Source organism: Pseudomonas sp. MPFS, from assembly GCF_022537035.1.
Taxonomy (GTDB): domain Bacteria; phylum Pseudomonadota; class Gammaproteobacteria; order Pseudomonadales; family Pseudomonadaceae; genus Aquipseudomonas; species Aquipseudomonas sessilinigenes.
Window position 1 is genome coordinate 3,453,222 of record NZ_CP066123.1, and the last position, 922,746, is coordinate 4,375,967.

Annotated in this window: 808 protein-coding genes, 5 tRNA genes, 26 pseudogenes and 3 riboswitches (2 of these 842 running past the window's edge); of the genes and pseudogenes, 448 read left to right on the forward strand and 391 right to left on the reverse strand. The window is 62.7% G+C overall.

Translation table 11 applies throughout. The features are described from left to right. Positions 1 to 3,170: the 3' portion of an efflux RND transporter permease subunit gene (locus I9018_RS15785; RefSeq protein WP_241110052.1), read on the forward strand. The gene continues 151 nt to the left of window position 1, outside the view; the window shows 3,170 of its 3,321 coding nt (coding positions 152-3,321); the start codon falls outside the window, past its left edge; it ends in the stop codon at positions 3,168 to 3,170. Positions 3,171 to 3,619: 449 nt separating this feature from the next. Next, positions 3,620 to 3,997, forward strand: a complete 378-nt coding sequence (locus I9018_RS15790; RefSeq protein ID WP_241110053.1) for a hypothetical protein — start codon at positions 3,620 to 3,622, stop codon at positions 3,995 to 3,997. A 68-nt stretch (positions 3,998 to 4,065) separates the two neighbouring features. Here I9018_RS15790 and I9018_RS15795 read toward each other — a convergent pair. Next, positions 4,066 to 4,341, reverse strand: a pseudogene (locus I9018_RS15795) (LysR substrate-binding domain-containing protein); the annotation flags it as partial. A gap of 409 nt (positions 4,342 to 4,750) precedes the next feature. Here I9018_RS15795 and I9018_RS15800 point away from each other — a divergent pair. From I9018_RS15800 to I9018_RS15810, 3 genes are read left to right on the forward strand one after another with little or no spacing between them, the layout of a single operon-like run. Continuing rightward, complete coding sequence (locus tag I9018_RS15800; protein WP_241110054.1) at positions 4,751 to 6,559, forward strand: Mu transposase C-terminal domain-containing protein; 1,809 nt, start codon at positions 4,751 to 4,753, stop codon at positions 6,557 to 6,559. A gap of 1 nt (position 6,560) precedes the next feature. Then, a complete protein-coding gene (locus tag I9018_RS15805) occupies positions 6,561 to 7,421 on the forward strand; it encodes a TniB family NTP-binding protein (RefSeq protein WP_241110055.1) in 861 nt (286 codons plus the stop codon). 2 nt (positions 7,422 to 7,423) lie between these two features. After that, entirely contained in the window at positions 7,424 to 8,476 is a 1,053-nt protein-coding gene (locus tag I9018_RS15810) for a TniQ family protein (protein ID WP_346780108.1), read from the forward strand. A 292-nt stretch (positions 8,477 to 8,768) separates the two neighbouring features. On the opposite strand, the gene I9018_RS15815 is transcribed toward I9018_RS15810, so the two are convergent. Further along, positions 8,769 to 9,842 (reverse strand): site-specific integrase, encoded by a 1,074-nt coding sequence (locus tag I9018_RS15815; RefSeq protein WP_103326310.1) that lies wholly within the window; start codon positions 9,840 to 9,842, stop codon positions 8,769 to 8,771. Between the two features lie 1,296 nt (positions 9,843 to 11,138). Then, positions 11,139 to 13,091, reverse strand: coding sequence for a sigma-54-dependent Fis family transcriptional regulator (locus tag I9018_RS15820; protein WP_241110057.1), 1,953 nt, complete (start codon positions 13,089 to 13,091; stop codon positions 11,139 to 11,141). A gap of 200 nt (positions 13,092 to 13,291) precedes the next feature. Here I9018_RS15820 and I9018_RS15825 point away from each other — a divergent pair, with 200 nt between their 5' ends. From I9018_RS15825 to I9018_RS15875, 11 genes are all read left to right on the forward strand, one after another. Continuing rightward, entirely contained in the window at positions 13,292 to 14,350 is a 1,059-nt protein-coding gene (locus I9018_RS15825) for a phosphotransferase family protein (RefSeq protein WP_241110058.1), read from the forward strand. Then, positions 14,347 to 14,703, forward strand: coding sequence for a DUF6285 domain-containing protein (locus tag I9018_RS15830; protein ID WP_241110059.1), 357 nt, complete (start codon positions 14,347 to 14,349; stop codon positions 14,701 to 14,703). Before I9018_RS15825 ends, I9018_RS15830 begins: the two co-directional genes overlap by 4 nt. A gap of 50 nt (positions 14,704 to 14,753) precedes the next feature. Further along, complete coding sequence (locus tag I9018_RS15835; RefSeq protein WP_241110060.1) at positions 14,754 to 15,926, forward strand: acyl-CoA dehydrogenase family protein; 1,173 nt, start codon at positions 14,754 to 14,756, stop codon at positions 15,924 to 15,926. Then, the gene (locus I9018_RS15840) at positions 15,926 to 16,693 is read left to right on the forward strand and encodes an SDR family oxidoreductase (RefSeq protein ID WP_241110061.1); all 768 of its coding nucleotides are present in this window, start codon (positions 15,926 to 15,928) and stop codon (positions 16,691 to 16,693) included. Before I9018_RS15835 ends, I9018_RS15840 begins: the two co-directional genes overlap by 1 nt. A gap of 94 nt (positions 16,694 to 16,787) precedes the next feature. After that, positions 16,788 to 18,440, forward strand: coding sequence for an AMP-binding protein (locus I9018_RS15845; protein WP_241110062.1), 1,653 nt, complete (start codon positions 16,788 to 16,790; stop codon positions 18,438 to 18,440). A 268-nt stretch (positions 18,441 to 18,708) separates the two neighbouring features. Beyond that, positions 18,709 to 19,866, forward strand: coding sequence for an iron-containing alcohol dehydrogenase (locus tag I9018_RS15850; RefSeq protein ID WP_241110063.1), 1,158 nt, complete (start codon positions 18,709 to 18,711; stop codon positions 19,864 to 19,866). A gap of 12 nt (positions 19,867 to 19,878) precedes the next feature. Beyond that, positions 19,879 to 21,210 (forward strand): APC family permease, encoded by a 1,332-nt coding sequence (locus I9018_RS15855; RefSeq protein ID WP_241110064.1) that lies wholly within the window; start codon positions 19,879 to 19,881, stop codon positions 21,208 to 21,210. A gap of 111 nt (positions 21,211 to 21,321) precedes the next feature. Continuing rightward, positions 21,322 to 22,746 carry a gamma-aminobutyraldehyde dehydrogenase gene (locus I9018_RS15860; RefSeq protein ID WP_241110065.1) on the forward strand — a complete coding sequence of 475 codons (1,425 nt, stop codon included), beginning with the start codon at positions 21,322 to 21,324 and terminating at the stop codon, positions 22,744 to 22,746. A 73-nt stretch (positions 22,747 to 22,819) separates the two neighbouring features. Beyond that, the gene (locus tag I9018_RS15865) at positions 22,820 to 24,073 is read left to right on the forward strand and encodes a diaminobutyrate--2-oxoglutarate transaminase (protein WP_241110066.1); all 1,254 of its coding nucleotides are present in this window, start codon (positions 22,820 to 22,822) and stop codon (positions 24,071 to 24,073) included. A 246-nt stretch (positions 24,074 to 24,319) separates the two neighbouring features. Next, entirely contained in the window at positions 24,320 to 25,543 is a 1,224-nt protein-coding gene (locus I9018_RS15870; RefSeq protein WP_241110067.1) for an aminotransferase, read from the forward strand. Between the two features lie 123 nt (positions 25,544 to 25,666). Continuing rightward, positions 25,667 to 26,533, forward strand: a complete 867-nt coding sequence (locus I9018_RS15875; RefSeq protein WP_346780109.1) for an NAD(P)-binding domain-containing protein — start codon at positions 25,667 to 25,669, stop codon at positions 26,531 to 26,533. Positions 26,534 to 26,794: 261 nt separating this feature from the next. Here I9018_RS15875 and I9018_RS15880 read toward each other — a convergent pair whose 3' ends face one another. The 4 genes from I9018_RS15880 to I9018_RS15895 form a co-directional block, all read right to left on the reverse strand. Beyond that, positions 26,795 to 29,920: an efflux RND transporter permease subunit gene (locus tag I9018_RS15880; protein ID WP_241110069.1), complete on the reverse strand. Its 3,126-nt coding sequence runs from the start codon at positions 29,918 to 29,920 to the stop codon at positions 26,795 to 26,797. Next, positions 29,917 to 31,008, reverse strand: coding sequence for an efflux RND transporter periplasmic adaptor subunit (locus tag I9018_RS15885; protein ID WP_068583054.1), 1,092 nt, complete (start codon positions 31,006 to 31,008; stop codon positions 29,917 to 29,919). Before I9018_RS15885 ends, I9018_RS15880 begins: the two co-directional genes overlap by 4 nt. A gap of 219 nt (positions 31,009 to 31,227) precedes the next feature. After that, positions 31,228 to 31,866: a paraquat-inducible protein A gene (locus tag I9018_RS15890; protein ID WP_068583057.1), complete on the reverse strand. Its 639-nt coding sequence runs from the start codon at positions 31,864 to 31,866 to the stop codon at positions 31,228 to 31,230. A 25-nt stretch (positions 31,867 to 31,891) separates the two neighbouring features. Continuing rightward, positions 31,892 to 32,497, reverse strand: a complete 606-nt coding sequence (locus I9018_RS15895; RefSeq protein ID WP_068583060.1) for a transcriptional regulator — start codon at positions 32,495 to 32,497, stop codon at positions 31,892 to 31,894. Positions 32,498 to 32,620: 123 nt separating this feature from the next. Between I9018_RS15895 and I9018_RS15900 the strand changes: the two genes are divergently transcribed. The 9 genes from I9018_RS15900 to I9018_RS15940 all read left to right on the forward strand — a co-directional run bounded on the left by I9018_RS15900 (position 32,621) and on the right by I9018_RS15940 (position 44,296). Next, positions 32,621 to 33,772: a MexC family multidrug efflux RND transporter periplasmic adaptor subunit gene (locus I9018_RS15900; RefSeq protein ID WP_241110070.1), complete on the forward strand. Its 1,152-nt coding sequence runs from the start codon at positions 32,621 to 32,623 to the stop codon at positions 33,770 to 33,772. A gap of 27 nt (positions 33,773 to 33,799) precedes the next feature. Beyond that, positions 33,800 to 36,931 (forward strand): efflux RND transporter permease subunit, encoded by a 3,132-nt coding sequence (locus I9018_RS15905; RefSeq protein WP_241110071.1) that lies wholly within the window; start codon positions 33,800 to 33,802, stop codon positions 36,929 to 36,931. Between the two features lie 5 nt (positions 36,932 to 36,936). Next, complete coding sequence (locus tag I9018_RS15910; protein WP_241110072.1) at positions 36,937 to 38,376, forward strand: efflux transporter outer membrane subunit; 1,440 nt, start codon at positions 36,937 to 36,939, stop codon at positions 38,374 to 38,376. A gap of 57 nt (positions 38,377 to 38,433) precedes the next feature. Beyond that, complete coding sequence (locus I9018_RS15915; protein WP_068589616.1) at positions 38,434 to 39,054, forward strand: paraquat-inducible protein A; 621 nt, start codon at positions 38,434 to 38,436, stop codon at positions 39,052 to 39,054. Then, the gene (locus I9018_RS15920; RefSeq protein ID WP_068607949.1) at positions 39,047 to 41,359 is read left to right on the forward strand and encodes an MlaD family protein; all 2,313 of its coding nucleotides are present in this window, start codon (positions 39,047 to 39,049) and stop codon (positions 41,357 to 41,359) included. Before I9018_RS15915 ends, I9018_RS15920 begins: the two co-directional genes overlap by 8 nt. A gap of 40 nt (positions 41,360 to 41,399) precedes the next feature. Continuing rightward, on the forward strand, positions 41,400 to 41,921 hold the full coding sequence (locus I9018_RS15925; protein WP_241110073.1) for a transcriptional regulator: 522 nt from the start codon (positions 41,400 to 41,402) through the stop codon (positions 41,919 to 41,921). 87 nt (positions 41,922 to 42,008) lie between these two features. Then, complete coding sequence (locus I9018_RS15930) at positions 42,009 to 42,551, forward strand: hypothetical protein (RefSeq protein ID WP_083235687.1); 543 nt, start codon at positions 42,009 to 42,011, stop codon at positions 42,549 to 42,551. 1,189 nt (positions 42,552 to 43,740) lie between these two features. After that, positions 43,741 to 44,016 (forward strand): antibiotic biosynthesis monooxygenase, encoded by a 276-nt coding sequence (locus I9018_RS15935; protein ID WP_141698260.1) that lies wholly within the window; start codon positions 43,741 to 43,743, stop codon positions 44,014 to 44,016. Further along, positions 44,009 to 44,296 (forward strand): LysR family transcriptional regulator, encoded by a 288-nt coding sequence (locus I9018_RS15940; protein WP_141698261.1) that lies wholly within the window; start codon positions 44,009 to 44,011, stop codon positions 44,294 to 44,296. The genes I9018_RS15935 and I9018_RS15940 overlap by 8 nt, the downstream gene beginning before the upstream one ends. A 233-nt stretch (positions 44,297 to 44,529) precedes the next feature. On the opposite strand, the pseudogene I9018_RS15945 reads toward I9018_RS15940, so the two are convergent. Next, positions 44,530 to 44,862 (reverse strand): annotated as a pseudogene (locus I9018_RS15945) (DEAD/DEAH box helicase); the annotation flags it as partial. Positions 44,863 to 45,291: 429 nt separating this feature from the next. On the opposite strand from I9018_RS15945, the pseudogene I9018_RS15950 reads away from it, so the two are divergent. Both I9018_RS15950 and I9018_RS15955 read left to right on the forward strand, forming a co-directional pair. Further along, positions 45,292 to 46,360, forward strand: a pseudogene (locus tag I9018_RS15950) (IS3 family transposase). Between the two features lie 108 nt (positions 46,361 to 46,468). Continuing rightward, positions 46,469 to 47,902 carry a TolC family outer membrane protein gene (locus I9018_RS15955; protein ID WP_068583080.1) on the forward strand — a complete coding sequence of 478 codons (1,434 nt, stop codon included), beginning with the start codon at positions 46,469 to 46,471 and terminating at the stop codon, positions 47,900 to 47,902. 286 nt (positions 47,903 to 48,188) lie between these two features. Here I9018_RS15955 and I9018_RS15960 read toward each other — a convergent pair whose 3' ends face one another. Continuing rightward, positions 48,189 to 48,530 (reverse strand): efflux RND transporter permease subunit, encoded by a 342-nt coding sequence (locus I9018_RS15960; RefSeq protein ID WP_241110075.1) that lies wholly within the window; start codon positions 48,528 to 48,530, stop codon positions 48,189 to 48,191. A gap of 52 nt (positions 48,531 to 48,582) precedes the next feature. Between I9018_RS15960 and I9018_RS15965 the strand changes: the two are divergent. The 4 genes and pseudogenes from I9018_RS15965 to I9018_RS15980 all read left to right on the forward strand — a co-directional run. Then, positions 48,583 to 50,598: pseudogene (locus I9018_RS15965) on the forward strand (MlaD family protein); the annotation flags it as partial. A 40-nt stretch (positions 50,599 to 50,638) separates the two neighbouring features. Next, positions 50,639 to 51,160 carry a transcriptional regulator gene (locus tag I9018_RS15970; RefSeq protein WP_164823670.1) on the forward strand — a complete coding sequence of 174 codons (522 nt, stop codon included), beginning with the start codon at positions 50,639 to 50,641 and terminating at the stop codon, positions 51,158 to 51,160. Between the two features lie 388 nt (positions 51,161 to 51,548). After that, positions 51,549 to 53,075, forward strand: a complete 1,527-nt coding sequence (locus I9018_RS15975) for an NAD(P)/FAD-dependent oxidoreductase (RefSeq protein WP_241110076.1) — start codon at positions 51,549 to 51,551, stop codon at positions 53,073 to 53,075. Beyond that, on the forward strand, positions 53,072 to 53,947 hold the full coding sequence (locus tag I9018_RS15980) for an alpha/beta hydrolase (protein ID WP_068586275.1): 876 nt from the start codon (positions 53,072 to 53,074) through the stop codon (positions 53,945 to 53,947). The genes I9018_RS15975 and I9018_RS15980 overlap by 4 nt, the downstream gene beginning before the upstream one ends. A 251-nt stretch (positions 53,948 to 54,198) precedes the next feature. Here I9018_RS15980 and I9018_RS15985 read toward each other — a convergent pair whose 3' ends face one another. Continuing rightward, entirely contained in the window at positions 54,199 to 54,831 is a 633-nt protein-coding gene (locus I9018_RS15985) for a TetR/AcrR family transcriptional regulator (RefSeq protein ID WP_083236042.1), read from the reverse strand. A gap of 595 nt (positions 54,832 to 55,426) precedes the next feature. Between I9018_RS15985 and I9018_RS15990 the strand changes: the two genes are divergently transcribed. The 3 genes from I9018_RS15990 (at position 55,427) to I9018_RS16000 (ending at position 58,618) form a co-directional block, all read left to right on the forward strand. Then, complete coding sequence (locus I9018_RS15990) at positions 55,427 to 56,314, forward strand: phytanoyl-CoA dioxygenase family protein (protein WP_068586281.1); 888 nt, start codon at positions 55,427 to 55,429, stop codon at positions 56,312 to 56,314. 174 nt (positions 56,315 to 56,488) lie between these two features. Then, complete coding sequence (locus I9018_RS15995; protein ID WP_241110077.1) at positions 56,489 to 57,859, forward strand: FAD-binding oxidoreductase; 1,371 nt, start codon at positions 56,489 to 56,491, stop codon at positions 57,857 to 57,859. Between the two features lie 111 nt (positions 57,860 to 57,970). Next, the gene (locus tag I9018_RS16000) at positions 57,971 to 58,618 is read left to right on the forward strand and encodes a hypothetical protein (protein ID WP_083236043.1); all 648 of its coding nucleotides are present in this window, start codon (positions 57,971 to 57,973) and stop codon (positions 58,616 to 58,618) included. Between the two features lie 171 nt (positions 58,619 to 58,789). Here I9018_RS16000 and I9018_RS16005 read toward each other — a convergent pair whose 3' ends face one another. Together I9018_RS16005 and I9018_RS16010 are read right to left on the reverse strand one after the other, a co-directional pair. After that, complete coding sequence (locus tag I9018_RS16005) at positions 58,790 to 59,836, reverse strand: AraC family transcriptional regulator (RefSeq protein WP_241110078.1); 1,047 nt, start codon at positions 59,834 to 59,836, stop codon at positions 58,790 to 58,792. A gap of 110 nt (positions 59,837 to 59,946) precedes the next feature. Next, the gene (locus I9018_RS16010) at positions 59,947 to 60,969 is read right to left on the reverse strand and encodes an AraC family transcriptional regulator (RefSeq protein ID WP_241110079.1); all 1,023 of its coding nucleotides are present in this window, start codon (positions 60,967 to 60,969) and stop codon (positions 59,947 to 59,949) included. A 953-nt stretch (positions 60,970 to 61,922) separates the two neighbouring features. On the opposite strand from I9018_RS16010, the gene I9018_RS16015 reads away from it, so the two are divergent. From I9018_RS16015 to I9018_RS16030, 4 genes are read left to right on the forward strand one after another with little or no spacing between them, the layout of a single operon-like run. Beyond that, positions 61,923 to 63,344 (forward strand): DUF1329 domain-containing protein, encoded by a 1,422-nt coding sequence (locus I9018_RS16015; RefSeq protein ID WP_241110080.1) that lies wholly within the window; start codon positions 61,923 to 61,925, stop codon positions 63,342 to 63,344. A 27-nt stretch (positions 63,345 to 63,371) separates the two neighbouring features. Continuing rightward, complete coding sequence (locus tag I9018_RS16020) at positions 63,372 to 65,018, forward strand: DUF1302 domain-containing protein (RefSeq protein ID WP_346780104.1); 1,647 nt, start codon at positions 63,372 to 63,374, stop codon at positions 65,016 to 65,018. Positions 65,019 to 65,026: 8 nt separating this feature from the next. Beyond that, a complete protein-coding gene (locus tag I9018_RS16025) occupies positions 65,027 to 67,441 on the forward strand; it encodes an efflux RND transporter permease subunit (RefSeq protein WP_241110081.1) in 2,415 nt (804 codons plus the stop codon). Between the two features lie 10 nt (positions 67,442 to 67,451). Further along, positions 67,452 to 68,414, forward strand: coding sequence for a YCF48-related protein (locus tag I9018_RS16030; RefSeq protein WP_241110082.1), 963 nt, complete (start codon positions 67,452 to 67,454; stop codon positions 68,412 to 68,414). A gap of 110 nt (positions 68,415 to 68,524) precedes the next feature. On the opposite strand, the gene I9018_RS16035 is transcribed toward I9018_RS16030, so the two are convergent. Next, positions 68,525 to 69,394 (reverse strand): phytanoyl-CoA dioxygenase family protein, encoded by an 870-nt coding sequence (locus I9018_RS16035; protein WP_241110083.1) that lies wholly within the window; start codon positions 69,392 to 69,394, stop codon positions 68,525 to 68,527. 251 nt (positions 69,395 to 69,645) lie between these two features. On the opposite strand from I9018_RS16035, the gene I9018_RS16040 reads away from it, so the two are divergent. The 5 genes from I9018_RS16040 to I9018_RS16060 all read left to right on the forward strand — a co-directional run bounded on the left by I9018_RS16040 (position 69,646) and on the right by I9018_RS16060 (position 76,084). Next, the gene (locus I9018_RS16040) at positions 69,646 to 70,905 is read left to right on the forward strand and encodes a helix-turn-helix domain-containing protein (protein WP_241110084.1); all 1,260 of its coding nucleotides are present in this window, start codon (positions 69,646 to 69,648) and stop codon (positions 70,903 to 70,905) included. 60 nt (positions 70,906 to 70,965) lie between these two features. Beyond that, a complete protein-coding gene (locus I9018_RS16045) occupies positions 70,966 to 71,508 on the forward strand; it encodes a hypothetical protein (RefSeq protein WP_241110085.1) in 543 nt (180 codons plus the stop codon). A gap of 281 nt (positions 71,509 to 71,789) precedes the next feature. Then, positions 71,790 to 72,092 (forward strand): hypothetical protein, encoded by a 303-nt coding sequence (locus I9018_RS16050; RefSeq protein WP_241110086.1) that lies wholly within the window; start codon positions 71,790 to 71,792, stop codon positions 72,090 to 72,092. A gap of 144 nt (positions 72,093 to 72,236) precedes the next feature. Then, entirely contained in the window at positions 72,237 to 74,282 is a 2,046-nt protein-coding gene (locus I9018_RS16055) for a PQQ-binding-like beta-propeller repeat protein (protein ID WP_241110087.1), read from the forward strand. A 287-nt stretch (positions 74,283 to 74,569) separates the two neighbouring features. Beyond that, positions 74,570 to 76,084, forward strand: coding sequence for a sensor domain-containing diguanylate cyclase (locus tag I9018_RS16060; RefSeq protein ID WP_241110088.1), 1,515 nt, complete (start codon positions 74,570 to 74,572; stop codon positions 76,082 to 76,084). Positions 76,085 to 76,089: 5 nt separating this feature from the next. On the opposite strand, the gene I9018_RS16065 is transcribed toward I9018_RS16060, so the two are convergent. Then, positions 76,090 to 77,034 carry an AraC family transcriptional regulator gene (locus I9018_RS16065; protein ID WP_241110089.1) on the reverse strand — a complete coding sequence of 315 codons (945 nt, stop codon included), beginning with the start codon at positions 77,032 to 77,034 and terminating at the stop codon, positions 76,090 to 76,092. A gap of 104 nt (positions 77,035 to 77,138) precedes the next feature. Between I9018_RS16065 and I9018_RS16070 the strand changes: the two genes are divergently transcribed. The 3 genes from I9018_RS16070 to I9018_RS16080 all read left to right on the forward strand — a co-directional run bounded on the left by I9018_RS16070 (position 77,139) and on the right by I9018_RS16080 (position 80,087). After that, on the forward strand, positions 77,139 to 78,005 hold the full coding sequence (locus tag I9018_RS16070) for an oxidoreductase (RefSeq protein WP_241110090.1): 867 nt from the start codon (positions 77,139 to 77,141) through the stop codon (positions 78,003 to 78,005). Next, positions 78,005 to 78,943 carry an oxidoreductase gene (locus tag I9018_RS16075; RefSeq protein WP_241110091.1) on the forward strand — a complete coding sequence of 313 codons (939 nt, stop codon included), beginning with the start codon at positions 78,005 to 78,007 and terminating at the stop codon, positions 78,941 to 78,943. Before I9018_RS16070 ends, I9018_RS16075 begins: the two co-directional genes overlap by 1 nt. A 283-nt stretch (positions 78,944 to 79,226) precedes the next feature. Next, a complete protein-coding gene (locus tag I9018_RS16080) occupies positions 79,227 to 80,087 on the forward strand; it encodes an oxidoreductase (protein ID WP_241110092.1) in 861 nt (286 codons plus the stop codon). Positions 80,088 to 80,166: 79 nt separating this feature from the next. Here I9018_RS16080 and I9018_RS16085 read toward each other — a convergent pair whose 3' ends face one another. Next, positions 80,167 to 80,568: a helix-turn-helix domain-containing protein gene (locus I9018_RS16085; protein WP_241110093.1), complete on the reverse strand. Its 402-nt coding sequence runs from the start codon at positions 80,566 to 80,568 to the stop codon at positions 80,167 to 80,169. A gap of 80 nt (positions 80,569 to 80,648) precedes the next feature. On the opposite strand from I9018_RS16085, the gene I9018_RS16090 reads away from it, so the two are divergent. Beyond that, positions 80,649 to 81,275, forward strand: coding sequence for an NAD(P)-binding domain-containing protein (locus I9018_RS16090; RefSeq protein WP_241110094.1), 627 nt, complete (start codon positions 80,649 to 80,651; stop codon positions 81,273 to 81,275). 343 nt (positions 81,276 to 81,618) lie between these two features. Here the strand turns inward: I9018_RS16090 and I9018_RS16095 are convergent. The 11 genes and pseudogenes from I9018_RS16095 to I9018_RS16145 form a co-directional block, all read right to left on the reverse strand. Then, positions 81,619 to 81,759: pseudogene (locus I9018_RS16095) on the reverse strand (transposase); the annotation flags it as partial. A 338-nt stretch (positions 81,760 to 82,097) separates the two neighbouring features. Continuing rightward, complete coding sequence (locus I9018_RS16100; protein ID WP_241110095.1) at positions 82,098 to 82,541, reverse strand: GNAT family acetyltransferase; 444 nt, start codon at positions 82,539 to 82,541, stop codon at positions 82,098 to 82,100. Positions 82,542 to 82,784: 243 nt separating this feature from the next. Next, positions 82,785 to 83,060 (reverse strand): annotated as a pseudogene (locus I9018_RS16105) (conjugal transfer protein TraG); the annotation flags it as partial. Positions 83,061 to 83,468: 408 nt separating this feature from the next. After that, a complete protein-coding gene (locus tag I9018_RS16110) occupies positions 83,469 to 84,116 on the reverse strand; it encodes a transporter substrate-binding domain-containing protein (RefSeq protein ID WP_241110096.1) in 648 nt (215 codons plus the stop codon). After that, complete coding sequence (locus tag I9018_RS16115) at positions 84,109 to 85,371, reverse strand: ATP-grasp domain-containing protein (protein WP_241110097.1); 1,263 nt, start codon at positions 85,369 to 85,371, stop codon at positions 84,109 to 84,111. The genes I9018_RS16110 and I9018_RS16115 overlap by 8 nt, the downstream gene beginning before the upstream one ends. Continuing rightward, positions 85,364 to 86,272, reverse strand: a complete 909-nt coding sequence (locus tag I9018_RS16120; protein ID WP_241110098.1) for a hypothetical protein — start codon at positions 86,270 to 86,272, stop codon at positions 85,364 to 85,366. The genes I9018_RS16115 and I9018_RS16120 overlap by 8 nt, the downstream gene beginning before the upstream one ends. 97 nt (positions 86,273 to 86,369) lie before the next feature. Next, positions 86,370 to 86,975 carry a LysE family transporter gene (locus I9018_RS16125; RefSeq protein WP_241107334.1) on the reverse strand — a complete coding sequence of 202 codons (606 nt, stop codon included), beginning with the start codon at positions 86,973 to 86,975 and terminating at the stop codon, positions 86,370 to 86,372. 1 nt (position 86,976) lies between these two features. Continuing rightward, complete coding sequence (locus I9018_RS16130) at positions 86,977 to 87,147, reverse strand: rubredoxin (RefSeq protein ID WP_241107333.1); 171 nt, start codon at positions 87,145 to 87,147, stop codon at positions 86,977 to 86,979. A 51-nt stretch (positions 87,148 to 87,198) separates the two neighbouring features. After that, positions 87,199 to 88,098 (reverse strand): iron-containing redox enzyme family protein, encoded by a 900-nt coding sequence (locus tag I9018_RS16135; RefSeq protein ID WP_241107762.1) that lies wholly within the window; start codon positions 88,096 to 88,098, stop codon positions 87,199 to 87,201. Between the two features lie 324 nt (positions 88,099 to 88,422). After that, a pseudogene (locus tag I9018_RS16140) lies at positions 88,423 to 89,469 on the reverse strand (DEAD/DEAH box helicase); the annotation flags it as partial. 21 nt (positions 89,470 to 89,490) lie between these two features. Then, positions 89,491 to 89,644: pseudogene (locus I9018_RS16145) on the reverse strand (2-deoxy-D-gluconate 3-dehydrogenase); the annotation flags it as partial. A gap of 603 nt (positions 89,645 to 90,247) precedes the next feature. Between I9018_RS16145 and I9018_RS16150 the strand changes: the two are divergent. The 3 genes from I9018_RS16150 to I9018_RS16160 all read left to right on the forward strand — a co-directional run bounded on the left by I9018_RS16150 (position 90,248) and on the right by I9018_RS16160 (position 92,084). Beyond that, on the forward strand, positions 90,248 to 91,216 hold the full coding sequence (locus I9018_RS16150; protein ID WP_241110099.1) for a DNA-binding protein: 969 nt from the start codon (positions 90,248 to 90,250) through the stop codon (positions 91,214 to 91,216). A 188-nt stretch (positions 91,217 to 91,404) separates the two neighbouring features. After that, on the forward strand, positions 91,405 to 91,806 hold the full coding sequence (locus I9018_RS16155) for a hypothetical protein (RefSeq protein ID WP_062574062.1): 402 nt from the start codon (positions 91,405 to 91,407) through the stop codon (positions 91,804 to 91,806). Then, a complete protein-coding gene (locus tag I9018_RS16160) occupies positions 91,803 to 92,084 on the forward strand; it encodes a hypothetical protein (protein ID WP_062574063.1) in 282 nt (93 codons plus the stop codon). Before I9018_RS16155 ends, I9018_RS16160 begins: the two co-directional genes overlap by 4 nt. A 345-nt stretch (positions 92,085 to 92,429) precedes the next feature. Here I9018_RS16160 and I9018_RS16165 read toward each other — a convergent pair whose 3' ends face one another. Continuing rightward, entirely contained in the window at positions 92,430 to 92,876 is a 447-nt protein-coding gene (locus I9018_RS16165) for a hypothetical protein (protein ID WP_062574064.1), read from the reverse strand. A gap of 84 nt (positions 92,877 to 92,960) precedes the next feature. Between I9018_RS16165 and I9018_RS16170 the strand changes: the two genes are divergently transcribed. Continuing rightward, the gene (locus I9018_RS16170) at positions 92,961 to 93,269 is read left to right on the forward strand and encodes a helix-turn-helix transcriptional regulator (RefSeq protein WP_062574065.1); all 309 of its coding nucleotides are present in this window, start codon (positions 92,961 to 92,963) and stop codon (positions 93,267 to 93,269) included. A 1,064-nt stretch (positions 93,270 to 94,333) separates the two neighbouring features. Here I9018_RS16170 and I9018_RS32785 read toward each other — a convergent pair. The 3 genes and pseudogenes from I9018_RS32785 to I9018_RS16185 form a co-directional block, all read right to left on the reverse strand. Continuing rightward, positions 94,334 to 94,660: pseudogene (locus I9018_RS32785) on the reverse strand (ATP-dependent endonuclease); the annotation flags it as partial. 266 nt (positions 94,661 to 94,926) lie between these two features. Then, positions 94,927 to 96,093: an integrase gene (locus I9018_RS16180; RefSeq protein ID WP_146043264.1), complete on the reverse strand. Its 1,167-nt coding sequence runs from the start codon at positions 96,091 to 96,093 to the stop codon at positions 94,927 to 94,929. 657 nt (positions 96,094 to 96,750) lie between these two features. After that, a complete protein-coding gene (locus I9018_RS16185) occupies positions 96,751 to 97,332 on the reverse strand; it encodes a hypothetical protein (RefSeq protein WP_241106862.1) in 582 nt (193 codons plus the stop codon). A 953-nt stretch (positions 97,333 to 98,285) separates the two neighbouring features. Here I9018_RS16185 and I9018_RS16190 point away from each other — a divergent pair. From I9018_RS16190 to I9018_RS16265, 16 genes are all read left to right on the forward strand, one after another. Continuing rightward, the gene (locus tag I9018_RS16190; protein WP_241106863.1) at positions 98,286 to 98,717 is read left to right on the forward strand and encodes a hypothetical protein; all 432 of its coding nucleotides are present in this window, start codon (positions 98,286 to 98,288) and stop codon (positions 98,715 to 98,717) included. Next, on the forward strand, positions 98,708 to 99,706 hold the full coding sequence (locus tag I9018_RS16195; protein WP_241106864.1) for a DegT/DnrJ/EryC1/StrS family aminotransferase: 999 nt from the start codon (positions 98,708 to 98,710) through the stop codon (positions 99,704 to 99,706). The genes I9018_RS16190 and I9018_RS16195 overlap by 10 nt, the downstream gene beginning before the upstream one ends. Then, positions 99,703 to 100,959 carry a hypothetical protein gene (locus I9018_RS16200; RefSeq protein ID WP_241106865.1) on the forward strand — a complete coding sequence of 419 codons (1,257 nt, stop codon included), beginning with the start codon at positions 99,703 to 99,705 and terminating at the stop codon, positions 100,957 to 100,959. Before I9018_RS16195 ends, I9018_RS16200 begins: the two co-directional genes overlap by 4 nt. A gap of 236 nt (positions 100,960 to 101,195) precedes the next feature. Beyond that, on the forward strand, positions 101,196 to 101,765 hold the full coding sequence (locus I9018_RS16205; RefSeq protein WP_068579993.1) for a DJ-1/PfpI family protein: 570 nt from the start codon (positions 101,196 to 101,198) through the stop codon (positions 101,763 to 101,765). A gap of 700 nt (positions 101,766 to 102,465) precedes the next feature. Beyond that, positions 102,466 to 103,587, forward strand: coding sequence for a hypothetical protein (locus I9018_RS16210; RefSeq protein WP_241106866.1), 1,122 nt, complete (start codon positions 102,466 to 102,468; stop codon positions 103,585 to 103,587). Continuing rightward, complete coding sequence (locus I9018_RS16215; protein WP_068579999.1) at positions 103,580 to 104,581, forward strand: alpha/beta fold hydrolase; 1,002 nt, start codon at positions 103,580 to 103,582, stop codon at positions 104,579 to 104,581. The genes I9018_RS16210 and I9018_RS16215 overlap by 8 nt, the downstream gene beginning before the upstream one ends. Beyond that, complete coding sequence (gene glyA, locus I9018_RS16220) at positions 104,578 to 105,933, forward strand: serine hydroxymethyltransferase (protein WP_068580000.1); 1,356 nt, start codon at positions 104,578 to 104,580, stop codon at positions 105,931 to 105,933. Before I9018_RS16215 ends, glyA begins: the two co-directional genes overlap by 4 nt. 87 nt (positions 105,934 to 106,020) lie before the next feature. Further along, positions 106,021 to 106,755: a flavodoxin family protein gene (locus tag I9018_RS16225; protein ID WP_068580001.1), complete on the forward strand. Its 735-nt coding sequence runs from the start codon at positions 106,021 to 106,023 to the stop codon at positions 106,753 to 106,755. A gap of 39 nt (positions 106,756 to 106,794) precedes the next feature. Then, positions 106,795 to 107,913: a crosslink repair DNA glycosylase YcaQ family protein gene (locus tag I9018_RS16230; protein ID WP_241106867.1), complete on the forward strand. Its 1,119-nt coding sequence runs from the start codon at positions 106,795 to 106,797 to the stop codon at positions 107,911 to 107,913. A 34-nt stretch (positions 107,914 to 107,947) separates the two neighbouring features. Next, the gene (locus I9018_RS16235) at positions 107,948 to 113,449 is read left to right on the forward strand and encodes a non-ribosomal peptide synthetase (protein WP_241106868.1); all 5,502 of its coding nucleotides are present in this window, start codon (positions 107,948 to 107,950) and stop codon (positions 113,447 to 113,449) included. Further along, positions 113,446 to 114,771, forward strand: coding sequence for a phenylacetate--CoA ligase family protein (locus tag I9018_RS16240; protein ID WP_241106869.1), 1,326 nt, complete (start codon positions 113,446 to 113,448; stop codon positions 114,769 to 114,771). The genes I9018_RS16235 and I9018_RS16240 overlap by 4 nt, the downstream gene beginning before the upstream one ends. Continuing rightward, positions 114,768 to 116,168, forward strand: a complete 1,401-nt coding sequence (locus tag I9018_RS16245; RefSeq protein WP_241106870.1) for an anthranilate synthase component I family protein — start codon at positions 114,768 to 114,770, stop codon at positions 116,166 to 116,168. Before I9018_RS16240 ends, I9018_RS16245 begins: the two co-directional genes overlap by 4 nt. Beyond that, positions 116,165 to 116,749, forward strand: coding sequence for an aminodeoxychorismate/anthranilate synthase component II (locus I9018_RS16250; protein ID WP_068580010.1), 585 nt, complete (start codon positions 116,165 to 116,167; stop codon positions 116,747 to 116,749). Before I9018_RS16245 ends, I9018_RS16250 begins: the two co-directional genes overlap by 4 nt. 71 nt (positions 116,750 to 116,820) lie before the next feature. Next, positions 116,821 to 118,245 carry an MFS transporter gene (locus I9018_RS16255; RefSeq protein ID WP_068580013.1) on the forward strand — a complete coding sequence of 475 codons (1,425 nt, stop codon included), beginning with the start codon at positions 116,821 to 116,823 and terminating at the stop codon, positions 118,243 to 118,245. A 99-nt stretch (positions 118,246 to 118,344) separates the two neighbouring features. Next, positions 118,345 to 119,526 carry a condensation domain-containing protein gene (locus I9018_RS16260; RefSeq protein ID WP_241106871.1) on the forward strand — a complete coding sequence of 394 codons (1,182 nt, stop codon included), beginning with the start codon at positions 118,345 to 118,347 and terminating at the stop codon, positions 119,524 to 119,526. A 191-nt stretch (positions 119,527 to 119,717) separates the two neighbouring features. Continuing rightward, positions 119,718 to 120,164 carry a GNAT family N-acetyltransferase gene (locus I9018_RS16265; protein ID WP_241106872.1) on the forward strand — a complete coding sequence of 149 codons (447 nt, stop codon included), beginning with the start codon at positions 119,718 to 119,720 and terminating at the stop codon, positions 120,162 to 120,164. An 18-nt stretch (positions 120,165 to 120,182) separates the two neighbouring features. Here I9018_RS16265 and I9018_RS16270 read toward each other — a convergent pair whose 3' ends face one another. Then, positions 120,183 to 121,013 (reverse strand): enoyl-CoA hydratase-related protein, encoded by an 831-nt coding sequence (locus I9018_RS16270; protein ID WP_241106873.1) that lies wholly within the window; start codon positions 121,011 to 121,013, stop codon positions 120,183 to 120,185. Positions 121,014 to 121,144: 131 nt separating this feature from the next. Here I9018_RS16270 and I9018_RS16275 point away from each other — a divergent pair, with 131 nt between their 5' ends. The 6 genes from I9018_RS16275 to I9018_RS16300 all read left to right on the forward strand — a co-directional run bounded on the left by I9018_RS16275 (position 121,145) and on the right by I9018_RS16300 (position 125,595). Further along, positions 121,145 to 121,957, forward strand: coding sequence for an AraC family transcriptional regulator (locus I9018_RS16275; RefSeq protein WP_241106874.1), 813 nt, complete (start codon positions 121,145 to 121,147; stop codon positions 121,955 to 121,957). Between the two features lie 216 nt (positions 121,958 to 122,173). Further along, the gene (locus I9018_RS16280; RefSeq protein ID WP_241110156.1) at positions 122,174 to 122,800 is read left to right on the forward strand and encodes a LysE family translocator; all 627 of its coding nucleotides are present in this window, start codon (positions 122,174 to 122,176) and stop codon (positions 122,798 to 122,800) included. Between the two features lie 158 nt (positions 122,801 to 122,958). After that, the gene (locus I9018_RS16285) at positions 122,959 to 123,375 is read left to right on the forward strand and encodes an NUDIX domain-containing protein (RefSeq protein ID WP_241106875.1); all 417 of its coding nucleotides are present in this window, start codon (positions 122,959 to 122,961) and stop codon (positions 123,373 to 123,375) included. Further along, a complete protein-coding gene (locus tag I9018_RS16290; RefSeq protein WP_241106876.1) occupies positions 123,372 to 124,349 on the forward strand; it encodes an alpha/beta hydrolase in 978 nt (325 codons plus the stop codon). The genes I9018_RS16285 and I9018_RS16290 overlap by 4 nt, the downstream gene beginning before the upstream one ends. 131 nt (positions 124,350 to 124,480) lie before the next feature. Continuing rightward, positions 124,481 to 125,086: an SCO family protein gene (locus tag I9018_RS16295; RefSeq protein ID WP_068587288.1), complete on the forward strand. Its 606-nt coding sequence runs from the start codon at positions 124,481 to 124,483 to the stop codon at positions 125,084 to 125,086. Further along, a complete protein-coding gene (locus tag I9018_RS16300) occupies positions 125,086 to 125,595 on the forward strand; it encodes a copper chaperone PCu(A)C (protein ID WP_124347670.1) in 510 nt (169 codons plus the stop codon). Before I9018_RS16295 ends, I9018_RS16300 begins: the two co-directional genes overlap by 1 nt. Positions 125,596 to 125,746: 151 nt before the next feature. Here the strand turns inward: I9018_RS16300 and I9018_RS16305 are convergent, their stop codons facing one another. Together I9018_RS16305 and I9018_RS16310 are read right to left on the reverse strand one after the other, a co-directional pair. Next, positions 125,747 to 126,364, reverse strand: coding sequence for a class I SAM-dependent methyltransferase (locus tag I9018_RS16305; RefSeq protein WP_241106877.1), 618 nt, complete (start codon positions 126,362 to 126,364; stop codon positions 125,747 to 125,749). A 139-nt stretch (positions 126,365 to 126,503) separates the two neighbouring features. Beyond that, positions 126,504 to 127,913, reverse strand: a complete 1,410-nt coding sequence (locus I9018_RS16310; protein ID WP_241106878.1) for an MFS transporter — start codon at positions 127,911 to 127,913, stop codon at positions 126,504 to 126,506. Between the two features lie 223 nt (positions 127,914 to 128,136). On the opposite strand from I9018_RS16310, the gene I9018_RS16315 reads away from it, so the two are divergent. The 3 genes from I9018_RS16315 (at position 128,137) to I9018_RS16325 (ending at position 130,871) form a co-directional block, all read left to right on the forward strand. Continuing rightward, the gene (locus I9018_RS16315; RefSeq protein WP_068587290.1) at positions 128,137 to 128,796 is read left to right on the forward strand and encodes a metalloregulator ArsR/SmtB family transcription factor; all 660 of its coding nucleotides are present in this window, start codon (positions 128,137 to 128,139) and stop codon (positions 128,794 to 128,796) included. Then, positions 128,796 to 130,271, forward strand: coding sequence for an alpha/beta hydrolase (locus I9018_RS16320; RefSeq protein WP_241106879.1), 1,476 nt, complete (start codon positions 128,796 to 128,798; stop codon positions 130,269 to 130,271). The genes I9018_RS16315 and I9018_RS16320 overlap by 1 nt, the downstream gene beginning before the upstream one ends. A gap of 81 nt (positions 130,272 to 130,352) precedes the next feature. After that, positions 130,353 to 130,871 carry a sn-glycerol-3-phosphate transporter gene (locus I9018_RS16325; protein WP_124347674.1) on the forward strand — a complete coding sequence of 173 codons (519 nt, stop codon included), beginning with the start codon at positions 130,353 to 130,355 and terminating at the stop codon, positions 130,869 to 130,871. Between the two features lie 116 nt (positions 130,872 to 130,987). On the opposite strand, the gene I9018_RS16330 is transcribed toward I9018_RS16325, so the two are convergent. Both I9018_RS16330 and I9018_RS16335 read right to left on the reverse strand, forming a co-directional pair. Continuing rightward, positions 130,988 to 131,458, reverse strand: a complete 471-nt coding sequence (locus I9018_RS16330; protein ID WP_241106880.1) for a hypothetical protein — start codon at positions 131,456 to 131,458, stop codon at positions 130,988 to 130,990. Beyond that, positions 131,452 to 131,907, reverse strand: coding sequence for a glucosaminidase domain-containing protein (locus I9018_RS16335; RefSeq protein WP_068587250.1), 456 nt, complete (start codon positions 131,905 to 131,907; stop codon positions 131,452 to 131,454). Before I9018_RS16335 ends, I9018_RS16330 begins: the two co-directional genes overlap by 7 nt. 312 nt (positions 131,908 to 132,219) lie before the next feature. Here I9018_RS16335 and I9018_RS16340 point away from each other — a divergent pair, with 312 nt between their 5' ends. The 4 genes from I9018_RS16340 to I9018_RS16355 all read left to right on the forward strand — a co-directional run bounded on the left by I9018_RS16340 (position 132,220) and on the right by I9018_RS16355 (position 136,223). Beyond that, entirely contained in the window at positions 132,220 to 133,233 is a 1,014-nt protein-coding gene (locus tag I9018_RS16340; RefSeq protein ID WP_068587251.1) for an iron ABC transporter substrate-binding protein, read from the forward strand. A 3-nt stretch (positions 133,234 to 133,236) separates the two neighbouring features. Further along, positions 133,237 to 134,847, forward strand: coding sequence for an iron ABC transporter permease (locus tag I9018_RS16345; protein WP_241106881.1), 1,611 nt, complete (start codon positions 133,237 to 133,239; stop codon positions 134,845 to 134,847). After that, entirely contained in the window at positions 134,844 to 135,914 is a 1,071-nt protein-coding gene (locus I9018_RS16350) for an ABC transporter ATP-binding protein (RefSeq protein ID WP_241106882.1), read from the forward strand. The genes I9018_RS16345 and I9018_RS16350 overlap by 4 nt, the downstream gene beginning before the upstream one ends. 96 nt (positions 135,915 to 136,010) lie before the next feature. Beyond that, positions 136,011 to 136,223 carry a DUF4880 domain-containing protein gene (locus I9018_RS16355; protein ID WP_124347677.1) on the forward strand — a complete coding sequence of 71 codons (213 nt, stop codon included), beginning with the start codon at positions 136,011 to 136,013 and terminating at the stop codon, positions 136,221 to 136,223. A gap of 10 nt (positions 136,224 to 136,233) precedes the next feature. Here the strand turns inward: I9018_RS16355 and I9018_RS16360 are convergent, their stop codons facing one another. Then, on the reverse strand, positions 136,234 to 137,175 hold the full coding sequence (locus I9018_RS16360; RefSeq protein WP_241110157.1) for a tyrosine-type recombinase/integrase: 942 nt from the start codon (positions 137,173 to 137,175) through the stop codon (positions 136,234 to 136,236). Positions 137,176 to 137,620: 445 nt separating this feature from the next. Here I9018_RS16360 and arnB point away from each other — a divergent pair, with 445 nt between their 5' ends. The 12 genes from arnB (at position 137,621) to I9018_RS16420 (ending at position 150,688) form a co-directional block, all read left to right on the forward strand. Beyond that, positions 137,621 to 138,760, forward strand: a complete 1,140-nt coding sequence (arnB, locus tag I9018_RS16365; protein ID WP_241106883.1) for a UDP-4-amino-4-deoxy-L-arabinose aminotransferase — start codon at positions 137,621 to 137,623, stop codon at positions 138,758 to 138,760. A gap of 5 nt (positions 138,761 to 138,765) precedes the next feature. Next, positions 138,766 to 139,785 (forward strand): undecaprenyl-phosphate 4-deoxy-4-formamido-L-arabinose transferase, encoded by a 1,020-nt coding sequence (gene arnC, locus I9018_RS16370; protein ID WP_241106884.1) that lies wholly within the window; start codon positions 138,766 to 138,768, stop codon positions 139,783 to 139,785. Beyond that, on the forward strand, positions 139,782 to 141,788 hold the full coding sequence (gene arnA, locus I9018_RS16375; protein WP_241106885.1) for a bifunctional UDP-4-amino-4-deoxy-L-arabinose formyltransferase/UDP-glucuronic acid oxidase ArnA: 2,007 nt from the start codon (positions 139,782 to 139,784) through the stop codon (positions 141,786 to 141,788). Before arnC ends, arnA begins: the two co-directional genes overlap by 4 nt. Then, positions 141,788 to 142,672, forward strand: a complete 885-nt coding sequence (gene arnD / locus I9018_RS16380) for a 4-deoxy-4-formamido-L-arabinose-phosphoundecaprenol deformylase (RefSeq protein WP_068587264.1) — start codon at positions 141,788 to 141,790, stop codon at positions 142,670 to 142,672. The genes arnA and arnD overlap by 1 nt, the downstream gene beginning before the upstream one ends. Then, the gene (arnT, locus tag I9018_RS16385) at positions 142,669 to 144,318 is read left to right on the forward strand and encodes a lipid IV(A) 4-amino-4-deoxy-L-arabinosyltransferase (protein WP_124347680.1); all 1,650 of its coding nucleotides are present in this window, start codon (positions 142,669 to 142,671) and stop codon (positions 144,316 to 144,318) included. Before arnD ends, arnT begins: the two co-directional genes overlap by 4 nt. Then, positions 144,315 to 144,659, forward strand: a complete 345-nt coding sequence (gene arnE, locus I9018_RS16390) for a 4-amino-4-deoxy-L-arabinose-phosphoundecaprenol flippase subunit ArnE (RefSeq protein WP_068587268.1) — start codon at positions 144,315 to 144,317, stop codon at positions 144,657 to 144,659. Before arnT ends, arnE begins: the two co-directional genes overlap by 4 nt. Further along, positions 144,656 to 145,069, forward strand: coding sequence for a 4-amino-4-deoxy-L-arabinose-phosphoundecaprenol flippase subunit ArnF (gene arnF / locus I9018_RS16395; RefSeq protein WP_241106886.1), 414 nt, complete (start codon positions 144,656 to 144,658; stop codon positions 145,067 to 145,069). Before arnE ends, arnF begins: the two co-directional genes overlap by 4 nt. Continuing rightward, positions 145,066 to 146,430 (forward strand): UDP-glucose/GDP-mannose dehydrogenase family protein, encoded by a 1,365-nt coding sequence (locus I9018_RS16400; RefSeq protein ID WP_068587272.1) that lies wholly within the window; start codon positions 145,066 to 145,068, stop codon positions 146,428 to 146,430. The genes arnF and I9018_RS16400 overlap by 4 nt, the downstream gene beginning before the upstream one ends. Further along, positions 146,431 to 148,056, forward strand: coding sequence for a phospholipid carrier-dependent glycosyltransferase (locus I9018_RS16405; RefSeq protein WP_241106887.1), 1,626 nt, complete (start codon positions 146,431 to 146,433; stop codon positions 148,054 to 148,056). It abuts the gene before it with no gap. A 42-nt stretch (positions 148,057 to 148,098) separates the two neighbouring features. Next, positions 148,099 to 148,614 carry a GNAT family N-acetyltransferase gene (locus I9018_RS16410; protein WP_241106888.1) on the forward strand — a complete coding sequence of 172 codons (516 nt, stop codon included), beginning with the start codon at positions 148,099 to 148,101 and terminating at the stop codon, positions 148,612 to 148,614. Positions 148,615 to 148,644: 30 nt separating this feature from the next. After that, positions 148,645 to 149,805, forward strand: coding sequence for an MFS transporter (locus tag I9018_RS16415; RefSeq protein WP_241106889.1), 1,161 nt, complete (start codon positions 148,645 to 148,647; stop codon positions 149,803 to 149,805). A gap of 166 nt (positions 149,806 to 149,971) precedes the next feature. Then, entirely contained in the window at positions 149,972 to 150,688 is a 717-nt protein-coding gene (locus I9018_RS16420; protein ID WP_068587280.1) for an HPP family protein, read from the forward strand. A 39-nt stretch (positions 150,689 to 150,727) separates the two neighbouring features. Here I9018_RS16420 and I9018_RS16425 read toward each other — a convergent pair whose 3' ends face one another. Continuing rightward, positions 150,728 to 151,591, reverse strand: coding sequence for a LysR family transcriptional regulator (locus I9018_RS16425; protein WP_068587281.1), 864 nt, complete (start codon positions 151,589 to 151,591; stop codon positions 150,728 to 150,730). 335 nt (positions 151,592 to 151,926) lie between these two features. On the opposite strand from I9018_RS16425, the gene I9018_RS16430 reads away from it, so the two are divergent. The 3 genes from I9018_RS16430 to I9018_RS16440 are packed head-to-tail and all read left to right on the forward strand — an operon-like array spanning position 151,927 to position 154,764. Next, a complete protein-coding gene (locus I9018_RS16430; protein ID WP_068575879.1) occupies positions 151,927 to 152,337 on the forward strand; it encodes a GtrA family protein in 411 nt (136 codons plus the stop codon). Continuing rightward, positions 152,324 to 153,316 carry a glycosyltransferase family 2 protein gene (locus I9018_RS16435; RefSeq protein ID WP_068575880.1) on the forward strand — a complete coding sequence of 331 codons (993 nt, stop codon included), beginning with the start codon at positions 152,324 to 152,326 and terminating at the stop codon, positions 153,314 to 153,316. The genes I9018_RS16430 and I9018_RS16435 overlap by 14 nt, the downstream gene beginning before the upstream one ends. Further along, complete coding sequence (locus I9018_RS16440) at positions 153,313 to 154,764, forward strand: phospholipid carrier-dependent glycosyltransferase (protein WP_241106890.1); 1,452 nt, start codon at positions 153,313 to 153,315, stop codon at positions 154,762 to 154,764. Before I9018_RS16435 ends, I9018_RS16440 begins: the two co-directional genes overlap by 4 nt. Here I9018_RS16440 and astA read toward each other — a convergent pair. From astA to I9018_RS16475, 7 genes are all read right to left on the reverse strand, one after another. Then, positions 154,724 to 155,758: an arginine N-succinyltransferase gene (astA, locus tag I9018_RS16445; RefSeq protein ID WP_068575882.1), complete on the reverse strand. Its 1,035-nt coding sequence runs from the start codon at positions 155,756 to 155,758 to the stop codon at positions 154,724 to 154,726. The genes I9018_RS16440 and astA overlap by 41 nt on opposite strands. Then, complete coding sequence (locus I9018_RS16450; RefSeq protein WP_068575884.1) at positions 155,755 to 156,693, reverse strand: arginine deiminase-related protein; 939 nt, start codon at positions 156,691 to 156,693, stop codon at positions 155,755 to 155,757. Before I9018_RS16450 ends, astA begins: the two co-directional genes overlap by 4 nt. Positions 156,694 to 156,832: 139 nt before the next feature. Next, on the reverse strand, positions 156,833 to 157,312 hold the full coding sequence (locus I9018_RS16455) for an Lrp/AsnC family transcriptional regulator (protein ID WP_124347687.1): 480 nt from the start codon (positions 157,310 to 157,312) through the stop codon (positions 156,833 to 156,835). A 12-nt stretch (positions 157,313 to 157,324) separates the two neighbouring features. Beyond that, on the reverse strand, positions 157,325 to 158,086 hold the full coding sequence (locus tag I9018_RS16460; protein ID WP_068575888.1) for an ATP-binding cassette domain-containing protein: 762 nt from the start codon (positions 158,084 to 158,086) through the stop codon (positions 157,325 to 157,327). A 61-nt stretch (positions 158,087 to 158,147) separates the two neighbouring features. Next, positions 158,148 to 158,858, reverse strand: coding sequence for an ABC transporter permease (locus tag I9018_RS16465; RefSeq protein ID WP_068575890.1), 711 nt, complete (start codon positions 158,856 to 158,858; stop codon positions 158,148 to 158,150). After that, complete coding sequence (locus I9018_RS16470; RefSeq protein WP_068575892.1) at positions 158,855 to 159,580, reverse strand: ABC transporter permease subunit; 726 nt, start codon at positions 159,578 to 159,580, stop codon at positions 158,855 to 158,857. The genes I9018_RS16465 and I9018_RS16470 overlap by 4 nt, the downstream gene beginning before the upstream one ends. Before the next feature lie 72 nt (positions 159,581 to 159,652). Further along, positions 159,653 to 160,432, reverse strand: coding sequence for a transporter substrate-binding domain-containing protein (locus tag I9018_RS16475; protein WP_241106891.1), 780 nt, complete (start codon positions 160,430 to 160,432; stop codon positions 159,653 to 159,655). Between the two features lie 459 nt (positions 160,433 to 160,891). Between I9018_RS16475 and I9018_RS16480 the strand changes: the two genes are divergently transcribed. The 3 genes from I9018_RS16480 (at position 160,892) to I9018_RS16490 (ending at position 164,163) form a co-directional block, all read left to right on the forward strand. Then, on the forward strand, positions 160,892 to 161,998 hold the full coding sequence (locus I9018_RS16480; RefSeq protein WP_241106892.1) for an enoyl-CoA hydratase/isomerase family protein: 1,107 nt from the start codon (positions 160,892 to 160,894) through the stop codon (positions 161,996 to 161,998). Between the two features lie 4 nt (positions 161,999 to 162,002). Beyond that, positions 162,003 to 163,154 carry an acyl-CoA dehydrogenase family protein gene (locus tag I9018_RS16485; protein WP_241106893.1) on the forward strand — a complete coding sequence of 384 codons (1,152 nt, stop codon included), beginning with the start codon at positions 162,003 to 162,005 and terminating at the stop codon, positions 163,152 to 163,154. 244 nt (positions 163,155 to 163,398) lie between these two features. Next, positions 163,399 to 164,163 carry an SDR family oxidoreductase gene (locus tag I9018_RS16490; protein ID WP_241106894.1) on the forward strand — a complete coding sequence of 255 codons (765 nt, stop codon included), beginning with the start codon at positions 163,399 to 163,401 and terminating at the stop codon, positions 164,161 to 164,163. Positions 164,164 to 164,223: 60 nt separating this feature from the next. Here I9018_RS16490 and I9018_RS16495 read toward each other — a convergent pair whose 3' ends face one another. The 6 genes from I9018_RS16495 to I9018_RS16520 form a co-directional block, all read right to left on the reverse strand. Then, positions 164,224 to 164,997: an enoyl-CoA hydratase gene (locus tag I9018_RS16495; protein ID WP_241106895.1), complete on the reverse strand. Its 774-nt coding sequence runs from the start codon at positions 164,995 to 164,997 to the stop codon at positions 164,224 to 164,226. 20 nt (positions 164,998 to 165,017) lie between these two features. After that, positions 165,018 to 166,145, reverse strand: coding sequence for an acyl-CoA dehydrogenase (locus I9018_RS16500; protein WP_241106896.1), 1,128 nt, complete (start codon positions 166,143 to 166,145; stop codon positions 165,018 to 165,020). Between the two features lie 12 nt (positions 166,146 to 166,157). Continuing rightward, entirely contained in the window at positions 166,158 to 167,348 is a 1,191-nt protein-coding gene (locus I9018_RS16505; protein WP_241106897.1) for an acetyl-CoA C-acyltransferase, read from the reverse strand. Between the two features lie 12 nt (positions 167,349 to 167,360). Further along, positions 167,361 to 168,122, reverse strand: coding sequence for an SDR family NAD(P)-dependent oxidoreductase (locus I9018_RS16510; protein ID WP_241106898.1), 762 nt, complete (start codon positions 168,120 to 168,122; stop codon positions 167,361 to 167,363). A 14-nt stretch (positions 168,123 to 168,136) separates the two neighbouring features. Continuing rightward, a complete protein-coding gene (locus I9018_RS16515; protein WP_241106899.1) occupies positions 168,137 to 169,801 on the reverse strand; it encodes an AMP-binding protein in 1,665 nt (554 codons plus the stop codon). Between the two features lie 120 nt (positions 169,802 to 169,921). Beyond that, on the reverse strand, positions 169,922 to 170,938 hold the full coding sequence (locus I9018_RS16520) for an AraC family transcriptional regulator (RefSeq protein WP_241106900.1): 1,017 nt from the start codon (positions 170,936 to 170,938) through the stop codon (positions 169,922 to 169,924). 249 nt (positions 170,939 to 171,187) lie between these two features. On the opposite strand from I9018_RS16520, the gene I9018_RS16525 reads away from it, so the two are divergent. Continuing rightward, entirely contained in the window at positions 171,188 to 172,126 is a 939-nt protein-coding gene (locus I9018_RS16525) for a carbohydrate kinase (protein ID WP_241110158.1), read from the forward strand. Between the two features lie 120 nt (positions 172,127 to 172,246). On the opposite strand, the gene I9018_RS16530 is transcribed toward I9018_RS16525, so the two are convergent. Continuing rightward, on the reverse strand, positions 172,247 to 173,548 hold the full coding sequence (locus I9018_RS16530; protein WP_241106901.1) for an OprD family porin: 1,302 nt from the start codon (positions 173,546 to 173,548) through the stop codon (positions 172,247 to 172,249). Between the two features lie 621 nt (positions 173,549 to 174,169). Here I9018_RS16530 and I9018_RS16535 point away from each other — a divergent pair. The 16 genes from I9018_RS16535 to I9018_RS16610 all read left to right on the forward strand — a co-directional run bounded on the left by I9018_RS16535 (position 174,170) and on the right by I9018_RS16610 (position 192,106). Further along, positions 174,170 to 175,522 carry a UDP-glucose/GDP-mannose dehydrogenase family protein gene (locus I9018_RS16535; RefSeq protein WP_241106902.1) on the forward strand — a complete coding sequence of 451 codons (1,353 nt, stop codon included), beginning with the start codon at positions 174,170 to 174,172 and terminating at the stop codon, positions 175,520 to 175,522. After that, complete coding sequence (locus I9018_RS16540; RefSeq protein WP_068586445.1) at positions 175,519 to 176,538, forward strand: NAD-dependent epimerase; 1,020 nt, start codon at positions 175,519 to 175,521, stop codon at positions 176,536 to 176,538. The genes I9018_RS16535 and I9018_RS16540 overlap by 4 nt, the downstream gene beginning before the upstream one ends. Positions 176,539 to 176,599: 61 nt before the next feature. Next, positions 176,600 to 177,346 (forward strand): sugar transferase, encoded by a 747-nt coding sequence (locus I9018_RS16545; RefSeq protein WP_241110159.1) that lies wholly within the window; start codon positions 176,600 to 176,602, stop codon positions 177,344 to 177,346. A gap of 1 nt (position 177,347) precedes the next feature. After that, positions 177,348 to 177,992, forward strand: a complete 645-nt coding sequence (locus tag I9018_RS16550; protein WP_068586451.1) for a CpsD/CapB family tyrosine-protein kinase — start codon at positions 177,348 to 177,350, stop codon at positions 177,990 to 177,992. A gap of 22 nt (positions 177,993 to 178,014) precedes the next feature. Beyond that, positions 178,015 to 179,037: a polysaccharide biosynthesis/export family protein gene (locus I9018_RS16555; protein WP_241106903.1), complete on the forward strand. Its 1,023-nt coding sequence runs from the start codon at positions 178,015 to 178,017 to the stop codon at positions 179,035 to 179,037. Between the two features lie 10 nt (positions 179,038 to 179,047). Continuing rightward, on the forward strand, positions 179,048 to 180,640 hold the full coding sequence (locus tag I9018_RS16560; RefSeq protein WP_241106904.1) for a lipopolysaccharide biosynthesis protein: 1,593 nt from the start codon (positions 179,048 to 179,050) through the stop codon (positions 180,638 to 180,640). Positions 180,641 to 180,651: 11 nt separating this feature from the next. Further along, the gene (locus tag I9018_RS16565) at positions 180,652 to 181,752 is read left to right on the forward strand and encodes a glycosyltransferase family 4 protein (protein WP_068586673.1); all 1,101 of its coding nucleotides are present in this window, start codon (positions 180,652 to 180,654) and stop codon (positions 181,750 to 181,752) included. Continuing rightward, the gene (locus I9018_RS16570) at positions 181,749 to 183,089 is read left to right on the forward strand and encodes an O-antigen ligase family protein (RefSeq protein ID WP_241106905.1); all 1,341 of its coding nucleotides are present in this window, start codon (positions 181,749 to 181,751) and stop codon (positions 183,087 to 183,089) included. The genes I9018_RS16565 and I9018_RS16570 overlap by 4 nt, the downstream gene beginning before the upstream one ends. 110 nt (positions 183,090 to 183,199) lie before the next feature. Further along, positions 183,200 to 184,159, forward strand: a complete 960-nt coding sequence (locus I9018_RS16575) for a glycosyltransferase (RefSeq protein ID WP_241110160.1) — start codon at positions 183,200 to 183,202, stop codon at positions 184,157 to 184,159. After that, a complete protein-coding gene (locus tag I9018_RS16580) occupies positions 184,152 to 185,288 on the forward strand; it encodes a glycosyltransferase (protein ID WP_241106906.1) in 1,137 nt (378 codons plus the stop codon). The genes I9018_RS16575 and I9018_RS16580 overlap by 8 nt, the downstream gene beginning before the upstream one ends. A gap of 1 nt (position 185,289) precedes the next feature. Beyond that, positions 185,290 to 186,288 carry a polysaccharide deacetylase family protein gene (locus I9018_RS16585; protein WP_241106907.1) on the forward strand — a complete coding sequence of 333 codons (999 nt, stop codon included), beginning with the start codon at positions 185,290 to 185,292 and terminating at the stop codon, positions 186,286 to 186,288. After that, on the forward strand, positions 186,285 to 187,592 hold the full coding sequence (locus I9018_RS16590; RefSeq protein ID WP_241106908.1) for an oligosaccharide flippase family protein: 1,308 nt from the start codon (positions 186,285 to 186,287) through the stop codon (positions 187,590 to 187,592). Before I9018_RS16585 ends, I9018_RS16590 begins: the two co-directional genes overlap by 4 nt. After that, positions 187,592 to 189,517, forward strand: coding sequence for a hypothetical protein (locus I9018_RS16595; protein WP_241106909.1), 1,926 nt, complete (start codon positions 187,592 to 187,594; stop codon positions 189,515 to 189,517). Before I9018_RS16590 ends, I9018_RS16595 begins: the two co-directional genes overlap by 1 nt. Next, a complete protein-coding gene (locus tag I9018_RS16600; RefSeq protein ID WP_068586477.1) occupies positions 189,514 to 190,218 on the forward strand; it encodes an N-acetyltransferase in 705 nt (234 codons plus the stop codon). The genes I9018_RS16595 and I9018_RS16600 overlap by 4 nt, the downstream gene beginning before the upstream one ends. After that, a complete protein-coding gene (locus I9018_RS16605) occupies positions 190,215 to 191,342 on the forward strand; it encodes a GNAT family N-acetyltransferase (protein ID WP_124347697.1) in 1,128 nt (375 codons plus the stop codon). Before I9018_RS16600 ends, I9018_RS16605 begins: the two co-directional genes overlap by 4 nt. Then, on the forward strand, positions 191,339 to 192,106 hold the full coding sequence (locus I9018_RS16610; protein WP_124347698.1) for a ChbG/HpnK family deacetylase: 768 nt from the start codon (positions 191,339 to 191,341) through the stop codon (positions 192,104 to 192,106). The genes I9018_RS16605 and I9018_RS16610 overlap by 4 nt, the downstream gene beginning before the upstream one ends. Before the next feature lie 120 nt (positions 192,107 to 192,226). Here the strand turns inward: I9018_RS16610 and I9018_RS16615 are convergent, their stop codons facing one another. After that, entirely contained in the window at positions 192,227 to 192,493 is a 267-nt protein-coding gene (locus tag I9018_RS16615) for a DUF1652 domain-containing protein (protein ID WP_068586485.1), read from the reverse strand. A gap of 215 nt (positions 192,494 to 192,708) precedes the next feature. Here I9018_RS16615 and I9018_RS16620 point away from each other — a divergent pair, with 215 nt between their 5' ends. Continuing rightward, positions 192,709 to 193,014 carry an NIPSNAP family protein gene (locus tag I9018_RS16620; protein ID WP_068586488.1) on the forward strand — a complete coding sequence of 102 codons (306 nt, stop codon included), beginning with the start codon at positions 192,709 to 192,711 and terminating at the stop codon, positions 193,012 to 193,014. Between the two features lie 37 nt (positions 193,015 to 193,051). On the opposite strand, the pseudogene ilvA reads toward I9018_RS16620, so the two are convergent. After that, positions 193,052 to 194,026, reverse strand: a pseudogene (ilvA, locus tag I9018_RS16625) (threonine ammonia-lyase, biosynthetic); the annotation flags it as partial. A 321-nt stretch (positions 194,027 to 194,347) separates the two neighbouring features. Here ilvA and I9018_RS16630 point away from each other — a divergent pair. Further along, entirely contained in the window at positions 194,348 to 194,548 is a 201-nt protein-coding gene (locus tag I9018_RS16630) for a ParD-like family protein (RefSeq protein WP_068586491.1), read from the forward strand. Then, complete coding sequence (map, locus tag I9018_RS16635) at positions 194,545 to 195,309, forward strand: type I methionyl aminopeptidase (protein ID WP_068586493.1); 765 nt, start codon at positions 194,545 to 194,547, stop codon at positions 195,307 to 195,309. Before I9018_RS16630 ends, map begins: the two co-directional genes overlap by 4 nt. A gap of 3 nt (positions 195,310 to 195,312) precedes the next feature. Here the strand turns inward: map and I9018_RS16640 are convergent, their stop codons facing one another. Beyond that, on the reverse strand, positions 195,313 to 196,254 hold the full coding sequence (locus tag I9018_RS16640; RefSeq protein ID WP_241106910.1) for a magnesium transporter CorA family protein: 942 nt from the start codon (positions 196,252 to 196,254) through the stop codon (positions 195,313 to 195,315). 4 nt (positions 196,255 to 196,258) lie between these two features. Continuing rightward, positions 196,259 to 197,845 carry a RimK family protein gene (locus I9018_RS16645; RefSeq protein WP_068586498.1) on the reverse strand — a complete coding sequence of 529 codons (1,587 nt, stop codon included), beginning with the start codon at positions 197,843 to 197,845 and terminating at the stop codon, positions 196,259 to 196,261. 94 nt (positions 197,846 to 197,939) lie between these two features. Here I9018_RS16645 and rimI point away from each other — a divergent pair, with 94 nt between their 5' ends. After that, positions 197,940 to 199,043 (forward strand): ribosomal protein S18-alanine N-acetyltransferase, encoded by a 1,104-nt coding sequence (gene rimI, locus I9018_RS16650; RefSeq protein WP_241106911.1) that lies wholly within the window; start codon positions 197,940 to 197,942, stop codon positions 199,041 to 199,043. A gap of 6 nt (positions 199,044 to 199,049) precedes the next feature. Here rimI and I9018_RS16655 read toward each other — a convergent pair whose 3' ends face one another. The 3 genes from I9018_RS16655 to lpxO all read right to left on the reverse strand — a co-directional run bounded on the left by I9018_RS16655 (position 199,050) and on the right by lpxO (position 201,736). Continuing rightward, positions 199,050 to 200,195: a PQQ-dependent sugar dehydrogenase gene (locus I9018_RS16655; RefSeq protein WP_241106912.1), complete on the reverse strand. Its 1,146-nt coding sequence runs from the start codon at positions 200,193 to 200,195 to the stop codon at positions 199,050 to 199,052. A gap of 71 nt (positions 200,196 to 200,266) precedes the next feature. After that, complete coding sequence (locus I9018_RS16660; protein WP_241106913.1) at positions 200,267 to 200,641, reverse strand: hypothetical protein; 375 nt, start codon at positions 200,639 to 200,641, stop codon at positions 200,267 to 200,269. 195 nt (positions 200,642 to 200,836) lie between these two features. After that, a complete protein-coding gene (gene lpxO / locus I9018_RS16665) occupies positions 200,837 to 201,736 on the reverse strand; it encodes a lipid A hydroxylase LpxO (protein WP_068586509.1) in 900 nt (299 codons plus the stop codon). A gap of 342 nt (positions 201,737 to 202,078) precedes the next feature. Here lpxO and I9018_RS16670 point away from each other — a divergent pair, with 342 nt between their 5' ends. Continuing rightward, entirely contained in the window at positions 202,079 to 202,816 is a 738-nt protein-coding gene (locus tag I9018_RS16670) for an alpha/beta fold hydrolase (RefSeq protein ID WP_068586512.1), read from the forward strand. On the opposite strand, the gene I9018_RS16675 is transcribed toward I9018_RS16670, so the two are convergent. Then, entirely contained in the window at positions 202,764 to 203,870 is a 1,107-nt protein-coding gene (locus tag I9018_RS16675) for an MFS transporter (RefSeq protein ID WP_241106914.1), read from the reverse strand. The genes I9018_RS16670 and I9018_RS16675 overlap by 53 nt on opposite strands. Before the next feature lie 285 nt (positions 203,871 to 204,155). On the opposite strand from I9018_RS16675, the gene I9018_RS16680 reads away from it, so the two are divergent. Continuing rightward, a complete protein-coding gene (locus tag I9018_RS16680; RefSeq protein ID WP_241106915.1) occupies positions 204,156 to 204,860 on the forward strand; it encodes a helix-turn-helix transcriptional regulator in 705 nt (234 codons plus the stop codon). Positions 204,861 to 204,939: 79 nt separating this feature from the next. On the opposite strand, the gene I9018_RS16685 is transcribed toward I9018_RS16680, so the two are convergent. After that, positions 204,940 to 205,236, reverse strand: a complete 297-nt coding sequence (locus I9018_RS16685; protein WP_241106916.1) for a hypothetical protein — start codon at positions 205,234 to 205,236, stop codon at positions 204,940 to 204,942. A 183-nt stretch (positions 205,237 to 205,419) separates the two neighbouring features. Then, positions 205,420 to 206,244, reverse strand: a complete 825-nt coding sequence (locus I9018_RS16690; protein WP_241106917.1) for a helix-turn-helix domain-containing protein — start codon at positions 206,242 to 206,244, stop codon at positions 205,420 to 205,422. A gap of 141 nt (positions 206,245 to 206,385) precedes the next feature. On the opposite strand from I9018_RS16690, the gene I9018_RS16695 reads away from it, so the two are divergent. Next, positions 206,386 to 206,937, forward strand: coding sequence for a GNAT family N-acetyltransferase (locus I9018_RS16695; protein WP_241106918.1), 552 nt, complete (start codon positions 206,386 to 206,388; stop codon positions 206,935 to 206,937). 41 nt (positions 206,938 to 206,978) lie between these two features. Next, on the forward strand, positions 206,979 to 207,464 hold the full coding sequence (locus tag I9018_RS16700) for a hypothetical protein (protein WP_241106919.1): 486 nt from the start codon (positions 206,979 to 206,981) through the stop codon (positions 207,462 to 207,464). 63 nt (positions 207,465 to 207,527) lie between these two features. Here I9018_RS16700 and I9018_RS16705 read toward each other — a convergent pair whose 3' ends face one another. Beyond that, positions 207,528 to 207,707 carry a hypothetical protein gene (locus I9018_RS16705; protein ID WP_241106920.1) on the reverse strand — a complete coding sequence of 60 codons (180 nt, stop codon included), beginning with the start codon at positions 207,705 to 207,707 and terminating at the stop codon, positions 207,528 to 207,530. Between the two features lie 229 nt (positions 207,708 to 207,936). On the opposite strand from I9018_RS16705, the gene I9018_RS16710 reads away from it, so the two are divergent. From I9018_RS16710 to I9018_RS16730, 5 genes and pseudogenes are all read left to right on the forward strand, one after another. Continuing rightward, positions 207,937 to 208,320: a hypothetical protein gene (locus I9018_RS16710; RefSeq protein WP_068586529.1), complete on the forward strand. Its 384-nt coding sequence runs from the start codon at positions 207,937 to 207,939 to the stop codon at positions 208,318 to 208,320. Positions 208,321 to 208,703: 383 nt separating this feature from the next. Further along, positions 208,704 to 209,276, forward strand: coding sequence for a GNAT family N-acetyltransferase (locus tag I9018_RS16715; RefSeq protein ID WP_241106921.1), 573 nt, complete (start codon positions 208,704 to 208,706; stop codon positions 209,274 to 209,276). Positions 209,277 to 209,452: 176 nt separating this feature from the next. Continuing rightward, positions 209,453 to 209,709 (forward strand): annotated as a pseudogene (locus I9018_RS16720) (transposase domain-containing protein); the annotation flags it as partial. A gap of 25 nt (positions 209,710 to 209,734) precedes the next feature. Next, complete coding sequence (locus I9018_RS16725; RefSeq protein WP_241106922.1) at positions 209,735 to 210,166, forward strand: GNAT family N-acetyltransferase; 432 nt, start codon at positions 209,735 to 209,737, stop codon at positions 210,164 to 210,166. Between the two features lie 444 nt (positions 210,167 to 210,610). Beyond that, positions 210,611 to 211,093: a hypothetical protein gene (locus I9018_RS16730; protein ID WP_241106923.1), complete on the forward strand. Its 483-nt coding sequence runs from the start codon at positions 210,611 to 210,613 to the stop codon at positions 211,091 to 211,093. Between the two features lie 762 nt (positions 211,094 to 211,855). On the opposite strand, the gene I9018_RS16735 is transcribed toward I9018_RS16730, so the two are convergent. Continuing rightward, on the reverse strand, positions 211,856 to 212,215 hold the full coding sequence (locus tag I9018_RS16735) for a DUF2388 domain-containing protein (RefSeq protein ID WP_241106924.1): 360 nt from the start codon (positions 212,213 to 212,215) through the stop codon (positions 211,856 to 211,858). Positions 212,216 to 212,699: 484 nt separating this feature from the next. On the opposite strand from I9018_RS16735, the gene I9018_RS16740 reads away from it, so the two are divergent. Further along, the gene (locus tag I9018_RS16740) at positions 212,700 to 212,969 is read left to right on the forward strand and encodes a hypothetical protein (RefSeq protein WP_241106925.1); all 270 of its coding nucleotides are present in this window, start codon (positions 212,700 to 212,702) and stop codon (positions 212,967 to 212,969) included. 139 nt (positions 212,970 to 213,108) lie between these two features. Here the strand turns inward: I9018_RS16740 and I9018_RS16745 are convergent, their stop codons facing one another. Next, the gene (locus I9018_RS16745) at positions 213,109 to 213,513 is read right to left on the reverse strand and encodes a DUF3224 domain-containing protein (protein WP_241106926.1); all 405 of its coding nucleotides are present in this window, start codon (positions 213,511 to 213,513) and stop codon (positions 213,109 to 213,111) included. Between the two features lie 191 nt (positions 213,514 to 213,704). On the opposite strand from I9018_RS16745, the pseudogene I9018_RS16750 reads away from it, so the two are divergent. From I9018_RS16750 to I9018_RS16760, 3 genes and pseudogenes are all read left to right on the forward strand, one after another. Continuing rightward, positions 213,705 to 213,980: pseudogene (locus tag I9018_RS16750) on the forward strand (site-specific integrase); the annotation flags it as partial. Positions 213,981 to 214,000: 20 nt separating this feature from the next. After that, a complete protein-coding gene (locus I9018_RS16755; RefSeq protein ID WP_068586558.1) occupies positions 214,001 to 215,587 on the forward strand; it encodes an ABC-F family ATPase in 1,587 nt (528 codons plus the stop codon). Between the two features lie 158 nt (positions 215,588 to 215,745). After that, entirely contained in the window at positions 215,746 to 216,933 is a 1,188-nt protein-coding gene (locus I9018_RS16760; protein ID WP_241106927.1) for an MFS transporter, read from the forward strand. Position 216,934: 1 nt separating this feature from the next. Here the strand turns inward: I9018_RS16760 and I9018_RS16765 are convergent, their stop codons facing one another. Both I9018_RS16765 and I9018_RS16770 read right to left on the reverse strand, forming a co-directional pair. Beyond that, positions 216,935 to 217,972: a dienelactone hydrolase gene (locus I9018_RS16765; RefSeq protein WP_241106928.1), complete on the reverse strand. Its 1,038-nt coding sequence runs from the start codon at positions 217,970 to 217,972 to the stop codon at positions 216,935 to 216,937. A 254-nt stretch (positions 217,973 to 218,226) separates the two neighbouring features. Next, entirely contained in the window at positions 218,227 to 218,838 is a 612-nt protein-coding gene (locus I9018_RS16770; protein ID WP_241106929.1) for an FMN-dependent NADH-azoreductase, read from the reverse strand. A gap of 130 nt (positions 218,839 to 218,968) precedes the next feature. On the opposite strand from I9018_RS16770, the gene I9018_RS16775 reads away from it, so the two are divergent. Continuing rightward, a complete protein-coding gene (locus I9018_RS16775) occupies positions 218,969 to 219,877 on the forward strand; it encodes a LysR substrate-binding domain-containing protein (RefSeq protein WP_241106930.1) in 909 nt (302 codons plus the stop codon). 11 nt (positions 219,878 to 219,888) lie between these two features. Next, on the forward strand, positions 219,889 to 220,233 hold the full coding sequence (locus I9018_RS16780; protein ID WP_068586681.1) for an MmcQ/YjbR family DNA-binding protein: 345 nt from the start codon (positions 219,889 to 219,891) through the stop codon (positions 220,231 to 220,233). Here the strand turns inward: I9018_RS16780 and I9018_RS16785 are convergent. Together I9018_RS16785 and I9018_RS16790 are read right to left on the reverse strand one after the other, a co-directional pair. Continuing rightward, positions 220,230 to 220,652 (reverse strand): DUF1294 domain-containing protein, encoded by a 423-nt coding sequence (locus tag I9018_RS16785; RefSeq protein WP_068586684.1) that lies wholly within the window; start codon positions 220,650 to 220,652, stop codon positions 220,230 to 220,232. The genes I9018_RS16780 and I9018_RS16785 overlap by 4 nt on opposite strands. Further along, positions 220,649 to 221,479, reverse strand: a complete 831-nt coding sequence (locus tag I9018_RS16790) for an undecaprenyl-diphosphate phosphatase (RefSeq protein WP_068586575.1) — start codon at positions 221,477 to 221,479, stop codon at positions 220,649 to 220,651. Before I9018_RS16790 ends, I9018_RS16785 begins: the two co-directional genes overlap by 4 nt. A 294-nt stretch (positions 221,480 to 221,773) precedes the next feature. Here I9018_RS16790 and I9018_RS16795 point away from each other — a divergent pair, with 294 nt between their 5' ends. From I9018_RS16795 to I9018_RS16835, 9 genes are all read left to right on the forward strand, one after another. Beyond that, positions 221,774 to 223,408: a methyl-accepting chemotaxis protein gene (locus I9018_RS16795; protein WP_241110161.1), complete on the forward strand. Its 1,635-nt coding sequence runs from the start codon at positions 221,774 to 221,776 to the stop codon at positions 223,406 to 223,408. Between the two features lie 121 nt (positions 223,409 to 223,529). Further along, a complete protein-coding gene (gene pnuC / locus I9018_RS16800) occupies positions 223,530 to 224,093 on the forward strand; it encodes a nicotinamide riboside transporter PnuC (protein ID WP_068586579.1) in 564 nt (187 codons plus the stop codon). Further along, positions 224,090 to 224,614 carry an AAA family ATPase gene (locus I9018_RS16805; RefSeq protein WP_241106931.1) on the forward strand — a complete coding sequence of 175 codons (525 nt, stop codon included), beginning with the start codon at positions 224,090 to 224,092 and terminating at the stop codon, positions 224,612 to 224,614. Before pnuC ends, I9018_RS16805 begins: the two co-directional genes overlap by 4 nt. A gap of 330 nt (positions 224,615 to 224,944) precedes the next feature. Continuing rightward, on the forward strand, positions 224,945 to 225,388 hold the full coding sequence (locus I9018_RS16810) for a hypothetical protein (RefSeq protein WP_241106932.1): 444 nt from the start codon (positions 224,945 to 224,947) through the stop codon (positions 225,386 to 225,388). A gap of 1 nt (position 225,389) precedes the next feature. Beyond that, positions 225,390 to 225,968 (forward strand): adhesin, encoded by a 579-nt coding sequence (locus tag I9018_RS16815; RefSeq protein WP_241106933.1) that lies wholly within the window; start codon positions 225,390 to 225,392, stop codon positions 225,966 to 225,968. A 63-nt stretch (positions 225,969 to 226,031) separates the two neighbouring features. After that, on the forward strand, positions 226,032 to 226,997 hold the full coding sequence (locus tag I9018_RS16820; protein ID WP_241106934.1) for a heme utilization protein: 966 nt from the start codon (positions 226,032 to 226,034) through the stop codon (positions 226,995 to 226,997). A gap of 63 nt (positions 226,998 to 227,060) precedes the next feature. Further along, positions 227,061 to 227,741 carry a C39 family peptidase gene (locus I9018_RS16825; protein WP_068586595.1) on the forward strand — a complete coding sequence of 227 codons (681 nt, stop codon included), beginning with the start codon at positions 227,061 to 227,063 and terminating at the stop codon, positions 227,739 to 227,741. 45 nt (positions 227,742 to 227,786) lie between these two features. Further along, positions 227,787 to 228,527, forward strand: a complete 741-nt coding sequence (locus I9018_RS16830; protein ID WP_241106935.1) for a hypothetical protein — start codon at positions 227,787 to 227,789, stop codon at positions 228,525 to 228,527. A gap of 47 nt (positions 228,528 to 228,574) precedes the next feature. Next, the gene (locus I9018_RS16835; RefSeq protein WP_241106936.1) at positions 228,575 to 229,873 is read left to right on the forward strand and encodes a hypothetical protein; all 1,299 of its coding nucleotides are present in this window, start codon (positions 228,575 to 228,577) and stop codon (positions 229,871 to 229,873) included. Positions 229,874 to 229,939: 66 nt separating this feature from the next. Here I9018_RS16835 and I9018_RS16840 read toward each other — a convergent pair whose 3' ends face one another. After that, complete coding sequence (locus tag I9018_RS16840; RefSeq protein WP_124347717.1) at positions 229,940 to 231,265, reverse strand: sigma-54 dependent transcriptional regulator; 1,326 nt, start codon at positions 231,263 to 231,265, stop codon at positions 229,940 to 229,942. Between the two features lie 355 nt (positions 231,266 to 231,620). Between I9018_RS16840 and I9018_RS16845 the strand changes: the two genes are divergently transcribed. Continuing rightward, positions 231,621 to 231,887 (forward strand): hypothetical protein, encoded by a 267-nt coding sequence (locus I9018_RS16845; RefSeq protein ID WP_068586606.1) that lies wholly within the window; start codon positions 231,621 to 231,623, stop codon positions 231,885 to 231,887. 272 nt (positions 231,888 to 232,159) lie between these two features. On the opposite strand, the gene I9018_RS16850 is transcribed toward I9018_RS16845, so the two are convergent. Both I9018_RS16850 and I9018_RS16855 read right to left on the reverse strand, forming a co-directional pair. Further along, positions 232,160 to 234,307, reverse strand: coding sequence for a phospholipase C, phosphocholine-specific (locus I9018_RS16850; protein WP_241106937.1), 2,148 nt, complete (start codon positions 234,305 to 234,307; stop codon positions 232,160 to 232,162). A gap of 314 nt (positions 234,308 to 234,621) precedes the next feature. After that, complete coding sequence (locus I9018_RS16855; RefSeq protein WP_068586616.1) at positions 234,622 to 235,632, reverse strand: alpha/beta hydrolase; 1,011 nt, start codon at positions 235,630 to 235,632, stop codon at positions 234,622 to 234,624. 339 nt (positions 235,633 to 235,971) lie between these two features. Between I9018_RS16855 and nhaB the strand changes: the two genes are divergently transcribed. Further along, positions 235,972 to 237,474 carry a sodium/proton antiporter NhaB gene (nhaB, locus tag I9018_RS16860; protein ID WP_241106938.1) on the forward strand — a complete coding sequence of 501 codons (1,503 nt, stop codon included), beginning with the start codon at positions 235,972 to 235,974 and terminating at the stop codon, positions 237,472 to 237,474. A gap of 60 nt (positions 237,475 to 237,534) precedes the next feature. Here nhaB and I9018_RS16865 read toward each other — a convergent pair whose 3' ends face one another. Genes I9018_RS16865 through gnd form a run of 3 tightly spaced genes read right to left on the reverse strand, consistent with a single transcriptional unit; the run spans position 237,535 to position 240,847 of the window. Continuing rightward, positions 237,535 to 238,356: a Cof-type HAD-IIB family hydrolase gene (locus I9018_RS16865; RefSeq protein WP_241106939.1), complete on the reverse strand. Its 822-nt coding sequence runs from the start codon at positions 238,354 to 238,356 to the stop codon at positions 237,535 to 237,537. Beyond that, positions 238,353 to 239,870: a glucose-6-phosphate dehydrogenase gene (gene zwf / locus I9018_RS16870; RefSeq protein WP_068586625.1), complete on the reverse strand. Its 1,518-nt coding sequence runs from the start codon at positions 239,868 to 239,870 to the stop codon at positions 238,353 to 238,355. Before zwf ends, I9018_RS16865 begins: the two co-directional genes overlap by 4 nt. Continuing rightward, a complete protein-coding gene (gene gnd, locus I9018_RS16875; protein WP_124347721.1) occupies positions 239,867 to 240,847 on the reverse strand; it encodes a phosphogluconate dehydrogenase (NAD(+)-dependent, decarboxylating) in 981 nt (326 codons plus the stop codon). Before gnd ends, zwf begins: the two co-directional genes overlap by 4 nt. Before the next feature lie 442 nt (positions 240,848 to 241,289). On the opposite strand from gnd, the gene I9018_RS16880 reads away from it, so the two are divergent. The 6 genes from I9018_RS16880 (at position 241,290) to I9018_RS16905 (ending at position 246,385) form a co-directional block, all read left to right on the forward strand. Further along, positions 241,290 to 241,448, forward strand: a complete 159-nt coding sequence (locus tag I9018_RS16880) for a DUF6026 family protein (protein ID WP_164487325.1) — start codon at positions 241,290 to 241,292, stop codon at positions 241,446 to 241,448. 215 nt (positions 241,449 to 241,663) lie between these two features. Continuing rightward, positions 241,664 to 243,412: a phosphoethanolamine transferase CptA gene (locus I9018_RS16885; RefSeq protein ID WP_241106940.1), complete on the forward strand. Its 1,749-nt coding sequence runs from the start codon at positions 241,664 to 241,666 to the stop codon at positions 243,410 to 243,412. 226 nt (positions 243,413 to 243,638) lie between these two features. Then, the gene (locus tag I9018_RS16890) at positions 243,639 to 243,878 is read left to right on the forward strand and encodes a hypothetical protein (RefSeq protein ID WP_241106941.1); all 240 of its coding nucleotides are present in this window, start codon (positions 243,639 to 243,641) and stop codon (positions 243,876 to 243,878) included. Positions 243,879 to 244,138: 260 nt separating this feature from the next. Then, positions 244,139 to 244,306 (forward strand): hypothetical protein, encoded by a 168-nt coding sequence (locus I9018_RS16895; RefSeq protein WP_164823665.1) that lies wholly within the window; start codon positions 244,139 to 244,141, stop codon positions 244,304 to 244,306. Further along, a complete protein-coding gene (locus tag I9018_RS16900) occupies positions 244,287 to 244,961 on the forward strand; it encodes a heavy metal response regulator transcription factor (RefSeq protein ID WP_068586640.1) in 675 nt (224 codons plus the stop codon). The genes I9018_RS16895 and I9018_RS16900 overlap by 20 nt, the downstream gene beginning before the upstream one ends. After that, a complete protein-coding gene (locus I9018_RS16905) occupies positions 244,958 to 246,385 on the forward strand; it encodes a heavy metal sensor histidine kinase (protein WP_241106942.1) in 1,428 nt (475 codons plus the stop codon). Before I9018_RS16900 ends, I9018_RS16905 begins: the two co-directional genes overlap by 4 nt. Positions 246,386 to 246,572: 187 nt before the next feature. Here the strand turns inward: I9018_RS16905 and I9018_RS16910 are convergent, their stop codons facing one another. The 7 genes from I9018_RS16910 to I9018_RS16940 all read right to left on the reverse strand — a co-directional run bounded on the left by I9018_RS16910 (position 246,573) and on the right by I9018_RS16940 (position 253,747). Then, positions 246,573 to 247,064 carry a GNAT family N-acetyltransferase gene (locus I9018_RS16910; protein ID WP_241106943.1) on the reverse strand — a complete coding sequence of 164 codons (492 nt, stop codon included), beginning with the start codon at positions 247,062 to 247,064 and terminating at the stop codon, positions 246,573 to 246,575. 115 nt (positions 247,065 to 247,179) lie between these two features. Next, positions 247,180 to 248,346, reverse strand: a complete 1,167-nt coding sequence (gene zapE, locus I9018_RS16915; protein WP_241106944.1) for a cell division protein ZapE — start codon at positions 248,344 to 248,346, stop codon at positions 247,180 to 247,182. Positions 248,347 to 248,389: 43 nt separating this feature from the next. Continuing rightward, on the reverse strand, positions 248,390 to 248,764 hold the full coding sequence (locus I9018_RS16920) for a nuclear transport factor 2 family protein (protein ID WP_241106945.1): 375 nt from the start codon (positions 248,762 to 248,764) through the stop codon (positions 248,390 to 248,392). A gap of 51 nt (positions 248,765 to 248,815) precedes the next feature. After that, positions 248,816 to 249,532 carry a YafY family protein gene (locus tag I9018_RS16925; RefSeq protein ID WP_241106946.1) on the reverse strand — a complete coding sequence of 239 codons (717 nt, stop codon included), beginning with the start codon at positions 249,530 to 249,532 and terminating at the stop codon, positions 248,816 to 248,818. Between the two features lie 188 nt (positions 249,533 to 249,720). Continuing rightward, positions 249,721 to 252,162 carry a TonB-dependent receptor gene (locus I9018_RS16930; protein ID WP_241110162.1) on the reverse strand — a complete coding sequence of 814 codons (2,442 nt, stop codon included), beginning with the start codon at positions 252,160 to 252,162 and terminating at the stop codon, positions 249,721 to 249,723. Positions 252,163 to 252,279: 117 nt separating this feature from the next. Beyond that, a complete protein-coding gene (locus tag I9018_RS16935; protein ID WP_068605536.1) occupies positions 252,280 to 253,242 on the reverse strand; it encodes a FecR family protein in 963 nt (320 codons plus the stop codon). Beyond that, entirely contained in the window at positions 253,235 to 253,747 is a 513-nt protein-coding gene (locus I9018_RS16940; protein ID WP_068587049.1) for an RNA polymerase sigma factor, read from the reverse strand. The genes I9018_RS16935 and I9018_RS16940 overlap by 8 nt, the downstream gene beginning before the upstream one ends. Before the next feature lie 259 nt (positions 253,748 to 254,006). On the opposite strand from I9018_RS16940, the gene I9018_RS16945 reads away from it, so the two are divergent. Continuing rightward, positions 254,007 to 255,446, forward strand: coding sequence for a nucleobase:cation symporter-2 family protein (locus I9018_RS16945; protein WP_022644295.1), 1,440 nt, complete (start codon positions 254,007 to 254,009; stop codon positions 255,444 to 255,446). 138 nt (positions 255,447 to 255,584) lie between these two features. Continuing rightward, a complete protein-coding gene (locus I9018_RS16950) occupies positions 255,585 to 256,049 on the forward strand; it encodes an LEA type 2 family protein (RefSeq protein ID WP_241106947.1) in 465 nt (154 codons plus the stop codon). A 6-nt stretch (positions 256,050 to 256,055) separates the two neighbouring features. Here the strand turns inward: I9018_RS16950 and glsB are convergent, their stop codons facing one another. After that, positions 256,056 to 256,964, reverse strand: a complete 909-nt coding sequence (glsB, locus tag I9018_RS16955) for a glutaminase B (protein WP_068587047.1) — start codon at positions 256,962 to 256,964, stop codon at positions 256,056 to 256,058. Between the two features lie 333 nt (positions 256,965 to 257,297). Here glsB and I9018_RS16960 point away from each other — a divergent pair, with 333 nt between their 5' ends. Next, a complete protein-coding gene (locus I9018_RS16960) occupies positions 257,298 to 258,551 on the forward strand; it encodes a ferredoxin reductase family protein (RefSeq protein ID WP_241106948.1) in 1,254 nt (417 codons plus the stop codon). Here I9018_RS16960 and I9018_RS16965 read toward each other — a convergent pair. After that, positions 258,527 to 260,077: an MFS transporter gene (locus I9018_RS16965; RefSeq protein WP_124347729.1), complete on the reverse strand. Its 1,551-nt coding sequence runs from the start codon at positions 260,075 to 260,077 to the stop codon at positions 258,527 to 258,529. The two genes, I9018_RS16960 and I9018_RS16965, sit on opposite strands and share 25 nt — an antisense overlap. 123 nt (positions 260,078 to 260,200) lie before the next feature. Here I9018_RS16965 and I9018_RS16970 point away from each other — a divergent pair, with 123 nt between their 5' ends. Both I9018_RS16970 and I9018_RS16975 read left to right on the forward strand, forming a co-directional pair. Further along, the gene (locus tag I9018_RS16970) at positions 260,201 to 261,109 is read left to right on the forward strand and encodes a LysR family transcriptional regulator (protein WP_241106949.1); all 909 of its coding nucleotides are present in this window, start codon (positions 260,201 to 260,203) and stop codon (positions 261,107 to 261,109) included. Continuing rightward, complete coding sequence (locus I9018_RS16975; protein WP_176719802.1) at positions 261,106 to 261,681, forward strand: GNAT family N-acetyltransferase; 576 nt, start codon at positions 261,106 to 261,108, stop codon at positions 261,679 to 261,681. The genes I9018_RS16970 and I9018_RS16975 overlap by 4 nt, the downstream gene beginning before the upstream one ends. Here I9018_RS16975 and I9018_RS16980 read toward each other — a convergent pair. Further along, positions 261,674 to 262,594: a carbon-nitrogen hydrolase family protein gene (locus tag I9018_RS16980; protein ID WP_241106950.1), complete on the reverse strand. Its 921-nt coding sequence runs from the start codon at positions 262,592 to 262,594 to the stop codon at positions 261,674 to 261,676. The two genes, I9018_RS16975 and I9018_RS16980, sit on opposite strands and share 8 nt — an antisense overlap. An 84-nt stretch (positions 262,595 to 262,678) precedes the next feature. Between I9018_RS16980 and I9018_RS16985 the strand changes: the two genes are divergently transcribed. Continuing rightward, a complete protein-coding gene (locus I9018_RS16985; RefSeq protein ID WP_241106951.1) occupies positions 262,679 to 263,614 on the forward strand; it encodes a LysR family transcriptional regulator in 936 nt (311 codons plus the stop codon). Here I9018_RS16985 and I9018_RS16990 read toward each other — a convergent pair. Then, positions 263,586 to 263,840 carry a hypothetical protein gene (locus I9018_RS16990; RefSeq protein ID WP_068587042.1) on the reverse strand — a complete coding sequence of 85 codons (255 nt, stop codon included), beginning with the start codon at positions 263,838 to 263,840 and terminating at the stop codon, positions 263,586 to 263,588. The genes I9018_RS16985 and I9018_RS16990 overlap by 29 nt on opposite strands. A 237-nt stretch (positions 263,841 to 264,077) precedes the next feature. Between I9018_RS16990 and I9018_RS16995 the strand changes: the two genes are divergently transcribed. Then, positions 264,078 to 264,398 (forward strand): DUF883 domain-containing protein, encoded by a 321-nt coding sequence (locus I9018_RS16995; RefSeq protein WP_241106952.1) that lies wholly within the window; start codon positions 264,078 to 264,080, stop codon positions 264,396 to 264,398. A gap of 55 nt (positions 264,399 to 264,453) precedes the next feature. Here I9018_RS16995 and I9018_RS17000 read toward each other — a convergent pair whose 3' ends face one another. Together I9018_RS17000 and I9018_RS17005 are read right to left on the reverse strand one after the other, a co-directional pair. Continuing rightward, the gene (locus tag I9018_RS17000; protein WP_241106953.1) at positions 264,454 to 265,491 is read right to left on the reverse strand and encodes an Ldh family oxidoreductase; all 1,038 of its coding nucleotides are present in this window, start codon (positions 265,489 to 265,491) and stop codon (positions 264,454 to 264,456) included. Positions 265,492 to 265,694: 203 nt separating this feature from the next. Then, positions 265,695 to 265,964 (reverse strand): PepSY domain-containing protein, encoded by a 270-nt coding sequence (locus tag I9018_RS17005; protein ID WP_068587036.1) that lies wholly within the window; start codon positions 265,962 to 265,964, stop codon positions 265,695 to 265,697. A 150-nt stretch (positions 265,965 to 266,114) separates the two neighbouring features. Between I9018_RS17005 and I9018_RS17010 the strand changes: the two genes are divergently transcribed. Further along, positions 266,115 to 267,122: a FecR family protein gene (locus I9018_RS17010; RefSeq protein WP_241106954.1), complete on the forward strand. Its 1,008-nt coding sequence runs from the start codon at positions 266,115 to 266,117 to the stop codon at positions 267,120 to 267,122. Positions 267,123 to 267,165: 43 nt separating this feature from the next. Here I9018_RS17010 and I9018_RS17015 read toward each other — a convergent pair whose 3' ends face one another. Continuing rightward, entirely contained in the window at positions 267,166 to 269,502 is a 2,337-nt protein-coding gene (locus I9018_RS17015) for an acylase (RefSeq protein ID WP_241106955.1), read from the reverse strand. A gap of 299 nt (positions 269,503 to 269,801) precedes the next feature. On the opposite strand from I9018_RS17015, the gene I9018_RS17020 reads away from it, so the two are divergent. Beyond that, positions 269,802 to 270,182 carry a fe2+ zn2+ uptake regulation protein gene (locus tag I9018_RS17020; RefSeq protein WP_068587031.1) on the forward strand — a complete coding sequence of 127 codons (381 nt, stop codon included), beginning with the start codon at positions 269,802 to 269,804 and terminating at the stop codon, positions 270,180 to 270,182. Between the two features lie 17 nt (positions 270,183 to 270,199). Here the strand turns inward: I9018_RS17020 and I9018_RS17025 are convergent, their stop codons facing one another. Beyond that, positions 270,200 to 270,388 carry a hypothetical protein gene (locus tag I9018_RS17025; RefSeq protein ID WP_068587029.1) on the reverse strand — a complete coding sequence of 63 codons (189 nt, stop codon included), beginning with the start codon at positions 270,386 to 270,388 and terminating at the stop codon, positions 270,200 to 270,202. A gap of 171 nt (positions 270,389 to 270,559) precedes the next feature. Between I9018_RS17025 and I9018_RS32740 the strand changes: the two genes are divergently transcribed. Next, positions 270,560 to 270,688 carry a hypothetical protein gene (locus tag I9018_RS32740; protein ID WP_265582645.1) on the forward strand — a complete coding sequence of 43 codons (129 nt, stop codon included), beginning with the start codon at positions 270,560 to 270,562 and terminating at the stop codon, positions 270,686 to 270,688. 83 nt (positions 270,689 to 270,771) lie between these two features. On the opposite strand, the gene I9018_RS17030 is transcribed toward I9018_RS32740, so the two are convergent. Continuing rightward, entirely contained in the window at positions 270,772 to 271,686 is a 915-nt protein-coding gene (locus tag I9018_RS17030) for a LysR family transcriptional regulator (protein WP_164823664.1), read from the reverse strand. Positions 271,687 to 271,800: 114 nt separating this feature from the next. Here I9018_RS17030 and I9018_RS17035 point away from each other — a divergent pair, with 114 nt between their 5' ends. Next, positions 271,801 to 272,796, forward strand: coding sequence for an aldo/keto reductase (locus I9018_RS17035; protein WP_241106956.1), 996 nt, complete (start codon positions 271,801 to 271,803; stop codon positions 272,794 to 272,796). A 52-nt stretch (positions 272,797 to 272,848) separates the two neighbouring features. Here I9018_RS17035 and I9018_RS17040 read toward each other — a convergent pair whose 3' ends face one another. Beyond that, positions 272,849 to 273,382 carry a hypothetical protein gene (locus I9018_RS17040; protein WP_068587025.1) on the reverse strand — a complete coding sequence of 178 codons (534 nt, stop codon included), beginning with the start codon at positions 273,380 to 273,382 and terminating at the stop codon, positions 272,849 to 272,851. A gap of 449 nt (positions 273,383 to 273,831) precedes the next feature. Here I9018_RS17040 and I9018_RS17045 point away from each other — a divergent pair, with 449 nt between their 5' ends. Together I9018_RS17045 and I9018_RS17050 are read left to right on the forward strand one after the other, a co-directional pair. Next, positions 273,832 to 275,826 (forward strand): methyl-accepting chemotaxis protein, encoded by a 1,995-nt coding sequence (locus tag I9018_RS17045; RefSeq protein WP_241106957.1) that lies wholly within the window; start codon positions 273,832 to 273,834, stop codon positions 275,824 to 275,826. Positions 275,827 to 275,899: 73 nt separating this feature from the next. Beyond that, on the forward strand, positions 275,900 to 276,355 hold the full coding sequence (locus I9018_RS17050; RefSeq protein WP_241106958.1) for an SRPBCC family protein: 456 nt from the start codon (positions 275,900 to 275,902) through the stop codon (positions 276,353 to 276,355). On the opposite strand, the gene I9018_RS17055 is transcribed toward I9018_RS17050, so the two are convergent. Continuing rightward, positions 276,356 to 276,808, reverse strand: coding sequence for a nuclear transport factor 2 family protein (locus tag I9018_RS17055; protein ID WP_241106959.1), 453 nt, complete (start codon positions 276,806 to 276,808; stop codon positions 276,356 to 276,358). It lies immediately after the preceding gene. 207 nt (positions 276,809 to 277,015) lie between these two features. Between I9018_RS17055 and I9018_RS17060 the strand changes: the two genes are divergently transcribed. The 14 genes from I9018_RS17060 to I9018_RS17125 all read left to right on the forward strand — a co-directional run bounded on the left by I9018_RS17060 (position 277,016) and on the right by I9018_RS17125 (position 295,380). Further along, on the forward strand, positions 277,016 to 278,830 hold the full coding sequence (locus I9018_RS17060; RefSeq protein ID WP_241106960.1) for a copper resistance system multicopper oxidase: 1,815 nt from the start codon (positions 277,016 to 277,018) through the stop codon (positions 278,828 to 278,830). Continuing rightward, positions 278,827 to 279,723 (forward strand): copper resistance protein B, encoded by an 897-nt coding sequence (locus I9018_RS17065; protein ID WP_241106961.1) that lies wholly within the window; start codon positions 278,827 to 278,829, stop codon positions 279,721 to 279,723. Before I9018_RS17060 ends, I9018_RS17065 begins: the two co-directional genes overlap by 4 nt. A 59-nt stretch (positions 279,724 to 279,782) precedes the next feature. Further along, positions 279,783 to 280,166: a copper homeostasis periplasmic binding protein CopC gene (copC, locus tag I9018_RS17070; RefSeq protein ID WP_068587014.1), complete on the forward strand. Its 384-nt coding sequence runs from the start codon at positions 279,783 to 279,785 to the stop codon at positions 280,164 to 280,166. A 3-nt stretch (positions 280,167 to 280,169) separates the two neighbouring features. Continuing rightward, positions 280,170 to 281,090, forward strand: coding sequence for a copper homeostasis membrane protein CopD (gene copD / locus I9018_RS17075; protein WP_241106962.1), 921 nt, complete (start codon positions 280,170 to 280,172; stop codon positions 281,088 to 281,090). Between the two features lie 123 nt (positions 281,091 to 281,213). After that, positions 281,214 to 281,663 (forward strand): DUF411 domain-containing protein, encoded by a 450-nt coding sequence (locus I9018_RS17080; RefSeq protein ID WP_068587010.1) that lies wholly within the window; start codon positions 281,214 to 281,216, stop codon positions 281,661 to 281,663. Then, positions 281,660 to 282,094: a YqaA family protein gene (locus I9018_RS17085; RefSeq protein ID WP_068595627.1), complete on the forward strand. Its 435-nt coding sequence runs from the start codon at positions 281,660 to 281,662 to the stop codon at positions 282,092 to 282,094. Before I9018_RS17080 ends, I9018_RS17085 begins: the two co-directional genes overlap by 4 nt. A gap of 588 nt (positions 282,095 to 282,682) precedes the next feature. Continuing rightward, on the forward strand, positions 282,683 to 284,248 hold the full coding sequence (glgA, locus tag I9018_RS17090; RefSeq protein WP_241106963.1) for a glycogen synthase GlgA: 1,566 nt from the start codon (positions 282,683 to 282,685) through the stop codon (positions 284,246 to 284,248). A gap of 14 nt (positions 284,249 to 284,262) precedes the next feature. After that, a complete protein-coding gene (gene treZ, locus I9018_RS17095; RefSeq protein ID WP_241106964.1) occupies positions 284,263 to 286,047 on the forward strand; it encodes a malto-oligosyltrehalose trehalohydrolase in 1,785 nt (594 codons plus the stop codon). Then, positions 286,047 to 288,128, forward strand: coding sequence for a 4-alpha-glucanotransferase (malQ, locus tag I9018_RS17100; protein WP_241106965.1), 2,082 nt, complete (start codon positions 286,047 to 286,049; stop codon positions 288,126 to 288,128). Before treZ ends, malQ begins: the two co-directional genes overlap by 1 nt. Next, complete coding sequence (locus tag I9018_RS17105; RefSeq protein WP_241106966.1) at positions 288,125 to 290,899, forward strand: malto-oligosyltrehalose synthase; 2,775 nt, start codon at positions 288,125 to 288,127, stop codon at positions 290,897 to 290,899. Before malQ ends, I9018_RS17105 begins: the two co-directional genes overlap by 4 nt. A gap of 21 nt (positions 290,900 to 290,920) precedes the next feature. Beyond that, positions 290,921 to 291,217 (forward strand): DUF2934 domain-containing protein, encoded by a 297-nt coding sequence (locus I9018_RS17110; protein WP_241106967.1) that lies wholly within the window; start codon positions 290,921 to 290,923, stop codon positions 291,215 to 291,217. Between the two features lie 101 nt (positions 291,218 to 291,318). Further along, positions 291,319 to 293,484 (forward strand): glycogen debranching protein GlgX, encoded by a 2,166-nt coding sequence (gene glgX / locus I9018_RS17115; protein ID WP_241106968.1) that lies wholly within the window; start codon positions 291,319 to 291,321, stop codon positions 293,482 to 293,484. A gap of 330 nt (positions 293,485 to 293,814) precedes the next feature. Then, positions 293,815 to 294,573, forward strand: a complete 759-nt coding sequence (locus I9018_RS17120) for a PIG-L family deacetylase (protein WP_068587214.1) — start codon at positions 293,815 to 293,817, stop codon at positions 294,571 to 294,573. 117 nt (positions 294,574 to 294,690) lie between these two features. After that, positions 294,691 to 295,380 carry an alpha/beta hydrolase gene (locus I9018_RS17125; protein WP_241106969.1) on the forward strand — a complete coding sequence of 230 codons (690 nt, stop codon included), beginning with the start codon at positions 294,691 to 294,693 and terminating at the stop codon, positions 295,378 to 295,380. 214 nt (positions 295,381 to 295,594) lie between these two features. Here the strand turns inward: I9018_RS17125 and glgB are convergent, their stop codons facing one another. From glgB to I9018_RS17140, 3 genes are read right to left on the reverse strand one after another with little or no spacing between them, the layout of a single operon-like run. Next, on the reverse strand, positions 295,595 to 297,826 hold the full coding sequence (gene glgB / locus I9018_RS17130; protein WP_241106970.1) for a 1,4-alpha-glucan branching protein GlgB: 2,232 nt from the start codon (positions 297,824 to 297,826) through the stop codon (positions 295,595 to 295,597). After that, on the reverse strand, positions 297,823 to 301,167 hold the full coding sequence (treS, locus tag I9018_RS17135) for a maltose alpha-D-glucosyltransferase (protein ID WP_241106971.1): 3,345 nt from the start codon (positions 301,165 to 301,167) through the stop codon (positions 297,823 to 297,825). The genes glgB and treS overlap by 4 nt, the downstream gene beginning before the upstream one ends. A gap of 53 nt (positions 301,168 to 301,220) precedes the next feature. Beyond that, positions 301,221 to 303,227 (reverse strand): alpha-1,4-glucan--maltose-1-phosphate maltosyltransferase, encoded by a 2,007-nt coding sequence (locus I9018_RS17140; RefSeq protein WP_241106972.1) that lies wholly within the window; start codon positions 303,225 to 303,227, stop codon positions 301,221 to 301,223. 211 nt (positions 303,228 to 303,438) lie between these two features. Here I9018_RS17140 and I9018_RS17145 point away from each other — a divergent pair, with 211 nt between their 5' ends. Then, a complete protein-coding gene (locus I9018_RS17145) occupies positions 303,439 to 303,639 on the forward strand; it encodes a hypothetical protein (RefSeq protein WP_241106973.1) in 201 nt (66 codons plus the stop codon). Positions 303,640 to 303,650: 11 nt separating this feature from the next. On the opposite strand, the gene I9018_RS17150 is transcribed toward I9018_RS17145, so the two are convergent. Then, entirely contained in the window at positions 303,651 to 304,145 is a 495-nt protein-coding gene (locus I9018_RS17150; protein ID WP_241106974.1) for an MgtC/SapB family protein, read from the reverse strand. 180 nt (positions 304,146 to 304,325) lie between these two features. Here I9018_RS17150 and I9018_RS17155 point away from each other — a divergent pair, with 180 nt between their 5' ends. The 7 genes from I9018_RS17155 to I9018_RS17185 all read left to right on the forward strand — a co-directional run bounded on the left by I9018_RS17155 (position 304,326) and on the right by I9018_RS17185 (position 311,634). Further along, complete coding sequence (locus I9018_RS17155; protein ID WP_241106975.1) at positions 304,326 to 304,559, forward strand: DUF3203 family protein; 234 nt, start codon at positions 304,326 to 304,328, stop codon at positions 304,557 to 304,559. Between the two features lie 206 nt (positions 304,560 to 304,765). Then, entirely contained in the window at positions 304,766 to 306,181 is a 1,416-nt protein-coding gene (ccoG, locus tag I9018_RS17160; RefSeq protein ID WP_241106976.1) for a cytochrome c oxidase accessory protein CcoG, read from the forward strand. Between the two features lie 138 nt (positions 306,182 to 306,319). Further along, a complete protein-coding gene (mapR, locus tag I9018_RS17165) occupies positions 306,320 to 307,729 on the forward strand; it encodes a GntR family transcriptional regulator MpaR (RefSeq protein ID WP_068587200.1) in 1,410 nt (469 codons plus the stop codon). A gap of 306 nt (positions 307,730 to 308,035) precedes the next feature. Beyond that, complete coding sequence (locus tag I9018_RS17170; protein WP_241106977.1) at positions 308,036 to 309,010, forward strand: transposase; 975 nt, start codon at positions 308,036 to 308,038, stop codon at positions 309,008 to 309,010. Between the two features lie 169 nt (positions 309,011 to 309,179). Continuing rightward, positions 309,180 to 310,220, forward strand: a complete 1,041-nt coding sequence (locus I9018_RS17175; RefSeq protein WP_241106978.1) for a hypothetical protein — start codon at positions 309,180 to 309,182, stop codon at positions 310,218 to 310,220. A gap of 15 nt (positions 310,221 to 310,235) precedes the next feature. Next, on the forward strand, positions 310,236 to 311,033 hold the full coding sequence (locus I9018_RS17180; protein WP_241106979.1) for a PoNe immunity protein domain-containing protein: 798 nt from the start codon (positions 310,236 to 310,238) through the stop codon (positions 311,031 to 311,033). A gap of 43 nt (positions 311,034 to 311,076) precedes the next feature. Then, entirely contained in the window at positions 311,077 to 311,634 is a 558-nt protein-coding gene (locus I9018_RS17185; protein ID WP_241106980.1) for a hypothetical protein, read from the forward strand. 70 nt (positions 311,635 to 311,704) lie between these two features. Here the strand turns inward: I9018_RS17185 and I9018_RS17190 are convergent, their stop codons facing one another. From I9018_RS17190 to tpx, 7 genes are all read right to left on the reverse strand, one after another. Continuing rightward, a complete protein-coding gene (locus tag I9018_RS17190) occupies positions 311,705 to 312,451 on the reverse strand; it encodes an SDR family oxidoreductase (protein ID WP_241106981.1) in 747 nt (248 codons plus the stop codon). A 153-nt stretch (positions 312,452 to 312,604) separates the two neighbouring features. After that, positions 312,605 to 314,761 (reverse strand): EAL domain-containing protein, encoded by a 2,157-nt coding sequence (locus I9018_RS17195; RefSeq protein ID WP_241106982.1) that lies wholly within the window; start codon positions 314,759 to 314,761, stop codon positions 312,605 to 312,607. Between the two features lie 346 nt (positions 314,762 to 315,107). Next, positions 315,108 to 316,601 carry an efflux transporter outer membrane subunit gene (locus I9018_RS17200; RefSeq protein ID WP_068587182.1) on the reverse strand — a complete coding sequence of 498 codons (1,494 nt, stop codon included), beginning with the start codon at positions 316,599 to 316,601 and terminating at the stop codon, positions 315,108 to 315,110. Then, positions 316,598 to 319,705, reverse strand: coding sequence for an efflux RND transporter permease subunit (locus I9018_RS17205; RefSeq protein ID WP_241106983.1), 3,108 nt, complete (start codon positions 319,703 to 319,705; stop codon positions 316,598 to 316,600). The genes I9018_RS17200 and I9018_RS17205 overlap by 4 nt, the downstream gene beginning before the upstream one ends. Positions 319,706 to 319,823: 118 nt before the next feature. Further along, positions 319,824 to 322,916: an MdtB/MuxB family multidrug efflux RND transporter permease subunit gene (locus I9018_RS17210; protein WP_241106984.1), complete on the reverse strand. Its 3,093-nt coding sequence runs from the start codon at positions 322,914 to 322,916 to the stop codon at positions 319,824 to 319,826. Continuing rightward, entirely contained in the window at positions 322,913 to 324,244 is a 1,332-nt protein-coding gene (locus I9018_RS17215; protein ID WP_241106985.1) for an MdtA/MuxA family multidrug efflux RND transporter periplasmic adaptor subunit, read from the reverse strand. Before I9018_RS17215 ends, I9018_RS17210 begins: the two co-directional genes overlap by 4 nt. A 177-nt stretch (positions 324,245 to 324,421) precedes the next feature. Continuing rightward, a complete protein-coding gene (gene tpx, locus I9018_RS17220) occupies positions 324,422 to 324,922 on the reverse strand; it encodes a thiol peroxidase (RefSeq protein ID WP_068587172.1) in 501 nt (166 codons plus the stop codon). 538 nt (positions 324,923 to 325,460) lie between these two features. Here tpx and I9018_RS17225 point away from each other — a divergent pair. Next, positions 325,461 to 327,098, forward strand: a complete 1,638-nt coding sequence (locus I9018_RS17225) for a J domain-containing protein (protein WP_241106986.1) — start codon at positions 325,461 to 325,463, stop codon at positions 327,096 to 327,098. Continuing rightward, the gene (locus I9018_RS17230; protein WP_241106987.1) at positions 327,095 to 328,069 is read left to right on the forward strand and encodes a DUF3829 domain-containing protein; all 975 of its coding nucleotides are present in this window, start codon (positions 327,095 to 327,097) and stop codon (positions 328,067 to 328,069) included. The genes I9018_RS17225 and I9018_RS17230 overlap by 4 nt, the downstream gene beginning before the upstream one ends. A gap of 34 nt (positions 328,070 to 328,103) precedes the next feature. On the opposite strand, the gene I9018_RS17235 is transcribed toward I9018_RS17230, so the two are convergent. The 3 genes from I9018_RS17235 to I9018_RS17245 all read right to left on the reverse strand — a co-directional run bounded on the left by I9018_RS17235 (position 328,104) and on the right by I9018_RS17245 (position 331,052). Then, entirely contained in the window at positions 328,104 to 328,775 is a 672-nt protein-coding gene (locus I9018_RS17235) for a DUF3313 domain-containing protein (protein ID WP_241106988.1), read from the reverse strand. Positions 328,776 to 328,890: 115 nt separating this feature from the next. Further along, positions 328,891 to 329,385, reverse strand: coding sequence for a DUF934 domain-containing protein (locus I9018_RS17240; RefSeq protein WP_241106989.1), 495 nt, complete (start codon positions 329,383 to 329,385; stop codon positions 328,891 to 328,893). Next, on the reverse strand, positions 329,382 to 331,052 hold the full coding sequence (locus I9018_RS17245) for a nitrite/sulfite reductase (RefSeq protein ID WP_241106990.1): 1,671 nt from the start codon (positions 331,050 to 331,052) through the stop codon (positions 329,382 to 329,384). Before I9018_RS17245 ends, I9018_RS17240 begins: the two co-directional genes overlap by 4 nt. 274 nt (positions 331,053 to 331,326) lie before the next feature. Between I9018_RS17245 and ccoN the strand changes: the two genes are divergently transcribed. Beyond that, the gene (gene ccoN, locus I9018_RS17250) at positions 331,327 to 332,754 is read left to right on the forward strand and encodes a cytochrome-c oxidase, cbb3-type subunit I (RefSeq protein ID WP_124347756.1); all 1,428 of its coding nucleotides are present in this window, start codon (positions 331,327 to 331,329) and stop codon (positions 332,752 to 332,754) included. A 56-nt stretch (positions 332,755 to 332,810) separates the two neighbouring features. Continuing rightward, a complete protein-coding gene (locus tag I9018_RS17255) occupies positions 332,811 to 333,029 on the forward strand; it encodes a cbb3-type cytochrome c oxidase subunit 3 (protein ID WP_241106991.1) in 219 nt (72 codons plus the stop codon). A gap of 73 nt (positions 333,030 to 333,102) precedes the next feature. On the opposite strand, the gene I9018_RS17260 is transcribed toward I9018_RS17255, so the two are convergent. Then, the gene (locus I9018_RS17260; protein WP_241106992.1) at positions 333,103 to 333,873 is read right to left on the reverse strand and encodes an AraC family transcriptional regulator; all 771 of its coding nucleotides are present in this window, start codon (positions 333,871 to 333,873) and stop codon (positions 333,103 to 333,105) included. Positions 333,874 to 333,951: 78 nt separating this feature from the next. Here I9018_RS17260 and I9018_RS17265 point away from each other — a divergent pair, with 78 nt between their 5' ends. Then, entirely contained in the window at positions 333,952 to 334,644 is a 693-nt protein-coding gene (locus I9018_RS17265) for an aspartate/glutamate racemase family protein (protein ID WP_124347759.1), read from the forward strand. 95 nt (positions 334,645 to 334,739) lie between these two features. Here I9018_RS17265 and I9018_RS17270 read toward each other — a convergent pair whose 3' ends face one another. The 12 genes from I9018_RS17270 to I9018_RS17325 form a co-directional block, all read right to left on the reverse strand. After that, positions 334,740 to 335,258 carry a GNAT family N-acetyltransferase gene (locus tag I9018_RS17270; RefSeq protein WP_068587074.1) on the reverse strand — a complete coding sequence of 173 codons (519 nt, stop codon included), beginning with the start codon at positions 335,256 to 335,258 and terminating at the stop codon, positions 334,740 to 334,742. 260 nt (positions 335,259 to 335,518) lie between these two features. Beyond that, positions 335,519 to 336,496, reverse strand: coding sequence for a LysR family transcriptional regulator (locus tag I9018_RS17275; protein WP_068587073.1), 978 nt, complete (start codon positions 336,494 to 336,496; stop codon positions 335,519 to 335,521). Positions 336,497 to 336,649: 153 nt separating this feature from the next. Then, positions 336,650 to 337,606, reverse strand: coding sequence for a peptidylprolyl isomerase (locus I9018_RS17280; protein WP_068587082.1), 957 nt, complete (start codon positions 337,604 to 337,606; stop codon positions 336,650 to 336,652). Next, positions 337,603 to 338,097: a YbjN domain-containing protein gene (locus I9018_RS17285; protein WP_068587084.1), complete on the reverse strand. Its 495-nt coding sequence runs from the start codon at positions 338,095 to 338,097 to the stop codon at positions 337,603 to 337,605. The genes I9018_RS17280 and I9018_RS17285 overlap by 4 nt, the downstream gene beginning before the upstream one ends. Before the next feature lie 20 nt (positions 338,098 to 338,117). Next, positions 338,118 to 338,765 (reverse strand): DNA repair protein, encoded by a 648-nt coding sequence (locus I9018_RS17290; protein ID WP_068595636.1) that lies wholly within the window; start codon positions 338,763 to 338,765, stop codon positions 338,118 to 338,120. A 17-nt stretch (positions 338,766 to 338,782) separates the two neighbouring features. Further along, positions 338,783 to 340,489, reverse strand: coding sequence for a putative porin (locus I9018_RS17295; RefSeq protein ID WP_068587086.1), 1,707 nt, complete (start codon positions 340,487 to 340,489; stop codon positions 338,783 to 338,785). Positions 340,490 to 340,528: 39 nt separating this feature from the next. Further along, on the reverse strand, positions 340,529 to 341,245 hold the full coding sequence (locus tag I9018_RS17300; protein WP_068587087.1) for an energy transducer TonB: 717 nt from the start codon (positions 341,243 to 341,245) through the stop codon (positions 340,529 to 340,531). Between the two features lie 3 nt (positions 341,246 to 341,248). Beyond that, positions 341,249 to 341,671 (reverse strand): biopolymer transporter ExbD, encoded by a 423-nt coding sequence (locus I9018_RS17305; protein WP_053129146.1) that lies wholly within the window; start codon positions 341,669 to 341,671, stop codon positions 341,249 to 341,251. A gap of 11 nt (positions 341,672 to 341,682) precedes the next feature. Continuing rightward, positions 341,683 to 343,500: a MotA/TolQ/ExbB proton channel family protein gene (locus tag I9018_RS17310; protein ID WP_068587093.1), complete on the reverse strand. Its 1,818-nt coding sequence runs from the start codon at positions 343,498 to 343,500 to the stop codon at positions 341,683 to 341,685. A gap of 22 nt (positions 343,501 to 343,522) precedes the next feature. Beyond that, positions 343,523 to 345,199 (reverse strand): ShlB/FhaC/HecB family hemolysin secretion/activation protein, encoded by a 1,677-nt coding sequence (locus tag I9018_RS17315; RefSeq protein WP_241106993.1) that lies wholly within the window; start codon positions 345,197 to 345,199, stop codon positions 343,523 to 343,525. Positions 345,200 to 345,231: 32 nt separating this feature from the next. Beyond that, entirely contained in the window at positions 345,232 to 345,843 is a 612-nt protein-coding gene (locus I9018_RS17320) for a transposase (RefSeq protein WP_124347762.1), read from the reverse strand. Positions 345,844 to 346,173: 330 nt separating this feature from the next. Then, the gene (locus tag I9018_RS17325) at positions 346,174 to 346,788 is read right to left on the reverse strand and encodes a class I SAM-dependent methyltransferase (RefSeq protein WP_124347763.1); all 615 of its coding nucleotides are present in this window, start codon (positions 346,786 to 346,788) and stop codon (positions 346,174 to 346,176) included. A 206-nt stretch (positions 346,789 to 346,994) separates the two neighbouring features. On the opposite strand from I9018_RS17325, the gene I9018_RS17330 reads away from it, so the two are divergent. Continuing rightward, positions 346,995 to 347,420 (forward strand): hypothetical protein, encoded by a 426-nt coding sequence (locus I9018_RS17330; protein WP_124347764.1) that lies wholly within the window; start codon positions 346,995 to 346,997, stop codon positions 347,418 to 347,420. 36 nt (positions 347,421 to 347,456) lie between these two features. Here I9018_RS17330 and I9018_RS17335 read toward each other — a convergent pair whose 3' ends face one another. Together I9018_RS17335 and I9018_RS17340 are read right to left on the reverse strand one after the other, a co-directional pair. Continuing rightward, entirely contained in the window at positions 347,457 to 348,620 is a 1,164-nt protein-coding gene (locus tag I9018_RS17335; RefSeq protein ID WP_241106994.1) for a contractile injection system protein, VgrG/Pvc8 family, read from the reverse strand. Positions 348,621 to 348,934: 314 nt separating this feature from the next. Beyond that, positions 348,935 to 350,038 carry a polyamine ABC transporter substrate-binding protein gene (locus I9018_RS17340; RefSeq protein WP_068587105.1) on the reverse strand — a complete coding sequence of 368 codons (1,104 nt, stop codon included), beginning with the start codon at positions 350,036 to 350,038 and terminating at the stop codon, positions 348,935 to 348,937. 140 nt (positions 350,039 to 350,178) lie between these two features. Here I9018_RS17340 and I9018_RS17345 point away from each other — a divergent pair, with 140 nt between their 5' ends. The 6 genes from I9018_RS17345 (at position 350,179) to I9018_RS17370 (ending at position 357,436) form a co-directional block, all read left to right on the forward strand. After that, on the forward strand, positions 350,179 to 350,970 hold the full coding sequence (locus tag I9018_RS17345; RefSeq protein ID WP_068587106.1) for a helix-turn-helix transcriptional regulator: 792 nt from the start codon (positions 350,179 to 350,181) through the stop codon (positions 350,968 to 350,970). A 158-nt stretch (positions 350,971 to 351,128) separates the two neighbouring features. Beyond that, positions 351,129 to 351,788 carry a GntR family transcriptional regulator gene (locus tag I9018_RS17350; protein WP_068587144.1) on the forward strand — a complete coding sequence of 220 codons (660 nt, stop codon included), beginning with the start codon at positions 351,129 to 351,131 and terminating at the stop codon, positions 351,786 to 351,788. A 271-nt stretch (positions 351,789 to 352,059) separates the two neighbouring features. After that, positions 352,060 to 353,433: a fosfomycin efflux MFS transporter AbaF gene (abaF, locus tag I9018_RS17355; protein ID WP_277398073.1), complete on the forward strand. Its 1,374-nt coding sequence runs from the start codon at positions 352,060 to 352,062 to the stop codon at positions 353,431 to 353,433. Between the two features lie 246 nt (positions 353,434 to 353,679). Beyond that, entirely contained in the window at positions 353,680 to 354,624 is a 945-nt protein-coding gene (locus I9018_RS17360; RefSeq protein WP_241106995.1) for a dihydrodipicolinate synthase family protein, read from the forward strand. Between the two features lie 119 nt (positions 354,625 to 354,743). After that, a complete protein-coding gene (locus tag I9018_RS17365; protein WP_241106996.1) occupies positions 354,744 to 356,321 on the forward strand; it encodes an aldehyde dehydrogenase (NADP(+)) in 1,578 nt (525 codons plus the stop codon). 98 nt (positions 356,322 to 356,419) lie between these two features. Then, positions 356,420 to 357,436, forward strand: a complete 1,017-nt coding sequence (locus I9018_RS17370; RefSeq protein WP_124347770.1) for an Ldh family oxidoreductase — start codon at positions 356,420 to 356,422, stop codon at positions 357,434 to 357,436. Between the two features lie 127 nt (positions 357,437 to 357,563). On the opposite strand, the gene I9018_RS17375 is transcribed toward I9018_RS17370, so the two are convergent. Next, entirely contained in the window at positions 357,564 to 357,995 is a 432-nt protein-coding gene (locus I9018_RS17375; protein WP_068587114.1) for an HIT domain-containing protein, read from the reverse strand. Between the two features lie 179 nt (positions 357,996 to 358,174). On the opposite strand from I9018_RS17375, the gene I9018_RS17380 reads away from it, so the two are divergent. The 4 genes from I9018_RS17380 to I9018_RS17395 all read left to right on the forward strand — a co-directional run bounded on the left by I9018_RS17380 (position 358,175) and on the right by I9018_RS17395 (position 362,351). Continuing rightward, positions 358,175 to 359,053, forward strand: coding sequence for a suppressor of fused domain protein (locus I9018_RS17380; protein ID WP_124347771.1), 879 nt, complete (start codon positions 358,175 to 358,177; stop codon positions 359,051 to 359,053). 20 nt (positions 359,054 to 359,073) lie between these two features. Next, positions 359,074 to 359,493 (forward strand): hypothetical protein, encoded by a 420-nt coding sequence (locus tag I9018_RS17385; protein ID WP_241106997.1) that lies wholly within the window; start codon positions 359,074 to 359,076, stop codon positions 359,491 to 359,493. Beyond that, positions 359,490 to 360,347 (forward strand): sel1 repeat family protein, encoded by an 858-nt coding sequence (locus tag I9018_RS17390; RefSeq protein WP_241106998.1) that lies wholly within the window; start codon positions 359,490 to 359,492, stop codon positions 360,345 to 360,347. Before I9018_RS17385 ends, I9018_RS17390 begins: the two co-directional genes overlap by 4 nt. Before the next feature lie 294 nt (positions 360,348 to 360,641). Beyond that, entirely contained in the window at positions 360,642 to 362,351 is a 1,710-nt protein-coding gene (locus I9018_RS17395; protein WP_241106999.1) for an amidase, read from the forward strand. Between the two features lie 60 nt (positions 362,352 to 362,411). Here the strand turns inward: I9018_RS17395 and I9018_RS17400 are convergent, their stop codons facing one another. Continuing rightward, positions 362,412 to 362,960 carry a hypothetical protein gene (locus tag I9018_RS17400; protein ID WP_228022286.1) on the reverse strand — a complete coding sequence of 183 codons (549 nt, stop codon included), beginning with the start codon at positions 362,958 to 362,960 and terminating at the stop codon, positions 362,412 to 362,414. Between the two features lie 123 nt (positions 362,961 to 363,083). After that, positions 363,084 to 363,455: a hypothetical protein gene (locus I9018_RS17405; protein WP_068587120.1), complete on the reverse strand. Its 372-nt coding sequence runs from the start codon at positions 363,453 to 363,455 to the stop codon at positions 363,084 to 363,086. Between the two features lie 127 nt (positions 363,456 to 363,582). Here I9018_RS17405 and I9018_RS17410 point away from each other — a divergent pair, with 127 nt between their 5' ends. Further along, the gene (locus I9018_RS17410; protein ID WP_068587122.1) at positions 363,583 to 364,080 is read left to right on the forward strand and encodes a hypothetical protein; all 498 of its coding nucleotides are present in this window, start codon (positions 363,583 to 363,585) and stop codon (positions 364,078 to 364,080) included. 36 nt (positions 364,081 to 364,116) lie between these two features. Here I9018_RS17410 and I9018_RS17415 read toward each other — a convergent pair whose 3' ends face one another. The 4 genes from I9018_RS17415 to I9018_RS17430 form a co-directional block, all read right to left on the reverse strand. Then, complete coding sequence (locus I9018_RS17415; protein ID WP_241107000.1) at positions 364,117 to 366,237, reverse strand: TonB-dependent receptor; 2,121 nt, start codon at positions 366,235 to 366,237, stop codon at positions 364,117 to 364,119. A gap of 168 nt (positions 366,238 to 366,405) precedes the next feature. Further along, positions 366,406 to 367,977, reverse strand: coding sequence for an FGGY-family carbohydrate kinase (locus tag I9018_RS17420; protein WP_068587126.1), 1,572 nt, complete (start codon positions 367,975 to 367,977; stop codon positions 366,406 to 366,408). Positions 367,978 to 367,990: 13 nt separating this feature from the next. After that, a complete protein-coding gene (locus I9018_RS17425; RefSeq protein ID WP_241107001.1) occupies positions 367,991 to 369,586 on the reverse strand; it encodes a glycerol-3-phosphate dehydrogenase/oxidase in 1,596 nt (531 codons plus the stop codon). Positions 369,587 to 369,590: 4 nt separating this feature from the next. Beyond that, positions 369,591 to 371,186 (reverse strand): FAD-binding oxidoreductase, encoded by a 1,596-nt coding sequence (locus I9018_RS17430; protein WP_241107002.1) that lies wholly within the window; start codon positions 371,184 to 371,186, stop codon positions 369,591 to 369,593. A gap of 157 nt (positions 371,187 to 371,343) precedes the next feature. On the opposite strand from I9018_RS17430, the gene I9018_RS17435 reads away from it, so the two are divergent. Together I9018_RS17435 and I9018_RS17440 are read left to right on the forward strand one after the other, a co-directional pair. Next, positions 371,344 to 372,048 carry a hypothetical protein gene (locus I9018_RS17435; protein WP_241107003.1) on the forward strand — a complete coding sequence of 235 codons (705 nt, stop codon included), beginning with the start codon at positions 371,344 to 371,346 and terminating at the stop codon, positions 372,046 to 372,048. A gap of 169 nt (positions 372,049 to 372,217) precedes the next feature. Continuing rightward, positions 372,218 to 372,292 (forward strand) — tRNA-Gln (locus I9018_RS17440). A gap of 31 nt (positions 372,293 to 372,323) precedes the next feature. Here I9018_RS17440 and I9018_RS17445 read toward each other — a convergent pair. After that, positions 372,324 to 373,232 (reverse strand): LysR family transcriptional regulator, encoded by a 909-nt coding sequence (locus I9018_RS17445; RefSeq protein WP_068587133.1) that lies wholly within the window; start codon positions 373,230 to 373,232, stop codon positions 372,324 to 372,326. 120 nt (positions 373,233 to 373,352) lie between these two features. Here I9018_RS17445 and I9018_RS17450 point away from each other — a divergent pair, with 120 nt between their 5' ends. Then, entirely contained in the window at positions 373,353 to 374,558 is a 1,206-nt protein-coding gene (locus I9018_RS17450; RefSeq protein ID WP_241107004.1) for an MFS transporter, read from the forward strand. 10 nt (positions 374,559 to 374,568) lie between these two features. Here I9018_RS17450 and I9018_RS17455 read toward each other — a convergent pair whose 3' ends face one another. Further along, the gene (locus I9018_RS17455) at positions 374,569 to 374,874 is read right to left on the reverse strand and encodes a MafI family immunity protein (RefSeq protein WP_241107005.1); all 306 of its coding nucleotides are present in this window, start codon (positions 374,872 to 374,874) and stop codon (positions 374,569 to 374,571) included. A 140-nt stretch (positions 374,875 to 375,014) separates the two neighbouring features. Between I9018_RS17455 and I9018_RS17460 the strand changes: the two genes are divergently transcribed. Then, a complete protein-coding gene (locus I9018_RS17460; protein WP_068587138.1) occupies positions 375,015 to 375,512 on the forward strand; it encodes a hypothetical protein in 498 nt (165 codons plus the stop codon). Positions 375,513 to 375,615: 103 nt separating this feature from the next. On the opposite strand, the gene I9018_RS17465 is transcribed toward I9018_RS17460, so the two are convergent. Then, entirely contained in the window at positions 375,616 to 376,182 is a 567-nt protein-coding gene (locus I9018_RS17465; RefSeq protein WP_068587139.1) for a TetR/AcrR family transcriptional regulator, read from the reverse strand. 168 nt (positions 376,183 to 376,350) lie between these two features. Here I9018_RS17465 and I9018_RS17470 point away from each other — a divergent pair, with 168 nt between their 5' ends. Both I9018_RS17470 and I9018_RS17475 read left to right on the forward strand, forming a co-directional pair. Continuing rightward, positions 376,351 to 377,148, forward strand: a complete 798-nt coding sequence (locus tag I9018_RS17470; protein ID WP_241107006.1) for a crotonase/enoyl-CoA hydratase family protein — start codon at positions 376,351 to 376,353, stop codon at positions 377,146 to 377,148. Positions 377,149 to 377,191: 43 nt separating this feature from the next. Next, positions 377,192 to 378,088, forward strand: coding sequence for an alpha/beta fold hydrolase (locus tag I9018_RS17475; protein ID WP_241107007.1), 897 nt, complete (start codon positions 377,192 to 377,194; stop codon positions 378,086 to 378,088). Between the two features lie 58 nt (positions 378,089 to 378,146). On the opposite strand, the gene I9018_RS17480 is transcribed toward I9018_RS17475, so the two are convergent. The 10 genes from I9018_RS17480 to gspG all read right to left on the reverse strand — a co-directional run bounded on the left by I9018_RS17480 (position 378,147) and on the right by gspG (position 402,117). Continuing rightward, positions 378,147 to 390,677 carry a filamentous haemagglutinin family protein gene (locus I9018_RS17480; RefSeq protein ID WP_241107008.1) on the reverse strand — a complete coding sequence of 4,177 codons (12,531 nt, stop codon included), beginning with the start codon at positions 390,675 to 390,677 and terminating at the stop codon, positions 378,147 to 378,149. A gap of 201 nt (positions 390,678 to 390,878) precedes the next feature. Then, entirely contained in the window at positions 390,879 to 392,060 is a 1,182-nt protein-coding gene (locus I9018_RS17485) for a substrate-binding domain-containing protein (protein WP_241107009.1), read from the reverse strand. A 150-nt stretch (positions 392,061 to 392,210) separates the two neighbouring features. Then, a complete protein-coding gene (locus I9018_RS17490) occupies positions 392,211 to 393,395 on the reverse strand; it encodes a substrate-binding domain-containing protein (RefSeq protein ID WP_241107010.1) in 1,185 nt (394 codons plus the stop codon). Between the two features lie 378 nt (positions 393,396 to 393,773). Continuing rightward, complete coding sequence (gene gspF / locus I9018_RS17495; RefSeq protein WP_068588917.1) at positions 393,774 to 394,985, reverse strand: type II secretion system inner membrane protein GspF; 1,212 nt, start codon at positions 394,983 to 394,985, stop codon at positions 393,774 to 393,776. After that, positions 394,985 to 396,406 (reverse strand): type II secretion system ATPase GspE, encoded by a 1,422-nt coding sequence (gene gspE / locus I9018_RS17500; RefSeq protein WP_124347784.1) that lies wholly within the window; start codon positions 396,404 to 396,406, stop codon positions 394,985 to 394,987. The genes gspF and gspE overlap by 1 nt, the downstream gene beginning before the upstream one ends. 67 nt (positions 396,407 to 396,473) lie before the next feature. Next, positions 396,474 to 398,864: a type II secretion system secretin GspD gene (gene gspD, locus I9018_RS17505; RefSeq protein WP_241107011.1), complete on the reverse strand. Its 2,391-nt coding sequence runs from the start codon at positions 398,862 to 398,864 to the stop codon at positions 396,474 to 396,476. Continuing rightward, positions 398,861 to 399,427, reverse strand: coding sequence for a type II secretion system protein GspM (gene gspM, locus I9018_RS17510; RefSeq protein WP_241110164.1), 567 nt, complete (start codon positions 399,425 to 399,427; stop codon positions 398,861 to 398,863). Before gspM ends, gspD begins: the two co-directional genes overlap by 4 nt. Continuing rightward, entirely contained in the window at positions 399,420 to 400,667 is a 1,248-nt protein-coding gene (gene gspL, locus I9018_RS17515; RefSeq protein WP_241107012.1) for a type II secretion system protein GspL, read from the reverse strand. The genes gspM and gspL overlap by 8 nt, the downstream gene beginning before the upstream one ends. Next, complete coding sequence (gene gspK / locus I9018_RS17520; RefSeq protein WP_241107013.1) at positions 400,664 to 401,647, reverse strand: type II secretion system minor pseudopilin GspK; 984 nt, start codon at positions 401,645 to 401,647, stop codon at positions 400,664 to 400,666. The genes gspL and gspK overlap by 4 nt, the downstream gene beginning before the upstream one ends. A gap of 8 nt (positions 401,648 to 401,655) precedes the next feature. Next, positions 401,656 to 402,117, reverse strand: coding sequence for a type II secretion system major pseudopilin GspG (gspG, locus tag I9018_RS17525; protein WP_068588952.1), 462 nt, complete (start codon positions 402,115 to 402,117; stop codon positions 401,656 to 401,658). A 232-nt stretch (positions 402,118 to 402,349) separates the two neighbouring features. On the opposite strand from gspG, the gene gspI reads away from it, so the two are divergent. Next, positions 402,350 to 402,736, forward strand: a complete 387-nt coding sequence (gene gspI / locus I9018_RS17530; RefSeq protein ID WP_068588936.1) for a type II secretion system minor pseudopilin GspI — start codon at positions 402,350 to 402,352, stop codon at positions 402,734 to 402,736. Positions 402,737 to 402,739: 3 nt separating this feature from the next. Here gspI and I9018_RS17535 read toward each other — a convergent pair whose 3' ends face one another. Then, the gene (locus I9018_RS17535; protein ID WP_241107014.1) at positions 402,740 to 403,168 is read right to left on the reverse strand and encodes a type II secretion system protein N; all 429 of its coding nucleotides are present in this window, start codon (positions 403,166 to 403,168) and stop codon (positions 402,740 to 402,742) included. 118 nt (positions 403,169 to 403,286) lie between these two features. Between I9018_RS17535 and gspH the strand changes: the two genes are divergently transcribed. Further along, positions 403,287 to 403,748 carry a type II secretion system minor pseudopilin GspH gene (gspH, locus tag I9018_RS17540; protein WP_068588942.1) on the forward strand — a complete coding sequence of 154 codons (462 nt, stop codon included), beginning with the start codon at positions 403,287 to 403,289 and terminating at the stop codon, positions 403,746 to 403,748. After that, the gene (locus I9018_RS17545; RefSeq protein ID WP_241107015.1) at positions 403,745 to 404,356 is read left to right on the forward strand and encodes a prepilin-type N-terminal cleavage/methylation domain-containing protein; all 612 of its coding nucleotides are present in this window, start codon (positions 403,745 to 403,747) and stop codon (positions 404,354 to 404,356) included. The genes gspH and I9018_RS17545 overlap by 4 nt, the downstream gene beginning before the upstream one ends. A 62-nt stretch (positions 404,357 to 404,418) precedes the next feature. Here I9018_RS17545 and I9018_RS17550 read toward each other — a convergent pair whose 3' ends face one another. The 4 genes from I9018_RS17550 to I9018_RS17565 form a co-directional block, all read right to left on the reverse strand. Further along, complete coding sequence (locus tag I9018_RS17550) at positions 404,419 to 405,393, reverse strand: transposase (protein WP_241106977.1); 975 nt, start codon at positions 405,391 to 405,393, stop codon at positions 404,419 to 404,421. A 331-nt stretch (positions 405,394 to 405,724) separates the two neighbouring features. After that, complete coding sequence (locus I9018_RS17555; protein ID WP_241107016.1) at positions 405,725 to 406,675, reverse strand: FecR domain-containing protein; 951 nt, start codon at positions 406,673 to 406,675, stop codon at positions 405,725 to 405,727. A gap of 39 nt (positions 406,676 to 406,714) precedes the next feature. Then, positions 406,715 to 407,260, reverse strand: a complete 546-nt coding sequence (locus I9018_RS17560) for a sigma-70 family RNA polymerase sigma factor (protein WP_068588316.1) — start codon at positions 407,258 to 407,260, stop codon at positions 406,715 to 406,717. After that, a complete protein-coding gene (locus I9018_RS17565) occupies positions 407,257 to 407,868 on the reverse strand; it encodes an STN domain-containing protein (protein WP_241107017.1) in 612 nt (203 codons plus the stop codon). The genes I9018_RS17560 and I9018_RS17565 overlap by 4 nt, the downstream gene beginning before the upstream one ends. A 289-nt stretch (positions 407,869 to 408,157) precedes the next feature. Between I9018_RS17565 and I9018_RS17570 the strand changes: the two genes are divergently transcribed. Beyond that, the gene (locus I9018_RS17570) at positions 408,158 to 408,475 is read left to right on the forward strand and encodes a hypothetical protein (protein WP_068588309.1); all 318 of its coding nucleotides are present in this window, start codon (positions 408,158 to 408,160) and stop codon (positions 408,473 to 408,475) included. Positions 408,476 to 408,489: 14 nt separating this feature from the next. On the opposite strand, the gene I9018_RS17575 is transcribed toward I9018_RS17570, so the two are convergent. Beyond that, complete coding sequence (locus tag I9018_RS17575) at positions 408,490 to 409,116, reverse strand: NAD(P)H-dependent oxidoreductase (protein WP_068588306.1); 627 nt, start codon at positions 409,114 to 409,116, stop codon at positions 408,490 to 408,492. A 380-nt stretch (positions 409,117 to 409,496) separates the two neighbouring features. Between I9018_RS17575 and I9018_RS17580 the strand changes: the two genes are divergently transcribed. From I9018_RS17580 to I9018_RS17595, 4 genes are all read left to right on the forward strand, one after another. Beyond that, a complete protein-coding gene (locus I9018_RS17580) occupies positions 409,497 to 410,861 on the forward strand; it encodes a glycosyltransferase family 39 protein (protein ID WP_241107018.1) in 1,365 nt (454 codons plus the stop codon). Between the two features lie 105 nt (positions 410,862 to 410,966). After that, positions 410,967 to 412,400 carry a PLP-dependent aminotransferase family protein gene (locus tag I9018_RS17585; RefSeq protein ID WP_068588304.1) on the forward strand — a complete coding sequence of 478 codons (1,434 nt, stop codon included), beginning with the start codon at positions 410,967 to 410,969 and terminating at the stop codon, positions 412,398 to 412,400. Positions 412,401 to 412,506: 106 nt separating this feature from the next. Then, positions 412,507 to 412,917 (forward strand): cupin domain-containing protein, encoded by a 411-nt coding sequence (locus tag I9018_RS17590; protein ID WP_241107019.1) that lies wholly within the window; start codon positions 412,507 to 412,509, stop codon positions 412,915 to 412,917. A gap of 477 nt (positions 412,918 to 413,394) precedes the next feature. Beyond that, positions 413,395 to 414,120, forward strand: a complete 726-nt coding sequence (locus I9018_RS17595) for an META and DUF4377 domain-containing protein (protein ID WP_241107020.1) — start codon at positions 413,395 to 413,397, stop codon at positions 414,118 to 414,120. Between the two features lie 270 nt (positions 414,121 to 414,390). Here the strand turns inward: I9018_RS17595 and I9018_RS17600 are convergent. Together I9018_RS17600 and I9018_RS17605 are read right to left on the reverse strand one after the other, a co-directional pair. Continuing rightward, a pseudogene (locus tag I9018_RS17600) lies at positions 414,391 to 414,549 on the reverse strand (LysR family transcriptional regulator); the annotation flags it as partial. A 5-nt stretch (positions 414,550 to 414,554) separates the two neighbouring features. Next, the gene (locus I9018_RS17605; RefSeq protein ID WP_241110165.1) at positions 414,555 to 416,087 is read right to left on the reverse strand and encodes an MFS transporter; all 1,533 of its coding nucleotides are present in this window, start codon (positions 416,085 to 416,087) and stop codon (positions 414,555 to 414,557) included. 173 nt (positions 416,088 to 416,260) lie between these two features. Here I9018_RS17605 and I9018_RS17610 point away from each other — a divergent pair, with 173 nt between their 5' ends. Next, positions 416,261 to 417,160 carry a LysR family transcriptional regulator gene (locus I9018_RS17610; RefSeq protein WP_124347789.1) on the forward strand — a complete coding sequence of 300 codons (900 nt, stop codon included), beginning with the start codon at positions 416,261 to 416,263 and terminating at the stop codon, positions 417,158 to 417,160. A gap of 20 nt (positions 417,161 to 417,180) precedes the next feature. Here the strand turns inward: I9018_RS17610 and I9018_RS17615 are convergent. From I9018_RS17615 to I9018_RS17625, 3 genes and pseudogenes are all read right to left on the reverse strand, one after another. Beyond that, a pseudogene (locus tag I9018_RS17615) lies at positions 417,181 to 417,419 on the reverse strand (Arm DNA-binding domain-containing protein); the annotation flags it as partial. A 266-nt stretch (positions 417,420 to 417,685) separates the two neighbouring features. Continuing rightward, a pseudogene (locus I9018_RS17620) lies at positions 417,686 to 417,823 on the reverse strand (group II intron reverse transcriptase/maturase); the annotation flags it as partial. Between the two features lie 276 nt (positions 417,824 to 418,099). Then, entirely contained in the window at positions 418,100 to 418,687 is a 588-nt protein-coding gene (locus I9018_RS17625; RefSeq protein ID WP_241107021.1) for a PAS domain-containing protein, read from the reverse strand. A 308-nt stretch (positions 418,688 to 418,995) separates the two neighbouring features. Between I9018_RS17625 and I9018_RS17630 the strand changes: the two genes are divergently transcribed. The 3 genes from I9018_RS17630 (at position 418,996) to I9018_RS17640 (ending at position 423,166) form a co-directional block, all read left to right on the forward strand. Then, positions 418,996 to 419,745: an AMP-binding protein gene (locus I9018_RS17630; protein ID WP_241107022.1), complete on the forward strand. Its 750-nt coding sequence runs from the start codon at positions 418,996 to 418,998 to the stop codon at positions 419,743 to 419,745. A gap of 69 nt (positions 419,746 to 419,814) precedes the next feature. Continuing rightward, the gene (locus tag I9018_RS17635; RefSeq protein WP_241107023.1) at positions 419,815 to 421,257 is read left to right on the forward strand and encodes an MFS transporter; all 1,443 of its coding nucleotides are present in this window, start codon (positions 419,815 to 419,817) and stop codon (positions 421,255 to 421,257) included. 13 nt (positions 421,258 to 421,270) lie between these two features. Next, the gene (locus I9018_RS17640; protein WP_241107024.1) at positions 421,271 to 423,166 is read left to right on the forward strand and encodes an FAD/NAD(P)-binding protein; all 1,896 of its coding nucleotides are present in this window, start codon (positions 421,271 to 421,273) and stop codon (positions 423,164 to 423,166) included. Between the two features lie 75 nt (positions 423,167 to 423,241). On the opposite strand, the gene I9018_RS17645 is transcribed toward I9018_RS17640, so the two are convergent. After that, entirely contained in the window at positions 423,242 to 428,101 is a 4,860-nt protein-coding gene (locus tag I9018_RS17645; protein ID WP_241107025.1) for an NAD-glutamate dehydrogenase, read from the reverse strand. 519 nt (positions 428,102 to 428,620) lie between these two features. Between I9018_RS17645 and I9018_RS17650 the strand changes: the two genes are divergently transcribed. The 21 genes from I9018_RS17650 to I9018_RS17750 all read left to right on the forward strand — a co-directional run bounded on the left by I9018_RS17650 (position 428,621) and on the right by I9018_RS17750 (position 454,673). Beyond that, complete coding sequence (locus tag I9018_RS17650; RefSeq protein WP_068588284.1) at positions 428,621 to 428,977, forward strand: hypothetical protein; 357 nt, start codon at positions 428,621 to 428,623, stop codon at positions 428,975 to 428,977. Positions 428,978 to 429,223: 246 nt separating this feature from the next. Beyond that, on the forward strand, positions 429,224 to 430,183 hold the full coding sequence (locus I9018_RS17655) for a MoxR family ATPase (RefSeq protein WP_068588282.1): 960 nt from the start codon (positions 429,224 to 429,226) through the stop codon (positions 430,181 to 430,183). 5 nt (positions 430,184 to 430,188) lie between these two features. Next, positions 430,189 to 431,130: a DUF58 domain-containing protein gene (locus I9018_RS17660; RefSeq protein ID WP_068588279.1), complete on the forward strand. Its 942-nt coding sequence runs from the start codon at positions 430,189 to 430,191 to the stop codon at positions 431,128 to 431,130. Beyond that, on the forward strand, positions 431,127 to 431,621 hold the full coding sequence (locus I9018_RS17665; protein ID WP_068588277.1) for a DUF4381 domain-containing protein: 495 nt from the start codon (positions 431,127 to 431,129) through the stop codon (positions 431,619 to 431,621). The genes I9018_RS17660 and I9018_RS17665 overlap by 4 nt, the downstream gene beginning before the upstream one ends. After that, positions 431,614 to 432,690 (forward strand): VWA domain-containing protein, encoded by a 1,077-nt coding sequence (locus I9018_RS17670; RefSeq protein ID WP_068588274.1) that lies wholly within the window; start codon positions 431,614 to 431,616, stop codon positions 432,688 to 432,690. Before I9018_RS17665 ends, I9018_RS17670 begins: the two co-directional genes overlap by 8 nt. After that, positions 432,687 to 434,423 (forward strand): VWA domain-containing protein, encoded by a 1,737-nt coding sequence (locus I9018_RS17675; protein WP_068588272.1) that lies wholly within the window; start codon positions 432,687 to 432,689, stop codon positions 434,421 to 434,423. Before I9018_RS17670 ends, I9018_RS17675 begins: the two co-directional genes overlap by 4 nt. Beyond that, entirely contained in the window at positions 434,420 to 436,054 is a 1,635-nt protein-coding gene (locus tag I9018_RS17680; protein WP_068588269.1) for a BatD family protein, read from the forward strand. The genes I9018_RS17675 and I9018_RS17680 overlap by 4 nt, the downstream gene beginning before the upstream one ends. Before the next feature lie 216 nt (positions 436,055 to 436,270). Further along, positions 436,271 to 438,016 carry a hydantoinase B/oxoprolinase family protein gene (locus I9018_RS17685; RefSeq protein ID WP_277398074.1) on the forward strand — a complete coding sequence of 582 codons (1,746 nt, stop codon included), beginning with the start codon at positions 436,271 to 436,273 and terminating at the stop codon, positions 438,014 to 438,016. A gap of 18 nt (positions 438,017 to 438,034) precedes the next feature. Beyond that, positions 438,035 to 440,125, forward strand: coding sequence for a hydantoinase/oxoprolinase family protein (locus tag I9018_RS17690; RefSeq protein ID WP_241107026.1), 2,091 nt, complete (start codon positions 438,035 to 438,037; stop codon positions 440,123 to 440,125). A gap of 90 nt (positions 440,126 to 440,215) precedes the next feature. Beyond that, positions 440,216 to 441,187, forward strand: coding sequence for a helix-turn-helix domain-containing protein (locus I9018_RS17695; RefSeq protein ID WP_124347792.1), 972 nt, complete (start codon positions 440,216 to 440,218; stop codon positions 441,185 to 441,187). A 135-nt stretch (positions 441,188 to 441,322) separates the two neighbouring features. Further along, entirely contained in the window at positions 441,323 to 442,567 is a 1,245-nt protein-coding gene (locus tag I9018_RS17700; RefSeq protein ID WP_068595962.1) for an exonuclease SbcCD subunit D C-terminal domain-containing protein, read from the forward strand. Next, positions 442,564 to 446,208, forward strand: a complete 3,645-nt coding sequence (locus I9018_RS17705; protein WP_241107027.1) for an AAA family ATPase — start codon at positions 442,564 to 442,566, stop codon at positions 446,206 to 446,208. The genes I9018_RS17700 and I9018_RS17705 overlap by 4 nt, the downstream gene beginning before the upstream one ends. Beyond that, entirely contained in the window at positions 446,205 to 446,819 is a 615-nt protein-coding gene (locus I9018_RS17710; RefSeq protein ID WP_241107028.1) for a glutathione S-transferase, read from the forward strand. Before I9018_RS17705 ends, I9018_RS17710 begins: the two co-directional genes overlap by 4 nt. A gap of 161 nt (positions 446,820 to 446,980) precedes the next feature. Continuing rightward, positions 446,981 to 447,622 carry a DUF1345 domain-containing protein gene (locus tag I9018_RS17715; protein ID WP_053129007.1) on the forward strand — a complete coding sequence of 214 codons (642 nt, stop codon included), beginning with the start codon at positions 446,981 to 446,983 and terminating at the stop codon, positions 447,620 to 447,622. Between the two features lie 73 nt (positions 447,623 to 447,695). Beyond that, positions 447,696 to 448,535 carry an AraC family transcriptional regulator gene (locus tag I9018_RS17720; protein ID WP_241107029.1) on the forward strand — a complete coding sequence of 280 codons (840 nt, stop codon included), beginning with the start codon at positions 447,696 to 447,698 and terminating at the stop codon, positions 448,533 to 448,535. A 50-nt stretch (positions 448,536 to 448,585) separates the two neighbouring features. Next, positions 448,586 to 449,191, forward strand: a complete 606-nt coding sequence (locus tag I9018_RS17725) for a LysE family translocator (RefSeq protein WP_124347796.1) — start codon at positions 448,586 to 448,588, stop codon at positions 449,189 to 449,191. 206 nt (positions 449,192 to 449,397) lie between these two features. Continuing rightward, positions 449,398 to 450,423 carry a LacI family DNA-binding transcriptional regulator gene (locus I9018_RS17730; RefSeq protein WP_068588240.1) on the forward strand — a complete coding sequence of 342 codons (1,026 nt, stop codon included), beginning with the start codon at positions 449,398 to 449,400 and terminating at the stop codon, positions 450,421 to 450,423. 159 nt (positions 450,424 to 450,582) lie between these two features. Then, complete coding sequence (locus tag I9018_RS17735; RefSeq protein WP_241107030.1) at positions 450,583 to 451,365, forward strand: TIM barrel protein; 783 nt, start codon at positions 450,583 to 450,585, stop codon at positions 451,363 to 451,365. Continuing rightward, the gene (locus I9018_RS17740; RefSeq protein ID WP_241107031.1) at positions 451,358 to 452,314 is read left to right on the forward strand and encodes a sugar kinase; all 957 of its coding nucleotides are present in this window, start codon (positions 451,358 to 451,360) and stop codon (positions 452,312 to 452,314) included. The genes I9018_RS17735 and I9018_RS17740 overlap by 8 nt, the downstream gene beginning before the upstream one ends. A 64-nt stretch (positions 452,315 to 452,378) precedes the next feature. After that, positions 452,379 to 453,674, forward strand: coding sequence for an MFS transporter (locus tag I9018_RS17745; protein ID WP_068588231.1), 1,296 nt, complete (start codon positions 452,379 to 452,381; stop codon positions 453,672 to 453,674). Positions 453,675 to 453,692: 18 nt separating this feature from the next. Continuing rightward, entirely contained in the window at positions 453,693 to 454,673 is a 981-nt protein-coding gene (locus tag I9018_RS17750; RefSeq protein ID WP_241107032.1) for a D-glycerate dehydrogenase, read from the forward strand. Positions 454,674 to 454,802: 129 nt separating this feature from the next. Here the strand turns inward: I9018_RS17750 and I9018_RS17755 are convergent, their stop codons facing one another. Then, positions 454,803 to 455,975, reverse strand: a complete 1,173-nt coding sequence (locus I9018_RS17755; protein WP_068588227.1) for an aminotransferase class I/II-fold pyridoxal phosphate-dependent enzyme — start codon at positions 455,973 to 455,975, stop codon at positions 454,803 to 454,805. Between the two features lie 75 nt (positions 455,976 to 456,050). Continuing rightward, positions 456,051 to 457,676, reverse strand: coding sequence for a methyl-accepting chemotaxis protein (locus I9018_RS17760; RefSeq protein ID WP_068588224.1), 1,626 nt, complete (start codon positions 457,674 to 457,676; stop codon positions 456,051 to 456,053). A 402-nt stretch (positions 457,677 to 458,078) separates the two neighbouring features. On the opposite strand from I9018_RS17760, the gene hpaB reads away from it, so the two are divergent. From hpaB to I9018_RS17790, 6 genes are all read left to right on the forward strand, one after another. Next, a complete protein-coding gene (hpaB, locus tag I9018_RS17765; protein ID WP_241107033.1) occupies positions 458,079 to 459,641 on the forward strand; it encodes a 4-hydroxyphenylacetate 3-monooxygenase, oxygenase component in 1,563 nt (520 codons plus the stop codon). Between the two features lie 53 nt (positions 459,642 to 459,694). Further along, a complete protein-coding gene (gene hpaC, locus I9018_RS17770; protein WP_241107034.1) occupies positions 459,695 to 460,207 on the forward strand; it encodes a 4-hydroxyphenylacetate 3-monooxygenase, reductase component in 513 nt (170 codons plus the stop codon). A gap of 171 nt (positions 460,208 to 460,378) precedes the next feature. Further along, positions 460,379 to 461,356, forward strand: coding sequence for a helix-turn-helix transcriptional regulator (locus I9018_RS17775; protein ID WP_241107035.1), 978 nt, complete (start codon positions 460,379 to 460,381; stop codon positions 461,354 to 461,356). A 137-nt stretch (positions 461,357 to 461,493) separates the two neighbouring features. Continuing rightward, a complete protein-coding gene (locus I9018_RS17780) occupies positions 461,494 to 462,366 on the forward strand; it encodes a transporter (RefSeq protein ID WP_241107036.1) in 873 nt (290 codons plus the stop codon). 23 nt (positions 462,367 to 462,389) lie between these two features. After that, the gene (locus tag I9018_RS17785; protein ID WP_241107037.1) at positions 462,390 to 463,556 is read left to right on the forward strand and encodes an MFS transporter; all 1,167 of its coding nucleotides are present in this window, start codon (positions 462,390 to 462,392) and stop codon (positions 463,554 to 463,556) included. A 27-nt stretch (positions 463,557 to 463,583) separates the two neighbouring features. After that, entirely contained in the window at positions 463,584 to 464,705 is a 1,122-nt protein-coding gene (locus tag I9018_RS17790; protein ID WP_241107038.1) for a class II histone deacetylase, read from the forward strand. Between the two features lie 180 nt (positions 464,706 to 464,885). Here I9018_RS17790 and I9018_RS17795 read toward each other — a convergent pair whose 3' ends face one another. After that, positions 464,886 to 465,860, reverse strand: a complete 975-nt coding sequence (locus I9018_RS17795) for an AraC family transcriptional regulator (protein ID WP_241107039.1) — start codon at positions 465,858 to 465,860, stop codon at positions 464,886 to 464,888. 281 nt (positions 465,861 to 466,141) lie between these two features. Here I9018_RS17795 and I9018_RS17800 point away from each other — a divergent pair, with 281 nt between their 5' ends. From I9018_RS17800 to I9018_RS17820, 5 genes are read left to right on the forward strand one after another with little or no spacing between them, the layout of a single operon-like run. Then, positions 466,142 to 466,675: a 2,4'-dihydroxyacetophenone dioxygenase family protein gene (locus tag I9018_RS17800; protein WP_068588209.1), complete on the forward strand. Its 534-nt coding sequence runs from the start codon at positions 466,142 to 466,144 to the stop codon at positions 466,673 to 466,675. A 32-nt stretch (positions 466,676 to 466,707) separates the two neighbouring features. Beyond that, the gene (locus I9018_RS17805) at positions 466,708 to 467,973 is read left to right on the forward strand and encodes an MFS transporter (RefSeq protein WP_068595965.1); all 1,266 of its coding nucleotides are present in this window, start codon (positions 466,708 to 466,710) and stop codon (positions 467,971 to 467,973) included. Next, positions 467,970 to 469,034, forward strand: a complete 1,065-nt coding sequence (locus I9018_RS17810; protein WP_241107040.1) for a 2,3-butanediol dehydrogenase — start codon at positions 467,970 to 467,972, stop codon at positions 469,032 to 469,034. Before I9018_RS17805 ends, I9018_RS17810 begins: the two co-directional genes overlap by 4 nt. A gap of 53 nt (positions 469,035 to 469,087) precedes the next feature. Next, positions 469,088 to 470,389: a carbohydrate porin gene (locus I9018_RS17815; RefSeq protein WP_241107041.1), complete on the forward strand. Its 1,302-nt coding sequence runs from the start codon at positions 469,088 to 469,090 to the stop codon at positions 470,387 to 470,389. A 35-nt stretch (positions 470,390 to 470,424) separates the two neighbouring features. Continuing rightward, entirely contained in the window at positions 470,425 to 472,086 is a 1,662-nt protein-coding gene (locus tag I9018_RS17820; protein WP_241107042.1) for a choline dehydrogenase, read from the forward strand. An 8-nt stretch (positions 472,087 to 472,094) separates the two neighbouring features. On the opposite strand, the gene I9018_RS17825 is transcribed toward I9018_RS17820, so the two are convergent. Together I9018_RS17825 and hpaA are read right to left on the reverse strand one after the other, a co-directional pair. Further along, the gene (locus tag I9018_RS17825; RefSeq protein WP_241107043.1) at positions 472,095 to 473,186 is read right to left on the reverse strand and encodes a DUF1176 domain-containing protein; all 1,092 of its coding nucleotides are present in this window, start codon (positions 473,184 to 473,186) and stop codon (positions 472,095 to 472,097) included. 110 nt (positions 473,187 to 473,296) lie between these two features. After that, entirely contained in the window at positions 473,297 to 474,217 is a 921-nt protein-coding gene (hpaA, locus tag I9018_RS17830; protein WP_241107044.1) for a 4-hydroxyphenylacetate catabolism regulatory protein HpaA, read from the reverse strand. Positions 474,218 to 474,422: 205 nt separating this feature from the next. Between hpaA and I9018_RS17835 the strand changes: the two genes are divergently transcribed. The 8 genes from I9018_RS17835 to hpaI all read left to right on the forward strand — a co-directional run bounded on the left by I9018_RS17835 (position 474,423) and on the right by hpaI (position 481,900). Continuing rightward, positions 474,423 to 475,094 (forward strand): fumarylacetoacetate hydrolase family protein, encoded by a 672-nt coding sequence (locus tag I9018_RS17835; RefSeq protein WP_241107046.1) that lies wholly within the window; start codon positions 474,423 to 474,425, stop codon positions 475,092 to 475,094. Beyond that, positions 475,091 to 475,870, forward strand: coding sequence for a fumarylacetoacetate hydrolase family protein (locus tag I9018_RS17840; RefSeq protein WP_124347810.1), 780 nt, complete (start codon positions 475,091 to 475,093; stop codon positions 475,868 to 475,870). The genes I9018_RS17835 and I9018_RS17840 overlap by 4 nt, the downstream gene beginning before the upstream one ends. After that, the gene (gene hpaE / locus I9018_RS17845) at positions 475,867 to 477,327 is read left to right on the forward strand and encodes a 5-carboxymethyl-2-hydroxymuconate semialdehyde dehydrogenase (protein ID WP_241107047.1); all 1,461 of its coding nucleotides are present in this window, start codon (positions 475,867 to 475,869) and stop codon (positions 477,325 to 477,327) included. Before I9018_RS17840 ends, hpaE begins: the two co-directional genes overlap by 4 nt. Before the next feature lie 215 nt (positions 477,328 to 477,542). Then, complete coding sequence (gene hpaD / locus I9018_RS17850; protein WP_241107048.1) at positions 477,543 to 478,400, forward strand: 3,4-dihydroxyphenylacetate 2,3-dioxygenase; 858 nt, start codon at positions 477,543 to 477,545, stop codon at positions 478,398 to 478,400. Positions 478,401 to 478,534: 134 nt separating this feature from the next. Next, positions 478,535 to 478,921 (forward strand): 5-carboxymethyl-2-hydroxymuconate Delta-isomerase, encoded by a 387-nt coding sequence (locus I9018_RS17855; RefSeq protein WP_068588180.1) that lies wholly within the window; start codon positions 478,535 to 478,537, stop codon positions 478,919 to 478,921. A 54-nt stretch (positions 478,922 to 478,975) separates the two neighbouring features. Then, positions 478,976 to 480,283 carry an MFS transporter gene (locus tag I9018_RS17860; RefSeq protein WP_241107049.1) on the forward strand — a complete coding sequence of 436 codons (1,308 nt, stop codon included), beginning with the start codon at positions 478,976 to 478,978 and terminating at the stop codon, positions 480,281 to 480,283. A 2-nt stretch (positions 480,284 to 480,285) separates the two neighbouring features. Continuing rightward, entirely contained in the window at positions 480,286 to 481,089 is an 804-nt protein-coding gene (hpaH, locus tag I9018_RS17865) for a 2-oxo-hept-4-ene-1,7-dioate hydratase (protein ID WP_068588175.1), read from the forward strand. Between the two features lie 10 nt (positions 481,090 to 481,099). Then, positions 481,100 to 481,900: a 4-hydroxy-2-oxoheptanedioate aldolase gene (gene hpaI / locus I9018_RS17870; RefSeq protein ID WP_124347813.1), complete on the forward strand. Its 801-nt coding sequence runs from the start codon at positions 481,100 to 481,102 to the stop codon at positions 481,898 to 481,900. A gap of 172 nt (positions 481,901 to 482,072) precedes the next feature. Here the strand turns inward: hpaI and I9018_RS17875 are convergent, their stop codons facing one another. Together I9018_RS17875 and I9018_RS17880 are read right to left on the reverse strand one after the other, a co-directional pair. Further along, positions 482,073 to 483,224, reverse strand: coding sequence for a glycerate kinase (locus tag I9018_RS17875; RefSeq protein ID WP_241107050.1), 1,152 nt, complete (start codon positions 483,222 to 483,224; stop codon positions 482,073 to 482,075). A 167-nt stretch (positions 483,225 to 483,391) separates the two neighbouring features. Then, the gene (locus tag I9018_RS17880; RefSeq protein ID WP_241107051.1) at positions 483,392 to 484,513 is read right to left on the reverse strand and encodes a sugar diacid recognition domain-containing protein; all 1,122 of its coding nucleotides are present in this window, start codon (positions 484,511 to 484,513) and stop codon (positions 483,392 to 483,394) included. A gap of 191 nt (positions 484,514 to 484,704) precedes the next feature. Between I9018_RS17880 and I9018_RS17885 the strand changes: the two genes are divergently transcribed. Beyond that, the gene (locus tag I9018_RS17885; protein ID WP_124347815.1) at positions 484,705 to 486,015 is read left to right on the forward strand and encodes an MFS transporter; all 1,311 of its coding nucleotides are present in this window, start codon (positions 484,705 to 484,707) and stop codon (positions 486,013 to 486,015) included. A 63-nt stretch (positions 486,016 to 486,078) separates the two neighbouring features. On the opposite strand, the gene I9018_RS17890 is transcribed toward I9018_RS17885, so the two are convergent. Next, the gene (locus tag I9018_RS17890; RefSeq protein WP_124347816.1) at positions 486,079 to 486,489 is read right to left on the reverse strand and encodes a hypothetical protein; all 411 of its coding nucleotides are present in this window, start codon (positions 486,487 to 486,489) and stop codon (positions 486,079 to 486,081) included. Next, complete coding sequence (locus tag I9018_RS17895; RefSeq protein WP_241107052.1) at positions 486,486 to 487,217, reverse strand: SDR family oxidoreductase; 732 nt, start codon at positions 487,215 to 487,217, stop codon at positions 486,486 to 486,488. Before I9018_RS17895 ends, I9018_RS17890 begins: the two co-directional genes overlap by 4 nt. A gap of 100 nt (positions 487,218 to 487,317) precedes the next feature. Here I9018_RS17895 and I9018_RS17900 point away from each other — a divergent pair, with 100 nt between their 5' ends. The 3 genes from I9018_RS17900 (at position 487,318) to rarD (ending at position 490,391) form a co-directional block, all read left to right on the forward strand. Then, positions 487,318 to 488,217, forward strand: coding sequence for a LysR family transcriptional regulator (locus I9018_RS17900; RefSeq protein ID WP_241107053.1), 900 nt, complete (start codon positions 487,318 to 487,320; stop codon positions 488,215 to 488,217). Positions 488,218 to 488,309: 92 nt separating this feature from the next. Further along, positions 488,310 to 489,323, forward strand: coding sequence for an aldo/keto reductase (locus I9018_RS17905; RefSeq protein ID WP_241107054.1), 1,014 nt, complete (start codon positions 488,310 to 488,312; stop codon positions 489,321 to 489,323). A 186-nt stretch (positions 489,324 to 489,509) separates the two neighbouring features. Continuing rightward, positions 489,510 to 490,391 (forward strand): EamA family transporter RarD, encoded by an 882-nt coding sequence (rarD, locus tag I9018_RS17910; protein WP_068588151.1) that lies wholly within the window; start codon positions 489,510 to 489,512, stop codon positions 490,389 to 490,391. 100 nt (positions 490,392 to 490,491) lie between these two features. On the opposite strand, the gene hpaR is transcribed toward rarD, so the two are convergent. The 3 genes from hpaR to I9018_RS17925 form a co-directional block, all read right to left on the reverse strand. Further along, on the reverse strand, positions 490,492 to 490,914 hold the full coding sequence (gene hpaR / locus I9018_RS17915; protein ID WP_068588147.1) for a homoprotocatechuate degradation operon regulator HpaR: 423 nt from the start codon (positions 490,912 to 490,914) through the stop codon (positions 490,492 to 490,494). A gap of 128 nt (positions 490,915 to 491,042) precedes the next feature. Then, positions 491,043 to 492,119: a 4-hydroxyphenylpyruvate dioxygenase gene (gene hppD, locus I9018_RS17920; protein WP_022639100.1), complete on the reverse strand. Its 1,077-nt coding sequence runs from the start codon at positions 492,117 to 492,119 to the stop codon at positions 491,043 to 491,045. A gap of 247 nt (positions 492,120 to 492,366) precedes the next feature. Beyond that, positions 492,367 to 493,323 carry an EamA family transporter gene (locus I9018_RS17925; RefSeq protein ID WP_241107055.1) on the reverse strand — a complete coding sequence of 319 codons (957 nt, stop codon included), beginning with the start codon at positions 493,321 to 493,323 and terminating at the stop codon, positions 492,367 to 492,369. A gap of 83 nt (positions 493,324 to 493,406) precedes the next feature. On the opposite strand from I9018_RS17925, the gene I9018_RS17930 reads away from it, so the two are divergent. The 3 genes from I9018_RS17930 to I9018_RS17940 all read left to right on the forward strand — a co-directional run bounded on the left by I9018_RS17930 (position 493,407) and on the right by I9018_RS17940 (position 496,507). Further along, on the forward strand, positions 493,407 to 494,300 hold the full coding sequence (locus I9018_RS17930; protein ID WP_241107056.1) for a LysR family transcriptional regulator: 894 nt from the start codon (positions 493,407 to 493,409) through the stop codon (positions 494,298 to 494,300). A 61-nt stretch (positions 494,301 to 494,361) separates the two neighbouring features. Then, the gene (locus tag I9018_RS17935; RefSeq protein WP_241107057.1) at positions 494,362 to 495,900 is read left to right on the forward strand and encodes an EAL domain-containing protein; all 1,539 of its coding nucleotides are present in this window, start codon (positions 494,362 to 494,364) and stop codon (positions 495,898 to 495,900) included. Between the two features lie 241 nt (positions 495,901 to 496,141). Continuing rightward, on the forward strand, positions 496,142 to 496,507 hold the full coding sequence (locus I9018_RS17940; protein WP_068580765.1) for a histone-like nucleoid-structuring protein, MvaT/MvaU family: 366 nt from the start codon (positions 496,142 to 496,144) through the stop codon (positions 496,505 to 496,507). Positions 496,508 to 496,747: 240 nt separating this feature from the next. Here the strand turns inward: I9018_RS17940 and I9018_RS17945 are convergent, their stop codons facing one another. Continuing rightward, positions 496,748 to 497,275, reverse strand: coding sequence for a DUF4946 domain-containing protein (locus tag I9018_RS17945; RefSeq protein ID WP_241107058.1), 528 nt, complete (start codon positions 497,273 to 497,275; stop codon positions 496,748 to 496,750). Positions 497,276 to 497,470: 195 nt separating this feature from the next. On the opposite strand from I9018_RS17945, the gene gloA reads away from it, so the two are divergent. Then, a complete protein-coding gene (gene gloA, locus I9018_RS17950; protein WP_068580758.1) occupies positions 497,471 to 497,992 on the forward strand; it encodes a lactoylglutathione lyase in 522 nt (173 codons plus the stop codon). Positions 497,993 to 498,069: 77 nt separating this feature from the next. Here the strand turns inward: gloA and ahpF are convergent, their stop codons facing one another. From ahpF to I9018_RS17965, 3 genes are all read right to left on the reverse strand, one after another. Then, entirely contained in the window at positions 498,070 to 499,635 is a 1,566-nt protein-coding gene (ahpF, locus tag I9018_RS17955; RefSeq protein ID WP_241107059.1) for an alkyl hydroperoxide reductase subunit F, read from the reverse strand. Between the two features lie 120 nt (positions 499,636 to 499,755). Continuing rightward, positions 499,756 to 500,319: an alkyl hydroperoxide reductase subunit C gene (gene ahpC, locus I9018_RS17960; protein WP_017907017.1), complete on the reverse strand. Its 564-nt coding sequence runs from the start codon at positions 500,317 to 500,319 to the stop codon at positions 499,756 to 499,758. Positions 500,320 to 500,470: 151 nt separating this feature from the next. Further along, positions 500,471 to 501,409 (reverse strand): site-specific integrase, encoded by a 939-nt coding sequence (locus I9018_RS17965; RefSeq protein WP_068580754.1) that lies wholly within the window; start codon positions 501,407 to 501,409, stop codon positions 500,471 to 500,473. A gap of 178 nt (positions 501,410 to 501,587) precedes the next feature. Between I9018_RS17965 and I9018_RS17970 the strand changes: the two genes are divergently transcribed. Further along, positions 501,588 to 502,592, forward strand: a complete 1,005-nt coding sequence (locus I9018_RS17970) for a DNA-binding protein (RefSeq protein WP_241107060.1) — start codon at positions 501,588 to 501,590, stop codon at positions 502,590 to 502,592. Here I9018_RS17970 and gorA read toward each other — a convergent pair whose 3' ends face one another. Together gorA and galU are read right to left on the reverse strand one after the other, a co-directional pair. Further along, on the reverse strand, positions 502,593 to 503,951 hold the full coding sequence (gene gorA, locus I9018_RS17975) for a glutathione-disulfide reductase (RefSeq protein WP_241107061.1): 1,359 nt from the start codon (positions 503,949 to 503,951) through the stop codon (positions 502,593 to 502,595). Positions 503,952 to 504,083: 132 nt separating this feature from the next. Continuing rightward, a complete protein-coding gene (gene galU, locus I9018_RS17980; RefSeq protein WP_011061681.1) occupies positions 504,084 to 504,923 on the reverse strand; it encodes a UTP--glucose-1-phosphate uridylyltransferase GalU in 840 nt (279 codons plus the stop codon). 410 nt (positions 504,924 to 505,333) lie between these two features. On the opposite strand from galU, the gene I9018_RS17985 reads away from it, so the two are divergent. Beyond that, entirely contained in the window at positions 505,334 to 505,615 is a 282-nt protein-coding gene (locus I9018_RS17985) for a hypothetical protein (RefSeq protein ID WP_241107062.1), read from the forward strand. 13 nt (positions 505,616 to 505,628) lie between these two features. Here I9018_RS17985 and I9018_RS17990 read toward each other — a convergent pair whose 3' ends face one another. The 4 genes from I9018_RS17990 to I9018_RS18005 form a co-directional block, all read right to left on the reverse strand. Then, positions 505,629 to 505,859: a hypothetical protein gene (locus tag I9018_RS17990; protein ID WP_068580745.1), complete on the reverse strand. Its 231-nt coding sequence runs from the start codon at positions 505,857 to 505,859 to the stop codon at positions 505,629 to 505,631. Positions 505,860 to 505,928: 69 nt separating this feature from the next. Then, positions 505,929 to 506,780 carry a c-type cytochrome gene (locus tag I9018_RS17995; protein WP_241110167.1) on the reverse strand — a complete coding sequence of 284 codons (852 nt, stop codon included), beginning with the start codon at positions 506,778 to 506,780 and terminating at the stop codon, positions 505,929 to 505,931. Between the two features lie 65 nt (positions 506,781 to 506,845). Further along, the gene (locus I9018_RS18000; protein WP_241107063.1) at positions 506,846 to 507,496 is read right to left on the reverse strand and encodes a c-type cytochrome; all 651 of its coding nucleotides are present in this window, start codon (positions 507,494 to 507,496) and stop codon (positions 506,846 to 506,848) included. A gap of 218 nt (positions 507,497 to 507,714) precedes the next feature. After that, positions 507,715 to 508,065, reverse strand: coding sequence for a hypothetical protein (locus I9018_RS18005; protein ID WP_241107064.1), 351 nt, complete (start codon positions 508,063 to 508,065; stop codon positions 507,715 to 507,717). A 210-nt stretch (positions 508,066 to 508,275) separates the two neighbouring features. Between I9018_RS18005 and I9018_RS18010 the strand changes: the two genes are divergently transcribed. From I9018_RS18010 to ada, 5 genes are all read left to right on the forward strand, one after another. Further along, positions 508,276 to 508,578, forward strand: coding sequence for a DUF1883 domain-containing protein (locus I9018_RS18010; RefSeq protein ID WP_068580737.1), 303 nt, complete (start codon positions 508,276 to 508,278; stop codon positions 508,576 to 508,578). A 35-nt stretch (positions 508,579 to 508,613) separates the two neighbouring features. After that, entirely contained in the window at positions 508,614 to 508,784 is a 171-nt protein-coding gene (locus tag I9018_RS18015) for a hypothetical protein (RefSeq protein ID WP_164487328.1), read from the forward strand. 87 nt (positions 508,785 to 508,871) lie between these two features. After that, positions 508,872 to 509,588 carry a 2OG-Fe(II) oxygenase gene (locus I9018_RS18020; RefSeq protein ID WP_241107065.1) on the forward strand — a complete coding sequence of 239 codons (717 nt, stop codon included), beginning with the start codon at positions 508,872 to 508,874 and terminating at the stop codon, positions 509,586 to 509,588. Beyond that, complete coding sequence (gene alkB, locus I9018_RS18025) at positions 509,578 to 510,312, forward strand: DNA oxidative demethylase AlkB (protein ID WP_241107066.1); 735 nt, start codon at positions 509,578 to 509,580, stop codon at positions 510,310 to 510,312. The genes I9018_RS18020 and alkB overlap by 11 nt, the downstream gene beginning before the upstream one ends. A 31-nt stretch (positions 510,313 to 510,343) precedes the next feature. Then, entirely contained in the window at positions 510,344 to 511,417 is a 1,074-nt protein-coding gene (gene ada, locus I9018_RS18030) for a bifunctional DNA-binding transcriptional regulator/O6-methylguanine-DNA methyltransferase Ada (RefSeq protein ID WP_068580780.1), read from the forward strand. On the opposite strand, the gene I9018_RS18035 is transcribed toward ada, so the two are convergent. Further along, positions 511,381 to 511,869, reverse strand: coding sequence for a GyrI-like domain-containing protein (locus tag I9018_RS18035; protein ID WP_241107067.1), 489 nt, complete (start codon positions 511,867 to 511,869; stop codon positions 511,381 to 511,383). The genes ada and I9018_RS18035 overlap by 37 nt on opposite strands. 210 nt (positions 511,870 to 512,079) lie before the next feature. Between I9018_RS18035 and I9018_RS18040 the strand changes: the two genes are divergently transcribed. From I9018_RS18040 to I9018_RS18065, 6 genes are all read left to right on the forward strand, one after another. Next, positions 512,080 to 513,144: a nitronate monooxygenase family protein gene (locus I9018_RS18040; protein WP_241107068.1), complete on the forward strand. Its 1,065-nt coding sequence runs from the start codon at positions 512,080 to 512,082 to the stop codon at positions 513,142 to 513,144. A 148-nt stretch (positions 513,145 to 513,292) separates the two neighbouring features. Continuing rightward, on the forward strand, positions 513,293 to 514,060 hold the full coding sequence (gene modA / locus I9018_RS18045) for a molybdate ABC transporter substrate-binding protein (RefSeq protein ID WP_241107069.1): 768 nt from the start codon (positions 513,293 to 513,295) through the stop codon (positions 514,058 to 514,060). Further along, the gene (modB, locus tag I9018_RS18050; protein ID WP_241107070.1) at positions 514,061 to 514,741 is read left to right on the forward strand and encodes a molybdate ABC transporter permease subunit; all 681 of its coding nucleotides are present in this window, start codon (positions 514,061 to 514,063) and stop codon (positions 514,739 to 514,741) included. It abuts the gene before it with no gap. Positions 514,742 to 514,745: 4 nt separating this feature from the next. Continuing rightward, on the forward strand, positions 514,746 to 515,828 hold the full coding sequence (gene modC, locus I9018_RS18055) for a molybdenum ABC transporter ATP-binding protein (protein WP_241107071.1): 1,083 nt from the start codon (positions 514,746 to 514,748) through the stop codon (positions 515,826 to 515,828). A gap of 184 nt (positions 515,829 to 516,012) precedes the next feature. Beyond that, on the forward strand, positions 516,013 to 517,653 hold the full coding sequence (locus I9018_RS18060) for an ATP-binding cassette domain-containing protein (protein ID WP_241107072.1): 1,641 nt from the start codon (positions 516,013 to 516,015) through the stop codon (positions 517,651 to 517,653). An 85-nt stretch (positions 517,654 to 517,738) separates the two neighbouring features. Continuing rightward, positions 517,739 to 518,131, forward strand: a complete 393-nt coding sequence (locus I9018_RS18065; protein WP_241107073.1) for a VOC family protein — start codon at positions 517,739 to 517,741, stop codon at positions 518,129 to 518,131. Positions 518,132 to 518,153: 22 nt separating this feature from the next. Here the strand turns inward: I9018_RS18065 and I9018_RS18070 are convergent, their stop codons facing one another. From I9018_RS18070 to I9018_RS18090, 5 genes are all read right to left on the reverse strand, one after another. Continuing rightward, entirely contained in the window at positions 518,154 to 518,474 is a 321-nt protein-coding gene (locus I9018_RS18070; RefSeq protein ID WP_068580716.1) for a YbjQ family protein, read from the reverse strand. Between the two features lie 131 nt (positions 518,475 to 518,605). Further along, positions 518,606 to 518,764, reverse strand: coding sequence for a hypothetical protein (locus I9018_RS18075; protein ID WP_164487329.1), 159 nt, complete (start codon positions 518,762 to 518,764; stop codon positions 518,606 to 518,608). Positions 518,765 to 519,000: 236 nt separating this feature from the next. Continuing rightward, the gene (locus I9018_RS18080; protein WP_241107074.1) at positions 519,001 to 519,393 is read right to left on the reverse strand and encodes an MliC family protein; all 393 of its coding nucleotides are present in this window, start codon (positions 519,391 to 519,393) and stop codon (positions 519,001 to 519,003) included. 79 nt (positions 519,394 to 519,472) lie between these two features. Beyond that, complete coding sequence (locus tag I9018_RS18085; protein WP_241107075.1) at positions 519,473 to 520,243, reverse strand: APH(3') family aminoglycoside O-phosphotransferase; 771 nt, start codon at positions 520,241 to 520,243, stop codon at positions 519,473 to 519,475. Then, complete coding sequence (locus tag I9018_RS18090; protein WP_241107076.1) at positions 520,240 to 520,884, reverse strand: GNAT family N-acetyltransferase; 645 nt, start codon at positions 520,882 to 520,884, stop codon at positions 520,240 to 520,242. The genes I9018_RS18085 and I9018_RS18090 overlap by 4 nt, the downstream gene beginning before the upstream one ends. Before the next feature lie 188 nt (positions 520,885 to 521,072). Between I9018_RS18090 and I9018_RS18095 the strand changes: the two genes are divergently transcribed. Together I9018_RS18095 and I9018_RS18100 are read left to right on the forward strand one after the other, a co-directional pair. Beyond that, entirely contained in the window at positions 521,073 to 522,008 is a 936-nt protein-coding gene (locus I9018_RS18095; RefSeq protein WP_241107077.1) for a hypothetical protein, read from the forward strand. Between the two features lie 186 nt (positions 522,009 to 522,194). Continuing rightward, positions 522,195 to 522,281, forward strand: a tRNA-Leu gene (locus tag I9018_RS18100). 132 nt (positions 522,282 to 522,413) lie between these two features. Here I9018_RS18100 and I9018_RS18105 read toward each other — a convergent pair. Beyond that, positions 522,414 to 522,706 (reverse strand): annotated as a pseudogene (locus I9018_RS18105) (hypothetical protein). Positions 522,707 to 522,816: 110 nt separating this feature from the next. Between I9018_RS18105 and I9018_RS18110 the strand changes: the two are divergent. Further along, positions 522,817 to 523,530, forward strand: a complete 714-nt coding sequence (locus I9018_RS18110; protein ID WP_241107078.1) for an SOS response-associated peptidase family protein — start codon at positions 522,817 to 522,819, stop codon at positions 523,528 to 523,530. 80 nt (positions 523,531 to 523,610) lie between these two features. Here the strand turns inward: I9018_RS18110 and I9018_RS18115 are convergent. Then, positions 523,611 to 523,706 (reverse strand): annotated as a pseudogene (locus I9018_RS18115) (lysis protein); the annotation flags it as partial. A gap of 290 nt (positions 523,707 to 523,996) precedes the next feature. On the opposite strand from I9018_RS18115, the gene I9018_RS18120 reads away from it, so the two are divergent. Continuing rightward, positions 523,997 to 524,887: a hypothetical protein gene (locus I9018_RS18120; RefSeq protein ID WP_241107079.1), complete on the forward strand. Its 891-nt coding sequence runs from the start codon at positions 523,997 to 523,999 to the stop codon at positions 524,885 to 524,887. A 231-nt stretch (positions 524,888 to 525,118) separates the two neighbouring features. Further along, positions 525,119 to 525,347, forward strand: a pseudogene (locus I9018_RS18125) (SOS response-associated peptidase family protein); the annotation flags it as partial. Here the strand turns inward: I9018_RS18125 and I9018_RS18130 are convergent. The 4 genes and pseudogenes from I9018_RS18130 to I9018_RS18145 all read right to left on the reverse strand — a co-directional run. Continuing rightward, positions 525,305 to 525,463, reverse strand: a pseudogene (locus I9018_RS18130) (DUF2514 family protein); the annotation flags it as partial. The pseudogenes I9018_RS18125 and I9018_RS18130 overlap by 43 nt on opposite strands. Continuing rightward, on the reverse strand, positions 525,417 to 526,625 hold the full coding sequence (locus tag I9018_RS18135; RefSeq protein WP_241107081.1) for an MFS transporter: 1,209 nt from the start codon (positions 526,623 to 526,625) through the stop codon (positions 525,417 to 525,419). The gene I9018_RS18135 and the pseudogene I9018_RS18130, both read right to left, overlap by 47 nt. A gap of 168 nt (positions 526,626 to 526,793) precedes the next feature. After that, positions 526,794 to 527,177, reverse strand: coding sequence for a fluoride efflux transporter CrcB (crcB, locus tag I9018_RS18140; RefSeq protein WP_068580689.1), 384 nt, complete (start codon positions 527,175 to 527,177; stop codon positions 526,794 to 526,796). A gap of 142 nt (positions 527,178 to 527,319) precedes the next feature. Continuing rightward, positions 527,320 to 527,380: riboswitch (Fluoride riboswitch) on the reverse strand. 263 nt (positions 527,381 to 527,643) lie between these two features. Beyond that, on the reverse strand, positions 527,644 to 527,895 hold the full coding sequence (locus tag I9018_RS18145; RefSeq protein WP_068580778.1) for a DUF1652 domain-containing protein: 252 nt from the start codon (positions 527,893 to 527,895) through the stop codon (positions 527,644 to 527,646). A 318-nt stretch (positions 527,896 to 528,213) separates the two neighbouring features. On the opposite strand from I9018_RS18145, the gene I9018_RS18150 reads away from it, so the two are divergent. Continuing rightward, on the forward strand, positions 528,214 to 528,702 hold the full coding sequence (locus I9018_RS18150; protein ID WP_241107082.1) for an ATP-binding protein: 489 nt from the start codon (positions 528,214 to 528,216) through the stop codon (positions 528,700 to 528,702). A 74-nt stretch (positions 528,703 to 528,776) separates the two neighbouring features. On the opposite strand, the gene I9018_RS18155 is transcribed toward I9018_RS18150, so the two are convergent. Then, positions 528,777 to 529,055 carry a hypothetical protein gene (locus tag I9018_RS18155; protein WP_241107083.1) on the reverse strand — a complete coding sequence of 93 codons (279 nt, stop codon included), beginning with the start codon at positions 529,053 to 529,055 and terminating at the stop codon, positions 528,777 to 528,779. A 663-nt stretch (positions 529,056 to 529,718) separates the two neighbouring features. Next, a complete protein-coding gene (locus I9018_RS18160; RefSeq protein WP_068580682.1) occupies positions 529,719 to 530,330 on the reverse strand; it encodes an NAD(P)H-dependent oxidoreductase in 612 nt (203 codons plus the stop codon). 93 nt (positions 530,331 to 530,423) lie between these two features. Here I9018_RS18160 and I9018_RS18165 point away from each other — a divergent pair, with 93 nt between their 5' ends. Both I9018_RS18165 and I9018_RS18170 read left to right on the forward strand, forming a co-directional pair. Continuing rightward, positions 530,424 to 531,071 carry a TetR/AcrR family transcriptional regulator gene (locus tag I9018_RS18165; protein ID WP_217884156.1) on the forward strand — a complete coding sequence of 216 codons (648 nt, stop codon included), beginning with the start codon at positions 530,424 to 530,426 and terminating at the stop codon, positions 531,069 to 531,071. 95 nt (positions 531,072 to 531,166) lie between these two features. Beyond that, entirely contained in the window at positions 531,167 to 531,880 is a 714-nt protein-coding gene (locus I9018_RS18170) for an HAD-IB family hydrolase (RefSeq protein ID WP_241107084.1), read from the forward strand. 104 nt (positions 531,881 to 531,984) lie between these two features. Here the strand turns inward: I9018_RS18170 and I9018_RS18175 are convergent, their stop codons facing one another. Further along, positions 531,985 to 532,470 (reverse strand): helix-turn-helix domain-containing protein, encoded by a 486-nt coding sequence (locus I9018_RS18175; protein ID WP_241107085.1) that lies wholly within the window; start codon positions 532,468 to 532,470, stop codon positions 531,985 to 531,987. 116 nt (positions 532,471 to 532,586) lie between these two features. On the opposite strand from I9018_RS18175, the gene fabF reads away from it, so the two are divergent. Further along, the gene (gene fabF / locus I9018_RS18180; RefSeq protein WP_124347847.1) at positions 532,587 to 533,855 is read left to right on the forward strand and encodes a beta-ketoacyl-ACP synthase II; all 1,269 of its coding nucleotides are present in this window, start codon (positions 532,587 to 532,589) and stop codon (positions 533,853 to 533,855) included. On the opposite strand, the gene I9018_RS18185 is transcribed toward fabF, so the two are convergent. Next, the gene (locus tag I9018_RS18185) at positions 533,839 to 534,390 is read right to left on the reverse strand and encodes a hypothetical protein (RefSeq protein WP_241107086.1); all 552 of its coding nucleotides are present in this window, start codon (positions 534,388 to 534,390) and stop codon (positions 533,839 to 533,841) included. The two genes, fabF and I9018_RS18185, sit on opposite strands and share 17 nt — an antisense overlap. Before the next feature lie 188 nt (positions 534,391 to 534,578). Between I9018_RS18185 and I9018_RS18190 the strand changes: the two genes are divergently transcribed. After that, the gene (locus I9018_RS18190) at positions 534,579 to 534,824 is read left to right on the forward strand and encodes a hypothetical protein (protein ID WP_241107087.1); all 246 of its coding nucleotides are present in this window, start codon (positions 534,579 to 534,581) and stop codon (positions 534,822 to 534,824) included. 27 nt (positions 534,825 to 534,851) lie between these two features. Here I9018_RS18190 and I9018_RS18195 read toward each other — a convergent pair whose 3' ends face one another. Further along, the gene (locus tag I9018_RS18195; RefSeq protein ID WP_241107088.1) at positions 534,852 to 535,313 is read right to left on the reverse strand and encodes a MerR family transcriptional regulator; all 462 of its coding nucleotides are present in this window, start codon (positions 535,311 to 535,313) and stop codon (positions 534,852 to 534,854) included. 110 nt (positions 535,314 to 535,423) lie between these two features. On the opposite strand from I9018_RS18195, the gene I9018_RS18200 reads away from it, so the two are divergent. Next, positions 535,424 to 536,680, forward strand: coding sequence for an NADH:flavin oxidoreductase/NADH oxidase family protein (locus I9018_RS18200; RefSeq protein ID WP_241107089.1), 1,257 nt, complete (start codon positions 535,424 to 535,426; stop codon positions 536,678 to 536,680). Positions 536,681 to 536,863: 183 nt separating this feature from the next. Beyond that, positions 536,864 to 537,499, forward strand: coding sequence for a type B chloramphenicol O-acetyltransferase (catB, locus tag I9018_RS18205; protein WP_124347849.1), 636 nt, complete (start codon positions 536,864 to 536,866; stop codon positions 537,497 to 537,499). A gap of 69 nt (positions 537,500 to 537,568) precedes the next feature. Here the strand turns inward: catB and I9018_RS18210 are convergent, their stop codons facing one another. From I9018_RS18210 to I9018_RS18220, 3 genes are all read right to left on the reverse strand, one after another. After that, positions 537,569 to 538,006 (reverse strand): DUF1289 domain-containing protein, encoded by a 438-nt coding sequence (locus I9018_RS18210; RefSeq protein WP_241107090.1) that lies wholly within the window; start codon positions 538,004 to 538,006, stop codon positions 537,569 to 537,571. A gap of 53 nt (positions 538,007 to 538,059) precedes the next feature. Then, positions 538,060 to 539,307 (reverse strand): ribonucleotide-diphosphate reductase subunit beta, encoded by a 1,248-nt coding sequence (locus I9018_RS18215; protein WP_068580670.1) that lies wholly within the window; start codon positions 539,305 to 539,307, stop codon positions 538,060 to 538,062. A gap of 356 nt (positions 539,308 to 539,663) precedes the next feature. Then, positions 539,664 to 540,689: a PAS domain-containing protein gene (locus I9018_RS18220; RefSeq protein WP_241107091.1), complete on the reverse strand. Its 1,026-nt coding sequence runs from the start codon at positions 540,687 to 540,689 to the stop codon at positions 539,664 to 539,666. A 243-nt stretch (positions 540,690 to 540,932) separates the two neighbouring features. On the opposite strand from I9018_RS18220, the gene I9018_RS18225 reads away from it, so the two are divergent. From I9018_RS18225 to I9018_RS18240, 4 genes are all read left to right on the forward strand, one after another. Next, entirely contained in the window at positions 540,933 to 541,949 is a 1,017-nt protein-coding gene (locus I9018_RS18225) for an AraC family transcriptional regulator (RefSeq protein WP_241107092.1), read from the forward strand. Between the two features lie 190 nt (positions 541,950 to 542,139). Then, positions 542,140 to 543,504 (forward strand): APC family permease, encoded by a 1,365-nt coding sequence (locus I9018_RS18230; protein WP_241107093.1) that lies wholly within the window; start codon positions 542,140 to 542,142, stop codon positions 543,502 to 543,504. 58 nt (positions 543,505 to 543,562) lie between these two features. Next, positions 543,563 to 544,432, forward strand: coding sequence for a proline iminopeptidase-family hydrolase (locus I9018_RS18235; RefSeq protein WP_241107094.1), 870 nt, complete (start codon positions 543,563 to 543,565; stop codon positions 544,430 to 544,432). A 420-nt stretch (positions 544,433 to 544,852) separates the two neighbouring features. Continuing rightward, positions 544,853 to 546,022, forward strand: a complete 1,170-nt coding sequence (locus I9018_RS18240) for an MFS transporter (RefSeq protein ID WP_124347855.1) — start codon at positions 544,853 to 544,855, stop codon at positions 546,020 to 546,022. 34 nt (positions 546,023 to 546,056) lie between these two features. Here I9018_RS18240 and I9018_RS18245 read toward each other — a convergent pair whose 3' ends face one another. The 4 genes from I9018_RS18245 to I9018_RS18260 form a co-directional block, all read right to left on the reverse strand. Continuing rightward, positions 546,057 to 547,214 (reverse strand): NAD(P)/FAD-dependent oxidoreductase, encoded by a 1,158-nt coding sequence (locus tag I9018_RS18245; RefSeq protein ID WP_241107095.1) that lies wholly within the window; start codon positions 547,212 to 547,214, stop codon positions 546,057 to 546,059. 64 nt (positions 547,215 to 547,278) lie between these two features. Further along, positions 547,279 to 547,602: a ribonuclease E inhibitor RraB gene (locus tag I9018_RS18250; RefSeq protein WP_068580656.1), complete on the reverse strand. Its 324-nt coding sequence runs from the start codon at positions 547,600 to 547,602 to the stop codon at positions 547,279 to 547,281. A 90-nt stretch (positions 547,603 to 547,692) separates the two neighbouring features. Further along, entirely contained in the window at positions 547,693 to 548,127 is a 435-nt protein-coding gene (locus tag I9018_RS18255) for a hypothetical protein (RefSeq protein WP_241107096.1), read from the reverse strand. Between the two features lie 172 nt (positions 548,128 to 548,299). After that, positions 548,300 to 549,313 carry a PAS domain-containing protein gene (locus I9018_RS18260; protein WP_241107097.1) on the reverse strand — a complete coding sequence of 338 codons (1,014 nt, stop codon included), beginning with the start codon at positions 549,311 to 549,313 and terminating at the stop codon, positions 548,300 to 548,302. A 467-nt stretch (positions 549,314 to 549,780) separates the two neighbouring features. On the opposite strand from I9018_RS18260, the gene I9018_RS18265 reads away from it, so the two are divergent. Together I9018_RS18265 and I9018_RS18270 are read left to right on the forward strand one after the other, a co-directional pair. Continuing rightward, a complete protein-coding gene (locus tag I9018_RS18265; RefSeq protein WP_241107098.1) occupies positions 549,781 to 550,065 on the forward strand; it encodes a DUF4156 domain-containing protein in 285 nt (94 codons plus the stop codon). Positions 550,066 to 550,177: 112 nt separating this feature from the next. Beyond that, positions 550,178 to 550,387, forward strand: a complete 210-nt coding sequence (locus I9018_RS18270) for a hypothetical protein (protein ID WP_083235710.1) — start codon at positions 550,178 to 550,180, stop codon at positions 550,385 to 550,387. Between the two features lie 115 nt (positions 550,388 to 550,502). On the opposite strand, the gene I9018_RS18275 is transcribed toward I9018_RS18270, so the two are convergent. After that, positions 550,503 to 551,000 carry a hypothetical protein gene (locus I9018_RS18275; RefSeq protein ID WP_083235709.1) on the reverse strand — a complete coding sequence of 166 codons (498 nt, stop codon included), beginning with the start codon at positions 550,998 to 551,000 and terminating at the stop codon, positions 550,503 to 550,505. Between the two features lie 201 nt (positions 551,001 to 551,201). Here I9018_RS18275 and I9018_RS18280 point away from each other — a divergent pair, with 201 nt between their 5' ends. After that, positions 551,202 to 551,525 (forward strand): hypothetical protein, encoded by a 324-nt coding sequence (locus tag I9018_RS18280; RefSeq protein WP_241107099.1) that lies wholly within the window; start codon positions 551,202 to 551,204, stop codon positions 551,523 to 551,525. Positions 551,526 to 551,576: 51 nt separating this feature from the next. On the opposite strand, the gene I9018_RS18285 is transcribed toward I9018_RS18280, so the two are convergent. Further along, complete coding sequence (locus tag I9018_RS18285) at positions 551,577 to 552,302, reverse strand: alpha/beta hydrolase (protein WP_241107100.1); 726 nt, start codon at positions 552,300 to 552,302, stop codon at positions 551,577 to 551,579. A gap of 122 nt (positions 552,303 to 552,424) precedes the next feature. Continuing rightward, the gene (locus I9018_RS18290; RefSeq protein WP_241107101.1) at positions 552,425 to 553,369 is read right to left on the reverse strand and encodes a LysR family transcriptional regulator; all 945 of its coding nucleotides are present in this window, start codon (positions 553,367 to 553,369) and stop codon (positions 552,425 to 552,427) included. A gap of 363 nt (positions 553,370 to 553,732) precedes the next feature. On the opposite strand from I9018_RS18290, the gene I9018_RS18295 reads away from it, so the two are divergent. Further along, a complete protein-coding gene (locus I9018_RS18295; RefSeq protein ID WP_241110168.1) occupies positions 553,733 to 555,223 on the forward strand; it encodes a UbiD family decarboxylase in 1,491 nt (496 codons plus the stop codon). A gap of 121 nt (positions 555,224 to 555,344) precedes the next feature. Here I9018_RS18295 and I9018_RS18300 read toward each other — a convergent pair whose 3' ends face one another. From I9018_RS18300 to I9018_RS18325, 6 genes are all read right to left on the reverse strand, one after another. Further along, positions 555,345 to 555,584: a hypothetical protein gene (locus I9018_RS18300; RefSeq protein WP_241107102.1), complete on the reverse strand. Its 240-nt coding sequence runs from the start codon at positions 555,582 to 555,584 to the stop codon at positions 555,345 to 555,347. 335 nt (positions 555,585 to 555,919) lie between these two features. Continuing rightward, positions 555,920 to 557,026, reverse strand: coding sequence for an alpha/beta fold hydrolase (locus I9018_RS18305; protein WP_241107103.1), 1,107 nt, complete (start codon positions 557,024 to 557,026; stop codon positions 555,920 to 555,922). An 82-nt stretch (positions 557,027 to 557,108) separates the two neighbouring features. Next, a complete protein-coding gene (locus tag I9018_RS18310; RefSeq protein WP_241107104.1) occupies positions 557,109 to 557,975 on the reverse strand; it encodes an SDR family NAD(P)-dependent oxidoreductase in 867 nt (288 codons plus the stop codon). A 99-nt stretch (positions 557,976 to 558,074) separates the two neighbouring features. Next, positions 558,075 to 558,914: an SDR family NAD(P)-dependent oxidoreductase gene (locus I9018_RS18315; protein WP_241107105.1), complete on the reverse strand. Its 840-nt coding sequence runs from the start codon at positions 558,912 to 558,914 to the stop codon at positions 558,075 to 558,077. Positions 558,915 to 558,961: 47 nt separating this feature from the next. Then, entirely contained in the window at positions 558,962 to 559,906 is a 945-nt protein-coding gene (locus I9018_RS18320; RefSeq protein ID WP_068580629.1) for an alpha/beta fold hydrolase, read from the reverse strand. Positions 559,907 to 560,045: 139 nt separating this feature from the next. Beyond that, complete coding sequence (locus tag I9018_RS18325; protein ID WP_241107106.1) at positions 560,046 to 560,888, reverse strand: SDR family NAD(P)-dependent oxidoreductase; 843 nt, start codon at positions 560,886 to 560,888, stop codon at positions 560,046 to 560,048. Positions 560,889 to 561,057: 169 nt separating this feature from the next. On the opposite strand from I9018_RS18325, the gene I9018_RS18330 reads away from it, so the two are divergent. Then, a complete protein-coding gene (locus I9018_RS18330) occupies positions 561,058 to 562,068 on the forward strand; it encodes an AraC family transcriptional regulator (protein WP_068580625.1) in 1,011 nt (336 codons plus the stop codon). A 264-nt stretch (positions 562,069 to 562,332) separates the two neighbouring features. Here the strand turns inward: I9018_RS18330 and I9018_RS18335 are convergent, their stop codons facing one another. The 3 genes from I9018_RS18335 to I9018_RS18345 all read right to left on the reverse strand — a co-directional run bounded on the left by I9018_RS18335 (position 562,333) and on the right by I9018_RS18345 (position 565,271). Continuing rightward, positions 562,333 to 562,842 carry a ProQ/FinO family protein gene (locus I9018_RS18335; protein WP_241107107.1) on the reverse strand — a complete coding sequence of 170 codons (510 nt, stop codon included), beginning with the start codon at positions 562,840 to 562,842 and terminating at the stop codon, positions 562,333 to 562,335. 127 nt (positions 562,843 to 562,969) lie between these two features. Further along, positions 562,970 to 564,100 (reverse strand): amidohydrolase family protein, encoded by a 1,131-nt coding sequence (locus I9018_RS18340; RefSeq protein WP_241107108.1) that lies wholly within the window; start codon positions 564,098 to 564,100, stop codon positions 562,970 to 562,972. Between the two features lie 100 nt (positions 564,101 to 564,200). Next, positions 564,201 to 565,271: an amidohydrolase family protein gene (locus I9018_RS18345; protein WP_241107109.1), complete on the reverse strand. Its 1,071-nt coding sequence runs from the start codon at positions 565,269 to 565,271 to the stop codon at positions 564,201 to 564,203. Positions 565,272 to 565,565: 294 nt separating this feature from the next. Between I9018_RS18345 and I9018_RS18350 the strand changes: the two genes are divergently transcribed. From I9018_RS18350 to dmpG (I9018_RS18390), 9 genes are all read left to right on the forward strand, one after another. Next, on the forward strand, positions 565,566 to 566,174 hold the full coding sequence (locus tag I9018_RS18350; protein WP_241107110.1) for a TetR/AcrR family transcriptional regulator: 609 nt from the start codon (positions 565,566 to 565,568) through the stop codon (positions 566,172 to 566,174). Positions 566,175 to 566,416: 242 nt separating this feature from the next. Further along, positions 566,417 to 568,273: a DUF1302 domain-containing protein gene (locus I9018_RS18355; RefSeq protein ID WP_241107111.1), complete on the forward strand. Its 1,857-nt coding sequence runs from the start codon at positions 566,417 to 566,419 to the stop codon at positions 568,271 to 568,273. A 14-nt stretch (positions 568,274 to 568,287) separates the two neighbouring features. Further along, positions 568,288 to 569,652: a DUF1329 domain-containing protein gene (locus I9018_RS18360; RefSeq protein WP_241107112.1), complete on the forward strand. Its 1,365-nt coding sequence runs from the start codon at positions 568,288 to 568,290 to the stop codon at positions 569,650 to 569,652. A gap of 183 nt (positions 569,653 to 569,835) precedes the next feature. Further along, positions 569,836 to 570,705 carry an alpha/beta fold hydrolase gene (locus I9018_RS18365; RefSeq protein ID WP_068580586.1) on the forward strand — a complete coding sequence of 290 codons (870 nt, stop codon included), beginning with the start codon at positions 569,836 to 569,838 and terminating at the stop codon, positions 570,703 to 570,705. A 15-nt stretch (positions 570,706 to 570,720) separates the two neighbouring features. Beyond that, positions 570,721 to 571,716, forward strand: coding sequence for a VOC family protein (locus I9018_RS18370; RefSeq protein ID WP_241107113.1), 996 nt, complete (start codon positions 570,721 to 570,723; stop codon positions 571,714 to 571,716). Further along, positions 571,713 to 573,452 carry a bifunctional 3-(3-hydroxy-phenyl)propionate/3-hydroxycinnamic acid hydroxylase gene (locus I9018_RS18375; RefSeq protein WP_068580590.1) on the forward strand — a complete coding sequence of 580 codons (1,740 nt, stop codon included), beginning with the start codon at positions 571,713 to 571,715 and terminating at the stop codon, positions 573,450 to 573,452. Before I9018_RS18370 ends, I9018_RS18375 begins: the two co-directional genes overlap by 4 nt. After that, positions 573,449 to 574,240 (forward strand): fumarylacetoacetate hydrolase family protein, encoded by a 792-nt coding sequence (locus I9018_RS18380; protein WP_241107114.1) that lies wholly within the window; start codon positions 573,449 to 573,451, stop codon positions 574,238 to 574,240. Before I9018_RS18375 ends, I9018_RS18380 begins: the two co-directional genes overlap by 4 nt. Before the next feature lie 22 nt (positions 574,241 to 574,262). Beyond that, a complete protein-coding gene (locus I9018_RS18385) occupies positions 574,263 to 575,204 on the forward strand; it encodes an acetaldehyde dehydrogenase (acetylating) (protein ID WP_241107115.1) in 942 nt (313 codons plus the stop codon). An 11-nt stretch (positions 575,205 to 575,215) separates the two neighbouring features. Next, a complete protein-coding gene (gene dmpG / locus I9018_RS18390; RefSeq protein ID WP_241107116.1) occupies positions 575,216 to 576,250 on the forward strand; it encodes a 4-hydroxy-2-oxovalerate aldolase in 1,035 nt (344 codons plus the stop codon). A 70-nt stretch (positions 576,251 to 576,320) separates the two neighbouring features. Here the strand turns inward: dmpG (I9018_RS18390) and I9018_RS18395 are convergent, their stop codons facing one another. Further along, positions 576,321 to 576,746, reverse strand: a complete 426-nt coding sequence (locus I9018_RS18395) for a GNAT family N-acetyltransferase (protein WP_068580598.1) — start codon at positions 576,744 to 576,746, stop codon at positions 576,321 to 576,323. Between the two features lie 669 nt (positions 576,747 to 577,415). On the opposite strand from I9018_RS18395, the gene I9018_RS18400 reads away from it, so the two are divergent. Then, on the forward strand, positions 577,416 to 577,904 hold the full coding sequence (locus tag I9018_RS18400) for a hypothetical protein (RefSeq protein WP_241107117.1): 489 nt from the start codon (positions 577,416 to 577,418) through the stop codon (positions 577,902 to 577,904). 47 nt (positions 577,905 to 577,951) lie between these two features. On the opposite strand, the gene I9018_RS18405 is transcribed toward I9018_RS18400, so the two are convergent. From I9018_RS18405 to I9018_RS18435, 7 genes are all read right to left on the reverse strand, one after another. Further along, on the reverse strand, positions 577,952 to 579,370 hold the full coding sequence (locus I9018_RS18405) for a TolC family protein (protein WP_241107118.1): 1,419 nt from the start codon (positions 579,368 to 579,370) through the stop codon (positions 577,952 to 577,954). Then, positions 579,367 to 581,541 carry a peptidase domain-containing ABC transporter gene (locus I9018_RS18410; protein ID WP_241107119.1) on the reverse strand — a complete coding sequence of 725 codons (2,175 nt, stop codon included), beginning with the start codon at positions 581,539 to 581,541 and terminating at the stop codon, positions 579,367 to 579,369. The genes I9018_RS18405 and I9018_RS18410 overlap by 4 nt, the downstream gene beginning before the upstream one ends. Before the next feature lie 11 nt (positions 581,542 to 581,552). Then, positions 581,553 to 582,821 (reverse strand): HlyD family efflux transporter periplasmic adaptor subunit, encoded by a 1,269-nt coding sequence (locus tag I9018_RS18415; RefSeq protein WP_241107120.1) that lies wholly within the window; start codon positions 582,819 to 582,821, stop codon positions 581,553 to 581,555. Positions 582,822 to 582,884: 63 nt separating this feature from the next. After that, positions 582,885 to 583,871, reverse strand: coding sequence for a tetratricopeptide repeat protein (locus I9018_RS18420; protein WP_241107121.1), 987 nt, complete (start codon positions 583,869 to 583,871; stop codon positions 582,885 to 582,887). Next, on the reverse strand, positions 583,828 to 585,057 hold the full coding sequence (locus I9018_RS18425) for a retropepsin-like aspartic protease (RefSeq protein WP_241107122.1): 1,230 nt from the start codon (positions 585,055 to 585,057) through the stop codon (positions 583,828 to 583,830). Before I9018_RS18425 ends, I9018_RS18420 begins: the two co-directional genes overlap by 44 nt. Further along, complete coding sequence (locus I9018_RS18430) at positions 585,044 to 585,433, reverse strand: hypothetical protein (RefSeq protein ID WP_241107123.1); 390 nt, start codon at positions 585,431 to 585,433, stop codon at positions 585,044 to 585,046. The genes I9018_RS18425 and I9018_RS18430 overlap by 14 nt, the downstream gene beginning before the upstream one ends. 360 nt (positions 585,434 to 585,793) lie before the next feature. Next, a complete protein-coding gene (locus I9018_RS18435; RefSeq protein WP_241107124.1) occupies positions 585,794 to 586,492 on the reverse strand; it encodes a Fic family protein in 699 nt (232 codons plus the stop codon). A gap of 365 nt (positions 586,493 to 586,857) precedes the next feature. Here I9018_RS18435 and I9018_RS18440 point away from each other — a divergent pair, with 365 nt between their 5' ends. After that, the gene (locus I9018_RS18440; RefSeq protein WP_241107125.1) at positions 586,858 to 587,370 is read left to right on the forward strand and encodes a hypothetical protein; all 513 of its coding nucleotides are present in this window, start codon (positions 586,858 to 586,860) and stop codon (positions 587,368 to 587,370) included. Between the two features lie 1,095 nt (positions 587,371 to 588,465). On the opposite strand, the gene I9018_RS18445 is transcribed toward I9018_RS18440, so the two are convergent. From I9018_RS18445 to I9018_RS18480, 8 genes are all read right to left on the reverse strand, one after another. Further along, on the reverse strand, positions 588,466 to 589,641 hold the full coding sequence (locus I9018_RS18445) for a PAS domain-containing sensor histidine kinase (protein ID WP_241107126.1): 1,176 nt from the start codon (positions 589,639 to 589,641) through the stop codon (positions 588,466 to 588,468). After that, positions 589,634 to 590,446, reverse strand: a complete 813-nt coding sequence (locus I9018_RS18450; protein ID WP_241107127.1) for an alpha/beta hydrolase — start codon at positions 590,444 to 590,446, stop codon at positions 589,634 to 589,636. The genes I9018_RS18445 and I9018_RS18450 overlap by 8 nt, the downstream gene beginning before the upstream one ends. A gap of 352 nt (positions 590,447 to 590,798) precedes the next feature. Next, the gene (locus I9018_RS18455) at positions 590,799 to 591,212 is read right to left on the reverse strand and encodes a hypothetical protein (RefSeq protein WP_241107128.1); all 414 of its coding nucleotides are present in this window, start codon (positions 591,210 to 591,212) and stop codon (positions 590,799 to 590,801) included. 106 nt (positions 591,213 to 591,318) lie between these two features. Continuing rightward, positions 591,319 to 591,978: a carbonic anhydrase gene (locus I9018_RS18460; RefSeq protein WP_068580604.1), complete on the reverse strand. Its 660-nt coding sequence runs from the start codon at positions 591,976 to 591,978 to the stop codon at positions 591,319 to 591,321. Positions 591,979 to 592,300: 322 nt separating this feature from the next. Beyond that, a complete protein-coding gene (locus tag I9018_RS18465; protein WP_241107129.1) occupies positions 592,301 to 592,675 on the reverse strand; it encodes a hypothetical protein in 375 nt (124 codons plus the stop codon). A 336-nt stretch (positions 592,676 to 593,011) separates the two neighbouring features. Continuing rightward, complete coding sequence (chrA, locus tag I9018_RS18470) at positions 593,012 to 594,382, reverse strand: chromate efflux transporter (RefSeq protein ID WP_241107130.1); 1,371 nt, start codon at positions 594,380 to 594,382, stop codon at positions 593,012 to 593,014. After that, positions 594,375 to 595,316: a chromate resistance protein ChrB domain-containing protein gene (locus I9018_RS18475; protein ID WP_241107131.1), complete on the reverse strand. Its 942-nt coding sequence runs from the start codon at positions 595,314 to 595,316 to the stop codon at positions 594,375 to 594,377. Before I9018_RS18475 ends, chrA begins: the two co-directional genes overlap by 8 nt. Positions 595,317 to 595,442: 126 nt before the next feature. Beyond that, positions 595,443 to 596,507: an SDR family oxidoreductase gene (locus tag I9018_RS18480; protein ID WP_241107132.1), complete on the reverse strand. Its 1,065-nt coding sequence runs from the start codon at positions 596,505 to 596,507 to the stop codon at positions 595,443 to 595,445. Positions 596,508 to 596,580: 73 nt separating this feature from the next. On the opposite strand from I9018_RS18480, the gene I9018_RS18485 reads away from it, so the two are divergent. Next, positions 596,581 to 596,967, forward strand: coding sequence for a MerR family transcriptional regulator (locus I9018_RS18485; RefSeq protein WP_241107133.1), 387 nt, complete (start codon positions 596,581 to 596,583; stop codon positions 596,965 to 596,967). 316 nt (positions 596,968 to 597,283) lie between these two features. Here the strand turns inward: I9018_RS18485 and I9018_RS18490 are convergent. Further along, positions 597,284 to 597,502: pseudogene (locus I9018_RS18490) on the reverse strand (DUF6196 family protein); the annotation flags it as partial. A 248-nt stretch (positions 597,503 to 597,750) separates the two neighbouring features. On the opposite strand from I9018_RS18490, the gene I9018_RS18495 reads away from it, so the two are divergent. Next, positions 597,751 to 598,734 (forward strand): transporter, encoded by a 984-nt coding sequence (locus tag I9018_RS18495; protein ID WP_241107135.1) that lies wholly within the window; start codon positions 597,751 to 597,753, stop codon positions 598,732 to 598,734. Positions 598,735 to 598,778: 44 nt separating this feature from the next. Then, on the forward strand, positions 598,779 to 600,059 hold the full coding sequence (locus tag I9018_RS18500; RefSeq protein ID WP_241107136.1) for an MFS transporter: 1,281 nt from the start codon (positions 598,779 to 598,781) through the stop codon (positions 600,057 to 600,059). Positions 600,060 to 600,081: 22 nt separating this feature from the next. On the opposite strand, the pseudogene I9018_RS18505 reads toward I9018_RS18500, so the two are convergent. Next, positions 600,082 to 600,240: pseudogene (locus tag I9018_RS18505) on the reverse strand (IS3 family transposase); the annotation flags it as partial. A gap of 90 nt (positions 600,241 to 600,330) precedes the next feature. After that, positions 600,331 to 600,404, reverse strand: a tRNA-Cys gene (locus I9018_RS18510). A 340-nt stretch (positions 600,405 to 600,744) separates the two neighbouring features. Between I9018_RS18510 and I9018_RS18515 the strand changes: the two genes are divergently transcribed. Together I9018_RS18515 and I9018_RS18520 are read left to right on the forward strand one after the other, a co-directional pair. Next, complete coding sequence (locus I9018_RS18515; protein ID WP_241107137.1) at positions 600,745 to 601,656, forward strand: LysR substrate-binding domain-containing protein; 912 nt, start codon at positions 600,745 to 600,747, stop codon at positions 601,654 to 601,656. A gap of 112 nt (positions 601,657 to 601,768) precedes the next feature. Beyond that, positions 601,769 to 602,923, forward strand: coding sequence for an alpha-hydroxy acid oxidase (locus tag I9018_RS18520; RefSeq protein WP_068580786.1), 1,155 nt, complete (start codon positions 601,769 to 601,771; stop codon positions 602,921 to 602,923). A 7-nt stretch (positions 602,924 to 602,930) separates the two neighbouring features. On the opposite strand, the gene I9018_RS18525 is transcribed toward I9018_RS18520, so the two are convergent. Continuing rightward, complete coding sequence (locus I9018_RS18525) at positions 602,931 to 603,971, reverse strand: ABC transporter substrate-binding protein (RefSeq protein WP_241107138.1); 1,041 nt, start codon at positions 603,969 to 603,971, stop codon at positions 602,931 to 602,933. 492 nt (positions 603,972 to 604,463) lie between these two features. On the opposite strand from I9018_RS18525, the gene I9018_RS18530 reads away from it, so the two are divergent. Further along, positions 604,464 to 605,612, forward strand: a complete 1,149-nt coding sequence (locus tag I9018_RS18530) for a PatB family C-S lyase (protein ID WP_241107139.1) — start codon at positions 604,464 to 604,466, stop codon at positions 605,610 to 605,612. A 375-nt stretch (positions 605,613 to 605,987) separates the two neighbouring features. Here the strand turns inward: I9018_RS18530 and I9018_RS18535 are convergent, their stop codons facing one another. The 5 genes from I9018_RS18535 to mdlC all read right to left on the reverse strand — a co-directional run bounded on the left by I9018_RS18535 (position 605,988) and on the right by mdlC (position 612,932). Continuing rightward, entirely contained in the window at positions 605,988 to 607,244 is a 1,257-nt protein-coding gene (locus tag I9018_RS18535) for an OprD family porin (protein ID WP_241107140.1), read from the reverse strand. Between the two features lie 120 nt (positions 607,245 to 607,364). After that, positions 607,365 to 608,840, reverse strand: coding sequence for an aldehyde dehydrogenase family protein (locus I9018_RS18540; protein ID WP_241107141.1), 1,476 nt, complete (start codon positions 608,838 to 608,840; stop codon positions 607,365 to 607,367). Positions 608,841 to 608,901: 61 nt separating this feature from the next. Beyond that, positions 608,902 to 609,828 carry a 2-dehydropantoate 2-reductase gene (locus tag I9018_RS18545; protein ID WP_241107142.1) on the reverse strand — a complete coding sequence of 309 codons (927 nt, stop codon included), beginning with the start codon at positions 609,826 to 609,828 and terminating at the stop codon, positions 608,902 to 608,904. Positions 609,829 to 609,872: 44 nt separating this feature from the next. Beyond that, complete coding sequence (locus tag I9018_RS18550) at positions 609,873 to 611,264, reverse strand: MFS transporter (RefSeq protein ID WP_241107143.1); 1,392 nt, start codon at positions 611,262 to 611,264, stop codon at positions 609,873 to 609,875. A gap of 81 nt (positions 611,265 to 611,345) precedes the next feature. Next, entirely contained in the window at positions 611,346 to 612,932 is a 1,587-nt protein-coding gene (gene mdlC, locus I9018_RS18555; protein WP_241107144.1) for a benzoylformate decarboxylase, read from the reverse strand. Between the two features lie 115 nt (positions 612,933 to 613,047). Here mdlC and I9018_RS18560 point away from each other — a divergent pair, with 115 nt between their 5' ends. Next, a complete protein-coding gene (locus tag I9018_RS18560; protein WP_241107145.1) occupies positions 613,048 to 613,944 on the forward strand; it encodes a LysR family transcriptional regulator in 897 nt (298 codons plus the stop codon). A gap of 177 nt (positions 613,945 to 614,121) precedes the next feature. Here the strand turns inward: I9018_RS18560 and I9018_RS18565 are convergent, their stop codons facing one another. After that, positions 614,122 to 615,129 carry an NAD(P)-dependent alcohol dehydrogenase gene (locus I9018_RS18565; protein WP_241107146.1) on the reverse strand — a complete coding sequence of 336 codons (1,008 nt, stop codon included), beginning with the start codon at positions 615,127 to 615,129 and terminating at the stop codon, positions 614,122 to 614,124. A 180-nt stretch (positions 615,130 to 615,309) separates the two neighbouring features. Continuing rightward, entirely contained in the window at positions 615,310 to 616,278 is a 969-nt protein-coding gene (locus tag I9018_RS18570) for a bifunctional helix-turn-helix transcriptional regulator/GNAT family N-acetyltransferase (protein WP_241107147.1), read from the reverse strand. Positions 616,279 to 616,453: 175 nt separating this feature from the next. Here I9018_RS18570 and I9018_RS18575 point away from each other — a divergent pair, with 175 nt between their 5' ends. The 4 genes from I9018_RS18575 to I9018_RS18590 all read left to right on the forward strand — a co-directional run bounded on the left by I9018_RS18575 (position 616,454) and on the right by I9018_RS18590 (position 621,545). Further along, positions 616,454 to 616,963, forward strand: coding sequence for a sigma-70 family RNA polymerase sigma factor (locus tag I9018_RS18575; protein WP_241107148.1), 510 nt, complete (start codon positions 616,454 to 616,456; stop codon positions 616,961 to 616,963). Further along, entirely contained in the window at positions 616,960 to 617,943 is a 984-nt protein-coding gene (locus tag I9018_RS18580; RefSeq protein WP_241107149.1) for a DUF4880 domain-containing protein, read from the forward strand. Before I9018_RS18575 ends, I9018_RS18580 begins: the two co-directional genes overlap by 4 nt. Positions 617,944 to 618,059: 116 nt before the next feature. Next, the gene (locus I9018_RS18585; RefSeq protein WP_241107150.1) at positions 618,060 to 620,486 is read left to right on the forward strand and encodes a TonB-dependent siderophore receptor; all 2,427 of its coding nucleotides are present in this window, start codon (positions 618,060 to 618,062) and stop codon (positions 620,484 to 620,486) included. Positions 620,487 to 620,600: 114 nt separating this feature from the next. Continuing rightward, entirely contained in the window at positions 620,601 to 621,545 is a 945-nt protein-coding gene (locus I9018_RS18590; RefSeq protein ID WP_241107151.1) for an alpha/beta hydrolase, read from the forward strand. Between the two features lie 115 nt (positions 621,546 to 621,660). On the opposite strand, the gene I9018_RS18595 is transcribed toward I9018_RS18590, so the two are convergent. From I9018_RS18595 to I9018_RS18615, 5 genes are all read right to left on the reverse strand, one after another. After that, positions 621,661 to 622,842, reverse strand: a complete 1,182-nt coding sequence (locus I9018_RS18595) for a sugar transporter (protein WP_241107152.1) — start codon at positions 622,840 to 622,842, stop codon at positions 621,661 to 621,663. Positions 622,843 to 622,968: 126 nt separating this feature from the next. Beyond that, positions 622,969 to 623,577: a TetR/AcrR family transcriptional regulator gene (locus tag I9018_RS18600; protein WP_241107153.1), complete on the reverse strand. Its 609-nt coding sequence runs from the start codon at positions 623,575 to 623,577 to the stop codon at positions 622,969 to 622,971. A gap of 138 nt (positions 623,578 to 623,715) precedes the next feature. Continuing rightward, positions 623,716 to 624,603, reverse strand: a complete 888-nt coding sequence (locus I9018_RS18605; RefSeq protein WP_241107154.1) for an alpha/beta hydrolase — start codon at positions 624,601 to 624,603, stop codon at positions 623,716 to 623,718. 25 nt (positions 624,604 to 624,628) lie between these two features. After that, complete coding sequence (locus tag I9018_RS18610; RefSeq protein WP_241107155.1) at positions 624,629 to 625,684, reverse strand: sugar phosphate isomerase/epimerase family protein; 1,056 nt, start codon at positions 625,682 to 625,684, stop codon at positions 624,629 to 624,631. Between the two features lie 226 nt (positions 625,685 to 625,910). Continuing rightward, positions 625,911 to 627,656 (reverse strand): amidohydrolase, encoded by a 1,746-nt coding sequence (locus tag I9018_RS18615; RefSeq protein ID WP_241107156.1) that lies wholly within the window; start codon positions 627,654 to 627,656, stop codon positions 625,911 to 625,913. Between the two features lie 105 nt (positions 627,657 to 627,761). Here I9018_RS18615 and I9018_RS18620 point away from each other — a divergent pair, with 105 nt between their 5' ends. Then, positions 627,762 to 628,676: a LysR family transcriptional regulator gene (locus I9018_RS18620; RefSeq protein WP_241107157.1), complete on the forward strand. Its 915-nt coding sequence runs from the start codon at positions 627,762 to 627,764 to the stop codon at positions 628,674 to 628,676. Between the two features lie 11 nt (positions 628,677 to 628,687). On the opposite strand, the gene I9018_RS18625 is transcribed toward I9018_RS18620, so the two are convergent. Next, positions 628,688 to 629,167 (reverse strand): Lrp/AsnC family transcriptional regulator, encoded by a 480-nt coding sequence (locus I9018_RS18625; RefSeq protein ID WP_068580830.1) that lies wholly within the window; start codon positions 629,165 to 629,167, stop codon positions 628,688 to 628,690. Positions 629,168 to 629,291: 124 nt separating this feature from the next. Between I9018_RS18625 and I9018_RS18630 the strand changes: the two genes are divergently transcribed. Continuing rightward, complete coding sequence (locus I9018_RS18630; protein ID WP_241107158.1) at positions 629,292 to 630,551, forward strand: methionine gamma-lyase; 1,260 nt, start codon at positions 629,292 to 629,294, stop codon at positions 630,549 to 630,551. Between the two features lie 81 nt (positions 630,552 to 630,632). Then, the gene (locus I9018_RS18635; protein ID WP_241107159.1) at positions 630,633 to 631,766 is read left to right on the forward strand and encodes a branched-chain amino acid ABC transporter substrate-binding protein; all 1,134 of its coding nucleotides are present in this window, start codon (positions 630,633 to 630,635) and stop codon (positions 631,764 to 631,766) included. Positions 631,767 to 631,993: 227 nt separating this feature from the next. Here I9018_RS18635 and I9018_RS18640 read toward each other — a convergent pair whose 3' ends face one another. Next, positions 631,994 to 632,236: a hypothetical protein gene (locus I9018_RS18640; protein ID WP_241107160.1), complete on the reverse strand. Its 243-nt coding sequence runs from the start codon at positions 632,234 to 632,236 to the stop codon at positions 631,994 to 631,996. 247 nt (positions 632,237 to 632,483) lie between these two features. Here I9018_RS18640 and I9018_RS18645 point away from each other — a divergent pair, with 247 nt between their 5' ends. The 5 genes from I9018_RS18645 (at position 632,484) to I9018_RS18665 (ending at position 640,617) form a co-directional block, all read left to right on the forward strand. Continuing rightward, positions 632,484 to 633,029 (forward strand): tail fiber protein, encoded by a 546-nt coding sequence (locus I9018_RS18645; RefSeq protein WP_068580842.1) that lies wholly within the window; start codon positions 632,484 to 632,486, stop codon positions 633,027 to 633,029. Positions 633,030 to 633,064: 35 nt separating this feature from the next. Continuing rightward, positions 633,065 to 633,640: a tail fiber protein gene (locus I9018_RS18650; RefSeq protein ID WP_241107161.1), complete on the forward strand. Its 576-nt coding sequence runs from the start codon at positions 633,065 to 633,067 to the stop codon at positions 633,638 to 633,640. Positions 633,641 to 633,670: 30 nt separating this feature from the next. Beyond that, positions 633,671 to 634,210 carry a tail fiber protein gene (locus I9018_RS18655; protein WP_068580849.1) on the forward strand — a complete coding sequence of 180 codons (540 nt, stop codon included), beginning with the start codon at positions 633,671 to 633,673 and terminating at the stop codon, positions 634,208 to 634,210. Continuing rightward, entirely contained in the window at positions 634,210 to 634,746 is a 537-nt protein-coding gene (locus I9018_RS18660; RefSeq protein ID WP_241107162.1) for a GNAT family N-acetyltransferase, read from the forward strand. The genes I9018_RS18655 and I9018_RS18660 overlap by 1 nt, the downstream gene beginning before the upstream one ends. Positions 634,747 to 634,860: 114 nt before the next feature. Beyond that, positions 634,861 to 640,617, forward strand: a complete 5,757-nt coding sequence (locus I9018_RS18665; RefSeq protein WP_241107163.1) for a putative Ig domain-containing protein — start codon at positions 634,861 to 634,863, stop codon at positions 640,615 to 640,617. A 148-nt stretch (positions 640,618 to 640,765) separates the two neighbouring features. Here I9018_RS18665 and I9018_RS18670 read toward each other — a convergent pair whose 3' ends face one another. The 7 genes from I9018_RS18670 to I9018_RS18700 form a co-directional block, all read right to left on the reverse strand. Then, complete coding sequence (locus I9018_RS18670; protein WP_241107164.1) at positions 640,766 to 642,166, reverse strand: aspartate aminotransferase family protein; 1,401 nt, start codon at positions 642,164 to 642,166, stop codon at positions 640,766 to 640,768. Between the two features lie 2 nt (positions 642,167 to 642,168). Further along, positions 642,169 to 643,617, reverse strand: coding sequence for an APC family permease (locus I9018_RS18675; protein WP_241107165.1), 1,449 nt, complete (start codon positions 643,615 to 643,617; stop codon positions 642,169 to 642,171). Between the two features lie 87 nt (positions 643,618 to 643,704). Continuing rightward, the gene (locus I9018_RS18680) at positions 643,705 to 645,195 is read right to left on the reverse strand and encodes an aldehyde dehydrogenase (protein ID WP_241107166.1); all 1,491 of its coding nucleotides are present in this window, start codon (positions 645,193 to 645,195) and stop codon (positions 643,705 to 643,707) included. A 231-nt stretch (positions 645,196 to 645,426) separates the two neighbouring features. Next, on the reverse strand, positions 645,427 to 646,590 hold the full coding sequence (gene argE / locus I9018_RS18685) for an acetylornithine deacetylase (protein ID WP_241107167.1): 1,164 nt from the start codon (positions 646,588 to 646,590) through the stop codon (positions 645,427 to 645,429). Then, the gene (locus tag I9018_RS18690) at positions 646,583 to 647,260 is read right to left on the reverse strand and encodes a DUF1028 domain-containing protein (RefSeq protein ID WP_068580870.1); all 678 of its coding nucleotides are present in this window, start codon (positions 647,258 to 647,260) and stop codon (positions 646,583 to 646,585) included. The genes argE and I9018_RS18690 overlap by 8 nt, the downstream gene beginning before the upstream one ends. A gap of 70 nt (positions 647,261 to 647,330) precedes the next feature. Continuing rightward, the gene (locus I9018_RS18695; RefSeq protein ID WP_241107168.1) at positions 647,331 to 647,741 is read right to left on the reverse strand and encodes a RidA family protein; all 411 of its coding nucleotides are present in this window, start codon (positions 647,739 to 647,741) and stop codon (positions 647,331 to 647,333) included. Continuing rightward, entirely contained in the window at positions 647,741 to 649,039 is a 1,299-nt protein-coding gene (locus tag I9018_RS18700; protein WP_241107169.1) for an NAD(P)/FAD-dependent oxidoreductase, read from the reverse strand. Before I9018_RS18700 ends, I9018_RS18695 begins: the two co-directional genes overlap by 1 nt. 402 nt (positions 649,040 to 649,441) lie before the next feature. On the opposite strand from I9018_RS18700, the gene nspC reads away from it, so the two are divergent. The 3 genes from nspC to I9018_RS18715 all read left to right on the forward strand — a co-directional run bounded on the left by nspC (position 649,442) and on the right by I9018_RS18715 (position 653,765). Next, a complete protein-coding gene (nspC, locus tag I9018_RS18705; protein ID WP_241107170.1) occupies positions 649,442 to 650,539 on the forward strand; it encodes a carboxynorspermidine decarboxylase in 1,098 nt (365 codons plus the stop codon). A gap of 31 nt (positions 650,540 to 650,570) precedes the next feature. Next, complete coding sequence (locus I9018_RS18710) at positions 650,571 to 651,815, forward strand: saccharopine dehydrogenase family protein (protein ID WP_241107171.1); 1,245 nt, start codon at positions 650,571 to 650,573, stop codon at positions 651,813 to 651,815. A 210-nt stretch (positions 651,816 to 652,025) separates the two neighbouring features. Next, positions 652,026 to 653,765, forward strand: coding sequence for a dipeptidase (locus I9018_RS18715; protein ID WP_241107172.1), 1,740 nt, complete (start codon positions 652,026 to 652,028; stop codon positions 653,763 to 653,765). 41 nt (positions 653,766 to 653,806) lie between these two features. Here I9018_RS18715 and I9018_RS18720 read toward each other — a convergent pair whose 3' ends face one another. The 7 genes from I9018_RS18720 to I9018_RS18750 form a co-directional block, all read right to left on the reverse strand. Then, a complete protein-coding gene (locus I9018_RS18720) occupies positions 653,807 to 654,772 on the reverse strand; it encodes a fatty acid desaturase family protein (protein WP_241107173.1) in 966 nt (321 codons plus the stop codon). Further along, entirely contained in the window at positions 654,759 to 655,379 is a 621-nt protein-coding gene (locus I9018_RS18725; protein ID WP_124347912.1) for a phosphatase PAP2 family protein, read from the reverse strand. The genes I9018_RS18720 and I9018_RS18725 overlap by 14 nt, the downstream gene beginning before the upstream one ends. A 51-nt stretch (positions 655,380 to 655,430) precedes the next feature. After that, on the reverse strand, positions 655,431 to 656,522 hold the full coding sequence (locus I9018_RS18730; protein WP_241107174.1) for a hypothetical protein: 1,092 nt from the start codon (positions 656,520 to 656,522) through the stop codon (positions 655,431 to 655,433). Continuing rightward, entirely contained in the window at positions 656,519 to 657,253 is a 735-nt protein-coding gene (locus I9018_RS18735; RefSeq protein ID WP_241107175.1) for a diiron oxygenase, read from the reverse strand. The genes I9018_RS18730 and I9018_RS18735 overlap by 4 nt, the downstream gene beginning before the upstream one ends. Next, positions 657,250 to 658,281 (reverse strand): hypothetical protein, encoded by a 1,032-nt coding sequence (locus I9018_RS18740; RefSeq protein ID WP_241107176.1) that lies wholly within the window; start codon positions 658,279 to 658,281, stop codon positions 657,250 to 657,252. Before I9018_RS18740 ends, I9018_RS18735 begins: the two co-directional genes overlap by 4 nt. 39 nt (positions 658,282 to 658,320) lie before the next feature. After that, entirely contained in the window at positions 658,321 to 659,403 is a 1,083-nt protein-coding gene (locus I9018_RS18745) for a glycosyltransferase family 2 protein (RefSeq protein WP_241107177.1), read from the reverse strand. A gap of 69 nt (positions 659,404 to 659,472) precedes the next feature. Then, positions 659,473 to 660,369: a LysR family transcriptional regulator gene (locus I9018_RS18750; RefSeq protein WP_241107178.1), complete on the reverse strand. Its 897-nt coding sequence runs from the start codon at positions 660,367 to 660,369 to the stop codon at positions 659,473 to 659,475. Between the two features lie 164 nt (positions 660,370 to 660,533). Here I9018_RS18750 and I9018_RS18755 point away from each other — a divergent pair, with 164 nt between their 5' ends. Further along, a complete protein-coding gene (locus I9018_RS18755; RefSeq protein WP_241110169.1) occupies positions 660,534 to 661,520 on the forward strand; it encodes an NAD(P)H-quinone oxidoreductase in 987 nt (328 codons plus the stop codon). A 62-nt stretch (positions 661,521 to 661,582) separates the two neighbouring features. Here the strand turns inward: I9018_RS18755 and I9018_RS18760 are convergent, their stop codons facing one another. The 8 genes from I9018_RS18760 to I9018_RS18795 all read right to left on the reverse strand — a co-directional run bounded on the left by I9018_RS18760 (position 661,583) and on the right by I9018_RS18795 (position 668,045). Further along, positions 661,583 to 662,311 (reverse strand): PA1136 family autoinducer-binding transcriptional regulator, encoded by a 729-nt coding sequence (locus I9018_RS18760; RefSeq protein WP_241107179.1) that lies wholly within the window; start codon positions 662,309 to 662,311, stop codon positions 661,583 to 661,585. After that, positions 662,308 to 663,186, reverse strand: coding sequence for a glyoxalase III HchA (gene hchA / locus I9018_RS18765; protein WP_068580909.1), 879 nt, complete (start codon positions 663,184 to 663,186; stop codon positions 662,308 to 662,310). The genes I9018_RS18760 and hchA overlap by 4 nt, the downstream gene beginning before the upstream one ends. Positions 663,187 to 663,367: 181 nt before the next feature. Then, positions 663,368 to 663,871: a hypothetical protein gene (locus I9018_RS18770; RefSeq protein WP_241107180.1), complete on the reverse strand. Its 504-nt coding sequence runs from the start codon at positions 663,869 to 663,871 to the stop codon at positions 663,368 to 663,370. A 461-nt stretch (positions 663,872 to 664,332) separates the two neighbouring features. Beyond that, a tRNA-Gly gene (locus tag I9018_RS18775) sits at positions 664,333 to 664,408 on the reverse strand. A 65-nt stretch (positions 664,409 to 664,473) separates the two neighbouring features. Then, positions 664,474 to 665,034: a CDP-diacylglycerol--glycerol-3-phosphate 3-phosphatidyltransferase gene (gene pgsA, locus I9018_RS18780; protein WP_068580280.1), complete on the reverse strand. Its 561-nt coding sequence runs from the start codon at positions 665,032 to 665,034 to the stop codon at positions 664,474 to 664,476. 32 nt (positions 665,035 to 665,066) lie between these two features. Beyond that, positions 665,067 to 666,890 (reverse strand): excinuclease ABC subunit UvrC, encoded by a 1,824-nt coding sequence (gene uvrC, locus I9018_RS18785; RefSeq protein ID WP_068580282.1) that lies wholly within the window; start codon positions 666,888 to 666,890, stop codon positions 665,067 to 665,069. 1 nt (position 666,891) lies between these two features. Further along, the gene (gene uvrY, locus I9018_RS18790; protein ID WP_011061841.1) at positions 666,892 to 667,533 is read right to left on the reverse strand and encodes a UvrY/SirA/GacA family response regulator transcription factor; all 642 of its coding nucleotides are present in this window, start codon (positions 667,531 to 667,533) and stop codon (positions 666,892 to 666,894) included. Positions 667,534 to 667,679: 146 nt separating this feature from the next. Beyond that, positions 667,680 to 668,045, reverse strand: a complete 366-nt coding sequence (locus I9018_RS18795; RefSeq protein WP_068581472.1) for a helix-turn-helix transcriptional regulator — start codon at positions 668,043 to 668,045, stop codon at positions 667,680 to 667,682. A gap of 81 nt (positions 668,046 to 668,126) precedes the next feature. On the opposite strand from I9018_RS18795, the gene I9018_RS18800 reads away from it, so the two are divergent. Continuing rightward, complete coding sequence (locus I9018_RS18800) at positions 668,127 to 668,357, forward strand: DNA-binding protein (RefSeq protein WP_068581210.1); 231 nt, start codon at positions 668,127 to 668,129, stop codon at positions 668,355 to 668,357. A 13-nt stretch (positions 668,358 to 668,370) separates the two neighbouring features. Here the strand turns inward: I9018_RS18800 and I9018_RS18805 are convergent, their stop codons facing one another. After that, positions 668,371 to 668,832: a GNAT family N-acetyltransferase gene (locus I9018_RS18805; protein ID WP_241107181.1), complete on the reverse strand. Its 462-nt coding sequence runs from the start codon at positions 668,830 to 668,832 to the stop codon at positions 668,371 to 668,373. Beyond that, the gene (locus I9018_RS18810; protein ID WP_241107182.1) at positions 668,829 to 669,584 is read right to left on the reverse strand and encodes a carbon-nitrogen hydrolase family protein; all 756 of its coding nucleotides are present in this window, start codon (positions 669,582 to 669,584) and stop codon (positions 668,829 to 668,831) included. Before I9018_RS18810 ends, I9018_RS18805 begins: the two co-directional genes overlap by 4 nt. Before the next feature lie 650 nt (positions 669,585 to 670,234). Here I9018_RS18810 and I9018_RS18815 point away from each other — a divergent pair. The 12 genes from I9018_RS18815 (at position 670,235) to I9018_RS18870 (ending at position 686,788) form a co-directional block, all read left to right on the forward strand. Continuing rightward, positions 670,235 to 671,314, forward strand: a complete 1,080-nt coding sequence (locus I9018_RS18815) for a 3-deoxy-7-phosphoheptulonate synthase (protein WP_241107183.1) — start codon at positions 670,235 to 670,237, stop codon at positions 671,312 to 671,314. Positions 671,315 to 671,471: 157 nt separating this feature from the next. Then, entirely contained in the window at positions 671,472 to 671,753 is a 282-nt protein-coding gene (locus I9018_RS18820) for a peptidylprolyl isomerase (protein ID WP_068581222.1), read from the forward strand. A 151-nt stretch (positions 671,754 to 671,904) separates the two neighbouring features. After that, positions 671,905 to 673,767, forward strand: coding sequence for an extracellular solute-binding protein (locus tag I9018_RS18825; RefSeq protein ID WP_241107184.1), 1,863 nt, complete (start codon positions 671,905 to 671,907; stop codon positions 673,765 to 673,767). Further along, the gene (gene yejB / locus I9018_RS18830; RefSeq protein WP_241107185.1) at positions 673,767 to 674,828 is read left to right on the forward strand and encodes a microcin C ABC transporter permease YejB; all 1,062 of its coding nucleotides are present in this window, start codon (positions 673,767 to 673,769) and stop codon (positions 674,826 to 674,828) included. Before I9018_RS18825 ends, yejB begins: the two co-directional genes overlap by 1 nt. Next, entirely contained in the window at positions 674,828 to 675,850 is a 1,023-nt protein-coding gene (locus I9018_RS18835) for an ABC transporter permease (protein ID WP_068581232.1), read from the forward strand. The genes yejB and I9018_RS18835 overlap by 1 nt, the downstream gene beginning before the upstream one ends. Before the next feature lie 14 nt (positions 675,851 to 675,864). Then, entirely contained in the window at positions 675,865 to 677,448 is a 1,584-nt protein-coding gene (locus I9018_RS18840) for an ABC transporter ATP-binding protein (RefSeq protein ID WP_241107186.1), read from the forward strand. 224 nt (positions 677,449 to 677,672) lie between these two features. Next, on the forward strand, positions 677,673 to 679,091 hold the full coding sequence (locus tag I9018_RS18845; RefSeq protein ID WP_241107187.1) for a sigma 54-interacting transcriptional regulator: 1,419 nt from the start codon (positions 677,673 to 677,675) through the stop codon (positions 679,089 to 679,091). 285 nt (positions 679,092 to 679,376) lie between these two features. Beyond that, entirely contained in the window at positions 679,377 to 680,768 is a 1,392-nt protein-coding gene (locus tag I9018_RS18850) for a GntP family permease (RefSeq protein ID WP_241107188.1), read from the forward strand. A gap of 7 nt (positions 680,769 to 680,775) precedes the next feature. Then, the gene (hbdH, locus tag I9018_RS18855) at positions 680,776 to 681,549 is read left to right on the forward strand and encodes a 3-hydroxybutyrate dehydrogenase (RefSeq protein ID WP_124347923.1); all 774 of its coding nucleotides are present in this window, start codon (positions 680,776 to 680,778) and stop codon (positions 681,547 to 681,549) included. 71 nt (positions 681,550 to 681,620) lie between these two features. Beyond that, positions 681,621 to 683,576 carry an acetoacetate--CoA ligase gene (locus tag I9018_RS18860; protein ID WP_241107189.1) on the forward strand — a complete coding sequence of 652 codons (1,956 nt, stop codon included), beginning with the start codon at positions 681,621 to 681,623 and terminating at the stop codon, positions 683,574 to 683,576. A gap of 346 nt (positions 683,577 to 683,922) precedes the next feature. Continuing rightward, a complete protein-coding gene (locus I9018_RS18865) occupies positions 683,923 to 686,475 on the forward strand; it encodes a PAS domain-containing sensor histidine kinase (RefSeq protein ID WP_068581246.1) in 2,553 nt (850 codons plus the stop codon). Positions 686,476 to 686,512: 37 nt separating this feature from the next. Then, positions 686,513 to 686,788 (forward strand): peptidylprolyl isomerase, encoded by a 276-nt coding sequence (locus tag I9018_RS18870; RefSeq protein WP_011061856.1) that lies wholly within the window; start codon positions 686,513 to 686,515, stop codon positions 686,786 to 686,788. A 119-nt stretch (positions 686,789 to 686,907) separates the two neighbouring features. On the opposite strand, the gene I9018_RS18875 is transcribed toward I9018_RS18870, so the two are convergent. The 9 genes from I9018_RS18875 to I9018_RS18915 form a co-directional block, all read right to left on the reverse strand. Next, complete coding sequence (locus I9018_RS18875; protein WP_241107190.1) at positions 686,908 to 687,825, reverse strand: sugar kinase; 918 nt, start codon at positions 687,823 to 687,825, stop codon at positions 686,908 to 686,910. Between the two features lie 71 nt (positions 687,826 to 687,896). Beyond that, entirely contained in the window at positions 687,897 to 689,114 is a 1,218-nt protein-coding gene (locus I9018_RS18880; RefSeq protein ID WP_241107191.1) for an amino acid deaminase, read from the reverse strand. A 48-nt stretch (positions 689,115 to 689,162) separates the two neighbouring features. Beyond that, entirely contained in the window at positions 689,163 to 689,927 is a 765-nt protein-coding gene (locus I9018_RS18885) for an IclR family transcriptional regulator (protein WP_241107192.1), read from the reverse strand. 62 nt (positions 689,928 to 689,989) lie between these two features. Next, on the reverse strand, positions 689,990 to 690,376 hold the full coding sequence (locus tag I9018_RS18890; protein ID WP_085597965.1) for a RidA family protein: 387 nt from the start codon (positions 690,374 to 690,376) through the stop codon (positions 689,990 to 689,992). A 534-nt stretch (positions 690,377 to 690,910) separates the two neighbouring features. After that, on the reverse strand, positions 690,911 to 691,456 hold the full coding sequence (locus I9018_RS18895) for a hypothetical protein (RefSeq protein WP_241107193.1): 546 nt from the start codon (positions 691,454 to 691,456) through the stop codon (positions 690,911 to 690,913). A 186-nt stretch (positions 691,457 to 691,642) separates the two neighbouring features. Next, entirely contained in the window at positions 691,643 to 693,076 is a 1,434-nt protein-coding gene (locus I9018_RS18900; RefSeq protein WP_241107194.1) for an RtcB family protein, read from the reverse strand. Positions 693,077 to 693,232: 156 nt separating this feature from the next. After that, entirely contained in the window at positions 693,233 to 693,373 is a 141-nt protein-coding gene (locus I9018_RS18905) for a hypothetical protein (protein ID WP_241107195.1), read from the reverse strand. Between the two features lie 78 nt (positions 693,374 to 693,451). Further along, on the reverse strand, positions 693,452 to 694,126 hold the full coding sequence (locus I9018_RS18910) for a hypothetical protein (protein ID WP_241107196.1): 675 nt from the start codon (positions 694,124 to 694,126) through the stop codon (positions 693,452 to 693,454). A gap of 250 nt (positions 694,127 to 694,376) precedes the next feature. Continuing rightward, entirely contained in the window at positions 694,377 to 694,673 is a 297-nt protein-coding gene (locus tag I9018_RS18915) for a hypothetical protein (protein ID WP_241107197.1), read from the reverse strand. Positions 694,674 to 694,943: 270 nt separating this feature from the next. Here I9018_RS18915 and I9018_RS18920 point away from each other — a divergent pair, with 270 nt between their 5' ends. The 4 genes and pseudogenes from I9018_RS18920 to I9018_RS18935 all read left to right on the forward strand — a co-directional run bounded on the left by I9018_RS18920 (position 694,944) and on the right by I9018_RS18935 (position 697,999). Next, positions 694,944 to 695,489: an adenylate kinase gene (locus tag I9018_RS18920; protein ID WP_241107198.1), complete on the forward strand. Its 546-nt coding sequence runs from the start codon at positions 694,944 to 694,946 to the stop codon at positions 695,487 to 695,489. Between the two features lie 592 nt (positions 695,490 to 696,081). Beyond that, positions 696,082 to 696,708: pseudogene (gene wecB / locus I9018_RS18925) on the forward strand (UDP-N-acetylglucosamine 2-epimerase (non-hydrolyzing)); the annotation flags it as partial. 16 nt (positions 696,709 to 696,724) lie between these two features. Then, positions 696,725 to 696,895 (forward strand): annotated as a pseudogene (locus I9018_RS18930) (DUF4434 domain-containing protein); the annotation flags it as partial. 18 nt (positions 696,896 to 696,913) lie between these two features. Beyond that, positions 696,914 to 697,999, forward strand: a complete 1,086-nt coding sequence (locus tag I9018_RS18935; RefSeq protein WP_241107199.1) for a GGDEF domain-containing protein — start codon at positions 696,914 to 696,916, stop codon at positions 697,997 to 697,999. Between the two features lie 54 nt (positions 698,000 to 698,053). Here the strand turns inward: I9018_RS18935 and I9018_RS18940 are convergent, their stop codons facing one another. The 3 genes from I9018_RS18940 to rpiB form a co-directional block, all read right to left on the reverse strand. Continuing rightward, positions 698,054 to 699,643 (reverse strand): TerC family protein, encoded by a 1,590-nt coding sequence (locus I9018_RS18940; RefSeq protein ID WP_241107200.1) that lies wholly within the window; start codon positions 699,641 to 699,643, stop codon positions 698,054 to 698,056. Between the two features lie 321 nt (positions 699,644 to 699,964). Next, complete coding sequence (locus I9018_RS18945) at positions 699,965 to 700,945, reverse strand: sugar-binding transcriptional regulator (protein ID WP_241107201.1); 981 nt, start codon at positions 700,943 to 700,945, stop codon at positions 699,965 to 699,967. Between the two features lie 65 nt (positions 700,946 to 701,010). After that, on the reverse strand, positions 701,011 to 701,475 hold the full coding sequence (gene rpiB, locus I9018_RS18950; RefSeq protein WP_241107202.1) for a ribose 5-phosphate isomerase B: 465 nt from the start codon (positions 701,473 to 701,475) through the stop codon (positions 701,011 to 701,013). A 281-nt stretch (positions 701,476 to 701,756) separates the two neighbouring features. Between rpiB and I9018_RS18955 the strand changes: the two genes are divergently transcribed. From I9018_RS18955 to dhaL, 7 genes are all read left to right on the forward strand, one after another. Next, on the forward strand, positions 701,757 to 703,244 hold the full coding sequence (locus I9018_RS18955) for a sugar ABC transporter ATP-binding protein (RefSeq protein WP_241107203.1): 1,488 nt from the start codon (positions 701,757 to 701,759) through the stop codon (positions 703,242 to 703,244). Continuing rightward, positions 703,241 to 704,233 (forward strand): ABC transporter permease, encoded by a 993-nt coding sequence (locus I9018_RS18960; RefSeq protein WP_241107204.1) that lies wholly within the window; start codon positions 703,241 to 703,243, stop codon positions 704,231 to 704,233. Before I9018_RS18955 ends, I9018_RS18960 begins: the two co-directional genes overlap by 4 nt. A 46-nt stretch (positions 704,234 to 704,279) precedes the next feature. Next, positions 704,280 to 705,302 (forward strand): substrate-binding domain-containing protein, encoded by a 1,023-nt coding sequence (locus I9018_RS18965; RefSeq protein ID WP_241107205.1) that lies wholly within the window; start codon positions 704,280 to 704,282, stop codon positions 705,300 to 705,302. Between the two features lie 65 nt (positions 705,303 to 705,367). Further along, positions 705,368 to 706,126 carry an SDR family oxidoreductase gene (locus I9018_RS18970; RefSeq protein WP_241107206.1) on the forward strand — a complete coding sequence of 253 codons (759 nt, stop codon included), beginning with the start codon at positions 705,368 to 705,370 and terminating at the stop codon, positions 706,124 to 706,126. Between the two features lie 39 nt (positions 706,127 to 706,165). After that, positions 706,166 to 707,284, forward strand: coding sequence for an alcohol dehydrogenase catalytic domain-containing protein (locus tag I9018_RS18975; RefSeq protein WP_241107207.1), 1,119 nt, complete (start codon positions 706,166 to 706,168; stop codon positions 707,282 to 707,284). 65 nt (positions 707,285 to 707,349) lie between these two features. After that, entirely contained in the window at positions 707,350 to 708,351 is a 1,002-nt protein-coding gene (locus I9018_RS18980) for a dihydroxyacetone kinase subunit DhaK (RefSeq protein ID WP_241107208.1), read from the forward strand. Between the two features lie 3 nt (positions 708,352 to 708,354). Beyond that, the gene (gene dhaL / locus I9018_RS18985) at positions 708,355 to 708,996 is read left to right on the forward strand and encodes a dihydroxyacetone kinase subunit DhaL (RefSeq protein ID WP_241107209.1); all 642 of its coding nucleotides are present in this window, start codon (positions 708,355 to 708,357) and stop codon (positions 708,994 to 708,996) included. A 38-nt stretch (positions 708,997 to 709,034) separates the two neighbouring features. On the opposite strand, the pseudogene I9018_RS18990 reads toward dhaL, so the two are convergent. Both I9018_RS18990 and I9018_RS18995 read right to left on the reverse strand, forming a co-directional pair. Beyond that, positions 709,035 to 709,365 (reverse strand): annotated as a pseudogene (locus I9018_RS18990) (VOC family protein); the annotation flags it as partial. A 95-nt stretch (positions 709,366 to 709,460) separates the two neighbouring features. Further along, the gene (locus I9018_RS18995) at positions 709,461 to 710,342 is read right to left on the reverse strand and encodes a LysR substrate-binding domain-containing protein (protein WP_241107210.1); all 882 of its coding nucleotides are present in this window, start codon (positions 710,340 to 710,342) and stop codon (positions 709,461 to 709,463) included. 103 nt (positions 710,343 to 710,445) lie between these two features. Between I9018_RS18995 and I9018_RS19000 the strand changes: the two genes are divergently transcribed. The 4 genes from I9018_RS19000 (at position 710,446) to I9018_RS19015 (ending at position 714,281) form a co-directional block, all read left to right on the forward strand. After that, positions 710,446 to 710,943, forward strand: a complete 498-nt coding sequence (locus tag I9018_RS19000) for a heme-binding protein (RefSeq protein WP_124347942.1) — start codon at positions 710,446 to 710,448, stop codon at positions 710,941 to 710,943. Next, on the forward strand, positions 710,940 to 712,481 hold the full coding sequence (locus I9018_RS19005; protein WP_241107211.1) for an MFS transporter: 1,542 nt from the start codon (positions 710,940 to 710,942) through the stop codon (positions 712,479 to 712,481). The genes I9018_RS19000 and I9018_RS19005 overlap by 4 nt, the downstream gene beginning before the upstream one ends. A 153-nt stretch (positions 712,482 to 712,634) precedes the next feature. After that, positions 712,635 to 713,201: a GrpB family protein gene (locus I9018_RS19010; protein WP_241107212.1), complete on the forward strand. Its 567-nt coding sequence runs from the start codon at positions 712,635 to 712,637 to the stop codon at positions 713,199 to 713,201. An 18-nt stretch (positions 713,202 to 713,219) separates the two neighbouring features. Further along, positions 713,220 to 714,281, forward strand: coding sequence for an FAD-dependent oxidoreductase (locus I9018_RS19015; RefSeq protein ID WP_241107213.1), 1,062 nt, complete (start codon positions 713,220 to 713,222; stop codon positions 714,279 to 714,281). Between the two features lie 29 nt (positions 714,282 to 714,310). Here I9018_RS19015 and I9018_RS19020 read toward each other — a convergent pair whose 3' ends face one another. Both I9018_RS19020 and I9018_RS19025 read right to left on the reverse strand, forming a co-directional pair. Continuing rightward, positions 714,311 to 716,518 (reverse strand): TonB-dependent siderophore receptor, encoded by a 2,208-nt coding sequence (locus tag I9018_RS19020; protein WP_241107214.1) that lies wholly within the window; start codon positions 716,516 to 716,518, stop codon positions 714,311 to 714,313. A 141-nt stretch (positions 716,519 to 716,659) separates the two neighbouring features. After that, a complete protein-coding gene (locus I9018_RS19025) occupies positions 716,660 to 717,610 on the reverse strand; it encodes a helix-turn-helix transcriptional regulator (protein ID WP_241107215.1) in 951 nt (316 codons plus the stop codon). A gap of 139 nt (positions 717,611 to 717,749) precedes the next feature. On the opposite strand from I9018_RS19025, the gene poxB reads away from it, so the two are divergent. After that, positions 717,750 to 719,519: a ubiquinone-dependent pyruvate dehydrogenase gene (poxB, locus tag I9018_RS19030; protein ID WP_241107216.1), complete on the forward strand. Its 1,770-nt coding sequence runs from the start codon at positions 717,750 to 717,752 to the stop codon at positions 719,517 to 719,519. Here poxB and I9018_RS19035 read toward each other — a convergent pair. After that, positions 719,516 to 721,162 (reverse strand): acyl-CoA dehydrogenase family protein, encoded by a 1,647-nt coding sequence (locus I9018_RS19035; RefSeq protein WP_241107217.1) that lies wholly within the window; start codon positions 721,160 to 721,162, stop codon positions 719,516 to 719,518. The two genes, poxB and I9018_RS19035, sit on opposite strands and share 4 nt — an antisense overlap. A 57-nt stretch (positions 721,163 to 721,219) precedes the next feature. Next, positions 721,220 to 721,951 carry a TetR/AcrR family transcriptional regulator gene (locus tag I9018_RS19040; protein ID WP_241107218.1) on the reverse strand — a complete coding sequence of 244 codons (732 nt, stop codon included), beginning with the start codon at positions 721,949 to 721,951 and terminating at the stop codon, positions 721,220 to 721,222. 135 nt (positions 721,952 to 722,086) lie between these two features. Between I9018_RS19040 and I9018_RS19045 the strand changes: the two genes are divergently transcribed. From I9018_RS19045 to I9018_RS19055, 3 genes are all read left to right on the forward strand, one after another. Next, complete coding sequence (locus I9018_RS19045; RefSeq protein WP_241107219.1) at positions 722,087 to 723,067, forward strand: Rieske 2Fe-2S domain-containing protein; 981 nt, start codon at positions 722,087 to 722,089, stop codon at positions 723,065 to 723,067. Beyond that, positions 723,060 to 723,866, forward strand: a complete 807-nt coding sequence (locus tag I9018_RS19050) for a thioesterase family protein (protein ID WP_241107220.1) — start codon at positions 723,060 to 723,062, stop codon at positions 723,864 to 723,866. Before I9018_RS19045 ends, I9018_RS19050 begins: the two co-directional genes overlap by 8 nt. Positions 723,867 to 724,008: 142 nt before the next feature. Further along, complete coding sequence (locus I9018_RS19055) at positions 724,009 to 724,458, forward strand: PTS sugar transporter subunit IIA (protein WP_022639380.1); 450 nt, start codon at positions 724,009 to 724,011, stop codon at positions 724,456 to 724,458. A 42-nt stretch (positions 724,459 to 724,500) separates the two neighbouring features. Here I9018_RS19055 and I9018_RS19060 read toward each other — a convergent pair. From I9018_RS19060 to I9018_RS19100, 9 genes and pseudogenes are all read right to left on the reverse strand, one after another. After that, a pseudogene (locus tag I9018_RS19060) lies at positions 724,501 to 724,713 on the reverse strand (TOBE domain-containing protein); the annotation flags it as partial. A 173-nt stretch (positions 724,714 to 724,886) separates the two neighbouring features. Beyond that, on the reverse strand, positions 724,887 to 726,503 hold the full coding sequence (locus I9018_RS19065; RefSeq protein WP_241107221.1) for a serine hydrolase domain-containing protein: 1,617 nt from the start codon (positions 726,501 to 726,503) through the stop codon (positions 724,887 to 724,889). A 176-nt stretch (positions 726,504 to 726,679) separates the two neighbouring features. Further along, positions 726,680 to 727,225: a TetR/AcrR family transcriptional regulator gene (locus tag I9018_RS19070; protein ID WP_241107222.1), complete on the reverse strand. Its 546-nt coding sequence runs from the start codon at positions 727,223 to 727,225 to the stop codon at positions 726,680 to 726,682. After that, positions 727,218 to 727,775 (reverse strand): dihydrofolate reductase family protein, encoded by a 558-nt coding sequence (locus tag I9018_RS19075; protein ID WP_068581358.1) that lies wholly within the window; start codon positions 727,773 to 727,775, stop codon positions 727,218 to 727,220. Before I9018_RS19075 ends, I9018_RS19070 begins: the two co-directional genes overlap by 8 nt. Before the next feature lie 74 nt (positions 727,776 to 727,849). Further along, positions 727,850 to 728,338: a hypothetical protein gene (locus I9018_RS19080; protein ID WP_124347956.1), complete on the reverse strand. Its 489-nt coding sequence runs from the start codon at positions 728,336 to 728,338 to the stop codon at positions 727,850 to 727,852. A 164-nt stretch (positions 728,339 to 728,502) separates the two neighbouring features. Beyond that, complete coding sequence (locus I9018_RS19085; protein ID WP_068581361.1) at positions 728,503 to 729,561, reverse strand: helix-turn-helix domain-containing protein; 1,059 nt, start codon at positions 729,559 to 729,561, stop codon at positions 728,503 to 728,505. 307 nt (positions 729,562 to 729,868) lie between these two features. Beyond that, a complete protein-coding gene (locus I9018_RS19090) occupies positions 729,869 to 731,203 on the reverse strand; it encodes an MFS transporter (RefSeq protein WP_068581364.1) in 1,335 nt (444 codons plus the stop codon). Between the two features lie 40 nt (positions 731,204 to 731,243). Beyond that, entirely contained in the window at positions 731,244 to 732,782 is a 1,539-nt protein-coding gene (locus tag I9018_RS19095) for an AMP-binding protein (RefSeq protein WP_068581367.1), read from the reverse strand. A 2-nt stretch (positions 732,783 to 732,784) separates the two neighbouring features. Next, positions 732,785 to 733,963 carry an acetyl-CoA acetyltransferase gene (locus I9018_RS19100; RefSeq protein WP_241110170.1) on the reverse strand — a complete coding sequence of 393 codons (1,179 nt, stop codon included), beginning with the start codon at positions 733,961 to 733,963 and terminating at the stop codon, positions 732,785 to 732,787. A gap of 144 nt (positions 733,964 to 734,107) precedes the next feature. Here I9018_RS19100 and I9018_RS19105 point away from each other — a divergent pair, with 144 nt between their 5' ends. Beyond that, positions 734,108 to 734,680 carry a LuxR C-terminal-related transcriptional regulator gene (locus I9018_RS19105; protein ID WP_124347958.1) on the forward strand — a complete coding sequence of 191 codons (573 nt, stop codon included), beginning with the start codon at positions 734,108 to 734,110 and terminating at the stop codon, positions 734,678 to 734,680. 4 nt (positions 734,681 to 734,684) lie between these two features. Here the strand turns inward: I9018_RS19105 and I9018_RS19110 are convergent, their stop codons facing one another. From I9018_RS19110 to cobW, 12 genes are all read right to left on the reverse strand, one after another. Next, positions 734,685 to 735,203, reverse strand: a complete 519-nt coding sequence (locus I9018_RS19110) for a hypothetical protein (protein ID WP_241107223.1) — start codon at positions 735,201 to 735,203, stop codon at positions 734,685 to 734,687. A 78-nt stretch (positions 735,204 to 735,281) separates the two neighbouring features. Beyond that, complete coding sequence (locus I9018_RS19115) at positions 735,282 to 735,809, reverse strand: hypothetical protein (RefSeq protein ID WP_241107224.1); 528 nt, start codon at positions 735,807 to 735,809, stop codon at positions 735,282 to 735,284. Between the two features lie 105 nt (positions 735,810 to 735,914). After that, a complete protein-coding gene (locus I9018_RS19120) occupies positions 735,915 to 736,886 on the reverse strand; it encodes a cyclase family protein (RefSeq protein ID WP_068581382.1) in 972 nt (323 codons plus the stop codon). Between the two features lie 44 nt (positions 736,887 to 736,930). After that, positions 736,931 to 737,689: an SDR family oxidoreductase gene (locus I9018_RS19125; protein WP_068581384.1), complete on the reverse strand. Its 759-nt coding sequence runs from the start codon at positions 737,687 to 737,689 to the stop codon at positions 736,931 to 736,933. A 45-nt stretch (positions 737,690 to 737,734) separates the two neighbouring features. Then, complete coding sequence (locus I9018_RS19130; protein WP_241107225.1) at positions 737,735 to 739,183, reverse strand: aldehyde dehydrogenase family protein; 1,449 nt, start codon at positions 739,181 to 739,183, stop codon at positions 737,735 to 737,737. 2 nt (positions 739,184 to 739,185) lie between these two features. After that, entirely contained in the window at positions 739,186 to 740,292 is a 1,107-nt protein-coding gene (locus I9018_RS19135) for a tartrate dehydrogenase (protein ID WP_241107226.1), read from the reverse strand. Between the two features lie 148 nt (positions 740,293 to 740,440). After that, a complete protein-coding gene (locus tag I9018_RS19140; protein WP_124347961.1) occupies positions 740,441 to 741,355 on the reverse strand; it encodes a LysR family transcriptional regulator in 915 nt (304 codons plus the stop codon). Between the two features lie 92 nt (positions 741,356 to 741,447). Further along, positions 741,448 to 743,094 (reverse strand): phospholipase D-like domain-containing protein, encoded by a 1,647-nt coding sequence (locus I9018_RS19145; RefSeq protein WP_241107227.1) that lies wholly within the window; start codon positions 743,092 to 743,094, stop codon positions 741,448 to 741,450. A gap of 167 nt (positions 743,095 to 743,261) precedes the next feature. Then, complete coding sequence (locus I9018_RS19150) at positions 743,262 to 743,861, reverse strand: VWA domain-containing protein (protein ID WP_083235760.1); 600 nt, start codon at positions 743,859 to 743,861, stop codon at positions 743,262 to 743,264. Positions 743,862 to 743,914: 53 nt separating this feature from the next. Next, entirely contained in the window at positions 743,915 to 744,925 is a 1,011-nt protein-coding gene (locus tag I9018_RS19155; protein ID WP_241107228.1) for an AAA family ATPase, read from the reverse strand. Between the two features lie 241 nt (positions 744,926 to 745,166). Next, complete coding sequence (cobN, locus tag I9018_RS19160; protein WP_241107229.1) at positions 745,167 to 748,937, reverse strand: cobaltochelatase subunit CobN; 3,771 nt, start codon at positions 748,935 to 748,937, stop codon at positions 745,167 to 745,169. 3 nt (positions 748,938 to 748,940) lie between these two features. Continuing rightward, positions 748,941 to 750,008: a cobalamin biosynthesis protein CobW gene (cobW, locus tag I9018_RS19165; protein ID WP_277398075.1), complete on the reverse strand. Its 1,068-nt coding sequence runs from the start codon at positions 750,006 to 750,008 to the stop codon at positions 748,941 to 748,943. Positions 750,009 to 750,103: 95 nt separating this feature from the next. Further along, positions 750,104 to 750,314, reverse strand: a riboswitch (cobalamin riboswitch). Between the two features lie 90 nt (positions 750,315 to 750,404). Further along, positions 750,405 to 750,628, forward strand: a riboswitch (cobalamin riboswitch). Between the two features lie 95 nt (positions 750,629 to 750,723). Here cobW and I9018_RS19170 point away from each other — a divergent pair. The 4 genes from I9018_RS19170 (at position 750,724) to cobM (ending at position 752,865) form a co-directional block, all read left to right on the forward strand. After that, positions 750,724 to 750,912 carry a CbtB-domain containing protein gene (locus tag I9018_RS19170; RefSeq protein WP_068581406.1) on the forward strand — a complete coding sequence of 63 codons (189 nt, stop codon included), beginning with the start codon at positions 750,724 to 750,726 and terminating at the stop codon, positions 750,910 to 750,912. A 10-nt stretch (positions 750,913 to 750,922) separates the two neighbouring features. Then, complete coding sequence (locus I9018_RS19175) at positions 750,923 to 751,627, forward strand: CbtA family protein (protein WP_068581408.1); 705 nt, start codon at positions 750,923 to 750,925, stop codon at positions 751,625 to 751,627. Next, positions 751,624 to 752,037: a cobalamin biosynthesis protein gene (locus tag I9018_RS19180; protein WP_241107230.1), complete on the forward strand. Its 414-nt coding sequence runs from the start codon at positions 751,624 to 751,626 to the stop codon at positions 752,035 to 752,037. The genes I9018_RS19175 and I9018_RS19180 overlap by 4 nt, the downstream gene beginning before the upstream one ends. An 81-nt stretch (positions 752,038 to 752,118) precedes the next feature. Next, the gene (cobM, locus tag I9018_RS19185; RefSeq protein ID WP_241107231.1) at positions 752,119 to 752,865 is read left to right on the forward strand and encodes a precorrin-4 C(11)-methyltransferase; all 747 of its coding nucleotides are present in this window, start codon (positions 752,119 to 752,121) and stop codon (positions 752,863 to 752,865) included. Positions 752,866 to 752,933: 68 nt separating this feature from the next. Here the strand turns inward: cobM and nfuA are convergent, their stop codons facing one another. Together nfuA and I9018_RS19195 are read right to left on the reverse strand one after the other, a co-directional pair. Continuing rightward, positions 752,934 to 753,518: a Fe-S biogenesis protein NfuA gene (gene nfuA / locus I9018_RS19190; protein WP_047305029.1), complete on the reverse strand. Its 585-nt coding sequence runs from the start codon at positions 753,516 to 753,518 to the stop codon at positions 752,934 to 752,936. A gap of 140 nt (positions 753,519 to 753,658) precedes the next feature. Continuing rightward, positions 753,659 to 755,950, reverse strand: coding sequence for a fatty acid cis/trans isomerase (locus I9018_RS19195; protein WP_241107232.1), 2,292 nt, complete (start codon positions 755,948 to 755,950; stop codon positions 753,659 to 753,661). 153 nt (positions 755,951 to 756,103) lie between these two features. On the opposite strand from I9018_RS19195, the gene metH reads away from it, so the two are divergent. Together metH and I9018_RS19205 are read left to right on the forward strand one after the other, a co-directional pair. Further along, positions 756,104 to 759,814: a methionine synthase gene (gene metH / locus I9018_RS19200; RefSeq protein WP_241107233.1), complete on the forward strand. Its 3,711-nt coding sequence runs from the start codon at positions 756,104 to 756,106 to the stop codon at positions 759,812 to 759,814. A 68-nt stretch (positions 759,815 to 759,882) separates the two neighbouring features. Next, positions 759,883 to 760,101, forward strand: coding sequence for a DUF2970 domain-containing protein (locus tag I9018_RS19205; RefSeq protein WP_068581422.1), 219 nt, complete (start codon positions 759,883 to 759,885; stop codon positions 760,099 to 760,101). A gap of 4 nt (positions 760,102 to 760,105) precedes the next feature. On the opposite strand, the gene I9018_RS19210 is transcribed toward I9018_RS19205, so the two are convergent. Continuing rightward, positions 760,106 to 761,191 (reverse strand): ABC transporter substrate-binding protein, encoded by a 1,086-nt coding sequence (locus I9018_RS19210; protein WP_068581425.1) that lies wholly within the window; start codon positions 761,189 to 761,191, stop codon positions 760,106 to 760,108. A gap of 596 nt (positions 761,192 to 761,787) precedes the next feature. Here I9018_RS19210 and I9018_RS19215 point away from each other — a divergent pair. Next, the gene (locus tag I9018_RS19215) at positions 761,788 to 763,446 is read left to right on the forward strand and encodes a nitrite/sulfite reductase (RefSeq protein ID WP_068581428.1); all 1,659 of its coding nucleotides are present in this window, start codon (positions 761,788 to 761,790) and stop codon (positions 763,444 to 763,446) included. Continuing rightward, positions 763,430 to 763,924 (forward strand): DUF934 domain-containing protein, encoded by a 495-nt coding sequence (locus I9018_RS19220; protein ID WP_068581431.1) that lies wholly within the window; start codon positions 763,430 to 763,432, stop codon positions 763,922 to 763,924. The genes I9018_RS19215 and I9018_RS19220 overlap by 17 nt, the downstream gene beginning before the upstream one ends. Before the next feature lie 183 nt (positions 763,925 to 764,107). On the opposite strand, the gene sohB is transcribed toward I9018_RS19220, so the two are convergent. After that, on the reverse strand, positions 764,108 to 765,133 hold the full coding sequence (gene sohB / locus I9018_RS19225; RefSeq protein WP_241107234.1) for a protease SohB: 1,026 nt from the start codon (positions 765,131 to 765,133) through the stop codon (positions 764,108 to 764,110). A gap of 202 nt (positions 765,134 to 765,335) precedes the next feature. Between sohB and I9018_RS19230 the strand changes: the two genes are divergently transcribed. Both I9018_RS19230 and I9018_RS19235 read left to right on the forward strand, forming a co-directional pair. Next, the gene (locus tag I9018_RS19230; protein WP_068581439.1) at positions 765,336 to 766,046 is read left to right on the forward strand and encodes a histidine phosphatase family protein; all 711 of its coding nucleotides are present in this window, start codon (positions 765,336 to 765,338) and stop codon (positions 766,044 to 766,046) included. A gap of 50 nt (positions 766,047 to 766,096) precedes the next feature. Further along, positions 766,097 to 766,411: an SCP2 sterol-binding domain-containing protein gene (locus I9018_RS19235; protein WP_068581441.1), complete on the forward strand. Its 315-nt coding sequence runs from the start codon at positions 766,097 to 766,099 to the stop codon at positions 766,409 to 766,411. A gap of 54 nt (positions 766,412 to 766,465) precedes the next feature. On the opposite strand, the gene I9018_RS19240 is transcribed toward I9018_RS19235, so the two are convergent. The 8 genes from I9018_RS19240 to I9018_RS19275 form a co-directional block, all read right to left on the reverse strand. Continuing rightward, positions 766,466 to 768,064, reverse strand: coding sequence for an ABC transporter ATP-binding protein (locus I9018_RS19240; protein ID WP_124347971.1), 1,599 nt, complete (start codon positions 768,062 to 768,064; stop codon positions 766,466 to 766,468). Positions 768,065 to 768,081: 17 nt separating this feature from the next. Beyond that, complete coding sequence (locus tag I9018_RS19245) at positions 768,082 to 769,104, reverse strand: ABC transporter permease (protein ID WP_241110171.1); 1,023 nt, start codon at positions 769,102 to 769,104, stop codon at positions 768,082 to 768,084. Next, the gene (locus tag I9018_RS19250; protein ID WP_241107235.1) at positions 769,101 to 770,165 is read right to left on the reverse strand and encodes a microcin C ABC transporter permease YejB; all 1,065 of its coding nucleotides are present in this window, start codon (positions 770,163 to 770,165) and stop codon (positions 769,101 to 769,103) included. Before I9018_RS19250 ends, I9018_RS19245 begins: the two co-directional genes overlap by 4 nt. After that, the gene (locus I9018_RS19255; protein ID WP_241107236.1) at positions 770,152 to 772,005 is read right to left on the reverse strand and encodes an extracellular solute-binding protein; all 1,854 of its coding nucleotides are present in this window, start codon (positions 772,003 to 772,005) and stop codon (positions 770,152 to 770,154) included. Before I9018_RS19255 ends, I9018_RS19250 begins: the two co-directional genes overlap by 14 nt. A gap of 196 nt (positions 772,006 to 772,201) precedes the next feature. Beyond that, positions 772,202 to 775,102 carry a TonB-dependent receptor gene (locus I9018_RS19260; RefSeq protein WP_124347975.1) on the reverse strand — a complete coding sequence of 967 codons (2,901 nt, stop codon included), beginning with the start codon at positions 775,100 to 775,102 and terminating at the stop codon, positions 772,202 to 772,204. A gap of 236 nt (positions 775,103 to 775,338) precedes the next feature. Beyond that, positions 775,339 to 778,275 (reverse strand): TonB-dependent receptor, encoded by a 2,937-nt coding sequence (locus I9018_RS19265; RefSeq protein WP_241107237.1) that lies wholly within the window; start codon positions 778,273 to 778,275, stop codon positions 775,339 to 775,341. A 93-nt stretch (positions 778,276 to 778,368) separates the two neighbouring features. Then, positions 778,369 to 779,334 (reverse strand): FecR family protein, encoded by a 966-nt coding sequence (locus I9018_RS19270; protein WP_124347977.1) that lies wholly within the window; start codon positions 779,332 to 779,334, stop codon positions 778,369 to 778,371. Further along, the gene (locus tag I9018_RS19275; protein ID WP_241107238.1) at positions 779,331 to 779,843 is read right to left on the reverse strand and encodes a sigma-70 family RNA polymerase sigma factor; all 513 of its coding nucleotides are present in this window, start codon (positions 779,841 to 779,843) and stop codon (positions 779,331 to 779,333) included. The genes I9018_RS19270 and I9018_RS19275 overlap by 4 nt, the downstream gene beginning before the upstream one ends. A gap of 301 nt (positions 779,844 to 780,144) precedes the next feature. On the opposite strand from I9018_RS19275, the gene I9018_RS19280 reads away from it, so the two are divergent. Next, positions 780,145 to 781,863 (forward strand): hydrogenase maturation protein, encoded by a 1,719-nt coding sequence (locus I9018_RS19280; protein ID WP_068581469.1) that lies wholly within the window; start codon positions 780,145 to 780,147, stop codon positions 781,861 to 781,863. Positions 781,864 to 781,912: 49 nt separating this feature from the next. Here the strand turns inward: I9018_RS19280 and I9018_RS19285 are convergent, their stop codons facing one another. Beyond that, positions 781,913 to 784,543, reverse strand: coding sequence for a glucosidase (locus tag I9018_RS19285; protein ID WP_241107240.1), 2,631 nt, complete (start codon positions 784,541 to 784,543; stop codon positions 781,913 to 781,915). A gap of 159 nt (positions 784,544 to 784,702) precedes the next feature. Here I9018_RS19285 and I9018_RS19290 point away from each other — a divergent pair, with 159 nt between their 5' ends. From I9018_RS19290 to I9018_RS19305, 4 genes are all read left to right on the forward strand, one after another. Continuing rightward, positions 784,703 to 784,987, forward strand: a complete 285-nt coding sequence (locus I9018_RS19290; protein WP_068581203.1) for a hypothetical protein — start codon at positions 784,703 to 784,705, stop codon at positions 784,985 to 784,987. A gap of 218 nt (positions 784,988 to 785,205) precedes the next feature. Then, positions 785,206 to 786,600 carry an amidase gene (locus I9018_RS19295; protein WP_241107241.1) on the forward strand — a complete coding sequence of 465 codons (1,395 nt, stop codon included), beginning with the start codon at positions 785,206 to 785,208 and terminating at the stop codon, positions 786,598 to 786,600. A 93-nt stretch (positions 786,601 to 786,693) separates the two neighbouring features. Continuing rightward, a complete protein-coding gene (locus I9018_RS19300) occupies positions 786,694 to 788,037 on the forward strand; it encodes a citrate-proton symporter (protein WP_241107243.1) in 1,344 nt (447 codons plus the stop codon). 92 nt (positions 788,038 to 788,129) lie between these two features. After that, on the forward strand, positions 788,130 to 789,476 hold the full coding sequence (locus I9018_RS19305) for an OprD family outer membrane porin (protein WP_241107244.1): 1,347 nt from the start codon (positions 788,130 to 788,132) through the stop codon (positions 789,474 to 789,476). A gap of 43 nt (positions 789,477 to 789,519) precedes the next feature. Here I9018_RS19305 and I9018_RS19310 read toward each other — a convergent pair whose 3' ends face one another. Beyond that, entirely contained in the window at positions 789,520 to 790,425 is a 906-nt protein-coding gene (locus tag I9018_RS19310) for a LysR family transcriptional regulator (RefSeq protein WP_241107245.1), read from the reverse strand. A 164-nt stretch (positions 790,426 to 790,589) separates the two neighbouring features. On the opposite strand from I9018_RS19310, the gene I9018_RS19315 reads away from it, so the two are divergent. Continuing rightward, positions 790,590 to 791,063, forward strand: coding sequence for a hypothetical protein (locus I9018_RS19315; protein ID WP_241107246.1), 474 nt, complete (start codon positions 790,590 to 790,592; stop codon positions 791,061 to 791,063). A gap of 10 nt (positions 791,064 to 791,073) precedes the next feature. Here I9018_RS19315 and I9018_RS19320 read toward each other — a convergent pair whose 3' ends face one another. Both I9018_RS19320 and I9018_RS19325 read right to left on the reverse strand, forming a co-directional pair. Next, positions 791,074 to 792,318, reverse strand: coding sequence for an EAL domain-containing protein (locus tag I9018_RS19320; protein ID WP_241107247.1), 1,245 nt, complete (start codon positions 792,316 to 792,318; stop codon positions 791,074 to 791,076). 136 nt (positions 792,319 to 792,454) lie between these two features. Next, positions 792,455 to 793,372: a LysR substrate-binding domain-containing protein gene (locus I9018_RS19325; RefSeq protein ID WP_068581188.1), complete on the reverse strand. Its 918-nt coding sequence runs from the start codon at positions 793,370 to 793,372 to the stop codon at positions 792,455 to 792,457. Between the two features lie 88 nt (positions 793,373 to 793,460). Between I9018_RS19325 and I9018_RS19330 the strand changes: the two genes are divergently transcribed. Both I9018_RS19330 and I9018_RS19335 read left to right on the forward strand, forming a co-directional pair. Continuing rightward, entirely contained in the window at positions 793,461 to 794,630 is a 1,170-nt protein-coding gene (locus I9018_RS19330) for an SRPBCC family protein (RefSeq protein ID WP_241107248.1), read from the forward strand. Between the two features lie 25 nt (positions 794,631 to 794,655). After that, positions 794,656 to 795,765: an SMP-30/gluconolactonase/LRE family protein gene (locus I9018_RS19335; protein ID WP_241107249.1), complete on the forward strand. Its 1,110-nt coding sequence runs from the start codon at positions 794,656 to 794,658 to the stop codon at positions 795,763 to 795,765. 164 nt (positions 795,766 to 795,929) lie between these two features. Here I9018_RS19335 and I9018_RS19340 read toward each other — a convergent pair whose 3' ends face one another. The 11 genes from I9018_RS19340 to lexA form a co-directional block, all read right to left on the reverse strand. Next, positions 795,930 to 796,163 carry a DUF465 domain-containing protein gene (locus I9018_RS19340; RefSeq protein WP_241107250.1) on the reverse strand — a complete coding sequence of 78 codons (234 nt, stop codon included), beginning with the start codon at positions 796,161 to 796,163 and terminating at the stop codon, positions 795,930 to 795,932. A 136-nt stretch (positions 796,164 to 796,299) separates the two neighbouring features. Further along, positions 796,300 to 798,861 (reverse strand): excinuclease ABC subunit UvrA, encoded by a 2,562-nt coding sequence (locus I9018_RS19345; protein WP_241107251.1) that lies wholly within the window; start codon positions 798,859 to 798,861, stop codon positions 796,300 to 796,302. 105 nt (positions 798,862 to 798,966) lie between these two features. Further along, positions 798,967 to 799,233: a DUF1652 domain-containing protein gene (locus I9018_RS19350; protein WP_241107252.1), complete on the reverse strand. Its 267-nt coding sequence runs from the start codon at positions 799,231 to 799,233 to the stop codon at positions 798,967 to 798,969. A gap of 201 nt (positions 799,234 to 799,434) precedes the next feature. Next, entirely contained in the window at positions 799,435 to 801,546 is a 2,112-nt protein-coding gene (locus I9018_RS19355; RefSeq protein WP_241107253.1) for an ATP-binding protein, read from the reverse strand. A gap of 215 nt (positions 801,547 to 801,761) precedes the next feature. Beyond that, positions 801,762 to 802,418 (reverse strand): DUF799 domain-containing protein, encoded by a 657-nt coding sequence (locus I9018_RS19360; protein ID WP_241107254.1) that lies wholly within the window; start codon positions 802,416 to 802,418, stop codon positions 801,762 to 801,764. Continuing rightward, positions 802,415 to 802,786: a DUF4810 domain-containing protein gene (locus I9018_RS19365; protein WP_241107255.1), complete on the reverse strand. Its 372-nt coding sequence runs from the start codon at positions 802,784 to 802,786 to the stop codon at positions 802,415 to 802,417. The genes I9018_RS19360 and I9018_RS19365 overlap by 4 nt, the downstream gene beginning before the upstream one ends. 29 nt (positions 802,787 to 802,815) lie before the next feature. After that, positions 802,816 to 803,475, reverse strand: a complete 660-nt coding sequence (locus I9018_RS19370; protein ID WP_152899490.1) for a CsgG/HfaB family protein — start codon at positions 803,473 to 803,475, stop codon at positions 802,816 to 802,818. Between the two features lie 248 nt (positions 803,476 to 803,723). Further along, positions 803,724 to 806,864, reverse strand: coding sequence for an error-prone DNA polymerase (locus I9018_RS19375; RefSeq protein WP_241107256.1), 3,141 nt, complete (start codon positions 806,862 to 806,864; stop codon positions 803,724 to 803,726). Further along, complete coding sequence (locus I9018_RS19380; RefSeq protein ID WP_241107257.1) at positions 806,861 to 808,276, reverse strand: DNA polymerase Y family protein; 1,416 nt, start codon at positions 808,274 to 808,276, stop codon at positions 806,861 to 806,863. The genes I9018_RS19375 and I9018_RS19380 overlap by 4 nt, the downstream gene beginning before the upstream one ends. 7 nt (positions 808,277 to 808,283) lie before the next feature. Beyond that, positions 808,284 to 808,901 carry a translesion DNA synthesis-associated protein ImuA gene (gene imuA / locus I9018_RS19385; protein WP_022639437.1) on the reverse strand — a complete coding sequence of 206 codons (618 nt, stop codon included), beginning with the start codon at positions 808,899 to 808,901 and terminating at the stop codon, positions 808,284 to 808,286. Continuing rightward, positions 808,901 to 809,518 (reverse strand): transcriptional repressor LexA, encoded by a 618-nt coding sequence (gene lexA / locus I9018_RS19390; protein ID WP_124347988.1) that lies wholly within the window; start codon positions 809,516 to 809,518, stop codon positions 808,901 to 808,903. The genes imuA and lexA overlap by 1 nt, the downstream gene beginning before the upstream one ends. 193 nt (positions 809,519 to 809,711) lie before the next feature. On the opposite strand from lexA, the gene I9018_RS19395 reads away from it, so the two are divergent. The 7 genes and pseudogenes from I9018_RS19395 (at position 809,712) to I9018_RS19425 (ending at position 813,724) form a co-directional block, all read left to right on the forward strand. Further along, a complete protein-coding gene (locus tag I9018_RS19395) occupies positions 809,712 to 810,512 on the forward strand; it encodes a LuxR family transcriptional regulator (protein ID WP_241107258.1) in 801 nt (266 codons plus the stop codon). A gap of 189 nt (positions 810,513 to 810,701) precedes the next feature. Then, positions 810,702 to 811,826 (forward strand): class II histone deacetylase, encoded by a 1,125-nt coding sequence (locus tag I9018_RS19400; protein WP_241107259.1) that lies wholly within the window; start codon positions 810,702 to 810,704, stop codon positions 811,824 to 811,826. Beyond that, positions 811,823 to 812,359, forward strand: coding sequence for a hypothetical protein (locus I9018_RS19405; protein WP_241107260.1), 537 nt, complete (start codon positions 811,823 to 811,825; stop codon positions 812,357 to 812,359). Before I9018_RS19400 ends, I9018_RS19405 begins: the two co-directional genes overlap by 4 nt. Beyond that, positions 812,311 to 812,646 carry a hypothetical protein gene (locus tag I9018_RS19410; RefSeq protein WP_241107261.1) on the forward strand — a complete coding sequence of 112 codons (336 nt, stop codon included), beginning with the start codon at positions 812,311 to 812,313 and terminating at the stop codon, positions 812,644 to 812,646. Before I9018_RS19405 ends, I9018_RS19410 begins: the two co-directional genes overlap by 49 nt. Further along, positions 812,643 to 812,957 carry a hypothetical protein gene (locus tag I9018_RS19415; RefSeq protein WP_241107262.1) on the forward strand — a complete coding sequence of 105 codons (315 nt, stop codon included), beginning with the start codon at positions 812,643 to 812,645 and terminating at the stop codon, positions 812,955 to 812,957. The genes I9018_RS19410 and I9018_RS19415 overlap by 4 nt, the downstream gene beginning before the upstream one ends. Positions 812,958 to 813,074: 117 nt before the next feature. Further along, positions 813,075 to 813,365 carry a type II toxin-antitoxin system ParD family antitoxin gene (locus I9018_RS19420; protein WP_124347991.1) on the forward strand — a complete coding sequence of 97 codons (291 nt, stop codon included), beginning with the start codon at positions 813,075 to 813,077 and terminating at the stop codon, positions 813,363 to 813,365. Between the two features lies 1 nt (position 813,366). Next, positions 813,367 to 813,724, forward strand: a pseudogene (locus I9018_RS19425) (type II toxin-antitoxin system RelE/ParE family toxin). Between the two features lie 66 nt (positions 813,725 to 813,790). Here the strand turns inward: I9018_RS19425 and I9018_RS19430 are convergent. Together I9018_RS19430 and I9018_RS19435 are read right to left on the reverse strand one after the other, a co-directional pair. Further along, positions 813,791 to 814,675, reverse strand: coding sequence for a Dyp-type peroxidase (locus I9018_RS19430; protein ID WP_241107263.1), 885 nt, complete (start codon positions 814,673 to 814,675; stop codon positions 813,791 to 813,793). Positions 814,676 to 814,880: 205 nt separating this feature from the next. Further along, complete coding sequence (locus I9018_RS19435; protein WP_241107264.1) at positions 814,881 to 815,915, reverse strand: AraC family transcriptional regulator; 1,035 nt, start codon at positions 815,913 to 815,915, stop codon at positions 814,881 to 814,883. A 259-nt stretch (positions 815,916 to 816,174) separates the two neighbouring features. On the opposite strand from I9018_RS19435, the gene I9018_RS19440 reads away from it, so the two are divergent. Further along, entirely contained in the window at positions 816,175 to 817,122 is a 948-nt protein-coding gene (locus I9018_RS19440) for a transporter (RefSeq protein ID WP_068581153.1), read from the forward strand. A gap of 44 nt (positions 817,123 to 817,166) precedes the next feature. Here the strand turns inward: I9018_RS19440 and I9018_RS19445 are convergent, their stop codons facing one another. From I9018_RS19445 to I9018_RS19460, 4 genes are all read right to left on the reverse strand, one after another. Beyond that, complete coding sequence (locus I9018_RS19445; protein ID WP_241107265.1) at positions 817,167 to 818,141, reverse strand: transposase; 975 nt, start codon at positions 818,139 to 818,141, stop codon at positions 817,167 to 817,169. Between the two features lie 373 nt (positions 818,142 to 818,514). After that, entirely contained in the window at positions 818,515 to 819,723 is a 1,209-nt protein-coding gene (locus tag I9018_RS19450) for a DSD1 family PLP-dependent enzyme (RefSeq protein WP_241110172.1), read from the reverse strand. Positions 819,724 to 819,808: 85 nt separating this feature from the next. Continuing rightward, positions 819,809 to 821,137 carry a D-arabinono-1,4-lactone oxidase gene (locus I9018_RS19455; protein WP_164485055.1) on the reverse strand — a complete coding sequence of 443 codons (1,329 nt, stop codon included), beginning with the start codon at positions 821,135 to 821,137 and terminating at the stop codon, positions 819,809 to 819,811. Positions 821,138 to 821,222: 85 nt separating this feature from the next. Next, on the reverse strand, positions 821,223 to 821,630 hold the full coding sequence (locus I9018_RS19460) for a c-type cytochrome (protein ID WP_241107266.1): 408 nt from the start codon (positions 821,628 to 821,630) through the stop codon (positions 821,223 to 821,225). Between the two features lie 517 nt (positions 821,631 to 822,147). On the opposite strand from I9018_RS19460, the gene I9018_RS19465 reads away from it, so the two are divergent. Together I9018_RS19465 and I9018_RS19470 are read left to right on the forward strand one after the other, a co-directional pair. Further along, a complete protein-coding gene (locus I9018_RS19465; RefSeq protein ID WP_241107267.1) occupies positions 822,148 to 823,773 on the forward strand; it encodes an NADP-dependent glyceraldehyde-3-phosphate dehydrogenase in 1,626 nt (541 codons plus the stop codon). Between the two features lie 115 nt (positions 823,774 to 823,888). Beyond that, positions 823,889 to 824,929 carry an FUSC family protein gene (locus I9018_RS19470; protein ID WP_241110173.1) on the forward strand — a complete coding sequence of 347 codons (1,041 nt, stop codon included), beginning with the start codon at positions 823,889 to 823,891 and terminating at the stop codon, positions 824,927 to 824,929. Here I9018_RS19470 and glp read toward each other — a convergent pair. Both glp and moaB read right to left on the reverse strand, forming a co-directional pair. Beyond that, positions 824,926 to 826,131: a gephyrin-like molybdotransferase Glp gene (glp, locus tag I9018_RS19475; protein WP_241110174.1), complete on the reverse strand. Its 1,206-nt coding sequence runs from the start codon at positions 826,129 to 826,131 to the stop codon at positions 824,926 to 824,928. The two genes, I9018_RS19470 and glp, sit on opposite strands and share 4 nt — an antisense overlap. Then, a complete protein-coding gene (gene moaB, locus I9018_RS19480; RefSeq protein WP_022639460.1) occupies positions 826,128 to 826,667 on the reverse strand; it encodes a molybdenum cofactor biosynthesis protein B in 540 nt (179 codons plus the stop codon). The genes glp and moaB overlap by 4 nt, the downstream gene beginning before the upstream one ends. Before the next feature lie 225 nt (positions 826,668 to 826,892). Here moaB and mobA point away from each other — a divergent pair, with 225 nt between their 5' ends. The 3 genes from mobA (at position 826,893) to fdhD (ending at position 829,367) form a co-directional block, all read left to right on the forward strand. Continuing rightward, on the forward strand, positions 826,893 to 827,507 hold the full coding sequence (mobA, locus tag I9018_RS19485) for a molybdenum cofactor guanylyltransferase MobA (protein WP_241107268.1): 615 nt from the start codon (positions 826,893 to 826,895) through the stop codon (positions 827,505 to 827,507). Between the two features lie 96 nt (positions 827,508 to 827,603). Then, a complete protein-coding gene (locus I9018_RS19490) occupies positions 827,604 to 828,497 on the forward strand; it encodes a LysR family transcriptional regulator (RefSeq protein WP_241107269.1) in 894 nt (297 codons plus the stop codon). A 45-nt stretch (positions 828,498 to 828,542) separates the two neighbouring features. Beyond that, positions 828,543 to 829,367: a formate dehydrogenase accessory sulfurtransferase FdhD gene (fdhD, locus tag I9018_RS19495; RefSeq protein WP_241107270.1), complete on the forward strand. Its 825-nt coding sequence runs from the start codon at positions 828,543 to 828,545 to the stop codon at positions 829,365 to 829,367. Between the two features lie 175 nt (positions 829,368 to 829,542). Here the strand turns inward: fdhD and moaE are convergent, their stop codons facing one another. From moaE to moaA, 5 genes are read right to left on the reverse strand one after another with little or no spacing between them, the layout of a single operon-like run. After that, a complete protein-coding gene (gene moaE, locus I9018_RS19500) occupies positions 829,543 to 829,998 on the reverse strand; it encodes a molybdopterin synthase catalytic subunit MoaE (RefSeq protein WP_068581109.1) in 456 nt (151 codons plus the stop codon). A 3-nt stretch (positions 829,999 to 830,001) separates the two neighbouring features. Further along, a complete protein-coding gene (locus tag I9018_RS19505; RefSeq protein WP_022639465.1) occupies positions 830,002 to 830,253 on the reverse strand; it encodes a MoaD/ThiS family protein in 252 nt (83 codons plus the stop codon). After that, positions 830,250 to 830,750, reverse strand: a complete 501-nt coding sequence (gene moaC, locus I9018_RS19510; protein ID WP_068581112.1) for a cyclic pyranopterin monophosphate synthase MoaC — start codon at positions 830,748 to 830,750, stop codon at positions 830,250 to 830,252. Before moaC ends, I9018_RS19505 begins: the two co-directional genes overlap by 4 nt. A gap of 42 nt (positions 830,751 to 830,792) precedes the next feature. After that, entirely contained in the window at positions 830,793 to 831,692 is a 900-nt protein-coding gene (locus I9018_RS19515) for a bestrophin family protein (RefSeq protein ID WP_241107271.1), read from the reverse strand. Between the two features lie 47 nt (positions 831,693 to 831,739). Then, positions 831,740 to 832,738 (reverse strand): GTP 3',8-cyclase MoaA, encoded by a 999-nt coding sequence (moaA, locus tag I9018_RS19520; protein WP_241107272.1) that lies wholly within the window; start codon positions 832,736 to 832,738, stop codon positions 831,740 to 831,742. A 444-nt stretch (positions 832,739 to 833,182) separates the two neighbouring features. Here moaA and I9018_RS19525 point away from each other — a divergent pair, with 444 nt between their 5' ends. The 5 genes from I9018_RS19525 to I9018_RS19545 all read left to right on the forward strand — a co-directional run bounded on the left by I9018_RS19525 (position 833,183) and on the right by I9018_RS19545 (position 838,367). Further along, entirely contained in the window at positions 833,183 to 835,507 is a 2,325-nt protein-coding gene (locus tag I9018_RS19525; RefSeq protein WP_241107273.1) for an FdhF/YdeP family oxidoreductase, read from the forward strand. Between the two features lie 127 nt (positions 835,508 to 835,634). Continuing rightward, positions 835,635 to 837,056, forward strand: coding sequence for a cytochrome ubiquinol oxidase subunit I (locus I9018_RS19530; protein WP_022639470.1), 1,422 nt, complete (start codon positions 835,635 to 835,637; stop codon positions 837,054 to 837,056). Between the two features lie 16 nt (positions 837,057 to 837,072). Continuing rightward, complete coding sequence (gene cydB, locus I9018_RS19535) at positions 837,073 to 838,089, forward strand: cytochrome d ubiquinol oxidase subunit II (protein ID WP_241107274.1); 1,017 nt, start codon at positions 837,073 to 837,075, stop codon at positions 838,087 to 838,089. Further along, positions 838,076 to 838,225, forward strand: coding sequence for a hypothetical protein (locus tag I9018_RS19540; protein ID WP_241107275.1), 150 nt, complete (start codon positions 838,076 to 838,078; stop codon positions 838,223 to 838,225). Before cydB ends, I9018_RS19540 begins: the two co-directional genes overlap by 14 nt. Beyond that, complete coding sequence (locus I9018_RS19545) at positions 838,218 to 838,367, forward strand: DUF2474 domain-containing protein (protein WP_083235762.1); 150 nt, start codon at positions 838,218 to 838,220, stop codon at positions 838,365 to 838,367. Before I9018_RS19540 ends, I9018_RS19545 begins: the two co-directional genes overlap by 8 nt. A 58-nt stretch (positions 838,368 to 838,425) precedes the next feature. On the opposite strand, the gene I9018_RS19550 is transcribed toward I9018_RS19545, so the two are convergent. The 4 genes from I9018_RS19550 to I9018_RS19565 form a co-directional block, all read right to left on the reverse strand. Next, positions 838,426 to 839,400, reverse strand: coding sequence for a Dyp-type peroxidase (locus tag I9018_RS19550; protein ID WP_124348002.1), 975 nt, complete (start codon positions 839,398 to 839,400; stop codon positions 838,426 to 838,428). 281 nt (positions 839,401 to 839,681) lie between these two features. Next, complete coding sequence (locus I9018_RS19555) at positions 839,682 to 841,952, reverse strand: FdhF/YdeP family oxidoreductase (protein WP_241107276.1); 2,271 nt, start codon at positions 841,950 to 841,952, stop codon at positions 839,682 to 839,684. After that, on the reverse strand, positions 841,949 to 842,104 hold the full coding sequence (locus I9018_RS19560) for a hypothetical protein (protein ID WP_164487334.1): 156 nt from the start codon (positions 842,102 to 842,104) through the stop codon (positions 841,949 to 841,951). Before I9018_RS19560 ends, I9018_RS19555 begins: the two co-directional genes overlap by 4 nt. A gap of 80 nt (positions 842,105 to 842,184) precedes the next feature. Further along, entirely contained in the window at positions 842,185 to 843,078 is an 894-nt protein-coding gene (locus I9018_RS19565) for a DMT family transporter (protein WP_241107277.1), read from the reverse strand. Between the two features lie 133 nt (positions 843,079 to 843,211). On the opposite strand from I9018_RS19565, the gene I9018_RS19570 reads away from it, so the two are divergent. Next, positions 843,212 to 843,649 carry an Lrp/AsnC family transcriptional regulator gene (locus tag I9018_RS19570; RefSeq protein ID WP_068581096.1) on the forward strand — a complete coding sequence of 146 codons (438 nt, stop codon included), beginning with the start codon at positions 843,212 to 843,214 and terminating at the stop codon, positions 843,647 to 843,649. A gap of 83 nt (positions 843,650 to 843,732) precedes the next feature. Here I9018_RS19570 and I9018_RS19575 read toward each other — a convergent pair whose 3' ends face one another. Next, positions 843,733 to 844,404, reverse strand: a complete 672-nt coding sequence (locus tag I9018_RS19575; protein ID WP_022639478.1) for a Bax inhibitor-1/YccA family protein — start codon at positions 844,402 to 844,404, stop codon at positions 843,733 to 843,735. Positions 844,405 to 844,527: 123 nt separating this feature from the next. Between I9018_RS19575 and I9018_RS19580 the strand changes: the two genes are divergently transcribed. From I9018_RS19580 to I9018_RS19625, 10 genes are all read left to right on the forward strand, one after another. Continuing rightward, positions 844,528 to 844,615, forward strand: a tRNA-Ser gene (locus I9018_RS19580). A 404-nt stretch (positions 844,616 to 845,019) separates the two neighbouring features. Continuing rightward, the gene (locus tag I9018_RS19585) at positions 845,020 to 845,367 is read left to right on the forward strand and encodes a metalloregulator ArsR/SmtB family transcription factor (RefSeq protein ID WP_241107278.1); all 348 of its coding nucleotides are present in this window, start codon (positions 845,020 to 845,022) and stop codon (positions 845,365 to 845,367) included. Between the two features lie 22 nt (positions 845,368 to 845,389). Next, positions 845,390 to 846,673, forward strand: coding sequence for an arsenic transporter (locus I9018_RS19590; RefSeq protein WP_241107279.1), 1,284 nt, complete (start codon positions 845,390 to 845,392; stop codon positions 846,671 to 846,673). A 28-nt stretch (positions 846,674 to 846,701) separates the two neighbouring features. After that, positions 846,702 to 847,172, forward strand: coding sequence for an arsenate reductase ArsC (locus I9018_RS19595; RefSeq protein WP_241107280.1), 471 nt, complete (start codon positions 846,702 to 846,704; stop codon positions 847,170 to 847,172). A 13-nt stretch (positions 847,173 to 847,185) separates the two neighbouring features. Then, positions 847,186 to 847,887, forward strand: a complete 702-nt coding sequence (arsH, locus tag I9018_RS19600; protein ID WP_241107281.1) for an arsenical resistance protein ArsH — start codon at positions 847,186 to 847,188, stop codon at positions 847,885 to 847,887. Between the two features lie 501 nt (positions 847,888 to 848,388). Beyond that, positions 848,389 to 850,149 (forward strand): AIPR family protein, encoded by a 1,761-nt coding sequence (locus I9018_RS19605; RefSeq protein ID WP_241107282.1) that lies wholly within the window; start codon positions 848,389 to 848,391, stop codon positions 850,147 to 850,149. Positions 850,150 to 851,554: 1,405 nt separating this feature from the next. Continuing rightward, positions 851,555 to 852,166 carry a hypothetical protein gene (locus I9018_RS19610; protein WP_053130902.1) on the forward strand — a complete coding sequence of 204 codons (612 nt, stop codon included), beginning with the start codon at positions 851,555 to 851,557 and terminating at the stop codon, positions 852,164 to 852,166. A 10-nt stretch (positions 852,167 to 852,176) separates the two neighbouring features. Beyond that, entirely contained in the window at positions 852,177 to 852,614 is a 438-nt protein-coding gene (locus I9018_RS19615) for a hypothetical protein (protein ID WP_228022280.1), read from the forward strand. Positions 852,615 to 852,869: 255 nt separating this feature from the next. After that, positions 852,870 to 853,163 (forward strand): IS3 family transposase, encoded by a 294-nt coding sequence (locus I9018_RS19620; RefSeq protein ID WP_033974343.1) that lies wholly within the window; start codon positions 852,870 to 852,872, stop codon positions 853,161 to 853,163. Then, positions 853,160 to 854,026 carry an IS3 family transposase gene (locus I9018_RS19625; RefSeq protein ID WP_241107283.1) on the forward strand — a complete coding sequence of 289 codons (867 nt, stop codon included), beginning with the start codon at positions 853,160 to 853,162 and terminating at the stop codon, positions 854,024 to 854,026. The genes I9018_RS19620 and I9018_RS19625 overlap by 4 nt, the downstream gene beginning before the upstream one ends. A 54-nt stretch (positions 854,027 to 854,080) precedes the next feature. Here I9018_RS19625 and I9018_RS19630 read toward each other — a convergent pair whose 3' ends face one another. The 4 genes from I9018_RS19630 to I9018_RS19645 form a co-directional block, all read right to left on the reverse strand. Next, positions 854,081 to 854,764 carry a hypothetical protein gene (locus tag I9018_RS19630; RefSeq protein WP_241107284.1) on the reverse strand — a complete coding sequence of 228 codons (684 nt, stop codon included), beginning with the start codon at positions 854,762 to 854,764 and terminating at the stop codon, positions 854,081 to 854,083. Next, positions 854,764 to 855,057: a hypothetical protein gene (locus I9018_RS19635; protein ID WP_241107285.1), complete on the reverse strand. Its 294-nt coding sequence runs from the start codon at positions 855,055 to 855,057 to the stop codon at positions 854,764 to 854,766. Before I9018_RS19635 ends, I9018_RS19630 begins: the two co-directional genes overlap by 1 nt. Positions 855,058 to 855,069: 12 nt before the next feature. Beyond that, entirely contained in the window at positions 855,070 to 855,270 is a 201-nt protein-coding gene (locus I9018_RS19640; protein WP_241110175.1) for a hypothetical protein, read from the reverse strand. Between the two features lie 934 nt (positions 855,271 to 856,204). After that, entirely contained in the window at positions 856,205 to 856,639 is a 435-nt protein-coding gene (locus tag I9018_RS19645) for a hypothetical protein (protein WP_241107286.1), read from the reverse strand. Positions 856,640 to 857,179: 540 nt separating this feature from the next. Here I9018_RS19645 and I9018_RS32790 point away from each other — a divergent pair. Together I9018_RS32790 and I9018_RS19655 are read left to right on the forward strand one after the other, a co-directional pair. Beyond that, positions 857,180 to 857,350 (forward strand): DUF2388 domain-containing protein, encoded by a 171-nt coding sequence (locus I9018_RS32790; RefSeq protein WP_346780110.1) that lies wholly within the window; start codon positions 857,180 to 857,182, stop codon positions 857,348 to 857,350. A gap of 138 nt (positions 857,351 to 857,488) precedes the next feature. Continuing rightward, positions 857,489 to 857,770 carry a hypothetical protein gene (locus tag I9018_RS19655; RefSeq protein WP_241107288.1) on the forward strand — a complete coding sequence of 94 codons (282 nt, stop codon included), beginning with the start codon at positions 857,489 to 857,491 and terminating at the stop codon, positions 857,768 to 857,770. A 67-nt stretch (positions 857,771 to 857,837) separates the two neighbouring features. On the opposite strand, the gene I9018_RS19660 is transcribed toward I9018_RS19655, so the two are convergent. The 10 genes from I9018_RS19660 to I9018_RS19705 form a co-directional block, all read right to left on the reverse strand. Further along, a complete protein-coding gene (locus I9018_RS19660; protein ID WP_068578150.1) occupies positions 857,838 to 858,230 on the reverse strand; it encodes a hypothetical protein in 393 nt (130 codons plus the stop codon). Positions 858,231 to 858,254: 24 nt separating this feature from the next. Further along, a complete protein-coding gene (locus I9018_RS19665; RefSeq protein WP_068578147.1) occupies positions 858,255 to 858,818 on the reverse strand; it encodes a hypothetical protein in 564 nt (187 codons plus the stop codon). A 323-nt stretch (positions 858,819 to 859,141) separates the two neighbouring features. Then, the gene (locus I9018_RS19670; RefSeq protein ID WP_124348013.1) at positions 859,142 to 859,465 is read right to left on the reverse strand and encodes a hypothetical protein; all 324 of its coding nucleotides are present in this window, start codon (positions 859,463 to 859,465) and stop codon (positions 859,142 to 859,144) included. Positions 859,466 to 859,635: 170 nt separating this feature from the next. Continuing rightward, positions 859,636 to 860,160 carry a GNAT family N-acetyltransferase gene (locus I9018_RS19675; RefSeq protein WP_241110176.1) on the reverse strand — a complete coding sequence of 175 codons (525 nt, stop codon included), beginning with the start codon at positions 860,158 to 860,160 and terminating at the stop codon, positions 859,636 to 859,638. A gap of 25 nt (positions 860,161 to 860,185) precedes the next feature. After that, positions 860,186 to 860,713 (reverse strand): hypothetical protein, encoded by a 528-nt coding sequence (locus I9018_RS19680; RefSeq protein ID WP_241107289.1) that lies wholly within the window; start codon positions 860,711 to 860,713, stop codon positions 860,186 to 860,188. Positions 860,714 to 860,794: 81 nt separating this feature from the next. Further along, positions 860,795 to 861,502: a haloacid dehalogenase type II gene (locus I9018_RS19685; RefSeq protein ID WP_241107290.1), complete on the reverse strand. Its 708-nt coding sequence runs from the start codon at positions 861,500 to 861,502 to the stop codon at positions 860,795 to 860,797. A gap of 150 nt (positions 861,503 to 861,652) precedes the next feature. Next, a complete protein-coding gene (locus I9018_RS19690; RefSeq protein ID WP_228022219.1) occupies positions 861,653 to 861,790 on the reverse strand; it encodes a hypothetical protein in 138 nt (45 codons plus the stop codon). Positions 861,791 to 861,843: 53 nt separating this feature from the next. Beyond that, positions 861,844 to 861,996, reverse strand: coding sequence for a hypothetical protein (locus tag I9018_RS19695; RefSeq protein ID WP_241110177.1), 153 nt, complete (start codon positions 861,994 to 861,996; stop codon positions 861,844 to 861,846). A gap of 324 nt (positions 861,997 to 862,320) precedes the next feature. Continuing rightward, positions 862,321 to 863,157 carry a bifunctional allantoicase/(S)-ureidoglycine aminohydrolase gene (locus I9018_RS19700; RefSeq protein ID WP_068578134.1) on the reverse strand — a complete coding sequence of 279 codons (837 nt, stop codon included), beginning with the start codon at positions 863,155 to 863,157 and terminating at the stop codon, positions 862,321 to 862,323. 180 nt (positions 863,158 to 863,337) lie between these two features. Beyond that, positions 863,338 to 864,222, reverse strand: coding sequence for a LysR family transcriptional regulator (locus I9018_RS19705; protein WP_241107291.1), 885 nt, complete (start codon positions 864,220 to 864,222; stop codon positions 863,338 to 863,340). A 181-nt stretch (positions 864,223 to 864,403) separates the two neighbouring features. On the opposite strand from I9018_RS19705, the gene I9018_RS19710 reads away from it, so the two are divergent. Beyond that, positions 864,404 to 864,598 carry a hypothetical protein gene (locus tag I9018_RS19710; protein WP_241107292.1) on the forward strand — a complete coding sequence of 65 codons (195 nt, stop codon included), beginning with the start codon at positions 864,404 to 864,406 and terminating at the stop codon, positions 864,596 to 864,598. A gap of 64 nt (positions 864,599 to 864,662) precedes the next feature. On the opposite strand, the gene I9018_RS19715 is transcribed toward I9018_RS19710, so the two are convergent. After that, the gene (locus I9018_RS19715) at positions 864,663 to 865,892 is read right to left on the reverse strand and encodes a TPM domain-containing protein (protein WP_241107293.1); all 1,230 of its coding nucleotides are present in this window, start codon (positions 865,890 to 865,892) and stop codon (positions 864,663 to 864,665) included. Between the two features lie 141 nt (positions 865,893 to 866,033). Here I9018_RS19715 and I9018_RS19720 point away from each other — a divergent pair, with 141 nt between their 5' ends. Beyond that, positions 866,034 to 866,570 carry a DinB family protein gene (locus tag I9018_RS19720; protein ID WP_241107294.1) on the forward strand — a complete coding sequence of 179 codons (537 nt, stop codon included), beginning with the start codon at positions 866,034 to 866,036 and terminating at the stop codon, positions 866,568 to 866,570. Here the strand turns inward: I9018_RS19720 and I9018_RS19725 are convergent, their stop codons facing one another. After that, on the reverse strand, positions 866,571 to 866,882 hold the full coding sequence (locus tag I9018_RS19725; protein ID WP_068578160.1) for a hypothetical protein: 312 nt from the start codon (positions 866,880 to 866,882) through the stop codon (positions 866,571 to 866,573). It abuts the gene before it with no gap. An 89-nt stretch (positions 866,883 to 866,971) separates the two neighbouring features. On the opposite strand from I9018_RS19725, the gene I9018_RS19730 reads away from it, so the two are divergent. From I9018_RS19730 to I9018_RS19740, 3 genes are all read left to right on the forward strand, one after another. Next, complete coding sequence (locus I9018_RS19730; protein ID WP_068578162.1) at positions 866,972 to 867,271, forward strand: YceK/YidQ family lipoprotein; 300 nt, start codon at positions 866,972 to 866,974, stop codon at positions 867,269 to 867,271. 65 nt (positions 867,272 to 867,336) lie between these two features. Further along, complete coding sequence (locus I9018_RS19735) at positions 867,337 to 867,711, forward strand: YceK/YidQ family lipoprotein (RefSeq protein ID WP_225926509.1); 375 nt, start codon at positions 867,337 to 867,339, stop codon at positions 867,709 to 867,711. Then, positions 867,708 to 868,016, forward strand: coding sequence for a YceK/YidQ family lipoprotein (locus tag I9018_RS19740; RefSeq protein ID WP_068578164.1), 309 nt, complete (start codon positions 867,708 to 867,710; stop codon positions 868,014 to 868,016). Before I9018_RS19735 ends, I9018_RS19740 begins: the two co-directional genes overlap by 4 nt. On the opposite strand, the gene I9018_RS19745 is transcribed toward I9018_RS19740, so the two are convergent. After that, complete coding sequence (locus I9018_RS19745) at positions 868,007 to 868,780, reverse strand: EAL domain-containing protein (RefSeq protein ID WP_124348021.1); 774 nt, start codon at positions 868,778 to 868,780, stop codon at positions 868,007 to 868,009. The two genes, I9018_RS19740 and I9018_RS19745, sit on opposite strands and share 10 nt — an antisense overlap. Positions 868,781 to 869,026: 246 nt before the next feature. On the opposite strand from I9018_RS19745, the gene I9018_RS19750 reads away from it, so the two are divergent. Beyond that, a complete protein-coding gene (locus I9018_RS19750; protein ID WP_124348022.1) occupies positions 869,027 to 870,028 on the forward strand; it encodes an AraC family transcriptional regulator in 1,002 nt (333 codons plus the stop codon). A 43-nt stretch (positions 870,029 to 870,071) separates the two neighbouring features. Here the strand turns inward: I9018_RS19750 and I9018_RS19755 are convergent, their stop codons facing one another. Next, the gene (locus tag I9018_RS19755; RefSeq protein ID WP_124348023.1) at positions 870,072 to 870,593 is read right to left on the reverse strand and encodes an SgcJ/EcaC family oxidoreductase; all 522 of its coding nucleotides are present in this window, start codon (positions 870,591 to 870,593) and stop codon (positions 870,072 to 870,074) included. Between the two features lie 169 nt (positions 870,594 to 870,762). On the opposite strand from I9018_RS19755, the gene I9018_RS19760 reads away from it, so the two are divergent. Genes I9018_RS19760 through I9018_RS19775 form a run of 4 tightly spaced genes read left to right on the forward strand, consistent with a single transcriptional unit; the run spans position 870,763 to position 875,361 of the window. After that, positions 870,763 to 871,929 (forward strand): sensor histidine kinase, encoded by a 1,167-nt coding sequence (locus I9018_RS19760; protein WP_241107295.1) that lies wholly within the window; start codon positions 870,763 to 870,765, stop codon positions 871,927 to 871,929. After that, positions 871,926 to 872,591: a response regulator transcription factor gene (locus I9018_RS19765; protein ID WP_241107296.1), complete on the forward strand. Its 666-nt coding sequence runs from the start codon at positions 871,926 to 871,928 to the stop codon at positions 872,589 to 872,591. Before I9018_RS19760 ends, I9018_RS19765 begins: the two co-directional genes overlap by 4 nt. After that, complete coding sequence (locus I9018_RS19770) at positions 872,588 to 874,912, forward strand: ATP-binding protein (RefSeq protein ID WP_124348024.1); 2,325 nt, start codon at positions 872,588 to 872,590, stop codon at positions 874,910 to 874,912. The genes I9018_RS19765 and I9018_RS19770 overlap by 4 nt, the downstream gene beginning before the upstream one ends. Next, positions 874,909 to 875,361 carry a response regulator gene (locus I9018_RS19775; RefSeq protein ID WP_241107297.1) on the forward strand — a complete coding sequence of 151 codons (453 nt, stop codon included), beginning with the start codon at positions 874,909 to 874,911 and terminating at the stop codon, positions 875,359 to 875,361. Before I9018_RS19770 ends, I9018_RS19775 begins: the two co-directional genes overlap by 4 nt. Before the next feature lie 102 nt (positions 875,362 to 875,463). On the opposite strand, the gene I9018_RS19780 is transcribed toward I9018_RS19775, so the two are convergent. The 5 genes from I9018_RS19780 to I9018_RS19800 all read right to left on the reverse strand — a co-directional run bounded on the left by I9018_RS19780 (position 875,464) and on the right by I9018_RS19800 (position 879,810). Next, positions 875,464 to 876,168, reverse strand: a complete 705-nt coding sequence (locus I9018_RS19780; protein WP_068578180.1) for a glutathione binding-like protein — start codon at positions 876,166 to 876,168, stop codon at positions 875,464 to 875,466. Between the two features lie 125 nt (positions 876,169 to 876,293). After that, positions 876,294 to 877,583 carry an FAD-binding oxidoreductase gene (locus I9018_RS19785; RefSeq protein ID WP_241107298.1) on the reverse strand — a complete coding sequence of 430 codons (1,290 nt, stop codon included), beginning with the start codon at positions 877,581 to 877,583 and terminating at the stop codon, positions 876,294 to 876,296. Beyond that, complete coding sequence (locus tag I9018_RS19790) at positions 877,580 to 878,326, reverse strand: amino acid ABC transporter ATP-binding protein (protein ID WP_241107299.1); 747 nt, start codon at positions 878,324 to 878,326, stop codon at positions 877,580 to 877,582. Before I9018_RS19790 ends, I9018_RS19785 begins: the two co-directional genes overlap by 4 nt. Next, positions 878,323 to 878,979, reverse strand: a complete 657-nt coding sequence (locus tag I9018_RS19795) for an amino acid ABC transporter permease (RefSeq protein WP_085596478.1) — start codon at positions 878,977 to 878,979, stop codon at positions 878,323 to 878,325. The genes I9018_RS19790 and I9018_RS19795 overlap by 4 nt, the downstream gene beginning before the upstream one ends. Positions 878,980 to 879,039: 60 nt before the next feature. Next, positions 879,040 to 879,810, reverse strand: a complete 771-nt coding sequence (locus tag I9018_RS19800; protein WP_241107300.1) for an ABC transporter substrate-binding protein — start codon at positions 879,808 to 879,810, stop codon at positions 879,040 to 879,042. A 167-nt stretch (positions 879,811 to 879,977) separates the two neighbouring features. Here I9018_RS19800 and I9018_RS19805 point away from each other — a divergent pair, with 167 nt between their 5' ends. Further along, positions 879,978 to 880,754 (forward strand): IclR family transcriptional regulator, encoded by a 777-nt coding sequence (locus I9018_RS19805; RefSeq protein ID WP_241107301.1) that lies wholly within the window; start codon positions 879,978 to 879,980, stop codon positions 880,752 to 880,754. Positions 880,755 to 880,854: 100 nt separating this feature from the next. Continuing rightward, positions 880,855 to 881,910 (forward strand): permease, encoded by a 1,056-nt coding sequence (locus I9018_RS19810; protein ID WP_241107302.1) that lies wholly within the window; start codon positions 880,855 to 880,857, stop codon positions 881,908 to 881,910. A gap of 150 nt (positions 881,911 to 882,060) precedes the next feature. On the opposite strand, the gene mnmH is transcribed toward I9018_RS19810, so the two are convergent. From mnmH to I9018_RS19825, 3 genes are read right to left on the reverse strand one after another with little or no spacing between them, the layout of a single operon-like run. After that, positions 882,061 to 883,161: a tRNA 2-selenouridine(34) synthase MnmH gene (mnmH, locus tag I9018_RS19815; protein WP_241107303.1), complete on the reverse strand. Its 1,101-nt coding sequence runs from the start codon at positions 883,159 to 883,161 to the stop codon at positions 882,061 to 882,063. Continuing rightward, complete coding sequence (gene selD, locus I9018_RS19820; protein WP_068578195.1) at positions 883,161 to 884,195, reverse strand: selenide, water dikinase SelD; 1,035 nt, start codon at positions 884,193 to 884,195, stop codon at positions 883,161 to 883,163. The genes mnmH and selD overlap by 1 nt, the downstream gene beginning before the upstream one ends. Positions 884,196 to 884,238: 43 nt before the next feature. After that, on the reverse strand, positions 884,239 to 884,604 hold the full coding sequence (locus I9018_RS19825) for a nuclear transport factor 2 family protein (RefSeq protein WP_241107304.1): 366 nt from the start codon (positions 884,602 to 884,604) through the stop codon (positions 884,239 to 884,241). A 202-nt stretch (positions 884,605 to 884,806) separates the two neighbouring features. On the opposite strand from I9018_RS19825, the gene I9018_RS19830 reads away from it, so the two are divergent. The 11 genes from I9018_RS19830 (at position 884,807) to I9018_RS19880 (ending at position 895,126) form a co-directional block, all read left to right on the forward strand. Further along, the gene (locus I9018_RS19830) at positions 884,807 to 885,766 is read left to right on the forward strand and encodes a LysR substrate-binding domain-containing protein (protein ID WP_068578200.1); all 960 of its coding nucleotides are present in this window, start codon (positions 884,807 to 884,809) and stop codon (positions 885,764 to 885,766) included. A 101-nt stretch (positions 885,767 to 885,867) separates the two neighbouring features. After that, a complete protein-coding gene (locus I9018_RS19835) occupies positions 885,868 to 887,328 on the forward strand; it encodes a 2-hydroxymuconic semialdehyde dehydrogenase (protein ID WP_068578202.1) in 1,461 nt (486 codons plus the stop codon). A gap of 10 nt (positions 887,329 to 887,338) precedes the next feature. Beyond that, positions 887,339 to 888,151, forward strand: a complete 813-nt coding sequence (locus I9018_RS19840) for a fumarylacetoacetate hydrolase family protein (RefSeq protein WP_241107305.1) — start codon at positions 887,339 to 887,341, stop codon at positions 888,149 to 888,151. Positions 888,152 to 888,164: 13 nt separating this feature from the next. Continuing rightward, positions 888,165 to 889,103, forward strand: coding sequence for an acetaldehyde dehydrogenase (acetylating) (locus I9018_RS19845; RefSeq protein ID WP_068578206.1), 939 nt, complete (start codon positions 888,165 to 888,167; stop codon positions 889,101 to 889,103). A gap of 12 nt (positions 889,104 to 889,115) precedes the next feature. Beyond that, positions 889,116 to 890,150 (forward strand): 4-hydroxy-2-oxovalerate aldolase, encoded by a 1,035-nt coding sequence (gene dmpG, locus I9018_RS19850; protein ID WP_241107306.1) that lies wholly within the window; start codon positions 889,116 to 889,118, stop codon positions 890,148 to 890,150. Continuing rightward, entirely contained in the window at positions 890,147 to 890,938 is a 792-nt protein-coding gene (locus I9018_RS19855) for a fumarylacetoacetate hydrolase family protein (protein ID WP_241107307.1), read from the forward strand. The genes dmpG (I9018_RS19850) and I9018_RS19855 overlap by 4 nt, the downstream gene beginning before the upstream one ends. Next, on the forward strand, positions 890,935 to 891,369 hold the full coding sequence (locus I9018_RS19860; RefSeq protein ID WP_068578590.1) for a RidA family protein: 435 nt from the start codon (positions 890,935 to 890,937) through the stop codon (positions 891,367 to 891,369). Before I9018_RS19855 ends, I9018_RS19860 begins: the two co-directional genes overlap by 4 nt. A gap of 2 nt (positions 891,370 to 891,371) precedes the next feature. After that, the gene (locus I9018_RS19865) at positions 891,372 to 891,944 is read left to right on the forward strand and encodes a 3-hydroxyanthranilate 3,4-dioxygenase (RefSeq protein ID WP_241107308.1); all 573 of its coding nucleotides are present in this window, start codon (positions 891,372 to 891,374) and stop codon (positions 891,942 to 891,944) included. Next, positions 891,941 to 892,930 (forward strand): amidohydrolase family protein, encoded by a 990-nt coding sequence (locus I9018_RS19870; protein ID WP_241107309.1) that lies wholly within the window; start codon positions 891,941 to 891,943, stop codon positions 892,928 to 892,930. The genes I9018_RS19865 and I9018_RS19870 overlap by 4 nt, the downstream gene beginning before the upstream one ends. Before the next feature lie 251 nt (positions 892,931 to 893,181). After that, positions 893,182 to 894,525, forward strand: a complete 1,344-nt coding sequence (locus I9018_RS19875; protein ID WP_068578596.1) for an MFS transporter — start codon at positions 893,182 to 893,184, stop codon at positions 894,523 to 894,525. 193 nt (positions 894,526 to 894,718) lie between these two features. Then, positions 894,719 to 895,126 carry a hypothetical protein gene (locus I9018_RS19880; protein ID WP_241107310.1) on the forward strand — a complete coding sequence of 136 codons (408 nt, stop codon included), beginning with the start codon at positions 894,719 to 894,721 and terminating at the stop codon, positions 895,124 to 895,126. An 83-nt stretch (positions 895,127 to 895,209) separates the two neighbouring features. Here the strand turns inward: I9018_RS19880 and I9018_RS19885 are convergent, their stop codons facing one another. From I9018_RS19885 to I9018_RS19910, 6 genes are all read right to left on the reverse strand, one after another. After that, complete coding sequence (locus I9018_RS19885; RefSeq protein WP_241107311.1) at positions 895,210 to 896,532, reverse strand: OprD family porin; 1,323 nt, start codon at positions 896,530 to 896,532, stop codon at positions 895,210 to 895,212. Between the two features lie 213 nt (positions 896,533 to 896,745). Further along, entirely contained in the window at positions 896,746 to 898,164 is a 1,419-nt protein-coding gene (locus tag I9018_RS19890) for an amino acid permease (protein WP_068578601.1), read from the reverse strand. A gap of 31 nt (positions 898,165 to 898,195) precedes the next feature. Beyond that, positions 898,196 to 899,440, reverse strand: coding sequence for a kynureninase (gene kynU / locus I9018_RS19895; protein ID WP_241107312.1), 1,245 nt, complete (start codon positions 899,438 to 899,440; stop codon positions 898,196 to 898,198). Positions 899,441 to 899,670: 230 nt separating this feature from the next. Then, positions 899,671 to 900,798: a plasmid partitioning protein gene (locus I9018_RS19900; protein WP_241107313.1), complete on the reverse strand. Its 1,128-nt coding sequence runs from the start codon at positions 900,796 to 900,798 to the stop codon at positions 899,671 to 899,673. Positions 900,799 to 900,919: 121 nt separating this feature from the next. Next, the gene (locus tag I9018_RS19905; protein WP_241107314.1) at positions 900,920 to 901,687 is read right to left on the reverse strand and encodes an HWE histidine kinase domain-containing protein; all 768 of its coding nucleotides are present in this window, start codon (positions 901,685 to 901,687) and stop codon (positions 900,920 to 900,922) included. Next, positions 901,678 to 901,935: a hypothetical protein gene (locus tag I9018_RS19910; protein WP_241107315.1), complete on the reverse strand. Its 258-nt coding sequence runs from the start codon at positions 901,933 to 901,935 to the stop codon at positions 901,678 to 901,680. The genes I9018_RS19905 and I9018_RS19910 overlap by 10 nt, the downstream gene beginning before the upstream one ends. Positions 901,936 to 902,566: 631 nt before the next feature. Between I9018_RS19910 and I9018_RS19915 the strand changes: the two genes are divergently transcribed. Next, on the forward strand, positions 902,567 to 903,322 hold the full coding sequence (locus I9018_RS19915; RefSeq protein ID WP_241107316.1) for a hypothetical protein: 756 nt from the start codon (positions 902,567 to 902,569) through the stop codon (positions 903,320 to 903,322). A 175-nt stretch (positions 903,323 to 903,497) separates the two neighbouring features. On the opposite strand, the gene I9018_RS19920 is transcribed toward I9018_RS19915, so the two are convergent. Continuing rightward, positions 903,498 to 903,713, reverse strand: coding sequence for a hypothetical protein (locus tag I9018_RS19920; RefSeq protein WP_241107317.1), 216 nt, complete (start codon positions 903,711 to 903,713; stop codon positions 903,498 to 903,500). 486 nt (positions 903,714 to 904,199) lie between these two features. After that, entirely contained in the window at positions 904,200 to 914,687 is a 10,488-nt protein-coding gene (locus I9018_RS19925) for an autotransporter-associated beta strand repeat-containing protein (protein WP_241110178.1), read from the reverse strand. A 552-nt stretch (positions 914,688 to 915,239) separates the two neighbouring features. Between I9018_RS19925 and I9018_RS19930 the strand changes: the two genes are divergently transcribed. After that, positions 915,240 to 916,196: a nucleoside-specific channel-forming protein Tsx gene (locus tag I9018_RS19930; protein ID WP_241107318.1), complete on the forward strand. Its 957-nt coding sequence runs from the start codon at positions 915,240 to 915,242 to the stop codon at positions 916,194 to 916,196. 99 nt (positions 916,197 to 916,295) lie between these two features. Continuing rightward, positions 916,296 to 917,324, forward strand: coding sequence for a purine nucleoside permease (locus I9018_RS19935; protein ID WP_241107319.1), 1,029 nt, complete (start codon positions 916,296 to 916,298; stop codon positions 917,322 to 917,324). A 180-nt stretch (positions 917,325 to 917,504) separates the two neighbouring features. On the opposite strand, the gene I9018_RS19940 is transcribed toward I9018_RS19935, so the two are convergent. From I9018_RS19940 to I9018_RS19950, 3 genes are all read right to left on the reverse strand, one after another. Next, positions 917,505 to 918,461 carry a zinc-binding alcohol dehydrogenase family protein gene (locus I9018_RS19940; RefSeq protein ID WP_241107320.1) on the reverse strand — a complete coding sequence of 319 codons (957 nt, stop codon included), beginning with the start codon at positions 918,459 to 918,461 and terminating at the stop codon, positions 917,505 to 917,507. Positions 918,462 to 918,501: 40 nt separating this feature from the next. Then, positions 918,502 to 918,675 (reverse strand): DUF1427 family protein, encoded by a 174-nt coding sequence (locus I9018_RS19945; protein WP_083236002.1) that lies wholly within the window; start codon positions 918,673 to 918,675, stop codon positions 918,502 to 918,504. A gap of 227 nt (positions 918,676 to 918,902) precedes the next feature. Then, positions 918,903 to 919,679 carry a helix-turn-helix transcriptional regulator gene (locus I9018_RS19950; protein WP_068582246.1) on the reverse strand — a complete coding sequence of 259 codons (777 nt, stop codon included), beginning with the start codon at positions 919,677 to 919,679 and terminating at the stop codon, positions 918,903 to 918,905. Between the two features lie 229 nt (positions 919,680 to 919,908). Here I9018_RS19950 and I9018_RS19955 point away from each other — a divergent pair, with 229 nt between their 5' ends. Continuing rightward, positions 919,909 to 920,136, forward strand: coding sequence for a DUF6555 family protein (locus tag I9018_RS19955; protein WP_068582221.1), 228 nt, complete (start codon positions 919,909 to 919,911; stop codon positions 920,134 to 920,136). 49 nt (positions 920,137 to 920,185) lie between these two features. Here I9018_RS19955 and glcC read toward each other — a convergent pair whose 3' ends face one another. Beyond that, on the reverse strand, positions 920,186 to 920,953 hold the full coding sequence (gene glcC, locus I9018_RS19960) for a transcriptional regulator GlcC (RefSeq protein ID WP_241107321.1): 768 nt from the start codon (positions 920,951 to 920,953) through the stop codon (positions 920,186 to 920,188). 232 nt (positions 920,954 to 921,185) lie between these two features. On the opposite strand from glcC, the gene glcD reads away from it, so the two are divergent. Beyond that, on the forward strand, positions 921,186 to 922,685 hold the full coding sequence (glcD, locus tag I9018_RS19965) for a glycolate oxidase subunit GlcD (RefSeq protein ID WP_241107322.1): 1,500 nt from the start codon (positions 921,186 to 921,188) through the stop codon (positions 922,683 to 922,685). Further along, a protein-coding gene (gene glcE / locus I9018_RS19970; protein ID WP_241107323.1) for a glycolate oxidase subunit GlcE crosses the window boundary here: on the forward strand, positions 922,685 to 922,746 show its beginning. It continues 1,003 nt past the right edge of the window; the window shows 62 of its 1,065 coding nt (coding positions 1-62); its start codon is at positions 922,685 to 922,687; the stop codon falls past the right edge of the window. The genes glcD and glcE overlap by 1 nt, the downstream gene beginning before the upstream one ends.

Genomic DNA, 922,746 nt, shown 5'->3' on the forward strand with positions numbered 1-922,746 from the left:
TCCCGGGCGCGGCGCCACCGCAGTTGGAAACTGAGGTCGCACGTAAGTTGGAAGACTCGATTTCTTCCGTGCAAGGTCTGAAAAATCTACGTAGCACCATCCAAGATGGCATGGTGTCGATTTCCGCCGAGTTCCGCCTTGAAAAACCCGTGCAGGAAGCCGTGGACGATGTACGTTCGGCCGTGCAGCGTGTACGCGCGGACCTGCCGACAGACCTGCGCGATCCAATCGTTAGCAAGCTGAACATCATCGGTAGTCCGATCCTGGCGTTTTCTATCAGCTCTAGCAATATGGATGAAAGCGAGCTGTCCTGGTATGTGGACAACACCCTGTCGCGAAACTTGAGAGGGATCAGGGGAGTGGGCTCGGTGACCCGCGTTGGTGGGTTGAGCCGTGAAATCCAGGTTGAGCTTGATCCATTGAAGCTGGAAGCGATCGGTGTCACAGCGGCCGAAATTTCGCAGCAACTGCGCAATGTACAAACCGACGCTACGGGCGGTTTGGTCGATCTGGGTCATAGCAAACAGCCGTTGCGTCTCATGGCGCGAGTCAAAAGTGCTGATGAGCTGACAGCGGTGGAACTGTCGGCTCCGGGTGGGCAGCATTTTCGGCTCGGGGAGGTGGCAAGCATCAAGGATACCGTTGCCGAGCGTAACTCCCTGGCCTTGCTCGACGGTAAGCCTGTGGTCGGCTTCGAGATCGCTCGAGCCAAGGGGGCTGGCGAGGTAGAAGTAGGCGACGGGGTGCAGCAAGCAATAGCGCAATTGCGTCGTGAACGGCCCGACCTGCAGATCACTCAGGTCTTCGACTTCGTCCAGACTGCGCAGGATGAGTTCGATGCCTCCATGAGCATACTTTACGAAGGCGCGCTTCTGGCGATCCTCATCGTGTTCTTGTTTCTGCGGGATGTTCGCGCCACCCTGATTTCAGCTGCAGCCTTACCATTATCCGTACTGCCGGCATTCATCGTTATGGACATGATGGGGTTCTCGTTGAACGCAGTGACCCTGCTAGCTCTGTCGCTGGTAATCGGACTGCTGGTGGACGACGCCATTGTTGAAGTGGAGAACATTGAACGCCACATAACCTTGGGCAAGACACCGCTGCAAGCGGCCAAGGACGCAGCCTCGGAGATCGGCTTGGCTGTGGTAGCCACAACTTTCGCGCTGATAGCGGTGTTTCTGCCAACGGCTTTCATGGACGGTATCGCCGGCAGGTTCTTCAAGCAGTTTGGCTGGACAGCGGCTTTGGCAGTATTCGCGTCTCTGGTGGTGGCGCGCCTGCTGACCCCGATGATGGCAGCCTATCTGATGAAGGCTCATTCAAGGCCCCAGCGCGACCCATTCTGGATGCCAGCTTACTTGCGCATAAGCCAATGGGCTTTGGGCCATCGTTGGATCACCCTGTTCATGGCGGGTGGTTTTTTCGTCGGCTCGCTGATGTTGATTCCACTGTTGCCCCAAGGGTTCTTCCCTCCCGATGACAACTCTCAAACCCAAGTCACTTTGGAGCTGCCTCCTGGTGCCACGCTGGCTCAGACCCAGGCGAAGGCCGAAGATGCGCGTCGTCGCCTGGAATCGTTGCCCCACGTGCAGCGCATCTTCACCACCATCGGTGGTGGCTCTGCGGGAAGTACCTCAGGCGAGGAAAGCAAGCCCGAAATGCGTGTCGCCATGCTTACCGTGCTGCTCGACCCGCGTAAGGAACGGCCGAAGAAAAATGTAATTGAGGCCCAGATCCGTACACAGATGGCCGAGCTGGCCGGCGTGCGCAGCAAGGTGGGATTCGGCAATTCGGGTGAGAAGTACCAACTGGTGCTAGCAGGCGACGATCCTAGGTTGCTGGCTGAGGCAGCAGATGCAGTACAGCAGGACCTGCGAAACCTTCCCGGCCTGGGCAACATCTCCTCCAATACGGGTCTGGTCCGTAATGAAATCATCTTGCGGCCGGACTTCGCCAAAGCCGCCGAGCTAGGGGTTACAGGGACTGCTATCGCCGATACGTTGCGGGTGGCGACTGTCGGTGACTATGACCAATTGCTGGCCAAGCTCAATCTGGAACAACGCCAGATACCTATCGTGGTCAAGTTATCGCGAGATGTGCGGGAGGATATGCGTCTCCTGGAACGCTTGACGGTTAGGGGAGCCAAGGGACCGGTGCTGCTCAACCAGGTGGTGCAACTTGAGCAGAATGGCGGTCCGGCACGCTTGAGCCGAATCAATCGTGCCCGCAGTGTCATCATCGATGTTGAACTCTCCGGGATGCCGCTGGGTGACCTAACCGCTCAGGTGGCAACGTTGCCTTCGATCCGCAATTTGCCTGGCGGCGTCCACCAGGTGACGCAGGGCGACGAAGAAATGATGCGCGAGTTGTTCACCGGTTTCGGCGTAGCCATGTTCAGCGGCGTATTGGCGATCTATGTAGTCCTGGTACTGCTGTTCAAGGACTTTTTTCAGCCCGTCACCATCCTTGCAGCGCTTCCCTTGTCGTTAGGCGGTGCCTTCGTCGGATTGTTGCTGGCAGGTCAGGCGTTCTCGCTGTCCTCGCTCATCGGATTGGTGATGTTGATGGGGATCGCTACCAAGAACTCCATTCTGTTGGTGGATTATGCAATCGAGGCTCGCCGCGGCCATCCCGGCCCGGATGGAGTGGCGACAGAGCAGCCCATGGGACGTACCGAGGCGTTGATCGACGCCTGCCACAAAAGGGCGCGCCCGGTCATCATGACCACTCTTGCTATGGGGGCAGGCATGCTACCGGTAGCCTTGGGCCTGGGCAGTGCCGACCCGAGCTTCCGCAGCCCAATGGCGGTCGCCGTCATTGGTGGTTTGATTACCTCCACAGTACTGAGCCTGCTGGTAATTCCAGCCGTCTACACCATCATTGATGATCTACAGAGTTGGCTGCGCAAACTACCCACTATCCTCAGCAGTGAAAAAGTCAGCTTTAAAAAGAAAGCCGGTTTCGGTTTACTCGGGCTGGTCCTACTTTATTGGTTGGCATTCCCTATCATTCCCTTCCTCGAGATATCGAATAAGATTGCCGTCATGTCGGTTCTGGTGGTGGTTGGCGAAGTTCTATTTCTTATTGCGATAGCGCTACTGGGGAAAGAATATTGGGAGCAAATTAAAGATTGGGCGCGCTCTAAGTTTCGTAAGCGCAAGCGCTAATTTAATTCCAGGCCAACTGTGATAGTTGAATTTCTTGCACCATTAATTAACTTTTAATGCTTTTCATCAGTTGCCCGGCCCTCCTCAGTCAGGGGCGGCCGGCGGGAAGGTGTTGATGGAAAACTTGGGTTATCCATGATTTGGGGACAGTTTATGAGAGCAGGTCGTAAACATACCGGTGATCTTAAAGTTTCACTACTTGCCAAGCGATCGACGTGGTGGCGGCGGACGAAGTGCTTTTGTGCTTGGCTTATAGCTATATTTATCTGTTTTTCCCTCATGGGAATGGCGTCTCCGTGGTTGTTATGGGGGATGGCGTTTAATATTATTAACTTTAGAGGGTCATTTCTTATGAGTACTAGCTTGTTTTCATGAATTGCAGTTCCCCGAACTTCAGAGGGGAATTGGTGCGAATTTTTTAATTTAATTTATAAAGTCCTGGGAGGTTTATGAGAAATCTTGAGTTGTATGGTTTTTCAAAGGTTAATAAAGAGGCAAATGAAAGAGTCTTTTCTATTGGCCTACTCGATTCGGAAGGCGAGAAGGCTGCACGAATGATGGCATGGCAGTGTTTTGCTGAAGACCGTGTAAAAATAGATGATCGCAATGAGCTAACCGCAAAAATTGCTCGAATTAAATATGCTGAAGCTTTGGCTATTTTTGAGGAAGCAGGGGTTGAAATGGATATAGATATAAATGATTTCACCTCATTTTTTTTCGATGAATTGATTGTGCTCAGCAGAAGGGTCACGCAGAAAAGTGTTCAGTATGCTTTTTACTTTTTGTTGGCGCTTGGGGTGTTTGGAATTTATAAGCTCTTTTTCTAGGCATTTAAGTCTTTTGTAACCTGGTCGTTGCGGGATATCTGGCGGAGAAGAAGAGGGGAGTTCCGCTGCGTGGGGTATGACTCGATTTCCAGAACCACCCGCGGCTTGATATCGCAGGTCTCTAACCAATGGTCGACCTGACGGCGGTAATGGCAAGTGTGGCCAAATACGTAAAGCTCAAGATGCTCCAACTCCTCCGTTGAAGGTGCCGAAAGCTTAGTTGGAGTGACTAGCAATAAGCGCTCACGGAATGCCAGGCGGCTAGCTAGCAATGGGTGCTCAATCGGGCCGTCAGTGAGAATAAGATCCATTTCCCCGTCCATCAGTGGACGCTCCAGTAGCATCGGAAGGGCCTAAGCAAACCTCGCAGGATATGTGGAATGGTGAGGACGTGCTTGAGCCGAGCTTCATCACCATTCGCCGGCCGTTGAAAAGCGACTTTTGCGTTGACCTGTATCTTCAGGTCTTCGAAAAAGTTTCCATGGACAAATGGCGGCCACTGTGACGACTGATGAAAAAAGATAGAAAATAAAGTTTCTTAAAATCAGTGAGTTAGGGCTCCGAAGGCTTGAAAAGTAGACAAAACCTTGAGGCACGGCGGAGTATGGTCTACTTTTTAAACTCACTAGAGTCGCCATTTCAGAGCATGTTTTTAAATTACCTATTAGCTAGTTATCAATAACTTCTAATTGTAGGCGGAATTTTCTCACTTGACATATAGATACAAATAACTTGCATGCTCGGATTATTATCATGACTAATGATCTGATTGAGGGCGAGCTTGTAGTCGCTAAAGGCAAGCTTGCTAAGATACAGCAAGTATTTAGCGAAAAAAATATAAGAGTGCAGATCGTTTCCACTGGTGCCGCATTAATGGTGGCAGGCTGTGATATTGAGCGAATTAGAAAGGAAAATTATGATAATAACGTAAGTCGCGACGCGAATGATTATACATCGGAGCAGTTGCTGGTTTTTGCTGAGCGCTACGATGTGATACAGAAGTGGCGAAGGGGAGAGTTAACCACCGCTGAGGGTGGTAAAGCGCTAGGGTTATCAAGAAGTTATTTTTTCCGATTGGCTAAGCTTTATGATGAGAATCTGGGGCCGTTAAGCATGGCTCTTAGGCGGAGAGGCAGAAAGAAAGGGATAACGCGCCTAACTGAAGATATGGAGACGATTATCTCCGATGCTACCAAAAGAATATTCAAAAATGGTTTCGCGAGCTTTAGTAAGGTATGGGTTGAGGTTGACACTACCTGCAAAGAAAAAAACCTAATCTCTCCATGTAAAGATACCGTGCTTCGGCGCGTAAAAATTTTAGTGTCAGAGAAGGAGCAATTTAAGCTAAAAAGGGGTAAAGATGCTGCATCGCAAAAGTACTCAAGTCGACCTGGGAAGAAGTTTATTTCAAGGCCCCTGCAATGGGTTCAGATGGATCATACGTTAGTAGATGTTATATTGCTGGCCGATGATCGTGTGAACATAATAGGGCGCCCTTGGTGGACTGCCATTGTCGATTTGAAAACTAGAGTTATCCTCGGCTACTATTTGAGCCTCCATACTCCATCCTCTGTGTCTGTTGCATGCGCATTAAGTCACAGTATCTTGCCAAAAAAAGAGTTTGCAATAAAGTTGGGCCTGGATCCGGCTGATTATTTTTTTTACGGTGTTCCTGAAGTATTGCATATGGATAACGCTTCAGAGTTTACTTCGCCAAAGCTGAAGTCTGGGTGCACGTCTTTCGGCATCCATCCTGAGTACAGGCCAATAGGGCGTAAGCATTATGGGGGGCATATTGAGCGTCTTATTGGAACTTTCATGACAACTAAAGTGCATCTGCTCAAAGGTACAACCATGTCTAACGCTGTTGCGCGCAGGGGGGTTGATAGTGAAAAGAACGCAACTATGACTTTCTCCGAATTCGTTAGATGGTTTGCGCGAGAGGTTGTTGTTTACCACTCGACAGTTCACTCCGAACTTGGTGAAAGCCCGAGGCAAGCATGGAACAATTTCTATGCGCCTGGCGGAGGCGTACCATACCCACCAAAAGTTGATCAACTAGACAGACTAAAACTTTATTTTATGCCTGAAGAGCTTAGGAAAATTCGTCCTGACGGTATAAGCCTTCATGGGTATAAGTATTGGGACCCTATCCTTGCTCCTTTCGTTGGTGCGCAGCATGCAGTAGTTAAATATGATCCATTCAACCTTAATGAAGTCTGGGTAAAGCTAAATGGTGAATTTTGTCCTATACGCTTGTCGGACCTTACGATTCAAGCATTAACGTACGAAGAGTATAGGGCTAGTAAACTCTATCGAAAACCTATTCGGGCAGGCGCTATTGATAGTGATGCAGGAAGAAAAGCCTATAGAGAAAAGCAAAAAATTGAGAAAGAGAGCGCAAGGCTGACAAGGCAGGAACGCCGCCGTTTAGCAGCCGAACAAATTTATCGTGAGTCATACCTTTCTGAGGAGACAACTACTCAGGAAAGGAAAGTTGATGACAAGAATCCTCCGCCTGATTATTCAGTGCGACCCAGAAGATTCACGCCGGAGAATTAGCATGTGCTCAGATCATGTCAGGGCTGACCTGCAGTACCTTTTATCCGCCACTTATGAGGAAAGGATTGCGGCCATATATAAAGAGCTGTGGGTAGATAATAATTCCAGCGAGGCTGTGTTTCGCATGATGAATAATATAGCCGATGTTCCCGCAAGGATGACTGCTCCTGCCTTATTGGTAGTAGGCCCGGGTGGTTCAGGGAAAACAGCAATAATTTCGCAAATTTACAAGCATGTAAAGAACAGTGAAAAGCTGTTATTTATATCTATGGCGGAATCTCCGGAGATTAATATCAAGAAGACCTTGAGGTCGGCGTTAGCTATGGCTCTCGAGCTTCCTCCTAGTTCAAGCGCGAGACCACAAAGCGGGACAGATATCCCTAACGAGATGCGCGAAGTGATCAAATTGAGGGGGGTCTGGGGTGTGGTTATTGATGAATTTCATGACGTGCTACTTCGCCCTAAACAGGAACAGAGGACAAGCATGTCCATTTTGAAAAAGTTAGTAGGCTCAGAGTATGGTTTAAAGTTGTTTTGCTTTGGAACGGTGATTGCTAGAAATGCGTTAAGGTCGAACGAAGAATTTAAAAGAAGGTTTCATGAAGTCGAACTTTCTGACTGGGTTGAGAGTGAAGCATTTCGATCATTTTTATTTGAGATTGAGGAATCACTCCCTTTAAAGCGGCCGTCGAATCTTTACTCTGAGAAAATGGTGAGACTTTTATTGTTTTTGGCGAATGGGCGAATGGATAAAACATTGGATGTGATACGGGGCGCCGCGTGCTATGCAATAAAAATGGAAGTTGAGCAAATCAATGAGGATTTACTTAAGCGCGCAGCAATGAGCCCTTGGGGTTACTAGAAGTGAAATTTAAAGGCCTGCCAAAGCCAGTCTTTGATGAGACTCTTACTTCTTGGCTTTTTCGATGCTCTGTCAATAGACGTTCTAGGGTAGGCAAACGACTCAGATTGGAGGGCCGTCCAGAAGCTTGGTGGGTGGGGATTGAATTGAAGACCGCTGATGCCGACATTGACTTTGTCACTGCCGAAAAAAAACTGCGAGAGGCAGGATATGAAACGAACTCCCTGATATTAGAAATAGTTTTCGGCCCGCAAGGGAAGCGTTTTGTAGAGTGGAACTTTCGCCGCTTATTTTGCGTTGAATGTTTGCGCCAAGATGTATCTGAGGGTCGCTTGCCAATCTGGAGAAAGAGTTGGTGTTATGAGTTTGCATCCGACTGTTTCGTCCATCGCAAGCAGTTGGACAGCCTCGTTGCTCCATTGCGCTACTCAAAAGCGTGGGATGCTTTTGTTCAACATTGTAAGAGTAATGCAAATCGTATCTCCAGCGCTGATATCTTCTTTGCTCGCCTACGAGCTAGCACGTTGAGCAGGATCGCCAAGGCTGCAGAAAATGGGACAGCAGAAGATCATTACGACTTGAGTAGCCTATTGAGCAGGCTAACCTGCATATTACTACAAGCACCTTTTAAAGGAACCCACGGTGGCTCCGCCAGGATACATTTCCAGGCTAGGCGTGGGATTCAATTTGCCGCGCCAAACTCCTTGTTGGAAAGTTTCTCTGTGGGCGCAGCGACTGCGGATTCCTCTAGCAGAATCGGCGGAATGGTAATTGCCAGTACGCTACTCGGGATCATTCCCGAATCTAGATTTTTAGAGTTTGTTCAATCCTATGAAGTAATGAATGTTAATTCCATACTGCCAAGAAACCTACTTCAGGCTGCAGCATTTCCTCAGTTGGATAGAATTGGATACGGTGTATTACATGATTATCTTGGCTATGTGCCGCGCTCAAGGTTTCCTGTGTTAGATCGGCATCTACAGTTGCAGGAGGATCGCTACAAGCGTGAAGGGGTATTCGATGGAAGGCCTTTAGGGTTGATAGATCGTGCTTAAATAAACTTTATCCGATTTGTTTCTAGATCGTCATACGCACGGGGTTGCTGATTTCAAAGGATATAGTTTGCTATAAATTGGGCTAGAACCGCTTCAAGCGGTCTCTGCTGGATGGCTTTTTTAAACTTCGACTTAGCGTACCGGAGGCTGATGCGATAGTTACATCGAGGATGATTAGTGGAGTGGGGCGCTCCAAACCGTGCTGGTCATCCACTGAGTGGAGCGACCCGACCATTCAAAGTCCGGCGCTGGCGTGTCTGTGCGCTAGGGTAGTTCCGCTGCAGGCTAAGGATTATTTGGCGCGCTCATTGGACGTCTCCATCGATAGCAACTGGCCGGCACGGCTGCCCAATAGCGACCCGGCTTGAAAATAGCCCATCACCGTAGTGATACTGCGGTGCTCAGTCATCGCCATCACCTCTCCCAAGGGCACTCCTTGACGTCCGGCCTCGGTGACAAAGCCCGAGCGCAGGCTGTGCGCTGCCCAATCCCCTTCAAGCCCGGCCAATTGCGCCCGACGCTTGACGATACGCGCCACCTGATCGCCTGACAGTCCAGTGCTGGCCACCCGACCGCCTCTGTACAGCCGACGGAACAAAGGGCCGGTCTGCGCAGGGGCCGCCTCCAGCCACACCTGCAGCGCGTGGGCCGCAGGCCCTTGCAAGGGCTTTTCCCGCCGCTCGCCGCCCGTGTCGGTCTTCGTCGCCCCCAACGTATACAGCCAGGTGTCTGAGTCCAAGCGACGGAGGTCCTGAACCTGCAGGCCAACCACTTCTGAGCGTCTGCGTCCGCCGCCACTCCACGCCAACAGCAACAGAGCACGGTCCCGGAGGCCGCGAATACCATCGGTACAGGTAGCGAGCATCGCCTGCAGCGGTTCCAACACCACAGCGGTTTTCTTGCGAACCGAGACGCCGTGGCGAGCCTGGGCCTTACGGGCTTCACGCAACAGGGTTTTCACGACCTGACTTTCTGCCGGGTTTTCCCATTGTTGCAGGTGATGCCACTTGGCCAGGACGGCCAGGCGGTGGCTGACCGTGCTGAACGCTAACGGGCCTGGTTTTCCCTTGGCGCCAGCGGCGACCAGCGCGGCATCAAGGTTCGCTGGCAGCAGGTGGCTCCAGCCACCCGCGCCGTCGGGTCGGGCAAGGTGGTCGACAATGAACTGCACCGCCACCTCCGGCGGCAAGGCGCCATCACCGAGTGCGCGCCGGTAACGCAGTTGCAGCCAGGCGGACCAATAGGCTAGGGCGCTCTGATAGCTGCGCACGGTGTTGGCCGCAGTACCGGCGGCGATGAATGCGTCTGCGGCAGCACGAGTGCTGGCGGCCAGTTCCGCCAGCACTAAAGGCGAGGAGGAGGGCATCGGTATCGGTTCTGTCAATGTCTTCTTGCTCAACGTTGCAATAGATTCGGATAACCTTTGCTTATCAGATCTAATATAGCTGGAGACGGGCCATGGCAGTAGGGTGCCGGAACTGACGTGTTTGCCCCCGCGGATGCTGTATTGGCTCGCGGCTAGCGGTCGACGGTGGAGCGGGTGCACTTGCAGCTCGGACGGGGTAGTCCGGCGCGGGTTGGTGCGTTGCTGGATCAATGATGGCAACAGTTGGCCGGGCGCTTGCGTGGTGAGACACGGCTGCCCGATCTGCCGAGGGAGGTGGCGCAGGCCTTTTTGACCATCTAGCAGCAGGCCGTCACCCTGGCCCAGAGCGTCACGGAGCAGGCGTTAGCCGGTCAGCGCCAAGTACTGACATAAGAGCGTGAGGCGGCGCTAGGCGCACTAGATGCCCGCCTGGCCAATCTGGAACACTTGCTGACTCAATATCAGGTGCAAATCGACGACCTGTGCAGGCAGCGCTGCGGTCTGCCGGCGTAACGTGACGAGGCGCATGCACAATTTATCTAGGTTCGTCAGCAGTGGCAGGGAAGCCTTGCACAGTCCGAGCATGTGCGTAGCGAGCAGCAGCGCTACACCCAGATGTCGAAGAAAGGATGTATCGTGAGATTGATAAGGCCCGGGACGAGAGTAAAGGCCTACTTGGCACAAACGCTGATGCTATCTGACCAACTGGACCAGGCACGCCTCGCTGCAGTGCAGGCTGGCGATCAGTTCTACGCGCTGCAAGATCGACTGGACCAAGATAAGCCGGCAGAAACGCAGCGAAACTGCCTTGACACACTGTGCGTGCGCGGAGAATCAGAAGGCGCAATTAGTGCTGCTGCGGAAACCCTGTACAACAAACGGCGTCAGCACCCTTGATAGGCTCGTTGCGGGTACGTTACTTCGTGTAGGTTGAGCAGGCTATGCAGGGAGGCAGTCAACGACGAACGACAATTTACAGTTCGTCGATAACCGACCGATCACGCCACAGCAAGATGATCTGCTGGGTCGGACCGCATTTTCCGAGCGCTTGGCATTGGCGATCAATACCAAGAGAAACCGAGAAAACCTGGCGATCGGCCATGCCGAAGGTTGGGGAAGTGACAATCAAAAAATGCCGTAGCAATGGGTAGGCTGGAACAACTTAAGCAACGCAAAGATCCGAGCGGCGCTGACAAGCATTTGGCGAAGCTGCTGCTCGCGTGCACTGCTGTTTCAGCGCGATACAGTTGAAGAGTGCGGAGTAAAAGGGCTGCCTTGTGTATGCTTATTATGTATTCAACGCTCGGAGCGCAGTCGGCGCCACAATGTGGTCCGGCTGATGCCCAGGCGATGTGCCGCTTCGTCGAGGTTGCCCTGACAGCTTTCAAGCGTCTCTTGTACGTGACGTAATTGCGCGGCCTTACCAACGCGGTGCAGATCCGTATCCCGTGGCGACTTTTTCCGTACCTGTGGCAGAGGGGAGCCTTCGCACAGTTCGGGCAGCACGCGGATCAGGTAATACTCATCCAGCCCCTGCTCGCTTAGCAGTTCGCGGGCCGAGAGCATCGCCCTCTCGATCACGTTCTCCAGTTCCCGGACGTTGCCTGGCCAGGCATAGCGGGTCAGGTACGGCAGCAGGGCGGCCGGTATCTCAGCTGCCCCCGGCGGCTGGCCCTGGACCAGCAGGCGCTGGCTAATGCCCCGGCAGATCAGGGCAATATCCTCTGGTCGCTCGCGCAGCGGGGTGGTCTGCAGCCGTAGGATGTTAAGCCGGTAATACAGGTCGCTGCGAAAATCTCCATCATTCATGGCGGCGTGCAGGTCCTGGTGAGTTGCTGCGATGATCCGTACATCGATGGAAGTCGGCTCGGTGCCACCCAGGCGCAGCACCTCTCGCTCCTGCAGCACTCGCAGTAGGCGGGTTTGCAACGATACGGGCATATCGCCGATTTCATCGAGAAACAGCGTGCCGCGGTGGGCCGTTTCGAGCAGTCCGGGCTTGCCGCCCTTGCGCGAGCCGCTGAAGGCGCCTTCCTCGTAGCCGAACAGTTCGCTTTCCAATAGCGACTCGGGAAACGCCGCGCAGTTGATGCCGACGAAGGGCCCCTGCTGGCGAGGGCTCTCGTTATGGATGCCCTGGGCCAACAACTCCTTGCCGGTGCCGCTTTCGCCGGTGATCAGGATGGTCGAGTGGCTGGCGGCGAAACGCTTGGCCATCTGCAGCAGTTCGCGGCTGGAGCGGCTGTTGCCGCTGAGTTGCTCAAGCCGGTAGCGGGCGGTGAATGCACCCGGGCGGCGGGTGGAGCGGATGCGCTGGTCCGCCCGCTGTACGGCGGTGATGTCCTGGCAGGTCAAGACCAGGCCAGTACGCTCGCCGTTTTCGAGGATCGGCAGCAAATTGCTAACCACCGCATGGGAGCCGAGCCGGATCACCCGGTTTTCTTCGCCGCTGCCATCCAGCAATGCCTGTTGCAAGTCCAGCTCCGGGCACAGCTGCTGCAGTGGCCGGCCCAGGGCTGCACTGGCTGGCAGCTCCAGCAGGTGCGCCAGGGCCGGATTCAGGGATTGCACCAGGCCCTGGTTATCGACCGCCGCCACGCCAGTGGGAATGTGTTGCAGCACGGCGTTCAAATGGCGGCGCTTGGCGATCTCTACGCGCTGGCTATCGAGGATGCCCAGGGCCTCCTCGAGCGCCTTGCGTACTGTGTCCTCACTGAGCGACAGCACCCCATACAGCCCTGCCTGTTCCGCCAGCTCCACCACCGTCGACGACCCTATTATGCTGAGATAGCCCAGCCGGGCGGCCTGTTCGACTGCCTGGCGGGCTTCTTCCAGGGAGTTGTAGGCGGCCTGGTGAACCGGCACGGTGAACAGTGCATTCATCGCCTGTAGGTCGTGATTGATGCTGCTGTAGCTGAGCAAGGCCACTTGCGAGGAGTGCTCCCGGGCGTGTCCCAGCGCACGCAGCAGGTCAGCGCCGCCCACCTGCATGGACAGCACCGGTCGTGCTAGGTGCTTGCGCAGGTAGGCAGCGGTGGCGCCGGCGCAGACGAACACGTCGGCGTCACCGCGCTGTTCCAGCTCGCGGGCGGTCTGCAATGCTTCGGACACCGAGGTGTCGAGCACTTCGATATGGGTGTGGGGGTAGTCCGCGGCGAGCCCGGCCACCACCAGGGCAAGGCGGCTGCGTTGCCGGGGACGTTGCAGGTGGCTGATGAGCACGACGACCTGGGAGGTGGGGGAGTGCATGACTAGACCTGTTCAAAAATGAAATGCCTCGATAGTGCAGTATTTCTTTCAAGTATGAAACGCGGCGCTGTTGCATCGCTTCTCACTGAGACAGCAGACGCCAGGATTGGCGTGGCTTGCGGGCGATCAGCGAAGAGTTGGCACAGGCATTGCTCCTGCTGACCTGCTAATTCAAAACTGAAGGCAGGGACCATCGATCCATGAGCAGTTCCCCTATGAGACCCACCACTGGCAACGCGCCCGCAAGCCCGACCGACGATCAGCGCCTGGTCGACTTCATCCGCGAGCATGCCGCCGCCACGCGAGTGGTCATCGATGCCCGCAAGCGCCTGAGCGGTGGCGCGATCCAGGAAAACTGGCTGCTCGAACTGCAGATCGAAGGCGGCCCATGGGCTGGTACCCGACACTGGGTACTGCGCAGCGATGCGCTTTCCGCGCTGCCGGCGAGCCTCGATCGCGAACAGGAATTTGCCGTGTTGCAGGTGGTCCACCAGGCCGGGGGAAAAGTACCGCGGCCGCTCTGGCTGTGCCGTGACCCGAGTGTTCACGGACGGGTGTTCTTCCTCATGGAGTTCGTTTCGGGGGTGGCTGCAGGACGCCTGCTCAGCGCAGGAGCCGGCGCCCGCGGCCAGGCGCGGCTAGCGGCGCAACTGGGGGCCAACCTGGCGCGCCTGCATCAAATCCGTCCACCGTGCGCAGCGCTGGATTTCCTGCCCATGCCGGACCGTGCACCGGCCCTGAATACCATCAGTGCCTATCGCCGCTACCTCGACACCCTGGCCGAAGCTTACCCAGCCCTGGAGTGGGGCCTGCGCTGGTGTGAACTGCACGCGCCATCCAGCAACGACCAGTGCCTGCTGCATCGCGATTACCGCACGGGCAACTACCTGGCCAGCGAGCAGGGCCTAGAAGCGGTGCTCGACTGGGAATTCAGCGGCTGGGGCGATCCTTGCGAGGACCTTGGCTGGTTCACCGCCCGTTGCTGGCGTTTCACCCGTCCGGATCTCGAGGCGGGCGGTATCGGCCTGCTAGAGGATTTCCTGCGCGGGTACCACGAGGTCTCGTCATTGCGCATCGAGCGCAGCCAACTGCATTACTGGCAGGTCATGGCAACCCTCCGCTGGGCAGTGATTGCCCTGCAGCAGGGGCAGCGCCACCTGTCCGGCGAAGAACCGTCCCTCGAACTGGCGCTGACCGCGCGCCTGTTGCCGGAACTGGAGCTCGACATCCTCAATCTGACCGGCGGAGAAGCGCCATGACCCAGCCGAACGCTCATGAACTTCTGGAGATCGCACGCCAGACCTTGCTCAAGCAACTGCTGCCTGCGCTGTCCACTGAATTGCGCTACCCGGCGCTGATGATCGCCAATGCCATGGCCATTGCGGACCGTGAAAGTCGCCTGCAAGCCCGCGTCTGCAGTCAGGAACAAGAACTGCTGGGGGGCATGACCGAGGGGGCTGGGTCGTCGTTGCCCGACACCCGACGGCAACTCGCCCAAGAGATTCGCCAGGGCCGCCACGATGCAACGCATCAGCAGCTCGCCCTGGTCAAGGCGCTGCGCCAGGTGACTGTCGCCCGACTGGCGATCAGCAACCCCAAGGCCGTGCCCTGAGCGCCGCCCCGTACCTTTTCCCCGGACCGACTGAAGAAAGAAGGACAAACATGAATTTCACCCTGCCGGACGAGCTGCCTGCATTGCAGGCCAAAACCCGCGATTTCATCGCTGAACAGGTCATTCCGTTCGAGAACGACTGCCGTCAGGATGCCCACGGTCCTAGCGACGCCCTGCGCCAGGAGCTGCTGGCCCGCGCCCGGGCTGCCGGCCTGCTGACCCCCCACGCCAGCCGCGAAATGGGCGGGTTGGGCCTGAGTCATGTAGCCAAGGCTATAGTCTTCGAGGAAGCCGGATATTCCCCACTGGGCCCGGTTGCCCTGAACATCCACGCCCCGGACGAGGGCAACATCCACCTGATGGACGTGGTGGCCACCGAAGCACAGAAGGATCGCTGGCTGAGGCCACTGGTCCAGGGGCATGTGCGCTCCTGTTTCGCCATGACCGAACCGGCCCCGGGTTCGGGCTCCGATCCCTCGATGCTGCGCACCACTGCCACCCGCGATGGCGACGACTACCTGATCAATGGCCACAAATGGCTGATCACCGGGGCCCAGGGCGCCGGGTTCGCCATCATCATGGCGCGCATGGAGGACGGCACGGCAACCATGTTCCTGTCCGACATGCAGCGCGACGGGATCATCCACGAGCGGCAACTGGACTCCCTGGACAGTTGTTTCACCGGTGGCCACGGGCAGTTGCGCTTCGACAACCTGCGGGTGCCGGCGAGCGATGTGCTGGGGGAAATCGGCAAGGGCTTCCGCTATGCCCAGGTGCGCCTGGCGCCGGCACGGCTGACGCACTGCATGCGCTGGCTCGGGGCCGCGCGCCGCGCCCACGATATTGCCTGCGACTATGCGCGCACTCGCGACGCCTTCGGCAAGCCGTTGGGCGAGCACCAGGGCGTGGGTTTCATGCTGGCTGACAACCAGATGGACCTGCACCTGGTACGCCTGGCGGTGTGGCATTGCGCCTGGGTGCTCGATCAGGGGCAGCGGGCCAATGTGGATTCGAGCATGGCCAAGGTGATCAGCGCCGAGGCGCTGTGGCGAGTGGTGGATCGTAGCGTGCAGGTGCTGGGCGGGCGTGGCGTGACCGGTGAGACCGTGGTGGAACGCATCTTCCGCGACATTCGCCCGTTCCGTATCTACGACGGCCCGAGCGAAGTGCACCGCATGAGCCTGGCGAAGAAAATCCTCGACCAGCGCCTGGGAGCCCACTGATGCAGCCGCTGCTTGCCCGAATGTTCGCCCTTGATGGGCGCCGAGCCCTGGTGACCGGGGCCTCCAGCGGTCTTGGCCGTCACTTCGCCATGACCCTGGCCGCGGCCGGTGCCGAAGTGGTGGTGACCGCCAGGCGCCGGCAGCCGCTGCAGACCCTGGTGGAGGAGATCGAGGTGGCCGGCGGCCGGGCTCGTGCCTTCGCCCTCGACGTGACCTGTCGCGAGGATGTGTGCCGGGTGCTGGACGCTGCCGGCCCGCTGAATGTGTTGGTGAACAACGCCGGGGTGAGCGACAGCCAGCCCTTGCTGGACTGCGACGACCAGGACTGGGACCGCGTGCTGGATACCAACCTCAAGGGCGCCTGGACCGTGGCCCAGGAAAGCGCCCGGCGGATGATCGCTGCGGGGCAGGGCGGCAGCCTGATCAATGTCACCTCGATTCTCGCCAGCCGGGTGGCGGGGGCCATTGCGCCCTACGTTGCGGCCAAGGCCGGCCTGGCCCATCTGACCCGGGCCATGGCCCTGGAACTGGCGCGCCATGGGATTCGCGTGAACGCCCTGGCACCGGGGTATGTGATGACCGACTTGAACCAGGCCTTTCTCACCAGCGAGGCCGGAGAAAAGCTGCGCATGCGCATTCCCGGCCGCCGTTTCAGCCAACCGCAGGACCTGGATGGCGCCTTGCTGCTGCTGGCCAGCGATGCCGGCCGCGCCATGAGCGGCGCCGAGATCGTGGTCGACGGCGGTCATCTGTGTAGCAGCCTGTGAGGCGCCCAAGTGCAAGAACAACAAGAACCCGCAGCGGTCAGGAGGTGTGTATGTGTGTGCGATGCCCGGGCAAGGTCTCGATGGAGTGCGGGTCATGATGACGTCGACCTTCGAGCACGAGCTTGCCCCCAACCCGGCCAACCATGTGCCGTTGTCGCCGCTGTCGTTCCTCAAGCGTGCCGCGCAGGTGTACCCGGAACGCGATGCCGTGATCTACGGCGCGCGGCGCTACAGCTACCGCCAGTTGCATCAGCGCAGCTGCCTGCTGGCCAGCGCCCTGGAGCAGGTCGGGGTACAGCCGGGAGAGCGGGTGGCGATCCTGGCGCCGAACATTCCCGAGATGCTCGAGGCGCACTATGGCGTGCCCGGCGCAGGGGCAGTGCTGGTGTGTATCAATATTCGCCTGGAAGCGCGGAGCATCGCGTTCATCCTGCGCCATTGCGCGGCCAAGGTGCTGATCTGCGATCGCGAGTTCGGCGCGCTGGCCCAGCAGGCTTTGGCCATGCTCGAATCACCGCCCTTGCTGGTGGGGATCGAGGACAGCCAGGCTGAGGGGGGCGAGCTGGCCCACGTCCTGGACTACGAAAGCTTCCTGGCCCAGGGCGACCCTGGTCGGCCACTGGCAGCGCCGCAGAACGAGTGGCAGTCGATTGCCATCAACTACACCTCCGGCACCACCGGCGATCCCAAGGGCGTGGTCCTGCATCACCGCGGCGCCTACCTCAATGCCTGTGCCGGGGCGCTGGTGTTTCAGTTCGGTCCGCGCAGCGTGTACCTGTGGACCCTGCCGATGTTCCACTGCAACGGCTGGAGCCACACCTGGGCGGTGACCCTGTCCGGCGGCACTCATGTGTGCCTGCGCAAGGTGCAGGCCGATGCGATCCACGCCGCCATCGCCGAGCACGCGGTGACCCATATGAGCGCCGCACCGGTGGTGATGTCGATGCTGATCCATGCCGAGCCTGCCGGTGTTGCACAGGCCGCGAGCGTGTCGCTGATCACCGGCGGGGCGGCGCCGCCCAGCGCGGTGATCGCCGCGATGGAGGCTCGCGGCTTCAGCATCACCCATGCCTACGGCATGACCGAAAGCTACGGCCCCAGCACCCTGTGCCTGTGGCAGCCGGGCATCGACGAGCTGCCCCTGGAAGCCCGGGCCCGCTTCATGAGCCGCCAGGGCGTGGCTCACCCGATGCTCGAGGAGGCCAGCGTGCTGGATCTGGACACGGGCCGTGCAGTCCCGGCCGATGGCGCCACCCTGGGCGAACTGGTGGTGCGCGGCAACACCGTGATGAAGGGCTACCTGGACAACCCGGAGGCCACCCGCAGCGCGCTGGCCAACGGCTGGCTGCACACCGGTGACCTGGCCGTGCTGCACTCGGACGGCTATGTGGAAATCAAGGACCGGGCCAAGGACATCATCATTTCCGGCGGCGAGAACATCAGCTCGCTGGAGATCGAGGAGGTGCTCTACCTGCACCCGGCGGTGATCGAGGCCGCGGTGGTGGCGCGCCCCGATGCGCGCTGGGGCGAAACCCCGCAGGCCTTCGTCACCCTGCGCGACGACGCCCTGGCCAGCACCAGTGGCGAGGACCTGATCCGCTGGTGCCGAGTGCATCTGGCGCACTTCAAGGCACCGCGGCATGTGTCGCTGATGGCGTTGCCGAAGACGGCCACCGGCAAGATCCAGAAATTCGTCCTGCGCGAGCAGGCCCGACAGGAGGCCACGACCGCTGACGCCGAACCCTGATGATGCGCTACCCCTGCACATTGAATAACAACAAGTACGTCATCCGAAGTGGTTCATGTTCAAGCCGTTGCACAGAGGTCGCCGGATGCCTTTCGGTGAGCGGTGCAACGGCTGCCCGGTCTGCATTGACGGGCTGCAGACATCACCCAGGACGTGCCCCCAGCACTGCTATCGCTGGGGGCTTGGGCTGGCGGTATGGCCCACCGCTGTTGCTGCCGAGAACCTTTAAAAACGACAAAAAATTGAGCCTTACCGGCAAGAGGTCTGTATGAAATTCCAATTCCTACTCCCCACCAAAGTCGTCATGGAACCTGGCCTGCGCGAGCGCACCGGCGAGCATCTGCGTGAACTCGGTCTGCAGCACGTGCTGATCGTCACGGATGCCGGGGTCAAGGCCGCAGGGCTGTTGACCAGCGTCTATGCCAGCCTGGACCAGTCGGGCATCGCCTTCGAGGAGATCTCGGACGTCAAGGCCAACCCTCGCAGCGAAGACATCAATCACCAGGCCGAGGCCTATCGTGGAAAAGGCATCGATGGCCTGCTGGCCATCGGCGGAGGCAGCGCGATGGACGCCGCCAAGGCCCTGAGCGTGCTGCTGACCCACGAAGGCCGGATCGAGGACTACGAGGGCTCCTTCAAGCTCACCCATGGGGGGCTGCCCATCGTGGCGATCCCTACCACCGCGGGCACCGGTAGCGAGGTGACGTGCTTCTCGGTGATCACCGATACCGCGCGCCACTTCAAGATGAACCTGCTGGACTATCGGATCGGCCCGGTGCTGGCCCTGCTCGACTCGCACATCACCAACACGCTGCCGCCGTCGATTGCCGCTGCGACCGGTATGGACGCCCTGACTCACGCCATCGAGGCCTACACCTGCCGCGTGTCCAATCCGATCAGCGACGGCCTGGCCCTGCATGCCATCCGCCTGATCAGCCAGTACCTGCAGCCGGCCGTCCAGGAGCCGGACAATCTGCAAGCCCGCGAGCAGATGCTGGTGGCCAGCCTGATCGCCGGCATGGCATTCGGCAATGCCGACGTGGGCAGCGTGCACTGTATTTCCGAGGCCATAGGCGGCATGTACGACACGCCGCATGGCGTGGGCAATGCGATCTTCCTGCCCTTCGTATTCGGCCACAACCTGGATGCGGATGTTCTGCGCCATGCCCAGGTCGCCTACGCGCTTGGCATCAACCCCAGCCTCTCACCCGCCAATGCCGCCAAGGCGGCTGTCGACTACTTGTTCCAGATGAGCAAGACCCTGGGCATTCCTCGCTTTGCCGAGGTGAAAGGGGTGCGTGAAGCAGACTTCCTGACAATTGCCGACAAGTCGAAGAAGAATTTCTCGGATGCCAGCAATGCCAAGGAAATGAGCGTGGAGACCTATCACGCAATCATCACTGCCGCCTACGACTTTGCCGGTTGAGGAGTGTCGATCATGAGCGAAGCAAACTCCGGCGCCTCGTTGAAGCGCACCCTGGGCCCGTTTTCCGTTCTGCTCTTCGGATTGGCGTTCCTGGCGCCATTGATCGTCTTTGGCACCTATGGCGTGATTTCCCAAGCCAGCGGCAACACCACGGCCTTGTCCTATGCCATTGCGTCGATTGGCGTGATTGTCACTGCGTTGAGCTACGGGCGCCTGGTCAAGGTATTCCCGGCGGCCGGCTCGGCCTACACCTACACCCGCAAGATGTTGAGTCCGAATCTCGGCTTCATGGTGGGCTGGGCGGCCTTGCTCGACTACTTTTTCATCCCGATGCTGATCTGGTTGCTGGGGGCCAGTTACCTGAGCATGGCTTTTGTCGATGTGCCGCAGTGGGTATGGATCCTTGGGTTCATTGTCTTCAGCACGGTGCTGAATGTGCTGGGCATCCAGGTGGCGAACCGGTTCAACATATTGTTGATGGTGATCCAGCTGGCGATCATTGCCGTATTCATCAGTCTTTGCTGGCACTACATCGTCGCGGCCAATGGCCCTGGCGGACTGCTGTCGGCCAAGCCGTTCTTCAATCAGGATGTGCCGTTTGCCACGACCATGGCCGGCGCCGCAATTGCCGCCTACTCGTTTCTGGGCTTCGACGCGCTGTCCACCTTGAGCGAGGAAACCAGGGACCCGAGCCGGACGATTCCACGGGCCATCCTGCTGGTCGCCCTGATCGGCGGCGTGCTGTACGTCGGCTCCTCGTACTTCATGTACCTGGCACATCCCGCCATGGCGTTTGCGAACGTGGACGGCGCGGCGTTCGAGATCGCCCGGATGATCGGCGGGGATCTGTTCTTCGCGGTGGTATTGGCGGGCATCATCATCGCCCACTTCGCCGCAGGGCTGTCGTTCCAGGCCAGTGTGGGCCGACTGCTGTACGCCCTCGGTCGCGATAACCAGCTGCCACGCAAGCTCTTCGGCGTCTTGCACCCTCGCTACCGGACACCGGTGTTCAACATCCTGCTTTCCGGTGCGTTCGGCACCGTGGGTTTCGCCCTGACGATTGCCACTGCAACGTCCCTGGTGAACTTCGGGGCCTTCGTCGCCTTTACCGCGGTGAACCTGTGTGCTCTGCGGCTGACCTTCGATGCGGGAGTCAAGGACGGCGCCGGACTCCTGCGCGGTGTGATCTTGCCGATCATCGGTGCGATCACCACAGGCTGGATGTTGGTCAGCCTGGATAAGGACGCGTTGATCATGGGGGGCATCTGGCTTGGCGCGGGCGTGGTTTACCTGGCGTGTCGCACCAGCTTCTTCCGCAGCCCCGTACCGGATGCCCTGGCATAGAGAACTGGCGGATGGCGGAGTTGCCAAGCTGGGGACTCCGTTACAAGCGAATGCTCCATCAATAGACCCAAGGCCAGCTACTGGCCTTGCCGTTCAATAGTGAGAATGGATATGCAAACCAAACTTCTGATCAATGGTGCTCTCGTGGTGGGCGAAGGCGAAAGCCTGGCCGTGTACAACCCCTCCCTGGGCCAGGTGCTGGTGCAAACCCGCGAGGCCAGTCGCGCCCAGGTCGATGCGGCGGTGCAGAGCGCCAGCGCCGCTTTTGCCGGCTGGTCGCAAACCCCCCCCAAAGACCGTGCGGCCTTGCTGCTCAAGCTGGCCGAGCGCATCGATGCCCACGCGCAGGAATTCGCGCGCCTGGAATCGGACAACTGCGGCAAGCCGTTCAACGCTGTGCTGCAAGACGAACTTCCGGCCGTCTCCGACGTGTTCCGCTTCTTCGCGGGTGCGGTTCGCTGCCTGCAGGGTTCGGCGGCAGGCGAGTACCTGCCGGGCCACACCTCGATGATCCGTCGCGATCCGGTGGGCGTGGTGGCCTCTATCGCACCCTGGAACTACCCGCTGATGATGGCGGCCTGGAAGCTCGGCCCGGCTCTGGCCGCGGGGAATACCGTGGTGCTCAAGCCGTCGGAACAGACGCCACTGACCAGCCTGAAGCTGGGAGAACTGCTTGCCGAAATCTTCCCCGCTGGCGTCGTCAATATCCTTCACGGGCGCGGTGCCTCGGTGGGCGAGCCACTGACCGGTCACCCGCAGGTGCGCATGGTGTCCCTGACCGGTTCGGTCAGCACCGGCAGCCGGATCATCGAAAGCACGGCCGACAGCGTCAAGCGCATGCATATGGAGCTGGGCGGCAAGGCACCGGTGCTGATCTTCGATGATGCCGATATCGATGCCGCCGTCGAGGGCATCCGCGCCTTCGGTTTCTACAACGCCGGGCAGGACTGCACTGCGGCTTGTCGCCTCTATGTGCAGAAGGGGGTGTACCCGCAGTTCGTGCGCAAGCTCGGGGAAGCGGTGTCCAGCATCAAGACGGGGCTGCAGGACGACCCGGCAACCGAGATGGGCCCGCTGATCACTCAAGAACATCTGGAGCGCGTCGAGGGCTTTGTCAGGCGTGCCCTGGAGCTGCCGCATATCGAGGTGGTGACCGGCGGCCAGCGCGCGGCGGGCGCCGGGTACTTCTTCGAACCCACGGTGTTGGCCGGTGCGACCCAGGAAGATGAGGTGGTGCGTCGTGAAATATTCGGCCCGGTGGTGACGGTTTCGGCGTTCGAGGACGAAGCTCAGGCGTTGGCCTGGGCCAATGAGTCGGACTACGGCCTGGCGTCTTCGGTGTGGACCGCGGATATCGGTCGGGCTCATCGGCTGGCCGCTCGCCTGCAGTACGGCTGCACCTGGGTCAACACCCACTTCATGCTGGTCAGCGAGATGCCCCATGGCGGCGTGAAGCTGTCCGGCTACGGCAAGGACCTGTCCATGTACGGCCTGGAAGACTACACCCTGGTGCGGCATGTGATGTTCAAGCACTGATTGACCCAAGACATCGTGACCCCCCGGGCAAGCCGCCTGCCGGCTGCGCCCGGACAACTGCAAGAGGCTATGCATGAACAACATTGAGACCTTTGAAGAGCTCGAATCCAACGTCCGGATGTATTGCCGCGACCTGCCGCTGGTGTTCGATACGGCCCTGGGGAGCAAGGTCCACGCTGAGGATGGCCGTGAGTACCTGGACTTCTTCGCCGGCGCCGGGGCCCTGAATTACGGCCACAACGACCCGCGCATGCGCGATGCCTTGATCGAATACCTGACGGCCAATGGGGTGACCCATGCCCTGGACCTGCACACCAGCATGAAGCGGCGCTTCCTGGAGTCGATCAAGCGCGACCTGTTCGTGCCACGAGGCTGGGACTACAAGGTCCAGTTCACCGGCCCGACCGGTGCGGATGCCGTTGAGGCCGCGCTGAAACTGGCGCGCAAGGCCACTGGGCGGACCAAGATCGTCTCCTTCTATGGCGCTTACCACGGCATGACCGCCGGGGCCCTGGCGGTCACCGGAAATCGCACTCGGCGCGGCGCCGGTTTGTCCTCCGAGGTGATCTTCGTTCCCTACGAAGACAGCCCGTACGGCGAATTCGACAGCATCGGTTTCCTCGAGCGCCTGGCCAATGACCAGGGCAGCGGATCGGAACTGCCCGCGGCGGTGATCGTGGAATCGGTCCAGATCCAGGCGGGTGTATATGCGGCCTCGGACAGTTGGTTGCAACGACTGCGCCAGTGGACCACCGACCACGGGGTGATCCTGATCTGCGATGAGGTGCAGGCCGGGTGCGGGCGCACTGGAGATTTCTTCGGTTTCGAGCGCTCCGGCATCCAGCCGGACCTGGTGACCTGTGCCAAATCCATCGGCGGCTTCGGGCTGCCGATGGCCATAGTACTGATTCGCTCAGCACTGGATGTGTGGCAGCCGGGCGATCACATCGGCACCTTCCGCGGCAACCAGCTGGCGTTTCTGACCGCGCAGATCGCGCTTGGCTACTGGCACGATGAAACATTCCTCAAGTCACTTTCCGACAACGTCGCGCTCATGGCACGAGGGGTTGCCGATATCGCCGAGATTCCTGGCGTTGCCGGTGCGCGCTGCCGCGGCATGGTGGCCGGTATCGACTTCGGCCGTGGCAAGGTTGCGCTGACCAAGGATGCCCAGCAGCGTGCGCTTCGGGCCGGCCTCCTGGCGGACCGCTGCGGCCCGAACGGCGAAATCATCAAGCTGATGCCACCGATCAACACCCCCGCGGATCAGCTTGCAGAAGGCTTGAGGATTTTCGCCGAATCGGTCGCCGCTGCACTAGGCCAATAAGGGGGCGGGACCTCAGGGCAGCACGTGCCGATGCCCGTGCTGCGATGAGGGCTGTTCAATCGCCAATCGCTCGCAGGAGGAAAATGAGCCAATGAAAAATGTCACTGCAACGGTGCAGAACGATCTGTCTTCACTGATCCATCCCTATACCAACTTGGCACAACACCAGAGACAGGGCCTTTTGTCATTGCCAAGGGGGATGGCATACGGGTCATCGATGACTAGGGCGACGCCTATATCGAAGCCATGTCGGGTCTCTGGAGCACGGCATTGGGGTTCAGCGAACAACGCCTGATCGATGCGGCCATGGAGCAGTTCAAACAGCTGCCGTACTATCACAATTTCAGCCACAAGACCCATGCTTCGGCCGCGGCGCTGGCGGCCAAGCTGGCCGAACTCGCCCCCGGTGACTTGAACCATGTGTTCTTCACCAACTCAGGTTCCGAAGCCAATGATTCGGTGATGAAGGTGGTCTGGTACCTCAACAACGCACTGGGCAGGCCGGCCAAGAAGAAATTCATCTCTCGCCAGCAGGCCTACCACGGCACCACCGTCGCCTCCGCAAGCCTGACCGGCATTCCGTCGATTCATCGCGACTTCGATCTGCCGGCGATTCCCGTACACCATCTGACCTGCCCAAACCATTACCGCTTTGCCAGGCCAGGGGAAACCGAGGAGGTATTCTCGGCGCGCCTGGCGGACGAACTGGAGCGCTATATCCTGGCTGAAGGGCCGGAGACCATAGCGGCATTCATTGGCGAGCCGGTGATCGCCGCAGGCGGCGTGCTGCCCCCACCCAGGGGCTACTGGGCGGCGATCCAGGCGGTGTGCAAGCGCTACGACATCCTGGTGGTGATCGACGAGATCGTCACCGGCTTTGGCCGGCTGGGCAGGATGTTCGGCTCCGAACTGTATGGCATCCAGCCCGATATCATGGTGCTCTCCAAGCAGTTGACATCCTCCTATCAGCCGTTGGCGGCCTTGCTGGTGTCCGATGCCATCCACGACATTCTGCTGAGCCACAGCGGTCGGCTGGGCTCGTTCGTGCACGGCTTGACCACCAGCGGTCATCCGATCGCCACTGCCGTGGCGCTGGAAAACATCCGCATCATCGAAGAGCGCGATCTGGTCGGTCATGTCCAGCGCTTGGCTCCTGCGTTCCAGAGTCGGCTGCGAGCCTTCGCAGACCATCCCCTGGTGGGCGATGTGCGCGGAGTAGGGCTGGTGGGCGGGATCGAGCTGGTGGCGGACAAGGCGCAGAAACAACCGTTCAGCCAGCCGGGAATCCTGGGCAGCTACATCTTCAAGCAGGCCCACAAGCATGGGCTGATCATTCGCTCCATATACGACACCGTCGCTTTCTGCCCGCCGCTGATTACGACAGAGGACGATGTCGACGCCATCTTCAGCGCATTCGAGCGGACCTTGAGTGACGCAACGGACTGGGCGCGCTCACAGAACCTGCTTTAATCCAAGGTCTGTACAGCCACCCCGTTGGCTGCCCGGACAACTCCACTGATCAGATAAAACAACAACCATGAGGATCTGGCTGTGCACGAACAAAATGCAGCAAGCTTCGACTTTGAGGTTTCCATGGTCGGACTGGGCGCCATGGGCACGATCATGGCGCAAGCTTTTCTCAAGCAAGGCAAACGCGTAGCGCTCTACAATCGATCACCCGGCAAGGCAACGGCATTGGTGGCCGCCTACGACTCTGTCGAGGCCGCGCTCGACGCCAGCCCGGTGGCGGTCTTCGTGCTGCTGGACCACCAGGCAACACTTGAGGTGCTGGGGATGGCGGGGGTGGCGCGTGCACTGGCCAAGCGCACGATCGTCGACTACACCACCAGCGCCGAAGAAGAGAGCCGGGAGCTTCAGGCACTCATCAGTCAGGCGGGCGGTCACTATCTCAAAGGGATGATCGTGGCCTACCCGCGCAATGTCGGTCATCGTGAAAGTCACTGCATCCATACCGGCAACCGTGAAGCCTTCGAACAGCATCGGGCGCTGCTTGAAGTCCTCGCCGGCCATGCAAGCTTCCTTCCCTGGGAAGAGGCCTTCGCCTTTGCAACCGTGCTTCACGCACATGCATTCGCCGCCATGGTCACGTTTTTCGAGGCCGTGGCGGCGAGCGCGCGATTTGGCCTGTGCAGCACGGCGACGCCCCGACGCCTGCTCGATACGTCGCGCTTTTTCATCGCCGACGCACTCGAGGAAGCAGTACGCCGGCTCGAAACAGGGGATTTTGCGGGCGATCAGGCCAGGTTCGACGTGCATGCGGGTGCCTTTGCCTACATAGCCCAATCCCTACAGGCACAAGGCGCTTGGACGCCGGTATTCGACGCTGTGTGCCAGGTAGCGCAACGCGGGGTATTGATGGGCTACGGTGATCAGGACATCGCGGCCGCCACCCAGGTGTTCGCAACGAGTGCTCCCTTGCAAGAGCAGAGCAGTAACTGACGCCTGTACCGCGGTCGATCTACCTGGGCTGCGTGACGCTGCCGCGCACGCGCTGGATGAGACAAGCGCTCCCTGGTGGGGCGCACTGACCAGCTCTGGCCGATACCTGGGGAGCGTCACCGCTGCTTTTGGGGGCTGTGAATCTGCATCGGGTTCACAGGAGCAGGGGGACATTCATCGCATTGCCTCATCAAGGCAATGCGATGTTCATGATCGACCCAGCGCCATCATCCATACAGCAGTGGGTCTACAGTGGAAGGTTCATGCGCCGGTGGCGGGTTCTTCATGAACAGTATCCGGGGGGGACTCTTGTGCTCGCCTGGTCCGGTTTTCCCACTGAAGCAGCAAGGAAATGCCACAGGGCAGGACCGTCAGGGTCACTATTGTCGCCACGGCCAATCCACCAATCACCGCATAAGCCATAGGGCCCCAGAATATCTGCGGGGCGATCGGGATCATGCCGAGGATAGCGGCGCAGGCGGTCAACAAAATCGGCCGGGCCCGGTGCATCGAGGCGTGCACTATAGCCTCGGAAGGGGATTGGCCGAGCCGCATGTTGATGTCGACCTCCTCGATCAGGATGATCGCGTTGCGCACGATCATGCCCACTAGGGCGATGACCCCCAGCTGCGCGACAAAGCCCATGGGCGTTGCCGTCGGCAACATGGCCAGAACCACACCGATGAGCCCGAATGGAGCCATTGCCAACGCCAGAAACATGCGCGAGAAACTGCGCAGTTGCACCATCAGCAGTACGCACATCACCAGTGCTGTGAGCGGCAGCACTGCGGCGAGAGATTTGCTGCCCTTGGCCGCTTCCTCGACCGCGCCGCCGACTTCAACCTTGTAGCCCTTGGGCAGCTCGGCAGAGAACCGTGCCACGGCGGGCGCCAGTGCCTGGACCACAGTGGCCGCCTCGAGCCCTTCGCGAATGTCACTCTGTACGGTGATCAGTGGCAGGCGCTGGCGGCGCCAGACGATGGGGTCTTCCACGCCGAAACTGAGCTTGGCGATCTGCGTCAAGGGAACGCTATGACCGTCGGCCGTGCGCAGCTGGAGATTGGCGAGGGTGGCCAAGTTAGTGCGCTCGCCGATTTGTGCGCGGATCACTACATCGATGAGCCGCTCCTGGTCGCGTACCGTGGTGACCGCCGAGCCGGAAAAGATCGTTGCCATGGCACTGGCGATGTCTTCCGAGGAAAGCCCCAGTGCACGCGCCTGAGTCTGGTCGACTTCGACCCGGACGCTGCGTTGTGGCTCACCGGACAGCAGATGCACCTCTCGGGTGTCGTGGTTGGTGGAGATCACATTGGCCAGGCGTGCGGCAATATCACGTACCTTGTCCTGGTCGGGGCCGGTGACCCGGTACTTAAGTGGCCAGCCCACCGGTGGGCCTAGTTCCAGTGGCGTCGCACGCGCGATAAGCCCGGAGAATTGGGTCTTGAATGCCGCAGCCAGCCTGGCCTGCAACGCATCACGCTCCTTGACCCCCTTGGCTACCACTACAGTTTGGGTGACGTTCTCGTTCTGCAGCAGCACCTCCATGGGCAGATAGAAGCGAATGGCACCGGAGCCGATGTAGGTGGAGAAGCGCTCGACATCCGGGTCATTCTTCAGCAACTCCTCGAGTTTTGAGGCCTGGCGTATGGTTGCATCCAGCGAGGCATTCTGCGGCAGCGTCAAGCTGACTAGCAGCTCGGGGCGGTCGGAGGGCGGGAAGAACTGCTGTTCGAGGTAGCTTGCCCCGCCGAGCGACGCCACGAAGGCCGCGCCGGCAAAGCCCAGGGTCAGCGCCCGATGCTTGAGGGCCCAGGCCAGCGCCCGCTCGTAGGCGTTCATCAGGCGTCCGCCGCCATGCCCGTGATGGGGCAGCGACTTGGGCAGGATCAGGGTTCCGAGCAAAGGAGAGAACAGTACCGCGACCACCCAGGAAGCCGACAGCGAGATCAGTACAACCATGAACATCGAGTAGCAGTATTCACCCGCGCTCGAGGCGGCGAACCCCACCGGGATGAACCCGGCGATCATCACCAGGGTACCTGTCAGCATCGGGAATGCGGTTGACTCATAGGCGAAGCTCGCGGCCCGTCTGAGGTTCCAGCCTTCTTCGAGTTTGCCGACCATGGCCTCGACGGTGATCATCGCGTCATCCACCAACAGGCCGAGGGCGATGATCAGCGCGCCAAGTGAGATGCGTTGCAGGCCGATGCCTGTCAACTCCATACCGATGAAGGTCATGGCCAGAACCAGAGGGATCGAGAGGCTGACCACCAAGCCCGCACGAACACCGAGTGAGACAAACGATACGGCCAGTACGATCGCCACCGCTTCGGCTAGGACCGTCAGAAAACCACTGACAGCCTGCTTCACGACTGTCGACTGGTCGGCGACCTGGATCATCTCGATACCGTGGGGCAGGGAGGCCTTGACCTCATCCATGCGGGTGCGAACCGCTTCGCCGAAATTGAGTAGGTTGCCGCCCGAGGCCATCGAGATGGCAAGGCCGAGGGCTTTCTCGCCATTGACCCGGAACAGCGGGGCTGGCGGGTCGGCAGGAATTCGCTGGACAGTGGCCAGCTCGGTGAGGGGCACGAAACGCTCGTTTGCCCGCAGCGTCACATTGCGCAGGCTCTCTTCGGAGGCGAAGCCGCCGCTGACGCGCAGTGCTATCTTGTCTTCGGCTAGTCGCACCGTGCCAGACGGTATAACCGCGTTCTGTGCTTTCAAGGCCCGTAGGACGGCTTCTTCATCAAGCCCGAAGGCTGCCAGCCGGCCAGGGGAGAACTCAATGACGATCTGCTCTTCCTGTACCCCTAGCAACTGAACCTTGCCGATTCCAGGAATCCGTAGCAGCTCCGCACGCACGCCTTCGAGGTAGTCACGCAGTTCACGGTCGGAGAAACCCTCGGCGGTGAAGCCGAAGATCTGCCCGTAGGTGTCGCCGAATTCGTCGTCGAAAAACGGGCCCTGCACGCCACTGGGCAGAGTGGTGCTCACATCAGCCATCTTCTTGCGAACCTGATACCAGGCATCAGGGACTATTCCTGCCGGAGCATCATCACGCAGATTGACCATGATCACGGTCTCGCCCGGGCGCGTATAACTATCTAGCCTATCGAGGTAAGGCGTCTCTTCAAGTTTTTTCTCGAGACGATCAGTCAATAGTTTTGTTGTATCATCGATGGTTGCCCCAGGCCATCGTGCTGATACAACCATAGTCTTGATGGTGAAGGCCGGGTCTTCGTTGCGACTCAGTTTGGAATAGCTGATCGCCCCCCCCACTAGGGTCACCAGCATGAGAAAGAACATCAGTGGCATCTGGCCGATCGACCAGGCGGATAGGTTGAACCCGCGCTGATCTTCTGGAGGTGTTGTGTTCGGCTTCATTGGCTCACCTCGGCGGCATCGTAGACAACTTTCTGTCCTGTCCGGAGTTTGCTGACCCCAGCTGTTACCACGGCATCGCCTTCGGTCAATCCGGACTCTACCAGTGCCTGTGTCGCTGTAAAGCGTGTGACAACGACAGGTTTACGGATAAGCGTGTGATCGGAAGGCTGCACGATGAAGACTGCCGGCTTGCCATCCTCACTAGTCAAGGACGAGGCGGGGAGAATGAATAAGGCTTTGCCAGGCAATAGCAGACGGCCTGTCACGGTGGCGCCCAAGGTCATGGCGGGTGGGGTTTGCGGCAGCGCAATGCGCACCCGATAGGTACGGGTGGCGGCATCTGCAGTTGGGCTGACATCACGAATAGAGCCAATGACCTTGATCTTGGGGTCTGACACAAGGGCGACTTCGACTTTTACGTCAGAGACCACCGATGTGTAGAGGCGCTCAGAGACGTTGAAGACTGCGTCACGCTCCTGGGTCGAGGCGAGCTTGAACGCCAACTGACCGGCATCGACCACCTGGCCGTTATTGACCATCACCGCGCTGACGATGGCGGCGTCGGGTGCCCGCAACTCGGTGTAGCTCAACTTGTTGCGCGCAGTCAGCAGTCCAGTCTTCGCAACATTGAGCCGAGCATTGGCTGCCCGCCAGTTGGCCGCGGCCTCATCCACCCGGGCACGGGCCACGAACTGCTTATCGAATAGCATGCGCTGTCGCTCAAGTCCCGACCTGGCAAACTCTTCTGCCGCTTCTGCACTACGCACTTCTGCTTCGGCAATCCGTACCTCATTTTGCACATCGTTTGGATCGAGGACTGCTAAAACTTGGCCCTTGGCAACATTGGCTCCTACATCTACGCTACGAGTCGCAATGCGACCCGGGATACGAAAAGCGAGATCGGTCTCGATGTGCGCGCGAATCTCCCCTGTTTGCGCAACTTCTTCGCCAATAACAGCAGGCTCTGCGATGACTACTCGAACGGGGCGCGGTGCCTCTTCCGATCGCTTCTCCTCCTGGCAGCCAGTAAGGAATAGGCTGAAGCCGAAAATATAGCCGCATATCCGTAACGCCATAAGCACTTTCATTTTATCTTTCCCTCGATCAAATAGCACACGCAAGTCAATGTGTTCGCCTTTCAGTAGAAACACTTCTTATTACAGAGTTAAAATTCTTAGCGGCGAAGCAAGCAATAAAAATTCTAGGCAATGATCGAAGCATTGCGGAGAGTATTTATAAAATTGAAATGCTCCGACTGAGTTTCAAATAGCTCATTGCAAACCTAGTAGAAAAACTGAGGGATGAAACTACTCATCTGACAGTGCTTCCCAAACTTGGTGCGCTGGCATACTCATTTCCAGCCAAATCTGGGTCAGTAGCAGCGCCACGAAGCAGGCCAAGCCGACGCCCAGGTTCAGCTCGGCGATGTCGATCAGCTTGACGATGGACACCAGGATTCCGAACAGATAGACCTCGAGCATGCCCCATTCGCGCAGATGGTGATAACTGCGGTAGAGCAGCATGCCGGCGCGGCGCGCCACCTTGAACCTCACGCTCAGCAATACCAGCAACTGGCACAGGAGCTTGAGCAGCGGAATTGCCATGCTGCTGAGCAGCACCACCACGGCCACTCCCTGCATGCCGCTGTCGAACAGCCCGAGCACACCACTCCAGACTGTTTCGCTGCGGGTTTGGCCGAGCAGGGTGAGGTGCATGATCGGCAAGAAATTGGCCGGGATGTAGAGCAGCAAGGCAGTTAGCACCAATGCGAAGCAGCGGCGTTGCCATTGGTGGTGATGCACGGCCAGTTCAAAGCCGCAACGCGGGCAGCAGCTTTTTTCGCCGGCTTCCAGCTGCTCACGGCGCATCAAAAGATCGCATTCATGGCAAGCGACCAATGCCTCCAAGGGAAGGGCCGCCAGATTGTTGAGGTTGGTATTAGGCATTTAATAGGGCCTGAGGGAGCCTAGTCTAGGTTTCCATCCGAATATGAGAGCCTGCGCCGTAAAGGAACATCTGCGGCAGGATATGGGCGGTGTTAGCGCTGGCTGCGCGACCACGTTGCTCAGCATCGACCATGCCATACACCAGACTGATGAACATTTCGGTAAGAATCGACGCGGTGATATCAATACGTAGTACGCCTTGCTGCTGGCCACGGAGAAAGAAAGTATCCAAAGCATACAAGTAGGAATACCAAGGCGCGGCGTTAGGGCTTTCATCGAGGAAATCGGGCCGATATTGAACTACTAAAAATGCTAGCAGTTCGCGGTGTGCCAGGTGCTCGTTGATTAAGCGCTCAAGGGCAGAGAGAAATTCATCTTGCTGCAAACGAGCATTGTCGATGATCTTCGTAAGTACCTCCTTAGCACGGCTTTCTAGTTTTTTCAGAAGGTTGTCCCGAGTGCCACAGAAGCGATGCAGAGTGGCTCTGCTCACCCCAACTACCTGCGCCAGTTCGGACATGGAAGCTCTTGGGTGATGAACTATCGCGGTGGTTAGCAGGCGTAACAGGCGCTCCTCCTGTGGGGACAGGGAAGTTGCCCTTTCTTGAGTGAACTTTCCAGATGCTTGCATAGGGCCGATTGGTTTCCGGAAGGATGAAGGTTGGATCTTATTTTGATCATATGAATCAATGTTGACTCAAAGTGGATTGAAAAGTACCATCCCGGCCGTTTTCAATCAAGCCTTAGGTGAGTCATGGGCAATTTTCGTGCAGTAAGAACGGCAGGGGCATTGGCAGTAGCCATCGCATTGGCAGGGTGTGGTCCGGCGAGCGAGCAGAGCCCTGTTGTGGAAACGGCGCGTCCTGTGGAAGTGCTGGCGGTGGTAAGCGAGCCTTTAGCACTTGTTTCGGAATTGCCGGGGCGAGTTGAGCCAATGCGTGTAGCCGAGGTGCGGGCACGGGTGGCGGGGATCGTGCTGAAGAAGCGCTTCGAGGAAGGCGCCGACGTCAAGGCCGGCGATCTGTTGTTCCAGATCGATCCCGCGCCGCTCAAGGCAGCGGTGTCCCGTGCCGAGGGCGACCTGGCCCGGGCCCAGGCCGGGATGAAGGAGGCCCAGGCACGGGTCAAACGCTATGAGACACTGGTGAAGATCGAAGCGGTCAGCCAGCAGGACTACGACAAAGCCAGTGCCGACTTGCACAGCGCCCAGGCAGCGACCCGCTCGGCCCAGGCCGACCTGGAAACCGCGCGCCTGAACCTGGGGTACACCTCGGTCATCGCGCCGATCTCTGGCCGAGTCGGACGTGCACTGGTAACCGAAGGCGCCCTGGTTGGCCAGGGCGAAGCGACCCTGATGGCGCGCATCCAGCAGTTGGACCCGATCTACGCAGATTTCACCCAGACCGCCGCCGATGCGTTGCGTCTACGTGAAGCCCTTAAGAATGGGACCTTGGCCACTGATCCGCAGCAGAGCCTGTCTGTAAGAATTGAAGGTACTTCGTATGAGCGTAGAGGGAAGCTGCTTTTCACAGATGTTGCGGTGGACCCTGGTACGGGTCAAGTGACTCTACGCGGTCAGTTTGATAACCGCGACGGTAATCTGCTGCCAGGTATGTATGTACGTGTCAGCACTCCACAGGGGACCGATAGCCAGGCTGTTTTAGTGCCGCAGCGGGCTGTGCAACGTAGTCCGGATGGCAGTGCCTTCGTGTTGTTGATGGGCGACGACGGCCGTGCTCAGTCACGTCAAGTGCAGACCGGTGTTATGCAGGGAGCACGCTGGCAGATTCGTGATGGCTTGAAAGCCGGTGACCGGGTGATCACTAGTGGCTTGGCTGGCCTGCAGCCTGGAGCCAAGGTCGAGCCCAAGAGTGTCACTGCCACCCCCCCAGAGCCGCAGAAGTAAGGGCGTAGTTGCCGCGAGGATTTTTCGATGTCGAATTTTTTCATCAGGCGTCCTAACTTTGCTTGGGTGGTCGCGCTGTTTATCTCACTGTTCGGGTTGCTAGTTATCTCCAAGTTACCGGTGGCCCAATACCCTAACGTTGCACCACCGCAGATCACAGTTACAGCTACGTATCCGGGTGCTTCGGCAAAGGTACTGGTTGAGTCGGTGACCAGCATTCTTGAGGAGTCACTCAACGGCACTAAGGGTTTGCTCTATTTCGAATCGACCAACAACTCCAACGGTACCGCTGAGATCGTCGTTACATTTGAACCTGGTACCGATCCTGACCTGGCCCAGGTTGATGTGCAGAACCGCCTGAAGAAAGCCGAGGCGCGCATGCCCCAGGCCGTACTCACCCAGGGCTTGCAGGTCGAGCAGACCAGCGCCGGCTTCCTGTTGATCTACGCCCTGAATTACAAGGAAGGTGCCGAGCGCGGCGATACCATTGCTCTCGGTGATTACGCCGCGCGTAACATCAACAATGAACTGCGCCGCTTGCCCGGCGTTGGCAAGTTGCAGTTCTTCTCTTCTGAAGCGGCGATGCGGGTCTGGATCGATCCGCAGAAGCTGGTGGGCTATGGTCTGTCCATCGAAGACGTGAGCAGCGCCATCCGTGGACAGAACGTGCAGGTTCCGGCCGGCGCCTTCGGCAGCACACCGGGCAACAGTGCCCAGGAATTGACTGCAACCTTGGCGGTCAAGGGGGTTCTGGACAATCCGCAGGAGTTTGGTGAGATTGTCCTGCGGGCCAATCAGGACGGCTCCATGGTCAAGCTTGTCGACGTCGCACGTCTGGAGTTAGGCCAGGAAAATTACAACATTTCCTCACGTCTGGATGGTACTCCGGCAGTCGGTGGAGCGATTCAGTTATCGCCGGGCGCCAACGCCATCCAGACCGCGACGCTGGTCAAGGAGCGCCTGGCCGAACTGTCGCAGTTTTTCCCTAGTGATGTGCAGTACTCCGTACCCTACGACACCTCGCGTTTCGTCGACGTGGCCATCGAGAAGGTGATCCACACCCTGATCGAAGCCATGGTCCTGGTGTTCCTGGTGATGTTCCTGTTCCTGCAGAACGTGCGCTATACCCTGATTCCATCCATCGTAGTGCCCGTGTGCCTGCTCGGTACCCTGGCCGTGATGTACCTGCTGGGCTTCTCGGTGAACATGATGACCATGTTCGGCATGGTGCTGGCCATCGGCATCCTGGTGGACGACGCCATCGTGGTGGTGGAGAACGTCGAGCGGATCATGGCCGAGGAGGGGCTGTCCCCGACCGACGCGACGATCAAGGCGATGAAACAGGTATCCGGCGCCATCGTCGGTATCACCCTGGTACTGTCCGCGGTGTTCATGCCGCTCGCCTTCATGAGCGGCTCGGTGGGCGTCATCTACCAGCAGTTCTCGGTATCCCTGGCGATCTCGATCCTGTTCTCCGGCTTCCTGGCCCTGACCTTCACCCCGGCGCTGTGCGCCACGCTGCTCAAGCCGGTCCCCGAAGGGCATCACGAAAAACGTGGTTTCTTCGGTGCCTTCAACCGTGGTTTTACCCGCGTGACCGAGCGCTACTCGGTGCTCAACGGTGCGTTGGTCAAACGTGCTGGGCGTTTTATGCTGATCTACGGCGGTATTGTCGCTCTGCTCGGCTACAGTTACCTTCGATTACCGGAAGCTTTTGTGCCCACTGAAGATCTGGGTTACATGTTGGTTGATGTGCAACTGCCACCCGGCGCCAGCCGTGCGCGCACAAACGCCACCGGTGAACAGCTGGAAACCTATCTCAAGTCCCGCGAGGCCGTCTCCTCGGCATTCGTGATTTCGGGCTTCAGCTTTTCTGGTCAAGGTGATAATGCGGCGTTGGCTTTCCCGACATTTAGGGATTGGTCCGAACGCGATGCGCATCAATCGGCTATGGCTGAAGTAGCGGCACTGAACGAGCATTTCGCCATCTCCGACGACGGTACCGTCATGGCGGTCTCGCCACCACCGATCAATGGCTTGGGCAATTCCGGTGGTTTCGCCCTGCGCTTGATGGACCGTGGCGGCTTGGGGCGCGAGGCCCTGCTGCAAGCACGGGACACGCTGCTGAGCCAGGTCAACGGCAATCCGAAATTCCTCTACGGGATGATGGAAGGCCTGGCCGAGGCGCCGCAATTACGCCTGGTGATCGACCGCGAAAAAGCCCGGGCCCAAGGCGTCAACTTCGAGAGCATTAGCTCCACCCTGTCCTCGGCCTTCGGTTCCAACGTGGTCAATGACTTCACCAACGCTGGTCGCCAGCAACGGGTGGTGATCCAGGCCGAGCAGGGCGCGCGGATGACCCCGGAAAGCGTGCTCAAACTGTACGTGCCCAACAACAAAGGTAATCAGGTCCCCCTCAGTGCCTTCGTGACCAGCAAGTGGGAAGAGGGGCCGGTGCAACTGGTGCGCTACAACGGCTATCCGTCGATCCGTATCGTCGGTGACGCAGGCCCGGGCTACAGCACCGGCCAGGCCATGGCCGAGCTGGAGCAACTGGCATCGCAACTGCCACCGGGCATCGGCTACGAGTGGACCGGCCTGTCCTACCAGGAGAAGGTCTCTGCCGGCCAGGCATCGGGCTTGTTCGCCCTGGCGATCCTGGTGGTGTTCCTGCTGCTGGTGGCCCTCTACGAGAGCTGGTCGATCCCGCTGTCGGTGATGCTGATCGTACCGATCGGCGCGGTGGGTGCGGTACTGGCGGTAATGGTCGTGGGCATGCCCAACGACGTGTACTTCAAGGTCGGCCTGATTACCATCATTGGCCTGTCGGCGAAGAACGCGATCCTCATCGTCGAGTTCGCCAAGGAACTGTGGGAGAAGGGGTATAGCCTGCGTGATGCCGCTATCGAGGCCGCTCGCCTGCGCTTTCGCCCGATCATCATGACGTCCATGGCCTTCATCCTCGGCGTGGTCCCCCTGGCCATCGCCACCGGCGCCGGTGCGGCCAGTCAGCGCGCCATCGGTACCGGGGTGATCGGCGGGATGCTCAGCGCCACCTTACTGGGGGTGATTTTCGTGCCGATCTGCTTCGTCTGGTTGCTGTCGGTGCTGCGTACCAAGCGGCCTGCCACCGAACAACCAGCCCTGGCCCAGGAGTGATCAGCATGCGTACCCCAGCTTTTACCGTATCGGCGCTGCTGATCGCCCTGGCCCTGGGTGGTTGCTCCATGGCTCCGACCTACGAGCGTCCGACGGCGCCCGTAGCCGACAGCTGGAGCGACTCGCCCGCCCAGCAGGGACGCCAGGCCAGCGAACTGGACTGGCAGGCGTTCATCGTCGATCCCGAGCTGCGCCGCCTGGTCGGCACCGCCCTGGACAATAACCGTTCGTTGCGCCAGACCTTGCTGGACATCGACCAAGCCCGGGCGCAGTACCGCATCCAGCGGGCGGACCGGATCCCCGGGTTGAACGCCGGGGCTTCGGGTAACCGCCAGCGCCTGCCGGCGGACCTGTCCAGCAAGGGGCAATCCAGCGTGGCCAGTACCTACCAGGTCGGCCTGTCGCTGCCTGAGTACGAAGTCGACCTGTTCGGACGGGTCAAGAGCCTCAGCGATGCCGCATTGCAGCAGTACCTGGCCACCGAGGAGGCCGGGCGCTCGGCACGCATTGCACTGATCGCCGAGGTCACCCAGGCCTACCTGGCCCATGACGGCGCCCAGCGCCGCCTGGCCCTGACCCAGCAGACACTGGTCAGCCGCGAATACTCCTTCGCCCTGATCAGCCGGCACCGTGCGGTAGGTAACGCCACCGCGCTGGACTACCAGGAAGCCCTGGGCCTGGTGGAACAGTCCCGGGCCGACGAGGAGGCCGCCCTGCGCCAGAAGCAACAGGCGTTCAATGCCCTGGTGCTGTTGCTGGGCACCGCCGATGCCGCCAAGTCGATTCCCGATAAGCCGTCGGAGCAGCCGCTACTGGTGCAAGACATCGCCGCGGGCTCACCGTCGTCGCTGATCGAGCGCCGTCCGGACATCCTCGCCGCCGAACATCGCCTGCAAGCGCGCAATGCCGATATCGGCGCTGCGCGGGCAGCGTTCTTCCCGCGGATCACCTTGACTGGCAGCTTCGGCACGTCCAGCGCGCAAATGTCCGGCCTGTTCGATGGCGGCTCGCGCTCCTGGAGCTTCATTCCGACCCTGTCGCTACCGATCTTCGATGGCGGGCGCAACCGCGCCGGGCTGAGCCTGGCCGAGGCGCGCAAGGACTCGGCGGTGGCAGCCTACGAGGGCACGATCCAGACCGCGTTCCGCGAAGTGGCGGACGCCCTGGCGGCCACCGATACCCTGCGCCGCGAGGAGCAGGCACGCCGGGCCCTGGCCAACACCAGCAACGAATCGCTGAAGCTGGCCAAGGCTCGTTATGAAGGCGGTATCGATAGCCATCTGCGTTACCTGGACGCCCAGCGCAACAACTTCGCCAACGAGACGGCGTTCATCGAAGTCAGCACTCAACGGCAGATCGCCCTGGTAGACCTGTTCCGCTCCCTGGGTGGTGGCTGGAAGGACAATCAGGACCAGCAACTGGCGCAACGCCAGGACCGGCTCTGAATAAGAGGTTGATGCTGCCGAGGTAAATTCAGCGAGCGTCACTTGAGGAAGGTAACGATGCGGGCAATTGATGCAGGTATTTGGGTCTGCGGTGAATGTCATCAACTCAACCCGGCCAGCCAGGAGCAATCAGCGCGCTGCAGCCGATGCAGTGCGGTATTACATGCGCGCCGTCCGAACAGTATCAGGCGCACTTGGGCCTTACTGATCACGGCGATGATTTTGTACATCCCCGCCAACCTGCTGCCGATCATGACCGTCAGCATTTTCGGCAAGGGCGCGCCGGCCACCATCATGAGCGGGGTGATCAGCCTGCTGCAGCTGGGGATGATCCCCATCGCCCTGGTGGTGTTCGTGGCCAGCATCGTGGTGCCGACCTTCAAGCTGGTGGGCATTGCGCTGCTGCTTTATTCGGTGCAGCGCCACCAACCGATGTCGGCACGCCAGCGGATCATCATGTACCGCTTCATCGAATGGGTAGGGCGCTGGTCGATGCTCGACATCTTCGTCATCGCCATCCTGGTGGCGTTGGTGAACTTCGGCAACCTGGCGCGCATCGAGGCCAACCTCGGCGCCGCCGCCTTCGCCAGCGTGGTGGTGCTGACCATGCTGGCCGCTGTGACTTTCGATCCTCGGCTGATATGGGACAACACTAACTTGGATAATGAAAATGAGTGACTTGCCTGCCCCGAAAAAACGCCAGACCAGTAACTGGTCGGCGATCTGGATCCTGCCATTGCTGGCCCTGGTGATCGGTGCCTGGTTGGCCTGGCGCGCCTACGACGAGGCTGGCCCGATCATCCAGGTGCGCTTCGAGAGTGGCGACGGCATCCAGGCCAAGAAGACTGAGGTGCTGTACAAGGGCATTTCGGTCGGAAAGGTGGTGGACCTGAGCGTCAGCGAGGACATCAAGGGGGTGGTCGCCTCCATCGAGTTGAGCAAGGACACCCAGAAGTACCTAAATGAAGATACCCATTTCTGGTTGGTCAAGCCACGGGTGTCTCTGGCGGGGGTGACGGGCCTGGAGACCCTGGTGTCCGGGGTCTACATCGCCGTGGACCCGGCCAAGGGTGACAAGGGTGACCAAGGGGTGAGGGCGTATACCGCCCTGACGGAGCCTCCATCGATGTCCGAGAAGGTGCCAGGCCTGCACATCACCCTCAAGGCCGACCGCCTGGGTTCCCTGGAGCAGGGCAGCCCGGTGTTCTACAAGCAGATCCTGGTGGGCCAGGTGAAAAGCTTCCAGCTCGGCGAGGACCAGCGCACCATCGAGATCAAGGTGCACATCGAGCCGGCCTATGCCGACCTGGTGCGCAAGAAAACGCGTTTTTGGAACGCTAGCGGCATCTCGATCTCCGGCGGTCTGTCTGGCTTCAAGGTGCGCAGCGAGTCGTTGCTGACCCTGGCCGCTGGCGGTATTGCTTTCGCCACTCCAGATAACTATAGCGAAAGCCCGCCCACCGACCCGACCAAGCCGTTCCGCCTGTACGAGGACTACGACGCGGCTCAGGTCGGCTTGCGGGTGAAGCTGAAGATGAAGGACCTGAGCGACATTCAGCCCGGGCAGACGCCGGTGATATACAACGGGGTGCAGGTCGGCCTGGTCAAGACCGTCGACATGAACCAGGACTTCAGTGGCGCCACCGCCGAGCTGGCGATGGATCCACGGGTCGAGGCCCTGTTGCTGGAGGGCACCGAGTTCTGGACCGTGAAGCCGAATATCTCGCTGGCCGGGATCACCGGCCTAGATGCCCTGGTCAAGGGCAACTACATTGCCGTGCGCTTCGCCAAGAACGGGGCGCCCCGGCGCGAGTTCAGCGCACGCGCCAAGGCGCCGCCGATGGATCTGAATGTGCCGGGCCTGCACCTGGTGCTGACCAGCGACCGCCGGGGTTCGGTGGAGGTCGGCGCACCGGTGCTCTACCGGCAGATCCGCGTCGGTAGCGTGCAGAGCTACCAACTGTCGGCGGACAACCGGCAGGTGCTGATCGGCGTGCATGTCGAGCCCGAGTATGCGCGCCTGGTGAACAGCTCCACGCGCTTCTGGAACGCCAGCGGCGTGACCCTGAGCGGTGACTTCACCGGGCTCAAGGTCAAGAGCGAGTCGCTGCAGACCTTGATCAATGGCGGTATCTCCTTTGACACCCTGGACCCCAAGGCGTCGTCCTCGGGCAAGGATCGCCGCTTCGCTCTCTATGACAGCGAAGAGGCGGCCATGGCCCGGGGCGTGGAGATCCAGCTGAGCGTCGAAGACGCCGAGGGCCTGCGCGAAGGGACGCCGATTCGTTTCAAGGGGCTGGTGATCGGCAAGGTCGAGGGCATCGACTTGCAGGCCGACCTGTCCGGTGTGCTGCTCAAGGCACGCCTGGGGGCCAATGGCGAACAGTTCGCCCGCAGCGGCACGCGCTTCTGGGTCGTACGGCCGGCACTGGGGCTGTTGCGCACGGAAAATCTCGGCACCCTGGTCAGCGGACCCTACATCGAGGCCCTGGCCAGCAGTCGCCCGGGCGAGCGCCAGATGCGCTTCCAGACCCTGGCCGAGGCGCCGAACCTGCTCGGGAGCGGCAACGGCCTGCGGTTGACCCTGAGCGCTCCGGACAAGGGCTCGATCAAGCTCGGCAGCCCGGTGACCTATCGCAAGATGCCGGTGGGCAAGGTCATCGACCTGAACCTGGGCCAGCAGGCGGACCGGGTGCTGATCAGTATTCTCATCGAGCCGCGCTACATGCCGCTGGTGCGTACCGGTAGCCGCTTCTGGAATGCCAGCGGCGTCGGTATCGAGGCCGGTTTGTTCAAGGGCGTTTCGGTACGCACCGAGTCCCTGGAAGCCATGGTCGCCGGCGGTATTGCGTTCGCCACGCCAGACAACGGGCAAATGGGCGAACCGGCCAAGCCGGGCCAGACCTTCGCCTTGTTCGATGCGGTCGACGAACAGTGGCTGCAATGGGCGCCGAAGATTTCGCTCAAGGAGCCCGCACAGTGAGCTCGCATTATTTTCAACTCAATGTAAGAGGAATTACTCCATGTCTAGGCGCCTGTTGTGTGCTGCTCTTTTCGCCGCTGGCTTTGGCCTTGCCGCCCATGCCGAGGAACCACTACCCTCAGTGGAACAGGTGATGAGCGAGCACAAGGAGAAAATCAACAACCAGATCGAGACTATTAATTACAACCGCAAACGTGTGGTGGGAGCCAACATGGGACTCGATAGTCAGCAGGCCGAAACCTTCTGGCCAATCTATGCCCTCTATCGCAATGAAATGGATGGTTTAAATAGAGAGACGTTCCAGTTGTTGTTTGAGTATGGGCGAGCCTACGGCTCCGGAGTGGTCACCAATGAGGATGCCTCTAAGATAATCAAGATGTACAAGGCACTGCAGATAAAACGGCAAATACTTTTGAACCGTTATATTGATGAGGTTTCTGAAAAAATGTCCTCGGTGCTTGCTATGCGTTTTCTACAAATTGAAGAGCAACTCGATGCCGTAGAGATGCTGGAGACCGGGCAGCGTATTCCTCTGGTTGGAGCCTCTCTGAATCGCTTGTAAGCCTATAGGGCCGTAGGTTAATTTTAGCTTGCGGCCTGCCTTCCTCTTGAAGCCAATCGTATTAATATTTTTCGCGAGGAGCCTTGTATGTTGTCTGCAAGCCAAACAGATGAGCGTCGATTAGCATTTGAGGCTCGCCGTCTGACGATAGAAACGCTTGTAAAAATCTATCTTGAGCAAGTTTCGGTTTCAAGAAGACTAGTTACAGTCTATCTTCGCTTGATGTTTACATTGTCACTTGGCACTTTGGCGGGGGTGGTAACTTTATATGGCGCCATACTTCGCTTTAGTAGTCCCGCCAATTTTGAAGTGATAACTCTGTTAGAGGTAATAAGTGCTGTCATGGCGCTTGGTGCACTTGTTACGTCGGCTTTACTTTCGGCGCGAGCGCTGCAGCAAAGTGCTTTTGATGTGGCGCCATTTTTGCGTGATCCATTTCCGACTGCCGGAACTGTAATTGACTCTATCTTTCAGTCAAAGGAACTCGACGAGCAGCAAATAGTTGGTCGGCTGTACTTTGCCATCGGGAAAATTGTCGAGCATCAACCTAGTTTGAGGGTTAATGCGAGGCTGACTACAATTTTTCTTGTTGTCGGCTTGTTTTTAACAGGAATATCACTCTTGATATGAAACTGCAGGCTAATTAGTTTCAGGCTATTGTTTTTTGTAGGGTTTGCTTATTGAAGATGTGATTTTAAGCTGGCAATCAAATTTTCTTGCATTAGATTGGCTAGAGATTTTTGGTTTAGGTGTCAAGATCTTAGCTTCGCTGATGAACTCGAAGTACCCATCCTAGCCCATCTTTGATGACACACTTGAGGACGAATATCTTTAAGCGCTCATCACTGTGGACTCAAATAGGCTTCAACTAGCCTGCTTTGTTAATCGTAGCTCGGGCTGGGGTTATGTTGCGCGGTTTCAGGAAAAACATCAGAAAATCTGTTCTGTGCTGACAGGATGGTGCGAGCGCTTTACGACTACGGTGGAGTCATGATTACGTGTTTCAATCGTCTTGTATGTGCTCCCCCGCCCAAGCCATTAGTGCAATAACCAATGGCAATAACGTATGTCCCCAATGGGTTTAACACATACTCCACGCTTAATGATTGCTCATCGTGCATATAGCGTTCACTCAAGCCACCGCGTCCATAGCTCGCAGAGTTTGACTCATCATCTTCTGCGATATGCCTTCCTGTCGTCGGATGTTGCTAAATCGTATCTCTGTTTCCTACAGAGAGGTCATCGTTAGCGCCGTACATTTCAGTCTGTCTCGAACAAGCACTGTACACGCTAGACATGTCCTCAAGAATGCATCTAGTGGTTGTTCGATTGTACCTTCCGAGAATACACCTTGCCAATTCCAGCATTCAGACGGCCAGTGACTAGCTAAGTCATGCACCGTGGCGTATTTCATGGTTGCGCGCTGAACATGATGCGAGTGCTGCCTTCTACTTGTATCCAGCGAAACTGCTGCGATTGAAACCCTATTGGATCCCTGTTTGGGATCTTCCTGAAATTTGATAAAGACCTTCATTCTTGTGCCCTTGAGGGGGGAAAGAATGCCATATATGTAAATGGTTATTATTCACAATCTGTGATTTATTTTCACCTCTTTTGAGTCATTGTTGACTCATTGGAATCTTTATGGCTTCATGTGCTCATTGGGTTTGATCTGGATGGGGAGTTAGACGCCTATCCAATCAATGAAGTATTGCTGGTCAGAGGAAGGCTTTTGAGGCTGCTCATGGTTTCTATGAGCCAAGTATCCTGAGGTGAAATTATGTTTTCGAGTAAGGCTGTCAGTACTGTGAAAATCTTAATGTCCTCTGTTGTCGATTTGGCAAAGAAGAGAGAAGTCATCGAGCTAGTTGTCCGGCTTAGGGCATTACCAGGTTGTACTTCTTTTAGCTTTACTCGTAGTAAAGATGATTGTGGGGTTTGGGTGTTAAATAGCCATTGGATAAGCAATGAATCCATGAGGAGCTATTTTTTTGAGAAAGATTTAGCTGATTTGATTCAGATGTTTTCAAGCCACTGCAAAGAGATGCGATTCAATACGTTTTTTATTGAACAAGAGGTTGGGAGTGATGCTTGATGAGCAAGCTTTGCGGAAAGTTGACTTGAATTCGCTGGTTACATTCATGGTGGTGTATCGTGAAAAAAATGTTTCGCGTGCCGCAAAACAATTAGGTGTTACTCAGCCCGCAGTAAGTAATACGCTTCGCGAGTTACGGTGTAGGTTTGGGGATAAGCTTTTTATTCAGCGCTGCAGGTATATGGAGCCAACAGTTATGGCGTTGGAAATCGCTGCATTGCTTGGGCCAGCAATGTACCTTATTCAAACTTCTTTAGAGTTTATGATAAAATATGATTAGATTTATTTTGTGGTTAGGGTTTTGCTTTTCGGTGATCTTTTGGTGCTGGTACCTGGCAATAAGATTTAATGTTATTTGAGCTGAATTTTGCGGGGTTTTAGTGTTGGGCTTTCAGGTTTATATGTTTTTGGCAGCATGAGAAAAGTTTAAGTGATAGGTTTAGCGTAAAGTCAAAATTATGATTTTAAAGTGGTTTGTCGATTGTTAAAAAAGCCACCCGAAGGTGGCTTGTATTATGCAGCAATGAATTGTCTGGCTAGAGCCATTTCAACCGAGTCTCCATCTTGATTTAAAGAGTCCAATCCTGATTCCGGCACATCCCCTGACGTGCTTTGAGCTACTGCGATCTTCTTGGCCATAAGCTGCAGGCAGGTAATTTGCGAGCTGCCGGCATAGCCCAAAAAAATCACGCGCACTGGATGTTTCTGCCCGATGCGCCAGGACCGTCGTGCTGCTTGCTTCAGGTTGTAGACGTTGTATCCCGTTTGCAGAAACACAATGGTTGAAAAGTCAAGCAGGTCCAGCCCAGTCTTGACCAGCTCCGGGTTGGTGATCAGCACATCGATGACGGGTTCGGCATTGGCGAGCGAGAAGTGGCCTGTTCCCAAGGTGAGAAGCAGCAGCAGGGCGAGTCTCTGAACGAGTTGCATAGGACAGTTCCTTCTATTTGATTGACATGAGTGTGGATACAAAGCAGTCATTGATTCCCGTGATCCACAACACCTTGTGAAAATGCTCGAAGGAAAATATAGGGCTCAGTTAGATGATTTTTTATATGCTTAGATTGATTATTGAGGGGGTCTAAAGCTGGTGGCTTTTCTTATTTTTTTGAGTGTTACCTCTAACTATTATTTTTCCTTCGATAGGAACGTTAGTCGGTCCATTGCTGACAGAATCGATACTTCATCCACAGGGCCTTCCAGGAGAACGGAGTGAATCGCCCCGGATTTCGTAGACACCTCCATGCCTTAAAATGAGGCCAATCAGGAGGTGCCATGAGCAACCCGCGTTATCCCGAAGAATTCAAGATCGAAGCGGTCAAGCAAGTGACCGAGAAAGGCAAGCCTGTCGCCGATGTTGCCCAGCGTCTGGGGATGTCCGTTCACAGCCTTTACGCCTGGATCAAGCTCTACAGCAAGCCCCAAGAACAGCGTCAACAAGACGATGATCGGCAGGCTGAGCTGTGTAAGCTACGCGCTGAACTCAAACGCGTGACGGAAGAGCGAGACATCTTAAAGAAGGCCGCCGCGTACTTTGCCAAGGAGTACGGCTGAAGTACGTCTTTACCAAGAAGCACTCGACGGATTACCCGGTACGTTGCCTTTGCCAATTGGCTTGATCAAGCACGCTTGGCTGGAGAGTGGCGGTGTGTACGGCTATCGCAAAATTCACGATGACCTGCGTGAGCTGGGAGAAACCTGCGGGCGAAATCGGGTGGGGCGCTTGATGCAGGCAGAGGGGTTGCGTTCACAAACGGGCTATCGGCGGCGCCCAGGATTTTATGGCGGGAAGCCGACCGTAGCCTCGCCGAATAACCTTGCGCGGCAGTTCAAGGTGAGTGAGCCGAACAAGGTCTGGGTGACAGACATCACATACATTCGCACCTATGAAGGATGGCTGTACCTGGCGGTAGTGCTGGATCTGTTTTCCCGCCAAGTGATTGGTTGGTCAATGAAGCCCAGGATGTGCAGCGACCTAGCTATTGACGCATTGCTGATGGCCCTATGGCGCCGCAAGCCACAGCAGCAAGTGATGATACATTCAGACCAAGGCAGTCAATTTAGTAGTTCGGATTGGCAAAGCTTTCTGAAAGGCAACAATGTGATCAGCAGCATGAGCCGACGGGGAAACTGCCATGACAATGCCGTAGCCGAGAGTTTTTCCCAGCTTTTGAAGCGGGAACGGATTCGACGAAAGACCTACGCGACACGTGACGAAGCCCGGAGTGATATTTTCGATTACATCGAGATGTTTTATAACCCTAAACGCCGACACGGCAGTGCTATGCAGCTGTCGCCAGTAGAGTATGAGAAACGCCATTTTCTGAGCTTGGAGAGTGTCTAGAAAACCAGGGGCGATTCAGTCAGGTGTATCCATGCAAGCAAGTGCGCTATGATGGCTCATTATTGATACTTGACAGTACAGTAAATTAATATAACCAAGGGTAGTTCTATGTTGCGCAGACACTCAGTGATTGTGGCTGTTTCTTATATATTCAGTAGTGCGGCCTGCGCTGCTAACACACCCACAACAGTCAATAACGACCTCGTCAGCGTCTACGAGGAGGCGGTTGATAACAATGCAGATTTGGCGGTTGCTCGCGCCGACTACAGTGCTCGTCGCGAAGTCGTGCCTCAGGCCCGCGCCGGGCTGCTGCCCAACCTTTCGGCTGGTGCCGAGATGATGAATACCCGTACTAAGCTTGATGAGCCTTCGGTTACTTCTAATCGTAGTGGTAATTCTTGGAGCGCTACCTTAGCGCAGCCGATTTTTCGTGCTGATCGCTGGTTTCAGCTACAGGCCGCAGAGGCGGTCAATGAGCAGGCTGCACTTCAACTCTCAGCCACTGAACAAAGCTTGATTCGACAGACTGCTGAGACCTACTTCGCGGTGCTACGTGCACAAGATAATCTTGCTTCAACCAAGGCTGAAGAGTCGGCATTTAAACATCAATTGGAGCAATCCAATGAGCGTTTTGACGTTGGCCTCTCGGACAAGACAGATGTCTTGCAATCACAGGCCAGTTACGACACGGCCCGAGCCAACCGAATTGTTGCTGAGCGTCAGGTGCAAGATGCGTTTGAAGCCTTAGTTACTCTAACCAATCGCCAGTACACTGCAATTCAGGGTGTTGTTCATACTCTCCCGGTGCAGGTGCCGACACCCAACGATGCTAAGGCTTGGGTCGAAGCTGCAGGACGCCAGAACCTCAACTTGCTAGCTAGCAACCATGCTGTGACAGCCGCCGAAGAGACTGTGCGACAGCGAAAGGCTGGCCATGCACCAACCCTTGACGCAGTAGTTAAGTATCAGAAAGGTGATAATGACAGTCTTGGTTTTACTAACCCTTCGCAGACTGGAGTGCGTTATGGTGGAGATGTTGAGCAGACTAGTGTTGGCTTACAACTGAATATTCCGATCTACAGTGGTGGCCTCACCAGTTCGCAGGTTCGTGAGGCGTACTCGCGGCTGACCCAGAGCGAACAGCAGCGTGAGAGTCTGCGCCGTCAGGTAGTAGAGAGTACTCGTAATCTGCATCGTGCAGTGAATACTGATGTCGAGCAAATTCAGGCGCGCAAACAGTCAATAGTGTCTAATCAGAGTGCTTTGGAGGCAACCGAAGTTGGTTATCAGGTGGGTACTCGTAATATTGTTGACGTATTAGATGCTCAGCGCCAGTTGTACGCATCTGTACGTGATTATAATAATAGCCGCTACGACTACATATTGGACAACTTGCGTTTGAAACAAGCGGCAGGCACTTTGAGTCCGCAGGATCTACGTGACTTGGGGCGGTATCTGAAGGTTAATTATAATCCGGATAAGGACTTTCTGCCGCCGGACTTGGCAGTGGAGGCTAAGAAGAACTTTGGCAGTCGCCCATGAGCTGATTTGCAAAAGTTTATCGAAATACTGCACCCTTGAGTCTAACTAGTTCTGGATAGGAGCAGGTTTTGTCCGAAATGCAGCTTTGGGTCAGGTGTCGCCAATACCTACCCTTGCGCTTTCGGATAAAACTCCAGTGATCTAAGAGTGTACATCCCAATGATGCTCAGACATATTTTAGAGCGGCTGTAGGTGGGATATTCATCGCATTGCCTCATCAAGGCAATGCGATGCTCATTATCGCCCCACCTTTAACTATGCAGAAGTGTGCATAGCAGCGGAATCTTTATGTACCGATTGCTGGGCCTTTATGGGCCTGATCCGAGGAAGGCTCTTGTGGATGTCTTGGTCGGTTTTCCCACTGAAGCAGCAAGGAAATGCCACAGGGCAGGACCGTCAGGGTCACTATTGTCGCCACGGCCAATCCGCCAATCACCGCATAAGCCATAAGGCCCCAGAATATCTGCGGGGCGATCGGGATCATGCCGAGGATAGCGGCGCAGGTGGTCAACAAAATCGGCCGGGCCCGGTGCATCGAGGCGTGCACTATAGCCTCGGAAGGGGATTGGCCGAGCCGCATGTTGATGTCGACCTCCTCGATCAGGATGATCGCGTTGCGCACGATCATGCCCACTAGGGCGATGACCCCCAGCTGCGCGACAAAGCCCACGGGCAATGAAGATACCCATTTCTGGTTGGTCAAGCCACGGGGGTCTCTGGCGGGCGTGACGGGCCTGGAGACCCTGGTCTCCGGGGTCTATATCGCGGTGGATCCGGCCAAGGGTGACAAGGGCGATCAAGGCGTGCGCTCCTATACAGCCCTGGCTGAACCGCCACCGATGTCCGAGAAGGTGCCAGGCCTGCACATCACCCTCAAGGCCGACCGCCTGGGTTCCCTGGAGCAGGGCAGCCCGGTGTTCTACAAGCAGATCCTGGTGGGCCAGGTGAAAAGCTTCCAGCTCGGCGAGGACCAGCGCACCATCGAGATCAAGGTACATATCGAGCCGGCCTACGCCGACCTGGTGCGCAAGCACACGCGTTTCTGGAACGCCAGCGGCATCTCGATCTCCGGCAGCCTGTCGGGCTTCAAGGTGCGCAGCGAATCGCTGCTGACCCTGGCCGCGGGCGGTATTTCCTTCGCCACGGCGGACAGCCACCGCGACAGCCCACCCACCGATCCGACCAAGCCGTTTCGCCTGTATGAGGACTACGACGCGGCCCAGGTCGGCCTGCGGGTGAAGCTGAAGATGAAGGACCTGAGTGATATCGAGCCCGGGCGCACCCCGGTCATGTACAACGGCGTGCAGGTCGGCCTGGTCAAGACCGTCGACATGAACCAGGACTTCAGTGGCGCCACCGCCGAGCTGGCGATGGACCCGCGGGTCGAGGCCCTGCTGCTGGAGGGCACCGAGTTCTGGACCGTAAAGCCGAATATCTCGCTGGCCGGGATCACTGGCCTGGATGCCCTGGTCAAGGGCAACTACATCGCCGTGCGTTTTGCCAAGAGCGGGGCGCCGCGCCGGGAATTCAGCGCCCGCTCCAAGGCGCCGCCCATGGACATGAACGTACCGGGCCTGCACCTGGTGCTGACCAGTGACCGGCGCGGTTCGGTAGAGGTCGGGGCGCCGGTGCTCTACCGGCAGATCCGTGTCGGTAGCGTGCAGAGCTACCAGCTGTCGGCGGACAACCAGCAAGTGCTGATCGGGGTGCATGTCGAGCCCGACTACGCGCGCCTGGTAAACAGCTCCACGCGCTTCTGGAACGCCAGTGGCGTGACCCTGAGCGGCGACTTCACCGGGGTCAAGGTCAAGAGCGAGTCGCTGCAGACCTTGATCAATGGCGGCATCGCCTTCGACACCCTGGACCCCAAGGCATCGTCCTCGGGCAAGGACCGCCGATTCGCCCTCTACGACAGTGAGGAGGCCGCCATGGCCCGTGGTGTGGAGCTCCAGCTGGGTGTCGAGGACGCCGAAGGCCTGCGCGAAGGTACGCCGATTCGGTTCAAGGGGCTGGTGATCGGCAAGGTCGAAGGCATCGGCTTGAAGAATGACCTGTCCGGGGTGTTGCTCAAGGCGCGCCTGGGGGCCAATGGCGAGCAGTTCGCCCGCAGCGGCACGCGCTTCTGGGTCGTACGGCCGGCACTCGGGCTGTTGCGCACGGAAAATCTCGGCACCCTGGTCAGCGGTCCCTACATCGAGGCCTTGCCGGCGAGCCGTCCGGGAGAGCGCCAGACGCGCTTCCAGATCCAGGAAGAAGCCCCGAACCTGCTCGGGCTCGGCGATGGCTTGCGCTTGACCCTGAGCGCTGCGGACAAGGGCTCGATCAAGCTCGGCAGCCCGGTGACCTATCGCAAGATGCCGGTGGGCAAGGTCATCGACATGAGCCTGGGACAACAAGCGGACCGGGTGCTGATCAGCATTCTTATCGAGCCGCGCTATGCACCGCTGGTGCACACCGCAAGCCGCTTCTGGAACGCCAGCGGGGTAGGCATCGAGGCGGGTCTGTTCAAGGGGGTGTCCGTGCGCACCGAGTCCCTGGAGGCACTGGTGGCAGGTGGCATTGCCTTCGCCACGCCGGACAATCCGCAAATGGGCGAACAGGCCAGGCCAGGGCAGACCTTCGCCTTGTTCGATGCGGTCGACGAACAGTGGCTGCAATGGGCGCCGAAGATTTCGCTCAAGGAGCCCGCACAGTGAGCTCGCATTATTTTCAACTCAATGTAAGAGGAATTACTCCATGTCTAGGCGCCTGTTGTGTGCTGCTCTTTTCGCCGCTGGCTTTGGCCTTGCCGCCCATGCCGAGGAACCACTACCCTCAGTGGAACAGGTGATGAGCGAGCACAAGGAGAAAATCAACAACCAGATCGAGACTATTAATTACAACCGCAAACGTGTGGTGGGAGCCAACATGGGACTCGATAGTCAGCAGGCCGAAACCTTCTGGCCAATCTATGCCCTCTATCGCAATGAAATGGATGGTTTAAATAGAGAGACGTTCCAGTTGTTGTTTGAGTATGGGCGAGCCTACGGCTCCGGAGTGGTCACCAATGAGGATGCCTCTAAGATAATCAAGATGTACAAGGCACTGCAGATAAAACGGCAAATACTTTTGAACCGTTATATTGATGAGGTTTCTGAAAAGATGTCGGCCGTGACCGCCATGCGTTTTCTGCAGATTGAAGAGCAACTGGACGCGGTGGAAATGCTGGAAACCGGAAAGCGCATTCCCCTGGTGGGGGCTGCTCTGAATCGGCTGTAAGTCGATAGGGCTGCGGGTCAAGGGTTCAGCCTGGCACGCGGCCTGCCTTCTCCTCGAAACACACCTTGCCCCTTGTGCCTCGATGCGCACCCGCAACAGGTTGCTGCAGCGGGGGCGAATGCCGATGACGCTCGCTGGGCGAGCGGCCAGTGGCGTCAATAGCCATTTCATTTCCCCACCGATGCAACTGTCGAGCAGTGCGGCCGCGGGTTGCTGCGTCGCGCCAGGCATTCATGCCTCAGGTCAATCGCGACAAGGTGCAAATCAACTCAAAACACTTTGGTCGTGGTGCATTTTGCACCTTGTTAGGCTGGTAGTGCCGGATTTAACATGGTCTAGTGATCAAATCACTTGATCAGGTCTCTATAACACAACAATAGGAGGCGACATGTCTTCTCACGCAGTTCTTCCGACCGAGCCGCTGGATGTTCTCATTATGGGTGCTGGTGTATCGGGCATTGGTCTGGCCGCCTATTTGCGGCGCCACCAGCCTGGCAAGGTCTTTGCGATTCTTGAATCCCGTGAGCGAGCGGGAGGAACGTGGGACTTGTTTCGCTATCCTGGCATTCGTTCTGATTCGGACCTCTATACCTTTGGATTCGACTTCAAGCCCTGGACCAAGGACAAGTCTCTGGCCGACGCCAAGGACATCCTCGAATACCTCAGCGAGACCGTCGACGAGTACGCCCTGGAACCCTTTATCCAGTACCAGCAGAAGGTGATTTCGGCAGACTGGCACAGCGAGAAAGGCTTGTGGACCGTTCAAGTCGAAGACGGCAAGCTTGGCGAAATCCGCACTGTCCATTGCCGCTGGCTGTTCAGCGCCGGCGGCTACTATCGCTATGACCAGGGCTTCAGCCCGCGCTTTGAAGGTTCGGAGCAGTTCAAGGGGCAGATCATCCACCCGCAACACTGGCCGGAAGATCTGGACTACACAGGTAAACGGGTGGTGGTGATTGGCAGTGGCGCAACCGCGGTGACCCTGATTCCAGCCATGGCGGACAAGGTCGCCAGCATCACCATGCTGCAGCGCACGCCGTCCTACATCATCAATCAGCCTGCCAGTGATTCGATTGCCGCCTTCCTGCGCAAGGTACTGCCCGCGCAGGCCGCCTATTCATTGACGCGCTACAAGAATGCCAAGATCACCCTGGGCTTCTGGGCCTTCTGCCAGCGTTTCCCGAAACTTGCCCGCAAGTTGCTCATCTGGCTGACCCGCAAGGAATTGCCCAAGGGCTATCCGGTGGATGTGCATTTCAACCCGCCATACAACCCCTGGGATCAACGCCTGTGCTCGGTTCCCGAAGGGGATCTGTTCAAGGTGATCAGCTCGGGCAAAGCCAACGTGGTGACCGATCACGTGCAGCGATTTACCGAGACGGGTGTGCAGCTCAAATCCGGAAAGGAACTCAAGGCCGATATCATCATCACGGCCACCGGGCTCAACGTGCAGCTCTTCGGCGGCATTGCCCTGTACAAGGATGGCAAGCCGGTGACCCTCAGCCAGACCCTCGCCTACAAGGGCATGATGCTTTCCGGCGTGCCGAATTTCGCCTTTGCGTTGGGGTATACCAACTCTTCCTGGACCCTGAAAGTGTGCCTGCTGTGCGATCACTTCTGTCGCCTGCTGGGCCTCATGGACGAGCAGAACCATGGCGTCTGCGAACCACAGGCGCCCGAGGGCATTGAGACTCGCCCGCTCCTGGACTTCGGTGCAGGGTACGTGCAACGCGCCCTGGATGGCATGCCGCGCCAGGGGCCCTGCGAACCCTGGGTCATGTCGATGGACTACTTCCGCGACGTCAAGTTGTTGCGCCGCGGAACGGTGGCCGAAGACTGTCTCAAGTTCAGCGCGGCGCCCAGCGTCCGCCTGGAGAACAGCGTTGCGCTGCAGCCCGTGAGCAGCGGCCGATGAGCCAGGATCAGTACTGCACATTGGCGGGCAAGGGTGAGCTCTGTTACCGCAGTTATGGGTCTGAGGCAGACCCTGCGGTGATCTTCGTGGTGGGCCTGGGGTTGCAATTGACCTATTGGCCGCAATCGCTCATCGATGGCCTGGTGAACAAGGGCTTGCGGGTGATCACCCTGGACAATCGCGATTCGGGCAGGTCGTTCTTCACTGGTGTGGTGCCGCCCACGACCTTGCAGCAGTTCTTTCGCAAGCCCACCCCAGGCTACGACATAGGCGACATGGCTGATGATGTGCTCGGCCTGATGGATGGCCTGCGGCTGGAATCGGCGCATCTGGTCGGGATGTCCATGGGCGGCATGATTGCTCAGACGCTCGCCGCGCGTTACCCGCAGCGGGTCAGGACCCTGACCTCGATATTCTCCACCACTGGGTCGCTGCGCGTGGGGCAGCCGTCGTTCAAGGCGATTCTGCAGGTTCTGCGTCGGCCGCCCAGAAACCAGAATGAAAGTGTGCGCGACTATGTCGACATCATGCGTCTCATAGGCTCCAGGCTTGAATGGAACGAAGAAGGCTTGCGTTGTTATGCCGCCCAGGCATGGGAGCGGGGAGGGAGTGAGTTAAATCACCTAGGAACATCAAGGCAAGTTGGAGCCATTATCAATTCAGGGGATCGCACCAAGGAGTTGGTGCAAATTCAATGCAGTACCTTGGTCATTCATGGGGATAAAGATCTGATGGTTGCCCCCAGTGGTGGCTTTGCCACTGCGGCGGCTATTCCCAACTCAAAGTTTGTTCTGCTGCCTGGCATGGGGCATGACTTTCCGCAAGTACTGACCGCTACATTACTGTCTCTCTTGGCAGGGCATATGCTGTAAAAACCCTGTCTCTTTTAGGGGCGCACTATTGTGCGCCCCTCTTTTTACATACTTGAACCATGCAGCAGCTGGCTTGCCTGTTTTGCTGAAAACTATAGCGCAATACTGTTATTGCAGCGCCTTTTAATATTTTTATTCTCGCCTTGCAAGTCGCCAAATTCTATCGCGTGACCGTTCACGAAGAGCGCGATACTGCTGTCAAGCGGGTAGGGAACAGATAAGAAGCGCAACTTCCTTGTTGGAAAAAACTGTCAGGCATCTGTACTGGATTTCGCCGAGGAGGGGGCCGTTTCGGGAGTGCTTTCAATGCTGGTCACCAGCAGTTCCAGTGCATGGCAGGCCGTATCGGTTTCCGCGTTCAAACGCTCGATATTGCGGTGGGCGGACCAGGAGATCAGCAAGCCGTCGAGCAGATTGATGAGCAAGCGACTGACCTTTGTCAGTGCCGCCTTATCCAGTCGAGAGCCGATCACCCGTTCAATGGCCTGCTCCGTTGCAAGACCGGCATAAGAATAGATCCGGGTCGCCATGGCCGGGTTGTTGCGTAGCGTCCAGGCAAAGAGTTCGGACTGCGCGATGGCCAGGTCGGGGTGGGTGATGAACCAGTTGGCTACCTGGCGCAGTAGCTCTGCCACCGTCTTCTCGGCAGTGGCGCCTGGCGTTACATGGGCCACAGCCTGTTGCGGCGTGCTGATCAGGGATTCGTAGACCGCGTAGAACAGCTCGTCCTTGGTGTGAAAGGTGTAGTGCAATGAAGCCAGTGGAGATTTTGCCTCGGCAGCGATACGGCGAGTGGTTGCGTTAGCTACTCCGTACTGCGCAATTACCTTCACGGTAGCTTCGATAAAGTCTTGTCTACGCACTTCTGCGCCCATTCTAGCCATGGATCCAGTCTCCTTTTTTCGGTGTTGCCAACAGTAACCCGGTTCAATATCGGCGGTGATGGATGCTAACGCATGGATGCCCGGCAATCCATGAATGCATGTGCGTCGATGATTCCCCTGCCTGTGCATAACGAGTGTTTCGTAAATACCCGAACTGTCACGTTGCTCTGAAACGAAACCGAGGGCGAAGTGGGTAGGTTGGTATCGTTTGCATTCGCCTTCGGTGTGCAGGCTATTCGAACCCAGCGGTTTATGCCGCTCTATTAAGGTGGCATACGACTTGCTTTTAATCAAACGACATGATCAATTGATCATGTCGTTTGATCTGTACTCTTTCGAACAGGGTTCTGTATAGGGGCCGACTATTTAGAACAGCGAGTGAGTCAAGAAAGCTGATTAGCTCCTTGCTCGCCGAATTACCCATTGAGTGGTGTTTCTCAAGTCTATCGCCTGCCATAGCAATTTGCCTGATTTCAGAAAAGATGGCCCGCTGCACGGCGGGGAAGTTGACTCGATGAACCCCTGAATATCTGCCCCTGAACAGTCATAGATTTCCCATGTTCTCTTACCTGAAGTAGATAGGCAGGAAATGAAAATGGAAACACGACAACTCAAGACGCTAAGTAGTAGCGACTCGGTTGAGCTAGTAGTTGAAAACATCAAGCGTGATGGCGGCGTGATTATCTCGGACTTCGTCTCAGAGCAAACGCTGCTGTCCCTCAAAGCAGAACTCGACAGTTACCTGAATGTAACGCCTAGCGGTGTAGACCCATATTTTGCCGGCACCCAGACTCGACGCGTCGCGCGAATCATCGGCCGCAGCGATACGGCTATAGAGGTTGCACTGAGCCCGCTATTTCTCGAATCAGCCAGGAAAATCCTGCAGACCCCAACCCATGTCTGGGTGGGAAGCAACCGTGTCGAGATTGAGCCCGATATTCAACTCAGCATTACTCAGGCGATCCAGATCGGTCCAGGGCAAGGCTTACAACCCCTGCACCGCGATGATGCCACTTCGCTCTGGCGTCATCCGCAATACGGCCGCGAGGCACGCCTGCAACTGATGCTGGCGATTTCCGATTTCACCCAAGAGAACGGGGCAACCCGTGTCATCCCTGAAAGCCACAAGTGGGATGACGAACGAATGCCCACTCAAGAGGAAACCGTTGCGGCAGAAATGAAAGCCGGTTCTGCACTGCTGTGGCTGGGGTCGGTGTACCACGGCGGTGGTGCCAACACCACCGAGCGGCCTCGAACCGGCCTGACAATGGCCTATGACCTGGCGTTCCTGCGATTGGAAGAGAACCATTTTCTGTCCATACCCATTGAGCGAGTTCGCCAGCTTCCCAATGAAATGCAACGCCTGCTGGGCTGGAGTGCCAGCAGCACCTTGCTGGGATGGGTGGAAGTCGATGGTCAGATGCGGGACCCGCAAGAGCTTCTGCAGATGGAGTCTTTTTGCGAAGCCGGAAAAGGCTTCTAAGCAAAACGAACGGGCCTGGCGCACAGGCCCGGGGCAGCAAGAGTGGCCGGGGCTGTGACCAGGGCGCCGCCGGCCAGCATGAAACTTCGCGACAGGCTGATTTAGCGCTGTCATGTCCGACCTGATGTCCGAATACGCATAAAAATGACTTGTGTGCACCCGGGAGTGAAACAGATGAATGCTTCGAATAACGCGGCTCACTACAGCAGTTCCGAGCCATTGAAGTTTCGCAGTATTGGTGGATGGCTGGAGCGCCCTGCCGATCTGCAAGCGGAACTCAAAGGCCATGAACAGGCCGATGTCATAGTGGTGGGTGCCGGTTTTGCCGGGTTGTCGACAGCCCTTGAGCTCAACGCGCTCGGGGCCAAAGTCATAGTCCTGGAGCAGGAATTCGCCGGGTTCGGTGCCAGTGGGCGCAACGCCGGATACCTGCTGGGCAGCATGGGCATCGAGTTCGATCTTTTCGTCAAGCGCGTAGGCCTGGAGAAGGCCAGAAAATTCGTCAGTTTCTACGACGAGGCCGTCACTTATGTGGAAGGGCGCCTGATTGCACTGGGTATCCACTGCGATTACACCCCCTCGGGGGTCATCCGCGCCGCGGTTCACCCAAGCCAGGAAAAGCGCCTGCGGGAAAACATGGAGCTGGGGCACAAGCTGGGTTCGGTTACGCGTTTTGTCGACTCGGTGGAAATGCGTGCCCGTGGCATCCCCCCCGCATTTCTGTTCGGCAGCGCGCAACGGGGCGGCACCCTGAACCCCGGCAAGTACATAAATGGCTTGCGCCGTGCGGCACTCAGCGCCGGGGTGAAGCTCTACGAGCGCACGCCACTGCTTTCCTATAGCGAAGGCTCGGCGATCACCTGCAAGACGGCCCATGGAAGTGTGACGGCGCCGGTCATGGTTCTGGCAACCAACGCCTATACCCCGCAACTGGGGTTGTTGCGCAACAAGGTGGTGCCGATCCGGGTTTCGGCGATCGAGACCCAGCGGCTATCGGCAGAACAATTGGCGTCCCTGGGCTGGAAGGGGCGAGAAGGGCTCATCACCCCGCATTACACCATGGAGAGCCACCGTCTGACCGCTCACGACACCATGGTCTTGACCGTTAAACAGCTCGGCTATGTCTACGGTTCCAAGACGCCCAATGTGCCGGACAACCAAGCCTACGCCGCATTGGTGCGCGTTCTGCGCGAACGCTTTCCGTCGCTGCAGAACCTTGGCATCCAGCATTGCTGGAGCGGATACATCAGCGCTGCCTATGACGCGTTGCCGGTTGTTGGCACTACAGGGGTCAAACAGAACATCTTCTATTCGGCGGGCTGTTCGGGGCATGGTCTTGCCACTCAGTCGTTCATGGGGGCGACTCTTGCCGCACGAATTGCCGGCAACGACCCTTCGCGCCTGGCGGCATTGGAGCACCGAGTACCCTCGACGCTGCCCGAGCCCTTGCAGTGGTGTGCGATGAAAACGGCTTTTGCAGCGGCCAAGCTGTTTGATGAGCGGACCGACAACAAGGTGCGCAAAGAGCGCGCCTTCAATGGTTGAAGGCAAGGACGATTGCCTTAACCGCGGGATGTCGCCACACCCTTGATAGAGGTGCCGCAAGGCATCGGCGCTAGAACATTTTCAGAGGCAGTTATCGTGGAATTGAGAGATATTTTGGCACTGGTCTCATGCATTGTCCTGGTGCTTACCGGGTTGGGCTATGGAATAGGATTTATCAGGAAAAACAACTATCTGCTGGGCCTGGAGTTCCTGATCGTAGGCATCTCCGCGTCAAACTTCACCACCTACATCGCCACTGGCTGGCAGGTTAACTACAACATTGCGTTGTTTCTCGACGCCTTTTCCCGAGGGGTTGGCGTGCCGATCATCGCCACCCTTGGCCTGATGGCGGTCACCCACGGCTACAAGCCATCTCGCGCCAAGGACATCATCCTGTTTGTCGCCGGCTTTGCTGCCACAGCCGTCTACCACCTGTCCGATTTCACCAAGGCCTGGCTCCCTTACTTCTATGTGCTTATGTGGTGCGTCTACACCTTGTACCTTTGCTACTTCATCTGGCAGTTGCTGCGTGCAAGAGCCGTCTTTCACGCTCTGGCCAGCGTCCTGGGCGCGGTGGCGGGGCTGACCGTGGCACTCCGGTATGATTTCTTCCCGATTCCCGGGGATGATACAAAACTGATTTTCATGACCTTTGCCTTTCTCACCTGGTCGTACTTGATTGTGCAGTTGTATTACGCCTGTGACGCCTTGCACCGCTCGAAGAGTGCAGCTTCCCGGTCGCTGCTCAATGCCAGATAAGGTTGTGCCTGGTTTGGCAACAAGATTGCAAGAGCCCGATGTTCAATAGTTGTTCAGGCCTTCCGTACAGGTGCATGTTCTGAATGTACGCCAGGCCTGGGCGTACTCTTTTCCGCCCTACGGGGCGGCTTTGCCGGGGGGGGGGGCGGTGCAGGGTAGGGGCGCTTGCCATTACCCCCTGAACGGACCGCTACGCAAGAGGCGTGGCTGCTTTTTCACGCCATGCCTTTTTTGCCACTGCGATGGGGTCATGCCAAACCAGCGAATGAATGCACGGTTGAAGGCACTGGGGTTCGAGTAGCCAAGCAGCCCCGACATCTGGGCCATGCTGATGGACGGGTCCAGCAGGTATTGGCCGGCCAGTTCCTGGCGAGTTTCATCGAGCAACCGCTGGAAAGTTGTGTCTTTCTGGGCGAGCCAATGCTGCAAGGTGCGCGGATGAACCGCCAGGCAGCTGGCTATTTTCTCTGTTGTTGCACGTCCGCAAGGTAACAGGTAACGCAGCAGTTGCTGGATGTAGGCGGATAACTCTTCTGCCGACAGTCGTTCGACCTTGCTTATGTGCCTGGTAATCAGACCATGCAGCGTTTCATTCTTGGAGCTCAGGGCCAATGCAAGGTCAGATGAGTCGAACTCCAGGGCGGTACAGGCTTCACCGAACCTGGGTTGCAGACCCAGCCCTTGCAGATAGACCGACTCATCCAGCAGCGGGGCATGGCGAAAGCGCACGGTCCTGGCTTGCCAATCGCTGCCGGCAAGGGTTCGCAGCAACTGCAACGCGACCCCACAGGCGGACTCCTCGACCTGCTGCACTCCGGGCAGGTCGCGCTCTTTCAATTTGTAGCTGAGGATCGCACGTTCACCTTCAATATCCAGTTCAATGTCCGCATCGTTGAAATACAGCGAGTAGCCCGTTCGCAACTCGGCCAGGGCTTCCCCCAGGGTCTTGGTGTTGCGTATCAGGTAGAACAGATCACCGAACACCCCGACACCTTGATAAAGCCCGAGTTGCAGGCCAAACAAAGGATTGCCGGACTGCGTCGCGCACAGGTTCAGCAAGTTGCAGAATCTGCGGTAGGGCAGGAGCATTTCCGGCTTGCGCAAGCACTCCTGCGGTAAGGCTGCACGGCGCAATATTTCCGCCGAGTTCAGGCCCTGGGCAGTGGCGAACTCATGGAAGCCGTGGAGGGCGATGGCACGAACCAGAGGCGTGAACAAAGCGTTGTATTACCTCGATAATCCGATCTTCGGAGCACTGGGTTGAGGGCAGTCAAGCGACCAGGGTTTTGGCTGCAAGTCACTCCAGGCAGAGATGCAGCTTGTGGCTATCAGTGGCGTATTGCAGGTTGCGGCCGAGCAGGCGGCTTGATGGTTTTTTTCCATTTCTGCGGGCTTATGCCGTTCCAGCGGGTAAAGGCGCGGGAAAAGGCGCTCAGATCTGCATAACCCAAGAGTTCGGAAAGTTGCGTCAGACTCATGGACGAGTCGGACATGTAACGGGTCGCCATCGACTGGCGCGCCTGATCAAGAAGTTTTTGAAAGCTGGTGCCTTCCAACTGCAAGTAGCGCTGCAGGCTTCGCGGGCTGATCTTAACCTTATCGGCGATCTGCTCGACAGTGACCTGACCATTGGGCAGTTGCCTGTGCAGCAACTTCCTTATGTAGGAAGGAAACTCCTGCAGGGTCAGTTGAGCGAGCTCGGTGATATGTTCCTTGGCCAGCTCGTTGAACGCTTCATCTACGGTATTGGGGCTGGCGTCCAGCAGTGATTCGGCAAAGACCCAGGCGTTGGCCGGGCTGTTGAAGTGCACAGTGACCCCCAGCAATTGCCTGTAAGTACCGACTTGGCCAACGGAAGGGTGTCGCAACTGCAAGCTCAGAGGCCTCCAGGGATGCCCAAGCAGGATCTGGACCAGACGGAAAAAAATCGCCATGGTCCATTCCACTGCCTGTCTTCCAGTAACGGCCTCGTCATCGATCAGCTCATAGACCAGTTGCGCAGTAGCGCCCTTGCGCTGCAGATACAGATCTGCCCCCGTACTATGGAAGTGAAAGTAGCGAGTCAACTCCTCCAGGATTCGGCCTAATGTACTGGTGCTCTTGACTACATAGAGCATGTTGCCCAGAGCTTTCGCGCCCTGATGCAGACCCAGTTGCAGCCCGAACATCGGGTTGTGCGATCGCTTTGCGCACAGTTCCAGCAATTCGATGAACTGTATGCCGCAGATCACTCCATCTGCGGCGTCCCCAGGGAGTCCAACTTCGTCCAAGATGCTTTGCGCTTCAAGCCCTTGGCTGGCTGCAAACTCATCAAACCCTGTCAGGGCAGTGCCACGAATGAGGAAAGCCATTTCTATTCCCAGATAGTGCATCCGGCGTGGTGCGATATGCCGCCCCGGAGAGCAGACGAACGTGGTTTGCTACTGATACTACAGCAGCCTGCATACACAATCGCTCCTGCCATCTTGCAGGACGACAAGTTGCTAAAAAGCCGCTTTTATTCGTCTTCCCAGCACTCGAGGCCGGGCCCAGCGCTCTAGGTTATCGCAGCGTTGACGGTGCCTGGCGGGTCACTTTTTGCGCTGCGTAAATTGGCTATTTTGTGGCGCGATCTATCAAGCTTTATTGCCCTGCAAAGACCAGACTCGGAGCTACAAATATAAAAAATTGTAATTCTGGAGGTCTGCGATGCGTCGTTTCGGATTTGCCGTTCTGGCAGTTACCTTGACCCTGAGCACTATCTACGTATTGAAGCCGGCATTCACCCGCTTACCCCCCGACCCACACGCCAAGCACCCGACAGTCAGCATGACCGATGTCTTTCGGCATTTCTGAAGCTGAGCCCCTGACGACTCAACCCCATTTCTTTTCCTGGCTTTTTGCAAACGCGGAGTGCGCAGCAGGCTTGTCTGTGGACCTGATGCGCGCGCTCGCTGTTTAGCCTTCGGTGCAGATGCAGTGCGTTGGTCAAAAGGCTCAAGCCAATTTCACCGCTATTGCACCGGCGTGGCTGGTATCGGGCCGCCCCTTGAACTGTGCGCAGGGGGGCGGGTAGATCTTCGTAACAGATGTTTCCTTAATTTACATAGCAGTGCGGGCCGTTGTGGCCCGCGAATCAGCCGAAGAAACCTAACTTACTGATGTGTATGCAGAAACCTTGATTTTCGGATCTTGGCATGTGGCTTGCTGACTTGTTCAACAGACTTGTTCATTTGATCAGGTCAAATGATCTAGATCTGTGATATCAAGCGTCTTGCCCGATTCGACGGTCGAGCCGCCGGTAAACGCCTTTGAGGATCTTCCAATGAATGACGTAATTAAGCGCTCAAACAGTGCAGCATTTTCCCGCCATGCGCTCCTGCGTTTACTGGTGGGTATTGCCGCATCCGCGGCAATGTTCTCGGTTCAGGCCGAGAGCTCGGAGTCTGCGTTGCTGGGCTCGAAGCTCACTCCTCTGGGCGGCGAGGTTGCAGCAAGTTCCAGCGGAGACATTCCGGCCTGGACAGCACCGGCCCCCCAGGGGGCCGGATGGAATTACGGCCAGGTACGTGGGGATTACTGGAAGTTCAAGGGTGACAAACCCCTGTACAGCCTCGACTCGAATAACCTCGCGCAGTATGCGAGCAAACTGGCCCCCGGCCAGCTTGAACTGTTCAAGAAGATTCCAGGCTATCGCATGGATGTCTATCCGAGCCGCCGTACCTGCGGCGCTCCGGACTTCGTGGTCGAGAACACCAAGCAGAACGTCGGATTCGCCAAGCTTGACGCTGCGGGTGTCGCCCTTGAGGAGGCCCATGTTCCAGGCATCCCGTTCCCTGTTCCGAAAACCGGTGCAGAGGTGATGTGGAACATGAAGATGCGCTATCGCGGCGTTGGCGTTGAGATCCCTCGGACCATTTCCGGGATTTCGCCACGCAAGGGCGGGGAATGGTTGCGTCAGTCGACAGACACGCTGTTCTTCACACCCTGGGGCAAGAAGGGCAGTGCACTGTTCTCGTCCGTCGGCCGCCTGGAAAACGCCACCTACTTCAACTTCCAGGAGCCGCCGGCGCTGGCCGGCCAGGCCGCAGTGCAAACCGCGGTAGCCGGTGAACAAGCCACGACCTTCTACTACTTCCCCGGGCAGCGCCGCGTGCGCCGCATGCCGTCCTACTCCTACGACGCCCCGCAGATTGGCCTGGACAACCAATACACCGTCGACGAAGCGAATGTGTTCTTCGGCGCCATGGACCGTTTCGACTGGAAACTGGTCGGCAAGCAGGAACTGCTGGTTCCGTACAACGCCTTCGGTGCCTACAACACCGCCGCCAAGGTGGAAACCTTTGCCAGCAACGACTCGATTGCGCCGCAGTCGCGTCGCTATGAGCTGCATCGGGTCTGGGTGGTCGAGGCCAATGTCCGCCAAGGCATGCGCCACCAGGCGCCCAAGCGCCTGTTCTATATCGACGAGGACAGCTGGAACGCCTTGCTCGCCGTTGACTATGACAAGCAAGGGCAGATCTGGAAGGTGCGCGAAGGCTTCTCGGTTCCGGTGTACGAAACAGGCGCCTGCGATGTGGAAGCCCAGGTTCAGTACAACCTGATCGATGGCCGTTTCCTGTTTGACATGACCTCGGTCGGGGCAGGCAAGAACGACATTCGCTGGATCACCGACGAAACCGGCAATGCCCGTCTGAAACGCGACTTCTTCACCTCCGATAACCTGCGAGCCATCAGCGAGCGCTAAAAAACCGACGTCAGATCGAGAGCCAGCATGAAAAAAATAATTAGCAAAGCATCAGGCCTTGTCATCGTGTGCGCCACCCCCCTGGCAATGGGGTTCACTTTTGAAACCGAAACCCTTCATGGTGCCTTCGACTCCACCATCACCGCAGGCATGGGGCTGCGAACCGAGTCACGGGGCTGCAACCTGATCAACCAGGGCGTAGGCGGGCACAACGCGCCCTCGGGCTGCCTGGCACCGACTTCGGGCGTAGCCGATCAGGGCGATCTGAACTACGACCGCGGCGATCTGTTCACCAACTACCTCAAAGGCACTCATGAACTGCTGCTGAAGATGCCCGAGGACCTCACTTTCATGGCGCGAGGCAGCTGGATCCGCGACTTTGCCGCGACCCACACCACAGGTACCCAATCGTTCAATACTCCTGAAGGGGTGGGCAGCGACGGCCTCACCGACGCCGCTCGTGACGACCTGTTCTTCAAGGCGCGGCTGCTGGATCTATGGGTGAGCAAGGGCTTCGACGTGGGGGAGCAGCGGGTTCGGGCGCGCCTGGGTAATCAGGTTATCAACTGGGGTGAAAGCCTGTTCGTAGCCGGGGGTATCAACAACACCAACGCCTACGACTATCAGGCCCTGGCCCGTCCTGGCGTCCAACTCAAAGAGGCGGTGCTGCCAGCGCCCATGCTCAGCGTCGCCTCGGGCCTGGGCTCGGGCCTCAATATCGAGGCCTACTACCAGTTCCGCTGGAACAAGAGCGAACTGCCTCCGGTGGGCAGCTACTGGTCCACGACCAATGGCCTGGGCAAGGGCATGGGCACTTATGGATATTCCGACAAGAACGCCCGCGACAGCGGTCAATGGGGCCTCTCGCTGCGCTGGCAGCCGGAGGACAGTGACGTCAACTATGGCTTCTACGTGATGCGCTATCACGACAAGCTGCCGTCCTTGAGCGTGGCGCTGCTCGATCCCAACACCCTGGCGGTGTCGCCCACCTGGAGGTATCAGGAAGACCGCATGCTGTATGGCGTCAGCGCCAACATGCCGATTGGCGACTGGGCCGTGGGCACGGAACTGTCGTACCGACCCAAGGACTCCGTGGCACTCAACCCCGCCATCGACCTGTGCGCGAACAATGGTGGCAAATGCTGGAAGGACGAGAAGAAATTCCAATGGCACCTGACGGGCCTGTACAGCTTCACGCCTTCCAACTCGCCGATGCTGCTGGATTTCACCAAGGCCAGCACCGGCACCCTGCTGACCGAGCTGGTGGTCATCAAGTACCCGAGCCTGCATGACGAAGTCAACGGCGAGCCGATTGCCGCGGGCCTCAACACCTGGCAGCTGGACCCTGCGACGGCGCCAAAGGCCCACGGCGACAAGACCTCCTCGGGTATCAATATGGACTTCAGCGTGACCTACGATGGCACCCTGTTGCCCGGGTGGCAGGTCACCCCGGGGATCTTTTACTCACGCTCCCTGGCAGGGCGCACGCCGAACCTCGCCGCAACCTTCACTAAAGACTCCAGCAGCATGAATCTGTACCTGAACTTCGTGCGCAATCCGGCCAGTTGGCAGATCGGCCTCAACTACGCGAAGTTCATGGGGGGGGATACGCCTTACGACCAACTCTACCGTGACCGAGATTACGTCGGCATCGCGATCTCTCGTACCTTGTGAGGCCTGTCGTGAACGGTTCCGTAAAATTACCTGAAGTACGCGCGCGTGGCTTGCTGTCACGCGTCGAGGAAGTCCTGTTCGGGCATCGCCGGCTGGTGCTGGCGAGCCTGGCCGTTTTCACCCTGGTGATGGCGTGGTTCGCCGTGCAATTGCGCATGGATGCCGGCTTCGAAAAGCAATTGCCCATCGGCCACGAATACATCAAGACCTTTGAGGCGTACCGCAATGACCTGCAGGGGGCGAACCGCCTGACCCTGGTCGTCAGGGCGCGGCATGGCAGCATCTGGAGCGCTCCGGGCCTGAAACGGGTTTATGACGCTACCCAGGCGCTGACCTTCCTTCCCGGTGTATCACGCAGCAGTGTGCGTTCGTTGTGGACGCCCAATGCCTTCGTCAACGAGATCACCGAAGAGGGCTTTCGGGCCGACCCACTGGTGCCTGGCACCGTTACCGCCGAGCACCTGGATGATGAAATCATCGCCAGGATCGCCAGCTCCAGCGCTCAAGGCGGCTTTATCGGCACCCTGGTTTCCCGTGACCAGAGCAGCGCGATGATCACGGCGGAGCTCAATGAGTTCGATGCCAATGGTGCGCGCCTGGACTATGTCGCGTTCAACCACGCGCTGGAAAAAGAGGTGCGCCAGCAGTTCGAGGATGGCGATTTCGAAATCCAGATGATCGGTTTCGCCAAGCAGATCGGCGACATCGCCGACGGTGCTGCGGCGGTGCTGGAGTTCTGCCTTCTGGCTCTGCTGCTGACCGCGGCGGCGGTCTATTGGTACTGCCACTCGCTGCGTTTTACCTTGCTGGCCCTGGTCTGCTCGCTGGCATCGCTGGTGTGGCAGTTCGGCAGTTTGCGCCTGCTGGGCTATGGCCTCGATCCGCTGGCAGTACTGGTGCCGTTCCTGGTCTTCGCCATCGGGGTTTCCCATGGCGTGCAGCAAATCAACTTCATCGTGCGTGAAATTGCGCTGGGCAAGAGCGCGGAGGCGGCGGCGCGTTCGAGTTTCAGCGGATTGCTGGTGCCCGGCACCCTGGCCCTGGTCACGGCACTGGTGTCCTTCGTGACCCTGCTGCTGATTCCCATCCCCATGGTGCGAGAGCTGGCCATCACGGCCTCGCTCGGTGTGGCGTTCAAGATCATTACCAACCTCGTGATGCTGCCTTTGGTGGCGTCCTTGCTGCGGGTCGACGACAAGTACGCCAGCGCCCAGGAAATCGCCCGGCAGCGCCGTACCCGCTGGCTGCACGGCCTGAGTCGGCTCGCCGAACGGCGCAATGCGCAATGGGTGCTGGGCATTGCCCTGGTGATCTTCCTGGCCGCCATCTGGCAAAGCCATGACCGGGTCGTGGGCACGCTGCAGGCGGGTGCACCGGAATTGCGCGAAGACTCGCGCTTCAACCGTGATGCGGTGTCCATCGCCAGCAACTACGACATCGGCCTGGACTGGCTCAGCGTGGTTTTCGAGGTCAATCGAGGCGACTCCGCTGGAGACAGCCAGGCTGCCTGCGAGGACGTGGCCGTGGGCCAATATCAGGACCGTTTCGTGTGGGACATGCAGGAGGTGCCCGGCGTATTGTCGGTGGCTTCCTTCTCTTCCAACCTGCGCCAGTTCAATGAGGGGTACAATGAAGGCAACCCGAAGATGGGCGCGGTTCCCATCGACCCGGTGAACTATGCCGCGCTGGCCACCGAGGTTGCACGTACCCCCGGGTTGATGCACACCGATTGCAGCATGTCGGCAGTGCACCTGTACCTGGCGGACCACAAGGCCACCACGATCAACAGAGTGATAGAGGCGGCCAAGGCCTTTAGAAGCCAGTACCCGATGCCCGGTGTCGTGGTTCGCCTCGCCTCTGGCAACGCGGGGGTTCTGGCCGCCATCAACGAAGAGGTGGAGAAAAGCGAAACCCCCATGCTGCTGTATGTGTATGCCGCCATCGCCTTGCTGGTGTTCGTGGTCTACCGCGACTGGCGAGCGGTGCTGGTGTGCTGCCTGCCCCTGACCATCGGCACCTTCATTGGCTACTGGTTCATGAAGGAATTGCAGATCGGCCTGACCATCGCCACCTTGCCGGTGATGGTGCTGGCGGTGGGCATCGGTGTCGATTACGCCTTCTACATCTACAACCGCCTGCAACTGCACCAGGCCCATGGCCAGCCCATCACCAAGGCCGTCGAGCATGCATTGCTCGAGGTGGGCATCGCGACCATCTTCACCGCCATCACCCTGGCGATAGGCGTTGCCACCTGGGCGTTCTCGGACCTCAAGTTTCAGGCCGACATGGGCAAGCTGCTGGCCTTCATGTTCATCGTCAATATGGTCATGGCCATGACCGTCTTGCCGGCCTTTGCCGTCTGGCTGCAATGGCTGTTTCCCCGTAGGCGCCCCGTGCGCATGATCGGCGCACTGGTGCACTGAGGAGAGAATCATGGGTTATGGTTTTTTATCGAAGGTCATTCTGTTGGCCGCCGTTTTGCTGCCACTGTCCCTGCAAGCTGCGCCGCTGGAGGCGGTGCCGGCCGCCCAGTCAAGCATCGCCACACAGGCCACCATGCTGGATGCGGTATGGGCCGGCGAGCGGGTGGTTGCTGTTGGCGATCACGGTATCGTGCTGTTGTCCGACGATCATGGGAAAAGCTTCCGTCAGGCAAGTTCGGTGCCGCTGTCTACGCCTCTAACCGGGGTATCTTTCGTTGACGCCAGGCGCGGCTGGGCCGTTGGCCATTGGGGAGCGATCTTGCTCACCACCGATGGCGGCGAATCCTGGCAGCTTCAGCGCCTGTCCAGCGCCGAGGACCGACCGCTGTTCGCCGTGCATTTCTCCAACGCTCGGCAAGGTGTCGCCGTTGGCCTCTGGGCCCTGGTGCTGAGCACCGAGGATGGCGGACAGACATGGACCGAGCAGCACCTGCAACCGCCACCCGGCTCGAAGAAGGCCGACCTCAATTTGATGGGGCTGTTTGCCGACCGCCAGGGCAAGCTCTACGCCACCGGCGAACACGGGCAGGTGCTGCTTTCCGAAGACCAGGGCCAAAGCTGGAGCTACCTGGATACCGGCTATGAAGGCACCCTATGGTCCGGCGCGGTACTGGCGGATGGCAGCCTGTTGCTGGGCGGCCAGCGCGGGACGCTGTTGCAGGGTTCTGCAAAGGGCGGAGCTTTCCGCAAGCTGCCCATGCAAAGCAAAGGCTCGGTCACCTCTGTAGCGGTATCGGGCGCCAGGGTGCTGGCGGTCGGGCTGGATGGGCTGATGGTTGTCAGTGGCGATGCGGGGCACAGCTTTGAAGAGCGCCAGTCCAGTGAAGGGCTTTCGCTGACAGCGGCGCTACTGGGGGCGGACGGTTCGCCGGTGCTGTTTTCGCGACGCGGCGTAGTGCCCGAACACCCGTAGCAGGGTGTCCAAGGCAACACTGGCCAATGTGCGAAGCTATCTGTTGCAGGCTGGCGTGAAGCATGTTCGAGGGGAAGTAATCTGCCTTCCCCTCGAACCCGTTACAGCAGTCAGAGTTTGAGATAGTCCGCCAAGTCGGCGTAATTATGTTGCCAGAGACCCGGGCTGGCATTGGGATACTGCGAACGGAAACCGATGATCTTTTGAACACGCGGAGAAAGAGTTCTGACCACCTCAAGAGGAACGATCAGCGGATAGGCTTCCTCGGGAGTGAGGATCGACGCCTGCAGCGGAATCGTCAGCCCGCGGCGGTACTGATCCGTCGTTACGTTGGCGCCGCCACCGTGTACCACCTTGCCGCCGAACAGCACCGCGTCACCTACCTTGAGCTCGGCAGGGATGGTCATTTCCGGCGAGCCCACATCCTCGAAGTCATCCCAGTGCTGGCTTCCCGGAATCAGCCGCGTAGCACCATTTTCCTCGGTGAAATCTGTCAGCGCCAACATCAGGTTGGTAATGGCACGGGGTGCATCCTTGTTCATGGCCACAAACGGGTGATATTGGGCCATGTCCCGGTGCAGCATCTGCGCCTTGTTGCCAGGCCCGATCTCTATCAGTTGCGCGGTAGTCAGCCACCAGTCACCCGACTCCGATGCATAGAGGACCTGACCTATCTCGTGAAAGAGCTCGTCATCGAGGATTTCTTCACGGAAGGTCTGGCTATGGGTAATCAGGTTGGTCAGCCTCTTGGTCTGATAGCCATGGAACTCTGCAACCAGCGGGTGTTCATGTTTGGAACCTGCTTCGAGCAGTGCAAGCGGCTCATCCAGTTCCTTGTTAATTTGCACTACTTGTTCAGCAGTCATGAAGTTTCGAATGATGACCGCACCGGCCTGATCACTGAGCGAAACAATTTCCTGAGCCGAAGTCGATCGGCTCACAACGGGCAAACTTGTGACGGAAATTTGCTGGCTGGACATTTGAAAACTCCAAATATGAGGAAGGTTTTGCATGTAGATAGTTGACGTGCAGAACTCATCGGCTTGCGCCAATAAACGGTCAAGTATCAAGCTTGCTACTGCACTAAACTCAAAACTAACTTGGAGAAACAGCGTGCCTCCTTATGATTTTTTTGCTCAGGCAGTGACTTCATGCTATTTTTTCCGAAGCTTTTCAACAAGGTACAAAATGCACCTGTTTTATTAATATTTTGGGTTAATTTGCACCCCACATGAACAGCCCTCCATCACACTGGCCGCGCCCCTCGGAAGCCGTTCGCGAGCTTATGCGCAAAGGCGCGGAGATTACCCAGAGCCTGCCACCCGAGTGGCTCGAACGCCTGAACCGGGCGCTTTTTTCTGCTCCGGAAGATGAAAAGCTGCTGGAAGACCCGGTGATCCTCGCCGCGTGCCGGCGCGCCAACCGCTCTGAGTTGCTGCATTGGGCGAATGCCAACATGCAACGCCCTGGAGAGCCGGTGGAACCCTATGTGTCCGCGGACATGGTGGATACCGCCAGAGAGCTTGCACGCAGAGGGTTGTCCGAACTCTTAACCAACGCTGCGAGAGCAACACAGAACGCCGCCTGGGAACTCTGGATGAAGATGGTGTTCAGCCTGACGCAAGACCCGAAGCTGCTTGAGGAGTTGCTTGAAGTTTCGTCGCGTTCGATCTCGGAGTTCATCGACAACAACATGCGGGTGATTACCCAGATCATTCTGGAAGAAAAGATCGCCCAGGCCCATGACGACCCTATCGACAAGCGCAGCCTGGTCAGCCGCTTGCTCGACGGCAGGGAAGTGGACACCGAACTGTTCAGCCGGCGGCTGGGCTACAGCATTGTTCAGAAACACTATGCCTACCTGGTCTGGAGCGAGATCCCGGATGCCGAGATCCGCCCGCTCGAAGACATGGCGCGAGCCCTGGCGCGCCTTACCGGGACAGCGGCGCCGCTGATCGTGTTGGCCGGCCCGGCCACCTTGTGGGTCTGGGCGAGTGCGGCCAAGCCTTTGGACCTGAACATGCTGCAGGGCGTGATTCAGCAGTTTCCAAAGATACGCGCGGCAATCGGCTCTCCAGGTACAGGGCTCAATGGCTTCCGGCGCTCGCATCTGGAGGCCCTAAGCACACAACGACTGCTCGGGCGGCTGGCGGGAGCACCCGCTGTAACCAGCATCGATCAGGTGCGGATGGTGTCCCTGATGACCCAGGATGCACGAGCGGCCAAGCAGTTCGTCGTGACTACGCTAGGGCGGCTGGCGACCGAGTCCATGGTTCTGCAGCGTGCCCTGCATGTGTTTCTGGCCAATGGCTGCAACATCACTCAAACCGCTGAAGCCCTTGGGACGCACCGCAACACTTTGTTGCGACGGCTTGAGCGAGCTCAGGATCTGCTGCCGGTGCCCTTCGCGGACTACCGCATTCAAATTGCCGCCGCCCTGGAACTGGTGATCTGGAGTACCCCGTTGCATGCTGACGAGGACGCGCCATGAGCCAGGCATGGCAAGGTCTTTCCCCCCTGTTCTGGGCCATTTGTTCGTGAGGAGTTTTGCATGCTGCCCGTAACCCCAGCAGATGAGCGTCGATTTGCATTCGAGGCTCGCCGCCTGACGATAGAAACGCTGGTCAAGATCTATCTTGAGCAAGTTTCGGTTTCAAGAGGTTTGGTGACTGTCTATCTGCGCTTGATGTTTACCTTGTCGCTTGGTGCATTGGCGGGGGTCATAACCCTGTACGGCGCGGTACTGCGTTTTAGCGCTGCCGCCAGCCTTGATACGATCACTATTCTAGAGGCGGTCTGTGCCGTACTGGCACTTGCTGCACTTGTTGCGTCCGCCTTGCTCTCGGCTAGAGCCTTGCAACAAAGCGCTTTTGATGCCGCTCCGTTCTTGCGTGACCCATTCCCCAATGCTGGATCTGTAATTGACTCGATCTTTGATTCAAAAGGCCTCGACGAACAACAGATAATTGACCGGTTGTATTTCGCCATCGGCAAAATCGTTGAGCATCAACCAACTCCCAGAGTCAGTACGCGGCTGACTACAATCTTTCTGATCATTGGTTTGCTTCTGACTGGTGCTTCACTTCTGATATGAACTTCCTGCCTGATTGAAATAACTTCTCAGGTCTTCAAGTCGCAGCCTATTGGGGGCCTGCAGAAACCCTCTCTTCTGGTCGTTGCAGCAACTTGCTGAAACGACCTGTCGGTCCATCTTCATGGGGCACTGGCCAGCAACTTCCGGCACGCCTCATCACTCTCTGCGCCAGACTTTCCTTGATGGTTCATCCCTGTGGATCGACAGCAACTGGCCAGGCTCAAACAAGCCCAGTTCAACTTGATTCACTCCGTTAGTTACAACTCGCAGCGGGGTTGATCTTGCGCCATTTGCAAAAAACAACGGAAAGCGCGAGGAGGGGAGCACCAGGCCGCCATTTCACTCTCTGTACCGCGGTCAGCGAGACACACCACAAGCGCACAGAGGCAGGGGGGGGGAAGACTGCCATCGACTACGCAGAAGGACCTGGAAAACCTCTATATTTGATTGATTTTAAAGGCAAAAAAAAGATGTGGCGTGAAGCGTCCATTGCTGATCAAATGATCGGCATGAAATCTGATCAATTGACCAAGTCAGTCGAACAAAGCGCCGCAAACGACTGGGGAAATTGGCCGTTTCTCTGAACGGACGTTGCTTAGTCACAGTTGCAATAGTTGTCGAGTTTTCAGCGAGTCAGTTACCCGCTGACTGATAGTGCAACGATTGTTTCATGCCTTGGTGTTGACAAAATAGAGGAAAATATGAGGCCTATAATTTTAACATCACTGATGTTTTCTCTTGCTGGTTGCGGAATAGGCGATCAGTCAACTCAAAAAACCAATACGGACTGGGAGTTTCTTGGAAACTCCAGTGAAATGCAGCACACCTCGGACTTGAAGGTGATCAACAAGGAAAATATCGGTTCCCTGGGGTTGGCCTGGTGGGTGGAGTTACCTGTCAGTGACGGTTTGGTTGGCAACCCATTGGTCAAGGATGGCATCGTTTTTCAAGGAGCGCCCAACGGCCAGATCATTGCCAACGAGGTGAAAACCGGCAAGCTGATCTGGAGTTTCAAGGACGACAACGCGCAACAGGGCTCATCTTTCGCGGGCTACTGGGGACGCCGTTTCAACCGAGGTGTGGCACTGAGCGGCAGCAATGTGATTATCGCCTCGGGTGACTGCCGCCTGATCGCCGTCGACCAGCATTCCGGCAAGAAAGTGTGGGAAGCCACGTCTTGCAACTCGAAAGACATGTACGCCATCACCGCTGCGCCACGCGTGGGCAATGGCTTGGTCTTTATCGGCAATGCCTGTCTCGATACAGGAACGACACGGGGCTATGTAGACGCATTCGAAGCGAAGAACGGGGACCACCGCTGGCGCTTCTACACGGTGCCTGATGATCCCTCCAAGCCTCAATCGGCGCTGTATGAGAACGCGGCCAAGACCTGGGGCAAGGACTGGTACTCGAAGTCCCATGGCTGCGGAAGCGCGTGGGATGCCATGACCTATGATCCGGAGCTCAATCAGCTTTACATCGGGGTAGGCGGGCCAGCACCTTTCGACCCTTCGAAACGTGGCGAGAATGCCGGCGATGAGCTTTTCACCAACTCCATCGTGGCGCTGGATGCCAGTACCGGCGAGTACAAGTGGCACTTCAAGCAAACACCCCAGGATGCCTGGAACTATGAATCCAGCGTCGGCATCATGGTCGCCAACATTACCGTAGGTGATCAATCCAGGAGGGCGGTACTCAGCGTACCCAAGGGCGGCTTCGCCTATGCACTGGATGCGAAAACGGGCCGGTTCATTTCCGGCGGCGCCTATATGCCGATGGAGTGGGCCTCCGGGCTGGATGCCAATGGCCGACCTGTCACGCGGCGCGAAGGCCAGTACTGGCTGAACTCCAGCAAGAGTTACATGCAACTTCCCAATGGCCTGGGGGCGCATGGCTGGGAAGCCATAGCGTTCAACCCGGACGATCAGACCGTATTCATCCCGGCGATGTCCCAGCCGACCCTGGTCAAGGATGATCCTAGTTCTGCCCTGGGTGGGCAGTCGTTCGAGCCCATTCAGCGTTCCGCCGATGGCAAGTACGAAACCTACGGTGAAACCGTTGCCTGGGATGTGCGCAAGAATGCGGTGAAATGGCGCTCGCGTTTGCCGATACCCACCAATGGCGGCTTGCTGCATACCTCTGCTGGCCTGGTTTTCCAGGGCACAGGCGATGGCCGTTTCCAGGTGTTGGACGATGCCACGGGCAAGACCTTGTGGAGTCATGACATTGGTGGCGCGGTACGAGCCGCGCCGTCGACCGTCATGCTCGATGGCGAGCAGTACGTGCTGCTGGCGACCGGCACCGGGACAGCATCGGCTACCGGCTCGCTGAACTCGGACGCGGCGTCGGCCTTGAGGGCCAGAACCCCGCCACGGCTGTTGGCCTTCAAGGTCGGTGGCACGCAAGAATATCCGCCATTTGCACAAGCGCAGAAAGTCGCGGCTCCCGTCACCCCTCGACAACCTGAAGAAGCGGCAGCGATGGGCAAGCAGCTGTTCGAGGCCAGTGGCTGCATAGAGTGCCATGGCATCCACGGTAACTCGGCCGGCGGACGTGTACCCAACCTCATCTACGTACCGCCACCGAACTACGAGTTCTTCGAGACGGTGGTGCGCCAAGGCGCGCTGTCCAAGGGCGGCGGTGGAATGCCTGCTTTTGCGGACTTTACCGATGATCATCTCAAGGCCATTTTTGCCTACCTGACCAATCAGGCTTGGGACGCTCACGAGGGCAAGGGGCCAGTTGAGGGCACTCGCTGGAACACTCCGCAGTAAGCCAGCGGGCGCCTCGGCGACGCACAGGGATGTGCCTTGCCGGGGCGCCCGCTTGTGTGGCGACCAATGGGCGGATTTTTCCACGAACTGGCTAAAGTTCGGACGAGCACGGCAGAAAACCCCTAGGCAGTACCTGGCGCACCTGCAGACACAATCGCGCCTGGGCCTTGTCCTGCCTTGACCCCGTGCATCGAGAAGCTCCGGCCGCCTTGGGTATCCCTGGCGTCACTGGCGGCTGTCCGCCATCACGGTAATCGGCCCCTTCGATTTCCGGACCCGCCATCGCCATGAATGCCCTATTGTTTTCCCCCCAGTTGCTGGGGACCAATATCCTGATCGCCAGTGCGATCATCTGCCTTGCCCTGTGGTACTACTCGCGACCTTATCCGGGGCCCGGCCTCTGGACCCTCGGCGTGCTCTTGGCGACGCTCGGCCATTACCTGGCGCTGGACCCCGGCCATTCCGCCTCGCTGCCCTACACCGTGTTCAGCCATGGCTTGCTGACCTCGGGAGAGGCGGTGCTGGTTATCGGCGTGTTCCGTTTCCTCGGTCGTCCTGCCCCCTGGTGGCTGGTACCGGCCACCGTACTGAGCGCCATGCCCTGGCTCCTGTGGCACTGGCTGGTGGAGCCGCTGGCAACTGGGGAAGTGGTTGCCCTGTATGCCTTGATCAGCGCCTTCGTCCGTGGGCTGGCCTGTCGTGCCTTGTTATGGCTGCCAGGTGATCGTCGGCTGCGTAGCGTGCGGATCTTCGCGGCGCTGATGTTTGGCCTGCTGGCTTTGAGCGCACTCGGCAGCGGTGTCCTGGGTTGGTTCGACAGCCTGTTCGAGGTCCAGAACCGGCAGGGCTTGGAGTCGGCCGTCGATACGTTTTCCTTCAACGTGGTGTATCCGTTGTGGATCCTCTGCCTGTTCGGCCTGACCCTGCTCAGTCTGCGGCGCTTCCTGCTGGCGGCGCAGAGCAGCGCGGTGCGCTTCGAGCGCCTGATGAACATCACCAGTGCTGCCGTGGTGATCGTGCGCGACGGTCGGATAGTCGATGCCAATCCGATGCTCAAGCGTCTGTTCAGCTGCCAGAACGACTACTACCACGAGCGCCCGCTGGAGCACCTGTTCGAAACCGATGAAGACCTGCAGCAACAGCTGGGGCGCTTCGATGGCGTGCCGCTGGATCGGGTGGCGGTGCGCAGCGACGGCAGCCAGTTCGCCGCCGAACTGACGGTTGCGGCCCTCGACGATGGCACCCACGTGGCGGAGATTCGCGATGTCAGCGAGCGCAAATCCCTGGAGCAGGAGCTGCGCCAGACCGCCGCCCTAGACGCCTTGACCGGTGTTCTCAACCGCCGGGCTTTTATCGAGCAAGCCCAGTTCGAACTGGCCCAGGGGCGCCGTGAGGGACGTCCGCTGTGCCTGGCGATGCTGGATATCGACCACTTCAAACGCATCAACGACAGCCATGGCCACCTGGTGGGCGACCAGGCGCTCAAGGCCTTCAGTGCCGTGTGCGAAAGCCAGGTACGGCGTACGGACCTGTTTGCTCGTTATGGCGGTGAGGAGTTCGTACTGTTGCTGCCCCAGACCAATAGCGAGCAGGCCTTGGCCTTGCTGGAACGCCTGCGTGAGTTCTGGAGCCAGCAGCGATTGCCGGTGCCCGGTGGCGAGCTGGCGTCGACCGTCAGCATTGGCATGGTCCAGGTCGACAGCGAAGCCACCCTGGAGCACTGGGTCAGCCTGGCCGACCAGGCGCTGTACCAGGCCAAGAACGAAGGACGCAATCGTACCCGGGTGCAGGCCAGCGCCTGATCACCCTAGGTATTGGCCGAGGAGGGGGCTGCGGCGGCGCCGATCGCCCGCCGACGGTACTGGCTTGGCGTGGCGGCCATGATGCGCTTGAACGCGGTACTGAACGAACTCTCTGACTCGTAGCCCAGGGAAAAGGCAATGGTGGACACGTTGTCGCTGCCGGTGCGCAGCCGGTTGGCGGCCATCAGCATGCGCCAACGGGCCAGGTAATCCATCGCGGTGTTGCCGACCAGTGCCTTGAAGCGCTGCGCGAACACCGTGCGGGAAACACCGGCGATGCGGGCCAGTTCCTCCAGGGACCATGGCCGCGAGGGCTCGGCGTGCAGGGCGGCGACGGCCAGGCTGATCTGCCGGTCGGTGAGGGCAAGGAACCAGCCCTTGGGCAGCTCATTGGCACTTTGCAGGTACAGCCGCAGTACCTGCACCAGCATCAGGTGCGCCAGGTGGGTGGACATCAGCGCGCCACCGGGTTGCGGATCGCGCAGCTCGCTCGCCCACTGGTCCAGTAGCCAGCGCAATACTCCCGCCTGGCTGGAGGCCTTGGGGATGTTGATCACGGCGGGAAGGGCCTCGAACAGCACCGCGGCATGATCACCGGCAAAGGCGAAACGACCGCTGATAAGAAAGACCTCGCCGCCACCGTTATGCACGGCAATGCCATCGCGGCTCACGGCTTCGAGGATGCGCTCGCCACCTTCGGCCGGCAGCTGCGGGTCGGAGGAGAGGATGAAGCGGCGCTCGCTGTTGAGCAGGAAGCAGTCTCCCTCTTCGAAGCGGATCGGCTGCTCCAGGCCCTCGGCGATGCCCCAGCAGCTGCCGCGGATCACCGCAGTGAACTTGATGCCGTCATGGGCGGGAAAATCGAAGGACCAGTCGCCTGCGGCGTCGAAACCGGCATAGAACTGGTTGCGCGGCTGCAGCAGCGACAGCACGTCAGATAGAGGGTCCATGGCGGCCAATCCGTACGATCAACAAAGATAAGCGCACCTTACGGCATGTCTCGTTCGTGACTCAAGGCGTATCTTCACAGCCATCGTCCTTTGGAGAACACGCAATGAACACGCCGAACAGTGTCTGGTTGATCACTGGCGCCTCTTCGGGCCTGGGCAAGGCCCTGGCCGAAGCCGTTATCGCTGCGGGCCATCGGGTGGCCATTACCGCCCGCCGCGAGGATCGCCTGCAAGCACTGGCGCAAGGCCGCGAAGCCCAGGTGCTGCCCCTGGCCCTGGACATCACCGATGCCGCCGCGCGGCAAGCTGCGGTGGCCAACACCCTGGCACGTTTCGGGCGCATCGACGTGCTGGCCAATGTGGCCGGACGTGGCGTGGCCGGCGCCTGCGAGGAGTTCAGCCTCGGTCAACTGCGCGAGCAGATGGAGCTGAACTTCTTCGCCGCCGCAGAAATGACCCGGGCCATCCTGCCGCAGATGCGCAAGCAGGGCGCGGGCAACATCCTCACCGTCAGCAGCATCGCCGGTCTGGTGGCGATGAACGCCGCAGGGCCCTACTGCGCCGCCAAGTTCGCCATCGAAGGCTGGACCGAGTCACTGGCCATCGAGGCCAAGCCGCTGGGCATCCACGTGACCCTGGTGGAGCCGGGGGCTTTTCGCACCGAGTTCGCCGGCGATGTGAACCTGCGTCCGCGGCAGCGCATCGAGGCCTACCGGCCGATGATCGAACCGTTCGAAACCTACCTGGAGACCTCCGCCGGCAAGCAGATGGGCGACCCGATCAAGGCCGCGCAGCGCATGCTGGAGGTGGTGGCCAGTGATTCACCGCCGGTACGCCTGATGCTGGGGCGCGATGCCTATTCGATCTGGGAGGCGACTCTCGGCAAGCGCCAGGAAGACCTCAACACCTGGCGCGAGCGTGGCGAAGACAGCGCCTTCGAGGGTGCCGAGCTGGTGGAGATCCAACTCTGATGATCAGCACAGCAGCCTCGGGCCTGGAGGAGGGCAAGGCCTTGCCAGATCCACAAACGCCCCTGGACACGGGTTTTGGCAGCCGCTGTACGGCCAGCGAAGTGCTGGCCGGCATCGATCTGTCCGGCAAGCGGGTCATCATCACCGGCGGGCATTCGGGCCTGGGCCTGGAAACCACCCGGGCCTTGAGCGGCGCAGGGGCACAGGTGCTGGTGTTGGCACGCAATCCGACGCCGGCCGCCCAGGCGCTGGCCGGCCTGGCGAATGTCGAGGTCGACAGGCTGGACCTGGCCGATCAGGCCAATGTGCGCGCCTGCGCCGAACGTTTCGTCGCCAGCGGCTGCCAGGCCGACCTCGTCCTCTGCAACGCCGCGGTGATGGCCAACCCGCAAAGCCGGGTAGGCGAGGGCTGGGAGTCGCAGTTCGGCACCAACCACCTGGGCCACTACACATTGATCAACCTGCTGTGGCCCGCCATTGCGCCGGGGGCGCGGATCGTCTCGCTGTCGTCGATGGGCCACCACTATTCGCCCATGCGCTGGAACGATGTGCAGTTCGCCAGCGGCTATGACAAGTGGCTGGCCTATGGGCAGTCCAAGACCGCCATCGCGCTGTTCGCCAAGCACCTGGACTCCTTGGGGCAGGCCAAGGGCGTGCGCTCGTTCTCGGTGCACCCGGGCAAGATCTACACCCCGCTGCAACGCCACATGGACATGACCGAGATGATGTCGCTGGGCTGGCTCAACGAGGCAGGCGAGGTCATCGACCCGACATTCAAGACCGCAGCGCAAGGTGCGGCGACCACGGTGTGGGCCGCCACCTCAGCAGTGCTCGAAGGCAAGGGCGGATTGTATTGCGAAGACTGCAACGTGGCCGAGCGCGATGACAGCCCGCAGCCGACCGAAAGCGGGGGTGCGCAGTTTTGCCATCGACCCTGAACAGGCCCAGCGCCTGTGGGCGCTGTCGGCAATGCTGACTGGCGTCGACGCGTTCGCCTGAGCCGTTGCGCAAGGCGTGGCGCGTGAGCGGCGTGTCGACATCCTGATCAACAACGCCGGGGCCCGTTATGGCAACTGGGACAAGGCCACTGCCGAGCGCGTCGCCCTTGCTGCACCCGTACGATCAAAAAAGGATTGCGCACGTTAAGGCATGGGAAGTCCTGAATCCCTGAGATTAAGATCTGTTTTTCGTATTGAGCTTCAGACTTCGAGGAGTTATGTCATGAGCAAAATCTGGTTTATTACCGGGGCATCGTCCGGCCTGGGCCGTGCACTGGCCGAGGCGGTGCTGTCCAAGGGCGACAAGGCGGTACTCACTGCCCGAGGCCTGCAATCGCTGCAGACCATTGCCGCGCCCCATGGCGAACGCGCCCTGGCGCTGGCCATGGATGTCACGGATGCCCGATCGCGTGCAGCCGCCTTGCGTACCGCCCTGGACGCCTTCGGGCGCATCGACGTGCTGGCCAACATCGCCGGCGCCGGCTCCTATGGCGCGCTGGAGGAATTCACCTCCGAGCAGATCCGGGCGCAGATGGAACTGAACTTCTTCGCTGCCGCCGAGCTGTCGCGTGAGGTGCTGCCGCAGCTGCGCGCGCAGCGCTCGGGGCACATTCTCAACCTGACCAGCATCGCCGGCCTGGTGGCCTTTCCGGGCAGCGGCTTGTACAACGCCTCCAAGTTCGCCCTGGAGGGCTTCAGCGAAGCCTTGCACCATGAGGTCAAGCCGCTGGGGATTCGCGTGACGTTGATCGAGCCCGGCGCATTCCGCACCGGCTTCGCTGGCAGCGCCGCGATGAAGGCCGAGGGCGAGATCGCCGACTACGCCGCGCTGGACGCCGGCATGGCCGAGTACTACGCCAGCCAGAACGGCCGGCAGATGGGCGACCCGGTCAAAGGTGCGGCGGTGATCATCGACATGGTCGACAGCGCGGTGGCCCCGCTACGCCTGCTGCTCGGCGAGGACGCCTATCAACTGTGGGAAGGGGCTGTGGCCTCGCGCAACCGCGACATCGCACCCTGGCGCGAGCGGGGTGAGGCCACGGCCTTTGCCGACGCGGTGAAGAATCCCGTCCAGGCGCTCTAGGCGCTTCGCGGTCAGGGGCCATTGCCACTGGCCGCGTTTGCTTTTCGATCTGCGGCGTTCGAACGCAAGGCCGCGGGCCTCAACCTTGCGATACTTGCCCAATGTCAGGGGGCTTGCGGTCGAAGTCACGGTTGTGGGCCTCGATTGTCTTGAGCGCATCTTCCGCCCAGGTTTTCAGGGCGACGACCAGTGGCAGCAAGGTGCGCCCCAGTGGGCTCAAGGCGTATTCCACCCGTAATGGGCGTTCGTCGTAGAGAGAGCGCTCAATCAAGCCATCACGCTCCATGGCGCGCAGCGTTTGCGTCAGCATCTTCTGTGAGACGCCTTGCAGGCGCCGCCGGATATCGCCGAATCGCATCGGTGTTTCCTGCAGGGCAACCATCGTCAACACCGTCCACTTCTGTCCAACCCGCGCCAGCACTGCACGCGATGGACATACTTTCAGGAATGCATCTGGCGGCAGCTCGATTTTCTTCGACATGGTTACCCAGCGGTGCCTAATTGACGGTCGTGATCAGTATCAGAAAGATGAGTCACGGATCAATCACGAGGTACGGAATCATGAAGATCGCGTTTCTTGGTGGTGGCAACTTTGCTGGCAATCTAGCGCAGCTTCTGGTGGCTGCAGGGCATGCTGTGGTGGTTGGGGTGCGTCACCCTGAGCGAGCTCGCCCGCAGACCACTTACCCTGTTGTCTCGATGAAAGAAGCCGCCGCGTACGGCGAGGTGGTGGTGATCGCCATCCTGTACCAGGCCTGCGCCGAGGTACTGCCACGGCTAGCACCGCTGTTGGCGGGCAAGGTCGTGGTGGACGCAACTAATGCGCTTGAGGATGACTGGTCGCCGCTTCCGTTAGGCTCCGCTGGCTCTGCAGCGCAAGTGCTCACCGGCTTGCTGCCTGGCGCCAGGCTGGTAAAAGCCTTCAACACCGTCTTTGCCGACATCATGACTCGCGACCGGCTGAACCGTGGCGGGCATCCTGTCACGGCGTTCGTCGCGGGGGACGATGCACAAGCCAATGCGCTTGTCGCCGAGATGGCCGCCAGCGCCGGATTCGCCCCGGTTATCGCTGGCCCCCTGTACAACGCCCGCTATCTGGAAGCCATGGCCCATCTCAATATCCAGCTGGCGCTCGTCAGGGGAGGAGGGACCAATGCCGGGTTCGTATATCACCAGGTGAGCGAATGAATGGGTTGAAAGTTGTTGGCAGTAACTGATGGCGCTCAGTTCGCATTATCTCTCACATCTGCTGCTAGGGAATGGAGGAAATGGCTACATTCGGAGTACGGATAAACGCGGCGATTCGTTCGGAGAAGTCAGCAGGATGCCCCAAGCTTGGCAAAGGTGTGGCCTGCAGCACTTCCTACCAAGTGTTGCCCATGATCTTGGATAACTGCCAGGCGATGTTGCAAATCTGGCGACCAACAAGATCAAGTGAGCGGGTGAGACTCTAGCCAAAGAGTTTAAAATTCACGCAGTTGCAAGCCAACTCCTGAATCTTCTGCTGCTTGGGGATCAGCGTACTTGTCTACGGAGTAATACCGCTGCGTTCCAGCTGGAGCTGGTTAACCCAGCGACGCAATGCGCTCAGAGGGCTACAGCCTTGATCAAGCATGAGAGTTTAAGCCTCACGTTTGAATTCAGCGGAAAAAGAACGACGCTGCTTGGTCATCAGCCCCCTCTATCTGACGAGCAATCTCGCCTAAATGAACGTCCTGCTCCATGACGATCATATCGACAAACGTATTCAGGTCAGTTATATGCTCGACGGCAGGGATGTGGACACCCAATAGCTCAACAGTTTGGTCCAAAATGACATTGGCGAGTGTTTCTCAGGTGATAACTGGTCGGTAGTGGCTACCAGTGAGAAGCAACCGTTGGACGATAATTGCTTGCGTTGATGGGCATTAAACGGCCAAACAGGTGCTATGGATGACTGCTTTCGGCCAAAAGCCGCCGATCGTGGGCGGCTACTTTCGACCCGAAGTTGACATTCTCCAGACCTACTTTTTAGTTTTTAGGCGTCCGGATATTCGACTCGATCTTTTTCCCCATACTGATGCGCGGTTCAGTCGAGTAGCCCAGAGCTTCATAGAAGGTTTGGACGCTCTCGTTTGTGCTGACGATTTGTAGATTGATCTTCATGCAACCACGCTCGGTCAGCACGTTCTCAGCATGATGCACAAGTTTTGCTCCCAGGCCCTTTCGGCGATGGGCGGGATGAACTGCAACCGAGTACAGCCAGCCACGATGGCCGTCATAGCCCGCGAGAACAGTGCCAAGAACCTCATTTCCTGCCAATGCGACAAAAAAGAGATCGTCGTTAACGGCTAGCTTCTTATCGATAGCAAGGCTGGGGGTGTTATGCGCAGTTTCGTAGCCGAAAACGGTTTCCCATAGAGCCATGACGGGACTTCGATGGTGTTCGTTTGAGTAGATGGCAATAACTTCCATGGAACAGTCTCTGAGTTGAACGACAACGCTAACGCCCTGTGGAGGTTTTTGTCCACTGTCCATTCCTCGCCGAGTTCTGCCGTTCATGATCACTCATCTGCAGTGCTTTCTGCTCAAGAACTAATGGATGATCAGGAGACTTGGCGGTAGATGCTGGCTAAAGCATTGGCAGCGGCGTGCATGGGCAGCGAGCGGCCGAGCGGAATCACTACGCGCAGTTCCATAACATTCAGCATTGCTTAGGGGCAGCCCATCGTCTCGCTTAGCGTCGTATGGCCATGCTGTGCGAGGAGTCTTGGAGTAGTCCGTGTCGTAATAGCCAGATGTGTTCAGCAGGAAGCGTGAACCGATCCAGTTGAGGTCCTGCAGGGTTTTGGGGGCCTTTGTGATAGACCCGAGATCCGGCTGACGCATGAAGAGGCGCGCCCGGGAAGGGCCGAAGCAGTCGTGTGTGAAGTCAGCCACCTCTTGAGCAAGCAAGGGGTTATCAATCCGGATTGCGTCGACGTCCAAGCTGATCGCTTCCGACCGGCGCTGTCACTCCAGGCCAGCAGGGCACGATCGAACCGCCGCGAGCCTCACCTGCGCCGGCTCCAGCAGTTGGCGCTGGTTTGCCTTTCTAGATCGGATAGCGCTGGGCTTGCGGCTAGTTATGGTTGCGAAATCGCTCTTACTTGACCACCTGTTTGCATTCAACTTGACCAGGCATTTATATCGGACCTGGCCACTACACAGCGTGGCCATGGCCGACAGAGAGCGGCTCATACAATACTGAAGCCTCTGGACTACTGCGCTGGGTGCAAATGCTCAATCAGATCGGAGCATTGGAGTTCGCATAGCAGCCTACGGCCTGACATAGCTGGTTCACATAATTCTGGGGTTCACTAGTCGATTACTCGTGTCCCTGGTCCACTCTCTACAACGCACCTAATCCTGCAGATGGCTGGTCAGGTGTGCCCGCAGCGCAGTGTTAATCCAGTCTCTCAGTTCCGGGAAAGGCCTGCCGACCGCTACTGCAGAACCATTACCGAATATTTCCGGGCAGATTATCGGCTCTCCTAGAATTCGGATTTTCTCCCGTTTGCCTTGACCATGAAGCCAATGTTGGGCCGCATTTAACTCAGATACGACTACGTCGACTGTTGCACTTTCGAGCGCATTAAGCAGCTCGACTGAGTTATTGAAAAGGCGGATATTCGCTTCTGGGAAGAATGCCCGCGCGTAGCGCTCATGGTTGGATCCCGCGAGCACTGCCAAGGAGCAGCGCCCCAGTTCGATACTTTCCAGATCGACACCTTTCCATCCCATCAGCGTCTCTGGGGAGTCGAAATAGGCGTCGCTGAAAAGGAACTCTTGCTGCCGCTCTTCTGTTGCCGAGAGGCTTGAAAAGATTGCAGCAACCTTACCAAGCCGCAACTGATTAAACATGTCACCCCAAGAGACTGAGACGATCTCGAACTCCAGCCTGGTCTCATAAAGCAATGAGGTGATGAACTCGTACTCAGTCCCACGCCACACACCGGCTGACAGTTCCGTGTAGGGGGGATTGTCGGGGTCGCAACCAATCCTAAACATCTACTTCCTCCACAGCTTCCTCGTACATCTGCACTTCCAATTCCCTGAGGCGAACGTAGTCTGCTTGGAACACTTCGGCCGACTCATGGGACAGGTAGACGATTCCCGGGCAGGTATCCATGTCGATTGTCCGTTTGATGGAAGTTCCAGACATTGGCAGTCCCTGGTCCGCTGCATAACTTGGTAGAGCCCTGATCGCTGATGGGAACCTAGAGTCCGACACTCGAAGGTTTCGTGGGGACACAAGCATCGCCGCCAATACCGGCTTCCGAACCTGATAAGGCGTACTTGAATAGCTGGCAAAGCCATTCGGGTCCGCGTAGCACAGCGCAGTGAGCGTCACATGGCTATGATTGAGGGCTGAAAGAACCACGGAGTCGCAGATGGATCCCTGCATGCGGGCCCCCACCTCTATGAGCACGGGACCGCGTCCTTCGACAAGCATGATCTCTAAGTGGGCAGGGCCGTTCTGAATCTCGAGAGCGTCGAGAACGGAGCCGGCATAACGACCAAGAACAGTGGATTCTGGAGATGCGGACTTGAGTAGCTCCTCGTAGCATCCAACTGCGCACGCCCCGGGTACGTCAAGACGAACGTCCTTCCACACCTCGGAGACGTAGTGGCTCCCCTGAAGGCTGACTGTGTTGACTATGTACTGCTCGCCAACCAACCTTTCCTGCACGATAAGCAGCGTATTGACTGTCCCCATTGCATTTTCCCTACCGAGTAGGGAGGCGAAGGCCGCACGGACCTCATTTGGCGAATGGCAAAAGGTGACTCCATCAGATCCCGCGCTGTCGAGCGGCTTCACTACACAGGGCCATGCACAGTGCTGATCACACCATGTGATCGCCTCTGCAGCCAAAGCCGTTCGCAGCGACCGAATATGCTCAACGCCGGCGTCCTTTAGGGCTGCCTGCATGAGGAACTTATCTCGTCGGGCGCTGGACATAGGCGTTCCATTCGAAGGCAGCTTGAGGACTTCCGATAGCGCGTCGGCGAGAGGGACGCCCGACTCGCAGCCGGCTATTACAAACGACGGCGAGAGCTTCCCGATGTCCTCAGCCAGCTTGGCCACATCTCCCCTGTACACGAAACTTCCGACGAAGTCCTCCGGCACGAAGGACGGCGCGTCAAAAATCAAGATAGGGTCCCTGGACTGGACGTGGAAACATTCGACTCCGTAGGCCGAGAACTCCCTAGCGAGTTTGTTTCCGGTTGAGTACGCATCAACGATGACTCCAAGTCTACGCATGGCGGGCACCAAAGAAGGAGTAATAGATCTGGACTAGCGACAAACCGATGACCAGTACGACGCCCACAATTGCTGGAGTAGATGGGGTAAGGGCGGAATGCGTGAACTGGAATGCGAGGACAAAGGCCGGTGCTGTGGCGAGCACAATTTCGAAAAGTACCGGCTCAATGTGCTTAAGACTTCTCTGCAGGAGGAGCGTTGCAGGAATGACACCGAGAAACGCGAGAGAGGCTCCGCTCATAAGTTCTTCAGTTGACACTGAGAAAGCTCCCCTCACAAGCGCGCCCGTGAACGCCAAGCCAGTCAGCAAATAGAACCTCCGCGCGAGCAGTTCGGAGCCTGAGACCCTACGGTCATAACAGGCCTTCATAGATACGGTCATGAACGCATCCGAGAACGCCGCTGCCACGGCTAAGAAGATTCCCCAAAGAACTAGGCCATTCGCTCCTTTCCCTGCATCTGAGGCGATTGTCGCCCAAGATAAGAATGCAGTGATTGCGAGTGCAGCCAAGCATATAGCGATGTCGCGAAGGGAAGCCGGCGAACTCGGGCGCAGTCGGCGGTTTACGAGGTAAGTGAATATTGGGCAGAGGGAGGTTGCAATAGCCGCGGCGAGGGCTGGGGGGATGAGCCAGATTGAAAGGAACAACGCCCCCCAGCTTCCGGCGGTCCAGAGGTTAAGCGAGATGACCGTCCTCCATCGCAGCCGGGATTCACCTCCACTTATCCTGAAACACACCTCGAAAGTCGCGATGACAATCAAGAAAGCGATGAAAGTCAGGAAAAATACGTCTAGCTTCCGGAATGCAACGGCGCGGTATACATCCTGCCAGCCGGTGAGCATGTTATGCGCGAACAGTAGGCAAAGCCCGACGACCAAGGAGCGGTGTTCAACGAGCATAGGCCCCTCTCTTGATGTCGATAGTAGGGTGCATGGAGGTTAAGTTTTGAAATTTAAAAAGCTGTATTTTTTGGTATAGAAAATATTAAGGGGAATACTATTTCCATAAAAAAACAGCCTCGGCGAAGCCGAACATCGTGATACCCAAGCCACTGAAAATCCCAAGAATTCTGATATGGCTATTGTTGGCGATTAATGTTTTTAATATGGTACCGCCCAATGCATACAAACATTGAATCAATAAGCTACCTGCAAACAAACTAAGGCACGAGATCACAAGGGGAACTGTTGTTCGCTCGTCAATTTGAGTTGCAAATGCTGAAATGGCCAGAATAGTTAATGGATTCGAAATTGTTAACATAAGTGTGGCTGTAAAACCAATATTTTTTGATGAGCCGCCACCATCAGTCTTGGCCTTGAACTCGCCATATATTATGTATAGTCCGAATAGAATTAAAATTAGCGCGGAAGCGGCGCTCAGGAACTTTTGATGGCTGGATAAAAATCCTACTATTAAGCTTGCACCTGCAAACGCGAAGGCGCTAAATAAAAGATCGCCAAACGCAGCCCCTAACGCACTTTTTATTGCAACGGCTCTGCCATGCTGAATACCGTTTCGAATGATTATTAATGCTATCGGTCCTACGGCAATGGAAAGTGTAATACCAAAGAGAAAGGCTTTGAGGGCACTTGCGGGCAGCACGTCAGAGCGTCCGTTCTGAGAAGTTTTTCTTCTTTGCTCGGCAGTGGGGGCATTTAAAGTCTTCAGGCAGGTCTTCCCACTGTGTCCCTGGAACTATCCCTTCTGTCTCCTCGCCTTGTTCTTCCGAATAAACATAATGGCAGAAATTGCACTCATATTCTTTGCTAACCATGATTACTCTCCATGTAAAAGGGCGCGGGCGAGGCCTACGCCCTTGGCGCAATTACTGAATACTGTGACTCAGCTTACGATTCAAGGCGGCGAACATGCGTTCGAAGCCATCCATGAAGGCCATGGCTCCGCGCAATGCCTGTTTGCCAATGCGCTCGTCACGATTCAGGAACGACACCAAAACGTCCCGCCCAGTGGAGACATGCATCGGTTCAACCTCGCAGTGTACGGCGAAGAAGGCCAGAACCGGGTCGTCCTCGTCTTTAAGCCCATATTCATTGGCGTACTTCTGGAAGCCAGCCAAGAAATATTGGAACTCACGGGATGACGTCATCTCGGATGCGAGATGGAATCCCAGCGCCTCACCGAGTTGATCAGAACGATAGAGACGATGCGTTGCATCGCCCATGGCGACCCCTTCAGGCAAGACGAAAACTGGATTGTGCAGGTCTTGATGACTCAGCCCAAGATGTTCAGTCAGCTCCCGGAACATTTGGTGATGAGTAGGTAGCATGTGTCGCTGATGTTGGTGCAGTCCGAACTCGTCAACAGATGCGTAGAGCACGTATGCAGCTTTTGCAGTTGCGTTCCAGGTGTCTTCGGCCAGTAACTCGTCAGTAATACGAGCAGCCAGAGCAATGATGCCAGAGGGAACGTCTTTGAAAAATGCCCAAACTGTCCCAAAGAAAGTTGCCAAGCCTTCATGATCAAGCGGTCGGCTGGCCAGAATCTCGCCAAAACGATCAAGCTCTTTGATGGCATTATGGCGAACCACCGCCGACGCGATTTCAGTGTAAATAATATCGCTTTGACCGTGGTCTCGTGCGACTTCGTTTTCACGAAGAGTGAACGCCTGTTGAATCTCCAAGGCTACTACCTCAACATATATATTGAAATTGAGGCCAATCTTGAATGACGTGGGCGCGTCTTGAGATACCTTCTCCCTGGTCATCCAGATACTTCTGGCTCGGCTCCATGCTGCGGGATGTTTTTATACCTCCCTCCAATGTCTGTCAACATAATATTGAAGGTCAGCGAGTAACTATCTAGTTCGGAATACAGAGCCGCCTCTTAGCAGGAATTTATCAGTAGTCAAGAAAGCAAGCGCAATTTTATGATCCTGCTATTAAATCAGCGTAACCAGTTCAACTTCGGCGTGAGAGTTCATGTCTGTGACGGTCATTCGAACGGCCCATAAGCGGTGCCGGTACTGCTTGTAGTGAAACTCGTTCTCATTGTCGTGGTACTGCTCCTGAAAAGAGAGAGTAATTAGCATTTAAAATTTAAATTTTCGAATGGATAAAAAAGCCACCCGAAGGTGGCTTAACTTATGCAGTAAAGTAATTAGTTGTCTGGCCAGGGCCATTTCAACCGAGTCTCCATCTTGATTTAAAGAGTCCAATCCTGATTCCGGCACATCCCCTGACGTGCTTTGAGCTACTGCGATCTTCTTGGCCATAAGCTGTAGGCAGGTAATCTGCGAGCTGCCGGCATAGCCCAAAAAAATCACACGCACTGGATGTTTCTGCCCGATGCGCCAGGACCGTCGTGCTGCTTGCTGCAGGGTGTAGACGTTGTATCCCGTTTGCAGAAACACGATGATTGGAAAGTCAAGCAGGTCCAGCCCAGTCTTGACCAGCTCCGGGTTGGTGATCAGCACATCGATGCCACGGTCGACCTGATCGAGGACCTTCTTCAGCCTGGACGTTGTGTCGCGTGTCCCGCTGTAGACGGTGTAGGCGAGGACCTTGCGGCCTTTCGTTTTCTCCTCGATGCAAAGGCTTAACAAAGCCTGCTCCTTGGGCATCAGTTGCTCGTCGTTGAAAATCGCCGGCACGAAGGCCAGGGTATCGCGAGTGCGTGGGTGCTTGACCATTTCCGATCGGAAGCAGAAGTCTGGCCAGGCCAGCAGTACATTGAGGACAACGCCCAGAAGGGTAATGTCTCGCCGTGCAAGGGCTTGTCTAAGCTCTGCTGTCAACTTGGAGGCCAGGCTCTGGTAGGCGGATGCCTGATCAGGTGTCATTGGTACATCGATAAACTCCTCGTTGTAGGTGGGTAGGATGTTCCCGCCGATGTCTTTCAACTTGAGGAACACGGTGAAGGGCAGTACGAAGCGGTGGATGCCTTTCGGGCCGAAGCCCGGGGCTTTCACTGTTCGAACTGAGAGCTTCTTGCCTTTTGCTGTCTTGTGCGAATCTCCATCGCGCTCGGTATAGATGTCTTTCAGGACCCCGTGATCGCGCATGAACGCCATAGCCGCGGGCGCCATGCTGCCACGGGCGTTAGACCGATAGCCGTCCTCAATCATTCGGCGGGTCAGGAAACAGCCTGCGCTCCGGAACAGGTGTTCAACATCTAATGCCAGCAGGCTGCCGATCATGAATGCACCTGCATCGCTGGCGATCAGTAGAAATGGTAAATGGCCCATCTATCTCACTGAGTTGGCCCAGACGGCACATCGGTACCGCCCCGCGGATGTAAGCCTGGCCCTTTTCCCTGCAGCGAGTATTTGCTTGTGAGTTCAGCGCGTGACTATCGCAGCTTCGATGTTTTGTCTGCTTGGTTCACCTGCTTTTGTCCGGTTCCGTGCTTCGTGCTCAGCGCCTTTCAAGAATCAGCTCTCCGCCATAGGGTGTGAATCAGTACCCAATGGCGGGACGCCACGCAAGCAAAGTTCTCCGGTGTCGGCTTCCCTTTCTGCCGCCTTAAGTGCCACGCAAATGCCGGTGTCCACCAGTCGTCTCAGACACCATATTTGGCCTTCCGGGCCAGCCGTAACATGGGTGGCATCGGGGAACGCCAGCGGCGAGGGGGGTCAGCCACTGCGCACCTAAATGGCGATTCAGGATGCCTCACCGTGAGCTGAATCGCGACTTCCGCGTGAGCGCTAAGGTACTGGCCTCGGGGATGTCGGACACGCCCGCTGACGCGTTGAGGCTTTTGTACCGAGGAGAACTATCCCGATATAACAGTGCTTCCAGTCAGGCTTGCAGATTTTATGTATTATTAAATACGTTCAACGTAGTATTTTTTATCTTTCTAATCTATTAGGTCGGATAAGATTTAATTATCAGACCTAATGGGGCGGAGGGCAGGGCATGGCGGTAGGCGTACCAGAAACTGACGTTTTCGCGGCGGCGGACGCGGTGCTGGCCCGTGGTGAGCGGCCGACGGTGGAGCGCGTGCGCCTGGCGCTCGGCCGCGGCAGCCCGGCGCGGGTCGGCGCGCTGCTCGATCAGTGGTGGGAACAGCTGGCCGGGCGCCTGCGCGGCGAAACCCGGCTACCCGGATTGCCGGCGGAGGTGGCGCAGGCCTTCGTTGCTATTTGGCAGCAGGCGACCACCTTGGCCCAGGGCGTGGCGGAGCAGGCGTTGGCCGGCCAGCGTCAAGTGCTATTAGAAGAGCGCGAGGCGCTGGCCGAGCTGGAGGCTCGCGCGCGTCTGGAAGTCGCACAGGCCCGTCAGCAGACGGTGGAAGCTGTGGCAGCGAGGCAGGGCGCAGAAGTCCGTCTGGCTGACTTGGAACAGTTACTGACCCAACGCCAGGCCCAGATCGACGACCTGCGCAACCAGCGCGATGAACTGCAAGCGCAGCGTGACGAGGCGCGTACGCAATTGACCGAAGTCGACCATCTGTTGCAGGAAAGCCGTAAGCAGGCTGAGCAAGCGCGTAGCGAGCAGCAGCGCTACACCCGCGACGTCGAAGACCGCGCCTATCGCGAGATCGATCGAGCCCGGGAGGAGAGCAAAGCACTGGGCGCACAACTTAAGGACGCCCAAGGCCGGCTCAGCATTGCCCAGCGCGGCATGGAGGAGCATCAGCTTGTCCTAACAGACACCCGTGACCAGTTGCAGGCGGCACGTAGCCAGGGGCAATTGCTCGGCGCGCAGTTGACGCAGGTCCAGCAACGCGCTAGCGAGGCGGGTGAATACATCAGTCGCCTAGAGGCCGCCTTGCAGGCTGCCCGAGAGGATTTGGCCGAAGCTCGTGAACGTGCGGTGGCGGCCGAAGCCCGAATTGAGGTGCTGGCCAGTCGCCCGCGGCGTTCAACTAACAAGCGCAACTGAGCGTCGACGCTTTGTACTTGGACCGACGCGGCTACATCAGTAAGTACGGCGCTGAGGAGGCATGAAGGCCGCTTGATGGGTCGGAAAACGGTGCGTCCACGTAGGCGGATCCGGCGACCAAGAGGGGCTTTGCCCGGCGCCGGTTTGCGGGCATGCTGTAGTGTGAAACGTAGTGGGAGGAATGAGCCATGAATCAGGGGGCACCCCAAGCAGCGGCGCTATCGACCGCCGAGTTAATCGACTACCTTTGTACCGCGAACGGCGCACCCTACTCAGTTGAGCGCTACGTCGAGATTTTTGGCCTCAGACCTGTCGTGCTTGCTGACCAGGTCGCAGTCTATCGTCGCAGCCAACCAGATGCGGCTAGAACATCAGATGTCGAAGCGGCGCAGCGGTTTATCGCAGATGCCCTTCGGGTGGTCTTGGCGGTAGCCGAGAACGGGATTGCCATCCAGCCGGCGATCACTTGGTTTCGCTTCGAGCCATTACCAACCTTCGACCAGCAGACTGCGGAGCAGTTGGTCAGTCAGGGACAAGTCGATCAGGTGTTGCAGTTTCTGGCCTCTTGGCAGGCCGGGAGCCAGGGATGAGTAGCGATACCCAACGGCAGGTCAGTCCGCAATCGACTTTTTACGCATGCTATGACACCGTCCTGCGCGCCGTGGATGCACGTTATGACGTCCGCGGCTATGTGCTGACAGAGATGGTGAAGGCGTGCCTCGCGCACCGCGCTACGCTGCCTGCGGCGCAGCGGGTATATTTCGCGCAGTATGCTCCCAGGGAAGCGGCGGCCTACTTGGAAAGACTTACGGCCATGTTGCTGTTTGGTCCCAAGGGGCGTTTTTCGCCGCAAGAGTACCGCTACTGATGAGCAGCCGAATCAAGCTGCCGTCCGCGTTGCTCGATGGGCTGGGATGGGACGTTGGGGAGGAGTTGATCCTTGAGTACGTCGAGGGTGTTTTCTCCTTGAAGCGCAAGCTCTCGCCTAGTGAGTCAAGCGACAAGATTTGCCCATCGTGGACATTTTTGATGTGAACCACCTGACTGGCCTGTGGAAGCTGTTGACGGGCAACTGTCTCCTCTTGTGAAGACCCCAGATTAATACCGTGACCCCGTTTACCTGCAGACACCGGGATTGGGCAAGCAACGATCAAAGATACTGCTAGGGTGCGCTCATGAAATTCCGGTCGAGATGGCCAGCTCCGACTGCTGTTCAGCGTCGCCCCAAATCCGACTCAGCCGAGAACAATACGTTGATCACGAGCAGTTTCTCTAGGTCTCGCGTGGGATGCAGTGAATAGCGGACGTCGTTTTCCACTTTGAAGAGCAGGCCTGCTACACCAGCCTTGTCCTGCACTACGCACACCTCCAGCAACGGCTCCATCAGCCATTTGGAGTGTCCGTTGAGATGGGCAGGGGTTACGATTTGCACCTGTTCGACCCATGCGTGTTTCGACTGGTTTTCGATAATCCACGCCAAGTCATGTGCGTACTGGAGCAGCAGCGTGCTGGCTGTCACCTCACGCTTATCCCGCCGAGCAATTTGCACGTAGAACCACGGCCATTGAAGGTCCTGTTCGACAGCCGCCCACAACTGGGCCGGGTAGTAATCGAACCGCGGATCCAGGTGCATCTCAAGATGACGATAGGTAATAAACATGATTGAGCCTCGAAATGAATCCTATAGATTGTAGCCCTATAGTGTTCAAGCGGGCTTCATCGTTCCTTTTGCGGATTTGGCAAAATGGAACTGAATACGGCCTTTGGCCTTGCCCTCAAGCAGCTACGCAAGCATCGGGAACTGACCCAGGAGGACTTTTCGACGGTCAGTAGCCGCACCTACTTGAGTACGCTGGAAAGAGGGCAAAAAGGCCCGACGATTCAAAAGCTCGAGCAGTTAGCGGACGTATTGGAGGTTCATCCCGCCACAGTGCTGATTGCGGCCTACCTTTTTAAAGAGCCGCACCGCGATAGCCAAGCGCTTCTCGCTCGCTTGGAAGGCGAGTTACAAGCATTGGGATTTACTACCGAAACGGGTGAAACTCACCAGTAAGATATGGATTCTACCGCCACGCAGGCAATCGTTGCTTTAACCCGCGCTGGAAAAGGGCGGTCATGTGCGATGCGTGAAAGCATGGGCGCTATCAAGTGGGCATGGGCCAGTCTGCTCAGACCCACTTCGCAATGGATCTGGTGCGCAACAGCTTCCCATCATGCTCTGGGCGCGTGGTCGCCTGGACGTGCGGTAAGATCATTTTTTTTGCTCTCCGCTCAGGGGTCAATCGCTGACTGCTGTGGCGATATCCACGCCCGCTTCGGCGCATACCAGTTGATCCTTAAACCTGCTAGATCCCCATCGTCTCGTGCACTGCGGTCGTGCTTCAAGACCTGTACGATCATGCCTTAGGCCATGAGCATGCCTGACGCGGTATGGTGACGTTAGGGCTTACTCGGGTTTTATTGAAAGGTGCCTTTATCCCAGAAGACTGCTTCGTCGTTGGTCGAAGTTTAGTCAAAGCACCACAATCTCATCAGCTTTCAACCAGCCAGCACTGATGACACTTGCCTTGGCAACCTCTGGCTGAGCGGTATAGACCACGATGGCCAGACTTTCCTCAGCGCGGCTGCACGTGACCAGTCGGATATATCAGGGCTGTCGCCCGGATCAAGGTGGCGGTTGTAGTAAGCGCGTAATTGTTCTGTCAGTCGTTTCCCAGAGCCACCTCTGCCTTCAGTGACAGACTCTTCCGCGCTATCTCCAAAGCCCCGCTGGGCGTTGATTTCGTGCACGCGTATCAGGTCAGTCAGCGGGTTGGCCCCCAGCGGCACCGCAGTCGCGGACAGTGGTTGCAGATTGGCATGGCGCGTTTTGGTATCTGGCGCATCGAGCTTCGATGGGTCTAGGCGATACCAACAAACAGTGAACATCGCTCCCAGGCGCCTGTTGAGGTAATCGTGAAGACTTTGCGGCCAAAGGGGCAGGGTAGGCGGAGTCTTTCCTTCCTCGGTCTGCTTTGCTATCTCCTGCTGCAGCATCTTCACGCGGGTTCGCTCCTTCCGGTAGTCGGTAAAGAGCTTGGCCATGTCCTTTGGCTCGAGTCGGAAGCGCATTCCCACATGACCGCCTTTCCAGGCGAAATTAGGGATAAGGTCACGGATGTAGTGCAATTCGCCTTGCGAAGCTTCCACCCAGAGATCGAGGGTGGGTAACCAGTGGGACCACTCATTAGCCGTGGGTGGCTCAAGGGTTTCATCCGAAGCCTCCCAATCGGCGCCAATGGCGTCAATAACTGCAAGGTGGGAAAGCGTCAGATCCTGGAGACGGAATACCGTCGCTTTTGAAAGCAGGAACTTGCGTAGCGCTAACATAGCGGATGACTTACCGCTGTTGTTAGCGCCGACCAGCAGGGTAGTGGTGCTTGCCAAGTCGATTCGAACAGGCATGAGCTTGCGGAGGTCGCGATCTCCAGGTACTAGATCTGCCTAACCTCTTCCTTGTAGTGGCTCAGGGCAGGTTGTTGGGGATGGAGATCGGGATCTCTAGCTGAGCGCTTGCAGGACTCCAACACCAATGACGGCCTTTTGTCACCATTACTATCCGAAATGCGCTCACACCATCTGCCGCGCTCATCGAGGATGAACTGATTGAGTACGCCGGAGCTTGCGGATGAATCAATCTACCACTGCTTAGCCAGTTACCGACCCATGGTTCATCCTGCATAGTACCTACCGTAAACGTAGGCAGGGCTGAGACTGCCGAGGCCATGTTGAAGATCAAGAGGCGACCTCTTCAGAGTATCCAACTTTGCACCGGTGTCTCTGAACCACCGAAGTGAAAGTGATTTTATTACCTGCAAATCAGGTTCATTGAGGCCTGTTATTGATAAGGCTCGATGAACTTCAATCAGGGCAGCCTTGACGATTCCATTTATTTGGCGAATACAGATGCCGGAGCGGCCATGTAAAGCCTCTAAGAGCGGCAACCTTTCATCTGCCTCGGGCAAAGGAGGAAGTCCCCTGCTGACGCGATAGCGTTTTAGGTATGGGAGAAAACTAGACGGAACTGGAACTTTTTGAGGAGGGGCTCGATTAAAATGCACAAACCACCACTTCCCGTCAGCAAAACTGAAAACATTCATTAGTGGGTATCTATTGTTATTAATTGCCAGGTCTGACGGTCGCAGATAGAGATGCAAAGCCGCTGCTATGGCAAAAAGGGCGCGCTCGCCATCAGACGATAGAGAAGCCTGTCGCTTTAACTCGGAAAGAACCACTTTCAGGAGATCGCGATCAACTAGGCTTCTAGGTGGCTGGCCTCTCGAAAAGGGGCGCCCGTGCTGCGGTTTAAACCCCTTAATAGGGTTCGCCGTCGATAACCCCTCAAGATGTAGAAAGCTAAAAAAAGAGCTGCAAATGCTTTGAATCTGCCTCAGCGATCCATTGTGAGGGGCATTGATTTTGTTTAGCCCCCGCGAGTCCATTGGTCGCCAACTTTCATTAACAATCCATTCTCCCTCATCGTCAATAAATCGTGCTTTGGGGGCATTGCCTAGCCAAGCAGGAGGCGGCTTTTCGCAGAAGGTAAGAAATTTTCTAAAATCTTGAGAAGTAAGTACTGATGAAGCCTTGCCAGCATAAATCCAACTCCATAAAAGTAAGCGCTCAATAAAGCCACGGTAATTGCCGAAGGTTCCCTGCGATCGATTGTGCTGGGATAGAAATAGCCTAGCGTTGCTGAAGTCCTTGAAAGCGTCAAATCCTTTAAAAACGCTAATATAGGATCGTACGCTGGGGTACGTTCGAAAATATTCGTCGTCAGACCAGACCATACATTCTGGCCCAGCGAACAGGGGCTGAAGGATGTATTCTTGTGACATAGGCCACCCAACGTACATTTGGTCCGTGATTGGATGAGTGTAGCAAAAGCATTTGAGTATCTTTTTTTGACTTCTCATTTTACCGTTGCGCAGTATCCTTTTTTAGCTTGCATATGACGTTAATGAACGCCTAGCTTCGCAGCTGTAGATAGCTAACCAGTTGATAACTATGGATTGTTTTTTGTCAGTCAACCGATTCTTTTTTTGGCAGGAGCCACAGCCACTGCCCGAAGACAGATGGCATCACCGACATGATATTTAATTTAACATAATATACATTATGCGAATATTCATATATCGGCTTGAGGGCCAATGGCGGCAGATTTTGAAGCCACACCTCGATCACTCTGCTGCAGCTCACGCCTGGACCTAGACGATGTGACCAGGACAAACGAAACCCGAGCCCCTTGTTTCTGGTGACCGCCAATCCGGAGCTCCACCAGCACTGGACGGAAATTTTTCAACTGCTTGGCCCGTACCGACACCGACCGTTGCTGAACACGTCGCGGCATCTCTCGACATTCGCAACCGTTGCCAAAGATCGAGCTGGAGAACAACTGGCTCAAGAAACTGCTGGCCAAAACCCACCGGCACATCGCACTACTGAAGGTGGGCTTTGGGTAACCGAGGCCGAGCATGAGGCGGCCTGGTAGCTTATCAGCTACAACGCTCTCTAAATTTCTGCACGCTGGCAACTGCGGAGTTCAACGTTATTTCTTTATATTTGTAGTATTTAATTTCTTGTGCCTGGGAGGCTCCGACATTGCCGAAATATTCTTCCCAGGCGTTACCCTTAACAAGTAAATCAGAGAGCATGGTTTTCAGGTCGTTTGCTGTCCAAACTTCCTTGTAGCCTTTGTTACTACCAGGGGCTGGGCTGTTATGCTTGACATAATTAACCATCATGTACTCATTCTCGTAGGCCATGAATACCGTATAGACGATCCCCTGATTAGGAGCTGACTGCTTGTACCAAGGAATAACAACAAAGTGGTGAACCTTTGGTTTCATGACAGCAAAGTGCCAAACAGCTGTCTCCGAGTTCGCACCAAGAAATACAATCGCCTCTTTGATTGCCTTATCCATGGAATTGTTTTTTTCAATCACTTTCCCGCCATTGTCATTTTGCGGTTTCCCGTAAACCGCGCAGCCCATTTGAACCGGCACAGAAAAACAATCATTCAACCATTTGAGAACATCGTTATTGACTATAGCTTTAATTAGATCTTCCCCTGTCATATCCCTTGGCTCCTGCCTATATATCCTGCACGTATTCATAAATGATCAAGAACATGATCCTTGGTGAGGATAGCTTCGATCTGCCCTTTATCAAATTTATTTCAGCTCGCACCTTGCTGGTTGACAGCAGATGCTTGCAGGCTGCGCATATGGAATTTCAATGCCAACTTCCGAGCCAACTATAAGCACTGCAGTTCATTGTAAGAATCATCAAGTTAACTACCCTGCCCTATAATTTGAATATTAAAAACAACTCAACTAAATATTCATTTAGTTGAGTTATATCAAAACCCTCAAATCTGCAGCTTCCTAACCCCCTACCCTTTGAGATTCTGCGCCTGTCACTGCACTGCCTGCACACCTGCATGCCTTGAAAGGCACGTCCGATCCCAGTGACATCCGGGTGTGACCAACCATTTTGTCGCAAGGGTGATTACAAAACGCTATTAGCCGCATTCGGCATTGGTCGCGCGATCAGACCTAAGGCCTTGAAATAACGTGATCTGTAGCCCTGGGCAGACGGCCATAGGAGCATCACCAGAGTGGAGAAAACACCTGCTTGGCGCCTCCTCCCCCAACTCGACAGACGAAGAAGCGGACCTAGACTCTCACTCGGTTTAGCCCACTGAATCATGCCCCATACGCAAAGGACAGGCTGGCGGCGGCCCTGCTGTTGCCGGTGGCCACTTTGAACAGTCCCCCGGCCTTTACTAGCGCCTCGGTACAGGGCAACGCCCGGGTCGACCTGACCCTGCGTGCCTTCAGTGCCAATGATCGCAACTGGCAGTGGGCACGATGGCATCGGACAACCGGCCAGCGCTGCTCAGCATTGAGCCCCTTGGGGTATCGGCCAGCAAGGTTCCACCGGAACAAGGAGGTGCATGAGGCACACACCTAGCGCGCACTGTTGATGAAGATGACCAGTTCAAATCAAACATATTGGAGTACACCTTATGAACGGACACACCAATCCCTCCTTTGACGAAGCCATGCCACTGGGGGCGTCTGATGCGCAATTCATCAATGACCTGCACGAGCTACTGGAGCGCCACGGCAACCTGGATCGCTTTGGACTCTGCCTGCTGCACGATCACTTTGCGGTCGCCGAGGACGAGATTCTCCTCGAGAGCAACGACCATGATGCCCGCACCCTGCATTTGGACGTGGTCAAGCGCGGCTCGCTGCCGGAAAGCAAATTCACCAGCTGGCGCATCGGCGGCCCCCGGGCCGAGGCCCTGACGGCTTGCGCCATGGACAAATGCAAAGTCGAAGCCCTCACCGCGTGCGCCATGGACAAATGCAAGGTCGAGGCGATGACCGCCTGCGCCATGGACAAATGCAAGGTCGAAGCCCTGACCGCTTGTGCCATGGACAAGTGCAAGTAGCCCAGGGTCCTGCCGATGGCCTGTGGCGGGCACGGGAGGCCGATCGGCTGCCGTGCTCGTCCTGGCTCGCGCAGTTTTATAGGCGACGCCATGGCGCCTTGCTCGGGTCCGGCACCGCGGCGCTGGAACTGGCACTGCGCCAATTGGGTGCCACCACCACCTGGCGGGTCGCGGTTCCCGCGGCCACCTGCCATCAAGTGGTCGCCGCCGTTCTCAATGTCGGCGCAGTGCCAGTAATTATCGAGAACGCCGCCGAACTGTTGCTCAGCCGCGAGGCCCTGGCCCCCCACGTCAATGGCCTGGACGCGGTCATTGCGGTCCACCAATACGGCTTGCCCTGTGACATCCCGGCCTTGCGCCGATTGCTGGGCGAGCAGCTACCAATCATCGAAGACAGTGCCGGGGCCTGGGACCTCGACCGCCCCGGCGCCTCGCGGGTGATCACCTCCCTTGGCCATGGCAAGGCGCTGGACATTGGCGGCGGTGGCGCGCTGTTCGGTGACACACCGGTGGATGGCGATATCGACGTCTGGTCGCCGGGCCAGCGAGCCCGCGCTTTTCCAGCGTCGAGCCCAGCCTTGTCGATTCATGCCTTGCCGGCGTTGATGCCCGCCATCGCACGGGCCCAAGCCCGCAGCCAGCGACTGCGGCAGCAAATGCCCGGGCTGCTGGCGCGCTTGCGCGATTACGGCCTGGAACCCTGGGCCGAGGAAGGATCACCGACGCTCAACGGGCAGTTCATCCCGATCCGCACCCGTGAGCTGCCGCTGTTCGAACGCCTGCGCTACAGCCCCCATGCTGACGCCCTGGGTGTCTGTGCCCCGGCCTCGGCCGCGCTGAGCGAGCTGCCCATGCTGCGCAACCGGGGCGAGGTGGCCCAGGGACCGCAAACCAGCCTGGAGCTTCACCGCAACTGGGTCCTGCTGGACCCCCTTGCCGCCCTCGATCACCCCGGGCACCTTGATGCCTGGGCCGGAGACTCTCGATGAACAGTCCCGTCGCATTTGAACCATCCCACGACCTGGACCAGCCCTTCGCTGGCGGCCCCCGGGTGCGCCAGCTGGCCGACTACGCCGGCAGTGGCCAGGCGCTGGAGGCAGAACAGGTGCTCGGGGTGGCCAATGCGCGCGTAGTGTTCGCCAACTACCCGGCCATTCGCGCCGATTTCGACGCCCTCTGGGAGCCCGCTCCGGGCCTTTCCCAGCACGCCGCCATCGACCGCTGGCTGCTACACAATGCCGCCTATGTCTCCACTAGCCAGGCGTCGGCGCAGGGCATCAACACGCCAATCGCCCGCGATAATCGACAAGTCACGGCCTGGCGCCCGCCTCGCTATGGCCGGGCCGCGGTGCTGTGCGTGCCGGGCAGCGAACAGGTGCTGTTCGACATCAAGGGCATCGGCGTACCGCCGGACGAAGCCCCCGTGCTGCCTAACTCCAACGGTTTGTTGACGCTGGCCGAAGCGGTGCACGAGGTGCTGATGGAACACCTGGTGTTCGCCGCCATGAAGCATGCCGGTGGCGCAATCACACCGCTGCCGGCCTATGCCCTGATCGACCTGGGCTTCGACGCCTTGTGGCATGACGGGCGTGCGCCGGAGCCAGCGGTGCTGCTACTGCGCCGCCCCTGCACCCGCCCGCGGTGCCAATGGCAACGCTACTGGCAAGGCGCCGAACTGGCCGGGGCGCTGATGCAGGCCGAACTACTGCTGCGGCGTTATGGCTTGACCGCCAGCAGCTGTGGCGCCGTGCGTTTCCTGGTTTGCCGGGAGAACGGCGAGTTGCAGGTACGACGCGATGACCAAGCGCTGCCGGTCAGTGACCAGGTGGCCCAAACGCTACAACGCCTGCTGGCGGATAATGGGGACAGGCCCCTGCTGATCGATGGCGTCAACGTGCAACTGGCCGGGCCGTCCAGCACCGCGCCATTGCAATTGCAGGTGATGGACTTCGGTCGCTATCGGTTTGCCGAACATTTCGCGCATCACTTGTATGCCTGGATCGACGCCGACTACCAGAACCTCAACGGCTTGTACCTGGCCCCGGACGACTCGCGCTACATCCAGCCCGACCCACACGTGAGCCTGGCAAGGAGCGCCGAGGGGCCGTGCTTTGCCGAACTGCAACGCCAGGTCGCCAGCTTCCGCCAGGACGGCGAACCCCAGCGCCTGTGCCAGGCGTTGCGCGCCACCCTGGAAGAAGCCTGCCGCCCCTTGCGCAACCAGACGCCAGCCTGCCCCTGATGCAGCAGCGTCCGTCCCGGGACGGTGCATCAGCCATGATGCCTGCTCAAAGCGTCATCCCGTTGATTTCAATCGTGAACCTGACAGCCATTTGACCACTGTCATTGTCGAATCGGCTGTATCCTGCCGATACTCGGACCTGCCATTCACCGGCGTCTACACTCGATGGCAATGCGCTGTAGGGCGATCCCCTGGGCCATTGCTGATCATCATGGATACTTGAGAAGGACACTCAAATGGTACGTGCCGTCACTATTCTCACCGAGAATTTCTCCGACTGGGAACCCGCGCTCATCAACTCCACCGGTCGGGCCTACTATGGTTTCGACACTCGCTTCGCGGCCCCCGGCGGTAAGCAACTGACCTCATCCGGCGGAATGATCATCGTCCCGAACCTGGCCATCGAAGCGATCGACCTGGAAGAGGTGGACCTGCTGATCGTGACCGGAGGCCCTATTTGGAAAACCGACCAGGCACCTGAGATCGAGGCACTGGTACGCGCGGCCCATGCCAAGAAGATCGTGGTGGCGGGCATCTGCGATGGCACCCGGGTCCTGGCCCAGGCGGGAGTGCTGGATCACCTGCAACATACCTCCAACTCTGCCGAGAACCTGAAGCAGGTGCATTACCGCGGGGCGGACTATTACGAGGACGTACCCTATGCCGTTGCCGACCATGGGGTGGTCACTGCCCCTGGCAGCGCGCCTGTCAGCTTCATGGCGCAAATTCTTAACACCTTGGGCCTGAACGACCAGAAACTCGATGCCTACCTGGCCATGCACGCCGCGGAACACATTCACTGCTGAAGAGCTTCAGCGCCCGCCTCGGATTCCCCCGCTTCTGGTGCTACGGCCTGTTATCTGGCTGTAACACTAGAAGCATTGATTCATTCCCCCGCTACTGCCCTTGATGCTCGCTGCAGATTTTTTCGGTGGCAAAACCGCGAGCTAGAGCGTCCTGATAATTTTTTTTTACAAACAGGAAAAAACTTACTTGCGCTTACGACATTACCTACTAAGGTTTTCCCTCGTGACATGTAGGGGTTTACCCTAGGCTCCATCAGGATGAGCTTGGAGCCGTGTCAAAGGATGCTTTATTTAGATCGCCTCAACGGCGACATTTTTCCTACCCGAGCTAAGGAATGGCTTAATGTATTTGTTTGCCGATATTGTTGTCCGGAACCTGCCAGCCCCCCTTGCAACCTTTGTCCTCAGCACCTGCGCCCATGAGCGGCTAACCGCAGTAAACGCCCCCCTCCCCCTCGGAACCCTGCCCGACATTCCGTCAGGCTCCCTCCTTTGCGCGCGCCTCAGAAACTGATCGGCCCGCTCGAGACCCCTTAAAAACCGACGCATTCCTACGACATGAGCGATTGAGACTGTCGTAGATGAACTGTGCGTGCCCAATGACTTTCCTGCTGGTCGGGAGGAGCGTGGGCATCTGCAAATGCGCTCGCCATTGGATCGAAACCGCCGCCGGATAACCCCTGCGCGCCGAGAATCGAACATGTCAAAAGTAACAGCTACAGGCTCGTTCAATGAGCCGCTTGAACCATCAGGCATGGTGCAAGCCCTGGCCGATGCCAGGTTCAGCGTCGAGGCCAAGGCCATGGTTGCCCAGGGCCTCTACACCGGACTTGCCCAGGAAGTTTCCACGGTCATCCCGCTCAAGGACGCCGTACTACCGGACCTGGAACCCTTGCGCCAACTACTGAACGCCGGCTGGGGCGAAGAACTGGGCCGTTACCTCAAGGTGCTCGAGGTTTGCGGGAACAGCGCTGATGAGGCCCTGCGTAAAGTCCAGATAGCTGTCAGATCCGGCACTGCGCTGTTTGCCGCCGGCCACCTCGCCACTGACAGCGGAACACAGTGTTTCCTGTCGATCCATCATGGCCTGGCCGACGAACACAGCCTGCAGATCCTGGCGCGCCTGCTGCAAGCCGAGGACAACAATTCGGCCCTGGCACAGATGCGCCAGGGGCATGGATTCTACGAGGCCTATGTCCAGGCCCAGGCCCGGCCCGAACAGACTGCCCCTGGAGGTTCCATCCCGATGGCGCCACCGATGACACCTGTGCGCCTGCTGCAAACCGGACGCCTGGCCTTCGACGCCCAAAGGCCGCGCATGAGCCTGCAACGCACCCTGGACGTTGCCGCCAGCCATGCCGACAAGCACCCCATGGCGACCCTGCTGGCCTGTCTGCAACGGGCTGGAGTCATCGCCGAGGGCAACACCCTGTGTTCCTCCCGTGACTGGCGCCCAGCCCAGCAACAAGACGCCATCGGCATGATGACCGGCCTGGTCCCGCTCTCGCTCGAGCCTCTTCAAGCACCGTTGTTCCCCGGGCAAACCAGCCTTGAGGCCCGTGCTCGCCGCTGCCCAGCCGCACGCCAGGCACTGGATTGCTGCCGCACCAGCGAGCTGTTCATCAATGGCGCGGCCAAGCGCGGCATCCCGGCCTCCCAGGTGATGAGTGCCACGTTCCCGGTGGGCATCGAAATACGGCGCACGGGGCCTGCGCAGTGGTTCCTGGAGATCGAAGGGCCGTTCTGCGACGCCGCTGGCGCCACCAACCTGATCAATGAACTCGCTGATGTACTTATGGATAGGAGTGAATGGAATGACTGAAAACATCCAGTTCGATGAACAAATCCTCGCCGATGAAGTGGCTCGCGTCTCTGCCATTTTCGCCGAGGTGCTCAAGCTGCCCCATGTGGGCCAGGCAGACAATTTCTTCAACCTCGGCGGCGACTCCTTCGACGCGATCCGGGTGATGTCGCGCTTGTCTTGCAACCTGCCCATCGTGACGCTTTTCGAGCATCCGACGGCTACCGACCTGGCCCGGCGCATCCTCAGCGAAGCTACTCGACAAGCCGCGCGCCTGGTGTGTTTTGGCGATGCCCAGGCCGCAGCCGGAGCGACCGCCGTGGTTGCCGTGCCTTTCGGCGGCGGCGATGCCACGGCCTATCGCAACCTGTTCCAGGGCCAGCAGGAGGTACAGGTCTTCGGTGTGGATTTCGGTGACTTCGAAGTCGAGGATGCCTCGGACTTCCATGCCCTGCTCGATACCCTGGCCACTCAGATCGAAGGCATCGGTGCCAAGCGACTGGTGATCTATGGCCATTGCGCCGGGGCAGCCACTGCTGCGTGCCTGGCCTCCAGCATGGCTGACAGCCACAAGGGATTGTCACTGGTCGTGGCCGCCTCGCGCCCGGTGCTGGATGCAGACGCGGCGATACGCGCCGCCGAAGTCACGTCCGACCAGACCTGGACCGATTACCTGCGTTCGCTGGGCGCCTTTACCGGGCTGCTGGACACCCAGGTCGAGAGCATGCTGGCACGCGGACGCAGGGACCACCTGGTCGCCTGCGAAGCCTATCGCTACCTGGCGCAGTACCCGGCACGCGACGTACCGGCACTGGTGCTGCTGGGGGATCAAGACCCGGCCACCGCCGAACCCGAAACCGTGCTGGAGCACTGGAGCCAATTCATCGACGTCACCCAAGCCGCCACCCTGGCCGGTGGCGGGCATTACTTCGTACGCACCCACGCGCACGAAGTCGAGGAAACCGTGCTGGCGTTCGCAGCACACAACACCAATGGAAGGGATAGCAAGCAATGACAGTCAATCATCAACCACTTCTCACCCAAGCCGATCTGCTCAAGCGTGGCTTGGCCGACCTGCAGGAACATGACGCCGAACTGGCGCAGATCCTCGATGCCGAGGTCGCTCGCCAGCAGCGCACCCTGTCGCTGGTCGCCTCTTGCTGCGCAGTCAAGCCGCGCACCTTGGCAGCTTCGTCCTCCGTGCTGGTCAACGTCACCGCCGAAGGCGTGCCCGGACGCCGCTATCACGCAGGCTGCGAGAACGTGGACCTGGTCGAGTCCCTGGCGATCCAACGTGCCCGGCAGCTGTTCGGTGCGCAATATGCCGGCGTCCAGTCGCACTCGGCCTCCAGCGCCAACTATTCAGTCCTCGCCGCCCTCCTGGAGCCAGGCGACACGCTGCTGGGCATGGCCCTGGACAACGGCGGCCACCTGACCCATGGCAGCCCCGTGACCTTCTCGGGCACCTATTACAACGCCATCGGCTACGGCACCACCAAGGAAGGCCTGATCGACTACGACGAAGTCCGCAGGCTGGCCCTGGAGCATCGGCCACGCCTGATCATCTGCGGCGCCACGGCCTACTCCAGGGTTGTGGATTTCGATCGTTTCCGGCGGATCGCCGATGAAGCCGGTGCCATCCTGATGGCCGACATCTCGCACATCGCCGGCCTGGTGGCGACCGGACGCCACCCAAGCCCGATCGACGCCGCGCACGTCACCACCACCTGCACCCACAAGCAACTCGCCGGTCCCCGTGGCGGCCTGATCCTCTCGGGCCGCGACGCCAATGAAAAGGTCCCGGGCCGCGACGTGACCTTCGCCCGAGTGCTTGAGCTGGCAGTGTTCCCCAGGATGCAAGGCGCACCGGCGGTCAACATGATGGCCGCCAAGGCCGCAGCGCTGGGTTACGCCATGACCCCCGAGTTCGATGCCGAGATGCAACGCATCCGCGACGCGGCCGACGTGATGGCCAGCGAGTTCCAGGCCCGGGATTATGAAGTGGTGGGCGGACGCAGCGAAAACCACACCATCCTGATTCGCCTGCGCGCCAACATGACCGGCGCGATTGCGGAGGCCGCGCTGGAGCACTGCGGCATCGTCGTCAACAAGAACCGTATCCCCGGGGAGACACGTTCTTCCTTCGTCACCAGCGGCCTGCGCATCGGCACCGGGGCCCTGGCCCAACGTCATATCGACGCGCAGGGCTGCCGGCAGATCGTTGACCTGCTCTGCCGGATCCTCGACCAGGTGACCCCACAGGGCGATAACGAATTCACCCTGGACCCGGCGCTGCGCAAGCAGTTCTGTGCAGAAGCCGAGGCCCTGTGCGTGAAGTATCCGATCGCTGACTACCTGGCCAACTGAAGCCGCGGCCAGCACCCCGGCAAACATGGCACGGCGGTCCGAGGATCGCCGTGCTCGGAAAATGCGAACTCTAAGGAGAGAGAAACCATGACGGACAAAATCAAGTATGTCGCCATCAATGGCTCGGAGCGGGTGGATGGCAACAATGCCAGGGCACTGGAGTGGGCAGCCGAGTACCTGGAGAAGCAGGATGTGATCCTTGAGGTCTTTTCACTGGCCAGCGCCAAGATCGACCCCTGTGGGGCCTGCGGCGACTGCAACTTTCGCAACGAGCCTTGCGCGCAGAAGGATGACGCCGCCCGTGCCGTGCGACTCATGGAAGAGAGCGATGGCGTGATCTTTGCCTGCGCGGTCCATGGCTTTGGCGCAACCCCATTGATGTCGGCGTTCCTGGAACGGGTCGGAACCGGATTCCTGCGCCACGATCGCACCCTCACCAACAAGGTCGCCGGGGTCATGGTGACTGGCCGGCGCATGGGGCACGTGGAGGTCTACAACCAGATGCTCCAGTGCGCCCTGCTCAACCGCATGATCATGGTCGGCTACGGCTTCCCGGCGATGCTGGTGGGCGACAAGAAAGGCGAAGTCCTGGGCGACAAGGAAGGCATGGAAATGCTGCGCCGGATGCTCGATCGCATGGTCTCCATGACCCGCCTGCTGCGCGAGCACGAACGGCTCACAGGCCAGCCGGTACTGCAGGTCTCGGTGCCCGGGGAGCGCCATCGCGAGGGCACGGACGGCAAGTTCTTCGTTCCGGCCAAGTCCGACATGTACCAGGCCAAGGCCGCACAGCACTGCAACTTCGATGTGGTTGGCGACTGAGCTGCGTAGCGCAACGGCACAATAGCTATCGAGAATCTTATGAGCATTAGAACGACCTGCGTTGGCCTTACCGACGCCCTCCTGCGGGACTGGATCGTAGCGGAACACTTCGAGCGCCTGGCGGATGCAACGGTGGCACAGATTGCCCAGGCCTATGTCGGAGTCTATTCGGCCCGACCGACCAGTTGGCTGGCAGTCATGGCGCGCAATCGCAACCTCGATCGCAAGGCGGTACTGGCCATGGAAAACGCCAGCGACCTGCTACGAATCCCCGGCATGCGACGCTCCAAGTTCCTGCTTCCCGGCGAACTGGCGGCCAAGGTCTTCGCCGCCACCCGCTTGCCCCTGGCCAACCACGAATGGCGCCTGCGGGACGTCGGGCTCGGCCTGGACGATTACCGGCGACTGCTACCGGCACTGGTCGCGCTGGGCACCGGCGCCACCCTGAACCTGTCGGACATCGGCAAACAACTGGACCTGCCGGGGCCCCAGGCCCGTGCGGTGACATCGGTCGCCGCCTATGACGGCGCGCTGGTGCGTGTCCCGGCGACGAACCAATGGTCCAGCCGCTGGCTTTACTCCGCCGCTCCGGAAGGCTTGTTGCCCGGTGATGGCGTCCCCCTGGACCGCGACCAGCTGCAGCGCGATCTGGCCGCGCGCTACCTCGAGCACTACGGACCGGTCACCGTCGATGACCTGGCCTGGTGGCTCGGGGTTTCGAAGGAAACCGCACGCACGCTGCTTCAAGCCTGCGCAGCCTGCCAGATCGCCGACCAGATGTGGCACAGCCAGGCGGGACTGGCACGTCTTGAACAATTCATCCAAAGCACCCCCCCCCCGGCAAGTGCGCAGATTCGCTTCCTGCCGGCCTGGGACCCCCTGGTAATGGGTTATGCCCCGGGTTCGAGGCAGCGCGCCTGCCTGGGGCTGGAACGGGTCGGCGGTTACGACTCGGCCGGGAACGGCCGGCCGGTGGTGCTCATCGGCGGCCGCGCGGTCGCCACCTGGAACACCGCGGCCAAGGGCAGCAAGCGCTCCCTTAGCGTCGATGCCTCGACACTCGCCGACCAGGAGCGCGAAGCCGTACTTGAAGCGGCCTCGCTACTGGCGCAACAGATCGGGGCTTTTCATGAAATCCAGAACACAACAACAGCGTGACAACAGGGAAGGCACGAACAAGATGAGGGACGACATGACATCACTACCCCCCGAAGCACCAGCGCTGCCAGGCAACGAGCGCAGCCTGTGGGACGCGTTCGCAAGCCCGACGGCCGGACAACCGGCCAGCGACACCCGGGAGCAGGAAGACCTTGCCCTGCCCCCTGGCCTGGCGGCCAGCATGAACGACCTGACAACGGTCGCTGCGATTCTGGGCTCGCTGCTCAGCCCCGAAGGCCGAGTCGCCCTGGGAGTCCACTCAGACGGCAAGTCATTGCAGCTGGGCGTCGATGGCACCGCTCTGAATCTGGCAGAAGACGCCCGGGCCTATATCGCCCAGTTGCGCGCTGACGCCGAAGCGGCCCAGGGCGAACCAGCCGTGCGCGCCGACATCGAGATCAGCGATGGCACCCACCTGCCACAGGCACAATCCCCGGTCTGGCTACTGGTGCAGGCAGGTCGCTGCCAGCTATCGGTACGCAGCGATCGCATGACCCCGGCCATGCGCCTGGAACTGCTTGAGCTGGTGCACTTCGCCTGCGCCCGAGTACTCGATCCCAAGGCCCTGCCGGCGGCTGCGCTGCAGCCTGCCTGCCCGGTTCCTGAGGAAACCACCCCCCGTGAATTTCTCGTGGAGCGCATCTACCGCCATGTACAGAGCAAGCCATCGGCGGTGGCGATCGTGGACGACAACAGCGGCCGTAGCCTGACCTACGCCGAGCTCTGGGACGCCTCCGAGGCGCTGGTCCAGCACATCCGCGAACGCGTCACTTCCCGCCGCTCGAGCCCGCGCCTGGCGCTGTTCCTGGAGCGCGGCTGGCAACACCTGGCCTCGATCATCGCTGTGCAGCGCATGGGGGGCACGTGCGTACTGATCGACCCGGCCCACCCCGATGAACGCATCCGCGCCTTTATCGAAGAATGCACTCCGCATGCGGTCCTGACCGCTGGCAGCACCAGCGAACGGGCCCGGGACCTGGTGACCTATCCGCAGTTGGATATCGACAAGGTGCAGGTACGCCCCAGCCACGTCGACTGGGAACATGGCAAGTGGGTCGAGACGACCAACGAAGCCTGCTTTATCGCCGGCACCTCCGGCAGCACCGGGCGGCCCAAGGCCGTGTGCCTGTCCTATCGCGGGATGGCCGCTACCCTGGATGCCATTATCGAACAGGCCGGGCTGGACGAGCACAGTCGCGGCTCCTGGCTGTCGTCGCCGGGCTACGGAATGGTCGAGGTCGATCCGTTGCCGGTCCTGTGCGCTGGCGGCACCGTCTGCATTCCGGGCCCGCAGGTGCTGCAGGACGTCAACCTGCTGGCACGCTGGCTGCTCGAAGGCGACATGAACCATACCCTGGCCATGACCTCCATCGCCGAAGCGCTGTGGGCCACGGGAATCCGCACCGGCCTGCGCACCATGCTGATCGCCGGTGAACGCTGCAAGCAATGGCCACCCACCGACCTGGGCTATCGGGTGATCAATGTCTATGGTTCGGCAGAGGCGGCGGTGGTTTCCATCGAAGACCTGAGTGCCCCGCGCCGCACCCTGCTGCCCTCGGTAGGACGGGCGATTCCCGGCGCCCAGATGTACGTGGTCGACCGCCATGGCCAGCAACTGGCGGCGCGTTGCGTGGGCGAGCTGATCATCACCGGCCAGACGCTGTCGGTGGGCTACGTGAACCCCGAGGACACGAAGAAAGCGTTTCGTGGCAACACCCTGGATACCACGTCCCCCCTGCAATACAGCACCGGCGATCGGGCACGGATGGCCGCCGATGGCACCGTGGAAATCTTCGGACGCACCGACTCGGTGGTCAAGATCCGCGGACATCGGGTCGACCTGACCGAACTGGAGATCACCGCGCTGCAAGTACCGGGCGTGGTGAAGGCCGCGGCCAACTGCTTGAGCAACGACCTGGGCGCGACCCTGGCCTTGTTCCTGGAGCTGGCGCCGGACGCCGTGGAGGTGGTCGCCCAGGTGCGCAAGCACCTGGCCACCCGCCTGCACCCGGCCGCGCAGCCTGGCCAGATCGTGACCGGCGCCCTGCCCCTGGGACGCAACGGCAAGGTCGACTACAGCGCGCTGCAGGTCGGCCCCATCGAACGCGATGCGAACCAGACCCTGTTTGTCCCGGTGACCCAGGCAGACCACGCTGTACGTGATTGCTGGCTGGCCTGGACGCTGTGCGAAGAAGCGACCCTGGAGTCGAGCTTCTTCGATGCCGGCGGCGACTCCCTGCGCGCCTTGCGCATGGTCGGCGAGCTGGCCTGCAAGCACGGCATCCATGTGCAGATGGGGGCATTCCTCGAGGAACCGGTACTGGCGAACCTGGTCCGCCTGGCCAACGCCTCGCGTGATACCCAGTTGCCGAAGTTCGAGCACCTGCCGGCGCAGCAGCAACTGCTGCCATTCGAACTCAATGAAAGCCAGCAGGCCTTGTGGATCGGCCGCGGCTCGTTCTACGACTACGGCGGCGTCGGTTGCCAGGGCTACTTCGAGTGGGAAGTCGAAGCCCTGGATCGCGAGCGCTTCACCCGGGCCGTGGGCTTGCTGGTCGAGCGCCATCCGATGCTGCGCATGACCATCGACGCCAGCGGTCGCCAGAGTATCGGCGATGTCGACGGGACCCAGGCGGTGGAGTTCGTCGACCTGAGCGCCATGGAGGCAGACCAGATCGAACTCGAGATCGATCGGGTCCGTGAACGCATGGCCAACGAAGAAATCGGCACCACCCAGTGGCCGCTGTTCCAGTTCCGCATCAGCCGCATCAGCGCCGCCACCAGTCGCGTGCACCTGTGCATCGACATGCTGATCGCCGACGCCTGGTCGATTTTCCAGGTGATCATCCCTGACCTGATCGACCTCTACCTGGAGGACGAGCCGCAGTTGCCGGTGCTCCAGACCAGCTTCCACGACTACGTCGCTTATCGCCAACTGGTGCTCAAGAGCGCCCAGTACCAGGCCGATCGCGAATACTGGCTGGACAAGATCAACCATCTGCCGGCGGCACCGCGCCTGCCGCAGCTGGAGCCGGGAGAGTTCGAGGGCCAGTCGCGCTTCGAACGGCACGAAGGCACTCTCGCCGTCGCTGCCTGGGAACGACTCCAGGCCAAGGCCCAGGCCCGCAACATCTCGCCATCCGGGGTGGTTGCACTGGCCTTGTGCGAAGTGTTGCGCTGCTGGAGCGAAGAGGATCGGTTCACCCTGAACTTCCCGGTCTCCGACCGGATGCCGGTCAGCGCCGATATCGACCAGGTCGTCGGGGACTTCACCAATACCCTGCTGGTGCCCTACGAAACCGCCGCCGGCGATACCCTGGAAGCTCGCGGCCAGCAATTGCAAGGCGCCATCTGGCAGGCGCTGGACCACCGGCTGTTCAACGGCGTCGAAGTGCTGCGCGAGTTGGCCCGGGTCCGGCGCAGCGGCGGTGCGCCGCTGATGCCAATCGTCCTCACCAGCCTGCTCGGACACCCCGGGCGCCACGACGCGGCCCGTCTTGGCCAGGAAGTCTACGGCGTTTCGCAGACGCCCCAGGTCACCCTGGATGTGCAGTTGCGCGAGTCCGAAGGCACCTTGTACTTCAAATGGGACTACCTCACCGGGGTCATTCGCCCCGAGGTCGTGGAAGCGATGTTCGGTGCTTTCTGCACCCTGTTGCAGCAATTGGCGGACGACAGCGAGATCTGGCAACGCACCTGGCTCGACCTGCGCCCTGGTGCACAGATCGAAGTGCGCGACGCGGTGAACGCGACCCAGGCCCCTGTACCGCCCGTCCATCTGCGTGACCTGCTGCTGGCACGGGTTGCCGAGCGCGCCGAAGAAGTCGCCGTCATCGATACCCTGGGCAGCTACAGCTGGGGCGAGATCGGTCGGGCCGCGGCCCGGATCGCCGCGATGATCCAGCAAGCCCATACGCCTGGCGAGCGCTTCGTCGGGATCGTGCTGCCCAAGGGCAGCGGGCACTACGCGGCCGTCTACGGCTGCTTGCTGGCCGGGGTCGGTTATGTACCGGTGGATATCGACCTGCCGTCCGAGCGTATCCGCTCGGTGTTGTCCCAGGCCGGGGTGACCACGGTCATCGCGGGCGCCGATACCCAGTTGCCCGAGCAGGTACAGCGACTGGTGCTGGCGGAGCAGGACCTGCGCGCCTGGGCCCAGCAGCACACTGACCTGGCACTGGCGCCGCTGGCGGCGGACTACTCGCCGTACGTGATCTTCACCTCCGGCTCCACCGGCAACCCCAAGGGCGTCGAGATTCCCGAGGTGGCGGTGGTCAACCATGTGTACGACGTCGTCGAGCGCTTCGGCCTGGACGCCTCAGCCCGCCACCTGGCCACAGCCGCGCTGCATTTCGACATGTCGGTCTTCGATATCTTCGGCCCCCTGCTGCATGGCGGCTCGGTGGTGGTGCCCGCCCAGGCGGCAGGGCCCGACCCGGATGCCTGGCTACGCCTGCAGCGTCGCCACGGCGTGACGTTCTGGGCTTGCGTGCCGGCCATCATGGACCTGCTGTGCAGCGTTGCAGAGACCGCGCGCAGCTTCTCGGCGGTGGAGTCGCTGGCCAACATCGTCATGGCGGGCGACTGGATCCCCATGCCGTTGCTGCCACGGGCCAGGGCGCTGTATCCGCAGGCACGGCTGTACTCCTGCGGCGGCCCTACCGAGACCACCAACTGGTCGGTGCTGCACGAGATCGACGAGCAGGAAGGCCAACTGGTGCGTTCGGTGATCTACGGCGCGCCAATGCGCAACTCGGCTTATCACATCATCGCCGGCGACTGGACCGATTGCCCGGACTGGGTTCCCGGGGAAATGCTGGTGGAAAGCGATATCTCCCTGGCCTGCGGCTACATCGGCCAACCGGAGCTGACCCGCAAGGCCTTTGTCCAGCATCCGCGCAGCGGGCGGCGCATGTACCGCACCGGCGACCTGGGACGCTACCTGCCCAACGGTGAGATCGAGATCCTGGGGCGTATCGACAACCAGATCAAACTCAACGGCCTGCGTATCGAGCTGGGTGAAATCGAGAGCGTGGCCGAGTCCTGCCCCGGCGTCTCGCGAGCCTGCGCCGTAGCGCTGCCGGGCCCGGACGGGCATCCCAAGCAGATCGCCCTGGTGTATGTCGGCGAGCCGGACCTGGCCTCGGCAATCACCCAGGCCCTGACCCTGCGGCTGCCTGCCTACATGGTGCCGAAGTCTGTCCAGCCGCTGACCCAATTGCCCCTGTCGAAGAACGGCAAGGTGGATGTACTTGCCCTGCGTGAACTCCTGAGGAATGACATGAAAGACTCCAATAGCAAGACTCCGCAAACCATCCTGCGCACCGTGATCCGAGTCATCGCCAGTCATTTGGAGGAGCCGGTGGTACTGCCCGAGGACAACTTCTTCGACCTGGGCGGCGATTCGCTGTCGGCGATGAAGATCAAGATCGAACTCGAGTCCCAGCTGTCCATCGCCGTGCCCCTGGAAAACCTCATGCTCACCGAGACCATCAGTGAGTTCGCCAGCAGCCTGAACGCGGGGAGCCAGCCATGATCAAGGACGCCCTGCACCAGCAATGGCTGGACGATGTGGACGCTTATCTGGAGGGGCGTACCACGCCACAGGAACTGGAGACCAAGGGGCAGTCGCGGGCCCGGGAAGTCTTGGACTATGTCCAGGAGCGCTCGGCGTTCTATGCCGCGCACCTGCGCTCGCAAGCCGGCAGCCCCAGTGCCCTGCCGGCGCTGGATGGCGTTCCCTTCACCACCAAGGATGACCTGCGCTGCGTGGGCCGCTCGGTTTGCAGCCTGCCATTCGACCAGATCGCGGTGTACTACGAGACCACCGGGACCACCGGGCTGCCGACCCCCTGCCCTCGGGCCGCGATCGATGTCGAGACCAGTGGAGCCTATGTACAGAAGGCCGTCGCCGATCTGTACCAATCGACCTTCGGCACCACCAACGCCCTGACGGCGATCATGGGTCCGTCGGAGTTGTATGCGTTCGGCGATACCTATGGCGAAGTCTGCCGCAACCTGGGGATTCCCTATGTGCGGCTGTGGCCGGAAAGCCCACGGGTCGGCCTGGCCAAGGCCGCCCAGTTGATCAGCGACCTGGGCGTACGCTCGCTGATTTGCTCGCCCGCCGTGGCCCTGGCCCTGGCCCGCCTCTATGTAAGCCAGGGCATCGATCCGCGCGAGACCGCAGTAGGCCAGATCATGGTGCTGGGCGAGCTGTGCACGCCACAGATGCTGAGCAATATCGCCCGGGTCTGGAACGCCCATTGCACCCATGGCCTGTACGGCTCCCAGGAAGCCCATGCGGTGGCCACCGGCTGCGCCAACGGCAACCTGCACTTCTCCGAAACCAACTACCTGGCGGAGATTCTCCCGGTCCCGGGCATGGAGGGCGATGTGGGCGAGCTGTGCCTGACGATGCTCGTGCCCGGGGCCAAGCCACTGATCCGCTATCGCACCGGCGACCTGGCGCGGCTGCATTCGGCCGAGGAATGCGGGTGCGGCAATCGCTCCCGTTGCCTGCGGGTCTTTGGCCGGGTGGGTGATGTGATGACCCTGGGCGGTCGCCAGGTGGTGCCGGCACTGATCGAATCGGCGGTGCTGGGTGCCGCCGAGTGGGTCTCTGGCTACGAAGTCAAGATCCGCACCGCCAGCGATGGCAGTGACCATGTCGAGGTATTGATGGTGGCGGGTATCGGCGAGCGCTCGGTGGCCCAGGTACAGGAACAGATGGCCAGCCAGTTCGGCACCTCGGTCCAGTTGCAACTGGAACAGAGCCTGGACCCACGGACCGAGACCGGGGCCTACATCTCCTGGAAGCACGCCCGTATCCGCGACCAACGGGAGTCGGCCCTGTGAGTTCATTACAAGCCATCCCCCTGTGGAGCGTGGAGCATCACGAGGTCGCCGACGCAGCGCCGGTCGCCCGGGTGCGCCGCGGCTTGCTCGGGCTCTATCCCTGTCCGGCGCTGTTCGAGACCGGTGCGGGCTTCCTGCCGGTCGACGGCAACCAGACCACTTTCATGATCGACCTTCTGCTGGAGTTCAAGCTGGTCAATGGTGCCTGGCACCTGTCGGCCAGCGAGCCCTTCGAATGGGCCCTGGCGGCCTGCGAGCAGGTACTCAACGATCCACAGTCGAGCCTGTGCGAACGCCTGCGGCGCGTGGCCCAGACCCTGGCGCTGCCTGAGGGTTTTCCACTGGTACTGGCCCTGGGCTACAGCGCCGCGCGCTTCGTCGAGAACCTGCCAGGAATGGCCATCGAGCAGGATGTGCCGGAAGTGCTGGTACGGGTCTACCGGCATGTGGTTCGCTACGAAGCCCCTCAAGGCCCGGCGCGGATCGATGTGCTCAACGCCGACGCGAATACGGGTGCGGACCTTGAGGCCCTGTTCGAGGTGCTTCGCCAGCCGCCTGCGGCATCGGCGCCTGGCCTCGCCGTGGACAGCGCCGTGGTCGAGGATGTCACCGATCGCGAAGGGTTCTGCGCGGCCGTTTCCCGGGCCAAGGAGTACATCCGTTCTGGTGATATCTACCAGGTGCAGCTGTGTCGCCGGGCGGTCTCGAATGCATCGATCGCCCCGGTGGATCTCTACGAACGCCTGGCATCGGTCAACCCGGCGCCCTACATGTACTACCTGGACCTTGCCGACCTGCATGTCGTGTCATCGAGCCCCGAGCTGATGATCCGCCTCCAGGACGGCGTGGCCCAGGTCCGCCCCATCGCCGGGACCATGAGTCGGGGGGACCTGCGTGGCAACGCGCTGGACAAGATTCCCAAGGAAGCCGCCGAGCACCTGATGCTCGTGGACCTGGCGCGCAACGACCTGGCTCGCTGCGCCGTCCCCGGGGGCGTGCAGGTGAGCTCGTTCATGCAGCAGGACACCTATGGGTCCCTGCTGCACCTGGTCTCGACCGTGGAAACCCGGGTGCGCGAGCACTGCGATGTCTGGGACCTGATCGTGGCCAACTTCCCGGCGGGCACCATGACCGGTGCCCCCAAGGTCCGGGCCATGGAGATCATCGCCGAACTGGAAGGCACCACTCGCGGGCTCTACACCGGTTGTGCCGGCTACATCACCGGGGCCAACAGCGCGGTGCTGGCGCTGACGATCCGTACGATCGTCGGTAATGCCGGGCACTACGTACTGCAGGCTGCCGCCGGCGTCGTCGCCGACTCCCGGGCCGAGGACGAATGGAACGAGGCGGGAGCGAAGATCCGTTCGTTTTCCCGAGCGATGGGGGCCTGCGCATGAAAGTGATGCTAATCGACGCCTTCGACAGCTTCGTCTATGTCATCGAGCAGTACTATTCGGCCGCCGGTGCGCAGACCAAGGTCGTTCGCGTCAACGACGACCCGCTTGCCCACTATCGGCAGTGGCAACCGCAGTTGCTGGTCCTGGGACCCGGCCCGGGTACTCCCGAGGACCATGGTTACCCGCAGATAATTCGTGCGATGGATGAACAGCAGGCTATTTTTGGTGTCTGCCTGGGGCACCAGGCACTGGGCGAACATTTTGGCTGGAAGCTCACTCGTGCGCCTACCACCGAACATGGCAAGTACGCCCAGGTCCATCACGACGCCAAGGGCATTTTCCAGGATGTGCCTTCGGCGCTCACCGTGGTGCGCTATCACTCGCTGGCGATCACCGAGCCGCCAACGCCCACCGCCCTGATGGCCACGGCCTATTCGGACGATGGCGTGAACATGGCGGCGCGGCACCGTACCCGGCCAATTGAAAGCGTGCAGTTTCACCCCGAGAGCATTGGTACCGACTACGGAATCCAAATGATCCGTAACTCGCTGGCCCTGGCCAGCGTCAACGCCATGAGCTGATCGCTCGAGGAAAAACCTGGGTGCCGGCCGGATGCCGGCCGACACCCATTACATCTAAGGATTGGATAGACATGACTCAAACACCCGAGAATGCAACGCTCAATGAAAAACGATGGCAGGCACTGGCTGTCATCTCGATCATCCAGCTGATCCTGCTGCTGGATGCCACCGTGGTGAACGTGGCACTGCCACGCATCAAGCACGAACTGGGGCTCACGGATGGGTCCCTGACCTGGGTAGTCAATGCCTACCTCATCACCGCCGGATCGCTCTTGCTGCTGGGCGGACGCATCGGCGACGCCTTTGGCGTACGTCGCACCTTCCAGGTCGGCGTGGTGATCTTCGGTGCATTTTCCTTGCTGGCGACCTTCGCCCAGGATGCCACGGTGCTGATCATCAGCCGTGCCGGACAAGGGGTGGGTGAAGCCCTGGCGTCGGCCACCGGCCTGGCCATGGTGTCGCTGCTGTTTCCTTCCGGCCCTGAACGCGGCAAGGCGTTTGGCATCTGGGCGGCATTGGGCGGCCTGGGCTCGATCATCGGCGTGCTGCTGTCCGGCGTACTGACTCACTACCTGTCCTGGCGCTGGGTCTTCGGGATCAACGTACCGGTCGTCCTGCTGCTGATCGTCGCCACCATGGTCATGATTCCCAAGTTCGCCCATCGCGTTTCCACTCCTCTGGACCTGGGCAACGCCTTGATCCTGGTGGTGGCCGTCGCCGCGACCGTCATGGCCGTGATGGGCTCCGGCGTCGAGCACCTGCCTGGACAACGGGTAGCACTCCTGGTGCTGGGCCTGCTGGGCATCGCCCTGGTACTGCGTCGTTGCAAGCGCTCGGAAAACGGCATCGTTCCTGCTCGCCTGATGACCCGCTCGCCGCGCCTGGCCGGCTACGCCATCGTGGCAATCCTGGCCGCGACCTCCGGTGCCTTGTTCTACCTGGGCGTGCTGTTGCTGCAGGAATACCTCGGCCTGAGCCCGATGCAGACTGGCCTGGCCTGGCTGCCGTTCTGCCTGGGCTTCTTCCCTGGGATCTTCCTTTGCCAGTTCGTCATGCAGCGTTGGAGCCCGCAGACCGCAGCGGTCGTGGGCCTGATGACCTCGGCAGTGGGTTTTGCCCTGTTTGCCTTTGGCGTGCCCCTGCACAGCTACTGGCTGGGCATGTTCCCCGCCATGCTGGTGACCTCCATTGGCTTTGGTTGTGTCGCACCGGTTGCACAGTCTCTGGCCACCAGTGACCTCAGTGAGGCAGACGCCGGTGCCGGCTCGGGCATCACCACCACCATCCAGCAGTTGTTCCAGGTGTTTGGCGTCAGCTCGCTGGCTGCCGTGGCCCTGGCTGTCTCCGATAACAGCGGTGCGCCGACCATTGCCGCCAACGGTTTCGTCAGCGCTTTCGCACTGTCGGCCCTGGCGATGTTCGGTGGTGCCTTGCTGATCTGGGCCGGGCGCAACGCCCTGGCTCTGGAGCCCGCCCCATCGAGCCCACAGGCATAGGTTATCGTCATGCATCAGAACTACCTGATCCCTCCCTTCAAGGGACCACTCGCGACGCTTGGCAGTGTCGCGGGACTGCGGGAAAAATGGACCGGGGCGATGCTTGACCAGACGGGGCGCGCCTATTGCGGCGCGCTGCGCCTGGACTTCAGCGCACAGTGTGACCAGGCACAGGTATTCGACGCCGTGGCCCAAACCCTGGCACGGCATCCGATCCTGGCGGCCCGATTCGAGATCGACGGCGAACAGCTGGTCGGCCATGCCCCCAGCGAGCCAGACTTGCGTCAAGCGTTGCGCGAGCAACTGGGCAAGGTGCAGGACGCCCTCACCGATCAGGACTTCCTGGCCTATCGGGCCCGGCAGGCCTCTGAGCCGGGACTGCGCATCGCCTCGGCCGTGGACCAGGACGGCCTGCACATCTGGATCGGCTTCTGGGTCTATACCTGCGACGGCGCATCGATCGATCTGCTGCTGGACGATATCGCCCGGCACTACCAGGGCCAGCCCCCGGTATCCGGCACCGCCTGGAACGACTATTGCCAGACCCAGCAACTGGCCGAACAGACGGTCAGCGCGGCGCAACAGCTGGAGGTCTACCCGCACACCGGCCCCTACGGGCTCGATGCACTGCGCACCAAAAGCAGTAGCGGCATGGGGCGCATGCAAAGCCTGAAGTTCACCAGCAACGTACCGCGCAGCAGGGTCCTGGCCTACGCCAAGGCCCAGCGCGTGACGCCGTTCGTGCTGTTGCTGGCGATCTACCAGCGGGCCATCAGTGCCGTGAGTGGCGTGAGCACCGTGGTGACCGGCGTGCCTTTCGCCAATCGCTCGGAAGCTGCGGCGCAGACGCTGGTGGGGCCGTTGTCCAACACGGTTCCAGTCAGCACCCGGCATGAGCCTGGCGAACCACTGGATGCGGTGATCAAGCGTGTACAGCGGGCGGTAATCAATGCCTCGGCTCGCCAGGGCATCGAACCGGCAGCGCTGTATCCCGAGGGCATGTCGACACGCACCGCCGGTTTCGAATTGCCGTTCGCGCAGTTGTTCAACGCCTGGAACTCGCGCAGCGCAGGCAGCCGTATCAGCCTGGGCAAGGAGCAGTGGATGAGCTTGCAACTGTTGCCGAACGACACCTGCCGCGTGGCCTTCGAGATCACCCTGGATGAGCACACCGAGGACATCTCGGGGCGAATCGACATGGACGCCGCCGCTTATGGAGACCAGGCCGGACGGGTTATCGAGCAGATTGTCCACGACCTGCAAGGTATCCCTCGCGACTGATTGGCCGCACCGGTAGGCAGGCAACGAGCAGAGCGCGGATCGAGCAGTCCCGCGCCCTTCCCGGCCGCAGCGAGGCTTGCGGTCCACACATGCTTTGCCAAAGCCAATGACGCGCCTTTGCGCACATCTGGCTTGACCCTCAGGGCCAAAGATCCCGAATATTCGGGATCTTCCGCTCGAGCGTACCGATCATGAACCGCATACGCCCCTACCAAGCCAATGACCTGGCGGCCTGCCTGGAGCTGTTCGACAGCAATACCCCGGCCTTCTTCGATCCGCTGGAGCGCGACGACTTCAAGCATTTCCTGGAGCACTCGCCAGGCTGTTTCCTGGTCATCGAGCGCGACCGGCAGATCGTCGCCTGCGGTGGTTATGCCATGCGCCCGGAGGATGCCACGGCCAGCCTGTGCTGGGGCATGGTCGACCAGGCGCTGCATGGCCAAGGCCTGGGACAGCAGTTGACCCAAGCCCGGCTCCTGGCCATCCGCGAGTTGGGCCAGGCCAGGACCGTGCGCATCAGCACCAGCCAGCACAGCCAGGGCTTCTACGCCAACCTGGGCTTCGTGCCGGGCAAGATCACCACCGACGGCCACGGCCCCGGCCTTGACTGCTGGGATATGCACTTGACGCTGGAATAGACGCCGGGCCCAGCAGCCTCAATCCCTGACGATTCCAGGTGTCCTGGGTGGTTGCCGGGTACGGTCGGGATGGTCGCGTTCGATGAACTGGCGCAGGCCCTCCCGGGTTTCGGCCTGATGCACCGAACGGTTGAAGCACTGGGCCTCGATCTTCAAGCCTTCGGCCAGCGGCAGGCCGTAGCCACGAATGGCTGCTTCCTTGTCCGTACGCAGTGCCGGCTGCGGCAGTTGTGCCAGGGCATTGGCCAGCTCCAGGGCCCGGGCCAGCGAATGCCCCTTGGGCACGACTTCATTGACCAGGCCAATGCGATAGGCCTCCTGGGCATCGATCACCTTGCCGGTGAGAATCAGCTCCAGCGCCCGGCCCATGCCGACGATCCGGGGCAGGCGCTGGGTCCCGCCATCCCCCAGGCCGATGTTCCAGCGCCGACAGGTCACGCCGAACGAGGCATGCTCCTCGGCGATGCGCATGTCGGCAAAACAGGCCCACTCCAGGCCGCCGGCATAGGCCACGCCATTGACCGCGGCGATGACCGGCTTGTACAGGTCGGTCCAGCGGCTGGGGCCGATAATGCCCGGGCGCTCGCCGCGATCATGGGCGGCAATCTCCTCGGGACTGTGGGGCACCAGTTGCGCCGCCGCCTTCAGATCGCCACCTGCGCAAAAGGCCTTGTCGCCAGTTCCGGTGATGATCGCCACCAGCGCCTGCTCGTCATCGCGAAAGCGCGTCCAGGCTTGCAGCAGTTCCAGATGGGTGGCAGGCCCGATGCAATTGCGCTGTTCGGGGCGGTTGAAGCGAATCACCACCACGGGTCCATGTTGCTCGTAGGCTATTTCACTGAATGTCATGGGCATGGGTTCCTTGGGTCCTGGGCCAGCATCGATTATAGGCAGCCTCAGGCATTGGCTCGGGCTGGCTGGCGCCGGGCCTCGTTCGCCGTTACGCTGCTGCCGCACCCGACCACCAAGGCTTGCCGCTCATGTCTTGCTCCGCCCAGTTCTGGCGCGATCCGCACCTGCCCTACGTCGAAAGCCGTCGGGCGTGTGACAGCCGTGCCAATTACAAGGCCCATAGCCACCCCACCCTTTCCATCGGCGCGGTCGACCATGGCACGAGCCTGTTCAGCGGCGCGGCGGCGGGGCCGACACTGATTCGCTCCGGCAGCCTGGTCTGGGTTCCAGCCGGTTGCGTGCATGCCTGCAATCCTCGCCCGGGCGAAGCCTGGAGCTACCAGATGCTGCACCTGGATGCCGACTGGGTAGAGGCCATTTGCCGGGAGCGCTCCCCTGGCCCCGGCGCACTTCGCGACCAGGTGCTGCTCAGCGATGATCCGGATCGCTACCAGCGCTTCTGCCAGCTCAATGCCCTGCTGTTTTCCAACGCCAGTTGGCAAGACAAGGACGTGGCGCTGATCGAGTTCGTCGGTGACTTCTCCAGCCCCGGGCAGCCGGCGATTGCCCTGGCTGCCGATCCTGCCCGGGCCAGTGCCGGCGTGCAGCGGGTGATCGCCCTGCTGCAACGGCAGCCCCAGGCCGTGAACACCCTACAGAGCCTGGCGCACCTGGCCGGGATGAGCCGCTATCAGTTGATCCGGGCCTTTCGTGCCGCTACGGGGATGACGCCCCACGCCTACCAATTGAACCAGCGCGTCATCCAGGCCCGCGCTTGCCTACAAGATGGCGAGCCTGCCGCGGCATTGGCCCAGCGCCTGGGCTTCGCCGACCAGGCGCACTTTCAACGGGTGTTCAAGGCCCACGTCGGCGTCACCCCCGGGCGGTACCGTAATGCTTGATCCCAGCAGGGGCGAAGCTTGCTTGCGAGGGTCGTGAACGGTAGCGCCTGTTGATTGGATAAACCCCGCGCGGGCAAGCCTGGCTCCTGCATTTCCTTGACGGGTCGGCATTGCCGGCGGTACCGGGCTTGATCGGCGCGCAATTTTCTTCAATACCCAAGTTCCTGGCGCACAGCAGACTTCCCGCCCTTTTGCTTGCTGGAGGTCTTGACCGTGATCGAACAGTTCCTGTTGGTGGCCGCTGCACATTTTCTGGCGCTACTGTCCCCCGGCCCCGATTTCTTCCTGGTGGCCCGCATGTCCATGGCCGGCGGTTGGCGCTCGGCCACCGGCGCCTGCGTGGGCATTGCCCTGGCCAATGGCGTCTTCATCGTCCTGGCGTTTGCCGGCGTCTCGGTGTTCAGCCCCGAAGGCCAGCTGTTCCTGGTGATCCAACTGGCCGGGTGCGCTTACCTGCTGTACATGGGCTGGTTGTTTATCCGCCATGCCGGTGCCAGCACCTTAGCCACTGTGGCTTGCGACCAGCGCTCGCAAACTGCCAGCTGGTCCCGTGGGCTGGGCATGGGGCTGGCTTCGGGCCTTCTCAACCCCAAGAACGCCCTGTTCTACGCGAGCCTGGCGTCCCTGGTCGGGGCCGGCCTGGGCAGCGGCTGGAAACTGCTCTATGGCCTGTGGATGTTCAGTGCCGTGCTAGCCTGGGATGTGCTGGTGGCCGTGGCCATCGGCAATGATCGGGTTCGCCAGCGGTTCGCCCGGGCCCTGCCGTGGTTGGAAAGAAGCACCGGAGTGATCCTGATCCTGCTGGCCCTGGCAGTGATCGGCGCGACCTGGTTGCGGCGCTAGGCAGGCCAGGAAGCGCGTCGGGAGGAAAGTTACAAATCAACAACAAACCAACAATCTGCTGTCATGCCCTTAACCGATATTGTCGGACAAGCCTCAGGCCATCGGACGGAACCCGGCGCCCCTACCCTCCCCTTTATTTCACCCAAGGAGTACTCGCCATGCCCCAACAGCCCCGCCTGGGATGCGGCGCAGCCATCGTTCGCGATGGCCAACTACTGCTGGTCAAGCGCCTGCGGGCCCCCGAGGCCGGTCACTGGGGCTTGCCCGGCGGCAAGGTCGATTGGCTGGAGCCGGTGGAGCAAGCCATGCGCCGGGAGATCCTCGAAGAGCTGGGCTTGACGCTGCAGGAGGTCAGCCTGCTCTGCGTGGTGGACCAGATCGACCCGCAACGCCAGGAGCATTGGGTCGCCCCGGTATACCTGACCTCGGCACCGGAGATGGCACCGTGCAACCTGGAGCCGGAAAAACACAGCCAGATCGCCTGGTTCGAGCTGGACCGGCTACCGCAACCCCTGACCCAGGCCACCCGTACCGCCGTGCGCGCGCTGGTGCGCATGGCCGCGGTGGAAAGTTGAGCCTCGGTATCCGCTGGGCCTGCGTCTCACTGCTGGCCGTTGCCAGCCTGGCCAGCGCCACGCCGGAGCCCTCGGCACCGCTGCCGGCACCGCAGTACCGGCAGTTGGCCCGCCCCGACGGCTCGCGAATCGACTACTACCTGCTACAACGCAATCCCCGCCTGCCGGCGCAATCGCTGCTGGTGATCCTCCAGGGCTCGGATTGCAACAGCGTGAGCCGCATCCCCAGCATCCGGAAGTTGCTCCTGGCCATGCCCGAGGCCGATGTACTGACGGTGGAGAAGTACGGCATCGATGCAACGCTGCCCTACGACCAGGACAGCGAGCGCACGGACTGCCCGGCCCCCTACTTGCTCAACGACAGCCCCAGCCAGCGTGTGACAGACCTGCAGACCGTCATCGAGCACCTGCGCCAGCGGCGGGCCTACCCGCGCATCGTCGCCCTGGGAGGCAGCGAAGGTGCGGTGATCGCCCACGCCCTGGCGGCTCGTTCGCCCGCCATCGATGCCACCGTGGCGTTCAATGGGGGTGGCCGCTGGTTCCTCGATGACCTGCTGCACAGTGTCGATAGCGCTGGTGGGGACCCGGCGCAGCAGCACCAGGCGCGCCAGGGGCTACTGGCCTTCGTCGAACAGATGCGCCGGCAACCGGCGGCCGACGTGCAAGCCAGTGGCCATGGCAGTCGCTGGTGGCAAGAAGTGCTGGAACTGGATCAACAAGCGCTGCTACAGGCCAGCCGCGTGCCGGCGTTGATCATCCAGGCCTCGGCCGATGAGGCAGTATCGGTCAACGCAGTGACCGACCTGATCGAGCAACTGCGTCGCAACGGCCGGTCGAACCTGACATTTCGCGCCTATCCCGGCCTCGACCATCGACTGAGCGACCGCGACGGACAGAGCCAGATGGCCGCCGTGGTGCAGGACATCGCCCTGTGGCTCAGGCAGTTGCCGACGGTCGCGGATGAGCATGGCTGAGGCCGGCCACGGGCCAGTGAAGTGCGACCGATGGCCGCAGGCTTTGGTCTAATTAGCCCGCCGCGGCCCTCGTCCGTTTGTTACCATGCGCGGGTTTTTTGCCTGTCTGGCTGTTCAAAGGGCGTTATTTCATGAGTGTTTTACTGACTCGCCGCACGCTGCTCACCAGCGCCGGAGTACTCGGCCTGGGCCTGCTGGCCGGTTGCGACAATAGTCCCCGGCTGTCCTTCAAGTACGGCAAGGACCTGAGCAATCAGATCCTCGGCCGTACCTTCAAACTCACCGATTCCCAGGGCGAAACCAAGTCGCTGTCCAGCTACCGCGGCCTGATGCCAATGATCTTCTTCGGCTTCACCCAATGCCCGGCGGTCTGCCCCACGACCCTGGCCCGGGCGGCACAGGCCAAGAAGCTGATGGGCCGCGACGGCGATCGCCTCAAGGTGGTGTTCATCACCCTGGACCCGGAACGCGACACCCCTGCCGTACTGGATGCCTACGTCAAGGCGTTCGATCCCAGCTTCGAAGCGCTGTACGGCACCCTGGAGGAAACCGCGGCCACGGCCAAGGAGTTCGGCGTGTTCTACGAGAAGATCCCCAGCGGCGATACCTATACCCTCTCGCACACCGCCACCAGTTTTGTCTACGACTCACGGGGCACCTTGCGCCTGGGCCTGTCCCAGTCCCTCAACGCCCAGGAGTGCGCAGAAGATCTGCTCACCGTCATGGAGGTCTGTTAATGACTCTGCAACCCCGCCCATCCCGTCTCAAATCCGCCCTGCTGCTGGCCTCCCTGCTGGGCCTGGCCAATGCCGCCAGCGCCGCGACCCAGGTCGACAACGCCTGGGTCCGCGCCACCGTCGCCGGCCAGCACGCCAGCGGCGCCTTCATGGACATCACCGCCAGCAGCGATAGCAAGCTGGTCCAGGTGCAGTCGCCCGTGGCCAAGAACGTGCAGATCCACCAGTCGAGCATGCACAACGATGTGATGAGCATGCAGCAAGTGGATGCCGTCGCCCTGCCGGCCGGCCAGAAGGTCAGCCTGGATACCCACGGCTACCACGTGATGCTCATGGAGCTGACCGGCCAGATCAAGGCCGGCGACAAGGTGCCATTGACGCTGATCGTGGAAAACGCCAAGGGCGAGAAGGAAAGCATCAAGGTCGATGCCGAGGCCCGCGCCCTGAATGCGCCAGACCACGGTTCCATGGACCATGGTTCGATGGATCACAGCATGATGAAGCACTGAGGCCAGCCTCGCTCCCACACGCTGTACGGTCCTGAAAAAGCCGCTGCCCACACCGGGCAGCGGCTTTTTTCATTTGGGCCACCCGGTACCGGCGTTGCCAGGGGCGAACCTGCCTGTACCGCACAAGCTGGCTGTAGGCAGGCGTTGTGTTTCAGTCAAGGCCACGCGCCAGCCACACCGTGAACCCGCAGCAATCGGGATCTTCGCTGACATGCCGGACCACCTCGAAGCCATGGGTATCGAGCAGCGTGCAGTATTCGCCGGGATCAAGGCTGGCATGGTAGAGCGCCTCGCCCTCGAACTCACCAATGGCCTCGCCGGCTGCCGGGCCACTGGTGAACATCAGGGCGCAGCCTGGCCGGGCATGGCGCTCGAACACGGCAAACATGGCTCGCTGGTCATCGGGCGCCAGATGAAACAGGCTGTTCCAGGCCAGAATGCCGTCGAAATCTTCGTTCAAGGCCAGCGTGCGCATGTCGGCGTGGATCCAGCGTTGGTTGGCATGGCGCTGTTGGCACAGCTCCAGCAGCGTCGTCGAACTGTCGACCCCGGTCAGCGCACAGCCGTTGTCGATCAGGTGGCTTGCCATGGGGTCCGCACCGCCGCACCCCAGGTCGAGTACCAGGTGGCCATCGCCCATGAGCTGGCGAAAGCGCTGTAACCACACCCGCTCGCCTTCGAAGCCCCGGGTATGGGTGCGACGCCCCCTATCCCAAGCCTGGGCGTGGCGCTGGTACAACTGGACGATATGGCGGGCAGAGTCATGCATGCATCGAACTTCCATGTGGGCGGTAAACACGACGCCGATTAAACCCTGGACAGGCAAGCATCACAATCCACGGTTTCGGCGGCGTCCGCCTGGCGCGCCAGCCCACGCAGTTTTGTGCCATGCGAACAATCATCGTGGGCTACATGCTAGGGACCGCTGCAGGTTGGCGCTGGGCCTGGCGCACCGAGACGAACAACAACAGCGACAGGCCAGCGTACAGTCCGAACAGCCAACGGGCCGCTTGGGCCGCGCCATCGCTGCCAGCGCCCGAGCCCAGGCCCGCCAGGTTGACGATCATGCCAGCCAGGGCCGCCCCCAGGGCCGTAGCCACCAGTTGCACCGTGGTGATCGAGGCGCCGGCCAGTTCCTTCTGATCCTCAGGAGCGCGCTCCAGGACCTGGGACAACAGGTGGGGCCAGGCCAGGCCGATCCCCACCCCCACCGACACCATTGCCAGGCCTATGGCTCCCAGGCTCACCAGGCTGGTGGCCGCTGGCATGGCCCAGAACGCCAGGAGCAGGCCGGCGACCACCAGGAACGGCCCGCAGGCCACCGCCCGGGCTGCCCCTTGGGGGCTGCGGCCAGAGCTGAAGAGCGCGCCCAGGGTCCAGCCTGCGGCCATCAGTGCGGCAATGTAGCCCGCCAGCAACGGCGTTTGCTGATGCAGTACCTGGAGAAACAACGGCACGAAGACTTCGCTGGTCATGCCCACCACCAGCAACGCCATGGACAGGTACAGCGCTGCAAGGGCACTGCCCGATGCCAGGCTGCCCCTCGGCAACAGCCGCTGCGCGCTGCGGTTTTCCAGGACGCCAACCCATGCCAGCAGGCCCAGGCCGACCCCCAGCCCCACGGCGTTGTACAGCACCGAGGTGCTGATGCTGCCAATGGAGATCGCCAGCACCGTGACCGTCAGCAGAACCAGCTGCAACCCGGGAATCGGACTGCGGGCCGCAGGCTCTTGGCGCTGGCCGGGTAGCAAGGCCATGGCCAGCAGCATGAACAGCAACGTGCAGGGAATCAGCACCCAGAACGCCGCACGCCAGGCGCCATGCTCGGCAAAGACCCCGCCCACCGCCGGCCCGATCAGGGTGGCTGCGCCCCACATCGCCGAAATCAGCGCCATGGCCCGGGGCCACAGCGGCTCCTGGAACACCAGGCGGATCATCGCGTAGGGCAAGGCGAACAACAGCCCGCCGCCCAAGCCCTGGACGCTGCGCCCGGCGATCAGCCAGGCCATGTCCTGCGCCAGCCCGCACAGGCCGCACCCCAGCATGAAGACCAGGGCCGCCAGGGCGTAGGCAAGCTTGGGTCCCAACTTCGCCAGGACCCGGGTAGACAGGACCGAGCCGATGATCGAGGCCACCACGAACAATGTGGTGTTCCAGGCGTAGTAATCCAGGCCGCCGATGTCCTTGACCACCGAGGGCAGCAAAGTGGTGACCAGGTAGACGTTGATTGCGTGCAGCGCGACGCCGCCGGCCAGGGCCGCGGAGCGTAACCCGTTCCTGCCCGATAGCAAGGCCGACCAACCCGTTGTCGATGCCATGGTGTGTTCCTGTCTGGTTATTCGAGAAGGCGCCAATGTATTACACAAGTATTTACTTTGATAATTAGTTTTTTCCATGCCCCTGTTGGCCCCAGGACGATCAGGACTTGGCGATTCGCCAGGCCAAGGCTTGCAGGCCTGTTATGCTTGCCCGGTCGCCAGCCACTGGCAGGCCACCGAATTTTCCTATCCGCCTATTGGTTAATGGCCCCGCATGTCTTCGATGTCCCCTCAAGCCGACAAGAAAAACCCCGGCGCCACCGCCGAGCGCATTCTGTATCTGCTCAAGACCCGTGGCCCGCTGAAAACCGCCGACCTGGCACCGTTGCTGGAGATCTCCCAGGAGGCGGCTCGCCAGCAATTGCAGAAGCTGGTGGACAGCGAACTCATCAGCGGGCAACTGATGCCGGCCCAGGGCGCAGGTCGGCCCTCGCAGAAGTGGGTCTTGACCGAACAGGCCCAGGCGCGTTTTCCCGATACCCACGCCAACCTGACCTTGCAATTGATCGACTCGATTCGCGCGGTGTATGGCGCCGACGGCGTGGAGCGCATCGTCAGCGATATGGAGCGCATCAACACCGCCGAATACCTTGGCGCCTGCAGTCCATTGCCGTCCCTGGAGGCACGGGTCCGGGCGCTGGCGCAGATCCGCGAGGTAGCCGGCTACATGGCCCATGTCGAACCCGATGGCGATGCTTGGCTGCTGATCGAAAGCCATTGCCCGATCTGCGTCGCGGCCCGGCAATGCCAGGGCTTCTGCCGCTCCGAATTACAGGTGTTCCAGGCCGCCATCGGTGAACTGGGCCATGTGCAGCGGGTGGAGCACTTGATCACTGGCGATCGCCGCTGCGTATACCGCATCAGCGCCGTGGAGCCGCATTGATGGCGCCCCTGCTGTGGCGCCTGCTGAAACAGGCAGGCCTGGTGCTCGGGATCGCAGGAGTGACCCTGCTGGCCTGGCGAGCCTACGACAGTGCGGCGGGCCCGGCGCTGCAACCCTGGCACCTGCATGTGCCCCATGAACTCGATGCCGAGCAACTCGACCGGGCAGACTGGGCCACCTGGCTCAAGGCCGAGGAGCGGGTGTTCGCCGAAGTTGAGCAACAGGTCAGCGCAACCCTCGATCCCGCCCAGGTGCCGGCCTTCAATCGCTATCGCCAGGACAGCAGGACCTACCCGCCAGCGTTCGCCACGAACTGGAACCACTCCTACATACTGCGCCCCAAAGGCCGGCCACAAGGTGTGGTGGTACTGGTGCATGGCCTTACAGACTCGCCCTACAGCCTGCGCCATGTCGCCCGTCGCTATGTCGAGCACGGCTACCTGGCCATCGGCCTGCGCTTGCCCGGTCACGGCACGGTACCCGCGGGCCTGACCGATGCGCGCTGGCAGGACTGGCTGGCCGCGACCCGCATGGCGCTACGCACCGCCCGCCAGGAAGTGCCGGCCCCGGCGCCCTTGCATATCGTTGGCTACTCCAACGGCGGCGCCCTGGCGGTCAAGTACGCCCTGGACGCCCTGGCCGATCCACGCCTGCCCCAGGCCCAGCGCCTGGTGCTGATCTCGCCAATGATCGGGGTGGCGGCGTCCGCGCGTTTTGCCGGGTTGGCCGCGTGGCCCGCAGTGTTCCCGGCCTTCAGCAAGGCGGCTTGGCTGAACCTGCGTCCAGAGTACAACCCGTTCAAGTACAACTCGTTCCCGGTCAACGGCGCACGCCAGTCCTGGTTGCTCACCGATGCCCTGCAAAGCCAGTTGCTGGCCCTGGCGGAGGATCCGCGATTGGCCAACCTGCCACCGATCCTGAGCTTCCAGTCGCTGACCGACGCCACCGTCAGCACTCGGGCGCTGGTCGATGGGTTGTACCAGCGGTTGCCAGCCAACGGCAGCGAGCTGGTGATCTTCGACCTCAACCGCGCCCGGGATTTCGAAGGCCTGCTGGACCCGGCGAGCGTCACCTCCCTGGCCGGGCTGCTGCCACCTCCGCCCCGCCGCTACACGACGCAGGTGCTGACCAACAGTGGCAGCGCCAGCATGGCCATGGAGCTGCAGACCACCACCGCCGCCAGCGAGCACAGCACTCGCCAGCCCCTGGACCTGGCCTATCCGCCGGAAGTGTTTTCCCTGTCCCACGTGGCCCTGCCCTTCCCCCTGGATGACGCCCTGTACGGGACCCAGCCATCGACTGCCGAAGACTTCGGGGTACACCTGGGTACCGTGGCGGCCCGGGGCGAGCGTGGGGTGCTGGTCGTTCCGATGGATGAGTTGATGCGCCTGACCGCCAATCCATTCTTTCCCTACCTGATCCAGCGCATCGAGGCGGATATAGATCATGCAACAGTTTCAGCATTGATCCGGTGAATGGCCTACTGCTAGCGTCCCGTCCCTTTCGCTCCCTTGATGCACGAGGGGGCACGACTGCCCCTCGGGCAGGGAGTGAGCATGCTAATCAAGAATCGCCTCCAGGCCCTGCGCCTCGGTCTTCTTCGCCAGCGATACAGCGTTGCCTGCCTCGGTGGCGCGCTACTGCTGGCCGCCAGCCAGACCAGCCAGGGCGCCCCGCAACAGGACTATTGGTACCTGCAGACCAGCGCCTATACCCAGCACTGGAAGCATGACCCCGACCACAACAACCACCAGGACCTGGCCGGCCTGGAACGCAATTACGCCGATGGCCAGCTCTGGGGCCTGAGCACTTTTCGCAATTCCTTCTCCCAGCGCTCCTACTACGCCTATGCAGGCAAGGCCTGGGAAAACGCCAGCTGGCCGGTCTACGCCAAGCTCAGCGGCGGCCTGATCCAGGGCTACAAGGGCAAGTACAAGGACAAAATTCCACTCAACCACTTCGGCGTGGCCCCGGCCCTGATTCCGGCCATTGGCGCCCACTACGGCCCGCTCGGGACCGAGGTGGTGCTACTGGGCAGCGCCGCGATGATGGTCAACCTCGGCTACCGCTTCTGAAGCCATGCGGGGCGTATCGGTTCAGTGCCCGGACAGGTGCCTTGGCGATACTGCTGGTGACCGGCCAGGCGCCAGAGCCTGGCCGGTCACCGCTCGACTGGACGCGCCGGGCAGTCTTATTTTTCGTCCTCGCAACCCAGCCCCTGGCGCTGGGGCTCTTCATCCACCAAGGTCTTGCCGGTGCGCCCCATGATCTGCCCTTGCAAGGCCCGCAGTTCACCACCATCGAGGCGCTTGCAGCTGTTGATTTCCCAAACATCGCCGGTATTCAGGCTCACCGAGAACAACCCCCAGTACTCGGTGGCACCGGCCTTGGGATCGTTGTAGCCCAGGCTGAAATCGAAGTACCCCGGATGAGGGGGCTTGCCGCTCTCATCCTGCAGGTCGCCATCGACGAAGACTCCCGGCTTGCTCATCGGGTAGTCCTGGTGCTTGAGGGCCACCAGCAGCACCTGTTGGGCTTGTTCGCGGCTCAACCCGGTGGAGGCGATCTGGGTCGGCTGCAACGCGGATTGGGCACAGGCACTGAGCCCCGCACAGGCCAGGGACAGGCCCAGCCCCCAGGAAACGGCCGTGGCCCTCAGCATGCCAGCCGCCCCCTGACTGCAACGATGATGTCCGCCAGGTATTTGGCGAAGCCATTGCGCCCACCCGTGGCCGCGTCCCCGCTGTTGTAGCCGCTGCGTACCAGGGCCTGGGCAAACTCCATGGGCTCACGCTTGCCCCGTACCGAACCGCCATAACGCTGGGCGAAGGACTGTGCCGATTGCTGGAATGAGGCGAACTTGGCGACCTTGATCGCCGCATTGCCCTGGGGCGACTCGGCGCCGCTCTGCAGCGGCGCCGGGGCATGCATGGAAAAATAGTTATTGAGATCCCGGGCAATCCGCCCGGTACCGTATTGGCTTTCCTGGGCAGCCAGGCCGAGGATGTTCTCCACCGGCAGGTCCAGTTGATCAGCGATTGGCTGGCACACGGCCTTGTACTTGCTGACAAAGGTCACGGCACTGATGTTGTTGCACAGTCTGGCGCTCATCGGTCTTCCCTCATGATGTGTCAATTCCATTTCCAGCGATTTTCCGGCGCTGAGTATAAATCAGCGCCAGGGCCTTGCCTGCGCCTTTCTTAACCTGCTCCACCCAAGCTGTGGCACACATCACAGGCCATTCGGCATGAGCTCGGCCATGACAGGAATTACGCATAAATTTGACGATTTTTTCTTGTTTGCCGCTCTACATTGCGCCCAGCTTTCACCTGCAAATGATTCCCATTGGTCAACGTGAAACGGCGACTTCCCAAGCCAAGGTCCGGACCGATGCCTCCAAAAAAACCAGGAGCTGCCTTCACCATGGCCATTCGTACCCCCTCTCTCTTCAAGTCCGCCCTGCTCGCCGGCGCCGTGATGGCTGCCGGGCATGCCTGGGCGGCGGATGCCGACGGCATCCTGGTCTACAACGCCCAGCATGAGGGCCTGACCAAGGCCTGGGTCGAAGGTTTTACCCGCGACACCGGGATCAAGGTCACCCTGCGCAATGGCGATGACAGCGAGATGGGCAACCAGCTGGTGCAGGAAGGCAATGCTTCCCCGGCAGACGTGTTTCTGACAGAGAACTCCCCGGCCATGGCCCTGGTGGATAACGCCGGGCTGCTGGCCAAGGTCGCTCCGACCACCCTCGAGCAGGTCGGCGCCGCTTACCGGCCGAGCCATGGCAACTGGGTGGGGATCGCAGCCCGCTCCACCGTGTTCGTCTACAACCCGACCAAGCTCGACTCCGGCCAGTTGCCCAAGTCGCTGATGGACCTGGCAACACCGGCCTGGAAAGGCCGGTGGGCCGCCTCGCCCGCCGGGGCTGACTTCCAGGCCATCGTCAGTGCCGTCCTGGAGCTCAAGGGCGAAGCCGCCACCCTGGAATGGCTCAAGGGCATCAAGGCCAATGCCAGCCTGTATCGCGGCAACAGCGCGGTGCTCAAGGCCGTCAATGCCGGCCAGGTGGACAGTGGCGTGATCTATCACTACTACAGCTTCGTCGACCAGTCCAAGACCGGGGAAAACAGCAAGAACACCGCGCTGTACTACTTCAAGCACCAGGACCCGGGGGCTTTCGTCAGCCTTTCCGGAGGTGGCGTACTGGCCTCCAGCAAGCACCAGGAACAAGCCCAGGCCTTCCTCAAGTGGATTACCAGCAAGCAGGGCCAAGAGGTACTCAAGAGCGGTCGCTCATTCGAATATGCCGTGGGCCAGGACGCGCCATCCAATTCGCAACTGGTGCCCCTGGCCGAACTGGATGCCCCCAAGGTCGATGCCGCCAGGCTCAACAGCAAGAAAGCCGTGGACCTGATGGGCCAGGCCGGTCTCCTGTAAGCCATGGCAGACGACCTGTCGCTGTCCAACGCCGCCGATATCGGCAAGGCCCGGGGCACCACGCTGGCCGGCTATCGCCGTCGTGGCCTGGGCCCGGGGGCCGTGCCGTGGCTGTCGGCAACGGCCTTGCTGGTGTCGTTGCTGGCCTTGCTGCCCCTGGGGTTCGTCGTTGGCATCTCGATCCAGACCGGCTGGGCGACCATTGCCCAATTGCTGTTGCGCCCACGGGTCTTGGAGCTGCTGTACAACACCCTGTTGCTGCTGGCCCTGACGCTGCCCTTGTGCGTGCTGCTGGGCGTGGCCCTGGCCTGGCTCACAGAGCGCACCGACCTGCCGGGGCGCCGGGCCTGGTCCCTGCTGGCGGTGGCCCCCCTGGCCGTACCGGCGTTCGTTCACAGCTATGCCTGGGTCAGCCTGCTGCCGACCCTGCATGGATTGCCGGCCGCCGTGCTGGTGTCGGTGATTGCCTATTTCCCTTTCATTTACCTACCGGTCGCTGCCTCCTTGCGCCGGCTCGACCCGGCTATCGAAGACGTTGCCGAGTCCCTGGGGCTACGGCCCTGGCCACTGTTCCTGCGGGTAGTCCTGCCACAACTGCGCCTGGCCATCGGCGGCGGTGCGTTGCTGGTGGGCCTGCACTTGCTGGCCGAGTATGGCCTCTACGCGATGATTCGCTTCGATACCTTCACCACCGCCATCTATGACCAGTTCCAGTCCACCTATAACGGACCTGCGGCCAATATGTTGGCCGGGGTGCTGGTGCTGTGCTGCCTGCTGTTGCTGACGATCGAGTCTGCCAGTCGGGGTCATGCCCGCTACGCCCGGGTCGGTTCCGGCAGCCCCAGGGCACAACGTGCCGTGCGCTTGCAGGCGATTTCGCGCTACGCCGGCCTGGGGCTGACGATACTCACCAGCCTCCTGGCCCTGGGCGTTCCCCTATGGACCCTGGGCAAGTGGTTGCTGGCCGGCGGGATGGCCGTCTGGCAAAGCGCGGACTTGCTGCCCAGCCTGCAACAGACCCTGGTCCTGGCCAGCCTCGGCGCATTGCTGACCACCCTGGTCGCCCTGCCCCTGGCCTGGTTGTCGATCCGCGCCCCGGGCCCGTTGCTGCGGCTGCTGGAAAGCTGCAACTACATCAGCAGCTCCCTGCCGGGCATCGTCGTTGCCCTGGCGCTGGTGACCATCACCGTAAAATTCGCCCGGCCGCTTTACCAGACCAGCCTTTGCGTACTCCTGGCCTACGCCCTGATGTTCCTGCCCCGGGCGCTGGTCAGCTTGCGGGCCGGCATCGCCCAGGCCCCGGTGGAGCTGGAAAACATCGCTCGCAGCCTGGGCCGTGGACCGCTGCAGGCCCTGTGGTGGATCACCCTGCGCCTGGCGGCACCGGGGGCGGCGGCCGGGGCGGCGCTGGTGTTCCTGGCCATCAGCAACGAGCTGACGGCCACCCTGCTGCTGGCACCCAACGGCACCCGGACCCTGGCGACCGGGTTCTGGGCCATGACCAGCGAAATCGACTACGCCGCGGCAGCGCCCTATGCCTTGCTGATGATTGTGCTTTCACTGCCGTTGACCGGCCTTCTCTACCAACAGTCCAGGCGCAGCGCAGGCCGATGAATACCCTTGAACTCCATGCAGTGCACAAATCCTTCGGCCCAGTAGCGGCGCTGACCGATATCAACCTTTGCGTCCCCTCTGGCAGTCGCACGGCAATCGTCGGCCCCTCGGGCTCCGGCAAGACCACTCTTTTGCGCATGATTGCCGGTTTCGAATTCCCCGACCGTGGGCACATTACCCTCGACGGCCAGGTCATGGTCGACGACCGGGGCGCAGTGCCTGCCCACCAGCGCCTGATTGGCTATGTCCCGCAGGATGGCGCGCTGTTCCCACACTTGAGCGTGGCGGCCAATGTCGGTTTCGGCCTGCCAGGGAGCCTGGACAGCAAGCGCCAGCGCATCGCTGAACTGCTGGAAATGGTCGCCCTGGAGGCCAACATGGCAACACGCTGGCCCCATGAGCTGTCCGGCGGCCAGCAACAACGAGTGGCCCTGGCTCGCGCCCTGGCCCAGCGCCCGCGGCTGATGCTGCTGGATGAGCCCTTCTCCGCCCTGGATACCGGCTTGCGGGCCTCGATGCGCAAGACCGTCGCCCGCCTGCTGGCCGCTGCCGGAGTGACCACGGTCCTGGTTACCCACGATCAGGCCGAGGCCTTGTCCTTTGCCGACCAACTGGTGGTCATGCGCCAGGGTCGGTTGATCCAGGCCGGCCCTCCCCTGGAGCTGTACCAGCACCCGCAGGATGCGCAGACGGCGTTGTTCCTGGGCGATGCCGTGCTGCTACCGGCGCACCTGGACAACGGCCTGGCCCACTGCGACCTCGGCGTGCTGCCTGTACGCGATTCGGCTGCCAGGGGCCAAGCCACGATCATGTTGCGCCCGGAGCAATTGCAACTGGCTCCAGAGGCCCCGGGAAGCGGGGTCGCCTCCGGTTGCGTCGCCGTGGTCAAAGATTGCGACTTCGCCGGCAACACCTGCACCCTCAATGTCGCCCTGGCCACCGCTAGCGGTGGCGAGCAGCTGCTGCCGGTACGCAATCAGGGCCCCCACCTGCCGGCCCCGGGTACTCGGGTAAGGATCTCTACCCAGGGCCTGGCGCATGTCCTGGGTGCGACAACAGCAACTTGAGCCACGCCTTGGCGGCGCACGCGATTGGGCCTGATACTGGCGCGATACCCGCCCATGGCGGGTGCAGTGAGCTCCACTTTGAACAAGGATTGAACAATGACCGAGCCTGCCAGCGCAGCAGACGAGTACGTAATGATGCAGGCGGCCCACTGGTGCATCCGCCTGCGCGAGGACGATTGCAGCCTCGCGGAACGCCAGGCCTTCGAGGACTGGCTACTGAGCGACCCGAGCCACGCCTGTGAGTACTCCAGGATGCTGGAAGTCTGGGATCTGACCGGCCAGCTCGTTCCCGGCACGCCGGCAGCCTGAGGCCGGCGGATTACAGGTCGAAACGGTCGATGGCGCGACGACGTTCGTTGTCGTCGCGCAGGTCATAGCTGGCGGTGGTCTGGATATTGGTGTGGTGGGCCAGTTTCTGGGCGATCGACAGGTCATGCTCTTCGATCACCCGGGTAATGAACGAGCGACGAAAATCATGGGGCATGATCCGCAAGCCCACCTCGGCTCCTCGCTGCCGGGCGATGTAGTAGATGGCATGCTTGCTGATACGTTCACGGGTGATATGGCCGCCGCGGCGAATGCGATTGAACAGGAACGGATCATCGGCCTGCCCCTCGGGCAGGCATTCGCGGCGCAGGTCGAGCCAGGCTTGCAGCTTGTGGAAGGCCCAGGCCGGCGCGTACTTGATCAACTGCTTGTTGCCCTTGGCCAGCACCTCGAGGCTGCGCTGGTCGAAGTCCACCTGGGCCAGGTCAAGGTTCACCGATTCCGACTTGCGCATGCCCGAGCCATAGAGCACCGCGATGATCGCCGCGTCACGCACTCCCTGGGGCCGCGGATCCGCCGCGCACACGCCCATCAGGTCCTGGATCAGGGAACGTCGCAGGTTGCGGCCGCGCCCCAGGCGCGTGCCGGCGATGGGCTTTACCGAGCGCATCTTGAGCAGATGATCCTGGCTGATCAGGCTGGCCCGCCAGGCCTCGTTCATGACTCCGCGCAGGGCATTGACGTACAGCGAAGAGGTATTGGGGGCGTAGCCATCGCGACGCAAGGTCGCGACCAGGGCGGTGACATGCTCCGGCTGCAGTTGGTGCCAGGGAATGTCCTCAAGGTTCATGTCCTCATACCCCAGGCGGTCGGCCGCGTCCTGCAACACATAACGCAGGGTCGACTGGCTGGAGGGCGCCAATCGCGCCAGGTACAGGCTCAAGGGATTGGTCGCGCCGATGTTTTCGCTGGCTTGTTCGATGGGCACCGTCATGGACATATGTAACAAACCGGTTGCACTTGATTGCGCCTTGGCCAGTTGCGAAAAATCCCTGGGTTGCACCCTTTTCTGCTCGCCTTAAACCCGCTAAAACTGGCGGCTACAGCCAATTGATGAACAAAATTAACAAGAAACTGAACCCTGCCTGTCTGGCTCGCAGAAAAACGGACTTTTACCTTATTTTTCATATTCGTTTCACATTTTTCCGCTTAATCTCAGCCACCGACGGCCAAGGGTCTTAGTGCAGTCCTTTCGCAGGTTGCAAAGATAACACCTTGATCCACATTTACTTTTCACAAAACTAGTCTTTACTCATTTGCTGCATGGAATGCCACGCTGGCTCAATCAACTGGATGCGCCTGATGACTGCTTGACCTCCCCGCGTTCCATGAACCGTTGTTCGCTCGCTACACCCCGTATTCTGTAACCCGAGGTAACCATGAACCAGGCTTTCCTTCCTTTCTCGCGCCCGAGTATTGGCGATGAAGAGGTTGCTGCTGTAGAGCAGGTTCTGCGTTCCGGCTGGATCACCACCGGCCCGAAAAACCAGGAACTCGAGCAGCTCTTCGCCGAACGTGTCGGCGCCCGCCATGCCGTGGCCTTGTCCTCGGCCACCGGCGCCATGCACATCACCCTGCTGGCCTTGGGCATCGGTCCGGGGGATGAGGTGATCACCCCCTCCCAGACCTGGGTTTCCACCGCCAACATGATCTGCCTGCTGGGTGCTACCCCGGTGTTCGTCGATGTCGATCCCGACACCCTGATGAGCGACGCAGCCACCATCGAAGCGGCCATCACGCCCAAGACCAAGGCCATTATCCCGGTGCACTATGCCGGTGCAGCCTTCGACCTCGATCCACTGTATGCCCTGGCCGACAAGCACGGCATCGCCGTGATCGAGGACGCCGCCCACGCGGCCGGCACGACCTACCGAGGTCGTGAGATCGGTGCCCGGGGTACGGCGATCTTCTCGTTCCATGCAATCAAGAACATGACATGCGCCGAAGGCGCGATGTTCGTCAGCGACGACGAAGCCCTGGCCAACCGTGTGCGCATGCTCAAGTTCCACGGGCTGGGCGTGGATGCCTATGACCGCCTGACCCATGGTCGCAAGCCCCAGGCCCAGGTGATCGAACCCGGCTTCAAGTACAACCTGGCGGACATGAATGCCGCCATCGCCCTGGTGCAACTGCAGCGCCTGGACCAGATCAACGCCCGCCGCGAAGTGTTGGCCAAGGCTTACCTGGAGCGTCTGGCCGACCTGCCGGTGCAACCGCTGCACGTGCCGCAGTACCCGCAGCAGCACAGCTGGCACCTGTTCATCCTGCGCATCGACGCCGAGCGCTGCGGCCTGGATCGCGAAGCCTTCATGAAGGGCCTGCAGGAGCAGAACATCGGCACGGGTATCCACTTCATCGCCACCCACATACATACCTATTACCGCCAGCGCTTCCCGGATGTGCACCTGCCACATACCGAATGGAACTCTGCGCGACTGTGCTCGATCCCACTGTTTCCGGACATGACACTCGACGATGTCGAGCGGGTTGCCGGCGCCATTGAAAACCTCCTGGACTGAAACCCTTGAAACCTTATCCCATTCAGTTCGTGTCGATCGTCATCCCGGTCTACAACGAAGAACAGAGCCTTCCCGAGCTGTTGCGACGTACCGAAGCGGCTTGCCGCCTGCTCAAGCACGACTTTGAAATCGTCCTGGTGGACGACGGCAGTCGCGACGAGTCGGCGAATATCCTGCAAGCCGCCGCGGAACGCGAAGGCAGCCCGGTGGTGGCGGTCATCCTCAATCGCAACTACGGCCAGCACGCGGCGATCATGGCCGGTTTCGAGCAGTGCCGCGGCGACGTGGTGATTACCCTCGATGCCGACCTGCAGAACCCGCCGGAGGAAATCCCGCGCCTGGTGGCCCAGGCCGAGCTCGGCTACGACGTGGTCGGCACCGTGCGCAACAACCGCCAGGACTCGGCCTTTCGCCGCTGGCCATCGAAGCTGATCAACATGGCGGTGCAACGCTCCACTGGCGTGGCCATGAGCGACTACGGCTGCATGCTGCGCGCCTACCGCCGGACCATCATCGACGCGATGCTGGCCTGCACCGAACGCAGCACCTTCATCCCGATCCTGGCCAACAGCTTCGCCCGGCATACCACCGAGGTCTTGGTGGAGCACGCCGAGCGCGAGCACGGCGACTCCAAGTACAGCCCGATGCGCCTGGTCAACCTGATGTTCGACCTGATCACCTGCATGACCACCACGCCCCTGCGCTTGCTGAGCATCATCGGTTTCGGCATGGCCGGCCTGGGCGCACTGTTCGCCCTGATGCTGATCGTCCTGCGGTTGATCTTCGGCGCGACCTGGGCTGGCGACGGCACCTTCGTCTTGTTCGCGGTGCTCTTCGTGTTCACCGGCGGCCAGTTCATCGGCATGGGCCTTTTGGGTGAATACCTGGGGCGCATGTACAGCGACGTGCGAGCCCGCCCACGCTTCTTCATCGAAAGAGTCTTGCGCAGCCACCCGGCGGTTCCGGCCCCGGTTGTGACTGTCGACGGTTTAACTTCCACCCATACTGATCAGGTTTCCCCATGAGCAATAAAGCTGTCGTCTTCGCCTACCACGATATTGGCTGTGCTGGCATCGAAGCCCTGCTCAACGCAGGTTATGAGATCGCCGCGGTGTTCACCCATGCCGATGACCCGAAGGAAAACACCTTCTATGGTTCCGTCGCGCAACTGTGCGCCCGCAAGGGTATCGCCGTGCATGCCCCGGAAGATGCCAACCACCCGCTGTGGATCGAGCGCATCGCCAAGCTCAATCCCGACTACCTGTTCTCCTTCTACTACCGCAACCTGCTGAGCGAGCAGCTGCTGGCCACCGCCAGCAAGGGCGCGTTCAACCTGCACGGTTCCCTGCTGCCGCGCTACCGTGGCCGCGCCCCAGCGAACTGGGTCCTGGTAAAAGGCGAGACCGAGACCGGCGTGACCCTGCACCGCATGGTCAAGCGCGCCGATGCCGGCGCGATCATCGCCCAGGAACGCGTGGCCATCGAGCGCAGCGACACCGCGCTGAGCCTGCACCACAAGCTGCGTGATGCCGCCGCCAGCCTGCTGCGCGATACCCTGCCGGCACTGGCCCAGGGCAAGATCAGCGAAACCGTCCAGGATGAATCCAAAGCCAGCTACTTTGGCCGGCGTACCGCCGCGGACGGCAAGCTGGACTGGAAACGCCCCGCCGAAGAACTGTTCAACCTGGTGCGTGCCGTGACCCAGCCCTACCCTGGCGCCTTCTGCGCCGTCGGTGAGCACAAGCTGATCGTCTGGAGCGCCGAGGTGGCCAAGGGCAACGAAGGCCAGGCTCCGGGCCGGGTCATCAGCGTCGATCCGCTGCGCATCGCCTGTGGCGAAGACTCCCTGGTCATCACCTCCGGCCAGCGCAACGCCAACGGCCTGTACCTGAGCGGCCCGCAACTGGCCAACGAACTGGGCCTGGTGGACGGCTCCCTGCTGCGCGGCGCCGAGTCCGGCCGCAAGCCACGTCGTACCCGCGTACTGATCCTGGGCGTCAACGGCTTCATCGGTAACCACCTGTCCGAGCGCCTGCTGCGCGACGACAAGTACGAAGTCTATGGCCTGGACATCGGCTGCGACGCCATCGAGCGCCTGCGCAGCCACCCGAACTTCCACTTCGTCGAAGGCGACATCAGCATTCACTCCGAGTGGATCGAGTACCACATCAAGAAGTGCGACGTGGTCCTGCCGCTGGTGGCCATCGCCACCCCGATCGAATACACCCGTAACCCACTGCGCGTATTCGAGCTGGACTTCGAAGAGAACCTGAAGCTGGTTCGCTACTGCGTGAAGTACAACAAGCGGGTGATCTTCCCGTCGACCTCGGAAGTCTATGGCATGTGCCAGGACAAGAACTTCGACGAAGACAACTCCAACCTGATCGTCGGCCCGATCAACAAGCAGCGCTGGATCTACTCGGTCTCCAAGCAACTGCTGGACCGCGTGATCTGGGCCTACGGCGCCAAGGGCCTGAACTTCACCCTGTTCCGTCCATTCAACTGGATGGGCCCACGCCTGGACCGCCTGGACTCGGCACGTATCGGTAGCTCCCGGGCCATCACCCAGCTGATCCTCAACCTGGTGGAAGGCACCCCGATCCGCCTGTTCGACGGTGGCGAGCAGAAACGCTGCTTCACCGACATCGCTGACGGCATCGAGGCCCTGGCCCGCATCGTCGACAACGAAAACGACTGCTGCAACGGCCAGATCGTCAACATCGGCAACCCGGACAACGAAGCCAGCATCCGCCAGTTGGGCGAAGAGCTGCTGCGCCAGTTCGAAGCCCACCCGCTGCGTGGCAACTTCCCACCGTTCGCCGGTTTCCGCGAAGTGGAAAGCAAGGCCTTCTACGGCGCGGGCTACCAGGACGTGGAGCACCGCAAGCCAAGCATCGAGAATGCCAAGCGCCTGCTGAACTGGGAACCGACCGTGGAAATGAGCGAAACCATCGGCAACACCCTGGACTTCTTCCTGCGCGAAGCCATGCTGGAAATCGCCGATCGCGCCAAAGAAGAAGCACGCTGATGCAGGCAGGTCTGCGCATTGATGTCGATACCTACCGCGGCACCCGGGAGGGGGTGCCACGGCTGCTCGAATCGCTGGATGAAGCCGGGGTCAAAGCCACGTTCTTCTTCAGCGTCGGGCCGGACAACATGGGGCGCCACCTGTGGCGCCTGATCCGTCCGCAGTTCCTCTGGAAAATGCTGCGGTCCAATGCTGCCGGCCTGTATGGCTGGGACATTCTCCTGGCCGGCACCGCCTGGCCAGGCAAACCCATTGGCCGGGACCTGGGGCACTTGATGCGCCAGGCCCTGGCTGCCGGACACGAAGTCGGCCTGCACGCCTGGGATCACCACGGCTGGCAGGCCAACACCGGGCGCTGGAGCCAGGCACAGCTGATCGAACAGATCCGCCGTGGCGTCGACAGCCTCAACGATATTCTCGGGCAAGCGGTGAGCTGCTCGGCATCCGCCGGTTGGCGTGCCGATGAGCGGGTCATCGAAGCCAAGCAACAATTCGGTTTTCGCTACAACAGCGATTGCCGCGGCCAGAGCCTGTTCCAGCCACGCTTGGCGGACGGCGGCCTGGGCGCGCCACAGATTCCGGTAGACCTGCCGACCTTCGACGAAGTCGTCGGCCCGGTGGTCTCGAGTGCTGATTTCAACGCTTTCATCCTCGACCGGTTCAAGCCAGGCAAGCTCAATGTCTACACCATCCACGCCGAAGTAGAAGGGATTCTGATGGCCAATGACTTCCGCCAGCTGCTGGCCAGTGCCAAGCAGCGCGACATTCATTTCCAGCCCCTGGGAGACATGCTCCCGGCGGACATCTCCAGCTTGCCGGCAGGCCAGGTGGTACGCGGCGCCCTGGAAGGCCGCGAAGGCTGGCTGGGAGTGCAAGGAGCATGACCAGACGTTGGGCCCTGTCACTGCTGCTGATCGCTTTCGGCCTGTTCTACCTCCTGCCCATGGCTACCCACGGCCTGTGGATTCCCGATGAAACCCGCTACGCGCAGATCAGCCAGGAAATGCTCCATGGCGGTCAATGGGCGTCACCGCATTTCATGGGGATTCGCTATTTCGAAAAACCGGTGGCGGGCTACTGGATGATGGCCATTGGTCAGGCCGTTTTCGGTGACAACCTGTTCGGGGTACGCGTGGCGTCAGCCCTGAGTACCGGACTGAGCGTGGTCCTGGCCTACCTGTTGGCCATGCGCTTGTGGAACGATCCGCGCAAGGCCCTGGCCAGCGCCGTGCTGTACATGAGTTTCACCGTGATGGCGCTCGTGGCGGGCTACGCCAACCTCGACCCGCAATTCACCTTCTGGGTCAACCTGAGCCTGGTTGCGCTGTGGTTCACGTTCGACTGCAAGACCTCCCGCGGGCAGCTACTGGCCTGGGTCGTCCTGGGCCTGGCCTGCGGCATGGGCTTCATGACCAAGGGATTCCTGGCCTGGTTGCTGCCAGTGTTGGTGGCCCTGCCCTACGCCATCTGGCAAAAACGCCTGAAATCGCTGCTGGTATTGGGTGGCATCGGCGTCCTCGTTGCCATCCTCATCAGCCTGCCCTGGGCCTTGGCGGTGCACGCCCAGGAACCGGACTACTGGCGTTTCTTCTTCTGGCACGAGCATATTCGCCGCTTCGCCGGTGAAGATGCCCAGCATGCCTCGCCATGGTGGTACTACCTGCCATTGCTGGTGGCCTTCAGTGTGCCATGGGTCATGCTGTTGCCTGCAACCTTCAAACAGGCCTGGAGCCAGCGACGCCTGGGCAGTAGCGGCTTCCTGCTGCTGTGGCTGGTGCTGCCACTGGCCTTCTTCAGCCTGAGCAAGGGCAAGCTGCCCGCCTATATCCTGCCGTGCCTGCTACCGCTGGCGCTGCTGATGGGCAATACCCTGATGGATCGCCTGAGTGCCAAGCAGACACGCATCATCAGCCTCAACGGCCTGCTCAATCTGCTGGCAGGCCTGTTGGGTTTGCTGGCGCTGGTGTACTTCCAGCTGAAAAAACCGGTGTATGTGGACGAGCCGCAGCACTTGGTGCTGGTTTACGTCCTGCTGCTGGGCTGGATCCTCAGCAACCTGCTGCAAGCCATGCGTCCGTTGACCCTGTGGGCGGCTCCAGCCCTGGGTAGTTTCCTGCTGGCGGCCCTGGCCCCGGCCGCCCTGCCCAATTCGGTGGTCTACAACAAGATTCCCGACCAATTCATCATCGATCACGTAGGTGAACTGAACGAAGCCAAGCACCTGCTGAGCAACGACCTTGGCGCGGCCTCGGCCCTGGCCTGGCGTCTGCGCCGCAGCGATGTGACCTTGTACAACACCGAGGGCGAGTTGAAATACGGCCTGGCCTATGACGATTCGGCCCAGCGCAAGGTCAACCTGGAGCAGGTCCAACCGTGGATAGCCGAGGCCCGCAAGCAAGGCTCTGTAGGCGTGGTCATGCGGGTCAAGAGCCGCGACGAGGAGCATGAAGTCCAACTGCTGCCACCGGATGCCAAGCGTTATGCCCAGGGCAACATCGTGATTTTTATCATTCCCCAGAGCCAGCCATGAGCCTGTTGCTTCTACTCCTGGCTTGCGGGCTGACCTGCCTGGGCCAGGTGGCACAGAAATTTGCCGTTGAAAGCTGGCGCGACCAGCCATCGACCGTGGTGGCCAAGCTGCGCTCGGGCTGGTTGTGGCTGGCCCTGTTCAGCCTCGGCCTGGGCCTGCTGGTGTGGCTGCTGGTGCTGCAGCGCATGGAGGTGGGCGTGGCCTACCCGATGCTCAGCCTGAATTTCGTGTTCATCACCCTGATCGCCCGTTTCGTGTTCCGTGAGCACATCGATCGCCGCCACTGGCTCGGTGTCGCCCTGGTGATCGGTGGCGTAGTGCTGCTGGGGCGTCACGCATGAGCCGGGCCAAGGGATTCATCTTCGCCTTGGGCAGCGTGGTGCTGGTCAGTGGCGCACAACTGGCCATGCGCTGGAGCATGACTCGCCTGCCCGCGCCACAGCAGTGGCTGGACGCCCTGGGCAACGGCACAGTCGATCTGGCGGCCCTGGCCGTGGTCATCGCGGCGATCTGCGCCTATGCCCTGTCGATGCTCTGCTGGCTGCTGGCCCTGCGCGACCTGCCGCTGGGCCGGGCCTATTCGCTGTTGAGCATCAGCTATGCACTGGTCTACCTGCTAGCCGCCAGCCTGCCGCTGTTCAACGAACCTTTCACGCTTTCCAAAACCCTCGGGGTGGCCTTGGTCATCCTCGGGGTCATCACCATCAACTCTCGATCTGCACCCGCGACAAGTCCCAGGAATACCCCATGAAAATCAGTGTATTTGGAAGTGGTTATGTCGGCCTCGTACAGGCTGCCGTGTTGGCTGAAGTCGGCCACGATGTCATCTGCATGGACATCGATGAGCAAAAGGTCAAACAGCTGCAACAAGGACACGTGAGCATCTTCGAGCCCGGGCTTGCAAGCCTGGTGAAGGAAAACCTCGAAGCCAAGCGACTGCACTTCACCAACGACGAAAAACTCGCGGTACAGCATGGCCAGGTACTGTTCATTGCCGTTGGCACGCCCTCGAGCGAAGACGGCTCGGCCGACCTGCGCTACGTGCTGTCGGTGGGCGATGCCGTCGCCCGTCACCGTGAGCAGCCGCTGATCCTGGTGGAGAAATCCACCGTGCCAGTCGGCACCGGCGACACCCTCAAGGCCCACATCGAGAAAGCCCTGGACGGCCGTCCACTGCAATTCGATATCGTCTCCAACCCGGAATTCCTCAAGGAAGGCTCGGCGGTTTCCGACTGCCGCCGCCCGGACCGGATCATCATCGGTTGCGCCCGCGAAGAAGTACGCGACGTGATGCGCGACCTCTACGCACCGTTCAACCGCAACCATGACCGCATCATGTTCATGGACCTGCGCAGCGCCGAGCTGACCAAGTACGCCGCCAACTGCATGCTGGCGACCAAGATCAGCTTCATCAACCAGATCGCCGAACTGGCCGAGCACCTGGGCGCCGATATCGAATCGGTACGCTTGGGGATCGGCGCCGATACGCGTATCGGCTACCACTTCATCTACCCTGGCTGCGGCTATGGCGGTTCGTGCTTCCCCAAGGACATGCGCGCGCTGATCCACAGTGCCGAGCAAGCCCATTGCTCCAGCGACCTGCTGCAAGCAGTGGAAGCCATCAACGAACGGCAGAAGCACAAGCTGTTCGAGCGTATCAAGGCTTTCTACAAAGGCGACCTGAAAGGCAAGACCTTCGCCCTGTGGGGCCTGGCGTTCAAGCCCAACACCGACGACATGCGCGACGCCCCGAGCCGGGTGCTGCTCGATGCATTGTTCGCCGCCGGTGCCGAAGTCCGCGCCTTCGATCCGGAAGCCATGCAGGAAACCCAGCGCTTGTATCCGGATGAGTCTCGCCTGCTGCTGATGGGCACCCCGGAGTCGGTACTCAACGGTGCCGACGCCCTGATCATCTGCACCGAGTGGCAGCAGTTCAAGGCTCCGGACTTCGACCTGATCCAACAGCGCCTCAAGGCGCCTGTGATCTTCGACGGCCGTAACCTGTATGACGCCGAACGCCTGGCGCGCAATGGTTTCACCTACTTCCCGATCGGTCGTGGCGAGTCGCGAAATCTGCCGATCCCTCATCAGCAGTGGTCCGCCGAGGCCTGAATGAACACGCACTCCAGCTCCCCTGCGAACACACTACTTTGGCAATCGTTGGGGCTGGGGCTGCTGACTTTGCTGCTGTTCTGCGTCGGCGCCGATCATCAATCGGCGATCGGCTTCGACTCCCGTTTCTTCCTGTTCGCCAAGGAAATGCTACGCCATGGGCCGGGGTTCTTCCCCACGACCTATGGCGAGCCCTATGCCGACTACACCAGCGCCTCGACGCTGCTGGTGTGGTTGTTCTCGCTGCCCAACGGGCAGGTCACCAGCCTCACCGCCTGGCTGCCCACGGCCATCGCCTCGGCGCTGATCGTCAGCCTGGTCTACCGGCTGCTGGCCCCCTACTCCCGTACCTGGGCCCTGCTGAGCGTCGCCCTGTTGTTGCTCAGCAACACCTTTATCAGTGAAACCCGCGCGGTCTCCCTGGACCAGATGCTGGCGGCGGTCTCGCTCACCGTGTTCTACCTGGGCTATGCCCACGACCATTTCGCGGCGCCCCGGCGCCTGGGCTGGATCCTGCTGTTGCTGGTGCTGGGCTTTGCCATTCGCGGCCCCATCGGCCTGGTGATCCCCACCGGCATGCTGTGCAGCTACTACCTGCTGGGCGGCCAGTGGCGGCGCTTGTTCGGCTTTGGCTTCAGCGCCCTGGGGTTGCTGGTGGCGTGCATCGCCCTGCTGCTGTGGCTGGCCAAGCTCAGTGGCGGCCAGGGTTTCGTCGACGATGTGATCCGCATGCAGTTCATGGGGCGCATGGACGGCAGCGAAGGCTCCAGCGACGTCCTCTATTACTTCACCAGTTCCCTGGGCAACTACGCCCTGGCCTATCCGCTGGCGATCCTGGCCTGGGTCGCCGTGCTGCTGTCGCGCCCGGCAGAGCCGGGGCCTGGCCTGAAGCTACTGCGCCTGTGTACCGCAGCGGCCCTGGTGGTGATGATCGGCCTGTCGATTCCCCAGGCGAAGAAGGCTCGATACCTGTTGCCGATGCTGCCCATGGCGGCCATTGTCGCGGCCTATCCGTTCCAGGCTGGCAGCGCTCGAATCATGGCCTGGCTGCGTGGCCTGATCCAGGGCTTGTGGTTGCTGCTGCCGGGCCTGCTGATGGTCGGCCTGGTGGTATTGCGGCGCAAGTTCCCCGAACAGCTCACCCACCTCACGCCGATGCTGGTGGTGCTTGGCCTGTTGCAACTGCTGTCCCTGGCCTTGCTGTTCAAGCGCCAATGGCGGGCCGTGGGCCTGGCCTACAGCGCGGTCCTGGCGGTCTGGGCTTGCTATATCGGCGTTTACGAGCCTGTCGAGCACCGGCTCTACGACACCCGCACCTTCAGCCATGCAGCCCTGCAGTTGATCGAGGCAGACCCGGCCCCGGTGATCCTCCATCGCATGGGCAAGGATGCCAAGGCGATCAAGTTCATGGTCAACCTCGACCACGACCTGCAACCGCAATTCACCGATCAGCCCCAGGCCCTGGCCCAGATCAGCGGACCGGCGTGGATCATTCTCGATCAGAGCGACCTGTCCAGTCTTGAAGGCACGGCCCTGGCTCACCTGGAACCCGTGCTCAGTGCTCGCTTCGACAAGAACGACTTCGTCCTGCTGCACCTGCCCAAGGCGGCGACCGCGCAACCCTGAAGTCGTTGCGCGGCGTACCGCTGCCTCCTTACACTCGCGTCCATGACGATCAATATCCGCCGGGCGCGAGTGTCCGATGCCAATGCCCTGCCCGCTATCGAAACCAGCGCCGCCAGACTGTTTCTCCGCGATCCGCAACTGGCCTGGCTGGCCGAGGCCCCGGTGCTGGACGCCGAAGGACACCGGCGCAATATCCAGCGCCTGCCGGTCTGGGTGGCTTGCCCGGCAGAGGACCAGCCTTGCGCCTTCCTGTGCGCCGAACCCCTTGGCCACGAACTGCACATCTGGGAAATCTCCGTAGCCAGTGATTGCCAGGGCCAGGGGATCGGCAAGGCACTGTTGCAGGCGGCCATCGAGCACGCCCGGCAGCAGCGACTCAAGGCCCTGACCCTCACGACCTTCCGGCAGCTGCCATGGAACGAGCCTTTTTATCAGCGCCAGGGTTTTATCACCCTGGATGCCGGGCAATTGGGAACACGCCTGGAACAGGTGCTGCTCGATGAACAGCAACATGGATTGCCGGCGCTGCGCCGTTGCGCCATGCGCCTGCTGTTGTAGACGCCATCAGCACAAGGATCGTACGAGGCCATGGCTGCCTACTCACTGATCATTCGCCGGTTGCTCATCTGCTCGCTGACCATCGTCGTCAGCCGAGCCCTGACCGGTGCCCTGCTCACCCAGTTTCTCAGCCACAAGCTGGGCCTGGACCAGCAGGACGTGGGCTTGCTGCTGGGCATCGCGGTGTTCAGCGCCACCCTGCTCGCCCTGTACGGCGGCTACATCATCGATCGCCTGGACAAGCGCCGGCTGCTGATCCTGACCATGCTCTCCAGCGGCATCGGCTTCATATTGCTGACCTTCGCCCAGGATCTGTGGCTGACTACCGTGGTGCTGGTCCTGGTGGAAACGGCTTCGGCGCTGTTCCTGATCGGCTCCAAGGCGATCATCAGTGAATGCCTGCCCCAGGAGCAGCGAGCCCGAGTCTTTTCCCTGCGCTACACCTTGACCAACATCGGCTACGCCACCGCGCCGATGCTGGGAGTGGTGATCGCCGGCTATATGTTTCAGGCCCCGTTCCTGCTGGCCGGGGCCATTGCCCTTGGCAGCATGTGGCTGATGCGCGGCGTGGGCCGAGGTGCGGTCGACATCGGCAAGCCGCTGAGTTTCCTCACGACACTGGCGACCCTGAAAAACGATCGCACGCTGGTCATCTTCACCGCTGGCTGCTTGCTCAGCACCATCGTCCATGGGCGTTTCACGCTCTACCTGTCGCAGTACCTGATGGTCACCCAGGAACCTCGCCAGGCCTTGGACACCATGGCGGCGCTGCTGGCCTGTAACGCCCTGTGCGTAATCGCGCTGCAATACCAGATCGGTCGTTTTCTCAAGCGCGAGCAACTGCGCTACTGGATCGCCCTGGGCACGGCCCTGTTCATGGCCGGCCTGATCGGTTTCAGCGTTGCCGGCAACCTGCTGCTCTGGTGCCTGGCAATGCTGGTGTTCACCCTGGGGGAGATGATCATCTACCCGGCAGAATTCCTGTTCGTCGACACCCTGGCCCCCGAGTCCCTGCGCGGCAGCTACTACGCCGCGCAGAACCTCGCGGCGGTGGGCGGTGCCCTGAGCCCGATCATCTGCGGCTACCTGCTGACCCACAGCATCCCGGCCAGCATGTTTTATGTGTTGGCCGGCCTGAGCGCCGCCGGTGGTTGCCTGTGTTATCGCAGTGCCCGCCGGGCGGGGGTTTGAGTGCAAAAAATCTGCACTTAAGCTGCATTATTATGAATTTGCCAACCTATCGATTCCTCGGCAGACTGCGCCGGTTCCTCCCCCAAATGTTGGAACGTTCAAGGGCTTTCTGGTGATCCAGACAAGCCCTTCTTTTTGCCCGCCTGAAAATGGATCGCTTGTGTCGATGTTCACCCGCTGGAAACCCGCCGCCATCAATACCCGCCCCCTGGAATGGAGTCGCGCTGCCATCGGCGTGGCCCTGGGCCCCCTGTTCAGTGTCTGGCTCTGCGCCAAGGTGTTCGGCATGCCGGTGGCCTTGCACTTGATCGGTCCCCTGGGGGCATCGGCCGTGCTGCTGTTCGCGGTATCCTCCGGCGCCCTGGCCCAACCCTGGTCGATCCTGGGGGGCTACCTGTGCGCGGCGGTGATGGCCCTGTTGGCCGCCCACTTCCTGGGGCGCAGCCTGGGCAGCGCAGGCCTGGCTGCCGGCACGGCCCTGGTGCTGATGTGCTGGCTGCGCTGCCTGCACCCACCGGCCGGTGCCCTGGCCCTGACCCTGGTGTTGGCCGACCCGGCCAGTGTCGCCCTCGACTGGCGCGAGTTGGGCCCGGTAATGTTGGCCGCGGCCAGCCTGCTGGCCAGTGCCTTGGTCTACAACAACCTGACCCGTACCCGCTATCCCAAGGGGCCGGGCGAGCCGCCGGCGGTCCTCGCCCCCGCCGGGCCCAGCGACAGCCTGGCGATCACTGCCGTCGATCTCAAGCGGGCCCTGGAGGAAATGGAGGAGTTCTTCGATGTCACCCCCGAGGACCTGGAGCAACTGATCCACGCCAGCGAAGCACACGCCCGCCGCCGCAGTATTGGCCAGGTGCTGTCCTCGGCCCCACAGTCGCGCCCCTGAGCCTTTTCAGGCAGCCGCTTGCTGGCTGCCATGTTGCGCTCAGACCATCGGCGACCAGCGCTGGGACCAGTCGTTATCTCTCTGGATGACCTCGCGCAAGACATCGAAAGCCTGTTGCAGCGGCTCCGAATCCCGCTCCCGGGCATAGAGTAGATAGGTCGGGAAGCTGAACTCCGGGGCCTTTTCCACTCGTTCCAATACACCACTGTCCAGGTAGCTCTGCACCACCCGGGTACGGAAGTAGCCACTGCCACCGGCATCGAGGATGAACTGCAGCGCCAGCGGCCCCAGGTTGAAACCCACCGCGGCCTTGGCCTGCTCCGGCAAGGCGGCATCGTGCTGGCGCCGGAAGTCCTCGCCCCAATCGATATAGACATAGGGCTGTGGACGGCCAGCCAGGCGCACCTGGATCAGTTTTTCCTCAAGCATTTGCTCCACTTGCAGGCCCGGCGAGTACAGCGGTTGGAACACCAGCGCCGCATCCAGCACGCCCAGTTCCAACTGCCGTTGCAAGCTCGCGCCGTCGCCGATCTGGGTGCGCACCGCATGGTTGGGCAGCGCCTGGCGCAGGCGGCGCACCCAGTTGAGCATCAGCGGATTGCACAGGCTCAACTCACCACCGATGTGCAGCACATTGCGATAGCCAGCCAGCAATGGCAGGTCGCGCTGGGCCGCTTCCCAGGTCTGTACCAGCTGGTTGGCGTAGGCAATGAAGGCCTCGCCATCGGCCGTGGGCCTGGCACCGGCACGGTTGCGTACCAGCAGCTTGCAGTTGAGCTGGCCTTCCAGGTTCTGCACCCGGGCGCTGATGGCGGTTTGGGTCAGGTGCAGGCGTTCGGCGGCGGCAATCAGGCTGCCGCTGCGGACGATCTCCAGGAAGGTGCGGGCCAGATCGATATCCATGGTGCCTCTGTAGCGTCGAAGTCGAGCGCCATTGTAACGGCCCGTCTCTTTTGAACCAGTGCTGCAAATGACCGGTGCCTCGCCCATCGCCCATCGCCTGTACATGGCCATGGCTGACGGCAAACTAACAAATACGCCATTCTATTGTAATCCAACTAACAACTTAACTAAGCAAAGCCACGACGCAGCCAGCCCCGGGTAATTAATTACAACTTTGTCAGTTACTTGGTGAAATATTACACGCCACGCGACAAACGAAATTTTCACAAAACACCCACTGATTACCGACATTATTTTCCCAAGAATCAATCAGCCTTAAACGCTTGGGTTCATTCATGTCGCGACTATCGATAAGTTCATCAGGCCACCCATTAAAACAACTTTTCCGTTATCTACTGGTGGGAGGTGTTGCCACCCTGAGTCATTACATATTGTTCCTACTGTTGCTCGGCCCCCTGCCAGCCTTACTCGCCAGCCTACTCGGTGCCGCCCTCGGCACCTGGGTCGCCTACCTGGGCAACAAGCGTTGGACCTTCCCACCAGTCGGCACTACCAGGAACACCCAGGCCCTGCGCTTCTGCCTGGTGGCTGCCGGCTACAACCTCGGCAACGCCCTGCTGATGCTGTGCCTGCTGGCGCTCTACCCAGACTCTCCCTTGTCGATGCAAATGCTCAGCACGCTCTGCCTGACCTTGGGCAGCTATTGGATAAACCGAACCTGGACATTTAAAAATGAAGTTGCCTAGTTGCGTACCGATGGATAACCACTCGATTATCAGCATCATTGTCTGCTGTTATGACGAGGCCCACATACTGCCCGAGTTCCATCATCGCCTCATGCTGGTATTGAATGCGTTACCCGTGGCTTACGAAGTCGTGTATGTCAACGATGGCAGCCAGGATGGAAGTGACCAACTACTGGAACAATTCTGTCGTGCGCCCAAGGTGCGCTGCCTCAATTTGAGCCGTAACTTCGGCAAGGAGTCGGCGATGTCGGCAGGCATCGATCATGCAATGGGGGACGCGGTACTGTTTATCGATGCCGATCTGCAGGACCCGCCGGAGCTGATTCCCGCCATGGTCCGCCACTGGCTGGCCGGCTACGACATCGTCAACATGCAACGCAGCGACCGGCGCAGCGATACCGCCGGCAAGCGTTTGAGCGCACAGCTCTACTACAAGTTGATGAACCTGCTGGTGGACAAGTACCCGGTACCACCGGATGTCAGCGATTTCCGCCTGATCGGTACCGCTCCCCTGAATGCCCTGCGCAACATGCCGGAGCGGGCCACCCTGATGAAAGGCCTGGTCAATTGGCTGGGTTTCAGGACCATCGAAATTCCCTACCAACGGGCCCGGCGCAAGGCCGGTGAGTCGAAATGGAGCCCCATGGCCCTGGTGGACCTGGCCATGGAGGGTGTGCTGGCGTTCTCACGCAAGCCGCTGCGCTGGTTCAGCGTATTGAGCCTGGCAACGCTGCTGTTGACCGGTACTTACCTGATGCACCAATGGTTCGTCGACGCCTTCAGCGTGGATCACCTGATCCTCGGTGCCCTGGCCCTGGTCCTGGTGGGCGTTGCCATGGTGGGCGAATACATCGGCGCCGCACTGGTGGAGGTCAAGCGTCGCCCGCTGTACTTCCTGCGTAGCACCTTTGGCGGGTTTTCCCGCCAGTTGCAGGCGCCTCCTGCGCTTGAGTCCGACGAGCAAGAGCGGATCCGATGAACGCCCTTCCAACCCGCACCCTGTGGTGGTTGCTGCTGGGCATCCTCGGCCTGCGCCTGGCAAGCCTGGGGCTCTATCCGCTGATGGACACCTCCGAGGCACGCTACGGCGAGATGGCGCGCAAGATGCTCGAGCTGGGCGATTGGGTGACGCCGATGTTCGACTACGGTGTGCCCTTCTGGGGCAAGCCGCCGTTGGCGTTCTGGAGCCAGGCCCTGGCCATGCAGGTCCTGGGGATCAGCGAATTCGCCGTGCGCCTGCCGGCCTGGCTGTTTCATGTAGCCAGTTGCCTGATCCTGATCCGCTTCGCCCGCGAGGAGTACGACGAGCGCAGTGGCCTGTTGGCGGCGATCCTGTTCTCCAGTTCAAGCCTGGGCCTGTTGGCGGCGGGCGTGGTGCTGACCGACCCGGCCCTGAGCTTTTCCCTCCTGCTGGCCTGCTACGGCTTCTGGCGCGGCTGCGTGCATGCCGACCGCGGCTGGGCCTTGGCGGGTTTCTTCGGCCTGGGCCTCGGGCTACTGGCCAAAGGTCCGCTGGTGCTGGTTCTGGTCGGTGCCCAGGCAGGCTTGTGGACGCTGTTCAACAGGCAGTGGCGGGCCCTCTATCGCCTGCCCTGGACGAGCGGCGTGGGCCTGATGCTGTTGGTGGCACTGCCCTGGTACCTCCTGGCCGAGTCGCGCAGCCCTGGCTTTCTCGACTACTTCCTGGTGGGCGAACACTGGAAGCGTTATGTGGTCAGCGACTGGGCTGGCGACCTGTACGGCAGCGCCCACGAACGGCCCTTCGCCAGCATCTGGCTGGAACTGTTGATGGCGCTGTTGCCCTGGAGCCTGTTGCTGCCGCTGCTGTACCGGCTCTACCGGACACCTGCGGGGGTCGACCGTCGCCTGAGCTTCATCACCTTGTGGGCGCTGGTTACACCGCTGTTCTTTACCTTTTCGGGCAACATCCTCTGGACCTATGTACTGCCTGCCCTGCCCGCCTGGTGCCTGTTGCTGGCCCTGGCCCTGCAAGCACTGCCGCAACGCAGCAGCAGGAGCGCGCCGTACCTGTTGCTGGTGCTGTCGTTGCTGCTGCCGCTGGGCCTGCTGTTCACCGTAAACAACGGCGCCGCCCTGCAACGACCGCAGAACCAGCAAGCCCTGGCCAGGGCCTGGAACGACCTGCAAGCGACCCAGCCCGGGCCGCTCTACTACTGGGGACGCCGCTCCTATTCCGCTGAGTTCTACAGCGCGGGGCAAGCACGCCGGGTCAAGGCCCTGGAACAATTGCCCACTGACCGGGCGTTCTACCTGGCGCGGCGGCTGAAGGACCTTGACCAGGAGCGCGAGCAATTGCCGACCCTGGGCTGCGTGGAGCAACTGCGGGCCAGCCAGAGCCTGTTGTTCTGGTGCACCGGGCAATCCATCAGGCCGCCGAACGCTGGCGCAGCGGTACCGCCAGGCTGACCGCCCGCACCGAGGCCCCGGCTCCCAGGCCCAGCGCCCGGGCACTGGCGGCATCGACAATCAGCGTGCCAGCTGCGACACGGGCTGGAGCCGCGGTGATCCGGCAGGTGGCGAACTGGCGGTTATGGATCAGGTATGGCTCGGCCTGCTCGCCAGGGGTGCCAATGCTCAGTTGCAGGACCTGGCTGTCGCGTACGGCGCGAATATCGCCGGTCGCACATTCGATCAGCGGGCCACCGTCGAAGATATCGATGTAGTCCTTGAAGCCGAATCCTTCGGCCTTGAGCATGCCCAGGGCCGGTTCGGTATTGGGGTGGACCCGGCCGATCACCGCGCGAGCGGCTTCGGGCAGCAGGCAGGTGGGCAATGGGAACTTGGGCATCAGTTCGGCAATGAAGGTCTTGTTACCCAGGCCGGTGAGATGATCGGCGGCGGCAAAGTCCATCTTGAAGAAATGCCGGCCCAAGCCTTCCCAGAAGGGCGAAACCCCGGCCTCGTCGGAGTAGCCACGCATCTCGGCGATCACCTTTTCGCCAAAGCATTGGCGGAACTCGGCCAGGAACAGGAACCGCGCCTTGGACAGCAGGCGGCCGTTGAGGCCGCTGCGATGATCGGCGTGCAGGAACAACGAACACAATTCCGAATGCCCGGTCATGTCGTTCCCCAGGAACAGGGTCGGTAGTTGCTGGTTGATGCCCAGGTTCCTGGAGGCCGCGACGAACAAGCCCAGCCGGTAGTTGTACCAGGGCTCGCGCAGGCCCACGGCCCCGGCCAGGGCGCAAATGCCCACGGCTTCGCCCTGCTCGCTCTGCAGCACGAACAGGTAGTCGGCATCGGCCCGCTCGGCTTCGCCGGCAAAGGTCTTCTGCGCCCATTCCAGGCGCTGGCGCAAGCGCGTGGCGTCGGCGGGCAAGGTGGTCAGGCCGGCACCGGCGCTATGGGCCAAATCCAGCAGGGCTGGCAAGTCGGCCAGGTTGGCAGGACGGACGATCATCGTGATTGCTCCCTCTGGGGTTGACGTTCAGGCAGGTAGATTTCCGCCAGCATGCAGCGGGCACTGCCGCCGCCGATGCGTTCAATGGTGTCGATGTTCACCGGCAGGGGCTGGACGTGGCGTTCGATCAACCGACGCTGCTGCAAGTCCAGCGAGCGCCAGGCCGTACGCGACATCACCAGCAATGGCTCACCGGCGCTGTTGTGCACTTCCAGCATATTGCCGGCGAAGGATTCCAGTTGGGCCCAGGTCAAGGGCAGCACCTGTTTGCCGCTGTCTTGCAGGCTGCGCTGCAAGCTCGCCCGTTGTTCCGGGTCATCCACCGCCAGCAGGCAGGCCACGGCCAATTGGCTGCCGACGCTCATCATCACGTTGGTGTGATAGATCGGTACGCCCTGGCGATCGCGGGCATGGAACCCACAGAGCTGGTAGTCCAGCAGCTCGGCCAACTGCTCCAGGGCCCGGGCATGGGTGCGACTGGAGTAGCCGGCGTAGCAGATGCGCCGCTGGCGGTCCAGGACCATGCTGCCGGTGCCTTCGAGGAAGATGTCTTGCTGCTCCAGGGGGCTCAGGTCGAGGGTTCGTGTCACCTGGTATTGCTCATGCAAGTGGGCCAGTACGCCTTTGTAGCGCTCCAGGCGGCGGTTGCGTCCCTGCATCGGGTACAGCACCAGGGTGCCGTCCGGATGGCTGCTCCAGCAGTTGTTGGGAAAGATCGAATCCGGGGTGTGAGGCACTGCGCTGTCTTCATGCACCAGTACCTTCACCCCCTGTTCGCGCAAGCAGGCGACATAACCATCGAACTCCAGCAGGGCCTTGGCCTGGACATCCTCGGCGGCCAGGGCGGGTCGCTGGAAACTGTTGTTGCTCGCCGTATCCTGGTTGAACGAGAAACACGAGGGACGGATCATCAAAACACTATGGGTGGTCTGCATGGGCACGCAATCAGTGAGAGTCGGGAGGCACCCATTGTGGTTTTGTACGCGGGCAAAACCCGGCTGATCCGAAGGCTTGCACAGTAGAAAATGGCTGAATGGACCCCAGACTCCAGCCGATTCCGCACAAGCCGGAGCGTCACTCCATGCCGGTCTTGACCATTGCCAGTTCCGGATGGCTGACCAGCTTGTCGATGTGCAGGTCCGGGTCGTCGAACCAGACTTCGGTCAGCACCCGGTAGTGCTCCATGTCACGGCAACGCATGCGCAGGCTGTAATCGAAAGCGCCGCTGATCAAGCGGCACTCCAGCACCTGGGGGCAGCCCCGGACCTTGGCCTCGAAGGCTTTTTGCGCCGCTCGCCCACTCTGGTTGGAGAGCGCTACCAACACCAGCAGCGACAATCCCGGGGTCAGTTTTTTCTCGTCGAGGATCGCCCCGTACCCGCGAATCACCCCCAATTGTTCCAGCTTGCGCACCCGCTCCAGGCACGGCCTGGGCGTGAGGTGCACGCGCTCGGAGAGTTTCTGATAGGTGATGCGCCCTTCATGGCGCAGCACTTCGATAATGGCCTGGTCGATACGATCAAGCACGATCGCCAGGTCGCGGATGTCCGCCATGGATGTTCTCCCTCACTTCAAACGGCCGGATAAAAACTGCTGCAAACGTTCACTCTGTGGCTGGTCGAGGATCGCGGCGCTGCCCTGCTCCTCTACCTTGCCTTGATGCAAGAACAACACCTGGCTCGACACCTGCCGGGCGAATCCCATTTCATGGGTCACCATGAGCATGGTCCGCCCCTCCTCGGCCAAGGCCTGGATCACCTTGAGCACCTCGCCGACCAGTTCCGGGTCCAGCGCCGAGGTCGGTTCGTCGAACAGCAGGATCTGCGGCTCCACTGCCAGCGCGCGGGCGATGGCCACCCGTTGCTGCTGGCCCCCGGAGAGAAACGCCGGGTACTGCTCGGCCACTCGCTGGGCCAGGCCGACCTTGTCCAGATACGCCCGGGCGCTGGCCTCGGCCTCCTTGCGGCTGCTGCCCAGCACCCGGCAGGGTGCCAGCATGATGTTCTCCAGCACGCTCAGGTGGCTCCACAGGTTGAAGTGCTGGAACACCATGGCCAGGCGAGTACGCAGGCGTTGCAATTGCGCCGGGTCGGCCACCTGCATGCCGCCGGGGGCATCCCGGGTGACGATGGTCTCGCCATCCAGGGCAAAGGCACCGGCGTCGGCACGCTCCAGGAAGTTGATACAGCGCAGCATGGTGCTCTTGCCCGAGCCACTGGCGCCGATCATGCTCACCACATCACCAGCCCGAGCTTTCAACGAGACGCCCTTGAGCACCTCGTTGTCACCAAAACGCTTGTAGAGATTTTCAACGGTCAATTTGTACATCTAGGGCTCCTGGAGCATCAGCCGCAGGCGACGCTCTGGATCAAGGGATAGACGAATGGGCTCAGTGGGCCGGGCCGAGAAAACCCAGCCAGCGGCGTTCTGCCAGGCGGAAGGCGCCGACCAGGGCGAACGACAACCCCAGGTACAGCAGCCCGGCGATGCCGAATGCCTGGAAGGTCAAGAACGTCGCGGCATTGGCATCGCGCGCCACCTTGAGGATGTCCGGGATGGTGGCGGTGAACGCCACTGAGGTGGCATGCAGCATCAGGATCACTTCGTTGCTGTAGTACGGCAGCGCCCGGCGCAGGGCCGACGGAAGGATCAGCCGCCAGTACAGCCGCCAGCCGCTGAGCCCATAGGCGTGGGCGGCCTCGATCTCGCCATAGGGAATGCTGCGGATGGCCCCGGCGAAGATCTCCACCGTGTAGGCGCAGGTATTGAGGGTGAAGGCCAGCAAGGTGCAATTCATGGCATCGCGGAAAAAAGCTTCCAGCAATGGCTGCTCGCGGATCGCCGCCACGCCGTAGAGGCCGCTGTAGCAGATCAGTAGCTGGATATACAACGGCGTGCCGCGAAACACATAGGTGAACAGTTGCACCGGCCAGCGCAGCAATGCCCAGTGGCTGGTCCGCAGGATCGCCAGGGGCAGCGACAGGACGAAACCCATCGCCAGGCTCGCCACCAGTAGCCACAAGGTCATGGCCAGGCCGGTCAGGCTCTCGCCGTCGCTGAAAAGAAACGCACGCCAGTATTCCTGGATCAGTTCGATCATCGCGACAGCCCTCGCACACCCTGGTTATAGCGACGCTCCAACAGGCGCAGCAACTGGTTCGAGGCACTGGTGATCAGCAGGTACAAGGCCGCGGCCAGCAGCAGGAAATCCAGCAGGTTGAACGTGCTCTTGCCGGCCTCCTGGGCCACCTTGACCAGGTCCGCCAGGCCGATGATCGAGACCAGCGCAGTGGCCTTGAGCAGCACCAGCCAATTATTGCCCAGGCTGGGCAAGGCAAAGCGCATCATCTGTGGGAAGACCACGAAGCGAAAGCGTTGCCAGCGACTCAGGCCAAAGGCCGCAGCCGCCTCCTGCTGGCCCCGGGGCACGCTGACCATCGCCCCGCGAAAGGTCTCGGTGAAATAGGCGCCGTAGATGAATCCCAGGGTGATGATTCCTGCCACGAACGGGTCGATCTCCATGTAGGGCCACTCCAGCCACTCGGTCAGGGCGGTGAGCCAGCCCTGCAGGCTGTAGAAGATCAACAACATCAGGACCAGGTCCGGCACCCCGCGAATCAACGTGGTGTAGCAGGTGGCCGGCAGGTTCAGCAGGCGCAGTGGAGACAACTTGGCCGCCGCGCCCGCAAGCCCGAGGAGCATGCTGACCAGCAATGCCAGCAGCGAGAGTTTCAAGGTCGTCCAGGTACCGTGCAGCAACAGCGGTCCGTAGCCTTGCAAGACCGTCGGGTCCAGGCCAATCAGAGACAGTAGGGTATTCACGCCAGTCACCTTGCGCTCGCCATGGCTCGGCCTGGAACCGACTGTTGCAGTCCCGGGCCGGACCTTGGGAGATCAGTTGTTGTAGAGGTCGAGGTCGCCGAAATACTTGCGCTGGATCTGGGCGTAGATGCCCTTCTCGTGCAGCGCCTGGATCGCGCCATTGAGCATGGCCTTGAGCTCGTCCTGATCCTTGCGCAAGCCGATGGCGATCTGCGAAGGCACCAGCGGGTCGCTGATTCCCACGCTATTTTCGAAGTCCGCGCCCTGGGGCGAGGCGAGGAAACTCATCTGCGCCTGCAACTTGTCCTGGATCGAGGCGTCAAGGCGCCCGTAGACCAGATCGGCGTACACCTGGTCCTGATTCTGGTAGGCACGCAGCTTGACCCCCGCCGGCCCGAGCCGGGCCTTGGCGTAGGTCTCCTGGACGGTGCCTTGCATGTAGCCCAGGGTCTTGCCCTTCAACGACTCGCCGGTGGGTTCCAGCCCCGAGCCCTTGCGCGTGACGATGGCCGTGGGGCCGGCATAGAGCCGGTCGCTGAAGTCGATCTGCTTGCGCCGCGCGTCGGTCACGGTCATCGACGACTCGATGGCGTCGAACTTGCCTGCCTTGAGCGCCGGGATCAGGCCATCGAAATCATTGCTGATCCATACGCACTTGAGCTTGAGTTCGGCGCAGATGGCATTGCCCAGATCGACACCGAAGCCCTGTACCCCGCCATCGGCGGTACTCGACTCGAAGGGTGGGTAGCTTGGGTTGACGCCAAAGCGCAGTTCCTTCCATTCCTTGGCGTTGGCGCCCAGGCAGGTGCACGCGAGCGCCAGTAACGGCGCGGCCAGCCATTTCTTATTCATCTTCAGAGTCCCGGATTATTTGGATTTATAGCGGCCCGGCGTAAAACCGGGCCCCACTTGTGACAGGGGCAGAGAGTGTGTGCGGGGTCGCCGCAATCGGGTTCTTGGCGTTATCGCCGAGGCCTGGCGCACCGCGCCGGGTTCGTCCTGGTCGCCACGAGCTACGCTGCAACCGAGCGCCAGAATGCCAATAGCGAATGCCACTCAGGTGTCGTAACGGGCACCTGAAACAGCCGGGATCGGCTGATAACCGTCATTTCACAGCCGATTCTGTCGCAGGCCTTCTAGCTCGGGGATCAGCGCGCTTGAGGGGCTGGTGCCGGCGTTGACCCACCCATGCAAAAATGCACAGCCAACCTGCAGCTTTCACGGTTGAATTCGGCAAATTTGCACTGTTACGATCCGACGATGCTCGCGCGCGAGTTTCATATAAAGAACAATAAAAGCAGGGAGTTAGTGATGACTGCTCAGGTTCCATCCCAGACGGCACGGGACCTCGATACCCCTCAGGACGAGGTGCTGATCGAGGTACGCAATCATATCGGCCATCTGACCCTAAACCGCCCCGCCGGCCTCAACGCCATCACCCTGTCCATGGTGCGCACCTTGCAGCGCCAACTGGATGCCTGGGCCCTGGACCCGAAGATCCATGCCGTGGTCTTGCGCGGCGCGGGTGAAAAGGCCTTCTGCGCCGGTGGCGACATCCGCTCGTTGTACGACAGCTACAAGAATGCTGGCACCTTGCACGAAGCGTTCTTCGTCGAGGAATACGCCCTGGACCTGGCTATCCACCATTACCGCAAGCCGGTCCTGGCACTGATGGACGGCTTCGTCCTCGGTGGCGGCATGGGCCTGGTGCAAGGCGCCGACCTGCGGGTGGTCACCGAGCGCAGTCGCCTGGCGATGCCGGAAGTGGCCATCGGCTATTTCCCCGATGTCGGCGGCAGCTACTTCCTGTCGCGGGTTCCGGGTGAGCTGGGCACCTACCTCGGGGTCAGCGGCGTGCAGATCCGCGCGGCCGACGCGCTGTATTGCGGCCTGGCCGACTGGTACCTGGAAAGCGACAAGCTGGCACTGCTGGACCAGCGCCTGGACCGCTTGCAATGGGGCCAGTCACCGCTCAAGGACCTGCAGGGCCTGCTGGCCAGGCTCGGGGTCCAGGCCCTGGCCGATGCGCCATTGCAGGCGCTGCGCCCGGCCATCGACCACTTCTTCGCCCAGCCAGACGTGCCCGGCATCGTCGAGCAATTGCGCAGCGTGACCGTGGCCGACAGCCATGAATGGGCCCAGGCTACCGCCGACCTGCTGGAAACCCGCTCGCCCCTGGCCATGGCCGTGACCCTGGAGATGCTGCGCCAGGGCCGCCAACTGAGCCTGGAGCAGTGCTTCGCCCTGGAGCTGCACCTGGACCGGCAGTGGTTCGAACACGGCGACCTGATGGAAGGCGTACGCGCCCTGATCATCGACAAAGACAAGACCCCGCACTGGAACCCACCGACCCTGGCGGCCCTCGAGGCCGAACGGGTGGCGAGCTTCTTCAGCGGTTTTGACGGCAGCGGGAGCTGAACTCATGCACGATATCGAACTGACCGAAGAACAAGTGATGATCCGCGACATGGCCCGGGACTTCGCCCGTGGCGAGATCGCGCCCCATGCCCAGGCCTGGGAAAAGGCCGGCTGGATCGACGACGCCCTGGTCCGCAAGATGGGTGAGCTGGGCCTGTTGGGCATGGTGGTTCCCGAGCAATGGGGCGGCAGCTACCTGGACTACGTGGCCTACGCCCTGGCCGTGGAAGAGATCGCCGCTGGCGACGGTGCCACCGGCGCCCTGATGAGCATCCACAACTCGGTGGGTTGCGGGCCGATCCTCAACTACGGCAGCGAAGAGCAGAAACAGGCCTGGCTGCCACGCCTGGCCAGTGGCGAAGCCATCGGCTGCTTCTGCCTGACCGAGCCCCAGGCCGGCTCCGAGGCCCACAACCTCAAGACCCGCGCCGAACTGCGCGACGGCCAGTGGGTGATCAACGGCGCCAAGCAGTTCGTCAGCAATGGCAAGCGGGCGCAGTTGGCCATCGTCTTCGCCGTGACCGATCCGGAGTTGGGCAAGAAAGGCCTGTCGGCGTTCCTGGTGCCCACCGACACCCCAGGTTTCATCGTCGACCGCACCGAACACAAGATGGGCATCCGCGCCTCCGATACCTGCGCCGTGACCCTCAACCAATGCAGCGTGCCGGCCGCCAACCTGTTGGGCGAACGGGGCAAGGGCCTGGCCATCGCCCTGTCCAACCTCGAGGGCGGGCGCATCGGTATCGCCGCCCAGGCCCTGGGGATCGCCCGTGCCGCCTTCGAAGCGTCCCTGGCCTATGCCCGCGACCGGGTGCAGTTCGGCAAGCCGATCATCGAACACCAGAGCATCGCCAACCTGTTGGCGGACATGCACACCCGGATCAACGCCGCCCGCCTGTTGATCCTGCACGCCGCCCGCTTGCGCAGCGCCGGCCAGCCCTGCCTGTCCGAAGCCTCCCAGGCCAAGCTGTTCGCCTCGGAGATGGCCGAGAAGGTCTGCTCCTCGGCCATGCAGATCCACGGCGGTTATGGCTACCTTGAAGACTACCCGGTGGAGCGCTACTACCGTGACGCAAGGATCACCCAGATCTACGAGGGCTCCAGCGAGATCCAGCGCATGCTGATCGCCCGTGAGTTGAAGCATTACCAGCTGTAGGCAAGAGCGCCGCAAAGCAGGAATCGCAGCCTTGGCTGCGATTTTTTTTGCTGGCGTGGTCGCCCTCCTCGCCAGGCACCATCCGCAGAGCAAGGCCCCACAGGCCCTGTTGTGCGCTGTCGGGCAGCCGGGTGCGCAGCAGCTGGCCCTGCACGGTCAAAGAACATTCAACGCAAGATCCGGAGTTCAGCGCCGTTCGGAAGGGCCTATGGTTGGCTCAACGCTCATGCAACGGAGGTCAATCATGAAACAACTGCAAGACAAAGTCGCGATTGTCACGGGAGCCACCTCGGGCATCGGCCAAGCCGCTGCCCGGCTGTTCGCCCAAGAGGGCGCACGCCTGATAGTGAACGGCCGTCGAGGTGAAGCATTGGATGCGCTGGTCGCCCAGATCCAGCAGGACGGTGGCGAGGTACTCGGGGTTGCAGGTGACATTCGCAGCGAGGCATTGGCCGAGCACCTGGTGACGCTGGCGGTGGAGCATTTCGGGGGCCTGGATATCGCATTCAATAACGCCGGGATCACCGGTGAAACCCGGCCCGTCTCCGAGCTGAGCCTGGGCCAGTGGCAGGCCGTGCTCGACTCCAACCTGACCAGTGCCTTTCTGGGGGCCAAGTACCAGTTGCCTGCTCTACGCACCCGGGGCGCAGGGTCCATCATTTTCACGTCCAGCTTTGTCGGGCACCGCGTCGGTTTTCCCGGTATGGCGGCGTACGCCGCGAGCAAAGCCGCGCTGATCGGATTGACCCAGGTCATCGCGGCTGAAGAGGGTCCCCATGGCATTCGCGCCAACGCGCTACTGCCCGGAGGCACCGACACGCCAATGGGCCGGGCAGCGACCGATACGCCTGAGCAACGCGCCTTTGTCGAAAGCCTGCATGCCCTCAAGCGCCTCGCCCGCCCCGAGGAAATTGCCCGTGCGGCGCTGTTCCTCGCGTCGGACGCCGCCAGTTTTGTCAGCGGGACGGCGATGCTGGTCGAGGGTGGAGTCTCCATCAACCGCAGCTAAGCGCTGCGGTTGATGGGGCGGGACGCCGGATAGACACCGCGTCCTGCCAGGGCGGTGTTGTTATTGATCCTTGAACTGCGGCTCGCGCTTAGCGATAAAGGCCGCCATGCCTTCCTTCTGGTCCTGGGTAGCGAAAGCGGCATGGAACACCCGGCGCTCGAAGCGCACGCCTTCGGACAGGCTGACCTCGAAGGCGCGGTTCACGCTTTCCTTGATCATCATGCTCACCGGTACCGACTTGCCGGCAATCAGTGCGGCGACCTTCAGGGCTTCGTCCACCAACTCATCGGCCGGCACGATACGCGCGACGATGCCGCAACGCTCGGCCTCCACCGCATCGATGAAACGCCCGGTCAGGCACATTTCCATGGCCTTGGCCTTGCCCACGGCGCGGGTCAGGCGCTGGGTGCCGCCCATGCCCGGCAGCACGCCGAGGTTGATTTCCGGCTGGCCGAACTTGGCGTTGTCACCGGCCAGGATGAAGTCGCACATCAGCGCCAGTTCGCAACCGCCCCCCAAGGCAAAGCCGTTGACCGCGGCGATGATCGGCTTGCGCCGGTTGGCCACTCGGTCGCTGTCGCTGAACAGGTCGTCGAGATAGATCTGCGGATAGCTCAGCTCAGCCATTTCCTTGATGTCGGCGCCGGCAGCGAAGGCTTTCTTCGAGCCGGTGATGACGATGCAGCCGATTTGCGGGTCGGCTTCCAGGCGATCCAGGGCCTGGTTGATCTCGCCGACGATCTGCGCATTGAGCGCGTTCAAGGCTTGGGGGCGGTTGAGGGTGATCAGGCCGACCCGGTCCTTGATATCCAACAGAATGGTTTCGTAGCTCATGAATCAGCTCCTGCTAAAAGTCAGAGATTGCGCGAAATGACCATGCGCTGAATGTCGCTGGTGCCTTCATAGATCTGGCAGATCCGTACGTCACGGTAGATCCGCTCCAGCGGGAAGTCGCTCAAGTAGCCATAGCCGCCCAGGGTTTGCAAGGCCGCGGAACAGACCTTCTCGGCCATCTCCGAGGCGAACAGCTTGGCCATCGAGGCCTCGACCAGGGCCGGCTTGCCACTGTCGCGCAGTGCTGCGGCGTATTGCACCATCTGCCGCGCCACGGCGATCTGGGTGGCCATGTCCGCCAGGCGGAAAGCCACGGCCTGGTGCTCGATGATCGGCTTGCCGAAAGTCTCGCGCTCACGGGCATAGTCGCGCGCCGCTTCGAATGCGGCCCGGGCCATGCCCACCGATTGCGAGGCAATGCCCACGCGGCCACCTTCGAGGTTGGCCAGGGCGATCTTGTAGCCCTCGCCCTCCTCGCCCAGGCGGTTGGCCACGGGCACCTTCACGTCCTCGAAGAGGATCTGGCAGGTATCGGAAGCATGCTGGCCGAGCTTGTCCTCGATCCGCGCGACCTTATAGCCCGGGGCGTCGGTGGGCACGATGAACGCGCTGATACCGCGCTTGCCCGCCGCCGGATCGGTAACCGCGAAAACGATCACCACCCCGGCGTTCTGCCCCGAGGTGATGAACTGCTTGCAGCCATTGAGCACATAGTGGTCGCCATCGCGGCGGGCCCGGGTCTTCAGGCTACTGGCATCGGAGCCGGCCTGGGGCTCGGTCAGGGCGAAGGCCCCGAGCATGCTGCCGCTGGCCAGGGGCTTGAGGAAACGTTCCTTTTGCTCATCGTTGCCAAACTTGAGGATCGGCACGCAACCCACCGAATTGTGCACGCTCATGATGGTGGAACAGGCGCCATCACCGGCGGCGATTTCCTCCAGGGCCATGGCATAGGCCTGGTAACCGGTGTCGCAACCGCCCCACTGCTCGGGCACCAGCATGCCGAAGAAGCCCAGTTCGGCCATCTCGGCAATGGCTTGCTTGGGAAAGCGATGCTCGCGATCCCAGTCGGCGGCAAAAGGCTTTAGGCGCTCCTGGGCAAATTGCCGGGCCGCGTCGCTGATCTGCAGTTGTTCGTCATTGGGCAACATCGCGATTCCTCGTTACAGGCATTCAACAGCCATGGCCGTGGCTTCGCCACCACCGATGCAGATCGCAGCCACGCCACGCTTGAGGCCTTTCTGGCGCAGGGCCGACAGCAGGGTCACCAGGATCCGCGCCCCCGAGGCGCCGATCGGATGGCCCAGGGCGCAGGCGCCGCCATGGACGTTGACCTTGTCATGGGGGATTTCCAGCTTGTTCATGGTCACCAGGCTGACCACGGCGAAGGCCTCGTTGATCTCGAACAGGTCCACGTCATCCAGGGACCAGCCGGTTTTCTTCATCAGGCGCTCGATAGCACCGACCGGAGCCACGGGAAACAGGCTCGGCGTATCGGCGAAGGCTGCATGGCCATGAATCACGGCCAGTGGCTTGAGCCCGCGCTTGGTGGCTTCGGAACGGCGCATCAGGACCAGCGCCGCGGCACCGTCGGAAATCGAACTGGAGTTGGCGGCCGTCACAGTGCCGCCTTCACGGAAGGCCGGCTTGAGACCGGCGATCTTGTCCAGCTTGGCCTTGGGGGGCTGCTCGTCGTCGCTGATCAGCCGGGTTTCCTTGCCGATCGTCACTTGTACGGGAACGATCTCATCCTTGAACAGGCCATCCTTGATCGCCTGCTGGGCTCGGGTCAGCGAGGCCACGGCAAAGGCATCCTGGGCTTCACGGGTCAGGCTGTTGGTCTCGGCGCAGTCCTCGGCGAAAGTCCCCATCAAGCGCCCCTTGTCGTAGGCATCTTCCAGGCCGTCGAGGAACATGTGGTCCAGCACCTTGCCATGGCCCATGCGATAGCCGGCACGGGCGCGATCCAGGAGATAGGGCGCGTTGGACATGCTTTCCATGCCACCGGCGACGACCACTTCGGCGCTGCCGGCCAGCAGCATGTCATGGGCCAGGATGGCCGCCTCCATGCCCGAACCGCACATTTTGTTCAGGGTGGTGCAACGGGTGCCCTTGTCCAGGCCGGCTCCCAGGGCCGCCTGGCGTGCAGGCGCCTGGCCGAGGCCGGCCGGCAGCACGCAGCCGAACAGCACTTCTTGCACCGCATCGCTGGCAATCCCGGCGCGCTGCACTGCGGCACGAATGGCTTGCGCTCCCAGTTGCGGGGCGCTGAGCCCTTTCAACTCGCCCTGGAAACCACCCATCGGGGTGCGGGCGGCACTGACAATGACAATCGGATCTTGGTTAATGGACATGATGCTGACTCCTTACTTGGCGGCCATGCGCAAGGCGCCGTCGAGACGGATCACCTCACCATTGAGCATGCTGTTTTCAATGATATGCCGCACCAGCGCGGCGTACTCGACGGGTTTGCCCAGGCGTGGCGGGAACGGTACGCCGGCGGCCAGGGAGGCCCGGACCTCATCGCTCATGCCAGCCATCATCGGCGTCTCGAAGATGCCTGGGGCAATGGTCATCACGCGGATGCCGAAACGCGCCAGTTCGCGGGCCACCGGTAGGGTCAGGCTGGCCACCGCGCCCTTGGAGGCGGCATAGGCGGCCTGGCCGATCTGCCCGTCGAAGGCCGCGATGGAAGCAGTGTTGATGATGACCCCACGCTCGCCATCGGCGTCGGCCTGGCCTTCGGCGATGGCCGCGGCCGCCAGGCGCATCAGGTTGAAGCTGCCGATCAGGTTGACGTTGATCACCTGGGCGAAGGTGGCCAGGGCATGGGGACCGCTCTTGCCGAGGATCTTCTCGCCGCGCACGATGCCCGCGCAGTTGACCAGGCCATCGAGCCCGCCAAAGGCCTTCACCGCCGCCTGGACTGCCGCTTCGGCAGCCGCCTCCTGGCTGATATCGGCGACCACGCTCTGGCATCCCAACTGCTGCGCCTTGGCCGCCACGGCCTCGGCATTGAGGTCCACCAGCATCACCCTGGCGCCGGCGGCCACCAGCATTTCAGCGCTGGCCGCACCGAGGCCCGAGGCCCCACCGCTGACGAGAAAAACCTTGTTCTGAATCTGCATCGTTCACACCCTGTTCACGCGTTGACTGTTGCCGCCGCGGCCTCTTGAGCCTTGGCGATTTCCTGGTTGCGCAAGATAAAGCGCTGCAATTTGCCACTGGGGGTCTTGGGCAAGTCGCTGACAAACTCGATTTCCCTCGGGTAGGAATGGGCCGCCAGGCGCTTGCGCACATGCTGGCGCAGCTCCTCGGCCAACTCCGGGGTGGCGCGGTAACGCTCGCCCAGCACCACAAAGGCCTTGATCACCTCGGTACGCTCCCGGTCGGGCTTGCCCACCACTGCCGCCTCGACCAACGCCGGGTGCTCCACCAGGGCACTTTCCACGTCGAACGGACCGACCCGGTAGCCGGAGGTGGTAATGACATCGTCACTGCGCCCGACGAAGCTGATGCTGCCGTCCGGATTCAGCTCGACGGTATCGCCGCTCAGGTAGTAATCGCCGACAAAAGCCTTGGTCGGTGCCCCGGTGTAACCGGCGAACCAGTACATCGGCGACTGCCGGCGGTCAATGGCCAGGATTCCCGGCTGGCCGACACCCAGCTCGCGATATTCCTCGTCGAGCACCACGATGCGATGGCCCGGCGAGGCGAAACCGGCAGACCCCACATGCACCGGATGCGCCAGGGCATGGTGGTTGCACAGCACCATGCCCAGTTCGGTCTGGCCGTAGTGATCGTGGATCACCACCTCAAGGTGCTCGGCGAACCAGCGGATCACTTCCGGGTTCAGCGGTTCGCCGGCACTGCTGACAATGCGCAAGCGGCCCTTGATCGAACGGGCGAACTGATCACCACCGGCGATCAGCAGTCGGTAGGCGGTGGGGGATCCGGTGAGGTTGGTGATGCCGTACTTGTTGATCACCCGGCAGGTACTTTCGAGGGTGAAGGGGCCGTCGTAGAAGGTGATCGGATGACCCAGGCCCAGCGGGCCGGTGATACCGAAGTAGATGCCATAGGCCCAGCCTGGGTCGGCGACGTTCCAGAACGCATCCTCGGGTCGCAGGTCCACCGCATCGCGGGTATAGCTCTGGAACGCGACCATGGCCTTGAGCGGCACTTGCAGCGCCTTGGACGGACCGGTGGTGCCCGAGGTGAACATCAGCAGGAAGGGATCTTCGCCACTGAGCAGCACAGGTTCGCAACGGGCCGGATACTGCTCCAGTTCGGCCCAGAAGCTGAAATCGCCCCGTACGATGCCCTGCCCCTTGGCACCCGCCACGGTGACTACCGTTGGGCACCCGGCAACCTCGGCGAGCTTGGACCGGTTGATGGCATCGGTGACCACCACCTTGGCAGCGGAACTGTTGACCCGGTGCTCGATGGCCTTGGGGCCGAAGGCCGTGAACAGGGGCTGGTACACCGCGCCGATGCGCCAGGTGGCCAGGACCGTGATCAATAACTCGACGTTGCGTGGCAAGAGGCCTGCGACCTTGTCGCCCTTGCCCACGCCCTGGGCCAGAAGGAAGTTGGCCAGGCGTCCGGCCTTATCTTGCAGATCGGTGAAGGTGTAGCTGGCGCTGTTGCCGTCTCGCCCCTCCCAGAACAACGCGATGCGCCCAGGCAGCGCATGCCGGTCACAGCACTCGACACAAGCGTTGAGCGCCGACAGCGAGCCGGCCAGGGTGGCATCGACAGTGTGCTGGTAGTTGAAGTTTTCAGTGGCGGACAGGTAATCGCGCATTGCCAGAAGCCCTCGTTGTTTTTATTGGGGAACCTCATGAAAATCAGTGAAATACTGGCGCCAGAGCCTTGGCCGGACAATGGTCAAAGCTGTCAACCTGCGTGACCGGTTTGGCCAAGATCAGGCCGGGTCGTTGAGAATCAGGCTGCGATAGTGCCCGGGATTGGAGCCGGACCACTTGCGAAACGCCTTGTAGAACGAACTGGTATCGGCAAAGCCCAGGCGCTCGGCGATCTGCGCGAAGCTGATCTGCGGTTCCGCCAGCCAGACGATGGCCAGCTCCTTGCGCACGCTGTCCTTGAGCGCCTGGTAGCTCTGGCCCTCCTCGGCCAGGCGGCGGCGCAGGGTCGAGGCCGAAATGCACAGGCTCTGGGCCAGGCTTTCGCTTTCCGGCCACTGCTCTGCCGGTAGCTGGCGCAACTGCTGCTTGATCCGGCTGGCCAGGCTCTGCGGATCGCGGTACTTGACCAGGATATTGGCCGGGGCCTGGGCCAGGAACCGCTTGAGCTCCTCCTTGCTGCGCTTGATGGGCAGGTCCAGGCAGTCGGCGGCGATGATCATCCGCGTGCGGGGTCGGTCAAAGCGCAGGTTGTCGGAGAACATCACCCGGTAGTCATCGCAGAACTCCGGCTGCGGGCAACGCAATTCGATGGCCAGGATCGGAATCCGCCGCCCTGCCAGCCAGCACGCCACGCCGTGAACGATCATCCAGTAGGTGAAATAGGTAAACGCCCGGCGCGGAGGCTGCTCGTCCTCGGCCAGGACGATTTCCGCCAGGCTTTGCTGGCGTACCAGTTGCGCGCCCAGGTGTTCGAGCATCAGTGAAAGAAACTCCAGCACCGAATCCAGGCCTTGAGCCAGGGTCGGCTGGGCCATGGCCGAACGACAGAGAAACGCCAGGCTGCCGGACTTGAGCTTGCGCGGATCCATGCCGAAGAACTCATCGTCCAGGCGCCGTGCCAGCAAGCGCCAGAGTCGCGCATAGGCGTTGGCCGGAACCCTCCCCGTGCCTAACTGCACGTCGAGCGGATCGATGCCGACCTTGTGCAGCACTTCTTCGGTGGCCACGCCAGGCGCGCAGCTTTGCAACAAGGCTTCGCGCACCAGTTGCAGGGAGATGGTGTCTTTTTCCGACATCGTTACCAACGGTTTCCGGGACAAAGGAGGAGCTACGACGGCCATCTTAGGCAGTGACCGGGAAAAAGCCAGTGGACCTTGGGCTGATGTACCTGGCCATTGCATGGACGGCAATGGCGGGTAGAAATCATCGCGGCGATCGCCTGCCATCACCGATATCATGCATGATCCGGCGCCCCGAGCCCGGCCCCTGCCAACCGCTGCGTGAGCGCCATCGACAGCATCTGGCCCCTTGAAGAGCGAATGACTATGTATCTGGTATGCGGTGAAGCGCTGTTCGATGTTTTTAGCGTGGACGAAGCCGGTGCTCCGGCCAATAAAGTGGCGTTCCAGGCGATTGCCGGTGGCTCGCCGTTCAATGTGGCGGTAGGCCTGCGCCGCCTGGGCATCGATGTGGCCCTGCTCGCCGGACTGTCCCGGGACTACCTGGGCCAGCGCTTGCGGCGGGTGCTGGAGGAGGAAGGCGTGGACACCCGCCACCTGCGCGAATTCACGGCCCCTACCACCCTGGCCATGGTGGCGGTGGGCAGCGATGGCTCGCCACACTACAGCTTTCGTGGCGAAGGCTGTGCCGACCGACAATTGCTGACAGAACACCTGCCGGAACTGGACGACCTGGTACGCGGGCTGCACGTGGGCTCGTTTGCCCTGGTGGTGCAACCGATCGCCGATACCCTGCTGGCCCTGGTGCGTCGCGAGCGGGGGCGGCGGCTGATCAGCCTCGACCCCAATGTGCGACTCGGCCCGCAGCCGGATATCCAATTGTGGCGCCAACGCATCGATGAACTGGCCGAGCACGCCGACCTGATCAAGGTCAGCGATGAGGACCTGGAGCAGCTGTATCCCGGGCAGGCGCCCGAGACACTGATTCAGGGCTGGTTGCAAGGCAGTGCCAAGCTGGTGTTCCTGACCCGCGGCAGCCAGGGCGCGACGGTGTTCAGCCAGCACCACGGCCACTGGTCGGTCGCGACGCCCCAGGTGCAGGTGGCCGACACCGTGGGCGCCGGCGATACCTTTCAGGCGGCGCTGATCGCCTGGTTGACCGAGCAGGGGCTGGACTCGCCCCTGGGTCTTGCGCAGCTGGAGCGCGAACAGATCGACGCCATGCTGCGCTTCGCCGTCAACGCCGCAGCGCTGACCTGCACCCGCACCGGGCCGGACCTGCCCTACCGGCATCAACTGGTGTAATGCGCCGTGTAGCCGCTGCCGCGGGCTGCTTGCGACCGCGCAAGCGGGTCAAGACAAGGCCCTGCGGGCCTTCGCGCAGCCTCGCCACAGGCTCGACAGCGGCTACAGGGCAGCGCTACGTCAGAAGATCGAGAAGTTGTAGCTGACGATCAGGCGGGTTTCGTCCATGTCGCGGGCGATCTTCTGGTAGTTGCTACGGTAGGTGGCGTTACGCAGGCGCAGGCTGACGTCCTTGAAGGCGCCGCTCTGCACCACGTACTTGAGCTCGCTGTCACGCTCCCATTCCCGACCTTCGCGCAGGCTGCCCGGGACCTTGATGTTGTCACCACTGACGTAGCGGGTCAGGAAGCTCAGGCCGTTGATGCCCACGGCCTTGAAGTCGTAGTCATAGCGCAGTTGCCAGGAACGCTCCTGGATCGCCGCGAAGTCGTTGACCTGCACATAGTTCACCAGGTACGGGTTGCTGCCATCCAGGTACGGCATCGAGTTCTCGCCGTACATGCGCTGCCAACCGGCGCTGAACACGTGCCCACCCAGGCCGTAGCTGAGCATGGTGCTCAGGGCCCGGTGGTCGATGCTACCGGCACGGGCGCTGCCGCTGTCGTCGCTCTTGATCAGGCGCAGGTCACCCTTGAGCACGCCAGGCCCCAAAGGCTGGTTGGCCAGCAAGCCGATGAAGTGCTGGCGGTAGATGTCCTCCAGCTCGGCGTAATGGTATTGGCCACTAAGGAGGTCGCTGAACTTGTAGTCCACGCCATAGTTATCGAAATGATCCGCCGTGGTGTTGCAGGCATAGCGCTTGTTCTTGCAGTGCACGCGGATGTCCTGGGAGTCCGTGGAATCCCGGGCGGTGTAGCGATTCAGGCGCGCCGCCGTCAGGGTCAGGTCCTTGACCTCCTTGGAGGTCAGCACCGCACCGTTGAACAGGGTGGGCAGCAGGCGGCCATCGTTGTACTTGAGCAGCGGCAGGTCCGGCAGTTGCGCACCGTATTTGAATACGGTCTGCGATACCCGCACCTTGGCGGTCAAGCCCAGCTTGGCGTACTGGTCGGCCGAGCCCCGCGGGTCATGCCCACTGGATGGCAGCAGGCCGCTGTTGCTGCGGTCCGGGCTGGAGTCGAGCTTGAGCCCGAGCATGCCCAGGGCATCCAGGCCAAAACCTACGGTGCCTTCGGTATAGCCCGACTGCAGATTGAGAATGAAGCCCTGGGCGGATTCTTCACGCTTGGAGGCACCCTGGGCGTTGCTGGTATGGCCGTCACGAAAGTCCCGATTGAAATAGACCGTGCGCGATTCGAGCTTGGCGCTGCTGTCCTCGATAAAGCCGGCGCCAGTGGCCAACGGTGTAAAACCCGCGCACAGGACAGCGGCTCCGAGGCCCAGGAGCGGGCACGGATTGAGTAAAGGAAAAGGGGGACGCATGAACAGGCTCCAGCAGAAAATCAGTGACGCGAGGCAGAAAAGACCCAGGAGAAATCCATCCGGCAAATTAAACATCACCGGTTGAATTGATTGAATCAATGAAGACCGGAAATGATGGCAGATCGCCCGCCTTTGCCCTACCCGACTTTAGTCTGACTCCAGCGCTCACGTTCGACACCTCCTGCCAGCATCGAGCTGATCAATTCCGAGACTTTTTCACTGCCCGGGAAAGCGCCTCGAAAAACTGTCTCATCGCTCAGAAACACTCTCTAGATCGTTCTTTTTTGCAGGCTGGTAGCAAAGAAGCATCAAACTTTTGTCGAAAATAACTACCGTTCGTCGGATTTTTAGCGAACCCAACAAACAAATACAAGTATTTGACGCTTTTCATTATGACCATCATTAATAACTGTAATGCTATGTTTTAAAGGGTTTTATTTGTATCTAAAAAATAAATAGAGAGGCTGTGTCATTTATGTAACGCCAAAAAACGTCAATTAAACGTCTCAATCTTGTGGTAGTGTCAAAAAAAGAGCGCAATGAAGGCCATGTGCCACATGCCTTTTTTCAGAAGGTGAGCCACGCCCTCACCCAACACTCATCATGGACGAGGTCGTTCCCTTGGAAGTCAGCGTTTTTGGTACTGGCTATGTTGGCCTGGTGCAAGCGGTTGCATTGGCCGATGTTGGGCATAACGTGGTGTGTGTCGATATCGACAGCCACAAGATCGCCCAACTGCAGCGCGCCATTCCACCGATTCACGAACCGGGCCTGGCGGCCCTGATCGAAGAGAATCAGAAGGCCGGCCGCCTGCATTTCACCACTCAGCCCAGCGATGCCGTAGGCCATGGCCAGGTGATCTTCATCGCCGTGGGTACCCCCTCCAATGAAGATGGCTCGGCGGACCTCGATCATGTCCTGGCCGTTGCACGAAACATTGCCTGCCTCATGTACAGCGACAAGACCCTGGTCATCAAGTCCACAGTGCCTGTGGGCACCGCGGACCTGGTGGTCGAGACCGTGGCCGAGCAACTGGCGGACCTGGGCAAGTCCGAGCTGCGGGTCCACGTGGTCTCCAACCCGGAGTTCCTCAAGGAAGGCTCGGCGGTCGCCGATTGCATGCGTCCGGACCGGATCATCATCGGTTGCGCCCATGAACTGCCTCGCCAGCAATTGAGCGAGCTCTACGCGCCGTTCAATCACAACCACGACCGACTGATGTTCATGGATAACCGCAGTGCCGAGCTGGTCAAGTACGCGGCCAATGCCATGCTTGCCACCCGCATCAGCTTCATGAACGAGATGGCCAACCTGGCCGAGCGGCTGGGAGTGGATATCAACGCGGTACGCAAAGGCATCGGCGCCGACCCACGTATCGGCTATCACTTCATCTACCCGGGCGCCGGTTTTGGCGGCTCGTGCTTCCCCAAGGATCTGCGGGCGCTGATCCACACCGCGCAAAGCCATGGCCTGGAACCACAGATGCTCAAGACCGTGCGCGACGTCAACGAGCAGCAGCGGCATGTGCTGTTTCGCAAGCTCAAGGCGCACCTGGGTGACAACCTCCAGGGCAAGGTCATCGCCCTGTGGGGGCTGGCATTCAAGCCCAACACCGACGACATGCGCGAAGCCACCAGCCGCTACCTGATGCAAGCGCTGTGGGAAGCCGGGGCCAAGGTCCATGCCTATGACCCCGAGGCCATGACCGAGTGCCGGCGCCTGTATGGCTACCGCGATGACCTGCAACTGTGCGCGACCCGCGACGACACTTTGCAAGGCGCCGACGCGCTGGTGATCTGCACCGAGTGGAAGGCCTTTCGCGTGGTGGACTTCAAGCTGCTGCGCGAGAAGCTCAACGATCGCCTGATCGTCGATGGCCGCAATCTCTACAACCCGCAACAGGCAGCGGACGCTGGTCTGCACTACCTGAGCATCGGCCTGCCTTACCGCGTACCTGGGGCACTTTGCGCATGAATATCCTGATTACCGGGGCCGCCGGGTTCATCGGCGCCCATACCGCACTGCGTTTGCTCAAGGATGGGCATCAGGTCACCGGACTGGATAATTTCAACGATTACTACGACCCCCAGCTCAAGCACGATCGGGTGCGCTGGGTGGAGCAGCAAGTGGGGCATTTCCCGCTGCAACGCCTGGACCTGGCCGACAGCGAGGGCCTGGATCGGCTGTTCGCCGAAGTCCGCCCACAGGTGGTGATCAACCTCGCCGCCCAGGCCGGGGTGCGTTATTCCCTGGAGAATCCCAAGGCCTACCTGGACAGCAATCTGGGCGGTTTTCTCAACCTGCTGGAGATGTGCCGGCGCTACCCCGTGCAGCACCTGGTCTATGCCTCCTCCAGTTCGGTGTATGGGGCCAACCAGCAAACCCCGTATCGGGTCAGCGACAACGTCGATCACCCGCTCTCGCTGTACGCGGCCAGCAAGAAAGCCAACGAGCTGATGGCCCACAGCTACGCCCACCTGTTCGGCGTGCCGGCCACCGGCCTGCGCTTCTTCACCGTCTATGGCCCCTGGGGCCGACCGGACATGTCGCCGATTCTGTTCGCCGACGCGATCAGCCAGGGGCATCCGCTGAAATTGTTCAATTACGGCATGCACCAGCGCGACTTCACCTATATCGACGACATCGTCGAATCCCTGGTGCGCCTGCTGGGCAAACCACCAGCCCGCGACCCGCTGTGGGACCGCGAGCAACCGGACCCCTCCACCAGCATGGCCCCCTGGCGCCTGTTCAACATCGGCGGCCAGCGCCCCGTGCACCTTAAGGACTATGTGGCCGCCCTGGAGAAACTCCTTGGCCGCCAGGCCCAGGTCGAGTACCTGCCACTGCAGCCGGGAGATGTGCTCAACACCTGCGCCGATGTCAGCGCCCTAGAGAACCTCACCGGCTTCGGGCCCCAGGTTCCCCTGGAAGACGGGCTCAGGGATTTCGTGCAGTGGTACCTGCGCTACTACCAAGGCCGGACGTCCTGAGCGGCCTGCGTGCCCTGAGCGTTCCCCTAATTCTTTTGCAATGGAAATACTTCCGGTGGATATGGACAGACCCCTCTCATCGCCCGCAAGCGATGCGCCCGCGCGCATCGATCGGCGCAACGACCCGTTCCGACGCAAGGTCCAGGCTGCCATCGACCTGCAACACCATGGCTGGATCACTGGCCGCGATGGCGGCCGGCCCTGGACCTTGTCACGCAGCAAGCGACTGACCTCGGCAGTACTGGCAGCGCTGCTGCTGGTGGCACTGTCGCCGGTGCTTTTGGTGGTTGCCCTGACAATCAAGCTCACCAGCCCAGGGCCGGTGTTCTTCGTCCAGTTGCGTACGGGTTTTCGTGGCCGACGCTTCGGCATGTACAAGTTCCGCACCATGGTGGTCAACGCCGAGGCCCTCAAGGATTCGGTGCGCCACCTGAACAAGCACGGCCCGGACTCGGTGGACTTCAAGATCGATCGCGATCCGCGGATCACCGGGATCGGCGGCTTCCTGCGTCGTACCAGCCTCGACGAACTACCGAACCTGATCAATGTGGTGCTTGGCCAGATGCGCATCGTCGGCCCACGCCCAACCTCGTTCCACGCCCAGACCTACAAGGAACACCACCTGGGTCGCCTGAGCATCTACCCGGGCATCACCGGCCTGTGGCAGGTCTCCGGGCGCAGCGACGTGGATTTCGACGGCCGGGTGACCCTCGACATGACCTACATCTTCCAGCAGAGCCCCTGGCTCGACCTGAAGATCCTGATCAAAACCCCTTTCAAGGTCCTCAATGGCCACGGAGCAAGTTGAAATGGCGGCAGCAACCTTTGCCAGTCTGAAAATCCAGCCCCCCAGTGAAAGCAACCTGGCAGTGACCGTGCTCGACCAGGAACTGCGCGTGATCCTGCTGACCGCGGCCAACCGCAACAGTGGCGTCACCAGCAGCAGCCTGAGCATGGCCAGTGAGCTGGCACGCACCAGCCGGGGCCGAGTACTGCTGGTGGATACCAGCCTGGGCGAGCAAAGCCTGACCCGGCGCCTGGGCCTGGACCAGCAACCGGGTTTTCTCGACCTGGCCCTGGCCAGTACCCCACCGCAGTTGAGTAGCTGCATTCATGACAGCCAGGAGCAGGACTTCGACTTCCTGCCCCTGGGTCGGCGCCAGCAGTACGCCGAACGCCTGACGCCCGAGCAGTTGCGCGACCTGCTGCAGCTCCTGGCCGGGCAGTACCGCTTCGTGATCATCGATGGCGACCCGGTGTACAGCAGTGGCGACATCCTCACCCTGAGTACCCAGGTCGATGGCGTGGTGCTGGTGGTGCGCAGCGAGGAAACCCGCTGGGAAGTGGCCCAGGCCGCGGCGCAACGGTTGATCCAGGCCGAAGCGAAGCTGATCGGCAGCGTGTTCAACGCCCGCAAGTACTACATGCCCAAGTGGGTTTACGACCGCCTCTGACCGGTACAAGGACCGTGTAACCATGAACAAGCCAAGACTCTCCCTGCTGAGCCTGTCACTGCTGCTGGCGGCCCTGGGTGGTTGCGCCAATCGCGAGCCACAGCACATGCCGGTACAGATCCTCAGCGCCCCGGCCGATCAGGCCCAGCTCACCGAAGTCATGCCCATCGAACAGGTGTTGCGTCCCCAGGACGTGCTGGACGTGATCTTCCATATCGGCACCACCAGCCAGACCCGCTACCTGGTGCAACCGGGCGACCAGGTCGATGTGACCTTCATCAGCGCGCCGGAGCTTGGGGGCAACAAGCTGGTACTGCCCGATGGCAGCATCGACATGCCCTATATCGGCAATATCCAGGTCGCCGGGCTCTCCGCCGAACAGGCGCGCCAGGCCCTGCAAGCGCAGTACGCCAAGGTGTTGAAGAAGCCCCAGATCACTTTCTCGATCTCCCACGCCATGGCCCAGCTGGACAACCTGCGTACCAGCCTGACCAACCCGGCCACTGGCTTGAGTCGCGAAATCGTGGTGGGCTCCGATGGCCGCGCCAGCTTCCCGCTGCTGGGCAGCCTGTCCTTGCAGGGCAAGAGCCTGAGCGAGCTGCAAACCCTGATCAACCAGCGCTACGCCAAGGAAATCGGTGCGGTGAGTGTCGACGTACTGCTCAAGACCACCGCCGCCAATGAGGTCTTCGTCATGGGTGAAGTCGGCCAGCCGGGCGCTTACCCGGTACGCCGGCCGATTTCGGTGCTCGAGGCCCTGACCCTGGCCAAGGGCGCCGGCCCCACCGCGCGCCTGGACTCGGTGGTGATCCTGCGGCGCAAGGGCAGCGAGGTCGAGGCCCGGGTCTACGACGCCGACGCGGCGCTGGATGGCAAGGCCCTGCAGTTCGCCTACCTGCAGCCGGACGACATGCTCTACGTGCCCAAGACCCGCCTGGCCAAGGCCGGTGCACTGAGCAAGCAGTTGGCGGACGTGATCATGTTCCAGGGTGTCGGCTTCAGCTTCGGCTACCGCGTCGACAACAAAGAATCGAATAACAACTGAGTTCGCCTCGATGACCAAGATCGAAAACTACCTGCACGAGTTCCTCCTCGTGTTCTTCGTCAATCGGCGCCTGATCAAGCGGGTATTCCTGGGCTTCGCCCTGCTCGCTCTGTTGCTGCCGCTGGTGCTCAAGCAGAGCTTCGAGATCACTGCCGAAGTCATCGTGCAGTCCAAGAAGCTATCGCAGACCGACGCCAACACCGTGCTCGCCCCGGATGCCGACAAGTTCATCCCGCCTTCGCTGGCGGACATGGAGACCGAGAGCAATATCCTGCGCTCGCCGACCCTGATCCGCGACACCATCGACCAACTGCGTCGCGAGGGCCAGTTCAGCGGCAGCGAAGGCCTGCTGAGCAAGCTGGTGCTCAAGCCGATCCGCAGCCTCCTGGTGGACCCGCTGCGCAACTATGTGATCAATCCGGCCCGCGGTTTCTTCGGCCTGGCAGTGGACCCGGTACGCGATACCAGCCTGGACGCCTTCACCGACCAGGCGGTCAAGGATCTGAAGATCGGCACCCTGCCCGGCTCCAACGTGATCTCCATCGTCTATAGCAGCCCGTCCGCCGCCGAGGGCACGCGCTTTGTCGAGCGCCTGCTGGCCAACTACCTAAAGAGCCGCCAGGACCTGCAATCCAATGAACTGCCCGAGGCCTTCTACGAACAGAAGAAGGCCCAGTACCAGTCACGCCTCGACGATCTGGAGGGCAAGCGCCAGGCATTGCTGGAAGCGGCCCATGCCTCCGACCCCAAGGAGGAGATCACCTTCCGCCTCAATGCCATCAACACCGAGGAGCAGTCGCTCAACGGCTACCGTGACCAGGCCCTGGAAAGCCAGCGCCGCCTGGATTACCTGCAAAAAAGCCTGGACGCTGCACGCAAGGCCGGCCTGACCGACTACACCTTTCCCTTCGCCTTCGCCAACACCGTGGACAACGTTGCCTACGAAGACCGCGAGATCAAGCACCTGGGCGAGCAGTTGACCAACCTGGTGAGCCAGTACGGCACCACCGCCGATACCTACCGCGCCGACAGCGTGCCAATGCAGCAACAGCGCGAGCAGATCGTCCGGGCCCGGGCGCAGTTCCTCAAGGTCGTGGAGAACCGCGTCCGCGAACGCAGCAGCGAATTGCAGATCACCCAGTCGGTGATCGCCCAGAAAACCACGCGGATCAACGACTACAAGACCCGTGTGCGCGACCTGCAGGAAGTGCTGAGCAAGCTGCGCCAGCTGGACACCGAGATCGATGCCCTGCACAAGGCCTTCTTCACCTACACCCAGCGCTATGAAGAGAGCCGCGGCGAGCGCCTGATCAGCGGCGAGCTGTCCAATGCGCGAGTCCTGAGCCAGCCCTACGAACCCAGCGAAGCGGCTTTCCCCAAACCGATGCTGATCATCCCCCTGGGTCTTTTGACCGGGCTGCTCCTGGCCATCGCCCTGGGTTATGTCTATGAGTTCTTCGACCATCGCTTCAAGCATCCGGCCCAGGTCAGCGACCATCTCGGCCTGCCCGTGCTGATGGTGCTCAACGCGGTCGAAACCCCGCAGCTCAACCCCTACCCACGCTGGACCTGGCGCTGGGCCTGGCATTGGGCCAAACAGTGAACGACTTGAGCATGGCCGCGCAGCCTATCGTGCATCTGATCCACAGCGGTGGCTTCTATGGCGCCGAGCGCATGTTGCTGGATCACTGCCTGATCACCCCGGGCGAGCATCGGGTGGTGTTCATCGATGCTCCGCTGGCGTTGCTGCAGCGTTTTGCCGAGGCCGGCGTGCCCAGCCACAATTGCCGGAGCCTGAAGGAGCTGCTGGCCCATCTGCGCCAGCAGCCCGGGCTGCTCAATGCCCACAACTTCAAGGCCCAGGTGTTCGCCTGGGCCTGTGCCAGGCGCCTGCAACTGCCGCTGGTAATGACCCAGCACGGTTTCACCCCGCGCAGCCTGAAGCAGAAGCTCTATACCTGGACCAGCCTGCGCCTGTGTCGCAGCAGCCAGGTACGCCGGGTGGTGTGCGTCGCCCAGAGTATCGCCCGCCTGCATCTGCAGGCAGGCGTCGCCGAAGCCAAGCTGCTGGTGATTCCCAACGGCCTGCCGGAACCGGCCCCGGCCATCGCCACGGGCAACCAGGCTCCGCCCCTGCATGACGCTCCGGTGCGGCGCGACGAGCAGGAACCCCTGGTGGGTTTCGTTGGGCGCCTGAGCGGGGAAAAAGGCCCGGATCTGTTTCTCGATGCCTTGATCGGCCTGTGCCAGCAACGCCCCTCCCTCAAGGCGGTGCTCCTGGGCGATGGCGAGCAGAACGCGATCCTGCGCCAGCGCATCGAGGCCGCCGGCTTGTCCCTGCGTATCCTGCTACCGGGCTACCAGAGCGATATGCAGCCCTGGCTCAAGCGCCTCAACGTGCTGGTGATCAGCTCGCGCACCGAAGGCACGCCGATGATCCTGCTCGAAGCCATGCAGGTCGGGACTCCGGTGGCGGCCTTTGCCGTCGGCGGCATTCCCGATGTCCTGCAGCATCGGCACAACGGCCTGCTGGCCACGCCCCTGGACAGCGAGGAACTGGCCCGCTGCATCGGCGAGTTGCTGGACGATCCACTCCAGGCCCGGAGCCTGGCCGAGGCGGCTCGTGTCACCCAGCGCCAGCACCATCACCTGCCCACCCTGGCCAAGCGCTGGGATGAGCTGTACCGCGTTGCCAGAGAGACTACCCCGGTATGATCGCCGCACCTTTTCTCGGTTTGCTCCTGGGCCTGGCCGGCCTGGCCTTGCTTGCCAGCCCGTGGCCATTCCTGGCACCACTGGTGGTGGTCGGGATGTTCGGCCTGGCCCTGCTCTATCGTCGTCCGGCCTGGGGCCTGCTGGGGATCTGCGCACTGGTGCCTTTCGAGGGGCTGTTCAAGGACAGTGCTTTTTCCGGGGCCAAGCTGCTGGGCGCCTCCCTGATCCTGATCATGCTGTTCAAGCTGTTGTTGCGGCAGATCCCCGAGACCCGCCTGGGCAGCAACCTGTGGCGCGCCCTGGGGCCGTTCCTGCTGTGCCTGCTCTTGAGCCTGATGTACAGCGAGAACCTGGCCGTCTCCCTGGACAGCCTGCGAGAGCTGGCCGTGGGCCTGGTGCTGTTCTTCGTGACCTTGCTGATTGCCCGTGAGATCAACCTGCTGATGCTCTGCCGCCTGTTGGCGGTCAGCGTGGCCATTACCTGCGTGATCGCGCTGGTTTCCGCCAAGTACCAGGTGGGCGGCCGGGCCATCGGCCTGCTGCAGGACGCCAACTACTTTGCCCTGCTGATCGCCATGGCCGTGCCACCGGCGATCCTGCTCGCCTTGCGTTCGCCCCACTGGCTGGAGCGCCTGTTCTGGGTGGCCATCAGCCTGACCCTGATGGCTGGGATGACCAAGACCGACTCGCGCTCCGGCCTGCTGGTGGTGCTGTTCACCATCGCCATCGGGGCCTGGCATTACCGCGACCGCCTCAAGCGCCTGCGGCCCAAGCACCTGGGCTTCGCCATGTTCGCCGTGGCGATCGTCGTGCCCCTGGGTATTGCCGCGCTGCCGGCCGACTATGTGGCGCGGATCAAGTCCCTGGGCATGCTCAAATCCGGTTCGCACTCGGCGGACACCTCCCTGGGTCGTCGGACCTCCTACCTGGTGGTCGGTAGCCAGATGATCCGCGAGAACCCACTGCTGGGCTCAGGCCTGGGTACCTTCCCGATCCATTACGCACAAACCGGCTTCGCCAGCAGTTTCTCGGAAAACCTCAACGAGCCGGACCTGTATCGCCGGGCCCACAACACCTATCTGGAACTGTTCAGCGAGCTGGGCATTCCCGGCGGCCTGAGCTTCGTGGCGCTGCTGCTCATGGGGCTGCGCAATTTCGAGCGCTCGCGCCAGGCGTTCCTCGCCCGGGGCGCCCGGGAGCAGGCCGACCTTGTCACGCACCTGGGGCTGAGCCTGTTGGCACTGGCGGTGTTCCTGCTGTTCCTCAGCGCACCGAACCACAAGTACCTGTGGATCTTCCTGGCCTTGTCCAGCGTGCTACGGCGTGAGGCCGAGTAAGCGTGATGAGGCACCGTTACTCGGGGCGCGAGCGCCGCAAGAAAGTCGTCCTGGCGTCGCGACGCCAAGGCGAGCATGTCATCAGCGAGATCCTGCCAAGGGAGGCTGCAATGCAACGGATCAGCGTGATCGTGCCCATGTACAACGAGGCGCGACACATCGAGCGAACCCTGGCCAGCGTGTTACGCGCCGCCCGGGCGGCCGACATGGACTGCGAGCTGATCGTGGTCGACAACGGCTCCACCGACCAGGGACCACAACGGGCCAGGAAACTGGGTGCCCAGGTCCTGCCATGCCCCGGGCTGAGCATCGGGGCCTTGCGCAATCGCGGCGCCGCCGTCGCCACTGGCGACTGCCTGGCCTTTCTCGATGCCGACATCGAAGTACCCGGCAACTGGCTGCAACTCTGGCAACGCAACCAGGCGCAGACCGAGGTTTTCGCCCTGGATTGTGCCGCCCCAGCCAGCGCTCCCTGGTTCGCCCGGGCCTGGCAGCGACGCAGCCTGGCGGCCGGGAACGAGGCTCGCCTGTTGCAGTGGCTGCCTACGCCCAACCTTTGCCTGAAGCGCGAATGGTTCGAGCGTGTCGGCGGTTTCGACGAACAACTGCGTACCGGCGAGGACAAGGACTTCGGCCTGCGCCTGCACGCCGCCGGGGCACGGCAGTTGAGCCTGGCCCAGCCCCAGGTGCTGCACTGGGGGTTCGAAGCCAGCTGGAGCGAATGGGCCGCCAAGGAACGCTGGCGCCAGGGCAGCCATGTGCAATTGCTCAAGAGCGCCGGGCCGAGCCTGCGCCTGCTGCGCTTCCCACTGCTGTGCCTGGCGTGCGCCTTGCTCAGCCTGATGGCTGTGCTGGCGCTGCTGTTGGGCCAGGGGGGCGGCGCCTTGCTGTACCTGGCCTTGGCCGCCCTCGCGCCCCTGCTCCTGGCCCTGCGCCAGGGGTGGCGCCAGCGCGACCCGCTGTTTGTCCTGCAACTCTGGCTGCTGCACTGGGTGCGCCTGTACCTGGGGGCCTCGGCCCTGATCCAGGGTCTGTTCAACCGTTCTGTCAGGAGGCCCGACCGTGGCTAAGATTCTTTTCTGGCTTTGCCTGCTGTTGCCCTTCTATGCCTGGGTGGGTTATCCGCTGCTGCTGGGCCTGCTCAGCCTGTTCGTGCGCCCACGCCCGGCGATGCAGGGCCAGCCGCTATCGGTCAGCGTGATCATCGCCGCTCATAACGAAGGACCGCATATCCAGCACAAGCTCCAGACCCTGCTGCAACAGGATTACCCGGCCACCGACCTGCAGATCATCCTGGCCAGCGATGGCTCCAGCGACGAGACCGTGGCCATTGCCCTGGGCCTGCGCGACTCACGGGTCCTGGTGCTGGATCTGCCGCGGGTGGGCAAGGCCGGGGCCCTCAACGCCGCGGTAGAGTTGGCACGCAATGACATCCTGGTGTTCACCGATGCCGACAACCAGTGGTCCACCAACACCCTGGGCAAGCTCCTGGAGCCCCTGGCCGATCCGCAGGTAGGCGCCTGCGGTGGGCATATGATCATCCCCCGGCCCGGGCACAACCTGAGCCTGGGAGATAGCTTGTACCGGCATTACGAAGCCTGGTTGCGCCAGGCCGAGAATCGTACCGGCTGCATGGTTTCAGCCGACGGCGCGTTGCTGGCCCTGCGCCGGGAACTGTTCCAGCGGATTCCGGCCGAGGTCAACGATGACTTTTTCATCAGCACCTGCGCCCCGGTGGCGGGCAAGCGCATCGTCTATGTGGAGCAAGCCCAGGTGCTGGACCAGGGCGTGGATGAAGCCGACAAACAATACCGCCGGCGCCTGCGGGTCACCGTGGGCGGCTTGCAGAGCCTGGCCCAGCGCCGGGAGCTGATGAATCCATGGCGCCACGGCGCCTATGCCATTGCCCTGATCAGCCACAAGCTGATCCGGCGCCTGGCACCGGTGTTGTTGTTGCCACTGTTGCTGAGCAACCTGTTGCTGTGGGACGCCGGCCCCTTCTATAGCGCGTTGCTGGTTGCCCAACTGGCGGGTTATGGCGCGGGCCTCCTGGGCTTGCTGGACTCGCGCGGACGCCTGCCCAAGGTGTTTCGCCTGGCCGGATTCATCCTGGTGACCCTGGCGGGCATGAGCATGGGTCTCTGGCAGTTCCTCCGCGGGCAGCGCTATGCCCTGTGGAACCCACAGCAGAATCGCTGAGGTGAAGGTGAAACTGACGTTCAAGCGCCTGCTGGGCAGTGCCTACCTGCACAGTGTCGGGCGCCGCCGCCTGAGCGATTGCTCGGTGATACTGATGCTGCACCGGGTGCTCGCCGATTCCGCCGCGGCGAGCCTGCCCCACCGTGCGCCATTATGTGTCGGCCAGGCGCAATTCGAGCATTTGCTGCGCTGGTTGCGCCGGCATTTCGACTGTGTGCCGCTGCAGCAACTGCTGGAGCTGCCCGGTGGCGACCGCCCCCGGATAGCCCTGACCTTCGACGATGGCTGGCGCGACAACGCAGAAGTGGCCCACCCGCTGCTGGAGCGCTACGAAGTGCCGGCAAGCATCTTCCTGTCCACCGATTTCATCGGTCGCAGCCAGGGCTTCTGGTGGGAGTCCATTGGCGAGACCCTGTGGCAGCAACCCAACGCCAGCGCAAGCCAGCCACTGCTGGACTACCTGCGAATGTTGCAACTGCCCCCGCCCGCAGCCTTGCTGCAAACGGCCGCCAGCGTGGCTCGCAGTCGTGTCCTGGGTGGCTACCTGCAACGCCTCAAGCAACTGGATCCGGTCACCCTGCAAGCCCTGGCCGACAGTTGTCCGGCCGGCGCCGCGCCCCATGCCATGGACTGGAGCCAGGTCAAGCAGCTGGAACGTTCCGGGCTGGTGTCTTTCGGCCCCCACGGGGCCAGCCATGGCATTCTCACGCGTCTCGATCCGCTCGCCCTGCGCAGTGATCTGAAACGCTCCCATGACGCGCTACGCAAGCATTGCCAGGCCCCGCTGGAGATCTACTGCTATCCCAATGGCGATCACAACCTGCAGGTGCGCAGCGCCGTCGCCGAGCTGGGCTATCGCTATGCCCTGGGCACCCAACCCGGCCTGATCGAGGCAGGTGACAACCCATGGCTGGCCCTGCCACGAATCGATGTCAGCCATGCCAGCGCCGCCCATCCGGGGCTCCTGGCCTGGCGCTTGCTGAAGGGGGCGCGGGCATGAAGCGTGGCGGCTACCTCTGGCACCTGGCCCTGAGCATGGGCACGCGCCTGGCGATGATCGGCCTGCGCCTGCTGCGCAACATACTCCTGGCGCGGCTACTGGGCCCGGCGGATCGCGGCCTGTTCGCCCTGCTCAGTACCCTGCCGGACCTGATCGCCGCGCTCACCAGCGGCGGTCTCAATACGGCAGTGGGGTATGACGCTGCCCGCCAGCGCCCCATGGCGCTGCTGCTGACCCAGGTCCTGGTCTACGGCTGCCTGCTGGCCAGCCTGCTGACCCTAGCCGCACTGGCCCTGATCAACACCCTGGGCAGCCAGTGGGAGCTGAGCCTGCAACTGGGGAGCCTGGCCTGGCTACTGCTGCTGGCGGTGCCGATCACGGTGCTCAAGAGCGGCCTGCTGACCCTGCACAACGCCGATGGCCGGGTCGAAGCCTTCAATGCCCTGCGGTTGCTGGAATCCCTGGTGCCCTTGGTGTTGTTCGTCGGCCTGTGGTGGATCTGGCGCGACCAGCCGTTGTCCGCGGCGCTGGTCAGTTGGTTGGGGGGCACCCTGCTGGTGGTCGTGGTGGGCTGGTGCTGGCTGGCGCGCTTTCACGACCTGCGCTTGCGCTGGCAGTCCGGCGAACAAGGCCGGCTCCTGCGCTATAGCGCCCAGAGCCATCCCGGTGTCCTGGCCCAGCAGTTGATGCTGCGCTCGGACTATCTGTTCATCGGCGCCTTGCTCGACCCCACGGCCCTTGGCTGGTATGCCATGGCCAGCGCCGCCGCCGAGCTATTGCTGATCATTCCCGAGGCCGTGACCACGCCCCTGATGAAGCGCCTGTTGCAGCAAGGCAATGGCATCGAGCAGCTTACCGCCCTGGCCCTGCGCCTGACCGCCACGGTCATGCTCGGCGCTTGCCTTGCCATGGCGCTGATCGGCCAGTGGTTGATCGTGACCCTGTTCGGTGCGGCCTATGCCCCGGCCTACCAAGCGCTGTTGGCCCTGCTGCCCGGGCTGCTGGGGCTGTGCTACGCCAGCATCCTGCGCCTGGACCTGCTGGGCAAGCAGCGGCCTGGCACCCTGTCGTTGATGCTGGGGGCCGGCGCGCTGCTGAACCTGGCCCTGAACGCGCTGCTGATCCCGCGGCTGGGCATCGTCGGTGCGGGCCTGGCTTCGTCCATCGCCTACCTGGCGGTAAGCCTGGCAATGCTCGCACTGTACTGTCGGCTCAGCGGTATTGCCTGGTACCGCACCCTGTTTCTGCTACCGGCAGACATCGTCTACCTGCGCCACTTGTTGCGCCCCAAGGAAAAGGCCTGATGAAACCCCGTTCCCTGTTCGCCCTGATGCTATTCGTGGCGCCGTCGCTGTACGCGGCCCCCATGCAGTGGGGCGATATCCGCGATGGCAGCCTGTACCTGCAGGCCGCTGCGGCCGACACCCTGCATCTGCGCTGGAGCCCCGCGTGGCAAAGCGACGCCAACCACGAGCAGTTGTATTTGCTGGCGCCTGACGGCCAGTTGCTGCAAGCGCTGGATATCCCCGCCAGCCAAGCCTATGGCCAGCAGGATATCCACCTGCCTGCGGCCCAGGGCGACTATCGCCTGCAAGTCCCGGGCTACAGCTTTCGCAATTTCAAGATCGGCCATGACAGTGCCACTCAAGTCCAGTTCGAGCCGGCCAAAGTGCATTTCAGCGCCGATGTCGCCGAAGGGGCCGAGCTGTATTTTCAGGTGGCCGCAGGGGAGCGAGCGGTGCTGGCTGGCAAGTATCACGGTGGTGTCAGCGTGTTGCAGGCGGTGCGCCTGAGCGATGGCTTGCAAGTGCGATTGAAGCTGGAGCGCCACGAACAGTACCCGCAATTCGACCAGGTCCCGTTGCCACCGGCCAGCCAGGATGAAGTCTGGCGCCTGTCAATGGGCGGCTCCGGCAAGGTCGGGTTCTGGCTCGATGGCACCGCCAACCTGTTCGCCCAGGACCTGCACCAATTGCATCCATTGCAGTGGACCCCGGGACAGGTGGAGCTGACGCTCAAGCCGCAGGCTCGGGGTCCCAGCCCGCACTTGGGTATCGCCCTGCCCTACGCCCAGCCGCCGCAGTCGACCTTCGAACTGCTACGGGCCCTGGGCGCCCGGTCGGCCAACTTCTACAGCTTCGTCGATGTGATCAAGAGCGAACCGCTGCGGGAAATCGGCTTTCGTCGCCTGTATCGCGAAATGTTCGCCATCGATCACGACATCACCCTCCTGGCAGGTACCGGGCGCCGTCCGGTACTGGAGGCCGATCGCCAGACCCTCGCGGGGCTCGATGCCTGGCTGGCCGACAGCGCGCAGTTGGGTAACCGAGGCACGCACTACCTGGCCTTTGCCGACGAACCCAACCTGAACTACCCAAGCTATGCCGCGTTCGCCGCCTATTTCGGGCAGATGCTGGAGCACACCCGGGCCAATCCCGATACCCGCGCAGCCGGGGTACGTATTGCCATGCCAGCCAGCTCCAGGCTATTGGACGGGCCATTCCGGGTCGGTGCCGGGCAACGCCGGGGCATCGACTGGGCGCAGCGGCTGCTGCAAGAACATGGCGAGGATATCGATGCCCTGGCCTGGCACGAATGGATGGTGCGCGATCTGCTGGCCACCCGGCGCTACCGCGACAGCGTGCGCGCCGCTGCGCAATTGGTGGGGCTGGACGAGCACGGCCGGCCACGCAAGGCGCTGCTGTTGAGCCAGACCAATATTTCCAGCGGCCCGGACCTCAGCCCCTACCAGCAAGACACCCACTATGCGGCGCTGTGGTGGATGTCGGTAGTGGTCAACGCTTCGCAGGACGGCCTGCTGGACATGCTCAACTGGTTCCAGGCCGCCGACGAACCCGAGTATCCCAAGGGCATGCTGGCCCTGCGCGACGCCCAGCGCTTTGCCCTCAAGCCGGTGGCCAAGGCCCAGCAATTCATCCAGCAGCACTGGCTGGGCGAGGTCCAGGCGCTGGACAACCCGGCCTTCGAGGTGGACGCCCTGGCCCTGCGCGATGGCGCCCGTCACAGCTTGCTGGGAGTGGCCAAGACCCTACGGCCACACACCATCGAGCTGGCGGCGACGACCGATCTCTGCCAGTCCGGCCCTCGTCTGGAGTTGCTGGGGCCCGACGGCTACAGCCATGACGCACCGGTGCAGTGCCATGCCGGCCGTGCAGTGTTCCAACTGCCCGGCGAGACCCTGTTCGCCTTGACCTGGAAAACCCTATGAATCGCTTGACCGGCCTGCTGGCCAAGATTCGCCGCAAGGGCCTGCGCGGCAGCCTGCGCCTGCTGCGCGAACGTTTCTTCTACTACCACTGGGAGCTGTTGACCCTGGAGCGCCCCCTGGCGCTGCCGGTGCCCTGCCCCATCAGCCCCGAGCGCTGGCCCCAAGTGCGCATCACCCGGGAGCTGCTGCCGGCCTTCGACAAGTACTTCAAGGCGCAGCTACCGGCCATTCGCGGCCTGCTGGACAAGGGCAGTCGCGGCAGCGCCCACCTGGATCACGAAGGCAACGTGATGATGATGGTGTGGATCAGCGAGCGTGATTACTACGACGATCAGTTGTATCGCTGCTGGATGCGCATGCCGCCTGGCTGCCTGTACCAGTTCGCCGGGGAATGCGCGTTGCCCTACCGTGGCTCGGGGGTGGTGATCCTGGCGCAGAAGATGCTCTGGGAGGAGTACCGCGAGCGCGGCTTCAAGGCCACCCGGGCACTGGTTAACGTACGCAATGAGGCCGCGTTGAAGATGCACATGCGCCTGGGCTTCCAGGAGGTCGGCGAATCCTTGCATGTCTATTGCCTGTTGCGCTGCCTGCACTTGCATCGCCGCCGGCCCTATCACCAGACGCGCCTGCATCACCTCAGGCGCGGTCGCCTGGCCGAGCAGCAGGCCGCGGCCAGCCAGATCGACAAGGAGCGCACGTGACCCTGCGTTGGCAATGGTGCACCAGCCTGTGCACCGAAAACTTCCCCGCACAAGCCTATGAACGACTGTGCGAAGCGACCGAACAGGCCACCCCGTTCAATCGCCTGGGCTGGCTGCGCGGCGCCGAACAGGCCCTGACCGAGCACCAGGCATTGCACATCCTGATGGGCTGGCAGGACGCGGAGTTGCTGCTGTGCCTGCCATTGATCGCCGGGCGAGAGTCCCGTGGCGGCCTGCCATTGCGGGTCTTGCGGCACTTGGGGCACCCACTGAGCGATCGCCTGGCGCTGTTGGTGGCGCCCGCTGCAAGGTCGGCCATGGCCGAAGCCCTGGGCCAGATTCGCCGGCGCCTGCCCCACGATTTGCTGCAACTGCACGAGCTGGTCGATGCCGCCGGCGTGCTGGAGCCTTGGCGCCGGGCCAGCAGCTATGGCGAACAGTCGCTGGGATGCCGCGTACCGGAGCACCAGATTCTTCCCAGCGATCGCGAAGAAGCCAGCGGGACCCTGCGCTATGAACTGCGTCGGGCAAAGAAACGCTGCGCCGAAATCGATGCGCGGGTCGTTCGCCTGTCCCCCAGCGCGCAAGACATCGACCAGGTCCTGCAGAGGCTTTGCGAAGTGGAACAGTCCAGCTGGAAAGGCACCGATGGCCTGGGGATCTTCTCTGGAGCGCGGCGCCAGCAATGGATGTTCAGCGCCTTGCACGCCCTGGCAGCCGAAGATCGGGTGCGAGTGGCGATGCTGGAACACCAGGGGCGCTGCATCAGCTATCGCCTGGGACTCCTGGAGCGCGGGCGCCTGTATGACTACAACATCGCCTTTCTCGCCGACTACGCCAACCTGGGCAGCGGCCGGCTGTTGCTGGACGAGTGGATTCGCTGGGGCCTGGAGGACGGCTGGCAGTGGGTCGACGCTTCCCGAGTGAGCCTCAGCCGCTCCAGCCACCAGTTGCATGAACGCCTCAGTGGCCTGGTGGAGCACCAGCGCTGGAGTTTCTACAGTTGGCGTCCGCGCGGCTTGCTGGCGGGGCTCGGCGAGCGCCTCTGGCAACGACTCAAGCCTCATTTCAAGGCCTGGCGCGAACGTCGCCTGGCCGCTACTGCCAAGAAGGTTCGTCCATGAAGCACTCCCGGCTGCAGCAGGTCATCGTCAATGCCGACGACTTCGGCCTCGACCCCGAATACAACCAACTGACCCTGCGCGCGTTCCAGCGCGGGGTCATCAGCTCGGCCACTCTGATGGCCAACATGCCGGCCTTCGAAGACGCCTGCCGCCTGGCCAATCAGCACGCCCTGCTGGGGCGTATCGGCCTGCACTTCAACCTGACCTATGGTGCCCCCTTGAGCCAGGCAATCGCTGGCCAACCGCTATTCTGCGATGCCCAGGGCCAGTTCGATCTGCACCTGCGGCGCTCGGCCCTGCATTTGCCGGCCGCGGCCAGGACCGCCGTGTGGCAAGAGCTGCAAGCCCAGTGGGAGCGTTGCCTGGACCACGGGGTGAGGCCCAGCCATATCGATTCGCACCAGCATGTGCACAACATCTGGCCGATCGCGATGATCGTCGCGCGCTTCGCCGCCCAGCAGAGGGTGCCCGTACGGCTGGCGCGCAATGTCGGCGGCAACATCGGCCCGCTCAAGTGGCTGTTCAAAAGCTCGTTGAATCGTCGGATGCGTTGGCTATCGGGGGCCTCGGCCGACAGGGTCTGCACCCCCAGGGACCTGCTCGACGGCTTGCGCCCGCACGGCCTGATCGAGGTGGTCGCCCATCCGACCCAGTTGGACAACGGTGACTTCGGCGACGACTACCTGCCACCCCGGCAATCCCTGGACCACTTGCTCGACCAAGCGCTACCCGGCTACCAGCGCATCGCCTACAGCGATCTGTAGGGTCGGCCATAAGGCGCGCTGCAGCCTTGAACGGCTGCGAGACCGGAGCCTGCAACCACCTGGTCGATGGGTAACAGCGGCTTGCCTACCGGACTTGGGCACGAAACGCTGGGCGATGCTTCAATGATGGGCGCGCTTGAGCTCCCCGATATGACTGGCGTTGTGGGCCAGGTCATAGCGCAATTCGGCCACCAGTTCGTTGATTTCCCGGCAGCCGTTGAGCTGCGCGGCATCGATGCCGGTCACCAGCAGGTCGACGCGATCGGGCTCACGGTCACCGAAGACCTTCACCGTCATCGACAGGTCGGGGCTCAGGGTGCATTGGCATCGCTTGGGCAGGAAACTGCTTTCGATGATGTTGCGCAACTCCAGGGCAGATAGAAACATGGCGACTCTCTCCTTCTTCGAGGCGACCAATCGACAGGCCAAGCGCCTGCCAGTGGCGACGTCCGTGTTCGATGTCGTGGCCCGGCCTGCGGGATCTGCATACACGGGGCCAGGGTTCAGACTATGCGGCTTTGGCGAGTCTGTTAAATTCGATTTGGCTCTGAGCCGCAGTTTTTTTGACGCGAACCCGTCCGTTCCTCACTGGAGTACCGTCCTTGATTACCTGCCATGTCCGCTATGTGATCGACCCCTACCAACTGGCCGAGTTCGAGGCCTACGCCAAGGCCTGGATTGCCGTGGTGCAGCGCCTGGGCGGTACCCACCATGGCTACTTCCTGCCCAGTGAAGGGGCCAGCAACATCGCCCACTGCCTGTTCAGTTTCCCGTCCCTGGCCGACTACGAGGCCTATCGCCAGGCGGCCCTTGGCGATCCGCAAAGCGTGGCCCTGGTGGATTCGGTGGTAGAGAAGAAATTCATCCTCAGCTACGAACGCAGCTTCATGCGGCCACTGCTGTCCTGACCGTCCCTGCACTTCAGGCTTGCGCCACGGCAGTGCACAGCGCCGCCCGCTCGGCCACGTGGCGCAGGCTGTCGAAGTTGATATTGGCTCCCGAGTCGATGGCCACCAGGGTCTGGCCACGGGCACCGCTGTCGGCGACGTAGCGCTTGATGCCCGCTACCGCCAGGGCCCCGGAAGGTTCGGTGATCGAGCGGGTATCGTCGTAGATGTCCTTGATCGCGGCACACAGTTCGTCGTTGCTGACGCTGATGACCTGGTCCACATGCTGGCGGCAGATCTGGAAGCCGTACTCGCCGATCTGCGCCACCGCGACACCGTCGGCGAAAGTGCCCACCGTCGGCAGGATCACCCGCTCCCCCGCCAGCAACGCCTGCTGCAGGCAATTGGAGTGTTCGGACTCGACTCCGACGATACGGATCTGCGGCTGCAGGTATTTCACATAGGCCGCGATCCCGGCGATCAACCCGCCGCCGCCCACCGGCACGAAGATCGCATCCAGGGGGCCCTGGTGCTGGCGCAGGATCTCCATGGCCACCGTACCCTGCCCGGCGATCACATGGGGGTCGTCGAAAGGCGGCACGAAGGTACAACCGGTGCGCTCGGCCAGCGCCAGGGCGTGGGCCAGGGCGAACGGAAAGCTCGGCCCATGCAACAGGGCCTCGCCGCCATGGCTACGTACCCCCAGGACCTTGAGCTCCGGGGTGGTTTCAGGCATGACGATGGTGGCCTTGATCCCCAACTCCCGGGCCGCCAGGGCCACGCCCTGGGCATGATTGCCGGCAGATGCGGTGATCACCCCACGCTGTTTCTGGTCGGCGCTCAGTTGCGCCAGCCGGTTGTACGCACCGCGGATCTTGAAGGAGAAGGTCGGCTGCAGGTCCTCGCGCTTGAGCAGCACCTGGTTGCCCAGGCGCAGGGACAATGCCGGCGCCACTTGCAGCGGCGTGCAGATGGCCAGGTCGTAGACCGGGGCGGCCAGGATCATCTTCACATAGTGTTCCAGCAAGGCCATGTCGGTGCTGGGCGCGGGGGTACTGGCAAGACGGCTGGGGTGACTCATGATGGATCTCCTGGCTGTGTTCGAAGCCCGGGAGACAGAGAGAAAAAACCCGCCTCCAGGGCGGGTTGGGTGCAGTCGTCAGCAAGCCCGCCAATAAGGAATGGCGGTAATAATGCTTGGCTGGGAACGTACGGCAGAAAAAGTCATGGAGGAAAACTAGCGAATTAAATCCGCTCTCGCAAGCCCCGGATCGGCCTATTTTGCCTTGAGACATTATATATGAAACGTATATGATTCGTATATTCACCCCACCCAAAGAGGACCTCCCGCGACATGGGTATCGTCAAGATCTCCGATGAGTTGCATGAGCAGATCCGCGTGGCCAGTGCCACCATGGATCGTTCGATCAATGCCCAGGCCGAGTTCTGGATGAAGATTGGCCTGCTGGCCGAGCTCAATCCGCATCTGGCCTATAACGACCTGATCAACAAGCTGTTGTTGAACAAACCCGACCTGCTCAGGGGTCGTGCATGACCCAGAGCCTGATCAAGACCGCCGATCAACTGGCGTTGATGCGTGAATCCGGACGACTGCTGGCCCGAGTCTTCACCTTTCTCGATGAGCTGGTCGGCCCTGGCCTGTCGACCATGGAGCTGGACGCCGCGGTGGAGCACTTCATTCGCCATGAGCTCAAGGCTCGCCCGGCGAGCAAGGGCCAGTACAACTATCCCTACTGCATCAATACCTCGATCAACGAGGTGGTGTGCCACGGCATGCCCCACCCCGAGGCCGTGCTCAAGGATGGCGACATCGTCAATATCGACATCACCCTGGAAAAGAACGGCTATATCGCCGACTCCAGCAAGATGTACCTGATCGGCCATGTCGCCCCCAAGGCCCAGCACCTGGTGGACACCACGTTCCAGGCCATGTGGGATGCCATCCGGCTGGTGCGCCCCGGCGCCCGGCTCGGCGATATCGGGCACGCCATCCAGTCCCGTGCCCAGGCCAACGGCTACAGCGTGGTCCGCGAGTACTGCGGCCACGGCATCGGTCGGCAGATGCACGAAGAGCCCCAGGTCCTGCATTTCGGCCGCGCCGGCACCGGCCTGGAGCTGCGCGAAGGCATGACCTTCACCATCGAGCCGATGCTCAACCAGGGCAGCGCCCGGGTCCGTGGGCTCAAGGACGGCTGGACCGTGGTCACTCGCGACAACGGCCTTTCCGCCCAATGGGAACACACCGTGGCCGTGACCCGCGACGGCTTCGAGGTGCTGACCCTGCAACCGCAATGAGCCTCACGGCTCCTGTACGCGACGGCTGCCAAGCCGTCGCAGTCCTACGGTCATGGCAACGGCAGCCAGCAGCATCGCCAGCAGTAGCAGCGAATAGGCCAGCCACCAGGGCGTGCCCGCCGTCATCATGCTGAATTCGGACATGCCGCCGATGCTGGCGATCAGGTTCAGGGGCAGGAACACCACGTTGATCAGGGTCAGCTTGCGCAACAGCTGGTTGCTGCTGTTGTTCATCAGGTTGCCGCGGGCGTCCATCAAGCCGGCAAATACCGTGGAGTAGATCTCCGCCTGCTTGTAGCACTGGTTGTTCTCGATGATCAGATCGTCGATCAGGGCAATGGCCGAGCCCTGGAAATGCTCCATGTGTGCATGGTTGCGCAGCCGGGCCAGCAGCGTGCCGTTGCTGTGCAGGGCGTTGAGGTAATGGATCAGGCTCTCGCTGAGATTGAACATCTGTAGCAGGTGGCGGTTTTCCAGGGTCTGGTTGAACTTGTGTTGCAGCTCCCGAGCCACCAGCTTGATCACCTTCAGGTGGCCCAGGTAGTGATGGATGTTGTGGAGCAGCAAATCCAGCAGCACATCCAGGGGCGCATGCAGGTTGTGGCGGCTCCCGAGCCCGTCCAGGGACGTGTCATCGGCGGCGATCACCAGCAACCGGTCCGCAGCGAACAGCAGGCCGCAGGACGACACTTCGAAGGACTGGCTAGGGCCTGCGGAGTAGTTTTGCGGACGCTTCCAGATCAGGAACAGGTAGTCGGGGTGGAACTCGATGCGCGAAACCTCATCCGGGTCCAGGGCCGAGGCCAGGGCATGTTCATCGAGCTTGAAGGCGCTGCGCAGCAGGTCGCGCTCGGCCAGGTCCGGATTGCTGAACAGCATCACCTCGGCATCCCACCCCGGTACCGCCTGCAAGCGGCCATGGGCCAATCGATAGCTGTGGATCATCGTCTCACCAGGCCTGGCCGCGACGCTTGAGCTCCAGGCGGCGGACGAACTCCTCCAGCACCAGGGAGTACAGGTCGTCCTGCAGATAAGCGTCCTCGATTCCGCAGTCGAGGTTGGGGTTGTCGTTCACCTCGATCACCACCACCTTGTCGCCGGACTGCTTGAGATCGACCCCATACAGCCCATCGCCGATCAGGTTGGCGGTTTTCACCGCCAGCTCCACCACGGCCCGCGGGGCCTCGTGGACCGCCAGGGTACGGCATTCACCGTTGATGTCCTGGCCCTTGGCCTTGTGGTTGTAGATCTGCCAATGCCCCTTGGACATGAAGTACTGGCAGGCAAAGATCGGCTTGCGATTGAGAATGCCGATGCGCCAGTCGTACTCGGTGTAGAAAAACTCCTGGGCCAGCAGCAGTACCGAGTGCTCGAACAGTTCGGCCGTCGCCTCAAGCAGCGCCTGCTGGTTCTCGACCTTGATCACGCCTCGGGAGAAACAGCCATCGGGAATCTTCAGCACCAGGGGAAAGCCCAAGCGCTCGCCAACCCGCTCGAAGTCCTGCGGTCGCTCCTTGTACAGGATCTCGGTGGCAGGCATGCCCAGCCGGTGGCGCTTGAGCAGGTCGCTGAGATAGACCTTGTTGGTGCAGCGCAGGATCGAGGTCGGGTCGTCCATCACCACCAGCCCTTCGCTCTCGGCCTTCTTGGCAAAACGATAGGTGTGGTTATCGATGCTGGTGGTCTCGCGAATCAGCAGGGCATCGTATTCGGCCAGGCGCGAGTAATCCTTCTTCTCGATCAGCTCCACATCGATCCCCAGGCCCTTGCCGACCCGGATGAAGTTTTCCAGCGCCCGGGCATTGGAAGGCGGTAGCGCTTCCTGTGGGTCATGCAGGATCGCCAGGTCATAACGGGCCAGGCGCCGGGAACGCGGAACACGCCAGACCTTGCGACTGAAACTGTCCAGTGAGTTGGCGAATTGATCTTCCTGATCTTCTCGCAACTTATGTAGCGCCCCACTTTTGACCCCTTCGATATGCCAACTATCCGTTCTTTTGAACTCAACCAATAGAATCGGACATGGAAACAACTCGAATAACTGTCTGGCCAACTCTTGCAAGGGTTCTATATGGGTTCGACCAAAATAGAGGGTTAGCGTAAAGCCCTCGGTTTCACGGTAGAGATGATGGCTGAGGGCCTTTTCCAGGGTCTTGTCCAGATCGTCCAGCGCCAGCCCGTAGAGGGCCTTGCGGGTCAGCTCGCTGATCGTCCGTACCGAAGGAATCACCCGGTGGCCACGGGCCTCAGCCAGCAATGAGCAGTAATAGCCATGACCCAGGTACTTGTAGTTGCGGCACAAGTTGATGACCTGGACGCGCTTGCCCGGTTCACTTTCACAACTGTGTTCCAGATATTCCTGGGCGCTGAGAATATCTTCACTTGGAAAATAAGAAGCCCAGTCTTCCTTGCGTTCGACAATGATAATGACCTGACTGGAGGCTTTATCGACAGCCGACAAATAACTTGTCGAAGTGATTGCCGCCGGCAAACTTTGCCCGGATACTTCTGGCCAATGATTTTGTACCGCTGACATAAAGTTCGATCTCGCTGAAGAAACCTGACCCTTTCTATTAAGCACGAACTTTTTTTGAAGTCTCGTTTCATTACGCAACTTTTACGGCGGTTATATGGATCTTGTCTTTCGCACTGCAACCCCCGACGACCTGCCGGCACTGGTGGCTCTGGAACAGCAATGTTTCACCAGCGACCGCCTGACCCCGCGCAGCTTTCAATGGATGATCAGCCGCGCCCATGGGCAACTCTGGGTGGCCCAGCATCAAGATCGGGTACTCGGATATGCCCTGGTGTTGTTTCATCGCGGCACATCCCTGGCGCGCCTCTACTCCATCGCCATCGCTACCGACGCCCGTGGGCTGGGCCTGGGCAAACGCCTGTTGCAGCAGATCGAAACCTGCGCCCTGGAGCATGACTGCGCCTACCTGCGCCTGGAGGTGCGCAGCGATAACCCGACAGCCATCGCCCTGTACGAGCGCCATGGCTATCGGCGCTTCGCCCGTATCCACGACTACTACGAAGACCATGCCGACGCGCTGCGCCTGGAAAAACGCATTCGCGAACACCGCGAGACCCGTAGCATTCGAGTGCCTTACTACCAGCAGACCACCGATTTCACCTGTGGTCCGGCCTGCTTGCTGATGGCCATGGCCGCGCTGCAACCATCACGCCCCTTGATGCGCACCGAGGAGTTGCAGATCTGGCGCGAGGCCACCACGGTATTCATGACTGCCGGACATGGCGGCTGCAGCCCCCAGGGACTGGCACTGGCGGCCTGGCGCCGGGGATTTGCCGTGCGCCTGCAGGTCAACAGTGCCGGGCCGTTGTTTCTCAACGGTGTGCGCGACGAGCATAAAAAAGACGTCATGCGCCTGGTCCACGATGAGTTCTGCAAAGAGCTGGACCGTAGCGATGTGCAGCAGGTGCTCGGCGGCCCGCTGGACCTGGCGCGGCTGCTGGATGCTGGCGGCCGCCCCCTGGTGCTGATCAGCAGCTATCGCCTGACCCGCTCCAAGGCCCCCCATTGGGTGATCGTGACCGACTGCGACGAGGATTTCGTCTACCTGCACGACCCGGATGTCGACCACAGCCAGCACCGCCAGCCCATGGATTGCCAGCATTTACCCGTGAGCCACGATGAGTTCGACAAGATGTGCAGCTTCGGCAGCAATAAGTTGCGGGCCGCCGTGGTGCTTTCGTCACGACGGCCCACGTAGGTGGTGCTACTGCAGGCCTATCTTGTAGAGCCCACCCTGGTCCTCGTCGGTAACGACATAAAGATACCCATCGGGTCCCTGGCGCACATCGCGGATACGCGACTTGAATTCGCCCAGCAGGCGCTCCTCGTGCACCACCCGATCACCGTCGAACTGCAGCCGGATCAGTTCGCCACTGACCAGGGCACCGATAAAGGCATTGTGCTGCCAGGGCTTGAAGCGCTCGTCATCATAAAAGGCCATGCCGCTGATGCCCGGGGACTTCTCCCAGACATGATGGGGCACCTGGGTACCAGGAGCGTCCTGGCCCTTGGCCTCGGGAATCGGCTGGCCGGAATAGTCGATGCCATGGGTTGCCAGGGGCCAACCGTAGTTCCTGCCACGCTCGATGATGTTGACCTCGTCGCCTCCCTTGGGCCCGTGCTCGTTCGCCCATACCGTGCCGCTCCAGGGATTGAGCGCCGCGCCCTGGGGGTTGCGATGGCCATAGCTCCATATCTCCGGCCGCACCCCGGCGCGGCCGACGAAGGGATTGTCTTGCGGTACTCGGCCGTCGGCATACAGGCGCACGATCTTGCCCTGGAGCTTGTCCAGGTCCTGGGCGGTGATGCGGTCATTGTTTTCCCCCAGAGTGATGAACAGATAGCCATCGCGGTCGAACACCAGCCGTGAACCGAAATGATTGCCCACCGACAATTTCGGCTCCTGGCGAAAGATCACCTGGAAGTCCTTGAGCCCACGACCATCGGCCGCCAGCCGTCCGCGCCCCACGGCCGTACCGGCCGTATCGCCCTGGGCACTGCCTTCTGCGTAGGACAGATAGACCATGCGGTCCTGCTGGAAATCCGGCGACAGCGCCACATCCAGCAAGCCGCCCTGCCCCTTGGCCCACACCTCTGGCACGCCACTCAGGGGTGCCGACAGCTTGCCCTCGGGGCTGACCAGTCGCAGGTTGCCGGGGCGCTCGGTCACCAGAATACCCTGGCGTCCTGGCAGGAAGGCCAGGGCCCAGGGATGATTCAACCCCTGCACCACAGGGACCAGGCTCAAGGTGCCCTGCTCGCTGGGAAACTGCTGGGTATCCGCGGCCTGGACCGATACGGCGCTCAACAGGGTGCTGGCGCACAACGCGGCAAAAAGGGTTCTACGCATGCCTTGCTTCCTTCTATGGATCATTGAATTCCCTGGCAGCCTGCCGGCCGCCTGCTCGACAACGGATTGCCTCAACGCCGGTTGCCATTGGCGTCGTAGCTGGGGCTCGGCAACCGGGGGGCGGGATTGGGTTGCGGGGCCCTGCCACGAGGATAGCCGTTGCCAATGCCGCCGTTCTCCAGGCTAGGCGGTTGGCCACTGGGCACGGTGCCAGGGCCACGCAGCGGAGGGTTGGCAGGTTGGGTGCCCTGCATGCTGTTGGGGTTCGCCCGACGGATGGGATTGCTGTAAGGGTCGTTGTTGCCACTACCCGGCAGGTTCTGAGCCAACTGCAGGGTTTCGGGAAACGGGCTGGAAACAAGGGCTTCGGGACTGGCGGCCCAGGTGCTGGCGGTAGCCCAACCAAGCAAACACAATGCGGTGAGCCCGCGAACCAGACTGTTCATGACAAGCCTCCATGGGAGCGACTAGGTATCGAATACGATTCCACGCTACGCCCAGGGTTCGGCTTTGTTAATCAAATTATCTTCAAGAACATGCAGCGCCCAGTATCCAGGACGCAGATGCGGGGGCGGATCGGCAGGCCCCTTCACCACCGCGCAATAACGGCTCGGTGAAAGGGCTGCTGGAGGCGGGATAAATCAGATATAGATGAACAGCAACAAGAGTGCGGCGAAGATCGCCCACTTTTCCAGGTAGTAGCGCGTGCGATTGCGCTTTTTCAGTTCCTTGCCCCGCAGGCGAATCTTGTACAGGCGGTTGAAGGCACGGTTCAGGCCACCAGTCTTGTCACCGGCATCATTGGGCGAGCCGGCCGCCGACATCACGGTGCGGCTGAACCAGCCATTGAACGCTGCGGCCCAGCGATATTTCATCGGCCGCTCGACATCGCAGAACAGGATGATGCGGTTCTGGTCGGTGGTGTTTTCCGCGTAGTGGATATAGGTCTCATCGAACATCACGGCTTCGCCGTCACGCCAGTGGTAGCGCTCGCCATCGACGTCGATGTAGCAACCTTCGCTGTTAGGCGTGGACAAGCCCAGGTGATAACGGTAGGAACCGGCATAGGGGTCGCGGTGGCGTACCAGCTTGGAGCCCGGAGGCAACTCGGCGAACATCGCCGCCTTGATCGAACCGATGCTTTGCACCAGCTCGGTGGTGCGCGGGCACAGCTTCATGGCCGATGGATGGCTATCGCCGTACCACTTGAGGTAGAAGCGCTTCCAACCGGTCTTGAAAAACGAGTTGAAACCTACGTCGTTGTACTGCTCCGAACGCTTGATCTCGCCAGCCTGCAGCAGGTTCTGGCCCTCGGCACGAATCTCTTCCCAATGCTCCTGCAGCTTTTGCATTTCAGGAAAATCCGCCGGGTCCAGGTAAGGCCGGTTCGGGTGCTTGGAGAACAGGTAGAGGAAGCAGTTGATGGGGGCCAGGAAGGTGGAGTGGTCACTGAGCTGGCGGCCCAGTTTGTGGCGCACGCGCCCCCGCAGGTGTACGTATGCGATGGATAGGACGTATACAGCGGCAATGATGAGTTTCACGGAAATCGTCACATGTCAGAAGGGAACATGCTGCGCCTCCAAAAGCCCGGAAGGCCAGAGGCAAATGGCAGCGTCTGAATTGAAAAAGCGCGACGGGCAACACGCTTCGTTGCCCGTCCGGCTCTCGGCATCTGGCCGTCGGCTGGCATTTTAGCCACAGTTTGTAATCAATGGTTAACTCAAATTTGTGAAAAGCTGCTCTGTTCCAGCGCTTGGCCCCATCTACCACTCAAGGGATTGATATACCTCAATAAAGCTCGATGCGCTGTTGGCTGTGCCTGCCGATTGCAGCGGAGTATCCTGCGCCACTAACCGAACTGCCTGGTAAGGATCGCCTGGTCGATGACTGCTACCCTCCCCCCGATGCTGGTCCTGCTGCCTGGAATGGACGGCACCGGCACCCTGTTCCAACCCTTGCTCGACGCACTGGGCCCCAGCACCCCGGTGCAGGTCCTGGATTACCCGAGCGACCGGGCCCTTGATTATCCGGCCCTGGAAGAGCGCGTGTGGCAGCAGATCCCACGGGAGCGACCGTTCGTGCTGCTGGGTGAGTCCTTTTCCGGCCCGATAGCGGTGGGTATCGCCGCCAGGCGGCCCACAGGATTGATAGGGTTGGTCCTGTGCAGCAGCTTTGTCCGCAATCCCCGTCCAGCGTTGGCGCCCCTGGCGCCCTTGCTCAAGTTCATGCCCTTGCAATACCTGCCTTCCTGGCCGATGGATGCCCTGCTACTGGGCGGGTTTTCCACCCCAACGCTGCGCAACATGCTCATCACCGCCGTCGCCCGGGTGGCGCCGGCAGTGCTGCGTCTGCGCTTGCGGGAGGTGATCGGTGTCGACAGGTGCCAGGCCTTGGCTGCCTTGGAGGTACCGCTGCTGTATCTGCGCGCCCGGGAGGATCGACTGGTGCCTCCCCAGGCTTCGGCCTTGATCCAGCAGCTTCGCCAAGATGTGCATCTGATCGAGGTCGATGCCCCTCATTGCCTGCTCCAAGCCGAGCCCGTGAAGGCCGCGGCGCATCTGCAGCAGTTCATGCAGATGCTCCAGCAGACGGGGCACGACTGGCAATCATCCACGGGATAACCATCGCGGCCAGGGCGACCAGCGCTGCCACGGCATAGAAGGAGTGAATGAGTCCGATGGCGTGTGCCGCATACCCCACCAAGGCCGGCCCCAGCAGGACACCCAGATAGCCCAGCATGCTGGCTGCCGCGATAGCGTGGGACGCTGGCATGATTCGCTGCCGGCCTGCCAGCGAGAACAACACTGGGACGACGTTGCCCGCTGCCAGTCCGGCAATGGCTATGCAGATGAATACCAGGACCAGGCTGCTGGCCCAGGCAGCCAGCCCCAGGGCCATGGCAGTCACCAGGAAGCCCCCCAGGAGCATCGTGCGCTCGCCGATGCGCTGGACAATCCGATCACCCACCAGGCGGACCAGAGTCATTGCGCAGGCAAAGAGCGAGTACCCGGCACCGGCCACGGCGATGTCCAGGTGTTTTTCCCGGGTGAGCAGCAGTGCACTCCAGTCGAGCATCGCGCCTTCGGCCAGGAAGATCACCATGGCCAGGAGCCCAACCACCAGTACCACGCCCTTGGGCATGACGAACAACGGCGCCCTCTCGCTACTCTCGATGTCCAGGAACCCTGGAGCCGCCATCAGCAAGCAACAGGCGACCACCAGTGCGGCAACGCTTGCAGCCAGCACCGGGCTTGCCCCGGCAGCGATCGCAGCCGTCACCGCAACAGCGCCTATCAGGCCACCGACGCTGTAGAAACCATGAAACAACGACATCAGCGGCGCATTGGCAATCTTTTGTACTTGGGTCCCATGGATGTTCGCCACCACGTCAATGGCACCTATGGATGCACCGAACAGCAGCAGACAGAGCCCCAGTACCGCGGGTGTCGAGACAATGGCCAGAAGCGGCAAGGTGGCTGTCAAGCCAATGCCTCCCACTACGATCAATAGGCGACACCCCAGGCGACTGGCTAGCGCTCCGGCAACGGGCATACCGATCAGGGCACCAAGCCCCAGGCACAACAGCAGGGCTCCCAGGGTGGCCGAGTCCACGGCCAGGCGCGCCTGGGCAAAAGGCACCAGGGGGGCCCAGGATGAGAGTGCGAACCCCGCCATGAAAAACGACAGTTGAGTCGATCGCTTGGCACCCTTCAGGGATGGGGTGCTCGACGCATGACCCGGTAAAGGTGCGGGGAAATCTGTTTGAACGTGTGACACAACCACTCCTCGGGAATGCAAAATTCCACCTCTTTATTGAGATTGATTTACATTAACAGGAGTGAAATTCGTTATTTATCTGTACTATGCCAAATTATGTCGATAACCCGTCACGATAATCCCCCCAGGGACCCCGATCCAGACAATGCCTACGCCCCTGTCGTCGGCCGCCTGGAGCAATGGTTGCCCGAAGAAGCGGCACCTCACCGGCACAGGCGCCACCAACTGATGTGCGCCGCCAATGGTGTCATTCACGTCACCACGGATTTGGGGGAGTGGGTCCTCCCCGCCACCCGGGCGATCTGGGTCAGCTCCGGCACCGAACATGCAACCCAGGTCAAGCGGCCAACCCATACCCGTGTGCTGTACATCGACCCGGATGCCTACGACATGCCCAAGGAGGGTTACTGCCTAGTGGTTGCCATGACGCCACTGATGCGCGAAGTGATGACTGCTTGTGCCGGGTTCCCCTGGGACTATGCCGAAAACACGCCACAGTCTCGCTTGGCCCGGGTCTTGATCGACCAGGTGACCGCTCTGGACCACTCACCGGTGGACCTGCCCTTCCCCACGGACCCTCGTGCCACGCGCCTGGCGAAAATCCTGCGTAGCGATCCGGCAAACCGACTGCCGCTGGAGGTTCTGGCCAAGCAGGTGGGCGCCAGTCCACGGACCATTGAGCGGCTGTTCAGCCATGAGGCTGGCATGTCTTTCGGTAACTGGCGCCACCGCCAACGACTGCTGACGGCCATGGAGTACCTGGCCTATGGCGAAAGCGTGACGAATGTCGCGCTAAATGTGGGCTACGAATCGGCCTCCAGCTTTGTCGCGGCGTTCAAGGCTGTGTTCGGAAACACACCGGCCCGCTACTTCAAATCCGCCACCTGAGCCTTGCCGGCGCAGTGTCATCCAGGCAACAAAAAGCCCGATGCTTGATCGGGCTTTTTAACGTCTTGGAGAACCTGCTCTAGGTGGCAGCGGATGAACGCTCCACAAATGCGGCCTTCAACATCCCCAGGCACAACACGACAATTGCGCCCCCTGCGCCAAACGCCAGGCAACGCCATTGCCAATCAAGCTCATCATCGAATCCGCTGATCAGCGCAGCGACACCCAATCCCAGGAGGATCAAGAAGAGGAAGGCGGCGATAAGCCAGGTACCGAAGAACAGAATTCGCCACCGCCATTTACTTCGCTTGATGGGCAAACGAGCGTCAGTAACGGAGGATTCATGCTGCATATCCATCGCAAGTTTTCGGCTCATCCCTAAGAAGAAACCCCGGCCGAGCAGCCGGGTTCAAGACATTCCTATACCCAACCCCCAATTGAGAGGGGTGGAGGATTGGGTAAGGAATGAAGGCCAGATGATGCCAAAGACCCGGACCGGGGACAACCTAAAAACCCACAGGGGCGTCTTTACCCCCCTTCTCGTACCGCACAGGGCTGCCTAGCTTTTGCGGTACTCGCTCAAGCCAAGGCCGGTATGACGCTTGAAGTACTTACCCAAGTAGGAAGCGTCGGCAAAGTGCAGCTCATCAGCGATCTGCTGGACGGACTTTCGAGGTTGGCCAAGCTGTTTCTTGATCTCCAGCACCACCTGTCTATCGATCAGGGTCTTGGGGGCGTCATTGAAGTACCTCTTGGAAAGTTGCGACAGATAGAAGGGAGTGATGTTTAGCAGGCCTGCATAAAACGCCACTTCGCGGTGTTGCTTGCAGTGTGCCGAAATCAACTCCCAGAACTTCCAGCAGATTGCCTCTGGCCTGCTGTAGTCGTTTTTTGCCCCCGCCTCAAGATCCACTTCCGCGCAGAGCCACAAGAACAGGTTCTGCAAATGATTGACGAACATGACCCGCTTGTAGCTCGAACATTGGCCCTGGATCATCGCCACCTGGCTCTCCCAGGCTTGCAGGAAAGCGCTGAGCCCTTGGTCTGGACGAAAGAACGGAAAACGATTCAAAAAAACGAACAAGCTGCTAGGCAATACAGCCGCCACCTCTGCCGCAGCGGATCGGTTGAGTCGATAGCCAGTACACGAAAAATCGTCCGACTTGCTGGTTATCAAGGCAATGGAGTCTTCAGCAAGTACCAGGAAATCCCCCTTCATCATCCTGTACGGCTGGAAATTGACCTCCAGTTCGGCACTTCCGTCTTGGCAAACCAGCACAACCACATAGGCCAACGCCAGTGGATGCCCTACTTCCCCGCTGAACTGGCTCTCACCGATGACATAGTCTTCGGTGCCGGGATCTCCCAGGGAATTCATTTGCATTCAACACTCCAGGCAAGCGAGCCATTCGGGCTACTAGTTTTCAAAACTACTTATTTTACCCAAGTCCATGCGTTGCCGGCGCTCGCTCTCACTTCCACAATTGTCTTCTTACTGTCTCCCTCCCAATACAGAAGAGAACCGATGCTGAACACTGAACGCCTTGTATTACGGGCCTGGAAAGCCAGCGACGCGCCCAGCCTCTACCAATACGCAAAGGACCCACGGGTTGGGCCCATTGCCGGTTGGCCGGTGCATACCAGCGTGGAGCAGAGTTTGGAAATTATCCAGACAGTCTTCTCGCACCCGGAGGTCTATGCCGTGACATCAAGGGAAAACGACATCGCAATCGGCCTGGTAGGGCTGTTGATCGGCAAGGACAGCAACTTCGAGATTGCCAATGATGAAGCCGAGGTCGCCTATTGGATCGGCGTTCCGTTCTGGGGCCTGGGTCTGATACCGGAAGCCGTCAAGGCCCTGATGCACCATGCCTTCGAGGACTTGGGCCTCAGTGCCCTATGGTGCGGCTACTTCGCGGAAAACGAACAGTCATTCAAGGTCCAGGCAAAATGTGGCTTCAAGCATCACCACACGCAGGAGAACAAGTTCAATCAATTCATGAGTGACTATCGGACCGAGCATATAAGTCGTATCAGCAAGAAAGAGTGGCTGGCTTTGCTGGAACAACAAGCTTAGGTGGTAGGATCAGCGCCCTTCATTTCTGGGAGCGGCCTGCAGTGACACCGATCATCTGTGCCAACGAATTCGATATCTGTATCTCCATGCCCGATTTCGTTACCTGGAACGACGACCAGAGCGCCCCCAATACCGATTTGGTGGCGGCCTTGCAGGCCATGGGCATTGTGCTCGACATCACCGGGCTCCATGACGTCTATTTCAACGAGACATCCGTGGGCACCGGTGATGTACATGTCTACCCCTGCGGGAAGTACCAAAGTGTTCTGGTGATCGATATGTATCGAGAGCTGAGCGATCAGCTGGACATTGTCAGCCTGTCGCTGCAAGTGGAGCCAGCCATCCTCGATCGAGTCTTGCCGCACCTTAGGCGCTTCTTCGATGCTGCCGAATGCCAGGTCGCCTTTCGGCAATCCAGTCATTCGCAACAGTTGCGGACATTGCTTGATAGCGGCAGGTACCCTGCGCAGGTCGATGAGAGCGGTTATCGACAGAGGCTGATCAGTCATCCTCACCCATTGCTATAGCCAGCAGTAGTCGATCCTTAAGCCATAGGACTGCAATCTGCCCTGATGATGTATCGAGGAAAGTCAGGCCTTGGTCGACTGGGTGAACGCCCAGCCAAACGCAACAGCCGCGATGACAGGCCGTATCAGGTCAGAAGCAGGCGCCATGCCAGACACCACCGGCAGCGCCATGATGACGAGCACAACCAACGCGGCGAGCACGCCACATGCTGAGATCCAGCGAAAGTACCGAGGAAACATCATGCGACTCCATTGTAGAAGCGCGGCATCGTAATTGCATTTTGCCACCTACTCAATATCCAAGCCTGTAGGGTCACATGCCGCAAGGAACTCCTTATGAGAGAGCCGGGCTGCGGCACACCGCGGCGTGTTTTAGCAGCAACTTCTTAACTACGGGTCCTGTTTCGTTCACACTGCATAGCAAGACTCATGGACTGGCTGCCCGCCAGCCTCTAGCAATTGGAATGCAGCAATGAATAAGAGCATCCCTACCCTGCTTTTCTTTTCCGCTTTGTTGGCAGCCTGCGGCCCAAACAAACTCGTTTCCGACCTGCCTTCACCCAGCGGGAAGTATCATGTAGAGGTACGTCAGTGCCCTCAAAGCGGGTCCATTACATGGAGCGAGAAGATTCAGGTTTCCATACTCGAATCGGGTGTATCGGCAGCATGCCAATCGGCGGTGGAGGCGTTGATGCAATTCGACGCAAACGAGTCGGCAAGCCAGCTACAACTCGAATGGGTCTCGGATACCGAACTTCGGGCATGGCTCCCAGGCTTCAACCCCGAGTACGGCCCATCGATTGCAATGTACAAGCCCAACAACCCGATCAAGGTGGTTTTCTCGCCGAAGCCATGAGAGTGGGAGTTGGATGAAAGCCTAAGGCAAGCCCTTCATGGCATCTTCTGATTGTGCATAGAAGACAATCCCGAACGTTACCAACAGTTTTACCAGCATCAGCCAACTCCTTGTTCTTGGTTTGAATCCAGGCCATCGACTAGTACTGTAACGTGTTGCCAAAAGCCCATGGCCTCCGAAGCCAGTCTTAGGCCAACAGCAGTGCTTTAACTGAAGTGCGTCGAGCCAGAGATGCATACGGAACTCCATAATGGCGAGCCAACGGTCAAGGATATCGAACTGGATCAAAAGCATCATGGGACGCGTGCCAGATATTAAGGAAGAGACGGTCTGACACCTCCTGTGCTGCACACGCCTGCGGCATACTCGCTCAATCGCCTGATATGAGCGAACGGGAAACAGCCATCCAACTCAAAGGAAGAATGATGCAACCGCTACCAGTACCTGGGTCAATTGTTGGCCAGTCGCTAGAGCTTCGCCCACTAGAGGCTGCTGACTTCGAGTCGCTGTACAACGTCGCATCCGACCCCTTGCTTTGGGCTCAACACCCAAGCCCCATGCGCTATCAGAAGCCCGTTTTTCGCGAGTGGTTTAACGATGCACTTGCTTCACAGTGCACGCTTGTCGTTCTCGATCGCAGCAACAATCAGGTAATTGGCTCCTCCCGCTACTACGAATTCGATGAAGAAAAGCGGGAAGTCGCAATCGGGTACACCTTTCTAGCTCGTGAAAAATGGGGCGGAGAAACCAATAAAGAGCTGAAGCACTTAATGCTGACTTACGCATTTCAACTTGTAGATACCGTTTGGTTTCACGTTGATAGTCAGAACTTTCGGTCTCAGCGAGCCATGGAAAAGATTGGCGCGCGCCTCTCCCATCGCGCTACCAAACAGCTAGCAGATCGCACTCAAGCGTACTTTCTCTACAAAATAGAGAAGCCAGGTCGCTCAGAGTAAGGCACAAAGTGCAACGCAATCATCAAGCTATCGAGCGAACACACCTTCAGCCCCCAGATTAAGGGCGATGGTGTCCACCTAAAATACGTGGAGACCATCGCTCTTAATTCAAAGAACACCATGCATCAACGCCAATCTGGTTCGGAAGTGGAGACCTGTCTATCGTGACCGGACCACTGCCCATCGACAACAATGCCTTGGAAAACCAGATCAAGCCTTGGGTACTCGGTAGGTCAAATTGGCTCTTCACCGGGTCACTGCGCAGTGACAAACGAGCGGCAGCGATCATGAGTTTGATCCAGGCGGCGCGTATGAATGGACATGCCCCTATGCTTATCTCAAGGACATGCTGATGCGGCTTCCTACGCAGCGAGCATTTGAAATTGATCAGTTGTTGCCGCATAAATGGGCACACAAGTGCCATTGCTCTTGAGAATCCTTGTGGAACGGTGGTTCGAATGACTTCATATTCATGTTTACTCAAGCTACCGTCAGTGCAGACTTACCAAGCACTACGGACGGGCTCCGGCCTTAGCGGCAAGACAGATGAAGCCTCTGTACGAGGTCTGCCCAATACCCTCTTCGCCGTTCAAATCCTTTATGGGGCTCTACCCGTAGGAATGGGGCGCGTGATCGGTGACGGAGGATGCTTCTTCCAAGTTGTGGATATAGCTGTCCTTCCCGCGCATCAAGGAAAAGGTTTAGGGAAACGAATCATGGCCGAAATCATGAAATACATCCAAGCCAACGTTCCTGAAAGTGGGTACGTCAGCCTTATCGCGGACGGCCAAGCACAAGACCTTTACGCACAGTTTGGTTTTACTCACACGGCACCACGTTCTGTAGGTATGGCTTACAGTATCCCTCCCAAGCCTATTCACACATCTTGATGTTACGAACACAGGAGGTGGTACAGTCCGTACAGTTACAAAGCGTCGCTCCAGTTTCAGGTATTTCTGGACGATACAGGCTATGAATGGTTTGGCGAAAGGGCTTCGGCGGCGTATGAAGTCCTGGAGATAAGCGCAATCGCGCCCGCTTAAAAATACGCGGACATCATCGCCCTTGAAGCTGGAGTTTGGTAGGTAACTTGCCCGCACGACTACATCGAGCGTGCTCAATATTGCGGTGTTTGATTGAGTCGCCCTGGATTTCGCAGACACTCCCATACTTTAAGATGAGGCCAAGCAATTCGCGCTACACCGAAGAGCCCAAGCAGTCGACGAAACAGCTTTCATGGCAGACGTTGCAGTACCCATGGCGCATCGACTTACAGCCTTTATGCGTAAATCAAGCGATACAACAAGACCACTTGCCCTGAGCATACCAGGCCGATGAAACTCGCCGACTTTTCGCTTAATACCCTTGACCTTAAGCTTTCGAGCCTCACGCTCGTAGTGTTTTATTGCATTGCTAGCCACTCAGTGCTTGCCGATAACTCGCAGGCAGTAAACAACAAGCATGGGGTGGCCAACATCGCCGTCGGCGAGTCTTTGATCAAGACCAGGGCTAAATTAATCAGGCAAGGTTGGCAGCCGATACGGATGCATGCCGCTGATAGTCATGGATACAGTGGCGTGGAACGAGAACTGGCTGCGCACAAGTTTTTCGAAGTCGATGCCTGCTCGTTCGATAGCTCGCGCTGCATCTTGTTCTACTCAAGGAAAGGCACTTGCCTGCGTATCGACACCATCGGCGAGCAACTCAATGAGATGACGGTTACGCGATGGACAGAGGAGTGTCCTGATACGCCTACGGCGCCAGGCGTTAATCCTGAGCAGAGACATATCGATGCAAGCAGGCCGAAACAGAGATGATCCCCCTGATAAACCCCACGCCCTCAAGTACAGACAATAGCTGCGCAGTAAGACCATGCTTCCCAATGTAGGCACGGCTATAGCCGTCCTTGCTCTGACACTTGCCGGAGAGCTTCATGCGGTCAATCTCGACACCACGATACAAGTTAGCTTAAAGACGAAGCAGAAATCGCGTGCCACAAGCGTGGCATAGCCAGGTGCGGCGCCACTCTTCCAACTTGTCGTACTGCGCGACGTTGAATTTCCAATGGCGAACGAATCCAATCACACCGACGGTGATCAATATCGAGCCCATGAAGAACCTCGTCCAATCCACCCCCCAGAACGTATTCATAAGTTTGAGGCCGTCGTACAAGATGATGGCGCCAACCCCCGTGAGGATCACTGGGCCAAGCAAGCGTTTACCTGGAGGTGGACCGACGCTAGCGGCCAAGTTGGTCTGATGCCGACCTGTAGTTTCGACGGTCACACCTGGCCCGAATCCGGATTGTGCGTGATGGGTTGCTTGTATGTGAGTAGTACCAGCAGCATGTATGACGGACAGTAGCTGTACGTTTTGGCCTTGGCATTGCGGACAGCAGATGGCGTTGTTGCTCACCACGTAATCATTCCTTTGAAGGGCGGGAAAGGCCCATTCTAAGATAATGTGCTCCTTCTATGTATCTGAAATCCAAGTTGATGCTCGTAAGCAGTAGGCATGCTCCAAATGCAATAAGCCCAACGTGGTGCTGGGCTCGTTACGAGTGCCCGATATGCAATTCACTAGCGATATCCGTAAACCAAAACCGCTTGAGCTAGCCTGATGTCGCTGACGGTACGCGTTTTACTCTGAGTACGTAGCACCTCAAATGCAGCCTCCAAGCTCGCGCTTCGAATAACGCCATCACTTGCGACGAAGGCTGCCGCATCATTGCGAGCGGCAAGTATTTTTGGATCGCCTCTCTTGGCGCTGTTCTGGGTACTTGCTTGACTGTCTTCGGTGAGGGTAACGGGGAAAAGAGTCACAGCAAGACTCGATGAAACAACTGCACCAAAGGCCGACACTCTCACGCCGCCATCACCTGCGATTACAGGAGAACTGCACGGAAGACCGAACATAAGTACAACAACCAGTTTGCGCAAAAAATCCACTCCATGGGTGAAAGTCATCCTTTAGAGGCTGAATCTATCGTCTTCCTGTCCGAGCATCCAGTGCGGATGAAATGCCAGTAGCAGCCGTAGCAGCGTTTCGCCTCCGACCATCAAGGAGTGCTTCACGCCCCTTCGCACCCATCGTATTTCGTCGCAATTTACGCTGACATACATAGCTCATCAGGGCTCATGGCCCGCCCCCTCAGAGTGAAGCAGCAGCGAAGGCGTCGAGCCCGAAGCTTTGCACTCATTGCCTCCGCACGTCCCTGCCTTGATCCCCCAGGCTCCTGATCTACACTCCCCCGGACCGGCAGTAGGCTCGTATCGGTGTTTTCCCAAGCACCCGGGTTCACAGTAAATCGGAGTAGGGATGCTCGGAAAACCATTCAGGAAATGGATTCCGGAAACCATTCAATAGACGGGGCGAACTCCGAAAAGCCAGATGAGTAGGAATTTAAATATGGAGATTTAATTCATGACAGCTCAAGAGCATTCCGTTGGTGGATGGACCCCTTACCACCCGCTGACTACCGAGGAAAAAAAGGTATTCGAGGAAGCGATAGCTGGCGTCATTGGTGTGAAGTACGTCCCTAAAGAAGTTTCGAGCCAGGTCGTAAATGGCACAAACTATCGCTATCTGACAGTAGCAACCCTACCGGGCTCATCAGGATCCTGGAATGCCATCGTGGAAATCTATGCGCCCATTAAGGGCAAACCACACATCACGCAAATTATCCGAATTTAAGTTGTTGTGAAGCCCTTCGGGTCCGCAGCAATTGCGAGACCCGAAGACTACCCGCAGCGCCCTCTTCCACCCCCTGTCCTTCTGATCGACAACGTCGCTGCGGCCTGAACATCCGGCGCTACCAGCCAGTGAGCAAGGGTCAGCTTTGACCTGGTAGTTCGTACTCAAATTTGTATGAATGCTGCCCGTCGGTGATCGTAATGATCATGCTGCCAACCAGCCCGGAAAGCGCTTCAGTACCGGAATCTGGTACGACGTTGATGGACTGAACGGGGGCTCCACGACTCATGGTCGAACTATGTTGAAGCACGAAGCTGCCACGGCGGCCGTTCAATGTTCCATGCACGGTTTCCATGGCAACGTAGCCTGCAGAACCTTGAACGCTACTGCGAAACGACAGCATTTCGCCTTTGCTGATCGCCTCCAGATCGCCATGGAATTGCTTGTCTAGAGACATCCGGCCAAGCCCCGTCCCCTCGGCAGTGACACTCAAGGACTCTGGATTTAGCGATATTTCAAACGGCCCATTGGCTGTGTAATTCATGTCAAACCCTCTTTTGCCCGGCTCCATGCCGGCCATGCGTCATACCCCATCCCACGCCAAATAGCCACCATGCCGCCACCCGTCCGGAGGGCAGCGCATGCCCAGGAGAAGACCATGGCATACCTTGTCCTCGTCAACCCGAAGTACTTCACCGCGATCCAGCAGTGTGCGGCCAAGATATCCGCTACGACCTAAAGCAGACGCCAGGCCTGCACAAGCATTGGGTGCCGGTGCTGAATGAGCCGTGGATTAGAAGGAGGCCCCCATACAACTGTCGTCACACCTATGCGACAATATGCTCAATGTCCGGCCTTAACCCCACATTTATCGCCCAACAGCTGGGTCACAGCATGCAAATGCTGCTGTCGACGTATGCCCGTTGGCTCAACTCAAGCTCCGACTGGAGCGAGCTGGAAAAGCTCAAGATTGGTATCAAATCGGTATCAGCTGAAAATCCGGCTTCGTAAGTTACTGATAGGTAAGCATTTTGATCTCCACCGCCAACATCACCATGCAGTTCGGCGCCAAGCCGCTGTTCGAGAACGTTTCGGTCAAATTCAACAACGGCAACCGCTATGGCCTGATTGGCGCCAACGGTTGCGGCAAGTCGACCTTCATGAAAATTCTCGGTGGTGACCTCGAACCCTCCAGCGGCCAGGTCATGCTCGAGCCGAACGTCCGCCTGGGTAAATTGCGCCAGGACCAGTTCGCCTACGAAGAATTCACGGTGATCGACACCGTGATCATGGGCCATGAGGAATTGTGGCGGGTCAAGGCCGAGCGCGACCGGATCTACTCGCTGCCGGAAATGACCGAAGAAGACGGCATGGCCGTGGCCGAGCTGGAAACAGAATTCGCCGAAATGGATGGCTATACCGCCGAGTCTCGTGCCGGTGAACTGCTGCTGGGCCTGGGCATTCCCCTGGAGCAGCATTTCGGCTCCATGACCGAAGTAGCCCCAGGCTGGAAGCTCCGGGTCCTGCTGGCCCAGGCGCTGTTCTCCAACCCGGAAGTGCTGCTGCTGGACGAGCCGACCAACCACCTGGACATCAACACCATTCGCTGGCTGGAAAACATTCTCACGGCGCGTAACAGCACCATGATCATCATTTCCCACGACCGACACTTCCTTAATAGCGTCTGCACCCACATGGCCGACCTGGACTACGGCGAACTGCGCCTGTTCCCAGGCAACTATGATGAGTACATGACCGCCGCGACCCAATCTCGCGAGCAACTGCTGGCCGACAACGCCAAGAAGAAAGCCCAGATCGCCGAACTGCAGACCTTCGTCAGCCGCTTCTCGGCCAACGCCTCGAAAGCCAAGCAGGCAACCTCCCGTGCCAAGCAGATCGACAAGATCCAGCTGGCCGAAGTCAAGCCATCGAGCCGGGTCAGCCCCTTCATTCGCTTCGAGCAGACCAAGAAACTGCATCGCCAAGCCGTCACCCTGGAAAAGGTCTCCAAGGGTTTCGAGGGCAAGCAGCTGTTCAAGGATTTCAGTTTCACCATCGAAGCGGGCGAACGCGTTGCGATCATCGGCCCCAACGGCATTGGCAAGACCACCCTGCTGCGCACCCTGGTAGGCGAGTTGACTCCGGATGCCGGCGCAGTGAAATGGACCGAAAGCGCGGAAGTCGGCTACTACGCTCAGGATCACGCCCATGATTTCGAAGACGATGTCAGCCTGTTCGAGTGGATGGGCCAGTGGACCCAGGGCGAACAGATGATCCGTGGCACCCTCGGCCGCATGTTGTTCTCCAACGACGAGATCCAGAAGTCGGTCAAGGTGATTTCCGGTGGTGAGCAGGGTCGCATGCTGTTCGGCAAGCTGATCCTGCAAAAGCCCAACGTGCTGCTGATGGACGAACCGACCAACCACCTGGACATGGAATCCATCGAGGCGCTGAACCTGGCCCTGGAGAACTACCCAGGCACCCTGCTGTTCGTCAGCCACGACCGTGAGTTCGTATCGTCCCTGGCCACTCGTATCATCGAGCTGAGCCCCGACGGTGTGACTGACTTCAGCGGCACCTACGACGACTACCTGCGTAGCCAGGGCGTATTGTTCTAAGCCACCGCAAGCGTCAAGCTAAAGCCCCATCACTCGTGATGGGGCTTTTTGCATCGGCTCGATTCATCACCCCCTGGGATAAATAGTTAGCCAGCTTCCTTTTACCTTCGCGGCACGCGATGATGCGCTCCTCTAACCGCCACCCGCGAAGAGCCTCCATGCCCGAGCGTCAACCGCCCGCCCAAAGCTCCATGGCGATCACCCTGCAGATCGTTTCCATCGTCTTCTATACCTTTATCGCCTTCCTCTGCATTGGTTTGCCAATCGCCGTGCTGCCGGGATATGTCCACGAAGAACTGGGGTTCAGCGCGATAGTCGCCGGGGTGACCATAGGCTCGCAGTACTTGGCCACCTTGCTCAGCCGCCCCCTGGCCGGGCGTCTGTCGGACACCGTGGGCACCAAGCACGCAATCATCTACGGCCTGCTGGGCATTGTGCTGAGCGGCCTGCTGACCCTGATATCGGTGCTGCTGCAAAACCTGCCCTGGCTGAGCCTGGCAGTGCTGCTGGCGGGACGCTTGCTACTGGGGGTCGCTCAAGGCTTGATCGGGGTTGGCACCATCAGTTGGTGCATGGGACAGGTAGGAACCGAGCACACTGCCCGATCGATCTCCTGGAATGGCATTGCCTCCTACGGCGCAATAGCCATAGGTGCACCCCTTGGGGTGGTGATGGTCCAGCAATATGGCTTCGCCAGCCTGGGTATCGCCCTGTCGGCCCTGGCGCTGGCGGCGCTACTGTTGATACGCAACAAGCCTTCGGTGCCCGTGGTACGGGGCGAACGCCTGCCTTTCTGGGCGGTTTTCGGGCGCATTGCACCGTTCGGTGTGAGCCTGAGCCTGGCCTCCATCGGCTATGGCACGCTGACCACATTCATCACCCTGTTCTACCTGAGCCTTGGCTGGAACGGCGCAGCCTATTGCCTCACGGTATTTGGCGTGTGCTTCATCTGTTCACGCTTGTTGTTCATTTCCAGCATCAGCCGTTTTGGCGGCTTTCGCTCGGCTATCGCTTGCATGTGTGTCGAGACCCTGGGGCTGAGCCTGCTCTGGCTGGCACCATCCCCCAGCTGGGCATTGGTAGGTGCAGGCCTTACCGGTTTCGGCCTGTCGTTGGTCTATCCGGCCCTGGGCGTGGAGGCCATCAAGCAAGTTCCCAATAGCAGTCGGGGTGCCGGCTTGAGTGCCTACGCCGTGTTCTTCGACCTGGCACTGGCCGTAGCCGGGCCGCTGATGGGCGCGATTGCGCTGAACCTGGGCTATTCGTGGATCTTCTTCTGCGCCGCATTGTTGTCACTCAGCGGCCTGGGACTGACCCTGCTGCTCAAGCGCCGCAGCGGCGCCTGAATCACTGATCGGCGGTCTGCATCCCTGCCCTGTTCGGCCTCCCCAGGGTCTGGGCGAAGAACTTGCCCGCCTCGGCAATCAGGTTGCGATGAATGTCCTCGCGATCGACGCCATCAGCGTCGGTACACAAGGCCGGCATCGCGGCCAATTGTTCGGCACTGCACGGTGCCATGAAGATAAAGTGCCCGGCCCCGGCCAGTAACTTGAAATCTGGGGCCACCGGCAGCTTGCGCGCCAGGGCCGCGGCATTCTTGTCCAGGGCGACCAGTTGGTCACCGTCTCCGCTGTACAGCAGTACGGGCACATGCACTCCGGCCAGGGTCTGGCGACCGAACTTGAGACTCAACGGCGCCATGAGCATCAATGCATGCACGCGCGGATCGGCCACTGGCGCCAGATCGTCACGATCGACGATCAGCTCGCCATGGGTATTGCAGGCATCCCGATCATCGGGCCGCTCCAGGCAATAACGCCGCAGGCGATCCAGGTCGGGAGTCGCGCCAGAAAGAATCAAGGCCGTTTCGCCACCGGCGGAGTAACCGATGACACCGACCTGGTCGGCATTGACGAACGGTGACAGCATTGGGTCGCTCAACGTGGCAGTGATGGCTTCGGATATCTGGATCGGCCGTCCATAGAGGTTGCTCAGGGTTCCCAGCCGACTGTAGTCCTTGGAGTTGTCACCCGGATGAATCACCGCCACCACGACAAATCCCTTGCGCGCCAGCGATGTAGCCAAGTCATGCAGGGCCAGGGGCGTGCCGGTATTGCCATGGGAGAGCATCAGCATCGGGAAGCGACCGATAGCGATCTTGGCATCGCGAGAGGCCGCAATCTGATAACCCTCCAATGGGCTGGAGTGCTCGATCCCGGTGGAAGGATAGAAGGCGATAGCCCGCATCGGTTGCAAGTCCAGCGGGTCGAGGAACGTCATTTCATGGAAACCGACGCTCCAGTGCGGACCATGCGCAGGAGCAGCCTGCACCGAAACCAGGCCACTGAGCAGGAAGATCAGTAACAACGCACATTGACCTTTCATGACACGCCCACCTTTGCCGCTGGATCGAGAGCGCCTCTTCCCTCTGCCATCCCTTGCTGCCAAGGCCCTGGAACGGATCTGACGTCGCAATGGAGCTACACGGGAAACAAGCCTCGCTTCGTGTGTTGCATAACTCGGGCCAGAAAACGTGAAAAACGCCAATGAAAAAACTCCGTACCCGATCACTGAAAGCAGTGACCGGAATACAGAGTCTAGTAGGGCTGACGCAGGGGGGAAGCGTCTTTACACAAGCCTTACGCGGCAGCGAAGAGCTGTTTGTTGATCTGTACCTGGGCGTCAGCCATGGCCTTGTTGCGCATGTCGTCGCCATAGGCCAGGCCATGGGCACGGACGAACTCGATATCGGTGATACCCATGAAGCCGAACATGACCCGCAGGTAGTCCTCATGCCCTACCCCGGTAGGTTGGCCGACATGCAGGCCACCGGCGGTGGACACCACGATCACCTTCTTGTCGCCGCACAAGCCTTGAGGGCCGGCTTCGGTATAGCGGAAGGTCTGTCCGGCTACCGCAATGCGATCGAACCAGGCCTTGAGCTGGCTGGGAATGGTGAAGTTGTACATGGGGGCTGCCACCACCACCGCATCGGCGGCGAGGAATTCGCTCAGGGTCTGGGCGCTAAGCTGGGCTTCGTGCTCCAGGGCCGCATCACGCAATTCGGCAACGGTACCCGCAGCAACCAGGGTAGCAGCGGAGAAATGACTGATCGCATCAGTAGCCAAGTCGCGGTAGGTCACCACTGCCTGTGGCTCAGCGGCCTTCCAGGCCTGAACCACGTCGCGGCTCAGCTGACGGGAGGCCGAGTTGTCACCAAGAATGCTGGAATCGATATGCAAGAGTTTCATCTGGGATCTCCAAGTGAGGACCGCCACTTGGCGATCGAATGTTGTAAATCCTACCCATGAAACCAATAGCTGATTAGACGGTATAAATGCGATAGTTAATCCCATCAGCAGAACAATAGGGCCGTATCTCATGCAAGACCTCAACGACCTCTACTATTTCGCCAAAGTGGTCGAGGCTGGCGGATTCACAGCGGCCGGCCGGCTGCTGGGGATTCCCAAGTCGCGCCTGTCGCGGCGCATCGCCGAGTTGGAGGAACGACTCAATGCCCGGCTGCTGCAGCGCACCACCCGACAACTGAAGCTGACGGCCGTGGGCGAGCGATACTTGCGCCACTGCCAGGCCATGTTGCTGGAGGCGGCAATGGCCGACGAAGCCGTGGCCAGCATGGCCAGCGAGCCTCGCGGTCGGCTCCGGGTATCGAGCCCGGTCGGCCTGGCCCATGAGCTACTGACCCCCCTGGTGAGCAGCTTCCTGCAAAAGTATCCGCAAGTGCAGTTGGAGATGCTCCTGCTCAATCGTCGTGTCGATCTGATCAACGAAGGCGTCGATGTGGCGCTGCGGGTACGCGAGCAAGGTGATGAGGACCCGCTGCTGGTCACTCGGCGCCTGCGCCAGGCGCAGACCGCGATAGTCGCAAGCCCGGCATTCCTGCAACGCCATCCAGTGGAACATCCGGATGACCTGCGCCACCTGCCGATCCTTGGCGCCCTGGAAGCGGACCGCCTGGTGCATCTGCGCCTACTGGACGAGCAAGGCAACGCCCATGAACTGGCCCTGGAAGCACGCCTTGGGATCGACGACTTCATTGTACGCAGAGCCTGCGCCCTCGCCGGCCTTGGATGCACAGTGCTGCCGATGCTCTATTGCGAAGAAGAGCTGAGAAGCGGCCAACTGATCCAGTTGCTGCCACAATGGTCTCTGCCCGGTGGTTGGCTGCAAGCGGTATACCCCCATCGCCGTGGCGTGATGCCAGCCGTGCGGGCCTGGATCGATCACCTGCGCGAATCCTTCGAAGCCTGTGGAGACAGATTGCTGTGAAAGCCCCACTGATGGATCAAGAACAAGTGGCACAGTTTTGCCTGGGACTGCCCGGTGCCCGGGAAGACTACAAATGGGGAGGTGTGCGGGTGTTCTCGATTGCCGGGACCAAGATGTTCGCCCTGCAGAACCTGCGGGGCGAATCCCTGGCCTTCAAGGTCGACCCTGAGCTGTTCCTCGGCCATGTCGACCGCCCCGGTGTTTCTCCTGCGCCCTACCTGGCTCGCGCCCACTGGGTCATATTGCGCGTGCCCTATCCCCTGGAAGCGGCTGAGTTGAAGCAACTGTTGCAACGCTCGCATCAGTTGGTGGTGGCCAAGCTACCCAAACGGGCGCAGGTCGGATTGCAGATCTAGATCCAGCTCAACAGGCCGCTCTCAAGAAACAGTCGATCGATCCAGAACACCTGGTGCAAGGCCACGATCAACCAGAACACGGTCTGATAGGACAGCTTGCGGGTCTTGTGTCGCACTAGTTGTTGCGCCAGCAAGGCCCCGGGCCAGCCACCCGCCAGCTCCAGGGCATGCAGGACGTTCTCGGGCGTACGTTGCCCCTGGTCCCGGGCCCGACGTTTGTCGTGCCAGTAGACCAGGAACGTCAGCAGGCTGACCGCGCCGTAGGCCAGCAGAGGAATGGCCGAGACGCCCCGCCACCACAGGGACAGGGCGCCGAACAATGGCAAGGCGCACAACAGGACGAAGACCAGCAGCTTGCTCCTGGCATGCTGAACCCGCCCAGCATTGCCCGGACGCCCTTCTTGACGGCTGCCCTTCACGCCTTGGCCGCCGCCCAATCGACCCAACCGAACTGCCAGGTCGCCAGGATCAGCAGGCCAAAGGCGATGCGATACCAGGCGAATGCCGCATAACTGTGGCTGGCAATGAATTTCAGCAACCCCTTGACCGCAATCATCGCGAAGATGAACGCGGTGACAAAGCCGATGGCGAACACCGGCAAGTCGTCAGGTTGGAACAGATGGCGGTACTTGTAGCCGGAGTACACCGCCGCCCCGACCATGGTTGGCATGGCCAGGAAGAACGAGAACTCGGTCGCGGTCTTGCGCGACAGGCCGAAGAGCAAGCCACCGATGATGGTCGAGCCGGAGCGCGAGGTTCCTGGAATCATTGCCAGGCACTGGATGAACCCCACCTTGAGGGCGTCCTTCCAGGTGATTTCATCGACGCTCTCGGCATGGACCTGATGCTGGCGACGCTCGGCCCACAACATGATGATCCCGCCAATCACCAGCGCCGTGGCCACGGTGATCGGGTTGAACAGATAAGCGTGGATCAGGTCGGCGAAAATCACCCCCAGCACCACTGCCGGGAAAAACGCCACCATCAGGTTGACCGTAAAACGCCGGGCCTTGGGCTGGGTGGGCAGGCCCACTACCACATCGAAGATCTTGCGGCGGAATTCCCAGACAACTGCCAGGATCGCGCCCAACTGGATGATGATGTTGAAGGCCATTGCCCGTTCGCCACCAAAATCCAGCAAGTCGGCCACAATGATCTGGTGCCCGGTGCTACTGATGGGTAAAAACTCGGTGAGCCCTTCGACAATCCCGAGTATCAATGCTTGTACGGCGGTCCAAAGATCCATCAATCCCCCAATGAGGCCCTGCTCGTGGCATGCCTCTTTTTAAATATTCAAAGCCTTCACGGCGTCGATCACAGCCAAAACCGCAGCGCTGGCAAGATCAACACAAGCCCATGAAAAATCTGTGAAAAACTCAGAAAACTTCAGGTTTTGTGTAAAGGCGCCGAAATCCTAGCAGACAGGCGCAAAATGCGCCGCGATGTTATTGGACTTCCGTAGGGTTGGCGCTCGCAGGCAGGCATGCTTGGATGCTTACGAGCTTTTATGACAAGAACAAGAATCTGGAGTGACCGGATGATGAATAGCCTACGCAAGATGTCCATCAGCCAGCGCCTTTGGCTGATCCTGGTCGTGGCAGTGCTGACCCTGGTAACCCTGGGCGTGATGATGCTCAAGCAGATTCATGACGACCTGTACCAGGCCAAGGCGCAGAAAACCCAGCATGTGGTGCAGACCGCCGCTGGCGTACTGAACTACTACCAGGGCCTGGAAGCCTCCGGCAGCCTGAGCCGCGAACAGGCGCAGCAGCAGGCACTGCAGGCGGTCCGTGGCCTGCGCTACAACCAGAATGACTATTTCTGGATCAACGACCTGACGCCGGTGATGATCATGCACCCGGCCAACCCCAAGCTTGATGGACAGAACCTGGGCGCTATCAAGGACCCGGACGGTTTCCAGGTATTCAACGAAATGGTGGCGGTGGCCAAGGCCAAGGGTGCCGGCATGGTCGATTACCGCTGGCCCAAGCCCGGAGCCCAGGAGCCGGTGCAGAAGACCTCCTATATCCAACTGTTCCAGCCTTGGGGCTGGATCATCGGCTCCGGGGTGTACATCGATGACCTACAGGAAGAGTTCTATGCCCAGGTATTGCGTGCGTCCTCGGTTGGCCTGGTGATCGCCCTGCTGATGGGCGCCCTGGTGGTACTGATCGTGCGCAGTATCGTCAGCCCGCTGCGTGAGGCCGTGCACGCCATGGCCAATATCGCCAGCGGTGAAAGCGACCTGACCCGTACCCTGGATACCCACGGCCAGGATGAAGTCACCGAGCTGGCCCGCCACTTCAACGGCTTCACCGCCAAATTGCGTGGCGTCGTGACCCAATTGCAGGCCAGCGCAGCCGCCCTGGAGCAATCCTCCAGCGAACTGGGCAGCAATGCCTTCGAGGCCCAGGAGCGCAGCCAACAGCAATCCTTGCAAATGGAACAGGTGGCAGCCGCCATCAGCCAGGTCACCACCGGCGTCCAGGACGTGGCGCGCAATGCCGAACAGGCCGCCGACGAAGTGCGCGAGGCCGAGGTCCAGGCCCAGCAAGGCCAGGTCAATATCGACAGCAGCCTGCAACAGATCGACCAACTGTCAGGCACCATCGATCAGGCCGTGGAGGTGATCCGTACCCTGGCCACCGAAAGCACCCAGATCGGTACGGTGCTGGAGGTGATCCGCTCCATCGCCGAACAAACCAACCTCCTGGCCCTGAATGCCGCTATCGAGGCCGCCCGCGCCGGCGAGCAGGGCCGGGGTTTTGCCGTAGTCGCCGACGAGGTGCGCCTGCTGGCCCAGCGCACCCAGCAATCCACTGCGGAAATCCAGGGCATGATCGAGCGCCTGCAAAATCACTCCGAAGCGGCCGTCAAGGTCATCGGCGACAGCAGCCGGGCCTCGCAACTGACCATCGAGCAAGCCGGCCTGGCAGGGGCCAGCCTCAGCGCCATCGGCCAGGCGCTGCATACCCTCAACAACCTCAATGCCTCGATTGCCAGCGCTACCCTGCAGCAGGCCCATGTCGTGGAGGACATCAACCACAACGTCGGCCAGGCCGCCGGGCTGTCCCAGGGCACGGCCCTGGCGGCCCAGCACTCCAGTACTGCCAGCCGCCACCTCAAGGAGTTGTCCGAACAGCTCAATGGCCTGCTCCGGCAATTCCGCGTCTGATTTCGCGGTGCGTGCGAATCCGCCGGTGCTGGTTGCACAGGCGGATTCGGGCAAGGCCTGACGCACGGCCCCTACTCTGGGTACAATCCGCCCCCTTTCGCCATTTCCCCAAGGAACCGCCATGTCCGGGCTTGAACTGTTTGCCGCTGCGCTCGGCGTCATCGCCGTCTGGCTGACGGTCAAGCAGAACCCCTGGTGCTGGCCCATCGGCCTGGTCATGGTGCTGCTCTACAGCTGGATCTTCTACGAGGTCAAACTCTATTCCGACATGCTGCTGCAGGTGGTCTATGCCGCGCTGCAGCTCTATGGCTGGTGGCAATGGACCCGCGGCGGCGAGCAGCACCAGGGGCGTCCAGTCAGCCAGCTGCAATACCCGGCGCTGCTCCAGGGATTGGCTCTGGGCGCTCTTGGCAGTCTGCTGCTGGGGGCCGCCATGGCCCATTGGACCGATGCCGCCCAACCCTGGCTCGATGCCGCCCTGACGGCTTTCAGCCTGGTGGCGCAATGGTGGATGGCGCAAAAGCGTGTGCAGTGCTGGCCATTGTGGGTCGCGGTGGATGTGATCTTCGTCGGCCTGTTCATCTATAAGGCGCTGTATCTCACTGCGGCCCTATATGCCTTGTTCACCCTGCTGGCCATCCAGGGCTGGCGCAGCTGGCGTGCCGATCCGGCCTTGCAACCATGAAGATCCTGGTCCTTACCGGCCCCGAGTCCAGCGGCAAGAGCTGGTTGGCGGCCGAGCTGCAAGCTCACTTCGGTGGCCTTCAGGTCGCTGAATACGTGCGTCATTTCATGGAACAGGAGCGCCGCGACACCTGCCTGGCGGACATTCCCGAAATCGCCCGAGGCCAACTGGCCTGGGAGGATCAGGCTCGGGCACAGCAACCTGACCTGCTGATTCTCGATACTCACCTGCTGAGCAATATGCTCTGGAGCCAGGTCCTGTTCCACGACTGCCCACCGTGGCTGGAAGAACAGCTACTGGCCCGGCATTACGACCTGCACCTGCTGCTATCGCCCCAAGGCGTGCCCTGGAGCGGCGACGGCCTGCGCTGCCAGCCACAACTGGCCCAGCGCCAAGCGTTCTTCGACGCCACGCAGCAGTGGCTGGAACAGCACCGGCAAACCTATCGGGTCATCGGCGGTGACTGGTCGGCTCGTCGCCAGCAAGCCTTCGAACTGGTCCGGCAGTACCTGCTGGATTGATCGCTGGCGGCCAATCAAGGCTGCCAGTGTCCATTCCTGAAACACTCCTGCGCAGACCCGCCCGCCATTTTCCTGGGCCAGCACGGCTAATCGGCAAAACTGTTAAGCCTGCGATACAACAGCCCAGCAACCCGCATTCCAGAGCATTGCCAGGGTTATGGCCATTGGCCGCAGGCCAATGCTGTCTCATCCATGAAACAGCTTCTTTGCGTATTTGCCTTGGGAATTCGCAAATCCTTGATTACTCGAAACAAATGAAAACCGGCACGGCTTCTGCTCTCTCCCTCTCAACGCTGACTAGGGCCAGCACTGAGAAGAAGGAATACCGCCGTGGGGACTCTACCTAGAAGTTTTACCCGCCTGATGCTGATCAGTTGTGCCGTCAGCGCAGTGTGCAGCCTTCCGGCTCTGGCGGCAGGCAATGGCGAGATCGTGCTTGAACGCCAGGTGCACCCGACTATGGCTGGTCGCCCGCTGAACCTCGACAACAACCCCACCACCGTCAATGCCAACCCTTCTGGCCTGGTCACCAGCATGGCCAATGATGAAATGACCGACAGCGAGTTCGCCGGTATCAGCAGCGGCTCCCTGGTCCGGGGAGCGGTGATGCCCAATGGCACCGGGGTTGCCGGCATGAACGTCATCACCAACTCCAATGGCCTGCCCGGCATGGCCGCCGGCCACGGTGGTGGCTCTGGAAGCACCATTTCCAACTCGATCAATCGCTCCATCAGTGCCGGCATGGCGCCCCTGAACAATATCGGAGGCCGTTGAGATGAAACGCGCATTGATCCTGCTGGCCCTGCTCGGTTGCACCTCGGCCATGGCCGATAGCGGTGCCCCAGTCCAGGACACCGCAACCCTGAGCAATTCCGGCACCCGCTATACCGGCAACCTCAACATCAACCAGGCCGCCGGCGATCAGCAACAACAGACCAACGCCCGGGCGATCGCCATCGGTACCAATGCCAGTGCCAGCACCAGCGTGATCCAGAAAATCACTACGCCCGCCGACCGCTCGGTCAATGCCAGCAGCACCATCGGCGGCAACTCTTTCAGTAACGGTAGCGGCGCACTGGGCGTGAACCAGTCATCCGGTGCCAACAACCAGATGGCCAATACCTTGCGGATCAGCATCAGCGCCAATCCGCAAGGCATGGACGACAGCGCGCTTTCGCAGCAGAACGTTGCGCTGTCACCAAACTCAGGAGCACCTGATACCCATCAAGGCAGCCGCCAGGTCGCGACCAGCGATCAGGCCTTCACCGGCAGCCGGGGAGTCGTCCAGGTGAACCAGAGTGCCGGGGTGGGGAACCAGATGGCTAACACCCTGAGCATCCGGGTCGCAGACTGACCCTTCGTAGTGCGATTAGAAAGTACCAACACTTAACCAACTAATAAGCACCGGAGAAACACCATGAAACCAACAATGGCTCTCAAACCACTGGTTTTCGCACTGGCCGCCATCATGGCAATGGCTGCCCAGGCAGGTGGAAACAACAACCACGGTCACGGCGGCCACCATGGCAACCAAGGCCCGGATCTCAACACGCTGCTGCAAATCACCGCCGGGGCCGGTGCTGCAGTGACTGACGTCCAAGAAAGCGACACCAACGTGGTGAAAAACCAAGGCACCAACAACAACGCCAAGATCGAAAGCTCGTTGAACGGCTCCAACGGCAACATGGGCGCCAACGCCGCAGCCGGCGATGGCAACCAACAAGACAATGCCGCTGCCCTGGCCACCGCCGATGAACGCTTCATCTTCGGTAGCGCCATCGCCGTCTCCAGCGCCACCCAGGTGAACAACAACAACTACGTGAAAAACTCTTCAACCCAAAACAATGCCGTGCTCAACAACTCGGGCAACAACGGCTCCGGCAACATTGGCATGAACGTCACCTCCGGCGACTTCAACCAACAGAAAAACAACCTGGCAATCGCCGTATCCGGCGGCCGGGTAGCCACCGCAGCGGCTTCGGCCAACCAGTCCTCGACCAACCTGGTCGTGGATAACAAAGGCGTCCAGGCCTACAAAACCACCACCCTCAGTGGCGGCTTCGTAGCCTCCGGCACCTACAAAGGTACCGGCAGCGGCAAGATCGAAGGCGACGATCATGGTCATGGCTATGGCGACAAAGGCCATGGCAACGACGATCAAAAACTCACCTTCAAGGAACAAGGCACTGTCGAACTGGCTGGCTACTGGACCCAGCAAGTGCTGACCAAAGACGGCTGGAAAAACCCAGTGGTCAACAACGCCAGCATGACCGGCTCGATGAATGGCTTCTCGGGCAACGGTGGGGCCAACGTCTCGGCCGGCGTGGGCAACCAACAAAGCAACTCGCTGTCCATCGCTGCCGGCTGCAAAGCCTGCATGTAGTCGCGATCGTAACGAAAGCCCCGGAAACGGGGCTTTTCCACAGTCTTACCAGGCGTAACGATCATGCGTACTGCAATCCTTATTCTGGCGCTGAGCCTTTGTGGCCCGGTACACGCAGCGCAGATGGCCTTTGCCGGCCTGCCCGATGGCGGCTTGCTCTTCAAGAAGGTACAGAGCGTACGCGAACGCAAGTTTGCCGACCTCGTCGAGCAGAAGACCGATTTCAGCTGCGGTGCCGCCTCCCTGGCCACCATCCTGCGCCACGCCTACTGGCTGGATGTCAACGAAGAACAGGTGATCAAGGGCATGCTGACCACGTCGGATCAGAAACTGGTCCAGACCCAGGGGTTTTCCATGCTCGACATGAAGCGCTACGCCGAGAGCATCGGCATGCGTGCCCGCGGCTACCGGATCCCGGCCGACAAGCTCGAATCCGTGAGCATTCCGGTGATCGTGCTGATGGAAATCCGCGGCTACAAGCACTTCGTGGTGCTGCAACGGGCCCAAAAAGACTGGGTATACATCGGCGACCCGGTCCTGGGACACAAGCGCTATACCCATGAAGATTTCGTCAAGGGCTGGAATGGCATCGTCTTCGCCATCATCGGCCCCGGCTATGACAAGACCAACGCGTTGCTCGACCCACCTGCCCCGCTGACCGCGAAAAACAAGCTCGATACCTTTTACCCGGTCCGAGATGCGGAGCTGATGGATTTTGGTTTCATCCAGAGCGACTTCTTCTAGAAGCCCAGACAACTAGAAAGGGGCAGGATGCTCCGGGAGCAGCAGATGAAGACTTCATACTGGCTGGCCGCGGCCTGCCTGGCAGCAGCTCTTCCGGCCCATGCGGGTTTCAAGCCCATCGAAGTGCAGGACCAGGAACTCTCGCAATTGCGCGGCCGCTATGTCATGCCCGGGCGCATCATCAGTTTCGGCATTGTCATGAGCACGACCTGGCGCAACGCCAGTGGCGACCTGATCGGCGCCAGCAGCACCCTGCAGATCCAGCAGTCGACGATCAAACCCCAGTTCTATGTCACCACCATCAACCAGACCGGCAATGGCAGCACCCCTGCCCAGGGCACCGGCAATGTGATCGGCGGCTCTGGCCTGGGCACCGGCCAGGGCGTGACCCAGGTGGTCCGGGCTGCGGGCGACAGCAACAGCGCCTACAACAACGTCAGCATCAACGTCAGCGAGGCCAATCAGGCACCGACCCAGGGCATTAGCCCCGGCCAGGCACTGGTAAACGGCCAGACCATCACCAGTAGCAACGCTGCCGGCAGCGTTACGGTCTCGGCGCTCAGCGGCGGCATCCAGATGGCCATCCAGGCCAATGCCAACCAGGGTAATACCCTGCAGCAAGTGGCCCAGGGCAATGTGTTGCAGAACACCCGTCTACTGGGCAACAGCAACTTGGTGAACAACCTCACCCAACTCAATGTTGTCCTACAAAACAACGGCCCTAGCACCGGCGCTCTGGACTGCAATCTGACGACGCTGAACGGACTACGCAATTTGAAATTCTGAACTACGCTGCTTTCGACCATTGGGGTTTACAAGGGACGGTTTATTTCATGTATCGATCGGTTTCACTGCGCGCGGTTGTATGTTTGAGCACCCTCTTTCCGATGGCGCTGCAAGCAGCGCCCGACTCGGATGTAGAGGCCCTGAAACGGGAACTTCTGGAGCTGAAGCAGCGTTATGACGTGCAACAGAAGGCGCTGGCGGTCTTGGAGCAACGGGTCCGCCAGGTCGAGGACCAGCCTGCCGCCCCACAGCCCAAGCGCCTGGCCAAGTCGCCTTCGGACCTCAAGGGCAACCCCCAGGTTGCCGGTACCGGGGCCGCAGCGGCCTCCGGAGGCGCTGGCGGCGGTGCCAGCTATGGGCAGTCGCTCAAGGATGATTCGACTCCCGCCCAGAGCGTGACCAACCTGTATGACGAGGCCAGCGGCTTCTTTGGCGGCGGCAAGTTCAGCTTCGAAACCGGCCTGACCTATGCCCGCTACGACACTCGCCAGTTAGTCCTCAATGGATTTCTGGCACTGGACTCGATTCTTCTGGGCAAAATCAACCTGGACCGGATCAAGTCGGATACCTGGACCATGGACCTGACCGCCCGCTACAACCTCAACAACCGCTGGCAGTTCGATATCAACGCACCGATCGTCTACCGCGAGTCGGTTTACTCGGCGGCAGGGGCTAACGGTGGATCGGCGCAGTCTATTTCAGAAAAAACCGTCACTCGCGATCCTACGCTGGGAGACGTCAACTTCGGGGTTGCCTACAAATTCCTCGACGAATCCGACAGCCTTCCTGATGCGGTGGTCAGCCTGCGGGTAAAAGCCCCCACCGGCAAGGACCCGTTCGGCATCAAGTTTGTTCAAGCATCCTCGGACAATACCAATCTGTTCGTACCGGAAAACCTGCCAACCGGTAACGGCGTCTGGTCCATCACCCCAGGTATCTCGCTGGTCAAGACCTTCGACCCGGCGGTGCTTTTCGGTAGCGTGTCCTACACCCACAGCCTGGAAGAATCCTTTGGAGACGTCAGCTCTACCGTCGGCACCAAGACACCGGGCAAGGTGCAAATGGGGGACAGCTTCCAGGTCGGCGCCGGTGTAGCCTTCGCCCTGAACGAGAAAATGAGCATGGCGTTCTCGGTTTCCGACCAGATCCAGCGCAAGAGCAAGATTAAGTACAGCGGCCAGGACTGGCAAAGCGTGGAGTCCAGCGATGCCAACGCCGCCTACTTCAACGTCGGCATGACCATTGCGGCCACCGACCACCTGACCATCGTGCCCAACCTGGCCCTGGGCATGACCCAGGACGCCCCGGACTTCACCTTCAGCCTGAAATTCCCCTACTATTTCTAAGCCGCCGCAAAAACCAAGGCCCGCTGCGATTCCCCAATCGCCGCGGGCCTTGGCCTTTCTCCCGCCCTAGCGGATCTGGTGCTTGTGCAGCAAACGGTAGAAGGTCGGGCGTGAAATACCCAGGACCCGGGCGGCGACGCTGAGGTTGTCGCTATGGCGGTTGAGCACGTCGCACAAGGCCTGATGCTCGGCACGATGCTTGTAGTCTTCCAGGGTGCCCATGGGCACATCTTGGGAAGGCAGGCTGTGCAGGCCCAGATCGCTGGGCTGGATCTGCCGGCCTTCGGCCAGTACCAGGCCACGGCGCACCCGATTGGCCAGCTCACGGACATTGCCCGGCCAGTCGTGCTTGCCCATGGCTACCAGGGCATCCTCGCTGAAGCTGCGCGGCCGGCGCCCGGTTTCCTGACTGTAGAAATGCGCAAAATGGCTGGCCAGCATGCCCAGGTCGCCATGGCGCTCACGCAAGGGCGCCGTGACCACCTGCAGCACATTGAGCCGGTAGTACAAGTCTTCGCGAAAACGACCGCTGATGATGGCCGCTTCCAAGTCCACGTGGGTCGCCGCCAGGACTCGAACATCCACTGGGATCGGCTGGCTACCCCCTACCCGCTCGATGTGTTTTTCCTGAAGAAAACGCAACAGGTTGGCCTGTAGCTCCAGAGGCAAGTCACCTATTTCATCCAGGAACAGCGTGCCGCCATTGGCCGCCTCGATGCGCCCCACCTTACGCTGGTGAGCACCGGTGAAGGCCCCCTTTTCATGACCGAACAACTCGGACTGGATCAGGTGCTCCGGAATCGCTCCGCAGTTGATGGCGACAAAGGGCTTGTCATGGCGCAGGGATTGGCGGTGCAGGGTGCGCGCCACCAGCTCCTTGCCGGTACCGCTCTCCCCACGGATCAACACGGGCGACTCGGTGGGTGCCAGCTTACCGAGCAGCTTGCGCAGGTCACGGATCGAACGGCTGTCACCCAGCAGCTCGTGTTCTGGCTGGTCCACATGGATCGAACCCTGGCCCCGCAAGCGCGCCATGCCAAAAGCGCGTCCCAGGGTGACCTGCACCCGCGACACATCGAATGGCAAGGTATGAAAGTCGAAAAACCACTCGCAGACGAAGTCACCGACCTTTTGCAGTCGCAGGACTTCCTGGCTCAGCACTGCTATCCACTCGGTGCCGCTGCGGCTGATCAGGTCCTTGACCGCTTCCGGGCGCTCCAGATGGAAAGGTTGCAGGCGCAACAGGCCAACATCGCACGAGCGCTCGCGCGCAGACTCCAGGTCACAGCTATCGACGTCCCAACCGATGGTACGCAACCCGGGTAACAACCGATGGCAGTCCTCGCAGGGGTCCACCACCAGCAAACGACGCTGCGCGCAAGCTTCGAGCATGACTGTTCCTCGGTGCCCAAAAAAGCGGAAAAGTTACTAGAAACAGCGGCTTGGAAAACCTGGCTGTAACATTAGCAAGAACTTGACACCGGAATGTATCAATTGCTTATAGCGCCGATTACCAAAGGAACTAAGGTGCGCATCGAGGGTCCATCCGAGCGACTGATTGTCGCAGTTGTTTTTTAAAAACCCCGCAACTAAAGGCTCTGACACAAGCCTCTTCGACGAAAGATGTAAAAACTTGTTTTTCGGTGTGACCCGATGCCTATCTCGGTGCATCAGTACAAATAACCAGCCGAACGGTAAGCCCAACCGACGGCACATCATTTGATTGGGCACATAGAGAGAAGACCCCATGAACGCCCCGCTCCGTATCAACGAAGCACTCTTGATCGCCGACCGCGCATTCCAGCCTTTCCAATGCGTGGCCTGGGCCCCACAGGACGGTAACGGCGAGCTGAGCCTGACCGTTGTCGACCGCACCAGCACCCGTATTGGCCGTGCCCAGATTCCCTGCAGCGCCTACTCCGATCCAGCCCAGCTGGAAACCCTGCTCAAGCAGGCTCGTGACGAGCTGAGCCTGGGCGGCTATACCCTACAATCCTGGGTCATGCCTAAGTAAGCATTGCTGTTAGCGGATCCCCTCCAGGGGATCCGCTATTTGAAGCAAACAACTAAGCACGCTATCTATTCACACCATTCATCACAACTTCTGCCATGCAGCATTAGTTGCTTTTGGCATTCCTGCAGCAGGCGGTAGTTTCATTCTCACAGTGACTATCCCGTGCCTGCACCTGTGCGAAGACCTTCCCAGTAAAGAACCGGTTTGTCTTTAGGCCGCCCCCTCGAAAAGCGCATGGCCGGCGTACAAAACCCGTTCACCGGGACCAGCCCTCACCCCTGCCCCATCAATGGATCACTGATGCTATGGGCGCCGGTTTCCAGACGCCCGGCCACGCGGCGCAGCCAGCCACCCTCACTGTGCAATGTCAGGTCATACCAACCGCCGCTGGACTCGCAGGCAAACACCTGGCGCACCTGCGCCCCGGCAGGCACCGACAATGTCCACGGCCCCTGCTGGGTATAGGGGCAACGGTCGATAGAGATCGATACCGCGTGCTCTCCAGGGTTGCTCAGGGTCAGTTGCAACTGATTGTTGCTGGAAGTCACTAGCAGTTCGGGCTGGCGCAACTGCAACTGGCCGTGAAAACTGCGGTGGAAGCCGTTCGGCCCCAATACCCATAGCTGATAGCGCTCCACCACCGACCAACTGTCCTGCAGCGCCTTGCCGGCCTCCACGGTGTAACGCCGTGGAATATCGCTCAGGCGCAGGCAATCGTAGACATGGAACACCGCCCCTTGCTCGCCCGTGTTCTGCAGGCTCAGGGACAAACTCCGGGTCTTGGGGTCGAGTTGGCTGTCGACATGCAGCCGGTATGGCAGGGCTCGCGAAGGACGGGCCAGGCGTTTCTGTACCGGAGGCAACTGCTTGCTGGCCGATGGCACCGGCACGGGCAACAGCTTTTCCTGACGCTGGCGCAGGCTGTCGGCGGCCTGGCGCGTGGTGGTCTGCAACGCTGGCAGTGGTTCATGGTTGGGGTCGACGAAGTTGAACGCCGAGGTCAGGTCGCCACATACCGCGCGACGCCAGGCACTGATGTTCGGCTCACGAACACCGAAGCGTTTTTCCAAAAATTGCAGGACCGAGGTGTGATCGAACACCTGCGAGTTGACCCAGCCGCCGCGACTCCAGGGCGAAAGCACCAGCATCGGTACCCGTGGCCCGGGCCCATACACGCCGCCATCGGGGCGTGGTTGCTGGGTCGAGCCCGGTGGCGCCGGGTGCTTGAACAACTCGTTGTCGAAACCTAGCGTCGATTTGCCGGCAAAGCTGCCGTCCTGGCGTTGGGAAGGTGCCGAAGGCGACGGTACGTGGTCGAAGAAGCCATCGTTTTCATCGTAGGTCAGCAACAGTACGGTCTTGCTCCAGACCTCGGGATTGCTGGTCAGGGCCTGCAGGATCTCCTGGGCGAACCAGCCACCCTGTACCGGGCTCGATGGCCCGGGATGCTCCGAGTAGGCCGCCGGGGCCACGATCCAGCTAACCTGGGGCAGCTTGCCCGCCTGCACGTCGTTGCGAAAGCCCGCGATGATCGCTTCCAGGTTGCTGCCACTGCTGGCTGGCAGGGTATTGCCGTTGCCCTTGTACAAGGGCGCCACGGCATTGAGCGCATCGCTATAAGGCACGTAGGCATTGAAGCCACTGGGGGGCTGGGCCGGATTGCCCACCTGTACGCTGGCTGCACGGTACTGGCGAAAGCCCGCCAGGGGGTTGTCGCCAAAGTTATCCGGCAGATGCTGGTAGACCTTCCAGCTGACCCCTTGCTCCTCCAACCGCTCGGGGTAGGTTTTCCAGCTGTAGCCAACGTTGGTTGGCCCCGGACCGTCCCATTCATTGACCACCGCAGCCACCTGGGCCGCGGACGCACCATTGCTGCCGGTCCAGAGAAACAGCCGATTGGGGTTGGTGCCCGCATGCACCGAACAGTGATAGGCGTCGCACAGGGTGAAGGTATTGGCCAGGGCGAACTGGAAAGGCAATTCCTGCTCGCGGTAGTAACCCATGGACGTGCTGGTCTTGTGCGTCGGCCAGGCATTCATGCGCCCATCACTCCAGGCCGCATGGGCGTCAGGCCAGGTATGCGGCGTGCCACTGACCCGCTGGGCATTGCCACGGGAACTGTCCAGGTGATACGGCATGACGATCCGGCCTTTGCCCTGCTGCTCCCAGACATCGCGCTGGCCGGATAACGGAATGGTGAAGCGATCACTGAAGCCGCGAACCCCGGGAAAGGTGCCGAAGTAATGATCGAAGGAGCGGTTTTCCTGCATCAGGATGACGACATGTTCGACGTCCTTGATTGTCCCCGTGCGGTTGTTCGCCGGTATGGCCAGGGCTTGGCGAATGGACAGCGGCAAGGATGAAAAGAACGAGCCGATGGCGGCCGCCTGCAAGAGCTTCCTGCGTGTAAGACTGGGCATGGGTCATTGAATCCTTATGGTTGCAGCGCGATATAGAACGCTGCATGCAAAGTATTCACAGCAAATAACAATGCAGTGACATTGGCATTGCAATAACTTGATGCCGTACCCATGAACTCGACACTGTCCCTGATTGCAACGGCACTACTAACCCATATCGATTAGATATTGGAAGAATATTCAATGAAAAAAACACCCGAATTCAGTGCTCCCTGAGCCAAACATGATCCGGCCATTTAACGCCTTGGTCTTGGATTTACCGGGAAACAGGATCGACCTGTTCCCGGCCAGCTCATCTATACAGCCCATACCTTCTATTGCAGCTCATCGGCCACTTCATTGCGTTGCACTCGAAGTGGATTGAAGATCAAGCGAATGAACTGCGGGTCCTGCGCCAGCTTGTAGTCCTTGCCCACAAAATATTCCCTGGCCGCCGGATCATTCTTAGCCACGTACAACACCCACGCGGTAGTGATACCCGCGAATTCGTTTTCCCTGACAACCCGCACCGGGCTGAAATGCGTAGCGTTATGGGCCGTGGCGCTCCATCCCGGTACCGTCCTGATCAGGCCGCCTTGCCACAACCTGGGCCATGCCCAGGCCGGCACGACCACATCCGCCGCACCGGTGAGCACCAGCGTTGGAGTCCTCACCGTCGAGCCAAGGCCGATCGGCCCGGGCTCGATCGGCAGGGAGCCGATGAAACTCAACTGCGGGTCGATGGCCCTCAAGGTCTCTGGCGCAAGGCTCGAAGACAGGATCGAAGCCCCTCCTCCCGCCGAATGCCCGGCCACGATGGTACGTGACAGATCGACCTTGCCAAACAGCGGCGAGGTCGGGTCCTGATTGAGCTTGCTCAACTCGACAGCCCCCAGGACATGCATGCTCGGCGCGGTGTTGATGAAGTCGGAAGACACCACCACGATAAAACCGTAGCTCGCCCATAGCCGCAGCAGATTCGTATATTGCCCCTGATTGGAAAGAATACCGCCGACGAAATTGATCACCGGCAACTTGTCCAGGGTCTTTATATTGGAAGGGTAATAAACACTGGTGGAAATCGGATTGGAGAAACCATAAGGAAAAGACTGATTGCATTGAACGCTGTTATCCAGCAGCAGGATCCTGGCCAATACCCCCAGTAACCCACGACAGTCACCAAGGACTGCATTGGTGGAAACATTGTAGGGCCCTGCCGTCTTGGCAAACTGCTCGTTTGCCAATCCGAATGCCGGAACAAGCTGAGAGGCGCCGACCAAGCCTCCATGTCCAAGAATGATCGTGCCCAGACACAAAGACAGCAGATACCTTGATATCGATTTCATGATAAGTCCCTTTATGTTCTTGCCACTCCTGCAAGACCGAATACCGATGCCTGGCCATGCGTGCGTTAGTTTCGAATAGATCCACCTCAAAAGGTGGTAGTTGAACCGCAACAGCACTGAAACATCATGGCCTTGGTTGTTCCTCAACCACCCACGACCCTAGACAAGGCAAATTCAGCGGTCAATGACTGTTGGTCGACGCGACTCACCCTGCTCCGCCTCGTTGCTCCGGCCTTGATGACTGCCGAAAAGCGAGATTGTGGCAAAAGATTTCATCGTTTCTTGATTCTCAATCCTGCTTGCGGCAACTTGCGCCCTTCTCACTACAAGGAGCAGCCAATGTCCGGCTCAACGGCCCAGGCGTTCGCCCACAATTTTCTCGGCCACTCACCCCGCTGGTACAAGGCAAGCATTGTCGCGTTCCTGGTGCTCAATCCCCTGCTGTTCTTCTGCATCAGCCCCGCCGCTACCGGCTGGTGCCTGGTGATCGAATTCATCTTCACCCTGGCCATGGCTCTCAAGTGCTACCCCTTGATGCCTGGCGGATTGTTGCTGGTGCAAGCGATGCTGTTGGGCATGGCCACGCCTGAAGCGTTGTACGAGGAACTGGTGCACAACTTCCCGGTGATCCTGCTGCTGATGTTCATGGTCGCCGGCATCTACTTCATGAAAGAGTTGCTGTTGTTTCTGTTCTCCCGGTTGCTGCTGGGGGTGCGTTCCAAGGCCTTGCTGGGTTTGCTGTTCTGTTTTCTCTCAGCCTTTCTCTCGGCGTTTCTCGACGCCCTGACAGTCACCGCAGTGATCATCAGCGCGGCGGTCGGCTTCTATTCCGTTTATCACCGGGTAGCATCAGGCAACGATCCACGCCAGGACAGCGCCTACGGCGACGACCAGCACTTGCCGGCGCTGCATCACGGTGACCTGGAACAATTCCGTGCCTTCCTGCGCAGCCTGCTGATGCATGGTGCCGTAGGCACTGCCCTGGGGGGTGTCTGCACCCTGGTGGGCGAACCCCAGAATCTGCTGATCGGCCATGAAATGGGCTGGCACTTTGTCGATTTCTTCAGCAAGGTGGCGCCTGTCTCCCTCCCGGTACTGGCCGCCGGGCTGGTGACTTGTGTGCTGTTGGAGAAACTGCGCTGGTTCGGCTACGGCACCCTGCTGCCGGACAATGTCCGCCAGGTACTGGCCAACCACGCCGCCGAAGACGATGCCCAGCGTACGCCCCGTCAGCGCGCAGCCTTGCTGGTGCAGGGGCTGGCCGCACTGATCCTGATCATTGGCCTGGCCCTGCATGTGGCCGAGGTCGGACTGATCGGCCTGCTGGTGATCGTACTGATCACCGCCTTCACCGGGATCACCGACGAACACCGCCTGGGCAACGCCTTCAAGGACGCCATGCCCTTCACCGCACTGCTGGTGGTGTTCTTTGCGGTGGTCGCGGTAATCCACCAGCAGCAACTGTTCACGCCATTGATCCAGTGGGTCCTGGCGCTGCCCGCCGATAGCCAGCCTGGCATGCTGTTCATCGCCAATGGCCTGCTCTCGGCCATCAGCGACAACGTGTTCGTCGCCACTATCTATATCACCGAGGTCAAGCAAGCCTTCCTGAACGGGCAGATGAGCCGCGAACATTTCGAGACCCTGGCCATCGCCATCAATACCGGCACCAACCTGCCCAGCGTGGCCACTCCCAATGGCCAGGCGGCGTTCCTGTTCCTGCTGACCTCGGCGATCGCACCGCTGGTGCGCCTGTCCTATGGACGGATGGTGTGGATGGCCCTGCCCTATACCCTGGTGATGGGCGTACTGGGCTGGTATGCCGTCAGCTACTGGCTCTAGGAAAGGCTCGGCAGGCGCTGGCACGGGGCCACTTAGGGGACCGCGCCCGGGCCTGAAGACTCAACGCTGCAGGATGTAACGTTCGATCGCCTCGGCAGCGCCATCTTCCAGGTTGCTGCCGGTGATCACGTCAGCCTGGCGCTTGACCTGATCTTCGGCCTGGCCCATGGCGATCGACAGCCCGGCACGTTGGAACATCGCCGGGTCATTACCGCCATCGCCCAGGGCCGCAGTGCGCTCCAGCGGCACCCCGAGGTATTGGGCCAGTGTCTCCAGGGCCTGGCCCTTGTCCGCCTGAACCGCGGTAACGTCCAGGAACCGTGGTTGAGAACGCGAGACCTGGGCCTGCCCTGCCGTCTGTTGTTGCAGGCGCGCCTCCAGCTCCACCAGCAAGCGCCAGTCGCTGCTGGCTGCCACGACCTTGTCGATGCAGTGCAGGTAGTCCTCGAAACTGTCCACCACTTGCGGCGCATAACCCAGGGCCTGCTGCTCCAGAGGTAGCAACGGACCGTGCGGATCGCGCACCAGCCACTGGTTGTCAGCGAAGACCCAGGTCTCGACCTCTGCATAGGGGGCGAACAACAGCAAGGCCGTCACGGCTGCCGCCACCGGTACATGGTGGCGTGCCAGGTAGCGACCATCGGGATGGACAATGCTGCCGCCATTGAAGCCGGCGCAAGGCAGCTCGACACCCAGGGTTTCAATCTGTTGCCTCATGGCTCGTGGCGGGCGACCGCTCGCCAGGCTGAAGCCGATGCCGGCCTCATGCAGGGCCTGCACCGCGGCGAGGGTCCGCGGGCTGAAGCTGTGATCCGGGCGCAACAAAGTGCCGTCCATATCGCTGAGCACCAGAGCGATGGGATAGTGGGCCGCACTGTTCATCCAAGAGGGCGCCAGACGCGTCCGTCCCGGGCCAGCAGTTGATCGCCAGCCGCTGGGCCGTCACTACCGGCCGGATACTGCTGCAGCGTTGCATCCTGCTTCCAGGCATCGAGGAAGGGTTGCACCGCACGCCAGCCGTTCTCGATATTGTCTGCCCGCTGGAACAGCGTCTGATCGCCGATCAGGCAGTCATAGATCAGCGTCTCGTAGCCGGTGGACGGCTGCATCTCGAAGAAATCCTTGTAGGCGAAGCCCGACTCGATGCTGGCCATGTCCAGGGTCGGCCCGGGTTTCTTCGCCAGCAGGTCGAACCACATGCCCTCATCGGGCTGAATCTGGATCCGCAGGTACGTCGGCATCAAGCGTTCGACCTCGGTATCGCGAAACTGCGCATAGGGCGCAGGCTTGAAGCAGATGACGATCTCGGTGTCGCGCACGCTCATGCGCTTGCCGGTACGCAGATAGAACGGCACTCCGACCCAGCGCCAGTTATCGATCATGACCTTCAGGGCAACGTAGGTCTCGGTATTGCTATCGGGAGCCACGTTGCTTTCATCGCGGTACCCGGCCAGCGCCTTGCCCGCCACCAGGCCGCTGCTGTACTGGCCGCGCACGGAATTGGCCCGGGCTTCCTCGGGCGACCAGGGACGAATGGCCCCGACGACCTTGGCCTTTTCGCCGCGCACCGCGTCGGCACCAAAAGCCGCTGGCGGCTCCATGGCCACCATCGCCAGTAACTGGAACAAGTGGTTGGGCACCATGTCCCGAAGGGCACCGGTGTGTTCATAAAAGCTGCCACGGGTTTCCACCCCGACGGTTTCCGCCGCCGTGATCTGCACGTGGTCGATGTAATGGTTGTTCCAGAACGCCTCGAACAGGCTATTGGAAAAACGACTGACCAGAATGTTCTGGACCGTTTCCTTGCCCAGGTAATGGTCAATACGATAGATCTGTTTCTCGCCCATGACCTTGAGCAGGCAGGCATTGAGCGCTTCGGCAGTGGGCAGGTCGGAGCCGAAGGGCTTCTCGATCACCACCCGGCGAAAGGCCTCGGGACTCTCCTTGAGCAGCCCCGCCGCTCCCAGGCGCTGCACCACTTCACTGAAGAACCGTGGCGCGGTCGCCAGGTAGAACACCGCATTGCCCGTACCGCTGGCGGCGATCCGGGCCGCCAGCTCGGCATAGGTGGCATCGTCCAGGAAATCGCCCTGGACGTAACTGATACCCCGGGTCAAGCGGGCCCAGGCATCCACGTCGATGGAGGCGCCTTGGCCCTGCTTGTTCAGCACTTCATCGCGAAGGAAGTTTTCCAGCAAGGTGGCGAACTCGGCGTCGCTCACCGCATTGTGGTCGACACCGACAATCCGCAGCCCGTCATCCAGCAAACCATCGCGACTGAGGTTGTACAGCGCTGGCATCAGCAAGCGCTTGACCAGGTCACCACGGGCACCGAACAGAAACAACGTGGTCGCCGGCGCCGGCAACGCCTTGGACTTCCTTCGCTCTGAGGTCATTTCTTCCCAGTCTCCACATGGCCGCCGAAGCCGAAGCGCATGGCCGACAACACCTTGTCACCATAGGTGCCCTGGCCACGGGAACGGTAGCGGGAGAACAACGAATTGGACAGTACCGGTACCGGCACCGCTTGCTCCATGGCCGCCTCGATGGTCCAGCGTCCTTCACCGCTATCGGCTACCGAACCGGAGAACCCATCGAGCTTTGGATCGCTGGCCAGGGCGTCGGCAGTCAAGTCCAGCAGCCAGGAGGACACCACGCTGCCACGACGCCAGACCTCGGCGATATCGGCGACATTGAGATCGAAGCGCTGGTCTTCCGGCAGCGTCTCCGAGGCCTTGGTCTTGAGGATGTCGAAGCCCTCGGCGAAGGCCTGCATCATGCCGTACTCGATACCGTTGTGGATCATCTTGACGAAATGCCCGGAACCGGCAGGACCGGCATGGATATAGCCACGCTCGGCGCGATCATCGGTAGCGACCCGGTCCTTGGTCCGAGGGATCGAACCCATGCCAGGCGCCAGGGCGGCAAACAGCGGGTCCAGGCGCAGGACTTCGTCGGCATCACCGCCGATCATCATGCAGTAGCCGCGCTCCAGGCCCCAGACGCCGCCGGAAGTACCCACGTCAATGTACTTCAGGCCTTTGTGCGCCAGGTCGCGAGCGCGACGGATGTCATCCTTGTAATAGGTGTTGCCGCCATCGATGATCACGTCACCCGGCTCCAGCAACTGGCTCAGGGTGTCGATGGTTTCCTCGGTGGGTGCGCCAGCTGGCAGCATGACCCACACCGCGCGAGGCTGTTGCAGGCCGGCCACCAGCTCTGGCAGGTCAGCGACACCCTTGGCGCCCTCGGCGGCCAGGGTATCGACGAAGTCGGTATTGCGGTCGAAGACCACGGTCTCGTGCCCATTGAGCATCAGGCGCCGTGCAATGTTGCCGCCCATGCGGCCCAGTCCAATAATCCCCAGTTGCATGTGCTGATGCTCCTACTGCAAAAATCCAGATCAAAAATGTATAGCCCAGCGAAGGGCCCAGGTGAAAACCTCAAGGTGCGCAACTATACAAGGCAAGAGACCTCAAGACAGCGCAATCTTCCGTCATCAGGCGAGTTTTTGCTTCCAGCTGCGGTCAATCCCGACCGTTCGTCCCGGATTGGCACGAGTTGCTTGAAGATTAGTCCCGCCACCAACGCTGAAGTTTCCAAATTCTCGGGTGAATAACGCCCCTGTTCACCGCGAAGGCACAAGGACCATGAAAAATAAAAAAGTTCACTTGAGCCAGAAAATAAATAGAATTGCCCCCGTCGGACAGCCTGCCGCCTGGATCCAGCAGGTGCTGCACCGACTGCCATGGCACTTGGAGCAAGGACGCAGACAGCGGAGCATAGTTCAGAGACACCATTTGCGAGGTGAAGCGATGGGCACCGTAGTACCTGCACGACCTGCACAGACCCTGTACGTCACTATTCGACGCGACGAACTGCGTCAACTCCAGGCAGAACGTGAGCAACTGCAACAGGAGCTCGCACAATTGCGCCTGCAGTTACAGAATCAGCAGCGCACGCCTTCGCACTAACGCCCCGCAAACCATAACGACCGGTCCTGGCCCCAAGCATAGGGAGCTAGCCGGTGCCGGGTCGTGCGCCACAAAAATCCAACGTTCTACCGACAAACTTTTCACACTTGGCTCTCGATACTCCCGGCCATTGTGGCCGTCTTGATACAAACGACGGCCTTCATTTGCAGCGCTGAGCAGGCGCGCAATGATCATGGTTTTCTGGGGAGCGCTGAATGGCATTGTTCAAACGCGGTGGCGGTGACACGCCTGCGAAAGGTTTCGACTGGATGGGCCTGCTCTGGCTCTTCCTGTTCTTTTGGTACTTCTCCGGTATCACCCAACTGCTGATCCAGCTGACCGGCACCTCAGGCTTCACCGGTTTCCGCCAGGCCTTCATCATGAGTGCCGTCTGGCTGGCACCGCTGCTGCTGTTTCCCTCACGCACCAAGCTCATGGCCGCGATCATCGGCGTTGTACTCTGGGCGTGCTCCATGGCCAGCCTGGGCTACTTCTTCGTCTACCAGCAGGAGTTCTCACAAAGCGTCATCTTCATCATGTTCGAGTCCAACCCCTCGGAAGCCGGTGAATACCTGACCCAGTACTTTGCCTGGTGGATGCTGCTGGCATTCGTGGCCCACACCGCTTTCGCCATCTTTCTCTGGACCCGCCTGCGCCCGGTCCATATGCCCCGGCTTCAAGCCTTGGCGGCAGCGGTGGCGATCCTGGTGGCCATTGTCGGCTACCCGCTGGTCAAGCAGATTTCCCGCACCGCCACCCTGGCCGAGGGCCTGGAAAAATTCGAGACCCGCATCGAGCCCGCGGTACCGTGGCAGATGGTGGTCGCCTATCGCCGCTATCGCGAACAACTGGACAACATGCAGGGCATGCTCGATAGCGTGAGCAAGATCCCGCCCCTGACCAACCTCAAGGACAGCATGGCCAATCAGCCGGCCACCCTGGTGCTGGTGATCGGCGAATCCACCAACCGCCAACGCATGAGCCTCTACGGCTATCCACGCCAGACCACCCCTGAACTGGACAAGCTCAAGGACCAGATGGCGGTTTTCAACAACGTCATCACTCCGCGCCCCTACACCATCGAGGCCCTGCAGCAGGTACTGACCTTCGCCAACGAAGAAAACCCCGACCTGTACCTCAAGACTCCGTCCCTGGTCAGCGTGATGAAACAGGCCGGCTACAAGACCTACTGGATCACCAACCAGCAGACCATGACCAAGCGCAACACCATGCTCACCACTTTCTCCGAGCAGGCGGACGAGCAGGTGTACCTGAACAACAATCGCAACCAGAACGCCCGCCAATACGATGGCGATGTACTGGAGCCGTTTTCCAAGGCCCTGGCCGATAGCGCACCACGCAAGTTCATCGTGGTCCATCTGCTGGGCACGCACATGAGTTACCAGTACCGCTACCCGCCCAGCTTCGACAAGTTCACCGATCGCCAGGGCGTACCGCCGACTCTGCACGACGACCAGGTTCCAACCTACAACAGCTACGACAATGCCGTGTTGTATAACGATTTCGTGGTGTCCAGCCTGATCAAGGACTACGCCAAGACCGACCCCAACGGTTTCCTGTTGTACCTCTCGGACCATGGTGAGGATGTGTTCGACTCAGCTGGACATGACACCCTTGGGCGCAACGAAGGCAAGCCCACCGCGCCGATGTACACCATTCCGTTCATGGCCTGGGCATCGCCCAAATGGCGGGAAACCCACGATTGGAGCTTCGCCTCCGACCTCAATCGTCCTTATATGAGCTCGCAACTGATTCATACCTGGGCCGATCTGGCCGGCCTGAGCTTCGATGAACTGGACCGTACCCGCAGCCTGGTCAGCGACAGCTTCAAGCCGCGCCCCTTGCTGATCGGCGATCCCTATACCCGTCAGAACAAGCCATTGATCGATTTCAGCCTGATGAAACCCAAGGCCCCCACCGACAGCGCGGTGGTCCAGCAATAAGCCACGAATAGAGGGCCGCAATGGCCCTCGATACCGGGCTGCGCTCACGCCTGCATAGCCACCGTAACGGACAGCAGGCGCCCTGGCGGAAACACCATGTCAAAAATGTAATGATCGAATCAGGCTGACGTTAACCCTGACTTAATAGAATCGAGTTTAACTTCCCCCGTCACTTGTTATTCAGGGATGGGGCAAGTACCGAATACTCTTAAGCAGGAAATACAGCATGAAACTCTCGACTATTGTACTCAGCGGCCTGATCCTGGTCGGCTCCAGCGCAGCCTTCGCTGAGGGTGGTTCCGAGCGCGTACAACAGTTCTATCAGAACTTCCGTGTCAATCAGCAGCAAATCCACGGCACCCAAACCGCAAATACTGCCAAGACCGAAAAGAAGCAATCTACCTCGCAATACTCAACATCGGACGCCAAACAAGAACAACAAAGAACCCAACAGCCCGATGCCTGACTCAGTACAAACCACTCTCTGCTCCGGACCGCCATCGGTTTGAGGAGCGGACTTCCAGGCGCCTGCATAGGCGCCTTTTCTTATCGCGTTAATTCTTTCACGGCAATTACCGCGACATTACAACCTTGTAACCTGGCGCACCTGTCGATTTAACTCACTTAACATCCAAGCCAACTGGACAGGACCTCTCCTCAAGACACGAAAGGAAACAATAAGCCCCAGGGTATTTCCTGAGCCTCTATTGCGCCTGAAAATCGAATATGAATGTTCTGACAGGACGCATGCCAGTCGTCGAGAACAGATCTAATCCATTGAATTATCTGGGTTACTTTATTGACCCTGTAGCTACTTCAGGCTTCATCATCGAACCATCGGATAAAGCCCAAGCAGTTGAAGAGGATAAAGACCATGCGCATTCTAGTGATTGAAGACGAACCGAAAACAGCTGACTACTTACATCAGGGACTCACCGAAAGTGGCTATATCGTCGATCGTGCCAACAACGGAGTAGATGGACTACACCTGATCGAACAACAACCCTACGAGTTGGTGATACTTGATGTAAATCTGCCGGGCAAGGATGGCTGGCAAGTGCTGGCGAACATGCATCGTCAATACACCGCTAGAGTCATGATGCTAACGGCCCGAGGGCGCCTTGAAGACAAAGTCAGGGGCCTGGATATGGGGGCCGACGATTATCTGGTCAAACCATTTCAATTCCCGGAGTTACTGGCTCGCGTCCGAACCCTGATGCGTCGTAGTGAACCTGTGGCTCAACCGGAAGTATTGCAAGTTGCCGACTTACAACTTGATCCCAGGCGCCACCGGGCTTATCGCGGTGATCGTCGTATCGACCTGACGACCAAGGAATTCACCCTGTTGCATGTTCTGATGCGACATTCAGGAGAAGTCCTGACTCGCACACAAATCATTTCCCTGGTCTGGGACATGAACTTCGACTGCGATACCAACGTGGTGGAAGTGTCCATCAGTCGCCTGCGGGCGAAGATCGACGATGCCAGTGAGCTCAAGCTGATCCATACCCTGCGCGGCGTTGGCTATGTACTGGAAATACGCCAATGAACACCCACCCGCCCTCGCCCACCAACAGCAGCTTGTCCATGCGCCTGGGGCTGACCGTCAGTCTGATGGGTGCAGCGCTGGTGTTGCTGCTGGCCACCTTGGCCTACCTGTCCTTGAACCATGAACTGGACAACCTGGCGCGCAAGAGCTTGCGCAGCAAGCTGGAACAGATCCAGCACAGCCTCCTCAGCGATCTCAAGAGCAGCGACCTGGCCGCCCGCCCCCACTCCCTGCTGGATCTGGTGATGGGGCACGACAACCTGCAACTCTCCGTGCTGGGCAGCGCCCCTCAGACAGAACCTTTGCTGGACGTCGGCGGCATCGGCCAACAGCCCCTGCCCGACACCTTGAAGAAAGCCACCGGCAGCGCTTATCTGGAATGGAACGATAGCCGTGGCAGGCAGCTACTCAGTGCATCGCAAGTCATGCCACTGCGCAGTGGCGAACAGGTACGGGTGATCCTGAGTCTCGATCGAAGCAATGACCAGGCCTTGCTCAGTGCCTACCTGCGCTCCACGGTGATTGCCTTGCCGCTACTCCTGCTGTTGATCGGTATCGGCGCCTGGTGGCTGGTGCAACGCGGCTTGCTGCCGCTGCAGCAGTTCACCCGCGTCGCGGCGAAGGTCACGACCCAGGACCTTACCCATCGCCTGAACCTGGAGCGCCTGCCACGGGAGCTGGCGGAGCTGGGCCAGGGCATCAATGTCATGCTGCAACGCCTGGACGGAGGGGTGCAGCGCCTGTCGCAGTTCTCCGACGATCTGGCCCACGAGCTGCGCTCGCCCATCAGCAATCTGATGGGCAAGGCCCAGGTGACCCTATCTCGCGAACGCCCGCCCCAGGAATACAAGGCCGTGCTGGAGGCCAGCATCGAGGAGCTGGAACGCGTGACCCGGATCGTCGCTGACATGCTGCTCCTGGCCCAGGTCAGCCAACCCGCTTCCCAGGCGCGCTTCGCCCGGGTGTCGCTACGGGTGGAAGCCCGCAAGGTCATGGACCTGTTCGCCCTGAGCGCCGAGGACAAGCACGTTCAACTGCATTTGAGTGGCGATGCCTGGGTCCTGGGCGATCGGTTGATGATCCAGCGAGCGATTTCCAACTTGTTGTCCAATGCCATCCGTCATAGCCCGCCCGGAAGCCGTATCGAGCTGGGAGTCGAACCACGACTACAGACTGTCAACCTGACCGTGAGCAACCCGGGAGCGGGCATCGCCGCCTGCCACCTGCCTCATCTGTTCGAGCGTTTCTACCGGATCGACAGCAGTCGCACTCGCGCCGAAGGTGGTACAGGCCTGGGGTTGGCGATCGTCCGCTCGATCATGAGCCTGCATGAGGGGCAAGCCGAGGTCAGCAGCGTAGAGGACGGCCAGACCGAGTTCCGCCTGGTGTTTCCCAAGCTCGGCCCCGCGCACCACGACCTCTAGCCGCGATCGGCTAGAGCAGCCAGGCCCCTGCTGCAGCCCCCAGAAGCACCAGGAACCAAGGCGGAACCTAAAGCGCAGCAGCCAACAACCCCACCACTGCGGCATTGACTTCCGCCAGCGCCGCCTGGAGCCCCTGGCGGTGGCGTAGCGCTTGCCGGACTGGCTGGCGAAGGCGTGGTGCCTGGCATTACAAGGATTTGCTCCAGAACAGCATGCGGCCATAGGCAGGATCGAGCATCGCGCTGGCAAAACCGCAAGCCTTATAGGCCGCCTGGGCCCTGGCATTGCCTTCCAGTACCTCCAGGGTGATCTTGCAGCAGCCACGCTGGCGAGCGATGTCCTCGACCTTTTGCAGCATGCGCTTGCTCAGGCCCTGACCGCGGAAGGCATCGAGCACCACCACGTCATGGACATTCACCAGGGGCCGGCAGGCGAAGGTAGAAAAACCCTCGAAACAGTTCACCAACCCCACTGGTTGCCCACCCGCGAAAGCCAGCACACTGAATGCTTGCGGCCGCTTGGCCAGCTCCTCTGGCAGTTGCTGTAGCGGGTCCACTGCCAGGGAACAGCCTCCGCCCATGGGGCCTTCGGCATAGTGACTCAGTAACACGCCTATGGCTTCGGCATGCACCGGATTGCTGTAGCTGGCTTGCAACACCACGACATCGGCAACGTCCATGTTCATCCTCGATCGATGCATTGAAAGTGAGCACTGGCGGCTCAGGCAGCTCGGATTGTAGGCGGAGCATGTGAGCAAACGAAGATTTTCACCTGTCCCTACGGAAAAATCCTAATCAATGGCCAGGATGAACCGTAGCCGGAACGGTTTCCCGGCGAGAAACCTGGGGTGAGCCAAAACGCTGCAATTGCATTTCCTGCAGTCGGCTCAAGGTCCGGCGAAACGCAAACTCCAGGTAGCCTTCGGTATACAGCTGTTCCATCGCGACGTGAGCCTCCAGATAGAGGGGCACCTTACGGTCGTAGCATTCATCCACCAGCGCGATGAAGCGTCGCACCGCATCGTCATGAATCGACAGCTGCGGCAATTCGCGGTCCCCTGCTACGACTCGTTCGGCGCCGTCCTCGGTGCCACGGGCAATGCGCCCCGGGCGCTGCTGGGCACTCAGGCAAGGCACCTCACTGAGCATGATCGCGCTGTAGCGGTCGCACAGGGCCATGAAGTCCATGGCAGAAAACGGCTGCTCGCACAGATCGGCAAAACGGCACCAGATCACCGATTCGGCGGCCTTGATCACCACGACCTCACGATAGCCAAGCAGCACCGGCTCGCGGGAGACGGCCTGCCCGGCGCTCAAGCCCTGGAAGCACGGTTCCAGGGCACTGGCCTGGCCTGGCGCGCCAACCCAATAGCGTTGCGTAGCGGTTCCGGGATGCAGGCGATGATCCTGCTCGCCATCCACCGCCACCACCTGCATGTATCGGGTGATGGCCTCGATCGCCGGAATGAAACGCCCACGGTTGAAGCCGTCGGCATAAAGCTGCTCGGGAGGTTGGTTGGACGTGCAGACCATCACCACGCCCTGCTCGAACATCACCTGGAACAGGCGCCCAAGGATGATCGCATCACCGATGTCATTGACGAACAGCTCGTCAAAACACAGCATCCGCACCTCTTCGGCCAACTCCCGGGCCAAGGCCTGCAAAGGATCGGCGGTACCGGTCAACTGGAACGACCGTTGGTGCACCCACCCCATGAAGTGATGAAAGTGCTGGCGTCGCGCCGGAACCTTGAGGCCCTGGTAGAACTGGTCCATCAACCAGGTCTTGCCCCGCCCTACCGCGCCCCATAGATAGACGCCCTGTGTCTCCTTGCGCTGGTGGTGCAAGTCCTCATGGCAACGCTGCAAGGCCTGCACCGCCCGGGCCTGGGCCGGATCGGCAACGAAGCCGTCATGCTCCAGGGCATGCTGGTAGGCACTCAAGGGAGAATCGAAGGGCATCGGGCAACGCTTCCTGGCAAAGAGCGACAGTATGCCATCACCCTCAGCGGGATATATCCAACCGTGCGATCAGCCCTTGCTCATCCAGGCGAAATACCTGGCGCAGCGACTGTGGGCTGCCGGGGAAATCGCCGCAGATCCGACCGTCCAGCAGCACCTTGTCGGGGCGCTGCTGCACTGCGACGACTTCCAGCCGACAGCGCCTGTGGCGGTGGCTGTCATCCATCCAGCGCGCGATATCCTCAGGGCCGACCCGGTACTCACGCTCATCGAACACCTGGGCCTTGGGCGCGAAGATCGCCGCGGCCCGGGAGCTGTCGCCACTGTTGGTGGCGGCAATATAGGCAATGATCGCCGGGGCCAACAGGACCTGCGCCACAGGGTGCTCACCGTGCCCGGATTGATTGATGGCTGACATGAGAAGAGCTCCTGCAAGTGAATGGGAGCGGCATGTTAAGAGCCCGTTGCGTCATTTCTTGTCAGGAGTGAAGCGCTTGGCTTCCTCGCTTTGCATACGCTTGCGCCAGCCACGCAACCAATCGCTGCGACGTCCCGGATAGGTCTCGTCCAGCTCCAATGCCGCAGCCACGCGATCGGTGCGAAAAGTCCGATAGTCACCCCGCAACTCGCACCAGGCGACGATCACCCGAGCTTCGTTGAGAAACCCCAGGGCCAGGGGCCAGACCAGTCTCTGGCTGGGCACCTGGTTGACATCGGCATAGTCGATCAGCAGCTTGGCCTGGTGCCGGATCGCCTGGCGGAATACGTTCAGCGACACAAGATTATCGGGAAATCCATAACCTGCCGGCCCCGCCAGCAGCGTCGGGTTGCGCAACGCGTCCTGGGCCGCCGGGGCCAGCACGGCGGCGATCTTGGCCATGGCATCGGCGGCGGCCTTGCTCAACTCTTCATCACCACGCTGATCGACATAACGCAGGCCCAGGACCACCGCCTCGGTCTCGTCGGGATTGAGCATCAGCGGCGGCAGGAATAGTCCGCTACGCAAGACATAACCGATTCCAGCCTCACCATAGATCGGCGCGCCCAGGGCCGTGAGTTCGGCGATGTCGCGATACAGCGTGCGCTCGGACACCTCCAGCTCCGCCGCCAGAGTCGCGGCGGTGACCGGACGGCTCTTGCCGCGCAACATCTGCAACAGGGTGAGTAATCGACTGGCTCGCGACACGCTGGATGGACTCCCTTGAAAAAACCGCCGCAGGATAGCAGAGCCTCCTGACAGAAACTGTCAGCAGGTACGACCCTGCGACCGCTGCGTGGCCTCGCGCACTCGGCAGCGGGCACCGATGAAGCAGGCAGATCGAGTTGCGGCGATCGCGACGCCACCTCGGCAACGGCTACCGGCTCAGCGGTAAATCAATAGGCCATGGACCAGCTCAGGGTGTAGGTGCGGCCACGCCCCTGGTAGTCATAGAGGTACTCGGGCCCGTAGGTCGGCGAGTAGAACAGCTTCGCGCGCTGGCCCCAGACCGTACTGTACTGTTTGTTCAGCAGGTTCTGGATGCCACCGCTGAAGGTGCCGAAGCCGGTGTCCTGGCTGCCCAGCAGATCGAAGGTGGTGTAGCCGTCGATGGTGTGGTCGGCATCGTCCTTGAGGGTGAAGGCATGATTGCCCTGCAGGCGCACGCTTTGGCTATCGCCCTTCCAGCCGATGAAGGCCGTGGACTTGGACAGCGAGGCGTAGCGCGCATCGCGCTTGATCCAGCCGCCGTTCTTGCCCTCCTCCTCGGAACGCACCAGGTGCAGGGTGCCACCCGCCTCCCAGCCGCTCTCGAAATGCCGGGTCAGGGCGCTTTCGAAACCGTAGTCGCGGCTCTTCTGGTCCTTGACGTCGATGGTCAGGGTCGCGTTGTCGGTGGTGATGACCTTGTCCGACCAGATGTAGTACAACGCCGCCTGGGCATCCCAGTCGCTATCGGAGAAGCGCCAGCCGGTTTCCACCTGGCGACTCTTGATCCCGGCCAGGGGGTTGTCGTCGACGCTCAGCCCCGGCTTGCCGTAGAACTTGGCCGGGTCCGGCAGATCGAAGCCCTCCCCGTAGTTGACCCAGACCTGGTGGCCGTTCTTGAAGTCATAGATGGTGCCCAGGTTGAACAGGTTGACCTGGTAATCATTGTTGCCCCCCGGCACGTTCTTGAACCGCCCGACATCCACGTCCATCTGCTGGCGCCGATAACCACCGGACACCGTCAGGTTGTCCGTGGCGTGCCAATCCAGCTGGGTATAAGCGGACAGGCCATCGACCCGGTAGCTGGGATAGCGCGCCGCCTTGCTCTGGGTCACCAGGTCCAGGCCACCACTCTCCGAAGACACACGCTGGTCGAACGTGCTCTGCTCGGCGTTGAAACGCTCGCGATCCAGGTCCACGCCATAGGTCAGCTTGACGGTCTCGAACTCCTTGGCGAACAGCGCCTTGAGGCTGCTGACCTCGAAGTTCTGCTGCGAGGCGGCGAAGTACACGCCCTTGGAACCGGTCGGCTTGCCGGTGTTGTAGTAGGGAAACGGATAGAAGTTGTCGTTTTCCTTGCGATACGAGGCCTGCAGGTAGAAATCCTGGCCCAGCACATCGGCGTGGTGGTAGTTGGCATTGAGCAACAGGCGCCGGGTGCGCGGTTCCAGGTCGGTGGAGTAGCCGCCACGCAACTTGGCGTCTTCCAGGTTCGAGGGGGCCTGGTTCTTGAGGTTGGGAAAGTAGATCCCGGTGCTGCCGTGGTTACCCGAGTCGTAATACTGGGCCAAGAGGTCCAGGCTCTGCTCCTCGTTGAAGTTCATGGCCAGGCTGCCCATCAGGTCGATGGTGCGGTTGTACTGCAGGTCGGTCTGGGTGTTGTCAATGAAGATCTGCTTGCCGGCACCATCGTAGAACGCCTGGTTCTGCTCACCGGCCACGGCCAGGCGGCCGCTGATGGCTTCGTTGCCGCCGCTCACCGACTGGGCGATACGGGTGGTCAAGTCGTCGCTGTTGTTGAAGCCGCTGCTGGCACCGATCTGGGTTTCGAAACGCGCCGGACCCGGCTCGCCTTTCTTGGTGACGATATTGATGATGCCGCCGGTGGCGCCACCGCCATAGATCGCGCTGGCCCCGGACAGCACTTCCACACGTTCGACGTTGAATGGCGAGATGCTGTCGAACTGGCGCGACAAGCCCCGGGAGCTGTTCTGGCTGACCCCGTCGATCATCACCAGCACGTTGCGCCCGCGCATGTTCTGGCCATAGTTGGTACGGCCTTCCGGCGCCAGGTCCAGGCCCGGCACCAGCTTGCCGATGGCTTCCTTGAGGCTGACGCCCGTCTCCAGCTGTTCGCGCAACTGGCTCTGCTCCACCACCCAGACGGTGCCGGGGATCTCGCTGATCGCGGTGCTGGTACGCGACGCCACGGTGACCTGGGTCGGCTTGAGATTGAGGCTGCTCGCCGCAGGCTCGGCACGACGCAGGATGACCGTGCGCCCATCGCTGAACGACCAGCCCATGCCACTGCCGGCCAGCAGGGCTTGCAGGGCCTGGGCGATGGTGACTTCACCGACGAGGGCCGGTGCCTGCAGGCCCGCCACATCACTGGTGGTGTACAGCAAGCGCAGGTCGGCCTGGTCGGCGAAACGGGTCAGGGCCTGGTCCAGGGGCTGGGCCGGCAACTGCAACGACACGCGGCGTTCCTGGGCTGCACCGGCCTGGCTGGCCGGCAATGGCGGTTGCGCCTGGGCCAACAATGGGCCCAGGGCCCCGGCAAGCACGGCCTGGGCCAGTAATGTGCGGCGCACCAGGTGTTGACCGCGCCCGAGTATCGACAGCTTGAACATAGCTTTCACGTGTTCCTTCCCAGCCCGTTGAAATGACGTCAATGAGAATGATTGCCTTCTCAGTCTCACTACGACGATTGGCCGGAAAGGAACTTGCAGTCCCCACTGCAAAAAAATTCAGTGCAGCAGTGCCAGCCAGGGCAAGTAGGTGATCTGCAAGGGATAGCGTTGCTGCAAGGTGCGCAGCGAACCCTGGGGATCGTTGAGGTCGAACACGCCGCTGATGGCCAGGTCCGCCAATTGCCGGTCGGAAACCAGGATGCGCCCATGCTGGTAGCGCTCCAGTTCGCCGATCACCTCACCCAGGGGCCGGCCGTTGAAAATCAACTTGCCGCGCTGCCAGGCGGTCAGGCTGCTGGCATCCACCTGCTGTTGGGCCAGCAGCGGCTGGCCGGCCTGGTACTGCAGGCGCTGGTCGGCCTGCAGCAGTACCGGGGCATGATCGCCGGTGAATTGCACCTGGCCCTCGCGCACCACCACCGTCAGCCGGTCGCCATCGCGGCGCACGCTGAACGCTCCGCCCGCACCCTGCAGGCGCTGGTCACGAACCTGAACCACGAACGGTCGTTGCCCATCGGCCTGTGGCTCGAACAGCGCCTCGCCCTGCTCCAGGATCACCCGCCGCTCATCCGCCGAATAAGCCAGCGACAAGGCGCTGGCGCTGTTGAGGATCACCCTCGAGCCATCGGCCAGGGTCAAGTGTTGTTGCTGGCCCACGCCGGTGTGGTAGTCCGAGGTCCAGGCCGGCCATTGCTGCCAGCCGATGGCGCTGCCCAGGGCCAGCAGCAGCGAAGCGGCCAGCGCCGGCCACCAGCGATGGGACCTGGCTGCCGGGCGAGCAGCTTGCGGGTGCTGCTGTGCAGCCTGGGTCTGGCCCAGGTCACCCCATAGCCGTTGAGCCTCATCCGCCGCTCGGGTGTGGGCCGGGCTGCGCTGGCGCCATTGCTGGAACGCCATGCGCTGGGCCGCGGTGGCCTGGCCGGAGTGCAGCAGCACCAGCCAGTCGATGGCGGCGTCGTCGAGGTTCTCGGAATCTTCGGTCATGGGGGTGTCGGCAGCGCGCTGGAAGGAGTCATTCATGGTGCTGTTGCAGCCAGTCGCGGCAATGGCGCAGGGCCTGGCCGATGTATTTTGCCACCATGCTTTCGGAAACGCCCAGCCGCACAGCGATCTGGGCCTGGGTCAGGCCCTCCAGGCGATTGAGCAGCAGGGCCTGGCGCGCGTTGTCGGACAGCTGTTGCAGGGCCTGGTCGAGCACCTCCAGGCGCTCCTTGGCCAGCAGTACCGCCTCTGGAGCCGGGGCCGGGTCCACGACCTCGACATGCTCCAGAGGATCGCCAAGAGTGGCCCCCTGGCGCTGTTCGCGACGCAAGGTGTCGATGGCCAGGTTGCCGGCCACGCGAAAGATGAAGCGACGATCGTTCTGGACCTCCAGCGCCTGCTGCTCGACCTTGAGCAGTTTAAGGTAGGTGTCCTGGGCCACGTCCGCCGCCCGCTGGCGGTCGTTCATGCGCCGGGTGAGAAACTTCAGCAGGTCGTCGTAGTGCTCTTGAAAGCTGCGCAGCAGGCTGGGTATCGGCAGCATCGAGGGGCGGTCCGCAGATCGGGGACGCGGATTATTCCATAAAGGCAAATGAGAAACAGTATCTTTCGTATCGCAACAAAGTTGCGCTTTTATGCCCGGTCACCCTTCTGAGAGCCGCCCCTTTCTGGCATCCTGCGCCTCCATTTTTTCCGACCGGGTCCCTGGATGCCAGCTGATGGCAGCTCTTGGGCCCAAGTCCCGTCCACTTTCCGGTGCGTGCCCCCCGTTGTATCCACGTGCCACTGGCAGGCCTTCCTTCATGAGCGCATCCGAACACTCCCCTCCCCGCTACAAGTCAGACCTGATCTATGGCCTCAACGATCGGCCACACTTCAGCGCGGCGATCTTCGCTGCCCTGCAGCACGTGCTGGCCAGCTTCGTCGGCATCATCAGCCCGACCCTGATCTTCGGCGGCGTGCTGGGTCTTGAGAGCGAATTGCCGTACCTGATCAGCATGGCGCTGTTCGTCTCGGGCCTGGGCACCTTCGTCCAGGCCCGGCGCCTGGGGCCCATCGGTTCGGGCCTGCTGTGCGTGCAAGGCACCAGCTTCTCGTTCATCAGCGTGCTGCTCAGCGCCGGTTTCATGGTCAAGGGCCGGGGTGGCGACACCAACGAGATCCTCTCGACCATCTTCGGCATCTGCTTCGTCGCCGCCTTCATCGAGATGTTCCTCAGCCAGTTCATCGGCAAGCTGCGCAAGCTGATCACCCCGGTGGTCACCGGCACCATCATCACCCTGATGGGCCTGTCGCTGATCAAGGTGGCAGTCACCGACATGGCCGGCGGCTATGGCGCCAGCGACCTGGGCGCCGCCAGCAACCTGGGCCTGGCGGCGCTGGTGCTGCTGACTATCGTGGTGTTGAACCGCTTCAACAATCCGATGTTGCGCCTGGGCTCCATCGTCATCGGCCTGACCCTGGGCTTCCTGGTGGCCTGGATGCTGGGCCGGGTGGACATGGCAGCCATGCCCGAAGTGCCCCTGGTGAGTATTCCGGTGCCGTTCAAGTACGGTTTCTCCTTCGACCTGATCGCCTTCATCCCCCTGGCAGTGATCTTCCTGATCTCGCCACTGGAGGCCGCCGGCGACCTCACCGCCAACTCGATGATTTCCCAGCAGCCGGTCAAGGGTCCGCTGTACATCAAGCGCATCAAGTCCGGCCTGCTGGCCGATGGTTTCAACTCGGCGGTGGCGGCGGTGTTCAACAGCCTGCCGATGGTCACCTTCGCCCAGAATAACGGCGTGATCCAACTCACCGGCGTAGCCAGTCGCTACGTGGCCTACTTCATCGCCGGGCTGCTGGTGCTGCTGGGGCTGTTCCCGGTGATCGGGGCGGTGCTGCAATTGATGCCCAAGCCAGTGCTGGGCGGCGCGACCCTGATCATGTTCGGCACCGTGGCGGTGGCCGGGATCAAGATCCTCGCCGAGGCCGGCCTGCACCGGCGCAACGTGCTGATCGTGGCGATTTCCCTAGGCATGGGCCTGGGCGTGGCGGCGGTGCCCGAGGTGCTGCGCGAACTGCCCAAGGCCTTGCACAACATCTTCGAATCGCCGATCACTGTCGGTGCCTTCTGCGCGATCTTCCTCAATATCTTCCTGCCTGAAGAGTTCCTGGAGCTGGAAGAAGACGAATTCGACCCAGAAGCTGCGACCCTCAAGGTCATGCAGGACCCGGACCGGGACGCCAAGGCGAACTCCTGAGGCGCAACGGCGTCTATCCTGCGTGCGTCAAGCAAGGCCCCCTGGGGCCTTGTGGCAAGCTCGACAATAGCCGGAACGTCGAGCGCAAGCCCTGTAGCGACGCCGTGGTCATTCACTCCCATCGCCAATAGGTAGCCCATGCGCAAAGTCATCGCCCTGTCCCTGATCCTGCTCAGCCTGGGCGCCTGTGCCCTGTTGCCCCAGCGCGATCCGCTGGCGATCAACGTGGTCGGCATCGAGCCGCTGCCGAGCCAGGAACTGGAGATGCGCTTCGCCATCAAGCTGCGCTTGCAGAACCCCAACGAAACCCCTATCGACTATAACGGCGTGGCCCTGGACCTGGAGGTCAATGGCCGGCCGCTGGCATCCGGGGTCAGCGACCAGCAAGGGCATATCGGCCGCTACGCCGAGGATATCCTGGTGATCCCGGTGAGCGTCTCGGCCTTCTCGGTACTGCGCCAGACCCTGGGCCTGAGCCAGACCCAGAGCCTGGACAACCTGCCCTACGTGCTGCGCGGCAAACTGGCCGGTGGGCTGTTCGGTACCCAGCGTTTCATCGAGCGCGGACAGATCAGCCTGGCGAGCCCCGCAGGCAGCTGGTAGGCCCCGTTAGAACACCGACCAGCCAATACGCTGGCTGAGCAACTCCAGGGCGGCCATGCCCACCAGCGAGTTGCCGGCCGTGTTGAGTTCCGGCGACCAGACGCACACCGTGAACTGCCCCGGCACCACCGCGACAATCCCGCCGCCCACCCCGCTCTTGCCCGGCAAGCCGACCCGATAGGCAAAGTTGCCGGCCTCGTCGTACAAGCCGCTGGTGGCCATGATCGAGTTGACCTGCTGGGTCTGCCGGCGACTCAGGATCTGCTCGCCGCTGTGCTTGCAGAAGCCATCGTTGGCCAGGAAACAGAAGGCCCGGGCCAGGTCGACGCAGTTCATGCGCAAGGCGCAATGGCTGAAGTAGCTGCGCAGTACCGCCTCGACATCGTTGTGGAAGTTGCCGAAGGATTGCATCAGGTAGGCCATGGCCGCGTTGCGCGCACGGTGCTGGTACTCCGACTCGGCCACCCGACCGTCCACCATCACGTGGGGGTTGCCGGACAAGCGCCGGACAAAATCACGCATGGACAAGGCCGGCGCCGCGAAGCGCGACTGGTTGATGTCGCAGATCACCAGGGCCCCGGCATTGATGAACGGATTGCGTGGCCGCCCCCGTTCGAACTCCAGTTGCACCAGGGAATTGAACGGCTGCCCGGAAGGCTCGTGCCCCAACCGCTCCCAGATCGCCTCGCCGGAATGACCGATGGCCTGTACCAGGCTGAAGACCTTGGAAATGCTCTGCACCGAAAATGCCGTGTCGGCGTCACCGGCGCTGAACACCTGGCCATCGTTGCCATAGACGGCGATGCCCAACTGGTTGGACGGCACGTCCGCCAGGGCCGGAATGTAACTGGCGACCCGGCCTTGGCCGATCAGGGGGCGGACTTCATCGAGAATCTGGTTCAACAGCGCTTGCATGGTCTGGCTCATCGTCACGGGCCCCGATACGGCTGCGGGGCCAAGGTCTGCTAGACGCACGTTGCGGCCTGCACAGCACAGTCCGTTGCGCGAATGAATGAAAATGCGATTGATAGTCGATCATTTTCAACAACTAAAACAATGAGGCCGCTGATACAGATCAGCATGAAATCAGTACTACAGGCTAGAATTGCACGCTGTTGCGCGACCAATCCTGTCATATTCAACTTTAGTCGCAGCACAGCACATCGTTCCTTGCATCGTCGTTATTCGCTGTACCGTCGCGGCGATGCTTTTGCCCTGACGGCATTTGCTCACCGGAGTCATGCACCCTTGAGAACCTGGCATACGATCGTCGGCGTCCTGCTGATCACCACTTTCACCCTGCTAATGGAAATCCCCAGCCAGACCTGGCTGACGTCCGCTACCCTGAGCCTGGCATTGGGCAGCGCCGCCCTGGCCTACATGGCCCTGTCGTGCCTGCTGTCGAGCCGCTGGCGCTGGGTCGAACGGCTGTTCGGCGGCCTGGATCGGGTGTACGAGACCCACAAATGGCTGGGCATCTGGGCCCTGGCCTTCGCCAGCTATCACCTGGTGTTCAAGGCCAACCTGGACGAATGGAACAGCGTGCCGATCCTCGAGCTGTCCAAGTACTGGACGCGCATGGTGCGCCAGTTGAGCTACGTGGCCCTGGGGCTGATCGTCCTCCTGGCCCTGAACCGCAACATTCCCTACAGCCAATGGCGCTGGTGGCACAAGCTGTCCGGACCGCTGTTCCTGGTGGTGATCCTGCACTGGCTGAGCTTCAAGTCGCCCATCGCCCTGGACAACCCGTCAGGTATCTGGCTCGGCCTGCTGTGCATGCTCGGCGTCCTGGGGGCGCTGTACAAGCTGCTGCTCTACCCATTCCTGGCCAAGGCTGGCGAGTACCAGGTAACCGCCGTGCGCATCGAGCGCAACTCGTTGCATCTGGAGCTGATCCCCCAGGGCCGCGGCTTTCCTTTCAAGGCCGGACAGTTCGCCTTCCTGGCAATGCAGGAAAAGGGCTTGCGCGAACCCCACCCGTTCACCATTGCCAGCGCCCAGGCCCACGACGGGCGCATCGAGTTCGTGATCCGTGCCCTGGGCGACTACACCCAGCGGCTGCACAAGCAGGTCAAGGTCGGCATGCTGGCCGATATCTACGCGCCTTATGGCCGCTTCAAGCGCCCGCTACAGGCCGCCCGGGAAATCTGGATCGGTGGCGGTGTCGGCATCTCGCCGTTCATTGCCTGGCTGCAGGACCAGGCGGCCGGCCAGCTCGACCGGGCGACCCTGGTGTATTGCTACAACCCGTCCCGGGCCTTCCCCAGCGTCGATGCCTTGCAGGGCATGGCCCAGGCCCGCGGTGTCGGTTTCGTCGCCAACAGCGGCGGCGTCGAACCCCTGGCCCAGACCCTCAAGCGCGCGGCGGCGGAAACCGATCCGGCACAGATCCAGGTCAGCTTCTGCGGGCCCAAGGGCCTGCTGGGGCGAGTTCGGGAACTGATGCACGAATGCCGGATTCCCGAGGCCAACCTGCACTACGAGTTCTTCGAGTTCCGCTGACCCGGCGTGCGGCGCGGCTCATGCAGCGCCACTCGCACCACCAGGGCCGACAGCAAGGTGATCACCACCAGCACCTGCAGTAACTGGCTGAAAGCCCCGGTATACAAGGCCAGCAAGCGTTCGCGGGCAACCTCCGGCAAGGCGGCCGCGCTGGCCGCCAGGTCGCCTCCGGCCAGTTGCCGAGCCGCCAGCAACGCGGTATCGCCCCGGACCTGCACCTGGCCCAGGGCGTGCTGCAACAGGCCGGCCAGCAAAGCCACCACCAGGGCCAGGGCAATACCCTCGCCCGCCACTCGCGTGGTGCTGAAGATGCCGCTGGCCATGCCCGCCCGCTCCTTGGGCACCACGCTCACCGACAACCCATCCATCAAGCCCCAGGGCAGCCCGGTGCCCAGACCGATCACCAGCAACGGCCAGGCCCGTTCCATGGGGGCCTGCCCTACGCTGCCGCAACTGAGCCAGAACAGCCCGCCAGCAGCCACCACCAGACCCAGGCTCGCCAGCTTGCCGGCGCTGAACCAACGGTTCAGCCAGCCCGCGGCGAAGGGCACCACCAGCATCGGTGCAGACAAGGCGATCATCAGCAGCCCCGCCTCGATCTCGCTGTAGCCTTCCACGCCGATAAAGCGGATCGGCAGCAGGATCAGCAGCACCACGTAGCAGTAGCAAGTGGCGATAGGCAGCACCTGGACCCCGACGAAACGCGGGTAGCGAAACAGCGACAGATCGAGCATCGGTCGCACCGCCCGACGCTCCACGGCCACGAACACCCACAGTGCCAGGCCCGACCCCGCCAGCAACGCCAGGACCAGCGGGCTGTCCCAACCGCTTTGCGGGGCTTGCAGGATGCCCCAGGTCAGCAGCACCAGGGCCAGGGTGAAGCTCAAGGTGCCGGGCCAATCCACGCCCCTGGCCTCGGGATCGCGAGACTCGACCATGCGCGGCACGCCAAAACCCAGGGACAGGACCCCGATCAAGGCGCCGGAAACGAAGATCCCGCGCCAGCCGGCATGCTCGATCAACACCCCGGCCAGGATCGGCCCGAAGGCCAGGCCGACCCCGAAGGTGGTGCCCAGCAAACTGAAGGCACGGGTCCGGCCCGGGCCATCGAACGCCTGGGCCAGGGCCGCCGAACCGCCGGCCAGGGCAGCCGCGCCGGCCAACCCCTGGACGCCGCGCAGCAAGTTGAGCCACAACAACGACGGAGCGAACACCAGGGCCAGGGAAGTCAGGGCAAACAACGCCACGCCAAGGCTGAACAGGCGTTTGCGGCCGAATTCGTCGGCCAGGGTGCCGGCAGCCATCAGCACGCTGCCAAAGCTGAGCATGAAGGCGTTGGTGGTCCAGCTCAGTTCCAGCGGGCTGCCACCCAGTTCACGGCCGATGGCCGGGGTCGCCACCGCCACCCCGACAAAGGTCAAGGGCAGCATCAAGGCTGCCAGGCACACCGCGGCAAGCACGCCTTGGGCTGCGCGTTCGCCACTGCGGGCCGGCGAGCCCAGGGTCAATTCAAGTTCAGGATTCACGGGCACCTCTACCTCCTGGCAACCAGGGTCAGCTAAAAAATTCATGGTAGGTGTGCCGCAATAGGCGAAAAACAGGGCAGTATTCCGGTCTTTACGGACAAAAAGGCTCTAATCGAGGGCGCCATGGATAACCTGAACGGCTTGCAAGTGTTTGTCTGCGTGGTGCAGAGCGGCAGCCTGGTAGCTGCCGGCGAACGCCTGGGACTCTCCGCCTCGGCGGTGGGCAAGGCCCTGGCCCGCCTGGAACAACGGCTCGGCGTGCGCCTGCTGAACCGCAGCACCCGGCGGATCAGCCTGACCGACGAAGGCACGCTGTTCTACGAACGTGGCCAACGCATCGTCGACGAGGTGCAGGAAGCCGAAGCCGAGCTCGCGCGGATCAGCGACAAACCCCGGGGGCGGTTGCGGGTCAGCCTGCCAGCCATCGGCTACCGCATGCTGCTGCCGATCCTCCCGGAGTTCTCCGCACGCTTCCCGGACATCGAACTGGACCTGGATTTCAACGACCGGATGGTCGACGTGATCGCCGAAGGCCTCGACGCAGTGATCCGCAGCGGCGAGCTGGCGGATTCGCAATTGCGCTCGCGCAGCCTCGGACCGTTCGGTTTCGTGCTGGTTGGCGCCCCGGGCTACTTCGCCCAACGCGGCATGCCGCAGGCCCCGCAGGACCTGGAGCAGCATGCCTGCCTGCGCTACAGGTTCCCTGCCGGCACCCAGATGCAGGTCTGGCGCCTGCGCTTGCCCGAAGGCGCACCGCCATTGGTGCTGGGCAAGGCCTTGACCAGCAACAACCTCGAAGCGCTGATCCACGCCGCGACCCAGGGCCTGGGCATCGCCTACGTGCCGGAGTTCGTGGTCGCCGGGGCCCTGGCCGACGGCAGCCTGGTCTCGGTACTGGACGACTACCAGGGCGAGCGCGGCAAGTTCTCGATCCTCTGGCCTGGTAGTCGACAGCTACTGCCAAAATTGCGAGTCTTCGTCGACTTCCTCAGCGAACACCTGGTGCTCGGCAAAAACCACAAGGAGCCATGATCATGACCGACCCCGTACCGCCGCTCACCACCCCGCGCTTGCTGCTGCGGCCCCTGGAACTGGCAGACGCCGGTGCCATCCAGAACCTGTTTCCACAGTGGGAAGTGGTGCGCTACCTCAATGCCAACGTGCCCTGGCCCTACCCGGTCGATGGCGCCTTGAGCTTTGTCCGTGACATGGCCTTGCCGGCCACGGCTAGGGGCGAGGAATGGCACTGGACCATTCGCCTGCGCGAGGAACCGGGGCAAATGATCGGCAGCATCAGCCTGATGCGCGAGCCCGATAACAACCGTGGTTTCTGGCTGGCTCCGCAATGGCAGGGCCACGGTTACATGAGCGAGGCCTGCCAGGCGGTGGATCACTATTGGTTCGAAGTGCTGGAGCAACCGCTGATGCGCGTGCCCAAAGCCGCGCCCAACCAGGGCTCACGGCGGATATCCGAGCGCGGCGGGATGCGCCTGGTGCACAGTGCGAATGGTGAATTCGTCAGCGGGCGGTTCCCCCAGCACATCTGGGAAATCACCCGCGAGGAATGGCGGCAACTGAACTCGCCGACGAGCGTTCTCAGGTAAAGCGCACCCCTGGACGGGGTCGCTGGTCCACGCTCAGCTCGAACACATCCGGGCGGGCATAGTGGCCGACCACGTCGTAGTCATAGCGGGCCTTGACCAGGTCATCGGTGTCTATTTGCGCGCTGATCAAGCCCGCACGACCGACCAACGGCCCGGCCAGGACATCGCCCATGGGCCCGACGATGACACTTCCTCCCGCGATCAACGGCCGTTGTGCAGGCCAGTTGGCCACCTCAAGGCCCAGCGCTTCGGGCGAGTCCTGCACCTGGCAGGCGCTGACCACGAAGCAACGCCCCTCGTGAGCCACATGTCGCATGCTCACTTGCCACATTTCGCGCTCATCCACCGTCGGTGCGCACCAGACCTCGATCCCCTGGGCATACATGGCCGTACGCAGCAACGGCATCATGTTTTCCCAGCAGATCACTGCACCGACCCTGCCGACCTGGGTGTCCAGTACTGGCAAGGTGGAGCCATCGCCCTTGCCCCAGATCAGCCGCTCGGTACCGGTGGGCATCAGCTTGCGGTGCTTGCCCACCAAGCCTTGCTGGGGATCGAAGTACAGTGCGGTGCAGTACAGACTGCTGCCACTGCGCTCGATCACCCCCAACACCAGGTTGGCTCCGATGCGGGCCGATAGCCCGGCCAGGGCCTCGGTCTCCACGCCGGGTACGTCGATGGCGTTGGCGAAATAGCGGGCGAAGGCCTCACGCCCCTCTGGCAGGCGATAGCCCAGCTGGGTGCCGAAGCCTTCGCCTTTGGGGTAACCCCCAAGCAAGGCCTCGGGCATCACCACGAGCTGGGCACCGGCTTCGATGATGGCGCCTTCATAGGACAGGATCTGTTCCAGGGTTTCGCCCTTGCCCCCTGGCAGGGCTCCGATTTGCAGGGCGGCGACTATGGACTTGGGCATGGGGTGACTCCTTCGGCGATCAGGTATTGCGCATTCTCCAGCGGCCGCTGATCATCGATAAACCCCAAGCCAATGCTTAATGATATGAACCAGATGAATATCGCCAGTGTCGATCTCAACCTGCTCAAGGCCTTCGAGGCATTGCATGATGAATCCAGCGCCAGCCGTGCCGCGCTGCGCCTGGGCGTCACCCAATCGGCCATGAGCGCAGCATTGCGCCGGCTGCGGGAGTTGTATGGCGACCAGTTGTTCGTGCGTACCGGGCGCGGCCTGGCACCGACCCTCAAGGCCAATCAACTCAAGCCGGTGGTGAGCGATGCCTTGAACAAGTGTCGCCAGAGCCTGGCCATGGTCGCCCCGGACAGCGCCGACTATCGAGGGCGGTCGGTGACGGTTGGCCTGTCGGATGATTTCGAGATCGCCTATGGCCGGCGCCTGATCGAGGCCGTGGCGCGACGAGCGCCCAAGTTGCGGCTGATCTTTCGCCAGACCCACAGCCAGATCGTCGCCGAGGCATTGCTGCAGCGTAGTGTCGACCTGGCCATCAGTTCCGGGGGCTTCGCCCAGCGCATGCTCAGCCGCCAGGTCCTGGGAGAGGGTCATTACCTATGCCTGGCGGACCCGGCCAGCCTCGCCCCGGGGCAGGAGCGGATGGAGATCGAAGAGTTCGTCGCACGCGAACATTTGTTGGTGTCGTCACAGGGGTTCATCGGGATCACCGACGAGGGTTTGGCCGATCTGGGGCTCAGTCGCCAGGTGTGCGCCTCGACCACGCACTTTGCCGCCCTGCCGTTCCTGCTCAAGGGCAGCCAGGCGGTAGCCACCATTCCGGCCCATGCGGCCAGGAGCATTGCCCAGGTCACCGGTCTGCAGCTGCTGCCGTGCCCGCTGGCACTGCCGCGTTATCCGATCGAGCTGGGTTGGCGTACCAGCCCGCAGATCGACCCGTTGTTGCTGAAGGTACGCGAAGCGATCGTCGAGAGCTTCGCGCTTACTTGCTCGCCGCCATCAGGCGATTGACTTCACTGCGCACCATGTTGGAAAACTCCGGCGGCGACATGCCGTCGAGCTCCGCGCGGACCCACTCGGCCCACTTGCCCTTGCGCTTGCTACGTTCGCCGAACAAGCGCGCGGCCTCGCCCTTGGCCTTGCCCAGGTTGCTCTGCCATAACTCGAACAGGCGGGATTTCTCATCCTCGATGGCGGCGCGCTCGGCCAGGGTCTTGTTAGCCAGATTGAAGCTCATGGGAAATTCCTACTGCGTAAAATAGGCGACATCTTACACTGTAGGCGCTGCGGTTTTATCTCGGGCTGGCGGGTGGAGGGCAAAACAGCTGCAACTTTTGCCTCGGCACACGACTCCATTGCTTGCTATCCCATCGATCCGGCACCGCTGCTGGCTATGGGCGACACCGGAGCACAGGCGCGCCTCGACGGTGCGCATGTACACTGCATCAAGGCCACATCGACAAGGAACTACTTCATGGCTCGTAAATCTGCCGCGCAAGCGGAAAACGATCAAATCAAGGACCAGGCATTCAGCGAGCTGCAGGCGCTGATCGAGGAGTCCGAAAAGCTGCTCAAGGGCAGTGCCGCCCTGGTGGGCGAAGAAGGTGAAAGCCTGCGCCACCAGGTCAGCCTCAAACTCAAGCAAGCCCTGGACTCGGTCAGCAGCGTCCGTGAACGCAGCAAGCCGGTGGTCGATGCCACCGAACAGTACATCGGTGGCCATCCATGGCAGACCGTGGCCATTTCCGCCGGCGTCGGCCTGGTGGTCGGCCTGCTACTGGGCCGTCGCTCCTGACGTGCGCCCATCATCAGGGCCAGGCGCCAAGTGCCTGGCCCTGGTTCGACTGACTTCAACCTTGCGCCAACGCCCTTAGCTGCTCCAACCGCTCACAGGCAATGGCGATCCCTCTCTCCTGCGAACGCGCACGCTGCCAATGCCGGCGCTCTCCCGGCAGGCGCTTGAGGCCTACTGCATGCATCTGTCGCACCAGCTCCTGGCTGCGCTCGGCAAAATCCTGCCCACCGCCCTTGCTCGGGTCGATGACGATCAGCAACTGGCCGGTCCAGGGCGTCTTGGCTCCCGGATGATTGGACCAGTCGAACTCGAATGAAAAATGGCCTCCGGTCAGTCCCGCACACAGCAACTCCACCATCATCGACAGCGCCGACCCCTTGTGGCCGCCAAAGGGCAGCAAGGCGCCACCCTCGAGGATCGCCCTGGGGTCCTGGGTCGGCTGCCCCAGGCTGTCCACCCCGATGCCAGGGGGCAAGCGCTCTCCCTTGCTTGCGGCAATCTGCACATCACCGTGGGCGATGGTGCTGGTGGCCAGGTCGAAGACAATGGGCTGGCCCTTGGCTTGGGGCGCGGCAAAGGCGATGGGATTGGTACCGAACAACGGACGGTCGGCGCCATGGGGCACCACGCAGGTCATGCTATTGACCACGCTCAGGGCCACCAGCCCTTCTTCGGCGAAAGGTTCGACGTCCGGCCAGAGGGCGGCGAAATGATGCGAGTTGCGGATAGCCAGCACCGCGATCCCGGCGGCGCGGGCCTTGCGGACCAACAGTTCGCGACCGACAGCCAAGGCCGGCTGGGCAAAGCCGTTGGCGGCATCGACCCGGACGAACGCCGGGGCCACGTCCTCCACCATCGGCAGGGCCCGACCATCGACCCAGCCACTGTCCAGGGTCGAGATATAACCGGGGATACGGAATATGCCGTGACTGTGGGAGCCGTCACGTTCGGCTACGGCACAGTTCTGCGCCAAACAGCGTGCCACTTCGGCACTGCAGCCGTGGCGCTGGAGAATCGCCTGCAGCAACTGCACCAAAGCGGGCAAGGACAGGTATTCGCAGGGGGTTTCAACAAGCGGGGACGAGGCAGACATCTGAAGCTCCAGAATAGTTATTGGAGGGGGCTACAGCGCATGACTCGACGATTAAACAACGCCGTGGCCCGGGCCTGTCAACCACCAGTCCGGGCCACGGCCTACAACGGTTGTGGCAGCCTGTGCACGGCCCGATACGAGCCGTGTGCAGGCGGTAGGCCCCAGGCTAGGCAACGGCAGATCCTGCCTGTGGGCAAGTACGGTCAGTCCTTCTGATCACGCAGGATGTTCCCCGATGTCCCGTCAATCCGGAACTCATAGACACTACCGTCGGATTTACGCCCCTCACCCTCCCAGTAACCGTCGTTGTCCGCCTCGATCTTGTAGATGTCCACATAACCGGCCTTGGTCTTGGCGGTCTCGATGGCTTTCTCGATGGTGATCCAGCCCGCCTGCGGATGATCCGCCAGAGCGACAGAGCTACCCAACAGGGTGGTACAGGCAAACAATGCAGCCAGTGTGTGCTTCATCATGTTCCATCTCCATTTGTCGATACTTTCTCTACACAACGTGTTTTTAGGGCGAGACGAATGAAAATAAGTTCACTTTGATGGCCAATAGCATGATGACTGTTCTACAACGCTTGCCCTGGAGGGTAGAATGCGCGAAATCAGGAAGAGTCAATGACCGAACAGATCCTTTCAGAAGCCGAATACGACGCCATCACTCAAGCTGCCGCCCAATGGTGCATGCGCCTGCATGAGCCTGACTGCAGCGATGCCGAGCGCCTCGCCTTCCAGCAATGGCATGATGCCGACCCCGTGCACGCCTTCGAATATGCCGCGATGTGCGAGATCTGGGAGGTGGCCGATCATCTGCCGGCCTCGGCGCTGACCCAGCCCCCCGCCCCGGCCAGGCCCGCACCTCGCCGCACCTGGCAACGCTATGGAGTAGCGGCGGCGATCACCTTGTGTGCATTGCCCCTGGCGGCCTACAGCGGGTGGGAACTGGGCTGGCTGCCCTCCTCCTACGAACGCTTCGAAGCCGGCGACAGCCTGCGCACGGTAGTCCTGGCCGACGGCAGCCAGGTGGAGCTGAACCTGGGCAGCGCCCTGGTCTACAGCAACTACAAGGATCAACGCCGGGTCATCCTGAAAAAAGGCGAGGCGTTCTTCAAGGTCAGCCACGACAGCGAGCATCCGTTCGTGGTCAAGGCTGCCAGTGGCCAGGTCAAGGTCACTGGCACCCAGTTCAACGTGTGGATGTATCAGGACCAGGTGCGAGTCACCCTGCTGCAAGGTTCGGTGCTGGTGTCCAGCAATACTGCCCAACCTGGCGAGGGCTTTCGCCTGGAACCGGGCATGCAGGCCAACTACAAGGCTGGCGACTATGCACCGCAGATCAACCAGACCTACAGCAACGACAGCTCCCTGGCCTGGCGCAATGGCAAGCTGGTGCTCGACAACCTGGCGCTCAGCGATGCCCTGCCACTGATCAATCGCTACCTGGACCTGCCGGCACAGGTAGCTGACAGCCATACCGGCCAGATTCGCGTCGGCGGTATCTACAACACCCGGGACATCAAGAGCCTGTTGAGCTCGCTGCCCAAGGTGCTGCCGGTGTACCTGACCCGCAACCGCGACGGCAACCCGGTCATCAACTCGCTGCCGCAGTTCCCGCCAAAAAGCTGAAGGCCGCCCCATGGCGGGAACGGCCTTCAGCGATCTCACTGGCTCATTGCCCGGATACTGGCAGCGCCTCCTTGCGCGGCTCTTCGATCGACTGCAATCGATAGCCCCGGTCCGCCTGGATCTGTGCCTCGCTGAAAGGCAGCTCGCTCCATTGGTTACGGGCAAAGGCCTGGGTCTGGTCGCGAAAATGGGCCGAACTCGGGTCGCTGGACAAGGAAAATGCCAATAATCCCAGGGCTCGTGGCCCCTGCCCATCGAAGCTGACCACACTCAGGTAGCTGGTACCACTCACCACCTCACGCTTGCCAGCACTACCCGGCACGCTCTGCATGGCGTTGTAGATACCCAGGCTCTCGGGGCCACCGGGTACCGGAGTGGGCTGGCCACCCTGGCTGACCTGCTGGATATCGCCCCAACGAACATCATCGGCCAACCCGGCCTGCTTCACCTGTTGCAAGGAAGCCAGCATCGCCTCACGCATGGCCTGAGCGACGGGCGCACGGCTGATGGCCAAGCCTCTGGGGGTATGCAGCGGATCCTTGGGATCGAAGGCTACGCGCCAGACGTCCGGGCGCTGCAACAACTCCTGCATGATCCCTTGGAAATACACGAAGCCCAGCCCGGCCTGCAAACCGGCACTGCGATCCCAGGACTTGAGGCTGGCGCACAACGGTCCGAGGCGCTCGGCATCCGCTCCCAGGTCCTGCTCGCAGAACTGCAGCAAGTCCGGCATGACCTGCCCGGCCAGATAGACCTGCTCGTCATTGACCATGTGCTGCAAGTCACTGACCTGGGCCGTATGCAGGCGACCCAGGCGCTCCAGGGCGAAGCGTGCGCGCATCTTCAAGGGCACGTCCTGCTGGCTGATCACCGGCGAGAAGCCTTCCAGCGGAGCAACGGGATTGACCATCCAGGCCGAGTCATTGGAATGCTGCAGATAGTCGTTACGGGCCAGTTGTGGCAGCTGGCTGGCGGCAAAGATACCCGGCTGGGCCGCTGCCGGGTCGATGTCCCAGGCACACGCACGCCGCGAACCATCAAGGACGATGACCTGGGTTCCGGCCCGCGGGTCGCTGCAAAGCGCCAGCTTGGCCTGGGTGACGTTGGGTACCACCGATTGGTTCATATACAAGGCTCGCCCCTGGTCATCCACGGCCAGCGTGTTGACCCAGGGAATGCCCTGCAAGCGATGTACGCTGTCCTGCAGGCCAGCAATGCTGGAGGCCTGATTCATGGCTTGCCACTGGGTCAGCACCCGAGTGTTGTCCAGGTTCGCATCACGCAGGCTGTAAGCGTATTGCCGGTTCCAGTCCAGCTCACCAGGCCATTGCACCACGGGGCCGAACTCCGAGCTGTAGAGTGTGCGCGATTGGCTCTGCAACTGGCCATCCACCCCCTTGACCTGCACCGTCACGACCTGGCGCACCAGAGGCACCGAACGGCCATCCAGCAAATACCGGGTCGGGTCCTTGGGGTCGAGTTGCAGGCGGTACAGGGTGAAATGCTTGGAGGCGTCCACCGTATGCGTCCAGGCCAGGTGCTGGTTGAAGCCGATATTGATCAGCGGTAGTCCGGGCAAGGCCGCACCCATGACATCCAGCTGACCAGGAATGGTCAGGTGCATCTGGTAAAAGCGCATGGCGCCAACCCAGGGAAAGTGCGGGTTGGCCAACAGCAATCCGCGGCCATTGAACGAGCGCTCGCTGCCGATGGCCACCGCGTTGCTGCCTCGATCCAGGGCAAAGCGCTGCTGGCGCGCGAAGGCCAGCTGCCAGGCCTGTGCCGACAATCCGGCCTGCGCTACATCGCCTGGCGGCGCGGCCCCAGCCAGGGCCTCGGCGAACTGCCCGGCCCCGCCCTCCACTAACAAGCGCCGGGTCAACTTCACCACGTCCGCCGTGGTCAATGCCCGCACCCACTCGCCCTGGCACTGTTCTGGCAGTCCCTGCTTGCGGCGTTCAGCCAATTGACGGTTATACCCTTCGACATAACCCTGCATGCGCTCGCGCATCGCCGGGGTCTGCGCCTGCCAGAATGCCTCGACGGCCTGGGGAGTATTGAGCCAGCTGAAGAACACATCGCTGCTGAGATTGTCTCGCTGCTCCAGAGTCTGCGCCTCAGGGCCGAAATACCGTGAACGCTGGGCATTCACCGTCAACACTTCATTGGCCAGCAGGCACAGGTTGTCCTGGGCATAGGCATAACCGATGCCGTATCCCAGGCCACGCTCATCGCTGGCACGGATGTGCGGCACGCCGAAGCTGGTGCGACGGATCTCGGCTCGCGTCTGTTCCGGCTGGGCCAGCGCCTGGACGCCGCAACTGAAGCCCAGAACCAGGGCTGCAAGGCAAAAATTCGGGAACTGCCTGGAAATGATCACACCGACTCCTGATACAGAAATACAGAACCAGGGCTGGGGTGCAGGAAGAATGGGCAGGGCCGCCAGCCTGGGCATCCGGCCGGGCACGGATAACCCGGCGCCTGCCTGCCATACAGACGAAGCCGATGGAAAAAAATTAACCGCACCGCGCCTTTATCAAGGCGGTCATGACATGTCAGCGACCTGATACTGACAATTTTTCTACATCCAGGGCCTCATGATTTGCCCTGCTCGTTCGTCTAGTGACTAGAGCACCCATCATTCTTTTCCTGATCAGGCTCTGATTAAGGAGTTTTTGCATGTACAACCCGCAACTGCCAATGGACGGCAATACCGTGACCAGAACGCCCTCCCTGAACGCCGGCGCTGGTGTCTTCGGCAAAAACGTCGAGCGCCACAGCAACGAACGAATCAAGCACATGCTCAAGAGCTTCGGCCTGCGAACCAGCCTGATTCGCCTGAAAGTCATCGATGCCCTGCTCACTGCGGCCCAGAGCGAACGCTCCCTGGGAGTACGCGGCATCCACAGCCAACTGCTGGAACTGGATATTCCATTGTCGTTTCTAAGCGTGCGGGAAGTATTGAAGCGACTCTGCAGCGAGGGCGTCATCACCCTCAACGCAGACAAGAGCTACAGCCTGCACCAGCAGGCGGCAGCGGTGTTGGACGGCCTAGCCTGAGGCCGCCCGGCATGGGCTCAAGGCTTGACCTTGCGCCGCATCACGCCATTGATCACCACCACGATAACGGCCACGGCGATGGCGATGTACTGGAAGGTCTTCTCGCTGATGACGCCGCTGTTCTGTAGGTAGGAAAGGCCAAACATGATTCCCAGGACTGCCAGGGAAATCAGAATCGAATATTTCAAACGTTGTGACTGGGTCATTGCCGGAATCCTGAAGCTGAAATTGTATCCGCTGTGTATCAAGGCCAATGCCAAGCACATACCCGGATACGGGGATGTGCGGGGCAAATCGGGGTCACATGGTACAGGCGCGCTGGAGATTTTTCTTCCTCCCCGCCTTGTCATGTTCCCTGTGCCTTTGAGGATCGAGAAATGCTTCGTCGAATCACACTGCTGATTCCCCTGCTGGCCATACTGACCTTGTCGGGTTGCATCATCATGCCCCGCGATGGCTGGCATCACCGTTACTACGATGGTGGCCCCGGCTACTACCACCGCTAAGTCATCCGGCCAAGCCATCGGCCATCCCCGCCCACTTGACCAACGCCCGCCCTGCTGCGGGCGTTTTGCTGCCTGCGCCAGGCTCAAGGCCTGGCGGGGCAATGGCCCTGGCGGGCGAACAGCTCCACCAGCCAATCGACGAATGCCCGTACCCGGGTAGACAGCTGGCGCTGCGGCGGATAGAGCGCGGTCAAGGGCAAGGGCGGCGGCGCATAAGCCTGGAGCACCTCTTGCAAGGCCCCCGTCTGCAACGAGTGGGCAGCATGGTAGTACGGTGCCTGCACCAATCCATAGCCAGCCTCGCAAGCCGCCAGGTAACCGTCGGCACTATTGACCGAGACCTGCCTGGGCAGCTCGACCTCCCGCAACAACCCATCCTGGACAAACTCCAGGCCATAGCGCTTGCCGGAGACGCTGGAAAAATACTCCACCATCCGGTGCCCTTGCAGATCCTCGAGAGACCGCGGAGTACCGTACTGCCGCAAGTAGCCAGGGCTGGCGCAGGTGACCTGGGGCATCTGCGCCAAGGGTCTTGCCACCAGGCGGTCATCCAGGACCGGGCCACCGCGCAAAGCGCAATCGACCCCCTCGCGAATCAGGTCCACTGGGCGATCGTTGAGGCCGATCTCCAACTCGATCAACGGATAGCGAGCGGAGAACTCCGGCAGCGCCGGCATCAGGATCAAGCGACCGACTCCGGCCGGCATATCGACCCGCAACGTACCCCGCGGATTACGACGATCCTGGGAAAACACGGCCTCGGTTTCCTCCAGGTCCGCCAGCAGGCGCACGCAACGCTGGTAATAGGCGACGCCATCCAGGGTCGGACTGACCTGGCGAGTGGTGCGGTGCAGCAACTGCACCCCCAGGTAGGCCTCCAGCTGCTTGATCAGGATGGTCACCGAAGCCCTGGGCAACTGCAGGCTGTCGGCAGCCCGGGCAAAACCACCGAGCTCGACGATCCGGGTGAAGACACGCATGGCGTTGAAACGGTCCATCGCCCCTCCGATAATTATTTAGAAAATAATAATAGTGATAGTGATTTTTGCCTGTTTATCCGAATTTTGTCGAGCAGCACAATAGCGCCATCCCCACCATCGGAGTATCCGGCAATGCACTCTCGACAATTGGGCCGTAACGGCCCGCAGGTTTCCGCCATAGGCCTTGGCTGCATGGGCATGAGCGACTTCTACACCACCGGCAGCGATCCCCGGGAGTCCATCGCCACCTTGCATCGGGCCATGGAGCTGGGCATCACCTTGCTGGACACCGCCGACATGTACGGTCCCCACAGCAACGAAGAGCTGATCGGCCAGGCGATTCGCGGCAAACGCGAGCACGTGTTCCTGGCCAGCAAGTTCGGCATTGTCCGCGACCCCAGCAAACCCTCTGCCCGCGAGGTCGATGGCCGCCCGGAATATGTGCGCGCCGCCATCGATGGCAGCCTGCGACGCCTGGGAGTCGATACCCTGGACCTGTATTACCAGCACCGCATCGATCCCGAGGTCCCCATCGAGGAAACCGTCGGTGCCATGGCCGAACTGGTGAAAGCCGGCAAGGTACGTTACCTGGGGCTGAGCGAAGCCTCGGCGAGCACCCTGGAACGAGCGCACAAGGTCCACCCCATCAGTGCCCTGCAAAGCGAGTACTCATTGTGGAGCCGCGACCCCGAGGAAAACGACTGCCTTGCCACCTGTCAGCGCCTGGGCATCGCTTTCGTTCCCTACAGCCCGCTGGGCCGGGGTTTTCTCACCGGCGCCCTGAAGAGCCCGGACGACTTCGCTGCCGATGATTACCGGCGTTTCAACCCGCGGTTCCAGGGAGAGAACTTCCAGAGCAACCTACGCCTGGTGGAACAGGTGCAGCAGTTGGCGATACAGAAGGAGGTCAGCGCTGGGCAGCTGGCCCTGGCCTGGGTCCTGGCCCAGGGTGAATACCTGATACCCATCCCCGGTACCAAGCAGCGGCGCTATCTGGAGGAGAACGTAGCGGCCCTGGACGTGCGCCTGAGCGCCGACGACCTGGCGTCGCTGGGCCGCATCTTCAGCCCGCAAGCCACCGCCGGCACTCGCTACAGCGAAGAGGTGATGGCCCTGCTCAATCGCTGAAACGACAAGGCCGGGGTCGCTGGTAAAGCGCCCCGGCCTTTTTTAGCCCGACTCAGGCCTTGGCGGAGGTGGAGCCGTCTTTGTTGGGCACCGTAGTGCCGTTGCCCTTGCCGTAGTTCTGCAAGCTCTGCAGGACGTAGATGGCCTTCTTGTACTCAGGGATCAGGTAGTTGGCGTACTTGTTGCCCTTGAGGTTGTTGTTCTGGATGTCGTCGAGCTTCATCGCGAAATACTCCAGGGCGTTGAACGACTCCTCAGGATTTTTCGGGATGCCAAAACGGTCGAACTTGTCACCGGCATTGATCAGGTTCAACGCCGTCACGTCCGAGATCAAACCGTTGTTCTTGAGGAAGGTACTCATGCTCCCCAAGGACTTGATAGTGACGTTGGTCGGATCGAAACCCTTGATTTGCTTGTGCAGCTTGAGCTGATCCATCTTGCGGACATCGAGCACCGTAGGGTTCTGCCCCACCTGGCCCAGGATCTGCCGGACCTTGGCGCTTTGCGGGACTTTCTTCACGTCGCCACCGCTCTGGTTCAATAGGCCGGCCTTGCTGCTCCAGCCCCCAACGTATCCGATTGCCATACTGATACTCCTGTAGTCCGGCTTTCCAATTCCCCTGCAGGCTATCTTCGGACTCTGCGAAAAGTCCTGGACAAGCTACTCAAACAGGGTAACTGCTGTATTGAAACATCTGAATGGACGCAAGTATCAACGCCGAAACAATCATCGCCAATGATTTATTTCCACAATTTACAATTTTCGTACATTTTCGACACGATCTCCCAAAGGCCCGTATTTAAAGGGTCTCAGCACTTCAAAAAACCTTCCCTGGATCGATTTTGGCTATCTGAAAGGTATCAAGTCTGAAAAATCCAGCACCTGCTCAGCATTCCGGCAGACTCTTTGCTAATAAATTCAAACTTTTTGGACAAACGTCCTAAAGAGCCCTGGATTCGTGCCGACAACTTATGAATGCCCCTAGCAAGGTGCAGCCCCCAAAGAATAAGAAACGCTCGGTAAGGACAGGTCCCATGCCCGCTTTGCGCACGATTCAAACCCGCTACACGCTGTTCCTGGTCCTGTTCATTGTCTTGATGCTGGTACTCACCGTGCTGGGCATCGGCCAGTTGGTAGCCCCCAAGCTGCGCCACACCGAAGAACAAGTCGCCCTCGATCGCATCGCCGAGGTGGCAGAACGCATCCAGGGTGAGTTGAACAAGGTCCAGGCCCAGCAACGCAGCATCACCCAGACCATCCCCCTGCTCGACAGCGACAGCATCGACCGCGTCTTGCCAGAGCTGGTGGACCAATACGGCGAGCAGAAGGTCTTCGGTGGCGGCATCTGGCCCTTGCCCGGCCAGCGCACTCCGGGGCGCGCCAAGCACAGCACCTTCTGGCACCGCGATGGCTCGGGCAAGCTCAAGGTCAATACCTTCTGGAACAGTGACGCCGCGCCCAACTATTACGACCAGGCCTGGTACAAGGGCGGCCTGCAGAGCCCGCCGGGCCAGTGTGCCTGGGCTGCGGCCTACAAGGATGACGCCAGTGCCGAACCGCGCACCAACTGCGCCATGGCGATCAGCCGCGACGGCGCCGCCTATGGCGTGGCGACCATCGACGTGACCCTGGGCTTTTTCAACGAGCTGGTCGCTCGCCAGGAACAGGCCCTGGGCGCCCAGATGCTGATCGTCGAGGCCGATGGCAAGATCATCAGCAACAGCTCGCGGATCAACAGCCCGATTGTCCTGAAGAACACCAGCGAACTGGCCCCCGCCTCGCCCTTCGCAGCCCAGGTGCAGCAAGCCCTGGGCAAGCGCGATAGTGGCTTGCAACGCCTGGAGTTCGACAACGACGGCGTGGCCAGCACCTTCTTCATGCGTCCCATCGAAGGCACTCCCTGGTTCCTTGCCAGCGCCCTGCCGACCCGCTTGATCACCGCCCAGCGCGACGATGTGCTGAGCACCCTGAGCCTGTTGCAATTACCCATGGTGGTGCTGCTGGTACTGCTGCAGATCTATGCCATCCGCCAACTGGTGCAACGAATGAAAGCCCTCAAGGCCAATATCGATGCCCTGGCCACTGGCGATGCCGACCTCACCCGGCGCATCACCATCCGTGCCGAGGATGAACTGGGAGCCATTGGTCACTCGATCAACCGCTTCATCAGCTACCTGCAAGACATGATCGGCGAAGTGACCCAGGCCACTGATGCCATGGCCGACAGCCTGCATCAGTTGCAGCGGACCTCGCAGCAGACCGGACAGATCCTGGCCCGACATGCCTCGGAAACCGACCAGACCGTCACTGCCATTACCCAGATGAGTTCCACCGCCGACAGTGTCGCGGCCAATGCCGCCGAGACCGCAGCCTTCACCCAGCGTGCCAATGAGCATGCCGAACATTCGCGACAGGTGGTGGGCCAAGCCTCGGGCAGCGTGATCGCCCTGGTCGAGGAAGTGGCCAGCGCGACCCAGAAAGTCGAAGCCATGCAACAAGATGCCCAGCGCATTACCGAAATCCTTGGCGTGATTGGCGCCATTGCCGGCCAGACCAACCTGCTGGCCCTCAACGCGGCCATCGAAGCGGCACGCGCCGGGGAACAGGGTCGCGGCTTCGCCGTGGTAGCCGATGAAGTACGAGCCCTGGCCGCCCGTACCCAGGCCAGCACGTCAGAGATCAACGAAATGCTCAGCCGCCTGACCCAGGGCGTCAGCTCTTCGGTTGCCGCCATGGAGAACACCCAGGCCAGCTGCCAGTCGGCAGCCGACGCCACGGCCCGGGTCAACGCCGGCCTGGACGAGATGGCCGGTTCGGTGAGCCAGATCAACAGCCTGAGCACCCAGATCGCTACCGCCGCCGAGCAACAGAGCGCCGTTACCGAAGAGATCAACCGCAGCATGGTGAGCATCCGACATATGGTCGAGGAGCTGGTACGTAGCGGCCAGGCCAGTGAAGACAACACCCAGAGCCTGTTGCAGGCCAACTCGCGAGTCAGTGCCTTGATGGGACGCTTCAAAGTCCGCTGAACGGTCGAGCGCCCTCCCGATTCAGTGCGCGAGGGCAGCTATATTTGCAGCTCCGGTCACAAGGAGGTGCGTCATGGGCCAGCGCCAGCCCCACTTGACGGGTGAATACATCAGCCAGCAGCGGTACATCGCTGCCGGCATCGACACGGTCTACTACTACCTGTCCAAGCCGGATCGCTGGCATGAATGGAACCCCGGCTCCCTGCGGGCCGACACCGGCTTGTGCGGCTCATTGCCAGCCGGCCACCGGTTCAGCGAAATCATCGACCTGCTGGGGCTGCAGGTCCAACTCAGCTATCGAGTGACCAGCGCCGTGCTGCCCCGGGAGTTCAGGGCCGTTTTCAGTTCCGCGCCACTGGATGGCAGCATCGACTACCAACTGCGCAAGCAAGGCGATGGCACGCTCCTCAAGCGTACCCTGCACTTCTCCACCGATCTCAACCTGGGTGGCCTGCGCTCGCGCATGGAGCGCCTGTCCAGCCAGGCCCTGGATAATCTCAAGCGTGTGCTCGAGGCCCCGCCGGGCTGATCAGTCCCCCGGGAACACCCCGTTGCTGTTCAGCGTCTTGTCCGGCAGCACCTGGGTGGCATCCCAATGCTCGACGATCCGACCTTGCTCCAGGCGATAGATATCGATGATCGACCTGACCACCCCGGGCTCGCGACCGGTGTTCTTGACCTGCACTATCACGTGGTCGCCATCGACGAACACCTGGCGCACCTCGCTGCGCGACGTTGGATAGTGCTCGCGCAGAAACTCGATGAACTCCCGAAACCCCTCGATACCGTCCTTGACGCCGGGGTTGTGCTGAATGTAGTGATCGCCCAGGTAAGGTCGGGCGGCGGCGAAGTCCTTGTCGTTCAGGGCCAACTGGTAGAACGCCAGCACCTTGCGCCGGTTCTCCTGCTCCAGGGGACTATGCTCCGCCAGGGCTGGAGCGCAAAAACACACCAACGCCAGCAACATCAGGTATCGCCTCATGGGATTTCTCCAATCTCGGGAAAACATCGGGCAGCCAGGAGGCACGACCCTGGGCATTTATAACCCCACAGTCCTTCACCGCTACAAGCCTTTCCTTGAATAGGATCGCGCTGACAAATCTGTAACCTGCCCCTCAGTTTGCTGACAGCCGTAGCTGATTAGTCTCTGCCTCAACCTGAAATCCAGGACAAACAGGACCTAATCGGCATGCATGGCAACCCCACTCGACGCAGCTTCATCAAAGGCCTGGCCGCCGCCGGAGTGCTGGCCGGCAGCGATCTCTGGCGCTCTCCAGTCTGGGCGCTGGGTACCGGTGGCCAACCCCTGGAGCTGAGCGGCCAGCAGTTCGACCTGTTCATCGGCGAATCGCCGGTCAACTTCACCGGCCAGCCGCGCACCGCCATGACCATCAACGGCAGCCTACCCGGTCCGCTGCTGCGCTGGCGCGAAGGTGACACCGTCACCCTGCGCGTACGCAATCGCCTGGCACAGGACACCTCGATCCATTGGCACGGGATTCTCCTGCCAGCCAACATGGACGGTGTCCCTGGCTTGAGCTTCCAGGGCATCGCGCCCGGCGGGCTCTACGAGTACCGCTTCCAGGTCCGGCAGAACGGCACCTACTGGTACCACAGCCACTCCGGGTTGCAGGAGCAGGCCGGGGTCTACGGCCCCCTGGTGATCGACGCCCGCGAGCCCGAGCCATTCCAGTACGAGCGCGAGCACGTGGTGCTGCTCAGCGACTGGAGCGACATGGCACCGCAGCGCTTGATGCACATCCTGAAAAAACAGTCCGGCTACTTCAACTACCACAAGCGCACCGTGGGCGACTTCATCGAGGACGTCAGTCGCGATGGCTGGGCCGCGACCCTGGCGGACCGCAAGATGTGGGCCGAAATGAAGATGAGCCCCACGGACCTGGCCGACATCAGCGCGGCCACCTACAGCTACCTGCTCAACGGCCAGACCCCGGGCAGCAACTGGACCGGGCTGTTCAAGCCAGGAGAACGGCTGCGCCTGAGGCTGATCAACGGTTCGGCCATGACCTACTTCGATGTGCGCATCCCCGGATTGAAAATGACCGTGGTCGCCGCCGACGGCCAATACGTGCTGCCGGTCAGTGTCGACGAACTGCGCATAGCCGTCGCCGAGACCTACGACGTGCTGGTCGAACCGGGCCCTGAACCGGCCTACACCCTGTTCGCCCAATCCATGGACCGCACCGGCTACGCCCGTGGCACCCTGGCCGTGGGCCAGGGCCTGAGTGCCGCGATCCCGGCCCTGGACCCGCGCCCACTGATCAGCATGGCCGACATGGGCATGGACCACGCCAGCATGGCCGGCATGGACCATGGAGCCCCATCCGCCATGGGCGATATGCAGGGCGAGCACCCGCCGATGGCCTCGATGGACCACAGTTCCATGCAGGGAATGCAGGGAATGCAGGGAATGGACCATGGGCAAATGACCGGCATGGGCCAGATGCAGTCCCACCCGGACTCGGAAACCGGCAATCCGCTGGTGGACATGCAAACCATGAACCCGACGCCAAGGCTCGACGATCCCGGGATCGGCTTGCGCGCCAACGGCCGCAGGGTACTGACCTACGCCGACCTGCGCAGTGCCTTCGAGGACCCCGACGGCCGCGAGCCTGGCCGCACTATCGAACTGCACCTGAGCGGGCACATGGAAAAGTTCGCCTGGTCCTTCGACGGCATCAAGTTCAGCGACGCACAACCTTTGCGCCTGCACTACGGCGAGCGGGTACGCATCACCCTGGTCAACGACACCATGATGACCCACCCGATCCACCTGCATGGAGTGTGGAGCGACCTGGAAGACGAACAGGGCCGGTTCCTGGTGCGCAAGCACACCATCGACATGCCACCGGGCACCCGGCGCAGCTATCGGGTCACCGCCGACGCCCTCGGGCGCTGGGCCTACCACTGCCACCTGCTGTACCACATGGAGATGGGCATGTTCCGGGAAGTGCGAATCGAGGAAGAGAGGGCTGCGACATGAAACTGACCGCTTGCCGTCTATTGTCCGCAGCCCTGTTCGGCCTGGGCCTGGCCGGGTTTCAGCCGGCCGGCGCGGCCACCACGGGCTTAGCCCGCCAGGCCATGCCCGCCATGGACCATAGCCAGATGGGCACCCTGCACGATGGCATGCAGGCCATGGACAGCGCGACACCCCCCACCACCAGCCGTACACCGATCCCGCTGCCCAGCGATGCCGACCGCCAGGCCGCTTTCCCCGACGTCGACGGTCATGGCGTGCACGACCGCGCCATCAACTCGTTCTGGCTGCTCAATCAACTGGAATACCAGGATGCCGAGCGCGGTAGCGCCCTGGCCTGGGAACTCAATGGCTGGATCGGCGGCGACATCGACCGCCTCTGGCTGCGCAGTGAGGGCGAACGCACCAACGTCGTCACCGAGAACGCCGAACTGGAGGCACTCTGGGGCCATGCCGTCGGGCCCTGGTGGGATCTGGTCACGGGCGTACGCCAGGACTTCAAACCCGGCTCGCCACAAACCTGGGCCGCCCTGGGCCTGCAGGGCATGGCCTTGTACAACTTCGAAAGCCAGGCCACCGCCTACCTGGGCGAAGGCGGCCAGGCGGCCCTGCGCCTCAAGGGCGATTACGACATTCTGCTGAGCAACCGGCTGATCCTGCAGCCCACCGCCGAGGTCAACCTGTACAGCCGCAACGACCCTCAACGGGGCATGGGTTCGGGCCTGGCAGACAGCGAAGTCGGCCTGCGCCTGCGCTACGAACTGCACCGCCAGTTCGCCCCCTACATCGGCGTGACCTGGAACCGCAGCTACGGCAAGAGCGCCGACTACGCCCGCGAAGAAGGCGACAAGCGCGGCGAAACGCGCCTGGTCTTGGGCGTGCGCCTGTGGTTCTGAAATCCAACAGCGCCACTCCTCACATCAACCATTGGCGGCTACGTCGCCGGGAGCCTTGCATGCCATCCCTGAAAACACTCAACACCAGCCTTGTCCTGGGCAGTGCCCTGCTGTTTGCCGCACTCGCCCAGGCCCACCCGAAACTGCTGTCTTCATTGCCGGCCGAAGGAGCACGGGGACCGGCGCCGGAACGCATCGAACTCAAATTCTCGGAAACCCTGACGCCGCAGTTCTCCGCGGCCAAGCTGGTGATGACCGCCATGCCGGGCATGGTCCATCCCCCGATGCCGATCAACGCCAGGATCAGTGCCGGCAGCGATCCCAAGACCCTGCTCGTCACCCCCTCCAGTCGCCTGTCTGCCGGTCGCTACAAAGTGGAGTGGCGTGCGGTATCCGCCGATACGCACCCGATTACCGGCGCCATGACCTTCACCGTCGACTAAACCATGGACCACGCCCTCACCATTGCTTTGCGCCTGGCGCTGTACCTCGACCTGATGCTGCTGGCAGGGCTGCCGCTGTTCCTGCTCCAGGCGCCTGGGCAACTGCGTGCGAACTGGAATCCGCGCCAGTTGAAACGCCTGCTGATGCCCTGTGCGCTACTGGGGTTGCTGCTGTCGCTGATCGCCCTGGTACGCCTGGCCCTGGAGCTCGACGGCCAGAACCAGCTCAGCCAATTGCAAGCGACCACCCTGTACATGCTATGGACCCAGACTGCCGTGGGCCAAAGCTGGATCCTGCGCATGGCAATGCTGCTCGGAGTTCTCCTGGCCTTGATCCTGATGACCCGGGCAGCCTACGGCGGCCTGTGGCTGCTGGCCGGTTGTTCCACCACGGCCCTGGCCACCCTGGCCTGGAACGGACACGGCGCCATGAGCGAGGGCCCGCTCCACTACCTGCACCTGGCCAGCGACATTCTCCATCTATGGGCTGCAGGGGCCTGGTTCGGTGCCCTGCTGGCCTTTGTCCTGCTGCTCAGGGGCAATTGCCTGGTGGTAGAAGACCAGCCGCACTTGCTAGCCAGTGCCCTGGGAGGTTTTGAGCGAACCGGAGGCCTGATCGTGCTGGTCCTGCTACTGAGCGGCATGGCCAACCACCTGATGATCAGCGGCCCGGTATTCGCTCCGTTGGCAGATAGTTTCTATGGCCAGTTGTTGCTGCTCAAGTTGCTGCTCTTGGCTGCAATGCTGGGGTTGGCTGCGCTCAATCGTTTTCACCTGACGCCCCTGCTGGAGCGCTCGACCCAGGCTGGCGACCACGCTGCCGCCCTTGTTGCCCTACGCCGCAGCCTGGGCGTGGAAGCATCGATAGCCCTGGCGATTTTCGCCCTGGTGGCCTGGTTAGGCACCCTGAACCCCGAACCCTGAAGGCAACCGAGCCGTATAACCTTGAAACACAAGCCTCGCCCCTGGCATTGCAAAAACCGCAAAATGCACCGCGATCCGCCCAGGCCCGCCTGGGCGTTCCCTTTGTTCGACACGAGATACTGCATGAAACACTTCCTGCGTCTGGCGGCCCTGTCCGCACTGTTTTTCACCAGCTTGGCCCAGGCCGCAGCCCCTATCGATATCGACGTCCACCGGGACGCCAACTGCGGCTGCTGCAAGAAATGGATCGAACACCTGCAAGCCAACGGTTTCAGGGTCAAGGACCATGTCGAAGACAACATGAGCAGCGTCAAGCAGCGCCTGGGCGTCGTACCCCGCCTGGCGTCCTGCCATACCGCGGTGATCGACGGCAAGTTCGTCGAAGGCCATGTGCCGGCCGACCAGGTCCTGGCCCTGATCAAGCGCGACGACCTGCTGGGCATCGCAGCCCCGGGCATGCCCATGGGCTCCCCCGGCATGGAGATGGACGGCATGGGCGCCGATGCCTATCAGGTCATCGGCCTGACCAAAGAAGGCCGCGATGTGGTGGTCGCGGACTACCCGGCCCATTGATCGGCGTCTACTGCGGCCTGTTCCTGGCGGCCTTCGGCGCCGCCACCCTGCTGCCGCTGCAATCGGAAGCCTTGCTGGTGGGCCTGTTGCTCAATGGCCAGTGGGCGGTTTTCGGCCTGTGGCTGGTGGCGACCCTGGGTAATGTCCTGGGCTCGCTGGTCAACTGGTGGCTGGGGCGGCGCCTGGAACACTACAAGGATCGCCGCTGGTTCCCCATCGCCCCACGCCAGTTGCAACGCGCCCGGAAGCACTACCAGCGCTACGGCCACTGGTCGCTGCTGTTGAGCTGGCTACCGGTGGTCGGCGACCCGCTGACCCTGGTCGCCGGGGTCATGGGCGAGCCGCTCAAGCGCTTCCTGCTGATCGTCACCCTGGCCAAGGGCGCACGCTATGCGGTGCTGGCCTGGCTGACCCTGGGCTGGATCGGCTGACCGGCCCGCCTCGGACCTTCGCGCGGCCGCTGTGGTCGTTGAGACCATCCGGGGCCTGGAACACCTTCCTCATCGAACAGGATGTCGTCGGCACTGGCCACGTTCACCCCGGCCAGATACTGCCCTGGCAGGCTACCAGCGCCTCGCCAGTTCAACGCAGGCGACACCACCGCTCGGCGCGATGCCCATTACCGGCGCACAACCTACTGGACCCTGCACCAAACCCTGGCACGGCGAGCCTCGGGCCGACCTTTCGTCGGCTGCGTTCAACCGGCCGGACTGGCGCGATGGCCAAACGCGAACCCTGCCCGGCACCGCCCAGGGTTCTGTCCTAGACTGGCTTTCGCACCGTGACCAGGCAGTCACGCGGCGCGGAAAAAAGTCGAAACTTTTCGTTCAAACCCAGAGTCAGGGTAAAGGTAGGGCCACTGCCACTGGTGCATTCCTTGCAACGGCCTCTGCGTCCTTTCTGCTTCGACACTCGGGCCATTCAGGCCGCGCAAGGTGCGGTGCGCTCGCGCCCGGCCATGGAACAGGCGGGAACGGCGTTGAACACGCCAGAACAGATCAACAACACGGGAGAGACACATGATCAGTACCGTATTGGATACCCAGGGAGACCCCCTTCCACAGCAGGCCGGCGGGCGCAGCAATGCCCCGGGCCCGTACCCTGGGAGCAAGACGGTCCTGCCGCTGGCACGCCAGAACCCCAACCGCAAGCGCGTACTGTTCGTGACCTCGGAACTCACCGACCTGGTCAAGACCGGCGGCCTGGGGGATGTCTCCGCCGCCCTGCCCCGGGCCATGGCTCATTTGCACGATGTACGGGTCCTGATTCCCGGCTACCCCCAGGTGCTGCACAGCGAGAACCCGATTCATGTCATCGGTGAACTGGGCGGCCATGCAGCGCTACCCGCCTGCAAGATCGGCCGCATGGACATGCCCGACGGCCTGGTGATCTACGTGCTGATCTGCCCCGAACTCTACGAACGCGAAGGCACGCCCTACGGCGCCAATAATGGCCGCGACTGGCCGGACAACCATATCCGCTTCGCCCGCCTGGGCCTGGCCGCCGCCGATATCGCCGCCAACCTGGCACAGATCCACTGGTGTCCCGACCTGGTGCACGCCCACGACTGGCCTGCCGGCCTGGCCCCGGCCTACATGCACTGGCGTGGCCAGCGCACCCCGACCCTGTTCACTATCCACAACCTCGCTTACCAGGGCGTGGTCAGCCTGGCCTGCTGCCCGGAGCTAGGCATCCCCGAACATGCCCTGCAACAAGAGGGCATGGAGTTCTACGGCAAGTTGTCGTTCCTCAAGGCCGGTATGGCCTACGCCAGCCACATCACCACGGTGAGCGCCACCTATGCCAGGGAGATCACCACGCCGGCCTTCGGCTGCGGGCTCGATGGTTTCCTGGCCAGCAAGACCCAGCAGGGCCTGCTCAGCGGCATCCCCAATGGCATCGACGAGAGCTGGGATGCCGCCACCGATCCGCACCTGCATTGCCCATTCGGCATCGGCGACTGGGACGGCAAGGCCGCCAATGCAGCCCATGTCCGGCAATTGTTCGGCCTGGAGCCCAGCAACGGGCCGCTGTTCGCCGTGGTTTCGCGCCTGGTCTACCAAAAGGGCCTGGACCTCACCGAAGCGGTGGCCGAGTTCATCGTCGCCTCAGGCGGCCAGATCGCCATCATCGGGCGCGGCGAACCGGAAGAAGAGCAGTCCATGCGTGCCCTGGCCCAACGTTTTCCCGGACGCATCGCCGTCCATATCGGCTTCAACGAGACCGATGCCCGGCGCATGTTCGCCGGCAGCGACTTCCTGCTCATGCCCTCGCGCTACGAGCCTTGCGGCCTGAGCCAGATGTACGCGCAACGCTTCGGCTCGCTGCCGGTGGCGCGCAACACCGGCGGCCTGGCGGACACCATCGACGACGGCGTCACCGGCTTTTTGTTCGACGAGTCCACCGTGGCCAGCTACCAAGGCGCCTTGCAGCGCGCCTTCCAGGTATTCGCCCGGCCCGCGCTGCTGCATGCCATGCGCTGTCGGGCCATGGCCGCACCCTTCAACTGGTGCCAGGCGGTGGAACCCTACGCCGAACTCTACGAGCAACTGGTGACCCAGGCCTTGGGCTACACCGCCAGGTAAGGGAGCACTGACAGATGCCAGCAAGCACGCCATCCAGCCTGCGCCACGGCGCAGTGCTGCTCGACGCCGAACGGACCCGCTTCGCACTCTGGGCCCCGGATGCGCACCATGTCAGCGTGGAACTGGGCAACGGCCAGTCCGTGCCCATGCTGCCCCAGCCCGAAGGCTGGTTCATGATCCAGGCGCGCTGCCCGGCGGGCAGCCGCTACCGGTTCAATATCGACGGCCAGTTGCAGGTGCCGGACCCGGCGTCCCGGGCCCAGGACGGCGGCGTGCATGGCCCCAGCCTGGTGGTCGATCCCCAGGCCTATGCCTGGCAGCATCCACAGTGGTCCGGCCGGCCCTGGGCCGAAGCGGTGATCTACGAACTGCACGTGGGCTTGCTGGGCGGCTACCAGGGAGTGCAGCAGGTGCTGCCGGCGCTGGTGGAACTGGGGGTGACGGCCATCGAACTGATGCCCCTGGCGCAGTTCCCCGGTGAACGCAACTGGGGCTACGACGGCGTCCTGCCCTATGCCCCGCAAGCCTCCTATGGCACGCCCGAGCAACTCAAGGCCCTGGTGGACGCGGCCCACGGCCTGGGCCTTGCGGTGATCCTGGACGTGGTCTACAACCACTTCGGCCCCGACGGCAACTATTTGCAGCGCTACGCCAGTCCATTCTTTCGCGAGGACCGGCAGACCCCATGGGGGGCCGCCATCGACTTCCGTCGTCGGCCGGTGCGCGACTTCTTCATCGACAACGCCTTGATGTGGCTGCTGGACTACCGCTTCGACGGCCTGCGCCTGGATGCGGTGCATGCCATCGACGATCCGGGCTTCCTGAAGGAGCTGGCCCAGCGGGTGCGCGAAGCTGTTCCCGGCGACCGCCAGGTGTGGCTCAACCTGGAGAACGAGGCGAACCAGGCCAGCCTGTTGCAGCACGGCTTCGATGCCCAGTGGAACGACGATGGCCATAACGCCCTGCACGTATTGCTCACCGGGGAAACGGAGGCTTACTACGCTGACTTCGCCGAACAGCCGACCCAGCAGCTGGCGCGCTGCCTGGGCCAGGGCTTCGCCTTCCAGGGCCACCTGGACCGCCATGGGCGGCGGCGCGGCGAACCCAGCGCCCACTTGCCGCCCAGTGCCTTCGTGCTGTTCTTGCAGAACCACGACCAGATCGGCAACCGCGCGTTCGGCGAACGCCTCAACCAACTGGCCCCGCCCCAAGCCTTGCACGCGGCCACGGTGCTGTTGCTGCTGGCACCGATGATCCCGCTGCTGTTCATGGGTGATGAAGTGGCGACGCAGGAACCTTTCCTGTTCTTCACCAGCCACCAGGGCGAACTGGCCGAAGCCGTGCGCCAAGGCCGGCGCGACGAATTCGCCGCCTTCAGCGCCTTCGCCGACGCCTCGGAGCGCCAGCGCATTCCCGATCCTAATGCGCAGTCGACCTTCCAGGCCTCGCGTCCGGGCCATGACGGCGAGCAGGCCGAGGCCACCCGGGCGCTGTACCGCGAACTGCTGCGGATCCGCCACCGCGAGCTGGTACCGCGCCTGCCCGGAGCCCGCGCCCTGGGCGCCGAGGTTCTGGCCGAGGGCGCCCTCACCGCCCGCTGGCGCCTGGGCGATGGCAGCCTGCTGCGCATCGACCTCAACCTCAGCGCGCACCGGGTCGAACTGCAGCCCGGGACCGATGCCCAGCCGTGGTTCCAGTACCCGCCAGGCACCCTGGAACATTGGCGCCAGGGCTGGTTGCCGGCCTTCAGCGCGCTGGTGCAACTGCAGCCTGCGACAGCCCCCGATGGAGAGCGTTAATGAGCGATGCGCAACTGGAAATCCTCGCCAGCCGCGCCGGCCTGGCGGTGGACTGGATCGATGCCAACGGCCGGCCGCAGAAGGTCGAGCCCCGGGTCCTGCGGGCGGTACTGGCCGGATTGGGCCACCCGGCCGGCAACGGCCAGGAGATCGAACGCAGCCTGCAGCAACTGCAACAGCGGCAGCAGGGCCGGCACCTGCCGCCACTGCTGACCGCCGACGTCGGCCAGGGCCTGGACCTGGCCCGTTATTTCCCGGCGCAGGCCCAGTGCCGGGTGCAGCTGGAAGACGGCAGCAGCCGGCAATTGCAGCTCGATGACGAAAGCCGGTTGCCCGGGGAATTGCCCGTGGGCTACCACAGCGTGGATATCGAGGACGAACGCTTCATCCTCGCCGTGGCCCCCGAACGTTGCTACAGCGTGGCCGACGCAGTGGCCGACCAGCCGCCGCGGGCCTGGGGCCTGGGGGTGCAGTTGTACGCCCTGCGCCGCAGCGGCGATGGCGGTTTCGGCGATACCCAGGCCCTGGAGGAGCTGGCCCGCCAGGCCGCCGAACGTGGCGCCGATGCCCTGGCCATCAGCCCGCTGCACGCGATGTTCAGCTGCGATCCGCAGCGCTATAGCCCCTACTCGCCCTCCAGCCGGTTGTTCCTCAACAGCCTGTACGCCGCCCCGGGGGCGATCCTTGGCGAACGGGCCTGGCGTACCGCCATCGAGGCCTGTGGCCTGGGCCCGCAGTTGCAGGCGCTGGAGCAACAACCGCTGATCGACTGGCCGGCAGCGACCCAGGCCAAGCAACAGGTGCTGCGCGAGCTGTACCAGGGCTTCCGCCATGGCGAGCACCCGCTGCACCAGGACTTCGCCAGTTATCGCCAGACTGCCGGCGAGGCCCTGGAAAACCACTGTCGTTTCGAGGCGATCCAAGCCTTGCGGGTGGCCCGTGGTGAAGATCCGGACTGGCGTCATTGGCCGCCGTACTGGCGCGACCCTGCCAGCCCGGAACTGGCACGCCTGGCTGAGGAGCAAGCCGAGGAAATCGACTTCCATGCGTTCTGCCAATGGCTGATCGCACGCAACCTGGAGCGCGTGCAAAGCGCGGCCCGTAGCAGCGGCATGGGCATCGGCCTGATCGCCGACCTGGCGGTGGGCGCCGACGGTGGCGGCAGCCAGGCCTGGAGCCGCCAGGATCAGTTGCTGGCCGAGCTGACCGTGGGCGCCCCGCCGGACATCCTCAATCGCCAGGGCCAGGGCTGGGGGATCTCGGCCTTCTCTCCCGAAGGCCTGCAACGCAATGGCTTCCAAGCTTTTATCGAGATGCTGCGGGCCAACTTCGCCCATGCCGGCGGCCTGCGCATCGACCACGTGATGGGCTTGCAGCGGCTCTGGGTGATTCCCCTGGGCGCCGCACCTTGCGATGGGGCCTACCTGCACTATCCGGTGGATGATCTGTTGCGCCTGCTGGCCCTGGAGTCCCACCGGCACCAGGCCATCGTGCTCGGCGAAGACCTGGGCACGGTGCCCGATGGCCTGCGGGAAAAGCTCGCCGCAAAGGGCATGCTCGGCATGCGCGTGCTGCTGTTCGAGCAGGACCAGGGCTGTCATTTCAAGCCGATCCTGGACTGGCCGGACAACGCCCTGGCCACCACCAGCACCCATGACCTGCCGCCCCTGGCCGGTTGGTGGCACGGCCGCGACATCGAGTGGAACCAGCGCCTGGAACTGGTGGATGACGCCGGGGCCAGGCACTGGCGCGAACATCGCCAGCGCGAACGCGACGGCCTGCGCCAGGCCCTGGCCCGGGACCCGCAGAACTTTCGCGAACCGCTGGATGAAACCGACCAGTTGCTCGACGCCAGCGTGCGCTTCCTTGGCCATACCCGTGCGCCCCTGGTGCTGTTGCCGCTGGAGGACGCGCTGGGCATCGATGAGCAAGCCAACCTGCCAGGCACCGTCGAGGGTCACCCCAATTGGTGCCGGCGCCTGGCTGGGAGTGCCCGGCGCCTGCTGGACGACGCCGGCGCCGCGCGGCGCCTGGAACAACTGGCCTGCGCCCGGCGACAAGCACAGGAGCGTGATCGATGAACCTAGAACCTACCCTGGAATTGCGAGCCAGCCTGCGCCTGCAGTTCCACCAGGGCTTCACCCTGGATGACGCCGTGCCGCTGGTGCCCTACTTCGCACGCCTGGGCATCAGCCACCTCTATGCCTCGCCCTTGCTCAGCGCCCGTGCCGGCTCGATGCACGGCTATGACGTGGTGGACCCGACCCGGGTCAACCCGGAGCTGGGCGGCGAAGCGGCCCTGGAGCGCCTGGTGACCGCCCTGCGCCAGCACGACATGGGGCTGATCCTGGATATCGTCTCCAATCACATGGCGGTCGGGGGCGGCGATAATCCCTGGTGGCTCGACCTGCTGCGCTGGGGGCGCCTGAGCCCCTATGGCGAGTTCTTCGATATCCAGTGGCACTCGTCCGACCCGCTGATGGCCGGCCAGCTGCTACTACCATTCCTGGACAGCGACTACGGCCAGGCGTTGCAGGAAGGCAGCCTGCAATTGCATCTGGACGATGACTTGCGGGGATTCCATGTCCGCCACCACGAGCATCGCTTCCCCATCTGCCCCGGCGACTATGCAGCGTTGCTGCACCCTGACGGCGCAGCGGCCGAAACCTTGAAGCCTTTGGCCGACGCCTTCGCCGCCCTGCGCTTCAACAGCGATGCCCACGCCCAGGCGCAGGCCTTGCAACAGGCCCTGGGCGAGGCACTGCAACAACCCGAGGTGCGCGAGGCCGTGGAGCACAGGCTTGTCGACTATGACTCCCGGCAGGCCGCCGGCTTCGAACGCCTGCACCAATTGCTGGAGCGCCAGAGCTATCGCCTGGCCAGTTGGCGCACGGCTGCCGACGACATCAACTGGCGCAGGTTCTTCGACATCAACGAACTGGGTGGCCTGCGAGTCGAGCGGCCTGCGGTATTCGAAGCGACCCACGGCAAGATCTTCGAGCTGATCCGGCGCCGTCTGGTAGATGGCCTGCGCATCGACCATGTCGACGGCCTGGCCGACCCCCGAGGCTATTGCCGCAAGCTGCGGCGCCGGGTCGATCGCCTGCGCCCCGGCGAGCACTTGCCGATCTATGTGGAGAAGATCCTCGGTGCCGGTGAAACCCTGCATCGCGACTGGGGGGTCGACGGCAGCACCGGCTACGAGTTCATGAACCAGCTATCACTGCTGCAACTGGACCCGGCCGGCCAGGCGCCCCTGGCCGAACTCTGGAGCCAGCACAGCCAGCGTTCGTCGCAGTTCGTCGACGAGGCGCGGTTGGCTCGCCAGCAGATCCTCAATGGTTCCCTGGCCGGGGATTTCGAAAGCGTGGCCCAGGCCCTGTTGCAAGTGGCAAGGCTGGACCTGATGAGCCGCGACCTGACTCTGGGCGCCATCCGCCGGGCCTTGCAGGAGCTGATCGTGCACTTCCCGGTGTACCGCACCTATATCGGAGGATGCGGCCGCGGGCCCCAGGACCAGCGTTTTTTCCAGCAAGCGCTGGAAGGCGCCCGGGCCAGCCTCAGCGAAGCCGACTGGCCGGTACTGGATTACCTGGACCGCTGGCTCGGCGGCCAGGGCTGGCGCCAGGTGCCACCAGGGCCGGCGCGCAGCCTGTTGCGCCATGCCGGGGTGCGCTTCCAGCAACTGACCTCGCCCGCGGCGGCCAAAGCCGTGGAAGACACGGCCTTCTATCGCTCGGCGGTGCTGCTGGCACGCAACGATGTCGGCTTCGATCCCCAGGCCTTCAGTGCGCCACTGGCGGCGTTCCACCAGGCCTGCAGCGAGCGCCTGGAGAACTTTCCCGACAACCTGCTGGCCACCGCCACCCATGACCACAAGCGCGGCGAGGACAGCCGGGCCCGGCTGGCGGTGCTCAGCGAACGCGGCACCTGGTATGCCCGGCAAGTAGCCCATTGGCGAGCCCTGGCAGTGCCGCTGCGCACCAGCGCCGATGCCCCCTCGGCGGCGGACGAGCTGATTCTCTACCAGAGCCTGCTGGGCAGCTGGCCCCTGGACCTGCAGGCCGACGCGGGCCCGGCCCTGGAGGAATATGCCCGACGCATCTGGCAATGGCAGCTCAAGGCCCTGCGCGAGGCCAAGCTGCACAGCGGCTGGTCCGCCCCTAACCCGCCATACGAAGAGGCCGTGCAGGCCTTCGTCGAGGACCTGCTGCTCGCGCCCCGGGGCCTGGAACTGCGCCAATCGATCGCCGCCGCGGCCCGCTCCATCGCCCCCGCCGGCGCCCTCAACAGCCTGGCCCAGACCCTGTTGCGCCTGACCGTGCCCGGGGTCCCCGACCTGTACCAGGGCAATGAGTTCTGGGACTTCAGCCTGGTGGACCCGGACAACCGCCGGCCGGTGGACTACCAGGCCCGGCGCCAGGCCCTGGAGCAGCCGGCCACGGCGGCCCAGTGGCTGGCCCACTGGCACACCGGCCATATCAAGCAAGGCCTGATCGCCCGCACCCTGGAGCTGCGCCGGCAACATCCGCAGCTGTTCCGGCATGGCAGCTACCAGCCGTTGCAGGTCCTGGGGCAGCGGGCCGGCCAGGTCCTGGCCTTCCTGCGCGAATACCACCAGCAGCGAGCGCTGGTACTGGTGCCGGTACGGGTCGCCGGGCTGCTCGGTGACAGTCCGCTGCCGCACGTGGATGCCGCGCTCTGGGGCGATACCCGAGTGCAACTGCCATTCGCCGCCCCGGGACGCAATCTGAATGGACTTTTTGCCAACGCGACAGTCACAGCCCACAGGGAGCTGATGCTCGCCGAGGTCCTGCGGGACTTCGCGTTGAACCTCTTGATCGACCATTGAATCCAGCGCGGGAGCATTGCAATGAGTACCGACGACAAACGCATACGTGAGTTCGCCTATCAAATCTGGGAATCGGAAGGAAAACCCCAGGGCCAGGAACAACGCCATTGGGAAATGGCCTGCAAGCTCGCCGAGGCCGAAGCCCTGGCCCCGGCCAAGCCGCCCAAGGCCACGCAGTCCAAGCCGGCTGCCGCCAAGCCCGGGGCCAAGGCGGCGGTCAAGCCCAAGGCCAAGTCGGCCACCACAGTGCTGCCACCGGGAGAGAAACCGGCCGCGGCCAAGAAACCCCGGGCGCCACGCAAGCCGCCCACCAACTGAAATATTCCGCAGCCCGGTCCACACCCTTGCCGTTGTGACACTGCCAGTGCCGCAATGATCGCCTTCGCGCCTGTTCCACCCTTCTCATTGCAGGAGCAACCATGAGTACAGTCACCAAGCACAGCCTGACCGCAAGCCCCGATGGCGAGCCTTCGCGCATCCGCGAAGGCCTGCCCTTCCCCCTGGGTGCCACCTGGGACGGCCTGGGTGTCAACTTCGCGCTGTTCTCGGCCAACGCCACCAAGGTCGAACTGTGTGTGTTCGACGCCGCCGGCGAGGTGGAGCTCGAACGTATCGAACTCCCGGAATACACCGACGAGATCTTCCATGGCTACCTGCCCGATGCCCATCCCGGCCTGGTCTACGGCTACCGCGTACACGGCCCCTATGATCCGCCCAATGGCCATCGCTTCAATCCCAACAAACTGCTGATCGACCCCTACGCCAAGCAATTGGTGGGGACGCTGAAATGGTCCGAGGCATTGTTCGGCTATACCATCGGCCACCCCGAGGCCGACCTGAGCTTCGATGAGCGCGACAGTGCGCCCTTCGTCCCCAAGTGCAAGGTCATCGATCCGGCCCACACCTGGGGCGACGACCAGAGGGTCAGCGTGCCCTGGGACAAGACCATCCTCTACGAGACCCACCTGCGTGGGTTCACCATGGCGCATCCGGCGGTACCAGAAGCCCTGCGCGGTACCTGTGCCGGGCTGATGGTGGACGAGGTGCTGGCGCACATCCGCAAGCTGGGGGTGTCTTCGGTGGAACTGCTGCCAGTCCACGCCTTCGTCAATGACCAGCACCTGCTGCACAAGGGCATGACCAACTACTGGGGCTACAACAGCATCGCGTTCTTTGCCCCCGACCCGCGCTACCTGGCCAGCGGCAAGATCGCCGAGTTCAAGGAAATGGTCGCGCACCTGCATGATGCGGGCCTGGAGGTGCTGCTGGACGTGGTCTACAACCATACCGCCGAGGGCAACGAGCAAGGCCCGACACTGTCCATGCGTGGTATCGACAATGCCTCCTACTACCGCCTGATGCCCGACGACAAACGCTTCTACATCAACGATTCCGGCACCGGCAACACCCTGGACCTGAGCCACCCCTGCGTCCTGCAAATGGTCACCGACTCGCTGCGCTACTGGGCCGGCGAGATGCACGTCGATGGTTTCCGCTTTGACCTGGCGACCATTCTCGGGCGTTATCACGATGGTTTCGACGAGCGCCACAGCTTCCTCGTGGCCTGCCGCCAGGACCCGCTGCTGCGCCAGGTGAAGATGATCGCCGAGCCCTGGGACTGCGGCCCCGGGGGCTACCAGGTAGGCCGCTTCCCGCCGGGCTGGATGGAGTGGAACGATCGCTTTCGCGATACCGTGCGCGCCTTCTGGAAAGGCGATGATGGCCAGTTGGCAGACTTCGCCGCGCGCATGACGGCTTCTGGCGAAATGTTCGACCAGCGGGGCCGGCGTCCCTATGCCTCGGTCAACTTCGTCACCGCCCATGACGGTTTCACCCTGCATGACCTGGTGTCCTACAACGACAAGCACAACGAAGCCAACGACGAGAACAACCAGGACGGCAGCAACAACAACCTGTCCTGGAACCACGGGACGGAGGGGCCCACCGACGACTCGCAGATCAATGCCCTGCGCCTGCGCCAGATGCGCAACTTCTTCGCCACCCTGTTGCTGGCCCAAGGGACTCCCATGATGGTGGCCGGCGACGAGTTCGCCCGTACCCAGCACGGCAACAACAATGCCTATTGCCAGGACAGCGAGATCGGCTGGGTCAACTGGAACCTGGACGAGGACGGCAAGTCGCTGCTCAAGTTCGTCAAGCGCCTGGTCAAGCTGCGCCTGAGCTACCCGATCCTGCGGCGCGGGCGCTTCCTGGTGGGCAGCTACAACGAAGATATCGGGGTCAAGGATGTCACCTGGCTGGCACCCGACGGCAGCGAAATGACCACCGAACGCTGGCAGGACCCGCACGGCCGCTGCCTGGGCATGCTGCTCGACGGGCGCGCCCAGGAAACCGGCATCCGCCGTGCGGGAGCCGACGCCACGGTGCTGCTAGTGGTCAATGCCCATCACGACATCGTCAACTTCCGCCTGCCACAGGTGCCGGCCGGGGAGTTCTGGACTTGCATGATCGACACCAACCAGCCAGCGGTGCATGGCCAGGAGCGCTTCGCCTTCGGTGACGAGTACTCGGTCACGGGTCGCTCGCTGCTGTTTTTCGAACTCAAGCAAGAGCCACAGGACTGATTAGGCCCCCCAGGCCCTGTGAGTTTGTAGCGCCATGTCATGGATTTGGGTGTCCGCCGAGGGTAAACGCCCGTCAGCCCGGAACGCCTTCCGGGGAATTGCGTCTACCCTTAAGTAGCAACGCAATCGATAAATCAAGCCAACGCCCTGTGTCAAAGGGCCGCGGCTGAGTATGATTGCGCAGCGACCACGCGACTCCAAAGGGATGGAGCCGCGGTACTTCACGTCGAGGCAAGCGCCATGGAATCGACGTGCGTGCAAACCCAGGGTGCGACAGGACAGTCGCTCATCATCTTTATCGGTGACCCGGAGACAGGGATGTATCAGGTTATGAAAGCCATACCCGCAATAGACAGTATCTGGCCCAGCCAGATCTGGAACAGTGCCCGCAGCCTGGCCGAAGTGCCAGCCATCAAGTTCGACATGCTGGTCCCCGCCGGTTCACGGGCGGTGATCGTTGCTCCGCACCCTGGCGATGAGGTGATCGCCACAGGCGGCCTGTTGCAAGTCCTGGCCCATCACGGGCACCCGATAGAACTGATCTCGGTCAGCGACGGTAGTGCCAGCCATCCAGGCTCGGAAGTCTGGCCAGAACGCCGTCTGAGTGTATTTCGCCCCCAGGAAAGCGCCGAAGCCCTGCGTCGCCTGGGCCTGCCTCTGCACAGCCTGAAGTGGATTCGCGGTGGCTTTGCCGACAGAGCCCTGAGCGAACGCGAACACCAGCTGGTGCCCTTCATCAGCCGTTACTTGCGTCCGGGCGATGTGGTGTTCAGCACCTGGCGAGCCGACGGCAACCTCGACCACGAGGCCGTTGGACGGGCGGCGGCCAAGGCCGCTGCCCAAATGGGCGCGTGCTTCCATGAGATCCCGGTGTGGGCCTGGCACTGGTCGCCACGCGAAGAGCACCAGATTCCCTGGCACCGTGCGCGCAAGCTACGCCTGGATACCTGGACCGTAGCCCGCAAGCGCCATGCCGCCCACGCCTATGCCAGCCAGCTGCAGGGCGAACCCGAGATCGGCCTGGAGCCCTCGTTGTCGCCGGTCGTGCTGGAGCGCCTGCGCCTGCCCTACGAGATCATCCTCATGTAATGCCGCTGGGTGATCCAGGCAAGGGTTGCCGTATGTCTGGATTCTCCTGCAAATGCTGGCGCGCCCATCGCAGTAGTGCATGCTCCTTGCGGGGAATTTCCCGTAGAGGAGTTAGCCATGAGTGATCAACCTACCATCGTGCTGGTCCACGGGTTCTGGGGTGGAGCCGCCCACTGGAACCGAGTCATCGTCGAACTGCTGGAGCGCGGCTACCAGAAGATCCGCGCCGTTGAACTGCCCTTGACCTCCCTGGCCGAGGACGTCGAGCGTACGCGCAAGCTGGTGGCCCAGCAGGCCGGGCCGGTGCTGCTGGTGGGGCATTCCTATGGCGGTGCAGTGATTACCCAGGCCGGGCATGCAAGCAATGTGGTGGGCCTGGTGTATATCGCCGCCTTCGCCCCTGACAACGGCGAAAGCCCCGGTGGCCTGACCCAGGAGTTTCCACCCGAGGCCGCGCCCAACCTCGAGCCCGATAGCGACGGTTACCTGTGGGTTCGCCCGGAGCGCTTCCAGCAGAGTTTCTGCCAGGACCTTCCCGCCCAGGAAGGACTGGTCATGGGCCTGACCCAGAAAGCCCCCCTGGCCAGCACCTTCGGCGATACCCTCGGCGCCCCGGCCTGGCGCGACAAACCTTCGTGGTATCAGGTGTCCAGCGCCGATCGCATGATTGCCCCGCACAATCAGGAGCGCATGGCCGCGCGCCTGAACGCGCGCAAGGTGATTCGCCTCGATGCCAGCCATGCCTCCCTGGCCTCCCAGCCCGGCGCCGTGGCCGGTTTGATTGCCGAAGCCGCCGCCAGCCTCTGACTTGCCAAGCCTTCAGCGCAATGGCAACGACTACAGGTGCAGTGGCTGCCATTGCCACAAGACCGGCGGGGCCTTCTGCATTCATCCGGACATCGGTAATGGCGGCCGCTGCGCACCCGTGCGCAGCCTGCGGCAGCGGCTACACGAGGCCTTGTAGGCGCTGCCGGGCTGGTGAGGCTGCGACAAGGCCCACAAGGCCTTCGGCATGCCGGGATCAGTGCCCGGGACGCAGGATCAGCACCGCCAGGGGCGGCAGGTTGAGCACCAGGGACAGGGCCTGGCCGTGGCTTTGCTGTTCTTCGCTAAAGACTTCGCCGGCATTGCCATAGTTGGAGCCCGCATACAGCTGCGAATCGCTGTTGAGCAGCTCGCTCCAGCGTCCCCCCAGCGGCACGCCCACCCGATAGCCCTCACGCGGCACCGGAGTGAAGTTGGCCACCACCAGCAAGGGTTCGCCGCCACGGCTCCAGCGCAGCCAGGCATACACGCTGTTGAGCGCATCGTCGCCGATCAGCCACTGGAAGCCCTGGGGCACGTGGTCCTGCTCGTGCAGCGCCGGATACTCGCGGTACAGGCGGTTGAGGTCGCCCACCAACTGCTGCACGCCACGGTGCTCGGGATACTGCAGCAAGTACCAGTCCAGTTGCTGGTCATGGTTCCACTCACGCCACTGGCCGAACTCGCAGCCCATGAACAACAGCTTCTTGCCCGGATGGGTCCACATGAAACTCAGGTACGCCCGCAAATTGGCGAACTTCTGCCAGCGATCGCCGGGCATCTTGTCGATCAGCGAATGCTTGCCATGCACCACCTCATCGTGGGAAATCGGCAGGATGAAGCGCTCGGACCAGGCATACACCAGGCCGAAGCTCAGTTCGTTGTGATGGTGAGCCCGGTAGACCGGGTCCTGCTGGATGTAGTGCAGGGAATCGTGCATCCAGCCCATGTTCCACTTGTAGGCGAACCCCAGGCCACCATGGTCGGTACCCTGGCTGACCCCGGGCCAGGCGGTGGACTCCTCGGCGATCACCAGGGCCCCCGGCGCTTCGAGGGCGACCACATCGTTGAGATGGCGCAGAAAATCAATAGCCTCCAGGTTCTCCCGGCCGCCATGGCGATTTGGCACCCACTCCCCCGCCTTGCGCGAATAGTCGCGATAGAGCATCGAGGCCACCGCATCGACCCGCAGCCCATCGACATGGAAATGCCTGAGCCAGTGCAAGGCCGACGCCAGCATGAAGCCATGCACCTCGGTGCGCCCCAGGTTGTAGATCAGCGTGTCCCAGTCCTGGTGGAAACCTTCCAGGGGGTTGCCGTACTCATACAGCGCCGTGCCATCGAACTGCGCCAACCCATGGGTATCGGTGGGAAAGTGCGCCGGCACCCAGTCCAGGATCACCCCGATCTGTGCCAGGTGGCAGGCATTGACGAACGCGGCAAACTCCTCGGGCGTGCCATAACGGGCACTGGGCGCGAATTGGGCCAGGGGTTGGTAGCCCCAGGAGCCACCGAACGGATGCTCCATGATCGGCATCAGCTCGATATGGGTGAAGCCCAGTTCCTTGACGTAGGGAATCAACCGTTCGGCCAGCTCCGGCCAACTGTAGTGGCGGGCCACCTCGCCCACATCGTCGACCTCGCACTGCCAGGAGCCGGCGTGCAGCTCGTAGATCGCCAGCGGCGCATCGACCCGCTGGCATTCGCCACGGGCCAGCATCCACTCCTGGTCCTGCCAGTCGATGGCCAGCGGCGCCGCGACCTTCGACGCGGTGTCGGGCGGCAGCTGGGTCGCCAGGGCTACCGGGTCGGCCTTGAGCGGCAGGATGCCGTGGGGCCCGAGGACCTCGTACTTGTAGGATTCACCAGCGTGCAGGCGCGGGATGAACAGCTCCCAGACCCCCGAAGGATGACGCAGGCGCATGGGATGCCGACGGCCATCCCAGACATTGAAGTCACCCACCACCGAGACCCGCCGGGCATTGGGCGCCCACACCGCGAAGCGCACGCCGGCGACGCCGTCCACCGTGGTCAACTGGGCTCCCAGGCAACTGCCGAGGTCGCGGTGATTGCCTTCGGCGAACAGGTACAGGTCCATTTCGCCAAGCAACGGCCCGAAGCTGTAGGGGTCTTCGCTGACCTGTTCGCCACCGGCCCACTGCACACGCAGCAGGTAGGGCCGGGCCTCGGGAAAATGCCCGGCGAACAACCCCGGCACCTCGTCGGCTTCCAGGTTGCCGAGCAATTGCTGCTGCTCGCGGTCCAGCACCTGGACACTCAGCGCCCCGGGTAGGAAAGCCCGGATGACCTGCCCACCGGCACCGTCGCCATGGGGCCCGAGGATGGCGAACGGGTCGTTGTTCTCGGCCCGCACCAGGGCCTCGATGGCCCTGGCCGACGGTAGCAACCGTTCCTGGCGCCGCTCCTGCTCCCTGTTCGAGAAATTCATGACTGCTCTCCATCGATGTCGGAAAAGTCCGGTAGTTCACGCAACAACCCGGCCAGGCCGCGCAGCGGCACGTGCAGCCAGGCGGGTCGGTTCTGCGCCTCATAGGCCAGCTCGTAGGCCACCTTCTCCAGGCTGAACAGCACCAGGGCAGCATCGGCCGCCGACGCTCGCCAGCCATGGGCAAGATTAGCCGTCGCCTGCCGGTACGCCGTGACGAAAGCCTGCCGGGAGCGCTCCAGGTAGCGCCCGACCACGGCTTGCCGGACCGCCTGGGCGTCCGGCGCGCCATCCACCGCCGGCGCCTCCAGGGCCAGGGCCGCGGCGTAGTCGAACGAACGCAGCACGCCACTGACATCCTTGTAGGGGCTGTGCTTGGCCCGGCGCTCCGCCAGGGGCCGCGCCGGCTCGCCCTCGAAGTCGATCAGGTAGGCATCGCCCTTGATCACCAGCACCTGGCCCAGGTGCAGGTCGCCATGGACCCGGATGCGCAAGCCGCCCAGCAATTGCCCGGCCAGTTGCTCGACCGCGGCGAGGATGCGCCCCTTGTGCCGCAACAGGCGCCGGCACAGGCCACGGTCGGTCTCGGCGAGGCTGTCCTGGTGTTCTTCGAGCAATTGCAAACTGTGTTCCAGTTGCCCGGCGACCTGGCGCTGGCAAGCCTGGAGATCTTCCTGGGTATAGGCCTGGGGCGCGAAATCCGCGGTACTGCTGGGAGCGGCGAGCAGCATGTGCATTTCCCCCAGGCGCTGGCCCAGGAGGCCGGCGAAGTCCTGGAGTTCGGCCAGGGCGTTGTAATGCTGCTCCTGCTCGGAGACGGCGCTGGCCAGTTCGTCGCGGATCGCCCGCTCCAGGTTGCTCTGGGTCCACTCCCAGGCGTCGCCCTGGTTGCTCAGGTAGCCCTGGGCGATCATCAGCAGGTGGTCCTGGCCCTGCGCATCACGGCGCACCACCGAACCCAGCAATGGCGAAATATGGGCAAAACCGGCCTGGGTGAGAAAAGCGCCCATGTCCAGTTCCGGATGGATGCCGCCGGCCACCTTGCGCACCAGCTTGAGCACCAGGCTTTCGCCCACCACCACCGAACTGTTGGATTGCTCGGCCGACAGGTAGCGCACGTCGACCTCGGCCTCCAGGCCCAGGCGCTGCAGTTGCGGGCTGCCCTCGAAACGGATCTGCCCGGCGTCGCTGTCCAACCGGGCCTGGGCCTGGAGCGCCTGGAGCACGCTGCGCACGAAGCTGTCGAGGGCGAAGGCATCGGTGATCAAGCCCACCTGGCGCCCGCGTCGGACCCGGGACATGGCCAGTTGCTGGGGCAAGGCGCTGCTGATCTGGTCCTCGGCCAGCAGGCCGAATGGCACCTGGTAGCGCTGACTGCGGCCCTGGCTGGTGACCTCGATCTCGGCCAGCAGCACCGGATGCTGCGGATCGCCGAAGCGCACGCCATACACCAGTTGCACTTGGCCCACGGTGCTGTCCTTGTCGGCGAACCAGCGGCGCTTGGGCAGCCAGCTGGGCAGGATTTCCTGCTCCAGGGTGGTGCGCGACGGCGCCTCCAGCAACTCCTCGAGGCGTTTCTTCAGCACCAGGGTGGTGAACTCCGGCAGCCCCTGGGTCGGCTCGACATGCCAGCTGGGCATCTGCTGCTCGCTGGCCAGGACGAACCAGTAGAAGCCATAGGGCGCCAGCGTCAGCAGGAAATTCAATTGGCCGATGGGCGGGAAAGCGCTGCCGCCGAGCATCTCCACCGGCACCATGCCGGCGAAGCTCGACAGGTCCAGCTCCGCCGCCTGGGCGCTGCGCGAGACGTTGGCCACGCACAGGATGATCTCCTGCTTGCCATCGGGCCCGGTGTATTCGCGGGTATAGGCCAGGATCCGGCGATTGCTCGGCGACAGCATCTTCAGCGTGCCCCGGCCGAAGGCCCTGGATTGCTTGCGCACCGCCAGCAGGCGCCGGGTCCAGTTGAGCAGCGAATGCGGGTCGCCGGACTGGGTCTCGACGTTCACCGACGGGTAGCCGTAGAGCGGGTCCATGATCGGCGGCAGCACCAGGCTCGCCGGGTCGGCCCGGGAGAAACCGCCGTTACGGTCGATGGACCACTGCATCGGCGTGCGCACGCCATCGCGGTCGCCCAGGTAGATGTTGTCGCCCATGCCGATCTCGTCGCCGTAGTACAGGGTCGGGGTGCCGGGCATCGACAGCAGCAGGCTGTTGAGCAACTCGATGCGCCGCCGATCACGCTCCATCAGCGGTGCCAGGCGTCGGCGGATACCCAGGTTGATCCGCGCCCGACGGTCAGCGGCGTAGTAGTTCCACAAGTAGTCGCGCTCCTTGTCGGTGACCATCTCCAGGGTCAGCTCATCGTGGTTGCGCAGGAAGATCGCCCACTGGCAATTGGCCGGGATTTCCGGGGTCTGGCGCAGGATGTCGGTGATCGGGAAGCGGTCTTCCTGGGCCAGGGCCATGTACATGCGCGGCATCAACGGAAAGTGGAAGGCCATGTGGCATTCGTCGCCATCGGCGCCGTTGCCGCTGGCCTGGCCGAAGTACAGCTGGGTGTCCTCGGGCCACTGGTTGGCCTCGGCCAGGAGCATGCGGTCCGGATAATGGGCGTCGATCTCGGCGCGGATGCGCTTGAGCACATCGTGGGTCTCGGCCAGGTTCTCGTTGTGGGTGCCATCGCGCTCGATCAAGTAGGGAATGGCGTCCAGGCGCAGGCCGTCGATGCCCATGTCCAGCCAGTGGCGCATGACCGAGAGTACGGCCTTGAGTACCTGCGGGTTGTCGAAGTTCAGGTCCGGCTGGTGGGAATAGAAGCGGTGCCAGAAGTACTGGCCGGCCACCGGGTCCCAGGTCCAATTGGATTTCTCGGTGTCGAGGAAGATGATCCGCGTGCCGGCGTACTTCTGGTCGTCGTCGGACCACACATAGAAGTTGCGCGCCGCCGAACCGGGCTTGGCCTTGCGGGCGCGCTGGAACCAGGGGTGCTGGTCGGAGGTGTGGTTGATCACCAGCTCGGCGATCACCCGCAGTTCGCGCTTGTGGGCCTCGGCGATGAAGCGCCGGACATCCGCCAGGGTGCCATAGTCGGGGCTGACCCCACGGTACTCGGCGATGTCGTATCCGTCGTCGCGCCGTGGCGAGGGATAGAACGGCAGCAACCAGATGGTGTTGACCCCCAGTTCCTTGATGTAGTCCAGCTTGGCGATCAGCCCGGGAAAATCGCCGATGCCATCGTTGTTGGAGTCGAAATAGGACTTCACATGCACCTGGTAGATCACCGCGTCCTTGTACCAGAGCGGGTCCTTAATGAAGGTCGCGGGTCGGGTTTTCTTCGCCATTGCTCACTCCTGAATCTGTACAGAGGTCCCTGCCCGGCCACTGCCGCCTGGCCCTAGGGCCGGCGGCGCGGCCAGCTGATGCGCCAGATGCCGAAGGGCTGGGCCGGTTCAAGGCGCATGAACTGGACCTTGCCGTACCAGGTCCAGCGATGGCCGTTCATCAAGTCCTCGCCCTGGGTCGCGGCCTCATCGGGCAGACCCATTTCCCAGAGCGGCAGCTCGAAATGCGCCTCCTGGGGGCTGAAGGGATCGAGGCTGACCGCCACCAGCACGAAGTTGCCGCCGTCGGCGCTGCGTTTGCCGAAGTACAGGATCCGGTCGTTCCAAGCGTTGTACAGCTTGAGTCCCAGGTGCGATTGCAGCGCCGGGTTCTGCCGGCGGATACGGTTGAGCTGGGCGATCTCGGCGATGATGTTGCCCGGGGCATTGAAGTCTCGCGGGCGGATCTCGTACTTCTCCGAATCCAGGTATTCCTCCTTGCCCGGCAACGGCGCCGACTCGCACAGCTCGAACCCCGAATACATGCCCCACAGGCCCGAGCCCATGGTGGCCAGCGCCGCGCGGATGAGAAAGCCGGGACGGCCCGAGTCATGCAGGAAGCCGGGGTTGATATCCGGGGTGTTGACGAAGAAGTTCGGCCGGAAGCATTCGCGCCACGGCGACTGGTTCAGCTCGCTGAAATAACTGGCCAGTTCGCTCTTGGTGTTGCGCCAGGTGAAGTAGGTGTAGCTCTGGGAGTAACCGATCTTGCCCAGGCGCGCCATCATCGCCGGGGTGGTGAAGGCCTCGGCCAGGAAGATCACCTGCGGGTGCCGGCTGCGCACATCGCCGATCAACCACTGCCAGAACGGCAACGGCTTGGTATGCGGGTTATCGACCCGGAAGATGTTGACACCCTCCTCGACCCAGCCGAGCACGATGTCCCGCAACTCCAGCCACAGGCTGGGGATGGCATCGGCGGCATAGAAGTCGACGTTGACGATGTCCTGGTACTTCTTGGGTGGGTTCTCGGCGTATTTGATCGTGCCGTCCGGGCGCCAGTTGAACCAGCCCGGGTGCTGGGTCAGCCAGGGATGGTCCTGGGAACACTGGATGGCGAAATCCAGGGCGATTTCCAGGCCATGGTCGGCGGCTGCGGCCACCAGCCGGCGAAAATCCTCGCGGCTGCCCAGTTGCGGATGGATCGCCTCGTGGCCGCCCTCCTCGCTGCCGATGGCATAGGGGCTGCCCGGATCGTCCGGGGCCGCGACCAAGGCGTTGTTGCGCCCCTTGCGGTGGCGCCGGCCAATGGGGTGGATCGGCGGGAAATACAACACGTCGAAGCCCATGTCATGGATCATCGACAAGCGCGAATGCACATCGTCGAAGGTGCCATGGCGGGCCGGATCGTCGGTGATGGAACGGGGAAACAGCTCGTACCAGCTGGCGAACTGCGCACGCTCGCGCTCCACGTCCAGCGGGTACTCGGGACTCAGGCTGAGGTAGGGACGCAGGTCGGCCTCGGCCATCAGCCGGGCACTGTCGGCACTCAAGAACAGCGCCACCTGCTCGGCCTCGAGCAAGCCGCCCAGTTGCTGGTGCAGTACCAGCAGTTGTTCACGCAGCGCGCCTTCGCTGCGTTCGCCAGCCTGTTGCACCAGGGTCCGCCCTTCTTGCAGTTCCAGGCTGACCGGCTGGGCGGCCAGGTGCTTCTTTTCCAGCTCGTAGCAGAAGCTGGCGAACGAGTCGATCCAGGCCTCGATACAGAAACGGTAGCGGCCCACCTCCGGCACCGGGAAGTGGCCCAGCCAGCCGTCGTTGCCCTGGTCTTCCAGCGCCCGGCTGTGCCAAGCGTCCTGCCGTTCGTTGCGCCAGCGCACTCGCACCGCCAGCTTGTCGTGGCCATCGGTGAAGACCTTGCACCCCACCTCCACCTGCTGGCCCGCGGTGGCCTTGGCCGCGAACTGGCCGCCATCGAGCACCGGGCGGGTATCTTCGATGGCGATGCGCGGCAGCAGCAAGGCCTGGGACAACGGTAGGTGCGCCTGGTAGTCCGGTTCGGTCGGTTGTTCTGCGCTCATCGAGCATCACCCCTCTGTACTGTTTCTCGACGCTTGGCTGACCGGGTCGGCGATGCCCCGGTACAGCACTGGATCGACACACTTAGGTTCCGAGCCACCCGCCTTGCGGAAAGTTCAGCGCAATTGATCATCGAGACGGCGGGAATCAAATGCGCCGTTGCGGGGTCCACCGAACGAGCCGGTGCAACTGCAAGCACCCAGGAGGCCAGCAATGAGTATCCCGATCCCGGCGGATCCCCCTGATCCGAACATCGACCAGCCACCCCTCCCGCCCAGCGAACCACCGGTGGTTCCCGAGCAGGAGCCACCGGACAGCACCCCGCCGCCCAAGGTCGACCCGCCCATGCCCAGGCCGCCGGTGCTGGCCGAACAGCGGGAACAAGTGCGGCGGTTCGCCGGCAAGCATAGATAGACAGGCGGTATTCAGCGCTTTTCCAGGCGCCGCACGATCAACGGCATCAGGCTGAACACCATCAGTGCCAGCAAGGTGCTCAACAGCGCCGTGGCCTCGCGGCCCATGCCGGCCGCGAGGCCGATGGCAGCGGTCATCCATAACCCGGCGGCGGTGGTCAGGCCCTTGACGTGCTGGCCTGCCTCCTCCTCTCGCCCCTTGAGAATGGTCCCGGCACCGAGGAAGCCGATCCCGGCGATCACTCCCTGGAGCACCCGGCTCATGGCATCGGACTGGGCTCCCGAAAGGCTCGGCACCAGTACGAACAAGGCGGCGCCCATGGCCACCAGCATGTGCGTGCGCACTCCCGCCGCCTTGCCCTTCTGTTCTCGCTCGAACCCCAGCACCGCGCCCAGCGCCGCTGCCAGCAGCAGGCGCAGGATGATCCGGGTCATCTGCCGCGCATCGCCGATATCGGCGAACTCCGCTTGCAGGGTCAGCCATACCTCATGCCACCAAGCGTCCATCGAGTGCTCCTCCGGCCATCCCGGCCCCGCGGGTTGCGGGCCATGGGCTTCATTAAGGATGGACCGCGGCGTCGGGCAGATGGTGTCGGCTCGCTGCCTGGCCGCCGTTGATCGCCGGCGGCGAACCCTGGCCGCGCTACGGGCCCTAACCTGTATAGCCATCGCCAGGAGGTACCCGACATGAGCCTGCGTATCGAACAGCAGCACTGCTATTTTGACACCCAGACCCTCCACGAACGCCTGCCCGCCAGTGCCGTGACCATCATCACCGACAGCGCCAGGGCGATGTCGGCGGTGGAGATCAAGGGCGAGCGGATCTACATCACCGAAGCAGAAGCCGACGCATTGACCGTAGCAGGTGCCGTCGACGGCCGACGCCATCTAAAGGCCACTAATGGTGATTCGGTAATTTGACTGATCTGGATCAGGGCCCGCCCTGCGGGCCTATGCCAGGCAGCGTCATCGCCAGGCCTACGGAGCTTGCCGGGGTGCAGCAAGTTGTCGCAGGGGGCCGGAAAAGCGCATCTGATCCGCTTTTTTATCAAATAGCTGAGTCTGTTATGCAAACAGTTCCATGGTCATAGTTGCCCGGCCTGATGGAGGCTGATGAGCGAACGACCATGAGCGAAAGAATCCCCGTCCGATTAGTAGAGACCTTCGAACCTTCACGCCCCAAACAGATGAAGACGAAGAGCACCGACAAGCACGTCTATACCCGTAGTTTCAGCGGCCTGTTCCGCACCCTGCGCATGAGTGGCGCAGGTTTCCTGTTCCTGCTGTTCTTCGGCACCGTCTGGTTGAACTGGGGCGGCCGCCAGGCCGTCCTCTGGGACCTGGCCGACAGCAAGTTCCATATCTTCGGCGCCACCTTCTGGCCCCAGGACTTCATCCTGCTCTCGGCGCTGCTGATCATCTGCGCCTTCGGGCTGTTCTCCATCACGGTATTCGCCGGCCGGGTCTGGTGCGGCTATACCTGCCCGCAGAGCTCCTGGACCTGGCTGTTCATGTGGTGCGAAAAGGTCACCGAGGGTGACCGCAACCAGCGGATCAAGCTGCAGGCCGCGCCCTGGAGCGCCAACAAGCTGCTTCGCCGGGCCACCAAGCACACCCTGTGGCTGGGCATCAGCCTGCTCACCGGCCTGACCTTCGTCGGCTACTTCACCCCGATCCGCCCGCTGGCCCAAGAGCTGCTGACCTTGCAGATCGGTGGCCTGAGCCTGTTCTGGGTGCTGTTCTTCGCCGGCGCCACCTATATCAATGCCGGCTGGATGCGTGAGGCGGTGTGCATGCACATGTGCCCTTACGCGCGCTTCCAGAGCGTGATGTTCGACAAGGACACGCTGACCATTTCCTATAAGCCGGCCCGGGGTGAAAGCCGCGGTCCGCGCAAGCGCGACGTCAAGCCTGCCGATGTCGGCCTGGGCGACTGCATCGATTGCCAACTGTGCGTCCAGGTCTGCCCGACCGGCATCGATATCCGCGATGGCCTGCAAATGGAGTGCATCGGTTGTGCCGCCTGTATCGATGCCTGCGATTCGATCATGGACAAGATGGGCTATGCCCGCGGGCTGATCGCCTACACCTCCGAGCATGAACTGCAAGGGGGCAAGACCCACCTGCTGCGGCCGCGCCTGGTGGGCTACAGCGTGGTACTGCTGGTGATGATCGGCGCCCTGGTCCTGGCCCTGACGCAGCGGCCCATGGTATCGCTGGATGTCAGCAAGGACCGGGGCCTGTTCCGCGAGAACGCCCTCGGGCAGATCGAGAACATCTATAGCCTCAAGATCATCAACAAGACCCAGGAACGCCAGCAATACCGTATTGCCCTGGTGGACGGTACGGGCTTCGAGCTGCAGGGCAGGACCGAGCTGAGCCTGGCCCCGGGGGAAATCGTCGACTTGCCGGTCTCGGTGGCACTGATCCAGGACCGCGCGCAAAGCAGCTCCCAGGACATCAGCTTCAAGGTCAGCGACAGCGATGACCCGAGTGTCTATGCCGTGGCCGAAAGCCGTTTTGTCTCACCGATGAACCGTTGAGTCTTTAGAATGCCGTGGCGAGGGAGCGTGCTCCCGCCTAGGAGCCTGGCTCCCAGCGCCAGCCACGGCGCATCCCCTTAACTTCCTCGCTAGCGTAACAACCCTGACCCGATGACCAGACTGGATCTTGCACCGCAGATGAAACGCTACGAAAAATTCGCCGACGACATCGCCGAACTGATCCGCTCCGGAGTGCTGGGCCCCGGCCAGCGCGTACCCTCGGTGCGCTATGCCAGCCAGACCTATGGGGTCAGTCCATCGACGGTATTCCAGGCCTACTACCTGCTGGAGCGCCGCGGCCTGATCCGTGCCCGACCGCGCTCCGGCTACTTCGTCAATGCCCATGCACCGAGCCCGTTCTCCGAGCCGGTGATCAGCAGCGAGGTCAATGAATCCACCGAAGTCGATGTCAGTGAACTGGTGTTCTCGGTGCTCGACTCGATCAAGGACCCGAGTACCGTCCCCTTTGGCTCGGCGTTCCCCAGCCCGACCCTGTTTCCCCTGCAACGCCTGTCGCGCTCCCTGGCCAGCGCCAGTCGCGAGATGGACCCGCGAGTCGTGGTGACCGACATGTCGCCGGGCAACCCGCAGCTGCGCCGGCAGATCGCCCTGCGCTACATGGTGGCCGGGCTGATGCTGCCCATGGAGGAACTGCTGATCACCAATGGCGCCCTGGAAGCGCTGAACCTGTGCCTGCAAGCCGTGACAGAGCCGGGCGACCTGGTGGCCATCGAGGCTCCGGCGTTCTACGCCAGCCTGCAAGTGCTGGAGCGCCTCAAGCTCAAGGCCGTGGAGATCCCGGTCCATCCGCGCGACGGCATCGACCTGGGCGTGCTGGCCCAGACTTTGGAACGTCACCCGATCAAGGCCTGCTGGTGCATGACCAACTTCCAGAACCCCATGGGCGCGAGCATGCCCGAGGCCAAGAAACAGGAGCTGGTGGAACTGCTGCGCCAACATCAGGTGCCGCTGATCGAGGATGACGTCTACGCCGAGCTGTACTACGGCCAGCAGGCGCCAAAACCCGCCAAGGCCTTCGATACCGAGGGCCTGGTCATGCATTGCGGCTCTTTCGCCAAGAGCCTGGCCCCCGGATACCGGGTCGGCTGGGTCGCCGCCGGGCGCTATGCGCAGAAGATCGAGCGACTCAAGCTGATGACATCGCTGTGTGCCTCGATGCCAGCCCAGGCGGCCATTGCCGACTATTTGCAGCACGGTGGCTACGATCGTCACCTGCGCAAGCTGCGCTATGCCCTGGAAGAACAGCAGAGCGCCATGCTGGCGGCGATCGCCCGGCACTTCCCGGCCCAGACCCGGGTCAGCCAGCCTGCCGGTGGTTATTTCCTGTGGTTGGAGCTACCGCCGCAGATGGACTCCCTGAAGCTGTTCCAGATGGCCCTGGCCCAAGGCATCAGCATCGCCCCCGGGCCAATCTTTTCCCCGACCCAGCGCTTTCGCAACTGCATCCGCCTGAACTACGGCAGCCCCTGGAACGAAGCCGCGGAAAAAGCCATGGAGACCCTGGGGCGGATCATCCGCTCGTTCTGACCAGCGCCGATCCGAACGCTGAAGGTCCTGCGGACCCTGGCGCGGCCGCGCAGGCTCGGCAGCAGCTTGTATCTCGACTATCGCGTTTACACACGCGATAGTTCTCGACTGATCATCGAGGAAGAGGAATGAAGCCGGGCAGCGGCTAAGGCCTTGAGCCTGCACTGTAGATTGAGCTCCTCCTCTTCAACCTCACTCGCTAAGTCCGAACGGTATCCTGAGCCCTGCATCGCACGGTAGCTCGCATCAACAAGGCTGAGACCGAGTGATGGATGATCCTCAACCCGCGCATACGAGGAAGAGAATATGTCTAACGTCATCGGGATCGATATCGCCAAGAACACATTCGATGTCGCCACGCCTCTGCCCAACGGCAAGTACCGCACACGCGGCAAGATTCCCAACAATGCCGAGGGCTTCGCCCAGCTCGACCAGTGGCTCAAGTTGCATGCGCAGCCCGACGCCAGGGTCGTCATGGAAGCCACCAGCGTTTATCACGAAGCCCTGGCAGAGCACCTGTACCACCAGGGTTACGAAGTCATCGTGGTCAACCCAGCCCGGGTCCATTACTTCAAGAAAAGCGAAGGAATCAACTACAAGACCGACAAGGTGGACGCCAAGTTGCTGGCCGCCTTTGCCCAGGCCAAGCACGAGTCACCCTTGACGCCCTGGGCGCCGGAGCCTGTGGCGATCCGCCGGCTACGGGTCCTGCTGCGACGCCTGGACGACCTGCAGGAGATGCTGCAGATGGAACGTAATCGCCAGGAAGTGGCGGATACGGTGGTTCAGGAATCGATCCAGTCGCACATCAGCCACATCGAAAAAGACATCGTCCAGACCCGCCAGATGATCAAGCAGCATGTCGACGATGATCCCGACTTGCGGGGCAAACGGGATCTGCTGTTGAGCATCGACGGTATCGGCGAGAAGACCGCGTCAGTGATCCTGGCCGAACTGGGCGATCTCAAGGAGTTTCGTAGCGCCCGGGCCGTAGTCTCGTTTGCGGGGTTGAATCCGCAGTTGGCCGAATCCGGCAAATTCAAGGGCCGCACGCTGATCAGCAAGGCTGGTTCGGGGCGTATCCGCCGAGCGTTGTACCTACCCAGCATCACCGCCATGAACATGAGTGAGCCCCTCATGGCGATGAAAGAGCGGCTGCGCGCCAAGGGTAAAGCGGGCAAACAGATCGTCTGTGCGGTGATGCGCAAGATGCTGCACATCGTATTTGGCGTGCTGAAATCGGGCCATCCTTATGACCCGAAATTGGCGCTTGCCCGGTAACGGGCAAGACGGTATCTACAGCGTCGCGTAGCCGCTGCCGCGGGCTGCGCAAGGGCGCGCAGCGACCGCAGGGAGGGAGTGGCAACACCCCTGGTTGGCCAAACGACTTGCCCCCAGGCCGGCACTGGTGCAGCATCCGCGCTCGAATTTTCCAGGGAAGGAGCACGGCATGGTCGAAGACCTGTATTACGACGACTATCCAGAGGCCAAGGCCGAACTGAGCCAGGCCATCAAGCGCGGTCGCCTGCCACTGCTGACCCAGGAGCTCAATGCCTACGATACGGTCCAGGCGATCCTCGAACTGGATGCGGTAGACAATGACCAGGACGAGGCAGACGCCCTCTTCGACCTGGCCCTGGCCTTGATCGGCTGGATCCCCGGCCCTGGGCAGGAATTCAAGCTCATCCTGCGCCAGATCAACCGCGCGCCCTGGCGTCACGCCGAAAAACTCTTCGACCTGATCCGCCATACGCTGCTGAGCTGCCGGATCAAGACCAGCCCGGAACAACTGCTGGAAAAATCCCTGGGCCCCACTCGCCTGACCGAGGAAATGCCAGAGATCGTCCGTGGCGTACAGGCGTCCTCGACCTTCGCCGGCCTTGCCCCACGCCAGCAGCAACGGGTGCTGTACAACCTCGGCGAGGCCCGGGACCACAGCCAGATGCTCATGCAAGCGGTGCAGCAACGCATCGCGCCGTGGCTGGCGGTGCAACGCAACAGTTCGGCCCTGGCCCACAGCCAGGGCCCGGCCCTGTTGCCCAAGCCGCAATCGGCAGGCAGTGCCAGTACCAGCAGCGCCCTGCCCGCGGCCCGCGAGGCCGCCAGCACTCCACAAGCCATCAACCAGGGCATGGAGCACCTCACCGGCGAGGGCCACTGGCTGGAACTGAACCTGCATTACTCCAACCTCGAACCCGTGTCCGGTGCCGCCTACCGGGTGGTCTTCACCGACGGCTCGCAAATCCAGGGGCACCTCGACGAAGAAGGCTTCGCCCGCCTGGAAGGCATTCCTCCCGGCACCGCCAAGGTCTACTACGGCGAAGACCCACGCCCCTACGAACGCCTGCCGATCCGGGCACTGGCGGCCGACCGCCCAGCCCTGGAGGAGGAACTCGACATCCTGTGCCTGGAGCCTGCCGAGGTGGACCTGCCGACCCTGCTGCTGGAAGCATCCGAGCGCAAGCCGGCTTTCACCCTGATCCCCTATTGAACCGAGGCGAGCGCGATGAACCGCAGGCAAGTGTTTCTCAGCCACAAACAGTACTGCCAGCTCAGCGAGCACCTGGAAGGCACCGAGGCCTTCTGGCAGGAGCACTCCATGGAGGCCGACTGCCCCCTCCAGGAAGCCTCCCTCAAGGCCCGGCAGGTGCAGCAAGCGCGCCTGCACCGGCTGATCCTCGGCTACACCGCTGGCGAGCCCATGCAAGCACTGGCCCAGGCCCTGGACGCAGTGGTGGAAAGCTACGAGGACTACCAGCGCAAGCTGGCGCGCTATGAAGAACTGCCGGACATCGCGCCCCTGGCGATCGATCACTACCCTCATGACTTCGAAGAGTACGTACAGGTCATCAGCCTGTGCATCCTCCTGCAGCGCAGCGACCTGCTGCCACGGGTGGCGCTGTTGCAGGATCGAGCCGGCTACCATGGCGAGGACGTGCTGATCGAGGACCTGCTCAAGGGCTTCCTGCCCGACCGGGTGGAGGTGGATGAGTGGTACCACGAGGTCTACACACCCCTGGTGCGCGCGGTCTACCACGAGGAGCCTGCGCAAGAGCGCGAATTGCTGGTGGAGTACTGCAACCAGTGGTACCCGGCCTTCGTGCACGCTCCGTGGCACGACAGTCACAGTTTCGACGACGATGGCGGCTACTTCGGCTACTGGGCCTTCGAGGCCGCGGCCATCGTCTACCTCTACGGCCTGGACGATAGCGCGGTGCGGCACATGATCTATCCCCGGGACATGCTCGAGTACGCGCGCCGCTTCACCCCACCGAACATTCCCGGGCAGGCGGCACAAGCTTGATGCGTGCCGTTTTGCCCCCGCTCATACAGGCGATGAAACAGCCATGAAGTCCTGGATCAAGACCCTGCTGGTCACCCTCCTCGCCGCAGCCCTGTGCCTGCTGTTCGCCCGCGTCGTACTGCCCCCGGTACTGATGCTGATAATGCTGCCGAGCTGGGAAGGCGGCGGCTGGTACTGGGCCAACCTGCTACTGGCCGGTTTTCTGGCCGGACTGCTGGTAGGCCCCCTGTTGCCGACCCGGCGCTTCTACCCGGTGCCCTTGCTGTTGCTGCTATCGGCCTTGCTGGTGTTGCACAACTGGAGCGAGAGCCGCTGCAACGACGCCCAGTTGCAGGCCATCGAACAACTGGCGGCACGTGAAGCGAGCCATGCCAAGCTGGAGCTCTCGAATGAGCAAATGGCGCCATCGGAATCGGTGAACAAGGTCCCGGGAGTCTGGGCAGATGAGCAGGGTTATGGATTTCGCTACAGCTGCATACGCCCTGGCGAAACCCTGAGTCGCCTGCTGCCGCTGTCGATGAGCTATGGCGCCGGCCTGCTGGGGCTACTGCTGGCCTTGCTGATCGTGCCCCGCCGCCGCACCGTCGACGCGTTGCCCTGAGCCCTGGCATCCGCAGCTTGGTGCCAGGCTCAGGGGCTATTGGCCGACAAACCGGCTCATCAGTTCGGGATCAGCGACCGCCGCCCAGGTCGACGAAGGTACCGGTGGCGTAGGAAGCCTTGTCCGACAGCAGCCAGACGATGGCCTCGGCCACCTCGTCCGGGCGCCCGCCGCGGCCCATGGGGATGGCGCTCTCCAGCTTGCTGACGCGGTCGGCATCGCCGCTGAGCGCATGGAAATCGGTGTAGATATAGCCCGGGCGTACCGCGTTGACCCGGATGCCCTCACCCGCCACTTCCTTGGCCAGGCCGATGGTGAAGGTGTCCAGCGCCCCCTTGGAGGCGGCGTAGTCCACATACTCGCCGGGCGAGCCCAGGCGCGCGGCGACCGAGGAGACGTTGACGATGCTGCCTCCCTGCCCGCCATGGCGCGGCGACATGCGCAGCACCGCGTGCTTGGCACAGAGGATCGGCCCCATGACATTGGTCTTCATGATCTTCTGGATACGAAACTCGGACATGTCTTCAAGACGAGACTTCTGGCCCACGGTCCCGGCGTTGTTGACCAGGGCCGTGACTCGCCCCAGCTCGGCGTCGACCCGCTGGAACAGGCTGATGACTTCATCCTCGATACTGACATCGGCACGTACGGCGATCGCATGGGCGCCCAAGGCTCGAAGCTGCTCCAGCACTTGCTGGGCAGACTGCTCGTCGGCCTGATAGTTGATACACACCTTGAAACCCTGCTGCGCAGCCAGCAACGCCGTGGCTGCGCCGATTCCCCGCCCGCCACCGGTGACGACGATGACTTTGTCCATACTGCCGACTCCCTCACTGATCATTTCAACGCGAGCCATTAAACACCGCGCAGCCAGTGATGGAAACCGCCAGAGCGCCGATCATCGAAGGCCCCTTGCATGCACCCAATGCGGTGGGCAGTGCAGTGGGTGTCAGCCCGGCAGCCGGGCGGCTCAGTTGACCCCGGGGACCGTTGGCTGCGGCGGCGCCGAGTGCGGCCCTACAGGTTCGATGGCGGCTAGCGGAGCATGCGCCTCGACTTTGCCATTGGGGATGAGTACCCCTTGCAGGAAACGCTCGGGAGGCATCGGATGCCCCAGGTAATAACCCTGGAGCGAATCGCAGCCCAACTCGGTGAGGAACGTCTGCTGCACCCCGGTCTCCACGCCTTCGGCGACAATCCGCAACCCCAGGGCCTGGCCCAGGGCGACGATGGCCGAGACGATGGCGGCATCGTCGCTGTCATGCTCCAGGTCGCGGACAAAACCACGGTCGATCTTCAGCTCGTTGGCCGGCAGGCGCTTGAGGTACATCAGGCTCGAATAGCCGGTGCCGAAATCGTCGATGGACAGGTCCACCCCCATGTCCGCCAGCTGCTGCAAGACGATCATGCTGACATCGGCGTCGTGCATCGCCGTGGTCTCGGTGATCTCCAGGGTCAGGTTATTGGCCGGCAGGTCATAACGCTCCAGCGCTTCGGCGACGCTGGCGACCAGCCCCACATGACAGAACTGCATGGCCGAGAGGTTCACCGCAATACGCCAGCCGGTATGCCCCTGGGCATACCACTCGTGCATCTGCCGGCAGGCCTCGTTCAGGACCCAGTCGCCAATGGGAATGATCAGCCCGGTCTTTTCCGCCAGTTCGATGAACTTGTCCGGCATCAGCAAGCCATGTTGCGGATGCTCCCAGCGCAACAACGCCTCGGCGCCAACCGGCCGGCCATTGGCAGCATCGAACTTGGGCTGGTAATGCAGGCGGAACTGATGCTGTTCAACGGCGTTGCGCAAATCCTGCAATAACTGCAATTGGCGCCGGGCGTTGCTGTTCATCGAAGCGTCGAAAAAGCTGTAGCCGTTCTTGCCGGTGCCCTTGGCGTGGTACATCGCCGCATCGGCGTTCATCAACAGTTCCTGGGCGCTGTGGCCGTTGCCCGGATACACCGCGATCCCGATGCTGGCGGAAATCTGCAGGTCGTGATCGGACACCCGGAAGGAACGGGAAACCAGCCCGACCTGGCGCGCGGCAAGGCGCAAGGCATCGTCCGGTTCGGCCAGCTGTACCAGCAGAACGAACTCATCGCCGCCGATACGGGCCAGGGTGTCCTCAGTGCGCAAGTCCTCGCGCAGGCGCAAGGCAACTTCGCGCAGCAACTGATCGCCCATATGATGGCCAAAGGCATCGTTGACCGGCTTGAAACCGTCCAGGTCGATGAACATCAGCGCAAAGCAGCCGCCATGGGCCGTCACCCGATGCATCGCCTGGTCGATCCGGTCGGCCAGCAGGATGCGGTTGGGCAATCCGGTCAGGGTGTCGTGCAAGGCCAGCTGGGTCAGTTCCTTGTTGGCTTCGGTCAAGGACTGCGCCAGCACTGCGGTACGGGCTTCGAGCCGGGCATCGAGCACCGAAGTCAGCAAGGCGATGATCAGCACCGCCAGGGTGGTGATCAGCACCAGGTTGTCCAGGCCCTTGCCACTCAGGCCGTTGGTCAGGGCACCGCAGAAACTGCCATCGGTAAAACGCGCCGCGGCCATGCCGGTGTAGTGCATGCCAACGATCGCGAACCCCATGACCACGGCGGCCCCTGTGCGCACCAGGCGCACATAGGGCGTGTTCTGCCGCAGGCGGAAGGCAATCCACAGCGCCGCCAGGGAGGCGCCAAAGGCAATCAGCAAAGAGGCGCCGAACAGCCCCGGGTCATAGTCGATGCCCGGCTGCATGCGCATGGCCGCCATGCCGGTGTAATGCATGCCGCTGATGCCGGCCCCCATGATCAAGGCCCCGAATATCAGCTGCCAGAACGGCAGGCGCGGCTGGCTTACCAGCCATAGGGCGAACCCGCAGGACAGGAACGAGATCAGCAACGACAGCCCGGTGAGCCCGATGTCGTAGCCCAGCTCGATAGGCAATGAAAAGGCCAGCATGCCGATGAAGTGCATGGACCACACGCCGATGCCCATGGCCAGCGCCCCGCCGCCCATCCACAAGTAGGCGGCCCGCCCCTGGGTGGTGGCAATGCGTCCGGTGAGATCAAGAGCGGTATAGGAAGCGAGGATCGCCACGAAAATGGAGATCAGGACCAGTGCGGAGGAGTAACTACCGATGAGCATTAGGCGTCTCTTGGCCGTTGTGCCGACATCCTTGCGCGGCGGGCAAAATCGCAGATTGTACTGATTGCAGGAAATAACGCATCTACAAATGTCATCAAAAGGCCATTAGTCAGACAGAGGGTCCGCAAGCCCATACAGGCCTTGTGGACATGACTTTTGTGCACTTCAGGAACGAACCGCAATCGATCACCAGACGATCTGGGCCATACCCGTATATCGACTGCGACACGACATACTGTAGCTGTTGTTGCTGGATGTAACAGGGATAAATCACCGCCCATCCAGAACAGGTGTCGCTTGGCGAGCCCTTCCATGCCGCGCTCGCCCTGTAGCGACCGACACCTGGCTACTTCTGCTCGCTGACTTGCAATTGCCCATCCCAGCCACCGCCCAGGGCAGCGATCAACTGCACGCTGGCGATCAACCGGCTCTGCAGCAGGCTCAGCACACTGCGTTCATTGCTCAAGGCCGTCGTCTGGCTGGTCACGACATCCAGGTAGCCGATCAGCCCCGCCTTGTACTGGTTCTCGGTCAGGCGCAGGGCCTCGCGAGCCGAGTCCAGGGCTTGCTGGCGTACCCCTGCTTCATCGTCCATGACCTTGAGCTGGGCCATGTAGTTCTCCACCTCGCGGAAACCGTCGAGCACGGTCTGCCGGTACTTGGCCACGGTCTGGTCATAGGCCGCCACGGTACGGTCCACTTCCGCCGAACGCTGGCCGCCATCGAACAAGGTCATCGCCAGTTTCGGCCCCACCGACCAAAAACGATTCGGCAGCGTGATCCAGTTGGCATAGGTGCTGCTGCTATAGCCACCGGCCATGCTCAGGGTCAGGTCCGGATAATAAGCAGCCTTGGCCACGCCGATGTTGGCATTGGCGGCAATCATCGCCCGCTCCGCCGAAGCGATGTCCGGACGCCGCTCCAACAACTGCGACGGCACGCCCAGGGGCACCTGGGGCAGCACCGGCACGCTCTTGGCTTCAGCCAGGTTGAACGCTGCCGGCGGCACGCCGATGAGCACGGCAATGGCGTTCTCGAACTGCGCCCGCTGCCAGATCAGGTCGATGAGGTCGGCCTGGGTGCTCTTGAGCTGGGTCTGGGCCTGGGCCACCGCATCCTTGCCAGCAACGCCGGCCTGGTACTGGTTCTGGGTCATGGTCAAGGAGCGCTGGTAGGCCACCACCGTGGCCTCCAGCAGGCGTTTCTGCTCGTCGATCACCCGCAGCTGCAGGTAGTTCTGCACCAGCTCGGACTGCTGGCTCAGGCGCATGGCCGCCAGGTCGGCAAAACTCGCCTCGGCACTGGCTTCGTTAGCCTCCAGGCCACGCCGCAGCTTGCCCCAGACATCCGCCTCCCAGCTCACCCCCAGCTGGGTGTTGTAGGTGTCGCGAATACCGCTGCTGGAGCTGCTCAAGGCCGAACTGCTGCTACCGGTGCCCTGGCTCGCGCGGGTCTTGCCGGCACTCAGGTCGACACTGGGAAAGAACGCTCCGCGAGAGCTGCGCACCAGGGCCTGTGCCTGGCGGAATTGCGCCTCCGACTGGGCAACGCTCTGGTTGGCATTGTTGAGCTTGTCCACCAGGTCGTTGAGCTGGGCGTCGCCGTAGAGCTGCCACCAGGCACCGCGGGCCAGGGCATCGCTGGGATTGGCTTGGCGCCAGCCCTCGGCCTGCTTGTATTGCGCAGGCTCGGCCACTTCGGGTCGCTGATAGTCGGGGCCGATGGCGCAGGCACTGAGCAACGCGGCGCACAGGCCCAGGCTCAGGACCCGCGAGCCCCGGGCCATGGCCAGGCGCTGGGTGGACAGCGGCGAAACGGGACGGGACGGATGTTCGGTCATAGCGGCGTTTCCAGAGCGGCATCGGTACGGACCCCACGCCAGTGGTTGAACTTGTGGCGCAGGCGGTCGAGGTAGAGGTAGACCACCGGGGTGGTGTAGAGCGTGAGGACCTGGCTGAAGACCAGGCCGCCAATGATGGTCAGGCCCAGGGGCTGGCGCATCTCCGAGCCCTCGGCGGTGCCCAGCAGCAGCGGCAAGGCGCCGAGGATCGCTGCCAGGGTGGTCATCAGGATCGGCCGCAGGCGTTGCAGGCAGGCGCTGCGGATCGATTGCAACGGGTCGAGCCCGTGATGCCGCTCCAGCTGCAGCGCCAGGTCGATCATCAGGATCGCGTTCTTCTTCACCACCCCGATCAACAGGAACAGCCCCAACAGCGAAATCAGGCTGAATTCGCTGCCCAGCACATAGATCGAGAGCAAGGCACCGACCCCGGCCGAAGGCAAGGTGGAAAGGATGGTCAGCGGATGGATGTAGCTCTCGTAGAGCACTCCGAGCACCAGGTACACCGCCAGCAGCGCGCCGAGGATCATGAACGGCTGGCTTTTCTGGGTGGCAGCGAAGGCGTCGGCGGTGCCGGCCATCTTGATGATCACATCCTCGGGCATGCCCAGCTTGGCGATCGCCCGCTCGATGGCCGCGGTGCCCTGCTCCACGGTGACACCTTCGGCCATGTCGAAGGAAATGCTTTCCGAAGCGAACTGCCCCTCGTGGCTGACTCGATCGTCTTCCAGGCTGTTCTCATAATGAGCGATGGTCGACAACGGAATCCGCGCCCCATCGGCGGTGATGACCTGTACCTGGTTCAGGGTGATCGGGTCCTGGGCGTACTTGGGATTGACCTCCATCACCACCTGATATTGGTTGAGGCTGTCATAGATGGTGGAGATCTGCCGCTGGCTGTAGGCGTTGTTGAGCACCGCGGTGACCATGTCCATGTCCACCCCCAGGCGCTTGGCCTGGTCGCGATCCACCACCAGGGTCACCTGCTGGGCACCGTGGCCGTCCCGGGCATCGATGGCGGTCAGCTCGGGCAACGCCCGCAACGCCGCGACGACCTTCGGATACCACTCGCGCAGCTCACCCAGGTTGCCACTCTGCAGGATGTAGGAGTACTGCGAGGTGGTCTGCTCGCGGCCGCCACCGAACTGCAGGTCCTGGTCGGCCATCAGCATCAGCTGGGCGCCAGGCACCTTGGGCATTTCCTTGCGCAGGCGCTCGATGACCTTCTGCGCCGAGATATTGCGCTCCTTGATGGGTTTCAGGCGCACCAGCATGAAGGCGTTGTTGGTGCCGTTGGAGCCGCCGATGAAGCCGGCCACGCTTTCCACCGCCTCATCCTTGAGCACGGCGCGGCGGAAGATCTCCATCTTCGGCTGCATCACGCTGAAGGACAGGCCGTCGTCGCCACGGACGAAACCGATCAACTGGCCGGTGTCCTGCTGGGGCATGAAGGTCTTGGGCACCACCACGTACAGGGCAACGTTGACACCGATGGTCACCAGCAGGCTGAGCAAGGTCAGGCGCCGGTGCCGCAGCACCCAGTCCAGGCTGCTGGCGTACTTGCCGACCATCCAGTCGTTGCTGCGCCGGCTCCAACGTTGCAGGGCATTCTCCTGGCCCGGCAGGTGGGGCTTGAGCCAGCGGGCGCAGAGCATCGGAGTCAGGGTCAGGGACACCACCAGCGAAACCACGATGGCCGCCGCCAGGGTGATGGAGAACTCGCGAAACAGGCTTTCGATGATCCCGCCCATGAACAGGATCGACAGGAACACCGCCACCAGCGAGACGTTCATCGACAACAGGGTGAAGCCCACTTCCTTGGCCCCCATGTAAGCGGCCTGCAGCGGTTTCACGCCCTCATCGATATGCCGCGAGATGTTCTCCAGCACCACGATGGCATCGTCCACCACCAATCCCGTGGCCAGGATCAGCGCCATCAGCGACAGGTTGTTCAGGGAAAAGCCGTACAGGTACATGACCGCGAAGGTGCCCACCAGCGACACCGGTACCGCCAGGGTCGGGATCACCGAGGCGCGGAAGTTGCCCAGGAACAGGAACACCACCAGGATCACCAGGGCCACGGCGATCAGCAGGGTCATCTCCGCCTCGTGCAAGGTGGCCTTGATCACCGGGGAGCGATCCATGGCCAGGTTGAGCTTGACGCTGGCCGGCAGCACCGCCTGCAACGCCGGCAGCTGGGCCTTGATCTCGTTCACCGTCTCGATGATGTTGGCCCCGGCCTGGCGGTTGATCACCAGCAGCACGGCCGCGTCGTCGTTGAAGAAACCGCTGTTGTAGCGATCCTCGACGCCATCGCTGACCTTGGCCACGTCCTTCAGTCGCAGGGCCGCGCCGTTGTTGTAGTGAATGATCAGCGGCTCGTAATCGCGAGCCTTCTCCAATTGGTCGTTGGCCTGGATCTGCCACAAGCGCTGGTCATCCTCCACCGAGCCCTTGGGGCGGCGCTGGTTGGCATTGGCGATGGCGTTGCGCACGTCGTCCAGGGCCACCCCGTACTGGTTGAGCAGCTGCGGCTCCAGCTCGATGCGCACCGCTGGCAGCGAGCTGCCTCCGACCTGCACCTCGCCCACGCCCTGCACCTGGGACAGGCTCTGGGACAGGATGGTGGAGGCCAGGTCGTAGAGCTGGCCCTTTTCCAGCACATCGGAGGTCAAGGACAGCACCATGATCGGCGCCTGGGATGGGTTGACCTTCTTGTAGGTAGGCATGCTGCGCATGCCGCTGGGCAACAGGTTGCGCGAGGCATTGATCGCCGCCTGCACTTCCCGCGCCGCGCCATTGATGTCGCGGTCCAGGTCGAATTGCAGGATCACCCGGGTCGAACCCTGGCTGGAGCGGCTGCTCATGGTGTTGACCCCGGCAATGGCGCCGAAGGAGCGCTCCAGGGGCGTGGCCACCGTGGAGGCCATGACCTCGGGGCTGGCCCCGGGCAGGCTGGCCTGGACCACGATCACCGGGAAATCCATCTGCGGCAGCGGCGCCACCGGCAACAGCCCGAAGCTGACGCCGCCCAATAACATAATCGCCAGACTCAAGAGCATGGTCGCCACGGGACGCCTGATAAAAGGTCCGGACAGGTTCATGGGCGGCAGCTCCAAGCTTCAAGCTGCAAGCTACAAGAGAAAAGCAGGACGCCCAGCAGCGGCTCTGGCTTTTGCTCCGGCTTGCCGCTTGCAGCTTGCAACTTGCCGCTGACGCCCCTCACACCACTTCTCCTACGGCGGGCTTGGCAAACCGGCGGCCCAAGCGATCGAAGTACAAGTAGATAACGGGCGTGGTGAACAGGGTCAGGACCTGGCTCACCAGCAGGCCGCCGACCATCACCAGGCCCAGGGGCTGGCGCAGCTCGGCACCGGAACCGGTGGCCAGCATCAAGGGTACGGCACCGAACAATGCCGCCAGGGTGGTCATGAGAATCGGCCGGAAGCGCAGCAGCGCCGCCTGGTAGATGGCTTGCTGCGGCGCGACGCCCTGGTTGCGTTCGGCATCCAGGGCGAAGTCGATCATCATGATCGCGTTCTTCTTGACGATACCGATCAGCAGGATGATGCCGATGATGGCGATCATGCCCAGGTCGTTACCGCTGAGGATCAGTGCCAGCAAGGCCCCCACCGCTGCCGAGGGCAAGGTGGAGAGGATCGTGATCGGATGGATGTAGCTCTCGTAGAGCACCCCGAGCACGATGTACATGGTCACCACCGCCGCGAGGATCAGCAGCAAGGTGCTGGACAGCGAAGCCTGGAAGGCCTCGGCCGCGCCCTGGAAGCGAGTCTGCACCCCCACCGGCATGCCGATGTCCTGCTGCACCTGCTCGATCACCTGCACCGCTTCGCCCAGGGCCACCCCGGGTGCGAGGTTGAAGGACATCATCACCGCCGGGAACTGGCCGATGTGGGCAATCGCCAACTGCGCCTGGCGCTCCTCGACATGGGCCAGGCTCGACAGGCGCACTTGCCCGCCATCGGTGGTCTTGACGTGGATCTGCTCCAGGGCCTGGGGTCCGATGCGCTCCCCGGCCTGGGCCTGGAGCACCACCCGATACTGGCTGGCCTGGGTATAGATGGTGGAGATCTGCCGCTGGCCAAAGGCGTCGTACAGGGCGTCGGTGATGTTCGACACCGAGACCCCGATCCGCGACGCGGCATCACGATCGATCACCAGGTAGACCTGCAGCCCCTTGTCCTGCAGGTCACTGGCCACGTCGGTGAGTTCCGGACGCTGGCCCAGGGCTTCGACCAGGCGAGTGCTCCACACGCTCAGCAGGTCGGCATCAGGCGATGACAGGCTGAACTGGTACTGGGTCCGGCTGACCCGGTCCTCGATGGTCAGGTCCTGTACCGGCTGCATGAACAGGCGGATACCCAGCAGCTTGTCCACCTGCGGCTGCAACCGCGCGATGACCTGGGCGGCACTCAGGTCCCGTTGATTGTGGGGCTTGAGGTTGATCAGCAAGCGACCGCTGTTGAGGGTGGCGTTGTCACCGTCGACCCCGATATAGGACGACAGGCTCTGTACTGCCGGGTCCTGCAGGATGATCTTGGCCAGGTCCTGCTGACGCTGGCTCATGGCGGCAAAGGACACCGACTGCGGCGCCTCGGAAATTCCCTGGATGACACCGGTGTCCTGCACCGGGAAGAACCCCTTGGGCACCATCAGGTAGAGGAACACCGTCAGGGCCAGGGTGCCGATGGCCACCAGCAGGGTCAGGAACTGGTGCCTGAGCACCCACTGCAACTGGCGCCCGTAGCCCTCGATCAACCAATCGATCCAGGCCCCACTTGCGCGGTAGAAGCGCCCCTGCTCGTGTTCCTTGGGCTCGGGCTTGAGCAACCGGGCACACATCATCGGGGTCAGGGTCAGGGACACCACCAGGGAAATCAGGATCGCCACCGCCAGGGTGATGGCGAACTCACGGAACAGCCGCCCGACCACATCGGCCATGAACAGCAGCGGGATCAGTACCGCGATCAGCGACAGGGTCAGGGAAATCAGGGTGAAGCCAATCTGCTTGGCCCCCTTGAGCGCCGCCTGCAACGGGCTATCGCCCTCCTCGACGAAACGCGAAATGTTTTCCAGCATGACGATGGCATCGTCCACCACGAAGCCGGTGGCGATGGTCAGGGCCATCAGGGTCAGGTTGTTCACCGAAAAGCCGGCCAGGTACATCACGCCAAAGGTCCCGACCAACGACAACGGCACGGCAATCGATGGGATCAGCGTCGCACTGGCCCGGCGCAGGAACAGGAACGTCACCATCACCACCAGGGCGATGGCGATGAGCAACTCGTGCTGTACGTCGTTGACCGAGGCGCGGATGGTCTGGGTACGGTCGGTGAGCACGGTGACATCCAGGCCCGCTGGCAGGTTGTCGGTGATGCTCGGCAACATCGCCTTGATCCGGTCCACCACCTCGATGACGTTGGCCCCGGGCTGGCGCTGGATGTTCAACAACACGGCCTGGTTCTCGTTGGCCCAGGCCGCCAGGCGTTCGTTCTCGGCACCGTCGACAATCTCGGCGACATCCTTCAGGCGCAGTGGCGCACCGTTCTTGTAGGCCAGGATCAGCTCGGCATAGTCCTTGGGCGAGGTCAGCTGGTCGTTGGCGTCGAGCATCGACACCCGGGTCGGGCCGTCGAAGTTGCCCTTGGGCTGGTTGACGTTGGACGCGGCAATCAGGGTGCGCACGTCCGACAGGTTCAGGCCGTTGGCCGCCAGGGCCTCCGGGTTGACCTTGATCCGCACGGCCTGGCGCTGGCCGCCGGCGATGCTGACCATGCCCACGCCGCTGATCTGGGCGATCTTCTGCGCCATGCGGGTGTCCACCAGGTCATTGAGCTTGGGCAACAGCATGGTCTTGGAGGTGATCGCCAGGGTCAGCACCGGGGTGTCCGCAGGGTTGACCTTGTTGTACACCGGCGGCGCCGGCAGGTCCTTGGGCAACAGGTTGGTGGCCGCATTGATCGCCGCCTGTACCTGCTGCTCGGCGACGTCCATGTTGATGTCGAGGCTGAAACGCAGGGTCAGCACCGAAGCGCCACCGGAACTGGTGGAGGCCATCTGGGTCAGGCCCGGCATCTGCCCGAACTGGCGCTCCAGCGGCGCGGTCACCGCGCTGGTCATCACATCCGGGCTGGCCCCCGGGTATAGGGTCATGACCCGGATGGTCGGGTAATCCACCTGGGGCAAGGCCGAGACCGGCAGCAAGCGATAGGCGATCAGGCCGGCCAGGACAATGGCCAGCATGCTCAGGGTGGTGGCTACCGGACGGAGGATGAACAGCCGCGAGAAATTCATGCGCCGGCCTTTTGTGCCTTGCCAGCAACTGGCGCTGCATCGGGCGCCGTGGCGCTGGCCGAACCTGCGGGCTGGCCTTGCAGGTGCTCGGTGGGAGTGGTCGGCACGTCGATGGCGTCATTGACCACTTCCACCTCGCTACCGTCCTTGAGGCGGTCGGTGCCTTCCATCACCACCCGGTCGCCGGCCTTGAGGCCTTCGGTGATCACCGTCGAGTCACCGTTGCTGGCGCCCACCTTGAGCGCCCGGATCTTGACCTTGTTGTCCCCATCCATGGCATAGACGAAGGTGCCGTTGGTGCCGAACTGGATCGCCGCCGAAGGCGCCAGCACCACATTCTTCAAGGTATCGGCCAGCAGGCGCACGTTGACGAACTGATTGGGGAACAGGCCCTGGTCGCGGTTCTCGAAACGGGCCTTGAACTTGAGGGTGCCGGTGGTGGTGTCGATCTGGTTATCCAGGCTTTGCAATACGCCGCTGGCCTGCAGCTTGACGTCGCCCCGGTCCCAGGCTTCCACCGGCAGCTTGGCGCCGCCGTGGTAGCGATTGAGCACGGTTTCCAGGCTGTTTTCCGGCAGGGTGAACGCCACGCTGATCGGTTGGGTCTGGGTGATGATCACCAGCGCCGTGGTGTCATTGGCCGCCACCAGGTTGCCGACGTCCAGCTGACGCAAGCCCAGGCGGCCGGCGATAGGCGCACGGATCTGGGTGAATTCGAGGTTGAGCTTGGCATCGTTGACGGCCGCCTGGTTGGTCTTGACGGTCCCCTGGTACTGGCCCACCAGCGCCACGGCATTATCCAGGGTCTGCTTGGCGACGCTGTCCTGGGCGTACAGCCCCCGATAGCGTTCGAGGTCGATCTGGGCATTCTTCAACTGCGCCTGGTTCTGCAACAGCGTGCCTTCGGCCTGGAGCAAGGCGTTCTGGTAAGGCCGCGGATCGATCTGGGCCAGCAGGTCGCCGGCCTTGACCATCTGCCCTTCCTCGAAGTTGACCTTCACCAGCTCCCCCGCCACCCGGCTGCGTACATTGATGGTGTTCAGAGCGGTCACTGTGCCAAGGGCCTTGTAGTACAAGGCGAAGTCTCCCTGGGTCACCGGCAGCACCCGCACCGGGATCGGACCAGTGGCGCCACCAAAACCGGGGCGCATGCTGCCACTGCGCCCGGTATGCCCGCTGGCGGCCTTCTCTCCCTTCGCCTCCTGGTGGGTACCGCCGGCCGGCCAGAATTTCCAGCACAGGCCGGCGACCAGCAGCAGGACGAACAGGCCGAACAGCCAGCGACGGGAGTTGCGGGTAGCAGAGGATTGCATGGAGTGATCAACCATTGGGCGCGTGGGAGTGTCTTTTGAGAAGGCTGAAAGATAAGCACTAGAGCGGTTTTAGCAAAGGCTCTTTACCGGCAATTTACCTTTGCCTGACGTTTTCAAAGTGTGACGCTAACTTACTGAAGCACAAATAAAAACGGCCTGGACAGGCCAGGCCGTGAATAATTGTAAAAGCGCTTACTTGAGCACGGCCAGAGCGGCGTCGTAGTTCGGCTCTTCAGCGATCTCCTTGACCAGCTCGCTGTGCAGCACCTTGTCGTTTTCATCCAGCACCACCACGGCGCGGGCAGTCAGCCCGGCCAACGGGCCATCGGCGATGGCCACGCCATAGTTCTCGATGAATTCGCGACCACGCAGGGTCGACAGGTTCTGTACGTTTTCCAGGCCTTCGGCGCCGCAGAAGCGGGCCTGGGCGAACGGCAGGTCGGCGGAGATGCACAGCACCACGGTGTTGGCCAGGTCATTGGCCTGGGCATTGAACTTGCGCACCGATGTCGCGCAGGTCGGCGTATCGACACTTGGGAAGATGTTCAGCACCTTGCGCTTGCCGGCCAGGCTGGCCAGGGAGACATCGGCCAGGCCGGCGCCCACCAGGGAGAACGCTGGGGCCTTGGAGCCCACTTGTGGCAGTTGACCATTAACCTGGACCGGATTGCCTTTGAGGGTGACTTGAGCCATGAACGGAGTCCTTTATCAGCAGAGGAAATGAAACAGCATCGAGAAATGATCGAGAGGCCGAAGTTAAACATGAAACGCTTCAGGCACCTATGCCCGGCAGAACAAATTGTCCGACACGCCCTGCGCCTGCCAAAGAGACGCCAATCGTGCCGAATCGATGATCAGGAGCAGCCCCGACAGCATGGCGAACCGCAAGCGCCTCTCTCGCCCAAGAAAAAGAGCACCCGCCAGGCTAGGTAACCGGCTCTCGAAACGGGGTAAAGGGCTACAATCCAGCGCCATTAATAAGAACAATTTACATCATGTAAATCACGCAATTAATTGTTTTATATAGATTTTTATCAATCTAGAAAACACATTAAATTAACCATACAAACCACATTGATATAATTACAAATCACTTTAAGATCAATCATCGCGCGATACGGGGGGCCACCCACCCTGCCGGCGGTTTTTTTCTCGTGAAACACGCCCACTCAGTAGTATCATCACGCCATTATCGATCCTTGCCGCGGTTTTCATGGAGTCGTACCGCCCAATGAGTTGCTGGACCCTGCTTGGCCTACCGGCCACCTCCGATACCCGCTCCATCAAGCGCCACTACGCCAAACTGCTGAAACAGACCCGCCCGGACGAAGACCCGGAGGGTTTCCAGCGCCTGCGCGACGCCTATGAGCAGGCCTTGGAGCAGGCCCACTGGATGACCGAGGCCGAAGGCGAGGACATCCCGCAACCGGCGCCCTGCCTCGACGACCTCCCAGTACTCCAGGCCCCGGCACCACTGTCTCCGGCACAACGGGTCGCACCGCTGCTGGAAGGCATCCGCATCGAGCAACTGGATCAACGCCATCGACAGGCCCTGGAGGCCGACTGCCTGCTGGAGTTCGAGCTGGGCTTGCTGCGCCATTGCGTGGAGCACCCCGAACAATCCAGCCAACTGCTGGCCTGGGCCCTGGGTACTTTCCACTGGCTCACCGCCTGGCAACGCCTGGAGCTGCCGGAGTACCTGACCGATACGCTGTTGCAACAATGCCGGCAGGCCCTTGAGCAACCCTTGCGCGAGGCCCTGGAGCACCAGGATGCCGAGGCCTTCACCCACGTCTATGCGGCGCACGCGCAACAGGACTGGTTGCACAGCCTGGACCAGCGTCAATGGTTCAACCAATGCCTGGCGACGATGTTGCTGGAAAGCCCCTACTGGTCCAGCGAGGTCTTCCGGGCTGTCTGCGCCGGCCAGGGTTGGCAGGAGGGCAAGGACAACACCTGCCCACTCCAGGCATGGCAGCGCCTGCTGGAGCGCGATGAGGCCCCAGTGTTCATTGCCCGCCAGCGGACCCTGGCCACACAACCGCCGGCATCCCCCGAGCAGCGAGCCGCCTACCTGTTGCTGGCGCCCATCAGCCTCGGGCGCCGCCGGGCCTTCGCCCGACGCCTGAACGAAGAAGACTGGGCCAGCTGTCGCAAACTCAGCTCCCGCCTGCATGCCGACCATCCACTGCTCGCCGCCCAGATGCCGGGCAGTACGCCATTCTTCTGGCGCGACTGGGAGTTCGCGTTCAATTCCTGGCCGATGTACCTGGCGCTGTTCAGCGCCTGCCTGGCCGGAGCCTTGGCCCGCTATGCCCCGCAAAGCAACAGCCTGGGAGAGATCATCGGAGTCACGCTGTTCTGGAGTGCCTGCTTCGCCGCCTCCGCGGCGCTCCTGCATTGGCTCTGGCAACCCCTGGCCCATCGCCTGTGGGCCCGTGATCATCGTCTCGGCAGCCGCCTGCCGAGCTGGCTGAATCCCAACCAGCGCTTGCTGCCCCTGCGGGATCTGTTGCCGGTAGCCGTGCTCGGCCCTGTCCTGGGTTACGTCTGCGGCCCAATCAGCGCCTTGGTTTACCTGGCGGTCCTGCCGAGCATCGCTCTGGTGCGCAACATCGAGTTCAAGCACGGCATGCCCTGGCGTCAGCTCGCCCCCTGGCAACGACGCCTAATGGGCGGCCTGGGCTGCGTGCTGTTGGCCGCCGGCCTGCTGGCGATCAAGCTGCTGGGCGACTACGGCACGGTCACCGCCAACCAGGGCCTGCAACAATGGAGCGAACGCCTGTGCGCACGGATGCCAGCCAACGCCCCTGACTGCGCCGCGCCGGCCACCCGCGCCCAGTGGTACGGCCGGGAGGGCACGCCATGAACCCCAATTGGTTATTTCCGATCGGCCTGGGCCTGAGTTTGGCCCTGTTCGGGCTGGCCGGTTCCAGCAAGCAGTTGGGACAAATCGATCTCTGGCTCGATCACCGGGACAGCCCCTATACCGCCCAGGCCAACGCCCTGAATCCGATCATCGATTGCATGAACCAGGTGGATGTACCCTGGCGCGCAGTGCACCAAGCCTATCTGGCCGAGGGCAAGCCGCGCTCGGCGGCCCCTGGAGCCTATGACCTGCGCAGCCAGGGCGGGCCGGACATCGACCTGGCCTATCGCAGCTCCTGCAGCGGTGACATTGGCGCCAAGCTGCGCAGCCTCGACCCCGAAAGCCCCCTGCTGGCCGCCACCGAGCGCTACCAACAAGTGCTTGCGCGCTTCGTCGCCCTGACCGGGGACGCACACCTGCACCGCCTGGGCCTCGGCCGAAGGCTGGATGAAGCACAGCTCGATGAACGGGTACGGCAACTGGAGATCCAGGCCCCGGACTATCTGCAAGCCTCGAACGCTGTGCGCCAGTTGCTACAGCCGCAGGATATCGAGCACCGCCCCCAGCAGTTGCAGCGCCTGGAGCAGGGCCTGGGCCGTAACGTCCACTGGGCTTTGCTCAACTACATGATCCAGGCCCGAAGTACCATGGACCTGCTCGACCATGGCATTCGCCAGCGCACCCTGACCCCGGCGCAATTGACCCAAGCCACCCAGGAACTACGCCAGGCCTGGGATGCCCGGCAACAGTTCATCGGTGGGATCCAGGACAAGGACACCCGCGAGGCCCTGTACCTCTGGCAACTGATCGCCGCTCCCAGCCAGCATTACCTGCAGGCCCTGGACACCCTGCACCGGGACTGGCTGCAGCACGCCGAACCGCAGCGCCTGAGCGAGGACTTCCACGCCGTGGCCCAGGGCTACGACCAGATGCTCTATCACTACAACCAGCTGGCGCGTAGCCGTTATTGAAAGCGCTGCCCAAGCCAGGGCAGCACTGCCCGACTCATTTGTTCTTCAGTTGCACATAGGACTGGTGCAGGTCCGAGGCCCAGCTGTCGATGACGCTCTTCACATCGCTGGCCTGCATCACCTGGGTGTCGTTATCCAGGGACTTCCCGGTGCCCTTGCGCACCACTTCGGCGATCACCCGGTTGCTGCCACCATCGAGGAAGGCCGCCTCGGTGCCCAGGGTGGTCTCCTGGTCACGAATACCGCTGGCCGTGCTGACCGCAGCCGCGACCAGGGCGATGGGGATGATCTCGTAGGGCTTGAGCCCCTCGGTCTTGCTGCTCACCGCAGTAATCGCGGCCCGTACCACCACCACGCCAGGCCCTGGCCCTGTGGCCACCGACATGGATTTGCCAAGCTCGCGCTTGAGCGCCTCATCGTAGTAGCGGGTGATACCGGACAAGGTGCTCTGGGGAATCTTCACCGTCGGCTGCGGTTGCGGGTAGAACTGGGTCGGCTCGATGTACACGCTGGTATAGCGGTCCAACTTGAGCTGGGGATCGATCCAGCGCATCACCTGTACCCCGGAGGGCGACTTGGCCTGCTTGAGCAGGCTGTAGTCGCTTAGAAACCCGGAGTAGTCCTCGGGCCGGGTCTCGTGGCTGGAGCAGCCCACCACTGCGAGGGAGGCAAGGCACAGGGTGCCAAGGGTCAGTGCAAGCTTCATGGATAACTCCTGTAGGTGAAGCAGCCATGGACTGGCTAGGGGAACTACAGGTATAGCCAAAAGCCTTGGCTTGCGCCGCCAACCTGTGGGGCGACACAGGAATGGGGCAAGGAACCTAGCGTCGGCGGAACAGCGGTCGCGGCTCGATCACCGAGCGCCCATACAGCACGCTCATGCCGGCCAGCCCCTTGAGGGCGTCCAGGGCGCATTTGTCCTCGCGCACGGCAAAACTGTCGAAACCGCACTGGCGCATATGGCTCAACTGGTCACGCAGCACATCGCCAATGGCCCGCAGTTCCCCACTCCAGCCCAGGCGAGTGCGCAACAGGTACGCCTGGCTGTAGCCCCGACCATCGCGAAAGCTGGGAAAGTCCACCGCCACCAGGGGAATCAGCCTGAACCAGGGCTTGAGGCTCTCCACCTCATCGTCCGGGCCGATCCACACCGCGTCCCGGGCCGGGTGATGCTCGATGCGACGCATCAACCAGCGGCCCAGCGGCAGGATCAACGGGCCATCAGGCAATGGGGCCTCGAGCCCTCGTACCAGGTGCCAGGCGTCGTCCTCCACCAACTGGGCCTCGCCCTCGTGCAAACGCAGCAGGTTGTTCATGCCGGCACCTCCTCCTTGGGGTAGACCTTCTCCTTGAACGGCTCCAGGCCAATGCGCTGCAAGGTATCGATAAACGGTTCGTCGCTTTCGCGATAACGCACGAACGTGCCGATGATCCGCTCGATCACCTGGGGGATTTCCTCGGCGCTGAAGGACGGCCCGATCACCTTGCCCAGCGCACTGTCCTTGCCCTGGGCGCCACCCAGGGTGACCTGGAACCACTCCTGGCCATTCTTGTCGACCCCGAGGATGCCGATATTGCCGATGTGATGATGGCCGCAGGCGTTCATGCAACCGGAGATGTTCAGGCTGATGTCCCCCAGATCGTGGACATAGTCCAGATTGTCGAAACGCTGCTGGATAGCCTGGGCGATGGGAATCGAGCGGGCATTGGCCAAGGCGCAGAAATCGCCCCCGGGGCAGGCGATGATGTCCGTCAGCAAGCCCGCATTGGCCGTGCCCAGCCCGTTGTCGCACGCCAGTTGCCACAGCTCGTACAGCCGTGCCTTGGGCACATCCGGCAGGACGATGTTCTGTTCGTGGGCGATGCGGATTTCACCGAAGCCGAAGCGCTCGGACCAATCGGCCACCGCCTCCATCTGCAGCCCGGTGACATCTCCCGGCGGCGCCGCCATGCCCGGCTTGGTCGAAAGCACCGCACTGGCGTAGCCCGGCATCTTGTGCGGCTGGACGTTATGCGTCACCCAGCGAGCAAAGGCCGGGGACTCGGCCAGGCGGCTGCCGTATTCCAGGTCGGTGTCCCCCAGGTGTTCATAGATAGGTGGCACGAAGGCACTGGCGACCCGCTGGAACTCGGCCTCGGTGAGCTGCGCCGGACCGTCCCTGAGGTGCTGCCACTCCTCCTCCACTTCCCGGGCGAAAGCCTCGATGCCCAGGGCCTTGACCAGGATCTTGATCCGCGCCTTGTACTTGTTGTCCCGCCGGCCATGGCGGTTGTAGACCCGCAGCACCGCCTCGACGTACGACAGCAGGTGTTGCCAGGGCAAGCCTTCGCGGATCTGCTGGCTGAGGATCGGCGTGCGCCCCAGGCCGCCGCCGACCATGACTCGCAGCAACATCTGGCCATCGGCGGCGCGATACAGGTAGAGGCCGATGTCATGCATCATGATCGCCGCACGATCCTCGTGCGCCGAACAAATAGCGATCTTGAACTTGCGCGGCAGGAACAGGAACTCCGGATTGATGGTCGACCACTGGCGCAGGATCTCCGCCAGCGGGCGCGGGTCCAGCAACTCGTCGGCGGCGACCCCGGCGAAGGCCTCGGTGGTGATATTGCGCACGCAGTTGCCCGAGGTCTGGATGGCGTGCATTTCCACCACGGCCAGGCGCTCGAGGATGTCCGGCACCTGGGCCAGTTCAATCCAGTTGAACTGCAGGTTCTGGCGAGTGGTGAAATGGCCGTAGCCACGGTCATAGTCCCGGGCAATGCCGGCCAGGGTCCGCATCTGCCGGGCACTCAGGGTGCCGTAGGGGATCGCCACCCGCAGCATGTAGGCATGCTTTTGCAGGTACAGGCCGTTCTGCAGGCGCAAGGGCAGGAACTCCTCCTCGCTCAACTGCCCCTCCATGAAGCGCTCGACCTGATCCCGGAACTGCGCCACCCGCTCAAAGACCAGGGCCCGGTCATAGTCGTCGTATTGGTACATGTGCCTACCTCGTCCTCATCGGTGCTGGTCGTGCTCTAAACGGCGCGTGGGGGTGAGGCGGCGACTATGCGCTTGCGGCGCAGATCGTTACAGAGGCAGGTAAAAACTAAAAAACCATATCAGCACCTGCCATGCCGCAGTTTCAATGAGCCAAATCTGATCCGTATTAATGCTGTTTTTCTGAGCCTGTTTTGTTTCTTCCTCGATTCCTACAGTGCACCCCGTGCCAGACCGGGTGGCCTGGCAAGACCTTGCAACCGTGGAAGCATTGACCATGAACTCAGCAACAATCGGACAGGCCTACAACTACAAGGTGGTTCGCCAATTCGTCGTCGCCACAGTGGTATGGGGGGTGATCGGCATGGCCATGGGGGTGTGGATCGCCTCGCAACTGGTATGGCCGGAAATGAACTTCGACCTGCCCTGGACCAGCTTCGGCCGCCTGCGGCCACTGCACACTAGCCTGGTGATCTTCGGTTTCGCCGGCAGCGCCCAGTTCGCCGCCAGCTACTACGCGGTACAACGTACCTGCCAGGTACGGCTGTTCTCCGACAGCCTGGCCGCCTTCACCTTCTGGGGCTGGCAGGCGGTGATCGTGATCATGCTGGTGACCCTGCCCCTGGGCTACACCACCACCAAGGAATACGCCGAGATCGAATTCGCCGGCGCCGTGTGGATGGCCGTGGTCTGGGTGGTGTACGGCATTGTGTTCTTCACCACTGTGGTGCAGCGCAAGAGCCAGCACATCTATGTCGGCAACTGGTTCTTCGGTGCGTTCATCCTGGTGATCGCCATGCTCCACGTGGTCAACCACCTGTCGATCCCGGTGGACTGGTTCAAGTCCTACCCGGTGTACTCCGGGGCCACCGATGCCATGGTCCAGTGGTGGTACGGCCACAACGCCGTGGGCTTCTTCCTGACCACGGGCTTCCTGGGGATGATGTACTACTTCGTGCCCAAGCAAGTGGGGCGCCCGGTGTACTCCTACCGCCTGTCCATCGTGCACTTCTGGGCGCTGATCACCCTGTACATCTGGGCCGGTCCGCACCACCTGCACTACACCGCGCTGCCAGACTGGGCGCAATCGCTGGGCATGGCCATGTCGCTGATCCTCCTGGCACCCAGCTGGGGCGGCATGATCAACGGCATGATGACCCTCTCGGGCGCCTGGCATAAGCTGCGCACCGACCCGATCCTGCGGTTCCTGGTGCTGTCCCTGGCGTTCTACGGCATGTCGACCTTCGAGGGCCCGATGATGGCGATCAAGACCGTGAACGCCCTCTCCCACTACACCGACTGGACCATCGGCCACGTGCACGCCGGGGCCTTGGGCTGGGTGGCGATGATCACCTTCGGCGCCATCTACCACATGGTGCCCAAGGTCTTCGGCCGCGAGCAGATGTACAGCGTGCCGCTGATCAACCTGCACTTCTGGCTGGCCACCATCGGCACCGTGCTCTACATCGCCTCGATGTGGGTCAACGGCATCACCCAGGGCCTGATGTGGCGTGCGGTCAACGAAGACGGCACCCTCACCTACTCCTTCGTCGAGGCCCTGCTGGCCAGCCACCCGGGCTTCGTGGTGCGGTTTGCCGGCGGCGTGTTCTTCCTCAGCGGCATGCTGCTGATGGCCTACAACACCTGGCGCACCGTGCGCGTGGCCGATAGCCGGCTGGCACTGAACGACGCCCAGATCGCCTGACCCCCCCTGCACGCCGGCCCAGAGGCCGGCGTTGCCAATCTCGGGAGCACCACACGATGGACATTCTGTTCAACCTGCTGGGGGTGGCGTTTCTCTACCTCTGCATCGAGTACTGCCTGCGCCACCAGAGCACCAAGAGCCTGGATGACGCCAGCCTGATCCCCTTCGCCGACGACCCGGAGGTGGCCCGCCGAGTGGAGCTGGCCACCGGCAAGAAGGTCGACGCCGTAGCCCCGGAGGAAGCCAAGCCGGGCTGGATCAACCTGGAAATGTAGCCGCCGGCTTGCCGGCGCATGGGCCGCCAGGATGCGTACCGGGCAAGTGGCGCCCCTTGCCGGCGAGCCCGCGCTAGGAAATGCAAAAGCGCTGGCGATAGCTGCGGGGCGTCATGCCGAGGCTATGGCGCAAGGCACTGCCCAGGTGCGACTGATGGGCAAAACCGCAATCCTGGGCAATCGCCGCCAAAGGCAGGTCGCCATGCGCCAGCAAGCGGCGGGCAGCCTGCAGCCGCACCTCGGTGATCCAGGCATGGGGCGTGATGCCCACCGCCCGGCGAAAATCCCGCAGCAGGCGCAGTTCGTTATGGCCATAGGTCACTGCCAATTGCGTCAGGGACAGCGGTTGCGCGTACTGATCGGCAATCTGCTGCAACACCAGCTCCAGTCGCGGCATCGACGCGACAGCGCCAGCCTGCTCCTGGGGCAGGCCGATAAAGGCCAGGGCACACTGCTCCAGGGCCAGCACATCGCGCACAGGTGCCAGCAGCAGGCGGCGCATCTCCCTGCCCAGGGCCAGGGCCCGCGCATGCCCGGGGCATTGCACACGTCGCGCGCCGGCAATCAGGGGTGCCTCGCCCTGCCAGCGGGCCAGCAGGTATTCACCGCCGCTTAGCGACTCGGAAAACACCTCGACCCCCTTTGGGGTCAGGGCCAGGGTGCCGGGCCAGCTGTCAAAATCCTCTCGGTGATCGGAGTCGATGGCATGCACTCCGCGCTGGCGCTCCAGGGTCACCCCCAACGTCTGCCACTGCACGGGGTCGCGGGCGCTGTAGGCCGCGGCCGGCAGCAGTTGCAGCACCAGGCGAGCATCCAGCAGGCGATGTTCGAGCACTCCGGGCATATGAAATTTCCTGATAGATCGCCACCCGTGGCAGCGCGAAACTGAAGCTCACACAACAGCACTACAGAGGAGTTGCCCATGCGCACCATCGGCCTGCTTGGCGGCATGAGCTGGGAATCCAGCGCCGAATACTATCGCCTGATCAATCAGCAGGTACGTGACCGGCTGGGGCCGCTGCGTTCGGCGCGGTTGCTAATGTACAGCCTCGACTTCGGCCCTGTCGAACAGGCCCAGCATGCCGGGCGCTGGGACGATGCGGCGGCGATCCTGGTGGATGGCGCCCGACGCTTGCAGGCCGGTGGCGCCGACTGCGTGCTGCTCTGTACCAACACCATGCACAAGGTGGCGCACCAGATCCAGGCCGCCATCGAGGTGCCCTTCCTGCATATCGCCGATGCCACCGCCCAGGCCGCGCTGGACGCCGGCACCCTGCGGGTGGGCCTGCTGGGCACCGCCTTCAGCATGGAGCAGGAGTTTCTCAAGAGCCGCCTGGCCGGTCATGGCCTGCAGGTGCTGGTGCCCGACGCGCCGCAGCGCCAACAGGTGCACCGGATCATCTACGAACAGTTGTGCGTGGGCATCATCAGCGAAGCGTCGCGCCAGGTGTATCAGCAGGTGATCGATTCGTTGCAGGCCCAGGGCGCCCAGGCGGTGATCCTGGGCTGCACCGAGATCGGCCTGTTGCTCAAGCCCGAGCACAGTCCCCTGCCCCTGCTCGACAGCACCGAGCTGCATGCACGGGCAGCGGTGGCCTTCGCCCTGGGGGATTGACCCACAGCGCCGCCCCGAGTGTTTCGAAAGGCACAAGCGCTGCAGCGACGTCCCCATCGGGGCCGAGCGCTGCCACAGCCGACGGCAAGGATGAGTCAGGCCGGGCGCCGCAGGCGGGCCATGCTCAGCACATCGATAAACTGGCCGCCACGCACCGCGTAATCACGCAGGCGGCCTTCGCTCTCGAAGCCGAACTTCTGATACAGGCCGATGGCCGGCAGGTTGTCGGCATACACCGTGAGATCGACCCGGTGCACGTTCATCCAGTTGTCCGCCACCTCCAGCACCGCCGCCAGCAGTCGGCTGCCGATGCCCTGGCGCTGCCACTCCGGCGACACCCCCATGCCGATGCTCGCGCAATGGGCGCGGCGCACCCGGGCCATCTGCTCCAGGCTGCAGCTGCCGATCACCGTGCCCTGATGCAGGGCCACCAGGGACACCAGGCGCTCGTTGTCAGCCCGCTGGATCAGGCGCTGGCGCCACAGCTCGCGGGACTGATAAGGCATCTGCAGGGTCTGGGCCGCCACACTGGGCGTGCTGTACAGCACGGTCAGTCCGTCGACATGGGCTTCGGTGGCGCGCTCGATGATGATCCGGGGGTGGTCGTTGGCCATGGTGCAGTCGTCCTTGCTATACAAATGGCCACCGAGTGTAAAACTCCCAAAGCTATTCTGGCCAGGCAAGTGAATGCCAGATTGCCTGTATGGCGACGTGGGATGTTCCGATACAGGCTTGCACTTAAGCTTCAGCGCAAAACCAACCAGCTCCCGTGGCGACGGCTACAACTGCGTACGACACCCCACCCTCCGGCAAGGTGCCGCCGATCAATGGGCAGCCTGCGAGCACGTCGAAACACTCCAACCATGAATGGCCCTTAGACAAACCACTCCTGGCGCTCGGTGAAGGTGTGCAGTATCAGGTCGACCAATTGCTGCACCTGTTCCTCATGCTCTACTTCGGCGTTCACCGCCAGCCAGGCGCGACGTTGCATGTGTTCGTTGAACAACCCGGGCAAGGCCGTGAGGCCACGGTCGAAACGGCTGATGTACTGCGGCAGCAGGCCGATGCAGGCGCTGCAACGGATCATTTCCAGCATCAGCTCATAGGAATGCACATGCACCACCCCGGCCAAACGCTGCTCCACCAGGCTGTTCCAGGGCCGAAAGGGTTCGATCTGGCGATCGTGCTGCCACTGCACCAGCATGTAGTCGGTCAGGTCATCGAGGCTGTCAGGGCGCGCAGCGACTCGGGAGTAGCGCTTGGCGATATGCGGCAAATAACCGATGCGCGCCAGGGGCTGGGGCTCGCGGATCGCGAAACTGGGGCCCGGCAGCGGGGAATCCTCGGCGGCCAGCCACAGCACCAGGTCGGCGCTCAGGGCACGCAGCGACAGATCGCTGTCAATGGAAATGATCTCCAGGCGTGCGCTGGCATTGCGCCGCAACAAGGCGATCAGGTCGCGCCCAAGAATGTCGTGCAGGATGGTTTCCGCAACAGCCAGGCGGATCAGGGGCTGCTCCACCACTGGCAAGCGTCGCTGGTGCGCCAGGGCGATCAATTGCGCCTGCAGTTGCAGGCCCTCACGGCTCAGGCTCAGGGCGTTGCCCTGGTAGCAGAACAGCGAGCGCCGCAAGTGTTCCTCCAACAAGGCCAATTGCTTGCGCAATAGCGTGGCCTTGATGTTCAGGCTGCGGGCGGCCTGCATGAAGCAACCGCAGCGGGCACTGACCAGAAAATACTGGGCGACCTCAGGATCGATCCCGGCGGCCAGGGCCAGCCAGGCTTCCCGGGGTTCCTGGGGAACGGTGTAGGGCGCGCCCCCCAGGAGTGGAGCAGGTTCGAGAAATGACATCGATGACTCCCTGTCTTGTTGACTGTTGCTTCCTTGGCTTGCGCCGGTATTGGCGGTCGTAGGCCCGCCGTCGAGAGGACATGGGGAGACGGCCGGCGCCGAGCCTCGCAAGATGGCCGGCGCCGCTTGTGCCGCTCCCACATGGGCCGTTTTCTACAGTTTTTCCTCCAGGACCTGGTTGAGCACTGCACCGTCGATGCTCAGGGTCGCCGTATTGAGCATGCCTTCCAGGTATGCCTTGGCGATCTGTTCCTGACGTTGGGCTCGCAGGGCCTGGGTCAGCTGGTCACGCAACTCATCCAGGCTGGCAGTGCGTGCCGGCTGCTGCTCGGTGAGCTTGAGCACATGAAAGCCCGCCGCGCTCTGCACCACCTCGGAAACCCCACCCACCTTGAGCCGGGCCACTGCGCCACGTACTTCCGGTACCAATTGCTGCAAGGGCTGCAGGCCCGAGTCCCCACCGCGCTGGGCTGTGCCCGGGTCCTGGGAGTACTGCGCGGCCAGGGCCGCGAACTCGGCCGGGGCCGCCTGCGCTTTTTTGCTCAGTTCCTGGGCCAGGCGCCGCACTTGCTCCAGCGCCTGGGGCTCGTTGACCGCCAGGAAGATCTGGCTGACCCGGTACAACGGTGGGGTCTGCCAGGCCGACTTGCCGCTGTCATAGGCCTGTTGCAACTCGGCCGCACTGGGGTAGTCCGCCGGTACCTGGCTGACCGACTGCAAATAGTCGCGAAAGACGATCTGCTCGGTGGCTGCGCGCGTCTGCTGCTCCACGTCCGGACGTTGGCGCCAGCCTTGGGCATCGGCCTGCTCGAGTACCGCCTTCTCCGCCAGGCGCGAGCGAATCCAGGCCTCCAGGGCCGGGCGATTGGCTCGCAGTTGCTGGCCGGACGCCTCGGGCAGGCTGGCGAACAGGGCCTTGAGCTCCGTTGCCGCGACCTGCTGGGAGCCCAGGCGCGCCACCGCCGGGCCACTGGCCTGGGACTGTTGCAGCAGCGCCGATGCCGGCTGCTGTGCCGCCACCGGGTCGCTGCCCGGCCGCAAGGCCAGCCCCAGCGCCAGGCCGAGCAGGGTCAGTGCCCCGGCACCGACCACCAGGGTCGGCTTCTTCACAGGGCCGCTACCTCTTCAGCACTGGCAGGTTGCGGCGCATCGCCCTGTTCGGCCTGGGCCTGCAGGCGAGCGGCCTGCTGGCTGTACTCGCGCAGGTAGACGATGAACTCCTGGAGCAGGCGATCCCACAGCTCCAGCTGGCTGCGCAGGTGAGTGTCACTGACCCCGGCCACCACCACATCCATCTCCATCACCAGGAATTCACCCTGCAGCGACAACCGGGCGAAGCGCCGCGAAGCATTCCACAACTCGGCCAGCCCGGCCGGCAGCTCGCCCTGGACCCGCAGGGCGCAGCTGTAGGTGAAGTCCACATAGTGTCCCGACTCCCCCGCCGGATTGCCGAAACGCACGGCATAGCCGATGCCCTGGCTGGCACTGAGCAACTGCACGATGCCGTTCTGCTCGGTCTGGTTGACCCTGTAGCCGGCGCCTTGCAAAAGCTCGGTCAGGCTGTCGGTGGTTACGCTGGTAATCAAGGTTGCTTGAGTCATGTTCATATCTTCCTTGGTAATCAATGAGCGCTCGCCGCCCGGGGAGCGTCGAACTGAGTCTGGTACAGGTCATCACCGAAGCCCTGGGCCAATTCCTCGAACTTGACCCTAGCACTGCCAGCGAAAGGCTGACGGATCTTCACCACCTCGGCCACGTCGATCTTCTCGTAGGCGGTGAGGATTTCCTTGGCGATGCCATACATTTGCTGATTCTTGACCGCACATTGCTGCACTTGTGTGTCACGTTCGTTCAATTGCGCCTGGAGCTTGGCGCGCTCCGCTTCCTTGCCGCGGGCCAGCACCAGCAGTTCGTCGTAGGCTTTCTTGAATTTTCCCAGCTGCTCGCTGTTGGCCACAGCCTGGGCCTGGGCCTGGCTCTGCAGGTTCTGCTGCTGGCCCGCCAGTTGCTCGGCCACGCCGCGGACCTTGGCCAGTTCGGCGCTCAGTTGCTTGACCTGGGCCTGGGCCTCTTTGGCCGCATTCTCGGCGGCCAGCCGCGCGGCGGCCGCCTGCGCCTGCTCGCTCTGCAAGGCCTGCAGTTGCTGGGTGGTGCTGCGCAACTGGGTACGCAAGCGCTCCTCCATGCCCTCGGCCGTGGCGCTCGCGCTGGCCAACACGCCACAGGCCAGCAACAGGCCCAGGGCCCCTGCCCTTGTCCGGCTGTTCATAACCATCCTCCCTGCGCTTAGAAGCGCGTGTTGAGTTCTAGCTGCATGACGTCGACTTCATAACGCGGCCCATAGACTTGCGATGCGCTCATGTAGCGGGCCGTGGCGTAGATGTTCTTGTCGATGCCGTAGTTGCCGCCCAGGAAGTAGCCCTTGGCGTTGGTGCCCCCCAGGTGGAACGAAGAGTCGTTGAAACCGTCGGGCAAGGCATCGGGCTGGATGTACTTGTAGCCAGCCAGCAGGTTCCAGTCGCCGGCCTTCTTCATTTCCAGGGCGTTGCCCAGGGTGAACTGCAGCATCAGCGCATTGGCGCCGCTCTCGAACTCGCCATTGCGATTGATGTTGTTGACGATCTGGCCTTCGCTGCGCTTGAGCATTTCGGCCTTGTCGTAGGCCAGGTTGTGGATGTAGTTGCCCTGGGTGCGCAGGTGCAGGTCATCGGGCAGCTCGGTGTCCCAGGCCAGGTTTAGGTCCAGCACGTCGAACTTCGAGGCCAGGCCCACGTATTGCGGCTGCGGGGTCAGGCCAGGAGTGGCCGGGTTGGGCGCGATATTGCGCAACAGGAATACGCTGTTGCCCTTCTGCATGAAGGCCACGCGCGAGCCGTCGGTATCGCAGCCCGGGGCGCCGGCCCATGGTTTGCAGGGGCTGGAGCGCTGGCCTTCGATATCGTCGAAGCGGTAGTAGGCCAGTGCGCCCTTGAGGCTGTTGCTGCGGTTGATCTTCCAGTTGGCGCCGATCTGCCCGCCGAACAGCCACTTGGTGTCGCTTTCGTTCTTGTCGAAACCGTTGCTGGTGGCCGTGTCGTTGGTGTATTCCACCGGGAAGGCACCGACCGTGCCGAACAGCCCCCAGTCGCTGTTGAGCTTGTGGTTGAAGATCGCCGCCACACCGTCGAAGTTCAGGTCGTTGGAATACAGCATGTCGGTGGAATAGAACGGATTGGCGATCCGCCCGCCGGTCAGGGTCAGGTCCTGGGTGGCCTTCCAGGTCAGGTAGCCCTGGTCGAGCCAAATGTCCTTCTTGCCAAAGCCGCCGCCCAGGGTCTGGGTGGTGGACACCGGATTGTTGTCCGACCCCGTGCCAATACGGATGCCGGCGGTCCATTCCGGCGAGATCACCGCCTTCATCCCCAGGCGGGCCCGCAGGCGGAACAGGTTGTCACGATCTTCACGGGTGTTGAGCAGCGGCGGCAGCTTGCTGTTGGTGTCCTTGTTGACGTCGTAGGGGCCGCTGTCGTTGAGCTTGGCGTAGTCGACGATCTCGTTGCTGTTGTTGTCGGCGAAGAACCGCGACTCACTACGCAGGCGAATGTCGCCATCGAAGGTGATGCGCGAGACCCAATCCGGGAACGTATTGGGCTGGGCCCAGTTCTCCTGCTTGGCGGTGGCCATGACCTCGGCCTTGACCTGGTCGCGGATCTGGTCGCGGACAATCGCCGGTACGTACTGCACCCGCACGTCTCCCGGCGCTGCCGCAGGTCCGCTGGCGGCCACCGCAGCCACTGTAGCGTTGGCCTGGCGGGCTTGCTGGGCCTCCTTTTCGGCCTGGGCAATCAGCCCGTCGGCCTGCTCCTGCTTCAGCACTCCCTGCTGCACCAACAGACGGATCAGGTTGATCGTGGCGTTCTCCGAGGGCGCGGTCGCGGCGGCCGTGGCCTGTCCGGCCAGGGTCAGGGCAACCATGCCGAGCGCCAGGGTCAATCGATTCATGGTGGAAATCATCTGCACACAACTCCTGTAGAAACTGCAAAAGAGGTTCGATCAATCCGGGCGCCGGCCCTTGAGGGACAGGCGCACAGGCAAGGTCAGGGAAGCCGGCATGCGTTCCTTCAAGCGCGGCGTAGCTCGCAGTGCCGCCAGTACCTGTTCGTCGGTCTGGGCATCGCCACTGGAATGGGCCAGCACGACCCGGGTGACCTGGCCGTCAGCGCCCAGCCACAGGTCCACCTGCAGCGCATAGGCCTTCTTGCGCAGCTCAGGGTCCTCGCGCAGCACTCGCTGGAAAGTCGCCGCCAGGTATTGCTTGTAGGTTCCGGTGCCCAGGCCGCCGCCACCGGAGCCGGCCATGCCGCCACCCTTGCCGGCGCCGATGTTGAACGCATCGTTGCCAGCCTGGGCATCACCGTCGATCTGCATCGGGTTGGCCAGGTCGTCCGCCGGCGATGGCGGCGCCTCTTCCTCCGGCTTGACCTCCTCGGGGGTCGGCGTGGGTTCGGGCTCCGGCACCTTTTCTTCCACCGGGTCTGGCTCCTTGGGCTTTTCCGGCGGCGGTGGAGGTGGCGGCGGTGGTGGCGGCAACGGGATGATGGTCGGCACCTTCGGCGCTTCCCGGCGCACCCCGGCCATGTCGTTGGCCCACTGCCACAGCAGCCAGGCGGCAGCGCCAGCCAGCAGCAGCCCGACACCCCACTTGAGCACGCGCACGACTCTCGGCTTGCGCTGAACGGGCGGTAGCTGGATCGGTTGTTGTGCGGTCATGACTCAGCCCTGGGGTTTGCCGGTGACCAGGCCGACCTGGGACAACTCCAGGCGGCGCAGCAGGTCGAGGACTTCGATGACCTTCTGGTACTGCACCGTGGCGTCGCCGCGGACGATGATCGGGAAGTCGGGGTTCTGCGCCTTCTCGATGCGCAGGCGTTCTTCCAGCTCGCCCAGGGTCACCGGGTAGGCGTCGAGGAACACCTGGCCGCCATCGTTCACCGAAATGGCCTTGGTCTTGGCCTCCGACAGGGACACCGAGGCGCTGGCCTTGGGCAGATGGATCTGGATGCCCGAGACCTGGGCGGTGGCGGTGAGGATGAACATCACCAACACCACCATCAGCACGTCCACCAGGGGCGTGATATTGATGCTGTCGACGGCGGCATCGTCTTCGTCGTCATGGGAGGCGTTCACGGAAGCCATGGCAGTTCTCCTCAGGCCGGGACCGATGCGTTGCTGTGGCTGACGCGCCAGTGGGCGTTCTCGTGCTGCTGGCTCTCGCCATGCAGTTCCGCCAGGCGAGTGATGAACTCATCGACGAACACCCGCATGTCGGCCCCCACTTCCTTGTTGCGGGTGATCAGGCGGTTGTAGCCGAACAACGCCGGGATCGCGACGAACAGGCCCATGGCGGTGGCCAGCAAGGCCGCAGCCATGCCCGGGGCGATGGCATTGATGTTGACGTCGCCGGCCATGGCGGTACCGAGGAACACCACCATGATCCCCAGCACCGTGCCCAACAGGCCGATGTAGGGGCCGCCGGCGATGGCGTTGGAGAGGGTCGAGAGCTTGGCGCTCAGTTGCTGGTTCTCGCGGGTGCGCACCCCGTCCATGGAGCAGCGGATGGCCTCGATAGTGGCCGCCGACACCGACGAGGTATCGGCGCCCTGCTCGCGGCGGGTGCGGATCTCCTTGACCGCCACCAGGTACAAGCGCCACAGCGAGGATTGCTCCAGGCGCTCGGCCAGGGCCTGGTCATCGGCGAACATTTCCAGGCGCGTGCCGACCCTGGCGAACTGCTCGCGAAACAAGGCATTGGCGGCACTGACACGGCTGACCATGCGGTTCTTGCGCAGCATGATGACCCAGGACTGGATCATCATCGCCACCAGCACCAGGATGATCACCCAGGCATCCATCGGTACCGCCTTGAGCAGGAAGCCCAGGCTGCCGAAACCGAAACCGGACTGTTCTTCATCGACGCCGTAGGCCACCAGCTTCGACTCGGCCCCCTGGGAACTTGCATCCGCAAGAATCAGCGCTGCAGGTCGTACCACCTTGGACAGCCGCAACTCGTCCAGCGCCCCGGTGAACGGCAGGAAATGACTGGCCTCGGCGCCAGGGGCCGGCGGCAGGTCGGCACCGATGGCCAATACCGAGTTGAAGCTGGCGATGGCCTGGGCCAGGCTCGCGGTCTCGCGGCCATTGACGTACAGGGCGAGCTTGCTGCCCTCCCCGCTCAAGGCCAGGTGTTGCCATTGCCCCGGATTCAACGGTTGGGTGGACACCGCGCGCTGGCCATCCACTTCCACGAACGGCACGCCCTGGTTGACCCCGATCAGCAGGCTGGAGGCACCTTCGCGACGGGCCAGCAACAGCTGCTCACCACTGGCCTGGTCCAGGCGTACCCAGGCACTGAAGGTGAACGCCCCACCGGCGTTGTGCTGCAGCGACGGGCTGGCCGGCAACAGCAGCGGCTGGCCGCTGAACTGCAAGGCACGGCCGATGACGCCCTCGATGGCCGCGCCAGTGGCGTTCTGCGCGGTGTTGCCGTAGGCGGTGGTGTCCTTGGCGGGCGTGCCATTGCTGCCATCGAAATGGTAGATGGCGGTATAGCTGGGATCGAAAGTCAGCTGGCCATTGGCAGTACCCGGGGCCTTCTGGTTGCCGTAGTACATCCAGATATCCTGGCGCTGGCCACCTTCGACCCTGGGCACATCGACCCAGATCAGCGCCATGCCCATCAATGGGTCGAAGCTCTCGATCTGGTGGTTGAACACGGTCTTGTCATCGGCGGCGACAAACCGCAGGTCGGACCCGTCTTCCTTGACCCCGTCGAACGTGAAGTTGCCGGTGTGCAAGCGCACCAGCAAGGCGGTGCGGCCCAAGGCCTCGTTGATGCCGGCGCCCTGGGGTGTAGTGTCCACGGTGATCTGCTTGCGGTAGTGCCAGTCGTCCTGCCACCAGGCATGGGCCGTAGCCGGGAGCACGAAGCCCAGGCAGATCAACAGGCTCAGGAATAAGCGTTGCATGGAAGGGGTTCTCCGTAAAAAGTCAGAACGTCGCCTGCACACTGAAGTGCACGCGCGGGTCGTGTTTCTGGGTGTTGGGCCCGTCTTTGAGCGGGTAGCCCCAGTCCAGGCTGCCGGACAGCCACTTGCTCAGGCTGGCGCGAGTGCCCAGGCCGACGCTGGCCAGGCTGTATTCGTCGTCCTGTTCCGGCAGGGGCTCATGCAGGCTCAGGCGGGCACCTTCGGCGAAGGCGTAGAAGCGCCATTCCTGCACGTAGCTGCCGAGGAACTTGGCCAGGGACGGCGTGCGCAGCTCCTGGGAAAACAGGTAGCCCTCGTCTCCTGTGCGTTCAGCGGCCAGGTAACCGCGTACCGACGTGGCACCGCCGGCGGAATACTGCTCGTTGGACACCAGCGGCCCCGAGGCCAGCTGGAAGGCGCTCTTGGATGCCGACTGCCAATCGTTGTCGAAGGTGTAGGTAAAGTTCAGGTCGCCCTTGAGCACCGAGAAACTGGCACTGGCTTCATCGCGCTTGAACTGGAACTCGTGGGCCTCGCTGCCATAGCCGAAAGAGCGCCGGGTACCGATCACCAGGTTCAACCCCAGGCCCAGCTGGGACTTTTCGCTGTAGCGGTAACCGTTGTAGCCGAAGGTCAGCGGGGCGTACTTGAGCGGGATCTCATCGCGGCTGTTGCCCAGGCGCACTTCTTCCTTGAAGTCCTTGAAGTCCACCCCCAGCGAAAACGAGTTGGCCCAGTTGCCCGAGGCCGGCAGGGTGTAGATCGCCGACAATCCATAGGAGTGACCCTTGCCCAGCACATTGCTGCCGCCGACGGTGGCGATGTTGCTGTCGGACTGGTAGCCGGAGAACTGCAGGCTCCAGCGATCCGTCAACGGCGCGGTGTAGGAACCGGACCAGACCTTGGCATTCTCGGTGTCCTGGGGGGCGGTGAAAAAGGTCAGGGACACGCTGTGGCCCAGTTGCCACAGGTTGTCGTAGCCGACGCTGGCCACCGAGCGCAGCTTTTCGGTGTCGGCGCTGTAGTCGTTGTTCAGGCCGAGGCTGGCGCGCCAGGGATTCTGGTCCTCCACTTGCAGGTCCACATCCATGGTTCCCGGGCGCTGGCCCTCGCGCACCAACGGCATGACCTGGCGCCCCGTTCCCCGATTGAGGCCGGCCAGCTGGCTCTGCACCGTGGCGAAGTCCGGGACCTGGCCTTCCTTGAGCGCCGGCACCTGGTCGCGGATCTCCACCGGCGAATAGTGCTTGGCGCCCACGACCCGCACACGACCGACCTTGGTCTCGCTGACCTGCAGGTAGACGATGCCGTCCTCGACCTTCTGCTCCGGCAGTTCGACGTATACCGACTGGTAGCCCCGGGCCTGATAGACCTTCTGCAAGGCATCGCGAGCGCCTTCGATATCGCTCAAGGCCTTTTGCGGGCCCAGGAACGGGTACACCGCCTCCTCGATCGCCCGGGCATCGAGCACCGTATTGCCGCGTACGAAGTACTCGTTGACGTCCACCAGCTTGGCTGGTGCCGTCTCGGCCACGGCGGCCTGCCCGGCCTCCTCGGCCTGCACCACCGGCGCCAGCGCCAATAGCGTCAACCAACCGCACAACGGCCACCAGCGCCCGCCACTGCCCGGTCGTCCTGATTTGCCCAGATGCTCCACACCGCCCCCTAGAAGTCTGAAAATTGGCGCGCGCACGCGCATTGCCGTCGCCGTTTGCACAGCGTTTGGCCGATTCAATTGCTGGTGATCGTGGTGTTGTCGTGGCGTGCCAGCCAGGTATGCAGCAGCGCGAAGTTCAGCGAAAACTCCGGCATCTGCAGCAGGGCGCCGCAGAACACTTCACCGATGATCTTGTGGATCAGTTGCACGGCCTGCGGGTTGTTCAGCAGCGTGGCGATGTCGCGGCTCAAGACACTGAAGCTCCAGACCTTCTGGTTCAGGCCCAGGCCGACGAACCAGCGGAACAGCAGGTTGTAGTTGAGCTGTTCGTAAAGCTGCTGTTCGCTTTGGACCGAGTACAAAAGCTGCAACAACAGGATGTGCATCACCGTACGCGGCGCGATGAACATACCGGCCTCGGCATGGAGGCTCAGGAACAGGTCGCCCTGCTGATCAAGCAACTCCTCGATCTGCGGGCGCAGCAACACCAGCGAATGCCCCGGCGGGATGTAGCTGGACACCTCCTTCAAGGCCCCCTGCCAATCATCCTGGGACACGATCCAGACCCACGGAGCGCCATAGCGATAGACCGAGACCGGCTTCTTGCGAGCCGCTTCGACAATCTTCGACAGCCGTTGGTCCAGCTCCTGCATGCCCACTTTCGAGTAGCGTTCCATAGTCCCCATAGCCTCACTCCCGGCATCCCGCCTCGGCTTAAAAAAGTGGCCTTGCGGCCCCCTCAAGCGCGTTACATACCCAAGACCCAAGTGGCTATGCGCTACCGAACTTTTGTCATAAAAGCTTCATTCACAACCTGAAAATCAAACTGCCATCACAGCAATTCAACCGCTGCCGCAGGCTGCGTTGGGTTGGATATATGGAGGGGCTACAACCACCGCACAGGCTCGTGTAGCCGCTGCTGCAGGCTGTGCAGGGGTGCGGCCGGGGGCGCCGCGTTAGGCCAGATACAGAGGGAGCCACGGCCGCTGGGCGGGCGATCACAGGCTCGGCAGCGGCTACAGGGGATGTTGGGCGATCACGTCAATCCGGTGCCAATGCTTGGTCCCTCGCAGGCTGGGGCCGTCGTACTCGTGGACCTGGACGTGGATCAAGTCGAAATCGAGAAACAAGGCACGAACCTCTGGCTCGGAGTGAAACGTTCTCGACGGATCGCCCGCCCAGCCATCCCTGTCGCCAAAGAACTGGCCCACGAAGATCCCTCCGGGAAGCAGGGCAGCCCTGACCGTGGCCCAGAATTTTTCAAAGCTTTGCGGATGACAAAATGGCATCGACATGCCGGCATGGATCAATGAGGCCGCCGGCAATGCCACAAGGTCCTCGAACCTTTGCACGACAGCGACGCATTCGCGGCATGGGAAGCCTGCGCCGATGGCCCTGGCCCTTTCGATTGCACCAAGTTCCTGGTCTATCGCCAGAACATCCCACCCTGCCGCCATCAGGGCACGGGTTTCGTTACCAGCGCCGCACCCCAGGTCAATGGCTCTTGCCGAACCTGTCGAAAGGCTTGCAAGCGCCATCGCAGCCTGAAGCAGCGATGAGGCCGGACGCTCCTTGTGATGCTCGTAGTAGGTGCTCCACGGTGCTGGACCGCCTGGATTTCGCGACTGCATTCCTTGAACCGTTGCGGATGGTCATGGGTGGTGTAAGGCTTGGCGATACTGCCAGAGAGTGGATGACAGAATGTGAACAGTGGCATGGGCATAGGTAGCAATGTGAGAATGCGCACGCTTCGATACCCTGCGGCCGCCAGGTTCGGGGAGCTCCACAAGGATCAGGTCGACAAACGCTCACCCCATTGGAAAACCGGAATCACCCCATGAAATTCACCTTGGCCGGTCAAGTCATCGACCCGAAGAGCGTCGGTTATCGCAGCCTGGGCTTCGGCGAAGCGCTGGCCATCGCAGCAACCCCTTATGAGCTGCGCATCAGCCACAGTGAACTCCCACCGGATTTCCTGGACCACGCCGACAGCTTTACCGCCCAATGCCAGAGCGATGACCTGGCCCAGGGCTTTATCGACATCCCGGAGCTGGAAGCGATCGACTACCCAGGTTTCAGGACACTTTTGACAAGCCATCCCGACCTGGCCGCGCGCTTGATCCGGGACTACCTGTACTTTGATTTGTTCTATTCGCTGTTTCCGAACTCAGTCGGCCTCGACGTCGTGATCAACGACATCACCGACCTTTACCTGCAAGAGGACTCGATCATCGTCACGGGTAAAACATTCGCCGCTCGGTGAATACCAGGTCGCGCACAAGGCAATGCGCTGGTCCTTTCAGCGACAGCACAGGCAGCCGCCGATCCGCGGTTGATCGGGGTCACCGTCAACAAAGGTGACCGTGACCTCCTCCCCGACCTGCAAGGGCTTCACCTGGCCGCATTCGCTGGCGGCGCCAACGAGCCAACAGCTGCTCTTGTCATCAAAGCGACCTTCACGGTCCCAGGGAAATCGCACCTTGACCCGTCCAGGACGCGGCTCACCGGGTGTCTCTTCATCTTCCAGGGCGATGACCACCGCGACCTGGCTGCTTGGAACCTGGGGTTTGTGATGAACCACGGGGGGACGATGGAACACCTCCCACGCCAGCGCTGTAAAACGGTTGCGATAGCCCTGGAGCACATCGTCGCCGGGCTCGACGCTGTCGTCCCAGGCCTCGGGTTGCCGGCCTTCATGGAAGACCTGGGTGAGCAGCCATAGATCGTTGCCCTGGCCTGGGCAATCCGAGCATTCCACCACATGGCCACTGTGCAGGTAGACCTGTTTGCTCTGCCCCTCGACTTGGCGATGAACCATGTAGCGGCGCTCCAGGGTGCGCGCACCCGGAACCTGGATGTGTTCGCCAGCCACCCAGCCGTTCTCTTGTGCTAGAGCCGTGGCCTGCCCGATCCTGGGAAAAGCCGTCCGGTCGTCGGCAAATACCAGCACATGACCTTGAGCGCTGTGCTGGAAGTGAAAGTGAATCCCTTCCTCTTCGCACAAACGCTGGATAAAGTGCAGATCGGTTTCATCGTATTGGGTGCGGTAGTCACGCTGGGGATAGGTCGCCTTCAGCTCCAACCGATAGGCATCGCCCAGGATGCCGTGCTCCTCCAGTATCAGGGCGACGATTTTCGGCACCGAGAATCCTTGATAGACCCTGCGATTGATGCGGTGGCGCAAATAGGACAGGTGCGGAACGAGGACCGCTCGGTAGCGATCGCCACTGCGCTCGATGTGGTAGATCCGCCCATGAATTCCCCTACCCTGCGGGTCGAAACCCAGAAACGCCTCGGCGTCGACCAGGCTTTCCAGGTCCAGGCCAGGGTTTGCAAGCCACTCCATATTGAAGAAGTAAGGCTTGCTGATTGCCTCCTCACCACTAAATGCGAGCACTTGAACGTCGCGCTCGAGACCGTCGATTGTCAAACTGAAACATGTCTGATGGGCTGGTCTGGGCATCCACTGTTCTCGTATTGGATGAAGTGTTGAGTTGATGCTGTCGCGGACAGCAATGCAGGCATGGCTCTACTTGAAGAACCACGTCCAGGGCGAATCAATCTGATACTGCCTCGCCACCATTGCGACCAACAGGGCTTGAACAACAGTAAACAATTACAAGTAATTGACTGTTCAACGACATGCAGACACTTGCGAGGAGCGCCTTGCATTTCCCAGTAACTTCTTATCGACACGACTTGCTGCTTTAACTCTTTGCAAGCTTTCGTAGAGGGTGAAAGCCTGCAAAGAACAATCATTGAGATGATCGGTCCGGATCAGATACTACTCTTCACCTTGGTCCAGACCCGCGTGCGAATTCGCTCCAGTTTCAAGGGTAATGGCTCAAGCGGAACCAATTCAGCAACGACTTTCCGGTCTGGATAAATCCACGGATTGTCCCGCAACTTTTGTTCGACAAACTCCGTGGCATCCTTATTCGCATTAGGATAGAGCGTATGGTTTGAAGTCTTGGCAATAACTTCCGGGCGCAGCATGTAGTTGATGAACGCCAGCCCTTCCTTCGGATGGGGAGCGTCTTTTAGCAGCACCAGGTTTTCCGACCAGACCAGTGCCCCCTCGCGAGGAAGGCTGTAGGTAATCTTGCGGCCGGTGTTGGCCTTTTCATTAACGGCCTGTGCAGCAAGGGCACCGTTGGCCCATCCCACGACAACACAGATATTGCCATCAGCCAGGTCGGTGTCGATCTTGGACGAGTCGAAATAGAGGATATAGGGACGGATCTTCAACAGCAGGGCTTGAGCCTTCTGGTAATCGTCCGGGTTTCTGCTGTTGCTGGGAAGTCCCAGGTAATGCAAGGCAATCGAGATGATCTCGCTTGGCGAGTCGAGCATCGCCACGCCACAGGATTGGAGCTTGCTGATGTTTTCTTCTTTAAATATCAGGTCCCAGCTATTCACCGGTGCATCATCGCCCAGCGCCGCCTTGACCTTATCGACGTCATAGCCAATGCCCGTGGTTCCCCACAAGTAAGGCACGGCATAACGGTTGCCTGGGTCGTTGACCGCGACCTGGGCCAGCAGATCTGGGTCGATATGCGCCAAGTTGCTCAGTTGACTGCGATCCAACGGCTGCAGGACGCCGGCCTGGATCAGGCTGGGCAACACGTTGGAGGTTGCCACGACCACGTCATATCCGGTACGCCCGGCCATGACCTTGCTCTGCATGATTTCAGCGCTGTCGAACGCATCCATGTGAATCCTGATGCCAGCGTCCCGCTCGAACTCCTTGGGAGTCTGTGGGGCGAGGAGCCCGAACCAGTTGTACAGGTACATCCCGGGTTCTGCAGCGGCCGCCGATGTGCTTATCCCCGCACACAGCAACGCAGCCGAAAAAATGGTTCGCAAACGAAGCTTTCTCATGCAACATCCTTGTTCAAGCCGATGTGCCCTCATGGCCATCGTTAACACCCGAACGTGAATATACCGGGGGTTAACGAATAGTAAATACCTACGAATACTTACCTCTAGCCCACGACTCCCTAACCCTAAAGGGGTAGAAAATGCCGCTCGACCTTCATAGCCTGGCCTGGCATCGATCGATTGGAAAACTGATCATGCAGTTGAATCGTCCAGAGTTCTGGAGCTCGCTTATTCGGACATTGAATGAATATGTACAAGTCGATAACTGGGTCGTATTGATTTTCAGCAGCAAACAAGTTCAGGTTGTCAGTCTCCCCGAAGTAGCAGATGCCGAAGAGGTGGATGCATTTACCCAGCGTTACGTCAAGGGGCTTTATCTGCTAGACCCTTTCTACATAGCCAATCGAGAGAACCCACAAAGTGGTTTCTTTCACTTGTTGGATATCGTTCCTGAGTATTTCCTCGAAACCGAGTACTACCACAAGTACTTTGCACAATACATTTCTGTAGATGAAGTGCAGTACAACGCGCAACTCGACGGGGACAGGACCTTATGCATCTCCATTGGTAGCAGCACTCACTTTTGCCAGGACCAGATCACCATGCTCGATATCATCAAGCCATGGGTGATCGCCTTGATGCATCAGCGCATGAGTTTCGAGATCGAGGAAGAGAAGCACCTCACCAGCGCGCCTTTATGGTCGCAAACCATTACCCAGCTCGGCACGCAGATAACCACGCGGGAAAGCGACGTGCTCAGGCTATTGCTCAGTGGCTTCTCCAACAAGGAGATCGCCGGAAAACTCTGCCTGTCGGCCGAAACGATCAAGGTTCACCGCCGCAACATCTACGCAAAGTTGAACATCAAGTCCCAATCCGAACTGTTCGCTCGCTTCTTCATGCCCAAGAAAGATGCCTTTTCTTCAGTTTGAAACAAGACGTTCCGATCCTGCCCTGCTGATTCGAAGCTGGCCTGCTTGATTATCGCGAGCTGATTTCGGGAGGTGCGCGTAAGCGGCGCATCTTTTGGCCCCCATGGCATTTCGTATAAGATATTCGCATTCATCCTCACTCGGTAACCCTCGTGCCCCTGCCCTTTCACAAAGCCCCCAACCTTGGCGTCGTGCCCTCGACCTCGGAAATCATTGCCAAGCACCTGCGTGAAGCCATCATCTCCGGCCACCTGGCTGAAGGCGAACCGGTGCGCCAGGACGACATCGCCCAGGTGTTCAATGTCAGCAAGATTCCGGTGCGCGAGGCGCTCAAGCGCCTGGAGGCCGAGGGGCTGGTGGACTTTCATCGCAATCGCGGCGCCCTGGTGACCAAGATCTCCGAGCCAGAGCTGGCCCAGATGTTCGAAGTGAGGGTGCTACTGGAGGTCCAGGCCATCCGCCTGGCCGTTCCCAACATGACCGAAGAAACCTTTGCCCGGGCCGAAGCGATCTGCGCCGAGTTCGTCGGGGAGAACGACATCGGCCGTTGGGCCGAACTCAATTGGGAATTGCATGCCTGCCTGTACGAGCCGGCCCAGCGCCCTTTCCTGGTCAACCTGATCCGCTCGATCCACGACAAGATCGAACGCTACCTGCGCATGCAGATGAGCCTTTCGGCCGGGAAGGATCGCGCCGACCACGAGCACAAGGACATCGTCGCCGCCTGCCGCAGCGGGAATGTCGAACTCGCGGCCAAGCTGATCGAAGAGCACATCAACGGCGTCTGCCAGAGCCTGTACGAACACCTGCCCCACTGACCGCTACTGGTTGCTCCGTTAGGTGGCATCCCCATGGCGGGTGCCACCTGTCGTAACACCCTCGCGCCCATGGCCTGCATCGAGGCCAACATCTGACACACGCAGAATCAAGGCTTGCAGCTCGATGGCGAGCGGCTGGCTGTTCTGGCGTCAATCTTGCTTTGAAATATATCGTATACGAAATACAGTATATGCCGACTGTTTCAACAGCCAGGCCTGGCGCAGTGCCCAGGCAACCCCCTCTAACAAGATCTATCGGAGTGCGACATTGATGACCTCGACAACTTCTGCAACAGCCAGCGAACTGGAACGAACGGCGGGCAAGGCCCCCGCCGGGATCAAGCGAGTGGTGGCCGCAGCGATGGCCGGTGCCGTGGCCGAGTGGTACGAGTTCTTTCTATACGGCACCGCCTCGGCCCTGGTGTTCGGCCAATTGTTCTTCCGCCAGACCGGTAGCGCGGTGGATGGCATCATCGCGGCCTTCGCCCTGTATGCCGTAGGCTTCCTGGCCAGGCCGATCGGCGGGCTGGTCTTCGGTCATTACGGCGACAAGATCGGACGCAAGCATCTGCTACAGATCAGCCTGGTGGTGGTCGGTATCACCACGTTCCTGATGGGATGCCTGCCCACCTTCGAACGCATCGGTTACGCCGCCCCCATCCTGCTGGTGCTGCTGCGGTTGATCCAGGGGTTCGCCTTCGGGGGTGAATGGGGAGGCGCGGTACTGTTGGTGTCCGAGCACAGCCCGGACAACCGCCGCGGATTCTGGGCCAGTTGGCCGCAAGCCGGGGTCCCGGCCGGTAACCTGATTGCAACGGTGATCCTGCTGCTTCTGTCATCCAATCTCAGCGAAGCGCAGTTCCTTGACTGGGGCTGGCGCGTAGCGTTCTGGTTCTCCGCCGTCGTGGTCCTGGTCGGCTACTGGATCCGCACCCGGGTCGATGACGCCCCCATCTTCAAGGAAGCCCAGGCCCGCCAGCACAAGATCGAGAAAGAGCAGCTGGGCGTGGTCGAGGTCGTCACAAAATACTGGCGTGAAGTGCTGATCGGCATCGGCGCCCGGTTTGCCGAGAACATCCTCTATTACATCGTCGTCACGTTCTCGATCACCTACCTCAAGCTGGTCGTGCACAAAGACACTTCGCAAATCCTGCTATTGATGTTCGGCGCCCACCTGTTGCACTTCTTCATGATTCCCTTGATGGGCTACCTGTCCGACATCATCGGGCGCAAACCGGTGTACCTGATCGGTGCGGTACTTACCGGCTTCTGGGGCTTCGTCGGGTTCCCCATGATGGATACCGGGAACGACTGGCTGATCATGGCCGCCATCACCCTGGGCCTGGCTATCGAATCCATGACCTATGCGCCCTACTCCGCCTTGATGTCGGAACTGTTCCCGACCCATGTGCGCTATACGGCCCTGTCCCTCTGCTACCAGGTGGCGCCCATTCTCGCCGGCTCCCTGGCACCGCTGATCGCCATTACCCTGCTCAAGGAATACAACAGCTCGACGCCGATCGCCTGGTACCTGGTGGCATCGGCCGTGATCTCGATCATTGCCGTGGCGGCCGCCAGGGAGACCCGTGGCATGTCGCTGCGCGAGGTGGACAAGGCGTCGGCGGCGCGGGTCTCCAGTCGCTGATACTCCCCTCGCCCTGACCCGGCTCACGGAAGAGCCCCTTGGCCTGCAAGCTTTGATGAGCCCTGCAATCCAGGCCGTTTACCCAGAACGCCGCCATTTGAAATGACAACCGAGGCTTTACTTCCCAAGGCATCGATTATATAACGTATACGATATTCGATTATGACCACTGGAACAGGTCCCCAGCCATTCCTGGCCAGTGCCATAGATGTAGCTACAACCACCTAAAAACTATGAGGTAGCGTCATGAGCAACATTTTCACCGGCACCATTCCCGCACTGATGACCCCCTGCACCTCGGATCGCAAGCCCGACTTCGACGCCCTGGTCCGCAAGGGTCGCGAGCTGATCGAAGCGGGGATGAGCGCCGTGGTGTATTGCGGCTCGATGGGTGACTGGCCCCTGCTCACCGAAGCCGAGCGCCAGGAAGGCGTTGCCCGCCTGGTAGCGGCCGGTATCCCAACCATCGTCGGCACGGGCGCGGTCAACTCCCGGGAAGCGGTATCCCACGCCGCTCATGCGGCCAAGGTCGGCGCCCAGGGCCTGATGGTGATTCCGCGAGTCCTGTCCCGCGGTGCCTCGCTGGTCGCACAGAAGGCGCATTTCAAGGCCATCCTCGCAGCAGCCCCGAACCTGCCGTCGGTGATCTACAACAGCCCCTACTATGGCTTTGCCACTCGCGCGGACCTGTTCTTCGAACTGCGCAGCGAGCACCCGAACCTGATCGGCTTCAAGGAGTTCGGCGGCGCCGAAGCCAGCCGTTATGCCGCTGAGTTCATTACCTCCAAGGATGACGCGGTCACCTTGATGGTCGGTGTCGACACCGATGTGGTGAACGGTTTCGTCAACTGCAACGCCACCGGTTCCATCACCGGTATCGGCAACGCGCTGCCTCGCGAAGTGCTGCACCTGGTGGCCCTGAGCAAGCAGGCGGCCAAGGGCGACGCCAAGGCCCGGCGCCTGGCCGAAGAACTGGAGTCGGCCCTGCACGTACTGTCCTCGTTCGATGAGGGCTGCGACCTGGTGCTGTACTACAAGCACCTGATGGTGCTCAACGGCGACCTGGAATACACCCTGCACTTCAACGAAACCGATGCCCTGAGCGACTCCCAGCGCAACTATGCCGAGGCCCAGTACACGCTGTTCCGTACCTGGTACGCCAACTGGAGCAAAGAACACAACCTGGCCTGACACCCGGCAGATGTTCCCCCTGAAGCGGTGCGCCCAGGCGCACCGCTTTCATTTCCCCCTCCTCTGCCACTGCATTTTTAAAACCGGCAGGTGGACGTTCATTACCTCAGGAGGCCGATATGGGTCTGACAGGAAATATGCTGATTGGCGGCCAAGCCGTGCCAGGTACTCGTGATGCGATCAAGGCCATCAACCCAGCCACCGACCAGGTACTGGAGCCGGGTTATCCCGGTGGCTCGCGCGAGCATGTCGAGCAGGCTTGTGCGCTGGCCTGGTCGGCCTTCGATAGCTACCGCGAAACCTCGCTGCAGGAGCGCGCGGCGTTCCTGGAAAGCATCGCCGAACAGATCGAGGCGCTGGGCGACACCCTGGTGGATCGCGCGGTGGCGGAATCGGGCTTGCCTCGCCCACGCATCCAGGGCGAGGTGGGCCGTACCTGCTTCCAACTGCGCACCTTCGCTCGCACAGTACGCACCGGCGAGTGGCTCGACGTGCGGGTCGATGAAGCGCTTCCCGAGCGCCAGCCACTGCCCCGCCCGGACCTGCGCCAGCGGCATATCGCCCTGGGCCCGGTCGCCGTGTTCGGCGCCAGCAACTTTCCCCTGGCCTTCTCCGTGGCCGGCGGCGACACCGCTTCGGCGCTGGCTGCCGGCTGCCCGGTGATCGTCAAGGCGCACAGTGCCCACCCCGGTACCAGCGAATTGGTGGGCCAGGCGATCCAGCAAGCCGTGGCCAAGCACGGCCTGGCACCGGGAGTGTTTGCGCTGCTGTTCGGCTCCGGCGTGGAAATCGGCACGGGCCTGGTCAGCGACCCCAGGATCAAGGCCGTGGGTTTCACCGGTTCGCGCAGCGGCGGCATAGCCTTGACCCAAGTGGCCCAGGCACGTCGCGAGCCGATCCCGGTGTATGCCGAGATGAGTTCGATCAACCCGGTCTTCCTGTTCGAGCATGCCCTGCTCAACCGTGGCGCGGCGTTGGCCGAGGGCTTTATCGCCTCCCTCAACCAGGGTGCCGGTCAGTTCTGCACCAACCCGGGACTGGTCATCGCCATCAAGGGTCCAGCTCTGGACGCCTTCCTCGCAACCGCCCGGCAGGCTGTCGAACGCAGTCCCGCCCAGACCATGCTGACGCCCGGAATCTTCAAGGCCTACCGCCATGGCCTGCAAGAGCTGGCCAGCAACGCCGACGCGCGCTTGGTGGGCGCAGGCCTTGAGGGCACGGGGCCAAACCAGTGCCAGACGCACTTGTTCGTCACTTGCGCCAGGGATTTTCTTGAGCAACCGGCCCTGCAGGCAGAGATCTTCGGCTCGGCCTCGCTGCTGGTCGAGTGCGATGACATCGCCCAGGCCAGGCAAGTGGCCGAACACCTGGAGGGCCAGTTGACCGCGACCCTGCATCTGGACGAGGCCGATACCGAGACCGCCCGGGCCCTGCTGGCGACCCTGGAGCGCAAGGCCGGGCGCATCCTGGTCAATGGCTGGCCGACAGGCGTCGAAGTCTGTGACGCCATGGTCCACGGCGGGCCGTTTCCAGCCACCTCCGACGCCCGTTCCACGTCGGTCGGTACCGCGGCCATTGCCCGCTTCCTGCGACCGGTCTGCTATCAGAACTTCCCGGACACCTTGCTGCAACCGGCCATCCAGCAGGCCAATCCCCTGGGCCTTTGCCGCCTGGTCAACGGCCAGCGCGAAACCTGACGGCTCACTGCCAGAGGTGACGACAGAGGCCTGCGCTGCACCCACTCGGCGCAGTCCTCGTCTATCCAGCGTTCACCCATGATCCAAGGATACGTTTCATGTCTGACTTGATTAATCTGTCGCTCGACCAAGCCTTCCGACTGTCCAACGATGTACTGGCGAACAACGGCTTCTGCGCTGCCCACGCCCAGGCCATTGCCCGCACCATCACCCGCGGGCAGGCCGACGAATGCCACTCCCATGGGCTGTACCGGTTGTTGGTCTGCGTGAAGTCCATGCGCGAGGGCCAGGTCGACCCTCAGGCACTGCCGACTGTCACCGAACGTTCCGCGGCCATCGTGGCCGCGGATGCGCACCGGGCCTACTCGCTGCTGGCATTTCAAACTGCGCTGCCGCTGTTGGTGCAAAAAGCCCGGCAGGTGGGTGTGGCGGCCATGGTCATCAACAACTGTTTCCACTTCTCGGCCCTATGGCCGGAAATCGAGGCCGTGACCGAACACGGGCTGGCAGCCCTGGCCCTCACGCCCAGCCATAGCTGGGTCGCCCCCGCCGGGGGCAGCAAGCCGGTCTTCGGCACCAACCCTATCGCCTTCGGCTGGCCGCGCGTGGGCCACAATCCCTTTGTCTTCGACTTCGCCACCAGCGCCATTGCCCGCGGCGACATCGAGCTGCATCGCCGGGCCAACCGCCCACTGCCCGAACATTGCGCCGTCGACGACCAGGGCCAGCCGACCACCGATGCGCTGGCCGCCATGTCTGGCGCCATGCTGACCTTCGGCGGCCACAAGGGTTCGGCGCTGGCGGCCATGGTGGAATTGCTGGCAGGTGCCCTGATCAATGACATGACCAGCATGGAGTCGATGGCCTTCGACAACGGCGTCGGCGCTACTCCGCTTCATGGGGAACTGATCCTGGCCTTCGACCCGCAGTTGTTCGCCAATGGCAACGCCGAGGAAGGCGCCAGGCGCGCCGAGGAGATGTTCGCCGCGATTGTCGACCAGGGCGCCCGCCTGCCATCGCAACGTCGCTACGACGCCCGGCGGCGCAGTGAGGAACAAGGCGTGTTCATACCCAGGGCCCTGTACGAGGACATCCTCAAGCTGCTGGATAAATAAACCGCTGCACGTGATCCAGGGGTTGCGGCGATCCCCCCGTCGCGGCCCCGGTCACCGGCCTTCGATCCCGTTATCACCGAGGCGATGGCCGGCAAGCGCCCTCACACCGGGCCAGGGCTCGTTCGATTCAGTGCCCCAGTAGCTGGGCAATGCGCCGACGCAACTGGCCATGGTCCTCTTCGGAGTAGGCAACGGCCGTTTTCCAATCGTAGAACCAGACTGGCATCCGGCGAAGGTGTTCCGGCTCCGAGGCGTAACGCGGGAAAACATGACAGTGCAACTCAGGTTCTGAGTTGCCGAGGATTTCATAATTCATGCGCAAGGCCCCGGTGGCCTGCAAGGCGGCATCGCCAAGGCGAGCCATGTCCAGCAGGTAGGTGGTCCTGGCGGCTTCATCCAGATCGTTGAGACTCGGCACCACAGGGTCGGGCAACAACAGGCAATAACCCGGCAGAAACTGCACATCCCCCATGACAGCCCAACCGGAGGCCATGCGGCAGATCACCTTGTCGTTGGCGCCATTGCGAGCCAACTCAACACGTTGCGAAATCAACGGCATACAAAATCCTTGTGAATGCTTTGCAAGATTGCGCATGCAACGGTCATCGGCCTGCACCCATGCCATGCATTGCATGCACCGGCGAATGTATCGATCCGACGTCTGGATTGCCAAGCAGTAACGGCACAAGGCACATTGCCATCTCAAACGGCTATCCAGGGCTGTGTCGAGTCGGCACAATGCGCGCCCAGACAACACTCTTGAGCAAGGATCGCCCGTTGAATTTCCTGCAAAAACTGCTTTCCATCTTCAATAAGCCCGCTCCTGCCAAATCCGTACCGCCCCTGGCCACGCCAGAGCCTGGCCCCGTCGACACCCCTGCCCACGACCAGCCAAGCAGTGCCGAGCAGGAGCTGATCGCATTGATGGACGCTGGCGCCGCCTGCCTCGAACGTCATTGGCAGACCATCGGTACCTGTGAGCAGGACGTGCTGGGCTTTGCCATCAGCCCAAGCTTCATGGGCGGCCCCCACTGGCCCTCCACCCGCCAGGCCTACCGCATCGTGCGTCGCCCCAACAGCATCATCCTGGCCACCGAGGGCCTGTCCGATCCATTCGACGACGGTGAAGGCCAGGGCAACGGCTTCGAAATGGAGCTGTTTATCGAGACACCGGATATCCCGGCCCATGCCCAGGGCCCGCAGGGGGATGTCTATCCCTTCGCCGACAGCTGGGCTTTCGAGTTGCTGCGTTGCGTGGCCAATACCGTGGCCGATGCCGGCGGCTATGTCTCGCGCCTGGAGCGTTATGGCGTGCTGTCCCTGGAGCTGCCCGGCGTCAGCCAGTCTCGAGCCATGTGCGAGCAGTTGCCCGAGCATTTCGTCAGCAACGACGACTGCGTCGGCGTATTGATTGGCGGCCCAACGGCCAGCTTCCCTACTTATCTGCCGGACATGCCGCTATCACCGGTGACCCTGGTGCCGGTGGTAGTGATCACCGCTTCGGAGCTGGAGTACCTGCGCAACGGCGGCGGCCCGGCCCGCGAAGACCTGGTCGCGCGCTTGAACGCGTCCGGCCTGGGCCACGTCAGCCACCTGCAACGCGCCAGCGTGATCTGAAACCGCCAGGAGCCATGTCCATGTCGGAATGCGACGACTACTTCGCTTTTCACCTGTTTGCCGCACGCTTTGCAAATGACACCGAAGCTGCGTTGTTCGCCTTCGAACAGTGGGAGGCCGAACCCGGCCCCGACGCCACGGATGCCCAGTACCATGCCTGGGAGGAACGCAATCCAAGCTGGCGCCTGCGCCAGGAACTGGGGTGGTCTATCGACTCCGACTTTGTCGAGCTGATCCCCCAGCAAGGCCATCTAGAGTACCTGGAGTCCATGATCCGCAGCGCCGCCCAGAGGCAACGGCTGCACTGGCCCGTTCTCTTGCAGTACAGCCACTTCATCCTCGTTGCCCACGCTGGCATTGCACACTTCGGGCAATCGCTTGCGCTTCCATCCACCTTGTCCCTGGACTACCTGGGCGAATTCAACGGTCCCCATCCATGAACAGGATTGTCGTCCTGGCACTGCTCGGCGGACTGCTCAGCGGCTGCCAGAGCGCTACCAGCGTGCAGAACGACTCCATGGTCGGCCTGCGCTGCTGGCACTACCGCGACCAGGAGTCCATCTCCCGGGAAATGCTCGACTACATACGCCGCCAGGGCGAAGCCGGCAACTCGATGTGCCAGACCCTGCTCGCCACCCTGTACGAACGCGGTCATGGAGTCGCGCAGGATACCGCCCGGGCCAAAGCCCTGTATCTCTCGCAGGCCCAGACAAACCCAAGGGCCTACCACCATCTCGGGCGCCTGGACGAACAACAGGCCGACTACCTCCTGGCCAGGGATCACTACCAGCGTGCCGCGGCGGTCGGGAGCAGGGAAAGTACCCTGGCCCTGGCCAGGTTGATGGAAGAAGGCAAAGGCGGCCCGCAGGATCTTCCAGGCGCGCAGCAGATGTACTTCAGCGTTCTCAAGCAGAGCGGCGACGCTGCCTGGAAAGGCATCGACCGGCTGTGTGACCAGGGCCTGGAGCTCAATGCCGAGCAACAAGCGCGGTACAACCAGGTCTGGACCGCCTCAGCCAGGAGCCGGCTCAGCCTCAAACTGCGACTGCTCCAGCACCGAACGCTCGGCAAACTCAAGCTCGGACCTGATGTAAAGCCCGTGGTGGTCGAGGTGCAGTTCGTGCCCGGCTCCGCTGAGCCGCGGCTCAAGCTGCTGGAAAGCTCCGGCGACACGTCCCTGGACCAAACCATTCTCCAGAACCTGGGCAGCTATCGTTTTGTCGGCCAGCCGATCCCCCAGGCCGGCCAGGAGGCCTGGCGGGTAAAGGCCCATATCGACCCACATGCCAGATGACCCGGCCTTTTGGCCCAAAGTGCGCACCTGCGATCGAGCGGAGATTCCGCTGACGGGCACTTGATGCTAAAAAGGCCCCCAAGCCCCAATGCCGATCAGTCAAGGCAAGGTAGGAGCGAGGCTTGCCCGCGATGGACTTCAGAGCGCTGGGTTTACCCAGTCAACAGGCGCTACCGTTCACGACCCTCGCGAGCAAGCTGCGCTCCTACAAAAGGTCACCTCGCTTGACTGACAGGCATCAACCCAAGCCCCGACTCAACCCTTGCCGTGCCAAGCCGTACCACGAGAACCCGCATGATCGAAGTCACCGAAGTCTCCATTGCCCAACTGCGCGCCGCCCTCGAGTCCGGCCAGACCACTGCCGTGGAACTGGTCCAGGCCTACCTGGCGCGGATCGATGCCTACGACGGCCCCGCCACTGCCACCGCCCTCAACGCCGTGGTGGTGCGCAACCCCGAGGCCCTGGAGGAAGCGCAAGCCTCTGATGCCCGCCGCGCCAAGGGCCAGCTCCTCGGGCCACTGGACGGCATCCCCTACACCGCCAAGGACAGCTATCTGGTCAAGGGCCTGACCGCCGCATCCGGCAGCCCGGCCTTCAAGGACCTGGTGGCCCAGCGCGACGCCTTCACCATCGAGCGCCTGCGCGCCGGCGGCGCCATCTGCCTGGGCAAGACCAACATGCCGCCCATGGCCAACGGCGGTATGCAGCGTGGGGTCTATGGCCGCGCCGAAAGCCCCTACAACGCCCAGTACCTGACCGCACCCTTCGCCTCCGGCTCGTCCAACGGCGCCGGCACCGCCACCGCCGCCAGCTTCAGCGCCTTCGGCCTGGCCGAGGAAACCTGGTCCAGCGGTCGTGGCCCGGCCTCCAACAACGGCCTCTGCGCCTACACCCCCTCGCGCGGCGTGATCTCGGTGCGCGGCAACTGGCCGCTGACCCCGACCATGGACGTGGTAGTGCCTTACGCCCGGACCATGGCCGACCTGCTGGAAGTGCTGGACGTGGTAGTCGCCGAAGACCCGGATAAACGCGGTGACCTGTGGCGCCTGCAGCCCTGGGTGCCGATCCCTGCCGTGGCCGGCGTGCGCCCCGCTTCCTACCCGCAACTGGCGGCCGACGCCGGCGCCCTCAAGGGCAAGCGCTTCGGCGTGCCGCGCATGTACATCAATGCCGACGCCGAGGCCGGTACCAGTGCCAAGCCGGGGATCGGCGGCCCCACCGGCCAGCGCATCGCCACCCGCGACTCGGTGATCGAGCTCTGGCGCCAGGCGCGCCAGGCCCTGGAAGCCGCTGGCGCCGAGGTGCTGGAAGTGGACTTCCCACTGGTATCCAACTGCGAAGGCGATCGCCCCGGCGCGCCCACCGTGTTCAATCGCGGCATCGTCAGCCAGGAGTTCCTCCATGACGAGCTGTGGGAGCTCTCGGGCTGGGCCTTCGACGACTTCCTGCGGGCCAACGACGATCCCAAGCTCAACCGCCTGGCCGATGTCGACGGGCCACAGATCTTCCCCCATGACCCGGGCACCCTGCCCAACCGCGAGGATGACCTGGCGGCGGGCATGGACGAGTACGTCAACATGGCCAAGCGCGGCCTCAAGACCTGGGACCAGATCGCCACCCTGGCCGACGGCCTGCGCGGCCTGGAGCAGACCCGCAAGCTCGACCTGGAAGACTGGATGGACGCCCAAGGGCTGGACGCGGTGCTGTTCCCCACCGTCGCCGACGTCGGCCCGGCGGATGCCGACATCAACCCGCAATCGGCGGACATCGCCTGGAGCAACGGCATCTGGGTGGCCAACGGCAACCTCGCCATCCGCCATCTGGGCGTGCCCACCGTCACCGTGCCCATGGGCGTGATGGCGGACATCGGCATGCCGGTGGGCCTGACCTTCGCCGGCCGGGCCTATGACGATGCGAACCTGCTGCGCCTGGCCTCGGCCTACGAGTCCACCGGCAGCAAGCGCCTGGTGCCGCCGCGCACGCCCAAGCTGGCCGTGCAGTAACGCAAAAAACGCAATCGGGGCCGCCATGGCCCCGATCCTCATTCCTGCCCGCTCAAGGCCTCACTGCTCATCCACAGGCTGCAGCGGCGAATGTTGCCAGTCGAACCGCGCGATCAACTGCCTGCACAGCTCATCCAGTTGCGGATGGTAGTAATGCATGTGGGGCACCGGAATCTGCGCTTCGCCATGGCCGAACCCCAGGCCGTACAGAGCGCTGGCATAACTTTCCAGCGGGCCGTAGGCGTAGATGAGGTTGTGCCGGTCCCAGACCACCGTGGCCTGGTCTTCGGGTGAGTGCACCCAGAAATCGAAGCGGCTGTCGCCACATAGCAATGGCTTGAACTCATCGATGAAATCCGCGACCTCGGCCAGGGACAACATCGGGCTCATGTAGCGGCCTACCGGCACGTCTTCGCGGCTGGTGTGCAGCACGAACAGCAACAGCAGCGGCTGGGTGAGGCAACGGGCCAGGCTGAGCAACACCTGCGGATCGGACCCCGGCACGCCGGCCACCACCCGCTCGCCGCCGTTGAAGGGCGCAATCTCGAAGACCGGCGGGTAGCTGTGCTCGACCCACTGGTCATCGATCATGTGTGCAAATCTGTGCATAACGGCCTGATCCTCCCGATCAACTCTCACACCTGGCCTGACGTCCATTCGTCAGGGCGGCGAATGTAAAGCACTCGGGGCAAGCTAGATAGCCTTATCGAACACCGCGTTGACCTGCAGCGGCTACTGCACCTCCAGCAGCCTGAACTGCAGCGGCGAAGCGGCCTGGCCTGGGCAATAGTCGGCCGTCAGGCTCAGCTCGCTGGACCGGCCTGCGGACCACAACCGGCACGTCACCCGCAGCGTGCCCGGCTGCTGGGTCGGGTAGCAGTCAAAATCCACTCGCCCGCTCCTGTCGGGCGCCAGCGCCATCTCCCAGGCGGGCAGCGCGAGACTGGCCAGGCAAGCCGCGCCAGCCTCCAGTTCCTCGAGCACTTCCTCATAAATCGCGGTGCTGATGCCATACTGCGCCAAAGCACTGGGTTCGCCGTCCTGGATCGCTCGCAGCAATCCGGCCAGCAAGTCGTAGATCCGTTGCAGATCCCCTGCGTGCATGGTGTTTCTCCTGAAATTGCGCGGCGGCCATGCTAATGGATGCGCGCCCCGGCACCAACAGTCCGGCCTCGTCAAACCTCGCTGGCGCCCTGTACCCTACTGCCGACCCTTTTTCCCTAGGACACCGATGAACAACCACCATGTTCCCCTGGCCAACGGTTGGACTGCCCGGTTCACCTACCGTGGCGAATTTCGCATGGGCGCCGAAGGCTGGAGCCTGCTCTTGGAAGGCCCCGGGCAACAGCGCATCGGCTACTTCGACAGCCAGATCGTGCTGGTCAATGACGAGGATGGCACCCAGGCCCGCTCCTGCATCAGCCTCTCCGAAGACGGCACCCAGGGTTACCTGGCCATGGGGCCGGACCACGGCTGGGTGCTGGACTTCGCCCGCTCCATGCTTGCCCCGCACCGGGTGAACATCTACCACCACCATCCTGGCTACGATGAAAGCGTCTCGGTCTGCGAACAACCGACCTTCAAGCGTGAGCGCCAGTACATCCGGGTGATCGGCAAGTTCATCTACCTGACCTTCCCCCTGACCCGGGACGAGGATTTCCCCAAGGTCTGGGAGGAGTACCTGGCGATACGCCGGCGGCAACTGGATGAGCTGTACTTTCGCAACTGACACGGCGCGCCGTCGCGACCGGCACAACCATCGGCCTTAGCGCAGGCTCCAGGACATCCCGACATACACCCCCATGCCCTCGCCCGGGGTCGAACGGGCGGCATCCTGGCCCTGGTCGTCGTAGCCCGGGGTGACGGTGGCGGCATAGCGCTGGCCGGTCAGGTTGCGCAGGTCGACCCAGGCCTGCCAGTCGTTCTTCGGCGCGTTGTAGCCCAGGGTCGCGCCGAACAGCGCATAGGGGTCGGCGTAGTAGCTGTTGGCGTAGTCCACCGCCACCTTGGACACCAGCTGGGTGTTGACGGCGGCAAAGAAGCCCTGCGGCCAGTCGTAGCGCAACTCGCCCTGGTAGTAGTGCATCGGCAGGCCCGGCAGGCGGTTGCCGCCAAAGCGTGGATCGTCGCGGTAGTGGAAGTCGCTGAAGGTATAGGCCTGGCGCAGGCCCAGGCGCCCCACTCCGGGCCGCGACCACAGCTCGCTCTCGAGGCTGGCCTCCACCCCCTGGTGCACCGTGGGGCTGGCGTTGACTTCATAAGGTCTGGTGGCGTTGGCATCTGGCCATACCAACAACAGTTCATGGCGAACCTGGGCGTAGTACCAGGCCAGGCTCCACTGGCCCAGGGCGCTGTCGCCACGGCCACCCAACTCCAGGGTGGTGGCGGTCTGATTGCGCAATTTGATCGGGTCGCGCTGAGTACCCTGAGCCACACCACTCTGGAAGTAGGAGTTGGAGCTATAGATCAGCGACCAGGGATGCGGCGCCTCCACCGAACGGCTGAGGTTGCCGAACAGCTGCACATCGCGGTTCAACTGGTAGCGCAGGCCCAGGCGCGGGGCATAGTCCCAGTCGCCGAGGCTGGTCTTGCCGCCGCCCTCGGGGTAAGTCACCGCGCTCTCGCGGCGGGTGTAGATGGCCGCCAGGCCGGTGGTCAGCCACAGGTCGTCGGCGATCTCCAAGTCATTGCTGACATGCAGGACGCTGTCCGAACCCTGGTAGGTGAAATTGCGTAGCCGGGTGCCAGGAGCTTTATCGGGAGTCTTGTCGCTAGGAATACGCACGAACTCGCTGGCGCCGTCGTTGGGCAGGTGCTTGGTCACCCGCAGGCCCAGGGTGCTGCGGCTCTCCAGGCCCCAGAGGGTGTCGCGGCGCTTGTAGTCGAAGGTGCCGCTGACATCGCTATACGCCACCTTCAGGCGGTTGGTACCTTCGCGCAGGTCCATGGGGTAGTCGTGGTAGACCAGGCCGGCCTGCAGGCTCGAATCGTCATCGATGTACCAGGTGGTCTTGTTGCCGACGAAGGTACTGCCCGGCTGCTTGCGCCGGTCGTCCCGGGACACATAGGTCGGGTTGGCCGCCCTGGGGGAATGCTCGATGGAATGCTTGGTCACCCGCCCGGCCAGGTCGTTGTTGGTCTGCCGGTAGCGCAGGTAGAAACGGGTTTCCAGGTTCGGGTTCAAGCGATAGCCGAAGTTGGCCACGACTCCCCGGCTGTCGCTGGCGGTATGGCGCTGGTAGCCGTCGGCGTTGGAATCGGTCAGCGAGACGTAGTAGTCGAAGTCCCCCAGCACTTGCCCGGAACTGACCTGGCGCTGCTGGTAGCCGTGGCTGCCGGTGACGTAGCGCACCTGCAACAGCGGCGCGTCGTAGCCGGTATGGCTGATGTAGTCGATGGCGCCGCCCAGGGCCAGGGCACCGCGGTCGAAACCGTTGGCCCCACGCAGCACCTCCACGCGCTCGACCCACAGTGGCTCCAGCAACTCGTAGGGGGTACCGCCAGGGCCGGTCAGGGGCAGGCCGTCGAGCATGGTGTAGAGCCCCGAGGCGTGGGCCCCGGGGGCACGGTTGATGCCCGAGCCACGGATCGAGATCTTCACCCCTTCGTTGCCCGCCGATTGGGCATAGACCCCTGGCTGGTAGGCCAGCACGTCCTGGTTGCTGGCCACCCGGCCCTGCAATGGCCGGCTCATCTGTACCAGGTTGCTCCCGCCGGGAACCTGGGTCAGCCGCGCCCGGGCTTCTTCAGTTCCCTGCCCGGCGTCCTCCTGGCCTTGTCCCAGGACCTGCGCCGGAGCCAGTTCCAGGCCCCCGGGCTCGGCCATGGCCGGACAGGCAAGGGCCAGGCCCAACAAAGTGGTGGGCAGGGTTCTGGGCGAAAGCATCGGTACGACTCCGGCGTGGGCAATGGACAATGAAGGTTGCGACGCAGGAAGGAACGAAGAGAACACAGGCCGATTTGGCTTTTTTGCCAGGACGCGGGCGCGACCTGGCGCGAGGGAGCATGGAGCGATGGCAGGCGAGCCTCGACGCACGCCTGATCGGGGCCGATCTCAGGCCGGATAACCGGTGATCTCGCGAATGCTCTGGTACAGCGGCTTGAGCTGGCGATACATGCGCAAGTACACCTGGCTGTACAGCCGCTGGTACATCTGCCGGGCCTGGGGCTGGGGCTCGAACACCGCGCCGACCCGGGTCATGGCGCTGATGGCCGTGGAAAAATCCGGGTACAGCCCCAACCCCACCGCGCAGGCGATCACCGCGCCCAGCCCCGACGCCTCGTAGACATGCGGGCGCTCCACCGGCAGGCCGAAGATATCGGCGGTCAGTTGCATCGCCGCATCGCTCTGGGAACCGCCTCCGGCCACCCGCAGGCGGGTGATCTTGAGTTTCGAGCGTTTTTCCATGCGCTCCATGCCCTGGCGCAGGGCGTAGGCCAGGCCCTCGAGGATCGCCCGGTAGATATGCGCCCGGGTGTGCACGTCACCGAAACCGATCATCGCGCCCTTGGCCTCCATCCCCGGCTCACGGATACCCGGCGACCAGTAGGGTTGCAGGGTCAGGCCCATGGACCCCGGGGGTACTGCCTGGACCAGGGCGTCGAACAACTGCTCGGGCTCCAGCCCCTGCTGCGCCGCCTGCTGCACCTCGCGCAGGCCGAACTGCTGCTTGAACCAGCTGACCATCCAATAGCCCCGGAAGATCATCACCTCGCAGTTGTAGTGGTCCGGCACCGCTGCCGGATACGGCGGAATCAGTGGCACCACCTCCAGGTAACGCGAGCGGGTGGTGGTGATGGTGGCCGTGGTGCCGTAGGAGACGCAGGCCGTGGTGGAATCCTGGACCCCGGAGCCCAGCACCTCGCAGGCCTTGTCGGCACCCGCGGCGATCAGCGGCAAGCCCTCGGGAATACCGGTGTGGCGACTGGCCTCGGCAGTGATCCGACCCAGGGTTTCGCCGGGCTTGTGCAGGGTCGGCAGTTGCTCACGGCGTACCGCCAGGGCCTGCCATTTCCAATCGCTGGGGGCGGCCCAGCGCAGGCGCTTGTAGTCGAACGGCAGGTAGGCCACGCAGCACCCCACCGAGTCGACGAAATGGCCGGTCAGGCGATGGGTGAGAAACCCCGACAACAGCAGGAACTTGTCGGTGGCGGCCCAGATCTCCGGCTGCTTCTGCGCCACCCAGTTGGCTTCGGCCTGGGCGCGGAAGTAATCCACCGTGGCCTCGGCGCCAATCAACTTGAACAACCAGCTCCAGGGCCCCTTGAGCTTGCCCTCGAGCTCGGCCTGGCGCTGGTCCAGCCAGAGGATCGCCGGGCGCAGCGCCCGCCCCTGGGCATCGACGTTGATCAGGGTGCCGCGCTGGGTGGTCAGGGACACCCCGCGGATCTGCGAGCGGTCGATGCCGGTCTGTTGCCAGAGGATCTGGCAGGCTTCGCCGAGCTTGGCCCAGTAGTAGTCCGGGTCCTGTTCGGCCCAGCCGGGCTGGGTCGAGTAGTAGGCCTCCAGTTCCACCTTGCCCTTGCCGATCAGGTTGCCCTGAAGGTCGAACAGCAGCGCGCGTACGCTCTGGGTTCCGTTATCGATAGCCAGCAGGTAGTCCCGCTTGTTGTTGTGATTATCCATGGGGCTCTCTTGGTTAGGCATCAGTGCTGGGCAAGCTGTGGTGGCGTTGCCACAAGGTCCGGTAGCGCTGTTCTTCGGCTTGCCAATGGGCGTCGCTCCAGCCCAGGCGCCCCTGGCACAGGTTGCGGATGGCTGGCAGGTAGCTGGCGCCGCCCTCGGCCAGCAGCAGGCCCAGGCGCGTGCGGCGCAGCAGCAGGTCGTCCAGGTGCAGGACCATTTCCGTCTCGGCGGCAAAGGCCAGCTCGGCCCACAGGGTGTCGCTGGCGCCGACGCACTGGTGGCCCAACTGCTCCACCAGTTGGGCCAGCCGCGGCAGGTCGCGACCATGGCGCCCGGCCAGGCGCCGCTGCTGGGCGCTGCTGAGGCCGGGAATCTCCACGGTCGGGACCGGAGCGAACACCGGCGCGCCGTCGTCGCTGACACTGCGTCCGATCATCGCCCCGCAGGCAGCCAAGACCTCGATGGCCTGGGGCCGGAAGGTGGTGAGCTTGCCGCCGGCCAGGGTCACGCATCCCGGCTCCTGCCACAGCACATGCTCGCGGGTTTCGTTGGAGGGCTTGTCCTCGGAGTCCGCACCGCCAGCGGCCACCACCGGGCGCACCCCGGCCCAGGTCGAAAGCACGTCGCTGGCAACGATCCGCGCCTCGGGAAACTGCTGGGCGCAGGCCGCCAGCAAGTAATGCAGCTCCTGCTGGCTGATGCTGGCGCTCAGGTCCAGGTCTTCGCGATGGTCCAGGTCGGTGGTACCGACCACGGTAGCGCCTTCCCAGGGGAAGACGAACACTGGCCGGCGATCCTCGGCATGCATGAAACTGAAGGCATGGGCCACTGGCAGCCGCCAACCCGGCAGCAACAAGTGGCTGCCACGCAACGGTCGCAGTTGACGCCCCGCATCCGCCGGACGCAAACGCTCGGCCCAGGCCCCGGTGGCCACCGCCAGGCTCTCGCTGCGCAGCTGGCAGGGCGCGCCGCCTTCGCTGTCATCCACCTCGACCCCACACACCCGCCCGTTATCACGCAACAAGCGGGTCACGCGCAGGCCGTTGAACGCCTGGGCTCCATCGGCCCGGGCCTCGGCCAATACCCGCATCACCAGCCGCGCATCATCGGTCAAGGCGTCGAGAAAACAAGTGCCGCCCAAGAGGCCCGGCTCCTTGACCCCAGGCGCCAGGAACTGCAACTGCCCGGCATCGTGGAACCTGTGGTTGCGCCGTCCGGCTAGGGCGTCATACAGGCTCAGCAGGCTGCCGAACACCCGCGGCCCGGGAAACTGGCCCCGGTAATGGGGCATCAGGAAGCTCATGGGGTCCACCAGCCCGGGAGCCTCCTGCAACAAGCGCTGGCGCTCGCGCACCGAGTCCCGGGTCAGGCGCCACTGGCCCTTGGCGATGTAGCGCAAGCCGCCATGGACCATCTTCGAAGACCGGCTGGAGGTCCCCCAGGCGAAATCCCGCTGTTCCAGCAACAGGCAGCGCCAACCACGCCGGGCCGCCTCACGCAGGATCCCGGCGCCGCTGATACCGCCACCGATCACGATCAAGTCCCAGCTCTGCGCCGCCAGGCTCGGCAGCGCCTGTTGCCGCCATTGGCCGTTCCAGTCCTGGCTCATGGCCTTACTGCTCCAGCAGGGTGCCGGGGTTCAAGCGTCCGGCCGGGTCGAAATGGCGGCTCAGGGCCTGCAGGGTCTCGATGGCCAGTGCGCCCTTTTCCCGTGGCAGGTAGGGTGCATGATCCTTGCCCACCCCATGCTGGTGGCTGATGGTGCCCTGGTGCTCGACGATGGTCCGGCTGGCCGCATGCTTGAGCGCCTGCCAACGGGCCAGGGTCGCCGGATACTGGCGGTCAGGACGGAACACGTAGGTGGTGTAGATGCTCGAGCCTTCGCCATAGACATGGGACAGGTGGGTGAACACATGCACTTGCTCGCCTTCGGCGGCCAGGCCATCGCGCAGGCTGTTTTCGATGCGCTTTAAAAGCGCATCGACATTGCTCCAGTCCGTGGCTGTTTCCAGGGTGTCCACCAGATAACCGGCATTCCACAGGCTTTCGCGCAGGTAGGGAAAACGAAAGCGGTTCTGCGCCCACTTCTTGCCCAGCAAGGTGCCGGTGAACACTCCGCCGAAGGCCTTCAAGTGCTGGCGCGCCTGGCGCAGGGACAAGGCGTTCTGCCGGCGGTTGCCGGTCACGCCGAAGGTCAACAGGCACTTGCCCTGGCCCGCACCACGCAGCGCCAGGTACTTTTCCAGCCAGGCGATCTGCGTCGGGTGGCCGGCCAGGGCCAGTTGGGTCTCGGTCTCCACCGCGTTGGACAGGCGCAGCATCGACAACGGCACCCGGGCCTGGGCCAAGGCCCGCACAGCCTGCAAGGCCTGGGGCCAGTCCGGCAGGAATACCCCATAGAAGCGCTCATGCTCCGGCAAGCGGCTGACCCGCACCCGAACCTCGGAAATGATCCCGAAGCGCCCTTCGCTGCCCAGTACCACTTCACGCAGGTCGGGACCGGCCGCGGAGGCCGGGAACGTGGCGATGGGCATCGGTCCGGCGAAGGTCTCCAGGGTCCCGCCGGCAAACAATTGCTCGATGCGCCCGTAGCGCAACGATTGCTGGCCGCTGGAACGGCTGGCCACCCAGCCGCCGAGGGTCGATAGCTCCCAGGACTGCGGGAAATGTCCCAGGGTGTAGCCCCGGGCGCGCAGCTGGCTTTCCACCTGGGGGCCACTGGCGCCGGGGCCGAAGGTGGCCAGCAGGCTGTCTTCGTCCAGGTCCAGCAGGCGGCTCATGCGTGCCAGGGACACCGTCAGTGTCGGGCGCTCGGACCAAACGGGGTTGATATGACCGGCTACCGAGGTGCCGCCCCCATAAGGAATCAGGCACCAGTCATGTTCTTCGGCCAATGCCAGCAACTGGCGGATCTGGGCGGCGGTTTCGGGAAACGCCACCGCATCCGGGTAAGCCCCCAGCTCACCCTCGCGCAGCGCCAGCCAGTCCGGCAGGCTTTGTCCACGGGCGTGCAACAGGCGCTCCTGGGGATCGATGCTGTACAGCGGATGAGCCGCCAGCCGCGACGCGGGCACCCGGGCCAACGCCTGCTCCAGGGAGGCCTCCGGCAACCTGTAGCCCGGTCCCAGTCGCTCGGCGAGAAAGCCCGCGCCCTCGGCCGGCAATTCGACCACCGTGGATGCATCCCCCCAGCCATTCCAGCGTCGCATGCGTGTGTTCCTCTGCTGTTCTTATAGGTCTTGCGTAAGGTTCCCTATACTAGTGCGCCGCCGGACACTGTCACGGTCGCATTGAGCCAGTTGGTGTAGCCGATTGAGTCACCCGCGCTGCCAAACCATTTCCTACCTGCCCAGGATCGAGTCGCCCATGCCCGCCCCGCTGAAAACCTGCTCCCCGTTGTTCTGGTCCCCGGACCTGGGCATCGACTACGGCGCTGCGACGCTGAGCCTGCGCGACCTGCTGCCGCAAGTAGGCCAGGGCATCTCGGCGTTCTTCGAGCCGCAGGATCGGCTGCTGGTCGGTGAGACCCTGCAGTTGATCTGGCACCCACCCGTGAGCGACATCAACGGCTGGAGCGAACAACCTTCGGAACTCGTCCACAGCCACTTGTTGCAGGTCAGGGTCAGCGGGCCGCAGCAGCCACCCGCCCAGCCAATGCATGACCTGCATCGGGGCAGGCAGCGCTTTGCCTTGCAGGTCCTGGCCTGCACCCCACTGCTGGCGGCCCTCAAGGCCCAGCCGCTGGACCAGCAGGCCTGGAGCCTGCCCGGCATCGGCAGGCCGCAGGGCGCTTGCCTGAGTTGGGATGAAGCCCTCTGGTGCGGGCGCGCCGACGTCGGCGGATTGACTTGCCTGAACGCCGCCAACGGCAGCGAAGGCATGATGGAAATGATCCTGGAGATCATCGGTGACCAGGTCAGCGGGTTGTTATCGGTGCACCTGGGCCCTGGCGGGAATACTTACGAATGGGGTCGGCGAGTACTCGCGGGTGCGGAGCTCATTGCCATTCGCCGGGCCCTGGAGCACGCCCGGCCGCTGCAGGACACCCAGGACGCCTACCTCGTCGGTTGAGTGTCAATCGGGGAAAAAACTCCCGGGCAGGACTAAGCAGCTGTTTTCAAACCGATTTTTTTTGCGCTGGGGGCTTCCCAAACCGCCGGCGAGTTGTTAAATTTGCGCCCGTTCTTGCAGCGGTCCTCCCCGGACCGGCACTTCAAGCAAGTAACGTCGCAACAGCTACAGGGGCGTCGCCAAGCGGTAAGGCAGCAGGTTTTGATCCTGCCATGCGTTGGTTCGAATCCAGCCGCCCCTGCCATTTTTCTTCCTCGTTGTTCTTTCATCATTGTTCATTCCTCCAGGCTTCGCGCCAGGAACTCCAGCATCGCGTTGACCTTGGGCAATCCCTGCCGGCTCTTCATCCATAGCAGGTTGATCGTCTGCCCCCGGGTCGCCAAATGCGGCAAGACTTCCACCAGGCTGCCATCCTGCAGTTGACGCTTGACCAGCCACGACGGCAGGTGGGCGATGCCATAGCCGCCCAGCACCGCCATCAGCAAGCCCTCCCCCGCACCCACCACGCAACTGGCCGTAACCGACCGGCGCTCGATCTGCCCCGGCTCGTCGGTGGCGAAGCTCCAGGGATGCACGCGCCCGTCCGCCCAGCCATAGGCGATGCACTGGTGCCGCTCCAGATCGGCGATGACCTGCGGCTCGCCGCGCTGCGCCAGGTAGCCCGGGGTGGCACAGAACAGGTACTGCTCGGTTCCCAGGTGCCGATGCCCCAGTTCCGCCGGCCACAGGTCGGGGCCACCCAAGCGCACGGCGATATCGACTCCGGCCTCGATGGGATTGGCCAGATGCTCGGAGAAGGTCACATGGGGCTGCAACTGCGGGTGCTCCCGGGCAAATTCGAGGATCGGCCCCAGGACCCGGGCCCGGCCGAATGCCCCGGGCAGGTCGATGCGCAGCTTGCCGCGCAGCTCATGCCGTTGCGCTTGCAACTCGAGCTCGGCCTCTTCCAGATCGGCCAGCACGCCACTGCAAGTGCGGTAGAACGCCAGGCCGGCATCGGTCAGGGCCAGGCTGCGGGTGGTACGGCGGAACAATCGCGCCTGCAGCCGCGCCTCCAAACGGGCGATGGCCTTGCTGATGGCCGACGCCGTAAGGTTCAGGCGCTCGCCGGCCGCCTTGAAGCTGCCACAGTCGGCCACGCAGACAAACACGTCGATACCCTTCAAGCGTTCGGAGGAAAACATGCGGCACCTTGCCTATTAATGAATCTGGTTCACATCAGTTGGTAAAAAGCATCATAAAACAGAACCAGATTCCCTAGTAAGCTGATCGCCATCCCATCGGTATCACTGCAAGAGGCACAGATGCTGCGCACCCTGAAACACTATCCGGCGGCCCTCAACCTGTTGTTGGCCGGCACCCTGGTGCTGACCCTGGCCCGGGCGGTGACCCTGCCTTACCTGGTGATCTACCTGGCAGGCAGCTTCCAACTGGATGTCGCCGAAATCGGCCTGGTGCTGGGCAGCAGCCTGATCATCGGATCGGTGTTGAGCCTCTACGGCGGTTTCCTGGTGGACCGGATGGCCAACCATCGGTTGGTCCTGTGCTGCTGCGCGGTGTTCACCCTGGGTTTCGTCGGTAGCTTCGCCGCCCCCAGCCTCTGGTCGTTCTACCTGTGCCTGCTGGCGATCAACCTGGCCTACGCGGTGTTCGATATCGCCATCAAGGCCGGCCTTGCCCGCCAGCTCCCGGAAAACCAGCGCAGCACGGGGTTTTCCATCAAGTACACCCTGACCAACATCGGTTACGCGATCGGCCCGTTCCTCGGCGCTGGGCTGGCCAAGCTGGATATCAGCCTGCCCTTCGTGCTGTCCGCCGCCTTGGGTGGGGGGTTCTTCTGCCTGTACCTCGCCCGGGGCGAGCGAACGCCAGTCATCACCGAACCCGCCCAGCCGCCGCTGTCCTTCCTGGCCCTGGGCAAGCAATTGCTGGCGGACTACCGCCTGGTCTGCTTCACCCTGGGCGGCCTGCTCAGCGCCGTGGTCTTCGGCCAGTTCTCGGCCTATCTGTCGCAATACCTGGTGGTCACCACATCGGCCGAGGTTGCCTACACCACCATCAGCACCCTGGTGGCGACCAACGCGCTGCTGGTGATCAGCCTGCAGTACGCCATTGGCCGGCGCATCCTGCGCCAACACCTGAACCTGTGGCTGGCCACGGGCCTGGGCCTGTTCCTGCTGGGCATCGGCGGCTTCGCCCTGGCCAGCAACCTGGCGCTGTGGGTACTGGCCATGGCCGTGTTCACCCTGGGCGAGATCATCGTCTTCCCTGCCGAGTACATGTTCATCGACTGCATCGCCCCCGAGCACCTGCGCGGGCTGTACTACGGCGCACAAAACCTGTCCAACCTCGGTGGTGCCCTGGGGCCGATGCTCTGCGGCCTGGTCCTGGCCAGCCAAGCGCCCCAGGCGATTTTCTGGATGCTGGGCCTGTTCGTCGTCAGCGGCGGGCTGTTCTACTGCCTGGGCGCCGCCAACCTCGGCCAGGTGCATGCCCGGCCTGCGGACTGAAGGGTGGCGCTCAGGCAGGTGCCTGGCCCAGGTACCGGGCAATACGTAGCAACGCGCACTGGGCCGACTCGGACAAGACCAGGGGCGGCTCCTCGATCATGTACCGCAGATGCTCGAAAGCCAGGCCGGCCTCGTTATGTTCCAGGTAGTCAAGGACGATCTCCCGTCCGTGCTCCAGCCCCGCCTGGGCCAGCGCATGCTCCGGCGGCACCCGGTCGCCCAGCCGCTGGTAAGCCTGGGCCATGAGCAACGACGCCTCATCCAGCACCTGGATCAAGTCGGTTCGCCAGGGGGCTGTCGGTACAAGCATGCTCATGCACTCCTCGTTTGCTGGAAATCGCTTGTCGGGTACCGTCCGCGGAATTTGCCAACCGGCCCCTGTCACGCCGCCAGGCCTTCACAACCCCGGCTGCGCCCCGTTCCTCTGTGCATCTACCCAGCAAAGAGTGACGCCCCATGAAAAGTAGCCAATTGAGCCAGTTGATCCTCAACGACCACGCCCGCATCGAGTCGGCCATTGCCACCGGAGCCGCCTGGGAAATATGGTTCCAGGTGGAGTTCCTGATCCTGCTGTTGCGCCAGCCCCATATGAGTGCCGCCCGGGAAGTGCCCTACCCGCCACCGAACGAGAAACTGCGCCTGGATGTACTGGCGCGCCAGGGCGTCGATGAATACGCCATCGAGTTGAAGGTCGAGAGCGCCACCAACGCTGGCAAGAAACTGCTCGAAGAAATTGAGAAGGACATCCTGAAGCTGAAAAAGTACACCAAGCAAACCGTGGAGGCCCGTTGGGTGGTAGGCCTGGGCTACAGCGACGAGGGCAAGCGCGCGCTGGTTGAATATGCCAGGACCCATGACACCACCACGATCTACCAACATGCCGGAGCCATCGGCTGCATGATCGTCACGGTTCCCGAGGAAAGCCTGGGCAGTAGCCCAATGCTGATCGATTAAGGCATTTGCAGGAGCGAGGCTTGCCCGCGATGGACTTCAGGGCGCTGCGTTTATCCAGTCGATACGCACTACCGTTAACCTCCATCGCGAGCATGCTTCGCGTCTACAGGCCCTCGTCGAGGCTCGCCAGGGCCCGCCGGGTCACCTGCTCGATATAGGCCGGTTCGCCATAGATGCGCGCCAGCAGGATCGCCCCCTCGTAGTCCGCCACCAACTGCCTTCCCATGGCCAGCGCCTGCTCCGGCTCGTACCGGGTAGCGAACAGCTGGGCCAGGGCCTTGGCCCAGTCATCGAGAAAGGCCCGGATCGGCTGCATCAGCTCGCTCTTGCCGTAGGTCGCATCCACCGCGATCACCCCCATCAGGCAACCGATGGCCCCATCCTGGAACAGCTTCATGGACTTGCGTCCGATCTTTTCCAGGCGCTGGCCCGGGGTGAGCTGCTCGTCGCAAGCCACGGCGAACAAGCTTCCGGCGATGACCTGGTGGGTCTGCTCCAGCACGTCGCGCAGCAGCGATTCCTTGTTCGGGTAATGGTGATAGAACGAGGCCTTGGTCAGGCCACAGGCGGCGGCCAGGGTGTCCATGGTGGTGCCGTGATACCCCAGGCGCTTGAAGGTGCTGGCGCAGCGCTGGAGCAGTTCGTCACGGGAAATCTTCGGGGGGCGCATGGCTCATTCCTGGGCGGGATCACGGCCAGTGATTCTAAGGTATAAGCGGGCCCACCTCAATTTGACGGTTACCGAATGTTTGTTTAGTTTCAGTAACCGAACGCTTGGTCAATAACTCTCCAGGCGCTCGCTTACTCAACCAACAACGTACTTCAGGAGAACGCCAAGATGAACCAAGCCACTGGCACAACGGGCCGGGTCACCCGGGAGCAACGGGGCCAGGTGTTGTTGATCGGCCTGGACCGGGCCGCCAAGCGCAACGCCTTCGACAGCGCCATGCTCGAGGACCTGTCCCGGGCCCTGGGCGAATACGAGCGCGACGAACAACTGCGCTGCGCGGTACTGTTCGCCCACGGCGAGCACTTCACCGCCGGGCTGGACTTGATGGAGCTGACGCCGAAGCTGGCCAGCGGCGGCATCGCCTACCCCGAAGACGGCATCGACCCCTGGGGCGTGGTCGGGCCCCGGCGCAACAAACCGGTGGTGACTGCGGTACAGGGCGCCTGCTGGACCGCCGGCATCGAGCTGCTGCTCAACGCCGATATCGCCATCGCCGCCAGCAATGCACGCTTCGCCCAGCTGGAAGTGCTGCGCGGCATTTCCCCGGCCGGCGGCGCCACACTGCGCTTTCCCCGGGTGGCCGGCTGGACCCGGGCCATGCGCTACATGCTCACCGGCGAGGAATTCGATGCGGCCACGGCCCTGGACATGGGCCTGCTGGTGGAAGTGGTGGCCCCCGAACAACTGCTGGCCCGGGCCATCGACTATGCCGAGCGCATCGCCAGGGCTGCGCCGCTGGCGGTCAGGGCGACCTTGCAGTCGGCCTTCCTCGCCCTGGAGCAGGGAGATGAAGCGGCCCTGGCCCAGCTCAATCCGCAGCTCATGCAGCAGGTTCGCAGCGAAGACGCTCGCGAGGGGGTGATGGCCATGCTACAAAAACGCCAGCCGGTATTCCTGGGTCGTTGAACCGCCCTGCCCATCCCGAACCTCTGCCTCAAGGAGGCTTGTCTTGAACATTGCAGTCCGTGCCGATCAGCCGTCCGTCAACAGCGAGCCGTTGACCCTGGTGGCCGCCGATGGCTATCGCCTGAGCGCCCTGCGCTACCCGGCCATCGGCGCCGCCAGGGGCAATCTGCTCCTGGCCAGCGCCGCCGGCGTCCAGCAACGCTTCTACCGGCGCTTCGCCGAACATGCCGCGCGTCGCGGTTTCAACGTGCTGACCCTGGACTACCGGGGTATCGGCCAATCCCGCGCCGGGAGCCTGAAGGGGTTTGCCATGTCCTTCCTGGACTGGGCCTACCAGGACCTGGCCGCGGCGGTGGAACTGCTGCGCCACGAAACGCTGCCGCTGTACTGGGTCGGGCACTCCTTCGGCGGCCACGCCTTCGGCCTGCTACCCAACCACCAGGCCGTCAGCGCCTGCTACAGCCTGGGTAGCGGCGCCGGCTGGAGCGGCTGGATGCACTGGCGCGAGGCACTGAAAATGCGCCTGCTCTGGAAGCTCATCCTGCCACCGCTGGTGGCGTACAAGGGCTATATGGCCTGGAGCCTCCTGGGCATGGGCGAGGACCTGCCGCTGGGGGTCTACCGCGACCTCAAGCGCTGGTGCGAATACCCGCACTACTACTTCGACGACCCGCAGATGGCCCACCTGGCCGAGCGCTACGCCAGCGTACGCACGCCCTGTCTGTTCGCCACCTCGGTGGACGATCCCTGGGCCCCGCCGCGCTCGCTGGATGCCTTCGCCAAGGGCTACTGCAACGCCCCCATGACCCGGCTCGATCTCAAGCCGCCAGCCGGCGCCCGCCCCTATGGCCACATGGGCTACTTCCGCGACGATGCCCAGCCTCTGTGGGACGACATTCTCGACTGGCTGCTGGACCATCCCGGCCAGCCCCCAGCCTGATCCGGACAAAAAAAGGGGCGATCGACGATCGCCCCAAGCGTGACTACCACAAGAAAACCTATAGCGTCAGTTGCTTGCGCTCCTCTTCGGTCAGGCGGGCTCGCGCCTGGTCGTTGAGCGGCCCGGCGCCCAGCACCTGCACCGGGCTGTCCGGGTTATAGGCCGGGGCATGGCTGGCTTCCTCCCGCGCACGCTCCACCTGCTCGGAGCCAAAACCCAGCACCTCCACGGTCACGATGGACGCCCGGCCCTGCCTCGCGGCTGTCTGCTGGTTGCGCACCGCATCTTGCGCAGCCTGGGAAGCCGCCGAGCCTGCTGCACTGGCCGAGGTCATGGCACTGGTGTTGACCGTCGCGGTCACCGGGATCCCCGAGGATTTGCCCTGGGTCTGGATATTCGCGGCGTTGACCACTTGCAAGGCTGCGACGTTGACGCTACCCGAAACCCGGATCCCCGCCTCGCCGGCATCGACCGTACCCAAAGGAGCGATCAGGTCGATATCCCCCGACGGCACTTCGGGAATCGGTGCCAGGGTCGCGATCCCCGCGCCCGTACTGGGCACCGATGGCGACAGGCTGACGTTGCCCCAGTTGTCGTAGACCCGCTTGGGCGGGGTGTAGACCACGGTGGTCTTGGAACCCCGGCCGGCGTTGATGTCGCCCTCGGCCGACCAGCCCATGATGGCCCCGCCGAAGGTGGTCATGATCCGGCTCTGCCCCAGCAGGATGCTGCCCAGGGAGTACAGCTGGATGTCCCCGGCGCCTTGGGTGATGATCCCCGCCGAAGCCGGTGGCGCGTCGCCTTCGATACCAAAGGTCTGGCTGCCGCCCGGCGTCAGCATCTGGATCTTGCCACCAAAGTTGGTATGTACCCCGGAACCACCGAACAGGGTGATATCGCCCTTGTAGGTGATCGGGTTGCCGGCCACGTCGGTCTGCGGGAACAACGCGGCAATGGCCGCCCGGCCCCGGGCGTAGCTGCCCTGGCGTACCCCACCCTCTTGGTTGTACTCGCGGCCAGCGGCCTTGAGCTCGGCAAAATACACATCCCGGGCGAACACCCGCTGCTGTTCCGCCGGCAAGGCCGCGTAGTAGGCCCGGGCCTGGGCAGCACTGCCAACGAAACCGAAGCTTTCGGCCAGCCAGGCCAGCAACTCGCTCTCGTAGGTCTTGGCCACTCGCTTGCCAACCAGGGATTCGCCGCTACCGGCCAGGTTGGCCGGGTCGAGGTAGGCCTCGACGAAGCGTCGGTAATCCGGCCCGCTGGCCCCAACCCCGGCCTGCATCACGATGCTCGCCCCCGGGCGGCTGTCCCCCGGTGCCAAGGCGCCGAGGCTGGTGACGCTGACCTTGTCCTCCATCAGGATGTTGCGCCCCGCCGTCAGCTCCAGGGTACCGGGGCCGGCGACGTTGAAGTTGCTGTAGAGAACGTCGCGCCCGGCACTGACGATGGAGATATCGCTGGGGTTGTCGTGGATGAACAGGTTGCCCGTGAAAGTGTAATTACCAAGGTCGTTAGTTCCTCCTTGAGCACCGCCCGGTGAGGTTCCACTGCTGACGATATCGCGCCCGGCCATCATCCATACCGGACCGCCACCCTCATAACGAGTCTGACCGAAGCGTGAATCGGTATAAGTGGTGAACACCAGGCTACGACCACTGCCGACCGCCAGCAGATCGCCCTTGAGTGCGTAAAAGCGCGCCGGGCCGCTATTGCGTCGCCAGCCACCCGTGGCCGAAGGAGAACCGAAAGTGAACAGTGGATAGCTATCGCCGACAAGGTTCGCATCCGCGGACAGGTTGCCCATCCCGCGGATCAGCACTCCGCTCCCATTCCACGCTGCATAGGCCGGGTTGAAGGGTGTCGCCAGGGTCGTAGGCGCGGCAAAAGACTGGTTGATGGACAGGTTCCCGCCATAGATCGAATCCCCCGCCAACAACTGCAGCTGGCTGTTGTTCGAAGGCGCCAGCACCAGGGTCGAGCGGTTGTTGTTCACCGTACCGACCCCTTTCGCGCTGCCGTAGTACAGGCTGCCGCTGGCGGCCGTTACCCGCAGGATCGACGGATAAACGACGGCGAGATCGGTTTCCACCGCCGTCATCATCGGCGTGGCATTGCCGCCTGCGGAATACAGGTCGATGGCGGTGCGGTCGGTCCACAGGGAGAACCAGGTTTTCCCGGAGCCCTGGATACCCTCCAGGGCATAACCGTTCATCAACGAGGTGCGTCCCGGATCGATCACGCCTTGCAGTACCAGGTCACCGCGGGTCGACAGATTGAAAGTGGCATCGCCCGGCACCAGGGTGATCCCCCCTGCCGCCAGGGCCGTAGTGGCCCGTACAGGATCGAAGGCCCGGGTTTCTCCCGCGCTGCGGTCTTCCGGACGGCTGCCATAGTGCAGGTCCAGGCTGCCCACCGAAGCCCCGAGCACCTGGGCATTGCCGCGCAGATTCAGCAGTACGCCGTCAGTCTGGCTTTGCTTGGTGAGGCTGCTGCCTGGGTTCAGGCCGCCACCCACCTCAAAGCGCAGGTCTCCGCCACCGGTCAATTGCAGTCCGCCATCGGCGGTGACCCTGCCGGTGCTGCCGACCGCCAGCACCAGCCCCTGGGTGCGTGGGTTGGCCGATCGTTCCAGCACGCTGCCGGCCAGCGGTTTCAGCACGCCGGCATCGCCGGCCACCCGCACATCGAGGTTGCCGCCGCCCAGGGTGCCGAAACCGGTAAAGCCCACCAACTGGTCGGCGGTGGCGGTGGAGGTGTAGCTGCCGAAGTTGATCCACCAGGCCGTCGGCAAGGACTGCCCTCCCCCCTGGCGCCACAACCAGTTGCCGACCTGGGTCGAGTCATGGCCGCTGTCCTTGGGATTGGGCCGGGCCTGGGACTCCGCGGCGGTATCCACGATGTTGCCGGTCAGGTTGCCGCCGACCCGCAGGCTCAGGTTGCCACCCCCATCGGGATACCAGGCGCGGTACAGGCTTTCGCTACCGCCATCGACGAACTTCTCGAAGTAGCTGTTCACGTCGTTGAGCACCGTGGTGCCCCGCCCTGGAGCCTTGGCCTGGTTGTAAGGAGAACCTGGCGCAGTGGCCAGTGACGAAGTACCCGCGGTGTAAACCCCATACAGCGAGTCCATGCTCAGGTTGCCGGCACTGAGCAGTTCCAGATCGCCAGTCCCGGTGCGGATCACACTGAAGCGGGTACTGCCCGGCATCGGGGCATACTCCTTGTTGCTCAAGGAGATGCAATAGGCCGGGGACGCAGCACAAAAGTCACTGATGCTGCCCAGGCCCAGGTCGTCGAGGACCTTCTGGTCGATAGGGTCGCCCTCCTTGACCACGACGCCCAGGTCCGCCAGGTCGTGTACGACCAGGGCGCTCCAGCCGTAGTTGACCCTGATTGCGCAGTAGACAGGGCTGGCACCACAGAAGTCGTCGATCGAACCCATGCCCAGGTCGTCGAGGAGCTTCTGGTCCACTGGATCGCCAAGCTTGACATCGATCCCCATGGCCGCGAGGTCGTTGACCGCGTCCTGGGTCCAGGTCTGTACGCCCTTGGCCGGCACCTCCTTGGCGAACATGCCGTAGTGACTGTCGGCCAAATGCAGGTCGCCCTGGCTCGGATTGGCTTGCAGGATGCGGCTGTCGGCCGCCTCGGTATCCCCCCCGGCCACCAGGCGCAGGGACCAGGACTGCGAGCCCTCGGCGAGCATCGGCGCAATGGCCCAGAGCTTGCCCTGGCGCCCCACCTCCTCCGTACGCAAGGCGATGGAGCTGATGCCGTCCGGCAGCTTGACGTTGGTGCCGGAAGGAATCAGCGCGCCTTTGGCCAACGGCTGGCTGCCATCGAGCAACACCTGGCCGCCAACGGCCGTTGGCAGGCCCACGCCCTTGGGCCAGGTCATGGCCTTGACCTGGGTGTTCTGGGCCAGCAGGCTGCCGGCCTCGAGCTGGGTCCCGGCGTCCAGGGTCTGGGCTTCGCCGAGCAGGGTCCCGGCGGCGAACAGCAAGTTGCCGGCGGCATCACGGATGGCCGCTGCCAGTACGGTGCCGGCCGGCAGGACCAGGCTCTGGTCGAGGATCGCGGTCACCGGCAAGCGGGTACCTGCCGCCAGGGTCAGGCCCTTGATCGGCAGGTCATAGTTGAGGGTCGCGCCGGTGGGGAAGCTGGTGCCATCGGCCAGGGTCACCCCGGTGCCCGGCACGATGATGTTGCCACCGGTGAAGTCCACGCCTGGCAACAGCACCCAGCCCTTGTCGTCCACGGTCTGCGGTGGCGGGGCGAAGCCGTCGTTGATGCTGCCGTAGATACTCAGCTCGCCACCGGCGCGCAACACCAGGGCTCCGACCTCGCCTGAGCCATACACCGAAGTCTTCTGGCTGTGGGGGTTGACGCTGGCATAGCGGTAGCCGGACAGGTCCAGGTCGCCCTGCACCACCAGGTCGCCGTCAGGGGTCTTGCTGACGATCTGGACCCCGGGGCGCAGGTGGAAGGCGGCGGCATAACCTGCGTTGTTCAGCCCGGCCAGCTTGTTCTGCATCAGGTCGCTGTTCTGCAGGGCCGCGTTGATAAAGGCGCTGCTCAGCTGGTGCTTCTGGTCCAGGTAATCCTGGGTGATTTCCTGATAGGGACGGCCGCTGGCGGCATCGTTCTTCTGCGGCGCATCGTCATAGCTGACCATGCCGTTGACCGCGATCGAGCGCGCACCCTGGATATCCAGGCGGCCTCGGGCATCGATGGCAATATCGTCGCTGCTGCCGTCGGGCTTGAATATCCGTGGGGCATTGAGCTCCAGGGTGCCACGGCTGCGGCCGTCGTTTTGTCCCGCAGCGCCACCGACCGCCACCTCCGTGCCATGGCGCAGGTCGATGCGCGCGCCCTCGGCCAGGGTCAACTGGCCCTTGCCAGACCCCAGCACCACCGTGGCGCGGTTGGGCGCATCGATGATCTTGCCGTAGCTGTCCACCCGCAGCTTGCTGCCATGGGCATCGAGCACCGCGCCGGAGTCCAGGGCCAGGCCCTTGCCGGCCGCCAGGTTGATGCTGCCGACCCGCTCGCCACTGGCGTCCACCAGTCCATTGACCCGCAGGCTGCCGTTATCCAGGGAGACGTTGATGCTGTTGGCCTTCAGGCCATTGCCGATGGTCAGGTCGCCCTGCTTGAGCTGGAAGCTGCGCGCGCCATACACCTGGCCCTGGTTCAGGCGCTGGTTGAGGGCAGCGAACTGCTCGTCCAGGGTACCGCTGCTACCCAGGCGCTGGGCCTGGATTTCCACCGCGCCACCCAGGTACGGCACCCGGGTACCGCCGGCATCGTAAGAGCCGCTGCTGGCGCCAAGGATCTTGCCCGCCAGGTCCACCAGGCCGGCACCACTGTCCAGGGCCACCGCGCGCAATTTGCCGGCCTGGTTGTTCTGCGCCGACAGGTCGATGCTCGAACCCGCCGCCTGCAATACATTGCCAGTACGGCTCTGCAGCAGCACCTCACCGCCGGCTCCGTACTTGGTCAGATCGTTGAAGGCGATGGCACGCCCGGCCACATCGATCAGCCCAGTGTCGGTGAGCTGCACATCGCCACGGGCATCCAGGGTCACCTTGCCGCTGGGCAGGACCACGGCGCTGGCCAGGCGGATGCTGTCACCGCTCAAGGACAACTCGGCGCCCTGGCCATTGGCCTGGCCACGAGGGCCGGCCGTGGCCCCGATATCGATGGCGCCACCGGCCGTGATGCGATTCACCGAACCGGCTTCGCCGGTCATCAACGGCGTGCGGATAGTCAGGTTGCCACCGCTGTAGGTAAAACCCTTGAGCGGATCGTAGGCACCCTGGCTCTGGTACACCGCGAGGCTGCCCTTGTGGTTGGCAGTGATGCGCTGGCTGGCGTTGAGGTTGACGTTGGCGAACCCCAGGGCCAGGCGATCGAAAGTCTTGGTGGTGCTTGGCTGGGCGAAGGCACCGTAGCCGAACTCGATGCGCTCGGCGTTGATATCCAGGCGCCCACTGCCCGTCCCGGCGCCGCCGGCCACCACCGCCCCGGCCGGATTCACAGCCCCCTGCCAGATCAGGTTGGCGGTGTGGATAGTGGCCACGTCATTGGCGCCACCGGCGCCGTAGATGGCCGGAGTCGAGAGCATGAGGTTGCTCAGCAACGATTTGCCGGTCACCGGATCGTAGGTATCCAGGCCCGCACTGCCGTAGAAGTTGAAGCTATCCCGGGCCGAGAGTTGCAGGGTCTCCAGGGCCGGGGCGCCGAACTGGGTATCGCCGCGCAACAGGCGATCCAGCACTTGCTGGGTCAGGGTCATGCCGGCCGGCAGGCGATTACCCGCGGCTGCCGCAGCCAGGGCTTCGGGGCTGCCCACATTGATGCTGCTCAAGCCCAGGTTCAGGTGCCGGGTGCCATAGCGTACCTGGTCGCCCAGCTCGAAGGTCTTGTCGGTCAGGGCAACGATGCTGCCCTCGGAGTACAGCGCGGTTTGTCCGGCGCAAAGGCTGGTGCTGCAGCTACCCACCCGGATACCGCCACTGGACTGCTGGGTCGCAGGCGCACTCACCCCATTGAGCAAGCCATTGGACACCGCCAGCATGTTGCCCACCTGGTAAACGAAGCCATCCCGCGCGTCATAGCTGGCCTTGCCACGGCCGATGGTGTTGATCGAGGCGCCCTGCTCTACCAGGATCTTGCCGGTGTTGGCCACCAGGAACACCTCCGGCGCCGCCAGGACCGTGCCCTGGCGCAGGATGATCGAGCCATTGCTGGTGCTGGTGCCCTCGGCCAGGCTGATGAGGTTACCGCTCTGGCCGTACTTGACCAGGGTCAGGCCGCCGAGCATCAGGCGGGCAGCACCCAGGGCATTGAGGCTGTCGGCATCCAGGGTGATCCCGGTAAACCCGTCAGTGGCCGACTGCCCGGCCTTCACCACTTCGATGCCGTCACCATCGCTCCTGCTCAATACCGAAACAGTACCGCCAAAGCCTCCCGCTGCGGCCTCGAAACGGCCAGTACCCTGGAAGGAAAACGCCTCGGTTCCGGCACCGGTTTCCAGCGCCAGCTTCAGGGTCTTGGCATCTACCGGCAATAGCGGCCGTGGCACGCCGAGCCTGGCCGCGTCGGCCATGGCGAACTGCGCGTAGCTGGTCTCGTTGTACTGCGAATAACGACGCAAGGTATCGGCCGAGGTCAGGATCAACTGGCTGGCGATACTGTTGCCGATCCCGGTGTTGGCGATGGACAAGCGCCCGGCGGTGGCCCAGGAACCATTGCGCATCTGCTGGGCTGAGCCCTCGCTGCCAAGTCCCGCCAGGCCGTTGATCTCCACACGGAAGGCCCCCGGCATCAGGGCGTAGGTGGACGGCATCAGGGTATAGGTACCCGCCGCCAGCCCCGGAACCCCGGCACCAATGGTCACCTGCTGGCCGATCATCGGGTCCACCGCGCCGCCTTCCGGTGCCACCGGCGCGTAGCCGGGTTGGGTGCCGGGGACAATGGCGTAGATCGGGTTGCTGGCCAGGCCCGGCAGGACCAGGCCGCCGTTGGTGCCGATCTGCACCAGTGGGTTGTAGCGAGCATCGGTGGAGCCGCCACGGCCGGAGATGAAGCCAGCGCCCAGCAACTCGCCACCACCGGACAGGTCCAGGGTCGCCCCTTGCTGCACCTTCACCGACTTGCCGCCCAGGATCACGCCGACGCTCAGCTCGCTGTTTTCATTGACCATCCCGCCCTGGCCCACGAAGTTCACGGTCTTGCCGTTGTACTGGTAGAGCTGGCCATCGACGGTACCGCCATAAGGCAGCACCAGGCCCTTGCCGCTGACCGAGGTCAGGCTGCCCGGTAGCAATTGGACTTTGCTGCTGCCCAGGTTGCCGATCTCGATCAGGCCCAGGGGCGCGCGCAGCACGCCGCCCTGCTTGATGGTCGCGGCGCCCAGTTGCAGGCGGCCGAAGGCCGAGTACGGCACGGCCAGGTCAGCGTTGCCATTACGCGCGATAGTGAGGGTCCGTGTCGGATCGAATGCGAGGCCTGCAAAATCGTACTTGTAACCGGCGATCACCCGTGCCCCGACCTCAGTGCCCGGATACAGCTGCGCAGCGCGCAGGGTCATATCGCCCTGGGTCAACAGCTGGGTGCTGATGCCCTTGGCAATCACATCGGTGCCGACACCGGCGAGGAAACGCAGGTCGCCCTGGCTGTCGAGCTGGACGTGATCGAAGCCACGGCGCTCGATGTTCACCAGGCTGCTGTCGGCTAGGCGCAAGTCGCCCTTGCTGCCGAACATCACGTTGCCACGTACATCGATCAGGCTGCCAGCGGCGCTGAACAGCGCCTGGGTGGCGCGTTCCGACGGCCTGCTGATGGACACCACCGGGCGAACATACTGGTCCTTGGCCTCCAGCGGCGCGAGGATGCCCGCCAGCAACAAGTAAGGCGCCGACAGCTTGACCCGAGTCTTGGCCGCGGCATCTTCCGCCAGGCTCAGGGCGCCGCTGTACAGGCGCAGGCTCTGGGCCAGGTTCAGCGACACATCGCCATCGAAGCTCAACAGGCCGTTGCTCAGCAAGGCCAGGTTGTCGAAGCCGCCGGCCGCCACCTGATCCGCACCGAGGCGGCCATGGCCATACTCCAGAGCGCTGGCCGCAGACTCTGGCGATCCGGGCAGGACGTTGGCCTGGTGAGTCTGGCTGAGTACCAATTCGCGGGCCTTGAGCACCCGGTCGGTCACCGCGTTCTTGGTGTAGTACGGACTCTCCAGGGCCACGGACAAACTACCGCCTGCCGCGCCAGTACCACCCGCTCGGGCGACGAAGCTGCCGTCCAGGTAAAGGCCATTGTTGGAAGCGAAGCTGATGCTGCCGCCCTGGCTGGCCACCTGCACCCGGCCTTGACCGGGAATGTCCAGGGCCGCCTGGGTACCCGATGCATCCAGCCGCGCGCCATCGCGCACCACCACGAACAGGTCACTGGCCTTGGCGATGCCCGTGGCCAGGTTGATCTCGCCGCCGATGGAAATCTTGCCGCCATTGCGCACCTGGCCGTAGCTGCGCCCCTGGCTGTCCACCGCGCTTACCGCCCGGGCCGCGACATCGATGAGCGCCTGCTCGGCGACCCAGATCGAGCGCCCATGGCCTGCGGCATTGGCCGCCTCGGAACTGGCCACCGTGAGGCCACCCAGGCTGACGCTACCGCCCCAGGCATTGAGGGTACCGCTCAGGGTCAACTGACCGACGCTGCGCAGGTTGATGGCCTGGCCGGGATCGACACTGATCACCGCGCCCTTGCCGACCTCGAGCGCGGTGCTCGCCAGTTGCGCCCCGGTGGAATACTGGTTGCCGGCGGTCAGGGTCAATCCGGCGCCACGGCGCTGGGTCAGCACGCTCTTGGCCGGATCTTCCTGGTACAGGTCCGGCAGCCAACGCTCCAGCACGCTGCCCGGATCGCTCCCGGTGACGGCATTGGTGGCCTGGGAGCCAAAGCGATAGATCGGGACATTGACCTCGACCTTGGCGCCGTCGGCCACCTTCAGCCCTTCATTACCCGTGATGTCATAGGCCGAGAAACCTTTGTTGAAGAAGTCTTGCGCCAGTTGCACGGTGCCCGCCTCGGGCACGGTGCTGCCGGCACCGATCAGTACCTTGTGTGCCTGCAGCGCCAGGGTGCCGCCGCCGTTGACACCATAACCGCGCAGCTCCCCGGACAAGTCCAGCTTGCCGTCCGCCGCCAGGGTCACGTCGCCGCCCTTGCCACCTGTGGTCTTGCCATCGAAGCCGATGGTCGCGCCGGAGCCGGCATCCACCAGGGAGGTGCTGGCCAGGTTGAGGTCGCCGCTGCTGCGCAGCGACACCTTGCCGCCGTTGATAAAGGGCACGCCAAGGTTGTTCGAGGGGTCCAGGACCAGGTTGTTCCAGCGCCCGGAGGCATCCAGCTTGATCCCGCTGGCCACATCGACCCGAGCCTGGGCATTGCCGGTAGGCGCCAAGATCACGTCACCGACCACGAAGTTGCGGTTGACATCCACCTGGTTCAGCACGTTACCAGCGTTGATGCTGCCGCCATGGGCCGTGAGGTTGGCGTTGATCTTGACCTGGGGACCGAACAGGGTGATGTCGCCGCCGTCGGCCACGCTCAACGCGCCGTTGACCTGGATCTGTTGCCGGGCGCCGACCTTGATCGCCCCCAGCTGTTGGGCATTGAGCTGGTCGCTGTCGAGCACCAAGCGCCCCTGGCGGTCGGCGGGCAAGGCGCTGCCCAGGTCCAGGCCATCGGCGATCTTCTGCTGGTTAGCCGCGATCAGCACCTGGCCCACGGTGGGGGTCAGGGCATAGCGCAGGGTGCCATTGGCCTTGTTGTAGATCGGCGTGTAGTTGCCGATGATCAGTTGCGCCCGCTGGGCCGCGGCCTTGTGGGACTGTTGGTAGCCATCGAGATTGACGTTGGGCACCTGGGTCTGGCGGTCGCCCTTGTACACATCGCTGAGCAGTTGCCCCTCGAGCACCGCGTTGCCGGTGCCGATCACCAGCTTGCCGGCATCACGGCCCACCGTGTAGCCCGCCTCGTAGCGCTGCTGCTGGGCGATCAGCGGGTTGTAGTAATAGTCGGTGCGGCCCCAGCGCGGGCTGCTGTCCACATAGCCCTTGTAGATCCCGGTGTAGAGCAGGTCTCCCGGGGCCCGGGACACTTCATACAGGCGCCCGTCCACGCCCTTGAGCCAGGTCTGCTGGATGTAGCCGTCCTGCACGTCCACCGTGCCACCGGACAGGTTCAGCTGAGCACCGGACTGAGTCACCACCTCCTTGCCGGTGAACGTCAGAGTGCCGCCCTGGGCCATCCACTCACCGACGTTATGCCGCTGGGTGCCCAGGTAGCCGCCCACTTCCAGCAGGCCACCGGCGGTGTACCAGCGATCGGTGGCGTAGCCATTGGTGCCGGCCGGCACGAACACCAGCTCTCGCAGGTCGACCCAGACATCGCTGTTGATCAGCTTGCCGCTATCGCGGTTGCCCGCCGAATCACGCTGCTCATTGCCCTGGACGTTGACTTTGACGTTGTTGGACTCCATCGCCACCTTGACCCCGAGGGCGCCGGCGACATCGATCACCGCACCGTCGCGCACCAGGCTGCGCTGGCCGGCGCTGACCGCTACCTGGCCGCCGGTGGCCAGGGTGATGGAGCCCCTCTGGAAATCCACGGTGCCACCGCTGACGATCTCCACCCGGGACTGGTCGGTACGGTCGGCAACGCTGCTGAGGTTGTTGAACTGGCCGGTGATCAGGTTGGTCGGGCTGCCGTCGAGGTTGCCCAGGCCACTGTTGCGCTGGCTGTCCAGGGCGGTATTGCCGCTGCTGTCCAGGAGAATCGCCGTGGTGCTGCCCTGCCCCAGGGTCACGCTACCCGTGCTGTCGCTGGCGGCATTGAGCAAGTGGATAGTGCCCCGGGTATCTACCGAGGTGCTGGCCAGGGCCACGCCGTTCTGCAGCACCTGGTGCCCGGTCAGGGTGATGTCGCCGGTGGAGGCCATGATCAACCCACTGTTGCTGACCTTGCCTGCGCTACTGCCGGGCTTGAGCGAGGTAGCCACTTCATTGCCACGGGTGGTGGAGCGCTGGTTGCCCTCGGTCCCCACCCCGCGGCGGATGTAGAAACTGTCGCCCGCAGCCAGGGCGGTCTGGCCCTTGGCGGTGACGATGGTCCCGGCGTTCTCCACCTCCGAGCCCAGCATCAGGACATAGCCACCGGCGTCGGTGGAGGTCGCCGGGGCGTGGGTCTGGATCAGCGCCCCACCCTGGACCTGGACCTTGCCTGCCGCATCGCTGAAGGTCGGCTGGGTACCGCTGGCATCCACATAGAGCCCACGCTTGCTGAACTGCTCGTCGCTGATGGTCGCCGCGGCCGCCACCAGGTTACGCACGTTGACCTGGCTGGTACCGCTGAAGATCACCCCGTTGCGGTTCATGATCATCACCGTGCCGGCACCCTTGATCTGCCCCTGGATCTCGCTGGGCCGACCATTGGGGTCATTGATCTTGTTCAGCAGCGCCCAATTGGACTGCTGCTGGAAGTCCACCGTGGTATTGCGCCCGACGTTGAAGGTCTCCCAGTTGAGGATGGCCTTGTCGGCGGTTTGTTCGATGGTCACCGTGGTCTTGCCGCCGGACTGGCTCTGCACCGGGCCCTTGGCGTTGATCCAGCCCTGGGTCAGGCTGTTGTCGACCTTGAGCCCGCCCTGGCCAAGGCCGTCGGGAATGCGGCTGACCGTGCCGAGCGCGGCCTGGCGAGCGGCGGCCTGGGCCGCTTGTTGGGCGGCGATGGCCGCCACCGTGGAGTTGAGGTTGCCCAGGGAACGCTGCAACTGCTGGTTGACCTGGGCCTGCTGGGACAACGGTGGCGGCATGCCCGGCACCTGGGCACCGGGCCGCGCCACGGTGGCCGCCTGGGAGGCGCCCTTGTCGGCGAACCAGCCGGAACTGAACGCCGGGGCTGCGTGGGCACTGCCGGCCATGAGCAACAGGGCGATGGCCTGGGCCAGGGGCTTGAGCCGCAGGATCGGCGCCTGGGAGTCCAGGCCAGGGGTATTAACCGGTGGTTTGCAGCGAACCATTACTACTCATCCTTTGTTATGACGCCCAGGGGTGCGCGACGCTGTACGGCCCAGGGCGCGCGTCACTGCTCTAGGGGATAGGCCGTTGTCGGGGGATGCGACCGAACTGATGTCATGGAAAATTCATCTGTGCGGTGTAGGGCTCGATGACCAGCGACGAAAACGCCCTTCGCCGATCATCCAGATGCTCTGTGGCGGCCCCTAGAGTGGGCGACCAATGCCATTGCAGACGTTGGCGTTGCCGATGCTCAAAGGGCTGGTAGGCGTGAGGAAGGCGTCACGCACTGCGGTTTTCCAGGCATATGGCAGCTGTAACAAGAGGTTGTTCTTGATCGCAGTATCGTTGTTGGACAGGACGCCGGGGCCGTAATGACGAGCGAAGAAAGCCCGTACCTGGGAGGTCTGGGTAGCGTCGGCATAGCACTGGCTGAAGATCAGGTTAGTGAAGCCCAGGATCGGGTAGCCACTGGTTGGGTACAGGCGCAAGCTCTTGTCGCCAGGGTTGGCGTCGATATTGGCCTGGGAAGTGAAGACCGGAACCCACAGGTTCTGGTCGCCACGGCTGGCCACGGCAGGTACCGGAATAGCGCCAATAGCGGACGAAATATTGGCCGCAGTTGGCGACATTCCATTGACACGGGCGACCTTGGTCGCATCGCTCAAGCCTTCCAGTGTCGCGGCGGCGTAGGTTGGCCCGATAAAGGTGATTGTGCCGTTCATTGCAGGCAGCGCCTCCATTATCGCTTCGCTGCTATTGGCTGAGCGGGCTCCTGCCGGCAGACCACCCGAATAACTGGACGCGAAATCCGTGGTCACGGCGAAGGTGCCGGTTTCAACGCACTTGGCATTCAGGAAACGGGTGAACAATTCGGTGCTACCGCTTGCGATATTGGGATAAATCACAGTGATCGGACCTGTGCGCCCCGACTCCTTGATTTGTCTCCAATCATTCACCCGGCCTGAAAATATCCCGCATAGATCATTGGTGCTCAGATCCACCTCGGCACTGCCGGCCTTGTTGAATCGAATGGCAATCGCGGTGGCCGCCGACGGCACCTGGATAAGAGGCCCCCAGTCAGTATGGTGAGCCGAGAAATAGTCGCCTACCTCGAAATACTTGAGCTTGGACTCACTCGCTGCCCAATGCACATTCCGATCACTGGGCAGAGAGCTGAGCAGGCTGTAATCATTGCGCAGGAAAGCCGCTTTGTCCCGCCCGCGGTCCATGCCCAGATAAGGCGCAAAACCTGCCGTCAGGACACCCGGCGTCTGGTACAGCTTCGCAGGCAATGTCGAACCAACCCCATTGATATCCGCCTGTGCCTGCTGCATGCACAAGGCTGCGAACAACATCGATGCTATCCACCCTTGATGTTTTGGCATGACCAATCCTCTTGTATGACGAGCGTGAAGCAGGCCGGCCAGCGCGCACGCTATCTGTTCGTGCGCCAGTTCGTCGGGGCCTGAATGAAAAAATCAGCAACGGTCGAAACCGTTGCTGATCCGGGTGTTGCAGTCAGCTGGGAACCAGCCTTACAGCGGACGACCGATGGCGTTGCAAACACTGGCCTGGCCAATGTTCAGGTCGCTGGTGGTGGTGAGGAAAGCCTCACGTACAGCGGTTTTCCAGGCATCTGGCAGCGGCACGAAGCGGTTGTTCTTGATCGCGGTGTCGTTGTTGGACAGAGCGCCGGCACCGTAGTGGCGAGCGAAGAAAGTCCGGACCTGGGAGGTCTGGGTAGCGTCGGCATAGCACTGGCTGAAGATCAGGTTAGTGAAGCCCAGGATCGGGTAGCCGCTGGTTGGGTACAGGCGCAGGCTCTTGTCGCCAGGGTTGGCGTCGATGTTGGCCTGGGAAGTGAAGACCGGAACCCACAGGTTCTGGTCGCCACGGCTGGCCACGGCAGGTACTGGAACAGCGCCGATAGCGGACGAAACGTTGGCAGGAGCTGGCGAAACGCCGGCAACCTTGGCCACCTTGGTAGCATCGTCCAGGCCAGCCAGGCTTGGCGCGGCGTAGTCAGGGCTCATGTAGGTGATGCGACCATCACCAGCGTTCAGCGCGTCCATCACGCCCTGGCTGGTCACAGCGGCCACGGCACCGGCTGGCAAGCCACCCGAGTAGCTGGAAGCGAAGTTGGCGGTCACGGTGAAGGTGCCGGTTTCAGCGCACTTGGCGTTCAGGAAGCGGGTGAACAGCTCGGTGGTGCCGCTGCTTTCGTTGCGGTAGACCACGGTGATCGGACCAGTACGGCCGGCACCAGCGATCTGGCTCCAGTTGTTGACACGGCCCGAGAACACGCCGCACAGGTCGTTGACGCTCAGGTCAACGGCAGCAGTGCCGGCCTTGTTGAATGGAACGGCAACCGAAGTGGCCACCGAAGGCACTTGGATCAGCTTGCCCCAGGCAGCCTGGTGGGCAGTGACGTAGTTGCCCAGCTCAGTGGTGCTGAGTTTGGAATCGCTACCGGCCCAGTGCACGTTCTTGCCGGTGGTGCCGGCCACGAACTTGGTGTAGTCGTTGTTCAGGAAGGCAGCCTTGCCGTTGCCGCTGCCTACGCCGATGTAGGGAGCGAAACCGGCGGTCAGAACGCCAGCGGTCTGGTACAGCGGTTGTGGCAGGGTAGCGCCACCGCCGTTGATGTCAGCCAGTGCAGCCTGTGCCGAGCACAGGGCGGCCAGGGTCAGGGATGCCGCGAGAACATTGCGCTTAAACATGAAGAATCTCCTTTCGTCGTGTTCGTACGTTGGGTGAATAGCTCTTGCATGACGCCATGGCACTGGCCAGAAGCCTTGATCCAGAGGGCTTGATGGGTGAGGCCATGGGGAGAGAAGTTCGCAGCTTCCGGTGACAGTTAAAGGAAAAATGCTCGGGAGAAGCCGGCTGTTTTTGCAAAAGATTCTCGGGTGTTCAGGGCCTTTTTTAAGGCCCTTTTACCCAAGGTGACAGCCAGGTTGCAGACGGTTTCTCCGGCACCAGCGCCAAGCCGTTGCCGGCCGGGCAGGCAAGCCTGGAACATGACAGAACGAGGAACCCGAGGATCCTTATCCTGGGAGTCGGGAGCGTTAGCACCCGGCTGAAAAAAGCTGGCGCCGTCAGCTCACCAGCTGGTTGATCTCGATGATCGGCAGCAGCACCGCCATGACGATCACCAGCACCACGCCGCCCATGACCACGATCATCAGCGGCTCCAGCAGCGCGGTCATGCCCATAGCCCGGCGCTCCAGATCGCTGGACAGGGACTGCGCCGCCCGCTCGAGCATCGGTGGCAAGGCGCCGGTCTTCTCACCGCTGGCGATCAGGTGGATCAACAGCGGCGGAAAGACTTTCTCCACCCGCAGCGCGGCCGCCAGGTTGGCGCCTTCGCGGACCTTGGCCGTGGCCTCGTTGACGCTGTGGCTCAGGCGGTCGTTGGACAGGGTCTGGCGCGCGGCCTCCAGGGCCCGCAACAGCGGCACCCCGGCCCCGCCGAGGATGGCCAGGGTCGAGGCGAAGCGCGCGGTGTTCAGGCCCAGGACAAAGCGCCCGACCAGTGGCAGGCGCAGGATCCGGCTATGCCAATTCAAGCGCGCCTGGGGGTTGCGCAGGTAGATCCGCCAGCCCCAGAACCCGGCCACCAGGGCCGCGAAACACAAGCCGCCCCAGGCGCGGATGAAGTCACTGGCGTTGAGCATCGCCAGGGTCAGCCCTGGCAGATCCTGGCGCGCCTGGGAAAAGGCGCTGACCACCTGGGGCACGACATAGCTCAGGAGGAAGATCACGATGCCGATGGACACCAGGCCCACCACCCCGGGATAGATGAAGGCCGTGAGGATCTTGCCCCGCAGGCCGTTACGCTCCTCGATGTAGTCCGCCAGCCGCTCCATGACCTGGGCCAGGTCGCCGGATTCCTCGCCAGCGGCGATCAGCGCCCGGTAGATCTCCGGAAAATCCCGCGGCCTGGCCGCCAGCGCCTCGGCCAGGCGCATGCCGCTGCGCACATCGGCGCGCACCGCGCTCAGGGTCTGGGCGATATGCTTGCGCTCGGCCTGCTCCACCGTGGCGCTGAGCGCCGCCTCCAGCGGCAGGCTGGCGCCCAGCAGGCTGGCCAATTGGCGGGTCGCCCAGGCCAGGTCGTTGTCCGAGAGCCTGGGGCTGAACAGCCCCCCTGCCCCACCTGCGCCCTGGTTGCCGTCCAGCCGTACGTCCAGGGCCGTCAGGCCCCGGCTGCGCAACGTGGCGAAGGCCGCACCCTGGCTATCGGCCTCCAGGTGCCCGGATTCGATCTTGCCGTGGCTGTCGGCGGCTTCGTAGCGATAACGATTCATCAGGCGTCCCGTGTCACACGAAGGATTTCTTCCGGCGCGGTGGTGCCACTACGTACCCAGCGCTCACCGTCCTCGCGCATGCTGAACATCCCCGCCCGCCGCGCCGAGGCCCTCAGGGCCTGCTCATCCGCGCCCTGGTGGATCAGGCTGCGGATGTCATCGTCGATGCAGAACAGTTCGTGGATGCCGGTACGCCCGCTGTAGCCGATATGGTTGCAGGCCGGGCAACCCACCGGGTGCCAGGTACCAGGATTGGCGGGATCGGGCGCCTTGCATTGGTTGCACAACCGGCGCACCAGGCGCTGGGCCAAGACCCCGAGCATCGACGACGCCAGGAGGAAGGGTTCGACCCCCATGTCGATCAGGCGATTGACCGCCGACACCGCGTCGTTGGTGTGCAGGGTGGCCAGCACCAGGTGCCCGGTGAGGGACGCCTGGACCGCGATCTGTGCGGTTTCCAGGTCACGGATCTCGCCGATCATGATGATGTCCGGGTCCTGGCGCAGGATGGCGCGCAGGGCCAGGGCGAAGGTCATGTCGATCTTGGCGTTGACCTGGATCTGGCTGATACCCGGCAGGTCGTACTCCACCGGGTCCTCCACGGTGAGGATGTTGCTGGTGCTGGCGTCCAGCCGGGCCAGGGCCGCATAGAGGCTGGTGGTCTTGCCGCTGCCGGTGGGCCCGGTGACCAGGACGATGCCGTGGGGCTGGCGGATCAGGCCGTCGAGCCGGGCCAGCAGCGCCGGGTCCATGCCCAGGGTCTCCAGTTGCAGGCGCCCGGCCTGCTTGTCCAGCAAGCGCATCACCACCCGCTCGCCATGACCGGTGGGCACCGTGGACACGCGGATATCGATGGGCCGCCCGGCGACCCGCAAGGCGATCCGGCCGTCCTGGGGCAAGCGTTTCTCGGCGATGTCCAACTGGGCCATGATCTTGATCCGCGACACCAGGGCCCCATGCAGCGCCTTGCGTGGCGAGACCACGTCGCGCAGGGTGCCGTCGACCCGGTAGCGCACCACCGAATGGGTCTCGTAGGGCTCGATATGAATATCGCTGGCCTCGTCCCGCGCCGCCTGGGTGAGCAAGGCGTTGATCATGCGGATCACCGGCGCGCCATCCTGGGTGTCCAGCAGGTCGGTCACCTCCGGCATATCCTGCATCAGCCGGTCCAGGTCGACCTCGTTCTCCGCCGCGCCGACCACCGCCGCGGCGCTGCCGGTGTCGGCATAGGCCGTGGCCAGCAAGCCGTCGAGCTCATCGTCGCGGACCCGCTCCAGGCGCGCCGGACCGAATTGGCGCCGGGCCTCGCTGATGGACCAGCCAGGGGTCGAGGCGCACACCAGCAGCACCGCGCCCTCCTCGTCGTGGCGCAGCAGGATGCGATGGGATTTGGCCCAGGCATAGGGGAGCTGGGAGGTCATCGCCAAACCTCCATCCGTCCAGGAATCCCCGCACGAAGCAGGCCATGACTCGGATCTGGCGCCCGGCTCATTGCACTGGCACCGCGCGGATGGTCGCCCGGATGCCCTGGGGCGCGTCCTGCAACGACACCGGTTGCGCGCCGGGAATGGCCTTGGCCGCCGGAGGCAATTGCGGCATCTGCATGTCCGGCATGGCCCAGCTGTGCTCGGGCTGCAACTGGCCCTGGGCCCGGCGCATGAAGTCGTAGCGATTGAGGGTGATGCTGCGCCCCGCCCCACTGTCACGAATGATGTAGGGCCGCAGGAACACCATCAGGTTGGTCTTGTTGATGCTGCGCTTCTCGTTGCGAAACAGCGCTCCCAACCCCGGGATGCTCGACAGCCACGGCACGGCATCGTTGCTCTGGCTATAGCCATCCTGCAGCAGTCCGCCGAGCACCATGATCTGCCCGTCGTCGAGCAGGATGCTGGTGTCGATCGCGCGCTTCTGGGTGACCGTGCCGGCCGCCACCGAAGCCCGGGCATCGATGCTGCTGACCTCCTGGTAGATGTCCAGCTTGACCGTGCCGCCCTCGGAAATCTGCGGCCGCACATTGAGCTTGAGCCCCACCTCCTCGCGCTGCACCGTCTGGAACGGGTTGTTGCTGTTGCCACCGCCGCCGGTGACATAGCTGCCGGTGACGAAGGGGATGGTCTGGCCGACAAAAATGCTCGCGGCCTCGTTGTCCAGGGTCAGAAGGTTCGGCGTCGACAGCACGTTGGAGCCGCCCTTGCTCTTGAGCGCCCGGGCCAGGACCTTGAGGTCCAGGACCTTGCCGATCCCCGGGATGTCCACGGTGCCATTGACCACGCCGATGTTCAGGCCCTTGGGCAACACGTCGATGCTGGTCTTGCTGCCCGGGTTGCCCACCACGCCGCTGCCGCCGAGGTTGACCCCGCCAAAACCACCCTTGCCCCCCAGGTTGCCGGCCTGCCACTGCACGCCGAATTCGTTGGCATCGTCTTCATTGACCTCGACGATCAGGCTCTCGATCACCACCTGGGCCCGGCGCTGGTCCAGTTGGTCGATCACTTCCCGCAGGTTGCGATACAGCGGGTCCGGCGCGGAAATCAACAGGGTGTTGGTGGTGGCGTCGGCCTGGATGGTCACGCCACCGGCGCTGAAGGCGGTGTTCTGGTCGTTCTGCTGGCCATTGCTACCCAGGCCGCTGCTACTGCTGCCGCCCTGGCCATAACCCTTGCTACTGCTACTGCTGTTACCCAGGCTGGAGCTGGTGCTGGCGCCGCTGGTACTGCCCGCCTGGCTACTGCCTTGGCTGGCGCCGGTGCCGCCGCCCATGCCGCTGAGCATGGCCCGGGCGCCATCGTTGCTGGAGCTGTCGCTTTCCCCGGTGAGCAGGCCGCGCAGGGCCTGGGCCAGCTTGCCGGCCTGGGCATTGCGCAGGTACACCACGTGCAGGTTGCTGGGGTTGCTCTGGGCGTTGTCCAGCTTGTAGATCAGGTTGCGCGCAAGCTCAGTGCGCTCGGGGCTGCCGGCGCGGATGATGATGGAGTTGGAACGCGGATCGCCGATCACGCTGATCTTCTGGGTCTGGTCGCTGCCCTGGGTCTCCAGCAACTCGGAGACCATGGTGGCGATGTCCACGGCGATGCCGTTCTGCACCGCCACCACATCGGTGTCGATGGCGCTCGGGGTGTCGATGCCACTGATGATCTGCGCCACCCGCTGCAGGTTCTCGGCGTAATCGGTGACCACGATGGTGTTGTTGCCCGGGTAGGCATTGATCGGGTTGTTGGGCGAAACGATCGGCCGCAGCACCGGGATCAGGTTCACCGCGTTTTCGTACTGCAGGCGGAAGGTGCGGGTCAGCATGCCGTTGCCCGCCGGCTTGTCGGCGCTGTAGATCGGTCCACCCAGCAGCTTGGCATCGGCCTCGGGCACCACCTGGGCCACGCCGCCGACATCGACCACACTGAAGCCTTGCATGCGCAGGGCCGCCAGCAACATGTCATAGGCCTGGTGCGCGGGCACCTGGCCTTCGCTGACCAGGGTCAGGTTGCCCTTGACCCTGGGGTCCACCAGGAATTGTTGGCCGGTGGAACGGGACAGGGCCCGCACCACGGCCTGGATATCGGCCTCGACGAAGTTCAACTGCACCGGCTGGTCGCCCAGGGGATTGCGCGGCACGCTGGTGCTACGCGAAGCCCCCGAGGCCCGGTTGCTGGTGACCGGATGCACGACCTTGGGACGCTGGGCCTGTTGCGCTTGCAAGCGCTGGCGGTCAGCCAGGACATCGCCACCACGCCGGGTATCGGCCAGGGGTTGGCCCAGTTCACTGTCCACCAACAAGGGCGGTGGCGTGGTGGATTGGGTATTGCTGCAAGCCCCCAGCGCCAGCAGCAGGAAAGGTGCAGCCTTGCGACACTGGCGCACGTAGATGGAACCTGACCACTTCATGAAGCTTCCTTAGCGCCCTGCGCCTGATCCATGCGAACGGTCCCGGACAGTGTGCCTGCCGAGTCATCGGCGGCGGCCTCGGCTGCGCGTTGCAGACGAGCCTCCACCACCTGCAGTGAAAGCTGCCGGGGAGCCCCTAGCAGCCAGCCGACCACAGCATCTGCCGGGGCCTGCTCAAAGGTCAGCCGCCAGCTCTCGGGGCCGGCTTCATCAGGTTGTTGCAACTGGTAGCGATCCTTCAGGCCGGCCTGGTCCAGGGTCTGGCGCAAGGACTGCTCAAGGCTCCCCCCGGCGCTATCGCCAGCGCCTGGCGCGACCTCATGCAGCAGTACCTCCAGGGCCTCGGCCTGGGAGCGCAGCTTGGGCGTCTCGGCCTGCCAGTATTCGATCTTGCGCAGCGGCGGCTGGATCAACAGCAACCACAACAACAAGGCCAGCAGCCCCGCGGCAGTGCCGGCCAGCAAGCGTTTCTCCCGCAGGGCCAGGCCATTCCAATGGCCCAGGGCCTGGGCCTGCAGGCGCGACCAGCGCGCCCGGTACGTTGCCAGCATGGCCTTACTCATCATCGTCTCTCCCGGCGCTCTCGTGCTCCCCGGTCGGCTGCCCGCCTGGGACCAGGCTCCAACCGTTGGCCTCACGCTGCACGCTATAGCCCGCCTGGGCCAAGGCGCCCTGCCAGGTGTCATCGGCGGTCATGGGGGTATCGGGCAGCAGTTCAAGTTGCAGACGCTCCTGGGCGAACGTCAGGCGCTGCACACTGCCGACCATGAATGGCATGGCGCTTGCGGCCTGTAGCAGCAGGTTGGCAAACCCCTGGTTCGGCTCGGCCGAGTTGCCACTCTGGCGTGCAGCCAGCTGCTGGCGCGCCTGCTGCAGGGGATTGAGGACCACCGGCAATTCGGGGAACACCTGCCGTACTCGCAGGTTCATCTGGGTCTTGAGCCGCTGCCCCTGCTCGGCTTCACGGGCGGCATACAGGTTGAGCCCCGCCACCCAGACCACCACCGCCAGGGCGCAGCAACCCAGGGCCCGCCCCCAGCCCTTGGCGGCGACCCGGCCAGTGGCCGCTCCTGCGTGCAGGCTCCAGGCCGGGGCCGGGCCGCTCCAGCGTTGTTCGCTCGCCAGATGCTGGGCGATACCCGGTGGGGCTTCATGGCCGATCCAGCAAGGTTCGCCGGCCGTACTGCGCAGCTGCTCCAGGGCTTCCTGCCACTGCGGCTGCGCTGGCGGCTCCTGGCCACCCTCCGGCCGGGGCTGCGGCAGCAAGGGCTGCACACTGCCCTGCCCGGCGCTGTACCGCAGGACCAACTGGCCATCCACCAGGCACAGGTTCACCTGCGCCGGAGCCGGTACGGCCAAGGCATAAGGGGCCGGATACAGCCCCTGGAGCTTGAGCCCGGCCCGCTCCAGTTCACAGCCCAAGGCCTGCAGGCGCTCCCGTGGCAGCCAGCCCAGCACCACTTGCCCGGCCGAGTCCCGCGGGCCGTGGGCCACATGCATCTGCTCGAGGGGCCCCAGGATCAATGCCTGGGCGGCACAGGTCACCGCGGCCTTGATCCTGGCCGCCGGCAGTTGCGGCAGTTCGATGCTGGTCAGCAGGCTGTCTTGCGGATGCAGGAAGCACTCCACTGGCAGCGGCCTGGCGCCCTTGCCCAAGGCCCCCAGTTGCCCGAGCGGGCAGCGACCGGTTTCCACCACCCGCGATGCACGATCCAGGCGGGCGAAGTCCACCTGGGATTGCCAGGGCTGTTCGCTCGGGCCCAGTTCCGCCAGGGACGGCAAGGCGATGCGCAGGCGATTCATGCTCCCACCCGCGACCAGATCACCTGGGGCATGCGGTCCTCGGGCCGGTGCAACAAGGCTTGCAGGCTCACCCGGCGTTGATCGCGGCGTGCCTGTCCCTGGAGCAGGAACCATTCACTGGTGATACCGACCCGGATCTGCTCCACCGCCACTTCCGGCATGCGCAAACGGTTGACGAAATCGCCACGGTTGATGAACCAGTGCCCGGCATCGCGCTCCGCCACCAAGGCCTTGGCCCGCGACAACGCCAGCCCCGGGACCACCGCGGCCAATACTTCGGCCGGGGCGGTATTGCCATTGACCCAGGTATTGCCCGGCAGCACGCTGACATAGCGGGAAAGACGCGCCAGCATGGCATCGCTCATGCCCTGCAGGCCCTGCAATTCCTCCACGCTGCGCAGCATCGGCTGTCGGGGCGGCAGGATCTGTTCGGCTGCGCCTGGCGACGTCAGGCGGCCGCTGTTGAAAGCACCACGAGTACTGCTGGTGGCCTGTGAATTGCCCAGGCGTTGCGGGTAGGACGCGATCACTCGCTGGCTGATGCGACGGCTCAGGGCCGTATCGATCCCCAGGGACTGGCACAAGAGCTCGAAGCTTTGCAGTTGCACGGCATCCACCTCGCCCTGGAACACCAGGTTGCGCAAGTTGAACTTGCCTTGCTGGTCCTGCAGGCGGCCTTGGAACGCCCCGTTGAAGCCCCCTAGCGCCTGGTCGCCGATGGGCTGCGCCCAGGCCTGGTCGAGACGGGTCAGGACGTCACGCTGGCGCGCATCCCAGAGCAACAGGCGGCTGTACTCCAGGCCACCCTGCAACACCCCGGTGCCGAGGACCCGCCCTTGCTCGGCTTCCACGGTGCGCATGAATGAGGTCTGGCGGGTGAGCATGGCGCCCGCGATCACCGCCACCACGGCGGCGATCAGCAAGGCACTGATGATGGCCATGCCACGCTGCTTCGCCACACTGGGCGAACGGCTGTTCATGACCGGCCTTACAGCTGCCAGGAGCCGATGTCGGCATTCACGCCTTCGCCATCGGGCTGGCCATCGGCCCCGAGGGAGAACACATCGACCTCACCGTTGGCCCCCGGATTGAGGTAGTGGTAAGGACGGCCCCAGGGGTCGTTGGGCAGACGCTCCAGGTATGAACGCCAGTTGCTGTCCTTGGCATTGGCCGGGCGCTCCACCAGTACCTTCAGGCCCTGGTTCATGCTGGGATAGGTGCCATGGTCGAGGCGATACAGCTTCAGCGCCTGCATCAGTCCGGCGATGTCCTGCTTGGCCGCCGTGGCCCGGGCCTGGTCGGGACGATCCAGGACCTTGGGCACCACCATGGCGGCCAGGATCCCGAGGATCACCACCACCACCATGATCTCGATCAGGGTAAAACCACGCTGGGCACGCGGGCGTCGCCGGTGGGCCGGCTGGGTCACTGCCCCCTGTCGCGTCGCCATGGCGGCGGCGCCCGGAGCGTCCTGCTCCGGCCGCAGCGAGCCACCACAGGCCTCGGGGGGGGACGTTACATGCGCGATATCCATCTCGACATTCCTTGGCTTGAGTTCGATTCGTGGCGCAGTGTTGCAAGAAGATATGTCAGTGATATTGAAAAACCTCGGGAGTTTCGGTCGCCATTCGGTCAAGCCCGAGGACTAGTCTGCGAGGCTGTCCTCCGGTATCGAGCGGCCCATGCGAGCTGTGCCCAAACAAGCGGGATTCACCCTGATCGAGGTGCTGGTGGCATTGGCCATCATTGCCGTGGCCATGTCGGCCGCCGTACGTGTGGCGGGGCTGATGACCCAGGGCAACGGCCTGTTGCGGGACAAATCCGTGGCCTTGCTGGCGGCCCAGAGTCGCCTGGCGGAGTTGCGCCTGGAGGGTGGCTTGGCGACCGGGATGAAAAACCTCGAATGCGACCAGGGCCGGCTCAAGCTGCGTTGCGAGCAGGCCATTGTCGCCAGCACCACGCCTGGGTTGTTGCGGGTCAGTGTGCAGGTGCGCGATCGCAGCCGCGAGGCGCCGCCCCTGGCTCGCCTGGAGACCCTGATCAGCCGGCCAACGGTGCCGCGCCAGTGAGCCCTAGCGGGTCAACCTTGGCAGGCTCGGCGAGTCCGGCAGCTTGCTGACCTTGACTTGCGAACGCTGCCCACCGCGCTCGATCAGCACCCCGTCGGCCTCCACTGCCACCAATTGCACACCCTGGGTCAGCCGCTCGCCAGCCAGGAAGCTGCGCGGCGGCCCATCGTTCAGGCTGAGGATGGCCACCGCGCCACGGGCTCCAGCCATGACCCCGGACACCTTGATGTCCACTTGCACCGGCTGGTTGGCAAACCACTGCAAGGCCGGACTGTCGGAGCGCGCAGCCTGGGCCTGGGGCGCGGCGGTGGGTGTGCGGGATTCGGCCGGAGTCAGCAACAGCGACGACCAGGTGCCGACTCCGGCCAGGGCCACCAGCAGGGCGGCGTACTGCAATACCTGGGGAACAGAGAAACGCAGGGCGAATGGCATGGGCAGAACCTCCTGTTTGTCCATGCCAGCAGCCTACAGGTCAAATTTCACGGTTTTATTTCACTAGATCATCATCTGCCTCGGGCAGCCTGGAACCCTCGCCAAGGAGTGCAATGCGATGCGGGTTTATCAACAACAGGGCTTTACCCTGATCGAGCTGATGGTCGTGCTGGTGATCATCGGCATCGCCAGTGCGGCCGTGGGCTTGAGCATCAAGCCTGATCCGCTGCAATCCCTGCGCAAGGACGCCGAGCGCCTGGCGCAACTGCTGCAAGTGGCCCAGGCCGAGGCCCGTGCCGATGGCCGTAGCATCACCTGGCGGGCCAATGCCAAGGGCTTTGCCTTCAACCGCTACGACGAGACCGGCCAGGGCATCGATGACTTTCGCCAGGACAGCCAGTTGCGACCGCGGAACTGGGACACGCCCTCCATGCAGGTACGCATCGAGCCCAGGCCACGCCTGGTGCTCAATGCCGAATGGATCAACCCGCCGCTGCAGGTGGTGCTTTCCGATGGCCAGCACAGCCTGCAGGTCGAGCGCACGGCAGCGGGCCAATTAAGGGTGGTGGAGCGGCCATGAACAGTCGCCAGGAAGGTTTCACCCTGATCGAGGTGATGGTGGCGATCATGCTCATGGCGGTGGTCAGCCTGATTGCCTGGCGTGGCCTGGACAGCGTGACTCGCGCCGACGGCCACCTCAAGGCCGGTACCGAGCAGACCGAGGAACTGCTGCGCACCCTCAACCAACTGGAACGCGATGTAGCCTTGCGAGCCAGCACCGAACTGCGCGAGCCCAACCTCAGCGAGGGCGACACCGCCGAGCCCGAAGGCCCGCCGCCCTTGAGCGTGCGCAGCTCCGACAGCAAGGGGTTTGCCCTGGAGATCATCCGCAGCGCCGCCGCACCGGACATTGGCCTGCAACGGGTGCGTTGGTGGATCAAGGGCGACACCTTGTATCGTGCGGTGGCCGAACCCCGGGATCGCTACCCGTTGCCGGCCCCCCGCAATGGCGTCGCGGTGCTGGGCCGGGTCAGCGACCTGCAGGTTCGCGTCTGGAACCCCGACAAGGGCTGGCGCCAACTGAGCGGCAATCGCCAGGACAACCCTGTGGGCCTGGAGATCCGCCTGGTGCGCCAGACGCCCCAGGGCGAGGAGCGCTACCGCCAGGTGCTGGGCCCGCTGGAATGAGGCCAGCTGCCAGGGATTGCAGCGGCTGCGACTCGAGCCGCCTGTAGATACCGTCTTGCCCGTTACCGGGCAAGCGCCAATTTCGGGTCATAAGGATGACCCGACTTGAGCACGCCAAATACGATGTGCAGCATCTTGCGCATCACTGCACAGACGATCTGCTTGCCCGCTTTACCCTTGGCGCGCAGCCGCTCTTTCATCGCCATGAGGGGCTCACTCATGTTCATGGCGGTGATGCTGGGTAGGTACAACGCTCGGCGGATACGCCCCGAACCAGCCTTGCTGATCAGCGTGCGGCCCTTGAATTTGCCGGATTCGGCCAACTGCGGATTCAACCCCGCAAACGAGACTACGGCCCGGGCGCTACGAAACTCCTTGAGATCGCCCAGTTCGGCCAGGATCACTGACGCGGTCTTCTCGCCGATACCGTCGATGCTCAACAGCAGATCCCGTTTGCCCCGCAAGTCGGGATCATCGTCGACATGCTGCTTGATCATCTGGCGGGTCTGGACGATGTCTTTTTCGATGTGGCTGATGTGCGACTGGATCGATTCCTGAACCACCGTATCCGCCACTTCCTGGCGATTACGTTCCATCTGCAGCATCTCCTGCAGGTCGTCCAGGCGTCGCAGCAGGACCCGTAGCCGGCGGATCGCCACAGGCTCCGGCGCCCAGGGCGTCAAGGGTGACTCGTGCTTGGCCTGGGCAAAGGCGGCCAGCAACTTGGCGTCCACCTTGTCGGTCTTGTAGTTGATTCCTTCGCTTTTCTTGAAGTAATGGACCCGGGCTGGGTTGACCACGATGACTTCGTAACCCTGGTGGTACAGGTGCTCTGCCAGGGCTTCGTGATAAACGCTGGTGGCTTCCATGACGACCCTGGCGTCGGGCTGCGCATGCAACTTGAGCCACTGGTCGAGCTGGGCGAAGCCCTCGGCATTGTTGGGAATCTTGCCGCGTGTGCGGTACTTGCCGTTGGGCAGAGGCGTGGCGACATCGAATGTGTTCTTGGCGATATCGATCCCGATGACGTTAGACATATTCTCTTCCTCGTATGCGCGGGTTGAGGATCATCCATCACTCGGTCTCAGCCTTGTTGATGCGAGCTACCGTGCGATGCAGGGCTCAGGATACCGTTCGGACTTAGCGAGTGAGGTTGAAGAGGAGGAGCTCAATCTACAGTGCAGGCTCAAGGCCTTAGCCGCTGCCCGGCTTCATTCCTCTTCCTCGATGATCAGTCGAGAACTATCGCGTGTGTAGACGCGATAGTCGAGATACAAGTCGCTGCCGCAAGTTGCGCATGGCCGCCTACGGGATGGATCAGGCAGCTTGGACATTACGGCGCCTGCGCAACCGGACGCCGGAGGAGCGTCAACTGAGCAGGACGACGCCACCGGGCAGTTCGGTGCACTTGGCGCCGTAGGCATCGCGAATCAGCAAGGCAACGCCGGCCAGTTGATTGAGGTTGAAGCGCGCCTGGACCTTGCGCTTGCCCAGCTCGGCGTTGAGCAACACCAACATGCCCGGGCGATAGCGATTGATCTCGCTGATCACGGTATTGAGGGTCGCGTTGTCGAACACCAGCACCTGCTCGCGCCAGGCGATCACTGCACGGGGGTCCACCACCACAGGCTCGCCCACGCTGCGCACGTCATAGGTCAGCTGGCGGCCGCTGTCCAGGCGAATGCTGCGCCCCGCGACCTCCACCTGCAGGCTGCCCTCGATGCAGGTCACACACACCTGCTGCTCGGTATTACGCAAATTGAAGCGTGCCTGGCGGGCACTCAACCAGCCCTCGCCGGCCTGTACCTTGAGCGGCCGGACACCCTGGCTGAAGACCTCCACTTCGCCTTCGAGCAACTCGATGCCCTGCTCCCCTGCCCCGAGATCGCGACGGCTGATGCGGGTCTGGGTGTTGAGTTCCAGGCTCACGCCCTCGGCCAGGTCCACCCGCCGCTGCTCGCCAACCTCAGTGGAAAAATCCGCGGTGAGCCCGGCAAAACCGCCCGGTACCGTGAACCGGACCATGAACAACGCCGCCGATGCCGCCAGCGCCCCGCCCAGGAATGCCCGGCGGGCCAGGGTTCGAGGACGCGCTTGTTGCTCCAGGCGCTCGGCAGCCGGGAGCAGGCCATGCCATAGGGCCTTGGCTTGCTCGAAGGCAGCGGCATGCTGCGGGCTTTGCCCACACCATTGGCGCAACGCCTTGGCGTCGGCCGCGGTGGCCCGCCCGGAGGTCAGCAGGAGCAGCCAGTCCCGGGCATCACTCAGCAGTTGCTGGTCCGCCGAGGGCCGGGGAGTGGAAATGCTAAAAATGTTCAAGCGCGCAGATACTCACGGAAATAGTCAGGGACTCTTTGTCTAGGACGGTTTTCCAGCCCCGGGACCGAACCGCTGAATGACTTTTCTTTCAAGACGCAGGGCGCAATGGCCCAGGGCGGCCTTGAGTTCCTTCTCCACCATCCGTGTGGAAATGCCGAAACGCTGGGATATTTCCAGGTGCGGCGCCTCTTCCAGGCGCGCGGCAATGAAGATTCGCCGGCGGCGCGCCGGCAACTCGTAGAGGGCCTTGAGCAGGGTCTGGATTTCTTTCTGGCCACCCACGACCCGCGACGGGTCCAGGGCCTCGTCGGCAACCTGCAGCAACTCCTCCACTTCCTCTCCGGTGAGCAAACGGGCATCGGACTGGCGCCGGTCGGCGGCAATGTTCAACGCCATGCGGTACAGGTAGGCATTGGGCTGGACCAGGTTCGGCGGCTCCTCCATACGGTCGACCCGCAGGTAGGTTTCATGCAGGACATCGTTGGCCAGGTCCTCCGAGCCCAGGCGCCTGCGCAAGCGCACCCGAAAGTCCTCGTAGGACGTCAGGAACAGCCTGACCATCGCACTGTGCCCGGTGTTCTTCATACCCCGGAAGCTCCTTCCCATTCCTTGCAATCCATGCGTTTCCCTGTCGTGTCCGGTATCAAGAGTAAGGTCAACGGCTGGCGCAACGAGCTGGGCGCCTGGCGCTCGATGCGGATTTGCGCCAGGCGCTGCACCAGTGCCTCATCTCGCTGCCAATCGCCGGTGGAGCCCACCAGGCGGCTGTGTTCCACCCGGCCATCACTGCCAACCCACAGTTGCAGCAAGGCACGAAAACCGCCCGGCCGGGTCAACTCCGAGCCACACAAACCACGCTCCACCGCGCGCTGCAACGCCGTGGCATAGCTGCTGTTGAGCCGTGCGGCCTGGCGCCCCCTGGCCCCCTGCTCCACCCGCGGCTGGGAAGCCGCCGGCACTTGCAAGGTAAACGCATCGGTACGGGCATAACGGGCCATCAATCCACTACCGACCAGCAAACGCGCCAGGCCCTCGCGAGCGCTGTAGCGCCCCTTGACCCCCGCCGAACGCCGCCCCCGGGTCAGCTCTCGGTCCACCAGCACGGCCATTCCGGTGGAGCGACTGAACAGTTCCAGGGCCTGGGCCAGGTCCTGCGCCGGGATATCCAGCCCCAACAAGGCCTGGGAATCCACATGCGGCGGCCCTGGCGGCCTATCGCCTGCCCAGACGGCAAATCCCGGTAGCCACAGAGCGAACCCCAGCACACAGGTCGCCAAGCCCCCGTGCAATGAAGTCCATCGCCCGACCTGCGCTCTGTGTCGCTGCACTGCTGTCCAATCCTTGAAAAGCGTCATCCTGAGGCCAGTTTATGAATCTGGTGTTACGGCCACGGCAAAAAAATCATCACTTTTGCGGCTCGGGCTTTGCACTACACTCGGCCCCTATCGAGGCTCGTTTTCCCGGGCCAGCCAGGAGGCCAGGATGAAACGATTTAGCCGATTTGCCGTAGCTCTTGTGTTGTTCTCAGCCTTGCCCTGGACGGTGCAGGCAGAAGAAGCCAAAGAAGGTTGTGTCGAGGTCAGCGTCGGCGGCTACAAGGCCCCCGACTACAACTGCCTGAGCAAACAGATGGGCAATGACCCGGAGGCCGTCAAGGCCGCCAAAGCCAATCAGCAGGCGATGCAGAACCCGGTGGAGAAACGGCCACCGAACCAGAACGGCCTGGCGACTCCCGCCGCCACCGGCGTACGCATGGGTAATACCTTCGGCACCTCAGTCACGCCCCAGCAGCGTCCTTGAACGCGCCCGGGACCTCAGGCAGCCCACTGGCGGGCCACTTGTAGCAGTTCGCCACGCGCCCGCTCCAGGGCCTCGCCACGGGCTTGTGGATCGGCGAACTGCAGGGGCTGGGCATCGACGAATTGCGGATGCTGCACCCCAATGAAAGCGAAGGCGGCCCTCAGCGCCGGGGTCAGGGCGTCCATCCAGGCCATGGGATTGCCCGGGCGCAGGTCAGCGCCGCGGCTGGTCAGGAACAACACCTTCTGCCGGCTCAACTGACCGACGATGCCATCGGCGGTGTTCAAGTAGGTCAATTCGGTACGGGTGATGTTGTCGATGTAGGCCTTGAAACTCGAAGGCATCGACCAGTTGTACATGGGCATGGCGAACAGGCACGCATCGGCCTGTAGCAGGCGCTCGCACAGCACGTCGGATGCCGCCAGGGTCTGGCGCATCTGCTCAGTACGCGCCTGGGGCGCGGTGTAGGTCGCGATGGCGAAGGCTTCGGTAACGGCCGCTGGCGCCTCCCGGGCCAAATCCAGATAGTCGATTTCCAGCTCCAGCCCCTGCGCCTGCAATTGCTCGATGAAATAACGCCCCAGGGCGCGGGAATTGGAACGCTCGCCCTTGGCGCTGGCGTCGACGTGCAGCAACTTCATGGTGGGTACCTGTCTTGCAAAAAAAGAAAAAGTTCGCGCCTACCTGCTGGGAAACTGCGGGCGATCTTGCGCCTTAGATGGACGATGGCAGGCGTGCCAACATCCAGGGCCAGGCATGATCGGTCACTTTGGGCCTATGCAATTCCTGGCGAGAGAGAGACTAAGGCCCCGAGTGCCAGGACCCTATAACCAATTCAACATATTCCCGGGAGACCACTTGCCGGACCTACCGCCCGTATACCCGCCTGTAACCGTCTATTGGCTAGGTTGCTGCACCTGCAAGTCCGACACAAGTTCAGCAAACAGACAGTTATATTGCTCTATGGTGTCCGTTTGATAGCCACTGTATATTCGCGCTTTCCTGGGGAATCATTGAGTAGATGAACAGACTGACAAGACAGGTCATGCAACGACCCTGCCTGAGTATTTTTGTGATAGCCCTCGCTCTGTTCATGGGTTTGCAATATAAGCTGGCGATACTTAATTACACTACTCGCTTCGTCGACTTTGCAGACTACATGCTCTATCACGGCATGACACTCTTCCCAATTTCCGACGATTTGAAGCCCTACCCCGACTATACGATTGCCAATACATTCCTGGCTTATCTGGCATCGTTGCCTTTCGGTCGCCTATCCATTCTTTCAATGGGTCTGCCCTATTGCATTTGCGCAGCCTTGATCCTGGTATTCACTTATAAACTGGGAGCCCTGCATGACAAGAAGTGGGGACTGTATGGTGTTCTCTTTGCCCTTTTTACCTGGGGTTTTCTCGATGCCGTCAACTCGCTGGCGCTCGATGTCTATCCAGCACTATTTACCGTTGTGTGTTTCTATCTGGCCTATTGTGCAGAGTTGAAGCGACAACCTTGGCGCCTGGCCCTGGTATTCCTTTGCCTGGTGCTTGGTTTCATGCTTCGCGGGCCTATCGGCTTGATCGGCCCGGCGATCGTGGTGGGGTCCTATTACCTGTTCAGCCGCCAGTGGCGTACGCTGGTCCTGTTTTCGCTGGTCACCGGCCTGCTGTTCATTGTCGGTGTAGCACTGCTGGCATGGGCTGCCTATATACAGGGTGGCGAGAACTTCATGCGTGAAGTATTGATGATGCAGGGGCTGGACCGTATCGCCAGCAATCACAGGCCACGCTACTACTTCTACTTTACTGGCGGATTGATTACCTATGGCATCACAGTGTTCTTCGCCCTGAATGTCATCGCCAGGAAGTACAAACAGTTTTTTACACAAGCCCGTTCACTCGATAGCAGCATGCTGCTCTATCTTACCGTCTGGTTCCTGGCACTGATCCTGTTCTTTACAATCCCCAACTCGAAGAAGGCTCGCTACATCATTGCAATAACTCCGGCCATTTCACTACTGGCGGCCTATATTTTTATCGACAAGAGCGACATGTTCAGCCGTGCCAGGAACTGGGTATTGGGTTTCTGCCTGAAACTTCCGGCCATTGGCGTGGGATTAGCCCTGGCGGTAATGGTCTATAACGGCTACGCGAGCGAGCCGTTAAAGCCAAACTATATTGGTGTGTTCACAAGTTTTGCCATCTTGACTATCGTCCGCTACTTCATGGACCGAAACTATTATGTCCACCCCCATCGCGAGTTGATCGTCCTGGCCTTCGGGGTCGCGGCATTTCTTGCCTTGGATGCGTTCTTCTTCAACCCCATCACTTACTACCAGGAGTTGGCCATAGAACCGACGCCCAAGTTCCTGCCTTATTGGTTCTGGTAATGCCATCGGGGCCGTTCCGCCAGCGCTCATGGCCCCGGTCGGTAACTACACGAAGCCCTGTGGGACGGGTAACCTTGCGCCTATCTATCAGATTTGGGCAAGCCAATGGAACTTCATGTAGTGATCAACGGCCGCAAGGACCTGGCCGAGCAGCTCTACCAGCAGCTGCGCAGCGCCATGGAGTCCGGACGACTGGCCGCCGGTAGCCAGCTTCCTCCCAGCCGGTTGCTGGCTGAACAGTTGGGTATCTCGCGCAAGACGGTGTCCGACACCTACACCCTGCTGACCTACGAAGGCTACCTGGTTGGCAAGATCGGCCGCGGCACCTTCGTCAGCCCTCGCCCGATCAAGGCCGCACATAAGCAAGAGGCCCAGGACCTGGCCTGCGCCCAGAGCCTGGCCCGCTGGCAAGCCATACCCTCGCCACTGCGCCACCCAAGCCTGGAAGGCACGCTGCGCTATGAGTTCATTGGTGGCGCTACCACCCGCGCGCAGTTTCCCGCAGAACAGTGGCGACGCTGCACCCAGGATGCACTGCGCCGCCTGAGCCAGGCAGGCAGCTTCTACAGCCAACCCGAGGGCTTGCCGGTGCTGCGTCACGCCATCGCCGGGCATGTGGCGTTTTCCCGCGGCGTGGTGTGCACGGACCAGGACATTGTCGTATGCAATGGCGCCCAACAAGCCCTGGACCTGATTGCCCGGGTGATCCTGGAACCCGGCAGCCTGGTGGCCATGGAGGACCCGGGCTACACCCCGGCGCGCCTGCTGTTCCAGGCCCAGGGTGCCCAGGTGCTGGGAATCCCGGTAGATGACGAGGGCATAGAGGTGGCCAGGATCCCCGATGGCGTACGGTTGATCTATGTCACGCCTTCGCACCAGTTCCCCCTGGGCATGCCCATGAGCGAGGCTCGCCGCAAGGCTCTTTTGGAACGGGCACGGGAACTGGGGGCAATCGTCATCGAGGATGACTACGACAGCGAGTTCCGCTACGAGGGGCGTCCTGCCGACTCCCTGCAAAGCCTGGACAGCCTCGGGGTGGTGGCCTATGTCGGGACCTTCTCCAAGACCATCCTGCCGCAGCTGCGACTGGGCTACGCGGTACTGCCACCGGCGATCCTGGCAGCGGTGACCAAGGCCAAGCAATTGAGCGATTGCCACACCGCGACCCTGTCGCAATGGGCGCTGGCCAAGTTCATCGACGAGGGCTACCTGCAAAAGCACATCCGTCGTTGCCACACGGTGTACGCAGGGCGCCGCGAGCGCATCCTCCAGCGCCTGCAAGGCGATCTGGCGCCCTGGCTGGAGGCGGTGCCCTGCACAGCCGGGTTCCACCTGGCGGCCTTGTGCAAGGTGCCGGTGGACATCCCGTTGCTGCTGGACCTGGCGAAGAAGGTGGAAGTCGGCCTGTACTCCCTGCACGAGTTCTTCCACGACCACCCGGTACGTGCTGGCCTGTTCATCGGCTTCGGAGCCATCGAGACCCTGGACATCGACCCGGCCCTGGACAAGGTGCGCGATATCCTGAGGCAGATCACCTGAGGCGTGACGGCATTGGTCTGGCGCTCTTAGCCAGGATTGGCTATAGGGCGGCCAGGCCCCCGGGCTTAGCCTGAAGGCGTATTTCAATCCTTTGGAGAAGCCGAAAATGAAAGCCCTGAGTACTGCCCTGGCCACACTTGCGTTGATGACCTCCCTGGGGGCCGCGGCCCACGAGCCGGTGTACGGCCAGGAGAAGCTGGCGATCCTGCAGGAGCAGCCACTGGCCCACCTGCCGGGCAAGAAAGCCCTGATGCTCACCGTCGACTACGCCCCGGGCCAAGCCACCGTGCCTCACCGCCACGCCGGGGCGGCCATGGCCTATGTCCTGGAGGGCGCCATCACCTCCCGGGTCAACGATGGTCCGAGCGTCACCTACCAGGCTGGACAATCCTGGTTCGAGCCTGCCGGCTCGCAGCATCCGGTCTCGGCCAACGCCAGCCAGACCCAGCCGGCCAAGCTACTGGTGTTCATGCTGATGGACACCAAGGACGAAGTGCTGACGCCCCTGGAACACTAATCCTCTAGCCGCACACGCACCTGTAGCCGCTGCTGAGCCGGCGAAGCTGCGACAAGGCCCGCAGGGCCTGCAGCACTCGACCTGGCAACCCATCGCCCCCGCCGTACAGACGCGACACACCTCTGCGAAGCCTGCAGCAGCGGCCACACCCAGCATGTTGCAAGATTTGGTAACACTACCGGGCAAACACTCAGGTGAAACCGAATCGCCATGATGCTGTCCCATCGCTATCGGTAACGGTCGAGGTCGCCCGAACCGGCCTTCGGGCCCATCGGGTTGCGCAGTGCGCTACCCTCTTCAAGCGACCTCGTACCTCTGTTCACCGGCACGTGCATCCTGCCTGCGCAGCATGCCGCACCTACTCAATCAAGGCTGAAAGAGCGAACCATGAAACAGAACATTCTCCTCGTTGCCGTCTGCGCCGCCCTGCTCCAGGCCTGCACCTCGGCTAACACTTCCCATGAAGGATCGCCTTCCATGCCCGTCGCCACCTCGTCCACCGCTGCCCAGCCGGCGCTCCCGGCCTATTACTGGAACCTGGTATCGGCCACCGACGCCTCGGGCAAGCCCATCCCGGCCCTGGCCAAAGGCATCGAGCGCAAGCTGCGCCTGACCTTCGGCGACCAGAGCCTGAACATCAGCGGCGGCTGTAACGGCCAGTTCGGTGGCTACACCTACCAGAACGGCGTACTGAAGGTGCAACAGCTGGCTTCGACCCTGATGGCCTGCGACAAGAGCCTGATGGAGCTGGACAGCGAGGTCGGCCGCCTGCTCAAGGGTGACCTGCGCACCAGCGTCACCGGTGATACCCCCGAGCCGATGCTGCAACTGACCACCCAGGACGGTTCGGTGCTCAAGTTCCAGGGCGAAGAAACCCCGGAGACCCGCTACGGCAGCAAGGGTGAGATCAAGTTCCTGGAAGTGGCCGCCAAGACCGTCAAGTGCAGCCACCCACTGATCCCCAATTACCAATGCCTGCAAGTGCGCGAGCGCCGCTATGACGACGCCGGCCTGCAACTGCCGACCCAGGACACCTGGCACCCGATGTACGACTCGATCCAGGGCTACGAGCACCACAACGGCGTACGTACCGTACTGCGGGTCAAGCAGTACGAGTGGAAGAACCCGCCGGCTGACGCCTCGTCACACGTCTATGTACTGGACCTGGTGGTCGAGCAGGACGCTTCGGGCAAGAGCAAGTAAGCACTGCCCTCGCCCTGCCAGTGCCTGGCGATCCTTATCGCAGCAAGCAGGATCGGCTTGCCATCGTGGGCGACCCTCGCCCAACAACAAACCAAAGCGCAGCCAAAGGGCTGCGCTTTGGCCTCCAGGCAACTGCATGTCGCCAGGTCAGCTTCTGCTGGTGAGTCTTGGCGATGGAGCTGCCCTTCCTGAATCCCCGATCCCAGCCATAAACGCCTCCCGCATAGGCAGGATCAGTGTCGCCGGATCCACGGCCTCGCCATTAGGTCTGCGCGTGATGCGTGTGAACAGCACCACGCCCAGTGCTTCTTCCCGTTCCCTAATCGCGCGCGACAACGTGCGATTGTTCGATGGCAGCCGTCCGGCGGGACGGGCGAAGTGTTGTTCTTCAGCGACGGCCAGCAAGCAACGCAAATGTCTGAACGCCAGCGCGATCAGTCATGCCGTCTTACTCTTCCCAACAGCACGAGCACCAGGATCGCCGTCGCTGCCGCCGCCCCCGCCAGGACAAGAAGCTGAAAACGGAATGCGCCTTCATAGGCCTGCAACAGCAGCGACCGTCCAGCCGCTGGCCAATGCGCCAGGGCATTGTGTAGGTCACTCATTGCCAACCGGTTGGATGCTTCGACCAAGTCTGCATTCGTCATTGGCCCTGATGCGCCATTCGGCACGCAAACCACCAGCCCTGAGAGAATGTTGGCGGACATCATGGCCCCCACGGCGGCAATGGCCATCCCGTCGCCGGCCAGGCGCACCGCATTGAAGATTCCCGCAGCCATGCCCGCCCGCTCCTTGGGAACAACGCTCACGGCCAAGCCATCCATCAACCCCCAGGGCAGGCCGATGCCAATGCCGATCACCAGCATCGCCAGCAAGCGCGCGCTTTGCGCACCGCCCGATAGCGTCAAGCCCAACCAGGCCAGCCCGGCTGCCGCAATGACCAGGCCAATGCCGGACAGCACGCCGACGTTGATCCAGCGCGCCAGCACGCCGGCAACGAAGGGCACCACCAGTAGCGGCGCGGACAGCGCGATCATCATCTGCCCGGCTGCCAGTGCGCTGTACCCTTCGACCCCGATGAATCGGGCTGGCAGCATGACCAGCAGCACGATGTACGCATAGGCCGGCGCAATCGCCAGCACCTGCACTCCGACGAACCGGGCATTGGCGAACAACGACAAGTCCAGCATGGGCTTGGCCTGCCGACGTTCGATAACGACAAAGGCGGCCAGCAACATGAGGGCGCCCGCCAGGCACGCCAGCACCCAGGCATGGTGCCAACCTCGCTCGGGCGCAAGAATGATGCCGTAGGTCAGCACGGCCAGCCCGGCGGTGAAGCTGATGGCGCCGGGCCAATCCAGTCCTGTGGCACCGGGGTCGCATGTCTCGCGGGCAAATGGGGCAATGAGTGCCGATGCCAGCAAGGCGACCAGCGCCGGTAGAAAGAACACCCATTGCCACCCCAGGGTGTCGATCAGCAGTCCAGCCATGAACGGGCCGAATGCCGCTCCAGCGCCGAAAGTCGTACCGATCAGGCTGAATGCGCGCGTGCGGGCGTGTCCATCGAACTCTTGTGTCAGTGCAGCCATCGCCCCCGCAAAGGCTGCCGCCGCGCCCAGGCCCTGAATGAGCCGCAGGATGTCGATCCAGAACACCGACGGCATGAAGGGAATGGCCGCTGTTATCACCGCGAACAACAGCATGCCGGACAGCCAGACCCGCTTGCGCCCATAGGTGTCGGCCAGGCTGCCGGCAGCCAGTGTCGCACTGCCGTAGGTCAGGATATAGGCATTGATGATCCAGGTTAGCTCGACCGCGCTGCCGCCCAGTACCTGGTTGATCGAGGGAACGACCACCGCGGGGCCGGCGATGCTCAATGGAATGACGGCGGCGGTCAGGCAACCGGTGACGATCAACGAAGCTTTGCCAAATTTCGCGTCCGACTCGAACGCAGTACTGGTACTCATCGGGTATCCCTTGAAAATAGCGAGGCCATGCATGGCGCTCGCGGATTCACAGTGGTCGCGGCAATGCCGCGGCCACCTCGTTGAATAATTGATGATAGAAAGGAACTAGCGATGGAAAAATAGTGCAAACATCACGACAAACATGACAGATCAGTCAGCAATTGGAGAGTGAAATGGATAGCCACGGCGGCATGACGATCTTTGTGCAGGTAGCCGAATCGCGCAGCTTCGCGACAGCGGGACGGCAGTTGGGTATCTCCGCATCGGCGGTCAGCAAGGGCGTGGCCCGGCTGGAGCAGAAGCTGGGCGTGCGCCTGTTTCAACGCAGTACCCGCAGCGTGAGCCTCACAGCGGAAGGCGCGCTGTTCCTCGAACGCTGTCGGCGCATCCTTGCCGAGATCGCTGCGGCCGAGCATGAGTTGGCCAGCACGACGGCGACCCCGCAAGGCCGGCTGCGGGTAAGCCTGCCTCTGGTCAGCGGGTTGATGTGGCCGGTGTTGTCGGCTTTTGCCAGCCACTATCGGCAGATCGAACTCGACCTGGATTTCAGCGACCGCTTGGTGGATGTCGTGGACGAAGGGTTCGATGCGGTGGTGCGCACTGGAGAGTTGAGCGACTCCCGACTGATGAGCAAGCGCCTGGGTATCAGCCGCTTTGTCTGCGTGGGCGCACCAGGCTATTTCGAGCAGCACGACAGGCCCCAACAGCCCGAGGACATCGCCCGGCACGCTTGCCTGCTGCATCGCGTCCCAAGCACCGGCCTGCTGGAGAAATGGCGTTTGCGACGCCGCGACGAAGACGTCGACCTACGCCCGGCACCAAGCATGACGAGCAACCACCTGGAGACGCTGCGGCACATGGCCATCCAGGGCCACGGTATCGCCTATCTGCCGGACTTCGCGGTCAAGGCAGCCCTCGATCGTGGAGAACTGGTGACGGTGTTGGACGACTGGGCCGGTTCGTCCAGTACCTTCTGGGTATTGTGGCCCTCTAATCGGCAGCTGTTGCCCAGAGTGCGGGCGTTCGTTGATTTCATGGCTGAGCATCTGTTCCCGGCGGGATCACTCAGATGATTGGAGGTCCGCGTTGCCGCCCGGCGCACCTGGGCCAGCCATACCGGCGCCAGCGAGCGGGCCTGCTCGAGGTTCAGTTCCCGGAGCAGGCCAGGGCGGGCTTGCGGCGCTCGCCCGAGTTCGTGCGGTATTGGAACATGAACACCCTGCGGCCCGCCGGGGTAATCCTGCACAGGAAACCGGGCATCAACGTATCCCGAAGTTCGATGGCCTGTGCCCGGGGATGTACCGCTTCAACAGCGGGCTTGGTTTTCGCCATGACGGCTCCTCGGAAAGACCCGATTCCCAAGAACGTCGCGGGGGCCAGCAGAGGGGAAGCCAGGTCAGGTTTCGGGCAGCACCGGCCTCTGTTGGACTCGCCCGAGCCATTGATAAACCTTATGTATCTTGCTTCGGCGGAGTCCAGCGAAGTTCGCTGCTGGAGTCATGGTGAAATCCACATAGGCCGTTCCCCTGCCACACCGCCCGGCATGCGGGTCCGCACCGGACGGTTCGAGAAATTAAGGCCAGGAGAGACACGGTAAATCCCACTCTGTCGAACCACGCCATATCGAGCACTCGGTTGAGTTCAAGAGTGCTATTGCGCCACCAGCAGCGAGAATTTCCCGCCACTTTGCGAGCAGTAACCTCACTTGCACCCAACTTACGTAGCTCTCGATAGATCATCGCTGAGCAGACGATCGCAGTACCCCCTCCACTTCGAAGCCGGCCGGCTCAGCATCGCAACAAACCCATGCTGGCAGCCAATGCCGCAAACAAGCGTCCGCCAATCGATCAATCGGTCACTGCTCCCATCTCTCCAGGTACCTGCTCTTGGGGAACCGCTAGACAACCAACTCGATCGAAATCTGTTGTTGGAACAACGACTCGGGGATTTTGTTTGCGTAGCCTCGATCAAACGCCAACTTTATCAAGTCGAACTTGCTGGAAGCTCCGAGCTTATGTTTGAGGAAGCTTATGTACTGAAAGACTCAAACGTTCTCCTATTTGCCGAGCAGAATTGCCCCTGATCAAGAAGAACAAGACCTCGCGTTCACGACGGGTCATTTCGTCCCAGTTACCATTGTTCTCCGGTTCAAGGCTGCCATTATCGAGAAGCCTCGAAATACTGAAGTTATTTTCGCTACCTGCTTGTTGGAGGCACAAACCGACAACATCCAACACAGGTAAGGGTCTGATGTGAAAGATTATACCTATCACCTCTCGGGTCTCATCGAAGAGTGGAATCTTTTGCGAGAGATAAGCATGCATCCGCCCCTGTGAATCAGGATGAATGTCCAGAATCTGCATCGGTCTGCGATTGCGTTGCACCTTCATGTCCTGCACCCGGAAGACATCACTGAATGTGGCCGCCGGGCATGGTAGATCCGCAGGAGACAAGCCTCGAATAGCTTGCGCATCGGATAACTCCATCAAGCGGGCAAACTCACGATTGACGTAGATAAAACGCGAAGCACGGTCAAGGCAGCCCCAACCGCCAGGATAGTGATCAAAAATGAGTCTTAGTTGATCGATAGGTACGGACATCATGACCCTCCCCCGACCTCATGCGATTTCATGACAGCAGCCGGCCTATGTATCAAGCATGCTCTTCGGACACGTGAAGTATCAACTTTGACCGAAAAATTGATAAAACTACAAAATCTGGTAGTGGCTTATTGCTCAGGCATTCATTTCGCATCGAGCAGAACCCGTATTTTCTACGGATGCCAAAGATAGCCGGCGGTAGTTAGAGTTACTTCACCGCGCTGCATGGACGAGTCGGCACCGGTAACTTTCATCTGCCTTTTCCTTGTAAATCCCATTACAAAAATTCAGGACAAGGGAGGTCAGTGATGGCCATTCACAACTTACCTGAAGCACAAAAAAAACCTCGGACACCGCGCGTCGACGTGATCCATGAGACTTTTCAACAGCGAGCCACTCGCACCCCCGAGGCAGTGGCATTGGTCTTTGAACAACAGCGACAAACCTATGCCGAGTTGGAGCTAGCCTCGGATGTCATCGCGGTGGCCCTGAAAAGAGCTGGGGTCAACCCAGGAGACATCGTGGGAGTGGCGCTACCCCGCTCGTTGGAGTTGGTCGGTTGCCTGCTGGGAGTGCTGAAGGCCGGCGCTGCCTACTTGCCTCTGGATATCCAGTACCCACGTGAGCATCTGGCGCAGGTGCTGGCGGATGCCGCACCTTCAGCAGTGCTCAGTACTGCCGAAGATGCACAGGCATTGGGAAAACTGCCACCATCGATTGCACTGCTAGATATAACTTGCCTCCCGGATTCGGCAGTCGAGCCCGAACTGCCGCAACCTACCGGGAACAATGTCCAGCCAGGTGACAATGCCTATGTAATCTACACTTCGGGCTCGACTGGCAGGCCCAAGGGAGTGCTGGTTACCCATCACAACGTCTTGCGCTTGCTCACCGTCACCCAGCCAGCATTGGGATTCGGTAACGAAGATACCTGGGTTCTTTTCCATTCCTACGCGTTCGACTTTTCAGTCTGGGAAAATATCCGGGGGGCTGGATCATTGAGTTCGGACCTGCCGCAAAAAAACAATGCTGCCAGCATATCGAGCGGCGGTGGCTGAGCCTGCAGCGTAAAGCCGACATAGGCCGCAGCGTATGAGCGCCATGCCAGCACCGCACGAGATTTCCCCATGAACGCGCCATCCGATGTCCAGCAGACAAAAAACCTGAACACCTCCCAACCGTCGCTGCTGGCACTATTTCCTCTTCTGCTGGGCGCACTCCTGCCACCTCTGGACTACTTCATCGTCAACCTGGCGCTGTTCTCGATTCGCGACGATATCGGCGCCAGCGATACCCAGCTGCAGCTGGTGATCTCGGCATACGCCTGTGCCTATGCGGCAGGGCTGATAACCGGGGGGCGCCTGGGGGATCGATATGGGCGCAAACGAATATTCATGCTCGGCATGGTAGGGTTCCTCCTTGCCTCGCTCCTTTGCGGCTGCGCCCCGAATGGAACAGTTCTGATTGGCGGGAGGATACTGCAAGGGTTCTTCGCCTCGATCCTGGCGCCCCAGGTCCTCGCGACTATCCGCTCGGTCTACCCGGTACATCTGCAAACGCCCATTTGCGCCGTCTATGGCTTCGTATTCGGGATCGCCGCCATCACAGGACAGATTGGCGGGGGAATTCTCATCGACCTGGATGTGCTCGGCCTTGGCTGGAGAGCGATTTTCCTGGTCAATCTGCCGATCGGCATAGTCGCCCTGGCAGCCGCCCTGACCTGGGTACCGGAAAATCGGTCAGAGCGACAGGTCGGCTTCGATGTCTTGGGCATGCTGTTGCTGACGGCCTTCCTGCTGTGCTTCATCTACCCTCTTTCCCGTGGGCTGGAGTCGGGTTGGCCGACGTGGCTGGTATTGATGCTGGCGGCCAGTTTTCCAATCCTGGTGGTTTTCGTGCGACTCGAGAAGAAGTTGCAACGCCAGGGCGCAACGCCACTGGTCAACCTCGACCTACTGCGCAATCCGGTCATCAGCCTTGGCACAGGGCTGGCGTTCCTGTTCTACAGTGATGCCTTGTTCTTCTTCGGATTTGCCCTGTACCTACAGTCCGGACATGGGCTGAGCGCCCTGGACTCCGGCCTTGGCCTGCTGCCCTTTGCCGCAGGCTTCATCATTGGCCCCTTGTGGACGCCCAGGCTGGTGAAGCTAATCGGCAATAATGTCGCCGCATTCGGCTTCGCCGTCCTCGCACTGGGTTTCTTCCTGCTCGCCTTCATGGCCACGCCTGACCGCACCCTGGGGGTCTACGACTACCTGACCTTGCTGGTAGCGGGATGTGGCCACGGTATCGTCCTGTCTTCCCTGACCCGGATCGTTTTGGCCTACTCACCGCGCAACCACGCAGGCTTGGTGTCGGGCCTGTTGATCTCGATGTTGCAGATCGGCTCGGCCACAGGCGCAGCGGTACTCGGAGGGCTGTTCTTCCATTTGCTTGGGGAAGCGCCACAGGCCATTGACTATGCCCATGCCTTCCGCGACGCGATGTACGTCCTGGCAGCCCTGCTGACGCTCTGCATACCACTTGGACTGTGGCTGGCCAAGCTGACCCGGCACGCCGCCACCGATTGAGGAACCTTAAGTGATGACGACACGCCCCCAGATCATCGCAGTGGTAGGAACCGGACCTCGCGGCGTACTCCTGCTGGAGCGCCTCATCGCCCAGCTGAAGCAACAAATGCTGCAACAGCCGGTGGAGCTGCATGCCATCGATGCCTGCGAACTGGGTTGTGGCAAGGTCTGGCGTACCGATCAACCCGATTGCCTGGTGATGGACAATTCAGTCGACGAGATGACTCTTTATTCGACCGAGGCGGATGTCGACAAAGCTTGTGCCGGCCAAGGCCCCTCCTTTGCCAGCTGGCTCGCCCGGCAGCCTTCGGCCGACAGCAGCGGTATCACGATCGGTCCGGTGACTTACCCGCCGCGCCGCCTATACGGACGCTACTTGAAGTTCGTCTACAATTCGCTGTCCGAGGGCCTGCCCAAACACCTTTCGCTAAAAGGGCACCAAGCAACCATCTCGGGAATCGAACCACAAGAGCTCGGTTACCACCTCATCCTCGAAGATCAAGAATCGCCACTGCTCGCTCACTCCGTCGTGCTATGCACCGGTCACGCAACCCTGGCTCCAGATACTCGACAGCAGCAGATCCAGGCCTTCGCCGACACTCATGGCCTGACCTATGTTGCTCCCGTACCTGCGGTCGACATGCAACTGGATAGCATCGGCTCGCAGCATAACGTCGGGATCCTGGGCCTGGGCTTGTCGTTCTACGACGCCCTCATGCTACTGACAGAGGCTCGCGGAGGGCATTTCGCCCCAGATTGCGAAAACCGCTTGCACTACCGGCGTAGCGGACGGGAACCCGAGCTGGTCGTGGCCGGTTCGAGAACCGGAGTGCCGATTCCCGTTCGCGGGCTACAGCAACGCCCTCCAGGCTGGCGATACGTCCCACGCCTGTTCACCGAGCAACAAGCACACATGTTGCGCGAACGAGCGCCCCTAGACTTTCGCCAAGATGTACAGCCCTGGATCAATGCAGAAATCAATCTCGTCTACTTCGAAACGCTGCTACGGCAATGTGGTGCACCCGATACACGTATCCATGCCTTCGCAGAGAATGTCCGATCACGTATCCACGATGGCGCAGGGCTCCTGCAGGCCCTCGGTGAGCAACGAGCCGCTGACGGCCTGGGCCGCTATCCCTTGCTCGACCTGCAACGCCTGGCCAATCCCTTCGCGCATCAGCAGTTCGACTCCCCTGCGGACTTTCAGGATCGGTTGCTCCAGCATGTGCGCCAGGACTTGCAACGCGCCTTGCAGGGCAATGTAGACAACCCTCTGAAGGCCGCCCTGGAAACCCTACGCGACACCCGGGCCATCCAGCGAATCACCGTCGACTTCTGCGGGCTCACTGCACAATCCCATCGGCAGTTCATTGATACCGACAGCCAGCCACTGTCCTTCCTGTCCGCTGGTACTCCCCTCTATCGTTCGCAGCAATTGCTCGCCCTGATCGACGCGGGCCTGCTACGCATCGTCGGTCCAGGGACCGTACTCGAAATGGAGTCCGTGGCAGGCAAATTCAACCTGCATTCACCCGCTGTGAGTGGCTCTTCAGTCCAGTTGGATGCCTTGATCGACGCTCGCCTGCCCAAAATCAACATCCACCGCGACTACTCTCCCTTGACCAGGCAACTGCTCAACCGAGGTGTATGGAGCAGCAGGAAAAACCTCGCAGGTGCCACTGCGTTCGATACCGGCGGAGTGAATGTAGAGCCTGACGCCTATCGCCCCTTGAGCCCGGAGGGACAGGTATGGAACAGACTGCATGTGCTGGGCCTGCCAACCGAACATACGCGCTGGTTCATGCAGGTGGGCATCGTGCGCCCCGGGCAGGAAAAATCCGGCCTGGGCCAGGACTGCGAACGGGTAGTGGCACAGCTGTGCAAAGACCTTCATGAGACGTCCCGATGACCCTGTACTGCGCACCATGAAAAAAGCCCCGTATCTTGCGATACGGGGCTTTTGCGTTGCAGCGAGGGCGGTCGGTTACAGGCCCGACTGGCCGCTCATGGCCAGGTCCAGCAGTTCCCGGTTGGCCACTGCGTACATGGCGTAGTCGGTGCCGCTGGCGGCACGGATTTCCACCATCATCGCGCGCCAGCGCTCGACCATGCTCAGGTTCTGCTCAAGCCACAGGGCCACGCGGGCTTCCATGTCTTGCGGCGCATCGGCCATTTGCAGGACCGAGATGGTGATCGCCCGCTGCTGCCAGTCCACGTCGTCGCGGAAGGCTTCGCGTGCCTGGGCCTGCCAGTTGTTGGCCACCGGCAGATCGCTGATCTGCTGCAGGTACCACGGCAGGTCCAGGGCGCTACCTACGGCGAAGTAGGCCTTGGCCACATCGGCGGCGTCGTGCCCGGTGACGTCGGCAGCCTCGATGATCGGCAGCAGGGTGTACAGGTGGGTCGTACCGGCCACCATGCGTGCCAGCAACTCCGGTACACCAGCCTCGACGTAGGCGGTGTAGCGCGACTGCCAGCCTTCGCGGGTCGGACCTTCCAGCAGCTCGTCGAGCTTCAGGCCCAGGGCTGCCAGGTGCGGACCGAAGTGCGCCACGTCACGGGCGGCATCCTGCTCGTTGCGACGGCTGCGCAGGAACCAGCGGGTAGCCCGGCGACCCAGGCGCATCAGTTCGTCCATCAGCTCCAGCTGCACCTGTGCCGAGACCTGGTGATCCAGGGCCTCGATCTGGCGGAACCAGTGCGGCAGGTGGAAGATATCGCGCACGATCACATAGGCGCCGGCCACGTTGGCCGGGCTCATGCCGGTGGACTCCTTCAAGCGCTGCACGAAGGTGATGCCCATGTGGTTGACCAGGTCGTTGGCGATCTGGGTGCTGACGATCTCGCGCTTCAGGCGGTGACGGCGCATGGCTTCGGCGAACTTGCTGACCAGGGTCGGCGGGAACGCGGTTTCCATGTCACGGGTCAGGTAGTCGTCATCCGGCACCAGGGAGCCCAGCAGCTGCTCCTTGAGGTCGATCTTGCTGTAGGAGATCAGCACCGACAGCTCCGGACGGGTCAGGCCCTTGCCGGCGGCGACGCGCTCGTTGAGCTGCTCTTCGCTGGGCAGGAACTCGATGGCCCGGTCCAGCTTGCCACGGCCTTCCAGGTCGCCCATCAGGCGCTTGTACTCGGCGATCCGCTCGTAGGCACGACGCGCAGCCAGGGACAGGGCCTGGGTCTGCTTGTAGTTGTTGCCCAGGACCAGGCCCGCCACTTCGTCGGTCATGCTCGCCAGCAGCTGGTTGCGCTGCTTGTCGGTCATGTCGCCGGCCTGCACCACTTCGTTGAGCAGGATCTTGATGTTCACTTCGTGGTCGGAGCAGTCCACGCCACCGGCGTTGTCGATGAAGTCGGTATTGGAGCCGCCGCCGTTGAGGCCGAACTCGACGCGACCCAGTTGGGTCATGCCCAGGTTGCCGCCCTCACCCACCACCTTGCAGCGCAGTTCGTTGCCGTTGACCCGCAGGGCGTCGTTGGCCTTGTCGCCGACATCGGCGTGGCTTTCGCTGCTGGCCTTGACATAGGTACCGATGCCGCCGTTCCACAACAGGTCCACCGGCGCCTTGAGCAAGGCGTTGAGCAGCTCGGTCGGGGTCAGCTTGTCGACCTGGATGTCGAAGCGTTCCTTCATCTGCGGCGAAATGGCGATGCTCTTCGCGCTACGGGAGAAGATGCCGCCACCCTCGGACATGATGCTGGCGTCGTAGTCGCTCCAGGCCGAGCGCGGCAGGTCGAACAGGCGCTTGCGCTCGACGAAGCTGGTGGCCGGATCCGGATTCGGGTCGACGAAGATATGCAGGTGGTTGAACGCCGCCACCAGTTGCAGCTTGTCGGACATCAGCAGGCCGTTGCCGAACACGTCGCCGGCCATGTCGCCCACGCCCACCACGCTGATCGGGTCTTCCTGGACGTTGATGCCGCGCTCGCGGAAGTGACGCTGCACGCCGACCCAGGCGCCACGGGCGGTGATGCCCATCTTCTTGTGGTCGTAGCCGGCCGAACCACCGGAGGCGAAGGCGTCGCCGAGCCAGAAGCCGTAGTCGATGGCGATGCTGTTGGCGATGTCGGAGAAGGTCGCGGTGCCCTTGTCGGCCGCCACCACCAGGTACGGATCATCGTCGTCGTGGCGAACCACGTTGGCCGGCGGCACCACGCCACCGTCCTTAAGGTTGTCGGTGATGTCCAGCAGGCCGGAGATGAAGATGCGGTAGCACGCTACGCCTTCAGCGGCGATCTCGTCACGGCTGCCGCCCAGTGGCAGGCGACGCGGCAGGAAGCCACCCTTGGCGCCCACCGGCACGATCACCGAGTTCTTCACTTGCTGGGCTTTTACCAGGCCCAGGACTTCGGTACGGAAGTCTTCCTCGCGATCCGACCAGCGCAGGCCGCCGCGGGCGACGTTGCCGAAGCGCAGGTGCACGCCCTCGACCCGTGGCGAGTAGACGAAGATCTCGAACTTCGGCACCGGCTTGGGCAGCTCGGGGATCAGCTTCGGATTGAACTTGAAGCTGAAGTACGACTTGTTCTGGCCGTTGGCATCGGGCTGGTAGAAGTTGGTGCGCAGGGTGGCCTTGATCAGGTCCAGGTAGCGCCGCAGGATGCGGTCCTCGTTGAGCACCTGGACGTCGTCCAGGGCGGTGAGGATCGCTTGCTCCAGGCGCTGCTGCTTGTCGTCCAGGTCTTCCTGGGTCAGCTTGCGGGCCAGGTAGAAGCGGGTCTTGAACAACCGGGTCAGCTCGCGGGCGATGTCGGTGTGGTTGTTCAGGGTGCTGGCGATATAGCCCAGGTCGAAGCCCAAGCGGATCTGCTTCAGGTAGCGGGCGTAGGCACGCAGCAGCGCCACGTCGCGCCATGGCAGACCGGCGGTCAGCACCAGGCGGTTGAAGGCATCGTTCTCGGCGTCGCCGCTGACGATGTGGACGAAGGCGTCCTGCAGCGTGTCGTTGAGCTGCTGGATATCCAGGTCCAGGCCTTCGGCGGCGGTGAAGGCGAAATCGTGGATCCAGAACTCGCGGCCATTGTTGTGGCGCAGGCGATACGGGAACTCACCCAGGACCCGCAGGCCGAGGTTTTCCAGGATCGGCAGCACGTCGGACAGCGCCAGCGGGGTATCGGCGTGGTACAGCTTGCAGTGCAGCTCGCGCTGGCCGGTCACCTGGCCCAGTGGCTGGTAGAAGCTCATCACCAGCGGGTTGCTTTCGCTCAGGCTCAGCAGGTGCTGCATGTCCACCACCGCCGAGTGGGCGGCGAAACGCTCGCGGTAGCCGGCCGGGAAACCTTTCGGGAAGTCAGCCAGGACATTGGTGCCGTGGGCTTCGCCGAAGCTCTCGACCACCAGGCTGGCGTAGTCGTCCTGCCAGCTGCGGCAGGCCTGCACCACTTCGCGCTCCAGCAGCAGCGGATCGATGTCGATACGCTGTTTCGGGTCGACCCGCAGGATCAGTTGCACGCGGGCAAGGACCGACTCGGAGAAGAAGGTCCAGAACTCGCAGTCGGTGGCCTGCAGGCGCTCCATCAGGACCTGCTGGATCTTCTGCCGCACTTCGGTGGAGTAGATGTCGCGCGGCACGTAGGCCAGGCAGTAGCAGAAACGGCCGTACGGGTCCTTGCGCAGGAATACCCGGATCTTGTTGCGTTCCTGGATCTGCACGATGGACATCACGGTGCTGAACAGCTCGTCCACCGGCGTCTGGAACAGATCGTCACGGGGCAGCACTTCCAGGACCTGGGCCAGTTCCTTGCCCAGGTGGGCCTTGGGCTGGAAGCCGGAACGCTGCTCGATGACCTCGACCTTGCGGCGGATGTACGGGATCACCCGCACGCTCTCGCCATACACCGAGGAGGTGTAGAGGCCCATGAAGCGGCATTCCTTGATCACCTTGCCGTCGGCATCGATCTGGCGGATCGACACGAAGTCCGGGTAGGCCGGGCGATGCACGCGGCTGGGCAGCGAAGCCTTGGCGAACGACAGCGGCGTCGGCTCGCGCAGGTAGTTCACGGCGTAGTCTTCGATGTGCAGGTCGTCGCCGGTGAGGCCGGCGCGCAGCAGCTTGGCCAGGCCCAGGAAGGAGTTCGGGTCATATTCGATATGCCCGCCTTCCTGGTCGGTGCCGACCACGAACTCCTCGTAGCCCAGGAAGGTGAAGTGGTTGTCCACCAGCCACTCCAGGAAGCTCTTGATCTCGGACTTCTCGTCGGCGGCGATGGCGAACTGGCTGTTGTCGATGCTCTGGATCAGTTCCTGGACCTTGGCCTTCATCGGCTCGAAGTCGGCCACGGCGACACGCACCTCGCCCAGCACCTGCTCCAGCTCCTTGCCCAGCACGCTCAGTTCGGCGGCGTTGGCGCAGCGGTCGATCTCCAGGTACATCAGCGACTCTTTCTGCACGCCTTCGCCCTGGGTGCCCTTGGGCAGGATCTCCAGGAGCTCGCCCTTGCTGCCGCGGCGCACGCTGAGCACGGCGGTCTGCAGGGTGTGGATGCTGTAGCCGCGACGGTTGAGCTCGGTGCGGACCGAGTCCACCAGGAAAGGCAGGTCATGGTGCAGGACTTCCACCGCGGTGTGGGTCGACTGCCAGCCATGACGTTCGTAATCGGGGTTGTAGACGCGCACTTGCGGTTGCGCGTGATCGAAGCGCTCAAGCAGGCGCCAGGCAGAGAGGGTGCAGCCCGCCAGGTCGGACATGCGACGCTGGGTGAGTTCGTCCAGGGAAATGATGCCGAAGAATTGTTCAGCGAACAGCGCCACTTGTGGCAGTGCCTGTTCACTGATGTGCTGCGCCAGTGCCGCTTGCAGTTGGTGCTGGAAGTCGGCCTTGCTGGCTGCGGTGAAGAACGCCATCTGTGGTACTCCGCTTGAGCTTGTTATTGATGGTAGCGTCGCGTGTGGCCCCTTGAGGGGCGCCGGGGCATCCTGCTCCTGAATCTCGGGCAGAGGTTGCAGGGTGCCAGGTGAATGAAGCTGGACGAGGCGTGCAGGTCACATTCACTTCTTCCCGGGATGGGCATCTGCCAAGGCGAACGGGGCCATGCCTTGGCCGGTGATCATCACAAAACAGACGCAACCCATTGCACTTGAGAACAAATTGTCCGCTGCGCAGCTTAACGAGTGCGATGCGACAGCTGCTTGCGATGCTGCGACATATTCGGTCAACGGCACGCAACCGGCTGCTCACGCCCAGAACAACACTAGCAGCCACTGGAAAAAAACCTCGGGTTTTCCCCGCTTTCACGGGACTTGCGTACCAAAAATGACCGAGGCACCGATTGCGTTCACAACCTGTCCACTGGCAGACAGATCAGCAGAAATTCCCCGGCGCTGGCAGAATTGCCTCTTTTGCCCTGCCCCAGGAATACCTCCATGCAGATGACCACCGCCCACCTGATCGCCAACCCCTGCGATGACGAAGAAGACAACATGGCCATGCTCTGCTGCCACAGCACCCAGGGCGAGATGTTCCTGATGAGCCGCTATCCGGACGAGGATGAGCTGGAAATCACCCTCGACGGCGAGCCCTCGACCCTGGACGGGGTCAAGGTGACCCTCAGCCCCACCACCCTGCTGATCGAGATCGCCGCGACCGACGCCGATGCCCTCAACGGCTCGGACCACCTGCAAATCCACCACGCCACCAGCGCCGCCGACCTGGCCGAAGTGGAGCTGACCCTCAAGAACATCCTCAAGGGCACCGGCACCTACATCAGCCAACTGTCCTGAGCCTGTGGCAGCAGGCGCCAGTTCCTAGGGTGCCGAGGGCATCGTGTAGCCACTACCGCAAGCTGCACATGCCCCCATAGCGGGCACCAGGCTCCGGTCGTGCCAGGCGCCTTGCGAAAAAGTCGGGATTTTTTCGAAATCACTCTTTCCCCGTTAGTCGGCGGGGCCTGCTATGGATTAAAGTATCGCCCCCGGCCCAGGCGTTATCACAACGTCCGGGCGCACCCTCTCCAGGAACACTCATCGATGGAACATCGTGAAGCGCTCTTAGCGCTGCGAACCTTTCTTTCAACGCAGATTCTCGGCCAGGAAAAACTCATCGAGCGCTTGCTCATCGCCCTGCTCGCCGACGGCCACATGCTGGTCGAGGGCGCTCCGGGCCTGGCCAAGACCAAGGCCATCAAGGAGTTGGCCGACGGCGTCGAAGCACAGTTCCATCGAATCCAGTTCACCCCCGACCTGTTGCCCGCCGACATCACCGGCACCGAGATCTATCGCCCGGAAACCGGCAGCTTCGTGTTCCAGCAAGGCCCGATCTTCCACAACCTGGTGCTGGCGGACGAAATCAACCGGGCCCCGGCCAAGGTCCAGTCGGCGCTGCTGGAGGCCATGGCCGAGCGCCAGGTCAGCGTCGGTCGCAGCACCTATGAACTGTCGCCGCTGTTCCTGGTGATGGCGACCCAGAACCCCATCGAGCAGGAAGGCACCTACCCGCTGCCCGAAGCCCAGCTCGACCGTTTCCTGATGCACGTCAAGATCGGTTTCCCGGATGCCGCCGTGGAGCGGCGCATCCTCCAGCAGGCCCGGGGCGAAGCGCTGAACGGCGAGACCATGCCGGAGCGACGGGTCAGCCAGCAGGCGATCTTCGCCGCCCGCAAGGAAATCCTCGGCCTGTACATGGCCGATGCGGTGGAGGAATACCTGGTGCAACTGGTCATGGCCACCCGCACCCCGGGCAAGTTCGACCCGGAACTGGCCGAGTGGATCGCCTACGGCGCCAGCCCCCGCGGCTCCATCGCCCTGGATCGCTGCGCGCGCGCCCATGCCTGGCTGGCCGGACGCGACTTCGTCAGCCCCGAGGACATCCAGGCGGTGCTGTTCGACGTGTTGCGCCATCGCATCATCCTGTCCTTCGAAGCAGAAGCGGCAGGCATCGACCAGGACCGTGTGGTACAGCGCATCCTCGACGTCGTTGCCGTCGCCTGACCTCCATGACCCACGCCAGCGCCGAACCCGGCATCCGCATCACCCTCGGTGAACTGATCGAGATGCGCCACCGCGTGCGCGAGGTGCAGCTGTTCTCCACGCCCAGCCAGCGCAGCCCGCTGGTGGGGCTGCACCATTCCAAGCTGCGCGGGCGTGGGGTGGACTTCGACCAGGTACGGGTCTACCAGGCCGGTGACGACGTGCGCACCATCGATTGGCGCGTCACCGCGCGGACCCAGGAACCCCATACCAAGTTGTTCCACGAAGAGCGCGAGCGGCCAATCTTCATCATGGTCGAGCAGAGCCGCCAGCTGTTCTTCGGCTCCGGGCTGATGTTCAAGTCGGTGCTCGCCGCCCAGGCCGCGAGCCTGATCGGCTGGGCCGCCCTGGGCCACAACGACCGGGTCGGTGGCCTGGTCTTTGGCGACGACGAGCACTACGAGATCAAGCCCCGGCGCAGCAAGCAGAGCCTGCTGCAATTGCTCAACCGCCTGGTGCGGGTCAACCAGTCGCTGCACGCCGAAGCCCAGCCCCAGCGCGACGCCCTCGGCACCGCCCTGCTGCGCGGCCGCGAAGTGCTGCGCCCTGGCAGCTTGGTGATCGTGATCTGCGACGAGCGCGCCCTGAGCGATGCCGCCGAGCAACAACTGAGCCTGCTGTCGCGTCATTGCGACCTGCTACTGATGCCGCTCTCCGATCCCCTGGACCACGCCCTGCCCGCCGCCGGCCTGATGCGCTTCGCCGAGCGCGGCGCACAGCTGGAACTCGATACCCTGAGCTATGAGCTGCGCCAGGCCTACCGTGCCCAGAGCGAAGCACGCATCGCCCGTTGGGAGCGCCTGGCGCAAAAACTGCGGGTATTGCTGATGCCCTTGAGTACCCAGAGCGAGATGGTCGAGCAACTGCGCGAGTACCTCAACCCGCAGCGTCCGGGAGCCGGCCGATGAGCAGCCTGGAGCAACTGCAACCCCTGCTGCCACCGCCGCCAGTCGGCCTGTGGCCACCAGCGCCAGGCTGGTGGTTGCTGGCCGTATTGCTACCGGCATTGGCTTTCGCGGCCTGGCATTGGCGGCACCTGTGGCCACGCAAGAAAGCACCGACCCGGGCCGAGCAACCCCTGGACCCGGTGCGCCTGGCCGCCCTGGCGGAACTGGCGCTGCTGCCCAAGCCCTATGACGGCGCCCCGGCCGGCGCCTGGCTGCAGGCGCTCAACGCGCTGCTCAAGCGCCTGTGCCGCAACCACTACCCCAATAGCCAGAGCCATACCCTCAACGGTCGCAAGTGGCTGGCGTTCCTCGACAACCGCTGCCCGGCCGCCGGGCTGACCCGCTGGATGGTCTTGGTCGAAGGCGCCTACAAGCCCGAGTGCAAGCTCGACGACAAAGCCATCGCCGGCCTGACCCAGGCGGTGGATACCTGGATTCGCAAGCATGTTTGAGTTCGCCTGGCCATGGGTCTTCGCCCTGCTGCCCCTGCCCTGGTTGTTGCGCCTGGTATTGCCAGTGGCCGATAGCGGCGAACCGGCGCTCAAGGTCAGCTTCCTCAGCGACCTGGAAAGCCTGTCGCGCAGGCGCGCCCGGGCGCACCTGCCCACCTGGCGCCAGCAGGCCCGCTTCATCCTGCTGTGGGTCCTGCTCCTACTGGCGGCGGCACGCCCACAATGGCTGGGGGAACCACTACCGGTGGCCGCCAGCGGCCGCGACCTGCTGGTGGCGGTGGATGTTTCCGGCTCCATGGACTTCCCCGACATGCAGTGGCAAGACGAGGACGTCAGCCGCCTGAGCCTGGTCAAGCACCTCTTGGGAGACTTTCTCGAACATCGCGAAGGCGACCGGGTGGGCTTGATCCTGTTCGGCAGCAAGGCCTACCTGCAAGCGCCCCTGACCTTCGACCGGCATACGGTGCGGGTCTGGCTGGATGAGGCGAAGATCGGCATCGCCGGCAAGAACACCGCCATCGGCGACGCCATTGGCCTGGCCCTGAAACGCCTGCGCCTGCGCCCGGCCCAGAGCCGGGTGCTGATCCTGGTGACCGATGGCGCCAACAATGGCGGCGAGATCGCCCCCATCACCGCCGCGCGTTTGGCCGCCGAGGAAGGCGTGAAGATCTATCCGATCGGCATCGGTGCCGATCCCGAACAGAGCGCCACCCTGGGCGTACTGGGGATCAACCCCAGCCTGGACCTGGACGAACCGGCGCTCAAGGAGCTGGCCGAGGTCACCGGCGGGCGCTACTTCCGTGCCCGCGACGGCCAGGAGCTGGCGACGATCAAGGACACCCTCGACCAGTTGGAGCCGGTGGCCCAGCAACCGACCCAGGCCCGTCCGGCCCAGGCCCTGTATAGCTGGCCACTGGCGGCGGCGCTGCTGCTCAGCGTACTGCTGGTGGTGCGCGAGCGCTGGCCGCACAACCCCCTGCAACGATTCCTCACCCAGGAGCACTTTCTGCAACCCTTGCCCGACTGGCGACAACGCCTCAAGCGCCTGCGCCTGCGGAGGCGTCGATGATCAGCCTCTGGCCTCACTGGTTCCGACCCTGGTGGCTGCTGGTGCTACCGCTGCTGGCATTGCTGCTATGGAAGCTCTGGCACCGGCAGAAACGTGCCGGACGCTGGCAACTGATCCTGCCACCGGCCTTTCATGCCGCCCTGCTCAGCGGCGGCAGTGGTCGCGAAAGCAAGCTGCCATGGATCGCCCTGGGCCTAGCCTGGTTGCTGGCGGTGCTGGCCCTGATGGGCCCCAGCTGGCAGCGCGTGGAACAGACCAGCCAGAAGCCCGCCGATCCGCTGGTGGTGCTGCTGGAACTGACCCCGCAGATGCTGGCCGGCGATGTGCCGCCCAATCGCCTGGACCAGGCCCGGCACAAACTGCTGGACCTCTTGGCCCTGCGCAGCGATGCCCAGACCGCCATCGTGGTCTATGCCGGCAGCGCCCACACCCTGGTGCCGCTGTCCGACGACCTGGCGACCAGTCGCAACCTGCTGGACGCCCTCAAGCCGTCGATCATGCCCGAGGCCGGCCAGCGCGCCGACCTGGCCTTGCTCAAGGCGCTCAAGCTGCTGGACCAGGGTGCCCTGGGCCAGGGCCGGGTACTGCTGATGGCCTCCTCCCTCAGCGAACAGGAGCGCCAGGGCATCCGCCAGGCCCTGGACGGCGATGGCCCACAGTTGCTGATGCTGGGTATCGGCAGTCGCGACGGGGCCCCGGTGCCTCTGGATGATGGCAGTTACCTCAAGGATGACCTGGGGGCGATCCTGGTATCGCGCCTGGACAGCCCGAGCCTCAAGCAATTCATCGGTGAGGTCGACGGCCGTTATCGCCAGGCACGCCTGGATGACAGCGACCTGCGAGGCCTGGGCCTGCTAGGCAACCCCCAAGGCGTGCGCAACGACGGCCAGACCCTGCGCCTGGATACCTGGGCCGATCAGGGTTATTGGCTGCTGCTACCGTTGCTGCTCCTGGCCGCCTGCGCCGGTCGCCGAGGCTGGCTGTTCTGCCTGCCGCTGCTGTTGCTCGGCGCACCACAACCCAGCTACGCCTTCGACTTCAACGATCTCTGGCTGCGCCCCGACCAACAGGGCCAGCGCCTGTTGCAGCAACAGCGCCCAGCCGAAGCCGCGCGGCACTTCCAGGACCGGCAGTGGCAAGGCATGGCGTTGTACGAAGCCGGCAACTACACTGCCGCCGCCGAGCGCTTTGCCGAAGGCAACGATGCCCGCGCCCATTACAATCGCGCCAATGCCCTGGCCCGCAGCGGCGAGCTGGAGGCGGCTGTCGACGCCTACGAACAGGCGCTGGACCTGGAGCCCGACCTGCAACCGGCACAACAGAACCTGGCCCTGGTGCAAAGCCTGCTGCAGCAACAGGCTGCCGAGCCGCCAGCGCCACAGACGGCCGACCCCGAGGCCGAGGACAGTGCCCGCTCCGAGGCCAATGGCGCGGCCACCACCCCGGTGCCCGGCAGCGAGACTCCAGTCGAGCCTCCTCCGGCGACGCCAGGTACAGGTGAAACCACGCAACCGGACCCGCAGGCCCCAGGGCACAGCGAGGTCCCCGGCAGCGAACTGGACGACGAACACACAACCACCCCGCTGCGCCCGGCGGTAGACAGCCTGGATGCTGAACACCAACAGGCACTGGAGCAGTGGCTGCGCAAGATCCCGGACGATCCGGGTGAACTGCTCAGGCGCAAGTTCTGGTACGAACAGCAAACCCATCAGGATCAGGGAAAAACTCGATGAGCCGCTGCACCGCCCTTCTGCTTGCCCTTGTGCTCTGGTGCTCACAGTCCCAGGCCGCCGGGCTGCTCGCCAGCCTGGACCGCAGCCAGGTGAACGCCGGGGAAACCGTCGAGCTGACCCTGGAGTCCAGTGATGTCACCCAGTTCGGCAAGCCGGACCTGACCCCTCTGCAGGCGCAGTTCGAAGTACGCGGTACGCGCCAGGTCAACCAGCTCAACAGCCTCGGGGACAGCCACGCCAGTACCCGCTGGATCATCACCCTGCTGCCGCTGCACACCGGCACGCTGGCCATCGAGCCACTGCAACTGGGCGAGATGCGCAGCCAGGCCCTGACCCTGCAGGTCAACGCCACCCCTGCGCAGGAGCAGCAAACGCACCTGGAGCCGGTGTTCATCGATGCCGAGCTGGACCAGCCCAAGGTCTATGTCCAGGCCCAGGCCCTGCTGACCCTGCACATCTACCATTCGGTGCCGTTGTTCGATGACAGTAACCTGAGCCCCTTGCAACTGAGCGATGCCCGGGTCGAACAGCTGGGAGAACCGCGCACCTACGAGAAGCTCATCAATGGCGTGCGCCACGGGGTGATCGAGATGCGCTATGCCATCTACCCCCAGCGCAGCGGCGTGCTCAAGATCCCATCGCTGACGTTCAGCGCCACCCTGGCGACTCCCGGCAACCCCCAGGACAACTCGCCCCAAGCCTCCAGGTCCGGCAAGCTGATCCATGTCAGCTCGGCGCCAATGGAGCTTGCGGTCATGGCCAAGCCGGCCACCTACCCTGCCGACGAGCCCTGGCTGCCGGCCCGCAGCCTGAGCCTGAGCGAGAGCTGGAGCCCCGAGCCTGAGCAGCCCCAGGTCGGCGACTCCCTGACCCGCAGCCTGACCCTGCGCGCCGAGGGCTTGTCCAGCGCCCAGTTGCCGCCGCTACCGACCACCGAGGTCAGTGGCCTGCGCAGCTACCCGGATCAGCCGCAACTGAGCAACCAGCCGGTCGAGCAAGGTGTGCTGGGCATCCGCGAAGAGCGCCAGGCCCTGGTGCCGAGCCGGACCGGCAACATCGAGCTGCCGGCCATGGAAGTCACCTGGTGGAACACCCAGCAAGACCGCCTGGAACATGCCAGCCTGCCGGCACGAACCCTGCAGGTGGCAAGCAACCCGAACCTGATGGTGGACACTCCGGCCAGCACCCCACAGGCCAGCAACACCGCCGAAGGCCTGTGGCTCTGGCAACTCAGTACACTGCTGCTGGCCTGTACCACCCTGCTGGGCTTCGGCCTGTGGTGGCGCGCCCGCTCGCAACCGGCGGTAGCACGGGTGGCCCAGAGCGGCCCTAGCCCGCGCTCGCTGCTGGACGACCTCAAGCGTGCCTGCCAGGCCAACGATCCCCAAGCCACGCGCCAGGCCCTGGATGCCTGGGCCCGCCAGCAACCCGAGACCCTGGCCGAAATGGCTGCGCGTTTTGTCCTGCTCTCCGACGCCCTGGACGGACTCAACGGCGCCCTCTACAGCGAAAGCGGCCAGTACTGGCAAGGCGAGGAGCTGTGGCGAGCGGTCGGCACCCTCCCCGTAGCCGAGCGGACCCAGGCCCCGCAAGCCGACACCACGAGCCTGCCACCGCTCTACCCCAAGTAACCCGCCCCCAGGAGCCGGCCTGCCCGCGAAGGTGATCTCGCGGGCCTCTTCGCCGGCAGCGCCCCTCCTGCATTCAGCGATGGCGGCCGTGCACCAGAACGCAAAAAGCCCTGCACCCGGCGACAAGCCAGGGGCGCATGCCTGCGCGTAACTTAAGGCCGTGGGCGCAACAGCCGTCGCGCACCACCTCGAGAACAACAAGAACTCAGGTGAGCCATGAGCACAGTAGATCCGATCACCCTCGCCGTGGTGCGAGGGGCGCTGGAGACCGCCCAGCGTGAAATGACCCTGACCCTGGAGAAAACCGGCCGTTCCAGCGTCTTCAACCTGGCCCACGACTACTCCAATGCGTTGTTCGACCACCTCCCGGAAATGGTCCTCCAGGGCCAGGACATCCCGATCCACCTCGGCTCGCTGATCCCGGCCATGAAATGCGTGGCCGGGTTCTTCGGCGACGACATCCACGAAGGGGACGTGATCTACCACAACGACCCGGCCTACCAGGGCAGCCATATCCTCGACTGCTGCATGTACAAACCGGTGTTCTACCAGGGCGAACTGGTGTTCTGGACCGTGTGCAAGGGCCACCTCACCGACATCGGCGGCCCGGTGCCCGCCGGCTACAACCCGGACGCCAGGGAAATCTACGCCGAGGGCCTGCGGATTCCTCCGGTCAAGCTCTGGTCCCGGGGCCAGCGCCGCGAGGATGTGATCAACCTGCTGCTGACCAACATGCGCGCCCGGGTCTACCAGGAAGGCGACCTGAATGCCCAGTACGGCGCCTGCAGCGTCGGCGAGCGGCACCTGCTGCAACTCCTGGAGCGCTACGGCGTGGAGCAGGTGCGCGCCTGCATTGGCGAGCTCAAGGACATGGCCGACCGGCACATGCGCGCGCTGCTGCGCGAGGTGCCGGATGGCCTCTACCATGGCAGCGCGGTGCTGGAGGACTCGGGCCACGGCCTGGGCCAGCTGACCATCACCGCCCAGGTGCAGATCAGCGGCGATCAGGCCCGGGTGCGCATCGACAGCCCGCCCCAGGTGCCCTACTTCATCAACTCCTACGCCGGCAACTCGGTGTCCGGGGTGTACCTTGGGCTGATGATGTTCGCCCAGGTGCCGCCGCCCTATAACGAGGGCCTGTATCGCTGCATCAGCGTCGACCTGGGGGAGCCAGGAACCCTGTGCAACGCCAGCGAACCCGCGCCCCACGTCAACAGCACCACCACCCCCATGGAAACCCTCGCCGACGCGGTGCGCCAGGCCCTGGAACAGGCCGCGCCGGAACGGGTCACCGCGTCCTGGGGCCATGCCAGCGGAATCAACATCGCCGGCCACGACCCGCGCAACGACAACGCCGAATACGTGACCATGGTCCTGGCCTCGATCATCTCCGGGGCCGGGGCCAACCAGGCCATGGACGGCTGGCCGGCCTGCGGCCCGCTGTGCTGCTTCGGCGCGCTGATGTCCGGCGACATCGAACTGCTGGAATACGCCTACCCGATCCTCATCCACCGCTACAGCCTGATCACCGACAGCGGCGGCGCCGGGCAGTTTCGCGGCGGCTCGGGCACCTGCATCGAGATCGAACCCTTGCAACACCCCATGACCGTGGTGGGTTTCGGCGAAGGCCGGCAACTGCCCACCGCCGGGGCCGCCGGGGCGCGCAACGGCTTGCTGGCGCCCAAGCTCGGACGCCTGACCCATCGCCGCGCCGACGGCCAGGAACAGGCCTACCAGCACAACGCCCAGTTGATCGCGCAACCGGGGGAGCGGGTGATCAACCTCAATCCCGGCGGTGGCGGCTATGGCGCCCCCTTCCTGCGACCCCTGGAGCGAGTGGCCGAAGACCTGCGCAACGGCCTGATCTCCCTCGAAGGCGCGCGCCTGGACTACGGCGTGGTGTTCGACACCGAGCAGCGCCTGGACCACGACGCCACCCGCGCCCTGCGCGCCCGCCCCTGACCCCACGGAGCATCTCCCATGAGCAAGCAACACTATCGCCTGGGCATCGACGCCGGCGGCACCTTTACCGACTTCATCCTCGCCGACCAGCTCGGCAATGTGCAGCTGTTCAAGGCCCCCTCGACCCCGCAGGACGGCACCCTGGCCATTCGCAACGGCCTGGCGCAGATGGCCGACGCCCTCGGGCGCAGCCCGGCGCAGATCATCGGCGACTGCGACCTGTGCATCAACGGCACTACCGTGGCGCTCAACGCCCTGATCGAAAAGACCGGGGTCAAGGTCGGCCTGCTGTGCACCGACGGCCACGAAGACAGCCTGGAGATCCGCCTGGGGCACAAGGAAGACGGCCACCGCTACGACGCCAGCTACCCCCAGGCGCACATGCTGGTGCCACGCCATCTGCGCCGGCCCATCGGCGGGCGCATGCGCAGCGACGGCCAGGAGCACGCCCCCCTGGACGAGGCGGCGATCCTGCGGGCCATCGAGTACTTTCGCGAGCAGGAGGTCCAGGCGGTGGCCATCTCCTTTGTCTGGTCGGTCCGCAACCCGGCCCACGAGCAGCGCGCCGCACAACTGGTACGCGCAGCCCTGCCCGGAGTCTTCGTCTGTACCGGCAATGAAGTGTTCCCGCAGATCCGCGAATACACCCGCACCTCCAGCACCGTGGTCAACGCCTACCTGAGCCCGGTGATGCAACGCTACGTGGAACGCATCGACAACCTGTTCGAAGAACTGGGGGCCCAGCAACCGACCCGCTACTTCCAGTCCAACGGCGGCCTGGCCCCCGGCGCGATCATGAGCACCCGGGCGGTCAATGCGATCAATTCCGGCCCGGCCTCGGCACCCCAGGCCGGGCTGTGCGTGGCCCGGCCGTTCGGCATCGACAACGTGATCACCGTGGACATGGGCGGCACCTCCTTCGACATCACCCTGAGCCAGGGCGGGCGCACCAACTTCAGCAAGGACAGCGACTTTTTGCGCTATCGCATCGGCGTGCCGATGATCCAGGTGGAGACCCTGGGTGCCGGCGGCGGCTCCATCGCCCACCTGGACCCCTTCGGCATGCTCCAGGTCGGCCCGCGCAGCGCCGGGGCCAACCCCGGGCCGGTGTGCTACGGCAAGGGCGGCAGCGAGCCGACGGTGACCGATGCCAACCTGGCGCTGGGCTACCTGGCGGACGGCTCCTTGCTCGGCGGCAGCATCCGCCTGTCACGCCAGGCAGCGCTGGAGGCCATCGGCAGCCGGATCGCCGAGCCCCTGGGCATCAGCGTCGAGCGCGCGGCACTGGGAATCATCACCCTGGTCAACCTGAACATGGTCAGCGGTATCCGCCGGGTCTCGGTGGAACGCGGCTACGACCCACGCCAGTTTGCCCTGATCGGCGCCGGCGGCGCGGCGGGCATGCACGTGATCCGCCTGGCCGAGGAAATCGGCAGCCAGGTGGTGCTGATTCCCAAGGTGGCCTCAGGGCTATGTGCCTTCGGGCAGATCCTCTCGGACATCCGCTACGACCAGTTGACCACCCTGCCCATGCGCCTGGACGACCAGCACGTGGACCTGGCGCTACTCAACCGGACCCTGGCCCGGCTGCGCGAACAGGGCCTGGAGAACCTGCGCCAGGACGGCTTCAGCACCGGCAACCGGATCGACACCCAGTACCACCTGGAAATCCGCTACCTGGGGCAGATCCACGAATGCAGCGTTGAGCTGGCCAGCAGCGAGCTGGGCCCGGCCGGCCTCGCGGCCCTGCGCGAGGCCTTCCACAGGCGGCACGAGGCGCTGTTCTCCTACAGCGAGCCGCAGAGCCCGATCGAACTGGTCAACCTTGAATGCTCGGTGATCGCCCGACTGCAACACCCACCGATGCCAGAACTGCCGATCCCCGAGCGACAGGTGCCGGCAACGCCCCGAGAACAGCGCTCGATGCTGTTCGACGAGGCTGGCGGCTGGCAACCGACACCGGTCTACCAGGGCGAGCAGTTGCAGGCCGGACAGACCCTCAAGGGTCCCTGCGTGATCGAGGAAGCCACCACCAACATCGTGGTGCCGCCGGGCTGGCAGGCGACGCTCGCGCCCTCGGCCTGCTACCGGCTGACGCCTGCCGATTGACCGACCCGCGCTTTTACCCAAATATCACCGGCACCGTGGCTGACCACCCGGTGCTGTCCTGACTAAAAACACAAAAAAGCAGGAGTGATGATGGTTCAGCAACTTTCCACCCGTTACTGGCCCGAACACCAATGCCAGCCCCGCTGGGCCGAAGCCATTGGCAACGCCTACTTTCCCCTGTCTCTTGAATTCAGCAGCGACGGCCCCTTCCAGGGCAACCTGCGGATCTGGGAAACCCCCAGCAGCGCTGTCGCCCTGTCGCGCCTGCGCTCCAGCCGCCTGGGCTATTCCCGAAGCAAGGCGCAGGTCAGCAACGACACCCAGGCCTGCTACCTGGTGACCATTCCCCGGCGCCACGAAGTGCTGTTCGAACAGGACGGCCGCGAACTGCATTGCCGCCCCGGCAGCTTCATCTTCGAACGGGGCGATGCGCCCTACCGCTTCGGCTACGCCAGCGACAACGACCTGTGGGTGTTCAAGCTGCCGGAACAGGCCCTGCACGGCCAGTTGCGCGGCGCCGAGCGCTACACCCGTTTCTGTTTCGATGCCCGGCGCGGCCTGGGGCGGATCTTCGCCGACCAGTTGGCCATGTGCGCCGCGCGCTTCGACGAATGCGCCCCGGCGGCGCGGCATATGCTGCTGGAACAGGCCCTGGCGACCCTGTTGCTGACCCTGCGCCAGGACGAACGGGTGCTCAGCAGCGAAAGCTCCAGCCTGGCTGCCCTGCACCTGCAACGCATCGAAAGCTACGTGGACCAGCACCTGGGCTCGGCAGAGCTCAACCCCAGGCAGATCGCCAGCGCCTGCGGCATTTCCCTGCGCTACCTGCACAAGCTGTTTGCCGACAGCCCCTTCAGCCTGGGCGAATGGATCCGCCAGCAGCGCCTTTACGCGGTGCACCGCCAACTGCGCGACGCCCATTGCCGCCTGTCGATCGGCGAGCTGGCCGCGCGCTGGGGGTTTGCCGACCAGGCCCAGTTCGCCCGGCACTTTCGCCAGCAGTTCGGGTGCACCGCCAGCGAAGCGCGCGCCGCCCAGAGCACCGCCGCACCCCGCCACTGAACGCCGCCCCACACACAGAGGCGCCGGGGAATTTGCCACGGCGCCGGGCATGAACACGCATTTGCCAGTAAACTCCCTGCCCTTTCGCCGCGATCATTTGCCGTGCGGCCAAGCCTTTTGCATGCGGAGCCTGCCTTGCGTCTGTTTCACACCTCCGACTGGCACCTGGGCCAGAACCTCCATGGCCAGGAGCGCGACTTCGAACACGCCTGCTTCCTCGAGTGGCTGCTGCGCCAGCTCAAGCACGAGCAGCCCGACGCGCTGCTGATCGCCGGCGATATCTTCGACACCGTCAACCCGCCGGTCAAAGCCCAGGAACGGCTCTACGACTTCATCGTCAGCGCCCACGAGCAGCAACCGGGCCTGAGCATCGTGATGATCGCCGGCAACCACGATTCCGGTTCGCGTATCGAACTGCCTGCGCCATTGATGCGGCGCCTGCACGCCCATGCCCTGGGCCGGGTGCTGTGGCTCGATGACGGCCAACTGGATACCGAGCGCCTGCTGCTGCCCCTGCCCGATGCCAGCGGCAAGGTCGCGGCCTGGTGCCTGGCCTTGCCCTTCCTGCGACCGGCGGAAGTCACCGGCCGACACCTGGGCGAGGACTACCTCCAGGGCATCGCCCAGGTCCATGAGTGGTTGATTGCCGCCGCCGAGGAACGCCGCCAACCGGGCCAGGCCCTGATTGCCGTAAGCCACGCGCACATGGCCGGCGGCTCAGTCTCCGAGGACTCCGAACGCAGCCTGGTGATCGGCAACGCCGAGGCCCTGCCCGCCAGCCTGTTCGGCCCGCAGATCAGCTACGTGGCCCTGGGGCACCTGCACAAGCCACAGAAGGTCAACGGCGAGGAACGCATCCGCTACAGCGGCTCGCCGATCCCGCTGTCGTTCTCCGAGATCGACTACAAGCACCAGGTCCTGGACATCCGCCTGGACGGCGAGCGGTTGCTCAGCGTCGAGCCGCGGCTGATCCCCCGGGCGGTCAACCTGCAACGTGTCGGTCCCGCTCCCCTGGGCGAAGTCCTGAGCCAACTCGGCACGCTGCCGGACATCGACCTGCTGGCCGAAGAACAACGCCAGCCCTGGCTGGAAGTGCGGGTACGCCTGGACGAACCGCAACCGGACTTGCGCCAGCAACTGGAAAGCGCCCTGCAAGGCAAGGCCGTGCGCCTGGTGAGGATCGCGGCCGAATACGCCGGCCAGGGTGCGCACGACACTCAAGACAGTGGCGGCCAGCTGATCGAACTGGATCAACTGAGCCCCGAAGAACTGTTCCGCCGGGCCTGGCGCGACGCCTACGCCAATGAAGCGGATGAACAGACCCTCAAGGATTTCGCCCTGCTGTTGCAGGACGTCCAGCACGAAGGTGAGCAGCCATGAAGATCCTGGCCATCCGCCTGAAGAACCTGGCCTCCCTGGCCGGCCCGTTCGAGATCGACTTCACCGCCGAACCCCTGGCCAGCGCCGGCCTGTTCGCCATCACCGGCCCCACCGGCGCCGGCAAGAGCACCCTGCTCGATGCCCTGTGCCTGGCGTTGTTCGGCGCCGTGCCACGGCTGAACAATATCGGCCGGGAAACCAAGGTCCCGGAAGTCGACAGCGAAATTCTCACCAGCGATCCCCGCACCTTGTTGCGCCGGGGCACCGGCAGCGGTTTTGCCGAGGTGGACTTCGTCGGCATCGACGGCCGCCGCTACCGCGCCCGCTGGGAAACCAACCGCGCCCGAGACAAGGCCAACGGCAAGCTGCAGGGCAGCCGCCAGAGCCTCACCGACCTGGACGATACGCAACTGCTGAGCAACCAGAGCAAGGCCGAATACAAGCAGTTGATCGAAGCACGCCTGGGGCTCAACTTCGAACAGTTCACCCGCGCGGTGATGCTGGCCCAGAGCGAGTTCAGCGCCTTCCTCAAGGCCGACGACAAAGAGCGCAGCGAGCTGTTGGAAAAGCTCACCAATACGGCGATCTACAGCCAGTTGGGCAAGCGCGCCTTCAGCAAGGCCAAGGAAGCCGACGAAGCGCACAAGGCCCTCACCACCCAGGCCAGCGGCGTTGCCCCGCTGCCAGACGAAGAACGTGCCGAACTGGACCAGCAGTTGGGCGCCGCCCGTGACCAGCTCAAGGGCCGGCAACTGCAACTCAAGCAGCTGGAGGCCCAGCACGGCTGGCTCAAGGAATTGCGCCAGTGGCAGGAGGCCCGGCACAGCGCCGCCGAACAGTTGCAGGAAGCCGAGGCAGAGGCAAAGGTCCTGGCCCCCGAGCGCCTGCGCCTGGAGCGCCTGGAACAACTGGCGCCCCAACGCCATCAGTTCCTGCGCCAGGTCGAACTGAGCGCAACCCTCGAGCCCCTGCGGCAACAGATCGAGCAACAGCAGGCACGACACACGCAGTTGCAACAGCAGCAGGCAACGCACCAGCAACAGGTCCAGGACAGTACCGCCAGCCTGGCCCAGGCCCAGGAACAGTCCAACGACAAGGCCCCATTGCTGCGCGAAGCCTTTGCCGAACAAGGCAGCCTGCAACGCCTGGAGCAAGAGCTGGCCCAGGCCACCCAGGCCCAGGAGCGCGCCGAGCAGGCCAACACCCAGGGCCAGCAGGACATCCAGCACTTGCAGGAGCAGCAACGCCTGGTGGCCGAGCGCCTGGAGCGGATCGCCGGACAACTGCAGCACAGCGCCGCCCTTGCCCCTCTGAGCGAGGCCTGGGATGCCCATCGGGGACGCCTGCAGCAACTGGTGCAGATCGGCAATCGCCTGAACCAGGGCCAGGCGGAACTGCCGGGCCTTGAGCAGCGTGCCGAAACCGCCGCTCGCCAGTTGAGCGAGCAACGCTCACAGCTGGAGCTGCTGTACCGCGAGGCCGGCGCCGAGCCCCAGGCCGTGGCGGAGCAGATCCAATTGCTGGGCACCCTGCTCCAGGACAACCGCAAGCAGCAACGTTCGTTCGAGGACCTGGCCCGGCTCTGGGCCCAGCAGCAAGAGCTGGAGCAGCGCACCCAGGCCCTGCAGGACAAGCAACAAACGGCGGCCATCGAGCGCGATGCGTTGACCAAGGCCGGTATCCAGGCCAAGGCCGACCTGGCGGTAGCCGAGCAGACCCTAAGCGTGACCCAGGCCCTGCTGGAGCGCCAGCGCCTGGCCCGCAGCGCCAGCGTGGAAGAGTTGCGCGCGCAATTGCAGGACGATCAGCCGTGCCCGGTGTGCGGCAGCGTCGAGCATCCGTATCACCAACCCGAGGCCCTGTTGCAAAGCCTTGGGCGCCATGACGAAAACGAAGAAGCCGCCGCCCGGAAAGTCGTGGATGGGCTCAAGGAGCAACTGGCGGAACTGCGCGCCCAGGTCCAGGGCCTGATCGCCCAGCAGAAAGACTTGCTACAGCAACAGGAACAACTGGCCACCCAACAAGAGGCCCTGGCTCCGAGCCTGCAAGCCCACCCCTTGGGCGCCCAGTTGCTGGACCAGGACCCGCCCCAGCGCGATGCCTGGTTGCAACGGCAGTTGGAGCAGTTGCAACAGAGCATCACCCAGGACGAGCAGCGCCAGGACGCCCTGCTGACCCTGCAAAAGGATGCCGCGCGCCTGCAAGGCCAGTTGCAGACCGCCGTCGATGCCAGCCAGCAGGCCGCCCAGCAACTGGAGAAGCAGCGCGAGCAGCTGGACGCCGATCGCCAGCGCCTGGACGAAGAGCTTGGCGGCTTCAGCCAATGGCTGCCCAGCGAGCAGCTCGACGGCCTGCGCCGCGACCCGGCGGCGAGCTTCATGCAACTGGACCAGCAAGTGCTGCAACGCATCGAGCAACTGCGCGAACAGCAGGATGAAACCCAAGAACAGCAGCAGCGCCAGCTGGCCCTGGACAAGGAGCAGGACCGCCAGCAGACCCGCCAGCAGCAACTGCACGACGCCCGGCAGCAGGCCGAGGCCCTGCACCAGCAGCAACAGGCGCGCCAGCAGCGGTTGGCCGAATTGCTGGGAGCCCACGACAGTGCCGAGCACTGGCAACAACAACTGGAACAGAGTGTCGAGCAGGCCCGCTCGGCCCAGGCCACGGCCCAGCAGCAGGCGCAGGAACTGCAGCAGCAACTGATCCAGCTGGCCGCCGAGCTCAAGGCCGGCCAGGAGCGCTGCCAGGCCCTGGAAGCCGAGCAACAGCAACTGGCCGCCAGCATCGAGCAGTGGCGCGCCCAGCACCCGCAACTCGACGATGCCGGTTTGCAAGCGCTGCTGGAACTGGACGACAGCCAGGTCCGCCAACTGCGCGAGCGCCTGCAGGCTAACGACAAGGCCATCGAACAGGCCCGGGTACTGCTCGAGGAGCGCCAGCAGCGCCTGGAACAGCACCAGGCCCAGCACAACGGCAACCTGGAAGCCGAGGAACTGGCCCAGGCCCTGGAAACCACCCAGCAACAGGCATTGGCCGACGAACAGCAAGTGGCCGAACTGCGTGCCCGGCAGAGCGAAGACCAACGTCGCCAGGAGGCCAACCAGGCCCTGGCCCAGGGCATCGCCCAGGCATACGAGCAATGGCAGCGCTGGGCCCGGCTCAGCGCCCTGATCGGCTCGGCCGAAGGCGACAAGTTCCGCAAGATCGCCCAGGCCTACAACCTCGACCTGCTGGTGCACCACGCCAACGCGCAACTGCGCCAGTTGGTGCGGCGTTATCGTCTCAAGCGCGGCGGCAGCATGCTCGGCCTGCTGGTGCTGGACACCGAGATGGGCGACGAACTGCGTTCGGTGCATTCGCTGTCCGGCGGCGAGACCTTCCTGGTGTCCCTGGCGCTAGCCCTGGGGTTGGCGTCCATGGCCTCGAGTACCTTGAAGATCGAGTCGCTGTTCATCGACGAAGGCTTCGGCAGCCTCGACCCCGAGTCGCTGCAGCTGGCCATGGACGCCCTCGACGGTCTCCAGGCCCAGGGCCGCAAGGTGGCGGTGATTTCCCATGTACAGGAAATGCACGAGCGGATCCCGGTACAGATCCAGGTCAGCCGCCAGGGCAACGGCCTGAGCACCCTGGAGGTGAAATGAACGACGCCCAGGCCACCCTCTACTCGTTCCGCCGCTGCCCCTATGCCATGCGTGCCCGGCTGGCCCTGCGCTATGCCGGGGTGAGGCCACGAATGGTCGAGGTCAGCCTCAAGGCCAAGCCACCCGAAATGCTGGCGCTGTCGCCCAAGGGCACGGTGCCGGTGCTCAGCGTCGGCGAGCGGGTGATCGATGAAAGCCTGCAGATCATGCTCTGGGCCCTGGAGCAGAATGACCCCGGGGATTGGCGCCTGCTGGGCGAGCCCCAGGCCCGGGTGCAGATGGCGGGGCTGATCGAGGAGAACGATCAGGTGTTCAAGGTCCACCTCAATCGCTACAAGTACGCCGAGCGTTACCCCGAGGCACCGATGGAGCATTACCGGGCCCAGGGCGAGCTGTTCCTGGCGCGCCTGGAGCGGCTACTGAGCCGGCAGCGCTATCTGCTGGGCGGCCATCCAAGCCTGGCGGACGCGGCCCTGCTGCCCTTCGTCCGCCAGTTCGCCCACGTGGATCGCGACTGGTTCGCCCAGACGCCCTACCCGGCGCTGCAAGCCTGGTTGCAGGGCTGGCTGGAGTCCGAGCTGTTCAGCGCGATCATGGCCAAGCCCGCCTGACACCCAATTGCGCTTGCCTGGCCGAACGCCGAGGGTCCTGCGGCCCTGTAGCAGCCTCGCAGGCTCGGCAGCGGCTACAGGCCCTGCGCGGCTGCCGCCAGGCGAAATCGGCAAAACTGCCGTGCTAAGGTTCAGCACCTGTCCTGCAACGGCGAGCCGCCATGTCCATCGTGATCCGTACCCATCCCCGCCTGACCTTCGGTGTCCTGGCCGGCTGCATCGCCGGCTTGCTGGTGCCGGCCCAGACCCTCACCGGCAAGATCCTCATCGGCTGGAACGTGGCGGTCTGGACCTACCTGGCGTTGATGTTCTGGCTCACGGTCCGGGCCCGGGCCGACCAGGTCAAGCGCATAGCCGAGGCCGAGGACGAAAACGCCGGGCTGGTGCTGCTGATCGTCTGCGTCGCCGCCATCGCCAGCCTGGTGGCCATCACCCTGGAACTGGTGGGCAGCAAGGACCTGGACACCACCCGACGCCTGCTGCACTACGGTTTCACCGGCCTGACGGTGATCGGCTCCTGGCTGCTGGTGGGGGTGATCTTCAGCGTCCACTACGCCCGCCTCTACTACACCTGGGACGGCCCGGAGCCGGCCCTGCGCTTCGCCGAGAACCTGAAGGACCCCGACTACTGGGACTTCCTGTACTTCTCCTTCACCATTGGCGTGGCCGTGCAGACCTCGGACGTCGGCGTGGCCACCCGCGAACTGCGCAGGATCGTCCTCGCCCAGTCGCTGATCGGCTTTTTGTTCAACACCGCGATCCTGGGTTTTTCCATCAATATCGCCGCCGGACTGTTCAGCTGAACTGCACGAAACTTCTAGACGCCCGTCCAGCCCGGTCGTTGAATGCCCAGGTGAAATCCACCGGCAGCCCAGCATGAGTACGCACAACTGGATCGACCTGGCCCAGGACGCCGACACCGGCATCGAGACCCTGCGCGCTCATTTCACTGGCCACGCCTACGACCCGCACTGGCACGACAGCTACCTGGTGGGGGTCACCGAACAAGGCGTACAGCAGTTCAACTGCCGTCGCACCCGGCACCAGAGCACACCCGGCAAGGTGTTTCTGCTCGAACCCGGGGAAATCCACGACGGCGAGGCGCCCACCGCCGGTGGTTTCACCTACCGCATGCTGTACCTGGACCCACAATGGCTGACGCGCGAGCTAGGGGCGCTGTTCGCCGAAGCACCGATCGATAGCCAACTGGGGTTCGACAGCACCCTGGCCTGCGATCCACGGCTGGCCCAGGCCACCAGCGCGGCATTTCACAGCCTGCACCACGGCGAATTGCGCATCGTGCGCCAGAGCGCCATGGATCGCCTGCTCGAGCAATTGACCGGGCACCTGCAGTGGCGCCAGCGCTATGGCCACGACCCGCGCCTGCCCCGGGTGGCGCAACGGGCTCGCGACTACCTGCACGCCCACCTCTACCAGGACCTTAGCCTGCAAGCCCTGAGCAACGCCTGCGGCGTCGACCGTTTCCGCCTGAGCCGGGCCTTCAAGGCCGCCTTCGGCCTGCCGCCCCACGCCTATCTGGTGCAATTGCGCCTGAGCCACGCCCGACGCTTGCTGGCCGGCGGTGCGGCACCGGCCGAGGTGGCCAGCGCCCTGGGCTTTGCCGACCAGAGCCATCTCGGGCGCTGGTTCATGCGGGCTTACGGCCTGAGCCCGGCGCTGTACCGCAAGCGCTGCACAAAGCTTCCAGACGCCTGAGGCGCGGGCCGCGAAGATCAGCTCTTCGATCTTCACTGGAGCGCCCCATCATGTTGCCTGCCCTGCCCAGCCTGCTGCCCTTCGTCATGTTCGCCATCGTCGCCTCCATCACCCCGGGGCCGACCAATCTCCTAGTGCTGAGCAACAGTGCCCGTTATGGCCTGCGGGCCGCACTGCCGATCATTTTCGGCGCTGGCGGCGCCGCGGCTGGCATGGTCTGGCTGGTGGGCGGCGGGCTGGGGGACAAGCTGGCCCACCTGCCCGAGGTGCAACTGGCCATGCAAGTGGTCGGCCTGCTGTGGCTCAGCGGCCTGGCCTGGCAGATCTGGCACGCCCCGACCCACACCGCACACACCGCCGCGCAACGACGCTTGGGGTTCCTCGGCGCGGCGGCCCTGCAACTGGTGAACCCCAAGACCTGGCTGATGGCGTTGGCGGTGGTCAGCGTGTTCGCCGGGCCTGCGGATGATCGCCAGGGTCGGGTGCTGTGCCTGTCGCTGGTGTTCCTGCTCGTCGCCCTGCCCTGCCTGGGCGCCTGGGCCCTGCTGGGGGCTGGCTCGGCCCGCTGGCTGGGCTCGCCCCGGGCGATGCAGCGATTCAACCGGGGCATGGCGCTGCTGTTGCTGGCCGCCACCTGGCTGAGCCTGTGGGCCTGAGAGACCACCGGTCGCCACAGGCCCCAGGCCAATCACCCGGGGCCTGGGCCGGAATGCACCATTGGTCAGCCAGTAGCTGGATGTGCGTTGATTTACCCCCACACCGCTCTTGACGGCGCAACCGATTCTGCGGTTCCCTGAAACCGGTTTCAGGCCAACCTCACAGATCCTGCGAACCGATAATTCCAAGAACAAGGTCATCGCCCGTGAATCAGTTTTCCGCCGCCCAGCGCAGCCGCGTCACCATGCTCGATGTCGCCCACCGTGCCGGAGTCTCCAAGGCCAGTGTGTCGCGCTTCATCGGCGAAGACCGCGCCCTGCTTTCCGACGCCATCGCCCTGCGCATCGAGCAAGCCATCAGCGAACTGGGCTATCGCCCGAACCAGATGGCCCGCGGCCTGAAGCGCGGACGCACGCGCCTGATCGGCATGCTGGTGGCCGATATCCGCAACCCGTATTCGATTGCCGTGATGCACGGCGTGGAAACCGCCTGCCGCCTGCACGGCTACAGCCTGGTGGTGTGCAACACCGACCGCGACGACCAGCAGGAAGCCCGGCACCTGGCCAACCTGCGGGCCTACAACATCGAAGGCCTGATCGTGAATACCCTGGGCCACCACCTGGACCAATTGCAGCAATTGCAGGAGGAAATGCCCATGGTGCTGGTGGATCGCAAGCTGGCGCAGTTGCAGGCTGACCTCGTGGGCCTGGACAACCCGGCGGCAGTGCACCTGGCCATCGAGCACCTGGAACAACAGGGCTACCGCGACCTGCTGCTGGTCAGCGAACCCCATGACGGCACCAGCTCGCGCCTGGAGCGCAGCACCAGCTTCCACGCCGAGATCGTCCGGCACCCGGCCCTGCGTGGCCAGGTGCTGGTAACCGGCAGCGGGCTCAACGCCGGCCTGCAAACCTTCCTCGACAGCCCGGGCCCAGGCCCCAAGGCGCTGTTCTGCGCCAACGGCGTGGCTGCCCTGGCAGCCACCAATGCCCTGCGCCAGCTCGACCGGCCGCTGTTCGGCGAGCTGGGCCTGATCGCCCTGGACGACCTGGACTGGTACCCGCTGGTGGGCAACGGCATCACCGCCCTGGCCCAACCCACGGCGGCCATCGGCGCCAGCGCCTTCGAATGCCTGCTCAAGCGCCTGCGCGGCGATAGCGGCCCGGCCCGGGTGCTGGACTTTCCCGCACAACTGATCGTCCGCGGCTCGACCCGCCAGGCCCGAGAGTAAGGCTATGGAAGGCCGTGCGAGCCTGGGCGCATCGCGGGTAGCCGCTGCCGCAGACTGCGCATGGACGCGCAGCGGCCACAAGGTGCGGCGAGCACAGGGATAGACAGCAATACGGCATTTATTCGAACAAAAATGAAACCGGTTTCAGAGGTAGGCAACATGACTAGATCACCCGTTTCCATCAGCCTGTCCAGCTACGGCGCGGACCTGGCGCGCCAGCACGGCCAGGGGTACTTCATCCCCCTGGTGGCCGCCGCCGGGGCGTCCTGCATCGAATGGCGCGAAGAACTGTTGAGCGGCGAGAACCCCGCCGAGCTGGCCCAAAGCGCCCGTGAACACGGGCTGGACAGCGTGTATTCCTCGCCCCTGGAACTGTGGCAACCCGGGCGCTGCGAACCGGCCCCGGAACTGTCCGCCACTTTGCAGCGGGCCCGGGAGTTCGGCGCCCGGCAGCTCAAGGTGTCCCTTGGTCACTTCAACGAACACCACGACCTGCGCTGCCTGGCCAGCCTGCTGTTCCGCCAGCCGCTGCAGCTATTGGTAGAGAACGACCAGACCACCCATGGCGGGCGTATCGAGCCGTTCCAGCGTTTCTTCAGCGCCGTGGAAGCCCTCAACCTGCCGCTGCGCATGACCTTCGACATCGGTAACTGGCAGTGGCAGGGGCAATCGGCGGTCAACGCCGCGCGAGTGCTGGGCCGGCATGTCGGCTACGTGCACTGCAAGGCGGTACGCCAGCGGGTGGACGGCAAGTTGGTGGCGATACCGCCCGGCAGCCCGGAACTGCATCAGTGGGAACAACTGCTGCGGCACATGACCCAAGGTATTACCCGGGCCGTGGAATACCCGCTGCAAGGCGACGACCTGGTGCAGGTGACTGCCGGGCAGGTCGAATTGTTGGCCCGCCTGGGCCAGTCGCGACTGGAGAACGCCAATGCCTGAGATCGATATCCTGTCTTTCGGCGAGACCATGGCCATGTTCGTCGCCGAACACAGCGGCGACCTGGCCCAGGTCGAGCACTTCCACAAACGTATCGCCGGAGCCGACAGCAACGTGGCCATCGGCCTGTCGCGCCTGGGCTTCAAGGTCGCCTGGCTGAGCCGGGTCGGCAACGACTCCCTGGGGCGCTTCGTGCTCGACACCCTCAAGGCCGAGGGCCTGGACTGCCGCTTCGTGCGTTGCGACCCGCTGCACCCCACCGGCTTCCAGCTCAAGTCCCGGGAAGACAACGGCAATGACCCCAAGGTGGAATATTTCCGCCGTGGCTCAGCGGCCAGCCACTTGGGCATCAGTGACGTCGCGCCGCCGCTGCTGCAGGCCCGGCACCTGCATGCCACGGGCATTCCCGCAGCGTTGTCGGAGTCGGCCCGGGAACTCACCACATACCTGATGCGGACCCAGCGCACCACCGGGCGCAGCGTGTCCTTCGATCCCAACCTGCGCCCCGCACTATGGCCCAGCGAGAGCGTGATGATCCGTGAGATCAACCGCCTGGCGGCCCTGGCCCATTGGGTGCTGCCGGGCCTGGGCGAAGGCCGGCTGCTGACCGGCCACGAGGACCCGGCGGACATCGCCGCCTTCTACCTGGACCAGGGTGCCGAGGCGGTGGTGATCAAGCTCGGTGCCCATGGCGCCTACTACCGCACCCACCAGGATGCCGGCTTCGTCGAGGGCGTACCGGTGCCCCAGGTGGTGGACACCGTGGGTGCCGGCGACGCTTTCGCCGTCGGCCTGGTCAGCGCCCTGCTGGAAAGCTGCGGCATGGCCGAGGCCGTGCAGCGGGCCAACTGGACCGGCAGCCGCGCAGTACAGAGCCGGGGCGACATGGAGGGCCTGCCTTATCGCCATGAGTTGCCCACGGAGCCGCCGTGCCTCAAGGCGGCGCTGTAGCGGCTGGCCAAACGCCCCAAGAACCACCTGTTGCGACAAAAACAACAAGCTCAGGAGAACGCCCATGGATACGCTCAAACTCGCCGCCCGCCGCTGGTGGTACATCATGCCCATCGTCTTCATCACCTACAGCCTGGCCTACCTGGACCGCGCCAACTACGGTTTCGCCGCCGCCTCGGGCATGGCCGCCGACCTGAACATCACCCCGGGCCTGTCGTCGCTGTTGGGCGCCCTGTTTTTCCTCGGTTACTTCTTCTTCCAGGTGCCCGGGGCGATCTATGCGCAAAAGCGCAGCGTGAAGAAGCTGATCTTCGTCAGCCTGATCCTCTGGGGCGGCCTGGCCACGCTCACCGGCATTGTCGCCAACGCCTACACGCTGATCGCCATCCGCTTCATGCTCGGCGTGGTGGAAGCCGCGGTGATGCCGGCAATGCTGGTGTATTTGTGCCATTGGTTCACCCGGGCCGAACGCTCGCGGGCCAATACCTTCCTGATCCTCGGCAACCCGGTGACCATGCTGTGGATGTCGGTGGTCTCGGGCTACCTGGTGGAGCACTTCAGCTGGCGCTGGATGTTCATCATCGAAGGCCTGCCGGCAGTGCTCTGGGCCTTTATCTGGTGGCGCCTGGCCGATGACCGGCCGAGCCAGGCCAAATGGCTGGGCGAGCAGGAAAAACAAGACCTGGAAAACGCCCTGGCCGCCGAGCAGCAAGGCATCAAGGCGGTGAAGAACTACGCCGAGGCGTTCCGCTCGCCCAAGGTGATCCTCCTGGCCCTGCAGTTCTTCTGCTGGAGCATCGGCGTCTACGGGTTCGTGCTCTGGTTGCCATCGATCCTCAAGCAAGGCGCGCAGATGGACATGGTCGAGGCCGGTTGGCTCTCGGCCCTGCCCTACCTGGCGGCGGTGATCGCCATGCTCGCGGTGTCCTGGGGCTCGGACCGGACCCAGAAGCGCAAGCGCTTCGTCTGGCCACCGCTGCTGGTGGCCGCCTTCGCCTTCTACGGCTCGTACCTGCTGGGGGCGGAGCACTTCTGGTGGTCCTACGCCCTGCTGGTGCTCGCCGGGGCCTGCATGTACGCGCCCTACGGGCCGTTCTTCGCCATCGTCCCGGAAATCCTGCCGGCCAACGTCGCCGGTGGCGCCATGGCGCTGATCAACAGCATGGGCGCCCTGGGTTCGTTCGGCGGCTCCTACCTGGTGGGCTACCTGAACAGCGCCACCGGTTCGCCGGCGGCCTCCTACCTGCTGATGAGCGGCGCGCTGCTGCTCTCGGTGCTGCTCACCCTGTTGCTCAAGCCCGGCGCCAGCACGCCGCAGGCCAAACCCCTGGCGCTGCGCCGGCGCCTGGCCCATTCCTGAATCGCCACAGAGACTTCCATGAAAAAACACCTGCTGCTGTACAAGAAACTCTCACCGTCGCTGATGGCACGCCTGCAGGAACAGGTGGCGGTCACCCTGATCGAAAACCTCGACGATACCGGCCTGGAGCGCTTGCGCCAGGCCCTGCCCGAGGCCCATGGCCTACTGGGCGCAAGCCTGCGCCTGGATGCGGCATTGCTGGATCGGGCGCCACGGCTGGAGGCGGTGGCCAGCGTCTCGGTGGGGGTCGACAACTACGATATCGACTACCTGACCCGGCGCGGCATCCTCCTGAGCAACACCCCCGACGTGCTCACCGAGACCACCGCCGACACCGGCTTTGCGTTGATCCTGGCCAGTGCCCGGCGCGTGGTGGAGCTGGCCGGCATGGTTCGCGCCGGGCAGTGGAACCGTAATATCGGCCCGGCGCATTTTGGCAGCGACGTACACGGCAAGACCCTGGGCATCATCGGCATGGGCCGTATCGGCGAGGCCCTGGCCCAGCGTGGGCACTTCGGCTTCGGCATGCCGGTGATCTACCACAGCAACCACCCCAAGCCTGCGGTGGAGCAACGCTTCGGGGCCCGCTATCGCAGCCTCGGGCAACTGCTGCAAGAAGCCGACTTCATCTGCCTGACCCTGCCCCTGACCCCGCAAACCCAAGGCCTGATCGGCGCCCGGGAGTTCGCCCTGATGCGCCCCGAAAGCATCTTCATCAATATTTCCCGGGGCAAGGTAGTGGACGAGGCGGCGCTGATCCAGGCGCTGCAGGAGCGGCGCATCCGTGGCGCAGGCCTGGACGTGTTCGAGCGCGAGCCGCTGGACCACCATTCGCCGCTGCTGCAACTGTCCAACGTGGTCGCCACCCCGCACATCGGCTCGGCCACCTTCGAAACCCGCGAGGCCATGGCCCGCTGCGCGGTGGACAACATCCTCGCGGCGCTCGCAGGCCAGCGTCCGCCGAACCTGGTCAACCCGGCGGCCTGGAACCGCCCATGACCCGGTGCCTGGTAGCCGCAGTCGAACCTGCCAAGTGGCGGCCGCTATGCGCCCGTTCGGCAGCGGCTACACCCGTGCGCCATCTTTAAGGCGAGGCTGTGACAAGGCCCTCGGGGCACATTGGCCACGTCACAGCAGCGAGGCGGTGAAACGGGTAATGCGCCGACAGGCCTCGGCCAGGCGTTCACAATCCACCACCAGCGCGATACGGATATGCCCGACCACACTGGGGCCAAAGGCATCGCCAGCCAGCACTGAAACACCCTGGCCCTCCAGCAGGCCTTCGGCATAGGCCTGGGCCCCCAGGCCCGTCTTGCGGATATCGACCATGACGAACATGCCGCCGTCGGGCCGCACCGGATGCAACCCGGGGCACTGCTCCAGCATGGCGCACACCAGGTCCCGGCGTCGGCGATACTCCTCACGCATGCTCACCAGTTCCGGCAAGTCGCTGGACAACGCCACCACCGCGGCATTCTGGATGAAATCCGGCAAGCCATAGAGCATGCACAGGGCCAGGTTGCCCAGGTGCCCGGCCAGCACCGTGGGGGCTATGACCCAGCCGATCCGCCAGCCGCTCATGGCATGGGACTTGGACAGGCTGTTGATGGTCGCCGTGCGCTCGCCCATCCGTGGCAGGCTGGCCGGGCTCAGGTGCTGCCCCTCGTACAACAGGTCGCTGTAGACCTCATCGGAAATCAGCCACAGGTCGTGCTTAAGGCACAAGCGCGCCAGGGCCTGCCAATCATCCAGGGACAGGCTGGCACCCGAGGGATTGTTCGGGCTGTTGAGCAGCATCGCGCGGGTGTTCGGGCCGATCCGCGCCGCAACGTCCTGCGGGTCGACGCAAAAGCCCCGCTCGGCCCGCACCGGTACCGGCACCACCGTGGCCCCGCATGCACCAATCACCCCTTCGTAGGTGACGTACATGGGTTCGGCCACCAGCACTTCGTCCCCCGGCCCCAGCAGGCACTGGGCGACCGAGAACACCGCGCATTGCGCTCCTGGCAGCACCACCACATGTTCGGCATCGACCACCTGGCCGCTGCGTTGGTGATGGCAGCGGGCGATGCAGCTGCGCAGCGCCAGGTTGCCGCGTACCTCCGAGTAGTGCGTATCACCGGCCAACAGGCTATCGATGGCCGCCTGGACCACCGGCCCCGGGGTATCGAAATCCGGGTCGCCAATGGTCAGCAGCAGTACGTCACGCCCTTGATCGCGCAGGACCAGGGCCCGGTAGTGGATATTCCAGGCCGCAGAGCCTTCGCCGGCGATCCGTTGGGTCAGGGCTGAGTAGCGCATGGCTTTCTCCTTGAAAGACGCCTCAGCCCAAACCCTAGGTGCTGTAACCGGACTCGTCGAGCGGCCCGGTGCAGGTCAAACCACGAAACGCGCGACCATGGCGTTGAGGTCCACCGCCAGGCGCGACAGCTCATGGCTGGCGGCGCTGGTCTGCTGGGCCCCGGCCGTCGACTGGGTGGCCAGGTCGCGGATGTTCACCAGGTTGCGATCCACCTCGCGTGATACCTGGGCCTGCTCCTCCGAGGCGCTGGCGATCACCAGGTTGCGTTCGTTGATCTGATTGATGGACTCGGCAATCTGTTCCAAGGCCTCACCGGCGGCGCGGGCCAGCTCCAGGGTGCTCTGGCTGCGCTGGTTGCTCTGCTGCATGGACTCCACGGCCTGGCCCGTACCGTTCTGGATCCCGGCCACCATTTTCTCGATTTCCTGGGTCGACTGGGCCGTGCGATGGGCCAGGGCCCGTACCTCATCGGCCACCACGGCAAAACCACGCCCGGCCTCGCCGGCCCGGGCGGCTTCGATTGCAGCGTTCAATGCCAGCAGGTTGGTCTGCTCGGCAATCGCACGGATCACATCCAGCACCTTGCCGATGTCCCGCCCCTGGGTCGCCAGGCCCTCGATCATCACCGAAGTGCTCTGTACGTCATGGGCCATGGTCTGGATCGCATCGACGGTCTGCACCACCCGATCGCGACCGTCACGGGCGGCCTGGGTCGATTGTTGCGAAGCCTCGGAAGTGGACACCGCGTTGCGCGCCACCTCCTCCACTGCGGCCGTCATCTCATTGACCGCCGTGGCGGCCTGCTCGATCTCGGAGTTTTGCTGCTGCACTCCGCGGGAAGCTTCCTCGGTGACCGCACTGAGTTGTTCCGAGGCCGACGCCAGCTGGGTCGCCGAACCGGCGATCTGCTCAATGGTGCGGCGCAGGCTGGCCTGCATTTCGGCCAATGCCCGCAGCAGCCGCGCCGGTTCGTCCCGGCCATCGATCTCGATGCTCTGGCGCAGGTTGCCACCAGCGATCACTTCGGCGACGTTCAGGGCCTTGTTCAACGGGGTGACGATGCTGCGGGTCAGCAGCAGCGCCAGGACAATGGTCAATGCCGCGGCGATCAGCGCCACCACGACGATCCCGGCGATCGCACTGCTGTAATGCTCACCGGCGGCCTTGGAGGCGGCAGTGGCATCGGCAGCGTTGATGGCGATCAGTTGGTTCAGTTGCTCGCCCATCTGGTCGGTGCCGTCCTTGATCCGGGTGTTGATCAACTGGCGCATCTCATCGAGCTTGTCCTGGCGCGACAGCTCGAGCATCTCCTTCTGTGCCTGCAGGTAGTTCTCCAGGGTGGTGGAGAAGGTCTTGTACAACGCCGCCTCCTGGGGCCCTGCCGGCAGCGCAGCGTAGCTGGCCTGGGCCTGGCGCACCTTGTCCACCAGCACGCCGATGCGCGTCTGGGCTTCGGCCAGGCCCGCCGGCTCACGGTTGACCAACACCCGGAACGAGAGGATCCGCAGGCGCAGGACGTTCTCCGTCAGGTTGCCGAGGAAACCGACGCTGGGTAGCTGGTTGCTCTCCATGTCGACCGACGCTTCGCGGATGATCGACATGCGATTGACCGCAAACACCCCCAGCACGACGACCAGCAGGGCGATAAAGGCAAAACCGAGGAAAGCTCGAGGGGCGATATTCAGGTTACGCAGGGTCATAGGGCGACTCTCGAAGGAGAACGGGGTGATGTGCATCCATGCCATTGGACCACCGGTGCATCAGGGGCTGTACCGGCGAGGAACACTGCGGCGCCAACGTCCGTGGGCCTATTGTGGATATCGGCCGGAGTTGCGCTTTCATCTGGCTGATTTGCAAAAAAAATCCTGAAAATGACCCACGATTCAGGACGACAACGACATAACGTGAAGTGAATCGATAAAGCACCGACGACCCGTCCAGGTGCAGGCCAAAAAACGCTGCTCAAGCGTTTTTGCCCCGGTTCGCGGCAGTTCCCGGCAACCCCATGGAAAGTGCAAGCCGTTCACCGAAAAAGCCATTTATCCCCTACCCGCCGCTGCCCATCATGGTCCCGGTCAATAAAAACAACGCCGAGACTGGATATGAAACCCGAAGACTTTCGTGCCTCCCCCGATCGCCCACTGACCGGTGCCGAATACCTGGCCAGCCTGCGCGACGACCGTGAAATCTATATCTATGGCGACCGGGTGAAGGACGTCACCACCCACCCGGCCTTTCGCAACTCGGCCGCGTCCATGGCCCGCCTGTACGATGCCCTGCACGACCCGGCCACCCACGAGCAACTGTGCTGGCCCACCGACACCGGCAATGGTGGCTATACCCACAAGTTCTTCCGTTCGGCCAGGAGCTCCGACGAGTTGCGCCAGCAGCGCGACGCCATCGCCGACTGGTCGCGCCTGACCTACGGCTGGATGGGCCGCAGCCCCGACTACAAGGCGGCCTTCGGCAGCGTGCTGGGGGCCAACGCCGAGTTCTACGGGCCCTTCGCCGACAACGCGCGGACCTGGTACAAGCGCATCCAGGAGGCCTGCCTCTACCTCAACCACGCCATCGTCAACCCGCCCATCGACCGCGACAAACCGGTGGACCAGGTCAAGGATGTGTTCATCTCGGTGGACGAGGAAGTCGAAGGCGGGATCATCGTCAGCGGCGCCAAGGTGGTGGCCACCAACTCGGCGCTGACCCACTACAACTTCGTCGGCCAGGGCTCGGCCCAGTTGCTGGGGGACAACACCGATTTCGCCCTGATGTTCATCGCGCCGATGAACACCCGGGGTATGAAGCTGATCTGCCGCCCCTCCTACGAACTCCAGGCCGGCATGAGCGGTTCGCCCTTCGACTACCCGCTGTCCAGCCGCTTCGACGAGAACGACGCGATCCTGATCATGGACAAGGTGTTCATCCCCTGGGAGAACGTGCTGATCTACCGCGACTTCGAGCGTTGCCGACAGTGGTTCCCCCAGGGCGGCTTCGGCCGGTTGTTCCCGATGCAGGGCTGTACCCGGCTGGCGGTCAAGCTGGACTTCATCAGTGGCCTGCTGGTCAAGGCCCTGCAATGCACCGGTGCCCTGGAGTTTCGCGGGGTCCAGGCCCAGGTCGGCGAGGTGGTGGCCTGGCGCAACCTGTTCTGGTCCCTGACCGACGCCATGCACGGCAATGCCAGCGAGTGGCAAAACGGCGTCTACCTGCCCAGCGCCCAGGCCCTGCAGGCCTATCGGGTGCTGGCGCCCCAGGCCTATACCGAGATCAAGAAGATCATCGAGCAGGTGGTGGCCAGCGGCCTGATCTACCTGCCCTCCGGTTCCCGGGACCTCAAGGACCCCGTGCTCAACCAGTACCTGGGCACCTATTGCCGCGGTTCGGGAGGCATGGGCCACGAGGAGCGGATCAAGATCCTCAAGCTGTTGTGGGATGCCATCGGCACCGAGTTCGGCGGCCGCCACGAGCTGTACGAGATCAACTACGCCGGCAGCCAGGACGAGATCCGCATGCAGTGCCTGCGCCACGCCCAGGCCAGCGGCTCGATGCAAGCCATGACCGCCCTGGTGGATCGCTGCCTGGCCGATTACGACCTCGACGGCTGGACCGTGCCGCACCTGACCAACCCCGACGACATCAACATGCTCGATCGCATCCGCCAGTAGTCGTGCGCAGCGAGGGCCACATGCCTCGCCACCCAGGCCTTCGGAGAACCCTCATGTCCATACTCGACCCCAAGCAACTCGCCTTTCGCAACGCCATGGCGCACATGACCGCGGCGGTCAACGTCATCACCAGCAATGGCCCGGCCGGCCGTTGCGGCATCACCGCCACGGCGGTGTGCTCGATCACCGACAGCCCGCCGACGCTGATGGTCTGCGTCAACCGCAACAGCGCCCTGAACCCGGTGTTCAAGGGCAATGGCCGGCTGTGCGTGAACATCCTCAGCGGCGCCCATGAAGACCTGGCCCGGCACTTCGCCGGCATGACCGGCGTGGCCATGGACCAGCGCTTCGGCCTGCACCCCTGGCGCGACGGCCTGCAGGCCCTGCCGGTGCTGGAGGATGCCCTGGCCAGCCTGCAGGGACGGATCACCGAGGTCCAGGAAATCGGCACCCACTCGCTGATGCTGGTGGAGCTGGACGAGATCTGCGTGCAGGAACGCGGCGATTCGCTGGTGTACTTCAGCCGCAGCTTCCACCGCCTGCCCCGGCCCTGCCAGGCCGCCTGAACTCGGCCCTCCCGGCCTGGACCTCATGCCGCCTCCTGCATCTGTAGGATGGCGGCCAGAGGTCCAGGCGCCGATACTCGACCCAGGCCCTGCCCACGCCTGCCCTGGCGTACCGGCCATCGATCCTTCAGTGACGAAAACAATAACAACGTCGCCCCGAGGTACCGTGCCATGAGTCGATCCCAGCCCCCTGCGCCCGGCCGCTTGCAGGCCTTCAGCGAACTGGTCCTGGCCTTGCAGCAACTGGCCCAGAACAAGGACATCGAGCACCTGCACCCGCACGCCCTGGCCCGCATCGCCAGGTTGCTGCCCTTCGACAGCGCCTGGTGGGGCCGCTCGGCCCTGGTAAACGGCGTGCCGGACGAACACAGCTGCTACCTGTACCGCCTGCCTCCCAGCTACCTGCCGGACTGGCAATCGATCCGCCATGTCGATGTCACCGTGAGCCGGGTGCACCAGGTCCCGGGCCGCTCGGTGATCGTCGATATGGCCGCCCCGGAGAACGGCGCCGGCCTGAACTGGCTGGGGCGCCTGTACAACATCGGCGAGCTGTTGTGCGTGGTACACATCGACCCCCATACCCACCTGAGCAGCCACCTGGCCCTGTACCGCCAACCCGGCGCAGCGCGTTTCACCGCGCACGACCGCGAGCTGCTGGACAACCTGATGCTGCACCTGGTGGCGGCGGTCTCGGCCAACCAGATCCGCACCCTGGTGGCCACCCGCGAGCAACTCACCCGGCCGCGCAACCTGGCCCTGGCGGTCTGCGACCAGCGCGGCGTGCTGCACTGCGCCGAAAATGGCTTCATCGAGCTGCTGCTCAACGAATGGCCGCACTGGAGCGGCCCGCAGCTGCCGCAACCCTTGGAGCTGGGCAACTACGAAGGCAAGTGCCTGCACGTGGAGTCCCAGGCGGTGGGCGACCTGTTCCTGCTGGCGGCTCGCAGTCGCACCTTGCTGCCCCAGCTCAGCCCCCGGGAAAACGAGGTCGCGCAAAGCTTCGGCGACGGCAAGACCTACAAGGAAGTGGCGCGCGACCTGGGCATGTCGCCCAACACCGTGCGCCATCACATCCGCGCCATCTACAGCAAGCTCGGGGTCAAGGACAAGGCGCGCATCGCCCAGCTGCTGCACGCCCCGCCCGACTGACCCTCGTCGCGCCTTCCCACGCTGATTCGCGCCGTTACCCGTGACGGCCACGGGCAGCCTTTGCCCTGTTTCCAGCCCCTGCCGCCTGCCGGCAAGCCCTGCGCCGAACAACAACGCCAACAAGAGACGCATCGCCCATGACCAGGAACCTTATCCGTACCGCGCTTGCCGTGGCCAGCACCCTGGCCAGCCTGTCGCCCCAGGCCGCCGATCTCAACGCCCGGGACTTCTTCGCCGCCCCGGTGGGCACCAGCCTCGGCGTGCTGTACCTGCCCGCCACCCGCGCCGACAGCTTCCATGGCCCGGCCGACACCACCGGCAAGGCCAACCTGCGGGTCAATGCCATGGCCTACCGCCAGGTGTTCTTCAGCGACCTGTGCGGCACCCTGTGCACGCCGCAGTTCATCGTGCCCTTCGTCGACACCGATGCGCGCCTGCCGGGCGCCGCGGGCCGTAGTCGCCAGAGCGGTTTCGGCGACCCCCAGGTGGGCGGCACGCTGTTCTTCATCAACCAGCCGCAAAGTCGCACCTACAGCGGCTTGCTGACCCTGATCACGCTGCCGGTGGGCGAGTACCACAGCCGCGAGCCCGGGGTCTCGCCAGGGGCCAACCGCTGGGGCGCGACCTTCGTCTACAACTACACCCAGGGCCTGGGCGAGAAGTGGGTCCTGGAGGCCAACCTCGAAGCCCAGTTCTACGCCACCAACGATGATTACCTGGGCAGCGACCTCAAGCAGGACCCGCTGTACCGCCTGCACGCCTTCGCCTCCTACGACTTCACGCCCAGCACCTACGGCGCCCTGCGGCTGATCCAGGCCGATGGCGGCGAACTGCGCATCAACGATCGGCGCATCGACGACACCCACCGGCGCTACACCCAGGTCGGATTCGAGCTGGGCCACCAGCTGGACTCACGCAACCAACTGATGTTCAGCCTGTCGCGCAACGTCGCCACCGACAACGGTTTCGCCGGCACCGACGCCCTGTTGCGCCTGGTCCACGTGTTCTGACCCCCGCCCGAGGAAGACCGTCCATGCATAGTCACACCCCTGCCCTGAGCGACACCGCGCCATCGACCCGCCAACCCCTGGGGCTCCTGGCGGCGATCGTGCTGTTCGCCGCCATCACCCCCGCGGTGCTGCTGATGGCCCCGGCCATCGCCGCGCAACTGGCCAGCCAGTGGCAACTGAGCCCAACCCAGATCGGCGACCTGTTCAGCGCCGAGCTGGGAGCCATGAGCCTGGCCACCCTGCCCGCCATCTGGTGGCTCAAGCACCTGGACTGGCGCCGCGCAGCCTTGTGCAGCGCCGTGCTGTTCATCGCCGCCAACCTGCTGTCGATGCTGGTCCATGACTATTGGCTGTTGCTGGTGGCGCGTTTTTGCAGCGCCCTGGCCGGCGGCTCGCTGATGATCATCTGCCTGGCCAGCGCCGCTGCCAGCCCCAACCCCAGTCGCGCCTACGGCTTCTGGGTGATGGGCCAGCTGGTGCTGGGGGCCATTGGCCTGAGCCTGCTACCGCTGCTGTTCGAGCACTTCGGCCTCGGCGCCTGCTACCTGATCCTGGCGCTGCTGATGGTGCTCTGCCTGCCCCTGGCCCGGTGCTTTCCCGTCGGCGCCGAACAGTCACTGGACGCCGCCACGCCAGCCCCACCGATCTCCTGGCTCAAGGCCGGCCTGGGCATCCTCGGCATCCTCACCTTCTACATCAGCCTGAGCGGGGTCTGGACCTTCATCGGCGCCATTGGCAGCCAGGCCGGGCTCTCGGCCCAGGCCAGCGGCGACATCCTGGCCATCGCCACCCTGATGGGCATCGTCGGCGCCCTGTGCGCCACCTTGTTCGGCGACCGCCTGCCCGGTAGCGGCCTGCTGTGGCTGGGCTACGGCCTGATGGCCGGCTCGGTGCTGGTGCTATACGGCCAACCGCAACTGGCGCGCTTCGCCCTGGCGGCCCTGGTGTTCAAGTTCACCTGGACCTTCATCTTGCCGCTGGTGTTGGCGCGCATGGCGCAGATGGATCGCAGCGGAAGGTTGATGAACGCCTCCAACCTGGTGATCAGCGTCGGCCTGGCCATCGGCCCGGCTCTGGCCGGACGCCTGATCCAAAGCAGCGGCGGCTTCCACAGCCTGTTGCTGGCCGGCGCCGCCCTCACCCTGCTGTCCCTGGCCCTGATCCTGGGCTGCCGCTCCTCTCGCTCGTAACCGTTTTCTTGAACGATGGATGTCACCATGACCTGCAAAACCGCGTTTTTCTTCGATGAACTGTGCCTGTGGCACAGCGCCAGCCCCCACAGCCTGACCCTGCCGGTAGGCGGTTGGGTGCAGCCACCGGCAGCCGCCGGACATGCCGAGTCGCCGGAAACCAAGCGCCGGCTGAAGAGCCTGATGGATGTCAGCGGGCTGACCCGGCAACTGCAACTGCGCAGCGCCGAACCGGCCAGCGACCAGGACCTGCTGCGGGTCCATGGCGCCGCCTACCTGCAGCGCTTCAAGGCCCTGAGCGATGCCGGTGGCGGCGACCTGGGCGACCAGGCGCCAGTCGGGCCCGGCAGCTATGAAATCGCCAAATTGTCTGCCGGGCTGGCCATCGCCGCGGTGGATGCGGTGCTCAGCGGCGAGGCTGACAACGCTTACGCCCTGTCCCGGCCACCGGGGCACCACTGCCTGGCCGACCAGGCCATGGGGTTCTGCTTCCTGGCCAACATCGCCATCGCCATCGAGGCGGCCAAGGCCCGCCACGGCTTGGGCAAGGTGGCGGTGATCGACTGGGACGTGCACCACGGCAACGGCACCCAGGCGATCTTCGAGGAGCGTGCCGACGTACTGACCCTGTCCCTGCACCAGGACGGCTGCTTCCCGGCCGGCTACGGCGGCGAGCAAGACCGCGGGCGCGGCCCGGGCCTGGGCTGCAACATCAACGTTCCGCTGCTGCCCGGCGGCGGGCACGACGCCTACCTGCAAGCCATGCAGCACATCGTGGTACCGGCGCTGGAGCGCTTCGCGCCGCAACTGATCATCGTCGCCTGCGGCTACGACGCCAACGCCGTGGACCCGCTGGCGCGGATGCTGTTGCACAGCGACTCGTTCCGCGAGATGACCCAGTGCCTGCGCGACGTCGCCGCGCGCCTGTGTGGCGGGCGCCTGGTGCTGGTGCATGAAGGCGGCTACTCCGAGGCCTATGTGCCGTTCTGTGGCCTGGCGACCCTGGAGGCACTGTCAGGCATCCGCACTGCGGTCACCGACCCGATGCTGGAGTTCGTGCGCCTGCAGCAGCCCAAGGAACCGGTGCTGGCCCTGCAACGCCAGCTGCTGGAGCGCCAGGCCCAGGCCCTGGAGGCCTTCATTCACTGAGCCCTGCGGCGCCCGGTCGCTCAAGGGCACCTCTAAAAACTACCTGCGTTGTCATCGCTGCGTTAAAAACCGGCTGGTGCGCCAGCCCGGTCAAAATGCTCATTTACCCCTTGTAAACTGCGCTTTTTCGCCGGTTTTTGCCTTGCGCTGGCTGCCTCGTCTACGTTTTTTAAGGCGCCCTCAAGTTGGCGTAAGGCCGTGGCGCCGCGCCTCACTGGGCGTGCGTTGGTAGCGGGCCTTGAAGGCCCGGGCGAAGTGCGCCTGGCTGGCAAAGCCATGGCGATAGGCGATCTCACTGATATCCAGCGCAGCCCCCTGGGGGCTGCACAGCAGTTGGTGAGCCTGTTGCAGGCGCTTCTCCAGGATGAAGCGGCTGGGCACCCACTCCTCCAGGGCGAACAACCGGGCCAGGTGGCGCGGCGACACGCCGACCTGCGCCGCCACCCGCTCGCAACTCAACTCCGGGTCCGCCAGGTGCTCCTGGATGTACTGCTTGGCCGCCAGCAGGTAGGAGGCGCTCAGGGCGTTGATCGGCCGTTGCCCCACTTGCCCGGCGATCAGGCTGGCCAGCAGTTCGAAGGCCTGCTCCTGGTAGTCCTCGGCCGCACCGCACAAGGGCTGCTGGAAAAAAACCCGGGTGCGCTCGGCCAGGGTACGCAACAACAGGCGCTGGCCACCGCCCTGCCCGCCGATCTTCAACGGCTGGTCGAAGCGCCGCAGGCAACGGCGGGCGAACTGCTCCTGGGGAATATCGAAGATGAACTGGCGCATGGCGGCGGAAAAACCGAACAGGTAGGGCTTGTCGGTGCGATACACCACCAGCTCGCCCGGCTGCAGCAACTGGCAGGTGCCACCCTGGTAGAAGAACGAACCGCTGTCGGTGACCAGGGAGACGAAGATCGATTCCTTGGGCGCGCCACGGATCATCGAACGGTCACGCTCCACGACATGTTCATTGCCGACGATCCGCGCCAGGCGCATGGCGCTCAAGTGCAGGTTGTCCTGGCGGGCGGCGAAACCGCTCTCGGCGTAGGAGTTGCATTTGAGCCCCACCAGGGTGCTGGCGTTGTAGTCCTCCCAGAATGCCAGGCGCAGGTCCCGGTCGATGGCCTGGGTGCTGGCGTGGCGGGTTTCGAGCAAGGCGCATGGAGACATTGTTGTTCTTCTCATGGCAGCGGGATGTTTCCCGGACGGCAAGGCTCCGTCCAGGTACCTGAAGCCACGGAACCCGTGGCCTGCGGCCATTCATTAATATCTGAATGATTTGCCCTGTCAACTTCCCCCGCCCACTGGCAGCAGCCAGGGCGCAACCGTCCGAAACCGACAACAAAGCGGTCCGATCCGGACAAACCACCCGCCCCCGGCCGGCCTAGAGTCGTGCCGTCAGCCCCGCTGGCATTGCACCGACGACTCCACGACAACAAGAGAGACCGACCATGCCTGAAGCCGCCACCCGAGAGTTCTGGAAAGACCTGCAGCCCATCGCCAACTGCTTCAAGCCCGACGCCAAGCCCGAGGTCTACCTGCCCGACGCCGCCAGCGACGACCTGAGCCTGTACGTGCCCTTCACCGAGACCGTGTCTTCGCGCCCGCTGTGGATCTCCCCCAGCGAGAACCGCTGGTGCGACATCCTGATGGCCCGCAGCGCCGGGCTGGTCAACCGTCACTACCACCCCCACGAGGTCTTCGCCTACACCCTGTCCGGCAAGTGGGGCTACCTGGAGCACGATTGGACCGCCACCGCCGGCGACTTCGTCTACGAGACCCCAGGCGAAGGCCACACCCTGGTGGCCTACGAACACGAGCAGCCGATGCGGGTGTTCTTCATCGTCAAGGGCCCGCTGATCTGGCTCGACGAACAGGGCGAGCCCGACGGCTACTTCGACGTGCACTCCTACATCGCCCTGTGCCGTGCGCACTACGAAAAGAACGGCCTGGGCGCGGCCCATATCGACACCCTGTTTCGCTGATCACGGCCTCAACCTGCGTGCGGAGAATCACCATGGCTTATAAAAACAACAAGGCCAGCTACGAGAACACCTTGCTGGGGGTGCTGTTCCTGACCTTCGGCTTCGTATTTTTCGACCGCCTGGCGCTGTCCTTCCTGTTCCCCTTCATGGCCGACGAGTTGCAACTGGGCAACCGCCACCTGGGCTTGCTGTCCTCGGTGCTGGCCCTGGCTTGGGCAGTATCCGGGGCGCTGGTAGGGGCCTGGTCGGACCGCCGGGGCCGGCGCAAGCCGCTCTTGATCGTCGCGGTGCTGTTGTTCTCGCTGTGTTCGGCGCTGTCGGGGCTGGTCACCGGCTTCCTCAGCCTGCTGCTGTTTCGCGCCATCATGGGCCTGGCCGAAGGGCCGATCCTGCCACTGTCGCAATCGCTGATGGTGGAAGCTTCCTCACCCCACCGCCGGGGCCTGAATATGGGCCTGCTGCAAGGCTCGGCCGCCGGTTTGCTGGGGGCGGTGATCGGCCCGCCGGTCCTGGTGGCCCTGGCCGAGGCCTACGGCTGGCGCCATGCGTTCATCATCTCGCTGGTGCCCGGCTTGCTGATCGCCCTGCTGATCTGGCGTTACGTCCAGCCGGATGCGCCCAGCCGCGCAGCGCCCATGCAGGGCCCCAGCGGCAACGGCGTCAGCCGGCTGGCGCTGCTCAAGAGCCGCAACATCCTGCTGTGCACCCTGATCAGCTGCTTCTTCCTGACCTGGTTCATTGTGTTGATCTCCTTCACCCCGACCTTCCTGGTCAAGGTCCGCGACTACAGCCCGGCCAGCATGGGCACGGTGATGAGTTGCCTGGGCGGTGCCTGGGTGCTCTGGGGGTTTGGCGTACCGGCGATTTCCGACCGCATCGGCCGGCGCCCGACCCTGGTGCTGTTCTCGCTGGTGGCGGCCTGCTGTCCCCTGGCCCTGCTCTTTGCGCCCACGCCGTGGCTGCTGGGCGTGCTGATGCTGCTGACCTACACCGGGCTGGGCTGCTTCACCCTGTTCATGGCCACCATTCCGGCGGAGACCGTGCCCCGGGAAGTCATGGCCACGGCCCTGGGGCTGATCATGGGCATCGGTGAGCTGGTGGGCGGTTTCGTCGCCCCGACCCTCGCCGGTTTCGCCGCCGACCGCTTCGGTTTGTCGATCGTCATGTGGATGTCCTGCGCCGGCGCGCTGCTGGCCGCGGCCCTGGCCCTGCTGCTCAAGGAGACCGCGCCGGCGGTGCTGGCCCGGCGCCAGGCCGCGAACCTCCACTCACCGACCCTGCAAGGAGACCGCCCATGAAAGCACTGCGTTGGCATGCTGCCCGCGACCTGCGCCTGAGCCAGGTACAACTGCGCCAGCCCGGCCTTGGCCAGGTGCTGCTGCAAGTCGCCTATTGCGGCATCTGCGGCAGCGACCTGCACGAATACGCCAATGGCCCGCATTCCATCCCCCAGCAGCAGGCGCATCCGCTGTCCGGTTGCCGGGCCCCCTTGACCCTGGGCCACGAGTTCTGCGGCCAGGTGCTGGCCCTGGGCCCCGGAGTCGATCCCGGGCTGCTCGGCCAGCGGGTGGTGGTGGAGCCGGAATACCGTTGCGGCCAATGCCAGTATTGCCAGGCGGGCCAGTACAACCTCTGTGAGTCCATGGGTTTCATCGGCCTGATGGGCGACGGCGGTTTTGCCGAACAGGCGCTGGTGCCGGCCTACATGCTGCACCGGCTGCCCGATAGCGTCAGTTTCCGCCAGGCGGCGTTGCTGGAACCGGCGGCCGTGGCCTGCCATGCCTTGAACCAGAGCAGCCTGCAACCCGGCGCCAGTTGCGCGGTGTTCGGCCTGGGGCCCATCGGCCTGCTACTGGTACTGCTGGCCCGGCTCCGGGGGGTGGAGCGCATCTATGCCGTAGACCTGGACCCCGGGCGCCGGCAATTGGCCCTGGAACTGGGCGCCACCCAGGCCCTGGATGGCGCGGCGCCCGACTTGCGCCAGCGCCTGCGGCAGTTGAGCGATGGCGGGCTGGACAGCGCCTTCGAGGCGGCCGGTAGCCAGCAGACCCTGGACCATGCCCTGCACAGCCTGCGCAAAGGCGGCGAAGCGGTGCTGGTGGGGCTGATGGGCCAGGTGCAATTCGATGCCTTCCACCTGGTCAACAACGAGCTGCGCCTGCTGGGCAGCGTCGGCTACCGCGACGTCTATCCGCAGTTGCTGGAGCTGCTGGCCAGCAAGGACCTGGACCTGTCGCGACTGGTCAGCCGCTGCCTGTCCCTGGAGCAGGCGGTAACGGAGGGTTTCGAGGTCCTGCTGCAGGACAAGCGCCAGATCAAGGTGCTGGTCAACCCCAGCCCGGCCCTGGCCGAAGCCTGATCGAGGCGCTGTTCATCACTCACCACAAGAACAACAACAAACGAGTACCCGACATGAATGCCACCCATGCACTCGGCCCGCTGCTGGCCGCCCTGCTGTTGCCCCTGCCCGGCCTTGCCGCTACCGCCAGCGAGCCGCGCAGCGGACCGCTGGCCGGCCTGGGCGACTACCTGGCCGGACAGGGCATCACCCCGCATCTCCAGTTCCTCAGCCTGTCGATGAAAAACCTCGACACCGGCCCCCGGCCCCACAGTTTCGGCAACAGCGGCGACCTGTTCGTCGGGGCCGATATCGACCTTGCAACCTTCGCCGGCCTGGACGGGGCGGCCCTGCATGTCGAGCAGACGCTGTTCATCCTCGACCAGGGGACCGGCGTGCCCACCTCGCGCAACTGGCAAGGGGCCGCCGGCAGCTACTTCGGCGGCGCGCCGATCCACAACGACCTGACCAGCAACCAGTTGAGCCTGTTGACCTACCAGCAAACCTGGCTCGACGGCCAGGTCGACCTGAGCCTGGGGCGGACCAACGCCCGGCGCTACTTCTACATCTACAACTGCGAGAGCACGGTGACCTGTAACGACCCGATCATCGAGGCCTCCACCGGTATCCTGCCGCCACCCTACGGGGCCTGGGGCGGCTACCTGAAGTACCAGGTGACGCCGCAGTGGTACCTGCATGGCGGCGCCTTCGAATCCAACCCGGTGGACTACCTCAAGCATCGCCAGGGCCTGGACTTCAGTACTGACGATGCCAGCGGCACCAGCCTGTTGCTGGGCCTCGGCAGCCAGCGGCAGGACGGCTATGGTTTTCACTACGAGCTCAACGGCTACTACAACACCTCCAAGCAGGAAGATCCGCTGACCGGCGCCACCGCCTTCGGCAGCGCTGGTGCCTTCTTCAAGTTCCAGCAGGCCGTGTGGCGCGCCGACGGCGGATCAGGCAGTGCGCCACAGGCCCTGCTGCTGTTCGGCTCACTGTCGGCGGCGGCCGATGCCAAGCAACCTTTCAGCCACTTCGCCGAGGCCGGCCTGACCTATCTCGCGCCCTTCGACCGCCCGCAAGACAAGCTCAACTTCAAGGCCAGCTACCTGCGCCTGAACGATCACCAGCTGCGCTTCCAACAGCAGGCACGGATCGCCAACGACGGCGACCCGCGCCTGGGCCGGCGCAATGTCTATGCCCTGGAAGCCAACGCGAACATCGCCCTGACCCGGCAGCTGACCCTGGAGCCAAGCGTCCAGTACTTGATCAACCCGGACAATTTCTACAACCCCGAAGCCCGTGAGCTGAGCGGCAACGGCTTTGTCGTCGGCCTGCAAGTGAGCCTGGACGTCGGCTCGCTGCTGGGGTTGTGAGATGGATTTCCCCGACTGCCCACGAGGTTACCGCCATGCCTGAAACTCCACCCCACAGCTACGACTACATCGTGGTCGGCGCCGGCTCCGCCGGTTGCGTGCTGGCCAACCGACTGTCCGCCGACCCCAGCCTCAAGGTGTGCCTGATCGAAGCCGGCCCCAGCGACCGCAGCCTGCTACCGGGCGCCTACATACGCACACCGGCGGGCATCATCCGCCTGATCGCCAACCCGCGCTGGAACTGGCTGCATGCCTTCAGCGCCCAGGCCACCAGCGGCGGGCGCCCGATCCCCTGCCCCCGGGGCCGGGTCTGGGGCGGCTCCAGCGCCATCAACGGCATGATCTACATCCGTGGCCATCGCCACGACTACGACCAGTGGGCCGCCGCCGGCAACCAGGGCTGGAGTCATGACGAGCTGCTGCCCTACTTCAAGCGCTCGGAACACTTCGAGCCAGGGGATGCGCCCTGGCATGGCCGCGGCGGCGAACTCAACGTCGCCGAGCAACGCAGCCCCAGTCCGGTGAACCGGGTGTTCTTCGAAGCCGCCACGGAATTGGGCTGGAGCTATAACCCGGACTTCAACGGACCGGAACAGGAGGGTTTCGGTCCTTTTCACGTTACCCAGGTCAACGGCGAACGCTGCAGCTCGGCCCGCGCATTCCTGCACCCGATTCTGCAGCGGCCGAACCTGACCGTGCTCAGTTCCACCCTGACCCACCGTGTAGTGCTGGAGGGTAAACGCGCCACCGGCGTGGAAGTCAGCCAGGATGGCCAGGCACGCCAGCTATTGGCGCGGCGCGAGGTGATTCTCTGCGCCGGCGCGATCAACTCGCCGCAACTGTTGTTGCTCTCGGGGATCGGGCCTGCCGAGGAACTGCAGCGCCATGGCATCGCCCAGCGCCATGCCCTGCCCGGGGTCGGTCATAACCTGCAGGACCACCAGGACATTGTGTTGATGTACCGCTGCCGTCCCGAATTGAGCTACGGCCTGTCGCCCCGGGGCCTGCTACCCCTGGCCCTTTCGCCGTGGCAATACCTGGCCCGGCGCCGGGGGCCGTTGACGTCCAACACCGTGGAGTCCGGGGCCTTCTTGCGCCTGGACCCGGACTCGCCGGTGCCGGAGCTGGGCCTGATCGTCGCCCCGGCATTGAAGAACCAGCCCCAACGCCTGGTGCCGGTCGGCCATGGCATCAGCCTGCACGTGGCGGTAATGCACCCACAGAGCCGTGGCCGGGTGCGCCTCAACTCGGCCGACCCGCAGGCCAAGCCGCTGATCGAGGCCAACTTCCTCAGCCACCCGGAGGACATGCACAAGCTGGTGGAGGGCCTGCGCCTGGTGCGCCGGCTGGCGGCGACCCGGGCCTTCGCCCAACACCTGCAGGACGAGCTGGTGCCCGGGCCGCAGGTGCAGAGCCAGGAACAGATCGAGCAGTGGATCCGCCACAACCTGGGCACGGTGTTCCACCCGGTGGGCAGCTGCAAGATGGGCCATGACGAATGGGCGGTGGTGGACGACCAGTTGCGGGTCCATGGCCTGCAGGGGCTGCGGGTGGCGGACGCCTCGATCATGCCGCAGCTGATCACCGGCAACACCAACGCCGCAGCGATCATGATCGGCGAGAAGGCCGCCGACCTGGTGCTGGCCAGTGCGCGGGCGCAAGCGAGCCTCGTGCCCCAGGGTGAGGCTTGCACCTGATGCCGGGCTCAGGAGCGCTTCGGCGCCTCGGCGCTCCAGAGCACCGGCCATTGGTTGTAACCCAGGCCGCTGCAGTTGGGCATGCGCCGGTAGTCGGTGAGCTGGAAGGCCTGGCCGTCGAAGTGCCAACTGGCCATTTCACCGCAGTCGCCTATGCCGCGCCCCATCAGGTAGCTGCTGAGCAGGCCGGTCTCGGGGTCATAGTTGAGGCCACCGGCATGATCGACACTGCCCGCCGGCAACGCCTGTATCTGCAGGGCTTGCAGCCCGTATGGCGCGCTCCGCGAGCGGCTGCTGATATCGAATAGGCAGGTGTAGGCGCCACAGTCGGAGAACTCGAACACCAGCGCCTGCTGCTCGGTCAAGGGATAGACCTCGATCCTCGGCGGCATGACGTAGTCGTCATCTTCTTCGGCCTTCGGCGCCGGCAATGCCGCCTGCACCGCCGCCAGCAGCCCGGCCCGTTCCTGAGCGCCAAGGGGCGTCACCCCCGGATAGGGACGCAATGCCCGGGGCGGCTGGACCCGGGGCACCGAGTTCGCTGGCTGCTCGCCGGGTGCGGCCAGGGCACTGACCGTGTCCTGGCGGTGCTGGACCTGGTCCACCCGGTGCAGCAAGTGCGGCAGAGCCGTCAGGAGCACCTGGGCCGGTTCCTCGCCCGGCAGCTCCAGCACGTGGCCGGCCTGCAGCCGCGCCAGCCACTGACGGGCCAGGGCCTGATCGTCAACCCGGTAGTACTGCTGCTCGCGGGTGCTGTCGGGGGGTTCCGGCTCCAGGACCAGGGCTGCCAGCAAGCCGGGCTCCAGCGGCTGGCCATCCAGGCGCAGCGCCTGCAGATCGAATGGCGCCCCCTGGTGTTCCAGTTGCAGTTGCACCCGCCCCTCGGGGCCGGCCTGGCTGCGGATGATCAGCGTCAGGTGGTTGACCTGCTCGGCAAACTCGATGTTCGGCACATAGAGCAGTTGGCAATCGCGGCGGTTGTCGCACGCGCTGATCCAGCCCTTCTGCTGCTGCCACAACGGCGTCAGCTCGGGCAGCTCCCGGGCCTGGCAGGCCATGGCGCCAAGCATCAGCAGGGACAACGCAACGGGACGCAGCATGACGACGCTCCTTGTCGGAAAAGGCGCGGATTCTGCCACGCTCGCCAGGTTTCGAATACCACTGGCAAGGCCTGCGGGTGGCGCCAGCCCACCCAGCCCGGCGGCTGTACTCAGTGACCCGGCACAGGCGACGTGACCAGCCCCTGGCGCGCCCGATACTCGCCCGGAGCGGCCTTGGCATAACGCTGGAAGAACCGGCTGAAATAGGCCGGGTCCTTGAACCCCAGCTGGTAGCAGATTTCGTTGGCCGAGCTGCCGGTGAACAGCAACAGGCGCTTGGCTTCCTGCATCAGGCGTTCGTACACCAAGTGCTTGGACGGCAAGTCGGCGATGCGCCGGCAGACATCGTTGAGCCGCGCCTCGGTCACCCCGATCTGCCCGGCATAGCGCCCCAGGGGCCAGTGTTCCAGGTAGTGCGCCTCGATCAGCTCGTTGAAGCGATGGAAGATCTGCAGGTCTTCGTGGCGCGCCGGGCGGGCTTCCAGGGAGTTGGCCGAGAGCCGCAGCAGGCTGATCAGCAGCAACCGGGTCAAGGCTTGCAGCGCCGGCTCGCGCCCGGCCCCCTGCCCGTCAATCTCCTGCTGCAACTCATGGAACAGGCACTCCAGGCGCCGCACCTCGCCAGCGAACCCGGCACCGAGCCGGCCCAGGGCCACGCACGCCGGCGGCATCTGGGGAGCCGGGGCCAGAGCCGGGTCCGCGCCGATCAACTCCCATACCAGTTGTTGGCGCACCGTGAGTACATGGCCCTCGGCATCGGCCTCGGTAACGAAGGCGTGGGCGATGGTCGGCGGCGTGAGGAAGAACATCGGCCCGGACTCCAGGTATTGCCGGTCGTCCAGGTAGACCCGCACCGCGCCACTTTGCACGTAGTGCACCTGGAAGAATCGGTCATGGCGGTGCACCGGCATGTTGCGGCCGAAAAAACCGGCCAGGTTGCTCAGCTTGTCGTAGTGCACCTGGGCATCGGCGTAACGCTGGTCGTAGACCTGGCCGATGTTGATGTTGGGGATCGGTTGGCGTGGGTGCATGGTGCCCCTCTCTTGTTGTTTTCAGCACGCGGGCCTGGGCCATCCTGGGTGATTCGCCACTTGCCCGCCAGGGTGTGACACAACAGGCAAGACAGCTGCTTGACGATCGTTAACATATTAAATATAACGTTAACACATTAACGAATTCACCCCGCGACCGGCAAGCGCCGCACGGGCCCCGAGACCCGCAACCAGGAGACGCTCGATGAGCCGAGCCTTGAACGACCACGCTGGCGGCACCCTGTTCGGCGTGGCGCTGAACTACCAGGGGTTGCTGCACGAGCACCTAGAGCGCTTCAGCCAGCCGCCCTACCAGAAGCCACCGGTGAAGCCGGTGCTGTTCATCAAGACCCCTAACACCCGCAACCAGCACGACGGTGCTGTCGAGCATCCGGCCGGCGAACGCCTGCAACCGGGCCCGGCCCTGGCCGTGGTAATCGGCAAGCGCGCCAGCCGGGTCAGCGAGGCCCAGGCTCTGGAGCACGTGGCCGGTTACACCATCGCCAATGAATTCAGCCTGCCGGAGGACAGCTACTACCGCCCGGCGGTCAAGGCCAAGTGCCGCGATGGCTTCTGCGCCCTGGGCCCGGTCCTGGTGCCGGTCGCCGAGGTCGCCGACCCGCAGGCGCTGACCATCAAGCTGCTGGTCAATGGCCGGGTGGTGCAGGAAAACACCACCGCCAACCAGGTCCGCAGCGTGGCCCGGCTGATCGCCGAGCTCAGCGAATTCATGACCCTGGACGTCGGCGATGTGCTGCTCACCGGTACCCCCGAAGGCCGGGTCGATGTGCAGCCCGGTGATCGGGTCGATATCGAGATCAGCGGCCTGGGCCGCCTCACCAACCACATCGTCGCGCCACAGGAGGCTCGCCCATGAAACACGCCCGCATCCTGTTCGAAGGAAAGGCTCACAAGGTCCAGGTCGACGACCAGCACAACGTGCGCCTGGCCGATGGCCGCGTGCTGGGTGAGCAACAGGTCACCTGGCTGCCGCCCGCCACCGGCAACATGTTCGCCCTGGGCCTGAACTATGCCGACCACGCCCGCGAACTGGCCTTCACCCCGCCCACCGAGCCCCTGGCGTTCATCAAGTCGCCGGGCACCTACACCGGCCACAACCAGCGGACCTGGCGCCCGGATGGGGTGGCCTACATGCACTACGAGTGCGAGCTGGTGGCGGTCATCGGCAAGCCGGCGAAGAACGTCAAGCGCGAGGACGCCCTCGACTACCTGGCCGGCTACACGGTGTGCAACGACTACGCCATCCGCGACTACCTGGAAAACTACTACCGCCCCAACCTGCGGGTGAAGAACCGCGATGCCACCACCCCGGTGGGCCCCTGGATCGTCGACGTCAGCGACGTACCCGATCCCGGCAACCTGAAGCTGCGCACCTGGATCAACGGCGAGCTGAAGCAGGAAGGCAGCACTGCGGACATGATCTTCGACATTCCCTACCTGATCGAATACTTCTCCAGCTTCATGACCCTGCAACCGGGCGACATGATCGCCACCGGCACCCCCGAGGGCCTGGCCGACGTGGTGCCCGGCGATGAAGTGGTGGTGGAAGTGCAAGGCGTGGGGCGCCTGGTCAACCGAATCGTCAGCGAAGCCGAGTTCTTCGCCCATCCAGCACAAGGGGCAACAGCATGATCAAGCATTGGATCGACGGCCGCGAAGTCGAAAGCCGCGACACCTTCGTCAACTACAACCCGGCCACCGGCGAGGCCATCGGCGAAGTCGCCAGCGGCGGCGCCGAGGAAGTGGCCCGTGCAGTGGCCGCGGCCAAGGAAGCGTTCCCGAAATGGGCCAATACCCCGGCCAAGGAACGCGCACGCCTGATGCGCCGCCTGGGAGAGCTGATCGACCAGAACGTGCCACAACTGGCGGAGCTGGAGACCCTGGACACCGGCCTGCCGATCCACCAGACGCGCAACGTGCTGATTCCCCGGGCCTCGCACAACTTCGACTTCTTCGCCGAGGTCTGCACCCGCATGGATGGCCACAGCTACCCGGTGGACGACCAGATGCTCAACTACACCCTGTACCAGCCGGTGGGGGTCTGCGCCCTGGTGTCGCCGTGGAACGTGCCGTTCATGACCGCCACCTGGAAGACCGCGCCCTGCCTGGCCCTGGGCAACACTGCGGTGCTGAAGATGAGCGAACTGTCGCCGCTGACCGCCAATGAACTGGGACGCCTGGCAGTCGAGGCCGGCATCCCCAACGGCGTGCTCAACGTGATCCAGGGCTATGGCGCCACCGCCGGCGATGCCCTGGTGCGCCACCCGGATGTGCGCGCCATTTCCTTCACTGGCGGCACTGCCACCGGCAAGAAGATCATGCAGACCGCGGGCCTGAAGAAGTACTCCATGGAACTGGGGGGCAAATCGCCGGTGCTGATCTTCGAGGATGCCGACCTGGAACGGGCCCTGGACGCCGCGCTGTTCACCATCTTCTCGCTCAATGGCGAGCGCTGCACCGCCGGCAGCCGGATCTTCATCCAGCAAAGCGTGTACCCGCAGTTCGTCAAGGAGTTCGCGGCACGGGCCAAGCGCCTGATCGTCGGTGACCCGACGGACCCCAAGACCCAGGTCGGCTCGATGATCACCCAGCAGCACTACGACAAGGTCACCGGCTACATCCGCATCGGCATCGAGGAAGGCGCGACCCTGCTGGCCGGTGGCCTGGAGCGGCCGGCCGGCCTACCGGCGCACCTGTCGCGCGGGCAGTTCATCCAGCCCACGGTGTTCGCCGACGTGGACAACAAGATGCGCATCGCCCAGGAAGAGATCTTCGGCCCGGTGGTGTGCCTGATCCCGTTCAAGGACGAAGCCGAGGCCCTGGCCCTGGCCAACGACACCGAGTACGGCCTGGCGTCCTACATCTGGACCCAGGACATCGGCAAGGCCCACCGCCTGGCCCGGGGGATCGAGGCCGGCATGGTGTTCATCAACAGCCAGAACGTGCGCGACCTGCGCCAGCCATTCGGCGGCGTCAAGGGCTCGGGCACCGGGCGCGAAGGGGGTGAATACAGCTTCGAGGTGTTCGCCGAGATCAAGAACGTCTGCCTCTCCATGGGCAGCCACCACATCCCGCGCTGGGGCGTGTAACAGGCCGTTGAAAAACTACCTGCGTTGCCATCGCTGCGTTGAAAACAGGCTGGTGCGCCAGCCCGGTCAAAATGCTCATTTACCACTTGTAAACTGCGCTTTTTCACCTGTTTTCGCCTTGCGCTGGCTGCCTCGCCTACGTTTTTTCAACGGTCTGGTAAGGTTCAGGACCGTCCCGGATCCCCCCAACAATAAGATGTTTCAGGAGAAGCACCATGGGCGAAGTCGTCATGGCCGCCAAGGTCTGCCACGTTCCATCGATGTACCTGTCCGAGTTGCCGGGCAAGCACCACGGCTGCCGCGAGTCGGCCATCGCCGGGCACAAGGAAATCGCTCGCCGGGCCCGGGCCCTGGGCGCCGACACCGCGGTGGTGTTCGATGTGCACTGGCTGGTCAACAGCGGCTACCACATCAATTGCGGCGAGGTGTTCAACGGCACCTACACCAGCAACGAGCTGCCGCATTTCATCAAGAACATGACCTACGACTACCCGGGCTGCCCGGCGCTGGGGGAGTTGATCGCCGCCGAGGCCAACGCCGCCGACGTGCGCACCCTGGCCCATAACATCCCCAGCCTGGAGCTGGAGTACGGGACCCTGGTGCCCATGCGCTACATGCACATGGACGTGCCCGCCGCCGAGCATTTCCAGGTGGTGTCCATCGCCGCCTGGTGCGCCTGGCACAAGCTGGCCGACAGCTTCACCTTCGGCGCCGCCGTGCGCCGGGCCATCGAGAAGAGCGACCGCAAGGTCCTGGTGCTGGCCTCCGGCTCCCTGTCCCACCGGTTTTCCGATGACCGCGAGGCCGAGGCCAACATCCACAACTGGACCCGGGAATTCGACAAACAGGTCGACCAGCGCGTGGTGGAGTTGTGGCAGCAGGGCCGCTTCCGCGAGTTCTGCGCGATGCTCCCCGACTACGCCGAGCACTGCTATGGCGAAGGCAAGATGCACGACACGGCGATGCTCCTCGGGCTGCTGGGCGGCCCCGAGTACAACCGCCCGGCCGAGATCGTCACGCCGCTGTTCGGCAGCTCCGGCACCGGCCAGATCAACGCCATTTTTCCGTTGTGAAGGCAGCGACAAGCTTCTAGCTACGAGCTGCAAGAAAACGCCAAGAGCAGCGGTGAGCCGCGAGCCCCAGCCACAGGAGATCCCTCTTGCAGCTTGCGGCTTGCCACTTGCCGCTGCCTCCAAAGGAGGTTCCCGTGCCGCATTTCATCGCTGAATACACCGACAACATCGAAGCCCAGGCCGATCTGCCGGGGCTGTTCGAAAAGGTCCACGACTACCTGGGCGCCAGTGGCGTGTTCCCCCTGGGTGGCATCCGCAGCCGCGGGGTGCGCCTGGACACCTGGCGCATGGCCGACGGCAAGCATGACTACGCCTTCGTCCATATGCGCCTGCAAGTGGGGGCCGGGCGCGACCTTGAAACCCGGCGCCAGGTGGCCGAGGGCCTGTTCGAGATCATCAAGGCGCACTTCGCCCAATTGCAGGCCCAGCGCTTGCTGGCCCTGTCGTTCGAGATGAGCGAGCTGGAGGCCGAGCTCAACTTCAAGCACAACAACGTCCACGCCTTCCTCAAGTCGCTGTAGCCGCCGTAACCCGCGGCTTGCGCAACCCACAAGAACAACAACGAGGCCACGCCCATGTCCCGCCCTGCCATTGCCCAGGCCCCGCTGGCCGAGGCCAACGATTGCTATCGCAAGATCACCTGGCGCCTGATGCCATTGCTGTTCGTCTGCTACATCTTCGCCCACCTGGATCGGATCAACATCGGCTTCGCCAAGTTGCAGATGACCCAGGACCTGGGCTTCAGCGACAGCGTCTACGGCCTGGGCGCCGGGTTGTTCTTCATCGCCTACGCGCTGTTCGGCGTTCCCAGCAACCTGGCCCTGGAGCGGGTCGGGCCACGGCGCTGGATCGCCCTGCTGATGCTGGTCTGGGGGCTGTTGTCCAGCGCCTTGATGCTGGTCCAGGACGCCTGGGGCTTCTATGTACTGCGCTTCTTGCTGGGGGTGGCCGAGGCCGGCTTCTTTCCCGGCATCCTGGTGCTGCTCAACCGCTGGTTCCCGGCCGACCGCCGTGGCCAGGCCACCGCGCTGTTCGCCATCGCCGTGCCCATGGCCGGGGTCCTGGGCGGCCCGCTGTCGGGCTGGATCCTGGAGAACTTCCATGACCGGGGCGGCTTGCGCGGCTGGCAATGGATGTTTTTGATCGAGGGCCTGCCGGTGGTGCTGCTCGGGCTGCTGGTGCTCAAGGCATTGCCGGACAGCATCGACCAGGCCACGTGGCTCAGCGCCGCGCAAAAGACCTGGTTGCACAAGGCCCAGCAGCAAGAGGAGCAGCGCAAATCCATCAACCGCTTCAGCGACATTCTCAAGGACCGCCACGCCTGGCTGTTGGTGGGCATCTATTTCGCGGTGATGCTGGCGGTCAACACCATCGCCTTCTGGATGCCGACCCTGATCCACCACTCCGGCGTGGCCGGGGACAGCGACGTCGGCCTGCTCAGCGCCCTGCCCTACCTGGCTGGCTGCCTGTTCATGCTGGCGGTCGGCCGCTCCTCGGACCGCCTGCGCGAACGCCGCTGGCACCTGGCCGTGCCGCTGCTGATGGCCTGCCTGGGTTTGGCGCTGACCGCCCTGGCGCCACAGAACCCCTGGCTGGTGATGTTCGGCCTGGTGGTGGCGGGCATGGGCGCCAGCGCCGCATTGCCGATGTTCTGGCAACTGCCACCGGCCTTTCTGGCCAGCAGTACCCAGGCGGCGGGCATCGCCCTGATCAGCTCCTTCGGCAGCGTCGCGGCCTTCCTCGCGCCTTACCTGATCGGCGTGGTGCGTGACGCCACCCAAAGCGCCAGCCTGGCGCTGTATGCCCTGGCCCTGCTGATCGCCCTGGGCGCCTGGCTGGTGCTCTGGGTACCGGCCCCTATCGTCAATCCACAAGAGAAATGAACATGCTCAGCCCCTCCGACATCCAACAGGCCGCGGCGCGCCTCGACGCCGCCGAACGCAGCCGCGAACAGATCGGCCAGCTGTCCCTGGAATACCCGGACATCCGCATCGAGGATGCCTATGCGATCCAGCGCAGCTGGGTGGAACGCAAGATCCGCGACGGTCGCCGGCTGGTGGGCCACAAGATCGGCCTCACCTCCCGGGCAATGCAAGTGTCGTCGAACATCAGCGAGCCGGACTTCGGCGCCCTGCTGGACGACATGCTGTTCGAGGAAGGCAGTGACATTCCCTTCCAGCGCTTCATCGTGCCGCGGGTCGAGGTGGAGCTGGCGTTCATCCTCGGCAAGCCCCTCAAGGGCCCCGGCTGCACCCTGTTCGATGTACTGGAAGCCACCGACTGGGTGATCCCGGCGCTGGAGATCATCGACGCGCGCATCCAGCAGGTAGACCCGCAGACCCAGGCCACGCGCAAGGTCTTCGATACCATTTCCGACAACGCCGCCAACGCCGGGGTGGTGATGGGTGGCCGGGCCGTGCGCCCCGGCGACGTGGACCTGCGCAAGGTGCCGGCGGTGCTGTACCGCAACGGTGTGATCGAAGAGTCCGGGGTCTCGGCCGCGGTGCTCAACCACCCGGCCAAGGGCGTGGCCTGGCTGGCCAACAAGCTGGCAGCCTACGACGTCGGCCTGGAAGCCGGGCAGATCATCCTTGGCGGCTCGTTCACCCGTCCGGTGGCCGCACGCCCGGGGGATGTATTCCACGTCGACTACGACCAACTGGGCAGCATCGCCTGCCGTTTCGTCTGAGGAGAACGCCATGGACATGCCGCAGAACCTGTTCAAGCAACGCCTGCAAGGCAGCGAGCCACAGATCGGCCTGTGGCTGGGCCTGGCCAATGCCTACTGCGCCGAGCTGGCGGCCAATGCCGGTTTCGACTGGCTGCTGCTGGACGGCGAGCACGCCCCCAACGACCTGCGCAGCTTGCTGGGGCAATTGCAGGCCATCGCCCCCTACGGCGCCCACGGCATCGTCCGCCCGCCGATCGGCGATACCGCGCTGATCAAGCAGTTGCTGGATATCGGTGCCCAGACCCTGTTGGTGCCCATGGTCGAAAGCGCGGCCCAGGCGCGCCAGCTGGTCAGCGCCATGCGTTATCCGCCCCAGGGCATTCGCGGGGTCGGCAGCGCCCTGGCCCGGGCCTCACGCTGGAACAGCATCCCCGGCTACCTGGACCAGGCCGACGAACACATGTGCCTGCTGGTGCAGATCGAGAACCTGGAGGGCTTGCGCAACCTGGACGAGATCGTCCGGGTCGAGGGGGTCGACGGGGTCTTCATCGGCCCGGCCGACCTGTCGGCGGCCATGGGTCATCGCGGCAATCCCGGACATCCCCAGGTGGTCGCGGCGATCGAGGACGCCATCCTGCGGGTGCGCCAGGCCGGCAAGGCCGCGGGCATCCTCAGTGCCGACCAGGGCCTGGCCCGGCGCTGCATCGAGCTGGGGGCCAACTTCGTCGCGGTGGGGGTCGATACCACGGTGCTGATGAAGGGCTTGCAGAACCTGGCCGGGCAATACAAGGCCCAGGACGCTCCCAGCAGCGAGGGTGGGGTCTACTGAGCGGGGCTTGCGCTAGCAGACCGTTGAAAATCTACCTGCGTTGCCATCGCTGCGTTGAAAACAAGCTGGTGCGCCAGCCCGGTCAAAATGCTCATTTACCACATGTAAATTGCGCTTTTTCGCCTGTTTTCGCCTTGCGCTGGCTGCCTCGCCTACATTTTTCAACGGCCTGTTAGACACTGGCCTGGCGGGTAGCGGCCAGGCGCCAGAGCCGGGCGATGTCCGCCGCCCGCTCGCGCAACAATCGCGGGGCCTCGGCGCAGGCCTGTTCCAGGCTCATGGGCCCGGAGGTCAGGGCGAAGGCCGCGTCCACGCCATGGGCATACATCTGCTGGTAGCCCTCGCCGAGGGTGCCGGCGATGACGATCACCGGCACCCCCTGCTGGCGAGCGATCCGTGCCACGCCGAAGGGCGTCTTGCCACGCAGGGTCTGGGCATCGAAGCGTCCTTCGCCAGTGATTACCAGGTCGGCGCCACGCACCGCCTGTTCCAGCCCTACCAGCTCGGCGACCACTTCCACCCCGGGGCGGAACCTCGCGCCGAGAAACGCCTTGGCGGCGAATCCCAGGCCACCGGCGGCGCCACTGCCGGGTTCGTCACGCACGTCCCTGGGCAGCACCTGGGCGCAGAGATCGGCAAAGTGCCCCAGTGCCTGGTCCAGGGCCTGGACCTGCTGCGCCGAGGCGCCCTTTTGCGGGCCGAAGATGGCCGAGGCCCCCTGCTCGCCACACAGTGGGTTGTTGACGTCGGCGGCGATCTCGAAACGCACCTGGGCCAGGCGCGGGTCCATGGCATCGAGCTCGATGCTGGCCAGGTCGGCCAGGGCCAGGCCACCCCGGGGCAGCACCTGGCCCCGACGGTCCAGCAGCTTGAGCCCCAGGGCTTGCAGGGCTCCAGCCCCGCCGTCGTTGGTGGCGCTGCCGCCGATGGCCAGGATGATGCGCTGGGCGCCGGCGTCCAGGGCCGCCTGGATCAATTCACCGGTACCGAAGGTGCTGCTGTGGCAGGCATCGCGCTGGCCTGGCGGCACCCGTTGCAGGCCACTGGCCTCGGCCATTTCGATGATCGCCGTGTGGCTCGATGCCAGCCAGCCCCAGCGAGCCTGCACTTCGCTACCCAGCGGGCCCTGGACCCGGGTGCTGCGCAGTTGCCCCTGGCATGCGGCGAGTACCGACTCCACCGTGCCCTCGCCACCATCGGCCATCGGGCACTGCAGCACCTGGGCTTCGGGCCAGGCCTCGACCAGCCCCTGGGCGATGGCCTGGGCCACGCCTTCGGCACTCAGGCTGTCCTTGAACGAGTCGGGGGCGATGATGATCTTCATGGGGCTATCTCCGGTTCTTGTGGCGCCATGCTGCCATTTGCCGCAGCGGCTGACGCCAGTCCGCTGCACAAGGACACAGGCACTTTATTGTTCATTGCTACAACCTGCGCAGTCGGGATGATGGGGCTGGGACCGGGGGCGCAGCACCCGTAATACCGGCACTGCCGTTATTCAGGAGGGAATTGGGAGGCGGGTTGCTGGGGCAGCAGTTGCACGGCCAGGTACAGCGAGAGCATGCCGTCCAGGCGTAAAGGGTCGACGCCACTGAGTTCAGTGATGCGCTCCATGCGATAGCGCAGGCTGTTACGGTGGATGCCCAAGGCATCGGCACAGGCCTGGCTCTGGCCGTCGTGGTCGCACCAACTGCGCAGGGTCGCGATCAACTGGCCATTGCTGTCCTTGGCCAGGACCTTGCGCAAGGGGCTGAGCAGCTCGTCCAGGGCATCGTCGTTGCGATGGCGCCAGAGCATGACCGGCAAGCGGTAGCGATCCAGGGTCAACACCCGGGTATCCGGCAGGATGTCGCGACCGTAGGCCAGCAGGCCGCCCACCCGGCGATAGCAGCGACGCAGCCCGGGCAGGCCATCGGCCTGCCCCCCCACGGCCACCCGAAGGATGCTCCAACCCTGGCTGGCGAGCTTTTCCAGCAACCGCGGGTTGTCCAGGCTCAGGGTCGCCGGTCGACACCAGAGCAGCGAGGTCTGCGCCGCGCTGACGCACCAGCTGTCCGGGTAACGCGACAGCAGCCAGGCACTGAGGGCTTCGACGTTCTGCCCCGGGGCGAGCTCGAACAGATAAGGCGTACGCGCCAGTTGTGGCTTGAGTCCCATTTGCCGGGCCTCATCCACCAGGCGCGGCGAGTCGCCCCCCTCGCCCAGCAGCAATGCCAGCAGATCGTCGCAACGTTGGCGCCGCCATTGCTGCTCGGCCTGCTGATGGCGCTGGCTCACCAGCATCTCGGCGGTCATGCGCACCAGCTCGGCATAGGTACGCAACAGCGCTGGATCGCCAGTGATGCCCAGCACGCCGATCAGGCGCTGGTCGTGCAACAACGGCAGGTTGATCCCCGGCTGCACGCCCTTGAGCCGGCATGCGGTAGGTTCGTCGATCTCCACCACCCGGCCGTTGGCCAGCACCAGTTGTGCGCCTTCGTGGCGGGTGTTGATACGTTCCGGCTCGCCGCTGCCCAGGATCAGGCCCTGGCTGTCCATGACATTGACGTTGTAAGGCAGGATGGCCATCGTGCGGTCGACGATGTCCTGGGCCAGGTCATGATCGAGTTCGAACATAGGGGGATGATCCTTGAGGCTGATGCGACTAAGACGGGATTGCAAACCGTACGGCGTTGTTCGCTGGCACAGGCCCTGAAACCATTCGCTGTGCGCCGGCACAAAGACAGCGGCACCGGGGTGGCCGAGACTCTCAGGGCGGTCAACGTTACCCTTGCACCGTGAAAAATCATAATAAAGAGAGACACACCATGTCACACAGAGCCGCTGCCGCACTGGCCCAGGCTGACGACAAGAATGCCGTCTACAAGCGCATCACCCTGCGCCTGATCCCCTTCATCTTCATCTGCTACCTGTTCAACTACCTGGACCGGGTCAACGTTGGCTTCGCCAAGTTGCAGATGCTCGACGCCCTGAAGTTCAGTGAAACGGTCTACGGCCTGGGCGCCGGGATCTTCTTCATCGGCTACGTGCTGTGCGGCGTGCCCAGCAACCTGGCGCTGACCCGCTTCGGCCCACGGCGCTGGATCGCCCTGATGATGATCGCCTGGGGCACGCTGTCCACCTGCCTGCTGTTCGTCACTACGCCAACCCAGTTCTACACCCTGCGCCTGTTCACCGGCGCTGCCGAAGCCGGCTTCTTCCCTGGCGTGGTGCTGTACCTGTCGCAGTGGTTCCCGACCTTCCGCCGCGGCCGGATCATGGCCCTGTTCATGTCGGCGATCCCGGTCTCGGGCCTTTTGGGCAGCCCGTTCTCCGGCTGGATCCTCAACCACTTCGCCGCAGGCCAGGGCGGCCTCGCCGGCTGGCAGTGGATGTTCCTGCTGCAAGGCATTCCGACGGTGGTGCTGGGTGCCCTGGCGTACTTCCTGCTCAGCGACGGCTTCGCCCACGCCAAGTGGCTGAGCCCGGCCGAGCGTGCGGTGCTGGAGGCCGACCAGGCCGAAGATGCCGCCAACCAGCCCAAGACTGCCAGCGACTCCCTGGCCCAGGTGTTCAAGAACCCGGCGATCTGGGCCTTCGGCCTGGTCTACTTCTGCATCCAGAGCGGGGTCTACGCCATCAACTTCTGGCTGCCGTCAATCATCAAGAACCTCGGTTTTGCCGATAACCTGGTGATCGGCTGGCTCAGCGCGATTCCCTACCTGCTGGCGGCCGTGTTCATGCTGCTGGTGGGACGTTCGGCGGACCTGAACAAGGAGCGCCGCTGGCACCTGGTGGTGCCGATGCTGATGGGCGCCGTGGGGCTGCTGATCGCGGTGAACTTCGCCGCCAACCCGGCCATCGCCATCCTCGGCCTGAGCATCGCCACCATGGGCGCCCTCACCGGCCTGCCGATGTTCTGGCCAGTGCCTACGGCGCTGCTCAGCGCCGGGGCGGCTGCCGGTGGCCTGGCATTGATCAACTCCATGGGCCAGATGGCCGGTTTCCTCAGCCCCTACATCGTCGGCTGGGTCAAGGACAGCACTGGTTCCACCGATGCCGCCTTGTACCTGCTGGCGGCCGTGATCGTCGCCGGCGCCCTGTTGGCCCTGCGCATGACCCGTACCTTGCATCGCTGAGCCCCGGCTGCGGCAAAAGCCCGTTCGAGCATCGGCTGGAACGGGCTTTTTTCGTGGTGGGGGTCAGTCCGGTGCGCCAGGGTGCAGGGCGTAATCATGACTGCTGGCCAACGCCCCCGATGCCGGGGCATCCAGTTCCAGCACCAGGCCCCCGGGCAGGCGCACGAAGATCTGCCAGAGACCATCTTCCGGCACCTGCGCCACCTGGTGCTCAAGACCGCTGGCTTGCACCCGCAGCAAGACCGCTGCGGCGGCCTCCTGGGTGCTGAAGGCGATATGGCTCAGCTGTGGCGTGGGGCAAGCGTCCTGCTCGATGACATGCACCAGCGCCTGATCATCCTGGTACAGCCAGCGCCCGGGGAACGGAAACGGCGGACGGCGGCCCGCATGCAGCCCCAGTAGTTCGGCAAAGGCCTCAGGCAGCGTCGAGCCACCATCGGTGTTGAAGGCCAGGTGGTCGAAGCGCCAGTTCACAACAGGCCTCCGCCGTCGACATCGAGCAGGCTGCCGTTGATGAAGCCGTTCTCCATGGCCAGGATGAAAGCCGCCGCCACCTCCCCCGGCTCCCCGACCCGGCCGACCGGCAAGCTCGCGGCCGCCTTGGCGAACATCGCCGCGCGGGCATCGGCGGACATGCCAGCGTAGGCCTCGGTATCGGTGATCCCCGGGCTGATGACGTTCACCCGCCGTGGCGCCAGCTCCTTGGCCAGGTGCTTGCCCAGGGCATCGAGGGCGGCATTGAGGGTGGTCTTGAGTACCTGCCCGGGGACCATCTTGCGCGACAACATGCCCGAGGTCAGGCTGATGCTGCCCCGGGCCGCCAGGTACGGCAGTGCAGCCTGCACGGCCCGCCATACGCCCCAGAACTTGACCTCGAAAGCCCGCTGGGCATCGTGCAGGTCGGTGTCGGCCAAGGGGTTGGGAACGATGGCCGGGCCGGCGCTGATCACCAGGTGCTCGAAGCCGCCCACGGCCTGGAACAAGGCCTCCAGGCTGGCGCTGTCGGTGATGTCCACGCTCAGCGCCCGGGCCGACTCCGGCAGGCGTGCCTGCTGGCGCTGCAAGGCCTTAAGATCGCGCCCGGCCAGCACTACCCGGGCGCCACGGGCGGCGGCCTGGTGCGCCACGGCGGCGCCGATGCCACTGCCGGCCCCGATGACCACGACGGTCTGCTGGTGCAAGCCTGGATTGGAAAGAGTCATTGCGATCACCTGTTGTGAAGGAAAGGAATTACATCTTCACAGCTTGCCAATCGGAGAAAAATCCGCTTAAAACGCAAAGATCTTTAAAGGATTTTTATCAATGAGCTCGATCCTCGACCTGGAGATCTTCGTTCGCATCGCCGACGAAGGCAGTATTTCCGCAGCGGCGCGCAGCCTCGGCATCACCGCGGCGGCCGCCAGCATCGCCTTGAAGCGCTTGGAAATCCGCCTGGGCAGTCGCCTGCTGGCCCGTTCCACCCGCAGCCTGCGCCTGACCCCGGAGGGCCGCCGCTACCTGGACAGCGTGCGCCTGGCCCTGGCCACCCTGGAGGATGGCGAACAGGCGCTCAGGCAACAGGGCCAGGGCCTATGCGGCGTGCTGCAGCTGTCGGCCCCTTCGGATTTCGGGCGCAACGCGTTGCTGCCCTGGCTCGACGAGTTCAAGAACCAGCACCCGCAACTGCGCCTGCAACTGCAGCTCAACGACCGCCATGCCGACCTGTTCCGCGAGAGCGTGGATGTGGCCCTGCGCTTTGGCGTGCCCGGGGATTCCAGCCTGGTGGCCCTGCCGATCCTGGCCGTGCATCACCGGGTGGTCTGCGCCAGCCCGCAGTACCTGGCCCGCCATGGCACACCGCAAGTGCCCGAGGACCTGGCCGGGCACAGCGCCCTGCTCTACCTGCGCGATGGCCAGCGCTACGACCTCTGGCGCTTCAGCCGGGACGACCAGGTGCGAGAGATCCAGGTGCGCGGCGACTACGCGTGCGACGACGGCGAGGTGGCCCGGCGCTGGGCCCTCGCCGGCCATGGCCTGGTCTACAAGGCCCGACTGGATGTGGCCGAGGACCTTCGCGCCGGGCGCCTGGTGCCGCTGCTCACGGACTGGCAAGGGGAGCCACTGCCCTTCAACCTGCTGTGCCCGCATCGCTTGCAGGTGTCCGAGCGGGTGCGCCTGCTGCACGGGTTCCTGGTCCAGCGCTGTCGTGAACTGTGTCCATGACAGGCATTGCCCTGGTAGGTGGTTCTGGTATTTGATGCTCGGTCCCAACGGCCAAAACTCCGGCCACCTCTCTAGCACAAGGACTTCGCACCATGAGCTATCGCCTCCTCGGCCACTCCGGCCTCAAGGTTTCCAGCCTGACCCTGGGCACCATGATGTTCGGTGAGCAGACCAGCACCGAAGACTCGCTGCGCATCATCGACAAGGCCTGGGACCAAGGGATCAACTTCATCGATACCGCTGACGTCTATACCCAGGGCCGCTCCGAGGAAATCGTCGGTGAAGCCATCGCCAGGCATCGCCATGAGTGGGTCCTGGCCTCCAAGGTCGGCTTCGGCCCCACGGACGGCGTGCCCAACCGTAGCGGCCTGAGCCGCAAGCACATCTTCAATGCCATCGAAGCCAGCCTGACGCGACTGGGCACCGATTACCTGGATATCTACTACCTGCACCGCGAGGACCACGGCACGCCGCTGGAGGTGAGCATTGCGGCCATTGGCGACCTGCTGCGCCAGGGCAAGATCCGCCACTGGGGGCTGTCCAACTATCGGGGCTGGCGGATCGCCGATGCGGTACGCATTGCCGACCAGTTGGGTGTGGAGCGCCCGATCGTCAGCCAACCCTTGTACAACATCGTCAATCGCCAGGCCGAGGCCGAGCAGATCACCGCAGCCCGTGCCTATGGCCTGGGTGTGGTGCCCTACAGCCCGCTGGCCCGCGGCGTACTCAGTGGCAAGTACGCACCCGATGCGGCCCCGGACAGCGGCAGCCGGGCCGGGCGCCAGGACAAGCGCATCCTGGAGACCGAATGGCGCGTGGAGTCCCTGCGCATTGCCCAGCAGATCCAGCAATACGCCCAGGGCCGAGGGGTCGGGATCGTCGAGTTCGCCATTGCCTGGGTGCTCAACAACCAGGCCGTGAGCTCAGCCATCGTCGGCCCTCGCACCGAGGCCCAGTGGGATACCTATACCCAGGCCCTGGCCGTACAGATCAGTACCGAGGACGAGGCCTTCATCGATTCCCTGGTCACTCCGGGGCACGCTTCGACCCCGGGGTTCAACGATGTCAGCCACTTCGTCCCGGGACGCTTCGCCCGCCTGGACTGAGCCGCGCCAGTGGCAGCGCAAGGGTCGCCACCGGCGGCTTCCGAGCGCTGCCTGTGGCACAAACGAAACAATATCCCTCGGGGATGTCGCAAACAGAGCAAAAATTTCGCGCCAAACCCTCTATATTGCCCTCGCTTATTTCCCCTACTCCGTGCGCGCTGCGCATCCGGGTCTTACGAGGACAGTGTGTCGAAAGGTATTGCGTTATCGGTCTTGGCGTCGGTGCTGTTTGCCGTCATGTATTTCTATACGTCGCTGCTGGCTCCCCTCACCGGGGTGGAGATCTTTGGTTGGCGAATGCTCCTCACCCTCCCCTGCATGACCGTGTTCATGCTGTTGACCGGTGAATGGCGACGGGTCGGCGAAGTGTTGCGCCGGGTACGCGACACTCCAGTCATGGCCCTGGCGCTGCTGTTGTCCTCGGCCCTGGTAGGTGTGCAGTTGTGGTTGTTCATGTGGGCACCGCTCAACGGCTACAGCCTGGATGTGTCCCAAGGTTACTTCCTGCTGCCGCTGACGATGATCCTCACCGGACGCATCGTCTACGGCGAACACCTGTCCTGGTTGCAGAAGGTCGCCGCGTTCCTGGCGTGCGTCGGCGTACTCAACGAGCTGTACCAGGTGGGCAGTTTCTCCTGGGCGACCCTGGTGGTGGCAGTGGGTTACCCACTGTATTTCGTCTTGCGCCGGCGCTTGCAAAGCGATCATTTGGGCGGCCTGTGGCTGGACATGGCGTTGTTGATACCGGTGGCGCTGTGGTTCGTGCAAAGCGGTGAACAAGGCTTCGCCGTGCTGGAGGCCTACCCCCGCCTGTACCTGTTGATTCCCTTGTTGGGCCTGATCAGCGCCTCGGCCCTGGTGTGCTACATCATCGCCAGCCGCCAGCTGGCCTTCAGCCTGTTCGGCCTGCTCAGCTACGTGGAGCCGGTGCTCCTGCTGTGCGTGGCGCTGCTGCTGGGAGAAAGCATCAAGGATGGGCAATGGCTGACGTACGTGCCGATCTGGCTGGCGGTAGTGGTGCTGATCATCGAGGGCGCACGCCATCTGCTGCGCCAGCGTCGCCGGTGATGCTCTTGAAGGCGGGTAAAAGAGCCTGGGGCAAGGCCCCGAGGGCCTGAGTGCAGCCGCCCCCCTGACTGAAGCACGGCCACGGCCGTGCCAAGCTTCGTCAGGGTTTGATCTGCTTCAGTTCGTTGAGCAGGGCCAGCAGGGCCTGCATCTTGTCTTCGCCGAACTGCTGCTGGATCCTCTGGTAGTTGACCTCCATGTCGTCGCTCATCGACTCGAAGCAGGTGTGGCCCCTCTCGGTCAGGGTAATGAACAGGCGGCGCTGGTCTTCCGGGGATTTGCGCCGACTGACGTATTCGTCACGCTCCAGGCGGGTCAGCACTCCGGTCATGCTCGGCGGCAGGATGCAGGCCATCTTCGCCAGCTGGTGACTCTCCAGTTCGCCGTTCTGGCGCAGGATGCGAATCACCCGCCATTGCTGCTCGGTCAGGTCGTGCTGGTTCAGGGAAGGACGGAAAAACGCCATGGCGGCCTCACGGGCCTGTAGCAGGGTCAGGGTCAGGGAAGGTCTGGGTGTTTTCATCGCGGCACAGGTCAGGGCTGGGAAACAAAGGCGAGAACATTAACACATTCACAATCGCCAACCGACAGGCAAAACAAAGCCCGGCCAGGAAAGACCTGGCCGGGCTCTGGATTCAGGCCTTGTGGGGATTACTCGGTAGCGAGCACGCCACGACGTACCTGGTCGCGTTCGATCGATTCGAACAGCGCCTTGAAGTTGCCCTCGCCGAAGCCATCGTCGCCTTTACGCTGGATGAACTCGAAGAACACCGGGCCCATCAGGGTTTCCGAGAAGATCTGCAGCAGCAGGCGCTTGTCTTCTTTATCCGACGCACCGTCGAGCAGGATCCCGCGCGATTGCAGTTGATCAACCGGCTCGCCGTGGTTTGGCAGGCGACCTTCGAGCATTTCGTAGTAGGTATCAGGCGGTGCGGTCATGAAGCGCATGCCGATCTTCTTCAGGGCGTCCCAGGTCTTGACCAGGTCGTCGGTGAGGAAGGCCACGTGCTGGATGCCTTCGCCGTTGAACTGCATCAGGAACTCTTCGATCTGGCCTGCGCCCTTGGACGATTCCTCGTTCAGCGGGATGCGGATCATGCCGTCCGGAGCGGTCATGGCCTTGGAAGTCAGGCCGGTGTACTCGCCCTTGATGTCGAAGTAGCGGATCTCGCGGAAGTTGAACAGCTTCTCGTAGAAACCGGCCCAGTAGGCCATGCGCCCGCGATACACGTTGTGGGTCAGGTGGTCGATGATCTTCAGGCCCGCACCTGGTGGGTTGCGGTCCACGCCTTCGAGGAACACGAAGTCGATGTCATAGATCGAGCTGCCTTCGCCGTAGCGGTCGATCAGGTACAACGGCGCGCCGCCGATGCCCTTGATCGCCGGCAGGTTCAGCTCCATCGGGCCGGTGGCGACGTGGATCGGCTGCGCACCCAGTTCCAGGGCGCGGGCGTAGGCCTGCTGGGCGTTCTTGACGCGGAACGCCATGCCGCATACCGACGGGCCGTGTTCTGCGGCGAAGTAGGAAGCGATGCTGTGGGGTTCGTTGTTGAGGATCAGGTTGATCGCGCCTTGGCGATACAGGTGCACGTCTTTTGAACGATGGGTCGCGACTTTGGTGAAACCCATGATCTCGAAGATCGGCTCGAGGGTATTGGGGGTGGGCGATGCGAATTCGATGAATTCAAAGCCCATCAGGCCCATCGGGTTTTCAAAGATATCTGCCATGGTTGGCGCCTCATCATATTTTTAGAATTAACGGAACGTTAGTTGCTATCAATGCTGAGGAAGGCAGGTGGTGCGCAGGAAATGCCCCGCACGCTGCGCGCGAGGAAGTCACCATAGATGAGTTGGAATCCGAGAATCTTCATATCGGTCCTGTCTTGCCGGCTGGCCAGGCTTCTGCTGCCAGAAGACTTTATTATTGTATGCGTAACCAGATTCTACACAGCGTAAAAGCCTTTGTCCGCACTCTTTATAAAATCGTCTTTCTTGCCCCGCTCGCAAGGGGTTTGTTGCACTGGTAGATGCCTCCCAGGATCAACGCTGCGCCGAACGCCATCACCAGGCTCAGTTGCTCCCCGAGCAGCACGGCACCGAGGATCACCGCTGTCAGTGGATTAAGGGCGATGAACACCCCAGAGCGGGTTGCTCCGATTCGCCGCAAACCGTCGTAGTACCAGATGTAGGCCAGCGCTGAACCCAATACGCTCAGGTACAGCAGGCTCAAGCCCTGGGCCAGGTCCAGGCCACGCACTGCCTGCAGGTCGAACTCGCCGCGGGCCAGGGTCGCGGCGCACAACATCAAGGTGCCCATCACCACCGAGTAGGTCACCGTCTGCAAGGGCCCCAGGCTCTGGTTCAAGCCCTTGGAAAACAGCGAGTACACTCCCCAGCCCAAGACACAGCCAAGGATCAGCAGGTCACCCCGCCAGCTCCCTGCCTGGCTGATCAAGGCCGAGGGATCACGGCTGCAGATCACCAGGGCCGCGCCCCCCAGGCACAGGGAGATCCCCAGCAGCTTGCGTCGACTCAAGCGCTCCTTGAACAACGCCCAGGACGCCAGGGCGATCACCGCCGGGTTCAGCGCGACGATCAACGAGGCCCGCGAGGCGTTGATCTGCTGCAGGCCCAGGAAGAAACACAGGTTGTAGAAGAAGATTCCGAAAAAGCCCAGCACCGCCAACTGGCCCAGTTGCCGAAGGCTCGGGCGGGCCAGCGGGATGCGTGCAATGGCCATGAAGCCAAGCAGGGCCAGGCTGGCCAGGAGAAACCGCAGGCTGGCGGCCAGCAACGGCGATAGCCCCGAGGCCAGGTAACGTCCCGCCACGAAGGTGCCGCCCCAAATCATGGTGACCGCCGCCAGCTTGCAGTACACCGTCAGGTCGCTATGCCTGGCCACCAGGGAATCACGAACGCTGCTTTCACTCATATTCATCGCACTCGGGAGAAGGGTTTGTATTGCCAGCTCATTCTTTGTCTAATACCCAATCATCGTAAAATGAGCTTTTACTCATGACCCTGACCCAGTTGGAAATCTTCTCCCGGGTAGCCGAACTCCAAGGGTTCACCAGCGCTGCAACGCGCCTGGGCATCAGCCAGTCGGCCGTGTCCCATGCCATTCGCGCCCTGGAACAGGAGCTGGGGGTCGAGCTGTTCCACCGGCACCAGGCCCAGGTCGAACTCACCGATATTGGCCAGCAATTGCTGACACGTGCCCGGGGCATGCTCGGCCTGGCAGCGACGTTGGAACAGGAGGCAGCCGATGCCCGGGGCATGAAGCGTGGCACCTTGCGCATCGGTTCGTTCGGCCCTAGCTCTTCCATCCGGCTGCTCCCCCCGATCCTCGCGCAATTTCGCAGCCAGTACCCGGGCATCGAGGTGCACATCGACGAGGGGCCGGATCGACAGGTCCTGCAGTGGCTGGAGGAGCGGCGCATCGATCTGGGTTTCGTCGTGCAGCCCCTGGAACGCTTCGATACCTTTGCCCTGGCGGAGGATCAGTTGGTGGCACTGCTTCCAGCCGAGCACCCGCTGGCCCAGGAACCCCAGGTACGCCTGGAACAGTTGTGCAACGATCCATTCGTGCTGACCGAGGCGGGGTCCTCAGAGCTGGTTTCGCGATTGTTCATCGGTGCCGGGCTCAAACCCAATATCCGCTATCGCTGCTCACAATTGCTCAGCACCCTGGAAACCGTGGCACGAGGCGACGCTTTGAGCATCGTCGCCCAGTTGTCATTGCCCCAAGGGACAGATCCACGTTATACAAACCGGCCACTGGAACCGACAGTGCAACGCAGGATCGCCATCGCGGTGCTGGACCGACGCCAGTCCTCACCTGCAACGCTGGCCTTCATCGACCTTGCCCAACGTCTCTATGGCCAGGCAAAGCCGTCTATCCTGCGATGATTGCAATACCGGCTCCCAAGCGGCATCGCGTCGCGCCCCTCCCCTGCCACAGGTCCGACCCATGCCGCTGACCGCCAAAGGTCCACTTACACACGCCACCCGCAGTTTCTGGACCCTGATGGCGATACTCCTGCCGATCGTGCTCGGTGCCGTCATTCTCTATTTCCAGGCGCAACGTACGCTGCTGCGCTCCAGCCTGGAAACCGCCGAGGAGGCCATCGAGCAGTTCGACCAGATGCTGGACTACACCGACAGCGCCACCCGCGCGTTGCTGCCCCTGGCCGGGCAAGATTGCAACGCTGCGCAGCAACTGGCGCTGCGCGAACAAGTCACCCGTCTGCCGTGGGTGCGCTCCACCAACCTGGTATGGCGCAACAACAACTATTGCAGTTCCTACCTGGGCAACTACGCCGCGTTCCTCGACCCCGGGAACTATGTGGATGGCCGGCTACAACTGATGGACGGCAACCATCTCACTCCCGACACCCCGCTACTGGTCTATCGCTTGAGTGACGGGGAAGGTGCTGCGCTGGCGGCCATCAACGGTTATCACCCGACCAATACCCTGCGCATGCTCAACCGCTTCGCCCAATTGCACTTGCAAGTGGGCCAGCATTGGCTGTCCAGCGACGGTCAGGTGCGCGATGGCATTGCGCCACGGGCCGCCGTAGCCAATCAATACCTGGAGTCGTCGCGCTACCCTTATAGTGTCGACGCCGGCTTTGCCGAAGGCAGTGTCTGGCACTACATGAGGAGCCAGTACCCGGCGCTGTTCAGCTTGCTGATCTTTCTCGGAACCGCCGCAGGCGCCCTCGCCCATTGGCTGCAAAAACGTGCCGTCTCCCCTAGCCATGAACTGCGCAGGGCGCTGGGAGCCCGGGAGTTCATCCCGTACTTCCAGCCGGTGGTGCGTAGCGATAGCTTGCAATGGGCGGGTATCGAAGTGTTGATGCGCTGGCAGCATCCCAGGGAAGGATTGGTGCGTCCGGACCTGTTCATTCCCTTCGCCGAGCACACAGGGCTGATCGTGCCCATGACGCGCTCGTTGCTGCAACAGACTCGGGAGGTCCTGGTGCCCTGCGCCGCAGACTTCATCGATGGTTTCCATATCAATATCAACATCACCGCCCGCCATTGCCAGGATTTGCAATTACTGGAGGATTGCCGGGAGTTTCTCGCCGCGTTCGCGCCGGGCAAGGTGATCCTGGTGCTGGAGCTGACCGAACGCGAGCTGATCGAGCCCACTCCCGTCACCCAGCAATTGTTCAGCGCGCTGCACGAACTGGGGGTGATGATTGCCATCGACGATTTCGGCACCGGGCATTCCAGCCTGGGCTATCTGCGCAAGTTCAATGTCGATTATTTGAAGATCGACCAGAGCTTCGTTGCCATGATCGGCGCCGACGCGCTGTCGCTGCATATACTGGACAGCATTATCGAACTCTCGATCAAACTCGATCTAGGTATAGTCGCCGAAGGAGTTGAAACTCCCGAACAGCGTGACTATCTGCTGGACAAAGGCGTGCATTTTCTCCAGGGCTACTTGTTTGGACGGCCAATGCCCAGCAAGGAGTTTGTTAGGAGCATCGCGCGCCATTAAATAGCCATACCTGAAAATAACGCTCGACACACAACTCAAGACCTGCACCGATTTGTATCAACTGGCAAATAGTCGATGAGCAAGAACAACATGATTTACTCTCGGCGCATTAACTACTACAATTTTTCATGCCTGTACAAAATTCACAGGTAGGCCACTTAATCGAACCTTAACCAGTTCATGGCTTATAGCTTTGTTTGTGGTTTGTATCAGCCAAAAATAGACTATTGGAGTGAAGATATTGTCCAGACTTGCTGAATTTCGTGCTGCTGAAAAAGCACTTCAAGAACAGCTCGCCCAGCTTGAGTCGCTGAAGAACGACGCCGGCCTCAAGAAGGAAATCGAGTTCGAGGAAAAACTCCAGGCCCTGATGAAGTCCTACGACAAGAACCTGCGTGACATCATCGCGATCCTCGATCCAAACCTGGGCAAGGCCGGCTTGCCGCAGGCCAATGCGCCTAAACAGCGCCGCGCCCGTGTGGTCAAGGTCTACCAGAACCCGCACACCGGTGAACTGATTGAAACCAAGGGTGGCAATCATCGCGGCCTGAAAGCCTGGAAAGAGCAGTACGGTGCCGCCACTGTGGACTCCTGGCTGCGCGCTTGAACAAAGCCGCACTCTGTCAAAGGCCCCGCATATGCGGGGCTTTTTACATTCATCAGAATATTCTTATTGCTATCTGCATCTAAGGAAATATCGGCTGCACATCACCCCGCCCTACTGCCTCGAGGCCGCGCTACAAGCGGCCTGCAATAAGGCCAGGCGGCGAGCAACTTCTTGCTTAGTACCTTTTCGATAACGAACCTGTAACACGCGAAAATCAAAGCCCTGACCTTGGAAACCCATTTAAAGTTTCAGGTTATTTCGTATCGCGAGTATTTCTTCCCGACTATCGGTATAAGCCGTCGCCTGGCCGGCGTATGAAAGTACATAGGCCTTATCTCCATCCAACGCCGCCACCAATGTTTGCGACAGTACATGCCGGCCGTTCTGGGTAATGGTGCAAGTGGTCTCCAATCCATCGAGACGACTCAACTGCGCAGCGTGGATCTTGTTGCACACACTCTGATAACCACCTTGGGCAAAATCCTTTTGCACCGATTTGCGCATCTCCAACAACACCCCCTGAAGATTGACCACATGCCCACTAGCGACCTGAGTCATGGTCAACTCCATGACCATTTGCGGATTGCCTGCTGCGTCATTCTTCACCGCCCGCTGCCGGGAAACCTTGGTCGTCGGGTCCTCACCCTCGGAAGGTATCGGCTCCACGATCCAACCCTGGGGCCAGGCGATCTCTGGATCGGCTTGCACTCCAGTGGCCAGCATGACCAGGAACAGCGAAGCGATCCGGCATTTAAACGACTTGATCATGTGAACGCACACCAAGGGAACGAACCTGGAAGTCTGAGCCTGGCGCCAGGAATGGGCAATACATCAGGAGCTTTGGGTTTGGCGCCATCCCAGGCAGTTGCGTATCATTGCCCCATCCCAAGGATGTCCGAACCATTGCCTGGCAAGCAGTTGCCCGAGCCCGAGCAACTCCTTGCACTTTTTTCAGGAGGGCCCATGAGCCTCAACGAACTCAATACCTTTCCCGGCGTGACAGCCCAGCCCGATGCCGCTACTGCCCGCTTCGTCTTCAACCACACCATGCTGCGAGTCAAGGACATCACTCGCTCCTTGGATTTCTACACTCGTGTCCTGGGGTTTTCCCTGGTAGAAAAACGTGACTTCCCTGAGGCCGAATTCAGCCTGTATTTCCTTGCGCTGGTGGACAAGGCACAGATTCCGACAGAGGCCGCTGCGCGCACCGAGTGGATGAAGTCGATCCCCGGCATTCTCGAACTGACTCACAACCACGGTACCGAGAACGATCCTGAGTTCGCCTACCATAACGGCAACACCGACCCACGCGGTTTCGGCCACATCTGCATCTCGGTACCGGATGTCGTCGCTGCCTGCGAACGTTTCGAAGCACTGGGCTGCGACTTCCAGAAACGCCTGACCGACGGTCGCATGAAGAGCCTGGCCTTCATCAAGGACCCGGATGGCTACTGGGTCGAGATCATCCAGCCTGCTGAGCTGTAAGCCCCCCACCCTTTCCAGGGGCAATAAAAAACCCCATGAGCCCGGCTCATGGGGTTTTGTTTTACCTGGGCTGGCTATCAGGCCGGCGCAGAGGTCCGGATCAGGTGGTCGAAGGCACTCAGGGATGCCTTGGCCCCCTCGCCCACCGCAATCACGATCTGCTTGTACGGCACTGTGGTCACGTCACCTGCTGCGAAGACCCCCGGCAGCGAAGTCTCACCACGTGCGTCGACAATGATCTCGCCCCGCGGCGACAGCTCGACCGCCCCCTTGAGCCAATCAGTGTTAGGCAACAGGCCAATCTGTACGAAGATGCCTTCCAGGTCGACGGTATTGAACTCTCCCGAGTCGCGGTCCTTATAGACCAGGCCGGTGACCTTCTGGCCATCCCCCTTCACTTCACTGGTCAAGGCACTGGTGATGACCTTGACGTTCGGCAAGCTGAACAGCTTGCGCTGCAACACCGCATCGGCGCGCAGCTTGCTATCGAACTCCAGCAGGGTGACGTGACTGACAATACCGGCCAGGTCGATAGCCGCTTCGACACCGGAGTTGCCACCACCGATCACCGCCACGCGCTTGCCCTTGAACAACGGGCCATCGCAGTGCGGGCAGAAGCACACGCCCTTGGCCTTGTACTCCTGCTCGCCCGGCACACCCATTTCCCGCCAGCGGGCACCCGTGGCCAGGATCAGCGACTTGGCCTTGAGGCTGGCCCCATTGGCGAACTGCACTTCATGCAACCCACCGACTTCGCTAGCCGGAACCAGGGCGCTGGCACGTTGCAGGTTCATGATGTCGACGTCGTATTGGCGGACATGCTCTTCCAGGGCCGCTGCCAGTTTCGGGCCTTCTGTTTCTTGTACCGAGATGAAGTTCTCGATCGCCATGGTATCCAGGACCTGGCCACCGAAACGCTCGGCAGCAACCCCCGTACGAATGCCTTTGCGGGCAGCATAGATGGCAGCTGCAGCGCCAGCCGGGCCACCGCCGACCACCAGCACATCAAAGGCTTCTTTGGCGCTGAGTTTCTGCGCTTGCTTCTCCACCGCGCCGGTGTCGAGCTTGGCGAGAATTTCTTCCAGGCCCATGCGACCCTGGCCGAAGTTCACACCATTGAGGTAGATGCTGGGCACGGCCATGACTTTGCGCTCGTCCACTTCAGCCTGGAACAAGGCACCATCGATAGCGACATGGCGGATATTGGGGTTGAGTACCGCCATCAGGTTCAGCGCCTGGACCACATCCGGGCAGTTCTGGCACGACAGCGAGAAGTAAGTCTCGAAGTGGAATTCGCCCTTGAGCGAACGGACCTGCTCGATCACTTCCGCACTGGCCTTGGACGGATGACCACCTACTTGCAGCAGGGCCAGTACCAGGGAAGTGAACTCGTGGCCCATGGGGATACCCGCGAAACGCAGGCTGATATCACTCCCCGGGCGATTCAACGAGAACGATGGCTTGCGCACATCGGTACCGTTGTCGAGCAAGGTAATTTGATTGGAAAGACTGACGATGTCTTTGAGTAACGCGAGCATTTCCTGGGATTTCGCACCGTCGTCGAGGGAGGCAACGATCTCGATCGGCTGTGTGACCCGCTCCAGGTATGACTTCAACTGAGATTTAAGATTGGCGTCCAACATACGGGCGATTTCCTTTGATTCGATAAAAAAACAACGCCCGGGCGAATCTCGCCCGGGCGTTATTTGAGGGCGGTGCGGCTTACTTAAGTGCGGATGACCGCCCCTGGATGACGCATGGACTTAGATCTTGCCGACCAGGTCCAGGGACGGAGCCAGAGTGGCCTCGCCTTCTTTCCACTTGGCTGGGCAAACTTCGCCTGGGTGGGCAGCAACGTACTGGGCAGCCTTGATCTTGCGCAGCAGCTCGGAAGCATCGCGACCTACGCCGCCATCGTTGATTTCAACGATCTTGATCTGGCCTTCAGGGTTGATCACGAAGGTACCGCGGTCAGCCAGGCCGGCTTCTTCGATCAGCACGTCGAAGTTGCGCGAGATAGCCAGGGTCGGGTCGCCGATCATGGTGTACTTGATCTTGCCAATGGCTGGCGAGGTGTTGTGCCAGGCAGCGTGGGCAAAGTGGGTGTCGGTGGAAACGCTGTAGATTTCAACGCCCAGCTTCTGGAATTCGGCGTAGTTATCGGCCAGGTCTTCCAGCTCGGTCGGGCAGACGAAGGTGAAGTCAGCTGGGTAGAAGAATACGACAGACCACTTGCCTTTCAGGTCGGCATCCGATACTTCGACGAACTCACCGTTTTTGAATGCAGTGGCTTTGAACGGTTTAACTTGGCTGTTGATGATAGGCATCGTTGACTCTCCATCAGTGGTTGAAGACATTGGGTAAAAACTTGATGGGGAGAATCCTAGCCAATGAGTCGCCATCTGGCTCATTGGTAAACCTGATGCTATCGATTGGTTTTGGCTATCAGCCCGCTGTATTAATAGAAGAACCTCAAATCTACGAGCGCGCCCGTGGGTCCTGAAGGACTGCCATGCCCATGAAAGGCTCGGCATCGATGTAGCGCATGGCCGATTTCATGTCCTTCCAGCCGACATAGGTCATCAATGACTTGAGATCCCAGCCATTGCGATGGGCCCAAGTGGCGAAGCCTCGACGCAGGGAATGGCTGGTGTAGTGCTCGGCGGCTATGCCTGCGCGTTCCAGCGCCTGGCGCAACAAGGGAATCACGCTATTGGCATGCAGCCCCTGTTCGCCCAGGTTGCCCCAACGGTCGATTGCGCGGAACACCGGCCCACGCACCAACGCGGCGCCGTTGATCCACTCGATATAGGCCTGTACCGGACACAAACGCTGCAGGGCCGGGGTGTGATAGGTGCGCCCGAGGTTTTCACGATCGCTCTTGCTACGGGGCAGGTACAGGCTGATACCGGAGCCAGCATTGGCCTCTACGTGCTGGATCTGCAGGCGACATAACTCGTCACTGCGAAAGCCGCGCCAGAAACCCAGCAGGATCAACGCCCGATCACGCCGGGCACGCAGTAGATCGGCCTGGCGCTGTTCGGCGATGGCGCTTGCAATTTCCTCGTCGAGCCAGGCGACCACCTGCTCCAGATGCCGTAGCTGCAAAGGTTCGGCCTGCTTCTCCTGGGCAGGGTGCACGGCACGAATACCCTTGAGCACCTGGCGTACCACTGGCGCCTTGGTGGGATCGGCAAAGCCCTGGCTGTTATGCCACTGAGCCAATGCTGACAGGCGTAATTTCAGGGTATTGAGCGATAGCTCACCGGCATAGGCCACCAGGTAACGTGCAACCCCCTCAGCCGTCGCCGGCAGAAACCCACCCCATTGGACCTCGAAGTGCTCGATGGCCGCCCGATAGCTGCGCCGGGTGTTGTCGCGGGTGGCGGCTTGCAGATAACGATCCAGCTCACTCATGGCTTCTAGGCTCTAACAGATACAAGGCTGTGGGGTGAAAGGCATCTTCACTCCTCATCACAAGGAATAATATTAAAATATTCCATGTCAGATTCCAGTTATCAAGCAAGCAAAACAAGCTGTACAATAATTCTAAATTACATACCACGTAACACAGTATTAAATCGTTGGAGGTAACATGGCTCGTGGAGGCATCAATAAAGCGGTGGTGAAAAAAGCACGCCAGGCAATCCTTGCCCGCGGCGGTCACCCGAGCATCGATGCGGTACGTATAGAAATGGGTAATACCGGCTCGAAGACCACCATCCATCGCTACCTGAAAGAGCTGGATGATGGTGCTGGCCGTCGCGATATCGGCCCCGTACCCCTGGATGAAGAACTGGGAGAATTGGTAGGAAGGCTGGCCCAGCGCCTCCAGGAGCAGGCGCAAGAGCCTCTGGAACAAGCCCTCTCCCACTTCGAATCGCAGAAGCAGGCCCTTGAGCAGCAGCTGGATGAAATGCGCCAGCATCAGGAGCAACTGCAAGGACAACTGCAGGCCCAAGCCAATGCCCTGGCCAGTGAAAGCGCCGCGCTACAGGACGTCCGAGCCATGCTGCATGGCGAGCAGACCCGCAGCGCCGAGCTCAATCAGGCACTCAAGGACGCCGACCTGCGCCTTGCGGACAAAGAACAGCGAATCCACTCGCTGGAAGAGAAGCACCTGCATGCCCGTGATGCCCTGGAGCACTACCGTGCCGCCAGCAAGGAGCAGCGCGAACAGGAACTGCGTCGCCACGAAGGGCAAATGCAACAGGTACAGATGGAACTGCGCCAGGCCCAACAGAGCGCCCTGGTACGCCAGGATGAAATCACCCAGCTGCATCGCGATAATGAACGCCTGCTCAGCGAACAGCGAGCAACCGGCAAGGAACTCAAGCAAGCCCAGGAGATGGCGAACAAGAGCACAACCCGACAATCCCAACTCAGCGAGCAGTTGGCGCGACTGGACAGCGAAGGCGCCCTACTGCAGGAACGCTTGCGCGTGGCCTCGGAGGAAATCCTGGCTCTGAAGGAGAACCACGACAAACAGGCCCAGGCCAGCAAGGACATGGAGCTACGCGCCGCCAAGGCTGAAGCCAGCCTGGAGGCACTGCGCCTGGCTGGCAGCAAGGCACAGCCAGGCGCTACAGCGGACTCCTGATCAGCCCGCGACAGGGGTACGCATGGTCACGAACTCTTCGGCAGCCGTGGGGTGCACGCCAATGGTTTCGTCGAAGTCGCGCTTGGTCGCCCCAGCCTTCAGCGCGATCGCCAGGCCCTGGACAATTTCACCGGCATCCGGGCCGACCATGTGACAGCCCAGCACCTTATCGGTCTGCGCATCGACCACCAGCTTCATGAGCGTACGCTCCTGGCATTCAGTGAGCGTCAGCTTCATCGGCCGGAAGCGGCTTTCGAAAATCTGCACCTCATGCCCCGCGTCACGGGCCTGCTCTTCGCTCATGCCAACGGTGCCGATATTCGGCAAGCTGAACACGGCAGTGGGAATCATCCGGTAATCCACCGGGCGATACTGCTCGGGCTTGAACAGGCGGCGGGCCACCGCCATGCCTTCGGCCAAGGCGACCGGAGTCAACTGGACGCGCCCGATGACGTCGCCAATGGCCAAGACTGATGGCTCGCTGGTCTGGTACAGGTCATCGACCTCGACAAAACCGCGCTTGTCGAGCTTGACCCCAGTGTTTTCCAAGCCCAGGTTGTCGAGCATCGGCCGACGTCCGGTGGCGTAGAACACACAGTCGGTCAGCAGCGTACGACCGTCCTTGAGGGTGACCTGGAGACTGCCGTCGGCCTGCTTGTCGATACGCTCGATATCGGCATTGAACTGCAATCCCAGGCCGCGCTTGGTCAGTTCTTCCTGCAAATGCTTGCGTACCGCACCATCAAAGCCCCGCAGGAACAGATCCCCGCGATACAGCAATTGGGTATCGGCTCCCAGGCCATGGAAGATCCCGGCGAACTCCACCGCAATATAACCACCACCTACGACCAGGATGCGCTTGGGCAGCTCCTTGAGGTAGAACGCCTCATTGGAACTGATGGCATGTTCGCGCCCTGCAATATCCGGGATCTGCGGCCAGCCACCGGTGGCGATCAGGATGTGCCTGGCGGTGTAGCGCTGGCCATTGACTTCCACCTGATGCGGGTCGATGAGCCTGGCGTGGCCCTCGTGCAGGGTCACACCGCTATTGACCAATAAATTACGGTAGATGCCATTGAGGCGGTTGATCTCACGATCCTTGTTGGCGATCAGGGTCGCCCAGTCGAAGTTCGCTTCGCCAAGATTCCAGCCAAAACCCGAGGCCTGCTCGAAGTCTTCAGCGAAGTGGGCACCGTACACCAAGAGTTTTTTCGGCACGCAGCCGACATTGACGCAGGTGCCTCCCAGATACCGGCTTTCAGCCACCGCAACCTTGGCTCCGAAGCCTGCGGCGAATCGCGCGCAACGTACACCACCGGAACCGGCACCTATTACATAAAGATCAAAATCGTAGGCCATTTCACTCTCCCAGGCAGGCTGACAAGCATAACCTCAGTTGGCGAGCGGGTCAGCGCAGAGGATGGACATAAGGGCGATAAATAAAAAAGCCACCCGAAGGTGGCTTTTCCAGACAGGTCCGTACAGCGGCTATCAGTAAGCCTTGCCGGTCTTGTAGAAGTTCTCGAAGCAGAAGTTGGTCGCATCGATGTAGCCTTCGGCACCACCGCAGTCGAAACGCTTGCCCTTGAACTTGTAGGCCATTACGCAGCCATTTTGCGCCTGCTTCATCAGCGCGTCGGTGATCTGGATCTCGCCACCCTTGCCCGGCTCGGTCTGCTCGATCAGGTCGAAGATGTCCGGAGTCAGGATGTAGCGACCAATGATCGCCAGGTTCGAAGGTGCGTCTTCAGGCTTCGGCTTCTCGACCATGCTGTGCACACGGTAGATATCGTCGCGAATCATCTCGCCGGCAATCACGCCGTACTTGTTGGTTTCCTGCGGATCGACTTCCTGGATGGCCACGATCGAGCAACGGAACTGCTTGTACAGCTTGACCATTTGGGTCAGTACGCCGTCACCTTCGAGGTTGACGCACAGGTCGTCGGCCAGCACCACAGCGAAAGGTTCGTCGCCGATCAGCGGACGGCCAGTGAGAATCGCATGACCCAGGCCTTTCATTTCAGTCTGGCGAGTGTAGGAGAACGAGCACTCGTCCAACAGCTTGCGGATACCGACCAGGTATTTTTCCTTGTCGGTGCCCTTGATCTGGTTTTCCAGCTCGTAGCTGATGTCGAAGTGGTCTTCGAGCGCACGCTTGCCGCGGCCAGTCACGATGGAGATTTCATTCAATCCGGCATCCAGCGCTTCTTCTACGCCGTACTGGATCAGTGGCTTGTTCACCACCGGCAGCATCTCTTTGGGCATGGCCTTAGTCGCTGGCAGGAAGCGAGTACCGTAACCGGCTGCTGGGAACAAGCATTTCTTGATCATATGAGTCCTTAAAAAGGCTGTGCTTACAAGTTTCGGCGCAGTCTAATCAGGCGGCGAGCACCTTACAATGCCCCACACTGGCTATCCGCTGCCATCATAGAGAAATAAAGCGCCAGATAGTTCCACCGCGAGTTCCAGATAGCTTGCAAGAGAACCACTCTCAACACGATGAGGCCCGCAAGTCGGGGCCTTCAGCCAATCCTGAACAATCACGATCAGGCCTGTTCACTCCACTCCAGCCTACCCGTAGCCACCCCTCGGCACTCGAAACAGTATGGCCGACAGGATCAATGCCACCAGCACAATGCATCGGTTCGTGTCGACCAGAAGCCCCAGGATGCGCTATACCGAAATGGCCATTAGCTATAGCATCGCCATCAGATCTCTGCTTGCTCCCGCCAGGTGTATCCATGAAAAAAATCCTCGCAATGACCATCGCCCTGGCCTTGGGCGGTTGCGCCAGCATCACCGACACCTACCTGGCCAATGGCGAGCAGGCGTTGAGCATCGACTGCTCCGGCGAGGCTGGCTCCTGGGCCAGCTGCTATGAGAAAGCCGAAGCCTCCTGCGCCGGCACGGGCTATCGGATCATCGGTACCCAAGGCACTCCAGCCCCCAGCGACAGCGAAAAGACGCTGGGTGCCGACGTCGGCAACTACAAGAGCCGTAGCGTAGTGGTGGTCTGCAAGTAAGAGGAAAAATTCGCTACATGTGAATTTCGGCGAACTTGATACCCAGGCCACGGATGGTCTCGATCAAGTCGTCCAGGCGAGTAAAGGACTCCACTTCGTCGCTGTCATCTACCAGGAAGTAGCTGCGCCCGGCACTCTTCTTGAAAAACACGATCCATTCTCCCGAGTTGGCCGGGTTCTGGATCACATGGGTGGCAGAGATCAAGCCCTCTGCATGCTTTTCCCTGACGTGTTCCCGCTTCATGCTCTCTCCCAAAAAAACGATGCCGCCCGGGCGCGGACCCGGGCGGCATCGGTGACGATAGAGCATAGTTTATCGGATGCCCTGGCCTATCAGCACCCCATCTACCGTCTGGCCATACAGATTCACTCCATCATTGGCGTGGAACTTGAGGCGGGTCTTCTCGATGGAGCCTTCCACCAGCCGCGGATCCTGGGGCCGCTCATGGCTATTGACGAAAGCGGCGACATCCCAAGCCTGCTCATCACTCAAGCTGCCCCCTTTACCCAAAGGCATGTTGTGCTTGATGAAAGACGCGGCGGTATTGATCCGGTGCATTCCCGCCCCCCAGTTGTAGGAGTCCTTGCCCCAAAGCGGCGGCATGACATAGTCCGCACCGGCTTTCTGGCCCTGCCCCTGGTCGCCATGACAGATCGAGCACTGCGCCTGATAGACCGCAGCCCCGCGCTTGAGGTCATACCCCTTGGCAGGCGGCGGCACATCAGGATAACCGCGACCGGGCAACTCGACGCCCAAGGGGGCCTTGCTCGCCATCCAATAGGCATACACCGACAACGCAGTGATTTCCGGACTGTCCGCCGCAGGCGGCTTGCCGCCGTTCATGCTGAACTGGAAGCACCCCTGCAAACGCTCGGCGAAGGTATTGACCTTGTCGTTTTTCTTGCGATAAGCGGGATACATCGGGTAGGCGCCCCACAACGGCGCGGAGTTGGCCAGGCGCCCCTGGTCGAGGTGGCAATTGCTGCAATTGAGTCCATTGCCCACATACTGCGGTGCCAGACGCTTGGTATCGACAAACAGCGCATGCCCCTCTCGCACCAGCTTGCCATAGGCATTGTCAGGCAATTCGCTCTCGGCTGGCGGCTTGAAATACTCGGTGTGGGCAGTAGCGCTCGGCGCCGGAATCTGCGACTGATCTTCCATGGCGATATTGGCTGCCTGTACCTGGGCCGCCAGCAGGCTCATCAGCCCCCCTGCAATCAACAGCTTCATTGATGCGCCTCCTTCTGGCCCAGACTGGCGAAGTAATCCGCCACGGCCGTCACTTCTTCGGCACTCAGGGACTTGGCAATATGCCCCATCAGGTTGTTGGGATCATTGTGCCGCCCACCTTCGCGCCAAGCGTTCAGCTGCGCCACCAGGTAAGTGGCAGGCTGCCCGGCAAGAGGCGGAAACGCCTGGCCGACACCTACACCACCAGGACCATGGCAACTGACACACTCCGGAATCTGTCGGTCCCAGGCGCCTCGCAGTGCCAGGCGCTCACCGACACCTTCGGCCAATTGGCCACGATTGCTCAGGGGAGTCTTCGGGGCGGGCATGGAAGCCAGGGTGCTGGTGATGGCGGTGATTTCGTCTTCAGTCAGGGCCTTGGCCAGCGGCTGCATGACCGGGCTAGTGCGGGCGCCACTGCGAAAATCATGCAGTTGCTTGCTCAGGTAGCTGGCCGGCAACCCGGCAAGGCGCGGAAACCCGGCAGGCGCCAGGCCCATTCCATCCGCACCATGACAAGCCATGCAAGCCGCCGCCCCTGGCTGGGAGCCTCCCTGGGTGAAGATTTTCTGTCCATCCACGGCATGGGCAGTTTGCACAAACAGTAGCATCAGGCCACTCAATAGCATTCGATCCAGTGGGATCATATGAACTCCATTATTCTAGTTATATGCTTAGACTTAGTAGATATAAGCGAGCAAATAGTAGGACAATCGATCCACACCGACAACGCAAAATTAGCCTTCGTCATTCGTGCTACATGAGCCCTCCGAGTTCTTCGGAGCAACAAAAAAGCCAGTCGAGACTCATGCCGCTAGCGATGAGAGTCTCGACTGGCTTTTTTGGGGACTGAACTTGGCGCAGGTCAGCCCGAGATGCATTTTTCCCCAGCAGTGAGCACGTCCTGAGGACGCAACGGGTTATTGGACATCTGTTCGTGCAACTTGATGCTGCTACCCGAGGACCGCTCATCAATGTAGAAAACCGCCGCAGGTGCCGAAGACAGGCTTTGCGGCACAATCACCCGATACCCACCCTTGTGGGGCTCCACCTGCAAGGCTCCACGGCTCTTGGAGAGTTTCTCGGCCAAGCACTTGGCGTACTCATCAGGCTTCTTGCCTGAAATGACGTTCAAGGTCGGCGGCGTCTGATTGATATCCGAAACGGTTGAGCAACCACCCATTGCCAACGCCAGAACCCCTACCCACCGCTTCATAATATGAAATCTCCAATAAAATCCCTCCGACAGTAAAGCTGCTGTTTTTCTCCGGAGGCACGGCTTTTATCGCCGATAAAAATCCAAATAACTGTTTTAAATTGTCAAAGTCCGACAGCGGGGCCGAATCATAAACCCTTGGGCCTGATAAACTGCAGCATCGCCCACGCAAACGTTGTTTGCTTTGTAATAGCCCATCTGGAGGCGCCCATGAAATTCATCCACCAGCGCGAGCACCTGAACGAGGACGACATTGTCGTCATCGAGTGCTCCCAGGTTTGCAACATCCGCCTCATGAATGACGCCAACTTCCGCAGCTTCAAGAACGGCGGTCGCCATACGTACCACGGCGGCGCCTTCGACAAGTTCCCGGCAAAGATCACCGCGCCCAGCACCGGATTCTGGAACATCACCATCGATACCGTCAGTCGGCGAGCCATCAGCGTCACCCGTAAGCCGACCCTCACGCATTCGATCCGCATCATCCGCCGCTCCACCTCGAAACTGCGCTAGCCCTCAGCCTGCTCCTTGCGCCAACAGGTAATCCCGTGTCCAAGACCACCAAGTACGTCATCAAATACAAGCTCAACGGCGAGCGCCGCTTCGAATTCGCCCAACTCCAGAACGGTACCGCCGAAGAAGCCCATGCCGCGCTACTGGCCCTGCATGGCCAGAGTACCGATGTCATCAGCGATGTCAGTGTGAGCAAGGCCCTGTAAACGGATTCCAGCGCAAGCATCGGAGTGTTTGCCGAGCAGGTGAACCGCAGACTGGCTGGAGTCATTCGCATCCAGGACCGTCTCGCCATGCCTCTCTCCCCTCTCCATGAACGCCTGCAACGGTTTGACTGGGCCTGTATCGAACAGGCCCTCGACCTGGATGGCTGTGCCCGGCTCGAAGGCTTGCTCAACAAGGCTGAATGCCAGGCCATGAGCAGCCTCTATCAAGACACCGGCCGGTTCCGCTCGAAGGTCCTCATGGCCCGCCATGGCTTCGGGCTAGGCCAATACCAGTACTTTCGCTACCCACTGCCAGACCCCGTGGCCGAGTTGCGCCAGCGACTCTACCCCTACCTGGTGGACCTGGCCAACCGCTGGAACCAGGCACTGGGCATCGATACACGCTACCCCAGGGAACACCTGGACTTTCTCCAGCGTTGCCACGCTGCCGGCCAGCAACGCCCCACGCCGTTGTTGTTGCAATACGGCGCCGGGGACTACAACTGCCTGCACCAGGACGTGTATGGCGAGCATGTATTTCCCCTGCAAGCGGTCTTCCTGCTATCGCAACCGGGAACAGACTTCAGCGGTGGTGAACTGGTGCTCACCGAGCAGCGCCCACGCATGCAATCGCGTCCGCAGGTCATTGGTCTGAAGCAAGGTGATGGCCTGCTCTTCGCCGTGCACCATCGACCAGTCAAAGGCTCTCGCGGCCATTATCGAGTGACCATGCGCCACGGCGTCAGCCGCGTGCACAGTGGCCAGCGCCATACCCTCGGAGTGATTTTCCACGATGCATTGTGATGACCTGGGGCCCGCAAGCCTCGGACTCTTCAGCGAAGAGGACCTGCAACAGCCTGCGCACATCCAGGTACTTGGCCCGCAGTCTCGTGTATTGCGAGGCTTCGCCCTGCCCTGGGTCGAGCACCTGCTGCCACAGCTGGAACGGGTTCTGGAGCAGGCGCCCTTTCGCCACATGGTGACGCCAGGCGGCTTCAGCATGTCGGTCGGCCTGAGCAGTTGCGGACAGCTGGGCTGGACCACCGACCGCAGTGGCTATCGCTACAGCCCGGTGGACCCGCAGAGCTCACGCCCGTGGCCAGCGATGCCCGAGGCATTTCGACAGCTGGCCCAGGCGGCGGCGGATGCGGCCGGCTTCACCGGGTTTTCTCCCGATTCCTGCCTGATCAACTGCTACCGGCCCGGGGCGAAGATGTCCTTGCACCAGGACAAGAACGAACGCGACTACCGGGCCCCAATCGTGTCATTGTCCCTGGGTTTGCCAGCGATCTTTCTATTCGGCGGCCAGCAACGCAGTGACAAGAGCCAGCGAGTGCCATTGCTGCACGGCGACGTGGTGGTCTGGGGTGGAGTAGACCGCCTGCGCTTCCACGGCGTGATGCCGATCAAGGAAGGGACTCACGCCCTGCTGGGCCAACAGCGGATCAACCTGACGTTTCGCCAGGCCGGGGCCGGCCAGGAATTCGAACGCAAGACCCGGAGTGCCGGGCAGCGTCCGAATGACTAACCTGGCCGGCATCACCCATCGAGAATCGACCATGAACGCGACGTCACGTAAACATCGCATCGAACAGGATCCCCGCTGGCAGGCCGTGCTCAGGCGCGATGCCAACGCCGACGCCAGCTTCGTCTATGCCGTGCGCACCACCGGCGTGTATTGCCGCCCCAGCAGCCTGTCACGGTTGCCGAAGGCGGAGAACGTCGAGTTCTTCGACAGCGCCGAACAGGCCGAAGCCGCGGGCTACCGTCCCAGCAAGCGACTGGCCAGCGACCAAACCCAGGTCGCAGCACATCATGGGGCCGTGGTGGCCGCAGCCTGTCGCCAGATCGAAAGCGCCGAGTCGGTACCCAGCCTGGAACAACTGGCACAACAGGCCGGCATGAGCAGCTACCACTTCCATCGAGTGTTCAAGGCCGCCACGGGCCTGACACCAAGGGGCTATGCCAATGCACAGCGCTCGCGCAAGGTACGCTCGCACCTGCAGCGCGGCCACTCGGTGACCGATGCCCTGTACGACGCCGGGTTCAACTCCAACAGCCGTTTCTATGAGGCTGCGGACCAGCTCCTGGGCATGAAGCCCAGCGACTACCGCGCTGGCGGCCCCAATAACGACATTCGCTTTGCCGTAGGCCAATGCTCCCTCGGGGCGATTCTGGTGGCACAGAGCGAGCGCGGGGTCTGCGCCATCCTCATGGGAGACGACCCCAACCTGCTGGTGGAAGAGCTGCAGGACAAGTTCCCCAAGGCCAACTTGATCGGCGCCGATGACTCGTTCGAGCGATTGGTGGCCCAGGTGGTGGGATTCATCGAAGCGCCGGCCATTGGCCTGAACCTGCCCCTGGACCTGCGCGGCACGGCGTTCCAGGAGCGGGTATGGCAAGCCCTGAGGAGCATCCCCGCCGGCAGCACGGTCAGCTACACCGAGATTGCCCGACGCATAGGCGCCCCGCGATCCTGCCGGGCCGTGGCCCAGGCCTGCGCCGCCAATAGCCTGGCAGTGGCCATCCCCTGCCACCGTGTGGTGCGCAGTGATGGCAACCTGTCAGGCTATCGCTGGGGCGTGGAGCGCAAGCGTCAGTTGCTGGAGCGCGAAGGCTCGTCCGAGGCCTGAACACCGATGTAGATCGCCACCGAATCGGCGCTGGTATAGACCTCGAAATCGGTGGCATAGGCACGACGCACCTGGGGGTTGTCCTGGAAGTAGGCCCAGATGAATCCCCAGGCCTGGATCACGCACTCCGGCATGGCCCCCTTGGCACTGAACACCAGGTATTCACCGCCCTGGATCTGGACACCGGGATACTCGACGCAGGCCCCATCCAGCGCGACACCGGCGGTCACGTCGAAGTATCCCGTGGCATCGGACTCGTAGTTGGAATAAACCCCATAGACGAACGAGTCTTCCTGCCTTGGCGCAATCTTGTCGTACAGATTCTCGACGTAGAAACGCTGCCACATCGGGCCGATCAAGGCAGTGCCTGACTGTTGCTCATGGGCATTGAGGGTACGTACCTGCAATCCAGCCACACTGAAGGGCTGCACTTGGCGCAGTTTTACATCCATGGTCGGCCTTCCTTTGATAATGCGATGAGTGAAAAACCGCCGCAGTCTAGCGCCTGTCCGGCAGCCTCGACAGCCCAGGGGCCCTTCTTGCAGTCGCAGTCCGCACGGCTCACTTGCCTCCGAGAGGAAAATCCGACTGGCCTCAGCCTGCCGTCTCCTGCTAAAACCTGCGCAGCATCGTCTAAAACCGCCGCTGGAGAACCACGTCAAATGAGCCCATGGACTGATACCCGCCTCCTGGACCTGCTGGGAATCGACCTGCCGATCATTCAAGCACCGATGGCCGGTCCCGCCGGCTCCGCCATGGTCATTGGCGCCGCCCGTGCCGGAGCCCTGGGGTCGCTCCCCTGTGCCATGCTCAGCCCCGAGCAGATCCGCCAGGAGGTGCAGGTCATTCGTTCGGCCAGCCATCACCCGCTGAATCTCAACTTCTTCTGCCATCAACCGCAGCCGGTCGATGCGGAGCGTGAAGAGCGCTGGAAAAACGCCCTGGAGCCCTACTATCGCGAACTGGGCGTCGATTTCGACGCGCCGACACCGGTCAGCGATCGCGCGCCCTTCGATGAAACCAGCTGCCGACTGGTGGAGGAGCTGCGTCCCGAGGTGGTGAGTTTCCACTTTGGGTTGCCGGAGCCCACGCTCTTGGCCAGGGTCAAGGCCACCGGCGCGAAGATCCTGTCTTCGGCCAGCACCGTGGACGAGGCGTTGTGGCTGGAGGCTCGCGGTTGCGATGCGATCATCGCCATGGGTTATGAAGCCGGCGGTCACCGGGCGATCTTCCTCAGTGACGACCTCAATACCCAGGTCGGCACCATGGCCCTGGTTCCGCAGGTTGTCGATGCGGTGGAGGTTCCAGTGATTGCCGCTGGCGGCATTGGCGATGCCCGGGGCATCGTCGCGGCGCTGGCCCTGGGAGCATCCGCGGTACAGATCGGCACCGCTTACCTGTTCACTCCTGAAGCCAAGGTCAGCGCCGCTCATCACCAGGCCCTGCGGACCGCCAAGGAAAGCCAGACGGCGCTGACCAACCTGTTCACCGGGCGTCCGGCCCGCGGCATCGTCAACCGCATCATGCGTGAAGTCGGCCCCATCAGCCCCCTGGCCCCGGCCTTTCCTCGCGCCGGCGGTGCGCTGCTGCCTCTGCGAGCCAAGGGCGAAGCGGACTTCGCCAACCTCTGGTCCGGGCAAGCGCTGCGCCTGGGCGTGGAACTGCCAGCCTACGAGCTGACACTGCGCCTGGCCGAACAGGCCCTGGCCCAACTGCGCAGGCGTTGATGGAACCTGGCCGCGACCCAGGTCGCGGCACAGTTCCGTTCGTCGGCAAATCGCTATATATTTCTCTACACAGCGATTCCCCCGCGTTGGCACGCCCCCTTGCAACCACCCATCGCCCAACGCTTTCCTTGCCCAATGGAGCTGTTCGATGAACCTTCGCGTCCCAGGTTTTGCCCCGACTTGCCTCGCCACCCTGCTCGCCATCTTCGCCTTCTGTTCGGCCCAGGCCGCTGAAGTCCAGGTTGCGGTCGCAGCCAATTTCACCGCACCGATCCAGGCCATCGCCACTGACTTCGAGAAAGACACCGGGCACAAGCTGGTAGCCGCCTATGGTGCCACTGGACAGTTCTATACCCAGATCAAGAATGGTGCGCCGTTCGAAGTGTTCCTTTCCGCCGACGACAGCACTGCGCAAAAACTCGAGAGCGAAGGCGACATCGTCAAGGGCTCCCGCTTCACCTACGCCGTCGGTACGCTGGCCCTGTGGTCGGCCAAGGACGGCTACGTCGACAGCAAGGGCCAGGTACTCAAGGACAATCAATACCAACACCTGTCGATTGCCAACCCCAAGGCCGCACCCTATGGCCTGGCCGCTACCCAGGTCCTGGCCAAACTGGGCCTGACCGACAAGGTCAAGGGCAAGATCGTCGAAGGCCAGAACATCACCCAGGCCTACCAGTTCGTCTCCACCGGCAATGCCGAGCTGGGCTTCGTCGCCCTGTCGCAGATCTACAAGGATGGCAAGGTCACCGGCGGTTCGGCCTGGATCGTACCGGGCGACATGCATGACCCGATCAAGCAGGATGCAGTGATCCTCAACAAGGGCAAGGACAACCCGGCCGCCAAGGCCCTGGTTGACTACCTCAAGGGGCCGAAGGCGGCAGCGATCATCAAGTCCTATGGTTACCAACTGTAAATGAACCTATCGAGTGCCGATTTTTCCGCGATCTGGCTGACCCTGAAACTGGCGTCCCTGACCACCCTGATCCTGCTGGTCGTCGGCACTCCGATAGCCCTGTGGTTATCACGTACTCGCTCCTGGCTACGCGGACCGGTCGGTGCCGTGGTAGCCCTGCCCCTGGTCCTGCCGCCCACGGTGATCGGCTTCTATCTGCTGCTGGCCCTGGGTCCCAACGGTTTCTTCGGCCAATTCACTCAGTCCCTGGGTCTGGGCACCCTGACCTTCAGCTTTAGCGGCCTGGTGCTGGGCTCGGTGATCTACTCCATGCCCTTTGTCGTACAACCGCTGCAGAACGCTTTCTCGGCCATTGGCAGCCGCCCCCTGGAAGTGGCCGCGACCTTGCGTGCCAATCCGTGGGATACCTTTTTCAGCGTGATCCTGCCCCTGGCTCGGCCGGGCTTCATCACCGCCTCGATCCTGGGTTTTGCCCATACCGTCGGCGAGTTTGGCGTGGTGTTGATGATCGGCGGCAATATTCCAGAGAGGACCCGGGTGGTCTCGGTGCAGATCTACGACCACGTAGAGGCGATGGAGTACGCCCAGGCCCACTGGTTGGCCGGAGCCATGCTGGTGTTTTCGTTCCTGGTACTGCTGGCCTTGTATTCGAGCCGCAAGACCAAGGCCGGCTGGAGCTGACCCCATGAGCATCCAACTCACACTGCAACTGGGCTACCGCCAATTTGCCCTGGATCTGGACCTGCAATTGCCAGGGCGAGGCGTGACCGCGCTCTTCGGCCACTCAGGTTCGGGCAAGACCACCTGCCTGCGCTGCATTGCTGGCCTGGAACGCGCTGGACGCGGACGCATCCAGGTCAACGATGAACTCTGGCAAGACAGCCAGCGCAAGCTATTCGTCCCGCCCCACAGGCGCTCCCTGGGCTATGTGTTCCAGGAAGCCAGCCTGTTCCCGCACCTGTCGGTGCAGGCCAACCTGGAATTCGGCCTACGGCGCATCCCCAAGCCACAGCGCCGTGTCGACATGATCCAGGCGACGGAACTCCTGGGTATCGGCCACTTGCTGCAACGCCATCCCCAGCACCTGTCGGGTGGCGAGCGCCAGCGCATCGGCATTGCCCGGGCCCTGCTCACCAGCCCCCGACTGTTGCTGATGGACGAACCCCTGGCCGCCCTGGATTCCAAGCGCAAGAACGAAATCCTGCCCTACCTGGAACGCCTGCACGACGAGCTGGACATCCCCGTCCTCTACGTCAGCCACTCCCAGGATGAAGTAGCACGCCTGGCCGACCACATCGTCCTGCTCAGCGAGGGTCAGGCCCTGGCCAGCGGGCCCATTGGTGAAACCCTGGCCCGTCTCGATCTGCCGCTGGCCCAGGGGGACGATGCTGGTGTGGTGCTGCAAGGCCAGGTCAGTGCCTACGACTCGGTTTACCAGCTACTGAACCTGCAATTGCCCGGTAGCGACCTGCAGGTGCGCGTAGCTCACGAGCCGGTAGCGCCGGGCAAGACCGTACGCTTCAAGGTCCAGGCCCGGGATGTCAGCCTGAGCCTGCAGCCCAGCGAACACAGCAGCATCCTCAATCGCCTGCCGGTTACCGTCCGCGAAGAAATACCGGCCGACAACAACGCCCATGTCCTGGTGCGCCTGGATGCCATGGGTTCTGCCCTGCTGGCGCGCATCACCCGCTATTCCCGCGACCAACTTCAACTGCACCCAGACCAGCAACTCTGGGCGCAGATCAAGGCAGTGGCGGTCCTGGCTTGACCCCCAGGACGATGCTCATTGCAGCAAAGTGCTTGTCAGGAGAAATATTCCGGCGTTAGGCTACGCGCCTTCTTTCCCGTCCCAGGACGATTGCCGACGTGAACAACTAAGCCTTCCAGAAATGTACTCGCAACGAGCCTCGACAGCGCTCGTTGATCTGTTCTCACATTTTCCGGAGGTGCTGATGACTCACGTCACACGGCTGCCTGCGCTGGTTTCCCTGAACCAGCTGACTTATCAATTCGCCAATGGCGAGATCCTGTTCAACGCCCTGAACCTGACATTCGATCGCCAACCAACGGCCATCGTTGGGCGCAACGGCATGGGCAAGTCCCTGCTGTTGCGCCTGATCGCCGGTGAACTGCCCGCCTCGTCCGGCAGCATCAACTGCAACGCTCGCCTGGCCTATGTGCCCCAGGACCCATCGCCACAACCGCAGCAGAGCGTCGCCCAGGTCGCGGGGCTTGCCCAGGCCCTGGAAGCTCTTGAGCGCCTGGCAGGCGGCACCGCCAGTCTGAACGACCTGCAACAGGTCGATGAGCGCTGGGACCTGGCCGAACGCCTGCGCCAAGCCCTGGACGCCTCGGGGCTGCAGAGCGTCGAGCCGCATGACCTCGCCGCCACCCTGAGCGGCGGCCAGCTGGCCCGGGTGGTGCTGATCGGTGCCCTGCTCAGCGGCGCCGAGCTCCTGCTGCTCGACGAGCCCAGCAACCACCTGGACCGTGCTGGCAGGCACTGGCTGATGGAGCAGCTCCAACAATGGCGCGGCGGCCTGATCCTGGTCAGCCACGATCGCCAACTGCTGATGCAGGTGCAGCGCATCGTTGAACTCACCCCCCAGGGGGTGCAGGCCTACGGTGGCAACTACGCACTGTTCCAGGCCCAGCGCGAAGCTCATCACCAAGCGGCCCAGACGGCCCTGGAGCATGCCCGCACCCAGCGCAGCCGTGAACACAAGCGCCTGCAACGCGAGCACGACACCATCCAGCGCCACGCTGCGGCATCGCGCAAATACGCCAAGTCCGCCAATGTCTCGGGATTCGAGCGGGCCAAGATGCTTGGCGCCGCGCGAGACATCATGGGCAAGGTGCGCCAGGCCCACCGGGGGCACAAGGGCGCTCTTGACGATCAGGTGCGCGAAGCCTTTGCCCGGGTCGGCCCGGAGCAACCGACCCTGCTCACCTTGCCCGCGACGACCCTGCAGGCTGGCCAGGCAGTGCTCAACCTGCAACGGGCCCAACTGCCATGGTTGGACAGCCAGGCACCCTCCTCATACCTGACCTGCAACGTCACCGGACCAGCCCGTATCGCCCTGGTGGGGCCCAACGGTTGCGGCAAGTCCACCTTACTGAAGATGCTTGCTGGCTTGTTGTCTCCTGTGAGCGGCGATTGCCGGGTAGCGGTGAGCAGCGCCTACCTGGACCAGCACCTGGCGCAACTGGACCCACAACGCTCACTGCTCGAACAACTGGGTACAGCCGACACCCCTCTTGAAGAGAGCGCCTTGCGCACCCGCCTGGCACGCCTGCAACTGGATGCCCTGCGGGTACAGCAACCCTGCGCCCTGCTCAGCGGTGGAGAACGGTTGAAAGCCGCCCTGGCCCTGGCACTGTGGAACGGCACCCCGGCCCGCCTGCTGTTGCTCGACGAACCCACCAACCACCTCGACCTGGAATCGGTGCAGGCGTTCGAACGAGCCCTGCGCGACTTTCCCGGCGCCCTGGTAGTGGCTTCCCACGATCAGGATTTTCTCCAGGCCCTGGTTGTCACCCATGTCCTGGAATGGTCCGCCCAGGGCTGGCACCTCAGGGAGCTGCGCCCATGAACTGAAATCACGCCGCCAACACCCGCCAGGGACAAGCCTTCATGCTAGATTTGTCCCTTCATCAATGGACAGGGAGCGCCAACCCATGCAGTTCGGCTACACCATCATCTATGTACCCGAGGTCGAAAAATCCTTGCAGTTCTTCGAGCAGGCCTTCGGCTTCAAACGACGTTTCCTGCATGAATCCGGCACCTACGGCGAACTGGAAACCGGCAGCACGGCCCTGGCTTTTGCCGACCATCAACTGGCCGAGATGAACTTCAAGACGGGCCATGTTGCCGCCCATGCCTCACCACAACCTCTGGGCATGGAACTGGGCCTGGTCACCGACGACGTTCATGCGGCCCACGCCAAGGCCCTGCGCTATGGAGCCCAGGAGCTCGCCGCCCCCAACAGCAAGCCTTGGGGGCAGATCGTCTCCTACGTACGCTGCCCGGACGGAACCCTGGTGGAATTGTGCACCCCGATCGGGGCCTGAAGCTGGAAGCAGGCGGGCAAGACTACTTGAGCTTGACCGCCGTCCCGGTGGCAAAGACCACCACCATGCCACCACGTCCGGATGGCATGCTGATCTCGAAGTCCAGCCCGACCACCGCATCGGCGTGGCATTGGCGGGCACGCTCCTTGATTTCGTCGGTGGCCTGGATGCGGGCCTCCTTCAAGGCTCGCTCCAGGGTCTGGGAGCGGCCACCGAAGAAGTCACGCATACCGGCGAACATATCGCGCACCACGTTGATGCCCTGGACAGATTCGGCACTGACGATGTCCAGGTAAGCGGCAATTTCGCGACCTTCGATATGGGCGGTGGTGGTGACAATCATGTGTTTCTCCCTTGAACGGACAACCCATCCCGATAGCCCGGGACGGCAACGCCGGCGATGGTAGCAGAGCGGCAGTGAGCGCCGCAGGGATGGCCACGAACGACAGCCCCGCTCGATGGCGGGGCTTGGTATCAGGGTTTCAGGGGACGCTCTTCATCCAGTTCCGACAGGCTCTTGCCATCGTCCGGATGCTTCCACGTCTGCGGTGGCGGTTCCTTGTGCTCGACCTCGCAGGGCTCCGTCTCATCGCTGCTTTCATGCTCATAAGGGCGCTGCCGTTGTATTGCCATGCCCACCTCTCTTCCTGAAGGGATTTTCGAGTCGCCCAATCAGGTTAGAACAGATCTGGCAACGATCCGCAGTCAGCCGACCAAACAACGCTGGCGTCCTGATCGAAGATGAAACTTGTTTCACCCAGGCGCCCGCTTGAGCCTTGTATAGTCGCCCTGCTCATTCAAGCAACTACGTTGTTCGCCCGCTCTCCCGCGGGCTTTTTTTTGCCTCGGCAACACCGAGGCCCAGGGCCTCATTGGGGCTCGACTTCCTGGCAATCCTTGAGCAGGACCTGCTCCTTGGCGGTGTGGTCGGCCTCCAGGAACGACAACACGGCCTCCTTGCCCTTGGTGTGCCAGCGGAAGCTGTTCTGTTCGTCGTCCGCCACATACAAGGCTCCAGAGGCCGAGCGGGCGATATGCATGGGGATCAATTGGTCCTTGTAATAAAGGGTGGCGAACGAGGTGCCATTGTCGATGTTCAGGTAGGCTGCATCGACACGAACCTTGCCTTCGCACTGATAGCGCGCAACCTGGCTCTGGTAGGTCGGCTCCTGGACCTCCGGCTGAGGCTGCGCGGCCTGGCCCAGGATCGGCAGGGCCGCAGCCAGGACAGCGGCGCAGAGCGGTGCGAGACGGTTTTTCATGGTGTTTCCCCCAGACAGAATAAGACGCCTCATGGGACTGGCAGCTCCATTTTTAGTTCAGCCATGCCGACTCCCCGCCCTAGAACAGCTCGTCCAGTTGCTCGAAGTATTCGCGCTGCAGGGGCTGGTCCGGCCCCCCCAGCTCGCGCAGGTACTGATCGGCAATCTCCAGGCCGATCTGCTCGCGCAGGTCACGATGGACAAAGGCAATATCCAGCCAGCGATCGGCCAGGCCACCGCGCCCAAGGTCAATGAAGTGCAACTCATCGCGCCCATCGACGAAGACATTGCTGTCGCCCAGGTCGCCGTGGGAGAACAGCAGCTCTTCCCTGGGCCTGTTGTCCTGCAAGCGGGCCCGCAAGTCCTCGGCGCTGGCCAGGCCCGGCCATTGCCCGAGGTCATGCTCCACGGCGCACAGTCCATTGACCAGCAGGTAGTCCAGCTCGGCGAGGCGCACTGCGATCCCCGAATCGAATGGACAACCCTGTGTCGGCACCGCCTGCACCCGCTGCAAGGCCATCTGGAACAGTTCCAATGCTACCCGCGGTTCACCGATCAACTCGGACAGCGGCACTCCCGGTACCTGGCGGGTGATCATGAACTCATGCTCCTGGTCCTGCGCCACCAGCACCAGCTCGGGTACCTTCAGGCGCCCGGCCAACCACTCCAGCACCCTGGCCTCGCGCAACACACTGTAGGTGGTGGGTGCGAAGATGGCGGGCGACGACTTGAGGAAAAAACCCTCGCCCCCACGGCGAAAGCCATGCACCTGGCACGGCGACTCGCCGATCGTATCAGGCAGCAGGGTCGCTTCACCGATGAAGCGGGCGATACTGGCAGGCAGCTTCATCGACCGGGCGCCCCTGCCGCTCCAGAGGGTGGCGTGGTAGCGACAGGTTCTGCCGGCTCGCTTCGGTCATACGGCATCAGCTCCAGATAGTCAGCGAGCCCGGCCTGGACCACAGGCTTGACCATGATATGTACACGGTGGCGCAACAGGCCCATCTCGATATCGTCGCGACGGCGAACCAGGACGTAACCACAACCGCTCCAGAACGCGCGGGCCCGCAGGTTGTCCTCCACGACCACCAACCGCAACCAGCGCGCACCTTGCTGGCCGGCCCAGTCTTGGAGTGCTCGATGCAGTTGCCGGGCGATACCGCTGCCCTGGCGGGCAGTCGCTACCATGAACAGGCCGATGTGCCAGACCCCCACGACCATCAGGTCGCTGACGATACTGCTGAACGCCACCAACTCATCCTGGGCATCGAAAAACCCGATCTTCCATTTACGAGTAAAACTCCAGCCCGCGGGCAAGCTGTCCTGGATCTCGTCCCGGGCCTCGTCCGGCTGTGGCGCAGAGCCATGCACAATGTGGAAATAATCCGGATTGGCAACAAAGAAACACTGCAACGCAGCCTCATCGGCCAGGGTGATTTCCCTGGCCCTCAGTGCCATCGATGCAACCTGGGGCAACACTGTCGGCGACATGTTCTGACTCCGTTCCGAACGTTCTAGGCATGATTTGGAAGGAGCGATCCTAGCGCGCCGAAGACCTGGCAACCGGCATTATTTGTTGGAAAACTGTACCCGCGACCCTGGCGGCAGTGCTCATCCGTTTTGTTATCATCCGGCCGCCCTACACGACCAACTGTGTCTTTTTGCTGTGGATTTGCCCAATGCCCGATTCCTTGTCCTCCCCTGGTTATCTGCGCTTGTTGGCCCTGCAGCAGCGCATTCATCAATTCACCCAAGACCAGGCCGCCGAGCGCGGTGACCACCCCGATGACCTCGCCACCCTACTGTGGACCAGCGACTACAACTACCTGGCCCTGGCCCCGATGCGCGGCGGATTGCATGTGGAATACCACGGCGAACTGTGGGACGAACCTTTTGCCTGGACCCTGGAGTGCCTGGCCGAACAAGCCGTGGCCAGTACGCTCAGCTCGCTGCTGTTCTCCGGTCCCGATACCGGGGCCAACGGCACCCGTGAATGGGAGTTCACTGCGCTGCTGGACAGCGACGCGACCTTTAGCCAGCTCAGGTCACTGGTGATCCGCCCGACCGAACCTGAGCACCACAACATCTCGCTGGTGCAGAAAGCGGGCCGCATTATGGAGGAAGCCGGGGAAATCGCCCGCTTCGTCGCCAAGACGCCCTACCTCAGTGAATTGACCCTGCCCAATGCCCCCGATGGCAACTTCTTCGAGGTCGATTTGCCGTACCTGGAACAACTCCACATCGGTGCAGGCTTTGACACCCAGGGCTTTATCGACAACCTGGCCGCATCGAGCAACCTGCCACGGCTGTTCAACCTTGACTTCAGCGAGTCCACCGAACTGCAGCAAACCTGGCCGGAGCAACGCGAGCCTGGCACCGTCACATCCTTTGCCAGCTATGAAAAGCTGTTCGCCAGCCCAGCCTTCGACTCAGTGCGAGCCTTGCGCCTGCGCAATACCTGCCTGAGCCTTGAGCAGCTGCAAACCTTGCAGCGGATGCGCCCGGGCTTGCAGTTCATGGTGATCCAGGCCACAGCGGGAGGTTATGTGAGCCATTTCGCCCAGCAGGTATTCCCCTGGCGCCACCTGGTGCAGCCGGAGTTGGGGCAACGCTGAAGTCGCTTCGAACCAAGGATGATCGTAGCTCTCTGATTTATCTTGGTTTTTCTATTGGTTACAGAGCCAGGAAAGCGGCCTTTTTGCCGAGTTCGACCTTGATTCGAGAGGAGTGGATGTATATATTCCACACCCTGTTTCAAACACTGGGTGACTGTCTCCCCAGTGCCGCGTTATCGCGCTACCGCCCGAATGGCGAAACTGGTAGACGCATGGGACTTAAAATCCCCCGCTCGTAAGGGCGTGCCGGTTCGATTCCGGCTTCGGGCACCATACAAATCAAGGGCTTGCGTGATTTTTCCTCTCGCAGGCCCTTGTTGTTTCTGGTCCGCAAAAACGACCGTGGTCCGCAATTAGATATTTACATCCCTCCTCCGGCGTCCTGCCGATCGGCCACAAACTCCATCACTCAATGCGACACCACCACGACTGCGCGTACAGCGCTCCATCAACTTCTTCAAGCCCACTGATGTTAAGACCGAGCTGAGCCATACCGTTGATCTTTGCATCATGTAGTCTCGGGAAAACATCAGGACCCGGACCACTATTGAAGATCCAGGCCTGGATGCAGCAGCGCCCAAGCTCTTGGCTGTGAGACTCAAAAATATGAACGTCACCCTTCCGGGCTGGATCTTCCTGAGCCTTTCGGCAGGTATTACTACGCCACGCTCCCTGCGGCGAACGATTAGAAAATTCATGGGGATCACATCATACTGTATATGCATACAGTATTTCACCGTTCAGCACTCCAACGAAGAGAAGCCGACAGGCGGAGCTATGCTTTCCTTCTCAGCCTGAGGGCATCGCCATGTGCGGACGACTCTCGCAGTACCGCGGCATTCATGACTTCGTTGCGGTGCTCAGCATGCCGGACGCATGGCAGAACAATGTCGGTGACCAGCCACTGGGGCGCTACAACGCGGCACCAACGATGCAACTCGCCCTCCTCCATGCTACCGGCGACCAGCTACACGCCGACGCTGTCCGCTGGGGATGGCGCCCGCACTGGGCGAAAGACCGCGCTGCGCCGATCAATGCCCGGGTCGAGAAAGTGGCCCGCGGGCCTTTCTTCCGCCAGATCTGGCCACACCGCGCTATCTGCCCGATCGATTCATGGTTCGAATGGGTGGGCGAAGGCGGTCCGAAAAAACAGCCTTATCTGATCCGATACCGAGACAGCTCCCCTATCCTTTGCGCTTCAATCGGGCAACTTCCGGATCCGGACGAAGGCCCAGGCGAGCACGACGGCTTTGTGATCATCACCGCCGACGCCCAGGGCGGCATGGTCGACATTCACGACAGGCGCCCGGTAGTCCTAGCGCCGGAGCTGGCCCTGGAGTGGCTCGACCCAACCACACCGAAGGAGCGCGCCGAACAGATGGCGCTACAGCAGGGAGAAGCCGCCGAGGCCTTCGAATGGTTCAAGGTGAGCTTCGCCGTCGGCAACGTCAGGAACTACGGAGCGGAACTGATAGAGCCCACGACCAAACGCACTGGTGGAGATGCAGTAAATAACGGCTGATCAAAGAATAGAACAGTTATTACAAATTAGTCTTACACCTCAATCTACTGACTCTAGGTCCACACGAATAGCCTGATGGTTTAACTTAGCGCCTGCCTTACATAGGTCTGACATGCAGCAAGCGCGATTAATCCTTGGTCACCGTCTCTGTCAATGATGACAATTCGTTGAGCATGGCGCCAGGTCGAGTCAGACACGGGCCGTCTTATGAGCCAAGCTGCAGAGTCTCGAAACCGAGATCAAAACGAAGATGGAACCAAATACCTCCAAGAGAAAGATACATGGTACTTGCCAGCACCCCCTCCAGCCGGCCCACCCTATATAAGCTCCACGCTACACATCTTCTAATTTTACTTACTCCACTACCGCTCATCCACAAAATCAAAAAACATAAAAAAGCAAATTGACATCAAAAAATTCAAGTCTACATTACAGGATGCGTCAACCACTCACAAAAGGAATTGACATGCAAACTCAAAATGATGAGTACATCGCAGAAAAAACATCAGCCTGGCTAAACAATCAAGAGGCCGAACTAAACAAACCACCAACACTTATCATGCCGAACATCTTCGCTCAGGAATGGAACAGCTCTAACCTCTCAACAAGCGCACTCGCCCTTCAAGATGAATCAGATCCCACAAACCCATTCTTCAGTCCATCTTCCGGATTCGCTACTGGTGATTACATCAGCGCAGCAAATAAAAATGCAAGTAGCGGGACCGTGCCTATTAGCATTCAAGAAGGCCTTCAAACCAGTATTGATATTGCCCGCAGACGCTCCGGATACGATCCAGTGGATCAGCCTACGACTAGCAAACCTCATACAAAGGGTGATCATGATCATTTCATTGCATTTACAAATGAAATTTCTAAAATCCCATTCCTGTCTCTCATAAATGCAGAAAATAAAATAATTGAGCAGAAAAGCCATAATGCGAATGATCTTATCGACTCATTTGCGGCCGCCTTCACAGGTCTAAAAAACCAAGATATTGAAGGCATAAAAAAATCGCTCACACAACTAACTAAAGCAGCACTTTCTTACGCTGACAAGAAAGAAGAACAATCAAATTTCACTCAAAATATCCTTCAACAAGAAAACAACGATTTACACTTCATGTTGTATTCCAGCATATTCACAATTTCTGCAACGGCCAAAAAAGGAACTATAATCTACCAATCTTCTTACACTCTAACTCGAGCAATCTACTCCGTCTCACTAGCAAGCTGGAACAATGTAAAGAATAAGTTCTGCAACCAACAAAAAACCGAGACCGAAGACTGGCTCAAAAACATCACAACTCCTTCTAAGCAGGACTCTACCGTAAGGGCAATTTGTTTAGAAGGCAAGTAGTCGCTACTGACTGCCTGATGGTATTTCGGCGATCAAAATCTGCCGAAATACCACATTGCGCGGCCTAACTTAAACAGTCCTTTTCTGAATCAAAAAAATTAATGCTTACTGTTGGGTTATTTAAAAGCGTTATCCACGGCGAGCAACTCCATCTAATTCCCAATACGTTGCCGGCGCTCTGCAAGCAGAGCCCGCACCTTCACCTCGAGACTGCCGATCTTGCGTAAGCCGGCGACAGCCCAAAGCGGAATGGTCGACATCCGCGACCGGCGGCCCGTGCGTGGTCTTGGCACCTGACCTGGCCCGGGAATGGCTAGACCCAGCAATGTCCAGGGAACACGCCGAACAGATGGCCCTTCACCATGGAGAACCGTTCGAGTGGTTCCGTGTCAGCGACGCCGTCGGCAACGTTAGGAATCACGGAGTAGAACTGATAGAGCCTTTGGCAAGGCCATCATAGGCCTGCTCGCACGTCACTCCCCTGCTCCGGCTTTGATCAGCATCTGCCGCCAGGTCTCCCGCTCTTTGATCAGCGCACTTGAACAGCTCGGCAAGCACCAGGGGGGTGCGGGTTGCCACGGGCACGAAAGCCAGTGACGACCATCAAGACAATGGCCGGAACGACCACCGCACTGGCCACGAGCATCGCGCCTTCGACCCCGGCCACCTTCAACGCTTGTGCACCGATGATCACCCCCACTCCGATAGCGCTGTTCAATACCGCCGTATGGATGGCGGTCGCTGGCAAGGTATGGCTGCCAGCGATCCGTAACACCCAGGTTTGCAAGCCGGTAAACAAGGCAGAGATCGCCACGCCCCAAGCCACCAGCAGCACGACGACAGGTACGACGCCCAATAACGGGCCATGGATGCCCAGCACGGCCAGCACCAGGGTCATGGTGACCAAGGCCAGCAAGATCAAGGCTCGCAAGTGACGATCGATGAAGAGTGCGCTGAGCAGGTTGCCCAAAAAGCCAGCCGCCCCGAAGGCGAACAACAGGACCGCGATCATGTATGACGTGATACCGGGTACCTGGCCGATAAAGGGCTCGACAAAGGTATAGGCGCCGAAATGGGCAGCGGCTGTCAGCCCGGTGATGAAGTAAGTGCTCAACAGATCCTTGCGCCGCAGGATTGCCCCAAAGCCAACGCCCTTGGCCAGCGAGGGAATGGTCATGGAGGGCAGCACCAGCATCATGGCTGCGGCACTGACCGCGCACATCAGCGCCAGGCCGGCGAACGCCGTGCGCCACCCCGCGTACTGGCCCACCAGATTGACCAATGGAACACCCATCACGGTAGCGATCGTGATGCCGCCCAGAACGATCGAAGTCGCCAGTCCAACACGCTGCACCGGCACCAGGTGGGCGGCTGTTGCCGCCACGATTGCCCAGAACACCCCATGGGCCAGCGCCCCGACGATACGAGCGGCAAGCAGCAACGAGAACTCAGGAGACAATGCCGCCAGGCCATTGGACAGCGCCAGGATCAGCATCAATGCAAGCAGCAGCGCCTTGCGCCCTATCCACCGATTCAGCCAATTGGACAACAGGCCACTGGCAGCACCGATCCAGGCGTACACAGTGACCGTCAAGCCGATGGTGGATGGCGCCCGTCCAAGATCGCCAGCGATCTGCGACAGCAAGCCAATGGGCGCGAACTCGGAGGTGACCATGGTGAACGAGGCGATGCACAGCACGCAAAGCGCACACCCTATCCGCAGAGCTGAGTGGTCCATGGGCGAATTCATCCTTGTTCATGATCGAATCAGCAAGCCCCGCCCGCACCTGGGTTGGCTGCGGGTGGGCCCGACGAAAACCGGGACACATCATATCCGGTTCATCGAAACATGCCCGCCGCGATGGGCACCCATCATCTAGGCGAACTTCTGGAGGGAGAGCCCTCCTTAACGGGCACCCAGCAACTGGAAGGACAACAACCCTGCTGCCGTCATCAGCAACGAACCGACCACGTGCAATGAAATCGACCCCAGCGCCCAGAGTAACCTGCCCTCCTGTATCAGGGAGACCGTCTCGGCCGAAAAGGTCGAGAAGGTCGTCAGTCCTCCACAGAAGCCGGTGATGATCAGTAAGCGCCACTCGGGACTCAAAGAGGGAGAGGCCGCCAAAAAGGCGATGGCCAGGCCAATGATGTAGCCCCCAAGCATGTTCGCCAGCACAGTGCCAGGCGGGATGGCCGGGAACAGCACATTGAGCTTGAGCCCCAGGAACCAGCGCAACCAGGCTCCGATAGAGGCGCCAATGGCGATGACCAGCAGTGACTTCAGCATGATGGGCAGCCCCCAGGTGATTGCGATGGCCTAGGACGCTGCAAGCGGGAGTGACAAGATAAGGGCAATAAAGGCGGTAGGGTCATGGTCCTGTCCTGGATTGAGGACAGGGAAGCAGGTACGCCTACGCACCCTGTCCAGGGTTTGCGTAGGCATCATCAGCACGAAGCGGTTCAAGGAGGAATGCCATCTCCGGGGCAAATCCTATAGCAAGGCCAATGCGACCTTCAAGTTTGCATCACCCGGAAAGTGCCGCGCCAAGCCAGCCAGTGGCCCATCCAACCAGGCAGCACATTCCTTGCAGATTCACCTGGCGCTTAGCAGAAGAGTTCGCCCAGCACCATGGCCTCGTCATCCATGAACCGGTAAAGAGCCACGGGTACCGGGCGAACGTCTCAACGCTATGCGCTCGCCATGAGATGTTCAACTGTCAGCAATAATTGACCTGGACCGCGGCTTGCCCTGGTTACTGGCCGGCACCGGCAAACGCCCTGCGCCCGGCGCGCAGCTCGGTACGCAGCTCGCCAATGAGATTGGAGACATCCCGTACGCTAGTGAGCTGGGCCTGGGACACACCGTTCAACAGCAGGTCCACTCGGCCTGAAGCCGCATCGTAGATCTTGATGCTCAACGACCCGTTGGCGTTCACGCTGCAAATGCAGGAAAGCGGGAGAAAGCCGGACTCCAGTATGTGACAAAGCTCGCGAGTAGAGAGCATGGCCTTCTGACCTGTGTGGAGGGTTCTGGGAATTTTTCCCATTCAGGTTAGAACAGTATTCCTACACATGTATCAAGAAACACACAGGAAAATGTGGGGTGCCGCACAGTTTCTGAACATCCTGTTTTGCCCAAGTGCCTGTTCTTTTTCCCGGCAGCTGTGTAAGTTTCATTCCATGAACCGGCGTCCCAAACCCCATAGCACCCCGATTATTACCACCTTCACCGATAAGGTGGGCTAGCGGCTGGACCGCATCAACCCGCCTCGGAGGCGGGGCTCATGACCACTCTTCTGGGGCGACAAGAAAGGAGACGAAGCATGAACCACACCTCCACTGCCGTCTTGCACCTGTTGTGCGGCAAGATCGCTTCAGGTAAGTCGACCCGCGCCAGACAACTGGCAGAAGCCCCAGGCATCGTGCTGATCAGCGAGGATCAGTGGCTGGCAACGTTGTATCCGCAGATGATCCATTCGCTCGCTGACTACGTATCATGCGCCCGGCGCCTGGGCAGCGCCCTGGAACCCCTGGTGGTAGCCATGTTGCGAACGGGAACCAGCGTTGTACTGGATTTCCCGGCCAATACCCTGGCCCAGCGTGCCTGGCTGCGCTCCCTTGCCGACCGGGCGGGTGTCGCCCATCAACTGCATGTACTGAACGTCGACGAGGAGACCTGCCGGCGCCGCTTGCGCGAGCGCAACAGCTTGGGCGAACACCCCTTTTCCACCAGCGATGAGCAATTCGAATTGATCTGCAGTCACTTCGTTCCACCGCAGGCCGAGGAACAGTTGAATCTGGTGGAAACCTGACAGGGCCAGCCCCACAACGATCCCGCTCCTGTCGTCATGGGGCTGGCGCAACGCATGTGGGGCTTGGCCAGGCCTCAATGGAGGTAGCCGAAGCGCTCGATGTACTGGTCTTCCAGACGACGGCACTTCTCAGCGAATGGCGATGGGCCAGTGGAAGAGCCCGGCATTGCCATGCTCAGTCGGCGGCAACGGAGGATTTCGTCCTGGGCCCGTTCCCGTTCCCGGTCTATCTCAGCGTTGTACCTGACGATGCAGGCTCCCAAGACCACAGCAATACCCACCAGGGACAGCACCAGCATCCTAAATCCGTCCTCACGGTCATCCCTTCCGTCATCGTGTTGGATCATCAGCATCCCGCCGCCAATACACAAACTCCCCTAAAGGAGGTTACGTACTGTAGCAGTTCTGCCAACAACGACCGAAGCCGCCAAAGGCCGGGAGTGACATTGCCCGCCCTCGTGCCCGCCCGATATCAGGACGGCGCCAGAGCCAGAAAAACATCAGACAGGGAAGCTTGCCTGGTCAAATTTCAGGCAAAAAAAAGCCCAAGTAGCTGATGGACACTTGGGGCTAAAAATGCATAAACCGTGGTAGGTGAACGCAGGGCTATAGTAACGGACTGGTACATTCTGTAACAAGTTTTTTTCCGGAAAAAACGTAAATAAAATCACTTTATCTGGAAAATATCCACAATTTTTTTAAGTCATTGGATTTCAAGGATTTATTTTCCAGCACTTGGCAATTACCTTTCGACGAACTGCCACAACGTTCGTCCGACAGCCCACCGCTTAAACGAAAGTGCGATGAAAATTCACACAATCGCAACAGACAGGCATCCAGGGCACCCTTAAATTGCCGGCACCTGCCTGAACGGAATGTGCTGCATGAACGACTTCCTCGATACGCTGCCCCTGCTCCTGTGCCTCACCACCTTTGCCTGGTGCTGCTGGGGCTAGGCCAAACCTTCGAGGCGCAAGCACCAACACCACCCAGGCATCCCTTTCCCATCCTACGATTCACACCGGCTCAGCAAGCCTGCAATTGCCGAACACTCCCCGACCGATAGCCCGAGCCCTTAGCAGATGCGCTTGCACCTGGCTCGATTCCGACTCGAATATCAGCGTCGAAGTCTCGACCCGTGCTCCGCAGTAATCGAAGACGCCGTGATCGATCTGGGTTTTCATGGCCTGGAGGTAACCATGCCGTTCGTAGGTACCGGCATCGGCTCCGGCAACCCCCACCATATGTACCCGCAGGTGCCGAAGCTTCTTCACCAACGGAGCGTCGGCTTGAAAATCAAAGGCCCAGCCATTGGCGAATACCCGGTCGATCCAGCCCTTGAGCAAGGCCGGCATGGCCCACCAATAGACGGGATAAACCAGCACCAGGACATCGGCGCGATCGATCCGGGCCTGCTCGGCAAGCACATCGGCGGGCGGTGCGGCCTGCCCTCGGTGTACCGCGATATCGGCGGCAGCGAAACACGGATCGAAGGCTTCGGCCCAGAGGTCGGCCAGTTCGAAGGAGTGCTCCGGACCAGAGTCCTCGATACCTGCGATGACCTCCCGTGCCAACTGCTGGCTCAGGGACAAGGGATCATGATGAGCAACCACGATGAGTGCGTGCATGGCAAAGGCTCCTGTTGCTGGATTGCGCGACTTGCTGGGGGTTTATATACTTTTAGTAAGTTACTAACGATAAGTTACTTTTGGTATATAAGCATGTCAAGCAACCAGGAAAGCACTCCCAATCCGCCTCCCCGACGGCGTCTGTCGCGGGAACAGCGGCTGCAACAATTGATGGCAGTGGCCTGGAGGATTGTCCGTGAACATGGCACCGAAGCCCTGACCCTGGGTTACCTGGCCGAGCAGGCGGGGGTTACCAAGCCTGTGGTCTATGACCATTTCGCCACTCGAGCGGTGCTGCTGATAGCGCTGTACCAGGACTTCGATCAGCGCCAGACCCTCCAGATGGACCAGGCCCTTGAGCGCAGCGAACCACTGCTGGCCCATCGCGCAAGGGTGATCGCCAGCTCCTATGTCGATTGCGTGCTACTCCAGGGACGGGAGATACCCGGGGTCATTGCGGCCCTGGCCAGCTCGCCGGAACTGGAAGCCGTCAAACTCCAGTATCAGCAAGTTTTCCTGGATAAATGCCGTAGCAACCTGCAGCCCTTTGCTGAGGGCGCCATCATCTCAGCCGCGGCATTGCGGGCGATGCTCGGCGCTGCCGAGGCGGTCTCCCATGCGGCAGCCCTGGGGGACATCACTCCAGCGCAAGCTCAGGACGAGCTCTACGCCAACATCGTGGCCATGGTCGAGCGCGCTCGCGCAAACGAATCGATATCCCGTCGGGGTGCAATTGAATGAAACCCCCATTGCATCCCTAGAACAATCGGAACGCGTAGACTGCGCACATGACCGACAATGCCCGCCAGCCCGGGGCGCACAGACCGAGAGCCACCATGTCGCGACAATCGCCTGCATCCTCGACGCCCCTTGCCGACAGCGCCGAGCCACCACTCACCCCGGACACCCTGGTACTCGACCCACAAGCCAGCCGCGTGCTCTCGGTCTTCGACTTCGATGGCACCCTCACCCGCCACGACAGTTTCGTGCCGTTTCTGCGCTTCGCCTTCGGCCCGCGCCGCTTCCATCAGCGGATGCTCAAGCTGGCCCTGCCCAGCCTGGGGTTTCTCGCCCGCCGGGTGGCTCGCGATCAACTCAAGGCGCGACTGATCAACGTCTTCCTCAAGGGGATCGAAGCGGCATGGGTGCAACAGCAGGCCGAGGCATTCTGCCAACGCTCCTGGAACCAACTGATGCGCCCCGCCGGCCTGCTGGCGGTGGCCGACGAACTGCGCTCCGGAGCCCAGGTGACTTTGTGCTCGGCCTCGCCGGCCCTGGTTCTACAGCCATTCGCCAAGCGCCTGGGGATCGAGTTGATCGGCACCGAACTGGAGGTCATCGATGGCGTCCTGACCGGGCATATCGTTGGCAACAATTGTCGCTGCGAGCACAAGGTCCTGCGCCTTGAAAGCATCTATGGCCCCCTGGAGCAGTACCGTTTGCGCGCCTGGGGCGATACCCGGGGCGATCGCGAGTTGCTCGCCGCGGCCCAGGACGCTCACTGGCGGCACTTTCACCCAGCCTGGCGCCGTGGGCAGCTCGCTCGCTGAGGCTCACCAACAGCCCACTCTGGTCGTGCTCGACTAGCCCAGCCAGTGCCCCTGGGTCCCAGCAGCGGTTGTCGAAACGAGCCCGGCTCAGCGGTCCACCGCCTTCAATCGGGCTTGTGGGCCAGCCGCTGGCGCATGCTGGCACTGGCAACGGGGCCGGCCTTTATGGTGCAGGCCTCCAGCGGCACCACCCGACCCTCGACCCTCTCCACCATTGCCGGCTCTACCGGCCTGCCACTCTGGCTATCGATAAGCTGCACGCTCTGGCCTTCAGGCGCGAAATGGCGATTGCCCCATACCACGAACGCCATGAGCACCACGCGAAAATCCTCTCCCTTGGCGGTAGGCACATACTCATGGCGCACAGGACGCTGGCAATAAGCTCGACGCTCCAGCAACCCCGCCTCCACCAGCGAGTTGAGACGCCGGGTCAGCATGTTCGGAGCGATCTCCAGGCTGCGGGAGAACTCATCGAAACGCCTCAAGCCATGCAGTGCATCACGCATGATCAGGATGCTCCACCACTCCCCAACCCGCTCCAGGGACCTGGCGATCGGGCATTCTGCCTGCTCCAGGCTTCTTCGCTGCATGGCCGACTCCTGCGGTAACGTTCAAGTATTTGTGGAACCGGATGTTACTTTCATCATGATAGTATCGTCCACGCTTCATCTTCCCCGATCAGGTAAATCGAAGGAGCAAGTGCGGCATGAGCAAACGCATCGTAGTTACAGGCATGGGTGCAATCACTCCGCTGGGTTGCGGAGTCGAGCAGGTCTGGCAGCGCCTGCTGGCAGGTCGCTCGGGAATCCGCCAACTGCCAGAGCAATTCATTGCAGGCCTGTCCACCACCATCGGTGGCCAGGTGCCGGATTCGATCGAGGATCCTCAAGCCGGCTTCGATCCTGACCGACTCCTGGCCGCCAAGGAACAGCGCAAGATGGACCGCTTCATCCTGTTCGCCCTGGCCGCTGCCGAAGAAGCCCTGGCCCAGGCCAACTGGCGCCCGGATACCGCCGAGGCCCAGGAACGCACGGCCACCATCATCGCTTCGGGGGTCGGCGGCTTCCCTGCTATCGCCGAAGCGGTACGCACCAGCGATAGCAAGGGACCGCGACGTCTTTCGCCCTTCACCATCCCATCATTCCTGAGCAACCTGGCTGCCGGCCAGGTGTCGATCCGCCATGGGCTCAAAGGGCCGCTGGGCACCCCGGTCACGGCTTGCGCCGCCGGAGTCCAGGCCATCGGCGATGCCGCCCGGATGATCCGTGCAGGTGAAGTCGATGTCGCCCTGTGTGGTGGCGCAGAAGCCACGATCCATCAGGTCAGCCTGGCGGGCTTTGCTGCCGCACGTGCCCTGTCCAGCGACTACAACGACACGCCCCATCGCGCCTCGCGGCCATTCGACCAGGGGCGCGATGGTTTTGTCATGGGAGAAGGAGCGGGACTGCTGGTCATCGAGGAGCTGGAGCACGCATTGGCACGAGGCGCCCAGCCCATTGCAGAAGTGGTGGGATATGGCACCAGCAGCGACGCCTACCACATGACGGCAGGACCGGAGGACGGCAACGGCGCCCGTCGCGCCATGGAACTGGCCTTGCGACAGGCCGGTATCGCCCCCTCTGCAGTGCAGCACCTCAACGCCCACGCCACCTCGACCCCGGTAGGCGACAAGGGCGAGTTGGCGGCCATCAGGGCGCTGTTCGGTAACGGCGCCAGCCCGGCCATCAGTGCCACGAAATCCGCCACGGGGCACTTGCTGGGCGCCGCAGGCGGGATCGAGGCGATCTTCACCATCCTCGCCCTGCGTGATCAAGTCGCTCCGGCAACACTTAACCTGGAGAACCCGGACGACGCAGCCGAAGGCCTGGACCTGGTCCGCGGCCAGGCCCGGAAGATGGCCATGCAGTATGCGCTGTCCAATGGCTTTGGCTTTGGCGGGGTCAATGCCAGCGTACTGTTCAAGCGTTGGGCGTAAGGCCGCAGGCCTGCGCGGTGCCTGGTACGAAGAGCGGCTTGTAGTCGCAATGGATCTGCAAGCTTTCGGTGTGGTTGCGGTGAATCTGGAAACCGCACTGCACCAAGGCTGCCTTGACGCCATCCAGCGCCATTGCATAACGCGCCTTCAGCAGTTGCTGGCGCTTGGGTGAGGTAAATACTCCCAGGGGCAAGAAGCGCAAGCGCTTGCCCTCAAGGACAATCGAAACATCGACATGCGTGCCATCCACATCGTGGCCATTGGCACCAAAGATATCGTCCACCTCATCCTGGCGTCCCGGGTAGCACCAGCAGAACAGGCGAATCCCCAGCCAGCGTGACAGCGTCCGGAAGCCGCCCAGCCTACTGCTGCGATTCTCATAGCCTCGTGTCACCAACAGTCGCGTGGTACCCGGCAAGCCTTGCTGGACCTTGAGCAACTGCTGGAAGACCTGCGAATCCAGCGCCACCTGCGACGATGGCCAGCGCGGCGCGATCGTCAATCCCTGATGGTCGCCCCTGTTGAAAATAAGCATAAACATCGCCCTGATGATTTTGTGCGGGCCATCCTACACAGGCAGGGCAAGTCGATGGACAAAATCTCCTCGCTCTTCAGCCTCCCTACAGCCATCTTCCCCCGTGACAGGACACAGGCAGTTTAGTTATCCTGATAATGGCTCATAGCCATCAACCATAAGATAAGAACAGTGACCACAGGTGCTGTATGTACGATTTGAAGAATCTGGTCATTGTCGACAAGAGCCATGGCTTGACCGTCCTGCAGGTCACTGCGGACCTGGTCGCCGGTGCACTGGAAGAACTGCTGGCCAATTGCGTCGCCAGCGCCAGCATCACGCAGAAACTGGACTACTCGATCCTGAGCCTCTACCAGGACAAGCTGGAGGCCGCCATGGGCAACATGAACCTACCAGCCCTGCCGATGGGTTCGACTCCGGAGGGCCTGCGCTGACAGGAACCCGGAGCGGCCAACGGCGGCTCAGCGACGCGATTTCTGTTGACGCCCGGTGCTGGCAACGCCAACGGCACTCGCCTCGTTGTCCCGCCATTGCGCCAGCAGCCGCTGAGCATTCTCTTCGCAATCCATGCCATCGGGCTTGCCTTCGATCCCGGCGATCAGGGCCAGCAAGTGACTGCGGTTGTGCGCCAGGCGCTCCTGCAACGTCTCGATCTCCGTGACCTTGCGCCTCAGGCTCGCCAGCAGTCGATCATGGCGCTCCTCCCCTTTCACTGCTGACTCAAGTGTCAAGGTGCGCATTTCCTCCAGGCTGAAACCGGCCTGCTGCCCACAGGTGATGATTTCCAGGCGCTGCACCACATCCTCTGGGTAGTCCCTATAGCCGTTGCCCAGGCGCTGGGACTCGATCAAGCCACTGGCTTCATAAAAACGCAGGCGCGATGCGCTCAGGCCCGTACGTCGGGCCAGTTCACCAATCTTCATTTGAGTTGCAAATCTCCGGTTGACCTTAAGGATAACTTTAACCTTAGGCTTCTTCGCAATACAGCCCCGCCGCACATAAATCGACGCGCGGCGCCTCACCGGAGAACACCATGAACGCTTTCCAGCCCCTGCGTTTACCCAATGGCAGCACCCTGCCCAACCGCATCGCCAAGGCCGCGATGGAAGAGAACCTGGCAAACCTGGACCAGACCCCATCGGATCAACTGCTGCGCCTGTATCAGGCCTGGGCCGAAGGCGGAGCCGGTCTGTTGCTCAGCGGCAATGTGATGGTCGACCCCAGCGCCATGACCGGACCTGGCGGTGTAATGCTCGACGACAGCCAGCAACTGCAACGGTTTCGCCAATGGGCACGCATCGGGCAGGCCCAGGGTGCGCAGTTCTGGATGCAGATCAATCATCCTGGGAGGCAAATGCAGGCGAGCCTCGGCCAGACCACCGTCGCCCCCTCTGCAGTGGCCCTGGACATGGGTGGGCTATCGAAGATGTTTCCCCTCCCAAAGGCATTGGAAGAAGCCCAGATCAATACACTGATCCAGCGTTTCGCCCGCACTGCGGCGCTGGCCGAAGAGGCCGGATTCAGCGGCGTGCAGATCCACGCAGCCCATGGCTACCTGTTGAGCCAGTTCCTCTCGCCCCTGAGCAACCAGCGCCAGGATCGCTGGGGCGGTAGCCTGGAGAATCGTGCACGGTTGCTGCTGGAGGTGGTCAAGGCCGTACGCGCGACGGTCTCTCCTGGGTTCAGCGTGGCCGTCAAGCTCAATTCGGCCGACTTCCAGAGGGGTGGTTTCGAACCCGCCGACGCACGCCAGGTGGTGCTGTGGCTCAATGAGCTGCCGGTGGACCTGGTGGAGTTGTCGGGCGGCAGCTATGAAGCCCCAGCCATGCAGGGTGATGCCCGCGATGGCCGGACCCTGGCTCGCGAAGCCTACTTCCTCGAATTCGCCCGAGAGATTGCAGCCATTGCACGCATGCCGGTCATGGTCACGGGCGGCATCCGCCGCTTGCCGGTAGTGGAACAGGTCCTGGACAGCGGCGTGGCCATGGCCGGCATCGCAACCGCCCTGGCGGTAGACCCTGCCCTGCCCCGCCGCTGGAAACAGGGCGATCGCAAGGCCAGTGCCGAACTGCCGCCGATCCGCTGGAAACGCAAGGCCCTGGCAGCGCTGGCCTACATGGCACTGGTGAAGCTGCAGATGCGGCACCTTGCCGAGGGTCGCCAGACCAAACCAGGCTCCTCGCCCCTGCGCGCCCTGTTGCTGGAGCAATGGGCAACCCTGCATCGGACCCGGCAATACCGTCGGATGATGCAAGGCCGTGCGGTTCTGGTGGAAACAGCCAGTGCATGACACTGCCATCAAGGCTATTGTGCGGCCTCTATGGAGCTGGCCGGTGCGACGCTGTTTGCAGACCAGCTTGCAACCTGGCAGCTCCAGAGACGCCACTCAGCGGTACCGCTGAGCGTTGCGAACACGATCGCTGCAGTGCCGCGCGCTTGAAAGAAAGTGCCGGCTAGCCACATGGAGAAAGTCTTGAGCAATTACTTCGAGAGTCCTTTCAAGGGCATCACACTGGACAAGCAGGTCACCCATCCGAACATCCAGGTTGGCCGGTACAGCTATTACTCCGGGTACTACCACGGCCACAGCTTCGACGAATGTGCACGCTACCTGCCACCAGACGAAGGCGTGGACCGACTGATCGTCGGCAGCTTCTGTTCGATCGGCTCGGGTGCCGCGTTCATCATGGCCGGTAATCAAGGCCACCGAAACGAATGGGTCAGCACCTTTCCTTTCTATTGGATGCCAGAAGAACCAGCCTTTGCGGGAGCGCAGAATGGCTATGAATCCGCTGGCGATACGGTCATCGGCAACGATGTCTGGATCGGCTCCGAAGCCATCATCATGCCGGGCGTCAAGGTGGGTGACGGCGCGGTGATCGGCACCCGCGCCCTGGTGACCCGGGATGTCGAGCCCTACGCCATCATCGGCGGCAACCCGGCCAAGACCCTTCGCATGCGCTTCGATGAGCGCACCGTGCAAATGCTCCTGGAAATGAAATGGTGGGACTGGTCCACCGACCAGTTGAAGGACGTGATGCCACTGATGACCAGCGGCAATGTCCAAGCGCTATACGTGCATTGGCAAAACGTAGTGCGCCGCGCTTGATCCAGCCAGATCAAGAAAGCCCGTGGATCGTCGATCCACGGGCTTCAGCCAGGCATTCAAGAATCAGGCTCAGCCACCTGTACCGTAGCGTTGCTCCGATAGCGAAAAGAACTCCCTATCGATGACATCCCGCAGTTCCACCAGGCGTAACTGGCTGTATGCCGGCAGGATCCTTATGCCGAACTCCTCGATGTTCCTTATCACCCCCGCACCACGCCTGATGACCTGGTAGGCACAGTACTGAATGGAGTTCAGCGGTGAACAATTGATCCTGCCAGACTGCACCCTGAGTGCCAGCACGTCAGGGTCGAAGATCTCGCACTTGTCGAGCATCACCTGGTTCAAAAGACATTCGAAACGCTGCAGGACACTGCGCTTCTGATCTTCGCCATAACCATTCCACTCAATCACCTCATGATCGAATCGCTTGCAACCCCGGCACACCCGATCACCGTAGACCGTTGAGCAAAGCCCGATACAAGGCGTCTTGATTTTCTCCAGACTCATTAAGCACTCCTGGGATCGAACCTCGCTTATCGACCCTTTGTCTTCCAGGCCGATCAATCCCAGGACAAGGCGCCACCGGTTTGATATTCAATGACACGGGTCTCGAAGAAGTTCTTTTCCTTCTTCAAGTCCATTATCTCGCTCATCCACGGGAATGGATTCTCGACGTTTGGATACTCCTCCTTCAGCCCTATCTGGCACAGGCGGCGATTGGCGATGAATTTCAGGTAGTCTTCCATCATGGCCGCATTCATGCCCAAGACTCCGTGGGGCATCGTGTCTCGCGCATATTCGATTTCCAGCTGGGTACCCTGCAGGATCATTTGAGTCGCCTCCTCCATCAAGGCATGGTCCCAGAGGTGAGGGTTCTCGATCTTGATCTGGTTGATGACGTCTATGCCGAAGTTCAAGTGCATCGACTCATCGCGAAGGATGTACTGGAACTGCTCCGCGACGCCGTTCATCTTGTTTCTTCGCCCCATGGAGAGAATCTGGGTAAAACCGCAATAAAAGAAAATGCCCTCCAGCACGCAGTAGTAGGCGATCAGGTTCCTGAGCAGTTCCTTGTCCGCAGAGACACTGCCTGTCTTGAACCTTGGATCGGATATGGCCCGGGTATAACGCAATCCCCACGCGGCTTTCTTGGCCACGGTAGGAACCTCGCGATACATGTTGAAGATCTCCCCCTCGTCCATGCCCAGGGACTCGATACAGTATTGATAGGCGTGCGTATGGATGGCCTCCTCGAAGGCCTGGCGCAAGATGTATTGTCGGCACTCGGGGTTGGTAATCAGGCGGTACACCGCCAGGGCCAGGTTGTTGGCTACCAGGGAGTCGGCAGTCGCAAAGAACCCAAGACTGCGCATGACGATACGACGCTCATCGTCACTCAACCCCTGCGGGTTCTTCCAAAGCATGATGTCTGCCGTCATGTTGACTTCTTGCGGCATCCAGTGATTCGCACACCCGTCCAGGTATTTTTGCCAGGCCCAGTCATATTTCAGTGGAACCAGCTGGTTCAGGTCCGCTCGACAATTGATCATGCGCTTTTCATCGACGGCAACCCGTCCCGAGGCCCCTTCCAACTCATCCAGGCGCTGGTTGAACTCCAGTGAGTTGAGAGCTTTCTTCGCTCGAATCACTGCTGGCGAATCACCAGGCACAATCATCCTGGCTTCCTGCGCGGCGGTATTTCCTGCCACGTCGAGACCGTCCTTTGGTGTCGTTTCATGCGGCCTGTCAGGTCCACCCGTTCCTGCAGCTTCATGATCGTTCACATCAAGCCCATCCCAACTCAACATTTCATCCATCCTTATTCTTGCCGTCTGGCGAGCAGCAGCTCGACCAGAAAGTCATGTTTTCGAGAATGCGTACCGCAAAGCCTTCCCACAAAAACACTACATATAGTTAAAATAAAACAATAAAACACAATATGTAGTGCATGCGACGAAAGCGGGGCACAAGATATAGAGGGCAGGATGGTGCGTCAACACAATATGTAGACTAAAAAAGAAACAAAAACACTACATGCAGTGTTTTCGGGTCAAAAAACGATGCACATCGATGATAAAGCGGCTCGACGCAAGGGAGACGGGCTTAAAGGCGTGGCGGGAGGGTTGCCGAAACAGCACCGGTGTCAAAGCCGGACCGGCGGTGCCTATGCTCCGTCCAGTGGTACCTGCAGTTCTACATGCAAGCCGTGGGCATGCCATCGGCGATCGACGATCCCACCAACAGTACTGGCAAGCTGATCGATCATCTGAGTGCCATAACCACACCTGTCCGGCGGTGCGATAATCCTGGGGCCGGCACTTTCCAGCCACTTGAGTGCCAGCCGTCCTTCGGCCGTCTTCCAACTGATGTGGACTTGCCCTTGAGGAACACTGAGCGAACCATGCTTCACCGAGTTGGTCGCCAACTCGTGGAGGACCAGCGCCAGCAGATTGGCCAGCGCTTCTGGAATCACATGCCTGGCACCACTGAACCGGCATTGATTGCCAAAGGGCAGAAGCACTGCTTTGACCAAAGACCGCATCTGCACACTGGACAGATCGTCCGTTGCCAGCACCTTGTCGTAGACCCTGGACAATGCCTTCAGCTTGCCTTCGGCGATCATCGCCAACTGATCGGCTTTCCCAGAGGCACGGGCCTCACGATCAGCCATCATCATGACCGCCGCCGACACGGTGAACAGATTCTTGATCCGATGCAGCATCTCTCCCGACAACAACTGCTCCCTGAGCAACAGCCGGTCCAGTTTGTGCTGTAGCAGCACCAGCTCGGAGACATCCCGCGACACGCACACGACCGAGAAGACCTGGCCTGAGGGACCGACAACCGGCGTCATCAGGTTGTCCCAATGGACAACCTGCCCCGAGGCCTCACTGTGACCGGCGAAACGAGCGGTGACGCCGGTGAGGGCCAAGGCCAGGGCTTCACAGGCAGCGGCCTGGACCGAAGCCGGCAGCAAGGGTATCCAGGGCACGCCCCGGACCTGGGCGGGTGCAATCCCCAAGGCGACACATCCCGCCTCGTTCATGGCCAGGAGGAGACCGTCCGGACTCAGGACTTTTATGCAGTCGGAAGTGGCGTCGAGCATGGCCCGTTGCGCATTGAAAACAGCGGGCTGGTCATCCCCCTCAGGCCTGGTGGAAGCCCCGCCCTGGTTATCGTCCTTGTGCATGATTTCAACTACCTAAAGGCCGAGACAGCCAACGATAAGACAACCCAATGAGGACGACAATCATTCGCCTCCCCACAAGACCAGGCGTGTAAAAACATGCCGGTCTCATCGACGACGGTCCTTCCATGCCCTTGGCTCCTGCGGGCCATGGGCTGGCGGTTCCGTCACCTGGCGCGCATGATGGGCGACGGTGACCATCACCTGGGGTTTCCTGCAAGCGCTCGGTATGACTGGAGTGTTTCAATGTATGAAGTTCGCCCCGTATCGCTGCATGGAGTGCTAGCGACACTCGCCATTACCCAGGCACGGGGCGTACCGGATGAAATCATCCTGGGAGGTGCAGGCCGCCTGCCCGATTCCCTGACCGACCCCGATGCGACCATCACCATGGAGCAGGAGTTGGTGGTATTCGACAACGCTCGCCGGGCCATTCCCGAACAGCATCTGGGCCTGCTCATTGGCAGCTCCATGCCGATCTCGACACTGGGTCTGCTCGGCTACACCCTGCTGGCGGCGCCTACCCTGGGCGAGGCCCTGAACTGCGCCTTGCAGTTCCCCATCCAGTTGGCCAGCCAGTTCGCCCCGCACCTGCTGCACTACGGCAACGACCAGCATTTCGTGGGCCGCGATTGCCATGGTTTTTTCGAGGGCTACAGTTTCTCCACCGACGTCTTTCTCAGCGCGACCTTGCGCGTCATCCGCGACTGCCTGCAATCTCCCCAGGAGCCATTCAGCGCTCATTTCAAACGTCCGCCCCCCAGCGATCTGGCCCCCTATCGCCAACTGTTCGGCGGCGACATCCAGTTCTCCAGCCACTCGGATTCCCTCAAGCTCCCCAAGGCCCTACTGAACCAACGGTTGCCGCTAGCGGATCCGATCAGCCACCTGGCCATGCTGAAGCTGACCCAAGCACGAGAACGAGAGCTGGAGACCAGCGCCGGTAGCGCAATAGCCCATGAAGTGAGCACCTTGCTCAAATCGGACATCCAGCGCTACAGCGATCTGAAAGCCGTGGCCCAGGCCTTGAATATCTCCGAACGGACCCTGCGCCGACGGCTGGCCGAACGCACGGTAACCTTCAAGCGCCTGCAGAGCATGGCCCGCCACCAGCTGGCCAATCGGCTGCTCAGCAGTACTCACCTGTCGCTGGACGCCATCAGCCAGCAATTGGGTTTTGCCGACCCGTCCTCCTTCGTCCATGCCTATCACAAATGGGCCGGTGTATCCCCCGGGCGTTTTCGCCGATCGCTACGAAGCTGAGCCCGCTACCGCCAGCTTCTGGGTCAAAACGATGGCTTGGCCGGAAAAGACAAAAAGCTGGCCAGTTTCATCACCTCAAGCGCTGTCCAGCATCCGATACTGGAGCCCGCTTCATGGCCCGCCAATTCTAATAATACGGCCGCCCCGGCAAGCCAACGGCCACGCCGCGGCGCTCAGAGGAGCACTTCGAATGCGAACCACCTCCACTGCAGATCCCTGCGCACAATCGGCAGCCGCCGAACCACGACTACCTCGCCGACTCTCTTTCTCCGATGTCCTGGTGTATGGGCTGCTGTACTTCTGCCCCCTGGCACCAACGGCGGTGTTCGGCATCGTCTACGACATGTCCGCGGGCATGGCCGCACTGGTTTATGCCGTGGCCGCACTGGCCATGACCTTCAGTGCGATCAGCTACAGCGAAATGGCCAGGAGCGTTAACGTGAGCGGTTCGGTGTACCGTTATGTCAGCCTGTGCACCAACGCCTTCACCGGCTTCGTCACCGGCTGGCTGATCCTGCTGGACTACTTCCTGCTGCCGGCATTGCTGTCCATTCTCACCGCCATCGGCATGGTCCTGCAGTTTCCACAGAGCTCGCGCTCATTCTGGATCCTGTTGTTCATCTGGCTGCCAGCACTGCTCAATATCATCGGCCTCAAACTGACCATCAGGGTCAACAAGGTTTTCCTGTTGGTGCAGTTGGCCGTCCTGGCCGTGTTCTTCGCCTATTCGCTCTGGGGCATTGTCCAGCACAACCATCTGGTCTCGTTGCTGGCACCGATCTGGGACAGCCAACACTTGCAACTGATGGCGATTCTCTCAGCGATCCCGGTCGCCGCCCTGAGCTTCGTGGGCTTCGACGCCATCTCCGCGCTCAACGAGGAAGCCACCGGCGGTGGACATACCGTCTCCAGGGCCACGCTCATGCTCCTGCTCCTGGTTTCGCTGCTGTTCTTCGCCCAGGTATACCTGGCCAATGTCTTTGTGCCGAAGGGTACCCAATACAGCACGGACCAAGCCGAGACTGCGTTCTACACCCTGAGCGCGACGATCGTCGGCAGCTGGTTCCAACCCATCCTGGTGGTTGCGGCCGGGACCGTTGCAGGGGTGGCCAATACCATTGTGTCGCAGATGACGACGTCCCGATTGATCTTCAGCATGGCCCGCGACGGCAGGTTTCCTTCATGCCTGGCACGCCTGGATCGACGAGGCAACCCAATAGCGGCGCTGCTGTCTGTCGCCCTGGTTTCCACCGTCGTCGGCCTGTTGGCCGCCAACGAAGTGGAGTTGCTGGTGACCCTGGTCACCTTCGGCGCGCTGTTCGCCTACATCACCCTGCACATCAGCCTGTTCTATCGCTTTCGTAAGCATCCCGAGCGCCACTGGTTCAAGCACGTGATCTCGCCCCTGGCCGGTATCGTGATCCTGGTCGCGGCCCTGGCCAGCATGAACGAGCATGCCAAGTGGCTCGGCAGTGCATGGTTGTGTATCGGCCTGGTGCTGGCATGGGTGCTCCAACGCAAAGGCCGGCTCGCCAGTATCGACCTATCGGCATGATTCTTTCCCGGGCGCCAGGGGTGCCCTCTTCCAATCGTCGTAAGCACAAAGGCACATCATGCATTTCGACCAACAACATCGCATTGCGGCCCCCGGAGGGCAGATATGGACCGCCATCAGGCACGGCGAATCATCTGGCCTGCCCCTGGTCGTCGTGCATGGCGGTCCCGGCTCCAATCACTTGTACCTGTCGAACTTCAGCGAACACCTCAAGGAGCGTTCCCTGATCTACTACGACCAACTCGACAGCGGCTATTCAGCCCGTCCTAACGATGCTGCCCATTGGACACTGGAGCGCGCTTGCGATGAATTGGCCGCGGTCGTCGAATTCCACGGGCTCACCCGATTCCACTTGCTCGGCAGTTCCTGGGGCGGCTCGATTGCAGCGGCCTATGCCAGTTGCCAGGACCCTCGGCTGGCCAGCCTGGTCCTCGCCGGGCCGTTGATCAGCGCCGCGGACTGGAATGCCGACAACCGGGCCCACCTGCAAAAACTCCCCAGCCCGTGGCGCGAGGTCCTGTTGGCAGGCGATCCAGGGCATCCGCAATTCGAAGAGGCGCTGCAAGTGTTCAACCGCAGGCACATGCTCAGGCTCGACGAGGAGCCGCCGTTCATCAAGGAATCTGATCGCTTGTACAACAGCACGCTGTTTCGCCACATGTGGGGAATCGCGGACTTCTTTGGCGATGGCACCCTCTGCGAACTGGACCTGCGCGATGCCCTGCGACGGATCAAGTGCCCCACCCATTTTATCGTTGGCGAACACGACGAATGCAGCCCCGCCGCCATACGGCGCTATGTCCGCTACCTGGACAATGGTGACGAGCATGTAGTGCCGGAGGCCTCCCACCTGGCCCATATCGAACAGCCGGAGCTGTTCTTTGGCTGGCTCGGTGAAACCCTCGCGCGCTACGACGCGCTGGCTTGAAGGTTGAGTCGAAAACAGGCGATTGCGGGTCGGTACAAGGCCGTCCCGCTGCCCGCGATAATCGGCACCACAGCGACATCCGAACTCAAGGCAAGGGGCGAAACAAGCACGGCATGCGGCGACCGAACGGCCCACTCAATCGACGAACATCCCACCACACTAGCGTTGCAAAATCGTTATAGCCCTGCTTCCAGCAACCTGGTTGCTAGCACTGAACTTCATGCAGCGTCCTCATCTATGCCGCTGGTAACATCCACAAACAGGTAGCGATCCCGCTATATGGATATTTAATAGCGCCCGTTGCGTATGAAAATGTTTCATTGTAAGAATTGCCGGGTCATATGGATCGACGCTTCGAGGGCCGAGTCGTACTCAGGCAGGCTCCCCTGACTTTCTGAACGCTTTAGGCCGGCACCTCTTATGGAAAACCCTGGTATCGAGTACACCGACAAGCAGCGCTGGTTCGCCCTGACCAAGATCAACACGCTTTCGGTGCTTTCGCAGGTCGTGCAGATCGGCACCATCACGCCCTTGCTGTCGCTGTCACTGGAACAACAAAACGTTGAGCCGGCCAAGATCGGGGTGATTGTCAGCGCCTCCTGGATCGCGATCCTGCTGCTATACAAAGTCGTTCCACGACTGCTGGGGCAGCTGGGACTGGTCAGGGCCAATATCCTCAGTGCAGCACTGACCATTGCCGCGCTGATCGGCATGACCCTGACCAGCAACCTGGTGCTGATCTTTGCCTTGAACTTCATCCTGGGCATCGGCTTGATCCTGCGCTGGATCGCCTGCGATACCTGGATCGTCTCGGTCGCGTCCAGGAACGAACGTGGCCGAGCGATCGGCGTGCATGAAACCCTCATGGGCCTGGGTATCGCGGTGGGCCCGCTACTGCTGGTGGTGTTCGGGGTCGGCAGCGTCGTGCCTTACTACGCCTGCGCCACCATCGTGTTGATCTCCGGGGGCCTGGCCCTGACCTTGAAGGAGCACGATACGCAGCCGCAGACCCCGACGCAGAAACGCCATGCGAAGCTGTTCGGCGTGATTCCAGTGGCCCTGTGCGGAGCCTTCATTGCCGGATTTGCCGAAACCTCGTCGGTGTCGTTCCTGGCCGGCTACAGCCTCTGGGCGGGGTATGCCCTGACCGCCGCGACGCTATTGATCTCGGTGTTCGGGGTGGGCGGCACGGTCCTGCAACTGCCGATTGGCTGGGTGGCCGACCGCACCTCCTGCAAGGCCGGGCAACTGATCTGCTGCCTGGTCCTGCTGTTGGGCACGGTGGCCATTCCCTTCAGCCAACCCTTTCCATGGCTGGCCACATTCATCGTGTTCTTCTGGGGCGGGGCCATCGGGGGCATGAACACGTTGGCGGTGATCGAGGCGGGGCATCGAGTAGACGAACATCAGGTCTCCACGGCCATGACCGCCATCGCGATGTTCTATACCTTGGGCAGCGTGCTGGGGCCGATCATCACCGGCGCCACGGTGTCCTATATCAGTCCACATGGCCTGATGATTTCGGTGGGGGTAGCCGGGGCGCTGTTCGTTGCGCTACTGGCGCTGCGCCGGTCGGCGACAGTCCAGTGAAGCCCGCCCGGTTCTCTACCGGAGAACCAGGCGCTTACCTTGCTGGCGACAAGTTGCCGAACAGCTCCACCAGGCCATGGGGAGCTTGCTCATTGAAGAACACCTCGAGGTTGTTCCCGGTTTGCGTGGCCGCGTCAGAGCTGCGAGCGAACAGCTCCTGCTCATAGGCAAGCAATGCCGCTTCCAGATCATCACCCGACTCACAGATCGCCCTGGCGAGTTCCGCCCCGTCGTACATGGCCAGGTTCGCGCCTTCCCCGGCAAAGGGCGACATGAGGTGCGCCGCATCACCCAGCAACGTCACCCCTGGTACGCGCGCCCAACAGTGAGCGATGGGCAACTCGTGGATCGGGCGCAGGACTGGCGTGCTCTCGCAGTCGTCGATCAGTGCCGTGAGCGCCGGCGACCATCCTTCGAACTCCCGGGCAAGCCGCGGCAAGGCCGTTGCCGGCCGGGAAAGATCGAGGTTCTGGAACCAGTTCTCCGGCACTTTCAACGCCACATAGGCCTGGAGCGTTCCATCGCGATGGCGATGGGCAAAGATTCCCTTGCCCGGCATCGTGGCCATCAAGGTGCCCTGCCCGATCAACTGGGCACTGGCAGCATGACGAGCGTCGGCGTCGAAAAGAAACGTCTCTACAAATGAAATGCCGGTGTACTGCGGTCTTGTCGCGGTAAGTAACGGGCGTACCTTCGACCAGGCGCCATCGGCGCCAACCAGCAGGTCGGCCTGGCTCGAAGAACCATCGGCAAACACCAGTTGATGGCGCCCATTACCCATCGGTATCGCCTGGGCCAGCTTGTGGTTCCAGCGAACGCAGCCTTCGGGGAGCGAGTCGAGCAGCATCTGGCGAAGCTCGCCCCGATCCACTTCCGGCCTGCTGCTTGCCCCTGTGGAGGGGCGGTCCAGGAGGACCTTGCCCGTGCTGTCGCAGATCCGTTTGGCGTCTTCGCCAGGGCGAACAAGGCGCAAGAACTCCTCGTGCAAACCGGCGGCCTTCAACGCCGGCTGTCCATTGTGCTGGTGAATATCCAGCAGCCCGCCCTGGGAGCGGGCCATGGCCGAAGACTCGGCCTCATACACCGTGGCAACCACTCCCTGCCGGTGCAGGACCCGGGCCAGGGTCAAGCCGCCAAGTCCCGCACCGATGATCGCAATCGCCCTGTCGGTCCCTCTTGTTGCCTTGTTCATCGACAGCCCCTCCTTCCGGGACTCTCAACGGCACCGGCGGTATCGCCGGTGCGTTGTGCCACGACTACTCGACTCTCTCGACATCCCAGCCGTCGAAGAAGGTCCCATAGGCCTCGGCCAATTCATTGAAGGCCATGCACCTGCGAAAAAGCTTGTCCGCGGGCAATGACTCGACCTTGCTGACGCATAGCGTCAGGTTGCCGTCGTCATTCTCATGAACGCTCTCGACGAGGTAGTCACTCTCGATGAGTTCGCTATAGACGCCCTTGAGATCATCCTCGTTCTTGCCGAAGAAAAAGAACCCCCACTTCAGCGGTTCCGACGTGTCCCAACCGTTGTTTTGCATATCTGTATAAGCAGCATCAATCGACGCCTGGCTGGTATTCATTCCATTCCTTAGATACTGATTCAATGGTCTTCCAGGCGGCTTTCGGCCGACCGGAAATGTCACTTGGGGCGAGCCTGGCGATGGGCCGATTCAATCCCAGTAGACGGTATATACCTGGTAGCCGTCCTGTGGTTCTGGCGCACCGGCGTGCTTGCCATAAGGCCAGCCGACGATAATGCCATCGGACTCCAGGCCCTCGATCCACTGATCGGCGACAGCTTGCGGTGCCGATGAGTAGACATGGATGTTTTCTGCCGCTGGCCAGTCGTCGCACTCCAGCGCTTCGCACCAGTCCTGATGCAGGCCTACATAGACGCCTTGCACGTCGGGCCGTTGTTCTATGCACTTGAACCGGGCATGGATTTCCCGGATCGACGGGCGCCCAAAGCCCCATTGGTTGGGTGCGATGGACTGCTCCTGGTCGTTGCCCAGAAAGTATTCATCCAGGGTAACGATGGGGAAATGATCTTCATCCAGTGTGTCCAGCGCTTCGACTCTTTCCAGCAAGATCTTTCGATGACTCATGATTTACCTATCGGTCGAGGTCCTACTCGCAAACATCACCAGGAGCACGCAGCGGCATCGCCCACTGGGCAAGCGCCTGCCCTGGCGAAGCCGCGCATTATGAAACCAATGGCCGGCCCGGCTCCAGCTTCAAGACCTGTTTCAGGCATCAGCCCGAGGCGCAATCAAGCCACTACCCTGCTGGAAACGGCACCCGCAGTTCGACTTGCAAGCCACGGCGACACCAATCGCGCTGGAGCGTCCCACCGACGCTACCGGCCAGTTGGTCGATCAGTCCCGAACCATAGCCATACCGGGCTGGCGGCTCGGCGATGACAGGCCCGCCGCTCTCCAGCCAACGGATCGCCAGCCAGCCATCGTTGACGGACCAGCGAAGCTCGACCTCGCCTTCAGCAACGCTGAGCGCACCATGCTTCACGGAGTTGGTGGCCAGTTCATGGAGCAGAAGCGCCAGCACGTTGGCCAATGGCCCGGGTACAAGATTCTTCGTGCCACTGAAGCGGCACTGGGCGCCAAAGGGGTGCAGCACCGACACCATGAACGCCTCCATTTCCACATGGGCCACATCGTCCGCCGCCAGGACCGTGGAGTAGGCCCTGGACAGCGCCCGGAGCTTGCCTGCCGCGATCTTGGCCAACGGCTCGGTTGTGCCGGACGCCCTCGCCTCCCTGTCAGCCATCAGGATCACCGCCGCCGCCACGGTGAAGAGGTTCTTGATGCGGTGCACCATTTCCCCCGACAGCAACTGCTCCCTGGCCAGCGACTGATCCAGCTCCCTTTGCAACAGGACCTGCTCGGTGACATCGCGTGAAACGCAGACGATGGTATGCACACGCCCAGCAGGATCGATGGTCGGGGTCAGCAAATTGTCCCAGTAGATGACCTTCCCACAGGCATCGCTGTACCCGGCAAAGCGTGCACTCAGCCCCGTCGCGGCCAACGCCAGTGCGTCATAGGCCGCCGAATGAATCGAAAGGGGAAGCAGGGGCACCCAGGCCGAACCCTTGACCTTCGACGGTGCGATATCCAGTGCCACGCATCCGGATGCATTCATGGCCAAGAGGGTGCCATCTGGCGCCAGGACCTTGATGCAATCGGGAGTGGCATCCAACATCGCGCGCTGCAGGTCGAACACGGGCGGCTCGCCATCCCGGCGAACGCGAACTTCGTTATCGTCCTCTCTCATACATCCAACTACCCAAAGGCCGAAAACTCGCCAAAGACTAAAAGAAATCCAGTAGTAGCAATATGAAAGCCGCCCAACGGCAACCACTCCGCCTGCCCCAAAGTAAAACCATAGAAACGAAACTGCTCGACTCAGCCAACTCCGGCAATAAAGCAACTCGCGCGCCGCACTATTGCCGGGAGTCATTCGGCACAAACGGTGGTTCTATCCAAGCTACTGTCCAGGCCCGCCAAAGAGCCCATGCGGCCATGGAATACTCACCTGCCCGGACTCGCGCAGTGCTCGCCCTCAACGCCAGCCCAGCGGCACCACTCAATGATCGGGAAGTCCCCGGGGATTGCCACCCGCCCAGGAAAGATTGCCGCCTATCGCCGGCCTGCACATTTTCCGCTTATTTACGCAACGAATGATCGCTTAAGATCACCTGCCGAAATAAACCGATAGCCAAGTCGATAGGGGTTTTCACCATGGGTCATCTGCGTGCCGCTCTGCTGCTCTTCGTCCCCCTCACCTTGATCTGTGGGTGTACGACGCAACTGACGGAAGCCGGCAGGCAAGTGAGCCTGGTCACGGCCGCCTCTGCCCAGGCGTGCAAAGTGCTCAAGCCGTTCACGGTAAAAGGCTCCTCCAATGCAGACGCATTGAACATGGCCTTCAATAAATCAGCCGAACTAGGGGGAGATAGCGTGGCGGTCGTCGATGTTGCGGACGACTCCAGCATCCAGGCGGCGGCCTTGCAATGCCACCCGTAAGGGGGGCGGCCTATCAGTAGCGGTAGGGCCTGGTAGACTGCCCTTCCACTTCATCAAGCAGCCAGCAGCCGATCAACCGGGTCGCGCCATAGGCCTTGAGAGAGCTCAGCAAATGCCCAAGAACCAGCCCACAGGTGCACCCGCCGCAACCGCTGCGGACATCGAACGGTCCATCCTGGCCCTTAACAAAATGGCTGAACGCCTCTGGGGAGAAGGTCGGGAGCCCGAGGCACAGGCACTCATCAATGCCCTGGATGCCCTGAACCGAGCCCTTGATCGCATCAGGATTGGAGAAAGCCGCAGGGCCGCCACTCTCCATTGACCGAGCGCCAATGAAACTCATGCTCAGTGTCACGCTTGCCTGGCAAGACTCGCCGAGCGGGCCGGCCTGTCGTGAAAAAACAGTGACCGGCGTGCTGTGACAGCGGTAACAAAGATCAGTTGATCAGAACCAAACGTTCACGCTGGGCTGGTGTCAGGTCATCTATCAGCCCCACCTTCAGCGTGCCGCTGGAAGAGCCTGCCAGAGGAGCGCCCAAGTCGGCGGATGCCTGTTCCGGCAACTTGTACATGGCTCCAGTCAACGGGTCCACGATCAGCATGCCGATCAACCCACCCACCAGGATGTTTCCCCAGTACCAACCACTGAGGCTGGAGTCCAGCGTGACAGTCTTGTCAGCGTACCCATCTTTCTTGAAATGCAGCGTGTAGGTCTGGCCTGAGAAATATCCCCGGGAAGATTCCAGGGTCACGGTGCCGGGGGTATTTCCAGAATGCACCACGACCCCGTTCTTATTGACGATTTCAAATGCAGCGCCCGGCGGTGTGCTTGAAACAGCGACTGGATAACTCGACTCACCGACGATACTGGCACACCCCTGGAGCCCCATCGCCACAGCACACGCCACTGCTCCTGCCATCTTCCGAAACGTCATCAATACAACTCCATTGCGCCATCATTGGCATGGCCGGAAATCGACCGCGGGCGATTGTACTCAAGCAATACCAAAATGCCACCACCCTATACCCGACAAGCCCCCTGTGCACGATCGCCCTCACAGGTCCCGCACCAGTGCCCGGAAATTGCCCACCGACCTCAACACTTTCATACTGTCGGGCCGAACCTCGAGAGCAGAATGGACACTATGAATGCGCAAGAATTTGTAGCGCTTTGGAAGGCAGAGAAGACCTTGGCGCTCGACAACCTGCGCCAAGGACCGGGACGGGCCGCCGAGCAATTCAAAGCCCTTGAACTGGACGCCGAGCAATCGCAAAAACTGTGGAAAGCGGTCGATACGGCCCTGACCGATGTGTTCTACACCTTGCTGCTGGGCCTTGATGGAGCTGCATCCATTGGTGGAGAACAGTACGAGTATCAACTTCGGGATGAAGCTGGAGAGTTGATTTCAGATACGGGTGAAATCGAGGCCGAGGCCTACGCACAGTTTCATTGCCCATGAACCTTCATTGGCATGGAGCCTATACATAGAGCCTGGGCATAGCGCCCGCGCTTAAAGCGCTGCCCGCTCCAAGAACTTGCTTATTTCCAGAGAGTAGGCGCCAGGGTGGGAGAACCTGAACATGTGGCCCGTACGCGGCATGACCACCTCCTGCGAGCCCCTTATGCCTGCAAGGAGCACCTTCGCCGCCAACTCACCGATCAACTTGTCCTCCTCCGGGGTCAGGATCAGTGTGGGGACGTCGATTCTCGCCAGCAGCCCCGTATAGTCCGCCCGCTCAATCGAACGCATGCGGTTGACGTAGGCCCTGTGGGGCGTCTTCTCGACGAAGAAGGCACGGCTCTTGGCGACTGACCAGGGAATCTCCCCCTCATTGTCAAACGATGAAGCCAGCTGCGCGGCATGGATGCGCAAGGTCGCCTGGCGGTAGAAGGGCCCGGGAAAGACTGGCGCCAGTGCCGCCAGCGCCTTGAGCAAGGGCGAGGTGATCGGGTTCTTGGCAAAACCACCCGAAAGGACCAGGCCTGCAAGCCCTCTTGGCTGGCGTGTGGCGAATGCGAGCGAAGCCACCGCCCCGTAGGAATCGCCAACCAGCACGTAACTCTGCAGGTCCCTCACCTGATCGGCCAAAAAATCGGCCAGCGTTTCCAGGTCATGTACGTCATCGGGCAGGCGCAAAGTGCGCATGTTGCGCCCCTGCAGATGGGTCAACGCGTTCAGTTGCCACGGGGCTCCTGCGAAACAAGGGATCATGACCAAGGTTGGCGTCGCTTTCATGAGGAACTCCTGGCGGGTATGAAGAAGTGACGCCCGCACTCTAGGAGTACCTGGATCATCGATCCAATGGCATTTGCACAGCCTGTCGATGCACCAGATTCATGGTCCCGGGATACTGTCAGTCACAGCGGGCCACCTGATGACTCGTCGCACAACAGCAGGTTGGTAAGCCACTCAATGGCCGGTTCGGTGACCCGTCCCTGGGCTCGAATAACCCATACCTCCCAGGATGGCAACGCCAGGGGCAGCTCGAACACAGCCAATTGCGCAGTCTCTTGCATGCGCAATGCGACCCGCTCGGCGACAACCGCGATCGATTGCGAAGCGCCGACCATGAACGGCACGGCCAGGAAGCTGGGACAGGCGACGCCCACCTTGCGGGCACGGCCAAGACTCTCCAGTGCGGCGTCCACTACGCCCCGGGTATCGCCGCGCGGCGAAACCAGGATATGGGGCAAGCGCACAAAGTCATCCAGGCCCATGTGCCACTTCTTGCCGCGCTGGACCAGCGCCGGGTGTCCCTTGCGGGCGATACCGATAAAACGTTCCTGATGGACACGCTGGCAATCGAAGCGCTGGGGGATCTGGGCAAAAGAACCGGCCCCCAGCACGATATCGAGTTCGCCGGAATCGAGCATGCGCAACGCCGACTCGACATCAGCCGGCCTGAGCCCCAGCACCAGGTCCGGCGCGGCGGCCTGGATCTTGGCCAGCACAGGGGCAATGACGGTCAAGATCGCGTGATCGGTAGCCGCCACCCAGAGTTTCGCCTGGAGGCGGCTCGGGTCGAACGAGCCTCGCGGACTGGCGATGAGCCTGACGGATTCGAGCACCTCGGCCACTCGCGGCATGACCTCCACGGCCAAGGGTGTCGGTGCTATTCCACGGGGATTGCGAATGAAAAGCTGATCAGCGAACGCGATCCGCAACCTCGACAAGGCGTGGCTCGTTGCGGACTGGGACAAATGCAATCGTGCCGCGGCGCGACCAACGTGCCTTTCGATCCAGAGCGCCTCAAGCACCACCAGGAGGTTGAGATCGAAACGCGTCAAGTCCAGGGGCGGCATGCTGTACTAGCCTCTTAGTCGATCATTTGAAATGCGCTACGTCGTATTCGAGCCACCACCCCTGGCGCCAACCACCTGGGTATGGCTGACGATGAGCAAGGTGTCGGCGATCTTGTTCGTGCTCGGCCAGCACCGATACGCAAGCTGCTGCCAGGCATAAGAAGCCCAGTATAGAACCGGGCTGCCGACATCACTGCTCACGCGCCTCCTGGATGGTTGCCCCCGGATACTTCTGGGACCTTGCGTTCGACGTCCCTTGGGTCAGCCCCCTTCCACAGGACGGAGCGATCGAGCCGCACGCCAGTGTCGAGACGGCCTGGCCCCTCATCCCGCCATAGCAAGCAAGGAGTCGAAAACATGAGTTTGATTGAAAGCGCCCTGGATTTGCGCACGTTCATCGAAACACTGCGTCAGCGCAACGATCTGGTGGATGTCGAGACGGTCGTCGACCCGATACTGGAGGCCGCCGCGATCATCCGCCGCGTGTATGAGGAACGCCTCCCTGCCCCACTGTTCCACAACCTCACCGGAGCGATGCCAGGCGCTCGCCTCCTGGGAGCGCCCGCAGGCCTGCTGCGCAACAGGCGGCTGGCCTACTCGCGTCTCGCCTTGCACTTCGGCCTGCCGGAGACGACGACCGCCCCGGAACTGGTGGAGAAAATTCGCTCTGCGGTCAAGGCTCGCCCGATCGATCCGGTTGTCGTAGACACCGGGCCGGTCAAGGAGAACAAATGGATCGGCGCGCAAGTCGACCTCAATCAGTTTCCCGTCCCTCTGCTGCATGAGGCCGATGGTGGCCGCTACTTCGCGACCTACGGTTTCCATGTCGTGCAATCGCCCGACGGGACCTGGGACAGCTGGGGCATCGGCCGCATGATGCTCAATGGCCGCAACTCGCTGGTGGGCCCGGCGATGCCGACCCAGCACATTGGCCAGGTGAGAAAGATGTGGACGGACCTGGGCAAGCCAACGCCCTGGGCGATGGTGCTCGGCGCCCCGCCGGCGGCCGTCGCGGTGGCGGGCATGCCACTGCCGACTGGCGTCAGCGAGCCGGGCTACATCGGCGCCCTGCTAGGGCAAGGCCTGCCGGTGGTGAGGACCGAGACCAACGGCCTTTTGGTTCCCGCCAATGCCGAAATCGTCCTGGAAGGAGAAATCAGCCTCAGCGAACAGGCCATGGAAGGACCGATGGGCGAATATCACGGTTACCAGCATCATCAGGGCAATGTTCAGCCTGTCTTCCATGTCCATGCGGTGACCTTTCGCAACAACCCCATTCTGCCGATCTGCGTGGCGGGCCTGCCACCTGAGGAGAATCATACGATCTGGGGCACCATGATCTCGGCGCAGCTGCTCGACACCTGCCAGGAGGCGGGCCTGCCGATCGACATGGCCTGGTGCTCGTACGAGGCCGCGACTTGCTGGGCAGTGCTGGCGGTCGACCCGGTGAAGCTGGCGAGCCTGAACACCACTGCCGAGGAGTTCGTGCACAGGGTTGCAGACGTCGTCTTCGGTTCACATGCCGGCTACCTGATTCCCAAGCTGATCCTGGTGGGCAATGACCTCGATATCACCCATATCGATGAGGTGGTTTGGGCCCTCGCCACCCGGCACCACCCAGGATCCGATCATTACTCGCTGCCAGAGGTCCGTGCATTTCCCATGGTGCCGTACTTGAACGCTGACGATAAACAGCGCGGCACGGGAGGCAAGGCAATTATCAACTGCCTCTTTCCCGAGCAGTTCCAGGGAAAAATCCGCGCGGCCACGGCTTCGTTCAAGCACTCCTACCCTGAACAGCTCGTGAACCAGGTGTTGGCGAAGTGGCAAGACTACGGTTTCAAGGAGCGCTGACAGGGCAACGCAGCAGGCCGTGCAAGAACCTGCTGGCAGCCGCGCAGCGGTGATGCTCAGCACGGCCTTGTTCTCTACTCGGACTGGATCGCTCTGATGGCATAGCTACCACCACAAAACCTCAAGCGTTCGCGACAAAATCCCCCAGTTGCTGGCGAGCGATGGGGACAGCGTATTCCAGCAACTCGAGCGGAATATCCTGTTCGAACAGGGTCACCTCGTAGCGCAGCGTCTCATCGTTGCGAAAGATCTCGAACAACACCCGACTATCGCCTTCCCAGCACTCGAACCCGAGGCCGTCATGGCCTTCTACGACGCTTGAAGCACAGTAAAACTTATACTCGACTCCATGTACGAACACGCTGTACCTCCCCTGGTTGAGGGCGCAAAGATACCGCTCTTCGAAATCCCTTGGCCACGTCGCGAAGTGCTGTACTGATCCGCATACGGCCACTACCCACGTCCAGCCCAAACTACGACCCGGGACAGGCCAGTCGTGCACGGCAAAGATCTTCAACGGGCAAGACAGATCTCACGCTTGATGGCGTCAAGGATCACCAGCAAGCCCGGGTAACGCTGGCCCTGTACATCGCAGCAGTTTGCCAAGCCCTGAATGCCCCCGGGTCGAACCGCATGCCACCGTGGAACAAGACCGCACCAGGCCCGCTACTGCAAAGTTGAACGAACGGAAACTGATCAGGAGCGGGTTTGCCCATGCACCGCCCGCAGGAAATCGGCCGCCAGGTGGTGCGCCCATGAACGCGCCGTAAAGCCTGCGAGATAAGCACAGTGGCTGCCTCGCCGGGTAACGGCCAACAACGTCCTGGGCATGCGTGACAGGGCGTTCTGGTGATCGCGCACGTTGCCCAGGACGCAGACCGGATCATCCTCGGCATTGAGCACCAGCAGCGGGATGGTCACGGTCTCCATCACCAGCATCGGGTTGCAAGCCTCGAGAAAGGCTTGCTGGGTGGGATAACCCGCGCACTCGTACAGGTGCCGGTGGAATTCATCCAGGCTCTGCGCCCCCTCCAGGGCTGCCAGGCTGGGCAAGTGCGCCAGCGCCTGGCGATTGGGGGACACGAACTGGCGCACCAGTTTCCTGGCCATCAAACGGGTATAGGGCGCACGTGCACGGCCAAAGGCGACGCGGATGTCGTAGCCCGGGCAATAGGCAAAGGCGCCCCGCAGCGGCGTATCGGCGCCCTGCTCGCCCAGGTAGCGAATCAGCAAGCCGGTGCCGGCGGAAATGCCGGCGGCGTAAAGCGCCGATTGCGGGTAGCGCTCGGCGATCAGCCGCAGTTGTTCGCGCAGATCGGCGGTATCGCCCATGGTGTTGAAACGCGGGCTGGTCAGCGGCAACTGGCCGTGGCCGCGCCGCTCGCACAGCACCACGCGCCAGCCAGTGAGCCGCTGAAGATCACGGACGAAGCCACGCATGCTATGTGGCGAGCCGGTGATGGTATGCAACACCACCAAGGTCGGGACCTGCTCCGGCAAATCGCTGCCAAGCCAATGCAGTGCGGTGGTGCCGCCATCGGCCATGCGCAAGGTATCGACATGGTCGTAGCTCAGGCGCGCAGCCAGGACCTTCTTCAACCCCAGCCCGAGCAGCTGCAGGTGGCCGTTGAACAACCAGGGCGTGGCCCAGAAGCGTCGGGTCAAGCGCGGTACCTGGGCAATCAGCGCCTGGTTCTGCGGGTTGGGCTGATAGATCAACTGTGGCCTACGTGCGGCCGTGAACAGATAGTACGCACCCAGCACTACAGCCAGCACGGCACAGGCGCTGATCCAAATCGACATCCAGAGTCCCTCGATCAAAATGTGCAACACGGGTTCAGCTCGCTACGCTGGCCAAGACTCGGACCCACGTCAATACCTGGCTTCAGCCCTGGGGCCGATTGCGCACCGCCTCTTGCTCCAGTTGCTGGAGCAAGCGCTGCAGGCGAGGCTCGCGCGCAACATGCCAATCCGTGAACACATTGAAGATACCGCGCATGACCGAGATGGGCGCCCAGCGAAAAGGCGCGGTGATGCGCGGCTGGCGCTTGCGCAAGCCCCGCACCACGCCACGACCGATCACTTCCGGTCCCACCGGCTGGTTCAAGAACGGCGGAACCCCGATTTCGTTCATCTTGGTGGCGATGGCATTGCCACCGAAGGCAACCTTGGCGATGGCCGTATTCACCCAGCCTGGATAAAGCACGCTGGCAGTGGCGCCGGTACTGCCCAGCTCGGCGCGCAGCGAGCGGGTCATCGACTCCACCGCGGCCTTGGACAAGGCGTAGGGCGCATTGGCCATGCCATTGAGGTAGGCGTAGGTCGACGAAGTGACCAGGACCTGCCCGCGGTTGCGCACGACTTCCGGCAAGGCCGCACGCACCGTATGCCACACGCCGAACAGGTCCACTTCGACGATGCGCCGGAACTCGTCCTCATCGCAGGTGCGCAAGGTCGCCGGCGTGCCCTTCCAGGAAATGCCGGCATTGGCGAAGGCCACGTCCAGATGGCCAAAGCGTTCCACGGCCAGGTGCACCACCTGCCTGGACGCCGCGCTGTCGGTCACGTCCAGCTCCAGTGCCAGCACCCGTTGGGCATCGAACTCCTGGGCCAATTGGTCCACCGCCTCCTGCCGGGTATCGGTCAGCACCAGGTTGGCGCCGTGCACATACAGCTCCCGGGCGGTGGCGGAGCCGATGCCGCCGGCCGCACCGGTGATCAGGACAACTTTGCCGTGAAGGTCGTAGTTCATGCTGTCTGTCTCTTGTTGTTGGGTCGGGAAATGGCCGCACCGCCTTATTTACGCCGCCATTGAGCTCATGGCCCACGGGACAGCGCCGGCCGGCGATGCTCAGGGGGCCTTGCGGGTGTTCGTGAGTCGTACCGCCTCAGCCACCTTGCTTGGCTCGAAGCCGATCCGCTCGATCAAGCGCCGCAGCAGACCGCATGCTTTGGCCACCATGCCGTTGCTGCTCGGCACCGTGACCAGGTCGCGCCGACGCTCGATGCAGTCGACGAGAGAGGCAACCACCTGGTCCAGCCCCACGAACTTCCAGATACCCCGGTGGTTGTTCCATACCAGGGTGCTGCACGGATGATCGATGACCGCCTCCATCATCGGCGTCTGGAAGAACGTTGGATGGAAGCTCCCCACCCCGACGCCCTGGGGCTTGAGTTCCAGGCGAATACTGTCGCACAGGGCCCAGACTCCGGCCTTGCTGGCGGTGTAGTGCGCGTTCAGGGGCGAATGCACGAACGCCGCCATCGAGGCGATGGCCAGCAGGTAACCCCGGCGCGCCTTGACATACGGCAGAGCGGCACGAAAGGTGCGCCAGACGCCACTGAGGTTGATATCGACAACCCGGTCAAAGGCGGCGGGCTCCATGGACTCCAGCGATTCGGGAGAGCCGATGCCCGCCCCGGCGATCACCACATCGATGCCGCCAAAATGCCCTGCCGCGTCCTTGAGCGCCGCCTCCAGGCTCTGCAGCGATCGCACGTCGGCCACCCACGCAGCAGCAACGTCGGGACCGCCCAGCTCGACTGCCAGGGCATTGAGGCTGTCGCGGTCCAGGTCCAACAGGACCAGCTTGGCCCCCTTCCCACGCAGCGCGACGGCGGCGGCCCTGCCAAGGCCGCCTGTGGCGCCGGTGATGGCGATGACGCGATCGCTGAGTACGTAGTGGGTCATGGTTGCTTTCCTAGCGAGTCTTGGATGCAGGGAGTGCACAGGCCGCGTTATCCGCGGGAGCGCCGCTCAGGCTCATTCTGCTTTTGCGCCACCGGGACCGTGCGCAGGAGGAAGTCGACCTGGTCGGCCACCACTTCCTCGAACGGCTTGCCGACGTAGATCGCGAAGTGGCCGTAGGGATAACGCTTGATCTCGTGATGCGGAGCGCGCCCGGCATGTCGCAGGGTCGCCTTGGCCGGAGCCACGCTATCGGGGTCGCAAACGCTGAACAGCACGGGCACTTGAATCCCGGGAGTCCGGCGCCCGGGGTAGTAGCGGATGATGTCCAGGGCGAAGCGTGCGGCGATTTCGTTGCGATTGCTGGCACCGGGTGCGATCAGCCCGTGGTACCCGCCCCAGCTATCGGGCGAAGTCATGAACGCCGTTTCACCCGGCTGGCCGGCGAGCGCGGCCATGACCGGCTTGGCACCGAGCATCGCGCCGAGGCGGTCCAGCACCGCCAGCGCGGTGAGCTTGATAGACACCAGTGGCTGGGTGACGAGACTGGAGGCCAGGCCATCGGTGAAGGGGCACTGGGAAATCACCGCGGCCACCTGCGGATCCTCGGCGGCGATCGTCAGTACGTGCCCGCCGCCAAAGGAGGTGCCCCAGATCGCCACACGTTCCGGGTCCACCTGCGCAAGGCTTCGGGCATGGGCAAGCGCTGCATGCCAATCCTCCAGCTGGCGCTTGATGTCCAGCAATTGACGGGGTTCGCCATCGCTGTCGCCAAAGTGGCGGTAATCAAAGGCCAGGCAGGCGTACCCGGCCGCCACGAAGCGTTGGGCAAAGGCCGGAATACGCATTCCCCGGGTGCCGCCCAGCCCGTGGGCCATCACCACCACAGGAAACGGCCCGGCACCTGCCGGCTGATAGAAGTCGGCTACACAGCGAGTGGCATTGGAGTAAAAGTGCAGCGTTGTCGAGACCGGGAATTCACTGATATCGCTCATGGTTCGCTTCCGTTGGAATAGCTGGCGTGATTGCATTGTTGGCAAGGTAAGCCGGCCCTGCTTGACGCTATCCGCCGGGCCGCTTATCAGTTCACGCCAACAACACAATGGGCTGCGAAGCAGCAGGCACGTGTAGGGGTTAGCCTGCCTCCTGGGGATTGGCCTGTTCTCTAACAGCCTTGGCGACGCGGTCAGTGTCGAAGCCAATGCGCTCGATAATCCGCCGTAGCAGTCCGGGGGCCTTGGCCACCAGGCTGTTGCTACCCGGCACGGTGACCGTGTCGCGCCGGCGCTCGATGCAATCGACCAGGGCCGCGACCACCTGCTCCAGCGCCACGAATTTCCAGAGCCCCTGGTGGTTGTTCCAGACCAGCGCACTGCAAGGCCCCTGGAGCGCGGCATCCATCATGGGCGTCATGAAGAACGTCGGGTGAAGAGAGCCGACCCCTACCCGAAACTGCGCCAACTCCAGGCGAATGCTGTCGCACATGGCCCAGACGCCAGCCTTGCTGGCGCAGTAATGGGCGTTCAGCGGCGAGTGGACGAAGGCGGCCATGGACGAGACGGCAAGTAGATAGCCCTGGCGCCTCTTCACATGGGGCAGCGCCGCGCGAAAGGTCCGCCACACGCCGTTGAGGTTGATATCGATGGTCCGCTCGAAAACCTCCGGGCTCATGGACTCCACGCTTTCCTGGGTGGCCACGCCGGCGGCCGCCACCACCACGTCGATCCCGCCGAAGTGCTGCGCAGCGGCCGCCAGGGCCGTCTCCAGGCTATCCAGCGAGCGCACGTTGGCGACCCAGCCCGCCACCTCATCGGGTTGACCCAAGGCAGCGGCCTGTTGATCCAGCCCCTCAAGGTCCAGGTCCAGCAAGGCCAGTTTGGCCCCCCTGCCCCGCAGCGCCTGGGCCGTCGCTCTGCCCAGCCCTCCAGTGGCGCCGGTTATGGCGATCACGCGGCCTTTGAGGTCGTAGTTGTTCATGGCAGCACCTTCAGCAAGTCTCGGGGAGGGGTGAGGCAAGGATTGGTTCGGGATCGAATGGCGCTGGTGGCAGCGCATTGGGGCATTCTTGACCACTCCCGAAAGAACGGCTTGACGCTACCCGTCGCACGGTTTGACACTTTGCGCCAAACAACAATTGAGAGCTCGCATGAGCCAGCCCCTGCACCGGCGCGTAGTTCCCGAAACCTATGTGCAACTGCTTTACGACTACCTGAAAGCCCACGGACACGATCCGGTTTCAGTGCTCGCAGAACCTTGGCCGCAGCCCGACCCGAACGGCGCTGGAGGCATCGACGTCGAGCATTGGGAACACTTGCTGGCGACGGCTGCGCAGCAGTTGGGCGATCCGCTGCTGGGCATCCACCTGGGCCGGACGATCAGCCCTCGACACTTTGGAGTGCTGGGCTCGGTGCTCCTGGCCTGCAATAACCTCGAGGCGGCCCTGATGCGCCTGGAACGCTACCTGCGCCTGGTGTTCGATGTCCTGCCGATGTACCGCCGTGAAGGACAGGGCTGGGTGGAAATCGTCTGGGACACCAGCGAGTACCAGCCCGGCCCCTTGGTCAATGAAACGGGGATCGTGGCGATGGTGCAGTTCTGCCGCGATCTGGTCGTTGGCGTGGTCGATCCGATCCAGATCGACTTCAACCACCTGGGCCCGACCGACCCTGGCCCTTATGAGGAGTTCTTTGCCTGCCCGGTACGTTTTGGCCAGGCGCAAGCGGTGATGCGCTTTGCCCCGGATGTGCTGGCGATGCCGCTGAAAAGCCCTGACCCGGCGCTGATCACTTTGCTGGAACAGCATGCGGATCGGCTCCTGGCGCAGCTGCCACAACAGGATGAGATGGTGGAGCAGGTACGCAGGAGTATCTCCAGGGAACTGCACGAGGGTGAGCCAAGCATCGAGCGAATCGGGGCCCGGCTCAGTCTCTCCCCACGCACTCTGCAGCGGCGCCTGCAAGAGACCGGTACCACCTTTCGTGGCGAGCTGAACCTGGTCCGCCATGAACTGGCCTTGTCGTACCTGCGCGACCCACGCCTGCAGATCGTGGATATCGCCATGCTCCTCGGGTATTCGGAGCACAGCGCCTTCACCCGGGCATTCAAGGAGTGGAGTGGGCAGACGCCGCTCGAAGCCAGGCAGAACCAAAGCCCCTAGCCAGAGCGCCGGCCCTTGGCTCAAGGCAGGCCAAGCCTTCGCGCCTTGGCCAGGGCCCTTCGCCTGACGACACAGGCCAGGTATGAAAGACAGGTCCGGGGTGGGTGAAATACCCAGCGACTCATGGACGTACCGATACAGCGCTCACCGGCTATCGAGCACTTTCATCCTTGGCCCATGCACCAGCAGTCGGCACGCTGCCCATTGCGGGCAGCGTGCCGACAGGTCAATGCCGTGGCCATGGGAACGAGGCCAAGAGCGGCTTCAGCCCACAACTTGTTCCGTGGCGCCCTCGCTCCCCTGCCCCTGGGGACGCTCCTTGGGCTTGGACTGCTTGCGTCGCGCCTGCCCACGCTGGCGTGAAGCCTGCTGCCTGGCATGCAGTGCCTGCGAGGCGGTCACGATGCCTGCAGCCTGGCCATTCAGGTCGAGCCGTGGTGCATCCTGGGTCATGCTGGCCCAGTAACGGCTGCCCTTGCACCAGGTGGCGATACCCAGCTTGAGCTGCTCGCTGGTCAGCCCTAGCAGCTCCAGGTGCTGCTCGGCATCCTTGAAAATGCCTTCCTTGAGCGGAACCTTGGGCGCCGGATTGACCGGGAAGGCCAAGGGGAAGTGCTTCTGCAATCGCCAGATCGCCTCCACCGCCGGGTCTTGCTCGCGAGGCTTGGGTTGCGCAGGGGGCTTGCGCTTGCCCTGTTTGGCGCTATCAGTTTTTACCTGCTGTTGTTCAGCCCGCAGGCGGTCACGTAGCTCAGCTAGTTGCTCAAAACCCATCGTTCATTTCAGCTTCATGGTTGATTCGTGGCGCAAGGTTACCCCAAGCAGTCGTTTGGAGCAGCCTAATCAAGCAACGAAATCACAACAGCACGGCGAGCGGTGGCTGGCCTTGAGGGTTCAGCCCTCATTCCCTGAGCTTCTGGGCCACCGCCCGCAGTGGCGAAAGCACCTGCCGCCTGGCCCCGGCAAGGAGCGACTCCTGCGTAAAAAGGGGTAATGCCGGAATACGCTCACCTGGCTGCTTGTAGCTGGGGAACAACCCCAGGGCATGGCCACGCCGGACACCAGCAGCCTCGGCCGCGCTCCAGAAGCCAGAAGCGACCAACTCGTCGATCTGTGCCCCACTGCGGGCACCCGAGGCGAAGGGTGTGTCGGTGCCGAACAGCAATCGATCGGGCTCGAACAACTCGCGCAACGTGGCCATGGCCGGACGCGATACCGATGTGGCGGTATCCAGGTAGAAGCGCCTCAAGTAGGTCAGCACGCCCTGGGGCGCGGTGTCCCCGTACTCGATCATGGTGTTCGCCACCGATGCCCGCCAGGCGACATAGGGCAGGAAGCCCCCGGCATGCGCGAGAATCCAGCGGATCCTGTGGAAGCGCTCCATGGTGCCCGACAGGATCAGGTTCAGCGCCGCTCGCGTAACGTCGCAAGGGTATTCGACCACGCTCAGTGGCGTGCCCAGGCCCAGAGCATCCTTGGCCGGCACATTGGGGTGGACGAAAACGATCGCACTGCGCTGGTTGAGCTCGTGCATCAGTTCCTCGAACAGCGGATCGCCGAGGAACTTCCCCTCGTTGCTGGCCATCAGCACCACGCCATCGGCCTGCAAGATATCCAGCGCGTGGATGGCTTCGGCGCAGGCCAGTTCGGTGTAGGGCAATGGCAGGTGCGCGAAGAACCCGATCCGCCCCTTGTGGCGCTCGGCCAGGGCCCGGGAGAACTCGTTGCTGCCGCGGGAAAAGGCTGCCAGTTCAGTTGCGGCCAGCTGGATGCCAGGCAGTACTTCAGAGGTGATGGCCGTCTGCACACCCTCCTCCTCCATGGACGCCATGAATGACTCGGGCGACCCATCGGGTAGCTCCAGCCCGGCCAGCGACCGGGTGTTGTGACGGGCAAGCAGGCCGCGCAAGGCCGGAGACCGGGTATGGCGGTGAATGTCGATGGTGCCCAAGCGTGCATCACCAGTGACGAGCGCCTCGCCAGCAGCAGCACCGAGGCACCCCAGCAAATGACTCTGTGATGTGCTGTTCATGTCCGCTGCGAACTCCCTGTCCCCACGAGCGCGCCAGCACCCACGACCCCTGTAAAACCTTTCATGACCACCTCATGTACTTATAGGTAAACCCTGGAAATCAACGATCCCGCATGGACTCGGCGAGGGCAGACATCGGCCTGGTCATAGCCCGTCGCAGCCGCCCTGCCATGGACTCGTCCTTGAAGATGGGACTGGCCGTGACGACCTCGTCGGGCCGGCGGTACTGGGGGAACAGCTCGAGCGCATGGCCCCGGGCAATGCCGTATCGGGTCGGCTCGGCAAATACGTCGCAGGTATCCAGGGTGCTGCACTGCAGGGCCGTGGCCGGGGCTGGGGCAAACGGAAAGTCGCTGCCGAACAGGATGTGCGAAGGGTCCACCAGCTCCTTCAAGGCCACCATGGAATAGCGTGACGGCGACAGTGCGGTATCGAAGTAGAAGCGCTCGATGTAGTGCTGCACGCCTTGGGGCACATGGCGCTGCAGATCGCCGAGATCCACCGCGCTCAAGCGCCCGGCCACGAACGGCAGGAAGCCACCGGCATGGGCCAGGATCCAGCGGGTATGGGGGTACTTCTCCTGGGTTCCGGTGAGGATCAGGTTGACGGCGGCGCGGGTGGTGTCACAGAGAAACTCGATGAGAAAACCCGGCATGTCCAGGGCGATGTCGATGCTGGTCGCATGCAGGTTGGGGTGCACAAAAACCACCGCCCGACGGCGATCCAGCTCGCTCATCAACTCATCGAACAGCGGGTCGCCCAGGAAGTGGCCGTCGGTACTGCCCAGCAGCACCACCCCATCGGCCTTGAGCACCTCCAGGGCGTAGATGGCTTCGCTGCAGGCGTGTGCCGTGAACGGCATGGGCAGCACCGCGAAGAAACCGAACCGGCCCGGGTAACGGGCCATCATCCCCGCGCAGAACTCATTGCAACGCCTGGCCAGGTCGACGGCCTGGGCCGGGCCATCACCGAAGTGCACGCCCGGAGCGGAGAGCGAGGCAATCGCCGTTTGAATACCGTTGGCGTCCATCACGGCAATGGATTTCTCCGGCGTCCACTTGGGCAGCAGGGCCCCGGCGACCTTCTGGATGCCCTTGGCTTGCATGGTGGCGACGAAGGCAGGGGGAATGACATGGTGATGGACGTCTATGCGCCCTTGCTGGATAGCCATGAGGGTTACCTTGGCGAACATGGAGTTAGAGTCGACCGGCGACTCACCACTAACACAACCGCTTAATAATGATCACCACTGTTCATTAAGGTCAAGAATGATTCACCAGGGAGAGGCACTTTATTCGCCTACCCCATTCTAAAAAAATCTATAACTTTTTGAAAAATATCGAATAAATTTATTAATCCGGTTTTTTAAAGCACATCCCGGAAAAAAATAGGCGGCCTGTCAGTTGATTTAACGTGAACAGCAGTGTTCACTAGCGAGCATTCAACGTTGCGAAGGCCTGAATCCGTGAGCATCATTCAAAAGCGTATCCATGAAGCGGCCCTGCAGCTCTTCGCCCAGAAAGAGCTTGCTGACATCAACGTCAGCGAACTGGCCCAGAAAGCCGGGCTGGCGCGCAATACGGTGTACAAGAACCTCGACTCCATCGACTCGCTGTTCGAAACGGTCGCCACCGAACTGGCCTCCGAGATGAACGAACGCGTTGGCAGGAGCGCAGCCCCCGGGCTGGACCCGGCGCAACGCCTCTCCAACGGCATTCGCTTCTACATCCGCCGGGCCCATGAGGAACGCCACTGGGGCAGCTTCCTGGTGCGCTACGCAGCCTCCCATGCCTCGCTGCAAGCCTTGTGGGATGGCCCACCCGTAAGGGACATCCTCGAAGGGCTTGCCTGCCAGCGCTACAGCTTCCGCCAGGACCAGCTCTTGTCGGTCATTGGCGTGGCCGCCGGTTCGGTATTGCTGGCCATCAGCCTCGTCCTGCAAGGACACAAGACCTGGCGCGATGCCGGTGCCGATACCGCCGAGTTCGTACTGCGCGCCCTGGGCGTTCCGGCAGACGAAGCCCGGGCATTCGCCACCGCCCCACTCCCGGAGCTCCCCCCTCTGGACGACTGATCAACCGGGTTCTGCAACGCGCACCACGAGATGCGCAGGAGGCGCTTATTGCCTTAAAAAAAGTGAACGAACAGGTTAGGCCAATCGGCTCCGCCTGCTGATCAGCCGCCCGCCGGTACCGGGGGCAAATCCATCACGCCCACGAATACGGACTTCATCGAACCCTCGATGACCTGTACGGGTCGGCTCGTCCCGCAAAAAGAGCCTGCGTCGCACAACAAGAACAACAAGAGGTAGTGAAGATGCTCAAGCACCCCCTATGGCGGGCAATCCGGCTCGCCAGTGTCGTCAGCCTTGCAACCCTGGCTTGCGCCCAAGCCCGGGCCGTGAGCTTTGCCATCGGCGAAATCGATGGCCAGCTGGATTCCACCCTCTCCGTCGGCGCCAGCTGGGCGCTGCGCAACCCGGACCCCGATCTGCTGGGCAGCAGCATCACCGACGACGGCCGGCGCAACTTCAAGAAGGGCGAGACCTTCTCCAAGCTCTTCAAGGGCATCCACGACCTGCAGCTCAGCCATGGCGATACCGGCGTGTTCCTGCGCGGCAAGTACTGGTACGACTTCGAGCTCAAGGACGAGAGCCGCCCGTTCAAGGATATCGACGACCACGGGCGCAAGCCCGGCGCCCAATCCAGCGGCGTGCAATTGCTCGATGCCTTCGTCTATCACAGCTACACCATCGGCGACCTGCCGGGCACCGTGCGCCTGGGCAAGCAGGTGGTGAACTGGGGCGAAAGCACCTTCATCCAGGGCGGCATCAACAGCATCAACCCGGTGGATTTCGCCGCGTTGCGCCGCCCTGGCTCCGAGATCAAGGAAGGCCTGATCCCGGTCAACATGTTCTATCTGTCGCAGAACCTCACGGACAACCTGAGCACCGAGCTGTTCTACCAGCTGGCCTGGGACCAGAGCGTGATCGACAACTGCGGCACGTTCTTCGCCGTCAACGATGCGCTGCCCGACGGTTGCACCGGCCTGACCGCCGGCCCCGCGCTGAATCAGAACGCCCTGGCCCAGGCTGCGTTGTCGCCTTTGGGCATCGACCTGACCAGTGAGGGCATCCGCGTGCCACGGGGGCACGACAACGATCCGCGCAACGATGGGCAATGGGGCGCTGCACTGCGCTGGTTCGCCCCGGAGCTGAACAGCGAGTTCGCCGCCTACTTCATGAACTACCACAGCCGCATGGCCTACATCAGCGGCGTCACCAGCCCGCATATGGCCGACCGGGGCTTCGCCGGCCCGATCTGCGCCAACCTCGGTATCGGCAATCCGGCCGTGTGCAATGCGCTCCTTGGCAGTCCCCTGGGCCAAGCGGCGGCCCAGGCCTACAGGCTGGGTACCTCGCAGTACCTCGCCGACTACCCGGAAGATATCCAGCTGTACGGCCTGAGCTTCAGCACCAGCTTGCCCACCGGCACCATTCTCTCCGGCGAGCTCAGCTACCGGCCGAACATGCCGATCCAGATCAACTCGGCCGACATCATCGCCGCCACCTTCGGCGACCCCAGCGCGTCACCAGTGCTGTCCTCGGGTTACCTACCCATTGCCAACAGCAGCTCGATCAAGGGTTACCAGCGCAAGGAGCTGACCCAGGCCCAGGTCAGCGCCACGCACTTCTTCGACCAGGTCATGGGGGCCGACCGCCTGACCCTGATCGGCGAGGTCGGGGTGACCCACGTCAGCGGCATGGGGGGCAGCGGACTGCGCTATGGGCGCAATCCCACCTTCGGCATGGGCGAGCTGGCCGACAACAGCATCTGCACCCGCCAGATCAACACCAAGACCCCGCAGTACTGCACGAATGACGGCTACACCACCAGCACCTCCTGGGGCTATCGGGCGCGGGCGATCTGGGAATACAGCAACGTGTTCGACGGTGTCGATCTCAAGCCCAGCCTGGCCTGGTCCCACGACGTCAAGGGCTACGGGCCGGAGCCTGGCTTCAACGAAGGCGCCAAGGCCATCAGCCTGGGCCTGGACGCCGTCTACCTCAATACCTACACCGCCAGCCTCACCTACACCGACTTCTTTGGCGGCAACTACAACGCGATGACCGATCGCGACTATGCCGCCCTGAGTTTCGCCGTATCGTTCTAAGTGGAGTTACCAAGATGAATAACAAAATACTCTCTGCCTGCTCACTCGCCCTTGCCTGCAGTTTCAGCACCCTGCCCGCCCTGGCGGCGGTCAGTCCCGAGCAGGCCCAACAGCTGGGCTCCAGCCTGACCCCCACTGGTGCGCAAATGCAGGGCAACGCCGATGGCAGCATCCCGGCCTGGACCGGTGGCCTGCCCAAGAGCGCGGGAACCCTCAGCCGCGAAGGCTTCCTCAGCGACCCCTTCGCCAATGAACAGCCGCTGTTCACCATCACCGCGCAAAACATGGCCCAGTACCAGGACAAGCTGAGCCCGGGCCAGCAGGCGATGCTCAAGCGCTATGCCACCTACCGGATACCGGTCTACCCCAGCCATCGCACGGCCAGCCTGCCCGATGCGGTCTACCGGGACGCCAAGGACAATGCGACCAAGACCAGGCTGGTCGAAGGCGGCAACGGCCTGTCCGAGTTCGCCACGTCCATTCCCTTCCCGATCCCGCAGGACGGCCTGCAAGTGCTGTGGAACCACATCACCCGCTACCGCGGCGGCAGCGCCAAGCGCACCCACGTGCAGGCCACTCCCTTGGCCAGCGGCACCTTCGTGCCGGTGTACTTCAAGCAACAGTTCACCTTTCGCGACCGGATCAAGGACTTCAATCCGGCCGATCCGGGCAACGTGCTGTTCTACTACAAGCAGTTGATCACCGCGCCAGCACGCCAGGCCGGGGATGTGGTGCTGGTGCACGAGACCCTGAACCAGGTGAAGGACCCCCGCATGGCCTGGATCTACAACGCCGGACAGCGGCGGGTGCGGCGCGCGCCGCAAATTTCCTACGACGGCCCCTACCCGGCTTCCGAGGGGCAGCGGGTGTCCGATAACCTGGACATGTACAACGGCGCACCCGACCGCTACGACTGGAAGCTGGTGGGCAAGCGCGAGATCTATATCCCCTACAACAGCTTCAAGCTGGACTCGCCGAAGCTCAAGTACAGCGACATCGTCCAGGCCGGCCACCTGAACCCGGCCCACACCCGCTATGAGTTGCACCGCGTCTGGCAGGTCGAGGGCACCCTCAAGCAGGGCGAGCGGCATATCTACGCCAAGCGGGTGTTCTTCATTGACGAGGACTCCTGGCAGATCGTCCTGGCCGATCACTACGACTCCCACGGCATGCTGTGGCGCACCGCCGAAGGCCACCTGACTCCGTTGTACGACGTGCAGGTGCCCTGGCTCGGCGTCGAGGTCCTGTACGACCTGATCAATGGCCGCTACATCGTCTCCGGCATGCGCAACGAGGAAAAGGAACCGATCGAATTCGGCTTCTCCTCGCTGTCCTCCGAGTACACCCCGGCGGCCCTGCGCAACGAAGGCATTCGTTGATTCCAGCCTTCTAGGCCCAAGGGGACGCCCCCAGATCCTCGCCGCATGACCAGGCGGCTTGCGCAGGACGCCATGCTCGCGTCCTGCGAAAGATCACCACAACCACTAAATGAACACTTGTGTTCATTTATGAGCAAATATAGATTTAACAGGACAAAACAATCAGGCCTTTCTGGAGAGCACATGAACGACATCGCAGCCATTCCAGGTCTTACATCCCGCCACGTCAGGGTTGGCCGGCGGCAAATCTTCCTCAGCGAGGTGGGCCAGGGCCATCCCCTGCTCATGCTGCACGGCGGCGGAGCGGGCGCCTCCGGAATGTCCAATTACTCGCGCAATATCGAAGCACTGGCCAAGCAGTTTCGCGTGCTGGTGGTAGACATGCCGGGCTACGGGCAATCGACCAAGGGCCTGGACCGCAGCGACTGCTTCGGCGACCTGGCCCAGAGCATGCTCGGCCTGCTCGACGCATTGCAGATCAAGTCTGCGCACCTGGCCGGCAACTCCCTCGGCGGCTCCTGCGCCCTGCGCATGGCCCTGGAAGCACCAACCCGGGTCTCGGCCCTGGTGCTGATGGGCCCGGGCGGCATCAACACCACCCGTAGCCTGCCCACCAAGGGGCTGAACCACCTGCTCGACTACTACAACGGCGCGGGCCCGACGCTGGAGAAGATCACCCGCTTCATCCGCGAAGACCTCGTCTACGACAGCAGCCTGGTGACCGACGCCATGATCGCCGAGCGCTATCGCGCCAGCACCGACCCTGAAGTGGTCGCCGCACCGCCCCTGCGCCGCCCTACAGGCCTGAAGGCCGCAGTGCGCATGGACCTGACCCGCGATCCGCGGCTCGACCGTTGCCAGGTCCCGACCCTGGTGCTGTGGGGCACGGAGGACAAGGTCAATCGTCCCAGTGGCGGCCAGACCTTGTGCAAGCGCATGCCCAACTGCGACCTGTACCTGTTCAGCAAGACCGGGCACTGGGTGCAGTGGGAACGCGCCAGCGAATTCAACGCCGTCACCGCCAGCTTCCTCGCCTGCCATACCCCGGCCTGAAGACAAGGAATCCCTATGAAACAGGACATCTTCGGCGCCAGCAGCATGGGTTATGCGGTCATCGAGTCGAACCAGCTGGACCGCTGGCAGGCGCTGCTGCAAGGCGGCATCGGCCTGCACCTTGAACATGCGGACAGCCAGCTCCTGGCGTTTCGCATGGACCAGCACCAACGGCGCATCATCGTCCAGCGCGGCCCGGCGGAAGACTTCGCGGCCATCGGCTGGCAACTGAACGACCAGGACACCCTGCACATCGTGCTGCAGCGCCTGAGGGCCCGCGGTATCGCCATCCACGAAAGCACTGCGGCCCAGGCGGCAGAACGCGGTGTGGTGCGCTTCTGGCGAGTGCTTGGCCCCAAGCGCATGGCCATCGAGCTGTTCGTCGAGCCACTGACCAGCCAGGAGCCCCTGAGCATGCTCAGCGAAGGCTTCATTACCGGTGAGTCCGGCATGGGCCACCTGGCGATCACCAGTCGTCGCGGCAAGGACATGCGCCGCTTCTGGCAGGAAATATTCGATGCCCGGCAGAGCGATAGCGTCGTCGAGCACCTGGCAGGCGTAACGCTGGACATCGAGTTCTTTCGCGTCAACCCGCGCCATCACTCGATCGCCATCGCCCAGGTACGGGGCCTGGCGCTCGACCCGATCCGCACCAAGGCCCAGCACATGAACCTTCTGACCACCTCGGTCGCCGGCCTGACCGATGCCTTCCTGCGTTGCCGCAAGCTGGGCTTCGAGATGGCCCACGAAATCGGCGAGCACCCCAACGACCGCGAGCAGTCGTTCTACGTCCTCACGCCTTCGGGTTTCGAGCTGGAGCTGGGCTGGAACGCCCTGGAAGTCGACGAGGCCGATTGGCAGGTCACCACCTACAAGGGCATCAGTCTGTGGGGCCACAAGCCGCAGAAGCCAGGGACCTGGAACAAGCTGAAGACCAACCTGGGCAATTTCGGCCAAGGCCTGCGCTCCCTGCGCCACGCCGAGTATTCCCCACTGCAGGAACAGCCATGAACACTACTGAAATCTTCGACGTCGTCATCGCTGGCCTCGGTCCAACCGGCGCTACCCTGGCCCATTTGCTCGGCAAGCGCGGCCTCTCGGTGCTGGTGCTGGAGCGTGAGCCGGTGTTCTACGGCAATGCTCGCGCGGTCTACACCGACGATGAGTGCATGCGTGTGATGCAGGCCGCGGGGGTAGCCAAGGACCTGGCCAGCGATATGCAGATCGATACCCCGGCCCAATGGACTTTCCCCGATGGACGCGTGATCGGCCGCTACTGGCAGCTCAAGCGCAGCTTCGGTTGGCCGGTGATCAACTTCCTCTACCAGCCCTGGCTGGAAACCAAGCTCAGCGACCTGCTGGCCAATCACCCGACGGTAAGGGTCGAACGCGGTCGCGAACTGGTGGACTTCAAGCAGGACGGCGCGCTGGTCACCCTCACCCACCAGGCCACCCAGAACTGTCGCTTCGGCGATGGCGACGCCAGCCGTATCGAGCTGGACGTCGACCTGGCACCGGTCACCCTCAAGGCACGCTACCTGGTGGGCGCGGATGGCGGTCGCAGCACCGTGCGCGAACAACTGGGCATCGGCATGGACGGCAAGAACTTCCCCGAGCCCTGGCTGGTGGTCGACCTGGAAATGAAGGAAGGGGAAGATGCGCTGCGCCACATCCCCTACTTCAACTTCATCTGCGACCCCGACTCCCCGGTGGTCAGCTGTCCGCAGCCCGGGCGCTTCCATCGCTTCGAATTCATGCTGATGCCCGGCCAGACCAAGGAGTACATGGAGGACCCGGCCACCGTGCGCAAGCTGCTGAGCCGGTACGTGAACCCGGACCAGTTCGAGGTCAAGCGCAAGCTGGTCTACACCTTCAACGCCCTGGTCGCGCGCGAGTGGCGCAAGGGTCGCGTATTGCTGGCAGGCGATGCCGCGCACATGACCCCGCAGTTCATGGGCCAGGGCATGAGCTCCGGGGTGCGCGACGCCTACAACCTGGCGTGGAAGCTGGAGGCGGTGCTACGCGGCAAGGCTGCCGACAAGCTGCTCGACACCTACGGCAGCGAGCGCTACCACCATGCCAAGGCAATGATCGACATCTCGGTGCGGATGAAGGACTTCGTGTCCATGTCCAATCCGTTCAAGACGGCGCTGCGCAACTTTGCAGTCCGGGCCCTGAATGTCACGCCGGTACTGGGCAAGTGGCTGCGCGAGGGCGGCTTCAAGCCTACCCCGACCTACAAGCCCGGCTCCTACCTGGGGTTGCCCAGGGATGGTTGGCGCGGGGTCGCCGGGAAGCTGATGCCCCAGCCGCAGGTCCGCACCTTCAAAGGCAAGCGCGTGCCCCTCGACGAAATTCTGGGCGAAGGCTTCTCCCTGCTGGGCCTGGAGAACAATCCGCGCGTGGCGCTATCGGCCGAGTCCCAGCAGTTGCTGGCGGCGCTGGATACCCGCTACGTCACGCTCTACCCCTTTGGCGGGCGTCCCCAGGGCATGGACGTGCAGCGCTTCAGTCCGGCCGACTTGACCGAGGTCGAGGAGCCCGATGAGGAACTGGTGCGTTGGTTCAAGCGTGCCGGACACGGTCGTGACCTGGTGGCGGTGGTGCGCCCGGACAAGTTCGTCTTCGCCCTGGTACCCGCCACGCAACTGAACGCCGCACTGGCCGAACTCCGGCGCCAGCTGGGCTGGCAACCGAACCTGGTCAGCGCACAGCCCCCTGTTGCCACCCTGAGGAAAAGCGCATGAGCCACGACACCTTGAACAACCTCGACCAGGCGGCCGCGACATTGTCCCAGGCGCGACAACGGCGCGAGCCCTGCCAACCCATCTCGGAGAGCTTGGGCATCACCACCCTGGCCGAGGCCTACGCGGTGCAGGAAATCAACACCCGGCGCGCCCTGGGCCAGGGCCGGCGACTGGTCGGACGCAAGATCGGCTTGACCTCCACCGCGGTGCAACAGCAGTTGGGCGTCGATCAGCCGGACTTCGGCATGCTGTTCGCCGACATGGAGATCAGCGACGGCGCGGGCATCGACTGCCGCCAACTGATCCAGCCCAAGGCCGAAGGGGAAATCGCCTTCGTCCTCGGGCGCGACCTGCCCCATGCCGACACCACGCTGGCCGAGTTGATGAACGCTGTGGAGTACCTGCTGCCGGCCATCGAGATCGTCGATTCCGCCATCGTCGATTGGCGGATCACCCTGGCCGACACCGTGGCGGACAACGCCTCATCCGCCCTCTACGTACTGGGCAAGCAAGCCACCCGACTGTCGGCGCTGGACCTGCGCCTGGAAGGCATGTTGCTGGAGAAGAATCGCAGCCAGGCCGCCATTGGGGTCGGCGCCGCTTGCCTGGGCAATCCACTGGATGCCTGCCTGTGGTTGGCCCGCACCATGGCCGAGTCCGGCCGTCCATTGCTGGCCGGCGATGTGCTGCTCTCGGGTGCGCTAGGCCCCATGACCCCAGTCGTCCCGGGCGATCACCTGCATCTGCGCCTGACTCGCCTGGGCGAAGTCGGCTGCCATTTCTACTGAGCCGCACGCCTGGAGAATCAGAATGACTACCAAGAAACTCAAAGTCGCCATCGTCGGTTCCGGCAATATCGGCACCGACCTGATGATCAAGCTGATGCGTAATGCACAACACCTGGAAATGGCCGCCATGGTCGGCATCGACCCGGCCTCCGACGGCCTGGCCCGTGCCCAGCGGCTGGGGGTGGCCACGACCCATGGGGGCATCGAGGGGCTGAGCCGCCTGCCGGTGTTCAACGAGATCGACTTCGTTTTCGATGCCACCAGCGCCAGCGCCCATGTGCGCAATGCCGGTTTTCTGCGTGGGCTCAAGCCAGGCATCCGCCTGATCGACCTGACCCCTGCGGCCATCGGCCCGTACTGCGTGCCGGTGGTCAACCTGGAGCAGCACTTGCAGGCGAGCAACGTCAACATGGTCACCTGCGGCGGCCAGGCCACCATCCCGATGGTCGCGGCGGTGTCGCGGGTCGCCAAGGTGCATTACGCCGAGATCATTGCCTCCATCGCCAGCAAGTCCGCGGGCCCCGGTACCCGCGCCAACATCGACGAGTTCACCGAAACCACCAGCAAGGCCATCGAGGAGATCGGCGGCGCAGCCAAGGGCAAGGCGATCATCATCATGAACCCCGCCGAACCACCGATGGTGATGCGCGATACGGTGTTCGTGCTGTCCGAGGAAGCCGACCAAACCCGCATCGAAGCCAGCATCGAGCAGATGGCCGCCGCCGTGCAGGCCTACGTGCCCGGCTACCGGCTCAAGCAGAGGGTGCAGTTCGACCTCATCGCGCCATCCGCCCCACTGAACATTCCCGGCCATGGCCAGTTCAGTGGGCTCAAGACCTCGGTGTTCCTCGAAGTCGAAGGCGCTGCCCATTACCTGCCGGCCTATGCCGGCAACCTCGACATCATGACCTCCGCCGCGCTGGCCACGGCCGAGCGCATGGCCCAATCGATGCTCAACGGCTGAGGAGCGAGTACATGACTTTCGATCCAGGCAAGAAGCTCTACATCTCCGACGTCACCCTGCGCGACGGTAGCCATGCGATCCGCCACCAGTACTCCCTGGACTCGGTGCGGGCCATTGCCCGGGCCCTGGACCGGGCCAGGGTGGACTCCATCGAAGTGGCCCATGGCGACGGCCTGCAGGGCTCGTCCTTCAACTATGGCTTCGGCCGCCACGGCGATCTCGAATACATCGAGGCCGTGGCCAGCGAGCTGCGCCACGCCAAGATCGCCACGCTGTTGCTGCCCGGCATCGGCACCGTCCACGACTTGAAGAACGCCTATGAGGCTGGTGCGCGGATCGTCCGCGTGGCCACCCACTGCACCGAGGCGGATGTGTCCAGGCAGCACCTCGAATATGCCCGGGAGCTGGGCATGGAAGCCGTGGGCTTTCTGATGATGAGCCATATGCAGACGCCCGAAGGGTTGGCGCAACAGGCCAAGCTGATGGAGAGCTACGGCGCGCAATGCATCTACATGGCCGACTCCGGCGGCGCGATGAACATGAACGATATCCGCGAGCGCATGCGGGCATTCAAGGCAGTCCTGGACCCACGAACCCAGACCGGCATGCATGCCCACCACAACCTCAGCCTCGGGGTGGCCAACTCCATGGTCGCGGTGGAAGAAGGCTGCGATCGCATCGACGCCAGCCTCGCGGGCATGGGCGCGGGCGCGGGCAACGCGCCGTTGGAAGTCTTCATCGCCGCGGCCGAGCGCGCGGGCTGGAATCACGGCACCGATCTCTACACCCTGATGGACGCGGCCGACGACATCGTCCGCCCCTTGCAGGATCGCCCGGTGCGGGTCGACCGCGAAACCCTCGGCCTTGGATATGCCGGCGTGTACTCAAGCTTCCTGCGCCATGCGGAAATAGCCGCTGGCAAATACGGCCTCAAGACCCTCGACATCCTGGTGGAGCTGGGCAAGCGGCGCATGGTCGGCGGCCAGGAAGACATGATCGTCGACGTCGCCCTGGATCTGCTCAAGCTCGAAGTGCTGCCCACCTGAGACAGGGATCGCCCGATACCCGCTGCTCAAGCACTCGAGTGTCGGGCGCCCCTGGCTACCCAGCCAAGGGTCAGTCCAGGCGTTTGTGCAGGAACAGGCGCTGATGGCCAGGAGGGAAACCATCGAGCTGGCCAAACTGGCTAAAGCCATGTTGCGCGTAGAAAGCCGGCGCCTGGAAATCGAAGGTATCGAGCCAGATCCCGACACAGCCCTTCTCCCGGGCCAGGTCTTCGGCCATGTGCAGCAGGCGCGAGCCGGTGCCTTGTCCCCTGGTCTGCTCGGGGATCGCCAGCAACTCGATGTACAACCAGCGATAGAAGATCTCCGCCGACAGCCCACCGAGGATTTCGCCGGTCTGCTCGTCACGCACCAGCAGCGCGATCGCCTCGGTCTTCGGGTCGCCCGCCTTGGCGCGGTTGTGGGCGCGCAAGGGCTTGAGGATCGCAGCGCGCTCCGCCTCCCCCGGATCGACCATCATCTCTATACGAATCGCCATCGCTTGTCCTTTTGGATGCTCATATTGACCTGGAAAAGTCCGCACATCGGCTCGATGCCAAGCCGGACCTGGCCCACAGCGCCGCGACTGGCGCCCATGCGCCTGATAGTCGGCCCCAGGGAACTCAAGCCACCGCGGATAACACATCGAGGATATAAAGAAATCGAATGACCGCGCCCTATATTTTTCTTCGAGCCGCTTCACAGCAGGTCATAGCCCCTCGGGGGTCACGCCTGCAGGTATCGCCCCTTCTCTCCCCCGTCCTGTTTGTCTGCGTACTCGGCATGAACAGCCTGGGCTCAAGCCTGACCAGCTTCGGGATTGCCGTGTGGGTCTTCCATCTCACGGGTTCCTACCAGGCAATGACCCTGCTAGGAATCATCACCCCGCTTGCCGTCCTCCTGTTTGCCCCCATCGCGGGCCTGGCCAGCGATCGCTACGATAAAAAACGGATCCTGGTCGCGGCCGACGGCCTTTCCTGTGTCAGCCTGCTGTTTTCCCTTCTCCTGTATCGGCACGGCCTGTTAGGTATTTTCCCAGCGGCAGGCCTGGCCTTGTGCCTGGCCTGCGCCAATGAGTTTCGCTACACCGCCTCGGCCTCCCTGATACCGCTCATCAGCATTACTGAACGTCAATGCGGTCCAGCAAATCTTTCGCGGCAGCTCACTCATGCTGGGGCCGGTCCTGGGTGCAGTCGGCTTCGACCTGCTTGGGCTACCGCTGCTGTTCGGCACAGACACACTGACCTTTGTCGCAAGCGCCACCCTCCTGCTGTGCTGCACGCTCGGCGTTGCCTCCCGCTCTCTCCAGCCTCTGGACCAACGCCACCCCCTGATCGCGCAGTTGCAACAGAGCCTGCGCGGGCTGTCGAGCCAGCGACCACTGGTGACTCTGTTGTTCACCTTCATGCTGATCAACGCTCTGCTTTCGATCTTTATGGTCGCCCTGGCGCCTTATGTGCTGGCCACGCGATCCAACCTCGAACTGGAGCTGATATCCGCCGCGATCGGTGCCGGGATGCTGCTGTCGGGGCTACTCCTGACCCGGCTCAAGAAGCATGTCCATCCCCTGTACCTGCCCGCTCGAGGGACGGCCAGCGCCGCCACCTTGCCATTGCTCGAAGCTCGCCCTCCCTGCACATCGAGCCCCTGGGCATGACGAGCACGGCCTGCCCCAGTAAATCCCGGGGCTCCACTGGCGGGAAGCTACTGCAGGGTCCAGAAACCCAGGCGCCCCAGGTTGGCAGCCAGCCTCAAGCGCAACGTCTGCCAATGGCTCAGGCCCTGAATATGCTGCTCCTGCGCGCTGGCATATGAGGTCAAGGCGTTCATCAACTCGATCATGCTACCTACCCCGGAGTGATAACGCCCCTGGACCACCTCCAGTGATTGACGCGACTGCTCCACCAACTCGTCGGTACGCTGCAGGCTCTGGGTCTCGGTATTCAATGCCTGATAGCTGGTCCAGAGGTCCAATGCGACCTGCCGCTCCACCTCGGCCAATTCCGCCTGTCCGGCTTCGACGCGGGCTTGTGCATGGCGGATCTGATAGACACTGCCGAACCCCTCGAACAGGGGGATGCTCAGTTGCAAACCGATGCTGCGATTTCGCTCCCGCTCATCGCCATTGAATATCCGGGATTGTTGACTGCTTGCGTATGCCAGGTCGGCGGTCAGTGCCAGGGTCGGAAGACTGGCTGCGCGCCGCTCATCGACGGCGGCCTGGGCTGCATTGAGCCTTGCCTGCGCCGCGAGTATTGCAGGATGCTCCTGGCGAGCCTGGACCAGCAGCTCATCGACGGCCTTTACAAACTGGGTGTTGGGCAGCGGCGTCAGGTCCCCGGCCAGTTGCAGAGGGGTTTGCGCTGACAGGCCCATGCGCAGGGCAAGGATGCCCAAGGCATTCTGCAAGGCTCCACGGTCGCGGATCTGTCGCAGGTTGGCCTGGGAAAACGCCGTTTGTGCCTGCAGACGATCAGAGAGTGCAGCAGCCCCTGCTTTGTACTTGGCGTCTGCGGCTTCGAGGTTTCTAGCCGCCAGTTCGGCCACCTGGATTGAGGCTGCCAGGCTACGTTGCGCTGACAGAGCGTCGTAATAGGCTTGGGCGGCCTGGACAAAAGTGTCCTGCAGTGTGGCGTCTTGAGTGGCATTGGCGGCCAGGAGCAACTGCCGGGCCTGGTTTAAAGCGGCACCGCGCCGACCGAAGTCCACCAGTACCCAACTCAGCTCGATGCCGGCACTGTTACGCCGCCGATTCCCATCCCCGGAGCGCAAGTGTGGCTCGTCAAAATCGACCCGGCCGTTGCCCCGGGTACTGTCCAGACGGCCATTCAGGCGTGGCAGGTAAGCCGATTGGCTAAGCCCCACCTGCGCAGCCTGAGCCTTGGCATTGACCCAGCTCAGGCGCGTCCGGGGATCGTTGCAAAGGACCCGCTCGACCGCTTGTTCCAGCGTCAGCCGTTCAGGCACATGGCCGAAGGTGCAGGACAACTCGCCACGCGTGTCATCGTGGACCGCTTGCCGGGAAACACTACGGGTAGTCCCAAAGACATCAGGCTCTAGAGCCCACGCCGTCAATGAACTGCCTGCCACACTCAATACCAGGCCGTGCAGCAGCCACTTCATGCCATGTCCTGCTTTACTGCGGGTGCAAATCGCTCAGGGACCACCTCGCTCTCCAACCGCCCAGGCGCCTTATCGCTCACCCTGCCAGCCAGGAGCCGGATGACGCGATCCGCCGAAGCAATGGTCTCAGGGCGGTGGGCAACCATGATGCGGGTAATGCGCAACCCTTGAATGGCCTGGTTCACTCGTTGCTCGCAGGCAATGTCCAGGTGACTGGTGGCTTCATCGAGGAGCAAGATTCGCGGCCTTTTGTACAACGCCCGGGCCAGCAGGACTCGCTGCTTCTGCCCGCCGGAAAGCACCGTCCCCATATCCCCCACCAAGGTGTTGTAGCCCATCGGCATGGCTTGGATATCGCTATGAATCGATGCGACCCGGGCACACTCGAATAACCAGGCCTGGTCCACGTCGAGATCGAAAAAGCTGATGTTGTCACGCAACGACCCAGCAAACAGCACATCGTCCTGGGTCACCGCTCCAACCAGTTGCCGCAGGCCGTCAACACCCAGTTGCTCCAGCTCGATACCGGCGATGCGGACCTGGCCCTGGGTGACGGGCAAGATGCCGAGCATGACATTCATCAACGTGCTTTTACCGCAGCCGGACGGCCCGACGATTGCCACAGACTCACCTGCCCCGATCCTCAGGTCGAGGTCTTCCAGCACCCAGGGTTCATGCTCGGCATAACGATAGTGCAGCCCTTGAATCTCGATGCCCGCCTCGCCCTCCACGAGACGTTCTGGATCGACCCGGCATTGGGTTTCTTCTGGCGGATGCAGGACGATATCGGCCAACCTCTCACCTTGCAGCTGTAACATGCGCAGCTCGAAAAACTTGTCGATCAAGTTGCCGACCCGAGCATCAAACTGCGTTTTGTAGGCAATGAACGCAATCAACAAGCCAACGCTGAATTGACCGTTCATCACCATGCTTGCCCCAAGCCAGATAACTAGCAGGTTCTCAATACCGAACAACACCCCATTCAACTGCTGGTACAGCAGGCGCAACTTCTGCGTGCGCAAGCCGGCGTTGATCTGCTCCACCAACAGCCCCAGCCATGCCGATCGACGCTCCTCCTGACGCTGAAACAGCTTTAACGGGCGAATGCCACGAACGGTCTCCAAAAAATGGCTTTGCTGGCGTGCCGCATGAATGATTTGTTCTTCGCTCGCATTACGCAGCGGCCGGTACCAAAGGCAACGCCCCAGCGTGTAGAGGACCATGGTGACAATGGCGATAGCCGCCAGTGTTGGGCTGTAAAGCAACATCATCGCCAGGGTTATGACGGATACCAACCCGTCAAGAATTGCCGATAGAAACGCGGCGGTGAGTGTCTGTTGGATGGTGTCCACGGCACCAAAGCGCGACATCACATCGCCCAAGTAGCGCTTCTCGAAATAGTGGATGGGCAAGCGCAGCAGATGACTGAAGACGTTCGCTCGCCACTGCACGGCAAGCAGCGTGCTCAAATGCATCATGACCCAGGTACGCACGCCACTGACGGCTTGCTGCATCAGCAATAGCAAGGCAAAGCCCAATATCAGCGTACTGAGCAGGTCGTGGTCGGCACTGACAATGACATTGTCGATAGTCCATTGCAGCAGGAACGGACTGACCAGGGAAAAGGCCTCGAGCGTCAGTGCCAGCAACAGTACTTGCAGCAACGAACGATACAGGCCACTGATTCGCCCCATCATGTCCATAAGCTTGATGCGGGGCTTGCTCTCTTGCTGCTCGAACCCGGTATCCGGCCACAACTCCAAGGCGATGCCGGTAAAACTCTCGGAAAGCCCCTCATGACTGACCCGACGCAACCCTCGAGCCGGGTCATGCACCGTCACGCCTTGTCGGTCGATGGACTTGAGCACGACGAAATGGTTGAAGTTCCAATGCAGGATGCATGGCAACTTGAGCTGGTCGAGCGCATTGACATCCAGTGTGATGGCGCGAGCCCCTAACTGCAGTTGCCGGGCATTGCTGATGAGTTGCTTGAGCGCAATCCCCTTGAGGGACACGCTGTATCGACGACGCAAGTCCAGCATGTCGACCCGATGACCGTGATAACCGGCAATCATCGCCAGGCAAACCAGACCGCATTCAGTGGCTTCGGTCTGCAGGATCAACGGCAAGCGCCGCCCTGGACGCAAGGCTATGGCGTCAAGAAAGGTCATGGGAGCGTTTCCTAGAGTTTGCCGGTCAGGCTGTAAAGAGGTTCCAGCACCCACTCATAGAGATGCCGGCGCTCCTGCAGGATGTCCGCATCGAGCAGCATCCCGCTTTGCAAGGGTTGTGGTTCGCCATAGGCCATGACGACCTGCTGATCAAGCTGCACACGCAGGCGATAGAGCTGTTCTCCATTGTGCGACAGGCCCGGTACCTCACCCACCATGTTGGCCAGGTCCGCGGAGGGCACGGCGGTGCGTGAGATGGACAGTACCCGAGCCGGATACTGGCCAAACTTCTGGTAGGGATAGGCCTGATAGCGAATCAATACCGCATCTCCAGGCTTGATGAAGCCCACTGCTTTGCTTGGCGCATAGAGCTCGGCCTGAAGTTGGGAACCAGCGGGAATGATGCTCAACAAAGTTCGGGAAGGGTCCACGGTCTGTCCGACTTCGGCCAGCACCGCAGTGGCCATTCCGCTTCCTGATGCGGTGATCAGCAACGTACGTTTTGCCTCGCTTTCCGCCAACTCCTGCTCGACCTCCAGAATATGCCGGCGTATGGATGACAGTTCATTGCCCTGTCGTGTCTCAAGACCTGCCAGCTCGTTGCGTCGCTCGGTGAGTTGCTGTGTGACTGACGTGCGTTCGCGGTCCAGGCCTTGCAACGCCTGGCGCTGTCCCAGCAGCTCGGCTTGGCGCTGTTGGAACTGATCCATGGAGATATAGCCCTTGTGCATCAGCCCCTGGTATCGACGGGACGCGTCGTCTGCCAGGGCCACCCTCTCGCGCTGGCTGGTCAACTGCGTAGCGAGGTTGGCGAGCTCCTCACGCAGGGTCGATACCTTGCTGGACAGGCTGTCGCGCTCAGCCTGGTGCAACTGTTGGGTTTTGTGCAGTTCATCATCCAGTGACTCGCGACGTTGCTTGAGCTGATAGCTGACACGCGCCTGCACCGGGTCTGCAGTGGAGCCATAGCGCTCACTCGAGATACTCAGCAAAGGATCACCCATCACCACGGCCTGCCCTTCAGTGACGTACTTTTCCAAGACGACGCCCGTCTGCGGAGTACGAACTTTTATCTGCCCACCTGCCGGTACCAACTGGCCACTGACCGTACTGCGCTTGGTGTAGGAGCCCCAGATGAAGAAGCCTCCAACCACCCCTAGCATCAGCAAGGCAAACAGCGTTAGAAAGAAAAATGACATGGGGCGAATCAGCACGATCTCACCCAGCCACTTGACACGCTGCGCTTCGGTAGCGGCACTGCGAAAAAGCCTGTCACCCACAAATTACTCCAGACATCGAAACCCGATGGTGGTTGGCCAATCAGCTAGCGATCCATGTGTTGCTTATTTATTTATAAGCAGCCCGCGCCGGTTGTTGTCTTCCTTGATGAAGTTTTGTATTTCCTGACGCCAAGCCGTTTTCACCTGTTCATTGGCAGAGTGGCCGATGCTGGGCGCCTCTTGCTCAATCACACCAAGACGCTTGGCCGCTTCCGGAACTCGTGAACTGGCCAACCAATACCACTTGTAGGCTTCGGGCAGATTGACCGCCTGACCGAGTCCCTTTTCGAAGATATAGCCCAGGTTCGCCTGGGCCTGCGGTACATCGAGCATTGCAGCCTGTGTGTACCATTGGGTCGCCAGGGGCAGGTTCTTGGGCATGCCCACACCAGTAGCGAGACATTTCCCAGTTAGGAATGCGCCTTCACCAAGCCCTGCCTTCGCTGCTTTCTCGTAATACTGGCAAGCTGATTCCGGACTGCCGTTTGGGATCAAGTGATTGGCATTCAAGGAACCTAAGCGAAACAGTGCCTTGGCATAGTTCAGCTGTGCCGACTTTTCGTAATATCCAATGGCTTGGGAAATCGATTGCGGGACACCCAATCCCGACTCATGCATAAAACCAAGGTTATAAATAGATGTCGGATCATCATGTGCCGCCGACAGCTCTAGATAATATTTGGCTTTTTCATAGTCGCTTGCGCCAAGAGCTGTACCGTCCAGATACAAGCCCCCCAGTGTTGCCTGTGCCGCCGCGTAGTCTTGCCGGGCCAGATCTGTCCATATTTTCATTGCAGCGTTAATGTCTTTCGATGGCCCTTTCCCGGTAAAGAGCAAGCCTGCCAGCATATTCCTGGCATCAGGATCATTATTTTTCCTGGCCAGATCTGAAGCCAGGGAAAAGGCTTGCATATAGTCATCTCGCGTATAAGCCGCACGCGCCTCCTCTATAGTCGCCGCATGGCAGGTCGTTAGATACAAAAAAGAACAAACAACTACTGCAAGACTATTTAGTTTGGCGCTTATCTTTGATACAGGCTTTGGACTCATGTGTATTCCATATTAGCTCGTGGTCTTGAAATGCTGCCCATCCCAATACATGGGGCGTCAAGTATCGTTGTTCGGCCAGTGCCGTATAGGTGACGCTTCTCGATTCGCTACCTATCTGCAAACGCGCCATCGTATTGATCGTAAGTTGGGACTTCGCTCCGTTCACATCAGTGACTATCGTGTTTTTTTGACTCAACTCTGCAGGATCGGGTTTATTTACCCCACCGCTTAGATAATAGAAATTCCCAGTATCAATCGATGCCGCTGTCTGCCTGCCATCAACCTGGGTAAGAAAATATAGAAACTGAGTTTGCCTTGAATATGTACTCCCCAAAAACACGTGGGCCACACATTGTGTCTGTAGGGCTTTTATTTCTGAATCCGGTAAATTTAAAGCAATATGCTCATTTGCAATAACGACATTGTCAAAACTTGAAATAAGATCAAGCCCCAGTAGGTTGAGCTTCCCACCTACTACAACCAGGATATTCGAGAACTCAGCTCCGGAAATATTCAGCTTCCTGATCACCCCGTAACGGGCCTTGAGCTGTTTTGAACCATAATAACTGCTGACTACAGCTGGCTCTGCAATCTGCTCGACACCATAACGAATGGCATCAGATTCACTGATAATGGTTGCGCTCGCACCCGTATCGAATATCGCCTTTGCGGCATTTCCGTTAATTTCAACATCCACGACAGGCTCGGCATAATCCTTGAGAAAATCACCGGCCTCAGCAACTAAATCTATTTTTAGATTCTTTGGATTATTGGCTTGCCTGTTCCCTATCCTCCTAGCCACATCACCATCAAGCCTTGCAATGAAGCTTTGAGCCTGGCTGCGTTCTTGCTCGCTTAGCGCCTCCAACGCCGTTGCATAGGTGTCTAGCCGACCCGCATTCAGGTTGTTCCCAAGCAGAATCAACTTGCAAGCGAGTGCCAAGCTACCATTACTCATGGAAAGGCAATCAGCAAGGCTTAACTCCGAAGAACTTTTCTTATACTGGGCCCTGGATAAAACAGCAGAAAGCAGTGTATTCGCATCTGCCGTTGAAAGGTCGAGATCCTTGAGCCTGTTCGATGTCGGGACATACAGTTTTCCTTGAACGTCCTGTAGTCCGACAGCCCCCACTTGCACCGACAATAACAGCGCAAGCAAACTCAAGATGATGTTATTTTTTGGCATTGTTCAACCCAAGCGACTCTTCGATCTTTTTTATCTCGTCTTCCGACAGAGAGGGAGTCGGCTCTGTATATGCTTGTTTAGTCTGTGGCAATGGGTTGACCAGGTTTGTCTTTTTTACCTTCTTGGGGATGTCTCTACTGCTGGCAGGAAACAGCCCTTCATCCAGACACTTATCCCGCATGACCTGGCTGGATAGGCCATAGCAGCCTTTGCCATTGGATAACGCCCTGGCTTCGCAGGTCGTCCGGCCATCTGGATCCTCCAACTCGACACAACCTAAGGAACCAAACGCATGCCCCAGCACCGAAGCAGGGTCAGCCCCATAAGCAGCTTTGCCAAACGACAGTAAAGCCAGGATCAGCGTCACAATTCTCATCTTCAGGGTCTCGTTGGAAGTGTGCCAATGAAGGCACACTTTTAAACTTAAAACTTAATGGTAACGCCGCCACCAACGGCCAAATCACCTCCAGAAGATGATCCCCCAACAGTGACACTGGTATTACCCGAAGTCCATGTAGGCCCAGTGTACCCACCATTCGAACCCAACCAGTCGAACTCTCCCGGAATTGGATCAGGGACTTCCTCAACCGTGGTTTGGCCACCTGACACAAGCATCAGCTCTTTTTCAGTCAATACACGCACTTTACAACTCCTTAATTACGAAAAGACCGTTCCGTTGATCAGATCGCAGTGGTTTTGCCCACATGGGCGCCTCAAGTCCTTTTGAGGAAATAAATTATTTATTCGCCATGAAACTGATGATGTCGCAATGAAAGCGAATCCAATCATCCCAATCGCCAAATAGCTCTGCCTGTCTAATACGCAGAACATGACCACCCGGCGTACAGTTATAAAAGTCGTACAAAGGGATATAAGTCTGCGTTGTGCGTGCAGTCAGGACATTGAAGAGCGCTCGCGCCAAGCGCCCATTACCATCAACAAATGGGTGGCAGTTCATTAGCCCGATAGCGGCTGTAGATGCACGAAAGATACTGACCTGATTACCAAAAGAGTCGACCAGGTACTGCCAAAGTGTGATTAATGCGCGCCGGACCTCTGACGACTTTATAAAAGTTACAGAATAACCTTGGTTATCAGGTATGACCGCGACCTGGGACTGCCTAACCCCAAGAGACCTGCCGGTGAGACATTCAGCGGTGTACTGCAAAAACTCGCAGATGCCTGAATACCCGGGATAGTTCAAGGTATCCTCAAATGCCAATGAAATACTTTCGATATGGCGCCGCTCAAGGAAAGTCCGGCCAGATAATGGCTCAAAAGGATTCCTTGCCGCGTAGTGCTCGGATAGCGGATGTCGAAAGCGACAAGCACTATCTTCTTCCTTCAAAGTTCTCGAGATGGACTCAAGCGTGATGGGCCAAGGCTTGCTCTGAAACCTCAACAGCAGTTCTTGAGCCTCAACAAGAGCTTCCATTGTTGCTTCAGTCAAAACAGTGCCGACTGGATAAACCAATGGCTTTCTGAAGTTAACCTTCGAATTAGTGCAGACAGAGTCCATTCCATCCTTGCCAATAGTGCTAAAGGGCACAAAATAAGTTTATTCAACACAACTTGCTTTCAGGTTGCGCAAGCCATTCACGTTAACAGTTCGATATGACAATATCCTTGCAGCATTATGAACATTTAGCTTGTTTTAAAAGACAGACCAAAACTATAAAAAACAGCGCAAAATATCGACACCACTACCACAATAGGGATAAGCTCGACAGGGAAGTAGGCTTTTGATTACTTGAACTGAAACGTTGCGATCCGATTCTTACTCAACCCAGGCACATCTTAATGGCTTCCAGCACTTTGGATTCAATTCTTCTGCAGCACTACAACAAAGCAAGGTCGGTTGACTTTCCAGCGTTCATTGATAATAAGGCCACCAGCACCCCACTTAATTCTGCGCCTTACATTACTCACCTTTCCGAATTCTCCAAGGAACTCCTGGACCCCGTCAGGCACTCCTTTCGTGCCCAACTAATAGCCGCTATTGACGAGCTGAGAGAATCAGGAATTCTTGTTGAGATCGTATTGATAGGGGGTAGTTTCCTGGACACTACAGTCACGCCAGGAGATCTGGACTGTGTGCTCTTCTACTCGGTAGAAGACGAGCAATTCACCTTGGACCTTCAACAGTGGCAGTTAAAAGTCAAAGATGAGCACTTGGATGCCAGGCTGATCCCCGTGGACACCAACCCGCTCTTCACATTGAAAGCTGCACTATTTTTTGCCGTGTTGTATACCCAGCGGAAAACCCCTGGAGGCCTCCCAACTGGCCTGATCTTGATCGACTGCAAACGTTGATGATGCCAAAGGGTAAGCAAGCACTCGCAGCTATTTCAGTTCAATGACTCAATTTTGATAACGCTCACAAACCAGAAGTCTATGTAAGCGCCCCGAAACAGCTGGAGGAATAGCCGAATCTATTCCACACAATCCTCGCAACCAACGGTTGGGTTCCAGGTACTGACCTCATGAAGGTCCCAAATGGGCTCGGCAAATTGTCAGAGGCGGCGCAATATCAGAACCGGCCAGCAGAGATCTACAGACCGTCGCAGGCGACCATAGAGGCTCGAGCAGCTCCCAAGCGCTTAACTTGTGTGTCCACCTGCCTCGGACATCAAGAGCGATAAATGCCAAGCCTCTGCGGCCTAACTCAGGGATAGGAGGCCTACTCGAAAGTTGCGATAAGTGTGAACACGCCACCAGCAACCGAACTCTACGTTGACCATGTACTTCTTGCGCGCGACGGCTCCTCTTGCCCATGCCTGCCAGACCTTTTCCGAACTTGCCTCGGCCCTTGCCCGCCTGGGAGGACTCAGCTGCGATGTCAAGTGACGCGAAAGTGCTGCCCATGTTTCCTCCAGGCAACCAAAACCGCCTCATGGGCGGTTAGGGTGACAATTCTCTTTCAGTAAAAATCGTGCGGCTGGACTTGCTTCGAGAAGGCATTACCGTGCTGCAACCTGCTCAGTCGATCAAAGAAGTAATCGCTAATAAAGAAGGCTCACAACTGGCTACGTACCGCGCTTTCGATACCGGTTTATGCCGCGTCAGTTTTGCTTTTGCTCCTCACCGCAAAGACGATCATTGTTTCTGCCGTGGTAATGCTCTCGAGGTTCGTGACACCCAGCCAAGTTGCAGAAGAGCTGTTCAACTTGATCCTGTCTATCGCTATGGCCGCTATTGGTAGTGGACTATGGATGCTTGGCAGATACATCCGGACGTCTCGCTTTAGAAAGCAACCCAAACCGGTTACTGCCAGTCTGTCCCGGCCTGGTTGAGCCTAGCCTCCTGCATAGATGGCCGCCCCGATGATTAGTCGCCTGACTTCAGCCGGTACTTGCGCTATCTCAGCGTTCAGCCATTGAGCAGCGCAGGTTCCCGGCAGTCGTCCTCTCAGCCCAACCCAACGTCCGCAGGCAGATGGATAGAGAACCTGGTGCCATAAACCGGACTCGACGTCACCGAGACCCTGCCCTCATGGGCCTCGACAATCTGCCGGACGATGAACAGGCCCAGCCCCACCGAACGCAGCGAATCTTGCTGCTCGCTGGCACGCACCATCGGCTCGAACAAGGTCGCAAGCAAGTCCTCGGCGATCGCCGACCCATGGTTGTGCACGGTGATGATCGCGCCCTGCTCCGACAGATCGGTGGTCAACGTGATCGGGAAACCCAGGTCGCCGTAGGCCACGCTGTTCGCCACCAGGTTACCGATCATCTGCTGCAGGCGGTCCTGGTCCAGGGTGAACGCCCCGCTGCCCCGCGAAAGGTGGCGTATATCGGCATTGCCGAAGGCCACCCGCAGTTCACTCAAGCTTTGTTCCACCGCTTGCACCACGTCGACCGGGTGGCGGCGGATGCTGATGCCCTGGCCAATCCTCACCGAGGCGAAGTCGAGCAGATCGACGATCATGCGCTGCGCACGCTCGGCGGACTGGCTGATGCTGCTCAACAAGCGATGCGCCTTGTCGGTACGCGCATCACGTTCGAGCAACTGCGTGGCCATCTTGATCGCCGTCATCGGGGTTTTCAGGTCATGGCTGGCGATAGCGACCATCCGCTCGGCGAATGCTGCGCGGCGCTGGCTGCTTTCATAGGCCGCCGCGAGTTCCGCCTTGGCCTGCTGCAGCGCGGTCTCGGCGCTGATCTTCTGGGCCAGCAGCTCTTCGGCGCGCTGTCGCGCCGCCAGCAACGCGCGCTCATAACGATCTCGCTCGGTCGTACCGAACAAGGCGAGTTGGTAGCGAACGCCCTCGGCGGTTTCGCGCCTGACCCCATTGAGAAACACCGAAATGCCATGCCCGTCGCGGTGCTGGAGCTCGAGTTTCACCTCGGCGACCGAGCCCTGCATCTTCATCAACGGGATCCAGTGGGTGCGCTGGAACAGCCGGCTGCCGACCGTCAACAGCTGCTCGAAGGGACGCTCATCCAGGCTGGCCCGGTCATATCCCAGCCAATTGCAGAGGGTCTGGTTACAGCGCAACAGGGTGCCATCTTCGGCCATGACCACCAGCCCGCAGGGAGCCTCCTCGAACAACGGCTCGGTACAGAGCAGCAGCGTGTCATCCATGGCCAAATTCACATTGGGTGAAGAAGGTATCCATGACTGCGGAACAGGCGCTGGGGGCGCTCAACTGCGGATAATGGCCGATATTGTCGATCACGCTCAGCTGGCTATTGGGGAGCACGCGATGCAGGTATTCGCCCACGGCAACCGGCACCACCGGGTCGTCGCAACATTGCACGATGAGCGCCGGTGTCGGCAGGCCGGCGATATCCTGGCGGTGGTCGGACAGAAAGATGACTCGCGCGAACTGCCTGGCAATCTGCGCATCGGTGCGCCGAAAGCTGTTGACCAACTCCTCGCCAAGCGCCGGTTGCCCCGGGGCGCCCATCAGCACCGGGGCCATGGTGCTGGACCAGCCCAGGTAATTGTCGTCGAGGGTATCGAGCAATGAATGGATCTCGTCAGGCGAGAAGCCGCCGATGTAAGGAGCAGAATCGATGTAGCAAGGCGAGGCGCCGATCATCGCATGGGCGGCGATCCGTCCGGGATGCTGGAGATCCGCCAAGGCGCCGATCATCGCCCCCACCGAATGGCCTGCCAGGATCACCGGCCCTTCGGCGTATTCATCGATCAGCTCATTGAGATCCGCGGCGTAGCCCCAGAGCGACGCATATTTATCCCGGTCATGGCTGCCCAGGTCGGATTGGCCGGCCCCCACCAGGTCGTAGGTGATCACCCGAAAACGCTTGATGAAATGGGGCAGGAGGAATTTCCACATCGACTGGTCGCAGCCGAATCCATGGGAAAGGATCAAGGTTTCACTGCCGCCGCCAGCCATGTGGACGTTGTTGCGTTTTTGCAGGGTCATACCTATCCCATTGTTGTGCAGCAAAATGCCTGGCAGCGGCCATAGGTTGAGCTGCCAATTCAGAATAGTAGCAATTTGACGCAATCGACCTTGCATTTGACGCTGGTTTTTTCGTTCTTGTAGCCATTTTGCTTCAGCAGTGCATCATGGCCAGCCCGCCAACATACGCGAAACAGCCGCTCGGCGCTCGACTGACTAAATGGTCTGCATAACGTGCTGACCGTCCCGGAGGAAGCCAAGTGCTTGCCAAGCCGTGATGGGCCGACAGCTCATTGTTCCAGACCAGAAAGCACCCGCCCTCACCCCGTGCAACATGTCCAAACGGCGGGGGCCAGATTCTGTAGAAATCAGCTTAGGGTTTCGCGTCATCCGAGGTGCATGGCTTCAAGCGGTTGGTATCCGTACCACCGTCTTCGCCTCTATCGATGTCGCCGTTCGCATTGAGGTAAATATGCGTCGTCGGCCATTGGGGCGTGATATTGACGCAATGATTGCCGGTTCTTTTTCCCCACCAGTAGACCTCCATGAAAAAGCCTTCATCTGGAAATATGTGGCCGAAATCCATTGAAGTCTCGCCGGGATACAGCCCCCCGCGCCCGCTCCTGTAGATTCGATGTTGCGTATTCCAGACGATGCCAAGATTTTCTGTGGCTAGGGTTGAATAGTGAACCGTTACAGTAGGAGTTGCGACATACCAGAACGCAAACGGCGAGATCATCAACAGAGAGAGGACGGCCACATTTCGCCAGCGTCTAATGGCTTTCACATTTGTACTCACGTATGCCATCTGGCCATTTCGCTGGTACCACCACCAACACGTTGCCCATCATCATTCTGGAAGCAGCGCAGCCACCGTTATTGGCTAGTCGCTACTACATCTGCCTGGCGTTTCGCGCAGAGATGGCAACAGTGGTCGGCGAATCCGCAAGTGGTACGAACTTTCGCGTCGCACCATCAAGCGCATCGATGCCTCCAGCTTCGATGTCGTAGACCCAGCCGTGCAAATTCATGCGTCCCTGCTCGAGCGCCAGTGCCACGGATGGATGCGTACGCAGGTTCGCCAGTTGTGCGATCACGTTCTCACGCACCAGGCCATCGAGCTTCGCACGCGGCGTGTCGAATTCATGGGCTGCGTTAATCGCTTTTGCGGCGTCCGCATGGCGTAGCCAGTTGGCGACCGCCGGGAGATGGTCCAGGCACGTGCAGCGTGAAATCGCACCCATCGCTCCGCAGTCCGAGTGTCCGCAAATCACGATGTCCTGTACGCCAAGCACGGCGACTGCATATTCGACAGTGGCCGAAACGCCGCCCGGCTCGGGACCGTAGGACGGCACGATGTTGCCGGCGTTGCGAATAACGAATAGTTCGCCCGGCTCACGCTGCGTCAGGAGCTCAGGTACAACACGACTGTCCGAGCAGGTGACGAACAACGCCTTGGGGTTCTGTGTCGTCGCGAGCTGCTTGAAAAGCTCGATGCGTTGCGGATAAACCTCGCGCTGAAAGCGCAGAAAGCCGTCGATAATGTCACGCATGGAGTTCTCCAAACCCTAATACCAGATGTTGGCGCAAAGCACTCGATAGGTCATCGCGCCGCAGTGCTCGTCATTATTGCAGACGTCGCACGCTGGCTGTAGATGGACATCGAGACATAATCATCGCGGCAGATAGGGATAAAACAATACCGACCAAGAGCATCGCCCATGCAAAATGCTGACGACCCAATACCCTCACATTGCCTGGACGGCCGCCTGCACAAAAACTTCTGCTGGAATGATCACACCGAACTTCACCGCATACAGGATCGAATCTTCGGCGCTCGCATAGCTTCAGGTTTCGGGATGACCCTGGTCCACTTCAAGAACTAACGTCATGTTCGGGGCTCCACATAGCCAAGCCAGTAGAGCCGCGCACCTTGAGACCTATTCGCGACATGCGATACATCGCTTGCTCGAACAAATCATCCTCCACCGAATGCGTACACTCTTCGATAACGGCGAAAGCGCCTGGCGTACCAATAGCTTGCAATGCCCAGAGGCATTTTTTGTAGAAGCTGCCGTAGTCATCGTAGTCGAGGTACTCAAGATCAGGCTTGAGCAATATGGCCTGGCGGAGGAAGGGAATGCTCTCGGGATTCGCAGCCTGTTGAAGGGACCAGATAATTTCCTCGTGGTCCATGTGATCTGTTTCAAGAAGGCGCTCGCACTCCTCACGTACTTCTACTGCATCCATGTTGTTTGTTACCCATCTAGCGATCGATCAAATGTGCGGCATTCTGGGAGACATACTGTGGATGGGCAAGCGCATAAAAAACCTTAGCAAACAGTAACGTTCTGGTACGCCAGCATTAAACCCAGTGGACGTTAATCTACGGGGTTTTCAAGGGGAAGCCGGGTCAGGCTCGAACCGGCGTAGGCGAATTTTCAATACATATAAAATTTCATGTTTTCAGTTAACTAGTGGTAAATCCGTTTCGCAAGCAGGATCGCCTGGAAAGGCTGTAACCCATGACCTACGCAGGTTATGAATTTGATTGTGGAATTGATGCTGAGCCGATCCCCCCCGATTTCAAACACGCATCATATGGACTACCAGGCCCATTACGGCGCAGGCAATCAACACCTGGATCACACCTCGCTTAAAACGAAACAGGGCAACGGCGGCCGCAACCGCGATCAGCGCGCAAGGCCAGTCGAACATCCCGTTGAAACCCTTTGGCCAGAGCACGTGGTAGCCGAAGAACATGGCAAGGTTCAGGATCACCCCCACAACGGCGGCCGTGATCCCCGTCAACGGTGCGGTAAATTTCATCTCGTTGTGGGTGGACTCCACCAAAGGGCCACCGGCCAGGATGAAAAGGAAGGACGGCAGGAAGGTGAACCAGGTGACGAGGCTTGCCGCGACTGCGCCGGCAAGGAAGGGATGTTCCGTACCCAACATCGGCTGCATGTAACCACCGACGAAGCCGACGAAGGCTACCACCATGATCAGTGGTCCTGGCGTGGTTTCTCCCAAGGCGAGGCCATCGATCATTTGAGCTGGCGTTAGCCATCCGTAATGCCCGACAGCTCCCTGATAGACATAAGGCAGCACGGCATACGCCCCCCCAAAGGTCAAAAGTGCAGCCTTGGTGAAGAACCAGCCCATCTGTGTCAGGGTGCCATTCCAGCCAAACGTAAGCGTCAGCAGCCCCATCGGCAAGGTCCAGAGTAGTGCGCCGATTAGGACCAGGCGCAGCAAGTGCCCTGCCCGAAAACGCGCATGTTCAGGCGCGGGCGTGTCGTCGTCGATCAGGGCCGGACCATAGCTGCTCTTGGCCGCCCCATGACCGCCACCAATCACGAATTTACCGGGCACGAAACGCCCCCCCATATAGCCGACGATACCGGCAACCAGCACGATCAGCGGGAAAGGCACGTTGAGGGCGAAAATGGCTACGAACGACGCCGCGGCCATGGTCCACAGCATGCCGTTCTTCAGTGCGCGAGAGCCGATCCGATGAGCCGCGTGGATGACGATCGCCGTGACTGCAGGTTTGATGCCGTAGAAGATCCCCGCGACTACCGGCACTTCGCCGAAGGCAATGTAGACCCAGGACAAGCCAATCAGGATGAACAGCGAAGGCAACACGAACAGCACACCGGCAATCACGCCCCCCCATGAGCGGTGCATGAGCCATCCGATGTAGGTGGCTAACTGCTGAGCCTCAGGGCCAGGCAATAACATGCAGTAGTTCAGCGCGTGCAGGAATCGCTTCTCGCTGATCCAGCGCCGGCGCTCAACCAGCTCTTGATGCATGATCGAGATTTGCCCGGCGGGCCCGCCAAAGCTGATAAAGCCCAGCTTGAGCCAGAACAGAAACGCTTCAAACAAGCCAATCGGCTTCTGAGCAGCGTGTGATGGAGGCTGTTCGCTTACTCCGGAGGGGGTCTCAACCATTTGGGGTTTCCTCGTGTGCGAAAGCCGTCAGCAGGCTATCGAAGATGCCCCCGGCGACTATTGTCAGTTGATCGTCGTCGCCAATGCTTTCTCTCATGCCCGCCAAGACACGCTCGATGCCAGGCGCCTCGCAAGGCTGGCTTCCACCTACATCCAAGTAATGGACGACAGCGGCCAACCTGGACAGGCCTGGCTGCTGAACGGCAAAGCTCTCGATAAGGGTTTCGAAGGACACTCGCTGGCCGACATGGCTGAACCGGGCACCATCGAAATCGAAGCCGAGCGCATTGCTTGGGCAGTCGTTGGGGCTGTCCAGCCAAATGAATTGCGCATCGACATCGATGAAGCGGCGAATCAGCCAGGCGCATGCCAGCCGATCCATCCAGGGACGCTTTCGGGTCGCCCATCGGCGCCCCTGATAGTCGCTGCTCTCCAGCCGCTCAATGGCCTCGTCGCATGCACGGGGCTCATCGCAAGACAGTGCACGGCTGATGGCTGTCTCAAACTCCAGGAGTGCCGAGTCGGCTTGAGCTTTGAGCAAGCCGGGAAAAAAATCGATGGCTGCCAACTGGTCGAAGGACTTTCTGAGCTTACGCACCTGCCGTGCCGCCTGCAGCGCGTTCTCTGTCGACAGCTTGGCCCTGCGCCCTGCGATGTCCTCCATCAACTTGGTGTACTCATCGCTTCTGTCGAACAGTTCACTGAAGCGCTCTTCACTCTCGGACACGGACAGGAGATACGCCGTGCCGTTGATAGCCAGCACATCTCGCTTCACCGCTTCAAACGTCTCGTGAATAGGGCCTTGTGCCGGGAGCAAATACACGCCATCGCGCAGTACGGCTGCACCAGAGGCTTTCAGGGTCCTCCAAGCGCGCATCCGCTCGGTGGAATTGGCAGTCGGCAAGCCGAGAACCAGTAATGACCAACAAATCATGTAGAAGACTCAACATAAAATGTATCTTCCTCTACATTAGTTTTGATTTGACCAAAAGCAAAAGGTCATTCATCAGGCCAACTGAATCAGGTGCCGCATCGTCAAGGAGTGCCTGACGGGATTGCTTTAATCGCGCAAGTATCCCTTGACGTAGCGCACGGTCATTTCCAATGTTCGCGTCATGTCGGGATGGGCGAACTGATACTTCCGTTCAAGCTGCTTGCTAGCGCTCATGTCAAAGCGTTGCGTCTGAATAAAGTCCAATGACTCAGCACTGATCCCAAGTCGGGATGCCAGGCCGGGAATCATCAAAAGCCACCGAAGCAACCTCATTGCTACGTAGCGACGGGGCGCCTTGACTTGCAGCGTTGTTGCCATCTGTTCGAGCATCCCCGGTAAGTTCGGTGTGCCGTCGTAGAGGGCCAGGACCTGCCGGTTGGCCATCGACGGGTCGAACGCCACACAGGTAATCATTGTCACGAGGTAATCGACACTGACTAATGGCAGCCAGTGCCTAGCGGAACCAGGGACAGCCTTGAACCGGCCTTGGGCCAGATTTCGGATGAGCTCGGCCAGAGGCTGGCCTTCCAGGATATGCCCGCTCTCGCTGTGGCCGCAAACCGTGGCAGGATGAACGATCGTGTAGTCCGCATTCGCTTCCTGCATATAACGGATGACTGCGAAATGGGACTCGAGCTTGCTGCCTTCATAGCCACCAACACGGCTGTAGACTGCGGGCCAGTCGGTGTTTTCAGGGCACTCATGATCCACCCCGATATTGGCCAGGTGACTAAGGTTTTGCAGCATGAAGCCGCCCACCATCAGCAATCGGATGCGTTGGCTCGCCGCAAGCCTGGCGACTCTCAGCGCCCCTTGCACATTCACTGCGCGCGCGGCGTCCATGGTCAGCCCCCAGGAGAATTGCGCAGCGAGGTGAAAAACCACAGAGACCGAAGCCAGGCATTGCGTGGCGGCCTCGCTCAGTCCAAGTCCCTCCCTGCTAATATCGCCTTCAACAGCGTGGACATAGGCAGGATCACCGCCCAGGTGACCCACCTGCTCTCTGAGACGTTTGATGTTTTCTGGGTTGCGCATAAGCACCCAGGTTTTGTGCCCCGCCGCAGTAAGATGGGCCAGCAAATGTTGCCCCACAAACCCACTGCCGCCTGTAACGAAGCATTCCACACTCATGCCTGACTCCTTGTTTGAATGATCGGCGCAGGCTAGGGTATAGAGCTAACTCTATAGTCAAGGGATTTTTACTGTGAATATTGGAGAGCTGGAGCAGCGAAGTGGCATCGGTCGCCATGCATTGCGCTATTACGAACAGCTCGGGCTTATAACGGCCCATCGTCAGGCCAACAACTACCGCACCTACAGCGAGCAGACCGTTGGCGATCTGGCGTTCATTCAGAGTGCGCAGGATGTGGGGTTTTCACTCGCTGAGATTGGAGAAATCCTTGCAGCCAAACGGGGCAATACGATCAATTGCGCCCAAGGTGCAGCCTTGGTCGCCAGCAAGATGGCCGAAATCAAAACGAAGATAACTACCCTGCAAGCCACGTATGTTTTCCTGGACGCAGAACGTGCGAAGCTTGAAGCCAGCGCCATTGCCCTCGGGCAAATTGTTGCTCCGCCATCGAGTCCATGAGACGGCCTTGTCAACGACATCTGGCGCTATATGACCCTCGACTTGAAATGTGAACGAGTGGAGCTGCGCAACCGGGTCAAGGTACAGCTCGCCACAATCGAATACGGCGAAGATGGGCGCGACTTTTGGGATTCACTGAGTGATCGTTTGTACAAAGCCGACCCAATCGAATGCACCACTCTGAAGAACAAAGGCTGTAGGTCTTTCTTGACGCATCAGGGCATGAAGCCGCTGGCATTGATTGGTGTCCGGATTGCCCCAGTTTTGCCCTGGTAACGGGCAAAAGCCGACATCTGGGCGCGCGCGGACGAATTCGCTACAAGGAAACGCCCACCTCACCATGCACTCGGCCATCTGCCAAGGCCTGGATCTCTGCGAAGACATCTGAACCTAGGCTCGCCGGGACGCCCCAATAATCAAAAATCCCGCCCTCCTCTCGATTTTGGCCACAAGTCACAAAAACGCCGGTTCCAAACTTCTGCTTCAGGTGCATTGCCAACCAGCCAACGAACCCGCTGTTGTCGGCGCCTTCCGGAAAATGGAAACGGTGTCCTGGCTTTCATGGAGCTCGTTCAAGAATCACGTAAATAAAAACAGGATAGCTATTGCCCATAACGCGGATAGAGCATCCCGCGGCCTCAGCGCACCATCGTGTTTAGTCGGCCCAAGCCGTCAACAGAACAACGAGCCGACTTCCATCACCACTTCCTACTGTCCTCAAAAATATCGGGTTTTTCATTTGAAAAAGCCCGAACACAATTACATCAGTCTGGAGCGAATAAGGTGAAATACCTTCAAAACTTTGGAGACCAGTGTGTAAAAAACCGTAGTCACTTGATCGTTGGCCTGATCGTCGGATGCTCCATTCATATCAGCGCTCATGCCGTTGACCTTCCCGTGGTCAACCTGGGTTCGACAACGTTCTATGATGGCGCTGAGGTACCCGGCGGCAAAGGCTGGAGTGCATCGTTGTTCTACCAGAACTATCGCGGCAGGAAGATCACCAACAACAAAGGGCATGAAATCGGCCTGTCGAAGTCGACCACCAATATAGACAGTGTGCTGATGCAGCTGATTTATCAGGGAAGTGGTGGCCCCCACGATTCCGATTGGGGGTTTTCGGCAGTTCTGCCCGTGGTTACCAAGAACCATGTCGACGATGGCTTGAACAATACCGTGCTCGACGGTTCAGAAGGTCTGGCTGACCTCAACATTGGCTTTTACTTGCAGTTCAAACCAATCATGGGCGACGAGGGCCCTCGCTTTGTCCATCGCTTGGAGGCAGATGTAATCGCCCCCGTGGGCGACTACAAAAAACATACTGCGATCAACCCAGGGGCAAACTTCTGGTCATTTAATCCATATTGGGCTGCGACGTTTTGGGCTAGTTCCAAAACCACAATTTCGTGGCGTCTGCACTACCTGTGGAACGCTAAAAACGATGCTCCCTCACCAGAGACCTATGGCGATGGGGTCGATGATGTGCAGGCCGGGCAAGCGGTGCATCTGAATTTCAACATCCTTTACGCATTCACCCCAAAATTTTCGGCAGGTGTGAACGGGTACTGGCTCAACCAGTTCACCGATACAAAAATCGATGGTGATTCAGTATCTGGACGACGCGAAAAAGTTTTCGCCATCGGCCCCGGCGCTATGTTTGCGTTCTCTCGCCAAGACGTAGTGATTGCCAACCTTTACTTCGAATCCGAAGCTCGCAACCGTCCTGAAGGCAACCGCTTTGTGATGCGATGGGTACACAAACTATGAACCTGTCCCAATCAATTCCTGTGTTTGTTAATGGAGTATCTGGCATGAAAATGTCGTCGCTCAACATCACTCAGCGCACCACGCTAAAACAATGGAAAACCATTAGCCTTCTGATGGGCGTCATTGCCCAGTTATTTCTGGCGGGTGATTGGTATGGGTTCGCAGCCGTAATTCCCTTTGTCACAGAAACGTTGCATTTGTCGCCACTGCAAATCGGTATCGTACAAGGCTCGTTCTCCATCACCTACGCATTGGGTATGGTTTTTTGGGCCGCATGGGGAAGTCGGATTTCGACACGTGCACTGTACTGTTGTGGCCTGCTGGGTGTTGGCGTGTTCATGTTATTGCAGTCGCAAGTCACGTCGTATGAAGCGATGGTAGCCGCGCGTTTGATGGTGGGGTTTTTCGATGCCGCGGTGTGGATCGCAGCAGCAAAATTGGTTGTTACATGGTTCCCTCCCGCTCAGCGCGGGAGAGCACTGAGCGCGTTGCTGGCAGCTTTTAGTCTGGCGATCACCGTAGATTTTGCGATCGGGATTCCTCTTGCCGAAGCCGTTGGCTGGCGCGGTTTTTTCATCGTTCTGGCGATTGGCACTTTGGTTGTCGCGTTTTTGGGTTGGGTACTGGTCAAGAGCGAGCGCCGCTGTGTGGGGTTACCCGACTTTGCCTGGGACGACGAGCCTCCCGCCAATCAAGCAGTCGCAAAAGTTAGCCTTATTTTCAAGTCACGCTGGTTCTACATTGCGTCGCTCGCAATCTTTGGAGACATGTTTGCTATCTCCGCAACCGCTACCTGGGTGGTTCCAGCCTTTATCGAGACCCAAGGCATGGCAACTGCATCAGCGGCCACAATAGGCACTCTGATGGGCGTGTCGCAAATCATCATGTTGCTGCTAGGCGGCTACTGCAGCGACCTGTTCCGACGTCGCGTGTTGATTCTCAAGATCGGCTCCTTGCTGTCTCTGCTCTCGGCACTTTCGTTTCTGATGACGCTCAAGCTGGGTTTACCCTATGGTGGGTTGATCACCGTCGCGGTCATGAGTGGTGTGGCGGTGTTCAGCGGTGGCGCTATTTTCGCCTTACTGAGTGAGAAGTATGGAGACCAGCTCAGTGGTAATGCCATTGGCTATGCCGAGATGGTTGGTATTTCCTCAACCTTAATCGCGCCGGCGTTAATGGGAGCGATCATTGAAGCCAGCGGTTCATTCGTCGCTGCATTTAGCGCGTTTACCGGTGTACAGACGGTCATTTTTCTTATCCTGCTGTGTATGCGTAAAGAGTTCCAGGAGGAAAAGAGCGGGGTTGTAGGTTTGACGCGAGGTTGAAGGGTTAGAAAGCTTGTAGTGGTCAACTAATCCCGGACACTGCGTAGAGTTTCTCCTCAGCCACTGTGGGCGCCAGCCCAGTGTTGAGTTGATGTGGCCGTTGCCAGTTGTATCTCTGCATCAAAAACCGACCGATATCCTGCTGGGCCAGCGATGCACTCATATAACCCACGCTCGGTAACCCCACCAAACAGCAACGTTTTGGTGCGCCTACGCTTTCCTGCAGACAATAAAAAACCCCGTAGACGTTAATCTACGGGGTTTTCAAGGGTGGAGGCCGAGGTCGGAATCGAACCGGCGTAGGCGGATTTGCAATCCGCTGCATAACCATTTTGCTACTCGGCCCCAAATGTCCAATGCCTGAAAAACAACACTGAACACGTACAAACTGGAACGGCTTGAGGATCTTTTCGATCGCTCAACTCTTTATCTAACCTATTGATTTATAAAGAGTTTTTCCGTTTCCTCGCTGAGGAATGGTCGCAATTATGGACGTGTTTTCCAGTCCTGGCAACTCTTATTCGATATTTTTTCTAGCGAGGGGTTTCTAAGGCTTTTCGGGCTGGAGGCATCTGCTCCCTGCGCCGTGGCCAGGGGCGGATGATCCCATACATCGCCGGGCATTGCTCGCCCTGCATCGCACCACCCCGTAAGATCTGCTGCTGGCTACCCTGAAGGAATTCCCATGAAGGCTCCCAACGACTACCGCCTGCCCTCCCTGGATGCGTTGCTGGCCTTCGAAAGTGCCGCCCGGCTGAAGAGCTTCGAGCAGGCGGCCGAGAGCCTGGCGTTGACGGGCAGCGCGCTGCGCAAGCGCATTGCCGGGCTTGAGCAACTGCTGGGATTGGGCCTGTTCGAGCGTCAAGGCGGTAGCTTGCGGCTTACTGCCGATGGCCAGTTGTACCTGGAACAGGTGGCACCGGTACTGCAACAGTTGCTGAGCATCCCCCAGCACCGGCGCACCGTGCAGCGCAAGCAGCGGCTGATCCTGTGCAGCCCGCCGACCTTCGCCCGCCAGGTGCTGATCCCGCGCCTCAACGAACACAGCCGGGCCCATCCCCATATCGACCTGCAGATCCAGCTTTCGGCGCCCTTGTCCAACGCCACCAATGGCCAGTGCGACCTCGAAGTCCGTGGCGATAGCCTCGATGCGCCAACGACCCGGCGCCTGCTGGACGAACAACTGCTGCCGATGGCCGCCCCTGCCCTGCTCGCCCGCTTCCGCCCTCTGCAACTACCGGCGGACTTCGCCCGGCTGCCTCTGCTGCGCTCGCCCCTGGAACCCTGGCGCCCCTGGCTGCAGGCCGCCGGCCTGGATTTGCCGGAGCCCGACCAAGGGCCGACCCTGCTGGACCTGGGCATGCTGCTGGAGGCCGCCGCCAACGCCCAGGGCGTGGTACTGGCCCGGCCGTCCCTGGCCCGCAGTTGGCTGGCCCAGGGCCGCCTGGTGATCCTCGGCCAGGTCAGCAGCCCGCCGTCCTACCACTACATCCTGGACATGCCCGCGCCCTCGCCCGCCGCCCAGGACCTGGCCCATTGGCTGCAACGCATCTGCCGCGACGCCGTGGCCCAAGGCAGCGCCCACGTCCAGGGCTGAAACAGCCCTTACCGGCTCCGGGAAAAAAACGCCCGCGCGCCGGGAATAGTTTTCCGCAACGCTCCTGGCCCGGCGCACTAGTCTGCTGCGATCCATCACACAGGAGTGGCCCATGCCCATCATCACCTGCATCGAAGACTTGCGCCGACTGGCCCAACGTCGTGTTCCACGGATGTTCTACGACTATGTCGACGGCGGCTCCTGGAGCGAGAGCACCTACCACGCCAACCAGGCCGACTTCGCAGGCATCAAGCTGCGCCAACGGGTGGCGCGCAATATCGACAATCGCTCGCTGCAGGTACACAGGCTGGGCATCGACATGGCCATGCCCCTGGCCATCGCCCCCACTGGCCTGGCAGGCATGGTCCACGCCGATGGCGAGATTCTCGCGGCCCGGGCCGCAGCGGCAGCCGGCATCCGCTACACCCTGTCCACAGTCAGCATCTGCTCCCTGGAGGACGTGGCCGAGGCTACGGCCGCACCGTTCTGGTTCCAGTTGTACGTAATGCGCGACCGCGACTTCGTCGGCCGCCTGATCGACCGAGCCAAGGCCGCCGGTTGCGACGCCCTGGTGCTAACCCTCGACCTGCAGCTGAGCGGGCAACGGCACAAGGACCTGAAGAACGGCCTCAGCACCCCGCCCCGGCCGACATTGGCCAACTTGCTGAACCTACTGGGCAAGCCTCGCTGGGTCGCCGGCATGCTGGGCACCCGGCGTCGGCATTTCGGCAACATCATGGGCCACGTCACGGGCGTGCATGACATGCGCCAACTGGCGGAGTGGACCTACCAGCAGTTCGATCCTTGCCTGAGCTGGGACGACATCCAATGGATCAAGCAGCGCTGGGGCGGCACCCTGATTCTCAAGGGCATCCTCGACGTGGAGGACGCCCGCCTGGCAGTGGCCAGCGGCGCCGATGCGCTGATCGTCAGCAACCACGGCGGGCGCCAACTCGATGGCGCGCCGTCGAGCATCAGCATGCTGCCAGCCATTGTCGACGCCGTTGGCGGCCAGGCCGAGGTCTGGATCGACAGCGGCATCCGCAGCGGCCAGGACGTGATCAAGGCCCTGGCCCTGGGCGCCCAGGGCGCGATGATCGGCCGGGCTCACCTGTATGGCCTCGGCGCCCTGGGCCAGGCCGGGGTCAGCCAGGCCTTGCAGGTCATCGCCAGGGAAATGGACCTGACCCTGGCACTTTGTGGCCACACCCGGATCGAGCAAGTCGACCGGCAACTGCTGGTGCCCGGCAGCTACCCCCTGCCCTGAGCTTCAGTCAACGGGCCGCCCAGGCATTGAAGCGCTGCTCCAGGTCCTCGCCGTGATCGACCCAGAACCCGGCATCCACCGCCCGTGCGCCCTGCAAGTTGGCTTCATAGGTAGGCAACTGCCGCTGCACCGTCGGCGCCAGCAATGGCAACGCCTGGCGGTGTACCGGCCCGTAGGGGATGTTCTGCGAGAACACCTTCTGCGCCTGGGGCTGGCTGGCGAACAGGATGAAGTCTTCGGCCAGGACCTTGTTCGGCGAGCCCTTGACCACCGCCCAGTACTCCGGGTCGTACAGGCTCTGGGGCCAGAGGATGCTCAACTGCATGCCCTCCTTCTGGGCCATGGCGATCCGTCCGTTGTACGCGGCGCTCATTACCACGTCCCCGGCGACCAGCCACTGGGGCGGTTGGGCGCCGGCTTCCCACCATTGGATATACGGCTTGATCTGGTCGAGCTTGGCAAAAGCCCGGCTCACGCCCTCCGGGGTAGCCAGCACCTGGTACAGCTGCGCGGGCGGCACGCCATCGGCCAGCAGGGCAATCTCCAGGGTGTACTTGGCGCTCTTGCGCAAGCCACGCTTGCCCGGAAAATCCTTGAGATTCCAGAAATCGGCCCAGGACTCGGGCGCCCTGGCCAGCTTCTGCGGAGAAAAGGCCATGACCATCGACCAGACATAAGTCGCTACGCCACACTCGGTCAGGGTGCCGGGCACGAACTGCGCCGGATCGCCGAACCGGGCCAGGTCCAGGGGCTCGAACAGCCCCTCGTCACAGCCACGCAGCAGCTCTGGGCTCTCCACCTCGACCACATCCCAACTGGTCTTGCCGACCTCGACCATGGCCTTGATCTTCGATAACTCGCCGTTGTACTCGCCCGCAATCACCCGGGCCGCCCCGGTCTGGTCGAACGGCTGGAAATAGGCCTGCTCCTGGGCCTGCTTGGTAGCGCCACCAAAGGAGATGACCGTGAGCTTCTGTGGCTCGGCCAAGGCGCTGGCACATAACAACAGCCACGACAATGCAACGCCGCAACGCAAGATACTGGACATAAGATCTACCTCAATGAAGCCGGCCCGCCCGCACGAACCGGCATCCCATGGGCCTGGCTACGACCGTATCCACGGGCGGCACCGCACCAGGCACGACGAACCTTGTTCAGCGCCCAGGCGCCCGCAACCCGGGCCGCAATGCCTGGTAGCCATGACTGAGATTTCTGTGATCCGGTTGTTCGGATGCGCCTGTGGCCTGTGGCGGATATCCCGGGCAGGCCATGTTCCGATGGCGAGTCATCGCTTGCTCCCTGTTGTTTTTGTAGGAAGAACAAATCGATCGGCAGTGCATCGCCAAGGCTCCCGGACGGGGCGTTAGCGCATGCAGGGGCTCATTGTCGACATAACCCGGAACCTGGCGAAACGAGGTTTTTATGAGGCACAGGCAAGGGAAAAGCTGCCTTGCAGGCGCTCCCCAAGGGCCATGCCCAATGCAGGACAAGCCAGCTAGAATCTCTGCACCTTTGCCTTGCAAGCCGACGAGACCCGCCCATGAGCTACGACTTCGATACCCTGCACCCACGCCACGGCACCGGCAGTACCAAGTGGAGCCGCTATCCCGAAGATGTACTGCCCATGTGGGTGGCCGACATGGACTTCGCCGCCGCACCGGAAATCATCGATGCCCTGCGCCAGCGCCTGGAGCACCCGCTGCTGGGCTACAGCGTGGCCCGGGACGAGCTGCGCGCGGCGGTCGTCGCCGACCTGTGGCACAAGTACGCCTGGCGCGTGCAACCCGACGAGCTGATCTTCCTGCCCGGGGTCGAGCCGGGCTTCAACATGGCCCTGCACGCCTTCGTCAAACCGCACCAGCAGGTGGTGGTGCAGACCCCCAACTACCGGCCCCTGCGCCTGGCCCCCGGCAACTGGCAACTGCGCAAGATCGAGGTACCGTTCCAGGTCACCGCCGAAGGCACCTACACCACGCCCATGGCCGAACTGCGCCAGGCCCTGCAGGGCGCCGGCGCGCTACTGCTGAGCAACCCGCACAACCCCCTGGGCAAGGTCTTCCCCCGGGAGGAACTACAAGCGGTGGCCGAGGCATGCCTGGAACAGGGCGCGCTGATCGTGTCCGACGAGATCCACGCCGAGCTGTGCTTCGACGGTCGTCGGCACATTCCCACCGCCACCCTCGGCCCGGAGATCGCCCGGCGTACCATCACCCTGATGTCGGCCAGCAAGGCCTACAACGTCGCGGGCATGAAGACCTGCTTCGCCATCGTCCAGGACCCGGCCACCCGCCTGGCCTTCAATGAGGCCCGGGCCGGCATGGTGGACAGCGTCAGCCCCCTGGGCCTGGAAGCCACCCATGCGGCCCTGGTCCAGGGCGGCTCCTGGCAACGGGAGCTGATCGCCTACCTGCAGGCCAACCGCGACTACTTGCTCGAGGCGATACGCACTCGCCTGCCGGGCATCCGCATGCACGCACCGCAAGGCACCTACCTGGCCTGGCTCGATTGCAGCGGCCTGGGCCTGGAAGATCCCCATGCCTTCTTCCTCGAACAGGCCAAGGTCGGCCTCAGCGCGGGGCTGGAGTTCGGTGACGACTGCAAGCCGTTCGTGCGCCTGAACTTCGGCTGCCCACGGGCCCTGCTGGAAGAAGGCATCCGACGTATGGAGCGGAGTCTGGAGCAGCGCTAAAGCAACCCAACCCTCACCTCGACACCGCAGCAGCCTGCAGCCCCCCGTGCCGGCAGCTGCGGCCCACCCCACCCCCTGCCTGCCGCCGGTCCCCGGCTCTTCGGCTCTTCGGCTGCCACCTTCTCATGGACGCTCAGTGGATCCATACACCCCAAAAACCAAGTAACGCGGGTGGCCCTAGTAACGCAAGGACCGCCGCAACACGCATCCCCACCTCACCTGTAGCCGCTGCTGAGCCCGCGAAGCTGAGCAAAGGCCCGCAGCGCCTTGCCTGACAATCCCCCGCCAACCTCCTGCGAGCTCAAGTCCTGCGCGCCACCTGCGACGGAGTGCCGCCCAGGGCGTGCGCAGCCTCCGACAGCGACTACAAGGTTTTTACAGCGACAGCGGGTAGCTGACGATCAACCGGGTCTGGTCGAAGTCGCTGTGGAAGCTGCGTCGGTTGGTGGCGTTGTTCAGCCGCAGGCTGAGGTTCTTCAAGGTGCCGCTCTGCAGGGTGTAACCGATCTCGGTATCGCGCTCCCACTCGTGACCGCCATTGCCGGCCTTGGTGGTGGCGTGGTCGCCACGACCGTAGCGCACCATGGCCAGCAGCCCGGGAATCCCCGAGGCGGCAAAGTCATAGTCATAACGCACCTGCCACGAACGCTCGCCGGCGTTGCTGAAATTGCCGTTGAACATGTCGTTGCCAAGAGTCCGCCCGCTGCTGCCGTAGACCGACATCCAGGGGCTGTCGCCGCTGACTTTCTGCAACCCCAGGTACAGCGTGTGCCCGGCCCGAGAGGCGGAGAACAGACCATAGGCGGTGTAGCTGTCGACCCGGCCGATGCGCGCGCGGCCATCGTCGCGGTCGATGAAGTAGCCGAGGTTGGCTCCCAGGGTCCAGTTGCCCAGCGGTTGCTTGTGCAACAGGTTGAAGTAGCTCTGGCGGTAGATGTCTTCCAGTTGCGAATGCCAGGCACCGAGCAAGGTGCGCTGCTGGTTGAAGCGGTATTCGGCACCGGCGTAGTTGAAGCCGTCGGACTTGACCCCCGGCGCAGCCCAGGCCGAAAGGTCCTGCATGTCCGAGGAGTTGCGCAGGCTGACAGCACGGTACTGCCCGGCCTGCAGGCCCAGGCCGTCGATCTCCCGGGACACCAGCATGGCCCCGTGGAAGGTCTGTGGCAGCAGGCGGCCATCGTCGTAGCGCAACAAGGGTATGTCCGGCAGCAGCTCACCGAGCTTGACCTCGGTGGCAGAAATCCTCGCCTTCAAGGCCGCTCCGACACGACCGAAATTGTCCGCGGCGCGCCCATCGTCGTGCACCGGCAGCAACTCCGAGCCGCTGACCGCGCGACTGCTGTCGAGCCTGAGGCCGAACAGGCCGATGGCGTCCAGACCAAAACCGACAGCGCCCGGGGTATAGCCGGAACTGAACTTGAGAATGAACCCCTGGGCCCACTCCTCCACCTGCCCCTTGGGTGCATCATGATCGCGAAAATCCCGGTTGAAGTAGTAGTTGCGCAGCAGCAGGTCGGTCTTGCTCCCCTCGAAGAAACCGCTGTCGTCGGCAGCCCATGAAGGCGCACACAGGCCCACGGAGAAGGACGCTCCAACCAGGGAACGGCAGAGCATCGGATGACGGGTGTTCATTATTATTGTTCTCCGCTTTTCATAGGCGCAGCCGTGCCCCGACAGGCCGACAACAGCCCGTCTGCCCATGGATGCTCAAAAGCCCGGCCAGGGTGGCCGGGCGCTAATCGGGGTGCCGGGTCAGAAGGGATACTGACGTGCCCGATGTTGCAGGCTGATCCAGTGGTCCCGGGTGAACTCATCGATCGCCCAGTCGCCGTTGAAGCGTCCCAGCCCGGAGTTCTTCTCGCCGCCAAAGGGTGCGTTGGCCTCATCGTTCACCGGCACATCGTTGATGTGGGTCATGCCGGCGCGCACCTGCCGGGCGAAGTTCACCCCGCGCTCCAGGTTCCTGGTGAACACCGCGCTGGACAGACCGAACTCGCTGTCGTTGGCCAGCTCCAGGGCATGGGCTTCGTCCCGGGCTCGCAGCAGCCCCACCAGCGGGCCGAAGATTTCATTGCGCGCCAGGTCCATGTCGGCACGCACCTCGCCGTACACATGGGGCGCCAGCAGGTTGCCGTTCTGCCCGCCCTCATACAGCGGCTCGGCGCCCTGTTCGCGGGCCAAGGCGATCTTATCTTGCAGACCCTGCAACTGGCGGGTGTTGATCACCGGGCCAATCACCGTGTCCAGCGATTGCGGATCACCCACCTTGAGCTGCTTGACCCGGGCCACGAAGCGCTGGGCGAAAGCGTCATAGAGCTGCTCATCGACGATGATGCGGTTGATCGCCATGCAGATCTGCCCCTGGTGCAGGAACTTGCCGAACACTGCGGCGTTCACCGCCTGTTCCAGGTCGGCATCGTCCAGCACCACGAACGGGCTGTTGCCTCCCAACTCCAGGGCCACATGCTTGAGGTGTTCGCCGCCACTGGCGATACAGCCGATGCCGCGCCCCACCGGGGTCGAGCCGGTGAAGGTGATCAACGCCGGCACTGGGTGCTCGACAAAGGCGTCGCCAATCTCGCTGCCGGCCCCCACCACCACGCTGAACACCCCGGCGGGCAGCCCCGCTTCCTCGAAAATCCTGGCCAGCAGCAGGCCGCCGCACACCGGGGTATCGCTGGCCGGCTTGACCACCACCGCATTGCCAAGGGCCAGTGCCGGGGCGATGGAACGCTGGGTCAGGTGCAGGGGGAAGTTCCACGGGCTGATCACCCCGACCACCCCCAGGGCGCTGCGGTAGACCCGGCTTTCCTTGCCTGGCACATCGGATTCGACAATCCGCCCGTGGACCCGCGCCGGGAAGGACGCCGCCTCCTGGGTAATGGCCCTGGCCGCGCCCCACTCGGCCAGGGCCTTGATCCGCGTACTGCCGGACTCACGGATGATCCAGTCGACGATCTCCTCCTGGCGTCGGTCGAAGATCGCCACCGCCCGGTGCAGCACCGCGGCACGCTGCGATGGCCCCAGGGCTGCCCATTGCGGTTGAACCTGGGCGGCCTTGGCATAGGCTGCATCCAGGTCGCTGCGGTTGGCCTGGGCCACCTCCAGCAGCAGAGCACCGTCGAACGGATTGGTCACCGCCAGGGTCTTGCCGGCGGCACCGGCGCGCCACTGTCCGGCGATGGGTTGCAGATGCAGGTCGCAATAAACCGCGTTGCAATCATTCATGGAAAATCTCCTCAAGGAACAGCATTCATAAACCGATGTGTCACCCGCAGCGGGCTGGGTTCTACTGTGCGGTAGCACGTTTTTCGATCAACCGCAGCAGGCCGAGCAGGGTTTCGGTGTGGGGCACGGCCACACCCGCCTCCCGCGCCCGGGCCAGTACCTGGCCGTTGATCGCACCGATTTCCGTAGGCCTTCCGGCCAGCACGTCCTGCAACATCGATGGCTTGTGCGTGCGGTGGTTGGCCATGGCGAAGGCCACGCTGTCCAGGCAGCGCTGAGCATCCAGCACTATCCCCTGGGAGCGGGCCACGGCCACCACTTCCATGACGATGGCCCGGGCCAGTGCCACGCCTTCCGGCGCCGCGTCCAACTGGCCGACGGTGCAGCCAGTGGCCGCGCACAGGCTGTTCAGCGCCGCATTGAAGGCCACCTTCTCCCAGATCGAGGTCCACACCTCGGGGTCCACCGCGCAGTTCAACCCCGCCGCATCCAGTACCGCCGCCACTTCACGACTGGCCTGTTGCTCGCCCTCGTCGAGGGCCAGCACCCGGACCATGCCCTGGCCGTGGGACTGCACCTGCCCCGGCCCGACCATGTCGGCGGGCCAGTTGGTCATGCCGATCACCACCTGCCCCGGGGCCACATGCCGGGACAGCGACTCGGCATTGCCCAGGCCGTTCTGCAGAGTCAGCACCCGGGTGTGCTCGGCGATATGCCCGACAACACTGCGCAAGGCGCTGTCGGTGTGCAGGGTCTTGGTGAACACCAGCAATAGGTCGGGGTACCCCGTAGCCTGTTCCGGGCGACAGGCGTTCAAGCCCGTGATGTGCCGCTCACCGCGGTCGGTGGCCAGCAGCAGGCCGTCGTTACGGATCGCTGCCAGGTGCTCGTCGTTGATGTCCAGCAGGGTCACCTGCTGGCCGCTTTCCGCCAGCAGGCCGCCAAACAGCGAACCCATGGCGCCCGCGCCGAGAATGGTGATGTTCATCGAACCTCCTGATGTGAGTGGCCGGTTCAAGCACCGGGCCGCGTTCATGACTGTCCCGGCAGGCGCCGGGGAATGTGCCGGCCCACGATCAGCAGCGCCAGCAGCGCCATGACCATCACCGAGCCCAACAGCATGAGGTAGCCCTGGGCCCCGCCCTGAGTGATCACCAAGGCTCCGGCGAAGGCACTGAGAATCGCTCCCAGGCGTCCGAAGGCCAGGGCCGATGCGGTGCCGGTGGCGCGCACGCCGGTGGGATAGATAAAGGCGCACAGCGCGTACATGGTGGACTGCACGGCGTTGACGAACAGGCCATGCACACCGAAGCCGAAGATCAGCAGGCCGGTATTGTGGTGGATGTCCACCACCTGCAACACAAAGGCGCTGGCCGCGCCCCCGGCGCAGCAGATCAGCAGCGGCCAGAAGGAACCCCAGCGGGTAATGGCCACCGCGCACGCCAGCGCGCCGATCACCCCGCCCAGGTTGTAGGCGGTCAGCCCGGAACCGGCCACCGACAGCTCCAGGCCTTCGGACAGCAGCAGGGTGGGCAACCAGCTGAAGGCGCTGTAGACCGCGGTCAGACACATGAAGAACGCCACCCAGAGGGCCAGGGTGTCACGCCCGTACCCCAGGGCGAACAAGGCACGGAAACCGCCCTGCTTCTCGCTCTTCTGCTCCAGGGCATCGGTGTAGACCACCCCCGTCGCCATCGGCCGGCCCATGCGCCCGAGCAGGGTGCCCAGCTCGTTCCAGCGCTGGGGTCGACGCGCCAGGAAGCGCGGCGATTCCGGCAACGTCGCCAGCAGGGCAAAACCCAGGGCGATGGGCAGGCTGCCACCGATGAAGAACAGGGTGCGCCAACCGTACAGCGGCAACACATGGGAGGCGAACAGCCCCGCCAGCATCCCGCCCAGGGGCACGCAGACAATGGTGGCGGTCACCGCCAGGGTGCGCTGGCGCGCCGGGGTGAATTCGGCCGTCACCGTGGTCGCGCTGGGCAACGCGCCACCGATGCCCAGCCCGGCGATAAAGCGCAGCGCCGCCACCGCCAGCGCGTTCGGCGCCAGGCCAATGGCGCAGGTGGCCACGCCAAACACGAACACACTGGCGATGATCGCCATGCGTCGACCGAAGCGGTCGGCGAACAGCCCGGCACAAGCACTGCCAATACCCATGCCGATCAACCCGGCCGCCACTGCAGGGGCAAACGCCTCGCGGGTGATGCCCCATTCCTTGATCATCAGCGGAATGGCAAAACCGATCAGCTGACCGTCGAAACCGTCCATGACAATGGACAGCGCCGCCAGCAGCACCACCAGTTTCTGCATACCGGTGAAGGGCCCCTGGTCGAGCAAGGTGCCGATATCGGCATGGGGGGAACCGGAGCGCGCTAGCTGGGTTGCGTCCTCTATCACAGCGGTGACCGAAGTCGTGTTCATAACCACCTCTTTTTATTCTTCTGGTGAGTCCGCAGTTAAGGTTGGCAAGGCCGGGCTTGCACCCGGCGCCAAGGCAAGCCCTCAGGGTTCGATGGTCAGTGTCGGCACCTCGATCAGCACCGGGCGATTGCCCGCCAGGGCCTCACTCAGAGCCAGGGCAAACTCCTCCCGAGTGTTGGCCTGCACTGAATGCACGCCATAGCCGCGGCCGATGGCGCAGAAGTCCAGGCCGGGCACGTCCAGCCCCGGAGCGTCGCTGACCTGCAGCACACCGGCGAACCAGCGCAGGGCGCCATAGGTGCCGTTCTTCAGAATGATGAACACCACCGGGATCTGGTACTGGGCGGCGGTCCACAGCGCGGTGATGCCGTAGTTGGCCGAGCCGTCGCCAATCACTCCGATCACCCGCCGCTCCGGCCGGGCCAGTTGCACGCCCACCGCTGCCGGCAGACCGAAGCCCAGCCCGCCGGCTGCCGGGAAGTAGTAACTACCGGGTTCGCGCATCTCCACCCGCTGCCAGAACGCGCCTACGGTGGAGGTGGATTCCTTGACGTAAATCGCATCCTTGGGAGCCAGCTCATCGAGCACGTCGAACACGGTTTCCGGGCGCAGAAGGCCACCCAGTTCCTCGACCGCAGTGGCCAGCGGCAAGGCTTGAGGTTGCGGCCGGTCGCAGTCCGGCAGCGCCCAGACCAGGGCCTGCAAGGTCTCGGCAATATCCCCCACCAGCGCATCGCCCATGGGCGCACGCGCCGCTTCGCCGGGATCGCAGGTGATGTGCAGCAACTCGGTGCCCTCGGACAGGTAGTCCCCCGGCGCAAACTGGTGATAACGGAACACCGGGGCCCCCACCACCAGGATCAGGTCATGGTCCGCCAGGCAGTGGCTGATACCAGCAATGGCAGCCGGCAGCACCCCGCGAAAGCTGCGGTGACGGGTGGGAAACGGGCAGCGGGAAGCGGACGGTGCGACCCAGGCCGGCATGCGCAGTTTTTCCGCCAGTTGCACGGCCAGGTGGTTGCTCTGGCTGCCATCCACATCAGGCCCCAGAACCAGCACCGGATTGCGCGCCGCCACCAGGCGCTGCACCAGCGAACGCAGTTGCGCCGCCGAGGGCAACCCGGCACGGGTCACCTGGCGCCGGGCCAGATGCTCGACCCCGGCCGGCGCCGGACGGGCCCAGTCATCGTAGGGAATCGACAGATAGACCGGGCCCTTGGGCGCCTGGTTGGCCATGTGGATCGCCTGGCTCAGGGCCCGGGGCACGTCCTCGGCACAGGCCGGTTCATGGCTCCATTTGACCAGGGGCTTGGGCAGTTGCGGGGCGTCGACATTGGCCAGCATCGCCTCGACACCGATCATCGAGCGCACCTGCTGGCCAGCGGTGATCACCAGCGGGCTGTGGGAGTACCAGGCATTGGTCAGGGCGCCCATGCCATTGCCGGTGCCGGCCGCGGCGTGCAGGTTGACGAAAGTCGGCTGACCGCTGGCCAGGGCGAAGCCGTCGGCCATACCCACCACTGCGCCTTCATGCAGACCGAGGATGTAGCGGAAGTCTTCGGGAAACCCCTTGAGAAAGGGCAACTCATTGGAACCCGGGTTGCCGAACACGATGGTCAGGCCTTGTTGCCGCAGGATGTCGTAGGAAGCGCTATGGACGGTTTTCATAGGGGGCTTTGCCGCTGCTTTTTAGAATTTGAGTTACTCTTGCAGCCGCCGAGAAATTGATCAAATCGATACTCTCTCTATCAAAAATAAGACCGATCTATATCAAAGAAACAGCATGAGCCACATCGATCTGAACCTGATCCGCACCTTCGTCACCCTCTATGAAGCCCGCAGCGTGACCCTGGCCGCCGAGCGCCTGTTCGTCACCCAACCCTCGGTCAGCTATGCCCTGGCGCGCCTGCGGGAGTTGTTCGACGACGGTCTGTTCAGCCGTACCCGTGACGGTATCCAGCCCAGCCAACTGGCCGATGAGCTGTACCCGGTCTTTCGCGAATCCCTGACGCGAATCGAAAATACCGTGCACAGCACTCGGCGCTTCGACCCGGCGACCACCGAGCGGCGCTTTCGCATCGCCCTGTCCGACCTTGGCGAAATGGGCTTCCTGCCGCTGATCCTGGCGCGCCTGAACCAGCAGGCCCCCGAGGCCGAAGTCGAAGTCCTGCCGCTGCAGGTGGACCAGGCCGGCGAGTGGCTCAACAGCGCCAAGGTCGACGCGCTGATCTGTCGCAAACCCTTGACCGGCACCCGCAGCCAGGTGCTGATCCGCGAGCGCTACGTGTGCCTGCTCAGCGACCGCCACCCGCGCATCGGCGACCATCTGAGCCTGGAGCAGTTCCTCGCCGAGCGGCATATCGCCGTGACCCGCACCACTGGTCACGGCAGCGTCGAAGACGTGCTCAAGCAGATGGACGCCAAGCGCCGCATCAGCCTGCACGTGCCGCACTTCTCGGTGCTGCCCAAGGTGTTGCCCGGCACCGACCTACTGACCGTGCTGCCGGCGCAGATCGCTCACCTGTTCACCCTCGAGGGCGGCCTGCGGCAACTGGAACTGCCATTCCCCGTGGGCGAGTTCGAGGTGTCCCTGCACTGGCACCCCAACAGCGACAGCTGCGCCGCCCTGCGCTGGTTCCACCAGACCGTGGCCGCAGCGATCATCGACGGTCAGCTCTAGACCAGAGCCGGCCGCCAGGGCGAGACAATCGCACCGAGGCGACTTTGGCGTGCTCAAGTCGGGTCATCGTTATGACCCGAAAGTGGCTCTTGCCTGGTAATGGGTAAGGGGGGGTCTATAGAGATCGGACCCGTAGGGGATCCGATCGATAGGCTGGACCTGGGCTGCGGTAACGCATCAAAGGCTCAGGCAGATTTTCCCCAGGTGGGCGCCGGAGGCTTCATGGGCGAAGGCCTTGGCGATCTCGGCCAAGGGGAAGGTGCTGTCGATCACCGGCTTGATGCCGGTGGCCTCCAGGCCACGGACCATCTCCACCTGCTGCTGGCGGCTACCGACGATCAAGCCTTGCAGGCGCTGCTGCTTGGCCATCAGGGCCGCCGTGGGTACCGGCCCGGCCCAACCGGTGAGCACGCCGATCAGGGCGATGTGCCCGCCGATCCGGCACGCAGTGATGGACTGGGCCAGGGTGCCCGGGCCGCCGACTTCCACCACATGATCGACGCCCCGCCCGCCGGTGAGCTTGAGTACCTCGGCGCCCCACTCCGGCTGGGTGCGGTAGTTGATGGTGTGGTCGGCCCCCAGCTCGCGCACCCGCGCCAGCTTGGCGTCCGAGGACGAAGTGGCGATCACGGTGGCGCCCATGGCCTTGGCCAGTTGCAAGGCAAAGATCGACACCCCGCCCGTGCCCAGCACCAGGACGGTTTCACCGGCCTTGAGGCCGCCGTCCACCACCAGTGCGCGCCAGGCGGTGAGCCCAGCGGTGGTCAGGGTCGCGGCTTCGGCATGGCTGTAGCCCTGGGGTGCATGGGTGAACCAGTGGCTGGGCTGGACCACCACCTGCCGGGCGTAACCATCGACACCATCGCCAGGGGTGGTGCTGAAGTCGGCGATGGCCGGGCCGCCGTCATGCCAATGGGGAAAGAAGCAGGACACCACCGCGTCGCCGACCTTGAACTCGCTGACGCCCTCGCCCACGGCCTCCACCACGCCGGCGCCATCGGCCATGGGAATCCGTCCATCAGCGGTGGGCAGGCCGCCGGTCACCACCGCATAGTCGTGATAGTTCAGGGAACAGGCATGGATCCGCACACGGACCTGCCCGGTGCCGGGCTGGCCCGGGTCGGGCAGCTCGACGAGCTTCAGGTTGTCCAGGGATGCCGGCAGGCTGAGCTTGATGGCTTGCATGGGAGGTACTCCACAGATCGATAATCTTCCAGGGGGCTAACCCTACCACCGAACGCCTGGTTGTAGCCGCTGCCGCAGGCTGCGCACACTGCGTCACCGGGATACAGGTTTTCAGCCGCTACGGGTTCGACACAGGATCGCCAGGCAAGGCCCTGCGGGCCTTTGCGCCGCTTCGCAGGCTCAGTACCGGCTACAAGGCTCCACTCCCGGCCGCACAAAACATTGCTCGGTCACGGTCGCGCCCCATTGCTCGCCCACCTGTTCCTGCACCAGCACAAAACCCTGTTCCTCATACAGCGCGCGTGCCACATCCAGACCCTTGAAGGTCCACAAGCGGGTGGCAGCAAAGCCCCACTGGTCGCAGAACGCCAGCGCCTCGGCCAGCAGACGCCGGCCCAGCCCCTGGCCGCGGGCGGCATCATCGAGAATGAAGCAACGCAGGATCGCTTCACCACCCTCGCCCTCCCCGTCAATGGCGATGGAACCGACAATCCGCTCCCCCTGCAGCGCCACCCAGACTTCATTGCGCGGATTGTGCAAACGCCCCATCAGCTCGGCCATGTCCGCCGCCACCAGGCTTTCGAAGGGCTGGCCGAAACCGGCCAGGGCGGCGTAGTAGCGGGCGTGCATCTCGGCGATACGACCAATCACCCCCGGCCGATAGCCCCGGGCGATGGTGCCGCATGCGAGCTGCTCGGGCGCCTCCCCCAGACGTACCGCGCGCAACGCACGGGCATAGTCGGCGATGCCCGCAGAGGCACTGCGCTGCTGTTCCGCGCTCAAGTGCGCCAGGGCCGCGGCCACCTGGCTCTGGGCAAAATGGTCGATGCCCTCCAGGGTCTGGCGCCCGCGGGCGCTGAGTTGCAGTTTCTTCGAGCGGGCGTCCTGTTCATGGGCCAGTTCGCAGATCTCGCCCGCCTCCACCAGCTTGCGCACCAGGCGACTGACGCTAGATTTCTCCAGCCCCAGCAGCGTCACCAGATCACCGGCAGTCAAGGCATGGCCCTGGCCGATCTCCAGCAACGCATGCACCGCCGAGGGCGGGTAGTCGGTGGCGGCCAGGGTGGCCTGCATGAAGCCCAGCTCACGAACCATCTGCCGGGACGCCTGGCGCAACTGCGGGATAAGGGAAGCAGATTGGCTCGACATAAGGGTGACCTCACAAGCGAAGCACTTAGTTGTACCTTACAACCATTTAACCCACAACCCTGGCTCAGGGTGACGACAAGCCCTGGTGGACAGTAATAAAAATTCAAGCACCCAGTAATGAGAAGCATTACCATAAGCACCCATTTTGCCCACCTCGACCTCGGAACCCTTATCGATGGTGCCCACCCCTTCGCTACAGCACGCCGTGGGCGAGCTCTACCTCCAGCATCACAACTGGGTGGTGCAACTGCTGCGACGCAAGCTCGGCAACCAGGACCAGGCCATGGACCTGGCGCAGGACACCTTTGTGCGCATCTTGCGCAGCGAGCAACTGCCGGTACTGCGCGAACCCCGGGCCTACCTGAACACCGTGGCCAGCCGCCTGTGCGGGCAGTATTTGCGCCGCCAGGCCCTGGAGCGCGCGTACCTGGAGACCCTCGCGCAGCTGGAGCCGCAGCACCAGCCCTCGCCGGAAACCCGACTGCTGGTACTCGAGGCGCTGGACGCCGTGGGCCAGGTGCTGGACGGCCTGGGCAGCCGGGTGCGCGAGGTGTTTCTGCTGTCCCAGCTCGAAGGCCTGACCTACCCGCAGATTGCTGAACGCCTGCAGCTCTCGGTCAACGTGGTGCAAAAAGCCATGCTCAAGGCCTACCGCCATTGCTATGCGGCGGTGTACCCGGGATGAACGCCTTCCAGCCGGTGGACGATCAGGGCGCTGTGGAACAGCAGATTCTGGACCAGGCCTTGGAGTGGCTGGTGCTGCTGCAATCGGGCATCAGCAGCCCCGAGCAGCAGGCCGCCTGCCTGGCCTGGCGCCGGGCCGACCCGCAGCATGAACTGGCCTGGCAGCGCCTGGCCGGCATCGGCCAGGACCTGCGCGACAGCACCCGCAGCCTGCCCGCGCCCCGCGCCCGGCAACTGTTGCAGGCTCGCAGCCACCCGGGGCGGCGCACCCTGCTCAAGGGCATCGTTGGCCTGGGCGTGGTGGCCGCCAGCAGTTGGAGCGTGCGCGAACGGCTGCTGTTGCCGCAGCTGTTCAGCGACTATCACACCGCCACTGGCGAGCGCCGCCAGTTGCAACTGGGCGCTGGCGCCAGCCTGGAACTGGATACCCGCACCAGCCTCGACCAGCAGGCCAGCCCCCAGGGCTTGCTACTGCGGCTCAACAGCGGCCGCCTGTTGCTGACCCTGGGCAACGCTGCACCCGTGCAAGTCGTCACCGCCGATGGACGCATCCAGCTCGCGCCGCGCTCTCAACTGATCCTCAGCGTTGGCTTGCCGGGTATCAACGGCACCCGGGTACAACTGCTGGCCGGCAGCAGCTCGGTGAGTACCGCCCATGCCCCTGCGCTAAGCCTGGGCCCGGGCCAACAAGTGGATGTCGCCCAACAGCGGATCGGCGCCCTGGCCGTCGTGCCCACCACGGCCAATGCCTGGACCCAGGGCCTGCTGATTGCCGAGCGCCGCCCCCTGGGCGAGGTGATCGCCGAACTCGACCGCTATCGCCCCGGCCTGCTGCGCTGCGCCGCCGAAGTCGCCGGGTTGCGGGTTTCCGGCTCGTTCTCCCTGAACCAGCCGGACGCCAGCCTCGATTTGCTGGCCAAGACCCTGCCGATTCGCATCCGGCGGGTAATGGGCTATTGGGCCTCCGTGGACGCGGCCTGATTTTTCCTCAGTTTTTTTCAAGACGGCGGCAGTTTTTTCAATCTCGTGCATCAAGACCAGGGAAGAAGCTGGAAAACAGCTCTGCGCCAACCCTTTCCAACCCACGGATTTTCCTTATGCACATTCGCCTTACGCCCCTTGCCGCGGCCTTGCGCCCGATCGTCATCGGCCTGTCCATCGCCAGCACCAGCCTGTCGCTGCTGGCCGCCGAAGCCGGCACCGCCATGACTGACCGCCAGCAGCGCGACTACGCCATCGCCCCGGGCAACCTGGACCAGGTGCTGGGTGCCTTCGGCCAGCAATCCGGGGCCATGGTCGCCGTCGATTCTGCAATGACTCACAACATTCACAGCCCAGGCCTCAAGGGCCGTTTCGCCGTCAGCGAGGGGCTGCAACGGCTACTGGCTCCACTGGGTCTTGTGGCAGTGAAAGAAGGCGAAGGCTATCGGGTTCAAGTGGCCTCGCAGGTAGCCAGCGGCCCTTTACAACTGGGAACGACCAGCGTTATCGCTAACCAGTTGGGCACGGTCACCGAAGGCACGGGCTCCTACACTCCAGGCACCATCGCCACGGCCACGCGCCTGGTACTGACGCCACGGGAAACGCCACAGTCGATTTCGGTCGTCACCCGACAAGCCATGGATGACTTCAACATGAAGTCGATCGACGATGTCATGCGCCATACGCCAGGTATCACCGTCGCGGCCTACGACAGCGACCGCACCAGCTACTTTTCGCGCGGTTTCGCCATCCAGAACTTCCAGTACGATGGCATCCCGATCCTCCAGGACCCCCAGTACTCGTCCGGCCATACCCTGACCGACACCGTGATCTATGACCGGGTAGAAGTTCTCAAGGGCGCCACAGGCCTGCTCACCGGAGCGGGTGGCCCCGGTGGCACGATCAACATGGTACGCAAGAAACCCACCTCTGAATTCAAGGGTTATGTGGACCTGGGGGCAGGTTCCTGGGACAACTACCGCACTGAAATCGACGTCAGCGGCCCTTTGACCGAAACGGGCAACGTACGCGGCCGTGCCGTCGCGGCTTATCAGGACAAGAGATCGTTCCTGGATCGCTACTCACGCAAGACCAACGTCTACTACGGGATTCTTGAGTTCGACCTGTCACCCGATACGTTGCTGACCGTAGGCGCCGACTATCAGGACAGCAACCCGAAGAACTCAAGCTGGTCGGGCTCCGCCTCATTATTCGACTCGGATGGCAACCGCATCAGTACCCCACGTTCATTCAATAACGGTACAACCTACAGCGGCTGGGAACAGTACACCCGTACCGTATTCGCCACTCTGGAACACAGCTTCCAGAACGGCTGGGTAGCTAAAGCGCAGTACAACCACCAGATCAACGGTTACAACGCGCCGCTGGCCGCCCTGCTATCGCCGAATGTCCAGACTGGAAAGGCCAGGCTACTGACTCGTAAATACACGGGTGAAACCACCAGCGACACCGGCGACCTGTATGCCACCGGCCCCTTCAGTTTGTTCGGGCGTGAGCACCAACTGGTCGTCGGCACTTCGGTTTCCCGTTCACGCTGGCTGGGGCGCGATTACACCAAGGCCAGCCAAATCGAAGACCCTGACTACTTCAACTGGAGAGGCAAGGCACCAAAACCCGATTGGGGTCCGCAAACCAGGCGCAACGACGAGCTCACACGCCAGAGCGCAGGCTACATCACCGGTCGCTTCAGCCTGACCGATGACCTGAGTGTATTGCTCGGTACCCGGGTCAACAATTACGAGGTCAGCGGTACCAGCCAGATCAAGGACACAGGCAAGGTGGTTCCTTATGCCGGCGTAGTCTACGACCTCAACGAGAACCTCTCGGCCTATGCCAGCTATACCGAAATCTACCTGCCGCAAGACGACTATCGCGACAAGAACAACAAACCGCTCAAGCCTGACGAAGGCAAGAACTATGAAATCGGGCTCAAAGGCGAGTTCTTTGATGGACGCCTGAACTCAAGCATCGCCTACTTTGAGGTTCACGAGGAAAACCGTCCGGTCGACGACCTCAGCTACATTCCCGACACTATCCCCGAGCTCGACAGGGCATCCAAGGGCATCAAGTCCAAAGCCAAGGGCTATGAAGCGGAGATCTCGGGCGAGATCGCGCCCGGCTGGCAGCTGCAAGCCGGCTATACCCATAAAATCATTCGCGACCAGACAGGCCAGAAGGTTTCCACCTGGGAACCAGAAGACCAGATCAACCTCTACACCAGCTACAAGCTGACCGGCCCTCTGGACAAGCTCACCCTCGGCAGCGGCGTACGCTGGCAAGGCACCGGTTGGCAGATTCTCAATGTCAATAAATACGGCAAAGAGAGTAAGGAGAAGTTTTCCCAGGATCCACTCTGGCTGCTTGACCTGATGGCCCGCTACCAGATCACCGATAACCTTTCCGCCTCGCTGAACGTCAACAACGTATTCGACAAGAAGTACTACACCAATATCGGCTTCTACAACTCGGCCTACTACGGCGACCCACGCAACGTGATGCTCAGCACTCGCTGGAATTTCTGACCCAATCCGCCCGGCCCCCGCCGGGCGTTCACTGGAGACTCGACGAAATCTCTACGACCTTCCTGGCGACATCTGTTAAAACGCCCCTTCGATTGTTCTGTGGTGAAGCTTTCCATGCCCCCAACCCTGCCCCAGCGCCTGCGTCGCCGCTGGCTCTCCCTGCTGTGCATGGCCCTGCTGGTCATTGGCCTGCCGACCAGTTGCGCGGTGCTGCAGTACAAGGAACGCCAGCTGGTGTTTCGCATCGAGCCCGGTACTGCCGGCTGGTTCCACGGCCTGCCGCAAGCGGTGCAGGAGTTGGAACTCAAGTCCAACCGCTTCAGGGCCGGACAGAACCTCCACGCCTGGTGGTGGCCGGCGCAACGCGCCGATGCGCCCGCGATCCTCTACCTGCACGGGGTACGCTGGAACCTCACCGGCCAGCTGTTTCGCATCGAGCAGTTGCACGCCCTGGGTTATTCGGTGCTGGCCATCGACTACCGGGGGTTTGGCCAGAGCCACGGCGAGCTGCCCTCCGAGGCCAGCGTCTATGAAGATGCCCGCGTGGCCTGGGAGCGCCTCAAGGTATTGCAGCCCGAGGCGGGCAAGCGCCTGATCTACGGCCACTCCCTGGGCGGCGCGGTGGCCATCGACCTGGCCGCCGAACTGGGCCGCCAGGCTGCCAACGAACAGCGTCCGGTGGCCGCACGCGGCCTGATCGTCGAATCCACGTTCACCACCCTGGCCGACGCTGCCGTGGCAGTGACCAAGACCCGCCTGCCGGTGCGCTGGGTGATGTCGCAGAAGTTCGATTCCATCGACAAGATCAGCGAAATCGGCATGCCGTTGCTGGTGGTCCACGGCCTGAAGGACGACTACGTCCCCGCCCGCTTGAGCCAACAACTGTTCGCCGCGGCACTACCACCGAAAAAACTGCTGCTGGTACCCGGCGGCACCCATAACAACAGCATGAACCTGGCCGGCAAGGACTACGCCGTGGCGATCGGTGCATTGTTGAAACACCAGCCCGCCACCGGCCTGGCCAGCCAACCTTCGGCCACCCGGCACGAAACCCTGTAGCCGCTGCCGAGGCTGCGACAAGGCCCGCGGGCCTTCAACTAACGATCTAGCAACACCGCCCTGGCGGGCGCTACGCACGCGGGCGCAGCCTGGGGCAGCGACTACACCCAGGGCTTCATTGCGCGGTGGCGCGGGCGATGCGCCAGCTCGACCAGCCATAGAGCATCAGCGCCAGGGCCGCCAGGGCGCCGCCGGCCACGCCGACATAGGCGAACCCCAGTTGCCCGCCGACCCAGCTGCCGAGCAAGGCGCCACCGCCGATACCGATGTTGTAGATCCCGGAGAACATCGCCATCGCCACGTCGGTGGCGTCCGGTGCCAGGGTCAGGACCTTGGACTGCAGCGAGAGGCCAAACCCCATGATCGCCATGCCCCAGACCACGCTCAGGGCCACCAGCGACCAGACATGCCCGTTGAGCGGCAGCAACAGGCCCAGGCACAACATCAACAAGGCCACCGCCACCAGCAGGAAACCCTGGGGGCTGTGGCGGTGCAGGCGGCTGAACAGCAGCGAACCGATGATCCCCGAGCCGCCGAACACCAGCAGCACCAGGGTCACCACGTCGCCGCCCAGGCCCGAGGCCACCTTGATGAAGGGCTCGACGTAGCTGTAGGCGGTGAATTGCGCCGTCACCACCATGGCCGTCAACACATAGGCCGCCACCAGCGCCGGGCGCTTGAACAGCAGCGGCAGGCTGCGCAGCGAACCGGAGTTCTGGCTGGGCAACAGCGGCAAGGTGCGGATCAGCCACAGCACCAGCAGCGCCGCCAGGCCGGCGATCACGCTGAAGGTGGTGCGCCAGCCCAGGGCCTCGCCCAGCAGGCGCCCCAGGGGAATGCCCAGGACCATGGCCAGGGAGGTGCCGGTGGCCAGCAGGCCGAGGGCCTGTACCTGTTTGCCCGCGGGGGCCAGGCGCACCGCCAGGGAGGCGGTGATCGACCAGAACAATGCGTGGGCCAGGGCGATGCCGATGCGACTGAGCATCAACAGGCCGAAGCTGGTGGCCAGGCTGGACAGCACGTGGCTGAGGATGAACAAGCCGAACAGCAGCGTGAGCAAGCGCCGGCGCTCGACGTTGCGGGTCAGCAGCATCACCGGCAGCGAGGTCAGGGAAACCACCCAGGCGTAGATGGTCAGCATCAGCCCGACCTGTTCGCTGGCCAGGTCGAAGCTCGCGCCGATGGCGCTCAGGAGCCCGACCGGGACGAACTCGGTGGTGTTGAAGACAAAGGCGGCCAGGGCCAACGCGATGACCGACTGCCAGTTACCTTGGGGTGTCGCCTGGGGATTGCTCATGTCGGGGTCGTACTACTCGTTCGAAGGTGGAGCGGATCCTGGATCCGATGAAAAACTCGGCCCCTGCCCGGCTGGTAGCGCTGTCCGGCGCCCACGGCGAGCGCAGCCAGGGTAATGAATCGCAGGTTAGTCAGGGGTTACGTTGCACGCGTTATCGAACACGCCCATGGCCAACGCCACCACCTTGCGCAGTTGCTCGGCGCTGGCGCCATCCCGGGCTTGCACCGACAGGCCATGCAGCACCGTAGAGTAATAATCGCCCAGGGAAGTTGCATCGCCATGACCTGCCAATTCCCCCGACTGCACCGCCGCCTGCAGCCGCTGGACGATGCTGGCGGTGCGCGCCCGCCGGTGCTCGGCCAGCCACTGGCGCACACCGTCGTTGTCGCTGGAGCAGTTCACCGCCGAGGACACCACCATGCAGCCCAGGGGCTGGCCTGGCCGGGTATAGAGTTGCACGGCCTCATTGAGCAGGCGGGCGATGGCGGCACGGGCACTGGGCTCTTCGGCCAGGGCCCGATCGGCGAAACCGCCCTCGTGGCTCTCGTACAGCTCGATGGCTTCGCGAAACAGCGCCTCCTTGGAGCCGAAGGCAGCGTAGATCCGTGCCGAGGCGATGCCCAGCGCGGCCACCAGGTCGGCCATGGAGGTGGTTTCGAAACCACGGGCCCAGAACAGTTCGAGCGCCTGGCGCAACGCCTGGTTGCGGTCGAATTCGCGGGGTCTTCCAGCCATGGGAGTCAGGTATCTCGTCAGGATGAGCGGCGATCGGTGTGGCCCGATCGGCGGCCGGCACGGGGCGCCGGGACGAAATGATATTAGATTTGCGCCGTCCCCGGGCCATTTTCCCTGCCCGGGGACGACGGTCGGGGCTCAGCCCGCCTGCTCTTCCAGGAACGGCAGCAAGTGGCCAAGGAAAGCCTCTGGCGCCTCCTCCATGATGAAGTGCCCGCAGTCCGGCACGATGGCGCCACGCAGATCGCTGGCCCGGCCCTGCAGGGTCAGCAGCGGAGCATCGTTGGTAGCGTGCTCGGCGCCGATGGCCAGCACCGGCATGTCGAGCATGCGTTCGGCGCGCTGCTGGTTCTGGCGCACGGTCTCGGGAATCGCCCGGTAGTAGGCGAAGCCCGCACGCAGGCCACCCGGCGCAGCATAGGCCTGGATGTACTCCTCGGTAGCCACCGCGTCGCGGCGGTGGGACCACTTGTCGAAGATGTAGTTGAGGTAGACCCGCTCGCGGCCGGCGATCAGCGCTTCCGGCAAATCGCGCAACTGGTTGAACATGAAGTGCCAGAGAAAGATGTTCTGCCCCGGCTCGACGAAGATCGGCGGCGCCTCGGCCAACCCCGGGATCACCGCCTCGGTCAGCGCCAGGCGCTCGACGGCCTCGGGCCGGTCGCTGGCCAGGGCATAGGCGACCCACATACCTACGTCATGGCCGACCACGCTATAGCGTTCGAACCCCAGCTGCTCCATCACTCGGTGCAGCACATCGGCCACGGCGCCGGTGTCGTAGCCGTGCTCCGGACGATCGGATTGCCCGGTGCCCGGCGGGTCCACGGCGATGGCCTGGAAGCCCCTGGCGGCCAGGGCCTGGATCACCTCGCGCCAGGCGTACCAGGTCTGCGGCCAGCCGGGAATCAGCAGCACCGGCCGGCCACTGCCGGCACTGACGCAATGGATCCGCTGGCCGTCGATGCGCACGTAGCGATGGGCCAGGCCGTGGGCATCGACCTGGGTGTTGTCGGTAAAGGCATTCATCAATAGTAATCTCCGTGGGAAAGGTTCAGGCGATGCCGAGCATGGCGTTGATCTGTTGACGGTCGATGCGGGCACCGGCGAAGTCGTCGAAGATCCGTTCGGTGACGCGGATCATGTGGCGGTTGATGAACTCCACGCCTTCCCGGGCGCCGTCCTCCTGGTCCTTGAGGCAGCACTCCCACTCCAGGGTCGCCCAGCCGCCGTAGTCGTATTGCGCCAGCTTGGAAAAGATCCCCTTGAAATCCACCTGGCCGTCGCCGAGCGAACGGAACCGCCCGGCCCGCTCGACCCAGGAGCTGTAGCCGCCATAGATGCCCTGGCGCCCGCTGGAATTGAACTCGGCATCCTTGACGTGAAACATGCGGATGCGCTCGTGGTAGATGTCCAGGTACGCCAGGTAGTCCAGTTGCTGCAGCACGAAATGGCTGGGATCGAAGAGGATGTGGCAGCGCGGATGCCGATCCACCAGGTCGAAGAAACGCTCGAAACTGGTGCCGTCGTGCAGGTCTTCGCTGGGGTGGATCTCGTAGCACAGGTTGACCCCCTGCTCGTCGCAGGCATCGAGGATCGGCCGCCAGCGCCGCGCCAGTTCGGCGAACGCGGTCTCGATCAGGCCGTCGGGACGCTGGGGAAAGGGAAACAGGTAGGGCCAGGCCAGCGAGCCGGAGAAAGTGCCCATGTCAGCAAGCCCCAGGCGCCGGGAAGCCCGTGCCGCCAGCTGCATGCGGTCCATGGCCCAGTCGGTGCGCGCCTTGGGATTGCCGCGCAGGGCCTCGGGGGCGAAGTTGTCACACATTGCGTCGTAGGCCGGGTGTACCGCCACCAGTTGGCCGAAGATATGGGTGGTCAGCTCGCTGATCACCAGGCCGTGCTCGGCCAGTTGGCCCTTGACTTCATCGCAGTAGTCCTGGCTGTGCGCCGCCGTGGCGACATCGAACAACCGCTCATCCCAAGCCGGGACCTGCAACGCCTTGAAGCCCAGGTCGGCGGCCCAGCGGGCAATGCCCGGCAGGTCATTGAATGGCGCCGTATCGGCGCTGAACTGCGCCAGGTGCAGGCTGGGGCCCTTGAGGGTTTTCATCGAACGCTCCTATTATTTGTCGATCGACAAAGAATAGGAACAAGCCGCTGCCAACGTCAACTGTTCAATCGCCGGACAGGCCATGGCACAGGCCTTCGCCGCCATTTGGAAAAAACGCCAGAGCCCAGGTAAATCAATGTCTCCAGCACCATCGACGGAGCCTGATCGACGGCTGAAAAAAAGCCCGCGAACAGGGTCGCGGGCCGCTTTGGCGCAATGGCCGAGGTCATTCGCCCGGGCGGCGGTAGACCTCGCGACCGGCGAAATAGGTGCTCAGCACCTGGGTGCCGGCCAACTGCTCGTCGGGAACCTGGAACACATCGCGATCGAGCACAATCAGGTCGGCCTGCTTGCCCGGGACCAGGCTGCCGATCTGCTGCTCCAGGCCGATGGCGCGGGCGGCATTGCGGGTGTAGGCATAGAACATGGCCTGGCGATCGATGCCTTCATCCTTGTTCAACACCCCCTTGGGGCCCTTGCGACTGACCGCCTGTGCGATGGCCTTCCATGGCTCGGGCGTGCTCACCGGCCAATCGCTGGCACCAGCGATGGTGGCGCCGTTCTTGAACAACGAGCGCGCCGGGTACATGAACTGGAACTGCATGGCCGTGATGTAGGGCTTGAGCAGGTCGATGCTCAGCTCATCGGCGGAAGCCCAATACAGCTGCATCGAGGCGATCACGTCCAGCGGCTTGAAGCGCGCGAATTCCTTGGGATTGACCATTTGCAAGTGGGTGATCGAGTGCACCACGCCACTGTGGCGCTGGCGCCGGGCTTGCTCGATGCCGTTGAGCGCCTCACGCACCGCGCGATCGCCGATGGCGTGCACATGCACCAGCCAGCCACGGGCGTCGGCGGCGCTGACCAACTCGCCGAAATGCGCCGGGTCGATCAGCAACTCACCGCCCTTCTGCGAGTTCTTGTAGGGCGTCAGCAAGGACGCGGTCTGGGCCGGAAACTCGGCAACGCCATCGGCGAAGATCTTGATTCCCGGCAAGCTCAGGTTGGGCACATCGAGAAACTGTCGGCGTACCTGGTCCAGTACCGCAAGATCCGCTGGCCGGCTCTTGGGATTGGCCACCATCAACGCGGCGACCCGCAGGTCCAGTTCGCCTTTCTCGGCCAGCGCCTTGTACACCGGCAAGACGCCCACGGTCTGGGCCGTGGGATGCATGGCGAACAGCGCATCACTGGGTACCGCGTTGGCCGCCGGGTCCATCAGCGCGGTGATGCCCAGGCTGTGGTTCAGGTCCCGGGCGGCACGCCCGGCCTCGAGCATCTGCTCGAAACTCGGCGCCGGTACCTGGGAGGTCAGGGCCGAGAGCCCGGCATCGGCGACGAAGCCATTGGGCGTGCCATCGGGATGGTGACCGATGGTGGCCACCGCCTCGCCCGTCAGCGCCTTGACCCGCTGGGCATCGATGCCGGCACGCTTGAGCATGGCGCGGTTGGCCCAGCCGGTGTGGTAGTCCCAGCCGACGAACAGGATTGGAGTATCCGCCCACTCGCCCTGGTTGAAGCGTTGCTCCAGCGCATCCACCTGGCTCCAGTAAGTGGAAGGAAAACCGCTGACGCTCAGGGTATCGCCATGGCGCGCCTTGCCGTCGTCGCGCCAGCCGCGCAGGCGCCGCTCCAGCTCATCCACCGGCAACTGCTGGCTTTCCAGGTCCGCGGCCTTGAGTTTGAGGCCACCGAAGATCGCGTGGCTGTGGCTGTCGATGAAGCCGGGCATCAGCACCTTGCCCTGCAAGTCGACCACCTGGGTGCCGGCCGCCTTGAGTGCCAGCACCTGGGCGTCGCTGCCGACCTTGACGATCCGCCCCTGCTCCACCGCCACCGCCTGCTGCAGGGGCTGGCCCTGCTCGGCGGTGAACACCTTGCCGTTGTGCAGCAGCAAATCCACCGCCGCCTGGCTTTCCATTGCGACAAAAGCCAGCGCCGAGGCCAGCGTGATCGTCAGTGCGTTTTTCATTGTTATTGGCGCCCTTGGTCAGAATGGGCAAGAGACTAGCCAAGCCGAGGGGGTTTTAAGAATACTGCTTCGGGCAACTCATTCTTTCCAAAGAGGCAAGACCCCATGGACCAGTTGGGCGCCATCAGCATGTTCGTCGCCACCGCCGACCAGGGCAGTTTCACTCGCGCCGCCGCCCACCTGGGCAAGACCACCTCGGCCCTGACCAAGGCCGTCACCCATTTGGAAACCCAGCTGGGTACCCGCTTGTTCGAACGCTCCACACGCCGCATCGCCCTCACCGAGGCCGGGCATCTCTACCTGGCCAGCGCCCGCCAGGTGCTGGCCCAACTGCAACAGGCCCGGGAGGATATCCATCAGTTGCAGCAGCAGATGTGCGGCATCCTGCGCCTGGTGGCGCCGCCCTCCTTCGCCCCAGCCTTTCTCAACGCCGTCTGTTATCGGTTCCTGGAGCAATACCCGCAGATGCGCCTGGACGTAGAGCTGACCGACGAATTCGTCGACCTGCTCAGGGGCGGCTACGACCTGGCGGTACGCGATGGCCCGGTGGACCTGCCGGACCTGGTCGCTCGGCCACTGACCGCCAACCGCATCCTGCTCTGTGCCAGCCCGCGTTACCTGCAACGCAAGCCACTGCCGGTCACCCCGCAGACGTTTGCCGAGCATGACTGGCTGATCTTCCGCCACCCCGCGCTTAATCCGCATTTCTGGCACTTCACCCTCGATGGCCGGCAACAGCGCATGGCCCAGCCAGTGCCACGGCTGGCCAGTGACAACTACGATTTCCTGTTCGGTGCGTTACTGGCGGGCCTGGGCCTGCAACTGTGCCCGCAATGGAGCGCCCTGCCTTACCTGCAACGGGGCGAGCTGGTGCAACTGCTGCCCGAGGCAGTACCCGATCCGGAGCAGTTCGGCCCGATGATCCATATCATCTACCCGACCCATCGGCGCCACACTCGCAAGCACCAGGCCTTCGTCGAATGCCTGAAACAGTACCTGGACGAACAGCATTTGCACTGAGCCCGGATCGCTCAACCGCCGGGTTGAAGCACCGGGATCAATCGCGCCGGCTTTACCGATTTGAATGAAAAGCTCGAGTAGATTTCCTTCACCGCGGGCAGGGTCTGCAGCACTTCGCGGGCGAACTCGCCGAAGGACTCCAGGTCCTTGGCCAGCACTTCGAGGAGAAAGTCATAGCGCCCGGAGACGTTGTGGCAGGCGATGATCTCGGGAATCTCCAGCAACCGCTGCTCGAAGGCTCGGGCGGTCTCGCGGGAGTGGGATTCCATCATGACGCTGACGAAGGCGGTCACGCCGTAGCCCAGGGCCTTGGGCGAGAGGATCGCCTGGTAGCCGGTGATGACTCCGCTGTCCTCCAGCAACTTGACCCGGCGCCAGCACGGCGAAGTGGTCAGGGCGACCGTGTCGGCCAATTCCGCATTGGTCAGTCGGGCATTGTCTTGCAGGGCGACAAGCAGGGCTTTGTCGGTACGGTCCAGGCCAGCGGGCATATTTTGCCTCTATCTTTTGTTTTTATGATTATTTATTCCAATCTTCAGCTTTTTAAGGGGCCAGATTAGAAATTATTGCGCCGGATTTGAGCATAGCATTAGAGCAAATCCGGGAGTCTTCACCATGAACAATAAAAACAGTGATCTTGGTTTTTCCACCCGCGCCATCCACCACGGCTACAACCCGCAGGAGCATCAGGGCGCGCTGATTCCTCCGATCTACCTCACCTCCACGTTCACCTTCGCAACGGCCGAGTACGGTGCCGGCTGCTTCGCCGGACAAGAGCCCGGTTACTTCTACACCCGTATCGGCAACCCGACCCTGGCCTTGCTGGAATCGCGCATGGCCGACCTGGAGAATGGCGAGGCCGCGGTGGCCTTCGGCTCCGGCATGGGCGCCATCGCCGCCACCTTCTGGACGCTGCTGCGCCCGGGAGACGAGGTCATCGTCAACCGCACGTTGTACGGCTGCACCTTTGCCCTGTTGCACCACGGCCTGGAGGAGTTCGGGGTCAAGGTCCGCCATGTGGACATGACCGATCCGCAGAACCTGCGCGCCGCCATCTCCCCCGCCACGCGGATGGTCTACTTCGAATCCCCGGCCAACCCCAACATGCAACTGGTGGACATCACCGCAGTGGCGCGCATCGTCCGCCAGCACCCCAACATCACCCTGGCGGTGGACAACACCTACTGCACTCCCTACCTGCAGCGCCCCCTGGACCTGGGGGCCGACCTGGTCGTGCATTCGGCCACCAAATACCTGTGCGGCCATGGCGACATCACCGCCGGTATCGTCGTCACCCGCCAGGAGCTGGCGCAGAAGATCCGCTTGCAGGGCCTCAAGGACCTGACTGGGGCGGTGATGTCGCCCCAGGATGCCTTCCTCCTGATGCGCGGCCTCAAGACCCTGAGCCTGCGCATGGATCGCCATTGCAGCAATGCCCTGGCCGTGGCTCGCTACCTGCAAGCGCATCCGCTGGTGCAGTGGGTGGCCTACCCCGGCCTGCCCTCCTTTACCCAGTACGCCCTGGCCAAGCGGCAAATGAAGCTGCCCGGCGGCATGATCGCCTTCGAACTCAAGGGTGGCCTGCCCAGTGGCTGCGGCTTCATGAACGCCTTGCAGCTGTTCAGTCGGGCAGTGAGCCTGGGGGATGCCGAGTCCCTGGCCCAGCATCCGGCGAGCATGACCCATTCCACCTACACCCCCGAGGAACGCGCCGCACACGGCATCGCTGAAGGCCTGGTGCGTCTTTCGGTGGGCCTCGAGGACATCGACGACCTGCTGGCCGACCTCGCCCAGGCCCTGGAAGTCTGCGCGCCCATAGCAGTGGCAGCACCCGCCCAGGAGAACGCCAGCCGGCTCGACAAGGTCCTGCCCTGAACGGGCCGGACCGCCCTATCTGCAACCCAAGCAGTACCCGCAACACCCTTTGAACCGTTACCCACAGGAGTGGAACCCACAATGAGTCGTATCAATAACAAAGCCACCCAACTGCTCAGCGCCATGATCCTCGCCGGCCTCGCCTGCCATTCCCTGGCTGCCGACACCATCCGGATCGGTATCGCCGGGGCCAAGACCGGCCCGGTCGCGCAATACGGCGACATGCAGTTCAGCGGCGCGCGCATGGCCATCGAGCAGATCAACGCCAAGGGCGGCGTCGACGGCAAGAAGCTCGAAGCCGTTGAATACGACGACGCCTGCGACCCCAAGCAAGCGGTGGCCGTGGCCAACAAGGTGGTCAATGACGGCGTCAAGTACGTGGTCGGCCACCTGTGCTCCAGTTCCACCCAGCCAGCGTCGGACATCTATGAAGACGAAGGCATCGTGATGATCACCCCGGCCGCGACCAGCCCGGAGCTGACTTCCCGTGGCTACAAGATGGTGTTCCGCACCATCGGCCTGGACAATGCCCAGGGTCCGGCGGCAGCACGCTACATCGCCAAGCTCAAGCCCGCCAACGTCGCCGTGCTCCACGACAAGCAGCAGTACGGCGAAGGCATCGCCAGCTCGGTCAAGGACATCCTTGGCAAGGAAGGCATCAAGGTGGCGATGTTCGAAGGCATCAACGTTGGCGAGCGCGACTACTCCTCGATCCTGGCCAAGATCAAGCAGGCCAATGTCGACTTCGTGTACTTCGGCGGCTACCACCCGGAAATGGGCCTGTTGCTGCGCCAGGCCAAGGAAAAGGGCCTGACCGCGCGCTTCATGGGACCTGAAGGCGTGGGCAACGACTCCATCTCGCAAATCGCCAAGGATGCCTCCGAAGGCATGCTGGTAACCCTGCCCAAGTCCTTCGATCAGGACCCGGCCAACAAGGCCCTGGTGGAAGCCTTCCAGGCCAAGCAGGAAAACCCCAGCGGACCGTTCGTGCTGCCTTCCTACTCGGCAGTAGAGGTGATTGCCGGCGCCATCGCCGCGGCCAAGAGCGAAGACCCGGAGAAGGTCGCCGAGGCGATCCACGCCGGCACCTTCAAGACCCCGACCGGGGACCTGAGCTTCGATGAAAAAGGCGACCTCAAGGACTTCAAGTTCGTGGTCTACGAATGGCACTACGGCAAGCCGAAGACAGCAACGGCCGATAACGCCGGGCTCTGAAGTACCGTACCGGGCGCCGCCAATCTGGCGGCGCCCGGACGCTTTCAGGTGCAAGGCCTGAAAGCGTCCTGCAAGACGGCCCTTCTGGAGTCAAACTTTCGCCATGATTCCCGAGTGTTCTAGTTGGGAATAAGTTGAAACCCTGGTAACAAAAAGAACCGCACCAGGTAACACTTCCCTCTATCTCCAATCTAAAACCTCAACCTTCCAATCACTTTGGAATGAGGTCAGGCTTTTTTCGAAAAGTCGTTAGCGTGCTTTGTTTTCTCCACAACTTTAAATCCTGAAACCCGCCCTGCAAGCTCAACTAAAATTCGCTCTAAAGCCCTGAAAAGCCCGTGGTAAAAGGCCCCTTCCATTAATGAAAACCCAGGCCATGGGGCGACAAGCTGCCGCTCGAATGCCTGCCCCTGTTGGGTAAAGGTCGCGCCATGGCGGTAACCAAGCGCCCAATCAAGGCACTCTGCCATCCAACTAAAACGTTAAAGCTAAACACCAGTCCTTCCAGCAAGCGTTACCGCCAAAGATGAAACTAATGTTACTGCACAAGTGAAAAATCCACCGCAACTAAAAAGTCAATAAAGGCGAATGCCAGTTCCACTTATTTCAGCAAAAAAATACTGTTTGCTAACTAAATTCCATTTTGTATATCGTGCGCAACATCAAATTGCCAGCTTTAGAAATCACTTCAGCCAGCATCTTTAAGGAGAAAAGAACATGGATCCCTTTCTCGGCGAAATCCGCCTGTTCCCCTGGGGTTGGGCACCTGAAGGCTGGCTCCCGTGCGAGGGGCAGATCCTGCCATTCAACAGCAACGTGGCGCTGGCCTCCCTGCTGGGCAAGACCTTTGGTGGCGATGGCACCACCACCTTCGGCCTGCCGGACCTGCGTGGCCGGGTAGCCCTGGGACAGAACCTCAAGCCCTCGACTGTTCCTCCGATCATGGATGTCCATGTGCTGGGCACTCAGGGCGGCACTGAAACAGTGGCCATGCCGCAAAGTTCGCTGCTCGCGCACACCCATGCCACCCATGTCTCGAATACCACCGGTAACGCAGGACCTGCCGGCAACATTCCCGCCATCAGCTCGAACACCGCGGGCGCGGTTGCAAAACCGACCTACACCCTGGCGGCGAACAATCCCATGCGCCTCAACAACGCCACGGTCGTTCCGACCGAGGGCTTGCCCATGCAGAACATGCAACCTTCCATCGTTGGCTGTTTCTGCATTGCCACGACCGGCACCTACCCTCCGCGCCCTTAACGGCTATCTACAGGCCCTCAAGCAAGGAAACTGATATGTCTGAAGCCTTCGTCGGAGAGATCCGCATATTCGCTGGTAACTATCCACCTCAAGGTTGGACAGTGTGTGACGGCAAGCTTCTCTCGATCAACGACTACCAAATCCTGTATTCGTTACTGGGTACCCTGTATGGCGGCAACGGCACCACCACCTTCGCCGTGCCGAACTACTCCGACCGACTCGTTGTAGGGATGGGAAGTGGTCCGGGCCTGACCCCAAGGGCACTGGTGACAACCATGGGAGTGACAGCAGTCACCATGCGCCCGGAGAACACACCAAGCCATAGCCACTCTTTCAACGTGAGCACCGACAACGCCATCTCCTCAGAACCCTCCCCCGCGGCCACTCCCAAGAAGATGACCTTCGGCACGTTCCCGGGTGCGGGCATCATCACCGGCCTGTACAGCAAGGGAACCGGTACCTCACCTGCCCAAGCCCTGGACCCGGCCTTTCTCGACACCGCGCTGATCCCCCCCAGCATCAACGCGACCCCTCATGCAAACCTGATGGGCTCACTGAGCATCTGCTACATCATTTGCCTGGCCGGCCTGTATCCGACCCGCAACCAGTAACTTTTATCACTCAATCTGGAACGACCGATCATGGACGCGTTTACCGGTGAAATCAGACTGTTCCCCTACAACTTCGCACCGCGAAACTGGGCCTATTGCGATGGTTCGACCCTTACTGTCCAACAGAACCCAGGGCTCTTTTCGGTCATTGGCAACATGTATGGCGGCACTCCAGGGATAACCTTCCAACTGCCCGATCTCAGCGGACGCGTCGCCATGGGTGCCGGAGCCCTCAGCCAGTTCGCCCTGGGTATCAAGATGGGCGCCGACCGGATACAACTGCAGCCCAATAACATCTCGTCCCATACCCACTTGGTCCTGGCCAAGGACGGCAGCGAAACGGCAGCGGCCCTGGACACCCCCAACAACACCGCTTACCTGGCACAACCACGCAATGTGCGTTTGTACAGCACCGTCGTCCCGACGTCGGGCGACCAAACGCTGGACCCTGGCACAGTAGGACCGGCCGGCAACCCCACGATACCGCCGACAATGCGCAACACCATGCAGCCCTACCTGACGTTGTGCTATTGCATCTGCCTGGATGGCGAGTACCCGGTCAAACCCTGATGACGTACTCCACGCACCTCCCACCAACGGCAAGCCCCGCGGTCGTACTGCGCCAGCAGGACGACCTCGATCGGGCGTTCCTGCATGGGCTGTACCTGTCGCGCCGCTGGGCCGAGGTCTGCGCGGTGCCTGGCTGGCATAACGACCAGCGCCGTGCCTTCCTGGTGTCCCAGGCTGAGTTACAACGCCAGCACTATGAAAAACACTACCCCGCGGCGGATTTCCTGATCATCGAGCAGGCGGGCCTCCCCATCGGGCGGCTGTGCGTGAATCGCCAGGCGAACGATGTGCGCATCGTCGATATCGCCCTGCTCCCGGCTTGGCACGGCCAGGGCATTGGCACGCAGTTACTGCAGAGCCTGCTCGCCGAGGCCGATGCCCTGGGCCGCTCCTGCAGCCTGAGCGTCGAACAAGGCAGCCCGGCCCGCAGACTCTATGAGCGCCTGGGCTTCCAGAGCGGCGCCGATAGCGGCCTCTATACCCAGATGCAGCGGCCCGTCCGGCCTGTTGCGCAAGAGGACCTCGACAACCCTTGAGTGTCGTGCAGGACCTGCCCATTGGGCCGGCTGTAGCCATGTTGTAACCGCTGGACCTTTATCAACATTCACGCTGGACACGACCCGCAAGCCGGTCGCAAGGCAGGAAGCCCCATGAAAACGCCACTTATCGCGCTAGGTACCTGGGTGAAACGCCCGCTGCTTTCACTCTTTATGCTGCTGGTCATGCTGTCCCTGGCAAACCAGGCAATGGCCGCGGCTCCCGTGATCACCAGCCCGGCCTCGGGCAGTACCTTGCCCAGCGTGGCGGTGGGCCAGTCCATGAGCATCCCCATCAGTTCCACTGGCGGAGCCCTGCCTCTGGACAAGTGGGTGGAATGCGATGCCAACGACCCGGACTACGATGGCGTGACCCCCTGCCTGCCCTCGGGCCTGATCCTCGATCCGTCACCGGGCAGCGCAACCACCACACTTCACGGCGCTCCAACCACCGCCGGCAGCTACACCTTCAGCATCACCCTCAATGACGGCCTGAATCAGGGCGGTGTCGCCACCTACACCCTGTTGGTCACGAGCGGGGCAACGCCGACCCTGACGTCGGTCTCCCCCAACACCGGGACCACCGCCGGTGCCACCGCCGTCACCCTGAGCGGCACCAACCTGACCGGGGCGACCGCGGTCAGCTTTGGCGGCACGGCCGCCACGGGTTTTAGCGTCAGCAATGCCAGCACCATTACCGCCACTACCCCGGCCCATGCCGCTGGCGCGGTGAATGTGATGGTTACCACCCCAAGCGGCACGGCGACCCTGACCAATGCCTATACCTATGCCGTGCCGGCCCCGACCGTTGGCCCGGTGAGCGCCACGGTGGCCGCCAACAGCAGCAGCAACCCGATCACCTTGAGCCTGAGTGGCGGCACCGCCACCAGCGTGGCCGTCTCCACTGCCGCGACCCACGGGACCGCCACTGCCACCGGCACCAGCATCACCTACACCCCCACCGCCGGTTACTCCGGCAGCGACACCTTCGCCTATACCGCCACCAACGCCAGCGGCACCTCCAGCCCGGCCACCGTGACCCTCACCGTCAGCGCGCCGACCCTGGCGATAACGCCGACCACTGTGCCCAACGGCACCCAGGGCACGGCCTACAGCACGACCCTGACCGCCTCCGGCGGCACTGCGCCCTACACCTACGCAATCACCAGCGGCAGCCTGCCGGCCGGGCTGAGTCTGAACACCAGCAACGGATCGATCAGCGGTACGCCGAGCGCCAGTGGCAACACCAACCTGACCGTCACCGCCACTGACGCCAACAGCGCCACTGGCTCCAGGGCCTACACCTTGACGATCGACGCTCAAGCACCGGTTGCCAACGCCGTCAGCGCCACGGTCGTGGCCAACAGCAGCAGCAACCCGATCACCCTGAATATCACCGGTGGCACCGCCACCAGCGTGGCCGTCGCCACCGCCGCAGCCCACGGGACCGCTACCGCCACCGGCACCAGCATCACCTACACCCCTACCCCCGGCTATTCCGGCAGCGACACTTTCACCTATACCGCCACCAACGCCAGCGGCACCTCCAGCCCGGCCACCGTGACCCTCACCATCAACGCTCCAACCCTGGTAATTACTCCGGCCAGTTTCAGCAATGGCACAGTGGGCACGCCCTACAGCACCACCCTCAGCACCAGCGGCGGCGCCGTACCCTATGCCTACAGCATCACCAGCGGCAACCTGCCTTCCGGCTTGAGCCTGAACACCCTCACCGGCGCGATCAGCGGTACGCCAACGGCCAGCGGCACCAACAACCTGACCCTCACCAGCACCGACAACAACGGCGCCACGGGCAGCAAGGCCTACACCCTGCAAATCAATGCACAGGTCCCTGTAGCCAACGCGGTCAGTGCCACGGTGGCAGCCAACAGCAGCGCTAACCCGATCACCCTGAGCCTGAGTGGCGGCGCCGCCACCAGCGTGGCCGTTTCCACCGCCGCGACCCACGGTACCGCTACCGCCACCGGCACCGGCATCACCTACACCCCGGCCCCTGGTTACTCCGGCAGCGACACCTTCGCCTATACCGCCACCAACGCCAGCGGCACCTCCAGCCCGGCCACCGTGAGTCTCACCATCAACGCTCCAACCCTGGTAATTACTCCGGCCAGTTTCAGCAATGGCACAGTGGGCACGCCCTACAGCACCACCCTCAGCACCAGCGGCGGCGCTGTACCCTATGCCTACAGCATCACCAGCGGCAGCCTGCCTTCCGGCTTGAGCCTGAACACCCTCACCGGCGCGATCAGCGGTACGCCAACGGCGAGCGGCACCAGCAACCTGACCATCACCAGTACCGACAACAACGGCGCTACAGGCAGCAAGGTCTACACCCTGCAAATCAATGCACAGGCCCCAGTAGCCAACGCGGTCAGTGCCACGGTGGCAGCCAACAGCAGCGCTAACCCGATCACCCTGAGCCTGAGTGGCGGAGCCGCCACCAGCGTGGCCGTTTCCACCGCCGCGACCCACGGTACCGCTACCGCCACCGGCACCGGCATCACCTACACCCCTACCCCCGGCTACTCCGGCAGCGACACCTTCGCCTATACCGCCACCAACACCAGCGGCACCTCCAACCCGGCCACCGTGACTCTCACCGTCAGCGCTCCAACCCTGGTGATTACCCCGCCCAGTTTCAGCATTGGCACGGTGGGCACGGCCTACAGCACCACCCTCAGCACCAGCGGCGGCGCCGTACCCTATGCCTACAGCATCACCAGCGGCAGCCTGCCTTCCGGCTTGAGCCTGAACACCCTCACCGGCGCGATCAGCGGTACGCCAACGGCGAGCGGCACCAGCAACCTGACCCTCACCAGCACCGACAACAACGGCGCTACAGGCAGCAAGGCCTACACCCTGCAAATCAATGCACAGGCCCCTGTAGCCAACGCGGTCAGTGCCACGGTGGCAGCCAACAGCAGCACTAACCCGATCACCCTGAGCATCACCGGCGGCGCCGCCACCAGCGTGGCCGTCTCCACCGCCGCAACCCACGGCACCGCTACTGCGACCGGAACCGGCATCACCTACACACCCACTGCCGGTTACTCCGGCAACGACACCTTTGCCTATACCGCCACCAACGCCAGTGGTACTTCCAACCCGGCCATCGTGACTCTCACCGTCAGCGCTCCAACCCTGGTGATTACCCCGCCCAGTTTCAGCAATGGCACGGTGGGCACGGCCTACAGCACCACCCTCAGCACCAGCGGCGGCACCGCGCCCTACACCTACAGCATCACCAGCGGCAGCCTGCCCGCGGGCCTGAGCCTGAACGCCAGCACCGGGACAATCAGCGGTACGCCAACGGCCAGCGGCAGCAGCAACCTGACCCTCACCAGCACCGACAACAACGGCGCCACGGGCAGCAAGGCCTACACCCTGAAAATCAATGCACAGGCCCCTGTAGCCAACGCGGTCAGTGCCACGGTGGCAGCCAACAGCAGCGCTAATTCGATCACCCTGAGCATCACCGGCGGCGCCGCCACCAGCGTGGCCGTCTCCACCGCCGCAACCCACGGCACCGCTACCGCCACCGGTACCGGCATCACCTACACCCCTGCCCCTGGTTACTCCGGCAACGACACCTTTGCCTATACCGCCACCAACACCAGTGGCACTTCCAGCCCGGCCACCGTGACCCTCACCGTCAGTGCACCGACCCTGAGTATCAACCCCGCAAGCCTGGGCGCGGGCACCAGTGGCACGGCCTACAGCGCCGTCCTCAGTAGTTCCGGAGGCAGCGCGCCCTACACCTACAGCATCACCAGCGGCAGCCTGCCCGCAGGCCTGAGCCTGAACGCCAGCACCGGGACAATCAGCGGTACGCCAACGGCCAGCGGCAGCAGCAACCTGACCCTCACCAGCACCGACAACAACGGCGCCACGGGCAGCAAGGCCTACACCCTGAAAATCAATGCACAGGCCCCTGTAGCCAACGCGGTCAGTGCCACGGTGGCAGCCAACAGCAGCGCTAATTCGATCACCCTGAGCATCACCGGCGGCGCCGCCACCAGCGTGGCCGTCTCCACCGCCGCAACCCACGGCACCGCTACTGCGACCGGAACCGGCATCACCTACACACCCACTGCCGGTTACTCCGGCAACGACACCTTCGCCTATACCGCCACCAATGCCAGTGGCACTTCCAGCCCGGCCACCGTGACCCTCACCGTCAGTGCGCCCAGCCTGAGCATCAACCCCGCGAGCCTGGGCGCGGGCACCAGTGGCACGGCCTACAGCGCCGTCCTCAGTAGTTCCGGAGGCAGCGCGCCCTACACCTACAGCATCACCAGCGGCAGCCTGCCCGCAGGCCTGAGCCTGAACGCCAGCACCGGGACAATCAGCGGTACGCCAACGGCCAGCGGCACCAGCAACCTGACCCTCACCAGCACCGATAGCAACGGCGCCACGGGCTCGCGGGCCTACTCGATCAGCATCAGCGCCGTGCCCATCAGCGTGCCGGCCTCCAGCCAGATCCTCTCGGCCGGAGAAGAAGCCATCGTCGACCTGACCCAGGGCGCCACAGGCGGCCCCTTCACCCAGGTCATCCTGGGTACGGTGAGTCCGGCCTCGGCCGGTAGGGCCATGATGCGCGGCCCCTTCTCGATGCGCTTCGTGCCCTCGGCGGCCTTTGCCGGTACCGCGATCATCAGCTTCAGGTTGCACAACGGCACGGGCTCCAGCGCTGCCAGCACGGTCAGTTTCATCGTCCAGCCGCGCCCGGACCCCACCAAGGATGGCGAAGTGATCGGCCTGCTCAATGCCCAGAGCCGAAGCGCAGAACGCTTTGCCAGTACCCAGATGGACAACTTCAACCATCGACTGGAACAACTGCATCAAATGCGTTGCGAGCGCAATTCGTTCAATGCCAGTCTGCGCAAGGACGGTAGCGACCTGCCCCTGGGCGAGATGGCCAAGGCCATCGAGCAGCAACTGGGGAGTTCGGCAAACCAGACCGAGCAGCAAAAACGCGAAGCTGCGAGCGCTGCGCAAAATGGCGAGTGCCAACAGCAGGCCCTGGCGTTCTGGAGCGATGGTTTCGTCAACAACGGCTCGACCCATGCCCGCGGCGCCCGCGACAACAGCTTCACCACCATGGGCCTGAGCGCCGGTGCCGACTATCGCCTGTCGCCTACCGTCATCGCCGGTATCGGCATCGGCTACGGCACCGATCGCAGCGAGATTGGCGACCACAAGACCCGCAGCGATGCGGACGCCATTGGCATCGCCACCTATCTGAGCCTGAACCCCGCCTCGCAGTTCTACCTGGACGGTTTGCTGGGCTATAACCGCATCAGCTTCGACTCGCGTCGCTACATCACCGGCAGCGCCAACGACTACGCCCGTGGCTCGCGCGATGCCGACCAGTTGTTCGCGTCCCTCACCGCCAGCTACGAATACCGCCAGGGCCAGTTGTCGCTGACGCCCTATGGGCGTTTCAATGCCAGCACCACGCGCCTGGACGCCTTCAGCGAAAACGGCGGAGGCATCTACGGCCTGTCCTATGAGGAACAGCGCCAGCAGAACTTCACGTCCTACCTGGGCCTGCGTACCGGCTATGACCTGATGACCCGGGTCGGTGTGGTCACTCCCAAGGTAGGCCTGGCCTGGGGGCACAATTTCAGCACCCACAGCGACTACAAGATGCGCTACACCGACCAGGGCGACGAGGGCATCCTGTATCGCCTCAAGCCCGACGCCCAGGACAGCGATTTCGCCAGCCTGGACATGGGTATGGACTTCAACCTCGGGCGCGCCTGGCAACTGGGCTTCTCCTACAAGACCGCCCTGGGCTCCGATGAGCGCAACGACAGCTTCCGCCTGGGCCTGAACGGCAAGTTCTAGACCCAAAGCAGGCTAGCGGTAGTGGCCGGCACCGTGCAGCGGGAACCCCTTCCCCTGTACTGCAGAAAAAAACACCCCGCCGGAGCCAGGCTCCGGCGGGGTGTTTTTTCTCACCCGATAACGGATCGGGACAAGCGCCTATCGACCATCAGGCCGCTGGCAAGCTCCCGGCGTCGATCTCACCTGCGGTGCGCTCCAGCGCGCGACGGGTCTTGTCCACCAGCTCGTCGATATCCGTCCGAGTCGCCACCAGGGCCGGGGCCATGATCATCCGGCCCAGGGTCGAGCGAATGATCACCCCCTCCTCGAAACCCAGGGTGCGACAGCGCCAGGCGATGTCGTTCTCGTTGGCGAAGCGCTGGCGGCTGGCCTTGTCCTTGGCCAATTGCAAGGCGGCCACCAGACCGGTGCCCTGGATCTCGCCAATCAGCGGATGGTTGCCGAACACCTCCCGCAGACACTGCTGCAAGTACGGGCCGGTATCGTCGCGGACCCGGTCCACCACGCCCTCGTCGCGCAAGGCCTTGAGGTTGGCGATGGCCACGGCTGCCGCCACCGGGTGCCCGGAATAGGTCAGGCCGTGGGCGAACACGCCACCCTCCTCCACCAGCACCTGGGCGATGCGCTTGCCCAGCACCAGGCCGCCCATGGGCACGTAGCCGCTGGTCAGGCCCTTGGCGATGGACAGGGTATCGGGCTCGAAGCCGAAGTGCTGGTGGGCGAACCACTGGCCGGTACGCCCGAACCCGCCGATCACCTCGTCGGCGCACAGCAGCACGTCGTACTGGCGGCAAATGCGCTGGATCTCTGGCCAGTAGCTTTGCGGCGGGAAGATCATGCCGCCAGCGCCCTGGAAGGGTTCGGCGATGAACCCGACGACGTTCTCGGCCCCCAGTTCGAGGATCTTCTCCTCCAATTGCCGGGCGCAACGCAGGCCGAACTCGGCCGGGCTCAAGTTGCCCTCATGGGCGAACCAGTAGGGTTCGTCGATATGCGCGACATCCGGAATCAGCCCGCCCATTTCATGCATGAACTTCATGCCGCCCAGGGCCGTGGCTGCGAGCGTCGAGCCGTGATAGCCGTTCCAGCGGCCGATCATCACCTTCTTCTGCGGCTGGCCGAGGATCTGCCAGTAGCGGCGCACAGTGCGGATCAGCACCTCATTGGCCTCAGAACCGGAGTTGGTGTAGATGGCATGGCTGTAGTGCCCCGGCAACAGGCTGAACAGCAGTTCGGACAGCTCCACCACCGCCGGGTGGGTGGTGTGGAAGAACATGTTGTAGTACGGCAGTTGTTCGAGCTGGGCCGTGGCCGCGGCGGCCAGGTCCTTGCGGCCGTAGCCGAGGTTGGTGCACCACAGGCCGGACATGCCGTCCAGGTAGCGCTTGCCGTCGTTATCCCAGAGCTGCAAGCCTTCACCCCGGACGATCACTCGCGGACCTTCAGCATTCAGGGCCTTTTGGTCGAGGAACGCATGGATATGGTGCGCTGCGTCCAGATCCTGGTAGTCCCGGGTGCTGCGTTGCGGCTGGGGGGTATAAGCACTCATGGTCATTCTCCTGCGCTATGGGAAGGTTCATTGCAAGAACGTGGCGAAGCAGTGGAGGCGGCAGGCACCAAGGGCTCCGGGGTGAACAGCGGCTTGCGCATCACCCACTTGACCCAGAGCACGGCAATCAACGAGATCACCCCCAGAACCACACCGGCACTGCCGAAGATCCGCCCAGTCACCTCAGGTGACGGCGAGACGTGATAGATCGCAAACAGCATGCCGACGATGCCCACCACCTGGGGCCAGGGATAGAACGGCGAACGGAACGGCCGTGGTGCATCCGGGTAGCGTCGACGCAAGGCAATCACATCGATATGCACGATGATGTAGGCCAACAGCCAGGCCACTGCAGCGGCCAACAACAGCAGGCTGATGGAGTCCGGGTCCTGCCCCAGCACCAGGATCGGCAGGCCGGTGATGGCGGCGATGAACAGCACCGCCACCCAGGGCGTGCGGGTACGCCGGCTCAGGCGCTTGAACTGAGGGAAGGCCTGACCGTTCTGGGCCATGCCGTAGAGCATGCGAGGCAGTGCCGCCAGGGACGAGTTGACGGTGCTGCAGGTGGCAGTGATCACCGCCCCCACCAGGAACAACTTGCCGGACTCGCCGAACACCGTGGTGGCGAACAGGAAATGCGGCAGCGGATCGCTCACCAGCTGGTCCCGGGGAATGCACAGCAAGGCGCCGAGGCAATACAGGGTGATGACCAGGAAGATCAGGCTCAGGCCGATGATCATCGAACGCGGGATATTGCGCTCCGCCCGCTTGGTCTCCTCCACCAGCGGGCAGACGAACTCGGCGCCGACGAAGCCCCAGATGGCCATCGCCGCCAGGGCCAGGGCGCCGATGCCCATGGGGTTCCAGCCCTGCTCCAGGGACAGTTGCACACTGGCCTGGGCGCTGCTGACCGCGCCTAGCCCCAGGGTCAGGAGAATCACCACCATCACCACCGCCAACACCGTCTGCAGCTTGGCGAAGACATCGATACCCAGCAGGTTGAGCGCGGTAAAGGTGCCCAGCACGCCATAGGCCACCAGCATCGGAGGCAACGCCCCCGGGTAGACCTTGCCGATGATCAGGTCCAGGAGCAGCAACTCGGCAGACAGCGCGAACATCGCCACCACCATGTAGCCGGAGAAGGTCGCGAGGATGGCCGGAAAGTGCCCGATGGCCACCTCGGTGTAGCTGCTCAGGCTACCGGCCCGAGGTACCAGCAGGGCCAGTTCGGAAAACGACATCGCATAGGTCAGGGCCAGCAGGTAGGCCAGCAGCAAGGGGATGAAGAAGCCCAACCCGGCCATCCCGGCCCCTTGCAACATCAACACCATGACCCCCTGGGACACCACCAGGCCCACGGCCACCGAAACCAGCGAGCCCAGCCCGAGAACCCGGCGCAACCCGCCACCGGCAGCAGGCGCTGCCGCTGTGTCCAAGACATTTGCACTCATGCCACACACTCCTTTCTTATTGTTGTGAACCTGCCACCGAAGACAGGCGAGGGGGTGCCGCTCGGCACCGCAAGGCACCCGCGTAGCTCAGCGCAACTGGATCCAGGTGGTCTTGAGCTGGGTGTATTTGTCGAAGGCATGCAGCGACAGGTCGCGCCCGAATCCCGACTGGCGCCCACCACCAAAAGGCACGGTGACATCCAGGGCGTCCACGGTATTCACCGACACCGTGCCGGCGCGCAAACGCTGCGCCACGCGGTGGACACGGTTCAGGTCATCGCTCCATAACGAGGCGGCCAAGCCATAGACGCTGTCGTTGGCCAGGGCGATGGCCTGCTCTTCATCATCGAACGCCGTCACCGCCAGTACCGGGCCGAAGACCTCCTCCCGGGCGATGCTCATTGACGGGTCGACAGCGGTGAAGATGGTCGGCTCGATGTAGTTGTCGCTGCCATCGATAGACAAGCGCCGACCGCCACAGGCCAGCTGCGCGCCCTGCTGGCAGGCAGTCTCGATATGGCCCATGACACTGGCCGCCTGGCGTCGATCGACGATGGCTCCGGCACGGCTGGCCGGGTCCAGCGGATGACCCGGCTGCCAGTCCCGGGCCTTGAGGCGCAGGCGCTCGACGAACTCGTCATGGATGCTGCGCTGCACCAGCAGCCGCGAATTGGCCGAGCACACCTGGCCCTGGTTGAAGAAGATGCCGAACGCGGCCTTTTCAGCAGCCAGATCCAGGTCCTGGCAGTCGGCGAACACCAGGTTCGGGCTCTTGCCGCCGCATTCCAGCCAGACCTGCTTGAGGTTCGATTGTGCCGAGTACTGCATGAAGCACTTGCCCACGGCGGTCGAACCGGTAAACACCAGGCAGTCCACATCGGGATGCAGGCCCAGGGCACGCCCGGCCTCGCTCCCAAGGCCCGGCACCACGTTGAGCACCCCTTCCGGCAAGCCGGCCTCCAGGGCCAGCTCGGCCAGGCGCAGGGCCGAGAACGGCGACTGCTCGGCGGGCTTGAGCACCACCGAGTTGCCCGCGGCCAGGGCCGGTGCCAGCTTCCAGGCAGCCATGTCGAGGGGGAAGTTCCATGGCACCACCGCGCCAATCACCCCCAGGGCCTCACGGCGAATGGTGGCGTGGCTGCCGGTGCCGCCGGGGGCGACCTGATCATAGAGTTTGTCGATGCTCTCGGCGTACCAGGCAAAGACATTGGCAGCGCCCGGCACATCGATGTTCCAGGCGTCCATCACCGGCTTGCCCATATTCAGCGAGTCCAGCAAGGCCAACTCTTCACGATGGGCGAGCATCGACTCGGCCAGGCGCAGCAGTACCTGCTTGCGTTGCCCCGGCGCCATGCGTGCCCAGGGGCCATGCTCGAACGCCCGGCGCGCCGCGGCCACCGCCAGGTCTACCTCACTGGCGCCGCCGGCGCTGACCCGGGCCAGTACCTGGCCGGTGGCGGGGTTGATCGCATCGAAGGTGGCACCGGATGCCGCCGGCAAACGCCGACCGCCGATCAGCGCCTGGTCAATGAATGTCTGTTGGGCAGCCCGTTGCTGCCAGTAACGAAGATCGAACACGCTGCATGCCCTCGTCGGCCGTTGCCACGGCCTGGTTGTTATTGGAGTTCAAGGCGATGGTGCGTCACTGGGGAGCGGAGGAAAAATACTAAAAATATGCTCCAGTCCCATGAAAAAACTCTGTAGCCCGATGAGCCTCGACACCCCGTCGCAGAGCCCTCGCGGACGACCGCCAGGGTTTGAAGCAGCAGGCTGCGCGGGGCTGTGCCGGGGTCGGTAGACGAGGTCGATTCAGGCCGGTTGCGCCAGCCAGTCCGCCAGGCGCAGCAATAGCGCATCGCAGGCCGCGAGCTGCTCCAGGCTGATGAACTCATCCGGCTTGTGCCCCTGGTCCATGCTGCCCGGCCCGCAGACCACCGTGGGGATGCCGGCCTCATGGAACAGTCCGCCCTCGGTGCCGAAAGCCACGGTGCCGAATTCCCGGGAGCCACTGAGCAGCGCCAGCAGTTCGGCGGCCTCGCTGTCGGGCGCGGTGGCCAGCCCCGGATAGGCACTCAAGGGCTGCAGGTCGATGGCGGTATCGGCTTGCACCGCGCGCATCCCGGGCAGCAACTGCTGCTGGGCATAGTCTTGCAGCTCATCCACCACCTGCTGGGGGTCGAAGCCCGGCAGGGTGCGCACCTCGAAATCGAACTGGCAATCCTGCGGCACGATGTTCAGTGCCCGGCCGCCACGGATGATGCCGGTCTGCAGTGTGGTGAAGGGCGGATCGAACCGTCGGTCATGGTGCTGCGGCTGCGCCAAGCGGGTGCTGATCTCCCCGAGCTTGCCGATCAACCGCGCCGCGTACTCGATGGCATTGACCCCCTGGGGCGCATAGGCCGAATGGCAGGCGGCGCCCCGCACCTGGCAGCGCATGGCCAGCTTGCCCTTGTGCCCCAGCACCGGCCGCAGCTCGGTGGGCTCGCCGATCAGGCACAGCAACGGCCGGTGCGGTCGGGCCTGCAAACGGGCGAGCATCGGCCTTACGCCGAGGCAACCCACCTCCTCGTCATAGGAGAACGCCAAATGCACGGGCAACCGCAACGGCCGCCGGAGCAAGGTCGGCACCGCCGCCAGCACCGCGGCGATGAACCCCTTCATGTCTGCCGTGCCACGCCCGTACAGGCGCCCCTCGCGCTCGCTCAGCACGAAGGGCTCCACCGTCCAGGCCTGGCCATCCACCGGAACCACGTCGGTGTGGCCGGAGAGCACAATGCCGCCACGGTCGTCGGGACCGATACTGGCGAACAGGTTGGCCTTGGTGCGCTCGGGGTTGTAGATCAGCTCGCTGTCGACCCCGAGGCCCGCCAGGTAATCGCGGATAAAGGCGATCAGCTCCAGGTTGGAATCACGACTGACCGTGGCGAACCCCACCAGCCGTGCCAGCAGTTCGCGGCTCGACGGATCATTCATTGCCCGGCACTCCATAGCTGGGGGCCGCCGTGGGGTCCAGGGCCCGGGCCAGGTAGTCCTGCATCTGCGGGCGATAGGCTTGCCACAGGTCATTGAGCTGGCCGATGGGGTCTTCCTCGGCCCAGTCCACCCGCAGGTCGACCACAGGCCAGGTCAAGTCGTCCACCACCATCAGCGCCGCCGAATGCACCGGCCCGGCCTCGCCGCCGGCGCGCATCGCGGCGTGCATGGCCGCCAGCAAGCGCTCGGCGAGCATCCCCGGGGTGCCCTCGAAAGCCCGGACCATGGCGTCGATGACCTCGGTCCCGGCCAGCAGGTTGCCGGCCGCCACGCACTGCTCGCCCGCCAGGGCGTTATGGGTGCCCAGGGCCTGCTGGCCGCTGAACAGTGCGGTGCGCCCCTGGTCGTCGATCACCGTGACCTGGCGGTACTGGCTCCAGCCATTGCGCCCCAGGGCCTGTTGCAACGCCTGCTGCGGTTCCAGCTTGTGGCTCTCCAGCAGATCGAGGATCTGCGGCCCGAGGGCCGGCAGGGTGACATTCTGGGTGGCCACAGCCCCGACCCCGGCCCGCACCCAGGGACAGCGCGCGCCCACGGCGATGCTCGAGGAACTGATGGCAATGCCCAGCTGGCCGGTTTCGGCGCAGCGCCCAACGATGGAAAAAGTCATGGCAACTCCTTGGCCCCAAAAGGCCCCTGGGACGCGCCGAGCGGCGCCGCCGAACTCCACAGCGCGGCACTCACTCGGGAATCACCGCGATCACGTCGATCTCCATCAGCCACTGGGGCTGGCCCAGGGCCGCGACCACCAGGCCGGTGGAGATCGGGAACACGCCCTTGAGCCACTTGCCCACCTCCTGGTAGACCGGCTCGCGATAGCGCCGATCGGTGAGGTAGGTGGTGGTCTTGACGATATGGGCCAGCTCGCTGCCGGCCTCCTCCAGCAACTGCTTGACGTTTTTCATCGCCTGCTCGGCCTGGGCCCGTGGATCGCCGAGCCCCACCAGGTTGCCGGCGAAATCGGTGCCCACCTGGCCCCGGACATACACCGTGTTGCCGGCGCGTACGGCCTGGCAGAGGTCGTTGTCCAGGGTCTGGTTGGGATAGGTGTCCTTGGTGTTGAACATGCGGATACGGGTATGGACTGGCATCAACGGGCTCCCACGGAACTGAAGGTATGGACGCTGGACCCGGCCGGCTCGCTGCCGTAGGCCTGGTACTTGCGCTGGGTGGCGATGTGATCGGCGATGTGCTTGGCGTCGTGCCAGACACCCCAGATGAACGACGAGCCGCGCCGCGACAGCCATGGCAGGCCGAGGAAGTAGATCCCCGGCTCGCGGGACACGCCGCGCTGGTGCAAGGGCTTGCCCTGCTCGCTGAAGGTGTCGACCTGCAACCAGGAAAAATCCACGGCATAACCGGTGGCCCAGATGATCGAGGTGATACCGGCGGCCTGCAGGTCCAGCTCGAGGATCGGCCGCGTCACGCACTCTGGGTCCGGCAGGCGTCGCCGGGCCTCGGGTTCGGCCGGCAGGTCGAGACCGTTGCGGGCGATGTAGGCGTCGGCGGCATCCAGCAGGGCCAGGTAGTTCTCGTCGCCACGGGCCAGGTTGTCCACCAGGTCGGCCTGGAAGCTCACCCGATCGCCTTCAAAGGCCTTGGTCAGCCCCACCAGGGTGATGCCTTGGTGGGCCAGGGCACGGAAGTCGATGGTCTGGCCGCCACGGGCGCCACTGACAGCGATAGTCACGTGTTCGCGACCGGGCTTGGCGATCTCGGCGTCCCACTCCCCCAGGACCCCGAGCCACCAGCAGAAATCACGACCACGGTAGGCGCGCGGCGGCCGGTCGTGGGCGCCCACCGACAGGTAAACCGGGCGGCCGGCACGTTGCAGCTCATCGGCGATCTGCACCCCGGACGATCCGGCGCCTACCACCAGCACCGCGCCTGCCGGCAGTTGCCGGGGATTGCGGTAGTCGGCGGAGTGGATCTGCAGGAGCCCAGTGTCGACAGGAGCGATGGGCGGGATCACCGGACGCTGGAACGGCCCGGTGGCCGCCACTACGCGATTGGCCTGGATCGATCCCATGGACGTCTCGACCGTGAAGCCGGGGCGACCGATGTTGCGTTGTACCTGGCGTACTTCGACACCGGTACGGATCGGCGCGTTGACCTGGCGGGCATAGGCTTCGAAATAGTCGGCCACCTGGTCCTTGGCGGCGAAGGCGTCGGGGTGCAGGTCGAATTCCAGCCCCGGGAAACGGTCGTGCCAGGCCGGGCCGTTGGCCACCAGGGAGTCCCAGCGGCCACTGCGCCAGGCCTCGGCGATGCGCTTGCGCTCCAGCACCAGGTGCGGCACGCCCAGCTTGCCCAAGTGTTCGCTCATGGCGACTCCGGCCTGGCCTGCGCCTACCACCAGGGTATCCACGTGTATTTGTTCAACGCTCATGTCTGTGTCCTTCTGCGAGACGGTGGACGCCAGCGCAAGGCTGGACGCTCTGTTCAGAACCCGGGTGTAAGTCGGATGCGGCAGATGGTGCGGCAGACATCAGCGAAGGAAAATTACTAAATATGTGCTCGCTGGAGAGCAAAAAACGAGGCAGCTTGCGCGGGATCGCCCGGCGGTCGCTACGCGCCCGTACGCAGCCGGCGCCAGCGCCTACAGGGCCTGCCTCGATGATCGGGTCCATGCCTGTGGTCGCCGCCGCGACAAGGCCCGCTGGGCCTTCGGACACCGCCCTGCCCGATGCAATCGGGGCCGTCCGGCGAAAATCCATTTCCGTGCTTTCGATCTGTGGACACTGAAGGCACAATGCGTACCTTTTTGGCTGGCCCTGCCGGAGATCGCCCAATGATCAAGACGCCTTATTACCTCATCGACAAACAGAAGCTGCTGGTCAACATGCAGAAGATCGCCTATGTGCGCGAGCAATCCGGCGCCAAGGCCCTGCTGGCCCTCAAGTGCTTCGCCACCTGGTCGGTGTTCGACCTGATGCAGCAGTACATGGACGGCACCACCTCCTCGTCGCTGTACGAGCTCAAGCTGGGCCGGCAGAAGTTCGACGGCGAGACCCATGCCTACAGCGTGGCCTGGGCCGACGATGAGATCGAGGAAATGCTCGATAACTGCGACAAGATCATCTTCAACTCCATCGGCCAGTTGCAGCGTTTCGCCGAACAGTCCGCCGGCAAGGTCCGCGGCCTGCGGGTCAACCCCCAGGTAAGCAGCTCCGACTACCTGCTGGCCGACCCGGCTCGTCCGTTCAGCCGCCTGGGCGAATGGGACCCGGCGAAGATCGAGCAAGTGATCGAGCAGATCAGCGGCTTCATGTTCCACAACAATTGCGAGAACGGCGACTTCGGCCTGTTCGACCAGATGCTGAACCACATCGAGGAGCGCTTCGGCCACCTGCTGCACAAGGTCGAATGGGTCAGCCTCGGCGGCGGCATCCACTTCACCGGCGAAGACTATGCCCTGGATGCGTTCTGCGCCCGGCTCAAGGCCTTCTCCGAAAAATACGGCGTGCAGGTGTACCTGGAGCCCGGCGAAGCGGCGATCACCCAGAGCGCCTCGCTGGAAGTGACCGTGCTCGACACCCTGTACAACGGCAAGCAACTGGCGGTGGTGGACAGCTCCATCGAAGCGCACATGCTCGACCTGCTGATCTACCGCCTCAACGCCAAGATGGCCCCCAACGACGGCGAGCACACCTATATGGTCTGCGGCAAGTCGTGCCTGGCCGGCGACATCTTCGGCGAGTACCCATTCGAGCGTCCGCTGGCCATCGGCGATCGACTGTCGTTCGTTGACGCGGCGGGTTACACCATGGTCAAGAAAAACTGGTTCAACGGTCTGAAAATGCCGTCCATCGTCGTGAAACAACTCGACGGTAGTGTCGAAGTGGTTCGCGAGTTTGGTTTCGAAGACTATCTGTCCAGCCTTTCCTGAACGGGCAGGTAATTAAGGAGAAATAAGTAAATTGAAGAAGAATGTTCTTATCATTGGTGCAGGAGGTGTCGCCAAGGTGGTGGCCCACAAGTGCGCGCAGCACAACGACGAACTCGGTCGTATTGCTATCGCGTCGCGCAACATCTCCAAATGCCAGGCCATCATCGAAAGCGTAAAGGCCAAGGGCAGCCTCAAGGTGCCCGCCGATATCCAGGCCTTCTCGCTTGACGCTCTGGATGTCGAGGCGACCAAGGCGCTGATCCGCGAGACCGAATCGCAGATCGTCATCAACGTCGGTTCCGCCTTCCTCAACATGTCGGTGCTGCGTGCCTGCATCGATACCGGTGTGGCCTACCTGGACACCGCGATCCACGAAGAGCCGGGCAAGATCTGCGAGACCCCGCCGTGGTACGGCAACTACGAGTGGAAACACCTCGAGGAGTGTCAGCAGAAGAACGTCACCGCCATCCTCGGCGTGGGCTTCGATCCGGGCGTGGTCAACGCCTACGCTGCCCTGGCCAAGCAACAGCATTTCGACCGCATCGACTCGATCGACATTCTCGACGTCAATGCCGGTTCCCATGGCAAGTATTTCGCCACCAATTTCGACCCGGAAATCAATTTCCGCGAATTCACCGGACAGGTGTGGAGCTGGCAGGACAGCCAGTGGACCAGCAACACCATGTTCGAAGTCAAGCGTACCGACGACCTGCCAGTGGTGGGCTCGCAAAACCTGTACCTGACCGGCCACGATGAAGTGCACTCGCTGTCCAAGAACCTGCAAGTGCCCAACGTGCGCTTCTGGATGAGCTTCGGCGAACACTACATCAACGTGTTCACCGTGTTGAAGAACCTGGGCCTGCTCTCCGAGCAGCCGGTCAAGACCGCCGAAGGCCTGGAAGTGGTGCCGCTCAAAGTGGTCAAGGCCGTACTGCCCGACCCGGCTTCCCTGGCCCCGGGCTACACCGGCAAGACCTGCATCGGCGACCTGGTCAAGGGCACCAAGGACGGCCAGCCGCGCGAGGTGTTCATCTACAACGTGGCCGACCACGAGCAAGCCTACGCCGAGACCGACAGCCAGGGCATTTCCTACACCGCTGGCGTACCGCCAGTTGCCGCCGCCCTGCTGGTGGCCCGTGGCGAGTGGGATGTGCAGCGCATGGTCAACGTCGAGGAACTGGCCGCTGAGCCATTCCTCAAGGCGCTGGACGTGATGGGCCTGCCGACCCGCATCAAGGACGAGCACGGCGACCGTCCGTGGGACGCCGCCATCTAAGGTAGTCCCGAACGCAGGGGGCGCCCACCGCGGCGCCCCCTGCCCCGCCGGCGACACATCTTTCGTTTGTGCGCCGCTTTTGCATTTCCGTGCGACAGTTCCCCTTTCCGGGGCTCCCGCAGCCCTCCTGCGCAGTGTTAGCTTGGCAAGGTTTCTGTCTGGCCTATCAGACATTCCCTACCCACCTCCTGCAAAGGAATGCCCTGCGTAATGGACTTTTCCCTTAAGCACCTGGCCACGGCCACCCTGATGCTCGCCAGCCTGTCGGTGTTCGCCAACGTCGCCCAGGCCAACATCACGCCGCAACAGAGCGCGGCCATCCTCAAGAACTTCAACGACGCCTCGGTCAAGGACTTCCGCCAGTTCATCGGTGAGGTCGCCAAGAGCCAGCCGGGCAAGAGTGCCCACCTGGCCCCGGCCATCGATGGCTTCCTGGCCGGCAAGACGCTCTCGGCCGAGCAGCAGAACGAGATCCACCGCCTGCTCGGGCTCTATGCCCGGGTCAAGTACGGCAAGGCCGCCACTGAAACCCTGCGCGAACTGGTGGCCATCCCCACCTTCCGCGTGGACGGCGTGCCCCAGCACGAGAACCCGGAATTCCTCAAGATCGCCGAGAAGATCAAGGGCCTGGCCCAGGACTTCGGCCTGGCGTTTCGCAATGTCGACAACCGCGTCTACGAGATCTCCCTGACCGGCAGCGGCGACGAAGTAGTGGGCATCCACGCCCACGCCGACGTGGTGCCGGTCACCCCGCAGAACTGGGTGCTGCAGGACGGTACCCGGCTCGACCCGTTCAAGGTCACGCTGATCGGCGACCGGATGTACGGGCGCGGCACCGAGGATGACAAGAACGGCATCGTGGTGGCGCTCTACGCCATGAAGATCGTCAAGGAAGAAAAACTGCCCCTGGCCCGCAACTTCAAGCTGCTGGTGGATACCACCGAGGAAACCAGCGGCGATGCCATCCCCTACTACTTCGAACACAACCCGGTGCCCAACTACAACTTGGCGCTCGATGGCGGCTACCCGGTGGTGATCGCCGAGAAAGGCTACGGCACGGTGATGGCGACCTTCCCCCAGCGTGCCGCCGAGGGCAAGGGCGCGCAGATCACCCACTTGACCGGCGGGCTGGCCACCAACCAGATCCCCTCCACCTCGGTGGCGACCCTGACCAGCGAGCAACCGGGCGAACTGGTTGCCAGCCTGCAGAAGGCCGGCGCCGATTACGTCAAGCGCCACGGTGGCGACTTCAAGATCGATGCCCGGGTAGAAGGCAAGGACGTGCTGCTGACCGTCACTGGCGTGTCCGCCCACTCCTCCGAACCCGAGTCCGGGGTCAACCCGGTGGCGCGGATGCTGGACTTCGTCCACGGCCTGGAGGGCAAGGTGGCGCTCAAGCACAACCAGTTCACTGACGCCGCGCACTACCTCGCCGACAACTGGGGCCTGGACTATGAAGGCAAGAAGCTGGGCGTGGGTTTCTCGGATGCCTTCATGGGCCCGCTGACCACCTCCCCGACCCTGGTCAGCGTGGATGACAAGGCACTGAAGGTCGCGGTGAACCTGCGCGTGCCCAAGGGCAAGGCGCCAGAGGCGCTGAAGGCGCAGATCAGCGACAAGCTGGAGGCCTGGAGCAAGCAGAACCAGGTGGCGGTGCAGTTCAATACCTCGGTCGCCGCGCCGATGTACCGCAACCCCGAGGGCGAATGGGTCAAGGCGCTGCTGGACGTGGCCAGCGAGAACCTGGGCATGGCCCACACGTTCGGCACCTCCGCTGGGGCAACCTCGGTACATGAACTGCCCAACGGCGTGCAATTCGGCCTGGCGCGTCCGGAGGTGAAATACACCGGCCACACCGACAACGAGTTCAAGACCGTGGAGCAGTTCCTGCTGGACCTGCAGATCGTCACCGAGATGGTCGGCCGGGTCGGACAGTTGCCCAAGCTCTAGCCGTCCCCTTGGCACTGGCCCCTGCGGCCAGTGCGCCTGCCTCAGTCGCCCGCAGCGTCCTGCACCGGGCGGCTGACATCCCGCAGCACCGCGATATAGCCCCGGTAAAGGTTCTCCACCGGCAGCAGCCCTCGGGCCGCCAGCTGGCGATGGGCGCTGCGCAGGTGATAGAAGGGTATGCGCACGTAGAGATGGTGTTCGATGTGGTAGTGGATCCCGTGGGGGCCGAAGACGAAGGTCTGCCAGTTGGGCGCCACGATGCTGCGGGCGTTCTGGCTCTGGTCGGCGTTGGCGGGCAAGCCCGCATGCTCGAGGATCGCCCGCACGCGCCCCATCAGCGGCAACAAGGTAATGGCCGGCAGCAACCACAACCCCAGGTAGAGCCATGGGTGCCCGGACCAGGCCAGCAGTCCCAGCAGCACGCCATTGCCCAGCAGCATCGACAGGACTTCCCCGAACACTTGGCGCGCCGACTTGTCGACCTTGGGCAGGCAGTGGCGGTAGTCGCCGCGAGCCAACCTGAAGGCGCTGATGAAGTACCCCACCCCACACAGGTCCGCCGCCAGCCGCAAGGCCAAGCGCCGCCGAGGCAGCGGATAGTCCCCGATGCCGAACACCGCCACCACCGGGTCATCGTGCAGCATGGGCTGGCGATGATGCTTGAGGTGCCCGGCCCGATAGGTGCGCAGGGAAAGGAACAACGGACCGGCGGCCAGCCATTGGCCGACCAGGTCATTGGCCGACTGACGACGCAACAGCACGCCATGGGCGCTCTCGTGCATGATCACCGCCAGCGCCAGCTGGCTGCGGGCGATGACCAGCGCCGCCAGCAGGTACGTCAGGGGGTGCGGCCAATAGGCGGCGCAGGCGAATGCCACACCGATCAGGCCCCAGTCGGCCAGCAACGCCAGCAGGCCGATCCAGGGCTTGAGGACGAACCACTCGGCGGCGGGGGTAAAGGCGCGCAATGCCAGGTTGGCCCCGGCACGCGATTCAAGCTGGGACACGGCGAATGCTCCCTTGTCGGTGAGTGGCCAAGGCGCAGGCCAGGGCCAGTAGCAGGCCGCCAGCGACGTCGACCAGGGTGTGCTGCTTGAGGGTCAGGGTCGACAGGCAGATCAACAGGCCGCTGCCGGCGACCAGCCATTTGCCACACCGGCCCCACAGTGCTCGGCAGGCCAGGCACGTCACGGTGACATGCAGGCTGGGAAAACCATTGCAGGCCAGGTCCAGTTGCCACATCCGGCTCAGTCGCTGCTGCAGGAAGCCGCTGCCGAGCACGCCGAGATCCGGCCGGGGCACCTGCTCGGGAAACAGCCAGAAGCACAACAGGCCCACGACGAAGGCGATGCCGGTAGCGTTGCGCAAGGCCTTGAAGCCCTGTTGGCTGGCGTAGGCCGCCGCCAACAGGACAAAGGGAAAGAACAGCACGTAAAGGAACCAGGACTGGGCCACGAAAGGAATCAGCTCATCCAGCGGCGTGACCCAGTGATAGCGCGGCGTGACCAGGCGCTGCAGGCCGATGAACGCGCCCAACCCCAGCAGCAAGCCGAACGCCGCCGCCAGGGCCTGCCGAGGATTGGCGGACCCGAGACGCGACCAGGAGCCGGTCATGGCTGTCGGCTCGCCACGGGCATGGGGGCATGGCGATTCAAGACGGCGCCCTCACAAGCCAAGCAGGTGGTTGGCCCAGGCATCGATCCGTGCCTGGGCCCGCTGGTTGCCCGACACCACGTCAGGCGCTGGGGCGGCCGCGCTCAATTGCTGCGCCGCCGCGCTCACCTGGCGCCGAAAGTCGGCAATGTCGCCGCGCCAGGTCACTACCCGGTGCAGCAGTTGCAACTGGCTGGCCCGGGCGGCATTGCTGGTCTGCTCCGGCTGGTCGCTCACCACCAGGATGATCGGCCGCTGGTAGACCCGGGCGATGGACAGCGCCGCCATGCCCGGTGCCGATACCAGCAGTTGCGCCCGGGCCGCGCGGCTGGCCCAGTGCGGGTCGACTCCGAGCCAGCCGTTACGCCCGGCATACCCTTCGCCCACCAGGTGTCGATCCAGGCCGGCATCGCCCAGGCCGGCCTCCAGGGCGTCGGCCAGCCCGGGTTCGCGAAAGTGCGGGTTGAGGTACACCGCCGCGCCCACCGTGAGCTCCTCCGGCAACGCCTCGGCCAGGGCCACCGGGGTCGGCAGGCGATACAGCGCTCGGGCCACGGTATCGTCGACCTCGTAGGCAAAATCGTGCTCGATGCGCCCCCGCGCGGCATCGATCTGGCGCCCGACGATCCACGCGAACAACCGCCCGAACTGCCGTGGCCACATGCCGTCGAAGTTGTTCAGCAACGCCACCTTCAGGCTCGCGCCGTACACATGCACCACCTTGCGCCGCCAGCCCGGCAACATGCCCATGTACAGCAACGCCGGGTGGAAGGAGTCGTTGACCACCAGCTCCACGCCACGCAAACGGCGCCGCAGCTGGAGGATATCGCGCAGCATCCGCCCGGGACGGAACAGGTACTGGGCAACATTGCGATTGGTGGCCCGGCGCAGCATGTTCTGCTGGCTGTCGAACTGCACCGCATAGTGGCGGGACAGGACCTCGGCCTGGACCCCGAAACTGTGCAGGAAGCGCTGGCCCTGGTCCGACGTGGTCAGCACCTCGACCTGGGCGCCGGCCGCGCGCAGGGCATGCACCAACAACTGCGCGCGCATCAGGTGGCCACGGGCATCGGCGGTGGCGAGATAGAGAATGCGTGGAGTCATCGAATGGCGCCGTGCCCACCGCCCAGCACCCAGCCGGCCAGGTACATCGCCAGGGCACCGGTCACGCCAAAGCTCGCATCGACCCGGCGGATATCCTTGAGCAGGCGCGCCAGATGCACGGTTTCATGGGGGGCGACAATGCGTTGCAAGGTACCCTGGCACAAGCGCACATGGGCCTTTTCATCGGCCAGGACCTGCGACAGCAACGGATACAGCCGATGCTCGGCGCCGATGACCGCGCAGTGGCGGCTCAGCACCCGTTGCGCCATCTGTTCGGCACACAGGCCGGTGGCATAGGCCGGCACCAGCAGGCCATGCTCGAAATGCCCCACATAGCGGCGGGCCAGGCGCTGCCAGCGCAGGATCTTGCGCCGGCTGAGCCAATCCGGCTCCAGGCGTGCCGTACCTTCGCCGCCACGTTCGCCCAGGGCCGCGGCGAACAGCGTCACGTGCCGTTGCTCATCGGCCAGGTGCCGCTCGACCTGGCGCTCGAGCCAGGGTGGCGACTGCGGCAGCAACTCATCCAGCAGCGCACGTTCGGTGGCATCCTCCCCGGCCAGGTAGATGCGCAGCAGCAGGCGCTCCCCACGCACGCTGCGATGCAAGCGCTGCAGGGCGAGGCGCTTGATGCGGTCCACCAGGCGCGCCTGCACGGCTCCCAGCCCACGGGGCCGGGGCATGTCCAGGCAACTGAAGTCCGCTTGGCTTGCAAGCGCTTCGCCGGCACTCATGGCACGGACTGCTCGGTGTCCACGCCTTGGGTCGCAGTGGTGGCCGCCTGGGCGCTGCGATGCCAGGCCAGGATCAAGCCGATGAAGCTGTCACGCATGAAGGCCGTACCGCTGGCAGTGGCCCCGGGGAAACTTTGCTCCTGGCCGTTGTAACGCAGGTAGCCCTTGCCATTGACCGCGCCCAGCTCCAGGCGGTCGTGCTTGCGCAAGCCACGCTGGCGCACGTCCTCGAGCAAGGGGCTGTCCTCCAGGCCGAAGACGAACAACTGGCGCTGGACCACCCACCGCGGAATCTGGCCGCTCAAGGCTTGCAGGTTGAGATTCCAGGTGCCCTGCTCCAGCACCTGGTCCAGCGGCAGGCTGCCTGGTTGCCTCGAGCTGAAGCGGGCACGCATCAGCGACTTCGAGACCCGCCCGACCCCCAGGCCGATGGTGATGTCATCGGCCGTCGGATTTTCCCCCTCGCTGGGACGCACCACCACCAAATAGCTGGCGACCCGGGCGGCGATCGATGGCTGCGCCAGGACCTTGCGCGCCAGCTCGGGATTGAGCAGCACGTACTCGTCACGCCCCTGGTGGACGCTGATCTGGTAAGGGTCCAGGGCGATATCCCGGAAGGTGCCACGCACCGGGGCATGTACATAGGTGTCGGCCTTCCAGGTCTTGCCCGAGCGCCGCACCAGTACCTGCAAGCTCAAGGGCACGCGCTGGCCGTCACTGGCGATGCCGCTGCCATGCAGCAGCACGTCGCCGATCACGCCCTTGCCGGCATGCTGGGCCTCGACGCTGAACACTATGGTGCGCGCCTGCGGGTCAACGCTGGCCCGTGCGTCCGCCACGTCCAGGGCCAGGCGGTTGCAGTCCTGCGCGGCGCCGCCCTGCACCGTCGCACAGCCACTACCGGAGACGAAGTGCAGCACGCTGCGGCCACTGATTTCGCTGGACGCGGCGCTGGCCGGGACGGCGCACGACAACCATGCCAGGCACGCCAGGGAGGAGCCGAATGCGGCCAGGGGTTTCATGCTCATGGGAACTTCCTGTAGGGGCGCCAAGGGGGGCGGCGCGGATCAATCCAGCTGGCGGTGATAGGACAGGGCTTGCCCCTGGCGCGCGCTGGCACGGCCGATGTTCAACCCCAGCCCGCGGACCAGCGCACCGGCGCTATCGAGGGACGAGATACCGAGTATCGCCAGGATCGCACCCAGGCGCCGCCGGCCATGCACGGCCGGCAGGTCCTGGTGGTTGAGCGCGCGCAGGCTGTAGCCCACGCGCCCGAGCATCACGCACAAGGGGCCGATAGGTCCGCTGCGTCCAAGCCACTGCAACCAGCCCGGCATATAGGCACGCACCAGGTAGGGGGTCAGGTCGACACTGTCGCCACCGCGCAACCAGCGCAGCTTGAACACTTCGCCACGGCTGTCGGGCAACCGGTGCTCGGTATGGGCCGCCGGAACGTAGCGTACCGCCACCCCCGCCGCTTGCAGGCGCAGGCCCATGACCTGGCAGTGGGCACGGTAGACGCCGTCCAGCGGCTGGTAGCGATACTGCTCGAAGGTGGCACAACGAAAGGCCACGTTGTTCGCGTAGAAATTGCGGGTCGCCCGGGCACCGAGTGGGCTGGGGAAGTACATGAAGTCGATGGTGGTCAACGCGCTGCCGACCACGCTCGGGGCATAGCTGGTGCGCCCGGCGACGGCCAGGGGCGCATCCGCCTCGGTGAAGGGTAAGAGCAACTGTTCCAGCCAGTGGCTGGCGGGAAGGCAGTCGGCATCGGCGAACACCACGTACTGGCAGCGCGCCTGGTCGACCGCCTCGAAACCGATATTCTTGGCCTCGTAATAACCGGTGCGGGGATCGATCTCGACGAACTCCAGCACTCGCCCGGCCAGTGCGCACAGCGCCTCCCGGGCCGCTTGCCCGAGGCCATCGTGGGTGATGACCCATTGGCCGAGCGATTGCGGGCAGAGGCTCTGGCGAGCCAGGCGGGCGACCAGGTGCTTGAGGCTGTCCAGGGCCTGCGCCGCGTCCTTGCCGCCGCGCAGGTTGTTGGTTTCCAGCACCAGCGCGGTCCCGCTGGCGATCGCTGCCAGGGTCCCGGCATCACAGGCGGGCTGTTGCGACATCCGGGTCGTCGATTGTTGGCTATCCATGGCGCGGTATCTCAGGAAAAGGCAGGGCTGCCGGGCTTCAGGGGCGCAATCACAGCATTATTCCGGGGATTATTCAAACGGCGGATTCGCCGTCCCGCCCGTGTTGGCGAAGGACCGCGCCAGGTGCTCCATCACCAGGCGCATGCGCGTGGTATGCCGCAGGTCCTGGTGGGTGACCATCCACACCTCATATGGCTTGCCGGCCGTGCGCCCGGGCCAGATCCGCTCCAGGCCGTCACGCCGGCCCATCTCGATGGGGATCTCGCTGATGCCCAGGCCCTGGGCGATGGAGCGCCGCAGCAACATGTTGGAGTTCACCGCCATCACCACCCGGGCCTGGTCGATGGGCTCGTCGAGCAAAGTCGGTTGCGCACGATCCCGCCAATACGGCTCGTACATCACCAGGTCATGGCCCTTGAAGCCGGTGCCTGGCTCGGGCTGGCCATGGCGCTCCAGGTATTCGTGAGTCGCGAACAGGCCCATCGGCCACTCGGCCAGCTTGCGCAGGATCAGGTCGGGATTGTCCGGACGCAGGTTCCTGATGGCGATATCGGTTTCGCGTCGTGACAGGTTGACCACCTCGGAGGTGCTGTTGAGCACGATGCGGATATCCGGGTGCGCAAGGTGCAGCGCCTTGAGTGCCGGCATCACGAAATCACAGGCCAGGGAGTCGGTGGTGGAGATCCGTACTTCGCCGGCCAGTTCGTTATCCATCCCCCCGGTGCGCCGGATCAGCTCCAGGGCCATCTGCTCCATCTTCCCGGCCATCGCGAACGCCATTTCGCCAACGCTGGTCAGCTGGTAGCCGGCCGGAGTGCGCAGGAACAGGGTCGATCCCAGGTCCGCCTCCATGGCCGCGATACGCCGCCCCACCGTGGCCTGGTCCACGTGCAGGACCCGCGCCGCACGGCGCAAGGTCAGCTCGCGCCCGAGGGCCAGCAGGACCCGTGCATCATCCCAGTTCATTCAAGATTTCCCCATGAAGAATCATTGCAACACAGCCTCGCAAAATCGCCGCACGCCGGCACCGGCCCGCTTGCGTAACCTTTGCCCACCCCAGCCCGAACGGCCGGCATCCACCTTACCAGGACCCATTTATGAGCCATTTCCATAGTGCGCCAGAGGCGCAGATGACCGTTATCGAGATCACCCGGCCGGGTGATCCCCAGGTATTGAAACCTGCCCGCCGGGCGGTGCCTACCCCTGGCCCACGGGAGATTTTGATCCGGGTCCACGCCGCCGGCGTCAACGGCCCCGACCTGCTGCAGCGCAAGGGCCTCTACGATCCGCCAGCCGGCGCCTCGGACATCCCGGGCCTGGAAATCGCCGGGGAAGTCGCGGCCCTGGGCAGCGAAGTGACGCGCTTCAGCGTGGGCGACCCGGTGATCGCCCTGGTCACTGGCGGCGGCTACGCCCAGTACACGGTCGCCGACGAACGCACCACCATGCACCTGCCCGGCGGCCTGTCGATGATCGAAGCCGCGGCGCTGCCCGAGACCTTCATGACCGTGTGGGTCAACCTGTTCCAGCGCGGCCAGTTCAAGACCGGCGAATCGCTGCTGGTGCATGGCGGCGCCTCCGGCATCGGCACCACGGCGACCATGCTGGCCAAGGCCCTGGGCGCGTCGAAGATCTTCACCACGGTCGCCAATGCACAACAACAGGCGGCCAGCCTGGCCCTGGGTGCCGACGTGGCCATCGACTACAACCGCGAGGACTTCGTCGAGCAAGTGATGCTCGGGACCGAGCAGCTTGGGGTCGACGTCATCGTCGACATCATTGCCGGGGACTATGTGGCGCGTAACTTCCAGGCCGCGGCGATGAACGCGCGGATCGTGCAGATCGGCGTGGTCAAGGGCCCGGCGACCCAGGTCGACCTGTTCCCGATGCTGGTCAAGCGCTTGACCCACATGGGCTCGACCCTGCGCTCGCGCAGCCCAGAGGACAAGGCCGGGATCATCGCCGAGCTGGAATCCAAGGTCTGGCCCCATGTCCAGAGCGGCGCGGTCAAGCCATTGATCTTCAAGACCTTCGCCTTGACGGATGCCGACCAGGCCCACGCCCTGATGGAGTCCGGCCAGCACATCGGCAAGGTGGTGCTGACCGTCGCCCACTAACCCCGGAGCCCAGGCCGAGGTTGTCCATGGCGACCTCGGCCGTGCCCTGCCCGGCAACCCGGCTACGGCTCCTGGCGGCCAGGCACGGCGTCCAATTCGCCGTTGCGCACCGCCACCTTGATGGCTTGTGCGGTGGTACTGGCGCCCAGGCGCCGACGCGCCGCCCGCAGGTGGTTTTCCACGGTGCGCCCGGACAACCCCAGCGTCACGGCAATATCGGCCTGGCGCTTGCCGGCGGCGGTCCAGGCCAGGACTTCACGCTCCCGATCCGACAACTGCCTGGACGGGTCGCTGACGGCCACCTCCAGCAACCGCCGTGCGGCACAGAACGCCGCACTGGCGACGCTGCCCAACATCAGCCGAACCCTGGGGCTGCTGTCGATCCGCTCACCGCCCAAGCTCATGGCGCCCTCCAGGCCCAAGGGACCGAACACCGGCACCTGCAGGCCATGCAGGCCGGCGCCCTGGGGGCGGCGGACCACCTGGTAGCGGTCCCCGCGCTTGCTCCAGAAGAACGGCTCGCGTGCCTCCAGGATATGCCGGGTGACCGGGCAGCGGCGCACGTAGGTCGCGGCATCGACCACCTGGCCGTCGCCGAACCAGTCCCCCTCGACCCAGTAGATGCGCTCGAGCACCTCGTCCCTGGCCGATGAGGCGGAAAACAGTACGAAACGGTCATAACCGAAAGGGCCCGCCAGGCCCCGCACCAGCGCCTGGATCGCAGGCAGCGCCGTGGCGCGCTCCAATTCCAGGACGCTGTGCAGGGCCGCTTCAGCGCTGGTCGCAGTCACCCGGCCGCTACCGCTTGCAGCAACGCGGTGGCCGCCAGCTTGCCCAGGGAGTTGCCCGCCAGCGGGCTGTCGCCGGTGAGCAGCTTGCGGTCCTGGTGCACGGCCCCGGAGATGTCCTGGTTGAGGATCTCGATCCCCAGGGCGGACAGCTGCTCGCCGAACTTCCAGGTCAGGTGGCCGGGCATGTAGCCGATGGCCGGGGTCTGGGCGTCCAGGGCGTCGGGGAAGGCGCAGATGCGGTAACCGTTGAACAGGCAGGAGTCCCTGGTCTCGCCCAGCCCGGCAGCCAGCAATGCCGCGGGGCCGTGGCACAAGGAAATGACGAACTTGTCGTTGGCCATGGCCCATTGCAGGAGTTTTTTCACCTCGGCACTTTCGGGCAGGCCGATCAGCGCGCCATGGCCGCCGGGAATGAACACCCCGATGTAGTCGGAATCGGCGCCCAGGGCGTTGTCCAGGACCTCGGCCAGCTTCAAGGGTTGCTTGAACTGGTCGCGGTACTTGGCATACAGGCCTTTGACCTCGACATCTTCCGAGGGCATGGCCCAGAACTCGAACTTGACCGGGTTGCCCGACAAGGTGGCGATATCAAAACCGAAGCCGGCCTTGTCCAGGTGGTACATGGGCAGCAGGGTTTCCACCGGATGATTGCCGGTGGAGAACATCGTGCCGTTGTCGGTCAGCAGGTAACGCTCGTCCGCACCAATCACCAGCACCTTCCAGCGTCCACCGGTATAGGGCCGCTGGTAGTCGGCACCACTGAGGTCGGAGTGGGCGGAAGTGAATTGGCTTAGCGAATACGGCGAGGGGAAAAACGCATTGTCCTCGGCCGGATCCGGCGTCGGGCGTTTGTCGTCGGTGAGGGTATGGTTCATGGCTTGCTCCATTGTGCAGGGCGAATTCCATCATCATTGTAGGAAAGCACGTAGGCAGCAATGAGGGTTTTCCCTCAAGTCGAGCATCGTCAGAAGAGGTTGTCGCTATCAGGAGGCTGTTCGATTACGCCGTCACAGCATCGGCGCCGGAAACACGGGCCAGACGACTCCAGCACCTCAACTAGAGGCCATCAGCCTTGAACTCATCAGCAAAGAAGTCATAAACCTCGACTACATCCTCGTTGTCGCTTTCCTTGCATTTGCTCACGAAAACAGCTTTCAGATCGAAGTAATCCAACTCCAGCAACAGCTCAGCGACCCTCATGTACACATAATAATCTTCGGCTTCGAGATACCCGCTCAAACTGGACGCAAGTTTTTCCTTGAGCAGACCATTCTTCCTGAACTTATGCAGCACACTTCTGGCGAGAGGCACATTACCTATATCACCTTCTATCGCTGCATCAATAATTCCCGGAAGCAAATCATCAAGCTCATTATCCGCAAACACATCATCCCGGATAAACCTGAGAGCGGTTCCCTGCTCCAAACGGTCCGCGAGGGCCAACGACAACTCGCTGATAAAGCCCGCAGAATGCCTAAACTCATGGCAGGCTGAAAACAGCTCCATCTCTGCTCCTGACAAGCGAAGCCATTCTTTTGAATACGTACTTTCACTCGCCATTCTTCACTTCCACACCACTGCATTGAACATCACGAGATGAGCGCACCAAGCCAGGTGAACGCTAAGTGCATTCATGGGGCCATCTTCAAACCAAGACCATTGAATGATTGCACCCCCTTGCTTGACTTGAGGCTCTTGTTCAGAGGCCAAGGCCGGAACACCATTCTATTGGATACTTGAACTAGCTTGGTTGGCGATATGGCCACGCCAAGACCATTAACATCGCCAATGGCATATGCCTGGGCCTGCGGGAGTCCGGTGCGTGCTGGGTATGGATGAGTGGATGCATCATCATGCCGGGAAATCCCGCAGCCATGGCAGGTAGACGCTTTGCCGACAGGGATGATTTTTCGCCTGGCAGACCCACTGAGCGAGCGGCCTGGGAATGCCCCGCTGCGGCAGCGCGGGCCTGTATTTCGGGCATAAAAAAAGCCACTCGGTTGAGTGGCTTTTTTTGAATTTGGAGCGGGAAACGAGACTCGAACTCGCGACCCCGACCTTGGCAAGGTCGTGCTCTACCAACTGAGCTATTCCCGCATCGTCTTGGTGTTGCGCATTCTATAGAAACCAGAATCTACGTCAACCCCTTGATTCAAAAAAACTTATTTTTTATCGCCGTCGATTTTCAAATGCGGCCATGCGGCACGAAGGTATTGCTGCATCGACCACAAGGTCAGGCCTGCCGCCACCATCAGCAGGATATAACCCAGCAATACCCAGAAGCTGAAGACCGAGGGATTGGCCAGCAGGATTACCAGCGCCAGCATCTGGGCCGCGGTTTTCCACTTGCCCATGTTGGACACCGCCACCTGCGCCCTGGCGCCAAGTTCGGCCATCCACTCGCGCAGGGCCGAGACCACGATCTCGCGCCCGATGATCACCGCTGCCGGCAAGGTCAGCCACAGGTTGGCGTGCTCCTGCACCAGCAACACCAGGGCCACCGCCACCATCAGCTTGTCGGCCACGGGATCGAGGAACGCGCCGAACGGCGTGGTCTGCTGCAGGCGTCGAGCCAGATACCCGTCTAGCCAATCCGTAGCGGCTGCGAAGGCGAACACTGAACTGGCTGCCATGTAGCTCCAGCTATAAGGCATATAGAACAGCAGTATGAAGATCGGGATAAGCAGGACGCGTAGAACGGTGATCAGATTAGGGATATTCATCGGCACAACTGGCTACGAGGTGATTGGGCATTCTACTCGCTGTGCAGGTTTGCATAAATCAACTCTGCAAGCTTTTTACTGATTCCCGGGGCCTTGGCAATCTCATCGATGCTGGCACGGGACAGCTCCTGCAATCCACCAAAATGTTTAAGGAGATCACGCCGGCGTGTTGGCCCGACACCTGCGACCCCTTCCAGGGTCGAGGTGCGTCGGGCCTTGCCACGTCGGGCACGGTGACCGGTGATGGCGAATCGGTGAGCCTCATCGCGAATTTGCTGGATCAGGTGAAGCGCTGGCGAGTCGCCCTTGAGCGTGAACTCATGGGCCGCATCGTTCAGGTAGAGGGTCTCGAAACCGGCCTTGCGCGTCGCGCCCTTGGCCACACCGAGGAGAATCAAGTCAGGCACGGCCAATTCATTGAGTACATCGCGAGCCATGGAGAGCTGCCCCTTGCCACCGTCGACCAAGAGAATATCCGGCAATTTGCCCTCCCCATCCTTGAGCCTGCTGAAGCGTCGGGTCAGGGCCTGGTGCATCGCCGCATAGTCGTCACCCGCAGTGACGCCCTCGATGTTGTAACGACGGTAGTCGGACTTCAACGGACCTTCCGGGCCAAAGACCACACAGGAGGCGACAGTCGCCTCGCCGCTGGAGTGACTGATGTCGTAGCACTCCAGGCGCTGCGGCGGCTCGTCCAGGTTCAGCACCTCGGCCAATGCCTCGAAACGGGCGGCCACATGTTGCCGGTTGGCCAGGCGCGCCCCCAGGGCCTGCTCGGCATTGGTCACTGCCAGTTGTTGCCAGCGAGCACGCGTGCCACGGACCCTGTGACTGATGGTCAATTCGCGACCGCGTAGCTCGTCAATGGCAGCGATCAGGATCGGGAAGTCTTCATGGGTCACATTGACGATCAGCTCGGATGGCAAGTCCCGCTCGGGACTGCTGACAAAGTACTGCCCCAGGAATGCCAGCATGACCTGAGCAACATCCTCCTCGATACCGACCTGTGGGAAGAAGTTCTTGCTGCCCAGCACTCGCCCGCCACGCACACTGATCAGGTGCACGCAAGCGCCGCCCGGGTTGACGAAAGCCGCCACCACATCGACATCACCGGTACCGCCTTCCATGCTCTGCTGGTCCTGGACTCGGCGCAGCAAAGCAATCTGGTCGCGCAATTCGGCGGCTTTTTCAAAATCCAGGGTGCTGGCGGCAGCTTCCATGGAGCTGGACAATTCGTCGCTCAATGCGTTGCTGCGCCCCTCGAGGAACATCACCGAATGGCGCACATCCTCGGCATAGACCTCAGGCTCCACCAAGCCCACGCAGGGCCCTTTGCAGCGCTTGATCTGGTATTGCAGGCACGGCCGGGTACGGTTCTTGTAGTAGCTGTCCTCGCACTGGCGAACCTGGAAGGTCTTCTGCAGCAGGCTGAGGCTCTCACGGATCGCACCGGCACTAGGATAAGGCCCGAAGTATTTGCCCTTGAGCTTCTTCGCCCCACGATGAATGCTGAAACGCGGAAAGTCGCCATCCGAAAGAAATACATAGGGATAGGACTTATCGTCGCGCAACAGGATGTTGTACGGCGGTCGCCACTCCTTGATCAGCGTCTGCTCCAGCAGCAGCGCCTCGGTCTCGTTGGCGGTGATGGTGGTTTCGATCTGGGCGATGCGCGCCACCAGGGCGGCGGTCTTCGGTGCCTGGCCGGTCTTGCGAAAGTAGCTGGAGAGGCGGTTCTTCAGGTTCTTGGCTTTACCCACGTAGAGCAGGCGTGCATCGCTGTCGAACATGCGATACACACCGGGGCGGCCACTACAGGTAGAAAGAAAAGCACTGGGATCAAACAGGTCGGTCATTTCAGAGGCTGGCATCGACCATGCCATGACGAACGGCCAGCAGCGTCAGCTCCACATCGCTACTGATCGAGAGCTTCTCGAAAATCCGATAGCGATAGGTGTTCACGGTTTTCGGCGACAGGCATAGCTTGTCGGAAATGATCTGCACCTTCTGGCAGCCGACGATCATCAGCGCAATCTGGATTTCCCGCTCCGACAGGGCATCGAATGGCGAATCACTGGACGGTTGAAATGACTTGAACACCAACTGCTGGGCGATCTGCGGGCTGATATAGCGCTGACCGGCAAAGACCAGGCGAATGGCCTGGACCATTTCGTTGAGGCCCGCGCCCTTGGTCAAGTATCCCGCTGCGCCCGCTTGCAGCAGCCGGGTAGGAAATGGATCTTCCTCGCAGACGGTTACCGCCACGACCTTGATGTCCGGATGACTGCGCAACAACTTGCGCGTAGCTTCAAGACCGCCGATCCCGGGCATCTTCACGTCCATCAGCACTACATCGGGCTTCAATTCCCGCGCCTTGAGCAGGGATTCCTCTCCCGACTCCGCCTGCCCGACTACTTGCAGGCCATCGATGTCAGCCAGCATTCGTGTAATGCCCGTACGAACGAGATCATGGTCATCGACTACTAGCACCCTAATCAAGCAGACACCTCGCGATATGGTCGTTATAGGTTGCCGGACACCTTAGCAAAAAAGCGGCGTACAAACCTAATCACAAGCGCGATTAAAACACTTCGACGAGCGATAAAAGATGTCATGCCTCCCTCGCCGGCAAATGCTCCAGTCCCTCAGGACTCGGCGGCTTGGGGCTTTTTCCTCGAGCCCTGGATCTGCGACAACTCGGCCAAGGTGGAGGTCAAGCGACAGATCGCATCCTGATCTTCCTTGAACAGGGCCCGATAACAATCAAGCACCTGTTCCTCCATCTGGCTCAACCTGCCAGCCACGACTGGCGTCCGTTCACTGGTCAGTACATAAAGAACATCCACTCCCTTTGCCGCTACCCGGGACAGATAATCTGCCTTGGGTGCGCGATCGCCACTTTCGTACTTACCCTGGGCGTTGGCTTCCACCCCGCCGATTTCACCAAAGACTCTCTGCGACAGTCCAAGGCGCTCCCGCTCCTGCCTCAACCGCAAACCGATTCCACTCATTTGGATGTATGATCCCATCAGATACACCCCAAGGGGTGTCATACTCTTCAAGCCTTGAACAAAATTGAACGGTTTTGAACTATGCCCGGTATCCGCACTGCCGCACAAGCCAAGGCCTGGCTGGAACATCAAGGAAAATCGGTTCAACAGTTCGCCCGCGAACATGGGGTTGATCCGGCCACGACCTACCAGGTGCTGGCAGGCCGCAAGAAAGGCAAACGAGGGGAAGCACACAAGGTTGCGGTGCTATTGGGAATGAAGGACGGCATCATTCTGGATGAAGTGCCAGTGGTGGACCCGGCCCTGATCTGAGCCGGCCTGCCGTTCAGCCCGGGCGGCTGTCGCCGGCTTCGCTGGAGACCGAGCGCTCCATGCGCCAGAAGCAATCGTCGTCGCCCACCACCTGTAACCCCATGCGCTCATACAGGCGTTGTGCCGGGTTGCCCTTGAACACGGTCAGGCGCAGCAACTGCCGGCGCTCCCGACACGCCATCTCCATCATCCGCTGCAGGCTCCATGTCCCAGCCCCCTGCCCGCGCCAGGCCGGCAGCACATGCAACTCACGGACATAGAGCGCCCGCAGATCACGACTCAGGCTGACGAAACCCAGCGCTTGGTGGTCCTGGCAGATCAACAGGTTTTCACGACCGGCCCAGGCCACATCGAAAGCCTCGTCAAGCCAGAGCAGGTCATGGCGGATGTAATAACCCAGCATTGTGGAGCGGGTCAGCTCCCGGGCAAATACCAGGTCCGTCTCGGCGGCCGGACGCAGTTCGAATCGGCTCATCGCTCGAGCGGCAGCACTTCGGCCTGCCACCGCCCGGCCTCGCCACGAACGATCAGCAATGCCTCGCCAGTCCCCTCCACCGCCGCCAACAGCTCCCCCTTGGGGCCCCAGGCCGCACTGCGCCCAGCACAGGTCCAGCCGCCACTGGGGCCACCATGATTGGCCATCAGCACCAGTAGTCCATGCTCCCCGGCATAGCCTTGCAGCAGTGCGCTGTCGACGGCATAGCCGCCCTCGCTGATCAGCACGCCCGCAGCATAGACATCGGCCCCAGCCTGCGCTGCCGCCTGCACATGGCTGGCATGGCTGAAGTCTGCACAAACCGCCAGGGCAACCTGGTGCTCGGCAAATGCCAAGGGAGCCCCACCCCTGCCTGCGGCAAAAGCGCGCTCCTCCCCGGGATGCAGGTGCTGCTTGCTATAGACCGCCAGCGAACCGTCAGCCCCCAGTACCAGCGCACCGATCAGTACCGGCCCGCCATCGACCAGGCGAATCGGCATCCCCACCACCGTAGTCATGTGCAGCTCCCGAGCCAGGTCGCGCACCGGTTGCAGTACCGGCGAATCCGGAGCCACCGCCAGCTCGGCCGCCAGTTGCGGCTCATAACCGGTGAGCGACAGCTCGGGGAACACCAGCAACTGCACGCCCTGCTGCGCCGCCAGGCACATCAAGCGCTGGTGTCCGGAGAGGTTGGCCGGCAGGTCGCCAGCAATGGACACCGATTGGGCAGCGGCAAGGGTCAGCAAGGTCATGGACAGTCCTTTTTCGAGCAGCGACGGGGGTAACCAGGCAGGTGCCGCGAGTGTCGCACAAAACCCCCAGTGGATTAATCCATAGTCGCAAGTCTCCCTGCGCCATAGAAATTACTGATTGAATCGCCGCCCCAGCCTCTAGTAAGCTCGCTGCACTTCACGGAGAAACCCCATGTTGTCCCAGACCCTTTCCCTGCATCGCCACACCGCCTGCGCACTGCGCTCGGTTGCGGCTGCCTGGGTCACTGGCAGCGCGGCGGCGAGCTTTTATTTTGGGTATTGGTTTAGCCACTGGCGCGCCTGATACCCAACCGGCGCCCATAAAAACGGGTCGCCCACCAGAGAATTCTCAACCCCCGGTCGGCCTCCCGACCGGGGGTTTTGTTTTTCCGGGGCTTGGATTTTCAACCACGATTTTTTGCGACACACCGAACTTACCGAGGATTGCACCATGAACTACGCCACCTATTACCGTTACGACATGTTTTCCACCTGGCGATTTAGCAGCCTCCGCTCGGGACAGCCTGCCGCCTCCGATCGGTCACCTACCGGTGGCAATTGCACACTCATGGCCAGTACGGCCAATTGTCGAACACCCCAGTAGGGCCGCGCGCGGGACATCACCCGCCGCCCGCCCAGGAAGACCGCACATGAATTCGTCCGTATCCGCTCTGTCCCTGTCCGCTCAAGCCAGCGCCAACGAACCCCTGACCCAGCGCCTGCCCAGTTCCCTGGAACTCAAGCAGCACCTGCCGCTATCCACGGCCCTGAGCCAGCAAGTCAGCACCCATCGCCAAGCCATCCGCGCCATCCTCCAAGGCCAGGACCCACGCCTTCTGGTAGTGGTCGGCCCCTGCTCCATCCACGATCCGCAATCGGCCCTGGAATATGCCGCCAACCTGGCCCAGCTGTCCGCGCAAGTGAGCGACCAGATGCTCCTGGTGATGCGCGCCTACGTGGAAAAACCCCGTACCACCGTCGGCTGGAAAGGCCTGGCCTACGATCCGCACCTGGACGGCAGCGATGACATGGCCGGTGGCCTGGCCCTGTCACGGGAGCTGATGCGCGAGATGCTGCGCCTGGGCCTGCCGATCGCCACCGAGCTGCTGCAACCCATGGCCGCTGGCTACTTCGACGACCTCTTGAGCTGGGTCGCCATCGGCGCACGCACCACCGAATCGCAGATCCACCGGGAAATGGCCAGTGGCCTGGAGATGCCAGTGGGCTTCAAGAACGGTACCGACGGCGGCGTCGCCATCGCCTGCGACGCCATGCGCTCGGCCGCCCATCCGCACCGCCACTTCGGCGTCGACAGCCAGGGCCATCCGGCGATCATCCAGACTGCAGGCAATCCCGATACCCACCTGGTGCTGCGCGGCGGCCACCGTGGACCGAACTACGATCGCCAGAGCATCGCCCAGGTCCAGCGCGACCTGCACAAGTTGAAGATCCCGGCGCGGATCATGGTCGATTGCAGCCACGCCAACAGCGGCAAGGACCCCGCGCGCCAGCCGGCAGTGTTCAACGACGTGCTTGAGCAGCGCCTGCAAGGCGACGCCTCGCTGATGGGCGTGATGCTCGAAAGCCATCTGTTCGAAGGCTGCCAACCGCTGAGCGGCAACCTGCGCTACGGCGTCTCGATCACCGACGGCTGCCTGGGCTGGGACACCACCGAGCAACTACTGGGCAACGCCGCCCAGCAACTGCGGGCACAGGCCGCTAGCGCCTGAGCATCCGCGCAGCCACTGTCGCGAACGGCGACAGTGGCTGCGGACGGCTTCGAGCGTCAAACCGGCGGTCGTGGCGGTAACGGCTTGAAGGAACTTTGACAGGAAATGGCCACCTGATTCCGGTAGTCTCTGCACTTTCTTGAAAGGAGCAATTCCCATGGCCAAAGCCACTGCCCGTCACATCCTGGTTGCCAGCGAAGCCAAGTGCAACGAACTCAAAGCCGAAATCGAAGCCGGCGCCGACTTCGCCGACGTGGCGAAGCAGCACTCCACCTGCCCTTCCAGCCGCGACGGCGGCAACCTGGGCTCTTTCGGCCCAGGCCAGATGGTCAAGGAATTCGACACCGTGGTATTCAGCGCCCCGGTCAATGTCGTGCAAGGCCCGGTGAAGACCCAGTTCGGTTATCACCTGCTGGAAGTCACCAGCCGCCAGGACTGATCATCAGCCCGGCGTTCGTTCCAACGGCCTGCCTCTCGGCGGGCCGTTGTCTTTATGAAACCTGTACGCACCAAGACAGATGCGGCTGGCCAGTCACGCGCCGCTAGCGTAAAAATCGTGGTCAACGATCACCCGGCTCTTAAGGCTGACAATGCGACTGCTTTCCCCTACCGTACTGTTCATCGCCCTGCTGCTGGGCGCCACAGGTGCCCAAGCGGCACCGCAACATGCCATGACCGTCTACGGCGAACCCGCCAAGTATCCCCAGGGTTTCAGCCACTTCGACTACGTCGATCCCCAGGCCCCCAAAGGCGGGACCTTGCGCCGCTCGGCCATCGAGATCGGCCGCTTCGACCACGTCCTGCCCTATATCGACAAGGGCATCGGCGTATCCCAGCTGGACGGCCTGGTGTATGCCCCCCTGGCCCTGCGCTCCCTGGATGAACCCTACACCGTCTATGGCCTGGTGGCCGAGAAGATGGAGCGCGCCGAGGACGGCCTGTGGCTGCGCTTCTACCTCAATCCCAAGGCCCGTTTCGCCGATGACACGCCGATCACCGCCGAAGACGTGCGCTACAGCTACGACCTGCTGATGACCCAGGGCAGCATGCGTTATCGCACCCAGTTCGCCGATGTCAGCGGCGTCACCGTGGAGTCGCCACGGGTGATCCGCTTCGACTTCAAGAACAACGAGAACCGTACCCTGCCCCTGGATATCGCGACCCTGCCGGTGTTTCCCGAACACTGGTGGAAGAGTCGCGACTTCGCTGGCGGTGGCGGCTATGAAGCGCCCCTGGGCAGCGGCCCCTATCGCGTGGGCAAGGTGGACTCGGGCAACAGCATCACCTTCATCCGCAACCCCGACTGGTGGGGCAAGGACCTGCCGGTCAGCCGCGGCCTGTACAACTTCGATCATTTGAGCGTCGAGTACTTCGGCGACATCGACGTCGCCCGCCAAGTGCTGCGCGGCGGGGCCTACGACTACAACCGCGAGTTCTCCGCCACCGGTTACTCCATCGGCTACGACAGCCCGGCCCTGACCGACGGGCGCCTGCAGAAGGCCCATCTGGCCCAGGCCGCACCGCAACCGGCCCAGGGCTACGTATTCAACCTCGACCGCCCGGTGTTCCAGGATCGTCGCACCCGCCAGGCCCTGGCCATGCTCTGGGACTTCGAGTGGAGCAACCGGCAGATGATGCGCAACCTGTACATCCGCCAGCAGAGCTTCTTCTCCAACACCCCGCTGGCGGCCCGCAACCTGCCGGACGCCGAGGAGTTGAAGATCCTCGAGCCATTGCGCGGGCAGATTCCCGACGAGGTCTTCACCCAGGTGTTCGAAGCACCGAAGACCGACGGCAGTGGCGTACTGCGCGACAAGCAATTGCAGGCCCTGTCCCTGCTGGAACAAGCCGGCTGGAAGCCTGAGGGCGACAAACTGGTCAATGCCCAGGGCGAGCCCCTGGCGTTCACTTTCCTGATCACCCAGGGCTCCATCGAACGCCTGTTGCTGCCCTACAAGCGCAACCTGGCCCAGATCGGCATCACCCTGAACATCCGCCGCATCGATTCGGCGCAGTACGTCAACCGGCTGATGGCCCGCGACTACGACATGATCGTCACCGGCTACCCGGTGTCCACCTCGCCCGGGCTGGAGCTTTACAACTACTATGGTTCCGCTGCCGCCAACGACCCGGGCTCGAACAACCTCATGGTGCTCAAGAACCCGGCGGTGGACACCCTGGTCAACGGCCTGGTCAAGGCCACAAGCCAGCCGCAAATGCTGCGCTACGCCCATGCCCTGGACCGGGTGCTGCAATGGAACTACTACTGGATCGCCAACTACTACCCACCCGGCACCTCCACCGTCTGGTGGAACCGTTTCGGCAGGCCCAAGGTGCCGGCCAGCAACGACGAAGCCATCGAAACCTGGTGGGAAGTCAGCCCCACCCCGCTGACCAATGAACAGATGGCCGCCGAGCTCGCGCGCCGTAACAAACCCGGAGCACGCCCCTGATGCCGGCCTATATCCTGCGGCGCTTGCTGCTGATCATCCCGACCCTGCTGATCATCCTTCTGGTGAACTTCGTGATCGTCCAGGCTGCTCCCGGCGGCCCGGTGGAACAGGCCATCGCCCGCTTGCAGGGCATTGGCGGCGGCGGTGTCGGTGGCTCCGCCGACGCCATGAGCAGTGGCGGCTCGCGAGCCAGCCGCGGCCTGGACCCCAAGCTGATCCAGGACATCGAGAAACAGTACGGTTTCGACAAGCCGGCCCATGAACGCCTGTGGCTGATGCTCAAGAACTACGCCCAGCTGGACTTCGGCAAGAGCTTCTTCCGTGGTGCCACGGTCACCGACCTGATCCTGGAAAAGATGCCGGTGACCATCTCCCTGGGGCTGTGGGCGACCCTGATCACCTACCTGGTGTCGATCCCCCTGGGGATTCGCAAGGCGGTGCGCCATGGCAGCCACTTCGATGTCTGGAGCAGCACCGCGATCATCATCGGCTACGCCATGCCGGCCTTCCTGTTCGCCATGTTCCTGATCGTGCTGTTCGCCGGCGGGACCTCGCTGAACTGGTTCCCGGTGCGCGGCCTGGTCTCGGACGATTTCGACCAGCTGAGCACCCTGGGCAAGATCGCCGACTACTTCTGGCACCTGGTGCTGCCGGTCAGCTCCCTGGTGATCGGCGGCTTCGCTACCCTGACCATCCTCACCAAGAACAGCTTCCTCAACGAAATTACCCGCCAGTACGTAGTCACCGCCCGGGCCAAGGGCCTGAGCGAACGCCGGGTGCTGTACGGCCATGTGTTTCGCAACGCCATGCTGCTGGTGGTCTCGGGCATTCCCCAGGCCTTCATCAGCGTGTTCTTCGCAGGCTCGTTGCTGATCGAGGTGATCTTCTCCCTCGATGGCCTGGGACGCATGAGCTACGAGGCCGCGGTCTCCCGGGACTATCCGGTGGTATTCGGCTCGCTGTTCATCTTCACCCTGTTCGGGCTCTTGATAAAACTCATCGGCGACCTGTGCTACACCCTGGTCGACCCGCGCATCGACTTCGCCGCGAGGAACGCCTGATGCTCAAGCTTTCCCCTTTGGCGCGCCGACGCCTTGACCGTTTCAAGCAGAACCGCCGGGGCTGGTGGTCGCTGTGGCTGTTCATCGGCTTGTTCATCCTGACCCTGGGCGGCGAGCTGATCGCCAACGACAAGCCGCTGGTGCTGAGCTACCAGGGTTCGCTGTACTTCCCGGTGTTCAAGCGCTACACCGAGCAGGAGTTCGGCGGCCAGTTGCCGTTCCAGGCCGACTACCGCAGCGACTACGTGCAGCAGCTGATCCGCAAGGACGGCGGCTGGCTGCTGTTCCCACCCATCCCCTTCAGCGAAGACACGCCCAACTACGACCTGACCCGACCGGCCCCCAGCCCGCCCACGGCGACCAACTGGCTGGGCACCGACGACCAGGCCCGGGACGTCCTCGCGCGGGTGATCTACGGCGCCCGGGTGTCGATCCTGTTCGCCCTGGCCCTGACCGCCATCAGCGCCCTGGTCGGCATTGCCGCCGGCGCACTGCAAGGCTACTACGGCGGCTGGGTCGACCTCTTGGGCCAGCGCCTGCTGGAAGTCTGGTCGGGGCTGCCGGTGCTGTACCTCTTGATCATCCTCTCGGGGTTCGTCGAACCGAACTTCTGGTGGCTGCTGGGGATCATGGCGCTGTTCTCCTGGCTGGCCCTGGTGGACGTGGTACGCGCCGAATTCCTGCGTGGGCGCAACCTGGAATACGTCAAGGCCGCCAGGGCCCTGGGCCTGAGCGATCGCAAGGTGATCCTGCGGCACATCCTGCCCAACGCCATGAACGCCACCCTGAGCTACCTGCCGTTCATCCTCACCGGCGCCATCTCGACCCTCACCGCCCTGGACTTCCTCGGCTTCGGCATGCCCGCCGGCAGCGCTTCCCTGGGCGAGTTGATCGGCCAGGGCAAGCAGAACCTGCAGGCGCCATGGCTGGGGCTGACGGCGTTCTTCGCCCTGGCGCTGATCCTCTCGCTGCTGGTGTTCATCGGCGAGGCGCTGCGCGATGCCTTTGATCCCCGATCTTGAAGCGGACTGTAGAAATGACTGAAAACCTGATCGAAATCCGCCAACTCAATGTGGCCTTCGGCGGCCGCCCGGCGGTCCGCGACCTGTGCCTGGACATCCGTCCCGGCGAGTGCCTGGCGCTGGTGGGCGAGTCCGGCTCGGGCAAATCGGTGACGGCCCACTCGATCCTGCAACTGCTGCCCCAGACCGGCTGCAGCAGTAGCGGCAGCGTGCGTTACCGCGGCCAGGAGCTGATCGGAGCCGACAGCGCCACCCTGCAAAAGCTGCGGGGCAACCGCATCGCCATGATCTTCCAGGAGCCCATGACCTCGCTGAACCCGCTGCACAGTATCGAGAAGCAGATCGGCGAAACCCTGCTGCTGCATCGCGGCCTGGGCGGCAAGGCGGCCCAGGCACGCATCCTCGAACTGCTGGAACTGGTGGGCATCCAGAAACCCCGGGAACGGCTCAAGGCCTACCCACATCAGCTGTCCGGCGGCCAGCGCCAACGGGTGATGATCGCCATGGCCCTGGCCTGCGAACCGGAGCTGTTGATCGCCGACGAACCCACCACCGCCCTGGACGTCACCGTACAGCGCAAGATCCTGCTGTTGCTCAAGTCCTTGCAGCAACGCTTGGGCATGTCTCTGCTGCTGATCAGCCACGACCTCAACCTGGTACGGCGCATCGCCCAGCGCGTGTGCGTGATGAAGTCCGGGGAAATCGTCGAGCAGGCCGATTGCGACACCCTGTTCAACGCTCCGCAGCACCCCTATAGCTGCGAGTTGCTGCATGCCGAACCCGAGGGCCTGCCACTGTGCCGCGACACCCGCGACACCCGCGACACCGTGCTGGAGGTGGACAATCTCTGCGTCGAATTCCAGGTCGGCGGCGGCCTGCTGAGGCGCAAACAGTACCTGCGGGCGGTGGACGGCATCAGCCTGCGAGTGCAGCAGGGCAAGACCCTGGGCATCGTTGGCGAATCCGGCTCGGGCAAGTCGACCCTGGGCCAGGCGATCCTGCGGCTGCTGGATTCCCAAGGTGGCATCCGCTTCCAGGGCCAGGCCCTGGACGGGCTCAACCAGAAACAGCTGCGGCCCTGGCGCAAGCAGATGCAGGTGGTGTTCCAGGATCCCTTCGGCAGCCTCAGCCCGCGCATGTCGGTGGCGCAGATCATCAGCGAGGGGCTGGAAGTGCACAGCCAGTACGATGCCCACCAGTGCGACGAGCAAGTGATCCGCGCCCTGGAGGAAGTCGGCCTCGACCCGGAAAGCCGCCATCGCTATCCCCACGAATTCTCCGGCGGCCAGCGCCAGCGCATCGCCATCGCCCGGGCCCTGGTGCTCAAGCCGGCGCTGATCCTGCTGGACGAACCCACTTCGGCCCTGGATCGCACGGTGCAAAAACAAGTGGTGACCCTGTTGCGCCAGCTCCAGGAGAAGTACGGCCTGACCTACCTGTTCATCAGCCACGACCTGGCGGTGGTCCGCGCCCTGGCCCACGACATGATCGTGATCAAGGACGGCCAGGTAGTGGAAAGCGGCGCCAGCCACCAGGTATTCGCAGCCCCGCAGCACCCCTACACCCGGGAACTGCTGGCCGCCGCCCAACCCGGCTAAACCTCCGGCAATCCACGCCCCACCCCGTTCGCGCCCGCTATGCGCCCATGCGCAGCCTGCGACAGCGGCTACACCAAGCATCGCCCCTGTAGCCGCTACCGAGCCTGCGAGGCTGCGGCAAGGTCCGCAGGACCTTGCCGCAATCTCCAGCCACCCCTTCCCTGGTCGCGCCCGGGAGGGGATTGTCGGCATAATCGGCGCCGCCAGCCCCAGGACCGCAGCCCATGAACGACAGCGAAAACCTCAAGGACTACCAGCGTGTGCGCCAACTGGCGATCCGCTCGCTGTTCGAGATCATCGAGCAATCCAGCGAAGGCACGGTGATCGTCGACCGCGACGCCAATATCGTCTGGATGAACGAGCGCTATGCCCGGCGTTTCGGCCTGGAGTCGGCGACATTCGCCATCGGCAAGCCCTGCGAGAGCGTGATCCCCGGCAGCCTGCTGCGTGAAGTGGTGCGCACCGGCCGGCCGATCCTGCTGGACATGCAGGACACCCCCAAGGAACCGCTGGTGGTCATGCGCCTGCCGATCCACGATGCCGCGGGCCTGGTGATCGGCGCCATCGGTTTTGCCCTGTACGACGAGCTGCGCAGCCTCTCGCCGATGCTCAAGCGCTACCTGAGCATGCAGGAAGAACTGGCCTCCACCCGCTCGCTGCTGCGGGCCCGGCAGACCAAGTACAACTTCGCCCATTTCATCGGCACCAGCAGCGCCAGCCTGGAGGTCAAGCGCCGGGCCCGGCGCGGCGCCAGCACTGAGTCGCCGGTGTTGCTGCAAGGCGAGACCGGCACCGGCAAGGAGCTGCTGGCCCAGGCCATCCACGCCGCCTCGCCACGGGCGCACAAGCCCTTCGTCAGCATCAACAGCGCGGCGATTCCCGATGCCCTGCTGGAAGCGGAGTTCTTCGGCACCGCCCCCGGCGCCTTCACCGGCGCCGACCGCAAGGGGCGCGCCGGCAAGCTGCAGATCGCCCAGGGCGGCAGCCTGTTCCTCGACGAAATCGGCGACATGCCGCTGCCCCTGCAGAGCAAGCTGCTGCGGGTGCTGCAGGAAAAGGAGTTCGAGCCGGTGGGCTCCAACGAGGTGATCCACAGCGATGTGCGGATCATTGCCGCCACCTCCACCGACCTGGAGGCGGCGATCAAGCGCGGAGAATTCCGCGCCGACCTGTATTACCGCCTCAATGTACTGCCGATCCAGGTGCCGGCCCTGCGCGAGCGCCTGGACGACCTGCCGGCGCTGAGCGAAGGCATCCTCGAAGAACTGCGCAGCCAGCACGAGCTGACACCCGAGGCCCTGGCGCTGCTGGGCCAGCACGCCTGGCCGGGGAACATCCGCGAACTGCGCAACGTGCTGGAGCGCGCGGCGTTGCTCAGCGACGACCTGCTGCTCGGTGCCGGGGATATTCGGGCGGCGATTGGCAACTTCAACCCACTGCCGCCCACGGCCATCGCCGCGTCCGCCGAGGCGTTGCCCCATGAAACCTTTGCCGCGGCGCGTGAGCGTTTCGACCGTCAGTTGATCGAGACGACCCTGGCGCAATGCGCCGGCAAAGTGGACCAAGCGGCCCGGCGCCTCGGCCTGGGCCGCTCGACGCTGTACAAGAAAATGGCAGCCCTGGGCATCGCTGAGTCTCAATAAAGAGACACATATCTCCATTTGGAGAAATAGCCAGCGCTTCGCGCTGATCGCGGGAAAGACCCATCCTTACAGAGACGTGCGTGGCTTTTGTAGGAGCGAGGCTTGCCCGCGATAGCACCCTCAGGCCCGAGAAAAGTCTCAAAATAGAGACAAAATTCCCTGCCGCCACTTAATAAATATAAAAACTCTTTATATTTCAATAACTTGTAAAAATGGCACAAAACTCGCTATAGCCCCTCTCCACACGCGGTACCCACAACAAGAACAATCCTGGAGAGACACACCATGAGTGTGATCATTGCCCTGGCAGCCCTGGCGCTGCTGATGCTGGCCGCCTACCGTGGCTACAGCGTCATCCTGTTTGCCCCCATCGCCGCCCTCGGCGCCGTCCTGCTCACCGACCCATCCGCCGTAGCGCCTGCCTTCACCGGGGTGTTCATGGAAAAGATGGTGGGTTTCATCAAGCTGTACTTCCCGGTGTTCCTGCTGGGTGCGGTGTTCGGCAAGCTGATCGAGTTGTCGGGGTTCTCCCGCTCCATCGTCGCCGCCGCCATCCGCCTGTTGGGCACCCGCCAGGCGATGCTGGTGATCGTGCTGGTCTGCGCCCTGCTGACCTACGGTGGCGTGTCGTTGTTCGTGGTGGTGTTCGCGGTCTACCCGTTCGCCGCCGAGATGTTCCGCCAGAGCGACATCCCCAAGCGCCTGATCCCGGCGACCATTGCCCTGGGGGCGTTCTCCTTCACCATGGACGCCCTGCCCGGCACCCCGCAGATCCAGAACATCATCCCCAGCACCTTCTTCAACACCACCGCCTGGGCCGCGCCCTGGCTGGGGCTGATCGGCACCCTGTTCGTATTCTGCGCCGGCATGCTGTTCCTCCAGCGCCAACGCAGCAAGGCGCAAAAGGCCGGTGAAGGCTACGGCAGCAACCTGCGCAACGAACCGGAGACCGCTGCCGACCTCAAGCTGCCCAACCCCTGGGTGGCCCTGTCGCCGCTGTTGCTGGTAGGGGTCATGAACCTGCTGTTCACCCACTGGATCCCCCAGTGGTATGGCAAGACCCACAGCCTGGCCCTGCCGGGCATGGCGGCGCCGGTGACCACCGAGATCGCCAAGCTCACCGCCATCTGGGCGGTACAGGCCGCCTTACTGGTGGGCATCCTGATGGTGCTGGCATGTGGCTTCGGCGCCATTCGCAGCAAGCTCGCCGAAGGCAGCAAGAGCGCGGTCAGCGGCGCCTTGCTGGCGGCCATGAACACCGCCTCGGAGTATGGCTTCGGCGCGGTGATCGCGTCCCTGCCGGGGTTCCTGGTGCTGGCCGACTGGCTCAAGAGCATCCCCAACCCGCTGGTCAACGAGGCCATCACCGTGACCCTGCTGGCGGGCATCACCGGCTCCGCCTCGGGCGGCATGAGCATCGCCCTGGCGGCCATGTCCGAGAGTTTCATCAGCGCCGCCCACGCCGCCAACATTCCCTTGGAAGTGCTGCACCGGGTGGCCGCCATGGCCAGCGGCGGCATGGACACCCTGCCCCACAACGGCGCGGTGATCACTCTGCTGGCGGTCACCGGGCTGACCCACCGCGAGGCCTACAAGGACATTTTCTGCATTACCCTGATCAAGACCCTGGCGGTCTTCGTCGTCATCGCCACTTTCTACGCCACTGGCATCGTGTGAGGTATTCATGACCACTCTTTCTGGCAAGACCGCCCTGGTCACCGGTTCCACCAGCGGTATTGGCCTGGGTATCGCCCAGGTCCTGGCCCGGGCCGGAGCCAACCTGATTCTCAACGGCTTCGGCGACGCCTCCCAGGCTATCGCCGAGGTTCGGCAGCACGGCGTCAAGGTTGGCCACCACCCGGCGGACGTCAGCGACCCGGCGCAGATCGCCGAGATGTTCGCCTATGCCGAACGCGAGTTCGGTGGCGTCGACATCCTGGTGAACAACGCCGGCATCCAGCACGTGGCCACCGTCGAGGCATTTCCGGTGGAACGCTGGGACGCGATCATCGCCATCAACCTGTCGGCGGTGTTCCACAGCACCCGCCTGGGGCTGCCGGGCATGCGCGCCAAGGGCTGGGGGCGGATCGTCAACGTCGCCTCGGTGCACGGCCAGGTGGGTTCGGTGGGCAAGGCCGCCTATGTCGCGGCCAAGCACGGGGTGATCGGCCTGACCAAGGTGGTGGGCCTGGAGACCGCCACCAGCAACGTCACCTGCAACGCCATCTGCCCGGGTTGGGTGCTGACCCCGCTGGTGCAGAAGCAGATCGACGACCGCGCGGCCAGCGGCATCGACCCGCAACAGGCGCGCCACGACCTGCTGGCGGAAAAGCAGCCCTCCCTGGAGTTCGTCACCCCGGCGCAGCTGGGCGAGCTGGTGCTATTTTTGTGCAGTGATGCCGCAGCCCAGGTCCGCGGTGCGGCCTGGAACATCGATGGCGGCTGGCTGGCGCAATAACGGCAGCGGCAAGCTGTAAGCGGTGAGCCGCCAGCAACAGCAGATCAGAAGAACAACAAGAGAGCCCTTGCATGTCCGACATACTCTGGCAACCCAGCGCCGAGCGCATTGGCAAGACGCGCATCGACGCCTTCCGCCGCTTCATCAACCAGCGCCACGGCCTGGACATCGGCGACTACCCCGGCCTGCACCAGTGGAGCATCGACCAGCGCGAAGCCTTCTGGCAGGCCATCGTCGACTTCTTCGAGGTCAGCTTCCACCAAGGCGCCGAATGCGTGCTGCGCGAAGGGCCGCAGATGCCCAGCGCCCAGTGGTTTCCCGGGGCCACCCTGAACTTCGCCGAACACCTGCTCAAGCGCCGCGACGACAGTGTGGCGGTGGTCGCGATCGCCGAAGACGGCCAGCGCCAGCAACTGACCTACGCCGAGCTGGCGGCCCAGGTCGCCGGCCTGCAAGCCAGCCTGCGGGCCATCGGGGTCGGCCTGGGCGACCGGGTGGCGGCCTGCATGCCCAATACCTGGCAGACCCTGGTGGGCATGCTCGCCACCACCAGCCTGGGTGCGGTGTGGTCCAGTTGCTCGCCGGACTTCGGCACCCAGGGCGTGATCGACCGTTTCGGCCAGATCGAACCCAAGGTGCTGATCACCTGTGCCGGCTACCGCTACGCCGGCAAGGATGTGGACCAGGGTGAAAAGATCGACCAGATCCTCCAGCGCCTGCCCTCCCTGGAACAACTGCTGATCGTGCCCGGCACCCGGCCCCAGGCCCGCGCCGAGGACTACCGGACCCAGGCCCGGGTCAGCCTGTGGCAGGACTTCTACCGGAGCGGCGGCGACCCCGTGTTCGTCGCGGTGCCCTTCGCCCACCCGCTGTACATCCTCTACTCCAGCGGCACCACCGGGGTGCCCAAGTGCATCGTCCATGGCACCGGCGGGGTGCTGTTGCAGCACCTCAAGGAACACGGCCTGCACGCCGACCTCGGCCCCGGCCAGCGGCTGTTCTACTACACCACCTGCGGCTGGATGATGTGGAACTGGCTGGTCTCGACCCTGGCCACCGGCGCCAGCCTGGTGCTCTACGACGGCTCGCCGTTCCACCCCCATAACGAGCGCCTGATCGACCTGATCGACAGCGAAGCGATCAACGCCTTCGGCACCAGCCCCAAGTACCTGGCCGCCCTGGAGAAAGCCGGTAGCCGGCCACGCCTGAGCCACCGCCTCGACAGCCTCAAGACCCTGCTGTGCACTGGCTCGCCGCTGTCGCCCCAGAGCTACGACTACGTGTATCGGCAGATCAAGGCCGACTTGTGCCTGGCCTCGATGTCCGGCGGCACCGATATCGTCGCCTGCTTCGTCGCCGGCAACCCGGTGCAAGCGGTGCGCCGTGGCGAGATGCAGGGCAAGGGCCTGGGCATGGCCATCGAAGTCTGGAACGACCAGGGCCAGCCGGTGCTCGGCGAGAAAGGCGAACTGGTCTGCACCCGGCACTTCCCGAGCATTCCGGTGGGGTTGTGGAACGATCCGGACCAGAGCCGGCTGCGCGACTCCTACTTCAAGTTGTTTCCCGGGGTCTGGGCCCAGGGCGACTACGCCGAACAACTGGCCGATGGCGGCTGGCTGATCCACGGTCGTTCGGACGCGGTGCTCAACCCCGGCGGCGTGCGCATCGGCACTGCGGAGATCTACCGCCAGGTGGAGAAGCTCGAACAAGTGCTGGAGAGCCTGGCCATCGGCCAGAGCTGGGAGCAGGACGTGCGGGTGGTGCTGTTCGTGCGCCTGCAGGAGGGCGTGGCGCTGGACGACGCCCTGCGCGAGCGCATCCGCCAGGTGATCCGCAGCAACACCACGCCACGTCATGTGCCGGCCAGGATCCTTGCGGTGACCGACATCCCCCGGACCATCAGCGGCAAGATCGTCGAGCTCGCAGTGCGTAATGTGGTCCATGGCCTGCCGGTGAAGAATACCGACGCCCTGGCCAACCCCGAGGCCCTGGAACAGTTCCGCGACCGCGAGGAACTGCGCAGCTGATGCACCGCACCGACCGCTCCTGCGGCCGCTGCGCGCCCGTGCGCAGCCTCGCAGGCTCGGCAGTGGCTACAGGCACCGCGCTGGATTGGCTGCGCTTGGTGTAGCCGCTGCCGCAGACTGCGTACGGCCCGGCACAGCCCCCCAAACCTGACTCCCCGCCGCACCTGGCACACCGCGCCAAGCGAGATCGCGGCCGCTGTGCGATGCCCGGCGCTGGTCATCGAACGCCAATGCGGGTGAAAATGACCACGCCAGAACCACCTACACTCCATCCGTTTGCATAGGCAGCACGCTTCACAAGCTGCCGGTCATTGCGCCGTACCGCAGCGCCCAGGACTCCCTCGACATGAATGGCTCCCACCACGGCAGCGAAGCCGCCACCCTGATTGCCCGCCTGGACTGGGCGAGCACGGCCCTGGGTGACTCCGGGCAATGGCCGCAGAGCCTGCGCACCGCGGTAGACATCGTGATCCATTCGCCGATGCCGATGCTGCTGCTCTGGGGTGGCGAACTGACGCAAATCTACAACGATGGCTTCGCCCTGCTGGCGGGCAACAAGCATCCCAGGGCCTTCGGCCAGCCAGCGCACCTGATCTGGCCGGAGCTGATGGATTTTACCGACCCGGTTTATCGCGCCGTGCTCAACGGCCAGGTACGCACCTTCAGCGAGCAGCGCTTCAACCTGCAGCGCACCAACGGCACCGCCTATGAGCTGTGGCTGGACCTGACCTACAGTCCGATCCGCAATGAACACGGCGATGTCGCCGGGATCCTGGTCACCGCCATCGAAACCAACGAACGCCGGCGCATCGCCCTGGAGCTCAAGCAGCGCTCCGACGACAGCCTGCGAGCCCAGCACGAGACCGAAGAACGCCTGCAACTGGCCCTGGCCGCCACCGATGCGGTGGGTACCTGGGACTGGAACATTGGCGAAGACCGCTTCATTGCCGATGCGCATTTCGCCCAACTGCACAGTGTCGACCCACTGCGCTCGCGCCAACTGCCCATCAGCGAGTACCTCAAGGGCGTGCACCCTGAAGACCGCGGCATGGTGGCCCGCAGCATCAAGCACTGCATCAGCCATGGCAGCGAATATGCCGAGGAGTACCGCCTGCAACTGGCTGATGGCCAGATGCGCTGGGTCTTTGCCCGGGGCCGCTGCTACAAGGATCACCATGGCCGGCCGACGCGCTTTCTCGGCGCGGCCCTGGACCTCACCGAGCGCAAGCAGATGGAACAGGCGCTGCGCCAGGGCCAGACCGAGTTGCAGTTGATCATCAACGCCATGCCGGCATTGATCGCCTACGTCGATCGCGAAGAGCGCTTTCGCCTGAACAACAGCGCCTACCTGGACTGGTACGGCGTGACGCCCCAGGAGCTGTACGGCAAGACCATCCGCGAGGTGGTAGGCGAAGAAATCTATGCCTCGCGAGCCGAGAAGATCGCCCTCGCCCTGTCCGGCAAGCCGTGCAGCTTCGAGGCCAATTCCCCCCATCGCGACGGTCGCCCGCGCCATGCCCTGACCCGCTACCTGCCACGCCATGGCGCCGATGGCGCAGTCAACGGGTTCTATATCTTCGTCAACGACGAGACCGAGCGCCGGCAGACCGAGGAAGCCCTGCGCAACCTCAATGAAACCCTGGAGGAGCGGGTCAATCGCCGCACCGAGGCGCTGGCCACGGCCAACCAGCGCCTGCAGAACGAGATGTTCGAGCGCGAGCGCGCCGAAGACGCCCTGCGCCATGCGCAGAAAATGGAAGCGGTGGGCCAGCTCACTGGCGGTATCGCCCATGACTTCAACAACATGCTGACCGGCATCATCGGCAGCCTGGACCTGATGCAGCGCTACATCGACAACGGCCGCAGCGACCAGATCGGCCGTTTTACCGACGCAGCCATGTCGTCGGCCAAGCGCGCGGCCTCCCTGACCCATCGCCTGCTGGCTTTCTCCCGCCGCCAGTCACTGGACCGCCGCCCCCTGGACCCGAACCAACTGGTGCGCTCGCTCAATGATCTGTTCAACCACACCAAGGGCGAGCACATCGAACTGCACTTGCAACTGGCCGATGGCATCTGGTCGGTGAATACCGACGCCAGCCAACTGGAAAACGCCCTGCTCAACCTGGTGATCAATGCTCGCGATGCCATGCCCAACGGCGGGCGGCTGCTGATCGAGACCAGCAACAGCTACCTGGACGGCAGCGACATCAGCACCCTGGAGCCCGTCAAGGCTGGCGACTACGTCATGCTCGGCGTCAGCGACAACGGCGCTGGCATGAGCCCGCGGATCCTGGCCAAGGCCTTCGACCCCTTCTTCACCACCAAGCCCATCGGCCAGGGCACGGGCCTGGGCCTGTCGATGATCTACGGCTTCGCCCAACAGTCGGGGGGACACGTGACCATCAGCAGCGAGCCGGACCAGGGCACCTGCGTGCGCCTCTACCTGCCGCGCCTGCACGCCGCGCCCCAGGAGCACAGCGAACCCGGTGCCAGCGGCGAGCCGCCCCAGGCCATTGCCGGGGAAAGCGTGGTGGTGGTCGAGGACGATCCGGCGGTGCGCATGCTGGTGCTCAATGTGCTGAGCGAACTGGGCTACCGCGCTTTCGAAGCCGAAGACGCTCGTAGCGCCCTGCCCTTGCTGGAGTCGCCGATGCGTGTCGACCTCTTGGTGACCGACGTCGGCCTGCCGGGCATGAACGGGCGGCAACTGGCAGAAATCGCCCGCCAGCATCGCCCCGGGCTCAAGGTGCTGTTCATGACCGGTTATGCGGAAAAGGCCGCCGAGCGCCAGGGCTTCCTGGAGCCGGGCATGGACTTGATGGCCAAGCCGTTTTCCATCGAGGAGCTGGCGCAGAAGATTCGCCAGATGATCGGCCGCGAGCCTGCGAATCAGGCATAATCCGCGGCCGCCGATTTCCCGCGACAAGGTTACCCCCATGAAAGCCCAAGCCCGCCACATCCTGGTGAAAACCGCCGAAGAGGCCGAACAGCTCAAGCAGCGCATCGCCAAGGGCGAAGCCTTCGACGTGCTGGCCAAGAAGTACTCCACCTGCCCGTCCGGCAAGCGCGGCGGCGACCTGGGCGAAGTGCGCCCGGGACAGATGGTCGGTGCCATCGACCAGGTGATCTTCAAGAAACCCCTGCGCACCGTGCACGGCCCGATCAAGAGCAAGTTCGGCTACCACCTGGTGCAAGTCTTCTTCCGCGACTGACCGGTAGCCGCTGCCGAGCCCGCGAAGCTGCGCCAAGGCCCACAGGGCCCACAGGGCCTTCAGCGCCTTCAGCGCCTTCAAGACCGACCCTGCGGCCCATACGCAGCCTGCGGCAGCGGCTACACCGTGTGGCGAGGAATCAGGGCACCAGGGTGCTGGATCACCCGTGCCGCCAGGCGATGCCCGGCTTCGGCGGCTGAAACCGGCTCCTGCCCTGACAAACGTGCAGCCAGGTAGGCGGCGCTGAACGAATCCCCCGCCGCCGTGGTATCCACCACCTTGCCCACTTGCTGCGCCGGCACCTGGTACAGGCCCTCGCCACAGCGCACCCAGCACGGCTGGGCACCGCACTTGACCACCACTTCGGCCAGCCCGGGATAGGCCGCCAGCACCGCTTCAGCATCGGCATGGCCGAACAGCGCCTGTTCGTCATCCAGGGTCAGCAGCGCCAGGTCGACTTGCTCCAGCACCTGCCGGTAGGCCTGCCGCGCCTGTTCCACGGATGCCCAGAGCCTGGGCCGGTAGTTGTTGTCGAACACCACCTGCGCCCCTCGCCGACGGGCCTCGGGCAACAGTTCCAACAACCGGGCACGACCGGACTCGCCCAGCACCGCCAGGGTGATGCCGCTGAAATACAGCACGTCGTAGCCCTGCAACTGCTCCAGGATCGCCCCCGCCGCCGGGGTGTTGAAGCAGTCGCGCACCGCCGCCTCGTTGCGCCAATACAAAAAGCGCCGCTCGCCACGCTCATCGGTCTGGATGCAATACAACCCCGGCAAGCGCCCGGGCAGGCGCTGGACCTTGTCCAGGCCGATCCCCTCGGCGGCCCAGGCCTGGCACATGGCTTCGCTGAAACTGTCGTCGCCCAGGGCGGTGACGTAATCGACCCGGGCGCCCTCACCCAGTTCCCGGGCCAGGTACACCGCAGTGTTCAAGGTGTCGCCGCCGAAGCTCTGTTGCAGGCTGCCGTCGGCGCGATGTTGCAGTTCGATCATGCATTCGCCGATCAAGGCGATGCGCAGGTTGGCGGTGTTCATGATGAAGGCATCTCTGGCGAGTATTTGTGTTGTCGGGGAGGACATCATCACCTGCGCAGCAGGTGCCAGAATCAGAAGCAGGTCTCGAGGTTTTCCAAGACCCGCAAGTGCTCGTCCACCAACAACCCGGTGCGCCACTTGTCGAACGTCAGGCATGGGTGGGAGGTGCCGAAGGAGAGGATGTCCCCCACCCGCAGCTGTACCCCAGGGGCGACGGTGAGGAAGGCATGCTGGTCCATGACCGCGGTGACCTTGCAGCCACTGACATCATCCCCGGCGCCCGCCTCGGCCCCGGCCCGGTAGCGCCGCAACGGCACCGGCAGGCCGGCGTCATAGGCCACGTCGCGCTTGCCCAGGGCCACCACCGCGAAGCCCGGCTCCGGCAGCGACTGCACATGGGCCCAGACCTCCATCGCCGGGCGCAGGCCTTCGTCCAGGTCGCTGCGCCGGTCCAGCACGCAGCACTGGGCCTCTTTGTAGATCCCATGGTCATGGGCCACATAACTGCCCGGGCGCAGTACGCTGAGGAACCGGCCCTTGGCGTTATGGGTCTTAAAAGACTCGGCGATCAGGTCGTACCAGGCCGAGCCCGAAGCGGTGATGATCGGCCGCTCGATGGCGAACAGGCCGTCGTCTTGCAGGTCCACCGCCAGGCGCACCAGGGAGTCGGCGAACCGGCGAATGCCCGCTACCGCCTGGTCGCCATGGATCACCCCCTCGTAGCCTTCGATCCCGCACAGGGCCAGCGCCGGCTGGGCCTTGATCGCCCGGGCCAGTTGCACGACCTCCTGCTCGCTGCGACAGCCACAGCGCCCGCCCACCACGCCGTACTCGATCATCACCTTGAGGGTGACGCCGCGCTGGGCGAAAAACGCCCCCAGGTCGGCGACGTTGTCCGGGTGATCGACCATGCAATAGAAGTCGAAATCCCCAGCGGCCAGCAACTCGGCCACCAGCGCCATGTTCGGCGCGCCCACCAGTTGGTTGGCCATCAGCACCCGGCGCACGCCATGGGCATAGGCCGCCCTCGCCTGCGCGGCGGTGGCCAGGGTGATGCCCCAGGCGCCGGCGTCCAATTGCCGCTGGAACAACCCCGGCATCATGCTGGTCTTGCCATGGGGGGCCAGTTCGGCGCCGCTGGCGCTGACGAAAGCCTGCATCCAGCGGATATTGTGTTCCAGGGCCTGGCGATGCAGCACCAGGGCCGGCAGGCTGACGTCCTTGAGCAAGCTGGCGCCGATGGCGGCCGCGCCCTTTTGCACCAGCGGCAGATTCGAAACAGAAGACATGTGGCGACTCCTTGGCAAAGCGGCCAGCGACGGCCGCGGGGGTACAGGTTAGTCGTTGATCCGCCGGGCCAGGCGATCGGCGCTGTCGAGCAGCACCTGGCGATAGTGGCGGTAGTTGGCCTGTGCATCGGCCCGGGGCGCGACGATGCACAGGGTACAGACGCACACCCCGTGCTCGTCGCGCACCGGCGCGGCAAAACAATGGGTGAAGGTGTCGGCGACGCTGTCGAAAGAGAAGAAACCTTCCGCGCTGGCCTGGCGGATTTCCTTGCGGAAAACCTCCAGCGACAAGCGCTGGCCATCGGGCAGGATGAAGTCGCCCTCGTCGATCAACTCGACGATCTGCTCATCGCTCAAGTGCCCCAGCAGCAAGCGCCCGGACGCGGTCCAGGGAATGGGCGCGTTCTCGCCGATGTCCGAGGAAATGCGAAAGTGCCGCTCGCCCTCCTTCATCAACGCCACCGTGTACTTGCGCCCATTGAGCAGGCACATCTGCGCGGTTTCCCCGGTCTGGGCGACTATGTCTTGCAGGGCCTGGTCGGCCTCGCGGCTCAGGTCGAAATGCCGCAAGTGCGCCTGGCCGAGAAAGTACAGCTGGCGCCCCAGGTACACATGCCCGTCGCGCCCCACCGGCTCCAGGATGCGCCGCTCCAGCAGCGACTCCACCAGCTCGTAGACCGTGGACTTGGGGCTGCCCACGCCCTTGGCGATATCGTTGGGGCGCAGCGGCTGGCCGACCTCCTTGAGGAAGTCGAGGATGTCGAACGCCCGATCCAGGCCCCTGGCCCGGCGCTTGATGTTGTCTTCGCTCATCTTCGAACCATTCCCCAAAGCACTCCCATTCACGCCTCGACTTGCCGCTTGCAGCTAGCCGCTTACCGCTGCTTGTAAGCCACGCAGTCGATCTCGACCTTGCAGTCCACCATCATGCTGGCCTGCACACAGGCCCGGGCAGGCGCGTGTTCGGGCTTGAAGTACTCGCCGAAGACCTTGTTGAAACTCCAGAAATCCCGCGGGTCTTCCAGCCACACGCCAACCCGCACCACATCCTCCAGGCCGTAGCCGGCCTCTTCGAGAATGGCCACCAGGTTGCGCAGGGTCTGATGGGTCTGCTCAACAATGCCGCCATGGATGATTTCGCCATCCAGCGCCGGCACCTGGCCGGACACATGCAACCAGCCATCGGCCTCCACGGCGCGGGCGAAAGGACGCGGCTGGCCACCGCCTGCGGTGCTGCCAGTGCCGTAACGGGTAATGCTCATGGGGTTTCTCCTGGTTGAAGGTGGCCATCCACGACCACGCCTGAGAGCTCCGCAGCCCATCGCAGCAGCGACGGGCTCCGAACAATATTTCCGCTACAACGGAATTAGAATCGTAGTAACGGAATATTGATGGAGTCTGCCATACAAACCAACGGCGGCAACAGAGGAAAAATCGAACGCGCGCTCTCAGTCCTGTAGCTGCTGTCGAGCCCGGGCGAGGCTGCGACAAGGGCCGCAGGACCTTCGGCGGATTGACGATCCCAGCGCCCGCTGCGCACCCGTGCGCAGCCTGGGGCAGCGGCTCCACAAGGCGATGCCAGGGCTTTCGCTCTGTTTAGATTTGCTTTGGCTTTTAATCCTGAAGGCCCCGTTGACCACGATGGCCGAACGCAGGCATTGAACCGTGGGTGACCCGGCAGGACGCCGGGTTAGCCGCATTGGCTATGGATCAATGCCGGAGAGAGGGCATGTCGAGCCTAGGCAAGGCACCGAGTGGAGGGACAAGCGTTTTTGCTTACTTTTTTGGCGAAGGCCTCAATCAAAGTCAGAAACGCACAACACCCACCAGAGATTCCGAGCCCCCTGACACACCACATAAGCAGAAGAAATCGTCGATCCCCGGGTCAATTCACACCAATCGAGGCTGTCAAACCGATACACCACAAGCTCGGAAAACGGCGCCGGAAACACGGCCTCCAGCGCCTCTCCCAGCAACTTCCGAGCGTTGGCCAGGCTCAACCCGCGGGTCGAGTGATGACACCCGCCCCGCAGCACCACCGCCAGCAACGAGCCCTCGAACTCGTATCGATTCAGCAGGGAAAAAGGTCCGAACTCAGGCTCGACCTGCCCGATCGCAGTCGACCCGGCGAAGTCGCTGAAACGCTCCAGAAACTCGGCCAGTCGCCGCCCCTCGCCCAGTACCCTGATGCAAGGATCTGGCTTGAAGAAGCTGGAAACCACCTCGCCACACCGGGCAAGCACGGCCAGCAGTTCGGCAAGGGGCGGCTTGTCGACGACGAACTCGCTGGCAACGGTAAATGGCGCTACCGCCTCGTGCTTCAGGTTCTGATCTTGACTCATGCTGGATACCCGACTTTCAACGCAAATAGGCAATCGCCCTGGCGGCTACTGCGCCCTGAGCTGCTGCGACCGCAGATAACCGCAACGGCACCGCTCAGAACGAACAGGCCAGAGGGGCGACAATGTAGCGGCCGCCTACCTGAACGGCAAATCCGCAAGCCATCGTGCCCCGCGAGCCCATCGCTCTTACGCCTTGAAGGTCAACACCGGCGAAAACCGCGCAATCACCGACACCGTTTGCTCCTCCACCTGGGAACGAATCACCTGCCCGATCTCCTTGTACGCCCCCGGCGCCTCCTCGATCATCCGCTCCTCCTTGGTGGTGATGCACTCCACCCCCTGCAACCCCAGGAACGCCTTGTCCCGCTTGGCCCGCACGATCACGTCGCCACGCGACATCGAACGCCCGGCGCCGTGGCTGGCCGAACGCATCCAGCGCTCGTTGCCCAGGCCGGTCAGCAGGTAGGAATCGTGGCCCATGCTCCCGGGAATCAGCAGCGGCTGCCCGGCATAGGCCGGGGTCGCGCCCTTGCGGTGCACGTTGCCCACCTCCTCGCGCAACACGATGTTGTGCGGCACATCGACGATCAGCGGCGCCTCGATTCCCGCGCCGAACACCTGCCGGGTGCGCTGGCGCACCATCTCGGCGATCAGCGCGCGGTTGGCATCGGCATAGTGCGCGGCGCTGTGCATCGCCAGCAGGTACTCGTCGGCCATCTCGCCGAACAGGGCGAAGATCTTCGATTGCGGATGCTTCAGGCCCGCCGGCCACAAAGCCTTGGCCTTGTCCATCCAGCGCCGCCCGACATAGAACCCGACATCCCGCGAGCCGGTGTGGATCATCATCACCACCTGCCCCACCGCCAGGCCGTGGGTAAAGCAGGCCTGGCGATCCACCAGCTCGGTAACCACCTGGATCTCGACGAAGTGATTGCCGCCGCCCAGGGAGCCCAGGCCCGGATCCCGCAAGACCTGCCGCGACCGGTCCTGCAAGGCCTCCGGGCCATAGGCGGCGCGACCACGGGCAAAGGACGACTCATGCAGGCCAGCCAGCTCGCGCTGCAACTGAGCAAAATCCGCTCCGGCGAACAAGCCGACCGGGGCCTGCTGTCGGACCTGGGCCCAGAAGTCCCCCAGGCCCGCCTCGAACAACGCGCTCATGGCTTGCGGGCTGGTGGGAATGTTGCGCGTGCCTTCCAACAGGTCGCCACGCACCAGGGCGGTCCACTTGGCCTTCTGCGCCATGAACTGCTCGTAGTCCAGGCCCAGCTTGTGCAGGCGCATGCCACAGTTGATATCGGTGCCAATGGCCTGGGGCACGACCAGGTCATGACTGGTGACGATCACGCTGCCCACCGGAATCGAGCTGCCGGTGTGGAAGTCCGGCGTGGCACACGCGCACTTCACCTCGCCGCCATGGGGGTGGGCAACCCGGGCGAAATCCATGAGTTGGGTGATGGCCTTCTCTTCGATGGCAAAACCTTCGGGCAACAGCAAATCCGCCTTGAGCCCGGCGTCATTGATCGAGGAGATGGAAAGGGAATTGGAATTCAGGCGTTCGATGGCCACCCCGGAACGGGCGAGCTTGTGCTGAATTCTCTTGAACGGTACGTGGGTCATATTCGACTGCTTTTTTTGGACGCAACAAAACAACCACCCTTTTGGTGGCTGGAATTGTCTGGTCAGCAGCGAAACTTAGACGGCGCGTATGGTGAACAGCGCCAGGCCGGATGTAAATAGTGTCGAGCAAATATTTGCCAGCAGGGTGGCCGACTTTCAACCAGGCCAGTCCACCGGCAGATGAGAGGCCAAGCCAGCCTCGATGACCGCGAACAACTGGCGCAGCAGGTCGTCACCGGCCACCGACGTAGCGTAGAGGTAGTCACCGCTCCAGTGGTCCCATCCCGCCTCGAGCACCCATCCATCACGGCAGAACGAGGGGTAAATGCCCGCGCCCATAGCTGACCGAGCCTTGCAGTGCAGGCCCGTTCCAGCCTACTGGAAACTGTGTTTCGACCAGGTCTTCCAGGGGGTGTACTCCAACTCGAAGAGAAATCGCTGGCCCACCGGCAACGAGGTCAGGAAAACCGACATCTGTTGCAGATCCAGGGTTGCACAGCGCGCCTCCAGGCGCTGCACCAGATCGGAATCCGGCTTGAAGTCGGGCAGGCGCTCGTCAATGGCGACCCATTCCACCTGGCAGCGTGCTATCTGCCCCTGCTCGCTGACGACGCCGTGGAACCGAGCGATGCCGATGCTATCCAGGCGCTCGCCGACAAACAGCTGCCGCCAGAGATACCGCTCCTGATCCCTGTACTCACGGACCGTTGCACGGACTCGTTGCTCCTCCATGGGGCGCGACTGGGGGGGCGAGAAAACCATCGGGATCACCACTTGCAGGTTTTCCCCCGGGTCGTTGGAGAACAGTTGTGGCCCAACCCTGGGAAACACCATGTTCCAGCAGATCTCCTCCAGCAGCGGCGCCAGCTTGCGATTGTCCGGAAATCGTTGCAGTGGGTAGTCGGGCAGAGCCTCGGCGGTACAACTGACCACCTCGTTGCGACGGTTGATCATCGCACGCAGTGACAGCCCGCCGACCCAATCGTCGAAGTGATACCTGTTCACGCCCTGATCCAGGACCTGCTTGAAGTCGGCGCGAAGACTCGCCATCCGATCCTGAGCCTGTTGTTCCTCGCTCTGCACTGAGGAGCTCCTACAGCCAGCTATCATCAGCAGCCCGCCCAGCAACAGGCTCCCAGCGGCAAACCGCATCAGGCATTCAAAAAGTCGGTAGTGCACGGTTCGCTCCATGGGAAAGTCCAGGCCCCGGGACCTGCAGCAGGTCGCATCATCCAAGGGCCGGGAGCATATAGGCTGGCGCGAAGACACACAAAAGCTGGTTTTGCCCGAGCCGATCCCCTCAGGGCTGGCCGCCGTTGACGCCCAGCACCTGCTCCAGGTGCTTGACCTCGGCGTCCGACAGCGGCGGTGCCGCAAGCGCCGCGCTCGGCGGGTCCGAAGCCAGCCGAGCCGGCACCGCAGGCTTGGGCCTGGTTACCCGAGTGCGACTCGAGCTGCTCGCAGGATACAACGCCTCATCCAGGCACTTATCGCGCATACCCTGGCTGGACAGGCCCTGGCAGCCCTTGCCATTGGACAATGCACGGGCACCACAGGTGGCCTTGCTGTCCGGGTCCTGCAGGTCGATACAGCTCAAGGAGCCAAAGCCATGCCCCAATACAGAAGCCGCGTCTTCTCCATGGGCAATGCTTGTGCATAGCAACAACGGGGTTAAAAACAGTATGGGGCGCATAGATACAAGCCTACCTGGCGACAGGACACTCCACTGGAGCCCCCTGCCTGAACGAGTGAAGCCTTGTTCTAGCAGTTGAAGATGAAGATTTTCCGCTCCTTGGACACAAAGACCGACCCAATAGCCAGCGAGATGGCATTCTGTCGCCCCTTGTTCGACCCCGGAGGACGTGCCTTGAATCAACGCATCTATCTGATCGGCGCCTCGGGTGCCGGCGTCAGTACCCTGGGCGCGCTCCTGGCACAGCAATTGGGCCTGCCCCATGTCGACGTCGACGAACACTACTGGCACCCCAGCGATCCGCCCTTCCAGCAGGCGCGCCCCGTAGAACAGCGGCTGCTGGGCCTCAAGCAGGCCCTGGAGGACAAGCCCTGGGTACTCTCGGGCTCGATGGACGGCTGGGGCGATGCAATCATCGCGCAAGCCGACTGGGTGTTGTATGTCGATACCCCCACGCCTTTGCGCCTGCAACGCATCCGCTCACGGGAACGACAGCGTTTTGGCCCGCGAATCCTGCCCGGCGGCGACATGCATACCCAGCACCTGGCCTTTCTCGAATGGGCAGCGGCCTACGACGGCGGCTCTCGGGCAGGTCGCAGCCGCCCACGTCACAAGGAATGGTTGGCACGACTGGACCAGCCCCAAGGGCGCATCGAAGGTTCAGGTTCAATGCAAAAAATGCTGGACCAGGCATTGGCAATCATCACCAGGCCCTGCTGAGGTCGAATGCGAGCTGGCGTCATCACGGGCCAAGGCATCGCTATTGGACAAAGACTTCCAAGCTCACCGGTTGGGCAAGCGCAAAGATTCGATACGCCACCGGGCGCTCAATGGAACAAAAAAGATACCGCCCAGGCAAAACACGTCAGGACCAACGTCATTCCCATTACATACAACGCCAACGCACGACCCACGGAACCACCTCGCAAAACAGAACACTTGCCCGGCCACCCAACGAGCGGCCAATGGCAGGCATTTTAGCAGCGAGCGACATCATATTGACACATTCATACCGCGCTAATTTGAAAGCTCCCGATAAATGGCAATAGCGTCATTTTTATGACGAAAATGTAATAAACAATTGACTCTTGCGCGCCCGACCGAAGCCTGCCGAAACATCATCTTGCATTTTCCAGACGGTTGGCCCGAACGTCTTTGGAACTTCGATTTGATCCCATTACCAGACCCCCTCTTTTCTTCGCAACCGCGTGCTTGAGCGATAGCGCGCGTTCCGGACCCTGGTTGGACAAGAGTGGATCCCACTGCTTTTATTCAGGATCAGAACCGGTTGCATCACACCCTGGAGAGGTCAATGCCTTTCAAAGTCATGATGGTTTTCGGTACGCGCCCTGAGGCAATCAAAATGGCGCCCCTGGCCCGGGTCCTGCGTCAATGGCCCGGGATCGAGCTGCATATCTGCTCCACCGGGCAGCACCGGGAAATGCTCAGGCAGGTGCTCGACTCCTTCGAGCTGAGTGTCGACGAAGACCTGCAGGTGATGACCCAGGGCCAGTCTCTCAATGGCCTTTCCCAGCAATTGCTGATCAACCTGGATGCCACCTACGAGCGCCTGCAACCGGACATCGTGCTGGTGCACGGCGATACCACCACCAGCTTCATCGCCGCCCTGGCCGCCTTCAACCGCCAGTTGCCCATCGGCCACGTCGAAGCCGGCCTGCGCACCGGCAACCTCAAGGCCCCCTGGCCCGAAGAGGCCAACCGCCGCCTGACCGGAGTGATCGCCGACCTGCACTTCGCCCCCACCGCCAAGTGCGAAGCCAACCTGCTGCGCGAAGGCGTTCCGGAAGCCAACATCGAGATCACCGGCAATACCGTGATCGATGCACTGCTGTGGATGCGCAGCCATCAGGAGGATCTCCACTGGCGCCCTTCTGCCGACTCGCCCCTGGCGGTGCTCGACGACAAGCGGCGCATGGTGCGCGACAGTTATGCCAGTGCCCTGCGGGGTCGGCATCGTCCGCGAAGCCTTTCGCCAGACCAGCGCCGAAGGCCAGCCGTTTCAAGCCGAGCCGGCCCCCCCTGACACCCTGGCGGCCGGTTGCCATGCCACGGCCGTGTTCTCCCTGCGCTACCGACCCTGGGGCCAGGCCTTGCGCACTCCTTAGCTCACCCAAGGGCCGGCGATGTTCAGGACCATTGAAGAACAGGTACTCAGCCAGGCCGCCCCGGCGGCCTTGAAGAACGAGTTCGCCCAATACGATTTCGAACGCCTGCACAGCTTCTGCATCCTGACCTACATCGCCAGCCTGAGCATCTGGCTGATCTTCGACCTGATCGTCAGCTTTCCCGGCCAGCAGGGCTTCACCTTCCTTTCGCTGGTATTCCTGACATTGCTGGTGATCAACACCATCATCCTGGGCTTCACCCGCAGGGCCCGGCACTTCCAATGGGTCAACCTGCTGTTCGTGCTGGTCATCGCCCTGGCCGTGCGGCTGGTGATCGAAGGCCTGCCCATGGACCTGCACCCGGTCTGGCTGATCCTCGGCGCCTCGAGCATTCTCTACAGCGCCTCGGTGATGCCGTTGCGGCGCTGGTCGTTCTTCGTCGCGGTGCTGATCACCTGGAGCGTACTCAACCCCTACTGGATGACCCGCACCTCGATCACCGAACTCAAGGGCCTGATCGTCCTGGCCTACTCGCTGTTCCTCACCGCACTGACCCTGTACAGCTTCATCACCTTGCGCCAGGCCCGGCTGTACAACTACATCATGGCCAAGCGCTTGCTGGAGCAGGCCTATGTCGACGCCCTGACCGAGATACCCAACCGCCGCTCGTTCATGGCCCGCGCTGGCCAGCGCATCAAGGCACAGCCTCGCGAGCCCGAGCATTACCTGGCGATGATCGACATCGACAACTTCAAGAGGATCAACGACCGGTACGGGCACGATATTGGCGACGAGGTGCTCAAGCGCATCGCCGCTGACATCCAGTCGGTCATGAAGGATTTCGACTACGCCCGGCTGGGGGGCGAGGAGTTCGCCGTCTACCTGTCGGGCGTGCACCACGACCACGTCGAGGCCCTCGCCGCACGCCTATGCCAGGTGGTTCGCGAACAACCGACCCGGCACCCGGCCACCATCAGCATCGGCCTGACCCGGATCGAGGACGATGACAGCCTGAACCAGGCACTGGTCAAGGCCGACCAGGCCCTGTACCGGTCCAAGCACGGCGGCAAGGACCGCTATACCTTCCACGTCACGACTGGCTGACAGCGCCCGGTCGACGCGTGCCGCCCTCGATCGCCGAGGGAGGCCAGCCTGGGATCAGTCTTGTGGATCGCCATCAGTGGCCTTGCGCGGCTCGGTAGGCAGCATCCGCACCCGGGTCACCCGCCGCTCCTCGACCGTCATCACCTGGAGGCTCCAGCCTTGCCACTCCAGGCAATCCCCCTTGACCGGCAAGCGGTCCAGCAGGCTCATGACCAGCCCGGCCAGGGTCTGGTAGTCCTCGGTCGGCTCGGCGGCGAAGCCGGTGCGCTGGCGGATCTGCGCCAGGTTCAAGGCACCGCTGACCAGGAACCCGCCCTGCTCCTCGACGATGTCCGGACCTTCGATTTCGCTGGCGTCAGGCAACTCGCCAGCGATGGATTCGAGGATGTCGGTCATGCTCAGGACACCGACGAAATCGCCGAATTCGTTGATCACGAAGGCGATGTGGGTCGAGGCCTTGCGCATCTGCTCCAGGGCATTGAGGATCGTGAAGCTGTCCAGCAGGTTGATCGTGGTCCGCGCCAGGTGCGCAAGGTTCGGCTGGTTGCCGGCCAGGTACTCCTTGAGCAGCTCCTTCTTGTGCACGAAGCCCAGTGGCTCCTCCACCGCACCGTCGCGAATCAGCGGCAGGCGTGAGTAGGACGAATGCATCAGTTTCTCGCGGATGCTTTCGGCGTCGTCGGCCAGGTCGATGTAGTCGACGTCGGCACGTACCGTCATCAGGCTGCGGATCGGGCGTTCGGCCAGTTGCAGTACGCCGCTGATCATCACCCGCTCGCGGCGGTCGAACAGCTCGTTGGGCGCCGTCTCGTCGCCTTCCACCAGGTCGGCGATATCCTCGCCCACCTCCTCCGCTGCCAGCTTGCGCCCGCCCAGCAGGCGCATCACCGCGTGGGCCGTACGCTCGCGCATCGGCCGCAGGCCCTGCAGGGACTTCTTGCGCCGGGCCCGGGCGATCTGGTTGAACAGCTCGATTAGGATCGAGAAGCCGATGGCCGCGTACAGGTAGCCCTTGGGAATGTGGAAGCCCAGGCCTTCGGCGGTCAGGCTGAAGCCGATCATCATCAAGAAGCCCAGGCACAGCATGATCACCGTCGGGTGGCTGTTGACGAAGCGGGTCAGCGGCTTGCTGGCCACGATCATCACGCCGATGGACACCACCACCGCGATCATCATCACTGCCAGCTCGTCCACCATGCCCACGGCGGTGATCACCGCGTCCAGGGAGAACACCGCATCGAGCACCACGATCTGCGCCACGATGGGCCAGAACAGTGCGTAACCGGCGTTGCTGGCCCGCTGGCTGACATGGCCTTCCAGGCGCTCGTGCAACTCCATGGTGGCCTTGAACAACAGGAACACACCACCGAACAGCAGGATCAGGTCACGGCCCGAGAAGCTCTTGCCCCATACCTCGAACAACGGCTGGGTCAGGGTCACCATCCAGGAAATACTGGCCAGCAGGCCCAGGCGCATCAGCAGCGCCAGGGACAGGCCGATGATCCGCGCCCGATCGCGCTGATGGGGCGGCAACTTGTCGGCCAGGATGGCGATGAACACCAGGTTGTCGATGCCCAGCACCAGTTCCAGGACGATCAGGGTCAAGAGGCCAAGCCAGGCCGTGGGGTCTGCGATCCATTCCATACGATTCAGGTTCCTCAGGCGGCCAGGCGCGACACGGCGCCAAGGCGCAAGGCCTCGGGGACGTTCTGGCAAGGGTGGGAAGCGGCGGATGCCGGGAAAACGTGGCGACTGGCATGGCAGCCTGGGCGCCTGCGCCTCAGGATGACGCAGTGGCGTGGGAAAGCAGGGGGTAAGGCGGAATGAGAGCGCCGATTGGGGGGCTCCGAGAGCGTGTTCATGCAAGTCCTGAGTGAAAAAACGGATTTGGAGATTACAGGGAGGGCGAGCCGACTCCCCAGCGGGAAATCATTACAAAACTTTATCCGGCCCGCCCCCGCGGCATCAGTTCTTACGGGTGGCGTCATCCAGCGCGAGGATGGTATGAGCATTGGTCACGGTGGTCGCCAGGGTGTTGATCACCCCGGAACGCAAGGCTCCTAGCGTCGCCGCGGCCTTGGTGTTCTCGCTGGCGATGGCCACCACATCGGGAATTCTCACCAACTCCTGTACCGTCAGCCCGATCACCCGACCCTGCATTGCGTTGACCGCCGGCTGGCCATGAATGTCGATGAAGTCGTAACCCATCATGTCGCCCACAGTGCCGGACAGGCGCGCCTGGGCAATCTCCTGGGGCGAGAACCAGCCCATGCGCACCATATTGCTGTTCTCGCTCATGTCGCCGATGCCGATCAGGGCAATGTCCGCGCGCCGCGCCCGGTCCAGGGTCGAACGCACGGTGTCGTTGCTGATCAGCGCGCTGCGCAGCTCCGGGTTGGCCACCAGCGCCGGGGCATACAGGGTTTCACTCTCGGCGCCGAAGCGCAGGGCCAGGCGCCGACAGATATGGTCGGGATTCATGTATTCGCCGGCCCGCAGGGAGCCACCGATGGCACAGACGAAGGTGCAGTTGCGGGTCACCGGCAGGAACACATTGTCGGCCACCGCGCCGACATTGCGCCCCATGCCGACGGCGACAATCATGCCGTCGTTCAAGGTCTTGTTCAGGTAGTTGGCCACCAGGCTGGCCACCGCCGAGCGCTGAGTATCCGGGTCGCTGTGGTCCACGGCGATCAGGGCCCGGTCCAGCTGGAAACGCTCCACCAGAGCCTGTTCCAGCTCGTTGTTCATGGCCGGATGCTGCAACACCCGCACTTCGACAATGCCTTCGTCCCGTGCACGCTTGAGCAGGCGGCTGACCTTGGCCCGGGACAGATCGAAGCGCTTGGCAATGACTTCCTGCGTGACGTTTTCAAGGTAATAGAGCATGGCGACCTCAGTCATCAGGTCGATGTCGCTGGCCCCGCGCAGGGTGCTGTCACTCATGTGGATTGGCTTCCGTTTCGGCATCAAAGGCGCATTCTCTCTAGTGGATACGGGAGGCGTCTACCTCAGCCCTTGTGACCGTCGCGCTCGATAGCGCTGATGCGCTCGACCTTGGCCCCGGAGCGCGCCGCCTCGAACTCCGACTGCAAGAAGGCACTGACGATGCTCTTGGCCAGCTCCGCCCCCACCACCCGTGCACCGATGGACAGAATCTGCGCATCGTTGCTCTTGCGCGCACGCTCCGCCGAATAGGTGTCGTGGGCCTGGGCCGCGCGGATGCCCTGGACCTTGTTGGCACTGATAGCCATACCGATCCCGGTGCCGCACACCAGCACCCCCAGCCGATGACGCCCAGCACTGATCGCCGTGGCCACCGCCAGGGCGATGTCCGGATAGAGCACCGGTTCCAGGGAATGGGTACCGAAATCCTCCAACGGGTATCCGAGCGCCTCAATGTGCCGCTTGAGCAACTCCTTGAGTTCGAACCCCGCTTCATCGCAGCCGATGGCCACCGAACAGGTTGTATGCATGGCATTGCGCTCCGCTTTCAGGTAAGAGCTAGACTGACCATATGATCATTTAATGAATTTTTGTTCAGTCATTTCTCAAGCAATAATCTCATGATGTCAAGCAAGAATTACCTGAAACCCAAGTAAAAGCCCTAAAGACTGAGGTAAAAAGCCTATCTTTCAGTGAAATCAGTTTTAACGCGAAAGAGATTGACTGATCAGAATTTCATTTGATACACATATGATCACAACGCAACAGTACTCTGCGACCTAATAAGAATTCACAGCACGAGGACACGCCGATGGCCCCGCCATTACTGCTCCAGGCTGAACATGTCGCCAAGGCCTATGCCGGGGTCCCCGCCCTGCGCGATGGCCGCCTCGCCCTGCGTGCCGGTAGCGTGCACGCCCTGTGCGGCGGCAACGGCGCCGGCAAGTCCACCTTCCTCAGTATTCTGATGGGCATCACCCGGCGCGACACCGGGAGCATCCTGCTCAATGGTCGTGCGGTGCAGTTCGACCGTCCCGGCGAGGCCCTCGCTGCTGGCGTGGCGATGATCACCCAGGAGCTGGAACCGATCCCCGACATGAGCGTGGCCGAGAACATCTGGCTGGGCCGCGAACCCCGGCGCCTGGGCTGTATCGTCGACCGCAAAGCCCTTCACAGCCGCACTCGGGCGCTGCTGGAAAGCCTGGAGTTCGATGTCGACGCCCAAAGCCCGATGCGCGACCTGAGCGTGGCCCAGGTGCAACTGGTGGAAATCGCCAAGGCCTTCAGCCATGACTGTCAGGTGATGATCATGGACGAGCCGACCTCGGCCATCGGCGAACACGAGACCCAGACCCTGTTCCGGGCTATCCGCCGCCTCACCGAGCGCGGCGCCGGGATCATCTACGTCTCGCATCGCCTCAGCGAACTGGCGCAGATCGCCGATGACTACAGCATCTTTCGCGATGGTGCCTTCGTCGAAAGCGGGCGCATGGCGGACATCGACCGCACCCACCTGGTGCGCGGCATCGTCGGCCAGGAGCTGCAACGCATCGACCACAAGCTCGGCCGCGAATGCACTACCCAGGCCTGCCTTGAGGTCTCGCACCTGAGTCGCCATGGCGAATTCCACGACATCAGCCTGCAATTGCGCCAGGGCGAGATCCTCGGTATCTACGGCCTGATGGGCTCGGGGCGCAGCGAGTTCCTCAACTGCATCTACGGCCTCACTACCCCCGACGCCGGTAGCGTGACCCTGCAAGGCCGGCCGCTGCCGGCGGGTGCTCCGGGGGCGAGCATTCGCGCCGGCCTGTCCCTGGTCACCGAAGACCGTAAGGACAGCGGCCTGGTGCTGGGCAGCAGCATCCTCAGCAACATCGCCCTAAGCGCCTACGGACAGCTATCGCGCTGCTCGCTGATCAACGCCCGCAAGGAACAGGCCCTGGCCCGGGACATGGTCCGGCGCCTACAGATCAAGGTCAGCTCCCTGGAGCTGCCGGTGGAATCCATGAGCGGCGGCAACCAGCAGAAGGTAGTGCTCGCCAAGTGCCTGTCCACCGCTCCGGTGTGCCTGCTCTGCGACGAACCGACCCGAGGCATCGACGAAGGCGCCAAGCAGGAGATCTACCAGTTGCTGGACCAGTTCGTGCGCGGTGGCGGCGCCGCCATCGTGGTGTCTTCGGAAGCCCCGGAACTGCTGCACCTGAGCGATCGCATTGCAATCTTCAAGGGCGGCCGGCTGGTGACCATCAGCAACGACACCGCCCTTTCCCAGGAAGCCCTGTTGAGTCTCGCCTCATGAACGCCAAGACCCTGATCCCTGCCCCTGCTGCCAATGCCCTCGGCCCGGCCGCCCCCAGCCGCCTGCGCCTGGTCCTAGACCGTTTCGGCCTGCCGCTGGTCTTCATTCTGCTGTGCCTGGTGATGGCCTTTGCCAGCGAGTACTTCATGACCTGGCGCAACTGGATGGACATCCTGCGCCAGACCTCGATCAACGGCATTCTCGCGGTGGGCATGACCTACGTGATCCTGACCCGCGGCATCGACCTGTCGGTGGGCTCGATCCTGGCCTTTGCCGGGCTCTGCAGCGCCCTGGTGGCCACCCAGGGCTACGGCCTGCTGGCGGCGGTCAGCGCCGGGATGTTCGCCGGGGCGATGCTGGGCATGATCAACGGCTTCATGGTGGCCAATCTGTCGATCCCGCCTTTCGTCGCCACCCTGGGCATGCTCAGCGTGGCCCGGGGCATGACCTTCATTCTCAACGATGGCAGCCCGGTCACCGACCTGCCGGAAAACTACCTGGCCCTGGGCATCGGCAAGATAGGCCCGCTGGGCGTGCCGGTGGTGATCTTCGCCGTGGTCGCGCTGATCTTCTGGATGGTCCTGCGCTACACCACCTACGGCCGCTATGTGTACGCCGTAGGCGGCAACGAGAAGAGCGCGCGCACCTCCGGTATCGGCGTGCGCAAGGTGATGTTCTCGGTGTACGTGGTTTCCGGGCTACTGGCGGGGCTGGCCGGCGTGGTGCTCTCGGCCCGCACCACCTCGGCCCTGCCCCAGGCCGGCATGTCCTATGAACTGGATGCCATCGCCGCGGTGGTGATCGGCGGCACCAGCCTCTCCGGTGGCACCGGCAGCATTGTCGGCACCCTGTTCGGCGCCCTGTTGATCGGGGTGATCAACAACGGCCTGAATCTGCTTGGGGTGTCCTCCTATTACCAGCAAGTCGCCAAGGGGCTGATCATCGTCTTCGCGGTGCTCATCGATGTCTGGCGCAAGAAGAAACGCTGATTTCACCTCTCCCGAACGAACGCCAACAACAATAACGGAGTTCCCCATGAAGCTTTCTCCTACCCTGCTCGGCAGTTCCCTGTTCACCCTGGTGGCGGCCTCGCTGCTCACCAGCGGTATGGCCCTGGCCGAAGCCAAGACCTACAAGATCGGCGCCGCGGTATATGGCCTCAAGGGCCAGTTCATGCAGAACTGGGTGCGCGAGCTCAAGCAGCACCCGGCGGTCAAGGACGGCACAGTGCAGATCACCGTGTTCGACGGTAACTACGACGCCCTGACCCAGAACAACCAGATCGAGACCATGGTCACCCAGCACTACGACGCAATCATCTTCGTGCCCATCGACACCAAGGCCGGGGTCGGCGCCGTGGCCCGGGCCCAGGAGAATGACATTCCGGTGATCGCCTCCAACACCAAGGTGGCCAGCGCCAGCGTGCCCTATGTCGGCAACGACGATGTCGAGGGCGGCCGCCTGCAGGCCCAGGCCATGGTCGACAAGCTCAAGGGCCAGGGCAATGTGGTAGTCATCCAGGGCCCGATCGGCCAGTCGGCGCAGATCGATCGCGAAAAAGGCGAGATGGAAGTGCTCAAGCAGCACCCGCAGATCAAAGTCATCGAAATGAAGACCGCCAACTGGTCCCGGGCCGAAGCCCTGTCCCTGACCGAGGACTGGCTCAACGCCCACCCCAACGGCGGCATCTCCGGGATCATCGCGCAGAACGACGACATGGCTCTGGGCGCGCTGCAGGCGGTGAAGTCCCGGGGGCTGTCGCCGGCCCAGGTGCCGGTGACCTCCATCGACGGCATGCCGGACGCCATCCAGGCGGCCAAGAAGGGCGACATCACCACCTTCCTGCAGGACGCCCAGGCGCAGTCCCAGGGTGCCCTGGACGTTGCCCTACGAACCCTCGCCGGCAAGGAGTACAAACCGCAATCGGTGATCTGGCAGCGCTACGCCAAGGACCTGCAATGGGGTGATGGCAGCGCCAAGCTGTACATCCTGCCCTGGGTACCGGTGACCGCCGACAACGCCGATGCGCTGTACCAGCAGGTTGCCGGCAGTAAATGACCCGAGTGTGGGGCGTACTGCGGCACACCCCATGAGCGCAACCTTTCTTTCCAAGGAGACATGACATGTCCGGATTCTGGGATCAGGCCTTCGACCTGAACGGCCGCTGCGCGGTGATTACGGGCGGCGCCGCCGGCATCGGCCTGGCGTGCGCCAGCCTGCTGGCGGAACGCGGTGCCAGGGTCGCCCTGCTCGACCGCGACCCGCAGGTGGTCGAGGTCGCTGCCGGCCTGGGTAACGGGCACCTGGGGCTGACCCTGGACCTGCGCCAGCTGGATCAGTTGCAGGACACGGTGGACCTGGTGGCGACGCACTTCGGACGCCTGGATTTCCTGGTCAACAGCGCCGGGGTGGCCCTGCTGGACAAGGCCCTGGAGGTGCGGGAAAACGCCTGGAACACCACTCTGGACATCAATCTCAAGGCCAGCTTCTTTGCCGCCCAGGCGTGCGCCAGGCACATGCTCGAACAGGGCCAGGGGCGCATCGTCAACCTCGCTTCACAGGCCGCGGTGATCGGCCTCGACCGGCACGTAGCCTACTGCGCGAGCAAGGCCGCGGTGGTGGGAATGACCAAGGTCCTGGCCATGGAATGGGCGCCCCATGGCATCAACGTCAACGCCGTGTCCCCCACCATCGTCGAAACCGCCCTGGGCAAAAAAGCCTGGGCCGGCGAGCTGGGGGAGCGGGCCCGGTTGCAGATTCCCGTGGGCCGCTTCGCCCAGCCCGAGGAAATTGCCGGGCTGGTGCTCTACCTGCTGAGTGACGCGGCGAAGATGATCACGGGTGAAAACGTGGTGATCGACGGCGGCTACAGCATTCAGTAACCCACGGATACTCCACAAATCGCAGCGAGGTTCCCGCCCATGTCCAGCCTGCTCGAAAATGCCACTGCCCAAGCGTTGCCCCCGGTCATCCCGGCCACCATGCAGGCCGTCGTCTGCTATGGCCCCGAGGACTACCGCCTCGAAGAGGTCCCGGTGCCGATACCCGGGCCCGAAGAGATCCTTACCCAAGTCGAGCTGTGCGGGATCTGCATGGGCGACATCAAGACCTACCGCGGCGCGCCCTCGTTCTGGGGCGACGCCGAGCAACCGCGCTACGTCAAGCCGCCGATGATCCCCGGGCACGAGTTCGTCTGTCGGGTGGTGGCCCTGGGGCCGGGGGCGGAAAAACGCGGGGTCAAGGTCGGCGATCGGGTAATCTCCGAGCAGATCGTGCCCTGCTGGGGCTGCCGCTTCTGCAACCACGGCCAGTACTGGATGTGCCAGAAGCACGATCTGTACGGCTTCCAGAACAACGTCCAGGGCGCCATGGCCCAGTACATGATCTTTACCCGCGAGGGCATCGTGCACAAAGTGCCGGACAGCATCCCGCCGGACGAAGCCATCCTCATCGAACCCCTGGCCTGCTCGCTGCACGCCGCCGAGCGCGCAGACGTCGACTTCGACGACATCGTAGTGGTAGCCGGGGCCGGCACCCTGGGGCTGGGCATCATCGGCGCGGTACGGCTGCGCAACCCCAAGCGCCTGATCGTCCTCGACATGAAGCCCGAGCGCGCCGAACTGGCCCTGCGCATGGGCGCCGACGAGGTCTGGAACCCCGCGAAAGAGGATGTGCTGGCCAAGATCCGCGCCCTCACCGAGGGCTACGGCTGCGACATCTACATCGAGGCCACCGGGCATCACAAGGCGGTCAACCAGGGCCTGGCGATGCTGCGCAAGCTCGGGCGCTTCGTCGAGTTCAGCGTGTTCAACGACGAAGCCACGGTGGACTGGTCGATCATCGGCGACCGCAAGGAACTGGACGTGCTCGGCTCGCACCTGGGGCCCTACATGTACCCGCGAGCCATCGACTTCATTGGCCAGCGCAAGATCGATATGCGCGACGTGGTCACCCACACCTTCGCCCTGGCGGACTTCAAGGAAGCTTTCGCGGTAATGGAAAGGGGCGAGCGTTCGCTTAAGGTCGTTCTCAAACCTTGACCAGTCCGTGCACAGATGTGCTGCGACCTTGCATCGACCCAGAACAAGAACACAGGAAACCCGTCATGAATCGAGTGATCAACGACCCGGACCAGGTGGTCGAGGACATGCTGCAAGGCATCCTTGCCGCCCACCCGCAACTGCTGCAATACGAAATCAATCCCCGGGTCATCACCAAGCGCACGCCCTCGGTGCCAGGCCAGGTGGGCATCGTCACCGGTGGCGGCTCCGGCCATGAACCGGCCTTCCTCGGCTATGTCGGCCCCGGGCTGGTGGACGCCGTGGCGGTGGGCGAGATCTTCTCCTCACCTACCGCCAAGAGCTTCTTCGACGCGTTTCGTGCCTCCGATCGGGGCGCGGGGGTCGCGTGCCTGTATGGCAACTACGCCGGCGACAACATGAACGTCAAGCTGGCGATGAAGATGGCCGCCAGCAAGGACCTGCAAGTTCGCACAGTGGTGGCCAACGACGACGTAGCCTCCGCGCCCCTGACGGAAATCCACAAGCGGCGGGGCGTGGCCGGGGAAATTTTCATGTGGAAAGTCGGCGGCGCCGCAGCCGCCACGGGCTACGATCTCGACGGAGTGATCCGGGTGGCGCAGAAGGCCGTCGACCAGTGCCGTTCCATCGGGGTCGGCCTCACTCCCTGCACCATTCCGGCGGTGGGCAAGGCCAACTTCCAGATCGCCGACGGGCAGATGGAACTGGGCATCGGCCACCACGGCGAGCCGGGTATCGAGGTGATCCCCATCGAGTCCGCCGCAGCCATGGCCAAGCGCATGCTGGCGCCCATCCTCGCCGACCGGGACTTTCACGCCGATGAAGCGCTGGTGGTGCTGGTCTCCGGCCTCGGCGCGACGCCGGTGATGGAGCTGTACATCTTCTACGCCGAAGTCGAGCGCCTGTTGCGTGCCCAGGGCTTGAGCATTCACCGCTGCTATGTCGGCAACTACTTCACCTCGCTAGAGATGATGGGGGTGACCCTGACCCTGTTGGGCCTGGACACCGAATTGCGCCACCTGATCGATCAGCCTTGCCGTTCCATCGGCATGACCCAGACGGAGTGAGACATGAACCAGCACTTTTCCAGCGCCGATGGCGGCGCCATCGTCAGTGACCTGGTGGCGGTGATTGTCGCCAACCGCGAGTACCTCAGCGAAGTCGACGGCGCCATTGGCGACGGCGACCACGGTATCAACATGGCCAAAGGCTTCGCCCATTGCGGGCGAGCCCTCGAAGGCCGCGAACTGAGCCTGGCCGAAGCCCTGGACGAGCTGACACTGAGCCTGATGGAGGGCATCGGCGGCTCCATGGGGCCACTGTACGGCAGCCTGTTCATCGGCATGGCCAATGAAGTGCGCGGGGCCGGGCAGATCGACGCAGCCGGGTTTGCCCGCCTGCTGCGGGGCGGCCTGACCTCCTTGCAGGACATCACCGAAGCCGGCGTGGGCGACAAGTGCCTGATGGACACCCTGATTCCCGCGGTAAAGGCTTTCGAGGCGGCCCAAGGTGCCGGTGCCTCGTTCCAGGAGGCTCTGGATCGGATGAAGAGCGCGGCCTCCCAGGGCCGGGATTCGACCCGCGACCTGGTGGCGCGCATCGGTCGCGCCAGCCGCCTGGGCGAGCGTTCCCTGGGGGCGCTAGATGCCGGGGCGGTGTCCTGCTGCCTGATCCTGACCCGCCTCGCCGACTCCATCGGCATTCGGCTCTGAAACAGACAGGTGCAGCTACAACTGCTCGGAAATCTTGACAGGCTCAGGCCCGGGTCCCTCAGGTGCACCGAACGGCCCGGCCCGCTGGCGCCGGAGCGCAGCACTGGCCCTTCGTGATCGGCCAGTTGACCTGTTGCAGGTGGGAAGTCCCTGCTCCAGGGGCTCGCTGGCGGTAAGACACAAATCCAGTGCCGCCAGCACCAGTAGGTGGGCCTTGGGTTCGAACGCCTGGCCACGCACATGCAGGTTGATCTTCTGATGGCTGTGCCTGAAGGCCTTGCACCCCCTGGCAGAGGTTTCCGGTTGTATGCCCAGCACGCTTATGTAGAAGTTCTCGGCGGCTACCTAGTCGATGATAGCCAGTACCAGTCGATCAGATGATTGCTCATCGAAGACACAGCTCCTGAAACCAGAGGAATGACTCAGGGAACATGCGACCCAGGCCGTTGCTTGAAGATGATCTGTCAAGCTTTGCTGCGGTATTCGCGGCGCACTTGCTCGATATAGCGAGTCACCGCCGGGGCCTGCTCGAAACGCCGATGGACCAGTGACAGCCAGGAACAGGCCGAGCTACCCAGGATCGGTCGGTACAGGACATGGGGCAGGCTGACATGGCCCACCACCGACTCCGGCACCACGGCGACACCCTGCCCCAGGGATACCAGGGCCAGCACTGCCACCAGGCCACCGGGCTGTACACCGAGCTTGGGGGCATAGCCGCCCTGGGCCGCCACCTGCAGGGTGCCGTTGATCTGCTCCGGCAGGATGAAGGTTTCATTGAGCAGGTGCTCGCAGGCGATCTGCGGCAAGCGGCACAACCAGGACTCGGCCGGCAGTGCCAGGACAAACCCTTCGGCATCCAGGCGAATGGCCTCGACACCCTCCGGCAGGGTCATGGGCGCACGGATATAACCCACATCCAGGCGCCCGTCGGCGATCCGCGCCGGCAAGGTGGCCATGGGGCATTCGCGCACGCTCAGGCTGACATCCGGGCAATCGCGGGCGAACGCCTGGACCTGCTTCTGCAGCAATCCCGAGTACATCGCCGAGGCCACGTAACCCAGCTCGATATGGCCGATCTCGCCACGTCCGGCACGTTGTGCATTGCGCTGGGCGAACTCGAACTGACGCACCGTGGCCTCGGCCTCCAGGAGCAACGTGGCCCCGGCCTCGGTGAGGCTGACCTCACGCTGCTGGCGCACGAACAAACGGGTCCCCAGCGCCTTTTCCATGTCCTGGATCTGCCGGCTCAGGGTCGGCGGCGCGATGCCCAGTTGCTCCGCGGCACGGGTGAAATTGCGCTGGCGGGCCACCGCCAGGAAGTAGCGAAAGTGACGAATGTCCATAAATGCATTAGCTCAAAGGTAATGAACTAGCGGTCAGTGGCTAACGAACCACGCCAACGACCGGGATAAGCTCGACGGACCTCCACACTAGAGAGAGCGTGCCATGCGCGTCAAACCCCTGCTTCTGGCAATGATCACCTGCTGCAGCCTGCAAAACGCCGTGGCCGCAGAGACCCAACCCATTGTTGCCCACAAGGCAATCCTTACGCTGGAGCGCGCCCAGAACCTGCTCAAGGCCGCCCAGGAAACTGCCCAGGCCAAAGGCTGGCCTTGTGCAGTGGTGATTGTCGACGACGGCGGCTGGCCGATTATCGGTGCGCGCATGGACGGCGCCCCGGTAGTCGCCGGCATCGAACTGGCCCAGGGCAAGGCCCGCACCTCGGCGCTGTTCCGCCGCCCCTCGGGCGACCTGGAGAACGCGATCAACGGCGGGCGCCCGGCGGCCCTCAGCGCAGGCCTGCTGATGATGAAGGGAGCCCAGCCGATCATCGTCGATGGCCAGGTCATCGGCGCCATCGGGGTCAGTGCCGATACTCCGGCCCATGACGATGAAATCGCCCTGGCGGCACTGGCTACTCTCAACCGCCAGAGCGCGCCATGAACCGCCCACTGAACCCGCGCCTGACCCTGCTGACGGCGTCCGGGGTGTGCTCGCTGATCGTCCTGGACACCAACATCGTCGCGGTGGCCCTGCCCAGCATCGCCCGGGACCTGGGGGCCGATTTCGTCGATATCGAATGGGTTGTCAGCGCCTACATGCTGGCCTTTGCCGCGCTACTGCTGCCCGCCGGCAGCCTGGCCGACCGCTTCGGCCGCAAACGCACCCTGCTCTGCGGCCTTGGCCTGTTCATCCTCGCCTCCCTGGGCTGCGGCGCCGCGCCCAACGCCCTGGTCCTGGACATCGCCCGGGCACTCAAGGGCGTCGGCGCAGCCCTGCTGCTGACTTCGGCCCTGGCCACCATCGGCCATACCTTTCACGACGAGATGGAGCGCGCCAAGGCCTGGGCCTTCTGGGGCGGCTGCATGGGCCTGGCGATGACCGCCGCGCCCACGGTCGGCGGATTGCTCACCGAGTACCTGGGTTGGCGCTGGATCTTCTACTTCAACCTGCCGGTGGGCGCACTGCTGCTATGGAGCGTGCTGCGTAACGTCGAGGAGTCCCGCGATACCCGGGCCGCCCGCCTGGACCCCTGGGGTAGCCTGGCCTTCAGCGCCAGCCTGCTCTGCCTGATCTGGGGCCTGATCGACGCCAACCGCATCGGCTGGAGCCATCCGGTCACCGTTATCAGGCTACTGGCCGGCCTGGTGCTGCTGGGACTGTTCGTACTGGTCGAGCGCATGCAACAACGCCCCATGGTGGACCTGCAACTGTTTCGCCATCCGCGCTTCATCGGAGCCTTGCTGGGCATGTTCGCCTACGCCGGTTGCGCCCAGGTGATGATGACCCTGTTGCCTTTCTACCTGCAGAACGGCCTGGGCTTCTCGGCCATCGCTTCGGGGCTGGGCATGCTGCCCTTCGCCTTGACCATGCTGGTCTGCCCACGGATCGGCGCACGCCTGGCCGGACACTATCCGCCCGCCACCTTGATGGCCGCCGGGTTGACCCTGGTGGGCAGCGGCAACCTGCTCAGCGCCTGGGCGGTGCATGCCGGGGGCTACCTGAACTTCGCCCTGGCGATTGCCGTGACAGGTGCCGGTGCCGGCCTGCTCAACGGCGACACGCAGAAGAACATCATGGCCTGCGTGCCCCGGGAACGTACCGGCATGGCCTCGGGGATGAGCACCACCATGCGCTTCAGCGCCATCATGCTGGCCATCGGCGTGTTCGGTGCCGTGCTGGGCAATCAGACCCGACAGCTGTTGCAAGACAGCCTCAGCCAGGTACCTGGGCCCTGGCTGGCGAAAGCACCGGGTATCGCCTCACAGGTAGTGGCGGGCGACATGCAAGGTGCCCTGGCCAACCTCCCGGACAGCGCCAGGGCACTGCTCGAGCCCCTGGCCCTGCAGGCCTTTGTCGGCGGATTCACGCGGGTATTGGCGGTGGCCGGCTGCCTGGCCCTGCTGGGGGCGTTGTGCGTGGGCCGGTTGATGCGCAACCCCTTGCCCCAGGTCCAGGGCGTGGCCTTGAAGTCCTCCTGAGCAACGCCTGGCAACGGCTACAGGTGCGGTGCCAAAGGCGCCTGTAGCTCGCTTGCAATTTCATAACATTGCGCAAATTGCCCGGCTCACGCCCCGCGGTTAAGGTGCGCCCAGCCAATCCCCCTCCACCCCAATGCCTGGAGACACCCGCCCATGAGCCCCGTACCACCTGCCGCCACGGCGTTGCCGATGCCGATCAAGGTCGAGCTGCGCCCTCACGATCCGCAATGGGCCGAGCAGGCTCGCCGGGTCGCCGGCACCCTGCACGCAGCACTGGGCGACAATCTGCTCCAGGTCCATCACATCGGCTCCACCGCCATTCCCGGCATCGTCGCCAAGCCGGTGCTCGACCTGCTGCCGGAAGTCCGCTCGCTGGCCGAGCTGGATGCCTGCCAAAGAGCCTTGCAGGAACTGGGTTATGCCTGGCGCGGCGAGCTGGGACTGCCCGGGCGGCGTTATTGCAGCCTCGACGATCCGGACAGCGGTCAACGTCTCGTGCAGTTGCATTGCTATGCCCAGGGCTCGCCGGAGATCGAGCGGCACCTGGCCTTTGCCGACCACTTGCGCCAACACCCGGGCATCGCCCAGGACTACCAGCAGGAAAAACTTCGCTGCCAGGCCCTGCACCCTGGCGACTCCCATGCCTACAGTGACTGCAAGGATGCCTGGATCCAACGGGTACAGGCCCAGGCATTGGCCGAACGGCAGCGCAACCACTGACCACAGGACGAGGTGAACATGAACCATCCACGGATCGTTGTACTGGGCGCGGGCATCGTCGGCGCCTCCATCGCCTACCACCTGGCCCGCCAGGGTGCCGAGGTGACCGTACTGGAGCAGTCCAGCCCCGGCTCCGGCGTCACCGCTCATTCATTCGCCTGGATCAATCCCCTGGGGGAGTTTCCTGCTGCCGCACGCCCCCTGCGCACCCAGGCCCTGGCCGACTACCGGCGCCTGGAGCAGGAACTACCGGACTTGCAGATCAACTGGTCCGGAGCGCTGTGCTATCACCCGGAAGATGTCCCCTCGGCAGATGACCAGCAGCCCGGGCTTGCACGCCAGTGGCTGGATCAGGATCGGATCGGCCAATTGGAGCCCAACCTGCGCCAGCCGCCGGAACGGGCCAGGTTCGCCCCGGGCGAAGGCAGCCTCGACCCGCTAGCCGTCACCGACTGCCTGCTTGAAGGCGCTCGGCGCCATGGGGCTCGGATACTGCTCCAGACGGCGGCGCTGGAGTTACAAGTGCAGGGGCAGGACCCCGTCCGGGTCATCACCTCGACCGGGGTCCATCAGGCCGACCACGTGGTGCTGGCCACAGGCTGTGGCACGCCAGCCCTGCTGGCGCCCCTGGGCATCGAACTGCCGGTCCAGCCTTCACCGTCGATCCTGCTGCGCCTGAATGCCCCCCCTGGGCTGGTCAAGACCCTGGTTTCCAACGACCTGCTGGAGATACGCGAAGCCAGCGATGGCAGCCTGCTGGCGGCCGAGGACTATATCGACGCCCAAGGCCCCCAAGGGCCACAGGCCATCGCTGAACAGGCCCTGGCCAGCATCCACCAGTCATTTTGCGGCGCCGAGTCGGTAACGCTGCGTAGCGTGGAGGTGGGCCAGCGCCCGATGCCTGTCGATCAACTGCCGGTTATCGGTCCATGCCACACGCATCCAAGGCTCTATCTGGCCGTGATGCATGCCGGCGTAACCCTGGCACCCACCGTCGGGCGCCTCATCTGCCAGGAGTTGCTGCAGGCGCGTCAGTGCGCCGAACTCGCCCCTTGCCGCCCGGACCGGTTCGATCATTAACCCGTCGCAGGACACCCGCAGCCGAGTCATCAGAACGCCGCCTTGGCGCTCAAGCGCAGGCTGCGCGGCTCGCCCCACAAGCCTTGGCTGTAGAAGCCGATCTGCTCGTAGTAGCGCTTGTCGAACAGGTTATCCAGGTTGGCACTGACCGACAGGTTGTCATTGACCTGGTAACGCGCCATCAGGCTGGTCAAGGCATAGGCGCCCTGCCCCACATCGGTCAGCCCCCCGGGGCTGGGTACCCGGTTGCGCGAGGTCCGGCTGTTCCAGGTGGTGCCACCGCCCAGGGTCAGTCGGTCCAGCACACCCGAGAGCCGGTAGGTGGTGAACAGCTTGAACTGGGTCCTGGGAAACTCGGTGTTGATCGCCCGGCCATCGCCATTGCGCGCGATGAAGTGGGTATAGCTGGCGGACAGGTTCCAGTCGTCGCTCAGTTGGCCGCTCAGGTCCAGGTCGAATCCGTCGACCCGCGCCCCGGTGCCTGCCTTGTACGCCTGCTCGTTGGGTCGACCTTGCACGTTCACCCCGGGGATGGCCTCGGCGAGCCCCTCCTGCTGGGTACGGTAGACCGCCAGCGCGGCATTGAGCCGCCCCTCCAGGTAGGCCGCCTTGAGTCCCACTTCGTAGCTGTCGCCAGTCACTGGGTCGAGGATGCTGCCATTGGCCGTACGCGCGTTCTGCTGGTTGAAGATGCTGGTGTAGCTGGCGTAGGCGCTGTAGGTCGAATCGATGTCGTAGATCAACCCGGCATAGGGCGTGACTTCATTCTTGTAGCGGTACTGGCGCTGGGCGCCGTAGTAGTTCTGGTCGATCCGCCAGTCGCTGATCCGCGCGCCGAGGATCAAGTGCAACGGGTCGGCCAGGGACAGCCGGGTGACCAGGTAGCCGCCCGTCTGTCGGGTATGGGTGGCATCGCCAGAGGACCGGGTGCGTGACCACACCGGCTCGGGAATGCGCCCGTTGCGCCAGTCGGTGAAGCTGCCGATCGCCGGAGTTTTGCCAGCGGGCTGGAACTGGTCGATGTTCAGGTCGTCGTCGATGCTCATCCAGCCCAGGCCCAGTTCATGCTCGCGCCCCAGTAACTGGAACGGGCCGCTGGCCGTCAGGTGCCAGGTATCGCGGCTGCGCTCGCCATCGTAATTGAGGAAATTGACCTTCATGCCCAGGCCGGTGGCACGGTCCGGATAGCCCCCGCGAAACAGCGAGTGCATGCCGTAGTTGCCCTCATAGCGGCTGTAGGCCGTACGCAGCTTCCAGTCGTTGTCCAGGGTGTGTTCCAGGTCGACGAAGGCTGTGGTGGACTCACTGCCGGTACGGCTCCAGCGGGTATTGTTGGCGGTCGAACGGCCGAAGTCGGTGCGTGAGCCATCGCTGTAGAACAACGGAAAACCGCTGCCCATGCCCCACACACGGCTGCGCTGGTACTCCAGGCTGGTGGTCAACCGGGTGCTGGGGGTCAGCTCGGCGCTGACGACTCCATAGAGCGTGCGTGAGTCATTTTCCAGAAAGCGGGTGTAGCTGTCTTTTTCCGAATAGGCCGCCACCACCCGCGCCGCCACTCTGCCGTCCGCCGCCAAGGGTAGCGACAGGTCGAAGTCGCCACGTCGCTCGCCCCAGCGTCCGGCCCCCGCTGAGCCGCTGATGGCGAAATCCGCCAGCGGCTTTTTGCGCACGAAATTCACCGCCGCCGAGGGATTGCCGGCGCCGGTCAGCAACCCCGTGGAACCACGCACGATTTCCACCCGGTCGTAGATGGCCGAGTCCATGTCGGTGGCGCCGAAGTTCCACAGGTTGTTGATGGGCGATGCCAGGCCATCGAACTGGAAGTTGTCGATGGCGAAACCCCGGGCGGAGAACGCCAGGCGATTGCTGTCGCTGCGGGTATAGGAAATCCCCGGGGCGCTGGCCAGGATCTCGGCGGTGGTGGCCAGGCCCTGGTCTTCGATGCGTTGGCGGGTGACGACGCTGACCGATTGCGGGGTCTCGCGGATCGACAGCGGCAGGCCGATGGCCGTGGACATGGCACCGGTGGTGTAGCTGCCAGAGTCTTCGGTGGTCTCGCCCAGCGCCTGCTCGCCCTGCACTTTCAGGGTGGGTAGCACCAATGAGGCGTTCGGCCTGGAACGGCTGTCGGGTTCTTCAGCCGAAGCCGAAAGGGACACCAGCAAGCCACCGAACACGGCGACGGGCAGGCAATGGGCACGACGCGCGAACGCGCGGGAGTCTGGGCAATACATAGGAATGGTTATCCGATGAATACTATTGTCGGATGCGCATTATTCACATCCGTACCCTACCCAGGTTTTGCCGGATGCCGAGGATGTTATGGGCGATGCCGGTTCCGACGCGAACCCGCGGCGCCAAGCCGTCGCTGGCGTTCAACCGCAACTGCCGGGGGCTATGCCGAAGCGCTGGCGAAAGGCCGTGGTGAAATTGCTGGCATGGCGATAACCCACGAAATGGGCGGCCTGCTGCACCGACCAGCCTTGCTGCAACTGTGCATAGGCCACATCCAGGCGGCGCCCACGCAGGTACCCGAACACCGTTTGCCCATAGGCCGCTCGGAACTTGCTGCGCAGCGAGCTGCTGCTCATGCACGCCAGCTGCGCCAACTCAGTGAGCGAGTGCTCCTCGCCGGGAGCCTGGTACAGGCGCTCGCGAACCCGCTCCAGCAGTTGTCGGTCGCGGGGGGTCAAGGCGCCGCCCTGGATCTCTCCTGCCGACAACCCGGCCAGGGTATGGGCCAGCAGTTGCAGGGCCACCCCCTGGCATAGCAGTTGTTGCAGGCTGCCATGCCAACGACCGTTGCCAAGGTCGTCGATGGCCTGGCGCACATGCAACGGCAGCGAGTGATAGGTCATCTGCGACCCACCGCGCCGCAAAGCGTCATGCAGCCGCTGGGCCAATTGCGCATCAGGCAGGTCTTCGGGGCTGTTGAGTGCAAGGTTCAGCCCGCGTAACCGGGGACCGGCAAAATGCAGCGCCGACAGTGGCCGGTCGTCGGCACACAGGGTCGCGATGCAGTGGCCGGGTAACAGCGCCTGTTCCCGAGTGAAGCTCAGCGCGGCACGCCCTTCGAGCACCAGTGCCAGGCTCAGGCATGGCATGCGCAGCGAGTCGACCCGGTAGCTGTGGAACGGCAGCACGTCGGAATTCACCAGCACCAGCCCGCCAGGCAGGCGGTGTTCAGTGATAAGCCCTTGCATCAGGCAGATATCGTCGTGCTCGACGCTTAGCCCAGGCAGGCTGTAGTGCACGGCATGGCGTTCGCCGAGCTGGCGGAAGTCGCGCAGGGAGTAGCGCTGGTCCAGGTGGGATGGTGGATGCAAGGCCGGCGCTCGTAGAGGAAAATTCGGACGCCGATATTAGCATTAATTCTCATTTACATAAGTTTCATGGAATCATCCGCCCTCACCCACTGTCCCCTGCTGATCACACTGTTTTCCCATCCGACGGCAGGAGCACGCCATGGCGAACATCAGCATTGCCCGACAACTGGCACAGACCCTCGAACAAGCCGGGGTCAAGCGCATCTGGGGGCTGACCGGCGACAGCCTCAACGGCCTCACCGATGCCCTGCACAGCATGCAAAGCATCCAATGGATGCACGTGCGCCATGAGGAAGTGGCAGCCTTCGCCGCTGGCGCCGAAGCGGCCATCACCGGACAGTTGGCGGTGTGCGCCGGCAGTTGCGGCCCGGGCAACCTGCACTTGATCAACGGCCTGTTCGACTGCCACCGCAGCCGGGTGCCGGTGCTGGCCATTGCCGCACAGATTCCGTCCTCGGAGATCGGCCTGGATTACTTCCAGGAAACCCACCCCCAGGAACTGTTCAAGGAGTGCAGCCACTTCGTCGAACTGGTGAGCCATCCGGCGCAGATGCCCGAGGTGCTGCACCGGGCCATGCGCAGTGCGATCCTCCAGCGCGGCGTGGCGGTGGTGGTGATCCCCGGGGACGTGGCCTTGCAGCAGGTGCCGGCGGCCGGCAAGCCATGGCCACCGTTACACGCCCCACGCACCCTGCCGGCGCCCCACGACCTGGACCGCCTGGTGGAACTGCTCAGCCACAGCCAGGCCGTGACGCTCCTGTGCGGCAGCGGTTGTGCCGGGGCCCATGACCAGGTCGTGGCCCTGGCCGATGCCTTGGGCGCGCCGGTGGTGCACGCCCTGCGCGGCAAGGAACATGTGGAATGGGACAATCCCTTCGATGTCGGCATGACCGGCTTGATCGGCTTCAGCTCCGGTTATCACGCCATGCTCAACTGCGACACCCTGGTACTGCTGGGCACCGATTTCCCCTATCGCCAGTTCTATCCGACGGACGCTTGCGTGATCCAGATCGACCGCGACCCACAAGCCCTGGGCCGGCGAGTGCCCCTGGACCTGGGCGTGGTCGGTGACGTCCGCGAGACTCTGGCGGCCTTGCTGCCACGCCTGCCCTACCAGGGCAATCGGCGTTTCCTGGAAACCTCCCTGGAGCACTACGCCAAGGCTCGCCAGGGCCTGGACGACCTGGCCCGCCCCGACGCGCCGGGACGGCCGGTGCACCCGCAGTACCTCACCCACTTGGTCAGCGAACTGGCGGACGCCGACGCCATCTTCACCGCCGATGTCGGCACGCCCACGGTATGGGCCGCGCGCTACCTGAAGATGAACGGCCAGCGACGCCTTTTGGGATCGTTCAATCACGGCTCCATGGCCAACGCCATGCCCCAGGCCATCGGCGCCCAGGCCGCCTGCCCCGCGCGCCAGGTGATCGCCCTGGCCGGCGACGGTGGTTTCAGCATGCTGATGGGGGACTTCATCTCCCTGGCCCAGCTGAAGCTGCCGGTGAAGATCATCGTCTACGACAATGCCTCGCTGGGTTTCGTCGCCATGGAAATGAAATCCGCCGGCTACCTGGACACCGGCACCGACTTGCACAACCCGGACTTCGCCGCCATGGCCAACGCCATGGGCATCCTCGGCCTGCGGGTCGAGGACTCCGAAGGCCTGGAAGGCGCCCTGCGCACCGCCCTGGCCCACGACGGCCCGGTGCTGGTGGACGTGATCACCGCCACCCAGGAACTGGCCATTCCGCCGGCGATCAAGCTGGAGCAGGCCAAGGGCATGAGCCTGTACATGCTCAAGGCGGTGATGAGCGGCCGCGGCGACGAGGTGGTGGAACTGGCCCGGACCAACTGGCCCAAGGGCGGCTGGTTCAGCCGCAAGCTGGGCCTGGACGATTCTGGTCGCTAGCAGGTTGTACCGAAGGCCAAGTCTCCCAGCTCGACTTCGCTCACCGGCAATGCCGGCGGCACCAGCGGTTGCTGGATGAACAACTGCAACGCAGTCCAGCCGCTGGCGTCCGACTTGCGGACCTGGCGCCATATCGCCGCCTCCAGCAACAACACCGCCTGGTAGGTTCGCGCCATGCCCCAGGCCAGGCGCCGGCCATCCCTTTCTTCGGCTGCGCCTGCCAATTGCCGCAGTGCTTGGCAGGCCTGGCGAATCTGCCCTACGACAGGCGCCGCCGCAGCAGTACCGGCCGACGCTAGGCGCCGCTCGATATCGGCCAGAAAGACCGCGCCAAGATCAGTACCGTACAAGGCCCGCAGCACATCGTGGGCCAACACCGACGTGGTGCCTTCCCAGATGCAGTGAACGTGCACATTGCGCAGCACTCGGGCAATCCCCGTGTCTTCCAGGTAACCGGCCCCTCCGAAGCTCTCGACCAGCTCGCTGGCGGCCCAGATACTCTGCCTTGCACAGGCAAGCTTGCTCAATGGCGCCAGCAGGCGAGCCAGGCCGGACGCATCCTGGCCCTGCTCATGCCGGCCGAGGGCCAGCGCAGTTTCAAAATTCAGCGCGAGCATCGCTTCGTACTCGGCGCCGATCCGTGCGAGCCACTGGCGATATAACGGCTGGTCCCGCAACCACAGGCCAAATACCCGGCGCTTGCCCGCATAGTCGCGAGCCATCATCAATAGATGCCCAACCCCCGCCGGGCCGCCCCAGGAAGCCCACAACCGCGCAACGTTGAGCAGGTCGGCGATCTTGCCCACACCTCGGTCGAGGCCGCCCACCGGCCGGGCGATCGTGCCCTGCAGATCCACCTCGGCGGTAGCCAGGGCGCGAGTGCCGAGCTTGTCCTTCAGGCGCCGGACATGAATGTGGTTCCACTGGCCATCAGGCTGGCGCAACTCCAGCAGAAATAGCGCCAGGGTCTTACTGCCGGGCGCTTCGCCTTCCGGCCGGGCCAATGCCAGCGCCACCTGCGAGGTCGCGGCCGAAGTGAACCATTTGGTGCCACTCAATGCCCAGGTGCCGTCGCCGAGGGGGCGCGCGATGGTGGAAGCCTGACCGATGTCGGAACCGCCCTCCTTCTCGGTCATCCACTGGCCGCAGGTCCACCCCTGGTCACGGGCCAAGAGGTGCGGCAGATAGCGTGCGGCGAGATCGGCATCGTGCAGCGACAACAAACGTACCGCGCCATCGGTCATCACCAACGGGCACGCCGCTACGGCCCCGGCCCCTTCGTAGAGGTTGACCAGACCGGCCTGGACCACTCGCGAAAATTGCGCGTAGGGCGCCTCGTAGGGCAACGCGACCAACCCCTCTTCTTGTCCGATCGCCACCAGGCGATCCCAGGCGCCATCGACCTCGATGCGATCTACCCGATGTCCCCACGCGTCATAGGGCACATGGCGCGGTTCATTGCGCTCCGCCGCCTCGGCCAAGCGTGGAATCTCATCCACCGCTCGCTCGCCCATCCGCGCCAGGTCTGGACTCGCCATGGCGAAGATATCCGGCGGTAGCAAGCGCTCCAGGGTATAGCGCAACGTGCGGTCGCTATGGAAGCGGTTGGAAAAGACAGGGGAAGGCTGGATGAACTCGCACATGATGCTCTCCTTCGCTGCACCAGCGCCGGACGCCAAGCGCCCGATGGTGTCAGCGAGTCAGGTCTTGTCGGGGTTCGTCTTGGAGGGCCGTGTCGCCCTTGTTTTGCCAGGTGTTGCGGGGGTGGATCGCGGCGCCTTCCGGGCACCGCTGGAACGGGTCGATGCGCCTTGCGTCGCGGCGCCGTGGCTCTGCACCGCCGCCAGGCAGAAGCCGACGATATCGTCGACCACTCGTTGAGCCGCGCGCCTGGAGAGAATGCCCAGGGCCAAGGGCCCGATCATCGCTTCGGCCAAGGCGCCGACGATGGCTGCCGCGCTGGTATGGGCGCTCTGCACCCGAAACTCGCCGGTCTCGATGCCGTCCTCGATGACCGTGGCGAAAATCGCACGGTAGGGCTCGCGAAAGCGCAAGCGATCTTCATCGATCACCGGTGCCACCGGTTCCGCCAGTAGCGCCCACGCCAGGCGTGGCCGGCTCAACGCGCGATGGGAGAAGGTACGGATGACCGCGGCCAGGCGCTCGGCCGCCGCGCTTTCGGTAGCGGCAGCCGCTGCGCAAGCATCGATCTCACGCTGGGAGGCACGTCGGAAAACCTCGTCGAACAGGTCGGTCTTCGAGGGAAAGTACTGGTACAGCAGGCCGGTCGATACTTGGGCGAGCCCTGCCACCAACGGCATGGTGGTGCCGCCGTAACCATGTTCAGCGACCAGGTCGAGCGCCGCGAGCACGATGCGTTCCCGCGTCTGGGCCAGGCGCTCCTCGACCTTCGTTGTGCGTCGATATGACATGCAAGAATTGAATCACAGTTCATTTTTTGTAGCAATCGACGTCCCGCCCGCAGTACGCTGACTGTCCCCTTTATCCCGATGCAGTTGAACGCAGTTCCATTCCATGTGCCCGAAGCCCGGGCAAGGAGACGGTTTATGCGCAGATTCGGCGATGCAGCGCTCGGCTTTGGCTGGTTCCAGGCAGGCTATAGCGAAGATCTTCAACGAGGGGACGTTCGGCCACTACGAGCCATGGGGCGGGAGTTCGTCCTGTGGCGCGACGACAGTGGCCAGGCCCATGTCATGGATGCCTACTGCCCCCACCTTGGTACGCACCTGGGCCATGGCGGCAGAGTGTGTGGCGACACCTTGCGCTGCCCCTTCCATGGCTGGCGCTTCGACGCAGCGGGTGGCTGCCGTGAGATTCCCTACAGCAGTACTCCACGCCTGGAACGACACCGACTCACGACCTGGCCGCTGATGGAGCGCAACGGGCTGATCATGATGTGGTGGCATCCAGGCGAGGCGCCTCCAACTTTCGACGTACCCCACCTGCATGAGCACCAGAACCCGGCCTGGTCACGCTACCGGCGCCAGCGCTGGGAAGTGGACACTATCTGGCAGGAGGTCCAGGAAAATATCGTCGATACCCCCCACTTTCACTACCTGCACGGCGTAGCGACATTGGCGCGGCTCGAACGCTTCGATCCCATCGGCCCGACATTGCACGTCGATATACGGCATGAATTCAACACACCCCGAGGGAAACAGTCTGGCTTCTTGCAGACGTCACTGTATGGCCCCTACTTCGCCGTGGTGCGATTTCGCATCGGCGACCTTGCCGAAATTCTGTTCGTCGATTCCGTGGTGCCGGTCGAGCCCGGCCGTGTCACCGTCACGTTCAGCTTGATGGCACGCCTGCAAGGCATCGATGCACCTGACATGAGCCTGGCATTGGTGGATGAAGCCATCGACCAGGTCAGCCAGGATGTACCAATCTGGGAACACAAGGTGCGCTGGAAGCGCCCCGGCCTTGCCGAAGGTGATGGCCCGATCATGGGGTTCCGTCGTTGGGCGGCGCAGTTCGACCTGGCAGGACACATTCCACAAACGCCCTGCGAGATAGCCCATGCATGACATTCATCCCGACGATTGCATCTTCATCCAGGAGACCGGTTCGGCCTGGCGTGCCACCGAACTCGCCCGTGGTCCATGGGATTCGCGGGCCCAGCATGGCGGCGCGCCTTGCGGGCTGCTGGCCCACCTGGTCGAGTCCGCACCGAGCGAAACCGGTTGGCAACTGGCACGGCTGACAGTGGAACTGCTCCGACCGGTGCCCATCGACAGGCTGGAGACGGACGTGACACTCGAAACCGGCCGAGCCAGTGCGCGGGTCGAAATCACCCTCCGCGCCAATGGCAAGCGGGTGGCCAGGGCCCATGGGCTACTGGTACGCGCCGGTACCCTTGCGCTGCCGTCCGACCTGCCACGTGCCGCGATCGACAGGCTGCCGCCTCCCGAGGATTGCCCGCGCCCGTTGCGCATCCCCGGCCTGCCCGAAGTGCGCTCTTTCTACTACACGGCGATGGAAGGACGGGTCGCAGGTGGCGACCCTGCCCAACCTGGCCCGGCAGCGGCCTGGCTACGCCTGAAGGTGCCGCTGGTGGCCGGGGTCGCGACCTCGGCGGCGATGCGGGTCGCGGCGGCCGCCGACTTCGGCAATGGCCTGAGCTGGGTGCTGCCGGCGGACCGTTTTGCGTTCGCCAATGCCGACCTGTCGCTACATCTCGCACGACTGCCAGCGGGCGAGTGGATCGGCTTGCAGGCCTCGACCTCGATCGTCTCCAGCGGTTGTGGCCAGACCATTACCCAGCTGTACGACACCCAGGGTCCCTGCGGTGTCGCGGTACAGAGCCTGCTGATCATGCCGCGCTGAAGGTTCATGGGCAGCGGTGTGGATTCGTGGGGACCTAAAGACTTCGTAAAAACTGCCGCACCCTGGCTGCCAGCCGGCCGTGAATACGCTTGAATGGAAGCTGAGCCGGGCCGCTGGCGCCCGGTCTTTCCTGGAGAAGCCCATGGGTAACTTGGCCATGCACCTGCAGGAGGAGGACATCCTCCTCGCCGTCAATCCGTCGAACAAGCATCGGTTGTTCCAGCAGATCGGCCAGCATATGCAACATACCTGGCAGTTGCCGGGCGACTGGGTGGCCGCAAGCCTGGCCCGTCGCGAGGAGGCCGGCAGTACCGCCATCGGCGCGGGCGTGGCCCTGCCCCATGCGCGGCTGGAGGAACTGGACGCGATCCACGTCCTGTATCTGCGCCCCCAGGCGCCCATGGCCTTTGCCGCCCCCGACCAGCAGCCGGTGCGCGACATCCTGGTGCTGCTGGTACCGGCCCCTGCCGAGCAGTCGCACCTGGACCTCTTGGCCGAAACCGCCCGGCTGTTCGCCGACCAGCGCTTCCGGCAGGCCCTGCACGACTGCCGTGAGGCGCGCCAGGTCAAGCAGTTGTTCGACCGCTGGTAGCCTGCCGGGCGCTAAGGCCCGGCGAGCCTACCGGTGGGTGTTTCAGGCCGGTACGCCGAGAATGATGTGCGAGGCCTTGATCACCGCAGTGTCGCTGACGCCCGGGGCCAGGCCCAGTTCGTCCACGGCATCGCGGGTGACGCTGGAGTAGACGCGGCTGCCACCGCCGAGCTCGACCGCTACCTCGGCATTGACCGCCCCCTCTTCGACCTGGCTGACCCGGCCTTTGAACACGTTGCGCGCACTGACTTTCATCGAGACTTCCCTTGCTTGATTGCCAGGGTGGATATTGGCCAGGAATGATCCGCGGCCGTTGTGTAGAAACAACCATAGCGCGCCGCGATCGCGACCAAAGCCCACTGGCCAGCCCGATTGCACTGCGGTGCAGCCGATGCCTCTGAAGAACGCGTCGGCTGGCACCAGGGCCGCTACTGGCCGCTATCCCTGACGAACCGCAGGTTGCGTGCCAGGCTGCTGGTCAGCACCCGGCCATCCTGCTCGAAGCGAATCACTCCCAGGTCCTGGGCACTGAATCGCTCTGCCGCCAGCGGCTGCATGGGATAGGTGTGTTTGCCGATGCGAATGTAGAGCTTGCCTTGCTTGGGGTAGACCTTGAGCTGCCCGGATGAGGTCTGCAACTTGTAGATCCCCACATACCGCTGGATATCCTGGGGCTTCCAGGGAGCGGCCAGGGTGTAGGTCGAGGCCGGGTTGGTGGACACGATGCGCGCTCCCGAAGTCGCAGCCAGGTAGATCGGCGAGCCTTCGTTATCGGCCGCCATCAGGTGCTCGCTCAGCCGGGACAGCGCCAGCGTGTCGGGGAAGGTATTGAGGGTAAAACGGTTGTCGCTGCGTTGCAGCTGGAACTGATGCCCCGAGTCGTCGAGGTAGGTACCGGCCACCAGGGTGTTCAACGGAGCCGGTGGAACGGCCTTGATACTGGGTACCGGTGGCGGGATATCGTGGCCCGGGGACGGATTGGGCGAGCCCAGTACCGTGTCCATCAATGCATAGCCACGCGCCGAAGCATCCGGGACCGGCGAATTGCACAGCACCACGGTGGCCAGGTCCATCTTCGGGTACCAGGCGACATGGGTGTTATAGCCGGCCCAACCACCGCTGTGGGACACCTCATCGAACCCGCGATAACGCGAGAGGCCGACACCCATGCCGTAGTAGCCGGGATCGCCGTCGGCCAACGGCTCGGTCTGGCGCATTTTGCCCACCAGCGCCCGGCCTCCTACCTGCCCGGTGGACAGGTTGCGCATCCAGCGCATCACGTCCACCACGGTGCTGTGCACCTGGCCATCACCGGTCTGCTCCCAGCGCACATCCACGAACTCATAGGCCTTGGTCTCGCTATCAAGCTCGTAACTCTCGGCCAGGTTCGGCAGTCGCAGCGGATACTGGTCGACGATACGCGTACGGGTCATGCCCAGGGGCTTGAATATCTGGGTTTGCGAGTAGGCCTTCAGGGGCATCCCCGACACTCGCTCGGCGATGGTGGAAAGCAACAGATAGCCACTGTTGCTATAGCTGAACTCAGCGCCGACGGGGAACATCGTGGCGTTCTGCTTGAACAGCATCTGCAAGGCCTGCTGCTGGGTGAAAGGCTCGGAATAGCCGATGCCCGACAGCTCGGCCAGCAACATGTAGTCCTGTAGCCCCGAGGTGTGGTGCAGCAGGTGGCGGATCTTGATGTCCTGGGCGTAGGCCGGTAGTTCGGGGATAAAACGCCGGATCGAATCGTCCAGGCTCAGGCGCCCCTGGGCTTCGAGCTGGAGAATGGCAAAACCGGTGAACTGCTTGGACACCGACGCCAGGTTGAATAGCGTATCGGTCCTGATCGGGGCACCGGTCTGCAGGTTGGCGATGCCGTAGCCGGCACTCCAGACGACCTTGCCATCACGCATGACCCCCGCGGCGCAACCGGGCTGGTCCGGTTTCAAATCACGGAACACCTGGTCAAACGCCGGGGTCGCCGCGGCATTGGCCAGCGTCGTGCTCCCCAGGGAGATCAGCAAGGTTGCAAGTATTGAACGCATGGATGTCTTCCTCTTCTCACGTGGCGGTCCTTCATGCTCCTTCGGAGCCTGGCCAGTATCCCGAGGGCATCCGTTGCAATCTGTCGCAAGTCAGTGATTTTCTGTGAAGAAGAGTGCATCGATGCGCAGGCCAGGCGCCGGCGCCTGGAACGGCCGCTCCCGGTCACGCCTGGGTCTCAGCGCAACAGGCGCCGCAGTCCGGCCTCGAAGGCCCCGGCAAGCGGTGGCGCGCCCTCCCCGGCCAAGGCCAGCGCCAGGGCGTGGCCGTGGGTGTAGTCCACCAGCAGATCGAACAGCAGCTCGGGCTCGGCATCGAACTGCCGCACTTCATGGCGCAGGCGCTCGCTGAAGGCCGACAGCGAACCGCCGAACAACCGCGGGTCACCGAATACGCACAGGGTCAATGCCGGATAACGTCGTACCCGGGCCATGTAGTGCCCCAGCAATACCTGGACCCGCTGCACCGCCGGCATCGATTCGGCGGGCTCCTCCAGCGGCTCGCCGTGCACCCGCTCCACCAACAACTGCATCAGTTGTTGCTGGTCGCCCACGTGGTAGATCACCGACATCGGTGTAATCGCCAGTTTCCGCGCCAGGGCCCTGATGCCGAACCCCTGGGCGCCAAGCTCCTCCAGCAACTCCAGGCCGGCGTCCAGCACTTGATCCAGGCTCAGGGCATGACCGGCAGCCGGGCGACCACTGCGCTTGCGTGTTTCAGTCATGGCAGTGGCCCGGCTGCGCAGGCTCCAGGCGATAGCGGCTGCTGACCAAGCCGTTGGGGTATTGCCGAGTGTCGAGGCACTGCAGGCGCAAGTCCTGCTCCAGAAGGCCGAACAATGGCCGGCCACTGCCGATCAGCACCGGCACCCGGGTCAGGACCATCTCGTCGATCAGTCCCGCCCGGAGAAAAGCCCGGATCAGCGTACCGCCATCGATATAGGCCTGGCGCCAACCCTCGGCCTGCAACTGCGCCACCAGGTGCGCCGGCTCGGCGCCACTGATGCGCAGCCGATCAGCCAGGTGCTCCGGCACATCGGCGGGGTCCAGGGTGCGGCTCATCACCACCACCGGTTTGGTGAACGGCCAGGGCTCGAACCCCAGCACCGTGTCGTAGGTGCCACGCCCCATGACGATGCCATCCACCGAGGCCATGAAAGCCGCATAGCCATAGTCTTCCCCGGGCTCGCCGGGTGGCAGCCAGTCGATGCGGCCATCGTCGCGGGCGATGAACCCGTCTACCGAAGTGGCGATGAATACCTTGCCGAATGCCATGTCGCAGTGCCTCCCGGGAATAAACATACAGCGTATGATAATTCACCCGTGGAGCATCCTGGCAAGCAGCGATTTCAATTCAAGCTGTAGGACTGCAACACGCCCTGCTTGAAGTACAGCTGCAGCATGTGCGCCGGGCCGCTGGGCTTGCCCATCAGTTGGTTGGTCATGCCATTGACCACGCCATTGCCGCCCGTGGCCAGGTTGTATTCGTTGGCTGCAGCGCCGGTCACTTCGTTGGACGGCACATGGCTCCAGGCCTTGGCGAGCATCTGCTGCATGGTCGAGCGTCCCGGTGCGTAGCCGCCGTTCGCATCGCTGCGGTAGGTCCAGTACTCGGTGCCATCGGAGGCGTAGCGTTTTTCCGGGGTATCGCCGCACAGGCGCTGCACATCGTCCGGCGAAGTCTTGCCCACCACGAAGTTGCGCTTGGCGAACGAAGCGTCATAGATCTGCGCCTGGGGACCTTGGCCCTGGGCCAGGCCGGGGAGATTCAGCCCGCCATTGCCGTTGCACGCAGAGACCAGGGCCAGGGTCGCGATGCACATCAGTCGAAGTTTCATAACATCCTCTTCACGTATCCAGGAGCCCTCATGTCCCATGAGTGGCTCGTCCAGGGGATTGCTTTCGCGGTCGGCCGCTCGCGCGGCTCGGCCTGGAAATGGGCGAAAAAGATGCTATCAGCGGCCACCGGGGCCGATTGACCTGTGGGTCTCCAACACTGTGCTCAGCGTCTCAAACGCACCTGGGTGTCGAGTCGGTCAAGGACCTCGAGCAGCGACCCCGGACCTTCGACGCTCACGGCTCCAGCCTTGGCAGGTAGCGTGGCCGGGCGCCGGTCGCGGGCATCCCGGGGTGAATAGCCGAAGGCCTGGCGAAACACCCGGCTGAAGTGCGACTCACTCTTGAAGCCATGGTCGAAGGCCAGGGTCGAAATGCGCTGGTGGGCGCCAAGGGGGCTTTCCAGGATGCGCCGCACCCGGTCCAGGCGGCATTGCTGGATGTAGGCCACCACTCCGGCCTCCTGGGCGAACAAGCGGTACAGCTGGGCCCTGGAGATACCGACTTCGCGACAGATCAGCGATGGGGTGAGTTCGGGGGAACGCAAGTGTGCCTCGATGAAACGTCGTACCCGCTGCACCAGCGTATGGTTGATCGGGGCTTGGGCCTCTGCCAGGGTCGCGGCACTGGGCGCCAGCGCCGCCGTGACCATGGCCAGGGTCGCCTGCTCGACCTCCACCAGCTCCTCGCCACGCAGCAGCGGCAACTGCCGACGCAAGCTACGCAGGTAGTCACCCAGCAGGCTGCCCAAGGGGCCCTGGACCAGGCTGCCGTGCAGGTTGGCCGCACGCAGGCGTGGGCTGAGCAGGTCCCGGGCCAGGGTCAGGATCACCGTGTCGCCTGCAATGATCTGCGAGTCCAGCTCCCGGGCCAGGTCCAGCACATAGATGCTCGAAGGCCCGGCCTGCAATGGGGTCCGGCCAGCCATGCCGTGCAACGAATGATTCAATCCCAGGCAGAGGTACAGGTGGTCCAGGCCATCGCGGCGAATCATCTGCTGCGGGCGGCGGACGCCATAGGCCACTGGCTCGCCAGCACCGGCCCAGGTACCGCAACCCACAAGAATCGAGCCCACGTAGCCGGTGCTCAGCTGGTAGTTGAAGCGCGAGGCCAGCGCCTGCTCGATGCTGATCTGGAAGATCGCATTGACCTCCTCGCGCCACATGTCGAAGCGGTGTGCGGGCGCATAGGCCTGGCTGGAGAACTGAAAGAGATGGGGATTCAAGGCCGGTCTCTGGCTGGACTACTCGGGCTGTCGCGCCTGGGATGCACCCCGGGACGCATCCAGTGCCGCCGCTTACCTTAAACCAATACCGTGAGCTTGCCGACAGGCCGCGACGTGCGGGCCTGATGCTGCCAGTGCCCATGGCGGGCCGACGCAAAGACAGGCCTGGGCAGATCGAAGGATGTGTCCAGCCCCCCAGCGAAGCACCGGCCGGGTATCCGCTGCAAGGCCCGAAAAAGGGCCTTGCAGGCATGACGGGACCAGGTGGGTGGAAGGCCCAGGTGCGAGCGCCAGGGCGGGCGCGTGGTTATGGATTGGCCAGCAGCGGTGACGCTGGGAGTTCCTGGTGCCGAGCGTCGCGGCTGCAAGCCACGAAGTCCTCCTTGCGCAGCACCACCAGGGCCAGCAGCGACGCGACCCCAGTGGCTACATAGAAGTACCAGGGCGAGGAGATATCACCGGTGAGCTTGATCAGCCAGGTGGAAATCAGTGGAGCACTGCCACCGAACGCGGCAACGGGGATGTTGTAGGCCACGGCAATACCGGTGGAGCGAATGCGGGTCGGCAGCAGTTCGCTCATCAGGGCATAGGTCGAGGACGCATAGAGTCCGAACAGGATCGCCACCGCCATCAGTGGCCAGAACAGCGTGGCCGGCGTGGCAGTGGGCGCGACCTTGAAGAACCAGTACATGGCCAGGGTCGCCAGGACACCGATCACCATCAAGAACGGCTTGCGCCCATAGCGATCGGTGAACGCGCCGCCAAAGGGCATCACCACCGCCGCCGAAAGGCTGGCGACGAACACATAGAGCAAGGTGGTGCCACTGTCGAACTTGAGGGTGTTGGACATGTAGGTCGAGGCGAAGGTCAGCACCAGGTAGAAGATCGAGCTATGCAAGGTAATGATGAAGAACACCAGGGCGATCGAGCGCTTCCACTGCCAGACTTCGCGCAAGGGTGCCTTGGAGGTCTCTCCGGCATGTACCAGGGCCAGGAACTCCGGGCTGTCTTCCAGCTTCAGGCGGATGTACATGGAGATGAAACCCAGCGGCCCGGCGACCAGGAACGGGATTCGCCATCCCCAGTCCTGCATCAGTTCGGCGCCCAGGACCCAGGTCATGCCATTGGCCACCGCGCCGCCCAGGAGCAGGCCGAGCACCGCAGTGACCATCAGCCAGCAGGTGGCGAAGCCCCGGCGTCCGGGGCCGGCGTATTCGGCAATGAAACTGGTGATGGTGCCGATCTCGCCGCCGGCGGAGAACCCCTGCACGCAGCGAACCAGAATCAGGATGATCGGTGCGGCGATGCCGATGCTGGCATAGGTCGGTAACAGGCCCAGCAGGCAGGTGGAGCCGGCCATCATCACCAGCACGGTGATCAGGGTCCGGCGCCGGCCGATCTTGTCTGCCAGGGGACCAAAGAACAGGCCGCCCAGGGGACGGATGAAAAAGCTCAGGGCAAAGGCGGCAAAACTGGCCAGCAGGCTGCTGGAGGGATCATCGGAGACGAAGAACGCCTTGCCGATATACACGGCCAGGAAGCCGTAGACGCCATAGTCGTACCACTCGATCAAGTGGCCGGAAGTCGCGCCGATAAAGGCCCGGCGCCGCTGGCGCTGGGGGTTGGTGTGTGACAAGCCCATGCTGGGAACTCCTGTTGTACTGCTTCCATGGAAAAACGGTTCAGAGGTTGCCGACCTCCACTGGGTCTTGCAAGCTCTGGCGCAAATGGGTCTTGAGAATCTTGCCGTAGCTGTTCTTCGGCAACTCGGTGCAAAACAGGTATTTCTTCGGTTTCTTGAACGACGCCATATGCGCCAGGAACCACTCGTTAAGTGCCTGGGAGTCGAGGCTTCCAGGGGAACGCAGGACCACGAAGGCCACCACCGACTCCCCCCAGTGGGCATCCGCTTCGCCCACCACGCAGGCTTCGAACACCTCGGGGTGCTGGACCAGCACCTCTTCCACTTCCCGTGGATAGATATTGCTGCCCCCGGAGATGATCACGTCCTTGGAGCGATCGGTCAGGGTCAGGTAGCCCCGGGTATCCAGGAAGCCGATATCGCCGGTGAGCAGCCAGCCACCCACCAGGGCCGCCTGGGTGGCTTGGGGATTGTCCCAGTAGCCGAGCATCACCGGGGCGCCTCGCACGGCGATTTCCCCCGCTTCGCCTGGTGCCAACACACGCCCCTGGGCGTTGATCACCTGCACCTCAACGCAAGACTGCGCGCGGCCCACGGAAGCCGCAATGGCCGGCCAGTCGGGATTGTCACGGTCGGCGATGGCCTCCCGGGCCAGGGCACTGATGCTCATCGGACACTCGCCCTGGCCGTAGATCTGCACCAGGCGCGGGCCGAAGGTTTCCAGGGCCTGGTCCAGGTCTGCCAGGTACATGGGAGCGCCGCCGTAGACGATGGTCTTGATCCCCTCGCCGGCATACCCCTGCTGCCGGGCCTGCTCCACCATGCGCTTGACCATGGTCGGCGCGGCGAACAGGCTGACCGGTCCCAGCTCCTGCGCCAGCTCGAACAGCTCCGCTGCCTGGAACCCCCGCGACGCCGGCAATACGTGCCGGGCACCACAGCGCACATGAATGAAGTTGTAGAGCCCGGCGCCATGGGACATCGGCGCGGCATACACCACCGCATCGCCGCCATCCACAGGATCGACATCCAGCGGGTAGCACAGCGACATGGCCATCAGGTTGCCGTGGGACAGCATCACGCCCTTGGAGCGACCGGTGGTGCCGGAGGTATAGAACAACCAGGCCAGGTCCGTGTCCTGGCGTGGCCATGGCTGCGCCAGTTCCGCCACTGCGGACTCAGGAGCAGCCGACAGCTCGTAGCCGCAGATCTCGCGACAGTCGCCGGGCAGGTTTCCCGAGCCGAAGACCTGGCCGTCATCGGTATAGATCAACCGGGCGCCGGCATTGCCCGCGATCCAGGCCGCTTCCAGGCCGTGCAGCTTGCTGTTGATCGGCACCGCTACCGCCCCGCTCCACCAGATGGCATAGAGCAGTTCCAGGTAGTCGCAGCTGTTTTTCATCAGCAACGCCACCCGGTCTCCCGGGGCGATGCCCTGCTCGTGGCGCAGCTGCAATGCCCGCTGGCGAACCCGTGTGGCGAATGCCTGGTAGTCGGCCACCTGGCGGTTGCCGTCGAACAGTGCCGCGCGCTGCGGCCAGCGTTGGGCTGCGTCGAGCAACCAATGGGCGATGTTCATCCTCAGGCCCGGACGGCTTGCAGGACCGAGGCATAGTTGGCCACCGCCATGCCTCCCATGTTGAACAGCAAGCCGAACTCGGCCCGGGGGACACCCAGGCCAATGGGCTGGCCGATCAGTTGGCGAAAGCCCAGGGCATGCATCGATACGCCGGTGGCTCCCACTGGATGCCCCTTGGCCTTGAGGCCGCCGGACAGGTTCACCGGCAGGCGACCGCCGTGGCGTACGGTGCCGTCATCCAGGGCTCGATGCCCTTCGCCCTTGGGCGCCAGGCCCATGGCTTCGTAGATCAGCAGCTCGGCAATGGTGAAGCAGTCATGCACCTCGGCAAAGCTCAGGTCGCCCAGGGTCACTCCCGCTTCGCGCATGGCGCCGTGGATAGCCCGTTGCGGCCCTTCGAAGGCCAGGACGTCGCGGCTCGACAGGGGCAGGAAATCGTTCACCTGGGTCATGGCCCGGATCGCTACCTGGCGTTGCATGGAACGCGCGCGCCGTGGCGAGGCCAGGATGACCGCCGCCGCACCGTCGCTGATCAGCGAGCAGTCGGTAAGCCGCAGGGGCTGGGCGATCACCGGATTGCTCTGGGAGATGTTGTTGCAATGCTCGAAGTCCATGACCCGGTGCATCTGCGCCAAGGGATTGGACATCGCATTGGCATGGTTCTTCACCGCGATCGCCGCCATCGAGGCCAGTGGGCTGTGATAGCGCTCGGCATACTGCTGGGCCACTTGGCCAAAGAGCTGCGCAAAGCTCAGGCCGGCCTCCCGCTCATCGTGCTGGTAGCCGGCACCCGCCAGGGCCCGGGTCACGTCGGCGGTGCTGTTGCTGGTCATTTTCTCTGCGCCGACCACCAGCACCAGTTCTGCCGCGCCACTGCGGATTGCATTGATCCCGGCCTGGATCGCCGCCGACCCCGAGGCACAGGCGTTCTCGCAGCGGGTCGCAGGCTTGAAGCGCAATTGCGGATCGGCCTGGAGCATCAGCGATGCGGCAAAACCGTCGGCCACCAGGCCGGAATTGAAGTGACCGAGAAACAGGGCGTCGATCTCGGCGGCATCGATGGCGGCGTCCGCCAGGGCGTCACGGGTGACCTTGACGATCAGGTCCTCGAGATTGATGCCATCCAGGCGCCCGAATGGGCTGTGGGCGGCAGCGACAATGGATACGGAATCATGGGTCATGGTGATTTTCTTCTGTCCTTGAAGCAGGTATTCCATACAATGATCCAGCGCCCGAATCACACGCTAGTTGGGGCAACTACGTACATCAGTAAGTAGTACCTACACGTACCAGAGCGTCTCAATGACCACGAGGCAGGATGCCCAATGACCGTACATGCCCAACAACTCCAGGATCTTGAGTGCCTGGCCTTCCAGGTCTCGCCGGCACCGCAACTGATCACCGGGCACCGGCACATGCTCGATTGCAACCAGGCCTTCGAGCGCCTGTTCGGTTATGAGCGCAAGTACCTGCAGAATCACCTGACCCTATTGCTGTACCCCTCCCAGGCCGATTACCAGAGCATTGGCGAGCGCAGCGAACACTGGCTGCGCAACGGCCCCAGTGCCTCGTACTCCGACGAACGCTTCATGCAGCACCGCAATGGCGAGGTGTTCTGGGCCCGGGCCCACGGCTTTTCCCTGACCCCACAAGACCCGTTCAAGCTGATGGTCTGGCATTTCGAGCGCCTGGATCGCCAGCCGGCGCCGACGATCCAGTTGACCCCCCGCGAGCGAGAGATCTCGCTGCATATCGTCAACGGCCTGACCTGCAAGGAAATCGCACGCAAGCTGGGTATCTCCCACCGTACCGTGGAGGTGCACCGCGCCCGGCTGATGAAGAAGCTTCAGGCCAAGAACAGCGCGGAGCTGGTGTCCAAGATCATCTTCATCAGTTGAATGCCTAGGCCAGCATGTCGCTGGCGCTGATGCGCAGCAACTGCAAGGGGCCCACCGTCGCCCCTTCCACCGTGCCGCCCTGTGTCAAGATCCGGTCCACCGCATCCATCTCGGCGCTACGGCCGGCAATCATCTGGTAAGTGCTACGTGGCAACTCATCGGTGAATCCCTGCTCGACGGTCCAGTAGGCCAGCGTCAGCGCGGCGGTGAAGTAATGCTGGCTGGAGACCGGGATCCGCACTTCTTCATCGTTATCGTCATAGGCGATGAAGTGTCCGACGAAAGACTCCACGCCCAAGCGCTTGAGCATTGGCCAGCTCAGGGCCGCAGGCACGAAGGCATTGAGCTTCTCGGCAACGATTGGCGAATAGCCGCGCTCCTGCAGCAACTCGACGATCCTGTCCTCATCGGCCTCGGGGTGGGCCGCCATGACGCTCAGGGCATCGAGCACCGCCTGGTGGGCGGTTTCATGATCGACGTCGGGAGAACAATGGGCGCAATCTGGTGGGCAGGTATCGGTCATGGGAGGTCGAAGGTCCATATCGGTCGTGGAAAACGGGCGGCAGGGTAACCCTGAGCCTGCCCAGGCGCCAGTCCCGTGTCAGCCGACTACCGTGTCCAGCAGGTCGCTGGCGCGAATGCGCAGTACCTTCAACGGCCCGAGCGTGCCCCCCTCTACACTCACGTCCTGGGCCAGGGCCTTGTTCACGGCGTTGATTTCGGCACTGCGCCCGATGACGCGCTCATAGACCTGGAGCGGCAAGTCTTCGCTGTAGCCGTGCTCCAGCGTGCAGTAAGCCAGCTTCAATGCGGCGATGAAGTAGTGCTGGCTGGACACCGGGATCTGCACCTCTTCATCAACCTCGTCATAAGCGATGAAGTAACCACCGAAAGGCTCCACGCCCAGGCGCTTGAGCAGTGGCCAGCCCAGGGCCGTGGGCACGAAGACATTGAGCTTTTCGGCAACGCTCGGCGAGTAGCCACGCTCCTGTAGCAGCTGGACGATCCGGTCTTCGTCGGCCTCGGGGTGGGCACCCATGATCTGCAGGGTGTCGAGGACGGCCCGGTGGGCGCTTTCATGATCGGAGGAAGAACAGTAAGGACAGCCTGGCGAGGAGATATCGGTCACGGGAGGTCGAAGGTCCATATCGAGCGTGGAAAACGGGCGGCAGGGTAACCCCTTTGGCCGCCCGGATTCCAGCAGGCTATCGGCCTCGCGCTCCTGCGTGCCCCTCTACTTGATCACCACCGGGTTCACCGGGGCCCCGCTGCCACCGACGATCTTCAACGGCGCGGCGGTGTAGAGGAAGGTCCACTGGCCATCGGCCGCGCAGTCCTCGGCCAGGTCCTCGAGCAGCACGATCTCGGTGAAGGCGATACCCAGGTTGCGCATCAATGCACAGTGCAGCGGGATCTGCACCCCCGACGACGGATCGGTGATCACCTCGTTGGCGATGGTATCGGTCACCAGGTTGGGGATCTCCATCTGGTCGAACCACTCCACCAGCTCGCGACTGTAGGTCAGCCCCGGCTCCACCAGGTCCTTGAAGAACTCAGTCTTGCCGTACTCGTAGAAGGCGCCCATGGAGCCGGTGCGAATGATCAGGATGTCGCGCTTCTCGATGGCCACTCCCTGGGCCTTGGCCGCGGCCATCAGGTCCCGATGGTCGAAGGTCTCGCCACGGCCCAGGTACTTCTTGCCCCGATGACGGGCCATGTCGATCAGCACCGCTCGCCCCACCACCCCGCGCTCGGCGATCGGCAGTACGCTGGCCTTGGCCATGCCACCCACCGTGGTATTGGCGTCGTAGCCGTTCCACAACTGGTTGTCGTACCAGGCATGCCCCAGGGCGTCGTACTGGGTCGAGCCTTGCAACTGCATGAAGATCACATCGTCGCAGTACTCGGCGCCACCGGTCATCGAGGGCTGCTTGCCAGCCTGGTAGTGGCTGCGGTCCAGGGTATTGAAGCGCATGGACGGACTGCGCGCCGGCCACATCGGATCGCCACCTGGATGGCCGATCTGCACTTGCAGGGTGAAGGTCTTGCCCTGGCGCACCGCGGCAACGCCACGCAACACCTCGGCCTGCTGCAGGTAATTGAGGGCGCCGACTTCGTCGTCAGGCCCCCACTTGCCCCAGTTCCTGGGCAGGCCTTCGAGGAGTTTCGCGGTGTTGGGCTGGTTGTTGTGGTCGATCCCGCACATGTCGATTGCACTCCGTAGCTTGGGTGGGTACCGCCGGATGCTCTCTATACACAACGTCCGCCATCGACTTCAAGGCAGGTGCCGGTAATGAAGGCTGCCTCATCGCTGGCCAGGTACAGGCAGGCATTGGCCACGTCCTGGGGCGTGGAGAAACGTCCCAGGGGGATGCCGGCCATGAATTTCTCGCGGTTCTGCGGGGTGTCCGGCACGCCCATGAACTCACTGAGCAACGCCGTGGCACCGACCACCGGGTTGACGCAATTGACCCGGATATTGTCCGGCCCCAACTCGGCGGCCATGGTCTTGCTGATCACCACCACCGCGCCCTTGCTGCCGTTGTACCAGACCAGCCCGGGCCGTGGCCGGACCGCCGCGGTGGAGGCAATGTTGACGAACACCCCGCCACCCTGCCCGCGAAAATGCGGGACGAAGTGCCTGGCACTCAGGAAGATGCTTTTGACGTTGACCGCGAACACCCGGTCGAACTCGGCCTCGTCCACTTCCAGCATCGGCCGGTTGCGGTGGGTGGTGCCGGCGTTGTTGACCACGATATCCAGGCCCCCGTACTGCTCCAGGGTGTCGCGCAACAGCGCAGCGACGCTGGCATCCTCGGCCACATTGACCTGGACAAAATGGGCCTGGCCCCCGGCGGCACGGATCTCGTCCGCCACTCGTTGGCCGCCCGTGGCATTCAAGTCGGCGACGATCACTTGCGCCCCTTGCTGGGCGAAGGTCTTGGCGATGCCTTCGCCGAAACCGGAACCGGCGCCGGTGACGATGGCTGTCTTGTTGGCTAGACGCATGGGAGTGACTCCTGATCTTGTTGTTGTCTGCCGCGGTGGCGGCTTTCAGTCGTGACGGATAGCGATGGTCTTCAAGGTGGTGAAGCCCAGCAGTGCCTCGAAGCCCTTTTCCCGGCCATAACCGCTGGCCTTGACCCCTCCGAAGGGCAACTCGACGCCACCGCCGGCGCCATAGTTGTTGATGAACACCTGGCCACAGCGCAGCTTGTGGGCCATGCGCATCTGGCGCGCGCCATCACGGGTCCAGACCCCCGCCACCAGGCCGAAGGCGCTGTCGTTGGCCAATCGGATGGCATGGGCCTCATCCTCGAAAGGCATCACCGCCAGCACCGGGCCGAAAACCTCCTCCCGGGCCAGGCGGCTGTCGGCCGGTACATCGCGAAACAGCACGGCCTGCTGGAAGAAACCAGCGTTGCCAGCCTCGGGCACTACCACGCCACGGGCCGCCACCGGAATCCCCGCGGCCTCGGCTTCGCGCACGAACTCACGTACCTGTCGCAGCTGCTTCTGGTTGATCAGCGGCCCCATGTCCAGGTCCAGCTCCGAGGGGCCGGCGCGCAACTGGCTGAAACCCTGGGCCAGGCGCTCCAGCAGCGGCTCGTAGAGGCTGCGCTCCACCAGCAGGCGACTGCCGGCGGAGCAGGTTTGCCCGCAGTTCTGCACGATGGCGTTGATCAATACCGGTAATGCGCGATCCACATCGGCGTCGGCGAAGACGATCTGTGGCGACTTGCCGCCCAGCTCCAGGGTCACCGGGCAATGGCGCTCGGCAGCGGCCTTGGCTACCAGGGCGCCGGTACCGGTGGAGCCGGTGAAGGAAATATGCGCCACCCCGGGATGAGCGCACAGGGCTGCACCGGCCTCATGGCCATAACCGCTGACCACGTTCACCGTGCCCTTGGGAAACCCGACCTCGGCGGCCAGTTCCGCCAGCCGCAGCAGGGACAGGCTGGCGTCCTCGGCCGGCTTGATCACGCAGGCATTGCCTGCGGCCAGGGCCGCGCCGACGCTGCGCCCGAAGATCTGCATCGGGTAGTTCCAGGGAATGATGTGCCCGGTCACGCCATGGGGCTCGCGCACGCTCAGCACGGTGTAACCGGACTGGTAGGGCAAGGTCTGGCCGTGAAGCTTGTCCGCAGCGCCGGCGTAGTACTCGAAGTAGCGCGCCAGGGCCGTGGCATCGGCCCGGGCCACCTTGAGCGCCTTGCCGGTATCCCGGGCCTCGATCTGCGCCAACTGCTCATGGTGCTCCAGCACCGCGGCACCGAGACGGGCCAGCAAGCGCCCGCGCTCCAGGGCCGAAAGAGCGCCCCAGGGGCCGTCGAAGTTCTCCCCCAGGGCCCGCTGTGCTGCGGTCACCGCCAGGTCGATATCTTCGGCGGTGCCCCGGGCGATGCGGGCATAGGTGGCGCCGCTACTGGGGTCCAGTACCGGGATGTCCTCGCTCCAGGACGAGGCCTGCCATTGGTTGTCGATGTAGTGTCTGTGCTGCATGTTCAGCTCCCCTCCAGGCATTCGGCGATGGCACGCCCGACTTCCACGGTGCTGGCGGTACCGCCCATTTCCCGGGTACGCGGACCATCTGCGAGTACGGTCTCGATACTCTGTACGACGGCGGCGGCCGCCCGTTGGTAAAGCTCGTCACCCTGCCCCAGGTGCTCGATCATCAAAGCTGCCGACCAGATCTGGCCGATAGGGTTGGCTACGCCCAGCCCGGCGATGTCCGGCGCCGAGCCGTGCACGGGTTCGAACAGAGACGGATACAGCCGCTCAGGGTTGAGGTTGGCCGAGGGGGCGATACCGATGGTGCCGGCACAGGCCGGGCCAAGATCGGAAAGGATGTCGCCGAACAGATTGGAGGCCACCACCACATCGAACCAGTCCGGATGCTGGACGAAGTGCGCGCAGAGGATATCGATATGGAACTTGCGGCTGGCGACCTCGGGATAGGCCTTGGCGATGGCATCCAGGCGCTCGTCCCAAAACGGCATGGTGATGGCGATGCCATTGGATTTGGTGGCCGCCACCAGGTTGCGCCGAGGCCGGCGGCTGGCCAGTTCGAAGGCGTACTTGAGCACCCGGTCGACGCCATGGCGGGAAAACACCGACTCCTGCAAGGCGATCTCCCGAGGCGTGCCCGGCCACATGCGCCCGCCGACACTGGAGTACTCGCCCTCGGTGTTCTCCCGCACCACGATGAAGTCGATGTCGCCCGGCACCCGCCCGGCCAGCGGACAGGGCACGCCGGGCATCAGGCGCACGGGGCGGATGTTGACGTACTGGTCGAACTGGCGACGGATCTTGAGCAGCGAGTCCCAGACCGCCACATGGTCGGGGACGATATCCGGGGCTCCCACGGCGCCGAAGAAGATCGCTTCGTGATGGCCGATCTGCTCGGCCCAGTCCTCAGGCATCATGCTGCCGTGGGCCTGGTAGTGCTCGCTGCACCAGTTGAAATGATCGAAATGCCAGTCGATGCCGAAGCGCCGACCGACCGCATCGAGCACCCGCAGGCCTTCGGGCACCACTTCGCGACCGATACCATCACCGGCGATCACCGCGATGCGGTGGACGGGTTTTACAGGGGGATTGATCCTGGACAAGCCATATCTCCTGGTCTGACGTGTTGTTGTTATCGAGGCAGGTCAAGCGGACAGGCGCGCCCATTCTGGCCACAGAGCCGGGCCAGTGGGAATTGCTCATTACGGAAACCACCTTCGAAAAATTCGAAGGCCGGATGAGCGATTGCTGCTACCGATCGCCCTCACGAGCCACTGCCCCGTCCTGCTGGAAGCCTGCCAGGTAGTCAAACAGGGCGTGACTGGCCAGGGACGGCGGCTCACGGCGGCGACACAAGTACATCTGGCGATCGGCCCAGGGGTCATCGATTTCGATAAAACGCAAGTCCATTTCCTTGCGGAAGATCTGTACCGCACCCTGGGGCAACACACCGACCCCCTGCCCTGCGGCAATCAGCCGGCACACGGCCTCGAAGCTGCGGACCTGCACCCGCAGGCGCAAGGGCATGCTCACGGCGGCAGCGGCCTCGGTAATCAGCGGGGTAATGGCGGCGTTGTCCTCCAGGCCGACGAAGTCGTAGCCCAACAGGTCCTCGAAGCGCGCATGGCTCATCTTGAACGGATGCCCCTGGGGCACGATCAGGCACAGGCGGTCGCGACAATACGCCTTGAAATACAGGTCCCGCGCCTCAGGCAACGTGGTAACGATGCCGACGTCGGCCACCCCGTCACGCACGGCCAGGAGAATCTCGCGACTGCGCTCCTCGCGAATGTCAATGCGAATGCCAGGATGCAGCTCGCTCCATTGGGTCAGCTGCCTGGGCAGTTCCTGGCTCATGGCCGAGCTGTTGGCGTAGAGGCTGACCCGGCCCGTGGCCCCCTTGGCGAAGTCGGCAAGGTCGGCATGCATCACATCCACGGCCCGCAGGATGCTCCGCGCGTGATCGGCCAGGGCCTGGCCCGCTGGAGTGGGCTGCACCCCGGTGGACGTGCGCACCAGGAGCGCCACCTTGAAATGCTGCTCCAGCAAGGACAACCGGCGGCTGGCGGCCGACAGCGACAGATGCGACTGCTCGGCAGCCCGGGACAGGTTGCCCAGGGTCAGGGCCTTAAGGAACAACTCGATGGAGGTCAGGTCCGGAGACATGGCGGGGTCCTTGTGCGCAGTCGCTGAAACCTACGCAGTCACCCGCCGATGTGCAACCTGCGCAAGCTTCTCGCCAAGCTGGGCACCTTGCTTCAGCGCCCAGAGAAGCGCAGGCGCGAGAGCATGCGCAAATCGCCTGCGAGGTAGTAATCGTTGCTCCAGCTATCGTCCGTCGCCAAGGGCTGGACCTGCTTGAGCGCCAGTTGCCTGGCAAAGTAGCGGAACCGGTAATGCTCGTAGAAACGCAGCAGCTCCAGGCCGTAGCGATCCGCCAGGTCGGTGTCGCCACGGATGATCAGGAAGTTCTCATCGTTGCCCTGGCTGGCGCCGACGCTGAGGTTGTGGCTGCCGCTGATGATCACCGGGGCGTCGCTGGTGAAGTCGGTGACCACCGCCTTGGTATGCACCAGCAAGTTGCCCTTCTGCCCCTTGAGGCCTTCCTTGAGCCAGCCTTCCAGGCCGTTGTTGAGCAACGCGGTAGCGGCGAACTCCGCCGTGCGGTCGGCATGGAAACCGGTGATGCGGCTGGCGGTGTTCTGCAGGCCATAGCGCAACACATCGTCGTGGGGCTGGCCGAGCAAGGCATCGAGGATCCGGTCGGGCAAGGCGAAGGCGGTGACGAACAGCAAATCGCGACGGGCGCCGTTGATGATCCCCACGAACTCGTCGAGATCCCCCTGGCCACTGCGTGGGGAAAAACCGGCGAACAGCGCCGCCTCAGGCTGCATGGGGTTGGCCTGGGTCAACCATTTGCGAGTGGCACCGACATCCGCCGGGGCGGCCCAGATCTGCTCGAACACCTGTAGGTAGCGGTTGGCGATGTCCGGGTTGTCCAGGCAATGCAATACGTTGGCCTGGCGGTAGACACCGTTGCCCGTGAAGTTGGTGCTGCCACAGAGCACCGCGACGCTCTGGCGCCCACCGCCCTGCTCCAGGCGGCTGAGGACGATGAACTTGTCGTGGAAGATGGCATGGGTCACCCGTCCACGTTTGCTGTCTTCGGGCAGGTGCTGCAGGCTGGCCTGGTTCATCGTGGTGTCGGCATCGCCGGGGGCGGCGTGGTACAGCACCCGGACCTTGGCCCCGCGATCGAAGGCCGCGTTGACCGCATCGACAATAGCTGGCAACTGGTACTCGTAGATGGCGATATCCAGGCTCCAGCTGGCGTCGCTGGCACGTTGGATGAAACCCAGCAACTGCTCCAGCAGGCCGTTCTCCAGCCATTGCCGGGGCGCCTCTGGCCAGGCCTCGATGGGCAGGTTCTTGTTGGCGCTGAGCAAAGTGTCCAGTTCGGGAAACTTGCGCGAGAACGCCTGGCTGGCGGCCACTGCACGATTGAAGATCACCCGCTGCCCGGGAGGCTGGCCGTTGTCGGCGGTGATGCATAGCTGCAGCATTTCTCCCAGCTGCGGCGCGGCGGCGCTGCCATAGACCAGGTACACCCGATAGTTGAGGGTGGCGCCCGGGTTGACTGCATAGTCGGCCCAGCGAAACTTCTGCAATGGCGCCTGGTTGCTGGGCGTGGCGTTGTACTGGGGGAAGGTGTGCGTCTTGCCGGGGAAAGTCAGGCTATTGAACAGGAACAGCCAGGGTTTGCTACCGGTCTGTTTTTCGATGGCGAAACCCAGCAAGCCCCGGCGGCGACTGGCATCCAGGTCCATGGCCAGGAGCACGCCATTGGTGCCGGCGTAGGCCTTGACCCGAAAATCGTCCTTGTCGTTGTGCACCAGTACCCGCATGGCGTCGCTCCCCTTGATTGGCGCAGGCAGTGTAGCCGCTGCATCGGCTGTGCATGGCTCGATACGAGCCCTTGGAGCAACAGGTATATCGCGCTACCAAGCCTTGCGGCCGCTGCGCACCCGTACGCAGCCTCGCCAGCTCGGCACGAGCCACAGGGTTTGGGACGCTACCGGTCGATATGGTGGTAGTCGGCGCCCAGGCGTTGCGCCAGTTCCCGGGCGCGACCGAGGCGGATCGGGCTGCGCTCGATATCCAGCAACAGGGTTGGACAATGCAGAGGGGCGACCGACGGCAAGGTTTTCAGGCGCCCGTCGGTGATCAGCAACACCCGCTGCTGCTCCGCCGGCCAGCGCCGTTGCCGCTGCTCCAACCACTGCCGGGCCTCGGCCAGGGCCTGGGGCAATGGCGTACCACCGCCGGCGCCCAGGCCATCGAGCCAGTGGCGCAGGTCCTTGGAAGCCTTGAGCCCCTGGACCTGCCAGCGGGGCGCACGACCGCTGGCGGTGAGCAAGGCCAGGCGCGCCCGTTGCCGGTAGGCATCGTCGAACAGTTGCGCCAGCAGGCCCTTGGCATCGCTCAGGGCATCGTGCCGGCGAGTCGAGGCCGAGGCGTCGACGATTACCAGCCACAACTCATGGGGCGTGCGACTGCGCAGTTGCCACAACAGGTCCTCGACCAGGCGTGGGCGTCCCTTGAGCAAGGTGCCTGGCCAGTTGATGCGACCGCAACTCGCCGCCCGGCTGCGACCTTGTCGCCCCTGGTCCAGGCGCCCCGGCCGGGGCTTGGCATCCGCCCCCAGGCCAGAGCGGGAACGGATGCCTAGGGCTTTTTTGGCCAGCTGGGCACTTCGCGCCGGACGCCGGTGGGCAGTGCCTGGGCCGGCATGTCACCCCATTGGCCCGCGCCTTCGCTGGCCTCGCGCTGCGCCCCGGACTGCTGCGGTACCGGCGACTGGGGCTGCTGCGCCGGTGCGGCAGGCGCCTGCCCACGGCGATGGCGCAAGGCGAATTCCGCCACCGCGTCGATATCGTCCTCGGTGATGGCCGAAGCGCCACGCCAGGCGGCATGGGCCCGGGCGGCCCGCAACCAGACCAGGTCGGCACGCAGGCCATCGACCCCGGCAGCGAAGCAACGCTCGGTGATCTGCGCCAGGGCCTGGTCATCCAGGGCGATACCTTCCAGCAGCGTCCGCGCCTGCTGGCAGCGCTGGCGCAGTTCGGCCTGGGCCTGGGCCCATTGGTTGCAGAACCCCTGCGGGTCGCTATCGAAATCCAGGCGCCGGCGGATGATCTGCCCGCGCTCCTGGGGCAGGACCTGACCGTTCAAGGCCACGTTGAGACCGAAGCGGTCCAGCAGTTGCGGGCGCAACTCACCCTCCTCCGGGTTCATGGTGCCGATCAGCACGAACTTCGCCGAATGCCGATGGGAAATGCCATCGCGCTCGATGAGATTGGTGCCACTGGCCGCCACGTCCAGCAGCAAGTCCACCAGGTGATCGGGCAGCAGGTTGACCTCATCGACATACAACACCCCGCCGTCGGCCTTGGCCAGAACGCCCGGGGAGAACTGCGCCCGCCCCTCACCCAGGGCTGCATCCAGGTCCAGGGTACCCACCAGCCGCTCTTCGCTGGCCCCCAGGGGCAAGGTGACGAACTGCCCGCTGGCCAGCAAATCCGCCAGTCCCCGGGCCAGGGTCGACTTGGCCATGCCCCGTGGCCCCTCGATCAACACGCCACCGATCTTCGGGTCGATGGCGCTCAGGCACAGGGCCAGCTTCAAGGCATCGGCGCCGACCACGGCCGACAAGGGGAAATGCGGGGTGTCGCTCATCTGGGGTTCTCGCTTGGGTCTGGGTGTCCCGAAGGACGATTTCGCGAGCCGTCTCGCGATCGAGTGCGCAGCATTCGCCGCCTCAGGGCACCTCTAAAAACGTAGGCGAGGCAGTCAGCGCAAGGCAAAAACAGGCGAAAAAGCGCCGTTTACAAGGGGTCAATGTGTATTTTGACCGGGCTGGCGCACCAGCCTGTTTTTAACGCAGCGATGACAACGCAGGTAATTTTTAGAGGTGCCCTCAGGAGTCTTCTTCTATATCCAGCAGCAGATGCTCCAGGGCCTCGCGATAGGCTCCGGGCTCCTGCCACAGGCCGCGCTGCTGGGCCTCCAGCAAACGCTCGGTCATATCGCGCAAGGCGTGGGGATTATGCTGGCGAACGAACTCGCGGGCCGAGTCGTCCAGCAGGTAGGCATCGGCCAGCAAGGCGTACTGGTGGTCGTCGATCAGTTCGGTGGTGGCATCGAAGGCGAACAGGTTGTCCAGGGTCGCGGCCATTTCGAAAGCCCCCTTGTAACCGTGGCGCTTGACCCCCTCGATCCATTTCGGGTTAACCGCCCGGGAACGGATCACCCGGTTGAGCTCTTCCTTGAGGCTGCGGATCTTCGGCAGGTCGGGCTGGCTGTGATCGCCGTGGTAGCTGGCGACCTTGGCCCCGCCCAGGCTTTCCACCGCCGCCAGCATGCCGCCCTGGAACTGGTAGTAGTCGTTGGAATCCAGCAGGTCGTGCTCGCGGTTGTCCTGGTTCTGCACCACCGCCTGGACCCGACCCAGGCGAGCGGCGAACTGCTCGCGGGCGGCGGTGCCTACATCGCTGCCGCCGTAGGCGTAGCCGCCCCAGTTGAGGTAGACCTCGGCCAGGTCCTCGCGGCTCTGCCACAGCCGACCGTCGATGGCGCCCTGGACCCCGGCGCCATAGGCCCCGGGCTTGGCCCCGAAGACCCGCCAGCCGGCCTGGCGCGCCGCCGCTTCCGGGTCCAGGCCGCTAGCCTGCAAGGCTTCGCGTTCGGCACGGACCCTGGCCGCCAGGGGGTTCATGTCGGCTGGCTCGTCCAGGGCCGCCACCGCCTGCACCGCCGCGTCGAACAGGCGGATGAGGTTGGCGAAGGCATCGCGGAAGAACCCGGAAATCCGCAGGGTCACATCGACCCGGGGCCGATCCAGCAGGCTCAGGGGCAGGATCTCGAAGTCGTCGACCCGCTGACTGCCAGTGGCCCAGACGGGCCGCACGCCCATCAGCGCCATGGCCTGGGCGATATCGTCGCCACCGGTGCGCATGGTGGCCGTGCCCCAGACCGACAGGCCCAGTTGCAGCAGGTGATCGCCGTGATCCTGCAGGTGGCGCTCGAGGATCAGGTTGGCCGACTGGAAACCGATGCGCCAGGCAGTGGTGGTGGGCAGGTTGCGCACATCCACCGAATAGAAATTGCGCCCGGTGGGCAGCACGTCCAGGCGTCCGCGACTGGGCGCGCCGCTGGGGCCGGCCGGCACGAAGCGGCCTTGCAGGGCCTCGAGCAGGCCGCGCATCTCTGCCGGGCCACAGGCATCCAGGCGCGGCGCCACCACCTCGCGCAAGCCCTCGATGATGCTGCGCACCGGCTCCCAGCCGGCTTCGTCCAGTTGCGCCACCGGGCCTTGCAAGGCCGCCTCGATCAAGCGCCCGGCGTAGATTTCCAGACGCTCGCGCACATCGCCAGCGGTGCGCCACAAGGCATCGCTGAGCTGTTGCAAGGGCTGTGGTCGCCGCCCGGTCCAGGGTTCGGCCAGGGCGCAATCCAACGGGTCGAACCCCAGCTCGAAGGCCTTGGCCAGGGCCCGCAGCAAGCTGGCGTGGGCGCCCTTGCCATCGCCCCGGGGAATGCGCAGCAGGGCCAGCAAGGTATCGATGCGCAAGCGCCCCGCTGGTGACTCGCCGAACACATGCAAGCCGTCGCGGATCTGCGATTCCTTGAGATCGCACAGGTAGGTGTCCAGCCGTGGCAGCCAGAGCGCCGCATCGGCTTCGCCCTCCAGTGGTCCGTCCAGTTGCAGCTCGCGATCGATCTGGGTCTCGCGCACCAGGCGCAGGATGTCCCGCTGCAGCTCGCGGGCGCGGCGCGGGTCGAGCAACTGGGCGTCGTAGTATTCGTCGGCCAGCAGTTCCAGGTTACGCAGCGGGCCGTAGGTCTCGGCGCGAGTCAGGGGCGGCATCAGGTGATCGATGATCACCGCCTGGGTCCGACGCTTGGCCTGGGCCCCCTCCCCTGGGTCATTGACGATGAACGGGTAGATGTTCGGCAGCGGCCCCAGCAAGGCATCCGGCCAGCAGTGGGCCGACAGGCCGACGCCCTTGCCCGGCAGCCACTCGAGGTTGCCGTGCTTGCCGACGTGGATCACTGCGTGGGCGCCGTAGACCTGGCGCAGCCAGAAATAGAACGCCAGGTAGGCATGGGGCGGCACCAGGTCCGGGTCGTGGTACACCGCGCTGGGGTCGACCTGGTAACCCCGGGCCGGCTGGATGCCGATGAAGGTCAGGCCCAGGCGCAGGCCGGCGACCATCAGCCGCCCGTTGCGGAACATCGGGTCCTGCTCCGGGGCGCCCCAGCGCTCCAGCACCGCTTGGCGATTGGCCTCGGGCAGTGCCTGGAACAGACGCTGGTAGTCGTCCAGGGCCAGGCTCTGCTGGCAAGGGCGCAGGTCGAGGCTGTCCAGATCGTTGCTGACGCCACCGAGCAATTGCCGGATCAGCTCGGTGCCGCTGGCCGGCAGCTCGCCAGGCAGCGGATAACCCTCGGCCTGCAAGGCCTTGAGAATGTTCAGCGCCGCCGCCGGGGTATCCAGGCCCACGCCATTGCCGATGCGCCCGTCGCGGGTCGGGTAGTTGGCCAGGACCAGGGCGATGCGCTTGTGCTGGTTGTCCAGGCGGCCCAGCTCGACCCAGTTGCTTGCCAGCCGGGCGACGAAGTCCATGCGCTCGGGCTGGCCGCGATAGCAGACCACGTCCGACTGGCTGCGCTCGCTGCGCCAGGCCAGGTCCTTGAAGCTGATCGGGCGGCTGATGATGCGCCCGTCCAGTTCGGGCAAGGCGATGTGCATGGCCAGGTCCCGTGGGCCCAGGCCCTGCTCGCTGGCCTGCCAGCCCGGCTCGTTGTCCTGGGCGCAGATGGCCTGGATCACCGGGATGTCGCGGCGAAACGGCCGCAGGTGCGGCGCCTCGGGGCTGGACTGGGCGAAACCGGTGGTGTTGAGGATCACTCCCGCGCCGGTCTCATCCAGCCAGTCTTCCACCTGCGCCAGGCAGCCAGGCTCCTTGAGGCTGGCCACGGCGATCGGCAAGGGGTTGAGACCGGCAGCCGCCAGGCGCTGGCAGAACAGATCGATGAATGCGGTGTTGGCCGCCTGCAAGTGCGAGCGATAGAACAGCAGCGCCGCCACCGCCTGGCCGGGCTGCCAGTGGGCCTGCCAATCCGCCAGGCTGGCCTGGCTCCTGGCCGGGTGATAGAGCGCCGTGCGCGGCAGTACCTGCGGCTCGCTCCAGGGATAGTCGCGCCCCAACAGGCCGCTCAAGCAGCGGTAGAAATTCAGCGCATTGTCCCGCCCACCCTGGCGCAGGAACTGCCACAGGCGGTCGCGCTCCACGGCCGACACGGTGCTCAGGTCGCTGAGTTCCGGGTCGGGCCGGTCGTCCCCCGGCACCAGGATCAGCTGCACCCCGCGCCGGGACAGCTCCACCAATTGCTCGACGCCATAACGCCAGTAGGCGATGCCGCCGTGCAGGGACATCAGGATGACCTTGGCATGGCGCAGCACCTGGTCGACGTACAGGTCCACCGAGGCGTGGTTCTGCACCTGCATCGGGTTGGCCAGGCGAAAGCTGGGGTAGTCCGCTGGCAGTTGCTCGGCGGCCTCGGCCAGCAGCGCCAGGCTGGAGTCGCCGCTGCACAGGATCACCAGCTCGGCGGGGGTTTGTCCAAGGTCGGCGATGTTGTCATCCGACACGAATCCGCCGGGCTGGGTCCTGAGCAGGTGCATGGGTCAGGCGCCCAGGGCAGCGCGCAGTTGCGCTTCCAGCTGGGTTGCGTCCAGTTCCTGGCCGATCAGCACCAGGCGGGTGATGCGTTTCTCATCAGCGCCCCACTTGCGGTCGAAGTGCTTGTCGAAACGGGTACCCACGCCCTGGAGCAGCAGGCGCATCGGCTTGCCGGGGATCGCCGCGAAACCCTTGACCCGCAGGATGCCGTGCTTGACCACCAGTTGGGTCAGGGCATCGAGCAGCAAGCTTTCGTCGGCCTCGGGCAGCTCGATGGAGATCGAGTCGAAGGCGTCGTGGTCATGGTCGTCATGATCGTCGCCGTCATGATGGTGGTCATGGTGGCTGTGGCGGCTGTCGATGTGTTCCTCGGAACCGGCACCCACGCCCAGCAGCACATCCAGGGGCAGGCGCCCGCTGCTGGCCTCGATCACCTTGACCGCCGGCGGCAGTTCCTCGGCCACTTCCAGGCGGACCTTGGCCAGGTCGGCCGGGTCGATCAGGTCGGTCTTGTTGAGGATCACCAGGTCGGCGCTGGACAGCTGGTCGGCGAACAGCTCGTGCAGTGGCGACTCGTGGTCCAGGTTGGGGTCGAGCTTGCGCTGGGCGTCCACCTGGTCCGGGAAGGCGGCGAAGGTGCCGGCGGCCACGGCCGGGCTGTCGACCACGGTGATCACCGCATCGACGGTGCAGGCGCTGCGGATTTCCGGCCACTGGAAGGCTTGCACCAGGGGCTTGGGCAGGGCCAGGCCGCTGGTTTCGATGAGGATATGGTCCAGGTCGCCACGGCGGGCCACCAGTTCGCGCATCACCGGGAAGAACTCTTCCTGCACGGTGCAGCACAGGCAGCCGTTGGCCAGCTCATAGACCCGGCCACTGGCTTCTTCTTCGGTGCAGCCGATGGAACACTGCTTGAGGATCTCGCCGTCGATGCCCAGCTCGCCGAATTCATTGACGATCACCGCGATACGACGACCCTGGGCGTTGTCCAGCATGTGCCGCAGCAAGGTGGTCTTGCCCGAGCCCAGGAAGCCGGTGACGATGGTGACGGGAAGTTTGGCCAGTGTTTTCATCGGATGCCCTTTGGCGAAGGTGGCGGGCATACGGGACGAGAGGCACGGCACAAGGCCCGCGCTGATTTCGCCACCGGATCACCCCGCCCGGTTGTAGTGAGAATCATCTTCGAGGCAGGTCTCCTGGCTGGGGGCCTGCCAGTTGGACTGACAGTTCCTGCGCCTTCCCGCCAGCGTCCTGGACGCCCATGCAGTGGCTTTGCAGAAAATCGAACCCTTCACAGTTGCGGGGGCAGCCGCGGCTTCTACCGCGTTCCCGTCTTAGCTTCGACCGCTGGCCGAAGAACCTCGAACGCGCAAGGCTACGCAGAGCGCGGAAAGCGGTCAATGTGCATGTGGCTTCGGGGTGGCTTCGGGTCGCAGTTGGCGATTGACGGCGCCCCTTGCCCATGATTTGCTACACAACTTGTTACGGGTGCCCTTCACAGGGTGAAACGGGAAACCGGTGAATCACGCGCTTGCCAGCCGTGACCAGTCCGGTGCTGCCCCCGCAACGGTAAGCGAGCGAAGTGTCAGATCCACTGTGCCCCGGGCATGGGAAGGCGACACTTGTCGGCAGGGCACGAAACCGCCCCAGCCCCTCGCGAGCCCGGAGACCGGCCCGCAATACACGAATAACAAACCCGCGGTGGGCGGGCGCTGTTGCAAACCCTGCGTGAACGCCACGCGGGGTTTTCCTGCGCCGCTTCCCGCTGACAAACCAAGGGAACGCGCCATGTCGACCATCAGCAGCACCAGCCATTCCGCCAGCAGCACCACCACCCTGAGCCAGCGCCTGGTAGCCGCCATCGGCGCCTCGATCCTCGGCGCCTGCCTGGTGTACTTCGCCGGTTTCTCGCACATCGAGGCGGTACACAACGCCGCCCACGACACCCGCCACAGCGCCGCCTTCCCTTGCCACTGAGACCCGCCCCATGATCAAGCGTATCGCGCAAACCGCGGGCTTCACCGGGCTGCTGGCCGCCCTGCTGCTGACCCTGCTGCAAAGCTTCTGGGTCGCCCCGTTGATCCTGCAGGCGGAAACCTACGAGAAGGCCCCAGCCACCGAGGCAGTCCATGAACACGCCCCCGGCGCCATGGCTGGTCACGTCCACGACGAAGAAGCCTGGGAACCGGAAGACGGCTGGCAGCGAGTGCTGTCCACCACGGGCGGCAACCTGGTGGTCGCCGTCGGCTTCGCCCTGATGCTGGCAGGCCTCTACACCTTGCGCGCGCCCAGCCGCACCTCCCAGGGCCTCCTCTGGGGCCTGGCCGGTTATGCCACCTTTTGCCTGGCCCCTACCCTGGGCCTGCCACCGGAACTGCCCGGCACGGCAGCGGCCGACCTGGTACAGCGGCAGATCTGGTGGGTCGGCGCCGCTGCCTCGACCGCCGTGGGCCTGGCCCTGATCGTGTTCGCCGGCAACTGGCTGCTGAAGTTGCTGGGCGCGGCCATCATCGCCGTGCCCCATGTGATCGGAGCGCCGCAGCCGGAAGTGCACTCGATGCTGGCTCCCGAGGCGCTGGAGGCGCAGTTCAAGATCGCCTCGCAGCTGACCAACGCGGCCTTCTGGCTGGCCCTGGGCCTGATCAGTGCCTGGTTGTTCCGACGCAAGGGCGGGGACGGCTATTCGGCATGACGGCCTGGTGCGCAGGGCCGACCCTGGTGGTCGGCCTGGGCTGCCAGAAAGGCTGCCCGGCAAGCGTCCTGCGCGCCCTGTTGGACCAGGTACTGCAAGCCCATCAGCTGGATAAGGGGCAACTTCGGGCCCTGGCCAGCATCGACCTGAAACGCAGCGAACCCGGGCTGCTGCAACTGGCGGAACAACTGGCCCTGCCATTGACCTGCTTCAGCAGCAGGCAACTGGCGCCTTATGCTTCGCGCCTGAGCCACCGTTCACAGATCGCGTTCGAGCACACCGGCTGCTATGGCGTGGCGGAAAGCGCCGCCCTGGCCATGGCTGAATACCTGCAAACAGGGCCGGCACAGTTGCTGGTACCACGACAAAAAAGCGCCCAGGCAACCCTGGCCTTGGCTGTTTGCCCGTAGAACCCCGATAATCCCCGCCCTCGATCATGAGCAATCTTCATCTGAAGCCCTGCTCCGACCTCTTTTTCACAGGACACAGCCATGACCGTCTACTTCATCGGTGCCGGCCCCGGCGACCCGGATCTGATCACCGTCAAGGGCCAGCGCCTGATCCATCGCTGCCCGGTGATCATCTATGCCGGTTCGCTGGTCCCCCAGGCGGTGCTCGAAGGGCATAGCGCGGTACGGGTGATCAACAGCGCCGAATTGCACCTGGAACAGATCATCCAGGCCATCCGCGAAGCCCATGCCCAGGGCCAGGATGTGGCCCGGGTGCACTCCGGCGACCCAAGCCTGTACGGCGCCATCGGCGAGCAGATCCGCTGCCTGCGGGAGCTGGAGATTCCGTTCGAGATCGTCCCCGGGGTTACCGCCACCGCCGCCTGCGCCGCGCTGCTGGGAGCGGAGCTGACCTTGCCCGACGTCTCCCAGAGCGTGATCCTCACCCGCTATGCGGACAAGACCAGCATGCCCGCCGGAGAAGAATTCGCCAGCCTCGCGGCCCACGGCGCCACCATGGCCATCCACCTGGGGGTCAACCACATGGAGCGGATCGTCGCCGAACTGCTCCCCCACTACGGCGCCGACTGCCCCATCGCAGTGGTGCACCGGGCCACCTGGCCGGACCAGGACTGGGTACTGGGAACCCTGGCGGACATCGCCGCCAAGGTGGCCGCCAAGGGCTTCCGGCGCACCGCGCTGATCCTGGTGGGCCGGGTGCTGGCCAGCGATGCCTTCAGTGAGTCGTCGCTGTACCGCGCCGGCCACGTCCACCTCTATCGGCCCTGACGGCCTGGTTCCAGGCATAAAAAAACGGCGCTCACGGTGCGCCGTTTTTTTGTGTCGCAGCGAACGCCTTAGTAGTAGGCGTTTTCTTTCTGCGTGTGGTCGGTGACGTCGCGCACGCCCTTGAGTTCAGGGATACGCTCGAGCAGGGTGCGCTCGATACCTTCCTTCAAGGTCACGTCCGCCTGGCCGCAGCCCTGGCAGCCGCCGCCGAATTGCAGCACGGCGATGCCGTCATCGACCACGTCGATCAGGCTGACCTGGCCGCCGTGGCTGGCCAGCCCCGGATTGATCTCGGTTTGCAGGTAATAGTTGATGCGCTCGTTGATCGGGCTGTCGGCATTGACCATCGGTACCTTGGCGTTTGGAGCCTTGATAGTCAGTTGCCCACCCATGCGATCGGTGGCGTAGTCGACGACCGCATCATCGAGGAAACCTTCACTGAAGGCGTCGATGTAGGCGGTGAAGCTCTTGAGACCCAGGGCCTTGTCCTCGGGCTTTTCCTCGCCCGGCTTGCAATAGGCGATGCAAGTCTCGGCGTACTGGGTCCCTGGTTGGGTGATGAAGATGCGGATGCCGATCCCGGGAGTGTTCTGCTTGGACAGCAGATCAGCCAGATAATCGTGGGCGGCGTCGGTAATGGTTATGGCGCTCATGGTGGTTCCTCGCAGACGTGGGCGCAGTTTACGCCAATCGATGCTGCTGAAAAAGTCCTAGTGTTTTTGTCAGGATAGACCTTGGTATAAGGCATCCCCGGGGCGCCAAGGGTCGGCCCGGGGCGCACGAATGCTCTAGCTCAAAGGTTTTCGTAGCGGTTCATGTCCATGACCCCCGCCTCCACCGGGTCGGTTTCCTTCAAATAGCGGGTCTGGTCGTGGAAGTACTGCCAGAACTGCGGGTGGCTGCGACGAATCCCCCAGCGTTCGACGATCTTCTCGAAGCCCTCGGCGTCCCTGGCCTCTTGCATGGCCGCAACGAACTCAGGCACCTGGGTGGATGGGATATCGAAGATGAAATTCGGGTAGCTGCTGAGGATACCCGGGAAGATCGTCAGGGTGTCCAGGCCCGGCTGGTAACGCAGCGACTCGCCGAGCATGAAGGCCACGTTACTGTGGGCGCGGTTGCGCAGCATGCTGTAGAACTCGCGCTTGCCACCAGGCGTCTGCACCCTCAGCAAGGTAGCCTCGGGCAACTGCTCGATGACCTTGAGCCCTGCCGCCGGCCGCGACGCCAGGCGGCTCAGGGCCTGTTCGGCATCTTGCAGGGCCGGGTCGATGTTGGGCCGCGAGCAATAGGCGCTGTCACAACGGTTGATCGGGTCCGGCTTGGCATTGAGTTCGCCATAGCGGACCAGCAACTGGTTGGCAAAATCCTTTTTCGGCTCCTTCAGGTCCAGCTTCAGGGCACTACGCTTGCTGTCGTCGACGGACTCGTAATCCAGCCACATCTTGAACTTGCCGCTGTTCTGGTACCAATCGTCGAGGAAATCCTCACGGGTACCGGCGGGCATCAGGCGCAGGAAGTTCTGCTCGGCGCCGTTGCGGATCAAGTCGAAGTACAGCCGGGTCTGGGCCTGGTGCGAAACGTTGCCGAATACGTCGAAGTTCACCGCCAGCTGGTAATAAGTGCGCTCCAGCAACGGATAGTCGAACAGCCACATCGTCTGCGGAATCTCGCCGATCAGGCCCTTGGTCACCGAGGCGCTGTCGAAGTGGCGAAAGATGCTCAACAGCGCGTTGTCGTTGCCGGCCCACAGGGTCGACCAGCTGGGCGCCGGGGCCTCGGCGTAGGAGTCACGGCGCAGGGCCTCGTACTCGTTGCGCTTGTCGCGGTAGGCCAACCACAGGCTGAGCACGCTGCCGACATCGTCGTTCTGCCCGGGCATCGCCAGCAAGGGCGTGGCCTGGCCACGATAGGCCGGGTCGGTGATGTACAGGTCATGCTCCGGGGCCTGGAACAGGGCCCAGAAGTTGTCGCGAATCACGTCGGTGGCGATCTGCCCGCGGCATACCGGGCCACGGATGAAGGTCCGCACGAAGTACTCGGCATTATCCAGCATGAACTGGTAGCGGGCCTTGGCCGGGATCGCCTCGAAGGTCTCGAACGGATTGGCCCGGCGTCCGGGCCCATAACCCGGCAACGCACTGACCTGCCAATCGCCGCTGTAGAACAGGGTCTTGACCCGGGCCAGCTTCGCCGCGCCCAGCGGGTAGGTGATGTGGGTCTTGTGCACGATCACCCCCTGCACCGGCCACAGGCGGTAGTACACCTGGGCGCCCGGGTCGTCGTTGGGGCGCCGGGTATTGATCAGGTCGATGGGCTGGCCAGTGGGGGTACGCGAGCGCACCCACTGGAAGAAATGCCCAGGCTCACCGCCTTCAAAGTAGATGTGCGCCAGGAACCAATGCTCGTAGAGCCAACGCGCCACCAGGCTCTCCCGAGCACCGGGGGCGTTGAGCAGGTTTTCCCACTGGACCACCTGCAGGCTTTCCCGGGCGCTGGGGGCCAGGGCCTGCTCGTCGATCGGTGCCCCGGAAGCCAACCAGCGCTGTAGCGTCTGGTACTGCTGGTTGGTCAAGCCAGTGACCGCCAGGGGCATGCCTTCCTTGGGATGGGCCCCGGCATAACCGTCGAACTCGGCCGGCTGCGGGCACATGTTCTCCCGGTTCAGGCCCAGGACGATCTCACTGGGTAGCTTGGCATTGGGTTGCAGCGGCGTACGGTGCCCCAACTCCAGCATCCGCGCCATCAGCGCCGCCTGGCTGCCCTGGGCATCGAGCACCGAATAGAACCCGCGGCTCTGCCAGGCCGCCTTGCCGCTGGCATCGTAGAACAGCCGGGTCGGGTCCTGGGCCTTGCTCCGCTCACCGTCGTATACCGGCGCCTTCGAGGCGCCACGGGCAGCCCCTTCACCGCTGCCCAGGTTGAGTTGGCAGGCCGAGTCGTAGCAGGCATGGCAAGCCACGCACTTCTCGGTAAAGATCGGCTGGATGTCGCGGGTATAGGAGATCGCCGGCGCCGGACCTTGTGCCATACACAGTGAACTCAATAGCAGCAGCACGCTGCTGACGGCAAAACGATACGGCATGTCCCTGGTCCCGAAAGTAAAAACGTCGCGATTCTACCGGTCCGCTCGGCGAACCAACATGAACGATATTCATGCAAAACCTGTGCATACCGCAAAACCATGCAGGTTTGCTATGCTCCACGCCCTTCGTAATGGCCTTTCCAGGTAGTCCCCATGTCTGACCGCAGTGCTCGCCTCCACGCTCTCCAGCAAGCCCTCAAGGAGCGCATCCTGATCCTCGATGGTGGCATGGGCACCATGATCCAGAGCTACAAGCTCGAGGAGCAGGACTACCGCGGTGAGCGTTTCGCCGACTGGCCCAGTGACGTCAAGGGCAACAACGACCTGCTGGTACTGACCCGTCCGGACGTGATCGGCGCCATCGAGAAAGCCTACCTGGACGCCGGGGCCGACATCCTCGAGACCAACACCTTCAACGCCACCCAGGTGTCCCAGGCCGACTACGGCATGGAGGCGCTGGTCTACGAACTGAACGTAGAAGGTGCCCGCGTGGCCCGCAAGGTGGCCGACGCGAAAACCCTGGAGACCCCGGATAAGCCACGCTTCGTCGCCGGCGTCCTGGGCCCTACCAGCCGCACCTGCTCGATCTCCCCCGACGTCAACGACCCAGGCTATCGCAACGTCACTTTCGACGAACTGGTGAGCAACTACACCGAGGCTACTCGCGGCCTGATCGAGGGCGGCGCCGACCTGATCCTGATCGAGACCATCTTCGACACCCTCAACGCCAAGGCGGCGATCTTTGCCGTGCAGCAGGTGTTCGAGGAGGACGACGTCGAACTGCCGATCATGATCTCCGGCACCATCACCGACGCCTCCGGCCGTACCCTGTCGGGCCAGACCACCGAGGCGTTCTGGAACTCGGTGCGCCACGCCAACCCGATCTCGGTGGGCCTGAACTGCGCCCTGGGCGCCAAGGACCTGCGCCCCTACCTGGAAGAGCTGTCGACCAAGGCCGACACCCATGTCTCGGCCCACCCCAACGCCGGCCTGCCCAACGCCTTCGGCGAATACGACGAGACCCCGGCGGAAATGGCCGCGGTGGTCGAGGAGTTCGCCGCCAGCGGCTTTCTCAACATCATCGGCGGCTGCTGCGGCACCACCCCACCGCATATCCAGGCCATCGCCGAGGCCGTGGCCAAACACAAGCCGCGGGCAATCCCGGACATTCCCAAGGCTTGCCGCCTGTCGGGCCTGGAGCCGTTCACCATCGATCGCCAGTCGTTGTTCGTCAACGTCGGCGAGCGCACCAACATCACCGGCTCCGCCAAGTTCGCCCGGCTGATCCGCGAAGAGAACTACACCGAGGCCCTGGAAGTCGCCCTGCAGCAGGTCGAGGCCGGCGCCCAGGTGATCGACATCAACATGGACGAAGGGATGCTCGACTCCCAGGCCGCCATGGTCCGCTTCCTCAACCTGATCGCCGGTGAGCCGGACATCTCCCGCGTACCGATCATGATCGACTCCTCCAAGTGGGAAGTGATCGAAGCGGGCCTCAAGTGCATCCAGGGCAAGGGCATCGTCAACTCGATCTCGATGAAGGAAGGCGTCGAGCAGTTCAAGCATCACGCGCGCCTGTGCAAGCGCTACGGCGCGGCCGTGGTGGTGATGGCCTTCGACGAGGTCGGCCAGGCCGACACCGCCGCGCGCAAGCGCGAGATCTGCCAGCGCAGCTACGACATCCTGGTCAATGAAGTGGGCTTCCCACCGGAAGACATCATCTTCGACCCGAACATCTTCGCCGTGGCCACTGGTATCGAAGAGCACAACAACTACGCCGTGGACTTCATCGAAGCCTGCGCCTACATCCGCGACCACCTGCCCTACGCCCTGTCGAGCGGCGGGGTGTCCAACGTGTCGTTCTCGTTCCGTGGCAACAACCCGGTGCGCGAGGCGATCCACTCGGTATTCCTCTACCACGCGATCCAGAACGGCCTGACCATGGGCATCGTCAACGCCGGCCAGCTGGAGATCTACGACGAGATCCCACCGGCCCTGCGCGACAAGGTCGAGGACGTGGTGCTCAACCGCACCCCGGAAGGCACCGACGCCTTGCTGGCCATCGCCGACGACTACAAGGGCGGCGGCGCCAGCAAGGAAGTCGAGGACGAGGCCTGGCGTTCGCTGCCGGTGGGCAAGCGCCTGGAGCACGCGCTGGTCAAGGGCATCACCGCCCATATCGTCGAGGACACCGAGGAGTGCCGCCAGCAGTGCGCACGGCCGATCGAGGTCATCGAAGGCCCGCTGATGAGCGGCATGAACGTGGTTGGCGACCTGTTCGGCGCCGGCAAGATGTTCCTGCCCCAGGTGGTCAAGTCGGCCCGGGTGATGAAACAGGCCGTGGCCCACCTGATTCCGTTCATCGAAGCCGAGAAAGGCGACAAGCCCGAGGCCAAGGGCAAGATCCTCATGGCCACGGTCAAGGGCGACGTGCACGACATCGGCAAGAACATCGTCGGCGTGGTCCTGGGCTGCAACGGCTACGACATCGTCGACCTGGGCGTGATGGTGCCGGCGGAGAAGATCCTGCAGACCGCTCGCGATGAGAAGTGCGACATCATCGGCCTGTCCGGCCTGATCACCCCGTCGCTGGACGAGATGGTCCACGTCGCCCGCGAGATGCAGCGCCAGGATTTCTACCTGCCGTTGATGATCGGTGGCGCCACCACCTCCAAGGCCCACACCGCGGTGAAGATCGAGCCCAAGTACAGCAACGACGCGGTGATCTACGTCACCGACGCCTCCCGCGCCGTGGGCGTGGCCACCCAGCTGCTGTCCAAGGAGCTCAAGCCCGGCTTCGTCGACAAGACCCGCCAGGAATACGTGGAAGTGCGCGAGCGCACCGCCAACCGCAGCGCCCGCACCGAGCGCCTGAGCTACGCCCAGGCCGTGGCCGCCAAGCCGCAATATGACTGGGCGGCCTACCAGGCCACGGTCCCCTCCTTCACTGGCGTGAAGATGCTCGACAACATCGACCTGCGCGAGCTGGCCGAGTACATCGACTGGACGCCGTTCTTCATCTCCTGGGACCTGGCCGGCAAATTCCCGCGCATCCTCGAGGACGAAGTGGTGGGCGAAGCCGCCACCGCGCTGTACCAGGACGCCCGCGAAATGCTCGACAAGCTGATCGACGAGAAGCTGATCAGTGCCCGGGCGATCTTCGGTTTCTGGCCAGCCAACCAGGTTGCGCATGACGATATCGAGGTCTATGGCGAAAACGGCCAGACCCTGGCCACCCTGCACCACCTGCGCCAGCAGACCATCAAGCCCGACGGCAAGCCCAACCTGTCCCTGGCCGACTTCGTCGCGCCCAAGGACAGCGGCGTGACCGACTACATCGGCGGTTTCATCACCACCGCCGGCATCGGGGCCGAGGAAGTGGCCAAGGCCTACCAGGACAAGGGCGACGACTACAGCTCGATCATGGTCAAGGCCCTGGCCGACCGCCTGGCCGAAGCCTGTGCCGAGTGGCTGCACGAACAGGTGCGTAAAGAACACTGGGGCTACGCCAAGGATGAACACCTGGACAACGAGGCGCTGATCAAGGAGCAGTACAGCGGCATCCGCCCTGCCCCGGGCTATCCGGCGTGCCCGGACCACACCGAGAAGAGCACCCTGTTCGCCCTGCTCGATCCCGAGGCCAGCGAAGGCAAGGCCGGCCGTAGCGGCGTGTTCCTCACCGAGCACTTCGCGATGTTCCCGGCGGCCGCTGTCAGCGGCTGGTACTTCGCCCACCCGCAGGCGCAGTACTTTGCCGTGGGCAAGGTCGACAAGGACCAGGTGCAGAGCTACACCCAGCGCAAGGGCCAGGAACTGGCGGTGAGCGAGCGCTGGCTGGCCCCCAACCTGGGCTACGACAACTAGGAGCGAGCCGGCTCCCTTGCCTGGACATTGTCTATGCTCTGTTGACACCCAACCGTGTCGAGGGATTTATGGACGATCCAAGCAACAGCCGGCCACCCACCTTCCTGCAAATGCTGCAAAGCGTTCTGGCAGCAGCCTTCGGCGTACAGAGCGGGAAAAACCGCGCCCGCGACTTCAGCCACGGCAAGCCCAGCCACTTCATCGCGCTGGGCATCCTGTTCACCACGCTGTTCGTCCTGGTACTGCTGGGCATCGCCAAGCTGGCGATGCACCTGGCGGGTGTCTGATCATCTAGCGCAGCAGCAATTGCAAGCCGAAGGGGTAGCGATAGCCTGCCGGCTTGCCCTGCGCGGACAAGGCACGAAAGTCCACGCCCGTCCCGGCCTGGTTGCCCAGGCGCAGCAATTGCTGGGCCTGGGTCCGGGTCAGGGGTTGTAACAGCGGCAGGCGCCAGTCCGGCCCGCCCAGGAGCCGGGGATCGATCCCCAACGCGTCATCGTGCAGTGCCACCAGGGCCCAGCCACCCAGGGTGAAGTGCCCGGCGACCAGCACCGACAACTGTCCATCGATCAATGCCTGCAAAGCCTCGGGCGAGCTGTTGAGGCCGCTGAACAACAGGTCCTTGCCCGGCTTGAGCCCCAGTTCACGGGCGGCATCCATGGCCCCCAAGGCCATTTCATCGTTGGCCGACCAGACCAGCCGGGTCTGCGGATAGCGACGCAACAGTTGCTGCGCCTGGCGATAGGCGCGCTCCCGTGCCCACTCGCCATAAACCAGCTGGCGCAAATGCACCTGCGGGAATTCGGCCAGGGCCCGACGCAGCCCCTGCTCGCGCAGTTGCGCCGAGGGCGTGACCTTCAACCCGGAGAAAGCCAGGAGTTCGATGCTCTGCCCGTCCGCCACTGGCCCGTGCTGGCGCAAGAGTTCCTTGAGCATCAGGTAGCCAGCTTCTTCATCGTTGCCCAGCATGCTGCCGATCCAGTCGGAGTACTTGTGCCGGCTCTGGCTGATCAGGTCGCGCTGGTCCTGGGTCAGCGCGCTGTTGACGATGAACAGCTTGATCCCGGTACCCTGGGAAAGCCGCAGGATCTGCGGTGCGATGTACTGCTCGTTCACCAGCATCAGGTAGTCGGGCTTATGCGCCCCGCGGATCACTTCCCGGGCTTGCTCCAGGGTCCTGCCAGCGTCGCGCTCGGCATAGAGGATGCGCAGGTCCATGCCCAGGTTCTTGGCGGCGATCTGCATGAAATGCGAATAGCTGACCCAGAAGGTCTCCGTGGAATTGCCGGGATTGAGAAACACCACTGATGTGGCCTGAGCCAGGGTCCAGAACGGCAGGCTCAACCACAACACACACTTGCACAACAACTTGAACATCACGAAAAGAGCCCCAGAATTATCCCAGGCAGTATAACTGGCAAAATACTGGCCAACGGCGGCAAATTGTCCCGATTGTCCGACAACCCAGGCTCTTTGTTATCGCCTTGCTATTGGTGGCTGACCCAAAACACGGCCGTACCCACGACCAGTATGATCAGAAAGAGAATGGCCCAAGCATCAACGGTACTGTCGTTTTTCCTGGCTTTGGTTGGATGGCTCATAGCATCGCCTCTAGTAGATTTTATCGGTGACTGCTCAAAGACACGTCCACAGTTAAGCCCATGATTTCCCACACCTCAAATGTGGATACTGATAAAGGCTCTTCGTTAGTCATTTTGGTTCTTTACATATACTCAAACATCACTTTTGCGCATAACTGCAAACTGGTATCGTTCGGCGGCTCCGATCGGAGTGCGCGGCCGTGCGCGCAGATTTGCTTACGTGGGTAGCGTTGAGCATCAACGAAGGCAGAACGAGATGAACCCGGTGACCCGCCGCTATCGACGTCAGTCGCAACGGCCTGATGAACCTGTTCACCGCAGTATTTGCCGAGTGTGCCTTCAAGCCGCCTGTAGCCTGAGAACTGGACCTATATGTACGTATACGACGAGTACGATCAGCGGATCATCGAGGACCGCGTCAAGCAGTTCCGTGATCAGACCCGACGCTATCTGGCAGGTGAGCTGAGCGAAGAAGAATTCCGCCCCCTGCGCCTGCAGAACGGGCTTTACATCCAACGCTTTGCCCCGATGCTGCGGGTCGCCGTGCCCTATGGCCAGTTGAACTCGCGCCAGGCACGGATGATGGCCAAGATCGCCCGCGACTACGACAAGGGCTACGCGCACATCAGCACCCGGCAGAACGTGCAGTTCAACTGGCCGGCCCTGGAAGACGTGCCGGAGATCCTGGCCGAGCTGGCCACCGTGCAGATGCACGCCATCCAGACCAGCGGCAACTGCCTGCGCAACGTCACCACCGACCAGTTCGCCGGCGTCGCTGCCGACGAGCTGGTGGACCCGCGCCCCTGGTGCGAGATCGTCCGCCAGTGGACCACCTTCCACCCCGAATTCGCCTACCTGCCGCGCAAGTTCAAGATCGCCATCAATGGCTCGACCGCAGACCGCGCGGCCATCGAGGTGCACGACATCGGCCTGGAGCCGCACTACAACGCCGCCGGCGAGCTGGGCTTCCGGGTGCTGGTGGGCGGTGGCCTGGGCCGGACCCCAGTGGTCGGCGCCTTCATCAATGAGTTCCTGCCCTGGCAGGATCTCCTGAGCTACCTCGACGCCATCCTGCGGGTCTACAACCGCTACGGTCGGCGCGACAACAAGTACAAGGCGCGGATCAAGATCCTGGTCAAGGCCCTGACCCCCGAAGTGTTCGCCGAGAAGGTCGATGCCGAGATGGTCCACCTGCGTGGCGGCCAGACCACCCTGACCGAGGCCGAAGTGCATCGCGTGGCCCGGCACTTCGTCGATCCGGACTACAAGGCCCTGGACAACCAGGATGCCGCCCTCGCCGCCCTGGACCAGGAGCACCCGGGTTTCGCCCGCTGGCGCACCCGCAACACCCTGGCCCACAAGAAGCCGGGCTACGTGGCCGTGAGCCTGTCGCTCAAGCCCACCGGCGTGGCCCCGGGCGATGTCACCGACAAGCAGTTCGATGCCATCGCCGACCTGGCCGACCGCTACAGCTTCGGCTTGCTGCGCACTTCCCACGAGCAGAACGTGATCCTCGCCGACGTCGAGCAGAGCCAGCTGTTCACCCTGTGGGGCGAGCTGCGGGAAAACGGTTTCGCCACCCCGAACATCGGCCTGCTGACCGACATCATCTGCTGCCCTGGCGGTGATTTCTGCTCCCTGGCCAACGCCAAGTCGATCCCGATCGCCGAATCCATCCAGCGCCGTTTCGACGACCTGGACTACCTGTTCGACATCGGCGAGCTGGACCTGAACATCTCCGGTTGCATGAACGCTTGCGGCCACCACCACGTGGGCCACATCGGCATCCTCGGCGTCGACAAGAAAGGCGAGGAGTTCTACCAGGTCTCCCTGGGCGGCAGCGCCAGCCGCGACGCCAGCCTGGGCAAGATCCTCGGCCCGTCCTTCGCCCAGGACGACATGCCCGATGTGATCTCCAAGCTGATCGACGTGTACGTGGAGCAACGCACCGAAGACGAGCGTTTCATCGACACTTACCAACGTATTGGCATCGACCTCTTCAAGGAGCGCGTCTATGCAGCGAATCATTAAGAACAACGAGGTCGTCGACGAAACCTGGCATCTGCTGCCCAAGGACGCGACCCTCGACGGCATCTCCAACTGCGACGACCTGATCGTGCCGCTGGCCCTGTGGCGCGATCACGGCCACGCGCTCAAGGCCCGTGACGGCGGCCTGGGCATTTGGCTGGACGCAGACGAAGAAGCCGAAGAAATCGGCGACGATGTCCACAACTTCCAGGTGATTGCCTTGAACTTCCCGGCCTTCACCGACGGCCGCAACTACTCCAACGCCCGCCTGCTGCGTGATCGCTATGGCTACAAGGGCGAGCTGCGGGCCATCGGCGACGTGCTGCGCGACCAGCTGTTCTACCTGCAACGCTGTGGCTTCGACGCCTACGCGCTGCGGGCCGACAAGGACCCCTACGAAGCCCTGGAAAGCCTCAAGGACTTCTCGGTGACCTACCAGGCCTCCACCGACCAGCCACTGCCGCTGTTCCGCCGCCGCTAAGCGTCGCGCCAACAAAAAGCCCTGGACCGGTTTCCCGCTCCAGGGCTTTTTTGTATCTGGCGTCTTCTAGACCGTCATCGCCGGCACGCTCCTACAAAAGCCATGGGTTCGAGCTTCGTTGTAGGAGCGAGGCTTGCCCGCGATCGCTCTCAAGGAGAGCACCAACGGCAAGCTCGCGCGGCCTTACCAGAAACGCTGCTGGGTCAGGCGGCTCCACCAGGTCAGCAACACGCGGTCCACCGAACCGCTGGCCGCCAGCCCTACCCGCTCCTGCAGGCTCTTGCGCTCGGCGTAGTGCAGGTGGAACACCTCGGCCGCCTTGGCTTTTTCGGCCAGGTACTCGTCGCTGGTCTGCAACTCGTCCACCAGCTGTTTTTCCTGGGCCGCCACACCCAGCCAGACTTCGCCGGTGGCCACTTCGTCGATGGCCAGTTGCGGGCGATAGCGGGCCACGAAGTTCTTGAACAGCTGGTGGGTGACGTCCAGGTCCTCCTGGAACTTCTCCCGGCCCTTCTCGGTGTTCTCGCCGAACACGGTCAGGGTGCGCTTGTATTCACCGGCGGTGAGCACCTCGAAGTCGATGTCGTGCTTCTTCAGCAGGCGATTGACGTTGGGCAACTGCGCCACCACGCCGATGGAGCCGAGGATGGCGAACGGTGCGCTGATGATCTTCTCGCCGATGCACGCCATCATGTAGCCGCCGCTGGCCGCGACCTTGTCGATGCACACGGTCAGCGGCACCCCGGCCTGGCGAATACGCGCCAGCTGCGAGGAGGCCAGACCATAGCTATGGACCATGCCGCCACCGCTTTCCAGGCGCAGCACCACTTCATCCTTGGGCGTGGCCAGGCTCAGTACCGCGGTGATCTCGTGGCGCAGGCCCTCGGTGGCCGAGGCCTTGATATCGCCGTTGAAATCCAGCACGAACACCCGCGGCTTATCCTCGGCGGGCTGCTTCTTCTGCTTCTTCTCGGCCTTGCCCTTGGCCTTGCGCAAGGCCTTGAGCTGATCCTTGTCCAACAGGCTCTGCTCCAGGCGCTCGCGCAGCTCCTTGTAGAAATCGTTCAGCTTGCTGACCTGCAACTGCCCGACGCCCTTGCGCCGCCCCTTGCTGCGCAGGGCGGCGGCGGTGATCAGCACCACCAGGATGGCGACCACCAGGGTCACGGTCTTGGCCAGGAAACTGGCGTACTCGACAAAAAACTCCACGGAAACTCCTTACGCATGATCGCCGCCAACCCGCGGCGCAATGGGTCCAAGCATACCGGCGCGACCGGTCGGCCACCAGTCGCGAAACCTTGTGTAATCACGCTCCAACAATCATTTCAAACAAGCGTATGTTTTTTCATTGACAGCTCACCGGCATCCTCATAACCTCGCAAAACTTTCAACGTGCCGGGATGACGCGGACGTGGGCAGCATCTACTTGATTCGACATGGCCAGGCCTCCTTCGGTGCAGACGACTATGACGTGCTGTCGCCCATCGGTGTTCGCCAGGCCAGCGTCCTGGGCGACCACCTGGCCGCCCTCGGAGTGAACTTCGATCGCTGCCTGTCCGGTGACCTGCAACGCCAACAGCATACCGCCCAGGCCACCCTGGAGCAGCTCGGCGCTGCCGGCCTGGCCCGGCCGACGCTGGAGATCGACCCGGCATTCAACGAGTTCGACGCCGACGCCATCATCCGCGCATTGCTGCCCGATCTGTTGTCCCAGGAACCCGAGGCGCTGAACACCCTGCGCAACGCCGCGCAAAATCGTGCTGAATTCCAACGCATCTTCGCCCTGATCATCCAGCGCTGGCTGGCCGGCACCTACGACCCACCCGGGCTGGAAAGCTGGCTGGGCTTCGTCGAGCGGGTCCAGGGTGGCCTGCAACGAATCCTGGAGGCCGCGGACAACCGGCAGAAGATCGCCGTGTTCACCTCCGGCGGCACCATCACCGCCCTGCTCCACCTGATCACCCGGATGCCCGCCCAGCAGGCGTTCGAACTCAATTGGCAAATCGTCAACACCTCGCTCAACCAGCTGAAGTTTCGCGGACGCGAGGTGTCCCTGGCTTCCTTCAACGGTCATACGCATCTGCAACTGTTGAAGGCACCGGAGCTCATCACCTTCCGTTGAGCCCGATTCACTGTGAACCTTGCTGTAACCACCCATAAAAGGATCGAACCATGACCTCCGTAGCTGACGCCGTAAAAGCCATGCAAGCCAAGTTCAACCCAGCTGCCGCTGCCGGCCTGGACCTGGTTTTCGGTTTCCGCATCGATGACACCAAGCACTTCTCGCTGGTAGTGAAAGACAGCACCTGCGAACTCAAGGAAGGCGAGAACCCAGACGCCCAGGTCACCCTGGTGATGGACGGCGAGACCCTGGACGGCATCGTCAGCGGCGAAACCGACGGCATGCAGGCGTTCATGGGCGGCAAGCTGCGCACCGAAGGCGACATGATGCTGGCCATGAAACTGAGCGAACTGTTCCCAGCCTAAGCGGCACAGTTTCCAGCTCCTGACGAATCCCGCCCCATGGCGGGATTCGTCGTTTCAGCCCTGGGCAAGTTGCCTCATCGGTGCCACGGCGGATGCCGCCAGCAGCTCCCGGGTATAGGGGTGTTGCGCCGCGGCGAACAACTGCTGCGTCTGGCCACGCTCCACCACCTGGCCGTCCTTCATCACGATCAAGTCATGGGCCAGGGCCTGGACCACTGCCAGGTCGTGGCTGATGAACAGGTAGGTCAGGCCATGCTCTTGCTGCAAGCGCCGCAGCAGTGCCACCACCTGCTTCTGCACCGTGCGGTCCAGGGCCGAGGTGGGCTCGTCCAGCAGGATCAGTTCAGGCTTGAGTACCAGGGCCCGGGCGATGGCGATGCGTTGGCGTTGACCACCGGAAAACTCGTGGGGATAACGATGCCGCGCGGCCGGGTCCAGGCCCACCTGCTCCAGCACCTCGATCACCGCCCGCTCTTGTTGCCCAGGGTCCAGGTCGGTGTGCACCCGCAAGCCCTCGGCAATGATCTGCTGCACGCTCAGGCGCGGACTGAGGCTGCCGAACGGGTCCTGGAACACCACCTGCAGTTGTCGGCGCAGCGGCCGCAGCTGCGCCCCCTCCAATCCCTCCAGGGCCTGTCCATTGAAGCGGATGTGCCCTTCGCTGGCGATCAACCGCAGGATCGCCTGGCCCAGGGTCGACTTGCCCGAGCCGGACTCACCAACGATGCCCAGGGTCTTGCCCCGTTGCAGTTGCAGGTCGATGCCATCCACCGCCTTCAGGTAGCGCCGTGGCCGCCACCAGCCGCCGCCCTGGCGGAACCAGACCTTGAGTCGCTCCACCGCCAGCAGGGTCTCACTGCTCCCCCTGGGCAGGGCCTGGCCACCGGGCTCGGCATTGAGCAACTCCAGGCTGTAGGGATGTCGAGGCGCCTGGAACAACTGCTGGCAATCAGCCTGCTCGACAATGCAGCCGCCGCGCATTACCGCCACGCGCTGGGCAATGTGGCGTACCAGGTTCAGGTCATGACTGATGATCAGCAACGCCATGCCCAGGCGCTGTTGCAACGCCTGGAGCAACAGCACGATCTTGCGCTGCACGGTCACATCCAGGGCCGTGGTGGGCTCGTCGGCGATCAGCAGCTCCGGTTCGCAAGCCAGGGCCATGGCGATCATCACCCGTTGGCGTTGGCCCCCGGACAACTGGTGCGGGTAGGCCTTGAGCCGCTCCCGGGGTTGCTGGATCCCCACCAGCTCCAGCAGTTCGAGGATCCGCTCCCGGGCCTGGGCTCCCGCCAACCCCTTGTGCAGGCGCAGGGTCTCGCCCAACTGCCGCTCGACGCTGTGCAGCGGATTGAGCGAGCTCATGGGCTCCTGGAAGATCATCGCGATACGGTTGCCGCGCAGTTGGCGCAAACGCCCCGGCGCCACCCCCAGCAACTCCTCCCCGCGATAGCGGATGCTGCCCTCGATCCGCGCCGCACGCGGGTCGAGCAATTGCAGGATGCTGTGGGCGGTCACCGACTTGCCGGAGCCGGACTCGCCCACCAGCGCCAGGCACTCACCAGGGCGGATCTGAAGGTCCAGGCCATGCACCACCTCGGTGGCGCCGAAGGCCACTTTCAGGCCACGTAGTTCAATCAGGGCTTGGGTCATCTTGGGCACTCGCAGTTTCAACTCTTGGGATCGAAGGCATCGCGGCAGCCTTCGCCGATGAACACCAGCAACGACAGGATCAATGCCAGGACGAAGAACGCCGTCAGCCCCAGCCAGGGCGCTTGCAGGTTGCTCTTGCCCTGGGCCACCAACTCGCCCAGCGACGCGCTGCCAGCGGGCATGCCGAAGCCGAGAAAATCCAGGGCCGACAAGGTGGCGATGGCCCCGGTGAGAATGAACGGCAGATAGCTCAGGGTGGCGTTCATGGCGTTGGGCAGGATATGCCGGCCCATCACCTGCACATCGTTCACCCCCAGCGCCCGGGCCGCCTTGACGTACTCCAGGCTGCGGCTGCGCAGGAACTCGGTGCGCACCACGTCCACCAGGGCCAGCCAGGAGAACAGCGCCATGATCCCCAGCAGCCACCAGAAGTTCGGCTCGACGAAGCCGGACAGGATGATCAGCAGGTACAGCACCGGCAGCCCCGACCAGACCTCCAGCAAGCGTTGCCCCCAGAGATCGACCCAGCCGCCGTAGTAGCCCTGCAGGGCGCCGGCAACGATGCCGACCAGCGCACTGATGGCCGTCAGCGACAAGGCGAACAACAACGACACCCGCACCCCGAAGATCACCCGCGCCAGCACGTCCCGGGCCTGGTCGTCGGTGCCCAGCCAGTTGTCGCCACTGGGCGGGCTGGGGGCCGGCTGTGTCAGCTCGTAGTTGATGGTGTCGTAGCCGAAGGGAATCGGCGCGAACAACAACCAGCCGCCCTGTCCCTCGATCAACTGGCGAACCGCAGCGCTGCGGTAGTCCGGCTGGAACGGCAACTGGCCGCCGAAGTCCTGTTCGGTGTAGCGCTTGAAGGCCGGGAAATACCACTGCCCCTGGCACGCCACCAGCAACGGCTTGTCATTGGCGATCAGCTCGCCGCCCAGGCTCAGGGTGAACAGGCCGAGGAACAGCCACAACGACCACCAGCCACGCCGGTGCGACTTGAAACGTTGCCAGCGCCGCCGGCCAAGGGGAGACAGGGGCATCAGAGCTTCCTCGCCGCGAAATCGATGCGTGGGTCGACCAGGGTGTAGGCCAGGTCGCCCAGCAGTTTTATCAACAAGCCGAACAGGGTGAAGATGAACAGCGAGCCGAACACCACCGGGTAATCCCGGGATACCGCCGCCTCGTAGCTCATGCGCCCCAGGCCATCGAGGGAAAAGATCACCTCGATCAGCAGCGAACCGCCGAAGAACACCGTGACCAACGCCTGGGGCAGCCCCGCTACCACCAGCAGCATGGCGTTGCGAAACACATGGCCATACAACACCTGGCGCTCGCTCAGGCCCTTGGCCCGCGCGGTGACCACGTACAGGCGCGAGATCTCGTTGAGGAAGCTGTTCTTGGTCAGCAGGGTCAGGGTGGCGAAGCCACCGACTACCAGCGCGCTGACCGGCAGCACCAAGTGCCAGAAGTAGTCCGCCACCTTGCCCCAGGCCGAGAGCTGGTCGAAGTCGTCCGAGACCAGGCCGCGGGCCGGGAACCAGTCCAGCAGGGTGCCGCCGGCGAACACCACGATCAGCAACAGGGCGAACAGGAACCCCGGCATGGCGTAGCCGACGATGATCGCCGCGCTGCTCCAGACATCGAACCCCGAGCCGTTGTGCACCGCCTTGCGAATCCCTAAGGGAATCGACACCAGGTAGGTGATCAGGGTCGCCCACAGGCCCAGGGACAAGGTCACCGGCAGCTTGTCCAGGATCAGCTCGGTGACCGTGGCGCCACGGAAGAAGCTCTTGCCGAAGTCCAGCCGGGCGTACTGCCCGAGCATCAGCCACAAGCGTTCGCTGGCAGGCTTGTCGAAACCGTACTGGCGCTCGATGTCCGCCAGCAGCTTGGGGTCCAGGCCCCGGCTGGCCCGGGACTCGCCGGCCACGCTCTCCACATGCCCGCCGCCCACCGCGGCATTGGCGCCGATACCCTGCAAACGGGCGATGGCCTGCTCCACCGGTCCTCCGGGAGCGGCCTGGACGATGACGAAATTGACCAACAGGATGCACAACAAGGTCGGCACGATCAGCAGCAGGCGCCGCAGGCTATAACCCAGCATGGACCACCTCCGCGCTGCGCTTGCGCATCTGGCCCTGGGTCAACGCCGTCGGGCTGATTTCCCACCAGCTGTCCAGCCCGGCGTCATACAACGGGGCGATCGCCGGGCGGCCGAAGCGGTTCCACCACACCGTGGAAATGCCCGGCGGGTAATAGTTGGGAATCCAGTAGTAGCCCCACTGCAACACCCGGTCCAGGGCCCGGGCATGGGCCAGCATGCTGCTGCGGTTGTCGGCCCGGACCAGGCCCTCGAGCAAGGCATCCACCACCGGATTCCTGAGCACCATGTAGTTGTTCGAACCCGGATCGTCGGCCCCCTCGGCGCCGTAGTAGTTGAACAACTCGCGCCCCGGAGCCTGGGACACCGGGTAGCCGACGACGATCATGTCGTAGTCGCGACTGCGCACCCGGTTGGTGTATTGCGCGTTGTCCACTTGGCGAATGTCGAAGCCGATGCCGATCTGCGCCAGGTTGCGCTTGAACGGCAGCAACAGGCGTTCGAAGCCCTTCTGGCCATTGAGGAAAGTGAACTGCAGCGGCTCGCCGGCGGCATTCACCAGGCGATCGCCGCTGGGCACCCAGCCGGCTTCGCGCAGCAGTCGCAGCGCCTGCAACTGCTGGCCACGGACGATCCCGCTGCCATCGGTCCTGGGTGCCTCGAACACCTGGCTGAAGACCTCATCCGGGACCTGAGCGCGCCAGGGTTCGAGAATCTTGAGCTCCTCGGCCGACGGCAGGCCCACCGCCGCCAGTTCACTGTGGGAGAAGAAGCTGCGCTGGCGCAGGTACAGGCCGCGCATCATCTGCCGGTTGCTCCATTCGAAATCCCACAGCAAGGCGATGGCCTGGCGGACCCGGCGGTCCTGGAACAGCGGTCGCTGCAAATTGAAGACGAAGCCCTGGGTGCCCTGGGCCGCGCCAGGGGCCAGGTGCTCGCGCTGCAGGCGGCCATCGTCCAGGGCGGCACCGGCATAACCGATGGTGTAGGCAGTGGCGGAGAACTCGCGGTTGTAGTCGTAGCCACCGGACTTGAGGATCTGCCGCGCCACATCGGTATCGGCGAAGAACTCCAGGCGCAGGCGATCGAAGTTGTAGCGCCCGCGCGCCACCGGCAGGCGCTCGCCCCACCAGTCCTTGACCCGCTCGAAGGTCACGCTGCGCCCGGCATCCACCTTGGCCACCCGGTACGGGCCACTGCCCAGGGGTGGCTCGAAGCCCCCGCCATCGGCAAAATTGCGCCCCCGCCACCAATGCTCGGGCAGTACCGGCAGCGACGCCAGGTCCAGGGGCAAGGTGCGGCTCTCGGCATTCTTGAACACAAAGCGCACTTGGCTGGGCGACTCCACCAGGACCTCGGCCACATCGGCGAACTGCTGGCGGTACTTGAGGCTGCCCTGGGTCATCAACAGTTCGAAGGTGAAGCGCACATCGCTGGCGCTGATCGGCCGGCCATCGGCGAAGCGCGCTGCCGGGTTCAGATACAACCGCAGCCAGCGCCGGTCCGGGGCCAGCTCCAGGCCCTGGGCCACCAGGCCATACACCGTGTAGGGCTCGTCCTGGGAGCGGTAGGCCAGGGGCGCGTAGACCCAGCCATCGACCTCGGCCACCCCGGTACCCTTGTCGATGTAGGGCACCAGGTGATCGAACGGTCCGCTCTCCAGGGCAGAACGGCGCAGGCTGCCGCCTTTGGGCGCGTGCGGATTGACGTAGTCGAAGTGACTGAAGCCTGCCGGATACTTCGGTGCCTCGCCGTACACCGTCAACGACGGTTGCACGGCAGCCGACACCGCCGGGCTCAGCAGCACCCACAGCCAGAGCAAGAAGATGGTTCGCAACGGCATTGCAACAAGCCCCTCTAGACAGCGACCGGGAGCGCGCGGGCCAAGAGGGCCCGTGCGCCAGGTACTCGGACGCGATTCTCGATGATCGCAACGCCCCGCTCCTGCCTGCCTTGTGCAATCAGGCCGGCCTTTTTATAGAGCGGGGTCTAGATCCATTGGTTACTAAAAAACATTCGGACTGCTGTTTCCGCTCGGTTCAGAAGCTGTAGCTGAGCCGGGTATACAAGGTCCGCCCGAAGGGGTCCGAGTAGCGCGGGTCGTAGCCGCTCTGGAAGGTGTAGGTCTGGTTGCTGAATGGCGGCTCGCGATCCAGCAGGTTCTTCACCCCCAGGGTGACGGCCAGGGACTTGCGCCAGGTGTAGGTGCCCGCCAGGTCCCAGACGCTGTAGGCGCCGACGCTGTGGTGGGTGCTGGGGTCCGAGTCGTGATAGCCGCTGGTGTAGCGGTTGGTCAGGCTGGCGCCCAGCGGCCCCTGGTTCCAGGTCGCGGTCAGGCTGTGGCGCCAGCGTGCCACTGCACCGGCGGAGGAAAAATCACCGCCGCGAAAATCCCCCAGCTTGTCGATGAAGGCGCCCTTGAGCTCTTGCTGGTACTCGTAGCGGTTGACGTAGGTACCTTGCAGCGCCACGCCGAACTGGCCCCAGGCCAGGGCCGGCAGGCGATAGTCGAAGTTGACGTCCACCCCTTCGGTCTTGAGCTTGCCCAGGTTGGACAGGCCGGTGACCACATGGTCGATGGAGCCATCGGCCTTGCGTACCAGGCGATCGGGATACAAGCCGGGATTCTCGAACGGCGAGGACTCGGGGAACTCGGCGATCTGGTTGGCGATGTCGATCCACCAGAAGTCCAGCCCGGTGGTCAGGCGCTCGAAGGGCTGGTAGACGAAACCCAGGGTCACGTTGCGCGCGGTCTCGGGCTTGAGGTTGCGGTTGCCACCAGAGCTGCGGTTGAACTGCTGGGCGCAGTCGCGGTTGGCGATCCCGCCATTGCTCGGATTGCCACCGGCGCACAGCACCGGATCGTTGTAGTTGGCGTTGGTGAAGGTGGTATAGCTCGGGTTGTACAACTCGTACAACGAAGGTGCGCGGAAACCTTCGCTATAGGCACCGCGAACCACCAACTCGCGAAACGGCTGGAAGCGGAACGAATACTTGGGGTTGGTGGTGCTGCCAAAGTCGCTGTACTTGTCATGGCGCACCGCGGCCGACAGCTCCAGGCTGTCGAGCACCGGTACGCTGAGCTCGGCGTACTGGGCCTGCACGCTGCGATCGCCCGTCACGGCACCATTGGGATCGACCCCCAGGTTCTGCAAGTCACCGGCAAAGGCCGCGAAATCCTGATGGAAATCCTCCTTGCGGTACTCGCCACCCAGGGCCAGGCCGGCCGGCCCCGCACCGAACCAGTCGCCGATCTCGCGGCTGGCACGTCCGTCGATGGACTTGACCCGGCCCACAGCGGTGCCGTAGTCGCCGCTCACCGTATTGGCCGCCAGCAAGGCTTGGCCTGCGCTGGTCTGCGGCCCAAAGGGGTTGATCACCCCGTTGGCGATCCCCTGGCGCACCGCCAGGTCGCTCACATAACCGCTGCGGATGGTGTTGGTCACCTTGTTCTGGTTGTAGGCCGCGCCCAGGTTGTAGTCCCAGCCGGCCACGTTGCCGTCGAAGCTCAGCAGCAAGCGTTGGTTGCTGTTGTCGTCTTCATGCCGACGAGCGCCGACCGGGGCTTCACGCCAGTTCACCGAGACCGGTTGCGAGGGGTCGAGGACAAAATCGCTGGGGCCGGGGGTGATGCCATTGCCCGGATAGAACGCGGTACCCGGGTTGATCTGGTTGCCCATCAAGGTGCCGGGGCCGATCTGGGTACGGTTCTGGTTGCGTGCCCAGAAGTATTCCAGGCTGACGTTATGTTCATCGCCCAGTTTGCCGGTGGCCTTGGCGAAGGCCGAGGTCTTCTCGGTTTCCGGCACCAGGTCCAGGTAGCTCCACAGGCTCTGCCGGCAGATGCCATTGCGCGACAGCAGCCCCGGGGCGTTGCAGCCGGAACCGGCCAGGGGATTGGTGGCGTTGCCGCCCTGGGTCCAGTTCGCCGGGTAGGCCGTGCCGGAGGTGTAGTCCAGGCCGCGACCGGGCTGGTAGTTGTAGGTGTAGCCACGGTCCTTGGCCGCCAGGCGCTCCTGCTTGTCGTGGCTGACCACGCCAAAGACATTGAAGCGATCTTCCTCCAGGTCGCCGAAACCCCAGCTGCCGCTGAAGTTCTTGCTCTGGCCACCGCCTGAATGGGTCGGGGTGTCGTAGCTGGTGCTGACCTGGCCTGTGGTGAGGCTGGTCTTGGTGATGAAGTTGATCACCCCGCCGATGGCATCGGTGCCGTACAGCGCCGAGGCACCGTCACGCAGGACCTCGACCCGGTCGATGGCGGCAAAGGGAATGGTGTTCAGGTCCACCCCGGAACCGTTGCTGGAGCTGGTGGCGTTGTTGCTCAGGCGCCGGCCATTGAGCAGCACCAGGGTCTTGTTCGGACCGATGCCGCGCAGGTCGGCGAAGGCCGCGCCGCCGCTGCTGGAGCCCACCGAACGCCCGGAGCCCACCGAGGACTGGTTGGCGGAAATACGGTTGATCAACTCCTCGGTGCTGGTCACGCCCTGCTCGCGCAGCTTCTCGACCCGCAGCACGGTGACCGGCACCGCGGTCTCGGCATCGACCCGGCGGATCGCCGAGCCGGTGACTTCGACCCGCTGCAACTGGGTGGTGGGCTCGGCGAAGGTCGCCGGGGCCACGCTGGCAGCCGGGGTCGCTGCGGCGCTGATCACCACGCCCTGGGTGCCCTCTTCGTCCTTCAGGCCAGTGCCTTGCAACGCCAGGGCCAGGGCCTGGCTATGGCTTAGCTGGCCCTTGATCGCCGGGGCGGAATGCCCGGCCACCAGCGCCTGGGAAAAAGAGATCGGCAAGCCGCTCTGGCGCGAGATACCCAGCAGCGTCTGGTCCAGCGGACCGGCGGGCAGGTCGAACGACTCGCTGGCGGCCCAGGCTGGAACAACCTGCAGAGACAGCAGCAAGGCCAGGCTCAAGGGGGATTTACGGGGTACAGACAGACTCATGGATAACCATCCCTGCGTTAGGTTTATGCAGGGATGTGCAATGGCCAGAGTTTTTTTATAGGCCCGGTTTAGACCGTTGGGAACTGACCTTATACCCGCCGGGATGCACCGCTCGCCCCAACGCTGAAGGTCCTGCGGATCTTGGCGCAGCCTCGCCAGCTCGGCAGCGGCTACAAGAACCGCCGCTGGTGTAGCCGCTGCCGCAGGCTGCGCATGGCCCGCAGGGCCACGGGGGTTCAACTGCCGAAGTGGTAGCTCAGGTCCAGCCACCATTGGCGCCCGTAGGCGTCGTAGTTGCCCGTAGGGTAATAGGGCCAACCGCCGGAATCGTCGTGCTTGTACTGGTTGAGCAGGTTGTTGACGGTCAGGCCGAGGCTGGCGCGGTCGTTGATCTTGTAGCGGGCGCTGGCGTTGAACACCGTCCAGGGCGACAGCCGGCCATCGCCGTTGCCATTGGTGACGCTGCCGTAGCGAATGCCCATCAGGGTCGTGCTGTAGTGCTCATAGTCCCAGGTCAGGCTGGCGTTGGCCTTGCTGCGCCAGTCATGGTTGCTGCGGTCGGAGCGCAAATCCAGGGTCGTGGCCTGGTCGGACTCCTTGTAGTAATGCGAAAGCACCAGGGTGTAGCCCAGGGTCGAACTGAACGCCCCGTAGTCGCCAGCGCCCCAGCGAATGTTGCTCTTGAGATCCAGGCCGCTGACCCGCTCGCTGGCAGCGTTGATGGCATTGACCCGCACCTGCTGCAGCTTGTTGGGGTCCACCGCGGCATTGCCGGGGTTGCGCTGGACCCGTGCCAGCACTGCCTGGCAACTGGCCGAGTTGATATCCTGGGCGCCGCTGCGGCAGGCGTTCTCTTCCTGCAACAGGCGGTTCTGATCCACGCTCGTCAGCAAGTCGTCGATCTGCACGCGCCAGTAGTCGGCGGAAACATCGAAGTTGCGCGACGGCGACCACACCAGGCCATAGGTCCAGGATTTGCCGCGCTCGGACTTCAGGTCGCTGGTACCACTCTGTACATAGTCCACCCGCCCGCGATCACAGGCGCCCTCCACACCCTTGCTGCAGCCGTAGTAGTCGATCTGGTCCGGGTAGTAGCCGTTGCTGTCGGCCTGGTAGATGTAGTTCAGGTCCGGCGCACGAAAGCTGGTGCCATAGCTGCCGCGTACCAGCAGGCTGGTCAGCGGACGCCACTCCAGGCCCAGGTTATAGGTCTTCTGCTGTTCGCTGCGATCGGCGAACTTGTACTGGTCCCAGCGTCCGGCCAGGGACGCCAGCACGCTATCGGTGACCGGCACGCTGAACTCGCCGCCCAGGGCGTAGCGCTTGCGCGAACCACCGGAACTCTGGGCCGGCGCAGCGCCATAGAACACTCCGTCGTTGAGCGCCGAATCAGGATCTGTGCGGTACTGCTGCTTGCCCATCTCCAGCACCCCGGCAAACCCTACTGGCCCAGCGGGCAAGTCGAACAGGTCGCCGTTGATCGAGGCGTTGTAGGTCTGCGACACCGAGCGGCTGGTCTCGGTCTGGTTGCGACGGAACTGGCGCCACTCGTCGCTCGTCAGGGGCCGGTCCAGGCGCGCCGGGTCCGGAGCGAACACTGGGTGTCCATCCTGGGTACCCAGCTGCGGGCCCAGGTAGAAATCGCGGATGGTCGACAACGGCCGATAACGGGTGCTGCGCACGCTGCGGTACTCCGAACGGTTGGCCGCCAGCTCGTAGCTCCAGCCGCTGTCGCCAAGCTGGTCGGACAAGCCCAGAGTGCCGGTCCAGGAGGTCTCGCGCCATTTGCTGTTGTTGCTGGTACGCCCACCGATCTCCTCCTCGGAGAAACGCCGGAACCAACGCTCCAGGTTACCGGTGTTGGCGTTGATGAAATCCGGGGAGGTAAAGGTCGGGCCGCGGGTGTTGTTCTGGATATGGTCCAGGCCGTACATCAGGTCGGCGTACAACTGCCCGCTATCGCTGAAGTGCCAGGTGCCGCGGGTGTAGCCATCGTAGTTTTCCTTCTGGGTCTGCAAGGTCCAGTAGTCGTTGTACATCTGGTCAGTGGTGCAGCGCCCGCCACTACCGCTCAGGTGATTACCGAAAGTGCCCTGGTAGGCGCCGCACCCGGGGCCCAGGTAACGGCCGGTGTCGAGATTGCGCCGGTAGCCGACGTCCACCGCCGGGCTGCTGCTCATGAACCCGCGGTCGTCGGCCCAGATCGGTTCGCGCCGAGTCAGTTCCAGGCCGAACAGGCCGTCGAAATCACCCCAACTGCCGCCACCGCTCAGTTGCAGGCGCTGATTGTCGCCACCACCACGCTCGCTGGTGCCACCGCGCAGGTTGAGATCGATGCCGTCGATCTTCTTCTTGAGGATGATGTTGACCACCCCGGCGATGGCGTCCGAGCCGTAGACCGCCGAAGCCCCGCTGCTGAGGATCTCGATACGTTCGATGACCGCCGAAGGGATATTGGCCAGGTTGGTGAAGTTGACCTGGCCGCCATAGGCGATCGGATAGTCCGCCACTCGCCGGCCGTTGATCAGCACCAACGTATGGTTGGGCCCCAGGCCACGCAGGTTGAGGGCGCTGGCCGCCGGTTGCCAGGTGTTGCCATAGTCCTCGCCCTGGGTCATGCCAGTGTTCTGGGTCTGGGTCGCCAGGGCGTCGTAGACATTGCGGTAACCCCGGGCCTCCATCTCCTGCTGGGTGATCACGGTGACTGGAGTCGCGCCGTCGGTCTGCGCCCGGGCGATGCGCGAGCCGGTGACCGTGACCTTCGATAGCCTCGGTTCGCTGGCACTGGCGGAGCTACTGGCCCGGCTCACCACCGGGGCGGGTGTGGTTGCCGCCGGACGCAGCACCAGGCCCTGCTCGCTGGCCTCGACTTCCAGGCCGCTGCCCTGCAACGCCCGCTCCAGCGCCTGCCGGGCATCCAGAGCGCCATGGATAGCCGGCCCCTGCTTGCCTTGCACCAGGTCCTGGCGGAAGGAGATCGGCACCCCGCTCTGGCGCGAGATGTCCAGCAGCACCTGGTCCAGCGGCCCCTTGGCGATATCGAAGGATAAGATCCCGCCCACCGGCTCCTGGGCCAGAAGCGGCGCCGGACAACCGGCAATGCCCAGGGCCACGGCCAGCGACAATCGGCACAGGTGCCGGAACGGACGGTTGAAACAGTTCTGTGAAGACATCCCGAAGCCCTTCCCTGTTGAATGCAGTTGCAGGGAATGAGCAGCGGTAGGCGTCTTTTTATAGGGCGCGGGTTAGGCCAAGGGGCTATGAGCTTATAACCCGCCTTGGCGTGGCTCGATGCTGACCCAGTAGGGGCTGTGGTAACGCACCCGGATCGGCAGCGAGCGCTCCAGCAGTTGCAGGGTGCGATCGCTTTCGTCCAGCGGATAGAGGCCGCTCAGGCGCAAGTCGGCGACCTCGGGATCGACCCGCAGGATGCCGCGCCGGTATCGGCGCAACTGCTCGACGATTTCTCCCAGCGGCCTATCGCGCGCCTCCAGCAGGCCCTGGGTCCAGGCGCTTTCATAGCCCTTGGCCGCCTCCAGGGCCAACAAGCCCTGGCCGTCGAAACGCAGGCTCTGCCCCGCCGTCGCCACCTGCCGCGTGCCATTGGCCGTCAGCACCTCCACCTGGGAATGCAGCATCACCAATTGGGTCGAGGCTTCGTCGCGGCGCACCAGGAAGCGAGTGCCCAGGGCACGCATGCGGCCATGCACGGTCTGCACCACGAACGGCCGCGACGGGTCCCTGGCTACGTCCACCTGCAACTCACCACTGCACAGCTCCAGTTGGCGCTGGCCCTGGTCGAAATGCGCCACCACTCGGGTACAGGCATCGAGCACCAGCGCACTGCCGTCGTCGAGCCTCAGGCTGCGGCGCTCGCCCACGCCGGTGTACAGCGCGCCGGCAGGCCGCCACCCATCCAGTTGGCGCCCCAGTAGCCCCGCCGCCAACGCCACGCCCAGCAGGCCCAGGCTGCTGCCGATGAAGCGCCGCCGGCTCGAGGGGGCATTGAGGCTGTGCAGCAGGCTGTCGCGGCTCAGCTGGCGCAGGGCATTGTGCTGCAGGGCCGCGAACCCGCCGCCCATCAGGCCGATGACCTGCTCATGCTCAGGGTCGGCGCTGCGCCAGGCGGCGAACGCCTCGGCTTGCACCGCGCTCATCTGGCCCGACTGCAACAAGGCCATCCACTGGGCGGCCTCGTCCACCACCGCCGGGTCGATCCGCGAGCGACTCATGCCTCCACCAATGCCAGGTAGCAGCGCTTGAACGCCTCGGCCATGTACTGCTGCACCCGGCTGGTGGACACCCCCAGCAGCGCGCCGATCTCGGCATAGGTCAGGCCGTCCAGCTGGTGATAGAGAAACGCCGCCTTGGCCTTGGCCGACAAACCGTTGAGCAACTGGTCTACGGCCAACAGCGCCTCGATCAGCAACGCCCGTTCTTCGGGCGACGGGTGCACGGGAGCGGGCGCCAGCGCCAGGCTCTCCAGATAGGCCCGCTCCAGGTCCTGGCGGCGCCAGCCCTCATAGACCAGGCGCCGGGCGATGGTGGTCAGCAGCGCCCGTGGCTCACGGATGACCGTAGGGTCTGGCAGCGCCAGGATGCGCACGAAGGTCTCCGAGGCGATGTCCTGGGCGCTGTGATGACATCCCAGGGCCCTGGCGACGCAAGCGCAAAGCCATTGATAGTCCCTTTTGAACATCTGCCCGACCAGCGGGTAATGCGGGTTCGGATTCGCCCCCATGCCTTGCTCCCTCGAAAGGCGCTCGCGCCTCGCATGCCAACGACACTGCCGGATCAGCCCCGGCACAAAATGAGGAAGCGACTGTGCAACAGCGCGGAATCCTTATGGAAGTAATTAAAAATTAAATAAAAGTAACAAAAAGGAATAAGCCATTCAGCAGACGCTGCTCCTTGCCTCTCGCTTGATTGATCTCGGTCAGCAGCCACCCCGTCGCACGCCCCTACTCTTGCGCCTCCATCACGGCCAAGGACGGCTCATTGGGAACCGCCCGCCACCTTGTCACTCACGGAAGAGCCAGCTCATGCGATCACTGAAGATCATCCTGCTATCCACCGCCTTCAATGGCCTGACCCAACGTGCGTGGCTCGACCTGCGCCAGGCAGGCCACCGCCCGAGCGTGGTGTTGTTCACCAGCGAAGAGGAAGTCTGCCGGCAGATCGAGGAAGCCGGCGCCGACCTGGTGATCTGCCCCTTCCTCAAGGACCGGGTACCCCAGCAGCTGTGGAGCAACCCCAAGCGCCCGGTGGTGATCATTCACCCGGGCATCGTCGGCGACCGGGGTGCCAGCGCCCTGGACTGGGCCATCAGCAAGGAGCTCAAGCGCTGGGGCGTCACCGCTCTGCAGGCCGTGGAGGAAATGGACGCCGGGCCGATCTGGGCCACCCACGAATTCAACCTGCCAGCCGGGATGCGCAAGTCCGAGCTGTACAACGGCCCGGTGAGCGATGCGGCGATCCACTGCATCCGCGATGTGGTGGAGAAATTCCGCAATGGCCATACCCCCGAGCCGCTGGACTATGACAAGCCCTCGGTGCTCGGTCGCCTGCAACCGAACATGAAGCAGGCGGACCGCACCTTCAGCTGGCATGACTGTGCCCAGTTCATCAAGCGCAGCATCGATGCCGCCGATGGCCAGCCTGGAGTCCTGGCCAGCCTGGCCGGCGGCCAATACTACGTGTACGACGCGCACCTGGACCCGCGCACCGGCACCCCGGGGGAACTGCTCGCAGTGCACGACGACGCGGTGCTGGTAGCCTGCGGCGACAGCAGCCTGTGGATCGGCTCCCTGCGGCTCAAGCCCCAGAGCGGCGAAGAAACCTTCAAGCGCCCGGCGCGGCATGTGCTCGGCGAGCGCCTGGCCCAGGTACCGGTGCTGGACTGGTCGGTGGCCAGCAGCCCGTTCAGCACCGAGGCCTACCAACCGATCCGTTATCGCGAATCCGGCAAGGTCGGCGAGCTGACCTTCGAGTTCTACAACGGCGCCATGAGCACCGAACAGTGCCAGCGCCTGGTCAGCGCCCTGCAATGGGCCAAGGCCCGCGACACCCAGGTACTGCTGGTACGTGGCGGGCGCGGGGCCTTTTGCAACGGTGTGCACCTGAACGTGATCCAGGCGGCTCCCGAGCCGGGCCTGGAAGCCTGGGCCAACATCCAGGCCATCGACGATGTCTGTCGCGAACTGCTGACCGCCCGCCAGTTGGTGGTCAGTGGCCTGACCGGCAACGCCGGGGCCGGCGGCTTGATGATGGCCCTGGCCGCCGATGTGGTCCTGGCCCGGGCCGACACGGTGTACAACCCGCATTACAAGAGCATGGGCCTGTTCGGTTCCGAATACTGGACCTACAGCCTGCCCCGTGCCGTTGGCCAGTTGCTGGCCCGCCAGTTGACCGAGGCCTGCCTGCCCATCAGCGCCCTCCAGGCCCTGCAAATGGGCATGGTCCAGGAGATCGGCCCACGCTGCCCGGATGAGTTCGGCCTGTGGTTGCTGCAACGGGCCAACAGCGTGCTCAGCGACCCGCGCTACCAGCACCTGCGCCAACGCAAGCTCGATGCCGACCCACAACTGATGCAGCACTGCCGCAATGCCGAGCTTGAGGAAATGCACATGGACATGGTGCAGAACCGCAAGGGTTTCGCCCAGAAGTGCCGCAACTTCGTGTACAAGCGCAAGGCCTGCTGCACCCCTGAGCGCCTGATCGAGAATTGGGCCAAGCCCCAGGACATCGCCCTGGTAGGCTAAGCCGACCGTCCCCTTCCTGAATCGTCGTCCGGCTCGCCGGGCGACGGCTTCAGTTCCCCGGCTGCAACAACAGCGCCACCAATGCAGTCCAGCCGGTCTGGTGGCTGGCCCCCAGCCCACGCCCGTTGTCGCCATGAAAATACTCATGGAACAACACCAGCTCGCGATCCCGGGCATCGCCCTGCAACTGCGCATAACCGCTCATCGACGGCCTGCGCCCCTCCTCATCCATGAGAAACAGGCGGGTCAAGCGCTGGCCCAGGCTGTCGGCCACCTCCTGCAGGGACGCCAGGTAACCGGAACCCCGGGGGTACTCCACCGAGAAATTGACGTCGTAGTAACGATGCAGCTCGCGCAGGGATTCGATCAGCATGTAGTTGATCGGCATCCACAACGGCCCGCGCCAGTTGGAGTTGCCACCGTAGAGTCGCGAGCCGGACTCGGCCGGCTCATAGCGGGCACACAATTGCTTGCCATCGACCTGCATGGCGAACGGTCGCTCGAAGGCCTTGGACAAGGAACGGATGCCGAACTCGCTGAGAAACTCGTCTTCGTCGAGCATGCGCTTGAGCAGGTCCTTGGTGCGCTCGCCCCGCAGCAATGCCAGCAGCAAGCGATTGCCCTTGCCCGGCTCGTACCAGCGCGATACCAGGCTGGCGAGGTCCGGCCTGTGGTGCAAGAAACCCAGCAAGCGCTGGGCCAGGCCCGGCAGGCATTCGTGTTCGTGCTGTTCCAGCACCTGCACCGCGAACAAGGGCATCAGGCCGACGATGGAACGCAGGCGCAATGGCTCGCTGCGCCCGTCGGGCCTGTGCAGGACATCGTAGAAAAACCGGTCCTCCTCGTCCCACAGGCCCTCGGTACCGTCGTCCACCCGGTTGATGGCGCCAGCGATGTACAGGAAATGCTCGAAGAACTTCACCGCGATATCCACGTACACCGCATTGCGTCGGGCCAGTTCCAGGGCCATGCGCATCAGGTCCAGGGCGTAGGCCGCGACCCAGGCGGTGCCATCGGCCTGGTCGAGGCTGAATCCCTCGGGCAGCGGCGCCGAACGGTCGAACAAGGCGATGTTGTCCAGGCCGAGAAAACCGCCCTGGAACAGGTTGCGACCCTCGGCATCCTTGCGATTGACCCACCAGGAAAAGTTCAGCAGCAGCTTGTGCAGGACCCGTTCGAGAAAGTCCATGTCGCCCTCGCCGGTGAGGGCCTTCTCCTGCTGGTAGACCCGCCAGCAGGCCCAGGCATGCACTGGCGGGTTGGCATCGTCGAAGCGCCACTCATAGGCCGGCAACTGGCCGTTGGGGTGCATGAAGCGGTCCTTCACCAGCAGCAACAGCTGCTGCTTGGCGAAGCCTGGGTCGATCAGGGCGAAGGCCACCGCCTGGAACCCCAGGTCCCAGGAGGCGTACCAGGGGTACTCCCAGGTATCGGGCATGCTGACGATGTCGGCATTGGCCAGGTGCCGCCAATGGCTGTTGCGCAGATGCAGGCGCTGGGCCGGCGGCGCCGGCTGCCCGGGGTCGCCGTCGAGCCACTGGTTGACGTCGAAGTAGTACAGCTGCTTGGACCACAACAGCCCGGCCAGGGCCTGGCGCTGCACGTTGCGCGCATCCGGATCGGCGATGCCTTGCTGCAAGGCACCATAGAACTCGTCGGCCTCACGTCGACGCTGCTCGAACAGGCTGCGAGCGTTGACCTGTTCGCAGTCCACCGGGGCGAAGCGCAGGTACAGGCTGCGCGTTTCGCCACCGGCCAATTCCAGGGTGAAGTGAGCGGCGGCCTTGGTTCCGGAGTCGAAGCTCACAGCCGTGGCCTGGCCGTCCACCAGGTAATCGTTGATACCGTCCTTGAACGGCCCCGGAGAGGCCAGGCCATCGAGCCGGGGGAAGTTGCTCTGGTTGTGGCAGAACAGCCACTGGCAGGGCCCCGCGCCCCAGGCGCTGACTTCGCGCTCGGCCAGCCTGGGGTGCTGGGCCAGCAACCGCTCACCCGCAAGGCGCAAGCTGGGCTGGGTCCCTGCGCCCCAGCTCCAGTCGTTGCGCGCCCAGACCTGGGGCAAGACCCGCAGACGTGCCGGCTGGTGGTAGCGGTTGTGTACCGTGACCCGCATGAACAGGTCATCGGCGGTGTGCTTGGCATACTCCACGATCACATCGAAATAGCGATCATCTTCGAAGACACCGGTGTCGAGGATCTCGTACTCGGCGTCGGCCAAGCCACGACGGGCGTTCTCCGCCACCAGGTCGGCATAGGGAAAGGAGCGCTGTGGGTACTTGTAGAGCATGCGCATGTAGGCATGGCTGGGCACCCCGTCGAGGTAGAAATACAGCTCCTTGACGTCCTCGCCGTGATTACCCTCGGCGTTGTCCAGGCCGAACAGGCGCTCCTTGAGGATACTGTCCTGCTCGTTCCACAGCGCCAGGCCCAGGCACCAGTGCTGGTCCTTGTCGGAGAACCCGGCCAGGCCATCCTCACCCCAGCGATAGGCGCGGCTGCGGGCGTGGTCGTGGGGGAAGTACGTCCAGGCCTCACCATCGGCGCTGTAGTCCTCGCGCACCGTGCCCCATTGCCGTTCACTCAGGTACGGCCCCCACTGACGCCACTGCTCGGCCGCCGGCCCACGCAGGCGCTGGCCCTCAAGGGTATCGAGAATGCTCGCTGCGGATCGTGTCGGCATGGGCAATGTCCTTGGCCACGGGAGTCAGTGGCAGTGTAGAAGCAGGCGCTGGCCGAGTCGGTGACAAATACTTCATGCAGGCCTGCGGATCTTTTGGGTTAAATCGGCGTCGGCTGGTTCGTTATAATCGGCAACCTTTTGTATGGCAGTGCGTAACCCATGATGTTCAATCGCAAAACAATGCTCCCGGGGTTGCTGCTCGCGACCCTGTCCCTTGCGGCCCAGTCCGCGAGCCTCGACCTGCGCTACCCTGAACCTGAACTGGCGGCGCCCAGCAGCACCAGGCCCCAGGCCCCCGAGCCCGACACCCATAAGCTCCAACTGCAGTTCAAGCCCTCGGTGAGCTACGAACACAAGTGCAGCGGGCAATGCACCTATGAGACCAATATCGATCAATTGCACGATCGCGAAACCCGCCAAAGCACCACGATCGGCTTCAACTGACGCGGCTTGACCTCGGTCCCTGGCGCCGCGGCGAGGCGGCCTGCGCGTACAGGCGCGCAAGGCCATGCCCCGAACGCTCGCCGAGCGTGCGGACCCGCATCGAGTGCACACAAAAACGCAACGCCACGCTGCGTCCTTTGTGATGGTTGGAGCCGGGAGGAGCGACTACAGTCGGTTCATCGGCAACCCACCTGACGCCCGACACAAGGATGCGTTCGATGACTGATCTGCACGAGCTCCAAGCCGCCCAACTGCTGGCGTTGTTCGCCAACCGCACGTTGTCTCCCCTGGACTACTACGACCATCTGCTGGCCCATATCGATGCCTGGGAGCCCCATATCCGTGCGCTCTACGCCTTCGACCCGGAGCAGGTGCGCCAGCAGGCCAGGGCTGCCACCGAGCGTTGGAACAAGGGCACCCCCTGCGGCCCGCTGGACGGGATACCGGTGACAATCAAGGAACTGATCGCCACCCGCGGCACACCGATTCCCCTGGGCTGCGCTGCCACCACCCTCACGCCGGCAACCCAGGATGCACCGCCAGCGGCACGCATGCGCGAGGCCGGGGCGATCATCCTGGCCAAGACCACGGTGCCGGATTTCGGCATGTTGTCCTCGGGGTTGTCGAGCTTCCACGGCCTCACCCGCAACCCCTGGAACCTGGAACGCAATACCGGTGGCTCCAGTTCCGGAGCCGGCGCTGCCGCAGCGGCCGGTTATGGCCCACTGCACATCGGCACCGACATCGGCGGCTCGATACGCCTGCCAGCGGCCTGGTGCGGCCTGGTGGGCTTCAAGCCGACCCTCGGGCGAATTCCCATCGACCCTTACTACACCGGGCGCTGTGCCGGACCGATGACTCGTAGCGTCGAGGATACGATCCTGCTGATGCGCCACCTGGCGCGGCCCGATGCCCGCGATGCCACCAGCCTGCCGCCGCTGACCAGCGACTGGAGCGAGCAACCGCTCTCGGTCAATGGCCTGAAGATCGGGCTGATGCTGCAACCCGGTGCCGGCCTGCAACCCGAGGGTTTTGTCTGCGAGGCCGTGGAACGTGCCGCACGCCTGTTCGAAAGCCACGGTGCCCGGGTACAAGCCCTGGCGCCGATCATGGACCGGCCCTTGCTGGATGGCCTGGACCGCTTCTGGCGCGCCCGGCAGTGGGCCGAACTCTCGGCCCTGGGCAGCGAGCAGTTCGCCAAGGTGCTGCCCTACATCCGCGAGTGGGCCGCCCCTGGAGCCGACCTGTCCGGGGTCGAGGCCGTAAAAGGCTTCAACCAGACGTTCGAGATGCGCCGTCGCGCAGCACAGGTATTCAGCGAGTTCGACCTGGTGCTGTCGCCCACCAACCAGGTCAACAGCTTCCCCGCCCACTGGCCATCGCCGAGCAACGATCCGCAACGGCCATTCGAACACATCGTCTTCACCCTGCCCTGGAACATGGGCGAACAACCGGCGCTGTCGATCAACTGTGGCTTGAGTGCCGATGGCTTGCCCATCGGCTTGCAGATGATCGCCCCGCGCTTTGCCGACCAATGGCTGCTGCAAGTGGCCAAGACCTACGAGAGCTGGCGTGGAGCGATCCACCGTTGGCCAAGCCCGCCGTCGCACTGACCAGCCAAGCCGTAACTGCCACCTTCACCCCAAGCCCCGGGCCTTGCCGCCCGGAGCCTGGGCAACCTATGAATAAAAATTCGAGGGGCCAGTATGCACAGTCACCACCACACCCATTCCCTACCCCATGATGCGCCAGCGCCGAATGCACCAGGAGGCAAGCGCAGCGTGTTCGCGGTGATCCTCGGCAATGCCGTGGAATTCTTCGACTTCGGGGTCTACGCCACCTTCGCGGTGATGATCGGGCATACCTTCTTTCCCTCCGACAGCGCCTTCGTCAGCCTGCTGCTGTCGGTCACGGCCTTTGGCGTCGGTTTTATCGTGCGTCCCCTGGGGGCGGTACTGATCGGTGCCTATGCCGACCGCGTCGGGCGCAAGCCCGCCATGTTGCTGACCCTGGTGATGATGGCCGTGGGCACCGGCAGCATCGCCATCCTGCCGGGCTACGAGAGTATCGGGATCGCCGCGCCGATCCTGCTGGTGCTCACTCGGTTGATCCAGGGCCTGGCCTGGGGTGGCGAGGCCGGCCCGGCCACCACCTACATTCTCGAAGCCGCACCGGCACACAAGCGTGGCACCTATGCCTGCTGGCAAGTGGTGGCCCAGGGTGTCGCCGCCATGGCCGCCGGCACCGTGGGCTATATCCTGACCCAGCTGCTGTCCGCCGAAGACCTCAACCGCTGGGGCTGGCGCGTACCCTTCGTGTTCGGCCTGCTGGTGCTGCCGATCGGCATCTATATCCGGCGCAACCTGGCGGAGACCTTCCATGGCCAGGGCGAACAGGCCAGTACCGGCAGCCTGGTGCGCCAGGTCTTCGGTGCCCATCGCCGGGCACTGGTACTGGGCTTGCTGATTCTCTCCGGGAGCACCATCACCCAGTACTTCATCAACTACATGACCACCTTCGCCCTCACCGAGCTGAAGCTGCCCACCAGCATCTCGATGCTCTCCACCCTGGTGGCCGGAGCGGCGATGGCGGTGTGCGCCATCGCCGGTGGCATGCTCTGCGACCGCTACGGCCGGCGCACCATCCTCATGGCCCCCAGGGTAGTGCTGCTACTGGTGCTGTTCCCGGCCCTGCAACTGATGACCGAACACCCCAGCCCCATCACCTTTCTCACCGCCCTGGCCGTGCTATCGGGCCTGCATGGCATGAGTGGCGCGGCGCTGATCGTGCTCTTGGTGGAGAGTTTCCCCAAGGCCGTGCGCTCCACGGGTTTCTCCATCGTCTACGCCTTCGGCGTGGCGGCTTTCGGCGGCACGGCGCAGATCATCATCACCTGGCTGATCGGCACCACCGGCAACCCCATGTCCCCCGTGGGCTACCTGTTGCTGGCCAACCTGGTCTGCCTGGCAGCGGCCTGGTTCGCCAAGGAAACCCGCCCCGAAACTCCAGGGCGCGACAACCCGGAAGCAGGGCTGGCACGAGCCCGCTAACCGACCGCTTTGCACTCGACGATCTTTTCGCTACCGTGCCGCCCTGGCGGTCACGGACGGCCCGACATCGCCTTCGTTTTCAGGGAAGCCACATGAAACCCTTCGCACTCTGCAGCCTGGCCCTGTTCGCCAGCGCGCCCTCCTGGGCCCAGGACAACCCACAGGCCCAAGCCCCGGGATTCCTCGAGGGCAGCCACCTGGATCTGAACCTGCGTCACTACTACTCCAACCAGCACACCCGGCGTGATACCTACCTTGGGATCAAGAAAGCCGAGGGTATCGAGCGCACCCGTACCCGACAGACCTGGGTCCAGACCGGCATGCTCAAGTACAGCTCGGGCTACACCCAGGGCCTGGTCGGCTTCGGTGTCGACGCCGGGCTGTTCAGCGCGGTCAACCTGGAACGCGGCCACGGCCGGGTAGCCAATGGCGGTGATCGGGTGCTGGTGGACAGTGCCGGTGATGCTTTGCCGACCTGGAGCCGCCTGGGTATCGGCGATGTACGCCTGCGCCTGTCCAATACCGAACTCAAGGCCGGACGCCTGATGACCGACAACCCGGTGCTGCGCTACAAGGACAACCGTGCCCTGCCTTCGAGTTTCCAGGGCGTGGGCCTGTACAGCAATGAAACCGACTGGCTGGCGCTGCAAGCCGGCAGCTTCGACCGGGCAATCCCACGGACCGGCACCGGCAGCGAGCGCTTGACCACCACGTTCGGCAATCGAGCCTACAGTGGCGAGCGCATCAGCTACCTGGGGGCGACACTCAAGCCGGGGCTGGGCCTGGAAGGCAGTCTCTATGCCTCGCGCTTCGAGAATATGTGGGACCAGTACTACCTGGGGCTGACCCAGCGCGCTGGCGATAAGAGCCACTTGGCATTGAAGACCGCATTCAACTACTACCACACCCGGGACCAGGGCCAGCAGCGCCTGGGCTACATCGCCAACGACGCCTTCAGCCTCGCACTGACCGCCAGCCACCAGGCCCACGGCCTGACCCTGGCCTGGCAACAGGTGTTCGGCGACGAGTACTTCGACTATGTGTGGGAGTCCACGGGCAACTACATGGCCAACTCGTTGTACTCGGACTACAACGGCCCCAACGAGAAATCCTGGCAACTGCGCTACGACCTGGACCTGGCAGCCTTCGGCGTACCAGGCCTGAGCGCCAGCCTGTGGCATGCCAAGGGCTGGAACATCGACGGCACGCACTACCGTGGCGACCGCAACGCTCGCAACCGAGGCTACAACGTGCGTGGCCTGGACGGCGCCCAGCATGACGAAAACGGCCTGACGCTGGCCTATGTGGTGCAGTCCGGCAGGTTCAAGGACGCGGTACTGCGAACCATCGTCTACAACCATCGCGCCAGCGGTGGGCAGATCGACGGCAGCTACGACGAGCTGCGCCTGGTGGGCAACTTTCCGTTCAACCTGTTCTAGGGTCGCGACTGCCCCGCAAGGCAACGCGCAGCAGGTTGTCCGGTCAGTCGGCCAGGGCGTGATGCTGCATGGCCCGGGCGAGCATCGCCTGGCACTGGAGAGTGGCCACCGACAACGGGCGATTGCGATACACGCACAGATCGACACGGATGCGCTCCAGGTGCTCATCGTCGATCGGCACAGCCACCAGGCCATCCCCCAGGTCGCGAGCCTCGGCATCCACCTGGGGCAGGATCAGCACCGCTGCACGCTGGCGCGCCAGGCTTTTTTGCACTTCCAGGGAGCTGGTGGTGAAAACCGGCAGGATGTTCACCCCACGCTTCTTCGCCGCCCCTTCCAGTGCCTGGCGCACGCCATAGGCCGAGCCGGGAATCGCCAGGGGCTGGTCTTCAAGATCCTCCAGGCGAATGCTCGGGTGCTGGGCGAACGGGTGCTCGGCGCTGACCAGCACCCGGTGCCACAACTGGCACTGGGCGGTCACCTCCACCTCGGCACGTTCCTGCAGGTAAAAGGCCAGGCCCAGGTCGGCCTCGCCACTGCACAGGGCGTCCAGGGTGGCACCGGCACTGGCGATCACGATATTGAAGGTCACCTTGGGGTGATTGCGATAGAACGCCGCCAGCACCGGTGCCAGCACACTGGAAACGATACTTTCCGACACATGGATACTGACGTTACCGGCGACCTGGCTTTGCCGACTGGCAATCACATCGCGGACCTGGTCGAAGCCGCGCAAGGTCGAGGCCACTTGCTCGGCCAGGCACTCGCCCTCCACCGTCAGGCGAATCCCCCGGGGGCCGCGCTCGATCAGGGCGCTGCCAAAGAAGTGTTCCAGCTGCTCGATCTGCCGGCTCACGGCCGTGGGAGTCACGTACAGGCGCTCCGCCGCCTGGCGCAAGGAGGCGCACCGGGCCACCTCATGAAAGTAACGCAACGCGCGTAATTGCATGGCTATCGATCCCTGTCGCTGAACGGATCGGGGAAACAGGCAAATACTGCGCCAGCGCGGGTAGCCAGGGCGTTATGACCAGGGAGGGTCACGCCGCAAACATTGATCTACCAGCCTGCGCTGCCTAACCTGCTAGACAGCCCTGCCGCGCCCGAGGACCGACCATGCCCCCCCTGCCCCGCACCGCCCTGTTTGCCACGCTGTTCGCCGCCCTGGCACAGCTTGGCGCTTGTAGCAGCATCACCCGCCAGCTCGATCCGGAGCCTACGGTCACCTCCGCCGGGATCCTGGCCTTTCGCGATATCTGCCTGAAATCCGCCCCCTCCTTCGCCGGGGCCCAGACCGCTGCCCGCGAGCATGGCATCGGTGGATTGAGCGATGCCGGCTTTGCCATGATGGGCATGAACCAGGACCAGACACTGGGGGTCCAGGTACGAGCCAACAAGGAATGCGCGGTGACCACGCCGACCCAGAACGACAACTCGTTGACCCAGCAATTTCTCGGTGTCGCCGGCAAGTTCTCCAGTACCCCGGTAGAGCAAAGCCTGCCTGCCCGGCTCACCATCGGCGGACAGGTCTTCCTGCTCATGCACGATCGCCGTGGCGGCGAAGCCTATGTGATGTTGAAGGCACCTTGAGACGCCTCGCTCAGGCTCCCGGAGCCTGGCGTGCTCTCCCCTGCTCCTGCAGGAGCTGGAACAGGGTCGCGCCATCCATCGGCTTGTAGAACAGATAGCCCTGGGCGACATCAACCCCAAGGCGCCGCAGATGCGTCCTCTGCCTGTCGCTCTCCACCCCTTCGGCCACCAGCTCTACGTCCAGGGCTCGGGCCAACGCAACCACGGCTTCGATGATTCTTGTTTCCTTGGTTCCCAGGGCATTGCCAATGAACCCGGCATCGAGCTTGACCTGGGCAAAGGGGATCTGGGCAAGACGCAAGATCGAGGAGTGCCCCGTGCCGAAGTCATCGAGGGACAGCCGTACTCCGCCCTTCACCAGTTGGCTGATGTTCTCGATGCCTGGCAAGTCCAGTACCAGTGCTTCACGCTCGGTAACCTCCAGGGCGACCTGCCATGCAGGGACCCCGGCCGCGCCAACCTGCTGCAGCACTTGCCTGGCGAAATCGGGATCGCACAACTGGCAGGCTTCGATGTTGTAGGAAAACACCAGGTCATTGCCTGGCATCCGCGTCGACAACTGCCGTTGCAGTTTCAGGCCCTGGAGCAGCAGGCAATCGAACAGCTGGCGATGGTGCTCGGGGTCATCGAGCAGCGCCAGGAATGACTTCGGTCCCAGGACACCGTGCTCGGGGTGCGACCAGCGGGCCAGGGTCTCGACCCCGGTGATACGTCGGCTCTTCAGGCACACCTGCGGTTGGAAGTAGGGAACGATCTGATGCGACTGCAAAGCCTGTAGCACATCCGATTGCGTCAAGGGCTTCTTGTCCACTGGCGCCCGGTCACGCCTGCGGCTCGCGACCTTGTGCTTGACGAGCACCGCCTTGCGCAGCAGTTCATGGAGTTGCGCGACCTCCAGGTCCTTGTAGCTGCCCAGGTAATGCTTGCCCGAATACCCACGGAAATTGGCCAGCCCCCAGCGAACCGGGGCCTCCAGTGCCTCGCACTCGATCATGGAAAAAAAGCCGTAGTACTCGAACAGCCGCCGCAGATAGGGAATGGCCACGGCAGAGGGCAGCGAGTCGCAAATCACCAGGTCCGGGGCTGGTCCGGCTGAGGGAAGACGGCTCCAGTCGCTGTCCCAGGTGATCGTCTGGACCCGGGCAACCCCGGTGCTGGAGAACAGTCCCGCAAATCGCTGGACCCGCAAAGCGTTCGAACACAACAACAGCACGCTCACTAGCGACATGACCTGCAACTCCAGGAAAAAACTCATGCTAGCCAACGCAATCCCGGGGGCACTCAAGACAATTCTTGAATAAAAGTGAGAAATTTCTTGCTCTGCTCGCCCTTGTCCCTACGCCCTTGAACAGCCCGGGCCACGCCTCCCCGCCAGTACGAAGGTCAAGGGTCTAGCTCGCCGTCACACCGCAAAGCATGCCGATCTCGCCTCGCAACCACTGCAACCCCAGCGCCTGTTGTTGCTGGCGATGCCAGATCAGGCTGACCTGTACCGGTGCGGCCAGCAACGGCAGGCTGGCCATGCGGATCGGCAGCAAGGCGCCGAAGTGCTCGGCCAGGTGCCGCGGCACCGTCCCCAAGAGATCGGACTGCGCCACGATCAGCGGAATGCTCAGGTAATTGGGTACGAACAGTTGCACCTGGCGCTGGACCCTGGCTGATCCCAGGACGATCTCCAGGGGCGAGCCTCGCCCGCCCCGATCGGGAATCGCCACATGCTGGCAGCCCTGGTAGGCCGCCAGGTCCAGCTCCGGGGTAAAGGCCGGGTGGTCGGCGCGACCGATCACCACCAGTTGTTCCTCCAGCAAGGGTTGGTAGCACAGGTCCGGATTGTCGAAATACAGGTAGTCCACGGCCAGATCCAGCATGCCCGCGCTCAACCAGGCGGCCAGCGAGTCGGCACTATCGCTGCGTACCGCCAGGCGGATGCGGGGCGCCACTTGCTGCAAGCGTTGGGACAGTGCCGGCAGCAAGCGGGCCTGGGCGTAATCGTTCATCGACAGGGTGAACAGTTGATCGGCCGCGGCCGGATCGAACGCGGCGGACGGGTCCAGGCCTTGTTGCAGCAGGTGTAGGGCCTGGCGCACGGCGATGTGCAGGCTCTGGGCCCGGGAAGTGGGCTGCATGCCCCGGGCAGTGCGGATGAACAGCGGCTCATCCAGGTGCCGGCGCAAACGCGCCAGGGCATTGCTCACCGCCGGCTGGCTGAGGTTCAGCCGCACCGCGGCCCGGGACAGGTTCTGTTCCTGCATCAGGGCATCGAATACCCGCAGCAGGTTGAGGTCCAGGCGCTGCACATTCAGCTTCATGAATAATGCTCATTCCAACTATCCATTGGCTGGATAATTTGTCCGGCGCTAGGCTGCAGTCAATAAAAACAACAACGGGAGCACCGCCGTGCGAGAAACCACCCAGCACTTTCGCCAGCAATACCGGGCCGCGGTCAGCCCAGGCTACAACCCCTGGCTGCACGGCGGTTTTGTCCTGGCCTATGGTGTGTTGTGCATCGCCCTGCTGTGCAGCACCCTGGATCGGGTACAGCCTCTGGAATGGTTGGCAGTGCCATTGGCGATGCTGTTCTTCAACCTGTGCATCTATGTGGTGCACCGTTGGCTGGGGCATCACAAACAGGGGTTTGCCCGGATGTTCTACGCCCGGCATACCGGCGATCACCACAGCTTCTTCACACCGGGCCTGATGGCCTACGAAGGTTTCCGGGACTGGCGGGTCATCCTGTTCCCGGCCTGGCTGATCGTGCTCCACAGCCTGTTGTTCGCCCTGCCCCTGTGGGCACTGTTGAGCCTGTGGAACACCAATGTCGCGGCGCTGTTCGCCAGTTGCACGCTGATCGGCTACCTGGCCTACGAGGTCTTCCACGCCTGCGAGCACCTGCCGGCCAGCCACCCCCTGGCACGCCTGCCCTGGATCCGCCAGATGCGCCAGCTGCACGAACTGCATCATCGTCGCGAGCTGATGCAGGAGCGTAACTTCAACATCGTCCTGCCGCTGATGGACTGGCTGTTCGGCACCCTGTACTGGCAAGCGCAAGACGTCCCGGAATCCTCCTCCAGTGCAGCGACCTCCATGACGCGCATGCAGCACCAGGTCGACATCCCCCGCAGCAGCACCCTGACCCTGGCCTATGCCGCCAGCCCACGGCGCTGGCCGCAGTGGCATCCCTCGTCGCTCAAGGTCGAGGGCGCCGAGGGCCCCTTGGCAGGCGGCCAGGGCTTCGAGGAAGACATCCATGCCGGAGGACGCCATGGCCACCTGAGCTGGCGCGTCGAGGAGTACCTGCCTGGACAGCGTTGGCGGGCCACTGCCCGGGGCGATCATGGTCTATGGTTGCAGGTCACCTACGAATGCCAGCCCCTGGCGGCCGAGCAGACCCGTTTCGTGCGCACCCTGGAGTACCGTTTCGACAACCTGCTGATGCGCTTGGGTAATCGGCTGTTATTCAAACGACGGATAGAACGGGAATCTGCCGCCTCGATGCAGGCATTGTGCAACATGGCTCAGCAAGCCATCGCCCTGGAGCCCACCGTCACGGCAGGCCATCCGTCCTGAACCGCCCACAGACAGGAGTCACTGCATGAATCAGATCGCCCCTCGCCGTTTCGGTCCCGGCCGGATCATCCTGCTGTTGGTCATCGCCATCCTGGCCTTCCTGTTGCTGGCACCGACCAAGGTCCAGCCGGTGGCCTGGAATCCGGCGCCGGCCCCCTCCCTGAGCCAGGGCCCGTTCGCCGAGAACCAGAAGCTCAAGGCCGTGCAGGCAGTCGGTGCCCGGGATATCGCCGGGCCCGAGGCGCTGCTGCTGGAAAACGACCAGTTGATCACCGGCCTGCACGATGGCCGGGTGGTTCAGGCCAGCCTGGACGGCAACAGCCTCAAGGTGCTGGTCAACACCGGTGGTCGGCCTCTGGGCCTGGCTCGACATCCCGACGGCAGGCTGATCATCGCCGACGCCATCAAGGGCCTGCTGGCACTGGACAATCAGGGCCAGCTACAGACCCTGAGCAGCGAGGCCAATGGCCTGAAATTCGGCTTCACCGATGATGTCGCGGTGGATGCCGCCGGGCGCTATGCCTATTTCAGCGATGCCAGCAGTCGCTGGGGCTACGGTCGCGACGGTGAAGCGGTGATCGAGCACGGCGGCGATGGCCGCCTGCTGCGCTACGACTTCCAGAACGGCCGGACCGAGGTCCTGCTGGACGGCCTGGAATTCGCCAACGGCATCGCCCTGGGGCCGCAGGAAAGCTTTGTCCTGGTCAACGAGACCGGTGCCTATCGCATCAGCCGTTACTGGCTCAAGGGCGACAAGGCAGGCCAGCACGACCTGTTCATCGATAACCTGCCGGGTTTGCCGGACAACCTCAGTTTCAATGGCCGCGACCGTTTCTGGGTAGCCCTGTATGCACCGCGCAATCCGCTGCTGGACGGCACAGCCCCGTACCCTTATGTGCGCAAGATGCTGGTGCGGGCCATGCAAGTGCTACCCAAGCCGGTGGAGAAGCGCGGCTTCGTCGTGGGCCTGGACACCGAGGGCCGGGTCATTGCCAACCTGCAGGACGGCACGAGCGGCAACTACTCGCCGATCACCACGGTGCGTGAATATGGCGATGCGTTGTACCTGGGCTCCCTGACCGCCCGGCACATGGCGCGTTTGCCACTGCAACAGGCCCTGGCGGCCGAGCGCTGAGCTTCGTGTAACCGCTATCGCGGGGAGGCGGCGCTTTCGGATTCGTTGAAGAGCCTGTGGATCTTGGCGCAGGCTTGGCAGCGGTTGCAGCAGCCGGTCATATCGTGGAAGGCAAGCAACTACGCGCGCCTGTGGCCCGGGCCACAGGCGCGATGGGCGGGAGGTCAGGAGCGGGCGGTGAGTTTGTCGCAGATCTCGTCCTTGATCAGCAGGCGTCTTTCCTTGAGTTTCCTAACTACGTCATCTGCGGCAGCGGCGGCTTCGGCCTCGAGCACCTGGTCATCGATGCTGGTGTATTTATCGAACAGCGCATTCAAGTGGGGGTCCTGGGCCCGACGCTGCTGAATGTCTTCTTTACTGCAGCTCAGGTCCTGGTAAAGGTCGTGGGTCACCGGCATGGAACACCTCCGTGGTTGATCGGTAGCACGGGCGTCATCGCGCCCCTGCCAGTTGTCAGCATGGCCTTGGCTCCCTCGGTCTGTCGACCGCCAATCAGACCAGCGGTAACCGTTCGTCGCCACTGCCTGTCCTGGATCAATTCTGCCCCAGCGCAGCGGCCAGGAATGGCGCGGTACGGCTGCCGCGGTGCCTGGCCACCTGCTCCGGCGTACCACTGGCCACCAGGCGCCCTCCCTGCTCCCCTGCCCCCGGACCGATATCGATGACCCAGTCGGCCTGGGCCACCACGCGCATCTCATGCTCGACCACCACCAGGCTATGCCCTGCCGTCACCAGCTTGTCCAGTTGCTCCAGCAGGCGGTCCACATCCCGGGGGTGCAAGCCGGTGGTGGGCTCGTCCAGCACATAGAGAGTGGCACCGCGGGCATTGCGTTGCAGTTCGGTCGCCAGCTTGATGCGCTGCGCCTCGCCGCCGGACAGCTCGGTAGCCGGCTGCCCCAGGCGCAGGTAGTCCAGGCCGATGTCGTGCAGCACTTGCAGAGCGCGACGGATCCCCGGTTGTTCGGCGAATACCGGCAAGGCTTGCTCGACGCTCAGTTGCAATACCTGGGCGATGTTCAGGCCCTGCCAGGTCACTTCCAGGGTCTGCGGGTGATAACGCGCGCCCTGACAGGTCGGGCACGGCGCAAAGACACTGGGCATGAACAGCAATTCGACACTGACGAACCCTTCGCCCTCGCAGGCCGGGCAACGGCCCTTGGCGACGTTGAAGGAGAACTGGCCGGCATCATAGCCCCGGGCCCTGGCCTCAGGAGTGGCTGCGAACAGCTTGCGCACCTGGTCGAACAAACCGGTGTAGGTCGCCAGGTTCGAGCGTGGCGTGCGGCCGATGGGTTTCTGGTCCACTTGCACAAGGCGCTTGATCCGCTCCATGCCCGAGGCAATCCGCCCCGCGCTGCCGATGGGGGCATCGTCCTGCAAATCCAGCTCCGGTGCCTCTTCGCCGTCCGGCTCCCGGCCCAAGTGGGCACCCACCAACTCCAGCAGGGCCTGGCTCACCAGGCTCGACTTGCCGGAACCGGAGATCCCGGTCACGGCGATGAAGCACCCCAAGGGGAACTCGACATCCAGTGCCTGCAGGTTGTTGCGAGTGATGCCCTCCAGGCGCAGCCAGCCCTGGGGCTCGCGTACCGGACGCCGGGGCGCAGGTTGTTCGGCGAACAGGTAACGGCGAGTCTGCGAGGCCTCGATGGCCGCAAGCCCCGCCGGTGGCCCGCTGTACAGGACCTGGCCACCACGCTCGCCGGCGGCCGGGCCGACCTCCACCAGCCAGTCGGCCCGGCGCATGATCTGCAGGTCATGCTCCACCACGAACAATGAATTGCCTGCGGCCTTGAGCCGCTGCAAGGCCTCGAACAAGGCTTCGGCATCCGCCGGGTGCAGCCCCGCCGAAGGCTCGTCCAGCACATAGATCACACCGAACAGTTGCGACCCCAGCTGAGTCGCCAGGCGCAGGCGCTGCAACTCACCAGGGGACAGGGTTGGGGTACTGCGCTCCAGGGCCAGGTAGCCCAGCCCCAGGTCGATCAGGGAGCCGACTCGCTCCAGCAGGTCCTGGGCGATACGTTGCGCCGCCAGGCGCTTCTCCGGCGACAACGGCATCACACCCCGTGGCGCCCCGGCGTCAGCCGCCACGGGCTTGAGCACCTCGGCCAGTTGCAGCAGCGGCATGCGTGCCAGTTCACCGATATCCATCCCGGCGAACGTCACCGCCAGCGCCTCGCGCTTGAGCCGCTTGCCTTCGCACAACGGGCATGGACTGCCACGCATGAACTGCCCCACGCGCTTTTTCATCAGCGCGCTCTGGGTGTGGGCGAAGGTATGCAGCACGTAGCGTCGGGCCCCACTGAACGTGCCCATGTAGCTGGGCTCCTGCTGGCGTGCCAGGGCCTGGCGAGTCTGCTCGGGAGTCAACCCGGCGTACACCGGCACCGTGGGCGTATCCTCGGTGAAGAGGATCCAGTCGCGCTGCTCCCTGGGCAGCTCGCGCCAGGGGATGTCCACGTCATAACCCAGGGTTACCAGGATGTCCCGCAGGTTCTGCCCCTGCCAGGCCAGGGGCCAGGAGGCCACCGCACGCTGGCGAATGGTCAGCGAAGGGTCGGGGACCATGCTCGCTTCATCGACCTCGTACACCCGGCCCAGGCCATGGCACTGCGGGCAGGCGCCCTGGGGAGTGTTGGGCGAGAAGTCCTCGGCATACAGCATCGGCTGCCCGGGCGGATAGCTGCCGGCCCGGGAGTACAACATGCGCACCAGGCTGGACAGGGTGGTCACGCTGCCTACCGAGGAGCGGGTGCTGGGGCTGCCGCGCTGCTGTTGCAGGGCCACCGCGGGTGGCAGGCCATCGATACGGTCCACATCCGGCACCCCGACCTGGTCGATCAGGCGCCGGGCGTAAGGCGCAACCGACTCGAAGTAACGGCGCTGGGCCTCGGCATACAAGGTCGAGAACGCCAGGGATGACTTGCCCGAACCGGACACCCCGCTAAATACCACCAACGCATCCCGGGGAATGTCCACGTCGACATTACGCAGGTTGTGCTCGCGGGCACCCTTTACCCGGACAAAACCTGAACAGTGCTCAGGCAGCTGGCTGGCCTGGGGCTCAGGGGGAAGATTACGCGTAGACGTCATGGACCTGCCTTGTCTGGGAAACCGCAAGATGTGAGGGGCGCCGAGCGCCGATCATCACACAATCCCCAGGTTCCGGGGCAGGCCCGTTAACGCCTCGGCCAGTCTTCAGCGCTCCCCCGAGCGTCGACCGCCCTGCTCCGCCGTAAGGCCGGTGTGCCGAAGATCGTAGCGCAGCTCGGCAATCAGCTCGCCGATAGCCCGAGCGCTGGTCAAGTCGCGGGTGGCGATCCCGGTCACGAACAGATCGACCCGGCCACTGGACGGATCGCAGATACGCACGGTCATGGCGCGGTCATGGCCGATGGTGCATTGGCAGTGCAGGGGCAGGAAGCTGGTTTCGATGATTCTGCGCAGTTCGAGGGTAGAGATCACGGGCAGAGGATCCAAAGAGGTTGAAAGGAAAAAACCGCGCAAGACAAGCATTGTTGTTGTGGGATCAGGCGGTCGGTGCCCCCTGTCCTTGGTCATCGGCCAAACAGTACAAGTTCATTCAATTCGGTACAGACTAGAAGCCTGGCGCCAGTTTGTCGTCAGGCCGATTGGATTTTCATGCGCCGCGTCACACTGGCGCCGTCAGGTCCCCAGCAGCGAGCGCACCATGGCGCTCAAGTCCTCGGGTCCGTAGGGCTTGCTCAACAGGTAAGTGTCCGGGCTGAGCAAATGGTCCCGCGAGATCAGGTCGCGCGTGTGCCCGGAGGTGAACAGCACGGCGATCGGCGGGGCCTGGGTCTTGGCCCAGGTGGCCAGTTCGGTGCTCTTGATCAGGCCAGGCATCACCACGTCGGTGAAGATCAGGTCCACCTTGAGCCCCTCCAACAACATCTGCATGGCGGCATCACCGCTGGCCGCGGTACTGACCCGGTATCCCTCGAGCCTGAGCATCTCCACCGCGGCGCTGCGCACATCAGCGTTGTCCTCCACCACCAGGATGCTCTCCTGGCCGCCCGCGCCATGGCTATGGGGCTTGCGCACCGCGGGCGTCTCCTGCCCCGCACAACGGGCGAAATACATCCGGACCCGGGTCCCCTGCTCGGGGCTGCTGAGGATCTCCACATGGCCGCCGCTCTGCTTGACGAAACCGAACACCATGCTCAGGCCCAGGCCGGTGCCGTGGCTATCGCTCTTGGTGGTGAAGAACGGCTCGAAGGCCTGCGCCAAGACCTCGGCCGACATGCCACCACCAGTATCGGCCACGGTCAGGCACAAGTACTGGCCGGGCTCGATGTCCTTGCCCAGGCATTGCTCGCGCTCCAGCACCAGGTTCTCGGCGCTGATCAGGATACTGCCCTCACCGCCCATGGCATCCCGGGCATTGAGCAACAGGTTGAGCACCGCATTCTCCAGCTGGTTGCGGTCGACATGGATGCACCAGGGGTCCTCGGGCAGCTGTACTTCGAGGCTGATGGTTTCCCCCAGGGCACGCTGCAACAGTTCGCCCAGGTCTTCATACAGGTGGCGCGGATCGTAGACCGCCGGGGACAACGGCTGGCGCCGCGCGAAGGCCAGCAGTTGCGCCGACAGCTTGGCCCCGCGCTCCACCGCCGCCAGCGCGGCCCCGGTCCGTCGTTGCACATTGGCGTTATCCGGCTCGTGGCGGGCCAGCAGGTGCAGGTTGCCGGAGATCACCTGCAACAGGTTGTTGAAGTCATGGGCCACGCCACCGGTGAGCCCGCCGATGGCCTCGAGCTTCTGCGCCTGGCGCAAGCGCTCCTCGGCGCTCAACCGCGCGTCGACCTCCTTGAGCACCCGCTGCTCCAGGTCGCGGGTCAACTGGCGCAAGGCTTCTTCGGCGAGCTTGCGCTCCTGGATATCGATCAGCACCCCGGGAAAGCGCAAGGCCCGGCCCTGGTCGTCGAGCTCGCAACGACCGCAGGCCAACACCCAGCTGTAACTATCGTCGGCGCGACGTATCCGATATTCCGCGTTGTACGCGCCGCCATGGGTCCGGCTGTAGTCCACCAGTTCGCCAATGCGTGGCAGGTCATCGGGATGGATGCGGCTTTCAGCGACGGCGATCGGCAAATCGTCCAGGGCTTGCCCGACCGGATAGGAAAAGGTCCGGGCAAAACGCTCGTCGCTGGAAAACCTATCGTGCTGGATGTCCCACACGAAGGAACCGAGCAGCGCCCCGGCATTCAAGGCCAGCTGGACTCGCTCGTTCTCGGCTCGGTAGGCCGCCTCGGCAGCCTGCCGGCGCTGCTCGGAAATCACATGGGCGGTGGTTTCCACGACGATGGCAATGACCCCCGCTGGGGCCTGGTCATCATCGGCCACCGGGCTGTAGTAGAGGTCCAGCCAGACACTCTCCGGCGCCCCGTTGCGCAGCAGCACCAGTTCCTTGTTGTGGTAGGTCAGGGTGCCGCCGCTCAGGCAGGTGTTCATCACTCCGCGATTGAACTCGGCCACCTCCGGCCAGCCGCGCTCCACCGCGCAACCGAGCAGGTAGGGATGGCGTCCGCCAGCGAAGACCGCATAGGCGTCGTTGTAGATCATGTAGCCCAGGGGGCCCCAGAGCATCACCATCGGCACGGGCGAACCGAGCATCAGTTGCACCGTGCTGCGCAGGCTGTGGCTCCAGTGCTGCAACGGGCCGAGGCTGGTCAGGGACCAGTCGAAGGCGCGGATGCGACTGGCCATCTCGCCTTTCCAGCCCTGGCACCCATGATGATCGGATAAGAACGGCATGAACGGACTCTGTGAAGAACGTGGCACGGCATGGATGGGCAAAGGGCTGCACACCGCCCTCGAGCCTTGGAGGCCCGGCCGGGGCAATGGTTTCCGGATTTCAGCTGGACCTGCGCACCCGGCAAGACTGAACAGACAGGATAGGCGATGCCGGCCAGTCCAGGCGGACGCTCGCGGCGCCGCCTGGCAGGGTCGGATTGCCCGCACCGGATGAATCAGTCGGTGCCGTATTTCGGCGAATGCGGACCGTACAGCAGGCCGTTGTGTTGCCCGGCCGACAGCAGGCGCTGGCTGGTGACACCGGCGATCGGATGGCCGGCGTCGGTGGAGGTGTTGACGATCTGCTTCACCGCGGCGGTGATCAGCATGCCCACCAGGCCCCCGCTGTTGTTGTTGCCTTCCTCGCTCGAGGCCCGGGCGCTGCCAGTCCACAGGGTGGTGCCGGTCTTGAGGTCGACCAGGGTGGCGCTGGCGGTCACCGCGGTCTCGCTGCTGATCAGCATGTAGCGGGTGCCGTACTCCTTGACGGTGATGTACAGGCCGGCATCGGCACCGAAGATTTCGTTGAGCTTGGTGGGCGGCAGGCCGTGGATATCCGCCGGGTTGGTCAGGCCGTTATGACGGAAGGTTTCGTCCACCACCGCGATCGGCATCACGTAGTAACCGGCTTCGGCCAACGGCAGCGTCACCTGGGACAGCATGCTGTAGGTGGCCTTGACGTCCGGCGACTCGTTGAGCGGCGGCAGCACCAGGACCGACTTCGGCCTGGCTTGTTTATAGGCCGCGTAGTCCACGGTCTTGGGGGCGGCGCAGCCCACCAGCAGGCTGACCGTCAGCAGGCCCAGGAGGTTGCGCAGGGTCGACAGGCTCATTGCGCGGCCCCCTGCTTGGCGTTCTTGAGCAGGAAGTCCATGTACTTCGCCGACTCCGGAAACAGCGCCTTCTCGGTGTTGAACTGCTGCACCATCTGGTCATCCTTGCCCAGGCCGGCGTAGAGCATGCCCAGGTGTGCATGGTAACCCGGCGGCACCGCCTTGCCGGTGGACTTGATTTTCTGCAGGTCGCGCTCCAGCGCCTCGACCTGGGCCTCGCGGGCGCCCTCGCCCTTGAAGTACTCGTAGGTCTGGGACTGGTAGCTTTCCCACTGGTACAGCGTCTTCGGTCCGCTGCAGCCGGCCAGCAATATGCTGCCCAGCACGACAGCGGCCAGCGCTGGCCGGGCCATCATGATCTTGAACATATGTGCACTTTCCCTGTTGGCAGTGGTGATCAGCGACCTGGTTTCCAGGCGCCGGCGTCGATGGCCTCGACCATGCGGTTGACCGCCTCGCGCATGGCCAGGTCCAGGACCTTGCCGTTGAGGGTCGAGTCGTAGGAGGCCGTGCCGCCGAAGCCGATCACTTCACGGTTGGACAAGGCGTATTCGCCGGCGCCCTGGGTGGAATAGACCACTTCGGAGGTGCTGATATTGACGATGTTCAAGGCCACCTTGGCGTAGGCCACCTGGGTCTTGCCACGGCCGAGAATGCCGAACAGCTGGTGATCGCCGGTTTCCTTGCGGCCGAACTCGGTGACGTCGCCGGTCACCACGAAATCCGCGCCCTTGAGCTTCTGTGCCTGGCCCTTGATCGCCGCTTCCTGCTGGATCTCGCCCATGTTGTCGCGATCCAGCACGTTGAAGCGGTTGGTCTGCTGCAAGTGAGTGATGAGGATGGTCTTGGCCTGGCCGCCGAGGCGGTCGACACCATCGGAGAAAATCCCGCGCATGTAGCTGGAGCGGTTATCGAACTTGCCCACCGCCATCGGCACCCGGGTACCACTCCAGGCCTGGCTGGCGCTCTGGACCTTTTCCACCGGCAAGGCCCGGGAGCTTTCCGTGGCACAGCCGCTCATACCTGCCAGCACCGCCACTGCAGCGCCCGACAACATCAACTTCGAGATCACTCTCACTCTATGTTCCTTTTTGAGTATCCAACTGCTTTTGCACCCACCAACCACCGCGAATCCGTACAGGCACGGGTTCGAAAAAGACGGTTCGGATGTTCTGGATCTTGACGCGGGGGGCGTCACCGGCGGCGATTATGCCAAAGCGCTATCATCGCGAAAAGGAATAAAAAAACCTTGGCGCCAATGAATTGGCAGAGCATTTCCAGGTATCCAGGCAAGCCCTTGATCGTTCAACGAAAATCCCGGCTGGGCACCTTGATCCCGGCCAGCAGCGGGGTCAGGTCGCTCAGGCGCCCGGCCACCAGGTGGCGTACTTCGCCCTCGACCTCCAGGGTGCCGTCGACCCGCAGTAGTTGCGCGCCCACCAGCACCCGGCGCTGGCGCTCGGCCAGATCGCGCCAGACCACGACATTGAGATTGCCGAACTCGTCCTCCAGGGTGACGAAGGTCACTCCGCTGGCGGTGCCCGGACGCTGGCGCCCGGTGACCATCCCGGCCACGCTTACCGAGCGTCCATGCTCCAGCCCCTGCAAATCGCGGGAGCTGCGACAGCGCCGGGCCGCGAGCTGGGGCCGGAGCAAGGCCAGGGGATGCGGGCCCAGGGTGGTGCCCAGGCTGAGGTAATCGGCATACAGGTTCTCGCCGACGCTGGGCCGGGGCAGGCTCACCGGCGCCTCTTCTCGGGCGGGCAGGTCGGCGAACAAGCCCAGCTGCCTCTCCACTCCTGCCACCTCCCAGCGTGCCTGGAAGCGGTCCCTGGCCAGGCCTCGCAGGGCCCCGGCATCGGCCAGGAGCTCCAGGGCACGCAGATCGAGCCGGGCCCGCTCCCCCAGGTCGGCGACGTCGACAAAGGCCCGCTGGCCCCGAGCCTGCTCGATACGCAGGGCGTCCTCCTGGCGAAAACCCTTGATCATCCGCAACCCCAGGCGCAGGGCCGGCTGGCCGGAGGCCGCGCAAGCGACAGCGTCCGACGGCCCTGCACCCGCGATCTGCAGGGCGGGCCCGGACGGGCCTGCGATCGGCTCCAGGCTGCAATCCCAGTCGCTGCTTCGAACGTCCACCGGGCGGACTTCCAGGCCATGGCGGCGAGCGTCCTGGAGGATCTGGTCCGGGCTGTAGAAGCCCATGGGCCAGCTGTTGATCAGGGCGCAGGCGAAGGCCGCCGGCTCATGGCACTTGAGCCAGCAGCTGGCATAGGTCAGCAGGGCGAAACTGGCGGCATGGGACTCGGGAAAACCATAGCTGCCAAAGCCCTTGATCTGCTCGAAGATCTGCGCCGCGAATTCCTCGCTGTACTTGTTGCTCTTCATGCCATCGAGCAAGCGCTGGCGATGGGGCTCCAGGCCGCCATGGCGTTTCCAGGCCGCCATGGAGCGACGCAGCTGGTCGGCCTCGCCCGGGGTGTAGTCGGCCGCCACCACCGCGATCTGCATCACCTGCTCCTGGAACAGCGGCACCCCCAGGGTACGCACCAGCACCTCTTGCAGTGCTGGCGAGGGATAGGTCACCGGTTCCTTTTTATCGCGCCGGCGCAGGTAAGGGTGGACCATGCCGCCCTGGATCGGCCCGGGGCGGACGATGGCCACCTCGATCACCAGGTCGTAGAACTTCTTCGGCTTGAGCCGGGGCAGCATCGACATCTGCGCCCGCGACTCGATCTGGAACACGCCGATGGTATCGGCCCGGCCGATCATCGCGTAGGTCGCCGGGTCTTCGCTGGGAATGCTGGTGAGGGTATAGCGCTGGCCACGGTAGCCATGGATCAGGTCGAAACAACGGCGGATGGCACTGAGCATGCCCAGCGCGAGGATGTCCACCTTGAGCAGGCCGACCATGTCCAGGTCGTCCTTGTCCCACTGGATCACCGTGCGCTCGGCCATGCTGGCGTTCTCCACCGGCACCAGGCTGTCCAGGGGCTGTTCGGAAATCACGAAGCCACCGGGGTGCTGGGACAGGTGCCGGGGAAAGCCGATCAACTGCCCGGTCAGGCTCAGGACCCGGCGCAGCAACGGGCTCTCGGGGTCGAAACCGGCTTCACGCAGGCGCTCGAGATCAGGCGCACTATCGCTCCAGCGGCCACAGCAGGCGGCCAGGGCATTGATCTGGTCCGGCGGCAGGCCCAGGGCCTTGGCCACGTCGCGCACCGCCCCGGCGCCGTGATAGGTACTGACCACCGCCGTCAACGCCGCACGATGCCGGCCATAGCGCCGGAACACGTACTGCAGCACCTCTTCGCGGCGCTCGTGTTCGAAATCGACGTCGATGTCCGGTGGCTCGTTGCGCTCCTTGGACAGGAACCGCTCGAACAGCATCACCGAGCGATCCGGGTCGATCGCGGTGATGCCCAGGACGAAACACACCACCGAGTTGGCCGCCGAGCCCCGGCCCTGGCAGAGAATGTGCCGCTCGCGGGCGAACGCGACGATGTCATGCACCGTGAGGAAGTAGCTCTCGTAGCCCAGCTCGCCGATCACCTGCAACTCGTTCTCGATCTGCGCCAGCACCCCGGGTCGGGCCCCGGCGGGCCAGCGCCGGGCAATCCCCTCGCGGACCAGGACCCGCAGCCAGGAGCCAGCGTCGTGGCCCTCGGGCACCAGCTCCCGAGGGTACTGGTAGCGCAACTGGCCGAGGTCGAAATGGCAGCGCTCGGCAATCACCAGCGACTCATCGAGCAGCGCCTGGGGGTACAGGCCTTGCAGCACCGGCAGCGGCCGCAGGTGGCGCTCGCCATTGGCGAACAGGCGCTGCCCGGCCTCGGCCACCGGCAGGTGGTGGCGGATCGCGGTCATGGTGTCCTGCAGGGCCCGGCGCCCACGCACATGCATGTGCACATCGCCACAGGCCACCGCTGGCAGGCGCAGTTGCCGGGCCAGGGCCAAGCGTTGCTGCAACTGCCGGGCATCGTCCTGGCCGCAATGCAGTTCCACCGCCAGCCACAGCCGCTCGGGGAACACCTGGCGCAACCAGGACGCCGCATCGGGGGCGCCCTTCTCATCGACCAACCACAACGCCAGCAACCCGGGCAAGGGCTCGGCGAAATCCTCCCGCAACAAGCGATAACACCCCTTCTCGGCCCGGCGCCGGGCCTGGGTGATCAGCCGGCACAGGGCCTGGTAACCGGCCAGCTCTTGCACCAGCAGCACCAGGCGCGGGCCCTCCTCGACCTGCATCTCACTGCCGACGATCAGCTTCAAGCCAGTTTCGCGGGCGGCCTGCCAGGCCCGCACAATACCAGCCAGGGTGCATTCGTCGGTGATCGCCAGGGCCTGGTAGCCCAGGGCCCGGCCGCGCTCGAATAACTCCCGGGCACTGGAGGCGCCACGCTGGAAGCTGAAATTGGACAGGCAATGCAGCTCGGCGTAGCCGCTCATGCGAACCAGCCTTGCAGCAGCAGCGGCCCGGGTTCGCCCACCTGGCGATAAGCCCAGCCCTGCTGGCCGGTGCGAGTCTGGACTCGGTAATAGTCACGGCGCACATCGGCACCGTCCCACCAACCGGACTCGATGCGTTCCGGGCCCATGACGATCTGCACCGAACCCTCGTCCAGTGGCTGGGGCTCGGTGAGCAACCAGCCTGGGCGGCGCAAGCCCGGGTTGGCCGGGCACGGCCGTGGGTCGGCCTGGGGCAACCAACTGAGCTCCGGGCGGTGGTCGGCGCGATAGCCCAGGCCCTGTACCGCATCGTCTCCCAGGCGTGCCCGCAGCCGTTCGCGCAATTGCTCCCAGGGCAGGTTCTGCTGTGGCCGCTCCTCGAACAGCTCCGTATGCCGAGGCACGAATAGTGGCAGGTCCTCGGCCACCAGGCGCAGGTTGCGCACCGGCGCGGGTACCTGGATCTGCTCCAGGCGCCCACGGGCCAGCTCGAAGAGCAGCGCCGGGTCGCGCTCGGCACCCAGCAACCCCACAGGGACCAGGGTGTCGGCGCCTTCAGCGTGTTCCAGGTGCAGGACGAAGCGCTGCACGCCGCTGTCGCGACCACAGAGAAAGGCCGCCAGGTCGGCGGTCAGGCGACGCAGGGGAAACAGCAGCGCCTGGTGGGACTGCACATCGAAGTTCAGCTCGATGCGCAGGTCGAAACGATCCGGCGGCTGGTAGAAGGCCAGCCCCAACGCACGTTCGCCAAGCAGGGTATCGAGTTGCCTGAGCAAGCCGCCATCGAAACGCCGGGCCAGGCCCTGGCGCGGCAGGCCATAGAGTTGCGCGAAGCTGCGCACGCCCATGCGCGACAAGGCCGTGGCCTGCTCCGGTGCCAGCCCCAGGCGCTCGACGGGTATCGGCCCCAGGGCCTGGTGCAAGGCCTGCTGGTCGGCCACCGCCAGGCCATCGTAGGCGTTGGCCAGGACCCGGGCCGCCGCCGGGTTAGGCGCAGCGACGATACGGTGGCGAAAGCCCAGGGCCTGCAGTTCCTGGCGCAGCCGGGCCTGCAACTGTGGCCAGGGCCCGAACAGGCCCAGGCTCGATTCGATTTCCAGCACCAGGGTGCGCGGATAGGCCACGCTGACCTGGGAGCTGAAACCATAGGCCCAGGCGGCAAGGAACTGCTGCCAGTGATCGATCTGCTGGGGATCGTACTCGGCACAGGCGAAATCCTGGGCCAGGGCCTGGGCGGCCGTCAGCGATTGCCCGGGGCGCAACCCCAGCTCGCGGGCGGCGTCGTTCACCGCCTGGATCACTCGACGTTGCGGGCTGCCGCTGAGCAGCGCCAACGGCGCCTGGGGCTCGGCGCGCTGACGCAGTACCGCGTCCAGCGCCAATTGCGGGAACAGGATGCACACCCAGCGCATGTCGACCTCAGTGCCCGGCCTGCAGGGCAATCGGTTGTGGATGGGCCAGGCCACCCCGGCACTTGAGAATCCGCAACTGCGCAGGATGGCCCTGCAAGGTCAGGCGCAGGGCCGCTGGCGACGGATTGTGCGCGGCCTCCAGGGGACGGTAGGCGAAGGCCAGGGTCTGGCCGCTTTCGGCCGCCACCTGCAAACGCCGCAGGGCCCGGTCGTCGGCCTGTTGCGGCCAGCACAACACCGCGCCACAACTGCCCGAGCGCAGGCACTGTTCGGCGGCCCACAAGGCGTCGCGCTCTGCGGCCTGGATGATCGACAACTGGCGCAGATCCACCCCGGCGTTCTGCCAGGCCAGGGGAAAAGGCACGAACGGCGGCGCCACCAGGACGATGCGCTCCCCCGCCGCCGCCAGCCGCGCCAGGCTGGGCCAGAGCAATTGCAACTCGCCCAGGCCCTGGGCGGCGACGAGGATTTCCGTCAGCGCCGCTTCCGGCCAGCCGCCACTGGGCAACACCGCATCCAGGGCAGCGTGGCCGGTGGCATGCACACTGGCGGGCACGGCCGCCGGGCGGCCCTTCCAGACTCGCCCGGCATTGAACAGCGAGTCCAGTGCGACCACAGCGCCCATCAGCCCTGCCTCACCAGGCCACAGAACACGCCTTCGATGAACAGCTCGTGATCGGCCGTGACCTCAATCGGCTGGTAGGCCGGGTTGCGTGGCAGCAGGCGGATGCTCTGCCCCTTGCGCTCGAAGCGCTTGATGGTCACCTCGCCATCGAGCCGGGCGATCACCGTCTGGCCATTGCGCGCCTCAGCGCTGCGGCGTACCGCCACCAGGTCGCCGTCGAAAATGCCGTCGTCGATCATCGAGTCGCCCTGGACCCGCAACAGATAGTCGGGCGTGCGTGAGAACAACCCCGGGTCCAGCAGCAACTGGCCATGGATCTCGGCATCGACGCCGATCGGCGCACCGGCGGCGACCCGGCCCAGCACCGGGATCTCCAGCAGCTCGGGGCGTGGTGCCTGGTTGAGCAGGCGGATACCCCGCGCCTGATGCGGGTTGACCTCGATGAAACCGGCCTCGGTCAAGGCCAGTACATGCTTGCGTGCCACGCTGCGCGAGGCGAAACCGAAGGCCTCGGCGATCTCGGCAAGGCTCGGCGGCTGGCCGCGATCGGCGATGCGTTCGCGGATAAAGGTCAGGATGGCACTGCGCCGGGGAGATAAAGTCGTCATGGAGTACATTTGTACTCCTCTCGGAATTTTCTGACAAGAATCGTACGAAATATCCGAACACCACTCGTCCGATCGAGCGCTGGGCAAGCAGCGGCGGGCCTTGGGAAACAGGGCACTACGCGAATCCTGGCCAAGCACGAGATGGCACTGCATTTGCTGCCAATACCGACAGCCACCCAGAACACGCGAACAGGGGATACCCATGCAACTGACCAAGGCGCTGGCGAAGTGGGAAATGGCCGACTGGCACCAGATGCTCGCCAGGTTGCTGGAGAACAGTGCCCACCCGGGGTTCCCGGACTTGCTGTCGTACTCCCTGCAGTCCTTGCTGGCCCACGACAACGTGGTCATCAAGTCCTATCGCGCTGGCTGCCGTCCGCAGATCCTCTACGAGGACTATCCCGCCCAGCAGCACGAACGCTACATCGCGCGTTACCTGGACGACATCTACCGCCTGGACCCGGTGTCCTGCTCCATCATCGACGGCCGCACCAGCGGCATCCTGCGCATCAACCAGCGCACCTGCCAGCTGCGCGACACCGACTACTACCGGCATTACTACCAGGAGCTGGACCTGGCCGATGAAATCGGCGTTCTGGTGCCCGTCGATGCCCAGACCACCCTGGTCATGTCCATCGGCAGGCGTTCGCGCTGCCTGGCCAGCACCCAGGAGCTGCAAGCACTGCACAACATCTACCCGATCCTCCAGCACCTGCTGCGCAGCTACAGCGACCAGCATCGCGCACCACCCAGCGCCACCAGCCCCCTGGAGCAGGCACTGGCGACTTTTGCCGGGGAACTCCTGACCCCACGGGAGCGGCAAGTCGTGCGCCTGATGCTGCAAGGCAACCCCGGCAAGCTCATCGCCCGGCACCTGGGCATCAGCCCCGGCACGGTCAAGGTGCATCGGCGCAATATCTACGCGCGCCTTGCGGTGTCCTCGCAGATGCAGCTATGCGACCTGTTTCTCAAGCAAGCCTCGCGCCCGCCTGCCCTGGCGTGACGCTCGCCCCGGCCAAGGCTGTTTCCGAAGGAAACACTTGCCCTGGGGCCAGGCCAATGATCGCCTGCCGCCTCTACCTCCACGGGTGTATTTATCGATTGCCCCGGCCTTTCTAACCTCGGCTCGCACCCTCCCCGACAGCATCCCGAGAACCGGCGTACTCCCGTGCGCCAGAGAGGCAATGACTCCATGCAAACGGCACTTGTCTGGCACGAGCTCTACATGTGGCATTCCACCGGCAACCATGCCGGCCTGTTCGCCCCCGGCCTGCAGATCCAGCCCGGCCTGCACTTCGAGAACCCGGAAAGCAAGCGACGGCTGAAGAACCTGCTGGATATCAGCGGCATCACCGAGCAACTGCTGCCGATCAAGCCCAGGCCCGCCACCGACGAACAATTGCTTCGCGTGCATGGCGCCGACTACCTGCAATACCTGCAAGGCCTCAGCGACCGGCAAGGTGGCGACGCCGGCGACAATACTCCGTTCGGCAGCGGCAGCTTCGAGATCGCCAGGCTCGCCGCCGGCGGGGTGATCGACGCCGTCAAGCAGGTGCTGCGCGGCAATGTGCGCAATGCCTACGCATTGGTTCGCCCACCTGGACACCATGCCGAAGCCGACCGTGGACGCGGCTTCTGCCTGCTGGCCAATGCCGCGCTCGCCGCCCATGAAGCACTGGCGGTGCATGGCCTGGAACGGATCGCGGTGGTGGATTGGGACGTGCACCACGGCAATGGCACCCAGAGTATTTTCTGGGACGATCCGCGGGTGCTGACCCTCTCCCTGCACCAGGACGGCAACTATCCGCAGGATTCGGGCAAGGTCGAGGAGCAAGGGGCAGGCGCAGGCCTGGGTTTCAATATCAATATCCCGCTCCCCCCGGGCTCTGGGGAAGGCGCCTACCTGCATGCCTTCGACGAAATAGTGCTGCCGGCCCTGGCCGCCCACCGTCCACAACTGATCCTGGTGCCCTGCGGGTTCGATGCCGGGGCCCACGACCCGCTGGGGCGCATGCTGCTGCACAGCGAGGCCTACCGCAAACTGACCACCCGGCTGATGCTCGCCGCCGAGCGCCTGTGCGACGGGCGCCTGGTGCTGTGCCACGAAGGCGGCTACGAGGCCAACTCGGTGCCGTACTTCGGCCTGGCGGTGATCGAGACCCTCAGCGGCCTGCAAAGCGGTATCGCCGATCCCCACCTGAGCGCCATGCGCGCCCTGCCGGGCCAGGAGCTGGCCGAACACCAGCGGCAGTGGATCGCCCAGCTCAAGGCCAGCCTGCATTCACCGCTGCTGGAACAGCCGGAGCGCTACTCATGAGCGTGCCATCCGCTCCAGCCGTCGAGATGGCGCAAAGCCGCGACCGCCTGCGCCTGCTGGCGGTGATCCTGTTCTCCGCCATCGGGCCACTGGTGCTGCTGACGGCACCGGCCCTGGTCAGCCGCTACATCGTCGAACTGGGCATGGATAACCGCCAGGTCGGCTGGCTGTTCAGCCTGGAGCTGGGCGCCATGGCCATCTCCACCCTGCCGACCTACCTGTGGATGCGTCGCTACGACTGGCGCTGGATCGCCGGCCTGGCCGGCAGCCTGTTCCTGTTGGGCAACCTGTTCAGCGCCTGGCTGATGAGCGAGCCGAGCCCGGCTTCGGTCTCCTGGCCGCCCTGCGTTTTCTCACGGCCTTCAGCGAAGCCGCGCTGGTGCTGGTGTGCCTGGGCACCGCCGGAACCTTGCCCAACGCCACCCGCGCGTTCGGCCTGTGGGTCACCGGCCAGCTGGTGCTGGCGGCGCTGTGCCTGCAGCTCATGCCATGGCTGTTCGAGCACTGGGGCGTCTCCAGCTTCTTCCTGCTGATCGCGCTGTTCACCGCCTTGATCCTGCCACTGGTGCTTTCCCTGCCCGCCGGGAGCCACGACGATAACCGCCCACTGCCGCCACGCCAGGCCCAGGCAATGCTCCTCAAGATCTGCCTGGGCATGCTGGCGATCTTTCTTTTCTACTTGAGCCTCAGCGGCATCTGGACCTTCGCTGGCGAACTGGCACGCCTGCGTGGCATCAGCACCGGCGACAGTGCCAGCGCCCTGGCGAGCGCTTCATTGATGGGCGTGCCTGGCTGCTGGCCCTGGGTTACCTGGCCATGACCGCAGGCTTGTTCGGCCTGCTCGGCGAAATCTCCACCTGGCGCTACCTGTTGGCGGCCTGCGCCTTCAAGTTCGCCTGGACCTTCGCCCTGCCCTTCCTGCTCTCGGCGATCAGCGACTACGACCGCCAGGGCGGCAAGCTGGTAGTGCTGGCCAACCTGGCCATTTGTGGCGGCCTGGCCGTGGGCCCGTCCCTCGCCGCCTGGCTGCTGGGCGACACCCTGGACTTTGGCCTGCTCCTGCTGGCCTCCATGGCGATCTGCGCACTGTCGTTCCTGGCCATCCTGCCGCTGGCCGGCAATCGGCGTTAGCCTTAGCCGCCACCCAGGGTGGCCGCCTGTCACCGAGACGCTCCAGAAGCTGAAGCCGGCAGTCGATTGGCATAATATGCCAATCACTTCGATCACCACTCTGAGCGGGAACAGGCCATGCCGACTCGTAACGTTGTCCTTACTGCACAGCAGGAACAACTCATCAACAACCTGGTCAAGACCGGCCACTACCAGAACGCCAGCGAGGTGCTGCGTGAAGGCCTACGCCTGCTGCAACAACGCCTGGCCGAGGATGCGGCAAAAATCGAAGCGCTGCGGCACGCAACCACGACCGGCATGACCGACCTGGAACATGGACGATTCACAGAAATTCACGAAGGCCAGTTGCAGCATTACCTTGCTGAACTGGGGCTGGAGGCCGCCGCCACGGAACAAGAGAAACATTGAGGTGGCCAGGTATCGGATCGCCGACACAGCCCGAAGCGATATCGTCGATGCCCTGAGGTTTTCCCAGAAGCACTTTGGCGAACAGGCCCGGATCCGCTACCAGGACTTGCTCCTCGGAGCGCTACAGGACCTCGCCACCGCCCCCCCTGCGCTTGGGCAGTCATGAACGCAACGACCTGACGCCCGGATTGCGTAGCTACCACCTGCTCCATTCTCGAGGACGCAGCCAGGGACAATCAGGCCTGGTCAAGCGACCACGCCACATCCTGTTCTACCGGGTAATCGATAACGACCTGATCGAGGTGATCAGGTTGCTGCATGACGCCATGGACGTCCAATCGCACCTGCCGATCGAATGAAGCTTGCACTGGCCAGGCTCGCCGCAACCCAATCGCCACCCGAGCGGGTGGCGATGATCCGGCCGGTCAGGCCGCTTGCAGGGCGCGCAGGTCGAGCTTGCCGTCCAGCAATGGCGGGCACCAGTAGTAGCCACCGGTGAGCGGCCGGCTCATGCGGTACAAGCCATCGACGATGCCGTCCTCCAGGCCGCTCATGCGCCGCAGCTGGGCTTCGAAGGCGCTGAAGGAGTGGCCGAAGGCGAGGAACATCAGGCCGCCCTTGTCACCTTCGATCCATGGCATCGAGCGCCGTACGAGAAAGGCTTCGGGGGTGAAGCTTTCCTGGGCCGTACGCTTGACGTGGGCCGACTCCGGCGCATCTTCCAGCTCTTGGTTATCGCTCAAGCGTCGCCCGATGATGTGGTCGCGCTCCTGGGAGTGCATCGCGGCAAAGCCCTTGAAGTCGTGCTGCCACTGCTGGATCGCGGCAAAACTGCCACCACGCAGGCCAGCGTCGCCATTGGCCAGGGCCGCGGCCACGGCGGCTTCGTCCTCGGGGTTTTCGGTGCCGTCTTCGTAGCCGGTCAGGTCATGGCCGGTCTTGTGGCGGAAGGCCTCGTTCATCTGCACCAGGCGAAAGGCCGGGGCCAGCGCGGCCTCCAGTTCATTGCTGCGGTGCATCAGCTCGCCTCGCTCGTCGCCATGCAACCAGACCCACAGGGCGTGCTGGGTCGAAGGGTTATCGACGCCGACCCCGGTCAGCCCGGGGAAGGCCTTCAGTCCTTGCACACGAGCCCCCAGGGCCTTGACCAGCGAGGCACCGAACCCGGCCACGGCGCTAGCGCCATCGATCCGCGCCAGCAATTGGTCGAGCGCCTGGGGCAACGCCGCGATGGACTCGAGGGCGAAAAACAGGTGGCGGGCCTGGGACGGAACGGGGGCAGCGAGGATGCCGGACTGGTAGTAACTCATGGGAACTCCTGAATGAAAGCGCGGAGTTTACCGCCGCCGCAGGCCGTGCGCGACCCGCAGGATCACCTGGATCTTACGATTGCTGAAGGGCCGGCGGCCCTTGACGTAGCCTCGCCATGGCTCGACAGCGGCCACACCGGATTCGCGTAGCCGCTGCCGCAGGCTGCGTACGGGCGCGCAGCGTCCACAGAAACGCCAAGCCTGCTCAATGCAACGCCGCGTCTTCGCGAAAGGCGCTGGGGCTCAGGCCGGTCCAGCGCTTGAAGGCCCGGCGGAAGCTGCGCACGTCGCTGTAGCCCACCTCTTCGGTGATGCGCTCGATGGACAGCTCGGGGTTGCCCAGCAGGTTCAGGGTCCGCGCCTGGCGCACCCGCTCCAGCAAGGTCTCGAAGGTCAGGCCGTGCTCGGTCAGGCGCCGGCGCAGGGTGCGCCCGCTCATGTTCAGGTCCCCCGCCACCTGCTCGATATGGCTGCCGGAGCGCAAATCCCGGGACAAGGCCCGCTCCACCGCCTGGATCAGGTCCATCTTCTGGTGCACCTGGGCGCTTTCCAGCTCCAGCAGCTTGAGGGCCTGGCGCAGCGCCACCGGATGGTGATTGGGCAGCGGCGCCTGCAACCAGCGGGCCTCGATCACCATGCGCGCGTGCAGGCAACCGAAGTGCACGTTCGGTCCCAGCAACTGGGTGTAGAGCCCGGCATAGGCCGGCGCGGCATGCATGAACTCCACCCGCAGCGCCTGGAAGTCGGCGCTCAACAGCGCCCGGCCATAGATCAGCAAGCTGGCGAAGAACTCCTCGGCGGCGAAGATCTGCACCTCACCGTAGGGCAACCGGCATTGCAGCTCGACGAAGAACTCCTCGCCCTGGCGCCCGATATCGGCACTGACGATGGTGCCCGAGGTGTGCTGGTGGCGGATGCCCAGTTCGAAGGCGTCGCCCAGGGTCCGGCACAGGGACAGGGCATGGCCCAGCAGGCCCAGGGTGCCCAGCACGTTGCGGCTGCCGACCCACAGCCCCAGCCCTTGCTGGGGCAACGCGTCCAGGGCCCGTTCGATCATCGCCACCGCCTGGCGGTAGGAGATGCGCAGGGTCGGGTCCTGCAGGTCGTCCAGGGTGAAGCCCAGGCCACGGCACAGGCGCTCGGCGCTGATGCCCTTGTCGTTGGCGACATCGGCCAGGGTCTGCAGCAGGAAGGGTGAAACCAGTGCCAGCTGGTCATGGGGATCGACGGCTTTGTTCATGGAGGCGATTCCGGGCCGCTAGGGCGGCTGTTCTTATTGTCGGGACAACACCGCTGCCAAGGCTGCACCGGCCAGGCCAAGCATATCCCTTCCCACAGGCTTTGGCGGAGGAATGTAACAAGGCATTGCAAAGTGTCCGACAAAGTCCCCCTGAGTGGCCGCCAATACCCTGCCCCGCGGGCCGGCCAGGGCTTATTTCTATGGGGCGGCCGGTGCCCCCGCCGCAGCCCTCCTACTAACAATAAGAACGAGCCCAACCATGCACCCGACCCGTCCCAGTTTTCCCCTGCGCCCAGGCCTGGCCCTGGTCCTGGCCACTTGCTGCGTGAGCGCCCAGGCCACCGAGTCCGGCGTCGACAACATAGGTCCCGGCACCGACGGTTTCTACGTCCTGCCGCTAGGGTCCGACCAGCTTCCGGACCACATGTTCTCCTTCAACCTCTACTACAACCACTACCAGGCGAAGAAGCTCGACATCAGCTCCATGGGCGGCAAGGTCCCGGGGGTCAAGATCACCTCCGACGCGATCATCCCGCGCCTGGACTACCTCAGCCCGATACGCATCTTCGGCGGGCGCCTGGGGGGCTACGCGGCCCAGCCCTACCTGCGCCAGCAAGTGGCGATGTTCGGCCAGAGCGACCGCCGCGAGAGCATGGGCGACACCACCCTGGCGCCGATCATCCTCTGGGACATGGGCCCCGACCTGACCCTGGCCGCCGCCGTGGAGGTGACCCTGCCCACGGGGGAATACGACAAGGAGCGGATGGCCAACACCAGCAACAACTTCACCACCTACAAGCCGCTGTTCTCCATGACCTGGCTGCCCACCGAGCGCACCGAGCTGTCGCTCAAGAGCACCTACAGCTTCAACAAGGAGAACCACGCCACTCACTACCGCTCCGGGCAGATCTTCCACTTCGACTACTCGGCCAGCTACCGGGTGACCGACGACCTGAGCCTGGGGCTCAACGGCTACTACCTGAAGCAGACCACCGACGACAAGCAGTTCGGCAAGACCGTGACCTTCATGGGCGAGGACGTCAGCGACGGCGTGCGCGGCCAGGTGTTCGCCATCGGCCCGGCGCTGCACCTGCGGTTTCTCAAATACGCCAGCGCCGAGATCCGCTGGGCCAAGGAGTTCGATGTGGAGAACCGCCCCGAGGGCGACATGTTGTGGGCCAAGCTGACCATTCCTTTCGCCTTGTAAACCCGCGGGCGGCTACAGGTTTCGTGTAGATACCGTCTTGCCCGTTACCGGGCAAGCGCCAATTTCGGGTCATAAGGATGACCCGACTTGAGCACGCCAAATACGATGTGCAGCATCTTGCGCATCACCGCACAGACGATCTGCTTGCCCGCTTTACCCTTGGCGCGCAGCCGCTCTTTCATCGCCATGAGGGGCTCACTCATGTTCATGGCGGTGATGCTGGGCAGGTACAACGCTCGGCGGATACGCCCCGAACCAGCCTTGCTGATCAGCGTGCGGCCCTTGAATTTGCCGGATTCGGCCAGCTGCGGATTCAACCCCGCAAACGAGACTACGGCCCGGGCGCTACGAAACTCCTTGAGATCGCCCAGTTCGGCCAGGATCACTGACGCGGTCTTCTCGCCGATACCGTCGATGCTCAACAGCAGATCCCGTTTGCCCCGCAAGTCGGGATCATCGTCGACATGCTGCTTGATCATCTGGCGGGTCTGGACGATGTCTTTTTCGATGTGGCTGATGTGCGACTGGATCGATTCCTGAACCACCGTATCCGCCACTTCCTGGCGATTACGTTCCATCTGCAGCATCTCCTGCAGGTCGTCCAGGCGTCGCAGCAGGACCCGTAGCCGGCGGATCGCCACAGGCTCCGGCGCCCAGGGCGTCAAGGGTGACTCGTGCTTGGCCTGGGCAAAGGCGGCCAGCAACTTGGCGTCCACCTTGTCGGTCTTGTAGTTGATTCCTTCGCTTTTCTTGAAGTAATGGACCCGGGCCGGGTTGACCACGATGACTTTGTAACCCTGGTGGTAGAGGTGCTCTGCCAGGGCTTCGTGATAAACGCTGGTGGCTTCCATGACGACCCTGGCGTCGGGCTGCGCATGCAACTTGAGCCACTGGTCGAGCTGGGCGAAGCCCTCGGCATTGTTGGGAATCTTGCCGCGTGTGCGGTACTTGCCGTTGGGCAGAGGCGTGGCGACATCGAATGTGTTCTTGGCGATATCGATCCCGATGACGTTAGACATATTCTCTTCCTCGGATGCGCGGGTTAAGGATCATCCGTCACTCGGTCTCAGCCTTGTTGATGCGAGCTACCGTGCGATGCAGGGCTCAGGATACCGTTCGGACTTAGCGAGTGAGGTTGAAGAGGAGGAGCTCAATCTACAGTGCAGGCTCAAGGCCTTAGCCGCTGCCCGGCTTCATTCCTCTTCCTCGATGATCAGTCGAGAACTATCGCGTGTGTAAACGCGATAGTCGAGATACAAGCCGCTGCCTCAGGCTGCGCATGGCCCGCAGGGCCACGGCGGTCTTGGCATCGCTGAAGGTCCTGCGGACCTTGGCGCAGCCTGGCCGTGGCTCGACAGCGGCTACAGGCTTTGTGTAGCCGCGCCATGGGGGTCAGGCGTAGACCGGCCAGCGCTCGACGATGCGCCCGCCGCGCAGGGCCAGCAGGTCGCCGAACTGCAGCAGCACCGCTTCGCTCTGGTGCGGGCGCAGGAAGATATGGTCGTCCACCGCCAGGCCCACGGAGCTTGAGCCATTGACCATTTCCTGGTTGGAGCTGCGACCGAACAGGTCGTTGCTCTGCAACCCCGCTGGCGATTCGAAATCCGCCAGCCAGTGCCCGCCGTAGATGAAGAAGGTCTCGCGCTGGTTACTGTCCCACCAGGACAACAGCCGTGACTTGTCATCCAGGGCCGGGATCCGCACCGGCCCGGTGCTCTTGAGCACCGGGGTGGCGATGAACGCCGCCGGCTGGTGCTGTTCCAGGGATGGCAGGTCGTAGTGGCTGGGCTTGAGCATCGCCGTGCCCACCGAGACCTCGGTGCTCAGGGATTCCTGCTCGTGCCGCCGATAGCTGGGGCTACCGGCAGTGTTCAGGGTCAGGCCCGCGTGCCATAGCGCCGGGTACTGCTGGCGGGTGAAATCGACGAAGCCGGTGTAGATCGCCATGACCTTGGCGAACAGACTTTCCGGCGAGCCGAGAATCCCCGGCACGCCCATGTCGACGAACGGGTCGTACCCCATGAACCCGGCGAACTCCAGGTGCTGCGGGTGAGCGGCGATCAACGCCAGCATCCGCCCCAGGGCCGCGTTGTCCGCCACCCCGCCACGGTGCAGGCCCACATCCAGCTCGATATTGATGCGCATCCTGGTGCCCAGGCCCTGGGCCAGCGCCAGGTATTGCTGCAGGCGTTCGGGAGTATCCAGCAGCCATTGCAGTTGCCGGGCCGGATCGAACGGGCCCTGGTGCTGCTGGTAGAACAATTCGGCGGCGCGCACCGGCAGCGGCTTGCCCAGGAGGATGTCGGCGTCGGCGAAGACCTGGGCATCGTGGTTGAGAAACGGCTGGTGGAACGACATCAAGCGCCGCGTCCCGGCACGCTGGGCGATATAGGCCAGCAGCCCGGGCGACGGCAGTGATTTCTCCACCAGGCGCAGTTGCTTGCCGCCGCGCTGCACCGATTGCATGACCACGTCGATGTTGTGGTCCAGGCGATCGAGGTCGATCAGCATCACCGGCTGCATCGGCCCGTTGACCTTGAGCTCGCGATTGAGCCCGGCGAAATAGGCATCGTAGGGCGCGCCCCGCTCGCCCGGCCGCAGCCAGGCGCCGACACCCGCCAACAAGACGCCGGCACCCAGGGTGCCGGCCATGAAACGACGACGGTTCATGGTGCTGATCTCCGCTTCATGCCACCCCCAGCACCGAGGCCAGGTGGGCGTTGATGAATGTGCCGCGTGGGTCCAGCTCCTGGCGTACCTTGGCGAAAGCCTGCCATTGCGGGTACAGCGCCTGGAGGTTGCGGGCGTTGAGGCTGTGGTGCTTGCCCCAGTGTGGGCGCCCCTGGTATTTCCAGAAGATCGGCTCCACCGCGGCGAAGAAGTTGTGGTGGTCCATGCTGTAGTGCTGGTGCACCGAGATCGAGCAACTGTCGCGCCCCTCGAACATGCTCAGGGGAATGTCGTCGGCCTTGACGTAGCGGTACTCGATGGGAAACCAGGTGCGCAGGTCCTTGTCATGGATCAGTGCGAGGATCTCGCGCAGGCAGGCCGGCCCCAGGTGCGCCGGCACCGAGTACTCCATCTCGTTGAAGCGCACGCTGCGCACGTTGGCGTAGACCTGGTAGGAGTCGCCCACCCGTTCGTCGAAGCTCGCCAGCCAGCGCAGGCTGTTGAGCAGGTGGCGCCGGGTGTCGGGAAAATCGCTGACGTACTTGTCCAGGTTCTCGATCAGGCTGACGAACTCGTTGCCGCCCTCCTCGGCCGGATCGCGAGGCGGGGTGGCCGGGTCCGTGGTTTCGTTCAGCGCCACCGCCAGGGCGTAGTCGGAATGGGTGACCACGAGCATTTCCCAGTGCTGGTTGCTGCGGGTCAGGTGGTCCATGTCCTCCAGCAGTTCGTCGGTCTTGGCGATCCACTGCTTCTCCCGCAGGCGATAGGCCTCGCGGTTCTGCAAGCGCACCCGGGTCGTCACCCCCAGCGCCCCCAGGGACGCCCGCGCGGCATGGAACACCTCGGCGTTACGCTGGCGGTCGCAGTCCAGCACCTGGCCGGCGGCGGTCACCAGTTGCAACCCGCAGACCTGGCTCGAATAGGAACCGAAGCCGACCCCGGTGCCATGGGTCGAAGTGGCAATGGCCCCGGCCAGGGTCTGGTAGTCGATGTCGGCCATGTTCCACAGGGCCTGCCCCACCTCCTTGAGTGCCGGCCCCATGAGCGACATCGGCGTACCGCCGGCGAACTCCGCCTGCAGGGTCTTGGGATCGTGCTCCAGCAGGCCGTTGAAATAGGCCAGGGACAGCAAGGTGCCGTCAGTGGGCACCAGGGCGCTGAAGGAGTGCCCCGAGCCCACCGGGCGGATCTTGCCTGGAGCCTTGCGGATCACCTGGACCAGCTCGTCCAGGTCCTTGGGCGCCAGGCGTGCCTCGGGCAGGCAGCTTTGCGCGCCGGACCAGTTGCGCCAGGGAATCAGCCGCGGGGCGCGGACCAGTTCGGCCATCAGCGGGTTGCTGCACAGCGCGGTGAATGCGCCGAGGGCGCCGGCCCCTTGCAACAGGCGACGGCGAGAGAGGTGCATGACCATGGAAGGTGACCTTGTATTTTTATTGGAATGAATGGCCGGACATAAAGCTGATCAGCGCCAGGAACTGCTCTTCGGAACATTGCATGCACTGGCCCATGGGCGGCATGCCCTGGTAACCGTTGATGCTGTGGTCCAGCAGGGTATCGGCGCCCTGGGCCAGCCGCGGGGCCCAGGCCTTGGCATCGCCGGCCAGCGGCGCGCCGGAAGCCGGGTTGGCATGGCACAGCTTGCAGCTGCTGTCGTAGATCCGCGCCAGGTCCGGGTCGGCCGGGCTCTGGCGGGCCGCGTCAAGGCGCCCCGGCGCCGGCGGCTCGGCATCACCGCAAGCGCCCAGGGACAAGCCCAGGGCCAGTACCAGGGCGCCGCGACAGGCTGGGGCGAGCAAGCGCCGTAACGGCGGGAAAAACGCAAGGGTGACGCTGGGCATAGGCAGTCCTCGGGGCAGCCGGGCAAAGGGTCGATCCCGGCCACGGGACCCACCTCACAGGGCAACACTAAGGCACCGGCGTCCCCGGGTTGAGGGCATTGGCGGCCAGCCAAGGGGACTTGGCCGGACAGCCGGCCAGAGCGCCCGGCCTGTGCTCGAACAGCCTGCGACCAAGGCTTGGCGCAGGCTGCCGAGAACAGTTGCCGGGCATTCGCTGAAACGTTTAATCTCGAACCATGACCGCCTGCCGGCCGAGCGCAGAAACTGCTGAAGAACCCGGCCGTTCAGGCGTATAACAGACCGTTGAAAAACCTAGGCGAGGCAGCCAGCGCAAGGCGAAAACAGGCGAAAAGCGCAGTTTACCCGTGGTAAATGAGCATTTTGACCGGGCTGGCGCACCCGCCTGTTTTCAACGCAGCGATGGCAACGCAGGCAGTTTTTCAACGGCCTGATAAACCCAGGAACGACGAATCGCCCGTCATCCGCGCCAGAGCCATTTCCAACACGGGGTAGAGTCATGACCACAGCCAAAGTCCTCAGCAACCTGTTTCCTGCCGCCAGCGACATCCCCGAAGCCTATCGCCTGCCCGACCCGGTGGAGCAACGCGACTACCTGGTGGATGGCCAGCTGCGTATCTGGAACGGCCCCCTGGCCCAGGTCCGCAGCCCGATCTACCTCACAGGCGCCGACGGCGACCAGCAGGTGATCCTCGGCAGTACCCCGTTGCTGGATGCCGACACCGCACTGCAGGCCCTGGACGCCGCCGTGCGCGCCTACGACCGGGGCCAGGGCGCCTGGCCAACGATGCGCGTGGCCGAGCGCATCCAGCATGTGGAAGCCTTCCTGGCGCGCATGCGCGAGCAGCGCACGGCGGTGGTCAAGCTGTTGATGTGGGAGATCGGCAAGAACCTCAAGGACTCGGAGAAAGAGTTCGACCGCACCTGCGACTACATCGTCGACACCATCGGCGCGCTCAAGGAGCTGGACCGGCGTTCCAGCCGCTTCGAACTGGAGCAGGACACCCTCGGCCAGATCCGCCGCGTGCCCCTGGGCGTGGCCTTGTGCATGGGGCCCTACAACTACCCGCTCAACGAGACCTTCACCACCCTGATCCCGGCGCTGATCATGGGCAACACCGTGGTGTTCAAGCCGGCCAAGCTCGGCGTGCTGCTGATCCGCCCATTGCTGGAGGCGTTCCGCGACAGCTTCCCGGCCGGGGTGATCAACGTCATCTACGGCAGCGGCCGCGAGACCGTCAGCGCCCTGATGGCCAGCGGCAAGGTGGACATCTTCGCCTTCATCGGTACCAACAAGGCCGCCAGCGACCTGAAGAAACTCCACCCCAAGCCGCACCGCCTGCGCGCGGCCCTGGGCCTGGACGCGAAGAACCCGGGAATCGTGCTGCCCGATGCCGACCTGGACAACGCCGTCAGCGAAGCCCTGACCGGTGCCTTGTCGTTCAACGGCCAGCGCTGCACCGCGTTGAAGATCCTGTTCGTCCACGAAGCGGTGGTGCAACGCTTCATCGAGCAATTCAATGCCAAGCTGCACAGCCTCAAGCCGGGCATGCCCTGGGAGCCCGGCGTGGCCCTGACCCCACTGCCGGAGAACACCAAGGTCGACTACCTGCAGGGCCTGGTGGCCGATGCCCAGGCCCATGGCGCGCAGGTGGTGAACCCCGATGGCGGCGTGTCCCGCGCCTCGTTCTTCTACCCGGCGGTGCTGTACCCGGTGAACCCGCAGATGCGCGTGTACCACGAGGAGCAGTTCGGCCCGGTGGTGCCCATCGTGCCCTATCGCGACCTGGAGACGGTGATCGACTACGTGCTGGAGTCGGACTTCGGCCAGCAACTGAGCCTGTTCGGCAGTGACCCGGCACAAATCGGCAAGCTGGTGGACGCCTTCGCCAACCAGGTGGGGCGGATCAATATCAACGCACAATGCCAGCGCGGCCCGGACACCTTCCCCTTCAACGGGCGCAAGAACTCCGCCGAGGGCACGCTGTCGGTCCATGACGCGCTGCGCACCTTCTCGATCCGCACCCTGGTGGCCACCAAGTTCCAGGCGCGCAACAAGGAACTGATCAGCGACATCATCCGCAACCGTGACTCCAGCTTCCTGACCACCGACTACATTTTCTAGCAAGGCCCGGGGGCCTGCCTGGCAGGCTCCCCCCACTCGCTGCCTTTCACCCACCACAGGAGAAACCGGTCTGGGCCCGTTCAAACACCTGCGGGGCACACGCCTGCCCTCCTGGCTGCGCCATCTGCTGCGGCCAGTGCTCGACCCGTACCGGCGCTATCGTCATGCCCGGTTGATCCACGCGGTGCGGGTGGTCCTCGGGCTGATCGCCACGATCCTCCTGACCACCGGCCTGAACCTGCCCCACGGCGAATGGGCCTCGGTGACCATGCTGGTGGTGATCGGCGGCCTGCAGCACCACGGCAACATCGGCAAGAAAGCCGCCGAACGGGCCATCGGTACCCTGGTGGGCGCCGGGGTCGGCCTGCTGCTGATCGTGCAGCAGGCGTACTTCGGCCAGCCCTGGCTGACTTACCTGGGCATGTCGGCGGTCTGCGGTTATTTCTCCTACCACGCCATCGGCAAGGGTGGCTACACCGCGCTGCTGGCGGCGATCACCGTGTTCATCGTCGCCGGCCATGGCGACAACCAGGTCAGCGATGGCCTGTGGCGGGCGGTGGATATCCTGATCGGCATCGCCCTGGCCCTGGCGTTTTCCTTCGCCATCCCGCTGTACGCGGTGTATTCCTGGCGCTACAACCTGGCCAGCGCCCTGCGCGACTGCGCGCAGTTGTACGGACGGATCATCAAGGGCCAATCGGTGACCGACGACGAGCACCTGAGGCTGCTCGGGCGGGTCAACAGCGCCATGCTGCAACTGCGCTCGCTGATGCCTTCGGTGTCCAAGGAAGTGCGAATCTCCATGACCGAGCTGGACGCCATCCAGCGCAACCTGCGGATGTGCATCAGCACCCTGGAGATCCTCGGCAATACCCGCCCCGATGCTGGCGACCGCCAGGCCATGGCGCAGATGCAACTGGGCCTCAAGGCCGAGCACCGGCAGATCCGCATGCACCTGGTGGGCATGGCCCGGGCCCTGCAATCAGGCATTACCCAGCGTTTGGAAAAACCCCTGGAGGCCAGCCCGGGCAATGCCCTGGAAGCACCGGCGCACTCGGCACCGGATGGCTACCGGCTGCTGACCCGGCAGTTGGTGGCGACCCTCGGCGAGATGCGCCAGCGCCTGGCCAAGAGCGCCCGGCACTGGAAGATCTAGAACAGCTCGCTGAACGGAATGAAGCGCGCCAGATCCCCGGCCTGCAGGGTCCGCCCTTCGGGGATCTCCACCAGGCCATCGGCCCAGCAGGCACCCAGCAGCACCCCGGAGCTCTGGTTCGGATAGAGCACCGCGCGCCCCTGCTCCAGGCGCGCGCGCAGGTACTCTCGACGGCTGCCGGCCCGGGTCCAGTCGAAGGCCACCGGCACCATGACGCCCAGAGGCTCGACCTCGCCCACGCCCTGGATGCGCAGCAGGTAGGCACGGGCCAGCAGGCCGAAGGTCACCAGGGCCGAGGCCGGGTTGCCCGGCAGGCCGATCACCGGCACCTGGCCGAAGTAGCCCACGGTCAGGGGCTTGCCGGGCTTGATCGCCAGTTTCCAGAACAGCGGCCGGCCACTGTCGCGCAGCACCTGGCCCAGGCAGTCGGCATCGCCCGCGGACACTCCGCCCGTGGTGAGGATCAGGTCGGCCCCATGCTGCAGTTGCTCGAGCCGTAGCCGGGTCTGCTGCGGCTGGTCTGGCAGGATCCCGGCATCGATCACCTCGCAGCCCAGGGCATCGAGCCAATGCCGGAGCAAGGTGCGGTTGCTGTTGTAGATGCAGCCTTCGCGCAGCGCCATGCCCGGCTCCAGCAGCTCGTCACCGGTGGACAGCAGCGCCACCCGGGGCTTGCGCACCACCGGCAACCGGGTACAGCCCTGGGCGGCGGCCACCGCCAGCTCGAAAGGCCCAAGGCGCGTGCCGGCCTCGAGCAGCACCTGGCCGGCGCGGTTCTCCTGGCCCTGGGGGCGGATGTTCTGCCCCGGCTTGAGCGCCTGGGTGAAACGCACCCGGCCATCATCCAGCAGCTCGACGTTTTCCTGCATCTCGACGCAGTCGGCGCCGGCGGGCACCGGGGCGCCGGTGAAGATCCGCGCGCAGGTGCCCGGCTGCAACGGCGTACCGGGCCGGCCGGCGAACACCGTTTGCGCCACCAGCAGTGGCTGGCCATCCCAGTGGGCAAGATCCAGGGCGTAGCCGTCCATGGCGCTGTTGGGCCAGGGCGGCAAATCCAGGGTCGCCACCAGGTCGCAGGCCAGGACCCGCTGCCGGGCCTCGTCCAGGGCCAGCTCCTGGCTCTGGTCCAGTTGCCGGGCATCGGCCATGGCCAGCAGGCTGGCCAGCGCCTCCTCCACCGGCATCAGCTTGCCCTGGCTCATCCGCGGGACTCGCAGGCCTGCACCGGCTTGAGGTGCGGAACGAAGTTGCACGGCCGGTGCCGGGCATCCAGCTGCTCGGCGAGGATGCCTTCCCAGGCGGTCCGGCAAGCGCCGGTGGAGCCCGGCAGGCAGCACACCAGGGTGCCGTTGGACAGCCCGGCCAGGGCCCGGCTCTGCACCGTGGAGGTGCCGATATCGAGGATCGAGATCGCGCGGAACAACTCGCCGAAACCATCGATGCGCTTGTCCAGCAGGCAACCCACGGCTTCCGGGGTGCTGTCGCGGCCGGTGAAGCCGGTGCCACCGGTGATCAGCACCACCTGGATGCGCTCATCGGCGATCCAGGTCGCGACCTGGGCGCGGATCTTGTACAGATCGTCCTTGAGCAGGTTGCGCTCGCTCAGGGTATGCCCGGCTTCGAGCAAGCGGCTGACCAGCAACTGCCCGGAGGTATCGGTGGCATATTCCCGGGTATCGCTGACCGTCAGCACGGCAATATTCAAAGGTACAAACAACGCATCCGCCTTCACGCTCATGTCACTCTCCGACCGCCAAGATAAAAATCATGGACCCAGGCTAAAGGCCGCAAAGCGCGGCTGTCTAATCGTTCTGGCTGACCGGATTATCGACCCGCTCTATCGTCGCCAGGCCCGTGCCAGGGCCTGATAAGCCAGATCGATCAGCCATTCGAATGTTCCGATTGGACGCCGCGGACAGACAATGAGATCGTGCCCGCCATCGACCTGACATGCCCGTGACCCATGACCCCGACCCGACCTGCCAGCGCCACTCCCCTGCCCTGCTCGATCCTGCTGCTGGCAGGCGGGCGCGGATTGCGCATGGGCGGTCGGGACAAGGGCCTGGTGCCCTGGCGCGGCCAGCCGCTGATTGCCCATGTGCACGACGTGGTGCGGCCCTTGAGCGACGACCTGATCATTTCCTGCAACCGCAACGCCGAGCAGTATCGGCCCTACGCCGATCAGTTGGTGGCCGATGCCCAGCAGGATTTTCCCGGCCCGCTGGCCGGTGTCCTGGCGGGCCTGGCCCAGGCCCGGCACCCCTGGCTGCTGGTGCTGGCCTGCGATGCGCCATGCATCGATGGCGCCTTGATCGAAGCCCTGTGGCAAGCCCGCAGCGCGGGCGAACAACCGGTGATGGTGCAGCAGGACGGCCAATGGCAACCCATGTTCAGCCTGTTGCCGACGCGGCTGCTGGGCGATCTACGCCAGGCCTGGGACCAGGGCGAGCGCAGCTTGCTGCGGGCCCTGCGCGTACAGGGCCTGACGCCCCTGCACTGCGCTGCCGACGATCCCCGGCTGAGCAATTTCAACAGCCCTGAACTACTGTCTGAAACACCCCCCGGCTCCCCGGCCTGAAGGCCGGCGGAACAGCCCGGGACGATCTTCGGGTCTTCCCACAGCTTGAACCTCTGCGTTAATACTGACGACGACCCTCCCACGACAGGTGCCATTGTGGACATCAAGCAACTGAAGTTTCTGATCGCGCTGGAACAGACCCGCCACTTCGGCCAGGCTGCCGCGCGCTGCCACATCACCCAGCCGACCTTGTCCATGCGCCTGCGCAACCTGGAGGACGAGCTGGACCTGATCCTGGTGACCCGGGGCCAGCGTTTCGAGGGTTTCACCGAGGCCGGCGAACGGGTGCTGGCCTGGGCCAAGACCCTGCTCGCCGCCCACGACGGGCTGTTCGCCGAAGCCGCCGCCTGCCGCGGGCAACTGGTGGGTAACCTGCGCCTGGGCCTGGTGCCCCTGAGCGGCTTCAACCCCATCGGCTACGTGCAGAAGCTGTCGGCGAGTTTTCCCGAGCTCAAGTTCAGCCTGTCGTCCGCAAGCTCCGACCGCATCATCGAGGAGATCGGCAACAACCAGCTGGACCTGGGGGTCTGCTACCTGGACCACGTCAATCCCAACTACCTGGATTTCTTCGAGATCGGCGAGACTCGGGTCGGCCTGCTGTACGACACCCGGCACTTTCATTTCGAAGGCAACGAGATGAGCTGGGAAGATGCCGCCGAACTGCCACTGGGCATGCTCAGCACCGGCATGCACTATCGCAAGTCCATCGACTTGAGTTTCCGCAGCCGCGGCCTCAACCCGCAGCCGATCCTGGAAAGCGATTCGACCTACCAGCTGTTCCAGGCCATCCACGAAGGCTTCTGCTGCTCGATCATGCCCCTGGACAGCGGCCTGGATTCTCCGATCGAGAACCTGGCCTTCATCAACCTGCCCGACGCCAGCGTACTGGCGCCCCTGGGCATGGTGATGCGCAAGACCGAACCACGGTCGGCGATTGCCGAGAAGTGTTTCGCCGAAGCTCGCAAGCTGTTTGCGATCAAGGGCGAATGACCGTTTAGCGCGCCTGCGGGTGCACCAGTAGCAAGAGGTGGATGCATGGTTTGCCGGATCGAACAAGCGGATCAACAGCCCGAGGCCAACGCACCGGCCCCGGCGCCGCAGAGCGTGGCCTATCGCGAATACGGCTCGCCGCAAGAGGCCCATGCGCCCCTGGCCGCCGAGACCGCCCTGGCCATCACCTACAACGGCCTGAGCCAGGCAGTGATGATGGTGTCTCCGGGCAACCTGGAGGATTTCATCCGCGGCTTCAGCATCACCAACGATATCGTCACCGGCCTGGACGAGATCTACGACATCCGCCTGAGCCATTTCCCCCAGGCCTGCCAGGCCGACGTGCAGATTTCCAGCCGGGCCTTCTGGGCCCTCAAGGACCATCGCCGGCAACTGGCCGGGACCAGCGGCTGCGGCTTGTGTGGAGTCGAGGCCCTGGAGCAGGCCCTGCCCCAGCTACAGGTGCTGGAACCGACGCCACTGCCGCCGGTGGAACACCTGCAGGGCCTGCGCGAGCGCATCGAGCAAGCCCAGCTCATGGCCCGCAGCAGTGGCGCCCTGCATGCGGCGCTGTACTTCGATGAACAGGGAGAGGTACGCCTGTGCCAGGAAGACATCGGCCGCCATAACGCCCTGGACAAGCTGATCGGCGCCCTGCTCCACGCCGGGATCGATACGCGCCTGGGCTTTACCGTGGTCACCAGCCGCTGCAGCCTGGAGCTGATCCACAAGGCCGTGCGGGCACGCCTGGGCACCCTGGTCAGCCTCTCGGCGCCCACCGCCCTGACCGTGCAGTGGGCCAACAAGCACCACCTCAACCTGATCCACGTCCCCCACCGCAGCCCGCCACGGATCTACAGCCCGGTGTGACCGCACGGCATTTCTGTGGCGCGGGAAGTTGCTCGCGCTGCAAGGCGCAGCCTTGCCATCCGCTTGGGCAGGCGCTCGATCAGGTATAGCGAGGATTCGGGTTTACGGCCTGCGCTGCCGAGCGGCAGCGAGCGCCCTCGCCACCCAAAGTCGGTTCCAGATCTACCGCAGGTGCTCAGGGTTGCTGCCAGCGGCTGGCGGCCTGCTGGTCGCTCGCACGGCCTTCGACCCAATGTTCGCCGCTGTCGGTGACTTCGCGCTTCCAGAACGGCGCACGGGTCTTCAGGTAATCCATGATGAAGTCACAGGCCTCGAAAGCGGCCTGGCGATGGGCGCTGGCCACACCGACGTAGACGATCGGCTCGCCAACCCGCAGCAGCCCGACCCGATGCACCAGCTCGACCCGCAGCAGCGGCCAGCGCTGCTCGGCCTGTGCCACGATGCCCCGCAAGGAGCGCTCGGTCATGCCCGGGTAATGCTCGAGGAACAGGCTCTGCACCGCCTGCCCCAGGTTCAGGTCGCGGACGTAGCCGACGAAGGTCACCACCGCCCCCACTGCCGGATCGCCAGCCTGCAGGGCGGTATTCAAGGCATCGAGGCTGAAGGCCTGTTGCTGGACCTGGATACCCATGCCTCAGCCCCCCGTCACTTGCGGAAAGAAGGCGATCTCGTCGAAGTCCTCGATGGGCGCGTCGAGCTTGCACAGGTCCTGGTTCAGCGCGCACATCAGGCTGTTCTCCCCCAGTACCCGGGCCCAGTTCTCGTCCCGGGCCATGAGCAACCGGCGCACATCGCCAACCGTGCGCAGCTCGGCATGCAGCGCCAGCTTCTCGCCGCCGCTGCCCAGCTGTTCGCGGTAGCGGGCAAAGTAGTTGATGAGGATCATGGCTGCTCTCCCGCGATGAATGAACCGGACTTGCCGCCGTGCTTCTCCAGTAGCCGCACGCCCTCGATGACCATGCCGCGATCCACCGCCTTGCACATGTCGTAGATGGTCAGGGCGGCGACGCTGGCGGCGGTCATCGCCTCCAGCTCGACCCCGGTGGCACCGTTGAGCCGGCAACGGGTGGTGATTCGCACCCGATCCGGCGGCGCCGCGGCGAGCTCGACGCTGACCTTGGTGAGCAGCAAGGGGTGGCACAGGGGGATCAGCTCGTGGGTCTTCTTCGCCGCCATGATCCCGGCGATCCGGGCCACGGCGAACACGTCGCCCTTGGGATGGCCGTTGTCCTCCAGCAATTGCAGGGTGGCCGGGTGCATCCGCACCCAGGCCTCGGCCAGGGCCTCACGGTCGGTGGCGGGCTTGGCGGTGACATCCACCATGTTGGCCCGGCCCTGGGCGTCCAGGTGGGTCAACGCGGGACTGGCGACAGCGTCGTTCATGTTCAACCTCAGGCAAGGGAAAGCCTGGCGACCCGGGGCGGGTCAGCTCAGGACGTAGTCCACCGGTTCGAGTACCGGCGGCAGTTCGGTGGCTCCCAGGGCATCGAGGATCTCGCGCTCGATGTTGCGCACGATGGCGTCCAGGGGCAGGTCGTTTTCGTCACGACCGAAAGGGTCTTCCAGCTCGTCGCCGATGGCGTCCAGGCCAAAGAAGGTGTAGCTGACGATGGCGGTGAAGATCGGTGTCAGCCAGCCCAGAGGCTCGGCCATGGCAAAGGGCAGCAGGATGCAGAACATGTAGCTGGTGCGGTGCAGCAGCAAGGTGTAGGGAAACGGCAACGGCGTGGCCTTGATCCGCTCGCAGGTGGTCTGCGCCGTGGTCATGCCCGCCAGCAGGTTGGCGATCAGCATGTAGCGCCACTCGCTCAGGCGGCCCGATTCGGCCAGGCCCGAACACTGGCTAGAGACCAGGCGCAGTACGTTGTCGCTGACGTTCGGGGTCGCCGCCGGCGGCAGCTGGCTGAGCCAGGTGCCCGCGGCCCCCAGCTCGTCCTCCTGGCGCAGCCGGGCCTTGAGGGCATGGGCGAAACCACACAGGTTGCGCAGGATCGCCCCGCGCTCCTGGGCATCGCCGATCACCTGGGTCTCGCGGATCAGCGAGCGCACGTCCGTGACGATACTGCCCAGGGCCTTGCGCGCCTCGTACCAGCGGTCATAGCAGGCGTTGTTGCGAAAGCTCATGAAGATCGACAGCGACAGCCCGAGCAAGGTGAAGGGCGTGGCGTTGACCTTGGAAAAGAACGCCGGGTGCAGGGTCTCGATCAACACGATGGCGGCAGCCAGCAGGGTCACCAGCAGGCTGCGCAGGGCGATGCGCTTGGCGATCGAGCCCTTGAGCGAAAACAGCACGCCGAGCAGGTTGGGTTTGGATCTGACGATCATCGAAGGACGGCCTCTGGACGATTCGGGCAAGCAAGGGATGGGGCCGGTCAGCCACCGGTCATGTTCATGAAGCGCACTACCTGCACCTCATCGTTGAGCTCGAAGTGATGGCGATAGGGCTTGAGCTTCATGGCCTCGACGATGGCCTGTTCCAGGCGCTGGGTATCACCCGGGTGGGCACGCAGCACGGCCTTGAGGTCCATCGAGTGTTCGTTGCCCAGGCACAGCAGCAAGCGCCCTTCCACGGTCAGCCGCACGCGGTTGCAGGTGCCGCAGAAGTTGTGGCTGTGGGGCGAGATGAAGCCCAGGCGGATCTGCGGTGCCTCGGCCAGGCGCCAGTAGCGCGACGGCCCCTGGGTCGATTCCGCCGACTCCATCAGGGTGTAGCGCTCGGCGATGCGCTCGCGCACCTGGGCGCTGGAGAAGAAGGCATCGCTGCGGCTGTGTTCGCTGATGGCGCCCAGGGGCATCTCCTCGATGAAGGAGATGTCCAGGCCATGGTCGATGGCGAAGGCCACCAGGTCGTTGATCTGGTGGTCGTTGCGGCCCTTCATCACCACGCAGTTGAGTTTGGTGCGGGTAAAACCAGCGGCGTTCGCCGCATCGATCCCGGCCAACACCTGGGACAGCTCGCCGGTGCGGGTCAGTTGGCGGAACAGCTGCGGGTCGAGGCTGTCCAGGCTGATGTTCAGGCGCTTGACCCCGGCATCGAACAAGGGCGCGGCCAGCTTGCCCAGTTGTGAGCCGTTGGTGGTCATGCACAGCTCGCGCAGGCCCGGCAGCCGCGCAATGCGCCGACACAGCTCGACCACCCCGGAACGCACCAGCGGCTCGCCACCGGTCAGGCGGATCTTGCGGGTGCCCAGGGCGACGAAACGCTCGGCCAGCTGGTACAGCTCTTCCAGGGTCAGGATGCGCTGGCGCGGCAGGAACTGCATATCCTCGGCCATGCAATACACGCAACGAAAATCGCAACGGTCAGTCACCGACATGCGCAGATAGTCGACCCGGCGAGCAAAGCCATCCACCAATACTTGATCTGCCATCACCGCCTCTGTCGCCGATGCGAACTCATTGAATATTAGTTGAACTCCGACAGTGCATCCGCGCTTGTCGCGAGTGATTGGCGGCAAGATTAAGAGCCATTCAAAAGTCCGTCCAATCGCTATTAACAACTGGTTGATCAAAAACATCTATCAAGCGCAAAACCATCAAGATAACTCACTCAATACATTGATTTTTAATGAATTAATACCCTGATAGAGGTTCTCGATCAACTGGTCATTAATTGCGATTAGACAGCCTGCACGGACGCCGAATAGGCTTTATTCGTGGCCCGAAAAAGGTCGCGAAAGTTACTCCACGCAAACAAACACAACGGGGCTTATAACCCGTCCCAGCAAAATCGCATTTAGCCTGAGCAGTAAGAAACTATCGACATCCATTGAATGTCGGGCGGTTCCCTGCGTGCGATGTATTGGAGAAATATCATGAGCGAAGTTGATCGATACAAACCCTACAAGGGCGCGGCCGCCGGTTGGGGGGCACTGATGGCGGTGACCCGCAACTGGCTGGGCAGCGAGAACGCCTTCAAGAACATCCGCGCCATGCTCAAGACCAACCAGAACGGCGGTTTCGACTGCCCGGGCTGCGCCTGGGGCGAGTCGCCGGAAAACGGCATGGTCAAGTTCTGCGAGAACGGCGCCAAGGCGGTCAACTGGGAAGCCACCGGGCGCCTGGTGAACCCGGCATTCTTCAATAAATACACGGTCTCGGCCCTGGCCGCGCAGAGCGACTACTGGCTCGAATACCAGGGCCGCCTGACCCATCCGATGCGCTACGACGCCACCCAGGACCGCTATGTGGAAACCACCTGGGACGAGGCCTTCGACCTGATCGCCAGCCACCTCAAGGGCCTGGACTCGCCGAACCAGGCCGAGTTCTACACCTCGGGCCGGGCCAGCAACGAAGCGGCCTACCTCTACCAGCTGTTCGTGCGCGCCTACGGCACCAACAATTTCCCCGACTGCTCGAACATGTGCCATGAAGCCAGCGCCGTGGGCATGTTCGAGAGCGTCGGGGTGGGCAAGGGCACCGTGGTGTTCCACGACCTGGAGCAGGCCGACGCGATCTTCGTCATCGGCCAGAACCCCGGCACCAACCATCCGCGGATGCTCGAACCGCTGCGCGAGGCGGTCAAGCGCGGTGCCCAGGTAATCTGCTTCAACCCGCTCAAGGAGCGTGGCCTGGAACGCTTCCAGCATCCGCAGCACCCGCTGGAGATGCTCACCAACGGCTCCGAGCCCACCTCCTCGGCCTATTTCCGTCCGGCCCTGGGCGGCGACATGGCGGCCTTTCGCGGCATCGCCAAGTTCCTCCTGCGCTGGGAGCGTGAAGCCCTGGCCAGCCATGGCGAAGCGGTGTTCGACCGGGCCTTCATCGCCGAACACACCTCGGGCCTGGACAGCTACCTGGCCGAGGTCGATGCCACGTCCTGGAGCCACATCGTCGAGCAATCCGGCCTGTCCCTGGCCGATATCGAACTGGCCGCCCGCATGTATCGCAAGGCCAAGCGCGTGATCATGTGCTGGGCCATGGGCCTGACCCAGCACACCCATTCGGTGCCGACCATCCAGGAAGTGATCAACGTGCTGTTGCTGCGCGGCAACATCGGCCGCCCGGGCGCCGGCCTGTCGCCGGTGCGCGGCCACAGCAACGTGCAGGGCGACCGCACCATGGGCATCAACGAACTGGCGCCTACCGAGTTGCTGGACGCCCTGGAGGCGCGCTTCGGCTTCAAGCCGCCACGGGAGCACGGCCACAACACGGTGATGGCGATCTCGGCCATGGAACAGGGCAAGGCCAAGGTGTTCATCGGCCTGGGCGGCAACTTCGCCCAGGCGACCCCGGACACCCCTCGCACCCACGCCGCCCTGCGCAACTGCGAGCTCACCGTGCACATCGCCACCAAGCTCAACCGCAGCCACCTGGTGACCGGTCGCGAGGCGCTGATCCTGCCGTGTCTGGGCCGTACCGATATCGATATCCAGGCCAACGGTCCCCAGGGCGTCACCGTGGAAGACACCTTCAGCATGGTGCACATCTCCCATGGCCAACTGCGGCCCAAGTCGGCGCACCTGCGCTCGGAACCGGCGATCATCGCCGGCATCGCCAACGCTACCCTGGGCCCGCGTCCCATCGACTGGCTGTGGGTGATCGAAGACTACGGGCGCATCCGCGACCTGATCGCCGATACCATCCCGGGCTTCAGCGACTTCAACCTCAAGCTGCTCAACCCCGGCGGCTTCCACCTGGGCAACGATGCGGCCGACCGGCGCTGGAACACCGCCACCGGCAAGGCGCGGTTCACCCCCAGCGAACTGCCCGCGGACCTGGTCAACCCCGGGGTGCGCAAGCTCAAGGAGCAGCCGCAGCTGATCCTGCAGACCATGCGTTCCCACGACCAGTACAACACCACCCTGTACGGCCTGGACGATCGCTATCGCGGGGTCTATGGCATGCGCGAGGTGCTGTTCGCCAACGAACAGGACATCCGCAAGCTGGGCTACGAGCCGGGGCAGAAGGTGGACATCGTGTCCCTGTGGGAAGACGGCCGCGAGCGCCGGGTCAGTGGCTTCACCCTGATCGCCTATGACATCCCCGCCGGCCAGGCCGCCGCCTACTACCCGGAGACCAACCCCCTGGTGCCACTGGAGAGCTACGGCGACCGCACCTATACGCCGACTTCCAAGTTCATCGCCATCCGCCTGGAGGCGGCCCAGGCCAGCAACCTGATCCAGTCCGTCGGCGTCTGACCGGGCCCGGGGTCGGCACACCGCCCCGGCCTCCACTCGCAGCCCCCGCCCCCGTAGCGCGAACCCTTGCGATTCGCGGCGAACGGGCGGCGGCTGCACGGCATCCAGCCTTTACGAGGGTATCGTCATGTTTGATCTACAGGCACTGGACCTGGCGCGCATCCAGTTCGCGTTCACGGTCTCGTTCCACATCATCTTCCCGGCCATCACTATCGGCCTGGCCAGTTTCCTGGCCGTGCTCGAAGGGCTTTGGCTCAAGACCCACAACAACACCTACAAGGACCTGTATCACTTCTGGTCGAAGATCTTCGCCGTCAACTTCGGCATGGGCGTGGTCTCCGGACTGGTCATGGCCTATGAGTTCGGCACCAACTGGAGTCGTTTCTCGGACTTCGCCGGCAGCATCACCGGCCCCCTGCTGACCTACGAGGTACTCACCGCGTTCTTCCTCGAAGCGGGTTTCCTCGGGGTCATGCTGTTCGGCTGGAACCGGGTCGGCCGCGGGCTGCACTTCTTCTCCACGGTGATGGTGGCCATCGGCACCCTGATCTCGACCTTCTGGATCCTGGCCTCCAACAGCTGGATGCAGACGCCCCAGGGCTTCTCCATCGTCGATGGGCGGATCATGCCCATGGACTGGCTGGCGATCGTCTTCAACCCGTCGTTCCCCTTCCGCCTGGCGCACATGGCCATCGCCGCGTTCGTCTCCACGGCGTTCTTCGTCGGGGCCTCCGGCGCCTGGCACCTGCTGCGCGGCAACGACACGCCGCAAGTGCGCAAGATGCTGTCGATGGCGCTGTGGATGGCGCTGATCGTCGCGCCGATCCAGGCGGTGGTCGGCGATGCCCACGGCCTCAATACCCTGGAACACCAGCCGGCGAAGATCGCCGCCATCGAAGGGCACTGGGAAAACCACGGTGACGAGCCCTCGCCCCTGGTGCTGTTCGGCCTGCCCAACATGGACAGCGAAAAGACCGACTACGCCCTGGAGGTACCGTACCTGGGCAGCCTGATCCTGACCCACAGCCTGGACAAGCAGATCCCTGCGCTCAAGAGCTTCCCCAAGGAAGACCGACCCAACTCGGCCATCGTGTTCTTCAGTTTCCGCATCATGGCCGGGCTCGGCATGCTGATGATCCTCACCGGGGTGCTGGGCCTGCTGCTGCGGCGCAGCGGCGCGCTGTACCGCAATCGCTGGTTCCTGCGCCTGGTCCTGCTGATGGGCCCCACCGGGCTGATCGCCATGCTGGCGGGCTGGATCACCACCGAAGTCGGTCGCCAGCCCTGGGTGGTCTACGGCCTGCTGCGTACCAGCGATGCCGCGTCCAACCACAGCGTGATGCAGCTGAGCGTGTCCCTGGCGTTGTTCGTACTGATCTACTTCTCGGTATTCGCCGTGGGCATCGGCTACATGATGAAGCTGGTGCGCAAGGGCCCGCAGCCCCACCACGAGCACCTGCCAGAAGCCACGCCGGCCCAGGAACCGACCCCGCGTCGTCCGCTGTCCGCCATCTCCGAGACGTTCGCGTCCGGCGATCACCACAACTGAAACAAGGGAAACGATCATGGCTATTCAAGGCATAGATCTATCGTTGATCTGGGGCGTCATCATTGCCTTCGGGGTGATGATGTACGTGATCATGGACGGCTTCGACCTGGGGCTCGGCATTCTCTTCCCGCTGATCCCCGATGCCCGGGAACGGGACGTGATGATGAACACCGTGGCCCCGGTCTGGGACGGTAACGAGACCTGGCTGGTGCTCGGCGGCGCGGCGCTGTACGGCGCCTTCCCGCTGGCCTATTCGGTGATCCTCGAGGCGTTGTACCTGCCGCTGGTGTTCATGCTGGCGGGGCTGATCTTTCGTGGCGTGGCCTTCGAGTTCCGCTTCAAGGCCAGCCCCGAGAAGCGGCCTATCTGGGACCTGGCCTTCATCGGCGGCTCGCTGCTGGCGACCCTGTGCCAGGGCATCGTGATCGGCACCTATATCAGCGGCATCCCGGTGGTCGATCGCCAGTTCGCCGGCGGCGCCCTGGACTGGCTGGCGCCCTTCCCGCTGTTCTGCGGCCTGGGCCTGGTGGTGGCCTATGCGCTGCTGGGCAGCACCTGGCTGCTGGTCAAGACCGAAGGCATGCTCGAAGCACGCATGCGCCACTACACCCGGCCCCTGGCGTTCGCCCTGACGGCGGTGATCGCGGTGCTGTGCGTGTGGACCCCCATGCTGCATCCGGAGATTGCCACCCGCTGGTTCGGCCACGCCCATATCGTGATCTTCGGCGCGCTGCTGGTGCTGGGCCTGCTGGCGTTCTGGGGCTTGCTCGGAACCTTGCGCCAGCATCATTCGCACTGGCCGTTCGTGTTCACCCTGGTGCTGGTGTTCCTGGGCTACATCGGCCTGGCCTTCAGTATCTGGCCGAACATCGTGCCGCCGTCCATCAGCCTGTGGGAAGCGGCCTCGCCCCTGACCAGCCAGTTGTTCATCCTGATCGGCACGCTGTTCATCCTGCCGATCATCCTGATGTACACCTGCTGGAGCTACTACGTGTTCCGCGGCAAAGTGAGGATCGGCGATGGCTACCACTGAGAACCCAACCCTGCACGAAACCCTGGCCCGCCTGCCCTTGCACCGCCAGGTGGCACAACTGAGCCTGCTGTACCTGGGGGCGATACTGACACTGGCCTGCAGCACGGCCCTGGTCCTGGAGCTGGCCCATGGATAAGACACAAGTCACACGCCCCGTTCCGGGGTGGCGGCAACTGTTGTGGATGGCCGGCATCTGGTTGGCCAGCGTGGTCAGCCTGGGGCTGGTGGCCGGGTTGTTGCGGCTGCTGATGCAAGCCGCGGGCATGCGCAGCCACTGATCAAGGCCCACTGCCCACACGCCCCCGGCACGCACTTGCGTGTCGGGGGCGTGTGGGTTCAGAGGGGCGTTGGCTCGCGTTCGGCCAAGTCTTCGAACAGCTCGGCCGAAGGCACGAAGAACAAGCCGCCGGTCACTGCCGTGCTGTAGTCCAGCAGGCGATCGTAGTTGCCCGCCGGCCGCCCGACAAACATGTTTTCCAGCATTTGCTCCACCGGCTGTGGCGAGCGCGCGTAGCCGATGAAGTAGGTGCCGAACTCCCCGGCCCCCGGCCGGCCGAACGGCATGTTGTCGCGCAGGATCTTCACCTCTTCGCCGTTCTCCTCGAGGGTGGTCAGGGAGCTGTGGGAACAGCTGGGCTTGACCCCGTCGGCCAGCTCGATGTCGTCCAGCTTGGTCCGGCCGATGATGCGTTCCTGGGCCTCAACGGTCAGTTCGTTCCAGGCGCTCATGTTGTGCAGGTACTTCTGCACCAGGACGTAGCTGCCGTTGGCGAACGGCGGGTCCTCGTCGCCCACCAGGGTGAAGTCCACGGCTTCACGGCCCACCGGGTTCTCGGTGCCGTCGACGAAACCCACCATGCTGCGCATGTCGAAGTAGCGAAAACCCTGGACCTCGTCCACCACTTCGATCGCAGCGCCCAACGGCTTGAGCAACTGGGTGGCGAGTTCGAAGCACAGGTCCATCTGTTCGGCGCGAATATGCAGCAGCAGGTCGCCCGGGGTGGACGGTGCCAGCCGCCCCGCTACCCCCACTTCACGAAATGGATGCAGCGCAGCCGGGCGCGGCCCGCCAAACAGCCGGTCCCAGGCGGCGGAGCCGAAACCACAGACGCAGGTCAGGTTGCCCGCCGGTACCCGCTTGCCCACCGAGCGCACTCGCCCGGCGACATCGGCGCACCACTCGCGCAGGGTTTGCGCCGCTTCGGCACCCGGCGCCAGGGTGGCGACGATGAAGATCGCGCTGCGGGTAATGGGGCTGCAGACAGCTTGGGGCTCGGGCAGGCGCCCGGCCGAGGATGAAGGTGTCGTCATGTTGGATTCCACAGGCTACGGTCGAAAAAATCACCCACGGAAATTAGCAGATTGCGGCGCCGTAGCCACCCACTCCTGTGGTCGCTGTCGAGCCTGCGCAGTTGCGCCAAGGTCCGCAGGACCTTCAGGGGGATCGGCTGGCCAATCCAGAGGCGGCCGCTGCGCGCCCGTATGCAGCCTGCGGCAGCGGCTACACGAAGCACTTGTAGCCGCTGCTGAGCCTGCGAAGCTGCACCAAGGTCCGCAGGACCTTCAAGGGGATCGGCTGGCCAACCTGGCGGCTAAACGCCCGCGCGCAGCACCCGCACCGGTACCGACTTGTAGGACGGCGTGCCGCTGTCGACGTCCAGGTAGTCCAGCGGCACCAGGCGGTTGGCCTCGGGGTAATAGGCGCCGACGGTGCCCGGGGCGATCTTGTACTCGATGGCGGTGATGTTCTCGTAGCGCAGGCGCCGGCCGTCGGTCACCGTCTCGATGTCCACCAGGTCGCCATGGGCCAGGCCCCGGGCCGCCAGGTCCGCCGGGCTGATGAACAGCACGTCGCGACGACCGAAGACCCCACGGTAGCGATCGTCCAGGGCATAGATGGTGGTGTTGTACTGGTCGTGGCTGCGCAGGGTCACCAGGCGCAGGACGTCGGCGCCATCCACTTCCTTGTCTTCGTGCAAGCCGGGGAAGACGAAGAACTCGGCCTTGCCCGAGGGTGTCAGCCATTGGCGCTCGGCCGCCGCCAGGGGCATGCGGAAGCCTCCTGGAACGCGGATCCTGGCGTTGTAGTCATCAAAGCCAGGCACGGTCTTCTCGATCAGGTCGCGGATCTTGTCGTAGTCGGCCACCAGCTCCAGCCACGGCACCTTGCTCGCGGTCAGCGTCGCCTTGGCCATGCCGGCGACGATCGCCGGTTCCGACATCAGGGCTTGCGAGGCCGGGGCCAGCTTGCCGGCCGAGGCATGGACCATGGACATCGAATCCTCGACGGTGATCGCCTGGCGCATGCCGTCCTGCACGTCCATTTCGGTGCGGCCCAGGCAGGGTAAAACGTAGGTTTCCTTGGCCACCAACAGATGGCTGCGGTTGAGCTTGGTGGCGATGTGCACGCTCAGGTCGAGCTGGGCCATGGCCGGGAAACACTGGCCCGGGTCCGGCAGGGCTACGGCGAAGTTGCCCCCCAGGCATAGCAGGGCCTTGGACTGGCCGGCAATGATCGCCTGCATCGCTTGCACCGCGTCGTGGCCATGGCTGGCCGGTGGCTTGAAGCCGAACACCTGCTCGAGCTTGTCGAGGAACGCCTGCGCGGGTTTTTCGGTGATGCCCACGGTGCGGTTGCCCTGCACATTGGAGTGGCCACGCAGCGGGCAGATCCCCGCCCCGGGCTTGCCCAGGTTGCCTCGCAACATCAAGAGGTCGCAGATCAGCCGCACATTGGCGGTGCCCTCGTTGTGCTGGGTAATGCCCATGCCATAGGTGACGATGGTGGCATTGGACTTGGCATAGGCCGCGGCGACCATTTCCAGGTCGCTCTGCTTGAGGCCGCTGGCCTGTTCAATATCCGCCCACTGGGTGGCGTGCAGGTCGGCCTCCAGGGCAGCGAAGCCCAGGGTGTGCTGGGCGATGAAGTCGCGGTCCAGCACCTGCCCAAGGCTTTGCTCCAGGGCCAACAAGGCCTTCATGATGCCCTTGACCGCCGCGGCGTCACCGCCTGCCTTGACCTGGAAGTACGAGGAGGCGATGCGCGTGGAGCCATAGGTGGCCATCTCCACCATGTTCTGCGGATCGGCGAAGCGCTCCAGGGCCCGCTCGCGCAAGGGGTTGAAGACCATGATCGGCACTTTGCGCCGTGACGCCTCATGCAGGGTGCCCATCATCCGCGGGTGGTTGGTGCCGGGGTTGTGGCCGATGGAGATGATCAGCTCGCAAACATCGAAATCCTCCAGCGATACCGTGCCCTTGCCGATCCCGATGGACCTGGGCAAACCGACGCTGGTGGGCTCATGGCACATGTTCGAGCAGTCGGGAAAGTTGTTGCAGCCATATTCCCGGGCAAACAGCTGGTACAGGTAGGCCGCCTCGTTGGAGGCCCTGCCCGAGGTGTAGAACTCCACCTGCTCGGGCTTCAGGCCACGCAGGACCTGGCCAATGCGCTCGAAGGCGGCCTGCCAGGGCACCGGCTTGAAAGTATCGCTCGCGCGATCGTAAACCAGAGGCTCGGTAAGGCGACCGAGGTCCTCCAACTGATAGTCCGAGCGCTGCAACAGCGAGGCCACCGGATGGCTGGCCAGGAACTCGGGCGTCACCCGTTTGTTGGTGGCTTCCCAGGTCACCGCCTTGGCGCCGTTCTCGCAGAACTGGAAGGTCGACTTGTGCTCCTTGTCCGGCCAGGCGCAACCCGGGCAATCGAAACCGTCGGGCTGGTTGGTGCGCATCAGGGTCAGGGGGGCCTTGAGGGTGTCCATCTGCTCGCGTACGGCCGTGGCCGTGGCCTTGAGCGCGCCCCAGCCACCGGCGGGACCATCGTAGTTGCGGATTCCGGGAACCTTGCGTCGAGTGCTCATGATCGCTCCAGGGCCAACCGGCCCTGTGCGGCGCGAGTTGGCAATGACAGGTAATCGACCACCGGGGCGGCGTCAGGCAGGGCCAGGCACCCGGCAATGATCCAGGCACGGATGGCCGGATCGCCAGGCGGCTGGATCAAGAGAAAGTGCATCGCAAACGTTGCGGCGCATGCTGAAATCTAGCGCTGCGCCCCGGGCTGTCAAGGCCAGGTGCCGACCGGTGCAGGCCCGCTCACTGCAAGGCACTGCGTCGCAACTTCGAGCTCCAGCCCTGCTGCATGCCGGCGGCGGCGAGCAGGATCGCACCGACCCCGAGCCACTGCAGCCAGCCCAAGCGGTGACCGAACGCCAGCCAATCGACGAAGATCGCCGCGATCGGATAGATGAAGGACAAGGCCCCGGTCAACGCCGTGGGCAGCTTCTGGATCGCACCGTACAGCAGCACGTACATCAGTCCCGTGTGGATGATGCCCAGTGCCAGCAGGCTGGCCCAGGCGCTAGCCTCCTGGGGTGGCGTGCCAAGGTTGGCCCAAGGCGCCAGCAGCAATACGCCGGTGCAGACCTGGATCAGGGCGATCAAATGCGGCGGGGTTCCGCTCAGGCGTTTGATCAGCAGCGCAGCGAAGGCGTACAGCAAGGCTGCGCCCAGGGCCAGGCCGATCCCCAGCAGGTAGTCATCGCCAGACTCGCCCTGCCCTTCATGGGCACTGACGATGGCCAGCATTCCGCCGAACGACAGGCACAGCCAGAATAATTTCTGCGCCGTGATTTTTTCTCCCAGGAACAACGCCGCCAAACCCACCAGGAGGAACGGCTGGACGTTGTACACCGCAGTGCCGATGGCGATCGAGGCCCGGGAATAGGAGCCGAACAACAGCACCCAGTTGCCGACGATCGCCGCGCCGCTGACCACCGCCAGCAGCAGGACCCGGCGCGTGAGAATATCCTTGCGCAGCAAACCCAGGGCAGCGCAGACCAGCAGCAAGGTCGCGGCGCCAAACAGGCAGCGCCAGAACACCACGTCCAGCACCGGTTGCCCCGAGACCAGGACGAACCAGCCAATGGTTCCGGAAATCAACATGGCGGCGCTCATTTCCAGCGATCCGCGACGAATCAATGCATCCATCATCAGGCTCCTCATACCAGTGGCCAGATTATGCGCAGCGTGCTTCAAGGCCTGCCATGGCAAATCCTAGGCTAGACTCGTGCCGTACCTTTTTTTTCAAGGCAAAACTGCCCATCAACCTAACGAGATTGCCATGCTGGATGCTATTGACCAGGCACTGATCAGTGCCTTGATGCAGGACTCCCGACGCTCGCTCAAGGCCCTGGCGCAAATCAGCGGGCTGTCCGCCCCCAGTGTCGCCGAGCGCCTGCGCCGGCTCGAAGAGCGTGGCGTGATCAGCGCCTACACCCTGGAAATCGACCCCAAATTCCTCGGTTATCAATTACAGGCCATCGTGCGCATCCGCCCCTTGCCGGGAAAACTGCAGGAAGTCGAACGGCAGATCCTGGCGATCCCCGAGTTCACCGAGTGCGACAAGGTCACCGGCGACGACTGTTTTTTTGCACGCCTGCAGGTGCGCTCCATGGAACAACTGGACAGCCTGCTGGACCGCCTCAACCAGTACGCCGAGACCAACACCTCGATCGTCAAGAAATCACCGATCAAGCGCCGCCTACCGCCCATGGAATGAACACCCGCCCTGCTCCGGCCAAGAAAATCCGGGCAATAAAAAAGCCCGCCGAAGCGGGCTTTTTCAAGGCTTGGAACTGAGGATCAGTCGTCGCGGCTCATGATACCGAACAACTGCAGCAGGCTGACGAACAGGTTGTAGATCGATACATACAGGCTGATGGTAGCCATGATGTAGTTGCGCTCGCCGCCGTGGATGATGGCGCTGGTCTGGAACAGGATGCACACCGAGGAGAACAGCACGAAGCCGGCGCTGATCGCCAGTTGCAGGCCGCTGATCTGGAAGAACAGGCTGGCCAGCACGGCGCCCATCAGGACGAAGAAACCGGCGGTGATGAAACCACCCAGGAAGCTCATGTCCTTGCGGGTGATCAGCACGTAGGCCGACAGGCCGCCGAACACCAGTGCGGTCATGGCGAAGGCCGAGCTGACCACTTCAGCGCCGCCCTGCATGCCCAGGTAGCGGTTGAGGATCGGGCCCAGCAAAAAGCCCATGAAACCGGTCAGGGCGAAAGTCGAAACCAGGCCCCAGACCGAGTCGCGGAGTTTGCTGGTGAGGAAGAACAGACCGTAGAAACCGATCAGCACGACGAAGACGTTCGGGTAGCCGACACGCATCTGTTGCGCCACATAAGCCATGATCCCGCTGAAAGCGAGGGTCAGGGCCAGCAAGCCGTAAGTGTTGCGCAGGACGCGGCTAACCTCTAGCTGCTCGGCCTGCACGCCGTTGTTAACTGCGTAATCCTGTTCGCGCATGGCGACACTCCTGTTGGTTGAAACATTTAGTGGCAAGGATGATAACAGAGGCGTTGTAACTCGCGACGCAGAGAGTTTGACAGTGTGTTTCATTCGGGTATTATGGCGCCCGCAACGCGATCTGGAGGTGTGGCCGAGTGGTTTAAGGCAGCGGTCTTGAAAACCGCCGACTGTAACAGGTCCTAGAGTTCGAATCTCTACGCCTCCGCCAAATCTCTACGATAAAGCCCTGATTATTCAGGGCTTTTTTGTTTCTGTTGCTCGCGGACGCCTACTGTCACCAACTGACCGTTTCCGCATTATTTCTTTAGTTTCCGCAACCACCCTCCTGCGACATGCTGCCGACAGAATACTAGGACCAGTGGTCCGACCTCGGTGGCACCCGATATTTTCATAATCTCAGGATGGCCTGGTCTTGCCACACACCATGACCGGCAGTTACTAGAGCCCCTTCCTATTTCTACATCGGCCGATCAAGGCCCGTAAGTACGAGCCCTTGTCAGTCGGCCCTCAACCTAAGACGACTCTTGGCGGCCCCGTTTTGCCCTAAAATCGGCTTGCCATAAACATATGGATATCCGTATATTCGAATTTCCATATATTCGAGCCACCCCAATGATCACCCCACTAGATCTCTTCAAGAACCTGGCTGACGAAACCCGCGCCCGTGCGGCTCTGCTCATCGCCAGCCTGGGCGAACTCTGTGTTTGCGAACTGATGTGTGCCCTCGATGACAGCCAACCGAAGATCAGCCGCCATCTGGCACAACTGCGCTCCAGTGGTCTGCTGCTGGATCGTCGCCAGGGCCAGTGGGTGTATTACCGTCTCAATCCAGAACTCCCGTCCTGGGTACAGGAGATGCTGCAAGTAACGCTGCAAGCCAATACCGAGTGGCTCGCTGACAACACACTTCGCCTACAGAACATGGACGGCCGGCCCGTTCGTGATGCCGCATGCTGCTGACCTTCAACGAGCGAGTTTTTCCATGCTGATTGCTATCGCCGTATTCGTTTTCACCCTCGTTCTGGTCATCTGGCAACCCAAGGGCCTTGGTGTTGGCTGGAGCGCTGCACTGGGGGCTGGCATCGCCCTGGCCAGCGGAGCTGTTTCTCTGAGTGACATACCCACCGTATGGGCCATCGTCTGGAATGCCACCGCTACGTTCATCGCCGTTATCATCATCAGCTTGCTGCTCGACGAGGCTGGATTCTTCGAATGGGCTGCCTTACATGTCGCGCGCTGGGCAAACGGCAGCGGTTACCGCTTGTTCGCTTTTTGTGTGTTGCTAGGCGCTGCGGTATCAGCGCTATTTGCCAACGACGGCGCAGCGCTGATCCTCACCCCTATTGTTATGTCGATGCTGCTTGCCCTGCGCTTTTCACCGGCCGCGACTCTGGCCTTCGTCATGGCTGCGGGCTTCATCGCCGACACCGCGAGTTTGCCTCTGGTGGTTTCCAACCTGGTGAACATTGTTTCAGCCGACTACTTCGACCTGGGCTTTGCCAAGTACGCCTCGGTGATGGTGCCAGTCAATCTGGCAAGCGTTGCGGCCACGTTGATAGTGCTGTTCCTGTTCTTCCGTCGTGATATCCCACGCCATTACGCGCTGGATGCGTTGAAGGAACCCAAAACAGCCATCCATGACCGCGCCACGTTTATCGTGGGATGGTGGACCCTGCTGGTGTTGCTCGTCGGCCTGTTCGCCCTAGAGCCATTGGGTATTCCGGTCAGCGCGGTTGCCGCAGCATGCGCCGCGATCCTCTTTGCCGTTGCCGCCCGTGGCCACCGCATCTCAACCCGCCGAGTGCTACGCGAAGCGCCCTGGCAGGTGGTGATCTTCTCCCTAGGTATGTATCTGGTGGTCTATGGGCTGAAAAACGCAGGCCTGACTGATCTGCTCACCCAACAGCTCGACCGGCTGGCCGAACAGGGTTTATGGGGCGCTGCCATCGGTACCGGGCTGCTCTCGGCATTCCTGTCCTCGATCATGAACAACATGCCCAGCGTGCTAGTAGGCGCCTTGTCGATCCAGACCAGTGGGGCTGAGGGTCTTGTACGCGAGGCAATGATCTACGCCAACATCATCGGCTGTGATCTCGGTCCGAAAATCACCCCTATAGGCAGCCTTGCCACCTTGCTCTGGCTGCATGTGCTGGAACGTAAAGGCATGCGTATCACCTGGGGCTACTACTTCAAGGTTGGCACGCTGCTAACCCTCCCAGTTCTACTGATTACCCTTTCAGCCCTGGCACTGCGCCTGAGCCTCTGACGTCCGCCAAGAAGCGGAGGAGCTTTACATGCGAGTCCTATTTATGTGCACGGCCAATAGCTGCCGCAGCATTCTTTCCGAAGCGCTGTTCAACCACCTGGCCCCCACAGGATTTGAAGCAGTCAGTTCCGGTAGTTTCCCCAAAGGTCAGGTGCTGCCCCGTAGCCTCACCACATTGCAGCAAGCCGGTATCTCCACTGCCGGCCTACGCAGCAAAGGTAACGACGACTTCGAAGGCAACCCGCCAGATATCGTCATCACTGTCTGCGACAAGGCCGCCGGTGAAGCCTGCCCGGTCTACTTCGGACCAGCAGTGAAAAGCCATTGGGGATTGGAAGATCCATCCGACGTGGTGGGCGATGAAACATCAATCGAGGCCGCATTCCGCAATACGCTGGCCCGCATTGAGCTGCGCTGCAAAGCCTTCTTCGCCCTTCCCTTCGACACACTCGACCGCGATGCACTCAAGCGTGAGTTGGACCGCATCGGCGCTCTTTGAGCAGGAGAAAACCATGTCAGAACATCTGCCCAATCTCGACCTTTCACTGTTCGATAAGTCGCCAACAACCAACCACACCAGCGAGCATAAACCCCGCATTCTGTTGCTCTACGGATCGACCCGCGAGCGCTCCTTCAGTCGCCTACTGGTAGAGGAAGCTGGCCGTCTGCTGGAACACTTCGGAGCAGAGATTCGCATCTTCAATCCATCCGGCCTGCCATTGCCTGATGATGTTCCGGTAGAACACCCCAAGGTGCAGGAATTGCGCGATCTGGTGCAGTGGTCAGAGGGACAGGTCTGGTGCTCCCCTGAGCGCCATGGTGCGTTGTCCGCAGTGTTCAAGGCCCAGATCGACTGGATTCCCCTATCACTCGGAGCTGTGCGCCCGACACAGGGCAAGACACTGGCAGTGATGCAGGTCTGCGGCGGCTCGCAGTCATTCAACGTAGTCAATCAACTGCGCGTACTCGGCCGGTGGATGCGTATGTTCACTGTTCCCAACCAGTCCTCAGTGCCCAAGGCCTACCTGGAGTTCGACGATGCTGGGCGTATGAAGCCCTCGGCCTACTACGACCGAGTGGTCGACGTTATGGAAGAGCTGGTGAAGTTCACCTTACTGCTGCGCGACCGCCAAGACTTCCTAGTAGATCGCTACTCAGAACGAAAGGAGAGCGCCGAACAGTTGTCGGCGCGAGTTAACCAGCGCTCGATCTAAAGCTGCGACGCTCATCGCAGCACATGCCGATTGTGCTCGTGTATTAACGCAAAAAGCCCACAGCCCCGAAGAACAAGGGCTGTAGGGCTTCTTCAACGCAGTTGGACATGGGGTTGCTTGGCATTAAAAAATGGCATTGATTGACGTACAGATTGCCCCATGCCCCGCCTCTCTTGCCAACAATCAGTTCGGCAACTGCAAACCAGGGTATCGAGGATAGGGATTTAAACCCCTTCCTATGACCTGGTAGGTCGGTCCGGGCCCGCAATTACCAGAAGTTGAGCCATGCCAGGCAGCCAAAAATGGACTGTAGCGGCCTCAGTTTTGCCCTAAATTTTCCCTAACGCAGTAAGGCTTTTCCCTTTCATACATGCGTGGGGGCGAGCAGAACAGGTGAGGCATCACCATAGCAAACCTGTCGAGAGTTCATAGCCGCTTACCTTGCTGAAAAGATTGACTTTGCTTACCCTCAAACCTCTTTAGACATCCGGGGGAAAAGGAATGCCAAGCCCAGCCAAAGACGCCAATAAATCAAGCTTTGCTCACCTGAAAGCATTCAATACTCATCAAGAATTAATCACTCGACTAGGCGCTGGCAACGCCCATCTTGTATGGGCCATGGGTTTATATTTGGATCATCCTGATCCTTTAGAGTTAGCATCTGAAGCGCTGACCGATCATGCAAACGATAAAAATATAGATTTCTTAAAACTGGACACCGACTCAAAACGAATCATAGTTGGCCAGGGCTACTTCGCACCTAATGGAAAAAAGAATACGAATGCGGCACCATCTAAAAAAGCGGAAAGCTTAGGTACCGCTTATGCGTGGCTTGTGTCTGGCGAACTCAACGACATCCCTTTCCACTTGCAAGAAATCGTACGAGAGTGTCGTGATGCGATCATTAACGAAGAGGTTGACCAGATACACCTTCTATATGTTCACAACCTTCCCGAATCCACCAACTCATCCAAAGAGCTACAGACTATTGCAACTCATGTCAAACGCTCGACAAGTGATAAAGTCCAAGTTGTTACCAAGGAGCTTGGACTTGAAACCTTGGAGAGACTCTACACTACCCAGGAGTCCTCTATTGCAATCAACAAAAGTATCACCATCCCCTTTGGCGTGAAATTCAAAGAGTCTGGGCCAAAATGGGAAGCTGCTGTAACAAGCGTCTCAGGTGAATGGCTCAGAAAACAATTTTCAGATTTTGGCGAGGACTTGTTCTCAGCTAACTACCGTGGCTTTCTTGGCATATCTAAACGAAAAAAAATCAACTCCGTCATCACAAAAACTGCTGAAACCAACCCCGAAAACTTTTGGGTTTTCAACAACGGAATAACTATTCTCACTCGTGGGCTGAAGGGAGAAGAGGGGGACAAATCTATTGAAGTTGATGGAATATCCATCATCAATGGAGCGCAAACTACTGGATCTCTCGGCTCTGTTTCTGATGGCTTCCCGTTGAACTCAGCAAATGTAATGTGTCGAATTATCAAGTGTTCTGACATAGAAACTGTTCAGAGTATTGTACGATTCAACAACACGCAAAACGTGATTACAACATGGGATCAGTATAGCAACGCTCCAGAGCAGAAAAGAATCCAATCCGAATTCGAAACACTCGGACATCCTTATTCATTGAAACGTGGCTTCTCAGAGCCCAACAATACTCTAGGAATTGAGCAGGTCGCAAACTCGCTGATTTCCTTCTCTGGCGATTACGTGTCAGGAAATATTGGCAAGAACTACATATTTGAGACGAAATCACTACACAACAAATGTTTTGACTTAAAAAAAGCAAGACATATACTTTTTGTTTACAGTCTTTCGAAAAGCATTGATGAAATCCGGCTCGAATTAAAATCAAAACCCAACCTGATTGCTATAGAGGAACGTCAACTAAAACTCCTCAAGTATCTTAAGTTTAAGAATTTCTGCATCTCACTAATTGCGCACAACCTAGATTCAATCCTTGGCATGCAGGTAAACAAAAGTGAAGTCTCCTTTACAACTTACGCCTCCAACATTAAAAACAAAACAATAAACGAGCTAATTGCAAGCTGGCTTCCAATTGTAAAGATCTTCACAACATACCTAGCAAACAAATATCACGAGAACTTTTCCGAAACCATCCAAAATGACAACGCATTAAAGGAAGTAAGCACGGAATTCGAAACATTCATATACACCTCATTTCTATCTAACCCGAACCCCGGCGTCGAATCTTTCAAACTCCAAGTTGACCCCCATATTTAACAAACCTACTAGTACACGCCGATTGTGCTCGGGTATTAACGCAAAAAAGCCCTACAGCCCGAGGAACAAGGGCTGTAGGGCTTTATTGACAAGGTAAGAGATAGCGCCATTTGGCATTAAATGGCATTGATTGGCGTACAGATTGCCCCATTTTTGCCCCACGACCTCGCCTCCCTAGCCAACAACCAGTTCGGCCAATGCAAACCAGGGTAGCGAGGATAGGGATTCGAACCCGACCATAATCAACCGTAGTCCGCTCAAGGCCACGAAATTAGAGTATGTAGCACCTGAGTTAAGGCCTATATAGGCCTAAAGCGGTATCCGCTATGCCCTAAAAATGCCCTAAGATCATCTGCGCTTCTAGCCAACAACCTGTTCGGCATCTGCAAACCAGGGTAGCGAGGATAACGCGTCCGAGGTGTGCCAAGTGATCAGCCACTCGGTGTGGATCAAATCCGGCAGGCTGATCCCGTTTTGTGGGAACGCGTCACCCATGCGCCTTTCGCCACCATATTTCCACTCAAGCGGTCCGAAGCCGTCTGCCATACTTCGGCCAGAGAGGCTGTCATGGCCAACTCTGTATCATTCGTAATAAGTTCAGCGTCTCGCAGGGCCTGCGTGTAGCCGATTGCATTATGGTAGGCGCGAACACCAGAAGCCCAGTCGCTCGATTTATTTACTGAGTTCAACCGCAAAAGCCAGGCTGTTTGGACTCTGCGCTCGGCAAACCGGGCTGATCGCTAATCGTTAATACGCTGATGCCTGGCATGCCCCAATCCCCATAATTAAGCGCTGCTTATACGCTTACCAGCACGACCGGTACCAGTAGCCAAATGTAGGGGGCATGGTTACCGCGACCACTAAAAAGGCCCACATCCCCTAGACGAGCAGGCCAGTCCCACCTCGGCTGGCTTTCGCCTAATCAACCCTTGTTCGCAATAACCCTCTTTGCCAAGGTTGATCAACAGGGACATCTCTTCCAACGGAACTCAACTGCTCCGTTTGTGCGTGGTGGGTGTTTCACCAAACCTTGAAGTCCTTTCCAGGGTTTCTTCAAGCGCTCGAACTAGTACATTTGTGCTAGTTGACTCCCCCCCTCCTACGGGGATCATAGTCCCGACTAGTGCTGCCATTCTGAGATTCCAGTCAATCGGACATTCCGACTAGTCGCGCAGTATCACAAGGGACGTTTGGCTGGGTAGTTTAACGCTCGAAGTTGATGACAATCGATGAAATATGTTATTTACTTTTTGATTGTAACGAAGCTAATTTGCTTCTTAATTTAATCGCCAGACGCTACGAGCATGGCAGCATGTGCTGGCCAGCAAATATCACTGACTCGAGATACTAAGTTGAGAAATTCTATTTTTTAGCGTGCTTGTTTGGCTTGATTGATTTAATGTAAATGGATAACAAATTCATGTTCAAGGAGGCACGACACAGCATGCCAGAGTTTTTGAAGTTAAATAAATACGTCATACCAATTACTTTACTACTTGCTGCCTCCACTTCAGCGATAGCTGACAAAGCGAACCCCATTGGCGATTGGTGGCGTGTCTATAGCATAGGCACGGGCAAAAACAACATAGTGTTTGTCGCTGATCTCACGTCCATGACGCCACGGAGTCAAGCGGCGGATGGGCTTCAGTCAGTAGATGTAAACCAAGTCTTCGCTGACCCATCCAAGCCATTGGCGGATGTCTATTCAGTTGAAGTCCAGTGCTCCAAGCACAGAGCCCGCTTTCTTAAAGGAACATCAATAGAACGAACGAGCTACGCACGCCGGGATTTAAAAGTCTCCAATGAGTGGCATACGTTGGATGACGAGGCGCTTTTATATACATTTGCCTTTGTATGTAATCCCCAAGATCGAGTCTTCAACGGCATGTTGTCACTGGGTAAATTTGATCAGATGAAAATGCTCGGGATCATCACGGAGGTACAAGCACCGCCGAAGAGCCCAATGGAAGAGCTGGATGAAATGTTAAACAACAAAAACCCTGAAAAGTCCAGGTAAGGTAAACTCCATGATATATCAATGGATTAAAACGTTTTCTTTAATGCTAGCAGTGTCAGGAATAATGGTAAGCAGCGGCTGTTCCTTAATTGCTCAAAGTCGTTGGGAAGGTCGCGATGCCCAAGAGGCGCTGAATCTGTTTGGCAGGCCCGATACGATGAAAGCAACTCAAGATCCTGATGCAGGTACACTTGTCGTAATGACGTGGTACAAATCCTCTCAGTGGTCGACAACTGAGGCAGCCGGAACATCCATGACACACGGCAGTAATGGTTTGACCCATACCGAGTATTACGAGAACGTCGCTCATAGCTCCGAATGCAAAATTGAAGCAACGGTGAACAAAGCAAAAAAAATAGTGCTTTTCAAAATTCAGAATGGAGAAGTATTTCATGGCAAGTGCCAAAATATTCCTTATGTTCCCGGTTATATCCCCCCAGGCTTTTAGCATCTTCTATAAGTGCTGAAGGGATAACTGATGAGGGGATTCGCGGCAGTTATTTTTTCGAAACAGTCCCTCAGACCGCCTAGTATTGCACCCTCGGATTTTTTCCTAATCCTAATAATGGTCTGAAGGGACGCTCCAAAGTTTTGCCCAGTTTTGAAACGAAAACACCAAGACCCGACAACTGCAACATTTGGTCTGTCCCGGGCTGAGTGGACACTGACTTAAGGTGGATAATGTCCACCGCAAGGAGTGTTCATGACCCAGACCAGACGACGTTTTCCCGAATCCTTCAAACGCGAGGCAGTAGACCAGGTACTTGCCGGCACGCCGCTTCGTCATGTAGCCGAGACGCTCGGCATCGCTGAAAGCCTGCTGGGCAAATGGAAGCGCCAGTACGAGCAGCAAGGTGACGATGCCTTTCCGGGCAACGGCAAGCAGCGTGGTGAGAGCGCGGAGTTGCGTCGTCTACGCCAGCAACTGGCTCAGGTCACCATGGAGCGCGATGTTTTAAAAAAGGCGCTCGCCATCTTCTCGCAGCCCACGAAGTGAAGTTCCGCGCCATCGAGGCGTTGGCTGGTCGCTATCCCGTAGTCCCAATGTGCCGGCTGCTGCGGGTATCCCGCAGCGGCTTCTATGCCTGGCAGCAGCGGCCACCTTCGGCGAGAGAGATGGCGAATCGGCGTCTGAGCAAGGAGATCCGCACCATTCACCACGAGGTGAATGGGATCTATGGCCATCGCCGAATCAAGGCCGAGTTAGCGGCCATGGGGCATGCGTGTGGTCGACACCGGGTTGCTCGACTGATGCGCGAAGCCGGTCTGCGCGTTCGCTCGCGCAAGCGCTGGCGGCTGGTTTCCAGCAGTCATCATGCTCTGCCGATTGCCCCGAACCACCTGGATCGCCAGTTCGCCTCGGATCGCGCCAATCGGCACTGGGTCTCGGACATGACCTACGTGCGGACGGCCCAAGGTTGGCTGTATCTGGCAGTCGTGCTCGATCTCTATTCACGAGCCGTCGTCGGTTGGGCGATGCACCACCGCATGCAGCAGGCCTTGGTACACGCCGCGCTGGAGATGGCCATTGCACGCCGGCAGCCGAAAGAAGAAGTGCTGCTGCACTCGGATCGAGGCAGCCAATACTGCGCGTACGACTACCAGGCCTTACTTCGGCGACATCGAATCGTGCCCAGCCATTCACGTCCCGGGAACTGCTGGGACAACGCCGCGATGGAGAGCTTCTTCCGTTCGCTGAAGGCTGAGCGGGTGTACCTGACGCGCTATGCCAGCTACCACGAGGCGAAAACCGACCTGTTCGACTACATCCGCTTTTACAATCACCGTCGCCGCCACTCGACGCTGGGCTATCTCAGCCCGATGGAGTTTGAGCGACGCTATGCGAGCAGTAACTCTTAACTACCTGTCCACCAGCTCCGGGACAGACCATACAACTTTTCTCCTATGTTTGCGCTACTCTACTCTGTCAAGGTCAATAGATAACGCCGATAGCTCATACGGGCCCTCATAGCCCACAGATCCGGTCCCCGATGCGTACTGGAAATACTCGAAATCAGCGAATCCCTCCCTTGTGGTGCACATAGTAATAAACCTTGAAAAGGCGTAAATAATAGTGCCTGTTGGCGTCGGAATTGCTACGGTTCTTTTCCCTAGCACCCGATTACTGATCGATATCGCCCTCGACCCAGCACCTATAGTCTGGGATAGCTGAATGCCGGTGGCCTCTATCAGTTTGAAGCTTGTAACAGCGGCAGTGATTACCATATATTTTTCCGTGGCCTGGAATACTCGGAACCCGTTGGCGTCGTACACTTCCAGCCCAAAGGTAGAGCCTCCAGGTATCTGGTCAGAGAACAGGTAATACTTCACGCTCTGCCCGGTCCGCTTTGTAAAGATCCTGTGGTAGACGTTTCCGCCGCTCTCGAAGCTTATGCAGGAGAAGGCCGCGCCGCCAACGGACTGCATGCAGCAAACGCTGTTTGGCCTAGTGGCTAGGATGTCGACATAGCTAAGACTGGTCCCAACAAAGGATGTTGTCGTTACAGCAGTTCCCTTGGCGTACAGGATCAGGTTTTTATAGGTTGAATCGATCTGGATGTTGTCGGTATCGTTATATATCGTTAAGCCGGCTTCCATCACCTAACCCCGTAGAAAAATTTCATTGGCGTTTTTACCAACAAGGGGAAGTCAGGAAAAAACCACCGAATTCCTGTCAGATCCTGAGTGATTATCGGTGCGAGCTGGTTGATGCCGAACTCAGCCGCACCCGACGTGACAGAGTACCAACCGCGCCCCTTCGCGAAATCAGGTATCGCAATACTGCCGTTAGACAAACCGGTATCGCCAAACCCCAGTACCTTGCCCAAGCTATCCGATATGGATACTACGATCTTCGAATTCTCATCGAACGTCTGCAGGCCAATTGGCATTTATCTTCTCCCTCAATATCGATAGGCATCATTGGATGCCAGCAGTAACCGTTCGTACCCAATGCGCTGCCGACGCTCTGCAAGCATAGCCCGCACTTTCACCTCCATGCTGTCAGTCTTGCGCAGGCCTGCCGCGGCCCAAGACGGCGCAGCAACTACTGGCAAACGATATGGCACCTGCACCTCGACGCGCATGGTGCGCTCCTGTTGCAGCCGGTTAGCCGCGGCGTAGTCAGCCTGGGCGCCGGCCTTCGCTTGTTCCGTCGCCTATTCCGCCACGGCCTGGTGGGCATTCACAGCCATCACCAGGTCGCCCAGGGCCTTGCCCTGCTCCCGAGTCAGGACGGCGAGGTTGTCGCGGACCAGTTTGCGAGTGAATGATTGTTGCGGAAAAATCCGCTGTCATGTCGCTCAAAGGCGATGGCTTGAAGCTCAGGGCTTTCACTCGTTCCAAGAGGCCAGTACCAACAACAAGCTGGTTTTCACTGCCGTTGATCACGAGGAATGAAATTACTATCCCAGCAAAATACTGTATATGCAACCAGTATTTATTCTTACCATTCGCATCCACTGCAGACCGAGTCCGGCTGAGTCTTGTCACGCCCATCGACGCTTTAGAAGCCAAGCAGCCCAGCGTAATAGCTGGGCTTCGATATTCAGTGATTCCTTACAGGGAAGTTGGCTGAGTGTTGTGCCAACAGAGGTACGTATTGCATCGCTGGACCCTCTCAGCCCTGACGGCCCGCCAACTTCTGACCTGGTTAAAACCACCGCATGGCAAGCTGATGCGCACGGGATGGCCGAGTGTCATACATTGGGTCGTTCATCATTGTCGATACGGCAAACAACATCCTTGGATGTTGCAAATAGGGCCCAAGCGTCTACATCAACGGGAAATAGATGAATAACTTCCCGCCCAGCACAACGCTGGGCGGGAAGTTGCATATATATGCACCACACTAAGATCAGTATCACTGTTTGATCAATAGCAAGCCGACCTGCAGCTCGTAACAACCAACGGCCAGTTTCGTAAGCAAACCTTGGCAGCTCGCTGATGGAGCCGCCCGCCCCCTGTACCGGAGTTGAAGTTCGACAGGGAAGCTCACATGAGTCCGCTGAACTCCCCTGCCGTCAGCTCAACTGTCGTTCAAGGAAGCAGATCGTACGTCACACAAGCACCGCCATTAGCGCCTGCGCCCATGATCACCCACAGCCCCTGGCCTGCTGGAATAGTCACTTGGAACGGCAATGCCGAGGCCGCGCCTGGAAAACCACCTCCTCCTGATGGGGCCGCGCCGCGGACCATAAGAATCGAAGGGGTCGTGATGTTCCAGTAGTCCTTGGGCGGGGTCGGGCCAGTGGTCAGGGCTCCATACGAAGGCCCAATGTGCATGGTTGCAGTACGAACGACAGCACCGTTGACGTTCTGTGCAGGAGTGAAGATTACCGAGACGCCTTCTCCCACAAACGTCTTGAAACTTGAACCCATTTGTTCAGCCATTTTTTCACCTATCGAGTCGAATGATTTATCGCGGAAGGTTCCGCATTCATGTCGCTCAAAAGGCGATTTTTCGAGACTCAAGGCCTTCGCACGGGTTCATACAAGGTGACGCCAGCATGGAACGGAATGCGTTCTCCATGAGCCCGAGGAATGGCAAAACTATCTCACTAAAATACTGTATACACAACCAGTACTGAATAGCCGAAATCCCCTATCTTGCCAATCAACTCCAGCCAATCGGGCGGAAGCCAGCCCTACCCATCGACCGCCCCGACCATAAGCCCGACAAGGGCCTTCATGTAGTAGCCGGTCGACGTCAAAATCAGCTCACGCCTTTCGGCCGCTACAGCCATCGACTCGTCATAGAATGGCTGGGTTCGCTGCCAGCTGCAGCCTGCTTCTAGCAGGCGCCCGCTCCTGATATCGTTGCGCCTTTCGCCAGATAACAAGGAAGTAGTTAGGATGGGTTCACGCAAGGCTCTGGCGGTAATCCTATGTGCATCAATGAGTAGCCAGGTTGCAGCCTATGAAATACACGACCCGGTGGAAAGGACTCTGGTCATTACCACACTGGCCCCCAGCTTTCTCCTCGTGGCGACCACGGGGGGCACTACGATGGCTATGAATAGCCTTAGTCAGTCAGCCAAGACTGACGCTCTTGCCTTCATTGGTTCAGATGGCGAAATCCGAGGACCTCAGTTCGAACAGGCCGTTCGCTACTACCATGCAGCCTACGCTCCCCCATACATGAGCGACGAACAATTTGCCTTGGCAATCGCGGCCTCTTCCTAAAAAGGCCAATGGCCGGCTTCGAAGCACCCGGGCGACAACACAAGCGCACTAGCGATGAACCGGCCAAGGCTCTGCCCCCTGATCACCCCTTCCCTGTGACCCCACCGCTAGGACGTTCGCAAACTATATGGAAATAATATGAAGAAGATCGTTGCAATGTTGGCACTTTCAACCCTGGTAGGTTGTGCTTATGAAAAATCTCAATATGTTCTCGATGTAGAAAATGCACCTGCCCCTGCGTCCGCCGAGGCGAAGGCCATCGAGTGCGCTCACCTTTTCAGTGAAATTGATCGTAATAACGCACTCCTGGCCCAAAGCTACCAAGACGGCAGCTACTCAATGAGTGCTCAGAACGAGAAAGACGCTCGCAATGAAGCGCTTTCCATTCGAACCTTCAAGATTAGCTGCCCACGTCGCTAGGGAACTGGCAAGGGATGGCAGGGGACGACAGCCATCCCGCCCCTGGTCGTCGCCAGTGGCCCGTTCTCTACCCTGAAACCGACCGAGTCTGCGGTGCCATCTCGATAGCGGCACAGCGCCCTTTCGTCCGCACTTTTTGCACCAGTCGCGCTCTGTTGATGAACACATCGATCTCACAACTGCCCGAGTGCTGCACGTCTTCCCAGTACTCTGCATGCACAAGTTGCCCGTTCTGCGGCCCCGTGTAAGTACCCGCGGCTTCACGCGTGACATAACTGCTGTCGCGTACATACCTGAGCACTACCAAATCCTCATCCGGCACCACCATGACCCGCCTTGGCACACCGAAGAAGTCGATCAACTCGCCCACCGGGCGATCTTTCCAGGCACTGCTGGCTGCCAGTGATGCGCAACCGCTGAGCAAGGTGGCCAACAGGGCCAGCATGAGTAATCGATTCATAAGCTCTTCTCCCTGGAGGCCGCTTTACTTGGCAGACATCTGTGCGAATCCTTCATCTATCTGCTGCATGATGGCCGCCTTGGCGGTCTCGCGGTTCAGTATCTGGAACAGCTGCGGCCCGGCCTTGCTCATTTGCGATGCAGACATTACCCCCAAGCGCTCCATCTTCTTGGCCTGGCGTTCAGCCGGCTTGCATACGAAGTCACGGCTTTGCGCCAACCAGGTGTCAGGCTTGCTCTGCCATTGGTCGGAATACTTTACGTTGCGAAGTTCATTGAACAGGCTGCGAACTTCCTGCGCGCCGGTGATGCGCACGCGGTTCTTCGCACAATCGACTTCGACATCCCAGGCGGTGAAGGTGGGCTTACCGGGCTCTTCGTAATGTTGATAGACGCCCAATGATTTCGCGCCACCTGGGCGGCTGTAGATGTTATTGGGGTCGCCGTCGGCGATGAACACCTGGTGCTTGCCCAGGCCACCTTGGTAGTGAACCACCCAGAAATCGCCCATCTGCACATCGCCCGCCTGGGCAGCCAGGGCACTGCATAGTAATGCGGCAGGCAAAAGCTGCTTGGTAAAAGCCATCATGGGCCATCCCTTTGCCATTATCGTTTAAGGCAATAGCTTCACACCCCGAACATAAGGCAAAGGGCTATCTAGTACATTCGTCCTAGGCCCTGTACCAGAAACCGAGAAGACCATCGGCAGCCCAGTTTTGCTGAGCCCCTAATCCCCTAAGGAAAGGAATGCTGTGATGGCAAAGCGTTAAGCCTAGTAGGTGGCTGCCGATTTCTTTGTCGACAGCCATGGATGGGAGCCCGCTTCAGTGACCGCCGGATTGATCACCCAAGTGCTGTGCCTTGAGCTTGATCGCAATGCCTGGCCCACCGGACAAACTCGCCAGGCGATTACTAACGACCGGTAAACAATCGAGAGGCCAGTCCAACCACCACTCCCAGGACCGTCAAGAGTACGTCGGCAACAAACTTGGCCGGGTAACTGGGTGCATAAATACGATCGTGACTGTAGTAAGTGGCACCCGTATGGAATACCGAGTGATAGCCGTTAGGGAAGAACGCGATAAGACAAAGAACGACAAGCAGTCCTAAGGTCCAGCCGCCCTCCGCTTCATAGGATTGACTGCGAAACCACAACCCGATCATCGTCAGGATCGCCGCAAGAACGGGAGTCCAATATTGGGTCGTCAGCGCATCGTAAAGCTCAAGCAAGAACATGAATCGATGAATCCTTTCAAAATGACCAGGCATTGTCACACCAGATACTACTCACGACAAAACCTGTTGCTCCGCTTTATCCAGATAGCCCTCCAGGCTATCGCACACCACCTGACCAAGAACCAACCTCGCAGGGATTGCCGCTCAATAGCTGGAGCTTCGGGCCTGGGTCAGCCTGGCTTGCCTTGCCGCCCCCTGTACACCAGGCTCGGTGCCTGGCCAGGCACATCATCCAACTGGGCAAAGAGCTGCATGCCAATTTTCTCCAGCACCCGGATGGACGCCGCATGATCCGGCCGGACCAGCCCGAAGACCTCAGGCAAACCAAGCTGCACAAATGCATGCTGCAAGGCATCTTGGCCTAACTGGGTGGCATAGCCCTTGCCCCACGCTTCAACGGCGAAGCGATAACCGAGGTTGACGCGCTGTTCAGCCAGATAGTGGTAATGGGCAATCCCGCCAAAACCCAGGATCTGCTCGGGGGCATCGCTACTGGAAATCGCCCAGGTGCCGTATTGGTACCTGACCCAGTGTTCGATCCAGCGCTCCAGCAACCGCTCGGCCTCGCCAAGATCGGCCATTGGCCCGGCCGGATTGAAAAGCTGGGTTCGAGGGTCGCCGTAGATACACAAGAGCCGTTGCGCATCACCCGGCTGTGGTACCCGATAAACCAGGCGTGAAGTATTACCCGTCATGCTCAGCGCTCTTCTCGTCCGATGTTCAACCAACTACTTGCTCGATCCTTGCGCAAAGCAATTCTTTGACTCGAGCACGGTGCGAGTGGAGCAGGCTTGCCAGCCAAGCCTCCTGCACCTGTTCCGACTCGTCGAGCCAGTGGTCCAGTTCACGCATCCTCGAGCTATCCATCCAATGGCGCATGCCAAAGCAATACCAACCCATGAAGAGCTCGCCACCCAACTGCGCAAGGCCTTGGCACATCGCCTCCTGGCGCAACAGCGGTGTCGCTTCGAAATATGTCCAGGCACCTGACCGAACGGACTGGGCCAACCAGGTCAAGGCCTCCACATACACAAACAAGGGCATGGGCAGCCCCAGGGCTGGCTCACCGGGTAAGGGGGCAGCCGCTTCGATATGGGCTCCCAGGGTGGCCATGGCGTCGTAGCGTCGAGCGTCGATCAACTTCTCGACATAGGCCTCGCCATAAACTGCTTTCACCGGATCGCTCCCAAGGACAATGCTGCAGCCATTATCCTCGAACACGCCCTTGATACGAAAACCGCTTTTCACACTTGAGCAGTCAAGCGCGCTGTCCCTGACAAGCCTATCGGCAGAATGAAAACACCAGGGCGCCACTGCCACCTTGGCGACTCAGCAGCCCAGTTGATCGGCCAAGTCCAGGAAGTCCCGAGCATTGATATCGAACCGCTCATCGAACGCGGTATCGACATCGCCCCCCGGCCCGAACTCCAGCGGCCTGGCCACGAACGCGGTTTTCATGCCCAGGGCCCCCGCAGCCAGCAGATCGTACTTGTGACAGGCAACCATCATGGCATCGCCAGCAGCCACGCCCAGATAGCGCAGCGCCATGTCATAAGTCCGTGGATCGGGCTTGAAGGTCCCGACCATCTCGGCAGCGAAAATAGCGTCCCAGGGCAATGCCCCGGCCTTTGAAATATTGACCACCGCACTGACGTCGGCGTTTGACAGGGTCGCCAGCTTGAAGCGGGCCTTGAGTCGATGCAGGCCCTGGACGGCATCGGGCCAGGGAGCGATCATCTGCCAGGCGAAGTTGATGCGCTCGCGCTCCTCGGGGCCGAGGAATCCAGCGTCGTATGCCTCGATGACCTCATCGAGGGCGCTGCGATAGAGGCGATCCACGGACGTCCATGGCCGCCTGCCGCAAAGAATGTCATCGAGGGCCGGGCGATACTTGCCTCGCCAGGCATCGACAAAACGGCCCCAGTCGACGCTGGGAGCCCGGGCACCCGCAATGGCTGCCGCCTGTTGCGCGATGCTCGAACGAAAATCGGTGACGGTCCCCTGGACATCGAAAACCAATGCTTGAAGCGTCTTCATTGCCTGTTCTCCGTAACGTCGGGGCGCCAGGATCCAGCCATGTATCGACAAACCCGCATGTTGCACGTTGAGGCCTTGCCCACCCGGCCCTCACAACCTTCTTGCCCAAGTGCAGGCCCGACATCCGCCGGGCCCGCCAGGCAAGCTATCTCAAGGGCATTCGCAAGTGGTCGGGCCAAACACCGGACCGCTGCATGGATCCTTGGATGGCCCGAACACCGGGCAAGATGCCTGGGCCGTCAGGGAAAAACCACACAGTAGCAATACCGCCAACATCACCTTCTTCATGTTCAACCTCCTGGTCAGTCACCGAAAATCCATATCCCCTGTCGGGACACAGGTTAGTTATTGGGGCACTCGCAAACCGTCGGGGTCGGTCCTAGCACCGGCTTCGTGCAGGGATCGTCCCAGGGGCCCAGTACTGCGCAGTCTGCCTGAGCCGTCAACGAGAACATCCAGAACAGCAGCGAAGCCGCCAGCATCTTCTTTTTCAACATGACCTCCTTGGTCGATATATCGATAACGATCCGCGTCCTTTTCTGTAGCCTGACCTTCATCTACAAGGGGCTGGACACTTCTACCCCTCGCCCGGCGTGAACCAGCCACGACCGGCACTACGCCGAGCCCGACACAGCAAAGACCAGGCTCGCCGAACGCGCCAGTGCGACATACTGTCGCGCCAACCGCCCAGGCAGCAGTCCCCTCCCCCAAAGGCCCACCTGTTCTGCGGGCAAAAGAAAACCGGCGATCGCTCGCCGGTTTTCTCTGGACTTGCAACAGGCAGGACTGCAAGCATCGCTGCCCGCCCCGCCACCCCATCAATGGGGTGCGTGCAGGGTCAGGCGCATCTGCCGGTTCACATCCTTGTACAACAGGTAGCGGAAGCGACCCGGGCCACCGGAGTAGCAGGCCTGCGGGCAGAAGGCACGCAGCCACATGAAGTCGCCGGCCTCGACCTCGACCCAGTCCTGGTTCAGGCGATACACCGCCTTGCCTTCCAGCACATAGAGGCCGTGTTCCATGACGTGGGTCTCGGCGAACGGAATCACGCCACCCGGCTCGAAGTTGACGATGTTGACGTGCATGTCATGGCGCATGTCGCTCATGTCGACGAAGCGCGTGGTACTCCAGCGGCCCTCGGTATCGGGCATCACCCGCGGCTCGATGTCCTGTTCGTTGGTGACGAACGCCTCCGGATACGGCACACCGTCGACCTTCTGGTAGTGCTTGCGGATCCAGTGGAAGCGCGCCTCGGTACCACTGGTGTTACGCAGCTTCCAGTCGGCGGCCGGCGGAATGAAGGCATAGCCACCCGGCGTGAGTACATGTTCCTGGCCTTGCAGGGTCAGCTTCACTTCACCTTCGACGACGAACAGCACCGCTTCGGCATTGGGGTCCTGCTCGGGCTTGTCGCTACCGCCATTGGGGCCGACTTCGACGATGTACTGGGAGAAGGTTTCAGCGAAACCCGACAGCGGGCGAGCGATGACCCACATGCGCATGTTGTCCCAGTGGGGCAGATGGCTGGTGACGATATCGCGCATCACGCCCTTGGGGATCACCGCGTAGGCTTCGGTGAACATCGCCCGGTCGGTGAGCAGCTCGGTCTGGGCCGGATGCCCGCCATGCGGCGCGTAGTAGGTGGATTTGGACATGGAGACTCTCCTCGTTGTTGTTTTGCTGCCCCGCGCATCAAGGGTGCCGGGGTGGACAAAGCATCGGGTCGGCGTACCAGAGGCACGGACCGCCATGGCAACCACGATATCCAGCGGCGCACTCATGCACAAATTAAATACAAAAATGCATGACATTCATTTATCAAATGCCAAGCCACCTCAGCCACGGGTGTCCTGGGCCAGTACACGGCACAGTACCCGCGCCAACGCCTTGACCATCGGGTCCGCCGCCGGGCGGTGCAGCAACGCCACCTCGAAGACATCCACTGCGGGCAGCCCGGTGGCCTTGGGCAACATGGCATGTTCGGCCGTCACCGCCCGCAGCGGCAACAGGCCGATGCCCATGCCATCGGCAATGGCCGACTGCAGGCCACTGAGGCTGGAACTGGTGAAACTGATGTGCCAGCGCCGACCGATGGCCTCCAGGGCATTGATCATTTCATCGCGGTACACCCCTCGTGGCGGAAAGGTCACGATAGGCAATGGGTCAAGGTCGATGCAGGGATTCCTGGCGCTGTCCACCCAACGGGTCTTCTCCGGCCAGCAAGCCAGCGCCTCACGGCTGTTCTGGCGTTGCTTGAGCAACACCAGGTCCAGTTCGCCACGGTCATAGCTGGCGCTCAAGTCGCGGCTCATGCCGCTGGTGACCTCCAGCTTTACCTGGGGATAGCGTCGATTGAAGGCGGCCAACTGCTCGGTAGTGCGGCCTGCGGCGAAGTCATCCGGCACGCCAATGCGTACCGTCAAGGCCACCGAGGCCCCGGACAATGCTTCGAGCATCTCGTCGTTCAGTGCCAGCAAGCGCCGGGCATAACCCAGCAGCGTCTCGCCCGCCTCGGTAGGCAACACATCGCGATTACCACGCTCGAGCAGGCGATGCCCGGCCATCTCCTCCAGGCGGCGGATCTTCTGGCTGATGGTGGACTGGGTGGAGTGCAGGCGAGTCGCCGCCGTGGTGAAGCTACCGCAATCGGCCACCGTGACAATGGCTCGCAGCAGATCCAGGTCGAACAGGCGGCTATTGGATTTCTCAATGTCGCTCATGGGCTCATCTGTTTTCTGAATGCATGGTCCCTTTCTACCGGTTCCCGCACCCGGAAACAAACAATCCAGCACCTGGCGAGCCTCGGCTGACTATCGCAAAATCTACACATGTATCAAGATGTGACGGCGCTGGACGAAGCGCCTCCATTCGATCCCCGGCCCAGACCTGGAGTGGCTGAAAATGAAGTTGAACTGCATCAGAGTTCTATTGATCGGCGCCGCCTTGCTGCTCAGCGCCTGCTCCGGCGCCACGTCCCATTCCTGTTATTCGGACAACTGCCGGCTCGGCGGCGGCATAAGCAAACTCAACGTCAATGGCAACGCAGCCCTGGGCAACAGCTTCAACCAATACGGCGCCAGCCTGCTGCACGACTGAAATGGCCGGGCCTTGGCCTACCGGCCAGGGCCCGTTCCCTGTTGCCCGCGCACCGGCATGCCCCTCACCAGCTGCCCGAGGCCCCGCCGCCGCCACTGGAACCGCCTCCCCCGGAAAAGCCCCCTCCCGAGCCGGATGCCCCGCTGCTGCTACCAGAACTGCTGCTCCAACGAACGTTCATCCCGTTGATGAACAGCATGACACCCAAGAAGTAAGCGAACGGCAGCGCCTTCCACCAGTGTTCCATCGCCTCCCAGGCGCCAACCGTCGAACCCAGCAGGAACGTCAGTAGCAGGAGCAGCGCCAGGCGCCAGGCAAAGCCCCTGGGGCTGTTTTTCCAGCGGGCGGACATCATGACGTAGAGCAGCCAGTGCAGGCCGATCGCCAGCAGCACAGCGGCAGGAACGAGCAGGCCATAGAGGAAGGTCGAACTGCCCAGGTACTGGCTGACGAAGGTAAGCAACGCGATGTACAGCAGCAGGCCCAGTACGCAATAGAACACCTGGCGGGACTGCCATAGTCCGGCAAAGGTTGCCCCGCCCACCAACATGCACAGCGGCACCACCAGCAACTGCACCAGCCATTCATCGCCTCCGGTCAGGGCCACCAGCAACGCCACCAGCAGCACCAGCGCCCCCAATACCCGCCGCCAGGCCCAGCCAGCGGCCAGCATCACCCCGGCCACCGAGCCACAAACGAATGCCAGCAGCAACCCGTAGGCTTGCAGGGGAATGGCCAAGGACTCAGGCGTGGGCAACTCGGCCTGATCCAACGGCACGCTGCCACCGTCCACCAGCACGATCAGGTCATCCAGGGCACGGTCGATCCCTGCGGCAAAATCCCCCTGGGCGAAGGCCGGGACCAGATCACGGGCAATGATCTGCCCGGCCAGCAGGTCAGTGACCAGCCCCTCCAGGCCGTAACCGACCTCGATGCGCACCTTGCGATCCTGCTTTGCCACCAGCAGCAAGATGCCGTCATCGGTTCCCTTGCGCCCCAGCTTCCAGGCGCGAAACAGCTGGTTGCTCAGGGCTTCGATACTCTGCTGGCCCAGGCGGGGCACCAGCATCAAGGCAATCTGTGCACCGCGGCGCTGCTCCAGGGCCGCGAGCTTGTGCTCCATGCGCTCCTGGGTGGCCGTATCGAGGGTGGCGGTCAGGTCGATGACCCGGCGATCCAGGGCCACCTTCGTCCACTGCGGAGCGCTCGGTTCGGCGGATGTCGCCAGCGGCCACAGCCCCAGCAGCAACACCAGCCAGAAGATTCGTCCTGGTTGCCGCGATACCCTGATCATCCTTCCATTACCTGCATCCTCTGTCCTGAAGGTGCGGACTGTAACACTCCACGGCAGGCGAACTCTGGGCCAGTCGCCTCTTGCGCGGCCGTCGCCGGCCTTGCGAAGCTATCGCCCGCCTGATGACAACAAGGAACGGCCATGAACCGTATCGAGCACCTGGGCCTGCTGGCCCGCTATAACCAGTGGATGAATGCCAAGCTGTACCAGGCCGCCATGCAGTTGCCCGACGAGCAGATCGCCCTGGACCGGCAAGCCTTCTTCGGTTCGATCCTCGGAACCCTCAACCACCTGCTGGCCGGCGATACCATCTGGCTCAAGCGCTTTACCCAGCACCCCGCCCATCATCCGACCCTGGCGCCGTTGCAGCAGGTGGCGACTCCGCAAGACCTCAGGAGCCTGCTATACCCCGAGATCCGCTCGCTGTGGCAACAGCGCCAGTGGCTGGACCAGCTGATCCTGGACTTTACCCACGCCCTGACCGACAGCGACCTGGACACCGTCCTGCACTACAGCAACACCCAGGGTATCGCTGCCGAGCGCAGCTTCTACGCCCTGCTGGTGCATTTCTTCAACCACCAGACCCACCATCGCGGCCAGGCCACGACCCTGCTGTTCCAGGCCGGGGTGGACGTGGGAGGCACCGACCTGCTGGCCCTGATCCCCTCGACGCTCTGATCAGGCCTCGGACCAGCGCTGGCGCAGCAACGGCAACCCGCGCTCACGCCAGAACGACGGGGAAATCCCACCGCTGGACATGCCGCCGTGGGCAAAGGACTCGACGAAAAAATGCCCCTGGGTATCAAGAGGCCTGCTGGTCAGTTGTTCGAATGCCTCGGCAAGCACGGCATCCAGTTGCTGCTGGCTGCCCGGCCAGGGCGTTGCGGCCAACTGCGCGGCCATCGCTCGCCACAGGTAAGGATCGCCTCGCAACCCCCAGGACACAGGCTGCGGCTCGAACAACTGATCGATGGTACGAACATCCCTCATGCACGACTCCAGGTGGCACGTGATTATTTATCCGCGCCCAATCTAGCCTGCACAGCGGCCTTCTGCGAACATGCGCGCGCAAAATCCCCCTGCTAAGGAATGGCACCATCAGAACCCTCCGTGTCGTAATCGCACTCTGCCTGCTCAGCCTGGTGGGCTGCGGAACCCTGATTGCCCGCACGCCCAACTCACACAGCCACTACGACTACTACAAAGGCACCCAGGCCAATGTCGAGCTGCTAACCATGCGCGGCGCCACGGGCTATTCCGGCTACACCACGGTGTTCTGCTGGATGAGCATCGTCTGCCCGGTAGTAGCCATCGTCAGCCTGCCAGTGGATGTAGTCGCCGACACCGCGCTGCTGCCCTACGACGCCATCAACGACTGACCCTCTCCCGGCATCACGCCCGGGCACTGAATGGAATCCCGATCATCCGAATCCTCAACACCCTGTTGCTGCTCCACACCCTACTGCTGGCCGGCTGCGGTACCTACATGGCCCGTGGCGGCGCGCTGGATTGGCGCGATGACCGCTACTACCGCAGCACCCAGACCAGCGCCCAGGTCCTCACCGGCTACGACCTGGAAGGCTACGGCCGGATGATCACCGGCGGCTGCTGGGCCATGGTGGTGTGCCCCATCGCAATCATCGTGACCCTGCCGGCCGACGCCTTGCTCGACACCGTATTGCTGCCCTATGACGCCATGCAGCCGGAACGCCCCAAGCGCAACCTGAATGCCAAGAAACAGCCACCCATGCCTGAAGACGCACCTGCAGCAACCACCAACTACCAGGGCAGCCCATCACTGACCGAGCCCCATCCATGAGCACCGGCATCATCGCTAAAACAGCCGGGATCCTGTGCTTGTCACTGTGCCTGTCCGGCTGCGGCACCACCCTGGCACGGGTGAACCGCAACTATGTCAGTGACTTCTCGATCTTCAAGGGCACCCAGGAGACCCTGCGCCTACTCGGACTCATCGAACCGACCAACGAATTTCATAGGCGCTTGTACTCCAAGTGCTCGAAGATAGTGATCTGCCAGGTCAGCGCAGTCATGGTCTCGTTGCCCTTCGATGGCTTCGTGGACCTGCTGTTCTTGCCCTATGACCTGTGGCGGCGCTACGCCTGATCCGACGTGCACGACTCCTGGGCCATCCGCGATACCTGGCAACGCTGCCCCAGGCGATCCACATGGGGGCGGCCGAACAGATAGCCCTGCCCCCACTCGCCACCACAATCGCTGGCCAACTCCTGGTCGGCGATGCTTTCCAGGCCCTCGACGATCACGCAGGGCGCCAGGGTCTTGCACAACTGCACCAGGTGACCAAGGGTCTGGGCGCTGTTGGCCTCGCCACGGGCGCGCTGGATATAGCCCTTATCGATCTTGACGATGTCGGGCCGGGTCTGGCGGATGAACTCCAGGGTGCCCACGCCTGCACCGAAATCGTCGATGGCCACCCGGCAACCCAATCCACGCAGGCAGCGGACAAACTCGCTGGCGGCCTCGATACTCGGCGGAGCGGCACTTTCGGTGATCTCGATGACCAACCGGGCCGCCACCGAAGGTGCCTCGCGCAATGCCTCGATGATCTCGAGCCAAAAGGAATCGATGACCGCGCTACGGGCCGAGATGTTGCAACCCAGGCGCAGGCGGTCATCCCGGTGCAGGCAGGCGATCACGCAGAGCACCACGTTGCGGTCCAGCTCGCGTATCAGCGCCTGCTTCTCCAGGTGGGCCAGGGGATAGGTATCGCCACCCTGGGCATCGATACGCCGCAGCAGCCCCTCGTGGTACAGCACCCGACTGCTGTCCGCCAGCCATACCACCGGCTGGAACGCCAGCATCAAGCGGCCATCGGCCAGCTCTCGATAAAAGTCTTTGATGCTCTGCATGTCTGATCCCTAGGCAAGACAACGGCACTCCCCGGCAAGCCTTGCGCTAAAGCCAGCGCGGCGATCCCCGGGGGCCCCTGCCCGACCATGATCGACCCTCCCTCGGTCCGTGAGGAAGTGTTCCCGGACACCTTTCGCTTGTCCTCGGGAACCTGCCCCGCTGCTTAATCGTCTGCGATCTTTTGTTTATTGCAATCATGCCCAAGGCCGCACCGGCATCGTTTAGCCACCAGTCCAGGAAGACCTATGCACAGAATGACCAGCGCCAGCTTTCGGGTGCTCGCCGATGTCATGAGAGAGGGCGGCGCCAACGTTGACGCCCTGCTCAAGCAATTCGGCAGCAGCATCCAGGACGTTGATGAAAATCCCAAGGGCGTCAGGCTGGAACTGGTCTATCAGGTGATGAAAGAGGCCACCCGCAGCACAGGGAACCCTGACCTGGGCCTGCTGGCCTACAACAAGGCCCATCCGGCCAACCTCAAGGCATTGGGCTACGCGGTGATGTCCTGTGCGACCCTGGGGACGGCGCTGCAGCGCCTGGTGGACTACCACGCACTGATCAGCAACGGCTTTTGCATGTGCCTGGAGCGCAAGCCCCATGCCCTGACGCTGATCGGCTTCGACATCACCGCCGAGCCCTCGCTGATCCCCCGGGCAGTGGTCGATGCCGGCGCCGCCCAGACCCTGGGCCTGCTGCACTGGCTACTGCCCCAGCAAAAACTCCAGCCCCTGGCTGCAGCCTTCACCTACCCGGAACCGGTGGACACCCGGGCCTTGCGGCACTTGCTGGGAGACAACCTGCAGTTCTGCGCGCCACACAACAGCCTGACCTTCAGCAGCCAGGACTGTGCGATCGCGCTGCCCAGCGCCGACCCGGCCCTGGATGTACTGCACATGGAGTACGCCCGCACTCGGCTCAACGTACTGCTCAGTGGTTCGATGACCGCCCGGGTCCGCCGGGCCTTGTCCGAATGCCTGGCCAGGGGGGCCCCCAGCGACCTGCCACACATCGCCGAGATGGTCGGGGTCAGCACCCGCAGCCTGCAACGGCGCCTGGGCCATGAAGACGTGCACTTCTCGGCGTTGCAGGACGAAGCCCGGCTGATGCTCGCCCACAGCTTCTTGCGCAACTCCATGCGCAGCGTGAAGTACATCGGTGCACTGTTGGGGTTTCGCGACCAGAGCAGCTTTCACAAGGCCTGCATGCGTTGGTTCGGCATGACCCCGGGGCGCTATCGCGAGCAATAGCCAACGCCAGGCACGGGCCTGGCGCAGATGCAACGACAGTGGATCAGTGACGAGCTTGCAGTACTGGCTGCACTTGCGGCATTGCCGAGGAATGGTGATTGAGGATCTTCCATTGCCCATCCAGGCGCTCATAGAGAAAGGTATAGCGAGCCTGGACCTGTTGCTGCCGGCCATCGGCCGCGGTCAGGGTAAAGGTGTAGACGCCGCTGTCCATTGCCGCATCCGGCCCCAGGTGGCGGATCTGCCGATAGTTGACCAGCCCTACAGGCTTGGACACCAGGAAGTGCTCGAAATAGTCCTGTATCTGCTCAGGGGTGCTGCGCACCAGGTTGGAAACGGTGGGCTGCAATACCGCGTCAGGGGCATACAGGCTGACCACGGCTTGCGCCTTGCCACTTTGCAAGGCGCTGTTCCAGCGCTCGAACAGGCCGGCGATTTCCTGGTCCCGGGCATCCCGCGGTTGCTCGGCCACGGTGCGGTAGACGTAGGGAGTGGCCTCCAGGGCCAGGGCCAGCGGCGCAGCGAGGAACAAGCACAGGGCCAGGGCAGTGGTTTTCAGTTTCATCGAGTGACTCCGGTGGGTTTCAATGCCCTGCACTGTGCCAAGGACCGCCCGGCTCGCCATCGGCCAACTGGAAACCTCGGCCTATGCCATTCGGCAGATAGGCGCAGCGCCAGCCAGCAGGTCTAATGCCCTGCCTCCCCCGATCGTACCGCTGCCCCGGAGCCCGCCCATGTCCAGCCCGTCCCTCGACCCCGCCAGCGCCCTGGCCCTGCGTAGCCAGTACCGACAGGCGCAGAGCCGCGCCGCACGCCTGCGCCTGTTGGTGGATACCGGCCATGAGCTGCTGCAACTGCCGCCTGCGCAGGTACGCCAGCGAGTGCTGCAGCGAGCCTGCGCCTTCGCCGCCATGGACCATGGCCTGTTGCTGGAATGGGGCACCGATGGCGTGGTGCAGTTGAGTGCCGGGCACGGCAGCAACGAGCACCTGCAAACCTTGCATGCCCAGGCAGGCTCGCCCCTGCAGGAACAGCCATGGCCGGCCAGCCAGGACCCAAGCCTGGTCCGGGTGCCCCTGCAGGGTGCCGACGGGCGGGTCTTCGGCATCCTGCTCCTGGCCAACAGCGTGCCCATCAGCCCGGTGCACAACGAAGACCTGGAATCCCTGCAGCTGTTGGCCACGCTGCTGGCCACGCACCTGGAAAACCAGCGGCTGCTACAGGCCCTGCAAGCTCGTGAGCGCAGCATGTCGGAGCTGGTGCAGCGCCTGTTCAGCGCCCAGGAGGACGAGCGCCGGCGCGTGGCCTACGACTTGCACGACGGCCTGGCGCAAACCCTGGCCGGTCTGCATCAGCGCCTGCAAGGGTTCGCCGGATGCTGTCCGCCGCTGCCAACGCCATTGCACGACCAATTGCAAGCCATCCTGCAGCTGGCCCAGGGCTGCGTAGGCGAAGGCCGGCAGTTGATCGGCGGCTTGCGTCCCCACGTGCTCGACGACTTCGGCCTGCTGCGAGCCATCGATCGCGAGGCCGATCGCCTGCGCGACGCCGGGCTTGCCGTGCACTGGCAACAACGCTGCCCGCAACGCTTGCCAGGCGCTCTGGAAACAGCCCTGTTCCGTATCGCCCAGGAAGCCATCAACAACATTCTCAAGCACGCCGGGGCCAGCCACACCGAGCTGAGCCTGGCCCTGGAGCAGGACCAGGTGGTGCTGTGCATCAGCGACAATGGCCGCGGCCTGCCCGATCCCCCTGTCCATGGCCTTGAGCACTGGGGGCAACTGGCGATGCAGGAGCGTGCCCACCTGCTGGGTGGCCATTTCACCTGCGACAGCCAACCCGCAGGTGGCACACGGATCCTGGTGCGCGTTCCCTTGCTGACCCGGGAGCACACGGCATGAACGCCCCCATACGCCTGGTCCTGGCCGATGATCACGAAGTGACCCGTACCGGTTTCGTCGCCCTGCTCGCAGGCAATCCGGAGCTGACAGTGGTCGGCCAGGCCAGCGATGGCGAGCAGGCCCTGGCCCTGTGCGAGCAACTGCGTCCGGACATCGCCATCCTCGACATCCGCATGCCCAGGCTCAATGGCCTGGGCACCGCACGCCTGTTGGGCCAGCGCCAACCGGCGGTCAAGGTGGTGATCTTCACGATGGACGACAGCCCCGACCACCTGGAAGCCGCGATGGCCGCTGGTGCCGTGGGCTACCTGCTCAAGGATGCCAGCCGGGCCGAGGTGATCGACGCACTGCAGCGGGTCGCCCGGGGCGAAGAAGTCCTTAACGGTGGCGTCAGCGCGCGCCTGCTGCGGCGCCTGACCGAACGCGGCGGCCAGGTGTCTGCGGCCCAGGCCCTGACCGCCCGCGAGCGCCAGGTACTGGGCCTGGTGGCGGGCGGCATGAGCAATCGCCAGATCGGCGAAACGCTCGGCATCACCACCGGCACCGCCAAGGCCCACGTCGAACGGGTCATCGGCAAGCTCGGCGCCGCGGATCGTACCCAGGCCGCCGTGCGTGGTATCGCCCTGGGCCTGGTGGCGCAACCGGGAGGTTCCTGGTCATGAATCTCTTCAACGCCAGGCGCTGGGCCGACCTGCCACTACGGGGCAAGGCCCTGGTGGCGATCTCCCTGCCCTTGGTCATCCTGCTGCTATCGCTGGTGTTGATCTACAGCACCGAGCGCCAGACCGCCCGCGCCGAAGAAGACGTGCGCCGGGTGCTGCAAGTGCAGGGCGATATCCAGGCCGTGCATACCCTGCTGGCCGAAGCCGCCGCCAGCGTGCGTGGTTACCTGCTGACCGGTCGCGAAGACTTCCTGCCAGCCTACCTCCAGGCCCGCCCACGGATCGAGGCGGCCCTGCAACGCCTGGATCGGAATGTGCGCGATGAACGCATGCGCGAGTACCTGCAAACCATCACCCCCCTGATCCGTACCAAGCTCGATGGCCTGGCGGCCCTGCGCAATGGCCGTCGCGACGACGACTCGGTGACGGCGATCCTGATCGACAACAAACGGGTGCTGGACGTGCTGCGTGAGCAGATCAGCGCCATGCGCGTGCGCGAAGACGCCCTGCTGGCCGAACGCACCGGGGCCGCTGCGGCGATCCGCATGCGCTTGCTGCTGGCCACCCTGCTCGCCGCCGGTTGCGGGCTGTTCGGCGCCATCGTCGCGGTGCTGTTGCTGTCGCGCGGCATCGTCACCCGGGTGCAGCAGGTCCAGGTCAATGCCCAGCGCCTGGCGCTGGGCCAACCGCTGCTGCCGCAGGCGCCGGAACAGGACGAGATCGGCCAGCTAGGCACACGGTTGGTGCAGGCCGGGCAACTGCTGGCCGAGCGCGAGCGCGCCCTGCGCGACAACGAGGAACGCCTGCGATTGATCATCGATGGCGTCAAGGACTACGGGATCTTCGCCCTGGATACCGCCGGCCGGGTCACCACCTGGAACGTCGGCGCGCAACGGATCAAGGGTTACCGAGAGCAGGAGATCATCGGTCGCCACTTCTCCCTGTTCTACCTGGCCGAAGAATGCCCGCAGCACCCGGACATGGCCCTGCGCGAGGCCACCGCCCATGGCCACTACATGGAAGAGGCCTGGCGCTGTCGCAAGGATGGCAGCCGGTTCTGGGCCAGCGTGGTGATCACCGCGCAGTACGATGCCAGCGGCGCGCTGCGGGGCTTTTCCAAGATCACCCGGGACATCACCGACCGCCGCGCCGCGGAGATCGCCCTGAGCACCGCCCGCGAGGAAGCGGAAAGCGCCAGTCGCGCCAAGAGCGAGTTTCTCTCGCGCATGAGCCATGAATTACGCACGCCGCTGAACGCCATCCTCGGCTTCGCCCAACTGCTGGACATGGACTCCACGGCCGGCCAGCGTCCCCAGGTTGGCCACATCCTGCGGGCCGGCCAACACCTGCTGGGGCTGATCAACGAGGTCCTGGACATCGCCCGGATCGAGGCCGGCCGCCTACCGCTGAATGTCGAGCCCGTGGCCCTGGCCCCGGTACTGCACGAAGCCCTGACCCTGGTCTCGCCCATGGCCGCCGACGCCCATATCCAGCTGGCGCCCCTACCGCCACTGGCGGCAGACAGTGCAGTGATTGCCGACCGCCAGCGGCTGGTGCAGATCCTGCTCAACCTGTTGTCCAACGCCATCAAGTACAACCGCCGGGGCGGCCGGGTCAGTATCGAGGTCAACCACTGCCAGGGACGCCAACGCATCAGTGTGATCGATACCGGCGCCGGCATCGCCAGCGAACACTTGGCGCACCTGTTCAAGCCGTTCGAGCGCCTGGGCGCCGACCCCAGCGTCGAAGGCACCGGCCTGGGCCTGGCCCTGAGCAAGAGCCTGCTGGAAATGATGGATGGCAGCCTCCAGGTATGCAGCCGCATCGGCGAGGGCAGCCGCTTCACCCTGGAGCTGCCCTTCGTGCAACTGGCAGAACCTGCAATCACGCCCTCCCTGGCCAAGCCGCAGCCAAGCCCCCCGCCCTCAAGCGGTGCGTCGCGCCCCCAGGGCAAGGTCTTGTGCATCGAGGACAACCTGCAAAGCCTGGCGCTGATCGAGACACTGTTGCAGCGCCGCCCGGACATCCGCCTGCTGTCGAGCATGCAGGGCCAGATCGGCCTCGACCTGGCCCGCCAGCACAACCCGCAGATGATCCTGCTGGATGTGAACCTGCCGGACCTCTGTGGCCTGCAGGTACTGCAGCGGCTACGGGCCCTGGGCAGCACCGCCACCACCCCGATCCTGATGATCACCGCCGATGCCAGCCAGGCCACCCATCGCGCCCTGCGCGAGGCCGGGGCCACGGCGATCCTGACCAAGCCGATCCATGTCCCGGTGTTCCTCGCGCACCTGGAAACCTGTTTGCCGGAGCCCACATGACTGCCGATATGCGCATCCTGATCATCGACGACCAGCGCCCCAACCTTGACCTGATGGAACAACTGCTGGCCCGCGAAGGGCTGCACAACGTCCTGGGCAGCACCCAGCCGCTGCGCACCCTGGAGCTGTTCAACAGCTTCGAGCCGGACCTGGTGATCCTCGACCTGCACATGCCCGAGTTCGATGGTTTTGCGGTACTGGAGCAACTCAACCGACGGATTCCGGCCAACGACTACCTGCCGATCCTGGTGCTGACCGCCGACGCCACGCGCGAAACCCGCCTGCGGGCCCTGGCCCTGGGCGCGAGGGACTTCATCAGCAAGCCACTCGACGCCCTGGAAACCCTGCTGCGAATCTGGAACCTGCTGGAAACCCGGGCGCTCTACAAGACCCTGCGCACCCTGGTGCCACCGGAGCACATCGAGCTGCTGCGCCCCACGCGAACCTGAGTACGCAGGCCCATGCAGGGATTGCCTGGTGGCAGGGCTCGCCAATGCCTGGCAGCACTATGCCAAGCCCGGAGTCGCCGCCGGCCGGACGCCTAGCCTCCCTCAGGCCGGCTTGGGAATCTCCAGGCCGCGGATCACCGCAGGACGCGCCAGGAAGCGCGCCAACACCCGCTGCACGTTGGGGAAGTTGTCGATCCCCACCAGCTCGCCCGCCTCATAGAAGCCGATCAGGTTGCGAATCCAGGGGAAGGTGGCGATATCGGCGATGGTGTAGCGCTCGCCCATGATCCAGTCACGCCCTTGCAAGTGCTTGTCGAGCACCCCCAGCAGGCGCTTGGCTTCGTTGACATAGCGCTCCAGGGGACGCTTGTCCTCGTATTCCTTGCCGGCGAATTTATTGAAGAAACCCACCTGGCCGAACATCGGCCCGATGCCGCCCATCTGGAACATCAGCCACTGGATGGTTTCATAGCGGGCCGCCGACTCCTGGGCCAGCAGTTGCCCACTCTTGTCGGCCAGGTAGATCAGGATCGCCCCGGACTCGAACAACGCCAGCGGCTGCTCGCCCGGGCCATGGGGATCGAGGATCGCCGGGATCTTGTTGTTGGGGCTGACACTGAGGAACTCGGGTGTCATCTGGTCCTGGGTGTCGAAGCTGACCCGGTGCGCCTCATAAGGCAGGCCGATCTCCTCGAGCATGATCGAGACCTTGACTCCGTTGGGGGTGGGCAGGGAGTACAACTGGATCCAGTCGGGAAATTGCGCAGGCCATTTCTGGGTGACGGCAAAAGCGGAAAGATCGGTCATGACAGGCTTCCAGTGAAGGTCAGGGAGGGCTGCGCCACGCGCGGCGACGGTCGGGGATTATCCGCCGTGCATTCTATCGTCGGCAATATGTCGTTCTCCCCCGCCAGAACCTGCGTCAAGGTTATTCAGCCCAGGGAATCCAGCAGGCGGTACCAGGCAATCCCCGCACCCAGGTACAGACGCTGCAAACCGTGCAAAGGAATAGGCCGGATCGGCGTGACTGGAAACAAAAAGGCTTGTGACGAGCCTCCCAGACACGCAGCCAGCTGCTTGCCCAGCAAAGTGGACAAGGCGATGCCACGACCGTTGTAGCCCAACAGGATCGATAACCCGGGTTCGGGCTCGTGCAGTTGTGGCAAAAAGCTCGGGGTCAGGGCTACCCGTCCACTCCATCGGTACTCGATGGGAGTGCCAACCAGTTGCGGAAACAGGCTCAACAGCGAGCGCTCCAGATGACTCCAGTCGGCATCCCGGCCTGGCTCGGAAAACGGCCCACGGCCACCCAGCAACAAACGACCTTGTGCATCCTTCTTGAAGTACAGCAGCAGACGCCGAGCATCGGAGCACACCTCACCGCCAGGCAGGATGCTGCGTTGCAGTTCTTCTGCTAACGGTTGGGTAGCGATAAGCAGGCTATTGGCGGCGATCACGGTCTGGCGTAACCCGGGCCACAGATCATCGGTATAACCGTTGGTGGCCAACAACACTCTGGAGGCATGCACCCTGGCCCCTTGACCTGTATGCAAGACCCATTGCCCACCCTGGCGGCGCAATTGCCGGACCGGGCTCTGGCCGTGGATGCTGACCCCGAGCCCCAGGGCCACCCGGGCCAGACCTCGGGCATAGTTCATCGGGTGCAGGCTACCGGCCCGCGGATCGACCCAGCCCCCCAGATACTGCTGGCTGCCAATCCGCCGACTCACCGCCGCCTTGTCCAGTAATTCCACAGCCACACCGCGCTGGCGCCACTGCTCGGCACGCTGCTCCAGGGTGAGCATCGCAGCGCCTGAAACCGCCGGCTGGATCCAGCCCTTGCGAGTAGCGTCGCAGCGAATGTCGTGCTCCTTGATCAGTTCGAATACCTCATCGGCCGCCGAGCCCACGGCATCGATCAGCGCTTCGCCCTGCACCGGACCGAACTTGGCCAGCAGTTGCTCGGGATCGAACTTGAGCCCGGGAATCACCTGCCCGCCGTTGCGCCCGGAAGCGCCCCAACCGGGTTCGCCGGCATCCAGCACACAGACCCTGGCACCGGCCTGGGCCAGGCGCAGGGCCGTGACCAGCCCGGTGTATCCGGCACCGACAATCGCCACATCGACTTCGCTGTCCTCGGCCAGCGCCGGGGTGTGCTCGGCCGGCACGGCAGTGGCCGCCCACAGCGAAGGCGGCAAGTGCAAGGGTTCAGAGGCGCTCATGCCTGCACCTCCCCGCCCTGGTTGAGCAAGCGTCGTAGGAAGTCCTGGGTACGCGGATGGTTCGGTCTGCTGAGCACGGTCCTGGCCGGCCCGGCCTCGACGATGCGCCCGCCGTGGAGGAAGCACACCCGGTCCGCCACGTCCTGGGCAAAACCCATTTCATGGGTGACCACGATCATGGTCATGCCCTCGTCGGCCAACTTGCGCATCACCGCCAGCACCTCCCCCACCAGTTCCGGGTCCAGGGCTGAGGTCGGCTCATCGAACAGGATCGCCTCCGGGTCCATGGCCAGCGCCCGGGCAATTGCCACCCGTTGCTGCTGGCCGCCGGAGAGCTCGTCCGGATAAGCGTTCATGCGATGGGCCAGGCCGACCTTTTCCAGCAGGGCCTCGGCCCGCAGGCGCGCTTGCGTGGGGTCTTGCTGCTTGACGTAGATCGGCCCCTCGGTGACGTTCTGCAACGCGGTGCGGTGGGGAAACAGATTGAAGCGCTGGAACACCATGGCCACCCGGGTGCGCAGCTCATGGATGCTCTTGGCCTGCCGGTCGACCCGCGCCCCGCTCACCAGGATGTCGCCCTGCTCGTAGCTTTCCAGGCCGTTGATGCAGCGCAGCAGGGTCGACTTGCCGGACCCCGAAGGCCCGATCAGGCACACCACTTCACCGCTGTGTACCTCAAGGTCGATGCCTTCGAGCACCGCCACGTTGCCAAAGCTCTTGTGTACGCCCCTGATATGGATCATGGCTTTCTCCGGGTGCTGATGCGCGCCTCCAGGCGCCGCAGGGCAAAGGACAATGGCAGGCTCAAGGCCAGGTAGAGCAAGGCGACCAGGGTGTAGACCGTCATGTTCTCGAAGGTCGAGGAAGCGATCAGCTGTCCGGCGCGGGTCATCTCGGCCACGGTGATGGTGGACACCAGCGACGAGTCCTTGAGCATCATCACCAGGGTGTTGCCATACGGAGGCAAGGCGATGCGCAAGGCTTGGGGCAGGACCACCCGGCGCATGATCATAGGCCCGCGCATGCCGATGGATTCAGCCGCCTCGATCTGCCCCTGGTGGATGGCCTGGATGCCGGCGCGAAAGTTCTCCGCCTGGTACGCCGAATAGGCGATGCCCAGACCGATCACCCCGGCCTGCATGGCGCTGAGCTGGATGCCGAAATCCGGCAGCACGAAGTAGATGTAGAACAGCTGGACGATGATCGGCAGCCCGCGAATGACATTGACCAGGCCGATGGCGAACAACGCCACCGAGCGCACCTTGGACACCATCATCAAGGCGAAGACCAGGCCGATCAGCGAACTGAGCACGAATGAGCCAACAGTGACCTGCAGGGTGACCACCGCCCCTTTCAATAGAATGGGCAGGAAGTCCAGAGCGTTCTGGAGAAACATGACAAGACCTGTTTAATCAGCGAGGAAGGGACCCGAGCCAGGCGCCGGGCCACGACTGGATCAGTTGAGCTTCCAGTGCTCGATGATGCGGTCCAGGGTGCCGTCAGCCTTGATCGCCGCAATTCCGCGGTTGACCTCGGCCAGGGTCTGCGCATCGCCCTGGCGCACGATCAGACAGACATCACCCATGACCACCGGCTGGTAGCCCTTGACCAGCCGCACCTTGTCCTGGGTGCCCTGGGCCAGTTGGTAGGCGAGGATCGGCCGGTCGGCGAAGCCGGCCTTGATCCGCCCCAGGGCCAGGTCACGCATCAAGTCGGGAATCGAGTCGTAGCCGCGTACTTCCTTGAAGATTCCGCGCTTGTTCAACTCATCGATGAACACCGTGCCAACCTGGGCACCGACGGTCGCTCCGGCCAGGTCCTCCATGCGGGTGTAGTCGGTCGCGTCGTCAGCCTTGACGATCAGGCCCTCACCGTAGCTGAACACCGGGTCGGAGTACTGCACCACTTTCTCGCGCGCCGGGGTACGCAGCATGGCGGCGGAAATGATGTCGATCTTGTGGGTGGTCAGGGAGGGAATCAGCGCGGCGAAGGTAGTCTGCTGGATGTCCACGGCGAAGCCACCGGCCTTGCCCACGGCCCGGGCGGCATCGATCATCATGCCCTCGATGCTCTGGCTCTTGACGTCGAGAAAGGTGAAGGGAATCCCGGTGGCGGTGGCGCCGACCTTGTACTGCGGTTCGGCCTTGAGTGGCCCGGACTGGAGTGCACCGAAAGCGCAAGCCAGGGCGAAAAGCGAGGGGGCGAGAGTGCGAAGACGAATCTGCATGGCGAATCTCCCATTGGACGATTTTATTGTTGGAAGTCCGTGATGGATGGTCTGCGTGCGAGGACAGAGACCTGAGATCGACTATAAACAATTTACAAAAATCGTAAAGAGATTTATAAATATCGAATATCGATATTTAATAATCATAATTACCTAAAGAGCCTGCCATGAACGATAACAATGACTCCCTTTTCAACCAGTCACTGGAAAAGGGCCTGGCAGTGCTGCGGGCCTTCAATGCCACGCAACGGACCATGAACCTGGCGGAAATCGCCGCTGCTGCCGATATCAACAAGAGTTCGGCCCAGCGCATGGTGCATACCCTGGAACAGCTGGGCTATGTGCGTAAGCATCCGCAGACCAAGCGCTTCCAATTGACTCCGCGGGTGATGGAGATCGGCTACAACTACCTGGCTGCCGACACGCTGGTGGACGTGGCCAACCCCTTTCTCGCCGAGTTGGCCCAGTTCACCGGGGAAACCACCAACCTCACCGAGCCCGAAGGCCTGGACATGGTCTATGTAGCGCGCTTCGTGGCCCCCAAGTTCATTCCGATCCATATGCCTATTGGCAGCCGTATCCCGATGTATTGCACCGGCTCCGGACGCGCCTACCTCAGCGCCCTGCCGGCAGCCGACACCCGACAGATCCTTGAGGCCAGCGACCGCCAGGCCCATACCCGGCATACCCTCACCGGGATCACGGATATCCTGCGCGAAATCGATGCCAGCCAGCAGCGCGGCTATGCCTTGAATGCCGAAGAGCTGTTTCTGGGTGACATGAGCATCGCGGCGCCGATCCTCGGTAGCCAGGGCCTGCCGGTGGCCGCCGTGCATGTGGTAGTGCCCAGCAGCCGCTGGACCCTGGAAGAAGCCGAACGCAAGCTGGCGCCTTCAGTGATCGAATGCGCCCGGGCAATCCGCGCTTCGATCCGAACGCTCTAAGCTGCAAGCAACAAGCACCCGGTGAGGCTTGAGACTTGCAGCTTAGGGAAGCGCCAGCAGCTACAATCCGCACTTATTGTCTTTGTGCGGAATTCCCTTCATGTCCAACCTCGCCCCCACCCAGCCCACCCGTGGCTGGTCGTTCTGGTGCAAACCCCTGCTGTTCCTGCTGGTTGCCGCTATCGGCCTGTACTACGTGAAGTGGTCGCCCTACTACCTCAAGGCCTTTACCGCCGCCGACAGCCACAGCATCGGCGCCTCGATCCTCAATGACCAGCAGACTTCCCCCTGGAGCGCGGCCCTGGCCTACGCCCAGGTGTATTTCCTGGCGATCTGGAAAGCGGCCGTGCTGGCGGTGATCCTGGGATCGCTGTTGCAGGTGCTGATTCCCCGGGACTGGCTGCTGCGCCTGTTCGGCCGCGCCGGCTTCGGCTCGACCCTGCGTGGCGGCCTGTTCGCCCTGCCCGGCATGATGTGCTCCTGCTGCGCCGCGCCGGTGGCCGCCGGCCTGCGTCGGCAGAACGTGTCGGTGGGCGCGGCCCTGGCCTTCTGGATCGCCAACCCGGTGCTCAACCCCGCGACCCTGGTGTTCATGGGCTTCGTCCTGGGCTGGGGTTTCACGGCCCTGCGCCTGGTGGCCGGCATCGTCCTGGTGTTGGGCGTCTCGCTGGTCGCCCAACGCGTGGCGCGCCCCGAACAACTGCCCGAAGCGGCCGTGGAAGCCGTGGTGGAGGCCGGTACGCCGAACGAGCAACCATTCCTCGTGCGCTGGGGCAAGACCCTGTGGCAACTGTTCTGGAGCACCATCCCGATCTATATCCTCGCCGTCCTGCTGCTGGGCGCGGCACGGGTCTGGCTGTTCCCCCACATCGATGGAGCCATGGGCAACAGCCTGCTGTGGCTGGTGCCCCTGGCAATCGCCGGAACCCTGTTCGTGATTCCCACCGCCGCGGAAATCCCCATCGTCCAGACCATGATGACCCTGGGCCTGGGCACCGGGCCTGCCGTGGCCCTGCTGATGACCCTGCCGAGCATCAGCCTGCCTTCGCTGCTGATGCTGCGAAAGGACTTCGACGCCCGGGTGCTGGTGACCGTGGCCGTGCTGACCATGCTGGTCGGCATCGTCTGCGGCCTGGTGGGCGCCGCCATGCTGTAACCCTTCCCCCGGTCGCAGCCAAGCGCCAGCGCGGCTGCGACCGGGTACGCAGCACCCGCAAAGCAGGCACCGCGCTCATCCCGAAAATACTCACTGGCAGGTTTGGCGAGGACTGCGCCCTCGTGCGCAGCCTCGCAGGCTCGACAGCAGCTACAGGGTAGACGGGCGCTGGCGCAGGTAATCGAGGACGGCACCATGGTCGCCAACGAACTCGATGCGCGCCCCCTTGCTCTCGCGCTGGAAGGCATACATCGGGTCGTAGTACTCGCTCAGCAGGCCCTCGATCCAGCCTCGGTGGCGCTCCACATCGCCACTGCGTCCCTGCTCGACCAGAGCGGCCTCCATCAACGCCAGCAGCCGCTGATGGCGCTCGCCACCCAGGCGCTTGCGGATCTTGTTCAAGCTCTCCAGCAGGCGCTGGGCAAACAACGCGAAGCCCTGCTCTCCGTGCACGGCCACGAACTCCGCGCACAGGTCCACCACATAGTCCTGGAGAATCCGCTGCACCCGGTGTTCCAGGCGATCCTCCAGCCAGACCATGGGCGCCACCTGCATGCCCTGATGCAGCACAAGTGGCAAGGCACAACTGCCGATCATGCGGTTCTCGTCTTCCACGACGAAGCCCTGCAGCCCACGCTGGCGCTTCTTCAGCACATCCACTGCCAGGCGATTCTCGAAGTCGATGTTGCTCGGCTGCCCGGTGGCACGCCGGCCGAAGCTGGAACCCCGGTGGTTGGCATGGCCTTCGAGGTCCAGGGCGTTATCCAACTGCCCCAGCACCTGGGTCTTGCCGGTGCCGGTCATGCCTCCCAGCAGCACGAAGTCGCACTGCTGCATGGCCTGCTCCACGGTTTCCAGGAGAAAGGTCCGCATGGCCTTGTAGCCACCGCCCACCCGTGGGTAGTCGATGCCGGCCTCGTCCCGCAGCCACTGCTGGACGATCTGCGAACGCAAGCCGCCGCGGAAGCAGTACAACAAGCCATCGGGGTGGGCCCGGGCGAAATCGGCCCAGGCCTGGATGCGCTCGGCCTTGATCGCCCCGGACACCAGCTGGTGCCCGAGGACGATCGCCGCCTGCTGGCCCTGCTGCTTGTAGCAGGTGCCGACCCGCTGGCGCTCCTGGTCGGTCATCAGCGGCAGGTTGAGCACCCCGGGAAAGGCGCCCTTGGTGAATTCGATCGGCGCACGGGTGTCCATCATCGGCCGGTCGTTGAGGAAGATCTCGCGGTAATCGGTGTAGTCCAGGGACATCAGCACACCTCGACCGCGTGACTCTGTCGCTCCAGCAGCTCGCCAATAGGCGCCAGCTCCAGGCCCAGCTCCGCCGCCAGGGCGAGGAATTCGGCATTGCCCTCAGGCGTCACCGCCACCAGCAGTCCACCGCTGGTCTGCGGGTCGCACAGCACCCGTTTGTGCAGCTCCTGGATACGCCCGACCTTGTCGGCATAGCTGCTGTAGTTGCGCAAGGTGCCGCCCGGCACGCAACCCTGGTCCAGGTAGTACTCGACGCCGGGCAGACGCGGTACGCGGTCGTAATGGATACGCGCGGTCAAGCCACTGCCGTCGGCCATTTCCACCAGGTGCCCGAGCAGGCCGAAGCCGGTGACGTCGGTCATCGCCGTGACCCCTTCGAGCTTGCCGAAGCGGCTGCCGGGCTTGTTCAGGGTGCACATCCAGTCACGGGCCAGGCCGACGTCGGCATCGCGCAGCTTGCCTTTCTTCTCGGCGGTGGTGAGCACGCCGATCCCCAGGGGCTTGGTCAGGTACAGCAGGCAACCGGCGGTGGCGGTGTCGTTGCGCTTCATAAAGCGTTTTTCCACCAGGCCCGTCACCGCCAGGCCGAAAATCGGCTCGGGGGCATCGATCGAGTGGCCGCCCGCCAGGGGAATGCCCGCGGCATCGCACACTGCGCGTCCGCCCCGGATCACTTCGCGGGCGACTTCCGGGGCCAGCACGTTCACCGGCCAGCCGAGAATGGCGATGGCCATCAAGGGATCGCCACCCATGGCGTAGATGTCGCTGATGGCATTGGTGGCGGCAATGCGGCCGAAATCGAAGGGATCATCGACGATGGGCATGAAGAAGTCGGTGGTGGAGACCACCCCGCGTTCACCGTCGATGGCGTAGACCGCCGCGTCATCGCGCGAGGCGTTGCCCACCCACAGCTTGGGATCGAGGTTCTGCGCCCCGCTACCGGCCAGGATGACCTCCAGCACCTGGGGCGAAATCTTGCAACCACAACCGGCTCCGTGGCTGTACTGGGTCAGGCGAATCGGCTCGCTCATGGGGCACCTCGTCAAGTCTGGGACGGGGATTCTAGCAGAGCCCTCAGGCCCCCGGTCGCGGCGTCCCCTGGTGGAACAGCATCTGCCAGCGCCCTTCGCGACAGCGCCACAGCGAACTGCGCCAGGCACTGCTGGCCACTCGTCCGGGCCCTGCGGCGTTATGGCACAGGTAGGTGGCCTGGGCCAGGTCGGCTGCCAGCCACTGAACGGCAAACTGCTCGATGTGCCGCTCGATAAACGACTCCTGCACCAGGCTGGCGAGCACCTGGGCCTTGTTCCAGCGCCCGCCGCTGGCGCCGAACTCGAGGAAATCATCAGCCAGCAAGGCATCCAGTGCCTGGCGATCGCCCCGTACGTCGGCTTCCTGCAACCGACGCTCGAGCAGCAACACGTGTTCGGACAGATTCATCTTTCCCCCAGTATTGGCCGTGCCTGGACAGCGCACTCTAGCACCTGCGCCGTACTGCGGCCGGTGCCTGCACGGTATGCAAAGATCCCGGGCTTTGGTTAGGCTTGCAGCGCCCTGCCCGGGCCTGATTGCCCCACCACACACAAAAGCGCCACCCCAGGCCACCTCCTCCTGGCCGGGCAAGGCGCTGACGGAGCTCGCCATGAAGTTCAGCACCCAGTCCATCGCCCGCAAGCTCAAGTTCCACCAATTGGTGGTCTTCGAACAAGTGTTGCAAAGCGGCTCGCTGGTCCGCGCCTCCCAGGCCCTGAACCTGACCCAACCGGCGGTGACCAAGATCATCCATGAGCTGGAATCCTACTTCGAGGCGCCGCTACTGATCCGGAGCAACCGGGGGGTGAGCGCCACCGAACTGGGGCAGGTGGTGGTGCAGCGTGCCAAGTCGCTTCTTGCGGAGTTGCGGGCCCTGACCGATGAGGTCAACGCCTTCCAGGAGGGCACCTCGGGGCACGTGATGGTGGGCACCCTGATCTCGGCCTCCACCTCGTTGCTACCCCGGGCCATTCAATTGCTCAAGCAACAAGCCCCTGGCGTGCTGGTATCGCTGCGGGTGGGGCAAATGGACCAGTTGTTCCCGGCGCTCGCGGTAGGTGATGTCGACCTGGTGGTAGGCCGGGTCCCAGACGACTGGCAATGGCGCAGCGAAGCCCTGGAAGTCGAAGTGTTGTACCGCGAGGACCTGAGCATCGTCGCCGGTGCCCGGCACCCGATGCATCGCCAGGCGCCGGTCAGCCTCCAGCAATTGCACGCTTACCCCTGGGTGCTGCCGACTCGCGACTCACTGCTACGCCGCACCTGCGATCGATTGTTTGCCGATAACGGACTGCCGACCCCGGACAACGTCGCCGAGTCGCTGTCGATCCTGACCAACATCACCCTGATGCAGGACCAGCGCACCGTCGCACTGATGCCATTCGAAGCCTCCCGACAGTTCATCCAGGCCGGCATGCTCAAGGCCTTCGACCTGGGAACCGCGCTGCAATTCGGCGACATCGGCTGCTTCAGCTCCGCCCAGCGCAAGCTGGGACCCGCCGCCCGCTTGTTTCGCCAATGCCTGGACCAGGCCCGAAACCAATCCATCACCGAAGAGCACCCAGCCTGATCCAGTATTCCAAACACTAATACCCAACCACTTAATATTGATTATTCACTAATACCGGGTCTTCCTACACTCGCCCCGAAACCCACGTTTCGGAGGCTCAAGTGTCCACTCCCCTGCTGCGTCATTTCATCGACGGCGAGTTTGTCGCCAGCACCAAGACCTTTGCCAATATCTCCCCTGTAGACGGTCGCTTGCTGGGGCAGGTCTGCGAGGCCGACCGGCCCCTGGTCGAACGCGCGGTAGCCGCGGCCAAGGCCGCGCAATCGGGCCCCTGGGCCCACTACAGCGCCAGCCAGCGCGCCGATCTGTTGCTGGACATCGCCAACGGTATCCAGCGCCGCTTCGAGGCATTCGTCGCGGCCGAAGTCGCCGACACCGGGCGCCCGGTGCAGCAGGCCCGGACCCTGGACGTGGCCCGGGCAGTACAGAACTTTCGCACCTTCGCCGAACTGCTGCGCCAGTCCGGTAGCGAGCTCTTCGAAATGCGCAGCGCCGATGGCAACGACGTCTTCAGCTACAGCGTGCGCAAGCCCCATGGCGTGGTAGCGATCATTTCCCCCTGGAACCTGCCGCTGTTGCTGCTGACCTGGAAAGTCGCCCCGGCCCTGGCCTGCGGCAACTCGGTGGTGATCAAGCCTTCGGAAGAAACCCCATCCACGGCCACCTTGCTGGCCGAGGTGATGCAGGAGGCCGGAGTACCGGCCGGGGCCTTCAACCTGGTACACGGCTTCGGCCCGAACTCGGCCGGAGAATTCCTCACCACCCACCCAGACGTCGACGCGATCACCTTCACCGGCGAATCGCGCACCGGTGCCACCATCATGAAAGCCGCCGCCGAGGGCGTGCGCGAGGTGTCCTTCGAACTGGGAGGCAAGAACGCCGCGGTGGTGTTCGCCGACTGCGATTTCGACGCCGCGGTCGCCGGAGTGTTGCGCTCCAGCTTCACCAACTCCGGCCAGGTGTGCCTGTGCTCGGAGCGGGTCTACGTCGAACGGCCGATCTATGAGCGCTTCGTCGCCGCCCTCAAGGCTGGGGCCGAGCAATTGAAAATCGGCTACCCCGACGAAGACGGGGTGAACATGGGCTCGCTGATTTCCCACAAGCACCGGGACAAGGTCCTGGGCTACTTCCAGCTGGCCCTGGAGGAAGGCGCGACTTTGGTCAGCGGCGGCGCTGTCCCACATTTTGGCGATGCCCGGGACCAGGGCGCCTACGTCCAGCCCACTCTCTGGACCGACCTGCCGGATCACGCTCGTTGCCTGCGTGAAGAGATATTCGGCCCGGTCTGTCACATCGCCCCGTTCGACAGCGAGGAAGAAGTGCTACGCCGGGTCAACGATTCGGCCTACGGCCTGGCCACGGCCCTCTGGACCCGCGACCTGAAGCGCGCCCACCAGCTGTCACGGCGTTTCCGCGTCGGCATGGTCTGGGTCAACACCTGGTTCCTGCGCGACCTGCGCACCCCCTTCGGCGGCACCCGGCTCTCGGGCCTGGGTCGCGAAGGCGGCCGCCACTCCCTGGATTTCTACTCCGAGATCACCACCATCTGCGTCAACCCTTGAGGGCCTCAACATGCATGCAGACCTGATCGAAGCGGCACACCGCTTGCGCCAGGCCCAACTCGACGGCCAACCCTGCGCCCCGGTACGCGAGCTGATCGCCCGGGCCGCCGCGCAACAGCCGCAGTCCGCCCTGATCGACCTGGCCTACCAGGTACAGCGCTACAACAACAGCGCGGCCATCGATGCCGGGCGTCGTCCGGTGGGCCACAAGATCGGCCTGACCTCCCGTGCCGTGCAAAAACAACTGGGGGTGGACCAGCCGGACTTTGGCCAGCTGTTCGCCGACATGGCGCGCGGCGACGGCCAACCCATCGCCTGGAGCGATACCTGCCAACCCAAGGTCGAGGCCGAAGTCGCCCTGGTCCTGGAGCGCGACCTGCCCCATGAGCGCCATACCCTGGCCGACCTGATCCGCGCCACCGCCTTCGCCCTGCCGGCCATCGAGATCGTCGGCAGTCGCATTGCCCAGTGGGATATCCAATTGAGCGACACCATCGCCGACAACGCTTCCAGTGGGTTGTTCGTCCTCGGCAGTTGCCCTGTGTCCCTGGACCGCCTCGACCTGGTGCGTTGCGGCATGAGCATGACCCAAGGCGGCGAACCCGTCTCGGTGGGCGTCGGCGCCGCATGCCTGGACAACCCCTTGAATGCCGCCCTGTGGCTGGCCGACACGCTGGTCCGTCTGGGCACGCCTCTGCGTGCTGGCGACATCCTGCTTACCGGCGCCCTCGGCCCCATGGTGGCGGCCAAGCCAGGGCAGCGCTTCACCGCCCATATCCAGGGCCTGGGCAGCGTCAGCGCCGCCTTCGCCAGTGCCCAATAGACCGGAGCCCATCATGACCACAACCCTCAAGGCCGCGATCATCGGCTCGGGCAATATCGGCACCGACCTGATGCTGAAGATCCTGCGCCAGGCCCGGCACCTGCAACTGACCGCCATGGTCGGCATCGACCCCGCCTCCGATGGCCTGGAGCGGGCCCGGCGCCTGGGCGTAGCCACTACCCACGAAGGCGTCGAAGGGCTGCTGCGCATGCCCGAGTTCAGCGCCATCGACATCGTCTTCGACGCCACCTCGGCCGCCGCCCACCAGCACCACGAGGCCGTACTGCGCCAGGCCAAACCCAGCATCCGCCTGATCGACCTGACCCCGGCGGCGATCGGCCCCTATTGCATCCCGGTGGTCAACCTGGAACAGCACCTGGACAGCCTTAACCTGAACATGGTGACCTGCGGCGGCCAGGCCACCATTCCCATGGTGGCTGCAATCTCCCGGGTCGCCCCCGTGCACTACGCCGAGATCGTCGCCTCGATTGCCAGCAAGTCCGCCGGCCCCGGCACCCGGGCCAATATCGACGAGTTCACCGAAACCACCCGCCACGCCATCGAAACCATCGGTGGTGCCGCCAGGGGCAAGGCCATCATCGTCATGAACCCGGCCGAACCACCCCTGATCATGCGCGACACGGTGCTGGTGCTATCGGCCGCCGCCGATCAGCAGGAGGTCGCCGCCTCCATCGCCGCCATGGCCGAAGCCGTGCAGGCCTATGTGCCCGGCTACCGACTCAAGCAGCAGGTGCAATTCGACCCGGTCCCACCCTCTGCGCCGCTGCTGATCCCTGGCCTTGGGCACTTCAGCGGACTCAAGACCTCGGTGTTCCTGGAGGTCGAGGGTGCCGCCCACTACTTGCCCGCCTACGCCGGCAACCTCGACATCATGACCTGCGCCGCGCTGGCCACCGCCGAGCGCATGGCCCAGTCCATGCTCAATCGCTGAAGGAGCTTCGCCATGACCTCAACCCCCGGCAACAAGCTCTACATCTCGGATGTGACCCTGCGTGACGGCATGCACGCCATCCGCCACCAGTACAGCCTGGATCAGGTCCAGGCCATCGCCCGGGCCCTGGATGCCGCTCGGGTCGACAGCATCGAGGTGGCCCACGGCGATGGCCTGCAGGGCTCCAGCTTCAACTACGGTTTCGGCGCCCATACCGACCTGGAATGGATCGAAGCCGCTGCCGACGTCCTGCATCACGCCCGCATCGCCACCCTGCTGCTGCCCGGCATCGGCACCGTGCATGACCTCAAGGCGGCCTATCGCGCCGGTGCCCGGGTGGTGCGGGTGGCCACCCATTGCACCGAGGCCGATGTCTCGCGCCAGCACATCGAATGTGCCCGGGAACTGGGCATGGACACCGTGGGCTTCCTCATGATGAGCCACATGACCAGCCCGGAGAACCTCACGCTCCAAGCCCGGAAAATGGAAAGCTACGGCGCCACCTGCATCTACGTGGTGGACTCCGGCGGCGCCATGAACATGCAGGACATCCGCCTGCGCTTTCGCGCCCTCAAGGCCACGCTCAAGCCGGACACCGCCACCGGCATGCACGCCCACCACAACCTCGGCCTGGGCGTGGCCAACTCCCTGGTGGCCGTGGAGGAAGGCTGCCAGCGCATCGACGCCAGCCTCGCCGGCATGGGGGCCGGGGCGGGCAATGCGCCGCTGGAGGTGTTCATTGCCGCCGCCGACAAGCTGGGCTGGAACCATGGCACCGACCTGTATCGCCTGATGGACGCCGCCGATGACCTGGTACGGCCGCTGCAGGATCGTCCGGTGCAGGTCGATCGCGAAACCCTGGCCCTGGGCTACGCCGGGGTCTATTCCAGCTTCCTGCGCCATGCCGAAGTGGCCGCCCGCAAATACCAGCTCAAAACCGTCGACATCCTGGTGGAGCTCGGCCGCCGCCGCATGGTCGGCGGCCAGGAAGACATGATCGTCGACGTTGCCCTCGACCTGCTCGCTGCCCGGGAGTCCCGCCCATGAGCCTTGATCTAGAACCCATCGCCCACGCCCTCGACCAGGCCGCGCGCACTGCCCGCCCGCTGCCCCAGTTCAGCCAGCACACGCCATTCGACCTGGCGCAGGCCTATGACATCCAGCGCGCCTCCATGGCCCGCCGCTACGCCGATGGTGAACGCTCGATCGGCCTCAAGCTCGGATTCACCAGCCGGGCCAAGATGGCCCAGATGGGGGTCGACAGCCTGATCTGGGGCTGGCTCACCGACGCGATGCTGGAAGAGGATGGCGGCACCTTGGGCCTCGATCGCTATATCCATCCGCGAGCCGAGCCGGAATTGTGCTTCCTGACCCGTCGCGTCATCGACCGACCCCTGACCCAGCTCGAAGCCGTGGACTATCTGGAGGCCGTGGCCCCGGCCATCGAGATCATCGACTCCAGGTACGAAGCGTTCAGGTTCAGCCTGGAAGACGTGATCGCGGACAACTGCTCATCGGCCGGGCTGGTGGTGGGCCCCTGGTCCCGGGATTTCTCGACCCTGGCCAATGCCGGGGTGCTGATGCGCCTGGACGGCGCGCTGGTGGAGGCCGGCTCCACCGCGGCGATTCTCGGGCATCCGCTGCGTAGCGTGGTGCAAGCCTCGCTCCTGCTGGCCCAGGCGGGTATCAGCCTGCCCGCCGGTAGCCTGATCATGGCGGGCGCCGCCACTGCCGCCGTGGCCTTGTCCCCTGGAGCCCATATCCAGGTGGAGATCGCCGGTTATGGCGAATGCGCCTTCAGTTGCAGCGGCCATTCCCGGGGAGAGCGCCCATGACCAGCAAGCGCGCCACCCTGGTACCCGGCAAGGCCCAGCCCCGGGGACGTTTTCCCCATATCAAGCGCGCCGGCGACCTGTTGTTCGTTTCCGGCACCAGTTCGCGACGTCCGGACAACAGCTTCGAAGGCGTCGAGGTGGATGCCCTGGGCACCACCGCACTGGACATTCGCGCCCAGACCCGGGCCGTGATCGAGAACATCCGCGACATTCTCGCCAGCGAGAACGCCGGCCTGCAGGACCTGGTGGAAATCAGCGCATTCCTGGTGGACATGAACGACTTCGGTCCCTACAACCAGGTCTATGCGCAGTACTTCGACGAGCAGGGCCCGACCCGCACCACCGTGGCCGTGCACCAATTGCCGCATCCGCACCTGCGCATCGAAATCAAGGCGGTGGCCTATGCCCCGCTCAATCGCCGAGAACAATAACAATGGACAAACATCACTACAGCGCCCCGCTTAACTTCAACCGCTGGCTCGATGAACACGCGCACTTGCTACAGCCACCGGTGGGCAATCGCCAGATCTGGCAAGACGCCGACTTCATGGTCACGGTGGTGGGTGGCCCGAACCAGCGTACCGATTTCCACGACGACCCCATGGAAGAGTTCTTCTACCAGTTCAAGGGCAACGCCTACCTGAACATCTGGGATCGCGGCCGCTACGAGCGCATCGATCTGCGCGAAGGCGACCTCTACCTGATGGCACCCCACGTCATCCACTCCCCCCAGCGCCCGGAGCCCGGCAGCCTGTGCCTGGTGGTGGAGCGCCAACGGCCAGCGGGAATGCTCGATGCGCTGCAATGGTCCTGCGCTCACTGCGGCACATTGATCCAGCGCCACGAGCTGCAGTTGCGGAGCATCGTCGACGACCTGCCGCCCCTCTACGAAACCTTCTACTCCAGCAGTGACCAGCAACGTCGCTGTACCGGCTGCGGCGAAATCCATCCGGGCCGCGACTGGCAAACCTGGCACCGAACGCTCAAGACAGTGACCTGCCCATGAAAATCGACATGCATTCGCACTTCTTCCCCGCCATCACCCAGGACGAGGCCGCGCACCTGGACCCACTACGCGCGCCCTGGCTGCACAAGGATGGCGCCAAGGGCCAGATCATGGTCGGCGACAAGCCCTTTCGCCCAGTGCATGACGTGCTCTGGGACCCGGCCCGGCGTATCGAGCACCTGGATGAACAAGGCCTGGACATCCAGATCATGTGCGCCACGCCGGTGATGTTCGGCTACGACGCACCGATCGAACGGGCCCTGCCCTGGGCCCAGCGCATGAACGACCGGGCCATGCAGATGACCGTCGGCCATGAGTCGCGGCTCAAGGTCCTGGCCCAGGTGCCGCTGCAGGACCTGGAGGCGGCCTGCGCCGAAGCCAGCCGGGCACGGGCCATCGGTCACGTCGGCGTGCAGATCGGCAACCACGTGGGCAATCACGACCTGGATCAGGAGCACCTGGTGTCTTTCCTCGATCACTGCGGGCGCAACGACATTCCGGTGCTGGTCCATCCCTGGGACATGATGGGCGGCGAGCGCATGCGCAAATGGATGCTGCCATGGCTGGTGGCGATGCCCGCGGAGACCCAGCTGGGCATCCTCTCGCTGATTCTCTCCGGAGCCTTCGAACGCCTGCCTAAGTCCCTGCGTATCTGCTTTGCCCATGGCGGTGGCGGTTTCGCCTTTCTCCTGGGACGGGTGGACAACGCCTGGCGCCATCGCGACATCGTCCGCCAAGACTGTCCGCAGTTACCGTCGAGCTACGTCAAGCGCTTCTTCGTTGACTCCGCGGTATTCGACCCCGGCGCCCTGCAATTGCTGGTGGAGGTCATGGGCAGCGAGCGGGTGATGCTCGGCTCCGACTCGCCCTTCCCCCTCGGCGAACAGCAGATCGGCAGCGGCGTGGCGCACCACCCGACCCTGGCCGAAGCCGACAAGTCGCGGATTCTCGGCGGCAATGCCCAGGCGTTCTTCAACCTGCACTGACTCCACGCCCCTCTCATTCCCGGCAGCACCTGCGCTACCCAGGAAGCCGGCACCAGCAGCCCTTCAACAGTGGCCCAGGGAACCTGCCAGGGCCAAGGGGCTGGCCATGGTCGAAAACCGGGTTGGCCGCAAGCCGGAGCCTGTCGTGGTGAGAAGGCTGCCTTAAAAAATGCCCAAAAGCCCCATCCGGCGGTTCCCAGAGTCCGGGTTGGCGAGTGCTGCGCCCAGAACACCAACAATAAGGAGCCACCATGCACCAGCGTACGCAAAACCCTTGCGAGATCATCGATCGCAGCCCGGTTTCTGCTCTGCAGATACGGGTGTTGCTGTTGTGTTTCCTGATCCTTGTGATGGACGGTTTCGACACCGCGGCCATCGGCTATATCGCCCCGGAACTGATCCGGAACTGGGGCATCGAACGGGCGCAACTGGCCCCGGCCTTCGGCGCGGGATTGTTCGGCATGCTGTTGGGCAGCTTCTGCTTCGGGCCCCTGGCCGACCGCCTTGGGCGCAAGAGCGTGCTGCTGATCTGCGTGCTGATCTTTGCCCTGGGCACCCTGGCTTCGGCACTGTCGCCGTCGATCGAGGTACTGGCCGGCCTGCGCTGCATCACAGGCATCGGCCTGGGCGGCGTGCTGCCCAATTGCATCACCCTGAGCTCGGAATATTCCCCGGCGAGACGCCGCATGCTGCTGGTGACCCTGAGCTATTCCGGCTTCACCCTGGGCCTGGCCCTGGGGGGTGGCGTGGCCGGGGCACTGCTGCCCACGGTGGGCTGGCAGGGCCTGCTGGTCATCGGTGGCATCGCCCCTTTGCTGTTGTGGCCCGTGTTGTATTTTGCCCTGCCGGAATCGGTGTGCTTCATGGCCAACAACCCGCGCCATGCCGTGGCCCTGCGCCGCATCGTCGAGCGGATCAGCGGTGAAACCGACTGGCAGCAGGTGCGCTTTGCCGGGGACGCTCCGGCCAGCCTAGGGCGCTCGCCATTATCGGCCCTGTTCAGCCAGGGCCAGATGACCCGCACCCTGCTGCTCTGGCTGACCTTCTTCTGCTGTCTGCTGGTGTTCTACCTGCTGACCAGCTGGCTGCCCACGGTATTGCACGCCAGCGGCTATAACACCGCCAACGCAGCCCGGATCAGCGCGATGATCCCTTTTGGCGGGGTGCTGGGCGGTATTGCCATGGCGCTGCTGATGGATCGCATCGGCGCCCTGCGCATCCTGCCCTGGCTGTGCCTGGGCGCGGCGGCGGCCCTGGCCCTGACCGGCAGTCAACTGCACGGCGCTGTCGGCACCCTGGTCATCGTCTTCCTCGCCGGTTTCAGCCTCACCGGCACCCTGAACAATCTCAGCGTGGTGGCCGCTACCCTCTACCCCACTGCCTCCCGGGCCACAGGCGTGGCCTGGGCCCTGGCGGCCGGGCGTGCGGGCTCGATTACCGGCTCGATGCTGGGGGGCTGGATCTTCAGCAATGCCGGGAGCCTGGAGCACTTCTTCCTGTGGATTGCCACCCCGGTCCTGCTGGCTGGGCTGGCGTTGGGGCTGATGAACCGCATTCGGCAAAAGCCACAAGCCGAGATCGAGCCCACGGCTTGAACCAGGCTCCAGCGGCCTCCTGGCCAGCGCCGCGATCAAGCCCGGCCAATGCTCGTAGCCTGTTTCAGCCATCGGCGCCCTGATAGCAAGATCCAGGGTTGGTACTGCGCGCAGAAATAGCAATACTGCGCAGCAGCATCACGGTCCGAGCAGCGACAAGCCGCTCGATCAACGACTAAAAAGGGCCTGGGCCATGAGCACTAGACAAACAATCGCCGGCGACATCGTGCTGATCCCTCTCAGCGAGGGTTTCCGGCCGGCGAAGGTGCTGTACGTTTCACACCGCTACAAGGACACGATCCTGCTGGGCCTGTATGCCAACTGCGTCAGCACCCGGCAACTGCCCGACGAACTGGCGGACACATTCGCACTAAGGCTCTACACCTCGAAGACAGCGGTACGAAAGCAGCGCTGGCACTGGGTGGGCCATGAAGCGCTGCGAGCATCGCAAACCGGACTCGACCTGAGAGTCGTGGCGGGGGAGCTCTGGCAAGGTGACCAGCATCTGGGCCTGGCCTCGCCAGAGCAGCGCAAGGACCTGCCCGAGATGTTGGTCATGGGTGCAGCGCTCGTCAAGAAAAAAGCCGCGGCAATCCCCTAGGCCCTCGCTGCGGCATCGACTCCAGGAGCTGACAATGCCGCGCCCCTCGCGAGGCGACGGCAGCGGGCGTTTCAGGTGTGTCTTCAGAAGATATCGATCGGGTAGTCGGTGATCAGCCGGAACTCATCCATATTGCCCTCGCCCTGGGCCACATTCGCCCGGTGCCAGGTCTGGCGCAGGCGCAGGCTCAGGTCCTTCCAGGGGCCGCTCTGCACCACATAGCGTGCCTCGACGTTGATCTCCCGATGCACCCCATCCTTGCCATACATCCCGGCGTAGGCGCTGCCGGCCGGGGTGTGCGTGCCGTCGATCCCGGAGCCCCGCAGGTAACGGGTCATCAGGTTCAAGCCCGGCACGCCATGACTGGCCAGGGACAGGTCGTAGCGCAGTTGCCAGGAGCGTTCGTTGGGCCCGTTGAAGTCCGAGTACTGCACCGAGTTGGGCAGGTAGATCGAGGCGCCCTGGTCGCGGCCGTTGCGACCGTTGCGATCCAGGTCACCGACCCCCAGGTAGTCGAACGGGGTGTTGCCATCGACGTTCTGCAAGGCAAGGGTCATACGGTGAGCGCCCAGGCCATAGAACACCGCAGCGCCCAGCGTGGTGTTGTCGATGGCCCCGGCCTTGGAGCGGCCAGTGTCGAGGGTGCGATACAGGTTGAGGTCGAAGCCGGCCTGCTGCCCTTCCCCCAAGTCGGTGCGGCCGTTGAGGTTGGCGTAGTACTGGTTCCAGATGTCCTGGAAGCGCGCAACATAGAGACTGGCACCCAGGTCCCGGGTGAACTGGTACTGGCCACCGGCGTAGTCCACCGAAGGGGTGGTGACACCGCTATAGAACGCCCACAGATCACCACTGCTGTTGGTGGTGACATGACCGGTGGCCGATGTGAAGTGCCCGGCCTGCAGCTTGAGCCGGTCCAGTTCCTGGCTATCCAGGGCAAAGCCGGTGGCGGTTTGCGGGATCAAGCGGTTGTGACCGATAGCGAACACCGGGGTATCCACCGATTGCTCGCCATAGCGCAGCACACTGTTGGAGACCTTGATCTTGAGCGCGGCACCGGCTTTGGAGTATTCGTCTGCCGGCTTGCCGTTGTCGTGGATCGGCAAATTGTAGGTGCCGGTCTTGCCGCCGGAGGCATCCAGCTTGAGTCCCAGAAAGGCAAAGGCATCCACGCCCACGCCAACGGAGCCCTGGGTGAACCCCGAACTGAAGCGACCGATAAAACCCTGGGTCCAATCCTTACGATCCGCGCGACCATCCTGAATGCTGCGATTGAAATAGTAGTTGCGGGCCAGCACGCTCAGGTGACTGTCCTCGATGAATCCCGACTCGGCAGCCTGGGTTGTCCAGGGCAAGCAGCCCAATAGCGGCAACAGCAATGGCGATAGAGAACGCGAGACATGGAGCATGGCAAAACCTCTGGTGATTTATTGTTTTTGTCGTGGGTGATGCAGTGCAGCCGCGCGGCTCCCTTGGTGGGCATGGAGCCACCGGAACCGAGCGATCCAGGAAGTGATGCCAGCGCGCTCGTCCAGCCGCTGCCCCTGGCCGTGTACGACTCGCAGGGCAACGGTGCTTTACGGCCTTCGCAGGTTCGCTGGCGTCTACAGGGGCAGTACCGCTCAGGGTTGTCGCAGCGGCAGCGGCTTGGGGGCTTGGGCGTCAAGGGCCCGCTTGCCGCGAAAACGCAGGTAGTAGATCGACAGGATCAGCCCCAGGAAGGGCAACCCGCAGACCAGGGTCAGGAAGAACGGTTCGGTGAACAACGTCGTGACCATCACCGCCAACATCAGCAACAGGCCACCGAGGCTGGTCCAGGGGTAGCCCCAGAGCTTGAAGGCCAGGGGTTCGCTGCCCTGCTGGCGACGGAAGCACAAGTGAGTGAGGAAGATCCCGGCCCAGGTGAACATGGCCCCGAACATCGCGATCGACATCATCAGCGTAAAGGCTTGCTCGGCATAGGCCAGGTACAACAAGGTGGCCAGGGCAATGCCCAGGGATGACAGCAACAGCGCCGCCAGTGGCACGCCATTGCGGCTCAGGCGACCAAACATCGCCGGTGCCTGGCCAGCCCGGGACAGGCTGAACATCAGCCGGGTGGTGATGTACAGCTGGCTGTTCATCGCCGACAGCGCCGCCACCAGGATCACTGCATTGATCACCCCACCGGCATAAGGGATGCCGCTGGCCGCCATGACCATGACGAAGGGGCTTTCTCCGCCGGTATTGCGCGCCCAGGGCACGATGGCCAAGACCAGGGCGATGGTCAGCAGGTAGAACACCACCAGGCGCACCACGGTAATGCGAAACGCCCGCGTCACAGCGCGTTCGGGGTCCTTGGCCTCGCCCGCCGCTACCGCGATCATTTCGATGCTCAGGTAGCTGAAGAAGGCCACGATCACTGCGACCCAGGTGCCCCAGACGCCATTGGGAAAGAAGCCCCGGTCATTACTGTAGTTGGCCAGGCCGATACCTGACTCCATGGGCGCGTCATACACCACCCAGGCCCCCAACAGGATGAAGGCAACGATGGCGCACAGCTTGAGCAGCGAGAACAGGTACTCGATGCTGCCGAAGACCTTGACGCTGAAGGCGTTGGCCAGGATCAGCGCCAGGGAGAAGCCCAGCATCCAATAGCCTCCCGGCACATCCGGATACCAGAACTTCATGTACATCGCCGCGGCGGTGATTTCCGTGCCCACGGCGAACACGATGGAAGCCCAGTAGGCGTAACGCATGGCGAAGCCGAACCAGGGCGCCACATAAAACTCGGCAAACGAACCGAAAGACCCGGAAGTCGGGTGACGCACGGTCATTTCCGCCAGGCACCCCATCAGCAACAGCGCGATCACCGCGCCGATGCCATAGCTCACCAGCACGCTGGGCCCGGCGAAACCGATGGCAAAACTGCTACCCAGGAACAGCCCGGTACCGATGGCCCCGCCAATGGCGATCATCGACAATTGGCCGCTGCTCAAGGTTTGCTTGAGGCCTTTCTCACGGTCTGCCACTTGTTTGAAGGTGTGTGTTGTTTTTGTCATGACACGCTTGCTCCAAGGCTAGGCACTGGGGTCAGGTCACCGATTTACGGGCCAGGAACTGCGGCTGGTTCCACTCGCCGCTCACGAGGATTTCCCGCAGTGCCCCCACGCACTCCCACACCTCTTGGTAACGGTTGTACAGCGGTGCAAAACCAAAACGCAGGATGTCCGGTGCACGGAAGTCACCGACGATGCCCCGGGCAATCAGGGCCTGCATGACCGGATAGGCCTGGGGGTGGCTCAGGGAGACCTGGCTGCCGCGCTGTTCGGCCTGCCTGGGCGTGCACAGCGTCACACCCAGGCCCTGCAACTGCTGGTCGCAGAGAGTGATGAACAATTCGGTCAAGGCCTCGCTCTTGGCTCGCAGTACCTGCAGGTCGACCCCATCGAACGCTTCCAGGGCCGCTTCCAGGGCCAGCACTCCCAACTGTGGCGCAGTGCCCACCAGCATCCGGTCCAGGCTCGGATGCGGTTGGTATTCATGGGTGAAGTCGAAGGGTTTGGCATGGCCATGCCAACCTGTGAGCGGCTGGCGCAAACGAGGGATATGGCGCTCGGCAACAAAGACGAAAGCCGGAGCCCCGGGCCCGCCATTGAGGTACTTGTAGCCGCAGCCTACGGCAAAGTCGGCGCCCGCCGCATTCAGGCGGACCGGCATGGCTCCGGCGGAATGACACAGGTCCCAGACCACCAGGACCCCCAACTCATGGGCACGGGCGGTAATGGCCGCCATATCGTAGCGGCGGCCGGACTTGAAGTTGACATGGGTCAGCGAGAGCACCGCCACCTCTTCACTGAGGGCCTCCATCACCTGCTCGGGATCGACGCACTGCAACTGGCATCCCGTCAATTCCGAGACTCCCTGGGCGATGTAGACATCGGTGGGGAAATTGCCGTTTTCCGCCAGGATCACCCGACGTTGCGGCTGCATGCGCAACGCGGCCACCAGCACCTTGAACAGGTTGATCGAGGTCGAGTCGGCAACGATCACTTCATGCGCCTGGGCACCGACCAGATGCGCAATGCGCGCTCCGGTGCGTTGCGGTGCCGGATACCAGTCGGCATCGTTCCAGGAGTTGATCAGCCCCTGGGCCCATTCCTCCTTGAGGACTTGCTCGATTCGCGCGGGCACATGGGCCGGCATCGCCCCCAGGGAGTTACCGTCCAGGTAGATCTTGTGTTGCGGCAGGGCAAAGCGCTGGCGACAAAAGGCCAGTGGATCGGACTCATCCAGTTGTTGGACCTGGTCCAGGCGACAGGGCGTGGAATTGCTCATGACTATCCTTCGGCATTTATTGTTGTGGCGCCTGGACGGCGACAACGGCCGCCAGGCTGTCCAGATCCTAGCCAGGGTTGTCATTACTGGATAATAGAAAAGAAGCCGCCGTGTATTCCGTAAGGTAATGGCCAGGCTCTCGCTGCAATCACAACGGGAGGCGCTTCCCAGGTCGCCCGGGACTGATTACGACATCACTCTGCTTAAGCCTGCCAGCATCACTACAACGTTCAGGGATGTGCATCGAACCAGGCCCGGATACGTCTGGGCGAACTGGAGAACCACGCGTGCCCACCCTTACGCTCGATAAACCGATTGGTCTCGATACCTTGCGCCTGCAAGCGGGCGTAATACAGATCCATTGTCCTGAGCGGAACTATGAGATCAGCGGAACCATGCAGGAATAACGTCGCCGGATGATCGGCCGGCAATATGTCAGGGACCACGCACACCAAGCCGCTACAAGTGGCATAGGAACCGGACTGGATGGCAAGCGCGCGGAACTGTCCAGGGAAGGAGACTGCCATTCGGCTGGTGTTGTAGCCGCCGCTGGAAATACCGGTGGCGTAGCGGCGCCGGGGGTCGAGTGGGCCGAACTGACCGGCGGCGATAGCTGCAAACACATTGCCAAGGAATCTGTAATCGCTGCTGCGCTCGTAGTTACTACCCAGGCCAGGCAGGTTGGTCTCCCAAAACAAACCGACTGGTGCCATCGGCGCCACCACCGCATAACCATGATCAAGCAATGTCTGCACCAACTTGCCTTCGTAGTACCCCCCCGCTGGCATGAGTCTGTGATAGTTGAAATCTTTCAGCGGAAAGAACGAACCCTGGTAAATCAGCACCACTGGCCAGCCGTTCGGCGGCGGCGTTCCCAGAGGTAATTGGTAGGTAACACGCCGCTTGACGATTTCGCTCGAATCGATCCAGGCGGTCTGATGGGTACAGCGCACTCGTTCTGGCGTATCGGTACAGCGCGACTGCGCCCATGCCACGTTACCCAACAATGCAGCGAGCAGCAGGATCCAAGTGGAAACACGATAACAGTCTGGGCGACGATACATTTCAAGCTCCTTCCAGTGGGGCGCCAACAGGCGCGGGAAGTTCGTTTCCACCGTGGGCATCCGAGGTAGTCGCACACCCTGTGGTAAACGCAAACCTCGTCGGATCGGCGCTGTAAGTCGCTTGGCCAGGCTGATAATGCGGTCATCCGAGCCCGGCACAAAGGCGCCGTACCTGATAGTCAAGTGCTGTGAGGAGCGCTCGCCCACAAAGCTGATCGTGGTCGCTGGTCGGTATCCAGCCAGCCCAATACATCGGCTGTGGTGCGCTGCTTGATTGCCCGCGTTGTACTCCATCGTCCCACTTCACCTCATAGAAAAGGAACGAAGGGAGCCAGGTCGGCTTTACTTTGGGGACACCATCGATCAACGCGGTGAGCGCCAGCGGCTCAGGCCTTGTGCAAGTGCTGATGCGAGCCTACTGACCCGCCAATGAAAGCCTCAATCCAACTCGCAACCCATCCGGGTGCCAGTCACGCTTGATCGCTCCCCTGGCGACAATCGCCAGCTCATCGATCAGCTCGCAGCCATAGCCATACCGGGTCGGCGGGGCAGCAATCGCCGGCCCACCCTTCTCGGTCCAGTCGAGGTTCAACAAGCCATCATGGCTCTCCCAGCGGATGTCGATCTCACCCTCGGCGATGCTGAGGGCACCATGTTTCACCGAGTTGGTCACCAGCTCATGAAGCAGTAGCGCCAGCAGGTTGGCCAACGCTCCGGGGACATGCTCGGCCGTGCCGCTGAACCGGCATTGAGCGCCAAACGGTTGCAGTACGGAGCCGATGAGCGCCGCCATTTCCACATCCGTGGCATCTTCTGCATCCAGGACCCAGGTATAGACCCTGGCCAACGCCCGCAGCTTGTCAGCCGCGATCTTGCCCAACCGTTCCAGAGCGTCGGTTGCCCGGGCTTCCCTGTCGGCCATCATGAGCACCGCATCGACCACGGTGAACAGGTTTTTGATTCGGTGCAGCCTTTCGCCTGTCAGTAGTTGTTCACGCACCAGCGCTTGATTCAGTTCTCGCTGTAACGACACCTGTTCGGTTACATCACGAGACACGCACACGATGCTATGTACCCGCCCCTGTTGATCTAGGGTCGGGGTCAGCAGGTTGTCCCAATAGATGACTTTCCCATGAGCATCGCTGTAGCCTGAAAAACGAGCACAGACTCCTGTCAAAGCCAAGGCAAGGCAAGGGCCTCATTGGCAGCACCATGAGTCGAGAGAGGAAGCAACGGCACCCAAAGCATGCCCTTGACCTTCGACTGCGGTATCTGGAGTGCCATGCATCCAGACTCGCTCATTGCCAGAAGCACACCTTCAGGTGTCAGTACTTTAATGCAATCCGGGGTGGCATCCAGCATCGCGCGTTGTATATCGACAATAGATGGCTCAATGCCCGGATCGCCCGCTTTGCCGTGGTATTTCTTCATATTCCTTGACTACCCAAACAACAAACCCTAACTAAATAGCCAAGAGTTCATATGACAAAAATATGACAGCCATCAGCAATAAGCCCAATGTACAATCAGCATGCGTGGCATTTTCCGCCTTTGTTACAGACATCACTCATCCTACTTACTCATACTGGCACCGACGAAATCCCGCAGCTTGACTATAAGTGCAGATTCAGACCCTGAATACAGCAAGAGCAACTGAAAAACCGAACAAACGCTCAAAAAAATTTATCCCTAAATTACTTGTTTCGCTTGAGAAATTGATTATCCGCGAAGCTAGACGCCTCGAACTTTTGACAGTTTTGAATTCCTCCGAATACCTTGACCACTCACCACAACCCTATAAGTGACTGTCCGATGGGTTTGAGCACAATATTCAAGACCTTCAAGACAGTATAAAAATTACCAGCCTTGATCAGGAAAAGTTCCTAATACCCACAAGAAACATGGAATCACTCTCTCGCCCAAGACAGCGCAAATCTTCTGCACCCTAACTCAACGCTACGTCATAGCGTGTTTTGCAATAAAATTGAAATGGAAATTCATCATATTTTTCAGAGCAGCACAGGAAGACAACGCAACCAAAACACCACAAGGAGCTAATAAAATGAAATTACAGATCCTGGCATTATCAGCACTAACTCTTACATCATCCGCACTGGCGGACCCAGAGATACATTATCGAGCATCAGCTGAAAATAACTTCGACAAATTTGAAGGGCAAATGTATATAGAAAAGAACCCGCCTAAAAAAGGCTACTTCTGGGCATACTCCCTTTATTCCAACAAGGGACAACACACTTTATACATCGGAATACAACCCCGGGAATCGCTATCCAAGAACCTGGTCATATTTTCGGCCTTTGGAAAAGGTGTGACATCCACGCACGCCAACTGCAATAATGGCGCTGATGGTGGAGACGGAGTTTCATGCAGGGTTTTATATCCATTCGAGCCACAAAAAAAATATAAATTGTTTGTCGAAAAAATAAACACCACTGTCAGCGGCGATACCCTTTGGCGTGGTCTGCTGCATGATGTAGAAGCCAATAAAGACGTAATTATCGGTGAGTATCTAACCCCAGCCTCATGGGAACAGTTAAATCGTAATCTCGTACACTTCACCGAATGGACCAGGTTCAACGATAAAGATCCAGCCAAACGAGACTGCGTTCCTGCAGCGACTTTCAGGGTATACAATCCGATATTCTTTAAAGATGGCAAAGAGTTTTCCAGCGCATCGACAAAAGCCAGGCTGACAGCTGGCAAAGACAAATGCGCCATCAAACATAACACTCCCAACGCTCGACTTCTTCCGTTCGACGAGGGGATCATAGTAGATACCGGCTTCTTGGCGCCTTGACCAACTTCAGAAAACAGCAGAACACAACCTACCGATACAACTGCTCCCACTATAAAAACCAAAATCAATCAAGCCAACAAATAAAATCTTATTCAAGACCACCTGAAATTGGTCTTTTTAATAATTAACATGACCACTCGCTCAGCCAACAAATAACGTCAACATCTACCTTCATCTACACGTCCAAATCCGACAGTCGTTTATCACGACGCATCTGCGCCACCCACTTCAAATCCTGGGCAGACTGCACCGAAAGTTGTCCTTCATCAAATAGACCATCGATATAGCCATGGGCATAGGCCGCCGCCGTGTGGATTCGCATGGCATCAGGTGCATTAATTATTAATTGCAAGGCGGTCATGATCCTGACCTGACGCTGTTCATCACCCATGATTTCTATCCTGGCCATGCCCACGGTAAACCCGGGCTTATTATTAAACCCTACTACATTGCTTCCCACACCACATTCCAACTTGAGAAGACCTGAACATCGCCATTCCAGGCAATCCGCTCCTTTAGGCATACTCACTCTGGATTGTTACAATTTTATTTCAATACCTCATAAGATGATCGGAGGCCACGACAACTTGCAACAAGGCAAGTTCAGCTTTTCAGCAATCAAGTTAATTGCGAGCCAATACCATTCAAATACCATAATATTTTTAATATTGAGAAGAACGATCCGAGGCAACTAGCACGGCCTGTCAGTTCCGGCACCGACAGTGATTTCTGTCATGATCGGCGACCATTGCAGCGCCCCGCCGAGCCTTGCAAGAACGCTGGCCCGCTTTCGTTCTTCCGCCGGCCGGCAACCTTGAATTGCTGCCGGGAAACGGGAAAGCCGCCTCTGAAGGCGGCTGCCGAACACCCGGGCCGATCAGAAATCGAGGGAGAAGTTGAGCGTCATGGCATGGTCCTTGGTCTGCCCGGACAGCTGCCCCGAGTAGCCGATACCCAGTTTGCCAGCCGGCGTGACCTGATAGTCCAGGCCGGCCTCGACCAGCGCGCTGTCCTTGGCGATCGGCACGCCCTGGGTCGTGAACGAGGTGCCGCCATCGATGAAGCTCAGGTCGGCATCCGGCTTGGTATCGCCATAGGCATGGCGCCAGCCCAGGCCCAGTCGAGGGGTGAGCTGCTGGCCGTTGCTCAAGGTAATGCGCTTGCCCGCGCGCAGGCCAACGGTGGAGAACGTCACGTCCTGGCTGGCCTTGGCCTTGAGTGCCGCTGCGCCGCCCTTCTCCTTGCCGGTGTCGCTGTCGTAGTTGACATAGGACAGCCCGACGAAAGGTTCCAGTGCCACGCCCGCGGCGTCCATGGCATAACCGACCTCACCGAAGACCTGGGCACTGCGGGCGTTGTAGTCGGCCTTCAGGCGATCGCTGTAGCTGCCGACGGCGACGTCACGCTTGGTCTCGATCTTGTGCCAGCTGTAGGCCGCCCCCAGGCGCACCGCAACGGCATCGAACTGGGAATTGAGGTAGGCCCCAAGGTGGGTGGTGTTGACCGTGGCTTCCGACTGCCGCTGGCTGGCCTTCAGGTCGCTGCGGGTATAACCCACGGCCGCACCGGCTCGCCAGGTGTCATCCAGCTGGCGGTCGCTGCCCAGCACGAAGCCCGACAGGTTGCGATCCAGCTTGGCGGTATTGCTGTTGCCGGACATGTCGCCCCAGGTACCCAATACACGCATCCAGCCCACCATCTCGCCCTGGCAACCGCTGCTGCTCAAGCGATTTTCACGGCTGGCCAGCACTTGCCGAGGGTCGTCCTGGCTACTGTTGCAGCCAGGCTGGCGCATGCGGTCGTTGAGGGCATCGCGCATGTAGCGCGAATCCTCCAGCAAGGCGCTGACCGTACTGGCATGGATTTCCCCGGACAGGCTATTGAACGCATTCTGTGCCCCGGCCCGGTCCAGGCCGAGGATCTGATCGTTCAACTGATCGGCCGGATCGTCGTCATCTCCCGAATAGGCGCCCAGTGCCGCCGCCACTCCGCGCTGGTTGCGGGTCTGGGCGACGTCGACGAAGGCGGTCTGGTTGCGGCTGACATTCAGGTTCACCTGATTGGCGCTGTAGGCCAGCGAGGTGTCGAGGAACACCAGTTGCGGCAGGTTGCTGCTGCTGAAAGTACCGGTGATGCCGCCACCGGCGTTGATCAGCGAGTAGCTGGTGGTGCCGCCACCGTAGTTCAGGCCGGTGACCTGCAGATTGCCCGCCAGGTTGGCGGTGCCACCCACTTGCAACGCCGGGCTCGTGGCCGAGGTCGGTGTCAGTTGCAGGGTCCCGGTGCTGCCGTTGCTGAAGTTGCCGGTGACCGCCAGCTTGCCGATCGGCCCGCCGGAACTCACCAGGCCATTGTTGACCAGCCCCCCGACGCTGCCGTTGCCAGCCAGGGTCGCGCCATTGCTGACCACCACCTGCCCAGCCAGGGAAGCCGGGGCGTCGCCGATCTGTACAGTGCCCTGCTCCACCGCCAGGGTGCCGCTGAAGGGGTGGTTACCATTGAGCTGCAGCAAACCAGCGCCCTGCTTGACCACCGTACCCGTACCACTGAGCAGGCCGTTGAACACGCCATTACTGTTCTGCGCGAACAACATCCGGGCGTTGACCAGCATCCGCCCTTGCAAGCTGCGGGTATTACCGGCCAGAGTGCCGCCGCTGACGGTCGTGCCGCCGCTGTAGGTGTTGGCACCCGTGAGCAGCAAGACCCCGGCATCGGTTTTCTCGATACCGCCGCTGCCCACCAGCGGTGCATCGATCTGGGTCACCACTCCACCATTGATCCGTACCTTGGCCAGGCTGCCATCGCTGCCATTGGTAGGGCTCAGGCTGCCATTGCTGCCGGCGACGAAGTTATAGCCGCTGTCGAGCACCTGCATGCCGGTGAAGCTCTGGTTGCCGGCCACGGTCACGGTGCCGCCCTGCCCGCCGAAAATCACGAACTGGTTGCCCGCGCCCTGGGTCTGGGTACCGGTGGGATCGGTCCAGTTGGTGGACGAGCCCCAGGTGCCGCTGCCACCACCGATGCTGCCGTTGGCCGTGGTCTGGCCGCCGTTCCAGAACTGCACCTGGCCTGGCGCGCCCTGTACCAGCAGGTTGACCTGGTTGGCCAGGGCGGTCTGCAGGCTCAGGGAGCCCGGCAGCACGCCACCAGGCAGCGTGCCGTAGTTCAGGCCGTTGTTGGTCAAGGTGCCGCCGTAGCGGAACAGTTGGTAGACACCTACGCCGAAGTTTCCGGCATCGGTGATGTTCAAGGTGCCGTCCAGGGTGAGGTTGCCGGCCACGTTGACCGCCGTGGTGGAGCTGGTGGCCTGGCCCAGGCTGAAGTCCAGGTTGGTGCCGGAAGACAGCACCAGGCCGCCCACGGACAATGGCGTGGCACTGCCGCCGGCCTTGAGGCTGGCGCCATCGCCCAGCTGTACGGTACCGGTGAGCTGGCCGCTACCGCCAATGCTGGCGCCATTGGCCACCTGCACATTGCCGCTGGCCAGGCTGCCGTTGACCAGCAACGAGCCGCCCTGTACCTGGGTGGTGCCGGTAAAGCTGTTGTTGCCGGTCAGCAACAGCGTGCCGCTGCCTTGCTTGATCAAGGTGCCGTTGCCGCTGAGGTTGCCGGCATAGGTGCCATTGGCGTTCTGCTGGAACATCAGCGCCGCGTTGTTGAGGATCGGGCCCTGCAAGCTGCTGGCATCGCCGCGGGTGGTGCCTGCGTTGAGCGTGGTACCGCCGCTGTAGGTGTTGGCGCCGCTGAGCAGCAAATCGCCGCTGCCATTCTTCACCAGCGAGCCATTGCCACTGATCGCGCCACTGAGGGTCAGGGCCTGCTGGTTGGCCAGGTTCAACTGCGCGCCAAGGGTAATGGCGTTGGCCAACTGCAGGGCCACCGGACTGTCGAGCTGGGCATTGCCGCTCACCGTCAGGGCGCCAGTACCCAAGGCGCTGTCGTTGCCCAGGATCAATTGCCCGGCCTTGAGCAAGGTACCGCCCTGGTAGGTATTGACGCCGTTCAAGGTCAGGCTGGCGTTGCCATTCTTCACCAGGCTGCCGGTGCCACCGACCACACCGCCCAGGGTCAGGGCATTGGAACCGCCGATGTTCAATGCGCCAGCCAGGTTCAGTCCATTGCCCAGGGACACCCCAGTGTTGCTGTCCAGGGTGGTGCCATTGGCGGTGCTCAGGGCACCGCTGCCCAGGGCGCTGTCATTGCCCACCACCAGGGTGCCGCCCTGCAGCGAGGTGCCGCCGCTGTAGCTGTTGTTGCCATTGAGCACCAGGGTGCCGCTGTCGAGCTTGGCCAGGGTGCCGCTGCCGGTGAGCGTCACGCCGAGGGTGGCGGTGGCGTTCGGATCGACCCGGATCGCTGTGTTGCCGGTACCGCCATTGACCAGGTTCAGTGCCCCGCCCACGCCGCCTACCAGGTTGTAGCCGTCGGTGACGAACTGCATGCCGGTGAGGCTTTGCGTGCCGTTCACGGTTACGGTGCCGGCATTGCCCTGGAACACCGCGAAGCTGCCGCCCCAGGCCTGGTTCGAGCTGCCATCGACCGACGTCCAGTTGCTGGTGCCACTGCCCCAGGTACCGGAGCCGCCGTCGATCACGCCGTTGCCCGTGGTCTGCGAGCCATCCCAGAACAGCACGGTGGTGTTGGGGGCACTCACCAGCAGGTTGACCTGGTTGCCCACGGCGGTTTGCAGCTGCAGGTCGCCTGGCACCACGCTGCCGGGCAGGGTGCCGAAGTTGAGGCCGTTGTCGGTCAGCGCCCCGGTGTAGTTGATCAGGCGATAGACGCCGGTGCCGAAGCCGCCGATGTCGCTCACGTTCAAGGTGCCGTCCAGGGTCAGGTTGCCACCGACGTTGACCAGGGCATTGCCACCACCGTTGACCGGTGCGCCGAGCCCCACGTCCAGGTTGGAGTTGGCGCCCAGTACCAATGAGCCTGCCGACAGGGTGTTGCCGGAACTCAGCGCCAGGTGCCCGCCATCGGCCACGGTGAGGGCACCGCCCAGGCTGCCGTTGCCGGTCAGGGTCGCGCCGCTGTTGACCGTGACCGCGGCGCTGGCCAGCGAGCCGCTGAGGTTCAGCGTGCCGCCGTTGACCTGGGTGTTGCCGCTCAGGGTGCTGGTGCCGCTGAGATTGAGCGTGCCGGTACCGGCCTTGATCAGTTGCCCGCTGCCGTCCAGGCTGCCGCCGAACGTGCTGCCCTGGTTACCGCTGCCCAAGGTCAGGGTATTGCCGCTGCCGATGGCCACCGCACCGCTGCCGCTCAAGCTGCCCAGGCTGGCCGAGGCTCCGAGGTTGAGGTTGCTGCCAGCGGCCAGGTTGACGCCGGCGCTATTGCCCAGGGCACCGCTGCTCTGGGTGGTCAGGCTGCCGGCCAGCACGTTGATGGGGCCACTGAAACTGTTGTTGCCACTCAGGGTCAGGTTGGCCGCGCCGTTCTTGGTCAAGGTCCCGCTGCCGGCAATCACGCCGCCCAGGGTCAGGTCGTTGGCCCCGGCCAGGGTCAGCCCGGCATTGACGTTAAGGTCGTTGGTCAGCACCAGCGGCGCACTGTTGGCCAGGGTCGCGGTGCCGCCCACGGTCAGCGCGCCGCTGCCCAGGGCCGTGGCCTGGGCCAGGGTCAGGGTGCCGGCGTTGAGCAAGGTACCGCCCTGGTAGTTGTTGACCCCGTCCAGGGTCAGGTTGCCGGCGCCGTTCTTGATCAACTGGCCGGCACCGCCGATGGTCCCGCCCAGTGCCAGGTCGTGGCTGCCGACCAGGGTCAGGTTGGCATTGAGGGTCATGGCGTTGGCCAGGCTCAGGGCACTGCCATTGTCCAGGGTCGCAGCGCCGCCCACGGTCAGGGCTCCCGCGCCCAGGGCACTGTTGTCACCCAGGGTCAGGGTGCCGGCATTGAGCTGGGTGCCACCACTGAAGCCGTTGCTGGCGTTCAAGGTCAGGTTGGCTGCACCATTCTTGGTCAGGCCGCCTGCACCGTTGACCGCGCCACCCAGCGTCAGGTCGGCGGTACCGCCGATGCCCAGGTTGCCGGCCAGGTTCAGGGCGTTGGCCAGGCTGACCGCAGTGCTGGCGTCCAGGGTGGTGCCCGCGGCCGCATTCAGCGCTCCGCCACCCAAGGCGGTGTTGCTGGCCAGGATCAGGCCGCCCGCGTTCAACGCGGTAGGCCCCAGGTAGGTATTGTTGCCGCCCAGGGTCAAGCTGGCGCTGCCGTTCTTGACCAGGCTGCCGCTGCCACCGATCGCCCCACCCAGGGTCAGGGCGTTGGAACCGGCAATATTCAGTGCACCGGCCAGGGTCACGGCATTGCCCAGGGTGACCGCCGTGTTGCTGTCCAGGGTGGTGCCATTGGCGGTGCTCAAGGCGCCTGTGCCCAGGGCGCTGTTGTTGCCCACCACCAGGGTACCGCCCTGCAGCGAAGTGCCGCCGCTATAGCTGTTGGTGCCATTGAGCACCAGGGTGCCGCTGTCGAGCTTGGCCAGGGTGCCGCTGCCGTTGATCGCCACGCCAAGGGTGGCGGTGGCGTTCGGGTCGACGCGGATCGAGGTATTGCCACCGCTGCCGTTGACCGCCGTCAGCGAACCACCGGGGGCCCCGACCAACTGGTAGCCGTCGGTGACGAACTGCATGCCGCTGAAGCTCTGCGCCCCGGCCACGTTGACCGTACCCGCCGTGCCCTGGAAGACCGCAAAACCGTTACCCCAGGTCTGGTTGAGGGTGCCATTGACCGAGGTCCAGTTGCTGTTCAGCGAGTCCCAGGTGCCGCTGCCACCATCGACCGCGCCATTGGGCACTGTCTGGCTGCCGTCCCAGAAGCGAATGTTGGTCCCCCCCGATACCAGCAGGTTGACCTGGTTGCCGACGCTGGTCTGCACCACCAAGTCGCCGAGATTGAAGCCCAGCGGCACGCTGGCCACGTTCAGCCCCTGGTCCACCAGGCTGCCGGTGTAGTTGATCAGGCGATAGACGCCCACACCGAAACCACCGGCATCGCTGACGTTGAGCTGGCCGCCCAGGGTCAGGTTGCCGCCGACATTGAGCAGCGAAGTGGTGGACGGCGCGCCAAGGTTGGCGTCCAGGTTGGCGCCGCTGTTGAGCACCAGCGAGCCCACCGACAGGGTATTGCCCGAATTCAGCGCCAGATGGCCACCAGACGCCACATCCAGGGCGCCCAGCAACGAACCGGAGCCGGTCAGGGTCCCGCCGCTGGCGACGTTGACCGTGCCGCTGGCCAGGGAACCATCGACCTTCAGGGTGCCGCCGCTGACCAGGCTGTTGCCGGTCAGGCCATTGATGCCGCCCAGGGTCAGGGTGCCGCTGCCGACCTTGGTCAACTGCCCGCTGCCACTGAGGTCGCCGTTGAACACCGAGCTGGCGTTACTTCCACCGACACTCAGCGCCACCCCGGGGCTCAGTTGCACCGAGCCGCTGCCGGTCAACCCGCCAAGGCTGGCATTGGCGCCCAGGTTGAGGCTGGCGCCCGCGCTGATGTTGGCCCCGGAACTGTTGCCCAGGGCGCCGCTGGAGAGCGTGGTCACACTGCCGGCCAGCACGTTCAAGGGTCCGCTGAAGGTGTTGTTGCCACTCAGGGACAGGTCCGCCAGGCCGTCCTTGATCAACCCGGAACTGCCGCCGATCACCCCAGCCAGGATCAGGTTGTTGTTGCCGGCCAGGGTCAGGTCGGCATTGAGGGTCAGGTTGTTGCCCAGGGCCATTGGCGTGCTGTTGTCCAGGGTCGCGGCGCCGCCAACGGTCAGGGCGCCGGTGCCCAGGGCCCCGCTGTTGCCCAGGGTCAGGGTCCCGGCATTGAGCGCGGTGCCACCCTGGTAGGTGTTGATGCCGTTGAGCGTCAGGTTGGTCGTGTCGTTCTTGATCAATTGCCCCGTACCACCGATGACCCCGCCCAGGGTCAGGTCGTTGCTGCCGGGCAGGGTCAGGTTGGCATTGAGGGTCAGGTTGTTGTTCAGGCTGATACCTGGTGCGCTGTCCAGGTTTGCCGCGCCAGCCACGGTCAACACTCCGTTGCCCAGGGCGCCATTGTTGCCCAGGGTCAGGGTCCCGGCGTTGAGCGTGGTGCCGCCCTGGTAGGTGTTGGTGCCGTTCAGGGTCAAGTTGGCGTTGCCGTTCTTGATCAAGCTGCCGATCCCGCCGACCACTCCGGCCAGGGTCAGGTCGGCGCTGCCACCGATAGTGACCCCGCCGCCGAGGTTCACCTGGTTGCCCAGGCTCACTGCGGTATTGCTGTCCAGGGTGGTGCCGGCGGCCGCATTCAGCGTGCCGGTGCCCAGGGCCTGGTTATTGCCAACGATCAAGCGACCCGCATTGAGGGTGGTATTGCCCTGGTAGAGATTGGCGCCGTTGAGCGTGAGGTCGGCGCTGCCATTCTTGATCAGGCTGCCGGTTGCGCCGGTGAGCACGCCGCCCAGGGTCAGGGCGTTGCTGCCGGCCACCGTCATCGCGCCATTGAGGGTGATGCCGTTGCCGACAGTGACTGCGGTGCTGGCGTCCAGGGAGGTGCCGTTCATGGCGACCAGCGGCCCCGTCCCCAAGGCGCTGTTGGAGCCCAAGGTCAGCGTGCCGCTCGCCAGCAGGGTGCTGCCCTGGTAGGTGTTGGTGCCGCTCAAGGTCAGGTTGGAAGCACCGCTCTTGATCAACCCGGTGAAACCACTGATGTTCCCGCTCAGGGTCAAGGGGTTGCTGCCTGCCACCGTCAGGTTGCCGCCATTGAGGTTGATCGCGTTGCTGACGCTCATGGCGCTGCTGGCACTGAGCGAACCGGAGCCCGAAAGCGTCAGGGTACCGGTGCCCAGGCCCGAAGCGTTGCCCAGGACCAGGCCGCCGGAATTGAGCACCAGGCCACCGGCGTAGGTATTGGTTCCGTTGAGGGTCAGGTTGCCGGTGCCGTTCTTGACCAGGCCGTTGGTGCCACTGATATCGCCATCCAGAATCCACTGGTTGGTGCCCCCGTTCAGGGTCAGGTCGGCATTGAGCACCATGGTATTGAGCAGGTCCAGGTTGGTCGTACCGACCAGGGTCGTGGCCCCCCCTATGGTCACGGTGCCTGTACCCAGTGCCCCGCTGTTGCCCAGGGTCACGGTCCCGCCATTGATCAGGCTCCCACCCTGATAGGTGTTGTTGCCATTGAGGGTCAGGTTGGCCGTGCCGTTCTTGGTCAGGCCACCGGTGCCGGTGATCAGCCCGCCCAGGGTCAGCGCGTTGCTGCCGGCCAGGTTGAGGTTGCCGGCCAGGTTCAGGGTATTGCCCAGGGACACCGCGGTGCTGCTGTCCAGGGTAGTGCCGGCGGCGGTATTGAGCACGCCCAGGCCCAGGGCCAGGTTGCTGCCGACGATCAACGACCCGCTGTTGAGGTTGGTGTTGCCCAGGAAGCCGTTATTGCCGGACAGGGTCAGGCTTGCCGTGCCGTTCTTGTTCAGCCCACCGGCACCGTTGATCTGCCCGGACAGTCCCAGGTTCTGGGTGCCGCCAATGGTCAGGGCGCCGGCCAGGTTGACGTTGTTGCCCAGGCTCAAGGCGGTGTTGGCATCCAGCGTCGTACCGGCCGCCGCGTTGAGGGTGCCGGTGCTCAGGGCGCCGGCATTGCCGACAATCAAGCGCCCGGTATTCAGGGCGGTGTTGCCCAGGTAGGCATTGGCCGAATTGAGCGTCAGGTCGGCGCTGCCGTTCTTGATCAGGCCACCGGCACCGCTGACCAGGCCGCCCAGGGTCAGGGCATTGCTGCCGCCCAGGGTCAGGTTGCCGGCCAGGGCCAGGGCGTTGCCCAGGCTGATGGCGGTGTTGGTATCCAGGGTGGTGCCACCGGCCGTGCTTAACAAGCCACTGCCCAAGGCATTGTTGTTGCCCAGGATCAGGCTGCCGGCATTGAGGTTGGTGGTGCCGCTGAAGCCAGTGTTGTTGCCGCTCAGGGTCAGGCTGCCAGTGCCGCCCTTGTTCAGCGCGGCACTGCCGCTGAGGACGCCGGACAGGGTCAGCGCGCCGACACCGCTGGTACTCAAGGCGTTGTTGAGCACCAAGCTATTGCCCAGGTTGACGGTGCCTGGCGCGCTCAAGGTGGCCGCGCCGCCCAGGGTCACGGTGGAAGTGCTGAAGGCCTGGTTGTTGCCCACTTGCACCGTGCCGCCATTGAGCGTGGTACTGCCGGTGTAGGTATTGGCGCCATTGAGGGTCAGTTGCCCGGCGCCGGACTTGACCAGCCCGCCGCCACCGGAAATCACCCCGGCCAGGGTGGTGTCGTTGCTGCCTTGCAGGGTCAGGCCGCCAGCGCCCAGGCTGATCAGGTTGTTCAGGGTCAGGCCGGCGGTACTGGCTTGCAGCACACCACCATTGGAGGTCAGCAGGCCGCTGCCGAAGGTGGCGCTGTTGTTGTACAGGGCCACCCCGCCATTGAGCGTGGTATTGCCGCTGACCACCGGCCCCTGCAGTGTCCAGGTGCCGCTGTTGAGGACCAGGTTGTTGAAATTGACGTAGTTGGCACTGGAAACCGTGCCGCTGCCGGTGGTGCCGCCACCCACGCCCAGGGTGTTTTGCAACAACAGGGTGTTGGAACCGCCAGCGCCACCGTCGATCTGCCCCGTAGGAGCAAATGTCAGGTCGACCCCCAGCAGGCCGCCCAGGGCGATGCCGATCCCACCGCCACTGCTGACCGAGGAGCCGGTGACCGCGGTGAAGCTGTTGGTACTGCCAGCGCCCAGGGACACGCCGCCGGTGATCTGCCCGGTGTTGGTGAAGTTGTTGCCAGCCGTCGAGGATTGGAACGCTACCCGGCCCACCAGGGTGCCGTTGTTGGTCATGTTGACCTGGGAGCCCCCTCGCACCGCCACCACCGGCGCATCGGCAGAGAGCAGGGTCAGGCCCAGCAATGCCGAGGAACCGATGCTGCCGTTGTTGACGATGGTGGTGCTGCCGCCCGCGCCGTTGTTGATGTTCAGCGCCATGCCGTTGAGCGTGCCCAGGTTCAGGCCGAGGATGCCAGCAGTACCGTTCAGCGTACCGGTGGCGCTGTTGTTGACGTTGACCACCCCGGCGGAACCGTTGCCGATCACCGCGCCATTGCTGAGCAGGGTCACCAGCCCGAGCAGGGCCGGATCGACGGTTCCGTTGTTGTTGAAGGTAATGCCGTTGCCGGTGAGGCTGATTGCCGTGCCGCCGAGTAATGAGTTGAACGTCGCACCTGCGCCGACGTTGACTGTCAGGTTATCGGCAGAGCTGGCGAAGGCGTTGGTCAGGGTCGCTGTGGCATTGCCAGTGCAGTTGACGGTGTCGTTGGCCACCGGGTTGGCTGGTGAACAGGCTGCCATGGCAGCTGGGCTGGCCAGGCTCCAGAGCAGGCCGGCTATTCCAAGGCGGATGGCCATGGACAGAGGAGACAGATTGACAAACACATCCCTGGCATGACGAACGTTCACGAGCGACTCCTTTCGTGAGCAGGCTTTTCATCCGTAAAAATGCGTACTTCTCACAGGGTGCTTAGCCCTCTACTACTCGCATCGACGCCTGAAACCTGACCATTGGTAAAATTCCTTGGGCAGAAACCTAGACGACGCCATGACAGCTGCCTAATGGCCATGCACCATCAAATAGCATTAATACTTTGGAAGTATGTGGGCGCCTTTAGCGGCAAAAATTCATAAATACCCGATAATTATCAATTAGTTAAAGAAATAACCTCTTACTCTTCGGCAAGTCTCGGGGTGCAACGATCGCCCTATTTCAGTGCACTTATTCCCTCTTTCAAACTCATTCCCCTTCATGGCCGCCGCCGCCCTGCCCTGGGCCCGAAGAGCTGCTCCAGACCTGGCCAATGCAAGTTGGTACGACACATGCAAACGTTTGCGCACCTGGGAATCCAGGCTATTCGCCGATGATTGCCCAAACCTGATCCCATCCCGCACGAACAAGGATTTTCAATGCATGCCACTTCCAGGCCCACCGCGCGCTCGTACCCACGCAGCGTTTCCCTGCTACTGGGCATCGTTACCGGACTACTCAGCCCTGCCCTGTTGGCCCAACCCGCCACCCCGGACGAATCGGCCCAGGGCGAAGGCCTGAGCAAGGACGTGCAACCGGCCAAACCCGGTGCCTACCTTTCCGACTGGTACAACCAGGACCTGATGCTGATCGGCAGCAAGGACATCAGCTTCGGCCCACGCCCGGCGGACGACGTCTACCTGGAATACGAATACTTCGGACGCAAGGGGCCATTCGAGCTGTATGGCTACATCGACCTGCCGAAGATCCTCAATATCGGCAACAGCCACGACAAGGGTGTCTGGGACCATGGCTCGCCGCTGTTCATGGAACACGAACCGCGTATCTCCATCGACTACCTGGCCGGCCGCAGCCTGGCCATCGGCCCGATCAAGGAGTGGTATGTAGCCTTCGACTGGATCTACGACCACGGCAGCCGCACCGCCAACCGCGCCAACACCCTGTACAGCGGCCTGGGCACCGACATCGACACCCATTCGCGGGTCAACCTGTCAGCCAACTTCTACGGTCGCTACCAGTGGGAAAACTATGGCGCCAGCAATGAATACTCCTGGGACGGCTACCGCGCCCAGCTCAAGTACATCGTGCCCATCGACAAATTCAGCAACGGCGCGTCGCTGACCTACATCGGCTTTACCAACTTCGACTTCGGCTCCGACCTGCACAAGGACAACCCGGCCCGCACGGCCAACGCCACGGTGGCCACCAACGTACTGCTGTATTCCTTCACCCACTTGCGCTTCATGTTAGTGGGGCGCTATTTCCACAACGGTGGCAATTGGGAGGACGGCAGCGTGTTGAATTTCGGTGACGGTGAGTTCCGCGCCCGCTCAAACGGCTGGGGCTACTACGCCGGGGTCGGCTACCAGTTCTAGCGACAGCGGCACATATCGAGCAACAAGCGGCAAGACAACAACAGTTGCAACCTGGATCGATCAGGATCAGCGCCGGTCAACGGCAATCATGGAGGTGTTATGCGCGGCATTCAGAAAGTTTCGTGGATAGTGGGCCTGGGCGCGGTGCTGGCCACCGGGGCCTGGGCCAATGAGGCGCCGATCAAGCCCAAGGTGGTGCTGATCAGCATGTTCGCTCCGGAAGCGCAGAACTGGATCGAGCGCCTGGAACTCAAGCACAAGGTACGGGTACCGGGGCTGGCGGGAGAATATCCGGATATCAGCTGCAGCAACGACCGGCAGGTGTGCCTGCTGACCACCGGCATGGGCCAGACCAACGCCGCGGCCTCGACCCTGGCCCTGGCGATGTCGCCGAAGTTCGACCTGCGCAAGAGTTACTTCCTGATTGCCGGGATTGCCGGCATCAGCCCGCATCAAGGCACCATCGGCACCGCGGCCTGGGCCCATTACCTGGTGGAGTTCGGCACCCAGTGGGAGCTCGACTCCCGTGATGCGCCCAAGGAGTGGCCGACCGGCTACCTGGGGATCAACACCAAGGGCCCCAATGAGAAGCCGCCCCTGGACTACAAGACCGAAGTGTTCGAGCTCAACCCGAAACTCCAGGCCAAGGCGTTTGCCCTGAGCCAGAAGGTGACCTTGAGCGAAAGCAAGGAATCAGCGGCCTGGCGCCTCAAGTACCCCCAGGCTCCGGCCAACCAGCCGCCGGTGGTCACCCGCTGCGACACCCTGGCCGGCAATACCTGGTTCTCCGGTACGCGCTTGAGCGAACGGGCCGAGGTCTGGACCCGCTTGCTCACCGACAACAAGGGCGTTTACTGCACCACCCAGCAGGAAGACAACTCCACCTACGAGGCGCTGCTGCGGGCCAGTCGCGAAGGCCTGGTGGACGTCCAGCGCCTGGCGGTACTGCGCGCCGGCTCGGACTTCGACCGCCCAGCCCCCGGTGCCAGCGAAGTGGACAACCTGCTCAAGTACGCCGACCAGGGCGGTTTCGTGCCGGCGCTGGAAAACCTCTACCGGGCCGGCAACCCACTGGTGCAAGACATCCTCAAGAACTGGTCGAGCTGGGAACACGGCGTCCCGCAGTGATCCCGTGATCGGCCCTACCCCTACCTGTGGCCACAGCCGGACCTCTGAAACTGCGCCGACCCTGCAGGTCGTGCGCAGCCTGCGGCAGCGGCTACACAAGCAAACCCTGTAGCCGCTGCTGAGCCCGCAAAGCTGGGCCAAGGCCCGCAGGGCCTTCAACGCCCCCCGGCGCTGCCCGCCTCAAGGAATCAGGATCACCTTGTCGCCGCCACCCTGGTTGACCTCGGCATAGCGCTCCAGCCCCTGCTCCAGTGGCGATTCCAGCAATCCCTCGGGCAGCGGCAACAAACCTTCATCGAAATAGCGACCGAACTGCTCCAGCATCGCCGCGCATTCCTCGACGCCATACAGCAACGAATTGATCCCCACTACCGAGCCGCCCCTGCGATACAGGGCCAGCGCCGGCAACTGCACATGGCCATCCACCGGCGCGGCGATGATGGCGATCCGGCCGAACGTGGCCAAGGCCGGCACCGCTGCCGGCAGCCAGAAGCCAGTGGTGTCGAAGATCACCTCGGCGCCGCCGGCATAATGCTCGCCCACCTGGGTCGCGAGGCTCTCCGGCTGCGCCAGTTGCAGCGCCGGATAACCCTGGGCCTGCAATGCCTGCACTTGCTCCGGTCGACGCGCCGCCGCCAGCACCTGGGCGCCACGAACCTTGGCCAGGGCCAGGGCCGCAGTGGCCACGGCGCCGCCGCCGATCACCAACAGCCGGGTACCGGCCACCACGCCGCTACGCTCCAGGGCATCCCAGGCGGTGGTATAGGGCACACCGAGGCTCGCGGCCTGGGCAAAGCTCAGGTGCCGGGGCTTGAGCGCCACGCCCCTGGCCGACAACACCACGTACTGGGCATGACTGCCGTCGGCGAAAAAACCCAGGTCCCTGCCGGTGCCCCAGACTTCCTGGCCGATCAAGTCGTCCGGCCCCTGCTCCACCACCCCGGCGAAATCCCGTCCGGGAATCCGTGGCAACGTGGTGTAGGGAAAACGCCCGAGGACGTTCTTCACATCGCTGGGGTTCAGGCCCGCTGCCTTGATCCGTACCAGCACCTGGCCAGGGCCGGGCACCGGGGTCGGGACCTCCACCAGTTGCAAGGATGCGAGGTCGCCGGTGGCGGAAAATTGCAATGCTTTCATCAAAGGCTCCATAGGTCGGGAAAGAGTCGAAAATCAGCGCTCAGGACCACCACTGGCTGAACAGTTGGCGGCCCAGGGGCCACAGTTGTTCGCCACCGAGCATGCCCAGCAGCCCCACCAGGGCGATGGCCGGCGGTGCCGGGGAGCGCACCTGCAAGGCACCGTAGAGCAGCCCGACCAACAGGCCGGCTGCCAGGGACATCAGGTAATTCATGGTTCACTCCCAAAAGGCCGTGGTGCATGGGCTCGGCTACAACCACCGCGTCGTTTCATGCAGCCGCTGCCGCAGGCTGCGCATGGCCCGCAGGGCCACGGTCCTGCGTCCCTGAACGCAGCCTCGCAGGCTCGGTAGCGACTACAGGTATGGAGTGGATTCTAGAGGCAAGGAGACAGTGGCATCGGCCAAGTACTTCAGGCTATCGGCCAAAGCATCGCGGTGTCTCAGGCCGAGGGCTGGCCAGCGACGTACTGCGAGGGGGCGACACCCAGCTCGCGGCGGAACATGTCGCTGAAACTGCTGGGGGAGTAACCCAGCTCCCGGGCGATCCGGCTGACCGGCACGCCCTGGATCAGCTCCGCCGCCGCCGTGGCCAATTGCACCTGGCGCCGCCACTCGGCAAAGCCCAGGCCCAGGCGCTCCTTGAACAGCCGCGCCAGGGTGCGCACGCTGGCCCCGACGGCCTCGGCATGCTGCTCGAAGGAAATCTCCAGGGACGGCGCCGCCATCACCGCCTGGCACAGGCTGCACAGGCGACGGTCGGCGGCATCGGGCAAGACGATCTTCAACTCCGAGCGCCGGGCCCGTTGCAGCTCCAGCAGGGCCAGGCCCACCAGGGCCTCGTAGTAGTCAGGCTGGGGCGGTTCGAGCTCCACCAGGCGCACGATCAACTCCCGCAGCAAGGTATCCACTTGCAGCACCTGGACCCTGGCATCCAGGGTCGCCGCCAGGGACGGGCGCAGGTAGATGTTGCGCATCTGCAGGTCGCTGACCACGCGGATGCCATGGACCACACCCGGCGGCAACCAGACCGCCCGTTGCGGCGGCACCACCAGGGCCTCATGGGGCGTCTCGACCCACATCACCCCGCTCATGGCATACAGCAACTGGCCCCAGTCGTGCTCGTGGGGCTCGACGAACAGCCCGCGCGGGTAGGTGCGCGCCAGGGGTTGTACGGGAATCGCGGTATCCGAAAGGTCGGGAGGTGCGGCTAGGGCCATGGCAAGGTCGTGCTGGATCGGCGGGAGCCCATGGTAACCAGCCGCCCCAGGCGCCGCCAGCATCGCCCGCCCCCCCCCGCATTCGATCCGATACGTCGGGACATGCAGCCCATGCATTGGGATAGCACCTGCGGCACAGCAACCGTTGGTAGCCCGAGCGGGTAATCGGAATGAATTTTTCCGTTCCCACAGAATCACTTCAAGGATCACAGGGAGGAATCAACGCTTTATGAACAACGCAAAGCTCTTCGTCATCGAGTACACCCTCCATGGCAACCCCAAGTCCTTCATCATCCGCCAGGAGAAGATGGACAATGCCGAGGCCTGGCACTGGGCCAGTTGCGACGCCGGAGTCGGCCGCATCGGCCGGTTCGGGCGTGAGCAAGTGAAGAAGACCAGCCGCCCCATGGCGGAAAAGTTCGGTATCGAGAACGTCACCTGGCGTCCTTCGGTCTAGCCGGGCGTACGGAGGGAGCCGCCCGGCCCCCTCCGCGCTTACCTGCGATTCAATCCCAGCCTTGCAGGCGCAGGGTCGCCCGCACCAAGCGCTGCTCCTCGTCTTCGATCTCCTTGAGGCCCTGGGCAATGCCCTGGATATGGGCCTGCGCGGCCTTGCGCGCCTGTTCCGGCAAGCGACCGGTGACCGCGTGGTACAAGCGCGCATGCTGGCGGTCGATCTGGCGCTTGTGCAATGGCCGGTGAAAGAGGTTGTTGACCGAGGCGAACACCGAATTGAGCAACAGGCCATTGAGCGAGCCCAGGGTCTGCACCAGCACCGGATTGTGCGAAGCCTCGCAGATGGCCAGGTGGAAGGCGTGGTCCAGGCGCGCCTGGGCAGCGGGTTCCAGGGCCTGCTCATGGGCCTCCAGCATTGCCTGGTAGCTGCGACCGATAAGCACGAAATCCGCCTCGGTGCCACGCAAGGCCGCCAGCCGCGCCGACTCTCCCTCCAGCAGCGCGCGAACCTCCAGCAGGTCGTAGAGGGTCCGTGGCTGGGAGCTGAACAGGTGCAGCAACGGCGAGCCCGCCGCCGGGGCCGACAGTTGAGCCACCTGCGAGCCACGGCCTTGCACTGTGTCGATGATGCCCCGGGCCCGCAGCAGCTTCAGGCCCTCGCGCAGGGCCGTGCGCGAGACCCCGAGCTTGGCGCTCAGGCGCCGCTCGGAGGGCAACCGCTGGCCGGTCTTGAATACGCCGTCGACGATCAGTCGCTCGATCCGCCCACAGACCACATCGGCCACCTGCAAGCGTGGCCCTGCTGGCTTGTCCTGCATCTCGTCCCCCACTGGTATGACCAGTCATCTAGCGGTTCGCGGCCCGCTCCAGGTTCACTTGCAAGCTGTTGAAGTTACTTGGGTTTACCGAAAACCCGGGACAGCGGCCAACAATAAAGTGGTTCGACCATTGCCGGCGCACATGGACACTAAGGCGCCCCGGGCCAATGATGCAAGGCATGCGTGATGCAGTCGCGACCTGATAACAACGACACAAGGTCATTCGCCAGCCATGACGATTCTCTACGATGAACGCCTCGACGGCGCCCTGCCCGAGGTCGACCGCCAGGCCTTGATCCACGCCCTGCGCAGCCAGCTGCCGGACCTGGAACTGCTGGACCGCCAGGAGCAGCTCAAGCCCTACGAATGCGACGGCCTGAGCGCCTACCGCAGCACCCCGCTGCTGGTGGCCCTGCCCCGGCGCCTGGAGCAAGTGCAGCAGATCCTCAAGATCTGCCACCAGCAACGGGTACCGGTGGTGGCCCGGGGCGCCGGTACCGGCCTGTCCGGCGGCGCCCTGCCCCTGGAAAAGGGCCTGCTGCTGGTGATGGCTCGGTTCAAGGACATCCTCAAGATCGACCCCGCCGCGCGCTGCGCGCACCTGCAACCTGGGGTGCGCAACCTGGCGATCTCCCAGGCCGCGGCGCCCTACGAGCTGTACTACGCCCCCGACCCGTCGTCGCAGATCGCCTGCTCCATCGGTGGCAATGTCGCGGAAAACGCCGGTGGCGTGCACTGCCTGAAATACGGCCTGACCGTGCACAACCTGCTCCAGGTGCGGATGCTCACCGTCGAGGGCCAACCCCTGACCCTGGGCAGCGAGGCCCTGGACTCACCGGGCTTCGACCTGCTGGCGCTGTTCACCGGTTCCGAGGGGCTGCTGGGGGTGATCACCGAAGTCACGGTCAAGCTGCTGCCCAAACCGCAGATCGCCAAGGTGCTGCTGGCGGCCTTCGACTCGGTGGAGAACGCCGGCCAGGCGGTGGCAGCGATCATCGTCGCAGGCATCATCCCCGGCGGCCTGGAGATGATGGACAACCTGGCGATCCGCGCCGCCGAAGACTTCATCCATGCCGGCTACCCGGTGGACGCCCAGGCCATGCTGCTGTGCGAGCTGGATGGGGTCGAGGCCGATGTCCACGACGACTGCGAGCGGGTGCGCCAACTGCTGCAACAGGCCGGCGCCAGCGAAGTGCGCCTGGCCCGGGACGAGGCCGAGCGCGCGCGGTTCTGGGCCGGGCGCAAGAATGCCTTCCCGGCGGTGGGCCGCTTGTCGCCGGACTACTACTGCATGGACGGCACCATTCCCCGGCGCCAACTGCCCGCCGTGCTGCACGGCATTGCCCGGCTGGCCGCCGAGCACCAGCTGCGGGTGGCCAACGTGTTCCATGCCGGCGACGGCAACATGCACCCGTTGATCCTGTTCGATGCCAACCAGAGCGGGGAACTTGAGCGGGCGGAAACCCTGGGCGGCAAGATCCTCGAGCTGTGCGTGGCCGTGGGCGGCACCATCACCGGTGAGCACGGCGTGGGCCGGGAGAAGATCAACCAGATGTGCGTGCAGTTCAGCAGCGACGAGCTGAGCCTGTTCCACGGCATCAAGCGCGCCTTCGACCCCCTGGGCCTGCTCAACCCCGGCAAGAACATCCCGACCCTGCACCGCTGCGCCGAGGCCGGGGCCATGCACATCCACCATGGACAACTGCCCTTTCCCGAACTGGAGCGATTCTGATGGCCGCCCCCACCGATTGCGACGCCAGCGAAGCCCTGCTGGAGCAGGTACGCGACGCCCT

Bases quoted from the DNA above. Each gene is read 5' to 3' on its own strand.
- I9018_RS19210 (WP_068581425.1), bottom strand. From the start codon at position 761,191: ATGTTCAAGTTGTTGTGCAAGTGTGTGTTGTGGTTGAGCCTGCCGTTC.
- I9018_RS19865 (WP_241107308.1), top strand. From the start codon at position 891,372: ATGGACAAACATCACTACAGCGCCCCGCTTAACTTCAACCGCTGGCTC.
- I9018_RS16975 (WP_176719802.1), top strand. From the start codon at position 261,106: ATGATCATGACCGACCCCGTACCGCCGCTCACCACCCCGCGCTTGCTG.
- I9018_RS16595 (WP_241106909.1), top strand. From the start codon at position 187,592: ATGAAACCCCGTTCCCTGTTCGCCCTGATGCTATTCGTGGCGCCGTCG.
- I9018_RS17005 (WP_068587036.1), bottom strand. From the start codon at position 265,964: ATGATGAAGCACACACTGGCTGCATTGTTTGCCTGTACCACCCTGTTG.
- arnE (WP_068587268.1), top strand. From the start codon at position 144,315: ATGAGCCTGTTGCTTCTACTCCTGGCTTGCGGGCTGACCTGCCTGGGC.
- I9018_RS19525 (WP_241107273.1), top strand. From the start codon at position 833,183: ATGAGCGAAGTTGATCGATACAAACCCTACAAGGGCGCGGCCGCCGGT.
- I9018_RS16985 (WP_241106951.1), top strand. From the start codon at position 262,679: ATGAACCAGATGAATATCGCCAGTGTCGATCTCAACCTGCTCAAGGCC.
- I9018_RS18620 (WP_241107157.1), top strand. From the start codon at position 627,762: ATGGACCAGTTGGGCGCCATCAGCATGTTCGTCGCCACCGCCGACCAG.
- I9018_RS17140 (WP_241106972.1), bottom strand. From the start codon at position 303,227: ATGAGCGCAGAACAACCGACCGAACCGGACTACCAGGCGCACCTACCG.
- I9018_RS19855 (WP_241107307.1), top strand. From the start codon at position 890,147: ATGAGCCTTGATCTAGAACCCATCGCCCACGCCCTCGACCAGGCCGCG.
- I9018_RS18700 (WP_241107169.1), bottom strand. From the start codon at position 649,039: ATGAGCGTTGAACAAATACACGTGGATACCCTGGTGGTAGGCGCAGGC.
- I9018_RS15910 (WP_241110072.1), top strand. From the start codon at position 36,937: ATGCGTACCCCAGCTTTTACCGTATCGGCGCTGCTGATCGCCCTGGCC.
- I9018_RS19670 (WP_124348013.1), bottom strand. From the start codon at position 859,465: ATGTTCTTGCTTGAGCTTTACGATGCGCTGACGACCCAATATTGGACT.
- I9018_RS18310 (WP_241107104.1), bottom strand. From the start codon at position 557,975: ATGAACTACGACCTTCACGGCAAAGTTGTCCTGATCACCGGTGCGGCC.
- I9018_RS19050 (WP_241107220.1), top strand. From the start codon at position 723,060: ATGCATGACATTCATCCCGACGATTGCATCTTCATCCAGGAGACCGGT.
- I9018_RS17260 (WP_241106992.1), bottom strand. From the start codon at position 333,873: ATGCCCGGAGTGCTCGAACATCGCCTGCTGGATGCTCGCCTGGTGCTG.
- I9018_RS18175 (WP_241107085.1), bottom strand. From the start codon at position 532,470: ATGCAGCGAAGAAGCCTGGAGCAGGCAGAATGCCCGATCGCCAGGTCC.
- glsB (WP_068587047.1), bottom strand. From the start codon at position 256,964: ATGCAAGCGCTGTTGAACCAGATTCTCGATGAAGTCCGCCCCCTGATC.
- I9018_RS15925 (WP_241110073.1), top strand. From the start codon at position 41,400: ATGTCTAGGCGCCTGTTGTGTGCTGCTCTTTTCGCCGCTGGCTTTGGC.
- I9018_RS16895 (WP_164823665.1), top strand. From the start codon at position 244,139: ATGAATGTTCTGACAGGACGCATGCCAGTCGTCGAGAACAGATCTAAT.
- I9018_RS18655 (WP_068580849.1), top strand. From the start codon at position 633,671: ATGGACGCGTTTACCGGTGAAATCAGACTGTTCCCCTACAACTTCGCA.
- gspD (WP_241107011.1), bottom strand. From the start codon at position 398,864: ATGAAGTGGTCAGGTTCCATCTACGTGCGCCAGTGTCGCAAGGCTGCA.
- I9018_RS18335 (WP_241107107.1), bottom strand. From the start codon at position 562,842: ATGGGTTTTGAGCAACTAGCTGAGCTACGTGACCGCCTGCGGGCTGAA.
- I9018_RS16615 (WP_068586485.1), bottom strand. From the start codon at position 192,493: ATGTTTCTATCTGCCCTGGAGTTGCGCAACATCATCGAAAGCAGTTTC.
- I9018_RS19205 (WP_068581422.1), top strand. From the start codon at position 759,883: ATGGACGATCCAAGCAACAGCCGGCCACCCACCTTCCTGCAAATGCTG.
- I9018_RS17400 (WP_228022286.1), bottom strand. From the start codon at position 362,960: ATGCACAGATTTGCACACATGATCGATGACCAGTGGGTCGAGCACAGC.
- I9018_RS16345 (WP_241106881.1), top strand. From the start codon at position 133,237: ATGGCAGACGACCTGTCGCTGTCCAACGCCGCCGATATCGGCAAGGCC.
- dmpG (WP_241107306.1), top strand. From the start codon at position 889,116: ATGACCTCAACCCCCGGCAACAAGCTCTACATCTCGGATGTGACCCTG.
- I9018_RS15850 (WP_241110063.1), top strand. From the start codon at position 18,709: ATGAAATTCCAATTCCTACTCCCCACCAAAGTCGTCATGGAACCTGGC.
- I9018_RS18245 (WP_241107095.1), bottom strand. From the start codon at position 547,214: ATGAACAAGGCAACAAGAGGGACCGACAGGGCGATTGCGATCATCGGT.
- I9018_RS16525 (WP_241110158.1), top strand. From the start codon at position 171,188: ATGTATCTGGTATGCGGTGAAGCGCTGTTCGATGTTTTTAGCGTGGAC.
- I9018_RS17625 (WP_241107021.1), bottom strand. From the start codon at position 418,687: ATGTCCGTACCTATCGATCAACTAAGACTCATTTTTGATCACTATCCT.
- I9018_RS17650 (WP_068588284.1), top strand. From the start codon at position 428,621: ATGCAGATGACCACCGCCCACCTGATCGCCAACCCCTGCGATGACGAA.
- I9018_RS17740 (WP_241107031.1), top strand. From the start codon at position 451,358: ATGCCTGAGATCGATATCCTGTCTTTCGGCGAGACCATGGCCATGTTC.
- I9018_RS18355 (WP_241107111.1), top strand. From the start codon at position 566,417: ATGCTCAAGCACCCCCTATGGCGGGCAATCCGGCTCGCCAGTGTCGTC.
- I9018_RS19265 (WP_241107237.1), bottom strand. From the start codon at position 778,275: ATGTCTTCACAGAACTGTTTCAACCGTCCGTTCCGGCACCTGTGCCGA.
- I9018_RS16465 (WP_068575890.1), bottom strand. From the start codon at position 158,858: ATGATCGAACTGATCCAGGAATACTGGCGTGCGTTTCTTTTCAGCGAC.
- I9018_RS19870 (WP_241107309.1), top strand. From the start codon at position 891,941: ATGAAAATCGACATGCATTCGCACTTCTTCCCCGCCATCACCCAGGAC.
- I9018_RS19420 (WP_124347991.1), top strand. From the start codon at position 813,075: ATGCCGACTCGTAACGTTGTCCTTACTGCACAGCAGGAACAACTCATC.
- I9018_RS17755 (WP_068588227.1), bottom strand. From the start codon at position 455,975: ATGCGCTACTCAGCCCTGACCCAACGGATCGCCGGCGAAGGCTCTGCG.
- I9018_RS18285 (WP_241107100.1), bottom strand. From the start codon at position 552,302: ATGAAAGCGACGCCAACCTTGGTCATGATCCCTTGTTTCGCAGGAGCC.
- hpaC (WP_241107034.1), top strand. From the start codon at position 459,695: ATGTCCATACTCGACCCCAAGCAACTCGCCTTTCGCAACGCCATGGCG.
- I9018_RS18755 (WP_241110169.1), top strand. From the start codon at position 660,534: ATGACCGTTATCGAGATCACCCGGCCGGGTGATCCCCAGGTATTGAAA.
- I9018_RS18085 (WP_241107075.1), bottom strand. From the start codon at position 520,243: ATGAAGCTGCCTGCCAGTATCGCCCGCTTCATCGGTGAAGCGACCCTG.
- I9018_RS16430 (WP_068575879.1), top strand. From the start codon at position 151,927: ATGTCGCGACTATCGATAAGTTCATCAGGCCACCCATTAAAACAACTT.
- I9018_RS19325 (WP_068581188.1), bottom strand. From the start codon at position 793,372: ATGAAGCTGAATGTGCAGCGCCTGGACCTCAACCTGCTGCGGGTATTC.
- I9018_RS19690 (WP_228022219.1), bottom strand. From the start codon at position 861,790: ATGAAGAAGGTGATGTTGGCGGTATTGCTACTGTGTGGTTTTTCCCTG.
- I9018_RS15840 (WP_241110061.1), top strand. From the start codon at position 15,926: ATGCAGCCGCTGCTTGCCCGAATGTTCGCCCTTGATGGGCGCCGAGCC.
- I9018_RS19305 (WP_241107244.1), top strand. From the start codon at position 788,130: ATGAAACCCTTCGCACTCTGCAGCCTGGCCCTGTTCGCCAGCGCGCCC.
- I9018_RS16805 (WP_241106931.1), top strand. From the start codon at position 224,090: ATGAAGATCCTGGTCCTTACCGGCCCCGAGTCCAGCGGCAAGAGCTGG.
- I9018_RS18975 (WP_241107207.1), top strand. From the start codon at position 706,166: ATGTCCAGCCTGCTCGAAAATGCCACTGCCCAAGCGTTGCCCCCGGTC.
- I9018_RS15845 (WP_241110062.1), top strand. From the start codon at position 16,788: ATGATGACGTCGACCTTCGAGCACGAGCTTGCCCCCAACCCGGCCAAC.
- I9018_RS16500 (WP_241106896.1), bottom strand. From the start codon at position 166,145: ATGTTGCCCAATGACGAACAACTGCAGATCAGCGACGCGGCCCGGCAA.
- I9018_RS16900 (WP_068586640.1), top strand. From the start codon at position 244,287: ATGCGCATTCTAGTGATTGAAGACGAACCGAAAACAGCTGACTACTTA.
- I9018_RS17925 (WP_241107055.1), bottom strand. From the start codon at position 493,323: ATGAGTGAAAGCAGCGTTCGTGATTCCCTGGTGGCCAGGCATAGCGAC.
- I9018_RS18580 (WP_241107149.1), top strand. From the start codon at position 616,960: ATGAACGCCTTCCAGCCGGTGGACGATCAGGGCGCTGTGGAACAGCAG.
- I9018_RS19545 (WP_083235762.1), top strand. From the start codon at position 838,218: ATGGATAAGACACAAGTCACACGCCCCGTTCCGGGGTGGCGGCAACTG.
- I9018_RS15960 (WP_241110075.1), bottom strand. From the start codon at position 48,530: ATGATCGTGCGCAACGCGATCATCCTGATCGAGGAGGTCGACATCAAC.
- I9018_RS18210 (WP_241107090.1), bottom strand. From the start codon at position 538,006: ATGAGTCTGGAGAAAATCAAGACGCCTTGTATCGGGCTTTGCTCAACG.
- I9018_RS16775 (WP_241106930.1), top strand. From the start codon at position 218,969: ATGCAAGACCTCAACGACCTCTACTATTTCGCCAAAGTGGTCGAGGCT.
- I9018_RS18530 (WP_241107139.1), top strand. From the start codon at position 604,464: ATGAGCTACGACTTCGATACCCTGCACCCACGCCACGGCACCGGCAGT.
- I9018_RS18845 (WP_241107187.1), top strand. From the start codon at position 677,673: ATGAACGACAGCGAAAACCTCAAGGACTACCAGCGTGTGCGCCAACTG.
- I9018_RS17725 (WP_124347796.1), top strand. From the start codon at position 448,586: ATGTTGCCTGCCCTGCCCAGCCTGCTGCCCTTCGTCATGTTCGCCATC.
- I9018_RS16495 (WP_241106895.1), bottom strand. From the start codon at position 164,997: ATGAGCTACGAAACCATTCTGTTGGATATCAAGGACCGGGTCGGCCTG.
- I9018_RS16115 (WP_241110097.1), bottom strand. From the start codon at position 85,371: ATGCGTAGACTTGGAGTCATCGTTGATGCGTACTCAACCGGAAACAAA.
- I9018_RS15975 (WP_241110076.1), top strand. From the start codon at position 51,549: ATGTCTTCTCACGCAGTTCTTCCGACCGAGCCGCTGGATGTTCTCATT.
- I9018_RS19555 (WP_241107276.1), bottom strand. From the start codon at position 841,952: ATGAGCACTCGACGCAAGGTTCCCGGAATCCGCAACTACGATGGTCCC.
- I9018_RS19740 (WP_068578164.1), top strand. From the start codon at position 867,708: ATGAGCACCGGCATCATCGCTAAAACAGCCGGGATCCTGTGCTTGTCA.
- I9018_RS18315 (WP_241107105.1), bottom strand. From the start codon at position 558,914: ATGACCCACTACGTACTCAGCGATCGCGTCATCGCCATCACCGGCGCC.
- hpaR (WP_068588147.1), bottom strand. From the start codon at position 490,914: ATGAAAACACCCAGACCTTCCCTGACCCTGACCCTGCTACAGGCCCGT.
- I9018_RS17930 (WP_241107056.1), top strand. From the start codon at position 493,407: ATGACCCTGACCCAGTTGGAAATCTTCTCCCGGGTAGCCGAACTCCAA.
- I9018_RS15865 (WP_241110066.1), top strand. From the start codon at position 22,820: ATGAACAACATTGAGACCTTTGAAGAGCTCGAATCCAACGTCCGGATG.
- I9018_RS16330 (WP_241106880.1), bottom strand. From the start codon at position 131,458: ATGCTGAGGGCCACGGCCGTTTCCTGGGGGCTGGGCCTGTCCCTGGCC.
- I9018_RS16725 (WP_241106922.1), top strand. From the start codon at position 209,735: ATGACTTCATATTCATGTTTACTCAAGCTACCGTCAGTGCAGACTTAC.
- I9018_RS19175 (WP_068581408.1), top strand. From the start codon at position 750,923: ATGATCAAGCGTATCGCGCAAACCGCGGGCTTCACCGGGCTGCTGGCC.
- I9018_RS16085 (WP_241110093.1), bottom strand. From the start codon at position 80,568: ATGTCGAAGAAAATCGAGCTGCCGCCAGATGCATTCCTGAAAGTATGT.
- I9018_RS15980 (WP_068586275.1), top strand. From the start codon at position 53,072: ATGAGCCAGGATCAGTACTGCACATTGGCGGGCAAGGGTGAGCTCTGT.
- I9018_RS18265 (WP_241107098.1), top strand. From the start codon at position 549,781: ATGGGTCATCTGCGTGCCGCTCTGCTGCTCTTCGTCCCCCTCACCTTG.
- I9018_RS16820 (WP_241106934.1), top strand. From the start codon at position 226,032: ATGAAACCAACAATGGCTCTCAAACCACTGGTTTTCGCACTGGCCGCC.
- rimI (WP_241106911.1), top strand. From the start codon at position 197,940: ATGGATCTTGTCTTTCGCACTGCAACCCCCGACGACCTGCCGGCACTG.
- I9018_RS19355 (WP_241107253.1), bottom strand. From the start codon at position 801,546: ATGCCGTTCTTATCCGATCATCATGGGTGCCAGGGCTGGAAAGGCGAG.
- I9018_RS17200 (WP_068587182.1), bottom strand. From the start codon at position 316,601: ATGACCGAACATCCGTCCCGTCCCGTTTCGCCGCTGTCCACCCAGCGC.
- I9018_RS17630 (WP_241107022.1), top strand. From the start codon at position 418,996: ATGGCCATTCACAACTTACCTGAAGCACAAAAAAAACCTCGGACACCG.
- I9018_RS16300 (WP_124347670.1), top strand. From the start codon at position 125,086: ATGACTCTGCAACCCCGCCCATCCCGTCTCAAATCCGCCCTGCTGCTG.
- I9018_RS19705 (WP_241107291.1), bottom strand. From the start codon at position 864,222: ATGAGCGACATTGAGAAATCCAATAGCCGCCTGTTCGACCTGGATCTG.
- I9018_RS19655 (WP_241107288.1), top strand. From the start codon at position 857,489: ATGAAGAAGATCGTTGCAATGTTGGCACTTTCAACCCTGGTAGGTTGT.
- I9018_RS17605 (WP_241110165.1), bottom strand. From the start codon at position 416,087: ATGAGTACCAGTACTGCGTTCGAGTCGGACGCGAAATTTGGCAAAGCT.
- selD (WP_068578195.1), bottom strand. From the start codon at position 884,195: ATGAGCGAGCCGATTCGCCTGACCCAGTACAGCCACGGAGCCGGTTGT.
- I9018_RS17370 (WP_124347770.1), top strand. From the start codon at position 356,420: ATGTCTGACTTGATTAATCTGTCGCTCGACCAAGCCTTCCGACTGTCC.
- I9018_RS17635 (WP_241107023.1), top strand. From the start codon at position 419,815: ATGAACGCGCCATCCGATGTCCAGCAGACAAAAAACCTGAACACCTCC.
- I9018_RS18435 (WP_241107124.1), bottom strand. From the start codon at position 586,492: ATGGAAGCTCTTGTTGAGGCTCAAGAACTGCTGTTGAGGTTTCAGAGC.
- I9018_RS15855 (WP_241110064.1), top strand. From the start codon at position 19,879: ATGAGCGAAGCAAACTCCGGCGCCTCGTTGAAGCGCACCCTGGGCCCG.
- I9018_RS17020 (WP_068587031.1), top strand. From the start codon at position 269,802: ATGTACAACCCGCAACTGCCAATGGACGGCAATACCGTGACCAGAACG.
- I9018_RS19845 (WP_068578206.1), top strand. From the start codon at position 888,165: ATGACCACAACCCTCAAGGCCGCGATCATCGGCTCGGGCAATATCGGC.
- I9018_RS17580 (WP_241107018.1), top strand. From the start codon at position 409,497: ATGAACAGACTGACAAGACAGGTCATGCAACGACCCTGCCTGAGTATT.
- I9018_RS17655 (WP_068588282.1), top strand. From the start codon at position 429,224: ATGGAACATCGTGAAGCGCTCTTAGCGCTGCGAACCTTTCTTTCAACG.
- I9018_RS18430 (WP_241107123.1), bottom strand. From the start codon at position 585,433: ATGAGAATTGTGACGCTGATCCTGGCTTTACTGTCGTTTGGCAAAGCT.
- dmpG (WP_241107116.1), top strand. From the start codon at position 575,216: ATGACTTTCGATCCAGGCAAGAAGCTCTACATCTCCGACGTCACCCTG.
- I9018_RS16060 (WP_241110088.1), top strand. From the start codon at position 74,570: ATGAATGCCCTATTGTTTTCCCCCCAGTTGCTGGGGACCAATATCCTG.
- I9018_RS17680 (WP_068588269.1), top strand. From the start codon at position 434,420: ATGAGCCGCTGCACCGCCCTTCTGCTTGCCCTTGTGCTCTGGTGCTCA.
- I9018_RS18060 (WP_241107072.1), top strand. From the start codon at position 516,013: ATGACTCACGTCACACGGCTGCCTGCGCTGGTTTCCCTGAACCAGCTG.
- I9018_RS17590 (WP_241107019.1), top strand. From the start codon at position 412,507: ATGAAAGCCCTGAGTACTGCCCTGGCCACACTTGCGTTGATGACCTCC.
- I9018_RS18675 (WP_241107165.1), bottom strand. From the start codon at position 643,617: ATGAGTGCAAATGTCTTGGACACAGCGGCAGCGCCTGCTGCCGGTGGC.
- I9018_RS17545 (WP_241107015.1), top strand. From the start codon at position 403,745: ATGAACAGTCGCCAGGAAGGTTTCACCCTGATCGAGGTGATGGTGGCG.
- I9018_RS18375 (WP_068580590.1), top strand. From the start codon at position 571,713: ATGAACACTACTGAAATCTTCGACGTCGTCATCGCTGGCCTCGGTCCA.
- I9018_RS16250 (WP_068580010.1), top strand. From the start codon at position 116,165: ATGAAAGTGATGCTAATCGACGCCTTCGACAGCTTCGTCTATGTCATC.
- I9018_RS17780 (WP_241107036.1), top strand. From the start codon at position 461,494: ATGACCAGGAACCTTATCCGTACCGCGCTTGCCGTGGCCAGCACCCTG.
- I9018_RS18870 (WP_011061856.1), top strand. From the start codon at position 686,513: ATGAAAGCCCAAGCCCGCCACATCCTGGTGAAAACCGCCGAAGAGGCC.
- I9018_RS16855 (WP_068586616.1), bottom strand. From the start codon at position 235,632: ATGAAATCGATATCAAGGTATCTGCTGTCTTTGTGTCTGGGCACGATC.
- I9018_RS16030 (WP_241110082.1), top strand. From the start codon at position 67,452: ATGGGTTATGGTTTTTTATCGAAGGTCATTCTGTTGGCCGCCGTTTTG.
- hpaE (WP_241107047.1), top strand. From the start codon at position 475,867: ATGATCAAGCATTGGATCGACGGCCGCGAAGTCGAAAGCCGCGACACC.
- I9018_RS17760 (WP_068588224.1), bottom strand. From the start codon at position 457,676: ATGACCCTGCGTAACCTGAATATCGCCCCTCGAGCTTTCCTCGGTTTT.
- I9018_RS17575 (WP_068588306.1), bottom strand. From the start codon at position 409,116: ATGAAGTTGCTGCACGTCGACGCCAGCGCCAAGGGCGAGCGTTCCAAT.
- I9018_RS16835 (WP_241106936.1), top strand. From the start codon at position 228,575: ATGTATCGATCGGTTTCACTGCGCGCGGTTGTATGTTTGAGCACCCTC.
- I9018_RS18450 (WP_241107127.1), bottom strand. From the start codon at position 590,446: ATGACCCTGCAAAAACGCAACAACGTCCACATGGCTGGCGGCGGCAGT.
- I9018_RS18880 (WP_241107191.1), bottom strand. From the start codon at position 689,114: ATGTCTTCTGTTTCGAATCTGCCGCTGGTGCAAAAGGGCGCGGCCGCC.
- I9018_RS18330 (WP_068580625.1), top strand. From the start codon at position 561,058: ATGAGCCAGCCCCTGCACCGGCGCGTAGTTCCCGAAACCTATGTGCAA.
- I9018_RS15800 (WP_241110054.1), top strand. From the start codon at position 4,751: ATGACTAATGATCTGATTGAGGGCGAGCTTGTAGTCGCTAAAGGCAAG.
- I9018_RS19610 (WP_053130902.1), top strand. From the start codon at position 851,555: ATGGATAACAAATTCATGTTCAAGGAGGCACGACACAGCATGCCAGAG.
- I9018_RS19130 (WP_241107225.1), bottom strand. From the start codon at position 739,183: ATGCAGCACAGACACTACATCGACAACCAATGGCAGGCCTCGTCCTGG.
- I9018_RS18770 (WP_241107180.1), bottom strand. From the start codon at position 663,871: ATGGCGAGTGAAAGTACGTATTCAAAAGAATGGCTTCGCTTGTCAGGA.
- I9018_RS16150 (WP_241110099.1), top strand. From the start codon at position 90,248: ATGGCGGTAGGCGTACCAGAAACTGACGTTTTCGCGGCGGCGGACGCG.
- I9018_RS16035 (WP_241110083.1), bottom strand. From the start codon at position 69,394: ATGTCCAGCCAGCAAATTTCCGTCACAAGTTTGCCCGTTGTGAGCCGA.
- I9018_RS19750 (WP_124348022.1), top strand. From the start codon at position 869,027: ATGCACAGAATGACCAGCGCCAGCTTTCGGGTGCTCGCCGATGTCATG.
- I9018_RS16730 (WP_241106923.1), top strand. From the start codon at position 210,611: ATGAAACTCGCCGACTTTTCGCTTAATACCCTTGACCTTAAGCTTTCG.
- I9018_RS17895 (WP_241107052.1), bottom strand. From the start codon at position 487,217: ATGACTCTTTCCAATCCAGGCTTGCACCAGCAGACCGTCGTGGTCATC.
- I9018_RS16745 (WP_241106926.1), bottom strand. From the start codon at position 213,513: ATGAATTACACAGCCAATGGGCCGTTTGAAATATCGCTAAATCCAGAG.
- I9018_RS16130 (WP_241107333.1), bottom strand. From the start codon at position 87,147: ATGGTTAGCAAAGAATATGAGTGCAATTTCTGCCATTATGTTTATTCG.
- hpaI (WP_124347813.1), top strand. From the start codon at position 481,100: ATGGACATGCCGCAGAACCTGTTCAAGCAACGCCTGCAAGGCAGCGAG.
- I9018_RS19800 (WP_241107300.1), bottom strand. From the start codon at position 879,810: ATGCAGATTCGTCTTCGCACTCTCGCCCCCTCGCTTTTCGCCCTGGCT.
- I9018_RS18590 (WP_241107151.1), top strand. From the start codon at position 620,601: ATGCCCCCAACCCTGCCCCAGCGCCTGCGTCGCCGCTGGCTCTCCCTG.
- I9018_RS17235 (WP_241106988.1), bottom strand. From the start codon at position 328,775: ATGAAGCTTGCACTGACCCTTGGCACCCTGTGCCTTGCCTCCCTCGCA.
- I9018_RS16695 (WP_241106918.1), top strand. From the start codon at position 206,386: ATGCTGAACACTGAACGCCTTGTATTACGGGCCTGGAAAGCCAGCGAC.
- I9018_RS16340 (WP_068587251.1), top strand. From the start codon at position 132,220: ATGGCCATTCGTACCCCCTCTCTCTTCAAGTCCGCCCTGCTCGCCGGC.
- I9018_RS17290 (WP_068595636.1), bottom strand. From the start codon at position 338,765: ATGAACAGCCGGACAAGGGCAGGGGCCCTGGGCCTGTTGCTGGCCTGT.
- I9018_RS16940 (WP_068587049.1), bottom strand. From the start codon at position 253,747: ATGCTGCCGATACCCAGCCTGCTGCGCAGCTTTCAAGAGCACTACGAC.
- mapR (WP_068587200.1), top strand. From the start codon at position 306,320: ATGAAACGCTACGAAAAATTCGCCGACGACATCGCCGAACTGATCCGC.
- I9018_RS19540 (WP_241107275.1), top strand. From the start codon at position 838,076: ATGGCTACCACTGAGAACCCAACCCTGCACGAAACCCTGGCCCGCCTG.
- fdhD (WP_241107270.1), top strand. From the start codon at position 828,543: ATGGTTTGCCGGATCGAACAAGCGGATCAACAGCCCGAGGCCAACGCA.
- I9018_RS19300 (WP_241107243.1), top strand. From the start codon at position 786,694: ATGCACAGTCACCACCACACCCATTCCCTACCCCATGATGCGCCAGCG.
- I9018_RS15815 (WP_103326310.1), bottom strand. From the start codon at position 9,842: ATGCCCTCCTCCTCGCCTTTAGTGCTGGCGGAACTGGCCGCCAGCACT.
- fabF (WP_124347847.1), top strand. From the start codon at position 532,587: ATGAGCAAACGCATCGTAGTTACAGGCATGGGTGCAATCACTCCGCTG.
- I9018_RS15895 (WP_068583060.1), bottom strand. From the start codon at position 32,497: ATGCAAGCATCTGGAAAGTTCACTCAAGAAAGGGCAACTTCCCTGTCC.
- I9018_RS16520 (WP_241106900.1), bottom strand. From the start codon at position 170,938: ATGTCGGAAAAAGACACCATCTCCCTGCAACTGGTGCGCGAAGCCTTG.
- I9018_RS18635 (WP_241107159.1), top strand. From the start codon at position 630,633: ATGAGTCGTATCAATAACAAAGCCACCCAACTGCTCAGCGCCATGATC.
- I9018_RS16600 (WP_068586477.1), top strand. From the start codon at position 189,514: ATGAATCGCTTGACCGGCCTGCTGGCCAAGATTCGCCGCAAGGGCCTG.
- I9018_RS18305 (WP_241107103.1), bottom strand. From the start codon at position 557,026: ATGTCGATTTGGATCAGCGCCTGTGCCGTGCTGGCTGTAGTGCTGGGT.
- I9018_RS18200 (WP_241107089.1), top strand. From the start codon at position 535,424: ATGAACGCTTTCCAGCCCCTGCGTTTACCCAATGGCAGCACCCTGCCC.
- I9018_RS19250 (WP_241107235.1), bottom strand. From the start codon at position 770,165: ATGCTGGGTTATAGCCTGCGGCGCCTGCTGCTGATCGTGCCGACCTTG.
- I9018_RS17900 (WP_241107053.1), top strand. From the start codon at position 487,318: ATGAGCTCGATCCTCGACCTGGAGATCTTCGTTCGCATCGCCGACGAA.
- glcC (WP_241107321.1), bottom strand. From the start codon at position 920,953: ATGCAGGACAAGCCAGCAGGGCCACGCTTGCAGGTGGCCGATGTGGTC.
- I9018_RS17660 (WP_068588279.1), top strand. From the start codon at position 430,189: ATGACCCACGCCAGCGCCGAACCCGGCATCCGCATCACCCTCGGTGAA.
- I9018_RS17665 (WP_068588277.1), top strand. From the start codon at position 431,127: ATGAGCAGCCTGGAGCAACTGCAACCCCTGCTGCCACCGCCGCCAGTC.
- I9018_RS19605 (WP_241107282.1), top strand. From the start codon at position 848,389: ATGCCAAGCCCAGCCAAAGACGCCAATAAATCAAGCTTTGCTCACCTG.
- I9018_RS15995 (WP_241110077.1), top strand. From the start codon at position 56,489: ATGAATGCTTCGAATAACGCGGCTCACTACAGCAGTTCCGAGCCATTG.
- I9018_RS18725 (WP_124347912.1), bottom strand. From the start codon at position 655,379: ATGACCGGCTCCTGGTCGCGTCTCGGGTCCGCCAATCCTCGGCAGGCC.
- I9018_RS17550 (WP_241106977.1), bottom strand. From the start codon at position 405,393: ATGTCTAACGTCATCGGGATCGATATCGCCAAGAACACATTCGATGTC.
- I9018_RS16400 (WP_068587272.1), top strand. From the start codon at position 145,066: ATGAAAATCAGTGTATTTGGAAGTGGTTATGTCGGCCTCGTACAGGCT.
- I9018_RS18440 (WP_241107125.1), top strand. From the start codon at position 586,858: ATGGCTTCCAGCACTTTGGATTCAATTCTTCTGCAGCACTACAACAAA.
- ahpF (WP_241107059.1), bottom strand. From the start codon at position 499,635: ATGTTGGACGCCAATCTTAAATCTCAGTTGAAGTCATACCTGGAGCGG.
- I9018_RS18575 (WP_241107148.1), top strand. From the start codon at position 616,454: ATGGTGCCCACCCCTTCGCTACAGCACGCCGTGGGCGAGCTCTACCTC.
- I9018_RS19360 (WP_241107254.1), bottom strand. From the start codon at position 802,418: ATGAGCCTGTCGACCCTGCGCAACCTCCTGGGCCTGCTGACGGTCAGC.
- I9018_RS16170 (WP_062574065.1), top strand. From the start codon at position 92,961: ATGGAACTGAATACGGCCTTTGGCCTTGCCCTCAAGCAGCTACGCAAG.
- I9018_RS16155 (WP_062574062.1), top strand. From the start codon at position 91,405: ATGAATCAGGGGGCACCCCAAGCAGCGGCGCTATCGACCGCCGAGTTA.
- I9018_RS16135 (WP_241107762.1), bottom strand. From the start codon at position 88,098: ATGACCAGGGAGAAGGTATCTCAAGACGCGCCCACGTCATTCAAGATT.
- rpiB (WP_241107202.1), bottom strand. From the start codon at position 701,475: ATGCATACAACCTGTTCGGTGGCCATCGGCTGCGATGAAGCGGGGTTC.
- I9018_RS19530 (WP_022639470.1), top strand. From the start codon at position 835,635: ATGTTTGATCTACAGGCACTGGACCTGGCGCGCATCCAGTTCGCGTTC.
- I9018_RS19570 (WP_068581096.1), top strand. From the start codon at position 843,212: ATGCTGGATGCTATTGACCAGGCACTGATCAGTGCCTTGATGCAGGAC.
- metH (WP_241107233.1), top strand. From the start codon at position 756,104: ATGTCTGACCGCAGTGCTCGCCTCCACGCTCTCCAGCAAGCCCTCAAG.
- I9018_RS16770 (WP_241106929.1), bottom strand. From the start codon at position 218,838: ATGAAACTCTTGCATATCGATTCCAGCATTCTTGGTGACAACTCGGCC.
- hpaA (WP_241107044.1), bottom strand. From the start codon at position 474,217: ATGCACCCACGCCAACCGATCCCCAACATCAACATCGGCCAGGTCTAC.
- I9018_RS19615 (WP_228022280.1), top strand. From the start codon at position 852,177: ATGATATATCAATGGATTAAAACGTTTTCTTTAATGCTAGCAGTGTCA.
- I9018_RS19860 (WP_068578590.1), top strand. From the start codon at position 890,935: ATGACCAGCAAGCGCGCCACCCTGGTACCCGGCAAGGCCCAGCCCCGG.
- I9018_RS19950 (WP_068582246.1), bottom strand. From the start codon at position 919,679: ATGGCCCTAGCCGCACCTCCCGACCTTTCGGATACCGCGATTCCCGTA.
- I9018_RS19410 (WP_241107261.1), top strand. From the start codon at position 812,311: ATGCCATGGCTGTTCGAGCACTGGGGCGTCTCCAGCTTCTTCCTGCTG.
- zapE (WP_241106944.1), bottom strand. From the start codon at position 248,346: ATGCCCTTCGATTCTCCCTTGAGTGCCTACCAGCATGCCCTGGAGCAT.
- ccoG (WP_241106976.1), top strand. From the start codon at position 304,766: ATGAGCGAAAGAATCCCCGTCCGATTAGTAGAGACCTTCGAACCTTCA.
- map (WP_068586493.1), top strand. From the start codon at position 194,545: ATGACCCAGAGCCTGATCAAGACCGCCGATCAACTGGCGTTGATGCGT.
- I9018_RS17670 (WP_068588274.1), top strand. From the start codon at position 431,614: ATGTTTGAGTTCGCCTGGCCATGGGTCTTCGCCCTGCTGCCCCTGCCC.
- I9018_RS15970 (WP_164823670.1), top strand. From the start codon at position 50,639: ATGTCTAGGCGCCTGTTGTGTGCTGCTCTTTTCGCCGCTGGCTTTGGC.
- abaF (WP_277398073.1), top strand. From the start codon at position 352,060: ATGACCTCGACAACTTCTGCAACAGCCAGCGAACTGGAACGAACGGCG.
- hchA (WP_068580909.1), bottom strand. From the start codon at position 663,186: ATGAACCATACCCTCACCGACGACAAACGCCCGACGCCGGATCCGGCC.
- I9018_RS15900 (WP_241110070.1), top strand. From the start codon at position 32,621: ATGGGCAATTTTCGTGCAGTAAGAACGGCAGGGGCATTGGCAGTAGCC.
- I9018_RS19140 (WP_124347961.1), bottom strand. From the start codon at position 741,355: ATGTCTCCGGACCTGACCTCCATCGAGTTGTTCCTTAAGGCCCTGACC.
- I9018_RS17735 (WP_241107030.1), top strand. From the start codon at position 450,583: ATGACTAGATCACCCGTTTCCATCAGCCTGTCCAGCTACGGCGCGGAC.
- I9018_RS17295 (WP_068587086.1), bottom strand. From the start codon at position 340,489: ATGATTTCCACCATGAATCGATTGACCCTGGCGCTCGGCATGGTTGCC.
- lexA (WP_124347988.1), bottom strand. From the start codon at position 809,518: ATGTACTCCATGACGACTTTATCTCCCCGGCGCAGTGCCATCCTGACC.
- I9018_RS16295 (WP_068587288.1), top strand. From the start codon at position 124,481: ATGAGTGTTTTACTGACTCGCCGCACGCTGCTCACCAGCGCCGGAGTA.
- I9018_RS17125 (WP_241106969.1), top strand. From the start codon at position 294,691: ATGAGTGATCAACCTACCATCGTGCTGGTCCACGGGTTCTGGGGTGGA.
- cobW (WP_277398075.1), bottom strand. From the start codon at position 750,008: ATGAAAACACTGGCCAAACTTCCCGTCACCATCGTCACCGGCTTCCTG.
- I9018_RS19710 (WP_241107292.1), top strand. From the start codon at position 864,404: ATGAAGTTGAACTGCATCAGAGTTCTATTGATCGGCGCCGCCTTGCTG.
- I9018_RS16685 (WP_241106916.1), bottom strand. From the start codon at position 205,236: ATGAGCCGAAAACTTGCGATGGATATGCAGCATGAATCCTCCGTTACT.
- moaB (WP_022639460.1), bottom strand. From the start codon at position 826,667: ATGAGCGTGAAGGCGGATGCGTTGTTTGTACCTTTGAATATTGCCGTG.
- I9018_RS18625 (WP_068580830.1), bottom strand. From the start codon at position 629,167: ATGCCCGCTGGCCTGGACCGTACCGACAAAGCCCTGCTTGTCGCCCTG.
- I9018_RS16235 (WP_241106868.1), top strand. From the start codon at position 107,948: ATGACATCACTACCCCCCGAAGCACCAGCGCTGCCAGGCAACGAGCGC.
- I9018_RS18240 (WP_124347855.1), top strand. From the start codon at position 544,853: ATGGAAAACCCTGGTATCGAGTACACCGACAAGCAGCGCTGGTTCGCC.
- I9018_RS17360 (WP_241106995.1), top strand. From the start codon at position 353,680: ATGAGCAACATTTTCACCGGCACCATTCCCGCACTGATGACCCCCTGC.
- I9018_RS18610 (WP_241107155.1), bottom strand. From the start codon at position 625,684: ATGAAAACCCTCAAGGGCCCCAGCCTGCACCTGGCGCAGTTCAGCGCC.
- I9018_RS17395 (WP_241106999.1), top strand. From the start codon at position 360,642: ATGATCGAAGTCACCGAAGTCTCCATTGCCCAACTGCGCGCCGCCCTC.
- I9018_RS19515 (WP_241107271.1), bottom strand. From the start codon at position 831,692: ATGATCGTCAGATCCAAACCCAACCTGCTCGGCGTGCTGTTTTCGCTC.
- I9018_RS18230 (WP_241107093.1), top strand. From the start codon at position 542,140: ATGCGAACCACCTCCACTGCAGATCCCTGCGCACAATCGGCAGCCGCC.
- I9018_RS18815 (WP_241107183.1), top strand. From the start codon at position 670,235: ATGAATTCGTCCGTATCCGCTCTGTCCCTGTCCGCTCAAGCCAGCGCC.
- I9018_RS17065 (WP_241106961.1), top strand. From the start codon at position 278,827: ATGAAACTGACCGCTTGCCGTCTATTGTCCGCAGCCCTGTTCGGCCTG.
- I9018_RS15835 (WP_241110060.1), top strand. From the start codon at position 14,754: ATGAATTTCACCCTGCCGGACGAGCTGCCTGCATTGCAGGCCAAAACC.
- I9018_RS18935 (WP_241107199.1), top strand. From the start codon at position 696,914: ATGTTCAGGACCATTGAAGAACAGGTACTCAGCCAGGCCGCCCCGGCG.
- I9018_RS18795 (WP_068581472.1), bottom strand. From the start codon at position 668,045: ATGAGTGGAATCGGTTTGCGGTTGAGGCAGGAGCGGGAGCGCCTTGGA.
- I9018_RS16880 (WP_164487325.1), top strand. From the start codon at position 241,290: ATGGGCACCGTAGTACCTGCACGACCTGCACAGACCCTGTACGTCACT.
- I9018_RS16790 (WP_068586575.1), bottom strand. From the start codon at position 221,479: ATGGATCTTTGGACCGCCGTACAAGCATTGATACTCGGGATTGTCGAA.
- I9018_RS17380 (WP_124347771.1), top strand. From the start codon at position 358,175: ATGCGCGCCCAGACAACACTCTTGAGCAAGGATCGCCCGTTGAATTTC.
- modB (WP_241107070.1), top strand. From the start codon at position 514,061: ATGAACCTATCGAGTGCCGATTTTTCCGCGATCTGGCTGACCCTGAAA.
- I9018_RS19915 (WP_241107316.1), top strand. From the start codon at position 902,567: ATGAAATTACAGATCCTGGCATTATCAGCACTAACTCTTACATCATCC.
- I9018_RS17325 (WP_124347763.1), bottom strand. From the start codon at position 346,788: ATGCAGTCGCGAAATCCAGGCGGTCCAGCACCGTGGAGCACCTACTAC.
- I9018_RS16840 (WP_124347717.1), bottom strand. From the start codon at position 231,265: ATGCTCGAAGCTTGCGCGCAGCGTCGTTTGCTGGTGGTGGACCCCTGC.
- I9018_RS19435 (WP_241107264.1), bottom strand. From the start codon at position 815,915: ATGAACAAAGCCGTCGATCCCCATGACCAGCTGGCACTGGTTTCACCC.
- I9018_RS16945 (WP_022644295.1), top strand. From the start codon at position 254,007: ATGAGCGCATCCGAACACTCCCCTCCCCGCTACAAGTCAGACCTGATC.
- I9018_RS19215 (WP_068581428.1), top strand. From the start codon at position 761,788: ATGTACGTATACGACGAGTACGATCAGCGGATCATCGAGGACCGCGTC.
- I9018_RS18535 (WP_241107140.1), bottom strand. From the start codon at position 607,244: ATGAACACCCGTCATCCGATGCTCTGCCGTTCCCTGGTTGGAGCGTCC.
- I9018_RS16440 (WP_241106890.1), top strand. From the start codon at position 153,313: ATGAACGCCCTTCCAACCCGCACCCTGTGGTGGTTGCTGCTGGGCATC.
- I9018_RS16950 (WP_241106947.1), top strand. From the start codon at position 255,585: ATGCGCAAAGTCATCGCCCTGTCCCTGATCCTGCTCAGCCTGGGCGCC.
- I9018_RS17055 (WP_241106959.1), bottom strand. From the start codon at position 276,808: ATGAGGCGATACCTGATGTTGCTGGCGTTGGTGTGTTTTTGCGCTCCA.
- modC (WP_241107071.1), top strand. From the start codon at position 514,746: ATGAGCATCCAACTCACACTGCAACTGGGCTACCGCCAATTTGCCCTG.
- crcB (WP_068580689.1), bottom strand. From the start codon at position 527,177: ATGCTGAAGTCACTGCTGGTCATCGCCATTGGCGCCTCTATCGGAGCC.
- I9018_RS17385 (WP_241106997.1), top strand. From the start codon at position 359,074: ATGTCGGAATGCGACGACTACTTCGCTTTTCACCTGTTTGCCGCACGC.
- I9018_RS17185 (WP_241106980.1), top strand. From the start codon at position 311,077: ATGAAGTCCTGGATCAAGACCCTGCTGGTCACCCTCCTCGCCGCAGCC.
- pgsA (WP_068580280.1), bottom strand. From the start codon at position 665,034: ATGAATATCCCTAATCTGATCACCGTTCTACGCGTCCTGCTTATCCCG.
- I9018_RS17750 (WP_241107032.1), top strand. From the start codon at position 453,693: ATGAAAAAACACCTGCTGCTGTACAAGAAACTCTCACCGTCGCTGATG.
- I9018_RS19935 (WP_241107319.1), top strand. From the start codon at position 916,296: ATGCGCGGCATTCAGAAAGTTTCGTGGATAGTGGGCCTGGGCGCGGTG.
- I9018_RS17875 (WP_241107050.1), bottom strand. From the start codon at position 483,224: ATGAAGATCATCATCGCCCCCGACTCGTTCAAGGACAGCCTGAGTGCC.
- I9018_RS15905 (WP_241110071.1), top strand. From the start codon at position 33,800: ATGTCGAATTTTTTCATCAGGCGTCCTAACTTTGCTTGGGTGGTCGCG.
- I9018_RS19630 (WP_241107284.1), bottom strand. From the start codon at position 854,764: ATGGAAGCCGGCTTAACGATATATAACGATACCGACAACATCCAGATC.
- I9018_RS15935 (WP_141698260.1), top strand. From the start codon at position 43,741: ATGTCCTCTGTTGTCGATTTGGCAAAGAAGAGAGAAGTCATCGAGCTA.
- alkB (WP_241107066.1), top strand. From the start codon at position 509,578: ATGCATTGTGATGACCTGGGGCCCGCAAGCCTCGGACTCTTCAGCGAA.
- I9018_RS19745 (WP_124348021.1), bottom strand. From the start codon at position 868,780: ATGCAGAGCATCAAAGACTTTTATCGAGAGCTGGCCGATGGCCGCTTG.
- I9018_RS16415 (WP_241106889.1), top strand. From the start codon at position 148,645: ATGGCTGCCTACTCACTGATCATTCGCCGGTTGCTCATCTGCTCGCTG.
- I9018_RS19275 (WP_241107238.1), bottom strand. From the start codon at position 779,843: ATGGGGGCGAATCCGAACCCGCATTACCCGCTGGTCGGGCAGATGTTC.
- I9018_RS32740 (WP_265582645.1), top strand. From the start codon at position 270,560: ATGCTTCGTCGAATCACACTGCTGATTCCCCTGCTGGCCATACTGACC.
- I9018_RS16255 (WP_068580013.1), top strand. From the start codon at position 116,821: ATGACTCAAACACCCGAGAATGCAACGCTCAATGAAAAACGATGGCAG.
- I9018_RS16460 (WP_068575888.1), bottom strand. From the start codon at position 158,086: ATGTACAAATTGACCGTTGAAAATCTCTACAAGCGTTTTGGTGACAAC.
- I9018_RS16920 (WP_241106945.1), bottom strand. From the start codon at position 248,764: ATGTCAGCCATCAATCAATCCGGGCACGGTGAGCACCCTGTGGCGCAG.
- I9018_RS16120 (WP_241110098.1), bottom strand. From the start codon at position 86,272: ATGCTCGTTGAACACCGCTCCTTGGTCGTCGGGCTTTGCCTACTGTTC.
- I9018_RS16815 (WP_241106933.1), top strand. From the start codon at position 225,390: ATGAAACGCGCATTGATCCTGCTGGCCCTGCTCGGTTGCACCTCGGCC.
- I9018_RS16765 (WP_241106928.1), bottom strand. From the start codon at position 217,972: ATGAAAGGTCAATGTGCGTTGTTACTGATCTTCCTGCTCAGTGGCCTG.
- gorA (WP_241107061.1), bottom strand. From the start codon at position 503,951: ATGGCCTACGATTTTGATCTTTATGTAATAGGTGCCGGTTCCGGTGGT.
- I9018_RS16185 (WP_241106862.1), bottom strand. From the start codon at position 97,332: ATGACAGGGGAAGATCTAATTAAAGCTATAGTCAATAACGATGTTCTC.
- I9018_RS18040 (WP_241107068.1), top strand. From the start codon at position 512,080: ATGAGCCCATGGACTGATACCCGCCTCCTGGACCTGCTGGGAATCGAC.
- ada (WP_068580780.1), top strand. From the start codon at position 510,344: ATGAACGCGACGTCACGTAAACATCGCATCGAACAGGATCCCCGCTGG.
- cobM (WP_241107231.1), top strand. From the start codon at position 752,119: ATGACCGTCTACTTCATCGGTGCCGGCCCCGGCGACCCGGATCTGATC.
- I9018_RS16230 (WP_241106867.1), top strand. From the start codon at position 106,795: ATGAGCATTAGAACGACCTGCGTTGGCCTTACCGACGCCCTCCTGCGG.
- I9018_RS19720 (WP_241107294.1), top strand. From the start codon at position 866,034: ATGAACCGTATCGAGCACCTGGGCCTGCTGGCCCGCTATAACCAGTGG.
- I9018_RS16890 (WP_241106941.1), top strand. From the start codon at position 243,639: ATGAAACTCTCGACTATTGTACTCAGCGGCCTGATCCTGGTCGGCTCC.
- I9018_RS17465 (WP_068587139.1), bottom strand. From the start codon at position 376,182: ATGCGCCCCCCGAAGATTTCCCGTGACGAACTGCTCCAGCGCTGCGCC.
- I9018_RS19560 (WP_164487334.1), bottom strand. From the start codon at position 842,104: ATGCACTTTCTCTTGATCCAGCCGCCTGGCGATCCGGCCATCCGTGCC.
- argE (WP_241107167.1), bottom strand. From the start codon at position 646,590: ATGAATGATCCGTCGAGCCGCGAACTGCTGGCACGGCTGGTGGGGTTC.
- I9018_RS16335 (WP_068587250.1), bottom strand. From the start codon at position 131,907: ATGAGCGCCAGACTGTGCAACAACATCAGTGCCGTGACCTTTGTCAGC.
- I9018_RS19125 (WP_068581384.1), bottom strand. From the start codon at position 737,689: ATGCGTCTAGCCAACAAGACAGCCATCGTCACCGGCGCCGGTTCCGGT.
- I9018_RS18395 (WP_068580598.1), bottom strand. From the start codon at position 576,746: ATGGCGATTCGTATAGAGATGATGGTCGATCCGGGGGAGGCGGAGCGC.
- I9018_RS17315 (WP_241106993.1), bottom strand. From the start codon at position 345,199: ATGCGCGTGCGCGCGCCAATTTTCAGACTTCTAGGGGGCGGTGTGGAG.
- I9018_RS15805 (WP_241110055.1), top strand. From the start codon at position 6,561: ATGTGCTCAGATCATGTCAGGGCTGACCTGCAGTACCTTTTATCCGCC.
- I9018_RS19685 (WP_241107290.1), bottom strand. From the start codon at position 861,502: ATGAAGACGCTTCAAGCATTGGTTTTCGATGTCCAGGGGACCGTCACC.
- I9018_RS19145 (WP_241107227.1), bottom strand. From the start codon at position 743,094: ATGCGGGTACTGGTGCACAACGACAAGGACGATTTTCGGGTCAAGGCC.
- I9018_RS17300 (WP_068587087.1), bottom strand. From the start codon at position 341,245: ATGACCGCACAACAACCGATCCAGCTACCGCCCGTTCAGCGCAAGCCG.
- I9018_RS18690 (WP_068580870.1), bottom strand. From the start codon at position 647,260: ATGACTTTTTCCATCGTTGGGCGCTGCGCCGAAACCGGCCAGCTGGGC.
- I9018_RS17480 (WP_241107008.1), bottom strand. From the start codon at position 390,677: ATGGTTCGCTGCAAACCACCGGTTAATACCCCTGGCCTGGACTCCCAG.
- I9018_RS18320 (WP_068580629.1), bottom strand. From the start codon at position 559,906: ATGAGCGATATCAGTGAATTCCCGGTCTCGACAACGCTGCACTTTTAC.
- I9018_RS16995 (WP_241106952.1), top strand. From the start codon at position 264,078: ATGGCTCGTAAATCTGCCGCGCAAGCGGAAAACGATCAAATCAAGGAC.
- I9018_RS18835 (WP_068581232.1), top strand. From the start codon at position 674,828: ATGCTCAAGCTTTCCCCTTTGGCGCGCCGACGCCTTGACCGTTTCAAG.
- I9018_RS16350 (WP_241106882.1), top strand. From the start codon at position 134,844: ATGAATACCCTTGAACTCCATGCAGTGCACAAATCCTTCGGCCCAGTA.
- I9018_RS16795 (WP_241110161.1), top strand. From the start codon at position 221,774: ATGAATAGCCTACGCAAGATGTCCATCAGCCAGCGCCTTTGGCTGATC.
- I9018_RS17935 (WP_241107057.1), top strand. From the start codon at position 494,362: ATGCCGCTGACCGCCAAAGGTCCACTTACACACGCCACCCGCAGTTTC.
- I9018_RS18800 (WP_068581210.1), top strand. From the start codon at position 668,127: ATGCCCGGTATCCGCACTGCCGCACAAGCCAAGGCCTGGCTGGAACAT.
- I9018_RS19040 (WP_241107218.1), bottom strand. From the start codon at position 721,951: ATGTCATATCGACGCACAACGAAGGTCGAGGAGCGCCTGGCCCAGACG.
- astA (WP_068575882.1), bottom strand. From the start codon at position 155,758: ATGATCGTCCGTCCTGCCAACCTGGCCGACTTGCCAGCCCTGCTGGAT.
- I9018_RS19430 (WP_241107263.1), bottom strand. From the start codon at position 814,675: ATGAGTTACTACCAGTCCGGCATCCTCGCTGCCCCCGTTCCGTCCCAG.
- I9018_RS19840 (WP_241107305.1), top strand. From the start codon at position 887,339: ATGCATGCAGACCTGATCGAAGCGGCACACCGCTTGCGCCAGGCCCAA.
- I9018_RS19310 (WP_241107245.1), bottom strand. From the start codon at position 790,425: ATGCAATTACGCGCGTTGCGTTACTTTCATGAGGTGGCCCGGTGCGCC.
- I9018_RS19315 (WP_241107246.1), top strand. From the start codon at position 790,590: ATGCCCCCCCTGCCCCGCACCGCCCTGTTTGCCACGCTGTTCGCCGCC.
- I9018_RS16080 (WP_241110092.1), top strand. From the start codon at position 79,227: ATGAGCAAAATCTGGTTTATTACCGGGGCATCGTCCGGCCTGGGCCGT.
- I9018_RS19235 (WP_068581441.1), top strand. From the start codon at position 766,097: ATGACCTCCGTAGCTGACGCCGTAAAAGCCATGCAAGCCAAGTTCAAC.
- I9018_RS15890 (WP_068583057.1), bottom strand. From the start codon at position 31,866: ATGCCTAATACCAACCTCAACAATCTGGCGGCCCTTCCCTTGGAGGCA.
- I9018_RS19395 (WP_241107258.1), top strand. From the start codon at position 809,712: ATGCAACTGACCAAGGCGCTGGCGAAGTGGGAAATGGCCGACTGGCAC.
- I9018_RS19585 (WP_241107278.1), top strand. From the start codon at position 845,020: ATGATCACCCCACTAGATCTCTTCAAGAACCTGGCTGACGAAACCCGC.
- I9018_RS16070 (WP_241110090.1), top strand. From the start codon at position 77,139: ATGAACACGCCGAACAGTGTCTGGTTGATCACTGGCGCCTCTTCGGGC.
- I9018_RS18005 (WP_241107064.1), bottom strand. From the start codon at position 508,065: ATGAAGCGGTGGGTAGGGGTTCTGGCGTTGGCAATGGGTGGTTGCTCA.
- I9018_RS16275 (WP_241106874.1), top strand. From the start codon at position 121,145: ATGTCTTGCTCCGCCCAGTTCTGGCGCGATCCGCACCTGCCCTACGTC.
- I9018_RS17790 (WP_241107038.1), top strand. From the start codon at position 463,584: ATGACCTGCAAAACCGCGTTTTTCTTCGATGAACTGTGCCTGTGGCAC.
- I9018_RS16225 (WP_068580001.1), top strand. From the start codon at position 106,021: ATGACGGACAAAATCAAGTATGTCGCCATCAATGGCTCGGAGCGGGTG.
- I9018_RS16645 (WP_068586498.1), bottom strand. From the start codon at position 197,845: ATGTCAGCGGTACAAAATCATTGGCCAGAAGTATCCGGGCAAAGTTTG.
- I9018_RS17190 (WP_241106981.1), bottom strand. From the start codon at position 312,451: ATGGACAAAGTCATCGTCGTCACCGGTGGCGGGCGGGGAATCGGCGCA.
- I9018_RS16545 (WP_241110159.1), top strand. From the start codon at position 176,600: ATGGACAGACCCCTCTCATCGCCCGCAAGCGATGCGCCCGCGCGCATC.
- I9018_RS17860 (WP_241107049.1), top strand. From the start codon at position 478,976: ATGTCCCGCCCTGCCATTGCCCAGGCCCCGCTGGCCGAGGCCAACGAT.
- I9018_RS16205 (WP_068579993.1), top strand. From the start codon at position 101,196: ATGGTACGTGCCGTCACTATTCTCACCGAGAATTTCTCCGACTGGGAA.
- I9018_RS19590 (WP_241107279.1), top strand. From the start codon at position 845,390: ATGCTGATTGCTATCGCCGTATTCGTTTTCACCCTCGTTCTGGTCATC.
- modA (WP_241107069.1), top strand. From the start codon at position 513,293: ATGAACCTTCGCGTCCCAGGTTTTGCCCCGACTTGCCTCGCCACCCTG.
- I9018_RS19930 (WP_241107318.1), top strand. From the start codon at position 915,240: ATGCATGCCACTTCCAGGCCCACCGCGCGCTCGTACCCACGCAGCGTT.
- I9018_RS16780 (WP_068586681.1), top strand. From the start codon at position 219,889: ATGGATCAAGAACAAGTGGCACAGTTTTGCCTGGGACTGCCCGGTGCC.
- I9018_RS18405 (WP_241107118.1), bottom strand. From the start codon at position 579,370: ATGAAGTGGCTGCTGCACGGCCTGGTATTGAGTGTGGCAGGCAGTTCA.
- I9018_RS19380 (WP_241107257.1), bottom strand. From the start codon at position 808,276: ATGCGCTGGGTGTGCATCCTGTTCCCGCAATTGGCGCTGGACGCGGTA.
- I9018_RS18750 (WP_241107178.1), bottom strand. From the start codon at position 660,369: ATGAACTGGGATGATGCACGGGTCCTGCTGGCCCTCGGGCGCGAGCTG.
- mdlC (WP_241107144.1), bottom strand. From the start codon at position 612,932: ATGAAAACCGTCCATAGCGCTTCCTACGACATCCTGCGGCAACAAGGC.
- I9018_RS18385 (WP_241107115.1), top strand. From the start codon at position 574,263: ATGACTACCAAGAAACTCAAAGTCGCCATCGTCGGTTCCGGCAATATC.
- I9018_RS17045 (WP_241106957.1), top strand. From the start codon at position 273,832: ATGCCCGCTTTGCGCACGATTCAAACCCGCTACACGCTGTTCCTGGTC.
- I9018_RS16210 (WP_241106866.1), top strand. From the start codon at position 102,466: ATGTCAAAAGTAACAGCTACAGGCTCGTTCAATGAGCCGCTTGAACCA.
- I9018_RS18400 (WP_241107117.1), top strand. From the start codon at position 577,416: ATGCTGGGGCCGGTCCTGGGTGCAGTCGGCTTCGACCTGCTTGGGCTA.
- I9018_RS19170 (WP_068581406.1), top strand. From the start codon at position 750,724: ATGTCGACCATCAGCAGCACCAGCCATTCCGCCAGCAGCACCACCACC.
- I9018_RS18585 (WP_241107150.1), top strand. From the start codon at position 618,060: ATGCACATTCGCCTTACGCCCCTTGCCGCGGCCTTGCGCCCGATCGTC.
- I9018_RS18145 (WP_068580778.1), bottom strand. From the start codon at position 527,895: ATGCTCTCTACTCGCGAGCTTTGTCACATACTGGAGTCCGGCTTTCTC.
- I9018_RS18665 (WP_241107163.1), top strand. From the start codon at position 634,861: ATGAAAACGCCACTTATCGCGCTAGGTACCTGGGTGAAACGCCCGCTG.
- I9018_RS17585 (WP_068588304.1), top strand. From the start codon at position 410,967: ATGGAACTTCATGTAGTGATCAACGGCCGCAAGGACCTGGCCGAGCAG.
- arnD (WP_068587264.1), top strand. From the start codon at position 141,788: ATGCAGGCAGGTCTGCGCATTGATGTCGATACCTACCGCGGCACCCGG.
- I9018_RS17225 (WP_241106986.1), top strand. From the start codon at position 325,461: ATGAGTTGCTGGACCCTGCTTGGCCTACCGGCCACCTCCGATACCCGC.
- I9018_RS19270 (WP_124347977.1), bottom strand. From the start codon at position 779,334: ATGAGTCGCTCGCGGATCGACCCGGCGGTGGTGGACGAGGCCGCCCAG.
- I9018_RS16055 (WP_241110087.1), top strand. From the start codon at position 72,237: ATGTTTTCTCTTGCTGGTTGCGGAATAGGCGATCAGTCAACTCAAAAA.
- I9018_RS19920 (WP_241107317.1), bottom strand. From the start codon at position 903,713: ATGGGTGATGAACAGCGTCAGGTCAGGATCATGACCGCCTTGCAATTA.
- I9018_RS19445 (WP_241107265.1), bottom strand. From the start codon at position 818,141: ATGTCTAACGTCATCGGGATCGATATCGCCAAGAACACATTCGATGTC.
- glgX (WP_241106968.1), top strand. From the start codon at position 291,319: ATGAGTACAGTCACCAAGCACAGCCTGACCGCAAGCCCCGATGGCGAG.
- I9018_RS19675 (WP_241110176.1), bottom strand. From the start codon at position 860,160: ATGACGGGTAATACTTCACGCCTGGTTTATCGGGTACCACAGCCGGGT.
- glgA (WP_241106963.1), top strand. From the start codon at position 282,683: ATGATCAGTACCGTATTGGATACCCAGGGAGACCCCCTTCCACAGCAG.
- I9018_RS17710 (WP_241107028.1), top strand. From the start codon at position 446,205: ATGAACGACGCCCAGGCCACCCTCTACTCGTTCCGCCGCTGCCCCTAT.
- I9018_RS18465 (WP_241107129.1), bottom strand. From the start codon at position 592,675: ATGGATGCAGTAGAAGTACGTGAGGAGTGCGAGCGCCTTCTTGAAACA.
- I9018_RS19405 (WP_241107260.1), top strand. From the start codon at position 811,823: ATGAGCGTGCCATCCGCTCCAGCCGTCGAGATGGCGCAAAGCCGCGAC.
- I9018_RS19220 (WP_068581431.1), top strand. From the start codon at position 763,430: ATGCAGCGAATCATTAAGAACAACGAGGTCGTCGACGAAACCTGGCAT.
- tpx (WP_068587172.1), bottom strand. From the start codon at position 324,922: ATGGCTCAAGTCACCCTCAAAGGCAATCCGGTCCAGGTTAATGGTCAA.
- I9018_RS18325 (WP_241107106.1), bottom strand. From the start codon at position 560,888: ATGAACAACTACGACCTCAAAGGCCGCGTGATCGCCATAACCGGCGCC.
- I9018_RS15990 (WP_068586281.1), top strand. From the start codon at position 55,427: ATGGAAACACGACAACTCAAGACGCTAAGTAGTAGCGACTCGGTTGAG.
- moaC (WP_068581112.1), bottom strand. From the start codon at position 830,750: ATGAACGACGCTGTCGCCAGTCCCGCGTTGACCCACCTGGACGCCCAG.
- I9018_RS19255 (WP_241107236.1), bottom strand. From the start codon at position 772,005: ATGCCGTTGCGAACCATCTTCTTGCTCTGGCTGTGGGTGCTGCTGAGC.
- I9018_RS19465 (WP_241107267.1), top strand. From the start codon at position 822,148: ATGACCACAGCCAAAGTCCTCAGCAACCTGTTTCCTGCCGCCAGCGAC.
- I9018_RS16505 (WP_241106897.1), bottom strand. From the start codon at position 167,348: ATGTCCATTAACCAAGATCCGATTGTCATTGTCAGTGCCGCCCGCACC.
- I9018_RS16825 (WP_068586595.1), top strand. From the start codon at position 227,061: ATGCGTACTGCAATCCTTATTCTGGCGCTGAGCCTTTGTGGCCCGGTA.
- I9018_RS19725 (WP_068578160.1), bottom strand. From the start codon at position 866,882: ATGAGGGATGTTCGTACCATCGATCAGTTGTTCGAGCCGCAGCCTGTG.
- I9018_RS15885 (WP_068583054.1), bottom strand. From the start codon at position 31,008: ATGAAAGTGCTTATGGCGTTACGGATATGCGGCTATATTTTCGGCTTC.
- I9018_RS17155 (WP_241106975.1), top strand. From the start codon at position 304,326: ATGAGCCTGCGTATCGAACAGCAGCACTGCTATTTTGACACCCAGACC.
- I9018_RS17050 (WP_241106958.1), top strand. From the start codon at position 275,900: ATGGGCCAGCGCCAGCCCCACTTGACGGGTGAATACATCAGCCAGCAG.
- I9018_RS18850 (WP_241107188.1), top strand. From the start codon at position 679,377: ATGAGTGTGATCATTGCCCTGGCAGCCCTGGCGCTGCTGATGCTGGCC.
- treS (WP_241106971.1), bottom strand. From the start codon at position 301,167: ATGGCGAAGAAAACCCGACCCGCGACCTTCATTAAGGACCCGCTCTGG.
- I9018_RS19945 (WP_083236002.1), bottom strand. From the start codon at position 918,675: ATGAATTACCTGATGTCCCTGGCAGCCGGCCTGTTGGTCGGGCTGCTC.
- gspM (WP_241110164.1), bottom strand. From the start codon at position 399,427: ATGAGTAAGGCCATGCTGGCAACGTACCGGGCGCGCTGGTCGCGCCTG.
- I9018_RS16270 (WP_241106873.1), bottom strand. From the start codon at position 121,013: ATGACATTCAGTGAAATAGCCTACGAGCAACATGGACCCGTGGTGGTG.
- I9018_RS16830 (WP_241106935.1), top strand. From the start codon at position 227,787: ATGAAGACTTCATACTGGCTGGCCGCGGCCTGCCTGGCAGCAGCTCTT.
- I9018_RS16100 (WP_241110095.1), bottom strand. From the start codon at position 82,541: ATGGAAGTTATTGCCATCTACTCAAACGAACACCATCGAAGTCCCGTC.
- I9018_RS19070 (WP_241107222.1), bottom strand. From the start codon at position 727,225: ATGACTGAAACACGCAAGCGCAGTGGTCGCCCGGCTGCCGGTCATGCC.
- I9018_RS18225 (WP_241107092.1), top strand. From the start codon at position 540,933: ATGTATGAAGTTCGCCCCGTATCGCTGCATGGAGTGCTAGCGACACTC.
- I9018_RS18730 (WP_241107174.1), bottom strand. From the start codon at position 656,522: ATGACTCCACGCATTCTCTATCTCGCCACCGCCGATGCCCGTGGCCAC.
- I9018_RS18090 (WP_241107076.1), bottom strand. From the start codon at position 520,884: ATGTCGCCGACAGTGTTGCCCCAGGTTGCATCGATGGCACTGAGGGCC.
- I9018_RS18995 (WP_241107210.1), bottom strand. From the start codon at position 710,342: ATGGACATTCGTCACTTTCGCTACTTCCTGGCGGTGGCCCGCCAGCGC.
- I9018_RS19000 (WP_124347942.1), top strand. From the start codon at position 710,446: ATGCGCGTCAAACCCCTGCTTCTGGCAATGATCACCTGCTGCAGCCTG.
- I9018_RS18695 (WP_241107168.1), bottom strand. From the start codon at position 647,741: ATGCCAGTCCATACCCGTATCCGCATGTTCAACACCAAGGACACCTAT.
- I9018_RS17985 (WP_241107062.1), top strand. From the start codon at position 505,334: ATGAAAAAAATCCTCGCAATGACCATCGCCCTGGCCTTGGGCGGTTGC.
- I9018_RS19400 (WP_241107259.1), top strand. From the start codon at position 810,702: ATGCAAACGGCACTTGTCTGGCACGAGCTCTACATGTGGCATTCCACC.
- I9018_RS18890 (WP_085597965.1), bottom strand. From the start codon at position 690,376: ATGAGCATTACCCGTTACGGCACTGGCAGCACCGCAGGCGGTGGCCAG.
- I9018_RS18220 (WP_241107091.1), bottom strand. From the start codon at position 540,689: ATGCACAAGGACGATAACCAGGGCGGGGCTTCCACCAGGCCTGAGGGG.
- I9018_RS18345 (WP_241107109.1), bottom strand. From the start codon at position 565,271: ATGGCTATCCAGCAAGGGCGCATAGACGTCCATCACCATGTCATTCCC.
- I9018_RS16200 (WP_241106865.1), top strand. From the start codon at position 99,703: ATGAACAGTCCCGTCGCATTTGAACCATCCCACGACCTGGACCAGCCC.
- I9018_RS18615 (WP_241107156.1), bottom strand. From the start codon at position 627,656: ATGAAAAACGCACTGACGATCACGCTGGCCTCGGCGCTGGCTTTTGTC.
- I9018_RS17995 (WP_241110167.1), bottom strand. From the start codon at position 506,780: ATGGAAGATCAGTCGCAGATTCCGGCGCCGAGCGCTACTGCCCACACC.
- arnT (WP_124347680.1), top strand. From the start codon at position 142,669: ATGACCAGACGTTGGGCCCTGTCACTGCTGCTGATCGCTTTCGGCCTG.
- I9018_RS19295 (WP_241107241.1), top strand. From the start codon at position 785,206: ATGACTGATCTGCACGAGCTCCAAGCCGCCCAACTGCTGGCGTTGTTC.
- I9018_RS18805 (WP_241107181.1), bottom strand. From the start codon at position 668,832: ATGAGCCGATTCGAACTGCGTCCGGCCGCCGAGACGGACCTGGTATTT.
- I9018_RS17905 (WP_241107054.1), top strand. From the start codon at position 488,310: ATGAGCTATCGCCTCCTCGGCCACTCCGGCCTCAAGGTTTCCAGCCTG.
- I9018_RS17795 (WP_241107039.1), bottom strand. From the start codon at position 465,860: ATGTCTCCATGCGCCTTGCTCGAAACCCGCCACGCCAGCACCCAGGCC.
- I9018_RS18565 (WP_241107146.1), bottom strand. From the start codon at position 615,129: ATGCAAGCCATCAAGCTCAGCCTGCCGGCATCCCTGGACAACCTGAAG.
- I9018_RS16260 (WP_241106871.1), top strand. From the start codon at position 118,345: ATGCTTGACCAGACGGGGCGCGCCTATTGCGGCGCGCTGCGCCTGGAC.
- I9018_RS17035 (WP_241106956.1), top strand. From the start codon at position 271,801: ATGCACTCTCGACAATTGGGCCGTAACGGCCCGCAGGTTTCCGCCATA.
- I9018_RS17170 (WP_241106977.1), top strand. From the start codon at position 308,036: ATGTCTAACGTCATCGGGATCGATATCGCCAAGAACACATTCGATGTC.
- I9018_RS19825 (WP_241107304.1), bottom strand. From the start codon at position 884,604: ATGAATCTGTCCGAACACGTGTTGCTGCTCGAGCGTCGGTTGCAGGAA.
- I9018_RS18500 (WP_241107136.1), top strand. From the start codon at position 598,779: ATGAAAATGTCGTCGCTCAACATCACTCAGCGCACCACGCTAAAACAA.
- I9018_RS17270 (WP_068587074.1), bottom strand. From the start codon at position 335,258: ATGGCCAACGACCACCCCCGGATCATCATCGAGCGCGCCACCGAAGCC.
- I9018_RS18650 (WP_241107161.1), top strand. From the start codon at position 633,065: ATGTCTGAAGCCTTCGTCGGAGAGATCCGCATATTCGCTGGTAACTAT.
- I9018_RS16110 (WP_241110096.1), bottom strand. From the start codon at position 84,116: ATGTTTAGGATTGGTTGCGACCCCGACAATCCCCCCTACACGGAACTG.
- I9018_RS16425 (WP_068587281.1), bottom strand. From the start codon at position 151,591: ATGGATATCGATCTGGCCCGCACCTTCCTGGAGATCGTCCGCAGCGGC.
- I9018_RS18740 (WP_241107176.1), bottom strand. From the start codon at position 658,281: ATGAGCATGAAACCCCTGGCCGCATTCGGCTCCTCCCTGGCGTGCCTG.
- arsH (WP_241107281.1), top strand. From the start codon at position 847,186: ATGTCAGAACATCTGCCCAATCTCGACCTTTCACTGTTCGATAAGTCG.
- I9018_RS17330 (WP_124347764.1), top strand. From the start codon at position 346,995: ATGAAATTCACCTTGGCCGGTCAAGTCATCGACCCGAAGAGCGTCGGT.
- I9018_RS17690 (WP_241107026.1), top strand. From the start codon at position 438,035: ATGAGCAAGCAACACTATCGCCTGGGCATCGACGCCGGCGGCACCTTT.
- I9018_RS15820 (WP_241110057.1), bottom strand. From the start codon at position 13,091: ATGCACTCCCCCACCTCCCAGGTCGTCGTGCTCATCAGCCACCTGCAA.
- glgB (WP_241106970.1), bottom strand. From the start codon at position 297,826: ATGAATTTCTCGAACAGGGAGCAGGAGCGGCGCCAGGAACGGTTGCTA.
- I9018_RS17485 (WP_241107009.1), bottom strand. From the start codon at position 392,060: ATGCCAAAACATCAAGGGTGGATAGCATCGATGTTGTTCGCAGCCTTG.
- I9018_RS16285 (WP_241106875.1), top strand. From the start codon at position 122,959: ATGCCCCAACAGCCCCGCCTGGGATGCGGCGCAGCCATCGTTCGCGAT.
- I9018_RS17205 (WP_241106983.1), bottom strand. From the start codon at position 319,705: ATGAACCTGTCCGGACCTTTTATCAGGCGTCCCGTGGCGACCATGCTC.
- I9018_RS15920 (WP_068607949.1), top strand. From the start codon at position 39,047: ATGAGTGACTTGCCTGCCCCGAAAAAACGCCAGACCAGTAACTGGTCG.
- I9018_RS17180 (WP_241106979.1), top strand. From the start codon at position 310,236: ATGAACCGCAGGCAAGTGTTTCTCAGCCACAAACAGTACTGCCAGCTC.
- I9018_RS18965 (WP_241107205.1), top strand. From the start codon at position 704,280: ATGAAGCTTTCTCCTACCCTGCTCGGCAGTTCCCTGTTCACCCTGGTG.
- I9018_RS19830 (WP_068578200.1), top strand. From the start codon at position 884,807: ATGAAGTTCAGCACCCAGTCCATCGCCCGCAAGCTCAAGTTCCACCAA.
- I9018_RS16075 (WP_241110091.1), top strand. From the start codon at position 78,005: ATGATCAGCACAGCAGCCTCGGGCCTGGAGGAGGGCAAGGCCTTGCCA.
- dhaL (WP_241107209.1), top strand. From the start codon at position 708,355: ATGAACCAGCACTTTTCCAGCGCCGATGGCGGCGCCATCGTCAGTGAC.
- I9018_RS18825 (WP_241107184.1), top strand. From the start codon at position 671,905: ATGCGACTGCTTTCCCCTACCGTACTGTTCATCGCCCTGCTGCTGGGC.
- I9018_RS17210 (WP_241106984.1), bottom strand. From the start codon at position 322,916: ATGAATTTCTCGCGGCTGTTCATCCTCCGTCCGGTAGCCACCACCCTG.
- zwf (WP_068586625.1), bottom strand. From the start codon at position 239,870: ATGACCTCAGAGCGAAGGAAGTCCAAGGCGTTGCCGGCGCCGGCGACC.
- I9018_RS19335 (WP_241107249.1), top strand. From the start codon at position 794,656: ATGAATCAGATCGCCCCTCGCCGTTTCGGTCCCGGCCGGATCATCCTG.
- I9018_RS18735 (WP_241107175.1), bottom strand. From the start codon at position 657,253: ATGAGTGCCGGCGAAGCGCTTGCAAGCCAAGCGGACTTCAGTTGCCTG.
- I9018_RS16550 (WP_068586451.1), top strand. From the start codon at position 177,348: ATGGCGGCAGCAACCTTTGCCAGTCTGAAAATCCAGCCCCCCAGTGAA.
- I9018_RS18165 (WP_217884156.1), top strand. From the start codon at position 530,424: ATGTCAAGCAACCAGGAAAGCACTCCCAATCCGCCTCCCCGACGGCGT.
- I9018_RS17195 (WP_241106982.1), bottom strand. From the start codon at position 314,761: ATGCTCATCGGTAGTTACTCCTCCGCACTGGTCCTGATCTCCATTTTC.
- I9018_RS18290 (WP_241107101.1), bottom strand. From the start codon at position 553,369: ATGCCGCCCCTGGACTTGACGCGTTTCGATCTCAACCTCCTGGTGGTG.
- I9018_RS19075 (WP_068581358.1), bottom strand. From the start codon at position 727,775: ATGGCATTCGGCAAGGTATTCATCGCCACTTCGGTAGACGGGTTCATC.
- I9018_RS17840 (WP_124347810.1), top strand. From the start codon at position 475,091: ATGAAACACGCCCGCATCCTGTTCGAAGGAAAGGCTCACAAGGTCCAG.
- I9018_RS19090 (WP_068581364.1), bottom strand. From the start codon at position 731,203: ATGGGCTTGTCACACACCAACCCCCAGCGCCAGCGGCGCCGGGCCTTT.
- I9018_RS19665 (WP_068578147.1), bottom strand. From the start codon at position 858,818: ATGATGGCTTTTACCAAGCAGCTTTTGCCTGCCGCATTACTATGCAGT.
- I9018_RS16740 (WP_241106925.1), top strand. From the start codon at position 212,700: ATGACAGCTCAAGAGCATTCCGTTGGTGGATGGACCCCTTACCACCCG.
- I9018_RS18340 (WP_241107108.1), bottom strand. From the start codon at position 564,100: ATGAACAGCACATCACAGAGTCATTTGCTGGGGTGCCTCGGTGCTGCT.
- I9018_RS18670 (WP_241107164.1), bottom strand. From the start codon at position 642,166: ATGAGTGCTTATACCCCCCAGCCGCAACGCAGCACCCGGGACTACCAG.
- I9018_RS16450 (WP_068575884.1), bottom strand. From the start codon at position 156,693: ATGCAGACCACCCATAGTGTTTTGATGATCCGTCCCTCGTGTTTCTCG.
- I9018_RS17320 (WP_124347762.1), bottom strand. From the start codon at position 345,843: ATGGGGACTATGGAACGCTACTCGAAAGTGGGCATGCAGGAGCTGGAC.
- I9018_RS17365 (WP_241106996.1), top strand. From the start codon at position 354,744: ATGGGTCTGACAGGAAATATGCTGATTGGCGGCCAAGCCGTGCCAGGT.
- nfuA (WP_047305029.1), bottom strand. From the start codon at position 753,518: ATGAGCGCCATAACCATTACCGACGCCGCCCACGATTATCTGGCTGAT.
- I9018_RS19065 (WP_241107221.1), bottom strand. From the start codon at position 726,503: ATGCGTTCAATACTTGCAACCTTGCTGATCTCCCTGGGGAGCACGACG.
- gspI (WP_068588936.1), top strand. From the start codon at position 402,350: ATGCGAGCTGTGCCCAAACAAGCGGGATTCACCCTGATCGAGGTGCTG.
- I9018_RS19280 (WP_068581469.1), top strand. From the start codon at position 780,145: ATGCGATCACTGAAGATCATCCTGCTATCCACCGCCTTCAATGGCCTG.
- I9018_RS16045 (WP_241110085.1), top strand. From the start codon at position 70,966: ATGCTGCCCGTAACCCCAGCAGATGAGCGTCGATTTGCATTCGAGGCT.
- I9018_RS32790 (WP_346780110.1), top strand. From the start codon at position 857,180: ATGAATAGCCTTAGTCAGTCAGCCAAGACTGACGCTCTTGCCTTCATT.
- I9018_RS16865 (WP_241106939.1), bottom strand. From the start codon at position 238,356: ATGAACAGTGCGGCCCACTATCCCATCGCTCTGGTGCTCAGCGATATG.
- I9018_RS18000 (WP_241107063.1), bottom strand. From the start codon at position 507,496: ATGATCCCACTGGATCGAATGCTATTGAGTGGCCTGATGCTACTGTTT.
- I9018_RS19795 (WP_085596478.1), bottom strand. From the start codon at position 878,979: ATGTTTCTCCAGAACGCTCTGGACTTCCTGCCCATTCTATTGAAAGGG.
- I9018_RS18150 (WP_241107082.1), top strand. From the start codon at position 528,214: ATGAACCACACCTCCACTGCCGTCTTGCACCTGTTGTGCGGCAAGATC.
- I9018_RS16485 (WP_241106893.1), top strand. From the start codon at position 162,003: ATGCACGATATCGAACTGACCGAAGAACAAGTGATGATCCGCGACATG.
- gspK (WP_241107013.1), bottom strand. From the start codon at position 401,647: ATGAACAGCCGTTCGCCCAGTGTGGCGAAGCAGCGTGGCATGGCCATC.
- I9018_RS16990 (WP_068587042.1), bottom strand. From the start codon at position 263,840: ATGAGCTTCAATCTGGCTAACAAGACCCTGGCCGAGCGCGCCGCCATC.
- I9018_RS15985 (WP_083236042.1), bottom strand. From the start codon at position 54,831: ATGGCTAGAATGGGCGCAGAAGTGCGTAGACAAGACTTTATCGAAGCT.
- I9018_RS18475 (WP_241107131.1), bottom strand. From the start codon at position 595,316: ATGATTTGTTGGTCATTACTGGTTCTCGGCTTGCCGACTGCCAATTCC.
- I9018_RS18875 (WP_241107190.1), bottom strand. From the start codon at position 687,825: ATGAACACCGCCAACCTGCGCATCGCCTTGATCGGCGAATGCATGATC.
- I9018_RS18820 (WP_068581222.1), top strand. From the start codon at position 671,472: ATGGCCAAAGCCACTGCCCGTCACATCCTGGTTGCCAGCGAAGCCAAG.
- I9018_RS16215 (WP_068579999.1), top strand. From the start codon at position 103,580: ATGACTGAAAACATCCAGTTCGATGAACAAATCCTCGCCGATGAAGTG.
- I9018_RS17275 (WP_068587073.1), bottom strand. From the start codon at position 336,496: ATGTCATTTCTCGAACCTGCTCCACTCCTGGGGGGCGCGCCCTACACC.
- I9018_RS16405 (WP_241106887.1), top strand. From the start codon at position 146,431: ATGAACACGCACTCCAGCTCCCCTGCGAACACACTACTTTGGCAATCG.
- I9018_RS16310 (WP_241106878.1), bottom strand. From the start codon at position 127,913: ATGGCATCGACAACGGGTTGGTCGGCCTTGCTATCGGGCAGGAACGGG.
- I9018_RS19045 (WP_241107219.1), top strand. From the start codon at position 722,087: ATGCGCAGATTCGGCGATGCAGCGCTCGGCTTTGGCTGGTTCCAGGCA.
- I9018_RS16690 (WP_241106917.1), bottom strand. From the start codon at position 206,244: ATGCAAATGAATTCCCTGGGAGATCCCGGCACCGAAGACTATGTCATC.
- I9018_RS18280 (WP_241107099.1), top strand. From the start codon at position 551,202: ATGGACACTATGAATGCGCAAGAATTTGTAGCGCTTTGGAAGGCAGAG.
- I9018_RS17535 (WP_241107014.1), bottom strand. From the start codon at position 403,168: ATGCCATTCGCCCTGCGTTTCTCTGTTCCCCAGGTATTGCAGTACGCC.
- I9018_RS16575 (WP_241110160.1), top strand. From the start codon at position 183,200: ATGCAACGGATCAGCGTGATCGTGCCCATGTACAACGAGGCGCGACAC.
- I9018_RS19575 (WP_022639478.1), bottom strand. From the start codon at position 844,404: ATGCGCGAACAGGATTACGCAGTTAACAACGGCGTGCAGGCCGAGCAG.
- I9018_RS17150 (WP_241106974.1), bottom strand. From the start codon at position 304,145: ATGGACGCTTGGTGGCATGAGGTATGGCTGACCCTGCAAGCGGAGTTC.
- I9018_RS17340 (WP_068587105.1), bottom strand. From the start codon at position 350,038: ATGAGAAAGCTTCGTTTGCGAACCATTTTTTCGGCTGCGTTGCTGTGT.
- I9018_RS18520 (WP_068580786.1), top strand. From the start codon at position 601,769: ATGCCCATCATCACCTGCATCGAAGACTTGCGCCGACTGGCCCAACGT.
- I9018_RS16980 (WP_241106950.1), bottom strand. From the start codon at position 262,594: ATGCCCAAGTCCATAGTCGCCGCCCTGCAAATCGGAGCCCTGCCAGGG.
- I9018_RS19940 (WP_241107320.1), bottom strand. From the start codon at position 918,461: ATGAAAGCATTGCAATTTTCCGCCACCGGCGACCTCGCATCCTTGCAA.
- I9018_RS17000 (WP_241106953.1), bottom strand. From the start codon at position 265,491: ATGTCTGCCTCGTCCCCGCTTGTTGAAACCCCCTGCGAATACCTGTCC.
- I9018_RS18840 (WP_241107186.1), top strand. From the start codon at position 675,865: ATGACTGAAAACCTGATCGAAATCCGCCAACTCAATGTGGCCTTCGGC.
- I9018_RS18810 (WP_241107182.1), bottom strand. From the start codon at position 669,584: ATGACCTTGCTGACCCTTGCCGCTGCCCAATCGGTGTCCATTGCTGGC.
- I9018_RS19595 (WP_241107280.1), top strand. From the start codon at position 846,702: ATGCGAGTCCTATTTATGTGCACGGCCAATAGCTGCCGCAGCATTCTT.
- kynU (WP_241107312.1), bottom strand. From the start codon at position 899,440: ATGAGCAATTCCACGCCCTGTCGCCTGGACCAGGTCCAACAACTGGAT.
- I9018_RS19120 (WP_068581382.1), bottom strand. From the start codon at position 736,886: ATGTGCGGGATCGACCACAACAACCAGCCCAACACCGCGAAACTCCTC.
- I9018_RS18170 (WP_241107084.1), top strand. From the start codon at position 531,167: ATGTCGCGACAATCGCCTGCATCCTCGACGCCCCTTGCCGACAGCGCC.
- I9018_RS17060 (WP_241106960.1), top strand. From the start codon at position 277,016: ATGCATGGCAACCCCACTCGACGCAGCTTCATCAAAGGCCTGGCCGCC.
- I9018_RS17305 (WP_053129146.1), bottom strand. From the start codon at position 341,671: ATGGCTTCCGTGAACGCCTCCCATGACGACGAAGACGATGCCGCCGTC.
- I9018_RS17685 (WP_277398074.1), top strand. From the start codon at position 436,271: ATGAGCACAGTAGATCCGATCACCCTCGCCGTGGTGCGAGGGGCGCTG.
- I9018_RS18525 (WP_241107138.1), bottom strand. From the start codon at position 603,971: ATGTCCAGTATCTTGCGTTGCGGCGTTGCATTGTCGTGGCTGTTGTTA.
- I9018_RS19955 (WP_068582221.1), top strand. From the start codon at position 919,909: ATGAACAACGCAAAGCTCTTCGTCATCGAGTACACCCTCCATGGCAAC.
- I9018_RS17445 (WP_068587133.1), bottom strand. From the start codon at position 373,232: ATGTTTTCCTCCGAACGCTTGAAGGGTATCGACGTGTTTGTCTGCGTG.
- I9018_RS18135 (WP_241107081.1), bottom strand. From the start codon at position 526,625: ATGGACCACTCAGCTCTGCGGATAGGGTGTGCGCTTTGCGTGCTGTGC.
- I9018_RS16325 (WP_124347674.1), top strand. From the start codon at position 130,353: ATGCTAATCAAGAATCGCCTCCAGGCCCTGCGCCTCGGTCTTCTTCGC.
- glp (WP_241110174.1), bottom strand. From the start codon at position 826,131: ATGAGCCAGGGCAAGCTGATGCCGGTGGAGGAGGCGCTGGCCAGCCTG.
- I9018_RS18550 (WP_241107143.1), bottom strand. From the start codon at position 611,264: ATGAACACGACTTCGGTCACCGCTGTGATAGAGGACGCAACCCAGCTA.
- I9018_RS17570 (WP_068588309.1), top strand. From the start codon at position 408,158: ATGAAACGATTTAGCCGATTTGCCGTAGCTCTTGTGTTGTTCTCAGCC.
- I9018_RS17805 (WP_068595965.1), top strand. From the start codon at position 466,708: ATGGCTTATAAAAACAACAAGGCCAGCTACGAGAACACCTTGCTGGGG.
- I9018_RS19715 (WP_241107293.1), bottom strand. From the start codon at position 865,892: ATGATCAGGGTATCGCGGCAACCAGGACGAATCTTCTGGCTGGTGTTG.
- I9018_RS19805 (WP_241107301.1), top strand. From the start codon at position 879,978: ATGAACGATAACAATGACTCCCTTTTCAACCAGTCACTGGAAAAGGGC.
- I9018_RS16660 (WP_241106913.1), bottom strand. From the start codon at position 200,641: ATGAACAGTCTGGTTCGCGGGCTCACCGCATTGTGTTTGCTTGGTTGG.
- I9018_RS18195 (WP_241107088.1), bottom strand. From the start codon at position 535,313: ATGAAGATTGGTGAACTGGCCCGACGTACGGGCCTGAGCGCATCGCGC.
- I9018_RS16020 (WP_346780104.1), top strand. From the start codon at position 63,372: ATGAAAAAAATAATTAGCAAAGCATCAGGCCTTGTCATCGTGTGCGCC.
- yejB (WP_241107185.1), top strand. From the start codon at position 673,767: ATGCCGGCCTATATCCTGCGGCGCTTGCTGCTGATCATCCCGACCCTG.
- gspG (WP_068588952.1), bottom strand. From the start codon at position 402,117: ATGGCGACGCGACAGGGGGCAGTGACCCAGCCGGCCCACCGGCGACGC.
- I9018_RS18380 (WP_241107114.1), top strand. From the start codon at position 573,449: ATGAGCCACGACACCTTGAACAACCTCGACCAGGCGGCCGCGACATTG.
- I9018_RS17800 (WP_068588209.1), top strand. From the start codon at position 466,142: ATGCCTGAAGCCGCCACCCGAGAGTTCTGGAAAGACCTGCAGCCCATC.
- copC (WP_068587014.1), top strand. From the start codon at position 279,783: ATGCCATCCCTGAAAACACTCAACACCAGCCTTGTCCTGGGCAGTGCC.
- I9018_RS17285 (WP_068587084.1), bottom strand. From the start codon at position 338,097: ATGACTCAAGCAACCTTGATTACCAGCGTAACCACCGACAGCCTGACC.
- I9018_RS19875 (WP_068578596.1), top strand. From the start codon at position 893,182: ATGCACCAGCGTACGCAAAACCCTTGCGAGATCATCGATCGCAGCCCG.
- I9018_RS17105 (WP_241106966.1), top strand. From the start codon at position 288,125: ATGAACCTAGAACCTACCCTGGAATTGCGAGCCAGCCTGCGCCTGCAG.
- arnA (WP_241106885.1), top strand. From the start codon at position 139,782: ATGAGCAATAAAGCTGTCGTCTTCGCCTACCACGATATTGGCTGTGCT.
- I9018_RS17825 (WP_241107043.1), bottom strand. From the start codon at position 473,186: ATGCTGCGTCCCGTTGCGTTGTCCCTGCTGATGCTTGGCGCCATGGCC.
- I9018_RS18600 (WP_241107153.1), bottom strand. From the start codon at position 623,577: ATGGCTGGAAGACCCCGCGAATTCGACCGCAACCAGGCGTTGCGCCAG.
- I9018_RS19285 (WP_241107240.1), bottom strand. From the start codon at position 784,543: ATGCCGACACGATCCGCAGCGAGCATTCTCGATACCCTTGAGGGCCAG.
- I9018_RS15915 (WP_068589616.1), top strand. From the start codon at position 38,434: ATGCGGGCAATTGATGCAGGTATTTGGGTCTGCGGTGAATGTCATCAA.
- poxB (WP_241107216.1), top strand. From the start codon at position 717,750: ATGGCGAACATCAGCATTGCCCGACAACTGGCACAGACCCTCGAACAA.
- I9018_RS18970 (WP_241107206.1), top strand. From the start codon at position 705,368: ATGTCCGGATTCTGGGATCAGGCCTTCGACCTGAACGGCCGCTGCGCG.
- I9018_RS18190 (WP_241107087.1), top strand. From the start codon at position 534,579: ATGTACGATTTGAAGAATCTGGTCATTGTCGACAAGAGCCATGGCTTG.
- I9018_RS17880 (WP_241107051.1), bottom strand. From the start codon at position 484,513: ATGTTCGAACTCGATCATGACCTGGCCCAGGACATCGTCGACCGCACG.
- I9018_RS19635 (WP_241107285.1), bottom strand. From the start codon at position 855,057: ATGCCAATTGGCCTGCAGACGTTCGATGAGAATTCGAAGATCGTAGTA.
- I9018_RS18960 (WP_241107204.1), top strand. From the start codon at position 703,241: ATGAACGCCAAGACCCTGATCCCTGCCCCTGCTGCCAATGCCCTCGGC.
- moaE (WP_068581109.1), bottom strand. From the start codon at position 829,998: ATGGGTATCCAGGTCCAGCAACAGGCCTTCAGCCTCGATGCCTTGAAT.
- I9018_RS16480 (WP_241106892.1), top strand. From the start codon at position 160,892: ATGACTGCTCAGGTTCCATCCCAGACGGCACGGGACCTCGATACCCCT.
- I9018_RS17720 (WP_241107029.1), top strand. From the start codon at position 447,696: ATGAGTACGCACAACTGGATCGACCTGGCCCAGGACGCCGACACCGGC.
- pnuC (WP_068586579.1), top strand. From the start codon at position 223,530: ATGTCCGGGCTTGAACTGTTTGCCGCTGCGCTCGGCGTCATCGCCGTC.
- I9018_RS19550 (WP_124348002.1), bottom strand. From the start codon at position 839,400: ATGACGACACCTTCATCCTCGGCCGGGCGCCTGCCCGAGCCCCAAGCT.
- I9018_RS18560 (WP_241107145.1), top strand. From the start codon at position 613,048: ATGAGCCACATCGATCTGAACCTGATCCGCACCTTCGTCACCCTCTAT.
- I9018_RS17785 (WP_241107037.1), top strand. From the start codon at position 462,390: ATGCATAGTCACACCCCTGCCCTGAGCGACACCGCGCCATCGACCCGC.
- I9018_RS16910 (WP_241106943.1), bottom strand. From the start codon at position 247,064: ATGGACGTTGCCGATGTCGTGGTGTTGCAAGCCAGCTACAGCAATCCG.
- I9018_RS16560 (WP_241106904.1), top strand. From the start codon at position 179,048: ATGACCAAGATCGAAAACTACCTGCACGAGTTCCTCCTCGTGTTCTTC.
- I9018_RS18255 (WP_241107096.1), bottom strand. From the start codon at position 548,127: ATGAGTCATCGAAAGATCTTGCTGGAAAGAGTCGAAGCGCTGGACACA.
- gnd (WP_124347721.1), bottom strand. From the start codon at position 240,847: ATGCAACTGGGGATTATTGGACTGGGCCGCATGGGCGGCAACATTGCA.
- I9018_RS19790 (WP_241107299.1), bottom strand. From the start codon at position 878,326: ATGATCCATATCAGGGGCGTACACAAGAGCTTTGGCAACGTGGCGGTG.
- I9018_RS17705 (WP_241107027.1), top strand. From the start codon at position 442,564: ATGAAGATCCTGGCCATCCGCCTGAAGAACCTGGCCTCCCTGGCCGGC.
- I9018_RS19925 (WP_241110178.1), bottom strand. From the start codon at position 914,687: ATGGCCATCCGCCTTGGAATAGCCGGCCTGCTCTGGAGCCTGGCCAGC.
- gloA (WP_068580758.1), top strand. From the start codon at position 497,471: ATGAGCCTCAACGAACTCAATACCTTTCCCGGCGTGACAGCCCAGCCC.
- imuA (WP_022639437.1), bottom strand. From the start codon at position 808,901: ATGGGCGCTGTGGTCGCACTGGACTCGCTGTTCAATGCCGGGCGAGTC.
- I9018_RS17120 (WP_068587214.1), top strand. From the start codon at position 293,815: ATGAAAGCCATACCCGCAATAGACAGTATCTGGCCCAGCCAGATCTGG.
- I9018_RS16935 (WP_068605536.1), bottom strand. From the start codon at position 253,242: ATGAATGACTCCTTCCAGCGCGCTGCCGACACCCCCATGACCGAAGAT.
- I9018_RS19055 (WP_022639380.1), top strand. From the start codon at position 724,009: ATGGGTAACTTGGCCATGCACCTGCAGGAGGAGGACATCCTCCTCGCC.
- I9018_RS18425 (WP_241107122.1), bottom strand. From the start codon at position 585,057: ATGCCAAAAAATAACATCATCTTGAGTTTGCTTGCGCTGTTATTGTCG.
- I9018_RS15940 (WP_141698261.1), top strand. From the start codon at position 44,009: ATGCTTGATGAGCAAGCTTTGCGGAAAGTTGACTTGAATTCGCTGGTT.
- I9018_RS18515 (WP_241107137.1), top strand. From the start codon at position 600,745: ATGAAGGCTCCCAACGACTACCGCCTGCCCTCCCTGGATGCGTTGCTG.
- I9018_RS17450 (WP_241107004.1), top strand. From the start codon at position 373,353: ATGCTGCGCACCCTGAAACACTATCCGGCGGCCCTCAACCTGTTGTTG.
- I9018_RS19080 (WP_124347956.1), bottom strand. From the start codon at position 728,338: ATGAAACTTCGACTGATGTGCATCGCGACCCTGGCCCTGGTCTCTGCG.
- I9018_RS19440 (WP_068581153.1), top strand. From the start codon at position 816,175: ATGCACCCGACCCGTCCCAGTTTTCCCCTGCGCCCAGGCCTGGCCCTG.
- I9018_RS19880 (WP_241107310.1), top strand. From the start codon at position 894,719: ATGAGCACTAGACAAACAATCGCCGGCGACATCGTGCTGATCCCTCTC.
- I9018_RS19910 (WP_241107315.1), bottom strand. From the start codon at position 901,935: ATGAAGAAATACCACGGCAAAGCGGGCGATCCGGGCATTGAGCCATCT.
- I9018_RS18155 (WP_241107083.1), bottom strand. From the start codon at position 529,055: ATGCTGATGATCCAACACGATGACGGAAGGGATGACCGTGAGGACGGA.
- I9018_RS16630 (WP_068586491.1), top strand. From the start codon at position 194,348: ATGGGTATCGTCAAGATCTCCGATGAGTTGCATGAGCAGATCCGCGTG.
- I9018_RS18080 (WP_241107074.1), bottom strand. From the start codon at position 519,393: ATGAAAAACCGTCTCGCACCGCTCTGCGCCGCTGTCCTGGCTGCGGCC.
- I9018_RS19290 (WP_068581203.1), top strand. From the start codon at position 784,703: ATGATGTTCAATCGCAAAACAATGCTCCCGGGGTTGCTGCTCGCGACC.
- I9018_RS17375 (WP_068587114.1), bottom strand. From the start codon at position 357,995: ATGCCGTTGATTTCGCAACGTGTTGAGTTGGCTCGCAATGGCGCCAAC.
- I9018_RS16420 (WP_068587280.1), top strand. From the start codon at position 149,972: ATGTTCACCCGCTGGAAACCCGCCGCCATCAATACCCGCCCCCTGGAA.
- I9018_RS17345 (WP_068587106.1), top strand. From the start codon at position 350,179: ATGCCGCTCGACCTTCATAGCCTGGCCTGGCATCGATCGATTGGAAAA.
- I9018_RS17410 (WP_068587122.1), top strand. From the start codon at position 363,583: ATGAACAACCACCATGTTCCCCTGGCCAACGGTTGGACTGCCCGGTTC.
- copD (WP_241106962.1), top strand. From the start codon at position 280,170: ATGGACCACGCCCTCACCATTGCTTTGCGCCTGGCGCTGTACCTCGAC.
- I9018_RS19755 (WP_124348023.1), bottom strand. From the start codon at position 870,593: ATGAAACTGAAAACCACTGCCCTGGCCCTGTGCTTGTTCCTCGCTGCG.
- I9018_RS18370 (WP_241107113.1), top strand. From the start codon at position 570,721: ATGAAACAGGACATCTTCGGCGCCAGCAGCATGGGTTATGCGGTCATC.
- I9018_RS15880 (WP_241110069.1), bottom strand. From the start codon at position 29,920: ATGAAGCCGAACACAACACCTCCAGAAGATCAGCGCGGGTTCAACCTA.
- I9018_RS19260 (WP_124347975.1), bottom strand. From the start codon at position 775,102: ATGAGTCTGTCTGTACCCCGTAAATCCCCCTTGAGCCTGGCCTTGCTG.
- I9018_RS18365 (WP_068580586.1), top strand. From the start codon at position 569,836: ATGAACGACATCGCAGCCATTCCAGGTCTTACATCCCGCCACGTCAGG.
- I9018_RS17595 (WP_241107020.1), top strand. From the start codon at position 413,395: ATGCCCGTCGCCACCTCGTCCACCGCTGCCCAGCCGGCGCTCCCGGCC.
- mnmH (WP_241107303.1), bottom strand. From the start codon at position 883,161: ATGTCCCTGGACTACACCGATTACCGCGAGATCTTCCTCAACGACCGG.
- I9018_RS17175 (WP_241106978.1), top strand. From the start codon at position 309,180: ATGGTCGAAGACCTGTATTACGACGACTATCCAGAGGCCAAGGCCGAA.
- I9018_RS17820 (WP_241107042.1), top strand. From the start codon at position 470,425: ATGCCTGAAACTCCACCCCACAGCTACGACTACATCGTGGTCGGCGCC.
- I9018_RS16180 (WP_146043264.1), bottom strand. From the start codon at position 96,093: ATGTCACAAGAATACATCCTTCAGCCCCTGTTCGCTGGGCCAGAATGT.
- I9018_RS17415 (WP_241107000.1), bottom strand. From the start codon at position 366,237: ATGCTTTCGCCCAGAACCCTGCCCACCACTTTGTTGGGCCTGGCCCTT.
- I9018_RS19340 (WP_241107250.1), bottom strand. From the start codon at position 796,163: ATGCCGGTGACCCACGACCTTTACCAGGACCTGAGCTGCAGTAAAGAA.
- I9018_RS17745 (WP_068588231.1), top strand. From the start codon at position 452,379: ATGGATACGCTCAAACTCGCCGCCCGCCGCTGGTGGTACATCATGCCC.
- malQ (WP_241106965.1), top strand. From the start codon at position 286,047: ATGAGCGATGCGCAACTGGAAATCCTCGCCAGCCGCGCCGGCCTGGCG.
- chrA (WP_241107130.1), bottom strand. From the start codon at position 594,382: ATGGTTGAGACCCCCTCCGGAGTAAGCGAACAGCCTCCATCACACGCT.
- I9018_RS15930 (WP_083235687.1), top strand. From the start codon at position 42,009: ATGTTGTCTGCAAGCCAAACAGATGAGCGTCGATTAGCATTTGAGGCT.
- I9018_RS18570 (WP_241107147.1), bottom strand. From the start codon at position 616,278: ATGTCGAGCCAATCTGCTTCCCTTATCCCGCAGTTGCGCCAGGCGTCC.
- I9018_RS18095 (WP_241107077.1), top strand. From the start codon at position 521,073: ATGCCCGATTCCTTGTCCTCCCCTGGTTATCTGCGCTTGTTGGCCCTG.
- I9018_RS15790 (WP_241110053.1), top strand. From the start codon at position 3,620: ATGAGAAATCTTGAGTTGTATGGTTTTTCAAAGGTTAATAAAGAGGCA.
- I9018_RS18885 (WP_241107192.1), bottom strand. From the start codon at position 689,927: ATGAGCGAAGACAACATCAAGCGCCGGGCCAGGGGCCTGGATCGGGCG.
- I9018_RS16905 (WP_241106942.1), top strand. From the start codon at position 244,958: ATGAACACCCACCCGCCCTCGCCCACCAACAGCAGCTTGTCCATGCGC.
- arnB (WP_241106883.1), top strand. From the start codon at position 137,621: ATGAACCAGGCTTTCCTTCCTTTCTCGCGCCCGAGTATTGGCGATGAA.
- I9018_RS18910 (WP_241107196.1), bottom strand. From the start codon at position 694,126: ATGGCGAGTCTTCGCGCCGACTTCAAGCAGGTCCTGGATCAGGGCGTG.
- I9018_RS19460 (WP_241107266.1), bottom strand. From the start codon at position 821,630: ATGCCCAGCGTCACCCTTGCGTTTTTCCCGCCGTTACGGCGCTTGCTC.
- I9018_RS17240 (WP_241106989.1), bottom strand. From the start codon at position 329,385: ATGAACAACCTGCTGCGTTTGCACGAGGGCGAGGCCCAGTTGGTGGAG.
- I9018_RS17695 (WP_124347792.1), top strand. From the start codon at position 440,216: ATGGTTCAGCAACTTTCCACCCGTTACTGGCCCGAACACCAATGCCAG.
- I9018_RS17420 (WP_068587126.1), bottom strand. From the start codon at position 367,977: ATGGATAATCACAACAACAAGCGGGACTACCTGCTGGCTATCGATAAC.
- I9018_RS18540 (WP_241107141.1), bottom strand. From the start codon at position 608,840: ATGAATGATTGCAACGCGGTTTATTGCGACCTGCATCTGCAACCCATC.
- gspE (WP_124347784.1), bottom strand. From the start codon at position 396,406: ATGACCTCCCAGCTCCCCTATGCCTGGGCCAAATCCCATCGCATCCTG.
- I9018_RS17490 (WP_241107010.1), bottom strand. From the start codon at position 393,395: ATGTTTAAGCGCAATGTTCTCGCGGCATCCCTGACCCTGGCCGCCCTG.
- I9018_RS16670 (WP_068586512.1), top strand. From the start codon at position 202,079: ATGACTGCTACCCTCCCCCCGATGCTGGTCCTGCTGCCTGGAATGGAC.
- I9018_RS16710 (WP_068586529.1), top strand. From the start codon at position 207,937: ATGAATAAGAGCATCCCTACCCTGCTTTTCTTTTCCGCTTTGTTGGCA.
- ccoN (WP_124347756.1), top strand. From the start codon at position 331,327: ATGAACTCAGCAACAATCGGACAGGCCTACAACTACAAGGTGGTTCGC.
- I9018_RS18865 (WP_068581246.1), top strand. From the start codon at position 683,923: ATGAATGGCTCCCACCACGGCAGCGAAGCCGCCACCCTGATTGCCCGC.
- galU (WP_011061681.1), bottom strand. From the start codon at position 504,923: ATGATCAAGAAATGCTTGTTCCCAGCAGCCGGTTACGGTACTCGCTTC.
- I9018_RS16530 (WP_241106901.1), bottom strand. From the start codon at position 173,548: ATGCGTCCCCCTTTTCCTTTACTCAATCCGTGCCCGCTCCTGGGCCTC.
- I9018_RS16410 (WP_241106888.1), top strand. From the start codon at position 148,099: ATGACGATCAATATCCGCCGGGCGCGAGTGTCCGATGCCAATGCCCTG.
- I9018_RS18250 (WP_068580656.1), bottom strand. From the start codon at position 547,602: ATGAATACCAGCCAGGCGTCGATTGATGCTGCTTATACAGATATGCAA.
- I9018_RS17645 (WP_241107025.1), bottom strand. From the start codon at position 428,101: ATGGCGTTCTTCACCGCAGCCAGCAAGGCCGACTTCCAGCACCAACTG.
- I9018_RS15870 (WP_241110067.1), top strand. From the start codon at position 24,320: ATGTCGGGTCTCTGGAGCACGGCATTGGGGTTCAGCGAACAACGCCTG.
- I9018_RS18645 (WP_068580842.1), top strand. From the start codon at position 632,484: ATGGATCCCTTTCTCGGCGAAATCCGCCTGTTCCCCTGGGGTTGGGCA.
- I9018_RS16490 (WP_241106894.1), top strand. From the start codon at position 163,399: ATGAAACAACTGCAAGACAAAGTCGCGATTGTCACGGGAGCCACCTCG.
- I9018_RS19765 (WP_241107296.1), top strand. From the start codon at position 871,926: ATGAACGCCCCCATACGCCTGGTCCTGGCCGATGATCACGAAGTGACC.
- I9018_RS15830 (WP_241110059.1), top strand. From the start codon at position 14,347: ATGACCCAGCCGAACGCTCATGAACTTCTGGAGATCGCACGCCAGACC.
- I9018_RS18075 (WP_164487329.1), bottom strand. From the start codon at position 518,764: ATGGCAATACAACGGCAGCGCCCTTATGAGCATGAAAGCAGCGATGAG.
- I9018_RS19660 (WP_068578150.1), bottom strand. From the start codon at position 858,230: ATGAATCGATTACTCATGCTGGCCCTGTTGGCCACCTTGCTCAGCGGT.
- I9018_RS18360 (WP_241107112.1), top strand. From the start codon at position 568,288: ATGAATAACAAAATACTCTCTGCCTGCTCACTCGCCCTTGCCTGCAGT.
- I9018_RS18160 (WP_068580682.1), bottom strand. From the start codon at position 530,330: ATGCACGCACTCATCGTGGTTGCTCATCATGATCCCTTGTCCCTGAGC.
- I9018_RS17470 (WP_241107006.1), top strand. From the start codon at position 376,351: ATGAACCAAGCCACTGGCACAACGGGCCGGGTCACCCGGGAGCAACGG.
- I9018_RS17970 (WP_241107060.1), top strand. From the start codon at position 501,588: ATGGCTCGTGGAGGCATCAATAAAGCGGTGGTGAAAAAAGCACGCCAG.
- I9018_RS18860 (WP_241107189.1), top strand. From the start codon at position 681,621: ATGTCCGACATACTCTGGCAACCCAGCGCCGAGCGCATTGGCAAGACG.
- I9018_RS17080 (WP_068587010.1), top strand. From the start codon at position 281,214: ATGAAACACTTCCTGCGTCTGGCGGCCCTGTCCGCACTGTTTTTCACC.
- I9018_RS16675 (WP_241106914.1), bottom strand. From the start codon at position 203,870: ATGGCGGGGTTCGCACTCTCATCCTGGGCCCCCCTGGTGCCTTTTGCC.
- I9018_RS16160 (WP_062574063.1), top strand. From the start codon at position 91,803: ATGAGTAGCGATACCCAACGGCAGGTCAGTCCGCAATCGACTTTTTAC.
- I9018_RS18460 (WP_068580604.1), bottom strand. From the start codon at position 591,978: ATGCGTGACATTATCGACGGCTTTCTGCGCTTTCAGCGCGAGGTTTAT.
- I9018_RS17965 (WP_068580754.1), bottom strand. From the start codon at position 501,409: ATGAGTGAGCTGGATCGTTATCTGCAAGCCGCCACCCGCGACAACACC.
- I9018_RS18545 (WP_241107142.1), bottom strand. From the start codon at position 609,828: ATGAACATCACCATTCTCGGCGCGGGCGCCATGGGTTCGCTGTTTGGC.
- I9018_RS17040 (WP_068587025.1), bottom strand. From the start codon at position 273,382: ATGGCAATCGGATACGTTGGGGGCTGGAGCAGCAAGGCCGGCCTATTG.
- I9018_RS16190 (WP_241106863.1), top strand. From the start codon at position 98,286: ATGAACGGACACACCAATCCCTCCTTTGACGAAGCCATGCCACTGGGG.
- I9018_RS16845 (WP_068586606.1), top strand. From the start codon at position 231,621: ATGAACGCCCCGCTCCGTATCAACGAAGCACTCTTGATCGCCGACCGC.
- I9018_RS18940 (WP_241107200.1), bottom strand. From the start codon at position 699,643: ATGGAATGGATCGCAGACCCCACGGCCTGGCTTGGCCTCTTGACCCTG.
- I9018_RS18035 (WP_241107067.1), bottom strand. From the start codon at position 511,869: ATGGATGTAAAACTGCGCCAAGTGCAGCCCTTCAGTGTGGCTGGATTG.
- I9018_RS18980 (WP_241107208.1), top strand. From the start codon at position 707,350: ATGAATCGAGTGATCAACGACCCGGACCAGGTGGTCGAGGACATGCTG.
- I9018_RS17245 (WP_241106990.1), bottom strand. From the start codon at position 331,052: ATGTACCAATACGACGACTATGACCGGGCCCTGGTCTTTGAGCGGGTG.
- I9018_RS15875 (WP_346780109.1), top strand. From the start codon at position 25,667: ATGGTCGGACTGGGCGCCATGGGCACGATCATGGCGCAAGCTTTTCTC.
- I9018_RS17560 (WP_068588316.1), bottom strand. From the start codon at position 407,260: ATGAAGAACACCGGGCACAGTGCGATGGTCAGGCTGTTCCTGACGTCC.
- I9018_RS19095 (WP_068581367.1), bottom strand. From the start codon at position 732,782: ATGAACATCGCCCATTGGTTGCTCGACGCAGCCCAACGCTGGCCGCAG.
- hpaH (WP_068588175.1), top strand. From the start codon at position 480,286: ATGCTCAGCCCCTCCGACATCCAACAGGCCGCGGCGCGCCTCGACGCC.
- I9018_RS17430 (WP_241107002.1), bottom strand. From the start codon at position 371,186: ATGCGACGCTGGAATGGCTGGGGGGATGCATCCACGGTGGTCGAATTG.
- I9018_RS16885 (WP_241106940.1), top strand. From the start codon at position 241,664: ATGGCATTGTTCAAACGCGGTGGCGGTGACACGCCTGCGAAAGGTTTC.
- I9018_RS18260 (WP_241107097.1), bottom strand. From the start codon at position 549,313: ATGAGAGAGGACGATAACGAAGTTCGCGTTCGCCGGGATGGCGAGCCG.
- I9018_RS19100 (WP_241110170.1), bottom strand. From the start codon at position 733,963: ATGACCCATGATTCCGTATCCATTGTCGCTGCCGCCCACAGCCCATTC.
- hppD (WP_022639100.1), bottom strand. From the start codon at position 492,119: ATGGCAGATATCTTTGAAAACCCGATGGGCCTGATGGGCTTTGAATTC.
- I9018_RS19700 (WP_068578134.1), bottom strand. From the start codon at position 863,157: ATGTCCAAATCCACCTACTACGCGCCGCATGGCGGGCATCCGGCCCAG.
- I9018_RS19320 (WP_241107247.1), bottom strand. From the start codon at position 792,318: ATGAGTTTTTTCCTGGAGTTGCAGGTCATGTCGCTAGTGAGCGTGCTG.
- I9018_RS18955 (WP_241107203.1), top strand. From the start codon at position 701,757: ATGGCCCCGCCATTACTGCTCCAGGCTGAACATGTCGCCAAGGCCTAT.
- I9018_RS19005 (WP_241107211.1), top strand. From the start codon at position 710,940: ATGAACCGCCCACTGAACCCGCGCCTGACCCTGCTGACGGCGTCCGGG.
- I9018_RS18745 (WP_241107177.1), bottom strand. From the start codon at position 659,403: ATGGATAGCCAACAATCGACGACCCGGATGTCGCAACAGCCCGCCTGT.
- I9018_RS17815 (WP_241107041.1), top strand. From the start codon at position 469,088: ATGAATGCCACCCATGCACTCGGCCCGCTGCTGGCCGCCCTGCTGTTG.
- I9018_RS19375 (WP_241107256.1), bottom strand. From the start codon at position 806,864: ATGAGCGGCTACGCCGAGCTGCATTGCCTGTCCAATTTCAGCTTCCAG.
- I9018_RS18185 (WP_241107086.1), bottom strand. From the start codon at position 534,390: ATGCTTATTTTCAACAGGGGCGACCATCAGGGATTGACGATCGCGCCG.
- I9018_RS19035 (WP_241107217.1), bottom strand. From the start codon at position 721,162: ATGTGCGAGTTCATCCAGCCTTCCCCTGTCTTTTCCAACCGCTTCCAT.
- I9018_RS18120 (WP_241107079.1), top strand. From the start codon at position 523,997: ATGCAAACTCAAAATGATGAGTACATCGCAGAAAAAACATCAGCCTGG.
- I9018_RS18895 (WP_241107193.1), bottom strand. From the start codon at position 691,456: ATGAGTCAAGATCAGAACCTGAAGCACGAGGCGGTAGCGCCATTTACC.
- I9018_RS17335 (WP_241106994.1), bottom strand. From the start codon at position 348,620: ATGCCCAGACCAGCCCATCAGACATGTTTCAGTTTGACAATCGACGGT.
- I9018_RS19240 (WP_124347971.1), bottom strand. From the start codon at position 768,064: ATGACCCAAGCCCTGATTGAACTACGTGGCCTGAAAGTGGCCTTCGGC.
- I9018_RS16970 (WP_241106949.1), top strand. From the start codon at position 260,201: ATGGATAACCTGAACGGCTTGCAAGTGTTTGTCTGCGTGGTGCAGAGC.
- I9018_RS17455 (WP_241107005.1), bottom strand. From the start codon at position 374,874: ATGAGCATGCTTGTACCGACAGCCCCCTGGCGAACCGACTTGATCCAG.
- I9018_RS17885 (WP_124347815.1), top strand. From the start codon at position 484,705: ATGTCACACAGAGCCGCTGCCGCACTGGCCCAGGCTGACGACAAGAAT.
- I9018_RS16040 (WP_241110084.1), top strand. From the start codon at position 69,646: ATGAACAGCCCTCCATCACACTGGCCGCGCCCCTCGGAAGCCGTTCGC.
- treZ (WP_241106964.1), top strand. From the start codon at position 284,263: ATGCCAGCAAGCACGCCATCCAGCCTGCGCCACGGCGCAGTGCTGCTC.
- I9018_RS16565 (WP_068586673.1), top strand. From the start codon at position 180,652: ATGGCCGCGCAGCCTATCGTGCATCTGATCCACAGCGGTGGCTTCTAT.
- I9018_RS17835 (WP_241107046.1), top strand. From the start codon at position 474,423: ATGAGCCGAGCCTTGAACGACCACGCTGGCGGCACCCTGTTCGGCGTG.
- I9018_RS17675 (WP_068588272.1), top strand. From the start codon at position 432,687: ATGATCAGCCTCTGGCCTCACTGGTTCCGACCCTGGTGGCTGCTGGTG.
- I9018_RS18235 (WP_241107094.1), top strand. From the start codon at position 543,563: ATGCATTTCGACCAACAACATCGCATTGCGGCCCCCGGAGGGCAGATA.
- uvrC (WP_068580282.1), bottom strand. From the start codon at position 666,890: ATGACCGACCTGTTTGATCCCAGTGCTTTTCTTTCTACCTGTAGTGGC.
- I9018_RS18215 (WP_068580670.1), bottom strand. From the start codon at position 539,307: ATGTTGAGTTGGGATGGGCTTGATGTGAACGATCATGAAGCTGCAGGA.
- I9018_RS16515 (WP_241106899.1), bottom strand. From the start codon at position 169,801: ATGCGCGATTACCTGTCCGCCACTGAAAACTTCAACTACCAGCACACT.
- I9018_RS17255 (WP_241106991.1), top strand. From the start codon at position 332,811: ATGGACATTCTGTTCAACCTGCTGGGGGTGGCGTTTCTCTACCTCTGC.
- I9018_RS18900 (WP_241107194.1), bottom strand. From the start codon at position 693,076: ATGACCCACGTACCGTTCAAGAGAATTCAGCACAAGCTCGCCCGTTCC.
- I9018_RS16435 (WP_068575880.1), top strand. From the start codon at position 152,324: ATGAAGTTGCCTAGTTGCGTACCGATGGATAACCACTCGATTATCAGC.
- I9018_RS19785 (WP_241107298.1), bottom strand. From the start codon at position 877,583: ATGAGCGCCTCTGAACCCTTGCACTTGCCGCCTTCGCTGTGGGCGGCC.
- ahpC (WP_017907017.1), bottom strand. From the start codon at position 500,319: ATGCCTATCATCAACAGCCAAGTTAAACCGTTCAAAGCCACTGCATTC.
- I9018_RS18640 (WP_241107160.1), bottom strand. From the start codon at position 632,236: ATGGCAGAGTGCCTTGATTGGGCGCTTGGTTACCGCCATGGCGCGACC.
- hbdH (WP_124347923.1), top strand. From the start codon at position 680,776: ATGACCACTCTTTCTGGCAAGACCGCCCTGGTCACCGGTTCCACCAGC.
- I9018_RS17390 (WP_241106998.1), top strand. From the start codon at position 359,490: ATGAACAGGATTGTCGTCCTGGCACTGCTCGGCGGACTGCTCAGCGGC.
- glyA (WP_068580000.1), top strand. From the start codon at position 104,578: ATGACAGTCAATCATCAACCACTTCTCACCCAAGCCGATCTGCTCAAG.
- I9018_RS16760 (WP_241106927.1), top strand. From the start codon at position 215,746: ATGCCCGAGCGTCAACCGCCCGCCCAAAGCTCCATGGCGATCACCCTG.
- I9018_RS16165 (WP_062574064.1), bottom strand. From the start codon at position 92,876: ATGTTTATTACCTATCGTCATCTTGAGATGCACCTGGATCCGCGGTTC.
- I9018_RS19620 (WP_033974343.1), top strand. From the start codon at position 852,870: ATGACCCAGACCAGACGACGTTTTCCCGAATCCTTCAAACGCGAGGCA.
- I9018_RS17030 (WP_164823664.1), bottom strand. From the start codon at position 271,686: ATGGACCGTTTCAACGCCATGCGTGTCTTCACCCGGATCGTCGAGCTC.
- I9018_RS16315 (WP_068587290.1), top strand. From the start codon at position 128,137: ATGTCCCCTCAAGCCGACAAGAAAAACCCCGGCGCCACCGCCGAGCGC.
- moaA (WP_241107272.1), bottom strand. From the start codon at position 832,738: ATGGCAGATCAAGTATTGGTGGATGGCTTTGCTCGCCGGGTCGACTAT.
- I9018_RS15955 (WP_068583080.1), top strand. From the start codon at position 46,469: ATGTTGCGCAGACACTCAGTGATTGTGGCTGTTTCTTATATATTCAGT.
- I9018_RS19015 (WP_241107213.1), top strand. From the start codon at position 713,220: ATGAACCATCCACGGATCGTTGTACTGGGCGCGGGCATCGTCGGCGCC.
- I9018_RS16640 (WP_241106910.1), bottom strand. From the start codon at position 196,254: ATGATCCACAGCTATCGATTGGCCCATGGCCGCTTGCAGGCGGTACCG.
- hpaD (WP_241107048.1), top strand. From the start codon at position 477,543: ATGGGCGAAGTCGTCATGGCCGCCAAGGTCTGCCACGTTCCATCGATG.
- I9018_RS19365 (WP_241107255.1), bottom strand. From the start codon at position 802,786: ATGTTCAAGATCATGATGGCCCGGCCAGCGCTGGCCGCTGTCGTGCTG.
- I9018_RS18660 (WP_241107162.1), top strand. From the start codon at position 634,210: ATGACGTACTCCACGCACCTCCCACCAACGGCAAGCCCCGCGGTCGTA.
- I9018_RS16715 (WP_241106921.1), top strand. From the start codon at position 208,704: ATGAGCGAACGGGAAACAGCCATCCAACTCAAAGGAAGAATGATGCAA.
- I9018_RS18020 (WP_241107065.1), top strand. From the start codon at position 508,872: ATGCCTCTCTCCCCTCTCCATGAACGCCTGCAACGGTTTGACTGGGCC.
- I9018_RS16610 (WP_124347698.1), top strand. From the start codon at position 191,339: ATGAAGCACTCCCGGCTGCAGCAGGTCATCGTCAATGCCGACGACTTC.
- I9018_RS19890 (WP_068578601.1), bottom strand. From the start codon at position 898,164: ATGACAAAAACAACACACACCTTCAAACAAGTGGCAGACCGTGAGAAA.
- I9018_RS18065 (WP_241107073.1), top strand. From the start codon at position 517,739: ATGCAGTTCGGCTACACCATCATCTATGTACCCGAGGTCGAAAAATCC.
- I9018_RS19105 (WP_124347958.1), top strand. From the start codon at position 734,108: ATGACCGTACATGCCCAACAACTCCAGGATCTTGAGTGCCTGGCCTTC.
- gspL (WP_241107012.1), bottom strand. From the start codon at position 400,667: ATGAATCGCCTGCGCATCGCCTTGCCGTCCCTGGCGGAACTGGGCCCG.
- I9018_RS16930 (WP_241110162.1), bottom strand. From the start codon at position 252,162: ATGTTCAAGCTGTCGATACTCGGGCGCGGTCAACACCTGGTGCGCCGC.
- nhaB (WP_241106938.1), top strand. From the start codon at position 235,972: ATGTCCGGCTCAACGGCCCAGGCGTTCGCCCACAATTTTCTCGGCCAC.
- I9018_RS17435 (WP_241107003.1), top strand. From the start codon at position 371,344: ATGCCCGCCCCGCTGAAAACCTGCTCCCCGTTGTTCTGGTCCCCGGAC.
- I9018_RS18110 (WP_241107078.1), top strand. From the start codon at position 522,817: ATGTGCGGACGACTCTCGCAGTACCGCGGCATTCATGACTTCGTTGCG.
- I9018_RS19180 (WP_241107230.1), top strand. From the start codon at position 751,624: ATGACGGCCTGGTGCGCAGGGCCGACCCTGGTGGTCGGCCTGGGCTGC.
- I9018_RS19370 (WP_152899490.1), bottom strand. From the start codon at position 803,475: ATGTTGTCGGGCGCTGCAGTGGCGGTGCTGGCAGGTATGAGCGGCTGT.
- I9018_RS17025 (WP_068587029.1), bottom strand. From the start codon at position 270,388: ATGACCCAGTCACAACGTTTGAAATATTCGATTCTGATTTCCCTGGCA.
- I9018_RS16570 (WP_241106905.1), top strand. From the start codon at position 181,749: ATGATCGCCGCACCTTTTCTCGGTTTGCTCCTGGGCCTGGCCGGCCTG.
- I9018_RS18630 (WP_241107158.1), top strand. From the start codon at position 629,292: ATGAACAATAAAAACAGTGATCTTGGTTTTTCCACCCGCGCCATCCAC.
- I9018_RS19010 (WP_241107212.1), top strand. From the start codon at position 712,635: ATGAGCCCCGTACCACCTGCCGCCACGGCGTTGCCGATGCCGATCAAG.
- I9018_RS18275 (WP_083235709.1), bottom strand. From the start codon at position 551,000: ATGACGTTTCGGAAGATGGCAGGAGCAGTGGCGTGTGCTGTGGCGATG.
- I9018_RS15860 (WP_241110065.1), top strand. From the start codon at position 21,322: ATGCAAACCAAACTTCTGATCAATGGTGCTCTCGTGGTGGGCGAAGGC.
- I9018_RS16355 (WP_124347677.1), top strand. From the start codon at position 136,011: ATGACCGAGCCTGCCAGCGCAGCAGACGAGTACGTAATGATGCAGGCG.
- hpaB (WP_241107033.1), top strand. From the start codon at position 458,079: ATGAAACCCGAAGACTTTCGTGCCTCCCCCGATCGCCCACTGACCGGT.
- glcD (WP_241107322.1), top strand. From the start codon at position 921,186: ATGACGATTCTCTACGATGAACGCCTCGACGGCGCCCTGCCCGAGGTC.
- I9018_RS18605 (WP_241107154.1), bottom strand. From the start codon at position 624,603: ATGAATGCCTTTACCGACAACACCCAGGTCGATGCCCACGGCCTGGCC.
- I9018_RS19155 (WP_241107228.1), bottom strand. From the start codon at position 744,925: ATGAGCGACACCCCGCATTTCCCCTTGTCGGCCGTGGTCGGCGCCGAT.
- I9018_RS18010 (WP_068580737.1), top strand. From the start codon at position 508,276: ATGAAATTCATCCACCAGCGCGAGCACCTGAACGAGGACGACATTGTC.
- gspF (WP_068588917.1), bottom strand. From the start codon at position 394,985: ATGAATCGTTATCGCTACGAAGCCGCCGACAGCCACGGCAAGATCGAA.
- I9018_RS16510 (WP_241106898.1), bottom strand. From the start codon at position 168,122: ATGCAGATTCAGAACAAGGTTTTTCTCGTCAGCGGTGGGGCCTCGGGC.
- I9018_RS17215 (WP_241106985.1), bottom strand. From the start codon at position 324,244: ATGGTTGATCACTCCATGCAATCCTCTGCTACCCGCAACTCCCGTCGC.
- I9018_RS19780 (WP_068578180.1), bottom strand. From the start codon at position 876,168: ATGACCGATCTTTCCGCTTTTGCCGTCACCCAGAAATGGCCTGCGCAA.
- I9018_RS17460 (WP_068587138.1), top strand. From the start codon at position 375,015: ATGAAAAGTAGCCAATTGAGCCAGTTGATCCTCAACGACCACGCCCGC.
- I9018_RS16540 (WP_068586445.1), top strand. From the start codon at position 175,519: ATGAATATCCTGATTACCGGGGCCGCCGGGTTCATCGGCGCCCATACC.
- I9018_RS18945 (WP_241107201.1), bottom strand. From the start codon at position 700,945: ATGAGTGACAGCACCCTGCGCGGGGCCAGCGACATCGACCTGATGACT.
- I9018_RS16475 (WP_241106891.1), bottom strand. From the start codon at position 160,432: ATGAATAAGAAATGGCTGGCCGCGCCGTTACTGGCGCTCGCGTGCACC.
- I9018_RS18595 (WP_241107152.1), bottom strand. From the start codon at position 622,842: ATGAGCAATCCCCAGGCGACACCCCAAGGTAACTGGCAGTCGGTCATC.
- I9018_RS16555 (WP_241106903.1), top strand. From the start codon at position 178,015: ATGAACAAGCCAAGACTCTCCCTGCTGAGCCTGTCACTGCTGCTGGCG.
- I9018_RS16015 (WP_241110080.1), top strand. From the start codon at position 61,923: ATGAATGACGTAATTAAGCGCTCAAACAGTGCAGCATTTTCCCGCCAT.
- I9018_RS19505 (WP_022639465.1), bottom strand. From the start codon at position 830,253: ATGATCCTCATCAACTACTTTGCCCGCTACCGCGAACAGCTGGGCAGC.
- I9018_RS16705 (WP_241106920.1), bottom strand. From the start codon at position 207,707: ATGATGTTTCCTCGGTACTTTCGCTGGATCTCAGCATGTGGCGTGCTC.
- I9018_RS19415 (WP_241107262.1), top strand. From the start codon at position 812,643: ATGACCGCAGGCTTGTTCGGCCTGCTCGGCGAAATCTCCACCTGGCGC.
- I9018_RS15825 (WP_241110058.1), top strand. From the start codon at position 13,292: ATGAGCAGTTCCCCTATGAGACCCACCACTGGCAACGCGCCCGCAAGC.
- I9018_RS18420 (WP_241107121.1), bottom strand. From the start codon at position 583,871: ATGAGTCCAAAGCCTGTATCAAAGATAAGCGCCAAACTAAATAGTCTT.
- I9018_RS16455 (WP_124347687.1), bottom strand. From the start codon at position 157,312: ATGGCGGACATCCGCGACCTGGCGATCGTGCTTGATCGTATCGACCAG.
- I9018_RS17405 (WP_068587120.1), bottom strand. From the start codon at position 363,455: ATGCACGCAGGGGATCTGCAACGGATCTACGACTTGCTGGCCGGATTG.
- I9018_RS17230 (WP_241106987.1), top strand. From the start codon at position 327,095: ATGAACCCCAATTGGTTATTTCCGATCGGCCTGGGCCTGAGTTTGGCC.
- I9018_RS17310 (WP_068587093.1), bottom strand. From the start codon at position 343,500: ATGCAACGCTTATTCCTGAGCCTGTTGATCTGCCTGGGCTTCGTGCTC.
- cobN (WP_241107229.1), bottom strand. From the start codon at position 748,937: ATGCACCTGCTCAGGACCCAGCCCGGCGGATTCGTGTCGGATGACAAC.
- I9018_RS19345 (WP_241107251.1), bottom strand. From the start codon at position 798,861: ATGACGTCTACGCGTAATCTTCCCCCTGAGCCCCAGGCCAGCCAGCTG.
- I9018_RS17990 (WP_068580745.1), bottom strand. From the start codon at position 505,859: ATGAAGCGGGAACACGTCAGGGAAAAGCATGCAGAGGGCTTGATCTCT.
- I9018_RS17145 (WP_241106973.1), top strand. From the start codon at position 303,439: ATGAGTATCCCGATCCCGGCGGATCCCCCTGATCCGAACATCGACCAG.
- I9018_RS18070 (WP_068580716.1), bottom strand. From the start codon at position 518,474: ATGATTGTCACCACCACCGCCCATATCGAAGGTCGCGAAATTGCCGCT.
- I9018_RS16655 (WP_241106912.1), bottom strand. From the start codon at position 200,195: ATGCGTAGAACCCTTTTTGCCGCGTTGTGCGCCAGCACCCTGTTGAGC.
- I9018_RS19110 (WP_241107223.1), bottom strand. From the start codon at position 735,203: ATGACCGATACCTGCCCACCAGATTGCGCCCATTGTTCTCCCGACGTC.
- I9018_RS19810 (WP_241107302.1), top strand. From the start codon at position 880,855: ATGTCCAACCTCGCCCCCACCCAGCCCACCCGTGGCTGGTCGTTCTGG.
- I9018_RS18270 (WP_083235710.1), top strand. From the start codon at position 550,178: ATGCCCAAGAACCAGCCCACAGGTGCACCCGCCGCAACCGCTGCGGAC.
- I9018_RS19770 (WP_124348024.1), top strand. From the start codon at position 872,588: ATGAATCTCTTCAACGCCAGGCGCTGGGCCGACCTGCCACTACGGGGC.
- I9018_RS16360 (WP_241110157.1), bottom strand. From the start codon at position 137,175: ATGACGGTGCCCATCGAACAAGCCAGCGAAAACATCGGCGCGACCAAT.
- I9018_RS19885 (WP_241107311.1), bottom strand. From the start codon at position 896,532: ATGCTCCATGTCTCGCGTTCTCTATCGCCATTGCTGTTGCCGCTATTG.
- gspH (WP_068588942.1), top strand. From the start codon at position 403,287: ATGCGGGTTTATCAACAACAGGGCTTTACCCTGATCGAGCTGATGGTC.
- I9018_RS17945 (WP_241107058.1), bottom strand. From the start codon at position 497,275: ATGATCAAGTCGTTTAAATGCCGGATCGCTTCGCTGTTCCTGGTCATG.
- I9018_RS19760 (WP_241107295.1), top strand. From the start codon at position 870,763: ATGTCCAGCCCGTCCCTCGACCCCGCCAGCGCCCTGGCCCTGCGTAGC.
- I9018_RS16065 (WP_241110089.1), bottom strand. From the start codon at position 77,034: ATGGACCCTCTATCTGACGTGCTGTCGCTGCTGCAGCCGCGCAACCAG.
- I9018_RS17640 (WP_241107024.1), top strand. From the start codon at position 421,271: ATGACGACACGCCCCCAGATCATCGCAGTGGTAGGAACCGGACCTCGC.
- I9018_RS16265 (WP_241106872.1), top strand. From the start codon at position 119,718: ATGAACCGCATACGCCCCTACCAAGCCAATGACCTGGCGGCCTGCCTG.
- I9018_RS19565 (WP_241107277.1), bottom strand. From the start codon at position 843,078: ATGGATGCATTGATTCGTCGCGGATCGCTGGAAATGAGCGCCGCCATG.
- I9018_RS17775 (WP_241107035.1), top strand. From the start codon at position 460,379: ATGAGTCGATCCCAGCCCCCTGCGCCCGGCCGCTTGCAGGCCTTCAGC.
- mobA (WP_241107268.1), top strand. From the start codon at position 826,893: ATGACCCCGACCCGACCTGCCAGCGCCACTCCCCTGCCCTGCTCGATC.
- I9018_RS16240 (WP_241106869.1), top strand. From the start codon at position 113,446: ATGATCAAGGACGCCCTGCACCAGCAATGGCTGGACGATGTGGACGCT.
- arnF (WP_241106886.1), top strand. From the start codon at position 144,656: ATGAGCCGGGCCAAGGGATTCATCTTCGCCTTGGGCAGCGTGGTGCTG.
- I9018_RS17810 (WP_241107040.1), top strand. From the start codon at position 467,970: ATGAAAGCACTGCGTTGGCATGCTGCCCGCGACCTGCGCCTGAGCCAG.
- I9018_RS16090 (WP_241110094.1), top strand. From the start codon at position 80,649: ATGAAGATCGCGTTTCTTGGTGGTGGCAACTTTGCTGGCAATCTAGCG.
- I9018_RS16850 (WP_241106937.1), bottom strand. From the start codon at position 234,307: ATGCCCAGTCTTACACGCAGGAAGCTCTTGCAGGCGGCCGCCATCGGC.
- I9018_RS17265 (WP_124347759.1), top strand. From the start codon at position 333,952: ATGCGCACCATCGGCCTGCTTGGCGGCATGAGCTGGGAATCCAGCGCC.
- I9018_RS19020 (WP_241107214.1), bottom strand. From the start codon at position 716,518: ATGTATTGCCCAGACTCCCGCGCGTTCGCGCGTCGTGCCCATTGCCTG.
- I9018_RS18715 (WP_241107172.1), top strand. From the start codon at position 652,026: ATGGACTTTTCCCTTAAGCACCTGGCCACGGCCACCCTGATGCTCGCC.
- I9018_RS18480 (WP_241107132.1), bottom strand. From the start codon at position 596,507: ATGAGTGTGGAATGCTTCGTTACAGGCGGCAGTGGGTTTGTGGGGCAA.
- I9018_RS17715 (WP_053129007.1), top strand. From the start codon at position 446,981: ATGTCCATCGTGATCCGTACCCATCCCCGCCTGACCTTCGGTGTCCTG.
- I9018_RS19900 (WP_241107313.1), bottom strand. From the start codon at position 900,798: ATGGAGTACAACGCGGGCAATCAAGCAGCGCACCACAGCCGATGTATT.
- I9018_RS18445 (WP_241107126.1), bottom strand. From the start codon at position 589,641: ATGGATGACACGCTGCTGCTCTGTACCGAGCCGTTGTTCGAGGAGGCT.
- I9018_RS19775 (WP_241107297.1), top strand. From the start codon at position 874,909: ATGACTGCCGATATGCGCATCCTGATCATCGACGACCAGCGCCCCAAC.
- nspC (WP_241107170.1), top strand. From the start codon at position 649,442: ATGATCAAGACGCCTTATTACCTCATCGACAAACAGAAGCTGCTGGTC.
- cydB (WP_241107274.1), top strand. From the start codon at position 837,073: ATGGCTATTCAAGGCATAGATCTATCGTTGATCTGGGGCGTCATCATT.
- I9018_RS17610 (WP_124347789.1), top strand. From the start codon at position 416,261: ATGGATAGCCACGGCGGCATGACGATCTTTGTGCAGGTAGCCGAATCG.
- I9018_RS16590 (WP_241106908.1), top strand. From the start codon at position 186,285: ATGAAGCGTGGCGGCTACCTCTGGCACCTGGCCCTGAGCATGGGCACG.
- I9018_RS16320 (WP_241106879.1), top strand. From the start codon at position 128,796: ATGGCGCCCCTGCTGTGGCGCCTGCTGAAACAGGCAGGCCTGGTGCTC.
- I9018_RS17425 (WP_241107001.1), bottom strand. From the start codon at position 369,586: ATGAGCCAGGACTGGAACGGCCAATGGCGGCAACAGGCGCTGCCGAGC.
- I9018_RS16305 (WP_241106877.1), bottom strand. From the start codon at position 126,364: ATGCATGACTCTGCCCGCCATATCGTCCAGTTGTACCAGCGCCACGCC.
- I9018_RS18410 (WP_241107119.1), bottom strand. From the start codon at position 581,541: ATGACCTTTCTTGACGCCATAGCCTTGCGTCCAGGGCGGCGCTTGCCG.
- I9018_RS19195 (WP_241107232.1), bottom strand. From the start codon at position 755,950: ATGCCGTATCGTTTTGCCGTCAGCAGCGTGCTGCTGCTATTGAGTTCA.
- I9018_RS16010 (WP_241110079.1), bottom strand. From the start codon at position 60,969: ATGGCTTTCCTCATTCGTGGCACTGCCCTGACAGGGTTTGATGAGTTT.
- I9018_RS17110 (WP_241106967.1), top strand. From the start codon at position 290,921: ATGAGTACCGACGACAAACGCATACGTGAGTTCGCCTATCAAATCTGG.
- I9018_RS17010 (WP_241106954.1), top strand. From the start codon at position 266,115: ATGACCGAACAGATCCTTTCAGAAGCCGAATACGACGCCATCACTCAA.